This window comes from Gordonia spumicola (assembly GCF_009932475.1).
Classification (GTDB): domain Bacteria; phylum Actinomycetota; class Actinomycetes; order Mycobacteriales; family Mycobacteriaceae; genus Gordonia; species Gordonia spumicola.
Window position 1 is genome coordinate 227,799 of record NZ_BJOV01000005.1, and the last position, 922,746, is coordinate 1,150,544.

Consider the following 922,746-nt stretch of genomic DNA (forward strand, 5'->3'; position numbering starts at 1 on the left):
GCGTCGAACTCGGCGGCCATCTCGGCGATCTTCTCCGCGCGGACCGACGTGCGGAGCTCGTCGAGCTCTGCGGCCAGCGTGGCACGGTCGGCTCCGATCGCCTCGGCGACCCGCTCGGCGAGCGCCTCGACGCGCGGATCCTTCGCGGTGCGGACCCCGACCTCGCCGGAGAAGACGACGGCCGCGGCGGGTGCGCCGCCGAGGACCGAGGCGAACGAGCCGTCGATCGCGAGGACCGTCATGTTCGGGTTCAGCGCCTTCGAGAAGACGACGAACGCGCCGCCGTGGTAGCGGGAGATGACACAGAACACGATCGGACCGTCGAAGTTGATGATGGCGCGGCCGATCTCGGCGCCGTACTCCAACTGAAGCTTCCGCAGCGACTCCGGCGAGCCGTCGAAGCCCGACAGGTTCGCCAGGACAACGACCGGGCGGTTCCCGCTCGCCGCGTTGATCGCGCGGGCCGCCTTCTTCGACGACTGCGGGAACAAGGTGCCCGCGCTGAACGTGTCGGGACCGTCCGTCGGCAGGAAGCCGCGGCGGCTGACCGGCGTCGACTCGATGCCGATCAGGGTCACCGCGTGGCCGCCGAGGTGCGTGTCCGCGGCGACGACGGTCTCCGCGTCGGCCATGCCTGCCCAGCGTTCGACGATGGGCGCGTCCTGGTCGGTGACGGCCCGCATCACCGAGCGGATGTCGAACGGCTTCTTGCGGTCCGGGTTCGCGGTGGCCGAGAAGATCTCGCCGACCGTCGTGAAGTCGCTGCCCTCCAAGACGTGCGGGAAGTCGGAGATGTCACGGTCGATCGGGTCGGACGTCGAGGCGCCGCGCGGCCCGTCCTCGCCGGGCGCCACATACGTGTGGTCGTAGTGGCTCATCATGGTGTCGACCGCGCCCTGCATGTCGGGGGCCCAGTACTGGGCCTCACCGTTCGGGCCCATGATGCGGTCGTAGCCGCCGAGCCCGAAGTTGTCCTCGGCCGACACGCCGCCCGAGAAGTCGAGCGCCTGCTTGCCCGTCAGCACCATCGACGAGTCGGGGGTCATCACCAGGATGCCCTTGGTGTGCATGAGCATCGTCGCCTCGGCGTTCCAGTACGCCTGGCCGCCGACGTTGATGCCGCTGACGACGATGTTGATCTCGCCGCCGTCCTGCGTGAACTCGACGATCCGCTTCAGCGCGGCCGCCACCCAGTCGAGGTTCTCCGTGCCGGAGTCCATCTGGACCGCCGCGCCGGACGAGATCGCGTACCACTCGACGGGCAGACGCTCGGCCTCGGCGAGGTCGAGGGCCGCGATGTACCGGCGGCACTCCGGCTCGGTGAGCGCGCCGAGAGCCTTCGTCGGGTCGCCGAGCATCACGACGCGGCGCACACCCTCCGGATGCTTGGCGGTCGGCGTGCTGACGGTGCCGACGACGACGGCCGCCGTGTTGCGTCCCTTCGCACGGTCGACGGGGGCGAGGGCGCCCGCGTCGTCGAGGTCGTACTCGGTGAAGTCGCCGAGCGTCTCGACGAGCTCGTACGGGTACGAGGTCCCGCGGCTCGACGCCTTCAAGACCTTCTGGCGGTAGGCGTCGATCGGCGTCACGGCCTCGTCGGTGGGGTCGTCGACCCTCACCTCGGGGACGCCCGCGGCGTCGAACGTGATGTGGATGGCGACCTTGGAGAGCTCGCGGGTGTCGCGGTCGCGCTGGCGGGCGATCAACATGATCTCCTCCAGCCCGGCGCCGTCGACGGACTGCGTGCGGACGGTGTGCGCGACGATCTTGCGCACCTGTTCGCGCGAGACGTCGAGCGTCGGCCAGATGTACATGACGATCCGGTTGGTGTTGAAGCGCTTGCCGCGGGGGCGCTGCGCCTGCGCGGACCGGATGGTGTCGACGCAGGTCGCGAACGTGGTCTCCGCGGTCGGCAGGGTCAACAGCCCGTCGTCGTCGGTGACCGCCGTCAGGTCGCGGATCTGGGCGAACGCGATCAGCCTGTCGTCTGCCGGGTTTGCCTTGGCGACACAGCGGAACAGGTACACCTCTTCGTCGTCGGACGACGAGAGCCGGGTCAGATCGAACTTGCGGAGACGCTCCATCTGCATGCGGCGCGCGATGTGCGGGTGCAGGCCGCGGATCAGGCGGTCCTCGGCGAGGCCGGTGGCCGCCGGGCGGAACGTGAAGTGATGGTGCATCGTGTCGTCACCGCGGCCGGCCACCGTCACGGTGATGCGTCGGACGCGGTCGGGCAGCACCTGGGCGCTGATCACCTCGTACAGGGCGGTCGCGAGGCCGTCGAAGTCGTCGGGCTGGTTCTCCCAGCGGACGTACACGTCGGCGTCGATCGCGGGCGTCTGGGCCGACAGATCGGCGAGGCCCGCGAGCGCGGTCGGCAGATTCTCGAAGCTCGTCGCGATCGACGCGAGCGACGTGCCGTTGCGTTCGGCGACGACGAACGTGCAGCCGCCGTCGCGGTGCGAACGGACGTCGGAGAGTCCCTTGTTGCCGTAGTAGCGGCGGGTGAGGACCTCGAGCATGACGGTGTCGTCGAGGTCGTCGTGCTCCAGGCGCTCGGACAGGATGCTGACCAGCGGGACCGTGCTGCGGACCATCTCGGACACGCGGTCGGCGCGGTCGGCCGCCGCCGGGTTCGCGTCGAGGTGAGCGAGGTCGGCGCGGACCTTCGTGTACACGCGTTCACGGTCGCCGAGCAGTCGCGGCTGGCCGTACCAGGTGAACAGCACACCGCGTGCGAGGTCGGCGACGGCGGGGAAACGCGTCTGGGCGGCGTCGACGAGCCGCTCGAGCGCGCGGCCCGCGGTCTCGACGTTGTCGTCACCCGCGGCGGGCGCCGGTTCGGCGAGCCAGCGACGCAGGACGGTGGTGATCACCGGGACGGTGTCGGTGCGACCCAGGGCGAGGAAGATGCGGAACACCGCCTCCTCCAGGTCGGGGGTGCGGTCGAGGTCGTCGACACCGTAGTGCGCGAGAGCCGACGACAGCTTGACCTGGAACCGCTCGGGGACGCCCGCGACGTCGACGTCGAGGCTCTGGAGGTAGGTGTGGAAGTTCTCGCGGGCACTGTGGACGCGGTCGTCGGTGTCGACGGCGTCCGACGGACGACGCTCGCTGAGTGCGGCGATGTCGGCGAACACGGTCAGCAACTCCGACTCGCCGTCCTGCGGCACGAAACCGGCGGCGACGGCGGCGTCGCGTGCGGTGAGGTAGTCGGACAGGACGCGGCTGTTGTCGTCGGGATCGACGTCGAAGCCGAGCAGGAGGCTGCGGAGGTCTTCGAGGCCGCGGCCGACGAGTTCGTCGGTGGACTCGATCGCCGGAGCCGCGGGGAGGTCGATGACGGCGACGTCGCCGGTGTCGGCGGCCTCGGCGTCGTCCTGCAGCGGTTCCAGCCGCAGCAGCGGCGCGCCCGTCTCCACCTGGGCGCCGACGCTGACCGCACATTCCTTGAGGCGGGCCTTGAACGGCGCGCGGAGGACGGTCTCCATCTTCATCGACTCGAGGACCAGGACGGGGTCGCCCGCCTCGACCTCGGCTCCGACCTCGAGCGGGGTCGCGATGACGAGCGCGGGTGCGGGGGAGCGGACGACGCCGCCCTCGTCGCGGCTCACGCGGTGCGTCACGCCGTCGACGTCGACGAGGTGGATCGGGCCGTGGGTGTCGGTCAGCAGGCGGTAGCGGACGCCGTCGATGGTGGCCTGACCGGCGTGCTCGTCGAATCGTTCGAGCGCGACGTCGGCGGTCCGGACCAGGTCGCCTGCCTCGACGACCACCCGGAACCGGTGCGCGCCGATGCGGGCCACCCGGACGCGGTACGCCGCGCCGCGCAGTTTGAAGTCGAGGGGACGACCGCTCTCGTGCAGCACCTGCGGGCGGCCGCCCGCCGCGGTGACGAGCAGGCGGGTCCGCTCGGCGGTCTCCTCCTCCTCGTACGCGTCGATGGCGGCGGCCGCGAGCGCGACCGTCGAGTCCTTGTGCGAGACGAGGCGTCCCTCCTCGCGGACACGATCGATCCAGCCGGTGTCGGCGGAGGCGTCGATCACCTCGGGCTGGATCAGCAGGTCGAGGACGAAGCTCTTGTTGGTGGCTCCGCCTTCGATGATGACGCCGGTGCGGCTCATCGCGCGCCGCAGGCGGCCGAGCGCCTCGTCGCGGTTGCGGCCGTACGCGATCACCTTGGCGATCATCGAGTCGAAGTCGGCCGGGATGGTGTCGCCTTCGCTGACGCCGGTGTCGACGCGGATGCCGGGGCCGGTCGGCAGGTCGAGGCGGGCGATGCGACCGGGGGCGGGCGCGAAGTCGCGGTCGGGGTCCTCGGCGTTGAGCCGGGCCTCGATGGCGTGGCCGCGTTCGACGGGCTTCTCGCCGTCGAGCGTGCCGCCGGAGGCGACGTGCAGCTGCGCGCGGACCAGGTCGAAGCTGTTGGTCAGCTCGGTGATCGGGTGCTCCACCTGCAGGCGGGTGTTCACCTCGAGGAACGCGAACAGCTTCTCGCCGGGGTGGTACAGGAACTCGACCGTCGCCGCGCCGCGGTAGCCGACGGCGTTCGCCAGTCGCTCGGCCGACGCCTTGACCTCGTCGGCCTGCTCGGTCGAGAGCACCGGCGACGACGACTCCTCGATGACCTTCTGGTTGCGGCGCTGCACCGAGCAGTCCCGCACGCCGAGGGCCCAGGCGGTGCCCTGACCGTCGGCGATCACCTGGACCTCCACGTGGCGGGCACCCGTCACCAGGCGTTCGAGGAAGACGACGCCGCTGCCGAAGGCGCGCTCGGCCTCCTCGCGGGTGCGCTGGTAGGCGTCTTCGAGTTCGGAGTCGTCGGACACCTTGCGGATGCCGCGGCCGCCGCCGCCCGCGGTCGCCTTCAGCATCAGCGGGTAGCCGATGTGCGCAGCCGCGGCCTTCGCATCCTCCAGATTGTCGACCGGGCCGTTGCTCCACGGCGCGACCGGGACGCCGACCTCCTCGGCGATGATCTTGGCGCCGATCTTGTCGCCGAGCTTGCGCATGGCGTCGGCCGACGGGCCGATGAATGTGATGCCGATGTCGTCGCACAGTTCCGCGAACGCCGGGTCTTCGGCGACGAAGCCCCAGCCGACCCATGCGGCGTCGACCTCGGTCTCGACGAGTGCACGACGCAGGACGGCGAGATCGATGTACGGGCGGTCCGCCGCGGCTCCGATCTCGTAGGCGATGTCGGCCTCGCGGACGTACGTCGCGGTCCGGTCGACGTCGGTGTGGAGTGCGACCACTTCGATGTTCTGGCCGGTCTCCGCGTTCAGGTCTCGTACGGCGTTGATGAGGCGCATGCCTGCCTCGCCTCGGTTCACGATCGCGATGCGGTTGAACACGCAGGGACTCCTTGAATGTGTGGGGGAAGGGGTGCGGGGATGACGCACAGTGTTGGCGTCCAGTATCTCGCGTCGCGTGTGGCGGCGACCACCGTTCGGGGTGTGACAAGAATCCCGTACTCGCTGGTAGGGTCGGTCTATTCGCCCAAAGGGGGCACCGATAGCCGGTCGCCGAAAGCTACTCGCGAGTCAGGGGACGGCGGTGGTGAGCGGCCCGACCGACTGGTCGAGCGCACCCGCCGCGAAGCGGGTGATGGGCCCCACCGCGGCGTCGAGGGCCTCGTCGAAACCGTCGCGACACACACCGGACAGCACGGTGCCCGCGACGCCGATCAATGCGATCGCCTCACCGGTGGTCGGCACGCAGATCGCCCACACGAAACGCGACTCGGAGGCCCAGTCGGCGTCCGATGCCGCGATGTAGTCGGCCGGCTCGTCCACGGACAGCAGGGACAGGGCCGGAACGTCAGAGAGCCGGTCGTCGTCCCGCAGGGCGCGCAGATACCACGCGCCCGCATTGACCTCGACCGGCTCCATGACTGGGTGTTGTTACTTGATCTCCAGCAGGACGGTGCCCTGCGTGACGGCCGCGCCCGCCTCGATGGCGAGGCCGGTGACGGTGCCGTCCTTGTGGGCGGTGACCGGGTTCTCCATCTTCATGGCCTCCAGGACCACGACGAGATCCCCTGTGGCGACGGTGTCGCCTTCGGCGACGGCCACCTTGACGACCGTGCCCTGCATCGGAGCCGCCACGGCGTCGCCCGATGCGGCCTTGGCTCCGCCCTTGGTGCGGGTACGGGCCTTCGGCTTACGACGCACGGCGCCGTTGGTCGAGCCGCCACCGCCGCCGAGGTTCAGGTCGCCCGGGAGCGACACCTCGACACGACGACCGCCGACCTCGACGACGACCTTCTGACGCGGAGCCGCGTCGTCCTCGTCGATCGGCTGGCCGCCGGTGTAGGGCTCGATGGTGTTGTCCCAGTCGGTCTCGATCCACTTGGTGTAGACGTCGAACGACTCGCCGTCACCGATGAACGCGGGGTTCGACACGATGTGGCGGTGGAACGGGATGACGGTGGCGAGGCCGTCGACCTCGAACTCGGCGAGCGCACGCCGCGAACGCTCGAGGGCCTGCTGGCGGTTCTCGCCGGTGACGATGAGCTTGGCGAGCATCGAGTCGAACTGCCCGCCGATGACGTCGCCCTCGCGGACGCCGGAGTCGACGCGGACGCCGGGGCCGGTGGGCTCGCGGTACACAGCCACGGGGCCGGGGGCGGGGAGGAAGCCGCGACCGGCGTCCTCGCCGTTGATACGGAACTCGAACGAGTGGCCGCGCGGAGTGGGATCCTCGGTGATCGTCAGTTCCTTGCCCTCGGCGATGCGGAACTGCTGACGGACGAGGTCGATGCCCGCGGTCTCCTCGGTGACCGGGTGCTCCACCTGCAGGCGCGTGTTGACCTCGAGGAACGAGACGGTGTCGCCCTGAACCAGGTACTCGACGGTGCCCGCGCCGTAGTAGCCGGCCTCGCGGCAGATGGCCTTGGCGGAGCTGTGGATGCGGCCGCGCTGGTCGTCGGTCAGGAACGGCGCGGGGGCCTCCTCGACGAGCTTCTGGAAGCGGCGCTGAAGCGAGCAGTCGCGGGTGCCCGCGACCACGACGTTGCCGTGCTGGTCGGCGATGACCTGGGCCTCCACGTGGCGGGCCTTGTCCAGGTACTGCTCGACGAAGCACTCGCCGCGACCGAACGCCGCGACGGCCTCACGGGTGGCCGACTCGAACAGCTCGGGGATCTCTTCGATGGTCTGGGCGACCTTCATGCCGCGACCACCGCCGCCGAATGCGGCCTTGATCGCGACCGGGACGCCGTACTGCTCGGCGAACGCGACCACCTCGGCCGCGTCGGCGACCGGATCCTTGGTGCCCGCGGCCATCGGGGCCTTGGCGCGCTCGGCGATGTGACGCGCGGTCACCTTGTCGCCGAGGTCGCGGATGGACTGCGGCGACGGGCCGATCCAGGTGAGGCCCGCGTCGAGGACGGCCTGCGCGAAGTCGGCGTTCTCGGAGAGGAAGCCGTAGCCGGGGTGGACGGCGTCCGCGCCCGACTGGGCGGCGGCGGCGAGGATCTTGTCGAACACCAGGTACGACTCCGCGGACGTCTGACCGCCGAGGGCGAAGGCCTCATCGGCGAGCTGCACGAACAGCGCGTTGGCGTCCGGCTCCGCGTACACCGCGACGCTGGCGATGCCCGCGTCCTTGGCCGCGCGGATCACGCGGACCGCGATCTCGCCGCGGTTGGCGATCAGAACCTTCTTGATGGTCGTCTGTGCGATTGACACTGGCTCTCCTGTGGCGGGCCCGCGTGGCGGGCCGTCGTCGTGGCTTGTGCGTCGCGCGGGATGGTGGTCCACGTGTGGCGCTGTGCAGGGTGTCCGTCGTGACGGACGCCATGATTTCCGGGAGTCAGCCTAACCCACCGAACAAACGCTCGGTGGACGGCCACCCCAAAAACTTAGGACTGGTTCTACCCGGCGTCCGCCGTACTCGCTAGTAGGTCGGCGAACTCGTCGAGAAACGGCAGGACACGCTCGGGTTGCTCGGCGGGGAAACGTGAATGCAGCCGCAGTCCCGACGGCGTCCGCGTGACCCACACGTAGACCTCGTCACCGGAGTACGAATGGCTGCGGACGACGTGCGAGCCACCCGCGTCGGCCTGCGCGGCGGTCGGCGTCCCCCGCGAATCCATGAAGGACACCACGAACTTCGGCGCGGGCGACTCGCCGAGCAGCTGAGCCACCCGCAGGAACGGGACGGTGGATCCGTGGCGCCCGGCCCGCAACGCGAGGGACGCGCGGTGGACGGCTTCGGCGGTGTCGGTCTCGTCGTCGACGCGGAAGGCGATCGGTGCGAGGCCGACGAACCAGCCGAGGGAATGCTGCCACTCGGGTGCGCTGCGCGTGTGCCTCGGCATCACACAGGAGAACTCGGCGTCCGGGGCCACCCGGTGGTAGGCGAGGGCGAGCTCGGCGAGGATCCCGGCCACCAGGTTGCCGCCCGCGGCCGCGCACGCCGACTCGAATCGACGGGCGGCGGCGTCGTCGATCAGGAGCGCCGTCCGGGACGCCTGCGCCGGGTGCTCGACGGTGAACGGGTCGGGGGAGTCGCCGACCGTCGGACGCAGCGGCGCGAAGTACGGCTCCGGATGGGTGTCGAGGAACGCCCGCCACGCGAGGACCGCGGGCGCCGACGCGTCGACGAGGTCGGCGGCGCGTCGCTCGGCGTCGCTGAAGTCGACGTAACTGCCCGTCGGCGGCAGTTCGACCGTGCGTCGGTCGCGCGCCGCCCGGTACAGCGCGGTCAGCTCGTACTGCGCGGTGACCAACGAGTACCCGTCGACGAGCGAGTGGTCCGCGGCGAACAGAAGGGTGAAGGAGTCGGCGCGCGCGACCGTCGCGAACCGGTAGGCGGGCCAGTGCAGGGGAGCCGTCGCGCGGTCGAACGATCCGGCCACCTGTTCCAGCAGCATCTCCGACTCGGCGTACCAGCCGATGCGGGTCATCTTGAGTCGGACGGTCTCCGGCGGCGTCGAATAGCGCTCGGTGCGGTCGCTCTTGAGCACGACGTGCGTCCGCAGCACCTCGTGCCGCGAGATCCACGCCATCAACGTGGCGCGGATCGCGGGCACCGACATCGGCTCCTCGAAGTCGATCGAGAGGCCGAGCCACGACTCGCGGCCGCCTTCGCGCTGGGTGCGCGCCCGGTGCTCGAACGCGTCCCGCAGGTGCTGTTCGTGATTGTGCGACGTCTCGCGCTCGTCGCGACGCCAATGGCCGAGGCCGCCCTCGACAGTGGGGATCCACTCGACGAGTCCGCCCGGGCGGACCGGTGCGTCGAGTATCTGCAGGAAGTCCATGCCGGCTAGCCGCCGGTCTGCTCGGCCACCTGCCGCTTGATGCGCGCCAGCATGCCGGCCATGCCCCGCAGTCGAAGCGGGCTGATCACCGACGCCAAGCCCAGATCGTGGAAGAAGTCGGACGGCACGTCCGCTATCGCCTGCGACGACGAACCGTCGAGCCCCTGATGGAGGATCGAGGCGAAACCCCTGGTCGTCGGCGCCTCCGGCGGAGCACTGAAATACAGCTTCACCGACGAGGCGTCCGACGCGTCGACCGACAGGAAGATCGGCGACTGGCACTCGGGCACCGGTTCCATCGCCTCGGTCTTCATCGACTCGGGCACATCGGGGAGCTCGGTCGCGAACTCAAGCAGGAGCGTCACCTTGTCGGGGTCGGCGAGCGCCCCGAAGTCGTCGACGATCTCGGCGAGGGCTGCGGGCAGTGTCATCGGGACGCCGGCGCGGCGCCGGGCTCCTCGCCCCGCGCGATCGGGACGCGGACGCGGTTGCCCCACTCGGTCCACGATCCGTCGTAGTTGCGGACGTCGTCGAAGCCGAGGAGGTGCGTCAGGACGAACCAGGTGTGGCTGGACCGCTCGCCGATGCGGCAGTAGGCGATGGTCGGCGTCGCCGCGTCGAAGCCGGCGTAGATCTCGTCGAGCTCGCGGCGCGTGCGGAAACGGCCGTCGGGTGCGGCGGCCTTGGCCCACGGGATCGACACCGCGGTCGGGATGTGGCCGCCGCGCAGCGCGCCCTCTTCCGGGTAGTCGGGCATGTGGGTGCGTTCGCCCGTGTACTCCTGCGGCGAGCGGACGTCGATCAGGGGCGACGTGCCGAGCGCGCCGAGGACGTCGTCGGCGAATGCGCGGATAGCCGTGTCGTCGCGTTCGACGACCGGGTAGTCGGTCGCCGGGTAGGAGGGGACGTCGAACGACGTCTCGCGCTGCTCGTCCATCCAGGCGTCACGGCCGCCGTCGAGGAGTCGGACGTCCTCGTGGCCGAAGAGTGTGAAGACCCAGAGGGCGTAGGCGGCCCACCAGTTGTTCTTGTCGCCGTAGATGACGACGGTGTCGTCGCGGCTGATGCCCTTGTCGCTCATCAGCTTCGCGAACGCTTCGCCGTCGATGTAGTCGCGCGTCACCGGGTCGTTGAGGTGCAGGTGCCAGTCGACCTTCTGCGCGGTCGGGATGTGGCCGATGTCGTAGAGGAGGACGTCTTCGTCGGATTCGACGATCTTCAGTCCGGGAGCCCCGAGGTGCGCCGACAGCCACTCGGTGCTGACGAGGCGTTCCGGGTGTGCGAACGAGGCGAAAGCCGGATTCGTTTCGAATTCCACAGGCATGCGAGGGTCTCCCGAGTTCTGGTGCGCAGCAGTCGGAGCCGACTGTCGTTTTCCAGCATACGGTCGCGCGAATGACGGTGTTGTCACGGTGCGCCGAGTGTCGGTGTTAGCGTCTGCGCATGCACGCTCATTCGAGGTCACGACGCCTGTCCGGTCGAGTCGTCGCTGCGGCCGCCGCGGTCGTGGCCGGGGCGCTCGTGCTCGCGGGCTGCGGCACGGGTGTGGACGGCACCCCGACCCGCGCCGCGGCCCAACCCCCGAAGCGGTGCACCGTGTCGGAGTGCCCCGAACTCCCGGTGTACTCGTCCAAGCGGATCCAGGCGAGCGGCGTGACCGTCGCCAACTCGGCCGAGACGGTGCCCGCGTACATGAAGGCCGTCCTCGACGACCTCGACACGACGTGGCAGGAGTGGTTCGCCGAGTTGAACATCGAGGGGATCACGCCCGGTCGTGAACTCATCGAGCCGGGGTCGTCGTTCGCCACCGCGTGCGCGGACGACGGTGAGGACCCGATCACCAGCGACTTCCCGAATGCGTTCTTCTGCACGTTGGACAAGCTGCCCGACGGGCAGGGCGCCGAGCGCGAGGGCTCGGTGATCCTGCCGGTGCAGACGTTCGCCGACATCTGGCAGGGCAAGCTGCTCGGGTCCAAGGGCGTGGTGCTCGGCGACTTCACCGCCGCGACGATCATCGCCCACGAGTACGGGCACAACGTGATGCACCGCCTGCAGGAGGCGTACGGAATGAGCGACGAACAGTTGCCGTCCGGCAACGATCCCGAACTGCTCGCCGACTGCTTCGCGGGCAACTGGGCGGGCACCGTCTTCGCCCGCAAGGACCTGTCGCTGAAAGAGATCGCGCAGGCCGCGGTGCTGGTGATCAGCGTCGGCGACCCGGCTCCGAATCAGGGTCACGGCACCTCGTTCGAACGGATCCAGGCCCTGACCCGCGGTTTCACCCAGAACTTCTCGAAACAGGGCCAGCCCGTCACCTGCCTCAAGGACTACTGGCCCGCCGCGCTTGGCGGCTGACGGTGAGTCGATTGAATCGTCGCGCTTTACAGCCGACGCACTCGTAAGGGCCGTTTCACATTGCCATCATGGTGGTTGAGCTGGGTCGGAGCGTTAGCGGAGGCCCTTGTCGAAACCACCGTCACCCGGGTTGTGAATCTGATGAAACATATTGGTGGGCAATGAGTTCCAGCCCGGGTGGCGGTGGTTTCGACTGGCTGCTCCGCTAACGCTCCGCAACCGCTCAACCAGCATGGCGGCGATGTCACTCTCAGGTCAGGCGCGCCAGAGGTCGGCGACGTCGACGTCGACGCGGCGCAGGAGTCGGCGGGTGAGCGGCAGGCTGATGCCGATGACGCTCGACGGGTCGCCGTCGATGCCGTCGAGAAGCCAGCCGCCGAGGCCGTCCAACGTGAACGCGCCCGCGACCTTCAGCGGTTCGCCGGTCGCGACGTACCGTTCGATCAGCTCATCGGAGACGTCGGAGAACCGGACCGCCGTCGACTGGTGATCGGCCGCGGCCGCGACGACGGCCCCGTCGCGCAGCCGCGTGACGCAATGACCGGTCATGAGATGTCCGACAGTGCCGCGCATGCGTCGCCACTGGGCGATCGCGACGTCCGGCGTGTGCGGCTTACCGGACAGTTCGCCGTCCAACAGCAGCATGGAATCGCACGTCAGGATCACGCAGTCGGCGCCGGCCGGGACGTCGTCCGACAGGATCGCCGCGACGACCGCGTCGGCCTTCGCCTGCGCGAGACGGGTGACGACGACGTGGGGCGCGGCGTCGCCGAGTTCGGCGATCAGCGCGTCCTCGTCGACGTCGGACACCAGGACCGACGGGTCGAGGCCGGCGTCGCGCAGCACGCGGAGGCGAGCGGGCGACGCCGACCCGAGAACGACCGAGGTCATCCCCGGTTGCTGAACGAGCTCGGCATGCCCCACGACTGCCGGTGCATGTCGCTGGGACGGCCCCAGTCGTCGCGGGTGACGGGCCCGGAATCGTCCGATCCGCCGCCCGCGGCCGACAGGACGCTCACCAGCACGGCGACGTCCTCGTCGGACGGGTTGCCCGACACGACCGTGAGGAACGGCTTCTCTGCGGGAGTCTGCTCGGCGGTCACAGCGGGATGTTCCCGTGCTTGCGCGGCGGCAGCTGGACGAGCTTGCGCTCGAGCAGGCGCAGTGCGTTCGCGATCTGGCCGCGGGTGTGGCTCGGCGGGATCACGGCGTCGACGTAACCGCGCTCGGCGGCGACGTACGGGTTGACGAGGGTGTCCTCGTACTCCTGCTGCAGTTCCAGGCGCAGTGCGTCGACGTCCTCGCCGTTCGCCTCCGCGTCCTTCAACTGGCCGCGGTACACGAAGCCCACCGCGCCCGATGCGCCCATGACCGCGATCTGCGCGGTCGGCCATGCCAGGTTGACGTCGGCGCCCATGTGCTTGGAGCCCATGACGTCGTACGCGCCGCCGTACGCCTTGCGGGTGATGACGGTGATCTTGCCGACCGTCGCCTCGCCGTACGCGTACAGCAGCTTGGCACCGCGGCGGATGATGCCGTTGTACTCCTGCTCGGTGCCGGGCAGGAAGCCGGGGACGTCGACGAGGGTGATGATCGGGACGTTGAACGCGTCGCAGGTGCGGACGAAGCGTGCGGCCTTCTCCGATGCGTCGATGTCGAGGCAGCCCGCGAACTGGGTCGGCTGGTTCGCGACGATGCCGACGCTGCGGCCGTCGACGCGACCGAAGCCGATGATCACGTTCATCGCGCGTTCGGCCTGCACCTCGAGGAACTCGTCGTCGTCGAGGATCCGGCGGATCACCTCGTGCATGTCGTAGGGCTGATTCGGGGAGTCCGGGATCAGCGTGTCGAGTTCGAGGTCTTCCTCGGTGAGGTTGTCCTCGATGCCGCCGGTGGTCGCCGGTGCGGGCAGGCGCGGGGCGTCGGCGCGGTTGTTGCTCGGGAGGTAGCCGAGGAGCTCCTTGACGTACTCGAGCGCGTCCTCTTCGTCCTGGGCGACGTAGTGCGCGACACCCGACTTCGCCATGTGGGTGTGGGCGCCGCCCAGATCCTCCATGGTCACGTCCTCGCCGGTGACGGTCTTGATGACGTCGGGGCCGGTCACGAACATCTGGCTCGTCTGGTCGACCATGACGACGAAGTCGGTGAGAGCGGGCGAGTACACGTGGCCGCCCGCGGCCGGGCCCATGATCAGCGAGATCTGCGGGATGACGCCGGATGCCTTCACATTGCGGTGGAAGATCTCGCCGTACAGGCCGAGCGAGACGACGCCCTCCTGGATGCGGGCGCCGGCGCCCTCGTTGATGCCGACGAGCGGACGGCCGGTCTTGAGCGCCAGGTCCATCACCTTGACGATCTTCTCGCCGTAGACCTCGCCGAGGCTGCCGCCGAAGACTGTCACGTCCTGGCTGAAGACGCAGATCTCACGGCCGTCGACGGTTCCGTATCCGACGACGACGCCGTCGCCGAGCGGACGCTTGTCGGCGAGGCCGAAGTTGGTGCTGCGGTGACGTGCCAGCGCGTCGAGTTCGACGAACGATCCCTCGTCGAGGAGGTGGGTGATGCGCTCGCGGGCGGTCAGCTTGCCCTTGGCGTGAATCTTCTCGGCGGCGGCTTCGCCGACCGGGTACTCGGCGTCGGCCAGCCGATTCCGCAGGTCGGCAAGCTTGCCTGCCGTGGTGTGGATGTCGGGAGCTGCGCTGTCGTCGCGCGAAGCAGTGGTCATGAACATCGACTTTAAACAGGGAGGTGTGAGCCGCGTCAACCGCCTCGAATGTGAGAAAATCCTCACATTCGACTTCGGCCGTCCCGATAGTCTTGGTGATCGTGACCGACCTGCCTGACGTGAACGCCCTCCGCGACCGCCTCTCCGACACCCGCTGGCGGCGGATCGACGTGGTCCCGGAGACCGGATCGACCAACGCCGACCTCATCTCGCGGGCCGACGCGGACGCCGACCTGGACGGTTCGGTGCGGATCTCGGGCTTCCAGTCGCAGGGACGCGGACGTCATGCGCGGGTGTGGAAGACGCCCCACGGACAATTGGCGATGTCGGCGGCCGTCGCCGTCACCGCGTCCGACACCGATCGCATCGGCTGGCTGTCGTTGTTGACCGGGCTCGCCGTCCGCGACGCGCTGCGCGAGGTCACGGGCGTCGATGTGGAACTGAAATGGCCCAACGACGTTCTCGCCCCGACCGTCGACGGTGAACCCGGAGGCAAGCTGTCGGGCATCCTGTGCGAGTTCCGCCCGAACAGTGACGGCGGTGGTGTCGCGGTGATCGGCACCGGTGTCAACCTCGACGTCGACCGGCGGGTGACGGACGGCGCCGACGCGGCGTCGGTCCGCGGCATCGGGGGAGCCGGGGCGTCGGCGACCGATGTGGCCGTCGCCTACCTCCGCGCCTTGTCCGCACGTCTCGCCGACTGGCCCGCGCACGTCGATCGGCTGGTCGGCGACTACCGCGCGGCCAGCGCGACCCTCGGCAGGCGGGTCCGCCTCATCCTGCCGGGCGACGTCGAGGTGATCGGGGAGGCCGTCGACATCGACGATCAGGGTCGCGTGATCGTCGACGGGCCGACCGGCCGCACCGTCGCGTCTGCGGGCGACGTCACGCACCTCCGCCCGATCTGAGGGTCTCAGCGCTGAGCTTTGCGGCGGGACGCCGTGCCCATCGTCGGGATGAGCAGGAGCACCGGAAGTCCGATGATCAGGTGCATCACCGCGGTGCCGATGCCGGTCGAGATCTCCGCGGACAGGGTGATCGGGATCACGACGCTGGCCGCGATGAGGAGCCCGACGATCCAGCGGTAGAACTGGTCGGGGGCAGGCGTCCCGACCTGCAGGAGGTACCAGAGGGCGCCGCCGAGGAGCGCGACGACGAATCCGACGAGGGCGAACCACAGTTCGTCCTGCGAGAGGGGATTCCAGACGCCGAACTGGCCGGAGTCGTTCACCTTCTGCGTGATCGAGCGGATGATCCAGCCGACGAGCCATGCGGCGAGACCGGTGACGACTCCGGTCATCAGGACGCCGCCGCAGAACATCAACGGATCGACGTCCGGTCCGCGGCGCTGCGACGGCCTGCGCCGCGGCTGCTCCGGTGCACGCGCGGCCGCGTACTGCGGTTCGGTGTAGTACGGCTCGGGGCTCTGCGGTTCGGCGTAGCGGCGGTCGGTGTACGACGACTGCGTGTACGGCTGCTGCTGGTTGTACGACTGCTGGGGGTAGTCGTCGAAGTCGTTCGCCTGGCTGTATGCGCGGGTCTGCGGATTCTGCTCGTTGCCGCGGTGCCGGGGATCGCGGGGGTCGTAGTTCGTCATGGTGAGAGGCCTTCGCGGTCGCGTACAGATCGGCTGGGTGAGTCCCAGTCGTTCAAGTGTACTGACGCACACTCGCGGTCCGGGTGCACCCAGTAGGCTCGGACAGCATGGGATATCCGCGCGAGAACCTCGCCCCCGGCGAACAGGTCGTCATCCACCGCCACCCGCATTGGAAATGTCTGATCGTCCCGGTGCTGATCTTCTGGATCGTCACCGCGGTCGCCGGTGTCGCGCTCGGCTTCATCCAGACCAGCGACTCGCTCTCGTCCGGACCGAGACTGTGGCTGACCGTGGCGGTCATCGTGGTGTGGGTCGCGGCCACCGGGTACTGGCTGGTCCGGCCGGTGATGTCCTGGCGGACGACGCACTTCATCGTCACCGACCGCAGGGTGATCTACCGCAACGGCATCATCACCCGGTCGGGCATCGACATCCCGATCCGCCGCATCAACACCGTCGAGTTCCGGCACGGACTGATCGACCGGATGCTCAGAACCGGCACCCTGGTGATCGAATCGGCGTCCGACGACCCGCTCTCGTTCGACGACATCCCCGACGTCGAAGCCGTCCACGCGCTTCTCTACCAGGAGCTCCTCGACGACGAGGACGACGAGGACGTCGTCGACGGCGGTCGGGGACGTCGCCGATGACGGGGGCCAGGAGCATCCTGCTCGCCGAGGACGATGCGGCGATCGCCGAGCCGTTGGCTCGCGCCCTCGCCCGTGAGGGACACGAGTGCGTCATCGCGTCGACCGGCACCGACGCGCTGGAGAAGGCGCTGTCGGACGAGTTCGCCCTCCTGATCCTCGACCTCGGACTGCCGGGCATCGACGGGCTGGAGGTGTGCCGCCGGGTGCGGGTGGAGCGTCCCGCGCTCGCGGTGCTGATGTTGACGGCGCGGACCGATGAGGTCGACTTCGTCGTCGGCCTGGACGCGGGCGCCGACGACTACGTCGGCAAACCGTTCCGACTCGCCGAACTCCTCGCCCGTGTCCGCGCGTTGATGCGCCGCAGCGGCGGCGAACCGGAAGACGTCGTGCTGGACTACGGCGACATCCAACTCGACTCCCGCGCCCGCCGAGTGGTCGTCGACGGGGCCGACCTGACCCTCGCCAACCGGGAGTTCGACCTGCTGCAGTTCTTGATGGCGCGGCCGGGACAGGCGTTGTCGCGCGACGAGATCATGACCGAGGTGTGGGGGTCGACGGACCTGCGGTCGTCGAAGACCCTCGACATGCACATCTCGTGGATCCGCCGGAAGATCGGCGACGATCAGACGGGCCGCCGCAAGCACATCGTGACCGTCCGCGGAGTCGGCTTCCGCTTCGACCCGTAGGTCCGCTGTGCGTCGTCGGATCCTCAAGATGATGATCGTCACCCTCGCGGCGATGGGACTGCTGCTCGGCTTGCCGATGACGGTCCTCACCTGGCAGTGGATGTCGCAGGAGGTGCGCGACAACCTGTCGCAGAGCCTCAAACGGATGTCCGAGCACGTCCTCGCCGAGGAGGCCGCGGGACGTGGTGTGCCGCCGGAGCAGCTCGACCTCGACCAGTTCCGCCTGCTGATCCCGGCCGGAGGACGACTCACCCTGCGGTCGTCGTACATCGACGCGCGCGGCGACACCCGGTACCGGAGCCGGGAGCTCGGTGATGCGCAGGAGGGCGGGTCGATCGCCGAATCGGTCAGCCTCGGCCCGCATTCGGAACTGACGCTGGAGATACCCGACGAGGCCGTCCGCCCGCAGCAGTTCGTGGCGATCGGCATCCTCCTCGTGGTGATCACCGGCGCGGTCAGCGGCGGCGCGATCGTCGCCGTCCTGACCGCGCGTCGACTGTCCGACCCGTTGACCGACGTCGCGGCGCGCGCGGCCGCGATGGCCCGCGGCGACTTCTCGTCCGACTGGCCGCGGTACGGCATCGACGAACTCGACAGGGTGGCCGAGGCGCTGTCGGACGCGAATCGCGAGATCGCGTTGCGCCTCGAGCGGGAGGGCGAGATCGTCGGCGACGTGTCTCATCAGCTGCGGAGTCGCCTGACCGCCGTCCACCTGCGGTTGGACGAACTGACGCTGCACGACGACGCCGCCGTGGTCGCCGAGGCGGAGGCGGGCCTGGAGCAGGTGGAACGTCTGTCCCGGGAGCTGGACGAGATGGTCGCGGCCTCCCGCGAGGACTCCGGGAGCAAGGGTGCCATCGACGCCGACGTCGTCGTGTCGACCCTGGTCGGTGACTTCGAGCCCGCGTTCCGGGCTCGCAGGAGGGAACTGGTGTCGGAGGTGGAGGGGCGGATCCCGCTGATCGCGGGCAAGCCGGGACGGCTGCGGGAAGCGCTGAGCGTTCTCATCGACAACTCGCTGCAGCACGGGGGAGGGACGACGACGGTTCGCGTGTCGAATCTGCCCGCCGCCGAGATGGTCCGCGTGACCGTGGCCGACGAGGGACCGGGCATCCCCGACGACATCGCGCTCGCCGTGTTCCGGCGGGGCTTCTCCGGCGGCAGTCGGAGCGGTGTCGGACTGTCGTTGTCGCGCGCGCTGGTGGAGGCGGACGGCGGCCGCCTCGATCTCGCGTCCAGGCGGCCCGCGGTCTTCTCGATCGTCGTCCCCACGCTGGCGAGGACGTCACCGGCGATTACGCGTGACCGAGTTCCTCATCGGTGAGCTCCTCTACGCTCGGATGGATGTCGGTGGAACCACCGTCACCGCCCTTGGGCTCGGCGTCCGGGAACGCGAATCGGCGCAGCGCCCAGAAGCGGAATCCCATGCCGAGGATGTTGCCGAGGATGAACGCGAGGAAGAAGTCGAGCACCACCAGTTCGAGGCCGTTGATGTTCGAGCGCATGTCGAAGACGTTGTTCGCCAGATACAGCGGGGCCGCGGTGATCAACACGGCGAGGCCGCTGATCCCGAAGAACAGCATCGCCTCATGATGCTTCTCGCGTCCGCCGCGGTTCTTGAACGCCCACTCGCGGTTGAGGACATAGCTGAGGATCGTCGCGACGACGCCGGAGATCACACGCGCGACGACCGGCTTCGGTTCGAGGATCGTGAAGATCAGCGCGTAGTAGACGACGGTGTCGACGACGAACGTGGTGCCGCCGACGATCGCGAACTTGATGAGCTCGTTGTGCTTCATCACCAGTCGATGCAGCGGGCCCGGCAGTTTCGAGACCACCTCGTCGATTGTCAGCACAACATTTGAGTGTACGTAATCGAGCGTTCGCAACCACATTCCCGCGGTCGATGCGGCGTTTCGAGGCAGACGTGACACCATTGACGCCGTGAGTTCCGCAGCGCGTCGAGGAGAGTCCGGAATGCCGACCGTCACCATGATCGGCGGTGGTCAGCTGGCCCGCATGACCCATCAGGCGGCGATCGCCCTCGGGCAGTGCCTGCGTGTCCTGGCCGCTTCGCCCGGCGATCCGGCCGCGCAGGTCAGCGCGGACGTCGTCCTCGGTTCGCATGACGAGCTCGACGATCTGCGCACGGCGGCCGCGGGCGCGGTCGCGTTGACGTTCGACCACGAGGGAGTGCCGCTCGAGCACCTCAGGGCGCTCGAAGCCGACGGCGTGGCGGTCCGTCCGCCGTCGAAGGCCCTGCGGTTCGCGCAGGACAAGCTCGACATGCGAAACCGGCTGTCGGACCTCGGTCTTCCCGTCCCCGAGTACGCCGACCTGTCGGGCGATGTGGCGTCGGCGCGCGAGAGGCTGATCGCGTTCGGCGAGGCCAACCGCTGGGACGTGGTCATCAAGGCCGTCCGCGGTGGATACGACGGCCGCGGTGTGTGGCTGGTCGGCGGCCGCGACGAGGCGCTCGACGTGTTCGACGCGCAGTCGGGCGGCGATACCGTCCTGATGGCCGAGCAGAAGGTGACGATGCGTCGCGAGCTGTCGGCGATGGTCGCTCGGTCTCCGTACGGTCAGGGGGCGGCGTGGCCCGTCGTCGAGACCGTTCAGCGGAACGGGCAGTGCGCGGTCGTGCTCGCACCCGCACCGGATCTCGACCCGGAGGTGGCCGAGCGCGCCCAGCAGATGGCGCTGCGCCTGGCCGACGAACTCGGCGTGGTCGGCGCGATGGCGATGGAACTGTTCGAGACCGCCGACGGGGAGCTCGTCGTCAACGAGCTCGCCATGCGGCCGCACAACAGCGGCCACTGGACGATGGACGGCGCGGTCACGTCGCAGTTCGAGCAGCACCTGCGCGCGGTGCTCGACTACCCGCTCGGCGACACGTCCGCGCGGGCGGAGGTCACCGTGATGGCGAACGTCCTCGGCGCCGAGCGGGCACCGGCGATGTCGGTCGACGAGCGGATGCACCACCTGTTCGCGCGGATGCCCGACGCGAAGGTCCACATGTACGGCAAGGGCGAACGCGCCGACCGCAAGGTGGGGCACGTGAACATCGTCGGCCGTCCGGGCGAGGACGTCGCCGTGGTCCGCGAGCGTGCTGAACGCGCCGCGCACTGGATGAGTCACGCCGTCTGGACCGACGGCTGGAACCCGCACGACTGACGCCGTTCGTACAACCGACCCGTCGTACGCGACACCCGAAGTGAACGGAGAATCGACATGACCGCACCCGCAGGACCCCGCGTCGGACTGATCATGGGCAGCGACTCGGACTGGCCGACGATGGAGGCCGCGGCGCAGGCGCTCGCCGAATTCGGCGTGCCGTTCGAGGTCGGCGTGGTGTCCGCCCACCGCACCCCGCAGCGCATGCTCGACTACGCGAAGAACGCGGCCGGGCGCGGCATCTCGGTGATCATCGCGGGCGCGGGCGGCGCCGCGCATCTGCCGGGCATGGTGGCGTCGGCGACGCCGCTTCCCGTCATCGGCGTCCCGGTCCCGCTCAAGTACCTCGACGGCATGGACTCGCTGCTGTCGATCGTCCAGATGCCCGCGGGCGTCCCGGTGGCGACGGTTTCGATCGGTGGAGCCCGCAACGCCGGACTGCTGGCTGTCCGTATCCTCGGTGCGAGCGATCCGGCGCTGCAGAAGTCGATGGAGTCGTTCCAGGCCGGCCTGGAGAGCATGGTCCTGGAGAAGGACGAGAACCTGCGCCGGACGCTACTCGACGGCTGATCGGCGACGTCGGACGAACAGCCAGCCGCCGACGGCGATCACGAGGAGACCGAGTGCGGTGGCCGCGCCGGTGACGACGCCGCGTCCGATGCGGTCTGCGTGGTCGTACACATAGGCGGGCTGGGCGTCGTCTGAGGTCAGCGAGTCGTCCGCCGACGACAGGTTGTTCGAGACAGTCGTCAGCGCGCCCTTGAGCTGACCGATGCCCGACGACAACGAGTCGGCGGCTTTGACGGTGTCGGCCTTCGCCGACGCGAGGGTGGTCAGCCCGTCCCGCAACTGGTTCGCCGCGGTCCGTGCCTGCGCGATGGCCCGGTCCACCTGCCTGGCCGCCGGGCCCGCGGCCGCGGTGGTCCGATCGAGTTCGGCACGCAGGGGACCGAGGTCGCCGAGCGTCGCCGCGATCTGCCTGCTCGCCGACTGGAGCGACTTGAGCTGTGCGATCGTCTTGTCGGCGCCAGGCACGTCGCTCCGCGAGAGGCCCGTGATGATCGGGGTGACGAGCTGGTCGACGTCCCGGGCCGACGACGCCAACGACTGCGCCTGTTCCAGACCTTTCGACACGCTCGTACCCAACCGCTGGATCTGCGCGGCGGCCGCCTGCAGGTCGGGTGCGGACGCGAGTCCGGCGGCCATCTGCTCGGCGGCGCCCGCCGCGGTGTCGATCGAGGCGAACGTCGGTTCGACGCTCGAGACCACTTTGTCGATGCCGGAGGTTCCGCTGTCGACGGCGGCCGACATCATGTCGATCATCATCTTCGCCGAGCCGACCGACTCCTGGGCCGATGCGACATCGTCCGGGCTGAGGTCCACCGCGGGCGGACGGATGGTGGGCGCGGTGGTCAGGAACACCGCGCCGCCTGCGACGAGTCCGGCGAAGACGACGGTCAGGAAGGCCACGGCCGGTACCACCAGCCGGGAGGCCGACGCCGGGCGAGGAGCGTCGTCGTGGCTCTCCGCAACATCGGGCTCGTCGTCGTGCAAGGCGTGACGAGGTGCGTCCATGAGCGTCATCGGGGTCTCCTGTTCGGTGTCGGTCCGTCGACGGGCAGACGTGGCCCGACCCTACGGACGCAAGCTGTCAGGACCCTGAGCGTGTGGCCGGACGCACACGCGACAAGACTTGAGGGGCGAATCGGTGTCACCACGCGACACCGATCCACTCCTCAACCGACCAGTCCGGCGATGACGTCGGCGGCCGTGGCGACACGCGCGGACCGAAAACCCGATCCGGCCCAGAGGTTGATGACGTCGGGGTCGGTGGACGCCGCCTTGCGGATGCCTCCGGTCAGCGTGTTGACCTGCGGGTACGCCGAGGGCGCGCGGCCGTCGTTGGCGCGGATGAACTCGTTCTCGAGGCCGCGGGCGAGGCGACCGGAGTAGGCGCGGGTCGTGACGGTCCGGGTGAAGCGCGGGTCGGCGAGAGCGTCCTTGTGCGCCTGCCGCGTTCCGGCTTCACGGGTGCGGAGGAGCAGCGTGCCGATCTGAGCGGCGACGGCTCCGGCGTCGAGGATGGCTCGGACGTCGTCCGCCGAGCCGACACCGCCCGCCCCGACCGTCGGCAGTCCGAGGTCGGCGACCGCAGCGACGAGGTCGAGGGTGTCGATCCGAGGATCGGCGTCGGCGATCGCGAACATCGCGCGGTGCCCGCCGGCCGAGAAGCCCTGTGCGCACAGCGAGTCGACGCCGGCCTCTACGGCCAGCCGCGCCTCGTCGACGCTCGTCACGGTCGACGACACGGCGATCCCGGCGTCGTGGAGACGATCGATGACGGCGCGGTCGGGGAGCCCGAAGGTGAACGAGACGACCGGGACCCGCTCGTCGACGAGGACGTCGATCTTGGCCGGGAACGCGTCGTCGGTGAACGCGACCTGCTCGGGGAGCTCCACTCCGACCCTGTCGGCGAGCGGCGTCAACCGTTCTCGGTAGGCGGCGAAGGCCGTGGCGTCGACGTCCACCCGCTCGGGGACGAAGAGGTTGACGCCGAACGGGCGGTCGGTGAGTGCCCGTGTCGCGCGGACGTCGTCGCGCAGCGTGTCGGGCGACACGTAGGCCCCGCCGTGGAAGCCGAAGCCGCCCGCCCGCGACACGGCCGCGGTCAGCGCCGGGGTGCTGGGGCCGCCTGCCATCGGCGCGCCGACGACGGGGACTGTCAGATCGGTGTCGAAACGGTACATGCTCACTCTCCGGTGACTCGTAGGACCTCCAGATCGACGCGGCTGCGCAGGACGAAGCCCATCGACTCGTACAGTGCGCGCGCCGGATTGTCGGCGGTGGTGTGCAGGAACGGTCGGGCGCCCTCGTCGTCTGTCACCGCGGCGACGGCGGCGACGAGCCGTCGAGCGAGCCCGCGTCCGCGCGCGTCGGGATGCGTGCAGACGGCGCTGATCTCGGTCCATCCCGGCAGTCGGAGGCGCTGCCCCGCCATCGCCATGAGTCGGCCGTCGGCGTCGCGCCAGCCGAGGTACGTGCCCATCTCGACGGTCCTCGGCAGGAACGGTCCGGGCCTGGTGAGCTCCACGAGCGCCGTCATCTCGGCCACGTCGGGCGGTCCGAGGACCACCAGCTCGGGATCGGCGACCCCGGCGACCGCCGAGCCCTCGTACTGGACGAGGTCGAATCGTTCGATGAACTCGAATCCCGTATCGGGCAGCGGGGTGCGACGATCGCGCAGCGACACCGTGTGTCCGACGCCGCCGAGCCGGGCGAGGTCCGCGTAGTCCTGTGCGGTCATCTCTCGCGGATGCCCGTAGAACACGGAGACGTCGCGTTCGAACGCCCTGATCCGGCCGGCGCTCCGTGCGAACCGACGTTGCGGCCCGGAGAGAGCCTGGGTGAACGGGTCGTCCAGGACGGCGCTCACGCGGCGAGTTTGCGCTGGAAGAACGCGATGATCGCGTCGAGCGTGTCGCGTGTCGGTTCGCCGGGCTCGTCGATGAGGTGCTCGGTGACCACCGAATGCGGCGGGATCAGAGCCGTCGGGTTGGCCGCGGAGTCGGGCAGTTCGACGCCGATGAAGTTGTCGCCCAACTGGTCGCGCAGGAAGGCGAAGCGGTCGCCGGGGACGAGCATGTCGCCGTCGAACCTGGCGCCGAACACCTCCAGCCCCTGCTTCGCGCAACGGTCCCGCACGCAGGCGAGGTCGGCGGGCGAGATGTCGATGTTCCTGCGACGTCCGGGAGTCACGCCGAGCGGCAGCGACGGCTGCGACAGGACCGGTGCGAGCATGACGTCGTCTACGGCCATGCCGAGCGCGAAACCGCCGCTCACGCACATGCCGATCGCTCCGACTCCGGGCCCGCGGCACTCGGCGTGCGCGTGGCGGGCCAACGCCCGCAGCCAGGTCACGACGCGGGAACTGCGGCCGGTCGCGAGGATCGTGAACTCGCGGCTCACGCAGACCTTGGTCAGGGTGCCGACCGATGTCGCGATCGACGCGCCGACGCCGCGGATCCCGTCGGGGCGGATGCCGACGCCGTCGATCCCGAACAGGGACGGCATGAAGACGGTGAATCCGGCGTCGACGACGCGCTCGGCGAACTCGATCACCTTCGGGGTGACGCCGGGGACCTCGGGGATCACGATCACCGCGGGTCCGGCGCCGCGTCGGTAGTAGTGGTGGGTGACGCCGCCGTCGGTGAAGTCGAGCCGATCGAACGCGTCGAGGCCCGCCATCAGGCGAGGCGTCCGTACAGGACCGACTCGGCGAGCATCGCGGGGATCCGCGCCGGCTTCACCACGTCGGGCGAGTCGGCGGGAAGCACGCGGGCACCCGCGACGTCGAGGCGTTCGCCGCCGCGGACGAGCGTGAAGCGTCCCGCGTGCAGGACGTTGCGGACCCAGTCGGAGTCGTCGCCGTACAGCAGGACGATGGACACGCGATCGTGGTCGACGAATGCGATGACCGGCGTCTCGTAGGTGGTGTTCGACTTGCGGCCGACGTGTTCGACGACGGCCCACGGTGCGATCCGCCCTGCCCACAGGCCCTGGATCGGGTTGGTGATGAACTTGTTCGCGTGCGCGACGGCGCGGGGGATCCTCACCCCACCAGCTTGCCTCATCGCCCGTCGGTTGGATACTTGGAGAGTGAGCACAGAGGCGGGTGTGTCTGATTCGGCCGATTTCCGCATGCAGGTGGTGGCCGAGTCGATCCGCCTGTTCGCCGAGCACGGCTACGAGGCGACGTCGGTCGACGTGGTCGCCGCGGCCGCGGGCGTGTCGCGTCGGACGCTGTTCCGTCAGTTCCGATCGAAGGAAGACCTGATCTTCGCCGATCACGAGGAGCTGCTGGCCGGGGTGGCCGAGCGTCTCCGGGAGCGCGACGACGACCCGTGGTGGGCGGTGTGCGCGGCGGCCGAGGGCGTCTTCGCGCATTTCGCCGATCATCGTGAGCTCGCGGTCGGTCGCTATCGCGTGGTGGCGCAGGTGCCTGCCCTGCGCGACCGAGAGCTCGTCACCACCTATCGCTATCAGCGGCTGTTCGAGGAGTCGTTGCGGCGCAGGCTCCCGGACGTCCCGCGCGTGCGGATCGTCGCCTATGCGGCCGCCGTCACGGGCGCCCACAATCTCCTGCTGCGGCAGATGGTCCGCGGCGACGAGACCGCGACCGCGCAGTTCCTGCACGACGAACTGCGTCGAATCCACGCGACCACTCAACGTCACGAGCGAGCAGGGGCCACTGCGGTCACGGTGGTCACTCATTCGGCCGATCTCACACCGGATGAGGTGGCCGACATTGTCCGGAACCGATTGACGCGGCACTGAGTGCCGTGATGAACTCATGAAGAACTAAATCGACGGCACTCAGTGACAGCGCGGGTGTCAGTAAGGAGTCACCACGATGGGCAAGTTCGGCAACCCCGATTTCGACCTCTTCCAGTTGCCGGAAGAGCACGAGGCTCTCCGCGAGGCGATCCGCGCACTGAGCGAGAAGGAGATCGCCCCCTACGCCAAGGAGGTCGACGAGAAGGCCCGCTTCCCCGAGGAGGCCCGCGCCGCACTCGTCGCCAACGGCTTCAACGCCGTCCACGTCCCCGAGCAGTTCGAGGGCCAGGGCGCCGACTCCCTCGCCGCCTGCATCGTCATCGAAGAGGTCGCGCGCGTCGACGTGTCGGCGTCGCTGATCCCCGCCGTCAACAAGCTCGGCACGATGGGCCTGATCCTGTCCGGCTCCGACGAGCTCAAGGCCAAGGTCCTCCCGTCGATCGCATCGGGCGAGGCCATGGCGTCGTATGCGCTGTCCGAGCGCGAGGCGGGGTCGGACGCCGCGTCGATGAAGACCCGCGCCCGCAAGGACGGCGACAGCTGGGTCCTCAACGGCTCCAAGTGCTGGATCACCAACGGCGGACAGTCCGCCTGGTACACCGTGATGGCCGTCACCGACCCGGAGAAGGGCGCCAACGGCATCTCGGCGTTCATGGTCCACAAGGACGACGAGGGTTTCACGGTCGGACCGCTCGAGCACAAGCTCGGCATCAAGGGCAGCCCCACCGCCGAGCTGTACTTCGAGAACTGCACCATTCCCGAGGATCGGATCATCGGCGACGAGGGCACCGGTTTCAAGACGGCCCTCGCGACCCTCGACCACACCCGCCCGACCATCGGCGCGCAGGCCGTCGGCGTCGCGCAGGGCGCCCTCGACGCCGCGATCGCGTACGTCAAGGAGCGCAAGCAGTTCGGCAAGACCATCAGCCAGTTCCAGGGCGTCGAGTTCATGATCGCCGACATGGCGATGAAGGTCGAAGCCGCTCGCCTCATGGTGTACTCGGCCGCATCGCGCGCCGAGCGCGGCCAGGGCCAGCTCGGTTTCATCTCGTCGGCGTCCAAGTGCCTGGCCTCCGACGTCGCGATGGAGGTCACCACCGACGCCGTGCAGCTGTTCGGCGGCGCGGGCTACACCACCGACTTCCCGGTGGAGCGCATGATGCGCGACGCCAAGATCACCCAGATCTACGAGGGCACCAACCAGGTCCAGCGCATGGTCATGGCCCGCGCACTCCTGCGCGGCTGACCGTCTGGCGCCGCCTCTCGACTGCGCTCGAGGATCGGACGCTGCGCTCGAGGAGCGCTCACCGATCCCCGAGCGCAGTCGTCCGGTTCCCCGAGCGCAGTCGAGGGGCTACACGAGCGGAGCCAGCGCGTCGCCGAGCATGCTCACGCGTCCCGGGATGTGACCGTTCGCCATCAGGTTCACCGAGAAGCCGTCGACGCCGGAGCCCTTCAGCGTCTCGAACGCGGCCGTGACCTCGTCGGGGTCGCCGGCGATGATGCTCCCGCGCCGCGCCGCTGCGGCGGGGACGCGTTCGATGTACGCATCCAGGTCGGCGACCGCCTCGTCGTGCGTCGGGGCGATGCACGCGTAGGTCTGCAGGCTGACGGTGATCTCCGAACGGTCGCGCCCGAGCCGCTCGCAGTGCTCGTCGAGGGCGGCCAGCTTGCGGCCGATGTCCTCGGGAGCGCAGATCAGGTTCGACTCGTCGGCGTACTGGGCCACCATGCGCAGCGTCTTGCGTTCGCCGCCGCCGCCGATCATCACCGGGATCCGGGACAGGGGAGCGGGCGAGTTGATCGCGTCGCGGACCGAGTACCACTTGCCGGCGAGCGTGGGGCGTTCGCCGCGGAGCATGCCGAGGACGATCTGGAGGGACTCCTCGAGCCGTTCGAACCGGTCGGTGAACGTGCCGAACGTGAAACCGAGGGAGTCGTGCTCCAACTCGAACCAACCCGCGCCGATGCCGAGTTGCGCGCGCCCGCCGGAGACGACGTCGAGCGCGGTCACGGTCTTGGCGAGCAACGCGGGCTCGCGGTACGTGTTGCCGGTGACCAGCGCGGACAGTCGCACCTTCGAGGTGTGCTGGGCCAGTGCCGAGAGCAGCGTGTAGCACTCGATCATCTCTTGATCGGGAGTCCCGATCATCGGGAGCTGATAGAAGTGGTCCATCACGAAGACGGTGTCGAAACCCGAGTTCTCGGCTTCGACCGCTTGCGCGACGATTGTCGGGAACAACTGGTCCGCGGGGACGTCGGGGTACGTGAAGTTGGGGATCTGATAGCCGAGCAGCGTCATGAGAACACGCTACTCACGCTTCACAGTCAGCGCAGGACGACGTCGACCTTCTCCGTCGCGGCGAGCGCGTCGATGCGGGCGTCGTCGGCGCCGCGGACCCAGACCAGAGATGCGCCCGCGAGCAGCGGAGCGGCGAAGTTGGCGACGAGGCCGTCGGCGCTCGCCCACTCCCGCGTCGAGAGCACCCGCTGACCGGCGGAGACGTCGGACGCGGCGGACGACACCGCCGAGGTGGGGAGATCGTTCACCGCCAGCGGGCCTGCGCCGCCCGGACGGTACTGATCGCCGTGGGTGCGGACGGCGTCGCCGAAGTCGCTGACGCCGAGCGGAAGGTCGCGCGATCCCATGGCGAAGGGATCCAAGGGCACGACGACCACCTCGTCGACGTCGTGCGCGTCGATTCCGTCGCGGGTCACGAACGCGACGAGCGGGTCCTGGCCCGCGTCGCCGACGAGCACCCGCGCACCCGCCCACCACGCACCGAGGACGACCGCAGCGGTCTGCCAGTGTTCGGGGAGGTCGACCCGCACGGCGTCGCCCGGAGCGACGCCGATCTCGTCGCGCAGGTAGTTCGCGATCTTCGCCGCCCAGTTGCCGAGCGTGGCGCCCGACAGTTCGGTGCGTTCGCCTGTGCCCTCGTCGTAGAAGGTGAACAGCGGCTGCGCGTAGTCGGTCAGGCGAGCCAGGACGAGTCCGGTGACGGTGTCGGTCATGCGTCCATCTTGGTGGACGGGCGTCAGTTGACGCAGACCGGGCCGTCCGAGTCGGCCTTGATGACCGAGGTCGACGACGACGTCGTTGGCGTCGAGGTCGGCGTCGTCTGCTGGTCCTGGCCCTGATCGCCGGTCTGCACGATCGAGCCGGTACCGGTGTACGTGTTCGTCAGGGCGACCCGCAGTCGGTCGTCCGGCAGCGACGAGTCCTCACGGATCTCGATGTTGCCGCCGAGGTCCTTGACGAGCTGCTTCGCCTTGTCGCTGTCTGTCGAATTCGCGAAGACGATCGAGTCGAACTCGTTCATCGGCTTGTTCGACGTGGTGCCCTTGGTGAAGCCGAGCCGGGTGAGCACGCCCATGACGTTCGCGGCGAGACCGTCGACGGTGGACGCGTTGACGACGTCGACCGTCACACCCGACCGCGGGTTGGACGGGGTCGACGGCGACGTCCGCCCGAGCAGTTTGGTGATGAACGTGTGGACCTGGTCGGGGTCCACGCCGAGCACGCTCTGTGTGCCGTCGTCGCTCCACGTGGGCTCGTCCGACACGGGAATCGTGGTGAACTTGATGTTTCCGCCGGTCAGGTCCTTGAGCTGTTCGGCGAAGCTGATGATGTTCCAGCCGTCGTCGATGACGACCGACCGCGACACGGCGTTCTCGAGTTCACTGAGCTTGCCCGGATCGGTGAGGGTCTGCGTCGAGAGGATCTTCTGTGCGAGTGAGGCCATGTACACCTGTTGGCGGGTGATGCGGTCGAGATCGCCGCGGGGCAGGTCGTGGCGTTGACGGACGAAACTCAACGCCTCGGGGCCGTCCAACGTCTGGCGTCCCTTGCGGAACCTCGCACCCGACAGCGGTTCGTTGACACTGTGCTTGAGGCACACGTCGACGCCGCCCACCGCGTCGGTGAGCAGTGCGAAACCGAGGAGTCCGACCTCGGCGTAGTGGTCGACGGTGACGCCGGTCAGATTGGCGACGGTGTCGATCAGGGCCTGACGGCCGGCTTTGGTGCCCGCGGCCTCGGCGGCCTCCTCGGACGCACCGGCCTCCACTTCGCGGATCCGGACCTCCTCGCGGGTGGCGCCGTACGCGGCGTTGATCTTGCTCTTGCCGATGCCGGGGATGTCGACGTAGGAGTCGCGGGGGATCGACACCGCGGTCGCCGCGGAACCGTCGTTCGGGATGCGGATCAGCAGGATCGTGTCGGTGCTGGTGGTGATGTCGCCCGCGACGCGGAGCCACTTGAGCTCCTCATCGGACATCGGGTTGCCTTTGGCGTCGGTCCGTGAGTCGGTGCCGACGAGCAGGATGTCGACGGCCCCGTCGTCACCGCCGCCGCCGAGCCCCAGGTCGTCGAGCTGGGTGACGGCCGAGTTCAACGAGTTGACGCGGCTCCATCCGAAGCCGGTGACGATCAGCACGGCGACGGTGAGCAGGGCGACGAACGACCGGCCGATGTACTTGGGCTTCACGCCGGCGACGGGACGCGTCGACCACGTGGTGACGGCGTCGCGGAACGATCCCGGAGGGGTCTTCTTCGGGGGCTTCCGCCTGGGTGCGCCCGCCCGGTCCGGTCGTCGCCGCCGGCTCGTGTGGATCTCCTCGGACGTCCGGCGGCGAGTCGCGCCGGTGTCGACCGGCGAGGGCCGACGCCGTCGGGGGCGCGCGTCGTCACGGGCGCGTTCGGCCCGAGCGTCTTCGCGGCGTTGATCCACGTGCGGAGGTGTCCCTTCGAGTCATGCGGGCCGCGGCGTCCCCGACGGCCGCTTAGTGCGTGTGTCCCTAGCAGAGGATACGTGCGCGCGGTGACCGCGCGGCGGAGGCGGTCCGGCGTGGGCGTCGCCGCACGGTTGTGGGATGCGGCACGATGGACCGCGTGAACTCTCCCGTCGTGTACGTCGTCGGCGCTGCCGGACAGTTGGGGTCCGCACTCCTCTCATCGCGGGCGACGCCCGACGATGTCGAGGTCAGGGCCCTGCGGTCGTCCGATGTGGACCTGACCTCGGACGAGTCGGTGCGGTCCGCGTTGAGTGGACTCCGGCGCGGCGATCGAGTGATCAACGCGGCGGCCTTCACCGACGTCGACGGCGCCGAGACGGAGCGCGAGGCCGCGTTCGCGGTGAACGCGGACGGCCCGCGCAGGCTCGCCGAGCAGACCGCTCGGGCGGGGGCGCGGCTGATCCAGGTGTCGACCGACTACGTGTTCGGCCCGGACGTACCGTATCGCCCGCTGCGCGCCGACGACCTCGGTGCGGCGCCGACGACGGTCTACGGCGCGTCCAAGCTCGCGGGGGAGCGCGCGGCGACCGCAGTCGATCCGTCGACGATCATTGTCCGCACCGCGTGGGTGTTCACCGGACGGCCGCCGGTCCGCGACTTCGTCACGACGATGATCGCGCTCGAGGCGCAACGCGACGAGCTGACCGTCGTCGACGACCAGACCGGGTCGCCGACGTACGCCCCGGACCTCGCCGGCGGACTGTGGGAGGTCGCGCGCCGCGCCGATTCGATCGCCGGGGACGTGCTGAATGCGACGAACTCCGGCGAGGGCACGTGGTGTGATCTCGCGCGCGCCGTGTTCTCCGAGATGGGAGCCGATCCGGAGCGCGTCCGCCCCTGCACGACGGACGAATTCCCACGTCCGGCACCGCGTCCGCCCTATTCGGTGCTGTCAGGTCGGGCGTGGGCGGATGCCGGTCTCCGTCCCCTCCGACCGTGGCGCGCCGCGCTCGCCGAGGCGCTCGGAGGCCGTCGGTCGGGTTAGTCTGACGCGGTGACTGCTCCTTTCGGAGTGGTGACCGTGACGTACTCGTCCGGTGACTACCTCCACAACTTCCTGCGCACCCTCGGCGACGCGTCGACTCACACGGCGCCCGTCGTCATCGCCGACAACGGCTCCGACGACGGCGCGCCCGAGAAGGCCGCCGCCGAGTACGACAACGTCACGCTGGTGCACAGCGGCGGCAACATCGGGTACGGCGCGGCGATGAACCGCGGCGTGGCCGAACTGGATCCGGACATCGAGTTCATCGTCATCGCCAACCCGGACGTCGAATGGGCTCCGGGATCGCTCGACGAACTGCTCGCGGCCGCGGCTCGCTGGCCGCGAGCCGGAAGCCTCGGACCGCTCGTCACCGAGGTCGACGGATCGGTGTATCCGTCGGCACGAGCGGTCCCCGACCTGGTCTCGGGCACCGGACACGCCCTGCTCGGCGCGGTCTGGAAGTCCAATCCGTGGACGAGGGCATACCGCGACGGCGGCGTCGAGCCCGGCGACGAGACCGAACGTCCCGTCGGCTGGCTGTCGGGGTCGTGCCTGCTGGTGCGACGCAGCGCCTTCGACAGTGTCGACGGCTTCGACTCGCGCTACTTCATGTTCATGGAGGACGTGGACCTCGGCGACCGGCTCGGGCGCGCCGGGTGGCTCAACGTCTACGTTCCATCGGCCCGCGTGCTGCACGCGAAGAGTCATTCGGTGAGCAGACATCCCGAGAAGATGATCCCCGCGCATCACGCGAGCGCGTACCGTTTCAACGCCGACCGGAACCCGGGCGCGCTGCGTGCTCCGCTGCGCGTCGTCCTGCGCGCGGGCCTCGCCGTCCGCTCCAAGATCGCCGTCTCCGCGGCCCTGCGTGAGCAGCGTCGCGCGGGTCTGCGCTGATCGTCGCACCAGATTCTCTGATGGAAGGAACACCAACTGTGACACCGTCTGTGCAGGCACTCGTTCTCGTCGGCGGCAAGGGCACCCGACTGCGGCCGCTCACCTTGTCGGCCCCCAAGCCGATGCTCCCGACCGCGGGCGCACCGTTCCTCACGCACCTGCTGTCCCGCATCCGGGACGCCGGGATCACCGACGTCGTGCTCGGCACGTCGTACCAGGCGCACGTCTTCGCCGACCACTACGGCGACGGTTCGTCGCTCGGCCTGAACCTGACGTACATCACCGAGGAGCAGCCGCTGGGCACCGGCGGCGGCATCCGCAACGTGTACGACGCGCTCACCGCCGACACCGTGCTGGTCTTCAACGGCGACGTGCTCGGCGGCACGGACATCCGCGACGTGGTCGCCACACACCGCGAGTCGGGCGCGGAGGTCACTCTGCACCTGGTGCGTGTGAAAGACCCGAGGGCGTTCGGCTGCGTGCCGACCGACGCGTCCGGTCGGGTGACCGCGTTCCTCGAGAAGACGCAGGACCCGCCGACGAACCAGATCAACGCGGGCACCTACGTGTTCAACCGCGACGTCATCGGGGAGATCCCGGCCGGACGTCCGGTGTCGGTGGAGCGCGAGGTGTTCCCGTCGCTCCTCGCACAGGGTCGTCACATCCACGCGCACGTCGACGACGCCTACTGGCGCGACATGGGCACGCCCGAAGACTTCGTCCGCGGTTCGGCCGACCTGGTGCGCGGGATCGCGCCGTCGCCCGCATTGCAGGACGCCTGCGGCGAGTCGCTGGTCCTGGACGGAACCAACGTCGGCGCGGGTGCGGTCCTCATCGGCGGCACGGTGGTGGGACGCGGTGCGACGGTCGGCGCGGGCGCCAGGCTCGACGGCGCCGTCATCTTCGACGGTGCGACCGTCGAGGCCGGAGCCGTCGTCGAACGGAGCATCGTCGGCTTCGGCGCCCGAATCGGCGAGGGTGCACTGGTCCGGGACACCGTCATCGGTGACCGCGCGTCCATCGGCGCCCGCTGCGAACTGCTCCGCGGTGCGCGGGTGTGGCCGGAGATCCAGATCCCCGACAACGGCATCCGCTTCTCCACCGACGTCTGACGTCGGCCGGGGCCGGCGGGCTCAGTGGGCCTTGGCCGCGGCCAGCAGGCCCGTCCCGACGGGGATGATCGCGGGCAGGAACCGGTCGTCGTCGGCGACGATGGTCGCCGCCTCGCGGGCGGCGAGGGTGCGCGGGTCCGTGGCCGTCGGGTCGTCGAGGGTGCCGCCCGCCGACGCGTTGTTCACCACGAGCAGCCCGCCGGGGCGCAGGATGCGCACGGCCTCGGTGACGAACGCCGGGTACGACAGCAGGTTGCCGTCGACGAAGACGAGGTCGTACGTGGTGTCGGCGAGCCTGGTCAGCACGTCGGACGGCGCGCCGTTGATCAGGCGAGTGCGCCCCGGCGCGATGTCCGCGTCGGTGAACGACTCCCGTGCCGCCCGGTGATGTTCGGGTTCGGGGTCGATGGTGGTGAGGACGCCCGTCGCGGGCATCCCCGCGAGCAGCCACAGCCCGCTGACACCGGTCCCGGTGCCGATCTCGACCACGTGCTGTGCGCCCGCGGTGCGGGCGAGCAGCGAGAGGAGCGCGCCCGTCGCCGGGCTGATCGCGGGTGCGCCGAGTTCTTCGCCGCGCAGGCGTGCGCCCACGAGGGCGTCGTCTTCGATGATGGCGGCCTCGGCGTAGGCGTGCAGGCGCGTGATGCGGTCCGGCGACGTCGTGTCAGTCATGTGAATGAGAGTGCCACACCGGCTTCGTGTCGTAGTCCCACCACGCCGGACCAGGGACTTTCGCAAACTCAGGAAACACTCAGCCAGCTCTGGGTCCGCCCACATTCCACTACGACAGGCTCATAGTCGATGGTCCGGAATATCGATCGCGACACCGACGTTGCAGCGTCATACAGCACGACGACTGCCGGTGCTTCCGTGAAGAAAGGAACTGGCACCTTCCCGATGAGCCTTCACCCGAGCACTCCCGCCGACTCCACGCGCGATTCATTCCGCGGGACGGCTGGATTCGATGCGACCGGCGATCAGAACATGATGCCGTCCTGGGACGAACTCGTCGCCGAGCACGCGGACCGCGTCTACCGCCTCGCCTACCGGTTGTCGGGCAATCAGCATGACGCGGAGGACCTGACGCAGGAGACGTTCATCCGCGTGTTCCGGTCGTTGACCAGCTACAAGCCCGGCACGTTCGAGGGCTGGCTGCACCGCATCACGACCAACCTGTTCCTGGACATGGTGCGTCGTCGCAGCAAGATCCGCATGGAGGCGCTGGAGTCGACGTACGACAAGATCCCGACCGACACCCCCGATCCGCAGCAGGCCTACGCCGACGCGAATCTCGGTCCCGATCTGCAGGCCGCTCTCGACTCGTTGGCGCCGGAGTTCCGTGCCGCGGTCGTCCTGTGCGACATCGAAGGCCTGTCGTACGAGGAGGTCGGCACGACGCTCGGCGTCAAGATGGGCACCGTCCGCAGCCGCATCCACCGCGGACGTCAGGGGATTCGCGAGTTCCTCGCGGCTCGCGGGCAGACCGACAGCCGGTCGGTCGCCGTCGCCAGTGAGGTCTGATCGCGTAGGCTGGGCCCGAGCAGATCATGTCGGGCCGCACGAGCAGCCCGTGTTGGGAAGGGCGGCACCCGTGGGCCTTGGTCACACACGACGTTCTTCTGGTGATCGCTGGGCGCCGATCGGCTCGTCGATCGCCCCGAATCCCAATCATCGACCGTCGCCCGACTTCGCGCCGACCGAACATCTCGCGGTCGAGGCCGTCGTCGCCTATGTCGACAACGAATTGTCGAAGACTGCGGCCGGACGCGCCGACGCCCATCTCGCGATGTGCCCGCGTTGTTCGGACGAGGTCGCCAATCAGGCTCGCGCGCGTTCGTTGTTGCGCGAGGGCAATGACCTCACCGCGCCCCAGTCGTTGCTGGGCCAGCTGTGCCAGATCCCGACTCAGGAGTTCGACATGCGTCGTGCAGGCCGTTTCAACCGTCGGGGCCGCTGAGAAGTGAGCGATCGTATTCCCACCTCGCACGACGAGGCTGTGTTCGGGCGTCCGACGGGCGTCTCCGGTTCGTTCGACAAGACGCCGGACGTCGATCGTCCGCAGCCGACGATCGCGCCGCCGGATCCGGTTCTCGGCGAGGCGTTCGGGCGTCCGGACGGGGAGTCCGAGACGCTGCAGCGTGATCCGAACGCCGGCGACGTCGTCGACGACACCCCGGACGAGCCCGCGGACCCGTGGCGCGATCCGATGTCGGGTGTGGCGATGGACTCGCCCGCCGTGGCGGTCGCCGACGCCGTCGCGCCGTCGACGCCGGGCCCGAAGCTCGGCATCCGCGACGTGCTCATGGGAGGTCGCGTCCACGGATGGGCGCTCGCCACGTTGGGCATGGTCGCCCTGTTGATCGGTCTCGCCGGTGGCCTCGTCGGGCGGTGGACGGCGGAGGTCGTGACGCCGTTGAACTCGGATTCGGTGACGTTGAACGTCGACGACTCGGGCAACGACGACAGCGACAGCGCGACGCGGGTGTCCCGCGTGGCGCGGGCCATGGCCAACGCGGTGGTGACGATCGAGGTCCGTACGGCGTCGAGCGGCGAGACCGGTTCGGGTTTCGTGCTCGACAAGTCCGGTTACATCGCCACCAACAATCACGTGGTGACGACGGCCGCCACGGACAAGAACGCGAAGCTCGAGGCCGTCTTCGCCGACCGCACGCGGGTGCCCGCCCGGCTGGTGGGGCGCGACCCGAAGACCGACTTGGCGGTCATCAAGGTCGACAATGTGAAGAACTTGACGGTGTCGACGCTCGGCGAGTCGTCGAAGGTGGAGATCGGCGAGGACGTCATCGCGTTCGGTGCTCCGCTCGGCCTCGACAAGACAGTCACGTCGGGCATCGTGAGCGCGGTCGACCGCCCGGTGCCGCTGCGGCCCGACGCCACGTCCGACACGGATGCGGTGATCAACGCGATTCAGACCGATGCGTCGATCAACCCGGGCAACTCGGGTGGCCCGCTCGTCGATTCGAAGGCCCGGGTGATCGGTGTGAACACGGCGGCGTTGACGCCGAGCGGCACATCGATCGGTCTGGGTTTCGCGATTCCGATCGACGAGGCGAAGCCGGTGATCGAGTCGCTGATCAAGACGGGCAAGATGGCGCATCCGACGATCGGCGTCTCCGCAGCCACGGTTCGCAACGACCGCGTGTTCGGTGCACAGGTGCGCGATGTCGCGCAGGGGAGTGCGGCGGCGCGTGCCGGGCTCCGCGAGGGTGATGTGATCACCAACTTCAACGGCCGGGCGATCGAGGGCGCGGACGAGTTGACCGTCGCCGTCCGGACGTCGAAGATCGACGGGGCGGTGAAATTCACCTACTGGCGTGAGGGTCGGACGTTCGAGGGTTCGATCACGCCGGTCAGCGACCAGTAGACGATCGGGCGTTAGCGATGTTCAGCAGTATCGGTTGGGGCGAGATCGTCGTCCTGTTGGCTGCGGGCCTCATCATTCTGGGACCGGAGCGCCTGCCCGGTGCCGTGTCGTGGACCATGCAGTCCATCCGGAAGGTCCGCGACTACGCGACAGGGGCGTCGGGCCAGCTTCGTGACGAGATGGGCACGGACTTCGATCAGTTCCGCGAGCCCATCAAGCAGATCAACGAGCTGCGCCAGATGACACCGAAGGGCATCGTCACGAAGCATCTGCTCGGCGGTGACTCGTCGTCTATCGATGATCTCGGCCGCTCCGTCCGCGAGACGTTGGACTTCGACGGCACTGCCGCGTCGACTCCCCGCGCGGTGGCCGAACCCGAAGGCCCGGACTTGTCGAAGCTCGGCTCCGCCGATGCCCCGGCCCCGCCGTCTAAAGTCAAGCGCACCCACGACTTCACCGACTGGGACGCCACCTGACGTCCCCTGGGACGTTGCTTCCTCGGTCGTTGAGCCAGGCCTGGAGCGTTGCTTTCCCACTCGTTGAGCAGGCGCCGGAGCGTTGCTTCCCGGTCGTTAAGCAGGCCCCGGAGCATTGCTTTCCCGGTCGTTGAGCCAGGCCCGGAGCGATAGCGGAGGGTCTGTGTCGAAACGCCGCAACAATCGCTGGGTCGGTCCTACTCGGGCATGCGGCCGATCGTCGCCTTAGTGAACGCGATTGCTCGTTCGCAGAGTTCTGGGACTGACGCGGTTGTCGCTCCGTTGTGGCTCACTGCCGTAATGACTATCGCTTTCCGCGACTCGACATACGCACTGCAGAATTCTCCACTTGAGTAGGTATGAAGCGCGACTCTGCGGTCGCCTATGGTTACTTTGTCCAGCCAAACGTCGTCGACGCCCGAACGTCTTCGTACTTCTTCCTGAATACCAGCAGAGTTGCTCACAGTCTGATTCCACAACCAGTGACCTTCAGTCGAGTTGTGGATGGATGTCCATCTGCACCCACGTGCTGTCTGTCCGTCAGTTCCGGCCGCGTCTCGGACCGATGTTCGATCGATTCCTAGAGTCGACAACTGACTTGCTGAGATTCCGTTGCACGGCTCATATGGTGTCCCGTCGTTGGCGCTGCTCCAACGGTGTTCGAACGATGTACTGAACGGCAGGCGCGCGCCGTTGTCGTCGAGCTGTCGGATGCCGCTTGACTTCTCAGGGTGTCCGGCCTCGGTGCAAGATGTTGTCGTCAGAATCCCGACGAGGGTGACGACGATCAGCGAGATTCTGTTCATCTATCGTGGGGCGGCTCTAGTTGAACTGCGCTGTTCCGATCGACTTCATACAATTGACTTCGAGCCATAGAAGCATTCGCTGCGAGCAGGTGCGCAGCTTCGGACAGGCTAGTCAACTCGGTACGTGCGCTCCGAAGTGAAGCCTGAAGCTTTGCGAAGAGGGCCGCTCCCTCCTCGCACCCGCGACCGAAGTAGTTCTGAGCGACTGTCGTCTCGAGCGACTGCCCAAGCTCGCCCAGCTCCACCCCAGCCTCCCGGGCGATCGTGGCTCGGTTGTGCCAGGCCGAGGATTCGTAGACGAACTCGCTCATGGGTGGCCTCCTCGGGTGGGTGAATTGTCCCTCTATTGGTTAGACGCACGGGATCCCTGTTCGGTTCCATCGACGCGCCGTGTCAGGTCGAGTTGATCGCCTGAATCGTCGAGATGGCGAACAGCCCGGCCAGCGTGCAGGGCAGGTCGTCGAAGGGGATGGTGCCCGGGCCGTGGTGCTGGGAGGTGGTCGCGACGGTCGATCCGTTGATGCGGAACTCATAGGTGCAGCGCTGGTGGCCGGTCGTCATCGACGTCATCTCAGGGACCCCGTTGGTGGATGCGATGTTGGTGGCACGTCGCGGGACGGGAGTCGGGTCGATCCAGTCGTCGGCCGGGGTGTCGGTCACGACTTGCGTGACGGTCCAGTCGGCGAGATAGCCGGTCGAGGCGTAGTCCCACGTGCAGCCCCGGCCGTTCGGGTAGCGCCGCTCGGCGGACGCATCGACGACGGTGCGCGGGTCGACGCGCATCTCGACCAGTTGGGTGTACGTGAACGCTGTGCACGGCTCGAACGACACTCCGTCGTTCTGAGCATTCCAGCGGTCGGGATTCGTGACGGTGAACGGCATCGTGCGGCCGACCGCGTCGACCTGCCTGATCGCGTGCGTCCCCGCGAGATGGTCGATACCCCACGCGGCTGCGCACACCACGACTGCTGCGGCCGCGATCGATGTCAGGATTCTCCTCATGCGTCTGACCCCCTTACAAGGTCAGACGCACGAAACCGGTGTCAGGTTCCATCCGAGGTGTTCAACGACAGACGAGGCACGCATGCATGCCTCGTCTGTCGTTGAAACCCTCGTTTGCGGGCTAGTGCCGCGTGGTGTCGATGCCCAGGCTCATGCCCGCGAGGCCGCGGCGTCGGACGGCGAGCTTGTCTGCGATCGCGCGCAGCGCCGATCCGGACGCCGATTCGGGCTTGGCGAGGACAACGGGGACGCCGGCGTCTCCGCCTTCGCGTAGGTCCTGTTCGAGCGGGACCTGGCCGAGGAGTTCGACGGGCGCGCCGACCGCGCGGGTCAGACGCTCGGACACCTGGGCTCCGCCACCCGAACCGAACGGCTCCATCCGGGACCCGTCGGGCAGCTCCATCCACGACATGTTCTCGACGACGCCGAGCACCTTCTGGCGGGTCTGCAGGGCGATGGCGCCCGCGCGTTCGGCGACCTCGGCGGCGGCTTGCTGCGGCGTGGTGACGACGAGGATCTCCGCGCCGGGGATCAGCTGCGCGATGGAGATCGCGACGTCGCCGGTGCCCGGCGGAAGGTCGAGGAGCAGGACATCGAGGTCGCCCCAGTAGACGTCGGCCAAGAACTGCTGCAGCGCGCGGTGAAGCATCGGGCCGCGCCAGGTGACCGGCGTGTTCCCGTCCGTGAACTGGCCGATCGAGATGAACTTCACGCCGTGGCTCTGCGGCGGCATGATCATCGACTCGACCTGGGTGGGCTTCGCGTCGCTGCCGAGCATGCGGGGCACGCTGTGACCGTAGATGTCGGCGTCGAGCACGCCGACGGACAGGCCGCGGTCGGCGAGCGCCGTCGCCAGATTCACGGTGACGCTCGACTTGCCGACGCCGCCCTTGCCCGACGCGATCGCGTACACGCGAGTGAGGTTGCCGGGTTTGGCGAACGGGATCTCCGGCTCGGCCTTGTCGCCTCGGAGCTTCTTGCGCAGTTCGGTGCGCTGCTCGTCGTCCATCACGTCGAGTTCCACGCGGACGGCTCCGACCCCGGGAACGTCGGCGACGGCGGTCGACACGCGGTCGGCGATCTCGGTGCGCATCGGACAACCGGAGGTGGTCAGGTACACGCCGATGTCGACGCTGCCGTCGTCCGCGATCGCGACGGATTTCACCATGCCGAGATCGGTGATCGGCTTGCCGATCTCGGGATCGGCGACCTTGCTCAACGCGGATCGGACCGCGGCTTCGGTAGGTGTGCTCACCAGGCCAGTCTAGGGCGTGCCCCGGTGGCCGCCCCACAGTGACGTGTCACGCCGACGCGAACTGCGTACGGTACAGCTCCGCGTACCTGCCGCCCGCGGCGAGAAGTGCCGCGTGATCGCCGCGCTCGACGATCCGTCCGTGCTCGACGACGGCGATCACGTCCGCCGCGCGGATCGTCGACAGGCGGTGAGCGATGACCAGGGACGTCCTGCCCGTCAGCGCTTCGCTGAGCGCCTCGCCGACGGCGGCCTCGGACGTCGAGTCGAGATGAGCGGTCGCCTCGTCGAGAATCACGACGGCGGGCCTCGCCAACAGCAGTCGGGCGATCGTCAGCCGTTGACGTTCACCGCCCGACAGGCGGTATCCGCGTTCGCCGACCACGGTGTCGAGGCCGTTCGGCAGCTCCCGGACCAGATCGTCGAGCCGCGCGCGGCGCAGGACGTCCCACAGGTCGTCGTCGGACGCATCGGGCCGCGCCAGTGCGAGGTTGGCGCGCACCGTGTCGTGGAACAGGTGGCCGTCCTGGGTGACGAGCCCGACCGTCCGATGCACCGACGCGGCCGACAGGTCTCGGACATCGACGCCGTTGAGCCGCACGGCGCCGGCGTCGACGTCGTAGAGGCGGGTCGCGAGCGACGCGATCGTCGACTTGCCCGCACCGGAACTGCCGACGAGCGCGACCATGGATCCCGCGGGGACGTCGAGATCGACGCCGTGCAGCACCTCGGAACCGTCGCGGGGATCGAGCTGGGCGACTTCCTCCAACGACGCGAGCGACACCTTGTCGGCGGCCGGATACGTGAACGACACCGCGTCGAATCGGACGGACACCCCCGAATCCACGTCGGGCACGGCCACGGCGTCGGGGCGGTCGGCGATCAGCGGCGTCAGGTCGAGGACCTCGAAGACGCGCTCGAAGCTGACGAGGGCGCTCATCACCTCGACTCGGGCATTGGCGAGCGCCGTGAGCGGTGCGTACATCCTGGTCAGCAGCAACGCCAGGGACACGACGGCTCCGGCTGACAACTGGTCGCGGACGGCGAGCCAGCCGCCGAGACCGTAGACGAGCGCCAGCGCGAGAGACGACACGAGCATCAGCGCGGTGAAGAAGTACGACTGCAGCATCGCCTGCCGGACGCCGATGTCGCGGACGGCGTCGGCCCGACTCGCGAACTCGGACGACTCCCGGTCCGGTCGCCCGAACAACTTCACCAAGGTCGCGCCCGGTGCGGAGAAACGTTCCGTCATCTGCGTCGACATGCGTGCGTTGTGGTCGGCGCTCTCGCGGGCCAGGCCTGCCATGCGCCTGCCCATCCGGCGTGCCGGGAGCACGAACACAGGTAGGAGCGCCAGGGCGAGCAACGTGATCTGCCAGCTGATCGCGACCATCACGCCCAGGGTCAACAGCAGGGTGACGAAGTTCGAGACCACACCGGACAGCGTGTCGCTGAACGCGCGCTGCGCACCGATCACGTCGTTGTTGAGGCGACTCACCAGTGCACCGGTCCGCGTGCGGGTGAAGAACGCGACGGGCATCTTCTGGACGTGGTCGAACACGGCTCGCCTCAGGTCGAAGATCAGCCCTTCGCCGATGGTGGACGACAGCCACCGGATCGCGATTCCGGTCGCGGCCTCGACCACGGCGATCACCGCGATGAGGACGGCCAGGCCGACGATGCCGCCCGCCTGCGACGAGTCGCCGTCGGTGATCAAATCGATGACCCGTCCCGCCAGCAGCGGCGTCGCGACCGTCAACGCCGCGGTCACCGTGGACAGCAGAAGAAAGACGACGATCCGACTGCGGTGCGGCCTCGCGAAGCCCGCGATCCGGCGCAGCGTGGCACGTCGATCCGCCTTGGACCGCGCGTCGGGGGTGTGCATGGACTTGTACATGACGTCCCACGCCACGGATTCCATGCTCATCGTGATGCCTGCATTCGTGTCATGCGAGTCAGTTCACAACATCAAGCGCACTTGATGTCAAACGGTGGAGTCAGCGCCCGGCGGTCGGCTTCGTGCTCGACGGCTTCGGCGCGGCCTTCTTGGGCGACGTTCGGGGCGCGGGCGCGGGCGGAAGACAGATGACGCCGAGGCACTGCTGGGTCTGCTTCGGCTTGGGTGCGCTCGACGGCGGTGCGGGCTTCGACGTGGACGGCGTCGACGACGGCTTGTCGTCCTTCTTGTCCTTCTTCTTCTTGGTGTCCTTCGGCGGGGTCACCATGTCGGGGATGGGAGTCGTCGGCATGACGCCCGCCGCGTACGCCGCGGCCCAGCCGAGGACGTTCTCGGCGTACGAGACGGAATGGTTGTACCGCATCACATTCGCGACCTTGTTGGGCGCGGCCATGAAGTCGGTGACACCCGCGCACAGGTAGCGGCCAGCACTGAGTGTCGCGTCGAAGATGTTGTCGGGGTCGGCCTTGCCGTCTCCGTTGGCGTCGGTGCCCCAGGCCTTCCACGTGCTGGGGATGAACTGCATCGGGCCCATCGCGCGGTCGTGGCCGCGGTCGCCGTCGAGTGATCCGCCGTCGGAGTCGGTGACAACCTCGTTGCCCGCGAGGGTCCCGTCGAGGACGGGGCCGCGGACCTTGCTGAGGGAGTCGCCGTAGATGTTGACGTTGCCGTTGCCCGCGTGACCGGATTCGATGCGGCCGATCCCCGCGAGCAGGAACCAGGGCAGCTTGCACTGCGGGGTCTCGGCGGCCACTCGGGTCGCGGCCAGCTTGTACGCCTTCAAGACGATGCCGGGGATGCCGAGCGGTCCGGACGGGAGGCCCGCGGCGATGCGGAACTGGGCGGCCGCGTCGTCTTCCTTGTCGGCCGGGTCGGCGGGCGGGGCGAACCCGATCAGGCCGCGGTCGGCCGCGGGCACTGCCTGGCCGGCGTCGTCCGCCGCGATCGCGGTGGTGTCCGACGACAGGATGGACGGGCCGATGTCGACGGGGCCGGACGCCGACACACCGCCGGGCGAACCGGCGCTGACGCCGCTCAGGAGTACCGCGCCTACGGCGACCGCGCCGACGCCGACGGACAGCCCGCGACGCGGAACGTGTGCGCCGTCAGGCTTGCTCCGAAGCAAACTCATCCCCAAGTCCCCACCGTCGAGTGTCGTTGCCGTCGAATCGACCGATCATGTGGCATGATCGTCGCCCACGACTGTGAGTCAGCATACAGGGATGTCAGTCGTGTGCGGCATCCGATGCGTGCAAACGGTCGGCATCCTTGGCGTCCCGCATCTTCACCGCGATCCGATCGGCGATCTCGTCGACGAGGTCGTCCAGTTCGCGCCGCAGGTAGTCGCGGGTGACGGTGTCGCCGACGGCCAGGCGCACCGCGGCCAGCTCGCGTGCCAGGAACTCGGTGTCGTCCTTGGTCTGCGCGGCTCGACGACGGTCCTCGTCGAGCGAGATCCGGTCCCGATTCTCCTGCCGGTTCTGAGCGAGCAGGATCAACGGCGCGGCGTAGGCGGCTTGGGTCGAGAACGCGAGATTGAGCAGGATGAAGGGATACGGGTCCCATTCGAAGGCGAAGACGCCGATGTTCAGGAGAATCCAGACGACCACGATCACCGTCTGAATCAGCAGGTAGCGACCGGTGCCGAGGAACCGTGCCACCCGCTCGGCGTAGACGCCGACGACGTCCGAGTCGAGGTTGAACCGGAAGGTCGTCCGCGTTTCGGCGGGAGTGTCGAGGTGGCGTGGGCTCATCGGACCTGCCCTTCGGGATCGTTCTCACGCCAGTCGGCGGGCAGCAGCGCGTCGAGGATGTCGTCGACGGCGACCGCGCCCAACAGGTGGGACGCGTCGTCGACGACGGGCGCGCACACCAGGTCGTACGACGCGAAGAACCGGGTCATGGTCTCCAGCGAGTCGTCCGGGTGCAGGCGGGGCATCTCGGTGTCGAGGATGCCGCCGACCAGGTTCGCCGGAGGTTCGCGTAGCAGGCGTTGTGTGTGGACACAGCCGAGGAACTTCCCGGTCGGCGTGTTGGTCGGCGGTCGGACGACGAACACCATGCTCGCCGCCGCCGAGTTGATGTCGGGGTCGCGCACGCGGGCCAACGCCTCCGAGACGGTCGCGTTCGCGGTCAGGATGAGCGGCTCCGGCGTCATCATGCCGCCCGCGGTGTCGGGGGAGTGCTGCAGCAGGCGGCGGACCGGCGCCGACTCCTCCGGGTCCATCTGCGAGAGCAGCGCCTCCGCTTCGGACGCGGGCAGATCGGCGACGAGGTCGGCGACGTCGTCGGGGTCCATCGCTTCGAGGACGTCGCCGGCGCGTTCGGGTTTGAGGCTGGCGAGCACCTCGCTCTGGTCTTCGGACGACATCTCCTGGAGGACGTCGGCGAGTCGTTCGTTGTCCAGTGCCGCCGCGATCTCGTTGCGTCGCTTGTCGGGCAGCTCGCGCAGGGCGTTGGCGACGTCGGCGGGCCTCATCTTCTCGAACTGGATGAGGGCACGCTCGACGCCCTGACCCGGGCGCGTCAACTCGAGCCGCGTCATGCCGACGATGTGCCGCCAGTCGATCACCGCGGTGTCGCCGCGTCTGCGGAAGCCCTTGCGCATCGACCGGACCGCGACCCGCGACACCATCCAGTCGCGGTTGCGGTTGCGTTCGATGCCGATGTCGATGACGGTCAGATCGACCCCGTGCAGGTCGGGGTGGTCGGGGTCGTCGGTGCGGACCCGGCTGTCGAGGACCTGGCCGATGGCGAGTGCCTCGTTGGGGCGCATGCTGAGCTTGCGGAGGTTGACGTGCCCGGTGGTCAGTGTCACCGCATCGGGTTCGATGCTGGTGACGCGGAGCATGGGCACGAAGATCCGTCTGCGTGTCGTGAGTTCCACCGCCAGGCCCAATGCGCGCGGCTGCTGGCCGGGCAGGTGCATCGAGATGACGACGTCGCGCACGCGGCCGATCGATTCACCGTCCGGACCGAGGACTGCGAGGCCGACTAGTCTGGCAACGAAGACCTTCTGGGGGTGCGTCATGCTCCTAAGCCTAGAAGGATCTGCGTACCCGCACATTCGAGGAGGACCCACATGAGCGGCCCGATGCGTCAGACGCCCGGATTGCCGACTCCCCCGAAGGGGTGGCCGGTCGGTTCGTACGACACCTACGAGCAGGCGCAGCGCGCCGTCGACTACCTCTCCGACAACGAGTTCCAGGTGGAGAACCTGACGATCGTCGGGGTGGACCTCATGCAGGTCGAACGCGTCCTCGGCCGCCTGACCTGGGGCAAGGTCGTCACCGGCGGACTCGTGTCCGGCGCCTGGCTCGGCTTGTTCTTCGGGGCGCTCGTCGGATTCTTCTCGCAGGGAGACGGCTGGACGCCGATCCTGTTCGGCGTGATCGCAGGCATGGTGTTCGGCCTGATCTCGGCGTCGATCCCGTACGCCGCGAGCCGTGGTCAACGCGATTTCACGTCGACCATGCAACTCGTCGCCGGACGATACGACGTCCTGTGCGACCCGAAGAAGGCCGAGCAGGCGCGCGACATGCTCGCCCGACTCGCCCTGTAGGACACATCGGGCAACGGCGCGCCGCCCGATGTGCGATGTGTCACTACCCCGTGCGATACCCTAAGGCGCACATCGGCTTTCAAAGCTGATTCTCAGGTGCGCGCACCTCGTGGTGTCACGAGGAGGTAGGAGGGTTTGCGGGACATGCGACCAGAGGAATCCTCCGGCGTCCGATTCGGTGGTTCGCCGCCGCGTCGTCGGCGTCGGATGCGAACCACGATGGGGGTCGCCGTCGTCGCGGCCGCCGCAGCGGTCATACCGCTGCTCGCCTCGTGCGGGTCGAGCTACGAGGCGGGTGTCATCAACATCTACGCGCCCAAGGACGGCTTCGACCAGATCACCACTGTCGCCGCGACGTGCACGGCGGCCTCGGGCGGCGAGTACCGCATCGCGACGCATCAGCTTCCGAAGGAAGCCGACATGCAGCGCCTGCAGCTCGCCCGGCGTCTCACCGGCAACGACGCGGCCCTCGACCTGATGGCGATGGACGTCGTGTGGACCGCGGAGTTCGCCGATGCGGGCTGGGCGGTCCCGGTGCCGGACTCCATGACGCAGGAGATCCGCGACCGCAACCTCGCGGGCCCGCTCGCCACCGCGGAGTGGAAGGGCAAGTCGGACAGTGCGAAGAGGCTGTACGCGCTTCCCATCTGGGCCAACACTCAGCTCCTCTGGTACCGGCCGGACGTCATGAAGGACACGTTCGGGGCCAAGCGCAAGCCGCCGACCACCTGGCAGGGCATGCTCGACGACGCCGCGAAGATCGGCGACGACGGCGGGCCGACGCAGATCGTCCTGCAGGCCAAGCAGTACGAAGGTCTGATGGTCTGGTTCAACTCGCTCGTCCAGTCGGCTGGCGGACAGATCCTCGACCCGAACGATCCGATGAAGGTCACTCTCACCGACACCCCCGAGCATCGGGCCGCGACGGTCAAGGCGCTGACCACGATGCGCGACGTCGCGACGGCCAAGGGACACGACCCGTCCATCTCGAACTCCGACGAGGGCTCGGCGCGCACCGCGATGGAGGCAGGCGACGCCGCGTTCGAGATCAACTGGCCGTTCGTCTTCGCGGGCATCCGCGAGAACGGCTCCAAGGGCGAGGCGAAGATCATGGGCGACACGCTCACCCAGTTCGCCGACGTCGTCGCCGGTGTTGCGGACAATCCGACCGATCCCGCGATCGCCGAGGTCAACGACGTGGTCCGCAAGCGCTTCGACTTCGCCGCGTTCCCCGGCATCGAGCGGGGCCTGCAGGCCAAGGCGACGCCGGGAGGCTTGAACATCGCCGTCGCGTCGACGTCCAAGCAGCAGGCGCTGGCGTTCAAGGCGGCCGACTGCCTCACCTCGCTGGACGCTCAGAAGGTCTATGCGATCCAGGGCGGCACGCCGCCGACGGTCTCCGCGCTGTACGACGATCCGGATTTCAAGATCGCCTACCCGATGGGCGACCTGATCCGCGAGCAGCTCGGCGACGGTGCGGCACCGCGCCCGGCCACCCCGCGGTATCAGGACATGTCGACGGCGATCACCACGACGCTGAGCCCGGTGGACGGCGGGTGGGATCCCGAGCGCAAGGCCGATGAGCTGGCCCAGGTCGCGCAGGCGGCCATCGATGGAAAGGGGATTGTCCCGTGACCGGCGACGACGATGCTCACGACCCGAACGCGGGCGGTTTGACGCCGCACGGTGACGGGCCGGACATGACCCCGGGTCGCCATGCGCGCCCCGCCGACCGTGCGCCCGAACGCGCCGTCGAGCAGACCGGACCCATCCCGACGATCCACTCCGATGCGTGGGTCGCTCCGGGGGAGCAGGCTCCCGAGACGGAGAGCACGCACACGGTGACACCGCCGCCGCGCGATCACGCCGCCGACGCCCGAGCCAGGGAGCTCCCGCCGCTCGAGGTCAGGGACTCCGGCGGCTCATACGGCTACACGACTCCGGTCGCCCGACAACCCGAGCCGGAGCCGGAGCCCGCAGTCCGGGCACCCGACGTCGTCGAGCCGCCTGTGGTCGACGACGCCGCGCAGAGCAGGCCGGTAGACGTGCAGAAGGGTGTGTGGGCTCCCGCGCCGGAGCGTCATCCCGCCCCGGCGGCCGCGGGATCGTCGATGTCGATGTCCGACATCCTCGACGAGAACCCCGCTCCCGCGGCGGCCGTCGCGACGGCCGCCCCCCAAGCGAAGCCGTCGAGGAAGTCGACCGCCCGTCGTTCGTCCGAACGTCGGCTCGCACTGCTGCTCGCCGGTCCCGCGGCCCTGGTGATGATCGCGGTCACCGGCTACCCGATCGTGTACTCGATGTGGCTGTCGTTGACGTCGTCCAACCTGCGCGAACCGGGCAACGACCGATTCGTCGGCCTGGACAACTATCGGACGGTCCTGAGCAGCGACTACTGGTGGACGTCCCTGTGGGTGACTCTGTACATCACTGTCGTCTCGGTGATCATCGAACTGGTCCTCGGCATGGCGATCGCTCTGGTGATGCACCGGGCGCTCTTCGGCCGCGGACTGGTCCGCACCGTCGTCCTGATCCCGTACGGCATCGTGACGGTGGCGGCCGCGATCTCGTGGAAGTACGCGTGGACGCCGCAGACCGGCTACCTGGTCGACCTGCTGCCGGACGGATCAACACCGCTCACGCAGCAGTGGTCGGCGCTGTCGGTGATCATCCTCGCCGAGGTGTGGAAGACGACGCCGTTCATGGCGCTGCTGCTCCTCGCGGGCCTCGCGCTCGTCCCCGACGATCTGCTCAAGGCCGCCCAGATGGACGGCGCGGGGGCGTGGACCAGGCTGCGGAAGATCATCCTGCCGATGATGAAGCCCGCGATCCTCGTCGCATTGCTGTTCCGCACGCTCGACGCGTTCCGCGTGTTCGACAACATCTACGTGCTGACCTCGGGCAATCACGACACCGGCTCGGTGTCGATGCTCGGCTACAACAATCTGTTCAAAGCGTTCAACCTCGGCATCGGGTCGGCGATCAGCGTGCTGATCTTCCTGTGTGTCGCGTTGATCGCCGTGGTGTTCATCAAGGGATTCGGCGCCGCCGCGCCGGGCTCCGACGACGAGGGGAGGTAGTGCGAGAATGAATGCTCTCAATCGTCGCCGCGCCGGATGGCTGATCGCCAACACGCTGGTGGTGCTGTACGCGGTGATTCCGCTGTGGTGGATCATCAGTCTGTCGTTCAAGAGCCCCGGCACCGTCACCGACGGCAAGTTCATCCCGAGCAGTTTCACGCTGGAGAACTACCGGAACCTGTTCGCCGACGGCGTCTTCACCGACATCCTGTGGGCGTCCGTCGGCATCGCGGTCCTCCTGGTCGTGATCGGGGTGTTCCGTTGGCTCGCCACACACGCCGAGAAGACGGCGAACCCCTCGCTCGCGCTGACCGCGCGGATCGCGACCATCGTCGTGACCGTCGTCATCGTGATCGTGCTCGTCGCCTTCATCCTCGTCCCGCTGGCGGACGGCGGTGAGTTCGGCAGACCGCTGCTCAACTCGATCGGCATCGGCCTCATCGCCACGCTGGTCGCCGTCGTCCTCGGCACGATGGCCGCCTACGCCATCGCCCGCCTCGAGTTCCCCGGCAAGAAACTGCTGGTGGGCGCGGCGCTGCTGATCGCGATGTTCCCGCAGATCTCGCTGGTCACACCGCTGTTCAACATCGAACGCAGCATCGGCCTGTTCGACACCTGGCTCGGCCTGATCCTGCCGTACGTGGCGTTCGCGCTGCCGTTGGCGATCTACATCCTGTCGGCGTTCTTCCGCGAGATCCCGTGGGAACTCGAGAAGGCGGCGCAGATGGACGGTGCGAGCCCGGGACAGGCGTTCCGACGGGTGATTCTGCCGCTCGCCAGCCCCGGCGTCGTCACCGCCGCGATCCTCGTGTTCGTCTTCGCATGGAACGACCTTCTCCTCGCACTGTCGTTGACGACCACCGACCGCGCGCAGACCGCGCCGGTCGCGATCGCCAACTTCACCGGCGTGAGCCAGTTCGAGGAGCCGACGGGCGCCATCTCGGCGGCCGCGGTCGTCATCACCATTCCGATCATCATCTTCGTGCTCTTCTTCCAACGTCGTATCGTGGCCGGTCTCACCTCCGGCGCCGTGAAGGGATAACCCATGGCCGACATCGTTCTCTCGAATGTTTCCAAGCAGTACCCGGACGGTTCGATGGCCGTGCACGGCATCGACCTGCAGATCGCCGACGGCGAGTTCATCATCCTGGTGGGCCCGTCCGGCTGTGGCAAGTCGACGACGCTCAACATGATCGCCGGACTCGAGGACATCACCGGCGGTGATCTCTTCATCGGCGGGCAGCGCGTCAACGAGACGGCGCCCAAGGACCGCGATATCGCGATGGTGTTCCAGAGCTACGCCCTGTACCCGCACATGACGGTGCGCCAGAACATCGCGTTCCCGCTCACCCTGTCGAAGGCACCGAAGGACGAGATCGAGGCGAAGGTCGCCGAGGCCGCCCGCATCCTCGATCTCACCGAGTACCTGGACCGCAAGCCGGCGAACCTCTCGGGCGGCCAACGGCAGCGTGTCGCGATGGGCCGTGCGATCGTCCGCTCGCCGAAGGCGTTCCTGATGGACGAGCCGCTGTCGAACCTCGACGCCAAGCTGCGCGTGCAGATGCGTACGGAGATCGCGGCGCTGCAGGCGCGTCTGGGCACGACGACCGTGTATGTGACGCACGATCAGACGGAGGCGATGACCCTCGGCGACCGCGTCGTGGTGATGAGCAACGGTCACGTCCAGCAGGTCGGAGCCCCGCAGGAGCTGTACGACCACCCGAGGAACCTGTTCGTCGCGGGTTTCATCGGGTCGCCCGCGATGAACTTCATCCCCGGTCGACTCAGCGGCACCGGTGCGGACACCGCGATCGGGCGGATCGAGCTTCCGGATCACGCCGAGGTCACCGCGCGCGCCCGCCAGGCGGGGAGCAACGGGGAAGTGCTGCTCGGCATCCGCCCGGAGCATCTCGTCGACGCGCAGCTCACGCATCCGGCGGAGCTGGCGAACTTCCTCCCGTTCGACATCACCGTCGACCTGGTGGAGTCGATGGGCTCGGACAAGTACGTGTACTTCAGCCTCAACTCGCCCGATTCGGCGAACGCAGTGCTGTCCCGTCTGGCCGAGGACCTGGGGTCGACGACGGCAGGCGGGCAGAAGGTCGCCCGTCTCGCGCCGTACACGCAGGCGGTCAGGGGAGGCCCGCTGCGCCTCGCCCTCAACATCGAGCGCGTGCACATCTTCGATACGGCCAGCGGCGTCGCCCTGCGCTGACCGGCCTCACCCCACCCGTGGAACACTGGTGGGGTGAGTTCGTCTTCGGGGTCGGTCGCCGACCGGGTGGTCGCGCATGTGTCGGACAGTGTCGGATCCGAGCCGCAGAAGGCGTCGGTGACGTTCCTCGGCGTGGAGCCGGTCGACGTGCTGAGGTTCGTCGTCGACGATGAGCTGGTGTTCGCGACGGTCGGGTGCTCGCGGCATCCGATGCACGATCCGAACGACTTCGCGCCCGACCCGGTCCGTGGTCCGCGTGCCGAGGTCACGGTCCGGATGAAGGCGGTGTCGGCGTTGCCTGGGCTGCACAAGTCGCTCGCGATGCTGGCGGCGGCCCCGGCCGTCGAAGGTCTGATCCTGGCAGAGGACTCCCTCGTCGACCTGCAGGAACCGTTGTGGGCCGGTGCGATCTGCTCGGCTTTCCTGCTGGCCGCCGACACCGACGTCGCCGACCTTCCGCTCGACGAGCCAGCCGAACCGGTCCGTTTCCTCCGCGCGGTGCCGATCACCGCGAACGAGGCCGCATGGGTCCGGCTGAAGGGCGCCGCCGCTCTCCGCGAGGCGTGGACCGAGGCGGGCGTCGACATCGCCGACCCCACCCGCTCCGCCGTCACTCCCTCCTGAACTCCCGACCCTGCTCATGGGGCCGCCCTCATGGTGATTGAGCCGGGCGTAGCGGAGCGGAGTCCGTGTCGAAATCCGGTGAGGTCCGCTGGGTCGGTGGACGTGCCTGTGGACAACGTGCTGGTCAGATCCGAGATGTCGGTGGATGCTGTCGGAATGGCCGGGTATCTGTACATGCTGGAATGCGCTGACGGATCGTTCTATGTCGGGAGCACTCGCAATATGTTTGAACGTCTCCGACAGCACCGCGCGGGCAAGGGGGCCGCGTACACGAGTCGACGTCTCCCCGTCCGCCTCGTGTACGTGGCGGAGTTCCCGACGGTCGACGAGGCGTTCGCGCGTGAGAAGCAGGTCCAGGGGTGGGGACGAGCGAAGCGAATCGCTCTCGCTCGCGGCGACTTCGACCTGCTGCACGCCCTGTCCACCCGCGGTCGTCGAGTGTCCGACGACGATCCCGACGACGCCACGTTTCCGTCGATCACACTGTTCGACGACTGAGCGCTGGTCGAGACCCGGCCCGGGTGCGGCTGATTTCGACTCGTCTCCTCGGCTGCGCCTCGTCGACGGCTCAATCACCATGAGGTCGGCTGCGCCTCGTCGGCCGCTCAATCACCATGTGGGGCGGCTTTATGGTGATTGAGCCGTTCCGGAGCGATAGCGGAGGGGCGTGTCGAAATCCGGTGAGATGCGCTGGGTCAGAGCCAGTGGTTCTTGCGGAGGACGCGCCAGAGGAGGATGCAGACGCTGATGATGAAGATGAGGACGATCGGGTACGAGTACTCGTAGTGCAGTTCGGGCATGAAGTCGAAGTTCATGCCGTAGATGCCGGCGACGGCGGTCGGCACGGCGGCGATGGCGGCCCACGACGAGATCTTGCGCATGTCGCTGTTCTGTTGGATGCCGACCTTCGTCGCGGCGGCGTTCAGCAGTGCGGTGAGACGTTCGTCGTACTCCGCGATGAGGTCGGTCGCCGTCGTGAGGTGGTCGGCGACGTCCCGGAAGTGGCGACGGATCTCCTTCTCGTTGGACGACAGGTTCGTGTCCTCGAAACGGATCGGCGACACGTCGAGCGTGTTCTTGTTCCCCGACAGCCGTGCCAGCGGCATGCCGAGCGGATAGACGGCGCGCCGCAGCTCGAGGATCTCCCGCTTGAACAGGTAGACGACATTGATGTCGAGGGCGTTCGACGACGAGAACACACCCTCCTCGATCTCGTCGACGTCCGACTCCATCTCCGACACCACGTCCAGGTAGCTGTCGACGACGCGGTCGGCGACGGCGTGCACGACGGCCGCGGGGCCCAGCGCGAGGTGGTCGGGGCGTTCCTGGAGGCGGTGTCGGACGCCGGTGAGGTGCGTGTGTTCGCCGTGTCGGACCGTGATGACGAAGTCGCGGCCCGCGAGCACCATGATCTCGCCGGACTCCACGATGTCGTTGGCGACGGCCACCGACTCGTGCTCCACATAGCTGATCGTCCGGAGCACGAGGAACACGGTGTCGTCGTACAGTTCCAGCTTGGGCCGCTGGTGCGCGTGGACGGCGTCCTCGACCATCAGCGGGTGGAGGCCGAACGCGTCGGCGACGTCGTTCATCTGCCGCTCGTCGGGTTCGTGGAGGCCGAGCCAGACGAAACCCTCCCCGGCGGACCGGACCTCGGCGAGGGCGCGCCGGAAGTCGAGGGGACAGTTCTGCCTGATCCCGTCGATGTACACTGCGCAGTCGACGACGGCCCGTGCTGCGGGCACGGGCGGGGTGGTGGGGGCGGTTCGTCCGGGTCCACGGCTTCCGGGCTGCAGCATGCGGGGCATCGACGGCACCGAGCCATGTTACCGCCGGTGAGAGCGCCGCGCGGTCTACACTCAGACAGTGTTCGATGTCGCTGTCTACACCACCACCGCGATCACTCTGATCGTCATCATGGACCCGCCCGGCCAGGTGCCGGTGTTCCTGTCTCTCGTGGGTCGCCGTTCGCCGGAGGTCCGTCGGCGCGCCGCCTGGCAGGCGCCCTTGGTCTCCCTGTTCGTCATCTCGCTGTTCGCGATCGGCGGCCGGGCCGTCCTGTCGTACCTGCACATCGGGATCCCCGCGCTGCAGGGCGCGGGCGGACTCCTGCTGCTGATGGTGGCGCTGCAGTTGCTGACCGGAACGGGGGAGCCGCCGACGGGCAAGGCCGCGGACGATGTGAACGTCGCGCTCGTGCCGCTGGGGACTCCGCTCCTCGCCGGTCCGGGGGCGATCGCGGCCGTCATCGTCGCGGTCAGCCAGGCAGACGGGGAAGCGGGAGCCTACCTCGCGATCGCCGCGGCCATCGTCACGGCGCACGCCGTCGTCTGCCTCGCGCTCCTGTACTCGACCACCCTGATCCGGATCCTCAAGGTCAGTGGCATCACGCTGCTGGCGAAGATCGCCGGTCTGCTGCTGGCCGCGATCGCCGTCCAGCTGATCGCCACATCGGTGATCGGATTCGCCGCCACGGCGTGAACGTCGGCTAACGTCGACACCGATGCGCACTCAACGACGACTCCTCGCCGCACTGCTCGCCGCCGCCCTGGCAGGTGTCCTGCTGACGGCCTGCTCAGACGACGCGTCGCCGCTGCTTGTCGGGCACGACGGGACACCGGAGATGCGGACGGCGGCCGCGATCTACGCGGGAGCCCTGTCGCGAACCGGCATCGACGTCGAGACGGCCGACGAACCGACCGCGAACCCGATCGACGCCGTCGCCTCCGGCGACCTCGGGCTGTTCCCGGCGTTCACCGGTGATCTCCTGCGTCGACTGACGCCGAATCCGACGGCGCTGACGTCCGACGACGTGCTCGCCGACGTGAACCGCTCACTTCCGCAACAGGTGTCGATCGGCGACCCGGCGGCGGTCAGCAACCGGTGGCAGGTGGTGGTTCGGGCCGAGGAGATCACCGACGGTGGGCCGGCCGACCTCGTGGACTGCGACAACAGACGTGCCGACCGGACGGACATCGTGTCGACAAGGCCGCTGACGAAGCAGGTCACGGACGCGTTCGCCCGCTGCGGAATAGTCGCGGCGACGGTGGTGCCACCGGCAGAGTTCATCGATCGGGTCCGGGCCGGGGCCCTGGGCCTGGCACCGGCGCTCGACACTGCGTCCGTCGTCGATCTCAACGGTGTCCGGACGGTCACGTCGGAGGGCGGTCCGATCGCCCAAGATCTGGTACCGGTGTTCGCGTCGGCTGCGCTCGGGAAGTCCCAGCTCAAGGCGCTCAGCCGGGTGGCGGGTGAACTGACGACAACGGACCTCGCGCAACTCGTGCGCGAGGTCCGTGGCGGTGCGTCACCGAGCGTCGTCGCCGGACAGTGGCTCTCGACGCACGGCGTTTAGGGCGTGTTGCCTTACGCTAGTGTCCCGAACCGCCAATCCGGTGCATAGGTATTCGGATCCCTTTGGTGGTTGAGCCGGGCCGGAGCGATAGCGGAGGGCCGTGTCGAAACCCGGCGACATTCGCTGGTAGTGCGGTCCAGCTACTCGGTCGTTACCACTAGACGTTCTTGACCAGCGATTTTCATCAAACACTGCCACCGACTTCCAGCCGACCTCACCAGGCTTCGACACGGCCCTCCGCTATCGCTCCGGCCCGGCTCAACCAGCATGCTGATGCAATCATTTATGCAACGGACTAGCGGTTCAGGATGCTAGATCCCGGCCTTCGCCATTCCCCAGCCGACGACGCGGGCGCCGATGGACTGGTACTTCGATGCGACGAGGCGGACGCTGAGATCGAGGACCTTGGCGTCGGCTCCGACGAGGACGCGAGCCTGATTCTTCTCGACGCCCTTGATGATCACACGCGCCGCCTTCTCCGAGGTCATGGTCGCCAGGTGTTTGTCGAAGAACTCGCCGACTGCCTTGGCGTCGTGATCACCGGAGGTGGTCGCGTTGCGTGCGATCGCCGTCTTGATGCCGCCCGGATGCACACACGTCACCTTGACGGGGTGCTTGGCGATGATCATCTCCTGGTTCAGGGCCTCGGTGAAGCCGCGGACCGCGAACTTCGCCGAGTTGTACGCGGCTTGACCGGGCTGCGACAGCAGGCCGAACAGCGACGACGTGTTGACGATGTGCCCGTCGCCCGACGCGATGATGTACGGCAGGAACGCCTTGGTTCCGTTGACGACGCCCCAGTAGTCGACGTCCATCACCCGCTCGATGTCTTTGAACTCGGTGTGCTCCACCTCGCCGTGGTGAGCGATGCCCGCGTTGTTGAAGATGACGTTGACGGTGCCGAAATGGCCTGCGACGGCGTCGGCGTATTCGAGCACGGCCTCGCGTTCGGCCACATTGAGCAACTGCGAGTGCACCTCGGCGCCGGCCTCCTTGACGAGGCGCTCGGTCTCGGCGAGACCGTTCGGGTCGACGTCGGAGATGGCGATCTTGGCGCCGCGGCGGGCGAGCTGGACGGCCAGGTCGCGGCCCATGCCGGATCCGGCTCCGGTGACGACGATGACCTTGTTGCGGAAGTCTTTCACTTGAATCTCGTTTCGAATCGGGGGGAGTGGAGGTCAGGCGCCCGCGGCCGCGGCGGCCGCGGTCTCGACGCGAGGCGCCGCGGTGACGTCGTAGGCCGCGATGTCGAACTCGCGTGTCCGGTTGCGGAAGGTGAACGTGAATCCCGGCCACAGCGACGTGACGTTCCCGTTGGCGTCCTTGTACCAGGAGGCGCAGCCGCCGTTGACCCAGACGCTCGTCTTCATCGTCTTCTGCAGGTCGGCGTTGTACCGGTCCTGAGCTTCCTTCTTGACGTCGGTGCGGATGATGCCCGCGGCCTTCGTCTTGCGGTAGTAGTCGACGAGGTAGTTGAGCTGGGACTCGATCATGTAGACCATCGACGTGTGACCGAGGCCGGTGGACGGTCCGACCAGCAGCATCAGGTTCGGGAAGCCGTGGACGAACGACCCCTTGTATCCCTGCATGCCCTCGGCGTCCCACACCTGGGTGAGGCTCTTGCCGCCGACGCCGCGGATCGTCTCGAATGCGGGGGAGTCGGTGACGTGGAACCCGGTGGCGACGACGATGACGTCGACATCGCGGACGGTGCCGTCCTTGGTGACGATGCCGGTCTTGGTGACCTTGTCGATGCCGTCGGTCACGAGGTCGACGTTCGGACGGTCGAGCGTCGGGTACCACTCGTTCGACTTCAGGATGCGCTTGCAGCCGACGGCGAAGCGGGGAGTGACGGCGTCGCGGAGCTTCGGGTCCCGGATGCCCTTGAAGATGTTGCCGCGGCACAGGAACTCGACGGGCTTGAGCGCCTTGGGCGCCCACGTCATGCCGGCGGCGACGCTCTCGTTCGCGGTGTAGATGGTGCCGCGGATGATGTTCTGCAGACCGGGGACGTTCTTGAACGCCCAGTTCTCGACGGGGAGGTAGGGACGCTCGTTCCGGGGGATGATCCACGGTGCGGTGCGCTGGTAGACGTCCATGTGGCCGACGACCTTGCCGAGCTGCGGGACCACCTGGATGGCCGACGCGCCGGTGCCGATGACGGCGACGCGCTTGCCGTCGAAGTCGTAGTCCTCGTCCCAGCGCGCGGTGTGAACGATCTTGCCGCCGAAGCTCTTGAGTCCGTCGATGTCGGGGAGGTTCGGCTCGCACAGCGGACCGATTCCGCCGACCAGGTTCCGGGCGCGGACGGTGAACTTCTTGCCGTTGCGCTTGCCCTGGATGACCCAGCGCGACTCGTCCTCGTTCCAGTCGGCTCCGGTCACGTCGCTGCCGAACCAGGTCTTGTCGGCGATGCCGTGCTGGTCGGCGACGTCGTTGATGTACCGGTGGATCTCCGGCTGGTGCGAGTACGACCGCGTCCAGCCCGGGTTCTGCGCGAACGAGTACGAGTACAGGTGCGACGGGACGTCGCACGCGGCGCCCGGGTACACGTTGTCGCGCCAGGTGCCGCCGAAGTCGTCGCCGCGGTCGAGGACCACGTAGTCGTCGGCGCCCGCCTGGGCGAGCTTGATGGCCGCGCCGAGGCCGGAGAAGCCCGCACCGACGATTGCGATCTCTACATCATGCGTTGTCATGGTCACCACCATAGGGTGGTGTTGAACGCGAGTCAATAGGCAATTGAATCTTGGTCAACAAGGGCCTAGGGTCGATGACATGACCGCATCGAGAACGCGCATGAGCCCGCAGGCCCGTCGTCGACAGTTCATCGATCTCGGCATCGACATGGCCCGCGAGCAACCGTTGGAGAGCGTGACGATCGAGGCCGTCGCCGAGGCCGCCGGTGTGTCGAAAGGCCTGCTCTTCCACTATTTCGAGTCGAAGGCCGACTTTCACCTCGCGGTCGTCCGCGAGCAGGCTGCCGAGATGCTCGACAAGACCGCCCCGCGCGACGACCTGACCGATCCGATCGAGATGCTGCAGGCGTCGGTGACCGCGTACGTCGACTACGTCGCAGGCATCGGGCAGGGATTCATCGGCGTGATCCGCGGCTCCGGCAACTCGATCGCGGGCATCCGGGAGGTCGCGGAGGACACCCGCGATCAGATGGCTGAACGCGTTCTCACCCACGCCCCGGCATTGGGAATCGAGCGCACACCGGCTATCGAACTCGCCGTCGCCGGATGGATCGCCTACGTCGAGGAGATGATCGTCCGCTGGCTCGCCGACCCCGTCGTCGACAGGGACACCCTCATCGCCATGTTCGTCACCGCACTCCCCGCGCTGGCCGGTCTGACCGTGGCCGTGGTCGCCGACTGATGTCCGGATCGGGCGGCGAGCCCGGTGAGTGCGCGGTCCTGGCCTGACCGGACGGCACAACGTTCATCGAGTGCCTCGTTGTGCGAATAGTGCCTGAACTTGACCAAGTCACCTGCGCTCAGGGAACTTGGTCAAGTTCAGGCACTATTCGTGAGTTGAGGTCACTCGGTCAAAGTCGAGGCAGGCAGGTGCCGCACGAAACAGTGAAACGAGGCACCCTGGGTCGTCCCCAGCATCTTTGACGCGAAGTCGGTCCGTCCGAGAGGTGCGTTGACCTGGGAAGACCTTTCGACTCGCTCCGCTCGCTCAAGGATCGGGGCGGGAGACATGCGCGCGAGGGTCGGAGCATGCGCTGCGCCCCTCGACTGCGCTCGGGGATCCGGGGGAGCGTCCGGGGAACGAGTAGAGCACCGGAGACGACAACGCCCGGACCGTCGTAGGACGGTCCGGGCATTCTCAGTGACGGCGACTAGGCGAAGGCGCCGTCGACGATCTCGGCCTGCTCCACGGCGTGGACCTTGCTCGAGCCCGAGGAGGGCGCGGACATGGGGCGACGCGAGATGCGGCGCAGGCCCGACAGGACCTCGGGGAGGAGTTCCGGCAGCCAGAGGCCGAGGAACGGCCACGGGCCCTGGTTGGCGGGCTCCTCCTGGACCCACACGAAGTCGTTCGCGTTCGGGTACTGCTCCAGCGTGCGTGCGAGGCGACGATGCGGGACCGGGTACAGCTGTTCCACGCGGACGATCGCGACATCGTCGCGGCCGTCCTTCTCGGCGCGGGCGGCGAGCTCGTAGTAGAGCTTGCCGCTGACCAGGAGCACGCGCTTCACCTTCGACCGGTCAGCGCTCTGCTTCGCGAAACGCGGGTCGTCGATCACCGACTGGAACTTGCCTTCGGTGAAGTCCTCGATCGGCGACACGGCGGCCTTGTTGCGCAGCATCGACTTCGGGGTGAAGACGACGAGCGGGCGGCTGATGCCGTCGTGCACGTGACGACGCAGCAGGTGGAAGTAGCTCGCGGGCGTCGACGGCAGGGCGACCGTCATCGAACCCTCGGCACACAGCTGGAGGAAGCGCTCGATACGGCCCGACGTGTGGTCGGGTCCCTGGCCCTCGTGGCCGTGCGGCAGCAGCAGGACGACGTCCGACCGCTGGCCCCACTTGGCCTCACCGGAGCTGATGAACTCGTCGATGATCGACTGGGCGCCGTTGACGAAGTCGCCGAACTGCGCTTCCCAGAGGACGAGCGCGTCCGGGTTGGCAACGGCGTAGCCGTACTCGAAGCCCAGGACCGCGTACTCCGACAGCGGGGAGTCGTACACCAGGAAACGGCCGGGACCGTCGACGCCGAGATGGTTCAGCGGAGTGTATTCCGAGCCGTTCTCCCGGTCGATGAGGACCGAGTGGCGCTGGGTGAACGTGCCGCGGCGCGAGTCCTGGCCCGACAGTCGGACGGTGGTGCCCTCCTGGACGAGCGTGCCGAACGCCATCAGCTCGGCGAACGACCAGTCGACGTCGCCCTGCGTGGTCATCTCGTGACGACGCTTGATGACCGGCTTCACGCGCTGGTGCGGGGTGAAGCCCTCGGGCAGGTTGACGAACGCGTCGCCGATGCGGGTGAGCATCTCCTGCGGGACGGCCGTGACCAGCTTCTCGGGGAGCTGCTGGTCGCCCTCGACGGACGGCGACGCCTCCGGGGTGAAGCGTTCGAGCTCCTTGACCTCGACGAAGACGCGCTCGAGCTGACCCTGGTAGTCGCGGAGAGCGTCCTCGGCTTCCTTGGTCGAGATGTCGCCGCGGCCGATGAGGGCTTCGGTGTAGCTCTTGCGGACGCCGCGGATGTTGTCGATCACGTCGTACATGGCAGGCTGCGTCATCGAGGGGTCGTCGCCCTCGTTGTGGCCGCGGCGGCGGTAGCAGACGAGGTCGATGACGACGTCGCGGTTGAACGCCTCGCGGTAGTCGACGGCGAGCTTGGCCGCCCACACGCAGGCTTCGGGATCGTCGCCGTTGACGTGGAAGACCGGCGCGCCGATCATCTTCGCGACGTCGGTGCAGTACTCGGTCGACCGCGAGTACTCGGGTGCGGTGGTGAACCCGACCTGGTTGTTGACGACGATGTGAATGGTTCCGCCGGTGCGGTAGCCGTTCAGCATCGACAGGTTCAGCGTCTCCGCGACGACGCCCTGACCTGCGAAGGCGGCGTCACCGTGCAGCATCAGCGGCAGGATGCCGAAGCGGTTGTCCTCTTCGAGGAGGTCCTGCTTGGCGCGGACGATGCCCTCGAGGACCGGGTCGACGGCTTCGAGATGGCTGGGGTTCGCGGTCAGCGAGACGTTGATCTCGTTGTCGCCGAACATCTGGTAGTACTTGCCCTCGGCTCCGAGGTGGTACTTCACGTCGCCCGAGCCGTGCGCCTGCGCCTCGCCGAGGTTGCCCTCGAACTCGGTGAAGATCTTCGAGTACGGCTTGCCGACGATGTTGGCGAGGACGTTGAGGCGGCCGCGGTGCGGCATGCCGATGACGACTTCTTCCAACCCGTGCTCGGCCGACTGGTCGATGACGGCGTCCATCATCGGGATGACGGTCTCGGCGCCCTCCAGCGAGAAGCGCTTCTGGCCGACGTACTTCGTCGCGAGGAACGTCTCGAAGGCCTCGGCGGCGTTCAGCTTGGACAGGATGTACTTCTGCTCGGCGACGGGCGGCTTGACGTGCTTGATCTCGACGCGATCCTGCAGCCAACGCTGCTGCTCCGGGTCGAGGATGTGGGTGTACTCGACGCCGACGTGGCGGCAGTAGGCGTCGCGCAGGATCGACAGGACGTCGCGGAGCTTCATCTTGTCTTTGCCGTGGAAGCCGCCGACGGTGAAGGTGCGGTCCAGATCCCACAACGTGAGGTTGTAGGTGAGGACGTCGAGGTCGGGGTGCGACGCACGGGCGTCGCTGTCCATGGCGAGCGGATCGGTGTCGGCCATCAGATGACCGCGGCTGCGGTAGGCGGCGATCATCTCGAGGACGCGGGTGTTCTTGTCGACGAGGCCCGCGGGCAGGTCACGACGCCACCGGATCGGCTCGTACGGGATGTGCAGCGAGGTGAAGATCTCGTCGTAGAACGCGTCGTCGATAAGCAGATTGTGGATGGTGCGCAGGAAGTCGCCCGACTCGGCGCCCTGGATGATCCGGTGATCGTAGGTCGACGTCAACGTCATCAGCTTGCCGACGCCCATGGTGGCGAGCTGCTCGTCGCTCGCGCCTTGGAACTCGGCGGGGTAGTCCATCGCGCCCGCGCCGATGATGGCGCCCTGACCGGGCATGAGGCGCGGAACCGAGTGGACGGTGCCGATGGTTCCGGGGTTGGTCAGCGAGATGGTGACACCGGAGAAGTCGGAGGCTCCGAGCTTGCCGTCGCGGGCGCGGCGGACGATGTCCTCGTACGCGGCGACGAAGCCCGCGAAGTCGAGCGTCTCGCACTCCTTGATCGCGGCGACGACGAGGGTGCGCTGGCCGTTCTTGCCCTTGAGGTCGATGGCGAGACCGAGGTTGGTGTGCGCGGGAGTGACGACGTTCGGCTTGCCGTCGATCTCCTTGAAGTGGTTGTTCATGTTCGGGAACGCCTTGATCGCCTGCACGATCGCGTAACCGAGGATGTGGGTGAAGCTGACCTTGCCGCCGCGGGTGCGGGCGAGGTGATTGTTGACGACGATCCGGTTGTCGATCATCGCCTTCGCCGGGACGGCGCGGACGCTCGTCGCGGTCGGGAGGGCCATCGACGCCGTCATGTTCTTGACGATCGCAGCGGCCGGGCCGCGCAGGATCTTCGCCTCGTCGCTGGCGTCGGTGCTCGCGGGCTTCGCCGCCGCCGCCGCACGGCTGGTGCCCGACGCGGCCTTGGTCGCCGCGGCCTCGCGGGCGGGCGCCGGGTTGCGCGGAGCCTGCGGCTCGCGGGTCGGCTCGGCGTCGAGCGTCAGCGGCTGCTTGGCCTGTGCGGCGGGCGCGGGTGCGGGCGGAGTCGGAGGCTTCGGCGGAGCGGCGGCCGCCGAGGCGCCGTTCGATCGGTAGTTCGTCAGCAACTCATGCCAACTGGCGTCCACCGATCCCGGATCTTTCTGGAATCGCTGGTACATCTCTTCGACCAGCCATTCGTTCTGCCCGAAGTCGGATTCAGAAATCGAACTGCTCACAGCGTTGTCTCGCCTCAATTCACCCAGATGCTTTGTAGTCTGACGCCGGACGGACGTCGCGGTCTTGTGAACCGTTTCCCGCCAGCCAATCAACCAGCGTACGCGGACTGCGACGTGCCCGTCCTCTTCATCGTGACGTTGGTGCCGTATACAACGAAGTTGTGGTGGAAATCATAGAATCCCCGGCATTCCAGAGGTTCCGGTAGCGGCCGTTCGCCCGCAGCAGCGTGTCGTGGTCGCCGTACTCGACGATCCGACCGTCCTCGACGACGGCGATCGCGTCGGCGCGCGCCGCGGTGGCGAGCCGATGCGCGACGATGACCGTCGTCCGTCGGTCGGCGAGCGCCGCGCCCGCGGCGAGCACCCGCGCCTCGGTCGCCTGATCGAGCGTCGCGGTCGCCTCGTCGAGCAGGATCACATCGGGTTCGACGAGTTCCGCACGGGCCAACGCGATCAACTGCCGTTGGCCCGACGACAGACTGCGGCCGCGTTCGGTGACGGCGAACTCCATGCCGCCCGGCAGTCCGGCGATCATCGACGCCGCCCCGACCCGCCGGGCGGCGTCGGCGATCTCGGCGCGCGTCGCGTCCGGGCGACCGTAGGCGACGTTCTCGGCGACGGTTCCGGCGAACAGGTGCGGCTCCTGCGGGACGACGCCCAGTCGCGAGCGGTACCTGCGCAGATTCAGCTCGCGCACGTCGGCGTCGTCGACCCGCACACTGCCCGACGTCGGGTCGTAGAAGCGGGCGAGCAGTTTCACCACCGTCGACTTGCCCGCTCCCGTCGCGCCGACGAGGGCGAGCGAGGCTCCGGCCGGGATGTGCAGGTTCACGTCGGTCAGCGCATTGCGCGTCGCGCCTCGGTAGGCGAAGTCCACCGCGTCGAAGCGGACGTCGCCGTTGAACTCGACAGGTCCGGTGTCGTCGACGTCGGAGATCGACGACGGCGTGGTCACGAGGTCCCGGATGCGGCGCAGTCCCACCGAGGCCTGCTGGTAGCCGTCGAACACCTGGGTGAGCTGCTGGACGGGGCCGAACAGCATCGCCAGGTACAGGACGAACGCGACGAGGGTTCCGGGATGCAGGGCCCCGGACGCGATCTGGTGCGCGCCGACGCCGACCGCGACGGCCGTGGCGATGTCCGCGCAGAAGGTGATGAACGGGAAGTACGACGCGACGGCGCGCTGGGACGTCATGCGCGCGGCGTACCAGGTGTCCGAGCGGGCCCCGAACCGGGCGACGGCCTCCTGCGTGCGTCGGTATCCGCGCGTGGTGGACAGTCCGGCGATGTTCTCCTGGAAGTCGGCGTTGACCGTGGAGATCAATTCCCGGGCCCGGGTGTACGACGCCGACGATATGCGCCGGAAGACGACCGTCGCGGCGATCAGCACCGGGAAGATCGGCAGCACCGCCACCCCGACGCGCCAGTCGGTGATCAGCAGGGCGGCGAGCACTCCGCCGAGCGTCATGACCGACACGATGGCCGACGACAGTCCGGTCTGCAGGAATCCGGACAGCGCGTCGACGTCCGTCGTCATGCGGGTCATGATCCGCCCGGACAACTCCCGCTCGTAGTAGTCGAGCCCGAGGCGTTGCAGGTGCGCGTAGCTGCGGACGCGCAGCGTGAACAGGACGCGTTCGCCCGCGCGGGCGGCCAGGATCGTGTTGACACGCGACGCCGCCCACGAGACGGCGACCAGCCCGAGGCCGATGAGGGTGACGGTGACGATCACGTCGGTCCCGTCCGCGGCCAGCACGCGTTTGGCGAGGGTCGGGAACACCAGCCCGACGAGAGTGTCGACGCTGATCGCGGCGATCACCACCGCGATCAGTGCGCGCACCGGCCGGACGATCTGCCGCAGACCGAAGCCGGGCGTCTCGGCGCGCGCACGCTCGACGTCGACGCGCGGCTCCTCCGTGGCGGGCGGCAACGCGGCGAGCGATTGAGCGAGTCGGTCGGACACGGCCATCGCTCCGAGCGCACTGCCGCGATCGGTCGTGTCGGTCCCGGGCCACAGGTCGTCGACCGTGGGTTCGGGTGCGGGGCCGTCGGCGTCGGCCGCGGCCATCAGCCTGGTGAACTCGGGACTGCGGGCGGTCAATTCGGCGACGGTCCCGACGTCGACGATCTGCCCCTCGGACAGCACCGCGACGCGGTCGGCGATCGCGAGCGTCGACGAGCGGTGCGCCAGGACGAGCATCGTCGACCGCTGACCACGGAGACGACGGAGGATGCGGGCCTCGGTCGCGGCGTCCACGGCGGACGTCGCGTCGTCGAGCACCAGTATCGGGGTGCCGGAATGCAGGGCCCTGGCGAGGGCCACACGCTGGCGCTGGCCGCCCGACAGGGTGAGTCCGCGTTCGCCGACGCGGGTGGCGTAACCGTCGTCGAAGGCTTCGGCGAAATCGGCCGCCGCGGCCCGCGCGGCCGCCGGGACGCCGTCGTGGTCGCCGTCGAGCGCGATGTTGGCGGCGATCGAGTCGGAGTAGAGGAACGGTTCGTCGTCGACGGTGGCGACGGCCGAGTGGAGCACGTCGGGTGCGAGGTCGGCGACGTCCACGGCCGATCCGGCCCCGACGAGCCGCACCGTCCCCGACTGCGGCCGGTACGTCCCGGTCAGCAGGTCGGCGAGCGTCGACTTCCCCGACCCCGGCCCGCCGACGACGGCGACGCATTCGCCCGGCGCGATCGTCAGGGACAGGCCGTCCAAGACGGTGCGGTGCTCGTGCGCGAACGTGACGTCGTCGAAGGCCACCGACAGGTCTCCGTCGGGCAGTGCCGCGCCCGCGCCGTACGCCGGGTCGCGCGGATGATCGATGACGTCGAAGACGCGCGTGGCCGACGACGCCGCGATCTGCGCGTTGACCACCAGATTCGTGAGGACGCGGGCCAAACCCGTCATGGTCGCGAGATAGGTGGAGAAGGCGAGGAACGTTCCGGGGGTGATGTCGCCGCGGGCGGTGAGCCATCCGCCGATGCCGATCACCAGGACCATCCCGATCTGGGGGATCGACGTCATCGTCGGTGTGAACCAGGCCGACAGGCGCGCGGCCCGCAGCTTCTCCCGATACAGGCGCGTGCAGAGTTCGGCGAGCCGGTCGGTGGTCCTGTCCTCCTGACCGAACCCCTTCACCACGCGGACCCCGGTCACGGTCTCCTCCACATGGGCCGCGACGTCGGCCGCGGCCTGTTGCGCAGACCAGGTGGCGGCGAACATCCGCTTGCGGCTGACGTAGACGAGCAGCACCAGCAGGGGGATGGTCCCGACGGCGACGACGGTCAGCAGCGGAGACAGGAACGCCATGACGCCGAAGGCGAGGACCACCTGGACCGCGCCGCCCAAGGCGAGCGGCGTCATCGCGAGCAGGCCCTGGACGACCTGGAGGTCGCTGATCGACCGGGACACGATCTGTCCGGTGCGGATGTCGTCGCGTGACCGGCCGTCCAGGTGGAGCAGGGTGTCGAGGATGCGTCGACGCAGACGGTCCTGCACACCGGCGGCGACGGCGCCTGCCGTCATGCGCCTGCCGAACTGGCACAGGTAGCGAACGAAGGCCGCGGCGACGAGCATCCCTACCACGGCCCCGAGGGTGATCCGCGGCGCGTCCGCGGCGTGTGTCGCGATGTCCATCGCCGCCTTGACGAGGAGCGGAGCCGTCAGGTCGACCGCGACCGCGCCGAGCGTGACGCCGATCGTCGCGGCGGCGAGGCCGCGCCGCCGGAGGCACTCGGCCGCCAGCGACGCGATCCAGCCTTTCAGTTCGCGCCTCCGGGGCGGGGCAGCGCGGGAGCGACGAGGCTGCCGTCGACGACGCCGCCGTCGTGCCAGCGGACCGGCGGCGGCCCGAATGCCGCGCGCGCGTTGCGCACGACCGCCGAACCGAGCGCGCGGTTGCCCAGCCCGCCGATCACGGCGCCGATGCCGCCGGGCAGCACCTTGCCGAACATCACCGGGGCCTTGCCGAGGGTGAACTTCTTGACGAAGCGGTTGGTGAGCGCCTTGTTGATGGTCGCGAGGTTCACCCCGGGGATGCCGGGGATGTTCAGACTCGTGATCGCGGTGGTGCCGCGGGCGCCGAGCGCCTTCCCGATCACCGCGGTGCCCTCTTCGCCGAGCGCCACGCCGAGGACGAGGATCCGCCTGCGGTCGGTGTCCGCGGGACTGATGCCGTAGACCTCCGCGATCGCCAACGCCAGGAGGGCGGACGCCTCGATGAAGAACACCGTCTCAGCCGACATCGCGCCGATGGCGGTGACGGTGCCGACGCCGGGTATGGCGGCGGTCGCGCCGACCGCGCCGCCCGACGCGGTGACGGTGGTGAGGTAGTGCTTCTCCAGGCGGGCGACGATCTGCGCCGGAGTCTCGTCGGGATGCCTGCGGCGGATGCTCGCCACGTACTTCGTGACGGCGGGCCGCTGGAGTCGCTGGGCCTTGTCGACGAGGGTGCTCAGGACCACGCCGGACGACTTGTGGGAGCCGTCGACGACGGCGGGGTCGGCAGCGGCGGGGAGCGCGGGCGGGGGAGTGGACTTCTTCTTACCGATCACGTCGTGTCTCCTTGACTCTGCGGCTCGGCTCTCATCGACGCCGAACTGTCGTTGCGCGGCGCGTGGCGCGCCGGCGGCTCGGTGGCAGAACCACCTTCGTTCAACCATGTCCATCCGCCATTATTCCCGGCCGATGAGTGTCGGTGAACGGTGATAACCTTCACTGCTGTTCAGCTCAACCGACGCGGGGAGTCAGCTATGTCAGTTCCGGGAGCATCGGGGTTCAAGCCGGTCACCGATCGGCCGTGGGCGGCGCTCATAGCGCTGTGCATCGGCTTCTTCATGATCCTCGTCGACATGTCGATCGTGGCCGTCGCGCAGCCCCAGATCAAGGAGGCGCTGGACGCCAGCGTCAGCGGAATCGTGTGGGTGACCAGCGCATACCTGCTGACCTATGCGGTCCCGCTGCTGATCGCGGGCCGTCTCGGCGACAAGATCGGGCCGAAGAAGGTGTACCAGGCGGGTCTGCTCGTCTTCACCCTCGCGAGCCTGTGGTGTGGCCTGTCCGGTTCGATCGGTGAACTGATCGTCGCGCGTGGCGTCCAGGGACTCGGCGCCGCGCTCATCACGCCGCAGACGATGGCGTTGATCACGCGGATCTTCCCGCCGGAGCGACGCGGTGCGGCGATGGGCGTCTGGGGCACGGTCGCCGGTGTCGCGACCCTCGTCGGCCCTTTGTTGGGCGGCGTGCTCACCGACTCGTTCGGCTGGGAGTGGATCTTCTTCGTCAACCTGCCGGTCGGCCTGATCGGCCTCGTCCTCGCGCAGATGCTCGTGCCCGACGTCGAGACGCACGACCACAAGTTCGACTGGATCGGAGTGGTCCTGTCGGCGATCGGTCTGACGGCCGTCGTGTTCGGCATCCAGGAGGGAGAGAGCTACGACTGGGACGCATGGATCTGGGGTCTCATCGGGGGCGGCGTCGTGTTCCTCGTCCTGTTCGTCGTGTGGCAGGCGAAGGCGCGCACCGAGCCGCTCGTCCCGCTGAGCCTCTTCCGGAACCGCAACTTCACGCTGTCGAACATCGGCATCATGTCGATGGGCTTCGCGGTGTCCGGGTCGATGATCCCGATCATGTTCTATCTGCAGCTCGTCGGCGGCATGTCGCCGACCAGGTCGGCGCTGGTCATGGTGCCGATGGCGGTCATGACGGGTGTCCTGGCCCCGATCGTCGGACGCATCCTCGACCGCGTCCACCCGAGCGTCGTCATCGCGACCGGACTGCTCGGCTACGCGGTCGCGACCGCGTGGGCCGGGTTCGTGTTCCATCCGGACACCCCCGTGTGGCTGCTGATCCTGCCGACGCTGCTCATGGGCGTGTCGAGCGCGGGCATCTGGGCTCCGCTCGCCGCCACCGCGACGCGCGACCTCCCGTGGCATCAGGCCGGAGCGGGAGCGGGCGTCTACAACACCACTCGCGTGGTCGGTTCGGTGATCGGTTCGTCGGCGATCGGTGCGCTGATGATCTCGCGACTGGCCGCCAAGTTCCCCGGCCAGGACGTCGACCATGCGGGTACGGGAGTCCTCCCCGAGATGGTCAAGCCGGGGTTCGCCGACGCGATGGGCGAGTCCATCTACCTGGCCGCGGGCATGCTGCTCATCGGCTTCGTGGCGACCCTGTTCCTCAAGCGGCCCGCCCATCAGGGTGCGCCCGCCGCGGCTCCGGCCGAGGACGCGCTGACTTAGCCTCGACCCCGGCTCACACGTACCTCGATGGCGTCGACGAGCAGACCGAACGCGACGTCGAACTGGTCCTGTCGGTCGACAGCGGGCAGATGTTCCGCCACGGACGCGAGGTGAGGGAAGCGGTCGGCGTCGACCGACTGGTACTCGTGCGTCCACGCGCGTCGGTCGCCTTCGGCGTCGGCCGCGGGCAGTGTCGACACCGACGCCTCGAGGGCCGCGTACGCCAGGGCCACGTCGACGAGCGCACGGTAGTAGGAGGCCGCCTCGGCGCCGTCGAGACCGGCCGCGAGGAGCGCCCCGATGACGATGTCGGCCCCCGCGAACTCGGCGTCGCTGCGCGCCGTCCGCCCCGCGACGACGGTCGCGACCCGCGGATGCCGCCGGAAGGTGTTCCGAACGCTGAAGCTCAACGCCCGCAGGGACATGCGCCAGTCGTCGGACGGTTCGACGGCGTCGACGGCCTGTTGAAGCAGGCGGTCGGCCAGCGCGAGGATCAGGTCGTCCTTGTTGCGGAAGTGGCGCAGGAACGCGGTGTGGTCGACGCCGAGCGCGCGGCCGAGGCTGCGGAAGGTGAGAGCGTCCGACCCGTCGGCGTCCATGATCTCGAGGGCGGCGTCGATGACGCGTTCGCGGGTCAGGCGCTGTCGCGGGGCGTCGGAGGTGGAGGGCACAAGCTGAAATCCTACGGTGTCGCCGATTCGCGGGCCCGATGTCACCAGTGTTGACAACGCTGGTGTCGCACTGGTCTGATCATCACTGATCCAGCCGGAACTCGTCTCAGGAGTCACTGTGAACACACGCTTGCGCCTCGCCGTCGGAGCGGTCGGCCTCGTCGCCGCATTGGGCCTCACCAGCGCGCCCGCGGGGGCGTCGCCGGAGCCGGAGTCGTTGCCCGTCCTGCCGCACGTGATCTTCTACAAGACCACCACGATGGCGCCGTCGGCGAACCCCGTCGAGCTGCCCCGCGTGCCGGGCAGGGTGTCGGCGTCGTACCGCTTCGCGGGCGAGCAGCGGAACTTCGACGACTACCTGCGTCGTGCGTCGGCCCGCGGTCTGGTCGTCCTGCACCACGGCAAGATCCTCGACGAGCGCTACTTCTCCGGCTACACGATGAACAGCCATTTCAACTCCTGGTCGGTCGGCAAGTCGATCACCTCCACCGCCGTCGGCATCGCCGTCGGACGAGGCCTCATCAGGTCGGTCGACGACCCGATCACCAGGTACCTGCCCGAGCTCAAGGGGTCCGGCTACAACGGCGTCCCGATCAAGCACATCCTGCAGATGTCGTCGGGCCAGCGGTACGACGAGTCGACGTACACCGATCCGACCCAGGGCGCCACCGGCACGACCATCCGGATGGTCCTCGGTCAGCCGCTCATCGATCAGGCTCGCGAATCGGTCCGCGTGAGGCCGTCGGGTGAGAAGTTCAACTACGCGTCCATCGACACTTTTGTGCTCGGTCGCCTGGTCAGCAAGGTGACCGGCCAGCAGCTCACCCGCTTCGTTCAGGACAACATCTGGAAGCCCGCGGGCATGAAGAACCCGACACCCGTCGGTGAGGACTACTACGGTTCGACGATCGCCTACGCCTCCTACCACGCGACCACGCGCGACTTCGCCCGGTTCGGGCAGTTGTTCATGAACGACGGCGTGGTGCGCGGCCGTCAGGTGGTGCCCTCGGCTTGGGTCCGCGAGGCGACGACCCCGCAGTCGTCGCAGGTCAGGCCCGGTGCGCTGTACCCGCATTCGGTGTACGGATACGGCTACCAGTGGTGGATCGGCGACGGCGACCGCGGCGACTTCATGGCTGTCGGCATCCTCGGCCAGTACGTCTACGTGTCCCCGCGCGACCACGTCGTGATCGCGCAGAACAGCGAGGACATGACCGACGACGCGCACCAGGAAGAGGCCCTGCACGCGTTCCGCGCCGTCACCGATCGGATCACCGGCCGCGCCTGACAGCGTGCCGGAATCCGGAATTGTCGTAGGCCGCTCGTAGTATCTCAGTCGAACCGTTTCGCCACGGGTGGTTCGCCGAGGTCATGAGAGGAGGTCGCGATGAGTCAGCCGATGTACGAGATGGAGCCGCTCTTCGAGCTCGATCTCCCCGAGCCGAAGCCGAAGCCCGTCCGCAAGCGTCGCGCCAAGGCCGCGACGCCCGCCCCGGCCGCCGATCGGGAGGTCACCTTCCTGCACACCGCCGACTGGCAGCTCGGGATGACCCGGCGCTTCCTCACCGGTGAGGCCCAGCACACCTACGCGGCTGCCCGCGACGCCGCGGTGGTCCGGATCGGCGAGATCGCGGCCGAGACCGGCGCGGAGTTCGTCGTCGTGTGCGGCGACGTGTTCGACGACCCGCGCGTGTCGACCCGCGTGATCCGCCGCACCCTCGACGCGCTCGGCGACTACCCGGTCCCCGTCTACCTGCTGCCGGGCAATCACGACCCGCTCGACGCGACCAGCGTGTACACGTCGGCGGAGTTCGTCGCGGCCAAACCGGACGATGTGCATGTCCTCGACAAGCCCGGAGTGCTGCGTGTGCGTGACGGCGTCAGCATCGTGGCGGCGCCGTGGCACACCAAGCATCCGTCGACCGACCTGGTCGGCGACCAGCTGGCCGCGCTCGGGCCGTCCGACGACATCCGGATCGTCGTGGGTCACGGCGGCATGGACTCGCTCAGCCCCAACCCCGACCCGTCGATCGTGGTGTCGGCCGGTGTCGACGCGGCGGTCGACGCGCTCGTCGACTATGTGGCCCTGGGCGACAGGCATTCGACGACGAGCGTCGGCGACACCGGGCGCGTCTGGTACTCCGGCGCCCCCGAGGTGACCGCGTTCGACAACGTCGAGACCGCACCGGGCAATGTCCTGCAGGTCTCCCTCCGGCGGGGCGGGCAGCGGTCGATCGACGTGCAGTCCCATCGCGTCGGACAGTGGGCGTTCCGCACCCTCACCCAGGACGTGAACTCGGCGGCCGACGTCGAACGGCTCCGGGCGACGCTGTCGGCGATCGTCGACAAACCCCACACCGTGGTGCAGCTGGCACTCGTCGGCACGCTGACGGTCGCCGAGAACGTCCTGCTCGAGGAACTCCTCGACGAGTTCGGCGACCGTCTCGCGGCCCTGACGCGGTGGGAGCGCGAACATGATCTGACGATCGTCTCGGGCGACATCGACCTCGCCGATCTCGACCTCCAGGGATACGCCGCGGACGCCGCGGCCGAGATCGTCGAACGGTCGGCGGACGATCCGGATGCGCGCGCCGCGCTGTCGTTGTTGCTGCGCCTGGCGGGGACAGTGTCGTGAGGATTCACCGGTTGAAGGTCGCCGACTTCCGCGGCATCGCCGAACGGGAAGTCGTCTTCGCCGATTCCGGAGTCACCGTCATCGAGGGCGACAACGAGGCGGGCAAGTCGTCGATGGTCGAAGCGCTCGATCTACTCCTGACCACCAGGGACAAGAGCGGCAAGGCCTCGGTGCGGGCCGTCCAGCCATCCGGGCGGGACGTCGGGAGCGAGGTGACCGCGGAGATCTCATGCGGCGTCTACCGGTTCGAATACTTCAAACGGTTCAACAAGTCGCCGGAGACGTCGCTGACGATCATCGAGCCGACGCCCGAACAGGTCACCGGGCGAGCCGCGCACGAGCGGGTGGAGCAGATACTCGACGAGTCGCTCGACCGGACGTTGTACCGGGCGCTGAGCCTGCTGCAGTCGGCCGACCCGGAACTCGGTGCGTTGACCGACAGCACCGCGCTCTCGCGCGCACTGGATCGGGCGGCGGGCGACGTCGACGACACCCGGGCGGGGGAGAGCGCGGCGACGCAAGACCTGCTCGCCGCCGTCACCGCCGAGTACCAGAGGTACTTCACCGCGGCGCAAGGCCGTCCGACGGGCGAGCTGCTGCAGGCTCGCACCGCGGCGGACGAGGCCGCGACGGCGGTCGCCGAACGCGAACGGATTCTCGCGTCCGTGAAGGAGGCCACCGACAGGCTGCCCGGTGTCGCGCAGGCGATCGCCGATGCCGCCGCCGTGGAGTCGGAGCAGCGCGTGGAGCTGGCGAGACTCACCGCGGAGGCCGCGCAGGCCGACGCGGTTCTCGAGAAGGTGGAGAAGGCGAAGGCCGTCGTCGCGCAGCGTCAGGCCGAGGTGAACGCCGCGGCCGCGGTGGTCAAGGCCCGCGCCGACCTCCGCAAGCGGGTCGGGCAGGCCGAGTCGGATGTCGCGTCGGGCCGGGTCGCGGCCGACGGCGCTCGTGCCGACGCCCACGCGGCGCGCGAGCGCGCCGCCGACCGGGACGTGGAACTCCACGAGGCCACCGCGAAGGTGACGTCGTTGCGCGAGCGGATCGTCGCCGCCGAAGCCGCGGCTGTGGTGGCGGCGGATCGGCGTCGACGAGCCGAGACGGCGCAGAAGCTCGCGGAGATCGAGCGGCTGACGGGGGAACTGCGTGCGGCGAACGACACCGTCGCCGGCCTGATCGCCACCGATGACGACGCCCGCGCGGCGTCCGACATCGACCGCGAGATGACTCGTGTGCAGGCGCGGCTCGACGCGGGCGTGGCGACGGTTGTCGTCACCCCCGTCGGAGGCGCGGTGACCGTCGACGGCGAGTCGCTGACGGCGCAGACGCGGCTGACCGCGGCGCATCCGCTGTCGATCGAGTCGGAGTCCCTGCGGGTCGAGGTGCTGCCTGGTGCGGACGCCACGGAGCTGGCGACAGCGCTCGCCGACCTGCACCGCCGCGAAGCCGACCTCGTCGAACGGTGCGGCGTCGAATCGTTGGCCGACATCGCGATCGCGGCGGCGCGTCGTGCGGAGGCGGTCGGTCGTGTCCGGGAGATGGACCGTGCGATCCGCCGTGAACTGGGTGAACGCACCGTCGACGAGCTGACAGCTGAGCGTGCCGCCCTCGATGCGCGCATCCCCGCAGGCGAACCCGAGCGTTTCGAGGACGTCGGTGCACTCAGGGTGCGCGAACGCGACGCCTCCGAGGCGGCCGCGCGATTCGAGCGCGTGCGCGACGTGGAGCGTGCCGCCGAACGTGAGCATGCGGCCAAGGCTCAGGTGTGGGAGGAGTCCGGCGCGAAGGCCGCGGTGTCGGCCGGGGCACTGCGCGAGGAGCTGATGCGTGCGATAGGCGAGGCGTCCGATGCGGACCTGGTGGCCGCGTCGTCCGCTGCGGTCCGTGAACTGGACTCGGCACAGACCGCGGCGGCGAAGATCACGGCAGAGGCGGTCAGGCTCGACGTCGACGGAGTACGTGGGCGCGCCGATGAGGCCGATGCGGCGCTCGAGCGAACGCGAGGCAAGATCGCCGACCTGCGCACGCTGCAGACAGAACTGGTCACCCGGCTCGAAGTGTGTCGTAGTGACGGCAGGTTCGACGAATTGTCGGACGCGGTCGCCGACAACGACGCCGCACAGGCCGCGCTCGAGCGGGTGACGGCCCGTGCGCGCGGTGCCCGCGTGTTGTACGAGACGTTGCAGCGCAAGCGGACCGAGACTCGTGCCAGGTATGTCGACCCGTTCACGGCACGTCTGGAGGAGTTAGCGGCACCGGTGTTCGGGGACGGCGTTCGATTCCACGTTGCGGACGACTTCCAGATCCAGACGCGGACAGTCGACGGCGTGACCGTCGACGTGCGTGCACTGTCGGGTGGCGCCCAGGAACAGTTGGGATTGCTCGCGCGGCTCGCGTGCGCGTCGCTCATCGACGACGCCGACGGCGTTCCGGTGATCCTCGACGACGCACTCGGCTACACCGACCCCACTCGACTCACCTCGATGGCACACGTCCTCAGCGACGCCGCGGGCGACGCCCAGATCATCGTCCTCACCTGTACACCGGACCGATACCGCGACGTCCGCGACGCCAAACTCATCGCGGTCTGAGCTGCGGTCCCCGGTCGTCGGCGTCGCTCACGCCACCCCGGTGTTGGGCGCGCGGACAGCGGTGCGCTACTGTTGCTTTCGCTTGACCGGCCCCCCTAGCTCAGGGGATAGAGCGTCTGCCTCCGGAGCAGAAGGTCGCAGGTTCGAATCCTGCGGGGGGCACCAGTGCAGCGAATGCCGTCGATCCAGACCGATTCGGTCTCGGGTCGGCGGCATTCGTCATTCCGATGCACTGCCCGACGGTCCAGGGTCGGCCGCTTCACCGATCAACGGATCGAATCGCGTCTGAATGACGTGGAATGTGTCTATACGGCGATTGCTGGCTATCGTGAGCCCGTGAAATCCAAAGCGGTGGTCGACAGGTTGCGGGATCCGGCGCTGCTGTCGTCCGCGGCGATCGGAGTCGGGGCCGGATTGCTCGCGGTGGCGGCGTGGCTTGCGGTGTCGGCCCTGGTGTGGGGGACCCCCAACGAGTCGCAGAACGCTTACGGGACCAGGGGCGAGACGCGGTTCAGCGACATCCGCGTCCCCGTCGCCGGAGGTGTGGCCGTCGTGGCGGCGTGCATCCTCGCGGTGATCGCTGTGTTGCTCGTCGTGCATCGCCGACCGGCGCGCCTCGGAACGCGGCGGGCGATCCTCATCCTGGCGTTCTGCGGCGTGGTGGTCGTGACGGTGGCCGCGAAGTTCGCTCGCCTCACCGGCGCCCGCACCGACGACTGGGGGACGCAGGGATCGGGCTTTCAGGCGACGGTCGACGCCTGGTGGATCTGCCTCGCCGGGCTGATTGTTGTGCTCGTCGGAACTGCGGCGACCTGGTTCTCTGCCGATCCAGGGCCACGACTCGTCACCGTCGGAGTCTGGCTCCTCACCGTCGTCGTCGGCGTCGGCGCCATCGGACTTCCGCCCGTCGAAGACGGCGAACTGACCGTGGTCCATGCGGAGATGCAGCCGAAGGCGAGCACGGTGCCCGCGGACGTGGCGGTGCCTGGGCGCGTCATCGCGGGGCTCCGGTCCGACTGGCCCGCCGTCGGACCCGGGTACGTGACCGGCATCGACACGGACACCGATAGCGGCGTCGTCACAGCCGACATCGTGATGCACAATGCGTCCGACTCGTCGGAACGGTGGCGGCTGCGGATTCCGGACGGCGTCTACACGTCCGCGGCGGTCCACACGATGGCCGGACGCCGCCAGCTCGTGGTGGCTGTCCATGAAGCCGACGGGGACCGGACCTGGTACGGCATCGATGTATACGACGGCGACATCCTCTGGAAGCGGGTGGCCGCACCACCGTATCTGTCGAACTCGAGTCGAAACGGGGCGCAGACCAGCTATCACCTGCTGACGCGGTCTCGCGGTGAGGCGACGGTCACCGCTGTCGATGTGGTCACCGGCCGCGACGCCTGGACATGGCGTGCACCGGCGACGTGCGGGATCTCCTCGCTGGCCGATCGTCCGATGGACGTGATGGTGCTGCTCCAGTGTCCCGACCGCACGCGAATCGTCAGGATCGACGCGGCCACGGGCCGTGGACACGACCGTGTGGCGGGCACTCCGGACGGCCTCCGGAACATTGTGGAGTTGGAACAGGCTCGCGGGCTCGACGGCAGGCGTTTCGGGGGATCTGTCGGTGGATACGGCCCGAGTGGGGAAGACTTGCCCGACCGCATCGTCGATCTGACGACCGGACGGAAGCTGGCTGCCACCGGAGAGTTCACCTGCGACGAGGCGACGAACTGTCTCATCGCGGACGGGAAGAAGAACGTCACGCTCCGCTCATTGACAGGTGAATATCCGGACGTCGCGTTCGCGAGTTCGGACGTTCCGAAGTCGGTCATGGTTCTCGAGGCGTCCGTGGTGTGGACGACGAGCACCCATGTCGTCGTCGCCGACCGGGCCACGGGCCGCATCCGCACGGTCGACGGTTCGTACACCGATCCGACAGTCGTCGGCGGCGGAGTCTTCCTGCAGTCGTACGTAGATCGCGACGACACCGAGAGTAGCGGGCTGTTCCTCCCAGGAGTTCACGCATGACCGACATCCCCGCCGCCGACCCGGCCCCGCGGACGCTGAGCGCGTACGCGATCGGCGCGTGCGTCGGGCTGGCGATTCTTGCACTGGCCGGAGGCGTCTTCGCATTGACCTCCGAGTCGCCGGTGCTCGACGCCGATTCGACCGTCGCTTCACTCAGCGCTGTCGCGATCGCCGCGGCGGCGTGCACGTTCCTCGCTGTCGCGGTCGTCGTGTGCCTGCGTGGACGGCATCGCGGCGAGATCGCGTGGTTCGTCGGGTGGCTCGCCGGCCCGTCGACCATCGCGACGATCGTGTTCGCGAGTCATCTCGGCAAGGATCCGGACCTCTACCGCTTCCTCGATTCGCGCGGCGCGGTCGTCGCGTCGTTGGCTGGCGCGGTGGCGGGCAGCGTGGCGCTGGTGGCGACTCTCGCCATTGCGGTGAGCGGCGGGCGTCGAGGCGTACTCGTCGCGATGCTCACGGCGATTGCCGTGGTCGCTGCGGGTGTCGGAGGCTCGGCACCGTTGATGCGTGCCTACGCGGACACGCCGTGGATGCCCGTGGTCGTCGAACCGGCCACACCCCTCGGCGGCATGCCCGACGCCGTCGGAGCGCCGGTGTACCGGATCGACATCGCCGAGCGGGGCGACGTCACCGTCCACGGCGGGATGGTCATGGTCGCGGAGGGCTCCAAGTTGACAGCGCGTGACGCGCGCACCGGTCGAACGGTCTGGAAGGTGCGCTTCGGGGACCTCAGCCCGGCAGGCCGGTCCGGGCCTGCGCTCCTTCAGCAAGAGGTCGTCCGTGGCGGTACCGCGATCCGTATCGGCCGTGAGGGCGGGGTCACCCTCGATGTCGACATCCGCACTGGTCGTGTCGTGTCGCGCGGACGACTCGTGAAAGAGGAGTCCGGGACGGGGAAGAACTCGACGAGCCTCCCGGACGGGAGGACCGTCACGATGTCGAGCAACGATCGCGCGACGGTCACCGATGCGGACGGCCGCGTCATCGACGAGTTCGTCGTTCCCGAGAACTTCAGCGTCGATCAGCTCGCCGACGGTCCGCGCGGCATGATCGTGCTGTCGTGGTCGTCCGATCCAGGCGACGGCACTCTCCGGATTCGCGACGTGGCGCGGCACCGTACCGTGACGGTGGACCTCGCCGGCCTGCACCTCACACCCGGCGAGACCCTCAGTATCCGCGAGGTCGCCGCTGTCGGTGACAATCTGCTCATCGCTTCGAATGACACGCTGGTCACCGTCGACGTCGATCGCAACAGGGTGGTGTCGCGAACTCCGTCGCCGTGCGGCTTGCAAGGGTGGATGTTCGCTGCCTGGTCCACCCCGGGCGCGACCATCGTCCGGTGCAGCAGCGCGGTGGGTGACAGCCGATTCTTGATAGGCATGGCCTGACTCTGTCGAGCCCGGTCTCAAGTGTTGCCAAACTCAGTACCGAGACGGGCACTCGCGGGCAGTATTCCCTCGAGTGCCGATCTCAGTACTGAATTTGGGAGGCTCGGATCAGATAGGCCTGTGCCCGACCCTGGGATTGTGATCGGCGGCATACCGTCGACGTGTCACAGGGAGGCGGCGGGCGGTGTCCCATGTATGTCCACCACCGACGCTAGAGGGAGTCACACCATGAAGATCGTGATCGCAGGGGCCGGATACGCGGGAACAGTCGCGGCGAACCTGTTGGCGCGCAAGGGCAGCGGATTGACGGTCACGGTCGTCAGTCCGCACGCGCAGTTCGTCGAGCGAGTCCGACTGCACCAGGAGATCGCTGGAACCGGACAGGCGACGCGGCCATTGTCAGAGATGCTCGACGGACGCGTCGCGCACCGGAAGGCCGCAGTCGAGAAGGTTGACGACGGAGTCGTCGAACTGTCCGACGGCACGTCGCTCGATTTCGACCGCATGATCTATGCGGTCGGAAGCTCGGCCGCCGCACCCGAGGGGACCCTGGCGGTCGGAGACGTCGACCAGGCTTGCGAAGCCGCCCGACGCCTGCGGGCCCTCGAAGAAGGGGCGGCGGTGACCGTCGTCGGGGCCGGACTGACCGGAATCGAAGCGGCGTCGGAGGTTGCCGAGCAGCGCCCCGACCTGGTGGTTCGGCTCGTCGGCGACGAGCTCGGCGCGTCGCTCGGAGATGGCGCGCGGCGCAGAGTCGCCGAGGTGCTGTCGACTCTCGGCGTCGAGGTCGTCCGCGGCACGTGGACGACTGCCGACAACTCGGACCTCACACTGTGGGCGGTGGCCGCGCAGGTCAGCGACCTGGCCGCGCTAAGCGGTCTCGACACCGATGAGACGGGCAGAGTGCGAGTCGATCCACAGCTCCGCAGCACCAGCCACCCCACCGTGTACGCGGTCGGCGACGCAGCCGCGGTGGCGGGAACACGCGCCAGCTGTCAGGCCGCACTCCCGCAGGGCGCCCATGCCGCGAAGAACATCATTCGGGAGACGGCGGGACGCCGGCCGACGCCGTTCTCGATGTCGTTCGTCGGGCAGAACGTGTCGCTGGGCAGGCACGACGCGGTGATCCAGCACGCACATCGCAATGACGACCCCAGTCGGATCTGGTTCGGCGGACGCGCCGGGGCGATGTTCAAGGAGCAGGTGTGCCGCTTCGCGGCTCGGTCCGCCAGAACGGGTTCCGCGGTGACGTTCCCGGGGCCGAGATGACGGCCGACGACTTCGTCGAGCATCGCCCGCTGCTGTTCTCCATCGCCTACGAGATCCTCGGCTCGGTCGCCGACGCCGAAGACGTGGTCTCCGACAGTTGGCTGCGGTGGCGCGACGTCGACCGAGCCGGTGTGGAGAATCCCCGCGCGTATCTGGCGCGGATCGTCACGCGACAAGCCCTCAACGCGGCACGCAGGGCGGGACGACGGCGGGAGGACTACGTCGGCCCGTGGTTGCCGGAACCGCTCGAGACGTCCACCGACGATGCGCTCGACCACATCCTGACCGGGGAGGCGGTGACCACCGCGATGCTGCTCGTCCTCGAGACGCTGAGCCCGCCGGAACGAGCGGTGTTCGTCCTGCGCGAGGTGTTCGCGTTCGAGTATTCGGAGATCGCCGCCGCCGTCGACAAGAGCGAGTCGGCGGTCAGGCAGATCGCGAGCCGCGCCCGAAACCACGTGCGGGCCAGACGCAATGCGGCCGTCGCCGAACCGTCACAGGCGCAGGCGGTAGCCGAACGCTTCCTCGCGAGCGCCGTCACCGGCGACGTCCAGGGCCTCATGGACACGTTGGCGCCCGGCGTCGTCTTCCTCGGCGACGGCGGGGGAGTCGTCTCGGCGGCCCGCAGGCCGGTCCACGGGGTCGATCACGTCGCGCGCCTGCTCGTCGGGCTGCTCGCCAAGGGGACGGACATGGGCGAGATGGGTTTCCGGATGACGGTCGTCAACGGCATGCCCGCGGTCATCACGTCCATCGACGGCGTGGTCGACAACGTGACGTGCGTCGAGGTGATCGACGGTCGGGTGACCGCCGTCTACGTCGTGCGGAACCCCGAGAAGCTGGGCCGCCTACGCTCGGTGTCATGACCACACCGCACGCGCGGGTCCTCGACCGCGACACCGTCCTCTGCGTCTCGCTCGCGGCGAGGCCGTCGAACATCGGCACCCGATTCCACAACCGGCTGTACAACGACCTCGGCCTGAACTACGTCTACAAGGCGTTCGCGCCGGCCGACATCGCGTCGGCGGTCGCCGGGATCCGGGGGCTGCCGATCCGTGGCGCCGCGGTCTCGATGCCGTACAAGGAGGCGGTGATCCCGCTGGTCGACGTGCTCGAGCCGTCGGCGGCCGCGATCGACTCGGTCAACACGATCGTCAACGACGACGGTGTGCTGCGGGGGTACAACACGGACTATCAGGCGGTCGCCGACCTGCTCGCGGCGTCGACCTTCGAGCGCGGTGCGCGTGTCGCGGTCGCCGGGAGCGGCGGAATGGCGAAAGCGGTCGTCGCGGCACTGAGGGACACCGGTTTCACCGATGTCACGGTGGTCTCGCGCAACCGGGAGACCGGGCGTGCGCTCGCCGAGAAGTACGGATTCACTCATGTCGTCGACCTGGCCGACGCCCACCCCGCGATCCTCGCCAACGCCACCCCGATCGGCATGGCGGGCGGACCGGGCGAACACGAGCTGCCGTTCTCCCGAGGCGCGGTCGACGCGGCGACCGGCGTGCTCGACGTGGTCGCGATGCCGCCGGACACCCCGCTCGTACGGGCCTCACGCGCCCGCGGTGTGGAGGTGATCAGCGGCGACGCCGTAATCGCGGGCCAGGCCGCGGCGCAGTTCGCCCTGTACACGGGCGTCACCCCGACGCCGGAGCAGATTCGGGCCGCCTCGGAGTACTCGCGGCAATAGCATGGTCACCATGCTCATCGCAGGCCTCGTGTTCGCCGCAGTCGCGGCGCTCATCCACGTGTTCATCTTCTACCTCGAGTCCGTCGCGTGGACCACGCCGCGCGCGCGGGCCGTCTTCGGCACGTCGCAGCAGGAGGCCGAGGCGACCAAGGCCCTCGCCCTCAACCAGGGGTTCTACAACCTGTTCCTCGCGGTGTCGATCGCGCTCGGGATCGTGCTCGTGGCCGCCGGTCAGAAGGCGGTCGGGTCGACTCTGGTGTTCGCGGGCGCAGGCAGCATGGTCGCCGCGGGGCTCGTGTTGATCGTGTCCGATCGCTCGAAGGCGTCCGCGGCGCTCAAACAACTGGTCCCGCCCGCGATCGGAGTCGTCCTCCTGGCGGTCGGCCTGCTCGGGTGACCGCAGGCCGTCATCCGACGTCGCGGCCGGAGAACCGGAGCAGCAGGTCGACGGCGGTGCCTTCGACGGTCTCTCCGTCACCGGCGGTGTAGTCGCAGTCGGTGGCGACCAGCCTCAGGCCCTCCGCCCGTTCCGCGCCGCCGCCCCAGCTGACGGCCGTCCGGAGCTGATAGTCGAGGGCGTCGAGGACTGCGGGAGTCGGATACGAGCCGGTGATGCCGAGCGGGCGACGGATGTCCTCGCCGTGCACGATCGCCTCCACCAGTCGTGTCGCGATCGGCGCCGGTGGCGTCCTGGTGAGGTCGGCCGCGGCGCGCAGGTCGGCGACGGTGTCGGCGGGACGGTCCCGCAGCCTACGCCGTACGCCCGACTCGTTCGCGCGGTCGAAGTCGAAGCGAGCGATCACCATGTCGCGGGCGAAGGAGAGGCGGCCCGTGCGGGCGGTGTCGACGATGTGCGCCAGCACGTCGTGGACGGTCCACCCCGGACACAGCGACGGAGTGCTCCAGTCGTCGTCGGTGAGGCCGTCGAGGTCGGCGGCGAGGGTGAGGCGATCGGTCCGGATCACGGTCCACACGTCGGCGCGGCTCAGGCGAGAGGATGTCTTCACCCGTCGATTGTCATACGAACACCCGACAGTTGTGGGTGATTGGCGGGGTCGGGTCCGCGTGTGACCCGACCGATTGTCCAGAACTGCGGCCAGGCCAATAGGATAGGGACCCGTGACTCCCACCGAACTCGCTGCTCTGCTTCGCGCTGCGACGCGCAAGGTGTTCGCGGCCCATGACCTGGACGTCGACCTCATTCCGGAGACCGTGGTGGTGGAGCGTCCGCGCAGCCCCGAGCACGGCGACTACGCGACCAACATCGCCCTTCAGCTCGGTAAGAAGGCCGGCGTCAATCCGCGCGAACTCGCCGCATGGCTCGCCGAGGCGTTCGCGGCGGAGGACGGCGTCGACTCCGCCGAGATCGCGGGTCCGGGCTTCGTGAACCTCCGCCTGGCGGCGGCCGCGCAGAACCAGACCGTCGCGACGGTCCTCACGGAGCGCGAGAAGTACGGCCGCGGCGACGAACTCGCCGCTCTCGACGTGAACCTGGAGTTCGTGTCGGCCAACCCGACCGGCCCCATCCACCTGGGCGGAACCCGCTGGGCGGCGGTGGGCGACGCCCTCGGCCGCGTCCTCGCGGCGCGCGGCGCGAAGGTCACCCGCGAGTACTACTTCAACGACCACGGCGAGCAGATCAACCGCTTCGCCCGGTCACTGCTCGCGGCGGCGCTCGGTCAGCCCGCCCCCGAGGACGGCTACGCGGGCGAGTACATCTCGGAGATCGCCGCGACAGTCGTCGATGGCAACCCCGGCGTCCTCGACCAGCCGGAGGAGGAGCGTCTGGAGACGTTCCGCGCGGTCGGCGTCGACCTGATGTTCGCGCACATCAAGCGCACCCTGCACGAGTTCGGCACCGACTTCGACGTCTACACGCACGAGAACTCGATGTTCGATCGCGGCCTCGTCGACGAGGCGATCGCCGAGCTGAAGGCCAACGGCAACCTGTACGAGGCGGACGGCGCGTGGTGGCTGCGGTCGACTAACTACGGTGACGACAAGGACCGCGTCGTCATCAAGAGCGACGGCAACCACGCCTACATCGCCGGCGACGTCGCCTACCTCAAGGACAAGCACGACCGCGGCGCCAATCACCTCATCTACATGCTCGGCGCCGATCACCACGGGTACGTCGTCCGCCTCAAGGCGGCGGCGGCCGCGCTCGGCTACGACCCGGAGACGGTCGAGGTGCTGATCGGCCAGATGGTGAACCTCGTCAAGGACGGCACCCCCGTCCGCATGAGCAAGCGCGCGGGCACCGTGATCACGCTCGACGACCTCGTCGAGGCGGTCGGCGTCGACGCCGCCCGCTACGCGCTGATCCGTTCGTCGATCGACGTCAACATCGACATCGACCTCGACCTGCTGCGCAAGCAGTCGTCCGACAACCCGGTGTACTACGTGCAGTACGCGCACGCCCGCCTGTCGGCCCTCTCGCGCACCGCGGCCGAGCTCGGCCTCGAACCGTCGACGGAGCACCTCGAACTCCTCGACGACGAGGCCGAAGGCGACCTGATCCGCACGATCGGCGATTTCTCCGAGGTTGTCGCGACGGCCGCGACGCTGCGCGAGCCGCACCGAGTGAGTCGGTATCTGGAGTCCCTGGCCGGCGCGTATCACCGCTTCTACGCGCGGTGCCGCGTTCTGCCGCAGGGCGACGAGGACGTGACCGACGTCCACCGCGCACGACTCGCGCTGGGCGAGGCGACCCGTCAGGTGCTCGCCAACGGACTCGACCTGGTCGGCGTGAGCGCACCGGAGCGGATGTGATGGCGCACCCCGCAGGTCCGCGTCACGCGGACATCCTCGCGGCTCCGCATTTCGCCGAGCGCCCCAACAGCCCGGCCGAACTGTCCGAGATCCCGGCCAACGTGTACCCGCGAGGCGCCGGGCGCGACGACGACGGAGTGGTCCGGATCGGCGGCGTCGCCGTCGACCGGCTCGCCGAGACGTTCGGCACCCCGCTGTTCGTGTACGACGAGGCAGACTTCCGGTCGCGCTGTGCCGACATGCAGGCCGCGTTCGGTCCGCACGGACGAGTCCACTACGCGTCGAAGGCGTTCCTGTCGTCCGAGGTGGCGCGCTGGGTCCAGTCGGAGGGCCTCTCGCTCGACGTCTGCACCGGAGGCGAGCTCGCGATCGCGTTGCGCGCGGGCTTCCCGGCCGAGCGGATCGCCATGCACGGCAACAACAAGAGCGAAGCCGAACTCGACTACGCCCTGGAGTCCGGCATCGGCCACGTCGTCCTCGACTCGATGTACGAGATCGAACGGCTCGACCGTATCGCCGGCGCACGAGGCGTCGTCGCCGACGTGCTGATCCGCGTGACGCCAGGCGTCGAGGCGCACACGCACGAGTTCATCTCGACGGCTCACGAGGATCAGAAGTTCGGCTTCGCGCTGGCCGGCGGCAAGGCGATGGACGCCATCCGAGCCGTGTTCGCGGCCGACAACCTGCGTCTGGTCGGCCTGCACAGTCACATCGGCTCGCAGATCTTCGAGATCGACGGTTTTGAGCTCGCCGCACACCGCGTCCTCGGCCTGCTGGCCGACGTCGTCGCCGAGTTCGGCGTGGAGAAGACGACACAGATCGAGGTCCTCGACCTCGGCGGAGGTCTCGGCATCTCGTACATCCCGTCGGAGAACCCGCCGCTCGTGGCAGATCTCGCGGCGTCGCTCGTCGACATCGTCCGCCGTGAGTCGGACCGGCTGGGACTGCCGATGCCGACTATCGCCGTCGAACCGGGGCGCGCCATCGCCGGACCGGCGGGCGTCACCGTCTACCGGGTGGGCACCATCAAGGATGTCGACCTCGACGGCGCCGCGACCAGGCGATACGTGTCGGTCGACGGCGGAATGAGCGACAACATCCGGACCGTCCTCTACGACGCCGAGTACGACGTCCGGCTCGCGAACCGGGTCTCGGACGTGCCCGCAGTGGTGTGCCGCGTGGTCGGCAAGCACTGCGAGAGCGGCGACATCGTGGTCCGCGACTGCTGGCTTCCGTCCGACCTGACGCCGGGCGACCTACTGGTGGTCGGGGCGACGGGCGCATACTGCTATTCGATGTCGAGCCGCTACAACATGGCGCCGCGCGCCGCGGTCACCGCCGTGCGCGACGGACAAGCACGACTCATCCTGCGGCGGGAGACCGTCGAAGACTTCTTGAGCCTGGAGGTGGATCCCACATGACCGCAGAGTCAACCCGTCCGATCGGCGTCGCCGTGCTCGGCATGGGCAATGTCGGCACCGAGGTCGTCCGGATTCTCACGGACAACGCGCACGATCTGCGTGCCAGAGTCGGCGCACCCGTCGAACTCCGCGGCGTGTCCGTGCGCGATCTCAGTCGTCCCAGGGGCGGCATCGCGTCGTCGCTGCTGACCGACGATCCGCTGTCGTTGGTCACCCGCGACGACGTCGATATCGTCGTGGAGCTGATCGGCGGCATCGAACCGCCGCGCACCCTGATCCGCACCGCGTTGCAGGCGGGCAAGTCGGTCGTCACCGCCAACAAGGCGCTGATGGCCGTGCATTCGGGTGAACTGTCCGAGGCGGCAGCGACGAGCAACGTCGACCTGTACTTCGAGGCCGCGGTCGCCGGCGCCATCCCGGTGATCCGGCCGCTGACACAATCGCTCGCGGGCGATCACGTGAACCGGGTGGCGGGCATCGTCAACGGCACCACCAACTTCATCCTGTCGGCGATGGACGAGACCGGGGCCGACTACGCGGACGCGCTCGCCGAAGCCGGACGTCTCGGGTACGCCGAGGCCGACCCGACGGCCGACGTCGAAGGGCACGACGCGGCAGCGAAGGCGGCGATCCTCGCGTCGATCGCGTTCCACTCGCGGGTCGTCGCGGGCGACGTGTACTGCGAAGGCATCACCAAGATCACCTCGGAGGACCTCGCCGCGGCGAAGAAGTTCGACTGCACCGTCAAGCTGCTCGCCATCTGCGAGCGCATCGACGCGGACGGCGTCGAGAAGGTGTCGGCGCGCGTGTACCCGGCGCTGGTGCCGCTCGACCATCCGCTCGCCACCGTCAACGGAGCGTTCAACGCGGTCGTCGTCGAGGCCGAGAACGCGGGACGTCTCATGTTCTACGGTCAGGGTGCGGGCGGCGACCCGACCGCGTCGGCGGTCCTCGGCGACCTCGTGATGGCCGCGCGCAACCGCGTGTACAGCGGACGCGGCCCGCTGGAGTCGACGTACGCGTCGCTGCCGATCGCCTCGATCGACGACGTGCAGACCCGCTACTACGTGTCGATGCAGGTCGCCGACCGGCCGGGGGTCCTCGAGCAGGTCGCCGCCGAGTTCGCCAAGCGCGATGTCAGCATCGCCGCCGTCCGTCAGGAGGGCGCGGGCGAGAGCGCCCGCCTGATCGTCGTCACTCACCGCGCCTCCGACCGCGACCAGTCGGAGACCGTCGCCGCAATCGAGAAGATGGACTCCGTCATCAAGGTGTCCAGCGTGCTCCGTCTGGAGGGAACCAATGACTAACGCCGACTACCAGCCCGTTCACCGGGGTTGGCCCGGACTGATCGAGGCGTACCGGGACCGCATGCCGGTGGGCGACGACTGGAAGATCGTGACCCTGCACGAGGGCGCGACCCCGCTGATCGCGGCTCCGGTCTTGTCGGAGATCACCGGCTGCGAGGTCTACCTGAAGGTGGAGGGCCTCAACCCGACCGGTTCGTTCAAGGACCGCGGCATGACGATGGCAGTCACCAACGCCGTCAACAACGGCAAGAAGGCCGTCCTGTGCGCGTCGACGGGCAACACGTCGGCCTCGGCCGCCGCCTACGCGACCCGTGCGGGCATGACCTGCGCCGTCCTCATCCCCGAGGGCAAGATCGCGATGGGCAAGCTCGCGCAGGCCGTCATGCACGGCGCGCAGGTGATCCAGGTGCAGGGCAACTTCGACGACTGTCTCGAACTGGCACGCAAGGTGACCGCCGAGTTCACCGAGATCGAGCTGGTCAACTCGGTGAACCCGGCCCGCATCGAGGGTCAGAAGACGGCCTCGTTCGAGATCGTCGACGTCCTCGGCAAGGCCCCCGACATCCACGCCCTGCCGGTCGGCAACGCGGGCAACATCACCGCGTACTGGAAGGGTTACCGCGAGTATCACGCCGACGGCATCATCGACACGTTGCCGCGCATGCTCGGCGTGCAGGCCGCGGGTGCGGCCCCGCTTGTCAACGGCGCGCCGGTCAGCGACCCGGAGACCATCGCGACCGCCATCCGCATCGGCTCGCCTGCCAGCTGGAATCAGGCCGTCGCGGCCAAGGACGAGTCGAACGGTCAGTTCCGCGCCGCCACCGACGAGAAGATCCTCGAGGCGTACCGCCTGGTCGCGGGCCGCGAAGGCGTCTTCGTCGAGCCCGCGTCGGCGGCCAGCGTCGCCGGACTGCTCGCCGCCCACGACGAGGGCTGGGTTGAGCCCGGCTCCACCGTCGTGTGCACCGTGACCGGCAACGGCCTGAAGGACCCGGACACCGCGCTGCTCGGCATGCCGGGGACGTCCGGGAGCGGAGCGAGCGGGTCCAATGGGCTGGTGGACGCCATCCCGGTCGATCCGGTGGCCGTTGCCCGCGCACTCGGCGTCAGCTGATCTAGATGGAGAACGCTGTGACAGCTGTGACGATCGGTGCCCCGGATGCCGACCTGGTGCTGACGCCCGGCGCCGCGGCCCGTGTGCGGGTGCCCGCGTCGAGCGCCAACCTCGGCCCCGGGTTCGACTGCCTCGGGCTGGCCCTCGGACTGTATGACGAGGTCAGCGTCACCGTCACCGAGGCGGGCTCGGGGGTGGTGGTGACCGCGGAGGGGGAGTCGGCCGACGACGTCCCCCTCGACGAGCGCCACCTGGTGGCGCGCGCGGTGATCCGCGGCCTCGACGCCGCGGGCGTCGCCGCGCCCGGCCTGCAGCTGCACTGCGTGAACCGCATCCCGCATTCACGCGGACTCGGATCGTCGGCCGCCGCCGTCGTCGGCGGACTGGCCGCGGCGTCGGGTCTGCTGGTCGCCGATTCGCGTCGTCCGGCGCTCACCCAGACGCAGCTCGTCCAGCTGTCCAGCGAGTTCGAGGGCCATCCCGACAATGCGGCCGCGTCGGTCCTCGGGTCGGCCGTGGTGACGTGGATGCACGACACCACCGAGTTCTTCGCGCGCAAGCTGCCGCTCCACCCGTCCATCAGGGCGACGTCGTTCATCCCGCAGACGCAGTCGTCGACGGCCGAGACTCGAGGTCTCCTGCCCGACGACGTGCCGCGCGCCGACGCGGTCTTCAACGTCAGCCGCGTGGCGCTCGGCGTGGTCGCCTTGACCGCGGATCCGACGTGCCTGATGGATGCGACGAGCGACCGCCTGCACCAGGCGTACCGTGCGTCGGCGATGCCCGCGACGAGCGGACTGATGACCGCGCTCCGGGAGCGCGGTCATGCCGCCACGGTGTCGGGCGCCGGCCCGTCGGTGCTGGTGTTGGGGACGTCGGACCTCGGTGATGACGAAGCCTCTCTCGCCGCGGAGTTCGGCTTCGAGATGATTCCGCTCCCGATCGCGGGAGGTGTCGAGATCCTGCCGTGACGGGCCGGGTTCCACACCGCTTGCCTTACCCAGTGGTACGCTGTAGTCGCTCAACCGTGACAGCCGATTTTCTGACGGCTTGCCCTTCTTCGGTTGAATGACATACTCCCGCTCGAGTCCGAGTGGACGCCCCGGCCTCTGGTGTCGGGGAACTGAAAGGATTTCCGTGACTGAAACGGACCTGCAGGCACCGAAGCGCGCCCGTACCGGGCTGTCCGCGATGCTGCTCCCCGAACTGAAGTCGCTGGCAGGCGAACTCGGCATCAAAGGCACCTCGGGCATGCGCAAGGGCGACCTGATCGACGTCATCCGCGCACATCAGCAGGGTGGACGCCCCGCGGCCGCGAAGAATGCGGCCCCCAAGGCCGACGCTCCGAAGGCAGAGAAGGCCAAGACCGACGCGCCCAAGGCGACCCGTACGGCCGAGGCGCCCAAGCAGGACGCGCCGAAGGCCGAGGCACCCAAGAACGAGGCGCCCAAGAACGAGTCGACCAAGAACGACGCTCCGGCGGCCCAGAAGCCCGCTGTTGAGAAGTCCGCAGGTGAGAAGCCTGCCGGTGAGAAGTCGGATGACCAGCCGTCGGGTGACAACACCGCGGCCGATCGTCCCGCACGCAATCGTGATCGCGACCGGAACCGGAATCGGAACCGCGATCGCAATCAGGGCGATCAAGCCCAGTCCGCCGAGAAGCCCGCGGGTGACAAGCAGTCCGGTGACAACACTCAGGGCGAGAAGTCGGAGAACCAGGGCGAGAAGAATCGCGGCGGCCAGAACCAGGGCAATCGCCAGAACAACAACAACGATGACGACGACGGTGACGGAAACGGGCGTCGTCGTGGGCGTCGTTTCCGCGAGCGTCGCCGTGGACGCGACCGCGGTGGCGACGGCAACAACGCCGAACCGCAGGTCAATGAGGGCGACACCGTCGTCCCGGTGGCCGGAATCCTCGACGTTCTCGACAACTACGCGTTCGTCCGCACGTCCGGTTACCTCGCGGGCTCGAACGACGTGTACGTGTCGATGAACCTGGTGCGCCGCAACGGACTGCGCCGCGGCGACGCGATCACCGGTGCGGTGAAGGTCGCCAAGGACGGCGAGGGCCAGCAGGGCGGCGGCAACAATCGCGCCAAGTTCAACCCGCTGGTCCGCCTGGACACGGTGAACGGCGCGCCCGTCGAGGCGGCGCGCAACCGTCCCGAGTTCTCCAAGCTCACGCCGCTGTACCCGAACCAACGTCTGCGCCTGGAGACCACGCCCGAGCGGTTGTCGACGCGCGTCATCGACCTGATCATGCCGATCGGCAAGGGGCAGCGCGCGCTGATCGTGTCGCCGCCGAAGGCGGGCAAGACGACGATCCTGCAGGACATCGCGAACGCGATCTCCATCAACAACCCGGAATGCCATCTGATGGTCGTGCTCGTCGACGAGCGTCCCGAAGAGGTCACCGACATGACCCGTTCGGTGAACGGCGAGGTCATCGCGTCGACGTTCGACCGTCCGCCGTCGGATCACACCAGCGTCGCCGAACTCGCGATCGAGCGGGCGAAGCGTCTCGTCGAAGGCGGCATGGACGTCGTCGTCCTGCTCGACTCGATCACCCGCCTCGGCCGCGCGTACAACAACGCCTCGCCTGCGTCGGGCCGCATCCTGTCCGGCGGTGTCGACTCGACGGCCCTGTACCCGCCGAAGCGCTTCCTCGGAGCGGCCCGCAACATCGAGAACGGCGGTTCGTTGACGATCATCGCGTCGGCGCTGGTCGAGACCGGTTCGACCGGTGACACGGTGATCTTCGAGGAGTTCAAGGGCACCGGCAACGCCGAGCTGAAGCTCGATCGCAAGATCTCCGAGCGTCGCGTCTTCCCGGCGGTCGACGTGAACCTGTCGAGCACCCGCAAGGACGAATTGCTGCTCTCGCCCGACGAGTTCGCGATCGTCCACAAGCTGCGTCGTCTCCTGTCCGGCCTCGACTCGCAGGCCGCGATCGATCTCCTCGTCAGCCAGCTGAAGAAGACTCGCAGCAACGTCGAGTTCCTCATGCAGGTCAGCAAGAACGCGCCCGTCGCCTCCGACGACTAGTCGCAAGCCGCAAAAGTCACGCCCTGTCCGCATTCATTCGCGGGCAGGGCGTGACTTTTTGGGCTTTCTGCAAGCCTGTGGAATCCGGAGTGAACCGAAGCGAGGTTCCGTGCGTCCAATGGGTATGAACCTCGAACAGTTTCCGGCGGACGATCACGGTCTCATTCTGCGTCGACGCGCACTCGCTCTGGGGTGTTCACCTGCGCAGTTGTCGCGGGCGGTGGACGCGGGCCTTCTGGAACGGATCGACCCCGGTGTCCTTGTCCCGGCGGCCGCACGTACTCCGCGTGAACTGCACGTCCTACGGGCGCGCGCGGTTGCAGGGAAGCATCCCGGTGTGGTGTTCGTGGACGAGACCGCTGCCGCGATCCACGGCCTGCCGCTGCTGAAAGCGGTGTGGGACAAAGTGCATGTCGCATTCGAGACTCGTCTCCGGGGAATCAACCTCGCTGCCCGCTGCGGGGGAGTGTCCGAGGAACACCTCACCGTCATCGGTGGTCTGCTCGTCACATCAATCGAGCAGACGGCTGTCGACACGGCGTGCTCGACGCTCCAGGGTTTCGCCGGAGCGCTCACCGTCTTCGACTCGGCGCTACGAGCGGGCGCGTCGAGGCGGCGAATGGAGGCACTGTTGTCTACGCCTCGGCCGGGAGTCGGTGTGGCGCGGGCGGCCTTGCCATTCGCCAGTTCCGCGTCGGCCAATCCGGGGGAGTCGTGGAGTCGCGCGCAGATGATCGAGGCGGGTCTTACGGCTCCGCGTCTGCAGCATCGCTTCTTCGACGATCAGGGCCGGATCATCGGGCGATCAGACTTCGATTGGGACGGGCGGCTGGCGGGAGAGTTCGACGGATACGGCAAGTACGTCGACTATCTCGACGGTGCGGATACAGCTTTGGACGCCGTACGACGAGAGAAGACGCGGCAGGCCAGGCTGGAGGACCTCGGTGTGAGCGTCGTTCGCTGGGACTGGTCCGACCTGGAAGCCAAACGCATGGTCGCGCGCGTAACCGCGCGCCTCCGTGCACTGGGCATCGTCTGACCTTGCGAGATGGAGGATTCGTCACATACGGGCAGCGGATGAACCAAGCCGTGGAGTGACGTTTGCGGCATGCAGTGACGTATCAGTAGACGTCGCGGAGGTAGCGGCCCTCGGAGCGGAGGCGTTCGAGTTCGGCGCGGGCGTCGGCGTCGTCCACCTCGCCGTGTTCGGCGATGATCGAGGCCAGGGCGTTCTCGACGTCGGCCGCCATGCGGTCGGCGTCGCCGCAGACGTAGAGCACGGCGCCGTCTCGAAGCCACGTGTAGATGTCCTCGCCGTGGCCGTCCATCAGGTGCTGGACGTACACCTTGTCCTCCTGTTCGCGGGAGAACGCGACGTCGAGCCGGTCGAGACTGCCGTCGTGGTGCATCTGGACGATCTCGTCGCGGTAGAGGAAGTCCTGGTCGCGGTCGCGGGCGCCGTGGAACAGCCAGTTGCGACCCGATCCGTCGTCGTTCGCGCGCTCGTGGACGAACGCTCGGAACGGGGCGATGCCAGTGCCCGGCCCGATCATGATGATGTCCGTGTCGGGTTCGGGGAGGCGGAACGACTTGTTGGGCGTCAGGTAGATGCCGACGGTGTCGCCGGGCTGTACGCGGTCGGCGAGGTACGTCGACGCCGCTCCGCCGCGGTCGCGGCCGTCGCCCCACTCGTCGGTGGCGAAGTGGCGGACCGTCGCGGGCGTCAGGTGGATGGCGCCCTCGTGCACCGTCGGCGACGACGAGATGGAGTAGGTCCGTGCGGTGAGCGGCTTCAGCTCGGCGAGCAGCGCCTCCGGGGTGGGGAACCACTCGGCGTCGAGATTCAGCAGGTCGAGGACGTCGCGTCCGCGGGCCCACGCGTCGAGCCGAGCCCGGTCGCCCGCGAGGAGCGCGGCCACTTCGGCGTGGCCGCGGGCGTTCGCGAGGTGATCGAGCAGGTACGGCGACACCGACGTGATCTCGAATCCGTGGGTCAACGCCTGTGCGAGCGTCCGATCGCCCTTCCGGTCGGTGATCACGGTGTCGGCGGGCACGCCGAGGCGTTCGACGATCGCCGCGACCAGCGCGGGTTCGTTGGCCGGCGTCACGTTGACGGCGTCGCCCGGCAGGTAGTCCAGACCGGATCCGGCGATGTCGAGCACCAGGTGCCGGACCTCCTTGGAGCTCTCCGGCGCCGTCAGCAGCGTGTTCTCGACGACCGTCGCGGGGAACGGATTCCGTCGTGACCAGCGGGGACGCTTCGCGGCTCGCGGAGTTGTGCCATCTGTCATGTCTCCAGATTAGGCCACCCAAACAGGTCGGCGGGCGATGGGATTCGTCGGGAGCGTGGACCCTGTGGAATAATCGTTCGGTCAGTCCGGTTCCGGTTCACACCGCGGCATCAGCCCGGTGACCCGGCGACCACCTTCGAAAGGGACGAAATGAAGCAGGGAATCCACCCCGGCTACGAGGTGACCACCGTCAACTGCGGTTGCGGTGCCGAGTTCACCACGCGCAGCACCGCCAAGGGCGGCCACATCACCGTGGAAGTCTGCTCGCAGTGCCACCCGTTCTACACGGGCAAGCAGAAGATCCTCGACACGGGCGGCCGCGTCGCACGCTTCGAGAAGCGTTACGGCAAGCGCGTCAAGTAGCACGCTCACGACGCCCGACTACGAGATCGACACGGTCTCGGAGTCGGGCGTCGTTGTCGTTTCCGATACACATTCGTTCGACGAGGGAGTGATCCACAGGTGAGCACGCAGGGACCGTCCGCTATCGACGACATCCTCGCCGAGCACGCTGGCCTCGAACAGCAGCTGTCCGATCCGGCGTTGCACGACGATCCGGCCAACGCGCGACGCGTCGGAAAGCGGTTCGCCGAACTCGCCCCCGTCATGGCGACCTACACGAAGCTGACATCGGTGCGCGACGACCTCGCCGCCGCCCGCGAGCTCGCCGAGATGGATGCGGCCTTCGCCGAGGAGATCCCGGCGCTCGAGGAGAGCGAGGCCGAACTCGACGCGCAGCTCACCGATCTGCTCGCCCCCCGCGACCCGCACGACGGTGACGACGTGGTCCTCGAAGTGAAGTCGGGCGCGGGCGGTGAGGAGTCGGCGCTGTTCGCGTCCGACCTGGTCCGCATGTACCTGAAGTACTGCGAGCGGCAGGGCTGGAAGGCACTGGTGCTCGGCGTCACCGAATCCGACCTCGGCGGTTACAAAGACGCGACGCTGTCGATCAAGGCCCGCGAGTCCGTGCGCGACGGCGTGTGGTCGAAGCTGAAGTTCGAGGGCGGCGTCCACCGGGTACAACGTGTGCCCGTCACCGAGTCGCAGGGCCGCATCCACACGTCCGCCGCGGGCGTGCTGATCTACCCGGAACCCGACGAGGTCGCGGAGGTCCAGATCGACGAGTCGGACCTGCGCGTGGACGTGTACCGCAGCTCGGGCAAGGGCGGTCAGGGCGTCAACACCACCGACTCGGCGGTCCGCCTGACACATCTGCCGACCGGTGTGGTCGTGACCTGCCAGAACGAGCGTTCGCAGCTGCAGAACAAGGCGCGCGCCATGCAGGTCCTCGCCGCCCGCCTGCAGGCGCTGGCCGAAGAGGAGGCCGCGGCGGAGGCGTCCGCCGGTCGTGCGGCGCAGATCCGCACCGTCGACCGCTCCGAGCGGATCCGGACCTACAACTGGCCGGAGAATCGGATCACCGATCACCGCATCGGATACAAGGCCAACAACCTCGACGCCGTGCTGAACGGTGAGATGGACGGGCTGATCGGGGCGCTCGTCGACGCCGACAAGCAGGCCCGACTGCAGCAGTGACCTCGGCAGACGCCCTCCGACGCGCGGGAGCGGCGGTACTCGCCGCGGCGGGCGTGGAGTCGGCCGCACACGACGCCGCGGAACTCCTCGCACACGTGCTCGACGTCGAGCCCGGACGGCTGCTGCTGGTCGACGACGTCGACGGAGCGGCCCGCGAGCGGTACGACGCCGCGCTGGACCGTCGTGCGGCGCGGGAACCGCTGCAGCACATCACCGGCCACGCCTACTTCGCCGGGCTCGACCTCGCGGTGGGCCCCGGGGTGTTCGTGCCGCGCCCGGAGACGGAGCTGATCGTCGCGTGGGCCGTGGGCGTCGCGGCCGGGCGTGCGGTCCGCGTGGCCGATCTCTGCTCGGGCAGCGGTGCACTCGCGCTCGGCGTGGCTCGCCATGCTCCGACGGCGCACGTCACCGCCGTCGAACGGTCGCCGGAGGCGTTCGAGTATCTGACGCGCAACATCGCCGCGACCGGGCGGGGAGTCCACGCCGTGCTCGCCGACGTCACCGACGCGGCCGCGATGGCCCGCGAACTCGGCGCGTGCGACGTGATCGTGTCCAATCCGCCCTACGTTCCCGCCGCATCGCCGGTGTCGCCCGAGGTCGCACACGACCCGTACGACGCCGTGTTCTCGGGCGAGGACGGCATGGACGTGATCGGCGCGATGATCCCGATCGTCGCCGACGCGCTCGTCGGCGGGGGAGCCTTCGCGGTGGAGCACGACGACGAGACGTCCGACGCCGTCGTGACCGCCTTGCGGGCCGACGGGCGATTCGATCGTGTCGAACCCCACACGGATCTCGCGGGCCGCCCCCGTTTCGTGACCGCCTTCCGCCGGGGCGAGCCCGGCGTCGTCGCCGACCGTGCAAGGATGGAACGGTGAGTGTCGTCTTCGATTGCAGTGACCCGTCCGAGCGTTCCGCAGGCCTGACGGCCGCGGTCGGGGCAGCGCGCGGCGGCCGCCTCGTGGTCCTGCCGACCGACACCCTGTACGGCATCGGCTGCGACGCGTTCGACAGCGAGGCCGTCTCGTCTCTGCTGGCGGCCAAGAACCGCGGACGCGACATGCCGGTCCCGGTCCTCGTCGGATCGTGGCAGACCGTCGACGGCCTGGTGCGTTCCGTCTCGCCGCAGGCGCGGGAACTCGTCCAGTCGTTCTGGCCCGGCGGCCTCAGCCTCGTCGTCGAACAGGCCCCATCACTCGCGTGGGACCTCGGCGACACCGATGCGACCGTCATGATCCGCATGCCGCTGCACCCGGTGGCGATCGAACTCCTCCGCGAGGTCGGCCCGATGGCCGTGTCGAGTGCGAACGTGTCGGGTCAACCGCCCGCGACGACCGTCGGAGCCGCGCAGGACATGCTCGGCGACCTCGTCTCGGTGTACCTCGACGGCGGCCCCGCGGAGAAGGCCGTGGCGTCGACGATCGTCGACCTGAGCGGTGTGGTCCCGCGGATCCTCCGCGAGGGCGCGATCTCGGCGGAGGAGATCGGCGAGGTGCTCGACATGGACGCGGACGAACTGCGGGCTCGTCCATGACCGGGCCGCTGGACGCCGTGGACCCGCAGATCAGGGACCTCATCGACCGCGAGGCCGCGCGCCGCGCCGGTTCGCTTCAGCTGTTGGCGGCCGAGACGATCGCGACGCCCGCGGTCCGCGCCGCGATGGGCTCGGTACTGGCGGACAAGTACGCGGAGGGCTACCCGGGGCACCGCTATCACGGCGGGTCGGAGGTGGTCGACGAGGTGGAGAACCTCGCCGTCGACCGCGCGCAGTCGTTGTTCGGCGCCGACTACGTCAACGTGCAGCCGTTGTCGTGGGCGCTCGCCAACTTCGCGGTGTACGCGGCGTTCGCGCAGCCCGGAGACCAGGTGATGTCGTTGAGCCTGCGCCACGGCGGTCACCAGTCGCACGGGTCGCGGGCCAACCTGTCCGGCCGCTGGTTCAGCGTCGTCAACTACGAGGTCCGCCAGGACACCGAGCAGGTCGACTACGACCGGATCCGCGACATGGCGTTGATCCACCGTCCCCGCATCCTCCTGGCCGGCGGTACCGCGTACTCGCGGACCTGGGACTACGCCGCTATGCGCATGATCGCCGACGAGGCGGGCTGCGTGCTGTGGGTGGACGGAGCCCACGTGATGGGGCTCGCGGTCGGCGGCGTCGTCGACTCGCCCGTGCCGTACGCGGACGTCGTGTCCGTCGCGACCAACAAGGTGATGCGCGGTCCGCGCGGCGGACTGCTGCTCGCCCGCGGCGAACACGCCGAGGCGCTGTCCCGCGCCGTGTACCCGTTCCTGCAGGGTGCGCCCGCGATGCACTCGATCGCCGCCAAGGCCGTCGCATTCGCCGAGTCGGGAACCGAGGCCTACCGTTCCTACGCCCGCGACGTCGCCGACCTGGCGTCCGACCTGGCGCGGAACTTCGCCGACCGCGGCCTGCCCGTGGTCAGCGGCGGCACGGACACTCACATCGGCATCGTCGACGTGACACCGCTCGGCGTCACCGGGCGGGAGGCCGCCCGCAGGCTGGCCGCGTCCGGGATCGTCGTCGACAAGGCGATCACCCCGTTCGACCGCGCCGCGGTCGCCGAGGGGTCGGCCATCCGGTACGGGACCGCGGCAGTCGTCGCCGGGGGAGTGGTTCCGGCCGACGCGGCCTCCATCGCCGACCTGATGATCACCGCGATGTCGAGCGACGACGCCGCGGTGCACGCGGGCGTCGCGTCCGCCGTCACCGGTCTCGGAGACCCCGAGTGAATCTGCTCGCACTCGAGTCGAGCACCGGGGGAGCGGGCGTCCCGCTCCGCGAGCTCGCTCTCGTCGGACTCACCGCGGCGGGTGTCACCTACCTGTTGACGTCGTTGGTTCGCGTGTTCGCGGTGAAGGCAGGCGCGGTCGCCGTGCCCCGTGAGCGCGACGTGCACGTGATCCCCACGCCGCGTCTCGGCGGCGTCGGCATGTACTTCGGCGTGGTCTGCGCCATCGGTCTCGCGGCCCAGCTACCCGCCTTGAACAGGGGTTTCGCCTACACGCACGACATGCTCGCGGTGATAACCGCCGGTCTGGTGATCGTGCTCGTCGGCGTCATCGACGACCGCTGGGGGCTCGACGCCCTCACCAAGTTCGTCGGCCAGCTCACCGCGGCGGGCGTCCTGGTGATCATGGGCGTCAGCTGGTATCTGCTGTACGTGCCGTTCGGCGACATCGGCACCGTGGTCCTCGATCCGCTGCAGGCCGGACTGCTGACGGTCGCGATCACGGTGACCACGATCAACGCGATGAACTTCATCGACGGGCTCGACGGTCTGGCCGCCGGGCTCGGCTTGATCGCCGCCGCCGCCATCTGCCTGTTCTCCCTCGGTCTGCTCCACGATCAGGGCGGCGACGTGAGCTACTACCCGCCCGCCCTCATCACGACGGCGTTGGCGGGCGCGTGCCTCGGCTTCCTGCCCCACAACTTCTCGCCCGCGCGCATCTTCATGGGCGACTCGGGCGCCATGCTCATCGGGCTCATGCTCGGCGCGGCGTCGACGAGCGCATCGGGTCGCGTGGCCCGCAGCGCTTACGGTCCGGCCGACATGTTCACGCTGCTGTCGCCGTTGATCCTGGTCGCGGCGGTGATGTTCATCCCTCTCCTGGACATGGTCATGGCCGTGATCCGACGCACCCGCTCGGGCGTCGGCTTCTACACGCCGGACAAGATGCACCTGCATCACCGTCTCCTCGAGATCGGCCACACGCAGCGTCGAGTCGCGCTGGTCATCTACCTGTGGGTCGGGCTGCTGGCGTTCGCCGTCGCGGCGTCGACGCTGGTCCCACCCGCAGTGGTGATGCCCGTCTTCGGCGTCGGCGTGCTCGTGGCGTTGATCGCCACGTTCGCCCCGCGTCTGCATCGCCGGTTCGCGAGATAAGCCCCGACCTCGCTAGCCTGGTCGGCGTGTCTGTGAATGATGAGAACCCGCCCGCCGACGAATCCCCCGCGGACGAGCCCGCCGTCAAGCATGAGTGGGACGATCCGGCCGCACCGCTGTGGAACGGGCTCAAGTACGGAGTCCGGGGACTCGGTGTCCTGCTGGTGGCGGGCCTCCTGATCTTCTGGCCCTGGAAGGGGACGCCGGGACTGTGGGGAGTCCTCATCGGAGCCGGAATCGGCGGAGCCTTCATCCTGATCACCGTGATCACGATCCTGTTGACCCGCACCGCGCCGCCGTCGGTCGTCATGGGCGCCCTGATGGGGTCGTACCTGGTCAAGGTCGTCGCCGCTATCGCCGTGACCGCGCTCATCAAAGACATGGACTTCTATCACAAGGGCGCCCTCGCCACGACCCTGATCGGCGCGATCATCGCGGTCCTCGGCGCCGAGCTGTACGGCGTGATGTCGACCCGGCAGACGTACACCGACGCGGACGGCACTACCGGCGGGTAGGGTGTGATCACCCTCACTGTGCCTACCCTGACCAGCTACTACAATCGATAGTAGGACGGTGAGCTGCCCCGCAGCTCGTCCAGGATTCGCCGCCGATGGTCAAGACTTGCTAATCTGCTGCACGCAGGCAGATTCAGGTGACGTGCGCCATTGAGTGATGTCCGAATCGCCACATGACAGTAGGACCCCCGCAGACCGTGAGGTCGGTGGGCCCGAGAACGGGAGAGAACGCTGAGCGCCATCCTCGCAGCTGGAGACGAATTCCACGCGCCGACACTGTGGGATTTCTATCCCGTGATGTTGTTCGGCGGGTCCCAGCCCAACCCCGAGTGGTGGGGCATGGACCGCCTCATGCTCATCCGCCTCATCGTGGCGTCCGTGGTCGCGATCGGTTTCCTGATCGCGATGCGCAGCCCCAAGCTGGTCCCGACCGGCGCACAGAACGTCGCCGAGAGCATGCTCGACTTCGTTCGCGTGCAGATCGCTGAGGAGATCCTCGGCAAGGAGCTCGGTCGCAAGTTCCTCGCGATCATCGCGTCGATCTTCTTCGCGACGATCTTCCTGAACCTGACGTCGATCGTCCCGTTCCTGAACATCTCCACGAACGCGCGCATCGGCATGCCGCTGGTGATGGCCCTGGTCGCCTACATCACGTACTGCTGGGTCGGCATCTCCAAGTACGGGTTCTTCGGCTTCATCAAGTCGTCGATCGTCCTTCCCGGCGTCCCGCTGCCGGTGCACTTCCTGCTCGTGCCGATCGAGTTCGTCTCGACGTTCATCCTCCGGCCGTTCACGCTCACCGTGCGACTCCTCGCCAACATGCTCGCAGGGCACATCATGTTGGTGCTGTTCTTCTCGGCAACGCAGTTCTTCGTCGTGACCAAGGGCGGACTGTGGAGCCTCGCGGGCGTCGGCGGAATCGTCGCGGGTATCGGCTTCACCTTCTTCGAGCTGCTGGTCATCGGCCTGCAGGCGTACATCTTCGCCCTGCTCACGGCCGTCTACATCGACCAGTCGTACCACGCCGACTCGCACTGACCCGCGAGCCGCACAGACCAACCGAAAGACCCGAGACCGGTCGACGTGACCGGCTCGCACGAACTGACTCACTCGCCCGCCCGGGCGAGGAGCCACCACGAAAGGGAACCGCAAGATGAGCATCATCGCCCAGACTCTCGCTGAGGACGGAACCATCACGGGCAAGGGCTTCGGCGCGATCGGCTACGGCCTCGCAGCCATCGGCCCCGGTATCGGTGTCGGCATCGTCGCTGGCAAGGCCATCGAGGGCATCGCCCGTCAGCCCGAGCTGGCCGGCCAGATCCGCACCACGATGTTCCTCGGTATCGCACTCTCTGAGGCACTGGCGCTGATCGGTATCGTCGCCGGCTTCATCTTCTGATCTAGGACGACACCACATGATCAACGAACTGATGATTCTGGCGGAAGCAACGCCAGAGGAGGGCGGCGAACATCAGCCGCCGAATCCGCTGCTGCCGCAGTGGTACGACATCACCTGGTCGCTGGTCGCCTTCGCCGTCGTTCTGTTCGTCTTCTGGAAGTTCGTGATCCCGAAGTACAAGCAGGTCCTCGAACAGCGCCGTGAGGCCATCGAAGGCGGCATCGAGCGCGCCGAAGCCGCACAGGCCGAAGCCGCCGCGTCGCTGAAGGCGTACCGCGAGCAGCTCGCAGGCGCTCGTGAAGAGGCAGCCGGAATCCGCGAGGAAGCCCGCAACCAGGGCACCCAGATCATCGCGGATCTGAAGGCTCAGGCGACCGCCGAAAGCGAGCGGATCATCGCCAACGGACACACCCAGCTCGACGCGCAGCGTCAGCAGGTCGTCTCCGAACTGCGCGGCGACCTCGGAAAGATGTCGGTCGACCTGGCCGAGAAGCTCGTCGGGGCTTCGTTGCAGGACGACGTCAAGCAGGCCGGAACCGTTGACCGGTTCCTCGCCGAGCTCGACGACGCGGCAAGCGCCAAGTAATCCAGGCAGCGACGGTGAGGAATGTGGGACGGCGAGCGGGCATCGACATGCCCCTCGCACCCACTGACTCCTCGCCCAGCGGAGAAGAAGGAATGCAGATAGATGTACGCAGCGTCTAGCCGTGAAGCCCTCGAAGGGGCTCGCGTCGAGCTGGAGACCGCATTGCGCGGTTCGTCCGCGCCGGGCACCGATGCGGTGACCGTCGGCGACGAACTGCTGTCGGTCGCCGAGACCGTCAATGACAATCGCTCGCTGCGCACCGCGCTGGCCGATTCGGCCACCGCTGCAGACGAGCGCGCGAAGATCGCCGACACCGTGCTGACCGGCAAGGTGTCCGACACCACGCGCGCAGTCGTCTCGTCGGCGGCGGCCCGAAACTGGTCGAGCGACGCCGACCTGCACCGCGCACTCCAGTCCCTCGGTATCGAGGCTCTGCTGTTCGCCGCCAAGGAGACCGGTCGCATCGACACCGTCGAGGAGGAGCTCTTCCGCCTCGCACGGATCGTCAAGGGCGACAACACCCTCGAACAGGCTCTGTCCGATCGCACTCGCAGCGCCGCCGATCGCTTCGGCCTGCTTCGCAAGCTGATCGACGGCAAGGTCGACACGGTCACCGAGAAGCTGGCGGGTTACGGCGTCGGCCGTACCGATGTCCAGCCGGGTGACGCGATCGACGAGCTCTCGCAGCTCGCCGCCGCGAGCAACGGCCGCAAGGTCGCCTACGTGACCAGTGCAGGGGAGCTCTCTGCAGATCAGCGCACCGCGCTGTCGGCGAAGCTCGCCGCCATCTACGACGCGCCGGTCACCCTGCACGTCGACATCGATCCGGAACTCCTCGGTGGGGTCGTCGTCCGCGTGGGCGACGAGCGCATCGACGGCAGCATCTCCGGCAAGATCGCAACGCTGCGCAGCGGCTTGCGGTAACCACACGATTCCCAGACCACTTTTAACAACAGCCAGGAGAAGCAGGAAAATGGCGGAGTTGACCATCTCCTCCGATGAAATTCGGAGCGCGATCGCAAGTTACACCCAGGAAGTGGGCGGCCAGGCCACTCGCGAAGAGGTGGGCACTGTCACCGACACCGGTGACGGCATCGCTCACGTCGCGGGCCTGCCCGGTGCCATGGCCAACGAGCTCCTCGAGTTCGAGGGCGGCATCCGCGGTGTGGCTCTGAACCTCGATCTCGACGAGGTCGGCGCCGTCATCCTCGGTGACTCGCAGAACATCGAAGAAGGCCAGGAAGTCAAGCGCACCGGCAACGTGCTCTCGGTCCCGGTCGGCGACAAGTTCCTCGGCCGTGTCATCGACCCGCTGGGCGCACCGATCGACGGCCTCGGCGCCATCGAGGCCGAGGGCGACCGCGTCCTCGAACTCCAGGCCGCCTCGGTCCTCGAGCGTCAGCCCGTCGAGGAGTCCCTCGCCACCGGCATCAAGGCCATCGACGCCATGACCGCCATCGGCCGCGGACAGCGTCAGCTGATCATCGGCGACCGCAAGACCGGCAAGACCGCCGTCTGCATCGACGCCATCCTGAACCAGAAGGACAACTGGGCGACCGGCGACCCGGAGAAGCAGGTCCGCTGCATCTACGTCGCGATCGGCCAGAAGGGTTCGACCATCGCGGGCGTCAAGGCCGCCCTCGAAGAGGCCGGCGCGATGGAGTACACCACCATCGTCGCGGCTCCCGCTTCCGACTCCGCAGGCTTCAAGTGGCTGGCGCCGTACACCGGTTCGGCACTCGGCCAGCACTGGATGTACCAGGGCAAGCACGTCCTCATCGTGTTCGACGATCTGTCGAAGCAGGCCGAGGCCTACCGCGCCATCTCGCTGCTGCTGCGTCGCCCGCCGGGCCGCGAGGCGTACCCGGGTGACGTCTTCTACCTGCACTCGCGTCTCCTGGAGCGCTCGGCCAAGCTGTCCGACGCACTCGGCGGCGGCTCGATGACCGCACTGCCGATCATCGAGACCAAGGCCAACGACGTCTCGGCGTTCATCCCGACCAACGTCATCTCGATCACCGACGGCCAGGTGTTCCTCGAGTCGGACCTCTTCAACAAGGGCGTCCGACCGGCCATCAACGTCGGCATCTCGGTGTCGCGTGTCGGTGGCGCCGCTCAGACCAAGGGCCTCAAGGACGTCTCGGGCTCGCTGCGTCTGGAACTGGCTCAGTTCCGTGAGCTGGAGGCCTTCTCGGCCTTCGCCTCGGACCTCGACGCCGCGTCGAAGGCTCAGCTCGAGCGCGGCGCCCGCTGGGTGGAGCTGCTCAAGCAGGACCAGTACAGCCCGGTCGCCGTCGAAGACCAGATCGTGTCGCTCTACCTCTGCGGCGAGGGCTTCATGGACTCGGTCCCGGTCGCCGACATCCGCCGCTTCGAGTCGGAGCTCCTGGCCGACCTGCACCACACCGCGTCGAGCGTCTACGCCAACATCGACGGCGGCAAGAAGCTGTCGGGTGACGACAAGGCCGCTCTCGCGACCGCGACGAACAACTTCAAGGCAGGCTTCATCGCCACCGACGGCTCGCGCGTCGTCGAGGCCGAGGCAGACGCTCTGGCCGCTGAGGACGTCGAGTCCGAGACGATCCGAGTGACGAAGAAGACGAAGTAGTCATGGCAACCATTCGGGAGCTGCGCTCGCGGATCAGGTCGATCCAGTCGACCAAGAAGATCACGAAGGCGCAGGAGCTGATCGCGACCTCGCGGATCACCAAGGCACAGGCTCGCGTGGCTGCCGCGCGTCCCTACTCCGAGGAGATCACCCGGGTCGTCACGACGCTGGCGAGCGCCAGCTCGTCGCTCGACAGCCCGCTGCTGACCGCTCGCGAGGAGGCCAAGCGGGCCGCCGTCCTGGTCGTGACCAGCGACAGCGGCCAGTGTGGCGGCTACAACTCGAACGTGCTCAAGGAGACCGAAGAACTGCTGTCGCTGCTCCGCAGCGAGGGCAAGACCCCGGTCGTGTACGTGATGGGCCGCAAGGGCATCGGGTACTACACCTTCCGCGATCGTCCGATCGCGTCGAGCTGGTCGGGCTTCTCGCAGCAGCCCGCTTTCGCCGACAGCGCGGACGCCGTCCACCACCTGGTGAACGCGTTCCTCGCGGGTTCGGACGAGACCGTTCCGCTGCCGCAGGGCGGCGAGATCGAGGGCTTCGACGAGCTGCACGTGGTCTACACGCGCTTCGTGTCGATGCTGACGCAGAAGCCGGTCGTCCGCCGCATGGCGCCGATCGACATCGAGTTCGAGACCGAGCAGTTGCAGATGGGCGACGACATCCTCGTCGACAACGGCAACGCTCACGTCTCGGCCGAGGTCGAGTTCGAGCCGGAGGCGAAGGACCTGCTGGACGCGCTGCTGCCCAAGTACGTCGCATCGCGCATCTTCGCGGCCCTCCTCGACGCCGCGGCGTCGGAGAACGCGGCACGTCGTACCGCCATGAAGGCGGCCACCGACAACGCGAACGAGCTCGAGAAGAGCCTGTCCCGTCAGGCCAACGCGGCTCGCCAGGCACAGATCACCCAGGAAATCAGCGAAATCGTCGGCGGCGTCGAGGCGCTGGCGAACTGATCGCGACAAGACAACCGAGGAAAGTGAAACAACAATGACTGCAGCAGTCACCGACTCGACCGCGGGCGCCGCTACGGCAACCGCGGGTCGCGTCGCCCGGGTGATCGGCCCCGTCGTCGACGTCGAGTTCCCGCGCGGCGCCATCCCCAACCTGTTCAACGCACTGCACGTGGAGGTCACCCTCCCGGCCGTCGCCAAGACGCTGACGCTCGAGGTCGCACAGCACCTCGGCGACAACGTCGTGCGCACCGTCTCGATGCAGCCCACCGACGGCCTGGTCCGCGGCGCGGCAGTCGTCGACACCGGCAAGCCGATCTCGGTTCCCGTCGGCGACGTCGTCAAGGGCCACGTCTTCAACGCTCTGGGCGACTGCCTGGACGCACCGGGCACCGGTCGCGACGGCGAGCAGTGGGGCATCCACCGCAAGCCCCCGGCCTTCGACCAGCTCGAGGGCAAGACGGAGATCCTCGAGACCGGCATCAAGGTCATCGACCTCCTGACCCCGTACGTCAAGGGCGGCAAGATCGGCCTGTTCGGCGGCGCAGGCGTCGGCAAGACGGTCCTCATCCAGGAGATGATCACCCGTATCGCTCGCGAGTTCTCCGGCACCTCGGTGTTCGCCGGCGTCGGTGAGCGTACCCGTGAGGGCACCGACCTCCACCTCGAGATGGAGGAGATGGGCGTTCTCCAGGACACGGCCCTCGTGTTCGGCCAGATGGACGAGCCGCCGGGGACGCGTATGCGCGTCGCCCTCTCGGCCCTCACGATGGCCGAGTACTTCCGCGACGTGCAGCAGCAGGACGTGCTGCTGTTCATCGACAACATCTTCCGCTTCACGCAGGCCGGTTCCGAGGTCTCGACCCTGCTGGGTCGTATGCCGTCGGCCGTGGGCTACCAGCCGACGCTGGCCGACGAGATGGGTGAGCTCCAGGAGCGCATCACGTCGACCAAGGGCCGCTCGATCACCTCGCTGCAGGCGATCTACGTCCCCGCCGACGACTACACCGACCCGGCGCCGGCGACCACGTTCGCTCACCTCGATGCGACCACCGAGCTCTCGCGTCCGATCTCGCAGCTGGGCATCTACCCGGCCGTCGATCCGCTGACGTCGACCTCGCGCATCCTGGAGGCCTCGATCGTCGGTGACGAGCACTTCCGCGTCGCCAACGAGGTCAAGCGCATCCTGCAGAAGTACAAGGAACTGCAGGACATCATCGCCATCCTCGGTATGGACGAGCTGTCGGAAGAGGACAAGGTCACCGTCGCCCGCGCGCGTCGTATCCAGAAGTTCCTCGGCCAGAACTTCCTCGTCGCCGAGAAGTTCACCGGCCAGGTCGGTTCCGTGGTCCCGCTCGCCGAGACCATCGACGCCTTCGACCGCCTGTGCAAGGGCGAGTTCGATCACCTGCCGGAGCAGGCGTTCAACAGCTGCGGCGGACTCGACGACGTCCTCGCCGCCGCTGAGAAGATCGCCGGAAAGTAGTCGGTCGCGATGTCTGACAAGACTTTCCGTCTCGACGTGGTCGCGCCGGACGCCGCTCTCTACTCCGGAGAGGCGACGTTCGTGTCGGCACAGACCACCGTCGGACAGATCGGCATCCTCGCCAACCACGAGCCGATGCTCGGCGAGCTGGCCGCAGGCGGCGCCGTGGTGCTGACCGAGGCGAGCGGCGCCCGCAAGGCGCTGGCCGTCCAGGGCGGATTCCTCTCGGTCTCGGCGACCACCGTCACGGTGCTCGCGGAGTCCGCGCAGTTCGCGGGTGACATCGACGTGGCCGCCGAGCGCGCCGTGCTCGAGTCGGCCGCCGAGGGCAGCGAGGAATACCTCACCGCGAAGTCGCGCGTCCGCGCGGTGGAAGCCGTGAGCTGATCGGTCCCGACCGATGATGTGATCAACGACGAAGAGCCGTCCTGCACCGCAGGGCGGCTCTTCGCGTATTTTCGATGGTGACGCGAGACGAGAAGGAGGCGCCGATGCCGGTGTGGTCGTGGATTCTGTGCCTGGTCGTGCTCGCGGGCGCCGCGGTGCTGGCGCTCGTCGCCTACCGGCTGCGTCTCGTCCGGGCCGCGGGCACACCGATGCTGCTGCGTCAGCTCCCCGCGGAAGCGGACGAGGGCTGGCGGCACGGCGCGGCGCACTACACCGACGACGCGCTCGTCTATTACCGACTGTCGTCGTTGCGCCCCGGACCGACGGTGAGCCTGTCCCGGCGGCGGATCGAGGTGACCGGACGCCGCGGGCCGTCCGGCACCGAGGTGGAGATCATGGACGACGACGTCGTGGTCGTGGAACTGACCGTCGGACGCCGCGGGCAGGGCGGGATGTACGAGATCGCGCTGACTCCTGATCTCGCCATGGCCTTCCAGTCGTGGATCGAGGCCCGCGCGCCGCGCCGCGCCCGCAGGCGCCCCGCGGCCTGAGACGTCAGCGCTCGCGGTCGCCGCCGGGCACCCACTTGACGTCGCCGACGCCTGCTCGGACGTTCGCGACTCGGCCCAGGATGAACAGCAGGTCGGACAGCCGGTTGAGGTACTTGGCCGGGAGCACCGACGTGTCGTCGGGATGTCCGTCGATGGCGGCCCACGCCGAGCGCTCGGCCCTGCGCACCGTGACCCGCGCCTGATGCAGGAACGCCGAGAGGGGCGTGCCGCCGGGCAGGATGAACGAGTCGAGGGGAGCGAGCTCCTCGCCGAACTCGTCGCACCACTTCTCCAGCGCGTCCACATACGACGCCTCGATGCGCAGCGGGGGATACGCGGGATCGTCGACGATCGGCGTCGACAGGTCGGCCCCGGCGTCGAAGAGATCGTTCTGCACGGTCCGCAGGACCGTCGCGATGTCGTCGGGCACGTCGCCCGCGACGGTGAGAGCGAGTCCGATGGCCGCGTTCGCCTCGTCGCAGTCGGCGTAGGCGACGACCCGCAGGTCGGTCTTGGCGACCCGAGAGAAGTCGGAGAGGCCCGTGGTCCCGTCGTCGCCGGTTCGGGTGTAGATGCGTGTGAGATGAACTGCCATGACAGGGAACATACGCCCCTGCCGATAGACTGTGCCGGTGAGCGATCGCTATCTCGTGACCGGTGGGGCACGTCTTGTGGGTGAAGTCGTCGTCGGAGGCGCGAAGAACAGTGTCCTGAAGCTGATGGCGGCGGCGTTGCTCGCCGAGGGCCGGACGGTGCTGACCAACGCCCCGGAGATCGCCGACGTCCCGTTGATGGCCGATGTGCTGCGCGGACTCGGCGCGACCGTAGAGATCGACGGCGACACCGTCGTCATCGATTCGCCCGCGGTGCCCGAGTATCACGCGGACTTCGACGCGGTGAAGCAGTTCCGTGCGTCCGTGTGCGTGCTCGGCCCGCTGATGGCGCGATGCAAGCGCGCCGTCGTCGCCCTGCCGGGAGGCGATGCGATCGGTTCGCGTCCGCTCGACATGCATCAGGCCGGACTCCGCGCGCTCGGCGCGCACAGCGCCATCGAGCACGGTTGTGTGGTCGCGGAAGCGGAGAGCCTGCACGGGGCTGAGGTGGCACTCGGCTTCCCCTCGGTGGGAGCCACCGAGAACATCCTGATGGCCGCGGTGCTCGCCGACGGTGTGACGACGATCGAGAACGCGGCCCGTGAGCCGGAGATCGTCGACCTCTGCGAGATGCTCGTGCAGATGGGGGCCGTCATCGACGGAGCCGGAACCCCGACGCTGACCGTCACCGGCGTCGACGAACTGCATCCCACCACCCACCACGTGGTGGGTGACCGGATCGTCGCGGGAACGTGGGGGACGGCGGCGGCCATGACGCGCGGCGACATCACCGTCCGCGGCGTCGATCCCGAACACCTCCGTCTCGTGCTCAAGAAGTTCGAGGACGCGGGCGCCCGTGTCGAGAAGTTCGACGACGGATTCCGCGTGGTGCAGGAGGAGCGCCCGGTCGCGGTCAACACGGCGACGCTCCCGTTCCCGGGATACCCGACCGATCTGCAGCCGATGGCGATCGGCCTCGCGACCGTGTCCGACGGGCTGTCGGTGGTCACCGAGAACGTCTTCGAGGCGAGGTTCCGGTTCGTCGAAGAACTCGTGCGACTCGGCGCCGACGCGCGGACCGACGGTCATCACGCGGTGATCCGGGGTGTCGACGCGCTGTCGAGCGCTCCGGTGTGGTCGTCCGACATCAGGGCGGGCGTCGGGCTCGTCCTCGCGGGCCTGGTCGCCGACGGCGTCACCGAGGTCCACGACATCGAGCACATCGACCGCGGATACCCCGACTTCGAGAATCAGCTGCGTGGACTCGGCGGCGTCATCGAACGGGTGAAGGGCTGAACGTCCCCGTCGCCTCCTGACCGTTCGGACAGGCCCGCACCTGACCGCGCGGATCGACTCCTCGCGCACCAGGTCAGGGACCCTTGTCGCGGTCGTGACCCGCGGCCCACGCTGTGAAGGAACCTGCTCGTCCACCTTCACAGGAGTTGATCGCACATGGCAATCGAGCTCAACCAGATCTGGGACTTCCCGATCAAGGAGTTCCACCCCTTCCCCAAGGCCAAGTTGGGAGTCGGCGCGCACGACATGATCGGCGTCGAGGCGAAGGAACTCGGCATGACGCGGGTCCTGCTGATGACGACGGGTCTCCGCGGCTCCGGCATCATCGAGGAGCTGACCGGCAAGATCGAGTACCAGGGCGTCGACGTGGTGCTCTTCGACGAGGTGCAGTCCAATCCCAAGGACACCAACGCGATGGACGCCGCCGCGCGCTATCAGTCGGAGAAGTGCGACGGGATCATCTCCGTCGGCGGCGGATCGAGTCACGATGCGGCGAAGGGCGCCCGCATGGTGATCGCCCACGACGGCCGCAACATCAACGAGTTCGAGGGCTTCGCGAAGGCCACGAACAAGGAGAATCCGAAGCACATCGCGGTCTCGACGACCGCAGGCACCGGTTCGGAGACGTCGTGGGCGTACGTCATCACCGACACGTCCGACATGGACAACCCGCACAAGTGGGTGGCCTTCGACGACACCTGCCTCGTCGACCTGGCGATGGACGATCCGCTGCTCTACTACTCGTGCCCGCAGGAGTTCACCGCGTACTGCGGATTCGACGTCTTGGCGCATGCGAGCGAGCCGTGGGTGTCCAGGCTCGACTTCGCGCCGTCGCTCGGCAACGCCAAGTACTCGATCGAACTGATCGCCAAGCATCTGCCGACGGCCGTCTACGATCCGCACAACCTCGAGGCGCGCACCGGCATGATGCACGCCCAGTACATCGCGGCCCAGGCGTTCAACTCCGGCGGTCTCGGCCAGATCCACTCCATGTCGCACGCCGTCAGCGCGTACTTCGACCTGCATCACGGGCTCAACAACGCGATCGCGCTTCCGCGCGTGTGGGAGTACAACCTGCCCGCGCGGTACGAGCGTTTCGCTGAGATGGCTCCGCTGCTCGGTGTCGACACCCGCAACATGACGACGGTGCAGGCGGCCGACTCGGCCGTCGATGCGGCGATCCGCCTGTCGAAGGACCTGGGCATCCCCGACAACTTCGGCGCCGTCCGGCCCGAGAGCTACCAGAAGAACCGCATGAACACCGGGCTGTACGAGGGACGCGGCGATCGTGTCGACACGTCGGAGGAGATGGTCCGGACGATCTCCGAGCACATGATGGGCGACTGGTGCACACCGGCCAATCCGCGCGAGTGCACGGTGGAATCGCAGTTGCCGATGATCCGGCACGCGATGACCGGAAGCTACTGAGCCGATGGAGGACGACGCCGCCCGCGGCTTCGACACCGTCGACGACCTGACCGACGCGCTCGCCGGTCAGGGCTACCTCGTCCAGCCCGATCTCGCCGTGGTGCTGCACTTGGCGACGCTGCTCGGCCGGCCCCTCCTGCTGGAGGGGCCCGCCGGGGTCGGCAAGACCGAACTCGCGAAGGCCCTCGCCGCGGCCTCCGGCCGGGACCTGATCCGACTCCAGTGCTACGAGGGGCTCGACGACTCGCGCGCACTGTACGAGTGGGACTACGCGCGCCAGTTGTTGCACGTCCAGATGCTCCGCGACCGGATTAGCGACGAACTGGCCTCGCACGAGACGCTGTCCGCGGCGTCGGCGGCGCTCGCGCGGACGGACGTCGGCGTCTACACCGAGGAGTTCCTGGTTCCTCGGCCGCTGCTGTCGGCCATCCTGTCGCCGTCGCCGACGGTTCTGCTGGTCGACGAGATCGATCGGACCGACGAGGCCATCGAGGCGATGATGCTCGAGGTGCTCGCCGAGCGGCAGGTGACGGTACCTGAGCTGGGCACCTTCACCGCGCGGTCGGAGCCGTGGGTGATCCTGACGTCCAACGACACCAGGGAGCTGTCGCCCGCCCTCAAACGACGCTGCCTGCACTTCCAGGTGGAGTACCCGAGCGCCGAGCGCGAACAGCAGATCGTCGCCGTGCGCGCCCCCGACGTGCCTGCCGATCTCGTCGCCGACGTCGTCGACCTCGCTCGACGGCTGCGGGAGTTGCCGCTGCGCAAGAGCCCGTCGATCGCCGAGGTGATCGACGCGGCACGGGCGTCGGCGCTGCTGCGGCCGTCCGGCGTGGACGTCGGAGCCGACGGCGCCCTGATGTCGCTGCTCGTGAAGTTCGGAACCGACCTCGACGTGGCTCGACGCGGTCTCGATCGGCAGGCGAGCACACCGGCCCGCGCAGACGGGTCGTCGACGGCGTCGGCGTTCGGCGCGGCGCGGTCGCGCGTGGGGGTCGGGGCCCGACGATGAGCACGGCGCTCCACGGGTTCGCGCTCGACGGGCTGGCGGTGGCCTTCGGACGCGCTCTGCGGCGATTCGGGATTCCCGCATCGCCCGCGGAGGTGATCGAGATCAGACAGGTGATGGCGCTGATCGGCGCGTCCGACCTCGATCGCCTCCGCTCCGCCCTGCGCGGTGCGAGCGTCAAGTACGCGCATGAACGGCCCCTCTTCGAGGAGGCGTTCGACGTGTACTTCGGTCTGCTGGAGGAGCCCGACCGCGGCCGGGGCCGGGCCGTGATGCGCAGCGTCGCGAACGACCTGCCCGACGACGTGGACTGGGACGACGATTTCGTCGGGGCGGGCCGGATGATCGGGGCCGACGAGCACACGTCGGAGATCGGCGAGCTGATGATCGACGATCCGGACGCCAGGGAGCGGACCGGCGAGAGCTCCCACCGGGAGGACGACGACTTCTCCGTCGCCTCCGGCGCGCAGGAACTGCAGGTCGCGACGGAGTCGTCGGCGGTGGGCAGCGGTGCGACGTACACGATCGACGTCGATCACGCGGCCGTCGCCGACGCGGGCGAACTCGTCGCGACCCGGGCGCGCGTGTCGAGCGGATCCCTGTCGGAGTACGACGCGGCCGGTCTGCTGCGGGCGCTCGGGGCGGGCGACGGCAGGAACGCGTACGACGCGGACGGTGTCGATGAGGCCGTACTCGATCAGCGGCAGCGGGACTCCCTTCGGGCCGCCCTGGAGCGGTTCGTCGAGGCGCTCGCCGATCGCCTGGAGTCGGCGCCCGAATCGGGATCGGCGGACGCCCGCGACCCGAGGACCGGGATCGACAGGGAGCAGGCCGACATCGATCGGGCCTGTCACCGCCTCGTGCAGCGGATGCGGGGCGCGCCGCGCCGCGTTCCGCGGCTCACCGACCGGGGGCGGCTCGACCTGCGGGCAACCATGAGGTCGGCAGTGGCGACCGACGGGGTGCCCGCGGAACTCTGGCGACGTCGGCCGGTGCCCGGACCGGTGCGGATGCTGGTGATGGTCGACGTGTCGCTGTCGGTGCGGCCCGTCGCGGGGTTCATCCTCCGGCTGGCGCAGACCCTTCACCGCCTCGGCGACCGATGCGAGGTGATCGCGTTCGTGGATCGCCCGGTGCTCGTGACGCCCGCACTCCGGTCGGCGTCGCCGGACGCCGCGCTCGCCGCGGTCCTGGCGACCGATGGACTCGACCTCGCCGCATCCAGCGACTACGGGGCCGTCTGGTCTCAGACGCTTGCGGCCTTCGGAGAGCTCGTCTCCGGCCGGACCGGCGTTCTCGTGGTCGGCGACGCGCGCAGCAACGCGTTCGACCCTCGCGTCGACCTGTTCGCCGAGATCGCCCGCCGCGCGCATCGCGTCGCATGGCTCACGCCGGAACCGTCGCGCTACTGGGGGCAGACGGGATGCGCGCTCGACGAGTACCGGCGCCACTGCGCGGGTGTCGTCAGCGCCCGCGACGGCGCGGAGATCGTGACGCGGTGCGACGAACTCGCCGACGCGCTCGGCCGGGGCCGGTAGCGTCGTGACCGGGCGAGCACAGGGAGGTGGACGGCCGGTGAGCGATGTCGGCGGAGCCGGGTGGCGGCGCCCCTCGGCGGTGGCGAAGTTCCACACGCCGGAGATCGTCCTCGGGCGTGGGGCCTTCGTGGAGGCCGCGGTGGCGGTCGCCGGGCTCGGGGTGCGCCGACCGCTCATCGTCTCCGACCGCACGATCGAGCGGACTCGCTGGTACGGCGATCTGGTCGCCGACCTGCGACGTCAGGGGCTGACGCCCGGCGCGCACCTCGACGTCTCGCCGAACCCGCGGGCGCAGGAGATCGCCGACGGCTTCGCCGCCTACCAGGCGCACGGTGCGGACGGGCTCGTCGCGCTCGGCGGTGGATCGGTGATCGATGCGGCGAAGGGCGTCGCGGTCCTGGCGTCCAACGGCGGGCTGATCCTCGAGTACGAGGGCATCGACAAGGCACGACGACCGTTGCCGCCGGTCGTCGTCGTGCCGACGACCGCGGGCAGCGGAGCCGACGTGTCGCAGTTCTGCATCGTCAACGACCCCGAACGCCGCACCAAGATCACGATCATCGGGCGGTCCCTGGTGCCGAATGTGACCGTGATCGACCCGACGATGCTGACGACGGCCCCGCCGGAGGTGACCGCGCAGGCGGGCATGGACACGCTGACCCACTGCATCGAGGCGTACGTGTCGCTCGCGCGCGGGCGACTCACCGATTCACTCGCCGTCGAGGCGTTGACCGGGGTCTGGACCAACATCGAGCGCCTCGTCGACGATCCGAGCGATCCGGACGCGGGCGAGGAGATGTCGCTCGCGTCGCTGCGGGCGGGCATGGCGTTCACCAACGCGATCCTCGGCGCCGCACACGCGATGAGCCATCCGGTAGGCGGTCACTGCGACGCCCCGCACGGAACGATCAACGCGGTCCTGCTCCCGCACGTCATCCGCTACAACGCGGTGGTCTGCGCGGACGACTTCGTCCGCCTCGCCGACGCCGTCGGGCTGTCGACCGGCGGCGACGCGCGGACCGTCGCCGATCGGCTGGCCGACGCCGTGGCGCGTCTTCGCACCCGCGTCGGGCTGCCCGACGGACTCGCCGGGCTCGGCGTGGCCGAAGGCGATCTGGACCTGCTCACCGCGAACGCCCTCGCCGACTCGTGCATGATCACGAACCCGCGCCGACCCGACGGCCACGACGTCGCCGACATGTACCGGCAGGCGTTGTGACGTCGCCCGTCGATCCCGACCTCGCATCTCTCGTCGGGCTGCGGACGGTGAAGGGCGGGCACTACGCCCAGTACCGGGGCAGCGAAGCGCGGCTGAGCCGAGTGATGCTCGCCCTCGAGGGGATCTCCAAGGCACTGGTGCAGACCGCCGCGGGCCCGGAGAACCTGGTCGTCGCCGTCGTCGAGACGGTGCGCACGCATCTCGACGCCGAGTGGGTGCTGTTCGCGCTGGCCGACGGGCAGTTGTCGGGGACCGGGCCGCGGCACCTCATCGCGGGCCCCCGGGGCGAGGTGTTCGCGTTCGAAGGCGTGACGATCGCCGAGCCTCCCACGGCCCTGCCCGATCCGGTGTTGAACAGGCTCAACGACGTGCTGCGTGGGGAGGTGACGGTCCTGCACGCGCCGGTCGTCGACGATCACCACGTCCACGTTCCGGTCGAGCTCGACGGGGCCGTCGTCGGCGGGCTGTCCGCGTGGACCCGCCCGGATCGGACGGTCGACCCCGCGGATGTGACCGTGCTGAAGATCTTGGCGGGACAGGCGACGGTGGCGTTGGTCAACTCCTCGCTGTTCCTGCAGGCTCAGCGACGTGCGGCCGAACTGGCCGAACGCAACGACGAGCTCGTGCAGACCCAACGCGAACTGTCGGCCGTTCAACGGTCGGCCCTGCTCAGCGGGGAACGGGCGCGCATCGCGCGGGAACTGCACGACTCCGTCGGCCAGACCGTCCTCTCGGCGGGCCTGCAGATGGAGTTGTGCCGCGGAGAGGTCACTCCCGCCGCGGCCGACCACCTCGAGAAGGCTGTCCGGCTCAGTCGCGACGCCATGGAACACCTGCGCGGAGCGATCTTCACACTCACCCAGTCGCCGGAGCCGTCGTCGAGCATCGCGGACACCCTCGCCGAGCTCTGCGCGCTGCACATGCCGCCGGACGTCGATGCGAAGGTCGCCGTGCGCGGCCGGGTCCGCGATCTGTCCGGCGACGCCCAGCACGCGCTCCTTCGGATCGCCGGTGAGTCGCTGTTCAACGCCGCCGTCCACGCCGAGCCCACGCGCGTGGCCGTGACCCTCGTGTACGACGACGATCGAGTGCGACTCACCGTCGACGACGACGGTTCCGGTGATCCGGCCGCGCTGCGGGCGGTGCTGACATCGGCCCGGCGCGGTGACATCGCGGCGGGCCGCAGTCGCGGCCTGCTCAACATGGCCTCGCGGGCTCGGGAATGCGGCGGGTCGTTCGCGATCAGACGATCGCGGCTGCACGGGATCCGCATCGCCGTCGTCCTGCCGGCACCGGTCGAGGAGCAGCCGTGACCACACCACATCCCATCCGGACGGTCCTCGTCGACGACCACGCGCTGCTGCGCGAGGGACTCCGCGCGCTGTTGGACAGATCGGACGACGTCACCGTGGTCGGGGAGGCCGGTTCGTTCGACGCGGCGATGGCCGAGGTGGCGCTCGTCGGGCCGGACGTGGTCGTCGTCGATCTGAAGCTGACCACCGGAGCCGACTACGACGGTCTCCGGCTGATCGGGGAATTGACCGCACGACATCCGGAGGTCGCCACCCTTGTCCTCACCACGTTCCTCGACGACGACCTCGTGGTTCGAGCCGTGCGGGCAGGCGCCCGTGGCTACGTGGTCAAGGACGTCGACACGACGGAGCTGGTGCGAGCCGTCCGAGCGGTCGCCACCGGCGGAAGTGCGTTCGACCCCCGCAGTGCGACCAGCGTGCTGCGGACCATGGCGGCGGGGCACGATCCGGCGTCCGAGCTCACCGACCGCGAGCGCGAGGTGCTCCGCCATCTGTCGCGCGGGGAGTCGAACAGTCAGATCGGCGCCGCGTTGTTCATCTCGGAGTCGACCGTGAAGTTCCACATCCGCAATGTGATCCGCAAACTCGGGGTGAGCCGTCGTACCGACGCCGTCTATGTGGCGAGCAAGCGCGGGCTGATCTGACAATCCGGCCCGTGAATGTGCGCCCTCCTCATCCGCCGACCCGGTCGAGGACCAGCCAGCCTCCGTGGTCGACGAACACGGACGCGCGCACGCCGCGACGAATCCACGGAAGGGCCCAGCCGATCAGGTCGTCCTCGGTGAGGGCCTGGACATGCCCGAAGTGCTCCGACGGGGCCTCCTCGAAGGGCACTGCGATCACCACGCGTCGTGCAGCCACCCGCACGGCCTCGTCGACGGCCGTCGCCGCGGCTGCGGGCTCGAGGTGTTCGAGCAGGTGGATCAGGGTCACGGTGTCCATCGAACCGTCGGGGTAGGGGAGAGCACAGGCGTCCGCCACTCGCGACGACACGGGCAGCGTGAGTCGACGGGCGGCCTCGTCGAGTCGTTCGACGGCGCCGGGACAGACATCGCACGCGTGCACGTCCAGACCGGTGCGCGCGCAGTGCAGTGCGAACAGGCCGAAGCAGGATCCGACCTCGAGCACGCGATGTCCGCGCAGCAGACTCAACGCACGACGATGGATGGGAGTGAACGGGGCGACGCCGGAGTCGAGCTCGGCGAGAGAGTTCACGTAGAACGCGTGCCACCCGTCGGCCGGTTCGTCGGCGCAGCCCTCGATGGCCCGGACCATGGCGTCCTCGAAGCCCGCGCGTCCATCGAGCTCGCCCGCGGTCACCATCGCGCTGAGTATCGGAACCAGCAGACCGTCGCTGACGGTCTCGGTCGTGAACTGGCGTGGGAGCGCTGCGGTCGTCATGCCTCGACGTTAGGAACGCCTCGGGCACCCGCGTAACTGTCTGAGTGGGCCGAACTTCCCGTCCGAACGGACAGGTTCACGCGGACATCACCTGTTCGTCACCTCTCTGACCAGCCGATTTGGCATTCGGTCTGGACCTGCGTAACTTATGTCGAGTCCGAAGCGGCCACGCCGCAGACGACGAACTTCCAACCGAAACCGCGATTTGCAGAGCAGATCGCAGTGGTGCTAGGCTGGAAGAGTTGGCCGCGAGCCGGTCGGCGTACAATACAAAGTTCACTGGAGTTCAGTCCCTGTTTGTGGGGATCGGTGCTGGTGGGTGTGTGTTCTTTGAGAACTCGATAGTGTGTAAAATAGATGTTCTTGTGCCACATATTTTTGGTTTGTGGCATGAAGGATTGATGGACAGATCATGGTTCCTTGGTGGACGATGATGTTTTTTGATTGAATTCTTGTCAGTTTTTTGGATTTGGTCAGGTTGTGCTTTCTGGCTTGTGCTGAAATTGCGGTCTTCGGGTCGTGTTTCTGTATTTTTTGTTGGAGAGTTTGATCCTGGCTCAGGACGAACGCTGGCGGCGTGCTTAACACATGCAAGTCGAACGGAAAGGCCCTTTCGGGGGTACTCGAGTGGCGAACGGGTGAGTAACACGTGGGTGATCTGCCCCAAACTCTGGGATAAGCCTGGGAAACTGGGTCTAATACTGGATATGACCTTCTACTTCATGGTGGATGGTGGAAAGCTTTTGCGGTTTGGGATGGGCCCGCGGCCTATCAGTTTGTTGGTGGGGTAATGGCCTACCAAGGCGACGACGGGTAGCCGACCTGAGAGGGTGATCGGCCACACTGGGACTGAGACACGGCCCAGACTCCTACGGGAGGCAGCAGTGGGGAATATTGCACAATGGGCGCAAGCCTGATGCAGCGACGCCGCGTGAGGGATGACGGCCTTCGGGTTGTAAACCTCTTTCGCCAGGGACGAAGCGCGAGTGACGGTACCTGGAGAAGAAGCACCGGCCAACTACGTGCCAGCAGCCGCGGTAATACGTAGGGTGCGAGCGTTGTCCGGAATTACTGGGCGTAAAGAGCTCGTAGGCGGTTTGTCGCGTCGTCTGTGAAATTCTGCAACTCAATTGCAGGCGTGCAGGCGATACGGGCAGACTTGAGTACTACAGGGGAGACTGGAATTCCTGGTGTAGCGGTGAAATGCGCAGATATCAGGAGGAACACCGGTGGCGAAGGCGGGTCTCTGGGTAGTAACTGACGCTGAGGAGCGAAAGCGTGGGGAGCGAACAGGATTAGATACCCTGGTAGTCCACGCCGTAAACGGTGGGTACTAGGTGTGGGGTCCATTTCACGGATTCCGTGCCGTAGCTAACGCATTAAGTACCCCGCCTGGGGAGTACGGCCGCAAGGCTAAAACTCAAAGGAATTGACGGGGGCCCGCACAAGCGGCGGAGCATGTGGATTAATTCGATGCAACGCGAAGAACCTTACCTGGGTTTGACATACACTAGAAAGCTATAGAGATATAGCCCCCCTTGTGGTTGGTGTACAGGTGGTGCATGGCTGTCGTCAGCTCGTGTCGTGAGATGTTGGGTTAAGTCCCGCAACGAGCGCAACCCTTGTCCTGTATTGCCAGCGGGTTATGCCGGGGACTTGCAGGAGACTGCCGGGGTCAACTCGGAGGAAGGTGGGGATGACGTCAAGTCATCATGCCCCTTATGTCCAGGGCTTCACACATGCTACAATGGCGCGTACAGAGGGCTGCGAGACCGTGAGGTGGAGCGAATCCCTTAAAGCGCGTCTCAGTTCGGATTGGGGTCTGCAACTCGACCCCATGAAGTCGGAGTCGCTAGTAATCGCAGATCAGCAACGCTGCGGTGAATACGTTCCCGGGCCTTGTACACACCGCCCGTCACGTCATGAAAGTCGGTAACACCCGAAGCCGGTGGCCTAACCCCTTGTGGGAGGGAGCCGTCGAAGGTGGGATCGGCGATTGGGACGAAGTCGTAACAAGGTAGCCGTACCGGAAGGTGCGGCTGGATCACCTCCTTTCTAAGGAGCAGACAACACCCAACGCCCACTCGAACGCAGCTGGGGTTGGTGTTTGTTCATAGGGTGAAACACAAGAACCCACCGTGATGGTTGGGCGCCGCGAGAGTCGGTGTTCTGCTGGTGGTTGCAGTCGGGTGACTGGCTGTTGTCTTTTTGCACACTATCGGGGTTCTGAGAGAACACGCGCTGTCCTGCCCTTGTGGGGGTGGGTGGTGGTTGTTGTCTCTGCTCGCTGACATTCCGCCACGTCGTGTGGTGTTGGGTGTGGGTGGGTGTGTGTTGTTTGAGAAGTGGATAGTGGATGCGAGCATCTTGAAATATAGGTGTCGTATTGCAATTTCAAAATGTATGTTGATTTTTGTGATGTCCACATTCGTGCCGCACGAAGCTGTGATGGCCTTTCGGGGTTGTTGTGGTGGGGTGGTGGTGTGTTTGTGGGTGTTGTTGTAAGTGTTTTAGGGCGTTCGGTGGATGCCTTGGTACCAGGAGCCGATGAAGGACGTGGTAGGCCGCGATAGTCCTCGGGGAGTTGTCAAACGAGCTGTGATCCGAGGGTGTCCGAATGGGGAAACCCAGCACGAGTTATGTCGTGTTACCCACCCTTGAATATATAGGGGGTGTGGAGGGAACGTGGGGAAGTGAAACATCTCAGTACCCACAGGAAGAGAAAACAATAGTGATTCCGTGAGTAGTGGCGAGCGAAAGCGGATGAGGCTAAACCATGCGTATGTGATACTCGGCAGGGGTTGTGCGTGTGGGGTTGTGGGAGCATTATTGGTGCGTCTGCCGGCGTGTCGGCCAGTAAGAAAATCGTGTGTTAGGTGAAGTGGCCTGGAATGGTCTGCCGTAGTGGGTGAGAGTCCCGTAACTGAAAACGCGCGGTCTGGTTGTAGTGTTTCCCAAGTAGCAGCGGGCTCGTGGAATCTGCTGTGAATCTGCCGGGACCACCCGGTAAGCCTAAATACTTTCTGGTGACCGATAGCGGACTAGTACCGTGAGGGAAAGGTGAAAAGTACCCCGGGAGGGGAGTGAAATAGTACCTGAAACCGGACGCTTACAATCCGTCAGAGCCTTCCATCTTTGGGTGGTGGGGTGATGGCGTGCCTTTTGAAGAATGAGCCTGCGAGTTAGTGCTCAGTGGCAAGGTTAACCCGTGTGGGGTAGCCGTAGCGAAAGCGAGTCTGAATAGGGCGCCCCAAGTCGCTGGGTCTAGACCCGAAGCGGAGTGATCTACCCATGGCCAGGGTGAAGCAGAGGTAAGACTTTGTGGAGGCCCGAACCCACTTCAGTTGAAAATGGAGGGGATGAGTTGTGGGTAGGGGTGAAAGGCCAATCAAACTCCGTGATAGCTGGTTCTCCCCGAAATGCATTTAGGTGCAGCGTTGCGTGTTTCTTACTGGAGGTAGAGCTACTGGATGGCCGATGGGCCCTACAAGGTTACTGACGTCAGCCAAACTCCGAATGCCGGTAAGTGAGAGCGTGGCAGTGAGACTGCGGGGGATAAGCTTCGTAGTCGAGAGGGAAACAGCCCAGATCGCCGGCTAAGGCCCCTAAGCGTGTACTAAGTGGAAAAGGATGTGGGGTCGCGAAGACAACCAGGAGGTTGGCTTAGAAGCAGCCACCCTTGAAAGAGTGCGTAATAGCTCACTGGTCAAGTGATCCTGCGCCGACAATGTAGCGGGGCTCAAGTACACCGCCGAAGCCGCGGCACTCACACATGTACATCGGCCACTTTTGTGGTCTAGTGGTGTGGGTGGGTAGGGGAGCGTCCTGCATCCGTGGAAGCGCCGGAGTGATCTAGGTGTGGAGGGTGTGGGAGTGAGAATGCAGGCATGAGTAGCGAAAGACAAGTGAGAAACTTGTCCGCCGAATGACCAAGGGTTCCTGGGCCAGGTTAATCCGCCCAGGGTGAGTCGGGACCTAAGGCGAGGCCGACAGGCGTAGTCGATGGACAACGGGTTGATATTCCCGTACCCGTGTATCCGCGTCCAGTGGCGAATCATCTGTACTAACCATCCAAAAGCTGTCTTTGCTTTCTTCGGATTGCTCTGGTGGTGGCTGCGTGGGACCTTGGGTGTAGTAGTCAAGTGATGGGGTGACGCAGGAAGGTAGCTGGGCCAGTCAGTGGTTGTACTGGTGTAAGCCTGTAGGGAGTGACATAGGCAAATCCGTGTCGCACATAATCCTGAGAGGTGATGCGTAGCCCGTTGGGGTGAATTCAGTGATCCTATGCTGCCGAGAAAAGCCTCTAGCGAGTTGGTACATGGCCCGTACCCCAAACCGACACAGGTGGTCAGGTAGAGAATACTAAGGCGATCGAGATAACTGTGGTTAAGGAACTCGGCAAATTGCCCCCGTAACTTCGGGAGAAGGGGGACCACGGCTGGTGAACGCCTTTGCGGTGGGAGCTGGTGGTGGTCGCAGAGACCAGAGAGAAGCGACTGTTTACTAAAAACACAGGTCCGTGCGAAGTCGTAAGACGATGTATACGGACTGACGCCTGCCCGGTGCTGGAAGGTTAAGAGGACCGGTTAGTCACTTTTGGGTGGCGAAGCTGAGAATTTAAGCCCCAGTAAACGGCGGTGGTAACTATAACCATCCTAAGGTAGCGAAATTCCTTGTCGGGTAAGTTCCGACCTGCACGAATGGCGTAACGACTTCTCTGCTGTCTCAACCACAGACTCGGCGAAATTGCAGTACGAGTAAAGATGCTCGTTTCGCGCGGCAGGACGAAAAGACCCCGGGACCTTCACTATAGCTTGGTATTGGTGTTCGGTACGGTTTGTGTAGGATAGGTGGGAGACTGTGAGGCTGGCACGCTAGTGTTGGTGGAGTCGTCGTTGAAATACCACTCTGATCGTATTGGGCTTCTAACCTCGGACCCTGATCGGGTTCAGGGACAGTGCCTGGTGGGTAGTTTAACTGGGGCGGTTGCCTCCTAAAGTGTAACGGAGGCGCCCAAAGGTTCCCTCAGCCTGGATGGCAATCAGGTGTTGAGTGTAAGTGCACAAGGGAGCTTGACTGTGAGACGTACATGTCGAGCAGGGACGAAAGTCGGGACTAGTGATCCGGCACCGGCAAGTGGAAGCGGTGTCGCTCAACGGATAAAAGGTACCCCGGGGATAACAGGCTGATCTTCCCCAAGAGTCCATATCGACGGGATGGTTTGGCACCTCGATGTCGGCTCGTCGCATCCTGGGGCTGGAGTAGGTCCCAAGGGTTGGGCTGTTCGCCCATTAAAGCGGCACGCGAGCTGGGTTTAGAACGTCGTGAGACAGTTCGGTCTCTATCCGCCGCGCGCGATTAGAAACTTGAGGAAACCTGTCCCTAGTACGAGAGGACCGGGACGGACGAACCTCTGGTGTGCCAGTTGTCCTACCAAGGGCACTGCTGGTTAGCTACGTTCGGAAGGGATAACCGCTGAAAGCATCTAAGCGGGAAGCCTGTTCCAAGATGAGGTTTCTCACCACCTTCGGGTGGGTAAGGCCCCCTACAGACTATGGGGTTGATAGGCCAGAACTGTAAGCATAGTAATGTGTTCAGGTGACTGGTACTAATAGGCCGAGGACTTACTAACAACACTCACACACTTTGTTTTTGAGTGTGTTCGCATCCACTATCTACTTCTGAAACAACACACGACCACTACCATGGTTGGTGGTGGTTGTTGATAGTTTCATATTGTTTCGGTGGCTATAGCGGAGGGGAAACGCCCGGCCCCATTCCGAACCCGGAAGCTAAGCCCTCCAGCGCCGATGGTACTGCACTTTAGTCAGTGTGGGAGAGTAGGACACCGCCGAACTCAACTTATTCGAGCCCCTCAACCCTTGTGGTTGAGGGGCTCGAATGCTTTCCGCATCTCCTCCCCGTATACCGGGACGCCGGAGTAGCATTCCGGTCCATGAGTGACGCCGATAGCGAGGGGCGTGGAGCGTCTACCCTCGAGTTGTTCTTCGACCTGGTCTTCGTCTTCACGATCACCCAGTTCACGCACGCGTTCGTGCACGACCCGAGCTGGACGTCGGTCGGGACGATCGCCCTCCTGTTCTCGATCGTGTGGTGGATGTACTCCGGTTACGTGTGGCTGACCAACGAGGTCGCACCCACCACGCCGGCGCGGAGGACGGTGCTGGTCGCGGGAATGTTCGGGTTCTTCACCCTGGCGATGGCGGCGCCCGACGCCGTGCACGGACACGGCACCGTGTTCGGCTGGGCGTTCCTCGGCGTCACCGTGATCCACGCCGTCCTGTTCCGGGTGAGCGGGGGAGAATCGGCGTCCGCGGCGATCGCGCGGGTCGCACCGACGAACATGGCGGCGGCAGTGTGCGTCGTCATCGGCGGCTACACCCACGGAACCTCGAGTTACCTGTGGTGGGGCGCGGGTCTGGTGATCATCGGTGTCTCACCGTTCCTGTCGACACCGCGGGGGTTCGTCCTACGGACCGGGCATTTCTGCGAGCGGCACGGACTCGTTCTCATCATCGCCATCGGCGAGTCGATCATCGGCGTCGGAACCGGTCTCGCCGAGGAGACGATGAACGCCCAGTTCTTCGCGCAGGTACTGCTCGGACTGACCGTCGTCTACGTGATGTGGTGGTCGTTCTTCGGGACGGACGCCGAGCACGGGGAACAGGCACTCGACGGGCTGCCGGTGGAGGACCGCCCGAGGCCCGCGCTGCTCGCGTACGGCTACTGCTTCGTCCCCATGCTCCTCGGCATCGTCTTCGCGGCCGCGGGCCTGGGCATGTCCATCGGGCACGGCGAACGCGAGGCCAGTTGGGCGTCGGCCGGGGCACTCGCAGGCGGTGTCGCACTGTACCTCGCCGGCCAGGCCGCGTTCCGGACGATCCTCGGACTTCCACGACCCTACATGCGCCTGCTGGCCGCGGCCCTCGCCGTCGGCACGATGGTCCTCGGCGTCCACGTCGCGGAATGGCTGCAGCTCGCGGCGATCGCCGTGGTCGTCTACGCGGCGATCATCGCCGACGACGTGATCGGCATGAAGCGAGGAGAGAAGAGCTCCTACCTTGCGCATTGACGAGGGCGCATCGACGAGGGCGACAGTACGACGACGCGGGCCCGCCGACACAGTGTGCCGGCGGGCCCGCGTCGCGCGCAGTGCCGCGAGTACTACCTCGCCGGCTGATTCTGCGTGATGCAGTGGATGCCGCCGCCGCGTTCGAAGATCGGACGGGCGTCGACGGTCAGCACCGTACGTCCCGGGTACACCGAGCCGAGGATCTCGGCGGCCTCGGCGTCGGCGGCGTCGTCGAAGGAGCAGGCGATCACGACGCCGTTGCCGACGTAGTGATTGATGTAGCTGTAGTCGACGAAGCCCTCGGCGTCGGTCAACGTAGCCGGTGCGGGCACGTCGACGACCCGCAACGTGTCGCCCGCCGAGTTCACGGCTGATGCGAGGACTTCCCGGATCTGCTTGGACACCTCGAAGTCGGGATGCTCCGGGTTGCGCTGGTCGTGGACGATCACCGTTCCGGGCGACGGCATGGCGGCGACGATGTCGACGTGGCCACGCGTGCCGTACAGCTCGGAGTCGCGGGTCAGCCCGCGAGGCAGCCAGATGACGGTGTCGACGCCGAGAGTGCGGGCGAGCTCGCGTTCGACGTCGGCCTTCGACATGCCTGGGTTGCGTCCGGGATCGAGCTGGACGGTCTCGGTCACCAGGACGGTCCCGATGCCGTCGACCTGGATGCCGCCGCCCTCGTTGACGAGGTCGGAGTCGATCCGCGTGACGCCGGCGTGTTCGATGACCGTGCGTCCGATGTTCTCGTCGCGGTCCCAGCGCGCCCAGTCCTGGGCGCCCCAGCCGTTGAACACCCAGTCCACGCCGCCGACGGTCCCATCGGGCGCGACGACGAACGTCGGCCCGATGTCGCGCATCCACGCGTCGTTGAGGGGAGCTTCGACGATGTCGACCGACGACGACAGGTACTTGCGTGCGTACTGCGTCTGGTCCGGGTCGACGACGACGCTCACCGGTTCATGATCGACGATCGCGTTCGCCACCGACGCCCATGCGGTCCGCGCCTCGTGGTGTTCGGTCTCGGTGTCGCCGAGCGAGTATCCCGCCGACGGGTACGCCATCCACGTCCGCTCGTGGGGCTCGTGCTCGGCGGGCATCCGCCATGCGGGGGCCGTCACGAGTGACCGATCGGGTTCGAACGGTCGACGGGGGCCGTCATGCGACCGTAGGTGTCGGGGCGGCGCGTCGACAGGAACGGGAACAGCGTGAGCCAGTCGCGGCGCTGGTCCAGATCGAGATCGGCAACGAGCACGGCCGACTCGTCGCGCGGAGCCTGAACGAGGACGCGGCCGTACGGGTCGGAGATGAACGACGATCCGTAGAACGTGATCTCGCCCTCGTCTCCGTGGCGGTTGGGGACCACCATGAAGGTGCCGTTGGCGATGCCGTTGCCGACGATCACCTGCTGCCACAGCGGCTGCGTGTCGAACTCGGGATGCCTGGGCTCGGAGCCGATGGCGGTCGGGTACACGATGATCTCCGCGCCGCCGAGCGAGTACATGCGCGCCACCTCGGGGAACCATTCGTCCCAGCAGGTCGGCATGCCGATCCGCGCGCCGTCCAGCGCCTCCGGAGTGTGGACGGTGTAGGCCCCGTTGGATGCGGGGCCGCCACGGAAGTACGTGTCCTCGTAGTAGCCCTCGGTGACGGGGATGTGCAGCTTGCGGGTGCGTGCGACGAGTCCGTTCGCGTCGACGAGGATCGCCGTGTTGAAGCCGAGACCGTCGGTGTACTCGCCGTCGCGCTCGCCGGACTGCTTCTCGTAGATCGACGCGTGCACCAGGATGCCGTGGCGGGCGGCCGCAGCCTGTGCGAAGGCGAGTGTCGGCCCGGTGAGCAGATCCTCGGCTCCGTCGACCGGAGTGTCGCCGCCGCGGACGAACGCCGGGTAGCGGCTCAGCGTCAACTCGGGCAGGAAGACCACGCGGGCGCCCTCGGCCGCGGCGAGATCGACGCCCTCGTTCAATTCGGCGAGAAGATCGTCGTGGGATTCGTGCCAGCGGTGCTGGACGACGCCCACGCGCAGCGGAGGCCGGGTCGGTTCGTCCACTCGTGCGTGTGAGACCGGCGCGCTGAGGGCGGTCACGATTTTCATGCTTCGATCTCCTTGCTGAGGGCGTCGGCTGCGGTGGGCAACGGCTCACCCGGGCGACTCCGTCGGATTGTCTCGCCCTTGAAGAACGCGGGATTCACCGCGCGCCAGACGAGCATGAGGACGACACCGAGCAGGAGCAGGCCGAAGCCGATGTAGAAGACCAGGCCGATGCCGAAGATCGACGCGCCGCTGCCGTTGTCGGGATTGAGGCTCTCGCGGACCGAGATCACGAACACCGTGATGAGGGAGATTCCGCCGAGGAGTGGGAAGAGGAACTTGTAGACGATGTTGTGCGCGTTGGCGAAGAGTTCGCCGCGGAAGTACCAGACGCAGGCGAATGCGGTGATGCCGTAGTACCAGCAGATCATGATGCCGAGCGCGGCGATCGTGTCGCCGAGTGTCTTCTCCGACAGGAGCGTGACGGCGGTGTAGAACACCGCGGTCACGGCGCCGGCGACGATCGACGCGAACGCAGGCGACAGGTAGCGCGGGCTGATCTCGGCGAACTTGGCGGGGAACGCCTTGTAGGCGCCCATGGCGAGCATGGTGCGTGCCACCGGCAGGAAGGTGGTCTGCAGGCTCGCGATGGCCGACGCGAGGATGGCGAGGAACAGGAACATGCCGCCCCACCGGCCCATCACCGGCTCGGCGAGCGCACCGAACACGTTGTCGCTGATCTCGGTGTTGCCGAGACCGTTGCCGGTCTCGCCGACACCGGCGTACATCATGGTGGCGAGGGCGACCATCAGGTACGTGCCGAGGATCGTCAGCACGCACAGCAGGCCTGCCCGTCCCGGGGTGCGCTTGGCGTCCTTCGACTCCTCGCCGAGAGTGAGGCAGGTGTCCCAGCCCCAGAAGGCGAAGATCGAACCGGTGAGGCCGAGCGCGAACGCGGCGATCGACAAGCTTCCGACCCCGCCGAACGGGTTGAACCACGACCAACTGAACTCGAGGTGCCCGATGCTGCTGCCGGACTTGACGAATGCGTAGACCGAGAAGATCACGAGCACGACCATCTGGAAGCCGACCAGCCAGTACTGGAGGCGCTCACTCGTCTCGATGCCGCGCATCGACACATAGGTGGCGGCCGCCAGGAGCACCAGCGTCGTCAAGATGTTGACGGGTTTGTTCGACGTCCCGAGTTCCTCCCACCCGGGATGGTTGAACAGTCTGGCGAGCAGCAGATAGAAGAACTGGACGCCGACGGCCGCCAGGTTCGACAGGACGATGATCGTCGCCAGGACCATGCCCCAGCCGCACATCCAGCCGACGTACGGGCCGAACGCCTTCGTCGACCAGGTGAACGAGGCTCCCGCGTCGGTGGTGTCGGAGTTCAGCTCGCGGTAGGCGTACGCGGTGAGGAACATCGGGATGAAGCCCGCGATGAAGATGGCGGGCATCTTGAGGCCGACCGCGGCCACGATGAGACCGATGCTCGCAGTCAGGGTGTAACCGGGGGCGACTGTGGAGACGCCGAGCACGGCGCCCGAGAAGACGCCGATCTTATTGGCGGCCAAGCCTTTGTTGGAGATCTCGGGCTGTACCGGCTCCGGGGTTCGTGTGGCCATGGGTGCTCCAGTGGATGGGAGGGGAGAAGGGCTTACAGAGCTGCTATCACGTCGGTTCAGGGGGTGAGTGCGATGTACTTGGTGTTGAGGTATTCCTCGATGCCCTCGCTGCCGCCCTCGCTGCCGAGACCGGACTGCTTGACACCGCCGAACGGCGCGGCCGGATCGGAGATGACGCCGCGATTGACGCCGACCATGCCCGACTCGAGCGCCGACGAGACGCGCAACGCGCGGTCGAGGCTGGTGGTGTAGAAATACGCGGCGAGACCGTACTCGGTGTCGTTGGCGCGTTCGATCGCCTCGTCCTCGGTGTCGAATCCGGTGATGACGGCGACGGGACCGAAGATCTCCTCGGTGAGGATCCGTGCGCCCGCGGGGACGTCGTCGATGACGGTCGGGGCGTAGAAGTAGCCAGGTCCGTCGACAGGGGCGCCTCCGGTGTGCACGCGTGCGCCCGCGTCGACGGCCTCGCCGACGAGCGATGCGACCGAGTCGCGCTGGCGCGCGTTGATCAGTGGTCCGAGCGTGGTGCCGTCGGCGTATCCGGGACCGACGACGCCCGCCGCGATCCGAGCCGACAGTGCGGCCGTGAACCGCTCGCGGACCGGGTTGTGGACGAGGATCCGGTTGGCCGCGGTGCACGCTTCGCCGCCGTTGCGCATCTTGGCGGCCATCGCGCCGTCGACCGCGGCGTCGATGTCGGCGTCGTCGAAGACGATGAACGGCGCATTGCCGCCGAGCTCCATCGACGTGCGCAGCACCTGGTCCGCGGACTGCTCGATGAGCTTCTTGCCGACGCCGGTGGAGCCGGTGAACGACACCTTGCGCAGGCGGGAGTCGGTCATCAGCGATGCGACGACAGTCGGCGCGGACATCGTCGGCAGCACCGACAGGACGCCTGCGGGCAGGCCCGCGTCGGCGAACACCTGCGCCAGCAGCAGCATGGTGAGCGGGGTGTCCTCGGCCGGTTTGACGATCATGGTGCAGCCCGCGGCGAGGGCTGGACCGATCTTGCGGGTGCCCATCGCGAGCGGGAAGTTCCACGGAGTGATCGCCAGGCACGGGCCGACGGGCTCCTTGGTGACCAGGATGCGGCCGTTGCCCGACGGCGCGGTCGCGGTACGACCGCCGATGCGCACGGCCTCCTCGGAGAACCAGCGCAGGAACTCGGCGCCGTAGGCGACCTCGCCACGACTCTCGGCGAGCGTCTTGCCCATCTCGATCGTCATGAGGAGGGCGAAGTCCTCGGTGCGTTCGACGACGAGCTCCCACGCGCGGCGCAGGATCAGCGAGCGTTCGCGCGGTGCGGTGGTCGCCCAGGCCTTGCCGACGGCGGATGCCGAGTCGAGGGCGGCCGTCGCGTCGGCGACGGTCGCGTCGGCGACGGTCGTGAGGACCTCGCCGGTCGCGGGGTCGCGGACGTCGAACTGTGCGCCCGCCTCGGACGGACGGGATGCGCCGTCGATCCAGAGTCCGGTCGGGACACCCGCGAGGAGCGCGGACACGCGGTCGGCGTGGACGGTGTCAGTCATCTCCGTGCCCTCAGTTCGCTGCCGCGGTGCGGATCGCGTTCTCGAGGACGGTCAGACCGTCGTCGAGGAGCTCGGCGGGCATGGTCAGCGGCGGCAGCAGGCGGAACACGTTGCCGTAGGTTCCGCAGGTCAGCGTCACGACGCCCTCGGCGAGCGCGGCCGCGGCGACAGCCTTCGTCAGCTCCGGATCGGGGGTGTCGGTGCCCTTCTTGACCAGTTCGACGGCGAGCATCGCGCCGCGTCCACGGACGTCGCCGATCACGCCGGTCTCCTCGGCGAGGGCCTCCAGGCGGGGGATCACGGTGTCGGCGATGGCCCGTGCCCGGCCCGCGAGGTCCTGGCGCTCCATGACGTCGATCGCGGCGAGCGCCGCGGCGCATGCGACGGGGTTGCCGCCGTACGTGCCGCCGAGGCCGCCGGGGTGGACCTTGTCGAGGAGATCGGCGCGACCGGTGACGGCCGACAGCGGCATGCCGCCCGCGATGCCCTTCGCCATCGTGATCATGTCGGGGACGACGCCCTCGTGGTCGCACGCGAACCAGGAACCGGTGCGCGCGAAACCGGTCTGGACCTCGTCGGCGATGAAGACGATGCCCTGCTCGCGGGCCCATGCGGCGAGCGTGGGCAGGAAGCCGGGAGCGGGGACGATGAAGCCGCCCTCACCCTGGATGGGTTCGATGATGATCGCGGCCACCGAGTCGCCGCCGATCTGCTTGTCGATCTGCGAGATCGCACGCTGTGCGGCCTGTTCGCCGGTGAAGCCCTGCGGGTCGCGGTACGGGTACGACATCGGCATGCGGTACACCTCGGGCGCGAACGGTCCGAAGTTCGTCTTGTACGGCATCGTCTTCGCGGTCAACGCCATCGTGAGGTTGGTGCGGCCGTGGTAGGCGTGGTCGAACGCGACGACGGCCTGGCGGCCGGTCGCCAGGCGGGCCGCTTTCACGGCGTTCTCGACGGCCTCGGCGCCCGAGTTGAACAGCACCGACTTCTTCTCGTGGTCGCCGGGAGTCAGCTCGGCGAGCTTCTCGGCGACGGCGACGTAGCCTTCGTAGGGCGTCACCATGAAGCAGGTGTGCGTGAAGTGCGCGGCCTGCTCGGCGACGGCCGCGGCGACCGAGGCGTCGGATGCGCCGACGCTGGTCACTGCGATGCCCGAACCGAAGTCGATGAGCGAGTTGCCGTCGACGTCGACGATCACGCCGCCGTCGGCGTCGGCCGCGTACACGGGGACGGACGAGCCGACGCCCGCCGCGACGGCGCGCAGACGACGCTCGGTGAGTTCGGCGGATCGGGGGCCGGGAAGGGCGGTGACCAGGTTACGGACCTGGGGGAGACGGTAGGACGGTGACGACATGTCGGGTGACTCCAAAGGGTAGAGCGATGAATGTGGGGCGAGCGGAGGGTCAGTCGTCCGACTTGGGGACGACGACCATGGGGACCTGCAGGACGCGGAGCATCTTGGCTGCGGTCGACCCGAGGAACAGGCGACGCGGGGCCGCCAGACGACTCGAACCGACCATGATGACGTCGCCGTCGTTCCATTCGAGCTTGTCGACGGCGTCCTCGACGGTCGGGCCGTCGACGACGTCCCAGGTCACGGTGACACCCTCCGGGAGGTGCGTGCGGGCCGCGTCGAGATGCGACCGCGCGTGGCCGGTGGCGGCGGCCAGCACTGCCTCCGGGGTGCCGCGCTGCGGTCCCACGCGGTCGAGCGCGACCAGCGACACGACCCGGAGCGGGATGTGCGCGCGCCTGCTCGCCTCGACCGCGGTGTCGAACAACGCGTCCGCGCCCGCGCGGGTGCCGAGCGCGCAGGTGATCTCGCGGACCGTCTTGACCTTCGACCGGCGCAGGCCTCGGGGAGCGAGGGCCACCGGCAGCGGGGCCGAGTGCACGAGCTCGGTGACGACCGAGCCGAGCGAGTGACCGCCGACGAGTCCGCCTCCGCTGCCGCCGACCATGATCGCCGCGGCCCCGACGCGCTGAGCCTCGGCGATGATGCCCTCGGCCGACGACTCGTGGAACGCGATGTGCGTCGCGACCTCGACGTCGTCGGGGACGAGTGCGGCCGCCGCCGACAGCCATTCGGTGGCCTGCGCGGTCAGCATGTCCTCGTAGTCGCCCGAGTGCAGGACGGCCGAGCGGTCCGGCGGGAGGACCATGCCGATGTCGAGCTGAGCCGACAGCGTGCGGGCCAGCCGCACGCCGAGGGCGACGGCGTCCGCGCCGCCGTCGGTGGCGAGATATGCGACGTACAGTCTCATGTCAGTTCCTCCGGTTCTCAGTGACCGCACTGGCAGTCGTCGCCGCAGCACGAGCCCTTGGCGGGCGACGGCTCGACGTCGAGCGAGGGGTTGCGGTCGAAGAAGCCGAACGGCTTGAGGAAGAAGCTCACGACGTCCGCGGGCATGATCGGCCAGTCCTCGGGACGGGTGATGTGGTGAATGCCGAACGTGTACCAGAGCACGACGTCGGTGTTCTCGATGTTGCGGTTGGCGGCCGTCCACTCGGGCAGGCCCTGACCGCCGCCGCCCTGGTTGACCCATTCGCCTGCGGGCCAGCGCTCGTCGGCCGCGTTCGGCGTCACCCACAGGGTGTGCTTGATGGCGGCGCAGCGATCGAGGATCGGGGAGTCGGCCGGGAACATCGCCGGGAACGCTCCGCTCGGCGACAGCTTGTACGCGGGCGACAGGCCGATGCCGGTCTTCTTGTTGTCGTTGGCGATCTTCCACGAGCGCTGGGTCGCGAAGTTCGGGTTCTGCTTGCCCTCGGACTCGGTGCGCAGCGGCGTGTTCACCTGGCGCAGCGACAGGCCGTACGGGTTGTTCGGGCCGACCGGCTCCATCTCGGTGTCGCTCGCGTAGACGGTGTTCTCGGTGCCGTCGATGTCAAGGTCCATGCGCGCGGTGAGGAAGTGCTGGTGGTACGGCGCGAACGTACGGTTGTCGACGATGGTGCCGTGATCGTTGGTCTGACCGGGCCCGAGATGACTGACGACCATGATGCCGGTGGCGCGGACCTCGCACTCGATGTTGCCGTCCTGGTAGAAGCGCCAGTACGTCAGGTACTCGTAGTTGGCGACGGTCACGTGGAACGACACGGTGAGACGACGCATGCGGCGTACCTGGGTGTCGCCGTTGTGGTCGGCGTGCTTCCACAGGACGGCGTTGTCCTCCTCGTGGATGCAGATCGCGTTCTTGATGTCGTACGGCTCGCCCTTGCTGTCGTGCAGGGTGGCGTCGAGGTAGCGGATCTCGCCGAGGCAGTCGCAGCCGAGTTCGAGCGAGGTGGTCATGAAGCCGAGGCCCCACTCGCCGATGTCGAACGCGGTGCGGCGGTAGTGGTCGTCGCTGTGGTCGCGGTAGGGGACCATCATCTCGGCGAACGACAGGCGGTGAGCGATCTTCCGCTCGGTGCCGTTGTCGTTGTACGAGATGGCGTGCAGGGTCATGCCCTCGCGGTAGTTGAAGCCCACGCGCAGCGACCAGTTCTGCCAGGTGAGCTTGTTGCCCTCGAGGGTGAACGAGGGGCCCTGCGCCTGCGTGATGTCGAGCGGCTTGAGCGGCTCGCGGGTGCTCTTCTCGCGGATGCGCTCGGGCACGTGCTTGGGCACGTACTCGCCCATGATCTCCGGACGCTCGACGCTGAAGGTGTCCTCGATGCGCAGCAGTTCCATCGAGTTGAGGTCGATGACGCAGTGGAAGCCGTTGACCGGGCCCGCGTAGGGGTTGGCGCCGTCGGTCGCGCGGACCCAGGTGTCGGACCAGCCGATGCGGCGGCCCTTGAACTCGTCGGGGATCAGGACGTCGCCGTAGGTCCACGTGTCCATGAACACCAGGTCGAGGTCGGTGATGCCGCGGGCGGCGAGGGCGGCGATCACATCCGGGTGCGCGCGGAGCGCCTCGTCGGCCTCCTCCCACTCGTCGACGGTCACGTTCGGCTGGACGCCGGGAACGTGCTCCCACTGCAGGACGGAGCCGTCGGTCAGCGACATGAGGGCGATGTACGTGCTGTTCGTCGCGCGCTCGAGGACGACGGCGCGGGCCACCCGATCGCAGGAGGTGCCGTCGGCGTCGAATGCCGCGAGGGCGGCCTTGGACGGCTCGATCATCTCGATCGAGGTGTATCGCCAGCCCTCGCCGACCGAGTGCTTCTCGGCGAGCAGCGCGGTGACCTGGCGGAATTCGTCGGCCGAGAGGGGATCGAGCGGGTGGAATCGGGGAGCGTTCTCGAGCTGGATGTCAGTCATGGGAGACGGTGGCCTTTCCGTAGCCGGAGCGGAGTCGAGGGGGAGGAGGGAGTCGAGATCAGTCGTGGGCGCTCATCACGTGCTTGACGCGCGTGTAGTCCTCGAGACCGTAGATCGACAGGTCCTTGCCATAGCCGGAATGCTTGAATCCGCCGTGCGGCATCTCGGCGACCAGCGGGATGTGGCAGTTGATCCACACGCAGCCCGCGTCGACCCGGCCCGACATGCGGGTCGCGGTGCCGTGGTCTGTGGTCCACACGCTTGCGGCTAGTCCGTAGTTCACGCCGTTGGCGAGGGCGATCGCCTCCTCCTCCGTGGCGAACGACTGGACGGTCAGGATGGGGCCGAAGGTCTCCTCCTGAACGATCGGGTCGTCCTGCGCCACGCCGGTGACGACGGTGGGCTCCACGTAGAAGCCGGTGTCGCCCAGGCGCTTTCCGCCCGTGGCGACGACGGCGTGCGAGGGGAGCGCCTCGAGCTTGGCGATCACGGAGTTGAAGTGGTTGACGTTGTTGAGGGCGCCGAAGAAGGCGTCCTCGTCGTCGGGGGCTCCGGGGCGGAGCTTGGCCGCCTGCTCGACGAGCGCCTCGACGACGGCGTCGTGGATCGACTCGTGGACGATGGCGCGGGTGGCCGCGGTGCAGTCCTGACCGCCGTTGAAGAACGCGGCCTGCGCGATGCCCTCGGCGGCCTTGGCGACGTCGGCGTCACCGAAGACGACTGCCGGAGCCTTGCCGCCGAGCTCCAGGTGCGCGCGACGGACGTCGGCCGCCGCGGCCTGAGCCACGGCGATGCCTGCGCGGACCGACCCGGTGATGGCGACGAGGCCGAGCGCGGGGTTCGAGACGAGGTTCGCGCCGGTGCCGCCGTTGCCGAGGACCACGTTGAACACGCCGTCGGGCAGGATGTCCTTGGTGAGACGAGCCAGGACGAGGGTGCTCTCGGGGGTGGTGTCGCTCGGCTTGAGGACGATGGTGTTGCCCGCGGCCAGCGCCGGGGCGATCTTCCAGATCGCCATCATGAACGGGTAGTTCCACGGGGTCACCTGACCGACGACGCCGATCGGCTCGCGGCGGATGTACGAGGTGAAGCCCTCCATGTACTCGCCGCCCGCACGGCCTTCGAGCAGTCGTGCCGCGCCCGCGAAGAAGCGGACCTGGTCGGCGCCGACCATGATCTCTTCGCTCTTGACCATCGCCGACAGCTGACCGGTGTTGCGGACCTGGGCCGCGACGAGCTCGTCGGCGTGCTCCTCGATGGCATCGGCCAGCTTGAGGAGCGCGGCCTGGCGGGCGCCGGGGGTGGTGCGGCCCCAGGTGATCGCGGCGCGTCCGGCCACGCGAACGGCCTCGGCGACCTCGTCTGGCGTCGAGACCGGCGACACGGCGACGATGCTCTCGTCTGCGGGGTTGACGACGTTCAGGGACTCGGTGGACGCCGAGTCGACGAAGACTCCGTCGATGTAGTTCTGCAACCTGCTAGTCATGTCGGCTCGTCTCTCTTCCGCGTGGCTGTGACGGTGGCTGGTATGCGCACCGTTTCGGTGGTCAGAATCACAGTGCTCCTTCCCGAGGCCCGCGCGCACCTGCCGAAACGGCTATCGTGGGTGCCTATGACTGGACGAACTGGAGTGTTGCCGGGATGGGGTGCGGCGTGCCGGTGACGGTCCGATGGCTGCTTCGTCACACCGACTTGAATCTCACGCAGGCCGCGGACACCGGTGACCCCGCGCGCGAGATCGACTTCGTCGTGACCACCGAGCTCTCGGATCCCACCCCGTGGCTCTCGGGCGGCGAACTGGTCCTGACGACCGGCATCGGACTGCTCGGCCGCACCGGAGTGATCGTCGATCGCGCGGGATGCGAGGCGTACGTCCGACGCCTCGTCGACAAGGGGATCTCGGCGCTGGGGTTCGGCGTCGGACTCACCGTCGACGACGTGCCCGCCGACCTGGCGACGGCTGCCGCGGCCGCCGGGCTGCCGCTCCTGCTGGTCCCGCGTCCCACCCCGTTCGTCGCCATCGCCAGGGCCGTCGCGGACCGCTCGGCCGAACTCCAGTACCGATCGCAGGAGTTGGCGGCGCGCGCGCAGCCCAGGATGACGCGTGCCGCGGTGTCCGGCGGGGCGGTCGCGTTGCTGAGGGAGCTCTCGGCAGCGTGCGACGGCGCCGCGATCCTGCTCGACGAGGACGGGCGGGTGACGCAGAGCGCCCCCGCCAGCGTGTCTCCCGCCATCATGCGCGCGGTCGGCGAGCAGGTCCGGGGGCATCCGACGGCGTCGTCGGTCGCGATCGAGCACGACACGGTGATCGTGTCGCAGCCGATCCGGGTCGCGGGGCGCACCCACGGGCACCTCGCCGTGGCGGCGGCGCACGACATGAAGCCGACCGACCATGTGCTCATCGGCCACGCGAACTCGCTCCTTGCACTCGACTTCGAGAAGCCGCATCGGCTCGACGCGGTGGAGAGCCGGGTCAACGTCGCGGTGTTCGCCCTGCTCCTCGGCGACGAACCGGACGGATCCCAGGTGCAGCAGTTGGCGGCGGAGGCCGCGGACGGGCACGGCCGGGTCCGGGTCCTCGTCGTGCGCGGGCTCGGCGCGCGCGCGGAGGACGCCGCGGAGGCGCTGACCGCGCGTCTGGTCGCCCGCCGTCGGCCGGCCTTCGTCTCCGTGCGGGACGGCGGCGAGGTCGCGGTGTTGTTGCGCGGCAACGACGACGACGCGGTGATCACCGACTTGATGGCGGCGCTGCCTCGGGCGGCCCGTCGTCGGTCGCGTGCCGGAGTCGGTGGCCCGGTCCCGGTCACCGCGGTGCGGGACGGGCATCGAGACGCGGTGACGATCGCGGCCGCGGCCGAACGCGGCGGAGCGGTCGCCGACCGTCGTGCGGTCGCCGGGATGTCGCTCGTCGCGTCGCCTTCCGGCCGCGCGTCGCTCGCGGACCTGTCGCGTCTGCTCATCGACCCGCTGGTCGAGTACGACGCCGCACACGGTTCCGCGTTGGTGCCGTCGCTGCGCGCCTACCTGGAGAATCACGGGCAATGGGAGACGGCGGCGTCCGACCTCGGCGTCCATCGCCACACCCTGCGCGCGCGGATCGCCAAGGTCGAGGACCGATTGGGCCTCGACCTCGACTCCGCCCGAGTCCGCGCCGAACTCCTGCTCGCGTTGCTCGTCAAGGACTGACGCCGCCCGCGTAGTCGGAGGTGTCGGTCGTCAGCCGTCCCTGCGGCGGAGCGCGGGTTTGTCGATCTTCCCGACGGGGTTCTTGGGCAGGTCGTCGAGCACGATCGTCTCCACCGGGATCTTGATCGAGGCGAGCCTGCCGCGCAAGTCCTCGACGAGCGATTCGACCGTGGTGGCGGCCCCCTCGCGCAGGGACAGATACAGCACGGGTACCTCGCCGAGGACGTCGTGGGGACGTCCGATCACGGCGGCTTCGAACACCCCCGGATCGTGGTACACCTGACTCTCGATCTCCTTGGGATAGATGTTCTCGCCGCCGCGGATGATCATGTCCTTCACGCGGTCCACGAGCTGCAGGTAGCCGTCGTCGTCGAACCGGCCGACGTCACCGGTGCGCAGCCAGCCGTCGACGATCGTCTCGGCCGTCGCCTCGGGCCTGCCGAGATAGCCGGCCATCACGACGTCGCCCGCGATCAGCACCTCGCCCGACGATCCCGGCGGCACATCGTTCAGGTCGGCGTCCACGATCCGGATGCGCTGTCCGGGGAGTGGACGGCCCACCGTGCCGGGCTTGCGGATCCCGTCGAGCGGGTTGATGGCCGACGCGGTGGTCGTCTCCGACAGCCCGTAGCCCTCGATGATCGGCACGCCGAACCGGTCCTCGAAGCGGCCGATCAGATCGGCGGGCATGGGCGCCGCGCCGCAGATCCCGAACCGCAACGACGACGTGTCGGGCCGGACGTCGTCGGGCAGCGCCGTGAGCATCGCGTAGATCGCAGGCACCGCGGAGAAGTAGGTCGGTCGGCTCCGTTCGACAGCGGGGAAGAAGTCGTCGGGCCGGAACCGGCCGACAACAGTGGCGCGTCCGCCCGCGCGCAGCGGCGTCAAGGTGCCGAGGATGACGCCGTTGGCGTGGAACAGCGGCAGGACGAGCAGGCTGTGGTCAGCCGAGGTGAACCGGAAGTGCTCGATGAACGAGGCCGTCATCGCATCGATGTTGCGGTGCGTGATCATCACGCCCTTGGGTCGGCCGGTCGTGCCCGCCGTGTAGATGAGCAGGGCGAGGTCGTCGCCTGCGACGTCGACGGGCTCAGGGGGCGGTTCGTCGCCTGCGATGAGTGTGTCGCAGGCGACGACGGTCACGGTGTCGGGGACGGCCACGCCAGGTTCGGCGACGAGCACCCCGACCCCGGCGTCTGCTGTCTGGAACTGGACTTCGGGTGCCGCGAGGGCAGGATTGACCGGGGTCACCGTTGCGCCGAGTCGCCACGCAGCGAACAGTGCCACCACCAGTTCCACGCGGTTGGGCAGGAGCAGTCCCACGACGTCGCCGCGTGCCACACCGGCTGTGGCGAGGGTCGCGGCGGCCCGTCCGACGGCGTCGGCGAAGGCGGCGTTTGTCAAGGCAAGGCTGCTGTCGGCGATCGCGGCTGCGTCGGGCTCGGACGCCGCCCGCGTCTGCGGAAGACGCGGGACGGCGAGCGGCGTCATTGATGCACCGTGACGATCGGCGGCGCGATGAACCCGAATGCGCGGAGGACGCCTTCGAGTTCGCGGTGGCCGAACGCCTGGCACCCGGACGCGAGGCCTACACGCCGCGGCGGCTGCTGCAGCAGGCTGTATGCGGCGTACGCCTGAAGGAGGCCGGTCTGCTGGTAATTGCTGTTGCCGTGGATCACGACATGCGCGCGGCCGAGTGGGCCGGAAGCGTGCACCGAGTCGAGCGACTTGTTCAGACGGGGGTTCTCACGGGGCGGCATCGAGTTCATCACCTGGGCGGCGACCGCGTCGAGCGCCGCGTCACGCTCGTCTGCCGTCATGTCCTTGGTGGCCTCGAGGGCGTCGGCCACGATCACCGGGACGCCGTGCATGAGCGCCGCGTTGAACACGCCGCCCTGCGCTTTGCACGTCGATACGCGTGGGTCGCGCTTGAACCACACCGGATGGGACGTGCCGCCCCAAGGCAGGGACTGCGCCAGCTCGTGCTGACCGGGGACCACCAGCGGAACGAGGCTCGGTACGGGATCGAACGGGACGTACTGGTTCTCCGCGAGGTGATACGCCGCGCCGCCCGCCGCGTTCACCAGGATCGTCCGCGTGGAGGCGATGGTCGGACTTCCGCCCCAGAACACCGCGATGTCGAGGGTGTCCAGGCCGGGGGTCTCGAGGGCGATCTGGGCGGCGATCTCGCCGGTCGTGTACATCTGTGCGATGCCAGGGGCCAGGAGTAGGCCCGCCTTCGCGTAGCGGTCGCCGAACTCCTCGTCGAGGTGGATGATCCAGTCCTGCTCGCCGGTGGTGTCCGAATAGTGCGCGCCGACGGCGAGGGCGGCTTCGACGACAGGATCGCCGAGTTTCATGAACGGCCCGACAGTGTTCAAGACCACGGAGCTGCCGCGGAACAGGTCGGTGAGAGCCTCGACGGTGTGCTCGACGGCGGTCACCTCGTAGTCGGCCGTCTCGATGCCGGGGACGTGCGCGGTCATCGACTCGGTGAGCGTGTCCGCGCTGCGGCCGGCTGCGGTGAAGGGGACGTTGTACTGGCGAAGGAACTCGCAGATGAGGCGTCCGGTGTATCCGGAGGCGCCGTAGACGACGACGGGCTTGTTTGACATGGCTGCTCCTGGTGGCTGGTGGTGGGTGGGTCGGGTCGTCACATGCCCATGCCGCCATCGACGGGCAGACCGATCCCGTTGACGAAGCGTGAGGCGTCGGAGGCGAGGAAGACCACGGCGTCGGCCATGTCGCGGACCTCGCCGAGTCTGCCGCTCGGGGTGAGGCTAACGACGGCCTCGACCGCTTCCTCGGCCGAGCCGAACAGGCCCAGACGGGCCATGTCGTCGGCCAGGCCCGCGCCCATCGCGGTCGGCACGAGACCTGGGTAGATGCAGTTCACCCGGACGCCGTAGCCGAGCTTGCCGGACTCCATCGCGGCCACGCGGGTCAGCCTGTCGATCGCCGATTTGGTCGCCGAGTAGATCGAGATGCCGGGAAAAGCGATGGTGGCGGCGACCGATGCGACGTTGATGATCGTGCCGCCGTTGCCCGCCGAACCGCCGGGGCGCATCGCGAGGAGTGCGTGTTTGACGCCGAGCGCAGTTCCGAGGACGTTCACGTCGAGCTGGCGACGGATCTCGTCCGCGGTCACCTCGGTGATCAGGTTGCTGATCTCGATGCCCGCGTTGTTCACGACGACGTCGAGTCCGCCGAGTGCCGACGTCGCTGCGTCGACCGCCGCGGACCAGCTCTCCTCGTCGGTCACGTCGAGGTGCACCGAGGTGTGGCCGACGCCGAGCGATGCCGCGACCGCCGCTGCGGCGTCGTCCTGCAGGTCGCCGACGACGACGGACGCGCCGGCGGCGGCCAGCGCCTGCGCCATTCCTTCGCCGAGACCCTGGGCTCCGCCGGTGACGAGGGCCCGGCGGCCGGTGAGATCGAATGCAGTCATTGCGTGCTCCTTCGGTGGGGATCGAGCCCAGTGAATCAACGTGGTGCGAGTCACACTATCGAAATCTGGACGATCGTCAAGTAAATTCTTTGACGAATGTCAAGTAGTCGTGTCGTCGCAGGTCGAACGGGATTGCCCGGCCGGGTACTCTGAGTGGACCCTGCAACAGGCGACAGTGGAGAGGAGGGGAGGCGATGACAACGGAGATGGCCGACCTGCTCGACGCCTCGGCTCCCGCCGAGCGTGGCGTTGCCCGCCGAACCAGCAAGGTCGCCGCCAAACGGGACGAACTCGCGCGAGCCGCGTTCAGGACGCTGTCCGAATTGGGATATGCGGGGACCAGTCTGCGGGAGATCGCGGCGAACTCCGAGTACAGCCACGGCGTCCTGCACTACTACTTCGCCGACAAGCTCGAACTGATCGCCCACTGCGTCGCCCTCTACAAGCGCGAATGCGTCGCGTCGTATGACGACATTCTCGACGGCGTGTCCGACGCGGACATGCTGCGGCGGCGCTTCGTCGATCGTCTCGTGGTCACCATGACCGACGACCTCCCGACTCACAAACTCTGGTATGACCTGCGAGTGCAGGCCATGTTCGAGCCGTCGCTGCGCGCGGGCGTGTATGAGATCGACTCGGAACTCGAAGCGATGATCTGGCGCGTGGTGTCGCGGTACGCGGAGCTCGCCGACTCGGAGCCGGTCCTCGACTCCGCCGGTGTCTACGCGGCCCTCGACGGTCCCTTCGAACGCGCGGTGCGTCGCTTCGCGGTAGGTGACGAGGCCGCGCCCGCGGACCTCTCCGCGCACCTGGACGCACTGCTCCGCGCGGCGGTTCCTCGACCGTCGTAGGGCGTCACTAGACTGGGCGACGTGCGCTTAGTGATTGCCGAATGCAAGGTCGAGTACGTCGGACGCCTCACCGCGTTTCTGCCGGTGGCGAAGCGGTTGCTGCTCTTCAAATCCGACGGTTCGGTGAGCATTCACGCCGATGACCGCGCCTACAAGCCGCTGAACTGGATGACTCCGCCGTGCTGGACCACGGAGGAGCCCGCGCCTGCGGACTCGGACGCGATCGCCGTCTGGGTGGTCACCAACAAGGCGGGGGAGCAGCTGCGGATCACCGTGCTGTCGATCGACCACGACTCGTCCCACGAACTCGGCCTGGATCCGGGTCTGGTGAAGGACGGCGTCGAAGCGCATCTGCAGGAACTCCTGGCCGAGCACGTCACCACACTCGGTCCCGGCTACACGCTGATCCGCCGCGAGTACATGACGCCCATCGGCCCGGTCGATCTCCTCTGTCGCGACGCCGACGGCCAGACGGTCGCCGTGGAGATCAAACGACGCGGCGAGATCGACGGCGTCGAACAGCTCACCCGATACCTGGAACTCCTCAACCGCGACACCACCATCGCTCCGGTCGCGGGGATCTTCGCCGCGCAGGTCATCAAACCGCAGGCGAAGACCCTCGCCACCGATCGTGGGATCCGCTGCGTCACCCTCGACTACGACCGCCTCCGCGGCACCGAGAGCACCGAGTTTCGACTCTTCTGATTCATATCGGCACCGATTGAGCGATATTGTGCCGATTGTGGGGAGTCGACGAGTTTGTCTGATCTTCTTCCGTGCGGATCGGTGCGCCGACCGCACTCTCGCCGGTTCATCGGCCGCAATACCGGCGCGCGACGGGCCGACGGGCGGCGGCGGCCCGTAGCGGGCCGATTCACCCGTTCGGACTACACATCGAACATACGTTTTTGTCATAGGTGATTCGTATCATGAACGTAGTTCCTCGGTAGCGCGAGGAGCGGCACGTTACTTGACAATTCGATAGCGCCCAGTCCGGGCGAACCGAACCACCGGACCCCACAGGGGGTACCAGGCAGGCGGTGGACTGCGGCGCAGCACCCGTTGTGACCGTACCTTTGCTCACCGACACCCGGACCGGTGCCGATGAACGCTGTCCACACCGCAGCTCATGGAGGGGGAGACCATGTTCGCACTCACTGTCCGCGACTTCGCCGACCACCTGGTCGACGAAGTCGCGGCAGCCACCACCGCCGAGGTCGAGTCCGGAGACTCACCTCGCCTGGCGTGCCTGCTCGACCGGGCCTCGCGCGTCGGATGCGACGACGCCGAGATCCTGTCGGCGATAGTCGAGGTCGCCCGGGCCCAGAACGTCCTCGCGGGGGCGCAGGCTCTACTTGTTCGAGTCGCCGACCGGGTAGGCATCCCGGTCCGCAAACGATTGTCGATGCCGTCGTTGTTGATGGAGATCGGCGTCGCACCAGCCGTCGCGCACCGTACGGTACGCAACGGCCGCCACGCCGAGAGGCTCGACTCGGTGGCCCGAGGGATGCGGGACGGCTACCTGTCGCCGGAGATGGCCGACGAGGTCGGGCGGGGTGTCGCCGCTGTCGACAAGCGTGCCCCGCTCGACAACCCGGAGAAGCAGACTCTGGCTCGCAAGCTGCTGCTCAACTCCACGCCGGGTGAGGTGAAGGCGGCCGCGAAGGCCGAGGGGATTCGTCTTGCGGCCGAGTCCGACGATCCGGAAGCGATTCCGGCGTCGGAGAACTCAGAGTTGAACGAGATGACCCTGACCTCGGACGACGAGGGCCGAACAGTCTCCTCGATCAGCCTCGATGCGCTGACCGGGGAAGAGCTGTCCGCGGCGCTCGACCCGTTGATGCGGCCGGTGCCGCAACCCGATGGGTCCAGGGATCCGCGGTCCACCGCCCAGCGGAGGGCCGATGCGCTAGGACAGATCGTCCGGACCTACCTGGCGGGATCGGAACGTCCGACGAGCGGCGGCGTCCTGCCGCACGTATCGCTCATAGTGCCCACCACCGGAACTCCAGGTGACGGGGTCGCCCGGCTCGGGTTCACCGGGCCTGTTGGGTCGGCGACGGTCGGGCTCGCGTTGTGCTCGTCAGCGGTCTCGGCGGTCGTGGTGGACGGTGAGGGTGTCCCGCTGGATGTGGGTCGGGAGCACCGGTTGATGACCCCGGGAATCCGGAAGGCGCTGGCTGCCAGGGACTGCGGGTGTGCCTTCCCGGGGTGTGGTCGGCCGGTGTCGTGGACCGACGCGCACCACATCGTGCCCTGGTCGGAGGGCGGTGACACGTCGGTCGGGAACGGAGTGCTGCTGTGCCGGATGCACCACACGCTTGTTCACAACAGCGAGTGGCAGGTGGTCCCCGGGGACGACGGACACCCGTGGTTCATCGAACCGGGAAGTTCGCAGCCGATCCGGTCGCACGCCCGGAGGACGTTGACGTCCCATACCGACGCGGCGGCCTGAGCTGTCACGGCTCGTCCTACATTCCGAGGGCTTCGAGGAACGCGACCAACTCTTCGAACGCCGGAAGCGGCTGCGCCCGACGAACCGGGCTGCGTCAGGCGGAGGCCGCGTCGGGTTTGGCGTCGTTCTTGCGGGCGGGGCCGTAGTGCTTGGCGCTGTACTCCTCGACGCGGTACTCGTCGTCGACGGCGTCGAGGACGTCGGTCGCCTCGGCGGCGCGGGTGTCGGTGCGCGACGGGTCGGCCGAGACGAAACGGTCGCGGCCGGACAGCGTGCGGTTGAGCAGATCGAGGTCGCTCGCGTTGTCGGCGTCGACGAGGTCCTGTTCGTCGCCGGACAGCGCGAGCGCGTTCGGCAGGTCGCCCAGGTGCTGGCGGAGTGCGTCGAGGTGATCGAGGATCTGGCGGTGCGCGTCGTGCGCGGCTCCCGCGATCTCACGGGAGCGTCCGAGGCGGTTCATCGCGATGTTGTGGGCCGCGCCCCGCAGGCGGGCCGCCTCGTCCTCGGCCTCGGCGATGATGGCGGCCGCGCGGTCCCTGGCGTCCGCCTCGGCCTGCTCGGCGGCGATGCGCACCTTCTCGGCCTCGGCGTCGACGGCCGCGGCGCGTTCCTCGGCATCGGTGATCAGCGTGTCGGCGTGCTCCTGCGCGAGTTCGCGGGTGTGCGCCGCATCGGTCGCGGCCTTGTCGCGCTCGGACTTGGCGTCCTGGCGGGCGACGCTGACGGTCTCGGCCGCTTCGTCGCGCGCGTTGGCGCGGAGTTCGGCGGCCTCGTCGGTCGCCAACTGCAGCATGCGCGACACTCGTTCGCTCATGCCCGCGACGGTCGTCGGCGGCACGGACAGGGCATCGACGTCACGCTGCAAGCTGTGCACCTGCGAGCGCGCCTGCTCGAGCCGGTCATGGAGCTGATCGGCGCTGGCGTGCGCCGAGTCGCGGTCGGCGGCCATCATCTGGAGCTCGGCGTCGAGCCGTCGGATGTGGTCGGTGACCTGATCGCGGTCGTAGCCGCGCATGACGATGGGGAACGGGCTTTGACGTTGGCCGGGTGCAGACATGGCACCCAGTCTAGGTGGGGCCGAGGACTATTCCCGGGACCCCACCCGACGTGTCGTCGACCGGGTCTGCTAGGAGTGCGCGGGCTCGACGAGCTCGAGAAGCACGCCACCCGCGTCCTTGGGGTGGACGAAGTTGATCCGTGAGTCGGCGGTGCCGCGCTTGGGCTGCGGGTACAGCAGGCGGACGCCCGCCGCGGTGAGACGCGCGGCGACGGCGTCGAGGTCGGTGACGCGGACCGCCATCTGTTGCAGCCCGGGGCCGTTGCGGTCGATGAACTTGGCGATCGTCGACTGCTCGTTCAGCGGAGCGAGGAGCTGGATGAGCGCGCCGGTGCCGCCGCGCGGGCCGACCATGGCCTCGCGGACGCCCTGCTCCTCGTTGATCTCCTCATGCAGGTTCTCGAAACCGAAGTTGTCGAGGTACCACTTCGCGGACGCGTCGAGATCGGCGACGGCGATGCCGACGTGATCGATGCCGACGACGAGGTCGGAGACGGACGCGAGTGCGCCCTGCGAGGTGGCGTTGTTCACAGAATCGGATGCGGAGTTGCTCATGTCCTAACGGTAGCGTGGAGTCCGACTACCGCTGCTGCGCGCGGTGCGTGAAGAGCGCCAGCGCAGCTTTCCCCACAAGGAGTTGGCTGAATGTCCGACAACACTACCGTCATCGTCTCCGGCGCCCGCACGGCGCTCGGTCGCCTGCAAGGTTCGCTCAAGGACTTCTCGGGCGTCGACCTGGGCGCAGCCGCCGTCAAGGGCGCGCTCGAGCGTGGCGCCGTCGACCCGGCCGTCGTCGACTACGTGATCATGGGACAGGTGCTGACGGCGGGCGCCGGACAGATGCCCGCCCGCCAGACCGCGATCAAGGCAGGCATCGGGTGGGATGTCCCCGCGCTGTCGATCAACAAGATGTGCCTGTCGGGCATCGACGCCATCGCGCTCGCCGACCAGCTGATCCGTGCGGGCGAGTTCGACGTCGTCGTCGCCGGCGGCCAGGAGTCGATGACCCAGGCACCCCACGTCCTCCCAGGCAGCCGCGGCGGCTTCAAGTACGGCAACACCGAACTCGTCGACCACATGGCGTTCGACGGCCTGCACGACGCCTTCACCGACCAGCCGATGGGTCTGCTCACCGAGCAGGGCAACGACACCGACGGCTTCACCCGCGAGGAGCAGGACGAGTTCGCCGCACGCAGTCACCGTCTGGCCGCCGCCGCGATCGAGAAGGGCGTCTTCGACGACGAGATCGTCCCCGTCGAGATCCCGCAGCGCAAGGGCGACCCGATCCTTTTCGCCACCGACGAGGGCGTCCGCGCCGAGACGACCGTCGAGTCGCTGGCGCGCCTGCGTCCCGCCTTCCGCAAGGACGGCACCATCACCGCCGGTTCGGCGTCGCAGATCTCCGACGGCGCGTGCGCAGTCGTCGTCATGAGCAAGGCGAAGGCACAGGAGCTCGGACTGTCGTGGCTCGCCGAGATCGGCGCGCACGGCGTGGTCGCAGGCCCCGACTCGTCGCTGCAGCTGCAGCCGGCGAACGCGATCAAGAAGGCGTGTGAGAAGGAGGGGATCACCCCGGCCGACCTCGACCTCGTCGAGATCAACGAGGCGTTCGCGGCCGTCGGGCTGGCGTCGACCAAGGACCTCGGCATCGACCCGGAGATCGTGAACGTCAACGGCGGCGCGATCGCCCTCGGACATCCGATCGGCACGTCCGGAGCCCGCATCACCCTGCACCTGGTGCTCGAGCTGATCCGTCGCGGCGGCGGCGTCGGCGCGGCGGCGCTGTGCGGTGCCGGCGGCCAGGGCGACGCCCTGATCGTGCGCGTCCCGAAGGCGTGAACGCGGCCATGAAAGACTTCTTCAGCCTCTCCACACCGGCCAAACGATTCCGCTTCGTCGCCGTCGTCGAGGCGATCACGTGGGCGGCGCTGATCGTCGCGATGATCGTCAAGCGGGTCGCCGACATGGACTCGGCCATCCGAATCCCGGGTATGACGCACGGCATCGTGTTCATGATCTACCTCGTCGTCGCCGTCCTCGCGGCGCGGTCGCTGAACTGGTGGACCGAGCGCGCCACCCTACGCCTCGGCGGCCGCGAAGTGAAGGTCCCGGTGATCGTGCTGGCGCTGATCGCGTCGATCCCGCCGTTCTTCACGGTGTGGTTCGAAGTGTGGGCGCGTCGCAACGGTCACCTCGGCGAGCTGTCGGCGGCCGAACCCGCGGGCGACGCCGACCTCGCGAAGGCTCCGGCGTGAGCGGCCCCGTTCGCCGCGGGATCGGCGGCGCCGTCGACCTGTCGGCGCTGGCCGCACCGGCGCCGCAGCCGACGGCCACGCCCGAGGGCCGACCGTCGATCCTCGAGGTCACCGAGCCGACGTTCGAAGCGGACGTCATCGTCCGGTCCGAACGAGAGCTCGTGCTCCTGCTCCTGTGGGCGCGCTGGAGCGAGCCGAGCGTCCGCCTCGGGCAGACGCTCGAACAGCTCGCCGTCGCCGCCGGCGGAGCGTGGACGCTGGCGCTCGCCGACGTCGACGCGGCGCCGCGGATCCCGCAGGCCTTCGGCGCGCAGAACGTCCCGATGGTCATCGCCATGTGGAACCAGCAGCCGGTGTCGGCGTTCGACGGGGCCAAGGAGCCCGCGGAGATCGCCGCCTGGATCGAGAATGTCGCGGCCCAGGTCGGCATCGCGCTCGGCGACGGTGCGGCGGTCGAACCCGAACAGCCCGAGGATCCCCGCATGCTCGCGGCCGAGGAACTCCTCAACGCGGGCGACGCCGCCGCGGCTCTCGCCGCGTACGAGGCGATCGCGACCGCGGACGGCCCGCAGTCGGAGGCCGCGTCCGCGGTACGGAACATCACGTTCATGCTGCGCGCGCAGGCCCACGAGCCGACCGTCCTCGAGACAGCGGCCGCCGACGATGTGGACGGTCAACTGGCCGCCGCCGACGTCCTGCTCCTCGGGCAGCGCCCCGAGCAGGCGTTCGACCGGATCATCGATCTGATCCGCATCACCGACGGCGACGAGCGCACCCGCGCCCGCACGCGTCTTCTGGAATTGTTCGACCTGTTCGACCCGGCCGAACCGTTCGTCGTGTCGGCCCGCCGCAAGCTCGCGACCGCGCTCTACTGAGACCGCGGGATCTCCGCCGCGGCAGGGCCCGCCCGCCCGGTGGTTGAGCCGACGCCGAGGCGCCAGCCGAGGTGTCGTGTCGAAACCGGTGTCACTCGGGCTGGGTCGTCGGTGGGTTGCTTTGGCGTGGATCAGGTTTCGGTCCGGGTGCTGGGGTTTCGACACGTGGCTTCGCTATCGCTCCGCCACGGCTCAACCACCGGGCGGAGGGCGTTACTGCGACGGGGCGAGCCAGATCGACGACCGCGCGGGGAGGGTGACGGTCGCGCTGACGGGCCGTCCGTGGGCTCCGCGGTCGACGGTGTCCACCGCGCCGAGGTTGCCGAGCCCGCGGCCCTGATAGTCGAGGGCCGCGGTGTTCAGCACCTCGCGCCACACGCCGCCCGTGGGCAGACCGATGCGGTAGTCGTGCAGGTCGGTGTCGGAGAGATTGAACAGGCAGGCGACGACGCCCGGCCCGGCGGGGTCGCGGCGGAGGAATCCGACGACGATGTTCTCGGTGTCGTTGGCGCTGAGGAGTTCGACGCCGCGGGCGTCGCAGTCTCCCGCATACAGGGCAGGTGTCGACGACATCAACCGTCCGAGGTCTCGGACGAGTGACACGACACCGCGGTGGGCGGGACCGTCGTCGCCGTGCAGGAGATCCCAGTCGAGGCCACGATGGTCCGACCATTCGTCGACCTGGCCGAACTCTTGCCCCATGAACAGCAGCTTCTTGCCCGGATGCGCCCACTGGTACGCCAGGAGCAGACGGACGCGATCGGCGCGTGAACGCAGATCGTCGCCCGGCATCCGGCCGATCAGCGTGCCCTTGCCGTGGACCATCTCGTCATGGCTGAGCGGCAGCACGTGCCGTTCGCGGCTCGCGTCGGTCAGCGACGCCGCCAACGCCGCGGGCGTGTGGCGCCCGGGGGCGGCGAAGTGGCCGAGCGTGGTGTGCATCCACCCGAGATCCCATTTGAAGTCGAAGCCGAGGCCGCCGTCTCGGGTGGGCGTGGTGACGCCGGGCCACGCGGTCGACTCCTCCGCGATCACCACGACGCCGGGATGGCGGTCGTGGACGAGGTCCGTGAGCTCGATGAGGAAGTCGACGGCGTCCTCATCGCGGTGCGTTCCGTCCGGCCCCGGCCGCCACTGGCCGGGCCCGCGCGAGTAGTCGCGGTAGAGCATCGCGGCGACGGCGTCCACTCGGAGCCCGTCGATGTGGAACTCGCGGCACCAGTAGTCGGCGCTCGCCAGCAGGAAGGCGCGCACTTCGTCGCGCCCGAGGTTGAAGGCGTACGTGCCCCAGTCGGGCTGGTCGCGGCGCAGGGGATCGGCATGCTCGTACAGCGGGGTGCCGTCGAACTCACCGAGCGCGAACGGGTCTTTCGGGAAGTGGGCAGGCACCCAGTCGAGGATCACCCCGATTCCCCGTGCGTGCAGGTGATCGACGAGGAACCGCAGGTCGTCGGGTTCGCCGAAGCGGGCGGTCGGTGCGAAGAACGAGCCGACCTGGTATCCCCACGACGGGCCGTACGGGTGCTCGGTGACGGGCAGCAACTGCACGTGGGTCATCGCGAGGTCGATGACGTGGTCGGCGAGCAGCCGCGCGGCGAGACGGTAGTCGAGGCCGGGTCGCCACGATCCGAGGTGCACTTCGTAGACGCTGAGCGGACGGTCGGCCGCGACACGTCGTCCGCCGAGCCACGCCCCGTCTGTCCACGCGAAGGTGCTCGCACCCGTGACGATCGACGCGGTCTCCGCCGGCCGCTGCGTCCGATGGGCGAGCGGGTCGGCCTTGTCGCGGGTGAGGCCGTCGGCTCCGACGACGCGGTACTTGTAGCGGTCGCCGATGCGGGCTTCGGGAACGCACACCTCCCAGACGCCGTCGCGCAGGACCATCGGGAAGCTCTCGGCGCCCCACGAGTCGAAGTCGCCGAACACCGTCACGCCGCGGGCGTTGGGCGCCCACACCGCGAAGTGCACGCCGTCGTCGGTGGGGAACGATCCCAGCAGATCGACGATCGCGTCGCTGCCGAGCCGGATGTCGCGGCGGTCGGCGTCGGTCAGTCGAGGCTCCACCCCGTACGGGTCGCGGACGTCGCGGACGTCACCGGCGTACCGGGCGCGGACCGTCGTTCCGGCGCCCGCGAACAACGGCCCGCGTACGCGAGGCATCGGGGCGCCGTCGATCCACGCCTCGTCCGCCCCGGGCAGCAGCATCGACAGCAGCCCGTCGTGCGTCCCGAGAACGGTGTCCGGGCGCGGGTGCACACCGGCGAGCAGTCGATCGATCGGGTCGCGCATCGTCAGCTCGACGCCAGTCGCCGCAGGGCCGCGACCACCGGCTTCGGGTCGCGCGTGCGCCAGAACGGGGGCAGTCCGGCCATCAGATAGCCGCCGTAGCGGGCCGTCGCCAGGCGTGAGTCGAGTACGGCGACGACGCCCTTGTCCGACGTCGCTCGCAGCAGTCGACCCGCGCCCTGAGCGAGCAGCAGCGCCGCATGGTTCGCCGAGACGGTGAGGAAGCCGTTGCCGCCGCGGGCGTCCACGTCGCGTTGACGGGCCGAGAGCAACGGGTCGTCCGGCCTCGGGAACGGGATGCGGTCGATCATCACCAGTCGCAACGACGACCCCGGCACGTCGACGCCCTGCCACAGCGACAGGGTCCCGAACAGGCAGGTCCGCTCGTCGTCGGCGAACTTCTTGATGAGCGTCGACGTCGCGTCGTCGCCCTGGCAGAGGATCGGATAGTCGACGCGGTCGCGGAGCTTCTCGGCGGCCTCCTTGGCCGCGCGCATCGACGAGAACAGTCCGAGAGTCCGCCCGCCCGCGGCCTCCATCAGTCCGACCATCTCGTCGAGAGTCTTCGGCGACAGCCCGTCGCGCCCGGGAGGCGGGAGATGACCTGCGACGTACAGGATCGCGGCCTTCGGGTAGTCGAACGGCGAACCCGCATCGAGCCCGCGCCACCCCGACGACTCGGTGGAGTCGCCGTGCGGGGGGAGCCCCCACGTCCGGGCGAGGGCGTCGAAGTTTCCACCGATCGTCAGTGTCGCCGAGGTGAGGATGACCGTCGAATCGGTGAACAGCGAGGTCCGCAGCAGACCGGCCACCGAGAGCGGTGCGATGCGCAGCACATGTTTGGTGTTGTTCCGGAAGTCGTCGACCGACTTCCACACCACGTCGTGTCGCTTGGTGATGTCGTTCTCGCCGAACATCGTCAGGACGCGGACCACGGCGTCGTGCATCGATTCGGCCGACGACATCGCCATCTGCCGCGCCGCGGCCGCCTCGGGGTCGACGGCTCCGGTCGATCCCTGGCGTGCCGGTCCGATGCTGCTCCGCGCGTTCCACAGACGGTCGCGCAGCGACGCGAGGATCTCACCCGCGCCGCCCGGCAGACGCACCCATTCGCCCTGCGGAGCGTCCTCGAGGAGGACGCCGAGCTGCTCGCCCGCGCCGACCAGCGCGTCGGCGGTCTCGTCGTCGATGAGCTTGCCGCAGCGACGCGCCACCTGCGACACCCCGGCCGCCGAGATCTCCTCGGTGGTGACCGACGTGATGCGATCGACGAGTTCGTGCGCCTCGTCGATCACGACGACCTTGTGTTCGGGGAGGATCGTGGCCGGGCTCATCGCATCGATCGCGAGCATGGCGTGATTGGTCACGATGACGTCGGACGCCCCGGCCTTGCGGCGCGCGATCTCGGCGAAGCAGTCCTCGCTGTACGGGCAGTTGTTCGCGCCGAGGCACTCCCGGGAGCTGACGCTCACCTGCCGCCACGACGTGTCGGACACGCCCTGGGGGAGGTCGTCGCGGTCGCCGGTCTCGGTGTCGGACACCCACTCGCGCAGGCGGGTCACCTCACGACCGGTCCGCGACAGTTCAAAAGCGTCGAACAGCTCGGTGTCCGGTTCCTCGGCGACGCCGGAGTGGATCTTGTTCAGACACAGGTAGTTGGCGCGGCCCTTGAGGATCGCGAACTGCGGCTCCCTGCCGAGCGGCTTCGTCAACGCCTTCGACACGCGCGGCAGATCGCGTTCGGTGAGCTGACGCTGCAGGGCGATCGTCGCCGTCGACACGACGACGGTCTCGTTGCTCTCGACGGCGTGCCGGATGGACGGGACGAGGTAGGCGAGCGACTTGCCGGTGCCCGTGCCCGCCTGGACGGCGAGGTGGACGTCGTCGTCGATGGCGGACGCCACGGCGGTCGCCATCGACACCTGTCCGTCTCGTCGGCTGCCGCCGAGGGCGGTGACCGCGTGGTCGAGCAGGTCGGTGACGTCGGGGATGTCGCTCACTGCGTGTCGGGGGTGGGGGCGGGAGTGCCGGTGTACAGCAGTTCGCCGGACAGGTCGACGCCCGCCTCGCGCATCTGCGTGAACGCCGCCGCAGTCGTCGACTCGGCGACAGCGGCGGTGAACGGCAGCAGCACCCGGGTGTGCAGACCGGCCTTGACCGCGTCGAGCGCCGTCGCGCGGACACAGTGATCGGTCGCGATGCCGACCACGTCGACCTTGGAGATGTCATGCGCGGCCAGCCATTCGGCGAGGGGAGTGCCGTCGGCGTCGGCGCCCTCGAAACCCGAGTACGCCGCGCTGTAGGCGCCCTTGTCGAAGACGGCGTCGAACGGCTCGATGTTCAACGTCGGGTGGAAACCGACGCCGTCGGTGTGCGCGCGGCAGTGCGGCGGCCAGGAGTCGACGAAGTCGGGTTCGTCGGAGAAGTGATCACCCGGATCGATGTGATAGTCGCGGGTGGCGACCACCACCGAGTAGTCGTCGACGATCGTGTTGACGGAGGCGGCGACGGCGGCGCCGCCGTGCACCGCGAGAGCGCCGCCTTCGCAGAAGTCGTTCTGCACGTCGACGACGATCAGGGCGCGGTGGTCGGTCATCAGTTCTCCGGTCGAGTCACGTAGCGGGTCGGGACGGCGGGATCGCCGTGGCTCAGGCCGAGGCCCTCCCACGGGAGCGACACCAGGCCGCGGGCGAGCAGGTCGCGAGCGTCGGCGAGCGTCGGCAGGTCGTCGACGACACGCCCGCCCCGCACCAACGGGATCTGCAGGTCCCGGACGTCAAGATTACCGACATCCACCAGATCGGCCACGTCGACGCCCGCGCCACCGGTCACGACGATCTCGTCGACGATGGTGCCGGTGTCGCGCGCGGCGCGGACGGCGCGCTTGGCTCCGCCGTGGCTCTCCTTGTGGCTGGCGCGCTTGGCGACGGGAACGCCGTCCACCTCGACCAGCTTGTAGACCATTCCGGCGGTGGGTGCCCCGCTCCCGGAGACCAGCGACGTACCGACGCCGTAGATGTCGACGGGTTCGGCGCGCAGCGAGGCGATCGCGTATTCGTCGAGGTCGCCGGAGACGACGATCTTCGTGTTCGGGGCCCCGAGGCCGTCCAACTGGGCGCGTACCTGTCGGGCGAGCATGCCGAGGTCGCCGGAGTCGATGCGGACCCCGCCGAGGTCGGGACCAGCCACCTCGATGGCGTTCGCGACACCCGCGGTGATGTCGTACGTGTCGACGAGCAGCGTGGTGCCGACGCCGAGCGCGTCGATCTGCGCCGCGAACGCGGCCTTCTCGTCGGTGCCCGCATGGGTCGAGAACAGCAGGGTGAAGGCGTGCGCAGCGGTGCCCGCGCTGGGCACCCCGTACGTCCGGGCGGCCTCGAGGTTCGACGTCGCCGTCACACCGGCGATGTACGCCGCGCGCGACGACGCGACCGCGGCCTGCTCGTGCGTCCGCCTGCCGCCCATCTCGATGATCGGCCTGCCCGCGGCCGCGCTGACCATGCGGGCCGCGGCCGACGCGATCGCGCTGTCGTGATTGAGAATCGACAGGATCACCGTTTCCAGAATCACGGCGTCGGCGAAGCCGCCGCGGACCGTGAGGATCGGGGAGCCGGGGAAGTACAGCTCGCCCTCGCGGTACCCGTCGATCTCGCCGGTGAAACGGTAGTCGGCGAGCCATCGCAGGGTCGGCTCGTCTACGATCCCGCGCAGCGCGGCGATCTCCTCGCCACCGAACCGGAAGTCGGCCAGCGCGTCGAGGACGCGGCCGGTGCCTGCGACGACACCGTACCGACGCCCGTCGGGCAGGCGTCGGGCGAAGACCTCGAACACGCAGGGACGGTCCGCGACCCCGGCCTTGAGGGCGGCCGAGATCATGGTCAGTTCGTACTGGTCGGTGAGAAGCGCTGTAGCGGTCACGTTCGCTACCCTATTACTCATGGTGCGCGATGACGTGACGCCGGGCACGAGCACCGGCACCGCGGTGGCCGAACCCGAGGTCGTCACCGACCGGCCGTGGGTGACGGTCGTCTGGGACGACCCCGTCAACCTCATGAACTATGTCGCGTACATCTTCCAGAAGCTGTTCGGGTACTCCGAGACCCGCGCCCGCGAACTGATGATGCAGGTGCACAACGAGGGGAAGGCGGTGGTCTCGTCGGGCGACCGGACCAAAGTCGAGACCGACGTGCGGAAACTGCAGGCCGCGGGCCTGTGGGCGACGATGCAGCACGATTCGTGAAGATGTGCGGCATGAGGACTGCGGTATGAGGACATGGCGACGTACCGGATCGGGCGCCGACGTCCGGATCTGCTCCAATCTGGAGAGCTACGAATGTCAGCTCTTGGCGTCGATGATCGAGTCGATCACCGAGATCCTCACCGAGCGCATCGACTCCGCACCGCGTGACGAACTGTCCGCGATGACGGGCATCGCCACCGGCCACACGACGGCGCCCGCCGACGTGACGCTCGGCAGACTCCTGCCCGACTTCCATCGACCCGATCAGGAACCCGAGCTGACCGCGGCATCCCTGTCGTCCGATCTCAACGGCGGGCTCCGGAGCGTCAACGAGCCCAAGATCATCGACGCGAAGCTCGAGGCCGCGGCCACCGTCCTGGACACCCTGCCGCCCGGCGGCGGCGACATCCGGCTCACCGAGGCGGAGGCCGACCGCTGGCTCGCGGCGTTGACCGACGTCCGACTCGCGCTCGGTGCGATGCTCGGGATCGACGACCAGCCGATGCGCCTGGCGCCCGACCATCCGCAGGCGGCGCACCGCGACGTCTACGACTGGCTGTCGGTGGTCCAGGGGTTGCTGGTGGAGGCGTTGATGGCCGACGAGTGGACACAGTCCGAGTGGGACTCGGTGGAATGACCGCGGCGCCGGGGGACCGGATCAGCGACGTCGCGGGCGTCGCCGTCGGGCATGCTCACCGACGCGACGACGACGTCGTCGTCGCCACCCTCACCGAACCGGGCTCCGGGTGGGCGACCGGCACCACGGTCGTCGTCGTGCCCGCCGGTTCGACGACGGCCGTCGACGTGCGCGGCGGGGGACCGGGGACCAGGGAGACGGATCTCCTCGAACCCGGCAACAGCGTGCGCGGTGCGAACGCGATCGTCCTCACCGGCGGCAGCGCCTACGGTCTCGCTGCGGCCGACGGAGTGATGCTCGGACTCGAGGCCGACGGCGTCGGCCTGCCGATGGATCTGCAGGGGCATGTGGTGCCGATCGTCTCCGGCGCGGTCATCTTCGACCTGCCCGTCGGACGCTGGGAGAACCGGCCCGACGCCGGCTTCGGCGCCCGCGCACTCGCGTCGGCCGATGCGGATTTCGCCGTCGGATCGGTCGGGGCGGGCACGGGCGCTCGCGCCGGCGCACTCAAGGGCGGTGTCGGGACGGCGTCGGTGACGCTGACCGACGGGCCCGCCCGCGGACTCACCGTCGGGGCTGTTGTCGTCGCCAACCCGGTGGGGCAGGTGATCGATCCGTCGACGGGACTGCCGTGGGGCGGTGACGACGCGGCCCACCACGGACTGACCGAGCCCGCCGCGTCGGAGGTCGCCTCGCTGGCCGAACTGTCGGCGAAGGGGACCGTCTTGAACACCACCATCGGCGTCGTCGCCACCGACGCCGCGCTGTCGGTGTCGGCGCTGCGGCGTCTCGCGATGTCGGGGCACGACGGTCTTGCCCGCGCGATCCGGCCGGCCCATTCGCCGCTCGACGGCGACACGCTCTTCGCCGTCGCGACCGGCGGCCGTGACGTCGACCCCGAGAACGCCGTCCCGATCCCGCCCGGCATGGAGCCGGAGACCGCCGTGGTCGCCGCCCTGTGCGAGGCGTCGGCGACCGCGGTCCAGCGCGCGATCGTGAACGCCGTGGTCAACGCGACCTCTGTCGCGTCGATCCCGGCGTACCGGGACGTCGTGCCCTCGGCGTTCCGCACAATGTCGAGCGGAAGTCCTTCCGGTTCGTCGAGCGGAGTCGAGACGTGACAGACCACACTCCGAAACCGGAGGCTCCCTGGGGACGGTGGGTGCAGGCGGCGATCGCCGTCGCGGTGATGGCCGCCGTGCTGATCGTCGTGGAACTGATCGACACCGTCATGAACGGCAGGTTGGACGCGCACGGCATCTCACCGCGCAGCTGGTCCGGCCTGGTGGGGATCCTGTGGGCTCCGTTCCTGCACGCCGACTTCGCGCACCTGATCGGCAATCTGCTGCCCGGTGTCGTGCTCGCGTACTTCGTGGTCCTGTCCGGTCACGCGATCGCCGTGACCGCGATCGTCTGGGTCACGTCTGGGCTCGGCGTGTGGTTGATAGCGCCGTCCGATTCGATCACTATCGGAGCGTCGGGAATCGTCTTCGGCTGGTTGGCGTTCTTGATCGTGCGTGGCGTGTTCAACCGCGACGTGTGGCAGGTTCTCGGCGGGATCGTCGTGCTCGTCGTCTACGGCGGCATCCTGTGGGGCGCACTGCCGGGAACGGCGGGCGTGTCGTGGCAGGGGCATCTGTTCGGTGCGATCGGCGGCGTGCTCGCCGCGTCGGTCACCGCACGCGACCGGCCGGGCGCACCGGCCATCGACCAGGGAGGGTTCCGCTGAATCACGGACCGATCGGCATCTTCGATTCCGGCGTCGGCGGTCTGACGGTCGCGCGTGCCGTCATCGACCTGCTGCCCGACGAGGACATCGTCTACATCGGCGACACGGCGAACGGGCCCTACGGTCCGTTGACGATCCCCCAGATCCGCGGCCATGCGCTCGCGATCGGCGACGAGTTGATGGGCCGCGGGGTCAAGGCGATCGTCATCGCGTGCAACACGGCGTCGGCCGCGATGCTGCGCGACGCGCGGGAGCGGTACGCGCCGATCCCGGTGATCGAGGTGATCCTGCCCGCCGTCCGGCGCGCGGTCGCGACCACCCGCAACGGCAAGATCGGCGTCCTCGGAACGGAGGCCACGATAGCCTCCCGCGCCTATCAGGACTCGTTCGCGGCGGCGCGCGACATGGAGATCACCGCCGTCGCGTGTCCGAGGTTCGTCGACTTCGTGGAGCGCGGCGTGACGAGCGGCAGGCAGATACTTCAGCTCGCACAGGGCTATCTCGAACCGCTGCAGGAGGCGGGGGTCGACACGGTCGTCTTGGGCTGCACGCACTACCCGCTGCTGTCCGGTGTCATTCAATTGGTGATGGGAGACGAGGTGACCCTCGTGTCGAGCGCCGAGGAGACCGCGAAGGACACCTTCCGCGTCCTCACCGAGACCGATCAACTGCACCCGCACGACGGTCGGGAGGCGCACCGATTGTTTTCTGCGACAGGCGATCCCGAGAGTTTCGCCAAGTTGTCCAAGCGTTTTCTCGGTCCTCAGATCGGACATGTCACCAGTGTGTGATGCCGAATCCGTGACATGCCGCATATGTGAACGGCCCAGAATTGGTCGATCACGCGGCGGCCGTTCGATGCTTGATTCGCTTTTGCACGTGGCAGAGTGGTCGGCATGCGATTGACGGTGCTCGGGTGTTCGGGGAGTGTGAACGGCCCCGGCGCTGCATGCTCGGGTTATCTCGTGCAGGCCGACGGACATCAGCCCGTCCTCATCGATTGCGGTCACGGTGTATTCGGCGAATTGTTGCAGCATGCCGACCCCAACAAGGTCGCCGTCCTGCTGAGTCATCTGCACGCCGACCACTGCATGGACCTGCCCGCGATGCTGGTCTGGCGCCGGTGGGCGCCCGAGTCCGCGACGGAGCGATCGCTCCTGTTCGGGCCGGTCGGCACGGCCGTGCGCATCGGGGCGGGCTCGTCGGAGTACCCGGGAGAGGTCGACGACATCTCCGACACCTACGACGTCCGCGAATGGCAGGACCGGGTGGCCGTCGACGTGCACGGACTGCACATCGAGCCGTTCAAGGTGAATCATCCGCCGAGCACGTTCGGCCTGCGCATCACCGGCCCCGACGGCGAAGTCCTCGCATACAGCGGCGACACCGGCGTGTGCGACGAGGTCGTCGAACTCTCGCGCGATGCCGATCTGTTCCTGTGCGAGGCGTCGTGGACGCACGAACCCGGCGTCCGCCCCGAGGGTCTGCACCTGTCCGGCGCCGAGGCCGGTCAGGTCGCCGCCGCGGCTGCGGTCCGCTCACTCGCGCTCACCCACGTCGTCCCGTGGACCGACTCCGACGCGATCTTGGACGAAGCGTCCCGCGAATACGCCGGCCCGCTCCAACTCGTCCACCAAGGCCAAGTGATCGAGGTCCGAAAGCCTCTCTGAGCCCCGGCCCGGCGATCCGTCCGGTCGTTGAGCCCGTCGAAACGTGCCGAACCCGGGCTGTCAGGCATGGGCCATCTCCGAGGGGAGCGCCGACCACCTCGTGAGTGGCCGCGACCCGCGCGAACACAACCTCACCGCGCAGGTTCGAGCTCTCGACGCAGCAAAGACCGGGGCAGGGCTCGGTCTTCCGATTCTTCTGGTCATGGCGTCGTCGATGCTTCAACGCTCGATCCGCGGTGGGCTGATCGCAATGGGCAACCTGTCGCTCAGCGGTGGGTCGAGACGGTTCTGAACGCCGCGGCGCTGGCCGAGCACGCTATGGAGAAGGGCGCTTCTGCGTTGTTGCTGCCGGTATCGGCGCGGGCGCCAGCTCTTGGACGGTCAGCGATGAGGTCGCAACGAAGGTGTCGTTCATCCTCTACGGCGACGCGCAGGACGCATTGGTGAAGGCCCTCGACGAATGAACGCGTCGCGGTGAAGGTGGTCAATGACTACGGCGACGAAGTCACGAAGGTGTTCGACGGGTGACACGTTTCGACTCGCGCTCTCGCCCTTGCGGGCTCGAACGCGGCTCAACGACCGGCGGCGGGCCGCGGCCTCGGCGTCGACCGCTGCGAGGAGGTCGTCGTCGACGATGTTCGCCGTCTCCAGCACCGCCCGGCCGAACGCGTGCGGCGACATCAGGCCGTCGCCGAGCAGCCGGCCGATCGCCGGGATCCTGTCGAAGCAGGCCAGCGTGTGGTCGAGGAAGCGTTCGGACGCGTTGCGTCCGACATTCGCCACCACGGCGTACGCCGCGGCGATCTGGGTGAAGACATCGCAGATGCGATGGAACTCGGACGCGTCGAGGTGCGCTCGGTCGGCGACCCTGTCGTGGTACTCGGCGTGGAGTTCGCGGAAGCTGTGCCACGTGGTGATCGCGGCGGCCGACGCGGCCTTGCCCGCGAACGCGACGCGGTCCGTACGCGCGGCGGGCAGGGGCATGGCGATGGTGAGGGCGTCGTCGAGGTCGTAGGCGCCTGCCGCGAATGAGGTACTAATCATGGCCTACATCACTAGTATTTCGTCTATGTGTTCTATTCTAGTGAGGGGGTCTGACAATTTCGGACTGTCGCGATGCGGTCGAAGTCGTGGTCGCTCGTCCGCTCGTTCAGCCCGTCGGCGTGTTGGCGCGTTGGCGGAGGCGGTGTCGAACGTGCTGAACGCTGGTTGACGTGCTACTCGTTTCGACGCGACGCCTCGCCTTTTCGGGCTCGGTGTCGGCTCAACGACCGGGCGGGACTGTCAGAGCGGGGGTCTCCCAGGCTCGGCGGGTGCTTCTCCGCTCGTTGAGCCCGTCGGAACGACAGTGAAAGTGTTCGGCGATCCCGTCGGCTGTCGGCACCGGACGATAGACTCGCCTTCGTGAGCACACGAGAAGACGGCAGGGCCGACAACGAGCTTCGACCCATCAAGTTCACCCGCGGATTCACCACGCACCCGGCGGGTTCGGTCTTGGTGGAGTTCGGCAACACGCGCGTGATGTGCACCGCGTCGGTCACCGAAGGCGTGCCGTCGTGGCGGCGCGGATCGGGCCTCGGTTGGCTCACGGCGGAGTACTCGATGCTCCCGGCGGCCACGCATGAGCGAAACAAGCGCGAGTCGGTCCGCGGCAAGATCGGCGGCCGCACGCACGAGATCAGCCGCCTCGTCGGCCGGTCGCTCCGGGCGTGCATCGACCTCGCCGCGCTCGGTGAGAACACGATCGCCATCGACTGCGACGTCCTGCAGGCCGACGGCGGCACCCGCACCGCCGCCATCACCGGCGCCTATGTCGCGCTGGCCGATGCTGTGACCTGGCTCGGCGCCGCAGGCAAGCTGAACGATCCGCAGCCGCTGTCGTGCATCATCGCCGCCATCAGCGTCGGCGTGGTCGACGGCCGCGTCCGCCTTGATCTTCCGTACGAGGAGGACTCGCGCGCCGAGGTCGACATGAACGTCGTCGCGACCGACGCGGGCACCCTCGTCGAGGTTCAGGGCACGGGTGAGGGCGCGACCTTCCCGCGCCGCACCCTCAACGCCATGCTCGACGTCGCCGAAGAGGGCATCGCACAGATCGTGGAGGCCCAGCGCGCGGTCCTCGCCGAGCCGTACCCGGGTGTCCTGCCCGCGGCGAAGTGACGGGCCGCGTCCTCCTCGCCTCCGGCAACGCGAAGAAGCTGAACGAGCTTCGACGCGTCGTCGAGGCGGCGGGGATCACGGGCCTCGAGGTACTCGGTCTCGGCGACGTCGAGAGCTATCCCGAACCCGTCGAGGACGGAGCGTCATTCGAGGAGAACGCCCTCATCAAGGCGCGAGAAGCGTTCGCGCGCACCGGACTTCCGTCGCTCGCCGACGACTCCGGGATCTGTGTGGACGCGCTCAACGGAATGCCGGGGATCCTCTCGGCGCGCTGGTCCGGCCGACTGATCTCCGGGATGTCCGTCGACGAGGCCAACAACGAGCTGCTGCTCGCGCAGTTGGGAGACGTACCCGCCGAACGCCGCGGCGCGGCGTTCGTGTCGGTGTGTGCCTTGGTGCATCCCGACGGGGCCGAGACGGTGGTCCGCGGCGAATGGCGCGGGCGCATCGTCATGCAACGACGCGGTGCCGAGGGCTTCGGCTACGACCCGCTGTTCGTGCCCGACGACGCCGAGGCGAACGGTCGGACGTCGGCCGAACTGAGCCCCGCGGAGAAGGACGCGCTGAGTCACCGCGGGAAGGCGCTCGCGCAGCTCGTGCCGATGCTGCGGGCGATCTGAGCGGCGGACTGCGCGTGCGGGTGGATTTCGACACGGGCCTTCCGCTATCGCTCCGGGTCCGGCTCTATCAGCGGGGACGTCGCTCAATCAGCGGCGATGTCGCCCAATCACCAGGGGCGTTCAGAGGTTGAACTCTTCCTTCACCTCGCGCGTGCGGATGTGCTCGAAGTAGAACGACAGGAACGGGATGGTGCCGGCGATCGCGGTGAGCGCCAGCTTCCCCAGCGGCCAGCGGGCCTTGATGCTGAGGTCGACCGTGAAGATCAGGTACGCGAAGTAGATCCAGCCGTGTGCGATGCCGACCCAGCCGAATCCGTCGACGCCGAAGCCGTACTTCGCGATCACCTCGGCGACCAGCGCGAGCAGCCAGATGCCGGTGATCCACGCGAGCGCGCGGTACCGGAGGAGGGCGCCGTGGACGCGCTTCTGGGTGGCGACGGCGTCGGGCGTGGCGGTGTCGGACTTCGACAGATCGGTCACAGGTGTTCCTTCGGTGGGATGTCGGTGCAGGTCAGCGCTTGTCGTCGCGCGAGTCGTTGAGCTCGGACAGGTACCGGTTGTAGTCGGCGAGTCCGTCGTCCGGCTCGTCGAACATCGCGACGTGCGGGTCGGCCGCCGTCGGCCGCTGCGGCAGCACGCCCTCGGGGATCTCGGTCGGCCCGCGTCGGGCGGCGGCCTGATGGACGGCGTCGGGGTCGGCCTCCATGACGACGAATCGTCGATACGCGTAGACGACGGCGATCGCGAACGCCGGCCACTGCAGGGCGTACCCGAGGTTCTGGAAGGTGCCCGAGTCCGATTCGAATCGGCCCCACTGCCACCACGCGAGGGCCAGGCAGGCTCCGGCCGCGACGATCACGAGTGCGATCAGCGCAGGTCGGTGTCGCTTGGCGGGAGGTGATGCAGTGTCGGCCACACCGTTCACGGTACCTGGCGACCCCGAGCGACCGGGGTCACAGCGAGCTCGCATCGGGCAGGAGGTCCGGGCAGTCGCCGCCGGGGACCAGCTCGTAGTGCCATAGTTCGTTCGCGAACACCTGGCACAGGTCGTATCGGGATCCGTTGCGCGACATCCAATCCGCGGCATCGGTCGGACCCACGTCGACGGCTTCGCCGGTCACGTGCTTCGAGACCCCCGGTGCGGCGACATACCGGGCGGCCTCCCGCTCCGAGCCGTATGTGCGCACGGCGTCGTCGAACAGGGTCTGCTGAAACGATCGCGACCGCCAGCCCGACGTGATGCGGATGTCGAGGTCGTCGGCGAGCGCGTCCACTGCCGCGGCGCGGACCGCCCGCAACAGTTCGGGGCGCAGGCGAGTGACGGCGGGCGACGTCGAGTCGACCGAGACACCGCCGTCGGGCAGTTCGCCGCTCTCGGACGCGTCGGAGAACGGCCGTGGGATCAGGCCGTCGGCCCGGCAGGCGACGCCGCCGATCAGGACCGCGGAGACGGCGAGGACGGAGGCGAATGAACGGAGCACATGGATTCTCATGCGGCTCACGGTCGTCGGTGAACGTCCCGATCAGATCCCGTCCACGACGCGGCCGCGCCCCGATCGTGTCGCGGGAGCGTCGAACTCGGCGACGAACACCGTCGTGTCGGCAGGGGTCCGCAGATAGCGGACGTCGCCGCCCATGAGCTGGGCGTTCTCGCGCGCGATCGCCAGGCCGAGGCCTGCGCCGCCCGTCCTGGTCCTGGCGTCGGACGCCTTGTAGAGACGTTCGAAGATCCGCGTCCGGTGCTCGGGCGGGACGCCGTCGCCGTGGTCGATCACGGCGATGGTGAGGACCGTCGCCCGGTGCCCGATCTCGACCGTCACCGGTGCGCGACCGTGCCGGACGGCGTTTCCGACGAGGTTGGTGACGACCGCGACGAGCCTGCGGGGATCGGTCGACACGGTCGGGGCCGACCCGATGATCGGGACGTCCGACCATCCGCGACGATCCAGTGCGTCCCGCAGCACCGGCCCGACGTCGACGGATTCGACCCGCACGTCGGCCAGTCCCGCATCGCGCCGCGTCATCTCGAGGAGGTCTTCGACGAGCGCGGCCATGCCGGTCACCTCGTGGGAGACCAGTCGAGCGGCGCGGCCCGCGAAACCGTCGTCGTCGGCGAGCTCCTCCTGCAGCACCTCGGCGGCGGGGATCATCGCAGCCAGCGGCGACCGCAGTTCGTGTGACACGTCGGCGACGAAACGCTGCGCGCGTTGCTCCTCCTCGCGGAGCACGGCGAGCGTCGCATCCTTCTCGTCGAGCATGTCGTTGAGCGAGCCGGTCACGTCCTGAAGCTCGCGGACATCGGTGGCCGGCATGCGGACGCCGTCGTCGCCTGCCGCGATGCGCTTGGCGGCGCCCTCGACCTCGCGCAGCGGGCGGACCACCGACCGCACGACGAACACCCCGAGGGCGGCACCGAGGACCACACTGCCGCCGACCGCGGCGGCGAGGATCGTCATCAGATGCCTCAGACGTGTGGACACGTCGATCAGCGGCCGGACCACGAAATAGCTGCGCGCCTCGGTGTCGCCGGTCGGCTGGTACCCGATGGCGATCCGTTCGCCGGAGAGCCGCTCGAAGCGGTACAGAGCAGGCGTGCGGTCGACTGTCGCTCGCAGATCGAGCGGGATGAGATCGGTCCGTCCGAGGGGATCGGACACCACCTCGCCGCCGACGGTCACGACGGCATCGGGCGGGACGATGTGCAGATCGTCCTGCATCGTCGTCATCTCGTCGGTGAAGGTCGAGAGGGCCGCGTCCTGCGCATCCTGATACGCCCACGACCGGGCCGCGAGCGCTGTCGCACCGCCCGCGCCGAGCGCCGTGACGAGCACGACGAGCACCGTGCCCAGCATCACGCGGGAGCGGAGGCTCGGCAGCAGGCGACCGATCACCGCGTCGTCGCCGTCACGGCGCGAACCTGTACCCGAAGCCGCGGACCGTCTCGACGCAGGCGTCGCCGACCTTGGAACGCAGACGCTGAATCGCGTTGTCGACGAGCCTGGAATCGCCGAGATACGACTGGTCCCACACCAGCGCGAGGAGCTGATCGCGACTCAGGACCTGGCCGGGATGGTCGGCGAAGGTCAGCATCAGCCGCGTCTCGATAGGGCTCAGCTGCAGGTCGACGCCGTCGCGTCGGACGGCCGCGGCCGCCCTGTCGACGACGAGTCCCGCGACTGGGCCGTCGGCGGCGGTGTCGGTGGTTGAGGGCGAGTCGTGCGTCGCGCGGCGCACGTTCGCTTTGATCCGCGCGTCGAGGACTCGAGGGCTCACCGGCTTCACGACGTAGTCGTCGGCTCCGGCCTCCAGACCCGCGACCATGTCGATGTCGTCCGACCGGGCCGTCAACATGATGATCGGAATGGTGCTGATCGCACGGATCGACCGGCAGACGCTGAACCCGTCGGCTCCGGGCAGGCCGATGTCGAGCAAGACCAGATCCGATTCGGCGAGCAGTGCGGCGAGCCCGTCGCCCGGATCGGCGGCGACGGCCACCACGGTGTGATCGAGGCGTTCGAGACTCATCTCGAGCGCCTCGACGATCTGTGGGTCGTCTTCGATCAGGAGCAGTCGCATCCCACTCAGCTTCGCACAGTGTGCAGTCGCGTCCCCGGGTTGTAGTCGACGCGTGCGCGGACCGGGACCAGGCATTCCGCGGCCGACGCGGCGGCGATCGCGATGAGCCATCCGCCGATCACGTCCGACGGCCGGTGCCACTGGAGGGCGACCACGGCGGCCGACACGACGATCGTCCCGACCGACGCGCCGATGCCGACCACTGTCCGGAGCCGTCGGGGGACCACGACGACCAGGGCGAGGCCCGCGGCGACGAACGCCGCGACGGTGTTGGACGGGAACGAGTTGTTGCCGGTCCCGACGCCGAACGCGGGACGGTGGAGTCCGTATTTGAGGAAGACGGCCGCCGCGACGGCGCTCAGGATCACGATCGCCGCATGGACCGCGAGCCGCGCCGACCGTCGCCACGCGCAGGCGGCCGCGATCACCGCGCCGATCGCGGCGAGCACCGTCAGCTGGTGCGTTCCCAGCCACCCGGCGGTGGGGACGTCGTTGCCCCACCTCGCCGCCCAGTCGGTCATCGCCGTGTTGTCGGCCACCTGGCCCGGGTAGGAGGCGACGAACATCGCATAGGTGACGGCTGCGAGCGCGAACGCGGCAGCGGCGGCGGCCAGGGCTCCGATTCGGTGAGTGACGGTGGTCTTCATGTGTTCCACCGTGCCGGGCCGATGTCTCGGACTCGCCGTGGTGTGACGCGACGACGTCCCAACTGTGTCGCAACTTCCCGCCGTGTGATTAAGATTAGCCAAACCTAATTAGCGAGGAGGGTGCATGGGTACCGGACTGCAGGGAGCAGTGCTGCGCGCGCTCGGTGCGAAGAATCATTCCGCGACGGTGACGGCCGTCGAGTGGATCACCGATCACGTCGTCCGCATCGACTTCTCGTGCGACGCCATCATGTATCCCGCGGGCGAGAAGCCTGCGGCGTGGATACGTGCGTGGTTCCCGGACCCGGACAGTCCGTCGAAGTTCCATCAGCGCGGCTACACCTTCTTCGACGCCGACCCCGCCGCGGGCACCTTCGCGATCTGCTTCCTCGTCCACGAACCGGCCGGACCCGCGTCCACCTGGGCCGGGTCGGCCGCCGTCGGCGACGAACTGCTGATGACAAGGCTCGGCGGCGACGGCTACGACATGTCCGACGAGCCGCTGGGATACCTGCTCCTCGGCGACGTCGCGTCCTGGCCCGCGTTCGTCTCGATCGTGCAGAACGTCCCCGCGGGCGTGCCGGTCCGAGCGGTCATCGAATACGGACACGACGACGACCGCGGACTGCCGTTGCCTGCACACGACGCCCTGACCGTCGACTGGGTGCCGATGCGCGACGACCGTCGAGCCCTCGTCGACGCGATCGGCGACGCCGACTATCGCGGATGGGCGGCATGGGTGACGGCCGAGACCACGGCGACCAGACTCGCCAAGGCCGCCCTCGTGCGCGACCACGGGCACAACAAGGCGACCATGCACGCGCAGGCGTACTGGGTCGCGGGCCGGGCGATGGGCAAACAGGCGGAGGTCGAACTCGAGACGTCGGCGCCCGAGGCCGCACCGGCGGCGTCGGTGCCCCCGCCCGACGAGAAGGTGCCGTCCGTCCTGCGGCCCGCGCTCCCGGCCATGATCATCGCCGGGCTGTTCGCACTGCTCCTCGCGGTGCTCGAGGTGGTGCCGCTGGTCCTGTTCGCCGAACTCGCGCGCCGCCTCGTCATCGGAGCGGAGCGCGCCGACCTCGTCGAACTCGGGTGGACGGCGCTGATCGTGCTCGTCGTGGGCGGTGCGGGCAGCGCAACGCTGATCGCGGTGATGCACTTCTACGACCAGCTCTACGCGGCGTCGCTGCGACGCAGGGTCCTCGACAAGCTCTCGCGACTGCCGCTCGGCTGGTTCGCGGGTCGACGCCACTCCGATGTCCGCAAGACAGTCCAGGACGACGTCTCCGCCCTGCACTACCTGATCACGCACGCCGTGCCCGACATCGTGGCGGCACTCGTCACGCCACTGGTGATCCTCGGCTACCTGTTCTCCGTCGAGTGGCGCATCGCGCTGATCCTGCTGGTCCCGGTGGTCGTCTACATCGTCTTCATGGGGCGCCTCGCCACGGCCGACAAACCCCGCCTCACCCGGCGCATGCAGTGGTACGCGACGCTGCCCGGCGACGCCGAGCGGTTCATCGGCGGCCAGCAGACCTCGCGGGTGTTCGGCGACGCCTCGACGGTCGATCTGCCGGGTGAACTCCGACGTCTCACCGACTTCATCAAGGACTGGCAGCACGCGACGATCGGCACCAAGGCGGTGATGCTCCAGCTGAATCGCCCGATGACGTCGATGGTGCTCATCGCGGTCGTCGGCACGGCGTTCGTCACCGCGGGATGGACGGAGGCCACCGCGCTGCTGCCGTTCCTGATCCTCGGAACGTCGTTCGGAGACCGCCTGCTCGGCGCCTCGTTCGCCGCGAACGGACTGCGCGAGGGCCTCGGGGCCAAATCGGGCCTCGACCTGCTGCTCACCACCTCGGAGCTGCCTCTCGCCGACGACGCCGTGGCGCTCGGTGACGGGCCCGCGGACGTCGAGCTCCGCGGTGTCGCATTCGGCTACACCTCGGGTCGGCCCGTCGTATCCGACTTCGACCTGCGGCTGCGTCCGGGGACCACGACGGCGCTGATCGGCCCCTCCGGATCGGGCAAGTCGACGGTGGCCGCGCTGGTCGCGCGACTGTGGGACCCGGATGCGGGGACCGTGCTGATCGACGGCGTCGACTACCGGGACGTCCCCGAGGTTCAGCTGCGCGGACGGGTGGCGACCGTGCTCCAGGACGTGCAACTCGTCCGCGGCACCGTCGCCGAGAACATCGCGCTCGGACTGCCCGACGTCGATCACGAGGCGATCGAAGACGCTGCACGAGCCGCGTTCGTCCACGACGTGATTGTCGCGCTGCCCGACGGATACGACACCGCCATCGACCGCGAGAGCCTGTCCGGAGGACAGCGTCAACGCATCGCCATCGCCCGCGCACTGCTCGGCGACCCAGCTCTCGTCGTTCTCGACGAGGCGACGGCAGCGGCCGATCCCGACTCGGAATGGGAAGTGCGACAAGGACTCTCGAGGCTCCTCGCGGGTCGTACAGTCCTGGTCGTCGCCCATCGGCTCCACACGGTCGCCGATGCCGACCACATCGTGGTGCTCGACGGCGGCGTGATCGTCGAGCAGGGGACGCCCGCCGAACTCCTCGACGCGGGCGGCCGGTACGCGGCCATGACAGCTCAGGCACAGGAGGCCCTCCGATGATCTTCGCCGACCTCGCCGCGGTGACCGGCGACGCGCACCGCGTCGACCGCACCGCGTTCTACGGCCTCACCGCGGCCTCGACCGTGCTGCAGGCCGCCGCGACCGTCATGCTCGTCCCGCTGTTCTCCGCACTCTTCGGCGACGCCCCGTCCGACGCCTGGCCGTGGGTCGGCGCGATGGTCGTGTGCCTCGTCGTCGCCTGGCTGGCCGACATGTCGGCGACCCGTGCCGGACTGCGCGTCGGATTCGGCGTCATCGACGCCGCCGAGCGTTCCGGCGTCGCCGCCATCCGGCGGCTGGACACCGCGGACCTGCACGGCGATCGCGCGTCCACCCTGCGCGATCTGGTGACGACCTCGGGGCCCGACGCGGTGTCGGCGGTGGTCCTGATGTTCTCGCCGCTCATTCACGCCGCGCTGCTCGTGCCCGTGCTGTCCATCGGGCTGCTCTTCGTGTCCTGGCAGTTGGCCGTCGCCGGATTCGTCGCGGGCGCGGCCTTGTTCGGGGCGTTCTTCGCCAGCCGTCGGGCCGTGTCCCTCGCGGAGGACGACTTCGCGGCCGCGGGGCGCGACCTGGACGACAGGATGCTCGAGTTCGCCTGGGCGCAGCCGACCCTGCGCGCATCGGGCGTGGGTCCCCGCCTGGTCGCCGATGTGGTGGCGCGTTCCCGCAGTCGCGGACTCCGCCTCCTCGCCTGGCAGATCCCCGGCGACATCCTGTTCAGCATCGTGGGTCAGCTGGTGCTCATCGCGCTCGGAGCCACCGCGGGCGCGTTGTATCTGTCCGGTGACCTCGAGGGTTCTGCGGCCGCGGCACTGATCGTCGTCGCGCTCCGCATGGTCGAGAGCACCGGGTCGTTGTCGCTGCTCGCGACGCCCTTCGCCGCCACCGAACGCACCCTGGCCGACCTGCGCGAGTTGGTCGCGGCGGACGACGGCGCCCGTCCCGCCCGCGGCCGCGAGCCCGGACCCGCGGCCGTGAGCCTGGCGTCCGTCGGCTACGTGTATCCCGACGGCACCCAGGCGCTTCGGGACGTCGATCTGGACATCGCGGCGGGCGAGATCACCGTCATCGTCGGACGGTCGGGGTCGGGCAAGTCGACCCTGCTCGACGTCGTGGCCGGGTTGCGCGAACCGTCGACCGGCGCGGTCGACGTCGCGGGCGAACCGACCGACGCGGCCGATCGACTGGCCGGATCGTCGGTGGTCTTTCAGACGACCCTGCTCCGACCGGGCAGCGTGCGCGACAACGTCGTCACCGACGGCCACGACGTCGACCTCGCCGACGTCGCCGACCTCGCTCGTCTCGACACCGTCCTCGCCGGGCTTCCCGACGGGTGGGAGTCGCGAATCGGCGAGGGCGGCAACGCGTTGTCGGGCGGCGAACGTCAGCGGGTCGGACTCGCACGGGCGTTGGCGAAGCCCGCGGGTGTGCTTCTCGTGGACGAGGCGACCTCGGCTCTCGACGTGATCACCGAACGAGCCGTCGTCGACTCGCTGCGGCGGATCCGCGGGTCGCGCACGATCGTCGTCGTCACGCATCGTCCGGCGTTGATAGCGATCGCCGATTCGGTCCTGGTCCTCGACGACGGGCGGGTCGCCGAGTCCGGCCCCGTCGACGACCTTCTGAATCGCGGGGGAGTGTTCGCCGATCTGTGGGAGCGGTGGCGGGCGTCCGAGGGGTGGCAGGTGTGACGGCGTCCCGGGACTTTGACATAACCGAAAAGTAAGTTAGCCTCACCTAAATCATTTGAGCGGGTATCCGCGCACTGAAGGAGTATCCGTGTCGATCGACGACCAGAACCACGAGTTGTACGACGGTGACGCGTACCCGGACTCGCCCGCGCCGGAGAAGACGAGTGGCGGGTCGCGCGTCAGCCTCCCGACCGTCATGGTGTCCGCGGGCATCGCGGCGGTCGTGTCCGCGCTCATCGTCACCATCGGCGTGGTCGGCCTCGCGACGTCCGACCGCTTCACCAACGCCGGGTCCGCGCCGCAGACCCCGACCGTGGTGAACCTCGGAGCCGCACAGACGCCGGGCGTCACCAACAACAACGGCTCCGCCGTCGTCGGAGCCCCGCAGACCACGCCCGGGGTCGTCGCGCCCGTCGGCGAGCAGGTCCCCGAGAGCAACGGCGGTGATACAAACGGCGGCGGTACGACGACGCTGACCACGCAGGCCCCGGGCCAGCAGCAACAGCAGCCGGGGCAGCCGCAGCCGCAGGTGCAGGCGACCGCGCTGACGCCGGGTCAGCTCACCACCAAGATCAAACTCATCATGAACACCCGTGCATCGCGCGCCGCGCGCGCCGACGAACTCGAGGGCGGTACCCAGGCGCTCGTCACCGTCGACCAGGTCGCGCAGCTGTTGAGTCTCAACAGTGCGGGCTTCAGCTACAAGATGATCGGGCCGGTCCAGGTGAATGGCTCCACAATGTCTGCGACACTGCAGATGTCGCTGGTCGGCAGCGGATCGCGCACCAAGACGCTGTCGTGGGTGTGGTCGGGCACCAAGTGGAAACTGACCAACGGCAGCGTGTGCGACATCGCCTCGTACGCTCAGCTCAAATGCTCGGTCGCATGATGCGCACGCGAGCCGCCCTCGTAGCCATACTCGCCGTTGTGGCCGCACTGGTCGTCGGGGCCTGCTCGGCACCGGACGAGTCGACATCGGCCCCCGTCCAGATCAACCTTCCCGACGGCAGGCAGGTGACCGTTCCCGGCACCCCCGAGCGGATCGTCACCCTCGGCGGTCAGTGGACCGACGTCGCGCTGTCGTTCGGGGTCACGCCCGTCGGCTACTTCGACTCCGCCGAGGTGCAGTCGGGCAGTCGGTCGCCGTGGTTCGGCGACAAGCTCGCCGACTCGACGCTGGTGAACCCGAGCGGAGACATCGTCGGTCAGGTCGCGAAGCTCAACCCGGATCTGATCCTCGCTCCCGGATTCGCGTCGATGGAGGACGGCTACGACAAGCTGACGAAGCTGGCGCCGACGATCGACAAGATCAGCGGCGCGGAGGTCGATCCGTGGAACGACATGGTCACCCTGATGGGCACCATCCTGCACCAGCCGGAGAAGGCGACGGAGATCATCGACGGGGTGAACTCGAAGATCAGCGCACTGGCTACCGAGTTCCCGAAGCTCAAGGGCAATGTCGAGATGCAGCGGAGATTAGCAGCGCTACCCCCGGAAGTCTGACAGAACATGCGTGCCTCGATGAGTCGTGTCAATTTTGATTCTCCATGTGGTCGGCCATCCAAGTCACTTTCGGCGAACATTTGGCGTAGATCGATCTCTTGCGGCGCCCATGCAGCGGCAACCCCTCTGCTCTGACGACCGAGCATCGCCTCACACAAGTCAGCATGTCGCACATATGCCAAGTACCATAACGCCAATCGGAGAAAGACTCATAGACAACTGCACAAGCCGGTGCTTTGTCCACGCTATCTTGCTCATCTCCACGAGCTGTTTCGACAGTACCGGAAGAAGAGTCGGGCCCTCGAGCCGATCCTGAACGGCTTCGGGCGTCAGGTGCCGCAGGTGTCCGAAATAGACAAAGTTGTCCGGCGCCTCAACCTCGAGGTTGGAGGCCCGTAGCCGGGGACGCACAACCCAGGCCGCACATAGGACGCTAGCTACTAAGAGGAGGATGCCAACGACGTACCAGACTACGGCCCAGCCCCCAAGGTCATGGAGCACCCGCCCCTCGCCCGACAGCGTGATAACTCCCACGAGGAGCGCGGTCTCAATTGTCAGTGCAAATGGCGCCTTCGTATCGGAGATATTGTCAAGACCTGTGGATGAGGTTGTTTCAGGCGGCCTCCTCTTGCGATGTTGATGGGGTGTCGGATTCGACGAGTTTGCCTTTCTCGAAGGTCTTGCCGGCTCGGACGAGGGCGACGACGTGGGGTGCGTTGAAGCGCCCTGGGTTCCGTTCCGAGTCTCAGCAAGGAGAATCGGAGTATGCCCAAGAAGTTCAGTCCAGAGCTGCGTGAGCGTGCCGTGCGCATGGTCTACGACCGCCAAGCCCGCGAGGGCGGCCCTCGCGCAGCATCGATCCGTGCCGTCGCGCCGCAGCTCGGTGTCGGCACAGAGACGCTGCGGATCTGGTGCAATCGCTACGGCGCCACCGAGCCGGTCGGACCGGGAGAGCCGCTCGAGGAGGAGAATCGCCGTCTCCGGCGGGAGCTCGCCGAGGCGCGACGTGCGAACGAGATCCTGAAGGCCGCCTCAGCGTTTTTCGCAGCGGAACTCGACCGCCCCACGACGAAATGATCGCGTTCGTCGACATGCATCGCGAGAAGTTCGGGGTCGAGGCCATCTGCCGCATCCTCAGTGCGACAGAATGTGGGTTCATCACCTCCCGCGGATACCGCGCTGCCAAGAACAGGCCGGCCTCCGCTCGCAGCGTTCGGGACGAGATGCTGGCGGAGGAGGTGCAGCGGATTCATCAGGCGAACTACAGCGTCTATGGGGTCCGGAAGATGTGGCACGCAATGCGCCACGCAGGATGGAACGTCGGTCGCGACCAGGTCGCGAGGCTGATGAAGATCGCCGGCCTGCAGGGCGTTCGCCGAGGTCGAAAGCCCGTCACCACCTGCTCCGCAGACGGAGATGACCAGCGCCCGGACCTCGTTGAACGGCGGTTCGTCGCGGATCGACCGCAGCAGCTTTGGGTCGCCGACATCACCTACGTCCGGATGCTCTCCGGGTTCTGCTACGTCGCATTCGTTACCGATGTCTTCAGTCGCAGAATTGTCGGCTGGGCGGTCGCGCCCACGCTCCACACGGAGTCTCTGCCATTGCTCGCACTGGAGCATGCACTGCAGTCCACCGGGGTGAGCAGGAACGAAAGCGGATTGATCCACCATTCCGACAGGGGTAGTCAATACGTTTCGCTCGCCTATTCGGACGCTCTGCTCGCCGCGGGAGTTACGGCTTCAGTAGGTACCGTCGGCGATAGCTACGATAACGCGCTGGCCGAGACAGTGAACGGCCTATACAAGGCGGAGTTGATCTACTCCAAGCGGATCTGGGAGTCAGTCAGCGAGGTTGAGCTCGCCACGATGGGCTGGGTCGACTGGTGGAACACCTCCCGGCTCCACGAAGCTCTCGGCTACCGCACCCCGGCGAACGTCGGAGCGACCTACACTCACACCACGACGACCGCGCCCGCGACCGTGTAACCACGGAACGAAACCCAGGGCGCTTCAGGTCGTGGTGGGGGTGGGCCGGGGTGTGCGTCCGGGGGCGAGGATGGCCAGCGCGAGTGCTCCGGCCGCGGTGATGGCCGCCAGCGCGAGCGCGGCCTGGGTGCTGCCGTGTACGAACGCGGTCTTGGCGAATTCGGCCAGTGGCTGGGCGGCGGGTCCGGCGCGGTCGGCGACCTGCAGGGCGGCGGCGAGGGAGTCGGCGACCGGGCCGCGAGCGGGTTCGGGCAGCTGGGGCAGGGCGGGTTGGATGTGGTGGGTGTATCCGGCGGCGAGCACGCTGCCGGATACGGCGATTCCGATGGCCGCGCCGATCTCGCGGGCGGCGTCGTTGACGGCGGCGGCGACACCGTGTTTGGCCACGGGGGTGTCGGCGACGATGGCGTAGGTGGCCGGGGCGGTGCACAATCCCAGCCCGGCGCTCAGGATCAGCAACGGCCACAACAGGTCTGGGTAGTCGGCGGCCAGGGTCAACCGGCTCACCAGGAAGAGTCCGGTCGCGATGGCGAGCAGCCCGGTGACGGTCATCGCCCGCAGCCCGACCCGGCTCGACAGCCACGGCGCGATCACCGAGATCGCCACCAGCGGCACCGCCATCGGCACCAGGCCCAGCGCCGAACCGAGCGGCCCGTACCCGAGGATCAATTGCAGGTATTGCACCAGCAGCAGGAACACCCCGAAGGTGACCAGGAACTGGATGGTCACCGACAGTGACCCGGCCCCGAACCCCCGCCGGGCGAACAACCGCACATCCAGCAGCGGCGCGGCGACCCGCAACTCCATGATCACGAACACCACCGCCGCGGCGACACCGAGCGCGAGGGTGGGGGTCACGAGCGGGTCGAGCCAGCCGCGCGCGGGGATCTCGACGCAGGCGAACACGATCGCCGCGATCGCGATCGCCACCGCCACCGCGCCCACCCAGTCCACCGGCGGGTGTTCCCGCTCGCGGGATTCGGCGATGGTGCACGCCAGCGCGGCCAGCACCACCCCGGCCACGGTCAGTCCCACGAACACCGATTCCCACGACCACCGCGCCAGCAGCAGTCCCGAGCCGAGGATCCCGAGCACCGCACCGGACCCGGCGACCCCAGCCCACACCCCGACCGCGCGCCCGCGATGCGCTTCGGGCAGCCCCGCGGTCAGGATCGACAGGGTCGAGGGCATCACCAGTGCCGCGCCCGCGCCCGCCGCCGCGCGGGCCGCGATCAGCCACACCGGCCCCGACATGAGCAGCGGCAGCGCCGAGGCCACGGAGAACACCGCCAGGCCCGCGATCAGCACGACGCGGCGCCCGTAGCGGTCACCCACCGCGCCGGCGGGCAGGACCAGGCACGCCAGGATCAGGGTGTAGCCGTCGACGATCCAGGTCAGCTGCGATTGGGTCGCCCCGGTCGCGACCGCGATCAGCGGCAACGCCGAATACAGTGCAGCCATCGCCGCGACGACCAGCGCCACCGCCAGGCACGACACCGTCAGCATCCACCATTCGGCCCGCGCCAGCACACTGTGACCGTCAGTCGTTTCCGGTGCGTTCACCGGCACCTCCCACCCGACGAAACCATCGGTATCGCTTCGCTACCATGAGTATCACAGGCGAGAGTGGTTGCGATAGAGTCGAAATCGGACACATTCACCGCCGCCCGTTTCCTTGGAGGTCTTCCCGACCATGACCACCCGCGACCAGGCCGACACCCGCACCGGACCCGCCGCGCCCCACTCCGCCACCGGCGAGCAGGACGCGGATCTCGATCAGGCCGATCCGCGGTTGGCGCGCTCGCGGGCACGGTTGCTCGACGCGGCCACCCATCTGCTGGCCACCGGCGGTATCGACGCGGTCACCATCGACGCGGTCACCCGCACCTCGAAAGTCGCGCGCACCACCCTCTACCGGCACTTCGGCAGCAGCACCCACCTGCTCGCGGCCACCTTCGAACGCCTACTCCCACGCGTGGACACCCCACCCGACGACGGGCCCGTGCGCGAGCAGTTGATCGCGTTGCTCACCGCCCAAGCCGACCTGATCGAGAACGCTCCCCTCCAGCTGACCACCCTGTCCTGGCTGGCCATGGGATCCATTACCCCCGACCCCGGCGCACCCCCTGACTCGGGCGCGGTCACCTCCCTGCGCGCCCAGGTCATCCGCCGCTACCGCGAACCGTTCGACCACATCCTCACCAGCCCTGAGGCCCGCGCCCACCTCGGCGACCTCGACACCACCTTCGTCATCATCCAGCTGCTGGGCCCGATCGTCTTCGCTCGCCTCACCGGGCTGCACAGCATCGACCACCACGACTGCGCACGCCTGGTCGACGATTTCCTCACCGCCCACCACAACCACAACACCCGCAAGTAAAACCGACAAAAGCCCGCACGTACGGAGGTCGGGTCAACGGCTCTGGCTCAATTCGGGTGTGAGGGATACCAGAGCCGTTGATCGAACACTCCTGGACGAGGCCGCTGCTGCGTCGTCGTGTCCCGTGTCAAGTAGTTGGCAGGTTTTCGGTCTCGGGGAAAGTTGGGGATCCGAGGGCCGACCAGGCCAGGGTGGATCTGGATCGGCCGGTTCCAAGCGATGGCTTCGTGCGGCCGGACGGTGTTGTGCTCGACCCGGTAGGCGTCAGCGTGCTTCACCACGGCCAAGACGTCATCGATCTCCTCGAGGAACAGTCGCTCGTACTTCAGCGACCCGAAACCGCGTTCGCGCGAGCCGTTCTGGCCCGGCGACCTGACTCGGGTACCGACGTGGCGCAGTTCGGGGTGTGCGGTGACGAACGCCTCGAAGCGGAACGACCGGAACGGGCCGCCGTTGTAGGTCACGATCGTCGCCGCGGGCTCGAGACCACGGCCGGGCTCGCGTGGGCACGTTTCGGCCAGCGGGTGGTCGTACGACTGCTCGTAGTCGGCCAAAGCGCGCTCGATCGCGGTGATCGCGTTCGTGCTGGTTCGCCGTCGGCGACACATGCCAGGGATGCTCGTATTTGCTCCAGTAGTCCCGGCAATCCGCGATACGCCACGTCCCGCCAGCGGTGGTCTCGAACTCACTGAAGTCCAAACGCTACACCTGATTCGGGCCGGTGGGCTCGGCGGCGAACGCAGCCTTGCGGCTGGCGGCAGCAGACCCTCGTCTCGCAGGCACCGCAGCACGGTCGCCTGCGACACCGGGTGCCCGTCGCAACGGCACATCGCCCACACCTTGCGATGGTCGAACCGGACCGCCGCCAGCACTGCAGGTGGGAATTTTCGCAGGTACCAGCAGGAAGTATCCAGGGCCGCCAAGTGGCCGCGATCGCGCGGCAGTCGAGGTTTGGCCTGCGAGGTTCTCGGCTGACTCAGCGTGGGGTATGTCGCACCACCCGGTCTGCGTTCGCGGCGTGACTGAAGAGAGGCGTGACCACTAAGGCCGGGCAAGGTACTCGAAGTCGGACTGTCCGCCGCGGATCCTAACCCCACGATGTGAGCAGGGACCCGTGCTCGATGATCTAGAGAGGATTCCTAGATTTCGACGACGGCAAGCTCTCCTTCGGCATGCAGGGAGCGCAGGCGCTTCTTGTCGAACTTGCCGACCGAGGTCTTGGGCACCTCGGAGACGAAGCACCAACGCTCGGGCAGCCACCATTTGGCGACCTTGCCAACGAGGAAGTCACGCAGATGGGCAGGTGTGGGCTCGCGCCCGTCACGTACGACGATCACCGCGAGGGGACGTTCCTGCCACTTCTCGTCCGGCACCCCGATCACAGATGCCTCGAGCACATCGGGGTGTCCGGCGAGCAGCAGTTCGAGCTCGACCGAGGAGATCCACTCCCCGCCAGACTTGATCACGTCCTTTGTGCGGTCGGTCAGCGTGACGAAACTGCGTTCATCGATCCGACCGACGTCGCCGGTGCGCAACCAACCGTCCTGAAACTTCTCCCCGTCATCCTCTTCGCCGATGTACGAGCCGGTGATCCAAGGTCCGCGCACCTGCAGCTCGCCGACGGCTTCGCCGTCGTGCGGGAGCTCATTGCCCGCGTCGCCGACGATCCTCAATTCCACACCTGGAACCGGACGGCCTTGAGTGGCTCGCAGGCGCCACCGCTCCTGCGTGTCGAGCGATGCCGGCGGACGCGCGACGGTGGCCAGCGGCGAGGTCTCGGTCATTCCCCACGCCTGGACAACCTGTACGCCGTACTTCTCCTCGAAGATCTCCATCAGGTGAACGGGCACGGCGGAGCCACCGCAGGCAACCAGGCCGAGAGAGGAGATGTCGTAGCTGGGGTTGGCCTCCACGAAGTTCAGCACGTCGTTCCAGATCGTCGGGACCGCGCCTGCGACGGTTGGCTTCTGGGCATCGATGAGCCGTACCAGCGGCTCGGCCTGCAGGAACCGGTCAGGCATGAGAAGGTCGGCACCTGCCATGAGGGCGGCATAGACCAGTCCCCAGGTGAATCGTCCCGGGTTTGATGGAGACAGGTTTGACCGGAAGGGACACTTGTTTCATGCCTCGCCCATCGAAGTACTCACCCGAGTTGCGGGACCGTGCCACACGCATGGCCATCGATGCTCGGAAGGATCCCGAGACCGCGCCCGGAGCTCTGGCCCGGATCGCTAAGCAACTCGACATCAACCCCGAAACCCTGCGGAACTGGGTCCGTCGCGTCGAAGACGGCCAAGCCGAATCGCCTGGGATTGAAACGATTTCCGATATTGAGCGGATCCGCTTGTTGGAGAACGAAGTTCGAGAGCTGCGTCGGGCGAACGAGATCTTGAAGACGGCGTCGGCTTTCTTCGCGGCCGAGCTCGACCGGCCACACCGCTGATCGTCGCCTTCATCGATCAGCACCGACATCGATGGCCCGTCGAGGCGATCTGCACCGCTCTGACCGAGGCTGGCTGCGCGATCGCGCCATCGACTTATTACGCCGCCCGCACCCGGCCACCGTCGGCCAGAGCAGTGCGAGACGAGTACCTCAAGACCCAGATCATGCGGGTCTATGAGGCCACCGGCGGAATCTACGGACAACGCAAGATCCGCGCCGCACTGCGCATGGAGGGGATCACCGTAGCCAAGTGCACTATCGAACGACTATGCGCTGACCTGGGGATCCGGGGCGTCGTGCGGGGCAAGTTCCCACGGACCACCCGCCCGGCACCGGAAACGGCGCGTCCGGCCGATCTGGTCGACCGCACATTTCACGCTGACGCGCCGAATCAGCTGTGGGTTGCCGACATCACGTACGTGCGGACCGAGGTCGGATGGGTGTACGTAGCGTTCGTGTTGGACGTGTTCTCCCGGATGATCGTCGGGTGGCAGACCTCGACCCGCATGTTCGCTGACCTCGCGATCGACGCCCTGGCGATGGGATTGTGGCTGCGCCGGCGGTCCGGTCAAGACCTAACCGCGCTGATCCATCACTCCGACCGCGGGGTGCAATACCGAGCCATCCGCTACACCCAGGCCCTCGATGAAGCCGGCGCCATCGCCTCAGTCGGCTCGCGCGGGGACTCCTACGACAACGCGATGGCCGAAGCCCTGAACTCGTTGTACAAGCACGAGCTGATCTACAAGAAAGGACCGTGGACAAGCACCAACGCCGTCGAGATCGCCACCGCCGAATGGGTCCACTGGTACAACACCACCCGCCTGCACTCGGCCTTGGACTACCAACCACCCGCCGCGGCCGAAGCCGACTACTGGACCCAGAATCGGGCCCGCGAACTCACCTCACAGAACAACTGATCGGTCTCCAACAAACTCGGGTCTTGACAAGGCGTTGGCATGGAACATCGGCACAATAGCGAGGATCCGGTCATCGCAGCCGACTCGCAGTCCGTCGGCGGCGCAGGCCGCCATCGAATGCAGGTAGGTCGACCGGTGGCTGTAGGCGACGCCTTTGGGGGTCCCGGTGGTACCGGAGGTGTAACACATGGCGGCTGCTGACTGCTCATCGAGGTCAGGCCAGTCGAACGTCTCGGGCTGAGCGGAGATGAACTCCTCGTAACCCACGACTGTGAGCCCGTCACGGTGCAGCGGGGTGAGGTCCACCCCCCCGGTCACGACGACGGTGTGCACACTGGTGATGTGCGGCAGCACGGGGGCCAGCAGCGGGACCAGGCTTCCGTCGAGAATCACGACCCGGTCCTCGGCGTGGTTGCCTATGTAGACGAGTTGATCTGAGGCGAGGCGTAGATTGAGAGTGTGCAGTACCGCGCCCATCGAGGGCACCGCACAGTAGGCTTCCACATGTTCCTGGTTGTTCCACATAAAGGTTGCGACGCGCTCATCGCCTGTGATCCCGCAACCGCGCAACGCGTTGGCCAACTGGGCGGACCGCCGTCCGATCTCGGCGAACGAGGCGACCTTCACGCTCCCGTCGGGCTGCAAGGTCCGCACGGTTGCCGAGCCATGCACACTCGAGCCGTGGCGCAGAATCGCCGCAGTTGTCAACGGGACGTTCATCATCGTGCTCTGCATAGCATTCCTTGTTGAGAGAGTTGCCTTCGAACACAGCGATCCGGAGACCGAGCGTCCGGGGAAAAGTGGGGCTGTCAGCGATCTGCAGCCATAAGCGAGCTTGAAGCAGACTCCAGGGACTCGACCAGGTCCAACTCCAGCTCTGGCAGCCGGCTAGCCGCCAAAGACATCCCGGCCGCGCGCGCTCGCACATCAACGTCGCGCCGGATACCGGCACGTGCAGTCTCGGTCCATGCCTGCGCACAACGGCTGGCGGAGACGGCGAGTTGAGCGGTGGCGAAGTCGCCGGTCAGGCGTGCGACATCCGCGCAGCCATCGGCGAGCAATCGGCGGAACAGCCCGCCGCCGGTACCTGCCTTCTCGATAAAAGCGCTCAGGCTGAACAGGAGGATCTCGAGGTCGTCTATCGGAAGATCGGCCCAGGTCCGAACGTCGGCCGCCAGCTGTACGACCGCAGCTAGGCCCTCGGCCCCGGCCGCCGCTGTCGTGAGATCGACGATCCCGGGCTGCGACGGGCGGCGCATACTGGCCGCGGACTGGCGAAATGCCTCTGCCGCTACTTCCGCCACGTCTGGCAGCGCGTCCGGCCAGATGATGCGGTAGGTGCAGTGGCGCGTCGGTTCCGGGAAAGACTTCGAGGACCGCGCCCGAGCCAGCGCATCGAGCGGGACCTCCTGCACCTCGGCGCGGTCATTGTCCACGACAAAAGCGATCCCCTCGGCCTCGTCGTGACCGATCACGACGATATCGTGGCGACTCATCCGCAACTGGACCCGCAGGTACGGCAACTCACCGATGTCGCCCCACACCAGACTGGGTCTGCCTGCTTCGATCTCGTCGAGAACCCATGACCATCCCTCGCGAGGATCGTCGGTCGTGAGAACGTGGACCTGTCCGCCGAGTCGGCGGGGTAGATCGACTTCGAAGTCGGCACCTCGTCCCACCAGGTACAGCGGTGGGACGAGGTCGCTCGACCGGAGGTAGGATAGCCCCACCGCGCCACCGAGCGCGAACACCAGACCTTCGTCGGGCGGTCCATCCCACCCCAGACCATGCCAGTGCAGAAGATCGCGCATCGCGCCAGAGCCGCAATGCCCCGCCATCCGATGCGGGTAGTCCTTGATCAGGGTTCTGCGGGGCATAGGAGTTCCTCTTCGGTGGATCGGCGCACGACGGGGTTCGAAGACTGGATCAGTTGCTCCGGATTCTGTCCAGGTAGGCCTGGCGTATCCTCATGTCGACGTCGTCGAGGAACACCGAGTCCGTGCCCAGGGCCGATCCGAGCCAGGTAGCCAACCGACCGGGGACGAACTTCATCGCGGCGACCATGCCGCCGGCGAGGCGGGTGACACGCACGAAAGAACGCGGATTCTCGATCAGATCGGCTGTCGCTCGAGCGATCTCCTCGGGCTCGGCGTTGCGCAGTCCCTTGGCCCCAGCCGTCCCAGCGACGAGCTCGGTGTTGGTGAACGTAGGCCGGACCGTGGACAGCTGGACCCCGGACTTGCGGTATTCCTGTCGTGCTGCCTCAGTGAACCCGATGACCGCGAACTTGGTGCCGCAATAGGTCGCCAGACCGGGTACGGCGAGCTCACCGGCCAGTGATGCGGTGTTGATGATGTGCCCGGCACGCCGCGGCAGCATCCGTTGGAGGGCGAGTTTGGTCCCGAAGATGACTCCCAGGACGTTGATCTCGACCTGCCGCCGGGTCACCGCGTCGGCTTCCTCGTGGGCGTGCCCGGTGGGCATGATGCCCGCGTTGTTGATCAGCACGTCGAGGGGGCCGAGGCCCCCCTCGACCAGGTCGAGAAATTCGCGGAACGAGTCGGGATCGGTGACATCGAGGCGGGTGACGACCTTCACCCCGAGCTCGACGGCGGCCTCTTTGGCACGTGCCTCGTCGACGTCGCCGATGGCGACGCGGTGGCCTCGTCGGATCAGCTCCTTCGCGGTCTGGTAGCCGATGCCGCGGGCTCCGCCGGTGATCGCCACAGTCTTGGCGGCAGTGTGGGGGATGTGCGTCGTCACTTGCTGTTCTCCTTGTTCAGGCCGAGGCGTTGCCACAGGCCGCGGCCGGCTGCCGCGCGCAATACTCTTTCGGCGATGGCCGCACGCCGGGAGGTGTACGGGTACCACGTGAGTTCTCGTGCCGGGACAGGAATCCGCGGCTCGGTCACCGCCTGGACCCGGCAGTACTTGTGCAGCCCGTAGGCACCGCCGAGCCGCGCACCGATACCCGATGCCTTCCATCCACTGTGCGGCAGTGTGGTGGCGAAGAGGTTGCTGAAGACGTCGTTGATGTTGACCGCACCCGCGTCCAGGCGTTTCGCAATGCGCTGTGCCCGAGCGTGGTCGCGGGTCCACACCGTCGCAGACAGGCCGTACGCCGAGTCGTTGGCCAGACGGATGGCCTCGTCTTCATCCGCGACCAGCATCACCGGGATCGTGGGGCCGAAGGTCTCCTCGGTCATGCAAGCCATCGTGTGGTCGACACCGACCAGGACGGTCGGAGCGTAGTAGTTCCCGACCGCACTCCGGGTTCCGCCGGCCAGGACCCGCGCACCCGCCGCCACCGCCTGGCTGACGTGGCGATCGGCGATCTCGACCTGCCTCGCAGTGACCATCGCACCCACGTCGTCACCTGTCGCCGCACCCTGGGCCAGGGAGCGCACCCTCTGCGTCAGCCGGGCCACGAACTCGTCGTAGATCTCAGCTACCACGTATACCCGCTCGACGGAGATGCAGACCTGCCCTGCGTTGAACAGACCGCCCCACGCGATCCCCTCCACCGCACGAGCAAGGTCGGCGTCCTCCAGCACTATCGCCGGATCCTTACCGCCCAGCTCCAGGCTCACCGGCTTCAGGTGCTCGGCGCAGCGGATCGCGACCGCACGCCCGGTGGCTGTCGAGCCGGTGAACTGCACGAAGTCAGCGGCGTCCACCACCGACGCACCCGCTTCGCCGGCACCCACAACATGGGCCAAGACCGGAGGGGCGCCGATCTCGTGCCAGCCCTCGACGACCCGCGCACACGTCAGTGGCGTCTCCTCCGAGGACTTCGCCAGGACCGCGCATCCGGCAGCCAACGCGGGCGCTGCATCCATGAGGAAGAGGGTGATCGGGAAGTTCCAGGGCGTGATGAGCCCGACAACCGGATATGGGTGGTAGGTCTTGGACAGCCGCTTCGGCAGACTCAACAGACTCGAGGACCTGACCTGCTCGCCAGCGAGAAACCTCTCGGCGTTGTCAGCGTAGTAGGTGATGAATTCGCACGACGCGGTCGTCTCCACGAGGGCATCTGGGCGCACCTTGCCCGTTTCGGCTTGCAGCAGATCGGTGAGCTCGTCGGTGTGAGCCAGGATCCAGTCCCGCCAGCGATGCAACCATCTGGCGCGTTGCCGCGGGCCAGCCTCGACCCACCCGACCTGGGCGCAGCGGAGGTCAGCCGCGACACCGTTCACGGTCTCGCGATCATCCACAGGGACGGTTGCGATCAGCCGGCCATCGGCTGGGTTGCACACGTCCAAGGCGTCCGCTGCGGTCGCCGTGCTCATCGGTCCTCCAGGGGTGAGTGGAACCCACCGGAGATCCCGTCGGGCTGGGTGCGGCTGGTGGGTGTGTCGGTGAAAGCGTCAGCGATCACGTCAGCGCGCTTGAACATCAACGGTCCATAGGTATGCCGAAGCTCGGTCAGGATCGCGTTCAAAGGCAGATCGTCGAAGATGCCGCGCTCGCGGACGTACTCCATATGCTGGGCTCCGTCGGCGGTGAAGGCGTGCAGGAGTGCGTCGCGATCACCGTCGAAATCCACCGGCGGCACACCGAAACGCGCACACAACTCGGTGTTGAACGCAGGCGTCGCCTTCAACCACCGGCCGTCGATGTAGAGACGGCTGTAGCCGTGATAGACGAACAGGTCTGTGCCGCCCATGAGCGCTCGCAGCGCTTCGGTCTGCAGGTGATTGCGGACGTCAGCGAAACCCAGCAGCGCCGGAATCCCTGCCGCTCGGCACACCGCGGTCAAGAGCACCGCCTTCGGGACGCAATAGGCGCGCCCGGACTCGAGGACGAAGCTGGCTCGATAGTGGGCGGGATTGTCCGACACCGTGTAGGGGTCGTACCAGATCTGGTCACGGACGGCGGTGAAGAGGCGATTGGCCTTGTCCCGGTCGGTGCTCGCATCCCCAACCGCGGCGGCGGTGAATGCCCGGACGGACTCGTGCTCGATGTCGAGGAAGTCGGTCGCCCCCAAGAACGCCACCGGTGCCGGATTCATCTGCGCTCCAGGGTGATCGGCAACCCGTCGACAGGAATGGGGAGCGAGGTGTTGTCCCATCTCACTTCATACTGGTCGGGGACCGACCAGGTGTAAGTGCGCAGCATGTGGTGCAGGATCGCCTTGACCTCGAGGGTGCCGAAGTGCAGACCAATGCACTTGTGCACTCCTCCGCCGAAGGGGATCCACCCGAAACGGTGATTCTGGTCCTCATGGCGCGGCTCGCTGAAACGGTCGGGGTCGAAGGTGTCGGGCTCGGTCCAGCACGACTCGTCGAAGTGGTTCACCGCAGGAGCCACGGCCACCAGGGTGTCCGCCGGGATGTGGCGTCCGGCAATCTCCACGTTCTCGATCGTCTTGCGCATCACGATCGGCACGGGCGCCACGAGGCGCAGCGTCTCCTTGATCACCAGGTCGAGAGTCGCCATCGAGTCCAGGTCGTCGATGTCGGGGCGGCGTTCACCGAGTCGGTCGGACTCGGCCCGAGCCCGTTCCTGCCAGGCTGGGTGCTTGGCGAGGAAGTAGGCGGCAGCGGTGGTGGTGATGGTCGAGGTATCGTGGGCCGCCATCATCAAGAAGATCATGTGGTTGACGACGTCCTCATCAGTGAACGCCTCACCGTCGGCCGTGCGCGCATGGCACAGCCCCGCAAAGAGGTCGTCTCCCTGGGCACTTCGAGCCGTCGGCAGATGCCGGGTGAAGTAGTCCTCCAGGAGCGTGCGCCCATGGACTCCGGCGCGCCACCGAGTCCCCGGCAGCGGGAAACGGATGATCGAGCTGGCTGCGCGCACGGTGGCCACGAAGGCGTCGTTGATGGCGTCAGTGTCCTCGCTCCCTCCCCGACCTGCCATGAAGACCTCCGTTGCGACGTCGAGAGTCAGGGCCTTCAACAGTGGGTAGATGCGCGTGGACCGGCCCGCTGTCCACCTGCGGATGCTGGTCTCCAGCGTCGGGCCGAGCTGGTCGACGTAGCCGGCGAGCCGGTCGCGGGTGAACGCCTCCTGCATGATCCGCCGATGCATCCTGTGCTCGTCGAAGCTCATCAGCATCAGGCCCCGGTGAAAGAAAGCATCGATGAGATAGGTCCACCCGTCCTGGGAGAACGACTTCGCCTTGGTCGTCAGCGCCTCCTGTGTGGCATCCGCGCCCGCCACCATCACGATTCTCGTGCCGAAGGCGCCCATCCACCAGACCGGTCCGAAGCGTTGGTACCTGGCCCGGGTGAAGTTGGAGCCGAACCTGATGTAGTCCAGGGTGTGACCGAGCAGAGGCATGCCCGCGGTCCCTCGGACGGGCTCGAGCCCCGACCCCGCCGGGGGCGGGGCGAGCTCACGAACAGGCCACTGGTCGCTGACCCCTAGCAGGGTCGCGTCGGCCCGACTCGGCAATGGTGCCAGGAATACCGACGAGAGCCGCTCACGACCCTTCGCCAGCGGGAGCTGGATGATGTTCGTCACTGACGTTCCTTTCCGAAATGTGGGCCCGTACTCGCTGTTGTCGTACCATCGCCGCCAAGGGACCGATCACCTCAGACAGAGCCTGCGAGCACCAGTTCGGTCCGGCCAATGGGGAGTCGCTGCGTGATGACCCGCTTGCTGAACATGAAGTGACGGGGCCGGTTGATGCAGTCGGCGGCGATGAGCTCGCCCGCACGCAGGTAGAAGCAGGTGAAGTCGCGGTCCCGGGTCGGGTCGCCGCTGAGGACGACTTCGTCGTACCCGGTGTTGAGACCGGCGATCTGGAGCTTGAGATCGTATTGATCCGACCAGAACCATGGAAGCGCCGCGATCATCTTGGACTTGCCGCAGACGGTCGCGGCCGCCACCTTGGCCTGCTCACCCGCACTCGGCACGGACTCCAGGCGTATGCGACGGCCGTAACGGGCCATGTCATGGCTGGCGCAGTCCCCAGCCGCCACGATGTCGGGGTCGCTGGTCCGGGTCTGGTCGTCGATCACGACGCCGTTGTCGACGACCAGACCCGCGGCGGCGGCGAGCTCGGTGTTCGGCTCAACGCCGATACCGACAATGACGAGGTCGGTGGGAATTGATTCGCCACTGGACAGGAACACCTCGCGGACCCTGCCGTCACCTGATAGAGCTTCGACCAGCGCGCCCGTCCGGATGTTCACGCCCTCCTCCCGGTGGATCCGGTCGAAGAACGCCGATACAGCGGGGGCGGTGACCCGTTCGAGGACGCGCTCGGTCGCCTCGAGTACAGTGACCTCCAGACCGAGCGCACGCAATGAGGCGGCCGTCTCCAGTCCGATGTAGCCGCCGCCGATGATCACAGCCCGACACCCGGGGCTGGTGGCCTCTCGGATCATCTCGACGTCCGCAGCGGTGCGTAGGTAGTAGACGCCGACCAGGTCGGCCCCCGGGATGGAAAGCCGTCGAGGGCGGGCCCCAGTGCACAGCGCGAGCTTGTCGTAGGGCAGCGCGTCGCCGGTGCTCAACACGAGATGACCAGCCGAGCGGTCGATCGCCTCCACCTTCGCATTCAGGAGTTGGATCCCCTGCTCGGTGTAGAATTTGGCGCTGCGGATCGCGAGTTCGTCGAGCGTGCTCTTCCCCGCCAGGTAACCCTTCGACAGCGGCGGGCGTTGATAGGGCAGCGCCGACTCCTCGCCGATGAGGACGATCTCACCGGTCCACCCTTCCTGGCGCAGACTGGCCGCGAGTTGGGCCCCGGCATGGCCGGCCCCGACGATGAGGGCCCGCTGCGAGGTCATGCGCTGGATTTCGGGGTGAGGCGGACCATCATCTTGCTGATGCCCCTCACGAAATTGGACTGCACGTACTCTGGCTCGCCGACGACCTCGATATTGTCGAAACGGGGAAGCAACTCCTCCCACAGGATCCGCAGCTGGAGCTCGGCCAGCCGGTTGCCCATACAACGATGGACGCCGAAGCCGAAGGAGATGTGGTTGCGGGCGTTGGCCCGGTCGATGATGAACTCATCGGGCCGTTCGAACACGCGCTCGTCGCGGTTGCCCGAGGCGTACCACATCACTACTTTGTCGCCCTTGCGGATGAACTGCCCGTTCAGAATGGTGTCGGCCTTGGCGACCCGGCGCATATAAGCCAGCGGGGTTTGCCACCGGATGATCTCCGAGCCCATGTTGGGGATCAGGTCGGGGTTTGCCTTCAGCTTCTCGAACTGATCGGGGAAGCGGTTCAGCGCAAGAACACCGCCGCTCATCGAGTTGCGGGTCGTGTCGTTGCCTCCGACGATCAGCAGCACGAGGTTGCCCAAGAATTCCATCGGGCGGTCGATCAGGTCCTTGGTGTTCTCGTTGCTCTGCAACATGGTGATCAGATCGAAGCCGGGTTCCTCCCCGGCAGCCATCCGCGCTGCCTTGTCGTGCCAGAGAGCGCTGAGACCTCGCGCCATGTCGCGCATGCCGGGGAACACCTCGTCGTTGTCCGAGGGCCCGCCGTTGGCTTGCTCCAGCGACGTCGCGAGATCTGACCAGTAGACGAGCTTGCGACGCTGCTCGTACGGGAAGTCCAGAAGGGTGGCAAGCATCCGAGCGGTCAACTCGATCGAGACGTTCTGCACCCAGTCGAACGGCTGATCCACGGGCAGGTCGTCCAGCACCTCCTGCACACGCGATCGAATCAGCCCCTCCATCTCACGCAGGTTCTTCGGCGCAACAACGCCTTGGACAGCGGCCCGCTGCGCGTCGTGGCGTGGCGGATCCATCGCGATGAACATCGCGATATCAAGGAAACGAGGCGGGGCCCCGATGACAATGAACGGCTCGGCGGAGAAGAGCTCGTGGTTCTTGTCCACGGCCACGATGTCGGCATGCCGCGTGACAGACCAGAACGGACCGAACGCACTGTTGGGCTGGTAGTGGACCGGCGCCTCGTTGCGCAAGCGCTCGAAGTAGGACTGCCAGCGCCCCTGGCGATAGAGAAAAGGGTTGCTGAGGTCGATGTCGGCGAGCTCGACGTCCTCGACCGGCGGGATAGGACTCTCGACGAAGAGCTTCTCTCCGTTCGTCCCGGTCACCCATCGCCGGGTCTTGTCATACAGATGCGCGCCCTGGATCTGCAGATCCATCGGGATGGTCGACTGAACCTTGGCGGTGATTGCTTCAGGAATCTTCATCAGGTCTTAACCGTTTCTCGCCGTCACATCTGGAATTCGGGTAGTTCGACGATCAAGCCGTCCCACGCCGCCGACGCCGCCATCTGGCAGGACAGCCGGGAGGTCGGCTGGCGCTCGGGGTTCATCGCGAGCATCTCCTCCTCCTCGGGACCCGAGAGGCCGACCTGCTCGGACCATTGCGGATCGACGATCACATGACAGGTACCGCACGCGGCTTCGCCTCCGCAGTCGCCGTCGATGCCGGGCACCGCGTTGTTGGTCGCGACCTGCATCAGCGACTGCCCTTCCTCGATGGGCGCCTCGTGCTTCTGGCCATCGTGGGAGACAAAGGTGACAACTGCCATAGCCAACTCCTGGATACGTCGTCTTCAATGTGAACTTGGTCAAAGTGTTGTCGAAGACGAGCGCGGCGGCTATGTTCGGCAGAGTCAGAAACTTGTGAATTCGGCTCAAAGGGGACCAGGGTGAACCTCAACGAGGAGGGTGTGCCTCCACTCATGTTCGCGCAATTGCTCGAGAGCCAAGCACTCGACTCAGACGCTGTCGCGCGGCTTCGCAACATCATGGCTCGCGAAGGAATCGACGAGACGACGTTGATCCAGCGGAACATCCAGGCCCCGATACGGTGGTTTCGCGAGGTGTACCCCGCACTCGATGTCGACCAGGCAACTACGCTCGGCTTCGCGTTCGCCGAGCAGGCTCAGTTGACGTCCTTTGGCCCGTTGAGCTTTCCTCTGGTCAGTGCAGGTTCGGTAGCCGAGATCGTCGAGCTGCTCACCTATCTGCCTTTGATCTCGACGGCCCTCAGCCCACAGTTCCACCCAAGAGACGAGGGGCTTACTGTGGGGCTCAGCGCACATACAGGCGATCCGGCCCTGAACTGCCTGGTCGTCGCGTACAGCGGGTCGGCGCTCCTGCGCCTGCTTGACATGCTCGCTGGCGATGTGCCGACCGTCACCCTCCATCTGAGCTGGTCGGCGCCGAACTTTCTGGCCAATCATGAGGACGCCCTAGCTGGGCGCCTGTACTTCGACGCTCCGACGTCATTCCTTCGTGTCCCCGCGGATACCCTCAACGAGGTATGTAGGTTCTCCGATCCCGTCGCCTATCGCCTCGCCATCGTTGATCTGCAGCAAACCCTCGAACAGCGAAGCAGAACCACGTCTTTCTCGGAGAAGGTGCGACGGCTCCTGGAGGAGGATCCCGGCAAACGAAGTAACGACTGGGTCGCACACGAGCTCTCGATATCCCGTAGCACACTCAAGCGGCGCCTGTCCGAGGAGGGGACCACCTTTCGCGAGTTGCGCGAATCATTCCTGCGTGATCGTGCGATGCTGCGGCTGCTCGACCGATCGATGTCGGTGAGTGAGATCGCTGCGGATCTCGGATACAGCGACCTCGCCAACTTCTCTCACGCCTTCAAGCGGTGGACTGGTCGCTCTCCACGCGAATTTCGGCACGAATAACCTACCCGTCCCGCCGCTGGTATAAAAAAGGCTGCGCGAAGTGGTGGACTTCGGATCAGCCTCGAACATGCACAGTGATCAGCGAGTCATATTGAGAATACTAGCTTGCCCGACCGCGGCGCCCAACTATCGGCTGTCCGCCAGATGTCGGCGCATGTTCGGCCCGTCCAGGGCGATGATCTCGGCGCCGGCGACGATCCGGTTGAGGATCGATTCGGCGATGACCGCGTCCTGGAGCGACTTGTACCAGTCCGGCGGATCGAACTGCGAGGTCACCAGAGTCGAACCTCGACCTTCACGAGCGGCCAGGATGTTGAGCAACTCGGCCGCGGTGTGCGCAGCCACCGGCGTCGTCAGGAAGTCATCCAGGACCAGCAGGTCACAGTTGTGCAGATCCGTCAGGAAATCCAACCGCCGCTGCGAGGTCGGTTCCAACACGGCGAGCCGGTTGGCCAGATCGTCGAGCCGGAAGAACCTCGCGCTGTAGTACTTTCGGCACGCGGCATTGAGCAGTGCCAGAGCCACATAGGTCTTGCCCACGCTGGACTGACCGAGCACGACAAGATTGCGGGTCGACTCGATCCATTGACAGCTGGAAAGCCGTGCGATTAGCTCCCGATTGAGGTTGCGGTCAGCCAGATAACGGATCTCTTCTACGCAGGCATCAGGGTTTGGCGTTCTGGAGGCCTTGAGTAGTTTCTGGGTCCGACGTTCCTGTCTGGCCGTGATCTCCTTATCCAGCGCGTGGAAGATCTTCTGGGAGAAGGTCCACTCGTCGCAGGCGGGATCGTTGGCCAGCTCGATGACGGTCTGCCCGAACGCGGTCATACGCAGCTGCGTGAACAACGGCATGTCCGCGTCGGTGAGGTGACGATCGATCACTTGGCCCCTCCCTCATCCGTCAAGTCGGCTCCGGTGGCTCCGGTCAAGGCAGAAAGGCTGAACTGCTCGGGCCCGGCCAGATGCGCCCCGGTGGTGTCGCGCTGTCCCGCCGGTGGCGCTACCGACGCAGCAGTCGCTGGTTCCGCCGCGGTGGTCGGTCGTGCGGCGGCCTGGGCCCGCAGCGCCGCCAGGCGTTGCTTGACCGCGGTGTAGGAGATCGCCCGTCGGGTCTGTTCGGAGACAAGTTGCCCGCAAGCCCGCTCGAGGAGTTGTTTGTCGCTCTTCCCCAGGGCGAGGATGTTCTGGCACGAGCGGTAGCCCTGGGCCTCTGTCAACGGCCAGTTTGATGTCCCCGCTGGTGGCCAGGTAAAAGTCCCCACCCTGTGCGGGATGTTCTAGGTGGGTGGTACCTCCGTTCGGTGTGTCATGCGGTAGGAATCGCCGTCGGTGATGACGATGGTGGCGTGGTGTAGGAGCCGGTCGAGGATGCTGGCGGCGGTGGTGTGTTCGGGCAGGAATCGTCCCCATTGTTCGAAGGGCCAGTGACTGGCGATCGCGAGGGAGCGGCGTTCGTAGGCGCCGGCGACGAGCCGGAACAGCAGTTGGGTGCCGGTGTCGTCGAGCGGGGCGAATCCGATCTCGTCGAGGATGAGCAGGTCTTGGCGTAGCAGGGTGTCGATGGTTTTGCCGACGGTGTTGTCAGCCAGTCCGCGATACAGGGTCTCCACGAGGTCGGCGGCGGTGAAGTACCGCACTTTGTGCCCGGTGTCAAGACCCGAGTTTGTTGGAGACCGATCAGTTGTTCTGTGAGGTGAGTTCGCGGGCCCGATTCTGGGTCCAGTAGTCGGCTTCGGCCGCGGCGGGTGGTTGGTAGTCCAAGGCCGAGTGCAGGCGGGTGGTGTTGTACCAGTGGACCCATTCGGCGGTGGCGATCTCGACGGCGTTGGTGCTTGTCCACGGTCCTTTCTTGTAGATCAGCTCGTGCTTGTACAACGAGTTCAGGGCTTCGGCCATCGCGTTGTCGTAGGAGTCCCCGCGCGAGCCGACTGAGGCGATGGCGCCGGCTTCATCGAGGGCCTGGGTGTAGCGGATGGCTCGGTATTGCACCCCGCGGTCGGAGTGATGGATCAGCGCGGTTAGGTCTTGACCGGACCGCCGGCGCAGCCACAATCCCATCGCCAGGGCGTCGATCGCGAGGTCAGCGAACATGCGGGTCGAGGTCTGCCACCCGACGATCATCCGGGAGAACACGTCCAACACGAACGCTACGTACACCCATCCGACCTCGGTCCGCACGTACGTGATGTCGGCAACCCACAGCTGATTCGGCGCGTCAGCGTGAAATGTGCGGTCGACCAGATCGGCCGGACGCGCCGTTTCCGGTGCCGGGCGGGTGGTCCGTGGGAACTTGCCCCGCACGACGCCCCGGATCCCCAGGTCAGCGCATAGTCGTTCGATAGTGCACTTGGCTACGGTGATCCCCTCCATGCGCAGTGCGGCGCGGATCTTGCGTTGTCCGTAGATTCCGCCGGTGGCCTCATAGACCCGCATGATCTGGGTCTTGAGGTACTCGTCTCGCACTGCTCTGGCCGACGGTGGCCGGGTGCGGGCGGCGTAATAAGTCGATGGCGCGATCGCGCAGCCAGCCTCGGTCAGAGCGGTGCAGATCGCCTCGACGGGCCATCGATGTCGGTGCTGATCGATGAAGGCGACGATCAGCGGTGTGGCCGGTCGAGCTCGGCCGCGAAGAAAGCCGACGCCGTCTTCAAGATCTCGTTCGCCCGACGCAGCTCTCGAACTTCGTTCTCCAACAAGCGGATCCGCTCAATATCGGAAATCGTTTCAATCCCAGGCGATTCGGCTTGGCCGTCTTCGACGCGACGGACCCAGTTCCGCAGGGTTTCGGGGTTGATGTCGAGTTGCTTAGCGATCCGGGCCAGAGCTCCGGGCGCGGTCTCGGGATCCTTCCGAGCATCGATGGCCATGCGTGTGGCACGGTCCCGCAACTCGGGTGAGTACTTCGATGGGCGAGGCATGAAACAAGTGTCCCTTCCGGTCAAACCTGTCTCCATCAAACCCGGGACGATTCACGTTGACGGCTCGCCATTTCACTTGTGCGGCTTCGATGAGCTTGTAGGCCATCGCCAGTCCCGCGGCTCGGGAGCCGGGTCCCTTGGTCACCTTGGTCCGTAACCGCACGGTGGCGAAGGTCAACTCGATCGGGTTGGTCGTGCGCAGGTGGGTCCAGTGCTCGGCCGGGTAGTGGTAGAACTCCAGCAGCACATCAGCGTCGTCGACGATCTTGGCGACCGCTTTGGGATACTTCGCCCCGTAGGTCTTCTCGAAGGCGGCGATGGCCTTACGGGCGTAGCCGATGTCCTCGGCGTTGTAGATCTCCTGCATCGCTTTGATCGCATTCGGATGGGCCGACTTGGGCAGTGCGGCAAGCACATTGCCCTGTTTATGAAACCAGCACCGCTGCTCTCGGGTGTCCGGGAACACCTCGCGCAGCGCAGCCCAGAACCCCAGCGCCCCGTCCCCGACGGCCAGGTTCGGGGCCGCCATGCCGCGGCGTCGGCACGACCGCAATAGATCGGCCCATGATTCGGTGGATTCGCGGTACCCATCGGCCAGGGCGACGAGCTCTTTACGGCCGTCGGCACGCACGCCGATCATCACCAGCAGACACAGCTTCTCCTGCTCGAGCCGGACTTTGAGGTGGATGCCGTCGACCCAGAGGTAGACATAATCGCTGGTGATGTCGCGGTCGTCGAAGGCGGCCGCTTCCTTCTGCCACTGGCTGGCCAGTCGAGTGATCGTGGCCGCCGATAACCCCGCACCCGAGCCAAGAAACTGCTCCAGCGCCGGCCCAAAATCTCCCGACGACAACCCGTGCAGGTACAGCAGCGGCAACACCGCGCTGACCTCGGGGCTTTTACGTGCCCAGGCCGGGATGATCCCCGACGAGAACCGTTGGCGTTCACCAGTTTCAGGGTCGACCCGTTTGTCGTTGACCCTTGGTGCCCGCACCGGAACCGCACCGGCGGCGGTCATCACCTCCCGCGGGTTGTGGTAGCCGTTACGCACCACCAGCCGGCGCCCATCCTCATCGTGAATCGCCCCGGCGTGTCCGGAGACTCTGTTCGTTGGGAAGGATGGAGTCATGTCAGGAAGTGGGACGAAGAGGTACCCGGCCGAGATGCGTGAGCGGGCGATCCGGATGGTCGCTGAGATTCGGGCTGAGGATGACTCGGAGTGGGCAGCGATGGGCAAGGTCGCTGAGCTACTCGGGATAGGTACGCCAGAAACGGTCCGCAAGTGGTGTCGTCGGGCCGAGGTCGATGCTGGCCAGCGGCCGGGAACAACGACTGAGGAATCGGCCGAACTCAAGCGACTCAGACGCGAGAACACTGAATTGAAGCGGGCTAACGGGACTGCTGCACGTATAGGTGACATCTGATCTGGCTTGCCCGAGGGTGGGCCTGGAAGGATGACTATCGTGCCTAAGCCTTATCCGCAGGAGTTCCGCGACGATGTGGTCCGGGTAGCCCGAGACCGTGAACCTGGCGTGACACTCGCGCAGGTCGCGAAAGACTTCGGGATCCATGAGATGACCCTGGCCAAGTGGATGCGCCGCGTCGCCATCGACGACGGACACAAGCCTGGAACAACGTCGACCGAATCTGCCGAACTGAGAGAGCTTCGGAAGCGGAATCGGTTGTTGGAGCAGGAGAACGAGGTCCTGCGACGGGCTGCGGCATATCTGTCGCAGGCGAACCTTCCGGGAAAAGGCTCTACCCGCTCGTGAAAGAGCTCGCCGCCGACGGAATCCCCGTCACGGTGACGTGCCGGGTACTCAAGCTCTCCAGACAGCCCTACTACCGGTGGCTCAGGGACGCGGTCACCGCGGCAGACTGGGTCGAAGCGGAGCGGGCGAACGCCCTGTTCGACGCGCATCGTGATGACCCGGAATTCGGGTACCGCTTCCTCGCCGATGAAGCCGAAGCTGCTGGTCAGCCGATGAGCGGGCGGACGGCATGGCGGATCTGCTCGGCCAACCAGTGGTGGTCGAGCTTCGGCAAGAAACGTGGGAAGAACGGTAAGAAGCCGGGCCCGCCTGTGCACGACGACCTGGTCGAACGCGACTTCACCGCCGACACACCGGACCAAGTGTGGCTCACTGATATCACCGAGCATTGGACCGACGAGGGCAAGCTCTACCTCTGCGCGATCAAAGACGCCTGCTCGGGGCGGATCGTCGGCTACAGCATCGACTCCAGGATGAAGTCCCGTCTCGCCGTGACCGCTCTGGACAACGCTGTTGCCCGCCGAGAGGACGATGTTTCGGGTTGTATTGTCCATTCGGACAGGGGCTCTCAATTCCGGTCGCGGAAGTTCGTGTCCGCGCTCAACCGACACGGCCTGGTTGGGTCCATGGGCAGAGTCGGTGCCGCCGGCGACAACGCAGCGATGGAATCGTTCTTCGCGCTCCTCCAGAAGGACGTCCTGGACCGGCACCGCTGGAGCACCCGCGAGCAGTTGCGGATCGCGATCGTCACCTGGATCGAACGGACCTACCACCGACGCCGTCGTCAGGCCCGCCTCGGCCGGTTGACCCCGATCGAATACGAGACGATCATCAACACAGCCGCCTCAGCGGCATGACACCGAAACTGTCACCTGGTCGTGCAGCAGTCCCCCGGCTTTATGTTTGCTTTGCGGGGTGGGGTCGGTGGCGGCGTTGGGTGGGAGGGGTCGTTGGCTTTTGGGGCCACCAGCTTGCGTTGCCGAGGAGTGTGGCGATGGCTGGTACCACGATGGTGCGGACGATGAAGGTGTCGATGAGAAGGCCTACGCCGATGATGAGTCCGACTTGGGTCATGATGCCGATGGAACCGGCGATGAGGCCGAACATGCTGGCGGCGAAGATGAGGCCTGCTGAGGTGATAACTGAGCCGGTGTTGGTGACGGTGCGGAGCACTCCGACTCGGACGTTGTGATGTGATTCTTCGCGCAATCGTGAGACCAGCAGCATGTTGTAGTCGGCGCCGACGGCTACCAGGACGATGAACGCTAATAGGGGCACAGGCCAAGCGATGTCGGTGTGGAGTATGTGCTGAAAGATCAGGACGCCTATGCCCAATGCTGCGGTGTAGTTGAGTACGACGGTGCCGAGTAGGTAGATGGGTGCGACCAGTGAGCGCAGCAGGATGATCAGGATGATGCCGACGATGGCCAGGGTGGCCAGGGCCAGGAGGCGGAAGTCGTTGGTGAGCAGTCGTTGCAGGTCGGCGTTGATAGCGGGGAAGCCGGCGACGGAGACGGTGGAGTCGGTCAGGGTGGTGTTGGGTTTTGCGTCGTTGGCGACGGTGGCGATGGTGCTGGCCAGGCGCATGGCGTCCGCGCTGTAGGGGTCGAAGCTTGTCTGGACGGCGTAGCGCACGGTGTGTCCGTCCGGGGAGATGAATTGGCGCGCAACGTCGGCGAATTGCTGGTCAGCGAAAGCATCTTTGGGTAAGTAGAAGCCGGTGGCCGAGTCCGAGCCGCGGGTTTCGCGCGCGGTGGTCTGTAGTTGGGCGGCGAGCGTGGCCATGCCGGCGAGTTGTTGAAGGTTGCTGTCGACGAGTGCAGATACGCCTTCGGCGAGTGTTCGCGAGCCGGCGGCGAGTTGGGAGACCCCGGTCTGCAGTTGGGCGAGTTTGGTTGGCAGGTCTTGGGCCCCGATGGTTCCCAGCGTGGTCTCGAGGGTGGCGACGGTGGCGTTGAGTTGGTTGGTGACCGCGGTGAGGGGGGTGTCCATCTGCGCGAGCTGGGTGGACAGTGTCGTGATCTGGGTGAAGAACCCGCTGTCGCGGAGTGCGGCGAGATCGCGGGCTTGTTGGCGCAGGGTGCTGCATTGGGGTAGTTGAGTGCACAGCGCTGAGTTATCCAGTAACGGGAGCACTGAGGTGATTGTGGCTATGGCGGCTGATGACTGTTCGGCCAGGGCTGCTAGCTGAGGGGCGTTCTGCGCGGCTTGGTCGAGTTGGGGTGCGGCGGCGGTCAGTGTTTGTAGAAGTGGTTGGTATTGACCTATTTCGGCCCCGATGGTGGTGACTTGGTTAAGAATGCCAGCCAGTGGGGTGAGATTGGTGCGGATCTGTATGTCGAGTTGTTCGAGGCCGTCGGCGAGTTGGTCTGCACCAGAACGCAATTGTTCGAGGTCACCTTTGCGGGCTTGGCCCTCACCCACTGAGCCGGCCACCCGATCGCCGATCTGCCCGTTCTGCCAGGAGAGTTGGGCTTGTTCGAGTTTGGCTCCGGTCGGGCGAGTGACACCGACCACACGGGTGACGCCGGGGATCTGCGCAATCCGAGCTGCCATCTGATCAAGGTCGGCAAGTCCGTTGGTTGTTCTCAGATCGGTGGGCGAATCCACGACGACAAATTCCGCGATGGTGATGTCTTGCGGGAAGTGCCGGTTGAGCAGTGCGTAACCTTCGTTGCTGTCGGTGGTTGTGGGTTGACCGTCTCGGTCGTCGTAGGTGATCTGAATGCCCAGCGCGGTGACGCTCAGGATCGTCAATCCGACGAGGCTGACGGCCAGCAACGGCGCCGGGCGGCGTACGACGAGGACCGCGATGCGGTTCCAGTAGCGCCGCGTGAGGTCTTTGCGCGGGGCACCCCACCCCCATCGCGCAGCCCACAGCAGCACTGGCGGCAACAACGTGACGGTGGCGAGGAATCCGATGAGGATCGCCACTGCGCAGGCGGGGCCGAGGGTGGCGAAGACGCTGAGCTGCCCGAAGACCATGGCTAAGAACGCGAGAGCAACAGTGCTTGCCGACGCAAGGATCACCCGTCCGATGGTGGCGGTGGCATCGATGAGAGCGTCGGACGCGGCGGCGCCTTGGCGCAGCCTTTCGTGGTATCTGCTGATCACAAAGACCGAATAGTCCACACCGGCGCCGAGCAAGATGACGGTCATGAACGCAACGGTGAATTGCGAGACTGGCATGCCCAGTTCGCCTAACGCAGACATGACTCCGCGGGCTACGGCGAGACTGATACCGATGACCAGAAGCGGTAGCAACGCAGTGAACACCGACCGATAGACGATCAGCAAGATTATGGCGATCAGCACGACGGTGGCGATGGTGATGACCACCAGATCCTTTTCAGCGGTGACGATTTGGTCGCTGAAGGTCGCTGTTGGTCCGGTCACGTGGACTGTCGTGCTGGTGCCGGTAAAGACCTCTGCTGCGGTCTCGCGGATCGATTCCACAGCGTGGGCCGCCGTCGGCCCGCCGAGGCTGCCGCTGACCCCGACGGGCAAGTACCAGGCTTTGCCGTCTTCGCTGAGCGCTTGTCGGGCAGTGATCGGGTCGGCGAGCAGGTCGCGTACGGCCTGCACATCATCGCGGTCGGCGCGGAGCCGGACCACGAGGTCGTCATAGCGTTGGCGGGCGGGCTCGGTGAGTCCGGCCGGATCTTCCATTGCCACGAACACCGTGGTCTTCGCGCCCTTTTCGTCGAACGCCTCGCCCATGCGATCGAGCGCCTGAAACGACGGCACGCCCTTAGGAATTGGGTCCACCGATTGCTGGCGCACAACTGTTTCCAACTGGGGAAACAGCACAGCCAACACCACGGCAACAGCCACCCAGACGCCCGCTACCAGCGCTTTGTGCGACAAGACGAAGCGTCCCACCTGCCCCAGCGACCGGCTGTACTCACCGCGACCGGTCGATCGCCGAAGCTTCACCACTGCTCACGCATCCATCGCTGCGTTGGCATCGCACACCCTTCGACAAATGAATCAATCGGTATCACTACGCTACAGCATGTAGCGAAAGGAATGGATTGTTCGGCGACGCGGGACTATCGGATCAGCGGCGGTGGGCGGCGAGAAAGTCGTCGACAAGCTGTTCGCAGTCCGCGCCACTCATCGAGCGAAGGCCGGACAGCCGCGCGAAGACCAGCGGGCCCACGAGCTGGGTGATGGCCACGCCGGGATCGAACTCGTCGAGTTCCTTCTGGGCGGCGGCGCTCTGCAACACCTGATCGAACGGTTCCCGGTACTGCGCGATGACACGAGCGCGCAGCGGCGCGAGGGTGTTCTGCTGCTCCCCGGGCTCCTCCGGCACCATCGCCAGCCACGCCAAGGCGGTCAATTGCAGTGGCGCCTGCTCGATCAACGCAGCCTGAGCACGGACCAACCGCACCAAACTGTCGCGGATTGGTCCGTGCGCGTCAGGGACGTCGGCGTGGGGCAACAATCGTTCGAACGCCGCAGCCAACAAATCGGTGGTGCCGTCGAAATGCCGGTAAAACGTCGTTCGAGCCACCCGCGACATCCGGGAGACCGCCCCGACCGTGACTGCATCAACCCCGCCGGTCTTCAACAGGGCAGATGCCGCATCAACCAACCGGTTGCGTGAACGAACCAAACGCGGGTCTTTGTCATCCATCACGTCCTTGGACCGAGGACCCGCGTCGCGCCTGGCCGCCATCACCGCACCCACACTCCCATCCCCGAGACTGCTCTCGGGCGCCTGGCGATCTTGGTTCGCACGAAGTGCTACTGATAATAGCGAAAGTCGAGGAGTGTCCGCCGGGCTAGTCGTGCAATTCACCTGTTCGACACCCCGACCCGGCAGGAAGGTCGGCGCCACGGTGCCCGCCTCCGGGGTACCTTCGGCGAAGGGTTGGTAGATCAATTCGGGGCTTGGCGGCAGGGCTGGGGTGGGTACTGCTGAAGGGTGAATCGCCCCGGGTCTGGTGGAGGCTCTGAATCCACGGGAGGATGAGGAGCATGGCAGCACCGAGGAAGTACCCCGACGAGCTTCGGGAGAGAGTCACGAGGATGGCTGTTCAGTCACGGCGCGATCCATCGACGAGGTCGGGCACGTTCCGCCGTGTGGGCGAGCAACTGGGGATCAATCCCGAGACTTTGAGGAACTGGGTTGTGCAGGCCGAGGTCGACGAGGGGCACCGTCCCGGGACCACGACCAGCGAGTCCCAGCGCCTGGTCGAGCTGGAGAAGGAAGTGCGTGAGCTGCGCAGGGCGAACTCGATCCTGAGGTCGGCCTCGGCTTTTTTCGCGGCGGAGCTCGACCGCCCACAGCGTTGATCGTGGAATACATCGACCAGTACAAGCATGAGTTCGGCGTCGAGCCGATCTGTCGGACGCTGACCGCAGCGGGCACGCAGATCGCGCCGAGCACGTACTACGCGTTCAAGACCCGACCACCCTCGAAGCGAGCACTGCGCGACGAGGAACTGCTGATCGAGATCCACCGCGTCCACTCGGCGAACTTTGGCGTCTACGGGGCGAAGAAGGTCCACGCCCAACTGCGTCGCGAGGGCGTCGTCGTCGCGCGCTGCACGGTCGAGCGGCTCATGCGCGTTGCGGGGTTACGAGGGATTAGCCGAGCCAAGGGCCCGCGCACCACGATCTCCGGTCGCGGCCCGGATAGTCGGCCTGACCTGGTCGATCGCGACTTCACTGCAACCGCTCCGAACCAGTTGTGGGTCGCGGACATCACCTACTGCCGCACCTTCGTCGGCTGGGTGTATGCCGCGTTCGTCATCGACGTGTTCTCTCGCCGCGTGGTCGGCTGGCAGCTCTCGAAGTCGCTACGGACCGACCTTGCGCTGGACGCGTTGGAGATGGGCATCTGGACCCGCGATCGCGCAGGCCAGTCGGTCACCGGGCTCACGCACCACAGCGACAAGGGCGTTCAATACGTCGCCATCCGCTACACCGAGCGTCTTGCCGAGGCTGGCGCGGCCGCCTCGGTCGGTTCCACCGGCGACTCATACGACAATGCCCTGGCCGAGGCCTTCAACTCGCTGTTCAAGGCCGAGCTGGTCCGCAACCGCGGGCCCTGGAAGAATATCGACGACCTCGAGATCGCGACCGCGGAATACATCGACTGGTTCAATCACCGGCGATTGCACGGCGAGATCGGCATGATCCCGCCCATCGAGCTCGAGGACACCTATCATCACAACCACCCCGCACCGGTACCCGCCGACGCGGCACTTGCGAGCCTCTGACAAACCCGGGGCGATTCAGTCTTGATCGACCCGCTTGGGTTCGACACCGGAATCCATCTCTGACTCCGCACACCGGAGCACAACGGCCAAGACCTCTGCGACAGCGGGGCCGCTCTGCGCGCTGGCGGGCGGCGAGACGCCCGCCGGGGCGAACGGCAACGTCATCATGCGAATGGCCTCAAGCGTTCCCAGAGGGTCGTAGCCAGCGAACCCCTCGACGAACTGCGTCGCCGCATCATCGATGCGCCGCTCAACCTCCGCTGCAGGGTCGGTCGCTTTCGAGACGTCTGAAAGCAACCCAGCAGTATCGAAGGCGCGCTCCAGCACTACCTGAACGTGTTGGTCGGCGTGCCCGGCTTTAGTAGCGTCCTGGCGGCGCTTCTTGTTCCGCCGTTTTCGGGAGGACTTGGATGCCATCAAAACGGCGCCTTCCCTTTTGCCCACTGCTTGGACCAATCGCCTCGGATGCCGGTGGCGTTGAAGTCACCGAGGTCGGTGGTGGCGAATGGGTTGTCGAGGTAGCGGACCTCGTCGTGCTGGGCGCCACGCGGGTCGACGCGGACGAGAGCGAGGCGGTAACGCGGGGCGGCGTTCTTACCAACCATCACCTCGTTGTGGGTGACGAAGAAGTCGGTCGCTCCTTCGATACGCGCTTTGACCTCGATGCGGTAGGTGTCGCCTTTGGCGTCTGTGGAGAGGATGTCGAAACCGGGATTGTTGAAGGCCTGCTCGACGGGCTTGCGTCCGAGTTCACGTTCACGGGCCATCACCAAGTCGACACCGCGGCGTTCGACCTCTTTGGTCTCCTTCGCGTGGATGGGCGCGGTCGCGGGTAGGTCGGTCTCCAGTATCCCGACGGGGAGCACCAGTGCTGCGGTGACGATGCGTGGTGGCTTGGTCGACATAAGCTGCTGGTGGTCAAGCAGTGCGAGCCTCTTGCGTAGACGGGCGTCGAGTTCGACGGCTTTACGATTCAGGCTCTCCGATGATTCTTTCGGTTTCTCACCGGCGCGTTCCTTTTCCGCCGCGACGGCGGCATCGAGGATGAGGCGGTCGCGTTCACCTTCGAGCCGCTTGATGACCAGGTCACGTGCCTTACTCAACTCCGCGAGGCGCCTCGGCTGAACGTCGTCGAGGTAGTCGGGGAGTTGGTTGGCGATAATCCAGCTCGTGGTTTTGTCTTCAGCACCTGCCAGCCACGGGAGGGTGCGGGCTGTATCGGTGACAGCGTTCTCGGGTGCCGCCACGCAGTCCAGGTAGGGCGCGGGGCCGGCAGGCGTCACGGTGCCGAAGCTGTCGACGTATGCGTAGCCGAAGCGGCGTGCGACGGACTCTCCGGTCGCGTCGGCGACCTCTTCGATCACGCCGACGAGCAGGTGTGTCTCCTCCAGCGTCGAGGAAACCAAGATCGTGCCTCGGTTGAGGGAACCACCGAACTGTCGCACGGACTCGTCCATGACCGCGTCGTGCAGCGGATGATCCGGGGCGAGAAGGTCGGCGCGGCTGAGTTCGTCGGCGTGGACCTTGCCAAGATCGAACGTGACTCGGTCGTACTTGGTTGCGATCGGCCCTGTGCCTGCGGCGCGTATTTGCTGGGGCACGTTCGCGATCTCGTAGCGACCCTGTTCGCGCCTCACGATGCGGCCGCCGAGGCGGGCGAAGGCGGCCTTGAATGCCATCTCGATGTAGTGCGGTTGAAGGCGGCGGGCGCGTGCTTCGTCCATTGCCGCGCGCAGTGCATGCAGGTCGGCCTCGGCCAGGTTCTCCGACGCCAATGCCCGTTCGTCGAGGAGATCCTTGAGTCCATCCCCGACCGACGCGTCGATGACCTCATGCATTTTAGCCTTGACGTCGGGGCGCTCGCCGTGCTGGATGGCATCGAGCAGGAGGTTGCGCAGCGGGGTCTCGGTGAACGCCTCGCCGAGGACGTCGAAGACTTTGCCACCGTATGTCTGACGCATCTGGTCGAGCTTCTCCAGCAGGCGGGTGAAGACTTCACCCTCGCGGGTGTTGGAGGCTACGAGGTTCCAGAGTCGGCAGACCTCTTCTTGGCCGATGCGGTGGATGCGGCCGAAGCGTTGCTCGATGCGGTTGGGGTTCCACGGCAGGTCGTAGTTGACCATCAGGTGCGCGGCCTGAAGGTTAAGCCCCTCTCCAGCGGCGTCGGTTGCGATGAGGATTTGGACGTCGCGGTTCTTGGTGAACTCCTCGGTGATCACGCGCCGCTCACCTCTGCGGACGCCACCGTGGATCGCCTTGACCGAGTCGGGCTTGCCGAGCAAAGAGCCGATCTTGGACTGGAGATAGTCAAGGGTGTCGCGGTGCTCGGTGAAGATGATGAACTTCCGTGGCCAACCGTTCGAATCGGTGACCAGCGCATTGTCCTGGAGGATCGTGGAGAGTTCGGTCCACTTGCGGTCGGTGCCAGCCTCGCGGACCTTCTTGGCGGTCGCAATCAGATCGGCGAGTTCGACAAGTTCTGCGTTGAGCTCCTCGACGGTCTGGGCGGCGGTGGCCGCGTCCATCACGTCTTCCTCAAGCTGCTCCAGTTCTTCGGCGTTGTATTCATCTTCGTCGAAGTCGCCCGAGCCGATGACGTCGTCGGGTTCCTTGTAGGTGCCGTTGAGGATCTCGGTCTTCTTGCGCTCCAGCCGTTCGGTGCGGCGGACGAGGCTCTTGTAGATCGCCTCAGGGCTGGAGGCGAGTCTGCGCTGAAGGACAGTCAGGGCGAATCCGACAGTGTTCTTACGCTTGCCGCCAAGCCTGTCGGCACGGTTCATGCCCTCGCGGACGTAGCGAGTGACGTCCTCGTAGAGGCCCTTCTCCCGCTCGGTCAACTCGTAGGGCACAGTTTCGGCGATGCGTTCAGGGAAGAGCTTCTTACCTTCGAACGTCAGCAGGTCTTCCTTGACCATGCGCCGCATGATTCCGGTGACGTCGACAGACTTCTTCTGCTTGCCCTCGAACCGATCGCGGTCGAGCAAAGTGAGGAAGAGCTGAAAGTCCTCTTCCTTGCCCGAGTGTGGAGTCGCGGTCATCAGCAGGAGGTGGCGGGTAATTTGGCCGAGCAGCTCCCCCAGCAGGAAGCGTTTGGTCTTCTCCAGCTTCCCGCCGAAGTAGTGCGCTCCCATTCTGTGTGCCTCGTCGACGATGATCAGATCCCACTCCGTCTCCTTCAGTTGGGCCTGGAGTGCCTCGTTGCGGGAGAGCTGATCCATGCGTGCGATCACGAGTGGGTTCGTTTCGAAGACGTTGAGGTTGATGTTGGCATCGATGAGCTGGTTGGTCAGCAGGTCGAACCGCAGCCCAAACTTGAAGAACAGTTCGTCCTGCCACTGCTCGACCAGTCCACCGGGAGCGATGATCAGGCACTGCTTGACGTCGTCGCGGAGCAGCAGCTCCTTGATGTAGAGGCCGGCCATGATCGTCTTGCCGGCACCGGGGTCGTCGGCGAGAAGGAACCGAAGCGGGGTCCGCGGTAGGAGTTCGCCGTACACCGCGCGAATCTGGTGCGGCAGCGGCTGCACGTCGCTCGTGGCGACGGCCAGCATTGGATCGAAAAGGCCGGCCAGCGAGATACGTTGGGCCTCGGCGACGAGCTTGAAGTCGCTGGCGGTGGCGTCAAACGCGCGGCTACCGCTGGTGGCGACGCTGAGGTTGTCCTGGTCCTTGCGGAACACAACCTGTTGGCCAAGTCCACCTGAGCCGTTCTGGTAAGTGAGTGCGAGTGCGTCCGTGCCATGCCATTGAGCAGCGATGACAGTGATCACCTCTGCGGGAATGAGACCCTCGACTCGCAGACCGGGCTTCAACTCTTCAAGCTGCACGCGTGGACCTCCTCATTGCCAGCCCTCGAACGCTACCCGCCGATACTGACAGGTTCGCCATCGCCAGGAATTCAACGAGACCAAGCCGAGTGGCATTGCCAGGCCTTCGAACGCTTGCTGAGAAGCTGTCGAAGACTTCGCTGAGGTGCCGCCCGACGCCCGTCACCTCGAGTTCCCATCGGCGAGTTCGCGCAATGCTCGCCCCAACTCCTCCGGAAGCGTGTCACGAAACACCCGATAAGCCGCCTTCGATTGTCGGGTCACCGGCGGCGGCCACGCCGGGCTGGTGTCCAACCCCCCCTGAGCAACCTCGCACCACATCCATGTCACCGCGTACGGGAGTGCGGCCGCGCGCCTCCTCGGACTCGCCGACCGCGCCCAATCGGTGAACCACGTGTCGGGCGTACTCGCGAGCTCGATGACTCGTCGCTCGAGCGCCCGAAAATCCCGTCGACGCGATAGTTCCCTCGCTGCCGCGCTGGCGGCTGCCGCGATCTCTGAAGGACTCGCGGCCAGTCGCGTGCTCGCCGCTCGCGATGTCCGTCTGCCAATGTCCGGGTCGAGTTCGATACTCGCTGCAGCAGTGGACCACGTCGACCCTGGCCGTTGTGCGCGCGCAATACACAGGGAGGCGTACAGCCGCCCCGTGCTTTCCTGCGTTGTCAGCATCCCAGCGAAATGACGACGGTAGGTGTGCTCATCGAGGAGTTGAGGGATCGCAGACAGCGGCAGATCGATCAACGCGTCGTGATGATCGATCTGCAGGCCGACATGGCGGCGGGCTGAAAGCACCTGGACCACCAGCCAGCTCAACACCGGACTCTTTGCCGCGCGATTGACGATCCATCCTCTCGGGCCGCCCGGGACGTCCGGGATCAGATCGAACCACTCGGCCAACCGTGCGACGGCGTCCGCACTCTCCGGACTGGACAGAATCCCATCCGCCTCCGCCAGTGCTTCACCGCGGGTGACTGCACTTGTCGGCGGCTGAATACCCCACCGAGGCCCTCGAAGCTCAGTTGTGCGACCAGCGGCTTCGGCTTGGAGATCTCCGGCCCATTCGACGAAACCCCTTGCGCGAGACCGGGATGCGAGGTGAAGTAGAAGAGTGGTTAAGTTTCGGACTTCTGCGAGGTACGCGGGGGGCGCGAGAGCGCCATCGAGAACGCTCGTTTCTTCGCCTTGGATAGCGGCCGTAACCCGTGTTGCGGTCCGAATTGCACCTTCGGATGCAGCCGTCGGTTTCTCTCTCAGGATGGAGTGTCGGCAGGGAGCCGAGAATCCGAGCGGATTCCCGCACGGCTGGTGTTCATCGAGCCGAGGACGCAGCGGACTGTGGTGTCGCGTTCGAAAGCGCCGGCTACATCTTGAACACTCAGCGACCAGGTAGACGCCGTGGTCGGGACACACTGTCGACACCGGTAGCTTCCACGACAGCTGCCAGATTCCGTCGTGCGATAGGCAGAGTGGGCATAGTTGCGTCCCATGCTGCGGGAACCACCCCTGGCAAACGATGGCGCGGTAGCTCGCCCGATCGAGCGGGTCGAAGCCGTCGAGGTTGAGTGGCGCGCCTCCGTCGTAACGCAACAAGGTCGAATTCTCGACGGCCGATGCCCCCAGCCCAGTGAGATCCACTATTCGGCCGACGAGCTCATCGCTAGGCCGGACCAGCATGAAAGCCGTCGAGACCGACGATCCGTCCCGGTTCTCCTTGAGCATGCGGACAAGACTCTTGGTCGTCAGATCGTTCACAAGTGCAATCCGCTCGAGGTACGAATCAAGCGACTCGCGTGGATCGATTGCAACTCGAGCGGGGAGCATTAGCTCAGAGGCTCCATCGCCGTCGCGGTTTGGTAGCGCCCGCAGTGGGCGAGCGACTGGAAGTCACGCGCCCACACGAGTCCGGTCCTCTTCTGAGACTCGGTCCGAATCCACCACACCGAAGTCTCCACTCCCAACCTGACGCACAAGATCTTCGTCGGCGACGCAGATCGCTTCGGCGGCACTGCGGAGGATGAGACGGCCTTCGGGGTTGAGCGCAGCGTCAAATGCTTTCAGGTGTTCGGCGTCTGGCCATGTACGCGGGCTATCACAGGTTGCATCGAACCACATCCAAGATGCGGCGAGCCGGGCGCAGCCATCGAAGTTCCGGGCGGCTGCGGGCAGGGTGCCGACCAGGTCCGGCGGGGCGGCTTCAATCCGTCTTAACGCGTCGCGGCGCTCACGGTAGTTGACGAGCTCGTCGAGGCATAGAGCTCGCGCCAGATTCATCGCATGGGCAATGTCGCTCTCGCGGTGGAAGATCGGAGTCCATTTCGGCCACGCCCCTATGCAAATCGAGTAGCTACCAGCTTTCGTCAGACGGTAGGTCGGCTCGTCGGCAAGGCTCCAATGATCGCGCAACCGAACACATTGACTGAGAAGTAGCGCGACTCTGGAACGCCACAACCACTGGGCGGGGTCGAGCACGAACGGTTCGCCTTCTTGCCGGTAGATCCCTGGGATGTGGTCAAGCGTCAATTGCGTATGGCCAAGCGCCAGCCGCATCAGATCTTCGCCGCGTGGATGGCGGACTGAGCTCTTCGGTAACCGCATGGTCTTGACAGTCTTCGCGCCTGTGCGGAGTACCCGTCGAGTGAAGACCTGCGAATCGGGTATTTCAGAATTCTCTGGTCGGACAGGAGTGGGACGTGGATGTGGAGATACTCGTGGTGTCAGCCACGTTCGCTGTTCTTCCCAGGCCATTGCGATGGCCAGTGCACGAACGGCAGGAGATCGCGGTAGCTCTTCCTCGGACTCGTGACTCGTCGCAAGATCTGCCGTCGCAGTGGTCACCAACTGAGCATCAGCTGGGATCCAGTGTGCAGATCCTCGACTGAGCCGACGAGCCACCGAGGGTAGTTCCGCACGGAGACACTCAAGTCGGTCGAGTGCATCGAAGTCAGTCGTAGATCTGTGTGCAGCGGACGAGACCTCCTTGCAGACCGACAGAATCCGATTGGGAACTCTGGTCAACTGCGCAGTGCCACTACCGGGCATCCCGATGAGGTGCCCGCAGTAGAAGCAGACCGGAGACAGAGCCAAAGCCCACTCTCGCCGTGCCACTCCGTTTGGGGCGCAACGGCAATGCTGACCCCACTCACTTGCCAGCCAGCCTTCCTTCGCGAGCACTCGACTATGGCAGTCATCAAGGGTCATCGCCGAAATGCGCGAGAATGGCTGGCGCGTCAGCGTGGCCAGGTGCCGCAGAATCGGCTCGTAGTCAGACGCTGATCGCGATAACTGACTTCGACCAAGGATCTTGGTGACGGTGGTGCAATTCGCCGTCGCCGCGCGCAATACGAAGGACTCCAGCGATTCATCGTCGGCTGGAATCGGTCGAGCAGGCAGATAGCCGATACGAGGCTCTCGCATGGATAGCCCCCTTCCGTTGTCTGCCGGTGACATCACACCCTGCTCTGCTTGCTGCGGCGCCGAAGATCGATTTCCGCCTCTGCTGCGTGCGCTCGTTTACTGAGGCGGACTTCCTTCAGGTGTTCTGGGTTGATCGTGTGCGTGCCGTCGGCGATCGCTGCAAGTGTCGCAATGCGGAGGAGGCGTGTCGCGTCACCGACGTAGCCCTGAGATCGCTTCCAGATGGGCCCCGCGAGCTGTGAAGTGAGAAGCCCTTCGCTTGCCCGAGGGAGATGCGGAAGGAGATAACCTTCCAGCCCGTAGAGCAGTTGCTGCCACGCGTGTTGCTCCTCCGAAGTCTCGATTCCGTAAGGACTGAAGCTCATTGGCTGGAGGCGGCCGATAAGCTGGGCATCGCTCATGGCTTCACTGGATTCGAGGTCTGTCCCAACCAGAATTAAGCTGGCGTTGAATTCGCCGAGCTCGGTGTTCATGTACTTCACGTGATCGAGGACCTCCCGGCCGCCCTTCCAGTTGGTACGCAGTAGATGGAAGTCGTCGATGAGAAGGGTGCGCACGCCGTGGCGTGCCAATGCCCTGACCGCGGCGGTTGACGTCTGGTGGGCGGCGCCGCTGGCGGATAAGCGGAAGAAGTCAAGGACTTGGGAGTTGAATCCTTTGACCATCGAGCCAGATTGCAGGTTGACCCAAACGACGGGGCATAGGTCTGCGTCGATCGTTGGCTGAGGGTTCCACGTGGGCAGTTCTGCAGGGCCTTTCGGTGCGCCTACGATCCATTCCACGTATTTCCTTGTGGCCCAGCGGCGGACCGCCGTGCTCTTCCCGAGCGTGCTTGCGCCTGTGACCGACGCTATTGCCTTCGCACCGGGGCCCGTTTCAGAATTCTCCTGCACGATCTCAGTGAGTCGGTCTGCGACTGCGCGGGTCTCGGCCGTTTCGACGTAGAGTCCATTCATCCATTGACGCAGCGCATCGACCGCCCGCGAGCGGTCCTCGGATGTCATCCTGTCCCAACCAGCCGACGTGTACAGAGGTGGTTCTGGCAACTCCGTTTTGGTGCAAGCCAAATGCCAAGCGAGAGAGTCCATCAGGAGTCGGCCCGCATCGTCGGCCACGGGACGTCGAGGATGTCCAAGGGAACGTCGTCCTGGGGTGAATCGGTATGGGGCGTCTTGGTGCGTGCTTCGTTGCCGCCCGACTGAGTGGCTTCGTCGCGGGTTGCACCTTGGGCTGCCTGAGCTTCTTCGTGGTCTTTGCGCGATTGTTCAACTCTGCGGTGCGCGGCTGACAGTTTGGCAGTCCAGTCAGTTGGAACGGGCCCAGAGGTGAGTTCCGTGAGCTCGTCGAGGATCTGCCGCTGCGCTGAGCCCCGACTCAGAATGTGGTTGCCGCCGCGTTCGCGGACGCGCCGCCTAACAGCCTGAACGATCGTATCGGTCATCGGCGCGTCAGTGAAGAAAGATCCTCGCCACGCAACGGGGCGTACACGGCCGGTCTCGGGGTGCGGGAACCAGATGCTCGACAAGTCGTGCGGGTCGACAAGAAAGGGAACCTTGTTGTCGTCGTCCCTGAACTGGCCCCGTGCGACATTCCGAAAATCATCGAGCAGCTTGCCGTCGTAGACCATCTCAGCAAACTCGACACCTGCGACTCCGACTGTGCCCCACTTGACCGGAAGCATCTGATAGATCATGTCTGCACGCTGCGGTACGTCGATACGGCCGGTGACGTCGAGCATGATGTCCCAGAGCTCCAAAGGACTGGTGCGAGCGGTGGGCTCACCACCGATAACCAAGCCTGTGTGCCACGACCGGTGGTAGTCCAAGGCGACGAATCGCCGAAGGTGTTCTTCCAGTTCGGCGGCCGTGACCAATGCCTCCTCGGCGACCAATCGACCGCGCTCCGAGGTATTGCGACCTTTGTAGCCGGGGAGCTGTTGAACGGCCCGTTGTAGCGTCTCGTGCCAGCGTTCAACGTGGGGGTTGTCCGTTGGCTTCTTCCCGCGACTGAGCAACAAGTCAATCCCGAAGTCGCGCAGAATCGCGCGGAAGTGATCGGACACGAAGATCGAACCGTGGTCGGCGCGGATCGCGTCCGGCATGACGCCAGGGATGTGGTGCTCTCCTTGAAGCGTAGTGAAATCGGGTGCAACACTTCTGCGCCCAACGTTGACCGCGACATCAGAAGCGTCGACGACTTGGGGCAAACCGGCCCAGCGCCAGTGACTGATGGTGGTGCCCTCCACCATCATCGAGAACGGGCGGCAGATGTCGTAGAGAAGTAGCCCGGCATCGATTCCATCGGCGCTCTTCGGCACCACGCGCAGTGCGAGGACCACTCTGGTGGCGACGTCGATTGCAGTGAGGATTTCGACGCTGAAGGGTCGCCCGAGAAGCGGGTCGTATACGAGGTTGTCCGCCCTCGTGGCGTCGATGGCGACTATTTGCCCAGGCCTGATTGCGGGGAAGTGCTCTTTGCCCGACACGCGCTGTAGCGACCGGCTTCTCTGGGTGCGGGTTGTTGCGCCCGCGCCCCGTTTGAGGTGCGCGAGATACTCTGCCGTCAGACGCTGCGGCGTGGAGACATCCACGTGCCCTGCACGCTTGAGCTCAACCTTGATCCGCCGATCAAGCTCGCTGATGTTGGCGTCCGCCCGATCTCCGTCCAGGGTGGCGAAGACCAACTCAGCAACAGTCCGATAGCGCTCATCGATTCGCTCCCACGTCTGTTCGCGACGCAGGGATCTGGCATCGAGGAGCCCGAGTAGTCCGTCGCGTTTCCATGCACGCACCCAGTTGCGGATGGTGCTGTCGACCGGAGCCGATCGCTTGATCTCACCGTTCGCGATGCGGCGTTGTAGGGCACGATCTCCCACAGCTTCTTGCTGCAACGCGACCGCCATCGCGCGACAGCGCGCCGCCTCGGAGACGCCGAAGCCTTCGCCGAAGGGTGGGCGCGGTTCGCCATCGCGCGCGAGTTCGGCGTGACCGTCCCGGTAGCCGGTCAGTATCTCATGCACGATTTCAAGTTTGTCGAGGGCGGCTCGGCGCGTTTCCTCAGACAGGCCATCCCAGTACGGGCGGAGCGCCGGTCTGATTGGCGCTACATCGCCATCGACCACGACTCGCACCTCTGCGAGTTCGGGCCAATCGACGTGCAAGGAATCGCCGACGCTGGTGCGGAGGTCTACGCCGGCCGCTGATACCGCTGTCACCAGACCGGTTCCCCACTCAGTCAGAAGTCGGCCACCGACCTCAACCACTGTGCGACTTGTGTCCACTACGCCACCAGTCCCGCGCGCACTGGCGTTTCCATCGTCAATCGCTTCGAGAGGTTGGTATCCAGCTCACCGGACCAGACCATGTGCCAGACCACGGCGATGGCCTCCCCGTTTCCGGTATCCAGACGAAATAGGGAGCCCAGAGTCGCGGCGTCGTTACTTGCTTCCTTCCCGATCTCGCCAGCCACCTGGTCATACCAGGAAGGCCTTCGGCGGTAGCCGTGCAGCCACAGAAGGTTTAGGCGTTCTACGCGGTCGAGTCCGTTGAATACCTCGTGACGCCATCCCACATTCGCGCAGGCGGCCTCGACCATTGCGACCTGAAGCTTGAATTTGTCGTCCATCTTGTGCGGCAGGCGTGCATTCCAGAGCGTTACCGCCCCGGTGTCGTCAAGGCTGAGTAAGTCGGGCGTGTTTTTCGCCGAGGACGATCCGCCCCGCTTCAGCTGACACGGTTGCGGTATCAGCGCGACGATATCGTTGAGCCGGTCCAGGCGTCGCAAGAGGTCATGCTCGAGGCCCGACTCGAGTTCTAGGTGGTCGCGCATGGTCAGTGAATACGCAGTGACAGGTATGTGCCGGTGACGTTCCGAGGATCGAGGCTTGCGAATCGGAACTACACGTGCGAGATCCGGCGGACCGTCGGACCGCCAGTTCAACACGCGGGACACCTTGTCGCCAGCGAATCGGAACCGCCACGTCACCGCCGCGCGGGAACTCTCGGTCAAGTGACACCTCCGCTTCCGCAGGAATTAGCACCAAATCTAGCAAGAAATCGAGGTCGAAGGGCTACTAAGGGAGCAAGTCGACAATCGGTCAGCGAGGCATTTCGGGTGATAGGCCGACGTCTCCTTCGCCCCATCAGCGGTCCGTGTCGGAAGGCTGCGATAGGTTGCTCCCATGGCCAAAGGCAATCAGGTCGCTCCGTCGACGAAGTTCGAGCAGACGCTGCAGGCATCGGCTCAGCTGCCGGGTGTGCAGATCAACCGGGAGGCCTTCCTCCGCAGAGAGCTGAAGCGATACTGCACCGACGAGCAGATCAAACTCGCTATCGCCACAACACCGGCCGAAGCAGGCGTAACACCTCAAGTGATCGACAAGATCGCCAACAGCGTGATCAAGTTCGAGACCGGCAAGGTGACGACACTTTCCACGGCAGCCGGCATCCCTGGAGGCCTCGCAGCGATCGGCACGGTCCCGGCTGATATCGCGCAGTACTATGGGCACCTTCTTCGCGTCGTCCAGAAGCTCGCCTACATCTACAGCTGGCCGGAGCTCTTCGACGACAGCGCCGACGGAATGGACTCCGCGACCGAAAGCATGCTCACGCTGTTCATCGGCGTGATGTTTGGCGTGAACGCGGCCCAGGCCGGCGTGGCGCAAGTCTCGAAGTTGATCGCAAGTGAAGTGGCCAGGAAGCTGCCGCAGAAGGCTCTCACCAAGGGTGCGATATATCCGGTGGTCAAGAAGGTTGCAGGGCTCCTGGGCATTCAGATGACCAAGCAGGTCTTCGCCAAGAGCGCAGCCAAGGTCGTGCCGCTGGTAGGCGCGGTTGTCTCGGGAAGCCTGACCTTCGTCACGTTCATGCCGATGTCGAAGCGGCTCCAGAAGCACCTCGCAACCCTTCCGCTGACCAAGCCCGGTCACGGAGTCACCGAGCAAGCGTCGAATCCGCCGAGCACATCCCCAAAACCAGCACCAACGTCATCTGCGAATTAGACGAGCTCATCCCACAAGCCAATCGCCGATAGCCTGCCGCCAGCCGCCGGTCACTTCAGCCCCTTCGTCGCCCGGTTTCACCCGCGCACTCGGCGATTTCCAGGAATAGATTCCCCGGCAAAATTAGCAGGAAATCATACCGAAACGCGGGCTACGGGCAACGCTCGCCTGACCATGTTTGCCCTAGTCAGGGCGATTCTTACGCCGTGATCAGGCTTGTTAAACAAGCGGGACCACCTTGCTAATCTTCGCTGCATCTCGACAGGCAAGACGTATGCGTTCGCCTACGTGTACGGCTCCGACCAGATCTCGGTGCTCGGGGATGAGAAGGACGGCGCGGCGAAGCTGTTCTCCGGGCTGGGCATGAAGATCGCGCCCGCTCTGATCCGCGAATCGGTGAAGTCCGGGCAGCCGCGAGTCCAACTCAGCACCGAGAACATCAACCTGCTCGACGCCGACGTCCTCGTGATCGCCAGCCAGACGCCGAAGCTGCAGGACCGGCTGGTCGCGCTGCCCGGCTACCGCAATCTGCGCGCGGTGAAGGACGACGCGGTCGCCATGATGTCGATCGTGCAGATCACCGGCCTCAACGAGCCGTCCCCGAGCTCGATTCCGTACGCGTTCGCTCAGATGCGACCGGCGTTGGCCGCCGCGGCCGACGAGTAGGTGGGCTCGGGCAACAGGACGAGCGTCCGGATCGTCGGTCTCCTCGCGTTCGCGGTGCTGCTGGCCGCGGCCGTTGTCGCGTCGATCGCGATCGGCGCGCGGGACCTTCCCCTCGGTGTCGTGTGGGAGGCCCTGCGCGAGCGCGGGGGGACCGATGAAGCGGCAGGCATCGTCCACGGTCTCCGAATCCCGCGCACCGTGCTCGGACTGATGGTCGGCGCGGCGATCGGAGCGGCGGGTGCGCTCAGCCAGGGCCACACCCGGAACCCGCTCGCCGATCCGGGAATCCTCGGCGTCTACCTGCTGAACATCACGAGCCCGATGCAGTACACGTGGTTCGGGCTGCTCGGGGCGGTCGTCGCGGCGGGTCTCGTGTTCTACTTCGCGTCGCTCGGGCGCGGGGCGAACCCGCTGACATTGATCCTGGCGGGCACGGGCCTCACCGCCGTGCTCGTGGCGATCACGTCCGCCATCGTGCTCATCGACACCGCGTCGCTCGACGCGTGGCGCTTCTGGCAGGTCGGCGCGGTGTCGGGTCGCGGCTGGGACGTCATCTACGCGGCCGCACCGTTCATCGCGGCGGGTGCGGTGCTCGCGATCGCGAGCGGGCGACACCTCAACGTGCTGGCGCTCGGCGACGACGTCGCGTCGGCCCTCGGCTCGCGCATCGGCGTCTCCCGGACCGTCGGCGTCGTGGCGATCACGCTGCTCGTCGGCGCCGCGACGGCGGCCTGCGGGCCGATCGTGTTCCTCGGTCTCATCGCCCCGCACATCGCCCGGTTCGTCACCGGGCCGGACTACCGGTGGATCGTCCCGTACTCGGCTCTCATCGGATCGGTGGTGCTGCTGTGGTGCGACGTGCTCGGCCGTGTCGTCGCTCGGCCCGGCGAACTGCAGGTCGGCATCGTGGTCGCAGCAGTGGGCTCACCGTTCTTCATCGTCCTGATCCGCGCACGGAACCCGGTGTCGGTGTGAGCACGACCTGCCGGGCCGTCGTCTCCGGGCTCACACTCGCCGGGCTCGCGGTGATCCTCTTCGCCGTGCGTCTGGGCGTCAGCGACTACCCGATGAGCCCGGTGGACGTCGCCCGCATCCTGCTCGGCGGAGGCACGCGGATCGAGAACGTCGTCGTCTTCGAGAACCAGCTTCCGATCGGCCTCGTCGGACTGATCGTCGGATTCGCCTTCGGCATGGCCGGATCGTTGACGCAGCTCGTCGCGCGCAACCCGCTCGCGACCCCCGACCTGCTCGGCATCACCTCCGGGGCCAGTGCGGCCGCCGTCGCATGGATCACCGTCGGGCCGGTGTGGGCCGCCGGGATCAGTCTGCCGGTAGCCGCAGTGCTCGGCGGCCTCGCCAGCGCCGTGGCGATGTACCTGCTGTCGTGGCGTGGCGGCATCGACCCGGTTCGCCTGGTCCTCGTCGGCGTGGCGCTGACCGCCGGAATGCAGGCGATCATCGCGTATCTCCTCACCCGCGCCGAGATCGGTCAGGCCCACCGGGCACAGTTGTGGATCGTCGGTTCGGTGTCGGGAGCGGACTGGCCTGCCGTGTGGGCTCCGCTCGCCGTCCTCGTCCCCGCGGCGGTCGTCGTGGCGGCGCAGTCCCGCAACCTCCGGGTGCTCGGATTCAGCGAGGACACGGCCCGCGGACTCGGGGTGAATGTGGCCCGGTCGACGGGATCGCTCCTGCTCGTGGCCGTCGTCGTCTCCGCCGTCGCCGTGTCGTCGGCCGGTCCGATCGCATTCGTGGCACTGTTGGCGCCGCTCGTCGCGACTCGGCTCGTCCGTGGGGGAGCACCCGCCCCGTTCGTCTCCGGGTTGACGGGGGCGTGTCTCGTGGTCGCGGCCGACATCGTCTGCAACACGGTGCTGCCGGCGGGAGTCCCGGTCGGTGTGGTGACCGCGGGCATCGGCGGTCCCGCACTGATCTACCTGATGGTTCGACTCAACCGCCGGGCCAGTGCCTGATCGGCGCCGGTCGTATACTGCCCAGATGACCGACGTCACCGCGATTCTCGCTGACCTCGACACGCTCCGAGACGAGCGGACGGCCGTCGTGAACGCTCGGCACGGCGACGACCACGCGGTGAAGCTGTCGGCACTCCGCGCGATGGCGAAGCGACTCAAGACCGACCATCGTCGTGCCGTCGACTTGTGGGACACCGGCGACACGGCGGCCAAGCTGCTCGCCCTGCTGACCTGTCGACCGAAAGAGTTCACCGCGGCCGACGTGGACGCGATGGTCCGCGACGCCCGAACCCCGAAAGTGCACGACTGGCTGATCGCGACCGTCGTCGTCAAGAGCCCCCACCGGGACGAACTGCGTCGTGCCTGGATATCCGACGCCGACCCGGACGTGGCCGGTGCGGGTTTGGGCACTCACCGCAGACCGAGTGGTGAAGGATCCGGACGGCCTCGACCTGTCGGGTCTTCTCGACGTGATCGAGCGAGAGATGGCCGCGGCGCCCGGTCGGCTCCAATGGCAGATGAACACCACGCTCGCGCACATCGGCATCGAGAACCCCGAACTCCGTGCGCGGGCGGTCGCGATCGGCGAACGTCTGCGGGTGCTCGAGGACTATCCGACGTCCCCCGGCTGCACGTCGCCCTACGCTCCCACCTGGATCGCGGAGATGGTCGCGCGCGCCGAGACGTGACCGCTCACGGCCCGGACTGCCACGCGCCGTTCGAGCACAGGATCGCCAACCCCGACGGGTCTTGCGCGACGCTGTCGACGGAGTCGTCACAGGAGTCGCCGACGTTGTGGACCGATCCGTCGTCGTCCGCGTGCTGCACCCATCGGGGCGGTGCGGCCGACCCCATCGATGCGCACACAAGGCTCCGGCCCGCACCGTCCGTCCCGAAGCTGCGGACCTCGGACGGGTAGCACTCACCGCCCTCGGTGACGAATGAGCCGGTCGGCGTCTCGATCACCGGCGTCTGGATCACTGGCGTCTCGATCGTCGGCACCTGGGCGGGCGCGGTCGACGTCACGGTGGTCGGGGTGTGCGTGACGACGGTCGTCGCCGTGGCGGGTGACGCGACCGGGGCGTCGTCGCGGTCGAGCACGACGACCGTGACCGCTACCGCGACGACGACGGCCAGGATCCCGGTCGCGGTGGCGAGTGCTGTGGTGAGTGATTTCGAGCGCACGCGATGAACGTACTCGTGACGAGCGTGTTTCGGCGACATGGCCGACATCTCGCGACGTCGCCCCAGGCCACTGTGCGTTCCTCGGCTCCCGCACGATGGTGCGACCGACGGCTGACGGAAGGTCACAGATGACGAGGAACGATCGAGAGATGACGCTGCGATTCATGGCCGCGCCCACGGATGTCGCCACGATCGGCGGTGGTGTCCGCGGGGGCCGGATCCTGGAGTGGGTGGACAAGGCGGCGTACGCCTGCGCGGCGGCGTGGTCGGGCGGCTACAGCGTGACCGCGTACGTCGGCAACATCAGCTTCGGCCGGGACATCGAGTCGGGCGATGTCGTCGAGGTCACCGCCACCCTCATCCACACCGGACGCACCAGCATGCACATCGAGTGCGTGGTGTCGTCGGCCGATCCGCGCATCGGCACGTTCACCGAGGCAAGCCGCTGTCTGCTGGTGTTCGTGGCGATGGACGACGACGGCGCGCCGACCCCGGTGCGTCAGTGGGTTCCGATGCGCGCCGAGGACGTCGCGCGGGCCGACTACGCATGCGCGCGGACGCAGGTCCGGTCCAAGATCACCGCCGCGATGGCCGACGCCGACTACACGGGCACGTCGGCGGCCTTGGAGGTGTCGACCCGGTTCCTGGCGGCGCCGACCGACGTCAACTGGGGCGGCAAGGCCCACGGCGGCCGAGTGATGGGATGGATCGACGACGCCGCGTACCTGTGCGCCGTGCGGTGGTGGTCGGGTGAGGCGGTGACGGTCTACATGGGCGGTGTGCGCTTCTACCGGCCGATCCACATCGGTCAGGTCGTCGAGGCCCAGGCCCGGTTGATCCACACCGGTCGACAGACGATGCACGTCGCCGTGCACGTGTACGCGCATTGGCCGCGGGAAGGCCGCGAGACCCGCCGTCTCGCCGCCCACAGCCTCACGGTGCTTGCGGCGTTGGACCGCGACGGCGACGCGACCGATGTCAAACCGTGGGCGCCCCAGCTGCCGAAGGACATCGCGCTCGACCTGCACGCCCGTGATCTGATCGCCATCCGAGGTCGCAGGCGCCCGGCCCGCGAGCACCGGATGGTCGAGATCTGACCTACTCGGTCGCGAGTCGCACACCGAACCCGATGAGCGCGACGCCCGCGACGCCGTCGATGCGGCGGCGGATCCGCGGAGTCTGCATCCAGTTCGCGATCCGGCCCGCGGCGAGGACCAACGCCGCGAAGTAGGCACAGGTCAGGGCGACGTACACCATGCCGAGGCCGAAAGTCGTCCAGGCGGCGGAGTACCCGTCCGGGACGAATCCGGGCAGCAGGGTGATGAACAGGATGCCGATCTTCGGGTTCAGGATGTCGGTCAGGAAACCGGCCACGAAGCCGCCAGGCCTACCGGTGGTCTCGATCGGAACGGTCGGCATCGCGCGCATCGAACGCAGCGTCTGAACGCCCATCCACACCAGGTAGACGCCGCCGACGATCTTGAGGACCTCGAAACCCACCTCGCTGGCCTGCAGAAGTGCCGAGAGCCCGAGGACGGCGGCGACCACCCACACCATCAGCCCGCAGACCACGCCGAGCGCGGTCCGGACACCACCGGCCCGGCCGCCCCTGGTCAGGCCTCGGATCACGACCAGCGAGTCGGGCCCGGGCAACAGGACGAGCAGGGTCGCCGCCAGAGTGAACGACGCGAGGGAGGCGAGCATGCCCTCATCGTAGGCAGTCGACGATGCGCGAGTCCCGCACCTGTCGAATACCCGGCGTCAGCGACGAAGAGCGGCATTGACCGCCGCGGCGTCGTCTCGCGCGACACTCAGTGCTTCGATGATCTGGTCGAGTACCGCGATCGGCACGCTGAACTCGCGTGGGTGTCGGCCGTCGGTGAGCGATATCGTCGCGTCCTGCGCGGTCACCTGCCCGTCACCGCCTTGCATCGTCTTGATGCGAGTCTCTATTCGCACTCCTCGATGAAATGTGACGCGATTGCGCCACCACGTCTCGCGACCTGCCCGATGGCGGTAGGAACGTTCGGGGTCCTCGGAGCGTCCTTGGTCCACGGAGGCGGTGCGCGACACCACGTCGGTCGACACATCCGAGAGTGTTCCTCGACGCTGAGCTTGCCGTATCGCCAACGTCCATCGGTCGGCACTCGCGTCGAACGCCACGTCCTCCGCGAGGAGGATCAGCAATGATCGCATGAGGGTGTGCGTCTCGATCTGCATCTCGACTCGGTAGGCGACCATGTCGCCGACGCCGGGGTGGCCGTCGCGTTCATGAAAGACGACGTTCCAGTCCTCTGCGTCACCGGTGCTCACACCGTGCAGAACGAAGCTGGGTATCACCGCGTGGCCGGGTCGGTTCTGGTGGTACTGCAGGGCGGTCGCGAAGGTTGGAAAGAGGTGACGGCCGATGCCGATCGCTGGAGCAGAACTCATAGGTCTAGCCGCCTTGCCCGAGGTACTCGCCTCGGCTGATCCGTCACGACGACAGCGGTCCGCTGCTTGTTGGTGACGACTACATCGTCCAGCCTACGCGCGTTCGGTGGACAATGTTCTCGTCGTGAGCAGCGTACGGTTGGGGGTAGGCCGCACGAACAGTTCGCGGGATTCCGCCGGCGTCGTCGCGACTGCGGAACCGGCTGCCTGTCGTGGCCGAGTTTGGTCGAACCGTGGACAATACCGACTTCCTCGAGATGGTCGAGGCGCGAGGCCGCCTGTATCCGGATGTGCGCGACTATCTGCGTGCTCGGCCGGGGCATGGTGGACGTCGCAGATCCGTGGTTGCGGGTATTCAGGAACAGGACTCAGTCGAGACGGCCGGTGACCTACTCGCTCAATGGGATGTCGTCTTCTACCCCAGCCTGATCGTGCACGGGCAGGGCGACGTCGTCGCTCATAGGGTCCTGCGCCGCTCACGGTATTCGCGCACAGCGATAGTGCAGCGAGACGAGCACCCCGTCATCATGGTCGCGCAAGACGTCACTCGTGCCGAGGCGGATGCGGCCTGGCGTTCGGTCACCGAAGGTGCACGCGCCGCGACTCTCGAATCGTTGCTCGCGGAGTATGGAGGACGGTGACTCGTCATGGCCCAGCGCAATGATCTGCCGCCGATCACTCGTCGACTCAATGCCGACCTGGACGCCGCATTCCGTTCCGAATCGATCGACTCGGAACTGAAGGCGGCGCTGACCGAACTTCGCCTCGGGATCGTCTCGGCCGTCGGAGCGCTCGAGGTGGATCTGATCACGAGCCGTCCCCATCAGGTCGTTCGCAGCTGAGGGCCCGTATCAGGGGCTGCGGGCGGTCCGTCGGCAACCGATCACCCGGCTGATCGTGAGTCTGGTGCGCAAGAAGGGACTTGAACCCTCACGTCCGAAGACACTGGAACCTAAATCCAGCGCGTCTGCCAATTCCGCCACTCGCGCGTGCCCTACAACTGTACCGGTACGCTCGGACGGTGACGGCATACCCACTCTCCGACCCCGATCTCGTCGATGCGCTCGGTGCGGCCCTGCGTGGAGCGGACTTCACATCGGAGGGAATCGACGCTCTGCTCGGCGAGCGGGCGAGTGCGGCGCTCGTCAACGGATCGTGGTGGCCGGCCTTGCGCGCGACCCGACGAGACGATGCCGACCCCGCACTTGCGACGCTGGTCAGGCTCTTCCTCCTCGGCTCGACAGAGCCCGCGGGCGACGTCGACGCAGCTCTCGGGTCGCTGACCGTCGACGATCTGGTCCGCGGTGGGGTGGTCGCGGCCGACGCCGACGGCGTCCGCGCTCTGCTCGACATCCGACCGCATGGGAGCGATTCGGCGGACTACCTCGTCGTCGCCGACCAAGACGCGTCCATGCGGCCGGGCGCGGTCGCGCACGATCACGTCCTCGGCATCGGCGGAGCGTCGATGTCGTTGGCGCAGACGGTGATTCGGACTCCGGTGCGGCGTGCGCTCGATCTCGGGACCGGGTGCGGTGTTCAAGCCCTGCACATGGACGGGCACTGCGACGAGATCGTCGCGACCGACACCAACCCGCGTGCGCTGGCGCTCGCGGCGGCGACGGCCCGCCTCAACGGGATGGACTGGGATCTTCGTGACGGCAGCCTGTACCAGCCGGTGACCGGCGAGACGTTCGATCTGATCGTGTCCAATCCACCGTTCGTGGTCGGCAGCGGCGCACAGGACTACATCTACCGTGACTCCGGCATCGTCGGCGACGGGGTGAGCCGTCAACTCATCGAACGGGCCGGAGATCATCTCAATCCCGGCGGTATCGCGCAGATGCTCGCGAACTGGATGGTCTACGACGTCGAGGACTGGGATTCGCGCATCCGTGCGTGGGTCGAGACCAGCGGCCTCGACGCCTGGGTGGTGCAGCGCGAACTCGCCGACCCGATCAGCTACGTCTCGCTGTGGGTGTCCGACGCGGGCGAGTCGACCGAGGACGCGGCCCGCCGCGGAGCCGAGTGGCTCGACTGGTTCGAGCGAGAGGGGATCGTGGGCATCGGCATGGGGTCGGTGACGCTGCGCAAGCCGGTCGACGACCGTCCCGCGGACGTGACGATCGAGGAGATCACCGCCGCGGGCCAAGAGGTGACAGGATTCGAGGCGCAGGCCTGGTGGCGACGCCGCGACTTCCTGCGCACCACGTCCGACGCCGAACTCCTCGCGGCCCGGCTGACCACGCCCCCGGTGTTCCTGGAGACGCAGTCGCTGCCGGGTGACGAAGGCTGGCAGCAGGTCGGTGCGTCGGTCACCCGTCCGGGCGGTCCGGGGGCGGTCCTCGGCGTCGACGAGGTGATGACCGCGCTGCTCGCCGGATGCCGAGGTCAGGTGCCGTTGGCCGCGCTGATCACCCTGCTCGCCGACTTCCACGGCGTTGACGCCGACGCGCTCGCCGAGGCCGCGCTGCCGTCCGTCCGCGAGGCGATCGGCCGGGGTGTCCTGCACGTCGCCGAGTGACGTCGGGTGCGCGTTTAACATTCTCCGATTCGGGCCAATCGGAGCTCCGGCAGGCGGCTTCGGCCGACTTCGGGGAACCTTACGCGGGAGGGTCGCCCGCACGCGATGTCCAACGCCGCGGCGAGATCGGCGCGGAGGTCGGAGACGTCCTCCAACCCGACGGAGAACCGCAGGTGGCCGCGCTCGCGGAAGCCGTCGGGGTAGGGCGGCGACCCGGGGGCCGGTGGTGCCGACGTGCACGATCAGCGACTCGTCGTGCCCCTGGAGACGCAGTCGCTGCCGGGTGACGAAGGCTGGCAGCAGGTCGGTGCGTCGGTCACCCGTCCGGGCGGTCCGGGCCCGGTCCTCGGCGTCGACGAGGTGATGACCGCGCTGCTCGCCGACTTCCACGGCGTGGACGCCGACCGGCCGCTCAGACGGCGGGGCAGCCCGCCTTTCCGTTCCATCCCTTGGGACCGAACGCGGGTCGGGAGACCGTCGACCCGTCGGACTCCCCGTCGGCGTTCTCGTAGACGAGGGCGGCGTCGCCGGTCGCGGGACTGACGCTGACGGCGGCGGGGTTCGGCCCGAAAGGACCGTGATATTCGACTGTCGATCCCGGAAACATGGTCCGGAGTTCGCCGATCGTGCTCGTCGCAGGGATCCCGGGACCGCCCGACGGCATCGAGATGATCGACAGCGTCTTCGCGCTCGCGCTGAAGCCATAGCTGACGCCGTCCGACCCGTTCGGCGTGTAGGTGATGCAGCCGTCGGCCTTCGACGCGGTGCCGAGCGATCCGACCGCGCTCTCTACTTCACTCTCGCTCATGCCGAGCGTGGCCCCGCCGACGGTCCCGAACGCGGGTGGGGCAGGGGTTGCCGACACCGACGTCGCCATCGCGGTCGTCGAGTCTGTGGTGGCGGCGGTGGTGGAGTCGTCGCTCGCGCACCCGGCGAGCGCGAGGACCACCGCAGCGCCGACGGCCGCTGCTGACATTCGTCTGGTGTTCACGGGTGCCATGGTGCGCTCATGTGGGCTGAGGGGTTCGCGGTGCGATGTCGATTCACCCGAACAGTTGAAGTCGACGGTTGGTCGCCGCATCACCTGTCTCCGCCACCGCGTCGGCGGACGTACTCGTCGACGTACTCAAGCCCGCCGAGATCGCGGATGATCGCCATCAGCGCATCGGTGCCCGCGCGCACATCGGCGGCGGGGCCGAGGAGATCGTCGGCCGCGACCGCCTCGCCGATGCGGACCGACACCTGTCCGCGGCCGACGCGCCGGGAGCCGGACGGATTGACCGCCGCGGTTCCGTCGACGACCACTGGAACGATCATCGTGCCGGGCACGCGAGCGGCGACGCGCAGCGCGCCCGTGTGCCCGCGGTGCAGCCTGCCGTCGGGTGACCGCGTGCCCTCCGGATAGATGGCCCACGCGCCGCCGCCGCGGAGCACCCGTTCGGCCGCGTCGAGCGCGGCGCCGTCGCCGCCCGAACGGTCGACGGGGATCTGGCCGGTGCCGGCGAAGAAGGCGCGCGCCGCGCGGCCACGGATCCCCGATCCGGTGAAGTACTCGGCCTTAGCCAAGAACGAGAGCCGCCTCCGGATCGCGAGCGGAACCACGAGTGAGTCGATCTCGGCGAGGTGGTTGGCGGCGACTATCAGCGGTCCGCGCGTGGGCACCAGATCGGTGCCGTCGACGGTGAGGGTGATCCTGCGGGTCAGCATCGGGCCGATCAAGACGTGTTTGCACAACGGGTACAGCAAGGACGGCACGATCGCCATGAGGCCCCCAAAGAGTCGAGTAGACGGTGTCTACTCGACATGGTGGCCGACCAGGTAGACACTGTCAACGTGGACACCACGAGGGATCGACTGGTCGCGGCGGGAGTCGACATCGTCGACGAGTCGGGACACCTCGAGGTCGGGATCCGTGCGGTCGCCGCGCGCGCGGGCGTCTCGCACGGCGCACCGCGGCGATACTTCCCGACGCTGGAGAGCCTTCTCGCGGCGATCGCGGCGACCGGTGTCGCCGATCTCGACGCGGTGCTGCGCCCGGCGACCCGGCGGGGGATCGGCGACGCAGCCGTCGAGTACTGGCGTTTCGCTCAACGTCGACCGGGCATGTTCGCGCTGATCTTCCGCCACGATCTGCTCGACGGTGCGGGCGCGGACCTGCGGGCCACCACTGGTCCGTGGTTCCACGCGATCACGGCCGCCGCCGGGGACGCCGACCGTGCGCTCACCTGTTGGGCCGCGGTGCACGGATTGTGTGTGCTCGCCGCGACACGAGTTCCGGACGCGGTCGGCGTGGTCGTCGACGAGGCTGCGGTTCGTCGTGTCGCCGAACGGCTCAGTCGCTGACCGCGTCCAGGGCCGCGGCGAGATCGGCGCGGAGGTCGGCGACGTCCTCCAACCCGACGGAGAACCGCAGGTGGCCGTACTCGCGGAAGCCGTCGGGGTAGGCGGCGACCCGGGGGCCGGTGGTGCCGACGTGCACGATCAGCGACTCGTCGTGCCCGACGGAGACTGCGGACGTGATGACCCGAAGGGCGGCGACGAATCGGTTCTGCAGGTCGGGGCCGCCCCTGAGCGCGAACGACATGATCCCGCCGAAGCCGGCGTCGACAGCGCCGGTCCCGCCGAACTGCCGGACTGCTGCGTCGTGCTGCGGATGAGACTCCAACCCCGGGTAGGCCACGTACGCGATCCGCTCGTCCGCCTCCAGGAAGCGGGCCAACTCCAGCGCCGACGCCTGATGCTGGCGCAGTCGCAGGGGAAGCGTCACCGATCCACGCATGATGAGCCACGCGTTGAACGGGGAGATGACCCCGCCGACGTCGACCATCGCCTCCGACCGGACCGGCTCGACGGCCGACGCGGTGCCGATCACGGCGCCGCCCATCGCGTCGCCGTGTCCGTTGATGTACTTCGTCAGCGAGTGGACGACGAGGTCGGCCCCGTGATCGAGCGGCCGGAACAGCGGCGGGGGTGTGAACGTCGAGTCGACCATCAGCAGCGCCCCGCCCGCGTGGGCGATGTCGGCGAGCGCCGCGATGTCGGCGACCTTGGTGGTCGGATTCGCGATCACCTCGGTGACGATCAGCTTCGTGGTGGGGCGGACGGCGGCGCGCACGGCGTCCAGGTCGGTGATGTCGACGAAGGTCGCCTCGATCCCGTACTTCCGCGGCAACAACGAGGTCCACAACTTGTACGTCGCCTCGTAGGTGGCGTCGGCGACGACGACGTGGTCGCCGACCCCGACATGGGAGAAGAACACCGCGTGCAATGCGGCGACACCGGTCGCCAGCACCACACAATCCTCGCCGTGTTCGAGCGCGGTCAGCTTGTCCTGCAACGCGATCTGATTGACACCGGTGTTGCGCGTGTACGTCAGATGCTCGGGATTGGACCAGTCCATCGTCGACGGATCGGCGGGCAGGTGGTAGGAGTTCGCCATCGTGATCGGTTCGCGGACGGCCGCGCCCTCACCGGCCGAACCCGCGTGATTCCCGCCGTGGACGCTCCACGTCTGCTCGCCGACCGATGCCGCGTCGCGTTTGTCCGGTCGTGTCGTCACTGATGGCGTCCCTTCGGTAGCACGGCCCGCACCAGTCGCCCGGGCTGGCGGTGGAGCTTGTCGATCCGGAACCGGGTGCGGGCCTCGGCCCACAGCCAGCACGTCGCGAACACCGCGACGGCCGCGACCATCGCGGTCGTCGGCGACCACGGCCGGGCGACGATCACCGCGGGGACGGCGAGCAGTGCCAGCGCCTGGATCACGTACGAGTCGAGACTGCGCGAACCGGTGGACACCAGCGGACGCAGGACGTCCCGACGAGTCCAGCGTAGGACGGCCCGGAACACGCCGTACAAGGTGGTCGCCACCAGGAAGGCGACGATCACCCGGACCACGCCGAGATCGACCTTGTCGATCAGCAGCGTCGACTGCTTGACGACCTTCGGCGACCGGATCACGTCGCGGACGGTGAACCCGACGGCGAGGGTGACGGCGACGAGCACGGGCAGGGCGGCGTCGACCCGCTCCGGCACGCGCAGGCGGTCCCAATGCCAACCGACGACGAGGGCCAGCATGAACAGCACCTGCCACGCCGCCCAGTTCTGGATCTCCACCCCGCCGGGAAAGGAGGTGATGACCATCCAGTCGGCCGTCCAGGCCTGACTCGCGACGTACAGCGCGACCGAACACCCGACGATCACCGGCCACCAGCCGCGCGCCATCACGGGGATCACGACCAGCGCCAGCGCCATGAGGATGAGGTACAGCAGCAAGATGTTGCCGCCGCTCGGCAGGTAGCGAAGGCCGAGCGCCCACCGGATCTTCTCACCGACGTCCGTCGGATAGGGGAGCAGCGCGACGGTCCGGAACTGACGGCGCGTGAAGGCGTGCGCCGCCCACACCGCGGCCAGCCCGATCATCGCCTGGCACAGGTACAGGACGACGACCCGACGGACCAGCCGGTCCATGCTGTACCGCAGTGAGAAGCGGGCCGTCCACCGCCGATGCACGATGCCGAGCACGAGCCCAGACAGGAGGACGAACGCGCTCATCCCGTCCATGTACGGGAACAGATGCGTCGGTTCGGCGGCCCACGTTCCCTCCGCGAAGTGCAGGCTGACCATGCTCCAGATGGACAGCCCGCGCAACGCGTCGATGGCGAGATCGCGGCCCCCCGGGCCCCGGCTCACGAGGGGAGCACGGGGAGGAACCCGTCGATCACGAGTACAGGTCGGCGATCGCCTGCTGGTACGTCTCGTGGATCACGTTGCGCTTCAGCTTCATCGTCGGAGTCAGTTCGCCCGTGTCGATCGTGAAGTCGGTGTCGAGCACCTCGTACTTCTTGATCGCCTCGGCGGCCGACACTTTCTTGTTGGCCTCGGCGACGGCCTCGTCGAGGTCGGCGCGGATCGCCGCGTTCGTCGTGAGCTCGGTCAGCGACGTGTCGGCGGGCAGGCCGTGACGCTCGAGCCAGCCGGGAACCGACTCCGGGTCGAGCGTGATCAGCGCCGCGATGAACGGCTTCTTGTCGCCGACCACGAGGCACTGGCTCACCAGCGGATGGGCACGGATCGAGTCTTCGAGCTGCGCGGGTGACACGTTCTTGCCGCCGGCGGTGACGATCAGTTCCTTCTTGCGGCCGGTGATGAACAGGAATCCGTCTTCCAGGCGACCGATGTCGCCCGTGTGGAACCAACCGTCGATGATCGAGTCGGCCGTCGCAGCCTCGTTCTGCCAGTAGCCGCCGAACACCATGCCGCCCTTGAGCAGGATCTCGCCGTCGTCGGCGATCTTCACGCTGACGCCGGGGACCGGTCGTCCGACCGAACCGATGCGGCTGTGCTGCTGGCTGTTCGCGGTGGCGGCGGCCGTCGTCTCCGACAGTCCGTAGCCCTCGTAGATCGGGACGCCCGCACCGCGGAAGAAGTGGCCGAGGCGTTCGCCGAGCGGTGCGCCACCGGAGATGGCGCCCTCGCAGTTGCCGCCGAGGGCCTCGCGGAGCTTGCCGTAGACGAGCTTGTCGAACACGAAGTGCTTGGCGGTCAACAGGATTCCCGCCCCGCCGCCCTCGACGGCGCGGCTGTACTCGATCGCGGTGTCGACGGCCTTGCCGAAGATCGCGCCCTTGCCGCCGTCGATCGCCTTCTGTTCGGCGGTGTTGTAGACCTTCTCGAACACACGCGGCACAGACAGCACGTAGTTCGGCTTGAAGACCGCCAGGTCGGCGATCAGGTTCGGGATGTCGGACGTGTGGCCCAGGACCACCCCGTTCTCGACGGCGGCGACGGCGACGACGCGAGCGAAGACGTGTGCCAGCGGAAGGAACAGCAGCGTCGACTTGCCCTCCTCCATGCCGGTGCCGACGGCCGCGGCGGTCGCAGCGGTCTCCTCGAGGAAGTTCTTGTGCGTCAGGACCACGCCCTTGGGACGACCCGTGGTGCCCGAGGTGTAGATCAGGGTGGCGGCGTCGGCACTGGTGGCGGCGGCCTCGCGTGCGTCGAGTTCGGAGTCGGGGACGTCCGCACCGCGCTTGCGCAGGGCGTTGACGGCGTCGTCGTCGATCACGAGCGTCTCGCGGAGGGCGGTGGCGCTCGAGATCACCTCCTGGTGCTTGCTGCGGTGCGCGGCGTTCTCCACGACGAGGAGCGAGGCGGCCGAATCGGTGAGGATCCAGTCCACCTGGTCGGGCGACGACGTCTCGTAGATCGCGACGGTCGTCGCGCCTGCACGCCAGATCGCGTAGTCGAACAGGCTCCACTCGAAGCGTGTCGCCGACAGCAGCGCGACGCGGTCGCCCGCGTTCACGCCCGCCGCGATGAGGCCCTTCGCGACGGCGTCCACCTCGTCGGCGAACTGAGCCGCCGTCACCGTCACCCACTGGCCGCTCGCGCCGCGACGCTTGAACAGCGGAAGCGTGGGCCGCTCCTTGCGGTACCGCTGAAGGGTGGTGATCGTCGTCGAACTCGGATCGATGATCAAACTGGACGGAGTGGTGTACTCCTGCATGGTCAAATCCCCTTAGGGTGGAAGCGCGCAAACCGGCCGGTCGGCCATTTGTTGCCACGCACAGTACCAGTAGCCCGGTGAGGCATGTCACATGGCCTTTTCGGGGTAGCATCTACAGACGATGAGTACTGATTCCGCCGACGATTCGGCACCGGTGTCCACCTTCGACGACTTCGACATCGACGATCGGGTGCGTGCCGCGATCGACGAAGTCGGGTACGAGACGCCGTCGCCGATTCAGGCGGCGACGATCCCCCCGCTCCTGCAGGGACGCGACGTCGTGGGCCTGGCGCAGACCGGTACCGGTAAGACCGCGGCGTTCGCGATCCCCGTCCTGTCGCGCATCGACACCTCGGCGCGCAAGCCGCAGGCGCTCGTCCTCGCGCCGACGCGCGAGCTGGCGCTGCAGGTGTCCGAGGCGTTCGGCCGGTACGCCAACAAGATGCCCGAGGTGAAGGTCCTGCCGATCTACGGCGGCCAGAGCTACGGCGTCCAGCTGTCGGGACTGCGCCGCGGCGCTCAGGTGATCGTCGGCACGCCGGGCCGCGTCATCGATCACCTCGACAAGGGCACGCTCGATCTCTCCGAGCTGGAGTTCCTCGTGCTCGACGAGGCCGACGAGATGCTGACCATGGGCTTCGCCGAAGACGTCGAGCGGATCCTCGCCGACACTCCGGACGAGAAGCAGGTCGCCCTGTTCTCGGCGACGATGCCCGCGTCGATCGGCCGGTTGGCCCGCAAGTACCTGAACAATCCGCAGGAAGTCACGGTCAAGGCCAAGACCGCGACCGCGTCGAACATCACGCAGAAGTACCTGCAGGTGTCGCATCAGCGGAAGCTCGACGCCCTGACCCGCGTCCTCGAGGTCGAGGCGTTCGACGGGATGATCATCTTCGTCCGCACCAAGTCGGCCACCGAGGAACTCGCTGAGAAGCTGCGGTCGCGTGGGCTGTCGGCGATGGCGATCAACGGCGACATGGTGCAGGCGCAGCGCGAACGCACCATCAACCAGCTCAAGGACGGCTCGCTCGACATCCTCGTCGCGACCGACGTCGCCGCGCGCGGACTGGACGTCGACCGCATCTCGCACGTCGTCAACTACGACATCCCGCACGACGTCGAGTCGTATGTCCACCGCATCGGCCGCACCGGCCGCGCCGGACGCTCGGGCACCGCGCTGCTGTTCGTCTCGCCGCGCGAACGTCACCTGCTCCGCTCGATCGAGCGGCACACCCGTCAGGAGATCGAGGAGATCGATCTGCCGAGCGTCGACGACGTCAACGCGCAGCGTGTCGCCAAGTTCGCCGATTCGATCACCTCGAACCTCGGTTCGAGCCACCTCGACATATTCCGCGGCCTCGTGGAGAACTACGCCCGCGAGAACGACGTCGCCATGGCGGACATCGCGGCCGCGCTCGCCCTCGAATCGCGTGACGGCGGATTCCTCATGGCCCCCGATCCGCCCGCGGGCCAGCGTCGCGAGCGTCCGGACCGCGACCGTGCGCCCCGAGGCGGAGGTCACTTCCAGACGTACCGCATCGCCGTCGGGCGCAAGCACAAGGTGTCGCCCGGGGCCATCGTCGGCGCCATCGCCAACGAGGGCGGCCTCACGCGCGGCGACTTCGGCAACATCAGCATCCGCGACGACTTCTCGCTCGTGGAGCTGCCCAACGACCTCGACTCCGAGACGTTGAACCTGCTCAAGCACACGCGCATCGGCAAGAACCCGATCGACCTGCGTCCGGACATGGGTGCACCGCGCGGCCGCGGCGGCTACAACAAGCGCGACGGGTACAACAAGCGCGGCGGCGACTGGGGCAACAAGCGCTCGCCGCGCGTCGCCGGTCGCGGTCGAGGCTAGCGACAGACCCTCGCCAGGTTTCGACTCGGCCCTCCGCTTTCGCTCCGGGTCGGCTCAACCACCGGGTAGGACACCCGACATGGTGGTTGAGCAGACTCCGAGGCGGTAGCCGAGGTGTCGTGTCGAAACCGCGTGAGGTTGGCTGGAACTGGGGAGACGCGACGGTGCTAGTCCGCGTCGACGATGAGTTGGAGGCGGGGGCCGTAGAGGGCGATCACCTCGTCGCGTGTCATGTCGGCGAAGGCCGGAGCCGCGACGAGGTAGCGGACCGTCGCCATGCCGAACAGGCTGCTGAGCAGGATCCGTGCGGTGTCGAGGCTCACCTCGGCCTGCTCGGACAGCAGCGGCACCATGCGATGTGTCGCGAAGTCGCCGAAGGCCGTCGATCGTTCGGGGTCGATGATGATCGACCGCATCAGTCCCGCCATCGCCGGGCCGGTCACCTCGCCCTCCCAGACCTGGGTGAACCCGGAGATCAGTCGGCTCCCCAACTCGGTTCGAGGCCCGTTCGCGGCCTTCCGCAGCTGTTCTGCCGGGTCGACGGGCACTTCGAGCGCCTCGACGAACAGTCCGTGCTTGCTCCCGAAGTAGTACGAGATCAGTGCTACGTCGACGCCCGCGGCAGTCGCCACCGCCCGCAGTGACGTCCCCTTGTAGCCCTTGTCGCCGAACAGGGTCCGCGCGGCGGTCAGGATGTCGTCTCGCGTGGTGACCTCGCCCGTCCGCCTACCGGCGCGGCCCGTCGATTCTGCGCTCATGGGTTGAGCCTAGCCGAAATTCAACAACTGTTGACACGACGATCGGTCGGTCGTACCGTGCGATCAACAGTTGTTGAATTATGTCCCGTGCTCTGGAGGTCGGTCGTGTCCACGACAATCCGCAAACTCGTCGCCGTCATCGTCGGCATGTCCGTCGTCATTCCGCTCGTGCTGTTGATGTTCATCGGGCCCGCGTCTCGCGGTGAACCTCACGACGTCCCGATCGGAGTGGCCGGACCGGCGGCCGCGGTCGAGCAGGTGAGCGCCGCACTCGACCAGCGTCAGCCCGGAGCCTTCGACGTCCGCGCGTTCGAGACCGCGGACGACCTGAAGGAGGCCGCCCGCGACCGCGACGTGTACGGCGGATTCGTCGTCGGTCCGCAGCCGCAGACGATCGTCGCGACCGGCGGCAGCCCGGCGGTCGCCAGTATGCTGACCCAGATCGGCACCGGACTCGCCGCGCAGTCGGGCGGCGCGGCCCTGCCGGTCGTCGACGTCGCACCGCCGGGCCGACGACGACCCGCGCGGCGCGGGCTTCGGATCGATGGTGATGCCGGTCTTCATGGCGGGCGTGGCGCTCGGAGCCTCCGCGGCGCTCGTCGGACGCCGCAGGCGCGTGATCGCGTGGGCGCTGCCCGTGGGCGCCGCCGCGGTCGCGGCCGCGTCCATCGGTGTGGCGATGGCGTTCGGCGTCCTCGGCGGCGGCTTCTGGCTCCAGTGGCTGGCGCTCGGCGCTGGCATCCTCGCGATCGCCGCGCCCGTCGCGGGTCTCGTCCGAGTGGTCGGCCCCGCGGGCATCGGTGTGGTCGCGCTCCTGTTCATGCTCGTCGGCATGCCGCTTGCGGGCATCTCGTCCCCGTCGGAGTATCTGCCGTCCATCTGGGGCGACGTCGGGCAACTCCTTCCGCTCGGCGCCACGGGCACCGCTCTGCGCAGTGCGGCGTTCTTCGACGGTGCGGGAGCCGCCGCGGCGTTCGCGGTGCTCGCGGGCTGGATCGTCGTCGGCTACGGGCTGCTCACGGTCCCCAAGAGATCACCGGAACCGGCCGAGGCCGCCGACGTCGTGCCCGTCGCCGCCTGATCAGACCAGGCGGGGGAGGACCTCGGCGGCCGTGCCCTCGAGGTGGACGGTGGCGAGGGGTGTGAGCGCGGACGGCTCCGGATTCACCTCGATGATCGGCGTGCCGTTCGAGCGGGCCCGCTCGGGAAGGCTCGCCGCCGGCTGAACGACGCCGCTCGTCCCGACGACGATCAGGAGGTCGCACTCCTCGACGAGTCGCGACGCCTCCGACCAGTCGTCGCGGGGCAGGAGCTCGCCGAACCAGACGACCCCCGGCCGCATCGACGCTCCGCAGAGCGGGCACGCCGGTCGCGGGTCCGCCACCGCGACGTCGGCGTGTTCGGGCCTGCGGCACGACTCGCAGCGCGGCGCGAACAGGCTGCCGTGTAGATGGCTCGCGACCGCGCTTCCCGCGCGTTCGTGCAGATCGTCGACGTTCTGCGTCACGACGCTCACGGCGCGGCCGTCGATGCGGGCCGCAACGGCGAGTCGCGCGAGGGCGAGGTGCCCGTCGTTCGGCTCCACGAGGCGGACCTGCCGTGCCCGGTCGGCATACCAGGACCACACCAGGTCGCGGTCGCTGCGCCAGCCCTCGGGCGAGGCCAGGGTCATCGGATCGTGCTCGGCCCACATGCCGGTCAGTGCGTCGCGGAAGGTCGGGATCCCGCTCTCGGCGGACATCCCGGCACCGGTGAACACGACGGTGCGGGACGCGTCGGAGACGAGGCGGGCGGCGTCGTCGATCGCGCTCACCGTGCCGCGCCGATCAGCTCGCGCAGGTCGGCCGCCACGGCCGACAGGTCGCCGGCCCGGCGGGTGAGGAGGCCCTTCGCGAACGTCAGCTTGTCGCCGCTGCGACGGGGGACGACGTGCATGTGCGTATGGAACACGGTCTGCATCGCCGCGCGCCCGTCGTTCACGGCGAGGTTGACGCCGTCCGCGCCGAATCCGGGCGTCTTCATGGCGTCGGCGATGCGCTGCGCCGCCGAGAACAGGGGCGTGCCGAGGCTCGGATCGAGGTCGGACAGTCCTGACGAGTGTCGTCGTGGGATCACCAGTGTGTGCCCGCGGGCGATCGGCGCGCGGTCGAGGAATGCGATGACGCGCTCGTCCGAGTAGACGATGTGGGCGGGACTGCGGTCGGCGGCGATCTCACAGAAGACGCAGGCGTCGATGCTCATGGGAACGACCCTATCGGCCGCTCACCTGCGTCTTGTGATGACCGTCACCAAACTTTCCGCAGGCGCTGGTCGTCGTCGTTACTCGCCGGTCTACCAGCGGGTATACCTCACGGTCACCCGCAAACGTGAGGGATTCCTCATGTTTGTGTGGCACGATGTCGACGTTCCCCCACACAGGCCGACAGGAGTATCCGTGACCCTCGACCAGTTCCGCACCGGTGATCGAGCAACCTCAACCGACGACGGTTCGACGAGTCTGATCGACCGTTTCGCGGCAGGCGAGAGCTACGCCATCAGCTTCGGCGGACAGGGCGGCCCGTGGCTGCCCACCCTCGCAGAACTGGTCGCCGACGCCGACCTGGGACGACGTGTCTCCGCGATCGTCGACTCGGCCGCCCGCACCCTCGAACCCGTCTCCGACCGGCTCGCGGCCGCGGGCGCCGACCGCTTCGCACCCGCGCAGTGGATCGCCGACATCGACGAGGACCGGTCGGTTCCGACCGACGCCGAACTGGCCGCTGCCGAACTGTCGGTGCCCGGCATCCTGCTCGCGCAGATCGCCGCGATCGCCAACCTCGCCAAGCAGGGACTCGACACCGGAGCCCTCCCGCCGAGCGCCGTCATCGGGCATTCGCAGGGCCTCCTCGCGGCCGAGGCGATCACCACCGCGGAGCACCAGCGCGACGCCGACGACGCGGAACTCCTCGCCATCGCGCAGCTGATGGGAGCCGCCGCCACCGTCACCGCGCGTCGACTCGGTCTGCGCGGATCCGCCGACCAGAGCACCGAGGGCACCTCGCCGATGGTCGCCGTCAACGGCGTCGCGCCGCGCGAGATCGATCAGCTCCTCGCCGAGTACCGTGCGAGCCTGCCCGCCGGAACCCCCGGCCTGCCGACCGTCGCGATCGTCAACAACCGCCGCTCCATCGTCCTGTCGGGGTCGCCGCGTCACCTCGTCCGCTTCCAGGAGCTGTGCGCGCGTCGCGCCACCGCCGAGGCGGCCGACCGCAAGGCCAAGCTGACCGGCGGCAAGCCGTTCGCGCCCACGTTCGAGGAGCTGGCCGTCACCGTGCCGTTCCATCACCCCGATCTGGCCCCAGCCGTCGAGCTCGTCGCCGAATGGGCGCGGCTCACCGGGCTGGACGTCGACTTCGCGCGCAGGCTCGCGGGCAGCATCCTCGTCGACGCCGTCGACTGGGTCGATCAGATCGGCGACGTCGTCGCCTCCGGTGCCTCGTGGATCATCGACTTCGGCCCCGCCGACCTCGGCGCCCGCCTGGCCGCACCGCTCGTCCGCGGACAGGGCGTCGGCGTGATCGCCGCGGCCACCCGACGCGGCCAGCGCAGCCTCTTCGTTCCGGGCAGCACCCCCACGGTTGCCCGGCCGTGGTCGGCCTTCGCACCGCGACTCGTGTCGCTGCCGACCGGCCGCACCGCCGTCGACACGGCGTTCACCCGCCTCACCGGCCGCTCGCCGATGCTCCTGGCAGGCATGACGCCCACCACCGTCGACCCGGCGATCGTGGCCGCGGCCGCCAATGCGGGTCACTGGGCCGAGCTGGCGGGCGGCGGACAGGTGACCGAGGAGATCTTCGCCGCCAACGTCGACAAGCTCACCGACCTGCTCGACGAGAACCGTCAGGTGCAGTTCAACTCGCTGTTCCTCGACCCGTACCTGTGGAAGCTGCAGCTCGGCAGCAAGCGCATCGTCCAGAAGGCGCGTTCGCAGGGTGCGCCGTTCGACGGCGTCATCATCACCGCGGGCATCCCCGAGCTGGAGGAGGCCGTCGACCTGGTCCACGAGTTCACCGAGGCCGGCCTGCACTACGTCGCGTTCAAGCCCGGAACCGTCGACCAGATCCGTGCCGTCATCCGCATCGCGATCGCGGTGCCGGAGTTCCCGGTCATCGTCCAGATCGAAGGCGGACGGGCCGGCGGGCACCACTCGTGGGAGGATCTCGACGACCTGCTGCTCGCCACCTACGGCGAACTGCGTGATCGGCCGAACGTGGTCGTCGCCGTCGGCGGCGGCATCGGCACCCCCGAACGCGCGTCGGAGTACCTGACCGGCGCGTGGTCGGCCCGCTACGACTACCCGTCGATGCCGCTCGACGGCGTCCTCATCGGCACGGCGGCGATGGCGACCCTCGAAGCGACGACCGCGCCGGAGGTGAAGCAGCTCCTCGTCGACACCGAAGGCTGCGACACCTGGATCGGTGCGGGTCACAGCGAAGCGGGCATGGCCTCCGGACGCAGCCAGCTCGGCGCCGACATCCACGAGATCGACAATTCGGCGTCGCGGTGCGGCCGTCTCCTCGACGAGGTCGCCGGTGACGCGGAGGCCGTCGCCGAGCGCCGCGACGAGATCGTGGCCGCGATGGCCCGCACCGCGAAGCCGTACTTCGGCGACGTCGCCGAGATGACCTACCTCGACTGGCTCACCCGCTACGCCGAGCTCGCTGTCGGGCCCGACAGCGAGTACCCGTGGGCCGACATCACGTGGGAGACGCGGTTCGCCGACATGCTGCGCCGTACCGAGGCCCGCATGCATCACCTCGACACGGGCGAGTTCGAATCGCTGTTCGGCGAGCGGATCGACGACGCGCACGCCGCGATCGCCCGCCTGGCCGAGACCTTCCCCGCCGTCGAGTCCGACATCCTGCACCCGGCAGACGTCGCCTTCTTCCTCGAACTGTGCCGCACCCCCGGCAAGCCGGTGAACTTCGTCCCCGTCATCGACAAGGACGTCCGCCGCTGGTGGCGCAGCGACTCGCTGTGGCAGGCGCACGACGCGCGCTACCGCGCCGACGAGGTCTGCGTCATCCCCGGCACGGTCGCCGTCGCGGGAATCACGCGCGTCGACGAGCCCGTCGGCGACCTGCTCAACCGATTCGAGGACCAGGTGGTCTCCGACCTCCGGACGTCCGGCGAACAGGCCCAGGTCGTGGCCGCGCGCCGTCGTCGCGGCATCGTCCCGGAGTCGGGCCCGTTGAGCATCCTCATCGAGGCGGACGACGTGCTGTGGGCGGGCCGCCAGGTCCGCAACCCGATCGCCCTCCTCGGCGACCGCGACGAGTGGAAGGTGTACGACGGCGAGTACGCCGAGCACCCCAGCGGCGCGATGATCGCGTACGTCCCCGACGCGGAGACCGCCGACGACGAGATCCGTCTCGACCTGGTGGTCCCGGTGTCCGGTTCGATCCTGCGGATCCCCTTCACCGGCGACCTCAAGGTGGTCGACGGCGGCAGTCCCCGCGTCACGACGGCCGGTGCGGCCGACGCCATGCGCGATCTGCTCGCCGTCGCCGCAGGCGGCGAACTGCTCACGATCACCGACGGGGCCACCACCGGCACCGTCGCCTGGCGCGCCGACTCGGTCGCCGACCACTCCGGCGCCACCGCGTCGGGCCTGCCGACCCGCTACAACGCCACCACGCCGTCGTCGCCGAACGGCTTCGCCGTGCCCGACGCGGTGGTCGTCGCCTGCTGGCCCACCGTGTTCAGCGTGATCGGCGCCGTCACCACCGACGACGGTCTGCCCGTCGTCGAAGGACTGCTCGACCTGGTCCACCTGGATCATGCGATCGCCCTGGCGGGCGCACTGCCGACCGCCGACACCGACCTGACCGTCTCCGCCCGCTGCATCGGCGTCAGCGACGCCTCCGTGGGCCGTGTCATCGAGGTCGAGGTGACCGTCACCGACGGCGACGCCCTCGTCGCCGAACTCGTCGAGCGCTTCGCGATCCGCGGCCGTCTCGGCGCGGCCGACCTCACCGATCCGGTGCGTGCGGGCGGGGCGATCGCCGACGAACGGACCGGGACCCGCAAGCATCTGCGCTCGGTGACGGTGAACGCGCCGTCGCGCATGCACGGCTTCGCCGTCGTGTCCGGCGACCGCAACCCGATCCACACCGATCCGCTCGCCGCGCGCCTGGCCGGCCTGGGCGACCCGATCGTCCACGGCATGTGGCTGTCGGCGCTCGCGCAGCAGGTCGTCACGGCGTCCGACTCCGCGCAGCCCACCCCGGCGCCCCGCGCGCTCGTCGGCTGGACCGCCCGCTACCTGGGCATGGTCCGCCTCGGCGACGCCGTCGACGTCCGCGTCGACCGGGTCGGCATCGACGCGGGTCGCGAGGTCATCGAGGTGACGGCCAAGGTCGACGGCGAACTCGTCATGGCAGCCACCGGTCTGCTCGCCGCGCCGCGCACCGTGTACGCGTTCCCGGGCCAGGGCATCCAGAGCAAGGGCATGGGCCTGGACGCCCGATCGCGCAGCGCCGCGGCCCGCGAGATCTGGGACCGCGCCGACAAACACACCCGCGAGACCCTCGGCTTCTCGATCCTGGCGGTGGTCCGCGACAACCCGACGGTTCTCGTCGCCAACGGGGAGCGCTACCACCACCCCGACGGCGTGTTGTTCCTGACGCAGTTCACTCAGGTCGCGATGGCGACGCTCGGCGTCGCGCAGATCGCCGAACTCCGTGAGGCCGGAGCATACGTCGAGGATTCGATCACCTGCGGCCACTCGGTCGGCGAGTACAACGCGCTCGCCGCCTGCGCGGGCGTCCTCCCGCTCGAGGCCGTCCTCGAGGTGGTGTTCCAGCGCGGCAGCGCCATGCATCACCTCGTCCCGCGCGATGAGAAGGGCCGCAGCGACTATCGTCTCGCCGCGATCCGCCCCAGCCAGTTCGGACTCGACGACGTCGACGTGGAGGCGTTCGTCGCGGGCATCGGCGACGAGGCGGGCGAGTTCCTGCAGGTCGTGAACCTGAACCTGCTCGGCTCGCAGTACGCGATCGCGGGCACCGTCCGCGGCCTCGAACTGCTGGAGGCGGAGATCGACCGTCGCCGCGCCGAGTTCGGCGGCAAGCGGGCGTTCATCCTGGTCCCGGGCATCGACGTGCCGTTCCACTCGACGGTCCTGCGTGCGGGCGTGCCCGAGTTCCGCGGCAAGCTCGACGAGCTGCTGCCCGCGGTGATCGACCCGGAGATCCTGGTCGGCAACTACATCCCGAACCTCGTCCCGCGCCTGTTCAATCTGGGCCGCGACTTCGTCCAGGAGATCGCCGACCTCGTCCCGTCGGAGCCGCTCGACGCAGTGCTCGCCGACTGGGACTCGTGGGCCGCTCGTCCGGCCGATCTGACCCGCGTGATCCTCATCGAGCTCCTGGCCTGGCAGTTCGCGAGCCCCGTTCGCTGGATTGAGACTCAGGACCTGCTCTTCTCGACCGTCGAACAGGGCGGGCTCGGCATGGACCGGTTCGTCGAGGTCGGCGTGAAGTCGGCCCCCACGCTCACCGGCCTGGCCCGCAACACCCTCAAACTGCCGCGCTACGGCGCAGCCGTGACCGAGGTCGTCAACGCCCAGACCGACGAGCAGCTCCTGCGTGCCGAGGACAGCGCCCCCGAACCCGTCGAGGACGAGGCGCCGGCCGCCGAGGCGACCGAAGCGCCCGTCGAAGCCGCACCCGTGGTCGCCGCCGCGCCCGTCGCCGCGGCCGCCGGTCCGCGTCCGGACGACATCTCGTTCGGTCCGGCCGACGCCGTCCGCGCCGTCATCGCCCTGTGGACCAAGATGACGCCGTCCCAGATCGGCGCCGCCGACACCATCGAGTCGCTGTGCGACGGCGTCTCGTCGCGCCGCAATCAGCTGCTGCTCGACATCGGCGGCGAGTTGGGCCTCGGAGCCATCGACGGCGCCGCGGAAGCCGAGATGCACGCCCTCGCGGGCACCGTCGAGACGCTCGCTCGCGGCTACAAGCCGCTCGGCGACGTCCTCACCGACGCCGTCGGCGACCAGATCCGCAAGGTCGCGGGCCCGGTCAACAAGCGTCAGAACTACATCGTCGACCGCGTCACCGACACGTGGCAGCTCGGCGGAGGCTGGGCGCAGCACACGCTGGTCGCTCTCGCTCTCGGCTCGCGGGACGGAGCCAGCGTCCGTGGCGGCGACCTCGGCGACCTGCTCGAGAGCGCCGTGACAACGGTAAACGACCTCGACAACCTCATCGACCGGGCCGTCCGCTCGGTCGGCGCTGCCCGCGGTGTGGCCGTCGAACTGCCCGCAACCGGCGGAGCGGGCGGGGGAGCCGTCGATTCGGCCGCCCTCGACGCCCTCGCCGAGCACATGGGCGGCAAGGACGGCGTCCTCGCGGCCACCGCGAACACCATCCTCGCCAAGCTGGGACTGACGTCCACGGCCACCGCCGACGAGGTGCTCGACGACCCGAACGCGGTCGCCGCACAGCGCATCAGCGACGAACTGGGCGCCGACTGGGTCCGCACCGTCACGCCGTCGTTCGACGAACAGCGCGCCGTCCTCCTGGACGACCGCTGGGCCAGCGCCCGTGAAGACCTGGCCCGCCTGTGGCTGCTCGACGAGGACACGGTCGACGCCGATCACGATCGCATCGTCGGCCGCCTGACCGGCGCGGGCGAGACCGTCGCCCAGCACGCGACCTGGTGGCAGGGCAAGGCACTGCATCGCGGGTACCGGGTGCACGCACGCCTGTTCGCGGCGATCGCCGAAGCGGCGCAGTCGACCGCGGTCGGCGCGTTCGCCGACGACGTCGCCGTCGTGACCGGCGCGTCGCCCGACTCGATCGCCGCATCCGTCGTCGGCGAACTCCTTCGCGGGGGAGCGACAGTCGTCGCGACCACCTCGCGGCTGAGCGGCGAGCGTCTCGGCTTCTACAAGGAGCTGTATCGCGAGCACGCGGCGCACGGCGCCGCCCTGTGGGTGGTCCCGGCCAATCTCGCGTCGTACGTCGACGTCGACGCGGTGGTCGAGTGGATCGGCACCGAGCAGACCGAGAACCTCGGAGCCACCACCGGTGTGATCAAGGAAGCCCTCACGCCGACGCTGCTGTTCCCGTTCGCGGCGCCGCGCGTCGCCGGTGACCTCACCGACGCGGGAGGCCGCGCCGAGATGGAGATGAAGGTCCTCCTCTGGTCGGTGGAACGGATGATCGCCGGACTCGGTGCCATCGGCGCCGATCACGACCTCGACTCGCGCCTGCATGTCGTGCTGCCGGGGTCGCCGAACCGAGGCATGTTCGGCGGCGACGGCGCGTACGGCGAGTCGAAGGCGGCACTCGACGCCCTCGTCACCCGCTGGGGCGCCGAGGAGTCGTGGGGCTCGCGCACCACGATCGCCCACGCCCTCATCGGCTGGGTCCGCGGGACCGGCCTGATGGGCGGCAACGACGGAATGGTCGCCGCCGTGGAGGCCGCGGGCGTCCGGACCTGGTCCACCGAGGAGATGGCCGCCGAACTCGTCGCCCTGTGCGCCGCGGGCAAGCGGGACGCCGCTCGGGTGGAGCCGATCATCGCCGACCTGACCGCGGGCCTCGACCCGAACATCGACTTGAAGGCGCTCGCCAAGGCCGCCGCGGCCGACGCCGCCGAGGAGCCGGCCGATGAGGCGGACGAGCCGGTGAACCCGCTGGTCGCCGCGCTGCCCGCCCCGGCGCGCGCCGACCTGCCGACCGCGCACGCGTGGTCGGACGTTACCGCGCGACCCGAGGACATGGTCGTCATCGTCGGCGCGGGCGAGGTCGGCCCGTACGGTTCGTCGCGCACCCGCTTCGAGATGGAGGTCGACGAGAAGCTGTCGGCCGCTGGCGTCCTCGAACTCGCGTGGAACACCGGCCTGGTGACCTGGGAGGAGACCCCGAAGCCGGGATGGTACGACGTCGAGTCGGGCGACCCGGTCGCCGAGTCGGAGATCGCCGACCGGTACCACGACGAGGTCGTCGCACGCTGCGGCATCCGCCGCTACGCCGACGAGGGCGCGATGGTGGAGAACACGTCGCCGCTGCTCGAATCGGTGTACCTCGACGACGATCTGACGTTCACCGTCCCGAACGAGGCCGCCGCACGCGCATTCGCCTCGGCCGACCCCGAGCGGACCCGCATCGTGGCGACCGAGTCGGGCGACTGGTCCGTCACCCGTCTCGCGGGCACCGAGATCCGCGTCCCGCGCCGCTTCGAACTGTCGCGCACCGTCGGCGGGCAGATCCCGACCGGTTTCGACCCGGTCCGCTGGGGCGTCTCGCCCGACATGGTCGAGTCCGTCGACCGCGTCGCACTGTGGAACCTCGTCGCGACCGTCGACGCGTTCATCACCGCGGGTCTGAGCCCGTCGGAGTTGATGCGTTGGGTGCACCCGGGTCTGGTCGCCAACACGCAGGGCACCGGCATGGGCGGCATGACGTCGATGCGCTCGCTGTACGTCGACACCCTGCTCGGCGAGTCGAAGGCGAACGACATCCTGCAGGAGGCGCTGCCGAACGTCGTCGCAGCACACGTCGTGCAGTCGTACATCGGCAGCTACGGCGCGATGATCCACCCGGTCGCCGCGTGCGCCACCGCCGCCGTCTCGGTGGAGGAGGGCGCCGACAAGATCCGGCTCGGCAAGGCGCTGTTCGCCGTCGCAGGCGGGTTCGACGACCTCGGCATCGAGGGCATCGTCGGCTTCGGCGACATGTCGGCCACCGCCGACTCGGCCGTCATGGCGGGCAAGGGCATCGACGACCGACGCTTCTCCCGCGCCAACGACCGTCGACGCGGCGGGTTCGTCGAGTCGGCGGGAGGCGGCACCGTCCTGCTGGCGCGCGGCGACATCGCAGCCCAGCTCGGACTGCCGGTGCTCGGTGTCGTGGCCTGGGCGCAGAGCTTCGGCGACGGCGTGCACACGTCGATCCCGGCGCCCGGTCTCGGCGCGCTCGGCGCGGCCCGCGGCGAGCAGGCGTCACCGCTCGCCACCTCGCTCGCCTCGCTCGGCGTGAGCCCCGACGACGTCGCGGTCGTGTCCAAGCACGACACGTCGACCCGTGCCAACGACCCGAACGAGTCGGAGCTGCACGAACGTCTCGCGGCGGCCATCGGTCGCGGCGACGGGGCCCCGCTGTTCGTCGTCTCGCAGAAGTCGCTGACCGGCCACGCCAAGGGCGGAGCTGCGGCCTTCCAGCTGATCGGCCTGTGCCAGGTGCTCCGCGACGGGGTGATCCCGCCGAACCGCAGCCTGGACTGCGTCGACGAGAAGATGACCGAGTACCCGCACCTGGTGTGGCCGCGCGAGACGCTGCGGATGGGTGAGCGGTTCCCGCTCAAGGCGGGCCTGCTGACCAGCCTCGGCTTCGGTCACGTGTCCGGCTTGATCGCCGTCGTCCACCCGGAGGCGTTCGTCTCCGCGCTCGACGAGTCGAGTCGCGCCGACTACCGGCGGGCGGCAGCGGCGCGACTGCGTGACGGACAGCAGCGTCTGCTGTCGGCGATGTGCGGTGGCGAACCCGCCTATGTGCGTCCCGCCGACCGTCGTCTCGGCGACGGCGACGAGCACACCGCGGAGGCAGCGCTCCTGCTGAACCCGGAGGTCCGTCTCGACTCCGACGGCGCGTACGTGTGATCGGCAGTCGAGCATGATCGTGGGCGTCGGCATCGACATGGTGTCGGTGTCGGAGTTCGGCGACCAGCTCCGGACGCCCGGTTCGACGTTCGCCGGCCGCTTCTCGGTCGGCGAACGTCGGGACGCCGCCGATCGGACCGGTGACGACGACCGTCACCTCGCGGCGCGCTGGGCGGCGCGTGAAGCCGTGATCAAGGCGTGGTCGTCGAGCCGGTTCGGTCTGGCGCCCGTCCTCCCGGAGACGGCGGTCAACGAGGTCGAGGTGCAGTCCGACCAGTTCGGTCGGCCTCGGGTCCGGCTGCACGGCGATCTCGCCGAGCAGATCGGGCATCTGCGGATCCACGTGTCGTTGACGCACGACGGCGACATGGCCGCCGCCGTCGCGATCCTGGAGGAGCCGGGCCCGGTCAGCGGCTGACGGCGTCCTCGAGGAGGAGATACCCGGCGAGCATCCGTTTGAGTTCACCGACGACCTTGTCGTGGTCGTGGGGTTCCTGGACGGAGAAGCTGAGGAGCGAATAGGCGGCGTGGACGAGGACCTCGGCCATCATCTGACGTCGTTCGCGTTCGGACGTCGGCGTGAGGGGCGCGAGAATGCGCGCGACCTGCTCGGCGAGCACCTTCTCGGTGATGGACGCGGTGGCGCGGGTGGCAGGCGTCGACTGCACGGAGAGCCACACGGCGCGTCGCGAGGGGTCGGTGCGCCACAGTTCGGCCAAGTGGTCGAGGAACTTCTCGAGCAGTTGCGGCCACTTGAGCGACGGGATCTCGGCGGCGAACGCCGAGAGCTCGTTGCTGACGGCCGTCGTGTCCTGCCGGTCCAACTCGCAGACCACGACGTACTTGTTGGCGAAGTACTGATAGATGGTGCCGATGGGCAGGTCGGCGCGCTGGGCGATCTGTTCGCATGTGAGCGATTCGAAGCCGACGTCGATGAGCACGTCGCGTGCGGCCGACAGGATGGCGTCGAACGTGCGCCGACTCCGCTCCTGTGTCGGCCGTTTGCGGGGGACGAGTTCCCCCGTCACGTGCTCCACTAAACGGAGAGGTCGCGGCGCAGTTTGGCGACGTGTCCGGTGGCGCGCACGTTGTACTGGGCGGCCTCGATGACGCCGTTCTCGTCGACGAGGAACGTCGAGCGGATGACGCCCTGGACGATCTTGCCGTACAGCTTCTTCTCCCCGAACGCGCCCCACGCGGTGAGGACCTCCTTCTCGGGGTCGCTCAGGAGCGGGAACGTCAGCTCGTCGCGTTCGACGAACTTGGCGAGCTTCGCGGGCTTGTCGGGGGAGATGCCGACGACGTCGATGCCCTGCCCGTTGAGTTCGGCGAGGCTGTCGCGGAAGTCGCACGCCTGCTTGGTGCATCCGGGTGTCATCGCGGCGGGGTAGAAGTACACGATCACCTTGCGACCCGCGTAGTCGGCGAGCGACACGGGCTTCTCGGTGGAGTCGAGCAGGGTGAAATCCGGGGCCTTGTCGCCGACGGCGAGGCGTGCGTTCTCCGACATACCGCCAGGCTATCCGATCGTGCTGCGCGCAACCCCTCATAGGCTGGTCGGCACAAGTAGGCTTGCCTGCACAGACACCCGAGAAGAAGTGGAGACGCCGTGGCCGGGGACACCGAACGGATCGAGAACGAAATCGCACAGGCACGTGAGGAGCTCGCCAAGACGCTCGACCAGTTGGCGGTGCGCGCCAACCCGGAACGTCTGGCCGACGATCTGAAGACGAAGGCTCTGGCCCTCCTCTCGACGCCCGCGGTCAAGTTCTCGTTGATCGGCGCCGGTGCGGCCACCGTCGCCGTCGTGATCATCAAGATCGTCCGCTGACGCGCCCCGAGAAGGGCGAAAACAGTCCCTGACCAGCCGATTTTTGTTCTGCAGGCATCTACTGTTAATGTTTCTTCTCGCAAGGCCAAGCGCCATTAGCTCAATTGGCAGAGCAGCTGACTCTTAATCAGCGGGTTCGGGGTTCGAGTCCCTGATGGCGCACAGTGAAAGCCCCTCACCAGCGGAAACGCGGTGAGGGGCTTTCTCGTTCGAGGGCGGATACTCCCGAATCTACTCTCCAATGGGTCTGGCGGGACGCTGCGGGACGCCGTTCGGGACTTCCCTCGCAGGGGCGGCCCATCGGCCGGCCACTCCTTCGTCGCGGCAGGCCGATGGATCTACTTCTTGCGGTTGCGCTTGTCGTAGGCGTCGATCGCCACTTGCACGCGGGGAGCGAGCCAGGACCACGAGTGATAGCACGCGATGACGATCCCAGCCGTCGCTGCGATCAATCCCACGAACGTCAGCCCGCGCGCCCATCCCTCAGCGTTCATCGCCCATCGCCACCCCCAGACGGCGAACGCGAGGGTCATCCAGAAACCTGCGAGGGTCACGCCCACGGTCGCCACAGCGGCCAGGCCGTGACCCAGGCCGACCCACATCGTGCGGTCGTCCAGTCGGGCGGCGGCGGCGAGCTGCTTGTCGATCCGGGCGGCCCGCGCGTCCTCAGCGGCCGAGGCGCGCTCGTCGGCGCGCTTCTCCGTGGCGGTGATCGCCTGGCTCAGCGCACGCTTACCGGCGGTGGCGACCTCGGCCGCGCCCGCCTTCGTCGCCTCGGCGGCCTCGGTGGCCTTCGCGGCGGCGTCGGTGGCGCGCTTAGCGGCTGTAGCCAAGGTCTTCTGTTCGCTGCGCAGGGCCTCGGTTGCCGTCTTCAGCGACGCGCCGTCCAAGGTCTCGGCCAGCACTTCGAGTGTCTTCTCGATCTCGTCGAGCCTTCTCTGCACGGGTTCGAACCCTGAGGTGGCGCTGGGCTGATGCTGCGGCGTCCGCTCCATCGTCATGAGTTGCTGACGTGTCAGCCCCTGTTGGTCGATCAACTTGTTCACCGCTGCCGTCAGCTCCGCGATCTGCGACTCGACCGCGCCCTGGCGTGAGGTCAACGACGCCAACGCGGCCGAGGTCTCGGCCACTCGATCCTGCTGCTGGTCCTGCTGCTTCATCTCGTCCAAGAGACTCACGATTGCTCTCCTTCGTCTGTGCCCGCTGGGCGTGGTAGTCGAACACCGCGTGGGCGTTCTCGGCGGTGAAGTCGGGGGCGAGCCCCGACGCCTTCTTGCGGCCGAGCTTGCCGTTATCAGCCCGGCGCATCTTGTAGCTCCAGCCGTCGCGACCGGTGATCGCGAGCTTCACATCGTGTTCGGCGAGCACGACCTCGAAGTGCTCACGGTCGACCGAGCGCGGGTCACGCAACGCAGCGGCCACCTTGTCGCCCAACGTCTGCTCGAAGCCGCCCGCCTTAAAGGTCTCCCGGCGCTGGCTCCACGTCTGCTTCGCCTCCATCGGAGAGGCCTGCACCCGACACCCTTCGCGCAACATCACGGCGTCGTTCGTCTGCCACACACCGTGACGCCACGAGGTGTTCCGCTGGAGCGAGCCGCCGGTCAGCAGGTCGTCGTTCACCACATAGATGTGGTTGTGAAGATGACCGCCTTTCGAGTCCGTATGGGTCACCACGAGATAGTCGGCCGAGTGCATGTCCTCGGCCAGCATCCGGCCCAACTCGTTGACTCTCTTGACGTGATCCGGGTTGTTCACGTCGAACTCGTCGGGGTGGAAGTTCTGGGTGTAGCTGTACGCCTGAATCTTCCGACCGTGCGCCTCGGCGCGAGCCACGAACTCGGCGGGGGAGCCGAGCGACGACGACATCGCCGCCGCTCGACTCGGTGCCCCTGCTTCGGCCTGCTCGGTACCGCCGTAGAGGGCGTAGTCGACGCTGCTCTGTGCACTCCGCGACGACCTGACGTTCACACCGCTCACAGTCGGGTCCGATCGCCGAACTCGGCGCGTACGCCGTTGAGCGCCGGGCGCACCGCCTCGACCGCGTCGAGCAAGTCCTCGACGTGGTCGGTCAGCTCGCCGTCAGCATTGATCGCCCGCACCAGCTGGTTGAGATTCACCCCGACCCGGCGCAGTTGCTCGACAGCCGTCGCCCGCTGCGGGTCCGGCCGCGTCGCGGCCGAACCGTGCAGCGCCGCCACCTCCGCCCTGCGGGCGTCGAGGGCGTCGCGCACCACCGCCCGCACCCACGCCCCCGGCTTCACGCCGAGGGCGCGGGCACGCGCCTCCACGGCGCTCGCCTCCGCCGCGCTGTAGCGCTGCGTCAGGCGAACGTCGCGGCGTCCGTCGAGGGCGTCGGGAGCGGTGTCTGTGGCGGACGTAGTTTCAAGGCCAGCAGGGTAATTGTCCGACAACGCTTCGCGTCGCCGTCCAATTACCGCCGGTCCCGTCCTCGCTGCGCTGCGGGCGGGAGTCGCGACCTGCGGTCGCTCAGTGGTCGTCATGACGGCCCCCGAACGGGTTCGAGGAGGTCGCCGTCGAGACCTCGGCGGCGTCCTTGGCGGCCTTGGCCTCGGCGCGCTTGGCGGCGGCCTTCGCACGTCGAGCCGTGGTCACATGGTGCTCAGCGTGGAAGTCAGCGGCGGCGTCCAGAAACGCGTCGAGCGGGCCGTCGAGATGGTCGATCAGTGCCAAGCCGACCGGCTTGGCCTTGCGCTCCCGCGCCTTCTCCTGCTTCGCCTTCAACGCGGCCACGCGAGCCTCGGCGTCGGCGATCAGTCGGTCGAGATTGGTGTTCGTCATGATGGTTCTCCTTCGTTGTTGATGTGTTGATGTGTTGATGAATCGGGGTTACGCGGGCATGGGAACGCGCCACGGATCGAACCCGGCGCGGGCCGGGTCCCACGTACACGCGTGGTCGCCGTGATCGAACGTGCACGCGCTCGCGGGGGCGGCCGGGTCGGCCTCGTGATAAGTCCGGTGCGCGGCGTGTCGAGCGGTGCGGGCGGCCTCGGCGGCGGCCCGCTGTCGCTCGTTCTCAGCGTCCTCGGCGGCGATGTCGTCGGCCGTCTGCACGACCGTCGTCGCCTCCAGCTCGGCGAGCGCGCCGTCGACCGTCAGAGCTTCGGGAGCAGACCTGAGTTCGAGGTGTGCCTGGACCATTCCGCCCAACATCTTCTGTCCGGCCGCTAGGCGAAATTGCTCCTTGGCTTCCTCGGTCGGCAGGGCGTCGAGGGCGTCGATGACACGCGCCATGTTCGCCTTGATCCGGGCGACCGGATCGAAATCCTGGTACGAGCCGGAGCGGCCAGCGAAGCCACGATTCAGGTAGAAACTGATCGTCTCCGGGGTCACTTCGCTGACGAACGGGAACCGGCCGTAGGCCTGATTCTTGTCCTCGACCTCGACCCGCGCGCCCGTCTTCTTGTCGGTGTACTCGCCCGCGAGGCCATCGAGAAATTCCCCGTACGACTGAATGCCGGTGATGATGTTGACCGCGTTCAACAATGTCACCGCACCGAACTTCTTGTTCACCTCGACCCGCTTCGGCGAGATGTCCAAGACCGGCCAAATGGAGTCGCGTTGACGCACGTCGCCGCCGACCGCCTCGATGATCGAGAGCGGCCGGTAGTCATCCCAAATGACGATCGGCTGACCGTCATACGACTGGAATGCCACGCCCGGACGCCCAACCATGTAGATCGCCTCATCCTCAGTGAGGTCCGGGTAGAGGGTCCGGGCGAGGGCGCGGGCGAACAACTGGGCCACCGTGGATTTGCCCGTCCGAGCCGCCCCACCGATGTAGTAATTCGTGCGGAACGGCGGCAGCGGCGCGTTCAACAAATAGTCGTCGCGGCACTTCTGAAGGTGCGCGATCGTGCCCTTGGCGAAGTAGATCGCGGGTTCGGCCTCCCGTACCTGCCGCAGGTTCATCGATCCGTTGCCGACCGCCTGGTACAACTTGCTCAACTGGGCCGCCGTGCCGCCGTCCGTAGCCGCGTTGTGGCGGGTCGCCATGTGCGTGTCGAGCGCGCGACCGAAGTGGAAATTGGCGACCACCCGGCCCCGGCCGTACTGGTACTTGCCCGGCTTCCCCGGCTGCGTCTTGTCCACCAGGTAGTGGCGGTCGAGCTGGTGGATACCGGGGATGGCGCCTGAACCTCGCGACTCGTGCGGCAGGTATTCGCAGAGGTCGAAGAACACTTTCTCAGCCGCGCCGCGACCCGCGCGCTTCTCGATCTCGTCGACCTCGTTGGGCACCCGCACTTTGGCCGAGGGGATTTCGAACGCGTCGGACACGGTGCGGATCGTCGGGCGCGCGCCGTCGCCGTCGGCGACCCACAGCACCAGGTGCGCGTGTAGGCCCTTGATCCCGCAACACACCGCGTCGCCCGTGCCCGCGTCTACCTCGACCAATCGGTCGCGGTCGTGCCAGATGTACGCCCACCGGAACAGCCGATCGGCGAGCGCGGCGAGACCGGCGTCCAACTGCTCCTGCGTGAACATCACCTCGCCCGTCGCCGGGTTCCGGTGATATTGCATCGCCGAAAAGACCCGCGAGACCTTGCGGGTGCGCTGCTTCTGCGCGGCCGACTCGTCGGCCTTGGCACGGGCGAAGAACGCGCGGGCCTCGGCCACCTGCTCGGGAGTGGAGACCACGACGACCGGCGACACGTCGTCGCTCGGGTCCGCGCCGGGTACATCCAAATCGGCGAAGTCGACTGCATCCGTTTCCAGCGGTGTCGCATTTGCCGTGGTTTCGAGCGCGGCTACCGTATCCGTTTCAGAAACGGATGCGCGCCAACCCAAGAAGTGGCGCGCACGCATAGGTGGGTGAAAGTGCAGGCCATCGATGGTTTCCGGGGAGACTTCGGAGTCGTCAAAAGTGACGCCTGCATCCGAATCAGTTTTGATTTCGAAATCGGTTGCGGTGATCGGGATGCGGACACAGGTCCAGTCGACGCCGATGGAAGCGGGGGTGTCGGTGGTCATGCGGCACCGCCGGTGGTGAGCGGGGCGGCCTTGATCGATCCGCTGCGTTTGACGGCGGCGATCCACTCGGCGACGTCGGCAGGGTCGTACCGAACGTCGTTCGGGGACAGGCGGACGAACGCGGGGCCGAGTCCCTGGGTACGCCAGTTGCGGACCGTCTTCGGGGCGACGCCGATGGATTCGGCCAGTTCGGCCGTGGTGAGCAAGAACTTCTTCGGGGTGGTCGTGGACACGACGGATCTCCTCAGTGAGGAGCGATCACGTCCCAGGGGACGTTCGTCGTGTCTACGCACCGGCCACGGGGCCGCCGCGTGCCCCGGGCCTAGTACACCGGTCGACCACCCTGTGGCCGCCCGATGTCGCCAGTTCATCGGTGCCGCATGAGCACCTTCACCGCGCCGGAGCGTGCGATCATGCAAAGCAGGATCACGCTCGTTGCAAGAGCCACCTTACAGCGCCTCTTAGCGACCCGCAACGACTCGAACCTCATTTGTCAGAGGTGAGATGTACTCTCTAATTCGTGGCGAACACAGCGAAGCACGCACCCGGGGATGACTCGATCGACGAGGTGACCCCGAAGCGACAGGCTGACGGGGTGTGGATGATCCGTTGGATGTGGTGGCCGTACGACGGCGGACCGCCCAGAAAGCAGCGACACCAGGGGAATACCGCTGGTGAGGCACGCGCCAAGGCTCGCGCCAAGCTCGCCGAGCTGAAGGCCGGAACCACCGGCGGCCGATGGACCAAGGCGTCGAAGCTCAGCGACTACATCGAACAGGTGGTGCGGCCCGCCGTCGCCGGATCGTCGAAGCTCAGCGACAGCAGTAAAGCCCTGTATGGCAGGTCGCTCAACCAGCTCGACGCCGAACTCGGCAAGCTCGCGATCGCCAAGGCTATCGAGTTCCGCGTCGCAGAGGGGGCGCTGCTGGCGATCGCCGAGCGGAGCGGGTCGTCGTCAGCGAAGACGGCGCGAAATGTGCTGAACCGCTGGGTGTTTGGGCAGATGAAGCGCGATCGGTTGATCGTGCAAAGTCCGCTTGCCGACATGGACATCGACCTCGGCACCAACAAGACGACGACGAAGACGGCGAACGATGTGGCCCTCGCCGAAGCCGACTACGACCGCCTGCTCGACCATCTGCTCGCGTTCGACGCCGACGCCGTCGAGCTACCGCCGCGCAGCAGGGCAGCCGCCCGCGAGAAGATCCGGGGTGCCGTGGACATCACGCTGCTGTTGATGACAACGGGGATGCGACTCGGATCGGCCCGCCAGATCGAGCCGCATGAGGTGATCGACAACGCCAGCGGGGGCGTGAACGTGGTCGTCCCCGCCGCCAAGTTGAAGGGGGAGCGGAAGCGGCCGATCACGTTCACCGTCCTCGACGATCGCGTCGCCGAACGGGTGAAGGCGCTGAGGAAGGACACCCCGGCCGGTTCCTACATACTCGGTGCGCCCGCTGACAAGGCAAAACTGTGGGACCGACGGAATTGCACCCGCGAGATCGAGCGGCTGTACGTGTCCCTGGCGGACGAGTTGGGGATCAAGGAGTTGCGAAGTGACATTCGTTCGCACGGATGGCGAACCACGCTCAACACGCTGTACTACCACCTACCCGCCCACGTGCGCGCCGAGTGGTTCGGTCACACCGAGGCGGTCAACGCTGCCCACTACGTCGCCGCCGAGGTCGACCTGTCGCCGATGGTCGCCGCCGCCAAGGAACGGCGGCTGCGCGTCGTCGGAGAGTAGCTACTCCCGTATCTACTCCCTAATGCCGGGACACTGCGGGAAACTACCAGGTCGCTGCGGGGCGCTAAAGAGCACACCCGGGACGCTATGAACAGGCACTACCCGTTCTTGACCAGGGGATTCGTCGCTAGTATTGGGCACACTCAGCGGGTTCGGGGTTCGAGTCCCTGATGGCGCACCACAACACCAGGTCAGGCCCCTGCCGGAGAAATCCGGCAGGGGCCTGACCTCTTTGGTTGACCCGCACGAGTCGAGAAGTCCATCGGTGTCGAGCGCGCTCTGTCGGGCCCGCAGGCTACCGTTGACGCTATGACTGCTGCGGCCGGCATCGGCACACTGTTCGACGCCGACGAGGTGATCGAACCTCCCAAGCGACGTTCGGCCGCTCTCCGGTACCCGGGCAGCAAGTGGTCGCTGGCCGGCGAGATCGTCAGCCACTTCGGCGAGCACTATCACTACATAGAGCCCTACTTCGGTTCCGGCGCAGTGTTCTTCACCAAGGGGCCGAGCGGGCACGAGTTGATCAACGACAGTCACAGTCTCGTCGTCAACTTCTTCCGAGTCTTGCGCGACCGGACCGACGAACTGCTGTTCGCACTGGAGACGACCCCGTGGAGCCGTGAGGAGTACGACCAGAGTCACCTGGTCACCGGCGACGAGTTGGAGGATGCCCGTCGCTTCGTGACGAGGATCTGGCAAGCCCACGCCTCGGACTTGGCGAAGAAGACCGGATGGAAGAACCGCGGTTCACGCCAGCGCGCCGGCGGCATGTCGCTGCGCTGGCAGAAGGTTCCGAAGGAGCTCTCCGAGCTGGCGATGCGCCTCAAGGACGCCGAGATCGAGAACCGGCCGGCAATCGAGGTCATCCGTCGATTCGCCACTGCCGACACCTTGATCTACGCTGATCCGCCCTATCTGATGGAGACTCGCACGCAGAAGATGTACGCCAGCGAGATGTCCGTCGAGGACCACGTGGAGATGCTCGACGCCCTGGTCGCCCATCCTGGGCCGGTCGTCATCTCCGGCTACGCCAACCGCCTCTACGACGAGAAGCTCGTCGGCTGGAAGAAGGTTCTGGTGAAGCCGCCCAAAGTGGAGAAGGCGGCCCAGCGCATGGAAGTGCTCTGGATCAACGAATAGCCCCCCGGTTCATTCGGGTCGGGCGCGATCGAGTTCGCCCCAGAGGTTCGGCCAGTACTCCTCGGCCTTGGCTTGCAGGTCGTGGACCGGGGCGACCTCCAGCTCGAACCGAACGCTGCTCCACTCCTCCCAGCCCTTCGGCGGGTAGAACTTCAGCTGTCCGCCCGACCGCGCGTACCACTGCCACAAGCGGAGCGGTCCGCTGTCGGTGTCGATGTACCCGGCGACCGACGAGGGGTCACCCTCCTCCGCGTTCTTGCCCTCCACACGCCAATCGATGGCAGCCGGGTCCACCGCGTGCACGATGTCCATGCCGAAGCTGATGATCTGGAACTCTCGCCACGCCTTGTCGTGGGTGAGCAGCAGGTACTTGCTGGCGTCGACGTCGAACTCGCGCCGGACTGCCTCGTGCCACGACTTGACGGTTCCGACCAGGATCGGGCCGGCCTTCTCCGGCGACGTCCGCCAGTCGACGCCCCGGTTCTCAATGGCAGCGGTCAAGTACTTGGCCGAGTTCGACAGCTCCATGAACCAGCAGTTGCTCTTGGCCGATGCCTCGGACGCCATCTTGCAGGACACGCCCCACGGCAGACGGTCGGGACCACCGGGCGCCACGACGTCGAAGATGTGCTTGCTCTCATTGGTCGTGCCGCCGAGCACGATCGCGGTGACGCGCTCGAAGCCGAGATAGTCGGGCATCGACCCGTCGACATTCTTGACTCGCTGACCGGATCCGTCGCGAAAGGTGCTGAGCAGAAGGCGCATCCGTTCGATCTCGGTCGGATTGAGTTCGCGGTCCCGGACCGCCCGCGTGTTGTTCACGCCTAGCAAGGTAGCCCTGATGTCCGGAAAGGGGTTCGCATTCTCGGGTCGTGCCTCGAATGGTTGTCGACCGATCGGGCGACCCCGGGGTGAGTGTGGTCGGCGCCACCGGGTATCAGTTACAGGCGTGAACGCGCCACAGCAGCCGACCGGTCCCCAGTACCCGCAGGCCCAGCATCCGCAAGCCCAGTACCCCCAGGCCCAGTACTCCCAGCCGCAGTATCCGCAGGGATACATCGACCTCACCATCCAGGGGAGCGTGATGACGTCGAACATGATCACGCCCGACGTGGTGATCAACGGGTACCGGATCCCGACGTCGTACGGATACCAGCAGGTGCCGATGCAGCCGGGGCCGGTGCACATCGAGGCGTACGCCCAGTGGATGCGGCGGTACGGTCAGGCGTCGATGGACTTCACCATCGCGCCGGGACAGCGGGTGCCGGTGTTCTACGCGGCGCCGATGCACCAGTTCACCACGGGTTCGATGGGGCACGAGAAGCAGAAGCGGAAGGGGCTCGCGGCCTTCCTCGGCATCATGGCGCTCATCATCGTGCCTGTCGTGCTGATGCTCGTCGTGGCCGTGTCCCTCTGACCCGACCGGTGGCTAGTGTGTAGAGGTGTCGGATCGTGTGAAGGACGAGGTGACCCGGACCGACGCGGTTCGGGCGACTGCGAGACTCGCGTTCGCGGCGGCCGTCGTCATCGCGGTGGCGGTCCAGGTGCCGGGCCTGGCCGGTGCGCAGTGGTCCTTGTTCGACACCCGGATCTACCTGGACGGCGGGCACGCTGTGCTCACCGATCCGTCGTCGTTGTACGTCACCCGCTGGCAGGGCGGTTTCTGGTTCACCTACCCGCCGTTCGCGGCCGTGGTCTTCGGCGTCCTCGACCTGCTGCCCGCGACGGTGGCGACCGGCCTGCTCACGTTCGGGACGGTCCTGGCGTCGGCGCGGACCGGACTGCTCGTGTCGCGCGGGCTCGTCGACCGGGTCGGCGCGCCGTGGGCGTCGGCCCATCGGGACGCGGTGGCGTTCGTCGCCGCGGCGGCCCTGCTGATGCTGTCGATCGTGTCCGAGCCGGTACGCGGCACGATCGGGTTCGGGCAGGTCAACGTGATCCTGGCGTGGCTCGTCGTCGAAGACTTCCTGGGTTGGGGCTCCAAGCGTCCGTGGCGGGCCGGCGTCCTCACGGGGGTGGCCGCGGGGATCAAGATCACGCCCGCGCTGCTGCTGATTCCCCGGCTGTTCGTGGGCGACTGGCGCGGCGCCCGCAACGGGGTGCTGGCCGGTGTCGCGACCGTCGTACTGAGCGCATCCGTCACGTGGACGCAGACGTGGGACTACTACACGCGCTGGCTGTGGGACACCACGCGGCCGGGCGACCCGTGGTACGCGTGGAACCAGTCGCTCGTCGGCACGGCCTATCGCGTGGCGGGAATGGACGGTGCGTCCGTCCTCCGGTGGTTGCTGGTCGGTGTCGCCGTCGTCGCGGGCATGTACGTCACGACGGCGGCCCTGCGCGGCGGCGACCGAGTGGGGGCCGTGGTGCTCGGCTCGTTGACGATCTATCTCGTCAGTCCGATCACCTGGTATCACCATCTCGTCCTGATCCCCGCGCTGCTCGCATGGTTGGTCGCGATCGACGCGACCTGGCCGCGGCCCTGGCGCATCCTGATCCGGATCCCGGCCGCGGTGCTCGTCGTCAGCGCGATCACGGGTCTGTGCAAGACGGTGCCGAGCGGCGGGGGAGCGGAGCTGTCGTACTCTCCCTGGGAGTTTGCACTCGTCGACGCGGTGCCCCTGGCCGGGTTGTGCCTGCTCGTGGTGATGGCCGGGGCCCGAATCTCAACCCGTGGTTGATACCGTTCCGTCGTTCGGATGAATGTTCCGTGTCGTGATTCTCGCCGGTGTCCGGGGTGCGGATCGGACGGCGCCGAGCCCCTCTCGAGGGCATTCATGCGCAAGAAACCATGAATGACCTGCGGCGACGTCAGGTGTCGTCCAAAGCGCGGTGCGGGGACCAGCCCGGAGTGCGGTGAGTCACGCGGCGTCGGATATGCGAAACGTGGTGAGCGTCTCGTACAATCTAGAAAACGGAATCACGGTCCGTTTACGGATTTACACAGTTTTGGGAGCAAGATGGGCATCACTCGGAGCGGCGTGCGCCGACCCGGCGTCAAAGCGGCCTCCGTCGTCGCGCTGATGGTCGCGGCGATCGCATTCCTGTCGGCATGCAGCAGCGTCACCGGATACAGCGGCGACGTGCGCGGCAACGGCGAGTTCGGCGACATGATCAAGCCGGCTATCTCGGTCACCGACGAGTCGGGCAAGCTGCTCTCCAGCTCGTCCACCGACAATCCCGACACCGACATGTCGAAGAGCAACGTCGGCGTCCAGCCGGGCCGACCCGTCGTGGTCAAGGCCAGCGAGGGAGCCATCTCCGACGTTCGCATCAAGAAGAACAGCGGTGGCTACATCAAGGGCAACCTGAGCGACGACGGGACCACCTGGACCAGCGCGGAGCCGTTCGGCTACGGCTCGACGTACACGGTGGAGGCCAAGGCCGTCGGTGTCGGCGGAACCACCACCAACACGACCAAGTTCACGACGCGCGCTCCCGAGAGCAAGACCGCCGCGTACATCAGCCCGCCGGACGGTGAGACCGTCGGCGTCGCGCAGACCGTCGGCGTCCGTTTCGACGAGTCGATCTCGGACCGCAAGGCCGCGCAGGACGCCATCAAGATCACCGCGAACCCGTCGGTGGAGGGCGCCTTCTACTGGATCAGCGACCAGGAAGTCCGCTGGCGTCCGGAGAACTACTGGAAGCCCGGCACCAAGGTCAGCGTGAAGGTCGACATCTTCGGCATCGATCTCGGCAAGGGCATGTTCGGCGAGTCGAACGAGTCGTCGAGCTTCAAGGTCGGCCGCGACCTGGAACTGTTCGCCGACGACAACACGAAGATGGTGACGGTCAAGAAGAACGGCAAGGTCATCCGCACCATGCCGACGTCGATGGGCAAGGACTCGACGCCCACCAACAACGGCATCTACATGATCGGCGACCGCCTCGACAACATCATCATGGACTCGTCCACGTACGGCGTCCCGTCGACCTCGGCCGAGGGCTACCGCACGCCGGTCGACTACGCCACGCAGATGTCCTACAGCGGCATCTACCTGCACTCGGCACCGTGGTCGGTGTGGGCGCAGGGCAACACGAACACGAGCCACGGCTGCCTCAACCTGAGTCCGGACGACGCGCTCTGGGTGGTGCGCAACACGCTCCGAGGCGACCCGGTCACGGTCAAGAACACGGTCGGCGACCCGCTGCCGGGCACGGACGGCCTCGGTGACTGGAACATTCCGTGGTCGACGTGGAAGAAGGGCAACGCCAACGACTAGCCCGTCGTTGTGACGAGTCTCCGAACTCCGATGAGGTCCGGTGGGGTATCCCCACCGGACCTTGTCATTGGTCGGTGTTACGATCGCGGCGATCAAAAAAATCACCGAAGATTGGTATGAACACCATGGCTCGTCCGTCCTGGGAAACCGAGGATCTGTCCGCCCTTCGCGAGATGGCGCGTGCGTTCTGCGAGAAGGAAGTGGCGCCCAACACCGAGCGCTACATCGAGCAGCACCACGTCGACCGCGACCTGTGGAACAAGGCCGGTGAACTCGGCCTCCTGTGCATGTCGATCCCCGAGGAGTACGGCGGTGGCGGCGGCACGTTCGCTCACGAGGCCGTCCTCATCGAAGAGCAGGCACGCGTCGTCGACTCCGCCTGGGGGCAGAGCCTGCACAACGGCATCGTCGCCCATTACATCCTCGCCTACGGATCCGAGGAGCAGAAGAAGACCTGGCTGCCCAAGATGGCGTCCGGCGAGGTCGTCGGCGCGATCGCGATGACCGAGCCCGGCACCGGCTCGGACCTGCAGAACATCAAGACCAAGGCGGTCAAGGACGGCGACGACTACGTCATCGACGGTTCGAAGACCTTCATCACCAACGGCGGCCAGGCCGACCTGGTGATCGTCGTCGTCAAGACCGACACCTCCGAGGGCGCCAAGGGCATCTCCCTGGTGCTTGTCGAGACCGAGCGTGACGGCTTCAGCCGCGGCCGCATCCTCGACAAGGTCGGCATGCGCGGCCAGGACACGGCCGAACTCAACTTCTCCGGCGTCCGGATCCCGCAGTCGAACCTGCTCGGCGACTCCGAGGGCCTCGGCTTCATCCAGCTGATGACGCAGCTCCCGCAGGAACGCCTCATCATCGCCGTCGCATCGGTGGCCGGCATGGAGGTCGCGCTCGAGAAGACCCTCGCCTACACCAAGGAGCGCACCGCGTTCGGCAAGCCCGTCTTCGCCTTCCAGAACACGAAGTTCAAGCTCGCCGAGGTCGCGACCGAAGCGCACGTGGCGCGCGTCTTCCTCGACGACTGCATGGAGAAGCACCTGCGCGGGCAGCTGGACATCCCCACCGTGGCGATGGCGAAGTGGTGGACCACCGAGCGCGCCATGCAGGTGGCCGACACCTGCCTGCAGTTGTTCGGCGGCTACGGCTACATGAACGAGTACCCGATCGCGCGCATGTGGGCCGACAACCGCGTCCAGATGATCTACGGCGGCACGAACGAGATCATGAAGGAGATCATCTCCCGCGCGCTGTGAGCTAAGGGTTGGTGAAGGCCGCGAGGAACTCGGTGAGCATCTTCGCGGTGACCGGCCTCGGCAAGAGGTCGATCGCCGCGATCACGGCGCTCAAGTCCAACGCGTCAGACGCGGCGGCGGGGTCGGTGTGCGGGTCGATGCCCGCGCCGACCAGGACTGCTTCGGTCGTCGCGGAGTCGAGGCCGAGCGCATCGTCCACGGTCACGGCTCCGGAGGCGAACGCTGAGCTCAGCTCGACGAGCGCCGCCGGAGCCGTCGCCCGTTCGCGGCCACGAGCGGTGGCTGCGGCGTCGGTGAGGGCGGCGGCGAGATCATCGACGATCCGCGCGGTCACCGGCGTGATCGTGAGATGCGTGCTCGGTGGCAGGACGGACCCGTCTGCCTGCGTGAATCCCGGCTGAGCCTGCAGTGTGAAGCCGCGGGCGGAGACCTCGTCGGCCCACCGGTGGGGATCGATCGGATCGGCCGCCTCGGTGTCGGCCGACACCGCGAACACCGGGCCGCTCGGCTCTCCGACGACGCGCAGCCCGTCGATCCGTCGGACGGTGTCGACGAGCACGCGAACCGCCGATGCGATGTCGGCGACCAAGTCGGCGAAGCCGTCCGACCCGAGATGTCGGGTGATCGCCCACGCCGACGCGAGTCCCGCCGCCGACCGGGAACCCAGCAGGGTCGCGTTGACGATCGGGTATCCGGGCCAGTCGGTGGTCGCGAAGTACGCGCTGCGATGCCGGTCGCGGTCGGCGTGCAGCAGGATCGACGCGCCCTTCGGCGCATACCCGTACTTGTGGAAATCGGCCGACAGGCTCGTCACCCCGGGAACGCGCAGGTCCCACGCCGGAAGCTCGTCCGGCCACCAGGCGAGCGCGAAACCACCGAGACAGGCGTCGACGTGCAGGGGGAGTCCGCGTTCGAGGGCCAGCGCGCCGATCGCCTCGATCGGGTCGAGGGCGCCCGTCGGATAGTTCGGAGCGGATGCCACGAGGAGGAACGTGTCGTCGGTGATCGCGCCGGCCATCGCGGCGGGGTCGACGCGGGTGGTGACCGGGTCGACGGGGACCCGGCGCGCGGTGACGCCGAGCAGTTTGGCGGCCTTGTCGAATGCGGCGTGCGCGGTCGACGGCATCACGATGCTGCCCGATCCGGCGCGGGTGCCGGAGTGCTCGCGGGCCGCGAGAACGGCGAGCACACAGCTCTCGGTTCCGCCGGAGGTGACCGATCCGACGGCGTCGGTCGAGCCGAACGCGGTGCGCGAGAACGCGATCAGATCGCGTTCGAACGACGCGACCGAGCCGAACACCGTCGGGTCGAGTCCGTTGACGGGCTGGACGAGCGCCGAGGCGTCGGCGGCGAGGCGATCGATCTCGGCGAGTCCGGAATCGTAGACGTACGACAGAATCCGGCCGCCGTGTGTCGGGGCGTCGCTCGCGCGGCGCGCACGCAGGTCGGCGAGGACGTCGTCGACGGCACGGGCGGGTGAGGTCACGGTGTCGCCTTTCGTTCGTAGCGAAGAAGGACTGCGATGCTGCCCGCCACGAGCAGCGCAGGCAGTACGGAGAATCCGAGCGCGATGCCCGTACGGGCGAGGTCGGACTGTTCCGCGGTCTCGTCTCCGCTGGACGAGACGAAGCCGGTGGCCGCCAACACGAGCAAGTAGACGCCCGGACCCAACGCGAGACCGAGCGTTTCGCCCGCCGTCCACAATCCGGAGAGCGCCCCGCCCTGGTCGCGTCCCCGATCCTGCGACACCTCGTCGATCACGTCGGGCAGCATGGCGAGCGGAAAGGTCTGCATGCCCGCGTAGCCGACACCGGCGACCGCGACGAGACCGAAGATCCACGGCCCCGGCGCGGCGGCGGCCCCGGACAGGCAGAGTGCTGCGACGCCGAACAAGATCGATGCGGCCAGCAACCCCGCCCGCTTGCCGTATCGGACGCCGACCCGCACCCACAGCGGCATCACGAGGAGGGCGGGCGCGACGAGTGCGACGAAGACGATCGTCAACGCACCCTTGTCCTCGAGCACGTACGTCGCCACATACTGAGCACCCGCGAGCATGACCGCGGATGCGAGGGCTTGCAGGACGTAGACGGTCAGGAGGATCCGGTAGTGGCTGTTGCCGGTGAACGCCGTGAACGCGTCCCGGTGATGCAGGTCGGCCGAACCGGCGCCGACCACCGGGCGGGCCCTGGTCGCGGCGAACGACGTCGCGATCGTCATACCCGCGGCGATCAGTGCGACCGCGGCCGCCGCCATCACCAGGTAGCCGACAGCGCCGCCGCCGAGCGCGTCCCGCACGGCCGGTGCACCGGCCCCGATGACAAGGATCGTCAACGCGAGAACGGCGATTCGAACCGAGATGAGCCGGGTCCGCTCGTCGTAGTCGGGTGTCAACTCGGTCGGCAGCGCCACATACGGAACCTGGAAACAGGCGTAGGCGACCGCGCTCAACGTGAAGAACAGCAGCACCCACGCGGCGGCGGCCGCGGGTCCGAATGACGGCGGCGTGCTGAAGGTGAGGATGAACGCGGGGACCTGTGCGAATGCGCCGAGCCGCATCAGCCGCGTACGACTGCCCGTCGTGGCGGCGGCTCGGTCGCTGACCGCGCCGATGACCGGGTTGATCACCACATCGATCGCCTTGGGGATCACCACGACGATCGACGCGATGAGGGCGGCCACCCCGAGAGTGTCGGTCAGGTAGTACGCGAGGACGAGGCCGGGCAGGACGCCGAAGCCTCCCGTGCCGACACTTCCGGCGGCGTACCCGCCGACGACTCTCCGGGGGAGGGTCGTCATGGTCGGTAGGCCTGGACGCGCTCCCAGAGGCGGGCGTACATCTCGGCGGCCCGGTACAGATCGCCGACCAGTGCGTCACCATCCCGTCCGGCACTCACGCGAAGGCTCTCGATCCAATCGGGCACGAGTCCATAGTGGGACGTCCCGTCCTTGTTCACATCGAAAACGCGGACACCGGTCTGCTGCCGGTACACCTTGCTTCCGTCCGGCATGGTGATCGGGTAGGTCACGGGCTTCTTGTCGGCGCCAGGTCGGGGCGCGGCCTGCTTGCCGAGTCCGTTCATGTCGGTGCCGAACGCGAGGCCGAAGTAGCGGTCGCGCGGGGCGACCGCTCGGACCGCGCGCCACTGATCGACGAACGACTCGCTGTGCTTGTCCTCGGGTGTCTGCTCCGCACCGCTCGCGTACAGGCCGACGGCACCGCCCGCGGCCAGGATTCGCCGGTAGTTCTTGGGGTCGGTCCAGGTGTGCGACGACACGACGCCGGGGTAGTGCGCGGCCTCGGTGATGTCCAGGACGCGAGCAGCCGCCTTCGCCGACAGATGATCGACGTCGATCACGATGCGTCGCTTCATGGCCGCACGGACCGCGTGCTCGCCGAGCGAGGTGAGACCTCGGACGTTGCACATGTTCTTCGGCTGCAGCGGAGCCTGGTTGTCGTTGCCCGCCTTGCCACAGGGTTCGGTCTGCCAGACGCCGCCTCCGAGGTATGCCTGCCCGATCTCGACACCGACGCCGGTGAGGTCGCCGTCCATGCGGGCGCCGCCGAGAGCGTTGTCGAACTTGTGCGTCAGGATCACCTGCCGGACGCCGATGTCCCACAGTTCGTCGAGCCCCCGGTCGATGTCGCCAGCCGAGCAGGAGGGCTTGCCGTTCACCTGGCCGCAGCCGAAGGGCTCGGAGATCTCGATGCCGAGGGTGACGGCGAGCTTTCCGGATGCGACGATACGGCGCAGTTCCTGCGAATTGGTCGCGATCTGGAAGAAGCCCTTACCCGGTCCGCCTGCCTGCGCGTCGATGTAGTCGCGCAGTGAGAGCAGGCGTCGATGCTGGATGCGGACCGATTCCATCTCATTGCACGGCTCGTCCTTGAGCGGGTAGATCTCGCACAGGGCGCGGTTCTGGACGTAGTAGTTGTTGAGGACGCGCTGGCCCGCCCGCCACGCGCGTTCGAGCCACCGGTAGTACGTCTGCTCGTGAGTGAGCGAGTACCACTGCGGGTAGCCCTTGAACGTCGGCCAGCCGCGGGTGTCGTGGGGGCCGGGCTGGCTCAGGACGTGCTCGGACACGGCGGGTATGCCGTCCGGTGAGTGGTCGGGGCAGTCCTTGAGCGCAACCGTGATGCCCAGCGGGCTGTAGGGCTTGCCGCAGTGAAGGGCGCCGCCGAGGAACTGCTCGGCCATGATGTGGACGTGGGAGTCGACGAACCCGCGAATCTCGCCGTTCGCGTCGGTTCCGGTGTGCGGTGCGCCGGTCACGTTGATCTGCGCCTCGGGGAAGGCCCGACATCCGGTGGCCGGGGTGAGGCGGACTGAACGGGTCAGGCCCGTGGACGACGTGAACCGGTAGGTGGAACCGGTCCGGTCGACCTTCCAGATCGCGTCGTTCGTCGGCGCCGCCTTCCGGATGGTCCGAGCACCGTCGGCGGTCAGCAGTGTGCCCGCGGTGTCGTAGAACAGGAACTTGCCGAGTGCGGCCGCTTTCGCCGTGGACGGGCCCGTGCTCGGCAGCGAGGCTCCGCCGATCGCCGACATCGTGAAGCAGCCGTTCGCGAGGTCGTACGCGGGTTCGGCAGGTGTCGCGGTGGCGGACGTCGGGGTCAGCAGCGGCACGACGGCGACGACGGGCGTCAACAATGCGACGGCGAAGCTCCGCCATTTCATCCGTGAGACGTACATGGTCGACAAACGTAGTCGATCGATCGATCAAATTGTGAGCTTTCGCTCATCGTGGGCATTACGGTGACCTGATGGACACCACTTCGGCACAGATCGCGACACTGACGGCGATCTCCGACATCACGGCGCTCAAGCACGACTACTGGCGAGCGTGCGACGAGAAGGACGTCGACGGCTTCCGCGACTCGTTCATCGCGTCCGGGGCCGTCATCGACTACGGGCCGCTCGGCAGCTTCGACGACGCCGCGCCGATGGTGGCGATCTTCGAGCGGGTGGCGCTCGCGAAGGTCGACGGCCGCTACGCCGTCCTCGACATGCACACCGGGGGACATCCGCACATCACGGTGACCGGCCCGGACACCGCGCGCGGACGCTGGTCGCTCCGCTTCCGGCAGATCGACACGGTCGGGCGCACCGAGACGGTCTCGACCGGCGTCTACGACGACGAATACCTGCGCGAGGACGGGGTGTGGCGGATGTCGGTGTGCCGGTTCACCCAGCACTGGTCCGTCCGACGCCCCCTCGGCGACGACGCGGTCGTCACCGAAGGGGCGTTCCCGGCCGCCGGATCGGACCGGTGACGGCGATTCGCGTCCCTGGACGACTCTGATCGGCGACAATCGACAGTCGGTCGAGAAGAAGGGTGGACACCTGTGGGTGAGATCGTGCTGGCCGACGTACGGACCGCGACGGAACACGACATAGTCGTCGAGTGGGCGGCGTCGGCGTACCCGGGAGTGGACGTCCGACGCCTCGCCGACGTCGACTTCGGCGCGCTCGATCAGCAGACGACGCTGATCCCCGCGAGGGTGGTGTGGCTGCCTCCGGTACGCAAGGGGGAACGCCGTGTCGCGCTCGCCGACGCGATCGTGCTGTCGAATCCGCGCAGACCCCCGGCCTTCCGGCAACAGGCGATCCGGAAACTGGGGCCCGATCGGATGCGGGTCGTCGAAGGCGCCCCGGCGACCGTCGCCGAACTCGGAGCCAGGCACGGGCTGAAGCAGGCCGAGGGGACGTCGTTCGCGTCGTTCGTCGGCATGCAGGCGTCGTTGGCCGCCGAGCGCGCCGAACTCGAGCTCGTCGGCACCAGGTACAAGGTGCCGAGGCTGGTGGCCGAACAGATCAGCTCGTCGGCGCGCTTCCAATCGGCCGCTTCCGTGCTCGCCGCGGACCTCGGCCGCAGTGCGGCGTCGGTGGCGCAAGAGGCCACCGAGAAGATGGGCACGTTCGTCGCGACGCAGAGCCGCCTGGTGCAGGACGTGTTCACGTCGACGTTCAGCGGCCTCTACGAACGCGCGTGGACGGTGTCGGCCGATCTGGACACCCTCGGCAGGCTGCGGATACTCAACAAGTCGAATTCGCTGGTGTTCCTTCCGTCGCACCGGTCGTACGTCGACACCCTGATCCTCGCCAGCGTCCTGCACGATCACGACTTCCCGCAGAACCTCGTGCTGGGCGGCGACAATCTGGCGTTCTGGCCGATGGGCGCCATCGCCCGTCGTGCGGGCACCATCTTCATCCGCCGCAAGTTCGGGTCCGACCCGGTCTACAAGTTCGCGATGCGGTCGTACCTGTCGTTCATCGTCGAGAAGCACTTCAACCTGGAGTGGTACATCGAGGGCGGACGGTCGCGGACCGGCAAGCTGCGGCCGCCGATGCTCGGACTGCTCGCCTACGTCGCCGACGCCGTCGAGGCGCTCGACGAGGCCGACGTGATGCTGGTGCCGACGTCGATCGTGTACGACCAGCTGCCCGAGATCGCCGCGATGGCGAGGGAGTCGGCGGGCGGGACCAAGACGCCCGAAGACCTGAAGTGGCTGTTCAAGTACGCACGAGCGCAGCGCGAGTACCGCGGTGAGGCCCGCGTGCGCTTCGGTGAACCGATCTCCCTGCGCGGAGCGCTCGACGAGGCTGGCTCCGGACGCGCGCGGCTGGAGAAGGTCGCGTTCCGGGTGATGGACGAGATCAACGCCGCCACTCCGATCTCGGCGACGTCGCTCGCCGGCTTCGCGTTGCTCGGCGCGGAGGACCGGGCGTACACCGCTCGCGAGATCGAGGACATCCTCGCGCCGCTGCTCACCTACATCGACGCGCGGAAGCTCCCGGGCCCCGACCCGTCGCTGTGTCGCGGACTCGGACTGTTGACCACCCTGAGCGAGTTGACCGACGCGGGCGTCCTCGACACGTTCGACGGTGGACCGGAACAGGTCTGGTCCATCGCACCGGACAATCACGCCGTCGCCGCGTACTACCGCAACGGCGCACTCCATCACTTCGTCGACCGCGCGATCGTCGAACTCGGCCTGCTCGCGATCTCCGACGGCACCGCGCCTCCCGCACCGGAAGGCCTGCTCGCCGCCGGGCAGGCGGAGGCGCTGCGCACCCGCGACCTGCTGAAGTTCGAGTTCTTCTTCCCGCCGAAGGAGGAGTTCCTGCACCGTCTCGGTCAGGAGATGGATTTGATCTCCGACGAATGGCGCACCAGATTCCCCACCGTGGAGTGGGTGTACGACACGCTGTTCGCCAACGCGGGCATGCTGCTCGCCCGTCGATCGTTGCAGACGTTCTTCGACGCGCAGTTCGTCGTCGCGAGTCATCTGAGCAAGCTCGGGACGGTCGACGTCGACAAGGAGTCGGTCCTGGCCGACTGTCTTGGACTCGGTCGTCAGCTGGCGATGCAGGGTGTCGTGCAGAAGGATTCGGTGTCGCGGGAACTGTACGACGGCGCCTACCGTCTCGCCGACAACCGGGGAGCGATCGCCGGGGAGTCGGACGACGCCGTCGCCGCGGCTCGACGGCAGTGGCTGGCCGAGATCGGCATCCTTCGATCCCGCCTGGTCCGGCTCGCCGCGATCGAGGCGGAACAGGCCGCACAGAAACGAGAGGACGACAGGTGAGCGCACTCGCCGACCGACTGCTGGAGATCAAGGCCGCACCGTCCGGCAAGCAGGTGTGCGCGTTCTTCGACTACGACGGAACCCTCCTCGACGGATTCTCGGCGGTCGCGATCCTGCGTGCGCGACTGCGGAGCCTGGAGTTCACCGGGGCCGAACTGCTCGACGGGCTGATGATCGGCCTGCGAGGATGCTCATCGGAGCAGGACTACGCCGAAGTCCTCGAGGCGACGAAGCCCGCCTTCGCGGGCAAGACGTACAGCGAGCTGTTGGCGATGGGCGAGAAGCTGTTCAAGGAGGACACCGCGTCCAAGCTGCGCCCGCAGATGTGGCAGGTGATCCGGGCGCACCGGGCGAAGGGGCATCGCATCGTCATCGCGTCGTCGGCGACCCGGTTCCAGATCGAGCCGATCGCCCGTCAGATCGACGCCGATCACGCCCTCGCCACCGACGTCGAAGTGGTCGACGGGATCGTCACCGGACGAATCCTGGGCCGACCGCTGTGGGGGCCGGGCAAAGCGGCAGCCGTCCGACGGCTGGCCGCCGAACACGACCTCGACCTCGCGTCGTCGTTCGCCTACAGCGACGGCAACGAGGACGTCCCGTACCTGGAGTCGGTCGGGCATCCGGCGGCCATCTCGCCGCAGAGCGGGTTGCGCGCGGTCGCCGAGGCGCGCGGCTGGCCGATCATCGAGCTGAAGAATCCGTCGCACAGCACGGTCGGGATGATCGCCCGGACGAGTGCGTTCTACGGCTCCTTCCTCAGCGGAGCCGCGGTCGGCTTCGCCAAGGGGCTCATGAGCGGCGAGGACAGCACCAAGGCGATGCAGGGGTCGATCGCCGCGGGCATCGACACCGGGTTCGCGCTCGCCGGGGTGAGCGTCGACGTCCTCGACGGTCGCGGCTACCTGACCACGGCGCGCCCGTGTGTGTTCGTCTTCAACCACCAGTCGAAGCTCGACCTTCCGGTGATGATCCACCTGGTCCGCGACCAGGCGACGGGCGTGGCGAAGAAGGAGATCAAGAGCGTCCCGCTGTTCGGGCAGATCCTGCAGGTCGGCGGCGTCGCCTTCATCGACCGGGCCGACGCGGGGAAGGCCATCGAGCAACTCGAGCCCGTCGTGCAGAAGATCAAGGACGAGGGGATGTCGCTCGTCGTGGCGCCCGAGGGCACGCGGTCGGCGACGCCGCGGATCGGTTCGTTCAAGAAGGGCCCGTTCCACATCGCGATGCAGGCCGGTGTCCCGATCGTGCCCGTCGTGATGCGGAACGCGGGCGAACTGATGTGGCGCGGTGCGCAGCTGATCAAGCCGGGAACCGTCGAAGTTCGGGTGCTGCCCCCGGTCGACACGTCGTCGTGGGTTCCGGAGAATGTCGGTGAGTACGCCGTGCAGGTGCGCGAGATGTTCCTCGACGCCCTCGCCGACTGGCCGGTGACCGCGTTCGACGACGGACGCATGACCAAGACCATGGGAGTCTTCGAGTGGAAGGAATCGACCGGTGAGTGACGACAAGCCCCTCGACTGGGGCAGCGACGCGGAGATGAGCGCCGTGGACGCCGTCATGTGGCGCGGGGACGCCGACCGCCGCCTCCGGTCGACGATCTCGGTGGTCGAGGTGTTCGACAGCGAACCCGACTGGGACCGTCTCGTCGCGGCTCACGACTGGGGGACCAGGATGGTTCCGCGATTCCGCCAGCGCGTGGTGGAGTCGCCGCTGCGGACGGGCACCCCGAGTTGGCAGGTGGACCCCGACTTCGACCTGCACTATCACCTGCGTCGGGTGCGGCTCGCGGGCGACGGCTCGATGCGTGAATTGTTCAGTCTGTGCGAGCAGATCGCCATGACGCCGCTCGACCCGGCCCGTCCCCCGTGGGAGGGCTACCTGATCGACGGGCTCGCGGACGGCAAGACCGCGTACTTCATGAAGGCGCACCACGCGCTGACCGACGGCATGGGCGCGATGCTCGTCATCGCACAACTGCATTCGACGACGCGTGAGCCGAAGCCGGGCAAGCCGCAGCCCCCCGCTCCGGCGGTCGAGGATCTGTCGGCGCTCGACGTCCTGTCCCGGCAGGTCGCGGAGGAGCTGAACCGTCTTCCGAAGCTCGCCGGGATGGCGTTCGACGGCGTCCGGTCGCTGGCCGACCCGAAGAAGGCGCTGAGCCGAGTGCTGCGCTACGGGCGTTCGGTGCCGCGGGTCGCGGGCATGATCAGCCCGGAGGGGTCTCCGCTGCTCGCGAACCGGAGCGTGGCGTGGCGGTTCCAGGCGTTCGAGATCGACTTCGCCCCGCTGAAGGCGGCGTCGACGGCGACCGGTGCATCGATCAACGACGTGTACCTCGCCGGACTGATCGGCGGCTTCCGGAAGTACCACGACGCGAACGCGGTGTCGGTGGAGTCGATCCCCGTCGCCATCCCGATCTCGGTCCGCACGGACGGCGACTCGGCCGGAGGCAACCGCATCGCGGTCGGACGTCTGGCGGGCCCGATCGGCATCGACGATCCGTTCGAACGGGTGCTGACCATCCGTGAACAGGTCCGCGCCGCCCGCGGCGAACCCGCGGTCGACATCTTCAACACCATCGGACCGGTGCTCGCGTGGCTGCCCGGCCAGGTGCTGACGCAGTTCAGCGGCGCGACGGCGATGAACGACCTCCAGGCGAGCAACGTCCCCGGCCTGCCGTGGGACACGTACTTCGCGGGCGCGAAGGTGGAGCGGATGTACCCGTTCGGCCCGCTTCCGGGCTGTGCGGTGATGGCGACGATGATCACCCACAACAGCATCGCATGCCTCGGCCTGAACATCGACGCCGCGGCCGTCACCGACCTCGACCTGTTCGCCGACTGCCTCGTCGAAGGCTTCGACGAGGTCTGTGCCCTCGCCGCGGAACCGCCGACCTCGCGCATGGTCCGCGTCGTCTGACACCGGCGCGACACTACGCTGTACGCATGGTTGATTTCTCGTATGTGATCGCAGGGTCCGAGGCCACCGGCGGCGCCGGGATCCAGACGGACCTGAAGACCTTCCAGGAGCTCGGCACGTTCGGTCTCGGGACCATCACGTGCATCGTGTCGTTCGACCCGAAGAACGACTGGGGCCACCGCTTCGTGCCTGTCGACCCGCAGGTCATCGCCGATCAGATCGAGGCCGCGACCAGCGCGTACGACCTCGACGTCGTGAAGATCGGCATGCTCGGCACCCCCGCGACCATCGACGTCGTCGCCGATGCGTTGGCCCGGCAGTCGTGGCGGCACGTCGTCCTCGATCCGGTCCTGATCTGCAAGGGGCAGGAGCCGGGGGCCGCCCTCGACACCGATCAGGCGCTCCGCGCGAAGGTCCTGCCGCGGGCGACCGTCGTGACGCCCAATCTGTTCGAGGCGCAGATCCTGTCGGGTCTGGACGCCATCGAATCGGTGGACGACCTCGCCGAGGCCGCGCGCCGGATCGGCGCGCAGGGCCCGCGCTACGTTCTCGCCAAGGGCGGAGTGGAACTGCCGGGCGACGATGCTGTCGACGTCCTCTTCGACGGCGACGAGATCACCGTCCTGCGGGCGCCGAAGATCGGCAGCGAACGCGTGTCCGGGGCGGGCTGCACTCTCGCCGCCGCGCTCACCGCCGAACTCGCGAAGGGCGCGAGCGTCGTCGACGCCGCCCGCCGCGCGAAGGAGTTCACCGGGGCCGCCATCGCCGCCCGCGTCAGCGGACATCTCCCGTTCGACGCCGTGCGCCAGGGCTGACCCACCGGACCTCGTTCACATGGTGGTCGAGCCGGACACGGAGCGTTGGCGGCGGGGCTCGACGCTAGTCGGGCCGATGGAATACATCCTGTGCGGTGAGCGCTGAACCCGACCGTGAAGAACATCGGATTCCTGTCGTTCGGACATTGGTCGGACGCGCCCGGGTCGCAGACGCAGTCGGCCGCCGACACGTTGATCCAGTCGATCGAGCTCGCCGAGGCGGCCGAAGAACTCGGCGCGGACGGCGCCTACTTCCGCGTCCACCACTTCGCCCGTCAACTCGGATCCCCGTTTCCTCTGCTCTCCGCCATCGGAGCGCGCACGAGCCGGATCGAGATCGGGACCGGCGTCATCGACATGCGTTAGCTTATATCGCGGTTGCAACACTCGTTCACGTAAGCTTGGTTGCATGGTTGAACTGGTATCGCTGAGGAAGACGAACGAGGTCGCCGCGTACGTCCGCGCCTCGATGGATCGCAAGGGCGACCGGTGGACGGTCGAGACCCAGTTGCGGAAGATCAGGGCTCTCGCCGAGGCCAAGGACTGGGAGGTCGTCGAGGTCTACGACGACAACGCTGTGTCGGCGACGAAGAAGCGCCGCGCTGGCACCCGGTGGGCCGAGATGCTGGACGACGCCCGCGCGGGCAGGTTCTCGATGGTCGTCGCCGTGGACATGGACCGCCTCCTGCGCAGCACGAAGGACCTGAACACGCTGATCGACCTCGGCCTGCGCGTCGTCACCGTGGACGGCGAGATCGACCTCTCGACGGCGGACGGCGAGTTCCGGGCGACGATGCTCGCCGCTCTCGCGCGGTTCGAGGCGCGCCGCAAGGCGGAGCGTCAGATCAGGTCGAACGAGCGCCGCCGCGCCGAGGGCATCCCGGCGTCCTCCTGGAAGGCGTTCGGCTGGACGAGGGAGGGTGAGCTGATCGAGGCGGAGGCCGACGCCGTACGGCGGGCCTTCGATGCGTTCCTCGGCGAGCCGTCGCTGTCGATCCGTCGCATCCGCGAGGACCTGAACAGCGCCGGTCATCTGACCGCGCGCGGGTCGGCGTTCTCCGTCGATGCCGTGCGGTACCTGCTGGCGAACCCGCTCTACGCTGGCTACATCAAGCACTACGCCTCGGGCGAGCTGTACCCGGTGCAGGGCGACGCGTTCCCGCCCATCGTTGGCGAGCAGACGTGGCGGGCCGCGGTGGCAAAGCTGGAGGACAACGTGCGGAGGTCGGCGAGGCAGGGCAACCAGCCGAAGTACCTCCTGTCCACGATTGGCCTGTGCGGGAAGTGCGGCGCGACGCTCGTCTCGGGGACCAACAGCCGCAAGCAGCCGACGTACCGCTGCGGCGAGCAGTTCCACCTCACCCGCCAGCGCGAGCCCGTCGATGCGATGGTCACCGAGGCGGTGCTCACCCGCCTGTCGTCGGTGGACGTGCACGACCTCGTGATGCCGCAGGAGGACGACGGGCCGGACCGCGAGGCGCTGCTGACCGAGCGGAACGCTCTGGTCGAGCGCGTCAAGGAGCTGAGCCCGCTGCTGCTGGACGTGCGCCAGCCCGTCCTGGAGATCACGGAGGCGATCAGGGGCGGAAAGGCCCGCATCGACCAGATCGACGCGGAGATACTCGACCGCTCGGTGTCGGTGGCGGCGAAGCTGCTGGGGGACGTGGACGAGTCGCTCGGCACCATGGAGCGCCGGGAGGTCGTCGAGTCGAAGTGGAAGGCCTTGGACATGGACCGCCGCCGGATGCTCGTGGACGAGCTGGTAACGGTGACCATCGAACCCATCGCGCCGGGTCACGTGAAGTTCGACCCCGACCTCATTCGAATAGAGCCGCGTCGCGACTGACACGCGAGTCGACTCGTCAGTGGACTGGTGAGTCGAGTCATGGGAGAATGGTTGCAGACAAGAAGATCCCACCGGGGCCGCGACTTAGAAGCGCGGGTTCTACTCCCGGATGAGTAGCCGGTCAAACAGCCCAACTACCGTGGCGGGGAACCGGAAGCACACTCATGTTTGAGGACTTCCGATGTCTGTCGTTATCGACGCTCCCCGCGCCTCCGCGCTGGACCGTCCTGGGCTCGACCAGGACCTGATCCCCGTTTCGCAAGCTGATGGGCTCGATCCCGTCATCGCCGTTGCCCTCGCCGCCGGTCGTCGTGCCGGTGAGCGCCTGACCAGCACGCCGCTGACCCCGCGCCAGCGCGCCGCCGTCGCCGCCGTGATGGGTGGTGGTCGCTGATGAGCGCCAACTCCGCTGCCTTCGACCACGTGAACGGCTTCCGCTGGCGTCTGGGCGATCCCACTCTCGCCGACGCGGAAGCGCATCTCTACGACCTCGGCGTGCTCCGCTCCGTGCTGGAAGAAGCCGTCGAGATCGCCGTCGCCGACGCCCGCGCCGATGGGGTGACCTGGGCGAGGATCGGCGATGCCCTCGGCGTCACGCATCAGGCCGTCATCAAGCGCTACCGCAAGGGCGGTGCCCGATGAGCACCACCGACTGCACCAGCGCCCTCGTGTCCGCCGACCTGACCCCGCCCGGAGGGCCTGCCCTGGCACCCGCCGGAGGCGGGCTGCCCGTCGTCGTGATGACCGCCGGAAGCCGTGTTCCGCACTCCAAGAGTTTCGGGAGCTTCATTCGTTCCTACGGGCGCGGCAAGGGCTTGTCGATTGCCGCGCCATGCACCAACATGCCTGGTCAGGAGCCGGTTCCGCCCTCGCACCGCCGCGTGACCTCGCGGGATCATTTGGGGTCTCATTTGGGGGTCAATAGGGGGTCATTTAAGGCGCCGCACGCTCCTTACGATGTCGCGGGCGGTGGTCGCCGTGGCTAAGCAGGAGAACAACCCCACGAGCATCGGACTCACGCAGTACCTCGATCCGTCGTACTGGACCTGGGCTGCCGAGGATGCGAACGGGGCCGCGCTGCTCCAGCAGGGGGCCGGGCCGATCCTCACCTACATCGTGCAGCGGCTCGAGGCGGTCGGCTGCGAAGTCGTCGAGGCCTACGGCATCGTGCACGACAAGGACGAGCGCGAGGTCTGGAGCGACACGGAGAAGGCACTCGTGGTCGAGCCGAAGCCGGATCACCTGCACGCGGTGATCAAGTTCGCCAGTCGTTCGAAGAGCGCGCCGCTGGATCGGCTCGCGTTCGGCATCGGCGTCGAGCCGCAGTACGTCGAGAAGCCCGGTCGCGGACGCTACGCCTTCGACAACATGCTGTCGTACCTGACGCACGTGAAGTACGCGGACAAGCACCAGTACGCCCCTTCGGAGGTCGCCACGGTGCGCGGGCCGGACTACCTCGGCATCGACGCCCTGCGCCGGGAGACGTGGCTCAAGGGCCGCGCCCACGTGAAGAAGAAGGTCGTCGCCGAGAACTTCGAGGACATGCGCGAGCGGGTGCTCCAGGGCGAGATCACGCGCGATCAGATCATGCTCACCGATGGCCTGTTCGACATCTACTCGCGGCATCAGCGGGAGATCGACGACGCACTGTCGGCCTATGGTCAGCGCCGCGCGTATCGGGCGGCAGCGAAGCTCCGCGCCGGTGATTTCTCAACGCATGTGGTGTTCGTCCACGGGGATGCCGGGATCGGCAAGACGCGGTTCGCAACGGACTTCATCATGGCGGCGATTGACGCGGCGAACGCGAACGGCGAGCGGTGGCAGGTCTACCGGGCCGCGACGGGCAACCCGCTCGATGACTGGCGCGGGGAGGAGGTTCTGCTGCTCGACGATCTGCGGGCTTCGGCGATGGATGCGAACGACTGGCTGTTGCTGCTCGATCCGTACAACGCCTCCCCGGCGAAGGCGCGTTACAAGAACAAGGGCGAGGTGGCTCCGCGACTGATCGTCATCACGGCCACCATCGAGCCGGTCGAGTTCTTCTTCTACGCCCGCCAGAAGGGCAACGTGGACGAGGCGCTGGACCAGTTCATCCGTCGCCTGGCATCGGTCGTGAAGGTGTTCCGCGCCGACGATATCAACCGCTACCTCGTGCAGCACATCTGGAAGATCGAGCCCTACGAGTGGCATCAGTGCAGCCTTCCGGCGGCCGCGCACACGCCGGGCGTCAACGGCAACTCGTACCACCAGCAGGTGGCTCCGTCGCGCGAGCTCACCTACGGTCCGGAGACCTCCGCGGAGCACGACGCCGAGAGCGCGGTTGTCGAACTGCTGAGCGGGCTCGCGGTGCGCAGCCCGGACGTGCCGCTGGCGCTGATCGGAGGTGCGGCATGAGCGCCGATCAGCACCCGCTCTTCCAGGGGATCGAAGGGGGCGGAGCCCCCTCGCAAGCAGGGCTGGAGGACACGAGCGTCAGCGATGTGTCCGACAGGCCTACTGCTTGCCACTCTGGCGTACAGGTGGAGCAGCAGGCCGACTCCCAGGTGAAAACCGGTCGGGCTGATGCGGAGGCTGTGCGCCAGAGTCACGGCGGCGCGAAGCGTCGTCGTGGGGGCGGCGGGCGGCTTGATACGCGCTTCGATGAGGCCACGCTCGGGGCGCTGCGCACTCGTGCGGAGCGGCTCGGGCTGGCTCCGAGCACCTGGGTGCGGAGCGTCGTGCGCGATGCTCTGCACGCCTCCCGGAGCGAGGAGCTGGACGCCGCCGTGGCCGCGCACCTGCTCGGCGTCGAGGCGCGCGTGCAGGCCTCGGCGGACGCCCGGGAGCTTGCCGCGCAGGTGCGCCCGCTGGCGATCAACGTCAACGACCTGGACCGCCGCGCGCGGGCCGGCGAGGCGGTCGCGCTGTCGGCGGAGGTGCCCGAGCTGATCGAGCTGCTGCGCGAGGTCCGGACCCTGCTCGGGGATCGGACGGCCTCATGAGCACCACGCACTACAGCCCGAGCACCAGCGCCGGAGACACGGAGCGCTACATCCGTGGCAAGGAGGACGAGCGCGGGGTCGCGATCACGTGCGACGTGCCGGGAGGCCCCGGCGCATTCTCGGCCCGCGCCCGCGCGCTCACGCAGAACACGAAGCGCGACGTCGAGGCACTGCACTACCGGCAGTCGTTCAGCGACGAGGAGTTCGACTCGAGCAGCCCGGAGGACGTGCAGCGGGTGAACGATCTGGGCTACCAGCTCGCGAAGAAGATGCACCCGGACTCGGACTGCCTCGTGGTCAGCCACGTGGATGGTCGGGGCAAGAAGCCGCACAACCACATCCTCGTGATCAATCACAGCAACCGGACCGGAAAGGCCCTCTCGGATTACCGCACGTTCCACGACCGCAAAGCCGGGAACCAGCGGGGCGTGCAGTCGGCGAACGACGAGTTGATGCGCGATCACGGCCTCTCGGTCGTGAAGCGGCTGGAGCACGCCCCGAAGGACTGGGAGCTGCGCCGCGAGGACTTCGCCGAGGGCGGTCTCGACCGCGAGATGGGCGACCGGATGAGCGCCGCCCTGGCCGATCCCCGGTCGGTGGACAAGGCCGGTCTTGAGGCGGTGATCGCGGAGCAGAACCAGCAGCTCGGCGGCGACGGGGAGCGGGTGCCGCGGATGCGCCTGCACAGCCCAGTCAGCAAGAAGGGCAAGCGCGCCGGTCAGGAGACCTGGACGCTCTACATCGAGGACCGCCGCGGCGAGTCCGGGCGCGCTGAGCGCCGCAAGCGCACGAGTGCGCTCTCGGCGGATTTCACACCGGAGGGCGCAGCCGCGTTCTTCGACTACCACCAGCAGCAGAAGGAGCAGGAACATGAGCGCAGCGCTCGACAGGCTGAAGCAGCAGAACGCGCACGAGCAGCCGCCGCAGCAGCTCGGCAGTCCGGCGACGATGGAGGTGTTGACCTCGATCCTCACCGCCGTCGAGGCGCAGAACGCGAGGCTCGACCGGCTGGCCGAGCAGCAGAAGAAGCTCGCGGGGTTCGTGAAGGTCATGGACGAGGAGACGACGAGGCGGCTGGAGAGGATCGCGGCCCCGGCGTCGACCTCCTCGCCCTCCAGCGACGTGTCCGCGAGGATCGCGAGTATCGAGAGCAGGCAGAACGAGATCGCGAGCACGCTCGGCGAGTTCGCGCGGAGTCTCAACGGCGAGAGCTTGAACGCCGCGTCGCGGAGCTTGGTCGCGGAGGCGCAGAAGAATCACGCGGCTACGGCCTCGGCGATTGAGGGGCTCAAGGCGCAGGCCGCAGCGAACCAGAAGCTCGTGAGCCAGGTCGGCGGAGCCGTGCAGCGGATCGAGAAGCGCACCGAGGAGCGGGTCGAGAAGGCCGTCGAGCAGGTCACCGGGGAGGCCTCGGCGACGATGACGGCAAACCTCGACGCGTCGAACGAGCGGGCCGAGCGGATCATCGCCGCCACGGCGAAGCTGGAGACCCGTCAGCTCTGGTCGGCTGCCGCCGCGATGTGCCTCGCACTCCTGCCGGTGGTCGTGGTCATCGCTGGGCTCTGGATGGGTATCGCCGGTCTCATCACGGGCGCTCAGTGGGCGCTGGAAGTGGACGGGAGCGTATGGCTCGGAATCGGGCGGTGGCTCGTGGTCGGTGTGGGCCTCGCCGGGGCCAGCTACGGGCTCTTCGCGTCCGTCCGCTGGGTCGCTGGCCTCGTGGAGACCTGGAAGGACCGCGGGCTGCCGAAGTGGCCGCGCTGGCGAAAGTAGGCGACCAGGGTTCCCGAGGGCAAGCGCGCGGAGCGCGTGCGGCAGCCCTGGCGAGTCGACAATAAGTCAGCCAACACTGTATAGTTCAGTGCATGCTGACTGTTGCTTCTCGTCTCGACGTCATGAACCGGCTCGGCCGGGCCATGGCGGACCCGACGCGCTCCCGGATTCTGATGACCCTGCTCGACGGCCCGAGCTACCCGGCCGTGCTCTCGCGCGAGCTGGAGCTGACTCGCTCGAACGTCTCCAACCACCTGACCTGTCTGCGCGACTGCGGCATCGTCGTCGCCGAGCCGGAGGGGCGGCAGACGCGCTACGAGATCGCCGACCCGCATCTGGCGGCGGCGCTCACCGCACTGGTGGACGTGACGCTCGCTGTCGACGAGCACGCGCCCTGCGTGGACTCTTCGTGCACAGTGCCGGGTTGCTGCGGGACGGGGGCGGGCGAGTGAGCGCGGCGTGCGGCTGCGAGCACGACGAGCCTGAGACCACTTCGGGAGAGGAAGCCGAGGAGGCGGCGCGTCCCTGGTGGCGGGACCGCGGGATCATGGTCCCGGTCTTCTCCGGCGTCGCGTTCCTGACCGGCCTGGTGCTGGAGTGGGCGGGGCTGGAGGTCCCGGCGCTGGTGCTGTTCTGGATCGGTCTGCTGTTGGGCGCGTCGACCTTCACCCCGGGCGCGATCCGGAAGCTGTTCAAGGGCAAGCTCGGCATCGGCCTGCTGATGACGATCAGCGCGGTCGGCGCGGTGATCCTCGGGTATGTCGAGGAGGCCGCCGCCCTGGCGTTCCTGTACTCGATCGCTGAGGCGCTGGAGGACAAGGCCATGGACCGTGCCCGCGGCGGGCTGCGGGCGCTGCTCAAGCTCGTCCCGGAGACCGCGACCATCCGCCGCGACGGAGCATCGGTCGAGGTCCCGGCGAAGGACCTGGCTGTCGGTCAGCTGATGCTGGTGCGGCCGGGTGAGCGGATCGCGACCGACGGCATCGTCCGCACGGGACGCTCCAGCCTGGATACGTCCGCGATCACTGGCGAGTCGATCCCGGTCGAAGTCGAACCCGGCGACACTGTCTCCGCGGGCGCGATCAACACCGCTGGGGCGCTCGAGGTCGAGACGACCGCGGCGGGCACCGACAACTCGCTGACCACGATCGTCGACCTGGTGGAGAAGGCGCAGGCAGAGAAGGGCGACCGCGCCCGCCTCGCCGACCGCATCGCCCGGCCCCTCGTCCCGGGCGTGCTGATCCTCGCCGCCCTCGTCGCGATCATCGGGTCGCTGCTCGGCGACCCGGAGCTGTGGATCACCCGCGCCCTCGTCGTGCTCGTGGCGGCATCTCCCTGCGCGCTGGCGATCTCGGTTCCGCTGACCGTGGTGGCCGCGATCGGGTCGGCGAGCAAGTTCGGCGTGATCATCAAGTCCGGGGCCGTGTTCGAACGGTTCGGCGTGATCCGCCACGTCGCCGTCGACAAGACCGGCACCCTGACCCGCAACGAGCCCGCCGTCACCGCCGTCCTCACCGCCGAGGGCGTGACCGAGAAGCAGGCGCTGGCCTGGGCCGCCGCGCTCGAGCAGCACAGCACCCACCCCCTTGCGGCCGCGATCACCGCCGCGGCCCCCGGGGCCCCCGCGGCTGACGGTGTGACCGAGCAGGCCGGGCACGGCATCGAGGGAACCCTCGACGGTGCGCGGATCACGGTCGGCAGCCCGCGCTGGCTCGACGCCGGGACGCTCGGCGAGCAGGTTGCTGGGCTGGAGGAGCAGGGCATGACGGTCGTGATCGTGCACCGCGACGGCACGCCGGTCGCCGCGATTGGCGTCCGCGACGAGCTGCGTCCCGAGGTCCCCGAGGTCGTCCGCACCCTCGCCGCACAGGGCATCGGGGTCACCATGCTCACCGGCGACAATGCTCGCACCGCCCGCGCCCTCGCCGCCCAAGCCGGGATCGGCGACGTGCGTGCCGAGCTGCGCCCGGAGGACAAGGCCGCCGCGATCGCAGAACTCGGCGAGAAGGGGGCTGTGGCGATGATCGGCGACGGCATCAACGACGCTCCCGCCCTCGCCGCTGCCGACATCGGCATCGCGATGGGCGCGACCGGCTCGGATGCCGCGATTGAGTCCGCCGACGTCGCGTTCACCGGCCACGACCTGCGCCTGCTGCCGCGTGCGTTCGACCACGCCCGCCGCGGACGGCACATCATCAACCAGAACATCATCCTTTCGCTGCTGATCATCACCGCCCTGCTCCCGCTCGCCCTCTTCGGCGTCCTGGGGCTCGCGGCCGTGGTGCTCGTGCACGAGATCGCCGAGGTCGTCGTGATCCTCAACGGCCTGCGGGCTGCCCGGACCCGGAAGAGCGCCGCGTGACTGCGCAGGACGCCGTTGTCGTCGAGTCGACGGGCGGGGCATCCACGAGGAGCAGGCAGGCGCTCGTCGTCGCCCTCGTCGTCGCGGCGCTCGCTCTGGCGATCGATCAAGGCTCGAAGGTCCTCGCCGCGGCGCAGCTGACCCAGGGCGAGCGGATCCCGCTGGTCGGCGACCTGTTCGGGCTGTCGCTGGTCTACAACCCCGGAGCCGCGTTCTCGATCGGTTCCGGGGCCACCTGGATCTTCACGATCAGCGGCCTCCTCGCCGCCGTGGCGGTGGTCGTGTTTGCCGCACGGATGCGCGGGGCGCGGTGGGGCGTCGCGCTGGGGCTGGTCCTCGGCGGCGCGGTCGGCAACCTCGTCGACCGGCTCGTGAACTCGCCCGCGTTCGGGCAGGGGCACGTCACGGACTTCCTCGCCTACGGCGACCTGTTCGTCGGGAACGTCGCCGACGTCTTCGTCGTCGCCGGTGTCGGCCTGGTATGTCTGAACCTCCTCACGCAGACCCCTCGCACGACAGCTGAGGGTGAACGAACGGAAGAAGCTTCATGAAGGTGGAACTGCTGCACATCGCCGACTGCCCGAACACGGGAATCGCCGAAGCCAACGCACGGGCAGCGCTGGACGCTCTCGGACTCGGGGCCGTGCCTGTCGAGCTGGTGACGATCGGGACCGAGGCCGAAGCGGCGAACACTGGGTTCGGAGGCTCGCCTACGATTCTCGTCGACGGCATCGACCTGTTCCCGACAACACTCGTTCACTCACTGGCGTGCCGTGTCTATGTGGCTGAGAACGGTTTCGCCGGCGCACCGGCGGCAACACAGATCGATGAGGCGTTGCGCGACCGCATGCAAGGCGGCGAGAGCGACCGATAAGGCGAGTGTTGCAACCGCGACATGCGCTACGAGAACCCCATGTACATGGCGGAGGACGCCGGGGCGGCCGACCTCATCGCGGGCGGCCGACTGCAGCTCGGCGTCTCGCGAGGTTCGCCGGAGCAGGTGATCGACGGCTACCGCTACTTCGGTTACCAGCCGGGGGAGGGTGAGACCGACGCCGACATGGCTCGCACGCACACGAGCGTGTTCCTGCAGGCCATCGACGGTGCCCGTTTCGCGCAGCCCAACCCGCGTCCGATGTTCCCGAACCCGCCGGGTCTGCTCGGCATCGAGCCGCAGTCGCCCGGGCTGCGCGAGCGCGTCTGGTGGGGTGCGGGCACGCGCGCGACTGCCGAATGGACGGCGCAGCAGGGACTCAACCTGATGAGCTCCACGCTCCTCACCGAGGACACCGGCGTCCCGTTCCACGAGTTGCAGGCCGAGCAGATCCGACGGTTCCGCGACGAGTGGAAGGTGCAGGGGCACGAGCGCGAGCCGCGGGTGTCTGTCAGCCGCAGCATCTTCGCGATCGTCGACGACCGCGACCGCGCGTACTTCGGCAGGCGTGACGACAACCAGGACCAGGTGGGCGTCATCGACGGCTCGACAGCCAGATTCGGTCGGTCGTACGCCGACGAACCGGACAAGCTGATCGAGCAGCTGCGGGAGGACGAGGCGATCGCCGCGGCCGACACTCTCCTGCTCACCGTCCCGAACCAGCTCGGCGTCGAGTACAACGCACACGTCATCTCCTCGATCCTCGAGCACGTCGCACCGGCTCTCGGCTGGCGCTGACACCGGATGGGCGGTTGCGGTCCTGACATCGGTCGAATCATTGACGTCCGGCGACACCATGCCGTCGGACGTCGATGAGGCGACCGATCTCTGGGAGCGCGTCGGAGCCGAGACGCGTGGGTAGGGTGGCAGGCATGGCCGTCACCCTGCGCGCACAAGAGGTCACCGACGTCGAGTTCCTGCATTCGCTGTTCAGCGACCCGGAGGTGGTCCGGTACTGGTTCGTCGAACCGTACGTGACCCGGACCGACTTCGAGACGAAGTTCGAGGCCAGGCGCGGGGACCGGACTGCGCGGCGGTTCATCATCGACGACGACGGGGAGGCAGTCGGCATCGTCGAACTCGTCGACATCCGCGAGACTCACCGCAACTGCGAGTTCCAGATCATCGTCGCGCCCGGGCGTCAGGGACACGGCTACGCGCAGACCGCGACGACGCTCATCCTCGACTACGCCTTCAAGACGTTGAACCTGCACAAGGTGTACCTGCAGGTGGACGACGAGAACGAGGGCGCGATCCACGTGTACCGCAAGTGCGGTTTCCAGGTGGAGGGACATCAGCGCGAGGAGTTCTGGGTCGACGGCGGCTACCACGACGCGACGCGGATGGTCGTCTTCGCGAGCGACCCGCGTCCCGAAGCCTGATCGGGATGGCCGACGTCAGGGTCGACCGCGACGGCGACGTCATGATCGTCGTCATGGACCGCGGCGACCGGCACAACGCCGTCGACGGCCCGATGGCCGCTGACCTCGTGGCCGCGTTCCGCGAGTTCGAGGAGTCGGACGCGAAAGTAGCCGTGCTCGCGGGCGAAGGGCCGTCGTTCTGCGCGGGAGCGGACCTCAAGGGGGTGGGGACCGAACGTTCGAACGTGCTCAGCCGCGACGGCGACGGCCCGATGGGGCCCACCCGCCTCGACCTCGACAAGCCGGTGATCGCCGCGATCCACGGCCACGCGGTCGCGGGTGGGCTGGAGTTGGCGATCTGGTGCGATCTGCGCGTCGCCGAGGAGAGTGCGACGCTGGGCGTGTTCTGTCGCAGGTGGGGAGTCCCGCTGATCGACGGTGGAACCGTTCGGCTGCCGCGGCTCATCGGCCACGGTCGGGCGATGGACCTGATCCTCACCGGACGTCCCGTCGACGCGGCGGAAGCCCTGTCGTTCGGGCTGGTCAACAGGGTGGTGCCGGACGGCGACGCCCGCGCAGTCGCGGTGGAACTCGCCCACGACATCGCGCGCATGCCGACCACCTGCATGCGCGGCGATCGACGCTCGGCGAGAGATCAGTGGAGTCTCGACGAACGGGCCGCGCTGGCCGCCGAGTTCGAGATCGGTCTCACCTCGCTCACCGCGGACGGCATCGGCGGAGCCGGACGCTTCGCCTCCGGCAAGGGTCGTGGCGGGTCGTTCGACGACATCTGAGTCTGGGCGTCACCCGCTCGGAACGACGTGAACGTTCGATCCGTGCACTTCGACGGCTTGATCGTCGTCGAGTGGGAGCAGCGGGTATCGATCGCCGAACGATCGCATTGTCTCGGCGATGAGCGACGGCGGATACGCGGGCAGCATGCCTCCGGCGTGGGGGACGATCACCTCGTCTATGAGGCCGAGGCCCGCGGTGTCGGGCAGGTCGGGCGCCTGCGTCGGGTCGTCCAGCACGCTCGCGGGCGAGATGTCGGGCCCGGCGATCACCGAACCGGCGCTCAACCCGATGTAGGGGAGTCCGGCGCGCACACGGTCGGCGAGCTCGATGTCGCGACCCGAGGCGCGCAGGTCGGCGAGGATCGCGAACGTGTTGCCCCCGCCGAGGTACACGGCGTCGACGTCGTCGAACTCGAAACGATCGACAGTCGCGAACCCACGATCTTCCAACAACTCCCGGCCGACGCCGCCGAGTAGACCGATGCGCACCTGCGAGGCGGGCCGCGGAACGCACTCGGCGACGAAGCGCGGGAGCGCTCCGTCGCCGAGTGACAGAAGGAGGAGATGCACCTACACGTCGCCGCGGCGCAGCATGCGGCCCTGTGCGGTCTGGAAGTCGATCTTGCGGCCGCGGAGCCACGTACTCGTGACGACGCCCGCCAGGGCGCGGCCGTCGTACGGGCTGATCGGATTCTTGTGGTGCAGCTTGTGCACGTCCACCACCTGAGCCGACTCCGGTTCGAAGATCGCGAAGTCGGCGTCGTAGCCGAGGGCGATCCGGCCCTTGTTGTTCAGCCCGGCGAGTGCGGCCGGTTTGGCGGACATCCACTCGAGGACCTGCGTCAGCGGGATGCCGCGCTTGCGGGCCTCGGTCCAGATCAGCGACAGGCCGAGCTGAAGCGAGGCGACGCCACCCCACGCGACGCCGAAGTCGCCGTTCACGACGTCCTTCAGGTCGACAGTCGACGGCGAGTGATCGGAGACGATGCAGTCGATCGTGCCGTCCATGAGACCCTGCCACAGGAGTTCGCGGTTCGACGCCTCGCGGATCGGCGGGCAGCACTTGAACGCGGTCGCCCCGTTCGGGACCTCCTCGGCGAGGAGCGTCAGGTAGTGCGGGCACGTCTCGACGGTGATCTTGACGCCGTCCCGACGGGCCGACGCGATCATCGGCAACGCGTCCGACGACGACAGGTGCAGCACGTGAGCGCGGGCGCCGGTCCAACGGGCGCGCTCGATGACCTCGGCGATGGCTACGTTCTCGGCGCCGCGCGGGCGTGACGCGAGGAACTGCGAGTACTGGTTGCCTTCGGCCGTCGGCGCGTGATCGATCGCGCGGGAGTCCTCCGCGTGGACGATCATCAGGGAGTCGAACCCGGCCAGCTCGGCCATGTCCTCCTCCATCTCGTCCGCGGTGAGGTGAGGGAACTCGTCGACGCCCGAGTGGAGCAGGAAGCACTTGAAGCCGAAGACGCCCTCGTCGTGCAGTGCGCGCAGGTCGCCCTTGTTGCCGGGCACCGCTCCGCCCCAGAACCCGACGTCGATGTGCGTCTTGCCCGCCGCGGCCGCCCGCTTGGCGTTGAGCGCGTCGACGTTGACTGTCGGCGGGATGGAGTTGAGGGGCATGTCGATGAGCGTCGTGACACCGCCGGCAGCGGCGGCGCGGGTCGCCGAGTCGAAGCCCTCCCATTCGGTGCGGCCCGGCTCGTTGACGTGCACGTGCGTGTCGACGAGGCCGGGGATCATCACTTGATCGGCGTTGAGTTCGACGACCTCGGCGCCGTCGAGGCCACTGCCGAGCGGTTCGATGGCTACGACGCGTCCGTCTTTGATGCCGATCTCTCGGGCGACGATGCCCGCGGTGGTGAGCGTCTGCTCGCCGCGGACGACAAGATCGAAGCGGGACGTGGTGTCGTCGGTCATGGGCGGCGTCTCCTTAACGAACTGAAGAAGTTCCTCATCGTGGAACTTCCAATCTACACAATGGAAAATGGTAGATGTGACGCCGAACACGGGTCAAGGTGCCCCGGGGCTTGACAGGGCACGCGTTCATACGCGTTACTTATCGAATCTGTGGAATACTAGTTCCGCAGAGTGGAATCAGGTGGACGTCGTGAGTACGCCCGCCCCGAACGTGAAAGTTCTTCCCATGAGCACAGAGATGACCGAGTCGGTGGCCGCGGTGTCGACCACCCAGGACTCCGGAATCGTCACCAGTCCGGAGCTGTACAACGCCGACCTGGCGCCCACGAAACGCGAAGGGCGACGCTGGAGCGCGTACAGCATCTTCACGCTGTGGGCCAACGACGTTCACAGCCTCGGCAACTACGGTTTCGCCCTCGGCCTGTTCGCCCTCGGACTGGGCGGCTGGCAGATCTTGCTGGCCCTCGGACTCGGCGGAGTCTTCCTGTTCCTGCTGCTCAACCTGTCGGGCTTCATGGGGGAGAAGACCGGCGTTCCGTTCCCCGTGATGAGCCGTATCTCGTTCGGCGTGCGCGGCGCACAGGTTCCGGCCTTGATCCGCGGTGTCGTCGCCATCGCCTGGTTCGGCATCCAGACCTACCTCGCGTCGGTCGTGCTGCGCGTCATGATCGTGGCACTGGCGCCGTCGGCGTCGACGCTCGACGCCAACGACGTCCTCGGCCTGTCGACGCTCGGCTGGATCTCGTTCGTCGGCCTCTGGATCGTCCAGGTGATCATCGTCAGCTACGGCATGGAGATGATCCGCAAGTACGAGGCGTTCGCCGGTCCGACGATCCTCATCACCATGGTCGCGCTGGCCGTCTGGATGCTCAGCAAGGCCGACTGGTCGATCGCGTGGACCACGCCCGACAGCCTGACCGGTGGCGCCATGTGGTCGAAGATCATCGGCGGCGCCAGCCTCTGGGTCGCCATTTACGGAACCTTCGTGCTCAACTTCTGCGACTTCACGCGCAACGCGAAGTCGAAGGGCTCGATCGTGCGCGGCAACTTCGTCGGCATCCCGCTCAACATGCTCCTCTTCGGCGGCATCGTCGTCGTCCTCGCGGGTGGACAGTTCAAGATCAACGGCAAGGTCATCGAGTCGGTCTCCGACATCGTCCAGACCGTCCCGAACACGTTCCTGCTGGTCATGGCGTGCCTGGCACTGCTCATCCTGACCGTCGCGGTGAACCTGATGGCGAACTTCGTCGCGCCGATCTACGCGCTGAGCAACCTGTTCCCCAAGGTCCTCAACTTCCGGCGCGCCGCACTCGTGTCGGCCGTCATCGGCCTGATCATCCTGCCGTGGAACCTGTACAACTCGCCCGACGTCATCAACTACTTCCTCGGAGGCCTCGGTGCGCTCCTCGGTCCGTTGTTCGGCATCGTGATGGCCGACTACTGGCTGGTGCGTCGCGGCAAGATCAATGTTCCCGACCTGTTCACGATGGACGAGAACGGCGACTACCACTACGCCAAAGGCGTGAACCCGCGCGCGGTCGCCGCTTTTGTCCTGACCGCCATCGTCGCCCTCCTGTTGGCGTTCGTCCCGGCCTTCGAATCGGTCTCCGAGTTCTCGTGGTTCATCGGCGCCGGTCTCGGCGCGCTCGTCTACCTGGCCGTGGCCGACCGCAAGGGCCCGTTCCGCGACGTCTCGGGCGAGCCGATCGCCATCGCCAGCACCCACTAGAAGCGGAAGGCAGTCATGAGAATCCTCGTCGCCAATGTCAACACGACTCAGTCGATGACCGATGCCATCGCCGAGTCCGCGCGCGCGGTCGCGTCGGAGGGCACCGAGATCGTCGGCATCACGCCGCGGTTCGGCGCCGACTCGTGCGAGGGCAACTTCGAGAGCTACCTCGCGGCCATCGCCGTGATGGATGCGATCACCTCGTACCCCGAGGCGTTCGACGCCGTCATCCAGGCCGGGTACGGCGAACACGGTCGAGAGGGCCTGCAGGAACTGCTGGACGTGCCCGTCGTCGACATCACCGAGGCCGCGGCGTCCACCGCCATGTACCTCGGGCACAAGTACTCGGTGGTGACCACGCTCGACCGCACCGTTCCGCTCATCGAGGACCGCCTCAAACTCGCCGGGCTCGACGCGCGCTGCGCATCGGTCCGCGCGTCCGGGCTCGGTGTCCTGGAACTCGAGTCCGATCCGGACCGGGCCGTCGAGGCGATCGTCGCGCAGTCTCGCGAGGCCGTCGAACGCGATCACGCCGAGGTGATCGTCCTCGGCTGCGGCGGCATGGCCGAGCTCGAGGAACGGGTCCGCGCGGCGACGGGTGTGCCGATCGTCGACGGTGTCCGCTCCGCGGTGACCGTGGCCGAAGGCCTCGTCCGCATGGGGCTGTCGACGTCCAAGGTGCGCACCTACGCCCAGCCGCGCGAGAAGAAGGTCATCGGTTGGCCGTTCCAGATCTGACCTGACGCACCCCCACACGGCGAAGCCGGGCATCACCTCCCAGGTGCCCGGCTTCGTCGCGTCTGGACCCGAAGAATCGAGAAATGGAAACCGCCCCGGCACGGATCGCGTGCCGGGGCGGGGTCGAGGTGCTCTGTTGCAGGTCAGAGCGTGATCTGGCGGTTGACGTCCTTGTACAGCAGGTAGCGGAAGTTCGACGGGCCGCCCGCGTAGCAGGCCTGCGGGCAGAAGGCGCGCAGGGACAGGAAGTCGCCCTCCTGAACCTCGACCCAGTCGCCGTTGAGGTGATAGACGGCCTTGCCTTCGAGCATGAGGAGGCCGTGCTCCATGACGTGGGTCTCGGCGAACGGGATCGACGCTCCCGGCTCGAACGTGACGATGTTGCAGTGCATGTCGTAGGCGAGGTCCTGCGGATCGAGCATGCGGGTGGTGCGCCACTTGCCGTCGGTGCCGGGCATCGCGGTGGGCTCGATGTCGCGCTCGTTGCCGAATGTGACCGACGGCGTGTGGCCTTCGGCCGGTTCGTAGCGCTTGCGGATCCACACGAACGTCGCCGGTGCGTCGCCGTCGTTGCGGGCCGACCACACGGTGCCCGCCGGCAGGTAGCCGAAGCCCCCCTCGGAGAGCGTCTCGGTGCGTCCTTCGGCTGCGACGGTGAGTGCGCCGGACGTGACGAACACGAAGCCCGCGACCTCGGCCTGCGGTTCGGGACGCTCGGCTCCGCCGCCGGGCGCGACCTCGACGATGGCCTGGAAGTAGGTGGTCGCGCCGCCAGCGACGGGACGGTTGATGATCCACGCGCGCGTGTCGGACCACTCCGGGAAGACGGAGGTGACGATGTCGGAGAGGACGCCGCGGGGGATCACCGTGTACGCCTCGGTGACGATGGCGCGATCGGTCAGCAGGTCGGTCTGCGGGGGCAGGCCGCCTCGGGGTGTGTAGTACGACGCTGTGGTCACTGTTCTCTCCTGGTGGGGGTTGCGGCCGTGCGGCCCAGGGCGGTGTCGCGGATGGTTGGCATCGGAAGATCGGTCGCGGTCTCGACCTCGTCGACCGTGACGGCGCCGCAGGTGACGCCGCGGTTGATCACGTTGGCGAGGGCGCGTGCGGTGGCGGGCTCGTCGAGGATCGTCGAGTCGACTCTGTGCATGTAGTTGCGCAGTCGAGCCGCGGCGGGGCCGAAGCCGTCGCGGTAGAAGGCGTACGTCGCGAGGAATCGTGTGACGAGCTGGGCCGGGTGCAGGTCCCAGCCCTGGTAGACGCCGCGTTCGAGGTGCCTGCGGACAAGTCGCGCATGCAGTCGCCAGGCGTCGGCGACGGTGTCCGCGTCGCCGATGGGGAGGATGTTCGTCGATCCGTCCGACATGTGGACGCCCGTTCCGGCGACGGCGAGCTGCATGACGTTCTTCGCGTGGTCGGCGACGGGATGCTCCATCGACTGGTAGGCCGCCGCGATCCCGAGGGACGCCGAGTAGTCGTAGGTGCCGTAGTGCAGGGAGGTGACGCGGCCGCGGCCGGCATGGATCATGCGGGCGACGGGCGCGACGCCGTCGGAGCCGAGGATGGCCTGCGGCGTCTCGACCTGCACTTCGAAGCCGATGCGATGGTCGGGCAGGTTGTGCTCGGATTCGAGGATCTCGGCGACGTAGACCATCGCCTCGACCTGGTCCACGGACGTCACCTTCGGCAGCGTCAGGACGAGGCCGTCGGGGAGTCCGCCGGATTCGACGAGTCCGCCGACGAACAGGTCGAGGGTGCGGAGGCCGCGTCGACGGGTCGGAGCTTCGAAGCATTTGAACCTGGTGCCGACGAACGGTGTGGACGTGCCCGCGTCCAGGGCGGCCCGCAGTCGGGCGACGGCCTCGATGACGTCGGCGTCCTCGGTCGCGTCTCCGCGGTCGCCGTAGCCGTCCTCGAAGTCGATGCGCAGGTCTTCGATCGGCTCGGTGGTCAGCTTGTGCTCGACGAGCTCGGCGAGACGGTCGGTGTCGGTGGCGCCGACGAGCGCGGCGACGGCGTCGAGGCCGCCCGCGGAGCGTGCCGCGTCGAGGGCCGCGGCGCCCCATTCCTGCGGCATCGTGGACGTGTAGCGATCGCCGGGGAGGTAGACGGTGTGGACGGGCTGGCGTCGACCGTCGTCGCCCGGGTAGCGGCGCTTCAGCGCGTCGTCGGCGTCGGCGAGACGACGGTCGACGTCGGCGAGCACTGCGTTGTCGAGCACCGCGCTGTCGAGCGCTGGGTCGTCGAGGTGTCGTGGCACGGGCGTCCTCTCGATCGGGTGTGGCCTTCGGAATCAAAATTCCACAATGTGGAGTTTATTGGAGGAGTGCGGAATGCACAACAAGTCGACCGACACTCGACGCATGACCGATTCCGTATTGCGGAAGATATTGTGGAGGTGTTGAATTGACCGTATGCCGGAGAACAAGTCGGGTGGCGTCCAGTCCGTCGAGCGCGCCTTCGAACTCATGGAACTGATCGGTCGTGCCGGGGGAGAGTGCTCGCTGACCGAGCTGTCGGCCGAGTCGCCGCTGCCTCCACCCACGATCCATCGCCTGCTGCGGACGCTCGTCGGCATCGGTTACGTGCGGCAACTGCCGAATCGCCGATACTCCCTCGGTCCGCGGCTCATCCGTCTCGGCGAGGTCGCCAACCGACAACTCGGCGCGGTCGCCGGTCCCGTCCTCCAATCGCTCGTCGACGAACTGTCCGAGACCGCGAGCCTCGCCGTCCTCGACGGCGACATGGTGATCTACACCGGTCAGGTCCCGTCGCTGCACAGCATGCGGACCAACAATGAGATCGGGCGCCGCGTCAACCTCCACAACTCGGGAGTAGGCAAGGCGGTCCTCTCCGTCCTCGACGACGCCCGCATCCTCAAACTCGTGACCCAAGCCGGCCTCCCGGCCGCCACGGAACACAGCGCGACGACCCTCTCCGCAGTCTTTGCGGGCGTCGAGAAGGTCCGGGCCGACGGCTACGCCGTCGACGAGCAGGAACAAGAACTCGGCGTCCGCTGCATCGCGATGGCGGTTCCCGGTGCGCCCACACCGATGGCGATCGGCATCTCCGGCCCCGCGTCCCGCATGGACGCGGATCTGCTGAAGCGTGCGGTTCCGGCACTCCGCCGCGCCACCGATGTGATCTCCGAAGCTCTCATCGGGGCTCGGGAGGAGTAGGTCAGGTCTCCTCTGCGCCTGGCGATATGGTTTGTACTCTGGGACATTCCGTGCCGACCGGGCGTTTCGGTTCAGGCGATCGTGAACGGCTGTCGTAGGGTTCGGCGAATAGATTCCGCCCGATTCGGAGGTGCCTCATGTCACGTCGTTCCGTTCTCAGTGTGATTGCGGCGGTAGCGATCACGTGCGGCGTCGTCCCCGGCGCGGCAGAGGCCGCTCCGCGGGCGACGAGGATCGCCACCGTCGTCTCGCACGACTGCACGAATCTCGGGGTGACGATCAGCCTGACGCCCGCTCAGGCGGCGCGTGCGCAGGCGGTGGTGCCGAAGGGCTTCCGGGTGTCCGCGAGTCCGACGTTGCTCGTCGAGACGTCGCAATGCGCGGGCGCCACCGTCGACGGCACGCGGATCGGAGCGTTCCGACTGTCGGAGGCCGCGGTATCGGTGACACCGCCGCGCAGGATCGAGTCCCGGCAGCTGCCGGATCTTGTCACCGAGAACATCGTGATGCTGTCCCAGCTCGACACGAACCGGCTCCTGTCGTCGGTGAAGGCCGATGCGGGCTATCCGACGGAACTGACGGAGATCTCTCTCGATCGCGGTTCGTCGGGGCCGGTGCCGCGGGTGATGACCGCGTCGGCCGGCGGTCGACTCGCCCCGACGAAAGCCCGCGCACAGGTCAGCCCGTACCTGTTGCCGGACGGGGTGACGGTGCCGAACCCCGGCGTCGTCTACCAGTTGTGGGCGAAGAATCGGGACGGGAGATTTGTCGTCACGACCAACTCGAACCTGCGGATCGGGACTCCAGCCGCGGGCGTCGGCTCGGTCACGGTGCCGACGGGCACGTTGCTGCATCGTCTGCTCGGACGGTCGACCGCATCGGGCGTGGCGTTCTCCGGCTCCGCGAGCGGCTTCGTCAACGACACCTACGTCTTCTCGCGCTGACGGTCTCGCCCGGCGTTGTCCGACCCCGGCGCTACAGTCGAGGCGAGACGAGGAAGTGGGCCATGCAGACAGAACTCAAGCATCAGAACGTCGTCGAACTGACCGCGGCGTTGCTCACCGCGATGCCCGCCTGCTCCGATGCGCTCCGACTCGCCGCCTACGCCCACGACGGCCAGCTGCGCACCACCATCCGCGCCCGCGCCGTGCACCAGGACCCGTACATCATCCACCCGATCCGGATCGCTCTCCGGCTCCTCCGGTGGGGCGTGTTCGCGTCCGACGACGCGGGTCAGCGAACCGTCGTCGAAGTGGCGCTCCTGCACGACGTCGCCGAAGACTCACCCGGGCGACTCGTCGACTGGCTCGAACTGCCCGCGTCGACGCGCCCGCACGACGCCATCGCCCTGCGTTTCGGTCCGCGAGTCGCCGACGCCGTACGACGTCTCACGAATCCGCCTGCCGATCCCGATGCGACCACGCGGGTCCGCCGCGCCCGATACCGTGCGCACCTGGCCGACGAGGTCGCCCCGGATCTGCTGTCGGCGGTGGTGAAGTCGTCCGACCTCGTCGACAACGCCGGGTCGTTGAAGCACCTGTCGGACGAGCGGAAGGCCGCGACGTACGCGGCCAAGTATGTCGACCCCGTCGGCGACATGGCCGACGCGTTGGCCCGGCACCTCGAGGACGCGGCGTCCGATCTCGACTACGCGACCGCCCGCGGGGTGCACCGCGCACGGGAACGACTTCTGGTGGTCCACGGCGAACTGCTCACGATGGTCGAGAAGGACTGATGGTGACGAGCGGCGAACCATCACCCCGACATCGACTGTCCGGTCGATCGGGCCGCGTCGAGTAGTCGACTACTCGACCGACTCCAGTCCGCGGATCGGACAATCGATGTTGACGCCTAGCCAGGAGGATTCCACTATGTCGCTCGCCCGCACCGCATTGGTCCGATCGATCGGGGCTGTCGCATGCGCTGCGGCCCTGCCGCTCACCGCCGCCTGTTCCGGTTCGACGGACTCCGCGACGTCCGCGTCGGGTGGCAGCACGTACTGCTCGGCCGTCAAAGACGCGAAGGCCGCCACCACGACCGCATTGGCGAACGTCGACGACAAGCAGACCGAACAAGCCATGTACGACGCGTGGGCGCATGTCGCCGATGTCGCACCGGCCGAGATCTCGTCGCAGATGCAGTGGTACAAGGACGCGATCAAGGATCCGTCGCAGGCCGTCGCGATGATCAAGGACCCGCGGCAGATCGCGATTCAGAAGTACTCCGCGACGCACTGCGACTTTTCGGAGTGAGTCACTCGCTGAGGTGGTCGGCCCGGCGCACAATGGAGCCATGGCGATGTTCGAGCATGTCTCCCTCTCCGAACTTCCCGCCGACCTGAGCTCCCGGCGCTTCTGGATGGCGAACGCCATCGGTGTGCAGGTGCTGCGGCATCTGCCCGACGCGGCCGCGTACCCCCTGTTCATGCTCGCTGACGGTGTCGTCGAACCGCTTGCCGGACATGGGTATTCGCTCGTGGTCGACGTGGTCGGACGGCTCGAACGCAGCACCGACGGTGAGATCGTCGCCGAGTCATCGCTCGGCGATAGCGATGGCGCGTGCATGGCGTTCCACGGGTGGGTGGTCGGCGATCTCGACAACGGGGACCGGTGCCCGATCGACGGGTGGACGACTCCCGACCTCGGTGAATCGCCCGGTGCTCCCTGGCGTGTCACCAGGGCGGGCCTGGTCGCGGAGTTCCGACCGGGGAGCATGGTGCGCGGCCTCGCCTTCGTCGAGCGAATCGTCGCCGCGGCGGAGGCCGCAAACCATCACCCCGATATCGACCTGCGGTACTCGACGGTCCGATTGACGCTGATTACCCACGACTCCGGGAACACCATCACCGATGCCGACCGCTCGCTCGCCGTCGACATCGCGGCGATCGCGGCGGAACTCGGCGTTTCCGCCGGGTGACAGGCGGGACGCCAATCCACGGATCGCTGCGACCCTTCCGACCGTCGGACGAACGGATGACCAGGACCGGGTGTTGATTACGCTGATCGACGAGATCGTCTGATGTATCCGATTCGAATGGGGAGGCCTCGATGGAGGACCGCACGTCGATCGGCGGGTTCGCGCTCCTCCTGGCGATCGTCGGCCTCGTGTTCGGAGCGATCCCCGGACACCTGATCGAGGTCCTCGGCTGGCTCTTCCTTCCGATCGCCCTCGTCCTCGGCATCGTCGGCATGTGCCGCAAGAGCGCGTCGAAGCGCGCATCGGTCGCGGCCGTCGTGGTGTCGGTCGTCGGGCTGATCGTCGCATCGGTGGTCCTGAACGGCGTCCTGCGCGACATCGAAGACGCCATGTTCGGCCATCATCCGCCCGAACCGACGGTGACCCAGGACGGCGTCGTCGTGGCCGGGGCGGGTACGAAGGACGATCCGGCCGCCATCGGTGCGACGATCTCGCTGCGAGGGTGGAACGTGGTGATCAACAGCTTCACACCGGTGGTCGCGGGCTCGATCAACTCGCTGCCTCGGGACACGGTGTGGTCGTCGGCGAATGTGACGATCACCAACACCTATCGCGACCCGAACCGACCGGACCTCATCGACATCGACTACATCGGCGGCGGTTCGGACGCGGTGCGTGCGGCCGGCGGCTACCTGAGCCGTGTGTTCGAGCCACGGCTCGACACGTCGCGGATGTTGGCGTACGGGGAATCGACAACGGGCAACGTCGCGTTCGATCGGCCGAGGGGACCGGGCGGCATGCTCCGTGTGGCGGTCTACGCGGGCGGGCCCGAGGCCTACGTGGCGATCGACTGACGCGACCGCCGGGTCTATCCCAGGAAGACGGCGACGTCGTGGGCGACCTCGAGGAGCCACCCGGGGACCACGCCGAGCGCCACCGTGAGTCCGACGCTGATCGCGATGGGGACCGTCGTCAGCAGACTCGGCTCGACGACGGCCGGGGTGTCCGCGGGCGGGTCGGCGAAGAACATCGCGACGATCACCCTGACGTAGAAGTACGCGGCGATCGCACTGCACACGACGCCGACGATCACGAGCGGCCACGCGCCCGCCTCGCCCGCGGCGGAGAAGACGGCGAACTTGCCGATGAAGCCGCCGGTCAGCGGGATGCCCGCGAACGACAGCAGCAGTACCGACATCATCGTGCCGACCAACGGGTGCTGCCGACCCAGTCCGGCCCAGGCACGCAGGTCGGTCTCCTCGCGGCCGGTGGCATCGCGCACCACGCTGAGCAGTGCGAACGCGCCGAACGCCGACACCGCGTACACGGCGATGTAGAAGAGCGTCCCGGACAGGGCGTCCCGCGACAGGGTGACGGCTCCGACGAGCGCGAAACCGACGTGACTGACCGATGAATACGCCAGCATGCGCTTGAGGTCGCCCTGGGTGACGGCCATGACAGTGGCGATCACCATCGTCGCGATCGCGATGGTCCACAACGCGGGACGGGCGGTGTCGGCGAGCTGCGGGAACCCGACGTGCAGCGCGCGGAGCAGCGCGCCGAATGCGGCGGCCTTCGTCGCCGACGCCATCAATGAGGTGACCGGGGTCGGGGCCCCCTGGTAGACGTCGGGCACCCACGACCCGAACGGGACCGCACCCACCTTGAACAGCAGTCCGACGGTGATGAGTGTCAGTGCGATCACCGCGAACGTGCGGTCGTCGGCCGTCTCGAGCGATTCCCCGAGGTCGCGCAACGACAGCGAGGCGCTCGCCCCGTACGCGAACGCCGTCCCGAACAGGAAGATGGCCGACGCGAAAGCGCCGAGCAGGAAGTACTTGAGCGAAGCCTCCTGCGACAGCAGGCGACGACGCCGCGCCAGTCCGCACAGCACGTACAGCGGCAGCGACAGCACCTCGAGTGCGATGAACATCGTCAGCAGGTCGCCGCACGAGCCGAACAGCATCATGCCGCCGACCGCGAACAGCGTCAACGGATACACCTCGGTGGTCAGGAAACCCGCGCGGCCCGCGGCGAGCTCGTCGGCGGTGCCGGGAACCGTCGCGCCCGACGGAGTGAACGCGTCGGCGACCAGGTCGTCGTCGGCCGTACCGGATTCGCCGGGGCCGCCGACCGCGACCGGCTTGCCCGCCGCGGTCCTGACCTCGGTCGACGCCCATACTCGATCGAGGCGTCGTTCGCCCATGAACGCCACCGCGCCCAACGAGACCACGAGCACCACGGCCTGCACGAACAGGCCGGGACCGTCGATCAGCACCGCGCCGGACATCAACGTCCTCGTCTCGGGGGAGTCGCCCGACGCCGCGTTCGCGACGAAGCCGAGCGCGACCATCGCGGCGACGATGCCGGCACACGAGAGCGACAGTTGCACGCGGTATCGCGCGCCGGGCCGGACGAACGCCTCGACGAGCACACTCACCACGGCGACGCCGAAGACGATGAGCATCGGTGACAGCCGGAAGTAGTCGATCGACGGGGTCGTCATCGGTCGCCTCCCTGGACGGCGGTGGTGGACGTGTCGGGTGCGGTCGCCGGGTCGACGAAGTCGAGGATGATCCGCGGGAAGAAGCCGAGGACGAACAGCGCGACGATCAGCGGTGCCAGCACGAGCTTCTCGCGGACCCCGAGGTCGGTGACGCGACCGTCCGGGTCGTCCGGTGGGGGGCCGCCCATCATCCGCTGGTACGTCCACAGGATGTACACGGCCGACAAGACCAGGGCGATCGACGCGACGACGGCCGCGGCGGGATACCGGACGAACGTTCCGATCAGCACCAGGAACTCACTGATGAACGGGCCGAGGCCGGGCAACGACAGGGTCGCGAGGCCCGCGATCAGAAATGTTCCGGCCAACACCGGCGCCAGGCGTTGGACGCCGCCGAAGTCGCTGATCAGTGAACTGCCGCGACGCGAGACCAGGAACCCGGCCACCAGGAACAGCGCGGCCGTCGAGACGCCGTGGTTCACCATGTACAGCGTGGATCCGGTCTGTCCCTGATCGGTGAGCGCGAAGACGCCGAGCACGATGAACCCGAAGTGCGAGATCGACGTGTACGCGATCAGCCGCATCACGTCGCGCTGGCCGATCGCCATCACCGCGCCGTACACGATGCTGATCACCGCGAACGTGCACAGGACCGGTGCGAACGTCTCCGACGCGTCGGGGAACAGACCGAGGCAGAACCGGAGCATCGCGAACGTGCCGACCTTGTCCATCACCGCCATCATCATCACCGCGGCGGCCGGCGTGGTGGAGACGGCGGCGTCGGGCAGCCACGTGTGCAGCGGCCAGACGGGAGCCTTGACGGCGAACGCGAACACGAAACCGCCGAACAGCAGATTCTGCGTGGTCGGGGACATGTCGAGCGTCCCGTCGGCCATCGACCGCGAGATCGACTCCAGACTGAACTGGCCCGCCACCGCGTACAACCCGATCACCGCGGCCAGCATGATCAGGCCGCCGAACAGGTTGTACAGCAGGAACCGCACGGCGGCGCGCGAACGTTCCGGCGCCGCCCCCGGCCCTTCCGGCCCGAAACCGCCGATCAGGAAGTACATCGGGATCAGCATCGCCTCGAAGAAGATGTAGAACAGCAGCACATCGGTCGCGACGAAGCTCATCAACACCATCGCCTCGACGGCCAACAGCAACGCGACGTAGATGTGGACACTCTTGCCGCGCCGATCGCCGCCGTCCGCGTCCCGCCACCCGGCGAGCAGGAGCAGGGGAGTGAGCACGGTGGTCAGGAGGATGAGGGCCAGGCCGACGCCGTCCAACCCGAGCGAGTAGCGGGCGCCGAACTGCGGGATCCAACTGAGGTCCTCGGTCATCTGGAAGCGTCCGCCGCCGGTGTCGAAGCGGACGGCGAGGACCACCGACCAGGCCAGGACCAGCAACGACGCGCCGATGCCGATCACCTTGGCGTTGTGCGCGCGTTCGGCGGGCAGGAACATGACCACGGCGGACGCGACCGCGGGGAGCAGCCAGAGCACGGTGAGCCACGGCATCGTCATAGGACGTTCACCACCATCGTCAGCGCGGCGATCACCACGGTTCCGGCCAGGATCGACAGGGCGTACGAACGGACGTAGCCGTTCTGGGCGCGTCGGGCCAGCGTCGACGTCCCGGTGACCGCGGCTCCGATGCGCGTCGGAACCGCTGCGAGCCCGTGGTCCTCGACGGCGACGAGCCCCGCCGTCGCCAGCGCCCCCGGTCCGGCGATCATCCGCTCGTTGAACGCGTCGCCGTACAGGTCCGCGCGGGCCGCGACGGTCAGCGCGGACACGTCGTCGGGCGCCGTCTCCGGCACCGACTGCCGTCCGTACTTCGCCCACGCCACCGCGACGCCCGCGGCGACGCACACCAGGACCACGGTGGTCACCGCCCATCCGGGCAGCGGGCCGTCGTGCTCGGGCGCCTCGCCGACGACGGGAGTCAGCCAGTCGGTCAACGTCCCGCCGATCGCGAGGAGGGCGCCCGCGCCGACCGATCCGATCGCGAGGACGATCATCGGAGCCGTCATCGACGTCGGGGCCTCGTGCGGGTGGGCGTCGTCCGCCCACCGTCGCGGCCCGAAGAACGTCATCACCATCACGCGCGTCATGTAGAACGCGGTGATCGCGGCGCCGAGCACCGCCGCCCCGCCGAGGAGCCAGCCGCGCACCCCGCCCTCGCCGAGGGCGGCCTCGATGATGCCGTCCTTGGAGAAGAAGCCGGAGAACGGCGGGACACCGATGATCGCCAGGTAGCCGAGTCCGAACGTCACGAACGTGATCGGCATCGCCGTGCGGAGTCCGCCGAAACGCCGCATGTCGGTCTCGTCGTTCATCGCGTGCATCACCGAACCGGCGCCGAGGAACAGTCCGGCCTTGAAGAAGCCGTGCGTGAGCAGATGGAGGATGGCTACCGCGTATCCGGCAGGCCCCAGGCCCACGGCGAGGATCATGTAGCCGATCTGGCTCATCGTCGACGCGGCGAGCGCCTTCTTGATGTCGTCCTTCGCGCAGCCGATGATCGCGCCGAACAGCAGCGTTACCGCGCCGACGACCGTGACCGCTGTCTGCGCGTTCGGCGCGAGGTCGAAGACCGGACCCGATCTCGTGATCAGGTAGACGCCCGCCGTGACCATCGTCGCCGCGTGGATGAGCGCCGACACCGGTGTCGGGCCCTCCATCGCATCGCCCAGCCACGCCTGCAGCGGGACCTGCGCCGATTTGCCGCATGCGGCGAGCAGCAGCATGAAGCCGATGCCCGTCACGGCTGCCTCGCTCGCGCCGGGCGCCCCCACGAAGACGGCGTCGAAGTCGACCGAGCCGAAGCCTGCGAACATGATCATCATCGCGATCGCCAGGCCCATGTCGCCGACCCGGTTCATCACGAACGCCTTCTTCGCGGCGGTCGCCGCCGACGGCTTGTGCTGCCAGAACCCGATCAGCAGGTACGATGCGACGCCCACGCCCTCCCAGCCCAGGTAGAGGCCCAGATAGTTGTTCGCCAGGACGAGCACGAGCATCGCCGCGACGAACAGGTTCAGGTAGGCGAAGAAGCGTCGACGGTTCGGATCGTGCGCCATGTAGCCGATCGAGTACACGTGGATCAGTGCGCCGACCACGGTGATCAACAGCACGAAGCACATCGACAGTTGATCGAGTCGGAGCCCGAAGTCGACGTGCAACTCACCGACGGGAACCCACGAGTACAACGCCTGCGTGATCGTCCGATCGCCGGTGTCGCGGCCGATCATCGAGATCCACGCGATCACCGCCACCAAGGCCGACGCCGCAGCCAGCGCGGTTGCGAGGAGATGTCCCCACGCGTCCGAGCGTCGACCGAGCAGCAGGAGGAGCGCGGCGCCGAACGCCGGGAGTGCGGGAATCAACCACAACTGCGTCACGCCCGTCACCTCCTCAACAGGTTCGCGTCGTCGACGTTCGCCGAACGCCGGGTACGGAAGATCGTCATGATGATCGCCAAACCGATCACCACTTCGGCAGCCGCGACGACCATCGTGAAGAACGCGATCACCTGGCCGTCGAGGCTGCCCTGCATGCGGGCGAACGTCACGAACGCCAGGTTGGCGGCGTTCAGCATCAACTCCACGCACATGAACACGACGATCGCGTTGCGCCGCAACAGCACTCCCGACGCGCCGATCGCGAAGAGGATCGCCGACAGATAGAGATAGTTCGCCGGGTTCACGGTGCGTCCACCCCTCGACCGCGCTCGGGGAGCCGAGAGGTCGGACTGCGCTCGGGGAGAGAGGCGGACGCGAGGCCGCTCTCTGGGAGTCGGGGAGTCAAGTTGCGGTTCACGGAGAGGAGAGCCGGGGAGCCGTCGGGTGTGCGGCCGGGCATGTCGACGGCGTTGTGGCGGGCGTAGACGCCCGGTGCGGGGAGCGGCGTCACGTGGCCGCCGTTCTTGAAGCGTTCGATCGACCGCTCGCGCTGCCCCTTGACGGGTTCCGTCGGACGACGATGCGCCAGCACCATCGCGCCGAGGGTCGCGGTGATGAGCAGGGCGCCCGTCAGTTCGAACGCCCACAGGTACCGCACGAAGATCAGTTCGGCGAGGGCGCGGACCGCGTCGTTGCCCGTTTCGTCGGGCGCGCCGACGAACGGTGAGATCGACGCCGTGCCGATCGCCGCGACGAGGAGAACGCCGAAGCCGGTCGCCAACCCGACCGCGATCACCCGCTGTCCCCGCACCGCCTCCACCAGGGAGTCGGCCGAATCGACGCCGATCAACATCAGTACGAAAAGGAACAGCATCATCACCGCGCCGGTGTACACCACGACCTGCACCACGCCGAGGAACAGCGCGCCCTGCATCACGTAGAAGACCGCGAGGATGATCATCGTCATCGCCAGGAACACCGCGGAGTAGACGGCCTTCGGCGACAGGACGACGCCGAGCGCGCCGATCACGACGATCACCGCGAGCACCCAGAACGTGACGGCTTCGGCGCCTGACGTCTCCAGAAGCGGCCCCGCGGCGGTCATCGCAGACCGTCCGGTCCGATGTCGCCGCGGTAGTAGTTCTCCGGCCGCGAGCCCTCGGCCATCGCGTGCGGCGGGGCGGTCATCTCCTCGTCCAGCGGCGCGAGCAGCTTGTCCTTCTCGTAGATCATCGATTCGCGGCTGGTCCCGACGATCTCGTAGTCGCCGGTCATCGTCAACGCGCGCGTCGGACAGGCCTCCACACATAGGCCGCAGCCGATGCAGCGCAGGTAGTTGATCTGGTAGACGCGGCCGTAGCGTTCGCCGGGTGAGAACCGCTCGTCGTCCGTGTTGTCGGCGCCCTCGACGAAAATCGCGTCCGCCGGACACGCCCACGCACACAGTTCGCAGCCGATGCACTTCTCCAGGCCGTCCTCGTACCGATTCAACTGGTGACGTCCGTGCGTCCGCGGCAACGACGGCCTGCGTTCCTCCGGATACTGTTCGGTGATCGGCGTGCGGAACATCGACGCGAATGTCCCGCCGAAACCGGCGATCGGCTTCAAGCTGTCAGGCATCGTCAGACCCCTTTCTTCTCGAGCGCTGGTGCACTGTCGGGCATCGTCTGCCCCGGAAGCGGCGGGACCGGGAAGCCGCCCGCCATCGGATCGAATACGGGCTTCTCGACTGAAGGCTTCTCGACTGCGCTCGAAGAACCGGAGGAGGTGCCGGCGAGGCGGGCGATCGCGTAGAGGAGGAGTGCGGTCACGGTGACGCCCGCGGCGGCAAGGACCACCGACGACGTCCGCTCCGACGCGTCGCGCGTGGCCTGCGTGATGACGCCGACCACCATCACCCAGGCGAGGGCGATCGGGATCAGCACCTTCCAGCCGAGATTCATGAACTGGTCGTAGCGCAGGCGCGGGAGCGCGGTCCGCAGCCAGATGAATCCGAACAGGAAGATCCACATCTTGATCGTGAACCACACCAGCGGCAGCCAACCCGAGTTGGCTCCGTCCCAGATCGAGATCGGCCACGGCGCCTGCCAGCCGCCGAGGAACAGCGTCGTCGCCAGCGCCGACACCGTCGCCATGTTGACGTACTCGGCGAGCATGAACATCGCGAACTTCAGTGAGCTGTACTCGGTGTGGAAGCCGCCGACGAGTTCGCCCTCGGCCTCGGGGAGGTCGAACGGCGCCCGGTTGGTCTCGCCGACCATCGAGATCAGGTAGATGACGAACGACGGCAACAGCAGCAGCACGTACCAGTGGTGCCGTTGCCCGCCGACGATCTCCGACGTCGACATCGTCGACGACAGCAGGAACACGGCGGCGAACGAGAGTCCCATCGCGATCTCGTACGAGATCACCTGGGCCGTCGACCGGAGGCCACCGAGCAGCGGATACGTCGATCCCGACGCCCATCCCGCGAGGATGATCCCGTACACGCCGATCGAGGTGACGGCCAGGACGAACAGGACACCGACCGGCAGATCGGTCAGCTGAAGCGGCGTGCTGTGTCCGAACACCGACACCTGCGGCCCCATCGGGATGACGGCGAACGCGGTGATCGCGGGAACCACCGAGATGATCGGGGCGAGCAGATAGATCACCTTGTCGACGCCCGCCGGGGTCAGACCCTCCTTGAGCGCGAGTTTCACACCGTCGGCCAGGCTCTGCAGCAGGCCGCCGGGGCCGACGCGGTTCGGGCCGAGGCGCGTCTGCATGCGGGCCATGATCTTGCGTTCGGCGAGGATCCCGACGAGCACCGTCAGAACGAGGAACACGAAGATGCCGAGCGACTTCGCGAGAATCAGCCACCAGACGTCGGTGCCGAAGTCGTCCAGCGTCGGAAAGGTCGTCATCGCCCGGCTCCGATCTCGACGACGTCGCCGGGCGCCGCGCCGAGCATCGGGTACAGGCGCGAGTCGGGCGAGTTCATCGGCAACCACACCACGTCGTCTGGCATGTCCGTGACGGTCAGGGGCAGGGTGACGGCTCCGCCACCGGCCGACACGGTCAGCGGTTCACCGTCGGCGACGCCAATGGACGCGGCGGCCGCGGCCGACACCCTCGCGACCGGAGTACGAGCGGTGCCGGCGAGGTGGGGTTCACCGTCTTGCATGCGTCCGAGGTCGAGCAGCATGCGCCACGATGCGAGGACGGCCCGGCCCGGACCGATCTCCGCTGGGGTGCTCGACGGCGTCGGGGCGAACGTGTGCCGCTCGCCGCGCCACGGGCCGATACGACCGAACTCGCGATGGATCTGCTCGGGGCTGTCGCATCGCAGGTCGACGCCGATCTGGGCCGCCAACGCGTGCAGCACCCGGTGATCCGACAGCGGGACGCTGCCGACACCGACCGGAAGCACCGTCGTGAACGGGCGCGGGCGCCCTTCCCAGTCGAGGAAGGTCCCGGACTTCTCCGGCGCCGCCGCGACCGGCAGGACGACGTCGGCGTGACGTGTCGCGTCGCTTGCGCGCTGTTCGAGACTGACCACGAATCGCGCGGCCCGCAGCGCGTCGACTGCCCGTGCGGGCTCCGGCAGATCGTCGAGTTCGACACCGCCGATCACCAGGCCGTCGAGATCGCCGGACGTCAGCGCATCGAGGATCTGGGAGGTGGACCGCCCGGTCTCGGCGGGCACCTCCACACCCCACACATCGGCGATCTCGGCGCGGGCGCGGTCCGAGTGGACGGGCCGACCGGCGGGCAGCAGCCCGGGTGCGGCTCCGACGTCGAGCGCGCCGCGTTCGCCCGCACGGCGGGGGATCCAGGCGAGCCGGGCGCCCGATGCAGCCGCGGCGCTGAGCGCACCCGGGCTGGCCGCGAGACGTTCCCCGACGATCACCACCGTGCCGGGCTCCGCCAGCAGGTCGCCGAGCCCGGAGAGGGCCTGCGCCTCCCGGCCCGGGACGCACGCGTGCAGCGTCGCCGACAGTTTGGCGGTGCCCGGGCTGAGCCACGACGACACCGTGTGGACGCGCAGCCCGGCGCGCACCGCCTTGCGGAGGCGGAGGAAGACGATAGGCGACTCCTCCTCCGGTTCGAACCCGACGAGGACGACCGCGGCGGCCGCTTCGAGGTCGTCGTAGGTGACGCCGATCCCGCTGCCCGCGACGTGGGCGGCGAGGAACTGCGCTTCCTCGGCGGAGTGCGCTCGGGCGCGGAAGTCGACGTCGGGGGTCCCCAACACCGCGCGGGCGAACTTGCCGTACGCGTAGGCGTCTTCGACGGTGCAACGTCCGCCGAGCAGCACGCCGGTACGCGGTCCGCACGCCGCGAGCCCTTCCGCGGCCGCGTACAGCGCATGCGTCCAGGACGCCGGGTGCAGGAGGCCGTCGTCGCCCCTGACCAGCGGGGACGTGATCCGGTCTGGTTGGCGGGCGTACGTGAACGCCCACCGACCCTTGTCGCAGTTCCATTCCTCGTTGACTTCGGGATCGTCGCCCGCGAGGCGCCGCAGCACCTTGCCGCGGCGATGATCGGTGCGTTGTTCGCATCCCGAGGCGCAGTGCTCGCAGACGCTCGGCGACGACGCCAGGTCGAACGGACGAGCCCGGAACCGGTAGGCCGCGCCGGTGAGCGCGCCGACCGGGCAGATCTGCACGGTGTTCCCGGAGAAGTACGAATCGAACGGGTCCTGGGAATAGGCGCTGACCTGTTGCAGCGCGCCCCGATCGGACAGCGCGATGAGCGGATCGCCCGCCACCTGATCGGCGAACCGCGTGCAGCGGGCGCAGAGGACGCAGCGTTCGCGGTCGAGCAGGACCTCCGACGACAGCGGCACCGGTTTGGTGTAGGTGCGCTTGACGCCCGCGAACCGCGACTCGGTGCGGCCGGCCGACATCGCCTGATTCTGCAGCGGGCACTCGCCGCCCTTGTCGCACGTCGGGCAGTCGAGCGGGTGATTGATGAGCAACAGCTCCATCACACCCGACTGCGCCGTCGCGGCGTCGTCCGACGAGTGCTGGGTGTGCACCACCATGCCGTCGCTGACCGTCGTGGTGCACGACGCCATCGGCTTGCGCATGCCCTCGATCTCGACGACGCACTGGCGGCACGCGCCGACCGGGTCGAGCAGCGGGTGATCGCAGAATCGGGGGATGTCGACGCCGATCGTCTCCGCGGCCCGGATCACGAGCGTGCCTGTGGGGACGGTCACCTCGACGTCGTCGATGGTGAGAGTGACCTGATCGTCCGACATCAGTGGGCCTCCTGTCCGAACACCGTTGAGCGGGCCGGGTCGAACGGGCATCCCCGGCCGTTCAGATGCGCGAGGTACTCGTCGCGGAAATGCTGCAACGACGACGCGATCGGACTGCCCGCGCCGTCGCCGAGCGCGCAGAAGCTCTTGCCGACGACCGTGTTCGTGGTGGACGTCAGCAGATCGAGGTCGGCCTCGGTGGCGTCGCCCTCCTCGATGCGTTGCAGGATCTGGACCAGCCAGTACGTTCCCTCACGGCACGGTGTGCACTTGCCGCACGACTCGTGCTTGTAGAACTCCGTCCACCGCAGCACGGCGCGGACCACGCACGTCGTCTCGTCGAAGAGCTGGACGGCCTTGGTGCCGAGCATCGACCCGGCCGCGCCGACACCCTCGTAGTCGAGGGGCACGTCGAGGTGTGCGGGCGTGAACATCGGCGTCGACGATCCGCCCGGTGTCCAGAACTTGAGTTCGTGACCGGCGCGGATGCCGCCCGCACGGTCGAGGAGTTCGCGCAGGGTGACGCCGAGCCCGGCTTCGTACTGGCCGGGGTTGGTGACGTGCCCGGACAGGGAGTATAGGGTGAAGCCCGGCGAGCGTTCGGTGCCCATCGACCGGAACCAGTCGACGCCGTTGCGCAGGATCGACGGCACGCTCGCTATCGACTCCACATTGTTGACCACGGTCGGACTCGCGTACAGACCCTCGGTCGCCGGGAACGGCGGCCGCAGCCGTGGCTGGCCGCGGCGCCCTTCGAGGGAGTCGAGCAGCGCGGTCTCCTCGCCGCAGATGTAGGCGCCCGCACCCGCGTGGACCACGAGGTCGACGCTCACGCCCGAGCCGAGGACGTCGGGCCCGAGCAGTCCGGCGTCGTACGCCTCGGCGACGGCTGCGCGCAGCCTGCGGATCACCGAGGCGACCTCGCCGCGGACATAGATGAACGCGGTGCCTGCGCGGATCGCGTACGCGGCGATGATGACGCCCTCGACGAGCATGTGCGGGGACGCCAGCATCAGCGGCATGTCCTTGCAGGTCCCGGGCTCGGACTCGTCGGCGTTGACCACCAGGTAGTGCGGCTTCGGCGTGTTCTGCGGGATGAAGGACCATTTGGTGCCGACCGGGAAGCCCGCGCCGCCGCGCCCACGCAGACCGGACGCCTTGACGAGGTCGATCACCTCGTCCGGCGTCATCGCGAGCGCCGCCTTCAGGCCTTGATAGCCGTTGCGAGCGAGGTAGTTCTCCAGCAGCCACGACTCGTCGTCGTCCCAATGGCGGGACAGGACCGGGGCCTGCGCGGGCTCGGACCCGGGAGTGGGCATGTCGACGACGATCACGGCCGGGCTCCGGGCTGCTCGGCGAGGCCGGCGAGGAGTCGGGCCGTCTGCCGGAACGTGCACAGCGACGGTGTCCCGCGACTCGGGGCGGGCGGCCGCCCGGACCGCAGGTCGGCGACGATTCGCGCCGCAGACTCCGGTGTCTGGGAGTCGAAGAACTCCCAATTGACCATCACGACGGGCGCGTGGTCGCAGGCGGCGTTGCACTCGACGTGTTCGAGCGTGATCGAGCCGTCGGGCGTCGTCTCGCCCGGTGCCACGCCGAGCAGCTCGGACAGGTCGGCGAGTATCCGGTCGCCGCCCATCACCGCGCACAGCGTGTTGGTGCAGACGCCGACGAGGTACTCGCCGGTCGGCTCGCGGCGGTACATCGAGTAGAACGTCGCCACCGCCGCGACCTGGGCCGTCGTCAGCCGGAGACGGTCCGCGCAGAAGCCGATGCCCGCGCGCGTGAGGTAGCCGTCCTCGCTCTGGACGAGGTGCAGGAGCGGCAGCAGTGCCGACCGCGACTCCGGGTAGCGGGCGACGATCTCGTCCGATTCGGCGGTCAACGACGCCAGGACCTCGGCCGGATACTCGGCCGGACCGTCGAATGCGATCGGCGGTGTCGGCTCGGTGGTGCTGAAGAACACGGGTTGGGCAGTCATCGGTCGACGCCTCCCATCACGGGGTCGATGCTGGCGACGGCGGTGATGACGTCGGCGATCAGGCCGCCTTCGCACATCGCGGCGACAGCCTGGAGGTTGGTGAACGACGGGTCGCGGAAGTGGACTCGGTAGGGGCGCGTCCCGCCGTCGGACACCACGTGGACGCCGAGTTCGCCGCGCGGCGACTCGATCGAGACATAGCACTGGCCCGCGGGCACGCGCATGCCTTCGGTGACGAGTTTGAAGTGGTGGATCAACGACTCCATCGACATGCCCATTATTTCGGCGATGTGCTCGGGGGAGTTGCCCAGGCCGTCCGGGCCGACGGCGAGGTCTGCGGGCCATGCGAGTTTGCGGTCGGTCACCATCACCGGCCCGGGTTCGAGCTTGTCCAGGGCCTGCCGCACGATCGAGATGGACTGCCGCATCTCCTCGATACGGATCAGGTAGCGGCCGTACGAGTCGCAGCCGTCGTCGGTCACGACGTCGAAGTCGTAGTCGTCGTAGCCGCAGTACGGGGCCGACTTCCGCAGGTCGTGGGGGAGCCCCGTCGACCGCAGGACCGGGCCGGTGATGCCGAGCGCCATGCACCCCGTCAGGTCGAGGTACCCGACTCCTTTCGTGCGGGCCTTCCAGATGTAGTTCTCGGTGAGGAGCGCCTCGACCTCGGCGATCTCGCCCGGCAGGGCGTCGAGCACCGCGGAGATCTTGTCGATCACGCCGTCCGGCAGATCGGCCGCGACGCCGCCCGGCCGGATGTACGCGTGATTCATGCGCAGCCCGGTGATCTCCTCGAACAGGTCGAGGATCTTCTCGCGCGAACCGAACCCGAGGAACATCGGCGTCACCGCTCCCAGCTCCATGCCGCCGGTCGCCAACGCCACCAGGTGCGATGTGATGCGGTTGAGTTCCATCAGCAGCACGCGGATCACGCTTGCCCGGGCCGGGATGTCGTCGGTGATCCCGAGCAGCTTCTCCACCGCGAGGCAGTACGCGGTCTCGTTGAAGAACGGTGACAGATAGTCCATGCGCGTCACGAACGCGACGCCCTGCGTCCATGTGCGGAACTCGAGATTCTTCTCGATGCCGGTGTGCAGGAAGCCGATCCCGCAGCGGGCCTCGGTGACGGTCTCGCCTTCGATCTCCAGGACCAGGCGCAGCACGCCGTGCGTCGATGGATGCTGCGGGCCCATGTTGACGACGATCCGTTCGTCGACGTTGGCGGCCGCCGCGCGTTCGGCGACGGCGTGCACGACGTCTTCCCAGTCGTTGCCGCCGACTGTGACCGTGCTTGTCTCGGGACGTGCTGTGTCGGTCATCAGTTGTACGACCTCCGCTGGTCGGGCGGCGCGACGGTGGCGCCCTTGTACTCGACGGGAATGCCGCCGAGCGGGTAGTCCTTGCGTTGGGGGTGGCCCTCCCAGTCGTCGGGCATCTCGATCCGCGTCAACGACGGGTGGCCCTCGAAGACCAGACCGAAGAAGTCGTACGTCTCGCGTTCGTGCCAGTCGGTGGTCGGGTAGATCCGGAACAGACTCGGCAGGCGTGGGTCGTCGTCGGGCGCGGTCGTCTCCAGGCGGACCTCGCGGTTGTGGGTGATCGAACGCAGCGGGTACACGGCGTGCAGTTCGCGGCCGGTCTCGTCGGGGTAGTGGACGCCGCTGACGCCGAGGCAGAGTTCGAAGCGGAGCGACGGCTCGTCGCGCAGCGTCGACGCGACCGCCCGCAGGTGCGTCCGCCGGACGTGGATCGTCATCTCGCCGCGGTAGATCACGACGTTCTCGACGGCGTCGTCGAATGCGACGCCGTGCGCGTTCAGTCCGGCGGCGAGCAGGTCGGCCACCTCGTCGAAGTAATCGCCGAACGGCCGTTGAGTGCTGCCGGGCAGGTTGATCTGCGCGATCATCCGCCCGTAGCCGGACGTGTCGCCGCTGCCGGTGGCGCCGAACAGTCCGTGTCGGGCGCCGATGGTCTCGCCGCTCACCGCAGCAGTCCCGTGAACTCGATCGTGGGCTTGGACGCGAGGGCGGCCTGCTCGGCGGCGCGTACGGCCTCGTCCCGGTGGACGCCGAGCGGCATCTGCGCGATCTGCTCGTGCAGGGCGAGGATCGCGTTCAGCAGCATTTCGGGCCGTGGCGGGCATCCCGGCAGATAGATGTCGACGGGCACGACGTGATCGACGCCCTGCACGATCGCGTAGTTGTTGAACATGCCGCCCGACGACGCGCACACGCCCATCGCGAGCACCCATTTCGGTTCGGCCATCTGGTCGTAGATCTGTCGCAGCACCGGGGCCATCTTCTGGCTGACGCGCCCGGCGACGATCATCAGGTCGGCTTGGCGGGGAGACGCGCGGAACGCCTCCATGCCGAACCTGGCGAGGTCGTAGCGGCCGGAGGTGGTCGCCATCATCTCGATCGCGCAGCACGCCAGCCCGAACGTCGCGGGCCACAGCGAGCCTTTTCGCATGTAGCCGGCCAGCTTCTCGACCGTTGTGAGCAGTACTCCGCCGGGGAGTTTCTCTTCGATTCCCACAGTTCTAGTCCCACCTGAGTCCGCCGCGACGCCACTCGTAGGCGTACGCGACCGACACGTTGACGATGAAGAGTGCGACGGCCAGCAGGCCGAACCAGCCGAGGGAGTCCGATGCGACGGCCCACGGGTAGAGGAAGACGATCTCGATGTCGAAGATGATGAAGAGCATCGCCGTCAGGTAGTACTTCACGGGGAAGCGTTGGACCATGTCGGCGGCGGGCGGAAGCGGCTCGATTCCGCACTCGTAGGCGGCGAGTTTCGCCGCGTTGCGACGCTTGGGGCCGACGATCGACGCGATCACGACGGACACGATCGCGAACGCGGCCGCGATCGCGGCCAGGACCAGGATCGGTGCGTAAGCGTTCATGTCCGGAAGCCTCCCACTGTGTGACTCAAGACACACACTACGCACGGAATGGTGTGTGCCGTGGGCTGTTTCGGCTTAAACCGAGGTGAACGGCGAGTTCGGTCAGGGCGTGCCGAGGACGGCTCAGACGGACGCGAAGAAGGCGTCGAGCGCGGTCGTCGGATCGACCGCGGTCGAGACGTTCGCCGCGAAGACGACGAGGGCGGCCAGCGTGGCGAGCGCCATCGCGGACAGGTACGCCCGGGACACGATCACCGCGCGCCGCGGCTCCCGTGGACGGCGTCGCCAGCCGATCGCGAGTGCCGTCGCGGTCACCGCGGCGGCCAGGCCTGCAACGATCGCCATCACGAGGTGATAGCGGCCGAAGTCGTCGACCATCGATGACGTGTCCGTCGGATGTGCGGCGCCGGGCGGGACCGCCGACAGCAGCGACGACCTCGGGACGAACGCTCCCTGGATGTTCGCCATCACGACGAGGGCGGCCAGTGCCGTGAGCGACGAGGACACGATCAGTCCCGTCCCGAGGGCGACGTCGGCTCCGGCGACCCTGCCGGTGCGCGCGCCGAGGCGCTGAGCCAGCGCCCTGGTCAGCACGATCGCGGCGATCAGCAGGATGGTGGCGAGGACTGCCTTGGCCGCGTGGAAACGAGTCCAGTACGACGCCAACTCGTCCAGCGCCGTCGTCGACCCCGACCAGAAGGCCGCGAACGCGTCGCCTGCCGCGCCGGGGAGATCGTCGCGTTGGGTCGACGTGGCGCCCGCGAGGTAGGCGGGTGCGGCGAATACGGCGACGGTGGCGACCGCGGCGACTGCCGCGAGTGCGTCGATCCGATCGCTGGGACGAGGTGCGGCGTGCGTCATCCGCCCATCATCGCAGCAGTTCGACGAGTGTGCGCGACAGTTCCATCGGGTCGACCGGGACGTGCGCGACGGCGTCCGCGCGGGACCAGTCGGCCAGCCAACGGTCGGCCTGACGAGCCACGAGCACCACCAGCGGGGGACAGGGGTCGTACTCGTCGCGGATCTGCTTCGCCATGCCCATGCCGCCGGCCGGGGACGCCTCGCCGTCGAGGATCGCCACGTCGACGGTGTTCCGGTCGAGGTGGTCGAGCAGGATCGGAGCGGTCGCGACCTCGACGTACTCGAGGTCGGGCAGTTCCGGGTGCAGGCGTTCCCCGAGCGCCTCGATCACCTGCCGTCTCGTACCCGAATCATCCGAGTACACCACCACTCTCAGCGTCACGCGTTCCGATTGCGGGCTCACGGTCCGACCCTAACCGCGCCCGAGGTTCCGCAGCTCCGGTTTGCCGATACCGGGTGTCAGGCCTCGTTCAGCACCTGAACGCCGGCGCGGGCCAGGCCCTTGTGGTCGTAGTACCAGTTGACGCCGAGGCCGAGGGCCACGCCGAAGGCGAGGCCGACGAAGGTCATCCACACGCCGTGCGTCAGACCCGCGGTGCCGCGGGCGTCGAAGTACAGGATGGCGCGGACCGACATGTACACCTGGTGCAGCGGCTCGAACGACGACAGCCACGCGAAGAAGCCGGGTACCGCCTCGATCGGCGTGGTCGCGCCGGCCGAGGGGAGGCCGAGGAAGATGAACACGAACATGTTGATCAGCAGGCCGATGGTGCCGAAGACGGACACGACGGCCAGCGCTGTGACGCCGACGGCGGTGGCCGCGAGCGAACTGTAGAGCCACAGCTGCCACCCGTGGTCGATAGGCATGTCCAGGGCCGTCGCGATGCCGATGTACAGGCCGGTGACGACGAAGCTGGTGACCACCATGATCGCCCACTTGATCAGGAGGACCGTCGTCCTGGTGAGGCCGATGGCCTTGCGGATCACGACGCGCGGACCGATCTCCGACGGCATGTAGCCGAGTGTCGAGTCGACGAGGGAGTTCACGAGCATGGCTCCGGTGAATCCCGCGAGCAGGACGAGGAGCGCGAAGTAGAACGCGGACAGTCCCATGCCGGTTCCGGTCGGCAGCGGATCGAACGGCGTGTTGACGACGTCGATCGGCGCCGCCAGCACGATCGACGCGGTGCCGGTGATCGTCATCGGAGGCACCGCCGTAGCGGCCTGCTTGGTCACGGTGTCGGTCAGCTGCTTGCCGAGCTGAGTGTTCATCTCGGTGAGTGCGCCCTTGCTGAGCGCCGTCACGAGCGAACTGCCGAGCGTGCCCGAACGGGGATTCGTGTAGACGATGATCTGCGGGCGCTCGACGGGATCGGTCGTCACGGATCCCTGGGCGAGGGCGATGGTCTTCGCGGTGAAGTCGGCAGGCACCCGGATGGCGCCGTAGACCTTGCCGTCGCGCAGCTTCGCCTCGGCGTCCGCCCAGCTGAGGTTCTCCAACGTCACCTTGGCCGGGTCCACCTCCTTCTCGACCGTCGCCTGCATCTGCGCGCCGAAGTTCTGGTGTGCACCCGTCGGGTCGGTTGCGCCCTGGTCGTCGTTGACGACCGCGATGGGGAACGAGGCGAGGCTGCCGACAGGATCGAGGATGCTGCCGAGGTAGAGGCCTGCCATCGCGCCCATCGCGATGACGACCGCGACCACCGGGGCCACCCACAACCGCCATGAGCGGAGGATGTCGTGGCGGTCGTCGCTCTCGATTCGGGTGTCGTCGGTCTCGGTCACGTCGGGTTCGGCATCGGTCACGCGTCCACAGTAGTGCGCCGCGGTCTACAGTTGGCGGGTGACCGAGACCGATTCCGGCAGGCCCGACGATCCGGCAGGCGCCGCGCCTCGCCGCATGGTCGACGCGATTCGATCGGTCGGCGTCGTCAGCTGGTCGATCGTCGGTGTGATCATCGTCGTGATCGTCGCCGCGCTGGCGGTGAGCGCCGTCAGCGGCATTCTGATCCCGCTCGTGATCGCGACGATCCTCGGCATCGTCCTGGAACCGGTGGCGGCTGCCCTCCGACGACGCCGAGTGCCGCCCGTGCTCGCGACGCTGATCGTCATGCTGGGGACCGTTGTTGCGGTCGGGGCGATGTCCGCGCTCGTGATCGTCGGAATCGTCGACCAGTGGTCGCAGATCTACGACCAACTGATGGTCGGATGGTCGGCGCTGCTGGAATGGCTCCGCGATCACGACCTGGACACACAACTCGCCGAACACGCGCGGACGGCGGTGACCGACTACGCACCGCAGCTCGGGCAGGGACTTCTCGGTGTGGTGACCAGCACGTTCTACGGTCTGCTGTCGTTGATCCTCGGGACGTTCTTCGCGCTGTTCTTCCTGTTCTTCGTCCTGCGTGACGGCTACCGGTTCCCCGCTTGGGTCGCCAAGGCCGGACTCGATCCGATCGAGGTGTCGACGGTCGCCGACCTGTCGCGGAAGTCGGTGCGCGGCTACTTCTCGGGGACGGCGAAGACCGCCGTCATCACGGCCCCGATCTTCATGATCCCGATGCTCATCCTGGGTGTTCCGCTGCCGATTCCGATCTTCATCCTGTACTTCTTCCTGTCCTTCCTGCCGTACATCGGTGCATGGGTGACGGGGGCGGTGGTTGTGCTGATCGCGTTCGGCTCGGGTGGGACGACGGCGGCGTTGATCATGGCCGTCACGTTCGTGGTGTCGAACGGGTCGATCCAGAGCGCGGTCAGTTCGTGGGCGCTCGGGTCGTCGTTGAAGATCCACCCGGTGCTCGTCCTGCTGTCGACGATCATCGGCGGCACCGTCGCCGGGATGATCGGAATGGTGTTGGGTCCTCCGGTCGTCGCCGCCGTCGTGAAGTCGGTCGCCGCGGTCCGTGACCTGCGAGGGGCGCCTCAGATGCAGTCGGGCTGAGGACGGTCCGGTGCGGTGGCGCGCTCACGCCGCCGCGTCGGCGTGAGACGTCAACGTCCTCCGGGCGTGCGACCGGATCGGTTGCGAGCTTCCCGGTTCGATGAACCACGGGTGTCCGTCGTCGCCGAGGACCACCTGCCACCCGCTGTTGTGAACAAGCGTGTGATGCATCCGGCACAACAGCACCCCATTCCTGACCGACGTGTCGCCGCCCTCCGACCAGGGGACGATGTGGTGCGCGTCGGTCCAGGAGACCGGCCGGCCGCACCCTGGGAACGCGCATCCGCAGTCTCTGGCTGCCAGCGCTTTCCGAATGCCGGGTGTCATCAGGCGATGTTCCCGTCCGACGTCCAGCGGGACACCTTCCCCGTCTACGACGACCGCAGAGATGGCCGATGAGCAGAGCGCCAAGCCGACGGTCGCTGAGCCGACCGGCCCGGTGAACCCGAGCCTGGCGACCCCGTCCCCTGGGGTTCCCGTGGTGGGCACTATGAGCGATACGTGCGGCAGGACGCCGCCGCTCGTGGGGCGTTCCGATCCCGCGAGGTACGTGCGGATGATCTGCCCGAGTGCATCGGCTCGCCGCTGGGCGGTGGACCGCGGGTCCCGTGACCCGTCGGGTTGCGGTACCGGCCGCATCAGCGGGTCGAGCGCCGCGGACAGTTCTTCCCCGGTCAGCGCATCGAGGCTGATCGAGGAGACTGTTCGGCCCTCGTCGTCGGAGGTCAGGGTCATCTCGTTCAACTCCGAGTTCTCTGACGCCGGGATTGCTGCCGGATCGTCGGACTCGGCTGCTCGACGGATTCCCTCGGCCGTGGCTGCTGCTTTCACCTCTCCCGGTGTGGAGTTGAGCAGCAGCTTGCGGGCAAGGACCTGCTTCTCCGGGTTGTCGAGTGGAACCCGTTTGTCGACAGTTGCGACACCCCGCCCGACCTCGTCGGCCATCTCCGGCGACAGGTAGCCGTCGCGCATCCCTCGGGCCACCGAGTCGAGCCTCTCGGCGTGGCGGCCGTTGCGAACCGTACGGTGCGCGACGGCTGGTGCGACGCCGATCTCCATCAACAACGACGGCATCGACAATCGTTTGCGGACCGGGATCCCGACCCGGTCGGCGGCCCTGACCAACAACGCTTGAGCGCCGGCCAGGATGTTCTGGGCTCGGGCGACCTCGACTATCGCCGATAGGATGTCGGCGTCGTCGAATCCGACGCGCGAGGCCCGGTCGAGCAGGCAGGCCAGGCGAGGTGAGTCTCCGGACTCGGCCTCGGCGGTGGTGGCTGGTGCGAGTTCGTCGACCACGTGGTCGGTGAACTCGCGGATAGTGGTCGCGAACATGGTTTCCCCCTCCATGAGCTGCAGTGTGGACAGCGTTCATCGGCACCGGTCCGGGTGTCGGTGAGCAAAGGTACGGTCACAACGGGTGCTGCGCTGCAGTCCACCGCCTGCCTGGTACCCCCTGCGGGGTCCGGTGGTTCGGTTCGCCCGGACTGGGCGCTATCGAGTTGTCAAGTAACGTGCTGCTCCTCGCGCTACCGAGGAACTACGTTCATGATATGGATCACTTCTGACAAACACGTATGTTCGACGTGTAGTCCGAACGGACGAATCTCGAATCGGTGCTGCGCGTCCGAACCCTTAGGTTCCGAGAAGTGCGCCGACCGCGATGGCCGTCGCCAACCCGGCGAGAAGGACGGGAATGCCGAAGCGCACGAAGTCCTTCGTGGAGTAGCCGATCGGCCCGAGCATCATCAGGTTCGTCTGATGGCTGTACGGGTTGAGGAAGGTGAACGAGATGCAGGTTCCGACGAGGGCGAGCAGGACTACCGGATTCATTCCGACGTCGGCGGCGATCGCGACCGCGACCGGAGTCAGGATCGAGGCGGCTGCCGCATTGGAGATGACGTTGGTGAGGATCGCGGTGACGACGGCGAAGACGACGACCACCAGCAGCGGACTGCCGTCGACCAGGTAGCGGATCCCGTCCGCGAGGGTGTCGGCGAGCCCGCTGGAGAGCACGATGGCGCCGAGACCGACCGAACCGGCGAGCGTGAACAGCACCGGCCAGTCCAGGGCACGCCCGGCGGATCGGGGAGTGAGGACTCCGGTCACCACCATCAGCAGTGCGCCCGCCACCGAGGTGTACTCGATGGGTGCGAGCCCGGCGGACGCGGTGCCGACGACGGCGGCCAGGATGAGCAGGGCTTTCCACGTGTTCCGTGGCTGCGGCGCGCGACTCGCGGCGGCCTGCCACACTGCCACGTAGTCGCTGTCGGCGACCGTGTCTGCGGTCGGCGCGGACAGATAGCAGGTCGCGCCGGGGACCAGCGGGGTGCGCCGCAGGGACACGTCCGAGCGGGCGGCGATCACGGTGATGTTCTCGTCGGACAGATCGTTGATGGTGCCGGTCTCGCCGGTCTTCACCGACACCGTGTACAGGCGCTCGGGCTGCAGGCCGAAGTGCGGGCTCGACCAGAGCGCCGGGATGCCCGCCTCGGTGGCCCGGTAGACGAGGGTGTCGGCGGAGTGCAGTTCGGTGTCGGCGGGCAGGTACTGGCCGTCGCGCAGGATCGAGTCGAGCTGGTAGTCGCGGGCGACGGCCATGCCGACAGCCTCGGCGGACCGCCCACGGGCGACGGCGGTCTCGCCGATGGGGATCTCGACGCGCCAGTCGAGCGACGTCGGTTCGGGTGCGCGTTTCCCGGCGAGCAGGCGGGGCGCGGCGACGGCGATGACGAGGACGCCGACGACGGCCACCGGCAGGGCGACGACGCCGAACGAGATCATGCCCATGTCGACGCCGGCGTCGCCCGCGATGCCGGCGATCAGCAGGTTCGAGCTGGTGCCGATCAGGGTGATCGACCCGGTGAGCGTTGTCAGGTGGGCGATCGGCAGCATGAGTTCGCGCGCCGGGACGTCGCGGGTCTGTTCGAGCTGGCGGCTCGCCGGTATGAGCATCGCGACGATCGGCGTCGTGTTCATCAGGCCGGACGCGACACCGACAGGGACTGCCAGGCGGGCGAAGGCCTGCCCCGCCGAGTCGACGGTGGACAACAGTTTGCCGGTCACGCGGGACACGATGCCGGTTTTGACGACGCCTTTGGCGATCACGAGCATCGCGCCGACGGTGATCACGCCGCCGTTGCTGAGGCCGGCGAACAGTTCGTCGCGGGTGGCGATGCCCGTCAATCCGGCGATGACGATGGCCCCGCCCAGGGCGATGACAGGTTTGACCCAGCCCGCCGTCATCACGACGAGGGTGGCGATCACCAGGACCGCGGCCGCCCATTGCATTGCACAAACATACGCCCGGACCGCGGTGCGCGCGGTCCGGGCGTACCGGGCACGAAGGTCGTCGATCAGATCAGCTTGTATACGGTCTGGCCGTCGATCGTCGACGCGGTGAAGTTCGCGGCCACCCACTCGGCGATCTCGGAGTTCCCGCCGCGGTCGCCGCCCTGGCCGCCGATGTAGTAACCGATCTTCCCCTCCTGCACGTACGTCTTGAACTGGTCGAGGGTGGGGGCGGGGTCACCGCTCCATCCGCCGATCGCCATGACTGCCTTGCCGGAGGCGATCTCGATGCCCGCCGCCGACTGCGAGCCGTTGGTGGCGGCCGCCCAGGTGGTTGTCGTCGAGCGCAGCAGCGCGGCGAGTTCGGAGTCGGCCGAGACGCTGCTGCCCGGACTGCCGGACCTGCTGCGGTCCTGGCCGTCGCCCTGGTCGGCCGGCGCGGTGGGACGACCGCGGCCCGGTGCTCCGTTCGGGCCGCCTCGCATGCCGCCGGGGCCACCCATGCCGCCGGTCTCCATGGAGGTCGAGACCGCGGTCGGGATGGAACCGCTGTGCGGTGTGGTGGCGGTGGCGATCGCGAACGACGCGGTGCCCGCGAAGCCTGCGATCGAGCCGGCGATGACGGCGGCTCCGGCCGCCTGGCGCCAGCCGAGCGCGCCGCCGACAAGCACCGTGAGGGCCGCGATCAGCGCGACCGCGCCGAGCGCCCAGCGGCACCACGTCGGCCCGAAGTCGTTGCGGTTCAACAGGACGATCGACCACGCCGCGGCGAGAGCGATCATCGCCGCGATGGTGAGGCGGCCGTCCCATCGGTCGCGGCGGCGCCACGCGACGATCGCAGCGATCGCGATGACCGCGCCGATCGCGGGTGCGAGGGCGACTGTGTAGTACGGGTGGATGGTGCCGCTCATGTAGCTGAAGACTGCCGCGGTGACGAGCAGCCAGCCGCCCCACGCAATCGCGGCGGCACCCTCCATCCGGGTCAAGCCCGGCCCGTCGAACCGGCTGCGCACAGCGACATACGCGAGGAAGACCAGCGCGAGAACGGCGACCGGCAGCAGCCAGGAGATCTCATTGCCCATCTCGGAGCCGAAGAGCCGGCTCAGGCCGGTCTCGCCGCCGAACGATCCACCGGCTGTGCCTGCTCCACCCGGTCCACCGCCGTTCCCGGCGTCGCCGCTGATGCGGCCGATGCCGTTGTAGCCGAGGACCAGGTCCATGAACGTGTTGTCGGTCGATCCGCCGATGTACGGCCGCGCCGATGCGGGGACGATCATCGTCACCACGACAAACCACCCGGCCGACACGATCAGCGCGAGGGTCGCGACGGCGAGCTGACCGATCCGCTTGCGCCAGGACGTGTTCGCCAGCAGCAGGTAGGCGAGCCCGAACGCGGGCAGGACGATCAGGCCCTGCAGCATCTTCGTCAGGAACGCGAAGCCGAGGGCGACGCCGACCCCGGGCGTCGTCGGCTTCTCGACATGCTTCACGAACGGTCGGGACTGACCCTCGGGGAGTTGTGCGACGGACTCGACATGCGACGGCAATCGGTGAGTCAGCACCTCGCGCTGCTCGACGACGCGGGTCTTGTCACGTCGATCCGCGACGGTCGCCGCAAGTTGCACTACCTCAACGCGGTGCCCATCCACGAGATCCAGCAGCGCTGGATCTGGAAGTTCGAAGAACCGACGCTGGCGGTACTCGCCTCCGTCAAACGACACGCAGAGGAGAGCTTCATGACCACGCAGCAGACGGGCGTCGTACCCGACTACGTGTACACGACGTACATCCGCGCGACGCCGGATCAGGTGTGGGAGGCCCTGACCGACCCGGAGATCACGGCTCGGTACTGGGGTCACGCGCAGACGTCGGACTGGCGGGTGGGGAGTCGCGTCGACCATGTCCGGACCGACGGGTCGGGCGTCGTCGATGTGTCCGGCCGGGTGATCGAGACCGATCGTCCCCGTCGGCTCGTCTTCGGTTTCGGTGATCCCATCGCCGCGGCGGATCCGGACGCCGAGATCAGCGTCGTCGCGTTCGACATCGAGCAGGGCAGCGACATCGTCAAACTGACGGTCACGCACACAAACCTGCAGAGCCCGGACGATCTACGGGACATCAGTCAGGGCTGGCCTGCCGTTCTCGCGAACCTCAAGACACTGCTCGAGACGGGTGACGTGTTGCCGCAGGAGCCCTGGACCCTCGGGTGACGACGTTCACGGAACGGTGACCGCCGCGATGAGCGGGAGTTCGGCTCGGGCAGGTTCGTACTCGCCGAGCAGACCGAACACCCAGGGGACCGTCGACACCGCGATGAGAAGGCCGCCGGTACGTCCGATTTCACCGGACCGCGGCCGGAAACGAAAGACGCCCGACCGGAATCCGGTCGGGCGTCTGTTCGGGGTGGCTGACGGGACTCGAACCCGCGACAGCCAGGATCACAACCTGGTGCTCTACCAACTGAACTACAGCCACCATCGGCACGGACTTCCAGTGTTCGCACACTGTTTCCCGAGCCAGGGTCATACTCTAGCGGGTTTTAGCCGATCTTCGCCAATCGGTTTCTGACCTGCGGGTTCAGGCGGGTCCGAGGTCGTCGACGATCTTGGCGAGTGCCTTGGCATCGGGGCCGGGCGCGGGGACGAAGGCCGCCGCGCGGTAGTACTTGAGCTCGAGGATCGACTCACGGATGTCGGCGAGGGCGCGGTGGGCGAGACCTTTCGGCGGCTGACCGAAGTAGATCGCCGGGAACCAGCGTCGGGTCAGTTCCTTGATGGAGCTGACGTCGACCATGCGGTAATGCAGGAATGCGTCCAGCGACGGCATGTCCCGCGTGATGAAGCCGCGGTCGGTGGCGATCGAGTTGCCCGCGAGCGGCACGGTGCCGGTGGCGCTGACATGCTGGCGCAGATAGGCCAGGACCATCTCCTCGGCCTCGGCGAGAGTCACCGTCGACGCCCGGACCTCGTCGGTCAGGCCCGACTTCGCGTGCATCTCGGTGACGACGTCCGGCATGTTGGCGAGTGCGTCGTCGTCGGCGTGGATCACCACGTCGACACCCTCGCCGAGGATGTTCAAGTCGCTGTCGGTGACCAGGGCCGCGATCTCGATCAGTTTGTCGGAGCCCAGGTCGAGGCCGGTCATCTCACAGTCGATCCATACGAGTTTGTCCTGCACGGAGTCGACTGTAGTCGTTTGACGCTACTCGCCCTCGCCGAGCTTGCCGTAGAACCCGCCGACGATAGGTGCGACGATCGCGCGCGGGGAGTAGCCGCCCGCGACCGACATCGCCTTCGACAGCGTGCCGGGAACCACGCGCATCTTGTTGCGCGCCAACGCGTCCAGGCTCATCTCGGCCACCTTCTCCGACGAGTGCCACAGGAAGTCGGGGACCATCTTGTCGACGATCGACTGATCCTCGGGGGCGGGGGTCTCGGTGCGGACCGGGCCGGGGGCCAGCAGTGTCACGTGGACGCCCGTGCCCTTCAACTCGCCGCGCAGCGACTCGCTGAACGTGTTGACGAACGCCTTCGTCGCCGCGTATGTCGCGTTGTTCGGGATCGGCATGTTGCCTGCCGCCGAGCCGACCATCAGGATGCCGCCCGAGTCGCGCGCGATCATCTGGGGGAGCACGGCCAACGTCAGATCGTGGACGGCGACCGCGTTCAAGCGGACCTGCGCGCGTTCGTATGCGGTGTCCAGCTCGGCGATCGGACCGAAGGTCGCGATGCCGGCGTTGTTGCACAGGACTGAGATCTCCCGGCCCGACAGTTCGTCGCACAGGGCCGCGACGGCGTCGAAGTCGGACAGGTCGACGGCCCTGACTTCGGCCTCCACGTCGAATCGGCTGCGGAGCTCGACGGCCAGCTCCTCCAGGATCTCGCCGCGTCGAGCCACGAGGATCAGCGAATGGCCGCGTTTTGCCAGCGCGCGCGCCAACTCCATCCCGATGCCGGACGACGCTCCGGTGACGACGGCGCGGGCTGCTGCTCTGGGCGGTACTGGCATGGAGCGATCCTATCCGTCGACCCGCGCCGCCACGTCGTCGCGCGCTCGCGCAGTGCGAGGTGTCACTCGATCGGCCGGAACCGGCGGAACACCCGCGTGCCACCGGCGTCATGGGCGGATGATTCGCATATGCAGGGCGAGCACGAGTTTCGTGCCGAACAGGCCGTACGTCGCGCAGGGTTCGATCGCGACGTGTCATCGGGCTGCGCGGTCACGGGTCCGCCCGGTTCGGGGACGACGACGGTCCTCACATCGCTGGCGGGCCGCGTGGAGGGCCCGACCGTGTGGGTGAGCGGAGTCCGTCGAAGCGCCGAACTCGTGTTCGCGCATCTGCCTGCAGTGCTCGCGGCGGGCGAGACGAGCCTCGCCGGAACGCGGTGGGCGGTGGCCCGGCAACTCAGCGAGGACCGCGCGGGGGCGCTGGTCGTCGACGACGCTCATCTCCTCGACGACGATGCGGGCGCGATCGTCCATTCCCTCGCCGTCCACGACGGCGTCCCGACATTCGTGGCGTGCAGCGTGGAGCCGGGCGCACGGGTGCCCGACGCGATCCGGGCGTTGTGGAAGGACGGCCACCTGCCGCGCTACGAACTGGCATTGCTCGGCGTGGACGAGGTCCGAGCGTATGTCGAGCACGTCGTCGGTGCGCCGGTCACGTCGCGAGACGTCGATTCGCTCATGCGCTGGTCGCAGGGACGCCCCAGCCTTCTCGTGGAGTTGGTCGCGTCGTCGGTGGCCGACGACCTGTGGGCGGTGATCAACGCGACCGCGGTACTCACGGCGCGACCGGCGCCTCCGACGACGCTCGTCGAAGAACTGAAGTCCACTGCGGACGTCTTGCCCGAGGACGTCTACGCGATCGTGGAGGTCTTCGCCGTCGCCGCTCCGGTCCTGGGTGGACGTCTCCTCGACTGGCTGCCGCTCGCACCGCTGATCGACGTCGCGGGCATGGACACGCTCGTCGAGGCGGAGCGGGCCGGGGTGATCGTCGTCGACGGCGCGCGTGTGCGCCTCGCGTCGCCCTTCCTCGCCGACGCCATAGCGGGCCACACCCCGACGCTGCGTCGGGCGGCGATAGCGAATCGGCTCAGCACCGCGGTCACGACGTCGGCGCTGCACGGCTCCGAGATCGGGTCGAACGATCTCGTCCAGACCATTGCGGGCCTGCTGACCACGGACGCGTCTCACGGTCGGACCCTGTCGCGGACGCAGACCACGGCGCGCAGTGCGCTCCGACTCGGTGATCCGACGATGGTCCGCTCGCTCATCAGCTCGTTCTACGGGTCGGACGCCACCGCCGACATCGTCGATCCCGAACTCGCGGTGCTGTACGGGTGGGCGTCCACCGACCTCAACGACACGTCGTCGATCCTGACGCTGTTGGCACGGTGGAACAACGATCAGTCGCCCCGTTGGCGGGGATTCATCGAGTTCTTCACCGCGTACTTCACTCGCCGGGAGACGGGCTCCGCGACGTTTCTCCGACAGCACGACCAACACCCGGACGGGCTCCGGGGAGCGGTCGCCGACTGGATCGACCGGGATCGGCTGAGCGGGGTCTGGTTCGGTTACCTCGTCGCCGAGACGGCGATTCTCGTCGGACGCTATTCCGATGCGCGCTCGATCCTCGACGCCGTGATGCCGCACAGCGGGGACAACGGGCTTCTCGTCTTCAGCCTGACGATGATCGAACTCCGTCTGGAGACGATGACCGCGGGAGCCGACGCGGCCGCAGCGAAGGCGGAGACCGCGCGGTCGGACAGCGCCTGGCGAAGTGACCACGTGTGGGCGGCCGCCGACTACACCTGCGCCGTCGCACACGTCTGCGCCGGACGGCTCGACGTCGCGCGGACGGAGATCCGCGACTGTGCGCCGTTCGTCGCGGGCCCTGCGCTCGACGGCGCTCCGACGAGGCTGATGGACAGGATCGACCGGATGACCGGAGTCGACGGTCCGGCGAGGAATGCAGGTGTGGCGCCCTCGGTGACCGCCGATCCGTATTCGGCCCAGCTCGGCGGCGACACCGTCGTCGATCAGGCGTGGGAGACGGCCGTCGGCGGACGTGCGACGGCCGCGGTCGACGCGCTCCTCGAATTCGGCGACCTGGCCGTCGATGCGGCGCCGACGGTCGTCGTCGATCTGATCGAACTCGCCGCCCGGTTCGTGTCGATCACCGATCGGCGTCGACTCGCGCTGCTGGTCGCGCTCGCTGAGCGAGTCGAGGGACGCGTCGAGACCGCGAGGCGCATGCGGGCCGTCGTGGACTACTGTCGGGCGCTTCTCGCGGGTGAGGGCGGCGGCGTAGAGGCCGCGGCGCAGACCTATCGACGACTCGGGTTGCGGCCGGTCGCGGCGGATGCGTTCGCGCAGGCCGCAGCCTTGTTCCGGGCCGACGGAGACTCACTCGCCGCGGCTGCGGCCACGACCGCGGCGCACAGGTTGACCCGCGACATGGGGGGTCTCGCCTCACCCGCCCAGACGTCGATCGCGCCGCCCGACCTGACCCGAAGGGAACGGGAGATCGTGCGGCTGGCCTCGCAGGCGCTGTCGAATCAGCAGATCGCCGACCGACTCCACTTGTCGGTGCGGACCGTCGAGGGCCACATTCTGCGGGCGTCGGCGAAGTTCGGCGTTCAGGACCGGCGTGCACTGGTGGCGGCCTGGGAGGAGAGCGACCGGTGAAGTGGCCGTATCAGCGGACATCCGACTTCGACGCCGTGGCACGCGGATGGGCGGAGGGACGACCGGTGCTGATCACCGGGCCGTCGGGCATCGGCAAGACACGACTGTCACGGGAGTTCGTGGACTCCGTCGGGCGGCGACCGTTCTGGATCATCGGATCGGCCGCCATGCGCGACACCCCGCTCGCGGCAGTCGCGGCAGCGGTGCCGGTCGACGCGTCCGGCGGCGTGGCGGCCACCGTGGACAGCCTCCGCGCGGCGCTGTCCGACGACGTGGTCGTCATCGTCGAAGCCGCGGAACACCTCGACAGCGCATCGTCGGCTGTGGTCGCGCGACTCGTCTCCTCGATCGCGAGGCCGGGCTTGATCACCGCGGCCGGTGCGGTCGATCCGGTTCTCGCTCGCGCGTTGCGGGATGCGAGCGCGGTGGAGGTCCGGGTGGCGGCGCTGGGACTGGAGGCGACGACGGACTTGATCGAATCCAGCCTCGACGGACGACTCGCCGTCGACGATGCGGTGCGCATTCACCGGCTCACCGGAGGAAACCCGCTGATGGTGACCGAAGCGTTCGACAGTGCGATCGCGTCGGGGGCCGTGGTGCGATGCGACGACGCGGTGTGGCGACTGGACGCCGATCCGGCCATCAGCGCGGGACTGCGGCAGGTGTGTGCCGACAGGCTCATGCGGGCGACGCCCGCGGAACGGCGGCTGGTCGACCTGCTCGCCCTGTGCCAGCCGCTCCCGTACGAGGTGGTCGACCGACTCGGGTTGGCCGGCGGCGTCGGTCGAGCGGAGGGCGGGCTCGCATTGCCGATGGGCGACGTGGTGGTGCCGGGCCATGCCGTCTATCCGGAGGTGCGGCGAGCCCAGATCGGGCAATTGGAGCGTCGGCAGCTCGCCGAGCAGTTGGTCGAGGCCCTCGACGCGATGGACGGCGGTTCGATCGTGCGACTGCACGCCGTCCGCCTGCGGCAGGAGTACGGTCTCGAGACCGATGTGGACGCGTTGACCGCGTGCTCGGCGACGGCGTTTCAGATGGGCGATCTGGTGTTGGCCGAGAGACTGTCGTCGGTCGCGGTGGAGTCCGGCGGAGGTCTCGGCGCGCGGCTCCAACTGTCGAGGGCCAGGTCGGCGAGCGGGCGGTCGTCGGAAGCGAGGGAGGTCCTGCGCGACGTCGACCAGGACTCGCTCGGCGAGGCGGATGTGGCGGGCTATGCGGTCACGGTCGCGATCAATCGCAGTGTGGGGGACGGAGATCATTCGGGAGCGATCGGCGTGCTCGACAAGTTCGAGCCGCGTATCGAGGCCGCGGCCTTCCGGGCGTCGTTCGCGGCGGTGCGTGCCCTGGTGCATGTGAATGCCGGCGACCAGTTCCGGGCATTGCGGTGCGCGCGCACCGCGCGAGGCATCCCGGAGGGTGCGCCGCTGTGGACCACGGTGGGGGCGTACGTCGAAGCCGAGGCGCTGCGACGATCCGGGGAGTCGCGTCGAGCGATCGTCATCGCCGACGCCGCGCTGTCCGAAGGCGGCGCCGCGGCGTCATTCGTCGTGAGCGGAGCACGTCGCACCCTCGTTCAGGCCTTGATCTGCGATGCCGACCTCCCCAGGGCGGTCCTGGTCGCCGATCGACTCCTCGATGAGACGCTCCTGCAGTCCACGCCGCGCGCTCTCGCGTGTGCGTCGGCGGCGATGGTCGACATGGCTCGGGGTCGGTTCGGTGCCGCGCGGCACCAGTGCCATGACGCGTTGCGCGTCTTGGGGACGGCCGACCGGACGGGCCTCGGACGCGGAACCGCGGCTCAACTCGCCGAGATCTGTGCCGTCACCGGCGATGCCGAGGGCGGGAGGCGAGCGGTGGCGCTCAGCGCGACAGCTACCGTCGAGCCGCACGGGTGGCCCGGGATCAATCCGCGGCTCGCCGCGGCGTTTGTACTCGTCGCGGAAGGCGAGGTTGCGCGTCCGGCGCGGATGTTCCGGGAGATCGCCGCGACCTGCCTGGCGGCCGACCAACGCGTGTCCGCGATCGCAGCGCTCTATTGGGGAGTCCGTCTGGGAGACGCCGAATCTGCGCATGCGCTGGTCGACGCGGCAGAACTGTGCGACGGCGCGCTGATCGGCATGCAGCGAGATCACGCGACCGCGACGATCGACCGCGCCCCCGACGACCTCGAACGCGTCGCCGAACGCTTCGGGGATGCGGGCTTTCTGCCGTTCGCTGTGGATGCGGTGAGCCAGGCGATCGTCGTGCACCGTGCGCGGGGAGAGGTTCGATCGGTTCGGCGGCTGGTCGACCGGCGAGAGACATGGCGTTCCGGCTGCGACCCGATGACGACTCCGGCAGTGCGCGACTCCCAGTCCGTCGCAGTCTTGACCCGCCGTGAGTTCGAGGCGCACGCGATGGCCTCGGTCGGCTTGACCGTCGCCGATATCGCAGTGCGACTCGGAGTCCGGGAACGGACAGTCCGTTCAGTCCTGCACACCGCGTACGAGAAGTCGGGCGTGCCCCGCAGCAGATGACCTGCCCGCGGGAATCGGAGTCGTCCCACTGAGTACCCGAGCGTGCGAAGTCGAGTAGCCGGTGACATCCCGCGTCGCGCCCGGCCGACGCAGCATGGGACAGGTACATCCGAACCGAAGCGGTCACGACGGCGGCGCGGTCAGAGGAAGGAGACGAAGATGAGGACGATCGGGGTCAAACGGCTGGCAGTGGTGGGAGTCGGAGTCGTCGCACTGGGCGCGGGATCGCTCGTCGGCACCGGTGACGCATCCGCCTGGGTGACGAGATCCGGGCACCCCGCGTCGGTGGAGACGTCGGGCGACCACCTCAAGGTCTCGGCGACCAACCCGTTCGAGGTGGAGATGCTGTGCGCGGTGTCGGCGTTCCCTCGAGCGGACAAGGACAAGCTGGACGAACTCGCCGGGCGGCTGCGTTCGGCCCTGGTGAACGCCCGCGCCCGCGATGTCGACGCCTACAACGCCGACAACCAGGCCATCGGTGAACTCAACGCATACCTCGGTGGTCGAGTGCTGGGCACCGGTGGTCTGAGGGTCCCCGCGTCCGGGTCGGAGAGCGCCGAGCTTCCGACGCTGACGAGTCCCGTCGACAAGTACTCGGTGCTGACCATCTGCAAAGTCGACCTGAACGGAGACGAGGACGACACGCCCGAGACGCTCGATCTCGACGCGCAGGTGTTCAATCCGTCCGCCGCGTCGTCGGGAGACACATGGGGAAGTCTCGGTGATCTCCTGCCCATCTGACCGCGTGGCGGTCCGCATCGGGCATGCCCGGGCGGCCTGGCTCGCGTTCGCGGTGATGGGGGGAATCGTCGCGTCGGCGGCAGGGTCGGCCGCGGCTGAGCCGAGTTCGGCGACGCCTCCCGCCGCGACGAACACGGTGTGCGAGACGGCCGACAGACTGATCGGAGCCGGCGACCCGGTGGGGGCCGGGCAACTCCTCGAGCGACCAGATCCGGGCGCTGCGGGCAAGACGTACGGCGACGCCTGCAGTACCCAGGCTGCCGCGGCACAGCAGGCGGTCGTCGCGGCCGACGGACTGATCGACCGCGCCGTGGTGCTGAGGAGGGGCACCCCGGACTCGGCCGTCAGGGAGGAGATCGGACGGCTGATCGTCGATGCTCGAAAACTGAACCGGCACGTCGACGTCAGGCCGGAGGTAGTCGAATTCGACGCACCGAAACAGGCCGGATCGGCACCCGTCGACGCGCGATCCCGGTGGTCGGCGTTCGAGACGGACGTCGTCGGACCGGCGTGGGATCTTCTCACGAAGGGACTGCTCGCCCTCCTTCTCGCAGTGGTCGCAGCCCGGCTCCTGGTTCCGGTTCCAGGCATCGACTGGCGACGGTCCGCTTCGAGTGCGAAGCGGTGGGGTGTTCTCGGCGTCATACTCGGGTGTGCGCTTGCGTTCGCTCCGATGATCGTGTCGTGGATCGGCGCTCCGACCGTCGCGCAGTTGGTCCTGATGGTGCTTCTCGGGGTGGCGGTCGCGGGGTCGCTCGGCCGGGCGGTCTCGACTCGTCAACGGATCACCATCGACCGCGGATCGTCCTCGACGTCGTCAGACGACGGGACGACTCCACTGCCGAGCGTCATCACCAGTCACCTCGAACAGCTGGGGTCTGGGCCGCACCGTGGCGTCGAACTGACCAAGGGCACGGACACCACTGTTCTCGACAAGTCGACGATCACCGCCTTGGTGAACGGCGGGGTCGTCGACTTGCTCAAGAACTCTGTCGTCGAACTGTTAGGGGTGAGCCCGTGGCGGATATCGGTCACGAGCAACAAAGCACAGACCGGCGACGGCGGGGAGTCTGGTGCGCCCGTGGTCCACACGATCACCGTCTCGCACAACCGTAGAACCCGGCACTCGTACACGGTGACGTCGGCGGACCTGACAGTCGGAAGCGAGACGATCCCGGTCGAGAAGATGGTCGCCGCGGCCGCGTTGACCAGCCTCGGTGAGTACTTCGTCCGCGACTTCTCCGCCGAAGCCGGGACTACGAAATGGCGAAGTCTCGGCTGGTCGTATGCGGCCCAGGACAAGGACCTTCCCGAGCCCGTCCGTCTGGAACTGTGCCAGCGTGCGGTCGCCGAAGACCCGTTCAACATGCAGGCCCAGCACGCATTGTGGCACCTGACATACCGCGACTCGAGAGATCCCACGACGCTGCTCGCCTATGCGGAGTGGCTGGACTGGGCGGAGAAGGTGGTGGTCAAGAGAGGCCACGACCCGCGATCGCCGTTGCGCTTGCGGATGATGTACACGGCCGCCGCGGTCACGCTGAACGCGCAGGTGTTGATGACACGATCGGCGGCACCGAGCGCTCCGTGGCCGGATACCTACTCGCCGCCCCCGCCGGTTTCGATCCCTTCAGCGGATGACGCAGCGAAGAGGGTCGAGAAGCTTGTTCGCGCCCTTCCAGGTCTGTACGCCGACCCTGCTGATCCTTTCGTTCGGCACATGTGGCTGCTCGCATTCGCGTTGATGCGGTGCTCCCATTCGCCGGACGTCGCACCGATTGGACCTGCGGCACGTCTGGCGTCCGAGGCGTTGAATTGGAGCAGCGTGGCTCGATACAACGAAGCGTGCAGGCTCGTGATGGCCGACGGCGATTCGAGTGACGAAGAGATCATGCGTCTGCTCGACTTCCGCCTCCTGCGCACGGAGTCCCCGATCGAGGCATTCGGACGTGACCCGTACTTGACGGAGTGGATGGACGACAGGCGTACAGCGGCCCTCGTCGAGAGGCGTACGGCAAGGGGACTGTCCGGCTGATCACGGCGGGACTCGGCGCCTGCGAGTCCCGCCGTGCCGCTACGTCACGGCATGCCCGCGGCGACCTCGGTGCCTTGGCGGATGGCGCGCTTGGCGTCGAGTTCGGAGGCGAGGTCGGCTCCGCCGATGACGTGGGTGATCACACCCGCCTCGGTGAGCGGGTCGACGAGGTCGCGGACCGATTCCTGACCCGCGCAGACGACGACGTTGTCCACCTCGAGCACGCGCTGGCCGGTCACGTTGCCCTCCTTGTCACGGATGGTGATGTGCAGGCCCGCGTCGTCGATCTTGTCGTAGCTCGCGCCCGAGATCTGCTCGACGCCTTTCATCTTGACGGTCGCGCGGTGCACCCAGCCGGACGTCTTGCCGAGCCCCTTGCCCTGGCCGCCCGGCTTGCGCTGCACCATGTACACCTGGCGCGTCGCGGGCAGTGGGCGTGGCTTGGTGACGAAGCCGGGGGTGTCGAGGTCTTCGGTGACACCCCACTCCTGCTCCCACTCCTTCAGGTTCAGCGTGGGTGACTCGTCGACGGTCAGGAATTCGGTGACGTCGAAGCCGATACCGCCCGCACCGATCACCGCGACGCGCTTGCCGATCTCCCGGTGCCCGAGGACGGCGTCGGCGTACGACACGACCATCGGGTGGTCGATGCCGTCGATGTCCGGCACGCGCGGCACCACACCGGTGGCGACGACGACCTGGTCGAAGCCGCCGTCGATGATCTCCTGCGCCGACACGCGGGTGCCGAGGTGGACGTTCACGTTGTTGATCTCGAGCTGGCGGGTGAAGTAACGGATCGTCTCGTTGAACTCCTCCTTGCCGGGGATGCGGGCGGCGATGGAGAACTGGCCGCCGATGCTGTCGCCGCCCTCGTAGAGGTCGACGCGGTGACCGCGCTGAGCGGCCGAGACCGCGGCCGACAGGCCGGCGGGTCCGGCGCCGACTACGGCGACGCGCTTGGCGGTGCGGGTGGCGCCGAGCGTGAGGACGGTCTCTCGACCCGCACGCGGATTCAGCAGACACGACACCTTCTGGCCCACGAACGCGTGGTCCAGACACGCCTGGTTGCAGCCGATGCAGGTGTTGATCTCGTCGGACCGGCCGTCTTCGGCCTTGTTCGCGAACTCGGGATCGGCGAGCAGCGGGCGCGCCATCGAGACGGCGTCCACCTTGCCGCCGGAGAGGATCTCCTCGGCGAACTCGGGTGTGTTGATGCGGTTGGACGCGATCAGCGGGATCGAGACGACGTCGCGCAGGCGCTCGGTGAACTTCACGAACGCGCCGCGCGGCACCGACGTGACGATGGTCGGGACCTGCGCCTCGTGCCAGCCGATGTCGGTGTTGATGGCGTCGACGCCCAGTTCCTCGGCCTTGCGGGCGAGCTGCGCGATCTCGTCGAACGTCTGACCGTTCTTCACGAAGTCGGCGACGCTCTGCCGCAGGATGACGGGGAAGTCACGCGGGGTCTGCTTGCGGATCTCTTTGATGATCTCCAGCAGGAAGCGCTGGCGGTTCTCCGTCGAACCGCCCCACTTGTCGGTGCGGTCGTTGGTGTGCGGGCACAGGAACTGGTTGATCAGGTAGCCCTCGCCGCCCATGATCTCGATGGCGTCGTAGCCCGCCCTGCGGGCCAGCTTCGCGGCCTGACCGAACGACCGGATCACGTGCCAGATGATCTGTTCGGTCATCTTGATGTGCTTGAACGGGTGGATCGGTGACGGTTCGCTGCCCGCGGCCACCTTGAACGGCGTGTAGCCGTAGCGCCCGGCGTGAATGATCTGCAGCGCGATCTTGCCGCCCTCGGCGTGTACGGCCTTGGTGAACTCGCGGTGCCGGATCACATCGGCCTGGTTCGTCATCTTGCCGGCGAACGGCAGCAGCAGGCCGGTGCGCGACGGCGCGAAACCGCCCGTGATGATCAGGCCGACGCCGCCGCGTGCGCGCTCGGCGTAGTAGGCGGCCAGCTTCGGGGTGTCCCAGACGCGGTCCTCGAGGCCGGTGTGCATCGATCCCATGACGATGCGATTGCGCAGCGTGGTGCCGCCGATCGTCAGGGGCTCGAAGAGGAGCGGGTAGTGGGCGTTGGGTTCGGCCGTGTGGGCTGACATGGCAGGACCTTTCTCTCGTGGCTGTGGTCGGTGAGGAAGTTCAGGAGTTCTGGAGTTCGCGGCGGAAACCGGTGAGGGCCTCGTCGCACCAATCGACGGTCGCCTCGGTGGCGCGGATGCCGCCGCGGAGGACGATGTACTGGTTGAGTCGACGCCCGCGCAGGGTGTCGGGGTCGGGATAGTAGTCGCGTTCGAAGCCGCGATAGACCTCGAGCATCGCCGCGGCCTCGTCGCGATGGCAGGCGAGCTGGTCGATCACCTCGGAGAGGTCGCCCATGTCGGCGGCCCGCAGCTTGACGCCGAGGTCGCTGCGCATCGGGGGGAACGGCGTCGGCGTGGCGACCCAGTCGGCGAGCATGTCCCGGCCCGCGTCGGAGATCGTGTAGACCTTCTTGTCCGGTCGGCCGTCCTGCGGGACGGCCTCGAAGCTCACCAGACCGTCGGCGTGCAGCTTCTTGAGCGTCCGATAGATCTGCTGGTGAGTGGCCGACCAGAAGTATCCGATGGACCGCACGAACTGCTGCCCGATCTCGTAGCCGGTCCCCGGGCGCTCGGTCAGCGAGACGAGGATGGCGTGCTCCAGTGCCATGCGACGACGCTAGCAGTGCACCAACGCACTATGCAACAGGGCGGTATGAAACAAGGTGCATATAGGTGGGCGCTGTGCTGCGAAGACTGATATGAAGGTGCCGTGACCACTCTGCGACGTATCGACCTTCCCGGATCCGCACCCGAAGACGTCGCCGTCCTGCCCGACGGCCGCATCGCGACGGGCCTGGCAGACGGACGTCTGCTCGCCGTCGACCCGACCACCGGAGCCGTCGAGGTCCTCGCCGACACCGCGGGGCACCTCCTCGGACTCGACGCCCGCGCCGACGGCTCGATCGTCATCTGCGACCACGACCGCGGGCTCCTGCTCCTCGAAGCGGGCAAGCAGCGTGCGGAGGTCCTCGCCGACACCGTCGACGGCAGACCGCTGCACTTCGCGAGCAACGCGGTCACCGCCTCCGACGGGACCGTGTACTTCACCTCGTCCAGCCAGCGCTTCACCATCGACCGGTGGCGCGCCGACCTCATCGAGCACTCCGGAACCGGGCGGCTCATGCGACGCACCGTCGACGGAAGCGTCGAGGTGTTGCGCGGGGGACTCCAGTTCGCGAACGGAGTCGTCCTGGCGCCGGACGAGTCGTACGTGCTGGTCGCCGAGACCGGAGCCGCCCGGATCTCACGGCTCCGGCTCACCGGCGACCGCGCGGGCGAATGGGACGTCTTCGCCGACGACTTGCCCGGCTATCCCGACAACATGTCGGTCGGCAGTGACGGCTTGGTGTGGGTGGCGCTCGCGTCACCCCGCAACAGCGTCCTGGAAGCCTTGTTCAAGCTGCCCCTGCGGGCCCGCAAGGTCCTCGCCCGAGCGCCCGAGCGCGTGGGGCCTGCGCCGGAAGAGATCGTGTGGGCCCTCGGCATCGCCTTCGACGGCACGGTGGCGCGGAACGTACGGCTCGACGACGTCGACTTCTCGTTCGCGACCGGAGTCGTCGAAGTGGACGGCACGTTGTACTTCGGGACGATCCACCACGACGCGATCGCCGTCGTCGTGCCCGACTGACTGCGTCACCCGCCCGTCGCGCAGTGTCGCGACGCGATCGGCGAGCGGAAGGATCCGCGAGTCGTGGGTGATCAGGAGGGTGGTCCGACCGTCGGTCAGCCTGCGCAGGGGACCGATCAGGTCGGCGACCGACGCGTCGTCCAACGCCGACGTCGGCTCGTCGAGGATCAGGATCGCGGTGTCGCGCAGCAGCGCGCGGGCGATGCAGAGCCGTTGCCGCTGGCCGCCGGACAGTTCCAGCCCGCCGTCGGCGAGGACGGTGTCGTAGCCGTCCGGGAGTCCGCGGACGAAGCCGTCGGCCCCGACCGCGCGCGCCGCGTCGATCACCGCGGCGCGTGACGCGGCGGGTCGACCGTAGGCGATGTTGTCGGCGACGGTGCCGGCCTTGATGATCGGAGCCTGCGGAAGCAGTGTCACCCGGTCGCGCACGGACGCGGCGGTCGCGCCCGCGATGTCGACGCCTCCGATGCGCACCGAACCCGAGGTCGGCGTCTCCAGCCTGCCGAGCATGGCCGCCAGCGTCGACTTGCCCGCACCGCTCGGTCCGACGAGCGCCGTCACCACGCCTTCGGGCAGTGACAGATCGGCGTCGCGCAGGATCACCCGGTCGCCGCGCGTCATCCCGATCCGATGGAAGTGGACCTCGCCGCCGCGATCGGCGAGCGGCCGCGCATCCGGGTGGTCGGGTGCGTGCGGTGATTCGTCGAGCAGTTCGGCGATGCGCGCGGCGCTGACCCCGGTCGAGGCGAGCGAGAGCCGGACCTCGGCCAGCTCTTGGAACTTGGGATAGAGCATGGACACGTAGCCGGTCAACGCCATCAACTGGCCGATCGACAGGGCGCCGTGACGAACCTGCCACACGCCGACGACGGCGACCGCCAGCGCCACCAGGACCTGCGCGAACCCGAGCACCGCACCGAAACCGGCCTCGATGCGGGTCAGCGCGATCCTGGCCGACATCCATTCGCGGCCGCGACGATGCAGTGCGGCCCGTTCGACGGTCTCCTGGTTGTACGCGACGGTCACCTCGTGGCCGGTGAACGTCGACTGCAGGACATCGGTGAGATCGCTGTCGGCGGATCGTTCGCGCCATGTCCGGTTCGTCTGGCAGCGGCCGTACCACGACGACAGGAGAGCGATCGGAGGCACCGAACACAGTGCGACGATCGTGACCACGGCGTTCATCCAGAACGCGGCGATCAGAAGGGCGAGCATGTTCACGGCGGCGACCACGCCGCCGAGCAGACCCGACGCGACGAGATGCTCCACGGCCTCCAGGTCGCTCGAGTGCCGGACCACCAGATCTCCGATCCCACGTCTGCGGTACGACGCCGGTGACAGGCGTTGGACGTGCGCGAACACGGTGTCACGCAGCGTGAGGACGATCTTCTCCGACTCCTTGACCGCGATCATCTGGCCGAGATAGTCGCCGAGCGACGACGTCGCGGTCACCGCGATCCACGCGAGCGCCAGCGGCATCAGGGCGGACACGTGCCGGACGTGGAGCGCACGATCGACGACGTCGGACAGCACGAACACGCCGATCGCATCGCATGCGGCGGCCACGATGAACAGGACCGCGGCGACGCCGAGCAGCCCTCGATGGCCGCGGAGGAGGGGAGCGAATCGGATCAGGGCACTTCGGGGAGTCACAGCTGGGCACTCTCATTTCGGTCGGGCTCGCCGAGCGTCGGGACGGATCGACCACAAGCGACCCGGTCGGTGCTCAACGCGCTGCGTGCGCCGGACCCGTGGGGGAGGTCCGGCGCACGCTGGCGAGTCGAGGCAGGGGCTGGTCAGCGCCAGACCCAGATCCACCGGTGACCGCGGCGGTCCCACTCGCGGACGCGGCGACGGCGGCGCGGCGGCTCGTGGTGCTGCTGACCGCGGTTGTTCGAGCGGGGTGCGTCGTGATTCGGCATGAGTTCTCCTTGGAATCGATGTGGTGTGGTGCTCTGGTGTGCGCCACGTGATTCAAGGTAGGAATCGTTCCTGGCAGGATTCGGGTGCGCGGCCTGCCAGTTTCCTGGCCGCGATCTCACACATGCGGCGTTCCTCCTGCGAGGTGTTCATTACGTACCGGTGATCGGCACCGCCGTCGAACGCAACATCGCGTCCCTAGTTTCGAAGTCGACAGTCGACGACCACACCGTCGACTCCGGCACGAGGAGGCACACGTGAGACGCAGTCACACGATCGAGAACTGGGACGCGGAGGACATCGTCGCGTGGGAGTCCGGCGGGAAGGAGATCGCGCGCCGCAACCTCGTCTGGTCGGTGGTCGCCGAACATGTCGGCTTCTCCGTGTGGTCGCTCTGGTCGGTGATGGTGCTGTTCATGCCCTCCGACGTCTACGGCATCTCGGCCGGTGACAAGTTCCTGATCGGAGCCGTCGCCACCCTGACCGGCGCGGTGCTGCGTTTCCCGTACACGATGGCGACCACCCGATTCGGCGGGCGCAACTGGACGGTCTTCTCCGCGGTGGTGCTGCTGGTGCCGGTCTCGGCGACGATCGTCCTGCTCGCCAATCCCGGCCAACCGCTCTGGATGTACCTGGTGTGCGCCGCGTCGACAGGCCTCGGCGGCGGCAACTTCGCGTCGTCGATGACCAACATCAACGCCTTCTATCCCCAGCGGCTCAAAGGCTGGGCGCTCGGTCTCAATGCGGGCGGCGGCAATCTGGGTGTGCCCGCCGTTCAGCTTCTCGGACTGCTCGTCCTGGCGCTCGTCGGCAATACCGAGCCCTACTGGGTGTGTGCGTTCTACCTGGTCGCGCTGGTGATCGCAGGCATCGGCGCCGCACTGTTCATGGACAACCTCGACGGCCCGGGAGTGGACATGACGGCGATGAGAGCCGCGGTCGCCAACAAGAACACCTGGGTGATCGCCCTGCTGTACATCGGGACGTTCGGCTCCTTCATCGGCTTCTCGTTCGCGTTCGCGCAGTTGCTGGTCATCAACTTCAAGGCCGACGGACAGTCCGCGGGCGACGCCGCGCTGCACGCCGCGTCGATCGCGTTCATCGGGCCGTTGCTCGGTTCGATCAGCCGCGTGTACGGCGGGAAGCTCGCCGATCGCATCGGTGGAAGCGTGGTCACCCTCGGGGTGTTCGTCGGCATGATCGGGGCCGCCGCACTGCTGATCGTCGGAAACGGCTCACTCACCGTCTCGGTGATCGCCTTCATCGCCCTGTTCGTGCTGTCGGGCATGGGCAACGGCTCGGTGTACAAGATCATCCCGTCGGTGTTCGACGCGGCATCACGGTCGCTGCCACTCGACGAGGCAGGGCGCTCGGACTACTCGCGGTCCATGTCGGGCGCGGTCATCGGAATCGCGGGCGCCGTCGGCGGCCTCGGAGGCGTCGGCATCAACCTGGTGCTTCGGCAGTCGTACCAGTCCGGCGACGCCGGATCCGGAGTGTGGGCGTTCACCGTCTTCGCGGTGTTCTACCTGATCGCCGCGCTGGTCACCTGGCGCGCCTATGTCGCCGCTCCGGCCGCGGCGGGAGGCGGCGAGCAGGCCGTCGCATCGGAACCGGCCACGTCTGGAACGATTGCTTCATGAGTCTCGGTACCGATCGGGGAACCCCGCCCACGCTGGCGGGGTTCTCCGTTGCCATCACTGCGGCTCGTCGCGCGGAGGAGTTCGAGGCCCTCCTGACCCGTCGCGGCGCCCGTGTCGTCTCCGCCGCAGCCATCTCGATGGTCCCGCTGGCCGACGACCGAGGTCTTTCGGAAGCGACCGCGAACCTCATCGCGAACCCGCCGGACGTCGTGATCGCGACCACCGGCATCGGTTTCCGCGGCTGGATCGAGGCCGCCGACGAGTGGGGTGTGGCCGACGACCTGCTCGCCGCGCTCGCCGGAGCCCGCGTGATCTCCCGCGGCCCGAAGGCCACCGGAGCACTGCGCGCAGCGGGGCTGCGGGAGGAGTGGTCACCGGAATCGGAGTCGTCGGCCGAGGTGCTCGCGCACCTGACCAGTGACGACCTCGGTGGAAAGCGAGTAGCGGTCCAACTCCACGGGGCGATCGACGCGTGGGATCCCAATCCCGGCTTCCTCTCCGGCCTCGTCGGGCGGGGTGCGAGCGTCGTCGGCGTGCCCGTCTACCGATGGGAGGGACCGAGCGACGTCGACGCGTTCGACGCCCTCGTCGACGACGTCGCCCGAGCACGCGTGGACGCGGTCGCCTTCACCTCGGCGCCCGCGGCGGCGTCGATGCTGCTGCGCGCGGACGAGCTCGGCGTCCGCGACACGCTGGTCGCGGCGCTGTCGGGTCCGGTCACCGCGTACAGCGTCGGACCGGTGACGTCGGCGCCCCTGGACGCGGCGGGCATACCGTCGGTGGCGCCCGACCGGATGCGGCTCGGCGCACTCGCTCGTCTGATCGCCGAGGACCTGCCCGCGGGCAGCCCAGATCTCGCTGTCGCCGGTCACCGTCTCGGCGTCCATGCGGCGGCGGCGGTGGTCGACGGAGAGGTCCGGGACATGTCGGCGAGCGGGCTCACCGTGCTCAAGGCCCTCGCCGAGCATCCAGGAGACGTCGTGTCCCGACACGACCTCCTGACCTTGCTTCCCGCGGCGGGCGACGACCTGCACGCCGTCGAGGTCGCCATCGGGCGGCTCCGGGACGCGCTCGGCGCCAGGGAGATCGTCGGGACCGTGGTCAAACGCGGCTACCGCCTCGCGGTGGACTGAGCGCAGACGAGACTGGTGACCAACGGCTGACGAACAGCCGTTGGTCACCAGTTCCGTGTGTGCCGACGTGATCAGACAGTGACGGGTCGCGCCGCGAGAGCGCACGCGCGGTCCACGATGAGGGGATGGAGCCCGAGTGGGCGCGCGACGACGTCGGCTCCCGACTCGACGAGCCTGCTCTGGAACAGTCCGGGAGCGAGCAGGTGAGATGCGACGGCGACGCGGCCCCGAGTCCTCGACACCGCCTCGGCGACGCTCGGGATGTGCGCGACGCGCGGCGACGGTGCGGCGAACGCGACGGTCACCGGAGCGTCGACCAGCGACGACAGGCGGTCGGCGACCTCCTCGACGTCGGCGACGGCCATCGGGTCCGACGATCCCGCGGCCGCGAGGACCACGGTGTCGCCGCGGCGACGGCCCGCCTCGTCGAGCCGGTCGACGAGAGCGGCGAGCACCTCGTCCGACGGTCCGAGGGAGTCGGTGACCGTCGTCGGCGGGAGACCGGGCCGTGACAGGTGATCGGGGATGTCGCGGCGCACGTGGTAGCCGCGGCCGAGGAACGCGGGAACCACAGTGACGCCCCTCGACTGCGCCCCTCGACCGCGCTCGGGAACCGCTCGGGGAGCCGAACGACGTGCGAGGGCCTCGCTCGGGCTGGGGCCGAGGACGTCGACGAACGCCACCGACACGTCGACGTCCAAGCGTTCGCGCATCGCGCGGGCGAGGTCGCCGATGAGGGCGACCCCGTGCGGGTTGCGGGTTCCGTGCGCCACCAGGAGGACTGTCATTTCACGGCCGGTTCGGGGCGCCGGCCGAACCGGACGTCGGGCGTGTTGGCGACGAACACCGTGCCGTCGATCCCGATGCGGGTGGCGAACACGGGAACCCGGATGCCGTCGACGTCCAGGCAGCGGCCGTCGATCAGACTGAACGCCTGCTTCTTCAACGGCGACGCGACGACCGGGAAACCGTTCCGATCACCGACGATGCCGCGGGAGAGCACCGCGGCCCGGCCGATGGGGTCGATGTTCCCGACCGCCCGCAGTGAATCGTCGGCCAGTCGGAACAACGCCACTTGCACCTGGTCGGGGAGCAGGACGGCGACACCGCGCAACGGCTGGAGCCGGTCGAATGCGCAGGCGGGAGTCCAGTCGCGGGTCCAGCGGTGCAGATCGAAGGCGAGGGTCATCGGGGACTCCTGACGGTCGGCTGTCCGAGGAGGACCGGGACCTTGCGGCCGTGGCTCTCGCCGAACGAGATGGTGGGGTCGGGAACGCCTGGGGCGTTGACGAACGACGTGAAGCGGGCGAGCTTGTCGGGGTCGTCGAGGACGCCCTTCCACTCGCACTGGTAGCCGGACACGTGGCGGGCCATGTCGGCCTCGAAGTCGGCCGCGAGGCCGAGACTGTCGTCGACGACGACGGCCTTGACGTGGTCGAGGCCGCCGTCGACGGACTCCATCCAGGCCGCGGTGCGCTGCAGTCGGTCCGCTGTTCGGATGTAGTACATGAGGTACCGGTCGATGTAGCGGACCAACGTCTCGGTGTCGAGGTCGCCCGCGAGGAGCTGCGCGTGGCGAGGTGTCATGCCGCCGTTGCCGCCGACGTACAGATTCCAGCCGCTCTCGGTGGCGATGACGCCGATGTCCTTGCCCCTGGCCTCCGCGCATTCGCGTGCACATCCGGAGACGCCCATCTTGATCTTGTGCGGCGACCGGAGTCCTCGGTATCGGAGTTCGAGGTCGATGGCGAGCTGCACCGAGTCCTGCTGTCCGTACCGGCACCAGTCCGATCCGGCGCAGCTCTTCACCGTGCGCAACGACTTTCCGTACGCCTGCCCCGACTCCATGCCGCCGTCGACGAGACGCTTCCAGATCTCGGGCAGCTGATCGACGGTGGCGCCGAACATGTCGATGCGCTGGCCTCCGGTGATCTTCGTGTACAGCCCGAAATCGCGTGCGATCTCGCCGATCAGGATGAGCTGTTCGGCGCTGATGTCGCCGCCGGGAACGCGGGGCACCACGGAGTACGTGCCGTTGCGTTGGATGTTGGCGAGGAAGTGGTCGTTCGAGTCCTGCAGGGACGCCTGCTCGCCGTCGAGGATGTGATCGCTGCTCGTGGATGCGAGGATCGACGCGACCGTCGGCTTGCAGATGTCGCAGCCGGTCCCGGTTCCGAAGCGTTCGACGAGCCCGGTGAACGTGCGGATCCCGCTCGCGCGGACGAGTTCGAAGAGCTCCGCGCGGGAGGCGCCGAAGTGCTCGCACAGCGCGGTCGACTGTTCGACGCCGGAGTCGGCCAGGATCTGCGACAGCAGCGGGACACACGAGCCGCACGACGTTCCCGCGCCCGTGCACTTCTTGAGTGCGGCGACGTCGCACGCGCCGTTCTCGATCGCCGCGCACAGGGTCCCCTTGGAGACGTCGTTGCAGGAGCAGATCTGGGCGTCGTCGCCGAGCGCGCCGACACCGAGTGCGGGAGCGTCGCCGGACGCCGGGCTGATGAGCGCCACCGGGTCGCCGGGCAGACTCGACCCGACGAGTGGGCGGAGCAGACCGTACGAGCCTGCGTCGCCGACCAGCACACCGCCGAGGAGAGTCGAGGCGTCGTCGGAGAGGACGAGCTTGGCGTATGTCCCGTTGATCGGGTCGCTCACCACGACGTTCAGCGCTCCCGGCGTCTCGCCGTGGGCGTCGCCGAAACTGGCGACGTCCACGCCGAGGAGCTTCAACTTCGTCGACGTGTCGGCGCCGGGGAACTCCGCGGTGCCGTCGAGGAGACGGTCGGCGACGACCTCGGCGGTCGCATAGCCGGGGCCGACGAGTCCGTAGCACCGTCCTTCGACGGCCGCGACCTCGCCGATCGCGTAGATCGCCGGATCACTCGTCACGCCGGACAGATCGGTGAGCACACCACCGCGTTCGGCCGTCGCCAGTCCGGCGGCTCGGCCGAGCTCGTCGCGCGGGCGGACACCGGCCGCGAAGACGAGCAGCGCCGCGTCGACGACGGTGTCGTCGGCCAGGGTCACCGCCACGCCCGAATCGCTGCGGGTGATCGTCTTCGTCCCGGACGACAGGGAGATGTCGATGCCGAGCTCGCCGATCATCCGCGCGAGGTGCTCGCCGCCCGCCGGGTCGATCTGCTGGGGCATCAGCCGCGGATTCACCTCGACCACGTGCGGTCGAAGGCCCATCTGGCGCAGTGCGTTCGCGGCCTCCAGGCCGAGCAGCCCGCCGCCGACCACGAGTCCTACCGGCGGCGTGCCGGGGTTCGCCGCGAGTGCGGCGTCCGCGTCGACGCGGATGGCGTCGAGATCGTCGAGCGTGCGGTAGACGTGGCAGCCCACGGTGTCGTGACCGGGCACCGGCGGCACGAACGCGTACGACCCGGTTGCGAGGACCAGGGCGTCGTACGAGACGGTGTGGCCGTCGTCGAGGCGGATGACGCGGGCCTCGCGGTCGATGCCGGTGACCTGCCGCCCGAGCACCACCCGAACGTTGTCGTCTCCGGCGTAGTCGTTGCCCGGCAACGCGAGTGCGCTCCGATCCCAGCCCCCGACATACGACGAGAGGCCGACCCGGTCGTAGGCGGCGTCCGCCTCCTCACCGATCACGACCACCCGCCACCGCGAGTCGATGTCGCGCGTGCGGAGTGCTTCGACGAAACGGTGACCGACCATTCCGTGCCCGATGACTGCGACTGTTCTGTTCATGCTCACGACGCTATGGATCGGGTGTTGCAGCTGATCGGGCCCGGCGTTGCCCGAGTGTCACCGCTTCCGCACAGTGTTACGAATCCGTGTGTGAGGGAGGGAAGCGATCAGTAGACGTCCCGGACGTAGCGGTTGTCGGCGGCGAGAGCGGTCACGTACTGGTCGGCGCTGTGCGGCGCGAGACGACCCTGTTGGGCGACGATCTCCCGCAGCGCATCGTCCACGTCGCGGGCCATGCGCGACGCGTCGCCGCACACGTACACGTGCGCGCCGCGGCGGATCCACGACCACAGTTCGGCGGCGTTGTCGCGCATGAGGTCTTGGACGTACACCTTCTCGGCCTGGTCGCGTGAGAAGGCGACGTCGAGTCGGTCGAGGACGCCCGCGTCGCTGAACTCGGCGAGTTCGTCGCGATACAGGTAGTCGGACGCGCGGTGCTGCTCACCGAAGAACAACCAGTTGTCACCCGAGGACCCCGATGCGGCCCGATCGTGGAGGAAGCCACGGAACGGCGCCACTCCGGTACCCGGACCGATCATGATCGCCGGAGCATCGGCGTCGGCAGGCGGACCGAACTTGGCGTTGGGCTGGACGAAGACCCGCACCGGGGTGTCGGTGTCGGAGTCGGCGAGGAACGTCGAGCACACCCCGCCACGCGCCGATCCGGAACCGGCTGCCGCGAACCTGACGGTCGACACGGTGATCTCCACTCGGTCGGCGCGACTCCGGGGACTCGATGAGATCGAGTACAGCCGGGGCTGGAGCGGTCGGAGCACAGCCAGCCACTCGGCGACGTCGGCGACCACCGGATACGACGTCAACAGGTCGACCGACTGCCGCCCCCACGACCAGTCGGTGAACGCCGCCCGGTCGTCCACGAGAGTCTTCACGAACGAGTCGCCGTTGCGTTCGGAGACGAACACCAGGAGGTCGCGGGTGAGCCGCGCGATCTCGAAGTGATCGGTCAGCGCCGTCCGCAGCGTCGTCTCGCCCGAGGCGACGTCGACGAGGAGGTCGCCGTCCAGTCCCGTCGCCGTCAGCCACTCGTCGACCAGGGACGGCGCGTTGGACGGCCACACGCCGAGAGCGTCGCCCGCCGTGTACGTGAGAGTGCCCGGAGGCAGGTCGAACGCCAGGCGACGCACCTCCTTCGCGGAACTCTCGCCGGTCAAGAGCTCGTTGGTCACCAGCGACGTCGCCAGCGGATTCTTGCGGGAGTACGTCTCGACTGCGCTCGACGAGCCGGGAAGGACTGCGCCCGATGTGCCGGGTGGCGTCTCGCCTGCGCTCGACGGGTCGGCCGGGCGGGGAGAGGCCAGGGTGGGAAGGAGCGCGGTGATCCAGGCGTCGGCGGTGGCGTCGTCACCGGGCTCGCAGGACACGCGCGCGGTGATGCGTGTCGCCCCGAGGTGAGCGAGCCGTCCGTCCAGTTTGCGGGCGAAACCGCAGAAGTCGGCGTACGACGAGTCGCCGAAGCCGAGGACGGCGTAGTCCAGGTCGGCGACGTCGGACTCGGTGGCCGCCGACAGTCGGGTCCACAGTGCCGCTCCGTTGTCCGGCGGGTCTCCGTCGCCGGTGGTCGACACGACGAACAGCGCCGTGCCGTGAAGTTCGTCGAGATCGACGGCGTCGGCACAGCGCACCCTGACGGCGATCCCGGCCGCGTCCAACGTCGGCCCGAGTCCGGTCGCGTACTCCTCCGCGGTCCCGGTCTGCGACGCCCAGACGACAGTCACCGACGGCCGCGTCGGAGCGCTGTGCGTGACGGCGGCGGGAGTGCGCGAGTAGAAGCCCGCGAGCACGCCGTCGGCCCACGCCCGGACCTCCTCGGACAGCGGCGACTGCGCGGGGATCGTCGGGATCTCCTCGACGGGCGGATTCGCGGTGAGGCCCTGCACGAGGCCGGACAGATACGCCTGCTCGGCGGGCAAGGCCGCCGGACGGTGTCCGACGGCGCCGAACACTCCGGCGAGAGGATGGTCGGCGAGCGGTTCAGCGGTCACAGGTGACGTCTCCAACGGTTGGTCGATGCGGGTCAACACGACGGCGCAGGCCTTGAACTCGGGCTGCAAGGAGTCCGGGTCGACGGCGTCGCTGGTCACGGCGTTGACGGCGAGATCGGGGCCGGCGGCGTCGTTGAAGTGCATCGGCACGAAGCAGCAGCCGGGGGAGATGTCGGCCGAGAGCTGTGCCGGGACGCGGACGGCACCGCGGCGAGAGCGGACCTCGACGAGGTCGCCGTCCGTGACGCCGAGGTCGGACGCGGTGTCCGGATGCAGCTGGACGAAGCTCGACGGATTCAGCCGGTTGAGTTTGGCGACCCTGCCGGTCTTGCTCATCGTGTGCCACTGGTGGGCGAGACGCCCGGTGGTCAGGAGCAGCGGGAAGTCGTCGTCGGGCAGTTCGGCGGGCGGCAGGTACGGCCGGGCGAGGAACTGTGCGCGCCCGTTGGCGGTCGCGAACCGAAGACCGTCGCCGTCGAGGTATCGGATCGGGTTTCGATCGGGCCCGCCCGGGGCGGCGGGCCACTGCACCGGGCCGCCGCGGAGCCGGGTGTAGTCGACGCCCCGGACGTCCCAACCGGTGCGGGGATTGTGGAAGGTCGTCAGCTCGTCGAACACGGCCGCCGCGTCGGGGAAGTCGAAATGGTCTCCGAACCCCATGGCGGTCGCGACGTCGCAGATCAGCCGCCAGTCGGGGCGCGCGTCGCCGGGCGGAGAGACGGCGGGGACACACAGCGTGAGGCTGCGCTCGGAGTTCACCATGACACCCTCCGCCTCGGTCCAGAGCGCGGCCGGGAGGATCACGTCGGCGTACTCGGCGGTCTCGGTGCCGGTGAAGACCTCTTGGACGATCACGAGATCCGCACGTTCCAGAGCGTCGATCACGGTCTGCCTGTTGGCGACCGACGCGACCGGATTGGTGCAGATGATCCACGCGGCGCGGATCTCGCCCGCGGCCATGCGTTCGAACATGTCGATGGTGCCGCCGCCCGGATCCGACCGCAGGGTTCCCGGATCGAGTCCCCAGACCGATTCGACTTCGGTGCGGTCACGCTCGAGCAAGGCGGTCCGCTGACCCGGGAGCCCCGGGCCCATGTAGCCCATCTCGCGGCCGCCCATCGCATTCGGCTGCCCGGTCAACGAGAACGGCCCCGATCCGGTGCGGCAGATCGCGCCGGTCGCCAGATGAAGGTTGCAGATCGCGTTCGTGTGCCAGGTGCCGTGCGTGGACTGGTTGAGTCCCATCGTCCACAGGCTCACCCACTCGTCGGCGTCGACGATCATCTGCGCGACCTCGCGGAGGTCGTCCACGGCCAGTCCGGTGACCTCGGCCACCCGTTCCGGCGGGTACTCCTCCAGCAGCGGACCCATCGTGTTCCAGCCGTCGGTGTTGGCGTCGATGAAGTCCTGATCCACGCCACCGGCGTCGACGACGAGCCGAAGCAGCCCGTTGAGCAGCGCGAGGTCGGTGCCCGGCCGCACCGGGAGGTACATGTCGGCCTTGGCCGCGGTCGCGGTGCGGCGCGGGTCGACGACGACAAGCTTCGCGCCCGCCTTCACCCGGTCCATCATGCGCAAGTAGAGGATCGGATGGCACTCGGCCATGTTCGCGCCGATCACGAAGAACAGGTCGGCGTGGTCGAGGTCGTCGTAGCTGCCCGGCGGCCCGTCGGCGCCGAGAGACTGCTTGTACCCGGTGCCCGCGGACGCCATGCACAGTCGTGAGTTCGACTCGATCTGGTTGGTCCCGAGGAAGCCTTTGGTCAGCTTGTTCGAGAGGTACTGGGCCTCCAGCGACATCTGGCCCGACACGTAGACGGCGATCGAGTCCGGACCGTGCTCGTCGCGGATCGCGGACAGCCTCCGCGCGGCCTCGGCGACGGCGGCGTCGGTGGAGACCTCGACTCGTTCGGACAGTCGATCCGGACGCACGGACGACGAGGTCAGGCGACCGGGAGCAGCGAGCATGTCGACGGTGGTCGAGCCCTTGGTGCAGAGCCGTCCCCGATTGGCCGGATGCCCCGGGGTGCCCTTCGACGCCGTCACCGCACCGTCGACCACGGTGAGCGTGAGACCGCAGCCGACGCCGCAGTAGCCGCACACGGTGTCGACGGTGCGAGTGGCATCGTTCATGGGTCGATCGTCGTCACCGCGTGTTTCCGGATGTGCCCCTTCGTGTTACGCCCCGATCAACCGTGAGTGATGATGGTCATATGCGCGATGCAGTGATCGTCGATGCGGTTCGCACCCCCATCGGCAAGCGAAACGGTTCCCTGTCCACGATCCACCCGGGCGACCTCACCGGGCACGTCCTCGGCGCGCTCGCCGACCGTGTGGCGTTCGACCCGGCCGACATCGACGACGTCGTCTGGGGTTGCGTCAGCCAGGTGGGCGACCAGGCGGGCAGCATCGGGCGGGTCGGCGTGCTCGCCGCGGGTTGGCCCGAGTCGGTGCCCGCGACCGTCGTCGATCGTCGATGCGGATCGGGTCAGCAGGCCGTGGTGTTCGCCGCCGCGGGCGTGATCGCCGGCCACTACGACATCGCGATCGCGGGCGGCGTCGAGTCGATGTCGCGGGTGCCGATGGGATCGGCGCGGGGTGACGGGCAGCCGTATCCGGCGTCGGTCCTCGACCGCTACGGCGTGGATGGGTTCAACCAGGGTCTGGGCGCGGAGATGATGGCGAAACGCTGGGACCTGTCCCGACAGGTGCTCGACGAGTACTCGGCCCGCTCGCACGAACGGACCGCTGCCGCCATCGACGCGGGAGCGTTCGACGCGCAGCTCGCGCCGATCGGCGGCCTCACCCAGGACGAGGGTCTGCGTCGCGGAACCACCGCGGACAAGCTCGGCGGCCTGAAGACACCGTTCGACCCGGACGGCGTGATCACCGCGGGCAATGCGTCCCAGATCTCCGACGGAGCCGGAGCCCTGCTCATCACCTCGTCGGAGACCGCGTCGCAGCGCGGGTGGACGCCGATCGCGCGGATTCACACCACAGTCCTTGCGGGCGACGATCCGGTGATCATGCTCAGCGCTCCGATCGCCGCAACCGCGAAAGCGTTGACGCGGTCGGGCCTGTCGATCGACGACATCGGAGCCTTCGAGGTGAACGAGGCGTTCGCCCCCGTCCCGCTCGCATGGCAGAAGGAGACGGGTGCGTCCGACGCCGTCCTCAACCCGCTCGGCGGCGCGATCTCGGTGGGCCACCCGTTAGGCGGCTCCGGCGCGATACTGATGACCCGGTTGGCGCATCACATGCGCGACAACGGGATTCGATACGGTCTGCAGACCATGTGCGAAGCCGGGGGCATGGCGAACGCGACGATTCTGGAGCTGCTGTGAGCGACGACCTGCTGATCGAACGGGACGGCGACGTCGTCACCTGGACCCTCAACCTGCCCGACCTGCGGAACGCGATCTCCGACGACGAGATCATCGACGCGATCGTCGACGCCGTCGCCGACACCAACCGCGACCAGTCGATCCGCGCCGTCATCCTGACCGGGGCGGGCTCGGCATTCTCGGCGGGCGGCAACGTGAAGGCGATGGCCGCCGGTGAGGGGCTCTTCGGCGGGGCCGGGCACACCCAGCGAATCGGCTACCGCGAAGGCATTCAGCGGATTCCGCGTGCCATGTACGCACTCGAAGTGCCGGTGATCGCCGCCGTGAACGGTCCCGCCGTGGGAGCGGGCTGCGATCTGGCGATGATGTGCGACCTCCGCATCGCATCGACGACCGCGTTCTTCGCCGAGAGTTTCGTGAAGCTCGGCATCATCCCCGGCGACGGCGGGGCGTGGTTCCTGCCCCGGGTGGTCGGCCCGGCTCGGGCCGCGGAGATGGCGTTGACCGGCGACCGCGTGGACGCGTTCACCGCCCTGGAGTGGGGAATGGTGTCGCAGGTCGTCGAACCGGATCAGTTGCTCGCTGCGGCGAACGCGCTCGCCGCCAGAGTCGCCGTCAATCCGCCGGTGGCGGTGCGGATGACGAAGAAGCTGCTGCGCGAATCGAGCATGCAGACGCTCGACCAGCTGCTCGAACTGTCGGCGGCGATGCAGGGCCTGGCCCACCAGACGGACGATCACCGCGAGGCCGTCGCGGCGATGATCGAGAAGCGTCCGGGCGTCTACACCGGGAGGTAGTCATGAAGGTCGTCGTGGTCGGCGCGGGCATCGCCGGGCTCACCGCAGCCGTCGCCATGCACCGCGACGGTCACGAGGTGCGAGTCCTCGAAGCCGACCGTCGCGGGTCGGGCGCCGGGATCTCGCTGTGGCCGAACGCCTTGGCCGCGCTCGACCGGATCGATGCGGGCGACGCCGTCCGCGCGGCGGGCGGATCGGTGCCTGCCGGGGCCGTCCGCTGGCGTGACGGCGGGTGGATCCGGAGGCCGGACACCGACCGGCTGGTCCGCGCGCTCGGCGAACCTCTTGTCGTCATCGAGCGCGGCGTCCTGAGCGACGTGCTCGCGGGTCTGCTGCCGGACGGGACGATCGAGTACGGCGCCACCGGGACCGGCGACGTCGACGCGGACCTCGTGGTCGGAGCCGACGGCATCGGATCGACCCTGGCGACCGGGCTGAACGGGCCGCTGCCCCGCACGTACTGCGGGTACACGGCGTGGCGCGGAGTGGCGGACGCGACGTTCGACCCGGTCCTGGCCGGCGAGGTGCTCGGCCCCGGCGGGCAGTTCGGGCTCGTCCCGCTAGGCGCCGACCGGACCTACTGGTTCGCCACCCAGAAGCTCCCCGAAGGCACGTTCTTCGACGACGAACTCGCTCACGTCCGACGGCTCGCCGACGGTTGGGCGTCACCGCTGCCCGAACTCGTGGCGTCGACCGACCCGGTGAACGTGCTGCGCAACGACCTGCACGACCGTGCGATCGCACCCCGCTGGACCGACGGACGCATCGTACTGATCGGCGACGCCGCCCATCCCATGCGACCGCACCTCGGACAGGGCGGTTGTCAGGCCATCGAGGACGCCGTCGTCCTCGCCGCGAGCGTCGCGGCCGAGCGCGACGTCGCATCGGCGTGCCGTACCTACGAGACCGTCCGACGCCCTCGGGCGGCGGGCGTCGTGCGGGAGTCGAAGCTGATCGGGCGGGTGATCAACGACTCCCCGGCGGCGGTGTGGGGGACCGCGCTCAGGGCGAGCGTGATCGGTCCGGACGTCCTCGTCCGGCGCCACCTCGCCCGGATCGCGGGCCGATCCGCCTTCGAACAGAACCTGGCCCGCGTCTAGGCCTATACGGTGGCGAGTATGACCTTCACCCTCACCGCCCGCGCGCTCCTGCTCGACATGGACGGGACGCTCGTCGACTCGACACCCGTCGTCAACCGGATCTGGGCCGACTGGGCTCGGGCGCACGGGCTGGACGTCGACGCGGTGCTCGACGCCGCGCACGGACGGCAGGGGCACAGCGTGATGGCCGAGTTCCTGCCCGACCGGCCGCGATCGGAGAACGTCAGGCAGGATGCCGAGATGCTCGCCCGCGAGGTCGCCGAGACCGACGGCATCGTCGAGATCCCCGGCGCGGCTGTCTTTCTCGCATCGCTCACGGATGTTCCGCACGCGCTCGTCACCTCGGCGAACGTGCCGTTGGCGTCGGGTCGGATGGCGGCGGCCGGACTGACGGTGCCCGCCGTCGCGGTGACCTCCGAGGACGTCACCGAGAGCAAGCCCGCACCGGAAGGCTTCCTCTCGGCCGCTTCGATCCTCGATGTCGACCCTGCCGACTGCATCGTCTTCGAAGACTCTCGGGCAGGCGTGACGGCGGCGCGGGCAGCGGGCATGCGCGTGATCGGGGTGGGCTCCGCGTCGTCGGCCTTCGGTCCGAACCACGTCGTGGCCGACCTCACCGGTGTCATCGTGACCCGCGACGACGACGGGACGGTCACGGTTCGGCTGTGAAGCGGTGCGTCTATCGGGTAACGAACCGCGAGCAGACGGTTCCACCCGCCGGTCCGTGCATAGTCTGAATAGACCACAACTCGCATCGGAGGTCAGCTCATGGACGTTGTCGCAGCTTCAGAGATTCTCGCCCGATCGACCACGCTCACCAGCGTCGGATGGATCGGCTACATCGTGATCGGAGCCATCGCGGGGTTCATCGGAGGCAAGATCGTGAACGGCGGCGGCTCGGGTCTGCTGGCGAACATCGTGATCGGCATCATCGGAGCCCTGGTCGGCGGATTCCTGCTGAGCTTCTGGTTCGACACCGAATCCGGCGGCTGGTGGTTCACCCTGTTCACGGCCGTGCTCGGCTCGGTGATCTTCCTGTGGGTGATGGGCAAGCTGCAGGGGCAACGCCGCTGACCGTCCCCCGCTGAGCGCCACTGAGGTCCGAGTCGACACCCGTGACCGCGCCACACCGAGCGATCAGTCCAGAGTCACACCGAGGTGCGCGGCGAACTGATTGACCAGGCCGACGGCTTGGTCTGTGTCCATCGTCGAACCGCGCAGGCCGTCGAGGTGATGCACGTTGCCGATGGTCAAACCGCGCAGGTCGACGTCGGACAGTTCAGCTCGATGTACGTCGAGTGTCTCGACGCGGCAGTCGGTGAACGACACACGAGTCGCTGTCGCACCGCCGAAGTCGAGTTCGCCGATGATGCAGCCGCGGAACTCGACGTCGCGTACGTCGCAGCCACGCAGGTTGACCAGTTCGATCTTGCAGTTCTCGACGACCATCGAGCGCACTTTGCCGTCGAAGAGGCCGAGCGCGCCGATCCGGCTGTCGACAAGGTGAACGTTGCGAAGAAACGCTCGGGCGAGGGTGAATCGGGGAGCGGTGATCCGAGTGAAGCGTGAGTCGGCGAACCGTGCTCCGGTGAAGTCGGTGTCGTCGAGGTTCGACGCCGCGATCTCGCATTCGACGAGGGCTATGCCCACGGCGGATTCGCCTGCGAGGTCGACGTTCTCGAACATCGCCAACTCGACGTCGGAGTGCGGCGCGATGTCGGTCGCGTCACCCGCCTCGAGTTCTGGGAGCACCAGACGTTCCAGACGAGGAGCACGCGGCACGTTCCGACCTTTCGTAGATTTCGTACTGGTGATCGATCCTACCGACGTCGGCGGGGTCCGATCGCGCTGAAGCCTGCCGGCAGAGTTGTCGCCGGACGCCTTGGGTCGTCGAGGATTGACCAATCCTGGAGGCGGTCGAGGGCTTGTCCCGCCAATAGGCAGTTGTGGGACTGCGCGTGCCGGGCCGTCTATGGCGGTTCGATGACCGTCAGTGGTACCGCTCGCGCGATACGACTGCATGGGTGCCCCCGGTAGGATTCGAACCTACGACCGGCGGATTAGAAGGCCGCTGCTCTATCCCCTGAGCTACGGAGGCGGTCACCGTCACACGAGGTGGCGGCCGAGGTCTGAGTATATCGGTCTTACGATGGACTCATGACAACGACGTCGCCTGCGAGCGGTACAGACAAGAGCGACGACCCCGCGATCGACCACGACCGGCTGAAAGATCCGTCCGGGCCCCGGCGGATTCTGATCGCGGTGATGATGGCGGTCGGCTCGGTCGCCGGTGTCCTCGTGACCGCGGCGTCGGCGGCCACGGCCCTCAAGCTGACCGGCCTGCCCGATGCGGGCGCACTGACGACGTACGGCATCCCCGTGGTGACGGTCGTCGGCCAGATCAGCGCGGCGATCGGATTCGGCTGTGCGATGTTCGCGGCGTTCTTCGTGCCTCCGCAGCCGTCGGGCACGCTCGACGCGGGCGGGTTCCGCGCCATTCGGTGGGCGTACGCGGCGATGCTGACGTGGGCGGTCTGCGGCCTGCTCCTGATCCCGCTGACCATCTCGAACCAGAGCGGCCACTCGCTCGGCGAGGTGTTGGAGCCGTCGAACCTGCTCAACGCGTACCCGCAGGTCGCCGAGGCCCGCTATTGGCTCTGGACCGCGATCTTCGCGATCGTCGCGGCGGTGGTCGCCCGCCTCGCCCTCGCGTGGGGATGGACGTTCGTCGTCCTGGTGCTGTCGTTCCTGTCGCTGATGCCGTCGGCGCTCGCCGGGCACTCGTCGTCGGGCGGATCGCACGACATCGCCACCAACAGCCTGATCCTGCACATCGTGGCGGCCGCAGCCTGGCTCGGCGGGCTGCTCGTGGTGCTCGCGTACGCGTTCGGCGACGGCCGATGGCGCACCCTGGCACTGCGACGCTATTCGCGGGTCGCGTTCTGGTGCCTCATCGTCGTCGGTGTCAGCGGCGTGGTCAACGCGCTGGTCCGCATGCCGATCGGCGACCTGTTCAGCACCACCTACGGGCTCATCGTGCTCGGCAAGCTCACGGCGTTCGGTCTCGCGGGCGCGATCGGCGGACTGCACCGTTCGGTGACCCTGCGCGAACTCGAAGAGACCGACGAGCCGAAGCGGTCGTTGTTCGTGCGGTTCGCGGCCGTCGAGACGATCGTGTTCGCCGTCGCCTTCGGGTTCGGGGCCGGACTGTCGCGGACGCCGCCGCCCGCGCTCGAATCGGCCGACGTGACGCCGATGGAGCTCAAGATCGGCTACAACCTCGACGGCGAACCGACGCTGGCCCGGCTCGCGTTCGACTGGCGCTTCGACCTGATCTTCGGCACCGCCGCCATCGTCGCGGCCGTCGTCTACCTGCGCGGCGTCCACCGTCTCCGCAAGCGCGGCGACGCCTGGCCGATCGGCCGGACCATCGCGTGGATCGCGGGCTGCGCCGGTCTGTTGATCGCGACGTCGTCGGGCATGGGCCGCTACTCGCCGGCCCTGTTCAGCAGTCACATGATGAGCCACATGATGATGTCGATGCTGGTGCCGGTGCTGCTGGTGCTCGGAGGTCCGGTGACACTGGCGCTGCGCGCGATCCCGCCCGCGGGACGGGGCAACCCCGACGGCCCGCGCGAGTGGATCCTCGCCGGACTGCACAGCAAGTACTCGCGGATCATCACTCATCCGGCGATCGCGGTCACGATCTTCGTCGGCAGTTTCTACGTCCTCTATCTGGGCGGACTGTTCGACGTGGTGGTCGAGCACCACTCGGCGCACCTGCTGATGAACCTGCACTTCCTCGTCAGCGGCTATCTGTTCTACTGGATCGTCATCGGCATCGACCCGGCGCCGCGCAAGCTCAGTCACGTGGGCAAGCTGGGCATCGTGCTCGGTGCACTGCCGTTCCACGCGTTCTTCGGCGTCGCGCTGATGATGACGTCCGGCGTGATCGCCGAGCAGTACTACAAGGGACTGCAGCACCCGTGGGCCCTCGATCTCGCGGCCGATCAGAAGGTCGGCGGCGGCATCGCGTGGGCGACCGGCGAGTTCCCGCTGGTGCTGGTGATGCTCGCGCTGCTCATCCAGTGGCGACGTCAGGACGACAAGCAGGCCCGCCGGTTCGACCGCAAAGAGGAGCGTGACTCCGACGCCGAACTCGAGGCGTACAACACGATGCTGCGCGAGATGAACTGACGCGCCGGGACGTCAGGCGAACGCGTACGAACCGTGCAGTTGGCGCTGGTGCTCGAGCCAGGTGTGGACCAGGCGAGCGCCGGTGAGACGTTCCACGCGGCGGTGGACGGCGGCGTCGACCGTGTGCCACGCCGTGCGGGCCACGGCACCGCAGCGTCGCAGGAACGCCACGATGAAGGATGTGACGCGGTGCGCCCAGGCGAACTCCGTCGAGAGGACGCCGAGCCCTAGGAAGAACGAACCCCATCCCGGGCCGGGGATGGGCAGCGGGATCATGACCAGTCCGGCGAGGATGAGGACGGTGCCGACGACGGCGACGCCGACGCGGTACATGCGATCGAGAACGGGATGGCGCCGGATCGCATAGCGCTGCTTCCGGTGCCAGATCTTGATCCGCAGACGCGTGCTCAAATCGTGTCGCCTCTCGTCGCCAGTCAGGTCGTTGTCGGTACCCGTGAGAAACGGTTCGCCGGTACCGGACGGTTCCCAGTGTGACACAGGTCATGGGAATAAACGGGGGATGGCACGCAGATGTCGTTCAGGGTGTCCCCGGATGCGCGCTCGAGTTGTAGCGGTGCAGGAGTTCGGCGAAGGCGGCGATGTCGGACGGCGGCCAGTCGTGCAGGAGTGCGCCGATGGCGGCCTCGCTCGCCGAGGCGATGTCGGCCAGCGTCGTCCGTGCGGCGTCGGTGAGTTCGAGTCGTCTGCCGCGTGCGGTGCGGCCGTCCGCGACGCGGTCGAGCAGGCCGCGGTCCCGCAGCGCGCCCAGCTGTCGACTCGCCGTCGACTTGTCGATCATGGCGGCCGTCGCGAGTTCGGCCGCATTCACGCCGGGGTTGTCGTCGACCATGCGGAGCAGCGAGTACTCGGTGAAGGTGAGGCCGTGCGCCTCGTAGATCCCGCGTGCGCCGTTGCGCAGGCGCCGCGACAGCGCGGTCAATTCGCGCTCGACTGTGACGAGGTCGTCGTGGTCCGCCGGAGTCATGAGTTGTATATTACAACTCATGGTGAGTTGCATAATGCAACTTCGAACGAAGGAAAGGTCGCGCATGTCCGCCAGCCCGACACCGGCACTGCCGCTCAAGACGATCGCCTCGCACGTCGTCGTCCCCGCCCTGATGGGCGTCGTGATGGCACTCTGTTACCTCGGCGGGTTCCACAAGCCCGACCCGCACGAGCTGCGGATCGACGTCGTCGGACCGCCCGCGGTGACGGCGCGGGTCAGCGACGCGCTGTCGACCGAACTCGGCGACAAGGTCGATCTCGGACAGGCGACCAGTGTCGACGACGCGCGCACCGCGATCGAGAACCGCGAGATCGTCGCAGCCTTCGTACCCGGAGCCGACGTCGACCGGCTACTCGTGTCGACAGCGGCGGGGGACCCCACCGCGATGGTCGCCGAGCGCATCTTCTCCTCGGTCAGCGAGCGCACCGAGACCCGCCTCGTCATCACCGACGTGGTCCCGGCCGACCCGGTGACCGACCCGTCGGGGCAGAGCCTGTTCTTCCTGCTCGTGGCCCTGACCGTCGGCTCGTACGGCACCGGCATCGCGATCGCCGTCGCCGCGGGCGGGCGCTCGATGGGCGTGCGGTTGGCGTTCGCCGCGGCAGCGGCGGTCCTCGTGCCCGCGGCCGTCGTCGCCGTCGCGGCCATGTTCGACGCCCTCCCCGGCGCTGGGTCTGCGGTGTTCGGTCTCGGCGTCCCGTACGCGCTCGCGACGATGCTCTTCGCGATCGGCCTGCACCCGCTGATCGGGCGGTTCACCACCATCGTGATGGTCACGATCTTCGTCGGCCTCAACTTCACCACCAGCGGCGGCGTGTTCGCACCCGCGCTGCAGCCCGCGTTCTTCGGCGCCCTGCACGACTTCTGGATCGGAGCCGGATTCAACGAGGCCGCACGAGACCTCGCGTACTTCCCGCACCTGAGCGTCACGGGCGAGCTGGGCAAGCTGGTCGGCTGGCTCGTCGCGGGCTGCGCGCTCGTCGCCGTCGCGGCCGTCGTTGAGCGTCGACGTCGCACGAAGACCGTTGCCGCGGTCGAACCGTCGTTCGCCCAACTCGAGGAACTCGAAGAAGAGGTCGTCGCCTGAGAGGCCTGTCGGTCGGCCCGATAGGATGGCTGGCGAACCATGCCGACCCGAGCGTCTCGTCGACGACGCGGGGGAGCGGGCATGTCCGCAACCGCAGTATCTGAGCAGGTAGGAGTCGAAACCGGTGGCCGGTGAATTCATTTACACGATGAAGCAGGTGCGCAAGGCGCACGGCGACAAGGTGATCCTCGACAACGTCACGATGAGCTTCTACCCCGGCGCCAAGATCGGCGTCGTGGGCCCCAACGGCGCGGGCAAGTCGTCGATCCTGAAGATCATGGCCGGGCTCGACCAGCCGTCCAACGGCGAGGCCTTCCTCGATCCGGAGGCGACCGTCGGCATCCTCATGCAGGAGCCCGCGCTCAACGAGGAGAAGACCGTCAAGGAGAACGTCGAGGAGGGCCTCGGCGAGATCAAGGTGAAGCTCGACCGCTTCAACGAGATCGCCGAACTGATGGCGACCGACTACTCCGACGAGCTCATGGACGAGATGGGCAAGCTGCAGGAGGACCTCGACCACGCGGATGCGTGGGACGTCGACTCGCAGCTCGAACAGGCGATGGACGCCCTGCGCTGCCCGCCCGGCGATCAGCCCGTCACGCACCTCTCCGGTGGCGAGCGACGCCGCGTCGCACTCTGCAAACTGCTGCTGAGCAAGCCCGACCTGCTGCTCCTCGACGAGCCGACCAACCACCTGGACGCCGAATCGGTCCTGTGGCTGGAGCAGTTCCTCGCGAGCTACCCCGGCGCCGTCCTGGCCGTCACCCACGACCGCTACTTCCTCGATCACGTCGCGCAGTGGATCTGTGAGGTCGACCGAGGCAAGCTGCATCCGTACGAGGGCAACTACTCGACGTACCTGGAGAAGAAGGCCGAGCGCCTCGAGGTCCAGGGCAAGAAGGACCAGAAGCTGCAGAAGCGCCTCAAGGAGGAGCTCGAGTGGGTCCGGTCGGGCGCCAAGGCCCGCCAGACCAAGAACAAGGCGCGTCTGGCCCGCTACGAGGAGATGGCTGCCGAGGCCGAGAAGCATCGCAAACTCGACTTCGAGGAGATCCAGATCCCGACGCCGCCGCGTCTGGGCAACGTGGTCGTCGAGGTCGGCAACCTCGACAAGGGCTTCGACGGTCGGGTCCTCATCAAGGACCTCTCGTTCACGCTGCCGCGCAACGGCATCGTCGGCGTCATCGGCCCCAACGGCGTCGGCAAGACGACGCTGTTCAAGACCATCGTCGGCCTCGAGGAGCCCGACTCGGGAACGGTGAAGGTCGGCGAGACGGTCAAGCTCAGCTACGTCGACCAGAACCGCGCCAACATCGACCCGAAGAAGTCGGTGTGGGAGGTCGTCTCCGACGGACTCGACTTCATCGAGGTCGGCCAGAACGAGATGCCGTCGCGCGCCTACGTCAGCGCGTTCGGCTTCAAGGGCCCGGATCAGCAGAAGCCGTCCGAGGTGCTCTCGGGCGGTGAGCGCAATCGCCTCAACCTCGCGCTCACGCTGAAAGAGGGCGGAAACCTGATTCTGCTCGACGAGCCGACCAACGACCTGGACGTCGAGACCCTCAGCTCGCTGGAGAACGCTCTCCAGCAGTTCCCCGGCTGCGCCGTCGTGATCTCGCACGACCGCTGGTTCCTCGACCGGACCTGTACCCACATCCTGGCGTGGGAGGGCAACGTCAACGAGGGCCAGTGGTTCTGGTTCGAGGGCAACTTCGAGGCATACGAGGCCAACAAGGTCGACCGCCTCGGCGCCGACGCGGCGCGCCCGCACCGTGTGACGCACCGCAAGCTCACGCGCGACTGACACCGCCGCCGAGGGCCGGTCCGGGACCCGGACCGGCCCTCGGCGTCTCCGCACACCCTGAACTGCGCCGATACCTGCGAGTAACCCTTCGCTGCCCGTAGGCTCGTCGGAGCACGATGAAAGGGTGTGGCAAGTGGCCGACTTGGCGGAGCGCTACGGCGCGGACGTCCATGACCTGACGAACGATCAGGTCGCCGATCGATTCGAACGACATCGGGCGGTGGGGGCGATCAGATCGCCCGGGGAGTTCCGCATCGACGCGAATCGCATCGACGGCGGAGCCATCGAGATCAACATCGTCGTCGACGATGTGCCGCTGCTCGTCGAATCGGTCCTGACGGTCGTCGGCGACGCCGGATACACCGTCGTCCGCACCGATCACCCGCAGTTCACCGTCGCGCGCGACGCGGGCGGACGCCTCACCGGACTCGCCATCGGCGGCGCGGGACTGCACGAGGCGTGGATCACCGTCACCGCGGCGGCGTCCCCGGACGCCGACTTCGACGCGCTCGTCGCCACCGTGCGCGGTGCGCTGCAGCGAGTCGTCTCGGTACGCGACGACACCGTCGCCATGCGTGAGCGGATGGCCGAAGTGATCGCCTCGCTCGCCGACGCGGGCGGCGACCTCGAAGACATCCGACTCCTCGAATGGCTCGCCGCACGCGCCAACTTCGTCGGCGTCGGCTATCGGGCGGCTACCGTCGACCCTGCGGCGGGGGACGCGCTCGGAGTGTGGCGCGACCCGGAGACGCCGCGACCCGCGCCCGCCGCGACGGGGGTCGCAGTCGATCGTGCGTGGCTCCCGACGGGCATGCTCCGCGGACGGTTCCCGATCCTGGTCCGCGCCGTCGTCGACGACGTGGAACACCAGTTCCTCGGCCTGATCACGTCGACGGGCCTGTACCAGTCGGTCCGCGACATCCCCGGGGTCCGGCACAAGGTGCGGCAGGTGCTCGACGGTCTCGGACTGGTCGACGACTCGTACAACGGCCTCGCCGCCGTCGAACTGCTGCAGACCTTCCCGCTCGTCGAGTTGATGGCGTCGGAGGCCGACGATCTGACCGGCCGCATCCGCGAACTGCTCGACTCGCAGGCCGGTCGCACGCCGCGGTTCCAGGTGCGTGTGGGACTCGACGGACAAACGGTGTCCGCGCTGGTCTTCATGCCCCGCGAGGCCTACTCGACGGCCGTCCGCACGCGGGTCATCGACATCATCAAACGGGCGCACGGCGGCGACGAGACCGATTTCACCACCCGCATCTCGAACTCGCCCCTCGCCCAGCTGCAGGTGCTCATGCACGTCGGCGAGGCCACCACGCTCGCCGACTCGGCGGGTGCATCGTGCCGTGCGCAGTTGGCCGACGCCGTCCGGACCTGGGACGACCACATCCGTGATCGGGTGTCCGACGACGCGTCGCTCCGACTCCTCGGCACCGTCGCCGAGCGGTATCGCGACGAACGCGACCCCGCCGACGCGGCCGCCGACCTGCCGATCGCGGCGGGCCTGCAGTCGGGTGACCTCCACGTCGCCGTCGACACCCCGGACTCGAGCGCCTGGACCTTCACGCTGTACCTCTGCGACCGCCAGGCGGCGCTCACCGATGTGCTGCCGATGCTGCAGAGCCTCGGACTCACCGTGGACGACGAGCATCCCCACGTCATCGACCGACCCGACGGATCCCGAGTGTGGATCTACGAGTTCACCGTCCAGCCCGCGCCCGGGGTCGATGTCGAGCACACCGACGACCTGCCCGACCGCGTCGCGGACGCCTTCCGTCGGATGTGGCGTGGCGAGGCCGACATCGACGGCCTCGGCGAGCTGGTCCTCCGAGCGGGTCTGTCCGCGCGTTGGGTCGAGATGCTCCGCACCTACGCCCGGTACCTCGGCCAATGCGGCTTCGGCTACAGCCTGTCGCACATCGCGTCGGTGCTCGGCGAGCAGCGGGGGGCGACGGCGGCTCTCGTCGACCTGTTCGCGGCCTCCTTCGACCCGGACTCCGCCGACGACGCCCGCCGGGACGAGGCGTCCGACCGTCTCGACGGTCACATCGCGGGCATCCTCAGCCTCGACGCCGACCGAGTCGTGTCTGCGTTGGCCGCCGTGGTCCGCGCGACGCTGCGCACCACCTTCTACATCGACGCCGACGGCTGGACCCGCCCGACGATCGCCGTGAAGCTCCGCACCGGCGACCTCGCGTTCGCGCCCGCGCCGCGCCCGAAATACGAGATCTTCGTCCACTCGCCGCTCGTCGAGGGCGTGCATCTCCGGTTCGGCGACGTCGCCCGCGGCGGTCTGCGCTGGTCGGACCGCCAGGAGGACTTCCGCACCGAGATCCTCGGGCTCGTCAAGGCGCAGGCGGTCAAGAACGCGGTGATCGTGCCCGTCGGCGCCAAGGGCGGCTTCGTCGTCCGTCGCGGACCGGCGACGCGCGAGGAGGGCGTCGAGTGCTACCGCGCGTTCATCGCGTCACTGCTGCAGTTGACCGACGACCTCGACACCGCGACCGGATCGGTGCTGCACCCGGCGCGCGTCGTCCGTCGTGACGGCGACGACCCGTATCTGGTCGTGGCCGCGGACAAGGGCACGGCGTCGTTCTCCGACATCGCCAACTCGGTCTCGAACCACTACGACTTCTGGCTCGGCGACGCCTTCGCGTCCGGCGGGTCGGTCGGCTACGACCACAAGGCGATGGGCATCACCGCCCGCGGCGCGTGGGAAGCGGTCAAGCGGCACTTCCGGGAGATGGGCGTCGACGTCCAGTCGGAGGACTTCACCGCGGTCGGCGTCGGCGACATGAGCGGAGACGTCTTCGGCAACGGGATGCTGCTGTCTCGCCACACGCGCCTGATCGCGGCCTTCGACCACCGGCACGTCTTCGTCGACCCGAACCCCGATGCGGCGACGTCGTACGTCGAACGCGAACGACTGTTCCGACTGCCGCGCTCGTCGTGGGCCGACTACGACACGTCCCTGATCTCCGAGGGCGGCGGCGTGTGGCCGCGCGACGTGAAGTCGATCCCGATCAGCGCGCAGATGTCGGCGGCGCTCGGTCTGGCCGACGACGTGACCGAGCTGTCGCCGCCCGAACTGCTCCGCGCGGTGCTGCTCGCACCGGCCGACCTGCTGTTCAACGGCGGCATCGGCACCTATGTCAAGGCGTCCGACGAAGCCGACGCCGATGTCGGCGACAAGGCCAACGACCCGATCCGCGTGACCGGCGCGCAGCTGCGCGTCAAGGTGGTCGGTGAGGGCGGCAACCTCGGTGTCACCGAGCACGGTCGCATCGAGGCCGACCTGTACGGCGTCCGGATCAACAGCGACGCGCTCGACAACTCGGCGGGCGTCGACTGCTCCGACCACGAGGTGAACATCAAGGTCCTGCTCGACTCGCAGATCGCGTCCGGTGCACTCGACGCGGCCGACCGTGAGAGCTTCCTCGAGTCGATGACCGACGACGTCGCCGACCTGGTGCTCGCCGACAACATCGCGCAGAACGCCGAGCTCGGCGTTGCTCGCGGAACCTCGCGCGACGATGTGGAACTGCATTCGCGCATCCTCGCCGAGCTGGCCGACTCCGGCGTCGACCTGGCATTGGAGGCGCTCCCGACGCCGGACGCCCTCGCCGCGCGGCGCGCGGGTGATCTCGGCAGGGGACTCACCAGTCCGGAACTCGCGACGGTGATGGCGCATGTCAAACTGCTGACCAAGTCGCGCCTGCTCGCGTCCAACCTGCCCGACAACGACCTGTTCGCCCCGATGGCGCAGGCGTACTTCCCCGCGGCGGTGCGGGAACGGTTCTCCGACGGCATCGCGGGTCACCGTCTGCGCCGCGAGATCGTCACGACCTGCCTGGTGAACCAGATCGTCGACGACGGCGGCATCGGCCATCTCCTCACGATCGGGGAGTCGACCGGGGCCGACACGGGTGAGGGCGCGCGCGGCTTCGTCGTCGCGAACGACGTGTTCGGCTTGAGCGCCCTCATCGGCGCGGTCCGCGCGGAGCGGATCCCGACCGCCGTGGGCGACGCCATGACCTCTCGCGTGCGGCAGCTGCTCGCGACGTCGTCGCGCTGGCTGCTGTCGCATCGACCGCAGCCTTTGGCGATCGCGGCCGAAGCCACCCGCTACGGCGACGTCTCGGTCCTCGCTCCGCGGCTGGGCGAGTGGCTGCGGCGCCCCGAGGCCGTCGACGCGATCGTCGCCGAGTACACCGAGGTCGGCGTCGACGCGGCGCTCGCCCGGACCGTCGCGGAGGCCCCGTACCGGGTGCACCTGCTCGACGTGCACGATCTCGCCGAGATCGAGGACCGGGACCCCGACGAGGTCGGCGACCTGCTGTTCGCGGTCCTCGATCATTTCCGGATCGACAGTCTCATCGCCGCCGTCGACACCCTGCCGCACGGCGACAGGTGGAACCTGCTCGCCCGCGTCGCGCTGCACGACGACCTGCTCGCCGTGCTGCGGGGACTCACCGGATCGATCCTGGCGCTCAGCGAGCCGGACGAGTCGCCCGAGCAGAAGATCGCCGAGTGGTCGTCGGCCCGGTCCGCCCTGCTGCAGCGTGCGGGCGCGACCCTCGACGAACTCGTCGCCGCCGACGAGTGGGACATCGCCACGCTGTCGGTCGCCGTTCGTGCGTTGCGTAGTGTGATCGGGTAGGAGTGGTCGCTCGGGCCGCCCGAGGTGGAGAGAGGCGGCCGGAGTGACCGACCAGACTGCAGGGACACCGGCCGACCGTAGGCTGTTCGACGACGGCGGCCACCGCACCGACGCCGGGTTCGTGGTGCGGGTCCCCGTCCGATGGTCCGACATGGACGTCTACCAGCACATCAACCATGCGCGAATGGTGACGCTGCTGGAGGAGGCGCGCATCCCGTGGCTCTTCTACGACGACAAGCCGACGGCGCCGCTGCGCAAGGGATGCCTCGTCGCCGATCTGCACGTCAAGTACCAGGGGCAGATCCGGCATGACGAGTCGCCCATCTCGGTGACGATGCACGTCGAGAAGCTCCGCGCGGTCGACTTCACCGTCGGCTACGAGGTGCGTCCCTTCGGTGCGCCCGCGGACTCGAAGCCCGCCGTCGTGGCGTCGACGCAGCTGGTGTCGTTCGACATCGACACGCAGCGCCCTCGGCGGATGACGCCGGAGGAGAAGGCGTACCTGACCTCCTTCATCCGGTCATGACCGGCCCACAGCGCGGCATCGCGCCACACCGGGAGTCCGACCGCGGCGATCTCGCGGCCTTCGTCGCGCGCGCGGGACGGGTCGACGAGTCGGGCGTCGTCCGGCTGCACCAGCGCCCCGACGACCGCGTCGGTCTGTGGGTGCGGACCGGATTCGACGTCCTCGCCACCCGGTCGATCTTCGGGACCGTCGAACCGTCCGACGTGATCGGCGACCTCACGGTCCTGGCGTCGTCCTTGGCCGCGGCCGATGCGATCGTGCAGGTGGGAAACCCGCCGACCATCGCATGGCAGGGTGCGCTGCCCGGCGCGAACGGCTACATCCACGTGGACGACGTCCCGGCCCGGGCCATCGTCGACCTGGCCCGACGAGGCCTCGGTGTGGCCCGCGACGAATCGGGCGCTCTCGGCCCCGCGTCGTCACTGCTCGACCAGAAGGTCCTGTCGGTGACCGGCGGCGACGACACGGTCGACGTCACCATGCGCGCCGTCTTCGCCCTGACGTCGATGGGATTCGTCCGCGACGCCGCGGGTCACGAGATCACCGCAGACTCGTCTCTCGACGCCATCGCCGCCGACGAACCGGTCCGCGTCCGTGCCTCGGCGGCCTGGGTCCGTCTCGACGCCCGCTTCGGCTCGGTCTACCAGCGCCGCACCGCACTGTCCCTCAACGTCGGAGCCCCCTGACTCGGCTCAGACGAGCCACGCCGCGGCGTCGGCAGGCAGCAGGCCGCCTTCGAGGGGCGTGCTGACCAGCAGGACCTGACCGGGCGGCAGGGGGACGGCCACGTCGGACGCGTTGAGGGCGCAGATCAGGCCGCCGGGCCTGCGGAACGCGATGCAGCCCGCGGGGGCGCCGTACCACTCGACGGTGTCGCCGGAGAACTCCGAACGGTTGTAGCGCAGGTCGACGGCCTGCCGGTACAACGACAGGGTCGAGAAGATGTCCTCCAACTGCGCCTCGACGGTCAGTGGTGCCCAGTCGGCCGGGATCGGCAGCCACGTGTCGGGATTCCGGCTGAACCCGAACGGCGGACGCGGACCCTCCCACGGGAGCGGGACGCGGCAGCCGTCACGGCCGCGATCGGTGTGCCCGGAGGCCTCCCACACCGGGTCGACGAGCGCCTCGTCGGGAAGGTCGGCGTCGGGCAGTCCGAGTTCGGCTCCGTTGTAGACGAACACAGTCCCCGGAAGCGCGAGTTCGACGAGCGCCATCGCGCGGGCGCGTCGGGTGCCGATCACGAGGTCGCCGTCGGGCGCGTAGCGCGTCACCTCGCGCGGCACATCGTGGTTCGACAGCGTCCACGTCGGGGTGGCCCCGACGAGGTCGGTCGCCGCCAGCGACGACACGATCGCGTCCCGGATCCGATCGGCGTCGAAGTCGACGGTCGCCAGCGCGAAGTTGAAACCGAGATGCAGTTCATCGGGCCGCACGTACTTGGCGAACGCCTCGTTCGAGGTCACCCACACCTCGCCGACGTTGAACGTGCCGGGGTACTCGTCCATCACGGCACGGATCTCGCGGTGGATGGCGTGGACGCCGTCGCGGTTGAACCGCGGGTCGTCGTCGGTGTGCTTGAGGATCTCCGAGGGATGCTCCATGTCGGGGAGTCCCGCCGGTTTGGACATGCCGTGCGACACGTCGATCCGGAAACCGTCGACGCCGCGGTCGAGCCAGAAGCGCATCGTCGTACGGAGATCGTCGAGGACCTCGGGGTTGTCCCAGTTCAGGTCGGGTTGCGCGGCCGCGAACAGGTGCAGATACCACTGGCCCGGGGTCCCGTCGGCTTCGACGACGCGTCGCCACGCGGGCCCGCCGAAGACGCTCGTCCAGTTGTTCGGCGGGAGCGAACCGTCGTCGCCGCGTCCGTCGCGGAAGATGTAGCGCGCCCGTTCGGCGCTGCCGGGTGCGGCGGCGAGCGCCTGTCGGAACCATTCGTGCTGGTCGCTCGTGTGGTTCGGGACGAGGTCCATCGTCACCCTGATGTCGCGGTCGTGCGCTTCGCGGACGAGGCGGTCGAAGACGGCGAGGTCGCCGAACAGGGGATCGACGTCGCGGGGATCGGAGACGTCGTAGCCGTGGTCGGCCATCGGGGAGCGCATGATGGGCGACAACCAGATCGCGTCGACCCCGAGCAGCTCCAGATAGCCGAGCTTGTCGATGACGCCCGCGAGGTCCCCGACGCCGTCGCCGTTCATGTCCGAGAACGAACGGGGATACACCTGATAGACGACGGCTGATCGCCACCAGTCACCGGCGGGTTCCGCATTGCTCACGTACTGTTCGCTCACGTACGCGATTGTTTCACAATCAGAACGGGCTGTTGATCAACGAATCGGCCGCCATCTCCATGTATTCGAGGATGCGGGCGCGGTGCTCCTCGTCGAGGACGTCCGATTCGATCGAACCGATGGCGATTCGCATGCAGCGCAGCCACGCGTCGCGTTCCATGGGGCCGATCTTGTACGGGACGTGTCGCATGCGGAGCCGCGGGTGGCCGCGTTCGTCGGAGTAGGTGTGCGGCCCGCCCCAGTACTGCTCGAGGAACATCCGCAGGCGTCGCTCCGCGGGGCCGAGATCCTCCTCCGGGTACATGGGCCGAAGGATCTCGTCGGAGGCGACCTCCGCGTAGAACGCCGCGGTTATCCGTTCGAACGTCGCGTGGCCGCCGACCTCGTCGTAAAAGGTGGTCATGACGCCCATTGTCCACGACGACGGTCGTCTACGACGTTCTGTAGGCCCTATCGGGACGGCCGTCGGGTCCGTGAGCTAAATTGGTTCACGATGACCTGCACCTGGCAGGTCGTGTGCGCTCAACTCCAGGCGCGAGTCGAAAGGGTGGGGTGTGGACCAGCTCATAGTTCCCGTCGGTGTGACTGTCACCGCGCTGTGCGTGCTCTCCGTGGTCATTTGTGTCGTGTCGATGGCGTTCTCGTGGGGCGTCAAGCGTCCGCAGGTCACCGAGTACACGCTCGACCAGCGGTGGGACCGCGGTCCGGCGCTGTTCACCGCGACCGACATCGATCCGATGACCCTCGCCCGGCATGCAGAGCCCGGCGACACCGAGGGAGGTTCCGCAAGTGGCAAGTGGTGACATCGCGCACGTCGATCCGGCGTCGCTCCCGATCGGTTCGGCCGTCACGTCCAGTGGCCGCGTCTCCGCGGCCCTGTACCCCGGGCAGGGCTTCGACACCCCGCCGCTGAGCCAGAACGACCTCATCCTCCTCGACGACACGCTCAAGGAGACCAGCGAGGTCGCCCGCGTGCGGTTCTCGGTCTTCATCGGCGATCTCGGCTCCGACGTGGTCGCCGGTGCGCGTGCCGCGCTCGCGAAGTCGCCCGAGCCGTACAACGGCGCGCTGATCGCCGTGTCGCCGAACTCGCGCGACGTCGTCGTCGTGTCCGGCGCGGACGTCGCGGGCCGCGTCAACGATCGTGTCGCCGAACTCGGTGTGGCCGCCGCGCTCTCGGCGTTCAAGCAGGGTGAACTCGTCGACGGCCTCGTCTCCGCGCTCCGCGTGATGGCGACCGCGGTCGCGCGTCCCTGACGTCTCTCGCGGCGAACGCCCTCGACCTTCCCGGTCGAGGGCGTTCGTCGTTCGTGGGGCCTGTCGAGCCGTCCCCGGCTCGTCGAGCGCAGTCGAGACGCTCCCGCGTCAGGAGTACGTCCGCGAGCGGGCCCCGCGCGTCCACAGGACGTCGTCGCCCACGTCGCGGCCGTCGGCGACGAGGGACCGTTTGAGGATCTTGTTGGTCGCGGTCGACGGCAGGTCGGACGCGACCCGGACGAATCGCGGCCAGGCCTTGGGCGACAGGTCGTCCTGCGCGGCGAGGAAGTCGCCGAACTCCTCCGGGGTGAGGGCGGCGTCGTCGCGCAGCACGAGCGCGGCCATCACCTCGTCGCCGACGCTCTCCGGGACGTGGGTGGCGTACACGGCGACGCGGCTCACCGCGTCCAACCGCATCAGGATCCGCTCGATCGGCGCCGCCGTCAGGTTCTCGCCGTCCACGCGCAGCCAGTCCGAGGTCCGACCCGCGAGGTACAGGTAGCCGTCGGTGTCGGCGTACGCGAGGTCGCCTGACCAGTACATGCCGCCGCGCATGCGTTCGGCGTTGGCATCCGGATTGTTGTAGTAGCCGGAGAAGAAGCCCGCGCCCGACGTGTTGACGAGTTCGCCGATCGCGTCGTCCGGGTTGACGAGAACACGATGCTCGTCGAACACCGCGGGCGCGCACGGCTGCGACGTGTCGGGGTGATACACCTCGACGCCGGGCAGACCACGGCCGATCGACCCCGGCGGGGTGGTCTCGTCGCGGGTGATGATGACGGCGTTCTCCGTCGACCCGAACGCGTCGGTCACATGCACGTCGAAGCGGCGGGCGAACTCGCCGATGTCGCGTTCGGACGCCTCGTTGCCGAACGCGATGCGCAGCGGATTGTCGGCGTCGTCCGGGCGCGGCGGCGTGGCGAGCACATAGGAGAGCGGCTTGCCGACGTAGTTCATGTAGGTCACCCCGAACCGGCGGAGATCGTCGACGAAGCGCGACGCCGAGAACCTGGTCGGCACCAGGGTGCCACCCGCGTTGACCGCGGGGGAGAAGCCGCCCGCGATGGCGTTCGAGTGGAACAGCGGCATGGACAGGTAGAACACGTCATCGGCGGTCAGCCCGAACCGTTCGACGAGGTTGGTGCCCGCGAACAGCACCATCAGGTGCGAGACGAGCACGGCTTTCGGGTCGCCGCTGGTGCCGGAGGTGAAGATCATCATGAACGGGTCGGTCATCTCGACCGTCCGCACCGGGGTGAGGTCGCCCGCGGCCTCCGCCTCCCGTGCCCACGATCGGGAGTCGACGTCGACCACCACGACGCCGGGCAGGTCGAGGCCGGTCAACAGATCGCGGTGCTCGGCGTCGACGAGCAGCAGCTGGGAGTCGGAGCGGGCGATGTCGCCCGCGAGCGCGCTGCCGCGCCGGGTGTCGTTCACCCCGCACAGCACGTATCCGCCCTCTGCCGCCCCCGCGAGGGCGACGAGCATGTCCGGCGTGTTGCCGAGCAGCGCCGCCACGTGCGGCGGGCGGGCGTCGTCGAGGCGGGCGATCACGGCGGCCGCGTGGCGACGCGCACGGCCGATGTACTCCGGCCAGGACCACTCGACGGTGTCCCCGGTGTCGCGGTGCGCGAAACGCACCGCGACACCGGGAGTCTCGGCCCGTTCAGCGATCAGTTCCTGCAGTGTCTGTGCCATAGGCGGATTCTGACACAGGTTTCAGTTCGCGGACTCCGCATCGAACTTTCGGGCGCGGATCGCCCGGGCCGCCGAGTCGCGGCCCTCCAGGATCAGCCGGTGCAGCGCCGCGGGGAGGTCCGTCGTGAGCAGTTCGTCGGCGGCCGCCAACGCCGCATCGCTGAGGTCCCAGCTCGGATACAGCCCGATGACGACCGTCTGCGCGACCTCGCTGGTCCGGCGGCCCCACAGCTGCACGACCTCGCCGAAGTAGCGGCCCGTGTAGGGCGCGAGGAGATCGGACCGGCCCGGTCGGGCGAGACCTTCGACGATCGATCGGACGGTCACGTTGGCGACGGAGTCGTCGTCGAACGCGGTGGTCCAGGCGGTTTCCTTGGCCTCGGGTGTCGGCAGGGCGGCACGCGCCGCGGCCGCGTGGCGCGCACCGGCGGCGGTGTTGTCGCGGGCGGCCTCGGCGGCGATCTCGGCCTCGCCGATCGAACCGTGAGAGGCGAGCGCCTTCACCAGGCGCCACCGGAGTTCGTCGTCGACGACGAGGCCCGTCAGGCCGTGCGACGTCGGGACGTCGCCCTTGAGCAGTCCGAGCAGCGTGGCCTGCTGGTCGTCCGTCGTGACGCCGCCGAGCAGGGTGTTCACGAACGCCAGCTGGTGGTCCGAGCCCGCCTCGGCCGCTCGTGCCAGCTCCAGCAGTCGTGCGGAGAACGTCGGCCACCCCGTCGACGCGGCCCAGCCCGGCTCGGCGTACGACTCGAGGGCCGTCGTCGCCTGCAGCAGGACCCGCTGCACCACGCCGACCTCCGACTCCGCCGAGATGCCGCGGCCGACGAGTTCGACGAAGTCGCGGGCCGACATCTCGGCCTGACGCGTCATCTCCCACGCCGCCGACCACACCAGGGTGCGGGGCATCGGGTCGTCGATGTCGCCGACGCGGGCCGTGGCCGTCGCCAACGACGTCGGATCGAGACGCACCGACGCGTAGGTGAGGTCGTCGTCGTTGAGCAGGATCAGGTCGCCGCGATGGCGGCCGATCAGATCGGGGACCTCCGTCCGCGGGCCCGCCACGTCGAGTTCGACGGACTCCGTGCGGACGAGCGCGCCCGTGTCCGCATCGGGTGTCGCGTAGACGCCGACCCGCATGCGGTGGACGCGCGTCTCGCCCGCGCCGGGCGCCGCGCCGTCCTGCAGCACCGCGAACGACGTGATGACGCCGGCGTCGTCGGTCTCGATGTCGGGTCGCATCACGTTGATGCCGGTGGTCTTGAGCCACTGGTCGCCCCAGTCCGACAGGTCGCGTCCCGACGCCTTCTCCAAGGCTCCGAGCAGGTCGGCGAAGGTCGCATTGGCGAAACGGTGCGCGGCGAAGTAGTCGCGCAGTCCGGCGAGGAACGGCTCGAGGCCGACGTAGGCGACCAGCTGCTTGAGGACCGACGCGCCCTTCGCATAGGTGATGCCGTCGAAGTTGACCTCGACGGCGGCGATGTCGGGGATGTCGGCGGCGATCGGGTGAGTCGACGGGAGCTGGTCCTGGCGGTACGCCCACGACTTCTCGACGTTCGCGAACGTGGTCCACGCATTCGTGTACTCGGTGGCCTCCACCTGCGACAACACCGATGCGAAGGTGGCGAACGACTCGTTGAGCCACAGGTCGTCCCACCACGTCATGGTGACGAGGTCGCCGAACCACATGTGCGCCATCTCGTGCAGGACAGTCTCGGCGCGACGTTCGTACAGGTACCGCGTCACGCGCGACCGGAAGACGTAGTCCTCCAGGAACGTGACGGCTCCCGCGTTCTCCATCGCGCCCGCATTGAACTCGGGGACGAACAGCTGGTCGTACTTGCCGAACGCGTACGGCACGCCGAACACGCGGTGGTAGAAGCCGAACCCCTGCTTGGTCTCGGCGAACAGCCGGTCGGCGTCCATGTGCTCGGCGAGCGACGCGCGGCAGTACAACCCGAGCGGGATGACGCCGTGCTCGTCGCTGTACTCGTCGGTCCACGCCGCGTACGGGCCCGCGATCAGCGCCACGAGATAGGTGCTCATCAGCTCGGTCGTCTCGAACTGATGGACGAGAGCGCCGGACTCCGCGGCCGTGGGCTCGCCCGCGGGCGCGCCGTTGGAGATCACCTTCCAGTCGGCCGGGGCGGTCACCGTCGTCGTGTAGCGCGCCTTGAGATCGGGCTGATCGAAACACGCGAACATGCGCTTGGCGTCGGCCGTCTCGAACTGCGAGTACAGGTAGACGGCGTCGTCGGCGGGGTCGACGAACCGGTGCAGGCCCTCGCCGGTGTTCGAGTACGCGCAGTCGGCGACCACCGTCAACGTGTTCACCGACGCCAACTCGGGCAGGGCCAGGCCGACGGACTCGTCGAAGTCGGAGACGTCGAGGTCGGCGCCGTTGAGGGTGGCCGACACCAGGCGCGGGGCCACCAGGTCGATGAACGTGGAAGCTCCGGACGTGGCCCGGAAGGTCACGGTGGTAGCCGACCGGAACGTCGTCTCGCCGGGCGCCCCGGAACCGTCGGTCAGGTCGAGGTCGACGACGTACTCGTCGACGTCGAGGAGGGCCGCGCGTTGCCGCGCCTGGTCACGTGTCAGATTCGGTGCGCTCACCCGGCCCATCGTACTGGCGGTCCGGCGCACGACCGGGGCAACGGTGGTTGAATGCATGGCATGGCTGACACCGATCGCGTTGACTTCTGGTTCGATCCCTTCTGCCCCTGGTGCTGGATCACCTCGCGGTGGATTCTCGAGGCGGCACAGGTGCGCAGCCTCGACGTGAACTTTCACATCATGAGCCTCGCCGTCCTCAATGAGGGGAAGGACATCCCCGACGGCTACCGCGAGATGCTCAAGGACGCGTGGCAGCCGGTGCGCGTGCTCGCCGCGGCCGCGGCGCGCCACGGCGACGACGTCCTGTCACCGCTGTACACGGCGATGGGCACTCAACTCCACAACAACGGGAACCGCGACATCCCGGCGATGATCGCGACCGCTCTCGCCGATGCGGGACTCGAGCCCGATCTGGCCGCGGCCGCGCACAGCGACGAGTTCGACGCCGTGATCCGCGCCAGCCACCACGAGGGCATGGACAAGGTCGGCGACGACGTCGGCACCCCGACGATCCACGTGAACGGAATCGCCTTCTTCGGCCCGGTGCTCTCACGCATTCCGCGCGGGGAGGACGCCGGTCGAGTGTGGGACGGCGTCGTCGCCCTCGCGTCGTACCCGCACTTCTTCGAACTCAAGCGGTCCCGCCACGAGGACCCGCAGTTCGACTGACCCCGTCGTCGCAGGTCCCGGCTCTGAGCAGGGACCTCCCACCGGTGGTTGAGCCGTGGCGGAGCGCCAGCGGAGCCGCGTGTCGAAGCCCCAGCACTCGAGCCCGGTCGAGTCAGTAGATCGAGGTCTCCGACAGCTTGTTGGGCAGGGAGCCCGGCGCGAGCCGGGACGGCGGCAGGGGAGCGGGGATGTGGACCACATTGCCGCTCCCCGTCCCGCGGACGAAGGTGCGCGGGCGGAGCAGGATCGACCCGCTGCGGGTGCGGTCACGCAGGGCCGCGGCCCGCCAGGTGAGGATCGGATGCGAGCTCAACGCGTTGGCGACGACGATGAAGAACCCGCGCTGGTGCACCGCACGGTCGGCGAACTGGTCGAAGTCGACGGCGCTGAGCATGTACTTGCCGGACGCGAGGAGCCCGATCGTCGACGCCGCGCCGTCCGGCCGGGTGTAGTAGCCGTAGTTGTCGGCCGTGTACTCCTGTGCGCGGGACAGCAGCGAGCCGAGGATCGGGATGTTCATGATGAACGAGCTGAACAGCTGCCGCCAGTAGGAGACGTGTCCCGCGGCGATGTGCCCGACCTCGTGGCCGATGACGAACTCGAGCGCTTCGGGGCTGCGGGCGCGTCCGCCGACCTCGAACAGGTCGGAGTAGACGACGACGAACCGCCGGAAGCCGTGACCGGACGCGAAGGCGTTGATCTGGCCGTTGCCCGCCATCACATAGGCGTCGGGGACGTACTCCATGCCGTACCGCGCGGCGGCCTCGACGACCATCGTGAACGCCTCGGGGAACTGGGTCGGCGTTATCTGGACGGCGTTCGCCTGGACGCTCGCGTACCCGATGCCGCGTCCGAGGAACACCATGAACGGGAGCAGCAGCGGGACCAGAAAGTACTCCGACAGGTATCCGAGCGCCACCAGCAGCAGGACCACCGCATACACGCCGATCGTCAGCAGCACCGCGATCACCAGGACCGGGATCTCCCAGGGATGACGCCGCGGGGTCCCGGCGTAGACCGCCGGATGCTGCCACACGCTCCCCGCACCCGGCGGGAGCGGCGGCGGCGTGACCGGGCGGGTGTCGTCCACGCCCGGCACCGAAGGGATCGGCGATTCGGCGAGGCGTGTGCGGGGGATGGTCGCGTCGGAGTCCACGCCCTCAAACTATAGTGTCGTCATGCGCATCTACCTCGGGGCAGACCATGCAGGATTCGAACTCAAGAACCAGATCTCCGATCATCTGAAAGCCGGCGGCCACGACGTCGTCGATTGCGGAGCCCACGAGTACGACGCCGTCGACGACTACCCGGCGTTCTGCATCGCGGCCGCCGAGCGCGTCGTCGCCGATCCGGGCAGCCTCGGCATCGTCCTCGGCGGCAGCGGCAACGGCGAGCAGATCGCGGCCAACAAGGTCAAGGGCGCCCGCTGTGCCCTCGCGTGGAGCGTGGAGACCGCCCAACTGGCACGCCAGCACAACAATGCGCAGCTCATCGGCATCGGCGGACGCATGCACAGCAAGGACGAGGCGCTCGCCATCGTCGACGCGTTCGTCGCCGAGGCCTGGTCGGACGAGGCGCGCCACCAGCGCCGCATCGACATCCTCGCCGAGTACGAGACCACCGGCGTCGCGCCGGAGCTCCCCGAACCGCCGCGCTGATCGGCGTCGGGCACCATGCCCGAAGGCCACGCTCTTCACCGGCTTGCTCGTCGACAGCAACGACATTTCGGCGGACAACGCGTCCGCGTCACCAGCCCGCAAGGCCGGTTCGCCCACGAGACGGCCCAGCTCGACGGGCTGGTGTTCCGTCGTGCCGAGGCATGGGGCAAACACCTGGTGCATCGGTACTCGGCCGACACCGGCGGACGGGTGGACGTCGGACCGATCGTGCACGTCCACCTCGGCATCTACGGGGCGTTCAGCGAAGAGCCGTCACCGATGGGAGCGCCGACCGGGCAGGTGCGGATGCGCATCGAAGGCGCCGACATCGGCACCGACCTGCGCGGACCGAACGCGTGTGAGTTGTACACGCCGGCCGACCTCGACGCTCTCGTGGCCCGGCTGGGGCCGGATCCGTTGCGTTCCGACGCCGATCCCGACAGGGCGTGGCGGGCGATCAGCAGGTCCCGGCGTGCGATCGGTTCGTTGCTGATGGACCAGAAGGTGATCGCGGGTGTCGGGAACATCTACCGCGCCGAGGTGCTCTTCCGGGTGGGCGTCGACCCGCACCGTCCCGGAACATCGATCAGCCGTGACGAGTTCGACGAGATGTGGGCCGACCTGCTGCACCTGATGCCGATCGGCGCCAGACACGGAACGATCCACGTCGTCCGACCGGCCGACGATCACGGAGCCCCCGCGTACGCCGTCGACCGGCCGCGGACCTACGTCTACCGCCGGACCGGCGAGGAGTGCCGACTCTGTCGAACTCCCATCGCCTGGCAGGACATGGAGGGCCGCAACCTCTTCTGGTGTCCGTCCTGTCAGTCATAGCTTCTCAGAGAGCCCACAGTGTCCGTGACCGTCGATTGTCAGAGTCGACGTGCAGAGTGGTGGTCATGAACAGAACCACCGAACCGATCACGGTCCTCGCCGTCGGCGGCACTGGTGAATCGTTCCCCGCGGACCCCCGTACGCACGTCTCCGGCATGCTCGCCGCGGTGACCGACCAGCTCGACTCCCGGTTCGTCAGTCGATGGGTGCCCTACCCCGCAAGTTACGGCCCGACGGCCGGACGCCACGGTATCGCCTATGTCGACAGCGTCGCGTGCGGTGTGGCCTCACTCGCCGCGTCGATCCGCGACACCGATGGGCCGATCATGTTGATCGGCTACTCGCAGGGCGCGGCCGTGATCCGCACGTTCCTCGCTCATCCCGCGTCGGCGAACCTCGTCGCGAAAGTCACCGCCGTCGGGTTCGTCGCCGATCCGCACCAGCCGCGGGGCGCCGTCGAGGGCTGCACTGGGTGGGGTGTCGCCGGTCCCGGAGCGCCGCTGCCGGGCGACGTGCCGGCGTGCTGGGTCGGCGTGGCCGACGACGTCATCTGCAATGCGACGGACGACTCGCTGATCCGCGACATCGCCGACCTCACGGACTCGTTGTCGATGCTGCATGTGCGCCGCTGGATGGCGGCGATGGGTTCCGCGGTGATCGGCAGGCGGATGCAGAACGCCGCACGCACGTCGGTGTCGCCGAGGCAGTGGAGACGCGATGTTCATCGCATCGCGTCGGCCGCCCGGGAAGTCAGGGGATACCTGCCGTCGGTGCTGCCGGTGGGACGGTGGTCGATCACGAACCGGTCCGGCGGTCGCCACGTGTCGTACGCGGCCGAACCGTACCGGCACGCGCCGCTCACCGATCCCGACGTGACGGGCTGTCAGACGCTCGCGAACTGGATGCAGGTGGAGGCCACGATGTCGTACCGGCACTGCTCGCCCCTCGAAACCGCTGTCGCATAGAACACGTCACCAACGAGACAGGGCCCCTACCGACTGCGAGTCGGAAGGGGCCCTGTCGACGTCTACGGGACTAGTCGCCCGTGTACTGTCCGCCGATTGTGCCGCGCACGACGATCGGAGTGCCGCGTCCGACGTTGTCGAACACCCACTTGCCGTTCTCGGTGCTCACGTTGATGCAGCCGTGGCTTGCGTTCGAGACGCCCTGCTGGGCGAGCGACCACGGTGCGGCGTGGATGAAGATGCCGTCCCACGACATGCGGGTCGCGTACTCGACGTACGTGCGGTAGCCCTCGGGCGAGTCGACCGGGACACCGTACGTGGACGAGTCCATGTACATGTCGCGGTACTTCTCCTTGGTGTGGTACACGCCGTTGGGGGTCGGATGCGCGTCGGATCCCATCGAGATCGGCATCTTCTTGATGAACTCGCCGTTCTTCCACCAGTAGATCTGGTGGTCGCCGTCGACCGCGAGGGCGACGTAGCCGGTCGGGGTCTTCACGTTCGGCATCGCGGGCACGCCCGGAGTGGTCGGCGTCGTGGTGCTCGGCTTCGGCTTCGACTTGGAGGTCGGGGGCAGGCCAGGGATGGTCGGAACCTTGGGGAGTTCCGGAACCTGGACCGGCGGGAGGCCGGGGATCACGGTGACCGGCGCCGCGTCGGCGACGGCGGGGAGGCCGGCGGTCAGAGCCGCCACGCTGACTGCGATGGCGGTCAGGCGAGCCGCGCGGCTCGCACTCTTCTTCTTGAACACGTCGTATCTACCTTCGTTTGTCGTCACAAAACGCCACCCCCGTGGACGCTCACGAGCCATCGTTACACAACTGTTGCAGCAGCGCCAAGCGAAAACGCGCGGACCGTCCGATGAAATGCCTGATTAGGGCCTAATTTCGTGGTGAAGCCTGTCACAGTAACATCACGGGCCGTCCGTGCGAAGCGCGGTGGGGCTGGTGATGACGACGACGGCCTCGGCCGGGCCGTCGACGGCCTCGTACACGTGGTCGCCATCGCTGGTCCAGGCGTGTGTCGAGCCCGCGCGGACGTCGAACGGCTCGTCGACGGCGCCCGCGCGGACAGTGCCTGCGACGACGCTCAGCTGCTCGCGCACACCGGGTCCGTGGGCGGGCGCCACGTGGTGGGCTCCTGCCGGGAACTCGAGGCGGAACACCTCGACGACCGCGCCGCGGGGATGGTCGGACGACGGTGGGAGTCGGCGCATCGACAGGAGGACGGTCAGCATGCCGCCCGCGGCGGCCCCGTGCGCGCCGGGGGATTCGCCGAGCAGCGCCGTCAGTGGGACGTCGAGCGGAGCGCAGAGCGCGTACAGCGTCTCGATCGTGGGGTTGCGGCGGCCGCCCTCGATCTCGGACAGGGTGCCTTTGCCGACGCCCGCGCGGCGCGCGAGTTCGGAGAGCGTGAGGGAGCGTGCGGCCCGGAGCTCGCGGAGTCGGCGTCCGACGTCGTCGTTCACGGTGTCGACTCTACCGCCTGTTCCGTTTACAGAACGTTCTGTCTATGGAACGATCGGTGACATGACCGCTCCCGAGCAACGCGTGTCCGTGGCAGTGCCGATCGGTGCGGGCATCGTGTGTGCGCTTGTCGGATTCACGTCGTCGTTCGCCGTCGTGCTCGCCGGACTGCGCGCTGTCGGCGCGGACGCGGGGCAGGCCGCGTCCGGGCTGCTCGCGGTGAGCGTCGCGATGGGCGCCGCGACCGTCGTGCTGTCGTGGCGCTTCCGGATACCGATCACATCGGCGTGGTCGACGCCCGGCGCCGCGCTCCTCGTCAGCACGGGCGCGGTCGGCGGGGGATGGCCCGCGGCGGTCGGCGCCTTCCTGGTGTGCGGCGTGCTGCTGGTCGTCACCGGACTGTGGCCGCGGCTCGCCGATCTTGTGACCCGCATACCGACGCCGATCGCGCAGGCCATGCTCGCCGGCGTCCTGCTGCCGCTGTGCATCGCGCCGCTGCACGGGGTGGTCGACGATCCGGCGGCCGTCGGACCGGTCCTTCTCGTGTGGCTGGTGGTCCTCTGGCTCCGGCCGCGCTGGGCGGTCCCCGCGGCGTTCGTCGCCGCCCTCGTCGTGATCGGCGTGGCGATCGGTCGCGACGGCACCGCGCCCGCCTTCGCCGATCTGCTGCCGACCCTGACGTTCACCACGCCGTCGTTCACGATCGGAGCGCTCACCGGCGTCGCCGTACCTCTGTATCTGGTGACGATGGCCGCGCAGAACATCCCGGGCGTCGCCGTGATGGCCGGGTACGACTACGACGTGCCGTGGCGGCCCGCGATGACCGTCACGGGAGTCGGATCGATCGTCGGCGCGGTCTTCGGCGGACACGCGGTGAACCTGGCCGCCATCAGCGCCGCGCTCGCGGCGGCTCCGGACGCCGATCCCGACCGCGAGCGGCGGTGGGTCGCCGGATTCACCACCGGGGTGTCGTACCTCGTCATGGGCCTCGGTTCGGCGGGTCTCGTCGCGGTGGTGCTCGCCGCACCCGACGGTGTGGTGCAGGCCGTCGCGGGCGTCGCCCTGCTTGGCGCGTTCGCCGGCGCGTGCTCGTCCGCGCTGGCCGACGCCGACTCCCGCCTGCCCGCGACCATCACGTTCGTCATCGCGGCGTCCGGAATCGGCATCGCGGGTGTGGGGTCCGCGTTCTGGGCGCTGGTCGTCGGCGTCGTCGTATGGTCGAGCGGAATCGGTCGAGCCGGGCCTTTCCGCCGTTTGTGACCGATATCCGGTCACAAACGGCGGAAAGGCCGCGGCTGATGGACTACTTCACTTCGAACATGTCCAGCAGGCTGTTCGCTGTCGTCTCCGCGGCAGCGGCCTTCGTGCTCGAATCGGTCTGCGACGTGAACGACGCCCCTGGATGACAAAGGTCCGACATCGGGTGTCGGCATCGGCCGGTGTCGGGTCGGCGTTCTGGGCGCTCGTTGTCGCCTGGTCGACTGGACTCGGTCGAGTTCGCACGTAACCGCACGCCGCGCCCGGAGGGGCGAGGATGCTTGTTCACACGAGTCTCACAGGAACTCCGGACTCACCCCACGGAAGGAAGACGCATGAAGCGCACACTCGGAGCAGTCTTGGCAGTCGTCGCCGCAGGCGCCGTGCTGGCGGGCTGCGGCAGCAGCGACTCGTCGAGCAACGACGGTGTCAGCACGGACGCCAAGGCGACGGTCAAGGTGGAGGGCAAGGACCTGTCCGGGCTCGACCTGTCGTCGGTCAACTGCGTCAAGGCAGGGGACAAGATCACCGTCGGCAGTGCCGCCATCGACGGCCAGCAGGGCATCGGCATCATCATGACCGACGGCAACCCGCCGAAGGTCGACTCCTCGGCGTGGTCGTCGACGGCTCGACACTCGCGGTCGCTCCCGGCGCCGGATCGGCCGAGGTGTCCGTCGACGGCGACACCTACACGATCAAGGGCACCGCCAAGGGTGCGGATCTGAAGAACATCACGGCGGGCATGATCTCGAAGGACTTCGAGGTCGTCGTCACCTGTAAGTGATCCTCTGCGACATGACGAGAGCCCCGGCACCATTGATGTGCCGGGGCTCTCGTTCCGAGCGGGTGACGGGAATCGAACCCGCGTAGCTAGTTTGGAAGACTAGGGCTCTACCATTGAGCTACACCCGCGTGCCGCAGTGCGACGGGCAAAACAGTACCCCAGTGCGTCCCCGATGAACAAAACCGGTCCCGGGTTCGCCAGCCGGACAGGGCGGGCCGTACTATGTGCGTTTGGCTGTGCCCTCGAGGTGCGGCCGCCGGGATGTGGCGCAGCTTGGTAGCGCATCCGCTTTGGGAGCGGAGGGTCGCAGGTTCAAATCCTGTCATCCCGACGAATCACGTGAGCAGAGAACAACAAGGAGCACTGAAAGCCGTGAAGAGCACCGTCGAGCAGCTGAGCCCGACCCGAGTCAAGCTGAATGTCGAGGTTCCGTTCGAGGAACTCTCCGGTGACTTCGACCGGGCATACAAGTCGCTCGCCCAGCAGATCCGCATCCCCGGCTTCCGCCCGGGCAAGGCTCCGGCCAAGTTGATCGAGGCGCGCGTCGGCCGCCAGTCGATCCTGGAGCAGGTCGTCAACGACGCGCTGCCCGCCAAGTACTCGCAGGCCATCGCCGAAGCGGACGTCAAGGCGATCAGCCAGCCCGAGATCGATGTCGCCGAGCTCGAAGACGGCCAGCCTGTGCGTTTCACCGCTGAGGTCGACATCCGTCCGGAGATCACCCTGCCCGACTACTCGACCATCGCGGTCCAGGTCGACGCCATCGAGGTGGCCGACGCCGACGTCGAGACCGAGGTCGACAACCTCCGTGCGCGCTTCGGCACGCTCGTCGGTGTCGAGCGCGGCGCGGCCGACGGCGACTTCGTGTCGATCGACCTGGTCGCGACGGTCGACGGCGAGACCGTCGACGAGGCGACCACCGAGGGGCTGTCCCACGAGGTCGGCGGCGGAGACCTGGTCGACGGACTCGACGAGGCGCTGCAGGGCCTGAAGGCGGGCGAGAACGCCACCTTCACCACGACTCTCGTCGCGGGCGAGCACGCGGGCCGCGAGGCCGACGTGACCGTCACGGTCAACTCGGTGAAGGAGCGCGAGCTCCCCGCCGTCGACGACGACTTCGCCCAGCTCGCCAGCGAGTTCGACACCGCCGACGAACTGCGCGAGAGCCTCCGCGAGCGTGCCGCCGAGAGCAAGAAGTACGAGCAGGCCGGAGCCATCCGCGACGCCGTCCTCGAGCAGCTCCTCGAGACCGTCGAGTTCCCGCTGCCGGAGAAGATCGTCGACGACGAGGTCGAGGGCGTCCAGCACCAGCTGGTCCACGCTCTGGGTCACGACGACGCTCAGGTGGACAAGTTCCTCGAGGCGCAGGGCAAGACCCGCGAGGAGTGGGACGCCGAGAGCCGCGCGGACGCCGAGAAGTCGGTCCGCACGCAGCTCCTGCTCGACTCGATCGCCGACGCCCTCGAGGTCGAGGTCGGCCAGGACGAGCTCACCCAGCAGATCATCATGCAGTCGCAGCGCTACGGCGTCGCACCGCAGGAGTTCATCCAGCAGCTGCAGAACGCGAACCAGATCGGCGCCCTGTACGCCGACGTGCGTCGCAACAAGGCTCTCGCCGAGGTCATCGGCGAGGCCGCGGTCACCGACAACAACGGTGAGGTCATCGACACCAAGGCGTTCTTCGGCGATGCCGACGACGACGCCGAGGGCGACGACGCCTGATTCCCCCGCCCCTGATCGGGGCGCATCCACGACAGCCGGGACGGACACTCGTCCCGGCTGTCGTGTTCTCCCAGAGATGAACCCGCAGGACGTCGCTCGGGGGTGTTCTGCTGTGAGCGAATACGGGGTGTCTGTGGAACAACGGGACCCCCTTCAGTGATTAATCTCGGTGACAACGCCGACACGGGCAGTATTTCGACAGATAGGTACAACCAGTGAGCACTCTCCACACGCCCTCGATGAGCTCGGGCGTCGCCGGCCTGAACCTGACTGATTCGGTCTTCGAACGCCTCCTTCGCGAGCGCATCATTTTCCTCGGCACCCAGGTGGACGACGACATCGCCAACCGCCTGTGCGCGCAGATCCTGCTGCTCGCCGCGGAAGACCCCGAGAAGGACATCAACCTGTACATCAACTCGCCCGGCGGCAGCGTCACGGCGGGTATGGCGATCTTCGACACGATGCAGCTCGCACCGTGCGACGTCGCGACCTACGCGATGGGCATGGCCGCGTCGATGGGCCAGTTCCTGCTCGCGGCGGGAGCCAAGGGCAAGCGTCACGCGCTGCCGCACGCCCGGATCATGATGCACCAGCCGTCGGCGGGCATCGGCGGCACCGCGGCCGACATCGCGATCCAGGCCGAGCAGTTCGCCGCCACCAAGCGTGAGATGAACCGTCTCAACGCCGAGTTCACCGGTCAGCCGCTCGAGAAGATCGAGGCCGACGCGGATCGCGACAACTGGTTCACCGCGACCGAGGCCAAGGAGTACGGCTTCGTCGATCACGTGGTCACGACCGTCATCCGCCCGGGCTCCTGAGCCTGTCCGACACACGTCACCTTCCCTTCACCGGCTACGGAGAAACCCATGTACAACCACCTTCCCGCCGACGTCCGCGCGGGCATCTCGGATTCGGCCATCGCCCTCAAGCAGATGCAGGCGCGGTACATCCTGCCGTCGTTCATCGAGAACACCCCGAACGGTCAGCGCCAGTACGACCCGTACGCGAAGCTCTTCGAGGAGCGCATCGTGTTCGTCGGCACGCCGATCGACCAGACCGTCGCCAACGACGTGATGGCGCAGCTGCTGGTCCTGGAGAGCCAGGATCCCGACCGTGACATCACCATGTACATCAATTCGCCCGGCGGCAGCGTCCCCGACATGCTCGCCATCTACGACACGATGCAGTACGTGCACTGCGACGTCGTCACCGTCTGCCTCGGCGAGGCGGCGTCCGCCGCGGCGATCCTGCTGGCGGGCGGAACCCCCGGCAAGCGCGCGGCGCTGCCGAACGCCACCGTCCTGATCCACCAGCCGCGCACCGGTGGCGCCTACCAGGGCCAGGTGTCCGACCTGGAGATCCAGGCGGCCGAGATCGAGCGCATCCGCAAGCGCCTCGACGAGATCCTCGCCTCGCACACCGGTCAGGACGCGGAGAAGATCCGCAAGGACACCGATCGGGACAACATTCTGACGGCCGACCAGGCCAAGGAGTACGGCATCATCGACGAGGTCTTCGACTACCGCAAGAAGTCGGCCCGCTAGCAATCTGTGTTTCGCAGGTCCGAACACAGGCAAGCGCGAGTACCGTTCACGGTGACGCGCGTCAGTAAGAAAGTAGGTGCGGCCACATGGCGCGAATGGGAGACGGCGGAGACCTGCTGAAGTGCTCGTTCTGCGGTAAGAGCCAGAAGCAGGTCAAGAAGTTGATCGCTGGTCCGGGTGTCTACATCTGCGACGAGTGCATCGACCTGTGCAACGAGATCATCGAGGAGGAGCTGGCCGAGACCAGCGACGTCAAGCTCGACGAGCTTCCGAAGCCCGCGGAGATCCGCGACTTCCTCGACAACTATGTGGTGGGTCAGGACACGGCCAAGCGCACGCTCGCCGTCGCCGTGTACAACCACTACAAGCGCATCCAGGCGGGGGAGAAGAAGTCGGACAAGCGCAGCTCGGTGGAGACCGTCGAGCTCGCGAAGTCGAACATCTTGATGCTCGGCCCGACGGGTTGCGGCAAGACCTATCTCGCGCAGACTCTCGCGAAGATGCTGAACGTCCCGTTCGCGATCGCCGACGCGACCGCGCTCACCGAGGCAGGTTATGTCGGAGAGGACGTCGAGAACATCCTCTTGAAGCTGATCCAGGCGGCCGACTACGACGTGAAGCGTGCCGAGACGGGCATCATCTACATCGACGAGGTCGACAAGATCGCCCGCAAGAGCGAGAACCCGTCGATCACGCGTGACGTGTCGGGTGAAGGCGTGCAGCAGGCGCTGCTGAAGATCCTCGAGGGCACGCAGGCGTCGGTCCCGCCGCAGGGCGGACGCAAGCACCCGCACCAGGAGTTCATCCAGCTGGACACGACGAACGTCCTGTTCATCGTGGCGGGAGCCTTCGCCGGCCTGGAGAAGGTCGTGGCCGAGCGCGTCGGCAAGCGCGGCATCGGTTTCGGCAACGAGGTGTCGAGCCGCAAGGACGTCGACACGACCGACCACTTCGCCGACGTCATGCCCGAGGATCTGATCAAGTTCGGTCTGATCCCCGAGTTCATCGGCCGTCTCCCGATGATCGCGTCGGTGCGTAACCTCGACAAGGAAGCGCTCGTCTCGATCCTCGCCGAACCGAAGAACGCACTGGTCAAGCAGTACGGTCGTCTCTTCGACATGGACAACGTGGAGCTAGAGTTCACGCAGGACGCCCTCGAGGCGATCGCCGACCAGGCGATCCACCGCGGCACCGGAGCCCGCGGTCTCCGCGCGATCATGGAGGAAGTCCTGCTTCCCGTCATGTACGACATCCCCAGCCGCGACGACGTCGCCAAGGTCGTCGTCACCGGTGAGACGGTCCGCGACAATGTCCTTCCCACCATCGTCCCGCGCAAGGACGACGGCCCGAAGGAGAAGTCGGCGTAGTCTGGCGGTCCTTGACCTTTACGCCCTGAGCGTTCTTTCCCGCTCACGAACTATTCGTGAGCGGGAAAGGACGCTCAGGGCGTAAGTCGTTCAGCGGCGTCGGCTATGCGATCGGGAGTGGTCGTATGTGCGGGTCACCGGGCTGCTGCCCACATTGAACTGCCCCGTGGATGATCATGCATGGACCGCTGATAGCGGATGCGCTCTCGCTGACGGCGACACGAGACGGCGTCGACGGGCCGTCGCCACCCCAGCAGAATGGGGTTCCGTCCGACAGTGCACACACGACTGTGTAGTGAGTGCTGAGCGCGGTGACGCCGGTCAAAGCCGTCACATCGGCGGCATATGTTCGGTCGGACAGGCTGCCGTCGCCGATGGATCCGCTCGAACCGTGGCCCCAACAGCGAACCCGTCCCGAAGCGATGGCACACGCGGTGTACCCGTTGGTCCGCACCAGTTCCGAGCCCTGAGTACCCGGGACTCGCTCGGCATTCTTGGAGCCGAAGGTCTGACCCCAGCAATACGCTTCGCCGCCGGCGACAGCACATCCCATGTGGGCATCGACCGACATGTCGGTGACGCCCGAAACACCCTCGATCAATACGGGATGGGTCTTGTCGGAAATACCCAGTGCATAGGCGCCGAGTCCACCCCAGCAGTAGACTGCTCCGTTCGACACGGCGCAGGTGGATGACGGACCTTCGTCGGTTCGGTCGACACCGGTTGCGATCGCGGTCACTCGAGTCAACCCGGGGATCTGTGTGGGTCGGTCACGTCGGATTGTCGTGCCGTCGGCCAGTTGGCCGTCCTTGTTGTTGCCCCAGCAGTACGCACTGCCATTGGCGACGGCGCATGCGGACTGGTAGTTGGATGACACTGCGGTGACGCCGCTCAGTTCCTCGACACGTTTCAGCGGACGAAAGTCGTCGTACTCTGTTGACGAAGGGAAGTCCTGACAGTACAGATCGGCGTCGGCTGTGATGGCACACGTGTTTCCTTGGGTTGGATTCAAGGAGACGAATTCGAGCGGGCCGTCATTGCCGGGGGTACCTCGAGTGAGGAGCGCAATGGATCCGAACACCAGCACGTTCGCTACGACCAGCACCGCCACCACAATGAACAGTGTGTGTCGCGATCGCCGAATCGACGTGCGTGATGTGTCGTTCACCCGCAAGAGTAGATCACGGGGTGACTCGAGCAATCGGCTCAGGTCGAGCTTTGAAATCGAACGAATGACAGTTCGCGATTGTGTCGTAGTCAGCGAACATTTCGTGCTCGGCTCGGCGATTCCCGCTCGGACTTCGTCTGTGAGCGAGAGACGAAACCGTGGGCGGGAAGTGGGCCTGTGGATAACGTGGTCGACGGATCGAGCTCGCCGGTGTTCACTCCTGGCATGTGGCCTCGAGATGAGTTCGGGATCGTCCGCCGATCTGCGGCGTTGGACGTCGGTCTCACCGACACCGACCTGAAGCGTGCGGTGCGGGACGGCGAACTGATCGTCCTCGATCGTGGCGCATTGCTCCCGACGTCTGCTCTTCCGCAATACGACGTCGACGATGCCGTCTACCGGTGGAAGGTGGTCGCGGCCGCCGCCGGCCAAACCTGCTCGCTGAGTCACGAGTCGGCCGCCGCGTTCCACGGACTGGAACTGTTGAAACCGGAACGAACCGTCGTCCACTTCGCGAAACGGCGCAATGGCGGTGGACGCCGCACCGCGACCCGACATTTCCACTCTGGACTACCCGACGATGCGGTCGTCCACGTGGACGGAATCGCGGTGTCGACGATGGCACGGACCGCGATCGACGTCGCGGCGACATCCAACTTTCCACGCGCACTCACGGTCATCGACAGTGCGCTGCGCCACGGGGCGACCATGGAGGAACTGCGAGCGGAGGCGGGCCGCCACCGAGTCCGAGGCGCGGGGATGGTCCGGTCGGCGCTCAAGTACGGCGACGGGCGGTCCGCGAATCCCGGCGAATCCTGGGGGCGAGCCCAGATGATCACGTCCAGGCTTCCACTGCCGGATCTTCAGGTCGAGTTCGTGCTCGAGGACGGTTCGATCGCGATCGTCGACTATTGCTGGGACGGGATCGTCGTCGGCGAGTTCGACGGCCTTCGCAAATTCTGCCGCGACCTGCGCCCGGGTGAGCGCGTCGAAGACGCCGTGGTGCGAGAGAAGATCCGAGAGGATCGGCTCCGCGATCTGGTCCGTCACGTCGGACGGTGGATCTGGCGCGACCTCGAGAATCGGACGATGGTCGACCGTATGCGCGCAAAGCTGGAAGACGCTGGCCTCGCCTGACTTGACGCCCTGAGCGTCGCTTCCCGCTCACGAACAATTCGTGAGCGGGACGGGGCGCTCGGGGCGTAAACGGCAAGCGGCGACGCGAGACACGGTCGCGCGGCTACGGTGGTCGGTATGAGCTACGACACAGTCGCCGGAATCGTTCTTGCAGGCGGGCGTTCGCGCCGGATGGGGCAGGACAAAGCAGCACTCGAGTTCGAGGGGGTGACGATGCTGACCCGAATCGCGGAGGCGATCGGAGAGCGGTGCACGCCGGTGCTGGTGGCGGCCCCGGAGTCGTCGCAGGCGTATCGGGAGTTGTCGAAGGAGTCGGACCTGCAGTGGGTCACCGACGAGCAGGACGGGTCGGGGCCGCTCGGCGGCTTGGTCGCCGGACTGCGGGCGGCAGCGGCGGCGGGCGCCGAGGTCGCGTTCGTCTGCGCGACGGACATGCCGCTCGTGCACGCCGACATCGTCGACGAGCTGCTGGCCGGACTCACCCCGTCGACGGACGCGGTGATCGCCCACGACTCCCAGCGCGACCATCCGATGGCGGGCGTCTATCGGACCGGCACCGCAGACGCTCTGCAAGCACTCGTGGACGCGGGCGAACTGCGGATGCTCGCCGCCGTCGACGCGATCAGCACGCGTCGTGTCGGCGTGAGCAACGCCGACTGGCTCACCAACGTCGACGCCCCCGAAGACCTGCACCGGATCCGCGTCGCGGGATGAGGTCACTCGAACGGGTGAATGATCGGCCGACCGTGTTGCGTCGCCGGGATGCGTGACGATCTACGAGGTAGCGGCGCTTTGCCGTCTCTGATCGAGAGGACAGTCATGACCAAGGCAACACGAGTGGGCGCGGTCGCGGGAGCAGTGGTGGCCCTGGCGGTCGGAGCGGGAGCCGTCGCGGGCCCCGCGCACGCGGCTCCGGTCGCGGTGCAGCAGTTCCCCGCGAACGGGATCATCTCGAACGGGATCACGGCGTTCGGGACGTACTCGGCGTCGATACGCATCGAAACCGCAGGTGCCGGAGCGGTGTGGCTGAGCGCTCCGGGCGGACGCCAGTGCGGGAACCCCGCCGTCGACGACTCGTTCGTGCGGTTCACCTACACCAACATCTCGAACGGTCGGAGCGGCGCGGGCACGGTCCGTCCGTGTCCCGGACCGTGGTCGGGATCGCAGAAGGTGAAGCTGACTCCTGGCGCCGGCACGGTCGTGGGAACCATCGCCATCGTCAGCAAGGGCGGTCCCTGGTCGATCCCCGGCGGCGCCACGTTCGGAGTCCGATAGGGGAGGTCACGCCGGTCACGAGGCCGTTACCTAGAATCGAAGGGTGACGAACTCCGATCAGAGCACCAGCCTTCCCAAGTCGTGGGACCCGTCCGAGCATGAAGCGGGCCTGTACGAGCGCTGGGTAGACGCCGGATACTTCGTAGCCGACGCGTCGAGCGACAAGCCTGGCTACTCGATCGTCCTCCCGCCGCCGAACGTGACCGGTTCCCTCCACATGGGTCACGCGCTCGACCACACCCTCATGGACACCCTCACGCGCCGCAAGCGCATGCAGGGCTACGAGGTCCTGTGGCTGCCCGGCATGGACCACGCGGGCATCGCCACGCAGACCATCGTCGAGAAGCAGCTCGCCGCCGAGGGACTCACCCGCCACGAGCTGGGGCGTGAGGCGTTCATCGAACGCGTCTGGAAGTGGAAGGCCGAGTCGGGTGGCCTGATCCAGGGTCAGATGCGCCGCCTCGGTGAAGGCGTCGACTGGAGTCGCGACCGCTTCACCATGGACGAGGGCCTCTCGCGCGCCGTCCAGACGATCTTCAAGAAGCTGTACGACGATGGTCTGATCTACCGCGCGGAGCGCCTGGTCAACTGGTCGCCCGCGCAGCAGACCGCCATCTCCGACATCGAGGTCAAGTACAAGGACGTCGACGGCGAGCTCGTCTCGTTCCGCTACGGATCGCTCGACGACACGCAGCCGCACATCGTCGTCGCGACCACCCGGATGGAGACGATGCTCGGCGACACCGCGATCGCCGTCCACCCCGACGACGAGCGGTACACCCACCTGCACGGCGTGCACCTCGCGCATCCGTTCCTCGACCGCACGGTTCCGGTGATCGTCGACGACTACGTCGATCCCGAATTCGGGTCCGGCGCAGTCAAGATCACGCCGGCACACGACCCGAACGACTTCGCGATCGGCCAGCGACACAACCTGCCGATGATCACGATCATGGACAAGACGGCCGTCATCGAGGGCACCGGCACGCAGTTCGACGGCCTCGACCGCTTCGCCGCGCGCGTCGCCGTGCGCGAAGCGCTGGCCGAGCAGGGCCGCATCGTCAAGGAGGTGCGCCCGTACCTGCACAGCGTCGGACATTCCGAGCGCGCGGGCGAACCCATCGAGCCGCGACTGTCGATGCAGTGGTGGGTCGATGTGTCGTCTCTCGCGAAGGCCGCGGGCGACGCCGTCCGCGACGGCGACACCGTCATCCACCCGAAGAGCCAGGAACCCCGTTGGTTCGACTGGGTCGACGACATGCACGACTGGACCATCTCGCGTCAGCTGTGGTGGGGCCACCGGATCCCGATCTGGTACGGCCCGAACGGCGAAGTGGAGTGCTTCGGCCCCGACGAGACCGCACCGGAGGGCTGGGAACAGGACCCGGACGTCCTCGACACCTGGTTCAGCTCCGGTCTGTGGCCGTTCTCGACGATGGGCTGGCCCGAGCACACCGCCGACGTCGCCAAGTTCTATCCGACGTCCGTGCTCGTCACGGGCTACGACATCCTGTTCTTCTGGGTCGCCCGCATGATGATGTTCGGCACTTACGTTGGCGCGAACGACGACGACTTCTCGGCCCGCGACGCCAAGGTCCCGTTCCGCGACGTCTTCCTGCACGGCCTCGTCCGCGACGAGCGCGGCCAGAAGATGAGCAAGTCGAAGGGCAACGGGATCGACCCGCTCGACTGGGTCGACCGCTTCGGCGCCGACGCCCTGCGCTTCACTCTCGCGCGCGGCGCCAACCCGGGCAGCGACATCTCGGTCGGCGAATCGCATGCGCAGAGCTCGCGCAACTTCGCGACCAAGCTGTTCAACGCCACCAAGTTCGCCATGATGAACGGCGCCAAGACGGGAGACCTGCCCGCAGCCGACGAGCTGACTGTCGCCGACCGCTGGATCCTCGGCCGACTCGACGAGGTCCTCTCCGACGTCGACGCGGGCTTCGAGACCTACGAGTTCTCCAAGGCGTGCGAGGCGCTGTACCACTTCGCGTGGGACGAGGTCTGCGACTGGTACCTCGAACTGTCCAAGGTCCAGGTCGCCGAGGGCGGCGATCGCGCCGACACGACGGCCCTGGTCCTGGGCACGATCCTCGACAAGCTCCTGCGCGCGCTGCACCCGGTGATGCCGTTCGTCACCGAAGTCCTGTGGACGGCGCTCACCGGGCGCGAGTCGGTCGTCGTCGCCGACTGGCCGACGGCCTCCGGCGACGCCGCCGACCGGGTCGCGGCACAGCAGATCGAGGACCTGCAGAAGCTCATCACCGAGGTGCGGCGTTTCCGCAGCGACCAAGGCCTCAAGCCCGGTCAGCGAGTCGCGGCCACCGTCGACGGTCTCGACGCGCTCGGCCTGGCCGACCTCCGCGGGCAGCTCGACTCCCTCGCCCGCCTGGAGGCTCCGGGCGACGACTTCACCGCGACCGCGACCGTCGAGGTCCGCCTGTCGTCGGGCACGGCGACCGTCGCGATCGACACGTCCGGCACCGTCGACGTCGAGGCCGAACGCAAGCGTGCGGCGAAGGATCTGGCCGCCGCCGAGAAGGAACTCGCCGGGACGACGGCGAAGCTCGGCAACGAGCAGTTCCTGTCGAAGGCGCCCGACGCGGTCGTCGACAAGATCAAGGCCCGCCAGGCGCTCGCCAAGGAAGACATCGCTCGACTCACGGCCAAGCTCGCGGAGCTGGGCGCCTGATGAGTCCCACGCCGGAGGACCTCGCCGAGCTCGCGGCCGTCGAGGCCGAACTCGACACCCGATGGCCGGAGACGAAGATCGAGCCGTCGCTCACCAGGATCAACCTGCTGCTCGAGCTGCTCGGCAATCCGCAGCACGCCTACCCGGCGATCCACATCGCCGGGACCAACGGCAAGACGTCGGTCACCCGCATGATCGACACGCTGCTCCAGGCGTTCCACCGCCGGACCGGGCGGATCACCAGCCCGCACCTGCAGCTGGTGACCGAGCGGATCGCCATCGACGGCGCACCGATCTCACCGCGCCTGTACGTCGACACGTACCGGGAGATCGAACCGTTCATCACGATGGTCGACGACTCGTCGACCGCGCAGGGCGGCCCGCGGATGAGCAAGTTCGAGGTGCTCACCGCGATCGCCTACGCGGCGTTCGCCGAGGCCCCGATCGAGGTGGCCGTCGTCGAGACCGGCATGGGCGGCCGCTGGGACGCCACCAACGTCATCGACTCGAAGGTCGCCGTCATCACGCCGATCGCGATGGACCACGCCGAATACCTCGGCGACACGTTGACGGCGATCGCGGGGGAGAAGGCTGGCATCATCAAGCCGGGACCCGCCGACGCGATCGTGCCGAACGATCCCGTCACCGTCATCGCGCCGCAAGAGCCCGAGGTCGCCGACGTGTTGCTGCGCGCGAGCGTCGACGCCGGCACCATCGTCGCCCGGCAGGACTCCGAGTTCACAGTCCTCGACTCGGTGACCGCGGTCGGCGGGCAGATGCTCAGCATCCGTGGGCTCGGCGGCGTGTACGACGAGATCTTCCTGCCGCTGCACGGCGCCCATCAGGCCCAGAACGCGGCACTGGCACTGGCGGCCGTCGAAGCGTTCTTCGGTGCGGGCGCCGAGCGGCAGCTCGACGTCGACACCGTTCGCGAGGCATTCGCCGAGGTCACCACACCGGGCAGGCTCGAACGTCTCCGCAACGCTCCGAGCGTGTTCGTCGATGCCGCCCACAACCCGCATGGGGCCCGAGCGCTCGCCCAGGCACTCGTCTCCGAGTTCGACTTCCGACGACTCGTCGGGGTGATCGGCGTCCTCGGCGACAAGGACGCGCGGGGTCTGCTCACCGAGCTCGAGCCAGTGCTCGACGCCGTGGTCCTGACCAACAACGGATCGCCGAGGGCCCTCGACACCGAGACCCTGGCCGACATCGCCGTGCCGATCTTCGGGGAGGAACGCGTCACCGCCGAACCCTTCCTGCCCGACGCCGTCGAGGCGGCCATCGCCCTCGCCGAGGACGGCGAGGCCGGAACCGTGTCCGGCGCGGGCGTCATCATCACCGGATCGGTCGTCACCGCAGGCGCCGGTCGCACCCTGTTCGCGAAGGACCCCTCATGACCGACGACGCCGCACCGGCCGTCAATCCGCCCGCGACCGATCCGTGGAAGGGCTTCCGCGGGGTGATGGCGGGAACGCTGATCCTCGAGGTGATCGTCGTCCTGCTCGCGTTCCCGATCATCGCGAAGATCGGTGGCGGGCTCACCTGGGGCTCGGGCCTGTACCTCGGCGTCATGACACTGGCGCACATCCTGCTGTCCGGCATGTGTGGACGGTCGTGGGCGCTGCCCGCGATCCTGACCGCACAGGTCTTGCTGCTGCTCGGCGGATTCTTCCACTGGTCGATCGCCGCGATCGGCGTGATCTTCCTGTGTGTGTGGCTGTACATCGCGTACATCCGGCGCGACGTCGCCAAACGCATCGAACGCGGAGAACTGCCCAGTCAGCGCCTGGCGTAGGGTCGACCGGCCGCGGACGGCATCCGAGGGTGTCGTCCGTTCGTATGAAACTGTCGGTTACACTAGTGGTCGAGTAACATAGATCACTCGCCAACCGTCTGGAAGGGCTGCATGCGCGCCTCTCACCTCCTGTCCGCCGCCATCGTCGCGGGGGCCGCCACACTCGTGGTCGCGCCGATCGCTCACGCGAACCCGTCGACGACACAGTCGACCTCGCCGTCGACCGCCCCGTCCGACGCCGACAAGGTGGAGCCGAGCATTCCGCTCCAGGTGCCCGAGGGCGCCTTCGGCTACATCGCGACCCGCGGTGCCACCAAGTGGCTCGCCGACCGCGATCTGCCGAGCCTCATCAAGAGCCTTCCGGTGCCGCCGTCGTTCCGCGAGTCGAACAACGGCATGGCGTCGATCATCAAAGCCGAGCTGACCGCGGCCGAGGAGACTCCCGGCGCATGCGTGCAGATCATCATCACGCCCGCGCCCAAGCAGGGCGGCCTGTTCACGTACGGTTTCTTCGCCGTCGAGAAGCAGTACTGCCCGAGCTGACGCGGCGGATCCACGGCCCGATCGTTACAGTGTCCACGTGACTGAACAGACTCTCGTCCTCATCAAGCCCGACGGTGTACAGCGCGGCGTCATCGGTGAAGTGATCTCCCGCATCGAGCGCAAGGGCCTGACCCTCGCCGCACTCGAACTGCGCACCGTTCCGACCGAGATCGCTGCCGAGCACTACGCCGAACACGCGGAACGCCCGTTCTTCGGTTCGCTGCTCGAATTCATCACCTCCGGCCCGGTCGTCGCGGCCGTCGTCGAGGGTCCCCGCGCCATCGCCGCATTCCGTCAGCTCGCGGGCGGAACCGACCCGGTCGAGAAGGCGACGCCTGGCACCATCCGCGGCGATTTCGGCCTCGAGACGCAGTTCAACCTGGTGCACGGCTCCGACTCGCCGGAGTCGGCCGCCCGCGAAATCGGCCTCTGGTTCCCGGCTCTGCGCTCCTGATTCGACGGCGCGCGCGAGGGAACTTTCCAGGGTGTGCGGGTTGATCGCTGTTCGTGTGGGATACTTGTTCTAGTTCACGGCGTCACACTTTGACTCCGGGACTCGGCGTACACAGTCGCCACAGCAAGGCGTCGAGAACGACGCGAAGACCACACAACACCCGGTCGCTTCGACCGGCACACATTGGGAAGGCCCTCGCGTGGCCGCGTCGTGACAGTCCTCGGACGCCCGACGCGCCCGGGGGTCTCAAGGAGACCACGTGACCGACAACGGGTCGCCGGTGAACGCCGACAAGGCGCAATTCACGGCGGAACATTTTCCCCTCCGACTCCGCGTGCACGCACTCGCGCGAATGCTGGAGTCCACCAGCAAGGATGTGCTCGCACATCTGGGTGAGATGGGCGTGACGGCGCGCACCGCGCAATCGTCCATCTCTCGCGACGACGCTTACGCCGTCGCGCAACGCCTCGGCGCCGCGGCGTCGAGCGAGCCCGCGGAACAGGCGCCCGCGACGGCGTCGCTGTTCTCGGCCGTCGAGGTGGTCGAACCTTCCGCCCCGGCCTCCGCGGGCGACGCGACCGCGCCGCTGTTCCTCGCCGCGGACGCCCCGGCCGACGAGAAGCCGGGCAAACCCGCGAAGAAGACCGCGCGCAAGGCCGCCGCGAAGAAGAGCAAGAAGGCCGACGAGGCCGCGGACAGCGCCGAGCCGACCGCCGAGGCCGTCGCCGAGCCCAAGGCCGCCGCGAAGAAGGCCAAGTCGACGAAGAAGGCATCGGTCAAGAAGGCCGAGCCGACCGAGGACGAGCAGGTTCAGGCTGAGCCGGCCCACACGCACGACGAGACCGCCGAAGCCGACGCGGCCCCGGTCAAGAAGAAGAGCGCGAAGAAGTCGAGCAAGAAGGCGAAGGCCGACGAGGCTCCCGCCGACGACGCCGTGGACGAACTGCCCGCCGTCGAAACGGTCGACGACGCGCAACCCGCCGCGGAGCCCGAAGAGGAGTCCGCCGACGCGGACGCCGACGGTGAGTCGCGCTCGCGCCGCCGTCGTCGCGGACGCCGTGGCCGCGGACGAGGACGCGGTGACCAGCCCGCCGACGAGCAGAACGAGTCGTCCGACGACGCCGAGGGCGCCGACGGCACGGCCGTCGTCGAGCACGCGTCCGACGCGGATCAGGCAGACGCCGACAAGGCCGACCCCGACAAGGCGGACGCGGACAAGGCCGGAGACGACGAGAGCGCAGACGAGCAGGCAGGCGACGACCAGGACGACGACGCGACGCCCACCAGCAAGCGTCGCCGTCGTCGCCGTCGTCGTCGCGGCACCGGAGAAGGCGACGAGGCCGCCTCGTCCGACGATCCGCCGAACACCGTCGTCCACGAGCGTGAGCCGCGCACCAAGCGGGTCCGCGACGAAGTGCAGGGCATCACCGGGTCGACGCGTTTGGAGGCCAAGCGTCAGCGTCGACGCGACGGACGCGATGCGGGCCGTCGTCGTCCGCCGATCCTGACCGAGTCGGAGTTCCTCGCGCGCCGCGAGGCGGTCGAGCGCGTCATGGTGATCCGGGAGCGCGGCGCCAACGCCACCACCGAGGACTACACCCAGGTCGCGGTCCTCGAAGACGGCGTCCTCGTCGAGCACTTCGTCACCACCGAGACGTCCCAGTCGATGGTCGGCAACATCTACCTCGGCCGTGTCCAGAACGTGCTTCCCGGCATGGAGGCGGCCTTCGTCGACATCGGCCGCGGTCGCAACGGCGTCCTCTACGCGGGCGAGGTGAACTGGGAGGCCGCGGGCCTCGACGGCCGCTCGCGCAAGATCGAACAGGCGCTCAAACCGGGCGACTACGTGCTCGTCCAGGTCAGCAAGGACCCGATCGGACACAAGGGCGCCCGCCTGACCACGCAGATCTCGCTCGCGGGCCGCTACCTCGTGTACGTGCCCGGCGGGACGTCCACCGGCATCAGCCGCAAGCTGCCCGACACCGAGCGCAAGCGTCTCAAGCAGATCCTGTCCAAGCTCGTTCCCGACGAGGCCGGCGTGATCATCCGCACCGCGTCCGAAGGCGTCAGCGCGGAGGAGCTCGCGGCCGACGTCGCGCGCCTGGAGTCGCAGTGGAAGGGCATCGAGGCCGCGGCCGCCGAGCACGCCGACAAGGCGAACGGCACACCCCGTGCGCTCTACGAGGAGCCCGACCTGCTGGTCCGCGTGGTCCGCGACCTCTTCAACGAGGACTTCTCCAAGCTCGTCGTCGAAGGCGACAAGGCATGGAACCTCGTGTCTACCTACGTCGACGACGTCGCCGCCGACCTGTCCGAGCGCGTCGAGCAGTTCACCAAGGCGCACGCCGACGCGCCGGACTCGTTCGCGGTGCACCGCATCGACGAGCAGCTCGCGAAGGCGCTCGACCGCAAGGTGTGGCTGCCGTCCGGCGGCACGCTGATCATCGAGCACACCGAGGCGATGACCGTCGTCGACGTCAACACCGGCAAGTTCACCGGTTCGGGCGGCAACCTCGAGGAGACGGTCACCAGGAACAACCTGGAGGCCGCGGAGGAGATCGTCCGCCAGATGCGCCTGCGCGACATCGGCGGAATGATCATCGTCGACTTCATCGACATGGTCCTCGAGTCGAACCGCGATCTCGTGCTGCGTCGCCTCACCGAGGCGCTGGCCCGTGACCGCACCCGCCACCAGGTGTCCGAGGTGACCTCGCTCGGCCTGGTGCAGATGACGCGCAAGCGTCTCGGAACCGGCCTGCTCGAAGCCTTCTCGACCACGTGCACGGCGTGCTCCGGTCGTGGGGTGATCGTCCACGCCAATCCCGTCGAGGTGCGCCCCGCGCAGTCCGACGACCCGGCGCGCGGCGATGCGGGCAGTCGGCGGTCGCGCCGCAAGAAGGGACGCGGCGACGCGCCCGCGGTCGAGGCCAAGCCCGCGGTCGAGCAGCCGAAGGCCCCGCACAAGCCCGCGGCCGAGCACCCGCTGTTCCGCACGATGGCACACCACGACGAGGATCACGTCCACGAGCACGACGGTAACGTCGTCGGACCGGTCGACGAGCCCGTCGCCGCAGCCGAGCCCGAGGCGCCCGTCGTCGTCGAACCGGCGGTCGTCGAGGCGGTGGTCGTCGAACCGGTCGAGCCGGTGGTCGCCGAGCCGGTGGCTGCCGAGCCGGAGGCGGGCGTCGTCCGACGTCGTCGACGCACGGTCCGCCGGGCGGCGGCGCCGACCGCGGTCGCTCCCGAGGCGATCGTCGTCAGCGATGAGCCGCCGGTCACGACCGTCGCGCCGCAGTCGGCCGAGCCCGTCGTGACGGTGACGCGGACGCCTCGTCGGCGCAGCGGCAGGCGTGCGGCCGGGTCGCCCCCGGCGCAGGGCTGACACGCGGCCTCGTGAGTTTGACCTGATGGGGAGCGCTACCGTAACCTTGACTGGTCGCATCCATCGACGTGCGCTGACGTGCGCGCTCGATAGGAAGAGTCTCCGGGGACGGATTCCCGGAGCATGCAGCACCACAGATTCGCTGGAGCGCAGGAATGGCCTGCGGCTTCGGCCCGAAGAGACAAGTTAGAGGACAGCGGGAATGGCTACGTACGCGATCGTCAAGACCGGCGGTAAGCAGTACAAGGTCGCCGAGGGCGACATTGTGAAGGTTGAGAAGATCGACGCAGCGGAAGGCGCGAGCGTCTCGCTGCCCGTCGCACTGCTCGTCGACGGCGCGAACCTCACCACCGATGCAGACAAGCTGGCCAAGGCTTCGGTCGACGCCGAGATCCTCGAGCACGTCAAGGGCCCGAAGATCCGCATCCACAAGTTCAAGAACAAGACCGGCTACCACAAGCGCCAGGGTCACCGTCAGAACCTGACGGTCCTCAAGGTCACCGGCATCAAGTAACCAACGCACTTTTCTTTCAGGAGGAATGAACCATGGCACATAAGAAGGGTGCATCCAGCTCGCGCAACGGTCGCGATTCGAATGCCCAGCGACTCGGCGTCAAGCGCTTCGGCGGCCAGCAGGTCCTCGCAGGCGAGATCCTGATCCGCCAGCGCGGCACCAAGTTCCACCCGGGCGTCAACGTCGGCCGCGGCGGCGACGACACCCTGTTCGCTCTCGAGGCCGGCGCCGTGCAGTTCGGCACCAAGCGCGGCCGCAAGACCGTGAACATCGTCCCGGAGTCGGCCTCGGTCTGACACCAGGGATCTGGTAACAAAGCTCTGCAGCAGGGCGGGTCGGGGTCTTCCAAGCCCCTGACCCGCCTTGTTTCATTCGGTGAGGAAGGAGACGGTCGTGTCGCGATTCGTCGACCGCGTCAAGATCGACGTGGTGGCAGGCAACGGTGGGCACGGATGCTCGTCGGTCCACCGTGAGAAGTTCAAGCCGCTCGGCGGTCCGGACGGCGGCAACGGAGGCAACGGCGGCGACGTCCGCCTCGTCGTCGACCCACAGGTGCACACGCTCCTCGACTTCCACTTCCGGCCGCACGCGCGTGGCACCAACGGCAGGCCGGGTCACGGCGACAACCGGAACGGCGCCAACGGCGACGAACTGGTCCTGCCCGTGCCCGACGGCACCGTCGTCCTCGACGACAAGGGGGCCATCCTGGCCGACATGGTCGGGGAGGGCACCGAGTTCATCGCGGCACAGGGCGGACGCGGCGGCCTCGGCAATGCGGCGCTCGCGTCCAAGGCCCGAAAGGCGCCCGGTTTCGCGCTGCTGGGCGAGCCGGGCGAGGAGCGCGAGCTCGTCCTCGAACTGAAGTCGGTCGCCGACGTCGGCCTCGTCGGTTTCCCGTCGGCGGGCAAGTCGTCGCTGGTCTCGGTGCTGTCGGCGGCCAAGCCGAAGATCGCCGACTATCCGTTCACCACCCTCACCCCGAACCTCGGCGTCGTGACGGCCGGCGCGGACGTGTTTACCGTCGCCGACGTGCCCGGCCTCATCCCCGGAGCCTCGGAAGGTCGTGGCCTCGGCCTGGAGTTTCTGCGACACCTGGAGCGGTGCGCGGTGCTCGCGCACGTCGTCGACTGCGCCACCCTCGATCCCGGACGGGATCCGCTGTCGGACATCGACGCCCTCGAGGCCGAACTGGCCGCGTACCGGCCCGCGCTCGACGCCGACCACTCGCTCGGCGACCTCGCGAGCCGTCCGCGCATCGTCGTCCTGAACAAGATCGACATCCCCGAAGCCGCCGAACTCGCCGATCTCGTCGAAGCGGACGTCGCCGAACGCGGCTGGCCGGTCTACCGGATCTCGGCCGTCGCGCATCAGGGGCTGCAGGAGTTGACGTACGCTCTGGCCGACATGGTGCGTGAGTACCGAGCCACGCAGGCCAAACCGGTCGCGCGCCGCACGATCATCCGGCCGAAGGCCGTCGATCAGGGCGAGTTCACCATCGAGGCCGACCCGTCGATCGACGGCGGCTTCATCGTCCGCGGCGAACGCCCCGAGCGGTGGATCCTGCAGACGCAGTTCGAGAACGACGAGGCCGTCGGGTACCTCGCCGACCGCCTGAACCGGCTCGGCGTCGAGGACGCGCTGGTCAAGCGCGGCGCCAAGCCCGGCGCCGCGGTGACGATCGCCGGTATGACGTTCGACTGGGAGCCGACGACGCCGACCGGCGACGCCGTGCCGATCACCGGGCGCGGCACCGACATCCGCCTCGAGCGAAACGACCGCGTCGGTGCGGCCGAACGCAAGATCGCGCGCAAGATGCGACGTGAGCACACCGACGTCGACAGCGAGCAGAGTCTCGGCTGGGACGACGATCTCGACGATGAGTGATGTCCGCGCCGCGATAGCGTCCGCCCGCAGCATCGTCGTCAAGATCGGATCGTCGGCGCTGACCGACCTGGAGAGCGGTCTCGACAGGTCTCGGTTGGACGCGCTCGTCGACGCGCTCGAAGCTCGCATGGCGGCCGGGTCGGACGTGATCGTCGTGTCCTCGGGAGCCATCGGAGCGGGTATCGCTCCGCTCGGACTACGAAAGCGGCCGACCGATCTCGCCACCAAGCAGGCGGCAGCCAGCGTCGGGCAGCTCGCGCTCGCCCACGCGTGGGGGACGTCGTTCGCGCGGTACCGCCGTGTGGTCGGGCAGGTGCTGTTGACCGCGGACGACATCTCCAATCGTGCTCATCACGCGAACGCGCAGCGGACGCTCGACCGTCTCCGGTCCCTGCACGCGGTGGCCGTGGTGAACGAGAACGACACGGTCGCCACCAATGAGATCCGGTTCGGCGACAACGACCGTCTCGCCGCGCTCGTCGCGCACCTGGTCAGCGCGGACGCGCTGGTGCTGCTGTCCGACGTGGACGGCCTGTACACCGGCGATCCGCGCAAACCCGGGCCGGACGGGCGGCCCGCTACGCTGATCGCCGAGGTGTCCGGGCCCGACGACCTCGACGGGGTGATCGCCGGATCCGGGGGAGCCCTCGGAACGGGCGGCATGGCGTCGAAGTTGGCCGCGGCACGGCTGGCGTCCGATTCGGGCGTTCCGGTGCTGCTGGCGTCGGCGGCCGACGCCGCCGGTGCGCTGCGCGACGCCTCCGTCGGAACTGTTTTCGCGGCCCGGCCCGAGCGACTGTCGGCCCGCAGGTTCTGGGTGCGTCACGCCGCCGAGTCCCTCGGCAGTCTGGTGCTCGACGACGGCGCCGTCCAGGCCGTCTGCCTGCGGCGACGTTCCCTCCTGGCGGCGGGCGTCACCGCGGTGCACGGCAATTTCTCCAGCGGCGACGTCGTCGACCTCGTCGACACCGCCGGAACCGTCCGCGGTCGGGGAGTCGTCGCGTACGACGCCGACGACGTGGCGCGCATGATCGGCCGGTCGACCGATGAGCTGCCGAGCGATCTGCGGCGTCCGATCATCCACGCGGACGACCTGGTTCCCGCCTGACCTCGAAGCGTCAGGCGCGGTGACGTCCCGCGCCGACCCTCTCGCCGGGGGCCGCGGGTGCGGGCGCCTCGATGAGCGGGTAGACGCCGTCCGCGTCGTGCACCTCGGTGCCGACCACCGGCGGGTTGAACACGCAGAGCATGCGCATCTGCTCGTCGACGGTCACCGTGTGACGCTCGTTTCCGTCGAGCAGGTACATGCTGCCCGGCCCCAGCGGGTAGGTGATCCCGGTCTCGCGATCGAGGAGAGTCCCCGAACCCTCGACGAGCCACACCGCCTCGACGTGGTTGGCGTAGTGGAACTCGTTGACCGAGCCCGCTCTGATGGTTGTCTCGTGGAACGAGAATCCGACGCCGTCGCCGCCGAGGACGATGCGTTTGGACACCCAGTCGCCCTTGGGGTCGGCGACGTCGCGGTCGGTTCCGGTGATCTCGTCGGTGGTGCGGACGATCATCCGAGGACCTCCTCTACCGCGGCGGAGAGGATCGACAGACCCTCGTTGAGTTCGACGTCGGTGATCGTCAACGCGGGGAGCAGCTTCACCACTTCGCCCGACGGTCCGGACGTCTCGGCGAGCAGCCCGCGTTCGAACGCCTTGGCGCAGACCTCGTTCGCCTTCGGCGCGTCGTCGAAGACGAGGCCCTGCACCATGCCGCGGCCGCGGTGGCTGATGCCGTCGAAGCGTTCGCACAGCTCGTCGAAATGCTCGCTGATCGCGATGCCCTTCGCCTTGGTGGCGACCGAGAACTTGTCATCCGACCAGTACAGGTCGATCGCGGCCTTCGCGGTCACGAACGCGGGGTTGTTGCCGCGGAACGTGCCGTTGTGCTCGCCCGGCTCCCAGACGTCGAGTTCGGGGCGGATCAGGGTGAGGGCCATCGGCATGCCGTAGCCGCCGATCGACTTCGACAGCGTCACGATGTCCGGCACGATGCCGGCCTCCTCGAAAGAGAAGAAGTCGCCGGTGCGTCCGCAGCCCATCTGGACGTCGTCGACGATGAGCAGCATGTCCTGGCGCTTGCACAGGTCTGCGAGGCCGCGCAGCCATTCGGCGCGTGCGACGTTGACGCCGCCCTCGCCCTGCACGGTCTCGACGATCACGGCCGCGGGCTTGTTGAGGCCGCTGCCCTCGTCGTTGAGCACGCGCTCGAACCACGCGAAGTCTTCGGTGGCTCCGCCCATGTAGTTGTCGAACGGCATCGGCGTCGAGTGGACGAGGGGGATCCCCGCGCCCGCACGCTTCATCGCGTTGCCGGTCACCGAGAGGGAGCCGAGCGTCATGCCGTGGAAGGCGTTGGTGAAGTTCACGATCGCTTCACGACCGGTCACCTTGCGCGCCAGCTTCAGCGCCGACTCGACGGCGTTGGTGCCGGTCGGGCCGGGGAACTGGACCACGTAGTCGAGGCCGCGGGGCTGCAGGATCTTCTCGGCGAACGTCGACAGGAAGGCGCCCTTGGCGCGCGTGTTCATGTCGAGGCCGTGCGTGATGCCGTCGCGCTCGATGTAGTCCAGCAGAGCGGACTTGAGGAACGGGTTGTTGTGGCCGTAGTTGAGTGCGCCCGCACCGGCGAAGAAGTCGAGGTATTCGCGGCCGTCGACGTCGGTGAGTCGACTTCCGACGGCGGTGTCGAAGAGGGCGGGCCAATCACGGCAGTAGGAGCGGACCTGAGATTCGTGCTTGGTGAAAGTGTCGTCGCCGCGTGTGTGCATCGTCGTCATTGTGTTGTGTTCCTTACGGAGTCGGCGTCATGCCGGAGTGAGCCGGTAGAGATCTTCCGGCTCGTGCGAGTCGCCGAAGAGGTCGGCATCGAGAAAGTGCTCGCGGGTCAGCTGCAGGCCGAGCGATCGGGCGACCCCGGCGAACAGACGCTGCGATGCGTCGTTGTCGGGGCTGATCGTCGTGTGGATCGCAGACGCGCCGGAGCGGGCGAACAGTTCGCGGAGCATGCTGCCCGCGATCTTCTTCCCGCGCTGGTCGGCGTCCACGGCCACCTGCCACACCATCAGGGCGTCTGGCGCCCCGGGCCTGCGGTATCCGGTCACGAAGCCGACGGGCCGTCCGTCGACTTCGGCGATGATCGAGGTGTCTGCGAAGTCGGTCGCCCACAGGACATAGGCGTAACTCGAATTCACGTCGAGGACCTGGGAATCGCGAGCGATCTCCCACATCCGCAGACCGTCGGTGGCCCGAGGCCGCCGGTAGGCGACGCCGTGCTCATCGTTCATCGTGACCGTGCTGTGTTCCGGGTTCATGACCTTTTCGACGCTAACGAGACCGTGCGGCGATGTCACCCGTTCGTCGGACGGACAGCGTGAATGTCCGTTGTCGCCACTGGTCAGCCGTGACGAGTGGGATAGATCACAGTAACGCCGGGGCGGCCGTCAACGACGGCAGGATCACCTCGCAGCGATGGTCGATCTTGAGCTTCGCGAAACGGTCACCGCGGGTGTCTCCCCGGTTGACGATGACGATCGGAATCCCGGCCGTCCAGGCGCGTCGGACGAACCGCAGTCCGGACATCACGGTGAGCGAGGAACCCGCCACGAGCATCGCCTCGGCGTCGTCGACCATGCCGAACGCGCGGTCGGTGACCTCGCGCGGCACAGTCTCCCCGAAGTAGACGATGTCGGGCTTCAGGATCCCTCCGCATTCGGCGCACGCGACCATGACGAAGTCGGCGGTGTCGTCGAGGACCGCGTCTGCATCGGGCGCGACCTCGATGGCTCCCCGGCTCGCGACCCGGTCCGCGAAGCCCGGGTTCGCGGCTTCGAGCCGCTCGGCGAGCGTGTACCGCGAGATCGCCGAGCGGCAGGTCAGGCAGATCACGCGCCCGTACGAGCCGTGAAGGTCCAGGACCGGCGTGGTGCCCGCCTTGAGATGCAGCATGTCGACGTTCTGTGTGATCACGCCGGACACGCGGCCCTCGCGCTGCATCGAGGTGATCGCGTGATGGGCGGCGGTGGGGAGTGCCGCGTCCATGTGCCGCCAGCCGAGATGGTTGCGGGCCCAGTAGTGCCTGCGGAAGTCGGGGGAGGAGAGGAACTGCTCGATAGTCATCGGGTTGCGCTGCGGCGAACCGGGACTCCGGTAGTCGGGGATGCCGGACGGCGTCGACACTCCGGCCCCGGTCAGGACGACGGTCCGTCGTCCCGCGAGGATCTCGGCCGCGCGGGCCGAGCTGTGTGCCGGGTCGGGATCGGCGACCGTCGGCGGGGCCGGAGTCCAGGCGTTGGAGCGCGTGCGCATGCCACGACGATACGATGGTTCACCGATATGACCAGGATCATCGCCGGAGAGTTCCGGGGCCGCCGACTCGGCGTGCCAGCCGACACCACCAGGCCCACGTCCGACAGGGTGCGCGAGGCCGTGTTCTCCATGCTCGGCGCACGTCTGGACCTCGACGGCCTGCGCGTCGCCGACCTGTACGCGGGCACCGGGGCGCTCGGGTTGGAGGCGGTGTCGCGTGGTGCGGCGTCCGCCGTGCTCGTCGAGGCCGATCGTCGCGCCGCCAAGGTGATCCGCGACAACATCGCAACGTGTCGCGCGGGCGGACGTGCGCGCGTCGTCGACCGCAGCGTCGAATCGTTCCTGTCCGCGTCGGCGGGTCCGTTCGACCTCGTGTTCATCGACCCGCCGTACGACCTCGCGACCGACGACGTCGACACGGTGCTCAGGCTTCTCGTGCCGTCCCTGTCGGACGACGCGTGGGTGCTGGTGGAACGCGGCGCGCGCAGCGTGCCGATCAGCTGGCCCGACGGCCTCGACGAGGTGTCGTCCAAGAAGTACGGCGACTCCGTCGTGTTCCTCGCCGCAACGTAGATCCACCGGCCCGGTAGATTCTGACGGTATGAGTGCTGCGGTCTGCCCCGGTTCGTACGATCCCTTCACGCTCGGTCACCGGTTCGTCGTCGAGCGGACGGCGGCCCGCTTCGACCGCGTCGTCGTCGCGGTGGTCGTGAACCCGAACAAGCAGGGCATGTTCTCGATCGACGAACGCATCGACCTCATCCGCGAGGACTGCTCGGACCTGCCCAACGTGGAGGTCCGCAGCTGGACGGGTCTGCTCGTCGACCTCGTCCGCGACGATCATCTCCCGACCATCGTCAAGGGTCTGCGGTCGGAGACCGACTTCGCCTACGAGACGCCGATGGCGCAGATGAACCGAGAACTAGCCGACGCCGAGACGCTGTTCATGTTGACCGACCCGCGTTTCGCCCACGTCTCGAGTTCACTCGTGAAAGAGGTCGCCAAGCTCGGAGGTGACGTGACCCCGTACCTCGCCCCGCACATCCATCGGGCGCTCGCCGACAAGATCGCGGGTGTCCGCGCGGTCTGATCACGCATATCACACGACACGCCGGGTCGACCTCCTGAGTCACAGTCGCACCATTCGGCACAATGGCCTCAAGAACATCGAGGCCTTGTGCCGGATCGGAGTAACCGTGTACCGCGTATTCGAAGCGCTGGACGAACTCGTCGCACTCGTCGAAGAGGCGCGCACCGTCCCGATGACCGCCGGCTGCCTCGTGCCCCGCGGCGACGTCCTGGAACTGCTCGACGACCTGCGCGACGCGCTCCCCGCTGAGCTCGACGACGCCCAGGACGTGCTCGACGAGCGCGACACCATCGTCGGGAACGCTCGCGACACGTCGGACAAGCTGATCACGAGCGCCGAGACCGACTCGGAGTCGATGCTCGCCCACGCGCGCGCCGAGGCCGAGCGGATCGTCGCCGAGGCGCAGGCTCGGGCCGATCGCATGGTGTCCGAGGCGGGCGTCCATGCTCAGCAGACCATCGACGCCGCGGACGACGAGGCGCAGCGCCTCGAGGCCAGCGCAAACCGCGAGTTCGAGGCCGTCACCGGACGGGCGCGCGCCGAGGCCGCCCGCGTCGTCGAGGCGGGCGATGCCAGCTACCACAAGTCGGTCGCGGACGGCATCGCCGAGCAGCAGCGTCTGGTCTCCGACTCGGAGGTCGTCGCGGCGGCGAAGAGCGAAGCCGAGCGCATCGTCGACGCCGCCCACGCCGAGTCCGACCGTCTGCGCGGCGACTGCGACATCTACGTCGACGACAAGCTCGCCGGGTTCGAGGACGTCCTCACCAACACCCTGCGTTCGGTGAATCGTGGACGTCAGCAGCTCCGCACCGGTGCCGGCATGCACGACTACGTCGAGTACCCGCACAGCGTCGACGAGGAGCGCGGGCCCGCGCAGATGGCGGGCTGACGGGATTGTCGCGGGGTCGCGCTACCATCGAATGGTGAGTGTGAACCCCTTTGTGATCGATGTTCGGAGCGTGCCCCGTCGTGCGGGGTCGATGGTCGAGGTCGACCGGACCGTCGTTACGCCCAACCGGATCGGTGCCGAGATGATCGGCATCCCCGCCGAGTCGGATGTACGCCTGGACCTGCGCCTGGAGTCGGTGACCGAGGGCGTCCTGGTGTCGGGAACCGTCGAGGGAACGCTCGACGGACAGTGCGGTCGGTGCCTCGATCCGATGAGCGACTCGGTGTCGGTGTACCTCACCGAGCTGTTCGCGTACCCGGACAGCGAGACCGACAAGACCTCCGACGAGGAGGAGATCGAGCGGATCGTCGACGAACAGATCGACTTGGAGCAGGTGATCATCGACGCGATCGGCACCGAGCTCCCGCTGACTCCGGTGTGCAGTCCCGACTGCCCCGGCCTGTGCCAGATCTGCGGCGTCAAGCTCGCCGACGCGGGCCCCGACCACGGACACGACGTCATCGACCCGCGGTGGGCCAAGCTCGCGGAGTTCAAGGAGTGAGCCGCAGCAAAGACCAGGCTCCGCTGCTGGCGGCGCTCGGCGTCACCATCAGAGACGATCTGCTCACCCTCGCGCTGACGCACCGCTCGTACGCGTACGAGAACGGCGGTCTCCCGACCAACGAGCGGCTGGAGTTCCTCGGCGACTCGGTGCTCGGCGTCGTCGTCACCGAACGGTTGTACGTCGGCTTCCCGGATCGTCCGGAGGGCGAGCTGGCGAAGATCCGCGCCAGTGTCGTGAACATGAACGCGCTCGCCGACATCGCCCGCGGGTTGGGCGAGGGCGGACTCGGCGCTCACATCCATCTGGGCCGGGGCGAAGAACTGACCGGTGGACGCGACAAGGCCAGCATCCTGGCCGACGGTCTGGAATCGTTGTTCGGCGCGATCTTCCTCGATCACGGCATCGAGGTCGCCAAGAGCGCCGTCCTCGGGCTCTTCGAGCCGATCATCGCGCGAGCGGGTGAACTCGGAGCCGGTCTGGATTGGAAGACGTCGCTGCAGGAGTTGTCGGCCGAGCGCGGCACCGGCCAGCCGCAGTACCAGATCACCTCGACCGGGCCCGATCACGACAAGGAGTTCACGGCGACCGCCGTCATCTCCGGCCGTGGGCTCGGCGAGGGCACGGGACGGACGAAGAAGGAAGCGGAGCAGAACGCCGCTGCCGTCGCGTGGCGGACGCTCGACGCCGATCCGACCGTCGGTCAGTCCTCGTCGCAGGACTGACGTGCCCGAACTCCCCGAGGTCGAGACCATTCGGTCGGGACTCGCGCCGTACCTGGCCGGGCGGACCGTCGAATCGGTCGAGGTGCTGCACCCACGTGCCGTGCGTCGACATGTCGGCGGCGGGTCGGACCTGGAGAACAGGTTGCGCGGCAAGCGCTTCGAGTCCGTCGACCGACGCGGCAAGTATCTGTGGCTCACCGGTGGCGATGCGACCGATGAGGTGGCGATCGTGGTCCACCTCGGTATGAGCGGTCAGCTCCTGATCAGCGATGACGATGCTCCCGATCCCGGTCATCTGCGTATCCGTGTGCGGCTCGACGACGGCAGACAGCTGCGGTTCGTCGATCAGCGAACGTTCGGCGGCTGGCACGTCGACGAACTGGTGACGGTCGGGGACCGGGCGCTGCCGGAATCGGTCGCGCACATCGCGCCAGACCCGTTCGAGGACGCCTACGACCCCGATCGGGTGGTCGCGGTGCTCCGGAAGAAGGACACCGAGATCAAGCGGGCGATCCTCGACCAGACGATCGTCTCCGGTGTCGGCAACATCTACGCCGACGAGTCCCTCTGGCGCGCACAGCTGCACGGGCGCCGCCGGACGCGCGGCATCACCAAGGCCGCGCTCGGCGACCTGCTCCGGTTCGCCTCCGACGTGATGGGCGAGGCGATCAAAGTCGGCGGCACGTCGTTCGACGATCTGTACGTGAACGTCAACGGGCAGTCGGGGTACTTCGATAGGAATCTACATTCATATGGCAGACATGGCCGACCATGTCCGAGGTGCGGAACGCTCATCGTGAGGGAGCAGTTCATGAATCGGGGCTCCCACTTCTGCCCGAAGTGTCAGCCACCGCCACGAAGTAGGCGCTGACCGGGGCCGGTGAACACCCCGGCCGGTTCATTACTTGCACATGCAAGTAAAACCGAGCCGTATATAAGAAGGGGGAACCTGTGACCATCACCTACGCCATTCCCGACACCCACGGTTGCGTCGACGAGCTGCGAGACGCCTTGACCAAGGTCGACATCTCCGACCCGACCACCAGCCTCGTCTTCCTCGGCGACTACGTCGACCGCGGTCCCGACAGTGCAGGCGTCCTCACTGCTGTGAAGGACCAGTGCGACGCACGCCCTGACCAGGTCATCGCGCTCGCTGGCAACCATGAGCGCTGGTTTCTCGCCTGGATCGACGCCGACGACAGCGACCCCACCTGGCTGCTCGCCGACACGGGCCTGACTACGACCCGCTCATTCCTGCCGACCGAGGTCGTCGAGCAGGCCGTATCCGCGCTGGCGGACGGGACTGTCGACACCGTCAACGGCGCCCTCAAGCGCGAAATCGTCTCCCGTCATGGCGATCTGATCGCCTGGATGCGCGAGCGGCCTCTGCATCACGAGACCGCTACGCACATCTACGTCCACGCTGGCGTCGACGAAGAAGCCGGACCGATGTGGGCGTCAATGACGACCGCCGAGACGTTCACCGAGAAGTACCCACCGTCGCTCGGCAAGCACGCCGTCGGCAAGGTCATCGTCGCCGGCCACACCGGCGTCGGTCCGCTGCACGCCCGCGAGGGCCGGATGCGCTGCTGGGAGCCGTATGTCGATGCTGGTCACGTGTACCTCGACGGGCGAGTCGAGACCACCGGCCAGCTCAACGTCATGCGCTACGACAGCGTGAGTCGGACGACGTCCTTCCTTTGACACGCGGCACAAACACCCGCCGGCCGGTGGCTGGCGGGTGCTTGTTCTCTCGATTCGCTGTGCGCCGCCATCTGCACGCGATCTACTGGTGGGCGTGGACGTATGCCCGAGCCAGTCCAATCCCACTCCATTCGAGCAACATACGTCACCACCCATTCGGCGCGTCTCACACGGGTACTCCCAGTGGAACAGTGCGCCAGCACCGCAAATTGCGTCTCAATAGGGTAGGGTAGCGGCATTTATGGACATCTGTCACATAATCCCTTAGACTTGTAGCGACAGATACGGAGTGCCGCGACGGACGCGGACGACGACAGGAGACACCCCATGCCGAACGCAACCACCGCATTCGATCGCGACATCGACGTCGTCCAGCATGTTCCCTCGGTCCCGCTGCACATCGTCGAGCACGACGGCCAACGCAGCAGGACGATCCGGCCCCGCGGCCCGCACCGCCATATCGTCGTCACCGAGATGAAGTGACCGGCCAGCGCGTCGGCTATGTCCGGGTGTCCACCGCCGATCAGAACGAGGTCCGCCAGCTCGACGGTGTCGAGTTGGACGAGGTCTTCGTCGACAAGGCCAGCGGCCGGACCCGCGACCGGCCGCAGCTCGACGCGCTGATCAAGTACGTCCGCAAGGGCGACACGGTGTTCGTCCACTCCCTCGACCGCCTGGCCCGCAACGTCACCGACCTACAAGGCATCATCGCCGACCTGAACGTCAAGGGCGTGCGCGTCGAGGTCACCACGCAAGGTCTGGTGTTCACCGGCGACGAGAACCCGATGACGAAAATGCTGCTGCAAATGCTCGGTGCCGTCGCGGAGTTCGAGCTGGCGACCATCCGGGAGCGCCAGGCCGAGGGCATCGCCAAGGCCAAAGCCGCGGGCAAGTACAAGGGCCGCAAGGCCGCGCTCACCCCGGAGCAGGCTCAGGAGATCGCTCGCCGCCACGCCGGCGGTGCGGGCGAGGGGATCACCGCGCTAGCCAAGGAGTTCGGCGTCTCTCGGCAGACTGTATACCGCTACCTGGCCGAGGTCCGGTAGCCGCGGCGGCGTAGCCGACGCCGAGAGCCTCCTCGACACCACACACGTCGAGGAGGCTCTCACATGTCCACACCCCACGCGTCCCCAGCAACAACCACCGCAACGCGCTCCGGTTCCCGCGTCGTCGTCACGCGCACCGACGACGTGATCGCCGGTGCCGAGCCGATCGTCAGCGTCATGGTCGATAGCGGCGACATCATGGCCTTCACCCCGACGACGGCGCTAGACCTTTCCGCGATGCTCGCCCGTGCTGCGACGGACACGATCGCCGTGCAGATCAAGGTCGCGAATTCCTATCCAGGCGAATCGTTCGAGCACGTCTACGACGTCACCGCTCCCGCGCCGCGGGATCACGAAGACGTCTACGACTGGATGTACGACCACCTCTGGGAGCACACCGGCGAGGGGCCAGAGTACGCCGCCGTTCCCGCTGCATACGAGGTCGAGATCCTCAGTGCGCCAATCGACTTCGCGCACCTCATCGGCCTGAAAGTCGACTCTTACGGGTAGCACGCCGGCGAAGCCGTCGACGGCCTCCACCTCGAACGATCACACCGAGGGAGGGGATCACCCATGACCACCGTTCTCTGCGACCCGTGGGTCGAGCAACACATCAGTGCAGGGCGCCTGTCACCAGGAGCCCGCGGGCTCACCCGCGAGGCCGCCGCCGAGCAGTACAACAGCGCAAACGGCCTTGTTTCGTCGGACGAGGACTACCTCTACACGCCTGGTCAAGCCGCTGACGTCGCCCGCGAGCTGCTCGCCGACATCGGCATCGAGATCGCCGAGGGCTCGCGCATCCTGCTCACCGACATGACCGGTGGGGCGAGGTGCTGGACCTTCCTCGTCGAGCCCTCGCAACTCGCCTTCGCCTGCGAGCAACACCGACTCGTCACCGGCGAATCGATCAACTCCGATGCACTCGAAAGGGCTCTCCCATGGGCATGACACCATCCGTCGCGATCACCGAGCCCGACCGCCCGCGTGTCTGGATCGGTTCCCTTGCCGCGTACCACGGCTCGCACGACGGCGTCCCGCGCCTCATCGGCGAGTGGTTCGACGCGACCGACGCGGGCGAGTTCACCGTCGCCGACCTGCACAGAGGCACCGGCGTGCCGTTCGACCCCGACGACGAGCTGTGGGTGATGGACCTCGACGGGGACTGGCCGGTGCGCCGCGAGATGGACCCGACCGAAGCTGCCCGCTGGGGCGAGATCCACGAGGAGGTTGGGCCTGAGCGCTGGCCGGCCCTGTGTGCGTGGGTGCGCAGCGGCAGCTACATCGCTGAGGGCGACAGCGACTTCCCGGTCCTGTCCGATTTCGAGGAGGCGTACTGCGGTTCTGGCTGGGATAGCTTCCAGGACTTCGCCGAGGACCTTGCCGAGGACATCGGCCTACTGTCCGATGTGCCCGAGAGCCTCCAGGCGTACTTCGACATGCGCGCCTGGGCCCGAGACCTCGCGTACGACTACATGACTGAGCGGGACGCCGACGGCAACCTGCACATCTTCAGGAGTCTCTGATGACCGAACCGACGCTCAGCGACGCGCTCGACCTGCTGCCCGAGGCCTGGCACGACGACGTCGCCGACGACGCGGCGGCCCAGGGCTGCGCAGTCGGCTACACCTCCGCGGCAGGCGGCCTGCGCACCAAGACGATCGAGCGGATGCAGCGACTCTTTACCGAGCGGGAGGCCGACGGGGACTGGCAGGCGATGAGTCCCGGTCACCGACTCGACGAGTGCTTTCCGAGCTACTGCGGCATCGGATCGTTCGAGCTGCTCGCCGAGCTGGGCGTGACGCCGGTCTACGTCCTGCCTGCCGACTGATTCCACGGGGGCTGGCCGCTGCGCGAGCCGGCCTCCGTGGTCATTCACCTATATGACACCCGACTTTGCAGGGGGATGTGAGCTGAGTCTCACTCTTGACACGATCTGCTACCCTTTTAAGACTTTTAGACAGGCCACCGCGGGAGCGGTCTGCCCAGCTCATCGCCTATTTTCTGTCACAAACCCCTGCTACCAATGAACGCGTCGCCCATCTGGGCGGCGCGTTTTCTTTTGCACTATGCGACGATGCCCATGGCGCAGTAGTGCAACATAAATCGGACGCTACTGATCGGCCGTGATCCGCACAGCAGGAAGGACGCTATGAACGTGACAAGATGGGCCCGTGCCCGCACCAGACGCCCATATCCCGCAGCGAGAGCTACTCGCGCGGCCCGTGCGTCGTGAGGCCGTGGGGCGAGCGCTGAAAGCGGCCCGAGTCGCCGCGGGTCTCAACAAGCAGCAGGCAGTCGAGCTGTCCGGCGTTTCCAGGCACTCGCTGATGCGCCTGGAAGCGGGTAGCGGCTCGATGAATCTGGACCGCCTGTGGTCTCTTGCTCGCGCGTACGGCACCACGCCCAGCGCGATTCTCGCTGCCGCCGAGGCTGACCCGGACGCGGCCGAGACACTGCGGCCCTAATCAGGCTCTCCGCACACACCTTCACCTCACGACGTCGACACACTCGACGTTCGCACCCGTGCGCGGGTGCCCACACGCCACCACCTGACACCGCCACCCTGGGAACCACCACCATGAAGAGCAAGATCATCACCGCCGTCATCGCACTATTCGTCGCCGTCGCCGCTCTGGCCGGCACCACCGCGACCGCTCCCGAGGCCTCTGCCCGGGTCGCCAGCGGCACCTACACGTACACGACCGTCAACTTCGGCGTTCCGTCGAAGAGCAAGGCCGTTATCCGCGGGAACGCGCTGACCGTCTACGCGCCGGCAGGTGTCCAGCGCTACCACCTTCATCAGACCAAGTCCGGGGGCTACTTCGATTTCGCCGGTCAGCGGTACGTCCTGAACAAGCGACCCGGCGGCAGATTCTCGGGAAAGACGTACTACGGCCCGTTCGTCATCGGCCACTCGACACTCGTTCCGCGCCGCTGACCACACCCGCTGATCTCGAAGGAGAGCCATGTCTGACCTCGACTTGTACGCGATTCACAACCTCGACCGGCGCGCACCGTCGCCCGATCTCGCCGCGCAGCTGACTGCCCAGCGCAACGGTGCCGCCGACCCGATCGCTCGCCAGCGGCTCGATGTTGCTCGTGCCATCCTCGGTGATCCGCAGCGTCGGCAAGCCTACGACGCGCAGCTCGCCGACCCGCAGGCACCGCCGATCACCGAGGCGGTCCTGGCCGGCTTGGCCGGTCGTCCCGCGCCTGCACCGGACAAGCCTGCGCCCTTCGCGCAGCCACGGGTGCTCGCGGCGGTCGCCGCCGCGCTCGGCGTCCTGCTGGTCATCGTGGTCTCGGCCGTGGCGTGCAGCGGGGGCGACGATGACGGCGACAGCAGTCGCGACGCCGCTACGCCCGGCACGACGTCCACCCTGACGACGGAGCAGACGAAGACGCCGACCGTCTACTCAGCCGAGTACCGCGTCGACGACGCCAGCTTCGTCCCGAGCGCTGCTATGCGGATCGACGCCACGCTCGATCTGGAGGCGACCGTTCGCAAGCTTGGGTACGACGGCACCGATTTCGGGTTGCGCGACAGCAGTCACATCAGCCTCAACCGCGTCACTGAGAGCGGCAACATCGAGCTGGCCTGGTGTGATCCGAGTTTCGCTGGCGCGAAGAACATACGATGCTTCGTCGTCACCATCACCCCGGAACTCAAGGTGCTGAACGACGTCTCGTTCCCCGAGGCCGAATTGGGCGCGCACAAGTCCAAGGGAGCGACTGTCAGCGATAAGTATGCGTACGTACGAGTTACCAGCGGAGACCGGCTGCCTACCAAGGCCATCACGGTCAAGGGCGGCTACACGAAGGCCGAAGCCCTGTCGCTCGTGGCCGGTGCGAGCGACGACGTCGCATACTTCGTAGTGCCAGGCGCATTGAAGGTGTACAAGGCGACAGTGGTCTGGGCCGACTGACCCGCCCCCACGCAGCACAGAACCCCCTCACCCGAGTCGGGTGAGGGGGTTCTGTGCTGCGTGGTCGGCTACTTCGACGAGCGCTTCCTCTCTAGGTCGTCGTCGACCTCGCGAGCGGGGTTGCCCTTGAACTTCGACCGACGCTCCCGGGCGGCCTCCGCGGCCTCGCCGCACGTCGTGGCCGGCACGCCCTTGGGGTGCTGGGCCTTGGCCTCAGCCAGGCCCCTCGACCTCAGCGTCGTGCCGTCGCGGAGCCGGGCATCCAACGTCGCCTTCATCGCCGCGGCCGAGTCCAGCGTCTTGTCGGCCTTCCAGCGCGCCTGCGCGCGCTCGTGGACCACGTCCCACCCTGTCATCGGACGGATCTTCCCGGACTTGGCGTCCTTGATCTCGCGGCCCGCGGGGAGGCGGCGCAAGCCCTCCATCACCGCCGCGTTCTCGTGCTCCAGCGCCCGTGGGACCGAGTACGAGTCGTCGCGCGTGCTCTCCGGCTCCGGCTCGGACTTCTCCGGTTCCTGGGCGGCCGCGGCCACGAGTCGGCGCACGGCCTCCTGCGCCCCCTCTCCACGCGCGTCGACGGTCACCGGCTCGATCACCGGCTCTTGCTCCGCCGTCACCTCTGCGGGGCGCTCAGAGGCCTTCTTCACCGCCTTGGCACGGGTGCGCGGCGGTGCGAACGCCGAGGCGGGGATCGCCTCCTCGGCCACCGCTTCGCGGGCCAGCTCGACCGCCTCGCGCTCGGCGAGTTCGACGCCGACCTGCTCGGCCCACCCCTTCGCCGTGAGGTCGTCGGAGAACGTCGAGGCCTTCCGGCGGCGCACGCGCGGCTTCACCGTCTCGTCGGTGTCGTCGAGAGCCTTGTAGGTCCACCCGACCGAGTCGTGGCCCTGCGGCTCGGGCTCGCCCGCCCTGCGCGCGCGCTCGACCTCGGCGGTCTTCGGCTTGATCCGCGAGACCTTGGCCTCCAGCGTGACGCCCTCGGTCTTGAGCGCCGCCGTGAGCTTCTCGGTGGCGTTCTCGCGGGTCAGCTCCGGATCGGCCAGCACCTCGCGCATGCACTCGTCCACGCGGTCGCCGAGCTGCTGGTCGAACGCGCCCTTGGTCGCGCGCTTGTCCTCCCAGTACGACGCTCGGGTGCGCTCGACCTCGACGGTCTCGCCGTCGAGCGCCTGCTGCTGGGTCTGCATCTTCCAGGTCGGCTCGACCACGCGGAGGTTCAAATCCCGCATCAGTTCGTCGTTGACTCGCTGCACCTGGTGGTGCAGGTGCCCGTGCCGCAGCGCCCGCCCGGTTCTCTCGTTGTGGTTGACGATCTTGATGTGGTTGTGCGGGTGCCCGCCGGCGCCGTCGACGTGCGTGATGACGAGGGCGAGCGAGTCCGGGTGCAGCTTCTTCGCCAACGCGTAACCGGCGTCATTGACCCGCTGGACCGCGTCGGGGTCGTTCGGGTCGAACTCGGTCTTCTCGAAGCTCTGGATCAGGCTGTGCGTCTCGCACTTGCGACCCTTCGTCTCGGCGATCCACTCCGCGTACGCCACGAGTTCCCACGGGTCACCGAGGTCGCATTTCATCGCCGCGACGCGGTCGGTGCAGGTCGCAAGATTCTCCTTGTGCCGCTTGCTCCACCGCGCGCCGTAGATCTCGTAGTAGACCGCGCCGTGGGTCTTTCCTTTCGACAGACGGCGCGTGTTCGTCGTGCTCATGCGCGCGCCCTCACCGTGCCGCCCAGGAGGCGCTCGGACACCGCGAGCGCCTCGTCGAGCCGGCGCAATTCGTCGTGCACCTCGTCGGGCGTCTCCAGGCCGGACCAGATGCACAGGCCCTTCTCACGGTTGCACGTTCTCGTCCAGGCGTTGAGCACCGCGCCGGCCGAATCCAGCGCCGCCACGGCCTCGTCGAGGCCCTTGCCGTCGGCCAGGGCCGCCGTCATCGCCTCCAGGGAATCGACCACGTCCTCGACGACTCCGGTGGCCGGGACGCGGCCTCCCTCGTCGTAGCGCCAGTCGTCGAAAGTCAGCAGCGCCTGCGACACCGTCCCTCGCTTCCCTGCCTGCTGCACCTGGCGCATGTTGACCCCGATCCGCGTCACCGCCACGCGAGCACGGGCCAGCGCTCGCGTCTGCTCCATCGTGCGACCGGACTGCTGCGCGATCTGCGTCGGCATGGACGCACGGTCGATCACATCCATGACCGCACCGCGCACCAGCTTCGTCGGATCGAGGTCGTGCTCGGCGGCGTAGGCCACCACGCGCAGCGCCTCGCTCTCGGTGAACCCGTCACCGAGATCCGAGCGCCTCGCCTCCCGTGCGGCGTCGAGCGCCGCACCGCGAACCAGCGCCGAGACCGAGAGGCCTTTGGCCTCTGCTCGCCGCTTCACGGCTGCAAATTCGCTAGGCGCGAATTTGCAGCCGACGAAGCGACTTCGCGACTCCGCCCTAGCCGTCTGCTTCGCAGCCGTCCCAGTCGTCGGCCGCGCCTCCTGCTTCGCAGTCGTCACGTCCTCCTCCTCCCACCATCGTCGAAACTTCGTTTCTCCATTCATCATAGCGCGCAGGTGGGGCAAGCAACACATCTGTTTAACGTCGGCTCCGCCGCCGTCAAACAGATGCACGCCGCCTTTGGCGGACGTCATGAGGTGGGCTGCGCCCCCCTCGCGCTGCGCGCTCACCCCTGCTCTCCCCAGAATCTCCGGACCTGGCGGTCCGGCCGCGCCCGGAAAACCGGGCGGTGGTGCCCGGGTCCGGGCACGAGAAAGCCCCCACCCGGAACGGGTGGGGGCTGTGCGGAATCTCGCCGCGGCTACTGCTCGCCGTAGACCTCGTCGCCGCAGGGGACCAGCCGGACGACCGGGCTCGGCCCGGCGACCCGGTAGCCGCCCTCGCCGTCGTCGGTGAGGGCGATCCGCTGCCCGAGCACCGACGCGGTGTAGCCGGTCGGGGTCTCGGTCAGCGTGTGCGAACCCAGGATCGAGATCCGATTCTCGTCGTCGTAGATCGTCGCCGGGAAGGCGACGTACCCGGTCACCGAATCGTGGTTCGCGATCGCGGTGTTGCCCCAGAAGCAGCGCGGCCCGCTGTCGGTGTCGGCGCTCGCGGTTCCGGCCCCCAGGCCGATCGCGGCGACGGCGATCGAGCCCATGACGGCGGCGGCTGCGGCGGTGCGGTTGATGTTCTTCATGGTGTGACTCCTCAGTCGATTTCGTGATGTGTGATGTACGTGGCTAGTGCTGGAACTGTCGACGCTCTGCTGGGACGCTGCCTTGCCAATCACCGCCCCTTCTCAGTCGTGGCTGCGGTGGTCTCGGTGGCCGTGGTCGTCTTGGTCGAGTCCTCGGACTCGTCGTCCTCCGGCGCGTATTCGAGAGTCGTCTTGGCGAGCGTGTCGCCCATGACGACCCACACGGTTTCGGCCTCGGCGCCGTCCGGCTTGGCCGCGGAAACCACGACCTGGCCCTCGCGCATGCCCTTGGCCTCTGTGGGCACGCCCTCGCCGACGACTGCGTAGATTCCGCCCTTGCCGCTCTTGCACGCGGTGGCCGCGTCGGCGTCCTCGCCGGTACCCTCGCCGTCCTCGATCACGCGGACGCCGTCGGCCGTGGCGACCCGGACTTTCCACCACGACGTCGTGGACTTGCCGCGCGCGTCCTTGGGCCCGGGAGCCGAGGCGTAGACGCCCAGATCGCGGTTGCTCTGCTGCAGCAGGACCACACGCTCGGCCGCGGCGTCGCCGAGGTCCTCGACGCGATCGGCGAAGCCCTTGGGCAGCGGCACGGTCTTGACGATGCGCAGCTGCGTCTTGGGCTTGTCGCCGCGGGAATCGCCCCACATCGCGTCCTTGAGCTGCTTGCCGTCGCACGCGTCGATCGGCGGGTGGGTCTTGTCCTCGACCTTGTCCTTGACGGCCTCGGTCTTCTCGGTCGCCTTCGCCTTGACGTCGGCGATCGAGTTCTCCTGGCCCAGCTTGTTCATGCCGAACGCCAGCCCGCCGAGGATCAGCGCCGCGACCACTGCGGCCACGAGGAGGAACTTCACGGGGATCCCGTGGTCGCCGTCGACGGCGACGGCGGTCGGAACCGGGGCCGGGGCCTCGGTCGCCGGAGCGGACGCCAGGGCCATCGTGACCGTCGGCACCGGTTCCGGTTCGGGCTCGTCCTCGGGTGCCTCGTCGAGCGCCCCCGAGGCCTCCGCGAACGGCTCGTCGACGATCTCGTAGTCATCGCCCAACTCCGACAGATCGATGGGGTTGCCGTCCTCGTCGACGAAGAACTCTTCGTGCGCGGCCATGTCAGGCCTCCTTCTTCTCGGTGGTGTTGTCGGCCTCGGTCCGGCGTACGACGCGACGGACGACCTTGGGTGCGGGCTGAGCCGCAGGCGCCGGAGCCTGGACCGGAGCCGGCTGCGGGGCCACTGGGGCCTGCTGCACTGCCTCCGCGGGCGCTGGCGTGGTCACCACGCCCTTGCGGCGCAGACCCGCGAGCATGGAGGGCACCAGGCTCGGGAAGACCACGACCGCTCCGACCATCGCGGCGCAACCGCCGGCCACGTAGACGTTCTGGAAAATTCCGAACGCCGCCGAGGTCGCCGCGCGCAGGACCAGGAAGGCGATCGCGTAGGCGATCGAGATGGCTGCGAGCGCCGGCATGCTCGTACCCGCGAGCCAGGTCCGGTACTCCGCGGCGATCTCGTTGAGCGTGCTCTTCGTGGTCGCGAAGCCCTCGCCGCCGCTCCCGGCTGGCAACGCGACCATCCCGCGGGCGTACATGAGCTTCACCATCATGACGATCATCAGCGTCATGAAAGTCGTCGCGACCTCCTTGTGCTGGCCCTGCGCGAACGCCCAGGCGGTCGCACCGGCGCCGCCGAACAGCAAGACGGTCGAGACGATGCGCAGGATCTCGCCTGCACTGGAATTGACGTTGACGTTGATCTGCTGTGCCTCGCTCATCGCGCTTCTCCTTCGTGGTGGTCGGCCGTCACGCGCTGCGCGGCCACGAGTTCGCGCTCGGCTGCGCGCTCGGTCTTGATCTCGTCCAGGGCCCGCGTGATCGGGCCCGCGTGCTTGTCCAGGGCCCGCACGCCGACCGTCAGGGCCAGCAATCCGGCCCCGGTGGCGACCACAAGCGCGGCCCACAGGATCGCCTCGCCGCGCCCGTCAGGGGTCCAGGCCAGGACGGCCAGAACCGCTGCCGTGCCGAGCGCCGCGGTGCCGGCGGTGCGGACCGCGCCGGCCAGGCGGGCGGCCCCCGTCACTGACCCCACCGCTGCGCGTCAGGGTCGGGCTCGACGGCCTCGACCGGCTGGGACTGCGGCTCCTCGGCCTGCTCGGCCGGTGCCGCCTTCTGCCCGGCCGCCGCCGCGGCCATCGCCTCGGCGAAGACCGCCTGGTGCGCGGTCTCGATGTACGACAACGCCTTCTCGCGCTGGGCCTTAGCCTCGCGCGCCGCCCGCTGGCGCAGGCCCTTCAGTTTCGCGTCCGCGTCCTCGCGGACGATCGCGATCTCGGCGTCCACCGCGGACAGACCCGCCGCCATGTGGGCCGCGATCCGCTCTGCCTTCGTCTGCTTCGCCATGTCAGTTCTCCTTCGTTTCCGTGTTCTTCACGCGCACCACGCGGATCACCCGCCTGGGCGCCTCCTTGGGCACCTGCACCACCGTCGGCGCCCGCCGGGTCCTGGTCTGCGTCCGCTTCCAGGCCGCCTCGGCCGCGGGCCACCCGTACGCCCGGGTCAGCCAGGCGAGGCGTGCCATCCCGCCGACGACGTTCGCCATCAGCCACCACCCGAGCAGGCCCGGGGAGGCGACCCAGCCGACGATCGCGGCCAGCACCGCGGCCACCGCAGCGGCGATCGCCGCCGGGAGGGGTCGCAGGGGCCCCCAGGACTCCCGCTGGCGGTACCAGAGGCCGTACAGGCCCCAGGACAAGGCGGTCGCCGGTCCGGCGACCGCCAGGACCGCCGCCTCGCGCAGGGCCGTCGTGAGGGTCCAGCCAAGGCGGTTCCCGGTGCCCTCCTCGCGGTAGATCCCGCGGTGCCACCGATTTGGTGTCACCACCTCTGCCCCTGGCGCGTCGCCAGCCCCCGCCTCGTCCCGGAAGTCCCGCCGGGCACGCGCCGCCAGGCGCTCCCCACGGCGGCGAGCCGCCGGGTTGCGCCCGGCCCGGGCCAGGACCCAGGCCGCGCGCTCCTTGGTGTAGGCGCTGTCAGCCACGGCCGACCGCCCATGCGGTCGCCAGGGCCTCGCAGGCCGGGTCCGGGGCCATGTTGTAGCCGAGGACGAAGACGAACAGCAGCAGAGCTGCGATGCCGATGAGGATTCCGATGCTCTTACCCATGGGGGTTCCACCTCCTGGTGTGGTTGACTGGTGTTGCGGTAACTGCGACACTACCATGGTACTATCGCAGTAGCAACAATACAATCTGACCAGGAGAGACGACATGGCACGCATCACGATCACCCTTCCCGACGACGTCGACGCGCAGCTGCGCCGCAGCGCCGCCGACCCCCGCATGCGCGGGGGGAGCGCCGGCCTGCTGGCCCGGGCGCTGATCGCCTACGGACTGGACCACATCGACGAACCCGCGGTACAAGAGGCGATCCTCGACGTCGTCGGCGACGACCGGGCCCGCCGCCAGCGCGTCGGCAAGACCGTCATGGAGGAGCGCTGGGCCGAGCACCGCGAGGGCGTCGAGGCCGCCAAGGCCAAGGACCAGGCCAAGCGAGCCCGTCGCCGCACCCCAAAAGACGGCGAATGAACGACGTATCCCCAGGTAGTATTGTAGTGCTGTAAGTACGGCAAAGTAACCGAGCCACATCACACGCACTGAGGAGCCCCCATGGCCTACGTCCCCCCGCCGACCCCGTTCGGCGGCTTCATCGACGCCGAGCCCGCGCAGACCGGGCCGCACCTGCTGGTCTCCGGTCCGTCCGGCGTCGGCAAGAGCCGCCGGGTCCTCGTCCCGGCGATCTTCCAGTGGCAGGGGCCCGCCGTGGCAGTCAGCTCGAAGCCGGATTTGATCGAGTTGGCCCTGGAGAACCGTCTGAACTGGGGCGGGAAGGGCCGGACGTACGTCCTGGACCTCTCCGGCCAGGTGCCGGACTCGATGCTCCCGGACGGCGCGGCTCGCGTGGTCATGGACCCCACGGTGCTGATCTCCGACGACGACGCCGCGATCGACCTGGCCGGGGCGATCATCAAGGCAGGCACCGCCGGCGCCGGGACCAGCAAGGGCGACCCGTTCTGGGAGACCCTCGCCACCGCGCCGTTGGCGGCGCTGCTGCGCGCCGCCGGCAGCGACGGCATCGCCTGGGCGCGCGACGCGGTCGGCAACACCGGAGCCGACGACGACGACACCGAGGACGACGAGTTCCTGGTCCCCACCTGGGCAAACGCGATCGCTCGGCTGACCACCATGGGCTCGGCCATGCTTGCCGCCGAGCTGGCCTCCGCAGGCGCGCTCGACGCGAAGATGAGGGACAGTGTCGTCATCACCATGAAGTCGGCGTTGGCCCCGTGGTGGCGGTCGACGGTCGTGGGAGGCGAGGGGGACCGCGCGTTCGTTCCTGCAATGTTGGAGCACCCGCGCAGCACGCTTTTCATCGTCGCCCCCGCCGACGGCGTGGCCGCCGGTGCCGCCGTGGGCTGCGTGGACGCGATCACCGAGCACTGGCGACGCGGGCAGACCCGCCCCGCGGGCAAGAGGTTGCCCCACCTGCTGCTCGCCGTCGACGAGCTGTGCAACACCATGCCCTGGCCCAAGCTCCCCGTCGTCGTCACTGAGGCGCGCGCCATGGGCATCGCCGTGCTGGCCGCGGTGCAGACCACCAAACAGTTCGCCCGTCGCTACGGCGGCCGCGAGGGCATGGAGGAGTTGCAGTCGGTCTTCCCGGCCATGCTGCTGCTGGTCGGCGCCGACGAGCGGGAGATGCTCGAACGCGCCGCCTGGGCGGCCGGGCGCACCGAGCGCCACAAAGTCAGCACCGACCACCTCGGGAAGGCCTCGCAGAGCAGCGAGATCAGCGACGTCCTGCACGGCGCCGACCTGCTGCCGAAGACCTGGGACCAGGGTCGATTGCTGCGCGGCACGCGCCCGGGGGAGAACCCAGGCCAGCGCACCGAGGCCGGCCTGCTCGTCGACCTCGTCGACGTCTCCGAGCTGCGCTACGAGGTCGCGTCCTGACCCGCCGCCTCGTAACGCAAAAGAACCCCGGCAACCAGATGGTTGCCGGGGTTCTTCCTTGTGCCGTCACCGTCCGCGGGAGACCGCCGAGGTGGCCCTCGCCTCTCGCTCCCGGGCGACGAACTTCTCCTTGGCCCGCTGCGCCTTCTGCGCCTGGTCAGCCCGCACCGGGCTGCCCTTGGCGCTGCCGGCCCGCTCGGCGCTGGCCTCGCGCAGGCGCGACTCGTGCTTGCGCACGTTCGACCGCTGAGCCTTGGCCTTCTGCGCCTCGGCCGAGCCGAGGGCGCCCTTCCCGTGGCGCCGCTCCACGGCCTTGTCGCCGCCGGCGGCGAGGTCGGCGCGGATCTCACGCACCTTGTTGGTGTCCAGCTGCTTGCCCTGGCCCGTCTGTCCGGCACGGGCGTCGTCGAGCTGGCTGCGTCGACGGCTCACGCCGTTGGCCGCCTCCAGCCGCTCGCGGCGCTCGCGCTGCTCCGGGCTCTCCTGCTCTGCCATGGCTCCTCCTATCTGTTGCGTGGCTCAGTCGAGCCACTTGACGTATTCGAGGCCCTGCACCTCGTCGATCAGCTCGTTGAAATGGTCGTTGCACGCGCTCGTCCGGCCCCACACGGGGAACCGGCTCGACGCGTCGCAGAACTCGAACGTCGCGATCGCGGGCTCGGTGCACGCCGCGCACACCGGGCGGTTCCGCGACGCGTCGAGCCGGTCAGACAACGACGGCGCCGCGCTCATCCCTGGGATCTCCACCTACCTCTCCTTCCTCCTCCGACGGCCCCGGGCGGGGCCCGGCGGGCGCTGTGCGCCCGCCCTACTGCGTCGCGAGGTCCGCGGCGCAGGAGACCCATCGACCGACCGTGTTGTGGCTGACGCCGACCTCAGCGCCGATCGCCCGCAAGCTAGCCCCGCCGGCCTTCAACTCCAACGCCCGGGCAATCTGCTCGACATCGACGGCGGTGCCCAGCTCCTCGCGGACCAGCTCGGCGAGCCGGTCCATGGACTGGTCCGTGGACCGGTCAGCGTGGTCCGCGGGGTGGTCCGTCTGGTCCGCGGGCCCCTCGTCGCTGTCACACGGCCGGTCGTCCAGCTCGGCGACGAGGTGCTCGAAGACCTCGTCGAGGTCCTCGGTCGACGGACCGTGGTCAACGGGCGTGACCTGCGCGTATGACACCGACGGACCAGGCTGGTCCGTGGTCAGTGACACCACTGGTCCGTGGTCAGCGGGGTGGTCCGCGGGGTGGTCCGTCTGGTCAGTGGGGTGGTCAACGTGGTCCGCGGGGTGGTCAGCCGAGACCGTCGACGCGGCGAGCGCGTCTGCCTTGATCGCGTGCATCGCCATCAGAACGCCGATGGTGGCGACCCCGGCGGGGACGTCCAGTAGCACCGGCAGGGTCCACGCGTACGTACCCCAACCCATCCGTGCGGCCAGGCCCTCCAGGCCGGTGAAGCTGACCACCAGCGCGATGCCGGCGACCACCGCGACGGAGAGCACCAGGACGCCGACGAGCGCCAGCGACGCCCGGTCGACGTGGCTACGCTCGCGCGGTGCCCGCGGCCCCGGCCGCCGGACCGACCCGGCGAAGGACGTCGAGAGGGTCAGGCCGAGGTGAACCATGAGAGCGAAGACGACCGGGGGAGCGCCGTGGCCCGCCGCCACGACGATCGGCGGGATCTTCTCGACCATGAAGAAGGCGACGTTGCCGGCCACCGAGAGCGCCACGAAGGCGACCAGGACGCCGAAGTAGTAGCGGTAGCCGTAGGCCTCGGTGCCCTCGTCGAGGTTGAACGGGTTGATGATCATCGGTTCGCCTCCTCGGCGGTGTCGGACAGGGAGCCCAGAATGAGGGCAATGGCGAACAGGTAGGCGACGACCCCGGCGGCCACAGTCACCGAGAGCCAACCTCGGTAGCCCGCCAGGGAAGCGCCGGAGACGAAGCCGGGAACCAGCGTCACCAGGCCCGCCGTCGCAGCGACGATGAACGCCCCGGCGATGCACCACGGCAACGGGCGACGCTCGTGGAGAGCCCGGTCGAGGGCGTGGACGGAGACGATCGCAGTCGCCAGGACCGCGGCCGACCAGAGGAGCCAGAAGCCCCAGAGGAACGACGCAGGGACCCTCGGCCCGCCGTCGGCGCCCAGCGCGGACAGGACGTTCAGCGCACCGGCCATGCCGACGCCGACGAGCACGGACGACGTCAGCACGAGCCGGTCGCGGAGAGTGAGTCGGCTCATCGGGTCACCTCCGGGAGGAAGCCAGCGGCCGCGCGGGCGGCGACGGATCCGGGTGCGGAGTTCACTCGCTCCAGACCGGCGTATCGCGTTTTGAACTGGCTCGCATCGAGAGTCGCCCGGGTGCTGATCGAGGCGTTCTTGGGCGCTTTGCAGTTGAGCCAGTTGGTCAGGTCGTACTCCACGATCAGCGGCTCGGGCAGGGACATGCACATACCCGGCTTCGGCCGCCGCTGCTTGCCGTCCGCACCCACGTCCGGGTAGGACCACAGACCGGGTTCCTCGTCCACGAGCGACAGCAGCTCCCGTTTGAAGTTGGTGACGCCCATCGGCTTGCTGGCGGAGTTGAACCGTTCCATCCAGGCCTTGAAGTGGTCGTAGAGGAAGTTGTAGGGCAGCAGGTCCCAGACGAACTCCTCGCGGAACTCCAGCCACCACTGGCGGACCGGGTCGTTGTTGACCTTGTATTCGTTCTGGTCAGCGACCATCGTTGCTGTCTGCTCGATGTCGTAGTACGTCGGGGTCAGTTCGGCGGTGAGCACGCGCTTGAGGACGTACTCCAGCACGTCGTCGCGCTTGAGGTACTCGTCCTTGATGTACTTGCGCTCCATGCCGGTGAAGGACTTGCGGAAGCGCATGAACAGCTGTCGCCGGTAGAACGAGCCCGACTTGTCCTTGGTCCTGGGCTCCTCGTTGACGCACTGGACCATGAACCCGAAGAACTGGAACTCGATCGGGTCGCGGTACTTGACATTGATCGAGAGGACATCGTTGGTGGCGATCGTCTTGAAGTTCGCCAACTTCTCGATGAACAAGCCCACGTCGTTCTCATCAACGAGGATCGCGCTGGCAGTCAGCAAGCTCGTCAGCATGAAGTCCCGACCGAGATCCGCCAGCGCGATCGACGCGTAGTTGCCCAAGCCAACGAGGTTGCGCATGAGCTCCAGGAGCGTGCCCTTGCCGTTGTTGCCCTTCTCCGAGACGAACCAGGCGCACTTGTTCCAGCTCACGTACGGCCGGACGACGGCGCCGATGACCTGCCAGAGGACCTCGGAGAAGCCGGGGTCGGTCTCGTCGTTGAGGTCGCGCATCCAGGACTCGATGTCCCAGGTCTGGGCCTCCAGGCACGTGTCGTCGCACTCGGGGACGTCGGGGCACTCGTCGTCGTGGTCGCGGGTGCACACGGCCTTGCTCGGGTGGTTGTGTCCGCATACCCAGAGCGGGTGGCCCTGGGTGCAGGCCTTGGGCATGGTGATGACCGGATTCTCGGCGGCTGGGTTCCACTTAATCGGGAGCTTCGACAGGAAGATGTAGTCGGGGCTGAACTCGATGCGCTTGGGATGCCCGCCGTTGTAGTCGACGATGCAGTCGTTCGCCGCGATCAGGTCCCTGTTCGTCGCCCTGAGCGCCGGCTGCGCGATCAGGCGCAGATGGGACATAACTTCCTCCTGCTCCTTTCGCAGCACGCCCTCCTGGTAGCGGTTGATCAACGCCGCCCACTCCACCGGCTCACTGCGGTACGTGCCGTACGTCTCAGACCGAGGATCGCTGTCGTAGAAGGCCAGGAGCGCCGTGGACAGGCTCCCGCCCGTCTTCGTCCTGACCAGCACCACTCGGTTCTGGGCGGCGACCAGCTTGGCGATCTGGACGAAGCCGAGGCGATCGAGGCCTCGATAGACACCGCGGTGCACCGTGCGCTTCTCGGTGATGTGGCCGTTCTCGGCGGTGATGGCCTCGTTGATGCGCCCCAGGAGGCTGTCGCGCAGGTCCTGCGGCGTCATATTGTCGATCATGGAGCGCCCGGCGTCGGTGGTCGGCTTCAGGAACCGCTTGGTCACGACATCGACGATCGTGTCGAACGACGCGGCGTACGGCTTGGACTTGCGGTTGTCCGGGTCCAGGCGGGAGCGGGGGATGCCGTCCTCGGCGAGCCGGTCGAGTTCGTCGGAGGTGAGCTCGCGACGGTTCTCGCGCTTGATCTGTGCAGGGGTCATCCGCGTCCGCCCGTTGTCACCCGAGTCGGCGGGTTCCTCTGTCGCTGGCTTCTCTGCCTTCGACGCGTTAGAGGAGTCAGCCTGTGACTGGGCCTGCTGTTCGGCCTGAATGGCTTCGAACGCGAGGTCGAGCGCGTCGAAGATGTCGGTGCTGGACGAGTCCGTATCGGCGCCGGTATCATCAGTACCAGATCCGGTACCCGCCAAGGCCTTGATCTCAGGAGCCCCGCCTTTTGCTGCGGGGCTTTCTGCTGTGGTCGTCATCCCTGTGCACCCCCGACCGGGCGTCGGCGCGCTGCGCGCCAGCGGACGTACGAGAACACCGGGATCGCGAAGCGCTGGCCGTCTCGGACCGCCTCCAGGCGACCCAAACGGACCTCACGCCGGATCGTCGCCATCGACAGACCGGCGAGATCCGCGACCTCGCGGGCCGTGAAGTCAGCACGACGATCCGGAGCCGGACGCTCAGCGGGAGGAATCGCCTGGAGCGCGCCACGCAGCTCAGCGATGAGGGATTCAGAGGGTTCGACCTGGGGGTTACCCAGAGTTGCCTTGGACATATCAATGCACACCAATCTGCGCCGCATCCGGGTTACCAAGCCGGAATAGGCGCTGTTGATGTGGGTCACCAGGCTGCCGCAATTATAACCCAACGCAAGAACTTCATGCAAACCGAGGCAACCCGCGTAACCAGTGCAACCCGCGCGTCAATCGGTGTGCAACCCTGTACAACCCGAGCGTCAATCGGTGTGCAACCCTGTACAACCCGAGCGTCAATCGGTGTGCAACCCTGTACAACCCGAGCGTCAATCGGTGTGCAACCCTGTACAACCCGAGCGTCAATCGGTGTGCAACCCTGTACAACCCGAGCGTCAATCGGTGTGCAACCCTGTACAACCCGAGCGTCAATCGGTGTGCAACCGGTGAACTCCGCACTGCCGAAACGCCGTCGGAAGGTGGCAGTTCGCAGAGGATTAACGCCTCGGGAACGCTCTACGGCCAAAAAGTGTTCCCGGTGTTCCCTTCTATGTTCCGCGCTTTGGGTGCGTTTCCGCAGGTCACGGCGTTAAGGAACACCGGGAACACCGGGAACACTTTTCCAGAAACCTTTGTATAGCTGCTTACAACGATCCGCACCGGCGCTCTCCTTCCCATCTCTTATTCTCTCGCGTATAGAACTTCTTCAAAATAGTGTTCCCGGTGTTCCCTACACAGATTTAGCGTTCCTGACCTGCAAAAATGAGGGAACACCGAAGGGAACACCAGGGGAACACCGGGAACACTTTCGATGCTCGCACCCAGGTGCCCCATCTCAACGGCGTCGACAGCTCTCGACTTGCTCCCACGGTCACGCTCCACCGTTCCGAGTACCTGGCTTTCGACAGTCGTGGAGCAGGGGTGGTGTAAACAGGCCGTTCTCAACGCCCACCCATGCCACCCGCCCCAACGGCGTCGACAGCACCACACTCGCTCCCACGGTCACGGAACAGCAGAACGCCCCACCGGATGCTCCGGTGGGGCGTTCTCGGCTTCGCAGTCGGGCACGCCTCACGTGCGCGTCGCGGCTTGTCGCTCCGCACCCCTCAGTGCCGCCTCGATGGCGGCCCGGCGAGCGGGGCTGAATGCCGGCGCGGCGGCCACGATCGCGGCGACCAGCTGTTCGTGCTCGGCTTCGGCATCGGCGATGCGAGGCCGGGTGAGCGCGTCGACGTCCGCAGGACGGAAACGCAGCGCGCCTTTGAGCTTGGCCGCCGGCAGCCGGCCGGCGTCCTTGAGTCGCCTCAGATGGCGCTCGTTGTAACCGCTACGGGTCGCCGCCTCGGCGAGCGACAGGGTGAACTGGGTGGGATCTGCAACGGCGAGCATCGGCCCGCCTCCTTTCGGAGGTCGAGCGCCCGCACCCTTCGCCGGGCCCCTGCCGGGGGAGTTCCCGCTGCTAGACCGAACCGCGTCGGTCGCGCTCCACCACTTCTTGCCGCTCGGTCATCGTGGCGGTGGTCCCACTACCGAGGCGGCCTGGCAACATCTCTACTGTTCGTGGGATGCCACCCCGTCGAACAGCGGCGCACCCGGCATCTGCCGGGATGGTCCGAGTGTAGCCGTTCGTAGCCGGATCTAGTCGGACCGAAACCGCACGTCGATGAGCTTCTTGTCGAATCCCTTCGCACCCCTCTTGCTGGGCAGGATCGTCACGGTCAGCACTTCGTTGAGGATGATCCGCTGTCGCGCCGTGTCCAGCGCATGCCATGCAGCCTCGACGTCGTCGGCCTGAACCACGGTCAGGCCGGGGTTCGTCGACCGTGGTGTCAGCAAGGCGTCGATCTCGTTGAGCCGACCGCGGAGCTTGACCGACTCGTGCTTGACGCCGTCGCCGTTCAACACGCCCTCGGCGTAGAGCGCAGCCAGCCCGTCGATCTTCTCGCTCACCACGGCACGCTCAATGCGCAGCTTCCCGACGTCGACGCCGGCCTCCTCCGGTGGAGCGAACAGGTCGCGGGCGTCGGCGCGGCTCAGCCGGGGGAGTAGCCACTCTCCGACGACGTAGTCTTCGACGTTCTGGGCATTGCGCGACAGGTGCTTGTGCGCGAGGCACGCGTACAGCCGCACCGGTTCGTACGTTCGCTCCTCGCCGGACTTCAACGTGCGGGGGCGCTGCTGGTAGTACGACGTGTAGACCTTCGTCTTGTCGTCGGCGCACTTCCCGCAGTAGGCCAGGCCCGACAGCAAATGCCGCGGCTCTGTGCCCCACGCCCGACGGCGCTCCGGCGCCCTCAGCTTGCTCTGTGCGGCGTCGAAGACGTCGACGCTCACAATCGCCTCGAAGGCACCGGCATAGGTCAAGTCCTGGACGGCCGATCCGGTGGCCTTGCGCTTGTCGGCATCGGGTTCCCACTTGGTCAGCACGCCCTTGTACCGCGCGTTCCCCAGCAGTGATCGGATGTTCGCATTCGACCACTCCCGTCCCTTCGAGCTGGTGTAGCCCAGCGCGTTCAGGTCACGGGCGATGTGCGTGATCTTCTTACCGGTGACGAAGTCCTCGAACGCCTTCTTGACCGCGGCGGCTTCGTCGGGAACCTGCGTCATGCCGTCGGCGGCGAACCCCAGAATCTTCGCCCGCAGCACCGGCTCGCCCTTGAGTCTTCTCGTCTCGTTCGCGTGGATGGCCCGCTCGGACTTGCGACGGATCTCGAACCTGGCCACCGCAGCGAGCATGGTCGCCCGGAACTCCCCGTCTGCTGTCGTGAGGTCGATCTCGCCGTCGACGGTGACGATGCGCGCCTTTCGCTCCATCAGTTTCACGAGGTCTTCCAATGTCCGGAGCAGGCGGTCGAGATCGCGCGCGATGATGACGTCGAACGCCCCGGAACCGACCTGGTCGAGCATGGTCGACCACGCGGTGTTGTCACCGCGAGCCTTCGTCGCCGAGACGCCGTCGTCGATGTACTCGGGGCCGTACTCCCACTCTCTGGCAGTGCAAAGCGCCTGGATACGGCGCCGCTGCGTCTCCAGGGACAGTGACTCGTCATCATCCTCATCGGATTTCGAGACGCGGAGGTATGCAGCGGCGACGGTCATAGTAGGACACTGTAGGCTATGAATGTCTAATACTGTTGAAGTCAGGGTATTTCGACAGATCGCTGAGTTCGTATGGCAGAACTGGCCTGCCTTGTCCGAGGTGCAGAACGCTCATCGTGCGTGAGCAGTTCATGAACCGGGGCTCTCACTTCTGCCCGAAGTGTCAGCCGCCGCCGCGGGGTAGGCGCTGATCATCTCGACGCGATCGCCGACGTCTTTCACGAGTCCAGGATGAGCGTTGCCAGCTCCTCCAAAGAGCGCGATCGTGCCCTCGGCGACCGACATCCGCTCGTCACGAGGTCGCTTCACGAGGACGTCTCCGTTCCCGCCAGCCTTGTCGGATGAGTGGGCACGAGATGTGACAGTGGACGATCTTTTCTCCTCGTAGTCCATCGGAACAGACGCCCGGTCACCTCGGGTGTCCGATGCGTGGAGCGATTGGTGCGCCGTGCCGACGGCGTCAGCGGGCGCTCGTCGCGTTGTCATCTGTTGTTCTGTGCTGTCAAGACAAAGCTGGTCGGATTTTGCTGGTTGATGACCCAGCTGCTCCAGCCTCAGTGCGGTTGAGCCGGAGGCCCCTAGGAGCATGTGATGCACAACACGCTGGGGCAAGTTTACAGCTAGTTGCTAACATCGTAGATGTCCTATTCTAGTAGGATACGAGATATATCAGCTGCGGAAATGTTGGCAGACAGGGGTCTTGTCCCTGCTTGTCTGATTTTCTTCAGCGGCGTATAGGCGTCGTGGAGGGGGAGTTCATGCGCGTATCGCGGCCGTCGTTCTCGCTAGTAGCGCTGTGATTGCCGATACTGGTGAAGTCGGGCCCGCCGCCGCGTCTACGTACAAGGACAAGACGATCACCCGAACATCCGACGGCGGGTGGAAGGTGTCGCTGACCAAGTCCAGCGAACAAATTCAGAGCGTTCCGGCGCTCAGCCGCGGCCTCGGTTCGTACGAGGCGTTCCTGGACCTGCGTGGGTCGGCGACGATCACCGACGCCGGGAGTGCGCCGGTGGATGCCGCGGTGTTGTCGACCGGGTTCCAGGTGTCGTGCCAGTGGCAGATGGACGGGGTGAATGTGGGTATCGCTGGCGGTCCGACGGCGCAGATGTCGATCAGCTATCCGCCGGCGATCGCTCCGGTTCCGGACTACTTCAACGAGCGAGCCGCCGAGTTTGTGTGGGGAGAGTTCCTAGGAAATGGTGTCACAGCTCTCGCGTACTAGTACGGCAGGCACCCTGCGCCGATGGTGGGCTGCGGTTCCGCCTGCATTGGTGGCAGGTCTCGCGTACTACACCAGCTACTCTGGGGCGGCAGTCACCGCAATGATCTTCCCTCTGATGCTGGCGTGGTGGCCGGGGCTGCCCGCCGTTGCATTCCTGGCCTTCTGGTCGGGAACGGAGCGTCTACTGCCGGCTAGCTGGATGTCTGCAACGCCGATCTTGCGGACAGTCCTTACGGGGTTGGTGGCGAGCGGACTCACGGTGCTTGTCGGCGGGCTGATTCTGGTGGCAGTGGACAATTCCTCGAGTGCAGCGATCCTGCGCCTACTTCCAGGCTGGTCTGCACCATTCATCATCGTCTCAGCTCTGTCATGCTGGCTGTGGGCCATCGTGTCTGAGCGGCGTCGAGTTCTTCGCGATGGAACGGGAGCTGAACTAGATGTACCCGGTCACTAGGTTGTTGCAGGCGGCTGATCGGTGGTGTGCAGGTCCTCGACCTCGGTCGGCGGCCGGGTGATGCGGGGGCCTGATGCTCGGCGAACACTTCATGAACCGGAGCTCGTTCTACTGTCCGTCGTGCCAGAAGGCCCCGCGGGTCCGCCGGTAGGCTCGGCGGTGGTCAACCGGTGGTCGATGGCTTCTTCGCAGGCAGCAAGAACGCGATACCGCACGCGGCGGCGACCAGGCCCGCGCTGACGAACAGGGCGGCGCGGTAGCCGGGCAGGACGTCGGCGCCGCTGTTCACGGCCGCGGATACGGTGACCAGGATCGCGAGGCCGAGGGCTCCGCCGACCTGACGGAACGTGTTGAGCAGGCCGGAGACCATGCCCGCGGCCGCAGGCGCAACCGCGGCGGTGGCGACGTTCGGCAACGGCAGGAACACCATCCCGATCCCGACCGAGGTGACGAGTGACGGGATCAGGATCGCGGTGAGGAAGCCGCCGTCCGTCGGCAGCGGTGCGAACAGCAGGAATCCGACCGTCGCTATCGCGGTTCCGGCGGCGACCACGCGTCGTGCACCGACCTTGGGCACGAGCCATGCTGCGAGCCGAACCGCGGCCACGGTGCCGAAGCAGAACGGCAGGAACACCACGCCCGTCTTGGTGGCGGAGTAGCCCAACCCCATCTGCAGGTAGAGCGAGACGAAGTAGAAGGCTCCGAACTGCCCCGCCACGACGACGGCCAGGACGAGACACGGAATCAGGACTTCTCGGCTGCCGAGTACGCGGAAGTCGACGAGCGGCACCGCGGTCCGCCGCTCGACCGCGACGAAGGCGATGAGAAGCGACGCCGCGACCGCGAACCACCCGATGGTGCGGGCGCTGCCCCACCCGTTGTCGGTGGCGGTGACGATCCCGTACGTGAGCACGGTCAGGCCGCCGGTGGCGAGCACGCCTCCCGCCCAGTCGGTGCGGCGGTCGGCCCCGTCGAGCGGGCCGGGCGCCGCGTACGAGATTGCGAGTCCGACCGCGGACACGACCGCCCCGCAGGCGATGACCGTGCGCCATCCGAGAGCATCGGTGATCACTCCGGACAGGACGACGCCCACGGCGCCGCCGACCGACGCTCCGATGGCGATGGCCGCGAATCCCCGTGCGCGCTGAGCGGGCTCGCGGAAGGTCAGGGCCACCGAGGTGATCGCAGCGGGCGCGACAGCGGCCGCGCCCACACCCTGCAGCACCCGGACGACGATCACCTGCCACGGCTCATGGCACAGGTATGCGGCCAGCGACGCGACCGTGAACAGCGCGAATCCGAACCTGAGCAAAGACCGCGGGCCGAACCGGTCGGACAGTCGCCCCGAGAGGAGGAGCAGTCCGCCGAAGGCGATCGCGTACGCGTTGACGACCCATGACAGGCCCTGAGGGCTGAAGTGCACGTCGTCTCGGATCGCGCGGAGCGCGACATTGGTGACCGACGCGTCGAAGGCGACGAGGAACTGGGAGAGTCCGGCGAGCAGCAGGGGAACCCGGGTCGACCTGTTTTGTGTAGCAAGTAACATAAATAATTAGGCTAGACTTAGTTAAGGATCGCCGCAAGGGTCGTCTGACAGAATGCGGGGATGCGTCAGAGCACGCCGCGCCGCGGTCGTCCGCCCAGCATCACCCGGGATCAGATCGTCGAGAGGGCTCTCGTCCGACTCGACGACGCGGGCGTGGACGGCCTCACGATGAAGGATCTCGCGAGCGACCTCGGGGTGACGACGATGTCGCTGTATCGCCACGTCGACGACAAGGAGACCCTGCTCGCACTCGCACTCGACGCGATCGCCGAACCCTTCGCGTCGATCGTGTTCCCCGAGGAGCCCCGCGCATGCATCCGACTGGCGATGACCACGCTCTACGTGACGCTGACCGCGCATCCGTGGGTTCCGGAGGCGCTGATCCGGCCGCAGCGGATCGGTCGCGGTGCGCTGCTGTTGACCGACGCGGTGATGGGCGCGACGTACCGTCTCACCGGGGACCGGGCGGCCGCGCTCACCGCCTACCGGGCGCTCTGGAGCCTCACGCTCGGCAGCGTGCTCTCCCACCTGCGGCAGCGGGCCGAAGGGACGCCGCTGTCGCACGGCCGGATGGACGATCTCCTTGGGGCGATGCCGCGCGACGCCCTGCCCGACCTTCGCGCGAGCGCGACGCTCGACGAACGGCCGTCCACCGAGGAGGACTTCGCCGCGAGCCTGTCGGCGCTGATGCACGGGCTGTTCGGCCCCGTAACCGAGAAGTGACCGGCCGCGACGCGAGAGCGGCTCACGCGCGGACGGCTGACGACGTCATTCCTCGGCGTAGTAGCCGAGGAACGCGAAATCGCCGTCGATCTGCGCACGCAGGTACGCCTCGAACGAGTCGGCGATGACGAGGTAACTGTCCGGGTCGTGCAGGTACCGCACGACTTGCCCGACCGTGCCGCCGGGCAGGGGATCGAAGTCGATGTACAGCTGGGACGTCCCGCCGTTGTTCATGCAGTCGGCGAAGTGCAGGCGGCGGCCCATCGGCAGGTCGGGGTCGATCCGGTCGTCGCGGTACCCGTGGCGCGGGTCGGCGCCGCGTCCTTCGGGGAGCCATTCGTCGAGCTGATCGCCGTACACATCGCGGATGCTGTACCCGTTGTCGGCGGCGTCGACGATCTGCGCCGTCGACTGCAGGTAGTAGGGGTAGTCGCCGACATCCGAGCCGAGGATGAGCACGGACACCTCGTGGTCGCCGTACCGTCGCCAATAGGTGCCGTCGATCCGGCTCAGCAACTCCACGAGGGCGTCGGGGCGCGCCGGGTACACAGCGCGCAGGCGCTCGAGGTCGGTGGCCGTCGCGCCGGTCGCGTGGCGGAGCGAGTCGCGCGCGTCGACGGCTTCGTCGAGGTCGATCTCGGCGAGACGGGCCGTCACGCCCGCGAGGTAGGCGTCGACCGTCATCGGGTCCCCGCCCGCAGCCGGTCATGGGCGGGCGCTCCGCAGAGCCGGGTCACGTCACACATGCGGCGAGTCTAAGCCCGATCACGCGAAACCCGCCGCGGCCCCGACGAATCAGGGAATCGACCGCCCGGCGGATGTGTTGGTCGGAGTCGATAGGCTGGACGATCGAACGCGACGACGAAGGAGCCGGAACCGCCATGACCGAATTGTGGGTGCAACGCACCGGAACCCGCCGCTACACGGGCCACAGCTCCCGCGGCGCCGAGGTGCTGATCGGGTCCGCCGACGTCGAGGGCGTGTTCACGCCGGGCGAACTGCTGAAGATCGCGCTTGCGGGCTGCACCGGCATGTCGTCCGACAAGCCGTTGTCGCGGCGCCTCGGCGACGACTACGACGCCACCGTCCGAGTCTCCGGCGACGCCGACCGGGAGAACGAGGTGTACCCGGTGCTGTCCGAGACTCTCGAGGTGGACCTGTCCGATCTCGACCCCGAGGCCGCACAACGACTGCTCGTGGTCGTCGAACGGGCCGTGGAGAAGGTGTGCACCGTCGGACGGACCATCAAGGCCGGCGCGCAGGTCGACCTGTCCATCGAGACCGACTGACCGTGCAGCGAATGTCCGCGTGGGTCCACGGAAACGTCCAAGGAGTGGGTTTCCGCTGGTGGACGAGGTCGAAGGCCCTCGAGTTGGGGCTCGTGGGCTACGCGTCCAACCACGTCGACGGCCGGGTCCACGTCGTCGCCGAAGGCCCCGCGCCGCAGTTGGAGTCGCTGCTGGCCGCGTTGCGGTCGGGACAGACGCCCGGGCGGGTGGACGTGGTCGTCGAGGATTTCGGCCCGGCGCGCGGAGACCACACGTCCTTCGTCGAACGCTGAGGTAGCCGCGGGTAAACTCAGGCGTCGTGCACCTGAAGAGCCTGACCCTCAAAGGGTTCAAATCGTTCGCGTCGTCGACGACGCTTCGATTCGAACCCGGCATCACCTGTGTGGTGGGGCCGAACGGGTCGGGCAAGTCGAATGTCGTCGACGCGCTCACGTGGGTGATGGGGGAGCAGGGCGCGAAAGCCCTGCGCGGCGGCAAGATGGCCGATGTCATCTTCGCCGGAACGTCCGGTCGTGCGCCGTTGGGTCGTGCCGAAGTGACTCTCACCATCGACAATTCCGACGGTGCGCTGCCTATCGACTACTCGGAGGTGTCGGTCACCCGCCGCATGTTCCGCGACGGTGCGGGTGAATACGAGATCAACGGCAACTCCTGCCGACTCATGGACGTGCAGGAACTCCTCTCCGACTCCGGCATCGGACGGGAGATGCACGTCATCGTCGGACAGGGCCGCCTCTCGGCGATCCTCGAGTCCAAGCCCGAAGACCGGCGGGCGTTCATCGAAGAGGCCGCGGGTGTCCTCAAACACCGCCGCCGCAAAGAGAAGGCCGTCCGTAAGCTCGACGCGATGGCCGCGAACCTCGCGCGACTGAACGACCTCACAGCGGAGCTGCGCCGCCAGCTCAAACCGCTCGGACGTCAGGCCGAAGTCGCCCGGCGGGCGGCCACGGTGCAGGCCGATCTGCGCGACGCGAGACTGCGTCTGGCTGCCGACGACCTGGTGATGCGTCGCGAGGAGATGGTCCAGCACAACACTCTCGAATCGGTGATCCGCGAACGGCAGGACGAGGTCGCGGCACAACTCGACGAGGCGACCGCCGCGCTCGCCGCGGCCCAGGAGCATCTGGCCCAGATCACGCCCGCCGCATCCGAGGCGGCCCGCGTCTACCACCAGCTGTCGACGTTGGCCGAGCGCGTCGACGGAACACGGCGGGTGGCGTCCGAACGCGCCGCGCATCTGTCGCAGCCGTCGGCGACGCCATCCGGCCCCGACCCGGAGACGCTCGAACTGCAGGCCGAAGAGGCGGCGATGACCGAGGCCGAGCACACGCTCGCCGTCGAAGAGGGCGCAGAACGTCTCGAATACGCGACCGCCGCGCTGCAGGCCGCGGAGCAGGCGGCGTCGGCCGCGGAGAAGGCGCACATGGCCGCGGTCCAAGCGGTCGCCGACCGCCGCGAAGGGCTCGCCCGGCTCGAGGGCCAGGCCGCCAACCTGCGCACCAAGGTCGAATCCGTCGACGCCGAGACGTCGCGTCTGACCGAGGGCATCGAAGCGGCGCACCAGCGCGCGGACGCCGCGCAGGCCCTCATCGACGAGCAGGCCGCGGCGACCGCCGAACTCGAATCGCGCGAGGCGAGCCTCGATGAACATCACGAACGCTGCGTGGCCGCACTCGAGTCGGCGACGGCGACCGTCGCCGAGCTCCGGGCGACCGAACGCGACGCCGAACACTCCATCGCCTCGCTCACCGCCCGCATCGACGCGCTCGCGGTCGGGCTCGACCGCGGCGACGGCGGGGCCTGGCTGCAGGAGCACGCGGCCGACGGACTCCTCGCCCCGTTGTCGGACCTGCTGGTCGTCGAGCCCGGCTACGAGACGGCGGTGTCGCTCGCCCTCGGCCCTGCCGCCGACGCCATCGCCACCGTCGACGGACTCACCGCGGTCCGCGCGCTCGACGCCCTGCGCGGCGGCGACGGCGGACGGGCGTCCCTCATCGTCGGAGGCCTCGCCGAGCGTGCCGGACGGTCGCGGCCCGCACTGCCCGACGGAGTCGTCTGGGCTCGGGACGTGGTGACCGCACCCGCGACCATCGCGGGGGCCGTCGACGTGCTGCTTGCCGACGTCGTCGTCGTCGAGGACGCGGCGTCGGGCCTGCGACTGGCCGCCGACCACGGGCTGGTCGCCGTCACCGCGCACGGAGACCGTGTGTCGTCGGCCTCGGTCGAAGGCGGGTCGTCCAAGCGGCCGTCGACCCTCGAGGTGCAGTCGGCCGTCGACACCGCGACCGACGACCTCGCGAAGGCCCGCGCCACCGTCGAGCGCGTCCTGGGGGAGCTGGCCGCGGCGCAGTCGGTCGAATCCGAGGCGCGCGACGCGGCGGAGGGCGCCCTCGCCGCGCTCAACGAGTCGGACGCGGCCGTCGGCGCGGCGTATGAGCAGCTCGGACGGCTCGGGTCGGACGTCCGCGCCGCCCGCGACGAGGCCGACCGGCTCACCAGGCAGCGGCGCTTCGTCGAAGAGGGACGGGCCGACAACCTCACCGCGCTCACCGAGGTCGAGGAGCGGCTCGCCCGAGCCCTCGACGAGCACGACGACCCGACGATCGGCGACCTCGACAGCGGCATGCGGGAGGCGGCCGCGGCGGAAGTCGCGTCGGCCAGGTCGATGGAGGTCGAGACGCGCCTGACACTCCGTACGGCGGAGGAGCGACTCGGATCGATCCGCGGCAAGGCCGACAGCCTGCGCCGCGCCGCCGTCAACGAACGGGCCAACCGCGAACGCCTCAAACAGCAGGACGCGAACCGGAGGTACGCGGCCGGTGTCGCGAGCGTCGTCGTCGAGGTGGGCCACGACCTCGCCGTCGCCGTCGCCTCGGCCGCGACGGACGCCGCACGCGGACGGGACGAGCTCGACGCGATCCGCACGGCGCGGACCGCCGAGACCGACGAACTCCGCCGCCTCGTCGACGAACTGACTGCGACGATGAACGAGCTGAAGGACGCCGTGCACCGCGACGAGGTGGCGCGCGCACAGGTGGAACTGCGCATCGAGCAGCTCGAAGAGCACGTCCTCGACCAGTTCGCCATGTCGCCGGACGATCTCATCGCCGAATACGGGCCCGATGTGCCGATGCCGCCGTCCGAGCTGGAGATGCGCGAATACGAGCAGGCGAAGGAACGCGGCGAGCAGGTCGTCGCGCCCGCGCCGATGCGGTACGACCGCAAGACGCAGGAGATCCGCGCCAAACGCGCGCAGAAGGACCTCACGACGCTCGGCAAGGTGAACCCGCTCGCGCTCGAGGAGTTCGCGGCGCTCGAAGAGCGGTACACGTTCCTGTCGACGCAGCTCGAAGACGTCAAGCAGGCGCGCGACGACCTCCTGGACGTCGTCGCCGACGTCGACGCCCGCATCCTGCAGGTGTTCACCGAGGCGTACGCCGACGTCGAGAAGGAATTCGTGCAGGTGTTCGCGACGCTGTTCCCGGGCGGCGAGGGGCGACTCGTCCTCACCGATCCGTCCGACATGCTGACCACCGGCGTCGAGGTGGAGGCTCGTCCGCCCGGCAAGAAGGTCAAACGTCTGTCGCTGCTGTCGGGCGGGGAGAAGTCGCTGACCGCGGTCGCCATGCTCGTCGCGATCTTCCGCGCGCGGCCGTCACCGTTCTATGTGATGGACGAGGTGGAAGCGGCCCTCGACGACGCCAACCTCCGCAGGCTCATCAGCCTGTTCGAACAACTCCGCGAGAAGTCGCAGCTCATCGTCATCACCCACCAGAAGCCGACGATGGAGATCGCCGACGCCCTCTACGGTGTGAGCATGCGCGGCGACGGAATCACGCAAGTCATCTCCCAACGCCTCCGCGGCGTCGATCTCCCCACGGCCAATGGAAAGGCACAGTCCTCGTGACAACTGAAGTCCTCATCGGAATCATCGTCGGAGTGATCGCGCTGGTCGCCCTGATCGGGCTCACCGGCTATGTGATCAGCCGCAGGCGACGGATCTCGATCACCGACAAGCCCGGCGACATGGCGCCGACCGACGGCGTCACGCGGCAGGTCGACAAGTCCGGCGACTACAAGGCGCAGTCGGGGTTCAATTTCAGCCAAGGCGGCACGGCCACCCTCGAGGCCCCGAAGCCCGAACCCACGCCCGAGGTGCCGAAACCCGAACCCTCCGCGTCCGAACCCGAGGCATCCGAACCCGAGATCGCCGAACCGGAGATCGCTGAACCGGAAGCGACCGAGCCCGAGGTCGTCGAGCCCGAACCGGAACCCGAGATCACGGCGACCGAGCCCGTCCTCGACGAGATCGAGCCGACGGCGGGACGCCTGTCGCGGCTGCGTGGACGGCTGTCCCGCTCGCAGGGCGCGATCGGCGCGAGCGTGCTCGGTCTGCTGGGTGCGGGCGACCTCGACGAGGACTCGTGGGAGGAGATCGAGGACACGCTCGTCATGTCCGACCTCGGGACCGGTGCGACGGCCACCGTTGTCGAGCGGCTGCGCGAGGAACTCGCCGCCGGCAAGGTCCGCACCGCGGACGACGCGCGTTCGGCCCTGCGCAAGATCCTCGTCGAGCAGCTGCATCCCGAACTCGACCGTTCGGTGAGGGCCCTGCCGCACGCCGACGGGCCCGCCGTCGTCCTCGTCGTCGGTGTGAACGGCGTCGGCAAGACGACGACGACGGGCAAACTCGCGCGCGTGCTCGTCGCCGACGGGCGGCGGGTCACCCTCGGTGCCGCGGACACCTTCCGCGCCGCGGCCGCCGACCAGCTGCAGACGTGGGGTGAACGCGTCGGCGCGGGCATCGTTCGGGGCAAGGAGGGGGCCGATCCGGCAGCGGTCGCCTTCGACGCGGTCAGCAGGGGCATCGCCGACGGCGTCGACGTGGTCCTCATCGACACCGCGGGCCGCCTGCACACCAAGACCGGCCTGATGGACGAGCTCGGCAAGGTCAAGCGCGTCGTCGAGAAGAAGGTGCCCGTCGACGAAGTGCTGCTGGTGCTCGATGCGACCGTCGGCCAGAACGGGTTGACCCAGGCGAAGGTGTTCGCCGAGGTCGTCTCCCTGACGGGTGTGGTGCTGACGAAGCTCGACGGCACGGCCAAGGGCGGCATCGTCTTCCGCATCCAGGACGAGCTCGGTGTCCCGGTGAAGCTCGTCGGCCTCGGTGAGGGCGCCGACGACCTCGCGCCGTTCGAGCCGGAAGCGTTCGTCGACGCCCTGCTCTGAGCCGAGTCTCCTCTTCGCGCGGCAGTTCCAGTCGACGCTCATCGTCCCGACGATGAGCGTCGACCAGAACTGCCGCGTTTCTCTTGTCCATTCAATTGAATCATAATTCAATTCTTCGTGTGGCCTACCGACGGACCGAATCGACGCGTCGAACCGCGCAGGCGAAGCGGGACGCGGTGCTGGGAGCCGCGCGTGCGCTCATCGCCGAGTCGGGCTTCGCCGCGGCGTCCGTCGCCGCGATAGCCGAAGATGCGCAGGTCAGCGTCGGGTCGGTCTACTCGTACTTCGACAATCGAGAAGCGCTGCTGGCGCAGGTGTTCCGGACGGCTGCTGAATACGAGTTCGCGCAGGTCGACGCCGCGGTCAGGGCCGCGGGACCCGATCCGCTGGCCCGACTCGACGCACTCATCGGCACGTTCGCCGATCGTGCGTTGCGCGGACGCCGGATGGCCTGGTCGCTGCTGTTCGAGCCGGTGATCCCCGCCGTCGACGCCGAACGCCTCCGACTCCGCCAGTGGTACCGCGAGATGGGGGAGTCGATCATCGCCGACGGCGTGGAGAGATCGGTGTTCGTCTCGACCGATGCCCCGGTCGCCGCATCGGCCGTCATGGGAGCGATCTCCGAAGCGCTGGTCGGCGCCCTCAATCCCGACACCGCGCCGCCGAGCGGGCCGCCCGTTGTCCTGCTCGACACGATCCGAGACTTCTGTCGCCGAGCGCTCGGCGCACCACCCGTCCCCTCAAAGGAGAACAGATGACCACGACCCACGACGTGTTCAATCAGGCGGCGCCGCGCGTCGACGTCAACGAGTACACGACGGACCTTCCGCTCGTCGAAGCCGTCGAGGCGTACGGCGCGTCGTGGGCGCACGACGACCTGACCGAGGCAGGCGCACTCGTCGGACGCGCCGACTTCCAGCGCGACGCCGAGCTGGCGAACACGATCACGCCGAAGCTGCACACCCACGATCGGTGGGGGCATCGCGTCGACGAGATCGAGTTCCATCCCGCCTATCACCGGATCATCGGCGACGCGATCGCCCACGGCTCGCACACGAGCTGCTGGGACGACCCCCGCGAGGGCGCGCATGTCGCACGCGCCGCGATGTTCATGCAGTTCGGGCAGATCGAGCCGGGGCACGCCTGCCCGGTCAGCATGACGCACGCCGTCGTCCCGTCGCTGCGTGTGGACCCGGCACTGGCGGACGTGTGGGTGCCCCGGACGCTGTCGCGCGACTACGACCCGTCGCTGTCCGACCCGGCCAAGGGCTCGGCGATCTTCGGTATGGCGATGACCGAGAAGCAGGGCGGTTCGGACATCCGCGCGAACACCACCCGCGCCGTCGACAACGGCGACGGCGACGGCACGTACCGCATCACCGGCCACAAATGGTTCTGCTCGGCCCCGCAGTCGGACGCGTTCCTCGTCCTCGCCAAGACCGATCCGGGCGTCACCTGTTTTGTCGTCCCCCGCACACTGCCGGACGGCACCCGTAACACGTTCGCCATCCAGCGGCTCAAGGACAAGCTCGGCAACAAGTCGAACGCGTCGAGCGAGATCGAGTTGTCCGACACCATCGGGTGGCGCCTGGGCGACGAGGGGGCAGGCGTCCGCACGATCATCGAAATGGTCAACCAGACTCGCCTGGACTGCGCGCTCGGCAGCGCGGCGGGAATGCGGCAGGCGGTCGCCGAGGCCGCCTGGCACGTCCGGCACCGGTCGGCGTTCGGTGCGAGGCTGATCGACCAGCCCGCGATGACCGCGGTGATCGCCGACCTGCAGGTGGAGGCCGAGGCGGCCATGTGGACGGCCATGCGGCTCGCGTCGGCATACGACGACGACTCCGAACAGTCGCAGGCGTTCCGACGCCTCGCGACCGCGGTGGGCAAGTACTGGGTCTGCAAACGCGGTCCGAACCACGCCTACGAGGCGCTCGAATGTCTCGGCGGCAACGGCTACACGGAGGCGTTTCCACTGTCCAGGCGGTTCCGCGAGCAGCCGGTGATGGCGGTGTGGGAGGGGTCGGGCAATGTGATCGCGCTCGACGTCCTGCGCGCGATGGTCCGTGATCCGCTGTCGGTGGAGGCTCTCGACGCCGAGTTCGACCTGGCGCTCGGACAGCACCACGCCTACGACCTGCATGTCGAGAAGACCCGCAAACTCGTCGCGCAGGCCGCGGCCGATCCGCTGAACGCACCCGCGATCGCGCGGCGGCTGACCGAATCGCTGGCGATCGCGCTGCAGGGGTCGATCCTGATCCGGCAGGCGCCGTCGTTCGTCGTCGACGCGTTCGTCTCCGGTCGCATCGCCGATCCCGGCCAGATGTACGGCACGCTCGACAACCGACTCGACCTCGCCGCCATCGCCGCGCGGGCCTGACCCGGCTCCGGCTCGTCGAGCGCGGTCGAGACGCGTAACCCGGACGAAACCTTCCCGCACTGCCCGTGACAGCGCCGAAACACGGGAGCACCGGCCCGGCAATCTGCGGGCGACACAGTGGTCTCACACGTCGACACACGACGAGTTAGGAGGCCTGCAACAGTGACTGTGGCATTGCCGGACACCGTGTTCGGTTCCATCGACAGCGGCAACACCGCCTGGGTGATCATGAGTGCGGCCCTCGTGCTCCTGATGACCCCCGCGCTCGCGTTCTTCTACGGAGGACTCACCCGCGCCAAATCAGTGCTCAACATGATGATGATGTCGTTCGGCGCACTCGGCGTCGTCACCATCGTCTACATCCTGTGGGGCTTCTCGATGTCCTTCGGGAACACCCTCACCGGGACGGGCGACATCGGCGGGATCTTCTCCAACCCGTTCGCGCTCTTCGGGTCGGACCAGTTGATGCAGACCAAGGAGGTCGGCGGCGTCACCCACGTGGTGGTGTGGGGCACGACCGGCATCCCGGCGATCGTCTTCCTCGCCTTCCAGCTGACGTTCGCGGTGATCACCGTCGCACTGATCAGCGGAGCGATCGCCGAACGCGTCAAGTTCTCCACCTGGCTCCTGTTCAGCGGACTCTTCGCGACGATCGTCTACTTCCCGCTGGCGCACATGGTGTGGGGCGGCGGCATCCTGTCCGGTTCGGAAGACGGCATCGCGGCCATGATGTTCGGCTCGACCGACGGGGCCGCGAACGTCGCGCCCATCGACTTCGCCGGCGGCACGGTGGTCCACATCAACGCGGGCATGGCGGGCCTCGTCCTCGCCCTGATCGTCGGCAAGCGCAAGGGATTCGGCAAGACGGCGTTCCGTCCGCACAACATCCCGTTCGTCATGCTCGGCGCCGCCCTGCTGTGGTTCGGCTGGTTCGGGTTCAACGCCGGTTCGGAGCTCGGCGCGGATGCGACCGCGGGCCTCGTGTGGGTCAACACCTCCGTCGCGACCGCCGCCGCGATGATCGGCTGGCTGGCCGTCGAATGGTTCCGGGACGGACGCCCGACAAGCGTCGGAGCCGCGTCCGGCGTCGTCGCCGGTCTGGTCGCGATCACCCCGGCGTGTGCGGCGCTCACGCCCATCGGATCGATCGCCCTCGGTCTCGTCGCGGGTGCGCTCGCCGCCGTCGCGATCAGCCTGAAGTACAAGTTCGGCTTCGACGACTCCCTCGACGTCGTCGGCGTCCACCTGGTCGCGGGCCTGTGGGGAACCGTCGGCATCGGCCTGCTCGCCAAGGATTCGGGCGTGCTCTACGGACACGACTTCCGGCAGTTGGCGGTCCAGACGGTCGTCGCGCTCACCGCTCTCGCGTTCACCGCGGTCCTCACCGCGATCATCGCGTTCGCCCTGAAGCCGCTCGGCTGGCGGGTGGACGACGAGGCCGAGTTCGTCGGGATCGACGCCTCCGAGCATGCGGAGAGCGCATATGAGACAGCGTAGTTCGGCCGAACGTGTTGCAGCGGACGGATTGTCGCGCCGTACGCTCGAACCCGAGGGAAATCGAAAGGTCATTTCATGAAGCTGGTCACCGCAATCGTCAAGCCGTTCACGTTGGAAGACGTCAAGGCAGCACTGGAACAGATCGGCATCGTCGGCATGACGGTCAGTGAAGTCCAGGGCTACGGCCGCCAGAAGGGACACACCGAGGTGTACCGGGGCGCCGAGTACGCCGTCGACTTCGTGCCCAAGGTCCGTGTCGAGGTCGTCGTCGACGACGACGTCCTCGATCAGGTCACCGAGACCATCGTCGAAGCGGCCCGCACGGGCAAGATCGGCGACGGAAAGGTGTGGGTGACGCCCGTCGACGCGGTTATCCGGGTGCGTACCGGTGAACGCGGACCAGACGCGATCTAGCGCGGAGGCGTTCGCGTCGGCACGACGAGTGCTGCTGCGCGCCGGAGATCTGCACGGCCAGGCGCTGCGAGACGCTCTCGCGGACCGGGCCGAGGAGTGGATCGTCGGACGTGCGGCAGAACTCGGCGTCGTCGACGGGAGCGGCTTCGCCGTGGTCGCGGTCGGCAGCCTGGGACGTCGGGAGATGGTCGGCTACTCCGACCTCGACCTGATCCTGGTGCACGACGACCGGCACCGCGACCGACTCGCCGAGGTGGCGGACGGACTCTGGTACCCGATCTGGGACGCGGGCGTGAAACTCGACCACAGCGTCCGCTCGGTGCCGGAGGCGATGAAGGTGGCGCGTGAGGACGTGACGGCGGCCCTGGGCCTGCTCGACGCGCGCTACATCGCGGGCGACGCGGATCTGGCGTCGTTGCTCATCTCGTCGGTGCGGAATCTGTGGCGCGCCGAGGCGCGGATGCGGCTCCCCGAGGTGATCGATGCCGCGAAGGCTCGCTGGGACCGCACCGGCGACATCGCGCACCGCGCCGAACCGGACCTGAAGAACGGTCGGGGAGGACTGCGCGACGTCCAACTCCTCGACGCGCTCGCCCTCGCCCATCTCACCGACGGTCTCGGCCGTCTCGATCCGTCGCGCGCGGAGTCGCCGCTGCGGACCGCGTACACCGATCTGCTCGCGGTCCGCACCGAGTTGCACCGGATCGCGGGGCGCGCCCGCGACCAGGTGCGCGCCCAGGACGCCGACGACATCGCCGCGGCGCTGCGGGTCGGGGACCGGTTCGACCTCGCCCGTCTGATCAGCGGCTCCGCGCGGACCACGTCGTACGCGGTGGACACCGGATTCCGCACCGCGCGCAACGCGGTGGGACGTCGGGGGCTGTCGCGGTTCCGCCGCAGCCCGATCCGCAGGCCGCTCGACGAGGGCGTCGTCGAACACGACGGCGAGGTCGTCCTCGCGAAGACTGCGATGCCCAGCTCCGATCCCGGCCTGGTGCTCAGGGTGGCGAGTGCGTCGGCCCGCAACCTGTTGCCGATCAACGGTTCGGTGCTCGATCGGCTGGCCGACTTCGCGCCGCCGATCCCGGCGCCGTGGTCGTCGGAGAACCTGTCCGACCTGCTGGTGCTGTTGGCGTCCGGGCACGACGTGATCGCGCCGGTCGAGGCGCTGGACGCGACCGGACTGTGGGAGCGGATGTTCCCCGAGTGGGCTGGCGTCCGCGACCTGCCGCCGCGCGACGCGATCCACACGTGGACCGTCGACCGCCACCTGTTGGAGACGGTCGCCTACGCCGGCGCGCTGACGACCAGCGTGCAGCGCCCCGATCTGTTGCTCCTCGGTGCGCTCGTCCACGACATTGGGAAGGGGCGAGGCGGCGACCACTCGCTGGTCGGAGCCGAGCTCGCCGGTCCGATCGCCGCCCGACTCGGGCTGTGGCCCGACGACCGTCGGCTGCTCGTCGAGATGGTCCGGCTGCACCTGCTGCTTCCGACAGTCGTCACCCGACGGGACGTGTCCGACCCGGCGACCGTCGCGTGGGTCGCCGAGCAGGTCGAGGGCGACCGGGTGCTCGTGGAACTGCTGGGGGCGCTCGCCGAGGCCGACTCGAAGGCCACCGGACCGGGAGTGTGGAACGAGTGGAAGGCGGCACTGATCGGCGGTCTTGTGGAACGAGTGGTCGATCACCTCGGCGGCCGCCCGATCGCGGTCCCCGAACCGCTCGACGACGAACTCCGCGACCTGGCGGAACAGGGCGGTGTGCGCGTGCACGCGGCTCCCGGCGACGGCCCCAACATGACGGTCGTGACGATGGTCGCTCCCGACCGCCACGGTCTGATGTCGACAATGGCGGGCGTGCTCGCGCTCGCCGGACTACAGGTCCACTCGGCGACGGTCCGCACCCACGCCGGATCCGCGGTCGACTCGTTCGTCGTCATGCCGACGTTCGGCGGCCCGCCCGACGCCCAGATCCTGCGTCAACGACTGGGCGCGGCGTTGTCGGGCACGGTCGACGTCCACGCCGAACTCGCCCGGCGGGCGGCGGCCGGAGGGCCCGTCCGGGTCGGTGAGCACGCGGTGCCCGCGTCGCGGGTGACTCCGCCGCCGCGCGTGTCCTGGTTGGCGGGCGCGGAGAAGGGACGCGACCTGCTCGAACTCCGCGCGCGCGACGACGAGGGGCTCCTCGCCCGGGTCGCCGCGGAACTCGACCGCTCGGGCGTCGACGTCGCGTGGGCGACCGTCGCCACCATGGGCGCGACCGCCGTCGACACCTTCGCCGTGGTCCTCCCCGACGATTCGGACGCCGCCCGCGGGCAGATCGCCGCCGCGGTCCTGTCGGTGTGCGGTCGATGACAATCGTTCGATCGAATTACATCCTTCCGTGCAGCCACACGGCTGCCGCCCTCATGAGATAGGTTGACGCCGTGACTGATCCGAATCCACAGAACTTCCCCGGCCAGCAGCCCCAGTGGAACGCGGGCGGGCAGCCGCCCGCGGCGCCTCCGCAGCACACCTACTTCGTGCGCCAGTACGACCAGGAGCAGGGACCGTACGACATCCAGACCCTGGGCCAGATGGCGACCAATCGTCAGCTGAAGGCCGAGGACGCCGTCCGGCCGTCCAACAGTCAGCAGTACCAGCCCGCATCGTCGTTGCCCGGCGTGTTCTCCGACAAGGAGTGGATGACCGCACTGCTGCTGTCGGTGTTCCTCGGGTCGCTCGGCATCGACCGCTTCTACCTCGGCTACACCGGCCTCGGCGTCGCGAAGCTGCTGACCTTCGGCGGCTGTGGCATCTGGGCGTTGATCGACCTCGTCCTGATCGCGATGCGCAACGTCCCCGACTCGGACGGACGCGCGCTGCGCTGATCTCACCGACAACGCCCCGGTCACGGAAGAGTCCGTAACCGGGGCGTCGTCGTCTCCAGACACTTCGGCATGGAAAGATGGAGGAATGTTCGAATCCCTCTCCGACCGGTTGACAGGCGCCCTCAAGGACCTGCGCGGCAAGGGTCGTCTCACCGACTCCGACATCGATGCGACCGCGCGCGAGATCCGGCTGGCGCTGCTCGACGCCGACGTGTCCCTGCCCGTGGTCCGGACGTTCATCGCGAACGTCAAGGAGCGCGCCAAGGGCTCCGAGGTGTCCGCGGCGCTCAACCCGGCGCAGCAGATCGTCAAGATCGTCAACGAGGAGCTCGTCGGCATCCTCGGCGGCGAGACGCGGCGCATCCAGCTCGCGAAGACGCCGCCGACCGTCATCATGCTTGCGGGCCTCCAGGGCGCCGGTAAGACGACGCTCGCGGGCAAGTTGTCCAAGTGGTTGGCGGGTCAGGGACACACCCCGATGCTCGTGGCCTGTGACTTGCAGCGACCCGGCGCGGTCCAGCAGCTGCAGATCGTCGGCGAACGAGCGGGAGTGCCGGTGTTCGCGCCGCACCCCGGCACCTCGGTCGGCGGCGAGGGCACGCTCGGCGTCAGCTCGGGTGATCCGGTCGCCGTCGCCCAGGCCGGTGTCGCCGAGGCGAAGACCCGTCAGCACGACGTCGTCATCATCGACACCGCGGGTCGTCTCGGCATCGATGCGGAGCTGATGCGTCAGGCCTCCGACATCCGCGACGCCACGAGCCCCGACGAGGTCCTGTTCGTCCTCGACGCGATGATCGGTCAGGACGCGGTCAGCACCGCCCAGGCTTTCGCCGAGGGCGTCGACTTCACCGGTGTGGTCCTCACCAAGCTCGACGGCGACGCCCGAGGCGGCGCGGCGCTGTCGGTCCGCGAGATCACCGGCCGCCCGATCATGTTCGCGTCGACCGGTGAGAAGCTCGAGGACTTCGACGTCTTCCACCCCGACCGCATGGCGAGTCGCATCCTCGGCATGGGCGACGTGCTGTCGCTCATCGAGCAGGCCGAGCAGCACTTCGACGCCGAAGAGGCCGAGCGCACCGCGGCCAAGATCAGCCAGGGTGAGCTGACCCTCGACGACTTCCTCCAGCAGATGCTGATGATCCGCAAGATGGGACCCATCGGCAATCTCCTCGGCATGCTGCCCGGCGCGGGCGACATGAAGGACGCCCTGTCGCAGGTCGATGACCGCCAGCTCGACAAGATCCAGGCGATCATCCGCGGCATGACGCCCGCCGAGCGTGACAACCCGAAGATCATCAACGCCTCGCGCCGCATCCGTATCGCCAAGGGCTCGGGCGTCACCGTCACCGATGTGAACCAGTTGGTCGACCGCTTCTTCGCGGCGCGCAAGATGATGTCGCAGATGTCCGGCCGCATGATGGGCATGGGCGGCGGCAACCGCAAGAACGCGCGCAAGGGCAAGAAGGGCGCGAAGGGGCGTAAGGGCAAGGGCCGCGGCCCCACCCCGCCCAAGGGGATGCGCGGCGGCTTCCCCGGCATGCCGGGCATGCCTCCCGGAATGGGACTGCCGCCGGGCATGGACCTGTCGAACATGCCGCCCGGTCTCGACCAGTTGCCGCCCGGCCTCGAAGGTCTCGACCTCAACAACCTGAAGTTCCCGAAGAAGTAGGGGAGTCGAGGGTGAGCGCACAGCGGTTCCGGGGCGTCGACCCGTTCACCGGCGACGCCCTCGAATTCTGGGTGTCGGACGGGACGATCACCTTCGAGCCGATCACCGACGCCGAGACAGCGGTCGACGGCGGATGGATCGTGCCGGGCCTCGTCGACGCGCACAATCACGTCGGAATCGCGCCGGGTCTCGGCGTCACCATCGACCAGGCGCGCGGGCTGGCCTACCAGGACGTGAAGGCCGGGACACTGCTGATCCGCGAGGTGGGGTCACCGGTCGACACCCACCCTCTCGACGACGATCCGCGCTGCCCGCAGTTCCTCCGGTCGGGCAAGCACATCGCCCGTCCCAAGCGGTACCTGCGCGACTACGGAGTGGAGCTCGACGACCCGGACTCGCTCGCCGCGGAGGTCGCGGTCCAGGCGAAGGCCGGTGACGGCTGGGTGAAGCTCGTCGGCGACTGGATCGACCGGTCGGTCGGCGACCTGCGCCCGCTGTGGACCCGTGACCAGTTGGCGGCGGCCGTCGTCGCCGCGCATGACAATGGGGCGCGCATCACCGCGCACGTCTTCGGCGCCGACGCGCTGCCCGACATCATCGGTGCCGGATTCGACTCCGTCGAGCACGGCACCGGGCTGTCCGACGACCTCATCGACGAGATGATCCGCCGCGACATCGCGCTGGTCCCGACGCTGATCCAGCTCGACACGTTCCCCGAGATCGCGGCGGGCGCCGACAAGTATCCGACCTATCAGGCCAACATGCGGGCACTGCACGCACGCGGTCGAGACACGATCGCCAAGGCCCGCGAGGCGGGCGTACGGATCTACGCGGGCACCGACGCGGGCGGAACCATCAGGCACGGGCGCATCGTCGACGAGATCGAATCGCTGACGGGTGTCGGCTTCTCCGCGGTCGACGCACTGGCGGCGTCGACGTCGGCACGCGACTGGCTTGGCGTCGCGGGTATCGCGGAAGGGGCTCGCGCCGACTTCCTCGTGCTCGACGCGGATCCCGCCGCCGACCTGTCGACCCTGCGTCGGCCCGTGCACATCGTGTGCTCGGGCGAGAAGGTCGTGTAGGACGACTGACGGGACGCTACGACACGATCTGCAGGACGCCGATCACGATGAGGAGCAGCGTGACCAGCCAGCCCGCCGATCTGGTGACCCTCGCCTGATTGCGGCGCGCGCGTGCGAAGAGGCGTCCGATCCACGAGTGGGGGCGGGCGCGGACACCGGCGAGAGCGAGTCCGGCGAGGAGCGGCAGACTCAACGCGACGGTCGCGTACAGGAACAGTCCCAGGTAGCGCTGGGTGGCGGCGACATCGCTCGCGGAGAGCACGGCGAGCCCGGCGTAGAAGGGGACCGACGTGGCCGACTGGACCACACCGAGGGCGAAACCGACGCCGACGGTCATCGGTGACGGGCTGCGCAGCGGCGCGAGGATTCGATCGACGAGGTCGGACGAGTCGCCTCCCCGCCAGGTCAGGAACGCGGTGAGCAGGCCCGTGAGAATCAGCAGAATGCCGAACAGCGGGGAGTCGAGAACGGTGTGGACCAGGGACTCCAGACCGTCGAACACCAGAAGCACCACGACGGACAGCACGAACACGCCGAGCCAGTCGCCGATCAACAACAGGGGGGCGATGCGCCGGTAGCGGCCGGGGCCGAGCATCAGCGCCAACGCCACGAGCACGCCGATGAGGAGCACGTTCACCGAGTCGACGAAGGCGAACGACAAGGCGTGAAGCATGCGGGCGCTCTCCGATCATCGGGACCCGCCCGGTCGGGCGGTCGGGCGGTCGGAGGCGAGTCTATCGGTCGTCGTCCAGAACGCCGGAATCCGCAGGCCGGGTCAGGTGATGGTCTGCACCCGGACGGTCGGATACCGGCCGGCGATCCTCTGGTCGAGGGTGGCGAGGTCAAAGTCGACGGCGAGCGCAAAGGCGGCGAGATAGTCGTCGGTCCATAGCTTGTGGCTCGAATCGCGTCCCTCCGAGAAGCCTCGGAACGCGGTGTCGAGGCCGACGGGTTCACGCGCCCAGACGATGCGGTCGTCCGCCAGGAGTTGGTCGACGACGTTCCACGCGGCCTCCCGGGTGATGACGTCGTCACGCATGACCGCGGGATTGGTCAGCAGGCGCAGCACGCCCATTTGGGTGACGCGACACATCGAGAGTCTGTCGGTATGAGCGTCGAACCATGACACGGCCGACCGGTGATCGGCGTGCCGTTCCCACACGAGGGCGAGCCACAGCCCGACGTCGACGAGAGTCGTCACTGCGCCGCGATGTCGGCGTCGGTGTCGGCGAGCGCCTGCTCGATGTCGTCGTTGGAGACGGCGATCAAGTCGTCGGGATGTCGAGTCGGCACGAGGGGCATACGGACGCGCTTTAACGAGATATCGGTGCGGCCCGTCTCCAGTTCGCGGTGCAACGCGCTGATGAACAGCGACTTGAGGCTGATGCCGCGTTCGGCTGCCGCGACCTTCACGGACGTGAGCAGGTCGTCGGGCAAGTCGACGGTGGTACGCATAAACACATATTAGCGTCGATACGTGAGACGGTCGAGTGTGGTGCCCACCCGTGATCGAGTCGCTGGGTTTGGGAGAGGGCTTCGGCGTCTGGCAGAATCAAACGCTGGTTCGTCGGAACCGGCTACGGCCGACCGGCGGTCACCCCAGAAGAGATCGCAAAACCGGGCCCACTGATCTGGTGGGTCGCTGAATTGCGCTGTGACGAAGGAGCCTTTCATGGCTGTCAAGATCAAGCTCACGCGGCTCGGCAAGATCCGCAACCCCCAGTACCGCATCGTCGTCGCCGACGCGCGCACCCGCCGCAACGGCCGCGTCATCGAGACCATCGGCAAGTACCACCCGAAGGAAGAGCCGTCGCTGATCGAGGTCGACTCGGAGCGCGCTCAGTACTGGCTCAGCGTCGGTGCACAGCCGACCGAGCCCGTCGCCGCCCTCCTCAAGGTGACCGGTGACTGGCAGAAGTACAAGGGCCTGCCGGGCGCCGAGGGCACCCTGAAGGTCGCCGAGCCGAAGCCGAGCAAGCAGGACCTGTTCAACGCCGCGCTCGCCGCCGCCGAGAACGAGCCCGTCGCCGCTGCGACCACCGCCAAGAAGAAGGCCAAGAAGGCCGAAGAAGAGGCCCCGGCCGCAGACGCCGGCGAGGCTGAGGCTCAGGCGTGAGCACTGTCGTCGCTGACGCAGTCGAGCACCTGGTACGCGGGATCGTCTCCAACCCGGACGACGTTCGCGTCGACCTGATCACCGGCCGTCGCGGCCGGATGGTCGAGGTTCACGTGAGCCCCGAAGACCTCGGCAAGGTGATCGGCCGCAACGGCCGCACCGCCACCGCTCTGCGCACCCTGGTCACCGGCATCGGTGGCCGCGGCATGCGTGTCGACATCGTCGACACCGACCGCTGACGAGTCCTGCATTCATGGATCTCGTGATCGGTCGCGTCGTCAAGACGCACGGTGTCCGCGGTGAAGTCGTCGTCGATGTCCGCACCGACGACCCGCAGACCCGCTTCGCCGTCGGCGCCCGCCTGACAGGGCGGGCGCCGAAGGGCGCTGGCGAAACCGAATACGACGTGACAGCCGCCCGGAACCATTCCGGGCGGTTGTTGCTGTCCCTGAAGGGCGTCACCGATCGGACCGCGGCCGATGCGCTGCGGGGCACGCTGTTCGTCATCGACGCCGCAGACGTCGATTCGGGAGACGACCCGGACGAGTTCTACGACCACGAGCTCGAAGGCGTCTCCGTGCGCACAGTCGCGGGTGAACCGGTCGGCACGTTGACGTCGATCCTGCATCTGCCGGGCGGCGACGTCCTGGCGATCGCCGGTCCGGACGGCCGCGAGGTGCTCGTGCCGTTCGTCCGTCAGATGGTTCCGACAGTCACTCGCGAGATCATCGAGATCGATCCGCCGGACGGCCTCGTCGACCTCGACGCCGCGGTCTCGGAACGGGACTGAGCGAGCTGTGCGGATCGACGTCGTCACGATCTTCCCCGAATACCTCGAGCCGCTGAAGGCCGCGCTGCTCGGCAAGGCCGTCGACGCGGGCCTCCTCGAGTTCGGCGTCCACGACCTGCGGCGATGGACGTACGACGTCCACCACGCCGTCGACGACGCGCCGTACGGCGGCGGTCCCGGCATGGTGATGAAGCCGCAGGTGTGGGGCGAGGCGCTCGACGCCGTCTGCCCCGACGACGCACTCCTCGTGGTCCCCACACCCGCCGGGGTCCCGTTCACTCAGGCGACGGCCCAGCGCTGGAGCACCGAGAGGCACCTCGTCTTCGCCTGCGGCCGCTATGAGGGCATCGACCAGCGGGTGTTCGACGACGCCGCGCGCCGCGTGCGCGTGGAAGAGGTGTCGCTGGGCGACTTCGTCCTCATCGGCGGGGAGGTCGCTGTCCTCGCGATGGTGGAGGCCACCACCCGGCTGATGCCCGGCGTGCTCGGCAACCCGAAATCGCATCAGGAGGACTCGTTCTCCGACGGGCTCCTCGAAGGCCCCAGCTACACGCGCCCGAAGGTCTGGCGCGACCTGGAGGTCCCGCCGGTCCTGCTGTCCGGCGACCACGGCAAGGTCGCGGCCTGGCGACACGAGCAGTCCCTCGACCGCACACGGCGTCGACGTCCGGACCTACTACCCCCGGAATAGGCGTGCCCGGGCGTGTCATGGAACCGTTTTCCGGCTCGCTGCGTCTGACCTTATGTGGGAACCGTGTGGACCGACATCATGGAGACGCTCGCCCGTATCGACTCGATGGATCCGGGTGCGGCGTCGGCCGACGCGGCAGAGATAGCGCGTATCGCCGCGCGTGCGCAGGCTGTCGCCGACCGACTGCGCACGGCGTTCGCGCCCGGCGGCCAACTCGCCGGGTGGGCAGCGGAGGGCTCCTCGGACGCGGGGCAGGCGTTGGCGAGTCGGATCGGGATAGCCGCCGGGGGACTCGCACCGGCCGCGGGTGCGCTCGGCAGAGCCGCCGCCGTCCTGACGGCCAGCCACGCCGTGCGACCGCGGATCGCGTCGCTCGCGCCGATGGCCCATACCGGCGATCCGGCGCTGGTCTCGACTCTCGTTGCGACGATCAACCTCGCGATGGTCGGCACCTACAACCATCCGATGGCGATCGACGTCCAGGCGTCGTCCGCGGGAGACGGGGGGACGAATGCCGGTGGGCCGGTCTCCGCGGCGACGGGAAGCAACGGTGCGGGCGACCTGACCAGGACGACGGCCGATCCGTCCACGGCGAACCGTGCCGGTGACACCCCGGTGGGGCTCGCACCGCAGAACACTCGCACACCGGAAACACCGAAGCCGTCCGCGACGACGACGCCGGCCGCGGCGTCGACCACGACACCCGCGGCCGTCGCGCGTACTCCGTCGACAGGCACGTCACCGACGGTCACCCCGGCCGGGAGGACCGGGTCGGGTCCGTCCGGCCCGGCGGCGCCCGCCTCGCGGGGCACCCCGTCGACGCTCCGGCCCGCGGGTATCGCTCCGGTCGGCACGTCCACCGGACGCGGGACGCTCGGCTCGACGACGGCGTCGACCCTCGGCTCGCCGCGGGCCGGATCGCCGAGCCCATCGACGGTCCGGCCGTTCACCACACCTCTCGGTGCGTCGCCGACGGTGGGGACGACGGCTTCCACCGCGCAGCGTGGGGCGACGGGCGGAACGCCGGTCGGCGCGGGTGCGACGAAGTCGAGGGATGAGAAGTCGCGTGGGCCGTCCCCGTACCTCCGATCCAGGTCCGAAGGCGAACTGCTCCTCGGCGAACAGCCCCTGGTCACGCCCGCGGTCCTCGCGCTCCCCGTCGACCCGATCGTCGACGACGACGCGGGTGAACCCGAGCGCGAGGAGTGACCGGCGTCGATTTCGCTGCGGGCCCGTCGTCTGGCAGAATGTTTCAGGTTGCCTGTCTCGGTCGGGGTTCCCGGCTGCGCAGCGCACGAAGACCAATGATTCGGGCACGAACCGGTCGAACCCTCCGCGGCAGCGCGGATCGGGCCGCCAGGTTCCTCTGTCCTGCCGAACGAACGGACTGACCATGAACACCCTCGACTTCCTCGACAAGCAGTCGCTGCGCGACGACATCCCCGAATTCGCTCCCGGCGACACCCTCGACGTTCACGTCAAGGTGATCGAGGGCTCGAAGGAGCGCATCCAGGTGTTCAAGGGCGCCGTGATCCGTCGCCAGGGCGGCGGCATCGGTGAGACCTTCACCGTCCGCAAGGTCTCGTTCGGCGTCGGTGTGGAGCGTACCTTCCCGGTCCACAGCCCGAACATCGCGAAGATCGACGTCCTCACCCGCGGTGACGTCCGTCGCGCCAAGCTGTACTACCTGCGCGACCTCCGCGGCAAGGCGGCCAAGATCAAGGAGAAGCGCTGAGGTAACGCCTCCGGGCGACCTTTCGCGTACCGGCCCCGGCCTGGTTCCCGCACATGCGGTGGATCGGACCGGGGCCGTTCTGCATTAGTCTGTCGGGGTGGACCACGACAAGACGACCGGTGACGAGAACACTCCCGCCTCCGGTGATGCAGCAGACGAGCCGACGTTCGTCATCAGGGACGAGAACGAGGACGGTGAGCCGAAGAAGAAGGGCCGTTTCCTGCGCGAGCTGGCGATCATCGTCATCATCGTGCTCGGCCTGATGTTCATCTTCGCCCAGTTCTTCTTCCGGCAGTACGTGGTGCCGTCGGAGTCGATGGAGCCGACGCTGACGGGTTGCACCGGCTGCAGCAACGACCGCATCGTCGTCGACAAGCTGGTCTACCGGTTCAGTGACCCCGAGCCGGGCGACGTGGTGGTGTTCAAGTCTCCGACGAGTTCGTGGGACGACAACTGGGTGTCGCCGCGGTCGTCCAATCCGGTGGTCCACAAGCTGCAGGACGTTCTGTCGTGGTTCGCGCTGTCGCCTCCCGACGAGAACAACCTCGTCAAGCGGGTGATCGCGACCGGCGGTCAGACGGTCGCGTGCCACAACGCCGACGGGAAGGGCGTCACGGTCGACGGGAAGGCCCTGAACGAGCCGTACATCGACAAGACCATGCAGGTGGACACGAACGCCGAGACGGGTGGCGCGCTCGGCGGAGGCAGCTGCTACGGCCCCGATTTCGGCCCGATCAAGGTCCCGGACGGCAACGTCTGGGTGATGGGCGACAACCGGTCCAACTCCGCGGACTCGCGCGCGCACATCGATGACGAACTCCACGGCACCGTCCCGATCTCCGACATCCGCGGCAAGGTCCGCTTCGTGATCTACCCGTTCTCGCGGATCGGCGGTGTCGGCGCGGTGAACCCGCAGGGCTGATGACACGAACCGATCGGTGGCCGCCTCGATCGCCGGTCCGCAAGGCGGCGTCGTTGCGGACCCTCGAGTTCACGTTGGCGCGGCACCGCCTGGGGCCGGTGGCGGGCGTCGACGAGGCCGGTCGCGGCGCGTGCGCCGGACCGCTGGTGGTGGCCGCGTGCGTTCTCGGGACGTCGCAGCTGAAGTCGCTCGCCGATCTGGACGACTCGAAACGGTTGAGCGAGTCGACGCGGGAGCGTCTCTTCGGCGCCGTGCAGCGGCATGCGGTCGCGAGCTGCGTGGTGGTGATCGACGCACCCGAGGTGGACAGGCTCGGCGTGCACGTCGCCAACATCGAGGGCATGCGCCGTGCCGTCGCCGGACTGTCGGTGGCCCCTGGCTACGTGCTGTCCGACGGGTTCCACGTGCCGGGGCTCGCCGCACCTTCGCTTCCGGTGATCGGCGGCGACGCCAACGCGGCGTGCATCGCGGCCGCGTCGATCCTTGCCAAGGTGACGCGCGACCGGATCATGGTCGGCCTCGACCAGACCGTCCCCGGCTATGACTTCGCAGTTCACAAGGGCTACAGCACCGCGCATCACATGTCGCGACTCGATGCGCTCGGCCCGTCGGAGGAGCACCGACTCTCGTACCGGAACGTCCGCGATAGGCTTGCATGATGAGCGCTGAGGATCTCGAGAAGTACGAAGCCGAGATGGAGCTGTCTCTGTACAAGGAGTACAAGGACATCGTCGGACAGTTCACCTACGTGGTGGAGACCGAGCGCCGTTTCTACCTCGCGAACGGCGTCGATCTCATCCCGCGGAGCAACGACGGCGAAGTGTACTTCGAGATCCACATGACCGACGCGTGGGTGTGGGACATGTACCGGCCCGCCCGTTTCGTCAAGCAGGTCCGCGTCGTCACGTTCAAGGACGTCAACATCGAAGAGCTCGAACGGTCCGAGCTGCGTCTGCCCGACGAGCCCTGATCGGCACCGGCGGCGCGCATTCGCCCAGGTGGATCTGTGGATGAATCGCCCGTCATCCACAGATCCGGCTCTCCGGGTGAATCGGTCTGGATTTCGTCGGCGGTGCGGAGCACGCTCGGCGCATGGGGGACAACGCAGGGCGCCGGGACCGGCGCGGACAAATAGGTCGACTCGGTGAGGACGTCGCCGCCGACTACGTCGGCCGACTCGGGTGGCGGATTCTCGCTCGCAACTGGCGGACGCGGTACGGCGAACTCGACCTGATCGCCGCGGACGGGACGACGCTGGTCGTCGTCGAAGTGAAGACGCGTGCCAGTCGCACATTCGCCGATCCGGCGGCGGCCGTCACTCCGCAGAAGTTGCGGACGATGCGTCTGGTCACCAGGCAGTGGCTCGCCGAGCAGGGCGAGTTCTGGCCGGTCATCCGGTTCGACATCGTCGCGATCCAACTCGACATCGCCGATCCAGAAGACCTGGAACGGGCGACGCTGTCGCATCACACGGGGATCGTCGAATGAGTGTCGTCACCGATCTGGGGCGAGTCCACTCGGTCGGGCTGAACGCGTTCGCCGCGGACGTCGTCGAGATCCAGGCCAACATCAGCAGCGGACTGCCTGGCTTCCGGATCAGCGGAAGCGCGGACACATCGCTGAAGGAGGCCAAAGAGCGGGTGCGCGCGGCCGTCAACAACAGCGGCTTGAAGTTCCCGGAGAAGCAGGTCACCGTCGCGTTGGCTCCGGCGAATCTCCCGAAGTCGGGAGCGGGGTTCGACCTCGCGATGGCCGTCGCGGTGCTCGTCGCGACCGGCCAGGCGCTCACCACGCTGCTGTCGGGCACCGTGATGATCGGTGAACTGGCGCTCGACGGCCGACTCCGGTCCACCCGAGGGGTGCTTCCTCTGCTCCTCGGCGCCCGGGACGCGGGTTTCACGCGGGCGGTGGTGCCGACCGAGAACGTCGCCGAAGCCGTTCTCGTCGACGGCATCGAGGTCGGCGGAGCGGACTCGCTGTCCGACGTCGTCGCCTGGCTCGCCGGGAACCTCGTCCTCGACACCGTGCACGACGGTGGACGCACTCCGGAGCCGTCGTCGGTTCCGGACATGACCGACGTCGTGGGTCAGCCCGCCGCACGGCACGCGCTCGAGGTCGCGGCGGCGGGCGCCCACCACATTCTGATGACCGGCCCGCCCGGGATCGGCAAGACGATGCTCGCGTGTCGACTGCCCGGGATACTGCCGCGGCTGTCGCACTCGGAGTCGCTCGAGGTGACCGCGATCCACTCGGTCGCCGGGATCCTGCCTGCCCATCGGCCGCTCGTCGTCACGCCGCCGTTCGTCGCACCGCATCACAGTGCGAGCATCACGGCGTTGCTCGGCGGAGGGACGGGGATGGCACGACCGGGCGCGGTGTCGCGGGCCCACCGCGGTGTGCTGTTCCTCGACGAGTGCGCGGAGATGGGTTCGAAGGTGCTCGACTCGCTACGTCAGCCGCTCGAGGACGGGACGGTACGCGTGGCGCGACGTGACGGGACCGCGGTGTACCCGGCTCGGTTCCAGTTGATCTTGTCCGCGAATCCGTGCCCCTGTGCGCCGGTCAACGACGTCGACTGCGTGTGCACGTCCATCGTCAGGCGTCGGTACCTCGGCAAGCTGTCGGGGCCGCTGATGGATCGCATCGACATCCGCGTGCAGATGGAGCCGCCCGGCGACACCGCGCTGATGACCGAGCAAGGGGAGTCGAGTGCGGTCGTCGGGGCCCGAGTGGCTCAGGCGCGCGAGGCGGCGCGCGACCGCTGGCGTGACCACGGATGGATGACCAACACCGAGGTTCCGGGCAGTGCCCTGCGGCGGCGGTTCCGGCTCGCGCCGGAGGCGATGAAACCGATCGAATCGTTCCTGCGCGAGGGACGGATCACCGCGCGCGGCGCCGACCGTGCATTGCGTCTGGCGTGGACGTTGACCGACCTGCGCGGCGGGACGTCGCCCGACGTGGACGACGTCGTGCAGGCGCTCATGTACCGAGATCGGGGGAGCGGCAGATGAGCGACGCGGACGAGCGCGAACGCCGGGCGTGGACGTACCTCGCGGGTGTCGCGGAACCGCCGTCGGCGGCCGTGATCGCTCTCGTCGACGCGATCGGCCCGGTCGACGCGGCGGATGCGATCGCGTCGCGGTCGGTCCCGCGGGGCCATTCGGCCGTACTCGGTGCCACCGAACCCCGGTATGCGACGGACACCGTCGACGCCGACCTGGCGACCTGCGATCGACTCGGCGTACGTCTGCTCACTCCGGCCGACGACGATTGGCCCGCGTGGCCGCTGTCGGCGTTGGACCGGGCGACCACGGCGGCGCGCGGCGGGAGACCGCTGGCCCTGTGGGTCCGCGGTCCGGCGCCTCTCGGGGCGCTCGGCGACGCGGCCGTCGCACTCGTCGGCTCGCGGGCGGCGACGTCGTACGGCGAGTACGTGGCCGGGCGGTTCGCCTCCGGTCTCGCGGCCCAGGGACGGGCCGTCGTGTCGGGCGGAGCCTACGGGATCGACGGCGCGGCCCACCGGGGTTCGTTGGCCGCGGGCGGACTCACCGTCGCGGTCCTCGCATGCGGCATCGACCGCGCCTACCCGAGCGGCCACGCCAGACTCCTGGAGGAGATCGGCGTGCGCGGGCTCGTGATCTCGGAGTACCCGCCCGGCACGACAGCGGCCAAGCATCGATTCCTCACCCGGAACAGGCTGGTGGCGGCCCTCTCGGGTGCGACGATCGTCGTGGAGGCGGGACGTCGCTCGGGTGCGACGAACACCGCGGCCTGGGCGACTCGACTCGGGCGTCCGCTCGGAGCGGTGCCCGGGTCGATCACGAGCGCGACGTCGGTCGGGACGCACGCGATGATCGCCGACGGGCAGGCGACGCTCGTCGCCGACGTCGACGCGGTGGCGTCCCTCGTCGCACCCGACGGCGAGGACCCCCGCGGGCCCGCTCCGATGCGGTCCACCGACGGCCTGCCGCGGGATCAGTTCCGGGTGATCGAGGCGATTCCGGCCCACGACGGCGTCTCGATCGACGAGATCGCCTTCAGCGCCGGGCTGCGGTCCGATGCGGTGCGACGTGCACTCGCCGGGCTGGACGTCGCGGGCCTGGTCGACGAGGACCGCGGCCTGTGGCGGCTGCGGAGGTGACCGCCCGCTCAGCTCGCGGTCGGCATCATCGCCACGTAGTCGACGTTGTCGAGTCGGATCCGCACCGCGAGGTCGCCTGACCACTCCACCGCGATGTCGTGGCGTTCGAGCACGGTACGTACCTCGGACATGAGGTCCCGCACGATCCGTTCGTACTGGGTGTCCTTCTCCGCGTCGGAGAACGCGACCCACTGCTCCTCGGTGAAGTAGGCGGGGAGGAACGCGCCGTAGCCGACGTACGTCTGCCTGTTGTCGAAGATGCCGTCGGTGTCCTGCGAGTGGTAAAAGACGTAGCCCCGCCACTCGCGGGAGTCGTCGCGTTCATCGAAGATCTCGGCACTGCCACAGGTCCCGCAGCACGTGAAGTCCTCACGAGCTACGACGCCGATGGTCGCGAGTTCGTCGAAGGCCTCGGTGAGGCGGGACTTCGGGGCGCCTCCCCACGACGCCTGCTGCTTGCGACGCTGGTCGATCACCGATTCGAAGAAGTCGGTCGCCGTCTCCTCCGAGACGCCCGCGGTGTCCAACTCCTCCTCGAAGAGTTCGAGGTACTCCTCGACGTCGTCGGTGGCGCGGAGGACGAGCTGCCACGTCTGATCGGTCAGGTACTCGCGGTCGTCGTCGGACAGCTTCCAGTCGGCTGGCACGGAGTACGTTGGCGGGGCACTGTAGAAGTCGACGCTCATAGTCCTCGTTGTACACCAGGCGGCCGACGATCGTCGGCCGGCCGTCAGATCTGTTTGTTAGGCTGTCCTAAATTAGTTCTCATTGATCTTTGGAGGTGCTTCATGGCGAAGCGACAGAACACGATGACGGTCCTGCGGTCGGAGGATCTGACCCCGCACATGCGGCGGGTGTGGCTCGGCGGCGACGGCTACGACGACTTCCTGGCGACCGGCGACACCGACATGTACGTCAAGATCATGTTCGCCGTCGACGGCCAGGACGATCCCGTGCTGCGCACGTACACCGTCCGTCACAACGACGAGCGGGCGCGAGAGATCGCCATCGACTTCGTGGTTCACGGAGACGAGGGCATCGCCGGTCCGTGGGCCGCATCCGTGCGGCCGGGGGAGACTGTCACCTTTCTCGGTCCCGGAAGCGGGTACGCGCCGGACGTCGATGCGCCGTGGCACCTGCTGGTGTCCGACGAGGCGGGCCTGCCTGCCCTCGCCGCGGCGCTCGAGGCACTCCCGGCAGACGCGGTCGCGAAGGTGTTCATCGAGGTGGCCGGGCCGGGAGACGAGATGGAACTCGCCGCGCCCGCGGGTGCCGACATCACCTGGGTGCACCGCGGCTCCGGATCGAACGAGGCTCCGGAGGAGCTCGCGGGCGACAACGCCCCCATCATCGCCGCGGTCAAGGCCGCCGAGTGGCTCGACGGCGAGCCGCAGGTGTTCATCCACGGCGAAGCGCAGGCCGTGATGAAGAACCTGCGCCCGTACGTCCGCAAGGAGCGGGGGGTCGGCGCGAAGCGGGCGGCGTCGATCTCCGGGTACTGGCGACGCGGGCGCACGGAGGAGGGCTTCCGTCAGTGGAAGGCCGAGCAGCGTCAGGCCGAAGCGTCGAGCTGATCACATTTCGGTACATGATGTCTTGAAATCGTGCTAGCCTCAATATCGAGTCACATTGTCTCGATATTGGAGTTGGCATGATTTCCTCGAATTCCCGCGGAGCCGTCGTCGCGACGGCGTCCGCACTGCTCGTCACGATGGCGGGCACCACCGTCCCCACCCCGCTCTACTCGATCTACGCCGGTCGACTGGGCTTCACCGGCCTCACGGTGACGCTCTTGTTCGCGGTCTACGCAATCGGCGTCGTCGCCGCACTCACCGCGTTCGGGAGGCTGTCCGACGAGATCGGTCGCAAACCTGTGCTGTTGGCCGCGCTCGCGTGCGCAGGCGCCAGCGCGGTCCTGTTTCTGCTCCCGCAGTCGTTGCCGATGCTGTTCGCGGCGCGCATCGTCTCCGGGCTCGGCGCCGGACTGATGAGCGGCGCCGCCACCGCGGCGATCGTCGACCTCTTCCCGGCGGAACGCCGAGCCGTCGGAGGCGCACTCGCCGTCGGCGTGAACACGGGAGGACTCGCGGCCGGCACCCTGTTCGCCGGGATCGTCGCCGACCTCTCGTCGGCGCCACTGGTCGTTCCGTTCGCCGTTCACCTCGGCGTCTGCGTCCTCGCGTTCTGCGCCGTCTGGCGGTTCGCGCCTGCACCCGCGGTCGCGGGCCCGCTGCGCATCCGGCCCCGAAAGCTGCGCGTCCCGTCATCGATCCGCGGCGCGTTCGTCCGCGCGGTGCTCGCGGGCGGATCGGCCTTCGCCGTCGCGGGCGTCCTGACCGCGGTCTCCGCGCTCTTCCTCGTCCAGCACATCGGCATGTCGAGCCATGCGCTCGCCGGGTTCGTCGTCTGCCTGGTCTTCGCCGGAATGGCCGTGGGGCAGATCGCCGCACGCCGCTTCGCCCCGCGACGTGCGATGGCCGTCGGATGCGGCGGCCTGGCCGTCGGTGCGGTGATCCTCGGTGTCGCTCTGGGCGCCGTCTCGCTCACCGCGTTGATCCTGGCTGCCGTCGTGTCCGGCGTGTCCGGAGGGCTCTGCGTCAACGCGGGACTCGCCACGACCGTCGAAGTGGTTGAACCCGCTCGCCGTGGGGAGGTCTCGTCCTCGTACTTCGCGGGCCTGTACCTGATGCTCGCCGTCCCCGCGATCGGTGTCGGTGCGCTGTCGACCGGCGTCGGCCTCCGGACGTCCGGGCTCGTCTTCGCCTGCGTGGTCGCACTGGTCTCCGCCGCGATCGGACTCGTCGAAGCGGTGGGCGTCAAGCGCTCGTCGTCGGTGTTCGAGGCGGTCGGCTGACCTGGCGGCTGCTGCTACGGTGGCGATCATGACCAGAACCGCCGGGCGCCCTCGAAGTGAAGAGGCGCGCCTGGCGGTTCTGCACGCGGCCGACGACCTCCTCGTCGAAGGCGGCTACGCGAAGATGACCATGAAGGGCATAGCGGAGCGTGCGGGCGTCGGCCGCCAGACCATCTACCGGTGGTGGCAGTCGAAGGCGGAGATCCTTCTCGAGGCGAGCCGCTCCGATGCCGAGAGCGAACTCCGGACCGAGCCGCAGGCGACGCCGCACGACGACGTGGTGACGTTCCTGACCGCGCTCGTCGCGTTTCTCACCACCTCGGACGCCGGTCTCGCGTATCGGGCCCTCTTGGGCGAGGCGCAGCACGACGGGGCGGTCGCCGAACTGCTCGGCTCCGTCGACGTCCTGGGCGACGCGGCGGCCGCGGTGCTGAACAGGCTGCGCGATCGGGGAGAGTTTCACCGGAAGGTCGACGACCAGGTGACCGCCGAACTCGTCGGCCCCGTGGTGTATCGAGTGCTCGCGCACGACTGGCGCGGCGATCCGGACACGATCGCCGCGTCCGCGTCGGCCTTCCTGCGATACTGAACTCATGTCCGACGTCCTCGAGAGGTTCGCAGAGCACCTGCGATACGAGATGGGTCGGAGCGAACACACGATCCGCGCCTATCTCGGCGACGTGCGGGGACTGATCTCCTTCGCCGGGGCCAGGGGCGTGGAGCTGACGGCGATCGACCTGCCGCTCCTGCGGGCCTGGCTCGCCGAGCAGACCAGGCGGGGAGCGGCCCGCACGAGCATCGCGCGGCAGGTGTCGTCGGTGAAGACGTTCAGCACGTGGGCGGTGCGTGAGGGGATCCTCGCGTCGAATCCGGCACAGCGCCTGCAGGCGCCGAAGTCGCATCGAACCCTTCCGCACGTCCTCGCCCCGGAGGAGGCGGCAGCCGCGATCGTCGAACCCGCCGACCCGACGGATCCCGTCGCCCTCCGCGACCGGCTGATCGTCGAACTGCTGTACTCGTGCGGCATCCGGGTCGGCGAACTGTGCGGGCTCGACCTCGGCGACGTCGAGCCCGGCCGCCGGGTGATCCGAGTGATCGGCAAGGGCGACAAACAGCGGACCGTCCCGTACGGAGTCCCCGCGGACAAGGCGCTGACCGACTGGTTGCGTCACGGCAGACCCGCGTTGGCGACCGCCGCGTCGAACGACGCGCTGCTCCTCGGCGTCAAGGGCGGGCGGCTCGATCAGCGGATGGCGCGGACCGTCGTGCATCGGGCCACCGACGACGGCGACGGCGGATCGATCGGACCGCACGGACTGCGGCACAGTGCGGCGACCCATCTCCTGGAAGGGGGAGCCGACCTCCGCGTGGTCCAGGAGCTTCTCGGACACTCGTCGCTCGCGACCACCCAGCTGTACACACACGTCAGCGTGGAGCGGCTGCGGGCGGTGCACGACCAGGCGCATCCGCGGGCGTGAGAGGTTTCAGCCGCACGCGCAGGACTCCCAGCAGCCCGAGGGGATTCAGGTAGTCCGCGTCATGGCCGCCACCGCGTCGAGCACCCCAGTGCAGGCACGTAGCGGTCGGGCAGCCGGGATGGCCCGCGACGAGGACGCCGATCACTTCGCCGCGGCCAACCGAATCGCCCCGGCGCACCCGCGGTGTGACGGGCTCGTAGGTTGTGGTGACTCCGTCGGCGTGCCGGATCGAGACCACCGGCCGACCCCCGACGGGGCCCGCGAACTGGACTGTTCCCGATCGGGCCGCCAGTACCGCCGCATCCGCGGGCGATGCCAGGTCGACGCCGCGATGGCCGGACTCCCAGTGGTGCTCGGGCGGATCGAACCCGCGGGCGACCGATGGGCGGGGCGCCAACGGCCAGTCGTACCGCGTCTGGCCGCGCGACGCGGCCTGCGGGGCGGCGGCCACGCCGAGCAGGGTGGCGGCGGCCACGCTGCCGACGATCCGACGTCCTCTCATACAAGGTCAGACGCACCGCGTCTGACGGCGGTTCCACGACCCGCCGTCGCGGGCGTCGGCAGGCCGGGATTTGCCTGGTCGAAAAGGATCGGAGTAGTCTGACCGACGCACTCGGGCATGTCCCGGGTGACTTCGCGCGCCCGCGTGGAGCCCCGCGAGGGGAGACGAAGTGCCGTAGAGCGCGGTCCCGGATCACAGAGCAGTCCGGGTGCTCTATCCAGGCGGCGGGCGCCAGGGTCGGTCCCCAAAGGCGGGGTCGACGTCGAACTGCGAGAGAGGACACATTCATGGCTGTCGTGACCATGAAGCAGCTGCTGGACAGCGGCGCACACTTCGGACACCAGACCCGTCGCTGGAACCCGAAGATGAAGCGATTCATCTTCACCGACCGCAACGGCATCTACATCATCGACCTGCAGCAGACGCTGTCGTTCATCGACCGCGCCTACGAGTTCGTCAAGGAGACCGTCGCCCACGGCGGCACCATCCTCTTCGTCGGCACCAAGAAGCAGGCGCAGGAGTCGATCGCCGCAGAGGCGACCCGCGTCGGCATGCCGTACGTGAACCAGCGCTGGCTCGGTGGCATGCTCACCAACTTCCAGACCGTCCACAAGCGCCTTCAGCGTATGAAGGAACTCGAGGCCATGGAGCAGACCGGTGGCTTCGAGGGTCGCACCAAGAAGGAAATCCTCATGCTCACGCGTGAGAAGAACAAGCTGGAGCGCACGCTCGGCGGCATCCGCGACATGGCGAAGGTCCCCTCGGCCGTGTGGGTCGTCGACACCAACAAGGAGCACATCGCCGTCGGTGAGGCTCGCAAGCTGAACATCCCGGTCATCGCGATCCTGGACACCAACTGCGATCCCGACGTCGTCGACTACCCGATCCCGGCCAACGACGACGCCATCCGCAGCGCCGCTCTGCTCACCCGCGTCATCGCCTCGGCGGTCGCCGAAGGCGTGCAGGCACGTGCGGGCCAGGGCTCGGCGGACGCCAAGCCCGAAGCAGGCGCCGAGCCGCTCGCCGAGTGGGAGCAGGATCTGCTCGCCGAGGCGACCGCGCCGGTCGAGGCCGCGCCCGCCGAGGCTTCGGCCGACGCTGCCGCAGCTCCTGCCGCAGAATAAGGCTGCGGCGGGGTGACCCCCCGCCGCACACCGACCGACGAAAATCCTACGAAGGAGGCTCGCCTCGATGGCGAACTACACCGCTGCGGACGTGAAGCGTCTGCGCGAACTGACCGGTTCGGGCATGCTCGCATGCAAGAACGCGCTGGCCAACAACGACGGTGACTTCGACAAGGCTGTCGAAGAGCTCCGTATCAAGGGCGCCAAGGACGTCGGCAAGCGCGCCGAGCGTTCCACCGCCGAGGGCCTGGTCGCCGCTCGTGACGGCGTCATGATCGAGATCAACAGCGAGACGGACTTCGTCGCCAAGAACGACGAGTTCCAGAAGCTCGCCGACGACGTGCTCGGTGCGGCCATCGCGCTGCGTTCGAACGACGTCGACGCGCTGCTCGCGGCACCGCTCGGCGACGGCACCGTCGCCGACGCCGTCGAGGGCCTGTCGGCCAAGATCGGCGAGAAGCTGGTCCTGCGTCGCGTCGCCGCATACGACGGCAACGTCGCCGTGTACCTGCACAAGCGTGCGTCGGACCTGCCGCCGAGTGTCGGCGTCCTCGTCCAGTTCACCGGTGACGGCGAGGCTGCCGCGGAGGCCGCTCGCGGCGCCGCGATGCAGGTCGCCGCGCTCAAGGCCAAGTACGCCAGCCGCGACGAGGTCCCCGCCGAGCTCGTCGAGTCGGAGCGCCACGTCGCCGAGGAGACCGCGAAGGCCGAAGGCAAGCCGGAGCAGGCTCTGCCGAAGATCGTCGAAGGCCGCGTCAACGGCTTCTACAAGGACGTCGTCCTCGTGGACCAGGCGTCGGTCACCGACTCCAAGAAGACCGTGAAGGCGATCCTCGACGAGGCGGGCGCCGCCGTCGTCGCGTTCTCGCGCTTCGAGGTCGGCCAGTCCTAGAGGACTGACCCCCACGACCTCCGGCCCCGGACTCCGCTGAATCTCAGCGGAGTCCGGGGCCGGATTCGTCGTGCCCTAAGATGGAGAAGATTGTGTCCACTCTTGTCAGCGAAGGAAAAGATGAGCGACGCCGGTGTGATCGAGAACGGACGCGAGGGCTTCGGCAGGGTGCTGCTCAAGCTGGGCGGTGAGATGTTCGGCGGCGGCGGAGTCGGCTTGGATCCCGACGTGGTGGCGATGGTCGCCGATCAGATCGCGGAGGTCGTCGAATCGGGCGTCCAGGTCGGCATCGTGATCGGCGGCGGCAACTTCTTCCGTGGAGCCGAACTGCAGCAGCGCGGACTCGACCGCTCACGCTCGGACTACATGGGCATGCTCGGGACCGTCATGAACTGCCTGGCCCTGCAGGACTTCCTGGAGAAGCGGGGCGTCACCACCCGCGTCCAGACGGCCATCACCATGGGACAGGTCGCCGAGCCGTACCTGCCGCTGCGCGCGGTCCGTCACCTGGAGAAGGGCCGCGTCGTCATCTTCGGCGCGGGCATGGGCATGCCGTACTTCTCGACCGACACCACGGCCGCGCAGCGGGCGCTGGAGATCAAGGCCGAGGCCGTGCTCATGGCGAAGGCCGTCGACGGCGTCTACTCGGACGACCCGAGGGTCAACCCGGACGCGACCATGTACGAGCACATCACGCACCGCGAGGCCATCGAGAAGGAGCTGAAGGTCGCCGACGCGACCGCGTTCAGCCTGTGCATGGACAACAACATGCCGATTCTCGTGTTCAACCTGCTCGAACGAGGCAATATCGCACGTGCGGTCGCGGGCGAGAAGATCGGCACCCTCGTCAGCAGCTAGCCGACGAGATCAGACCACACCCCAACTTTCGACGAAGGAACGATTCGACCATGATCGACGAAGCTCTGCTCGACGCCGAAGAGAAGATGGAGAAGGCCGTCGCTCACGTCCGCGACGACATGGCGTCCATCCGCACCGGTCGTGCCAACCCGGCGATGTTCAACAAGGTCGCCATCGAGTACTACGGCGCGCGGACCCCGATCACGCAGGTAGCGAGCATCAACACGCCCGAACCGCGTCTGGTCGTCATCAAGCCGTACGAGGCGTCGACGATGAACGAGATCGAGACGGCGATCCGCAACTCCGACCTCGGTGTCAACCCGACGAACGACGGCAACGTCATCCGTGTGGCGATCCCGCAGCTCACCGAGGAACGCCGCAAGGAACTCGTCAAGCAGGCCCGCAACAAGGGCGAGGACGCCAAGGTCGCGATCCGCAACGTGCGACGCAAGGCCGCCGACGAGCTCAAGCGCATCCAGAAGGACGGCGAGGCCGGTGAGGACGAGGTGGTCCGTGCCGAGAAGGAACTCGACAAGACGACGCACACCTACACCGACGCCGTCGACGTCGCGGTGAAGAACAAGGAAGCCGAGCTGCTCGAAGTATGACGACTCCGTCGACGTCCAAGGCCGGACGTAATCTGCCCGCCGCGATCGGAGTGGGCGTCGGGCTCGGCGCGATGCTCATCGCGGTGTTGGCACTGGTGCCGACGGCCTTCTACGGCGTCGTCGGCGTCGCACTCGCCATCGCCACCTGGGAGGTGTGCAAACGGCTCCGTGACGGCGGCTACGACGTGGCGACGGTCCCGCTGCTCGTCGGCGGGCAGGGCGTGATCTGGGCGTCGTGGCCGTGGGGCATCGCCGGATCGCTTGTCGCATTCGTGATCACCGTGCTGGTGATGATGGTGTGGAAGCTCTTCGCGCAGGGGCTCAAGGCCGCGCCGGAGAACTATCTGCGCGACCTGTCCCTGTCGGTGCTCGTCCTCGCGTGGCTGCCGACGTTGGCGATGTTCGCGACCGAGATGGTCCGTCACGACGACGGCCGCTACCGGGTGTTCACGCTGATCATCGTCGTCGTGTGCTCGGACGTCGGCGGCTACGCCGCGGGCGTGCTGTTCGGCAAGCATCCGATGGCTCCGGCGATCAGCCCGAAGAAGTCGTGGGAAGGCCTCGGCGGTTCGCTCGTGTTCGCGACCGCGGGCGCCGTGTGTTGCGCGATCTGGCTCCTGGACACCCACTGGTGGGTCGGCCTGGCCCTCGGGCCGCTCCTGGTCATCGTGGCGACCACGGGCGACCTGGTGGAGTCGCAGTTCAAGAGGGACCTCGGCATCAAGGACATGGGCACGCTCCTGCCCGGTCACGGCGGTATCATGGACCGCTTGGACTCGCTTCTGCCGTCTGCGTTCGTTACCTGGGCGGTGCTCACGCTGCTGATGTAGTAGCGTTGCGACGTCACATCGGACACACAGATCGGGGATCGGCAAGTGGCACAACATGAATCGGCCCCCGTCGCGGAGACCGGTGCGGCGAAGGTCAGCCTACCGACGCTGACCGCGATGGTCGTCGGATCGATGATCGGGTCGGGCGTCTTCCTGCTCCCGCGACGATTCGCCACCGAGACCGGTGTCCTCGGCGCGATCATCGCCTGGACGATCGCGGGCGGCGGCATGCTGATGCTCGCCCTCGTCTTCCAGCGGCTCGCAACCCGCAAACCGGAACTCGACGCAGGCGTGTACGCGTATGCGAAGGACGGATTCGGCGACTACGTCGGCTTCAACTCGGCGTTCGGATTCTGGGCGTCGGCGTGCGCGGGCAACACGTCGTACTGGGTTCTCATCATGGCGACCACGAGCGCACTGTTCCCCGAACTCGGCGACGGTGCCACGCTCCTGTCGGTCGGACTGTCGTCGATCGGCGTGTGGCTGTTCTTCCTCCTGATCAGCCGGGGCGTGCAGCAGGCCGCGATCATCAACCGCATCGCGACCATCGCGAAAGTGGTGCCGCTCGTCGTCTTCATCGTCCTCGCGATCGTCATGTTCGACACCGGGTACTTCGCCGACAACTTCGCGGGCGGCAACGGCATCGACGTCGGCAGCCTGTGGGATCAGATCACCGGCACGATGCTGATCACCGTGTTCGTGTTCATGGGCATCGAAGGTGCGAGCATGTACTCCCGGTACGCCCGCAAGCGCGAGGACGTCGGTCGCGCGACCGTCCTCGGATTCATCGGAGTCCTCGGTGTGTTCGCCCTGGTCACGCTGGTGTCGTACGGATCGATGACACAGGGCGACCTGGCCGCGGTCGACCAGCCGTCCGTCGCGTCGGTGCTGGCGCACCTCGTCGGCGACTGGGGATCGGTGTTCATCCGCATCGGTGTGATCGTCTCCGTCCTCGGCGCCTACCTCGCGTGGACGCTGATGGCGGCGGAGATCCTCTACATCCCCGCACAGGCCAGCGACATGCCCGCGTTCCTCAAGAAGACGAACGCGAAGGGCGCGCCCATCACGGCGCTCGTCATGGCCTCGGGTTTTGTGCAGCTGCTGCTGATCTGGCTGCTGTTCGTCGACGACGCGCTCGACTTCATGCTCGACCTGACCGCGGCCCTCGCGCTCGTCCCGTATCTCCTCGTCGCCGCCTACGGGCTGCGCCTGGTGATCACCCGCGACACGTACGAGGACGGGCGGGACCGCACCAAGGACATGATCATCGCCTCGCTCGCGGTCCTGTACACGGCGTTCCTCGTGGTCGCGGCGGGTCTGGACAAACTGCTGCTCGCGTGCAGCCTGTACGCGCTCGGAACCGTCCTGTTCGTCATCGCGCGGCGCGAGAAGGGACTCAAGGTGTTCCGCCCGTTCGAGGCCGTGCTGTTCGCGGTGATCGTCGCGGGCGGTGTCGCAGGAGTCGTGCTGCTCGCGACGGGCGTCGACGAGATCGATCATCATCCCGAACCCGACCGCTATTCGGTCGTCCACGAATCAGATTGAACGAGAGGCCTCCCGCATGACCGACAACCCGTCGACCGCCTACGGTGTGCACTCCGAAGTCGGCACACTCCGCAAGGTCCTCGTCTGCGCGCCGGGACTCGCACACGAGCGGCTCACCCCGACGAACTCCGACGACCTGCTGTTCGACGACGTCCTGTGGGTCCAGAACGCCAAACGCGACCACTTCGACTTCATGAACAAGATGCGCGACCGCGGCGTCGACGTCGTCGAACTGCACAACGTGCTCGCCGACACCGTCGCCGATCCGGCCGCCCGCTCGTGGCTGCTCGACCGCAAGATCGTGCCGAACGAGGTCGGCGTCGGCCTGGTCGCCGAGACGCGTTCGTACCTGGACGGGCTCGGCTCGCGCGAACTGGCCGACCTGCTGATCGGCGGCATGTCGACCCGCGACCTGCCCGCCGACCTGCGGCCCGGATACGTGTCGCTGGCACGGGAGTCGGCGGGCGTCAACGAATACCTGATGCCGCCGCTGCCGAACACGCTGTACACCCGGGACACCACGTGCTGGATCTACGGCGGCGTCACGTTGAACCCGCTGTACTGGCCCGCCCGCCACGACGAGACGCTGCTGATGAAGGCCGTCTACGAGTTCCACCCCGACTTCGTCGGCTCGCCGGTCCGCTGGGGTGATCCGGAGAAGCACTGGGGCGCGGCGACGATCGAGGGCGGCGACGTCCTGGTGCCCGGCGACGGCGTGGTGCTGATCGGGATGAGCGAGCGGACCTCGCGCCAGGCGATCACCCAGGTCGCACTGGAACTGTTCGCCGCGGGCGACGTGACGAAGGTGATCGTCGCGGGGATGCCGAAACTGCGGTCGGCGATGCACCTGGACACGGTGTTCACGTTCGCCGACCGCGACCTGGTCACCGTGTACCCGAAGATCGTCGACTCGATCGTGCCGTTCACGATCGTGCCGTCCGACAACGCCGTCGGTCTCGACGTGATCGAAGAGTCCGAGCACTTCGTCGAGGTGGTCCGCAAGGCGCTCGGTCTCGACGTGCTGCGCGTCGTCGAGGCAGGCGGCAGCGAGTACGCGTCCGAGCGGCAGCAGTGGGACAGCGGGAACAATCTGGTGGCCGTCGAACCGGGTGTCGTCTTCGCATACGACCGGAACACGTACACGAACGCGCTCCTGCGGAAGGAGGGCGTGGAGGTGATCACGATCGTCGGAGCCGAACTGGGCCGTGGCCGGGGCGGCGGACACTGCATGACGTGCCCGATCATCAGGGACCCGCTTCCCGCGTGATCCGGGCGCCCGGAACGACGTGAGAGAATGGACGGCATGACGTCTCTGCCTCTCGTTTTCGACGCGCCCAAACGCGGGCTTCCGCCCAGGCACTTCGCGGACCTCGACGAGGCCGGTCGGATCGAGGCCGTCACCGGTCTCGGACTCCCGAAGTTCCGTGCGAACCAGCTCGCGAAGCAGTACTACGGCCGCCTGACCGGCGACGTCACCGAGATGACCGACCTGCCCGCGGACAAGCGCGAGGCCGTCGGCGAGGCGTTGTTCCCGACGCTGATGACACCGGTCCGTCACGTGGCGTGCGACGACGACTCCACCCGCAAGACGCTGTGGCGACTGCACGACGGGACGCTGTTGGAGTCGGTCCTGATGCGGTACTCGGACCGGACCACGCTGTGCATCTCATCGCAGGCGGGCTGCGGCATGGCGTGCCCGTTCTGCGCCACCGGCCAGGGCGGCCTCGACCGCAACCTGTCGACGGCGGAGATCGTCGACCAGGTCAGGGCCGCCGCGCGCGCCACCCGCGACGGCGACCTCGGTGAACCCGGCCGACTGTCGAACATCGTCTTCATGGGGATGGGGGAGCCGCTCGCCAACTACAAGCGAGTCGTCGACGCCGTGCGCAAGATCACCTCGCCCGCCCCCGAGGGTTTCGGCATCTCACAGCGGCACGTCACGGTGTCGACGGTGGGTCTGGCGCCCGCGATCCGCAAGCTGGCGGACGAGGGCTTCTCGGTGACGCTCGCCGTCTCGCTGCACACGCCCGACGACGAGCTGCGCGACACCCTCGTCCCGGTGAACAACCGCTGGTCGGTGGCCGAGGTGCTGTCCGCGGCCCGCTACTACGCGGACAAGACGGGCCGCCGCGTGTCGATCGAGTACGCCCTCATCCGCGACGTGAACGACCAGCCGTGGCGCGCCGACATGCTGGGGGAGAAGCTGCGCCGCTCGCTCGGTTCGCTCGCCCACGTGAATCTCATCCCGCTGAATCCGACGCCGGGGTCGGAATGGGACGCGAGCCCCCGCGACGTACAGGACGAATTCGTCCGCCGGGTCCGCGAACAGGGCATCTCCTGCACGGTCCGCGACACCCGCGGCCAGGAGATCGCCGCCGCCTGCGGCCAGCTCGCAGCCGACGAACGCTGATCCACGAGAAACGGCCGCCCACCTGCGAGAGGTGGGCGGCCGTTCGTCGTTCAGGGGGCGTCTAGCGTCGCCACGCACCCTTCTTGGGGATCATCTTGTAGCCCGCGAAGCCGATCAGGCCGACCGCGATCACGATGAGGTAGATGTCCTCGACATGGCCGTGGTGATTGCCCTTCAGCATCGCGAGGCAGATCAGACCCGAGATGAATGCCGCGATCGCGTACGTGCGCGGTGCGGTGCCGTGCCAGCCGAAGCGGGCCGACGGTGCGTCGGCCGGTTCGCGGACCCAGCCGGTATCGATCGCCTGGACCTCAGTACTTGCCACGTCCACTCCTTATGACAGCCGGTAGTAGTTGGGCTACAGCATAACCCGAGCCGGTGACGCGGTCGGCACTCGGTGCGCGACAATGGCGGGGTGACCACACGTGTGCTGATCCTCGGTTCGACCGGATCCATCGGAACCCAGGCCCTGGAAGTGATCGCCGAGCATCCCGAGCGGTTCGAGGTCGTCGGCCTCGGCGCGGGTGGCGGCAACCTCGACCTGCTCGAACGGCAGGTCGCCGCGACCGGGCTCCCCGCGTCGCGGACCGCGGTGGCCGATGCCGCCGCCGCAGGGGCGCTCGCGGACCGGCTCGGCTCGGGTGTGCTGGCGGGCGACGACGCGATGGTCTGGCTCATCGAGACAGCCGAGGCCGACGTGGTGCTCAACGGCGTCGTCGGAGCCATCGGACTCCGCCCGAGCCTGGCCGCCCTCGAATCGGGGGCCCGTCTGGCCCTGGCGAACAAGGAGTCGCTGGTGGCCGGTGGGTCGTTGGTGCTGGACGCCGCCGCGCCGGGCCAGATCGTCCCCGTCGACTCCGAGCACTCGGCCATCGCGCAGTGCCTGCGCGGCGGATCGGCGAGCGAAGTGGACCGCCTGGTGCTGACCGCGTCGGGCGGACCGTTCCGCGGCTGGACCGCCGATCAGGTCGCGCACGTCACGCCGGAGCAGGCGGGCAAGCATCCCACCTGGTCGATGGGTCCGATGATCACGCTGAACTCGGCGACACTCGTGAACAAGGCGCTCGAAGTGATCGAGGCGCATCTGCTGTTCGACGTCCCGTACGACCGGATCGACGTGACCGTGCACCCGCAGTCGATCGTGCACTCGATGGTCACGTTCGTGGACGGGGCGACCATCGCGAAGGCGTCGCCGCCCAGCATGAAGCTCCCGATCGCGCTCGCGCTCGGCTGGCCGGACCGGGTTCCGGGGAGTTCCACGCCGCTGAGCTGGTCGGAGGCCGCCGCGTGGACGTTCGAACCCGTCGACGACGCCGTCTTCCCGGCGATCTCGCTCGCGCGGGAGGCGGGGACGCGGGGTGGAAGCCTGACCGCCGTGTACAACGCGGCCAACGAGGTCGCCGCCGACGGGTTCTTCGCCGGGCGCATCTCGTTCCCTCGGATCGTCGGTGTCATCGGAGACGTCCTCGCGGGCGCGGATCAGTGGTCGGCGCGGCCGGGTACCCTGGACGACGTCCTGGCGGCGGACCGGTGGGCACGCGAACGCGCTGCCGAACTGGTTGCTGCTGCCTCGTAGTCCTTCACACGACTGGAGTGGAACCGAGTGAGTTACGTGCTCGGCGTGGTGGCGTTCGCCCTCGCGCTGCTGATCTCCATCGCATGGCACGAGTTGGGCCATCATGTGGCCGCGAAGGCGACGGGCATGAAGGTCCGTCGCTTCTTCGTCGGCTTCGGCCCCACCGTGTGGTCCACCCGCGTCGGTGAGACCGAATACGGACTCAAGGCGATCCCGCTCGGCGGGTTCTGCGACATCGCGGGCATGACGCCGCACGACGAGATGTCGGTGATCGACCAGCCGCGCGCCATGTACAAGCAGGCCACATGGAAACGGCTCGTCGTCCTCATCGCCGGGCCTGTCCAGAACTTCATCCTCGGCTTCGTCCTGATCGTCATCCTCGCGCTCGGTTGGGGCCTGCCCGTCCTCGGTGACAAACCGGTCCACGCCGCGCAGATCTCGTGTGTCGCGCCGACGACCGACGCCGCGGGCAAACCGGTGCCGTGCACGGGCGCGGCGCCTGCCGCACAGGCCGGCCTTCGGGTCGGGGACCAGATCGTCGCCGTCGACGGTGCGTCGATCTCCGACTCGTCCGACATGATCGAGAAGGTCCGCGACGTGCAGGGTTCCACCGTCCTGACTGTCGAGCGCGACGGGGAGCGCACCGACGTGACGATCCCGGTGTCCCAAGTCCAGCGCATGGCGAAGAACACGGACGGCACGCTGACGCCCGTCACGGTCGGCGCGATCGGGGTGACACTAGACAACACGCTCGACAATCACTACGACATCGGGTCCGTCTGGGGAGGTGCGATCTCTTTCACCGGAGACATGATCGTAGAGACCGTGAAGTCGCTTGCCTCCCTACCGACAAAGATTGGGTCGCTGTGGACTGCGGTCACCGGTGGGGAGCGCGCCGTGGACAGTCCGATGAGCGTGGTCGGCGCGTCCCGCATCGGTGGTGAGGTTGTCGAGATGGGTCTGTGGAACGTCTTCTTCCTGCTGCTGCTGAGCATCAACTTCTTCCTCGGCGCGTTCAATCTGGTGCCGCTGCTTCCGCTCGACGGCGGGCACATGGCGATCGCGCTGTACGAGAAGGTCCGCAACCTGCTGCGTCGCGCAGTCGGCAAGCGCGACGCGCCGCCCGTCGACTATGTGAAGCTGCTCCCGCTGACCTATGCGGTCGTCGCCGTGATGGGCGCCTTCATGATCCTGACCGTGACGGCCGACATCATCAACCCGATCCGGCTCGGCTGACGACTGCATTTCACGGTGAGCCGAGTCGGTAGACTCGAGGCCATGACTGATGTGATCGGGCTGGGAATGCCTGCCGGACCTCCGCCTGTTCTCGCGCCGCGCCGCACGACCCGTCAGATCCAGGTCGGATCGGTCGGAGTGGGCAGCGACCATCCGATCTCGGTGCAGTCGATGTGCACCACCAAGACGCACGACGTGAACTCGACGCTGCAGCAGATCGCCGAGCTCACCGCGTCCGGCTGTGACATCGTCCGCGTGGCCTGCCCGCGCCAGGAGGACGCCGACGCGCTCGCCGTCATCGCGAAGAAGTCGAAGATCCCGGTCATCGCCGACATCCACTTTCAGCCCAAGTACATCTTCGCCGCCATCGACGCGGGCTGTGCCGCCGTCCGCGTCAACCCCGGCAACATCAAGGAGTTCGACGGCCGCGTCAAGGAGGTCGCGAAGGCCGCGGGCGACGCCGGGATCCCGATCCGCATCGGTGTCAACGCGGGCTCGCTCGATCCCCGTCTCCTCAAGAAGTACGGCAAGGCGACGCCGGAGGCTCTCGTCGAGTCGGCCCTCTGGGAGGCGAGCCTGTTCGAGGAGCACGGGTTCGGCGACATCAAGATCTCGGTGAAGCACAACGATCCGGTGATCATGGTCGAGGCGTACCGGCAGCTGGCCGCGCAGAGCGACTACCCGCTGCACCTCGGCGTCACCGAGGCCGGGCCGTCGTTCCAGGGCACGATCAAGTCGGCTGTGGCTTTCGGGTCGCTGCTGTCGGAGGGCATCGGCGACACCATCCGCGTGTCCCTGTCGGCGCCGCCCGCCGAGGAGATCAAGGTCGGCGACGCGATCCTGCAGTCGCTCAACCTGCGTCCCCGAAAGCTGGAGATCGTATCGTGCCCGTCGTGCGGCCGTGCGCAGGTGGACGTCTACAAGCTCGCCAACGAAGTGTCGGCGGGCCTGGAAGGACTCGAGGTCCCGCTGCGCGTGGCCGTCATGGGATGCGTCGTGAACGGTCCGGGTGAAGCGCGCGAAGCCGACCTCGGCGTCGCGTCCGGCAACGGCAAGGGGCAGATCTTCATCAAGGGCGAAGTCGTCAAGACCGTCCCCGAGGCGCAGATCGTCGAGACCTTGATCGCCGAAGCGCTGCGTATCGCCGAGGAGTCGGGGGACACTGGGACGGGATCACCCGTCGTCTCTGTCAGCTGAGGCGCGCGAGAAGACATTCGAAAGGGCCGGACGTGCTGCGACTGCTTGGCGGGCGCCCGTTGGGGGCGCGTGACACCGAAGCGGTCACGCGCGCGCTCGACCGCGATCCCGTCGCGTCGTGCATGGTCGCGGCCCGCGTCGAGGCGTACGGGATGTCGCCGAGGTTCCTCGGCGGCGAGATGTGGAGCGCGTCGACACCGGAGCAGTCCCTGTGCTTCTCCGGAGCCAACCTGATGCCGCTCGCGGGCGACGACGCCGACCTCGACGACTTCGCGGGCCGCGCGCTCGCCGCCCGACGCACGTGCACATCGGTGGTCGGTCACGTCGATCTGGCGCTCGGACTGTGGCAACGGCTCCAGCCGACCTGGGGCGAACCGCGCGAGATCCGTCCGGACCAGCCGCTCCTGGCGTTGAGCGGCATGCCCGCGATCGATCCCGACCCGTTGGTGCGGCTCGTCGTCCCCACCGACCTCGACAACTACTTCCCGGCCGCGGTGGAGATGTTCCGCGGGGAGGTCGGCGTCGACCCGTGCGAGGTGGACGGCGGGGCGTCGTACCGTCGCAGGCTGGCCGCGTTGATCTCCGCGCGCCGAGTGTTCGCGCGGTTCGACGGCGACCGGGTGGTCTACAAGGCCGAGATCGGGTCCATGTCGCGTCGGGTGGGCCAGATCCAGGGCGTGTGGGTCGATCCGGACTGGCGCGGTCGTGGGATCGGCTCGACGGGCACCGCGGCGGTCGCTGCGGCGATCGCTCGGCAGGGTCGCATAGCGAGCCTGTACGTCAACAGTTTCAACTCGTCCGCCAGGGCCACCTACCAGCGGGTCGGCTTCTCACAGGTCGGGACCTTCGCGACCGTGCTCGTGGACTGACTCGATAGTCTCGGAGTCGATGATTCTGCGACGGGTGATCGCGCTGTGCTGCGCGCTGGCGATGGTGGTCGGAGTCGTGTCGTGCTCGTCGGAAGCCGACGGTCCGCGCGACGCGGCGAACGTCTTCGTCGACGCGTTCGCCACCCGCGACTTCGCGGCCGCGTCGGACGCCACGACGAATCCGGACGCCGCGACTCGCGCGATGTCGCAGACGTGGGACGGTCTCGAGGCGCAGTCGTTGACGGCGCGGACGGGGCGCGTGCGCGTCGATCACGACGTCGCCGACGTCGACGTCACCTACACGTGGACGCTCTCGGGCGGCCGGACGTGGGAGTACCCGGCGACGCTGTCGATGGGTCGCAGCGACGACGGCTGGTCGGTCCGGTGGACGTCCACCGCGATCCACCCGAGACTCGGCGCCGACCAGCACCTCGCGGTCGGGGATCTGAGCCCGCCACGCGCGTCGGTCAACGAGTCGGACGGCACCGAGGTGATGGTGAACGGCACCGTCACGGCCGTCAGCTTCGACGGCCACGCGGCGGCGGCCGCGGGCGACGTGATCGGCCCGGCGACCCGGCTGGTCGAGGTGATGGGCCCGTTCGTTCCAGGATTGTCGGCTCAGCGGCTCGCCGAGCAGGGCACGGCGAGCGCGGACCCGATGCCGGTAGGCACGCTGTCCGCGGCGGACGCCTCCGCCCTGCGCGATCGGCTCGCGCTGCCCGGCATCGTGCTGCGCGACGAGTCGGTCCTGCTGCCCCGCGACCCGGGTTTCGCGTCGGCCGTCCTCGCTCGGGTCAAGAACGCCGTCGGCTCCGAGATCATCGGCACGGCGGGCTGGCGGGTGTCGGTAGTGAACGCGAACGGTCTGGTCGCCGACATCGTCTTCGACCATGCCAGCGTGCCCGCGCCCGCCGTGGCGTTGACGCTGTCGCGGACCGTGCAGGACGCCGCCCAGAACGCGGTGAACGCCGTCCAGGGCAAGCAGGCGATGACGGTCGCGATCAGCGCGTCCACCGGAAAGATCCTCGCGATCGCGCAGAACGGCGACGCCGATCGGGCCGGTTTCCCCGCGGCCGCGGGCCAGTTCCCGCCGGGCTCGACATTCAAGATGGTGACGTCCGCGGCCGCGATGAACGGCAGGTTGAGCGACCCCGAGGCCCAGGTGCAGTGCCCCGGCGAGATCACGATCGGGGAGCGCACGATCCCCAACTACGACGGTTTCTCGTTGGGCCAGGTGACGCTGCGGCAGGCGTTCGCGGCGTCGTGCAACACGACCTTCGCCGATCTCGCGAGCCGGATGGGGCCGTCCGACCTCGCACACGCGGCCACCGCGATGGGACTCGGCTCGCAGTACACGATCGCCGGCATCGACTCGAAGTCCGGGTCGGTCCCGATCGAGCCGGATCTCGTGCGTCGCAGCGAGGACGGCTTCGGGCAGGGCACGGTGCTCGCCAGTCCGCTCGGCATGGCGATCGTCGCGGGGACCGCGGCCACCGGGCACCGGCCGGTCCCGCAGCTGATCAACGACCGCGACACGACCGTCGTGGGGCCGTCCATCGACCTGGACGCGAGCGTCTACGCGCGATTGCGGACGATGATGCGTGCGGTCGTCACCTCGGGCACCGCATCCGCGATCGCCGATCAAGGCGAGGTGTACGGCAAGACCGGTGAGGCCGAGGTGAACGGCGGGTCGCACGCCTGGTTCGCCGGGTACCGCGGCGACATCGCGTTCGCCACCCTCATCGTCCTCGGCGGCGGATCGGAATCGGCCGTCGCTGTGACCCGCGACTTCCTGTCCCGCGTCCCCGCCGACTATCGGCCCTGACGGTCGGGGCCCGTCGCGATTCGAAGGTGATCGGGCGTAATCGTCGTCTGAACGGTTGCGCCGGAACTACGCTGTGGGAGTCTCATCCGAGACGCGACGACAGGGAACGAGGCGACGATGACCGGCCCGAATCCGGGGTATCCCGGGCAGAACCCCGACTACCGAGACAATCCTCAGCCGCCCCAGTACGGGGCGACCCAACAACCTCCGTACGGGCAACCCCAGTACGGCGCACCGCAGCAACCCCAATACGGACAACCCCGGCAACCCCACACCGGCCAGCCCCCGTACGGTCAGGCTCAGCCTCCGCAGTACGGCGTTCCGCAGAACCCGCCACAGTTCGGTCAGTAGAATCCTCCTTTCGGCGGGGCTGTGGGCGCGGCCGTGAACCCGAAGCTGGTCCCCATCCTCTGGGGAGTCGTCGGTGCGTCCGTCGTGTTGCTGATCGCGGCGTTCCTTCCGTGGGCGTCGGTCGAAGCGGGACCGTTCAGCCAGACGGTGAGCGGCACGACCGACGGTCGGGACGGCGTCTTCACACTGGTGCTCGCGCTCATCGCCGGCGGTATCGCCGGCTCGGCGGTGTTCCTGACGGCCAAGCAGCCGGCGCTGCCGTTGGCGGCCGGAATCGGTGCGGTGGTGGCCGGGGTGATCTCCGCGCTCATCGCGATCATCGACATCGTCGACATCCAGGGCAACGCACCGAGCGGTCTCGCCGACGTCAGTGTCAGCGTCGGGTTCGGTCTGTGGCTGACATTGCTGGCCGCTGTCGTGCTCGCGGCCGCGGGTGGTGCGCTCCTGGTCGTGCGTCGCCAGCACAGCTGACGCTGAGGCGTCAGCGGCGCGGGACGATGAGCAGTTCGCCCGTGTCGGGGTGATCGACGACGAGGACCGGATGGTCGTACGTCTCGGTGAGGAGTTCGGCCGTCATGACGTCGCGGACCCGGCCGCAGGCAAGGATCTCGCCGGCCTTCATGACGGCGACACGGTCGGCGTACGCCGCGGCCGACGACAGATCGTGGACCACGAGCAGAACGGCGACGCCCGCCGCTGCACGGTCGGCGAGGATCGTGAGAACGTGCTCGCTGTGGCCGATGTCGAGCGCGGCGGTCGGTTCGTCGAGCAGGAGGACCGGGGTGTCCTGGGCGAGGGCACGGGCCAGGCTGACGCGGGCCTGCTGTCCACCGGACAGCTGCGAGAACTGTCGGTCGAGGAGGTCGCCGAGTTCGCAGGCCTCGACGGCCTCGTCGATGACCTCGGCCGATCGTGCGGCGTCGGGCGTACGCGTCCACGGGTAGCGGCCCATCTCGACCACTTCGCGGACGGTGAACGGCGTGTCGACGCGATTGGTCTGCGTCACGAGCGCCCGCCTGCGGGCGAGGAGTCGGGGATCGAGATCGCGGACGTCGTCGCCGCCGATCATGACCTGCCCGGCCGCGGGCGCACGGACGCCCGAGACCACCGACAGCAGCGTCGACTTGCCGCAGCCGTTGGGGCCGACGAGCGCGACGATCTCGCCCGATGACACGTCGAGGTCGACGTCGGACACCACCCGCCTGCGGCCGAGCTCGACGCTGACGTCGCGCACCCGGATCCCGGTCACATCGCCACCCCCGAACTCTTGCGGCGCAGCAGGAGGAAGAACACCGGCCCACCGATGAGCGAGGTCAGCATGCCGAGCGGCAGTTCACCCGCGGTGAGGGTGCGCGCCGCCAGATCGGCGGCCGCGACGACGAACGCGCCGCCCAACGCGCTCGCGGGCAGGAGCACGGCGTGCCGCGGGCCGACGAGCAGTCGCATCACGTGGGGGACGATGAGGCCGACGAACATCAGAATGCCGGTGAACGCCACGGCGGCCGCGGTCAGGATCGCGACCAGCACGATCACCTGACGTCGGACGACCTCGACGTTCACGCCGAGCGAGGCGGCCTGCACTTCGCCGAGCGCGAGCAGATCGAGCTTGCGCACCAGCGCCATGCCGCCCGCCACACCGGCGATCACCAGGGGGGCGACGATCTTGATCTGGCTCCACGAGGCGTTGCCCGCGAGCGACCCCAACTGCCAGAACACGATCTGTTCGCGGGCGGCGGTGCTCGCGACGTACGTGAGGTAGGCGATGACGCCGAGAGCGAAGGCGTTCACCGCGATGCCCGTCAGCACCAGCATGATCGTCGATGACGCGCCGTCGCGCATCGACAACGTGTACACGGCGAACGTGGTGAGCAGGCCGAACACCGCAGCCGCCCCGGCGACCGCCCACCCGTTGGTTCCGGTCCCGCCGATGACGATCATCAGGCACGCCCCGATGGCCGCGCCGGACGAGATGCCGATGATGCCGGGTTCGGCGAGCGGATTCGCCAGCATGCCCTGCAGGAGGCAGCCCGCGGCTCCGAGCGCGACGCCGACGAACAGTCCGAGGACGATGCGCGGGAAGCGCGTCACCCAGAGCGCGGTTTCGCCGTTCGGGTGGCTCGGCAGCGGACCGATGTTCACATGCCAGTGGTGGGCCACCGAGCCGAGCACCTCGGCGGGGGAGACGTGCACGGCTCCCGTGCCCGCCGACACGACGACGATCACGATCAACGCGACGAGGAGACCGGCCAAGACCCACAGGGTCCGGCCGCGGACGAGTTCACGCATAGATCGCCTTCGCCAACGCGCCCATCACCAGACCGGTGTCGGGACCGAACATGAGGATCTGGGTCTCGTCCATCTCGACGATCCGCTTGGACCGTCCGGCGTTCGTCTGCGCGATCGCCGGGAGTGCGAGCACCTTGTCCATGCCGCCGACCGACTCCGCGCCCTGCGTCATCACCAGGATCACGTCCGGGTCGGCCGCCATCAGGTTCTCGGCGCTCACCGTCGTGAACGCCGCAGTCAGTCCCGACGCCGTCCCGGCGTCCACGCCGCCGAGATGATCGATGAGGTCGTCGGCTCCCGATCCGGGACCGGCCAGGAGCAGCAGGTATTCGCCCCGGATGTACAGGAACGCGATCTTCGGCTTGCTTGGAAGATCGGGGATCGTGCGTTGCGCCTCCGCGATCTGCGCCTGCGTCCGAGCGACGAGCCTCTCGCCCGCATCGGGCACGCCGAGGGCGGCGGCGACCGAACGGATCAGGCCAGGTGTGCTCGCGACCGACCGCTCCGACGAGAACTGCACCACGTCGAGTCCCGCCCGACGCAACGCGTCGACCGCGCCGGCCGGATTGCTGTCGGTGCCCGTCAACACGATCGTCGGCGCGGTGTCGAGAACCCGCTCGGTGTTGATCGCATGACCGGCGTCGGTGACCACCGGCACCGCGCGAGCGGCGGGGAACGTGGTCGACTTGTCGCGCCCGACCACATGTGAACCGAGCCCGAGCGAGAAGACGATCGCGCCGAGGGTCCCGTTGCGATCGATCGCGACGATCCGGTCGGCCTTGGCGGATGCGGCCGGATCGGTCACCACCGGGACGATGTCGTTGGTAGGGAGGGTCGCCGTCGACGGTCCGGTGCGCAGGGACGCCGTGAGCTTCGCGGCCTTGGCCGCGTCGGTCTCGATCGGGGCGGTACTGCATCCGGCCACGGCGACCAGTAGCGCGGCCATGAAGGCAGCGCCCACCCGCGAACGACCGATCACTGGAACCGCCTTGTCTGACATGGACGAATACGACTGTTAGGAATACCTTACCTCTCGTGTGTCGGGCGAATCCGGGGGGACTTCGGTCGGCATGGAACAATCGACGCCATGACTGTTCGTGCCCCTCTCGTCCCCGGCGTCGTCGCGCCCGTCCTGTCCGTGCCCGATGCGATCGAGCGGCCCGAGTACGTGTGGAAGGACACCGTTGCGGAGGGGAGCGAACCCTGGGTTCAGACGCCGGAGACCATCGAGAAGATGCGGGTGGCGTCGACGATCGCCGCCAACGCGCTCGCCGAGGCCGGGCGCGCGGTGGCTCCCGGCGTCACGACGGCCGAACTCGACCGGATCGCCCACGAGTACATGCTCGATCACGGCGCGTACCCGTCGACGCTCGGGTACAAGGGCTTCCCGAAGTCGTGCTGCACCTCGCTCAACGAGGTGATCTGCCACGGCATCCCGGACTCGACGGTCGTCCAGGACGGAGACATCGTCAACATCGACGTCACCGCGTTCAAGGACGGCGTGCACGGCGACACGAACGCCACCTTCCTCGCGGGCGACGTCTCCCAGGAGGTCCGCGATCTCGTCGACCGCACCCGCATCGCGACCGAACGAGCGATCAAGGCGGTCAAGCCCGGTCGTGCGCTCAACGTGGTCGGTCGTGTCATCGAGTCGTATGCCAGCCGCTTCGGGTACTCGGTGGTGCGCGACTTCACCGGTCACGGCATCGGCGAGACGTTCCACAACGGCCTCGTCGTCCTGCATTACGACGAGCCGAATGTCAGCACCGTCCTCGAGCCGGGCATGGTCTTCACCATCGAGCCGATGATCAACCTCGGCGGCCACGACTGGGAGATGTGGGACGACGATTGGACCGTTGTCACCGCCGACCGCAAGTGGACCGCGCAGTTCGAGCACACGCTGGTCGTCACCGAGACCGGCTCCGAGATCCTCACGCTGCCCGACGCCTGACCCCGCTCAACGTTGGTGACGTTTCCGTCGTACGGAGGGGAGAAACGTCACCAAAGTTGCGACACCGATCGGCACTCATGCCTGACCTCAATGGAGCCCTGCTGGTGGGCGGCACGTCCAGCGACGCGGGCAAGAGCCTGATCGTCGCCGGGCTGTGCCGTGCACTTGCCAGAGAGGGCGTGCGCGTCGCGCCGTTCAAGGCCCAGAACATGTCGAACAACTCCGCGGTCACGCTGGACGGCGGGGAGATCGGGCGGGCGCAGGCGCTGCAGGCCGCCGCGTGCGGCCTCGAGCCCGACACCCGGTTCAATCCGGTGCTCCTCAAACCGGGAAGCGACCGGCGATCGCATGTGATCGTGCGGGGCCGCCCGTACGGCGACGTCGGCGCCGCGGACTATCACGCGCGTCGAGCCGAGCTGGCGCACGTCGTCGCCGACGAACTCGCCTCGCTGCGGCGCGACGTCGACGTCGTGATCTGCGAAGGCGCCGGGTCGATCGCCGAAGTGAACCTGCGCGCCACCGACATCGCGAACATGGGACTGGCCCGCGCCGCCGACCTCCCGGTCCTGCTCGTCACCGACATCGACCGCGGTGGATCCCTCGCCCACCTGTTCGGCACCCTGGCCCTGCTCGAACCGGCCGACCAGGCGCTCGTCGCCGGATTCGTGATCAACAAGTTCCGCGGCGATCCCGGACTCCTCGCTCCCGGCCTGGACACCCTCCGCGCGCGCACCGGCCGTCCGACCCTGGGGGTGCTGCCGTTCGCCGACGACCTCTGGATCGACGCCGAGGACTCACTCGCCTCACCCGTGGGCCGACGGGTCGGCGGGCCCGTCGCGCACACCGGCCGGCCGCGACTGCGGGTAGCCGCGATCCGCCTGCCGCGCACGTCCAACACCACCGACGTCGAAGCCCTCGCCTGCGAACCCGACGTCGACGTGACCTGGGTGGACGACCCGTCCGCGGTCCGCGTCGCCGACCTCGTCGTCGTGCCCGGAACGCGTGCCACCGTCGCCGACCTCGGGTGGATGCGATCGCGGGGACTGGCCGACGCGGTCGTCGAACGCGCGCACCGAGGACTGCCGGTGCTCGGGATATGCGGCGGATTCCAGATGCTGTGCAGGCGGATCGTCGATCCTGTCGAATCGGGGCTCGGCGAGGTCGCGGGCCTCGGTCTGCTCGACGTCGACATCGAGTTCCGGCAGGCGAAGACGCTGCGCCGGTTCGGCGGGCACGACGGACGCGGGTCGAGGGTCACCGGCTACGAGATCCACCACGGCGTGGTCGTCCGCAGCACCGAGGACACGTGGCTCGTCGACGACGAGACCGGACCCGAAGGCGCTCGACGCGGCGCGGTCGTCGGGACCCACTGTCACGGTCTGCTCGACGGCGACGACGCGCGCCGGACGTTCCTGTCGCGCATCGCGGCCGAGGTGGGTCGCGCAGGTTTTGTGCCCGCGTCGGACGTGTCGGCTGCGCGGGTGCGGGAACGGCAACTCGACGCGATTGCCGACCTCGTCACAGAACACCTCGACATGAGAGCTGTGCACAGATTGCTCGAGGCGGGCACCGATCCGATGCCGTCCGTCCTATCCTGGCTGAGTGAACACCGAGCACCGACAAGTCGACCATGACGGCCTGACCTTCGATGTGAAGCTGAGCGGCCCCGCGCGCGGCCCGTGGGTCGTGCTGCTGCACGGCTTCCCCGTCGACTCGCGCTGCTGGGACGGGGTCGTCCCGCGCCTGCACGAGGCCGGACTGCGGACCGTCACCATCGACCAGCGCGGATACAGCCCGGGGGCGCGACCGCCGAACGTCGAGGACTACCGGCTCGAGAAGCTCGTCGGCGACGTGCTCGGTGTGCTCGGGCACCTCAACATCGCGTACTCGATGATCGTCGGCCACGACTGGGGCGGAATCGTCGCGTGGCACCTGGCGGCCAAGCATCCGGAACGGTTCACCGGGCTCGTCGCGGTCAGCACCGGTCACCCGTCCGCGATGCGGGAGGCCCTCGAAGCCGGGTCGGACCAGCGCGAACGGTCGTCGTACATCAAGACGTTCGTGACGTCGAAGGCCGAGGACCTCCTCACCGAGGACGCGGGCCGTCGTCTCCGTGAACACGGCGTCACGGCCGATGAGGTGGCGCCGTTGCTCGAGCCGGGCGCACTGACCGGGCCGCTTAACTGGTACCGCGCCAACTTCACCGGCGACGTCGCGGCGGCCTTGGCGTGTCCGCCCGTCGAGATCCCCACGACCATGGTGTGGAGCGACGGCGACACCGCCCTCGGACGCGAGCAGGCCGAGTTCAGCGGCCGTCACGTGTACGGCGACTACCGTTTCTCGCTGGTCTCCGGCGTCGACCATTGGGTACCGCAGAAGGCCGCACAGGCGGTCGCCAGCGAGATCTCGCTCCGCTCCGCGCTCTACTGAGCGCGGAGGCGGGCCACCAGTTCGTCGATCTGGGCCTTGCCGCGCTCGTCGACGGTCAGCGCCATGAACGACGACATCGCGAGCAGGACCTCGAACTCGCGCGGGCTCTTGGGCTTGCCGAAGAGCGAGGTCTTCTCCTTGACCGTCACGTCGCGGAAGGTGGAGATCGGGTTGCGCGCCGTCTCCTCCTTGCCGTGGTGCTTGAACTTCGCAACGGTCACACCGTCGAACACGATCGACTCGCCGTTCGCGCCGAGGACTTCCACACCTGCGGAGGGGTTGGTCATCGTCGCATTGTAGTCGTGGCCGCCGGTCAGCGCAGGCAGGTGAATCCGTCGGGGAGCGCGCCTCGGCCGAGGATCCCGCGCACGAGCGTGTACACGTCGTCGTCGCGGGTCAGCGACGCGGCGAAGGCCGCCGCTCGCCGGGCGCACCCCGGGAGAAGGGCCGGCGCCTCGAGCTCCGCGGCGTCGACGACGTCGAGGGTGTGGACGCTCAGCTCGAACGCGCGCGTCGCGAGGTAGTCCGGCGCGGCGATCGCGCCGACGGGCGTCAACAGGACGGCGTCGTCGGGCAGCGCGTCGACCAGCGCGACCCCGCGAGCGGCGAGATCGTGCGCGTGATCGAGCGGGTCGTCGCCGAGATCGATCCCGGCCCGCACACCGGCGGCGGTCACGGCAGCCGGATCGGTCACCGAGTCGAGCGCGGCGTGGAAGTACGACGCGGGACTCTCGTGCGTCACGCCGAGTTCCCCGCCGGAGTCGATGCGCGCACGCGCGGCCGCCGCGTACATCTCGATGGTCGTGAACGCCGACCGGCACGTGTGGCCGACCAGCGACCTCATGCTCCACTCGCCGAGGGCGGGGCGATCCAGCGTCGACGCGGGCACCCGGTCGACGGCGTCGACGAACGCGGCCGCGGCGTCGGCGTACCACTCCCGCACGGACGCCGGATCGTGCAGGCTCACAATTCGAGTCCGAGCAGGGCGTTCTCCAGGACCTCGGGGAGCGCGGGATGGATCCAATACTGTCCGCGGGCCATGTCGCGGGCCGACAGGCCGAAGCTCATCGCCTGGATCACCGGTTGGATGATCGACGACGCCTGCGCACCCATCAGATGGGCGCCGAGGAGGCGTCCGGTGCCACGTTCGGCGATCAGTTTGCAGAAGCCGACAGTGTCCTCCATCGCCCAGCCGTAGGCCACGTCGCCGTACGCCTGGACCTTGACCGTGATGTCCAGTCCGCGCTCGCGAGCGTGGGCTTCGGTGAGACCGACGCTCGCGATCTGGGGGTGCGTGAACACCGCGGCGGGGACGAAGCGGTGATCGAACGACTCCAGTTCGGTCGACTCCCACCCACGCAGGACGTTCCCCTGGACCACTCGCTGCTCGTGGTTCGCCACGTGCTTGAGCTGGTACGGCGAGCTGACGTCGCCGAGCGACCAGACGCCGCGCGCCGGGGTGCGGCCGTGCTCGTCGACGGGCACCCGACCGTCGTCGGTGAGGTCGACGCCGATCGACTCCAGCGACAGCAGGTCGCCGTTGGGGATGCGGCCGGTCGCCACCAGCAGGGCGTCGGCGTCGAGTGTCGTCCCGTCGCCGAAGGCGAGCCGGACGGTCCCGTCCTCGAGGGTCGCAGCGCCGGTCACCTGCGTGTTCAGTCGGACGTCCCACTGCTCGGACGCGACCTCGGTGAACCGCGAGCTGATGTCGTCGTCCATCGGGCGAAGCAGGCGCGGGCCGCGGGCGATCACCGACACCTCGACGCCGAGCGCGGAGAACACGTGCGCGAACTCGGACGCGATGTATCCGCTGCCGACGATCGCCATGCGCTTCGGCAAGGTGGGCAGCCGCATCACGTCGTTGTTCGTGTAGTACCGGACGCCGGACTCGGCGATCACATCGGGCACGGCCGAGCGCGCGCCCGCCGCGATGATCACCTGCGACGCCAGAACGACGTCGCCCGCATCGGTGACCAGGCGGTATCGCTCGTCGTCGACGCCGTCGAATCGCACGTGGCTCTCGTAGACCGTGATGGTGGGGCACCGGTCGACGCGGTACTCGCGGCCGCCCGTGGTGATCGGGTCGATACGGCCGAAGACGCGGGCGACGATCGCCTGCCAGTCGACGCCGTTCACGCTCGCGTCCACTCCGTATCGGCCCGCGGTGCGGGCGGCCTCGGCGACGTCGGCGGCGTAGACGAACATCTTCGTCGGTATGCAGCCGACGTTCAGGCAGGTGCCGCCGAACAGGTTCTCCTCGAAGATCGCGATCGACATGTCGTCGTACCGTTCGTCGGGGATCGAATTGCCGCTGCCGGTTCCGATGATCGCCAGGTCGACCTTCTGCGGTGTGCTCACTTCTCGAACTCGCTCTCCATCCAGGCGTCGACCTCGGCGTACGCGCGGGCGCGCGCCTCCGGGATCGACAAGAACACGTCATGTTTGGCGTCGGTCACCGCGACCGACAGGACCCTGCGCCCCAGACATCCGGCCCACTGTGCGATCTGTCGCACGTCGAGCACGCAGTCGGAGACGACGACCGACTCGTCGAATCGCCCGCGGAACGACGTCTTGTCCGACCGCAGCACCAGCGTCGGGACGCCGACGTCCAGGCCCGCGTGCACCTTGTACTGGCCGGCTCGGACGGCGGCCAGCCAACCGAAGGTCGTCGGGAAGCCGCCGAGCGGTTTGCGGACCAGGTCGTACGTCCACTCGCCGTGGACGTCGGAGTGCAGGCTGTCGCCGTACGACGACGACATAGTGCGCGGGAACGCGGCCATGCCGCGGAACGAGCCGATCGCCGAGACCAGCGCGTAGGTCGGCGTGGACCGCAGGATGGCCTCGCCCTGCAGGTCGAGCCACGGACTGTTGAGGGCCAGACCGATCACGTGTCCGTGACGTTCGGGGTCGGCGGTGCGCAGCCTGTCGAGCCACAGCGGTGCGATGAGTCCGCCGGTGGAGTGGGCGACGACGATCACCTGCGGTGTTCCGCCCGCCGCGCTGACCTCGTCGGTCGCGATGTCGAGCGCGAGGTTCAGCTCCTCGTCGTAGTGGGCGAGGTCGCTTGTGTAGTGCGGATGATGGTGTTCGTTCAGCGACCGTCCGCATTTGCGGAGGTCGAGGGCGTAGAACGCGTATCCGCGATCGTGGAAGAAGTCGGCGAGCTCGGTCTGGAAGAAGTAGTCGGTGAAGCCGTGGATGTAGAGGACCGCCCCGCGGGCCGCGTTCACCGCTCCGGGTTTGCGGACGAGGCTCGCGACGATCGGGTCCTCGCCGTCGGGATCGTTCGCGAGGGGCAGGGTTCGGACTTCGTAGCCCTCGAGGAAGTCGTCGGGGCGCCAGTCGGTGGTCACCCTGTCACTGTAGGGCCTGGTCGTCGAAGACGCCGTCGGGCCGTGTCGGACTCGACACACTTGGCAGCACCGGTGCCACGTGTCAACGATCGATGGTGAACAATGACTCTCATACGAGTCGGCGCCACCGGTGGGGTCGACGTGGAATCGACCCCGACGGCGGAGGAGAGCAGCAGCGTGGCGCAGAAGGTCATCAAGACGGACGTGGCGTTGATCGGCGCAGGCATCATGAGCGCGACGCTTGGCGCGCTCATCCGCCAGCTGGAACCCACCTGGTCGATCAGCCTGTTCGAGCGTCTCGACGCCGCCGCCGCCGAGAGCTCGGACCCGTGGAACAACGCGGGCACCGGCCACTCGGCGCTGTGCGAGCTCAACTACACCCCGGCGGGCGCCGACGGCGAGATCGACATCACCAAGGCGCTCACGATCAACGAGCAGTTCCAGATGTCGCGTCAGTTCTGGGCGCACGGAGTCGACAACGGCGTGCTCGGAGCGCCGGACGAGTTCATCAACCCGATCCCGCACGTGAGCTTCTGCCACGGAGCCGACGGCGTCGAGTTCCTCCGCAAGCGTCACGCGGCGCTGTCGAGCCAGACCCTCTTCGAGGGCATGGAGTTCATCGACGACGACGCGACGTTCGCCGAGCGCCTGCCGCTGATGGGCGCGGGACGCGACTACTCCGACCCGGTCGGCCTCAACTGGTTCACCGAGGGCACCGACGTCGACTTCGGCGCGCTGACGCAGCAGCTCCTGAACTACGTCGGCCGCGACGCCGACCTGTACTTCGGTCACGAGGTCCGCAACCTCTCCAAGCAGTCCGACGGCAGCTGGGTCATCAAGATCCGCAACACCCGCAGCGGCGAGAAGCTCCGCGTCGAGGCGCGTTTCGTCTTCGTCGGCGCGGGTGGCGGGGCCCTCGGCCTCCTGCAGAAGTCGGGTATCAAGGAGGCCAAGGGCTTCGGCGGCTTCCCGGTCAGCGGTGAGTTCTTCCGCTGCACCAACCCCGAGATCATCGCTCAGCATTCGGCGAAGGTGTACGGCCAGGCGGCCGTCGGAGCACCGCCGATGTCGGTTCCGCACCTGGACACCCGCGTCATCAATCACGAGAAGGGCCTGCTGTTCGGCCCGTACGCGGGTTGGTCGCCGAAGTTCCTGAAGACCGGCGGCGTCCTCGACCTCCCGAAGTCGGTGAAGCCGAGCAACCTGCTTCCGATGATGTCGATCGCACCGCAGGAGTTCGGTCTCCTGAAGTACCTGATCTCCGAGCTCGCCGCGAGCCGTGCGGACCGCGTCAACACCTTGGCCGACTTCGCGCCTCTCGCGGTCGGCGACGACTGGGAGCTGATCACCGCGGGCCAGCGCGTCCAGGTGATCCGCAAGACCGGCGTCGGCGGCAGCCTCGAGTTCGGCACCGCGGTCGTCACCTCGGCCGACGGCTCGATGGCCGGTCTGCTCGGCGCGTCGCCCGGCGCGTCGACGGCCGTCCCCGCGATGATCTCGGTGCTCGAGAAGTGCTTCACCGCGCACTTCGACGGCTGGAAGAGCAAGCTCACCGAGATGATCCCGTCGTACGGTCAGAAGCTGAACGACAACGCGGACCTCTACCACCAGGTGTGGGACTGGACCAACCGCAGCCTGCAGCTGACTGCCTCCGCCAACGACTGACCCGGGGCGTGTCCCAGTGACCGAATCCACGCGGTACCCGTTCAGCGCCGTCGTCGGACAGGATCGGCTCAAGCTCGCGCTGATCCTGTCCGCGGTCTCGCCGGGGATCGGCGGCGTGCTGATCCGCGGGGAGAAGGGCACCGCGAAGTCGACCATCGTCCGCGGCCTCGGACCGTTGATCGGGTCGACGTCGCGCGTCGTCGAACTGCCGATCGGCGCCACCGAGGACCGCGTCGTCGGCTCCCTCGATCTCACGCGGGTGCTCCGCGACGGGCAGGCGCACTTCACGCCGGGACTGCTCGCGCAGGCCGACGGCGGCGTGCTGTACATCGACGAGGTGAACCTGCTGTCCGATCATCTCGTCGACGTCCTGCTGGACGCGGCGGCGAGCGGCCGGGTGACCGTCGAACGGGACGGCGTGTCCCACACACAATCCGCCGCGTTCGTGCTCGTCGGAACGATGAATCCGGAGGAAGGGGAGTTGCGTCCGCAGCTCCTCGACCGGTTCGGGCTGGTCGTCGACGTCGCGGGGCCGCGCGATGTGGACGAGCGTGTCGCGATCGTCACCGCGCGGATGGCGTTCGACGCCGACCCCGCCGAATTCGCGGACTCGTTCGGCGCCGCGGAGGCGGACCTCGCGGCCCGGATCTCCGCGGCGCGCCGGACGTTGGCCGACGTCGACGTGCCGGTGACCGAACTGCGTCGCATCGCGGGCATCTGCGCGCATCTCGACGTCGACGGGCTCCGCGGGGACATCGTGATGGCCCGGACCGCGGCCGCCCACGCCGCGTGGCGCGGATCGTCGAGGGTCACCGAGGACGACGTCCGAGTCGCGGCCGAACTCGCCCTCCCACACCGCCGACGCCGCAACCCGTTCGACGAGTCGTCGATGACGCAGCAGCAGCTCGACGACGCCCTCGACGCGGGCGACGAAGCCGCAGGCTCGTCCAATGACCCGTCCGAACCGTCGAGCGATCCTTCCGAACCGTCGGGCGACCCTTCCGGACCGTCGGGCGACCCTTCCGGTTCGTCGAGCGCAGTCGAGACGTCGGAGACCCCCGACCCCGACGACGATCCGCCGCCGTCGGGCGGCGGATCGCGGGGACCGCAGTTCGGTGCGCGACCCCCGGGTGGTCAGTCCCGGGTGCAGACCTTCCGCGCCGAGGGGATCGGCGACGGCGACGCCGGGCGTCGGTCGCGCGCGCGTAGCTCCAGGGGAGCGACGGTCCGCGACGTGGAATTCGGCGACGGCGCCGGGGTGCATCTGTTCGCCACGGTCCTGTCCGCCGCGCGCCGCGCATCCGGGGCCGGAATGCCGACGCTGCTGCCCGCAGACCTGCGCGGATCGCAGCGGATCGGCACCGAGTCGAACCTCGTGGTCTTCCTCGTCGACCTGTCGGGCTCGATGACGGCGCGCGCCAGGCTGACCGCGGTCCGCGACGCGTGCGTCGAGATGCTTCGCGATTCGTACACCCGCCGCGACCGAGTGGCCGTCGTCGTCGCCGCGGGCACGGACGCGTACGTCGCGGTCCCGCCGACCAGGTCCGTCGATCTGGCGGTGACACGCCTCGCGCAGGTCCGCACCGGCGGTCGGACTCCGCTCGCCGAGGGGTTCGCCCGCAGCGTCGACGTGATCGACCGCTCGCGTCGCACGGACCCGCAGCGTCGACCCCTGCTGGTGGTCCTGACCGACGGTCGGGCGACCGGCGGGCGCGACGCCGCACATCGAGCCGACGCGGCCGCCGACGAGGTGGCGCGCAGGCGAGTGACCAGCGTGGTGATCGACTGCGAGCAGGGCTTCGTCCGGCTCGGCACGGCCGTCGCCCTCGCACAGAGACTGGGCGCCGAGCACGTCCGGCTCGACGAACTCACCGACACCGGGCTCGCCGCCCGAGTGCGCGGCGCGGCCTGACGGAGATCTCCGCCGATCGTTACCGGCATCTGGTCACTATCAGCGGAAGCCCCGCCGATAGCATGACCGCATGCCTCAGGGAGTCCCCGAATCCGTTCCGAACGACGGTCTGACGACGCGTCAACGCCGCAATCAACCGGTCCTCGCGGTCCACACCGGGCCGGGCAAAGGCAAGTCGACTGCGGCGTTCGGCATGGCGATGCGCGCGTGGAACGCCGGGCTCGACGTCGCGGTCTTCCAGTTCGTGAAGAGCGCCAAGTGGAAGGTCGGCGAGGAGACGACGATGACGGCGCTCGGCCGACTGCACGAGCAGACCGGCGAGGGCGGTCCCGTGCAGTGGCACAAGATGGGGCAGGGCTGGTCGTGGATCCGCCGCACCGACGACGCCGAGCAGGACCATGCGGCCGCCGCGCGCGCGGGATGGGCCGAGATCGCCCGCCGGATCGCCGCCCAGGAGCACGAGTTCTACGTCCTCGACGAGTTCACCTACCCGATGCACTGGGGTTGGATCGACGTCGACGAGGTCGTGACCGCGCTGCGTGAACGGCCGGGCCGCCAGCACGTCGTCATCACCGGCAGGTACGCGCCCGAGGCGCTGATCGACGCCGCGGACCTGGTCACCGAGATGACCAAGGTCAAGCATCCGATGGACGCGGGCCGCAAGGGGCAGAAGGGCATCGAGTGGTGACTCCGACCGTCGTCATCGCCGCGCCGTCGTCGGGCAGCGGCAAGACGACGATCACCACCGGGCTGATCGGGGCGCTCGTCGCCGCAGGGCGTCGGGTGGCGCCGTTCAAAGTGGGCCCGGACTACATCGACCCCGGCTATCACGCCGTCGCGGCCGGACGTGCGGGCCGGAATCTCGATCCCAACCTGGTGGGGGAGCACCGCGTCGGACCACTGTTCGCCGCGGGTTGCGCGGGCGCGGACATCGCCGTCGTCGAAGGCGTGATGGGGTTGTTCGACGGCCGGATCACCGACGGCGACGGCACCCTCGGTGTCGGTTCGACGGCGCACGTCGCGACGCTCATCGGCGCCCCGGTGATCCTCGTCGTCGACGCGGCCGGGCATTCGCAGTCGCTCGCCGCCCTGCTGCACGGGTTCGTGTCGTACGATCCGGGTGTTCACGTCGCCGGGGTGATCCTGAACCGTGTCGGGTCCGACCGCCACGAACACGTCCTGCGGCAGGCGGCGGACCGGGCCGGGCTTCCCGTGTTCGGAGTGGTCCGACGCGACGCGGCGCTCGCCGTCCCGTCCCGACACCTCGGGCTGGTGCCCGCGGCCGAACGCAGTGCCGAGGCGGTGTCGTCCGTCGACGCGATCACCTCGCTGGTCGGCGCGGGACTCGACGTGGCCGCGATCACCCGCCTGGCCGCGACCGCCGTCGGCACGGCCGCCGCACCGTGGTCGGCCGCCGACGAGGTCGGTGCGTACCGACGCCGATCCCGACCGGTGATCGCCGTGGCTCAGGGGGCGGCCTTCACGTTCGGCTATGCCGAACACCCCGAACTGCTGGCCGCAGCGGGCGCCGACGTCGTCCCCTTCGATCCCCTGCACGACCGACTTCCCGACGGGGCCGCGGGCGTCGTGATCGGCGGCGGATTCCCCGAGGAGCACGCCGTCGACCTCGCGGCCAACGTCGAGTTGCGCGCCGACCTGGCGGCGCACACCGCCGCCGGCGGACCGGTCCACGCCGAATGCGCGGGCCTGTTGTACCTGTCGGCGATGCTCGACGGGCATCCGATGGTCGGGGCGGTCGACGCCGACGGAGCGTTCGGGCCGCGCCTGACCCTCGGCTACCGGGACGCGGTGGCGGTCGCCGACAGCGTTCTCTACCGCGCGGGAGAACGGGTCACCGGACACGAGTTCCACCGCAGCACCGTCGCCTACCGGTCCGAGCGGACGCCGGCCTGGGCATGGCGTGGCGCGGACGGCAACGCGGTGGACGGCGTCGTCGACCGCGGTGTCCACGCCTCCTACCTGCACGTCCACCCGGCCGGGTCGCCGGACGCCGTGGGCCGCTTCGTGGCGGCAGCGGGAGACTTCCGATGAGTCTGCGCGAGGTGAAGGCCGCCGTCGACGCGCTCGCCGCCAAAGACGGCGACGATCCGACCGCCCTGCGCGACGTCCTCGAAGCCGTGCTGCTGGTCGGCCAGGGCCTCGAACTCGACCAGGCGTTGCAGCGGATCGTCGACGTGGCCGCGGGCGTCTTGGACGCCCGCTACTGTGCACTGGGCGTCCGCGGGCCCGAACTCAGTCTCCAGGCGTTCGTGTACACCGGCATCGGCCCCGAGGTCAGGGCGACGATGGGCCGACTCCCCGTCGGACGCGGAGTCCTCGGCGAACTGCTCCACCACCCCGAAGTGCTCCGCATCGAACGGCTGTCGGACCACCCGTCGTCGGTCGGCTTCCCGCCGAACCATCCGCCGATGGACACCTTCCTCGGGGCGCCGATCATCGTGCGCGGCGAACTGTTCGGCAGCATCTACCTCACCGAGAAGCAGGGCGCGCCGCAGTTCACCGAGCTGGACGAGAAGATCGTCGGGGTGCTGGCCGTGGCGGCGGGCATCGCCGTCGACAACGCGCGTTCGTTCGAGAGCGCGCAGACCCGGCTGCGTTGGATGCAGGCGGTCGCCGACCGCGGCAGCGAGTCGATGCGAGGCATCTCGCTCGCGGACACGCTCGCGGCCGTCTGCGACGACGTCGCATCCCTGACGCGGGCGTCCGACGTGTACGTCGTCACGGGCACCGAGTTGAACGCCCACACCGGGGATCGGGTGGACGTCGCCGATCTCGCCGAGACCCTCGGCTCACGCCACAACCAGTTGGCGGTGGCGCGCGTCGACGGCGAGCACGCGTGGCTGCGGAACGGCGCCCGGTGGGTGACGATCAGGCCCATCCAGGGCCCGCCGGGGCAGTTCCGGGCCATCGTCGTCACTCATCCGGACCGACGGCCGTGGACCGCGGAGGAGGAGGCGGGCCTTGCGGGCGTGGCGCGAGTCGCGTCGCTCTCGATCGCCTACGCCGATCAGCAGGAGTTGGCGCGCGACCTCGAAGTCCTCGAGGACCGTCACCGCATCGCCCGCGACCTGCACGATCTGGTGATCCAGCGGCTCTTCGCGATCGGCATGTCCATGCAGACCATGAAGGCGCGGCCGGACGAGGTCGACCGCCGGATGGAGCAGGCGATCACCGATCTCGACGCGACGATCGCGCAGATCCGGACGTCGATCTTCGACCTCCACAGTGTCCCGGGCCACGCGGGCGAGCGGACCCTGCGCCGCCGGGTTCTCGATGTCGTCGCCGAACTCGCGGCCCACGCGCCGGTCACGCCGAGCGTCGCCTTCTCCGGTCCCGTCGACACGATCGTCCCGGACCGCCTGTCGCCGCACATCGAAGCGGTCCTGCGCGAGGGGCTGTCGAACGCGTTGCGGCATGCGGACGCGGACCGCATCGGAGTGCGGATCGTGGCGTCCGATGACCTCCTCGTCGAGGTGTCCGACGACGGCGTCGGGATCCCCGCAGACATCAGGCGGTCGGGGCTGAGGAATCTGGCCCGTCGAGCGGCCGAATGCGGAGGGACGTTCACCGAACGGTCGGCCGAGGGCAGCGGCACCGTCCTGACCTGGTCAGTTCCGCTGGACGTGCCCTAGTCGACGAGTTCGCGGGAGTGCACGTCGGCGTCCGGGATGATGACGACCTCGCGATCGTGGGTCAGGACGTGCAGGAAGCCCGGCTGCGCGTCGAGGACGTATCCCTCGACGACACCGGTGTCGGTGTGGATGCGTTCCTCGCCCATCCACGGGACGTCGTTGACTGCTGCGAGGATGAGCAGGCCGGTGGCGGTGAGCACGCCGACACGTCGACTCAGCCGGAGCAGAGTGTCGTGTACCACGCCGGTCCGCCACCACAGGCGCATGCCGATCACGGCGGCTCCCACCGCGGCCGCTCCGACGACCGTCCACGGGTTGCCGAACGTCACGGTCATCGAGATCGCCATCGTGATGAGCGTCACCGATCCGAGCACGCTCGACACCGTGATGGTCCCGCGGTGCTTGTCCATCGGCCACAGGACGCGCATCAGGACGAGGGGGAGCAGCACCGCGATGAGGATCCCGGTCAGCAGCGGCTGACCGACCACGGTGCCGAAGGCGATGGGGAAGGCGTCGGAGAAGTCGAACGTGTCGGCGATCGCGGCCACCACGTGCCAGTCCCAGTGCGCGACGGCGAGCAGCCGGAGCACCAGGAACAGGACGACGACGGCCGCCGTCGTCCCGAGACGGACGCTGACGTCCGGCCTGTCCTGCGCGTCCCGCTCGTCCCGTGGAGTGTCGGCGTCAGCGTCCACGGCCGCGCAGCTCCGTCGCGAGGACCGCGACCTGCGTCCGCCGCTGCATGTCGAGTTTGGACAGGATCCGCGACACGTAGTTCTTGATCGTCTTCTCGGCGAGGAACATGCGGTCGGCGATCTGTCGGTTGGTCAGCCCCTCGCCGATGAGGGTGAAGACCTCTCGCTCCTGCGAGGTCAGCTCGGCGAGCGGGTCGGACGGACTGCCGTTGCGGAGCCGGGCGAGAAGTGCCCCGGTGCTCTTCGGGTCGAGCAGCGAGCCGCCGCGCCCGACAGTGCGGACCGCCTCGATGAGGTTGTGGCCCAGGATCTGTTTGAGGACAAAACCGGAGGCTCCGGCGAGGACCGCGGCCAGCAGGGCGTCGTCGTCGGCGTAGCTGGTGAGCATCAGGCACCGGACGGTCGGGTTCTCGGCGCGGACGTCGCGGCACAGTTCCACCCCGTTCCCGTCGGGCAGGCGGACGTCGAGGACCACCACGTCGGGTTCGGTGGACGCGATGCCCACTCGAGCCTCGCCGACGGTGGCGGCCTCGCCGATCACGTCGAGGTCGTCGGCGGTGCCGAGCAGGTCGCGCAGTCCTCGACGAACCAGTTCATGGTCGTCGACGAGGAACACTCGGACGTGACGGCGTGCGGGATCAGCGGTCATGAGATCACGTTACCGCAGGTGGGAAGTGGACTCGGGGCCCTGGGCAGACGGGACTTTCGACTCCGGACATCGTGGTGGCCGGTCGTCAGGGTTGATGGCATGACTGCACTGATCGGCTCGCCGATGACCGGTTCGGATCTGCTCCGCGAACTCCTGCCCGACTGCGAGCGGGAGGTGGAACGGCACATGAAGCTGACCCGCGACTGGCATCCGCACGACTACGTCCCGTGGGACGACGGACGGAACTTCGCGGCGCTCGGCGGTGTCGACTGGGACCCCGAGCAGTCGTCGTTGTCGGAGACGGCGAAGGCGGCGATGATCACCAATCTGCTCACCGAGGACAACCTGCCGTCGTATCACCGTGTGATCGCCGACAACTTCACCCTCGACGACGCGTGGGGCTTCTGGGTGGGTCGCTGGACGGCGGAGGAGGCGCGGCACTCGATCGTGATGCGCGACTACCTCGTCGTGACCCGCGGCGTCGACCCCGTGGAGCTCGAGACGCTGCGCATGGAGCACATGACCGGCGGCTACAACCCGCTGCCCGACGACGACGGTCAGCGCGACCACAGTTTCGACATGCTGTACGCGGTCGCCTACGTGTCGTTCCAGGAGCTCGCGACCCGGGTGAGCCACAAGAACACCGGCAAGGCGTGCGGCGATCCGATCGCGGACCGCATGCTCCAGCGAGTGGCCGCCGACGAGAACCTGCACATGATCTTCTACCGGAACATCGTGTCGGCGGCGCTCGACGTGGTGCCCGACGAGGCGATGGAGGCGATCTACACGATCGTGTCCAATTTCGCGATGCCCGGATCGACGATGCCGAACTTCCGCCGCAACGCCGTCCTCATCGCGAAGGGCGGAATCTACGACCTGCCCCAGCACATGAACGAGGTGGTGATGCCGGTGCTGCGCAAGTGGCGGATCTTCGACCGCGACGACTTCGGTCCCACGGGGCAGATGTACCGCGAGCGCCTCGCCGACTTCCTCGCCCAGATGGACGTGAAGGTGACGAAGTTCGAGGAGTCCCGCGCTCGCGCCCTCGCCCGAGCCGCACGCTGACCGTCGGCCCGTCGAGCCGGGTCCTTCCCGCCCGTCGAGCGCAGTCGTTCCCGCCCGTCGAGCGCAGTCGAGACGCGGATAGGATCGTCACCCATGGGGCACGCTCATTACCTTGCCGGACTGGACCTTCGAGGTCGGCGCGTCGTCGTCGTCGGAGGCGGAAGCGTAGCGCAGCGCCGGCTGCCGAATCTGCTGGCCGCGGGCGCGGACGTGCACGTGATCGCCGTCGACCCGAGGCCGACCGTCGAATCCGAACCGGCCGTCACGGTGCACCGTCGCGCGTACGCGCCCGGCGACCTCGATGGAGCCTGGTACGTGCTCGCATGCACCGACGACCCGGAGGTGAACGCCGCGATCGTGGAGGAGGCGAGCGCGTCGCGCGTGTTCTGCGTGCGGGCCGACGACGGCGCCGCGGGCACCGCGGTGACGCCCGCGTCGGGTCATCACCGAGATCTGCAGTTCGGAGTCCTCGCGGGCGGTGACCATCGTCGGTCGGCGGCCGCGCGTGCCGCGATCACGGCGGCGTTCGCCGACGGGACGTCGTTGACCGTGGACGATGGAGCCCGCCATGCACCGGGTGTCGCGCTCGTCGGCGGCGGGCCCGGAGCCGCGGACATGATCACCGTGCGTGGCCGCAGGCTCTTGGCGGAGGCCGACGTCGTGGTCGCCGATCGTCTCGCGCCGGTCGCGCTCCTGGACGAGTTGGGTCCGCAGGTCGAGATCGTCGACGCGGCGAAAGTCCCCTACGGACGGGCGATGCGGCAGGAGCAGATCAACGAGATACTCGTCGACCGGGCGAAGGCGGGCAAGTTCGTCGTACGCCTCAAGGGCGGCGACCCGTACGTGTACGGCCGCGGCTTCGAGGAACTGCAGGCCTGCGTCGAGGCCGGTGTCCCGGTCACGGTGGTGCCCGGCGTGGCGAGCCCGATCTCGGCACCGGGGCTGGCCGGGATCCCGGTGACCCATCGCGGGGTGACACACGAGTTCGTCGTCGTCTCCGGTCATGTCGCGCCCGACCATCCGGACTCGCTGACCAACTGGGAGGCGCTGGCGCAGCTGCGCGGGACGATCGTGCTGATGATGGCGGTCAAACGGATCGACGCCTTCGCCACGGCGCTGTTGAGCGGGGGACGGCCGTCCGACACTCCCGTGGCGTTCATCGAGAACGCCTCGCGCCCGGACCAACGGCTCATCCGCACCGATCTGGAGCATGCCGCCGAGGCCGCCCGCGACCATGAGCTGATCGCGCCCGCGATCGCGGTGATCGGGCCGGTGGCCGGCTTCACGGACGCCGACCGCGCGGTGACGCCGTGAACGCTCGCATCGCCGCCTGCGTGTCCGGGGCCCTCCTGCTGGTGGCGGCGATCGCGGCGTGGTTCGTGCACCCGGCGATCACCGCGGTGCTCGTCGGACTGGCGGTGATCGTGATGTCGCTGTGGCAGGCGTACCGGCGACGCGCAGGCATCGAACCGCTTCCGGAATCCGGTTTCACCACGATCGTCGTCCCGCTTGTGTTCGGTGCGCTCGCGGTCACGGCTCTCAACGGCTGGATCTACCGGATCTCCGCAGACGCGGGCTCCGGGTCCGGCGATCTGCGCATGCTGATCGGGCTGATCACGGGCGTCATCGGCATGGCCGCCGCCTACGGCTACGGGCGAATCCGGGCGCAGAAGGCGCAGCTTGCCGCCGTCGACGACGACTGACCACCCGTCGCTTAAGGTGCGGATCGGTGTCGTCGGGTGACATCGATTCGCCCCTGAACCGTGTCAGCCCTCGGTGACGACGGTGATCTCGACGGGCGAGGTCACCTCCACCCGTTGACCGGCGTCGGACAGCACGGCGGCCAGACCGTTGATGTCGCGGACGTTCCGGCGCGTGCGGACGAGTTCGTGTGCGACGAGGCCCTTGTAGTGCTTGTTGAAGTGGCTGACCACTTTGCGCGTGCCGTTCGGGTACTCGGTGACGACTGTGGCGGTGACCGCGCCCGCCACGGGCCCGAGCTTCTGATAGACGCCGGACCGGAGATCGACCACGAAGTCGTCGACCGCGTCGAGAGCGGGGGACAGGACCGGCTTCCAGAGGGAGCCGAGGGTCCCGAATCCGGGGAGCTTGGACCCGCCGGACAGCCGGTACGCGGGAATCATGTCCGCGGCCGACACCACACCGAACAGGGCCGAACCGATCATCAGCCGGTCCGCGGCCTTGGTCTTCGACGCTCGCGTCATGCCGCGATAGTCGAGTGCGTCGTACAGGACGCCGGTGTACCGGGTGATCGCGGTCCGCGTCGGCGATGTGAACAGCTCGGCGTTGCGCGACACTTCGGCGAGGGCGGCGTCGCTCGCGCCGAGACCGAGAGCGGCCCGCGAACCGTCCAGATCGGCCGACAGGTCGACGAGCGCGTCGGCGAGCACACGGCGGACGTCGGTGAGGGCGGGCAGCGACAGCGAGTCGAGGTCGAGTGGGGCCGCCGTCCCGCCGTCCGACTTGGTCTCCGAGGGAGGCAGGATCACGAGCACCCGACAACTCTACTGGCGTGCTTCCCGACTAGGCTGTTCACCGTGATCACGCGCATGTCGACCCTGTTCCTCCGCACCCTCCGCGACGACCCCGCCGACGCCGAGGTTCCGAGCCACAAGCTGCTCGTCCGCGCGGGCTACGTCCGCCGCACCGCGCCGGGCGTCTACTCGTGGTTGCCGCTCGGCCTGCGGGTGTTCCGGCACGTCGAGCAGATCGTCCGCGAGGAGATGGACGCCATGGGGGCACAGGAGATCCTGCTGCCCGCACTCCTGCCGCGCGATCCGTACGAGGCGACCAATCGGTGGACCGAGTACGGCCCCAATCTCTTCCGCCTCAAGGACCGCAAGGGCGCCGAGATGCTCCTCGGACCCACGCACGAGGAGATCTTCACCCAGCTGGTGAAGGGCGAGTACAGCTCGTACAAGGACCTCCCCGTGATCCTGTACCAGGTGCAGACCAAGTACCGCGACGAGGAGCGTCCCCGTGCGGGCATCCTCCGCGGGCGCGAGTTCGTGATGAAGGACTCGTACTCCTTCGACCTCGACGACGCGGGCCTGCAGGCGTCCTACGACAAGCATCGCGCCGCCTACCAGCGCATCTTCGATCGCCTCGGCGTCGACTACGTGATCGTCAAGGCCACGGCCGGGGCGATGGGCGGCAGCCGGTCCGAAGAGTTCCTCGCCGTCTGCGAGGTCGGCGAGGACACGTTCGTCCGCAGTACCGAGTCGGACTACGCCGCCAACGTCGAAGCCGTCACGACGACCGTCCCCGACGCGCTCCCGTTCGACGGGCTGCCCGCCGCCGTCGTCCACGAGACCGGTGACACCCCGACCATCGACACCCTCGTGGACTGGGCGAACGCCTCCCTTCCCCCTCGAGGTGGGAACACGGCGTACACCGCGGCCGACACCCTCAAGAACGTGATGGTGAAGATCCGCAAGCCCGGCGGCGACTGGGAGATCACCGCGGTCGGCGTCCCCGGTGACAGGGAAGTGGACTTCAAGCGTCTCGAGGCGTCCGTGGAGCCCGCCGAGGTGGAACTGCTCGACGACGCCGACTTCGCCGCGAACCCCGCCCTGGTCAAGGGCTACATCGGCCCGAAGGGCGTGCAGGGCGCCGAATTCACCTACCTCGTCGACCCGCGCGTCGTCGACGGCACGTCGTGGATCACCGGTGCAGACGTCAAGGGCAAGCACTACGTGGACCTCGTCGTCGGACGCGATTTCACCCCGGACGGCGTCATCGAGGCCGCATCGGTCCGCGACGGCGATCCGTCGCCCGACGGCAACGGCGTCTTGACCTCGGCCAAGGGCATCGAGATCGGTCACATCTTCCAGCTGGGCCGCAAGTACGCCGACGCCTTCGGTCTCGACGTGCTCGGCGAGAACGGCAAGCCGGTGCGCGTCACGATGGGCTCCTACGGCCTCGGCGTCTCGCGCATGGTCGCAGTGCTCGCCGAGCAGATGCACGACGACAAGGGCCTGCGCTGGCCGCGCGAGGTGGCGCCCTTCGACGTCCACCTCGTCATCGCGAACAAGGACGAGGCTGCGGTGGCCGGCGCGTCCGAACTCGCCGACGCGCTCGACGCGGCCGGACTGTCGGTGCTGCTCGACGACCGCAAGGCGTCGCCCGGAGTCAAGTTCAAGGACTCGGAGCTGCTCGGCATGCCGGTCGTGGTCGTCGTCGGCCGCGGTTGGGCCAACGGCACCGTCGAGATCCGCGACCGCTTCACCGGCGAATCCGTCGAAGCGCCGGTCGACGGCGCCACCGACGCGGTGATCGCCGCGGTGCGCGGCTAGTCCCGCCTAAGGTTCCCCGATTCCATCGATTTCCTCGGCGCGCAGCCGGCGATCGTGCGGATCGGGGAACGTTACGCGCCGGGGAAGGGGACCGTCGTCGGGGTGAGTCCCGTCGACGCCCGCCAGTGCGCGATGCGCAGCGCGCAGTCGGTGAGACCGTCCACGCCGAGCCGTCGGACCGTCGGGTCGTCGGCCTGCTCGACGAGGGCCCGGTACGCGGAGGCGCACGTGTTCTCCGCCAGCAGGAGCGCCTTGGCGGCCGACGGGCCGTCAGTGACGTCGGCGGGCAGCGTGTAGCCCGCGGCCGGGGTGCGTTCGGATCCGCCCGCGGCGACGATCGCGGCGTTGACCGCGTCGCGACGCACCCGGTGCGCCGCGATGTACTCGCCGATGGCGATGCGGTCGTCACCGCCGACGAAGGCGGTGGCGAGGCCGTAGACGAAGATCGCCGTGTTCTCGGTGTCGGCGGCGGTGGTCAGGGCGTCCATCTGGGTCATGCGAGCTGAACCTCCGTGAGAGTGCGGCACGAGGCGGACACGGACGCGAGCAGGCCCGCGCTGAATCCGCTGCCGTCGACGGCGTCCGTCGCGGCGGCCTTCGTCGATGTGGTGACCGCGGTCCGCAGCGCGTCGAGCGTCGTGATGGCCGGGCCCGGATCGTCGATCTGGGCGGCGGACGACGAGTGCAGTCTGTTCACTTCGTCACGCAGCGCCTGCGCATGCTTGCCGCGTTGTTCGGCGAGGACGCCGAGCGCCGCGGTGTATTCGGTGACGCGTGGGGCGAGGGACTGCGCGGCCTTCTGTTGCCGGACCGCGGCCTGCGCGTGCCGGACCAGCAGTTCGGCGAGGGTGCGCTGCTCGTCGACGGTCGGACCGCACGCGGTGACCGCGGCCCCGACGGCGATCACGACCGGTACCGCGGCTGCGCCGCGCAGCACGGCTCGGCGGGATGGAGCGGAAATCGGAGAGTGGGCAGTCACGTTCTCAAATTCTGCCAGTCGCGCGGATGGACTACACTCAGCAGGCCCGGTTTCGGCCCGGCGCCGCACGTACAGTGGGTGCCGACCGTGCCGAAAGGCCCAGGACACGCGAGGTGAGGACACGATGAGCGGCGACAAGACCGAGAAGATCGGAGCCGTCGTCGAACCGGTTCTCACCGCGGCCGGATACGACCTCGAAGAGGTCGCACTCCTCACGCCGCCCGGACGGCGCGACGTGCGGATCGTCGTCGATCGTGACGGCGGAGCAAGCCTCGACGCGCTCGCCGACCTCAGCCGGTCGCTCGACGAGGCGCTCGACGCGGCGAACGTCCTCGGGGAGCAGCCGTACGACCTCGAAGTCACGACTCCGGGCGTCGGGCGACCGCTGACTCTGGAAAGGCACTGGCGACGGTCCGCCGGCCGCAGCGTCAAGATCCAGTACACGGCGGACGGCTCCGATCACGACACCGTGGCCCGCATCGGGCGGATCGCCGACGGAGTGCTCACCCTGGTCAAGGCCGACAAGGGACGCCTGTCCACCGTTCAGGTGCCGCTCGACACGGTGACCCGAGCGGTGGTCGACGTCGACTTCCGGCGTCCAGGCGAGGCCGAGCTGCGCGCGTGCGGACTCGACGACGTGGAGATCGCCCGCCGCCGCGAGCGCGCCGACGACTGACCACGTACGACAACTGAACAGACAACTCAACCCGACAAGCGAATAGGAGTCGCCAATGCATATCGACATCAGTGCGCTGCGCCTGATCGAAGCAGACAAGGGCGTGTCGATCGACACCGTCATCACCGCCATCGAATCGGCGCTGTTGACCGCGTATCGGCACACCGACGGATTCGCGCCGCACGCGCGCATCGACGTCGACCGCAAGAGCGGAGCCGTCCGAGTGATGGCGCAGGAGGTCGACGAGACCGGAGCCGTCGTCCACGAGTGGGACGACACGCCCGAGGGCTTCGGGCGCATCGCCGCGACCACGGCCCGCCAGGTGATCCTGCAGCGTCTGCGCGACGCCGAGAACGAGAAGAACTACGGCGAGCTCGCCGCCCACGAAGGCGAGGTCGTCGGCGGTGTGGTCCAGGCCGACGCCCGCCTCAACGCCAAGGGCATCGTGGTGGTTCAGATCGGATCTGATGCGAACGCCACCGAGGGCATCATCCCGCCTGTCGAGCAGGTCCCGGGTGAGCAGTACAAGCACGGCGACCGGATCAAGTGCTACGTCGTCGGCGTCTCGCGCGGTATGCGCGGCCCGCAGATCACCCTGTCGCGCACCCACCCGAACCTCGTCCGGAAGCTGTTCTCCCTCGAGGTCCCCGAGATCGAGGACGGCTCGGTCGAGATCGTCGCCGTCGCCCGGGAGGCCGGACACCGGTCGAAGATCGCCGTCCACACCGGCGTCAACGGACTGAACGCCAAGGGCGCCTGCATCGGACCGATGGGTCAGCGCGTCCGCAACGTGATGAGCGAGCTGTCGGGTGAGAAGATCGACATCATCGACTTCGCGACCGATCCGGCCGTCTTCGTCGGCAACGCGCTGTCGCCCGCGAAGGTGCTGTCGGTGACCGTCGTCGACGCCGAGACGAACGCCGCGCGCGTGATCGTGCCCGACTACCAGCTGTCTCTCGCGATCGGCAAGGAAGGCCAGAACGCGCGTCTCGCCGCGCGTCTGACCGGCTGGCGCATCGACATCCGCTCCGACACCGGCGACGGCGGACCCCGCCAGACTGAGGGCGACGTCACACCCGGCGCGGCGGACGACAATGCGGTGACGCCGAACGCCTCCGATGAGCTAGACTGACCTGTGGCTCCTCGAACGTCGACCGTGCCGGTTCGGACGTGCATCGGATGCCGTCGTCGCGACAACGCTCCAGACCTGGTGCGGGTGGTCGCGCGGCGCGCGGACGATCAGCCGAGCAGCGTGGTGGTCGACACCGCGGGGAGCATGCCGGGACGTGGCGCCTGGCTGCATCGCGACCCCGACTGTGTGTCGGCCGCGCTGCGGCGACGCGCCTTCGGGCCGGCGCTACGGGACCGCGGTCTCACCGTGACCCAGCAGGACCTCGCCGATCTGATCGGCGAGATCACGCCAGAAGATCCCGCAGGGGATCAGGACAGGTAGCAGAGAACCATGAGCACACCGTGAAGTCTCCACGATGAGCACGTTGCACGATTAAACCGAGGTCGTAGCGGGAAGCCCGCTCGACCTCCAAGTGAGGAGAGCAGTGGCAGGCAAGGCCCGCGTTCACGAACTGGCCAAAGAGATCGGCGTCACCAGCAAGGCAGTGCTGGAGCGTCTGAAGGAGCAGGGCGAGTTCGTCAAGTCCGCGTCGTCGACCGTTGAGGCCCCCGTGGCCCGTCGACTCCGCGAATCATTCTCCGGCGGTTCCGCCGGAGGCGACGCCCCCAAGGCGTCCCCCAAGCCCTCGGCGGCCAAGCCGGGAGCAGCGAAGCCCGGCGCACCGAAGCCGGGCGTCCCCGGTCCGAAGCCCGGAGCACCCAAGCCGACCCCGGCAGCAGCGGCGACCCCCGCCCCCGCTCCGGCCCCGGCGGCTCCCGCGCCGCGTCCGGCAGCGCCCGGACCTCGTCCGGGCCCCGCCCCGACCCCCGCGCCCAAGCCCGCGACTCCGCAGGCCCCCGCGGCCGCGGCGCAGGCGCCCGCGGCTCCGGGACCGAAGCCCGCCGGACCCCGCCCGGGTCCCCGGCCCGGTCCGCGCGCCCCGCGCGTCGGCAACAATCCGTTCTCGTCGGCCCCGTCGCCCGCACCCCGTCCCCAGGGCGGACCCCGCCCGGGTCCGGGCCAGGCCGGACCTCGTCCGGGTGGCGGACGTCCCGGCGCCGCGGGTGGACGTCCTGCGGCAGGTCAGGGCGGTCCCCGTCCGCCGGCAGGCGCAGGCGGCCCTCGTCCCAACCCCGGCAACATGCCTCCTCGTCCGTCGCCCGGCGCAATGCCGCAGCGTGCGGCACGTCCTGACGCTCGGCCCGGCGGCCGTGGCGGTCCGGGCGGACGCGCGGGCGGCGGTGGCGGCGGCTACCGCGGCGGAGCAGGCGGCGGCGGAGGCGCTCCGGGCGCCGGTGGCGCACCCGCGGGCGGCTTCCGCGGTCGTCCCGGCGGCGGTGGCGGCGGCGGTCGTGGACGCGGCGGCGCAGCAGGCGCCTTCGGTCGTCCCGGCGGCGCACCTCGTCGTGGACGCAAGTCGAAGCGTCAGAAGCGGCAAGAGTACGACTCGATGCGCGCACCCGAGGTCGGCGGCGTCCGGTTGCCGCACGGCAACGGCGACGTCATCCGCCTCGCTCGCGGCGCGTCGCTGTCCGACTTCGCCGAGAAGATCAACGCCAATCCGGCGTCGCTGGTCCAGGCCCTGTTCAACCTCGGCGAGATGGTCACGGCCACCGAGTCGGTGAACGACGAGACGCTGGAGCTGCTCGGCGGCGAGATGAACTACGTCGTCCAGGTCGTCAGCCCGGAGGACGAGGACCGCGAACTCCTCGAGAAGTTCGACCTCACCTACGGCGAGGACGAAGGCGGCGAGGACGATCTGCAGCACCGTCCGCCGGTGGTCACCGTCATGGGTCACGTCGACCACGGCAAGACGCGACTGCTCGACTCGATCCGCAAGGCGAACGTCGGTGCGGCCGAGGCCGGCGGCATCACGCAGCACATCGGCGCGTACCAGGTGAACACTCACCTGAACGACGAGGATCGTCTGATCACGTTCATCGACACCCCCGGTCACGAGGCGTTCACCGCCATGCGTGCCCGTGGTGCGAAGGCCACCGACATCGCGATCCTCGTGGTCGCGGCCGACGACGGCGTCATGCCGCAGACGGTGGAGGCCGTGAACCACGCGCAGGCGGCCGACGTGCCGATCGTGGTCGCTGTCAACAAGATCGACAAGGAAGGCGCCGACCCGCAGAAGATCCGCGGTCAGCTCACCGAGTACGGCCTCGTGCCCGAGGAGTACGGCGGCGAGACCATGTTCGTCGACATCTCGGCCAAGCAGGGCGAGAACATCGACGCGCTGCTCGAAGCCGTCCTGCTGACGGCGGACGCCTCGCTCGATCTGCGTGCCAACCCGGACATGGACGCACAGGGTGTCGCCATCGAAGCGCACCTGGACCGCGGTCGCGGCCCGGTCGCCACGGTGCTCATCCAGCGCGGCACGCTCCGCGTCGGCGACTCGGTCGTCGCGGGCGACGCCTACGGACGTGTCCGTCGCATGGTCGACGAGCACGGCGACGACGTCGACGAGGCGTACCCGTCGCGTCCGGTCCAGGTCATCGGCTTCACGTCGGTGCCGGGAGCGGGCGACAACGTCCTCGTCGTCGAAGAGGACCGCATCGCACGCCAGATCGCCGACCGCCGTGCGGCCCGCAAGCGCAACGCGCTCGCGGCCCGCAGCCGCAAGCGCATCAGCCTGGAAGACCTGGACTCGGCTCTCAAGGAGACCAGCCAGCTCAACCTGATCCTGAAGGGCGACAACTCGGGTACCGTCGAGGCCCTCGAAGAGGCGCTCCTCGGCATCGAGATCGACGACGAGGTGTCGCTGCGCGTCATCGACCGCGGCGTCGGCGGTGTCACCGAGACCAACGTCAACCTGGCGGCGGCCTCGGACGCGATCATCATCGGCTTCAACGTCCGTGCCGAAGGCAAGGCGACGGAGCTGGCGAACCGCGAGGGCGTCGAGATCCGCTACTACTCGATCATCTACAAGGCGATCGACGAGATCGAAGCGGCGCTCAAGGGCATGCTCAAGCCGATCTACGAAGAGGTCGAACTCGGCCGCACCGAGATCCGCGCGATCTTCAAGTCGTCCAAGGTCGGCAACATCGCAGGCTGCATGGTTCAGTCGGGCATCGTCCGTCGCAACGCGAAGGCACGCCTTCTCCGCGACAACAATGTCGTGGCCGAGAACCTAACGGTGAGCTCGCTCAAGCGTGAGAAGGACGATGTGACCGAGGTCCGCGAAGGCTTCGAATGCGGTCTGACGCTGACCTACAGCGACATCAAGGTCGGCGACATCATCGAGACGTACGAGATGGTGGAGAAGGCGCGCGACTGATGGTCGATCATGCACGAGCCGCACGGCTCGCCAAGCGGATCACCACCATCGTGGCGTCCGCCATCGGCACGGAGATCAAGGATCCCCGGCTGGCACACGTGACGATCACGGACTGCCGGGTCACCGGCGATCTGCACGACGCCACGGTGTTCTACACGGTGATGGGAGCCGCGGTCGACGCCGAGCCCGACATCGCCGAGGCACAGGCCGGTCTGGCCGCGGCCACCGGCTCCCTGCGCTCCATGGTGGGCGCGGGGACCGGTGTCCGGTTCACGCCGACGCTGCGGTTCGAGCTCGACACGGTGCCGGACGCGACCCGGGCGATGGACGAACTGCTCGCCAGGGCCCGCGCCCAGGACGAGTCGGTCGCCCGTGTCGCGCGCGACGCGAGCCCGGCGGGTGACAGCGATCCGTACCGGCACGACGAAGACTCGTCGTCTGGGGAGTCGTGAACCGGGCGTCGCCCGGCGCGGTGGCGTCCGCACTGCGGGATGCGGAGTCGGTCGTGATCATCAGTCACGTCCGGCCCGATCCCGACACCATCGGCAGTGCTCTCGGCCTCGGTTTGGGACTCGCATCGCTCGGCATCGCCGTGCGCTGCGGGTTCTCCGGACCGGAGGACTTGCCGGGGACTCTTCGTGAGCTCCCTGGCGTCGGCCTGCTCGCACCGTTGACCGCGCCGCGCCCCGGCGAGGTCGCGGTCGCGGTCGACGCGGCGACGGCCAGTCGTCTCGGCGACTACGAGCAGGTCTTCACGGCGGCCGACACCACCGTGTGCATCGACCATCACGTGTCGAACCCCGGTTTCGGCGACCTCGACTTCATCGACGCCGAGTCGGACTGCACCGCGGTGCTGGTCCTGCAGGTCCTCGACGAACTGGGCGTCGAACTCACCGCCGACATCGCGACCTGCCTGTACGCGGGTCTGGTGACGGACACCGGCTCGTTCAAATGGGCCCGACCGGCGTCGTTCCAGGTCGCGGCCCGCTTGCTCGAGGCCGGCGTCGACGGCGGCAAGTGGAGTCGAGTGCTGCTCGACTCGCACCCGTACGCGTGGCTGCAGATGGTCTCGCAGGTGCTCGGATCGTCGGAGCTCGACGAGTCGGCCTGCGGAGGCCGCGGGTTGGTGTTCGCGTGCGTCGGTGCCGACCAGATGGCCGACATGAACTGGGACGAGTCGGAGAGCGTCATCGACATCGTGCGGACAGCGCGCGAGGCCGAGGTCGCCGCCGTGTTCAAGGAGGCGGCACCCGGTTCGTGGACGGTGTCCCTGCGCAGCAAGGGCGAGGTCGACCTGGTTCCGATCGCCCGCGCCCTCGGCGGCGGGGGTCACACCCGCGCGTCGGGCTACTCCGACACCGGTACGGCCGACGAGGTCGTCGCCCGGCTGCGCGCTCAGCTGTAGTCGCCGATGCTGCGTCTGGCCGCGTCGGCGCTCGTCGTGCTGGTGGCGCCGCCGCTCTACCTCATGCTCGACCTCGCCGTCGTCGGACGGCTCGGCGCCCATGAGCTGGCGGCGCTCGCCGTGGCGACGCTCGTCCTCGCGGTGGTCTCCACCCAGTTGACGTTCCTCTCGTACGGGACCACGGCCCGGTCGGCGCGCGCATTCGGTGCGGGCGATCGTGACCGTGCCGTCGACGAGGGGGTCCAGGCGACGTGGATAGCCCTCGGCGTCGGGGCGGTGATCGTCGCCGCGACGTGGTTCGCGGCGCCCTGGGTGACCGGTGCGCTTGTGCCCGATGACGTCGTCGCGGCGGATGCGGCCCGGTGGCTGCGGATCGCGGTGTTCGGCGTTCCGTTGATCCTCGTGTCGATGGCGGGCAACGGCTGGATGCGCGGTGTCCAGGAGACGCGCAGGCCGGTGATCTACGTCGTCGTAGGCCTGTCGGTCGGGGCCGTCCTGTGCGTCGGGCTCGTCCACGGCGTCGCGGGCATGCCGCGTCTCGGCCTGGAGGGCAGCGCGGTCGCGAACGTCGTCGGCGAGTCCATCACCGGCGCGCTGTTCGGTCTGCGGCTGGTCCGTGAGGCCGCGGGCAGACTCGCGCCCGTCGGTCCGGTGATCGGGGCCCAACTGCGGATGGGCCGGGACCTCATAGTCCGGAGCCTGTCGTTCCAGATCTGTTTCGTGTCCGCCGCCGCCGTCGCCGCCCGGTTCGGCGTCGCCCAGGTCGCCGCGCACCAGGTGGTGCTGCAGTTGTGGGAGTTCACATCGCTCCTGCTCGACTCGCTCGCCATCGCGGCCCAGCAGCTCGTCGGGGCCGCCCTCGGTGCGAAGCTGTTCGACGATGCGCGGCGTACGTCCGCCCACGTCACGAAGGTGTCGGCGGCCGTGTCCGTCGTCGTCGCGATCGTGCTGGCAGCCGGGGCAGGCGTGCTGCCGCGGATCTTCACCTCGGATCGGGGCGTGCTCGACGCGATCGTCGTCCCGTGGTGGTTCTTCGTCGTCATGCTGCCGATCGCCGGTGTCGTGTTCGCACTCGACGGCGTCCTTCTCGGCAGCGGTGACGCGGCCTTCCTCCGCACGGCGACGCTCGCGGGCGCGCTCGGCGCGTTCCTGCCGATGATCTGGCTGTCGTACGCCTTCGACTGGGGACTCGCGGGCATCTGGACGGGCCTGCTGCTGTTCATGGTCGCCCGGCTCGGCGCCGTCGTCTGGCGTGTCCGCTCGGGCGCCTGGTTGCGCTGATCCCGTGATACGGGGCCTCGGTTCTCGACGCGACGCGTTCAACCGTCACCGCTCAGAGCGAGCAGACAGTAGGTCGGTGAACGCGGTTATTGAACGAACGTATCGCTGGACCGGAGTCGCGGCGCGCGATACTCTCATGAACATGTTCAGTGAACGTGTTCATTCCACGAGGGCGGAGCGGAAGTCCGCGACTCGGGAAAGAGTCATCGCCTCGGCTCAGAGGCTGTTCGTCGAGCAGGGATTCGGTGTCACGACGATTCGCCAGATCGCGGCAGACGCGGGCGTCAGCGTCGGGACGGTGATGGGCGTGGGGGACAAGAACTCTCTGCTGCTCGCCGCATTCGACGGGTGGATCGGCGCCGTGCACCGGGGTCGGGGAGAAGTGTCGCCCGGTCGTGATCCGGTCACCCGGATCGGCGACGTCGTCCAACCGTTCCTCGACATCTTCGACGCCGATCTCGACCTGGCGCGCGAGTACGGTGCGGTCCTCGCACGGGGATCGGCGTCGACCGAGGTGTTCGGCGCCCTCGCCGCCGCGCTGCAGAACGACTTCGCGACGGTGTTCGCCGACGCAGGCCTCGGACCGGATGCCGAGCCTGCCGCGCGTGCGGTCTACCTGGCCTATCTCGGTCTGGTGATGACATCGGCGGTCGTCGAGAGCGACGCCGCAGCGATCCGCGCGGACCTCGAGGCAGTCGCCGCGGTGCTGCTCCGCTCGCCCGCCGTCCATTCCCTACCCGAGGAGTCCTGATGTTCTCGACACCCGATCCCGTCTGGCCGGTGCTCGTGCTCGCCGTCGTCGTCGGCGGCGACGCACTCATGTCGATCCGGCCGCCGCGGTTCGTCCGAGACTGCTATGCGGGCGTCGGCTTTCCGCTCGAATGGGGATGGGCGTTGGTCTACATCAAACTGCTCGCGACCGCGGGCCTGATCGTCGGCGTCTGGCACGACGGAGTCGGTGTCGCCGCGACCGCAGGCGTGGTCGCCTACTTCATCGCGGCCGCGATCGCCCACCTGCGCGCGGGGTTCGTCGGCGTGACGTTCTGGGTGAACTGCCTAGGCATGCTCGCCGCGTCCGTCGGTGTGCTCGGATGGTCGTTCCTCTGGTGACTCGATCGCAGTCGCGGAAGGCGAGGGCCGTCACGCCAGCCAGGTGATCCGAACGCTCACGTCGAGGTCGGACGCCGCCGTGCCGGTGTAGATGCCGTTGAACGGCGGTACGTCGGCGTAGTCGCGACCCACGCCGACGCTGATGTGGCGGTCGGTGATGAGGATGTCGTTGGTCGGGTCCACCCCCCACCAGCCGCCGGTCCAGACGTCGACCCAGGCGTGACTCTCGCCGTCGACGGCGTCGCCGATGCCCGCATCGGGCCGCGGATGCAGATAGCCGGACACGTAGCGCGCCGGGATCCCGAGACTGCGGACCATCGCGAGCGTGATGTGGGCGAAGTCCTGACACACGCCGCTGCGGCGGCGCCAGGCGTCCGGCGCCGCGGTGGTCACCTCGGTGGTGCCGGGTTCGTAGGTCATCTCCCGATGGACGCGGGAGGCGATGGCGGTCACGGCGTCCGCGGGGCGGAGATCGCCCGCGACATCGGCGGCGAACGCCGCCAGCGACCGCCGATGCGGCACGTAGGCGGTCGGCGTCAACATCTCGTCGAACTCGTCGAGGACGTCGTCGCCGGCGAGTCGCTCCCAGGTGGCCGACAGCGCCTCGTCCGACCGGTTCTCGGCGTCGGTCTCGACGACGGCGGAACTGACGACCTCCAGCCGGTCGTGCGGTGAGTGCAGGTCGAACGCCGACACCGTGGTGCCCCAGTAGTCGGTGTACCGGAACAGCCTGGCGGGCGGCGACACGTCGACGTGTTCGGCGACGACGTTCTGCCTGGCGTCGCTGTGCGGTGTCAGCCGGGCCTCGTTGAACGACGACGTCGCGGGGCCCGCATAGGTGTAGCCGGTGGTGTGGACCACGCGGAGTCGGCGCGCCATCACTGCTCCTCGGTGTCGGCGCCCGCAGGCGGCGTCGTGTCGGTCCACGTGACATACGGCGAGACGTGGAAGTGGCTCTCGGCGATGGCGTCGTTCACGGCGAGGCAAGTGGCCTGCACGTCGGCGAGGTGCTCGGCGAGGTTGTCGCCGAGGGTCTCCGGGTCGACGAACTCCAATGCGCTGCGCGTGCGGCCGAGCAGGGTCATCGCGTCCGAGCGTCCACCCGCGCGGTCGGGGCTGCGGTCCAGGGCCGCCAGGTGCTGCTCGGCGACGGTGAGCGAATGGAACACCGAACGAGGGAACAGCCTGTCGAGAAGCATGAACCGCACCACGTGCTCGGCGTCGACGGTCCCTCGGTTGGCTCGCACGTAGGTGTCCTGTGCGCCCGCGGAGATCAGCACGCTCATCCACGACGGGGAACTCGTCCTGTCTCCGGACCTGGAGTGGAGCATCCGGACGATCATGTCGATCCGTTCGAGGGATCGGCCGAGAAGCAGATAGTGGTATCCGGTGTCGTGACTGAGCGTGGAGTCGGTGAGGCCGGCGAACATCGCGGCCCTGGCCTTCACGTAGGAGAAGTAGTCGTGCGGGCCGAGGCGGCGGGCGCGACGTTCGGCGTTGGGCAGTTCGTTGTGGGTGGCGTTGAGGCATTCCCACATCTCGCTGGAGATCACCTCTCGCGCGCCGCGGGCGTTCTCGCGGGCCGACTCGATGAGGCCGACGATCGACGCCGTCGACGACGTGTCGTACGCCGCGGCGTCGGCCAGCGTCCACACGGTGTGGCTCACGTCGTCGGCGGTGGGGAAGCCGAGCACGCCGAGGACCTGTCTGGCGGTGCGGTCGGGATCGACGGTCGGGTCCTCGAGGAGTTGGTGGACGGCGACGTCGAGGATGCGGGCCATGTCGTCGGCGCGTTCGGTGTAGCGGCCGATCCAGTACAGCGAGTCGGCGTTGCGGGCGAGCATCGTCACGGCTCCTCTCCGCGGTCGGCAGCGGACTGTTGCTGCTGCTGTTGTTGCTGGTCGACGGGCTCTTTCCGGATCTCCTGCGCGGGTGACGCGAGGTCGGGGATGTCGGCGACGATCCGGTCGGGCGACAGCTCGCGCTCCTCGCTCGACGTCCGCGTCGCGAGCACCCATGTGTCCTTCGATCCGCCGCCCTGCGACGAGTTGACCACCAGGGAGCCCTCGGTCAGGGCCACGCGGGTGAGGCCGCCGGGGAGCACCCATACCTTCTCTCCGTCGTTGACGGCGAACGGTCGCAGGTCCACATGGCGGGGCCGCACCTCGTCGCCGATGAGCGTCGGATTCGTCGACAGGGCGATCACCGGCTGCGCGATCCACCCGCGCGGGTTGGCGCGGATCTTGGTGACGAGGGCGTCGAGTTCGGCGCGCGTCGATTCCGGCCCGAACACGATGCCGTATCCGCCGCTGCCCTCGACGGGTTTGACGACGAGCTCGTCGATCCGCGAGATCGCCTCCTCCCGCTCGTCGGGCAGCCAGCAGCGCAGCGTCTCCACATTCTCGATGCCCGGCTCCTCGCCGAGGTAGTAGCGGATGATCTCGGGGACGTACGTGTAGACGAGTTTGTCGTCGGCCACACCGTTGCCGATGGCGCTGGAGATCACCACGTTCCCGGCGCGCGCGGCGTTGACCAGTCCCGCGACCCCGAGCATGGAGTCGGGTCGGAACTGCATCGGATCGAGGTATTCGTCGTCGATGCGTCGGTACACGACGTCCACCCGCTGCTTGCCGTCGGTCGTCCGCATGTAGACGACGTTGTCCTGACAGAACAGGTCGCGGCCCTCGACGAGTTCCACACCCATCTGTCGGGCCAGGAGGGAGTGCTCGAAGTAGGCGGAGTTGGCGACGCCGGGGGTCAGGACGACCACCGTCGGGTCGCCGATGCCGCCCGCGACCGACGCCTGCAGCGCGGCGAGGAGGTGGCGAGGGTAGTCGCGCACCGCGCGCACCCGGTGGGCGAGGAACAGGTCGGGGAAGATGCGGGCCATCGTCCGGCGGTTCTCCATCACGTACGAGACGCCGGACGGGGAGCGCACGTTGTCTTCGAGGACGCGGAACTCGCCGTCGCCGTCGCGGATCAGATCGATGCCCGCGACGTGGATGCGGACCCCGTTGGGCGGCCGGATGCCCGCGGCCTGGCGGTGGAAGTGCTCGCACGAGTTGATCAGACGTCGCGGAATCACACCGTCGGCGAGGATCGCCTGTTCGCCGTACACGTCGTCGAGGAACATCTCGAGGGCCCGCACCCGCTGCGAGATGCCCGCTTCGAGCCTGGTCCACTCCGATGCGCCGATGACGCGCGGCACCGGGTCGAGCGGGAACGGCCGTTCCTTGCCGGAGAGGGAGAACGTGACGCCCTGGTCGATGAAGGCTCGTCCGAGGGCGTCGAGGCGGGCGTTCAGGTCGTCGGGGCTGATGAGGTCGATCGCCGCCGCGATGCCTCGATACGGCGGCCGGACCGTGCCGTCCGGCCGGAACATCTCGTCGACCGCCGACTGCTCGAACCCGGCGCTGTAGAAGTCGAAGGTCGGGGACGCCGCGCCCTGCTGGTCTCCGGAGGTCGGTGTGACGGGGCTCATAGTCCGATGGTGCACGTGCACCCGTGCGCCCGGCGGGGGAATCGAGGAATGCGCTCGCGATCGGCTCAGGCGGAGAGGACCATCCGCTCGTATTGTGGAAACCGCTCGATGAATTTCTGCAGGTAGGTGCACACCGGGACCACCTGGCGGCCCTCGGCGTCGAGCGCGTCGAGCAGGCGGACGGTGAGCAGACGTGCGAAGCCGGCCTTGCCGAACCGCTCGGTGACCACGGTGTGGAGCACCACGACGTCGCCGCCGGTGGTCCGCTCGTAGCCCGCGAGTCCGATCAACTCGTCGCCGGACCACAGCTCGTAGCGGTCGCGGTCCGGGTTGTGCCGCAGCTCGGGCTCCGGATCGAGGTCCATGGTCGGCGGCGGGACCGGTGTGTCGTGCGTCATGTCGTCCACGGTAGTCCGACGAGCGTGTCGCGAGCGGTCGGACGGCCTCGTGCGACGATGGGATTCATGGCGACACTCTGGGCGATCAGCGATCTGCACGTCTCGCATCGGGGGAACGAGCAGATCCTCGACCAGATCCGACCGAGCGATCCGGGGGACTGGTTGATCGTCGCGGGCGACGTGGCCGAGCGGACCGACGACATCGTCGACACGCTCCGCAGGCTCGCGGCCCGCTTCGCGACGGTGATCTGGGTGCCGGGCAATCACGAGCTGTACACGACGGCGAAAGATCCGCTGCAGATCTTCGGCGTCGCCCGCTACGACTACCTCGTCCAGGCGTGCCGGGACCTCGGCGTCGTCACGCCGGAGGACATCTACCCGCTGTTCGATGCGGGCGACGGCAGCGCGCCGGTCCGGGTGGTCCCGATGTTCCTGCTGTACGACTACACGTTCCGACCCGAGGGGACCACGACCACGCTGCAGGCGCTCGCGGTCGCCCGTGAGCGGAACGTGGTCGCCACCGACGAGTTCCTGCTCTCGCCCGAACCGTTCGGCACGCGAGACGCGTGGGGTCGCGCGCGCGTCGAGGCCACGCGGAAGCGGCTCGAGGCGATCGACCCCGCCGAGAAGACCGTCCTCATCAACCATTGGCCGTTGCGCCGCGAGCCGTGCGACGCGCTCATGTATCCGGAGTTCGCCCTCTGGTGCGGCAGCGAGTCGACCGCGGACTGGCACACCCGGTTCAACGCGGTGTGCAGCGTCTACGGTCACCTGCACATCCCGCGGACCACGTGGTACGACGGCGTCCGCTTCGAGGAGGTGTCCGTCGGTTACCCGCGCGAATGGAAACGGCGCGGGCTCCCGCACCCGCTGCTGCGTCCGATCGTCCCCGACGGCGGCATCACACCCGATGCGTTGCCCGAGCACGGAGCCCGTTTCGACCTGCCGCCCGACTACGAGGAAAAGGCTGCCGAGTTCCGCAGGCGCATCGAGCAGCGGCGCGCCGAGCGTGAGAAGTGAGCATGGCACCATTGGTCGCATGATCTCGCGACTCGTGCCGTCCGGCGTGGGCTCTGCCGAAACCTTCGGCGACCCGCCGGGACTGACTCCCATGCCAGCCGAAGAGAGCCTCATCTCACAGGCGGTGGAGAAGCGTCGTCGCGAGTTCACCACGGCTCGCCACTGCGCCCGCCAGGCCCTCGGCCAGCTCGGATTCGAACCCGTGCCGATCCTGCGCGGCGAGCGCGGAATGCCGCTGTGGCCCGCCCAGATCGTCGGCAGCATGACGCACTGCGACGGCTACCGTGCCGCCGTCGCCGCGTACACCATGCAGGTGCGTTCGCTCGGCATCGACGCCGAACCGCACCTCGCCCTGCCCGACGGCGTGCTGAGTCACACGTCGATCGAGGCCGAGCGCGAGGTCCTCGCCGACCGCGACGACGCCCTGCACTGGGATCGACTCCTGTTCTGCGCCAAGGAGGCCACCTACAAGGCGTGGTTCCCGATCACCCACCGCTGGCTCGGCTTCGAGGACGCACACATCACGTTCACCCGCGACGGCGACGCCTTGTCGGGGACCTTCACGTCGACGATCCTCATCGACGGGACCACGATCGACGGCGGAGCGCCGCTGCTCACCCTGCCCGGACGATGGGCCGTCGTCGACGGCCTCATCCTCACGACGATCGCGCTCACCTGATGGCAGACTCCAGCATCGACAACGCGGGTCTGCTCATCGTCGACAAAGCCGCAGGCATGACGAGCCACGACGTCGTCGCCAAGACGCGCAAAGCGTTCCAGACCCGCAAGGTGGGGCACGCCGGAACCCTCGACCCGATGGCGACCGGCGTCCTCGTCATCGGCGTCGAACGGGCGACGAAACTGCTCGGACTGCTGTCATTGACGACGAAGTCGTACTCGGCGACCATCCGCCTCGGACAGAGCACGACCACCGACGACGCCGAAGGCGAAGTACTCGAGACAGCAGACGCTAGCGGGGTCGCCGAGGAGCGGATCCTCTCGGGAGTGGCGGATCTGACCGGCGACATCCTGCAGGTCCCGGCCAAGGTGAGTGCCATCAAGGTCGACGGTCGTCGGGCCCACGTGCTGATGCGGACCGGCGAGGACTTCGAACTGGAGGCGCGGCCGGTCACGGTGTCGAGGTTCGACGTGCTGGAGATCAGGCGCGGCGGAGAGTTCATCGACGTCGACGTGGACGTCGACTGCTCGTCCGGCACCTACATCCGGTCGCTGGCCCGCGACCTCGGCGCCGCACTCGGGGTCGGCGGACATCTGACCGCTCTGCGGCGCACCGCGGTCGGACCGTTCACCCTCGATCACGCGCGCACGATGGACGCGGTGACCGCGGAACCCGGACTGAGTCTCGGCATCGACGACGCCGCCAAGCTCTGCTTCCCGCTGCGGGAGATCTCCGACGACGACGCCGAGTCGATCAGCCAGGGGCGATGGCTGGAGCCGGTCGGCATGACCGGCGTGTACACGGTGGTCGACCCGTCCGGTCAGGCGATCGCGCTGGTGCAGGAGAAGGGCCGCCGAGCGAGTTCGGTGATGGTGGTCCGCCCCGCGACCCTGCGCTGAGCCGTTCCCCGAGCGCAGTCGAGTTCGCAGCTCCCCGAGCGCAGTCGAGGGGTCAGGAGAACAGGTGGGGCTGTGCCCCCGGCGTGTGCGCTTCCCACCCCGGGTCGCCGGTCATGATGAACGACGTCCAGGCGGCGTGCATGCGGGTCGCGAGCGACTGGTCGGGGGAGTCGCCGACGATGCTGTGGGCATCGTCGAGATGGTCGAACACATATGCGATCTCGACGGCGTGACCCGCCCGGATGCCCGCGACGGGACTGTGGCGGCCGAACTCGTACAGGAATGTGGCGGTGCCGGGTCTGGCGTCGGCGATGGCGGTCGTCGGGTCGGAGAAGCCGTAGCGGGTCAGTTCGGCGCACAGTGCGTCGCCGGGGACGACGCCCTGTGCGATGAGGTCGTCGAAGTGCGACGTGTCGATGCCCGCGCGGGCGAGGACGCCCGCCGCGGTCGGCGCGTCGACGGCCGCGACGAGCCCGGTCGGAGCGAGGAAGAAGTGGAACTCGTCGGCGTTCCACCCCGCGAGCAGCGGCACCCCGGCGCCCGCGCCCGATGCGATCGAGTCGACCGGCAGGCCGGGCAGCACGTCGTCGTCGATCACCGGGAACACGCTCATCACGCCGAGACCCGCGCGGACGACGGACTCGCCCCAGATCGCGGAATCCGGGTTCATCGACAGTTCGAGCGCGGTCTGGGTCTGCGCCGCGAGCAGGCCGTCCGCGCTCACCTGCGACCACGCGTCGGCGGTCGCGTCGACGCCCAGGATCTCGCTGATGCGGGCGCTCACTCGGCGGGCGTCGTCGACGGTGCACGCCGCGACTCCGTTGCCGCTCTCCATGATCGCCCGATGGAACAGGCCGTCCGCGCGTGGTGACGCCAGGAGCGATGCCACGCTCATCGCGCCCGCGGACTCGCCCATGATCGTGACCTGCGACGGGTCGCCGCCGAACGCCGCGATGTTGTCCGCGACCCATTCGAGCGCGGCGATCTGGTCGAGCAGTCCACGGTTCTCGGGCGCGCCGTCCACCGATGCGAAGCCGGACGCGCCGAGGCGGTAGTTGACGCCGACGAACACGACGCCGTCGCGGGCGAAGGAGTCGCCGCGGTAGATGCTGATGCGGTTGGCGCCGCGCGTGAACGCGCCGCCGTGTATCCAGACCACGACCGGGAGGCCGGACGCGTCCACATCCGGTGTCCACACGTCCGCGTTCAGATACTCGGCGCCGGGTGCCGAGACGTTCTCCAGGATCGACCCGATCGGCTCGGGGTAGGCGACCTGTGGGGCCGCGGGGCCGTGGTCGCGGGCGTCGCGCGGCTCGGTCCACGCGGTCGGAGGTTGCGGCGCAGCGACCGCGAGGCCGCCGATAGGCGCTGCGGCGTAAGGGATCCCGAGGAAGGCGGCGACGGTCGAACCGTTGCTCGCGGGGGTGAATCGACCGCGGACGGGGCCGTACGCGGTCTCGACGACAGGATGCTCGATTGAGGCGGAGGTCACATCATGCACCCTATCCGCTTCGGGCTCGGTCAGGCGGCTTCGTCAAACTCAGTACTCAGAAGGCCGACCGAGGGCAATCTTCCCTCGGCGGTCGCTGTCGGTACTGAGTTTGCCGAATGCGTCAGACGCGATCGAGGAAGATCGCTCGGGCCGCGATGTCGCCCAGATGGATCGGCGCGCCGTCGTCGACGCAGACCGTCACGGTCCCCGCGAACGGCCGTTTCTCGGTCATCCGGACGCGGCAGTCGAGGGCGATGCCGATCTCCTCGAAGTATCGCAGCATCTCCGGGTCGGAGTCGGAGATGCGGGTGATCATCCCCAGGTCGTCGACATCCAGATCCGCCAGCTGCAGCGACGCCGACGATGGGACCGTTCCGTTCGCGTCCGGGATCGGATCGCCGTGCGGGTCGCGTTTGGGGTGCCCGAGTTTCGCGTCGATCCGCGAGAGGAGGAGTTCGGACACGGCGTGCTCGAGGACCTCGGCGTCGGTGTGCACCTCGTCCCAGCCGTAGCCGAGTTCCCGGACGAGGAACGTCTCGAGGAGTCGATGGCGTCGGACCATGCCGACCGCCGCCGTCCGGCCCGACTCGGTGAGGGTCACCGCACCGTACGGGGCGTGGTCGACCAACTCCTGATCGGCGAGCTTCCGGATGCCCTCGGACGCCGTCGACGGTGACACGCCCAGCTTCTCTGCCAGCAGTTTCGTGGTCACCTTCACATCCGACCACTCCTGGGTCGTCCAGATCACTTTCAGGTAGTCCTGCGTGACGGACGAGAGTTCGTCGACCGGTCGGGAGTCGGGCATGAGTAGAACCTTACCCACCGGCCACTGCCTGGTCCGCGTTCGAGTCGTACTGTAGAGCCGTGTTGCGTTGGCGAGGTTTGGACGAGGTCCCTGCCGGATGGGGTCGCTGTGTGGTGACCATCGGCGTATTCGACGGCATTCACCGGGGGCATGCCCAACTGGTGAACGCGGCGACCCGGGCGGCCGCTGAGCGCGGCGTTCCCGCGGTGCTGATGACGTTCGATCCCCACCCGTCCGAGGTGGTCAGGCCGGGCAGCCATCCACCCCAGCTGTCGACGCTGCGTCGGCGAGCCGACCTCGCCGAGGAGATGGGCGTCGACGTGTTCTGCGTCATCCCGTTCACGCCGACGGTGGCGGCGCAGTCTCCGGAGGAGTTCGTCCACGAGGTGCTCGTGGAGCAACTCCACGCCGCCGAGGTGATCGTCGGCGACAACTTCACGTTCGGTCACAAGGCGCTCGGCGACGTGCCGAAGCTCCGCGAGCTCGGACAGCGGTTCGGCTTCGAGGTGACGGCGATGTCGCTGTTCGGCGAGCACGCCGTCACGTACTCGTCCACGTACATCCGTTCGTGCGTCGCGTCCGGTGACGTCGAACTCGCCGCCGAGGCGCTCGGCCGCCCGCACCGCGTCGAGGGCGTCGTCGTCCACGGGGAGAAGCGTGGACGAGACCTCGGCTATCCGACGGCCAACGTCTCGCCGCCCGAACACGCCGCGATCCCCGCTGACGGCGTGTACGCCGCCTGGTTCACCGTCCTCGGCGACAAGGAGGCCGACGACATCCGGATCGGCGAACGGTACGCGGCGTCGGTGTCGGTCGGAACCAACCCGACCTTCTCCGGGCGCAATCGCACCATCGAGGCGTACGTCCTCGACGTCGATGCCGACCTCTACGGTCAGCACGTCGCGGTGGACTTCGTCAGTCGGCTGCGCGGGATGGAGTCGTACGACGGCGTCGACGCGTTGATCGCGGCGATCGCCGCCGACGTCGACAACACCCGGACCATCCTGTCGGGCGAGTGAGCGGACCTGCCGTCGACGGTTGAGGCGATTCCTCGGTTCGTCGGACGTCCTGGTAACATTCATCGCTGGTGTCGGCTGCGGTCCGTGGCGGCGCACCGTCCGCCCGGTGGCGGAACCTGGAACACGGAACTGGAACAAGGAGACCTCTCATGGCATTGACCGCCGCAGAGAAGAAGACCATCCTCGCCGAGTACGGCGTGCACGAGACCGACACCGGTTCGCCGGAGGCTCAGGTCGCACTGCTGACCAAGCGCATCAAGGACCTCACCGAGCACCTCAAGCAGCACAAGCACGATCACCACAGCCGTCGTGGTCTGCTCCTGCTCGTCGGTCGCCGTCGTCGTCTGCTGAAGTACTTGGCAAGCGTCGACATCGCGCGCTACCGCTCGCTGATCGAGCGTCTCGGTCTGCGTCGCTGACGCAGGACATTCCGGCTTCGAGGCCGCGACCCGCACGGGTCGCGGCCTCGAAGCGTTTTGTGCAGGGCGAATGCTAGAATGACCGTGCGATGAGGTGCCTGTACAACGGCATGCCGGTCGTGTCACGTCAGATCGGTCCTCGGTAGTGGCTGTCGGAGCTCGGATGTTCCGGCCGCTTCGATCGATGGCCGTCTACTCACAGCGCGAGTGCGCTGTCCGCGACCGTACGGCCGTTCCCAGTCTCTTCATCACGGTGGATCCGCCGCGGCACGATGCTGCGCCGGGTCCGCAACCGCATATCCGCCGCACGTGGATCGTGACGGCACAAACAAAGGGAAATCCACTTCATGACTGATGTCATCAACGACGACTTCGACGATTCGATCACCGAAGTCTCCGCCGTCATCGACAACGGCTCGTTCGGCACCCGGACCATCCGTTTCGAGACCGGCCGCCTCGCGCTGCAGGCCGCGGGCTCGGTCGTCGCGTACCTCGACGAGGGCACGATGATCCTCTCGACGACCACCGCCTCGAAGTCGCCGAAGGATCACTTCGACTTCTTCCCGCTGACCGTCGACGTCGAAGAGCGCATGTACGCCGCCGGCCGCATCCCCGGATCGTTCTTCCGCCGCGAGGGACGCCCGTCGACCGACGCCATCCTCACCTGCCGCCTGATCGACCGTCCGCTGCGTCCGTCGTTCGTCGACGGTCTCCGCAACGAGATCCAGGTGGTCGAGACCATCCTGTCGCTCGACCCCAACGACCTCTACGACGTCGTCGCGATCAACGCCGCGTCCGCGTCCACCCAGATCGCCGGACTCCCGTTCTCGGGCCCCGTCGGCGGTGTCCGCGTCGCCCTCATTCCGACCGATGAGAACAAGGCAGGCCAGTGGGTCGCGTTCCCGACCGTCGAGCAACTCGAGGGCGCCGTGTTCGACATGGTCGTCGCGGGCCGCATCGTCGGCGGCGAAGGTGCGAACGCCGACGTCGCGATCATGATGGTCGAGGCAGAGGCCACCGACAACGTCCTCGAGCTCATCGCCGGTGGCGCCCAGGCGCCGAACGAAGCCGTCGTCGCCGAGGGTCTCGAGGCCGCCAAGCCGTTCATCGCAGCCCTGTGCGAGGCGCAGAAGCAGCTCGCCGCGGCCGCCGCCAAGGAGACCCGCGACTTCCCGCTGTTCCCCGCATACCAGGACGACGTCTTCGACGCCGTCTCGGAGTTCGCCTCGGCCCGCCTCGGCGACGCCCTCGCGATCGCGGGCAAGCAGGAGCGCGACAACGCGACCGACGCCCTCAAGGCCGACGTCCTCGCCGAGCTCGGCGACCGCTTCGAGGGCCGCGAAGGCCAGATCGGCGCGGCGTACCGCTCGCTGACCAAGAAGCTCGTCCGTCAGCGCATCCTCACCGACCACTTCCGCATCGACGGCCGCGGCATCACCGACATCCGCGCACTCTCGGCGGAGATCGGCATCATCCCGCGTGCACACGGCAGCGCCCTGTTCGAGCGCGGCGAGACCCAGATCATGGGCGTCACCACCCTCGACATGGTCAAGATGGCTCAGCAGGTCGACTCGCTCGGCCCCGAGACCAGCAAGCGCTACATGCACCACTACAACTTCCCGCCGTACTCGACCGGTGAGACCGGCCGTGTCGGTTCGCCGAAGCGTCGCGAGATCGGTCACGGCGCACTCGCCGAGCGCGCGCTCGTGCCGGTGCTGCCGAGCGTCGAGGAGTTCCCGTACGCGATCCGCCAGGTGTCCGAGGCCCTCGGCTCCAACGGTTCGACGTCGATGGGCTCGGTCTGTGCGTCGACGATCTCGCTGCTCAACGCGGGCGTCCCGCTGAAGGCTCCGGTCGCGGGCATTGCGATGGGTCTCGTCTCCGACGAGGTCACCATCGACGGCAAGACCGAGACCCGCTACGTCGCCCTCACCGACATCCTCGGTGCGGAGGACGCGTTCGGCGACATGGACTTCAAGGTCGCAGGCACCAAGGACTTCGTGACCGCCCTGCAGCTCGACACCAAGCTCGACGGCATCCCCTCGAAGGTTCTCGCCGGTGCGCTGAGCCAGGCCAAGCAGGCGCGCCTCACCATCCTCGACGTCCTCGCCGAGGCCATCGACGAGCCCGACGAGATGAGCCCGTACGCGCCGCGGATCACCACGATCAAGATCCCGATGGACAAGATCGGCGAGCTGATCGGCCCCAAGGGCAAGACGATCAACGGCATCACGGAGGAGACCGGAGCCAACATCTCGATCGAGGACGACGGCACCGTGTTCATCGGCGCCGCCGACGGCCCGTCCGCTCAGGCCGCGATCGACAAGGTCAACGCCATCGCCAACCCGCAGCTGCCGAAGGTCGGCGAGCGCTTCCTGGGCACCGTCGTCAAGACGGCCGCGTTCGGCGCCTTCGTCTCGCTGCTCCCGGGCCGCGACGGCCTCGTCCACATCTCGAAGCTGGGCAACGGCAAGCGCATCGGCAAGGTGGAGGACGTGGTCAAGGTGGGCGACAAGCTCCAGGTCGAGATCGCCGACATCGACGAGCGCGGCAAGATCAGCCTCGTCCCCGTGCGTGACGACGCCGACAAGGCGGAGGAGAAGGCTGACGCCTGATCCCCACTGATCGACGAGAATCGGCCCCCGACACGTGAGTGTCGGGGGCCGATTCCGTCTCTTGGGCGGGGAGCGGTTCAGCCGACCTTGATGCGGCCGGTGGTGCCGGTGATCTCGCGCAGGGCGCCCGATCCGGACTTCACGTCGCCGTAGTAGCGGATACGGTAGTCGCCCGCGGGCGTATTGCGAGGGATGTGCCACGAGACCGTCACCTTGGACGCCGACGCACTGCCGCCGGGGCGGACCCACGTCAACTCGGTCGACTCGTGATCGTCGTTGTAGGCGACGGTCCAGCCGGTGCCGGTGAACTTCTCGACCGCGAAGTATCCCTTGGTGCCCTTGCCTCGACGGATCTTGTTGGTCGGGAAGGCTCCGCAGAAGCTGGCGGCGACGGTGGTGCCGACCTTGGCTGTCGACGGGACCTTCGAGACCACTTGACCGAACTTGTAGCCGGGCATCGGGGTGTCGGCGGGCTGGCCGCCGAGCAGGTCGGGCTGCAGATCGTCGCGGTTGGCGGGGCGGACGCCCGCGGGTTTACGCGACCCGGCGGCCATCGTGCGCGCCATCGAGTGGAACTCCTGCATGTAGGCGCACAGCGTCCAGCGTCCGAACAGGCTCTCGCCGCCCTCGTACTGCTGAGCCACGTACTCCTCGGGGGTGACCGTGTACTGGCTGTAGCCGTTGGAGTAGCCCTGCAGCAGGACGTTCTCCAACGGCATGTTCATGGCGTCGGCGACGAGCCTGCGGATGCGCAGACCCGCGATGATCGTCGTCTCCGACGGCATCGCGGCGAGCACGAGATCGCCGATGCGGATCATCTGGATCGGCAGCCGCTGTTCGATCCACGGGCGCGGCGGCAGCAGCCCGAGGGGGAACAGGTCGGCCTTGGGGGCCTGGACGTCGACCATCCACGGTTCCGGAGTGGGGACCTTGCCCGCGCCGAGCGCCATCGCGAACTCGTTGCGCATGCCCTCGTGCAGGATGGACAACTGGCTGCGGTTGTTGTCCTCCATGCTGGTGGCCGCGGCGGCCATGCCCATGATGGCGGGGGAGGTGCGGGTCGACTTCCCGTTGGGGGTGTAGTGCCCGGAGATGTGCATGTCGTGCAGATTCAGGTAGCGCGAGGCCGTGTAGACGCCGCCCTTGCTCATCGCGCGGGCACCGGCGAGGGCGCGCTGCCCCGCCTCGTCCTGGCGGCGTCCGATCAGGATCCGGTTGGTGCGGTGGTCCTCGGTCGGGCCGCCGGGATTCATCTTGCGCAGCCACAGGTTCGGCGTCATGTCGCCCGCATTGGTCTGGGCGTGGGCGGCGACGAGACCGTCGGTGCGCTGCTCGGCGAGGTACGCCGCGTAGCCCTTGTTGTCCGGCCCGATCTGGAAGTTGTTGTCGGTCAGGGACGTGCCGTGCGTGGCGAACCAGGTGATCTCGCCGATGGTGGTGCCGCCCTGGCGGAGCCGGATCGCGGTGACCTGCGGGTCGATGTGCTGTGGGAAGTGGCGGCGGTCGTCGGCCGGGTTGAGGCTGAACGCAGGCATCGACCGGTTGGCGCTGGCGTCGTGGAGTTCGTCGTGGCCGAGCTCCACGGTGCCGGGTGCGAGACTGCGGTGAGCCTCGTCGACGGCGTCGAGCAGGCCCGCGATCTCGGCCTGCAGCGAGTTGTGCCGATGGCCCATCGCGGCGAGGACGTACGCGTAGTCCCACGAGGTGCCGCCGCACGAATTGTGGTTGTGCGTGGCGTTGATGTTCACGTTGTGGACGTTGTACGTGTCGCCGTACTTCTTCGACAGCGCGGACAGCAGCAGGTTGTGGTGCGAGGTGAACACGCACGCGATGTCGGCGGTGATGAACAGGACACGCTGTCCGGAAACGGCGTCGGCGATGATGAACGCGCGCGCCCAGGTGCGCTGCAGCATCCCCTTGGCGACCTGTTCGGCGTCGGAGTAGCCCATCATGCCCTGACCCGCGATCGCGCCGGTCATGTCGCCCTTGCCCGCGCCGACCAGATAGCCGTTCGACGACGTCCCGTCCGCGCGTGCGGCGCCCGCCTGATCGAAGGAGGCTCCGCCGAGAGCGGCGGTCGCGGCCGTCGCGGTGGCGCCGATGGCGGCGGCCTGCAGGACGGAGCGGCGAGAGATGTCGGACATGAGTCTCCTCAAGGTGAAACGCGTTGTAGTCATGCGATTCTGTGACCCTAGCCTCATTCGATCAATCGATCAACAATCCTCGTCGAATGTCGTCGCGGGTCTGCTTCTAGACTGGAGCGGTAACCGCGACGAGGAGGGCTCCGCACATGGGCAACGGCATCCGCACGGGTGTGCTTGGTAGCAACGGCAAGGTCGGCAAGGCGATCATCGAGGGTGTCGAGGCGGCGTCGGACGCCGAATTCACCGTCGGTGTCGACAAGGGCGATTCGCTGCAGGACTTCGTCGACTCGCAGACGTCCGTCGTCGTCGACTTCACCCATCCGGACGCCGTGATGGACAATCTGAAGTTCCTCATCGACAACGGGATCCACGCGGTGGTCGGCACCACCGGCTTCACACAGGAACGTCTCGACACCGTCGTCGAATGGCTCGGCGACGACCCGCGCAGCGGCGTCCTGATCGCCCCCAACTTCGCCATCGGCGCCGTGCTGTCGATGCGTTTCGCCCAGCAGGCCGCGCGGTTCTTCGACTCAGTCGAGGTCGTCGAACTGCACCACCCGTTCAAGGCCGACGCGCCGTCGGGCACCGCGGGACGCACCGCACAGCTGATCGCCGCCGCCCGCGCGGAGGCGGGTCTCGGCGCGTCGCCGGACGCCACGTCGACCGGTCTGGAGGGTGCTCGGGGAGCCGACGTCGACGGTGTGCGCGTGCACTCGATCCGACTGGCCGGGCTCGTCGCCCATCAGGAGGTGCTGTTCGGAACGCAGGGCGAGACGCTGACGATCCGGCACGACTCGATCGACCGCAACTCGTTCGTCCCCGGTGTGCTGCTCGGCGTCCGCGAGATCGGTTCGCGGCCGGGCCTGACCGTGGGCCTCGAACATCTGATGGACCTGTAGGACGTGGCCGCCCGCAAGCCGGACCCCCGGCCGATCGTGCTGATGATCGGTTTCCTCGTGGTCGCCATGTGCGTCTACTTCGTGATCCTCGGACGCATGGCCGTGAACTTGATCGGCGAGGGGACCGCCGTCTCGATCGGTCTGGGCGTCGGCGTGTTCATCCTGCCGCTGTTGGGCGTGTGGATGATCGTGTCGACCCTGCGCTCGGGCATCGAGCATCAGCGCATGGCCGCCGCCGTCGGAGACCTCGGGCGAGAACTCGACGTCGACGATCTGCCGCGTCGTCCGTCTGGACGCATCGAACGCGACGCGGCCGACGAACTGTTCGCCTCGGTGAAGGACGAGTGGGAGGCTGACCCGTCCGACTGGGTGAGCACCTACCGCATCGCGCGAGCGTACGACTACGCGGGCGACCGCTCCCGCGCCCGCGAGATGATGAAGCGCGCATCGAGTCAGTATCGGGCGGCTCGATCCGCTCCTTGAGCGAGCTTGCGAGTCGAAAGGCCGTCCGGCATCCTGACCCGATGGCCCGTCTGCTGATCGTCCACCACACGCCGTCGCCGCACTGCCAGGCGATGTTCGAGTCGGTGATCGCCGGTGCGACCGACCCCGAGATCGACGGGGTCGACGTGGTTCGCCGTGCGGCGTTGTCGGTGTCGGCGAGCGACTTCCTCGACGCCGACGGGTACATCCTCGGGACTCCGGTGAACCTCGGCTACATCTCGGGCGCTCTCAAACACGCCTTCGATGTGGCGTACTACCAGATCCTCGACTCGACCCGAGGTCGGCCGTTCGGGTTGTACCTGCACGGCAACGAGGGCGCCGAGGGCGCGGTCACCGCGGTCGACCGGATCACCACGGGACTCGGCTGGGACAAGGCGCACGAGTACGTGATCGCGTCGAACAAGCCTGACAAGGTCGATCTGGACGCATGCTGGGAGCTGGGTGCGACCGTTGCGGCCCGCTTGATGGGCTAGGGGACCCTAGTTCTCTGAATCGCCTGCCCGGCGATGTCCGTTGGGCTACAGTCTCACCAAGCAAAATATTTAATGCAGACTATATGGAGGCTGACATGCTGACGTTCGACGGAAAAGTTGCGATCGTGACCGGTGCGGGGCGCGGACTGGGCGCCGCACACGCGGAGTTCCTCGCCGCTCGCGGCGCGAAGGTCGTCGTCAACGACCTCGGCGGTTCATCGCAGGGGACAGGCGCGAGCACGGCGCCCGCGGAGGAGGTCGTGGCCCGGATCGTCGCAGCGGGAGGGACCGCGGTCGCCGACTTCCATTCGGTCAGTGACGACCCCGAGGCCGTCGTCGCCACCGCGATCGAGGCGTTCGGCCGCCTCGACATCCTTGTCAACAACGCGGGCATCAATCAGGTCCACGCGTTCGACGACGCGCCGATGGACTCCATCCGCAAGCACATGGAGGTCCACTTCTTCGGGACCGCCGGAATGTGCGCGGCCGCGTGGCCGCACCTCGTGCGCAGCGGTGCCGGACGGATCGTGAACACGTCGTCCCCGACCCTGATCGGCTTCCCGAAGCAGACGCCGTACGTCGCAGCCAAGGGAGCGATCTTCGCGTTCACGCGGACGCTCGCGTTCGAGGCCGTCGACGTCGGGATCACGGTGAACGCGATCGCACCCACTGCGGCCACCCGCATGTCGGACGAGGCCGACCTGCCCGACGAGTTCAAGCAGTTCATGCGCGACAACCTGCCGACGTCGGCGATCAGCCCGGTCGTCGCCTACCTCGTCCACGAGTCGTGTGCGCTGAACGGCGAGGTCTTGCAGGCCCAAGGCGGAGAGGTGCAGCGACTCGTCCTCGGCTTCAACAAGGGGTTCGCGTCGGCCGACCTGACCCCCGAGGCGATCGCCGAGCACCTCGACGAGATCGTCGACCCCGCGACCCACGTGCCGTTCGCGCAGATTCACGAGCAGGATCTGAGCGCGGTGGGCAAGTAGACCGCTGCCGGGCGCTCGAGTCGAGATCTCCGGACTCGGGCGCCGCGGCAGTGGAGCGCGTCCGACATCAACCGCCCGGCGTGAACGTCACCGTGATGCTGCGCTGCCAGTTGCGCGAAGCGGGCTTCGTCGGGCCGAGGAACCGGTCGATGACCGGTGCGAAGACCTCGGAGCTCAACAGTGTGTCGATGTGACCGCCGTCGTGGACGTGGAGCGTCGCACGAGGCATGAGCGCGTTCATGATCCGGGCGTTGACCATCGGGATGATCGGGTCGTCCGTGCCCGCGATGATGAGTGTGCGCTGGCGGATCGTCGGCAGCGCGAACAACGACGTCCACACCGACCCGGCCATCAGCTGGTGGAGGTATCCCTTCTTCGATCCCGCATGGAGCTGGCGGATCAGGATCTGCGCGACGTCGTGACCGTCTGTGCGGACACGGCCGCCATACAGGTCGGCCGCGATCTCAGCACCGTATGAGGGGTCGCGAAACCGCTTGGGCGTCAGCATCTTCGACAACACTCGCGGACTGCCCGGCACCATGATCGCGCCGGTTCCGGTCGCGATGAGAATCAGCCTGCGGCACCGACGAGGGTTCTGGAACGCGAACTGCTGCGCCAAAGCGCCGCCCCAGCTGAGTCCGAGGATGTCGACCACGCCGATGTCGAGACGGTCGAGGACCCGCCCGAGAACCCAGGCGAGGTAGGGGAAGCCGTACGGCGCCGCGGACGCCGGGGACTCACCCGTCCCCGGGACGTCGAACCGGACGATCGGCCGGTCCGACTCGATGTGGTCGACGAGCGGGTCGAGGACTTCCAGGCTCGCCCCGATCCCGTTGCACATGACGAGCGGGATCCCGGTGCCGGGCCGGTATCGGACGCGGATGCGTTGTCCGCCCGCGGCGATGTACACATCGGCGACGGTGTCGTTCACATCGACGGTGTCGGTCATCGGTACAGCACCACGCATTCGGCGACGCATGCCGGCCGACTCCCACCGTCGAGTTCGACAGCGATCGTGTAGACGGCTTCGACGCCCGCACGCTTGGTCTCGGCGGAGGTCACGACCACAGTGCCGCGCAGACGTGACCCGACAGGCACGGGGGACGGGAACCGGACCTTGTTGAGTCCGTAGTTGAGCGCGGCCTCGACGTTCTGCACGTCGACGGCGCCCGCGATCATCTCGGGGAGCATCGACAACGTGAGGTAGCCGTGGGCGATCGTGCCGCCGAACGGGCCGTTCTTCGCACGCTCGACGTCGACATGGATCCACTGGTGATCGCCGGTCGCATCGGCGAACTGATTCACCCGATCCTGGTCGACGGTGATCCAGTCGGTGACGCCGAGCGTCTGGCCGACATGGTCTGCGATGGCGGCTGGGGATGAGATGACAGTGGGCATGATTCAGGACTCCAAGACGTAGGTGCCGGGTGCGGGGGCGAGCGGTTCGAAGCCTGCGGCTCCCAGCGCGCTCGGGGCGTTGACGCGGTCGCCGCTGCGTTCGGCGAGCCACTCGATGTGGTCGTTCCACCACGAGTCCGAGCGTTTCTCGGCGGTGGCGAGCCAGGTGTCGGGGTCGGCGTCGTGATCGACCTGTGCGATCCGGAACGACGCCTTCGGGTTGCCGGGCGGGTTGACGAGGGACGCGATGTGCCCGCTGCTGGAGAGGACAAAACGATTGTCCTTGCCGCCGAGGAGCGCGGCGCTGCGGTACGTCGCCTGCCACGGGCAGATGTGGTCGGCGATTCCACCGATGACGTACGAGTCGCATTCGACGGCGCCGAGGTCGACCGGGGTGCCGAGCATCGTCGCCTGACCGGCGGTCACCAGGTCGTTGCCGAGACCCATCATCACCATGTCCTTGTGCAGCGCGGCCGCCATCCGAGTGGTGTCGGCGTTCCAGAACAGGACGTCGAAGGCGGGCGGAGTCCGGCCCTGGATGTAGTTGTTCACCCAGTACCGCCAGACGAGGTCGGTGGGCCGCAGCCAGGCGAACATCTCGGCCATCGCGCGGCCGTCGAGGTAACCGACCCGTGACGACTGCGCGATGGCCGCCGCGGCCGCACGCTCGCTCGTCAACGACGCGGCGAAACCGGCCTGGCTCTGATCGAGGACGGTGACCCCGAGGGTGAGCGAACCGACCTTGTCGCCGTGTCCCGTCGCGGCGAGATGCGCCAGCACCATCGCGGCGAGGATTCCGCCGGAGCACGTGCCCGACAGGTTGGTCGTCTCGGCGCCGGTGATCACCTGCGTCGCGTCGATAGCGTCGATGATCGCCTGGCCGTACTCGTCGAAACCCCAGTCGCGGTGGCGGGCCTTCGGGTTGCGCCACGAGATCGCGAACACCTGCTGGCCGTTCGCGACGAAGTTCTCGATCATGCTGCGCTTGGGCGCGATGTCCATGATGTAGAACTTGTTGATCACCGGGGGGACCAGCAGCAGCGGCACCTCGTGCACGGTGGTGGTCGCGGGCGCGTAGTGGATGAGTTCGAACATCCGCGTGCGCAGGACCACGGAGCCCCTCGTCGTCGCGACTGTCTCGCCGACTGTGAACGCGTCGGAGTCGACCATCGACGGAACTCGGGGCTTCGACGCCATGTCGCGGACGAAGGCGTTGACGCCGCGATACGCCGACATTCCGCCGGTGTCGATCAGGGCCTTCCACCCCAGCGGGTTGATCAGGATGTTGTTGGTCGGGGCCAGCCCTTCGATCAGATTGTCGAGAGCGAACCTGACCTTCTCGGCGTCCTTCCAGTCGAGTTCGGCGGCGTCGTACAACTGCTCGGCGGTGTCCGACGCGGCGAGGTAGGCCTGCTCGATGCGGCGAAGCAGCGGATTCTGAGTCCAGGCCGGATCGCTGAAACGCTTGTCACCGCGGGCCGGTGCGCGGTTCGACCGGCCGAGCGCGATGTCGCCGAGTTCCTTGGCGAGGCCCGCACCCTTCTCCGCGACGACGACAGGCTGTTTGGCGAGCGATGCGCCGAATCGCGCGAGCGGACCACTCGGGGTCATCCGGCGGGCGAAGGACTTGGTCGAGTTGACGAGGAGCAGGTCGAGCGGTGCGGCGATCTCCCCCGCGGCAGCCTGGTTCTGAGCGATTGTCATGGCTCATGCCTCCTGGGTGGCGAGGGGCGCGACGATGTCGCGCTTCTGGATCTTGCCGGTCGCACCGGTGGGCAGGGCGTCGACGAACCACACGCGGCGGGGATACTTGTAGGCGGCGACTCGGTCTTTCACGAATGCCCGGACATCGTCTTCGGCGATCGTCGCACCGGGCTTGAGCTGGACCGCGGCGCCCACCTCTTCGCCGAGGGACGGGTGAGCGACGCCGATCACCGCAGCCGCGGCGACCGCGGGATGCTCGTACAGCACCTCTTCGATCTCGCGGGGGTAGATGTTGAGACCGCCGCGGATGATCATGTCCTTGGTGCGATCGACGATCCGGTAGTACCCGTCCGCGTCCTTGACGCCGACGTCGCCGGTCGAGAACCAGCCGTCGGCGTCGATCGCCTCGGCGGTCGCCTCGGGCAGATTCCAGTAGCCCTTCATCACGTTGTGGCCGCGGATCTGGATCTCGCCGGGGGTGTCGATGCCTGCGTCCGCGCCGTCTGCGTCGATCACCCGCATCTGGACGCCCTCGATCGGAGTGCCGATCGTGCCGGCCCGGCGCTCGCGGTCGGGATGGTTGAACGACGCTACGGGCGACGTCTCGGACAGGCCGTACCCCTCGAGGATCGCGGCGTCGAACGCGTTCTCGAAGTCGGTGATCACCTGACCGGGGAGGGCCGCTCCACCGGACACGCAGACGCGGAGCGAGTCCGTCGCGTCGTCGTCGGTGCGCGCGGCGACCAGTGCCGAGTACATCGTCGGGACGCCTTCGAAGACCGTCACTCGGTCGGTCGCGATGGTGTCGATCACCAGTCGAGGATCGAATCGAGGGACGAGTGTCAGTGTCGCGGCGGAGATGACCGACGCGTTGAGCCCGCAGGTCAGCCCGAAGACGTGGAACAGCGGCAGGCATCCCATGATGACGTCGTCGCTGGTCGCTCCGAGGAGCGTGCGAACAGTCACCTCGGCGTTCCGATGCAGGCCCGCATGGGTCAGCTCGGCGCCCTTGGGCTTCCCCGTCGTCCCCGACGTGTGGAGGATGACGGCGGTGTCGTCGCCCGTGCACTCGGCGGCCGTTGAACGGGGTTCGGCGGCGCCGATCGCGGCGCGCAGGTCGTCGTCGGCGACGATGCAGGAGGCGCCCGCGAGGTCGGCCCCGGTCCGGGCCTCGCCGCTGAAGGCAGGTGCGGTGAACAGCAGGCTCGCAGTGGTGTTCGACAGCAGATAGGCGATCTCGCGGGACTTGAGGAGCGGATTCATCGGCACGACGACAGCACCGGCGCGCAGGGCTCCGTAGAAGAGGATCGCGAACTCCGGCACGTTCGGGAGCATCAGGCCGACACGGTCGCCTGCCACCAGGCCGCGGTCGCCCAGGAGGGTCGCGACCCGAGCCGATGCGTCGTCGAACTCGGCGTAGGTGTACGTGACGTCACCGCACTTGAGGGCGATGCGTGACGGGTGCGCGGCGGCCGCGTCGAGGAGATTCTGGCTCAGGTTGACCATGTCGGAGTCGCTTTCGGGTCGGTCGTCTTCGGTCCCTCAAGCGTGGTCTGTCGCACCCTGTCTGGGCGATGGTGAGCAAGCCAACGTACCGATCCGTACGGTGTGCACACGCACAGTCAGGTGCGCTGTCGGTGCCGCACCGGAAGCCGTGCGTCGACCTCGAACGCCAGGCATAGTTCGGCGACCTCGCGCGGGGACGACGTCGACCGCCCGGTCAGTTCCTCGATCCGGCGCAGCCGATGTCGGACGGTGTTCCGGTGCACAAAGAGCGCTTCGGCCGTCGCGGTGACGTTCCCGTCGGCGCTCGCCCACGCACGGAACGTCTCGAAGAGTGGATCGCGGTCGTCGGGCGCCAGGTCGTAGAGCCGGCGCAGGACCTTCGCGGCGAGGTCTGCACTCACATCGGGCGTGCTCACGGCCGCGATGCCGAGGACGGACGCGTCGAAGACGGTGATGCCGGTGCCCGGACCGTCGACGGCCACCTGGGCGAAGCGAAGTGCGCGCGGCGTGTCGACAAGTTCGTCGTACGTCGAACTGACACCCACTCGTTCGTCGGTGTTGCGACCGATCACCTCCAGCAGGGTCTTCATCGAATCGCCGGTCGGAACGTGGATCACGCCGATCTGGCGTTCCGGTAGCAGCCGCCACGTCGAGTAGACCCCGCGTGCCCGGAGCTTGTTCTCGATGCCGGCGAGCGGATGTCGGCCGACCGTGGACGTCGCCGCGGCGGCGACGACGTAGGGGCCCCGGGCGGGTAGCCGGACCTGAGCGGCGACCTGCTGCAGCGTTGTTCCCGGGGTCGCACGCCCGTCGAGGAGCTGCTCGGTGAGCAGAGCGCGTTCGGCGGCGTCGTCGATGATCCGCTCGGTCGTCGCGTCGTGATGCGCTTCGCTCATGGCGGTGGTGAACCTGTCGTGTCCGGTCCAGATACGTTCGGTCGCTTCCAGGATGGCGCGGTGCGAGTAGTCGCCGCGGCTCTCGACGACTGTCCGGAACTCCCGCCACACCTGCTGGAATCCGATGCGGTAGGCGTGCATGAGCGGAACGAGTGGCACACCGAGTTCGGCTCGGCCGCGACCCGTCCGCCGTGCGGTCTCCGTGTCGAAATCGGAGCCGTCGGTGATCGCCGATACGACCTGCTCAAAGTTGGCATGGACGACGTCGCGCGTCCATTCCTTGGACACCACCGACGCGGTGTTGTAGTAGGGGATGTCGCGGTGGATCGCATCGGTGACCCGTTCGGTCAACGGGTCGAGTTGCTGTGCCAAGGCTTCGCCGATCCGGGTCAGTTCGGCGGCGAAACGGGCAGGGTCGGCTGGTGTCACGGTTCGAGTCTGTCGTGTTCGGAGCTCACCGTGGCCGATTTCGCCCCGAGCGATGACGGGCCGCCCGACATCGCCCGACCGACCCGTCGATCATCGACCTCGTCGACTCGCACACCGTTCGTTCGAGTAGGTGATCGCCGCCTGGGTACACTCGGCCGAGTGAGCACGCCGATCCCCACCCCGTACGAGGACCTGCTGAAACTGGTCCTGGAGACGGGGACGCCGAAGTCCGATCGCACCGGCACCGGGACGCGGAGTGTGTTCGGGCATCAGATGCGGTGGGACCTGTCGGAGGGCTTCCCCCTGATCACCACGAAGAAGGTCCACCTCAAGTCGATCGTTTACGAACTCCTGTGGTTCCTTCGCGGCGATTCGAACGTCACCTGGCTGCGGGACCGCGGCGTCACGATCTGGGACGAGTGGGCCGACGCGGACGGCGAACTCGGCCCGATCTACGGCGTCCAGTGGCGCAACTGGCCGACGCCGTCCGGCGAGCATGTCGATCAGATCCAGGTCGCACTCGACACGCTGGCGTCCAATCCCGACTCGCGACGCAACATCGTCTCGGCGTGGAACGTCGGGGAGATCCCGCAGATGGCGTTGCCGCCGTGCCACGCGTTCTTCCAGTTCTACGTCGCCGACGGTCGACTGTCGTGCCAGCTGTATCAGCGCAGTGCCGACCTGTTCCTCGGCGTCCCGTTCAACATCGCGTCGTACGCCCTGCTCACTCACATGATGGCGCAGCAGGCGGGCCTGGAGGTCGGCGACTTCGTGTGGACCGGCGGCGACTGCCACATCTACGACAATCACGTCGAGCAGGTGACCGAACAGCTCTCGCGGGAGCCGTTCGCGTATCCGACGCTCGACCTGCGCAAGGCGGCGTCGATCTTCGAGTACGAGTTCGACGACATCGCTATCGTCGACTACACGTCGCATCCGGCGATCAAGGCCCCGGTGGCAGTCTGACGTGGTCGGCATCCGCAAGCGGGAACGCCCCGCACCGAACTATCGCACCGGCCCGATCACCGGCGCGTTCCGCTGGGTCGGTCCGGGCGTCACGGCGATCGTGTCGATCGTCCTGCTGGTCACCTATCCGTCGTTGCCCGAACGGGTCCCGACACACTTCAGCGGCGCGATGAACGCCGACTCGTACGGCCCGCGCTGGTCGGTGCTCGTGTTCGTGGCGATCTTCTCGGTTCTCGGCGGGGCGCTCGCGTTGCTCGCGCGTAGGCCGCAACTGTTCAACTTCCCCGTCAGCGTGACCGAGGACAACGCGCAGACGCTGTATCGCGAGGGCGAGACGATGCTCGTCTTCGTCGGAGTCGGGGTGTCTCTGCTGTACGCGGGCATCGGTCTCGCCCAGCACGAGATCGGCGGTGGCGTCGTCCTCGCGTCGGGCTTCACGATCATGATGGGTGCGGTGCTCATCGGATTGATCCGCATGATCCGTGTGCCGTCGGGAAGGCCGTGATCTGAGATGGCGATCGCACTCGTCTGGGCGCAGGATCGCGTCGGAGCCATCGGCCGGGCGAACACCATTCCGTGGCGCGTGCCCGAGGACATGGCGCGCTTCAAGGAACTCACCGGCGACGGCGCCGTCGTCATGGGCCGCAAGACGTGGGAGTCGCTGCCGGAGAAGTTCCGCCCGCTGCCCGGCAGGCGGAATGTCGTGATCACGCGTAGCGCGTCGTACGACGCTCCGGGGGCCGAGGTGGTCGCCGGACTCGACGCCGCACTCGACCTCGTCGGCGGTGTCGCGACGGTGATGGGCGGCGGCGAGATCTACGCGGCCGCGATGACACATGCGACGGAACTGCGGATCACCGAGATCGACCTTCTCGTCGAGGGGGCCGACGCGTTCGCGCCGGAGATCGATCCGGCCGTGTGGGAGGCGTCGTCGACGGGCGACTGGCTGTACTCGCGCACCGGCACCCTGTACCGCTTCGTGGACTACCGGCGTCGATCCTTCCCGTGACGAGCCATTTCATCCTGGGCGCCGCACGGTCCGGAAAGAGCCGACACGCCGCCGAACTCGCTGCCGCGTCGGGCGCCGATGTCGTGGTGATCGCGACCGCCGTCGCGGGCGACGACGAGACGGCGGCGCGCATCGCACGGCACCGGGCCGATCGTCCCGCCCACTGGACGACGGTCGACGAACCGTATTCGGTGGCGGCAGCCGTCGCCGCCCATGCGGCGGACGGCACGACGGTGATCGTCGACTGTCTCACCATGTGGCTGGCGAACCTCCACTACGGCGCCGGTCGGCCGGAGCAGCCGCACTCGGCGATCGACGAACTGATCGCAGTCCTCGACGGCGTAGCGGGCCGGGTCCTGGTGATCTCGAACGAGATCGGTGCGGGCGTGGTGCCGGCCGACCCGGCGTCGCGCGCCTTCGTCGACGATCTGGGACGCCTCAATCAACGGGTCGCTGGCGTCTGCGACAAGGTCACCGTGGTCGCGGCTGGCCTGCCACTCGTGCTGAAGGACGTGCGGTGACCGCCGACCTGTCGGCGTCTCAGGCGAGGCGGATCGCTCTCGCCGCCCAGGGGTTCGCCGGTCCAATGCCGGCCGGAACGCCGACGAGGAGCCACCTCAAACGGGTCGTCGGACGCACCCGGTTCCTCCAGATGGATTCGGTGAACATCCTCGCGCGTGCCCACTACATGCCGATGTTCAGTCGAGTCGGGCCGTACGACGAGGGGCTCCTCGACAAGGCCGCATGGAGTGACACGTCGCGGGCGCCGCGCCTGTTCGCCGAGTACTGGGCGCACGAGGCGGCGCTGATCCCGCTCGACGACTGGCCGCTGATGCGATGGCGGATGGACGACTTCCGCGACGGGCGATACCGATACACGCGCGATGTGCTCGCCCGCAGCAGGGATCTCGTCGGGGATGTGCGGGACGTGATCGTCGGACGCGGCGCGTCGACGCCGCGGCAGATCGAGGACGCGCTCGGCATCGAACGCGCCACCGCCGGAGCGGGCAGCTGGTGGGACCGCGGCGATGTGAAGCACGTGTGCGAGGCGCTGTTCGCCTCGGGCGAGTTGTCGGCGACACGCAACGGGAACTTCGTCCGGCATTACGATCTCGCCGAACGGATCGTCGGAGCGGAGCGTCGCGACCGCGTGGTCGCGAGGCACGACGCGCACCGCGAACTGGTCGCGAACGCCGCGGCCGCGCACGGAGTCGCGACCGTCGCGGACCTCGCCGACTACTACCGCATGACGACGGCGCAGGTCAGGGCGGTTCTTCCCGACTTGATCGACGACGGCGTCGTCACATCGGTGACTGTCGACGGGTGGCGTGACGGAGCGTACCTGCATCGTGAGGCGAGAACGCCGAGGTCGATCCGACGCAGCACACTGCTGTCGCCGTTCGACCCCGTCATCTTCTTCCGCCCGCGGACCGAGCGGTTGTTCGACTTCCACTACCGCATCGAGATCTACGTCCCCGAACACAAGCGCGTCCACGGCTACTACGTGCTTCCGTACCTGGTAGGCGACCGCGTCGTCGGCCGCGTCGACCTGAAGGCGGACCGCTCCGCAGGCGTCCTGCAGGTGCTGTCGGCACATGTCGAACCGGGCGTCGACAAGGATGAGATCGCGCAGTCCCTCGCCGTCGACCTGCGGACGATGGCGTGCTGGCGCGGGCTCGACGACGTGAACGTCCACCCGCGCGGCGAGTTGGCACCCGCCCTAAGCTGTTCTCTATGAACACGTTCCAGCGCGTCGCCAAGGGCGTCAACACCGTCATGCGGCCACTGATGAAGGCCCCGGTCGTCGGCCCGATGCTCGGCAAGTCGATGACCACCGTCACCTACACGGGCCGTCGGAGCGGCCGGACGATCTCGCTGCCCGTCGCGTTCAAACGGCAGGGCGACGACACGGTGATCATCGGTGTCGCCGCACCGTCACAGAAGACGTGGTGGCGGAACTTCCAGCCCGGCCCCGAGCCGATCACCGTCGAACTCGACGGCGTCGCCCGCACCGGCGCCGGTGTCGCGAAGGTCGGCGAGAAGGGCACCGCCGTCATCGTCACGCTCGACGCGCCGTCATCCTGATGGCTCGCAGCCTGCCGCTCGACGGTGTCCGGGTCCTCGAACTCGGCAACTACATCGCCGCTCCCACCGCCGGACGGATGCTCGCCGACTTCGGAGCCGAAGTGATCAAGGTGGAGCGGGAGACCGGCGACGAACTCCGCAACTGGCGGCTGTACGACGGCGACACGTCGATGCTGTTCCGGACCATCAATCGGAACAAGAAGTCGATCGTCCTGGACTTGCGCACCGAGTCCGGACGCGACGACGTCCGGGCCCTCGCCGCACACTGCGATGTGGTGCTCGAGAACTTCCGGCCCGGGACCATCGAGAAGTGGGGCATCGGGCCCGAGGTGCTCAGTGCGGCGAATCCCGATCTGATCTTCGTGCGGATCTCCGCGTTCGGCCAGACCGGTCCGTACGCGGAGCGACCGGGTTTCGCGGCCGTCGCCGAGGCGTACGGCGGTTTCCGCGAACTCGTCGGCGACCCCGATCGCCCGCCGGTGCGAGTCGGTGTGTCGATCGGCGATTCGATCGCCGGTCTCTACGGCGCGTTCGGCGCGGTGATGGCGCTGTACGAGCGCCTGCGTCGCCGCGACGAGTCCGACGAGCCGCTGCCACTGGCGGAGCGGATCGTCGACGTCGCGCTCAACGAGGCGATCTTCTCGATGATGGAGTCGCTGGTCCCCGATCTCGGTGCGTACGGCGTCACCCGGGAGCGGACCGGTGGTCGGATGGAGGGCATCGCGCCGTCGAACGGCTACACCTGCGGCGACGGACTGTCGGTAGTGATCTCCGGCAACGCCGACGCGATCTTCGGCCGCTACATGCGGGCGATCGGCAGACCCGACCTCGCCGACGATCCCGACCTGTCGACCAACGACGGTCGGTGGCGTCGACGCGACGAGGTCGACGACGCGATCGGTGCCTGGACTGCGACCCTGGCCCGTGCCGAGGTGCTGGCCGTGCTCGACGAGGCCGGTGTGCCGGCGGGCCCGATCTACACCGCGGCCGACATCGTCGCCGATGAGCAGTACCGTGCCCGAAACATGGTGCAGCACTTCGACGTCGACGCCGGTGGCGACTCTCCGCGGTCGGTCGGCTTCCCCGGCATCGTGCCGGTCCTCGGCGAGAAGTCGTTGCCGATCCGCAGCGTCGGACCGGACCTCGGAGAGCACACCGAGGAGATCCGGCGACGGTTCCTCCGATGATCGGTCGATCCACGGCCCTCCGCCGACGCATTGCCGTCGGAGGTGGATGAGTAGCCCGATCTTCGGGTCAGTCGGCCGGTTGAATGGGTGACCGCGGGGAATCCGGCCGTCCGGCGGTAAGGTTCGCCACATGCCCATCACTCCCGTTCCGGACAGTCGTGTCCGGTGAGTGACGCCGACAGTCCCGAGATCGCGTCCAACGGCGACCGAACGCGCGACGGCCTGAAGTCGCTCGTGCCGTTCGCGGCGATCGTCGGTCTGCTCGCCGCGTCCGCAGTGTTCGCGGCCTACAGTCTGATGTCGGCGGACACCGGAGCCGACTCGTCCTTCGCACCGCTCCGGATTCCGCTCGCCGTCGCCGTGATGACGGCCGCATCGGTCGGCTGCTTCGGGGCATGGGTCGCCTGGCGGGGTGCGACCCCGGAGTCTGGACGATTCGTGCGGACGGCCGCGCTCTCGGCGTTGGCGGCGTTGGTCCTGGGCGCAGCGTCGTATGGGATGTTCGCCACCGACACGTTCACCGGGTTCAGTCACACGCGTGCCGTGAATGCCGTCGCCGCGGCGATCATCGCCCTCGGTGCGCTCGCAATGGCAGGCGAACAGCTCACGGATCGTCCGACGCGCGCACCGACGTGGGTGACGGCCGTCGCCGGACTTGTTGTCCTCGCCGTCGTCGGAGCAGCAGTCGCGGTCGGGCGGCCACCGGCGTCACCGGACGGACAGACGGAGATCAGCGTCGACATCGGCGACCTCACGCCCTGGCCGAGCGTCGACCCGCCGAAGCGGATCTCGACGTCGTACACACGGGTCGCGACCTCGGAGAAGCACCGTCGGGGAGACGACGACTACGTCACTCGCTACCAACTCGGACACGGGTATCTCACCGATCGATTCGAGATGGTCAACGCCGCGACCGGCACGGTTCGGTGGCGGATCGACACGCCCACCGACCGACCGGTGCGGGTGGTCGTCGTCGACGGTGCCGGGCTGGCCGTCGTCATCGACGCCGATCGCCCAGGAGGCCGACGAGCCACCGCGATCGACGCCGAGACGGGTGCCGTCCGATGGACGTCGGACCAGCAACTGACGACTTGGCAGACGGGAGGCGTCGCGGAGGTGCGACTCCTCGACGAGGGAGTGCTCACCGGCGTCAGCGACGACGCACATACCCTCACCGCGTTCTCACCGAAGAACGGGCAGCCGACATGGTCGCACCGAGTCGAAGGCGACTGCGTGATCAGACATGTCGACACCCGTCCGCGACTGGCAGCAGTGGTCTCATGCCCTGGATTGCCGAACCGCATGCGTTTCCTCGACGCCGACGCCGGTCGGATGACGTCGCAACGAGACTACGACCGCGGCGACTTCTCGTCGATGAGACTGCTGGAGATCGCCGATCGATTCGACCGCACCGAACCGTCGGCGCGGACGGCCGGGGTGACCGACCTGGCGTCCGGCAGACGCACGCTCACATTCGCCCCCGACGAGAGACTCGATTCCTGCACCGCAGCGGCCGACTGCCTGATGGTGGCGCGCCGGTACCCCGACGTCGACCGTGCGTCGCGCATCGTGTCCCTGACGGGTGCGCGACCCGATGTGCGCGTCGCACAGGAGGCTCCGACGGGTCTGCCGATGTGGCTGGACGACCAGGTGGTGTGGGTCATCGAACCGGAGCAGTCGACCGCGCATCGGTGCGGCCTGACGATCGTCGACCGCCGGACGGGTCACGGGTCGTGGGTTCCCGACGTGTGCGGTGACCTGTTTGTCGTCGACGGTGCGGTGATCGTCGCCACGGACGCGGAGCTGTACCGATTCGAAGGAGCAGACCGATGATGCGGGGCAGTCGACGGCTGGCCGATGCGGCACCCGGAGTGTGGGCCGCGGGCTGCGCGGCAGCAGTGTGCGGGGTGATCCTCGCACTCGCGGCGATCATCGGCGCCGGACCGACATCCGCCGTCGACGGCACGGACACCACATTGCGCGTCGTGGCGATCGTGTCGCTGGCGGTGATCGCCGTATGCACGGGAGTCACCTGGTGGATCGACCACGGTGCGCGCGGCGGGCATGACAATGATCGGATCGCCCTGCGACGATGCGACACCGTCGCCGTGGCTGCGCTGGCCGCAGCATGGCTCGGTGCGGGTGTGCTGACGATAGTGGCCTTCCGGATCGGTTCGCGGCGAGATCTGCTCGTCCTCGTGGACGAGAATGCGGCGACCGTGTGCGCCCTCGCCGGTGCCGGATGCGCGCTCGCGCTGCTCGGGTGCCTGAGCCGCGCGGCTCGGCGGGCGGGCGACGGCGATTCGTGTGTCGACACCCGACGACGTCGACGGGCATTGGCGATGGGGGTGGCGGGAACGACAGCTGCGATCGTCGTGTTCGTGATGATCCCCGCGCTGTCCGACGCGTCGCGTGTCGTCCGAGGGCCGGACACCGTCGACGCCGTCGATGTGCCCGCGATGCCTACGAGCATGGGTGCCGCCGTATTCCGGTCGTCGTTGACCAGCCGTCTCGACAGCGCGGTTCTGCCTGCGGGGGCGGGCTACGTGGTCCGCGACGGACATACCCTCACCGCGTTCGACGGCCGTGACGGCTCGGTCCGGTGGCGGTTCGACGCATCGGCATTGGGAGAGGACGTCGGAGTGCGTACTGTCGACGGCCCCGACGGGGAGGTCCTCGTGGTCGCGGGCGACCGGTTACTGGTCGGCCTCGACGCGATGACCGGGCGGCTGCTGTGGAGGTCATCGGACACGACCAAGACCACGACCGACGAGTCGACCACGTTCCGAGACCTCCGCACCGGACGCGTCGAACGGACCGTCGAGCACCAATCGTGCCTGTCGCGCGACTGGAGCGTGAGATTCATCGTGTGGACGTCGTGTGATGTGGGCACCACGGTGACCGTCGCCGACTGGGCGACCGGATCGGAACGGCGGGTCGACCTGCCCGCGATCGGCGCCGATGAACAGAGCGGCAGCGTTATTTTGATCGGCCACGACATGTTCGCGATCCCGTTCGCGCGGATGTCGGACGACGAGCATCGACCGACGGGGCAGCGCCGGTACGTCCTCGTCGACGCGGTCCGCGCCGTGGTTGTCGACGACTTCACGACGTCGTCCGATCCAACGGAGATCAATGCGGCCGGCGTGCTGGTCATGCACGGATCCGACGACACGGTGGAGTTCCGCGACACGCTGTCCAAGCGCACCATCCGTGTGGCCGACGTGCCCGGCGGTGACCGTTGGGCGGGGACCTGGATCGGAACGACGTATGCGGTCGGCTCGAGCGACGGTGAGATCCGGATCATCGACCCGGCGACTCGAACCGTCACAGCGCGGAACGACGTCTGCACCCCCGGACAATTTCGCACGGGTGCCGTCACCGCCATCACCGTGGCGCCGGGTGCGGTCGTCGTCGAGTGCAAGGTGGAGTACATGCCGTTCGACATCGAGTTGGTCGGTCTGACCACGGAGGTGGCCTGAGATGTCGACCGCGGAACTCGAGCGGGTGGCCGTCGACGAACCGGAGTCTTTCGACCTCTGGTCGATGCCGTTCCTCGGCATCGGAGCGATCGTCGGGTCGATCTACCTCGCGGCCAGGTCGCTGACGGTGTCGCCGATCACTCGCGACGGCGGATTCTCCGCGGTGCAGGGCCAGGTGGCCTGGACGATCATCGTGGCGGGGGTGATCGCGGTCGCCGCCACGGGGTCGGTCGTGGTGAGACGCGACGTCCGGGGCGTGACGCTGGCAGTGCGTGCGATGGTCGGAGTCTGCTGGATCGCGGTCTTCGCGGTCGCATGCGGGTCCGGGATGTTCCTCGGCGACCGCTACCACGGACCGAACCATTCGGCTGCGATGAGTGCGACCTGGTTCTCGCTGGTGGGCATGCTGGTCGCCATGATGCTCCGGCGTGCGCCGAGGGATCGTTCGCGTCTCGCACCGGTGCGTGAGTCGGCGAAGTCCGCGGTTGTCGCGGTGCTGATTCCGCTGATCGTCGCCGTCGCGATCACCCAACCCTGGAAATCCGATCCGATCGACGACGCCGACACCCGTGGTGATCTTGTCGTCGAACTCGCCGATACGCATCCGTGGACGGACAGCCCGCCGCCGCGCAGGGTGACGCTCGCTCCGACGCGGATCACGAGCGACGTCAAGCCGTCGAGCTGGTCCCGACACGACGAGCCGGTCGGCGGTGGGTTCGTCACCTCGAACCTCGAAATGGTCAACGCCGACACCGGAACCGTGCGGTGGCGGATCGACGGAGACTCGCTCGACTACCGCTCGTCGACGTTCGTCGACAGCGTCCATTCGCTGGTCGTCATCAGCCAGCCGCATCGAACCGGCGGACCGACGACAACGGCGATCGACGCGGAGACCGGCACCGTCCGGTGGACGCAGCCAGTCGCGCTCACCACCTGGGAACACGGCTACCAACAGGGGAAGACACTGATCGGGACGGGCGTTCTCGCGACGATCACTCCGGACGCCCGAATCATGCGGGCGTTGTCTCCCACGGACGGCACCCCGACGTGGGACTACCGGGTCGGCTCGGAGTGCGCGATCGTGCACGTCGAGTCCAGACCCATGCTGTCGGTCATGGTCGGCTGTGCCGGGCGGGGCGTCGTCGAGCACATCCTCGACCCGGACACCGGACGACTCGTCGCCGGTCCGCTGAGCGTCGACACGCAGGATTCGGCGTCACGCGCCCTCGCGCCGGTCGGCGACAGGTTCCGTGCGACCGCCGCCACGACCGGCCGAGCCTTCAACTATGCAAGCGGCGTGATCGACACCCGGACGGGTCGGACGGTGGCCCGCCGGTCGGGGGCGGACGGTTCGGGCATGCCACTGACCTGTGATGCGACCGCCGACTGCCTCATGCGGACGACAGGGGGCCGCGGCGAACTCGTCTCACTGACCGGTGCACACCCGCCGATCGCGGTGAATGCGTCGACGGTGAACGCCGAGCGCGCGATCTGGCTCGCCGATCAGATCCTATGGGTCGACGACGTCAAGACGGGCCGGCTTGTTGTCGTCGACCGGACGTCGGGAGCGGTGACGACGACGCCGGTGCCCGCCGGCTCACTGGCGGTCGTGCCGGGAGCTGTCCTCCTCCGGGAAGGGACGACGCTGCTTCGATTCGAGGGGAAGGCATGATCGACGATGTGTCGGCGGCGAGCGCCGCGCGGGGAGTAGGTGTCGTCACCGGTGTCGCGACCATAGTCACCGGTGTGTGGGCGATCGTCGGGAGAGCGGCCGTCGAGACCGCGTCGGGCGCCGACGTCCTGGTCCTCACGATATCGGTCGCATCGATCATCGTCGCGGGTGTCGCCGCGACCGTGCTCTTGGTTCCGGGCCGCGCGGTGCGCGACTGGATGCGCGCAGGGCTCGGCGCGCTGCTCGTCGTCGGCGTGCTCGCCTACGGGTTCGCGACGACCTCGCTGGTCGCGCGCCGACCGGGATCGACATATGTCGACGAGACGTCGTCGACGGTGTTCGCCGCCGCGACGGGTGCGTGCGCGCTCGTGACCGTGGGAGCGGCGTACGTCGCGCTCGGCAGGGACTCCCGCGGTCGCCGTGCCACACTCCGGTGGGCGATCCCCGCAGCGCTCCTTACCGCGATCATCGTGACGACGTCGCTGACGATGGCGGTCGGGGCGTCGCGCGACCGGATCATCGACGGTCCGGTCGTCGGCGACAGCGTTGCGAGCCCGGACGACCCGACATCGATCGACCGAGTCGCCTTCCGGATCCGCTCGGTCAAACCGCAGGTCTGGTGGTCGACGGCGGGGCTCGTGCTCGTCGACGCCGATGTCGTAACCGCCTACCACGGGGCCACCGGACGAGTCCTCTGGACGTACGAGAAGCCGGATGTCCTCGACGGCGAGGTCCGGGTGATCAACGACAGCGCCACGTCGACGGTGGTCCTCGCGGGCAGCGTGGTGTCGATGGGCTTGGACGCCGTGACCGGGCGAGTCCTGTGGCGGTCGGCACGCTCGCTGTTCGGAGGATCGGACTGGGACTCCGGAAAGCGGGTGGTCGTCGACGACGAACCGGGTGGCGCGGCGCGCGTGCGATTCGGCGATCCGCGGACCGGTCGAACGGCCTTCGATGAGACGATGTCGTGCATGCCCGCGTACGCATCGCAGGCGCACGACCTCGTCCTGTCGTCGTGTGACGATCGTCGGGCTGTTCGTGTCATCGACATGGAGACGGGACGGCAACGGGACGTCCGACTGAGCGGGACGCTCGACGACTCGTCGTGGGCGAGCGCGCTCGGCAACGGGTTCGTCGCGGTCGGGACGGGCAGGGACGCGCCCTACTCGGTGTCCGTCGTCGACACTCGGACGGCGACCGAGGTCGACCACTTCACCTCTGACCTCGTGCCGATCTCGGCGTCACCTTCGGGCATCCTGGTCATGGACCAGCCGCAGGAACGCATGCGCGGCGACGGCCGGGACGTGAGGATCAGGGATGTCCGCGCTCACCGCTCCTCGCTGATCGGACTCGGCTCACTGAGGGCACGCAGCCACGAGTGGTTCGGCGACACGCTCCTCGTGGCGAGCGGCTCCGACGGGTTCGCGGTCGTCGATCCTCACACCCGTGCCGTCACCCGGCACGCCGATGTCTGCACCCCCGACCAGTACTCGAGCGCTCGGACGTCGGACCTCTACGCGGTTCCGGGGGCGATGCTGGTGTTCTGCTCGAACGAGGGCTACCTCCCATACACGATGGAGATCGTCGGCCTGAACTGATCGGTGGTCGGTCGGTTGGATGAGCGCAATGCGGGATGTGCGCGGTTCGTCGATATCGTCGTCCACTATGCACGTCACCTCCGAATCGGATGAGCGGACGCGAAACCCGCTGATGAATGCCGCGCCGAAGACGTATGCGGCCGGACTCGCTGCTGCGGTCGCGGGGACCGCGCTGAGTATCGCCGCGATCGTCGGACGCGGCCCGACGTCTGCCATATCCGGTGTCGATCACACCCTCCTGGTGATCGCGGCCGTGTCGCTCGTCGCGATGGCGGGATCCGCCGCCGGTGTGTGGTGGACGGTGCGCGGCACCGCGGTCGACGGCGGCCGGGCCGCCGATCGACGGGCCGACACCGTCGGTGTCGCGGCGCAGTTCGCGGCATGGCTCGGAGTCGCCGCGCTCGGAATCGTCGCCGTTCAGATCGGATCGAAACGCGATGTGATCGTCCTCGTCGACGAGAACGCCGCGACCGTGTGCACCTTCCTGGGGGCCGCCTGTGCACTGACGGTGCTCGCCTGCCTCAGTGCTGCCTCTCGGCGAACCAGGCGCGGGCGCGTGGAGACGACGGTCGGCCGAGGGCGGGTCGTCGGGACCGTCATCGCGGCGACCACGGTGATCGCGACAGCCGCAGCGACCCTCGTGGCGTCCGAGCTGTCGCACGTGGTTCACGGTCCCGACCGGATCGAGGCCGTCGACGTCCCGCCGGTGCCGTCCGACCTGGGCGTCCCCGGTGAGCGATCACTGATCATCGAAGAGGGTCGGACGACACCGACCTCGGTCGGGCCCGGATTCATGATGGCGACCGATCGGACGGTCACCGCCTACGACGGTCTCACCGGGCGTATCAGGTGGTTCTTCGACGGCTCTGCGATCTCGACCGGTGACATTTCGACGTCTGTCCTCGCCGAGGCGGACGGCGATGTTGTCGTCGTGTCGGGCGATCTCCTGACTGTCGGACTCGACGGGAACACCGGGCGGTTGCTGTGGCGGTCGGCCGACACCGGAGGCAGCGGTTGGTCCCCGATGGTGGAAGTGCGGAATCCGCGCACCCGTCAGCTCACCGCGACCGTTGATCTCTCGTGTTCGCCCCCGAACTCCGTGACCGTGTCGTATGTCGTGTGGATGTCGTGCCTTCGCGCGGGCGACCTCATGCTCGTCGAACGGTCGTCGGGTGTCGAACGGTCGGTGAGTCTCCCCGACGCGTCACACGCGCGTGTGGCCGAGATCGAGGTGGTCGGCCGCGACGTACTCGCTGTCGAGTACTGGAGCGAGCCCGATCCGAACCTGTCGTCGCCGCCGCGGCGCTTTGTCATCGTCGACGCGGTGCGAGGAGAGGTGATCGACGACTTCGAGACCACGGCCACGATCGCGTCGATCAGTGAGCACGGCGTCATGGTCCTCCACGACGCCGATCTACGGGGACTCAGCTTCCGGGACACCGCGACGAAGCGGACCGTGGTTCCGACGCAGGCCGGACTCGCTCTCGGAACCGCAGGCGCGTGGGTGGGGGAGCGCTACGCGGTCGGCGGGTCGGACGGCGAGATCCGACTTGTCGATCCTTCGACGGGGACAGTCGGGGTGCGCCATGACATCTGCTCGCGATCGGGCTACGGCGAGGGCTACGTCTCGGGCATCACCCCTGTACCGGGGGCCGTACTCGTTCAATGCCGTGTCACGAGTCCGCAGTCCGCGACGGAGACGGTGGCCGTGCGATGACCGCTCCGGCGCAGGTTCGCCAGTTGGGTCCGCGGGCGATCGCGGCGTCGTCGGCCGCGGGGATCGGAGTCGCGTGCTCGGTGTCCGCGGCGGCCGCGTCGATCGCGGCGATTCGGGGCAGCGACCCGGTCGCGTCGGCCGATGCCGCGGACGTGCTCCTCGTGGGCATCTGCGTGGTCGTGCTCTGTTGTGTGGCGGTGGCCGCGGCGACGGGCGGGTGGATCAGTTGGTCGACGGTTCGTGCCCGACGCATCGATCGAGCCATGTTGGGTGCGACGTTCGGCTTCCTGTACTTCTTCGCGGCAGCGGCGGCCGTCGCCGCGCTCGCCGAGGTGTCCTCACGCCAGCCGACGCTCGGTGCGCTCGATGTGCACGCATCGGCGGGATTGACGACGATCGCGGTCGTGAGCGCCATGGTCGCTCTGACATGCCTCATGGTGGTCGTCTGCACCGTCGACCACCATGTGACCCGGGCAGGTCGACGCCGCATGTCGGCGATGACGTCGGGTGCGGCGTTGGTCACGACCGTCTGTGCGGCGGTGGCGGCGATCGCGGTGGGCGGTTCCGACGGGCGGGTGGCGGCGGGCCCGGTAGAAGCGGCGGCCGTCGCAGTCCCACCCGATCCCGTGGCGATCGACACCGTCGCCTTCCGATTCGAGACCGCCGACGATAGCGCGCAGGTGGCGGCGTCGGGTGCGGGATTTGTGGTCCTCGGTGATGAGATCACCAGCTATGACGGCATCACCGGCAGACCGAGGTGGACGTTCGACCCGCAGTTCCGCGTGCACGACGTGATCCCCGCGGGGTCCGGCGACACCTCGACGGTGGTCATCGTCGGCTCGCCCGTGTCGATGGGGCTCGACGGGATCACCGGGCGCGTGCTCTGGCGGTCGGCATCGATCCCGTACGGGGGTATGGGCTACGGGGCCAGCACCCTGGTCGGGGTCGATTACTTCGATCCGCGCATCAGAGTTCTCGATCACCGCACCGGCGGCACCGCGATCGATGCGAACCTCACGTGCCCGGTGGTCCTCGGTTCGGACGCGACACACCTGGTCCGCGCCGCCTGCGACGACCCGTCGCGCCTCGTCATCGCACCGCTCGACGGTGGCGATGCCCGGACCCTTCGCCTCACCGCCCGGCCACATGGCGACGTCGGAACGATTCGGGCGCTCGGCAACAGCCTGTTCGCGGTCGTCGCGTCGGGCGAGGCGCGGACGTCCGAGATCGTGATCATCGACGCGGACGCCGGGGTCGAGATCGACAGGTTCACATCGCGGCTGCTCCCGACTGCGGCGTCGGCGTCGGGACTGATCGCCCTGGATGAAAGCGCGCTGGGGATCGTGTCGTTCCGTGACACGCGATCTCGTCGAACCATCGGCGTGCGGGCCGACGAGGACACGCAGGTCTCTGTGCAGAAGGGTGCGTGGGTGGGGGATCGGTTCGCGGTGGGTATGCGCGGGGCGATGCGGGTGATAGACCCGAGGCGTCGGACCGTGTCGCCGCCGCGACCCGTGTGCACTCGGACTCCGGACGACGAACCGACCCTGCGCATCAGACGCGGGACCGGCTCGTTCCTCGTGGAGTGCTTCACAGATGGCGACGGATACGGAGACCGAGAGCTCGTCGGCCTCCGCTGACCGGCGCCGAGTGCACGGGCGAGCCGGGTTCGTCGGGCGTCGATAGACTCGCGACATGACAGCCCTCCACGATGCGATCCTGCGCGATGTGACCCTGCGTGACGGCCTGCAGTTGACGGGCAAGGCCCTCGACGTGGGTACGCGCGTCGAGCTGGCTCGCACCCTGCTCGCCGCGGGTGTGCCCGAGATCGAGATCGGGTCGATGGCGCGGCCCGATCTGGTGCCGCCGATGGCGGGATCGTTGGACGTCGTCGCCGCGCTCACCCCGGAGGAACTCGACCGCTGCTGGATCTGGGTGGCGACGCCACGACACGTCGAGAAGGCGATCGCCGCGGGAGCGCGGAACGTGCAGTACTGCTTCTCGGCGTCGGACGCCCACAACAAGGCGAACATCGGCCGCGTCACCGAGGACAGCGTTGCCGCGATGCCCGCGGCGGTCGACATGGTCCGCGAGGCGGGCGGACGGATCCAGCTGTGCATCGCGACCGCGTTCACGTGCCCGTTCGACGGCCGGGTCGACCCCGACCGGGTCCGCGGGATCGTCGCCGATGCACGGACCTGCGACGCCGATGACGTCGTCCTCGCGGACACCCTCGGGCAGGCGCATCCGGCCCAGGTGTCGGACTTGTTCGCGACTGTCGACGCGGGCGATCGTCGCCTCGTGTTCCACGGGCACAACACCTGGGGGATGGGCGTGGCGAACTCGCTGGCCGCGATCAGCGCGGGCGCGACGATGGTCGACGGGGCGCTCGGCGGCCTCGGCGGGTGTCCGTTCGCGCCCGGTGCCAGCGGCAACACCGCATCCGAGGATCTCCTGTTCGCCACCCGCCCCGACTATCTGACTCCGGATGTGCTGGCCGACCTCGTCCGTGCGGGGGAGCGGCTGCTCAGCGAACTCGGCGAGACCTCGCGCTCCAAGACCGCGCAGGGGGCGCGATCAAAAGCATTGTCGTTCGAGTGGGTGATCGACCGTACCGGCCAGTAAACTCCCAGCCATGGTCAATGGAGTCACGCGCGACGGTAAGACGTACAAGCTCGTCATGTTCGATCTCGACGACACGCTCGCCCCGTCGAAGACGGCGATGAGCGACGAGATGGTCGCACTGTTCCGCGAACTGCTCTCGACGAGCCTGGGTTGCATCATCTCGGGCGGCCAGTACGGCCAGTTCCAGTCGCAGGTCCTCGACCGGCTCGGCGACTTCCCGGACAGGGCGAACCTGCACCTCATGCCGACCAACGGAACGCGCTACATCCGCTGGTCGGGCGACGAGTGGGACACCGTCTACGCCGAGGACCTGTCCAGCGAACAGAAGTCGCTCGCCATGAAGGTCGTCGAACAGGGCGCCCGCGACCTCGGCCTCTGGGAGGAGAAGACGTGGGGCCCGATCCTCGAGGACCGGGGCAGTCAGGTCACGTTCTCGGCCCTCGGCCAATCGGCGCCCGTCGACGCGAAGGCCGCGTGGGACCCGGACGGCCGCAAGAAGGAGTCCCTGCGCGCGTACGCCGCCGAACGTCTCCCCGAACTCGAGGTCCGAAGCGGGGGGTCGACCTCCGTCGACATCACCGCCAAGGGCATCGACAAGGCGTTCGGCGCCCGCCGTCTCATGGAGATCCTCGGCCTCACTGTCGACGACATCCTGTTCTTCGGGGACCGCCTCGACGACGGCGGCAACGACCGACCCGTCGCGGACCTCGGGATCGACTCGGTCCACGTCCACGGCTGGGAAGACACGTACACCAAGCTCGGCGCGGTCGTCCGCGGCTGAGTTCGGGGAACCGCCGCGCCCGGTCAGCGCAGCAGGCTCGCGCGGAGCGAGTTGATGTCCGCGGTCGTGAGACGGAGGCCCTTGCGGATGTATCCGTCCATCGAGCCGTACCGACGCTTCGCGGCGGCGAACGACGTGTTCAGCAGGCCGAGATTGACACCGTTCAGGAAGTCGTTCGGCGACGCGTGACGGAACCGGTTCGACGCCAGGTAGTCGGCGTTGATGGTCGCGCGGTCCACGCCGAGGATCGTCAGCAGGGTCGCGGTGACCCAGCCGGTGCGGTCCTTGCCGGCCGAGCAGTGGTAGAGGGTCGTCTCACCGCGGGCCGCGGTCGACTTGATCGCGAGCAGGGTACGACGGACCTCGGTGCGGGCCTGCTCGTTGGTGACGAACTGCGCGTAGGCCTGGTTCAGGTCGACGAGCGAGACGGGCGAGACGCCGCCGAGCACGTCGGCGTTCACGGTGCGCGCACCGGGGACGGGGCGGTTGGGCTGGAACCGCTTCTCCAGGTCGGTCCGCAGATCGACGACCGTCGTCACTCGGCGCTTGACGAGCTTGCGGGTGTCGGCCGGGGTGATCTTCGACAGATTGTCGCTGCGCAGCACGAGGTCGTCGACGTGTTTGCCGCCGAGACCGCGGTAGCCGTCGAGTGTACGGGTGTTCTGCGTGCCCGCGAGGCCGATCTCGCGGCCTGGTGTGAGCACCGTCGACGACAGTGCGGGGCTGGCTCCGGGTGCCGCCGACGCGGACGGGGCGAGCATCGTCCCGGCGACGGGCGCGGCCAGTATCGAGGTGGACAGGGCGATCGTCACGGTGCGGCGACGGAGAGCGGAAGTGTTCACGTCGATCATGATGCACCCGTTCGGGCCCGATCGCACGACATCGACGGCCGCTGACAATTCAAGTGAACACATGTACACTCGAATTTCATGACCGCAGTTCATGCCGTGCACGACGATGCGAGGACCCGTGAGGTCCGTGCGCTCACCGACCTCGCCCTGACGGAGGTCGGCGTCGCTGTCGGCGGCGTGCACAGCACGCACCGCAGCATCTCCGACCGCGTCTTCCGAGGTGTCCGGGCGGTCACCGGTCGCGCGGTCGAGCCGATCAAGACCGTCCACGACGCGATCACCGACGGTGTGTACACGGTCATCCGGACCGGAGCCGACACCGCCGCCGCCGTCGGCGGCTCCGTCGCCGACCTGCCCCTCGCATCGCCGCCGTCGCACACCAAGGCCGGGGCGACGGTCATCGCCGCGGTCACCGGACTCATCGGCGACGATCTCGCCGAACGTCGGTCGGTGCTCGCCGAGGGCGGTGTGACCTTCCGGGTCGACGGCGCGCCCGTCGCCTTCGGTCGCGACGAGGTGGCCGCCGCGTATCCGGAGGCCACCGGCAAGCTCATCGTCTTCGTGCACGGACTGATGGAGACCGAGCACGCGTTCGCGCTCGGGGAGGGACCGCACTACGGTCCGCTGTTCGCCGAACTCGGCCACACGCCCGTGTACGTCCGCTACAACTCGGGGCGGCACATCTCCGTCAACGGCCGCGCCCTCGACCTCGCCCTCGACCGGCTGGTCCGCGACTGGCCGGTGCCGGTCGACCAGGTGGTCCTCGTCGGGCACTCGATGGGCGGCCTCGTCGCGCGCAGCGCCGTCCACCACGCCGACCTGGCGGGCCGGTCGTGGGTCCGCGCGGTCACCGCGACCGCGAGCCTCGGCACGCCGCACCTCGGCGCCCCGCTCGAATCGCTCGCGCACTACGCGAGCGCGGCCCTGGCGACCTTCCGTGAGACGTCCGCGTTCGGGACGTTGCTCCGCAGGCGCAGCGCGGGCATCCGCGACCTCCGCGGCGGGAGCATCGTCGACGCCGACTGGGAGGGTCGTGATCGCGACGAACTCGGCGCGGCCATCGCCGAGGAGGTCCCGCTCCTCCCGGGAGCCGACCACTACTTCGTGTCGGCGTGCGTCGCGCGCTCGGGCCGCAATCCGATCGGTTGGATCGTCGGCGACGGGCTGGTGCTCAGGCCGAGCGCGAGCGGTGTCAATCGTGCGCGCCGCATCGGGTTCGACCGCGCCAACGGCGTTCACCTGCCCCGCGCACACCATTTCAGCCTGCTCGCCCACGAAGACGTCGCGATCGCGCTCATCGACTGGGTCGGCTGACTCGGCCCGGCACGACTGCGAGACAATGGCCCGACGGGGCCGGTGCAGGCCCGACGATCCACGTGAGGAGTGACGGGTGTCCGAACTCGTGCCGCTGAAGGTGCAACTGGTGGCCGCGACGCAGTTCACCCCGCCCGTCGACATCGACTGGGACACCGACACCGACGGCGGGGAGGCGCTCATCGAGTTCGCGGGCCGCGCCTGCTACGAGAGCTGGGACAAGCCGAACCCGCGGACCGCGACAAACGCCGGATACCTGCGGCACGTCCTCGAGGTGGGTCACACGTCGCTGTTCGAGCACTCGGTCGTCACCTTCTACATCACCGGCATCTCTCGTTCGTGCACGCATGAGCTGATCCGCCACCGGCATTTCTCGTACTCGCAGCTCTCGCAGCGTTTTGTCCCCGAACACGACTCGAACGTCGTCGCGCCGCCCGCGATCCGCGGTGACGAACGCCTCGAGGAGTTGTTCGTCAAGGCGACCGACGCGTCCCGCGCCGCGTACACGGAACTGCTGAGCGAGCTGGAGTCGAAGTTCGACGACGTGCCCAACGCGATCCTGCGCCGCAAGCAGGCTCGTCAGGCCGCGCGCGCGGTGCTGCCCAACGCGACGGAGACGCGCATCGTCGTCACCGGCAACTACCGGGCGTGGCGGCACTTCATCGGGATGCGCGCCACCGAGCACGCCGACGTCGAGATCCGGCAGCTCGCGGTCGAATGTCTGCGACAGCTCGCGAGTGTCGCGCCGACCGCGTTCGGGGACTTCGAAATAGGCGAACTCGCGGACGGAACCCACGTTGCGACATCGCCATTCGTTTTCGAGGGCTGACGCAGATCACACCGGCCCAGGCGGTAGCCTGAGCGGCATGGAAACCGAAGACGCTGGGCGCGCACAACACCCGTTCGGAACCGTCTCGGTGGCGATGGTGACTCCCTTCACCCGGTCGGGTGACGTCGACTACGACAAGGCCGCAGAACTCGCCGATCAGCTCGTGTCCCGTGGATGCGACGGCCTCGTCGTCTCCGGGACCACGGGGGAGTCGCCGACCACCACCGTCACCGAGAAGACCGAACTCCTGAAGGTGGTCCTCGACACCGTCGGCGACCGCGCACGCGTAGTCCAGGGCGCGGGGAGCTACGACACCGCGGAGACGATCCGCCGCTGCCGCGACGCCGCCGAGATCGGCGCGCACGGACTGCTCATCGTGACCCCCTACTACAGCAAGCCGCCGCAGGCCGGTCTGTATGCGCACTTCACCGCGGTCGCGGATGCGACGGACCTGCCGGTCCTGCTCTACGACATCCCGCCGCGTTCGGTGGTGCCGATCGAGACCGAGACCATCCTGCGGCTGGCCGAGCACCCCAACATCAAGGGTGTGAAGGACGCGAAGGGCGACCTGCACGCGGGCGCGACGATCCTGGCGCAGACCGACCTGGAGTACCTGTCCGGTGACGACGGCATCAACCTGCCGTGGCTGTCGGTCGGCGCGTCCGGTTTCGTCAGCGTCATCGGCCACCTCGTCCCGGACCGCCTGCGCGACCTGCGCGACGCGGCCGCGGCGGGCGACCTCGCCCGTGCCCGTGCCCTGACCCGCTCGATGGCGCCGCTCGTCGACGCGATGGGCCGACTCGGAGGAGTGACCATGACCAAGGCCGCACTGCGCATCACCGGACTCGATGTCGGCGATCCCCGCCTTCCGCAGGTCCCCGCGGACGGTCCGCAGATCGAGGCGCTCATCGCCGATCTGCGTGCAGCGGAGGTGATCTGACATGTCGGGTTCGCAGCGTCGTCGTCGTGCGGGTCGTCCGGCGGGTCCGCCGAGCGAGAACACCCAGGCCAAGCCCAAGAAGAACACCCCGGCCGTACCCGAGGCCACCGGCATCGGCGTGACGGGCGACATCATCGACAGGTTGACCGCCCCGAAGCCGCTCGCACGGGGCGGCCTGCGCGTGGTCGCACTCGGCGGCATCGGTGAGATCGGCCGCAACATGACCGTCTTCGAGTACGACGGCAAGCTCCTCATCGTCGACTGCGGCGTCCTCTTCCCGGAAGACCAGCAGCCCGGCGTCGACCTGATCCTCCCCGACTTCAGCTACCTGGAGGGACGCACCGACGACATCGAGGCCGTCGTGCTCACCCACGGCCACGAAGACCACATCGGCGCCGTCCCGTTCCTGCTGAAGCTGCGCGGCGACATCCCCGTCGTCGGTTCGCGCTTCACACTCGCGCTGGTCGCCGCCAAATGCCGCGAGCATCGCCTGCGGCCGACGCTCGTCCAGGTGGCCGAGGGCGACCGCCAGGACTTCGGCGCGTTCGACTGCGAGTTCTTCGCCGTCAACCACTCCATCCCGGACGCGGTGGCGGTCGCGATCCGGACGCCCGCGGGCCTGGTCCTGCACACCGGCGACATCAAGCTCGATCAGCTTCCCCTCGACGGCAGACTCACCGACCTCGCGGGCTTCTCGCGGCTCGGCGACGAGGGCGTGGACCTGTTCCTCGTCGACTCGACGAACGCCGAGGTCCCGGGTTTCGTGACTCCCGAACGCGACATCGGCGGCGTGCTCGACAACGTGATCGGCAAGGCGAAGCAACGGGTGATCGTCGCGTCGTTCGCCAGCCACGTGCACCGCATCCAGCAGATCGTCGACGTCGCGCACAAGCACGGCCGTCGCGTGACGTTCGTCGGACGGTCGATGGTCCGCAACATGCAGATCGCGCAGGACCTCGGCTACCTGTCGGTGCCCGAAGGCGTCGTCGTGGACATGGACACGGCCGCGACCCTGCCCGATCACCGCCTGGTGCTCATCTCGACAGGCTCGCAGGGCGAGCCGCTGTCGGCGCTGTCGCGAATGGCGCGCGGCGAGCACCGCCAGATCAACATCCGTGCCGACGATCTCGTGGTCCTCGCGTCGTCGCTGATCCCCGGCAATGAGAATTCGGTGTTCGCCGTGGTCAACGGGCTCGCCAAGCGCGGTGCGACGGTCATCACGCAGGCGAGCGCCAAGGTCCACGTGTCGGGCCACGCGTCGGCGGGCGAACTGCTGTACCTGTACAACGCGGTGCGTCCGTCCAATGCGATGCCGGTCCACGGCGAGTGGCGTCACCTGCGTGCGAACGCCGCGCTCGCCGAGGCGACCGGTGTGCCGTCCGATCGCATCGTGCTCGCCGAGGACGGCGTGATCGTCGACCTGGTCGACGGTCGCGCGCAGATCACCGGACGCGTGCCGGTCGGTCACGTGTACGTCGACGGCCTGTCGGTCGGCGACGTCGGCGACTCGACGCTCTCGGACCGTCTGGTCCTCGGCGAGGGCGGATTCATCTCGATCACGGTGGCCGTCGACGCGGGCACCGGTGTCGCGGTCAGCGCGCCCAAGGTGGACGGCCGCGGCTTCTCCGACGATCCGACGGCGCTGTCCGACGCGGTGGTCCTCGTGGAGAAGATGCTCACCGAACTCGCCAACGAGGGCGTCACCGACACGCATCGGATCGCGCAGGGCGTCCGTCGGGCCGTCGGACGGTGGGTCGCGAGCAAGTACCGCCGTCGCCCGATGATCGTGCCGACCGTCATCGCGGTCGGGGACGACTAGACATGTCGCTCGCCAGGGACGAACGCGCGGCTCTCGTCGCGACGCTGCGCAGCGTCGGACCGGACGCGCCGACGATGTGCGAGGGCTGGACCGCCCGTGATCTGGCGGTCCACCTCGCGATTCGGGAACGACGACTCGACGCGGCGGCCGCGATGGTGCTTCCGCCGCTCGCCGGTCACGCCCGATCGGTCGAGGCGTCGTATGCGGCGAAACCGTGGCCGGTGCTGATGCGGACGGTGCTCGACGGTCCGCCCTGGTATTCGCCGTTCCGCCCCCTCGACGCGGTGGTGAACCTGGCGGAGATGTTCGTTCATCACGAGGATCTGTTGCGCGGGGGAGCGGACCGCAACGGTCCGTTCCTGCCGCGGAAGCTGTCGCCCGAGATGAATCGGGCACTCGAGACGCCGCTGTCGGTCATGGGTCGACTCACGCTCGCGAAGTCGCCGGCCCGGGTGACTCTCGGCTCCCCGGACGGACGAGAGCTTCTCACCGTCGGACGCGGGGAGGCCGTCACGGTCACCGGGACCGTCGGCGAACTGCTGCTGTTCGCGTTCGGACGGGCGCCCGTCGATGTGACGGTGACCGGCTCGGACTCCGCGGTCGGCGCACTGCTGAAGTCCGAGCGCTCCATCTGAGGCGCCGAACGTCACGAATAGAACACGACAAGCACCGTCTCGGTGTTGCGGGTGTGACTGTTGTGATTGTTGGGTACTAGGCTGATCGTATGGCTTCTCAAGCAACCACGCGTGGACGTGCGGCTGCCGGTTCCTCCGCGTCCAAGTCGGGAGCGAACCGGAAGCCGGCAGGCGCGCGGCAGGCCCCGAAGGGGCGCGGCGGATCGCAGCCCGCGGCCCGCCGCAAGGCTCCCGCCGGTCGAGCCGCGCCTCGGGCCGCGTCGAAATCGGAGGATCTGCACCGCCCGTCCGTGATGACGACGGTCGGTCACGGAGCCGCGTCCGCGTGGACGATGCTCGCCAAGGGCATAGGCAATCTCGCACGCGTCGGCACGCACCGCGACGACCAGCCGTCGCCTCGACGCGACGGCGTCGCACTCGCCATCGCGCTGCTCGGCGGCGTCGCCGCGCTCGGCGTGTGGTTCCACGCGTTCGGTCCGGTCGGAGCGTTCATCGACACGCTGATCCGTGCGTGTGTCGGGTCGATCGCCTACTTGGTCCCGGTCCTGCACCTCGCCGCCGCGGTGATGCTGATGCGCTTCGCGCCCAATCCGGACAGGCGGATCCGCACGGTGGGCGGCACCCTGTTGCTGGCCGTCGCGGTCCTCGGGATGACCCATCTCGTCCAGGGCGCGCCCCGCGAGTACGACGGACGCGGCGACGCCGCCGGCTTCCTCGGCTACACCGTCGGAGGTCCGCTCACCGACGCCGTCACCGTGTGGCTGTCGGTGCCCGTCTTCCTCCTGCTCGCGGCGTTCGGCGTGCTCGCGCTCAGCGGGTACACGGTGCGCGAGGTCGTCAGTGGAGCGTCGGCGTACCTGGGCCTCGGTCGTGACTACAGCTACGACGACTACGACGACTATGACGAGTACGCAGACGACGACTACGACTACGACGACGGGGACGAGGACTACGCGGACGATCCCGCGCCGCCGCGCACTCACAACGAACCGGATGCGACCGACGACGGCTACGGCGATCCGTACGACAACTACCCGCCCGACGAGCGCAGGCGTCCCCAGGAGCGTCGTGCGCGTGGCGATCGGCCGACGCGCGAGCGCCCTGCCCGGTCGAGTCTGCGGTCCGACCACGACCGCGCCACCCGCACCTCGCCGTCCGTCTCCTCGCGCCGCACCGCGGGCGAGGACCGCGACGACCACATGCCCGACCTGATCACCGAGCCGATCCTGCCGGACACCCATGTCACCGAGCCGATCGGTCCGATCGCCGACCTCGACCCCGAGCCCGTTCGCGAACCGGAGCGCAGGCGTCGACCCGTGCGTCGTGAACCCGCGCCGACGCCGCCTCCCGTGCCGCGGGCGCCCGCCGCTGCGCGGACCACCGACAGCGGCTACGAGCTGCCGCCCGCCGATCTGCTCATCGCGGGCGACCCGCCGAAGTCGGGGAGCTCGGCCAACGAGGACATGATCGATCGGATCAACTCGGTGCTCGAACAGTTCAAGGTCGACGCCGCCGTGACCGGGTACACCCGCGGTCCGACGGTGACCCGCTACGAGGTCGAACTCGGGCCGGCCGTCAAGGTCGAGAAGATCACCCAGTTGCAGCGGAACATCGCCTACGCCGTCGCCACCGACAATGTGCGCCTGCTCGCGCCGATCCCGGGGAAGTCGGCGGTCGGCATCGAGGTGCCCAACTCCGACCGCGAGATGGTCCGACTGGCGGACGTCCTCGACGCACCGAGCACCCGGCGCGACGACCACCCGCTGATCATCGGTCTGGGCAAGGACATCGAAGGCGACTTCGTCAGCGCGAACCTCGCGAAGATGCCGCACCTGCTGGTCGCGGGTTCCACCGGATCGGGCAAGTCGAGCTTCGTGAACTCGATGCTGGTGTCGTTGCTGACCAGGGCGACCCCCGACGAGGTGCGGATGATCCTCATCGACCCCAAGATGGTCGAGCTCACCCCGTACGAGGGGGTCCCGCACCTGATCACCCCGATCATCACCGAACCGAAGAAGGCCGCGGCGGCGCTCGCCTGGCTCGTGGAGGAGATGGAGCAGCGGTACATGGACATGAAGATGTCCCGCGTGCGGCACATCAACGACTTCAACGACAAGGTCCGCTCGGGCGAGATCAGCACGCCACTCGGGTCCGAACGCGTCTACAAGCCGTATCCGTACATCGTGGCGATCGTCGACGAGCTCGCCGACCTCATGATGACCGCGCCGCGGGACGTCGAGGACGCGATCGTGCGCATCACGCAGAAGGCCCGCGCCGCGGGCATCCACCTGGTGCTCGCGACGCAGCGTCCCTCGGTGGACGTCGTCACCGGTCTCATCAAGACCAACGTGCCGTCGCGTCTCGCCTTCGCGACGAGCTCGCTGACCGACTCCCGAGTCATCCTCGATCAGCCGGGCGCGGAGAAGCTGATCGGCATGGGCGACGGGCTGTTCCTGCCGATGGGCGCCAACAAGCCGGTCCGCATGCAGGGCGCGTTCATCACCGACGAGGAGATCACGGCGGTCGTCGAGTTCACCAAGGAGCAGTCGGAGCCGGTCTACACCGAGGGCGTGACCTCGGCGAAGGCGTCGGACAAGAAGGACATCGACTCCGACATCGGCAACGATCTCGACGATCTCCTGCAGGCCATCGAGCTCGTCGTGTCCAGCCAGTTCGGGTCGACGTCGATGCTTCAGCGCAAGCTGCGCGTCGGCTTCGCGAAGGCCGGTCGTCTGATGGATCTGATGGAGACGCGTGGCGTCGTCGGTCCCAGCGAGGGATCGAAGGCGCGCGACGTCCTGGTCAAGCCGGAGGACCTCGCGGGCGTCATCGCGTCCATCACGGGTGGCGGCGCGGACGACGGTTCGTTAGACTGACGTCAGATCAGGAGGGGAGTATCCCCTTACCTATGGCGTCTCCGTCAATACGGACGTGCCGCGGGCATCCGCCGATCGGATGCCGGGCCCGCTCCCGGAGCGCCGCCGTCGCCCGCGCGACGGTGGGAGAGACCTCCAGCATCGCTCAATCGAGCTGAACGCTGGAGGTTTTTTTCATGCACGTTTCTCTGACCGCCTGGATCGTCACCGGGCTGGTGATCCTCGGTTTGTTCGTCTTCGACTTCTTCGCCCACGTCCGCACCCCGCACGAGCCGACGCTGCGCGAGTCGGGCTTCTGGTCGGCCGTCTACATCGGCATAGCGATCCTCTTCGGCGGCTTCGTCTGGTGGCAGTGGGGAGGCGTGTACGGCGGCGAGTACTTCGCGGGCTACGTCACCGAGAAGGCGCTGTCGGTCGACAACCTCTTCGTGTTCGTCGTCATCATGGCGAAGTTCGCGGTGCCGAAGATCTATCAGCAGAAGGTGCTGCTGCTCGGCATCGTGATGGCGCTCGTGATGCGCGGCGCCTTCATCGCCGTCGGAGCCGCCGCGATCGACGCGTACAGCTGGGTGTTCTACCTGTTCGGCCTGTTCCTGATGCTCACCGCGGTCAAGCTGCTCACCGAGAGCGACGAGCCCGTCGAACACGAGAAGGAGCGTGAAGGTCGTCTCGAACGGATCGTGAAGAAGTTCTTCCGCACCGCCGACGAGTACGACGGCGACAAGTTGATCACCCGCGTCGACGGGAAGCGGATGATCACGCCGCTGCTGCTCGTGCTCGTGGTCATCGGGTTCACCGACGTGCTGTTCGCCCTCGACTCGATCCCGGCGATCTACGGCCTCACGCAGGAGCCGTACCTGGTGTTCACCGCCAACGCCTTCGCGTTGATGGGTCTGCGCCAGCTGTACTTCCTGCTCGGCGGCCTGCTCGACAAGCTGATCTATCTGTCGTACGGACTGTCGTTCATCCTCGGCTTCATCGGCGTCAAGCTGGTGCTGCACGCCCTGCACGAGAACACGCTGAGCTTCATCAACGGCGGACAGTCGGTCCATGTGCCGGAGATCTCGACGCCCCTGTCGCTCGCGGTCATCGGCGGCACTCTCGTGCTGACCACCGTCGCCAGCCTCGTGGTGTCGAAGAGCCGCGCGAGGTGACGGCGCCTACGTGTCGCCGAACGGTCCGAGGACCTGCCGCCACTCGGTGACGCGGATCGCCGACACCGCGTCCCGCTCGACGAAGGGATCGTTCGCGAGAAGCTCGCGGACGGCCTCTTCGTCGGCGGCGACCAGCATCAACGCGGCGCCGCTCCCGTCGACGAACGGGCCGATGAACAGCAGTCGGCCGTCGTCGAAGAGCGTCCGGAAGTAGGCGCGGTGAGCGGGACGGTGTTCGTCGCGGACCGAGGCCGAGTCGGGGTCGTAGGTGTAGTCGACGTGAAAGACGGGCATTGTTGCCTCTCTAGAGGTGCGCGAGCATCCGGGTGTTGCCGAGGGTGTTCGGCTTCACGTAGCTGAGGTCGAGGAACTCGGCGACGCCCGTGTCGTAGGAGCGGGTCATCTCGTCGTACACCTCCTTGGTGACGGGAGTGCCGTCGATCTCGACGAACCCGTGGCGGGAGAAGAACGTCGTCTCGAAGGTCAGCACGAAGACGCGTTCGAGTTCGAGTTTGCGGGCCTCGTCCATGAGCCGGGCCACCACGCGATGACCGACGCCGCGCCCGGCGCTCTCCTTGGCGACGGCGACGGTGCGGACCTCGCCGAGATCGGACCACAGCACGTGGAGCGCCCCGCACCCGACGACCGCGCCGTCGACCTCGGCGACCCAGAACTCCTGGACAGCCTCGTACAGGGTCACCAGATTCTTCTCCAGAAGGATCTTCCCCGCGTACACGTCGATGAGTTCTTTGATCCGCGGCACGTCGGAGGTCCTGGCTCGTCGCACGAAGACCTCCGACGACCCGGCGGGACGCGGCGGTGACTCGTGATTCGACATGGGACACAAGAATAGTCGCTGTCATCGCAACGCCCGACAGCAGTGGCCGGACGCCGTGCCGATAGGCTTACGTCCGTGACTGAACCAGTGCGCCGTGTCGACGGTGATCATGCGTCGGCGGTGCCGCCGGTGATCAACGTCGCGAATGCGTTGACGATGTTCCGCATCGTCCTGGTTCCGGTGTTCGTGGTGGCGTTGTTCGTCGACTCCGGGGAGTCGACGACGTGGCGGATCGCCGCCTTCGTGGTGTTCGCGGTCGCCGCCATCACCGATCAGGTGGACGGGCGGATCGCTCGCGGCTGGAATCTCGTCACCGACTTCGGGAAGATGGCCGACCCGATCGCCGACAAGGCGTTGATCGGCGCGGCACTGCTGGGACTGTCGATCCTCGACGTTCTGCCGTGGTGGGTGACGATCGTGATCCTCGCCAGGGAGATCGGTGTGACGCTGCTGCGGTTCTGGGTGATCCGCCACGGAGTCATCGCGGCCAGCAGGGGCGGCAAGCTCAAGACGTTGTTGCAGGCCGTCGCGATCGGGCTGTTCATCCTGCCCGACGTGTCGGTGCTGCACACGGTGGCGTGGGTGGTGATGATCGCCGCGGTGATCGCGACCGTCGTCACCGGTCTGGACTACGTGTGGCAGGCGATCCGCCTGCGGTCGAGCGGCTCGTCGGTCGAGTAGCCGGTAGGAACATCGCGACGGCGACGATCGTTAGTAAATTCGGATAGGGTCGTCGTCACGGGATCGTGATGGATTCGCGACCTGGAGAAGTGCGGGAGGAGAACACGTGACTGTGCTGCTGCGTGAGGCGATCGGCGACCAGCTGCGTCGTGTGCGGACCGGCCAGGGCCGGACGCTGCGCGAGGTGTCCACCGGGGCACGCGTCAGTCTCGGCTACCTGTCCGAGGTCGAGCGCGGGCAGAAGGAGGCGTCGAGCGAACTGCTCGCCTCGATCTGCGATGCGCTCGAGGTCGAGATCAGCGACGTCCTGCGTGATGTCGCGGGCGCGATGGCTCCCGACTCCACCGATGCGGTCGTCGAGGTCATCGCGCCGCAGGCCGACTCCGCCGCGGCACTGGCCGCGGCCTGAGCCGTACTCTCCAAGCAACTGTTGGCATCGACACTTCAGAGGAATTAGGCAATGGCAAACCCCTTCGTCAAGGCATGGCGTTACCTGATGGCGCTCGGCAACTCCAAGATCGACGAGCACGCCGACCCGAAAGTCCAGATTCAGCAGGCCATCGAAGACGCGCAGCGTCAGCACCAGGCGCTCTCGCAGCAGGCCGCGGCCGTCATCGGCAACCAGCGCCAGCTGGAGATGCGACTGAACCGCCAGCTCGAGGAGATCGAGAAGCTCCAGGGCAACGCCCGCCAGGCGTTGACGCTCGCCGATCAGGCGGCCACCGCCGGGGATGCGGCCAAGGCCGCCGAGTACACGAACGCCGCTGAGGCCTTCGCCGCTCAACTGGTGACCGCGGAACAGAACGTGGAAGACCTCAAGGTGCTCCACGACCAGTCGCTGACCGCCGCCGCCCAGGCCAAGCAGGCCGTGGAACGCAATGCGATGGCGCTGCAGCAGAAGCTCGCCGAGCGGTCGAAGCTCCTCAGCCAGCTCGAGCAGGCGAAGATGCAGGAGCAGGTCAGCGCGTCGCTGAACAGCATGAGCGAGCTCGCGGCTCCCGGGAACACGCCCAGCCTGGATCAGGTCCGCGACAAGATCGAACGTCGCTACGCGAATGCGCTCGGGTCGGCCGAACTCGCCAAGGGCTCGGTCGCCGGTCGCATGGCCGAGGTGGAGGCCGCAGGCGTCCAGCTGGCCGGTCACGCGCGCCTCGAACAGATCCGCGCGAGCATGAACGGCGGGTCGCTGACCGCCGGGACCCAGGCCGCGGCGCCGCAGGTCGCTCCGGGACAGGCCGCTCCCGCCGTCGACACGGAGAAGCACTGACGCGGATCGCCGTGGTGGCGGGCTCGGACGCGGGCCACGCCTTTCCGGCGCTCGGCCTCGCCACGCGGTTCGTCGACGCAGGCGACGACGTGATCGTCTACACCGGCGAGCGCTGGGTGTCGGAGGAGGCACGGACCGGCGCGACGGTGCGGGAACTGCCCGGACTGGCCGCCCTGCCGGGGGAGGACGACGAGGACGCGGGAGCCAAGCTGAGCACTCGCGCGGCGCGAATGGCTCTGGCACTGGCCCCGGAACTGGCGGCCGCGGGTGTTGAACTCGTCGTCAGCGACGTGATCACTCGTGCGGGGGGATGGGCGGCCGAGTTGATCGGCGTGCCGTGGATCGAGCTGTCCCCGCATCCGCTGTACGAGCAGTCGCGCGGTCTTCCGCCGATCGGTGCGGGCATGGCGGCGGGCGTCACCTGGCAGACGCGTCTGCGCGACCGCGTCCTGCGCGGTATGAGCGCCCGCGCGGTGGCCTCCGGCGCGCGCGCCACGGCCGTCGCCAGGCGGTCGATCATGCTGTCGCCGGAGCCGCGTCCCGCGGCGCGGTTCGTCGCGACGCTCCCCGGGCTCGAGGTGCATCGGCCGGACTGGCCCGAACGGACCCATCTGATCGGCCCGTTGCTGCACGAGCCGACCGTCGACGTCTTCGAACGGCCCGCTGGCGACGGACCGCTCGTCGTCGTGGCGCCGTCGACGGCGAAATCCGGCGAGGCCGACCTCGGTGCGGCGGCGTTGCACGGGCTCGCCGATCTGGCCGCCGATCGACCGCTTCGCGTCGTCTACTCGGCGCTGACCGCGCCGCCCGCCGCCTGCCGCGTGCCGACCGGTCTCGTCGCCGGAACCGCCCGGCAGGACGAGGTGCTCGCCGACGCCGCCGTCGCCGTGTGCGGCGCCGGACACGGCATGCTCGCGAAGTCGTTGCTCGCGGGCGTGCCGGTCGTGACGGTGCCGGGAGGAGGAGACCAGTGGGAGCTCGCCAACCGCGTGTCGCGCGCCGGCTCCGGTGTGATCGTCCGCCCCGCGACACCGTCGGCCATCGCCGACGCGGTGGCCCGAGTCCTCGACGACCCGACGTACGCCCGGAGCGCGCGAACCGTGGCCCGCGGTGTCACCGGGGTAGTCGATCCGGTGGTCGTCGCGCATCGTGTGCTGTCCGAGAAAGGTGCCCTGACATGCGCTTGACAGAGTTCACCGAGCTCGTCGGCATCGAGTTCGGGCGGCTGCGCGCCGACGCGATGCTCGTCGACCACGTGCTCCTGGAACTGGGCGGTCGAACCGGCGCGCAGGCCATCGCCGACGGCGTGGATCCCCGTGACGTGTGGCGCGCGCTGTGCCGCGATTTCGAGGTCCCGGCCAACCGCTGGTGAGGTTCCATCACACGATGTTCGGGCGTGTCGCTTGCCCTCGAACATCTGTTCGCTAGACTGGAGTGGAACCGAATCGCCGGTCCGTGCGTCCGACCTTATATGAAGAGCAACAGCATCGAGGCCCAGGACAGCACCAGCACGACGTCGACTCGGAACGGCACGACGAAATTGTCGGAGGTCGGCTCTACGGTGGTCATCGAACCGCCGGATGAGCCGGAGAATGACCAGAACGAGGAGACCACCATGGCACCCGTCACCGATCGACAGAAGGCGCTCGACCTCGCGCTCGCGCAGATCGACAAGAACTTCGGCAAGGGCTCGGTCATGCGACTGGGCGAAGACACCCGTCCGCCGATGGAGGTGATCCCGACCGGTTCGGTCGCGCTCGACATCGCGCTCGGCATCGGCGGACTGCCCCGCGGCCGCATCGTCGAGGTGTACGGCCCGGAGTCGTCGGGTAAGACGACCGTCGCGCTCCACGCGGTCGCCAACGCTCAGGCGGCGGGCGGCATCGCCGCTTTCATCGACGCCGAGCACGCGCTCGACCCGGAGTATGCGGCGAAGCTGGGCGTCGACATCGACGCGCTCCTCGTCTCGCAGCCCGACACCGGTGAACAGGCGCTCGAGATCGCCGACATGCTGATCCGCTCCGGAGCCCTCGACATCCTCGTCATCGACTCCGTCGCGGCGCTCGTGCCGAAGGCCGAGATCGAGGGCGAGATGGGCGACAGCCACGTCGGCCTGCAGGCTCGTCTCATGAGCCAGGCGCTGCGCAAGATGACCTCGGGCCTCAACAACTCGAACACCACGGCCATCTTCATCAACCAGCTGCGCGAGAAGATCGGCGTCATGTTCGGCTCGCCGGAGACCACGACCGGCGGCAAGGCCCTCAAGTTCTACGCGTCGGTCCGCCTGGACGTCCGTCGCATCGAGACGCTGAAGGACGGCACCGACGCGGTCGGCAACCGCACCCGCGTCAAGGTCGTGAAGAACAAGGTCGCGCCGCCGTTCAAGCAGGCCGAGTTCGACATCCTGTACGGCCACGGCATCAGCCGCGAGGGCTCGCTGATCGACCTGGGCGTGGCGGAGGGCTTCATCCGCAAGTCGGGCTCGTGGTTCACCTACGAGGGCGATCAGCTCGGACAGGGCAAGGAGAAGGCGCGCAACTTCTTGATCGAGAACCCGGACATCGCCAACGAGATCGAGACCAAGATCAAGACGAAGCTCGGCATCGGCGTCCGCACCGACGACGACGCCGACGCGGTGGCGCCCGAACCCGTCGACTTCTGATCGAACCGATGGTGGAACGCGAATCCACTCGCTCGGGCCCGTCCGCCTGGGACGCCGCACTGCGGCTCCTCGGCGCACGGGCCCGCAGTCGTCAGGAGATGCACGACCGGCTCGTCGCACGAGAGTTCCCGGCCGACGAGATCGAACGGACGATGGCCCGGCTCGACGAGTGGAAGCTGCTCGACGACACCGACTTCGCCCACGAGTGGGTGCGGTCGCGCAGCACGACGTCGCAGCGGGGGAGGCTCGCGCTCAAACGCGAACTGCGGACGAAGGGCATCGCCGACGATGTCGCCGCCCAGGCGCTCGACACGATCGACCCCGACGCCGAGCGGGACACGGCTCACGCGCTCGCCGAGAAGAAACTGACCTTCGACGCGCAGGAACTCGCCGATCCGGCGATCAGGGCGAAGGCGTACCGGCGTCTGACCGGTGCGCTCGGGCGCCGCGGCTACCCGCCGGACGTGATCACCTCCGTGGTGAAGGACGTGATCGCCGCCCGGCGGGACGGGGTCGACTGAGACCCAGTCGACTACGGCTCAGTCGAGTGCCGCCGCCGGCACCTCGGCGGTCGTCTTGCCCGACGATCGCTTGCCCTCGCGGAGTCGACGCTCCAACCTGCGGGCGAGGGCGGTGAGGGCGAAGTTCAACGCGATCATGATGAGCGCGACCACGATCAGTGACGGCAGGTAGTTGCCGAAGTACGACGCCGCCTTCTGCCCCGACTTCACCACCTCGATGTAGCCGATGGCGTAGCCGAGCGCGCTGTCCTTGAGCGCGATGACCATCTGCGACACGAGTGCGGGCAGCATCGCCGTGACAGCCTGGGGCAGGAGGATCATCCGCATCATCTGGGACTTGCGCATGCCGATCGACTTGGCTGCCTCGCTCTGTCCGTTCGGCAGTGACGCGATGCCCGCCCGCAGGATCTCGGCGATCACCGATCCGTTGTAGAACGTCAGACCGAACACGACGGCGGCGAACGCCAACTGGGACGACGGGACCACCGCGTACGCGGCGAAGAAGTAGTACGCGAAGTAGATCAGGATCAGGACGGGGATCGCGCGGAACACCTCCACCAGCACGCCGGAGAGCTTGCGCACCCACGCGTGATCGGACAGTCGTCCCACGCCGAGGACGGCTCCGAGGATCAGGGCGAACACGATGGACAGCACCGCGGCCTTCAGCGTCCCGAGCACACCGGGCAGGATCCAGGTGGTCCAGGTGCCCGCTTGGGTGAACGGCTCCCACTTCTCGGCGGTGAGCTGTCCGTTGTCGTTGAGCGCGATCACCACGTACGCGATCACGGCGACGACGATCGCCAAGAAGATCACGGTGGTGATCATGTTCCGCGTCCGGGCGCGGGGTCCCGGAGCGTCGTAGAGGACTGTCGCCTGCTGCGTCATCGCTTGACCGCCCATCGTTTCGCGGCCCATCCGAAGACGGCGCCCTCCGTGAGGGTGATGATCATGAAGCCGACGGCGATGATCGCGAAGATGGCCATGATCTGGTCTCCGTGGGATTCGAGTTCGGTCTTCATGAGCAGCGACGCCTCGGCGACTCCGATCACCGACGCGATGGTCGTGTTCTTGGTGAGTGCGATGAGCACCGAGCCCATCGGGCCGATCACCGTCCGCATCGCCTGCGGAAGGACGACGAGGCCGAGCACCTGCGGGAACGACATCCCGAGCGATCGCGCGGCCTCGGCCTGCCCGAGCGGGACCGTGTTGATTCCGGACCGGAGCGTCTCGCACACGAAGGTCGCCGTGTACAGGATGAACGCGAGGATCGCGAGACGGAAGTTGTTGTTGACGATGAAGTCGCCGTCCTCCCGCGCCAGTGCCAGACCGAGATTCTGGTAGAGGCCGACCGAGCAGAACAGAACGATGAGGGTGAGCGGGGTGTTGCGGACGATGTTGACGTACGTGGTGGCGAATCCGCGCATCACCGGGACCGGTGACACGGCCATCGCGGCGAGCAGGGTTCCCCAGATGAGGGCTCCGACGGCCGACAGCACCGTCAGTTTGATCGTCACCCAGAATGCGGGCCACAGTTCGGGGCCCATGCTGTCCCAGAGCGCAGACATCAGGCGGCTCCTTCACAAGGTGTGGATGTGCTGTTCAGGAAGTCGAGGTCACCGACGGACGGCAGGAGGTCGTAGTCGACCGACGGGTCGTTCGCTCGCTGGGTGAACGCGTCGACGTCCTTGTCGCCGAGGTACTCGCGCAGCGCGGCCTCCCACGGCGACTTCCCGCCGGGCGGTGCGACGAGCATCGCCCGGAGCGCGTCGTTGACGGCGTCGACGGCGTCCGGGTACTCCTTCGGCATGCCGATGCCGTAGCGCTCCTTGGAGAACGGCGCACCGGCCTTCTTCAGGGCGTCCTTGACGCAGGCGTCTTTCGGGTACGTCATCGAGACGAGTTTGAACTCGCCCGGATACCGATTGGAGTAGCCCGCGAGGATCGTCTCGTCGGTGGTGAGCGCGTCGACCTTGCCGCGCCGCAGCGCCTCGACGCACGACGAGTAGGTGTCGTACTCCTGCAGCTGGACACCTGTCAGCTGGGCCTTCACGTTCTGCGCGGGCGTCGAACCGGACACCGAGCAGAGCTTCTTGCCGTTGTTCAGGTCGGTGAGGGAGTTGAGGGAGTCGTCGTCCTTGCGGACCAGCAGGCCCTGGTAGGTGACGAGGTAGGGACCTGCGAACGCGACCTTGCTCGCGCGGGCCGTGTTGATCGAATAGGTCGCCGCGATCATGTCGACCTCACCGTTGTTGATGAGCGTCTCGCGCTGCGCAGACGGCGTCTCTCGCCAGCTGATCTTCGGATGGGCGACGCCGAGCTGATCGGCGATGTGGTCGACGACGAACTCCGACACCGTCGGGTCGAACCCGACGACGGAACCGTCCGGCTTCTGCAGGCCCATGCCGGGTTGATCGAACTTGGTGCCGAGGATCACCTTGCCGTTGCGGATCGATTCGAGCAGGTTGCGAGGCTGCGAACTGCCGCACGCGGTCAGGAACGTGGCGACGACGGCGAGCACCGCCGCGAGTGCGGCGAGCCGTCGCAGGGGAGATGGTCTGATCATGTCAGTGCCCCAGGATCTTCGACAGGAAGTCGCGGGCGCGGTCCGACTTCGGCGCCGTGAAGAAGCTCTCCGGGTCGGTGTCCTCGACGATGGCGCCGTCGGCCATGAAGATGATGCGGTCGGCGGCCTTGCGCGCGAAGCCCATCTCGTGGGTGACGACGACCATCGTCATGCCCTCGCGGGCCAATGAGACCATCACGTCGAGCACCTCGGACACCATCTCGGGGTCGAGCGCGGACGTCGGCTCGTCGAAGAGGAGCACCTTCGGGCCCATGGCGAGCGATCGGGCGATCGCCACGCGCTGCTGTTGGCCGCCGGACAGCTGTGCCGGGTACTTGTCCTTCTGTGTGGTGACGCCGACGCGCTCGAGGAGTTCGAGGGCGCGTCTCTCGGCGTCGGCGGGTTTGGCCTTGCGCACCTTGATCGGCCCGATCGTGACGTTCTGCAGGATCGTCTTGTGGGCGAACAGGTTGAACGACTGGAACACCATGCCGACGTCCGATCGCAGGCGGGCGAGGTCGCGGCCCTCGGCGGGCAGCAGTTCGCCTTCGATGCGGATCTCGCCGCTGTCTATGGGTTCGAGTCGGTTGATGGTGCGGCAGAGGGTCGACTTGCCGGAGCCCGACGGCCCCAGCACGACGACGACTTGGCCTCGTGGGATCTGCAAGTCGATGTCTTTGAGCACGTGGAGGTCCCCGTAGTGCTTCTGAACATTCGTCATCGAGATCATCGGTGTGACGTTCGTGTCGGTCATACGTATCAACGTAGTTGTGGGTGCGGACACATTTGGGCGGGACGCGCGAAGAAGTGTGTATCCAGTCGGTGACGATCGTGTGCCGAGTCGATTTGCCCCTCCGCGTAACCTGGGAGGAGTGAGTGGTGCAGTGACGAGGTCGTATTCGGTACGGACCTACGGGTGTCAGATGAACGTCCACGACTCCGAGCGCATCGCCGGACTGTTGGAGGACGCGGGGTACGTCGCGGCGACCGACGACGATGCGGCCGACCTGGTCGTGTTCAACACGTGTGCGATCCGCGAGAACGCCGACAACAAGCTGTACGGGAACCTGTCGCACCTGGCGCCGGTGAAGTCCGGGCGGCCCGGAATGCAGATCGCGGTCGGCGGATGCCTGGCCCAGAAGGACAAGGACGTCGTCCTGACGAAGGCTCCGTGGGTGGACGTCGTCTTCGGCACGCACAACATCGGGTCGTTGCCCGCCCTTCTCGACCGGGCCCGTCACAACGAGCGGGCGCAGGTGGAGATCCTCGACTCGTTGGAGACCTTCCCGTCGACGCTGCCCGCACGCCGTGACTCCGCGTACTCGGGCTGGGTGTCGGTGTCGGTCGGCTGCAACAACACGTGCACCTTCTGCATCGTCCCGTCGCTGCGCGGCAAGGAGGTCGACCGGCGTCCGGGCGACGTGCTCGCCGAGGTGCAGGCGCTGGTCGACCAGGGCGTCCTCGAAGTGACTCTCCTCGGCCAGAACGTCAACGCGTACGGCATGTCGTTCGCCGATCCGGACACCCCGCGCAATCGAGGCGCGTTCGCCGAACTGCTCCGCGCGTGCGGCGCCATCGAAGGACTCGAACGTGTGCGGTTCACGTCGCCGCACCCGGCGGAGTTCACCGACGACGTCATTGAGGCGATGGCGCAGACCCCCAACGTGTGTCCCCAACTGCACATGCCGCTGCAGTCCGGATCGGACCGCGTCCTCAAGGCGATGCGGCGCAGCTACCGCAAGTCGAAGTTCCTCGGCATCCTGGAGCGCGTCCGCGAGGCGATGCCGCACGCGGCGATCACCACGGACATCATCGTCGGATTCCCCGGCGAGACCGAGGAGGACTTCGCGGAGACCCTCGACGTCGTCGAGAAGGCCAGGTTCACCAGCGCTTTCACCTTTCAGTACTCGGCGCGCCCGGGCACACCTGCCGCGACGATGCCCGATCAGGTCCCGCCGGAGGTGGTCTCCGAGCGCTACCAGCGGCTCATCAAGCTGCAGGAACGGATCTGCCTGGAAGCCAACCAGGAGCTCGTCGGCACCGAGGTGGAACTCCTCGTCGTCGCCGACGAGGGCCGTAAGAGCGCCGCGACCGGCCGCATGACCGGCCGCGCACGTGACGGCAGGCTCGTGCACTTCGCCGTCGACCCCGCGGCGGGGATCCGCCCCGGCGACATCGTGACGAGCACTGTCACCGAGGCCGCGCCGCACCACCTGATCGCCGACGCCGGTGTCGCGTCGATCCGCCGGACCAAGGCGGGCGACGCACATCAGGCCGGGACGACCCCGACGACGTCGCCGGTCGGATCGAATGTCGGGCTCGGCATGCCGACGATCGGTGCGTCGCCCATCGTGGAAACGGCTTCGGCCTGTGGAACTGGAGGATGCGCATGAGCGCGAACAACTCGGACGGCCCCGACGACAAGGCCACGTTCGGCGAGTACGAGGACGATCTCCGCAAGGCGGAGCAGAAGGTCGCGGGCGAGATCGACCCCGGCGCACGGGCCGTCGTCGTCGCGGTATGCGTGCTCGTCGCTCTGCTGTCGGTGATCCTGCCGCACGCGGGCGAGGCGAACGGACTCGACGTGCTCACCATGTCGGCGACGGCGCACGCCGAGTCGATCGCGCTGCCGTCGAGGGTCTTCGTCTACCTGCTGGTGATCTTCGGCATCGGCTTCTCGGTGATCGCGCTGCTCACCCGGCGGTGGGTGATCGCGTGGATCGCCCTGTGCGGTTGCGCGGTCGCGTCGGTCGCCGGGATGCTGGCGATCTGGACGCGCAACACGGTCGGCGTCGCGTCGTGGTCGGAGCCGTCCGGCGCGAGCATCGGTCTGATCCTCGGCTGGTTCGCGGCCATCGTCCTGACCTTCCACTGGTCGAGGACGGTGTGGGCGCGCAGCAACTATCACCTCGCGCTCGAAGCCGAACGCCGCGCCAAGGCCGCCGAAGCCGAGGCCGCGGGCCTCGCACTGCAGCGCAAGTCGGGCACCGCGCCGCTCGACGACTGAGAGTCAGCGGTCGGACAGCGCCGACTGCGCGGTGCCGGCCCAGTCCCGCCACTGGGCGGCCTGCTCACGGAGCTTGGCGGCCTCGCGGTCCTTGCCGGCCTCGGCGGCCTTCGCGGCCTGTTCGTCGAGCTTGTCGGCGCGTTCGACGAACTGCGCCGCGCGGGCCTGCGCCTCGGGGTCGGTGCGCGTCCAATCGGCGTCTTCCGCGTCGCGTACGGCCTTCTCGAGTGCACGCACCCGGTTCTCCAGCGCGTGCATCTGTTCGCGCGGAACCTTGCCGATCTCCTCCCAGCGGTCGCGGAAGGTGCGGAACGCGGTGCGGGCGCCGTCGAGGTCCTTCGCCGGATCGATGGTCGCCTCGGCCTCGGCGAGCAGTTCGAGCTTCGCCTTGGCGTTGTCGGCGAACTCGGCGTCCCGCTCGGAGTTGACGGCGTTCCGGGCGGCGAAGAACACGTCCTGTGCCGCCTTGAATCGCGTCCACAGCGCCTCGTCGGCGTCGCGCGGCGCCCGGCCCGCGGCCTTCCACTCCTGCAGCAGGTCACGGAAACGGCCCGCGGTCGGGCCCCAGTCGGTCGACGCCGACAGGGCCTCGGCCTGCGCGATCAGCTCCTCCTTGCGGGCCTTGGCTCCGGCGCGTTCGCGGTCGAGTTCGGCGAAGTAGGCGCCGCGACGGCGGTTGAACGCGTCGCGGGCCTTGGAGAAGCGTTTCCACAGGGCGTCGTCGGTCTTGCGGTCGACGCCCTTGATGGTCTTCCACTCGTCGAGGATCGCGCGGAGACGGTCGCCTCCGGTCTTCCACGACGTGCCCTCGGCGCCGATCTGCTCGGCCTCCGCCGCCAGTTCCTCCTTGCGGGTGATGGCCGCGGCGCGCTGCTCGCCTCGCTCGGCCTTGACCTCCTCGGCGACGCCGTCGGCGCTGGCGACGATCCGGTCGAGTCGGGCGGTCAGTTCGTCGACGTCGCCGATCACCTGGGCGGTCGGCAGCGTCTCCAGCAGGTGCGCCGCGGCGGTCTGCGTCTTGCGCGGATCACCCGAGCGGGCGGCGAGACGCTCCTCGAGGATCTCGACCTCGGTGGCGAGGTCGGCGAACTTGCGGGCGAAATGCGCGAGGCCCTCGTCGACGGTGCCCGCCTGCCATGACCCGATGCCGCGTTCACCGGACGCGGTGATGAGCCAGACCGTGCCGTCGGGGTCGATCCGACCGTGCTTGGACGGATCGGAGACGTCGACGTGGTGCACCGGGACCGCCGGGGTCGGCGCGCCCTGCGGCCGTGGGCCCGGCTTGGGGCCCGCGGTCGAGGGGCCGGGCTTGGGTCCTGGGGTCGGGTTGGTCATTTCGGATGTCCCTACTGTCCTATCGCCGCGCGTCACGGCTGCCGTTCACTACAGACTTCATTCAAGCAGGTCAGGAGTGGGCGCGGGGCGGCCCGGCAGACATTTGGCAAAACGGGCGGTGCTGCCGGTACGGTCGATCGCGTGCTTGCCGAGGTAGCGATCGTCCCCAGTGCACCCCTGTTGGTGCCGGAATTGGCTGGTCCCGACGCCGTCGAGACGGACGTCGTGCGTGCGGCGGTCGATGCTGCGGGTCGTTCGCTCGGCGCATCGGCCGACAGGTGGATCGCGATCGGCGCCGACGGTCGTGCACGACGGTTCGCCGCATACGGCGTCGACGTCCCCGTGTCGGTGAGCCGGACCGGTGACGACGTGCCGCTGCCGCTGTCGATGCTGATCGCCGCCTGGCTGCGCGGCCGCACGGCGCCGGACGCGACCGTCGACGCTCACCTTGTCGCCGACGACGCCTCGCCCGCGGAGGCCGCCGAGCGGGGACGCCGCCTGGCCGAGATCATCGACGCGGATCCCGAACCGGTCGGACTGCTCGTCGTCGGCGACGGCGCTACCGCGCTGTCGGCATCGGCGCCCGGCGGCGGCGACCGTCCGTCGGCACACGAGGTGCAGGCCGTGATCGACACCGCATTCGCCGCAGCCGACGCGGAAGCGCTGAACGCGCTCGACCCGCGGGTGTGCGATGCGGAGGGCGTCGGCGGTCGAGCCCCGTGGCAGGTCCTCGCGGGCCTCGCGGCGGGCCGGACCTTCACACCGACCGTGCGTTTCGTCGGAGCCCCGTTCGGCGTCGGCTACACGGTCGCGACCTGGACTCCCCGGTGACCGCTCCGATCGCCGTCGTCGGCCCGACCGCCAGCGGCAAGTCGGCGCTCGCCCTCGACCTCGCCGAACGTCTCGGCGGGCAGATCGTCAACGTCGACGCGATGGCCCAGTACCGCGGCATGGACATCGGCACGGCGAAGCCGCCGGTGCACGAGCGGCGCGGCATCGTCCATCACCTCATCGACGTGCTCGACGTGACGGAGACCGCGACCGTCGCCGGCTACAAGGCCGCCGCCACCCGAGTGATCGAGGATCTCGTGGCCGACGGCGTCGTCCCGATCATCGTCGGCGGCTCGATGATGTACGTCCAGGGTCTGCTCGACGACTGGGAGTTCCCGGCGACCGACCCGACGGTGCGCGCGCGGTACGAGGCCGAACTCGAGACGATCGGCTCGCTGGCGTTGCACGCGCGGCTTGCCGTCGTCGATCCGGTCGCGGCGTCGACGATCCTCGACACGGACGGCAGGAGGATCGTCCGGGCGCTCGAGGTCGTCGAGATCACCGGGGAGCCGTTCGCGGCCTCGGCCCCGGTCATCGGCGAGCCCCGGTGGGGGACACGGATCCTCGCGATCGACCGTGATCGGGACCTGCTCGACGAGCGCATCGAGGCACGGACGGCTCAGATGTTCGCCTCCGGTTTCCGCGACGAGGTGCTCGCCCTGTGCGAGGTCGGTCTGCGCGAGGGCAAGACGGCGTCGCAGGCGATCGGGTACGCGCAGCTCCTCGCCCACCTGGACGGGGAGTACGACCTCGCGACCGCGCAGGAGCTGACGTTCATCGGCACCCGTCGATACGTCCGCAGGCAGCGGTCGTGGTTCCGTCGCGATCACCGGGCGGTGTGGCTCGACGCGGCGTCGCCGACCCTGCTCGACGACGCGTTGCGCGTGGTCGACCGGTGACGCCGGGCGATGCGTAAAATCACCGACATGACTGCCGCGACCGCACTCTCGTTCGTCAAGGGCCACGGGACCGAGAACGACTTCGTCGTCATTCCCGACCCGAACGTGCAGGTGGACCTGACCGTCGACCTGGTCAGAGCCCTCTGCGATCGGCAGCGAGGAATCGGAGCCGACGGCGTGCTCCGCGTGGCGACGGCAGGCGCACTCGTCGACGCCGGCGTGCTCGACGCTCTGCCCGAGGGAGTGGCGCCGACCGACTGGTTCATGGACTACCGCAACGGCGACGGTTCGATCGCCGAGATGTGCGGCAACGGCGTGCGCGTGTTCGCGCACTACTGCCGCGCCGCGGGTCTGGTCGACACGGACACCTTCTCGGTCGGTTCGCGGGCCGGTTCGCGGTCCGTCGCGATCCACTCCTTCGACCAGGTGACCGCGGACGTCAGTGTCGCGATGGGCCGGGTCCGCCTCGACGGTCCGAGCGCGGTCGGCATCGCGCGCGGCCGCTACATCGGTGAGCGCGTCGACGTCGGGAACCCCCACCTCGCGTGCGTGGTCGACGGTCTGACCCCGGAAGCGCTGGCCGCACTCGACCTGACGACGGGCGCGCATCTCGACGCCGACGTCTTCCCGAACGGGGCCAACGTCGAGATCCTGACACCGCTCCGACCCGCCGATTCGGACGTCGACTTCACCGCTCACATGCGTGTCTTCGAGCGGGGTGTGGGGGAGACCCGGTCGTGCGGCACCGGACTGGTGGCCGCGGCGAGTGCGGCGCTCCACGGCATCGGTCGAGACAACGGCGTGGTCGGCATCACGATCCCCGGCGGCTCCGTCGTGGTGACCGTCGGCGACGACGCCGCGGTGCTGCGCGGACCGTCGCGTCTGGTGGCTCACGGCGCCCTCAACGCGGGCTGGGACCTGCGCTGACGGCGGGCGGTGCGGACGCCGCGGCACAAAACTGGGATGCGTCGGCCCGGCCCGACCGTGCACAATGGTCGACGGAATGACTGAAACGCACATCGACACCCCCGAACATCCCACGACCGGCGAGCTCGCGCTCGACGACCGCGCATCCCTGCAGCGAGTCGCCGGACTGTCCACCGAGCTCGACGACGTCACCGAGGTCGAATACCGCCAGCTCCGACTCGAGCGGGTCGTACTCGTCGGTGTCTGGACGTCGGGAACGCTCGCCCAGGCCGAGGCCAGTCTCGCCGAACTCGCGGCTCTCGCCGAGACGGCGGGCTCGGAAGTCCTCGAAGCCCTCCACCAGCGGAGGTCCAAACCGGATCCCGCGACCTACCTCGGCTCCGGCAAGGCACAGGAGCTGCGGGAGGTGGTCCTCGCGACCGGAGCGGACACCGTGGTCTGCGACGGCGAACTGACCCCCGCCCAGCTGACCGCCCTGGAGAAGGTCGTCAAGGTCAAGGTGATCGACCGGACCGCCTTGATCCTGGACATCTTCGCGCAGCACGCCACGTCCCGCGAAGGCAAGGCTCAAGTGTCGCTCGCTCAGATGGAGTACATGTTGCCGCGCCTGCGCGGCTGGGGCGAGTCGATGTCCAGGCAGGCCGGCGGCCGGGCGGGAAGCAACGGCGGCGTCGGCCTCCGCGGCCCGGGCGAGACGAAGATCGAGACCGACCGCCGTCGCATCCGCGAACGGATGGCGAAGCTCCGCAAGGAGATCCGCGGCATGAAGACGGCGCGGACGGTGAAGCGCGCCGCGCGTCGCAAGGGGACGGTCCCGGCGCTCACCGTGGTCGGCTACACGAACGCGGGCAAGTCGAGCCTCGTCAACGCGATGACCGGGGCCGGAGTCCTGGTGCAGGACGCCCTGTTCGCGACCCTCGATCCGACGACCCGGCGCGCCGAACTCGCCGACGGCCACGAAGTGGTCTTCACCGACACCGTCGGTTTCGTCCGGCATCTGCCGACGCAACTGGTCGAGGCGTTCCGGTCCACGCTGGAAGAGGCGGTCGACGCCGACCTCCTGATCCACGTCGTCGACGGAGCCGACCCGTTCCCGGACCAGCAGATCTCGACCGTCCGCCAGGTGCTGCGCGACGTGCTCGACGAGGAGAAGCTCCCGTCGCCGCCGGAACTGCTCGTCATCAACAAGATCGACGCGATCGACGACCTGCGGATGACGACGCTGCGCGCGGAGTTCCCCGACGCCGTGTTCGTGTCGGCGAGGACCGGCGAGGGACTCCCGACGCTGTTCGAGCGGATCACCGCATTCGTGCAGCGCGACGACGTCGAAGCCGATCTGCAGGTGCCGTTCGCACGCGGTGAGGTGATCTCGCGCCTGCACCAGTACGCACACGTCCTGTCGACCGAGCACAACGACGAAGGCACCCGCCTGCACGTGCGGATGCCTTCGTCGTTGGCCGGCGAGTTCGCCGACCTCATCGTCTGAACTCGACTAGTCGGCGTCGAGGTCCTTCGCGACGAGGGCCGCGATCGCGTCGACGGCGGCCTGATCGTCGCTCTCGACGGTGATCGACGCGCCCTTCTCGGCGCCGAGGGTCATGATCATCAGTGCGCTGCCAGCGTCGACCGGCGCGCCGCCGTCGGCTGCGAGGGTGACCGACGAGCCGAGGGCCGCGGCGGCTTCGGCGATCAGGGTCGCCGGGCGGGCGTGGAGACCGACTGCGGAGCCGACGGTCACGGTGGTGCTGGGCATTGTTGCGCCTTTCGAGTTGGATCTGATGGGGTTCAAGCCGATTCGAGCGTCAGGCCGCGACGGCCTTCGGCGAGAACTGCTTGGCGGCGATCACCGCGAAAGCGGAGACGACCATGCCAACGAGGATAGCGATCAGGAACTTCCACCACGTTCCGTTCATCGCGAACAGCACGAAGACGCCGCCGTGTGGGGCCCGGAGCTGCGCGCCGAGTGCCATCGACAGGCCGCCGGTGACCGCGCCGCCGAGCATCATCGACGGGATCACCCGCAGCGGGTCGGCAGCGGCGAACGGGATCGCGCCCTCGGAGATGAACGACGCTCCGAGCAGCCACGCCGCCTTCCCGTTCTCGCGTTCGGGTTCGGTGAACAGCGCCGGACGCAGCGTGGTCGCGAGGGCGAGGGCCAGCGGCGGAACCATTCCCGCGGCCATGACGGCAGCCATGAACTCCCACTGGCCCGCCCCCGCGTCGACGGCTCCGATTCCGGCGACGCCGACCGCGTACGCGGCCTTGTTGACCGGTCCGCCGAGATCGAAGCACATCATCAGGCCGATGACGATGCCGAGGACGATCTTCGAGCTGCCGGACATCGAGTTGAGCGCGTCCTCGAGGGAGCGGTTCACCCACGACAGCGGACCCGCGAGCAGCATGTACATCACGGCGCCCGTGATGAGCGTGCCGAGCAGCGGGATGATGACGACGGGCTGCAGGCCACGCGCCCACTGCGGAAGAGGCAGCTTCGACAGCCACAGTGCGACGACGCCCGCGATGAGACCGCCGACCACGCCGCCGATGAAGCCCGATCCGACGGTGACGGCGATGACGCCCGCGGTGAAACCGGGAGCCAGGCCGGGCCGGTCGGCGATGGCGTACGAGATGTAGCCGGCCAGTACGGCCACCATCAGGCCCATCGCGGCTCCGCCGACGGCGAAGCTGACACCGCCGATGTATTCGGCCAGGCCGCCGGGCGGGAGATTCCACAGGCTGTTGTTCAGGGCGACGTACGCGCCGTTCGACAGGCCGGAGTCGCCGTGGGAGTTGCCGATCTCGTAGCCCGCGATCAGGAAGCCGAGGGCGATGAGCAGACCGCCCGCGGCGACGAACGGGATCATGTAGCTGACGCCGGTGAGCAGTGCCTGCTTGAGGCGACCGCCGATGCCCATGCCGCCCGCTGCGGTCTGATCGGTCGGCGCGGGGCCGTCACCGGCGGCGACACGTCGTGCGTGCGGATCGGTCGCCGCCGCGACGGCTTCGCCGATCATGGCGTCGGGCTCGTTGATCGCTCGTTTGACGCCGGATTCGACGACCGGCTTCCCCGCGAACCGCTCACGGCCCTTGACTCCGACGTCGGTCGCGAAGATCACCGCGTCCGCGGCATCGAGCTGGGCCGCGGTGAACGGAGTCGTGCCGGACGAGCCCTGGGTCTCGACCGCGAACTCGACGTCCGCCCGTTCGGCGGCGAGCTTGAGCGCGTCGGCGGCCATGTACGTGTGCGCGATGCCCGTCGGGCAGGCGGTGATCGCGAGGATCAGGCTCTTGTCGGTCGGAGCGGGCTCCGCCGGGGCGGCCTCCGCTGGCTTCGGCGAGACCGCCTCCGTGACGAGGTCGACGATCGCGGCGTCGTCGGCCGCGTCACGCAGACTTGTGACGAACTCCGGTCGGACGAGCGCGCGAGCGAGCGCGCTGAGGACCTTCATGTGCTCACTGCCCGCGCCGGCCGGCGCGGCGATCAGGAACACGATGTCGGCGGGGCCGTCCTTCGCGCCGAAGTCGACGGCCGTGGAGAGCCGCGCCATGGCGAGAGTCGCCGACGTCACCGACTCCGCACGCGCATGGGGGATGGCGATGCCGCCGGGCAGGCCGGTCGGTGAACTCGCCTCGCGTGCCAGGGCTCCGGCGATGAGGTCCTCGGGGTCGGCGGACCGTCCGGCGTCGCCGACGAGGCCGGCGAGCGTGCGTATCACCGCCTCGGCATCGGCGCCCGCATCGGCGTCGAGCAGCACCAGTGACGGTGTGATGATGGAGTCGGACATGGCGTTCTACCTTGCTGTGGAGGGGTGGGACTACTCGGGAGGAACTGCGTGGGAGGAACTGCGGGACGGACTACAACGGGGTGACGCTGACGGAGTCGTCGAGCATGTCGGGCGTCGGCGGTGTGGTGCCGGGCAGGGCGGCGGCGGCGGAACCGTAGGCGACCGCGTTGGCGAGCCGGCGGGCCGGATCGTCCCCCCTCACTTCGGCGATCAGATATCCGGCGAGCGAGGAGTCCCCGGCTCCGACCGTGCTGCGGACCCGTATTCGGGGTGCGGTGGCGAACCACGCCTTCCCGTCGACGGCCAACACCGCCCCGGAGCCGCCGAGCGTGGTGAGAACCGCTCCGCCCGTCGACGCGGCGAGTTCGAGGGACGCGGCCGCGGCGGCGGACGGGTCGCCCGCTCCGGCGGCGGCCTCCAACGCCGAGGGATCCGCGCCCGTCAGTTCGGCGAGCTCCTCGGAGTTGGGCTTCATGAGGTGCGGCCCGGCGGAGGTGACGTGCGTCAGCGGGGCTCCGGAGGTGTCGACCGCCACGCGGACGCCCGCCTGCCGGACGCGTGCCACGAGGTCGGCGTACCAGGTGTCGGGCAGACCGGGCGGGAGGGACCCGCAGAGCGCGAGCCAGGTAGCGGCCCCCGCGCGCTCGACGACGGCGGCTGTCAGCGTCTCCGCGTCGACATCGGCGCCGGGCGTGTTGATCTTCGTCGTCACTCCGTCAGGGTCGACGATCGTCAGATTCGTCCGGACGGTCCCGGCGGTCGCGACCGCGACGTGCGGCAGGTGTGCGTGGTCGAGGTGGGCCAGGAAGGTGTCGCCTGCCGCGGCCGGAACGAGCGCCAACGTGTCGAATCCGGCCGCCTGGACCACGCGTGCGACGTTGACGCCCTTCCCGCCCGGCTGATCGAGCACGCCGGTCGGCCGATGCACGGCGCCGGCGACCAGCGGTCCGTCCAGCGTGATCGTCCGGTCGATGCTCGGATTGGCGGTGACTGTGAGAATCATGCGATGACCACCTCGATGTCGTGAGCGGTGAGGGCTGAGGCGAATGCGGGGTCTATGCCCGTGTCGGTGATGAGGACGTCGACGTCCTCGACCGCGGCGAACCCGACGAGCTCCTGGCGGTTCATCTTCGACGAGTCGGCGAGGACCACCACTTGGTCGCACGCCGCGATCATCGCTCGTTTGGTGGCCGCCTCGTCCGAATCGGGGGTCGAGAGTCCGTAGTCGGAGGTGAGTCCGTTGGTGCCGATGAACCCGACGCTGACGTGCAGGCGACCGAGCGCCTGCACCGCGTCGGCCCCGACGACGGCCTGGGTCTTCGGCCGAAGGCGACCGCCGACGAGCAGGACCGTCGATCGAGACAGGCCGGTCAGCGACGATGCGATCGGCACGCTGTTGGTCACCAACTGCAGGCGAGCGTCGCCGCTGACGGCGATGGCCGCCTGAAATGTGGTGCTCCCCGCGTCGAACAGGACGGATCCACCGGTCGGCGGCAGGAACCGTTGCGCGGCCGCACCGATGGCCGCCTTCTCGGCCTGCCGCGCCGCCTCGCGGGCGGGCAGGTCGGGCTCGTCGACGACGGCGGCGACGTCGAGGCGGACGGCTCCGCCGTGCACCCGCATGAGGCTGCCCGCGCGCTGGAGGATCGCGAGATCGCGCCGGACGGTCTCGCCGGTCACGTCGAACCTGTCCGCGAGGTCGGCGACCGACACGCGGCCGCGTTGACGGACCTCGTTCGCGATCGCTTGTTGACGTTCCTCGGCGTACATGTGAGTTCCTTCTGCAGGATCTGTAGATCTGTATGGATATGCGTGTACTTAATTGGATTTCATCTGTGTTTACCCCCGCAGTGTGATCGGAGTCAAGCGATTCTTGTAATCTGACTCACATGACGAACGTCGACTCCGCGCCCACGCAGTCCGCAGACAATCCTTTCGCCGCATCCGCGATCGTCACCGGAACACCGGTGGTCGGCGGCCTCGCCTACGGTCCGATTATCCGCATCGGCGAACGTCCGGCATTCGACGCGACGGCCGCCGTGGTCGTGCCCGAGTCCGACCGCGACTCCCAGGTGCAGCGCTTCGTCGCCGCGGCGGGCGCCGTCGCCGACCGACTGGCCGAACGGGCCTCACACAGCACCGGGGTGTCCGCCGAAGTCCTCACCGCCACAGCGGGACTCGCGCGTGACCGCGGCTGGATCGGTGCGGCGTCCACCCTGATCGCGGCCGGTGCGCCCGCGGCGGCGGCCGCGGCGGCCGCGACCGAGCAGTTCGTCGAGTTGTTCACCAAGCTCGGGGGATTGATGGCCGAACGTGTCACCGACCTCCGTGACGTCCGCGACCGGGTCATCGCCGAACTGCTCGGCCTGCCCGAACCGGGGATCCCGACGCCCGACGTCCCGTCGATCCTGTGCGCGGACGACCTCGCTCCCGCCGACACCGCGGGCCTCGATCCGGCGCTCGTCGTCGGACTGGCGATGCGGCTCGGTGGACCGAGTAGTCACACCGCGATCATCGCGCGCCAGCTCGGCATCCCGTGCATCGTCGCGGCGGCCGGACTCGATGAGATCCCGACGGGCGCGCTCGGATACGTCGACGGCGGTGCGGGAACGATCGGCGTGAACCCCGACGAGACGCTCATCTCGTCGGCGATCGAAACCTCGCGCGCGGAGGCCGAGAAGATCGCCGCCTGGCGCGGTCCGGGCGCGACCGCGGACGGTGAGCCGGTGCTGATCCTCGCCAACGTGGCCGACGGAGTCTCCGCGCGCGCGGCCGCCGACGCGCCGGTGCAGGGCGTCGGCCTGTTCCGGACCGAGTTGGCGTTCCTCGACCGCGCGACCGAGCCGACGCTGGAGGAGCAGACGGCGCTGTACCGCGAGGTGATCGACGCGTTCGACGGTCAGAAGGTGGTGATCCGGACGCTCGACGCGGGCTCGGACAAGCCGCTCAAGTTCGTCGCCAACGCCGAGGAGCCGAATCCGGCGATGGGTGTCCGCGGCAACCGCATCGTCGCGACGTACCCCGGCATCCGCAACGGTCAGCTCGACGCGATCGCGGCCGCGGCGCAGGGGGCGTCCCAGGTCCCGTGGGTGATGGCGCCGATGATCGCGACCGTGGAGGAGGCTCGGGAGTTCGCGGGTCAGGTGCGTGACCGGGGTCTGGTCCCCGGAGTGATGATCGAGGTGCCGTCCGCGGCCATCCTGGCCGACAAGATCCTCGCCGAAGTCGACTTCGTCTCGGTCGGCACCAACGATCTGACGCAGTACACGATGGCCGCGGACCGCATGTCGCCGGAACTGGCGTCGTTGACCGACCCGTGGCAGCCGGCCGTCCTGGCGCTGATCGACGTGATCGGGAAGGCGGGCGAGAAGCACGGCAAATCGGTGGGTGTCTGCGGTGAGGCCGCGGCGGATCCGCTCCTGGCATGCGTCTTGGTGGGCCTCGGTGTGCGATCGTTGTCGTCCGCGCCCGCGGCATCGTCGGCGGTCGGAGCCAGGCTCGGAGGTGCGTCGCTGCAGCGCTGCCGTGAGGCTGCGGCCGCGGCCCTCGATGCGACCAGCGCTTCCGCCGCGCGCGACGCCGCACGTGCGGTGATCGACGCCTGACGGGCGTCGATCACCGTCGACGGTGCGTCAGATGCGACGCATCACGGTGACGACCTTGCCGAGCACGGCGGCGTCGTCACCCGGGATGGGCTCGAAGTGTTCGTTGTGGGGGAGCAGCCACACGTGGCCGTCCTTGCGCTTGAACGTCTTCACGGTGGCCTCGCCGTCGATCATCGCGGCGACGATGTCACCGTTCTCGGCGACGTTCTGCTGACGGACGACGACCCAGTCGCCGTCGCAGATCGCGGCGTCGATCATCGATTCGCCGACGACGCGGAGCATGAACAAGGAGCCGTCTCCGACGAGTTCGCGCGGCATCGGGAAGACCTCTTCGACGGCCTGCTCGGCGAGGATCGGTCCGCCCGCGGCGATCCGGCCGAGCACCGGGACGAACGTGGGGGTCGGCAGCGACTCGGATGCCGATCCGGCCGGGGGAGTCCGGCTGTCGTCGCGGACGTTGACCGCGCGCGGGCGATGCGGATCACGCTTGAGGAGCCCGCGCCGTTCGAGCGTGCGCAGCTGGTGGGCCACCGACGACGTCGACGTGAGGCCGACGGCTTCGCCGATCTCGCGAATGCTCGGCGGATACCCGCGCTCGCGCACCGACTTCCGGATCACCTCGAGCACCTCGCGCTGGCGCTCGGTGAGAGACGCCTCCAGCGTGGAGGTGGAGAGCAGGGGGTCGGGATTGTCCGCCATCGTGGGTCCTTTCCATTCGAACATCGCCATCGTGAACTGATTCCAGGCTAGTCGACCAGATCACAGATTTCAAACAATTGTTCGACGCGTTGCTGACATTGTCGGACCCATGGTGTTAACTGTCGAACAAAGGTTCTTCGAACATTCGATCGAACAGGAGGCTCCGATGAGTCAGGCACTGATCAACCGGCCCGTCATCCGGACCACCCGTGATGCGGAGCGCGTCCGAAACATGGCGATGACCTGCGATATCTCGGTCATCGATGAGTCCGTCCGCACGGACGTGACGCGCGAGGCGGACACCGAGCTGTGCCGCCCCACGGGCCGCGACCGGCGCCGGACGGCACTGATGGAGGCCGCGTCGCGGCGGCCGGAGCCGCACTGGGAGGTGCGCGAACGCCGCCTCGTCGGCGCCGCCGGACCGCTCGGATCGAACGCGTCCTCCGCGGTGTCGCGGCGTTCGAACACCGCTGCCGTCATCCGCAGGCGGCGGATCGCGGGTGCGGTGCTCGTCGGCGCCGTCATGGCCGGCACGGTGTGGATCCTCTCGATCATCGCGGGCTCGTACGGGGACGCGGTGACGCCCGACGTCCCCGCCGCCACACAGGTGATCCACGTCCGCTCGGGCGAATCGCTGACCGACATCGCGCGGCGGATCGCACCCGACCTGCCGACCGAAGGCGTCGTGGCGCAGATCCGTGCCATGAACGGACTCGATGTGTCGGGCCTGCGCGTGAGTCAGTCGTTGGTCGCTCCCGCGTACCGATAGCCCTGTGGCGCACGGGTATTGTCGTGGCATGCGCTGCCCGTTCTGCAAGAACGACGACACCCGAGTCGTCGACTCCCGAGTCGCCGACGACGGCCTGGCGATCCGTCGCCGCAGATCCTGCGCGGAGTGCGGTCGACGGTTCAGCACCGTGGAGGCCGCGGTGCTGTCCGTGGTGAAACGCAACGGCGTCACCGAGCCGTTCAGTCGCGAGAAGGTGATGAAGGGCGTCCGTCGCGCGTGCCAGGGCCGCAGCGTCACCGAAGACGCACTCGCCAAACTCGCGTCGCAAGTGGAGGACACGGTCCGCGGCGGTGGATCGGCCGAGATCGCGAGCAACGAGGTCGGCCTCGCGATCCTGCGGCCGCTCCGCGACCTGGACGAGGTCGCCTACCTGCGATTCGCGTCCGTCTACAAGTCGTTCGAATCGGCCGACGACTTCCAGAAGGAGATCGACCAGCTTCGCGAGCGGGTCTGACCTCTCAGAAGTCGGCGATCGCCTTCAGCACGCGCTTCTCCGACACCGGTCCCTGCGTCCCGAGCTGTTGGGCGAACAGGCTGATGCGGAGTTCCTCGAGCTGCCACTGGACCAGGTCGTTGAGCGCGTCCTGCCGGGCCTCGGGCACCTGGGCCAGCCGCTGATTCCACGCGGCGACGATCCGATCGACGACGCTCATCCCCTGATTGTCGCGAGCCGCAGATCCGGGCAACGCCTCGAGGCGGTTGCGTGCACCGGTCAGATACCGGGGGAGCGACCGGAGTCGTGCGCCGGGCGTCAGGGCGATGAAGCCGTCGAACACCAGATTCGCGGTCTGGTCCGCCACGTCGTCCGCCGCGAGGGTACCCACACGGGTGTCGATGGCCCGTCGGACCTCCGAGTATTCGGCGAGCGCGGCGACGGCGGCGTCGAACAGCTCGGGTGCGAGCGAGCGCACGACCGGGGAGACGCGGGCCGACAGTGCGGCGTAGTCGGCCGCCGATCGCAGATCGCCGAGTCCCTTCTCGCCGGCGAGGACGTCGGCGACCGCGCGACGAGTGCAGTCGGCGAGCATCGCGTCGACGTGCTTGTACGGGTTCTGGCTCAGCGCCAGGCGGCGGGCGGGCGGGAGCGACGACGCGAGACGCCGGCTCGGCGGGGCGATCGTCCGGGTGAGCAGTTCGCGCACACCGGCGGCGATGCCCGCGTCGCGGGCGCCTGCACCGGCGACGGTGGTCACGCGGACCCCTCGACCGGGCACGACGATGAGCGTCGGATATCGGGTGACGACCTGTCCTGCGAGCGTCTGGACCTCTTCGTCGTCGAGCGTGCCGATGCCGTCGGCCGTCCACGATTCGTGGACGGTCGCGTTCTCGGCGCGCGTCGCCGTCGCGCCGCCGAACTGGGCGCGCAAGTCTGCCAGCCTGTCCCCGCGGGCGATGACAGCACCGTTCTCGTCGACGACGGCGAAGTGCATGCGCAGGTGGGCGGGCATCGTCTCCGGTCTGAAGTCGCGGACGCCGAGAGAGACGCGGGTGATCGCGGACAGTTCGCGTGCGAGGGCGGGGATCAGCGACTCGGAGCGCGGCGCGAGCTGCTCCAACGCGAGATCGGCGTACCGCTGGGCGGGCGACATCGACTTGCGCAGTCCCTTCGGGAGCGACTTGATGAGTGCGGTCGCGAGTTCGGTCCGCATCCCGGGCACCAGCCAGTCGAAGCCGCCGTCGTGCACATGCGACAGGAGCGCCTTCGGGATCACCGCGGTGACGCCGTCGTCCGGCGCGCCCGGCGAGAAGTTGTAGCGAAGTTCGAGCGTCGTCTCGCCCTGCTGCCACGCGCCGGGGAAGTCGGCGGCCTGGGGGCCGTCGTCGACGCCGAGCAAGTCGACCGAGAGGTTCAGCAGTGTCGGATCGGTCTTGCCCGCCTTCTTCCACCAGGAGTCGAAGTGGCGCGCAGACACGACGTTCGCCGGGACGCGCGCGTCGTAGAAGTCGAACAGCTCGGTGTCCGAGACGCCGAGGTCCCGGCGGCGAGCACGGTGTTCGAGGTCCTCGGCACTCGACACGACATCGGCGTTGTGCCGGACGAACGCATGGCGGCTTCGCCACCGCCCGCCGACCAGCGCCTCCATGATGAAGATCTCGCGGGACGTCTTGGGGTCGATCGGGCCGTAGTGCACTCGGCGGGCGGCGACGAGCGGCACTCCGTAGAGGCTGACGCGTTCGTACGCCATGACCGCCGCACGGCGCGTCGACCAGTGAGGCTCGCTGTACGTCCTCGTGACGAGGTCGCCCGCGGCGGCTTCGACCCACTCGGGATCGACGGCCGCGACGGTGTGCGCGAACAGTCGTGAGGTCTCCATGAGTTCGGCGGCCATGACGAAAGCGGGCGGTTTCGAGGACAGGAAGGAGCCTGGGAAGATCGAGAACTTGGTGCCGCGCGTGCCGAGGAACTCGCGGGTGTCGCCCTGACGGGCGCCGATGTTGGTGAGCAGCCCGGTGAGAACCGACTTGCCGATCGCGGCGGCGTCGACCTCGGTGGTCGGCGTCTGCCAGCCGATGTCGCGGACGGTCCTGGTGAGCTGGCGGTGCAGATCGATCCATTCGCGCACGCGCAGATAGTGGATGAATTCGCGCTCGCACTGGCGGCGGAACTGGTTCCCCGACAGCTCGGAGCGCTGTTCCCGCAGGTACGACCACAGCTGCACCTGGCCGAGGAACTCGGATCCGGCCACGGCGTGCCGTTTGTGCGCGGTCGTCGCGGCCTCGCGCTTGTCGGAGGGGAACTCACGAACGTCCGGCAACGCGAGCGCGGCGGCGATGACGAGGATGTGGTCGAGGCAACCGTTGTCGTGACCGGCGATCAGCATGCGGCCGAGGCGGGGATCCACCGGCAGCCTGGACAGGGTGCGCCCGACCGTGGTCAGGCGGGCGGACGCGGAGTCAGTGTCGGTGACCGCCCCGAGCTCGGACAACAGCTGCATGCCGTCGCGGACGGCTCTGGACTCCGGGGGCTGGACGAAGGGGAAGTCGGCGATGTCGCCGAGCTTCAGCGACAGCATCGACAGGATGACGGCCGCGAGATTGCTTCGGAGGATCTCCGGGTCGGTGTACTCCGATCTGCCGTCGAAGTCGTCTTCCGAGTACAGCCGGATGCACACGCCCGGAGCCACTCGTCCGCACCGGCCGGCGCGCTGGCGGGCGCTCGCCTGGGACACCTTCTCCACGGGTAGGCGGGTGACCTTGGTGCGGGTCGAGTACCGCGAGATCCGCGCGGTTCCCGCGTCGATCACATAGCGGATGCCTGGCACGGTCAGGGAGGTCTCGGCGACGTTGGTCGCCAGCACGATCCGTCGGCCGTCGGACGGCGCGAACACCTTGTGCTGTTCGGCGACGGACAGTCGTGCGTACAGCGGGACCACCTCGACGTCCGAGTGCTTGTTCAGCGAGTCGGCGGTGTCGCGGATGTCCCGTTCGGTGGGGAGGAAGACGAGGATGTCGCCGTGCCCGCCCGACCACAGTTCGCGCACCGCGGCGTCGATCGCCGCGATCTGATCCAGGTCGGCGTGGTCCTCGTCGTCCGATGTGAGAGGTCGGTACCGGATCTCGACCGGGTACGTCCGGCCGGACACCTCGATGATCGGGACGACGTCGTCCGGCCCGGCGAAGTGCTTGGCGAACCGGTCCGGCTCGATGGTCGCCGACGTGATGACGATCTTGAGGTCGGGCCGACGGGGGAGGAGCTGCTTGAGGTAGCCGAGCAGGAAGTCGATGTTCAGGCTGCGCTCGTGCGCCTCGTCGATGATCAGGGTGTCGTATCGGCGGAGCAGCGGATCGGTGGTGATCTCGCGCAGCAGGATGCCGTCGGTCATCACTTTGATCTGGGTGTTCGCCGAACTCTTGTCGGAGAACCTGACTTGATAGCCGACGGCGTCGCCGATCTCGGTCTGCAGTTCGTCGGCGATGCGGCGGGCTACCGAGGTGGCCGCGATGCGGCGGGGCTGCGTGTGCCCGATGGACGTGCGGCCCATCTCGAGGCAGATCTTGGGCAGCTGCGTGGTCTTGCCCGATCCGGTCTCGCCCGCGATCACGACGACCTGATGGTCGCGGACGGCTTCGGCGATCTCGTCGCGGCAGGCGCTGACGGGCAGTTCGGGCGGGTACGTGATGGTCAGCGTGGACGACGACATGATCCGTCAATTCTACGTGCGCGGTGAACACAACGGTTGTCGTGTCCGCCGCACGGTGATGAGGTGGAGGTATGACGACAACTGATGCCCGCCGCGTGGTGTTCGCCCGACGTCCCGTCGCCGCGCCGCCCGAGGTGATCTTCGACCTGATCGCCGATCCCGCTCGGCAGCCGGAGTGGGACGGCAACGACAACCTGAGCAGCTCGGCCGCGGGCCAGCGAGTCCACGCGGTGGGCGACGCGTTCGACACCGTGCTGACCAACGGCCAAGTCAGACGCAATCACGTGGTGGAGTTCGAGGAGGGGCGCCTCATCGCGTGGCAGCCGTCACCGGTCGACGAGCCGCGCCCCGGCCACCTGTGGCGCTGGGAGGTGACCCCGACGCGTGACGGTTCGACCGTCACTCACACGTACGACTGGACCGACCTGCACGACGAGGCGCGCCAGGTCCGAGCCAGGGCGACGACCGTCGACAAACTCGCCGCCTCCCTCGACCGTCTCGCCGAGCTCGCCGAAAGGTCGTCCTGACCGGCTAGGGCTCCTACAGCCGGATATGGCGGACGGCGACCTCCACGCGGCGTAGGGCCGCAGCGGGCCTCGAGAGTCGACCCTTGGGCAGGTCGAGGTGCAGGTGCGCCGCGATGGTCTCGACGACATCGTCGAGCGTGCGGTCGTCGGTGTCGATGTGCAGCCCGAACGCCTCAGCGGCGAGCGCTGAGCGGCACCTGTCGATCTGTGCGTGCGCCCAGGTCTCGTCACGCCGCAACAGCCGGGCGCCCATCGACGACACGCGGGACGACAGCCGATGCTCGAGCGTCCTCCGGCTCGCGGCGAGCGTGAAGTGACGCACATCTGTTCCGCGCCGCCGGAGTTCGCCGACAGTCTCGTCGAAGTACTGCGCCCGGACAACGGTCATCGGCACGAACACCGGGCCGTCGTTCGCTGCGGCCGCCTGCTCGAGAGTGTCGGCGACGCCCGAGCGCCACTGCGGCAGGTCCTGGAAGTCCCCGCGTGCGGACCGCGGCAGCATCTTGTGCATCGCGTATCCGAGGATCTCGGGATCGGCGACCCGCCCGCGGCCGTGCCTGCGGTGAAGTTCGTGTGCGGTGTGCGTCTTCCCCGAGCCGAAGGCCCCGTTGATCCAGACCAGCATGGAGTTCACGGTACCGGCGAGTACAACGGTGCCCGGACATGGGATATTGGATGGCATGGGTTCTCTTTGGCACGGTTTTGCAGACATGGGCGCGGTCACGGCGAGCGGGCCGTTCGTCGTCACCCGAGGTGACGGCACGCGCATCTACGACGACAAGGGCAACGAGTACATCGATGCGACGGCGGGCCTCTGGTTCACCAACATCGGTCACGGCCGCACCGAGGTGGCCGAGGCCGTCGCGAAGCAGCTGTCGACCATCGCGCACTACTCGAACTTCGGCGACCTCGCGTCGGACGTCACGATCGAGCTCGCCGAGCGCGTGGCGGCGATCGCTCCCGTCGCGGGCTCGAAGGTCCTGTTCACCCTCGGCGGTTCCGACTCGGTCGACAGCGCGTTCAAGCTCGCCCGTCGCTACTGGGTGGAGCAGGGCAAGCCGGAGAAGAAGATCGCCGTCGGCCGCACGAAGGCGTACCACGGCATGCACGCCGCGGGCACGTCGCTCGCGGGCATCCCGGCCAACGCCGAGGGCTACGGCGAACTGCTTCCGGACACCGAGACCGTCGATTGGGACGACGCGAAGAGCCTTCTCGGACTGATCGAGCGCGTCGGAGCAGACAAGATCGCGGCGTTCTTCGCCGAGCCGATCATCGGCGCGGGCGGCGTCTACCTCCCGCCGGAGGGCTACCTCTCCGAGGTCCGCGACATCTGCCGTGAGCACGACATCCTGTTCATCGCGGACGAGGTCGTGACCGGCTTCGGCCGCATCGGCGCGGGCGAGTGGTTCGCGTCGGCCCGCTTCGATCTGCAGCCCGACATGATCACCACCGCCAAGGGTCTCACCAGCGGTTACGTCCCGATGGGCGCGGTCATCGCGGCGCCTCGCGTCGCTGAGCCGTTCTTCGCCGGCGGCACGTGGTTCCGCCACGGCTACACCTACGGCGGACACAACGCGTCGGCCGCCGCGGCGCTGGCGAACCTCGACATCATCGAGCGCGAGAACCTCCTCGACGACGCGAACCGGCTCGAGGGCGATCTCGCGGCGGCCTTCTCACCGCTCGCCGAGCTCGACGCGGTCTCCGAGGTCCGCACCGGACTCGGCGCCGTGACCGCCGTTCAGCTGGCCGACCCGGCGAAGGCGATGCCCGCTATCGCCAAGCTCCGGGAGCACGGCGTCAGCTCGCGTGCCGCGGGCCAGGGCGCGCTGCAGATCTCGCCCGCGTTCATCATGACGACCGACGAGGTCGGCGAGCTCGCGGACCGCTTCGCCGCGGCGTTGAAGGAGCTGTAGAAAATCCGTTGCGACCCCTCCGATCCCGGGCGTAGCGTCGACTGCGTCAAGGGAAAGGAGGTGGTCCACGAAATGATTTCATTCAGGACCGAGGAGGTGGCCGCCGCCTGACGGCGGTCGCCCACCTGAAAGACGACGAACCCCCTTCACTCGCGACGTCCGCGAGGGAAGGGGGTTCGTTGCGTTCTTCGCCGAGACGGCCCCGAGACGCACGAGTGCCCCGCCGGAGGACCGGCAGGGCACAGGTGGGGCTGCAGAGAGAGGATCAGGCGAGGGTCTCGGCGATGCCGATGGCCTGGCCGACGCCTGCGACGATCGAGGCGACCTTGAGGGCCTCGAGGACGGCCTCGCGATCGACGCCCGCTTCGCGGACGATGTTCTCGTGAGCGCCGACGCAGTGCTCACAGCCGTTGATCGCCGACACTGCGAGCGACCACAGCTCGAAGGTCGACTTGTCGACGCCGGGATTGCCGATGATGTTCATCCGCAGTCCGGGGCGCAGGTCGTCGTACTTGCCGCCGAGGAAGCCGCGACCGCGGTAGAACACGTTGTTCATCCCCATGATCGACGCGGCGCCGAGAGCGGCGTTGTACGCCTCGGCCGACAGGTTGTCGGCCGCCTCGTCGGAGATCTCCCGCAGGACGGTCGCGTTGCGGGTGGCTGCGGCGGTGGCCAGCAGGGTTCCCCACAGCTGCTCTTCGGTCAGCACGGTGGTGCGGCTGATCGAACCGAGGTTGAGCTTCAGGTCTTTGGCGAACTCGGGGAGTGCGCTCTTCAGATTGTCGATGCTCATATCAGGCGGACATCAGTTCGCCGGCGTTGATGGTGGGATCACCCTTCTTCCAGTTGCACGCGCAGAGCTCGTCCGACTGGAGGGCGTCGAGGACACGCAGGACCTCGTCGACGTTGCGGCCGACCGAACCGGCGGTCACCGACACGAACTGGACCTCGTTGTTCGGGTCGACGATGAAGGTCGCACGATCGGCGACACCGTCGGCGTTCAGGACGCCCGCGGCCTCGGCCAGCTCACGCTTGAGGTCCGACAGCATCGGGAAGGGGAGGGTCTTGAGGTCCTCGTGCTGTGCGCGCCACTGGAAGTGGACGAACTCGTTGTCGACCGATGCGCCAAGCACCTGGGTGTCGCGGTCGGCGAACTCGTCGTTCAGCTTGCCGAAGGCGGCGATCTCGGTGGGGCAGACGAAGGTGAAGTCCTTCGGCCAGAAGAACACGACGCGCCACTTGCCCGCGTAGTCGTCCGAGGTGACGGTGGTGAAGTAGTCGTCGGGCTGCTGGGCGTCGACCTTGGAGAGGTCGCCGCCGATGACTGCGGTGAGGTTGTAGGCCGGGAACTGGTCGCCGATGGTCAGCAATGCCATGACACGTACTCCTGAATTCGTTGAAAGGGGTGCGATGAGAATCGAGCTAGCGGCGTGCGCGGGGATTGCCCGTTCGCCGTCGAGATCCAGTCTGCCGCACCGTGGTTAGAAAGTAAACGTGATCGCACGCACTATACTGATAGGCATGGGCAATCAAAGCTATCAACCGTCGATCGGCGGTCTGCGGGCCTTCGTCGCCGTCGCCAAGAAACTCCACTTCGGAACGGCCGCAACGGATCTCGGTGTGAGCCAGCCCTCACTGTCGCAGGCTCTCGCCGCTCTGGAAGCCGGTCTCGGACTTCAGCTGGTGGAGCGGACAACGCGCAAAGTGATGTTGACCCCGGAGGGTGCCAGACTGCTCCCCTCGGCCATCGCGGCGTGCGACGCGGTCGACGACTTCCTGCTCGACGCCGCGGGCGATCTCGACCCGCTCGTGGGTCGTCTCCGACTGGGATTCATCCCTACGATCGCTCCCTACATCCTCCCGAGAGTGCTCCGCGGACTGGCCGTCCGGCGTCCGCAGCTCGAATTGATGGTGATCGAGGATCAGACCGATAGGCTCCTCGGACAACTGCGCGACGGAACGCTCGACGCCGCCGTCCTGGCGTTGCCGTCCGGGGTGCCGAGCCTCGGCGAGGTCGCCATGTACGACGAGGACTTCCTCCTCGCCCTCCCCGCCGATCATCCGCTCGCCGGACGCAGACGGCTGTCACCCGCGCTGCTCGCCGATCTGCCGCTCCTGCTGCTCGACGAGGGCCACTGCATGCGCGATCAGGCGCTCGACGTCTGCCAGAAGGCCGGCGTGGACCCGGACCTGCAGCAGACGCGAGCGGCCTCGCTCAAGACCGCCGTGCAGTGCGTCGAGGGCGGGCTCGGCGTCACCCTGATCCCGAAGACGTCGGTGTCGGTGGAGACGGCTACCGGTGGACTGGCCGTCGCCGAGTTCGCTCGGCCGCGTCCGGGCAGGCGGATCGGGCTCGTGTACCGTCCCTCCTCCGGTCGGGCCGAGGCCTATCGGGCGTTGGCGGCCGACATCACCGAACTGGTCGCCGAGAGCGGGGACGTGACCGTGCCGATCACGCCTGCGAACCGGTGAGTTCGGCCCATTCGTCGATCAGGCTGGAATCGACGCCGCGGATGAGCTCGCCGAGCTCGTCGGTGAGGTCTTCGATCTCGTCGGTCACCGCGGACATCGGCAGCCCGTTCGACAACGCGCGGTAGCAGTCGGTCAGGTAGCGGAGGACGACGCCTTCGCTGCGGGCGAGTCCGAACTGCGAGATCAACTCGGCGAACGTCATCGACCGCTCCCGCATGTGCCGCAGCACGGACTTGGGCGACGGCGTCGAACCGGCCAGCCACGGATGTCCGCGGCGGTACACCTCGTAGGCGAAGCCGATCTCCTCGGCGAGCGGCTGCGGCCACGTGACCTCCTCCAGCCGCGCCATCCGCTCCTCGTACTCGATCCCGTCGGCCTTCATCTCGGCGACGGCCTCGTCGCGGGCGGCCTTGCGCTGCGCGACGAGCACCGGACGGGGATCGTCCAGGATGCTCTCGACCACCGAGACCACGTCCAGGGTGTAGGTCGACGACTCCTTGTCGAGCAGTTCGAACGCGGCGACGGCGAACGCCGAGAGCGGATTGGTCAGTGCGAAGTTCTCGGGCAGGTCGACCGACAGCTCCACCTTCTTGCCGTCGGCCGCCGGGGTGTCCAGCCGGGTGACGATGCCGGTCTCGCACAGGTCGCGGTACAGGGCGATGGTGTGCTTGATGTGGCGAAGCTGCCTGACGCGCGGCTCGTGGTTCTCCTCCAACAGGTGACGCAGGGCGGCGAAGCAGTCGCCGGGCCGCTCCATCACCTCCATGAGCATCGCCGTGGTCATCCGGAAATGCGAGCGCATCTCCTCGTCCGGCGCGTCGATCAGCGTCGTGAACGTCTGCTCGCCCCAGCTGACGAACCCCTCGGGCGCTTTGCGTCGGACCAGCTTCTTGAGCTTCTTGGGATCGTCTCCCGCTTTGGCGATCGCCTTCGCGTTCTCGACATCGTGCTCGGGCGCCTGGGCGACGACGTATCCGACGGTGTCGTAGCCCGCGCGTCCCGCCCGGCCCGCGATCTGGTGGAACTCGCGTGCGCGCAGCCTGCGGACCCGATTGCCGTCGTACTTGGTGAGGCCCGCGAACAGGACCGTTCGAATCGGCACGTTGATCCCCACACCGAGGGTGTCGGTGCCCGCGACGACCTTGAGCAGCCCGGCCTGAGCCAGGCGCTCGACGAGCCTGCGGTAGCGGGGGAGCATGCCCGCGTGATGGACGCCGATGCCGGACCGCAGGAGTTTGCTCAGCGTCCCGCCGAAGCCGGTGCTGAAACCGAAGTCGCCGATCGCCTCGACGATCGCCGCCTTCTCCTCCTTGGTGCAGAGTTTCGCCGACAGCAGGGCCTGTCCGCGTTCGACGGCCGCCTGCTGAGTGAAGTGCACGACGTACACCGGGGAGCGGCCGGTCGAGACGAGTTCTTCGATCGTCTCGTGGATCGGGGTCATCGCATACCGATGCTCGAGCGGAACCGGGCGTTGGACGCCGGTCACCGGCACGGTCGGGCGGCCGGTGCGCCTGGTGAGGTCGTCGACGAAGAACGACGTGTCGCCCAGTGTCGCCGACATCAGCAGGAACTGCGTGTTCGGGAGTTCGATCAGCGGGACCTGCCAGGCCCATCCGCGATCGGATTCGCCGTAGTAGTGGAACTCGTCGGCGACGAGGACTCCGATGTCGCTGTCGGGTCCTTCGCGCAGCGCGATGTTCGCGACGATCTCGGCGGTCGCGCACACGATCGGCGCGTCGGCGTTGACGGACGCGTCGCCGGTCAGCAGGCCGACGTTCTCGGCCCCGAACTGGGTGCACAGGTCGAAGAACTTCTCGCTGACCAGTGCCTTGATCGGCGCGGTGTAGTACGCGCGCCGCCCGCGGCACTGGGCGAAGTAGATCGCGCCGGACGCCACGAGCGACTTGCCCGAGCCTGTCGGGGTGGCGAGGATGACGTTGCTGCCCGACACCAGCTCCAGGAGCGAGTCCTCCTGGTGCGGGTACATGTCGATGCCGCGAGCAGCCCACCAGTCGGTGAACCTCTCGAATGCGAGGTCGTCGTCTCCGGTGGGCTGCAGCGGTTCGATTGTGGCGGGGGCCGGGTCGGTCAGACCTGATCACGTCCTTCGTCGGTGTCGCCGAACTCGGCGGCGTGTTCGGCGAGGAACTTCTCGAACTCCGCGCCGAGTTCGTCGCCGGTCGGCATCGACTCGTCGGGAGCGAGCAGGGACGCCTGCTCCTGCTTGGCGCGCATGTACGCGTCGTACTGGTTCTCCAGCGCGGTGACGACGGACGAGATCTCCTCGTTGCCCTCGACCTCGTTGTCGATCTGCTTGCGGACGTCGGCCGCCGCGTTCTCGAGCGCCGTCGTCGGCAGGTCGAGGCCGGTCACCATGCCGATCGTCTTGACGATCTCCGCGGCCGCGGCCGGGTAGTCGGTCTGAGACAGGTAGTGCGGCACGTGCGCCGACAGTCCCGCCGTGCGGTAGCCGGCTTCGCCGAGTCGGAGTTCGAGCAACATCGACGCGCTGGCGGGCAGCTTGAGCGGATTGCCCCACCGGTTGAGGTCGGCGATGGCCTCCTTGTCGGTGCCGTGGGCCGTGATCGACGCCGGACGAGTGTGGGGGACGGCCATCGGGATGGAGTTGAGCCCGACCACCTGGGACACGCCGAAGTGGTCGGCGAGCGCGGTGAGCGCCTCGGTGAACCGCTCCCACCGAAGGTCGGGTTCGGGGCCTTCGAGCAGCAGGAACGGCACCCCGCCGTTGTCCTTCACCGCGTGCAGCGCGAGTCGCGGCATGGTGATGCCGTCGAACTCGACGCCGGAGAACGAGATCATCGGGCGTCGGGACCGGTAGTCGATCAGCTCGTCGGTGTTGAACGTGGCGACGAGTTCGGTGTCGAGGGCGTCCCGCAGATGAGATGCGGCGAGCGCGACCGCGTGGCCCGCGTCCGCGTAGCCTTCGAGCGCGTGGATCAGGACCGGTCCGTCGCCCTCGGCTCCGGTGACTGCGGGAGCGGGGAATTCGAGCTCGTACAGCGAACGCGGCTCCATCGAGTTGTCGTCCACGTGTGCCCCTTTCTGACGTCTGCCGCGGCGGTCGTGCGCCGCGCGAGTTTCCATTGTCCCGTACGGGACTCATGGGCTTCAACACGGTTTGCCGTGCCGTCATTCCCCGCCCCCGGGCGACGTGGCACAGTGTGGGTGTGCGTGTTGTGGCTGGAGTGAAATGTGTGGCTGTCGCGGTCGCGGTGCTGTCCGTGGTGACCGCGTGCTCCGTCGACGGCGACGCCGTCCGCGAACCGGACCTGTCGGGCCGACTGATCGCCGGTTCGTCGTTCCCGTACGGTCCGGGGACCGCGGTGCCCGCGGTCGCCCTGCCCGGCGCGATCTCCGACGTCACATTCCGGCCCCTGCGCTCGGCGAACACCCCGAGCGACTGCACTCCCGCGGCGATCGACACCGACGGAGCCGAGGCGATCGTCGGGCCGGGCGGACCGGCGGGCGGCACCCTCACGGTGCTCCTGGCGCGCACGACGGACAGCTTCGACGACTTCCGCGCGCGCCAATGCGCGTCGTTCGTCGTCGGCGGTACCGTCGGCACGACGATCACGACCAGGACCACGGACGACGACGGGCGGATCGTCAACGAACGCGACCTCTCGGCGAACGGCACGACCTACGCGCACGTGTACGAACTTGTCCGTCAGGAGGGCTCGGTCCGGTTGTACGTGCAGAACCGGTACGGTGCGGCGACGCTGTCCGACGCGGAGCGGGCGGCCACGAGGACCCTGTTCGCCGACGCGGCGGCGCGCGCTTTCGGCGGCTGACCGCCCGGGGCGGCGTGCATCGTCGCAGGTGAATCTGTGGACAACCGATGTCGGCGTCCACAGATCGGGGTCGAACCCGTTCTCCGGGCTTTCTCGGCGCACAGTGTGCGCCATGAAGATCACCATCACCTCCCGCATCGAGGGATCGCGCACCGTAGCCGACCCCGACCCGCTCCTCGCCGCGATACCGGCCGTCCTGGGCTTCGTCCCGGAGCGGTCGATCATCCTGATGTGCTTCGACGCCCGGTCGCACGTGACCGCGACGATGCGGCACGACCTGATGTGGACCCGGGCCGACCGGCCGCCCGCCGAGCTCAAGAAGCTCTTCGGCAGGCTCGGCGGACTCGGCACGTCGTACGGTGCGACGCATGTCGTCGCGGTGGCCGTCGACGACAGGTACCGGCCGGACGATGCGGCCTTCGATCACCTGTTCCGGGACCTGAACCGAGGGCTGCGTCCCGCGGGCGGACTGACGGCGGGATTCGCCGTCAGCGACATGTCGGTCGGTGCCGTGTGGCGGACCGTGTGGCGGTCGTCGTCACCGTTCGCGATGTTCCCGATCGCGCTGGCGCGCTCGGGCGTGCTCAGCGATCCGCACTGCTCCCCGGTGGCCCTGGAGAAGGCGGTCGAACACGGCCGAGGCATTCTGCGGCGCCGGGACGAGATGCGCGAGCTCCTCGCGCCCGCGGCCCACTGCGACGGGGCCGACGAGTGCGTCCCGGTCGTCCCGGACGCCGCCCACGGCGCGCCGTCGAAGGACGATCCGGCGCGGCTCGCGGCGGTGTACGAGGCCGTGCTCGCCAGGACCCGCGGCGAGCGGACGCTGTCGTGTGCGACGGTGAACGCGCTCGCCGACGCCCTGACCTCGGTGCACGTGCGGGACGCGCTGCTCGGGCTGTGCCTGACAGTGCACCGGGAGGCGGCGGAGGAACTGTGGCTCGACCTCACCCGGCGGTTGACCGGGACCGCGCGGGCGGCCGCGGCCACCCTCCTCGGATATCTCCACTACATGGAGGGATCGGGCGCGATGGCGTCGGTGGCGTTCGAGGCCGCCCACGTCGCGGACGAGTCGTACGGTCTGGCGAATCTCCTCGACACGGCGCTGCTCAACGGCATGCGCCCGCGCGATCTCGACGGTCTGGCCGAGTTGTCGTTCGACCTCGCGCGCAGGCTCGGCGTGACCATCCCACCCGCGACGTACAGCGCCGCCGGATGACGGCAGGTCGCCGGTGCTTCGCTCAGGCCGGGACGACGAAGATCGCGTGCGCCATCTCCGACGACAGCGTGAGGCCGTCGTGTCCGGGCGTGCTGATGATGACGGCCCGCGGTCCGACGTTGACCGTGACGCGGGCGTTGGGGACCACACCGGCCTCGCGCAGGTCGGTGATCAGTTCGGCGTCGGCCTGCGCGTGCTCGGACATTCGACGGACGATCACCGCGGCCTCGCCGTCGGGCAGGTCGACCAGCCGGACGACCTTGTCGTCGGACGGTGCGGACGGCGCGACGCCGAGCTCTTCGAGGCCGGGGATCGGGTTGCCGTACGGCGACGTCGTCGGGTTGTCGAGCACGGTCAGGAGGCGGCGCTCGACGTTCTCGCTCATCACGTGCTCCCAGCGGCAGGCCTCGTCGTGGACCTCCTCCCACGGCATGCCGATCACGTCGACGAGCAGGCGTTCGGCCAGTCGATGCTTGCGCATCACCGACACGGCGAGCGCCCTGCCGGACGGAGTCAATTCGAGGTGACGGTCGCCCGCGACGCGCACGAGTCCGTCGCGTTCCATGCGGGCCACGGTCTGCGACACCGTGGGGCCACTCTGCTCCAGGCGTTCGGCGATGCGAGCGCGGAGAGGGACAATTCCCTCCTCTTCGAGGTCGTAGATCGTCCGCAGGTACATCTCAGTGGTGTCGACAAGATCGTTCACGGCAGCCATGGTCCTTTCGCTGGACTCACAGATTACCGAAAGTCCTTGGGCGACGCTGAATCCTGCGTGGCACGTGTTGCGCCCGCGGCGAATCGGTCGAACCTATAGCGTGGACAGGGTGACTGCGGCGATCATCTGGAGCGACCACTTCCTGGACTACAAGTGGGCGTTCACCCATCCGATGAGTCCGGTCCGACTCGCGCTGACGATGTCGCTGTCGCGGAGTCTCGGCGTCCTGGACGACGTGGAGCCGCTTGCGCCGCTTCCGGTGGACGACGGCGTCCTGACGACCGTCCACACGCAGTCGTACATCGATGCCGTGCGGGCCGTCGGATCGGGCGGCAGCGCGTCGAACAACGCTCTCGTGCAGCGGTTGTTCGGGCTGGGCAGCGACGACAACCCGATCTTCGACTCCATGCACGAGGCGGGCCAGATGCTCGTCGGCGGGACGTTGGCCGCGGCGCAGGCGATCACCTCGGGGGCCGTCACCCGCGCGGTCAACATCGGCGGCGGGATGCACCACGCGATGCCGGGACACGCCGCGGGATTCTGCATCTACAACGACTGCTCGATCGCGATCGAATGGCTGCTGGAGCAGGGGTATGACCGAATCGCGTACGTCGACATCGACGCCCATCACGGCGACGGCGTGCAGCACCAGTTCTACGGCGACCCGAGGGTGTTGACCGTCTCGGTCCATCAACATCCGGCCACCCTGTGGCCGGGCACCGGGTGGCACACCGAGATCGGCGACGGGCACGCCGAGGGCACCGCGGTGAACCTCGGTCTCATGCCGGGCGTGTCGGACCGGTTGTGGCTGCGGGCCTTCCATGCCGTGGTGCCGTCGATGATCGCCGCGTACAAGCCGCAGATCATCGTCACCCAGGCCGGAGTCGACTCGCACGCCGCCGACCCGCTGACCGATCTCGCGTTGACCGTCGACGGCCAGTCCACGGCCATGCGCGTGCTGCGCGATCTCGCCGACCGATACTGCGACGGCCGCTGGCTCGCGGTCGGCGGCGGCGGATACGGCGTGATCAACGTCGTCCCGAGGGCGTGGACGCACTTGATCGGCATGGCGCTCGACCGCGACGTCGACCCGACGACGCCGATCGGCTCGGACTGGTTGGCCGAGGCCGCGGCGGCACAGGAGAACGTCCACCCGGACTACGCCCGCCCGCCGGAGACGACGATGGGCGACGGCGGCGACGTCGACTACGTGCCGTGGGACGGCGACACCGGCGCGCCCCCGCCGGACGGAGTCTCCGAGAACGTTCAGCGGCAGACCGACAAGGCGATTCTCGCCACGCGCCGCGCCGTGTTCCCGCTGCACGGCCTCGATCCGGAGGATCCCCGTGACTGACACCGAATACCCCCGACACTGGGTGGCCGACGTCCTCGCGTCCGACGGCGGCGTCGTCCACCTGCGGCCGATCGTCCCCGCGGACGCCGACGCACTGGTCGCATTCCACAACGGACTCAGCGAACGGACCCGCTACCTGCGCTACTTCGGTCCGACGCCGACGCTGCCGCCGCGCGAGGTCGTCCGCATGACCACCGTCGACTACCGCACCAGGGCGGCGTTCCTCGCCCTCCTCGGCGACGAGATCATCGCGATGGGCGTCTACGAGGGACTCGCGGCCGACGGGAAGCCGGAGTCGGCCGAGGTCGCGTTCGTCGTCGCCGACCACCATCAGGGGCGCGGACTCGGTCCGATCCTGCTCGAGCACCTGGCGGGTGCGGCCGCCGAGCACGGCTTCACCCGCTTCGAAGCCGAGGTGCTGTCGGAGAACCCGAACATGGTCGCCGTGTTCCGCGACGCCGGCTACCAGGTGAGCCGAGCGTTCGACGGCAGCACCGTCCACGTGGAGTTCCTGATCGACGCGACGGAGGCGTTGACGTCGGTCCGCAACGCCCGTGAACGGGCCTCCGAGGCGCGCAGCATCGCGAATCTGCTGCATCCGCAGTCGATCGCCGTGATCGGTGCGTCGACCGACGCCAAGAAGGTCGGCAATGTGCTGCTGGCGAACATAGTCGCCGCCGGGTTCACCGGGCCGGTGTTCCCCGTCAACGGTCCGGGGGCGACCGTCGAGGACGTGGAGCCGGACGAGCATGTGTCGAAGTTCGAACCCGCCGCCCGCAGGCCGGTCCGGGAGCGCAGGCCCGCGCCGCCGTCGGTGCGCGGCATCCGCGCCTATCCGAGCGTCCGGGCGATTCCCGATCCGGTCGACCTCGCCGTCGTCGCGGTCCCGGCATCGGGGATGGACGACGTTCTGAGCGATTGTCTGGCGAAGGGCGTCCGAACGCTGGTGGTCGTGTCCGCGGGCTTCGGCGAGAGCGGTGAGGCCGGGTGGGAGAGCGAACGCAGGCTCGCCGAGCGGGTCCGCGCGCACGGCATGCGCCTGGTCGGCCCGAACGCTCTCGGAGTCGTGAACACCAGCCTGGACATCGCGCTGAACGCGACGCTCGCGCCGCGCGTGCCCGGCCCCGGTCGGGTCGGGTTCTTCTGCCAGTCGGGTGCGCTCGGCATCGCGATCCTGGACACCGCGGCGCACCGGCAGCTCGGCCTGTCCACGTTCGTATCGGCAGGCAACCGCGCCGACGTGTCGGGCAACGACGTCCTGCAGTACTGGGACACCGATGAGAGCACCGACGTCGTCCTGCTCTATCTGGAGAGCTTCGGCAACCCGCGCAAGTTCAGCCGGATCGCGCGTCGCGTCGCCGAGTCGAAGCCGATCGTCGCCATCAAATCGGGGCGGGGGGCGATGACGCAGGCCAGGGCGGCCCGCACTCGAGAGGCCGGGCGCGACGACGCGATCGCCCACATGGTGCTCGGGCAGGCGGGCGTGATCCAGGTCGAGTCGATCGCCGAACTCTTCGACTGCGGCACGGTCCTCGCGTACCAGCCGCTGCCTGCGGGCCCGCGGACCGCCATCATCGGCAACTCGTCGGTCATCGCGTCGCTGGCGGCCAACACGGCGCGCGCGTCGGGTCTGGACGTGGTCGCGATGGTCGATCTCGGGCCCGCCGTGTCGCAGCCGGACCTGTCGGAGGCGGTCGCGGCGGCGATGACCGACGACGCCGTCGACGCCGTGATCGTGGTGTTCGTGCCGCCGGTCGCCGTGGACGCCGCGGACTACGCGCACGGTCTGATGGAGGCGGTCCGGCCCGCCGACGGGGGAGACGTGCCCTGCAAGCCGGTCGTCACGACGTTCCTCGCCGTCGAGGGCGTTCCGCCGGGACTGCAGCGGTCGGGGCCGGACGGCATGCCCGTCCGGGGATCGATCCCGTCGTACGCGTCGCCCGAACGGGCCGCGAACGCATTGGCGCAGGCGTGGAAGTACGCGGCGTGGCGCGGTCGCCCGCCGTCGGACGTGCGGACGTTCGAAGGCGCCGCGGCCGAGGACGCCCGATCGTTCGTCCGCGAGGCGATGGCCGACGGCCCGCGCGAGCTGACACGCGTCGAATCGGCGAAGGTGCTCGGTTACTTCGGGATAGACGTGGTGCCGTTCCGCGAGGTCAGGACCATGCAGGAGGCCTCGGCCGCGGCCCGCGACTTCGGGTTCCCGGTCGCGGTCAAGGCCACGTCGGCGGCCTGGGTCGGGCGCGTCGACCGGGAGGGCGCGCGACTGGATCTGCCCGACGCGACGAGTGTCCTGACCGCGTTCACCGAACTGCAGGCGCTCACCGGTGACGACGTGCTGCACGTGCAGAAGATGGCGCCGAAGGGCCTCGGAACGGCGATCTCGGTGACCGACAACGCGTCGTTCGGGCCGCTCCTGAGCTTCGGACTGTCCGGTCGGCTCTTCGAGATCCTCGGCGATCAGGGGTACCGGGCGGTGCCGCTGACCGAGGCCGACGCCAGGGAGCTGATCGTCGAACCGCAGGCCGCGATGCTCCTCGACGGGGGACCGGTGGACGACGCGGTCGACACGGAGCATCTCGTCGATCTCGTGCTGCGGGTGTCCGCGCTGGTCGACGCGGTCCCGGAGATCCGCAGCGTCCGGTGCGACCCGATCCTCGCGTCGTCCGACGGCGTGTCGGTGCTCGGGGCCTGGATACGCGTCGGCCCGGTGCCCACGCTCGCGGACACCGGGCCGAGACGTCTCAGCTGAGGCTGGATTCAGCTGGCGTAGGCGCGCAGCTTCTCCGCACGGTCGCCCTGGCGGAGCTTGCCCATGACGTCGCGCTCGATCTGGCGGACCCGTTCACGTGACAGGCCGAAGGCGCGACCGATCTGGTCGAGGGTGCGCGGCTGGCCGTCGTCGAGGCCGAAGCGCATGGTGATCACGGCCTGCTCGCGCTCGTCGAGGGTGCCGAGCACCGACCGGATGTCCGAGTGCAGCAGGTTGGCGATGACGACGGTCTCGGCCGACGTCGCCTCGGAGTCTTCGATGAAGTCGCCGAGGGGAGCCTCCTCGTCGGTGCCGACCGGCATGTCCAGGCTCACCGGATCCCGGCTGTGGTCCATCAGGTCGGCGATCTTCTCGGCGGGAATGCCCGACTCGGCGGCCAGCTCGTCGTCGGTGGCCTCGCGTCCGAGCTGCTGATGCAGTTCACGCCGGATGCGGGCCAGCTTGTTGACCTGTTCCACGAGGTGGACGGGGAGTCGGATGGTGCGGCTCTGATCGGCCATGCCGCGGCTGATCGCCTGACGGATCCACCAGGTGGCGTAGGTCGAGAACTTGAAGCCCTTGGCGTAGTCGAACTTCTCGGCGGCCCGGATCAGACCGAGATTGCCCTCCTGAATGAGGTCGAGGAGCGGCATGCCGCGGCCGGTGTAGCGCTTGGCGAGCGACACGACGAGGCGCAGGTTCGCCTCGAGGAGGTGTGCACGCGCGGCTTCGCCCTCGCGAGCGATGATCGACAGGTCGCGCTTCTTCGCCGCGGTGAGCCGCTTCTTGGTGGCGAGCAGGTGCTTGGCGTAGAGGCCTGCCTCGATCGCCTTGGCGAGCTCGACTTCCTGTTCGGCGTTGAGCAGTGCGGTGCGTCCGATGCCGTTGAGATAGACGCGGACCAGGTCGGCGGACGGCGACTGCGCGTCGAGGTCCTGTTCGGTCAGAGCCGGACGAGTCCGGGCGGCGGGAACTGCGGTCGGGCGTGCAATCGTCGTGCGAGACATACGACCTCCAAATGTGCGCTGTTCGTGTGCGTTCATCGAGTTCAACGCCCCGCGTTCCGGAAAGGTTCCCCGCCTCCCTGAGAAGTCTCTGAGACCTGGATCGTCGGCTCACAGGCCGAATCGGCGGCGGACGGAGTCGATCAGATCGTCGTGCTCGGGCGCCGCGCCGAAGAGGTGGGCCGCCGCCACGCCTTCGCAGAAGACGAGGAGGTCGGCGGCGTCGTCGTGCGGCGACGACGAGCCGAGGCCCGCGAAGAGCGCCGCGGCGCCGTCGGCCGAGAACAGGCACCGGGAGAGAGCGGCGGCGAGTTCGGGGTCGTGCGCGGCGTCGGACGCGAGGGCGAACCTGGCGCGGACATCCGTGCTCCGGTCGGTGACGAGGTGATGCAGGTATCGCCCGATCGCATCGGCGGGATCGGAGCCCGCGACGTCGTCGAACGCGAGACGGGACTGCTCGGTGAGTCGGCGGACGGCGGCGTCGAGCAGCGCCCGGCGGGTGCGGAAGTAGTACGACGTGGAGCCCGAGGGCAGGTCGAGAGCCCGGTCGATTCCGCCGTGGGTCACCGCGCGGAGGCGACCACGGCGGGTATGCATCTGACTGTGGACCAGGAAGCGGCGGCCCTGGCACTCGCAGGCGAGGCGAACCTGTACCTGTGCGGTCCGCCTGGTCGAGGGAAGACGCAGGTCGTTGACTGGTTCGTGGCGGTCGTGGAACGGGCGGGGCCGATCGTGCTCCGTCGTCACCTGCATGTGTTCTTCGCCGATCTGCACGCCGCGATCGACCGCCGCGCGGGCTGGTCGGGTGGCGTCGACGAGGTGCTTGGCGGCGTTGACGTGCTGTGCCTGGACGAGTTCGCTGTCCACGACCCTGCCGACGGCGTGTTCCTGGACCGAGTGCTGCGCGCGGTCGCCGACGCGGGTGTCCGCGTGGTGGTGACGTCCAACAGGACACCGTCGGAGCAGATGCCGAACCCGCTGTTCCACACGAGTTTCACGCCGACGATCGGGCTGATCCAGGAGATGTTCACCGTGCTCTACCTCGGTGTCGGCCGGGACCTGCGGGCCGACGGTGGCACGTCCGGTTTCCGGGCGGGCAGCTGGACGGTCGGCGACGAGACGGTTCCCGGTGTCGGCCTGGTCCAGTCGCCGGGCGGGCGTCCAATCCGGTTGGCCGCGGACGGCCCGTCGATGCGGATCCGGTTCGCCGACTTGTGCGACGTCCCGGCCAACGCCGCCGACTACCGGTGGCTCGCGAACCGATTCGATCACTGGGTGATCGTGGGCGTCGAAGCGACCGATCGTGTCGATCCGCTCGCGCGATGGGCCATCGTCCTCGACATCGCGCACGACGCCGACATCCGTATCGACGTGTGGGCGGGATGCGTGCGGAAAGTGATGGCCGATGCGTTGACGGCAGTCCTGCCCGACGCCGATCGGGCCGTCAGTCGGATGGGGGCGTGGACGGTCAGTCCACCGTCGTCAGGATCCGCGGTCCGTCGTCCGTGACCGCGACGGTGTGTTCGGAGTGGGCGGTCATCGAGCCGTCGGCTGACCGCAGTGTCCAGCCGTCCGGGTCGCTCACGAGGCGTTCGGTGCCGGTCGCCCACCACGGTTCCAATGCGAGTGTGGTGCCGGGCTTCAGACGCATGCCTTTGCCGCGTCGTCCCAGGTTGGGGACGTGTGGGTCCTCGTGCATGGTCCGACCCAGTCCGTGCCCGCCGAATTGAGTGTTGACCCGGTAGCCGTCGGCGACGGCTACCTCTCCGATAGCCGCCGACACATCGCCGAGCCGATTGTCCGGGAGCATCGCGGCGACGGCAGCCGCGAGTGCCCGTTCGGTCGACGCGATGAGGCGGGTATCGGGGTGGGCGGGATCGTCGTCGACGCCCACTCGCACGGTCCGCGCGGCGTCGGCCACCCAGCCGTCGATCGAGACCGCGAAGTCGAGGGTCAGGACGTCGCCGGGTGCCAGCACGTGGTCGCGGGGGAGCCCATGCAGCACGGCGTCGTTGACGGACAGGCAGATGACATTGCGGAACGGGCCGCTGCCGAACGACGGTGCGTAGTCCCAGTAGCAACTGACCGCGCCACGGTCGCGGACCATCGTCCGGGCGCGCTGCTCCAGGTCCAGCAGGTTGACGCCGGGTTCGGCGCGGGTGGCGAGGTCGTGCAGGACCTGCGCGACGAAGCGGCCAGTGACCGCCATCTTCTCGATCTCGGCGTGGGTCTTGAGTTCCATCATCGGCTCTCCGTCGGTCGTCGGTATTCAAATACCAGGTATAACAATACCAAGTCGCGGGCTAGAATGACCGGCATGGTCCGCATCCCGTTGAGTCCCGCACAGATCCGTTCCGGGCGGCGCCTTGGCGCCCTCCTCCGCAGAGCGCGCGGGGATCAGGACTCCGCCGATGTGGCGGCACGGGCGGGCATCTCCCCGGAGACCCTCCGCAAGATTGAGGCTGGCCGCATTCCGAGCCCAGGCTTCGGCACCGTCGTCGGCCTGTGCGACGCCCTCGGCGTCCCGATCGGCGCCGCCGTCGACGCGTGGCGTGGCACTGTCGACGACGCCCGCATCGCCTAAGCTCCCCGCCTCGCCCGCCGCCAGGCTAGCGCGGGCGGCTACTTGTCCGCTTCCGGTCCCTCGATCTCGGCGTCGATCACCGGATGGTCGGCGTCGTCGAAACGGTCGCGCGCGGGCTCGGCGGACAGCTCGGCCTGTCCGATCGTGTGGCCGCCGCCGTAGTGATACGTCGGAACCTCGCCGCGCTTGCGCGGTTCGCGGTCGTTGGCGCGGAGCACCGCGATCCACGGCAGCGGGATCGAGGCGACGATCACGGCGAGCGCCAGCCAGCCGTTCTGCGTCGTCGAGTACACGATCGCGGCGATGATCAGCGCGGGCACCCGGATGCACATCATGATCAGATAGCGTCGTTTGCGGGCCCGGTACACGGCGTCGAGGTCGTCGTCGGCGCGAGTGATCAGGAAGGTCTCGGGGTCGGAATCGTCGTGCGCCATGCCCCGATCCTTCCACAGTGCGTCACAATGGCTGTATGGCAACGCAGACGATCGAACGGCCCGACATCGATGAGCGGACCGAACAGGACGACGACACTCCGAAGGTCTTCCACTACGTCAAGAAGGACAAGATCGCCGAGAGCGCGGTCATGGGCAACCATGTCGTGGCGCTGTGCGGCGAGGTGTTCCCGGTGACGAAGTCGGCCAAGCCCGGCTCGCCGGTGTGCGAGAAGTGCAAGAAGGTCTACGAGAAGATGAAGAAGTAGCGCACCCTGGGTGTGCCCTACCGATCGGCGGAATCGCGTCGCCCCACGGCGCGATTCCGCAGCGTGTCCGTGAGTTCTGTCGTCTGGGTCGTCACCCAGTGCCGGACGACGGCTCCGCTCTCGCGGGCAGGCCAGAATTCCTGGATCGCCGCGTTGAACTCGGCGCCCGCCACGATCGCGAAGCCCAAGAAGTACGTGAAGAGCAGGAAAGCGATCGGCGTGGCGAGGGCACCGTAGCTGTAGCCGGTCTCGGTGACGGCCGTGAGATAGGCCCGCAGGACGTACGTCGTCAACCAGAATCCGACCCCCGCGAGCACCGCTCCCGGCACCAGCCGCAGTCGGGGGAGCGGGTTGGGCAGGGCGAACCGGTACAGCGCCGACAGGGCGCCGATCAGCAGGATCCCGACGAACGGGAAGTACAGCCAGTCGATCAGGTCGCTGACCGCGTGTCCCCACGAGTCGGGCACCACGTTCCGCAGATACGTCGGGCCGAGCGCCACCAAAGGCAACACCACGATCGCCATCACCAGGAAGAACAGATAGATGATCAGCGCGAAGATGCGCTGCCAGACGGGATTGCGGACGTCGTGCTGACCGTGCGCGTGGACGATCGACGAGACGAAGCACGACATCGCCGACGAACCCGCCCACAGTGACAGCAGGAAGCCGACCGACATGATCGTCACCCGGCCACGGCTGAGGACGTTCTCGACGGTCGGCTGGATCAGATCGTTGACGACCTGCGGGGTGAACGTGCGGTCGGCGAACGACAGGATGCGTTCGGTGACGATCTGCACGGTGTCGGGCCCGAACCAGCCCGCGATGTAGCCGATACTCCCGAGGACTCCCAGCAACAGCGGAGGCAATGACAGGGCCTGCCAGAACGCCGCCTGCGCGGCCCATCCGATGATCGAGTCGTCCCACGACTTCACGATCGTCCGCCACAGGAGCTTGGGGATGTTCCGGAACACCGGCAGCCGCGCCTGCTCGGGCCCGGTCGGTACGAGCTCGGCGGCGTCGTCGCTGGGGTGCGGGCCGTGTGTGTCGATGCGTCTAGCATGGCCGATGCCCGTCGACGGGTCGATCACCGGCCCGTCCGTGGCGTGGCGTGGCGGCGCCGCGAGAGTGGGTAGAATCCTCTGGGGCGGCTGCGGGGGAGTACTGCACGTCGGGCCACACCTCGAGTGACAGGAGCACGGTGACCAGCACGGATGTCGACACTGACCGCAGGATCGTCTCGGGGGCGCCGCTTCGCGCATGGCAGCGGCGGGCGCTGACCCGCTACCTGACGTCCAACCCGACGGACTATCTCGCGGTCGCGACGCCCGGCGCAGGCAAGACGACCTTCGGTCTGCGTGTCGCAGCAGAATTGCTGGCCGACCGCACGGTGGAGCGGATCACCGTCGTCGCCCCCACCGAGCACCTCAAGCATCAGTGGGCCGCGTCCGCCGCCCGCAACGGCATCGCGCTCGACTCCAACTTCTCCAACTCGACGGGCTCGACGAGCGCCGACTTCGACGGCGTCGTCCTCACCTACGCACAGGTCGCGGCCCATCCGTACCGGCATCGCGTCCGCACCGAGCAGTACCGCACGCTGGTGATCCTCGACGAGATCCATCACGGCGGTGACGCGAAGTCGTGGGGCGACGGCATCCGCGAGGCGTTCGGCGACGCGACGCGACGCCTCGCGCTCACCGGTACGCCCTTCCGATCCGACGACTCGCCGATCCCGTTCGTCACGTACGAGCCCGAGCCGGGCGGCGGCCAGCGGTCCAAGGCCGACAGCACCTACGGCTACTCGGAGGCGCTCCGCGACGGAGTCGTCCGACCCGTCGTGTTCCTAGCCTACTCGGGTGAGGCGAGCTGGCGGACCAGTGCGGGCGAGGAGTTCACCGCCCGCCTCGGCGAACCGTTGTCGCAGGAGCAGACGGCGCGCGCGTGGCGAACGGCGCTCGACCCGCACGGCGACTGGATCTTCGCGGTCTTCACGGCGGCGCATCGGCGCCTGATGCGGTTGCGCGAGTCGGGCGTGCCCGATGCGGGCGGCCTCGTGATCGCGACCGATCAGCAGAACGCCCGCGACTACGCCGATCTGCTGCTGTCCATCACCGGCAAGAAGCCGACCGTCGTGTTGTCCGACGACCCGAAGTCGTCGTCGCGGATCGAGGAGTTCTCACAGTCGACCGACGAGTGGATGGTCGCCGTTCGCATGGTGTCCGAGGGCGTGGACGTTCCGCGCCTGTCGGTCGGCGTGTACGCGACCAACGCGTCGACCCCGCTGTACTTCGCGCAGGCCATCGGGCGATTCGTGCGTTCGCGTCGACCCGGCGAGACGGCGAGCGTCTTCCTGCCGTCGGTTCCGGTGCTCCTGCAGCTCGCCAGCGAGTTGGAGGCCGAGCGCGACCACGTCCTCGGCAAGCCGCACCGCGAGTCGGACGGGCTCGAGGACGCGATGCTGACCGATGCGAACAAGCGCAAGGACGAGCCCGGTGAGGAGGAGAAGGCGTTCCAGTCGCTGCACGCCGACGCCGAACTCGACCAGGTGATCTATGACGGCTCGTCGTTCGGCACGTCGACCTTCGTCGGATCCGAGGAGGAGTCGGACTATCTCGGGCTGCCCGGACTGCTCGATGCCGAGCAGGTCCGCACACTGTTGCAGCAGCGGCAGGCGCAGCAGGTGACCAATCGGTCGCGTCCGCGCGACGACGAGGCGGCCAAGGCCGCGCCGAACGCGTCCGAGCGGACCGGCGAGAATCTGATGGCGTTGCGCAAGGAGCTGAACACGCTGGTCGCCCTGCACAATCAGCGGACCGGGAAGCCGCACGGCCAGATCCACAACGAATTGCGTGAACGTGTCGGCGGCCCGCCGACCGCGATGGCGACGGGTGACCAGCTCCGCGAGCGCATCGCGGCCCTGCGCACCTGGAAGTGACCCGACAAAAGAAGGGAGGCGAGCCGATGATCGGCTCGCCTCCCTTGTCGTAGGAGTCTGTCTCAGTTCTCGACGACCACCACGGCGCCGAGCTCGACGAGGCGAGCCTCGTGGTCGTTGTAGTGGTGGCGGCAGAACAGGAGCTCTCCCCCGGAGGGGAGCTCGGCGCGCACCCGGGCGGCTGCGCTGCAGCGATCGCAGCGGTCGGCCGCGGTGAGCGGCGCGGAGACGACAGTGTCGGGCGTTGCGATGTCTGGCATGGCTTCCTCCGTCTCATCAAGTGACGTAGCGGGATGTCGCGTCACAGGTCTGTGCAATACAGGTACACCTTGTCAGACGATCGGGGCCATCCATTTGTTCCCGAGGATCTCGGGTGTGTCGCAGATCATTTGCCCGCCGGTGTCGCGCCGACCACGCGGAGCGCGGTCGAGGCGTAGAAGTCGCCGAGCGCTTCGGGCGTCAGATGACCGTCGTCGCGGTACCAGCGGGCGATGTCGATTCCCATCGACAGCAGGGTGTTCGTGGTGGTGTGCGGGTCGTCGACGTCGAACTCGCCCGAGGCGATTCCGGCGTCGACGATCGCGCGCACGCGGCGGGTGATCTCGCGGCGCAGGGCCCGTATCTCGTCGAGGTGGTCGGGTTCGAGCGCGGACAACTCGTAGTTCACGATGCGTGCGCTGGTGTGGCCTCGGGCGTGCCAGACGGCGAAGTCGCGCATCACCCGGGTCAGCCGGGCGCTCGGGGTCGCGGTCGGATCGTCGGCGGAGTCGATGGACTCGATGGTCGCGAGGTGGCCGCTGCGTGAGAGCTCGAACAGCAGCTCCTGCTTGGAGCGGTAGTGGACGTAGACCGCGGCCGAGCTCATCCCTGCGGCCGACGCGATGTCGCGCGTGGTGGTCGCGTGGAATCCCCGTTCGGCGAAGGCGGCGAGCGCGGCCGCGAGGAGCTTCGCACGCGTCTGCTCGGCGCGGGTCGTCGACGACTCGTCGGTCATGGGCGGCCTCCCTGGCGTCGCGGGCTGCGATTCGGTGGTTGACGTACGGCCCGCAGTCGGGCACTGTGAATCCTAACACTAAGCAAGCGCTTAGTTATTCCGTTCATTTCAGGAGGAGCAGACCCGTGGCGCAGATCGACCCGAAGCGATTCGCCGGACAGACCGCGATCATCACCGGAGCGAGTCGAGGCATCGGCTTCGCCATCGCTGAACGACTCGTCGCCGAGGGCGCGCGGGTGGCGATCACGGCCCGCAAGAAGGAGGCGCTCGACGAGGCCGTCGCCGCGCTCGGGGGACCGGACGTCGCGATCGCCGTCGCCGGACGAGCCGACGACCCCGAGCACCAGGCGGACACGGTCGCCAGGACGATCGACGCCTTCGGCAGCGCGGACCTGCTCGTCAACAACACCGGCATCAACCCGGTGTACGGGCCGCTGATGCAGATGGACCCCGAAGCGGCCCGCAAGATCATGGACGTCAACGTCGTATCGGCGCTGCGGTGGGCGCAGGCGGTCAACACCGCGTGGCAGGGCGAGCACGGCGGCGCGATCGTCAACGTCGCGTCCATCGCCGGGCTGCGGCCCGCGCCGGGGATCGCGTTCTACGGCGTCTCGAAGGCCGCGGTGATCCACCTGACCGAAGAACTCGCGTGGGAGCTCGGCCCGAACATCCGCGTCAACGCCGTCGCGCCCGCCGTCGTCAAGACACGGTTCGCGACCGCCCTGTACGAGGGCCGGGAGGAGCAGGTGTCGCAGGCGTACCCGCTCAAGCGGCTCGGCGAGCCAGACGACATCGGTTCGGTCGTCGCGTTCCTGCTGTCCGCGGACGCGGGCTGGATGACGGGGCAGACGCTCGTCGTCGACGGCGGGGTGCTGCTCGGCGGCGGCGCGTAGCCGCCTCTCCGGCCGCGGAACGAGAAGCGCCCCGAAACTCCTCAGGAGTTTCGGGGCGCTTTCCGACGTGGGGTCAGTCGAGGTAGTCGCGCAGCACCTGCGAGCGGCTCGGGTGGCGCAGCTTGCTCATCGTCTTCGACTCGATCTGGCGGATGCGCTCACGCGTCACTCCGTAGACCTGACCGATCTCGTCGAGCGTGCGCGGCTGTCCGTCGGTGAGGCCGAAGCGCAGGCGCACGACGCCTGCCTCGCGCTCGGACAGCGTGTCCAGGACGTCCTGGAGCTGATCCTGAAGCAGCGTGAAGCTGACGGCGTCGACGGCGACGACGGCTTCGGAGTCCTCGATGAAGTCGCCGAGCTGGCTGTCGCCCTCGTCGCCGATCGTCTGGTCGAGCGAAATCGGTTCACGCGCGTACTGCTGGATCTCCAGCACCTTCTCCGGCGTGATGTCCATCTCCTTGGCGAGTTCCTCCGGAGTGGGCTCGCGGCCCAGATCCTGAAGCAGTTCGCGCTGGATGCGGCCAAGCTTGTTGATGACCTCCACCATGTGGACCGGGATGCGGATGGTGCGGGCCTGGTCGGCCATGGCGCGGGTGATGGCCTGACGGATCCACCAGGTGGCGTACGTCGAGAACTTGTAGCCCTTGGTGTAGTCGAACTTCTCGACCGCGCGGATCAGGCCGAGGTTGCCTTCCTGAATGAGGTCGAGGAACGCCATGCCTCGGCCCGTGTAGCGCTTGGCAAGCGAGACGACGAGTCGGAGGTTGGCCTCCAACAGGTGATTCTTCGCGCGGTTGCCGTCACGGGAGATCCATGACAGGTCGCGGCGCTGCGCCACGGTCAACTTCTCGCCAGACTCCATGATCCGGCGCATCCGCTCGGTGGAGTAGAGACCCGCTTCGATGCGCTTGGCGAGTTCCACCTCCTCCTCGGCGTTCAGCAGGGCGACCTTGCCGATCTGCTTGAGGTAGGCGCGGACGGAGTCGGCGGACGCGGTGAGCTCGGCGTCCTTGCGTGCCTGGCGGAGCGCCTCGGACTCCTCTTCGTCCCAGACGAAGTCGCCCGACTTGGCCTCGGTCTCCTCCTTGGCCTTGGCGCCCTTGCGGCCCTTGGCCGCGGGCTTGTCGCCCGCGTCGGAGTCGTCCTCGACCACCAGCTCCTCGTCGGCGAGGTCGATGTCGGTGTCGTCGATGTCCTCGAGGTTCTCGGGACCGTCGACATTCGCCTCGTCGACCGGAGCGGCGGCCTTCTTGGCCGCCGTCTTCTTGGCGGCGGTCTTCTTCGCGGTGGTCTTCTTCGCCGCAGTCGTCGTCTTCGCCGCGGTCTTCTTGGCGGCGGCCTTCTTGGCGGGGGCCTTCTTCGCGGCCGCCTTCTTGGCGGGGGCCTTTTTCGCCGGAGCCTTCTTGGCCGGGGCCTTCTTGGCGGCGGGGGCCGACTCTGCTGCGGTCTCGACTGCGTCGTCGTTGGAACCTGTGGTTGCCACGTACAACCTTTCGACTGAACTCACGGCACGGCGGGCCTGCGTCTCGATGAGGCGAGACGTGACGCCGTGGGAAGGGGCTAGAGGGCTCGGTGCGGGACCGACGTGTTCCATTGTAACGCGCTGGCCGCGAAGCTCACATGCGCAGACCCTCGTCAACGGTCATCGCTGCGCCTACTATGCCCGCGCTGTTGCGCAGTTCGGCGGGCACGACGGGCGTCTCGACGGACAACATCGGAATCCAGGTGTCGGCCTTCCGGCTGATCCCGCCGCCGACGACGAACAGGTCCGGAGAGAACACGAACTCGTAGTGCCTGAGCACGCGGGAGAGCTTCCGCGACCACTTCTGCAGTGACCATCCGTGGTCGTCGCGAGCCTTCGCCGAGGCGCGGTGCTCGGCCTCCCGTCCGCCGATCTCCAGGTGCCCCAGCTCGGTGTTCGGGACGAGGACTCCGTCGCGGAACAGGGCCGAACCGATTCCGGTACCGATCGTCAGCAGGATCACCGTTCCCGACTCCGCCGCCCGAGTGCGCGACGCGTGCCCGACCCCGTAGCGCAGTTCGGCCAGCCCCGCGGCGTCGGCGTCGTTCAGGCCGACGACGGTCCGCCCGTGCAGGTGCGCGCCGAAGAGCTCCTGCAGGTCCACGCCGATCCACGACTCGTCGATGTTCGCGGCCGACGCGACGACGCCGTCGCGCACGACGGCCGGGACCGTCACCCCGACGGGGCCGGTCCAACCGAAGTGGTCGGTGATCTGTGCGCACGTGCGGGCGACCGCGTCCGGGGTGGCGGGCGACGGCGTCGGGATCCGGTGCCGGTCGCCGACGAACTCGCCGGTGTGCAGGTCGACGATGGCGCCCTTGACGCCGGACCCGCCGATGTCGATGCCGAAGGCCAGATGTGGAGACGGAGAATGGCTGCCGTCCGCGCCGAGGTAGGTGACGCTTGCTGCGGTGGACGAGGTGTCGGTCATCGACGTCGGACTCGCTTCCTGCCCGGTGCATCGGGCACTGCTTCTGCTGAGCGTTGGCGTGCACCGCCCACAGTAGACTCGTCCCCGTGACCAGGACTCCACGTTGGACGCCCGGCGAGGCCGCCGAGCTCGCAGTCGTCGCCCGCAGTGTCGCCGAGACCGCCGCAGCCCAGGTGCGCACGAGACGGGCGGAACTGTTCGCGATCACCGGGACGACGCGCGACGACGACGCGGTGGCCGCCAAGTCGACCCCGACCGACCCGGTCACCGTCGCCGACACCGAGACCGAGGCGCTCATCCGTGCGCTGCTGCGCGACCTGCGTCCCGACGACTCGATCCTCGGTGAGGAGGCGGGCGGCAGCGTCGACGTGCCCGACGGCGTGCGCTGGGTGGTCGACCCCATAGACGGGACCGTCAACTTCCTCTACGGCATACCGGCCTATGCGGTGTCGGTGGCGGCGCAGGTCGGCGGGGTGTCGATCGCCGGGGCCGTGGTCGACGTCGCGCGCGGCGTCACCTACTGGGCGTGGGCGGGCGGCGGCGCGTACTCGTGCCCCGGCACCGCGGAGGACCCGCGGGGCGAGCCGGTCCGTCTGCGCGCCAACCCGATCGACGATCCGGGCTTCGCTCTCGTCGCGACGGGCTTCGCGTACGCGGCGAGCCGTCGCGAGCAGCAGGGCGCGATCGTCGCCCGGCTGCTGCCTGCCGTCCGCGACCTCCGGCGGATGGGGGCCGCGGCCCTCGACCTGTGCATGGTGGCCTCCGGAGCCGTCGACGCCCACTTCGAGCACGGCCTGAGTCCCTGGGACTGGGCGGCGGGCGGGCTGATCGCCGCGGAGGCGGGCGCTCGTGTGGTCCTCCCGCCGGCCGACTCGCGGTCGAGCGACGGCGACGTCACGATCGCCGTGGCTCCGGGCGTAGCAGACCGGTTCCTGGCCCTGCTCGACGACGCGGGGGCGCTGCGGGCCCTGCCCGTCGGTCAGCAGGACTGATCGTGCACGGCGTCGAGCAACGACTGGTCGACCGGGGACTGCTTCGGGTTCGGTGACGAGACGCGCAGTGCGTCGATCGCCGACTGCGCGTCCTGGCTCGGCATCGTCGACGTGTAGAACTCGCCGAGCGCGAGGTCGACGTCGGTGCCCGCCCTTCCGTCGTTGACGAGCTGGGCGCACGGCGCGACGAGCCACACGGCGGCGGCCGCGGCCTGACCGTTGGATCCGAACCGGATCTGGGCCACGCAGTTCAGGTCCCGATTCGGGTAGACGGTGTCGTCCGCGTACGCCGGATCGGCGGCTCGGTAGCCCAGCGAGGTCAGATCGTCGCTCACCGATCGGGCCGACCCGCGGGCCGCGGCCGAATTGAGCACGCGGACTCCGAACGTGGACAACGCGGCGGGTGCGACGGACGCCATCTCGGACCGGTCGACGACTGTCAGTGTGGCGCCCGCGGCCATCGAGCAGTCGGTCTTCACGGTGTCGTCGCCTCGACCGGAGAATGCGAACGCCCAGGCCCCGGCGGCCGCGACCGCGAGCACTGCCAGGACGACGATGCCCGGCGTCATGTTCCGGCGCAGGAACGGCTTGCCCTTGGAGTCGGTCGTGTAACCGGTGGCGATTTTCGAGACCACGTCGCTTCGCACCTTCTTCAGGGGTCGGTCGAGATCGGTTCAGTCGGGATCACTCTAGTGGTCCCGCGGACCGGGGAGCGCGGCGGCACGCCGGAGCCGCGCCGCCGAGGAATTTGTCGTCCGAATGGGTGAATAGTGTGGCGCTGTTGACAGGCCTTGAAGTCTCACCTAGAGTACGGGCGCCCAAGGTCATACACGGCCGATCGGGGCGCGAGGTCGAACCACGAGTTCGGCGCCCGCACAGGGATTCGCCCGCGCCGGGAATAATCCCGACGGACCGAGCGATGAATGACCGGACACGACAAATACTCCAGACAATCCAGGCAGGCAGGCAATGGCAACTGACTACGACGCGCCCCGGCGGACCAACGACGACGATCTCGCCGAGGACTCGCTCGAGGAACTGAAGGCGCGCCGAAACGAAGCGCAGTCCGGCGACGTCGACGTCGACGAGGGTGACACCGCGGAGTCGTTCGAACTGCCTGGCGCCGACCTCTCCGGCGAGGAGCTGTCGGTTCGTGTGGTCCCGAAGCAGGACGACGAGTTCACGTGCACGAGCTGCTTCCTCGTCTACCACCGCAATCGGCTGGCCGAGCAGAACGGCTCCGAGCTGATCTGCGTCGACTGCGCCTGAGTCATCGTTCGAACGCCAGTCGTCGATCGAACTCCGACAGACGCCGTACGGGAACTACTCCCGTGCGGCGTCTGTCATGTCGAGGGCCTCGAGGACCTTCTCGGGGTGACGAGTGGACACCAGCCAGTACGGGGTGGGGTCGTCGGGGTCGTCGAGGACGAGCAGCACCATCGACTTGATCCACGACCGGTGCATGAGGAACGCTGCGGGGTCGAGCTGACGGCCGAGCGCGGCGCTGCGCTGGGACGGTCCGATCGTCGCGCCGCGGGCGATGACCTCGGACGGAAGCACCGCTTTGTGGGCGTGGACGGCGCCGTCGGCGTCCACGCGGATCAGGGTGCGGCCCATGGACCAGATGCCCCACGCGATGAGGACCCCGAGCAGCGGGTAGGCGATCACGCTCCACGACTGGCGGTACGCGGCCAACTGGATCTCGTAGCCGAGAACGGCGGTCAGCACCGCGCCGGCGATCCACCACCACCAGGGCGCCGTGAGTCGTTCGGTGTACCGATCGGCGCGTTCGGTCGCCGTCTGGGGAGATTCCGTCACGCCGTCCAGATTAGTCGGGGCGCCGACTAGTAGTCTGCGGGGGTGACCACGCAGAGTCGTACGCAGACGTACCCGCCGTTGCGCATCCGCCGCCTGGACGCCGGACTCCCGCTGCCGGTGAGAGCCCATCCCGACGACGCGGGAGTCGATCTGTTCGCGGCGACCGACCTGGAACTCGAACCCGGTCACCGGCGACTCGTCGGCACCGGTGTCGCCATCGCCCTGCCGGTCGGGACGGTCGGGCTCATCCATCCGCGTTCGGGTCTCGCCGCCCGAGCGGGCCTGTCGATCGTGAACACACCGGGCACCATCGACGCGGGCTACCGCGGCGAGATCAAGGTGTGCCTGATCAATCACGACCCGGAGACGACGATCTCGATCGCCCGGGGCGATCGGATCGCGCAATTGGTCGTCCAGAAGGTGGAGCTCCCGGACGTCGTCGAGGTCGACGAACTCGACGATACGGCGCGCGGCGACGGCGGTCACGGATCCAGCGGCGGGCACGCCATCCTCACAGACGACATCTCCAGCGACGAGAAGGCACAGGCATGAGCGGCACCAAGACGATCGGCGAAGCGGGCGGACCGTACGACATCGACGACCTCGCGGGCTCGCCCGACGACCTGACCAACTCGCATCTCGACCTCGGCTCGGTGCTGATGCCGGTCGTCGAGGGCGGCCAGGTGACCGTCGAGATGTCGGCGGAGAATCAGCCGGAGGCCGTGTACCTGGTGACCCCGGTCGGCCGCATCGGCATCCACGCGTTCGCGGCGCCCCGGAGCGGCGGCCTGTGGCGCGAGGTGGTCAGGGAGCTGGCCGAGTCGCTGCGCGCCGAGGGCGCCCAGACGTCGATCGAGGACGGGCACTGGGGTCGCGAGGTGCTGGCGCGGGTCGAGGGCGGACATCACCGCTTCATCGGCGTCGACGGGTCCCGCTGGATGGTCCGCCTCGTCGCGAGCGGTCCGGACGAGGCGGGGGAGCAGCTCGCGCAATTGGCCCGCGCGGTGCTCGCGGAGACCGTCGTCCGGCGCGGTACCCAGCCGTACCCGCCCCGTGAGGTGCTTCCGCTCGTCCTGCCGCCGGTGCTGGCGGAGCAGGTGGCGGCGGCCCAGCAGCAGATGGCGCAGGAGCAGGGGCTCGGGCCGACGTCCGAGCCGATCTCCGGCGCCCCGGCTCCGGAGGCGTCGGCCGATGCCGGCGCCGACGAGGTGCTCCCCGGCGGGGCCGTCGCGCAGAGCGCCGCGGCGACCGTGTTCACCGAGGCGCAGCCGTCCGGATCGTCGGTCGACGAGGAGTCCGACGACGCGCAGGCGGTCGAGCCGTCCCCGGATGCCCTGTCGTCAGACGCCCCGTCCCCGTCTCGGGGCTCGGCGTTGTCCCGGCTCCGTGGGCGACGTCGGCGCTGACGACTCAGGTGCGGGCTGCTCCGGAGGCTGCGTCCGCGAGCGCGGCGAAGCAGGCGTCACCGAGGAGGCGCTCGTCCGGACCGAATTCGGTGAGCGGCGTCTCGACGACGGCTCCGCGGGGCGCGGCCGCCGCCCAGGCGCGTCCGACGTCGGCGGGATGCAGCGGATCGTCCGGCGCGACCGCGACACCGAGCGGGACCGTCAACGATGCGATGTCGGTGAGCGACGGCCCGACGAACGTCGACGCCGCACGCAGTTGAGCGACCAGGCCTCGCGGGTGGAGTGAGCGCCACGATCGGGCCAGTTCGGCGCCGAGCCAGTCGGGGCTGCCCGCCACCATCGCGGAGACTGTCGGTTCGAGACCGTCGTTCTCGATGCTCTCGGCGGTGAGCCGAGCGGAGACGGACGCGACGGAGTCGCCGGGGGCCCCCGACCACGCGGGGAGTGCGGCGAGGACGCCGTCGCATCGTGCCGCGCGTCCCGGATCGAGCGCCCACGAGACGGCGATCGCGGCGCCGATGGACACGCCGCCGACGATCACCGACTCCGACCGCTCGGCGATCGCATCGATCCTGGTCAGATAGCTCGCGACCAGGTCCGCGTCGGGTTCGAGGCAGTGCAGTTCGGCACCGGTGACCGCGGCCCGACGATGGAAGACGCGGCGGACGAAGTCGGCGTCCGACCCTGTGCCCGGCATCACGATGACTGTGCGCATACAACGATCTTGCACGGGGAGTATGGTGAGGCTGCAAGCGACTTCGACGGGACGTGCCCGGAGGGTGGGGATGACGAACACCGGTCTGCTCAAGCGGCTGAGCAAGATGCTCACCGAAGACCTCGAGGACATCGAGGAAGAGCGAGTACAACGCGAGTGTCGGGAGGCCAGTGCACAGCACGCCACCGACGCTCAGCCCGCCCGCGAGTGCACTCGCGGAAAGCAGGCCGTGATGGTCGGCGAACTCCGCTCGGTGGAGACCTGCTCCCGCAACACCCATTCCGGTGTGCGGGCGGAGTTCTTCGACGGCACCGACACGGTGATCCTCAAGTGGATGGGCCGCAATCGGATCCCGGGCATCGAGCCCGGCCGCCGTCTGACAGTCCGCGGCCGCGTCGCCAACGCCGACGGAATGAAGGTCGTCTACAACCCCGAGTACGAACTCCACTCCGCCGACGACTGACACGTCCTGGCGGTGTCAGGCGGTCAGGAGCACCGCGCCGAGGGTGACGAGGGCCGCCGTCTTCACGAGCTCGAGACCGACGTACCAGAGGTGCGCGTGGCTGCGCTCGGCCGGAATGTCGTCGGGCGATGCGAGCACCGCGTCGGAGCGACGTGCGAGCGCCGGGCGAACCGCGATCACCTGGACGGCGAGCGCCGCGACGGCCGCGCCGAGGGCCGGGCCCGCGAGACGCGGCCAGCCGTCCCCGGCGACCATCGCCACGATCAGGGCGAGTGCCCACACCGCTTCGACGCTGTTCAGCGCGCGGAACACGAGCCTGCCGATGCCGAGGCCGAGCGGAATCGTGATCCCCGGAGCGCGGAACTTCAGCGGCGCCTCGATGAACGAGATGGCGGCCACCATTCCCAGCCACAGGAACGTGGCCGCGACCGCAGTGGCGTGTGCGGCGTTCATCGCCGGACGCCGCCGAACGTCTCGAACCGGATCCGCTCGGCGGGCAGGTCGCGGTCGGCGAGCGCGTCGCGCACCGAGTCCATGAATCCGGCCGGGCCGCAGACGAGGGCGGTGGTCGCGGGGTCGACGGGGACGTCGGACAGGTCGATCAGACCGATGCGCGTGGTCGGGCCGGCGCTGACTCCGTGCTCGTACCACTGGTAGAGGCTGCCGCCGGGCAACTGTGCGACGAGTTCGCCGATCTCGCCGCGATGGGGCTGGCGGGCCCGGGAACGGTCGGCGTGCAGCACCTGGACCTTGCGGGTGTCGCCGGTGCGGACGAGGTGATGCAGGATGCCGATCATCGGCGTGCAGCCGATGCCCGCGGAGGCGAGCAGCAGCGGACCGTCGTCGTCGGGCAGCGTCAGATCACCGAACGGCGTGCTCACGGTCAGCTCGTCGCCGCCGAACGCGTTCTCGTGCAGCCAGGACGACACCTCGCCGTCGAGCTTCACACTGAATCGCCACGTCGGATCGTCCACGGCTCCGGTGAGGCTGTACTGCCGGATCTGGCGCGCGCCGTCGGCGAGCGGAACCTGCACCGAGATGTACTGACCCGGCGTGAAGTCCGGGAGCCGAGAGCCGTCGGTCGACGCCACGGTGAACGACACGGCGTCGGGTGACACCTGGTCGCGGTCGGCGACGCGCACGGTCCGCCACACCTGGCCCGGTGCGACGCCCGCTGAGGCGTACAACTCGTTCTCGCGCCCGATCAGGACGTGCGCCATCTCCCAGTACAGTTCGTCCCACGCCGCCGCGACCTCCGGGGTGACGGCCTCGCCGAGGACCTCCACGATCGCGGCGAACAGGTGCTCGTGCACGATCGGATACTGGTCTGCGACCACGCCGAGCGACGCGTGCTTGTGGGCGATGCGTTCGGTGATCGACCGCTGCAGGTCGAGGTCGGGCATCAGTTGCAGCCGGGCGAAGGCGGCGATGGATCCGGCGAGGACGACGGGCTGCGACCCGTTCTGCTGGTTGGTCCGGTTGAACAGGTCCGACAGCAGGCCGGGGTGCGCCGCGAAGAGCCGTCCGTAGAAGTTCTCGGTGATGGCGTCGAGGGCGCCCTCGACGGCGGGCAGGGTCGCCTCGATCATGGTGCGGCTGTCGTGAGAGATCATGTCGTCGTACTCCTCGCGTGGTGATCCGGGCGTCGCGGGCAGCGTGCCCGAATCGATCTGACCACGGGGGTCGCTAGGGGAGGACGAATCGTGTCGCAGGTCTCGTGACCTGCGACGATGTAGGGACAATGGCTCCTACGTCCGATGGGCACAAAGTACCTACTACGTCACGTCGTAGGTACTTTCATGGCGTGGTGGAGGTCGGCTTCGGCCTCCTCCGGCGCCACGAAGACGAGCTCGTCGCCGCCTTCGAGGGAATCGTCTGACTGCGGCACGATCACGCGCTTGCCCCGGATGATCGCCACCAATGCCACGTCGCGGGGCAGCTGCAGGCGGCGGACCGCCTTGCCTGCCAGGGGAGTGTCGTCGGGCAGCGTCAACTCCACCAGATTGGCCTGACCCTGACGGAACGTCATCAGGCGGACGAGGTCGCCGACCGAGACGGCCTCCTCCACGAGCGATGCGAGCATGCGGGGCGTGGAGACCGCCACGTCGACGCCCCAGTCGTCGTTGAAGAGCCACTCGTTGCGCGGATCGTTCACGCGCGCGACGACGCGGTTGACGGCGAACTCGGTGGTCGCGAGGAGGCTGACCACGAGATTGGCCTTGTCGTCGCCGGTGGCCGCGACCATCACGTCGAACGTCTGCAGTTCGGTGCGTTCGAGATCGTCGAGCTCGCACGCGTCGGCGTGCACCCACACGGCGCCCGACACGGACTCGCGGTCGATGTGCGACGGGTCCTTCTCGAACAACGTCACGTCGTGCTCGTTGAGCAGCAGTTCGCGGGCGATGGCACGTCCGACGGCTCCGGCTCCGGCGATGGCGACCTTCACAGTTTCCTACTCCCCGAATTCGGCGGCCGCGACGGCGCGCGCATTGTCGACGTTCGCGGCGAGGGCGGCCACGTACAGTTCGTCGTCCTGCTGAATGACGGTCCGCGGCTCCGGCAGGATCGGCCGCCCGAGCCGGTGCAGGAACGCGATGCGGGCGCCGGTCTCCTCCTGGAACCGCTGGCAGTCGACGCCGACCCACGATTCGTGGAACGCGACCACCGCCATCACCAGGGAGCCGGACGGATCGTGCCAGACCGGGGTGCTCGACGTGTCGCCGAGCGCGGAGACGAACCGTTCGGTGGTCCACGGGACGGTTGCGACGGTCGGGATGCCGAGACGCTCGAACACCGCGGCGCGCTTCGCGTCGTAGATGCGGGCGACGACCCGGTTGACGCCGAACGTCTCCCGCGCGACACGCGCCGAGATGATGTTGGAGTTGTCGCCGGACGAGACCGCGGCGAACGCGTCTGCGCTCTCGATTCCGGCCTCGGCGAGGACATCGCGGTCGAAACCGACGCCCTGCACCGTCCGACCGGTGAAGTCGTCGCCGAGTCGGCGGAACGCCGACGGATTCCGGTCGATGACGACCACTTCGTGTCCACGTCCGGACATGGCGACTGCCAGGGCCGATCCGACTCGGCCGCAGCCCATGATGATCACACGCACGGTGGGAGACGTTACTTCTCTCGCCGCGAAATCGCACCCCGGTGGTACGCGCCGATGTGACGGCCTAATGTTGCTGCGTGTCCACGATGTCGAAGGTCTCGGTCGGCGCCAAGCGCCTGCTCCTCGGTCGCCCGTTCCGGAGCGACCGCCTGGGCCACACGCTTCTGCCCAAGAGGATCGCCCTGCCGGTGTTCGCATCGGACGCGATGTCGTCCGTGGCGTACGCGCCCCAGGAGATCTTCCTCGTGCTGTCGGTCGCGGGCATCAGCGCCATCTCGTTCGCGCCGTGGGTGGCGGTCGCGGTGGCGTTGGTCATGGTCGTCGTGGTCGCCAGCTATCGGCAGAACGTGCACGCCTACCCGTCGGGCGGCGGCGACTACGAGGTCGCGACCGTCAATCTCGGCGCCAACGCCGGGCTGACGGTCGCCGCGGCGCTGCTCGTCGACTACGTCCTCACCGTCGCGGTGTCGATCACGTCCGCGGCGGAGAACATCGGCTCGGCGATCCCGTTCGTCCACGAGCACAAGGTGCTGTTCTGCGTCGCGGCGATCGCGCTGATCGCCGCGGTCAATCTGCGCGGCATCAAGGAGTCTGGCTCGGTGCTCGCGATCCCGACGTATGCCTTCATCGTCGGCGTCGCCGCCATGCTGATCTGGGGTTTCGTCAAGATCTTCGTCTTCGGCGACAACGTCCAAGCGGAGACGAGCGGCTACGACATCCGGCCCGAGAACGACCATCTGATGGGCATCGCGATGGTCTTCCTCGTCGCGCGCGCCTTCTCGTCTGGCTGTGCCGCGCTGACCGGAGTCGAGGCGATCAGCAACGGTGTGCCCGCCTTCAAGAAGCCGAAGTCGCGCAATGCGGCGACGACGCTGCTCATGCTCGGCGGGTTCTCGATCGCCCTGCTCCTCGGCATCGTCATGCTCGCGCAGGAGATCGGAGCCAAGTATGTGCTCGACCCGGCGAAGGACCTGATCGGCGTGCCGAACGGCTACCAGCAGAAGTCGATCATCGCGCAGATCGCGGAGGCCGTGTTCGCCGGTTTCCCGGTCGGTCTCTACGCGATCGCCATCGTCACGGCGCTGATCCTGATGCTGGCCGCGAACACCGCCTTCAACGGTTTCCCCGTTCTCGGATCGGTGCTGGCCCAGGACCGCTTCCTGCCGCGGCAGTTGCACACCCGTGGCGATCGTCTCGCGTTCTCCAACGGCATCGTCTTCCTCGCCATCGCCGCTGTCGGGTTCGTCGTCGCATTCGGCGCCGAGGTGACCTCGCTGATCCAGCTCTACATCGTCGGCGTGTTCGTCTCGTTCACCCTGAGCCAGACCGGCATGGTCCGGCACTGGACGCGTCACCTCAAGCTGGAGACCGACCCGGAAGCACGCCGACGCATGATCCGGTCGCGGATCATCAACGCGATCGGCATGCTGATGACGGGCACCGTCCTCGTGGTGGTGTTGATCACCAAGTTCACCGCGGGCGCGTGGATGGCGATCCTGGCGATGGTCCTGCTGTTCGTCCTGATGAAGCTGATCCACCGTCACTACTCGTCGGTGCAGCGGGAACTCGACGAGGCCGTCGAGGGGGAGGACGAGGTGCTGCCGAGCCGCACGCACTCGATCGTCCTCGTGTCGACGCTGCACCTGCCGACGCGGCGGGCCCTGCGGTACGCGCGCGCCACCCGTCCCGACGTCCTGGAGGCGCTGACGGTCAACGTCGACGACCGCGACACGCGCAAGCTGGTGTCCGAATGGGAGGACAGCGACCTGTCGGTCCCGTTGAAGGTGGTCGCATCGCCGTACCGGGAGGTCACGCGGCCGATCATCAGCTACGTGCGACGGATCCGTCGGGAGTCGCCGCGCGATGTGATCACCGTGTTCATCCCCGAATACGTCGTCGGTCACTGGTGGGAGCAGATCCTGCACAACCAGTCGGCGCTGCGGATCAAGACGCGACTGCTGTTCGAGCCGGGCGTCATGGTGACGTCGGTGCCGTGGCAGCTCTCGTCGTCGGAGGAACGCGGCAAGCGACTGCAGCACCAGTACATCGCGCCGGGCGACATCCGCCGCGGCTTCACCTCCGAGGAGAAGAGCCGGTGACCGAGCTCGAACTGGAGGTCACCGGCTACGCGAACGGCGGGTCGGGCATCGCGCGCAGCAACGGCCGGGTCGTGTTCGTCGAGGGCGGTCTGCCCGGTGAACGGGTCCGAGCCGCGGTGACCGACGATTCCCGGGCGTCCTACGCGAAGGCGACCGTCGTCGACGTCCTGGACGCGAGCCCCCATCGGATCGACCCGCTGTGCCCGGCCGCGGCGGCCGGAGCGGGCTGCTGCGACCTGTCGTTCGTCGACCCGGCCCACGCCAGGGAGCTGGGGGCCGAGGCCCTCGCCGACGTCCTGCGTCGCATCGGCGGCTTCGGGGCCGACGCGCCGACCCCGCCCGTCGTCGACCCGCTCGGCGACGAACCGTCGGGGTGGCGTGTCCGCACCCGCCTGGCCGTCGGACCCGGCGGCGTCGTCGGCCTGCGCGGACGTCGTTCGTCCGACCTGGTGACGGTGCCGTGCGCCGGTCCCGTCGCCGGACTGCTCGACGGCCTCGACGGGATCGGCGGTGCGCCCGGAACCGAACTGGTCCTCGCCGCCGACAGCGAGGGGACACGGCACATCGCCGAACTATCCGCACCGGCCGATCGTCGCGGTCGTCGCGGCAAGGACCGCCGCGGTCGGGCGCAGAGCAGCAGGTCGGCGCACACCGCCCCACGGTCGGTGCGCACCGTCCAGGGGCACACGCACGCCGTGCAGACCATCGGGCCGCGCACCTGGACGGTGCCGGTCACCGGGTTCTGGCAGGCGCACCGTCAGGCTCCGGCCGCATACACGTCGACGGTCGTCGACCTCGTGGCTGGAGTCGGACTGACGGGCGACGTCCACATGTGGGACCTCTACGGCGGCGTCGGCGTGTTCAGCGCCTGCATGCTCGATGCGACCGACGGTCCGACCGTCACCGGTGTCGACCTCGTCGACACCGACCCGGGGGCGCTCGCCGCGGCCGAACGCACGCTCGCCGACGACCAGGTGGAGATCCACCGAGGCGCTGTCGCCGACATCGTCTCGTCGCTGCGGGCGCCCGACCTGGTGATCTCCGACCCGCCGAGGTCCGGAGCGGGGGCGGCTGTCGTCGACGCGATCGTCGCCGCGCGTCCGGCCGTCGTCGTGCACGTCGGATGTGATGCCGCGGCCTTCGCCCGGGACCTCGGACGGTTCGCCGCCCAGGGGTACACGGTGCGTGATTGGCGCGGATTCGACGCATTCCCCATGACAAATCACGTCGAGGGCATCGCGGTCCTCACGCGCTGAGACGGTTACGTAGACTGGTCCGCACGTGCCGAACGCACCGGCGTTCGGACGGGTTGACGTGAGGAGACGCTCGATGGGTGTGCTGGATCGAGTCGATTCGCCTGCGGACGTTCGGGCTCTCGCGCCCGCCGACCTCGACGGGCTGGCGGCGGAGATCCGGGAGTTCCTCATCGAGAAGGTCGCCGCCACGGGCGGCCACCTCGGGCCGAACCTCGGCGTCGTCGAGCTGACCTTGGCGATCCACCGGGTGTTCGAGTCCCCGACCGATCCGATCCTGTTCGACACCGGCCACCAGTGCTACGTCCACAAGATCGTCACCGGGCGCAAGAACCGATTCGACACGCTCCGTCAGCGCGACGGCCTCACCGGCTATCAGGACCGCGCCGAGAGTCCCCACGACTGGATCGAGTCGTCCCACGCGTCGGCCGCGCTGTCGAACGCGGACGGGCTGTCGAAGGCGTTCGAGCTCACCGATCAGGACCGGACGGTCGTCGCGGTGGTCGGCGACGGCGCGCTCACCGGCGGCATGTGTTGGGAGGCGCTCAACAACATCGCCGACGGGCGTCGGCAGGTGGTGATCGTCGTCAACGACAACGGGCGGTCGTACGCCCCGACCATCGGCGGCCTCGCCAAGAACCTCTCGGCGCTGCGGCTGCAGCCCGGGTACGAGCGTTTCCTCGTCGGCGGGCGGCAGGCGCTGCGCAGCATCCCGGTCGTCGGCGACGCCACCTACGCCGTGCTGCACGGCATGAAGAGCGGTGTGAAAGACCTCGTGTCGCCGCAGGCCATGTTCGCCGACCTCGGACTCAAGTACGTCGGCCCGGTCGACGGGCACGACGTCCACGCGATGGAGGACGCGCTTCGCCGCGCGAAGGCGTTCGGCGGACCGGTCATCGTCCACGCCGTCACCCGTAAGGGCAACGGCTACGCGCCCGCGGAGAACGACGAGGCGGAGCAGATGCACGCCACCGGCAAGATGGACCCGGCCACCGGCAAGGCGACGTCCGCGCCGACCCAGGACTGGACGTCGGTGTTCTCGTCGGCGCTCGTCGCCGAGGGCGCCGCGCGTCCCGAGGTCGTCGCGATCACCGCGGCGATGCCCGGTCCGACAGGCCTCGCCGCGTTCGGCGAGCAGTATCCGGACCGCATGTTCGACGTCGGCATCGCCGAGCAGCACGGGATGACGTCGGCGGCCGGTCTGGCGCTCGGCGGCCTGCACCCGGTGCTCGCCATCTACGCGACCTTCCTCAACCGCGCCTTCGATCAGCTCTTGATGGACGTCGCGCTCCTGAAGCTTCCGATGACCCTCGTCCTCGACCGTGCAGGCATCACGGGTCCGGACGGCCCGAGCCATCACGGCATGTGGGACCTGTCGCTGATGTCGCTGGTCCCCGGGCTGAAGGTGGCCGCGCCCCGTGACGTGATCCGCGTGCGGGAGGAACTGTCCGAGGCGCTCGACACCGCGGACGGTCCGACCGCGGTCCGCTATTCGAAGGGCGCGGTGCCCGCCGACATCCCGGCGCTCGCGCGGCTGGACGACGGCGTCGACGTCCTCGCGGGCGATCGCGACGGGGGAGCCGACGTGCTGATCGTCGGAGTCGGATCGTTCGCCCAGCTGGCGCTCGACACCGCGGCCGGACTGTCCGGCCACGCGGTCAGCGCGACCGTCGTCGACCCTCGGTGGGTACTGCCGGTCGCCGACTCGATCGTCGAGCTCGCCCGGAGTCACCGCCTCGTCGTGACGTTGGAGGACGGTGGAGTGCAGGGCGGTGTCGGAGCGGCCGTGAGCCGGGCGCTGTCGGACGCCGGAGTCCTCGTCCCGGTCCTGCAGCGGGGCGTCCCGCAGCAGTTCGTGACGCACTCGACGCGGGAGGAGCTCCTCGCCGACTTCGGTCTCGTCGCCGACGACCTCGCCGAGTCGATCGCGAAGTCGTTCGCGGGCCTGGCCTGATCGACGTCCGCTACGCGAGAGCGTCGGTGATGGTCTGTGCGGTGAGCTCGATCTGCCAGGGGCGCGCGCCGAGTTCGGCGAGGCGGTCGGCGACCGTGGAGCCGCGGCGGACTCCGTCCCAGCACAGGTCGCGGACAACGTTCGGGGACATCAGGTTCTCGGTGGGGATCCCGATCGTCTCGGACAGTTCCTTCAACGCCGGTCGGACTGCTTTCGCGCGAGCCGCGGGCACCGGATGTTTGGGTTCCCAGCGGTTGATCGGCGGAATCCCGACCTGCGGCGCGCGCTTGGCGGGCAGGTCGGCGTCCGGCAGCGACTGGGCACGGCGGATGGCGCGCATCCACGTGTCGGCCTGACGCCGCTGACGGGGGCCGGAGAACGTCGGGAGCTTCGTCAGGTCGGCGGTGGTGCGCGGGGCCGCTGCGGCCGCCGTCACGATCGCCGAATCGGGGAGCACGCGGCCCGGTGCGATGTCGCGGCGTCGCGCGACCTCTTCCCGTTCGTTCCACAGCTCGCGGACCACGGCGAACTGACGGACCGTCTTCAGGCTCTGCATGTTCGACGTCCGACGCCACCGTTCGGGTTTCGGTTCGGGCGCCGGGCGCGCCAGGACAGCCGTGAACTCCTGTGCCGCCCACGTGTCGCGGCCCGCTTCGCGCAGGGCGGCGGAGACGGCGTCGCGCAGTTCGACGAGGACCTCGACGTCGAGCGCCGCATAGTTGAGCCAGTCGTCCGGCAGCGGGCGGCGCGACCAGTCGGCCGCCCCGTGCCCTTTCGCGAGCCCGAGATGCAGGAACTCGGCGACCATCGCCGCGAGGTTCACCTTGGGGACGTTGAGGAGTCGGCCTGCGAGTTCGGTGTCGAACACGTTGTCGCAGACGAACCCGAGTTCACGCAGGCACGGCAGGTCCTGGTCGGCGGCGTGGAGGATCCACTGCGGGCCGGTGAGGACGTCGACGACCGGTCCGAGCGCCTCCGGATGCTCGATCGGGTCGAGCAGGAAGCTGCCCGACCCGGTGCGGCGCAACTGGATGAGATAGGCGCGCTGCGAGTAGCGGAATCCGCTGGCGCGCTCGGTGTCGACGGCGATCGGCCCCGTGCCCGCGGCGAGCCGCGCGGCGACGGCCGCGAACTCGTCCGGCGTCGTCATCACGTCGGGAACACCGTCGCGGGGACAGGGGAGCGGGGTGACCGACTCGTTCGGCTCGACGCTCACGCCTCAGACCGAGCCGAGTGCGGACACGCCCGACGGCGGCAGACCCGCCACGTACGCGAGGACCTCGCAGAACGCTTCGAGGTGGACGGCGAGGTCGCCGCTGGTGGCGGTCCAGGACGCGCGGAGTTCCAGCTGATGCGACTCCGGGGGGCCGGCGATGTCGCCGTAGCGGACGGACGTCGTCGCGGTGACGGTCCCGCCGAGGGCGCGGACGGCCGGGACGTCGCTGCCGAACGGCGGTGTCGACTCGGTCGCGCCGTCGTCGATGCCGAGCGACTCCGACAGCCAGCTCCACGCGACGTGCGGAAGCATGGGGTCGGCGGCCAACGCCTCCTCGACCTCGGCCTGGATGAAGGCGACGAGTCGGAACGTCCCGTTCCACGCCTCCTGGCCCTCCGGGTCGTAGAGGAGGACGAGGCGTCCGAACGAACTGCCTGCCGAATCGGTCGGGACGAGCGCCGCGTCGATGTCGTCGGGCTGGCGGACTTCGACGCCGAGGGCGTAGCTGTACGGTGCGAGACGCTGCGGCGGTCGGATGGCGCCGACCTCGATCTCCGAGCGGACGGTCGCCGCATGCAACGACTGCACGGCGTCGCGGAACTCGGCAGGCTCCGTCGGGGCTCCAGAAGTGGTCACGGCCGCCACAGTAGGCCGCGACACGCCGCAGATCACGGAGGCGCGCCGAGTGGTGAAGGCTGAGACGCGCCCCATCTATGGCGGGGTGTGACCCGGTCGAATGGGCCGGTGATGGCACAGTGAAGGCATGACTATCGTGCGCGCCCGCAGATCCGCATCCGACATGCCGTTGATCGCGGCGGCGACCGGACGGGTGCCCGCACGTCGTCCCGTGTGGTTCATGCGGCAGGCGGGCCGGTCGTTGCCCGAGTACCGAGCCATCCGCGCGGACCGCGGAATGCTCGAATCGTGCTTCGACCCCGAACTGGTCTGCGAGATCACGATGCAGCCGGTGCGTCGCCACGACACCGATGCCGCGATCCTGTTCTCCGACATCGTCGTGCCGCTCAAAGCCGCGGGCGTCGACCTGGACATCGTGCCCGGCACCGGTCCGGTGATCGCGTCGCCGATCCGTACCGCGGCCGACGTCGCCGCGTTGCCCCGGCTGGAGCCGGAGGCCGTCGGCGCCGTCACCGCGGCCATCGGACTGCTTCTCGAGGAACTGCCTCCGACGGTGTCGCTGATCGGTTTCGCGGGCGCACCGTTCACGCTGGCGTCGTACCTCATCGAGGGCGGGCCGAGCCGCACCTATGAGCACACCAAGGCGATGATGCTCGCCGAACCCGACCTGTGGCACGCGTTGATGGGACGGCTCGCCGATCTGACGATCGCGTTCCTGCGCGCCCAGATCGCCGCGGGCGTCGACGCCGTCCAACTGTTCGACTCGTGGGCCGGCACCCTCTCCGAGAGCGCGTACGAGGCGTTCGTCGCGCCGCATTCGACGCGGGTGATGGCCGAGATCGAGCAGTTCGGCGTCCCGCGCATCCACTTCGGCGTCGGCACAGGTGAACTCCTCGGCGCCATGACGCGTGTCGGCACCGACGTCATCGGCGTCGACTGGCGGACCCCGCTGGACGTGGCCGCGGAACGTGTCGGACGCTCGGTCGCGATCCAGGGCAACCTCGATCCGACGGTGCTGCTCGCCGGACCGGAAGCGGTGCGTCGCGAACTGACCCGCATCATCGCCGAAGGTGACCGCGCCGTCGCCGCGGGCACCCCCGGTCACATCGTCAACCTCGGTCACGGCGTGCTGCCGAACACCGACGCCGATGCGATCACGCACGCCGTCGAACTGATCCACACCCTCTGATCCGATGGGCGGGGACGTGCGCGTAGCGGTCGTCGGGGCGGGCGTCTCGGGGCTCACCGCGGCCTACGAGTTGCGGCGGATCCTCGGCGGCGACGCCCGGATCGACGTGCTCGCCGACGACGTCGAACCGGGCGGGCTCCTGGCGACTCGTGCCGTCGGTCCGACGACGCTCGACGTCGGCGCGGAGGCGTTCATCGTCCGCCGCCCGGAGGCATTGGCGCTGGTCACGGAACTGGGGCTCGCCGATCAGGTCGTGTCGCCGGGGCCGTCGCGTCCCGCGATCTGGTCGGCGGGACGTCTCACCGACCTGCCGAGCCCAGCGCTGATGGGGATCCCCTCGACCCCCGAGGCGGTACGCGACCTGCTCGACGCCGACGAGCGAAGGTTCGTCGAGTCCGAACCGGACCGCCCGATGGCCTGGACTCCCGGCTCGGACGTGAGTGTCGGCGACCTGGTCGGGGACAGGTTCGGTCCCGCCGTCGTCGCCCGCAGCCTGGACCCGATGCTGGGCGGGGTGTACTCGGCACGCGCGCGCGATCTCGGGCTCCGCGAGACCATTCCGGCACTCGCCGCGGCACTCGACGCCGGAGCGTCGTCGTTGACCGAAGCGGTGCGCCGCGTCGGGGCGCGCGCGACCGGTTCGGGCCCCGTGTTCGGGGCCCTCCGCGGCGGCTACCGGACCCTCGTCGACGCCCTCGTCGCGGCCGCTCGCGCGGACATCCGCGCGCCGGTCGCGGTCCGATCGGTGACAAGGGCCGGAGACGGGTTCGGGCTCGACGGCATCGGCGACTACGACGCCGTCGTGATCGCCACCCCCGTCTGGACCGCGGGTCGGCTGCTCGCCGACGTCGCTCCGGAATCGGCCGCGGTCTTCGCGGGAGTGCGGGCGGCGGGGTCGGCGGTCGTGGCGTTCGCCGTCGACGGACGTTCGCCCCTGCCGCCGCATTCGGGCGTGCTCGTGGCATCGGACGCCGACCTGTCGATCAAGGCGATCACTCTCAGCAGCCGCAAATGGCCACACCTGCGACCCGAACCGGGCGGGGTGTCGCTCCTGCGGACGTCGTTCGGCCGTCTCGGCGAACCCGTCGTGGGCGCCGACGCCGACCTCATCGCCCGTGCGCGGGCCGACCTCGACACCGTCTTCGCGGCGGTCGGACTGCCTGCCCCGGAGATCGTCGACGCGCTCGTCCAGCGGTGGCCGACCGGGCTGCCGCACTACGCGCCCGGTCATCTCGCGGCGATGGCGGACGCCGTCTCACGCCTGCCCACGGGCGTCGCAGTCGCGGGCTCCGGATACCGCGGAGTGGGTGTGCCCGCCTGCATCGGCACCGCCCGCGACGCGGCCGCCGGGGTGGCCCGCGACCTGCGCGCCGCCGGCTGACCGCGCGGTGGCACGATGGACGCATGAGCCGCTTGGATTACGCAGAGATCAACTCCACCATCCGCTATCTGATGTTCTCGGTGTTCACCGTCCGAGCCGGGGAACTCCCCACCGATCGCACCGAAGCGGCCGCTGACTTCGAACGGTTCCTCTCCGAGGTCGCCGAGACCGGAGTGGTCGTGCGCGGCGTCTACGACGTCGCGGGCATGCGCGGCGACTCCGATTTCATGTTCTGGTGGCACGCCGAGACCATCGAACAGCTGCAGGCCGCGTACTCGACCTTCCGTCGCACGACGATCCTCGGCCGCGCGAGCGACCCGTTCTGGAGTGGAGCCGCGCTGCACCGGCCCGCGGAGTTCAACAAGAGCCACATCCCCGCGTTCATGGCGGGCGAGGACGCCGGAAACTACGTGTGCGTGTACCCGTTCGTCCGCTCGTTCGAGTGGTATCTGCTCCCTGACCAGGAGCGACGGACGATGCTCGCCGACCACGGCAAGGCCGCCCGCGACTACAAGGACGTCCGAGCCAACACCGTGCCCGCCTTCGCTCTCGGCGACTACGAGTGGATTCTCGCATTCGAGGCGCCCGAACTCGACCGCATCGTCGACCTCATGCGCGATCTGCGTGCCACCGAAGCCCGCATGCACGTCCGCGTCGAGATCCCGTTCTTCACCGGCCCCCGCGTGGAGCCCGCGAAGCTCGTCAACGCCCTGCCGTGACACTCGCCCGACTCACAACAGAACTGTTGTGAGTCGAGTGCCATAATTGTGTTTCACAACACATGTGCCCAGGTACGAGACTTGTCTCATGTGGAGCAACTGGACAGGCGACGAATCCTGTAACCCTTCGACATTCTCACGACCGACATCCGTTGACGAGGTGTCGCGGCTCGTCACCGATGCGGCGAGTCGCGGCGAAGGGGTGCGGGTCGTCGGGGCCGGGCATTCCTTCGGCGACAACGTTCTGACCGACGGCACGCTCCTGTCGCTCGACAATCTCTCCGGACTTCACCATGTGGATCCCACGACGGGGCTGGTTCGGATCGGCGCGGGTACCCGGCTTCACGAGCTCAGCCGCCTGCTCGACGAGCACGGCCTGGCGATGCCCAACCTCGGCGACATCAACGTCCAGAGCGCCGCGGGCGCGATCTCGACGGCGACGCACGGTACCGGCCGCAACCTCGGCAACCTGGCGACGACGGTCGAGTCGATCGAACTCGTGAAAGCCGACGGCTCGATCGTCGAACTGGACTCCGGCGACGACCTGCGAGCGGCCCGCGTCAGTGTCGGCGCGCTCGGTGTCATCACCGCCTACACGCTGCGGACCGTGCCGTCGTTCCGGTTGCATCTGCAGCGCGAGAAGATCCCCCTCACCCAAGTGCTCGCCGAGCTCGATGAGCGTGTGGACAGCAACGATCACTTCGAGTTCTTCGCCTTCCCGCACGCACGCGACGCGTTGACGAAGACGACGAACCGAACGGAGGAGCCCGCGAACCCGTCGGGTCGCATCGTGGAGTACTTCAATGAAGTCATCGTCGAGAATCACGTCCTGGGCGCACTGAGCACTATGGGTCGGCGATGGCCGTCGCAGATTCCGCGCTTGAATCGCGCGGTCACCGCTCTCGCGTCATCGGGCAGCCTCATCGACGCGAGCCATCGGGTGTTCTCCAGCCCGCGGTTGGTCCGGATCACCGAGACCGAATGGGCCGTGCCCCGAGAGGCGTGTGCCGATCTCGTCCGCGAGATCCAGGCCGAGACGGACAGGCAGGGATTCGCTGTCAACATTCCCTTCGAAGTCCGGTTCGTGGCCGCCGACGACGCATCGCTGTTGAGTCCGTCCTTCGGACGGGAGACGGCGTACGTCGCGGTGCACATGTACGAAGGCATGCCGTGGAAGCCGTATTTCGAGACCGTTCAGCGCATCGCGGGTGAGTACGGCGGCCGTCCGCACTGGGGCAAACGGCATTCACTGAGCGCCGCGGACTTGGCCGGTCGCTACCCGGAGTGGGACACGTTCCAGGAGGTCAGGCGCGCCTACGACCCGGACGGCGTGTTCGCCAACGATCACATCCGTCGAATCTTCGGTGCCTGATGAGGAGCCGATGGGGAGCGGTCGCCGCGTATGCGCTCGTCGCCGCGTCGACCCAATTGCTGTGGCTGACCTTCGCGCCCATCACCACCGACGCCGCCGATCACTACGGTGTCTCGACGGGTGCGATCGGATGGCTGGCGAACGTGTTTCCGCTGCTCTACGTCGTGTTGGCGATCCCGGCGGGCATGGCACTCGACAGGTCGTTCCGGGCGGCACTGATCGTCGGCGCGGTGCTGACGGCCGCCGGTGGACTCGTTCGTCTCATCGGTGACCAGTACACGACCGTCCTTGTCGGACAGCTGCTGATCGCCGTTGCGCAGCCGTTCGTCCTCAACGCGATCACCAGGGTCGCAGGCGGCTACCTCGCCGAGGAGGACAGGCCCAAGGGCATCGCACTCGGCTCGGCGGGCACGTTCGCCGGCATGCTCGCCGCATTCGTGACGGGCAGCATGATGGACCTCCACACATTGCTGGTTGTTCAAGCCGTCGTCGCGGTCGTGTCGGCCGCGGCCCTCGCCGTCACGTTGCGGAAGCCGGGCCCGTTCGCTCATGCGTCCGAGACCTCCGGACTCACCGCGTTCCGCTCCACCTGGCGCGACCCCTTCGTCCGCCGCCTGTGCGCACTCGTCTTCGTCCCGTTCGGCGCCTTCATCTCCCTTACGACCTGGACCGAGGCGCTGCTCGACCCCGCCGGTGTGTCGGCGGACCAGGCAGGCCTCATCTTGACGGCCAACGTCCTCGCGGGCGTCGTCGGTTCGGTGGTGATTCCCGTGTGGGCGACGAAGCGCCGCCGTGAACTCTGGGCGATTCTCGTGGCAGTGGCCGTCACCGCGGCCTCGTGCCTCGCACTGGCGGTCGCTCCCGGATTCGCTCTCGCAGTCCTGGTGTTCACCGTCTTCGGCTTCCTGCTTCTGCCCGCACTGCCTATCGTTCTCGAACTGTCCGAACGCCGAGTCGGCGCCAGCGAGGGCGCGGCCGCGAGCCTCATCTGGCTCGCGGGCAACCTCGGCGGACTCGTCGTCTCGGGCGTCGTCGGCGCCCTCGTCGACCACCCGGCGCCCGCATTCGTGCTGATGGCCGTCGTCGTGCTCGCCGCGATTCCGATGCTGCGCATGCTGCGGTCGGACGTCGACGCACTCCCGGCCGTGACCTCAGGAGGAGAACATGTCTGAGCTCGATCTGGAGACCGTCACCGCGTCGTCGGGAGTCGGGTACAGCCGATTGGCCCGCGCCACCGCCGACCTGGAACCGCCGTTCGCAGTCGTCGACCTCGGCGCGTTGAAGGCCAATGCGGATTCGCTGGTCGCCCGCGCGGGCGGCAAGCCGGTCCGGTTGGCGTCCAAGTCGGTGCGGTGCCGCGCGATCTCGAGTGCGGTGCTGGCCCGCCCCGGATTCCGCGGCGTCCTCGCCCTCACCCTCGCCGAGGCGCTGTGGTTGGCGTCCGAGGTCGAGGACGTGGTCGTCGGTTATCCGACGGCCGATCTCGCGTCGCTGCGCACGCTCGCCGCGGACCCGGACCTGCTCGCGAGGGTGACCCTCATGGTCGACGACGTCGCCCAACTCGACCTGATCGAGCACGCGACCGGAGACGGACCGCCGATCAGGGTCTGCATCGACCTCGACGCGTCGTTGCGCCTGCTGGAGGGGCGTGTGCACCTCGGAGTGCGTCGATCGCCCGTGCACTCGGCCGACGACGCTGCCGCGCTGGCCCGCCGGATCGTCGCGCGGCCCCGATTCGCACTCGTCGGACTGATGGCGTACGAGGGACAGATCGCCGGGGTCGGCGACAACGCCGGGTCGATGGTGAACCGACTCCAGATCCGCGGCATGCAGATGGCGTCGGCGATGGAACTGCGTAGGCGTCGCGCGGCAGTGGTGGCCGCGGTCCGCGAGATCGCCGACCTCGAGTTCGTCAACGGCGGGGGAACGGGGAGCATCGAACGCACGGTCTCCGAACCCGCAGTCACCGAGGTGGCGGCGGGATCGGGTCTCTACTGTCCGACGTTGTTCGACAAGTACCGCGGGTTCCGCCCGCAGCCGGCCGCGTTCTACGTGCAGTCGGTGGTCCGCACACCGAGCCCCGAGTACGTCACCGTCCTCGGCGGCGGCTGGGTCGCCAGCGGCGCGGTCGGAGCCGAGAAGCTGCCGACGCCGTCGTGGCCGATAGATGTGTCGCTGATCTCGATCGAGGGGGCGGGTGAAGCGCAGACGCCCCTGCACGGGCCCGGGGTCGCCGCGCTCGATGTCGGCGACCGGGTGTGGTTCCGCCACGCCAAGGCGGGCGAACTGTGCGAGCGCGTCAACGAACTGCACCTGGTCGACGGTGATCGGGTGATCGCCACCGTGCCGACGTACCGGGGCGAAGGCCGGGCGTTCCTGTGAGCGGCGCGGAGCTTGCCTTACGATCCATCCATCATGGATCTGCACACCCGCAAGCTTCGCGCGTTCGTCGTCCTCGCCGAGGAACTGAACTTCAGCAGGGCCGCGGGCAGGCTGTTCCTCGCCCAACAGGCCCTGTCCCGGGTGATTCGGGAGATCGAGGACGAGGTCGGCGCGACTCTGTTCACCCGAACGACGCGCAAGGTGGAACTGACTCCGGCGGGGGAGGTGTTTCGAGACGGTGCACTCGCCGCCCTCGCGGCGCTCGACCGCGCGTCGGCGGAGGCTCGTCGCCGGGAACACACGGTCTCGGGCGTCCTGCATCTCGGCCACACCGTTGGTGCCGCTCTCGAACTCACCGCACCGATACTGAGTGAGTTCGCGTCCCGGTATCCCGACGTCGAGGTGCGCTCGCACGAGTATCCCCTCGACGAGCCCGACTCCGGACTGATCAGCGGAGCCGCCGACGTCTCGATCATCCGCCTGCCCGATTCGACGCCAGACGTGGACACGGTGCCGCTGTTCACCGAGCCGCTCGTCGCTCTCGTCGCGACGAGCCACCGGCTCTCCGGCCGCGTGTCGGTCCGGGCCGCCGAACTCCTCGACGATCCCGTCACGCTGAGCGAACTCGAAGATCCGGCCCGCCGCGACTTCTGGTCCCTGGGCGGCTTCCGCGGACCCGAGTCACCGGCGACCGTCGTGACTGTCGGATCGGTGACCGAGGAGTTGCAGATCGTCGCGTCGGGCCGGGCGATCTCGATCACGGCCGCCGCGGCCACGCGGTTCATGCCGTTTCCCGGGGTCGAGTACCTGCCGATCACCGACGCACCGCGGTCCGTCGTCGCGCTGGCCTGGGTCGGCGGTGCGACGCCGCTCGTCGCCCACTTCGTCGAGACGGCACTGGCCGTCCGCGATCGGGAGACCGACCTCGTCAGCGCGATCGAACACCCGCACGTGCGGTCGTGAGTCGGTCGATCAGTCGGTGGACAGTGTCAGACTGATCGAGTTGATGCAGTAGCGGAGATCGGTGGGAGTGTCGTAGCCCTCACCGGCGAAGACGTGGCCCAGGTGGCTGTGGCAGTTGGCGCACAAGACCTCGGTACGACGCATGCCGAGCGAGTCGTCGTGGCGTTCGATGATCGCCTCGCCCGCGAGCGGGGAGAAGAACGACGGCCAGCCGCAGTGCGAGTCGAACTTGGTCTCGCTGCGGAACAGTTCGGCCCCGCACGCCCGGCACGAGTAGACGCCGACGTCCTTGGTGTCGGTGTACTCGCCGACGAACGGCGCCTCGGTCCCCGCTTGGCGGAGCACGCGGAACTCCGCGGGGTTGAGGCGTTCGCGCCAGTCGGCGTCGGTGAGCTTGCTGAAGTCGGTCATGGACCCCAGGGTAGCCGTCAGGCCGTGACCGGGGGCGCCGCCTGAGCGACGTTGTCGAGGCTGTCGACGTCGGCTCGCCGCATGTCGAGGTACCGGAACAGCAGCGAGCAGAACACGGCGATCATCAGCAGCGACCATCCCCAGGTCACCTTGCCGTATTCGAGGTAGCGACCGAACGGCTCCCACTCCTTGGACACCCAGACGTCGAATGTCATGCAGCCGTACACGCCGAGCCACGCAGGCCAGTTCCGCACGGCCGAGCCGGGCCGGAAGACCGTCATGAGAAGCGGGAACAGGAGCATCGAGTAGTAGCCCTGGCCGAGCGACCCGACGAGGAAGAACGTGCCGAGCAGGATGCCCGACGACGTCGCGAGCCACAGCAGTTCGTCGCTGCGCCGGTAATAGCGGTACAGGAACCACAGTCCGAAGATCGCCATCGCGACGAACGCGATGCGCAGCAGCAGGATCAACCAGCTGCCGATGCCCAGGTACTCGCCCATGCCGGTGATGGAACTGTTGTAGTAGTCACGCGATTCGCCCAGGTAGGGGACGGTCCGCTTGACGAAGTCCATCGGGTCGTTCGACAGCGGCCATGCGGCGATGTTCAGCAGCAGCGGGATGCCGACGGCGGTGATCAGGATCTTCCACTGGCGGTTCATGAGCACCAGAAGCAGGAGGACGCCGAGGATCGGCTTCACCGACAGCGTCAGACCGATGAACACACCCGCCCACAGGTCGTGACGTTTGAGCATCAGCATCATGAACGCGACCATGCCGAGCAGCACGAACCCGTTGAAGTTGGTGAAGATCAGGGTGTGGGCGACGGTCTCGGTGCTGTAGAAGAAGAACACGAGAGCCGGGAACACCCACGAGCGGTGGTCGAAGCCGAACAGCCGCACCAGCAGATACGCGCACACGATGAGGACGACGGCGCTGATCCCGATGAACCACCAGCGGGCCGTCTGCGGATCGAGGATCGCCAGCGGCGACATCAGCAGGGTGCCCGACGGCGGGTACAGGTAGTGCGGGTCGACCGTCGCGTAGTTCTCGTTGTAGACCGGTCGCTGGTTCAGGAACGACAGCGCCGCGTTGTAGACCGGCGTGAAGTCGTCGGTCCGGTGCCCGTTGACGCCGAGGATCAGCGAACGGTGAATCACCATCAGCACGCTGATCGGCCACAGGATCAGATTCCCGATGCGCGACGGATCGACGCGCAGGTACAGGTAACGGTCTACAACAGTCACCCGCGAAGCGTACTAGATGGCCTGCGTCACGCCGGGCAGGAGCGTTGCGTCGGCGCTGCGAGCGGGGCGTCGCCCATGTAGTCGCGCACGATGTCGGCGGCGCAACCGCTGTGCGCGAGGACCGAGAAGCCGAGTCCGTCCCAGGTGACGGACGTCGGGTTGGTCTTGGTGCCCGCGAGGGTGGCGGTGAGGGTGTCGACGATGTCGGCGCCGTTGAACGGGTCGTTGTCGCCGACGAGGACCAGAGGATCGACGGGCAGTCCGTCCGGTGCTCCGGGAGCGTCCGTTCCGCCCCACCCGTCGCAGGCGGCGATCTGCAGGACCGCGGTGGTCGCCGTCGCCCGGGCGTCGTCCGACCAGTCCTCGGCGAGACCGGACAACTCCTGCAGGCCGGGACGCCCGCGGAGATCGTTGCAGCGTCCGACGAGACGGCCGTCGGAGCCGCGCACTGCCGCGGCGGCGGTGACATATGTCTTGAGGGCCGAGGTGTCGCCGTGGTCGGCGTTCGCGATCGCGGTGCCGAGCTTGCGCATGCCGTCGGGCGACATGTCGCCGACGGCGATGGCGGTCGTGACCGCGTCGAGCACCTCGACGTCGGAGATTCCGCCGAGGTCGCCGGACGCTCCGGCTCCGATGACGCGCGTGAGCATCGCCGCCCCGTCGGAGCCGAGCGCGCATCCGGCGCCCGCGCACCGCTGCGCGAAGGTTGTGAGGGTCTTCTGGACGCCGCGTGCGCGGGCGGCGGTCTGCTCGCGGGCCGCGACGTTGTAGCCGGTCGGGGAGTCGAGGATGAGGCGTCCGACGTGATCGTCGTGGGCCGCGGCGTACCGCAGTGCCACCGACGATCCGTCGCCGATTCCCAGCAGTGCGATCCGGTCGACGTTCCAGCGACTCCGCAGGCCCTCGATGTCCGCGGCCGCGGCGTCGATGGAGTAGTTCAGTTGATTGGGGCTCAACGCGTCCGAACAGAGGTCGGCGCCCGCTCGGGCGGCGGTGCCGACCGCGGTGATGCGGGCGTCCAGGTCCCGACCGTCGCCCGCTGCCCCCGATCCGATCACTGTGCGTTGCGCCGAGGACAGGCAGTCGACGGTCGCGCCCAGGCCTGTCCCGCGGAAATCGACGGCGACGACGGGCTGGCGGTCGAGGAGCACCTTGCCGTCTCCGCTCGCGAGGGCGAGGAGGGTGCGTGAACTGGGCAGATCCGTGCCGCTGGTCAGGACGAGCGGAGGTGCGTCGGCCGGGGTGGTCTTCGTCGTGGCCTTCATGACGCCGATGGAGATGGAGTCGTCGGACGACCCGCCGGGGTCGGCCGGGACGTCGTACCGCGCGCAGACGACCGTCACCCCGGACGGGGCCGCCATGTCGTACGCCTTGCTGATCGCGGAGTCGCACGAACGCCAGTTGAGGTCGCCCGTCGGGACGGACAGCTCGGGTTGGCGCGGAGCCGTGTCCTGGTCGCCGCCGGGATTGTCGCCGCGGACGATGTTCGGTCCGGTGTCCGGGCCGACCGAGCAGCCCGCCGTCAGCGCACCGACCGTCGTGAGCGCGGTGACCGTCAGAACGGAGGCGGCGAGTCGGGCGCGGAGGGTCGACGGCATAGTCGCGAGCCTAGTCGGCTCGTTGGATGCGCGACCACAAGGAGTAGAGGTAGCCGTCGTCGTCGCCGAGCTGACGCAGCAGTCGCATCGGATACGGCAGGCGGTGGGGCAGCGGCAGGTCCTGATCGGGGAGCGGGATCGACGAACCATGCGCGATGCGGGGGGCGTCGCCGAGACCGAGGGTGGGGCTGGTGGTCACGATCATCTCGTCGAGGGCGCCCGCGGCCGCGAACGACGCGTGCAGGCGCGGGCCGCCCTCGAGGTCGATGCGTCGCACGCCGCGGGCGGCGAGCGCGTCTACGAGCGCACGCGGATCGAGGTCGGTGTCGCCGCAGTCGAACAGGGTGGCGCCCGCGCCTTCGAGGCGTCGCCGAGCGGCCGCAGGCGCCGACGCGCAGGTCGCGATCAGGACGCGGGGATGCGTGGCGGGCAGGTAGTCGACAGAGATGTCGAGGGACCGTGACGCGAGGATGAGGATCGGACCGTCGTCGTCGGCGGGAGCCTTGTAGTCCTCGGTGATCGCGGTCCGCGCACCGACGACGACGGCGTCCGACAGCGTCCGCATCAGCAGGAACACGCGGCGGTCGCCGTCCCCGCCGAGGAGTCCGGACTTCCCGTCGACGGTCGCGGCGCCGTCGATCGTGGAGATGAAGGTCGATCGGACGACAGGCGACGGCGATTCGGGGTAGGCGAGCAGCTCCGGCAGATCGGAAGCTGTGACATCAGTCGCTTTCTGCATGAGGAACATGAGTCCATCATGTACCCCCTGGATACCCTTATCGGATGTTGGCACGACTGAGCGACCGGAATCCCGTCCTGGCGCCCGACCAGTTGATCGGTGAGATGGTTCCGCCGAGGATGTTCGACGACGTCAGTTTCGACTCGTACATCCCCGATCCGAACGAACCCAGTCAGGCGGCCGCGGTCGCCGCGGCCCGCGACTTCGTGGCGCGCGCCTCGAAGGTCCGCGCGGGGGCCAAGAAGAAGGGGCTGTTCCGCAAGGCGTCGACGCCCGCGGGCATCGGTCTGTACCTGGACGGCGGCTTCGGCGTCGGCAAGACACACCTCCTCGCGTCGGTCTACCACTCGATGCCCGGCCCCAAGGCGTTCGCGACGTTCGGCGAGGTCACCAACGTGGTCGGCGCCCTCGGCTACATCGACGCGCTCGACCGCCTGGCCGATCACAGCGTCCTGTGCATCGACGAGTTCGAGCTCGACGATCCGGGCGACACGATGGTCGTCTCCCGGCTGCTCACCGAACTCGTCGCGCGCGGCGTGTCGATCGTCGCCACGTCGAACACTCTCCCCGGCCAGCTCGGTGAGGGTCGCTTCGCCGCGCAGGACTTCCTCCGCGAGATCCAGAAGCTGTCGTCGATCTTCGAGACCATCCGCGTCGACGGCCCCGACTACCGCCACCGCGATCTGCCGCCCGCCCCCGAACCCGCGACCGACGAGCAGCTCGTCGCGCACGCCGAGTCCGTCGACGGGGCCACGCTCGACTCGTTCGACGATCTGGTCGCACATCTCGCGAAGCTGCATCCGTCGAAGTACAAGTCGCTCGTCGACGGTGTGACGTTGGTCTGCATCGAGGGCGTCCGTCCGGCGTCCGACCAGGCGGTCGCCCTGCGGCTCGTCGCGTTCGCGGACCGCCTGTACGACGCCGAGATCCCGGTGAGCGTGTCGGGTGTGAAGCTCGACGAGATCTTCACCCCCGAGATGGTCGCTGGCGGCTACCGCAAGAAGTACCTGCGTGCCACGTCGCGTCTCCTCGCACTGTCGCGTTTCGCCGAGGCCGACGCCTGAGTCAGACCGTCCGTCCCATGACGTGGTCGTGTTCGACGACCCCGTTCATGTCGAAGGTCTTGGTCCCGATCTGGGCGAAGCCCATCTTGCGGTAGTACTTCTGGGCGCGTCGGTTCTCGTCGTTGACGCCGAGCCACGCGTAGGCGGCGCCGCGCGCGTTCGCCGCCTCGATTGCGGCGTCCATCAGTGCGTGTGCTGGTTTGGCCTCGCCGCGTGATGCGTGGTGGTCGGGCAGGACGTACATCTTGGACACCTCGGCCGCCGTCTCCGGGTCGACGCCCGCCGATGTCAGAGCGCCGTTCACGTCCTGGTCGGTCGGCGCACGGTGAACGAGCAGCGCGTAGCCGATCACGGTGCCCGCGTCGTCGCGCGCCACGATCACGTCACGATCGTCGTCGTCGATGTACTCGACGAAACGCTGCGTCGACAGATTCGCGGCGATGTGTGCCGCGATGTTCTCGGGCGTCGAGTGCGACGGGCAGGCGAGAGGGAACGTTTCCGCGGCGACGGCCGCCACCGCGGCCGCTTCCTCAGGGTCGACGACGGTCTCGATGATCACCGTGCCCATTCTGCCAGTCGTGCATGACCTCAGTCCGTCTCGAACTCGGCGGGCGCGAAGCCGAGGGTGTTGGCGTTCTCGGAGACTGTGCGACGCGTGAAGTCGCTGAACCCGTCCGCGCTGGTGGCGCTGACGTCGAGGCGGATCTCCAGTCGGCTGTCCTTCTGCAGGTGAGTGAGGACTTCGGCGAGGATCTCGTTGAAGTGCTTCGCGGGGAAGGTCGGGTCGAGTTCGATCGAACCGTAGAAGCGGCGCTTGACGTCTGTCGGCACGGCGACGACGCCGCGGTCGGCCCCGTCCCTACCTCCCGTGCTCGTGTTCGTGGTCCCGGTATCGCTGCGCTCTGCGCCGCCGCCGTTCTCCTCGATCTCTCGCGTCCGCTGATCGGCCGCGAGGTGGGGCTTGACGACCAGCGTGCTGTCGGAGATGTGGAGGGTCGCCTCGTCGGTCGGGAGATGGAGTCCGACGTACTGGCCGGTCGTGACGTCGTAGCCGTCGGCGAAGGCGAATCCGTACTGCTGCCAGGTGATGGTGTCGGCGGTGACCGAGTACAGCCCGTTGATCAGAACGTCTCGGTTCTTCAGTCGTGGCAGGTACGGGTACGTGCCGTACAGGCGGAGGAGCTGATCCACGCTGATGTGACCCGACTCCCACGCGGCGGCGAGTTTGTCGGTGAGGTCCATCGCGATGGGCCCGGATGCACGTGTGAGGGTGACGATGTCGGTGCCGAGCTTGTCGCCGGTGCGGCCGTAGAGGTCGAGCGAACTCCCCGTCACGGACGTGGTCTCCATGCGGAACGTCGACTCCACGCCGTACGACTGCTCGGGGTACAGCGCCCAGACGAAGGTCTCCAGGATGCGGGCGTCGACGATCTCGTCGGACGTTCCTCGGCGTTCGACCGCCTGTCTGGTCTGTTGACCTCCGAGGCCGAGGTCGTCCGCGCTGTCGGCGACGTGCTTCCAGGCGAGGTAGTTGCGGGCGGCGTCGTCGAGCTCGCGGGCACGCTTCTCGTCGGCGGCCAGGAAGACGATCGAGTTCTTGAAGGTGCGGATGGCGTTGCCCCGCGACCCGATGAGATTCTGGGCCCACGGAACGGCGGTCTTCTCACCGCTGCGGGCGGTGTGCGTGTAGGCGAGCGGGACGACGACCAGACGCGCGTCGGTCTCGTCGGGGACGTCGGCGCTGTCCGGGAACACATGAATGCCTGCGAACACCTTGTCGGCGGTCGTGCGTCGTTTCGCGGTCAGTCGGCGTTCCACCTCGGCCCACACGTCGGCGTCGTTCAGGCCGGCGGCGTAGTCGCGCGCGGCGCGAGTGATGTTGGCCTGGGTGTCGTACCAGTAGCGGTTCGACTCCGTGTACAGGTAGGTCGACGCCCCGGTGAGCGCATCGAGGGACGAGTGGAAGTTGCCGGGAACGTCGCCGGGCAATGCCGTTCCGAGGAAGATGCGAGCCTTCTCCGCACCCTTGTGCGCGGAGTGGAGTCCGGGCGTCGCGTCCATGAAGACCGCTCGCGCGAGGCGCTGAGAGACGCCGCGTTTGCCGAACAGTTCGTTGTCCTTGTCAACGCGGTAGGGAACCGATTCGGTGCCCGCGACGTCGGTTGTGACGATCGCCTTGAACTCGTCGCCGAGGTACTTGGTGATCTCGGAGACCACGTCGGCCTCGCCGAGCGGGACCGTGCCCGGAAGGATCAACGCATTCGGATCCTGTGTGCGCCACAGTGTTCCGACCACCCGGTTCATCAGTTGGAGGACGCCGCGGGTGCGCTGGAAGCGTTCGAGCGTCGACCAGTCCTGATACAGACGGTCGAAGAGTTCGGGGTGGATAGGGTAGCACTGTTTGATGCGGTCGATGTATGCGCTGTCGCGGACCTCGGCCGGGAAGTCGTTGTGATAGGTGCGGTAGAACTCGACCGTCGTCTTCGCGATGTTGTTGATCTGCGCGGTGGCCGCGGCGTCGGGTGCGCTGAAGATCCGGCGGCGGACGATCTCGAAGCTCTCGTGCGCGTTCGCCGGCTGCCACTGGTCGGCGGTGCGTGCGACGACGTGCTTCAGTCGGCCGAGGGCCTCTCGGCCGTACTCGCCGCCGACTTCCTCGTCGTTCACGTCGTCGGCGTCGCCGGACTGACCGGCCGACGCCGGGATCGAGATGACCACCTGGATGCCGGGTGTCGCGCGCGCCGCTTCGGTGAGGGTCTGCGCGAAAGTGAACTGGGTGTCGAAGTCGCCTGCGGGCAGGTCCGTCGCGTTGACGAGCTGGCGTGCGTAGGCGACCCATTCGTCGATGAGGATCACCGCGGGGGAATAGGCCTCGAACAGCTCGCGCAGTGACGATCCGGGATTGGTCGACGACCGGTCGGCGGCCTCGACGATCTCGTAGGCATCCCGTCCGCCGAGCTGCCAGGCGAGTTCGCCCCACATGGTGCGGATGTTCGGGCGGCCGTCCTCGTCGTTCTCGCGGCCGGGGACCATCTGGTTGCCGACGAGCGCGACGCGTCGGACACCGTGGGGAAGCTCGTCGAGGGGCTTGGCGAGTGCCGCGACGTCGTCGCCGAAGGTCGAGCTCTTCTCGCCCGACGCCAGATGCCACAGGGCGAGCATCGAGTGGGTCTTGCCTCCGCCGAAGTTGGTCTGGAGATTCACCACCGGCGACGCGTTCTGGTCGCCGGTGAGTCGTGCGACGTTGCGGCCGATCAGGTCGCGCAGTCCTTCGGTGAGGTAAGTGCGGCCGAAGAACTCGGCGGGGTCGGTGTACTCGGTCTTGTGGGTGCCGCTCTTGTTGGCGACCGTGTAGAGGTCGGCGGCGAACTCGGCGGCGTTGAACTGGTCGCTCTGGATGTCCTTGTGAGGTGAGATCACCTCTCGCCACGACGGGAGGTTGTCCGAGCCTGCCTGCAGGCTCGGCTGTTTGCGCGCGGCCCGATCATCGGCCTGACGTGCGCCGAGGGCTCGAACGTCGTCGCGGAGTTTGGCGACGGTGTTGGCCTCGTCCGTCGCATCGATGGCGCGCAGGAAGCGGTGGATGGTGTCGAGGTCGTAGGTGGCGTCGTCGTTGTTGAACGGCTCGTGGTGATAGAGCTTGTTGCGGACTTCGAGAAGCTGGGTAGCTCGGCCGACGTCGGTGCGGGACAGTCGTTTGCTGATAGGGTCCCAGCCCCGCTTGAACTTGTAGGGGATGCCGTCGGTGACCATGCGCAGGCTGTCGTACGGGTCGTGTGCGCTGTACGTCTTCGCGGCGTGTCCGTTCTGCGACTTCACCGCGCGCAGGATCTCGATCCACCCGCCGTCGAAACCGGTGGCCGCGAGCTCGACGCCGACGGTCGCGTCGAGGAACCGATTCATCGCGGGGCCGAGCAGCTCGAACGCTGAGTTGATCCGGTCACGATTGCTGGTACCCACAGGCTCTCCTCACATATTGCACAACACGTTGTGCGAGCTATGTGAACACTAGCCTCCCCCTCTGACACGTCGCACTGACCCCGGCTCGTCGAGCGCAGTCGAGACGCCCGACGGCGCGACGTGACCTCAGAGCCGCAGACGCTTCAGTCCAGGCTCGCCATGAGCGTTCCAAGACGACGGACGAGTTCGTCGTCAGAAACCGTCATGCGGAGGATTTCTCTACAGTGTCGTCGATAGTCGCTGTTGCCTGTCAGGAGGTCAACGGCGGAGTGCAGCGCGCGGCGGATTGTTGATCCATACGCAACTTCGGCCTTTGCGATACCTCGGGCCAACATCGTTCCGTCAGGTGAGATCATCGCGAGGTCGATCACATCGCGACTGGCGACCGATCGATCGGCCCATCGATCGTCGTTGGCGAGAACTTTGGTGGCGACGGCGTCGAGCGGCGTCAAAGTCGCTGTGTCGATCACCGAGTCGTTCGGACCGGGTTCGTCGAGAGCGATTCGTCCTTCGTGGATGATTTCGAACTTGACCGGGGTGCCGTCGACTGCCACGGCGCCGCGAATGCCGTAGCGGTCGGTCCTGGCCGTGCGCACGATTCTCACTTGCCTGTCGAACAAAGTGGAGAGTCCGTCGGTCGCGACTAGAGCACGGATGGTCCTATAGTCATTCAGCGATGACACGAGGAAGTCGATGTCGTTCGACTCCCGGTATTCGCCGTTAGCCTCGATCTTTCATCCGGTGCCTATCCCTGCCTGAGCGGTTCGGATTGATTGCGGCAGGGCTGATTTTGCGGTTCGGGTACGACAGGCTGGCCGGTTGCCGCCGGATCACGGCCGGGTTTCACGGGCCCGGAGGGTGTCTTTCAGGTCGTTCGGATACGTCAGGACACGCTGGTCACGTGCTGTTCGGGTAGCCGTCGAGACGATCGAGCCCGGCGATCAGCAGACCGGTGTACTTGGCACGGGCATCGAACCGCAGCCGTCGCTGACGGGCGTGCCGAGCGATCCGAGCCGCGATCGCGAACAACCGAAGACGCAATGTCTTCAACTCCCACGTGCGGGCATCAGTGCTGGTCAACGCCAGCATCTGCATCCACGCGTTCAGATCGATCGCCAACGCTACGATCGAGGTCCACACCTGGTTCTGCGCGAACGAGAACAACGGAAGGTTCAACAGCCCGCAGTCTTTGCCCTGCCGGATCCGATCCTCGCACCGGGCGCGTCGGCGGTGCCGTAGTTCCAGATCAGCCAGCTGCCCGCGCGTGGTATTCGTGGCGAACGCGGTCAATCGCCACCCGTTGCGGTCAGTGATCCGCAGCTGTGCACCGGGATGGGGTTTCTCCCGCCGCACGATCACCCGCATCCCCGGCGGCCACCCCGACAGGTCGATCACTCCGGTCAACTCGGCGACGTCGGCGCCGTCTCGCTGCTCGCGGTCGCTGTTGTAGGCCGGAGTCCATGCCTTCTTCGGGAGTCGGTCGATGATCTCACCCAACCGGGCATCGAGACCGAATCCGACCGAGTACGAGACTCGCTGTTTGTGCAGGTAGTCGAGGAAGTCGTGAGTGGCGCCGGCCGAGTCGGTACGGATCAGGATCTTGCGGCCGGGACGCGGTGGTAGGTCGGGGATCTGCGCCAACGACTGCTGGGTGGTGGTGATGTGGTCGGTGGCGGTGTTCGATCCGGCATTGCCTGGTCGTAGCAGGATCGTTCCGGCTTCTCCGGTCGCGCCGGGCCCGTGGTCGATGAACGCGGTCATCGGATGAAAACCGTAGCCGCCCTTGTAGTTTCCCGCCGCTGACTGCTTGTCCGAGTGTGCGGTGACCAGGGTTGCGTCGAGGTCGATGACCAGTGGGTTCTTCGCCGAAATCCCGTGGTTCGGAGCAGCAGGACCGGCCAACGCCCACACCCGTGCCCGGGTCGCTGCTCGAGCCGCAGCGATCGCCGACAACGCCTGGACCGGCGAGGCGGCCAGCGTTGAGATCAGGCGGGAGACGGTCGGGTCGGAGGCGACGTGGCCGAACGTGTCGGGTTGTTCGCGGATGGTGGCGATGTCGGCGAGGCAGTCGCCGCCGGCGACCAGTGCGACGGCGAGGTCGGCGATGATCTTGCCCGGATCATGGACTGCGGAGGGCGTGCGCCACGGCGCGAGTGCGGTCGACAACTCGGCCGCGAGGCCGCTGACCTCGACTGTTCGGGTCAACAGGATGGTTCCGGCGTGGGACACGAGGTTCTCGCCGTCGCCGGTGGCGCGGATGTGTGGGTAGAACACGGTAGAGTTACTCACCAGAAAGGTGCTCCCTCGCTCTGACGTAATCGGACTGTCGCAAGAACGATTATCGCAGGTGAGAGCACCTTTCTTCATGCATCAGGGTCGGCGAGTCGAATTCACCGATGAAAGAACCAGGTTAGCGAGAACCAGTGCGGTGCCGCCACCGAAGTAGCAGTGATGTGCGCGCGGTAGTCGCTGTCGAGGGCGGCGAGGATGTCCGCGATCCGGCGATGGTGCTCGCGCTCAAACAAGGAACACGCCATTCCCGCAGGTGTCGACGAGTTCTTGAATGAACGCTGCCTCGTCGGCGGTCAGTTTCTCCTGCTCGACGTACCGCCAATTGCGTTCGTAGACGGAGAGTGCCTCGTCCCACGTGAGGCGAGCATCCGGGGCGAATTGCCAACACAGTGTCGTGAGCTGGGGGAACTCGCTCACGAGCACAGTGTTCATCGTCTTCGCCTTCATCGACTCAGTTGAGCTGGGATCCCTTCGAGTCTACGACGTGACGGCCAACGGGGTCAGAAGTCAAGTTCCGCCTGTTGCCCGCCGACGGTCCGCGCTTGGCGCGCGATCTCGTGCCATGCGGCGCCGAGGCCGTTGAAGCTGTTGGCGAGCGACGTCGACTTGCGGTCCTCGGCGAGCTTGAACAGCAGCGACGCGAGTTCACGGCAGAGGTCGGTGTCGATGGACGACGGCACGCGCGCCAGGAGTTGTGCGGCACTCGGGATTCCCTCGCTGTCGAGGACGCGGACGAGGTGCATCACCACCTCCCATTCGCTGATTGAGGTGTCGGTGGACGGGTCGTAGTCGGCCGGCATCGCGGTCGGCGCGATGAGTGTGAGCTTGCCGCCGCCCTTCGTGAGAATCCCCGAGCGTTCGAGGGCGTCGAGTGAGATGCCGCGCGCATTGGCGATGTTCTCCGCATCGCCGAACACTCCGGTCTCGAAGCCGTTCTGGCGGAACCAGGTGAGCGCAAAACGGGTGGGGCCATCGAAGTCGTTTTCGAGCTCCCCGAGCACCTCGTCGAGAATCACGTTGATCCGTTCGAGCGCGGTGCGGACTGTCATCTTGGAGCCGGAGTCTTCGAGCACGGCGCTGTACTCGGAGAAGATCGCCATACCCGGACCGATAGCCGCCTGAGGGAGATCGACCGGCGCGATCGAACCCTGCTGCAGCTCGCGGAGTTTGTTCGGCAGTTCGCTTCGAAGGCGAGCCAGGAACCCTCGTCGGTCGATGCGGGGTGCGGTGTCGGGGCGCGGTCGGAGGGCCAGGACGATCGATGATGCGAGGGCGTTTGTGCCTTGGCTGAGCATGCGATTGCCGAGCTCAGATCGCATCGGCCAGGTCGCGGTGATCTGCCAGCCTGATCTGATCATGCCTTCGAGCAGCGTTTCCCAGCCGGTTGACGCCTGGCCGGACTTCTCGGCGTCCTGTTGTTTGAACGCGTAGTAGACGGTGATCGGGAAGTTGTCATAGGCGTTCTCTCTGGCCCTCCTGAACACCTCGCGGAAGCCGTCCTCGAAGAACTCGTGCGCACCGTCCTTTCCGCCGTGGCGGTACGGGTTCGCGACGAGTTCTTCCTCCTTGGGGACCAGCATCGTCGACAGAATCGACGGATGGACGTCCTTCAATGAACGCCGAAGCCAGACGTAGAAGAAGTCCGACAGGTCGGAGTAGCCGATGTTGTCGTAGTAGGGAGGGTCGGTAGAGATCAATGCTGAGCCCGCGATGGTGTGTTCGGCATTTCCTTGCCTCACCACGCCGCGGCCTTCGGCCGGGGTTCGGAGTAGAGAGTCGGAAACCCACTTCACATCGGCCACGAAGTCTCCGCCCGAACCTCCCCAAGGGTTAGATTCGGCATAGTCCCACGACATGGGCAGTGCTTGTCGTGCGAAGACGCTTCGGACCGCTTCCATCTTCGGAGACGAGTCCCAGGAGCAGATTGTTGAGGCCTTGTTGGTGACTCGACTGATCGCCATGCCGAGGAAGGTGGCGACAGCATCGGCGTAGGCCTCGGCACCGAGGCCGCCGTCGTCGAGGCGGGTGGTGTCGCTCGGGAGTCCGGCCGCGAGGGCGTCGCGTGCGATGATTTCGCGTGCTTCGCCGACGAGGTCGCTGAACGTCGTCAGTGCCGTGAGCTGGCGTGCAGTGAAGAGGTCGGAGTACTCGAGCATTCCGTAGGCTTGAACGCGGAAGCCTAGAGCCTGGTCCGGCAGTGTGCCCCGAGGTGCCGGGGGTCTTGGGCAGGCTGCTGCCGATGAGTGTTCGCTAGTCGGCGCAAGGTACGTACGACTCCGATGTCCTTCTGCCGCAGTCGCGATCAGTGTGGAATCCATTCGCCCTGCTTTCGCCTCGGCTCGGATGTACTTGAGCTCCACTGCGGTTCCGCATCGAATGCACGTGGCTCCATTCCGATCGACTGTGCCGTCAGACTCCTTGGTCGGTGCCGATGCCAGGTCGTGCCCGATTTCGTAGCGAACCGTCTTGCCTTCCACGACGGGAACGACGTACGCCTCCTTGCCCTGCTTCTTCCCAAGCCACCACGAGCGGACAAGAGGCATGGTGATCTGGCATTCGGGGTTCGGGCACGTCACGGTACGGGCCCAGATCCACGCGATGACCGTTGCCTCGGAACCGTCGGGCAGCGTTGCCTTGGGATAGAGGTGGCCGATTCGCTTCTCGGCTTCGTCACGCATCCACTGGCCGTAGCGGCGGACGTCCTCCGCGAGACCGGTGGCGCGAGGCCAATCCTGGATGGTCTCCTCGGCGGCACCGGGAAACACCGGCTTCTGGCCGGCGAACTTCGGCGGGATCTCGATGAGCGCCTTGTTGATGAGGACCGCGACCGGGTTGAGATCGGATGCGTGGGCCTCAAGACCGAGTCGTTGAGCTTCGAGGGGAATCGTGCCGCCGCCGGCGAACGGGTCGAGGATCGGGGGTGGGTTGCCGTCGGTCGATTCAAGGATCTTCTGATGGGCCTTAGCAAGTAGTCTCTCGTCGTTGGAGTTCTCCCACACCACGAGCTGTTCCATCAAATCGAACAGACTCTTGCGCTCGGCGTTCTGTTCGGCCTCGGTTGGGTAGAGGTCAGGCCGCGACTCCGGATCATCGACCAGCTGGGCGAACAGGACCGCTCGAGCGGCAGCGAGCGGGCGGCGTGCCCACCAGAGGTGCAGCGTCGACGGGTGTCCGTGGCGGATCGACTTCTCGCGTGCCGATTCCTCATTGATCTTCTGCAGCGGGATGCTGACCTCGATCAACTTTCGACGAACAACTTGTTGTGCAGTCATGGACGCGCGTACCCCTTGGGTCTGATTGCGGAGAGGTGAACACATCAGCGTCGCACATCGTGGTGTGCAAAGTGCGCGAGGGGTGATTCTGTGCGAAATTCGGGTATTGACCAACTCGGTGGGTGGGCGTAGTATCGAACATAAGTTCGACATTGGGGGATGAAATGAACACCATGCTTGAGGCTCAGTCCGGCGCGGCCGTCACCGTCGAGGACGGCATGCTCCACATTCGCCTCGCTCTGCCCGATTGCGGCGACTCGTCCACCGACGATGCGGCGCTGCTGGTGTTCGCAGCCGTGGGCGACAAGCTCAACGGTCCGCTGATGTGGCATCGCTACCAGGCCGCGTACACGCTGTGGCAGCGGAAGGTCGATGCCGCCTCGACTGCGCTCGACGGGCGGGAAGTGGTCGGCCCCGGACGGTTCGACTGCTTCACTCGGGTCTACGACCCGATGTGCCAGACGGCGGCGTCGTTCGCCGCGGTTGCAGGCGTTCGTCAGACGACCGCCGAGAACTTCGTCGACCGTGCCATCTCGTGCATGGAACGCATCCCGGCCATCGGGCGTCTCATGCGCGACGGCGTCCTCATCCCGCTGTGGTTCCACGCTGCGCTGGCCCAGACCGAGGGAGTGGTCGACGACGACGTGCTCGCCGCGATCGATGTCGAAGCCGCCGACCGGCTCCGCTCGGCCGGTGCGCTCAGCAAGGCCCGCGTGATCGAGATCGTCGCCGCGGTCGTGGCCGAACACGACTCCGAGGCCGCACGCGTTGCGCGTGAGGCCGCTAAGCCGCGCAAGCGAGTCGCAGTCGAGCCCGTCAACCCGGAGCTGTCCGACCTCAAGATCACCGCGTCTGTCGAAGACGTGACTCTCGCCCGTAAGTCGGTCGACGCCGTCGCCAACGGTGTATGCGGCAAAGACCCGCGTACCAAGCAGGAACGTCGCTCCGACGCGGCCATCGCACTGCTCACCGGCGCGCTCTTCGCCTGCGAGTGCGACGATCCGGAATGCTCGGCACGCGAAGGCGTCGACACCGCGGCGCAGTGCGCCACGGTGGTCCTCCACGCCATTGCTCGGCGCGAAACTCTCACCGGCGAGTCCGACCTTCCCGCCTACCTCGACGGGTACGGTCCCATCTCCGCAGACCACGTCCGCGACATCGCGGCCCGCAGCGACACCGTCGTGCGCGACCTCGACCTCGGCGAACTACTCGACCACACGTCCCAACCGTCCGACGGCTACCGGCCCACCGCCACCTGTGCGACGGCTGTCCGCGCCGTCCACGGCCGGTGCACGCACCCGGGGTGCGACATGCCCGCGTGGAACTGCGACCTCGATCATGTCGTCGAATACGACCACGACAATCCTGCGGCGGGCGGGGCCACGTGCCCGTGCAATCTGAACCCCAAATGCCGGTTCCATCACGGTTTGAAGACCTTCGTCAACGGATGGGTAGACGACCAGATCGTCGACGCCAACGGCGTGATCTGGACCGAGGTCACCACCCCCGAAGGGGTCACCGTCCGGTCCCGCGCTCTCAACGGCTGGTTGCTGCCCGAACTCGGGCTCATCCCGTGTCGGCACGACGACGCCCCGTCGACGTCGCGGCCGGTCGAGGAAGCGGCACCGCGTCGTGGAATGACCCGCACCTCGGCCAAACACCGTTACCGCATGAGCATTCGGGCATACAACCGCCGACGCGGTGTCGGCGACACCGTCGTCGGCCGTCAATGGGGTGAGCCGCCGTTCTGAGCGGTAGGCCGTGCGGCGTCTCGACTGCGCTCGACGAACCGGGTCGGGCTCGACGAACCGGGTAGGGCTCGGGCGGAGAGTCAGTGGGGAGGGGTGGCTTTACGCCAGGCCTTGGACCAGTTCAGTTCCACCCCGGACACGTCAGCATCGCCGAGAGTGACGCCGACGAAGTAGTTCGACAGGTAGCGGACCTCGTCGAATGCCGGACCGTCCGGACTCACCGACACCAACGCGAGACGATGTTCGGCTCCGGTGTTCAGTGCGTGCATCACCTGGTTGTACGAGACGTGGCAGGTCTCGGCACCCGCGATTCGCCCCTTCACCTCGATGAACACCGACTTCGGACGCGAACCGTCCGCACCGACTGGTGGGACCGACAGGATGTCGAATCCGGGATTGTTGTGCGCCATCTCCGTCGGTGCCCGACCCAGGCCGTGCTCGGCCGCCAACACCGCGGTCACCGCCCGCTCATCGGTCGCCGTCGAATCGGCCGCATGCCGTCCGACGGCACCGCCGACCATGCCTGCCGGAATCACCACGAACGCGGACTCGATCCGAGGCGGGCGGGCCGACAGCGCGCGGTCGTCCGCCAACTCCGCCAGTCGATACGACAAACGGGCTTCCAGATCGTGGGCCTGACGCTCCAAACGGTCGGGACTGACCCGGTTGCGTCGCGTCCGCACACCCGACGCCGCCTCCTCGCGGCGCCGCGCGGCCTCCGCGTGCAGAAAGTTCACCTGGTCGATCAGCCTCGTCCGGACCGCGGTCTCCACCCTGTCGACCTCGGGAACGATCCGATCACGCACCCGCGCCAGATGCTCCGGAACGGACGTCGTCGTCAACCATGCCGACGCCGCCTCCACCAGCCGCGCCGAATCCAACCCGAGAGCCCCGACGTCCACGCCATCGGGGAGAGGAACCAGGTCCAACTGGGGCGCGGGGCCGGCGTCGGATGCGTTGCCGTCCACGTCGACCGACACGAACGAGAACCGCCTACTCACCACGGAGCCCGAACCGTCGACCACCTCAGACGTGGCGGCGACAATCACCCGAGCTGTCGTCTCCGGGTTCGTCGGGTCGAAGAGCATAGATCCCGAACGCAGCACGGCACCGTCGCGCTCCAGCAGGGAGTCGAGAACCGAGTCGACCAGCGGATGTCCGGGTGCCAGAAGGTCCGCGCGCAGCACAGACGAGGCGCCAGAAGCGGGAGAGACCGCGGTCGGCTCGAACGTGACCCGCTCGTACGCACGCGTCACCGGTCGCCATCCGTGTTCCCGTCGGGCCACGCGATTGCGAAGCGACACCGGGACGTTCGGGATCTGGAAGCGCGAGCGCTCCCGCTTGGACAATCGCCCGCCGAACGTGGCGAACGCGTGGGTGAAGAACTGCTCGACGTAGTGCGGCTGCAGACGTCGGGCCGTCGCCTCGTCCATCTCGCGGCGCAGTCGATCGAGTTCGATCGGGTCGAGTGTTTCCCGCGCCAACGCGCGCTCGGACACCAGTGCCTCGCAACCCGACGCGACCTCGGCGTCGACGACGCGCTCGATCTCTTCGATGCGCGCAGGGTCGTCGCCGTACAGAATCGCGTCCCACAGCAGATCCCGCAGCGGTCGACCGGAGAACGCCTCGTCGCCGAGGACGTCGAAGAGCTTGCCGCCGTACGCCGCGCGCTGCTGTTCCATCTTGGCGAGCAGACGCGTGTACACCTGGCCCTCACGCGTGTCGGCGGCGACGATGTTCCACAGGCGGCACACGTTCCGCTGTCCGATCCGGTGGATGCGTCCGAAGCGCTGCTCCAGCCGATTCGGGTTCCACGGCAGGTCGTAGTTCACCATCAGATGCGCCGCCTGCAGGTTGAGTCCCTCGCCCGCGGCGTCGGTGGCGACGAGGACGAGTCGGTCCGGCTCGTTCGTGAACTGTTCGCGGACGGCGACGCGGTCGGTGCGTCGGGTGCCGCCGTGGATCGTCACCACCGCGTCGTCGGAGCCGAGCACGTTGCGGATCTGGCCGACGAGGTACTCCAGCGTGTCCTTGTGCTCGGTGAACACGATCAGTTTCCGCGGCGCACCCGCTGCGTCGCGCAGCAGGTCCCGGTCGGTCAGCAGGCTGCGCAGTTCCGCCCACTTCCGGTCGTCACCACGATCGCGGACACGCGTCGCCAGCCGCACGAGATCCTCCAGTATGACGATCTCCGCATCGAGTTCGGCGACGGTGCGAGCGGCGGTCGCGGCGTCGACCACCTGTTCCTCCAGCTGCTCGAACTCCTCGGCGCTGAACTCGTCGGGATCGTCGAACGCGTCCGCGGGCGGCAGAGTCACCTGGTCGTCGGCGGGTACGCGGCCTGCGATCAGGTCGGCGCGACGGGCGACCAGTCGATCGCGACGCCGCTGCAGGCTGCGGAGGACGGCGTGCGTGCTCGACGCCAAGCGCCGCTGCAGGACGGTGAGCGCGAAACCGACTGTCCGTCGCTTCGGGGAGTCGGGCGACCTCTCGGCCCGATTCATCTCGGTGCGAACGTAGCCGGTGACCGCCTCGTACAGTTCGGCTTCGGCGTCGGACAGTTCGTAGGGCACGGTCTCGGCGATGCGTTCGGGGAACAGCGGCCGACCCTCGAACGTCAGCAGCTCCTCTTTGATCATCCGGCGCATCACGCCACTCGTGTCCACGGGCCCGCCGCGGCCGCGTCCGGCGAAGCGGTCCTCGTCGATCAGTGACATGAACAGTTCGAAGTTGTCGTCGTTGCCCGAGTGAGGCGTCGCCGACATCAGCAGGAAGTTGCGTGTGACGCCGCCGAGCACCCGTCCGAGTTTGAAGCGTTCGGTCTCTCGGATCTCGATGTCCGAGCCCTGCCATGACGCCGACATGCGATGGGCCTCGTCGACGACGATGAGATCCCACTCGCTCTGCTCGAGGTGTGCGACGAGTTCGGCGTCGCGCGCCAATTGGTCCATCCGCGCGATCATCAGGGGATGCTCGTCGGTGAACGGATCTCCGCCCGGGCTCACGTTGATGAGTTCCCTGGTCAGCAGGGTGGCGACGATGCCGAACTTGGTGAGCAGCTCGTCTTTCCACTGCTCGACGAGGCCTCCGGGCGCGACGATCAGCATCCGTTTGAGGTCGCCGCGCAATTGCAGTTCTTTCGCGTACAGCCCCGCCATCACCGTTTTGCCCGCACCGGGATCGTCGGCCAGGAGGAACCGCAGCGGCGTGCGCGGCAGCAGCTCGCCGTAGACGGCCCTGATCTGGTGCGGCAGGGGAGAGATGTCGCTGGTTCCCACTGCCGCCATCGGGTCGTGAGTGGCGGTCATCCGGATGCGCAATGCTTCGACCGCCAGCCGAAATGCGGCGGGATCGGCGTCGAACGTCCACGGCGCCCTCGACGACTGCTCGACGACTATCGACGGCAGATCGGCGGCGAAGACCATCTCCTCACGGACGCCGAGACGTTCGTCGCGGACGACGAGGGTCGCCGCGGAATCGCCTGCCAGGGTGACCGCGATCAGCTCGACCGGCTGCCGCCATCGACCCGAGAGGCGCTGGCCCGCACGGAGATCTGAGAAGCGTTCGACTGCCATGCTGCACACCATAGTGTGCGGGTACGACGGATCGGACGGACCCTACTTCCGCCGGAACCAGCCGCGTTTCTTGGCCGGCTCCGGTTCGGCGAGGACCGGAGAGGTCGGGGCGTCGTCGCCGAAGGTCAGTTGGATGACGTCCTTCCCCTCGATCACGACGGACGGGACGTGGTGGGCGATCACCTCGGCGTGCTCGGTGGCGCCGAGGCTGTCGCCGTCGTCGATCACCGGGCCGTTCTGCAGGAGATAGATCGAGATGTTCGCCAGGCGTGCGAACGTCTCCTCCGCGGTCTCGGGCGACTGCGGGATCTCGATGTCCTTCAGCGCCAGCATGTCCAGGCCCATCGTGTGGCCGGTCATCACGCCGTCGGTGCGTGGTGCGACGTTGAGCGCCACCCAGGCGGGCAGGATGGGTTCGGGAAGGGTTTCGAGAGCCAGGTCGCGGAACAAGGCGGGCAGGATGACGTGGTCGGCGCTGCCGAAGTACACGGCGACGACGGTGTCGGTCAGCGCGATCCACGACGCGATTACCTTCGACAGCAGGACGGCGTCCGCGATCGCGTGACGGTAGTCGGTGTTCTCGCCGGGTCGGAGGACGCTGACGATCGTGTGGGCGTCGTATGTTCCCGGCACCGGGGCCGTGTCGGGCCACAGGCGGCTGTACCGGGCCATCTCGGCCAGATTCTCGGCCGCGCGCGCCGGAATGCCCATGACGGCGATCATGGTGTCGCCGTACGACAGCGTGATCGGCGCGTCGTCGCCCTCGGGCGGATCGGCGACGAGGCGGGCCGGGTCCATGTCGGGGAAGTCGGCGAGCAACTGCGTGCGCAGGCGTGCGCCGTCGACGGTCGGGTCGAGTCGGTCCTGGAACAACATGGCGAGGCTGACCACGGCTTCGGGCGTCCTATCGTCTGACGAACGGGGGAGTGGCACCACGCTACCCGGCGAGGGGCGAACACGACGAAGGCCCGTCGTGTTCGACGGGCCTTCGTGGCTGGTGCGCGATACAAGGATTGAACTTGTGACCTCTTCCGTGTCAGGGAAGCGCTCTCCCACTGAGCTAATCGCGCGGGATTGTGAAGTTTTCGGTGGTGCAGTGGAGGTGGCGACGGGAATCGAACCCGTGTGCACGGCTTTGCAGGCCGTTGCCTCACCACTCGGCCACGCCACCACTGACGCGAGAAATAGTGATACTCGCTCCGAGCGGATGACGAGATTCGAACTCGCGACCCTCACCTTGGCAAGGTGATGCGCTACCAGCTGCGCCACATCCGCAATCACTGCCGGACGTCGTCCACCAGCGAGATGAAACTCTATAGGGTAGTCCCGTCGGATTCCAAACCGAGGTCGAGAAAGGGCCGTGACCAGCCGGTTCTCCGACGCGGGCCGGGGGAGGTGGGTCGGCTGGGCTCGTCGGACGGCTGATGAATGCACGAAACCCCGGCCTGGAGAGGCCGGGGTTTCGATGGAGCGGATGACGAGATTCGAACTCGCGACCCTCACCTTGGCAAGGTGATGCGCTACCAGCTGCGCCACATCCGCGTGGTGCGCGATACAAGGATTGAACTTGTGACCTCTTCCGTGTCAGGGAAGCGCTCTCCCACTGAGCTAATCGCGCGGGATCTGTGTGAAATTGTAGGGGTTGTGGAGGTGGCGACGGGAATCGAACCCGTGTGCACGGCTTTGCAGGCCGTTGCCTCACCACTCGGCCACGCCACCAACGCGAGAAAGCTGACTCGCTTTGAGCGGATGACGAGATTCGAACTCGCGACCCTCACCTTGGCAAGGTGATGCGCTACCAGCTGCGCCACATCCGCACACCGGTAAGCCGCCTTGTGGGCGCTGCTCACCAGCGATATGAACACTATAGGTCGGGTGCAGTGATGACAAATCGGCAGGTCAACGAGTTACATTGATGTGTTTTCGCAGGTCAGTGCAGGTCGTCGTCGATATCTGGGGTGAACGGTCGGTGTCCGCCACGTCGACGGCGGCCCGATCGGAGGTGATTTGGCGCGACCGCGGGTGAGTGTGTAACCTCATTCCTCGTGCGAAGCGCTACAGCGCGCAACGCACCACAACCGCATATCTGGTCCCGTGGCTCAGTGGAAGAGCGTCCCGTTCACACCGGGAAGGTCGCTGGTTCGATCCCAGCCGGGACCACAACGAAAACCCCCTGGTAACAGGGGGTTTCTTGCTATCTTCGGGGTGGGTACCCAGCGCGAATGGGTACATGGTGGGTACGCGTACCCAACCGGCGGCGGTGGGCACCCCGATGGTTGACGGCCCCTGTCGGTTTCCGTACCGTTGGCGTCACGTGACGACCACCCCGAGGTCGCGGGGAACATGGGGGCTACGGCCCCCGTGGTGCCACATCGGTCATATGCCGGGCACTCACCACCACTAGTCGAGGTCACACCCTTTGAAAGGGGTGGCTTCCTGTGGCTACCGCATCATCGCCCGCCGTCGACGACGACCTCCGGGCGTACTCCAAGCGAGAAATCCAAGAACGCCTCGGCGTTTCCGAACGCACGGTCGACCGGCTGATCGATCGGGGCGAACTCAAGACGGTCTTCCCCCGGCGCTCCGGCGTCCCGACCCGTGTCACCGCGCGCTCGCTCCGCGAGCTGATGTACGGCGGTGCGCAGGGATGACGACAACAGAAAGCCCCGCCGGTGTGACCGACGGGGCAAGTGTGGATGGGGCGTCCACCAGCAACGATATCACCGCCGAGGCCGCTTTGGCAGCACTCATCGGGGCGCTCCGGGACGCTGGGGAGATCGACGCGGGGGGCAACCCGTTGTCGGTCACCGACGACAGTCGGCTCGGCCCCCGGCTGCTCGCCCTCGGCCCCGATGTGATCGGTCGTTTCACCGATGCGGTGCGGCGGCGCGACCTCGGGTTCGACGGGCTTCGCACCCTCGTGGCCGATCACGCACGCCGCCAGGCTGCCGGGCTGCTGGCCGGTACCGAGGCCGTCGTGGAGCCGATCGATATCGGCGTCGACGCCCTCGGGGAGGTCGATCTGACGACGCTGACTGTGAGCACCGAACCGGCACGCGGCCCCTATCTCGATGGCCTGTTCCCGATGACTGGTCTGACGTTGCTCGCCGGACGCGGGGGTGTGGGCAAGACGTGGGTGTGCCTGGCTGCGTGCCGGGACGCCACCTCGGCGGTGTACCTCGACCTCGACGGGAACGGCGTCAGCGCCCTCTACGGTCGCCTTCAGTTGCTCGGTGCGAGCGACACAGCGATCCGCACCCGTGCGGTCAACATCGTCAGTCCGGTTGACCTCGCGGCGGCGCACCGGATGAGTACCTACGACGCCCTCGCGGGCATCCTCCGGGGTCTCGAAGCGGCCCCGCCGAAGCTGATCGTCATCGACTCGTTCGCTAAGGCCCTCGGTGCGATGGGGGGCGAAGAGAACTCGGCGACCGATGTGAACCGTCTGTTCGCTCTCGTGGAGCGGCTGAGGACCATCACGTCGGTCATCATCATCGATCACGTCGGGCACGAAGCGGCGACCCGCCCGCGTGGTGCGTCGGCGAAGATCGACACCCCCGATGCGGTCGTGCTCCTGACCAAGCCGACGACGCAGCCGGGAAAGGACGGCGAGGCCGCACCGTCTGCCGTCCCCGGACGGGTCGCCTGGGGCGACGTGATGGCCGTCAAAGACCGGACGGGTGCCCTCACCCACCACCTCGGCGGGGGTGCCGTGGAAGGCCACCTCGGCCGTCTGACGGTGACCGAGGGCAACCCGTGGTCGGTGTCCCTGGCGACGGCCAAGAAGGCGAAGGCGGACGCCGACAGCGCCGCCGCCGTGGCGCGCATGTCCGGGACCGATGCCGAGTCCCAGCGCCGTCGGCTGATCGCCGCTGTGATCGCCGAATCCGACCCGGACGGGGTTTCCCCGACGGCGCTCGCCGAGGCGGTCACCGACGCCGACGACGAAGACCTCCGTATGCCGCGTGCGAAGGCGCGGGCGTGGGTGAACGACGTGATCGCCGAATGGACGGCCGCCGGTCGCGTCACCGAGCGCAGGGAACGCGGCGGAACACGGGTCGTCGGGATCGATCCCGACGACAGCAACGACAACAACGAGGAGAACTGAAATGGCATCGCTGGCACAGGAAATCGAGAAGGCTGAAGCCGCCGAGAAGGCGGCCAAGGAGAGGCTGCGGAAGGCGAAGGCCGCGCAGCGGGAGGCGGCGAAGAAGCGGGCCGACCGCGATGCAGTGAAGTTCGGTCGGGCGCTCCTGGCCGCCGTCGGCGGCGACACCGAGGCCGCTCGGAAAGTGATCGCCGACGCCGCCGAGTTGCGCGAGTTGATCGCCGAAGCGGAGGGGGCCGAGGAACCGGACCCAGCCGGTGAAGCTGAGGCCGATTCGTTGATCGATCTCGGCGACGGTCGGAACGTTCCGGCGTGGTCGCCGGATGACCCGCGTACCGCCCCCGGCGGTGCGTTGTGAATCCCGACGGAGGCGAGCGGAGCGAGACCGGAGTCGGGGCGCCGCATTTGGACGGGAAGGGCGAAGCCCTGTACGTACAAATGCTTTGGTGCCCTTGCAACCACCCACTGTTTCGACACCGCGTAGCGGGGTGGTTGCAGTGAGCACGAAAGCGCGGCGTTTCGAGCTCAGGCTCGGGGACGCCGAGGCCGACCAGCTCGCCGCCCTCGGGCGGCGGCTGGGTCTCGGCCGGTCAGCGACCGTCCGGGCGTCGATAGACGCCCTGGACGCGGTTACCGACGGCCGTCGGCCGTCGGTGCCGCTGCCGCCGTCGGCGGCCGAGCAGGCGGCCCTGGCCGAGCGGGTGGCGTTGCGTAAGGAACTGAACCAGCTCCGGGGCATCGTGAACCCGATTGCGCGTCGGATTCACTCGGGCGATCCCGACGCTGCCGCGCTCGTTGACGAGTTCATGGAGCAGATCGCCGGGGTGGTCGATCGGGTGAGCGAGGGGGCGAGGGCCGATGAGTGAGTCGAGCATCGACGGCGCGGTCGTCGTCACGCAGAAGATCGAGCCGGGTCGGATGGTTCCGTACGTGCGGTACATGGTCACGCCGAAGGGCGGCGACGGTACCGCTCGCGTGCTGTCGATCATCAACGACATGGGACCGGAAACGCCGGATGGATTGATCGCTGCCGCCGTGGAGATGGACGCGATCATGCGCCAGACAACGCGCAAGAACCACGGCGATGACGTAGTGATCTCGTTCAGCCCGAAGCGGTTCAATCCGAGCAACCCGGCGCACGTGGCCGAGGCCCGCGAGATCGTCGCCGAGACGTTGCGCCGGGTGGTGCCCGACACGCCCCACTTGGCCGTGCTCCAGGGCGACAACGGGGTGTTGCACGCTCACCTCGCGGTACCGAATCACATCGTCCAAACCGGCAAGGCTCGTCGTACCGGTTGGCACCACCAGGAATGGCGCGATGTGAACGACCAAGTGCTCCGTGAACACGGCATCGAACCGATTGTGCCGGGTCGATCCGCTCGGTCGGAAGTCGAGCGGGTCGCGGCAGCGCGAGGCCTGCTCGTACCGGATCACGACGCGTTGATCGCGATGGAGCCGAGCACGATTACGCCGAGGGAACTCGACTCGTTCCTCGCCGCACACATCGGCGAGGCGATCATCGACGGCCGCCTGTCGGCGGTGCCGGGACCCGGTGAGGCGGTCTCGGTGCCGATCAACGACGACACCGCGTTGTCGGTGCGGTGCGGCACCCGAGGCGGTCTGTCGTACGCCGTCACCGACAGCGACGGCGTACCGGTGCGGACCGCACCAGGTAAGCGCGGCGGCAAGCCGACGCCTATCGCGCGCAGCGCCGGGAAGCTCGACCGGGCGCACCACACCGAGGCCGACGGCCGCGACGCGCTGTACGGCTCGCTGTGGCTGGCCGATCAGATCGCCGCGATGTCGGCAGAACAGGAACAGGAGAAGGAAGATGACCGAGAAGCCGTTGAGCGCCGCCGAGAAGCTGAGGCGCTTGAAGCAGCAGCGCGCGCAGAAGCCGACCGAGCAGCAGCCGCCGCCGAGCGTGACGGCGTGCCCCTCGGCGACGACGCCGAGCGAATCGGCGAGCGAACCAGCGGCCGAAGTGGACTCGGAGTGGATCATCGACCTGTTGGGGCCTCGGCCGAACAAGGTGACCGATCCCAGCCGCTGGAGGTCGTGGGGGAATCTGCGGGAACAGCGGTTCTGGGATCAGGAGGAGCCGACGGAGACGGACCGGGCGGTGGTCGAGAAGCTGGGTCCGTGTCCTGGCATCGAGGCGGACCCGGCGGCGTGGAGCCGGTGGCAGTCCGCCGAGTGGCGAATGCGAAAAGAGCTGTCGCGCTGATGCACGCGGCAGCGATCGAAGGTGCCGCCGACGGGGCGGAACCGACGACCAACGTCGTCGCGGCCACGGGGCCGACGGTGGTGGGCAACCACGGGCGCACCCGTGAGGAACGGCAACACGGCGACAAGTAGTTGAATCCATCGGCCTGCCGCTTGCGGCCGGCCGATGGGCCGCCCCGCGAGGGCAACAGACAGAACACCCCTGGAACCATCGCTGGTTCCAGGGGTGTTCGCCGTTCGATGGGTCCGTAGGGGCACCCCGTTGACCTGCGGTTTCTATTCGACCGTAAGGGTGCCCTAAAAAACGCTCTGACCTGCGGTTTCTATTGCGCCGTTGTATCGCGCCGCGGACCAAAAACGGCGCGATTGAAAACTGGCTCTGACCTGCGCATACGATGTTGCGCGGAGGTATTGGACCATCGCGCCAGGGTGTGTACGAAGTACCACCCTGGCGGGAGGTCCAACACCGGAGCGCCACCAAGCCCGCGACGGCGGAAGAATGGAAGAGAAGTACTCAACGGGATCAGGGTAGATGAAGTGGGCTGCTGGGCGCTATCGCGCCGCGCTCCCGGGCCTTCGGCCCTCCCGCGCTTCGCGATGCGCCACGCGGGTGCAGAGGTTGGGGCTTTCGACGTGCTGGGATGGGTGGCTATGGTGCCCGCTGTCAACGGACCATCCCAACCCATCGTCTCCACGACGTCGACAGCTGCACACTCGCAACCGTGGTCACCCTCCCGACCTCCCTGGGCGCTGGTGAAGCGCGGGAGGGCCGAAGGCCCGGGAGCGCGGCACCACCGCCCAGGGAGCGCAACCAGCATCGTCTACGGACGCGCAGCGCGACGCGCAAGCTCGTCGTCGCGGGAGCCGCTGTGCTGATACCTCATAGCGGCCTTCGCCGAGCTGTGACCGAGGCGCGCCATCGTCTCGGCCACGGTCGCGCCCGACTGTGCGTACCGGGTGCCCGCATAGTGGCGTAGCGAGTGGAACGTGACATCGGGGCATCCGGCGGCCTTCCTGGCCTTCCGCCACGCGTTGTTCACCGACGATTGCGACACGTAGTTGCCCTGCGTATCGGTCCACAACAACGCCCCTGGCTTCATCCCCTCGACATGCGCGGCGACGATCGCCGCATCGCCGCCGAATATCGCGATCACACGTTGACCAGCGGCGGTTTTCGTGGGTCCGGCCACGCGGGCGAGCCCGGAACCCTCCACGACGGACCTCTCGACGACGACGCGGACGGCATCGACGTCGCCGTCGTCGTCGCGTTCCACGGCTACGTCATCGCTGGTCAAGCCGAGGGCTTCGCCGTACCGAAGGCCGCCCGCAGCGGCGATGACTACCAGGGCTTTGTAGCGGTCCTCGATGTGCGTGATGAGGGAATCGAGTTCGGCGTCGGTGGGCGGACGCACCTTCCGGCCGGTGGAAGTAATCGATCCGCCTTTCACGCGGCAGGGGTTTGCGCTCAGTAGCTCGTCCTCGACGGCCGTCTTCATGATCGATTTCATGAGGTCGTAGGCGCGTGCAGTTTGGGTCAGCTTCCCGCCGTTCAGCAGGTCAGAGCGCCAATCGCGCACCATCTCGGGCGTAATCGCGTTCAACGGGTGTTCGGACCAGAAGGCAAGGGGACCGGTATCGAGCATTCGTTCGTACTCTTTGCGTGTCCGGGGTCGCAGCGGCTCACCTCGGCTGTTCGTCCGCGTCTCGATCCAGCGGGCGGCATAGGTGCCGAACGGCGTGGCCTGGGCTGCGGCAGCGGCGGCGTCCTCGGCGGCCTGCCGCGCTGCGACATCGGGGTGTACCCACGTTCCGGCCGCCAAAGCGGCTTGCTGGGTGGCGAGCCAGGTTCGAGCTTCACTCTTCGTCGCGAACGTCGCCGGTGCGGTGATCCGTCTTTCCGCCGCCGTCTTCCCGCTGGTGCCGTGCGGATCGGGCTCGGTGAAACGGGCGCGGTAGCGGCCATTCGGGCGGCGGTCGATCATTCCGAAGCTCTCGGCCATAGTTGGTCCCCTCTAGTTTGGGTACGTGGTGGGTACCCAGGATGGCAGATTATGACGATTCGTGACGAGTCCAGACGACTCTACAAGGTTATTACCTGCGTAAATGTGATTCTACCTCGGTAGTGGTCGCTGGTTCGATCCCAGCCGGGACCACAACTGAGAACCCCCTGGTAGCAGGGGGTTCTCTGCTATCTGTGGCCGTGTCAAGGATGCGGTACGCGGTCTGGCGGTCGTTGTCCGGCCCCAGGGGGACGCCACCGCAGGGGTTGATGGATGCCGGGGCCATACGTTCGACCGACAGCGTCGGGCCGCAGCGTCAATGGATATATTCGCCTAAACGAGACATAGGGGAATGAGATCATGAGTCGACGCGAGCGCAAGGCGCTGAAGAACCTGCAGGCGCAGCAGGCCGCGCAGGCGAAGTTCGATGCCGAGCAGGCCAAGAAGGCCGAGAAGCAGGCGAAACAACAAGCCGCTCAGGCTGCTTGGGAGGCTAAGAGCCCGGAGGAGAAGAAGCAGACATACAAGGTCATGGCCGCTGTTGCCGTGGTCGTGGTTGTCCTGTTCGGGATCATGGCCGCGTGCAACAGTGGTGACGACGACAAGGCGGCACCTGCTACGGACACAACTGCGGAGCTAGGCGAACCGCCGGTGGAGACCAGCGCGTCAGATCTCGGAGCCGAGGTCGAGGCCGCGCTGCTGAACGCCAACGGCGTCACCTCGTTCACTGAATTGCGTCCGACGAGCCCCGGATGGGGAATCACCTCTATCGACACGATGGGCGACGACACGGTTCGCGTGCATGTTCAGGAGTTGATGAGCGAATCCGCGAAGAAGAAGACGGGGTCGTGGACCATGAAGATGACGTGTTCGGAGGTTCCAGCGCTCGACACGGTGGTCGTTCGCGATATATCCGGCATCGATACCAACGTGTTCAAGTTCAACATCGGTCCAATGCCCAACGGCTGCTGACGCTCGCTCCGACGCTTGCTTGCTTTGGTCGGCCGATGGAGCTGCCGGAACGTCCCATCTGCTGGTACCCCGCAGACTCGAACGCCGGACCCCGCGAGGGATCCGGCGTTCGGGTGTCACAGGCGGCTCAGGCGCCGATCTTGCGAGCCATCTGGGGCCACGACTTGTGGAGCTGGTCCTGCCAGTAGCGCCACGAGTGGGTGCCGGTGGCCGGACGGTCGACGGTCGCCGGGATGCGCAGCGAGGCGAGCTTGTTCGCGAGGTCCTCGGTGCAGATGCGGGTGGCCGCCTCGATGCCGCCGCCGAGGATGATCTGATCGGCGAGGACCGCGGGCTTGGGGACGTACCGGGTGCTGTCGTACTGGCCGGGCAGACCGGTCGCCGCGCTCAAGTACACCGCCAGCCCGCGGAGGCCCGCGGCGTGCGCGACGGGATCGTTCTTGATCCAGCCCGGTCCGTTCGTCGGACCCCACATGTTCGAGACCTTGGCGCCTCCGCGGGTCTCGACGACGAGCTTGATGTACGCCTTGCCCATCTCCGACGACGTGCTCGCGCAGCCGCTGTACGCGGACACCGCCTTATAGAGGCCCTTGTGCTGGATCGCCAGGTTCAGCACGGACGTCGCCGACGACGAGATGCCCGCGATCGCGTTCTTGCCGTTGGTCTTGTACGCCTTGTTGATGACGCCCGGCAGTTCCTTGCCGAGGAATGTCGACCACTTGTTGACGCCGAGCACCGGATCGCGGCGCACCCAGTCCGTGTAGTACGAGAACGCGCCCTTCATCGGGATGACGACGTAGACGTTCTTCTTCGCGAAGAACTTCACGACGTCCGACTTGTTCAGCCAGTTGGCCGCGTCCTCACCGCCGCCCGCCCCGTTGAGGAGGTAGAGGACGCCCGCGGGCTTCGTCTTGTTCTTCGGCGAGAGGACGGTCACCGGGATGTCGCGGTTCATCGACGGTGAGTGGACGACGACGTCGGACACCTGGGCGGTGTAGTCGTACTTCGCCACGATGGCCGCTTTCGGGGCCGCCGTGGCGGGGGAGGGAGTCGACAGTCCGGCCGCGACCAGAGCGGTCGTGACGGCAGCCGTGACGGCTGTGCGGAGGGAGGGCTTCACGGGGCGGCTTCCTAATACTGAGTCGCCGGCCGAGTTCGGGGTCGACGGGCGTCTGTCGGTGGTCGGTGTTGCAGGAAGCGTAGCGCCGGAGAGGTGCAGGTCACTAATGAATCCTCGGCAAATCGATCATTCGGGTGCTGGACGCGGACACGGACGCGTCGTACATGGGCGGTCGACGGCGACGGACGTACTATTTCGGAGTGAACAGACCTGTGCCGACACGGTCGGTGACTACCTCCATGCTTGTGATCGCCGGAGTTGGCGCGATTCTGGTCGTGTGTTGGCACATTTGGGTGGTTCCGATCACGGATCCCGTCTACGGGCTCTTCAACATGGGCATCGACACACACGTCTACCGGGGCGGGGCGGTGGCGGTCTGGGACGACCTCCCGCTCTACGACAAGCCGGTCTTCAAGGTGTGGCAGTTCACCTACACGCCGTTCGCCGCGCTCGTCATGGTTCCGCTCGCATGGATCAGTCCGTCTCACGCACTGCTGATGTGGAACGTGGTCAGCGTCGTTAGTCTCCTGCTGCTGGTCGCGATGTCGTTGCGTGTCCTCCGCTTCCGCTTCGACCGCCGGTTCGTCGCGATGACGCTGTTGGTAGCAGTCTTCGCCACCTGCCTCGAACCGGTGCACACCACGCTGTGGAACGGCCAGATCAATCTGGTGCTCGCGGTGCTGGTGGTGGCGGACATCGCGCTGCGCAATCATCGGTTCCAGGGCGTCGGCGTCGGACTCGCCGCAGGCATCAAACTGACGCCGATCTTCTTCGTCGCCCATCTGATCACGCTGAAGAAGTACCGCGCCGCGGCGGTCGCCGTCGGCACGTTCGTGGCGACCATCGTGATCGGCATCGCGGTCCTCGGCCGCGAGGCCGTGAACTTCTGGACCCACACCATGCGCGACACCTCGCGCATCGGGGCGCTCGACGCCGTCGCCAACCAGTCGTTCAACGGCTTCTTCGTCCGACTCGGGACCATGCAGCTCGTGCACCCGCCGTCCTGGCTGTGGCTGCCGGTCGGCGCCGTCGTCGGACTCCTCGGACTGTGGGCCGCCTACCGCGCGTACCGCCGGGGTGCGGTCCTGCTCGCCGTGTCGATCACCGGCATGACGTCGTGCGGCGTCTCGCCGTTCTCGTGGGGCCACCACTGGGTGTGGGTGCTGCCGCTGCTGATCACCGCACTGGTGCACGCGACCATGGCGACGCGGCGCGACGACTGGCGGACGTGGCTCTGGTGGCTCGCGCCCGCGGCGATCGTCACGCTGACCTTCACGTACTGGCAGGCGATGGACCTCCCCGTGCTCGGTCACCCCACCGAGCGGTTCCGCGGCATGGCGTTCGGAGCCTTCCGCGGATTCGGCTCGGTCCACGGCCCCGCATGGCAGGTGCCGTTCCAACTGATCGGAAGCGGCGCCTACCTGATCGTGTTGTTGGGCACCATCGCGGTCACGCTGTGGTGGACGCGCCGCGGCGAACCGATACGATCAGCGCAGCGCCTCGTCGGGTCCGACGAGGCCTGACACTGCTGAGAATCGAGGAGTCACCCCGTGTCCGACAACGTCGCGTCCGCTGAACGAGTTCGTCTGCCCGAGATCGTGCGGGTTCCGGCGGGCACTACCGCGGGCGCAGCGATGCGAGACGCGGACCTCCCCGACGGCGTCGAACTGCCCAACAAGGGCCCGCAGGCGGTCGTCGTCGTCCGCGAGGCCGACGGAACGCTCCGCGACCTGTCGTGGGCGCCGTCCGCCGACACGCTCGTCGAGCCGGTCACCGCCGATTCGGAGGACGGACGCGCCGTCATCCGCCACTCGTGCGCGCACGTCCTCGCGCAGGCGGTGCAGGACCTGAACCCGAAGGCCAACCTCGGGATCGGCCCGCCCGTCACCGACGGCTTCTACTACGACTTCCAGGTGGACGACCCGTTCACCCCCGAGGACCTCAAGGCCCTCGAGAAGCAGATGAAGAAGATCATCAAGTCGGGTCAGAGGTTCTCGCGTCGCGTCTACGAGTCGAAGGATCAGGCGCGCGCCGAGCTCGCCGACGAGCCGTTCAAGCTGGAGCTGATCGACGACAAGGGCGCGGCCGACGACGCCGAGGTGATGGAGGTCGGCGGCGGCGAACTGACCGCCTACGACAACCTGAACCCGCGTACCGGTGAGAAGGTGTGGGGCGACCTGTGCCGCGGCCCGCACGTGCCGACCACCAAGTACATCGCCGCGTTCACGCTCACCCGCAGCTCCGCGGCCTACTGGCGCGGCGATCAGAGCCTGGCCGACCTGCAGCGCGTGTACGGCACGGCGTGGGAGTCGACCGAGGCGATGGACGCCTATCTCGACCGGCTCGCCGAGGCCGAGAAGCGCGACCACCGCCGGCTCGGCAGCGAACTGGACCTGTTCAGCTTCCCCGACGAGCTCGGCTCGGGCCTGCCCGTCTTCCACCCGAAGGGCGGCATCATCCGCCGCGAGATGGAGGACTACTCGCGCGAGCAGCACGCCGCCGCGGGCTACGAGTTCGTCAACACGCCGCACGTCACCAAGAGCAACCTGTTCGAGGTGTCCGGTCACCTCGACTGGTACGCAGACGGCATGTTCCCCCCGATGCAGCTCGACGCCGAGCACAACGAGGACGGGACCGTCCGCAAGCCGGGCCAGGACTACTACGTCAAGCCGATGAACTGCCCGATGCACAACCTGATCTACCGCTCGCGCGGACGCAGCTACCGGGAACTCCCTCTGCGCCTGTTCGAGTTCGGATCGGTGTACCGCTACGAGAAGTCCGGCGTCATCCACGGCCTGACGCGCGCCCGCGGCTTCACGCAGGACGACGCCCACATCTTCTGCACGCAGGAGCAGATCGTCGAGGAACTGACCACGACGCTCAACTTCGTGCTGCAGCTGCTCAAGGACTACGGTCTCGACGACTTCTACCTCGAGCTGTCGACGAAGGACCCGAAGAAGTTCGTCGGAACCGACGAGGTGTGGGACGAGGCCACCGAGACGCTGCGCCAGGTCGGCGAGGCGTCCGGGCTCGAACTCGTCCCCGATCCGGAGGGTGCGGCGTTCTACGGTCCGAAGATCTCCGTGCAGGCGCGCGACGCGCTCGGTCGCACCTGGCAGATGTCGACGATCCAGCTCGACTTCAACCTGCCGGAGCGTTTTGAGCTGGAGTACACCGCCAACGACGGAACGAAGAAGCGGCCGGTCATGATCCACCGGGCGCTGTTCGGCTCCATCGAACGGTTCTTCGGCGTCCTCACCGAGCACTACGCGGGCGCGTTCCCGGTCTGGCTGTCGCCCGTCCAGGTGATGGGCATCCCGGTCGCCGAGGCGTTCGCTCCGCACCTGCAGGGCGTCGTCAAGCGACTGAAGGCCCGCCGCGTGCGCGCCGAGGTCGACCTGTCCGACGACCGCATGCAGAAGAAGATCCGCAACCACACCACCGCCAAGGTCCCGTTCATGCTGCTCGCAGGCGAACGCGATGTCGAAGCGGGAGCGATCAGCTTCCGCTTCCGCGACGGCACCCAGGTGAACGGTGTGCCGGTCGACGACGCGGTCGTCGCCATCGACGAGTGGGAGGAGTCGCGCCGCAACGACTCGCCGACCGCCGAGACGATGACCGAACTCCTCGAGTTCGTCCGGAAGCGTCGATGACCTCGCCGGACAGCGCGATGGGCGGCGGGCTGGAACGGTTGTGGACGCCGCACCGGATGAGCTACATCACCGCCGAGGCGCCCAAGCGCGCCTCGGACGGCGGTGAACTGACCGGTCACCCGTTCCTCGACATCCCGCGGATGACCGACGAGGACGGCCTGATCGTCGCTCGCGGCGAGACCGTGTACGCGGTGCTCAACCTGTACCCGTACAACCCCGGACACTCGATGGTCGTGCCGTACCGGCAGGTCGCGGCGCTCGAAGACCTCACGGTCGACGAGTCGCGCGAGCTGATGGCGTTCACGCAGCACATGATCGTGACGATCAAGTCGGTGTCGAACCCGGACGCGTTCAACGTCGGTCTCAACCTGGGGTCGGCGGCAGGCGGGTCGCTCTCGGAGCATCTGCACCAGCACGTCGTCCCGCGCTGGGCGGGCGACGCCAACTTCATCACCGTCGTCGGCGACACCAAGGTGATGCCGCAACTGCTCGCGGACACGCGCGACCTGCTCGCGGCGAAATGGACCGAACTCGGGGGACCGGCCAGTGCTTAGCATCCTGGGTCGAGCGTCGGTGTCGAAGGTGACGCTGCCGATCGGCCGCGCGCTCATCAAGACCGGTCTCACGCCGGACATCATGACGATCGCAGGCACCGTCGTCACCGTCGGAGCCTCGATCGCCCTGTTCTCGCAGGGCCACCTCTTCGCGGGCGCCCTCGTGACGTGGGCGTTCGTCATGTTCGACATGCTCGACGGCGCGATGGCCCGCGCGCGTGGGGGAGGGACCCGGTTCGGGTCGGTCCTCGACGCGACATGCGACCGCATCGCCGACGGCGCGATCTTCAGCGGCCTCGCCTGGTGGGCGGCCGTCCATCAGCCGCACCGCCTGCTGCTGATCGCGACGCTGATCTGCCTGGTGACCTCGCAGGTCATCTCGTACGCGAAGGCGCGCGCCGAGGCCGCCGGGCTCAACGGCGACGGCGGCCTCATCGAGCGTCCGGACCGCCTGATCATAGTGCTCGTCGGCGCCGGATTCACCGACATGCCGGGTCTGCACTGGACGTGGGCGATTCACGTCGCGATGTGGGTTCTCGCGGTCGCCAGCGTCATCACCGTCGGCCAGCGCATGTGGTCGATCTACTGCTCGCCCGGCGCGCGGGACCTGATCCCGTCGGCCCCGGTGTCGGACGAAGCCGCGTCCGACGAACCCGCAGACGAGGGGTGAGTCGATGCTGAACTCGTTGAGCGCGATGGCAGCCGACCTCGGCTACCGAGCGGGGTGGGCCGCGGTGAAGTACGCGCCGGAGTCGGTGGCCCGCACGCTGTTCGACGCGGGCGGCACCCTCGCGGGTCGCCGGAACGGTGGACCGGAGCAACTCCGCAAGAACCTCGCCCGCGTCATCGGCACCACGCCCGCCGAGGTGCCCGATTCGCTGATCGAGGAGTCGATGCGTTCGTACGCGCGGTACTGGCGGGAGGCGTTCCGGCTGCCCACCACGGACCCGGCCGACATCGTCGCGAGCGTCGAGATGTCCGATCATGACCGCGAGGTGCTCGACGAAGTGCTGGGCACCGGCCGGGGCGTCGTCATGGCCCTGCCGCATTCGGGGAACTGGGACGTCTGCGGTGTGTGGCTCGTCGACCACTACGGCCAGTTCTCGACTGTCGCCGAGCGCCTGGAGCCGGAGTCGTTGTTCGATCAGTTCGTCGCGTACCGGGAGACGCTCGGCTTCGAGGTGTTCCCGTTGACCGGCGGGCAGCAGCCGCCGTTCCCGATCCTCGCCGACCGTCTCCGCGCGGGTGGCGTGGTGTGCCTGATGGCCGACCGCGACCTCACCGCGCACGGAGTCCCGGTGACCCTGTTCGGTGAGCGCACCCGCATCCCCGCAGGCTCGGCGAAGCTCGCCATCGAGACCGGGGCCACCCTGCTGGCCGTGCACCACAGCTACACGGGGCCGACCACGTCGCGCATCCGCTGCGGCACCGTCATCGACACCGAGGGCGGCGTGCAGGCGACGGCGCAGCGCCTGGCCGACGCGTTCACGCGCGACATCGCGACCGCACCGGCCGACTGGCACATGCTGCAGCCGCTGTGGGAGGCCGACTGGTCGCGGGCACGGCGCGAACGGCTCGGTCTGGACCCGCAGCCGTGAAGATCGGCATGATCTGCCCGTACTCGTTCGACGTCCCGGGCGGCGTGCAGGCGCACGTCGTCGAACTGGCCGAGGTGTTCATCGGTCGCGGTCACGACGTGCGGGTGCTCGCGCCCGCGGGCCCCGACGTCGAACTGCCGTCGTACGTCGACTCGGCCGGACCGGCCCTCGGCATCCCCTACAACGGCTCCGTGTCGCGGGTGTCGTTCTCGCCCAAGGCGATGCAGATCCTCCGACGCTGGATCGCGGTGAACGAGTTCGACGTCCTGCACGTCCACGAGCCGAACGCGCCGAGCCTGTCGATGCTGTCGCTGATGGTCGCGACCGGGCCGATCGTCACGACCTTCCACACCGCGACGACGAAGTCGGTGTGGCTGACGGTCTTCGACTCCATGCTCCGTCAGTTCCGGGAGCGGATCCGCGGCAAGATCGCCGTCTCCGAGCTGGCTCGCCGATGGCAGATGGAGTCGCTCGGCAACGACGCGATCGAGATCCCCAACGGGGTCGACGTCGCGTCGTTCGCTCGGGTCGAGCCGCTCGACGGGTATCCCCGTGCGGGCAGGACCGTGATGTTCCTCGGCCGCTACGACGAGCCGCGCAAGGGCATCGACATCCTGATGCGCGCGCTGCCGACGATCGTCGCGGAGTTCCCCGACGTCACCGTCCTCGTCGTCGGAGGAGGCAACGAGAAGGCGCTGGTGAAACGGGCGGGGGAACTCGCGAAGCACCTCACGTTCCTCGGCATGGTCGACGACGAGACCAAGGCGAGGGCTCTGCGCAGCGCCGACGTGTATGTGGCGCCGAACCTGGGCGGCGAGAGCTTCGGCATCGTCCTCGTCGAGGCGATGGCGGCGGGCGCGGCCGTCGTCGCCAGTGATCTCGTCGCCTTCTATCGCGTTCTCGACGGAGGCTCGGCCGGCTGCCTGGTGTCGACGGGGTCGCCGACGGCGCTCGCCGACCAGGTGAACGCGCTCCTGCGCGACGACGAGTTGCGCGCGGGCTACGTCGACCGGGCCAGAGCACGCGCCGACATGTACGACTGGTCGCGCGTCGCCGATCAGATCCAACGCGTGTACGACACGGTGACCCACGGTGCGGGCCCCGTCGTCGTGTCGGATTGAGGAGATGATGGATCACACCACCGTCGTCGGCGACCTCACGGTCGCGACGCTGCTGACCGGCGTCGGTGTCGCGGCCGGAGTTCTGCTCATCGTGGGTCTTATCTGGTTCGCGATCCTGTCGTCGACGCGCGCGTCCCGTCTCCGGCGTCTCGACGTCCGGGTGGAGCTGGCCCGCGGAGCCCTCGTCCACGCGCTCGACCGGCGGGCCGCGATCGCCTCCGATCTCGCCGACATCGTCGCCGACGAGCAGCGTGCGCACGCCGTTCGGATCACCGCGACCGTCGTCCGGTCCGCGGGACTCGCGGACCGAGAACGCGACGAGAACGTGCTGTCCGCGGCGATCGCGCAGGTCGACGCCGGTCCGTGCCGTGACGACCTCGTCGACGCGCAGACCAGGGTGACGATCGCTCGCCGCTTCTACAACGACGCGGTCCGCGACGCCAGGGCGTTGCGCGGCAGGCGCATGGTCCGCTGGCTGCGGCTCGGCCCGTCGACGCCGCGTCCGGACTACTTCGAGATCGCCGAACGCGTCACACCTGCCTGACCCGCCGTTGGGCGAGGCCGGGGGCATCGGGTTTACTTGTGGGGTCTTTTGCACCCCACACTTCAGGAGCACCGCACGTGACCACCGATCCTCAGAACGCCACGGCAACCGGTACGGCTCGCGTCAAGCGCGGCATGGCGGAGATGCTGAAGGGCGGCGTGATCATGGACGTGGTCACGCCCGAGCAGGCGAAGATCGCCGAGGACGCGGGCGCCGTCGCCGTCATGGCGCTCGAACGCGTTCCCGCCGACATCCGCGCCCAGGGCGGCGTGTCGCGGATGAGCGACCCCGACATGATCGACGGCATCATCGAGGCCGTCTCCATCCCCGTCATGGCGAAGGCCCGCATCGGCCACTTCGTCGAGGCGCAGATCCTGCAGAGCCTCGGCGTCGACTACATCGACGAGTCAGAGGTCCTGACTCCCGCCGACTACGACAACCACATCGACAAGTTCGCGTTCACCGTGCCCTTCGTCTGCGGCGCGACCAACCTCGGCGAGGCGCTGCGTCGCATCAACGAGGGCGCGGCGATGATCCGGTCGAAGGGTGAGGCTGGCACCGGCGACGTCTCGAACGCCACCACGCACATGCGCAAGATCCGCCAGGAGATCCGCCGCCTCACCTCGCTGCCCGAGGACGAGCTGTACGTGGCGGCCAAGGAGCTGCAGGCGCCGTACGACCTGGTCGTCGAGGTCGCCAAGGCGGGCAAGCTGCCCGTCACCCTGTTCACCGCGGGCGGCATCGCGACCCCGGCCGACGCGGCGATGATGATGCAGCTCGGCGCCGAGGGCGTGTTCGTCGGCTCCGGCATCTTCAAGTCGGGCAACCCCGCCGAGCGCGCGGCGGCCATCGTGAAGGCCACCACCTTCCACGACGACCCCGACGTCCTCGCCAACGTCTCGCGCGGTCTCGGCGAGGCGATGGTCGGCATCAACGTCGACGACATCCCGCAGCCTCACCGACTCGCCGAGCGCGGTTGGTGATCGCAGGCGTCCACACCGTGCCGAGCGGCCCCGCGTGATGCGGGGCCGCTCGTCTCGTTTCGGGGCGCGGCCCGGCGCAACACGTACAACCACTGACCGACGTCGCGCGGCACTCCTCGACTAGTCTCTTAAGGGTGCGCACAGGTTCGCCGGTGTGCATCGCACACGTCCCGTGACATCGGGGCCCGGAGAGAGGTGAGCATGGACGACTCCGTCATCCTGCGTGACGAGGCGCAGACCGGTCGGGACACGGTCGGCGACCTGACGATCGACTGGTCGGTGGTGTGCCACGTCGGCCGTGTCCGCGAGGCCAATGAGGACGCCGCGCTCGCCCAGCCCGGCCGCTATCTGGTGGCGGACGGCATGGGCGGTCACGACAGCGGCGAGCTCGCCAGTGAGGCCGCCCTCGTCACCCTCAACGAGGCGCCCGTCGGCGAACCGTTCGACGAGACCCGCAAGGCGATCGCGTCACTGCTCGCCGACGCGCAGGAGAAGATCGGGGAGTTCGGCTCCGACACCGGACGTCGAGCGGGAACGACGACGACCGGCGTCATCCTCGCCGAGGGCGACGACGGCCCGGCGTGGGTCGCGTTCAACATCGGCGACTCCCGCACCTACCTGTACTCGCAGTCGGAGCTGACGCAGGTCAGCGTCGACCATTCGCAGGTCCAGGAGCTCGTCACCGCCGGTTACCTGACCCCCGAGCAGGCTCGGGTCGACTCGCGGCGCAATGTGATCACGCGCGCGCTCGGCGCTGGCATGACCGAACCCCTCGCCGACTACTTCGCGTTCGCGGCCGTGCCGGGCGACATCGTGCTGATGTGCTCGGACGGCCTGGACGGCGAGTTGGAGGACGCCGAGATCGCGTCGATCGTGACCGGGGCCGACGGCGACGTCGAGCTCGCGGCCGCTGCCCTGGTCGAAGCCGCCCTGGAGAAGGGCGCGCACGACAACGTCACCGTGGTCGCGGTGACCGTGTCCCGGTGACCTTCGCCGGACCGACGAACGCAGGCCACGGGGGCAACAACGCGACGTTCGTCGAATTCTGCGGTGAACGGTTCCCGGTGGTGCCCGGACAGCCGTTCTACATCGGACGCGAAGCGACGCTGACCGTCGACGACAACCCGTACCTGCACCGGCGCTTCCTGCTGCTGCACGACGAGAACGGCATGTGGTGGCTCACCAATCTGGGCACCCACCTGACGGCGACGGTCACCGCGGCCGACCTCGGTTTCACCGCCATGCTCGGCCCCGGTGCACGCATGCCGCTCGTCTTCGGCCGCACCAGTGTGGTGTTCAGCGCCGGACCCACCACCTATGAGGTGCAGGTCCAGGCCGGCACACCCGCGCCGTCCCTGCCGCCGACCACGTCGCCGGGCAACGGCGACACCACGCGCGGGGTCCCCAACTTCACCGAGAGCCAGAAACTGGCCGTCCTGGTCCTCGCGGAGGCGATCCTGCGCCGTGACGGCACCGGCGTCAGCGCGTTGCCCAGTTCCGCGCAGGCGGCCGCACGCCTGGGCTGGTCGCTGACCAAGTTCAACCGGAAGCTCGACAACGTCTGCGACAAGCTCGACCTGATCGGCGTCGCCGGGATGCGTGCGGGCGGCGGCAAGCTAGCGTCCAACCGCAGGCTCAAGCTCGTCGAGTTCGCGCTGTCGACGGGACTGGTGTCCCGCGACGATCTGCCGATGCTCGACGCCGAGCACGCCCGCAACGTCGCAGGCGGTTAGCCTTCCCGCGACCGCGCCCGGTGTCGACACGGCCCTGCGCTATCGCTCCTGGTCGGCTCAACCACCGGGGCAAGGAAGTGGTCGCGCACGCTCGGGGGTCGGGAGGGGACGCGAATGCCGTGGGTGGTGGGTAGTCGATGGGGGAGTCGGCGAAAAACATCATCTGACCTGCTGTGATGGCATGGGTAGTTCTCCCCATCGCGTTCTGTGGATCACACCCATAACGTTCTTCTCAACAGCCCGGGCGAACTCCTCGCCGCCGGCGCCGAGGAAGGGACAACACCATGACCGTCACCACGATCCGCACCGCGAACACCTTCGCATCCGTCTCGGCGCCCGCCCGCTCGGCGACGGCGGAGCAGCGTCGCCGGGACGCCCTCGCCCGACTCTCGGCCCGCGTGATGCCGCTTCCCGGCCGCCCGGTCTACGTTGAAGGCTCGGCCGCACGCCGGGGATACGTCGAGGCCGCGGCCGCTCGTCGCATGCCGACGCTCGCGCCCGTCGAGCCGGTCGCACCCGAACTGCCCCGCCCGGCGCTGACCGACCGTGAGGTCGAGGTCCTGCGCACCTGGTTGATGGTCGACTCCAAGCCCGCCTGCGGCCAGGAGCTCCACATCTCGCTCGGCACCGTCAACACGCACCTCACCCGCATCCGCGCCAAGTACGCCGAGATCGGCCGCCCCGCGTCCACCAAGGCAGCCCTCGTCGCCCGCGCGATCCAGGACGACATCATCGACATCGAAGAGCTCTGACCCTCTCGACTGCGCTCGAGGATCCGGAACGGCTCGAGGATCCGGGAACGGCTCGAGGAGCCGGGTCAGGCGTGCCGGATCATCGGGACGCCGAGGGCGACGGCTGGGACACCGAACGCGTCGACGAGTTCGGCGGCGTGGGGCCGGAGAGTCCCGCAGAGTTCGTTCACGCCGCGCCGGATGGCCTTGGCGCGTTCCACGCTCACGTGCCGGTGCATCAGGAACCAGCCGAGATCGTCCTCCAGAAGTGAATAGACGAAGAGATCGCGGACCCGCTTCAGCAGGGTCCGCGTCTTCGTATCCGAGACCTTGCCGATGACGTCGACCATGATCTCCAGCACGATCCGCTCGATGTGCGCGTCGCCGACCTTGATCAGGTGATCCTGTGTGGCGGTGAAGACCTCCTTGGCGTCCTCGTCCGGGTCCTGCGCGCGGCGCATCCTGTTGGCGGCCGTCCGCAGCAGGTGATCCTCCCGGTTCCTGACCAGGCGCAACTGGGTCCCGGGGTGCGTCAGGTCGCTGTTCTCGGGGTCCTCGTCCGAGTCGTCGAGCAGCGTCTGGACCACCTGGCGCGCGGCGGTCTTCTCCAAGGCCACGTCGCGGACCGTCGACGCGACGAAACGGATCCAGCCGACGGCGTCGAGGTCGCTCACATCGTCGGCGTACGCGGTGAGCAGCTGCTTCGCGACGAGCTGGCGGAGGATCAGGTTGTCGCCCTCGAAGGTGGTGAACACGTCGATGTCGCCGCGCAGGCGTGACAGCCGGTTCTCGTCGAGGTAACCCGCGCCGCCGCACGCCTCGCGAGCCTCGCTGATCGCGCGCGACGCGAGCGCGGTGTGACCGGCCTTGATCGCGGCGGCCTTCACCTCCAGCTTGCGGATCGCGTCCGGGTCGACGTCCGCCGGATCGGCGGTCTGCAGTTCGTGCAGTTCGGCGATCACCTCGTTCTGGGCGAGGGCGAACGCGTAGGCCCGCGCGACCAGCGGGAGCAGACGACGCTGGTGGGTCCGGTAGTCGAGGAGGACCAGCTCGTCGTCCGCGCCCGGGGCGGAGAACTGGCGTCGGACGAGCGCGTACTTCACGGCGAGCGCAAGGCCGAGGCGGCCCGTCGCGCCCGCCGCCGCGCCGACCGTCACGCGACCGCGGATCAACGTTCCGAGCATCGTGAAGAACCGACGGTTGTCGGACTCGATGGGACTCGAGTAGGTGCCGTCGGCGGCGACGTCCGCGTACCTGTTCAACAGGTCCCCGCGCGGGATGCGGACCTCGTCGAACACGATCCGGCCGTTGTCGACGCCCGGAAGCCCGCCCTTGTATCCGCAGTCGGACGTGGTCACACCGGGCAGATCGGCGCCGTCGGCGTCGCGGATCGGCACCACGAAGCAGTGCACGCCGCGGCTCGTCGGCTCCTCGCCCGGGCCAGCGGTGACGAGCTGGGCGAACACCGCGGCATAGTGCGCATGCGCCGCGGCTCCGCCGATGTAGTCCTTGCGGGCGCCCGGCGTGGGGGAGTCGATGACGAACTCGCCGGTCGCCGCGTCGTAGGTCGCGGTGGTCTCCAACGCCTGCACATTGGAGCCGTGTCCGGTCTCGGTCATCGCGAAGCAGCCGACGACGTCGAGGTCGATGAGCCCCCGCACGTACTTGTCGTGATGACGCTCGGTGCCGAGGTTCTCCACCGCCCCGCCGAACAGTCCCCACTGGACGCCGGCCTTGACCATCAACGACAGGTCGCCGTATCCGAGCGTCTCGATCGCGGTGACCGCGGCGCCGACGTCGCCGGTTCCGCCGTGCTCGGGTCGGAAACCGTCCGCGGGGAACCCGAGCGGCACCATCGCCCGCATCTGCTCCAGCATGTCGGCGCGGTAGTCGTCCAGGGCGACACCCGATCGGGGGACCAGCGACTCGTCCTCGATGTGGCCGCGGACGACGTCGCGGGTGGCCGACCAGCGACCGTCGAGAACCTCCTTCAGCGCCGTCGTCAGATCGTCGGTGGAGACGGGGGCGGCGTCGGTGTTGGTCATGCGCCCGACCCTACCGACCCTCGGATGGTTCCGCCGCCGCGTCGTGAGGGATAATTCTCCCTGTGCCTGACATCGAGGAGATCCTGTCCGTAGAACGGATCGACGACGACATCTACCGCGGCGGCGCGTTCGCCAGCGCCCTGCGCCGCACGTTCGGCGGCCAGGTCGCGGGCCAGGCGCTCGTCGCCGCGACGAGGACGGTGTCGTCCGAGTTCGCGGTGCACTCGCTGCACGGCTACTTCCTCCGGCCGGGCAAGCCCGATCAGCCCGCGGTCTTCCTCGTCGAACGCATCCGAGACGGGCGGTCGTTCGTCACCCGCCGCGTGACCGGCGTGCAGAACGGCGAGACGATCTTCTCCATGTCGGCGTCGTTCCACATCGTCGACGATCACGGCATCGAGCACCAGGACTCGATGCCGCCCGCGCCCGATCCGGAGACTCTGGCCGATCAGCAGGACAAGCGGGACCAGTTGCGCGGCAACGCGAAGGTGTTCTTCTCCGAGTGGGAGAACTTCGACATCCGCATCGTGCCCCGGGACCGGCTCGTCACCAACGACGCCTTCGCGGCGCAGCAACGGGTGTGGTTCCGCTACCGCAAGCCGCTGCCCGACGACCAGCTGCTCCACGTGTGCACGCTCGCGTACATGAGCGACATGACGCTGCTCGGCTCGTCCGCGACCGCCCACCGCGGCGTCGAGACCCAGAACGCGTCCTTGGACCACGCCATGTGGTTCCTGCGTCCGTTCCGGGCGGACGACTGGCTGCTCTACGACCAGACGTCGCCGTCGGCGGGCGGTGCGCGGGCGCTTACCCAGGGTCGGATCTTCGACCGCGCGGGCCGGATGGTCGCCGCGGTCACCCAGGAGGGGCTGACGCGCACCGGTGTACCGCATTCGATCGCGAGCGTGACCAGGCCCGCCACGTGAGCCCGACGATCGGCGTTCTCGCCCTGCAGGGGGACGTGCGCGAACACACCGCGGCCCTCGTCGAGGCGGGGGCGCACGCACTGCCGGTCCGGCGGGTGTCCGAACTCGACCGCGTGGACGGCATCGTCATCCCCGGCGGGGAGTCGACGACGATGAGCAAACTGCTCGGCGTGTTCGACCTCTACGATCCGCTCGTGGACCGCCTGCGCGACGGACTGCCCGCCTACGGGTCGTGCGCGGGCATGATCATGTTGGCGTCCACGATCCTGGACACCCGAGCCGACGCGCGCCACCTCGACGCGCTCGACGTCACGGTCCGACGCAACGCGTTCGGTCGGCAGGTCGAGTCGTTCGAGACCGACCTGCAGTTCGCAGGCATCACCGACCTGCCGGGGGCCGATCCGATGCGGGCTGTGTTCATCCGCGCGCCGTGGGTCGAATCGGTCGGCGCCGGAGTCGACGTGCTCGCGACGGTCCCCGACGGCCCGGCGGCCGGGCGTGTCGTCGCCGTACGGCAGCGGAACGTGCTGGCGACGTCGTTCCACCCCGAGGTCACCGGGGACCACCGAGTGCACCGCTTCTTCGTCGACATGGTCGCGGGAGCGTAGGATTTCACAGTCGTAAACGGAAGGAAGCACCACTATGAGCGGCCACTCCAAATGGGCCACCACCAAGCACAAGAAGGCGGTCATCGACGCCAAGCGCGGCAAGATGTTCGCCAAGCTGATCAAGAACATCGAGGTGGCGGCTCGTACCGGTGGCGGTGACCCGGCGGGCAACCCGACGCTCTTCGACGCGATCCAGAAGGCCAAGAAGTCGTCGGTCCCCAACGACAACATCGAACGCGCGCGCAAGCGCGGCGGCGGTGAAGAGGGCGGCGGAGCCGACTGGCAGACCATCATGTACGAGGGCTACGGCCCCAACGGTGTCGCGATCCTCATCGAGTGCCTCACCGACAACCGCAACCGTGCGGCGGGCGAGGTCCGCACCGCGATGACCCGCAACGGCGGCAACATGGCCGATCCGGGTTCGGTGTCGTACCTGTTCGCGCGCAAGGGCGTCGTCACCCTGGACAAGGGCGACCAGACCGAGGACGACGTGCTCATGGCGGTGCTCGACGCGGGCGCCGAAGAAGTCACCGACCTCGGCGAGCAGTTCGAGATCGTCAGCGAGCCGACCGACCTCATCGCCGTGCGCACCGCACTGCAGGAGGCGGGCATCGACTACGAGTCGGCCGAGCCCGACTTCCGTGCGTCGGTCGAGGTCGCCGTCGACGCCGACGGCGCACGCAAGATGTTCAAGCTCATCGACGCGCTCGAAGACTCCGACGATGTGCAGAACGTCTACAGCAATGTCGACATCAGCGACGAGGTCCTCGCAGAGCTCGACAACGACTGATAGTCTCGAACAAACGTTCGTTGCGATCGGCGCGGCGCGGTTGTTCGGAGAGTGGGTCGTCTCATGCGGGTGATGGGCGTCGATCCGGGTCTCACCCGATGTGGTGTGGCGCTGGTCGAGTCGACGGGCGGACGCGGCGTCACGGCGCTCGACGTCGACGTGGTCCGCACCCCGGCCGACATGGAGTTGGCCGAGCGGCTGCTCGCCGTGCACCGCGGCGTCGAGCACTGGCTCGACACGCATGAGCCGGACGTCGTCGCGGTCGAGCGGGTCTTCGCGCAGCGGCAGGTCAGCACGGCGATGGGCACGGCGCAGGCCGCGGGCGTCGTCGCGCTGGCCGCGGCGCAGCGCGGGATCCCGGTGCGGTTCCACACGCCGTCCGAGGTGAAGGCGGCCGTGACCGGCTCCGGCCGCGCCGACAAGGCGCAGGTCACGGCCATGATCACCCGGATCCTCGGGCTGCAGACGCCGCCGAAGCCCGCCGACGCGGCGGACGCGCTTGCGCTCGCGGTGTGCCACTGCTGGCGAGGGCCGGTCAACGAACGGATGGAGGCGGCCGCGCGCGCGGCGAAGGCCGCACAGGAACGTCATCGTGCCCGCCTGCGGGCGGCACGGGAGGAGGCAGCCCGATGATCGCGTCCGTGTCCGGTGAAGTCATCGACATCGCCCTCGATCACGCCGTCGTCGAATGCGGGGGAGTCGGCTACCGCGTGCTCGCGACGCCGCCGACGCTCGGTCGTCTCACCCGCGGCGAACACGCGAGGCTCTTGACGTCGATGATCGTCCGTGAGGACTCGATGACGCTGTACGGCTTCACCGACCCGGAGGCGCGCGACCTGTTCGGGCTGCTGCAGACCGTCACCGGGGTGGGACCGCGGTTGGCGATGGCGACCCTCGCCGTCCTCGAACCCGACAGCCTGCGCCGGGCACTCGCCGAGTCGGACGCCAAGGCGCTCACCGCGGTCCCCGGCATCGGCAAGCGCGTCGCCGAGCGCCTCGTCGTCGAACTTCGCGACAAGGTCGACGCGGGTTCGGCGGCCGCCGGAATCCCCGGGGCCGCGCCCGCGGGGGTCGGCGGACAGGTGACCGAGGCGCTCGTCGGGCTCGGGTTCACCGAGAACGCCGCGCAACAGGCCGTCGCCGCGGTGCTGGCCGCCCAGCCGGACGCCGACTCGTCGACGCTGCTGCGCACGGCGCTCGCAGGCCTCGGTCCGCGTCGATGACCGACGACTTCGACGACGATCGTCTCACCGGGGCGGAGGCGGTCCCCGCCGACCGCGACCTCGACGCGAGCCTGCGGCCGTCGAGCCTGCACGACTTCATCGGCCAGCCGAAGGTCCGTGAGCAGCTCGAACTCGTGCTCCATGCGGCGCGTGCGCGCGGACGCACCCCCGACCACATCCTGCTGTCCGGTCCTCCCGGGCTCGGCAAGACGTCGCTCGCCATGATCATCGCAGGCGAGATGGGCGCCGCCATCCGGATCACCTCGGGGCCGGCGCTCGAACGGGCGGGCGACCTCGCCGCGATGCTGTCGAATCTCGTCGAAGGCGACGTGCTGTTCATCGACGAGATCCACCGCATCGCACGTCCGGCCGAAGAGATGCTGTACCTGGCGATGGAGGACTTCCGGGTCGACGTCGTCGTCGGCAAGGGGCCCGGCGCCACCTCGATTCCCCTCGACATCGCGCCGTTCACGCTGGTGGGGGCGACGACCCGGTCCGGTGCGCTCACCGGCCCGTTGCGCGACCGGTTCGGGTTCACCGCTCACATGGAGTTCTACGAGCCCGCCGAACTGGTCCGCGTGCTCACTCGCTCCGCGCACATCCTCGGCATCGACATCGACGACGAGGCCGCCGTGGAGGTGGCGGGCCGCTCCCGCGGCACGCCACGCATCGCGAACCGCCTGCTGCGCCGTGTCCGCGACTACGCGGAGGTCCGCGGCGACGGCCGCGTGGACCTCGTCGCGGCCCGTGCGGCGCTCGCCGTCTACGACGTGGACGAACTAGGACTCGACCGACTCGACCGGGCGGTCCTCGGCGCGCTCGTCCGCGGGTTCGGCGGCGGACCCGTCGGCGTGTCGACGCTCGCCGTCGCCGTCGGGGAGGAGTCGGCCACCGTCGAAGAGGTCTGCGAACCGTTCCTCGTCCGGGCTGGCATGATCGCCCGCACCCCGCGCGGCCGCGTCGCCACCGCGGCCGCCTGGCATCACCTGAACCTGACTCCGCCGCCCGACGCCATCGATCGCGTCCACGGCGTCCGCGCCCGCGAAGAGACCCTCTTCGACTGATCCTGGGCCCGGCGGCCTACGGACACGGCGGCGAGTAGGGGAGACCGGGCACATACGTGTCCCACTCGGTCTCGGTGATCTCGTCGCCGAGGCGGGCGCACTCGGCGTCGATCAGCGCGTCGGGGTCGAGCGTCCACGACTCGACGCGACCACCGGCGCCGGACGCCAGGAAGGCCCCGTCGCCGATGAACCGGACGTCGTAGACGTTGCCGGGGAACGAGTGGATCACCATGGCCTCGCTCGGAGTGTCGCCGTCGAGGCTCCACACCCAGATCTCCGAGTTGCTGCCGCCCGCGATCAGGTGCCGACCGTCGGGGGAGAACGCGGCCGAGTACGGCTGTCCCGCCGGCCCGGTCAGGCGAGCCGTCTCGCGCGGCGACGTCGGGTCGCCGATGTCGGCGACGGCCACCACTCGATCCTCCGACGTGGCGACGAGCCTGCGCCCGGTGCTGTCGAATCGAGTGGACAGCACGGCCGCCTTGAACGTCAGCGGATCGGGGTGCGCGAGTGGTCGGTCGGGTCGACTGACGTCGACGAGCCGCACCTGGCCGGTCGTCGTCGCGACCGCCATCGACGTCCCGTCGGGGCTGAGCGAGGTCCACCAGACGCCGCCGCCCGCGTCGAACGTCCCGACGGTCCGCGGTCGTGTCGGATCGTGGGCGTCGATGATCGTCACGATCCGCGACTCGACGCCGCCGGTCACCGCGAGGTGCGACACCGGGCTGTAGTCGACGGTCTCGTTGAGACCCGTCTCGGCCCTGGTGGAGCCGACGACGTGCGGCCTCGCCGGATCGGACACATCGGCGAATGCGACGGTGCCGTCCGCTGAGCCGATCGCGAGCCAGCGCCCGTCGGGCGTCGTGACGACGGCGCCCGAGTACACCGTGCCGTCCGGGGGGACGAGGTCGGGTCCGGCGCTGACGTAGGCGCCGTCGACGAGCCGCCACTGCGTGATCTTCCCTCGGTCGGACGGGTCGGCGGCGAACATCCTGCTGCCCGAGGGCGTCGCCGGGACCTGGAAGACGTTCTTGGTGCCGACCTGCAGCACGTTGCGGGCCGGCGGCCAGTCCATGACGCGGCCGTCGTCGCTGGCGACGATCACGTGATCACCGACGAACAGCGCGGCGGACGAGTTGGCCGCGGTCGGCAGACGACGCGGCGGGTCCGCGGGCGCAGCCACGTCGTAGACGCTCACCGAGTTGTCCGACCCGGTCGTCAGCAGGTGCGATCCGGTGGCGTCCGAGCGCACCGATCGTGCCCAACTCGTGAAGCCGGTGAACTGGGTGGTGAGTTTCGGCGCCGCCGGATCGGACACGTCGTAGACGTCCACCGTCCTGCTCCGCAGCGCCGCGGCCAGTCGCCCGTCGGGCAGGTAGCTGAGTCCTTGGGCGAGCTGATTGGGGGTGCCGCTGAGCGCGATCTGCCCGGCGTCGGTGATCCGCCCGCCGTCGACGCGCCAGAGGTCGATCCGGTGGGTGGCCGTCGATGACGCCATCGACCGCGAGTCGGCGGAGAACGTGACCGCCCCGTCGACGCCCATCACCTTGTCGGGCAGGGCGACGCGCGTCCAACCGCCCGCCGCATCCGCCGTCCACACGTGCAGACCCGTTCCGGTGACGGTGGCCGCGAGTGTCCGGCCGTCGGGGCTGAGAGCGAGCGCGTTCGCGTCGCCTGTCACGTCGGTCAACGAGTACTTCTTGACCGGACGCTTCGCGTCGGTGATGTCCCAGACGTTCACCGCGCCGCGCCCGCCGAGATAGACGGTTGCACCGTCCGACGACAGGGCGATGCCGCCGATCAGCTTGTCCGCGGTGGTGTCGCCCGCACGGAAATCGCCGATCTGAGCGGTGATCCCGTGCTCGTCGGCGGTGAACACGCGGACCTGCCCGCTGCCGCCCGCGGCGACGATCCGTCCCGGAGCCTGCGCGAGCAGCGTGGAGCCGCCGTCGCCCGCGAACCGGATCGGGACCGAACCGGACAGGGTGTCGCTGAGGGTCGACCTGGCTTCGACGGTCGGCGACTGCCGGTACGCGACCATCGCGAGTTGCGCGGCGAGCAGCGGGTCGCGGTCCCGCAGTTGATCGGCCTGGACCGCGATCTGTCGGCTCGCGGTCTCCATCCGCGCGCGGTCCGCACGCTCGGTCTGGTCGTTGGCCTTGATGACGAACACGACGGCGGTCACCGCGGCGATCAACGCGACGACGCCGAAGACGGTCGCGAACAGCGCGGCCCGCCGGAGCTGCGCGGTCCGGCGGCGTTCGATGTCGACCTTGGCGGCGTCCGCGGCGCGCGCCGACGCCAGGAACTCGCGGTTGGCCTGCGACAACTCGCTGTCGGGGAGAGTCTCGAACACTTCGAGCCTGCCCCGCTCGGGCAGGAGGCCGTCGGGCCGACCGTTGCTCTCCCACGTCTCCTGCAGTGTGCGCAGGCGACGGTGGAGCAGCAGCCGTTCGCGGTCGCCGTCGAGCCATTCACCGAGCCTCGGCCACGCGGTGAGGAGCGCCTCGTGAGCGAACTGGGCGTGCGTCGCGGTGACCGTGATGAGTCGTGCGTCGGCGAACGCGTCGAGCACCCGGGCCACCGGGTCGGACGTGTCGGCCGCGTCGAGGTCGGCCAGGCGCACGGGTCGACGAGAGACGGTGTCCTCGTCGACGTTCACCATCGACAGGAGGGTGCGCCGGGCGACGACCCGGTCGGCGGGGGCGAAGTCGGCGTACACGCGTTCGGCGGCTAGCTCGACGGCGCCCGAGATGCGCCCGGTGGCGACGTAGTCGGCCAACGTCAGGTGGCGTCCGTCGGAACGCTCCCACACCGCGCGCAGCGCGTACGACAGCAACGGCAGGACGCCGGCGCCCGCCTGGCGGGACCCGTCGGTGGGAGCGACGTCGTCGAGCAGCAGCTCGACGAGCTCGTCGTCGACCACGAGGTCGGCGACGGCCGCGGGTCCGGTGATGATGCGCCGCATCTGCTCGCGGTCCATCGGCGGCACCACCAGCTGCGCGTCGGCGAGCACACCGGCCAGTCCGGGCATCTCCGCCGCACGTCCGTAGAAGTCGGCGCGCAGCACGCCGACGGGGATCACGACCCGCCCGTCGATCACCTCCGCGAACGCCGCGTCGTACGCGACGAGCGCGTCCGCGCCGGCCTGGGTCCACAGCTCTTCCATCTGGTCGACGATCACGATCAGTGGGGACGCGGCGTCGGACGGGACGGCGGCGACGGCGGTCCGCAGTGCCGCCGCCGGATCGTCTCCCGGAGTGAAGACGACCGCGTGCCAGCCGTCGAGGGCCCGGCCCTCGGCGGTCTCGGCCATCAGACCGGCGCGGACGAGAGACGACTTGCCGACGCCCGACGATCCGACGACGAGCGCCGCGCGGAAGGCCGCGGCGTCGCCGGAGCCCGCGAGGTCGTCGCGACGGGCGCGCGCCTGGGCCGTGACGATCTCGACGAGTCGCGCCACCTGATCGTCGCGCCCGAAGAAGAGTCTGCCGTCGTCGGGCCCGAGCGGGTCGAGTCCGGGATAGGGCGACGCGGTCCGGGCCTTCCGCCGCCCGCCGCGCCTGCCGGTCCGCTGCACCGCGGCCCACCACATGTCGTGGCCCGCGGCGTCGGGCACACCGCACACGGACAGCACCCTCTCGAACATGTCGCGACTCGCGCGGGTGGGCGCGTGCTGGCCCGCGAACCAGCCGGCGACCGTGCCTTGCAGCGCGTCGGCCGCAGACGCGACGTCGCGGACGCTCAGGTCTGCGGCGACGCGCAGGTCAGTGAGTGCGCGACCGAGTTCTTCGCGGGAGGAGACGGCCTCCGGATGCATCGAGCTGGCCTTCCGTCAGGTCCATACGCCCAGGTCGGCGTATCGGAATGTGTATCGACTTGTGGTCAGACGATAGTTCCACGCGATCGCGGCCCTGGCCGCGCGCCACGATGAGATTCATTCGAAACATCGATCATGTCCGCATAGTCGAGGAGGCACATCGTGTTCGACGGAACTCACCACGAGCCGGTCCGCAGGGCGCAGCGACCGACGCTGTCGGCACGCGAGGTCGAGGTGTTGACCACCTGGCTGCGCCTCGGCTCGAAGGAGGCCGCCGCGGAGAAGCTGTTCATCAGCCCCGCGACGGTCAGCACGCACATCGTCCGGATCCGGGCGAAGTACGCCGCCGCGGGGCGCGAGGCGACCACCAAGTCGGCGTTGTTCGCGCGCGCCGTCCAGGACGGGTACACCACGCTCGAGGAATGGTGACGACGTCGCGTTCGTGACGTCCGTGCCACCTGTGCACCGGCCGCGGCCACCGGGCCTGGCACACTGGAGGCCATGACCAACTCCCTGATCATCCCGCTGATGCTGGCGGCGATGGCCGTGTTCATGTTCATGAGCATCCGGAACCAGAAGAAGCGTGCCGCCGCCGCGGCCGACATGCAGGCCTCGCTCTCCGTCGGCACGCGCGTCCAACTGCACTCCGGCATGTTCGGCACTCTCGTCGACACCAGCGACGACGACACCGTGCTCATCGAGATCGCACCCGGCGTCGTCACCGAATGGAATCGTCTCGCCATCCGCGAGGCGGTCAGCCCCGACACCGACGACACGAACGACGACGCGTCGGACATCGACGACATCGAGGTGCCCGACAGCCCGGCCGCACTCGACGATGTGACGAAGAAGACCGATCTGAACAAGAACGCCGACGACGAGTCCGGCGACAAGCCCGAAGAGAAGTAGACTCCTCCGACGTGACCAGCAACAATCCACTCACTGCGCGGCGCTCCGCGCAGCGGGAGACGCCCCCGTGGGTGCCTCTCCTCGCGTTTCTCGCCGTGCTCGGCGCGGTTTACGCGCTGATCTTCGCGACCGGTGACCACAAGGCCGAGCCCAAACTGGGCATCGACCTGCAGGGCGGCACGCGCGTGGTGCTCAGCGCGCGTACCGAGGACGGCAAGCCGCCGACCCGCGCGCAGCTCGACGACGCGCGCCAGATCATCGAGCAGCGTGTCAACGGTCTCGGCGTCGGCGGATCCGAAGTCGTCGTCAACGGCGACACCCTCGTGATCACGGTGCCGGGTGACGACGGCAAACAGGCGCGCAGCCTCGGTCAGACGGCACAGCTGTTCATCCGCCCGGTCGTCACCTCGCAGGCCGCGGTGCCGCAGAAGGCCGACCCGAACGCGAAGAAGCCTGCCGAGATGACGGCCGAACAGCAGAAACAGGCCGTCGCCGACGCGCGCGCCGCACGGCAGGCCCCGGCGAACGCCGACCAGAAGGCCCTCGCCCGTCTCCAGGCGGAGATGAGCAAGGTCAACTGCGCAGCCGACGCCAACGATCCGCTCGTCGGTTACGACAAGCCCGACCAGTACCTCGTCGCCTGCGGCCAGAACGACGGCCAGGTGTACCTGCTGGCTCCGATGATCATCCGCGGCACCGACGTCGCCAGCGCGAAGTCGCAGCAGAACCAGGCGGGCCAGTGGGTCGTCGCCGTCGACTACCGCGGTGAGGGCAAGCAGACCTGGATCGACTACACGGCCAAGAACGTCGGCAAGACCACCGCTACCGTGCTCGACACGCGTGTGGTGTCCGCGGCGACGATCAACAGCGCCATCATCGGCACCACGGAGATCAGCGGCAAGTTCACCCAGTCGGAGACCGTCGACCTCGCCAACGCCCTCAAGTACGGCTCGCTGCCGCTGTCGTTCTCGCAGTCGGACGCGCAGACCGTGTCGGCCACTCTCGGCCTCACCTCGCTGCGCGCGGGCCTCATCGCGGGTGCGATCGGTCTGATCGCGGTGCTGATCTACGCGCTCGCCTACTACCGGATGCTCGGCTTCCTCACCTTCCTGTCGCTGGTGCTGGCCGCGGCCATCGTCTACGGCCTGATCGTGCTGCTCGGACGCTGGATCGGATTCACCCTCGACCTGTCGGGCATCGCCGGTCTGATCATCGGCATCGGCATGACCGCCGACTCGTTCGTCGTCTACTTCGAACGAATAAAGGACGAGATGAGAGAGGGCAGATCGTTCCGGTCGGCCGTCACCCGAGGCTGGCAGAGTGCGCGGCGCACCGTCTGGACGGGCAACGCCGTCAGCTTCCTCGCCGCCGTGATCATCTACGTGCTCGCGGTCGGCCAAGTCAAGGGCTTCGCATTCACGCTCGGCCTCACCACCGTCATCGACGTCGTCATCGTCTTCCTCGTCACGCATCCGCTCGTCGTGATGGCGAGCCGCACGGAGTTCCTGTCGCGGCCCGGCATCAACGGCCTCGGTGCGGTCTCCGACGTTGCGCGTAAGCGTCGCGCGGCCGCCGCACGTGCAACGAACGACGCTACGACCGTTGTGAAGGGGTCGAAATGAGTGACGAGAAGGCAACAACAACCTGGTCCGACGAGGACTACGTCGCGGCCGAGAACACGTCGTTCTTCTCGCGTCTGTACTCGGGTACCGGCGCGTTCGACGTCGTCGGACCCCGATCGCGGAAGCGGCTGTACATCATCTCCGGCGTGATCATGCTGGTCTGTGTCCTGTCGATGATCTTCCGCGGATTCACCCCCGGCATCGACTTCGAGGGAGGCACGCAGGTGTCGATCCCGGCCTCGGACACGGTCACCACGTCGTCGGTCACCGACGCGTTCGACAAGATCCTCGGCCACTCGCCGGAGTCGGTCCAGAAGGCAGGCGCAGGCGCGGCCGCGACCATCCAGGTCCGGACGGAGACGCTGTCGCACGAGGACGCAGCCAAGCTGTCCGAGGGACTGGCGTCGACCTTCACGATCGACCAGGCCGACGTCAGCAGCTCCGACGTCAGTTCGACGTGGGGCGCGGAGATCACCCGCAAGATGGTGATCGCGCTGATCGTGTTCCTGGTGGTCGTCTTCGTGTACATCGCGATCCGCTTCGACCGCGAGATGTCGGCCGCCGCCCTCGTCTCGCTGCTGTTCGACATCGTGGCGACGGCGGGCGTCTACTCGCTCGTCGGCTGGGAAGTGACCCCGGCGACCGTCATCGGCCTGTTGACGATCCTCGGCTTCTCCGTCTACGACACGGTCGTCGTGTTCGACAAGGTCGAGGAGAACACCCGCTCGGTGTTCGCGTCGTCGCGACGGACGTACGCCGAGCAGACGAACCTCGCCGTCAACCAGACGTTCATGCGCTCGATCAACACCACCGTGATCTCGGTGCTGCCGATCATCGCGCTGATCGTCGTCGCCGTGTGGATGCTCGGCGTCGGCACGCTGAAGGACCTGGCGCTGATCCAGCTCGTCGGCGTCGTCGTCGGCACGTACTCGTCGATCTTCCTCGCCTCGCCGCTGCTGGTGACGCTGAAGGAGATGCGCACGGACGTGAAGAGGCACACCGCGAAGGTCGTCGCTCGACGGGAACGGGCAGCGGCGTGATCGGCCCGCGGCTGCGCAGGGTCGCAGCATTGACTGCGGCGCTCGCGGCCGCGGGAACACTCCTCGTCGCATGCGGCGACGACGAGAAGTCGAGCGTCGACTACCTCGTCGACGCGCGCGTGCGGAGCCTGAACGTGAACACACGCGACGGATACGCCGACGGCGCGCTGATGGCGTTGACCAGGGTGCTGCCCGGCTTCTCCTACATCGGCCCGCAGGGACAGACCGTCGCCGACCGTGACATCGGCACGGCGACGCTGCAGGAGTCGTCGCCGATGACCGTTCGGTACGAGTTCTCGGCCGACGCCGTCTACTCCGACGGGCACGCGATGACCTGCGACGACCTGCTCCTCGCCGCCACCGCCATGGGCGGCAGGGTCGCCGGGTTCGACGCCGCGACCCACGCCGGCTACCAGGACATCGACAAGGTCGACTGCGCGCCCGGCGCGCGGTCGGCGACAGTCACATTCCGACAGGGTGCGTCGTACGGCGACTGGGCCGGACTGTTCGGCGCGGGCACGCTGCTGCCCGCACACGTCGTCGGTCGCATCGCCGGGGTCGCCGACGTGCACGGCGCGATCACCGGCAAGGACGCGAAGGCGCTCGGCAAGATCGCCGACGCCTGGAACACCGGCTTCGCTCTGGCTCCCGGACGGGAGGTGGACAAGGACACGATCCTGTCGTCCGGCCCGTACCGCGTGGAGTCGTACTCCACCGATGAAGGGCTGCGGCTCGTCGCCAACGACAAATGGTGGGGCGGGCGGCCCGCGCTGGGCGACGTGACCGTCTGGACCGCGGGCACGAACGGCGCCGGGGCGCTCGCCGACGGACGCGTCGACGTCGTCGACTCCGCAGACCTCTCGGCCGCGGACACGCTGGCCGGACGCGCCGCCGTCACCGACCGCGGCTCCGCACGCGACGCGGCTCCGCTGTCGGTGACGAGCCTCGTCTTCGCCGGGAGGGGAGTCGTGGCCGACGCCCTCGTCCGTCGCGCACTGGCGTCGTGCATGCCGCGCAATCAGCTCGCGCGAGCGCACGGAGCCAACGGCATCGTCTGGAATCTGCGCAGCGCGGCGCCCGCCGACACGCTCGGGCCGTCGCTGAACGTCCAGTTCGGCAGGCGGTACCCGCGGTCGGATGCGGCTCGCGCTCGCGCGCTCCTCGACCAGCGGCCGATCGACACGAACGGTCGTCGACCCAAACCGGTGATCCGGATCGGCTACCCGGCGGGCTCGACGGTCGACAAGGCGGTCGTGGACGCCGTCGCCGCATCGTGCGTCGGCGCGGGGATCACCGTCCGCGATGTGTCGTCTCCCGACTTCTCCGTCGCCGCGCTCGGCAAGGACGCCGATGCGGTCCTGATGTCCGGCGACACGTTCGCGGCGTCGGGATCGGCCAGCGGCGTTCCCGCCCTCTACGCGCTCTACCCGGGCGACCCGCTGAACCTGTCCGGCTTCCGCGATGTGACCGTGCGCAACGCCGTCAACGACATCGTCGCCACGACCAGCGACAGCGCCCGGCTGCCGCTGCTGCGCACCATCGACACCCAGGCGTGGGACCAACTGCCGTCGATCCCGCTGTTCGGGACGGTCCGCGGGCGGGAGTACACCGGTGTCAGCCGCGTGGTGCCTGGCCTGGGCCGGTCGGGCACCGGCTGGAACATGGACCGGTGGGGAGCCGCCTCGTGACGACCGCACTGCACCTGGACCGCGCCCGACAGGCCATCGAGACGCATGCGCGTCTCGTGCCCGACTTCCCCGAGCCGGGGGTGGCGTTCAAGGATCTGACGCCCGTCCTCGCGGCGGCGGACGGTCTCGAGGCCATCACCGCGGCGCTCGCCGACGCCTGCGCGGGCGCCGACCTGATCGCGGGCATCGACGCGCGCGGCTTCCTCCTCGGCGGTGCGATCGCGCATCGCCTGGGGATCGGCGTCGTCGCCGTGCGCAAGGGCGGCAAACTGCCGCCGCCGGTGATCGGCGTCGACTACGCCCTCGAATACGGGTCGGCGCGCCTGGAGATACCGGCGTCCGGGATCGACTTCCACGGGCGACGCGTCGCCGTGGTCGACGACGTCCTCGCCACCGGCGGAACTCTGGCCGCGACCCTCGACCTGCTCGAACAGGTCGGGGCCGAGGTGACCGACGTCGCCGTCGTCATGGAACTCGAGGGCTTCCCCGGACGCGAGGTGGTCGGCGCCGCCGGTCGCGGTCGGGTCCGGGTGCACAACCTCTGCACGGGCTGACCCGGCCGGGCACGCGATGCCATAAACTCGCACCATGAGCGAACCGGATGCCGCGCGACGCAGCGATGAGGCCGCTGCACCGTTGAGTTCCCGACGAGTGCGGGCCCGTCTCGCACGTCGGATGACGGCCCCTCCGCGGGGCGGAGTGGCAGCCGTCCTCGAACCGCTCGTCGCTCTTCACCGGGACGTCTATCCGAAAGCCGACGTCAACGTGCTGCAGCAGGCGTACGACGTCGCCGAGCAGCGGCACACCGGCCAGTTCCGGAAGTCGGGCGATCCGTACATCACGCATCCGCTCGCCGTCGCGACGATCCTCGCCGACCTCGGGATGGACACGACGACGCTGGTAGCTGCGCTGTTGCACGACACCGTCGAGGACACCGGCTACTCCCTGGAGGAGTTGGAGAAGGACTTCGGTTCGGAGGTCGCCCACCTCGTCGACGGCGTGACCAAGCTCGACAAGGTGGCCCTGGGCAGTGCCGCCGAAGGCGAGACCATCCGCAAGATGATCATCGCGATGGCCCGCGACCCGCGCGTGCTCGTCATCAAGGTGGCCGACCGCCTGCACAACATGCGGACCATGCGGTTCCTGCCGCCGGAGAAGCAGGCGCGCAAGGCCCGCGAGACCCTGGAGGTGATCGCGCCGCTCGCGCACCGGCTCGGCATGGCGACCGTCAAATGGGAGCTCGAAGACCTGTCGTTCGCGATCCTGCACCCCAAGAAGTACGAGGAGATCGTGCGTCTGGTCGCCGACCGCGCGCCCAGCCGCGACACGTACCTCGCGCGGGTGCGCAGCGACCTGAACAACGCGCTCGGCGGCGCGCACATCCAGGCGAGCGTCGAAGGCCGCCCCAAGCACTACTGGTCGATCTATCAGAAGATGATCGTCCGAGGGAAGGACTTCGACGACATCCACGACCTCGTCGGCATGCGCGTCCTCTGTGACGAGGTGCGCGACTGCTATGCGGCGATCGGCGTCGTCCACTCGCTGTGGCAGCCGATGGCCGGACGCTTCAAGGACTACATCGCGCAGCCCAGTTTCGGCGTCTACCAATCGCTGCACACCACGGTGATCGGGCCAGAGGGCAAGCCGCTGGAGATCCAGATCCGGACCTTCGAGATGCACCGGACCGCGGAGTTCGGCATCGCCGCCCACTGGCGGTACAAGGAGGGCCGGAAAGGCAAGGGCCGCAAGGCCACCGACGTCGCCGAAGTGGACGACATGGCGTGGATGCGGCAGCTGCTCGACTGGCAGCGGGAAGCGGCCGACCCGGGGGAGTTCCTGGAGTCGTTGCGGTACGACCTCGCGGTCAAGGAGATCTTCGTCTTCACGCCGAAGGGAGACGTCATCACGCTGCCCGCCGGGTCGACGCCGGTCGACTTCGCGTACGCCGTGCACACCGAGGTGGGGCACCGCTGCATCGGGGCACGGGTCAACGGCCGCCTCGTCGCTCTGGAACGTCCCCTCGAGAACGGCGAGGTGATCGAGGTCTTCACGTCGAAGGCCGAGAACGCGGGCCCGAGCAAGGACTGGCAGAACTTCGTCGTCTCGCCTCGGGCGAAGGCGAAGATCCGGCAGTGGTTCGCGAAGGAGCGTCGCGAGGAGGCGCTCGAGGCGGGCAAGGAGGCCATCGTCAAGGAGGTGCGGCGCGGGGGACTGCCGCTGCACCGTCTCCTGTCAGCCGAGTCGGTCACCGCGGTCGCGAAGGAGTTCGGTTTCGCCGACGTCGACGCCCTCTACTCGGCGGTCGGCGAAGGGCACGTGCCGGCCGGGCGGATGGTCCACCGCCTGGTCGCGCTGCTCGGCGGCGTCGAAGCCGCCGAGGAGGAGATCGCGAACCGCGCGACGCCGTCCACGCAAAGCGGACGGTCGAGGCAGGGAGGCGACAGCGGCGTCGTCGTCGAAGGAATCGACAACGTGCTGGTCAAGCTGGCGAAATGCTGCACTCCGGTGCCGGGCGACGAGATCATCGGCTTCATCACGCGCGGCGGCGGCGTCAGCGTGCACCGGACGGACTGCACGAACGCCGACGAACTGCGCTCCCAGCCCGAACGCCTCCACGCGGTCGCGTGGGCCGCGAACAGCACGGCGGTGTTCCTCGTGGCGATCCAGGTGGAGGCGCTCGATCGTCACCGACTGCTGTCGGATGTGACCAGGGTGCTGGCCGACGAACGAGTGAACCTGCTGTCCGCGTCGCTCACGACAAGCAGGGACCGGGTGGCGATCAGCCGGTTCACCTTCGAGATGGGCGACCCGAAACACCTGGGTCACGTCCTGAACGTGGTGCGCAACGTGGAGGGCGTCTACGACGTGTACCGCGTCACGTCCGCGGCCTGAGCGCGACGACGAGAACGGCCCGGCCCCGATCGATTCGGGTGCCGGGCCGTCGTCGGTCCGGGTCAGGCCACGGATGCGTTCTTGATCTCCAGCGGCGTCTTCGGCATGCCGTCGGTCGGGGTGTCGGTGGGCGACGTCGCGATGCCGGCCTTCACGGACTTGTCGATGACCTTCATGCCCTCCTCGTCGACGTGGCCGACGATCGCCAGGGTCGGGGTGAGCTGAGAGTCCTTGGTGACGATGAAGAACTGGGCGCTGCCGGTGTTCTCACGCTGCTGTTCGGCGTTGTTGCTGTTGGCTATCGCCACGGTTCCCCTGGGATAGATCACGGTGCCGCCCTGGGCGAGGCCGAGCGCGGCCATCTGCGGGTCGACGGGCACCTCTTTGAGGCCCTGCGGGTTCTCATCGGGGCTGTGCCAGCCGGGACCCGTCATGCCGGTGAGGGTCGGGTCGCCGCACTGGAGGACCGACAGGGTGTCCGACGTCGTCATGCGATGGCACTTGGTGCCGTCGTAGTAGCCGTTGGAGGCCAGCGAGACGACCGCGTTGACGTTGCAGGCGGCAAGCGAGCGGTCGAGAGTGATCGGCACGGCCCCGAAGTTGGTCGTCAAGGTCAGGTCGACGGTGCCCGAGTTGAGGGTGCGGCCGTCCGGCATCGGTGACGTGCGGGCGAGCTTCTCGCCGTCCTTCATCTGCTGGATGTAGGCCTGGACCTGTGCTTTCTTGTCGGCCGGGACCTGGCTCAGCTGACCCTCGTACGCCTTGATGGCGTCGGCGAGGTTCGACGGCGCGGCCGTGTAGTCACAGGTGGTGTGACGGTCGTTGTCCCACTTCTTGTACCAGAGGAACCCTCCGACGGCCGCGATGGCGACGACGACGACTCCGGCGGTTGCCAGCAGTGCGAGCCTCCGCTTCTGGGCGGCCTGCTGCTCGCGCTGGAGTCGTTCCTCCAGTTTGCGGCGGGCGGCTTCGCGACGCTCCTCGTTGGTCGACACGCTCGTGGAACCTCCTGTGGGCGGATGGCTGCGCGGGTCGGTCCGGGCAGCGGGCCCCATGCTATCGCAGTGCCCTGACGGGTCGATGAGACAATGGGTGTTCGACACGCGGGACGAAGTCACACATCGAGGGAGAGGTCTGCCAGTGCTGATCGCCGGATTCGCAGCCGGAATGTTCCAGACGAACTGTTATCTGGTCGCCGAGGGACCCGGATCGGACGCGGTCGTCATCGATCCGGGACAGGACGCGGCGCCGATCGTTCGCGACGCGCTCGCCGAACACTCGCTGAACCCGGTCGCGATCTTCCTGACCCACGGTCACCTCGACCACACGTGGAACGCGCAGGAACTCGCCGACGAGTACTCGATTCCCGTGTACATCCACGCCGCCGACCGTCCGATGCTCGCCGACCCGGGTGTCGGCGTCGGCCGCGCGATGGCGCAGATGCTCGGCGACACCGTGTTCCGCGAGCCGGAGAAGGTGATCGAGTTCGTCGACGGCGAGGACGTCGAGATCGCCGGGTTGAGGTGGGACGTCGCGCATGCGCCCGGACATTCGCCCGGCAGCGTCCTGCTGACCCCCGATCTGCCCGCGGACCCGGAGACCGGAGATCGAGTCTCGGTCTGCTTCTCCGGCGACGTACTGTTCAACGGGTCGATCGGACGCACCGACCTGCCGGGCGGCAGCCACCAGCAGTTGCTCGACTCGATCGCCGACAAGCTGATGGGCCGCGACGACGATCAGGTCGTCCTGCCCGGTCACGGACCTCAGACCACCATCGGTGCGGAGCGCGTGGGCAACCCGTTCCTCGTCGACCTCCCCGATGCACCCACGAAAGGACGCCACGGACTGTGAGCGAATTCTCCGCGCCGAAAGGCATTCCGGACTACTTCCCGCCCGCGTCTGCGGACTTCCTCGCCGTCCGCACCGCGCTGACCGACGCCGCGTACCGGGCGGGCTACGGGCACATCGAACTCCCGGTCTTCGAGGACACCGCGCTGTTCGCGCGCGGCGTCGGCGAGTCGACGGACGTCGTCTCGAAGGAGATGTACACGTTCGCCGATCGCGGGGGCCGCACGGTCACGCTGCGTCCGGAGGGCACCGCGGGCGTGATGCGCGCGGTGATCCAGCACGGTCTGGACCGCGGTCAGCTGCCCGTCAAGCTCTGCTACTCGGGCCCGTTCTTCCGCTACGAGCGCCCGCAGGCCGGCCGCTACCGCCAGTTGCAGCAGGTGGGCGTCGAGGCGATCGGCGTCGACGATCCGGCGTTGGACGCCGAGGTCATCGCGATCGCCGACGAGGGCTACAAGCGTCTCGGGCTCACCGGCTACCGCCTCGATCTGACGTCGTTGGGCGACGACACGTGCCGCCCGCAGTACCGCGAACTGCTGCAGCAGTTCCTGCTCGGTCTCGACCTCGACGAGACGACGCGCGAGCGCGCGCTGATCAACCCGCTGCGCGTGCTCGACGACAAGCGCCCCGAGGTCCGCGAGATGACGGCCGACGCGCCGCTCATGCTCGATCACCTCAGCGACTCGGCGCGCGACCACTTCGAGCAGGTCAAGGGACATCTGGACCGTCTCGGGGTGGAGTACGTGGTCAACCCGCGCCTGGTCCGCGGCCTCGACTACTACACGAAGACGACGTTCGAGTTCGTCCACGACGGCCTCGGCGCGCAGTCGGGGATCGGTGGCGGCGGTCGCTACGACGGTCTGATGAAGCAGATCGGCGGCAAGCAGGAGCTGTCCGGCATCGGCTTCGGCATCGGTGTCGACCGCACGGTCCTCGCCCTGGAGGCTGAGGGCGTCTCCGTCGCTGGTGTCGGTCGGGTCGACGTGTTCGGCGTCCCGATGGGCTCCGCGGCCAAGGCAGAGCTCGTCGCCCTCGCGGGTCGCCTGCGCGACGCGGGCGTGAAGGTCGATCTCGCCTACGGCGACCGCGCCCTCAAGGGCGCCATGAAGGCCGCCGACCGCTCCGGCGCCCGCCTCGCCCTCGTCCTCGGCGACCGTGAACTCGACGACCGCACCATCGAACTCAAAGACCTCACCACCGGCGACCAACGCAAGGTCGCCCTCGACGACGCCCTCGCCGAAGTCCTCTCGGTGCTCGACATCTGAGTTCGCTCATCTCGTCGACGTTCGCTCACCTCCCGAGGGGAGCGAACGTCGACGAAATGAGCGTTCTTCAGCCTGTGGACAACGCAGGTGACGAATCAGGCGAAACGCGCTTGACTCAGCCCATGTGGCCGACAGACAAGTACGGAATCGTCAACAGAGACGCTGCGCTCGCTCACGGCTTCTCTGAGCGTCAGATCGCTGCCGCTGTGCATGCGGGAGTCTTGGTGATCGTCGGCCGAGGACGGTACGTCCCGCAATCGACGATCGATCTCGCGGACGATGAGCGGGACGAACTGTATAGATTTGTCTGCGTTGCGGCCGCGACGGCTCCGGGTTCGCCTGTGCTGAGTCATGAGTCGGCTGCCGCGGTCCACGGGCTGCGGCTCCTCTATCCGGATCATCGACACGTTCATGTGACGACGGGCCGCGAATCCGGCGGATCACGCCGGCCCACGCGAGTGATTCATGGCAGTGCGTTCGGTCCGGGCGACGTCGTCGAGGTGGACGGACTCCTCGTGACCAGCCTGGCCCGGACGGCCGCCGACATCGCGCTCGCCGGGAGGTTCCCGCAGGCACTCACCGTATTCGACGCGGCGCTTCGGGCCGCGTGCGAACTCGACGCACTGAGCGCACTGCTGGTCAAGAACCGAAAGGGCGTCGGGGTGGCCCGTCGTGCGTTGGGTTTCGCCGACGGACGCGCGGAATCGCCGGGGGAGTCGTGGAGTAGAGCGCAGATGATCGACGCCGACCTGCCGATTCCCGATCTGCAGGTCGAATACACGCTGCGCGACGGTTCGCTCGCCCGGTGCGACTTTGGCATCGACGGACGGTTCGTCGGGGAGTTCGACGGTCTCGTCAAGTATCGCCGCGGAATGCGGCGCGGCGAGGAGCCGGAGAACGTCGTCATCCGGGAGAAGATCCGCGAGGATCGCCTGCGTGACCTGGGTCTGGACGTCCGACGTTGGGTGTGGGCCGACTTGCGTGGCAATCACATGGTGCCGATGCTGCGAGAGCGCTACGAGGTGCTGGGTATCCGCGTCTGACGACAAACGCTCACGTCAACGACGTTCGCTCCCCTCCCGAGGTGAGCGGATGTCGATGACGTGAGCGTTTGTTGACGAAGTGAGCGTCTACAGGTCGTTGGTGGCGAAGGTGTCGCAGCGGGAGGGTTTGCCGCCGTCGTAGCCGATCTTGAACCAGCGCTGACGCTGGGCGGCGGAGCCGTGAGTCCAGCCCTCGGGGTTGCTGCGCGAGCCCTGGATGGTGTCGTCGCCGATGGCTTTCGCCGATTGGATGACCGTCGCGATCTGCTCGTCCGTCAGCGGCTTCAACATGGCGTCCGGACCCTTGTCGGCGTGGTAGGCCCAGACGCCCGCGAGGCAGTCGGCCTGCAGTTCGATGCGGCGCGATCCGTCGTTGCCCATCCGCTGGCCCTTGGCGAGGACACCTGTCAGGTTCTCGACGTGATGCCCGTACTCGTGGGCGACGACGTACTCCTGAGCGAGGGGACCGTCCGACCCGCCCATGCGCTTGAGATCGGCGAAGAACGACGGATCGAAGTACGCGGTCCGGTCGGCGGGGCAGTAGAACGGACCCATCGCCGACGACGCGGCCCCGCAACCCGTCGTGATGTCGCCGCTGAAGATCTTCGTCTTCGGCTTCGTGTAGCCCTGCATCTGCGACGCCCACACCTTGTTGAGGCTGACGGTGGTCGCGACGATCCGGCAGGTGTCGTCGGTGTTGGCCTTCTCGACGGTGCACGAACGGATGTGGGCGTCCAGCTCCGCGGTGTCGCCTCCGACCGAGCCGTTCTGCCCGGGAGCGGCCTGCTGGTTCTGGTTCTGATCCGAGCCGCCGCCCATGATGTCGCCCGGGTTGATTCCGAAGAGCAGGGCGAGGATCGCGACGATCACACCGGCTCCGCCGCCCAGCGCCAACTTGCCGCCGCCGAAACCGCCGCCCCCGCCGGACCCGCCTGCCGACACGTCACTGGTGTCGAGCGGTCCGCTGCCCTGAAAAGTCATGCGACAACAGTAGCCGCGCCCGCATGCCGGGTGTCGCCATGTCGATGGCGAAACGTAGAATTGGCCGAACAGTAGTCAATCCTGGCAGCACGTGGTGCTGCGCATATGGAAGGAACCCAGTGCTCCGCACGCATTTCGCCGGATCGTTGCGCCGCGAGGACGCCTCGCAGACCGTCACCGTCACCGGTTGGGTCGCGCGTCGTCGCGATCACGGCGGCGTCGTCTTCATCGACCTCCGCGACTCGTCCGGCCTCGTGCAGGTCGTGTTCCGCGACGACGAGGTCGCCGAAGCCGCGCACCGACTCCGCGCCGAATACTGCGTCAAGGTCACCGGCATCGTCGAAGAGCGTCCCGAGGGCAGTGAGAACCCGGCCCTGCAGTCCGGAGCGATCGAACTTAACGCGACCGAACTCGTCGTCCTCAACGAGTCGGCCCCGCTGCCGTTCCAGCTCGACGAGCAGCCGGGAGAAGAAGCACGCCTGCGCCACCGCTATCTCGACCTGCGCCGCGAAGGCCCCGCGAAGGCGATCCGCCTGCGCTCCAAGGTCAGCGCCGCGGCCCGCGAGGTCCTCGGCTCGCACGACTTCGTCGAGATCGAGACCCCGACCCTCACCCGGTCGACGCCCGAAGGCGCCCGCGACTTCCTGGTCCCCGCACGCCTGCAGCCGGGCACGTTCTACGCCCTCCCGCAGAGCCCCCAGCTGTTCAAGCAGCTCCTGATGGTCGCGGGCATGGAGCGCTACTACCAGATCGCGCGCTGCTACCGCGACGAAGACTTCCGCGCCGACCGTCAGCCGGAGTTCACCCAGCTCGACATCGAGATGAGCTTCGTCGACGAAGACGACGTGATCGCGCTCGCCGAGGAGATCCTGACCTCGCTGTGGAAGCTGATCGGCTACGAGATCACCGCCCCGATCCCGCGCATCACCTACGCCGACGCCATGCGGCGCTACGGCAGCGACAAGCCCGACCTGCGGTTCGACATCGAACTCGTCGAATGCACCGAGTTCTTCGCCCAGTCGCCGTTCCGCGTGTTCCAGGCCCCGTACGTCGGCGCGGTCGTCATGGCGGGCGGGGCGTCGCAGCCGCGCCGCCAGCTCGACGCCTGGCAGGAATGGGCCAAGCAGCGCGGAGCCAAGGGCCTCGCCTACGTCCTCGTCCAGGAGGACGGCACCCTGACCGGCCCGGTCGCCAAGAACATCTCCGACGCCGAGCGCGAGGGCATCGCCGCCCACGTCGGCGCGAAGCCCGGCGACTGCATCTTCTTCGCGGCCGGCCCGACCAAGCAGATGCGTGCACTCCTCGGAGCGGCGCGCGGCGAGATCGCCCGCAAGCTCGACCTCATCAAGGACGGCGACTGGGCCTTCACCTGGGTCGTCGACGCCCCGATGTTCGAGCCGACCGGCGACGCCGTCGAGGCGGGCGACGTCGCGGTCGGCTCCGGAGCCTGGACCGCCGTGCACCACGCGTTCACCTCGCCCAAGCCGGAATGCCTCGACAACCTCGAGGCCGACCCCGGCGCGGCCGTCGCCTACGCGTACGACATCGTCTGCAACGGCAACGAGATCGGCGGCGGCTCGATCCGCATCCATCGCCGCGACGTGCAGGAACGCGTCTTCAAGATCATGGGCATCGGCGAAGAGGAGGCGCAGGAGAAGTTCGGCTTCCTGCTCGACGCCTTCGCCTACGGCGCACCGCCGCACGGCGGCATCGCGTTCGGCTGGGACCGCATCACCTCGCTGCTCGCGGGTGAGTCGTCCATCCGCGAGGTCATCGCGTTCCCGAAGTCGGGCGGCGGCATCGACCCGCTCACCGATGCGCCCGCCGCCATCACGCCGGAGCAGCGCAAGGAGTCGGGCATCGACGCCAAACCCGCAGCCAAGGCCGCCGATGCGGCCGGAGAGGGACAGGCGTCCGCCTGAGTGTCCATGACCGTAGTGGCACATGACCGAATCGATTCGGTGCTCGACACCGCTCAGGACGTCCTGACGCGGCGGGCAGGCAGCCGAGTCCGCGTCGACGACCCCGAGGACCTCGGCGGCTCGGGCCGCAGCACCGTGCTGCGCGTCCGGGTCGCCGACAACCCGCTGTCGATCGACCGCACCGTCGTCGTCAAGGCGTTCGACGACCATTCGTCGGCCGACCAGGTGCTCCGCGAGATCGCGTCGTACCGGTACGCGACAGCGCTGCCGTCGTCGTCCCGGCCCGGACCGCAACTCCTCGCGTCCGACTTGGACAGTCGGATCCTCGTCCTCACCGACCTCGGCGACGGACGGCGGATGCCCGACCTGCTGGCCTCGACCGACGTCGACGAGGTCCGCCGCGGCGTGAGCGCCTGGGGGCAGGCGCTCGGTCGGATGCACGCGGCCACCTTCGGCGGCGAAGACGACTTCGACACCCTGCTCCGAGTCAGCGGACGCCGCGGCGACCGCAAGCGGACGGCCCCGATCTGCTCGTCCGGCATCGACGCGCAGGCGGGCGAAGCCGTCCGGCGCACCGACGACGTCGCCGACGAGATCGGGGTCACGGTCCCCGACGAGTTCCGCGCCGTCCTCGACGCTGGACTGGCACTGTTCGACGACGGCCGGTTCCGGGCGTTCAGCACGTCGGACGTCGGACCCGAGAACATCCTCATCAACTACGACGGAGTCCAGTTCATGGACTACGAGTGGGGCGCGTTCCGGGACGCGACGCTCGACGTCGCGTACGCGTTGACGACGTTCCCGTCAGCGTTGTCCGGTCCGGCGTCGGACCGAGTCGCCGAACTGGAGACCGCACTCGCCGACGCGTGGCGATCGGAGGTCGCCGCGCTGTGGCCCGCGCTCGCCGACGACCGGACGCTCCGTTCGCTGCTGTCGACGGCGCGCACCCTGTGGGTGTGGCTCGGCACGTACTGGATCCTCGAATCGGACACGTCCGGTCACGACTGGGCGCTGCACACCGCCGATCCGCGCGTGGTGACCGCCCGATGGGCCGATCTCGCGCGCATGTCGCACGACGCCGTCGTGCGCGACGTGGCGGGCGACGTCGGACGGGCGCTGCAGCGACTCTGGTTCGAGTGACCCCGCCCATGTCGGATTCGGGAGATCTCTTCGACGACATCGGGACGGCTCAGCGGTCGAGCCCGGTGATGCCGTCCCCGTCGGCCCCGCTCGCCGTCCGCATGCGGCCCGCATCGCTCGACGAGGTCGTCGGGCAGGACCACCTGCTCGGTGAACGGTCGCCGCTGCGGAGACTGATCGCGGGTTCCGGCGGATCGTCGGTGCTGCTGTACGGGCCGCCAGGCACGGGCAAGACGACGATGGCGTCGCTGATCAGTCAGGCGACCGGCGGGAGTTTCGAGGCGTTGTCGGCGCTGTCCGCAGGCGTCAAAGAGGTCCGCGCGGTGATCGACGTCGCACGTCGACGCCTCATCCAGGGACAGCAGACCGTCCTGTTCATCGACGAGGTCCATCGATTCTCCAAGACCCAGCAGGACGCGTTGCTCGACGCCGTCGAGAACCGGATCGTCCTGCTGGTGGCGGCGACGACGGAGAACCCGTCGTTCTCGGTGGTGGCGCCGCTGCTGTCGCGGTCGCTGGTGCTGCAGTTGCGCTCACTGACCGACGACGACGTCAAGACGGTCCTGACCAGGGCCGTCGCCGATCCTCGTGGGCTCGACGGGGCGGTCGAACTGTCCGACGAGGCCCTCGACCACCTCGTCGCCGTCGCCGGAGGGGACGCCCGTCGCGCGCTGACCGCGCTGGAGGCGAGCGCCGACGGCTCGGACGGTGCGACGATCGCGGTCGCCGACGTCGAGGCGGCCATCGACCGGGCCGCGGTCCGCTACGACCGCGCGGGCGACCAGCACTACGACGTGACCAGCGCGTTCATCAAGTCGATGCGCGGCTCGGACGTCGACGCCGCACTGCACTACCTCGCCCGGATGATCAGCGCGGGGGAGGACCCGCGGTTCATCGCCCGCAGGCTGATGATCCACGCAAGTGAAGACGTCGGCATGGCCGACCCGACGGCGCTGGCGACCGCGGTCGCGGCGGCGCAGGTGGTGCAGCTCGTCGGGATGCCCGAAGCCAAGCTCGCGCTGGCGCAGGCGACGATCCACATCGCGACCGCCCCGAAGTCGGGATCGGTGACGTCCGCGCTCGGCGCGGCGATGAGCGACATCTCAGCGGGCCGCGCCGGGGCGGTTCCGTCACACCTGCGCGACGGCCACTACGCGGGAGCGAAGAAGCTCGGCAACGCGGTCGGCTACAAGTTCCCACACGAGCACCCCGACGGCGTCCTCGCGCAGCAGTACGCCCCGGACACGCTGGTAGGCGTCGACTACTACGTTCCGACGGACCACGGTTTCGAGCGTGAACTCGGCCCGCGTGTCGGCAGGCTCCGCTCGATCGTGCGCGGACTCGCCGGGCGTTCGCGTCGTCGATGACGTGTGCGGTGGTCGGCCCGCTTGTCACAGACCGGTAAACTCTCCACCGGATCACCAGACTTCAACGAAGGACATCACCGCAGTGCAGACGCATGACATCCGGAAGCGTTTCCTGGATCACTTCATCCGGGCCGGACACACCGAGGTTCCCAGCGCCTCGCTGATCCTCGACGATCCGAATCTGCTGTTCGTGAACGCGGGAATGGTGCCGTTCAAGCCGTACTTCCTCGGTGATCAGACCCCGCCCTACGATCGGGCGACGAGCGTGCAGAAGTGCGTCCGCACCCTGGACATCGAAGAGGTCGGCATCACGACCCGCCACAACACGTTCTTCCAGATGGCGGGCAACTTCTCGTTCGGCGACTACTTCAAGCGCGAGGCCATCCAGTTCGCGTGGACGCTGCTGACCGACCCCGTCGACGACGGCGGCTACGGCATCGACCCGACGCGCCTGTGGCCCACCGTCTACCTCGACGACGACGAGGCCGAGGCCATCTGGCGCGACGAGATCGGCGTGCCTGCCGAGCGCATTCAGCGGCGCGGCCTCAAGGACAACTACTGGTCGATGGGCGTCCCGGGCCCGTGCGGGCCGTGCTCGGAGATCTTCTACGACCGCGGTCCGGCCTACGGCGTCGAGGGCGGCCCGGAGGCCGACGAGGACCGGTACATCGAGATCTGGAATCTCGTCTTCATGCAGAACGTCCGCGGCGAGGGCGGCGGCAAGGACGGCTACGAGATCCTCGGGCCGCTGCCGAAGAAGAACATCGACACCGGCATGGGCGTCGAGCGTGTCGCATGCATTCTGCAGGGCGTCGACAACGTCTACGAGACCGACCTGTGCCGTCCGATCATCGACCTCGCCGCGCAGCTCACCGGCCGGGGCTACGGCGCGGGTGATCACGACGACGACGTCCGCTTCCGCGTGATCGCCGACCACGCCCGCACCGCGGTCATGCTGATCGGCGACGGCGTCGTCCCGTCCAACGACGGCCGCGGCTACGTGCTGCGCCGCCTGCTGCGTCGGGTGGTGCGGTCCGTTCGTCTGCTGGGCGCATCGGATCCGACGATGGGGCGCATCGTGGAGGCCGTCGTCGATCTGATGAGCCCCTCGTACCCCGAGCTCGCCGAGAAGCGCGCCCACATCGTGACGGTGGCCGTCGCCGAGGAGACCGCGTTCGCGAAGACGCTGTCCGCGGGCTCCAAGCTGTTCTCGGAGGCCGCCGACGCCACCAAGGCGTCCGGCAAGTCGCGGATCAGCGGCGACGACGCGTTCGCGCTGCACGACACCTACGGCTTCCCGATCGACCTCACCCTGGAGATGGCCGCCGAGGCCGGCCTCGAGGTGGACCGCGACGGGTTCACCGAACTGATGGCCGAGCAGCGTCGCCGCGCGAAGGCGGACGCCACCTCGCGCAAGTCGTCGCACGCGGACCAGACCGTGTACCGCGAGTTCCTCGACCGCGGCCCGACGGTGTTCACCGGTTTCGACGAGCTCGTCTCGGAGGCGCGCGTGCTCGGGTTGGTGTCCGGCGGCGAACGGGTCCGGTCCGCGACGCCAGGCACCGAGCTCGAAGTGATCCTCGACCGCAGCCCGCTGTACGCCGAATCCGGCGGCCAGATGGCCGATCAGGGCGTGATCACCACCTCCGACGGCGTCCGACTGTCCGTGAAGGACGTGCAGAAGGTCGGCAAGCAGGTGTGGCTGCACCGCGTCGTCGTCGACGAGGGCGAGATCGTCGAGGGCTCCGACGTCCTCGCGAGCGTTGACGCCGCATGGCGACACGGAGCCACCCAGGGGCACTCCGGCACCCACATGGTCGGCGCGGCGCTCCGCCAGGTGCTCGGCCCGACGGCGACCCAGGCCGGGTCGCTGAACCGCCCGGGATACCTGCGCTTCGACTTCCATTCGGCGAGCGGACTCACCGACTCCCAGCGCGCCGAGATCGAACAGATAAGCAACGAGGCCGTCGAGGCCAACTTCGGAGTCAACACGTTCGAGACGGACCTCGACAAGGCCAAGGCGATGGGCGCGATGGCGCTCTTCGGCGAGAACTACGGCGACCGCGTGCGCGTGGTCGAGATCGGCGGACCCTTCTCGATGGAACTGTGCGGCGGAACGCATGTCGGCAGCTCGGCGCAGATCGGCCCGATCACGGTGATCGGCGAGTCGTCGGTCGGCTCGGGCGTCCGACGCGTCGAGGCCTACGTCGGGATGGACTCGTTCCGGTACCTGTCGCGGGAGCGGGCGCTGATGGCCGGGCTCGCCTCGACGCTCAAGGTGCCGTCCGAGCAGGTTCCGGGACGCGTCGATCAGCTCGTCAGCAAGCTGCGTGACGCGGAGAAGGCGCTCGAGGCGCTCAAGGCAGAGCAGGCGCGGGCCGCCGTGTCCGGCCTGATCGACACGGCGCAGACCGTCGGCGACACCCTCGTCGTGGCCGGACGCGTCGCCGACGGCGTGGACGCCAACGGGCTCCGCACGCTGGTCACCGACCTGCGCGGGCGCGTCGCCGACCGCAACGCCGTCGTCGCGCTGTTCTCCGCCGACGGCGACAAGGTGCCGTTCGCCGTCGGGACCACCGACTCCGCACGCGCCGCGGGCATCAAGGCAGGCGACGTGGTCAAGGAGATCGCACCGCTCGTCGCCGGTCGCGGGGGCGGCAAGCCCGACCTCGCGCAGGGGTCGGGCACCGACGCGGCGGGAGTCGACGCCGCCCTGACGCGACTGCGCGACGTCGTCGGGGGCCGATGATCACGCCGCGAGGGCGGCGAGTGGCGATCGACGTGGGAAGCGTCCGCGTCGGGGTCGCCGTGTGCGATCCCGACGGGATCCTCGCCACCCCGGTCGAGACGGTGCAGCGCACGAAGCACGACGGGGACGTCGAACGTGTGGTCGCGATCATCGACGAGTACGAGGCGATCGGGGTGATCGTCGGGCTGCCGCGGACGTTGCGGAACACCGACGGTCCGGCCGTCGACGCCGCGCGGGCGTTCGGGGACCGGCTCGCCGCGGCCCTGACCGGCCGTTCCGGAATGCCCGACGTTCCGATCGAGTACCACGACGAACGATTGACGACCGTCACCGCGACGACCGCGCTGCGCGCCAGTGGAGTGAAGGCGAAGAATGCGCGCGCCGTCGTCGACCAAGCCGCCGCGGTGGCTATTCTGCAGGGATGGCTGGACGCGCGTCGCTGACGCGTGCCGCCGATGAGGAGGATCGACCGACGTGACTGACCAGGACCGTACGCCCCGCGAGGGGGACGACGCACGGCCCCGCCACTCGAGCGCGGCGCCACCGGGCGACGCCGATCCGCGTCGTTTCTTCCCCGACTCGTCCGGCGTTCAAGAGGGCAACCGGCGTCGTCGTCGGCGCGGTCCGGGCGATCCGACGACCACCGGCAACATCCCGATCATCCGAGTGCAGAGCGAACTGCCCGATCCCACGATCGAGTACCGGACGCCGGAACCGCAGCACGGCGCGCCGCCCTCGTACTTCGAGGTCCGCTACCGCGATGAGCCCGCATCGGCCGAGCCGATGATGCGGTTCACGGAACCGGTGACGAGGCACGTCGAAACGCCCGGCAGGCACGCCGAGCCCGCCAGGGTTGACGACGCGTTGTACTCGTCGCCCGCCGGAGCTGACACCGAGCCGTTCTACCGCGACGAGCCCGCCCGGCAGGCGGTCCCGCAGCCTCCGGTACCGCAGGCCCCGGTTCCGCAGCCCGAGCCGCAGGCCCCCGTCGCCGAGCCCGCCGCGCCCCAGCACCAGTCCACAGCGCCGGTGTACCCGCGGCAGCCGCAAGCCGAGCCCGTCGTCGACGAGACGACTGTCGCCGCGGCCCCGGTCGAGCCGTTCACCGAACCGACGGTCCAGGCCACGCCCGTCTCCGCTCCCGACATCCTCGACGCCGTCGACGATGACGACTCCGACACCGGCGAGATCCCGGTGCACGGCGGGGCGATGCCCGCGCGGAAGAAGAGCCGCAGACTGCTCTTCGCCATCGCGGGCGTGATCCTGGTCGCCGTGCTGGTGCTCGGCGGACTCGGACTCAAGTGGTTGGGCGTGTTCGAATCGCAGACCGACTACAGCAGTACGACCGGCTCCGGTTCGGTGCTGGTCGAGGTGCCGGCCGACGCGGCGATCCGCGACGTCGGCCAGACGCTGACCGACGCGGGCGTGGTCGGGAGCCAGCGGGCCTTCGTCGACGCAGCCGAGGGCGGAGCCGGAGTGTCTGCGGGCTTCTACGAACTGCCGAAGGGCATCTCCGCCAAGGCCGCGCTGGAGATGATGTCCGGCGACGACCGCCGCGTCGGACGGTTCGTCGTCCCCGAGGGCCTCACACTCGACTCGAAGAAGAGCTCCGACGGGACCACCCGCCCCGGCATCTTCCAGATGATCTCGAAGGCCACCACGTTCAGCACCGACGACAAGCAGTACGGCGTGACCGTCGACCAGCTCAAGGATGCCGCCGCGAACTCGACGCCCGAACAGTTGGGCGTGCCCGACTGGGCGACGGCCAAGGTCAAAGAGCTGACCGGCGATCATCGGCGCATCGAGGGGCTCATCGCCTCCGGAGCGTGGGAGGACATCGACCCGAGACTCGACGCGCGCGCCATCCTCAAAGACCTGATCACCCGCAGCGTCAGCCGATTCACCGCGTGGGGACTGCTCAGCGGCAACGATGCGGGTAAGTCGCCGTACGACGAGTTGACCATCGCGTCGATCGTCGAGGCCGAAGCACAGCACGAGGACGACTTCCCGAAGGTCGCCCGCGTGATCGTCAACCGGCTGGCCCAGAACATCCGCCTGCAGATGGATTCGACAGTCAACTACACCGCGGACGTCGCCGACATCGATGTGCACGGCGAGTCGTACCTCGCCGACAACAAGTGGAACACCTATCAGCACGACGGCCTGCCGCTCACGCCGATCGGCGCCGTCGGCGAGCGTGCGCTCGCCGCCACCGAGAATCCCACTCCCGGCGACTGGGTGTACTTCGTGACCGTCGACAAGGAGGGCACGACGCTGTTCGCCAAGACGTTCGCGCAGCACAAGAAGAACCGTCAGGTGGCGTGCCGCAACAAGTTCCTCACGGTCGGTTGTGAGTAGGGCCGCGGTCCTCGGTTCGCCGGTCGGGCACTCCCGCTCACCCGACCTGCACCGGGCGGCCTACGCCGCCCTCGGGCTCGACGGATGGACGTACGAGGCCGTCGAGACGACGGCCGACCAGCTCCCGGCTCGGGTGGGGGACGCCGGACCCGACTGGATCGGCTTCTCGGTGACGATGCCGTGCAAGTTGGCCGCGCTCGCCTTCGCGGACGTCCGGACGACGCGCGCCGACCTGATCGGCTCGGCGAACACACTGGTCCGGACCGCGGACGGGTGGCGGGCAGACTGCACCGACGTCGACGGCGTCGCCGGAGCCTTGACCGAGGTCGGCCTGCCGGACTCGGCGACGCGTGCGGTGATCGTCGGCGCGGGCGGGACGGCGCTGCCCGCCCTCGCGGCACTCGCCGACGCGGGCGTCACCGACGTCGCCGTCGTCGCCCGTGACGCGGGCCGTGCGGAGGGCGTCCTCGACCTCGCCGACCGACTCTCGGTGAGCGCGCGGGTCGTCGACTTCGGCTCCGTCGCCGCGGTTCGCACCGTGTGCGGTGAGGCCGATGTGACGATCTCGACCGTCCCGGCGGCGGGTGCCGCCGGGATCGCCGACGCCGTCGCCGTGTCCCGTCGTGTCGTCGACGTCATCTACGACCCGTGGCCGACGCCGCTCGCCGCCGCAGTCGACGCCGCGGGTGGTGTCGTCGTCGGCGGCATCGTGATGCTCCTGAACCAGGCGTACAGCCAGGTGGAGCAGTTCACCGGGCTCCCGGCGCCGAAGGCGGCGATGGCGGCGGCGGTCGGCGTCACCCTCTGACTCGCCGCGCTCGTCGCGCGGTTTCGACTCGACTCCTCGGCCGGCGCCTCGGTGTCGGCTCAACCACCGTGGGAGCGGTCCCTCGCATCGATGGTTGAGCCCTTCGACAAGCTCAGGAACCACCGGGCCGAGTCGAAATGGAACCTGCCTGTGGAATTCGTGCTGGTCGGATTCGACGTTTCGGGCGATGCTTGGGCGCATGGTCGTCGGGGGATTGATCGTGGTGCTCGTGTGGTGCGCGGTCAGCGACGCCCGGACCGGGCGGATCCCGAACACTGTGACGCTCCCCGCGATCGGCGTCGTCGCGGTGCTCGCGACGCTGGAGCCCGCGGTGGCGTGGGGCGCGGCGGTGTGCGCCGCACCGTATCTGATCGCGTTCGCTCGACGCCTGTGCGGCGGCGCGGACGTGAAGCTGGCCGTCGTGTGCGGGGGAGTGCTGGCCGATCCGGCGTCGGCCGCGGCCGTCGTCGTCGGCTCCGCGGTCATCACCGGATGCGTGCTGGCGGTCCGTCGGAGGACGGTGGTCGTGCACGGTCCGGCGCTCGTGTCGACGACGTTGGCATGGCTGGTCATCGACTCCGTGGCGGCTTCTGGAACAATTGACGCGTGTTGCGTTGGATAACTGCCGGAGAATCGCACGGACCTGCCCTGGTGGCAATGGTCGAAGGCATGGTGGCGGGGGTGGAGATCACCACCGCCGACATCGCCGAACAACTCGCTCGTCGTCGCCTCGGCTACGGCCGCGGCGCGCGTATGAAGTTCGAGGCCGACGAGGTCACCGTGATCGGCGGCGTCCGTCACGGCAAGACGCTCGGCGGCCCGATCGCCGTCGAGATCGGCAACACCGAGTGGCCCAAGTGGGAGAAGGTCATGTCGGCCGACCCCGTCGATGAGGACGAGTTGGCGGGAAGCGCGCGCAATGCGGCACTGACGCGTCCCCGCCCCGGTCACGCCGACTACTCGGGCATGCTCAAGTACGGCTTCGACGACGCGCGTCCGATCCTCGAGCGCGCGAGTGCCCGCGAGACAGCGGCGCGCGTGACCGCGGGCACCGTCGCCCGTAACTTCCTCAAGCAGGTCCTCGGCGTCGAGATCGTGTCGCACATCGTCTCGATCGGCGACAGCGAGCCCTACTCGGGCCCGTCGCCTGCACCGTCCGATCTCGAAGCGATCGACGCCAGTCCCGTCCGCGCGTTCGGCAAGGACGCGGAGGAGTCGATGATCGCCGAGATCGAAGCGGCCAAGCGAGACGGCGACACGCTCGGCGGCGTCGTCGAGGTGATCGCGACCGGTGTGCCCGTCGGGCTCGGCTCGCATGTGAGCGGTGAGGTGCGCCTCGACTCGCGTCTCGCGGCCGCCCTGATGGGCATTCAGGCGATCAAGGGCGTCGAGGTCGGCGACGGCTTCGAGACCGCTCGTCGTCGCGGCAGCCAGGCGCACGACGAGATGGTGCCGGGAGCCGACGGCGTGCTCCGGTCGACCAACCGCGCCGGCGGACTCGAAGGCGGCATGACCAACGGCGAGGACGTCCGCGTCCGCATCGCGATGAAGCCGATCTCGACCGTGCCCCGCGCACTCGCCACGATCGACATGTCGACGGGCGAGCCCGCGAGCGCCATCCATCAGCGCAGCGACGTGTGCGCCGTTCCGGCCGCGGGTGTCGTCGCCGAGGCGATGGTCGCGCTCGTCCTCGCACAGGTCGCCCTCGAGAAGTTCGGCGGCGACTCGGTGGCGGAGACCGGAGCCAACCTGCGCGGGTACCTGGACGTGATCGACGCGCGTCCGCCGCGCCCGTGACCGTTCGACCCGCCGTCGTGCTCGCCGGATTCATGGGATCTGGCAAGTCGACGGTCGGTCGCGCGCTCGCCGCGCGACTCGGCGTCGAGTTCGTCGACACCGACGCCGAGATCGAACGCCGCAGCGGCCGTACGATCCCGGAGATCTTCGCCGCCGACGGCGAGGTCGGCTTCCGCGCGATCGAGGCCGACGTGGTGCGGGACGTGCTCGACGAGTCGACGGGCGTCGTCGCCCTGGGCGGAGGCTCCCCGACGGTGCCGGCCATACGTGACGCCCTCGCCGCACACCATGTGATCTATCTGGAGATCGACGCGGCCGCGGGTTTCGCCCGAGTCGCGCACTCCGACCGTCCGCTGCTCGCCGACCCGGACCCGGCCGGACGGTATGGCGAGATCCTCGCATCGCGCGTGGACCATTACCGGTCCGTCGCCGTCGCCTCGGTCGACGCGACCCGCCCCGTCGACACGGTCGTCGCGACGATCGTCGACACCTTGACCCCACTGAAGGAGATCCCCGATGACTGAGCCGGTGAAGGTCGCCGTCCGCGCCGCCGACCCGTACGACGTGACGATCGGCCGTGGGCTGCTCACCGACCTCGCGGCGGCGGCGGAGGGCGCCGACCGCGTGACGATCATCTACCAGCCGACGCTGCAGCAGACCGCCGAGCAGATCCGTGAGTTCCTCGCCGAGCGCGGCTTCGATGCGCACCGCTTGGAGATCCCGGACGCCGAACAGGGCAAAGACCTGCAGGTCGCCGCGTACTGCTGGGAGGTGTTCGGTCGCATCGGCATGATGCGCAACGACAAGGTGATCAGCCTCGGCGGCGGAGCGGCGACCGACCTCGCGGGCTTCGCCGCCGCCACGTGGATGCGCGGGATCGGCGTCATCCACGTTCCGACGACGCTCCTCGCGATGGTCGACGCCGCGGTGGGCGGAAAGACGGGCATCAACACCGATGCGGGCAAGAATCTCGTCGGGTCGTTCCATGAGCCGGACGCCGTGCTGATCGACCTCGGGACGCTCGAGACCGTCCCGCACAACGAGGTCGTCGCGGGTCTCGCCGAGGTCATCAAGACGGGTTTCATCGCCGACCCGGTGATCCTCGACCTCATCGAGGCGGACCCGACGGCCGCCCTCGACCCCGCGGGCGACGTCCTGCCCGAGCTCATCCGCCGCTCGGTGCAGGTCAAGGCCGACGTGGTGTCGGCCGATCTGAAGGAGTCCTCGCTCCGCGAGATCCTCAACTACGGTCACACCCTCGGGCACGCGATCGAACGCCGTGAGCAGTACAAGTGGCGACACGGCGCCGCGATCTCCGTCGGCATGGTGTTCGCCGCCGAACTCGCTCGCCTGGCGGGCCGCCTCGACGACGAGACCGCGGATCGTCACCGCGGAATCCTCGAACTCGTCGGACTGCCGACCGCGTACGACGAGGACGCCCTCGGCGACCTGCTGAAGACGATGGCGGGGGACAAGAAGAACCGGTCGGGAATGATCCGCTTCGTGGTGCTCGACGGCCTCGCGAAGCCCGGCCGCCTCGAAGCCCCCGACCCGTCGCTCATCGCCGCCGCGTACTCCGCCGTTGCCAAGGGCAAGCCCGCGGGCGGTCCGATCCTGCTGTGACGCCAGCCGCATACGAAGAACGGCGCCCGACCGGGAGGTCGGGCGCCGTTCGGCGTTCGTGGAAGGGGATCAGGCGACGGGGACCGCGGGCTGAGTCTGAGCTTCGGCCGCGGCTTCCGCGGCGAGCTCGGCCTTGCGCTGTTCGCGACGGATCAGGAAACGGCCGACGGACGCTCCGAAGAACGCGGGGACGAACACCAGCAGTGCGATGAACGACGTGCCCGCGATCAGCTCGATCGGCAGGCTGGCCTGACCGATGCCGTTGAGCCACACGGTGCCGAGGATCCAACTGACCAGGCACGACAGGAAGCCGGCCATCAGGCCCGCCTTCAGCCAGCGGACGGTGAGGTCCTCATAGTCGTCGGGATCGGCGTGCGCGCGCGCGTCCTTGAGGCCGTCGACACCGCCCCAGATGATGGCGATGACGATGCACGCGGCGATCGTCAGCCACCGGGCGAGCGGGGACGACAGCGGATGCGAGATGACGAAGGCGCCGAGGATGACGCGGGCGGCGATGTGCACGATGGTCATCACGACGCCACGAAGTAGCCACGAACTCATGGGAACACAGTAGCGGGGTGGAACATGTTCAACAATGTAGACATGCATTCTTCGGCAATTCATGACACGCGACGAGCGAGCTTGGCACGGCGCATCGGCGATGCGGGACTGGACGCGATCATCGTCAGCGACCTGGTGAACGTCCGCTATCTGACGGGTTTCACCGGAAGCAACGGTGCGGTCCTCGTCCACGCCGGACCCGATCGTGACGGCGACCGCATCGCGACGGACGGCCGCTACACGACACAGGTGGCCGAGCAGGCTCCAGGGCTGACGGCGCTCATCGAACGTGACTGTCCGCCCGCGTTGATCCGGGCGACGGGCTCCGGAACGGTGGCGGTCGAGGGCCACGTCATCACCGTCGACGCCTATCGGCGGCTCGCCGACCTCGCGGAGACGACGGGTGTCACGCTGACGACCGCGACCGACGAGGTGGAGGCGCTGCGCATCGCCAAGGACGACGGGGAAGTGGAGTTCATCACGTCCGCGTGCCGCATCGGCGACGCGGCGCTCGCCGCGCTGGTGGGCCGAGGGGCCATCGCTGCGGGCCGCACCGAACGTCAGGTGGCACGCGATCTGGAATGGGAGATGTTCGCCCTCGGGGCCGAATCGATCGCGTTCGAGACGATCGTGGCCGCGGGCGCCAGCTCGGCCGTACCGCACCACCGTCCGACGGACGCCGTCCTCGCCGTCGGAGACCTGGTCAAGATCGATTTCGGCGCCGTGTCAGGCGGGTATCACTCGGACATGACGCGAACCTTCGTGCTGGGGGAACCGGCGGCCTGGCAGAGCGAGATCCATGCGATCGTCCTGACCGCCCAGCGAGCCGGTCGTGAGGCGCTCGAGGTCGGAGCCGACCTCGCCGGAATCGACTCCGCGGCCCGCGATGTGATCGCCGAGGCGGGGTACGGTGACTACTACGTCCACGGTCTCGGGCACGGCGTGGGCCTGCGGATACACGAAGCGCCGGGAATCGGGGCCGCCGCGAGCGGTACACTGCCTGACGGCGCAACGGTCACCGTGGAACCTGGGATCTACCTCCCCGGACGCGGCGGCGTGCGGATCGAGGACACCCTGGTCGTCACCGACGCCGGACCGACGTCACTGACGACCACATCACGGGCGCTCCGCGTCCTGTAGAGAACACCCGCGAGGAGAACATTCATGGCGACGACCGCCGATTTCAAGAACGGACTCGTCCTCAAGATGGACGACCAGCTCTGGCAGATCCTGGAGTTCCAGCACGTGAAGCCCGGTAAGGGACCGGCCTTCGTCCGCACCAAGATCAAGAACATCCTGTCGGGCAAGAACGTCGACAAGACGTTCAACGCGGGCGTCAAGGTCGAGACCGCGACCGTCGACCGTCGCGACATGACCTTCCTGTACAACGACGGCGCCGACTTCGTCTTCATGGACGGCGAGACGTTCGAGCAGATCAACATCACCCCGGAGACCGTCGGCGACGGCGCGCGCTTCCTGCTCGAGAACATGACCGTTCAGGTCGCCACCCACGAGGGCGAGCCGCTGTACGTCGAACTCCCGGTCACCGTGGAGCTCGTCGTCGCACAGACCGATCCGGGCCTGCAGGGTGACCGTTCGACCGGTGGAACCAAGCCCGCGACCCTCGAGACCGGCGCCGAGATCGCCGTCCCGCTGTTCATCAACACCGGCGACAAGCTGAAGATCGATTCGCGCGACGGCAACTACCTCGGCCGCGTCAACAGCTGAACGATCGAGTACTGATCCGTGAGTGAGATGAAAGGTCGCCATCGCATGCGCGCGCGTGCGGTGGACATCCTCTTCGAGGCCGAGGCCAAGGAGATCCCGGCGACCCAGATCGTGTCCGAGCGACGCGAATGGTTCGCCGAGCACGACGCCGTCGGCGAGATGAGCGGGTACACCGTGACTCTCGTCGAGGGAGTCGCGTCCGACGCAGCCCAGATCGATGCGGTGATCTCGTCGCATCTGGAGAACTGGAAGCTGCACCGGCTCCCGGCCGTCGACCGCGCGATCCTGCGCCTGGCCGTGTGGGAGCTGCTGTACTCGAACGACGTCGACATCCACGTGGTGCTCGACGAGGCGGTGAAGCTCGCCAAAGAACTGTCGACCGACGAGTCGCCGTCGTTCGTCAACGGAGTGCTCGGCCGTGTCGCCGAGCTCGCCCCTCAGGTCCGCGCCGCCGCCTCGGCGGAGTAGACTGCCCACGCAAGCGAAATTCCTTTAACGATCCGTCCAGTGAGGCGGAGAAGGAGGTCGGCTTGGATTCGCCGGTCGATGATGCCCACAGCCCGGAATCAGGGCCCGCGCGCGTGCTGCTCGACGCTTCAGACGTCGGTCGCACCGTGGCGCGGATGGCTCATCAAGTCATCGAGAAGACCGCTCTCGACGCACCAGGTTCGCGCCGGGTGCTCCTGATCGGCATCCCCACCAGAGGCACCAGTCTGGCGCAGCGACTCGCGGCGAAGATCGTCGAGTTCTCCGGCGTCACCGTCGAGACCGGTTACCTGGACATCACCCTGTATCGGGACGATCTCCGCGACAAGCCTCATCGTCCGCTCGAACGGACCCTCGTGCCCGAGGGCGGCGTGGACGGCGCGCTCGTGATCCTCGTGGACGACGTCCTGTTCTCCGGCCGCACAGTGCGGGCGGCCCTCGACGCGCTGCGCGACCTCGGTCGCCCGGCGGCAGTTCAACTCGCCGTGCTCGTCGACCGAGGGCATCGTGAACTCCCGTTGCGTGCGGACTACGTCGGGAAGAACATCCCGACCGCCCGCGACGAGGACGTCCAGGTGCATCTCGCCGAACACGACGGGCTCGACGAGGTGGTGCTTCGATGAAGCACCTGCTGTCCACGGCGGACCTGACCCGCGACGAGGCGATCGACATCCTCGACGAGGCCCAGCGCTTCGAGCAGGCGCTCGCCGGACGCGAAGTCCGCAAGCTCCCCACCCTGCGCGGCCGCACCGTGATGACGGTGTTCTACGAGAACTCCACCCGCACCCGCGTGTCCTTCGAGGTCGCGGGCAAGTGGATGAGCGCCGACGTCATCAACGTGAGCGCATCGAGTTCGTCGGTCAACAAGGGGGAGTCGCTCCGCGACACGGCGAAGACGCTGCGCGCGCTCGGCGCCGACGCGCTCATCGTCCGACATCCGGCATCGGGTTCGGCAGCGCAGATCGCCCGCTGGACCAACGACGGCAGCGACATCCTCGGCGTGCCCAGCACGGGACCGAGCGTGATCAACGCTGGCGACGGCATGCACGAGCATCCGACGCAGGCGTTGCTCGACGCCTACACGATCCGTCAGCGGCTCGGCGGACTCGACGGGCGACGCGTCCTGATCGTCGGGGACATCCTGCACTCCCGGGTGGCCCGGTCCAACGCGCTGCTGCTCTCGACCCTGGGCGCGGAAGTGGTCCTCGTCGCCCCGCCGACACTGCTGCCGACCGGTGTGAACACATGGCCGGTACGCGTCGCAACCGACCTCGACGCCGAACTGCCCGCCGCCGACGCGGTGATGATGCTGCGCGTCCAGGCCGAGCGCATGAACGGCGGCTTCTTCCCGAGCTCCCGCGAATACTCGGTCCGCTACGGACTGTCGGACGCCCGCCGCTCCATGCTCCGCGACGACGCGGTGCTGTTGCACCCGGGCCCGATGCTGCGCGGCATGGAGATCGGCTTCGACGTCGCCGACACCCCGCAGGCCACCGTCCTCGAACAGGTCCGCAACGGTGTGCACGTGCGCATGGCCGTCCTGTTCCGCCTGCTCGCGGGCGCGGACGAACAGGCGTCGCACCACACTTCGATCACCACGTCAGGAGAGCAGTCGTGACCGCGAACGGTTCGGTCTTGATCACCAACGTCCGGCCCTACGGTGACGGTGACCCCGTCGACGTCGCGGTCACCGACGGCGAGATCACCGAGATCGGGGCGGGACTGACCGCTCCCGACGGTGCGGATACGGTCGACGGCCGCGGAGGCGTCCTGCTGCCCGGTTTCGTCGATCTGCACACGCATCTGCGCGAGCCCGGCCGGGAAGACACCGAGACGGTCGAGTCGGGTTCGCGGGCCGCGGCTCGCGGCGGCTACACCGCCGTGTTCGCGATGGCGAACACGGCCCCGGTCGCCGACAACGCCGCCATCACCGATCTGGTGTGGCGACTCGGTCAGGACGTCGGTCTCGTCGACGTCCATCCCGTCGGAGCCGTCACCGTCGGCCTGGAAGGCCGTCAGCTCGCCGAGATGGGCATGATGGCGGCGGGCGCGGCGAAGGTCCGCCTGTTCAGCGACGACGGCAAATGCGTCCACGACCCCGTGATCATGAAGCGCGCACTCGAATACTCGACGGGTCTGGGAGTGCTCATCTCGCAGCATTCGGAGGACCCGCGCCTCACCGAGGGAGCCGTCGCGCACGACGGCCCGACGGCGGCACGACTCGGCCTCGCCGGGTGGCCGCGGGCCGCCGAGGAGTCGATCGTCGTCCGCGACGCCCTCCTGGCGCGCGACGCGGGAGCCCGCGTGCACATCGCGCACGCGTCCACCGAGGGCACCGTCGAACTGCTCCGCTGGGCCCGAGGCCAGGGCATCGACATCACCGCCGAGGTGACGCCGCATCACCTGCTGCTCGACGATTCCCGGCTGGAGACGTACGACGGCGTCAACCGGGTGAACCCGCCGTTGCGCGAGGAGCGCGACAAGCTGGCGTTGCGCCGGGCGCTCGCCGACGGCGTCGTCGACTGCGTCGCCACCGACCACGCGCCGCACGCCTCGCAGGAGAAGTGCTGCGAGTTCTCGCAGGCCCGCCCGGGCATGCTCGGACTGGAGACCGCGCTGTCGGTGATCGTCGAGACGATGGTCGACACCGGGCTCCTCGACTGGCGCGGCGTCGCCAGGGTGATGAGCGAACGTCCCGCACAGATCGTCGGCCTCGACGATCAGGGCCGTCCGATCGCGGTCGGCGAACCCGCCAACCTGACGATCGTCGACCCAGACACGCGGTGGACCGTCGCGGGCGAGGGCCTCGCCAGCAAGTCGCGGAACACACCGTACGAGGAGATGACCCTGCCCGGCGTGGTCCGGGCGACATTCCTCCGCGGTCGGGTCACCGCCCGGCGCGCAACGAGCGATGCCGCCGGTTCCCCGAGCGCAGTCACCGCCGGTTCCCCGAGCGGAGTCGAGGGGGCGTGGCTGTGAGCAACTGGCTGTACTACCTGCTGATCGCGGTCGGAGCCCTCGCGGTCTGGCTGACGATGGTGACCCTCGCCCTGCGAGGATGGCGTAAGCGCGGGGACCGGCAGGCCGATGAACTCGGAGCCTTCCCGGAGACGCCGGACGAGTTGGGCGAACCGGTCCGCGGACCGCACACCGGCCTGTACGTCGGCAGCACCGTCGCCCCCAGCTGGCAGAACCGGATCGCCGTCGGCGACAAGGGCGACCGCGCGTCGGCCGAACTCACCGAATACGACGCGGGTCTGCTCCTGACCCGACAGGGCGCATCGGAGATCTGGATCCCGCGCGAGAGCCTCGTCGCCGTCCGCACCGAGAACGGGCTCGCCGGAAAGGTCATGAGCCGCGACGGCGTGCTCGTCGTCCGGTGGACACTGCCCTCGGGGATCGAGATCGACTCCGGTCTGCGCGGCGACGACAAGACCGTCTACCCGGACTGGACGGCGGCCTACACAGAACTCAACGAGAAGGCGTTCGCCGCCTTCGACGCCTCGGCACCCGAGAAGAAGGAATCGTAGAAGAGATGAGCAAAGCAGTACTGGTGCTGGAGAACGGCCAGGTCTTCGCCGGCCTGTCGTACGGAGCGGTCGGCTCCACCCTCGGCGAGGCGGTGTTCTGCACCGCGATGACCGGGTACCAGGAGACCCTGACCGACCCGAGCTACCACCGTCAGATCGTGGTGGCGACGGCCCCGCAGATCGGCAACACCGGGTGGAACACCGCCGACAACGAGAGCGGCCGGATCTGGGTGGCGGGCTACGCGGTGCGCAACCCGACGCGACGAGTCTCCAACTGGCGGTCGGAGACGACGCTCGACAGCGAACTCGCCGAGCAGGGCGTCGTCGGAATCGCCGGAATCGACACCCGTGCCCTGGTCCGCGTCCTGCGGGAGGTCGGTTCGATGCGCGCGGGCGTCTTCTCGGGCGACGCTCTCAGCTCCACCGACGAGATGCTCGACCTGGTGCGGGCGCAGCCGTCGATGGCGGGCGCCGACCTCGCAGGAGAGGTCAGCACCACCGAGTCGTACGTCGTGCCCGCTGTCGGGGGAGAGGCCAAGCTCCGGGTCGCGGCACTGGACATGGGCATCAAGGCCAACACCCCGCGGATGCTCGCCTCGCGGGGCGTCGAGGTGCACGTCCTGCCGTCGTCCGCGACGCTCGACGACATCCGCGCGGTGAACGCCGACGGATTCTTCCTCTCCAACGGACCCGGCGACCCGGCGACCGCCGACGCCGCCGTCGCGCTGACCAGCGAGGTCATCGACGCCGGACTCCCGACGTTCGGCATCTGCTTCGGCAACCAGATCATCGGCCGCGCCTTCGGCCGCGGCACCTACAAGCTCAAGTTCGGTCACCGCGGAATCAACATCCCGGTCCTGGACACCGCTTCCGGGCGCATCGCGATCACCTCGCAGAACCACGGGTTCGCCATTGAAGGCGAAGCGGGCGAAGAGTTCGACACCGACTTCGGTCGGGCGCGCGTGTCGCACGTGTGCGCCAACGACGGCGTCGTCGAAGGCGTCTCGCTGCTGTCCGGCCAGGTGTTCTCCGTCCAGTACCACCCCGAGGCCGCGGCCGGTCCCCACGACGCCGCCAACCTCTTCGACCAGTTCGTCCAGACCATGGAAGGGAGGTAGCGATGACATCTCCGACGAGCATTGTCGAGTCCTTACACGTCAAGAACTACCGACTTCTTCGTGATGTCCGTTTTACTAAACTGAGCCCTTTCACGGTGTTGCTCGGAGCGAATGGTAGTGGCAAGTCCACTGTATTCGATGTATTCGCTTTCCTACATGAAGCGTTTACTGACGGCATTGGTCCCGCGTGGGATCGGCGAAATAGAATGGCCGGGATTCGTTCGGTCGATTCAGATGGACCCGTGTCGATTGAGCTGAAGTACCGAGCTGAGCTTGACGGGAAAAGTAGGCTCGCGACATATCTTCTGGTGGTAGGCGAAGATGAGGTCGGTGCGCCAGTTATTGAACAGGAGAAACTGAGCTGGACTGTTGCGCCGGGTTCGGGCCGACCTAAGGAGATATTGTCTTTCAGTCGGGGGATTGGCAGGACCTGGGATGAGGCGACCCAGCGGGAGGATCACGAGGAGCTAGCGTCGCCTACGCTCTTGGCGGTAACAGCTCTCGGGCAATTTAGAAGCCATCCCAGAATTCAGTATCTTCGCGAATTTATCTCGGGTTGGTATCTCTCATACGTGTCGGCCGATAGTACACGAACTACGCCAGTCTCGGGCCCCCAGCGTCGACTGAGTAGGAACGGTGACAATCTGCCGAATGTAATCCAGTATCTTCAAGAGAGGCATCCGCAACGTCTCGATGAGATTTTTGAGGTACTGAGTAAGCAGGTTCCCCAACTAGAGAAGGTCACTTCCACTGTTCTCGCAGACGGGCGGTTGCTTCTTCAGTTGAAGGACCGTGCATTCGCGAGTTCTGTGATTTCGAGGTTTGTCAGCGACGGAACGCTGAAACTGTTGGCATACCTGACTGTTTTGTATGATCCAGAGCCGCCTCGGGTCATCGGGATCGAAGAGCCTGAGAATCAACTTCATCCTGCGTTGCTAAGACCGTTGGCTGAATCGATGCGTGCGGTCACCGTCAACTCCCAAGTCATGGTGACGACTCACTCGCGCGATTTCGTTGATGCGCTCCACCCCGAGGAGCTGTGGATAGTCAGTCGTGGTGAAGACGGATTTACTAGGGTTGAACGTGCAAAGGATGATCCTAGAGTTACGGCCATGGTTGACTCGGGCGGACTTTTAGGTGACCTATGGTCTGAGCGTTTCTTGCAGCGCGCCGACCCTCGAGGCTTGATCGAACGATGACCGTGATTACCCACGTGGAGTTCTTGGTTGAAGAATATTCGATGGAGTTGACCCTGCAAAAGATCGCTCCTGGTTTGATTGGTGACCGAACTTTCGGTATCCATCCGTTCGGTGGAAAGCCTGATCTACTTAGGAAGCTCCCCGCCCGACTCAAAGGGTATTCGTCTTTCGCGGTGCAACAAGGTTATGGAGTTGTGATCCTGGTTGACGAAGATAGGGAGGATTGTTGCGAGCTAAAGGATCGGATCGAATCGATTGTCAAGAATTCTGGCCTGGCGTCCGTGTCTAGTGGTGCGTCGAATCCGGTTGTGTTGAGCCGTATCGTGGTCGAAGAGCTCGAGGCGTGGTTGTTGGGCGATCCCCAGGCTGTGGTTGCCGCGTATCCCAAGATCCCGGTGTCTTATATTAAGACGAAGAAATACCGTGACCCTGATGCTATCCGTGGTGGCACCGCAGAGGCTTTGGAGCCTCTTCTGAAGCGCTACGGATACATCGCGGACTCGATGCGAAAGACGGACGTTGCGGTTTCAATCGCAACCCATATGGATGTTTCGTCCAATATCTCCCGTAGTTTCAATACGTTCAAGGCCGGATTGGCCGTTCTTCTTTCAGATGATCTAGAACCATTGAGGAGTTCCTGATGCCCCGTCGTACCGACATCTCCCACGTCCTGGTGATCGGCTCCGGCCCGATCGTCATCGGCCAGGCATGCGAGTTCGACTACTCGGGCACTCAGGCGTGCCGCGTGCTCAAGGCCGAGGGCCTGCGCGTGTCCCTCGTGAACTCGAACCCGGCCACGATCATGACCGACCCCGAGTTCGCCGACGCGACCTACGTCGAGCCGATCAGCCCCGAGTACATCGAGAAGGTCATCCAGACCGAGGCGGCGGCGGGGCACCCGATCGACGCGGTGCTGGCGACCCTCGGCGGCCAGACGGCCCTCAACGCGGCGGTCGGGCTCCACGAACACGGCATCCTCAGCAAGTACGACATCGAACTGATCGGCGCCGACTTCGACGCCATCCAGCGCGGCGAGGACCGTCAGATGTTCAAGGACATCGTCACCAAGGTCGGCGGCGAGAGCGCTCGCTCGGCCGTCTGCTTCACGATGGACGAGGTCCGCGCGACCGTCGACGACCTCGGGTTCCCCGTCGTCGTGCGTCCGTCGTTCACGATGGGCGGCCTCGGCTCGGGCATGGCCTACAACGACGCCGACCTCGAACGCATCGCGGGTGGCGGCCTCGCGGCCTCGCCGACCGCGAACGTGCTCATCGAGGAGTCGATCCTCGGGTGGAAGGAGTACGAGTTGGAGTTGATGCGCGACAACAAGGACAACGTCGTCGTCATCTGCTCCATCGAGAACGTCGATCCGGTCGGCGTGCACACCGGCGACTCGGTGACCGTGGCTCCGGCCATGACGCTCACCGACGTCGAGTACCAGATCATGCGCGACCTCTCGATCGCCATCCTCCGCGAAGTCGGTGTCGACACCGGCGGCTGCAATATCCAGTTCGCGCAGAACCCGGTGGACGGCCGCCTCGTGGTCATCGAGATGAACCCGCGCGTGTCGCGGTCGTCCGCGCTCGCGTCGAAGGCCACCGGCTACCCGATCGCGAAGATGGCGGCCAAGCTGGCGATCGGCTACTCGCTCGACGAGATCACCAACGACATCACCAAGGTGACGCCCGCCGCGTTCGAGCCCAGCCTCGACTACGTGGTCGTCAAGGCTCCCCGCTTCGCGTTCGAGAAGTTCCCCGGGGCCGACGACACCCTCACCACCACTATGAAGTCGGTCGGCGAGGCGATGAGCCTCGGCCGTAGCTTCGCCGAGGCGTTCGGCAAGGTGATGCGGTCGTTGGAGACGAAGGCCGCGGGCTTCTGGACCGAGGCCGACCGTCCCGATCCGGCGACGCTCGACGTGGACGCGCTGCTCGCGGACATCGCCGTCGCCCGGGACGGCCGCATGTACAAGCTGATGCTGGCACTCGAGGCCGGCGTCAGCGTCGACAGACTGTACGAGGTCACCGCCATCGACCCGTGGTTCCTCGCCGAGATCGACGGCGTCCGCGCCATCGGCCACGAGGTCCGCGACGCCGCCGAGCTCGACGAGCACCTGCTTCGGGTGGCGAAGTCGAACGGCATCTCCGACCGTCAGATCGCCGCGCTGCGCGTCGCGGGCGGCGACACCGCGCTCGTCGACGAGGACGCGGTGCGCGCGCACCGCGTCGGCCTCGGCGTCCGCCCCGTGTACAAGACCGTCGACACCTGCGCAGCCGAGTTCGAGGCGAAGACGCCGTACCACTACAGCTCGTACGAGCTCGATCCGGCCGCCACCAGCGAGGTGGCTCCGCAGACCGAGCGTCCGAAGGTCCTGATCCTCGGATCGGGCCCCAACCGCATCGGTCAGGGCATCGAGTTCGACTACTCGTGCGTGCACGCGGCGCTCACACTGAGTGAGGCCGGCTACGAGACGGTCATGGTCAACTGCAACCCGGAGACGGTCTCCACCGACTACGACACCGCCGACCGTCTCTACTTCGAGCCGCTGACCTTCGAAGACGTTCTCGAGGTGTTCCACGCGGAGTCGGAGTCGGGCACCGTCGCGGGAGTCATCGTCCAGCTCGGCGGGCAGACGCCACTCGGTCTCGCCGCACGACTGCAGGCCGCTGGGGTCCCGATCGTCGGCACGAGCCCCGAAGCAATCGACCTCGCCGAAGATCGAGGAGAGTTCGGCCGAGTCCTCGTCGAGGCCGGCCTGCCCGCGCCCAAGTTCGGCACGGCCACCACGTTCGACGGCGCCCGCGACATCGCGGCGGGCATCGGCTACCCGGTCCTGGTCCGTCCCTCGTACGTGCTGGGCGGTCGCGGGATGGAGATCGTCTACGACGAGCAGGCGCTCGCGGACTACATCTCGCGCGCCACCGAGATCTCCGACGACCGTCCGGTCCTCGTCGACCGCTTCCTCGAGGGCGCCGTCGAGATCGACGTCGACGCGCTGTTCGACGGAACCGAGATGTACATCGGCGGCATCATGGAGCACATCGAGGAGGCAGGCATCCACTCCGGTGACTCGGCGTGCGCCCTGCCGCCGATCACGCTCGGCGCCGCACAGATCGAGGACGTCCGACGTTCGACGCTCGCGTTGGCGAAGGGCATCGGCGTCCGCGGCCTCCTGAACGTGCAGTACGCGCTGGCCGACGGCACGCTGTACGTGCTCGAGGCCAACCCGCGCGCCAGCCGGACGGTGCCGTTCGTGTCGAAGGCGACCGCGGTGCCGCTCGCCAAGGCCTGCGCCCGCGTGATGCTCGGTCGCTCGATCGCCGAGCTGCGCGCCGAAGGGATCCTGCCTGCGGAGGGCGACGGTTCGACGCTTCCGTCGAACGCACCGGTGGCCGTCAAGGAGGCCGTGCTGCCGTTCAACCGGTTCCGCCGTGCCGACGGCACGGGCGTCGACTCGCTGCTCAGCCCGGAGATGAAGTCGACGGGCGAGGTGATGGGCTTCGACAGCGACTTCGGTCGGGCGTTCGCGAAGTCACAGGAGGCCGCGGGCGGCGCGCTGCCGACGTCCGGCACCGTGTTCGTGTCCGTCGCCGACCGGGACAAGGCGTCGATCCTGTTCCCGATCAAGCGCCTCGCCGATCTCGGGTTCACGATCATGGCGACGAGCGGCACCGCAGACGTCTTGAGTCGCAACGGCATCCAGGTCGTCACCGTCGCCAAGGGCGCGGAGGCCGCCGAGGGCAAGCGCACCGTGATCGACGAGATCAAGGATCACAACGTCGCGATGATCATCAACACCCCGTACGGCACGTCGGGTCCCCGGGTGGACGGCTACGAGATCCGCGCGGCGGCCATCGGCGCGACGGTCCCGTGCATCACGACCGTGTCGGGTGCGAGCGCCGCGGTGCAGGGCATCGAGGCCGCGCTCGGTGAGACGATGGGCGTGCAGTCGCTGCAGCGGCGTCACGCGGAGATGCGGGCGGGCGCGTGACCTTCGGCGCCAGATACTCCGCCGCGGTCGCCGATCGCGGCAGGCTCTGCGTCGGCATCGACCCGCACGCGGAACTCCTCGAACAGTGGGGTCTGCCGGTGACGGTCGACGGGTTGAGGACGTTCGCGCAGACCTGCGTCGACGCCCTCGGTCCGGTCGCCGCGGTGATCAAGCCCCAGGTGGCGTTCTTCGAGGTGTTCGGGTCGGCGGGCTTCGCGGTCCTCGAGGAGACGATCGCGGGCTGCCGCGAGGCCGGCGCACTGGTGCTCGCCGACGCCAAGCGGGGCGACATCGGGTCCACGATGGCGGCGTACTCGTCGGCGTGGCTCGACGACGCGTCGCCGCTGTGCAGTGACGCCGTCACCGCGTCGCCGTATCTCGGCGTCGGAGCGCTCGACCCGACGATCCGTCTCGCCGCGGCGACGGGCCGGGGCGTGTTCGTACTCGCCCGCACATCGAACCCCGACGGGCAGGGAGTGCAGACGGCGGTGACCTCCTTCGGCACGAGTGTCGCGCAGTCGGTCGTCGACGCGGCGGCCGCGGTGAACGCGGACGGATCGGGGACGGTCGGACTCGTCGTCGGAGCGACCCGCGAGCACGGTTTGGACCTGTCCCGACTCGCGGGCCCGATCCTGGCGCCGGGCGTCGGTGCACAGGGCGCCACCCCTGCCGACCTGCCGGGGATCTTCGGCGACAGTGCCGACCCGGCATGGGTGCTGCCCGCCGCGTCGCGGAGCATCCTGCGGGCCGGTCCGGACGGGTCGGCGTTGGCCGTCGCGGCCCGCTCCACTCGTGACGAGGTGGAGTCGGCTCTGACCGTCTGACGTCGTCCCCACACACGCGCCGAGCCCGGCGTCCGCGGTCGCGGGCGCCGGGCTCTGGCGTGGTCTGAGGCGGCGGTCACCACAGGTCGAATCCGGCGTTGACGGTGGGATATCCGGTGTCGACGGTGGAGGTGATCCGGTACTGGTCTCCGGTGGTTCCGGTGGCGTTGGTGTTCGCTCCGGACGGGGCGTCGACGATCTGGTAGACGGCCTTGGGTCCGGTCGCTCCGATCCGGTAGTTCACGGTGACGGTCTCGGCGTGGCCGGTGGGAGCGGCTGCGGTGACGGTCTCGGTGGCGTACGGGGCCAGGGTGTGCCGGGGTGCGTTGATCCACTGGCCGCCGCCTGCCGAGGAGCCGAGGAGGTGTTCGGTCTTGTCGGTGTGGTTGGTGATCGTCATGGCGACGGTCGGTTCGCCGGGGTGGGTGATGGGCATGGTGCCGGCGTGGGCCGCGCCGGCTCCGACGGCCGCGGCTGCGGTGATGCCCGCGGCGATGGCGACGGCTGCGCCCGCGGCGGCGAGGCGGTTGCGGGAGAGGCGGCGCCCGGTGGTTGCGGTGGTGGTGTTCATGGTGGTTCCTCGTCTCTGGCGTGTGGCCGGTGGTGTGTCGTTGTCTGACACCCATGACTCTGCCCGCCGGAGAGGCCGGTGAACGTCCCCGCGACGGGGGATGCACCGGTGGAAACGCGTATCCACCGATCGGGGGAGGACCGCGGCGAATATCATCGCGAGATGACTGAGCAGGTGACGGTCGTCGTGGTCGACGATCACCCTTTCTTCCGCGACGGCGTACGCCGCGCGCTCCAGGACAGCGGCCGGATCCGCGTCGTCGGCGAGGCCGCAGACGGCCGCGCGGGCCTCGACATGATCCGTCAGATGCGGCCCGACGTGGCCGTCGTCGACCACCAGATGCCCGAGCTGACCGGGACGGACCTCGCGCACGCGCTGGCCCGCGACGGCGGCGAGACGAGGGTGCTCATGCTCTCCGCGGTCGTCGACGCACCCGTCGTCTATCGGGCCCTGCAGGAGGGCGCCCGAGGCTACCTGTCGAAGGAGAGCGGACGCGACGACATCGTCGCCGCAGTCCTCGCCGTCGCGAAGGGATCGACTGTGATGCCGCCGGACCTCGCGGCCGCGCTGGTGGGAGAGATCCACGCCAACGCCGCCAAGGACTCGATCACGCTGAGCGAACGCGAGTCGCAAGTCCTGCACGGCTTCGCTCGCGGACAGTCGATTCCGCAGATCGCCGCCGAGCACTTCATCGCCGCGTCCACCGTCAAGACGCATACGCAGCGCCTCTACGAGAAGCTGGGCGTCTCCGACCGGGCCGCGGCGGTCGCCGAGGGGATGCGGCGAAAGCTCATCGACTGATGACGGCGCAGACCGAGCCCGCGATCGACGAGATCGCCGTCGATCACATCCGGAAGGGCACCCGGATCCGGACGGTGCTCCGGGGCCTGTTCGTGGTGTTCCTGATCCTGACGGTGCTGTTCGCCCCGCCCGACGCCGATCTGACGGCCACCGTCGCGATCGTCGCCTGCTACACGGTGTGGGCGGCCGTGACCGGTCGACTCGGGTGGATCGACCGCACGGCCCGAGCTGTTCGATGGATCTGGCCGACGCTGCTCGTCGACGCCGCCGTGCTGACCGCGCTGACGGTGATCGCGGGCCGGTCCGACGCGACGGCGTGGACCACGTTCATCCTGCTCAACGGTTTCGCACTGCTTCCGTTGATGGCGGCGACCCAACTCGATCCGACGGTCTGCGCACGGGTCGGTGTCGTGTCCGTCGTCGTGTACTTCGCGGCCGCGATGGTCGCGCAGAGCACGTCGACCGAGCCGACGTCCACGATCGCGCTGCACACCTTCGTCATCGCCGTATTGGCGCTGGGCAGCGTGCTGCTGTCGGCCGTGCAGCGGTCGCGGGTGGAGACCATCGAGGAACTCGCCCGCGACCGTGCGCGTCTGCTCGACGAACTGGTCGGCGTCGAGGACCGGGAACGGGCACAGCTGGCCGAAGCGCTGCACGACGGGGCCCTCCAGTACGTGCTGGCCGCACGTCAGGAGCTCGACTCCATCGAGTGCCGTCGCGATGAGGAGTCCCTGGCGCGAGTGCACACCGCGCTGAGCGAGGCGACCGGCCTGCTCCGGACGACCCTGGCGTCCCTGCACCCCGCCGTGCTCGACGAGCACGGGCTGGGCCCGGCATTGTCGGATCTGGGGACGGCCGCGCGGTCGGCCGCGGGCGGGACGGGACCGTCGATAGTCGTCGACGTGGTCGCATGGCCCGACGGGGTGACACCGGTCGACCGAGTCCTGTATGCGGCGGCCCGCGAACTGCTGTCGAACGCCCTCCGTCACAGTAGCGCCACGACGATCGAGGTGACGGCCGAGGCGACGGACGGCGAGGCCCGCGTCGTGGTCGTCGACGACGGTGTCGGCATCGGCGACGCGGCGAGCGGCGCGGCCCGGTCCGCACGGTTGGCGCAGGGGCACCTCGGTCTCGCGTCCCGGGCGATCCGCCTCGAAGTGGCGGGCGGGTCGTTGCGTCTGCGGTCGCGTCCGGGCGGGGGGACGGCGGCGATCGCGTCCGTCCCGCTCGGGGCGACGGAGGTCAGTGGGAGTTGAGGCCGTCGCGGAACGCCGCGATGGCGGGCCACGTGTGCGCGGCCGCGTCGGGACCCGTGAGGAGACCGAGATGGCTTGACTCGACCGTGTGGAACTCCACATGTGTCGACGACGCCAGGAGCTCGCGGCCGTGGGCCGCCGCTGCGTGGCTGACGATCGCGTCCCGATGGGAACCGACGGTGAACACCGGAGCCGTCAGCGTCCGCACGTCCACCGTGTGATCGCCCAGGTGCAGCACGCCCTCAGCGATCTCGTTGCCGATCACCAGGTTCACCAGCATCTGCTCGGTGACCCGGCCGGGGTATCCCGGCATGGCGTCCTGGAAACGGTCGATGACCTGCATCCGGATCAGTGCGTCGTGGTCGTCGATGTTGTCGAGGATGTACTTCGGCTTGCGCAGTTCGCGCTGCCAACTCGTCGCCCGGTACGAGAGCTGCACGAGCGCCGCGGGCACGCCGACCGACCGTGCGATGGCGCGGAGCGGGCGACCGCCGGTGGGCTTCAACACCTTCCGCGCCGCCGCGTACATCGGCATCGCCGCGTAGTCCAGGGGAGTCCCGACGGTGATGACCGACCGGATCGGCAGGTCCCTGCGGTGGGCGGCGGTGAGGATGCTGATGGTTCCGCCCAGGCTCCAGCCCATCAGGTCGACGGCGTCGGCGCCCGCACGGAAGTCGTCGACGGCGTCGGCGACGGCGCGGGGCACGAAAGTGTCGAAGTAGTCCTCGAACCCGAGACGGCGATCTGCGTAACCGACGTCGCCGAAGTCGACGACATACGGGATGGTCCCGGTCGACAGCAGGAATTCGACCACGGAGTTGGCTGGGGCGGCCCCGGGCGCCAGGTCGTAGCAGCTCGCGGGCACCGCGAGCGGCGGCACGAGCAGCACCGGAACGGCCCCGGCCTCACGGGCCGCGTCGAGCTGCCGCGGTGTGCCGTACCTGCGAAGACGCCCGTGCGCACGGTCGGCGACGACGACCGACTCGGACTCGGTGTGCGGCGCGAGATCGTTGCGGAGGACGCGGGCGATGGTGCGAAGGTCGCTGAACATGGCAGGCACGGTACTGACCCGCCGTTTCCGCGGCGCGCCCGGGGTGGTTGATGGCATGTCCGGGGCCGCCGGGGTACCGTTTGGGCTGGTCTCAGCGACGAGCGTTACGATCGTCGTGATCGCCGGGGGTCGGCACAGGCCCTGCGACGAACCATCACGAGACGCTGATAGCGTCTCGTGGACAATCCGAACTGTCGAAAACGAAAGACGGAGGAACCGTGGCTCTTCCCCAGTTGACTGATGAGCAGCGCGCAGCCGCGCTTGAGAAGGCGGCCCAGGCCCGCCGTGTGCGTGCCGAGCTCAAGGAGCGCCTGAAGCGCGGCGGCACCGACCTCAAGCAGGTCCTCGCCGATGCCGAGAACGACGAGATCCTGGGCAAGATGAAGGTGTCCGCTCTCCTCGAGGCTCTGCCGAAGGTCGGCAAGGTCAAGGCACAGGAGATCATGACCGAGCTGGAGATCGCTCCGACGCGTCGTCTGCGCGGCCTGGGCGACCGTCAGCGCAAGGCTCTGCTCGAGAAGTTCAGCTCCTGAGCGTGCCCGAATCTAGAACCCGACCGAGGGGCCGACTGGTTGTACTGGTCGGCCCCTCGGCCGTTGGCAAGTCGACCGTCGTCCGACGGCTCCGCGAGCTGCTGCCCGAGCTGTACTTCAGCGTGTCGGCGACGACGCGCGAGCCCCGCCCCGGCGAGGAACACGGTCGCGACTACTACTTCGTGAGCCGAGAGGCCTTCGACGCGATGATCGAGGCCGACGAGATGCTCGAGTGGGCCGACATCCACGGAGGCATCCAGCGGTCGGGCACGCCCGCTGGTCCTGTCGAGGAGGCGCTCGACGCCGGACGACCGGTCCTCGTCGAGGTGGATCTCGTCGGAGCCCGCAACGTCGTCGAGCATCTTCCCGACGCGATCACCGTGTTCCTGTCGCCGCCGAGTTGGGACGAGCTGGTGGCTCGTCTGACCGGGCGGGGAACCGAGACCGACAAGGTCATCGCCCGCCGATTGGCGACGGCGCGTGTCGAGATGGACGCACGCGACGAGTTCCGACACGTCGTCGTGAACGACGATGTCGACGAATCGGCAGAACAATTGCTAAACTTGCTGGTCGGGCCGCACACGGAATCGCGGTCGGCCGAACATACTGCGCAGGAGAAGTTTTGAGCACTCAGACAGATCTCGATCCGACCATCGTCGACGAGCCCGTGTACGACACGCCGCTTGGCATCACGAACCCGCCGATCGACGAACTGCTCGAGCGCACCTCGTCGAAGTACGCCCTGGTCATCTACGCGGCCAAGCGCGCACGTCAGATCAACGACTACTACAACCAGCTCGCCGAGGGCATCCTCGAATACGTCGGCCCGCTGGTGGAGCCGGGCGTCCAGGAGAAGCCGCTCTCGATCGCGATGCGTGAGATCCACTCCGACCTCCTCGAGCACACCGAAGGCGAATAGGCCGCACACGTGTCGCACATCCTGATCGGGGTGGGCGGGGGGATCGCCGCCTACAAGGTGTGTTCGGTCATCCGGCACTTCACCGAGGCCGGCCACGACGTGCGGGTGATCCCGACGCGCGCGGCGCTCAACTTCGTCGGCAAGGCCACCTTCGAGGCGCTGTCCGGCAACCCGGTGAGCACCGAGGTGTTCGACGATGTCGACGAGGTGGCGCATGTCGCGCTCGGCAGGCGCGCCGATCTCGTGATCGTCGCCCCGGCGACCGCCGATCTGATGTCGCGGGCCGTCGCCGGTCGCGCGGACGATCTGCTGACCGCCTCGCTGCTGACCGCCACCTGCCCGGTGATGTTCGTCCCGGCGATGCACACCGAGATGTGGGAGCATCCGGCGACCGTCGCCAACGTGACCACGCTGCGCGAGCGCGGCGTCACCGTCATGACTCCGGCGAGCGGACGTCTCACCGGAGCCGACACTGGAGCCGGTCGTCTGCCGGAACCCGCGGAGATCGGTCTGCTCGGCGACTTGCTGCTGGCGCGGCCGGACGCGTTGCCGTACGACCTCGCCGGGCTCCGTGTCCTGGTGAGCGCGGGCGGCACCCGTGAACCGCTCGACCCGGTCCGCTACCTGGGCAATCACAGCTCGGGAAAGCAGGGATACGCCCTGGCCCGGGCGGCCGCACAGCGAGGTGCGCGGGTGACGCTCGTGGCCGGTGCGACGACCGACCCGGGCGATCCGGCCGCGGTGGACGTCGTGCACATCGACTCCGCCGTCGAACTCGAACGCGAGATGCAGGCTCGCGCCGTCGCCGCCGACGTCGTCATCATGGCGGCCGCCGTCGCCGATTTCCGCCCGATCAGCGTCGCCGGGTCGAAGATCAAGAAGGGCGCGGACGGTCCGGAGCCGATCGCGCTCGACACCAACCCCGACATCCTCGCCGGACTCGTCCGGTCGCGGAACGACGGTGTGATCCGTGCCGACACGGTGATCGTCGGATTCGCGGCCGAGACCGGCGACGAGAACGGCGGTGTGCTCGATCACGGCCGAGCCAAGCTCCGCCGAAAAGGCTGTGACCTGCTCATCGTCAACGCGGTCGGCGACGGCAAGGCGTTCGGCACCGAAGACAACACCGGCTGGGTGCTGACCGCGGACGGCCGTGAGACCGCCCTGCCGTTCGGGTCGAAGACATTGATGGCGAGCAGAATCCTTGACGAAGTGGCCGCCGTCGTGCCGAATGGTGGGCGAACGGCCGAATCAGACCTCTGACCGAGCGTCTGGCACAGTCGATGAAGAGTGCGGGGCACAGCCCTGCGAAACCGCATCCCGAGAGGAACCGATGACCGCCTCAGCGTCCCGCCTGTTCACCAGCGAGTCCGTGACGGAAGGGCACCCCGACAAGATCTGTGACGCGATCAGCGACTCGATCCTGGACGCGCTGCTCGCCGTGGACCCGAAGGCCAAGGTGGCGGTCGAGACGCTCGTCACGACCGGCCAGGTCCACGTCGCGGGCGAGGTCAACACGGTCGGCTACGTCGACATCCCGACGATCGTCCGCGAGAAGATCATCGAGATCGGCTACGACTCGTCGACGAAGGGCTTCGACGGAGCATCGTGCGGCGTCAACGTCGCGATCGGCGCCCAGTCGCCCGAGATCGCTCAGGGCCTGACCGATTCGCACGAGGCGCGCACCGGTGCCAGCGCCGACGAGATCGATCTGCAGGGCGCGGGCGACCAGGGTCTGATGTTCGGGTACGCCACCGACGAGACCCCGGAACTGATGCCGCTGCCGATCGCGCTGGCCCACCGCCTGTCGCGCCGTCTCACCGAGGTGCGCAAGAACGGCACGCTGCCGTACCTGCGTCCCGACGGCAAGACCCAGGTCACCATCGAGTACGCGGGCGACGTCCCGGTCCGCCTGGACACCGTCGTCGTGTCGACGCAGCACGCCGCGGACATCGACATCGACGGCATGCTGGCGCCCGACATCCGTGCCAACGTCCTGCAGCCGGTGTTCGACGAGCTCGACCTCCCCGTCGCATTGGACACGAGCAACCCGCGCCTGCTGGTGAACCCGACGGGCAGCTTCGTCCTCGGCGGACCGATGGGTGACGCGGGCCTGACCGGCCGCAAGATCATCGTCGACACCTACGGCGGCATGGCCCGCCACGGTGGCGGTGCGTTCTCGGGCAAGGACCCGTCGAAGGTCGACCGCAGCGCCGCGTACGCGATGCGGTGGGTCGCCAAGAACGCCGTCGCGGCCGGACTGGCGAAGCGCATCGAGGTCCAGGTCGCGTACGCGATCGGCAAGGCCGCACCCGTCGGTCTGTTCGTCGAGACGTTCGGCACCGAGAAGGTCGACCCCGGCACCATCCAGAAGGCGATCGCCGAGGTCTTCGACCTGCGTCCGGGCGCGATCGTCCGCGACTTGGAGCTGCTGCAGCCGATCTACGGCCCGACCGCCGCGTACGGCCACTTCGGCCGCACGGACATCGACCTGCCGTGGGAGCGCACGGACCGCGTCGACGAACTCCGCAAGGCCGCCGGCCTGTAGGTGTCCTCACCGACTGACACTCGCAATCAACGGGTCGCTGCATCGCAGCGGCCCGTTGCTCGCGTTCTGCCGATGCTGTCGCTCGCGCATCTGGACCGGCCGTTCGACTATCTGGTCGACGAGAAGTCCGACGCCACGGCCCAGCCGGGCGTCCGGGTGCGCGTGCGATTCGCGGGGCGACTCGTCGACGGGTACCTGCTCGAGCGGCTCGACCGCAGCGAGCACACCGGGAAGCTCGCATGGCTCGAGCGGGTGGTCTCGCCCGAACGGGTGCTGACCGACGAACTCGCGCACCTCTGCCGGGCCGTCGCCGACCGGTACGCCGGGACGATGCCGGACGTCGTGCGGCTCGCGGTGCCGCCGCGGCACGCCAGGGTGGAGAAGGATGCGCCCGTGCAGGGCTGCGCCGCGCCGGTCGCGGCGCCGGACATGAGCGGCTGGGACGTGTACCCGACCGCGGGGTCGTTCGTGCGGGCCGCCGTCGACGGCAGACATCCGCGCGCGGTGTGGCAGGTGCTCCCCGGCGACGACTGGGCGACGCGTCTGGCCGAACTCGTCGCGTCCGTCGCCGCCGCCGGACGGGGAGCGATCGTCGTCGTCCCCGATCAACGCGACCTCGACCGTCTCGAGGCCGCGTGCGCGCCGCTGTTGGGGGGCGGATGCGTGACGCTCGCGGCCGGGCTCGGCCCCTCGGCACGGTACCGCCGGTGGCTCGCCGTGCTGCGCGGGCAGGCGTCGGTGGTGATCGGCACCCGGAGCGCGGTGTTCGCGCCGGTCGTCGACCTGGCGCTGACGATCGTCTTCGACGACGGCGACTCCAGTTTCGACGAGCCACGAGCGCCGTACCCGCATCCGCGCGAGGTCGCCGTCATGCGATCACACGCCACGAACACCGCCCTGCTCATCGGCGGTCACTCGCGGACCACCGAGGCGCAGGCCCTCGTGTCGTCGGGCTGGGCGCACGACCTGACCGCCTCGCGCGCCGACATCAGGGCGGCCGCCCCGTTGATCGAGGGTGTCGCCGAGGACGACCGCAGGCTCGGCGGCGATCCGCTCGCCCGGTCCGCACGCATCCCGGCGACCGCGTTCATCGCGGCCCGTAAGGCGCTGCAGGCCGGACTGCCGGTGCTCTTCAGCGTCCCGCGCCGCGGCTACCTGCCGTCGGTCGCCTGCGCGAAATGCCGAGAACACGCACGGTGCCGCACCTGCAACGGTCCGGTGTCGATGAACGAGCGCGGCGACCTCACGTGCCGATGGTGCGGTCGCCCCGAACTGCGGTTCGTCTGCCCGTCGTGCGGCGGCAAGGCGGTCCGCGCCCTCATGGTCGGCGACAAGCGGACCGCGGAGGAGCTCGGCAAGGCGTTCCCGGGAGTACCGATCGTGACCTCCGGCGGCACGAAGATCATCGACGAGATCGACGACGGTCCGCGCGTGGTGGTGGCGACGCCCGGAGCCCAGCCGCGAGCGCGCGGCGGGTACGGCGCGGCCGTCATCCTCGACACGTGGGCGCAGCTCGATCGAGAGGATCTGCGTGCGGGTGAAGAGGCCGTCCGCCTGTGGATGGCGATCGCGACGCTCGTCAGGTCCCGGGACGACGGCGGCCGCGTGGTGATCGTCGCCGACTCCGCCGGAGCCCAGGTGCAGGCGCTGATCTCGTGGAACCCGATCGGCTACGCGGCGGTCGAGCTCGACCAGCGGGCCGATCTCAAGTTCCCGCCCGCGGTCACGATGGCGTCGGTCGACGGTCCCGCCGCCGCGGTGAACGCATTCTGCGATCTGATCGAACTGCCGCCGGGCGCCGAGAAGCTGGGGCCCGTGCCGTTGCCCGCCGGTGTGCGTCGCCCGGCCGGGCTCGACGGCGACGACGACGTGGAACGGATGCTCCTGCGGACGCCGCGAGCCGTCGGCCGGACCCTGGCGCAGGCTCTCCGCACCGCGCAGGTGGTCCGGAACGCTCGACACGACGACACTGCGGGCATTCGTGTGCAGATCGACCCGCCTACGATTGGATGATCATGAGACTCGTCTTCGCAGGCACGCCAGACGTCGCCGTTCCCACCCTGAACGACCTGATCGCATCCGACGACCACGAGGTGGTCGGGGTGATCACCCGACCGGACGCCACCGCGGGACGCGGACGCAAGGTGGTGCGCTCGGATGTCGGGGCCGTGGCCGACGCCCACGGCATCGAGGTGATCACACCGCGTCGGATGTCCGACCCCGACGTCGCCGAGACCCTGCGGCGGTGGGCGCCCGACCTCGGCGTCGTCGTCGCCTACGGCGGCCTGATCCCGCAGGACGTCCTCGACATGCCCGTCCACGGGTGGGTGAACCTGCACTTCTCGCTGCTTCCGGCATGGCGTGGAGCCGCACCCGTGCAGGCGTCGATCGCCGCGGGCGACGAGATCACCGGAGCCAGCGTCTTCCAGTTGGAGGCAGGTCTGGACACCGGACCGGTGTTCGGGACCCTCACCGAACGCATCCGCACCACCGACACATCGGGCGACCTGCTGACGCGACTGGCCGCCGCGGGCTCGGGGCTGACGAAGGCCGTCGTCGACGGCATCGCCGCGGGCGAGCTGTCGCCGGTCGTGCAAGACCCCGAGGGCGTCTCCCACGCCGCGAAGATCACCGTCGACGACGCTCGGGTGCGATGGGACCTGCCGTCGCACGTCGTTGACCGCACGATCCGGGCGCACACGCCCGCACCCGGCGCGTGGACCGCGCTCGGCGACACACGGCTCAAACTGGGGCCCGTCACGCAGGCCGACGACGATCCGGCCGTCCCCGGTCCGCTCGACTCCGGGCAGCTCGGAGTGACGAAGAAGGCAGTCTACGTCGGCACCGCATCGGGCGCGGTGAAGCTCGGCACCGTGCAGGCTCCCGGCAAGAAGGCGATGAACGCAGCAGACTGGGCGCGTGGCACGCGCCCCGACGAGAACGGACGACTGGCATGACCCGTGGTGGACGGGGTTCGGCGCCCAGGCGTGGCGACCATGACCGAAACGACAGGAACCGCGATGAACGGCCGCGCGACAAGAAGTTGCGCGACAAGCCGGTCGACGGCGCACGCGGCCTGGCACTGCGGGTGCTGCGGTCGGTGCGGAAGGACGACGCGTACGCCAACCTCCTTCTGCCCAGGCTGCTGCGCGAGAGTCGTCTCGACGAGCGCGACCGCGGGCTCGCCACCGAACTGACGTACGGCACGTGTCGCAGCCTCGGCGTGCTCGACGCGGTGATCGCGTCGGCCGCGGGACGGCCCGTCGCCGAGATCGATGGCGACCTGCTCGACGTGCTCCGTCTGGGCACGTATCAACTGCTGCGGACTCGCATCGGTTCCCATGCGGCGGTGTCGACGTCGGTCGACCTCGTCCGCGCCGAGCACGGCATGGGGCAGGCCGGGTTCGTCAACGCGGTGCTGCGCAAGGTGAGCCAGCGCGACGAGCAACTGTGGATCGACGAGTTGGCTCCGTCGATGGCCGACGACATGGTCGGTCACCTCGCGTTCTCGTACGCGCACCCGAAGTGGATCGCGCAGGTGTTCGTCGACGCCCTCGGATCGGTAGGCGAACTCCAGGCCGCGCTCGCCGCCGACGACGAACGTCCGATCGTGCACCTCGTCGCACGCCCAGGTCAGATCACCGGCGAAGAACTCGCGCTCATCAGCGGGGGAGACGAGGGCCGATACTCCCCGTACTGCGTCTACCTGCCCGAAGGCGACCCCGGCAAGCTCGACGCCGTCCGCGACGGGTTCGCGGGCGTGCAGGACGAGGGCAGCCAGTTGGTGGCCCTCGCCCTCGGGCGCGCCGACGTCGGCCAGGACGCGGGCCGCTGGCTCGACCTGTGCGCGGGCCCCGGCGGCAAGGCCGCTCTGCTCGGTTCGCTCGCCGACCTCGACGGGGCACGCGTGGACGCCGTGGAAGTGTCCGAGCATCGTGCGAAGCTCATCGAGAAGGTCGTCGACGGGCTGCCCGTCACCGTCCACGTCGCCGACGGCCGGTCGTCGGGCCTTGAGCCCGGATACGACCGCGTGCTCGTCGACGCGCCGTGTTCGGGCCTCGGCTCACTGCGTCGCCGTCCGGAGGCCCGCTGGCGTCGGACGCCGGGCGAGGTCCCGGCGCTGGTCGCGCTGCAGACCGAACTGCTCACCGAGGCGCTGCGACTGGTCCGTCCCGGCGGCGTGGTCGTGTACTCGACGTGCTCGCCGCATCCGGCGGAGACGACCGGTGTCGTGGACGCAGTGCTCGCCGCGGACTCGTCGATCGAGCAGGTCGACGCCCGACCGCTCGTCGCCGGCGACCTCAACGAGCCGTCGGCCTTCGGCGGGGGTCCCCACGTCCAACTCTGGCCCCACCGCCACGACACCGACGCCATGTTCCTGGCCGTCCTACGCCGCTCCTGACCCGTCGCCCGTCGAGCGGAGTCGAGGCGTCGCACGGCGTCATGAGGGGTCTCGTAGGATTGTCGCCATGTGCAATCCTGGCCGTCCGGCACCGATGATCGCCCCGTCCATCCTGTCCGCCGACTTCGCGAACCTGCAGTCGGAGATCGCGGCCGTCGGGCCGTCCGACATCGATCCCGGTGTCGACTGGGTGCACGTCGACGTGATGGACAACCACTTCGTCCCCAACCTGACGCTGGGAATGCCGGTGGTGGAGAGCCTGCTCAAGGCGACCGACATCCCCCTCGACTGCCACCTGATGATCGCCGACCCCGGCCGTTGGGCTCCGCCGTACGCGGAGGCGGGTGCGTACAACGTCACGTTCCACGCCGAAGCGACCGACGACCCGACCTCGGTGGCCCGCGACATCCGTGCGGCGGGCGGCAAGGCCGGTCTCGCGCTCAAGCCGGGCACCGCGCTCGAGCCGTACGTGGAGATCCTCCGCGACTTCGACACCCTGCTGATCATGAGCGTCGAACCGGGCTTCGGCGGCCAGAAGTTCATGCCGGAAGTCCTCGACAAGGTGCGGGCGATCCGGAAGATCATCGACCGCGGCGATCTGCGACTGCTCGTCGAGATCGACGGCGGCATCGCCGACTCCACGATCGAGCAGGCCGCCGAGGCGGGCGTCGACTGCTTCGTCGCCGGGTCGGCCGTCTACGGCGGCGACGACCCCGCCGCGCGGGTCGCCGAACTGCGACGCAAGGCCACCGCGGTCCGCGAGAACGCCTGACGGCCATGATCGACGCGGCGACGATTGAGAGCGGCATGCGTCGAGCGATCGTCGAGTCGCAGTCCGCGGTCGGCACGAGTTCGCCGAACCCGCCGGTCGGCGCGGTGATCCTCGACGGCGACGGCCTGGTCGTCGGCGTCGGTCACACACAGCCGCCGGGCGGGCCGCACGCCGAGGTAGGCGCGCTGCGCGCGGCGGGCGAGGCCGCCATCGGCGGAATCGCGGTCGTCACGCTCGAACCGTGCAACCACACGGGCCGCACCGGGCCGTGCGCGCAGGCACTCATCGACGCCGGGATCTCGCAGGTTCACTACGCGGTCTCCGACCCCAATCCGACGGCGGCGGGCGGAGCGGCGACCCTGCGCGCGGCAGGCGTCGACGTGACCGGCGGGGTACTCGCCGAGACGGCCGCGCGGGGGCCGCTCCGGCAGTGGCTGCATCGTCAGCGCACCGGCAGGCCGCTCGTGACGCTGAAACTGGCGTCCACGCTGGACGGCCGGATCGCCGCGCCCGACGGCACGAGTCAGTGGATCACCGGGGCACAGGCCCGCGAGCACGCGCATCGACAGCGGTCGGTCGCCGACGCGATCGTCGTCGGGACGGGGACCGCCCTCACCGACGACCCGTCGCTCACCGCGCGCCGCACCGACGGAAGCCTGTATCCGCATCAACCGACACGCGTGGTCATGGGATCGCGGGAGGTCCCCGACTCCGCGAAGCTGCGCGACGGGACCTCTCCGTTCGTCCAGGTGCGATCGCACGATCCGCGCGACGTGCTCGACGCCCTGCCCGACGCGCTGGGCGTCATCGTCGAAGGCGGGCCCGCGATCGCCGGCGCGTTCCTCGCCGCGGGCCTCGTCGACGAGGTCCACCTCTACCTGGCGCCGACGATCCTCGGGGCCGGAGCGTCGTCGGTGGACGATGCGACCGTCGGCAGCCTGACCGACGCACACCGCTTCACTAGAGCAGCCGTGGAAACCGTCGGCGACGACCTGCTCGTCGTGCTGACGCGGGAGTCCGACTCACGCTGATTTCAAGTCAGCGACCGCCGCGGCGGCCGACGAACCATCCACCGACGAATCCGACGAGGGTCACCACCGTCAGCAACAGCCAGAGCGGGCCGTCGATGTTCCACCAGAACACCGTGAACTGCGCGTTCTCGGTGTTGCGGGCGATGAACACGACGGCGACAACGCCGATCAGGATCGGCAGCCAGTACTGCTTCAGAAACGTCGACGCGTCGTGATTGGTGTTCGTGGACATGCCGTTGACCTCTCGCTCGGGGGACGGCTGACGCCGGTGAACCTACGTGTATCACGGCACCGTCGTGACGCGTGCTACCTTCGGAAGGTAGTTCTCGGGGCGGGGTGAAAGTCCCCACCGGCGGTAGTGCCCTCCAGCAGGGACGAGCCCGCGAGCGCCCGCATCGGCGACGATGCGGGGTCAGCAGATTCTGGTGCGATTCCAGAGCCGACGGTCATAGTCCGGATACGAGAGAACGACAGTGCGGCACGGTGCCGTCACTGTCTGTCCCGAGCGCACCTGTGCAAAGGAGAGACGGTGTTCACCGGAATCGTTGAGGAGCGGGGCGAGATCGTCGCCCGCGACGACCTCGCAGAAGCCGCTCGTTTCCGCATTCGCGGCCCCCTCGTGACAAGCGACGCGTCGTTCGGCGACTCGATCGCCGTAAACGGCGTATGCCTCACGGTCGTCGAGTTGGAGGACGGCGCGTTCACCGTCGACGTCATGGCCGAGACGCTGCGCCGCAGCTCGCTCGACAAGCTCAGGCCGGGCGCGAACGTCAACCTGGAACGCGCGATGGCCGCAGGTGGACGCTTCGGCGGCCACATCGTGCAGGGCCACGTCGACGGCGTCGGGACGGTCGTCTCGATCTCGCCGTCCGAGAACTGGACCGTCGTCCGTGTGGCCGTGCCCGCAGACCTCGCCAAGTACGTCGTCGAGAAGGGGTCGATCACGATCGACGGGATCTCGTTGACGGTGTCCGCCATCGGACACGATCGGGAATACGGCGACTGGCTCGAAGTGTCTCTCATTCCGACGACTCTGTCGGAGACCACGTTGGGCGTCACCGCGACCGGTGCCCGCGTGAATCTTGAAGTCGATGTGATCGCGAAGTACGTCGAGCGTCTCACCGGCGCCGACCGGGCAGAAGGGCAGCAGTGATGAGCGAGCAGACCACCGAAGTGGTGCTGGACCCCATCGAACGGGCGATCGCCGACATCGCGGCGGGCAAAGCCGTCGTCGTGGTCGACGACGAGGACCGCGAGAACGAGGGCGACCTGATCTTCGCCGCGGAGAAGGCGACCCCGGAACTCGTCGCGTTCATGGTCCGCTACACGTCGGGTTACCTGTGCGTGCCGCTCGAAGGGGCCGACTGCGACCGCCTCGGCCTGCCGCCGATGATCGCGCAGAACCAGGACCGTCACGGCACCGCGTACACGGTCACCGTCGACGCACGTGAGGGAGTCGGCACCGGCATCAGTGCCGCCGACCGCGCTACCACGATGGTCAAGCTCGCCGATCAGACTGCGCAGCCGCACGACTTCACGCGTCCCGGCCACGTGGTGCCGCTCCGCGCCCGGGAGGGTGGTGTGCTGCGTCGCCCCGGCCACACCGAGGCCGCCGTCGACCTGGCGAAGCTCGCCGGTCTGTCGCCCGCGGGCGCGATCTGCGAGATTGTCAGCCAGAAGGACGAAGGCCACATGGCCCACGCCGAGGAACTGCGCGTGTTCGCCGACGAGCACGACCTCGCGATGATCTCCATCGCCGACCTGATCGCGTGGCGTCGCCGCAACGAGAAGCACGTCGAACGGGTCGCCGACGCACGGATCCCCACCGTCCACGGCGTGTTCCGCGCGGTCGGCTACTCGAGCCCGTACGACGACGCCGAGCATGTGGCACTGGTCATGGGCGACGTCTCGGGTGAGGACGGCAAGGGCGAGGACGTCCTGGTCCGCGTGCACTCCGAATGCCTCACGGGCGACGTCTTCGGTTCGCTGCGCTGCGACTGCGGTCCGCAGCTCGAGGCCGCGATGGCGATGGTCGCCGCCGAGGGCCGCGGCGTGGTCCTGTACATGCGCGGCCACGAGGGCCGCGGCATCGGCCTGATGCACAAACTGCAGGCGTACCAGCTGCAGGACGCGGGCCACGACACCGTCGACGCGAACCTCGAACTCGGTCTGCCTGCCGACGCCCGCGACTACGGCCTCGGCGCGCAGATCCTCGTCGACCTCGGCGTCCGGTCGATGCGCCTGTTGACGAACAATCCGGCCAAGCGCGTCGGACTCGACGGCTACGGGCTCCAGATCGTCGATCGTGTGCCGATGCCGTTGCGCGCCAACGCGGAGAACCTCCACTACCTGAAGACCAAGCGGGACCGGATGGGCCATATGCTCGACGGACTGGACGACTTCGACGGAGAGGGCACGCAGGCATGAGCGGCCACGGAGAACCCACACTCGACCTCGAGGACGCGAGCGGTCTGAAGGTCGCCATCGCCGCGTCGCAGTGGCACGAGACGATCTGCACCGCACTGCTCGACGGCGCCGAGCGCGCCGCGAGCGCGGCCGGTGTCGAGGATGTGACAGTGGTCCGCGTCGCGGGCGCCATCGAACTGCCGGTGATCGCGCAGGCACTGGCCCGCTCACACGACGTGGTCGTGGCTCTGGGTGTCGTCATCAAGGGTGAGACGCCGCATTTCGAGTACGTCTGCGACGCCGTCACCGCCGGACTCACCCGGGTGTCGCTCGACGAGTCGACGCCCGTCGGCAACGGCGTGCTGACGACGCTCAACGAGAAGCAGGCGCTCGACAGGTCCGGGCTTCCCGGTTCGTCGGAGGACAAGGGCGCTCAGGCGATGACCGCCGCGATCGCGTCGGCGTTGATCTTGGCGAAACTGGCGTGAGCTCGATAGGCGAGCAGGCCACCGGCACGGAGACCTGGGAGTACACGTACGAGCCGCGGTGGCTGCGGCGGGCCGGACTGTGGGCGGCCGGCGTGGTGATCGCGATCCATCTGGTGTTCGGTCTGCTGCTCAACATCTCGTACACGGGCGTCGGTGTCGGCTGGTCGGACAAGCTCGGTCTCATCGCTGTCGGGTTCGTGATCGCGGCCGCCGTCCTGCTCGTCTTCCGAACCCGCCTGCGCGTCGGGCCCGACGGTGTGGGCGTCCGCAATCTCGTCGGTGAACGCGTGTTCACGTGGGATGTGGTCCGCGGTCTCGAGTACCCCGACAAGGGCTTCTCCGCACGCCTGCTCCTCCCGTCCGACGAGCACGTCCCCGTCCTCGCCGTCGGTTCCCGCGACGGCGACCGCGCCGTCGACGCCATGGAGACCTTCCGCGAGCTGTACACGAAGTACGCGACGCAGGCGTGAGCACGACGTGTTTAAGGTTCCCCGATTTCCGTAGTACTGGCGCGTAGGTCCAGCTTTCGTCGCGATTCGGGGAACCTCAGCCATCGACCCGGCGGCGAACGAGTTGTCGGAGACGCCGACTAGCCTGGATGACGTGGCAGACCCGTCGACCTACCGTCCGGCTCCGGGGGCGATCCCCACGGACCCCGGCGTCTACAAGTTCCGTGACACGCACCAGCGGGTGATCTACGTCGGCAAGGCGAAGAACCTGCGGTCGCGGTTGACGTCGTACTTCGCCGACATCACCGGACTCCATCCGCGCACACGGCAGATGGTGACGACGGCGGCGTCGGTGGAGTGGACCGTCGTCGGCACCGAGGTCGAGGCGCTGCAGCTCGAGTACAACTGGATCAAGGAGTTCGATCCGCGGTTCAACGTCCGGTACCGGGACGACAAGACGTACCCGATGCTCGCCGTCACGTTGAACGAGAAGTACCCGCGGGTCTTCGTGTACCGCGGCGCTCGCAAGCCCGGCGTCCGCTACTTCGGCCCCTACTCGCACGCATGGGCGATCCGCGAGACCGTCGACCTGCTGACCAGAGTGTTTCCGATCCGGACATGCTCGACGGGCGTCTTCCGCCGCAATGAGCAGATGGGCAGACCGTGCCTGCTCGGCTACATCGACAAGTGCTCGGCGCCGTGCGTCGGACGCGTCGACGCCGACGAGCACCGCGCCATCGTCGACGACTTCTGCGACTTCCTCGCGGGCAAGACGGACGTTCTCATCAAACGGCTCGAACGCGAGATGACCGCGGCCGCGGACGACCTCGACTTCGAACGGGCCGCACGTCTGCGCGACGACACGTCGGCGCTGCGGCGGGCGATGGAGAAGCAGGCAGTCGTCCTCGGCAGCGGAACCGACGCCGATGTGATCGCGATGGTCGGCGACGAACTCGAATCGTCGGTGACGATCTTCCACGTCCGCGACGGGCGCGTGCGAGGCGAACGCGGCTGGGTGGTCGAGGTGCAGGAGAACGCGACGCCGGGGGAGCAGGTCGAGTCGTTCCTCACCCAGTTCTACGGCGCCGAGTCGGACATGAGCTCGGGTATTCCAAGGGAAGTGCTGGTCCCGGCCCTGCCCGACGACGTCGATCAGATGCAGGACTGGCTCACGCAGCGGCGCGGCGCCCGGGTCGACGTCCGCGTGCCCCAGCGCGGCGACAAGCGGAACCTGATGACGACCGTCGAACGCAACGCGTCCGACGCCCTGGCCCGTCACAAACTGCAGCGCGCGGGCGACCTGACAACGCGTTCGGCCGCTCTGACCGAACTGCAGGAGCACCTGGGACTCGATGTCGCCCCGCTGCGCATCGAGTGCATCGACATCTCCCACGTGCAGGGCACCGACGTGGTCGCGTCACTCGTCGTCTTCGAGGACGGCCTGCCCCGCAAATCCGACTACCGCCACTACGGCATCAAGGAGGCCGCGGGCGACGGGCGGTCCGACGACGTCGCCTCCATCGCGGAGGTGACCCGCAGACGCTTCCTGCGCCACCGCGGCGGCGAGGCGACCCCGCCGCCGGAGGATCTGCCCGCGACGCAGGCGCCGGCCGACGAGACCAAGAAACGGAAGTTCGCGTATCCGCCGAACCTGTTCGTCGTCGACGGCGGCGCACCGCAGGTGCACGCGGCCGCTACGGTCCTCGAAGAACTGGGTGTCACGGACGTCGCGATCATCGGACTCGCGAAACGCCTCGAAGAAGTGTGGATTCCGGGTGATGATGAGCCGGTGATCCTGCCGCGCAACAGCGAAGCGCTCTTCCTGCTGCAACGTGTGCGCGACGAGGCGCACCGGTTCGCGATCACGTTCCACCGCAGCAAACGCAGCAAACGCATGACGGCGTCCGCGCTGGACGGAATCCCCGGGCTGGGGGCCACGAGGAGGACCGCACTGGTGACGCACTTCGGGTCCGTAGCAAACTTGAAGAACGCGACGGTCGATGAGATCGCGCAAGTGCCGGGCATCGGGATCACGACGGCGCAGTCGGTGCGCGACGCGCTCACCGCGGACGATTCGACGAAGGAGGATGTGCCCAGTGGCTGACAGTCCAGGATCCACGTACGAGGGGCCGACGACGGTGCTGTTCGTGACCGGCATGTCCGGCGCCGGACGGACGTCGGTGGCGAACGTCCTCGAGGACGACGGCTGGTACGTCTCCGACAACGTTCCGGTGTCGTTGATCTCGCAGCTCATCGACATGGTCCGGTCCGACGAGGACGGCCCGAACAAGATCGCACTCGTCGTGCGTGCTGGCGAGGCCGGGTTCGCCGACGAGATCGCCCGGCTGCGCGATCAGCTCGAAGCGGGTGGGGCACGCACGTCCATCGTCTTCGTCGACGCGTCCGACGACGTCCTCGTCCGACGTTTCGAACAGGTCAGGCGCCGACACCCGCTGCAGGGCAACGGCACCCTGAGTGAGGGCATAGCCGCCGAACGCCTCCGCCTTGCGGGTGTTCAGGCGGGCGCGGGCACGGTCATCGACACGTCCAACCTCAGTGCCACCCGGCTGCGGTCGATCGTCGCGAGCACGTTCGGCAGCGTCGGCAGCACCGCGCTGTCGGTGGCAGTGCAGTCGTTCGGGTTCAAATACGGTCTCCCCATCGACTGCAATCTCGTCGCCGACGTCCGATTCCTCCCGAACCCGTACTGGATTCCCGAACTCCGCGAGCACAACGGTCGGGACCCCGAAGTGCGCGACTACGTGCTCGGCCAGACCGACGCGCCGGAGTTCCTCGACCGGTACACCGATCTCGTCGGGATCGTCGCCCGCGGGTACAAGCGGGAAGGCAAGGGCTACATGACGATCGGCGTCGGCTGCACCGGCGGCAAGCACCGCAGCGTCGCGATGTCGACCGAGCTCGCCCGCAGGCTCAGCGAGATCGTCGACGAGGACGGCTCGCCGCTGTACAGCGTGCAGGTGACACACCGCGACCTGGGACGCGAATGACGGCCGACGACCAGCGGCCGATCAAGGCCGCGGCCCTCGGCGGCGGCCACGGACTGTTCAACACGATCACGGCCCTGCGGTACCTGACACCCGATGTGACGGCCATCGTCACGGTCGGCGACGACGGCGGATCGTCGGGGCGTCTCCGCAACGAGCTCGGCGGCATCCCGCCGGGCGATCTGCGGATGGCGTTGGCCGCCCTCATGGGTGCGCCCGCGGCGATCGAGCACTGGTCCGCCGCCGATCCGGCCAAGGCCCGTCGGCACAAGCGGTGGGCGCGCATCCTGCAGCACCGACTCGGCGGCTACGGGGCCCTCGCGGGCCACCCGGTCGGCAACCTGATGCTGGCGGGGGTCGAGGAGTTGACGGGCGACCCGGTGGAGGCGCTCGACGCGATGGTCGACCTGTTCGACATCGACGGACGCGTCCTCCCGATGTCGACGACGCCGCTGATCATCGAAGCCGATGTGACCGGACTGGAGTCCGATCCGAGGGTCAGTCGGGTGATTCGCGGGCAGGTGGCCGTCGCGACGACTCCCGGCACCGTACGGAGGGTCCGCGTGATCCCGAACGAGCCAGACGGCTGCGACGAGGCGACGGACGCCATCGCGGCCGCCGACGTCGTCACGCTCGGGCCCGGGTCGTGGTTCTCCAGCGTGATACCGCATGTGCTCGTCCCGTCACAGGTGGAGGCCCTGCGCACGACGACGGCGCGCAAGGTGCTGTTCGTGAACCTGGCGAACGAGCCGGGGGAGACCACGGGCTTCTCCGTCGAGAGACACCTGCACGTACTGCACGCCCACGCCGACACGGTCGGGGTGGACGACGTGATCGTCGACGCCGCGTCGGTGCCCGCGGGCGCCGAACGCGACCATCTCGAGCGTGCCGCCGCGTCGTTCGGCGCCCGACTGGTGGTGGCCGACCTGGCGGTCCCCGGAACACACGAACACGATCCGCGCAAAGCGGCGAACACTCTCGGTCGGCTGCTGAGCGGGGAACCGGGCCGGTAAGGTGAACCTTGATCAGGCCGCCCACCCCGTGTTCATCCGGGGGATTCGAGGGAGGCCGGCGGGGAAGATCACGTCAGCTAGAGGAGGCTACGACAAGTGGCGATGACCGGTGCGGTCAAAGACGAACTGAGCAGGCTGGCGGTCACGCAGATCAGCTGCCGGAAGGCCGAGGTGTCGGCGCTTCTGCGGTTCGCGGGGGGACTCCACATCCAGCAGGGGCGCGTCGTCGTCGAGGCCGAGGTCGACCTCGGCAACGTGGCGCGTCGACTCCGTCAGGAGATCCACGATCTGTTCGGGTACGCGTCCGACGTGCACGTCCTGCGATCCGGCGGGGCACGCAAGAGTGCGCGGTACATCGTCCGCGTCACGAAGGACGGGGAGGGACTGGCGCGGCAGACGGGTCTCCTCGACCTGCGTGGACGGCCGGTCCGCGGGTTGCCCGCTCAGGTCGTCGGCGGCAGCGTCGGCGACGCCGAGGCCGCGTGGCGCGGGGCCTTCCTCGCACACGGTTCGCTCACGGAGCCGGGTCGGTCGTCGGCGCTGGAGGTGAGTTGCCCCGGCCCGGAGGCCGCTCTCGCCCTCGTCGGTGCGGCACGACGCCTCGGGGTGACCGCCAAGGCGCGCGAGGTGCGCGGCGCCGACCGCGTCGTCATCCGCGACGGTGAGGCCATCGGCGCACTCCTGACCCGCATGGGCGCCCACGACACCCGGCTGGTCTGGGAGGAACGTCGCATGCGCCGCGAGGTTCGGGCCACCGCGAACCGGCTCGCCAACTTCGACGACGCCAACCTCCGTCGCTCGGCACGTGCGGCGGTCGCCGCCGCGGCCCGCGTGGAGCGGGCGCTCGAGATCCTCGGCGACGACATCCCCGATCATCTGCTCGCCGCGGGGACACTCCGCGTCCAGCACCGTCAAGCGTCGCTCGAAGAACTCGGTCAGCTCGCCGACCCGCAGATGACGAAGGACGCCGTCGCGGGCCGCATCCGCCGTCTGCTGTCGATGGCCGACAAGAAGGCGCGCACCGAGGGGCTTCCCGACACCGAGTCGGCGGTCACCGCCGAATTGATGGACGACGCGTAGTCGGCTGCGCCGTCTCGACTCCGCTCGACGGGCGGGAAGGATCGCTCGACGGGCGGCGAGGATCTTGAGACCTTCCGGTGATCGTCGGGGACCAGACCATTAGGCTAGTAACCAGCGGGTCGCGACAATACTCTCGGCCCTTCACTCACCGCTAAGGAGCACACCAGTGACTGTTCGCGTAGGCGTCAACGGCTTCGGCCGCATCGGCCGCAACTTCTTCCGCGCGGTGGACGCGCAGAAGGCGCTCGGCACCACCGACATCGAGATCGTCGCCGTCAACGACCTGACCGACAACGCGACTCTCGCGCACCTGCTCAAGTACGACTCGATCCTGGGCCGTCTGCCGCACGACGTCTCGCTCGAGGGCGACGACACCATCGTCGTCGGCGACCAGAAGATCAAGGCGCTGTCGCACCGCGGCCCGCTGGCCGAGCTGCCCTGGGGCGAGCTGGGCGTCGACGTCGTCGTCGAGTCGACCGGCATCTTCACCGACGCCGAGAAGGCCAAGGGACACCTCGAGGCCGGCGCGAAGAAGGTCATCATCTCGGCTCCGGCCAAGGGCGAGGACATCACCATCGTGATGGGCGTCAACGACGACCAGTACGACGGCAGCCAGACCATCATCTCGAACGCGTCGTGCACGACCAACTGCCTCGGCCCGATCGCCAAGGTCCTCGACGACGAGTTCGGCATCGTCAAGGGTCTGATGACCACGGTCCACGCCTACACCCAGGACCAGAACCTGCAGGACGGCCCGCACAGCGATCTGCGTCGCGCCCGCGCCGCGGCCACCAACGTGGTCCCCACCGGCACCGGAGCCGCGAAGGCCATCGGTCTGGTGCTCCCGCAGCTGCTCGGCAAGCTCGACGGCTACGCACTGCGCGTCCCGATCCCCACCGGCTCGGTCACCGACCTCACCGCCAACCTGGCGAAGCCCGCCACCGCGGCCGAGATCAACGCCGCCATGAAGAAGGCGGCCGAGGGTCCGCTCAAGGGCATCCTGAAGTACACCGAGGACCCGATCGTGTCGTCGGACATCGTCACCGACCCGCACTCGTCGATCTTCGACGCGGGCCTGACCAAGGTGATCGACGACCAGGTCAAGATCGTCTCCTGGTACGACAACGAGTGGGGCTACTCGAACCGCCTCGCCGACCTCATCGGCCTCGTCGCGAAGTCGCTCTGAGTCCATGGCAGTCCGTACCCTGAAGGACCTCCTCGCCGACGGCGTCGAGGGTCGCGGCGTACTCGTCCGCTCGGATCTGAACGTGCCGCTCGACGGCGGTCAGATCACCGACGCCGGTCGTATCATCGCGTCGGCGCCGACCATCCGCCAGCTGGTGGAGGCCGGAGCCAAGGTCATCGTGACCGCGCATCTCGGACGCCCGAAGGGCGAACCGGACGCCGCGCTGTCGCTGGCTCCCGTCGCCGCACGACTCGCCGAGGAGCTGGGCCGCAACGTCCAGCTCGCCGGTGACGTCGTCGGCAGCGACGCGCTCGCCCGCGCCGAGGGACTCACCGACGGTGACGTCCTGCTGCTGGAGAACATCCGCTTCGATCCTCGCGAGACGAGCAAGGACGACGCCGAGCGGGCTCAGCTCGCCGCGGCGCTCGTCGAACTCGTCGGCGACGACGGCGCGTTCGTCTCCGACGGTTTCGGCGTCGTCCACCGCAAGCAGGCGTCGGTCTACGACGTGGCGAAGGTGCTCCCCGCATATGCGGGCGATCTCGTCGCCACCGAGGTCGACGTCCTCGCCAAGATCACCGGCGACGTGGAGCATCCCTACGCGGTGGTCCTCGGCGGCTCGAAGGTGTCCGACAAGCTGGCCGTCATCGAAGCACTGGCGCCCAAGGTCGACACCCTCGTCATCGGCGGCGGCATGGCATTCACGTTCATCAAGGCACAGGGCAGCCCGGTGGGCGACTCGCTCCTGCAGGCCGACATGATCGACACCTGCAAGGGGCTGCTCGAACGCTTCGGCGACGTGATCCACCTGCCGCACGACATCGTCGTCGCGGACAAGTTCGCGCCGGACGCGTCGACGTCCATCGCGTCGACGGCCGACGGCTTCGACGAGGGCATGGGTCTGGACATCGGTCCGGGCACGGTCGAGCGTTTCGCCGCGGTCCTCACCGGCGCGAAGACGATCTTCTGGAACGGCCCGTCGGGCGTGTTCGAGTTCGAGAAGTTCGCCGCGGGCACCCGTGGTGTGGCCGAGGCCATCGCCCAGGCGACGGCGAACGGCGCGTTCAGCGTCGTCGGCGGCGGCGACTCGGCGGCGGCCGTGCGCGCACTCGGTCTCCCGGACGAGGCGTTCTCGCACATCTCGACCGGCGGCGGCGCGTCGCTGGAGTACCTGGAGGGCAAGGAACTTCCCGGCCTCTCCGTTCTGGAGGTCTGAGTCATGGCTCGCAAACCCCTGATCGCAGGCAACTGGAAGTGCAATCTGAACCACCTCGAGGGCATCGCCCTGGTGCAGAAGATCGCCTTCGCCCTGCCGGAGAAGTACTTCGAGAAGGTCGACGTGACGGTGATCCCGCCGTTCACCGACATCCGCAGCGTCCAGACCGTGGTCGACGGCGACAAGCTCCTGCTCACCTACGGCGCGCAGGACGTCTCCGAGCACGATTCGGGCGCGTACACCGGTGAGATCAGCGGAGCCTTCCTGGCGAAGCTGGGCTGCACCTACGCGGTCGTCGGGCATTCCGAGCGTCGGACGCTGCACGGCGAGTCGAACGAGACGGTGCTGGCGAAGACCAAGGCGGCTCTCCGTCACGGTCTGACCCCGATCGTCTGCATCGGCGAAGGTCTGGACGTCCGTGAGGCGGGCGACCACGTCGCGTACAACGTCGAGCAGATCAAGGCGTCGCTGGCCGGACTGTCGGCCGCGGACATCGCCAAGGTCGTCGTCGCGTACGAGCCCGTGTGGGCCATCGGGACCGGCAAGGTCGCCAGCGCCGACGACGCTCAGGAGGTGTGCGCCGCAGTCCGCGGTGCGCTCGTCGAGCTCGCCGACAAGGCCACCGCGGACGGTGTCCGCGTCCTGTACGGCGGCAGCGTCAACGCCAAGAACGTCGGCGAGATCGTCGGCAAGCCCGACGTCGACGGTGCTCTCGTCGGCGGAGCCTCGCTCAAGGCCGACGAGTTCGCTCAGCTGTCGGCGATCGCCGCCGGTGGGCCGCTTCTCTGATCGCAGTACCCATCACGTAGACTGTGGCAGGTCGTCCCCGCGCAGGCGGGGATGGTCTGCCACACTACTTTTTCCTCCACTGACAGGACAGACGACTCGTGACTCTCGCGCTCAACATCGGCCTGGTCATCACCAGCCTCCTGCTGATCGTGCTCGTTCTCCTGCACCGCGCCAAGGGCGGCGGCCTCTCGTCGCTGTTCGGCGGCGGAGTGCAGTCGAGCCTGTCGGGTTCGTCGGTCGTCGAGAAGAACCTCGACCGCCTGACCGTGTTCATCGGCCTCGTGTGGGTGATCATGATCGTCGGCGTCGGTCTGAACATCAAGTTCGGCGGCTGACCGCCTCAGCAACGCACAGAGCCCGGCACATCCGATCGGATGTGCCGGGCTCTGTCGTATCCGTCAGGGGGCGACGAGGGCGGTGAAACGCACGCGGGAGCGGACGGTGAAGCCGAGATGCTCGTACAGTGCGATCGCGCCCACATTGTCCGCGGCGGCGTGCAGGAACGGGACGGAGCCGGCGTCGACGATGTTCGCCGCCACATGCCGCACGAGGGCCGACGCCAAGCCCTGACCGCGCACCGACGGGTCGGTGCAGACCGCGCTGATCTCCGTCCATCCGGGCAGACGCAGGCGTTCGCCCGCCACCGCGACGAGCTCTCCGTGGCGCCGCACGCCCAGATATGTGCCGAGTTCGATAGTCCTCGGAAGGAACGGTCCGGGCTCGGTGCGCGCCACCAGATCGAGGATCTCGGGGACGTCATCGGGGCCTAGTCGGACCGCCCGATCGTCGCGCGCCGGGACGACGCCGTCGCCGACCATCTGGACGCCCGCACCCTCGAACGCGACAGACCAGCCGTCGGGCACGTCGATGCCGTCGGGCGACCCGAACGCCACCAGCCCGCCGGAGCCGACGAGGGCCGCCAGATCGGCCCAGTCCGAGGCCGTCGGATCCGACGGGATCGCCGTGAACGGAGACACGTCCGACGGGTAGCGCAGCGCCCGACCGACCCGCTCCGCGAAACCCGCGTGCGGTCCGGTGAGCGCGGCGTAGGCGGGATTGTCGAGGACCGCCGTCACCGCCGAGCCCATTCCCGCGCCAGGAGCTCGTACGACCGGACCCGCTCCGCGTGACCGTGTGTGATGGTCGTGACGACGAGTTCGTCTGCTCCGGTCGCATCGCGCAACCGCTCCAGGTGATCGGCGACCTCGGACGGCGTGCCGACGAACCGCGTGTCGACTCGATCCGCGACCAGGGCGGCGTCGTCGGCCGTCCACGGAAGGTCGCGCGCCTGGGCCGGGGTGGGATACTCGATCGCTCCCTGAAGGGTGCGGATGCTCCGGACCCACGGGCCGTAGCCCTCGGCCAACTCGACGGCCTCGTCGTGCGTCGGCGCGACGACGACGTCGGCCGACACGCTCACGTACGGTGCGTCCAGTTCGGCCGACGCGGTGAACGCCGTGCGATACGCGTCGACGGCCTCCAGAACGGTGCCGGGGCTCACGTGATAGTTCGCGCCGAACCGCAGTCCGTTCTCGCCGGCGACGACGGCGCTCTCGCCCGCACTCGACCCGAGGATCCAGATCTGCAGGTCGGCGCCCTCCCCGGGAACGACGTGGGCCTCCTGCCCGAGCTCGTCCCGGTACGTCCCGGCGATCAATGCCAGGATGTCGCCGACCTGCTCGGTGTAGTCCTGTGCGGAGGCGCCCGGCAGCTGGAGAAGGCGCTGAATGAGGCCTATCCGCGGGCTGCCGAGAAGACTCGCGAACGAGAACGGCTCGGGGACGCGCAGGCCGTTCTCGGTGTGCCCGTCGACGACGGTTCGGGTGGTGGGCGCCGTCGACGCCAACACCTTCGGCGGCTTGCCGCCGGACCGCCCGAGCCCGAGGTCGATGCGCCCGGGGTGCAGTGCGTCGAGCAGACCGAACTCCTCCACGGTCGACAGCGCGGTCCGGTGACCGAGCTGGACGGCGGCGGTCCCGATCCGGATCGTCGACGTCGCGGCCGCCGTCAACGCCAGCACGACGGCGGGTGACGTGCCCGCGACACCCGGGTTGAGGTGATGCTCGGCGAACCAGTAACGCCGGTATCCGGCCTGCTCGGCGCGCTGCGCGAGGTCGACGGAGTTGCGCAGGGCCTGCGCTGCCGTCGAGCCGGTGGAGATCGGGACGAGGTCGAGCACGGAGAGATTCGTGGTGGTCATGATGCGGCCTCCTGCGTCGCGACGCGGTCGGGGTGAGCGAGACCGAGGTGCTCGCGGAGCGTGGAGCCCTCGTAGTCGGTGCGGTAGACGCCGCGCTCCTGGAGGATCGGGACGACGCGATCGACGAACGGAGTGAGACCTCCCGGCGTGATGTGCGGAGCCAGGATCACGCCGTCGGCCGCATCGTTCTGGACGAGTTCGTCGAGCTGGTCGGCGACGGTCTCGGGCGATCCGACGAGGCCGCCACGCGCGATCGCGGTGGCGACGGTCTCGCGTGCGGACAGTCCCTGCGCCGCGGCGATGCCACGCCACTGGTCGGCGATGCCCTTCGCGTCACGACCGAGCATCCGGACGCTCGCGCGGCCCTTGGAGACCGTCGACTCGCCCTCGACCGGATCGAACGTCGGGAACGGTCCGTCGGCGTCGAAGTCGGGGAGCGGCACGTTCCACAACTGTTCGATGAGCCTGGTCGCCGTCGCGGCGGAGAACTGTGCGAGTCGGACCTCGTGCGCGACGTCGGCGGCCTCCGCGTCGGTGTCGCCGATGATGAAGGTGACCGCGGGAAGGATCAGCAGTTCGTCGTGGCGTCGACCGTATTTGGCGAGACGACGTTTGACGTCGGCGTAGAACTTCGTGCCGTTCTCGAGGTCGCCGTGCCTGGAGAAGATGGCGTCGGCCTCGGCGGCCGCGAACTCGCGCCCCGCGTCGGAGTCGCCCGCCTGGAAGATCACCGGACGGCCCTGCGGAGACCGGGGGACGTTGAAGCGGCCCTCGATGTCGAAGAAGCGGTCCCGGTACGAGTACGCTCCGGCGTCGCCCCTGGTGAGGAACTCGTCGGACGCGTCGTCGGTCAGGTCGTCGTCGTTCCACGAGTCCCACAGGGTGGTGGCGGCGGAGAGGAACGATTCGGCACGCGCGTACCTGTCCGATTCGGCGAGGAACCCGCCGCGGCGGAAGTTCTCGCCGGTGAACTCGTCCCAGCTGGTGACGACGTTCCAGGCGGCTCGTCCCGCCGACAGATGGTCGAGGGATGCGAACTGACGGGCGACCTCGTACGGTTCGTTGAACGTCGAGTTGATGGTGCCGGCCAGTCCGAGACGGTCGGTGACCGCGGCGAGGGCGGCGAGGATGGTGAAGGTGTCGGGCCGTCCGACCACGTCGAGGTCGTAGATCTCGCCGTTCTGCTCGCGCAGTCGTAGGCCTTCGGCGAGGAACAGGAAGTCGAACTTGCCCCGCTCGGCCTCCTGCGCGAAGGTTCGGAAGCTGTCGAACTCGATGTGGCTGCCCGCCGCCGGATCGCTCCAGACGGTGGTGTTGTTGACGCCGGGGAAATGGGCGGCGATGTGGATCTGTTTGCGTGACATGGGGATTCCTCCTGTCAGGATGATGCGAGCGCGTAGCGGTTCGCCGGCCGGGCCAGGCCGAGCAGTGCGCGCAGCGTTGTGCGTTCGGGGTACTCGGTGCGGAACACGCCGCGACGCTGGAGTTCGGGGACGAGGTCGTTGGCGATGCGCTCGAGGTCGACGGGTGCGACCGCGGGTCGGAGCCGGAACCCGGTGAGCCCGGCCTCGCGTCGCTCGACGAGGAGATCCGCGAGCCCCGCCGCGGTGCCGACGTAGATCTGTGCGTCGCTGCGCAGCGGACTCCCGGCCAGTTCGTCGAGTCGCGCGAGACGATCACGGGCGTCCTGGTCGGTGTCGCCGAGGACGATGACGAGATCGGCGAACACGTGGACCGTCTCGCCGGATCGACCGGCGGCGGACGCCGCGTCGACGATCGCTGTGACGATGCGGGCGGCCTCCTCCGTCGAGTGCGGCGTCACGAGGCCGACGTCGGCGGACGTCCCGATCAGCTCGTAGCCGCGCCGTCGGTGGGCGAGTGCGAGCACCGGCGGCTGGCCCTGCGGGGGACGCGGCGTGATCGACGGGCCCTTCACCGAGAACCGGGAGCCCTCGAAGTCGACGTAGTGCACCTTGTGCCGGTCGATGAATCGCCCGGTCGGGACGTCGCGGATCTCGGCGTCGTCCTCCCAGCTGTCCCACAGGCGACGGACCGCCTCGACGTAGTCGGCCGCCTCGTCGAACAGGTCGGCCTCCAGCGGCGACGTCTCGTCGGAGTCGACCGCGTTGGGGTCGATCCCCAGGGGAGCGAGTTCGCGGCGTCCCACGTTGGTGTTGACGTGCGGCTGCGCCGCGACCTGCACCCGCAGACCCGCCCGGCCCGTGCTCACGTAGTCGACGGTGGCGACGGCCTTCGACAGGTGGAACGGTTCGGTATGCGTGGTGACGGCGGTCGGGATGACGCCCAGACCCACGGTGGCCGGGGCGACACGTGCGGCGATCTCGACGGCGTCGAGTCGTCCGCGCACCCGGTCGGTCCGCGAGTCAGGGACGAACGGATCGTCCGACTGGACGGTCAACGAGTCCTCGATGGTGACGAAGTCGAGAAGTCCGCGTTCGGCCGTGCGGACCAGGTCGAGCCAGTAGTCGGCGCCGAACAGGTCGGCTGGTCGGAGGTTCGCCGCACGCCACGCGGCCGGGTGCCAGCCGGCTCCGTCGAGGGCGACCGCGAGGTGAAGTGTCGATGACATGGTGTCGTCTCCTGTCAGAAGGTGCTGGCCGGGTTGAGCTCGGACTTCGCCACGGCGTTGCCGGGGACGTTCCACTTGGCGAAGATCTTGGCGTAGTCGCCGGTGGAGATGAGCTTGTTGACGGCGTCGACGAGCGCGGGAGCTATCGGCGATCCCTTCGCGGTGACGAATCCGACGGGCGACTTGTAGATCTCGCCCAGGTAGCGGGTGCCGGGGATCCGCGACTCCGCGTACTGCAGCGAGAGCGACGGGCCGAAGTACAGGTCGAGCTTGCCGTTCTGCAGGCCGAGCGTGATGGGTCCCGAATCGGTGAAGTACTGGACTTGCCAGTCGGGCTTGCCGAGCGCGGCGCACACGCCCGCGTTCTGCTCGAGCAGGGTCTGGAACGACGAGCCGGGCGCGGTGCCGATCCGGTAGCCGCACGCGTCGCCGATCTGCGTGAACTTGTCCTGCGTGACCTTCTTCGTGCCGAGGAAGCCCTGTCCGTCCGTGACGAAGGTGGCGAAGTCGACGACCTTCTCGCGGTCGCGCGTCACGCTGAAGTTGGCCTGTCCCACCTGGTAGCGGCCGTTCTGCACGCCGGGGAGGATGCTCGGGAAGGTGCCGTACTGGTAGTCGGCCTTCACGCCGAGGACGCGGGCGACGGCGTCGGTCAGGTCGCGGTGCAGGCCGACCGGTTCACCGTCGACCTCACCACCGAGCGGCAGATTCGCGAGGCCGGGGGTCTTGATGGTGCCGATAGTGAGCGTGCCGGACGAGGTCACGTCCGCGGGGAGCTTGGCTGCGATCGCATCGTCCTTCGCGATGTGCGAGACGACGTCCTGCGTCGGCACGGCGGGCGCGGTGCCGCCGTTGTCGGTGCTCGGGTCGGCCGATGATCCGCAGGCTGTGAGGGTGAGCGCGGCGGCGGTGAGCAGTGCCGCTGTGACGGCAGTGAAACGGACCGTGCGACCGCGAGTACGCGATGTGGGCATGGTGGAGCCTTTCGGGAGAGTCGAGACGGGGAGTGGATCTACAGGACGGCGGACACGAACGATCGCGTCCGCTCGTTGGCGGGGGAGTCCAAGACCTGGTCGGGCGGCCCGGATTCGACGACTCGACCGTCTTCGAGGAAGACGACGGTGTCGGCGACCTCACGGGCGAATCCGAGCTCGTGGGTGACGATCAGCATCGTCATGCCGTCGGCCGCGAGGTCGCGGATGACGGCCAGCACATCGCCGACGAGTTCGGGGTCGAGTGCGCTCGTCGGTTCGTCGAAGAGGATCAGGGTCGGGCGTTGGGCCAGCGCCCTGGCGATCGCGACCCGCTGCTGCTGGCCGCCGGACAACTGGCGGGGATACGAGTTCTCACGCCTGGCGAGGCCGACGCGTTCGAGGAGTTCGGACGCGTGTCGCAGCGCTTGCTTGCGGGGCACGCCCGCCGCGACCGGGCCCTCGATGATGTTCTGTGCGACGGTGCGGTGACCGAACAGGTTGAACTGCTGGAACACCATGCCGATGTGCTCGCGCTGGGCGGCGATCTCGCGGGACGACCGTTCGCGGAGTCGGCCGCCGACGAGGCGGTAGCCGATGATCTCGCCGTTCACCTCGACGAACCCGGCGTCGGGCTTCTCGATGTGGTTGACGGTCCGCAGCAGTGTCGACTTGCCTGATCCGGACGGACCGAGGAGGACGGTGACCTCGCCCTCGTTCACGTCGAGGTCGACCCCGCGGAGCGCCGGATGGGCGCCGAAGCTCTTGGTGAGTCCACGGACTCGGACCAGCGGGGCGCTCATGCCCGACTCGAATCGGCGTGACGGCCGATGCGGCCGAACAGCGGGAGATTGTCGCGGAAGACCTGTGCGAACGACGACGGTGGTCGCCTGCGGCGGCCCTTCGTGTAGTGCCGTTCGACGAAGTACTGGCCGATCGACAGGATCGTGGTCAGGATGATGTACCAGACCGTCGCGACGAGCAGAAGCGGGATCACGAGGTAGTTCTGCTGGTAGATGAGCTGCGTCGAGTAGAGGAGGTCCTCGACGGCGATCACGCTGACGATCGACGTCGCCTTCAGCAGTCCGATCAGCAGGTTGCCCGTCGACGGGATGATCGCGGGCATCGCCTGCGGCAGCACGATGCGCCAGAAGATCCGCGCCCGGGTCAGGCCCACCGACGCCGCGGCCTCGGTCTGCCCCTCGTCGACGGACAGGAGTCCGCCGCGGACGATCTCCGCGGAGAATGCGGCGACGTCCAAGGTGAGTGCGATGAACGCCGCGACCACACCGGTGATCAGAGTCGCGGTGTCGAACGTGACGAAGCTCGGACCGAACGGGACGCCGAGCGACAGCTGCGGGAACAACGACGCGAGCTGGAACCAGAACAACAGCTGCACCAGCGGCGGAACGGAACGGATGAGCCACACGTAGCCGAAGCTGATCGATGACAGGATCGGACTCGACGAGAGCCGCATCGCGGCGAGCACAACGCCGAAGGCGAATCCGACGACCATCGTCGCACCGGTGAGCCACAGCGTGAGCCAGAGGCCCCGGAGCACCGACGAACTGGTGAAGTAGTCGCCGACGACGTCCCATTGGAATCGTTCGTTGGTGACGAGCGTGTGGACGAGCATCGCCGTGAGCACGAGGACGACGCCGGTGCCGACCCATTGCCACGGGTGGCGCGCCGGGAGGACCTTCGCGGCGAGGAGTTCGTCGTCGCCGGGCCGGTGCACGGTCCCGGCGGGGACGGGTGGAGACGGGGATAAGACAGCAGTCACTGCAGGAGTCCTTCATCAGAGTTCGCGCTTACCGTGGCGCGGGAGACGCACGGTCGGGTTCTCACCTGGAGCACCCCGCCGACGAGTGGAGGGTTGCCGGCCAGCAAGCCAGGGCTTGTCGCTGACGCTCGTAACCGGCACTGACGTTATTCGTCGACGGGTGCGATCGCCGAGAGTCTGGCTCACGCTGAGCCGAAAGCGCCTGAGCGGTCTAGTGATTCGACGGCCTGTGCGGATGGCACGACGCGCGTAGCGTGGGGACATGACGCCCAGCCGAACCCCGGAGTCCGACACCGTCAGGCGAGCGATCGCCACGCCGATGGTCGAGCGGATAACGCTCGACGACACCGGCCGGGCGGCCACCGAACCGTTGCGCGACGACATCCGGTTCCTCGGCGGTCTGCTCGGCGACGTCATTTCGGCTCAAGCGGGCGACGAGGTGTTCGAGCTGGTCGAGGGCTCACGGACGGACGCATTCGGCATCCGCTATCGAGATGTGACCCGCGACGATCTGGCGGCGCGCTACACCGGGCGCGACGTCGCGCAGTTGATGCCGGTGATCCGCGCGTTCACCAATTTCGCGCTGCTCGCCAACCTCGCGGAGGACCTCCACCGCGAGCGGCGCCGCCGGGTGCACATGCTCGCGGGCGACGAGCCGCAGGCGTCGTCGTTCGCGGCGACCGTGGCGCGTCTCGTCGCCGCGGGTCTCGACGACTCGCAGGTCCACGACGCGCTCGCGGACGCCTCGGTGATCCCGGTCATCACCGCGCATCCGACGGAGACGCGTCGCCGGAGCGTCTTCGACGCGCAGAACCGGATCAACGAACTGATGCGGGTCAGGGGCCGTACGGAACTGACCGCGACCGAGGACGCGGCGATCACGCGGGAGATCGCCAGGCACGTGCTCATGCTGTGGCAGACGGCGTTGATCCGGATGAGGAAGCTGACCATCAGCGACGAGATCACGACCGGACTCCGGTACTACGGTGCGTCCTTCTTCGATGTGATCCCTTCGCTGAACAACGATGTGCGGACCGCGTTGCGGGACGCGTTCCCCGGCGCCGATCTCGACCCGTCGATCATCACGATGGGGTCATGGATCGGCGGCGACCGCGACGGCAACCCGTTCGTGACCGGCGACGTCGTCACCGAGGCCACGTCGGCGGCCGCGGCCACGGTGATGCGGCGGTACCTCGACGAGCTGACCGCCCTGCATCAGGAGTTGAGCATGTCGGTGCGCCTGATCAGCGGCGTGACCGACGAGCTGGCGGCTCTCGGGACCGGATTCGCCCCGGAGACTCCGGACGAGGTGGACGACGAGCCGTTCCGGTCGGCGGTCGGCGCGGTCCGCGCGAGGGTCGTGGCTCGCGCGACGGTCACCCTGGGCGATGACGCGATCGCCCCTGCGGATCGGGAGGTCGCCGCCGCGGTGGAACCGTATGCGGACGCCGACGAGTTCCTCGCGGACCTCGACGTGATCGACGCCGCGCTGCGCGGAGTGTCGGACGCCGCTGTCGCCGACGACCGGCTGGCCGCGTTGCGGGAGTCGGTCCGTGCGTTCGGGTTCCACCTGTCCGGACTGGACATGCGTCAGAACTCCGACACCCACGAGGAGGTCGTCGGCGAACTCTTGCGGTGGGCGGGCGTCTGCGACGACTACTCGGCTCTCGACGAGGCCGGGCGCGTGGAGGTGCTGTCCGCCGAGCTGACCTCGAGGCGACCGCTGACCAGCCCCGACGCGCAGTTGAGCGAGTTGGCGTCGAAGGAGCTCGGGGTGGTGCACGCCGCGGCGGCCGCCGTGGAGCGCTTCGGTCCCAAGGCGGTGCCCGTCTACATCATCAGCATGTGTCAGTCGGTGTCGGACATGTTCGAGGCGCTGATCCTCTTGAAGGAGGCCGGACTCTACGATGCCGGCGACGCCGCGCCGTCGTGCAGCGTGCGGGTGGTTCCGCTCTTCGAGACCATCGAGGACCTGCAGGCGGGCGCGGGGATCCTGACCGAGGCCCTCGGTGTCCGGTTCTATCGGGACCTCGTCACCGCCCAGGGCGGCCTGCACGAGGTGATGCTCGGATACTCGGACTCCAACAAGGACGGCGGATACTTCGCCGCCAACTGGGCGCTCTACCGCGGCGAACTCGATCTGGTCGACGCGGCCCGGGCGGCCGGTGTCCGACTGCGCCTGTTCCACGGTCGTGGCGGCACCGTCGGTCGAGGCGGCGGCCCGAGCTACGACGCGATCCTGGCTCAGCCGCCCGGCGCCGTCCAGGGATCCCTGCGACTGACCGAGCAGGGCGAGATCATCGCCGCAAAGTACGCCGAGCCGGTGCGTGCCCGCCGCAACCTGGAGTCGCTGGTCGCGGCGACGGTCGAGTCGTCGCTGCTGGACGTCGAAGGACTCGGAGCGGACTCCGCCGCCGCATACGAGGTGTTCGACGAGATCGCGGCGTCGGCGCGGTCCGCCTACTCCCGCCTCGTCCACGACACCCCGGGGTTCGTCGAGTACTTCACCGCGTCGACGCCCCTGTCGGAGATCGGGGCGTTGAACATCGGCAGTCGTCCCACGTCGCGGAAGCAGACGACCGCGATCTCCGACCTGCGCGCCATCCCGTGGGTGCTGTCATGGACGCAGTGCCGTGTGATGCTGCCGGGCTGGTACGGGACCGGCACCGCGTTCGCCGAATGGATCGGCGACCGTCCCGAGCGTCTGGCGCTGCTGAACGACTACTACCGGCGGTGGCCGTTCTTCCGGTCCGTCATGTCGAACATGGCACAGGTCCTCGCCAAGAGCGACATGGGCCTCGCGCACCGATACGCCCAGCTCGTGCCCGATGTCGAACTCCGCGACCGCGTGTTCGCGATGATCGTCGACGAGCATGAACGAACGATCGCGATGTGCACGGCCATCACCGGCACCGACGATCTCCTGGCCGACAACGACGCCCTCAAACGGTCCGTCGTCAACCGGTTCCCGTACCTCGAACCGCTGAATCTCCTACAGATCGAACTGCTCGCCCGTTTCCGGGCCGGCGACGATTCCCCGCAGATCCGCCGCGCCATCCAACTCACCATGAACGGTCTCGCCACCGCTCTCCGCAACAGCGGCTAGGTGCGGGGTTTCGGCTCGACGCCTCGGCTAGTGTCGGCTCGACCATCGTGGGTCGAGTCAGAGGGCGGAGGCCGCCGCCCGGTCGAGGAACCAGACGGTCGCGGTCGTGCCGCGGGCGCCCGCGCACGGCCAGTCGGCACGGTCGGCCCCGTTGTGGGCCGCGGCGACGGCCTCGGCCTTCTCTTCGCCGGACACCAGGAACCACACCTCGCGTGAGGCGTTGATCACCGGGAACGTCAGTGTGATGCGGGCGGGCGGCGGTTTGGGGGAGTCGGTCACCGCAACCACGGGTGCGGTGGACTCCGCCGTCGCCGCGGTGTGCGGGAACAACGAGTTGACGTGTCCCTCGCCGCCCATGCCGAGCAGGTGAACGTCGAACACGGTGTCGGAGCCGATCAGCCTGCCGTACGCGGCGGCCGCGGCGTCGATGTCGTGGCCGAACTCTCCGTCGGACGGCGCCATCACGTGAATTCGCGCCGGATCGACGGGGACGTGATTCAGCAGCGCGTCGAACGCCTGACCCGAGTTCCGTTCGGGGTGAGCCGACGGGACGAATCGATCGTCGCCCCAATAGATCTCGACGTTCGACCAGTCGACGTCCCCGGAGTCCTCGGCGAGCGCCCTCAGCAGGGCGATGCCGTTGCTGCCTCCGGTCAGGGCCACCGATGCGACCCCGCGGGCGGCCTGGGCTGCGGTGACGACGTCGACGAACCGGGCGCGCGCGGTCGCGACCAGCTCGGCGGATGAGTCGAACACCAGGGTCTCGGGGGTCACAGCGTCTCCTCTTCGTCTACTGCGGGCAGCCCGTGCAGGGCCGCTTCGTACACTTCGTCGGCGTCGAGGCTGCGGAGCTCCTCGGCGAGGCATTCGGCCGTGGTGCGCCGGGAGAACGCGGCGCGCCCGTCAGGATGGCCGGTGCTGCGGAGCACGCCTCCACCGTCCTCGTCGACCGACACTTCGAGCGCGCCGTCCTCCCGGACGAGGCGCACGCCGAGACGGCCCGGCCTCCGGGTGACCCGCGTCTTGAGCGCGTGCGCCAGCCACCCCGCGAAGATGTCGAGGCCCGGCATGTCCTGCGGGCCGTACACCTCGGCCGAGACGACTGCCGTGTGCGGCGGACGGTCGAGCGCGGACACGAGCATCGCACGCCACGGGGTGATCGCCGACCACGACAGATCGGTGTCGCCCGGGTGATACCCGGCCCTGCGCTTGGCGAGGAACGCCCGCGGGTCCGGAGACTGCCTGGCGTCGGTGATGCGCCTCGACGCGAGTCTTCCCAGCCGGTCCTTCGACGGCTGGTCGGGCGCACGGCCCGGCCACCACGTGACGACCGGGGTGTCCGGCAGCAGGAAGGGCATGACGACGGCGTGCGGGTGCTCGGCGAGCGGCCCGGACAGCGTCAGGAGCACGACCTCGGACGCGCCGGCATCGCCGCCGACGCGGATCTGCGCGTCCAGCCTGGCGTCGGCGTCGCGATCGCCCCGGCACACGACGATCACTCGGCACGGGTGCTCGCGGCTGGCGGCGTTCGACGCGGAGACCGCCTCCTCGGTGCCCGCGCTCGCATCGACGTCGATGATCAACGTCAGGACTCGCCCGAGCGTGACGGCTCCGCCGCTGCTGCGCATGCGGACCAGCTTCTTGCTGATCTCGGTGGTGTCGGTGTCCGGCAGGTCGACGATCATCGGTCACCCCTCGTCTGCTCGGCGGTCATGGTCGCCGCCACGCCCGGCCGGTGCGGCTCATCATCTCGTCGGCGGCGACGGGTCCCCACGTACCGGACTCGTACTCGTCCGGCGAGCCGGATTCGGCCCACTCGGAGAGCACCGGGTCGAGGATCTCCCAACTCAGCTCCACCTCTTCGTTCACCGGGAACAGGGACGGTTCGCCGAGCAGCACGTCGAGCAGGAGACGTTCGTACGCTTCGGGCGACGAGACGGTGAACGCCCCGCCGTAGCTGAAGTCCATGTTGACGTCGCGGACCTCCATGCTGCTGCCCGGCACCTTGGAGCCGAACCGGAGGGTGACGCCCTCATCGGGCTGCACGCGGATGACCAGGGCGTTCTGGCCGAGCTCGGCGGTCATCGTGTCGTCGAACGGCAGGTGGGGCGCCCGCTTGAAGACGAGGGCGATCTCGGTGACGCGGCGGCCGAGCCGCTTGCCGGTGCGCAGGTAGAAGGGGACGCCCGCCCACCGTCGGGTGTCGACCTCGACGGCGATCGCCGCGAACGTCTCGGTGGTGGAGTCGGCGGCGAAACCGTCCTCATCCTTGAGTCCGACGACGGGTTCGGACCCCTGCCATCCCGCGCCGTACTGGCCGCGCGCCGAGTTCTCGGAGATCGGCATGATGTTGCGGGTCGACTGCAGTACCTTGATCTTCTCGGTCTGCAGGTGGCGGGGCGAGAACGAGACCGGCTCCTCCATCGCGACCAGCGCGAGCAACTGGAGGAGGTGATTCTGAATCACGTCGCGCGCCGCACCGATGCCGTCGTAGTAGCCGGCCCGACCGCCGAGGCCGATGTCCTCGGCCATCGTGATCTGGACGTGGTCGACGTAGTGCGAGCTCCACAGCGGATCGAACAGTTGATTCGCGAAGCGCAGGGCCAGGATGTTCTGGACCGTCTCCTTGCCCAGGTAGTGGTCGATGCGGAACACCGACTCCTCGGGGAACACGCTGTTGACGAGTTCGTTCAGCTCCACCGCGGAGTCGTGATCGTGCCCGAACGGCTTCTCGATGACCACGCGGCGCCAACTGTCCCCGGACGCCTGCGCCATGCCCGTACGGCGGAGCTGACTCAGGACGACGGGGAACGCCTTCGGCGGGATCGACAGGTAGTAGGCGTGGTTCCCGTCGGTGCCGCGGGTCTCGTCGAGTTCGGCGAGAGTCCGCTGCAGTTCGGCGAACGCGTCGTCGTCCTCGAACGACCCGGCGACGAACCGGATGCCCTCGGCCAGGCGATCCCACACCTCGTCACGGAAGCCGGTGCGGCAATTGGCCTGCACCGCGTCCTTCACCAAGGTCGTGAAGTCGGTGTCGGCCCAGTCACGGCGCGCGAAACCGACGAGCGCGAAGCTCGGCGGGAGCAGTCCGCGGTTCGCGAGGTCGTAGATCGCGGGCATCAGCTTGCGGCGGGCGAGGTCGCCCGTCACTCCGAAGATGACCAGCGCCGACGGCCCCGCGATCCGCGGCAGGCGACGGTCGTGCGGATCCCTCAGGGGATTTGTCCACTCGGGTTCGGCCGCACGCGCCATACTCGCCCTTTCGCCTGCCGTTGTCGCTCTGCTAGCGGGCCGCGGCGAGCTGCGCCGCGGTGGCGGTCAGCAGTTCGTCCCAGGCCTGCTCGAACTTCTCGACGCCCTCGGTCTCCAGGACGTCGAACACGTCGTCGAGGTCGACGCCCGCGGCGCGCAGCGCGTCGAACACCGCGCGTGAGGCGCCCTCCTGCCCGACGATCGACTCGGTGTTCACCCAGCCGTGATCGGCGTACGCGTCGAGCGTCTTGCCGGGCACCGTGTTGACAGTGTTCGGAGCGACGAGTTCGCTCACGTACAGGGTGTCGGGGTAGTCGGCGTTCTTGGTGCCGGTCGACGCCCACAGCGCGCGCTGGGGGAGAGCCCCGTGCGCCTGGAGGTCGGGGAACCGGGTCTCCTTCTCGAAGACCTCCTGGTAGGCGGCGTACGCCAGCCGCGCGTTGGCGAGTCCGGCCTTGCCCCGCAGGTCGAGTGCTTCCGGGGTGCCGATAGCGTTCAGGCGGTTGTCGATCTCCGAATCGACACGCGAGACGAAGAACGACGCGACCGACGCGATCTTCGCCGCGTCGTGACCGCCTCGCAGCGCGCGGTCCAGGCCGTCGAGGTAGGCGTCCATCACCTCGCGGTAACGCTCGACGGAGAAGATGAGCGTCACGTTCACGCTGATGCCCTGGGCGATCACGTCGGCGATCGCCGGAACGCCCGCCTTGGTGGCGGGGATCTTGATCAACAGGTTGGGTCGGTCGACGAGATTCCACAGTTCGACGGCCTGCTCGACGGTCTCGGCGGTCTTGTGCGCGAGGCGCGGATCGACCTCGATGGACACGCGGCCGTCGAGACCGTCGGTCGCTTCGAAGACGGGCGCGAACACGTCGCACGCGTTGCGGACGTCGTCGGTGGTGATCGCGGTGATCGTCGCGTCGACGTCCGAGCCGGCCTTGGCGAGTTCGGCGATCTGGTCGGCGTACGCGCCGCCGCCCGACGAGATGGCGTTCTGGAAGATAGCCGGGTTGGTCGTCACACCGACGATCGAGCGGGTGTCGATCTGCTCCTGCAGTCCGCCCGATGCGATGAGTGTGCGCGACAGGTCGTCCAGCCACACCGAGACACCTGCCTCGGAGAGCGCGGCGAGGTTGGGGTTCTGCGTCATCGGATCGGTCCTCACTTTCCCAGCAGGCCGCGAGCGGCGTCGGCGACGGCGTCGGCGGTGACGCCGAACTCTTCGTACAGCTTCTGGTACGGCGCCGATGCGCCGTAGTGCTCGATCGACACGATCGCGCCGCCCGCGACGACCGCGTGCCACGGCATCGCGATGCCGGCCTCGACGGCGACGCGCGGGACGCCGGTCGGCAGTACCGACTCGCGGTAGTCGGCGTCCTGCTCGTCGAACCACTCGATCGACGGCATCGACACGACGCGGGCCTTGACGCCGTCGGCGGCGAGGGCCTGCGCGGCCTGGACCGCGAGGGTCACCTCGGAGCCGGTGCCGATGAGCACGACGTCGGGCGCGCCGTCGGTGTCGACGGGGACGTAGCCGCCCTTGGCGACACCCTCGTACGACGTGCCGGCCAGAACGGGGACGTTCTGGCGGGTCAGCGCCAGACCGACCGGACGGTTCCGACGGGTCAACAGGTGACGCCACGCGTGGGCGGTCTCGTTGGCGTCGGCGGGGCGGACGACGTCGAGGTTCGGGATCGCGCGCAGCGCGGCGAGGTGTTCGATCGGCTGATGCGTCGGACCGTCCTCGCCGAGGCCGATCGAGTCGTGCGTCCACACGTAGATCGGGTCGATCTCCATGAGCGCCGCGAGACGGACCGCGGGCCGCATGTAGTCGGCGAACTGCAGGAACGTTCCGCCGTAGGCGCGGGTCGGGCCGTGCAGGACGATGCCGGACAGGATCGAGCCCATCGCGTGCTCGCGGATGCCGAAGTGCAGGGTGCGGCCGTACGGCTGCGCCGACCAGGTCGACGTCGAGATCGACTCGGGGCCGAACGACGGCTCACCCGGCATGGTGGTGTTGTTCGAGCCCGCGAGGTCGGCCGAGCCGCCCCACAGTTCCGGCAGGACCGGTGCCAGCGCGGCGAGCACCTTGCCCGACGCCGATCGGGTCGCGACGTCCTTGTCGCCCGCCTCCCAGGTGGGAAGGACGTCGGTCCAGCCCTCGGGGAGTTCGTGGGCGTACAGGCGGTCGAACAGAGCCTTGCGCTCCGGGTTGGCCGCGGCCCAGGCGTCGAAGCCCTTCTGCCACTGTGCGCGGGAGGCCGCGGCGCGTCCGACGAGACCGCGCGTGTGCTTGATGACGTCGTCAGCCACGTCGAAGCTCTTCGACGGGTCGAAGCCGACGGCCTCCTTGGTCGCGGCGACCTCGTCGGCGCCGAGAGCGCTGCCGTGCGACGCACCGGTGTTCATCTTGGTCGGCGCCGGGAACGCGATGATGGTCCGGACGCGGATGATCGACGGCTTGTCGGTCACGGCCTTCGCGGCCTCGACCGCCGCTTCGAGAGCCGCGACGTCCTCGCCGCCCTCGACGGTCTGCACATGCCAGCCGTACGCCTCGTACCGCATGGCGACGTCTTCGGTGAGGGCGATCTGCGTGTCGTCCTCGATGGAGATGCGGTTGTCGTCGTAGAAGACGATCAGGTTGCCGAGCTGCTGGGTGCCCGCGAGGGACGACGCCTCCGAGGTGACGCCCTCTTCGATGTCGCCGTCGGAGGCGATGACGTAGACGTAGTGGTCGAACGGGCTCTCGCCCGCGGGGGTCTCGGGATCGAACAGCCCGCGCTCGCGGCGGGCGGCCATCGCCATGCCGACCGACGATGCGAGGCCCTGGCCGAGCGGGCCGGTGGTGATCTCGACGCCCGCGGTGTGGCGGAACTCGGGGTGACCCGGCGTCAGCGAACCCCACGTGCGGAGTGCGATCAGGTCGTCGAGTTCGAGGCCGAAGCCGCCGAGGTACAGCTGGATGTACTGGGTGAGGCTCGAATGACCGCACGACAGGACGAAACGGTCACGGCCGACCCACGCCGGGTCGGCCGGGTCGTGACGCATGACCCGCTGGTACAGGGTGTAGGCGAGGGGCGCGAGGCTCATCGCGGTGCCGGGGTGGCCGCTGCCGCAGTTCTGCACGGCGTCGGCCGCGAGGATGCGAGCCGTGTCGACGGCCTTGGTGTCCACGTCGGTCCAGTCGGCGGGGTGAACCGGTCGGGTCAGTGCGCGAATCTCGTCGGTGATGGCCACGATCGTGGAGTCTCCTGTGCGTCGATGCTTCACGTCCCAGCGGGACGATTCTCGTCGTCCAGCCTAGCGGGGAGCCGGACGTGTGCGCGCAACACCACTGCTGACGGACATGTGGCGATGATCGCACCCCCGCGCGCCCGATTCTGTCCGTGATGATCGTCCGGTCTACCATCGCTTGTAGTAGAGGTCGGCGGCAGACGCGACCGGTGTGGTCGCGACGTGAGGAGCAATTGGTGAGGACGCGGGAGAAGTCCGGTGTCGACGTGACTCCGACCACGGGGCCCGGACGCATCAGAGCGACGATCCTCGCGTACATCGCGTTGACCAAGCCGCGAGTGATCGAGTTGCTCCTGGTCTCGACGATCCCGGTGATGCTGCAGGCGCAGCGCGGACACGTCGACATCCGGCTGATCCTCGTGACGGTCGTCGGCGGGTGGCTCGGCGCGGCCAGCGCCAACAGCCTGAACATGGTGGTCGACGCCGACATCGACCAGAAGATGAAGCGGACGCAGAAGCGGCCCCTCGCCCGGAAGGCCGTCCCGATCCGGAACGTGCTGATCTTCGGCATCGTCCTGGCGCTCGCATCGTTCGCGGTGCTGTACTTCGGCACGGCGGACTCCGACGGGAACCGGTCGTTCCTGCCGTCGATCCTGGTCTGGATCACGATCGCGTTCTACGTGTTCGTCTACACCATGATCCTCAAGCGTCGGACCTGGCAGAACGTGATCTGGGGCGGGGCCGCGGGCTGCATGCCCGCGCTCGTCGGCTGGGCCGCGGTGACCCACTCGCTGAGCTGGCAGCCGTTCGTGCTGTTCCTGGTGGTGTTCTTCTGGACGCCGCCGCACACGTGGGCGCTCGCCATGCGGTATCGCGAGGACTACCGCGCCGCGGGAGTCCCGATGCTCCCGGTGATCGCCTCCGACGAGAAGGTCACCTTCCAGATGCTGGTGTACACGGTCCTGACCGTGATCACATCGCTGTTCCTCATCCCGCCGTCGAGTTGGATCTATCTCGCCGTCGCCGTCGCATCCGGAGCCTGGTTCACCTGGTGGGTGGCGAAGCTGTACGTCCAGACGCGCGCGGGCGTCGAGCTGAAGCCGTTGAAGATCTTCCTCGTCTCCAACGAGTACCTCGCGCTGCTCTTCTGCGGCCTGGCGGTCGACGCGGTGATCGACCTGCCGACCATCTCCAGCTACGTCTCGTAGGCCCGGCCACTACACTTGGTTGGTGAGCATGCCCACCCCGAAGCCACCGGTCGCGATCGGTGCGGCCGCGGTCGTGTCCCTGGTGGCGTTCTCGGTCGCCGCGTTGGCCGACAGCGTCCTGATCAGCACGCTCGCCGTGGTCGTCGGCGCAGGTCTGGTGGTGTGGCTCGTGCGGTCCGCGAGCGCGCAGTCGGCCGGAGCCGGATCGCTCGCGGTCTTCGGAGTCCCCGTCCTGATGCTCGGCATCGGGACGACCGTCGTCGCCGCGGTGAGCGACGGCGTGGACACGACGACGTCGTGGAACGCGGGCTCCGACGAGACGACAGCGGCAGTGCAGGTGATCGACGACCCGGACGGACTGCTGGCGAAGGTGCTCGACCGTGCGGACACGATCGCGCCCCACGGCTCTGAGTCGATACTGTCGATCACCTTCCGCGACCAGTACACCGACCTCGACGTCCTCGATCAGCGCAGCGGCATGAGCGTCGGATCGTCGTACCGGGACGGCGAGTGGGATGACCGGCAGCCCCAGGCCGAGCACACCCCGGTCACCTTCAGTCGTGCCGAGCTCACCGGATTCGACCTGGCCGCGGTGCAGACGAAGGCGGAGGCCGCCGTCCACACGCTGGGACTGGACGCGATGGACAGCCACCCCGCGGACGGCCTGCGGATCTCCCGCCAGTTCCGGCAGGACCGGATGCTCGTCGCCGATTTCACGGTCGCCATGTCGAATCACGTCGAGGTCGACATGAGCGGACGAGTCGCCGACACTCTCGACGCGGGATCGTTCGACACGATGCTCGCGTCGGCGAAGCGCGCGATGGCCGCGAACGGGATCGACCCGGCCCGACGCAATGTCGGAGAACTGCAGTTCAAGTCGCTCGACGAGACGTCGAGCAGCATCAGTGCGACGACGGTGCAGAGCAGCGGCGGAGTCGCGATCGACTTCGACGCCGGACCCAAGCGGTCCGTGGTGTTGGTGCCCGGGCAGTTCGCCGAAGTGGAGGCGGCGAAGACGTGGATGGCCGTCGATGAGGACACGTTCGCACTCCAGTCCGTGACGCAGAGTGTGCTCGACGGGATTCGTGTCGATGCGATGAGGCGGTTCAACGTCGCGGCCTACAACAAGCCGAGGGTCGGTGTGCGGATCGGGCACGCGCCCGGCGCCGACGACGGTGAAGGCGCGACGATCACGATCCGGATCGGACCGTCGTCGCTCGACGCCGCGGCCGTCTACTCGATGACGGGCGAGTACTTGCGCGACGGGACGTGGTGACGCTCAGGCCTCGATGGCGAGCTGGACTCGGGTCGCGAGTTCTTCGCTGATCTTCGGCGCAGGCGCCACGACGCCGCGGTCGGTGAGGCGGTCGACCGTCGTGATGACCTGGCCGAGATAGGACGCGCGTTCGCGCCCGGCGGTGCCGTCGGCGTGACGCAGCAGTTTCAGGGCACGGCGGCAGTCGCGGGCGTCGTCGGCTCCGAGCTGGTCGGTGCCGGTGCTACGGGCGAACCTGTCGGCTTTGGTCCAGGCGCTGCGCAGGATGTCTATCGAGTCGATGTAGTCCGTGGCGTCCGACTCGTCGGCGGGGAACTCGTCGGTCCGGAGGCCGCCCGCCATGTCGAGGGCGTCGTGGAAGTCCATCACGGGCTGCGCGCTCAGATCCCACAGCGCCGGGTACTGCAGCAGCATGGCCGGGTCGAGTTCGTACGCGCCGTAGGCGCTCAGCACGTTGTCGTGATGCTTGCACGCCGTCTGCCAGCGATTGCGCAGCGAAGCCTCGGGTCGTGGCGTGGGCGCGGGGCGAGGCGCGGTGAACGTGTCGCGCCGTCGTTCGTGGTCGTTCTTCATCTGCGCCGCGGCGACCGCCGAGTCGTCGAGTCTCGGCAGCGCCACCGCGATCAGCAGCAGTCCGAGCAGCAGCGCGTAACAGACGATCTGGCCCGCGGGTGGAAACGGTCGGACGAACGTGACCAGGGCAAGTCCGGCGACGGCCGCGACGGCCAGGGCGGCCTTCTTCGGGGGGATGCCGCTCACGGGATCAGGGCCGTCGCGCCGGTCGTCGTGCGGGACTCGAGGGCGCGGTGGGCTGCGGCGGCGTCGGCCAGCGCGAACCGCTGACCGACGTCGACGTGGAGCGTCCCGTCGGCGATCGCGGCGAAGAACTCACCCGCACGCCACGCGAACTCGGTCGGGTCGGAGATGAAGTGCTGGAGCGACGGCCGGGTCACCGACAGGGAGCCGCCCCGGTTGAGACGCTGGAGGTCGAAGGCTGGTACGGGACCGCTTGCCGCACCGAAGAGCACGACGGTTCCGCGGACGGCCGTCGCATCGAGCGATGCGTCGAATGTGGATGCGCCCACGCCGTCGTACACCACGGACGCGCCACGACCGTCGGTAAGTTCCCGCACGCGGTCGGCGATCGGATCGTCGTACCGCAGGACGTGGGCCGCACCGGCGTTGCGGGACAGTTTGGCCTTCTCGTCGGACGAGACGGTGGTGATCACGGTGATTCCGCGGGCCGCCGCCCATTCGGTGAGGATCAGGCCCACACCACCAGCACCCGCGTGAACGAGGACGGTGTCGCTGGGGGTCGGATCGGCGCTGCCGTCGAGAAGGTAGTGCGCGGTGAGACCGCGCAGGAGCGCGGATCCCGCGACGTCGAACGGCACCGCGTCCAGGACGTGCAGAGCGTCGGCGGCGGGCACGGCCACCTGCTCCGCGTACGACGACACGACGTCACACCAGGCGACACGGTCGCCGACCGTGAATCCGCTGACGTTCGATCCGACGGCGCAGACGACCCCGGACCCCTCGAAACCCGGGATGTACGGCGGTTCGGAGGGATACAGACCCTCTCTCAGATACGTGTCGATGAAGTTGACGCCGACCGCCGCGACGTCGACGAGGAGATCGTCGGGTCCGGCAGACGGGGAAGGGACGTCGACACTCGTCAGGACGTCGGGACCGCCGTGACGGGTCACACGGATCGCGCGCATGGATCCATTTTGGCACGCCGGTACAATCTCTCGTATGAGTGATGATTCCGCAGTGGCGACGACCGTGACCGCACCGGCCGACGTGGTCGGTTCCATCCGAAAGTTCGTCGCCGCCGAGGGCGGCTCGGCCAAGGCTGTCCTTCAAGCCGCGGGCGACGCGGGCGTTCGGATCACGCTGGTCGGCGGTTCGAACGGCGTGCTCGGCGACCGCGTGGTGGCCGATATGGCGACCGCCGAAGCCGTGCTCGACGCCGTCGACGGCCTGGAGAAGGCTGAGTGGGATCGCGAGCTCACGTCGACCGCCGCGGTCCGCCCCGCGCACTGGCGCAAGATGGCAGGCTGGGTTGCCGGCCAGAAGCGCTTCCCGAAGCCGCGCAACCGCAAGATCCTCGACTGACGCCGCAGCCGTAGACAAACGCTCCGTTCAACGACAGACGCTCCCCTCGCGAGGGGAGCGTCTGTCGTTGAACGGAGCGAATGACGTTGGTGTCAGAACGTCTTCGCCGTCGGCTCCGTGGTGCGGGTCGCGGACACCAGCAGGTACGTCGCGCCGACCATGAGGAGGGCGCTGCCGAACATGTGCAGCACGACCATCCACTCGGGCAGCCCCGCGGCGTACTGGATGTAGCCGATAAGCCCCTGCAGGACGATGACGCCGCCGAAGGTGATCGCGGCGCGCCGCGACGGGAGCCGCGCGATGACGGTCAGCAGGATCAGTCCGATCGAGATGCCGACGAGTGTCCACACCGCGTCGACGTGCAACTGCGTGGACTGCGTGGGCTCGAGACCGTTGCGATGCGAGTTCTCGTCACCGGAATGGGGGCCCGAACCGGTCACGACCGTCCCCAGGTAGACGGTCACCCAGGTCAGCGCGTACACGACCCAGGACGCCGCGACCGCGAGCCGCGTGACGACCGGAGGAGCATCCGACGCCGTGTCGTGTTCGCGGGCCGGGTTCGTGTGGAACACGAGCCAGGTGGCGAGCGAGATGATCAGCATCGTCGCCAGGAAGTGGAACGACACGACCCACGGATTGAGGTCGGTGAGCACGGTGACGCCGCCGACCACCGCTTGAAGCGGGACGCCCAACGCCACGCCCGTCGCCAATCGGCGGGCGAGCCGATCCATCGGCCGGTAGCGCATCGCGGCGACCCACGCGCCCACCGCCACCACGACCAGCACCCACGTGAGCATCCGGTTGCCGAACTCGATGACGCCGTGGATGCCCATCGCGGCGTGCGGGGTGATGGAGCCGGCTGTGCACTGCGGCCACGTCGGACATCCGAGGCCCGAGTCGGTGACGCGGACCGCGCCGCCGGTCACCACGAGCAGGATGTTGGCGGCCAGGTTGGCGAGCGCCCATCGGTACAGGAACCGCCGGGAGGGGGCGCGGAATCCCGCCCACGAATCCGTGATCGACTGCATGCTCATTGGAACCGGAACCACCTCACCGCGAGGGCGCCGCCGACGACGGACCACGCCGCCAGCACGCCGATGCCGAACAGATCGACCGATGACCCGAGGGCCTGTGTCAGCGCGTCGGTCAGCGCGCCGGACGGGGTGCAGCGCGCGGCCCAGCGGACGGCCGACGGCACATGTTCGTCGAAGACCACCAGGCTCGACACACCGAGCAGGACGAACCAGATCAGATTGCCGAGGGCGAGCACGATCTCGGCCTTCAACGTTCCGCCGAGGAGCAGCCCGAGGACTGCGAACGCCACCGTGCCGAGCGCGATGACGACGGCGCCGAGGGCCAGACCCGCGACGCTCGGGCGCCACCCGAACGCCATGCCGATGCCGCCGATGATCACCGACTGCAGGATCACGACGATCGCCACGGCCGCGGACTTGCCCGCGATGATCCCCCATCTCGGGATGGGTGTGGCACCGAGGCGTTTCAGCGCGCCGTACCGACGGTCGAAGCCGACGGCGATGGCCTGTCCGGTGAACGCTGTCGACATGATCGCGACGGCGAGGATCGCGGGGACGAAGGTCGTCGCTCGGGCCGCGGGAGTGCCGCCCGAGCCGGTGTCGATCGGCAGGATCGACAGGCCGATCAGCATCGTGATCGGGATGAACATCGTCAGCAGGAGTTGTTCGCCGTTGCGCAGCAGAAGAGTCAGCTCCATGCGCGTCTGGGCCGCGAGCATGCGTACCAGGGGAGCGGGCTTGGGCGCCGGGGCGAACGTGCCCTCGGGGAACCGGTTGGGCACGGCTGTCGATTCGGTCATGCGCGCACCTCGCGGCCGGTCAGTTCCAGGAACACGTCCTGCAGGGAGTTGGTGTCGACGGCCAACCCGGTGATCAGCACATCGTGGACCGCACACCACGCGGCGACAGCCGCGACCGTCTGCGGGGTGATGTCACCGGACACCAGCGTCTCGCCCGTGGGTGTCCGACTGCAGGTGTACCCGTCGGGGAGCCCGGCTTCGAGGGCCTCCGGGTCGACGTCGTCGGCGGTGAGCCGGAGCTGTCCTTCGGCGTCGCGTCGGACGAGGTCGGCCGGTGTTCCGGATGCGACGACGCGACCCCGGTCGACGATGACGATGTGATCGGCGAGTTCTTCGGCCTCGTCGAGGTGATGTGTGGTCAACAGCACCGACACGCCGTCGGACTTCAGCCGAGAGATCAACTCCCACACCATGATCCGTGCGTGTGCGTCCATTCCCGCCGTCGGCTCGTCCAGGAAGACCAGTTCGGGTCGTCCGACGAGCGCACACGCGAGGGATAACCGTTGCTGTTGGCCTCCGGACAGTCGACGGAACGGGGTGGACGCCACATCCGTGATGCCGAGCACGTCCATCAACCAGGTCGGATCGAGGGGATCGGAGCTGTACGACGCGCACAGTCGCAGCATCTCGCCTGCCTTGGCTCCGGGGTACGCGCCGCCACCCTGCAGCATGACGCCGATCCGGGCTCGCAGGGCGTCGTTGTCGATCACCGGATCGAGCCCGAGAACGCGGACGCTGCCGGCGTCGGGTGATGTGAAGCCCTCGCAGATCTCGACGGTCGTCGTCTTGCCCGCGCCGTTGGGCCCGAGGAGTGCGAGCACTTCACCGGTCCGCAGTTCGAGGTCCAAGCCGTCGACGGCGACCAGGTCGTCGAAGCGCTTCACCAGTCCGCTGATGCTCAATGCGATGGGGGCGACTGACGATTCGGGCACGCATTCACCCTAGGCGAGTACCGGTCGGAACCGGGTGTCGGGTGCGGCCGACGCGGCGTGTGTCACATCCGCGTCTGCCCCGGGATCTCAGGACGCCCGCGCGCGTCTGCGGCGGGTGATCCACACCCGGATCGGACTGTCGATGAAGAACGCGGTGGCGGTGACCGCCATCATCAGGATGCCCGTCCCCAAGCCCTGGGCGACGGTCAACGGCGGAGTGTCCGAACTCGTCGGCATCACGACGACCGACATGATCGCCGAGATCACCACGGTGCCGACGCGGAACCAGCGGGTGGTGGCCCACGCGGCGAGCGGGATGATCGCCCACAGCAGGTACCAGGCCTGCACGAACGGGAAGAACACCACGAACGTCGCCATGGCGATGCCGAGACCGCCGAGGGCGTGGACCCGTCCCGCGAGGCAGGCCAGGAGCCAGCGGACGACGAACGCTCCCGCGATCACCTGGCCGACGGGGCGTGCGATGTCGAGCATCGCCTGCGTCTGCTCGCCGAGGCCGAGCCACAGTCCGATGCGGCCGGACACCACGCCGAGGAGCGTCGGCATCGACATCCACGACCGGACGATGCCGCCGGTCGACAGGGTCCCCGTCCACCCGAATCCGAGACCCGTCGCGGTGCCGATCCCGCCGATGACGACCGCCGACACCGCCAACAGCAGGGCCGCGGACTTGGTGAGGGCGACGAGCGACGTCTTCGATCTCGACCACCACCGCGACATCGGCGCGTGCCGCAACGCGGGGAGGGTCGCGCCCCACCGTCTGGCGAGCGCGATGCCGATGAATCCGAGTGCCAGCATGGACGCGACCTTGATCATCGCCGAGGCAGCGATCAGCGCGGCCCCGGCGATCAGGATCCAACCGGCGCGCGAGGGCAGGGGCCCGCCGTCGCGCCTGAGGGCGGCCGATCCCTCGATGGCACGGAAGCACCACTCCATGCCGACGAGCATCATGCCGAGCATCAGGGACTCGTTGTGAATGCCTCCGACCAGGTGCAGCACGAGGAGCGGGTTCAGGGCGCCGATCCACAGTGCGGCCACCGTCGAGACCCCGCAGCGTCGCGCCAGGCGGGGCAGGGCCCACACGATCATGGCGACGCCGCCGAGCGCGATCAGGCGGTGCAGCAGGACGGCGGCCATGATGTTGTCGCCGGTCAGCGCGGTGACGTGTTCGCCGATCCACAGGAACAGCGGACCGTACGGTGCGGGGGTGTCCTTCCACAGGTTCGGCACCGACAGCGTGAGCGGATGGTCGACGCCGAGCCCGCGCATGGGGCTGTACGTGTACGGGTCCATGCCCTTGTAGGCGATCGCGCTCTGAGCCAGGTACGAGTACACGTCCTTGCTGAGCAGGGGAGGCGCGACGAGAAGTGGCGTGATCCACATCAGGAGCGTCGTGTCGGCCTGCCGTCGCGACATCCGGCGGGCCGGGCTCCGGCCCTCGGTGACCTCGACGGAGAACCGTCCTATCGCGTAGCGGCCGAGCAGCAGCCAGGCGACCACGAGGATCATCATGCCGCCGATCGACATGGTGAGCGCCGTCGAGTACATGCGTGAGGGCAGCGACAGGATGCGGGTTCCGACGATCGGATTCTGCAGCACCGGCAGCATTCCGGTCCCGAGTGATCCGATGAGGATCAGCACGGCTCCCGTGGTCCCGAACAGTTGGATGCGGCGCAGTCGGCGATTCTCGAAGGCGTTGAGCGGGCCGACCTCGGTCTCGTCGTCGTGCATGCGCGCGACCCGGGAGCCGTAGTCGCCGGTGTCGTCGACGGACCGCTCGACGGGCGGCTTCGCGAGGCCGACGTAGTCCAGGCCGCGGCGCAACAGGGAGACTTCCGGCACAGAACGACTCTAGATGATCCTCTCCCGATGACGGTCGACGCCGGTGAGCGTCCGGGGTCCGTCTAGGGAATTAGGTCACCCTTGCTGGTACCGGGGAATCAATTACGACACACTTGTGTTGTGAAAAGCATGACCGACTCGAAGCGGCTGCACGCGCAGCAGCATGCGGAGGGGACTGGCGCCGACGGCCAGACCCGTGCCGCGGTCGTGTCGTTGCTGGTCGACGAGGGACCGATGACGGCGAGCGACATCGCCGACAGGTTGGGCATCAGCCCGGCGGGCGTTCGACGCCACCTCGACAACCTCACCGAATCGGGCGACGTCGATCTCGCGCCCGCCGGATTCAACAAGGGCGGCCGCGGCCGCCCGGCCAAGTGGTTCCAGATCACGCCGACCGGTCGAGGAAAGCTGCGCCACGCGTACGACGACCTCGCGGGCGCGGCCATCCGCTCGCTCCGCGACATCGCCGGACAGGAGGCCGTCGACGCCTTCGCCCGCGAACGCGTCACGGGCATCGTGGCCGACGTCGCACCGGTCACCGAGACGGGTTCGGTGATCGCCACGGTCGAGCAGATCGCCGACGCGCTCACCGGGGCGGGCTACTCCGCCGACATCCGGCAGGTCGGCAACGGTGTCCAGATGTGCCAGCACCACTGCCCGGTCGCGCACGTCGCGGCCGAGTTCCCCGAACTGTGCGAAGCCGAGACGGCGGTGTTCACCGAGTTGCTCGGCACACACGTCCAACGTCTGGCGACGATCGCCAACGGCGACTGCGTGTGCAGCACACACGTGCCGGTCTCCGGCCTCACCGACATGCACGACAAGAAGGCGGAGCCGCAGCCCGGCGTCGCCGACAACCCCCATGGAAAGGTCCCCCGATGACGGTCACCGATCCCGCCGCCCCGCAGCAGTTGACGCAGGAAGAGACGATCGCTTCCTTCGACCGCTACGGGTACGGCTGGTCCGACAGCGACGACGCAGGCGCCGCCGCTCAGCGCGGTCTGTCCGAGGCTGTCGTCCGCGACATCTCCTCGAAGAAGAACGAGCCCGAATGGATGCTCGAACAGCGTCTCAAGGCGCTGCGCATCTTCGACAGGAAGCCGATGCCCAGCTGGGGCGGCGACCTGTCGGGAATCGACTTCGACAACATCAAGTACTTCGTGCGGTCGACGGAGAAGCAGGCCGAGAGCTGGGAAGACCTCCCCGAGGACATCAAGAACACGTACGACAAGCTCGGCATCCCCGAGGCGGAGAAGCAGCGCCTCGTGGCCGGCGTCGCCGCACAGTACGAGTCGGAGGTCGTCTACCACCAGATCCGCGAGGACCTGGAGGAGAAGGGCGTCATCTTCCTCGACACCGACAGCGGCCTGCGCGAGCACCCGGAGATCTTCCAGGAGTACTTCGGCAGCGTCATCCCCGCAGGCGACAACAAGTTCTCCGCGCTGAACACCTCCGTCTGGTCGGGCGGATCGTTCATCTACGTGCCGCCGGGCGTGCACGTGGACATCCCGTTGCAGGCGTACTTCCGCATCAATACCGAGAACATGGGCCAGTTCGAGCGGACGCTGATCATCGTCGACGAGGAGGCCTACGTCCACTACGTCGAGGGCTGCACCGCGCCGATCTACAAGTCCGACTCCCTGCATTCGGCGGTCGTCGAGATCGTCGTCAAGAAGGGCGGTCGTTGCCGCTACACGACCATCCAGAACTGGTCGAACAACGTCTACAACCTGGTCACCAAGCGTGCCAAGGCCGAGGCGGGCGCGACGATGGAATGGGTTGACGGCAACATCGGCTCCAAGGTCACGATGAAGTACCCGGCCGTCTGGCTGACCGGCGAGCACGCCAAGGGCGAGGTGCTCTCGGTCGCGTTCGCGGGTGAGGGCCAGCACCAGGACACCGGCTCCAAGATGGTGCACCTCGCGCCGTACACCTCGAGCAACATCGTCTCGAAGTCGGTGGCGCGCGGGGGCGGCCGCTCGTCGTACCGCGGTCTGATCAAGGTCAACCCCGGAGCGCACGGCAGCCGGTCGACGGTCCAGTGCGACGCGCTGCTCGTCGATCAGATCAGCCGCAGCGACACGTACCCCTACGTCGACATCCGCGAGGACGACGTCACGATGGGACACGAGGCGACGGTCTCCAAGGTCAGCGACGATCAGCTCTTCTACCTGATGAGTCGTGGACTCACCGAGGAGGAGGCGATGGCGATGGTCGTGCGCGGCTTCGTGGAGCCGATCGCCAAGGAACTGCCGATGGAATACGCACTCGAGCTCAACCGGCTCATCGAACTGCAGATGGAAGGATCGGTCGGCTGATGGCAGACCTCGAGACCACAGCCCCCGGAGCGGGCGCCGGAAGCGTCGTCGTCAACAAGGGCGAGATGTTCTCGTCGTTCGACGTCGACGCGTTCGAGGTGCCCGCGCAGCGCGAAGAGGCCTGGCGGTTCACGCCGTTCCGTCGCCTGCGCGGACTGCACGACGGCAGCGCCCCGGCCACGGCGACGGTCGACTACGCGGTGACCGAACTGTTCGACGGTGTGACCGTCGAGACCGTCGGCCGCGACGACGCCCGCCTGGGGACGGGCGGCACGCCGTTCGACCGCATCGCGGCCCAGGCCTACTCCTCCTTCACCTCGGCCACCGTGCTGACCGTGAAGAAGGAAGCCCAGGTCGCCGAGCCCGTCTTCGTCACCCTCGACGGACCGGGTGAGGGTCAGGTCGCGTACACGCACCTCCAGATCCACGCCGAGTCGTTCTCGAAGGCGGTCATCGTCCTCGACCAGCGGGGCAGCGGCACCATCGGCGAGAACGTCGAGTTCGTCGTCGACGACAGCGCACACCTGACGGTCGTCAACGTGCACGACTGGGCGGACGACGCCGTCCACGTGAGCGCACACCATATCTCGGTGGGACGCGACGCCGCGATCCGCCACTTCGCGGTCAGTCTCGGCGGCGACCTCGTCCGGCTGTCGCCGCACGTCCAGTACCGCGCGCCCGGCGGCGACGCCGAACTGTGGGGCCTGTACTTCGCCGACGCGGGACAGCACCTCGAGCAGCGTCTCCTCGTCGACCACTCGGCGCCGAACTGCCGCTCGCACGTCACCTACAAGGGCGCCCTCCAGGGCGACACCTCCGGCGACAAGCGCGGCGAGGCGCACACGGTCTGGATCGGCGATGTGCTGATCCGCCCGACGGCGGAGGGCACCGACACCTACGAGCTGAACCGCAACCTCGTCCTCACCGACAACGCGCGCGCCGACTCGGTCCCGAACCTGGAGATCGAGACCGGCGAGATCGTGGGCGCCGGCCATGCGAGCGCCACCGGCCGGTTCGACGACGAACAGCTCTTCTACCTGCAGGCACGCGGCATTCCGGAGGACCAGGCCCGTCGCCTGGTGATCCGCGGCTTCTTCGGCGAGGTGCTCGCCAAGATCGCGGTCCCCGACCTCCGTGAGCGACTCGAGGCGGCCATCGAGGCCGAACTCGAGACCGCAGGCGCCTGACATTCACACTTCACACACGAAGGAACTCCACTTCACATGACGACTCTCGAGATCCGCGACCTGCACGTCGACGTGACGCCCACCGACCCCGACGCCGAGCCGATCCACATCCTCAAGGGTGTCGACCTGACCGTCCGTTCCGGTGAGACACACGCGATCATGGGCCCGAACGGCTCCGGCAAGTCGACGCTGTCGTACGCGATCGCAGGCCACCCCAAGTACACCGTCACCTCGGGCACCATCACGCTCGACGGGGAGGACGTGCTGGAGATGAGCGTCGACGAGCGCGCCCGCGCGGGCCTGTTCCTGGCGATGCAGTACCCGGTCGAGGTGCCCGGCGTCTCGATGTCGAACTTCCTCCGCTCGGCGGCGACCGCGGTCCGCGGCGAGGCTCCGAAGCTGCGTCACTGGGTCAAGGAGGCCCGCGAGGCGATGACCGAGCTCGACATCGACCCGTCGTTCGGTGAACGCAGTGTCAACGAGGGATTCTCGGGCGGCGAGAAGAAGCGCCACGAGGTGCTGCAGCTGAGCCTGCTGAAGCCGAAGATCGCGATCCTCGACGAGACTGACTCCGGTCTGGACGTCGACGCGCTCCGCATCGTCAGCGAGGGCGTCAACAAGTACTCCGAGCGCGAGAACGGCGGAATCCTGCTGATCACGCACTACACGCGCATCCTCCGCTACATCAAGCCCGACTTCGTCCACGTGTTCGTCAACGGCCGCGTCGTCGAGTCGGCGGGTCCGGAACTCGCCGACGAGCTGGAGGAGAACGGCTACGAGCGGTTCACCTCCGCGGTCGCCAAGTGATCCGATGACGATCGCAACGGGTTTCGACGTCGCGGCCGTCCGGGCCGACTTCCCGATCCTCGGGCGGACTGTCCGCGACGACAAGCCGCTCGTCTATCTCGACTCCGGTGCGACGTCGCAACGTCCGCTGCAGGTGCTCGACGCCGAGCGGGATTTCCTGATCAACCGCAACGCGGCCGTCCACCGCGGGGCCCACCAGCTCGCGGAGGAGGCGACCGACGCGTACGAGTACGCGCGGGGCGCGATCGCCGGGTTCGTCGGCGCGGCAGTCGACGAGATCGTGTTCACCAAGAACGCGACCGAGTCGATCAACCTCGTCGCGTACACGCTCGGCGACGAACGCGCGGCGAGCGTGCTCGGCGGCCGGGCGCTCGGCGCGGGCGACACGATCGTCGTGACCGAGCTGGAGCATCACGCGAATCTCGTTCCCTGGCAGGAACTGGCCCGCCGGACGGGCGCGACGCTGCGCTGGTACGGCGTCACCGACGACGGCCAGATCGATCTGGACTCGCTCGACCTGGACGAGACAGTGAAGATCGTCGCGTTCACTCACCAGTCGAACGTGACCGGAGCCGTCGCCGACGTCGACGAAGTCGTCCGCCGCGCGCGCGCCGTCGACGCACTCGTCGTGTTGGACGCGTGCCAGTCGGTTCCGCACATGGCCGTCGACTTCGCCGCCCTCGGCGTCGACTTCGCGGCGTTCTCCGGGCACAAGATGCTCGGCCCGTCGGGTGTCGGCGTCCTGTACGGTCGTGCGTCCCTGCTGGCGCAGCTGCCGCCGTTCATCACCGGCGGATCGATGATCGAGACCGTCACGATGGAGGGCTCGACGTACGCGTTGCCGCCGCAGCGGTTCGAGGCGGGCGTTCCGATGACCTCTCAGGTCGTCGGGCTCGGCGCGGCCGTCGACTATCTCGAGAAGATCGGGATGGACGCGGTAGCCGCGCACGAACACGAGCTGACCGTCCGTGCGCTCGAACGTCTCACGGCGATCGAGGGACTGCGGATAGTCGGTCCGACGGAGGCGGATCGTCGAGGGGGAGCGGTGTCGTTCGTCGTCGACGGAATCCACGCGCACGACCTCGGGCAGGTGCTCGACGACGAGGGTGTCGCGATCCGCGTCGGCCACCACTGCGCGTGGCCGCTGCATCGGAAGTTCGGCGTGGCCGCCAGTGCACGAGCATCGTTCGCGCTGTACAACACAGTCGACGAGGTCGACAAGCTCGCCGACGCCATCGGTGTGGCTCAGGGCTTCTTCGGGGGCCGATAGCCGTGCGGATGGAGCAGATGTACCAGGACGTGATCCTGGACCACTACAAGCACCCGCACGGTCGCGGCCTGCGGGACCCGTTCGACGCCGAAGTCCATCACGTCAACCCGACCTGCGGTGACGAGATCACGCTGCGCGTGTCCGTCGTCGACGGCGAGATCGCCGACGTCTCCTACGACGGGCAGGGCTGCTCGATCTCGCAGGCGTCGACGTCGGTGCTGTTCGACCAGATCGTGGGACTGCGCGTCGCCGACGCGATGACGGCGCTCGACTCGTTCAACGCGATGATGGCCTCGCGCGGACAGGACGACGGCGACGAAGACCTGATCGGCGACGGCATCGCCTTCGCCGGCGTGAGCAAGTACCCGGCGCGCGTCAAATGCGCGCTGCTCGGGTGGATGGCATTCAAGGACGCGGTCGCACAGACCGTGGACGCACAGACTGGAGGGTGACCATGACCGATACCGTGGCGACCTCGCTGCCGAGCGAGGACGACGTCGAAGAGGCGATGCGCGACGTCGTCGACCCCGAACTGGGCATCAACGTCGTCGATCTGGGGCTGGTCTACGGCTTCGAGATCAACGACGACGCCGCAGTGAAGCTCGACATGACGCTCACGTCGCCCGCCTGCCCGTTGACCGACGTCATCGAGGACCAGACGCGCAACGCGCTCGTGACGAGCGGTCTGTGCACCGATGTCGAGATCAACTGGGTCTGGATCCCCGCGTGGGGCCCGGACAAGATCACCGACGACGGACGCGAACAGCTCCGCGCATTGGGCTTCACCGTCTAGTCTTCGACACGCGAACCCGGCGCATCACGACGCACCCGAGGCGGGCCTGTAACCAGCGGTTACGGGCCCGCCTCCGGTCGTCTGTGGCATGGATCATACGCACGACGCGTCAAATCTGTGCCGCATGAACGAGTTTCACCGGGCATGAACTTTCGCTCGGCGGATCCGGTGTCAGCATGTGACGAGCGCCATAACGGGCGCCGAACACTGGAGGAAATTCAGATGCACCACGTTCACACTCTCCGTACCCGATTGGCCGCGGCGGTCCTCGTCGCGGCGGCGTCGTTCGGGTTCGCGGCACCCGTCCACGCCGAACCCGCGGCGCCTGCCGAGATCACTCTGACGTTGGTCCGCCACGCCGAGTCCGCGGGCAACGCGTCCGGCCTCGTCGACACGAAGACGCCGGGTCCGGACCTGACCGAACTCGGCCGAACCCAGGCGCGACAGGTCGCGGCACTGCTCGCCGACCGCGGATTCGACGGCGTGTACGCGTCGCGGATGGTGCGCACCCAGCAGACGGCCACGCCGCTCGCCCGGACGCTGCACAAGCGGATCGTCGTCCTGCCCGGCGTCCACGAGATCCTGGCAGGCGACTACGAGGGCTCCAAGGAGGCCGACGCGCAGACCGGGTACATGGTGGCTCCGATGAAGTGGCTGCGCGGCGACCTGACCGCGCGCATCCCCGGCGCGGAGAGCGGCACCGAGTTCAAGCAGCGCGTCGACTCGTCGATCGACACCGTCGTCAAGCAGGGCAAGAAGAATCCGGTGATCTTCTCGCACGGCGGCACGATCATGATCTGGGCGATGCTGACCGCGACCAACGGTCGTGACTACGCGGCGAAGATCCAGACCGACTACCTGCGCAACGTCGGACGAGTCGTGCTCAAGGGCAACCCGACGACCGGCTGGAAGATCGTCGAATGGGACGGCAAGCCGACACTGCCGACGGTGCCCGACTGCGTCTCGACGGGCTCGGGAACCTTCGACCCCACGACGTTCGCACCCTGCTGACGCCTCCGGCGACGCGCGCACCCGACTGCCGGGATCCGGCGAGGTGCGCGCGTCGTTCGCGTCGCGGGCGGAATAGTCGGCGGCGATCTGAGGTTAGATACCCGTATGGCAACAATTGATCTGACCGGCTCCGACTTCGAGCAGACCATCATCGACAACAAGATCGTCCTCGTCGACTTCTGGGCCGAATGGTGCGGTCCGTGCAAGCAGTTCGCTCCGACGTTCGCGGCCGCGTCGGAGAAGTTCGACGACGTCGTCTTCGCCAAGGTCGACACCGAGGCGCAGCAGCAGCTCGCGGCCGCCGCGAGCATTCGTTCGATCCCGACGATCATGGCTTTCAAGGACGGTCATCTCGTGTTCAACGAGGCCGGAGCCCTTCCGCCGCAGGCGTTGGAGTCGCTGATCGATCAGCTCAAGGAACTCGACGTCGAGAAGGCGCTGCGCGAGAGCGGGCAGGCGCAGTAAGAGGTCGCAGTTCTGGTCGTCGGACACCCCTCGTGCAACGTCCGACGACCATCTGCGAACGTAGGTTATCGGAAATCCGGAGCGCCTGTACAACCCGGTAATTCGTTCGGATGAGCGATGCGGCCTACCATCGTCGTCATGCGGAAGCCTACTCGCGTCGCCACGGCGGCGGTCGTACTCGTCTCGGCGGTCAGTGTGCTCGTCGGTTGCACGGTGGACGGGAAGCCGACTCGCGGCCCGGTCGACCTCGATCTCGGAAAGTACGGTTCGATGCAGGGGCAGACCCTGCCGGACGCGACGACCGAGTCGGCGTGGGCCAAGCTCCGCGCGGTCCGACTGGCGGATCACATGGTGTTCCCCGTCGACGTCGACCCTGGGCTCGTGTCGCTGAAGATGCCGACGATGCCGATGCCGGTTCCGAAGAACCTGACGCTGTCCATGCCGGACGCCGACACGTTGCCGTCGATGAAGGACTACCAGTACGGGTTCTCGGTGTCGGCAGGCGACAAACCGAACGACTTCGGCATCAATCACATGGTGATGAGATTCACCGATGATCGGGCCGCGGGCGCAGCGCTCACCGAGTGGGGCGGCCTGACGTCGAAGCCCAAAGACTGGTACAAGCCCGGCGGTGGAAAGGTGTCCGTCGACGGGATGCCCGCCGACGCGATCGTCGTCCACCGCGTCGGCTCGACGGACGGCAGCCACAAGTACATGGCGGTCGCCCGAAGCGGTTCGTACCTCATCTACACCTGGGCCGACTCGAAGGACGAGTCGTGGGCGAAGCGCGCGGTCGTGACGGCATACCAGAAGCAGAAGGCGCTGCTGGACGCGATCGGCCCCGACGACCCGAGCCGCAACCCCGATCCGACGGGCCTGATCCGAGGCACGGTGAAGGTGGGGGCGGACGATCGGGATCCGACATCGGAGACGGTGTGGGGCCAGCGCGGCGCGGCCCTGCTGTACTCGAACGGCCCCGAAGCGTTCGGCGAGCTGCAGAAGGCGGGGATCACCGTCGCCGCGATCAACCAGACCCAGGCGTACCGGGCGGGCAGCGCCGCGCAGGCCGAGGGCTGGCGCAAGTACCTGATCAAGGACTTCGGCGACGACACGTCACGCAATGCGGCGAGCCCGCGAGACCTGTCGACGGCCACGTGCGTCCAGAAGGACGACAGAGCCGGGTGCTTCGTCGTCGTCGGTTCGTACGTCGGCGAGGCCTACAGCACCACTCTGGTCGACGCCCAGCAGCAGATCTCCGCCGCCTACACGTTCCTCAAGACGCTCTGACCTCACGACCTCCCGACGATCGAGCCGACCGACCGCGCGGCGACCGCAAGCTTGCACCGCGGGGGGAGTCGGACGAACACCGACCACATCGCCGCGGCCACACCGACGGCGTCGTCTCGGGTCGACAGGTATCGACGCGCGGTCGCGACGTCGAGGCCGAAGAACGCGTCGAAGAAGGTCGGCAGGTGGTCGCCGGTGAGACCGAGCAGTGCGTCGAGTCCGATCAACCGCAGTCGGTACGCGACCTTCGCCCGCCGCGTCCACAATGCGGTGGTCGGGTCCAGGCCCGAGGCGATCGCGTCGACGACCACGTCGACGGCGTTCAACGACTGCGCGACGCTGTAGCCTGTCGCCGGGTTCATCAGGCCGCCGGCGGCGCCGAACCGGAGCGGCTCGTCGCCGCGCCGCCGCCACGGCCGTGATCCGGTGCGCAACGGGAAGTCGACGCGTTCGTCGACGCGATCCGGTGCGCCACGCGACACGTTGCGGGCGGCGAGTTCGTCGACCGGAATCGGAGGACGCCCCGCCAGGCACGTCTCCTCGATCAGTCGCCGACCCCCGCCGAGCGGGATCCGGTAGCCGAACGACGGCTCTCCATCGCCGACCCGCCGCCAGTCCATCAGCACCACCGACGTGTCGGCCGAGTCGACGACGGCGCCCGCGGCGGTCTGTCGAGGTCGGTCGGCGTGGTCGCCGGTGACCGCTCCGCGAGCGTCGACGACGTGCCGCGCGCGGATGACCGTTCCGTCGGCGCAGGTCACGAGGTCGGTGGTGACGGAGGTCGCCCGAGCCGCGACGATCGTCGACGCGGTCAGCGTCAACGCGGCCTGCAGCCGGGTCGTGTCCAGGACGGCGTATCCGCGTTCGACGACGTGTTCGTCCGGAGTGAAGACCGTGATCGTCGACGACGTCGACGCGGCGACGCCGGGATCGAGCCATTCGGGGAAGTCGTCGGCATACATCCCGTACGTCGCGGTCCACCGACGATCCGGGGCGGGATCGATCACGGCGACACGGAGGCCTGCCGCGCAGGCGCGGTGGGCCAGCGCTCGGCCCGCCGGACCTGCTCCGACCACCGCGAGGTCGAAACCGTCGGCGGTCACATGCCGCCGGTGGCGAGCAGTCCGCCGTCGACGCGGAGGGTCTCGCCGGTGATCCACGCCGCGCCGTCGCCGACCAGGAAGGCGACTGCCTGCGCGATGTCCTCGGGAGTGCCGAGTCGTTTCATGGGGTAGGGCGCGGCCGCCGCATCCTCGCCGCCCGCGACGAGGGCGGCCGCGAACCTCGTCTTCACGATGCCGGGCGCGATCGCATTGACGCGGATCGACGGTCCGAGCTGCCACGCGAGTTCTTCGGTGAGGCGGATCAACGCGGCCTTCGACGCGCCGTACGCGGCGATCACGCCCGTCGACCGGAGGCCGGCCACCGACGCGATGTTGACGACGGCTCCGCCGCTCGCCGCCATCCCCGCCTTGTGCGCCTCCTGGATGTAGCCGAGGGCCGCGACGACGTTGGTGTCCAGGAGCTTGCGGAACCCGTCCAGATCGGCCTGCATGAGATCGCCGAAGACGGGATTGATGCCCGTGTTGTTGACGAGGATGTCGATTCCGCCGTGTGCGACGGCCGCGGCGACGGCGTCGGCCCGATGCGCGGGATCGCCGGTGTTGCCCGCGACCACCGCGACGGCTGCTCCGGGGACGGCCGCGCGGATCGCGTCGGCGGATTCGGCGAGAGCGTCGGCCTTGCGTCCGGTGATGACGACGGCCGAACCTCGGGCGGCGAGTTCGGTTGCGACGGCCAGGCCGATGCCGCGGCTGCCGCCCGTGACGAGTGCACTGCGTCCGGTGAGGTCGGTGGAGGAGGTCACGCTCGAAGAAGTCATGACGTCACGCTATGTCACCGAGCCGGTCGTCCGTTCGAATGGCTGAGCGCGAGTCGGGGGTGGGCGACGTTTAGGATCGGGCGCATGCGACATTCACGCCGCCGCTCCGCCGCATTCGTCCTCTGTGCCGTTGCGCTCGTCGCCGGCTGCTCCGTCGACGGATCTCCGGTTCGCGGCCCCGTCGACCTGGACACCGGCCCGTACCTGTCTCGACAGTCCTCCGCACTGACGCAGGCGACGACCGAGGTCGACTGGGCGCAGGTGCGTGGTGTGCGCCTCGCCGATCACCTGGTGTTCGCGCGCGACATCGATCCGGTGCTCGCCGAACTGAAACTCCCGACCCAGCCGCTCGCGCGGGCGGAGAACCTGGCGACGGTCGCCGTCGGTGCGGCCGACACGCCGGCCGCGAAGTCGTTCGAGTACGGCTTCACGGTCTCGGCGGGCACGGAGGACGGCGACACCTCGGTGAACTACTCGCTCGTGAAGTTCACCGACGACGCCGCGGCCCGCGACGCCGTCACCCAGTTCGTCGTGCCGCTGTTGCGCAAGGACGAATACACACGGGTGGCCGAACTCACGCGCATCGCCGGGCTTCCCGCGGACAGCCGCGCGGTGCACCAGACGAGCACGTACGGAGCGGAGACCACCATCGGGCTCAGCGCGGTCGGGCCGTACCTGATCCACACCTGGGCCCAGTCCGACAAGGCGAAGGACCGCGCATGGACCGAGCGGGCCGTGCTGGCCGGGTACGAGAAGCAGAAGCCGCTCGTCGACGCGATACCGCCGGAGAGCACCGATCGGAACCCGGACCCCACGGGGCTCATGCGCGGCAACGTCGCACCGGAGGAGGACGGTGACCCGCTCCAACACAGCGTCCTCGGGCAGCGGGGCGCCGCGGTGCTCTTCGACGACGGGCCGGGAGCGTTCGCCATGCTGCGGAAGGCGGGCGTGACGGCGGTCGCGATCGGCGACACGTGGGCGTACCTCACGGCCGGAGAATCGCAGGCGCGCGGCCTGCGGGACTCGCTGATCGCCGAGTTCACCAGCGGGATCGGCCGAAAGGAGCCGAGTCCTCGAGATCTGCCGTCCGCGGCCTGCGCCGAGAACTCGGACAGGTTCTCGTGCTCCGTGGCGGTCGGCAAGCACGTAGGGACGGCGATGGGCGCCACGCTTGTCGAGGCGCAGCAGAAAGTGTCGGCTCAGTACACCTTCCTCTCGAAGATGTGAGCGACCCGACCGCCGCGGATTGGCTCTCCGGCGACCGCGATCCGTACGATGGATCCTCGTGATCACCGCGACTGACCTGGAAGTTCGAGCGGGCGCGAGGACCCTCCTGTCGGCGCCCGGAGACCACCTGCGCATTCAGCCGGGTGACCGCATCGGACTCGTCGGCCGCAACGGCGCCGGAAAGACCACGTCCCTGCGCATCCTCGCGGGCGAGACCCAGCCGTACGCCGGATCCATCCGAACGTCCGGCCCCATCGGTTACCTTCCACAGGACCCCAAGGAGGGCGACCTCGACGTCCTCGCGAAGGATCGTGTCCTGTCCGCTCGCGGACTCGACGAGATCCTCGCGTCCATGTCCAAGCAGCAGACCCTCATGGAGGAGGCCGCGGACGACAAGATCCGCGACCGGGCCATCGACAAGTACGCGCGGCTTGAGGAGCGGTTCTCCGCGCTCGGCGGCTACGAGGCCGAGAGCGACGCCGCGCGGATCTGCAGCAGTCTCGGTCTGCCCGACCGGGTGCTCGCCCAGCCCCTGCGCACCCTGTCCGGCGGTCAACGCCGACGCATCGAACTGGCCCGCATCCTGTTCGCCGCGTCCGACGGCTCGGGCAAGTCGGATACGACGCTGCTGCTCGACGAGCCGACCAACCACCTCGACGCCGACTCCATCGCCTGGCTGCGGACGTTCCTGCAGAACCACGAGGGCGGTCTCGTCGTGATCAGCCACGACGTCGACCTACTCGCCGACGTCGTGAACCGCGTGTGGTTCCTCGACGCCGTCCGCGGTGAGGCCGACGTGTACAACATGGGCTGGAAGCGGTATCTCGACGCCCGCGCCACCGATGAGCAGCGGCGCAAGCGCGAACGCGCCAACGCCGAGAAGAAGGCGTCGACCCTGCGCGTGCAGGCGGCCAAGCTCGGAGCCAAGGCCACCAAGGCCACCGCCGCGCAGCAGATGCTCAAGCGCGCCGAACGCATGATGGACGAACTCGACGAGGTGCGTGTCGCCGACAAGACCGCGCACATCCGGTTCCCCGAACCGGCGCCGTGCGGCAAGACTCCGCTCATGGCGTCGAGCCTCACCAAGATGTACGGCTCGCTCGAGATCTTCACCGGCGTCGACCTCGCGATCGACAAGGGCAGCCGCGTCGTGATCCTCGGCCTCAACGGCGCCGGAAAGACGACGCTGCTCAAACTCCTCGCGGGGGTCGAGAAGCCCGACCTCGGACAACTCGAACCCGGACGCGGACTCAAGATCGGCTACTTCGCCCAGGAGCACGACACCCTCGACGACGCCGCGACCGTTTGGGAGAACATCCGACACGCCGCACCCGACGCGGGGGAGCAGGACCTCCGCGGGCTGCTCGGCGCGTTCATGTTCACCGGTCCGCAGCTGGAACAGCCCGCGGGCACCCTGTCCGGCGGCGAGAAGACCCGTCTCGCGTTGGCCGGGCTGGTGTCGTCGGCCGCCAATGTGCTGCTGCTCGACGAGCCGACCAACAACCTGGACCCGATCTCGCGCGAACAGGTGCTCGAAGCGCTCCGCAGTTACACCGGGGCCGTCGTCCTGGTGACGCACGACCCCGGTGCGGCCGAAGCCCTCGAGCCGCAGCGCGTGATCCTGCTGCCCGACGGAACCGAGGACCACTGGTCCGACGAGTATCAGGAACTCATCGAGCTGGCCTGATCACGCCGTCCGGCCGGTCGGGATCGACCGGATCGGAATGCGCCCCTGCGGGTCGCGGTGCTTGGTGTAATGAATCGGGTCGTTGTAGATGGTGACGACGACGGTGTCTCCCGGAGTCAGATCGACCTGGTAGACGGTGCCGGTGAGCTCATAGCCCGCGGGTGGTCCCACCTCCATCACGCAGAACGTCGTCGGTGCGTCGAACAGTCGCGTGAACGATCCGTCGGGACCCGTGATCTGGGCTTCGATCGGGACCCGTCCGTCGCAGCGGATGATCTGGACGGTCGTGCCCGGCAGCGGCGCCCCGGTCGCTCGGTCACGGACGACGACCTTCACCGCGCCCTGGGCGGCCGGCGGCGTGAGATCCTTCGCGACGGCGAAAGCGAACGCGGTCACCGAGCCTGCGTTGACGACGCCGGTGGCGTACGTGTGACCCACGAAATGGTAGCCGCGGGGCGCGGCGACCGCGGTGACCGAGACCTGTCCGGCGGGCAGCTCGGTGGTGAGGGGTGTCGTGAACTCGTGCTGGCCGCCCTTCGCGTCCATCACCGACACGCCCGCGCCGGGGACCTCGTCGGTCGTACCGGTGAGGCGGGTTGTGACCTCGATCGTTCCGGTCGTGCTGAGGGGCGGCGACTCGGACGTCGATTCAGTCGAGGTGATGGTCGTCGTCTTGGCGGGCGGGGCCTCGATCGTCGACGATGCGGGTGCGGTCGATGTGGATGCCGGGTCGCTCGCCGGGGGCGAGGAGGTGTCGGCGGTGGACGGCCCGACGGCGACCGCCGCCGCGAGGACGACACAGCCCAACAGGGCTCCGATCGCCGCGAGTATCCGGCCGAAGATTCTGGTCATGGTGCGCTCCTATCGTCATCCCCGACGTCTCAGATCGGCGTTGCGAACACGATGATGTTGTCGCGGTAGCCGAGAGGTGGGCCGATGAAGGGACCACCACAGGTGACCAGGGCCAACGTCTCCGGCCCGGTCTGTCGGTTCAGTTCGTCGAACGGGACTGCGTCGGCGCCCGTTCCGTCCTTCTGCGCGTCGACGACGCGCGTGACGCGGTACTCCACCCGCCGACCGTTCGCCGTCCGCACGTCGACGGTGTCGCCGGCTGGGAGGTGAGCGAACCTCGCGGCGTACCCGACGCCCTGGTCGGCGTCGTCGACGTGCCCGACCACGACGACAGTCCCGGCCCCGGAACCAGGCAGTGACGAGTCGACCCACCAGCCGAGTCGCGAGACGTCGGTGGGCGGGAGGAGGGTGCCCTCGGCGTCGGTGGCGACGGCGTCGGTCGGCGCGCTCTGACCGTCGATCATGACGGCGACCGGTGCCGAGGGTTCGTTCGACGCGGCGCGGATCGGCGCGTGCAGGCTCTGCTGCGCCTGGGTCGGCTCGGTCGTCGCGGATTGTTCGGCGCAGCCCGCCACCAGCAGCGACGCCGCGGCGACGGCGGCCAGTGCGGCGGTTCGGAACGCGATCATCGCCCCTCCTCTGTCACGGGGTATGTCGCGCTCGGGAGACGGCTGGTTACGGTCCCGTGGACCGCCGGTCATTCATCCGAATGATGGACCCTCAGTGGAGGGTGGCGGCGAGGAAGTCGAGTTGGTGGGTCACCGCCGGTTCGAACCAGTCGCGCCCGGCGAAGACGTCGAAGTGATCGCACGGATAGTGACGGACCTGCGCGCGCCCGGCGAACGCGGCCTTCGCGGCGGCGTGCGGGGGAGCGGCCTGGTCGAAGTCGGCGATCTGCACCAACAACGGGGCCGTGACCTCGCGCGCAGCCTTGTGCGCCCGGTATCGACCGAGCTCCGACCCGATCGACGCGTCGACCTCGTTCCGCCAGCTCGGCCCCGCGATCTGCTCGTACGCGCCCTGGTACCCGTCGACGGTGAGGGTGGCGAGGGAGCCGGGAGGCCCGACCAGCGGGATCGTCGCCGGTCGACCGCCGAACCGCTGTCGGACGCTGCTGACCACACCGGTCGCCGTCGAACGCGCCAGCGTGGACGCCGAGTGCGCGGGCAGGGCGTGTCTGGCCGCGGCCATGCCGCTGACCATCGGGACGAGCGAGACGACCGCGGCGATGTCGTCCCGTCCGACGGCGGCCTGCAGCACGTGTCCGCCCGCGAGCGAGACACCCCACAACACGATGCGGGACGCGTCCACGCCGGGCAACTCGGCCACCGCCCGGCAGGCGGCGCGGTAGTCGTCGACCTGACCGGTCAGCGACACCTTCTGTCGCGGCCTTCCCTCCGACTCGCCGAACCCCCGGTAGTCGAATGCGAACACGGGATAGCCGTTCTCGGCGAACCGCGTTGCGAAGGGCTCAAGACCCGAGTCGACGGTGCCGCCGAGCCCGTGAGCCATCACGATCACCGGTTCGGCGGTGTCGCCGTCGACGGGGAAGAACCGGCCCGAGCACCGGGTCCCGGACGAGTCGAACCAGACCTGCACGGGCTCGCTCACGACGCGACTCCTTCCGAGACGCCCGCCCAGGTGACGGGACCCTCGGCCGCGACGCGCCGGGCGCCCGCGGGCAACTCCTTGACGCGCATGTCGTGCTCGTACAGGAAGTAGTCCAGTTGTTGGGTGTGGCGCGGCCGGTCGAGCATGTGGCCGGTGTACTTGCGGGTGTCCTCCTCGATGACGCGCCGCATCTCGCCGGGCGACGGCGGGCGATACCGTCCGACGGCGTACGCCCCGACGAGCCGCGCCTGTGCCTCGACGAACGGGAACAGCGTCGGCGTCGCCTGCGCGAATCCGGCGAACAGGAGATCGTCGATGCCGGGGTGCAGCATCCGCTTGTACAGGTCGATCCGGTTGTCCGGCGCGCTGATGAAGTCGGGGTCGAAGAACGGGAAGGTGATGTTGTAGCCGGTCGCGTAGACGAGGACGTCGACGTCGTCGACGCTGGTCCCGTCGGTGAAGCGCACCGTGCGGCCGTCGAGGCTGTCGATGTTCGGTTTCGGGATCACGTCACCGGACCCGAGGCGCAGCGGCAGCTCGACGGACTGTGTGGGATGCGCCTCGAAGAACTTGTGGTTCGGCGTGGGCAGGCCGAGGTTCTCCGGTCGGCCCGACATCAACGGTTGGCCCATCTGGGCGATCTTCCGCTGCCAGGACGTGGGGATGTACGGGTTGGTCTTGTAGAACTTGTCGGCGGGCTGCCCGGCCACGTACTTCGGCACGATCCACGCGCCCGACCTCGTCGACAGGTACAGCTCGGTGTCGAGGGCCTTCGACGAGAGCTCGACGGCGATGTCTGCCGCGCTGTTGCCGAGACCGACGACGACGATCCGCTTTCCGGCGAAGTCGTGCGGGGTCTGCGGATCGATGTAGTGGTGCGCATGCATCTCGATGCCGTCGAACGTCCCGGGGAAGTCGGGCCAGCGGGGATCCCAATGATGTCCGTTGGCGACGACGAGCAGATCGTATCGCCGCCGCTCACCGCGTTGGGTGGTCAGCTCCCATCCGCCGCCGGGGAGGCGTCTCGCGTGTTCGACTCCGTTCTCGAACTCGATGCCGTCGAGCAGGCCGAACGCCGTCGCGTAGTCGTCGAGGTACTTCTTGATCTGCGTGTGGTGCGGGAAGTCGGGGTACGAGTCGGGCATCGGGAAGTCCCGGAACGACAGCTGGTGCTTGGACGTGTCGATGTGCAGCGAGCGGTATGCGCTGGAGTGCCCGTTCGGGTTCCCGAAGGCCCAGTTGCCGCCGATGCGGTCGGACGTCTCGAACACGGTGTGCGGCACGCCGTAGTCGGTCAGCATCTTGGACGACGTCAGTCCGCTGATTCCGGCGCCGATCACCGCCGTCGTGGGGTTCGTCATAGTCGACGACGGTACACACAATTCCAAAAGTGTCTACTGATTCCGGGTAATGTGACCCCGCATGGTCATCGAGACGACACCCGACGACGACTCCGGCACGGCGGCCAGGATCCTGGACGCCGCGACCGCGCTCGTCACCGAATCGGGTATCCGCGCCACGACGATGCGGGCGGTCGCCGACCGGGCAGGAGTGTCCCGCGCCTGGCTGTACCGACATCACCCGGACAAGTCTGCGCTGGTCGGAGCCGTGATCATGAGGTTGATCGAGTCGTCGTGGGCTCTCGCGCACGCGGAGATCTCGCAGGTCCGGGGACTCACCCGTCGACTCGCCCTCGGCGTCCAGATCGGCAGGCGCGCGTACGACGACCCCGGCACCATCCTGATGCGTCTGCGCACCACGGAGGCCGCCGACTTCGCGGCCTGCGTCGGCGTCGGAGTGCAGGGTATCGTCCCCGATCTGGCCGCGTTCTGGCGCGGCTACCTCGACGAGGCCGCGGCGACCGGAGAGATCTCCGCCGACGTCGACCTCGACGAGGCGAGCGAGTGGGTCGCCCGCGTCCTGATCAGCCTCGGCATGTACCCCGGCCGCGTCGTCGACCCCGACGACCGGGCCGCGGTGGAGGCCCACTTCGAACGATTCCTGATGCCGGGTCTTCAGACCGGTGTGGCGAAGACGACGACGTTGTCGCGGTAGCCGAGCGGCGGGCCGACGAACGGGCCGCCGCACGTGACGAGTGCGAGGGTCTCCGGACCGTCCTGCCTGTTCAGTTCGGACGTAGGAAGACCGGAGCTGCCGGAACCCTCCTTGTTCTTGTGGTCGGTCGACGTGACCCGGTAGGTGTGCTTGCCGCCGTCGGTCGTCGTCACCTCGACGGTGTCGCCGACCTTCAAGTCGGCGAACTTGGCCGCGAAGCCCGCTCCCTGGTTCACGTCGTCGACGTGACCGGTCACGACGACGGTGCCCGCACCCGAGCCGGGCAGCGACGAGTCGACCCACCATCCGAGCTTGCTGACGTCCTGCGGCGGCAGCAGGGCGCCGGACACGTCGGTCGCGACGGATGTCGTCGGAGCCGTTGCTCCAGCAAGCGTCAGCGACACTGGAGTCGAGGGTTCCGACGAGTGCGCGGACAAGGGCGGCTTCAGATTCTGCTGGGCGTCGGACGACCCGCTGTCGGACGATCCGCACGCCGTCGTCACGATCAGGGCGGCCGCGGTCACGGTGGCGGCGACAGCGCGCCGCACGATCGGCGTCATCAGAAGATCCTTCCGGACGGAATGGACCTGATCGGGATCCGGTTGCCCGGGTCGCGTTCGATGACGATGACGTGGATCGGAGTGTCGTACATGGCGAGGGTCGCGACTCCGTCCTTGACGACGGAGGCCTGGCCGATCGTCGCATCGGTGAAGTAGCCGGCAGGCGCCGCCGTCTCGAACACTCGGTAGCAGCCGACGGGCACCGTCAGCGACGCGGTGCCACCGGCACCCGTAGTGACGGAGGAGATCGGCTTGTCGGAGCAGTCGGTGACGCCGAACGTCGCGCCCGCGAGGACCGCGCCGCTCACACGGTCCTGCTTCACGATCGTCAACGTGCCCGTGTCCGTCGGTCCGGGTGCCGGTGACGAGGACGACGACGAGGAGGCCGCCGTCGACGCCAGCTGGAAGGCTACCGAGGCGGTCTGATCGGCGACGATGGTCGCGGTCTGGCTGGCACTGCCGACGACGCTCATTCCGGTCGGAGCGGTGATCGTCACCGTCACCGAGCCCGCCGCGAGACCCGACACGGTGCCCGGGGTGACCCCCGACTCGCCGGTGGACAGGGAGAACGACGCCCCGGTGACCGGAGATCCGGTCGTCGAGTCGGTTGCGCTGACCGATAGGGAGCCGGTGGTGGACTGCGGGCCGGGCTCCTCGGGCGACGCGGGATCTCCCGGCCCGGGGACCACAGGAGATACGACGTTCGGCTCGACGTTCGGCAGCTCGACGCCGGGCGGCACCGATTGCTCGAGATCGGGTACGGCGAGCGCGGGCGATGAGACGAGCGCGAACGCCGTCGCCGTCACAGCGACGACGGCGAGCAGTGCGCGAATGAAGCGGATCATGACGGCTCCCGGGACGAGGATGGACGGTTCCTCGCCATCGTCGCCCCGGGAGCCGCGACCGGGTCGAGTAGTCGACTACTCGACTTCCTCGATCAGAGGCCGAGCACCTGCTTGCGAAGGTCACCCTTGACGAGCTTGCCGGTGGGGGTGCGGGGGAGCTCGTCGATGAACGAGATGCTCCGCGGCGCCTTGAACGCGGCGAGTTCGGCGCGCGTGAAGGCCGCGAGCTCCTCGGCGAGGGCATCGGACGGTTCGACGCCGTCCACGAGCTGGACGAACCCGGCGGCGACCTCGCCGAGGTCGTCGTCCGGCAGCCCGATCACCGCGACGTCGTACACCGCGGGATGGTTGATCAGGACGTTCTCGGCCTCCTGCGGATATATGTTCACTCCGCCGGAGATGATCATGAATGCCTTGCGGTCGGTGAGATACAGATATCCGTCGTCGTCGAGGTAGCCGAGGTCGCCGGTGGTGGCCCAATTGTCGTGGTGCGGATGCTGTGCGGCGGCGGTCTTCGCGGGGTCGTTGTGGTACTGGAACGGCATCGCTTCACGTTCGAAGTAGACGGTTCCGACCTCACCCGCCGGCAGGTCGAGCCCGTCGTCCCCGCATACGTGGATCACGCCGAGCGCGCCGCGTCCCACCGATCCGGGCCGTTCGAGGGCCTCGGCGGCGCTGATCAGGGTGACGCCGGCGGCCTCGGTCGCGGCGTAGTACTCGTTGACGATCGGGCCCCACCACTCGATCATCGCCTTCTTGACCTCGGCAGGGCACGGTGCGGCCGCGTGGATCGCGACCCGAAGGCTCGACACGTCGTAGGACGCACGGACCTCGGCGGGCAGCTTCAACATGCGCACGAACATCGTCGGCACCCACTGGCTGTGGGTGACGCGATAGCGCTGAATCAGGTCGAGGGCGGCCTCGGGTTCGAATCGGTCCATCAGGACCACCGTGCCGCCGAGGGTGTTGACCATCGCGCAGTAGCGGAGCGGCGCGGCGTGATAGACGGGCGCGGGCGACAGGTACACGGTGTCGGCGCCGAAGCCGTACACGGGGCCGAAGACCTGCGATATCAGGTCGAGCGACTCGGTGATCTCGGTGCCGGGCAGCGTCGGTTTGATGCCCTTCGGCCGTCCGGTGGTGCCCGACGAGTAGAGCATGTCGGTGCCTCGCGGCTGGTCGGCCAACGGGGCGTCGGACGCCTGTGCCAGCACGTCGGCGTAGTCGAGGAAGCCGTCGATCGGTCCGCCCCACGCGATGCGCCGGTCGGGTGACGACAACGCGTCGATCTCGTGGGACAGCGCGACGGCAGGCGCCACGTTCGCGGCCGCGAACAGGACCTTCGCGTCGCAGTCGTCGAGGATGTAGTTCACCTCGGGCGCCGTCAGGTGGTTGTTCACGACGGTCACGTACATACCGCTGCGGATGGCGGCCCAGTACACGTCGAAGACGCGGAGATCGTTGTCGGTGACGATCGCGACCGTGTCGCCGACCGCGAGGCCGAGCCCGCGCAGATGATTCGCCATCCGCGTCGAATTGTCGGTCAACTGCCGGTAGGTGACGATCTCGCCCGTCGTCGGCCGGATGACGGCGGGCTTGTCGGGGGACGTCTCGGCGTGGGTGCCTGGATACACGTGTCGCTCCTCACAGTCGTGGTCACTCCGACGGTAACCGAGCGCTCGTTCGCTCGCCGTGGGTTCGGGCCTCAGGACTCATCGGCCCGTCGGTCGGTCGATCGGGTGAACGTCGATGGGGCGATCTGGGCCGAACTATTCTGGAGCGCATGCGAATCGACGTCGACGTGCTCGGCCCGCTACAGGTCAGGGTCGACGGCGTCGAGACCTCCATCGGCGGCCCGCTGCCGCGGGCGCTGTTCGCCCGGTTGATCGACGCGGCGGGCGAGACCGTGCCCGAGGCTGTCCTGATCGACGAATTGTGGCGCGGCTCCCCGCCGAAGTCGGCGGTGTCGACCCTGCACGGCTATGTGTCGACGCTGCGGCGCGTCCTCGAACCCGCGCACGCGAAGGCGCAGCCCACCGTCCTCGTACGGAACGCCGTCGGCTACGCGACGCCGTCACGGTGGACGCGGCGACCTTCGACGACCTGGTCACCGCGGGTCGTGCGGCCGCCGAGAGGCACGAGCCCGAGCGGGCCGTCCGATTCTTCGACGACGCGCTCGCCCTGTGGCGGGGTCCCGCGTTCGCCGATGTCGTCGAATGGGATTTCGCGGCGCTCGCCGCCGCCGGTCTGCACGGACGACGCGACGCGGTGATCCTCGACAGGCTGGGGACCGTCTCGGACCTCGGGGACCACGACGCGGCCGCGGCGCAGCTGCGGTCGATCGTCGAGCGTGAACCGCTGCTCGAACGTGCGTGGGAGCTGTTGGCTCTCGCCGAGTACCGGGCGGGCAGGCAGGCTGCGGCGATGGCGACGTTTCGCCGTGCTCGTGCTGTGCTGGCCGACGAGCTCGGGGCCGAGCCGGGCCCGGGCCTCACGGCGTTGTACGAGAAGATGCTCCGCCACGACCCGGTGCTCATCCCGCGGCGCACCCCGGAGAAGCCGACCCGCAGGACGCGATACGTCCCCGCGGAGCTGACCACGCTCATCGGACGGGACGCCGCTGTGGCCGCCGTCGCGCGTCAGGTCGACGAGCATCGCCTCGTCGCGCTCACCGGTCCCGGAGGCGTCGGAAAGACCAGGGTCGCGCAGCGTGTCGCGAACGACTCGGACGACGCCGACGGACCGTGGTTCGTCGAACTGGCGGGCGTGCACGACACCCCCGGAATCTCCGATGCGCTGGTCAACGTGCTCGGGCTGACCGCACAGGGCGGCGTCGACATGGTCGGCGCGATGCTGCGCGACCGCCGATGCCTTGTGGTCCTCGACAACTGCGAACACCTCGTCGAATCCGTGGCCGTGGTCGCCGAGAAGCTGCTGCGCGAGTGCCCCGGGCTCCGGATCCTCGCGACGAGCCGCGTGGCACTCGGAGCGGAGGGGGAGCGGGTGCACCCGTTGAGCCCGCTCGTCGACGGAACGGACCTGTTCTACGAGCGCAGCGCCGAACCCGTCGGGGAATCCGAACGCGAGAACGTCCGACGACTGTGTGAGGCCCTCGACAACCTGCCGCTCGCGTTGGAACTCGCGGCGGCGCACACCAGTGTCCTGTCCGTCACGCAACTCCTCGACCGTCTCGACGACAGATTCGCCCTGCTCAAGGCTCGATCGTCGCGCACCCGGGGGCGGCACCTGAGCATGCGGATGGTCATCGACGCGTCGTACACCGCCCTCGCACCGTCGCAGCAGACGCTGATGCAGCAGCTGGCGATCTTCGAGGGCGGCTTCGACTTCGACGCCGCGGCCGCCGTCTCGGGGCGCGGCCTCGATGTCCTCGTCGACCTCGCCGCGCTCGTCGATGCATCGCTGGTGACCGTGGTCGGTGGCGACCCGCGTCGCTATCAGATGCTCGAGGTGCTCCGCGAGTACGCGGCGGGCGAGATCCCCGGCGACGTGCGCTCGGCCGCCGTCAGCGCGCACGTCGAGTGGATCCGGGCGCTGGCGGGCGACGCCTATCCCGGCCTCCGCGGACCGGACTGCATCACGTGGATGCGGCGGATCGAGGCGGAACTGCCCAACGTCCGGGCCGCGCTGGCCCACTGCCGCGACGCCGACATCGACGTCTACCTCAGGATCGTCGGAGACCTGCACTGGTTCTGGTTCCGCCGCGGTCTCATCGACGAGGGCGTCCGTCTCCTCGCGCCCGTGGTGTCGGACGCCGCGGACTCGTCGTCGGCGGCGCTCCGGATCCGCGTGCTCTCGGGCCGCAACCTCATCGCCTATCTGGCGGGCGACGGCCCGACGATCTTCGACTCGCTGCAGCGACTGCAGTCCGCGCTCGACGAGCTCGGTCCGGATCCGGACGACGCCGTCGACCGCGGCGCGGTCGCCGAAGCCGCGACGATGCTGGCGTTCTTCTACGCCGGGGCAGGCGCCGTCGACATCGCCGCCACGTTCGCGACCGTCTCGCGGGGCGTCGTCGACACGGGCCGCGACAGCGACGCCCTCGGCGAGCTGGAGCTCGCCGTCGGGACCGCGGGCCTGCGGTCGGGCGACGCGGCGGCGGCCGAGCTGCACCTGTCGGAGGCGATCCGTATCGCGAGCGACTCGGGCTACGACTGGCTCCTCGCGTCCGGGTGCTGGATTCTCGCGAAGAGTCGGATATCGGTCGGCGATCTCGCGGGCGCCAGGCCGCTGCTCGGTCGGATGATCGAGGCGTGTGAGCGGTCGTACGACCTCACGTCGTGGATGGTCGGCGTCTCGACGATCGCCTATGTGGCGTTCGCATCGGGGGAGGCGACGGGTGCGGGCCTGCTCACCGGCGTCGTCCGACACCGGACCGAACTCACCGGGTACGACCCGGAGAACATGGATCCGATCGACATGGCACGGTACGGCGCCGAGATCCGCGCCGGGATCGACGCCGACCGACTCGAGCGCGACGCGGCCGCCGGAGCCGTCCTGTCGAGGGGAGACGTGTCGACGCTCGTCGCGCGGTTCGTCACCGGTTGAGGCTCGGCTTCAAGCCGATTTCAACCGAGTCGTCGCATCCTGTCGTCACTCGATCACCGGCGTCGTCCGACGTCCGACAGGAAGGCCCTCCGATGACTGTTCTCGACACCGCACACCACGACTCCGACGCTCCGACGGGCGCCCGGTCGGCCCCTGTCGACGCCGCTCGGGTCCGTGCCCTCGGCATCACGCTCGCCGTCGCCTCCCCACTCTGGGCCGCGGCCACCGCGGTGTTCGGCGAGGTCGTCGACTTCGGCTGGAAGACGGTTCTCGCCGGCGTCGCAGCTCTCGTGTTCCAGGGGGCCCTGATGATGCTCCTGCGAGTCCAGGAGCGTGCCGGTGCCATGTCGAAGCCGGGATCGGCGCGTCGGCTCGCGACCATCGGGTACCGCGTCGAGTACGCGCTGCTGGCGGGAGCCGTCGTCTCGACGGTGCTCGACACGTTCGTCCTCCTCCACGGGTCGGTGATCTGGGCGGTCTTCGACGCGTGCTGGCCGCTGTCGATGCTCGGCATGATGATCATCGGCGTCCGCGTCGCCATCGCCGGACGGTGGCAGGGTGCGCTGCGGTGGCAGACGCTGTTCGCACAGAGCTGGCTGATCTGGGGGATCCCGCTGATGGGACTCGGCACGGTCGGTGAGATCGGCATGGTCGCTCAGGTGGTGCTGGGTTACGCCGCCCTCGGCGTCATGCTGGCACTGCATCCCGAGCGCACCCGATAGACCAGACGTACCGACGCACTGTGCCGTCGATCGTGACCACATACTGGTCACGATCGACGGCACAGTCGTTCGTGCTTCTACTGCGCGGGCTTGCGCACCGACGCCTCCACGAGATCGAGGACGGCGTGCAGATCGTCCGTCGACTGCCCGGAGGCGAGTCGGGTGACGATGCCGTCGAGGATCACGTCGAGGTAGGTGACCAAGACCTCGGGCTCCACGTCGTTGCGCAGGCTGCCCGCCTCGCGCTTGCGTTCCAGACGGGCGAGGGTGGCCGCCTCCCGATCGGCGGCTTGCGACTCCCACGCCTTGCGGAACCCTGGATCGCTGCGCACCTTGCGGACTATCTCCAGACGGGTGCTCAACCAGTCGAAGTCCTTGGGGCGCGCGAGGATGTCGCGCATCACTTGGACCAGGCCCTGTCGTGCCGCGACGTCGGCCATCCGGTCGGCGTCCTCCCTCGCGAGCGCGAGGAACAACGCCTCCTTGTCCTTGAAGTGGTGGAAGATCGCACCCCGGGACAACCCGGTGGTCTCCTCCATCCGCTTCACGGTGGCGCCTTCGTAGCCGTACTGCGCGAAACAGTGCCGCGCGCCGTCGAGAATCTCCCGACGACGCGCGGCGAGCCGGTCATCGCTGACCCGTGGCATTGATCAGCTCTTGATCATGTTCCGCAGGACGTACTGCAGGATGCCACCGTTGCGGTAGTAGTCGGCCTCACCGGGCGTGTCGATGCGGACGACCGCGTCGAACTCGACCTTCTCGCCGTTCTCCTTGGTCGCGGTGACCTGAACGGTCTTCGGCGTGACGCCCTCGTTCAGCTTCTCGATGCCGACGAAGTCGAACGTCTCCGTGCCGTCGAGGCCGAGGGTCTTGGCCGACTCGCCCGCCGGGAACTGCAGCGGGACGACGCCCATGCCGATGAGGTTCGAGCGGTGGATGCGCTCGAACGACTCGGTGATGACGACCTTCACACCCAGCAGGACGGTGCCCTTGGCTGCCCAGTCGCGCGAGCTGCCCGAGCCGTACTCCTTGCCGCCGAGGACGACCAGCGGGATGCCGGCTTCCTTGTAGTTGACCGACGCGTCGTAGATGAACGACTGCGGGCCGCCCTCCTGCGTGAAGTCGCGGGTGTAGCCGCCCGAGACGCCGTCGAGCAGCTGGTTCTGCAGGCGGATGTTCGCGAACGTTCCGCGGATCATGACCTCGTGGTTGCCGCGACGGCTGCCGAGCGAGTTGTAGTCCTTGCGGGCCACACCGTTGGCGTCGAGGTACTGCGCGGCGGGGGTGCCGGGCTTGATCGGGCCGGCCGGGCTGATGTGGTCGGTGGTGACCGAGTCGCCGAGCAGGGCGAGGACGCGTGCGCCCTTGATGTCGCTGACCGGGGTGGTCTCGAGCGTCATGCCGTCGAAGTACGGAGCCTTGCGGACGTAGGTCGACTTCTCGTCCCATGCGAAGGTGTCGCCCTCGGGGGTGCTCAGACCTTGCCAACGCTCGTCACCGGCGAACACGTCCTGGTACGACTTGCGGAACATGTCCTGGTTGATCGCCGACTTGATGGTGTCGTCGATCTCCTGGGCGGACGGCCAGATGTCCTTCAGGAAGACGTCGTTGCCGTCGGTGTCCTGGCCGAGGGCCTGCGACTCGAAGTCGAAGTCCATGGTGCCGGCGAGGGCGTAGGCGATGACCAGCGGCGGCGAGGCCAGGTAGTTCATCTTGACGTCGGGGGAGATGCGACCCTCGAAGTTGCGGTTGCCCGAGAGCACGGCGGTGACGGTCAGGTCGTTGTCGTTGACAGCGGCGCTGATCTCCTCCGGCAGCGGGCCGGTGTTGCCGATGCACGTGGTGCAGCCGTAACCACCGAGGTGGAAGCCGAGCTTCTCCAGGTACGGCCAGAGGCCGGCCTTCTCGTAGTAGTCGGTGACGACCTGCGAGCCGGGAGCCATGTTGGTCTTGACCCACGGCTTGGACACGAGGCCCTTCTCGACAGCGTTGCGGGCCAGGAGGCCTGCGCCGATCATGACCGACGGGTTCGAGGTGTTGGTGCACGAGGTGATGCCGGCGACCGCGACGGCGCCGTGGTCGAGCACGAACTCGCCGCGGTCGGCGGTGGTGACCTTGATCGGCTTGCTCGGACGGCCCTCAGCGCCGTTGGCGGCGGACTGGACGTTCACCGCGCCGTCGTCGGCGAAGGAGAGCGCGGCCGGGTCGGACGCCGGGAACGACTCTTCGACGGCCTCGTCGAGCTGCGTGTGGGCGGGGGTGTTGCCCTCTTCCACGTAGTTGTGGATGTCCTTGCGGAACGCGACCTTCGACTCCGACAGGAGGATGCGGTCCTGCGGGCGCTTCGGGCCCGCGATCGACGGGACGACGGTGCCGAGGTCCAGTTCGAGGTACTCGGAGTACTGAGCCTCGTTGTCGACGTCGTGCCACATGCCCTGTTCCTTGGCGTAGGCCTCGACGAGAGCGAGCTGCTCGTCGTCGCGACCGGTGAGGCGCAGGTAGTTGATGGTCTCGCCGTCGATCGGGAAGATCGCACAGGTCGAACCGAACTCGGGGCTCATGTTGCCCAGGGTGGCGCGGTTGGCGAGCGGCACCTCGGCGACGCCCTTGCCGTAGAACTCGACGAACTTGCCGACCACACCGTGCTGACGGAGCATGTCCGTCACGGTGAGGACGACGTCGGTCGCGGTCACGCCCGGCTTGATCTCGCCGGTCAGCTTGAAGCCGACGACGCGCGGGATGAGCATGGAGACCGGCTGGCCGAGCATCGCTGCCTCGGCCTCGATGCCGCCGACGCCCCAGCCGAGGACGCCGAGACCGTTCTCCATGGTGGTGTGCGAGTCGGTGCCGACGCAGGTGTCGGGGTAGGCCTGGCCGTTGCGGACCATGATCGAGCGCGCGAGGTACTCGATGTTGACCTGGTGGACGATGCCGGTGCCCGGGGGGACGACCTTGAAGTCGTCGAACGCGCCCTGGCCCCAGCGGAGGAACTGGTAGCGCTCGCCGTTGCGCTGGTATTCGAGCTCCACGTTGCGCTCGAAGGCGTCCGCGGTGCCGAACACGTCGAGGATCACCGAGTGGTCGATGACCATTTCGGCGGGCGACAGCGGGTTCACCTTGTTCGGGTCGCCACCGAGGGCGGCGACGGCCTCACGCATGGTGGCGAGGTCGACCACACAGGGCACACCGGTGAAGTCCTGCATGAGGACACGCGCGGGGGTGAACTGGATCTCGATGCTCGGGTCGGCCGACGGGTCCCAGTTCGCGAGGGCGTTCACGTGCTCGCTGGTGATGTTGGCGCCGTCTTCGGTGCGCAGGAGGTTCTCGGCGAGGACCTTCAGTGCATAGGGCAGCTTCTCGGTGCCGGGCACGGCGTTGAGGCGGAAGATCTCGTACGAGTTCTCACCGACCTCGAGGGTGCCGCGGGCGCCGAACGAATTGATACTCACGTGTGCTCCACTCTGATCTCTGCTGGCCGCCGACGGGCTGCGTCGACGGAAGTTTGTGAAGTGTCGCGACCTGCGGACGGGCCGGCCCGCGTCGCCACGTCTCCATGTTAGCAGTACGTGCGTACTGGTTCGTGCGTTCCCCGCTATCTCGACGCGCCGAATTCACCTGAGCGCGGTCGGGGAGGACATCTGCCGTATCCTTCGACCCGACAGTGCTCTCCTGCCGACGAGGGCCCGCTTTGACGACGAGGACGAAGAAGAGACCATGAGCCCGGACCCGGTCGTGTTCACCGTAGCCTCCCCCGATCCGGTCGGCGGTCGTCCCGCCGACAAGTGGGCGAGCCTCGACATGCCGGCGATCGTCAAGCAGTTGAAGGCCACGGGCGTGTACGCACCCGAGGATCAGGCCCCCGAGCTCAAGAAGCTCGTCGCCCAGGCGAAGGCCGACGGTCACGATCTGTTCGTGGTCGTCACCGATCAGCAGTTCGCCCCGTTCACCGTGTACCGCGACGTTGCTCACGTGTTGCAGGAGTCGACGGGCGGAACCGTCCTCGTCTTCGGTCCCGGCGGCAATCTCGGCACATCGTCCACCGACTTCTCCCGCGTGCAGCTCGAAGACGCGACGTCGGAGGCCCATTCGGGCGCGGCGCCTGCGCAGCAGGCGCGCGAGATCTACGAGAAGGCGATCGATCCGAACGTCGACTGGACGCTCGCCACGATCGCGCTGATCGTCGTGGTCGTCATCGGCGCGGTGATCGCCCGCGTCCGAGGTCTGCGCAAGTCGGACGTCGACGAGGCCGAGTCTAACGCTGTGCAGGCCGTCGACGACGAGGCCGCGACCAAGGCCTGACTTCCCCTCCCTCGACGCATCCGTTCGGCTGACACCCGTCGTAGGGGTTCGTTATCCAACTGTGACGACACCGACTGTCGTCCCTTTAGTGCTGCTCACTCGGTGTTTCCGCAGGTAATCACGCCTTTGTAATTCTGTGACCACAGTTTCCCGAGCGTCTGCTGTGACGTACGGTGCAGGGGACACTTATGGTGTGCGGGGGACGGATGTTGAGGGAGATCACAGTACATGCGAGCTGATACGAGCACGCGATGGACGACACGCGGATTCACTGCGAGCGCTTTCATGCTCGCCGGACTGATGGTGGCGGGACCAGCGCTCGCCGAACCGAACCAGTCCAATCCGATCGCGGCATTGATCAACAACATCGCCGACGTCGACCAGACGTTGTCGGACCTGTCGAGCGCGGTCGCCGTGAAACAGGAGAACGTCAACCGGTCGCTCGTCGACTTCCAGAACGCCGTGGCCGCGCAGCAGGTCGCGGTGTCGGCCAACCGCGGGGCGAAGGCGTCGCTCGATCGGGTGGGAGCACTCGTCGAAGAAGCCCAGCGCGAATTCGACAAGTTCATCCGCTCCGTGTACCGGCAGGGCGACAACCAAGGCGCCATGACGCGTTACGTGGCGTCGGACGACCCGCAGAAGGTCCTGGACCAGATGACGGCTGTCGATCAGGTGACCCGCCAGCAGCAGGGCGTCATCCGTCGACTCCAGGTGGCACGCAATCAGCAGGCGAACCGTGTCGCGGCGACGGAGGCGACCAAGCTGCAGGCCAAGGCCGCGGCGGAGGACGCCTCCGAACGTCGAGACAGCGCCGTCAGCGCGTACAAGCAGGCGCAGAACGCGGTCCGCGACCAGCAGGCCAAGCGTGCCGACCTACTCCGCCAGCGGGATGTCCTCGCGACGCGGCTCGCCAAGCTCAAAGGCGTGCCGAAGAGTCAGGTGGACGCACCGTCGTCGAAGGGCTCCACACTGCCCGGTGTGATCGCCGACGGCGTCGACAAGGCCGTGAAGTCGATCCCCGGAAGGCCCGTCGCGGGCGACGACGCGCTGGCCCAGGCGGCGCAGGCCGCCGCCCAGCTCGCATCCGACACCGGCCAGGCATTGCTGGCGAGCCTGATCGGTCAGCAGCAGATCCCGCACTCCAAACTGCTCGACGAACTCGGCATCGGTGGAACCAACCCGTTCTCGCAGGGTGAGGACAACACGTTCAGCCGCCTGGGAACGGGATCGCTGGGCAGCCTGTTCAGCGGCAACAACGGGGTGCCCGGCACGCAGGGCATCACCAATCCGGGGCTGCGCGGACCGCAGGCGATCGAACTCGTCATCAACCGCATGAAGTCGCAGTTGGGCGTGACGTACGCGTGGGGCGGCGGCGACGCCAACGGCCCGACGCTCGGCATCCGCGACGGCGGTGTGGCCGACAGCTACGGCGACTACCAGAAGGTCGGCTTCGACTGCTCGGGTCTGATGATCTACGGCTTCGCGGGCGTCGGCATCGACCTGCCGCACTACACCGGGTACCAGTACACCTCCGGGCCCCAGGTGCCGCTCTCTCAGATGCGCCGCGGCGACATGATCTTCTTCGGTCCCAATGCGAGCGAACACGTCGCGCTGATCCTCGGCGACGGGACGATGATCGAGGCGCCGCAGTCGGGCGACGTCGTGAAGATCTCCCCGGTCCGCACCGACGGTGCGATGCCGATGGTCGTGCGCCTGCTCTGACCCCGTGGTCGCTCATCGAGCCCCCTTGGTCGCTCATCGAGCGCAGTCGAGAGGCTACTGTGGTGAGCGACGAGAACGCGACGATCTTCAGGAGTAAAGGCTTGACTTCAACGGACAGTCCGGATCTGGCTCTCACGGCGGAGGACACCAAGCTCCTCGAACGTGCGATGTACGAGGTCAAGCGGGTGATCGTCGGCCAGGACAAACTCGTGGAACGCATCCTCGTCGGACTCCTCGCCAAGGGACACATTCTGCTCGAGGGCGTGCCGGGCGTCGCCAAGACGCTGGCGGTCGAGACGTTCGCCACGGTGATCGGCGGCAGCTTCTCGCGCGTCCAGTTCACGCCCGACCTGGTGCCGACCGACCTCATCGGCACGCGCATCTACCGTCAGGGCCGTGAAGAGTTCGACACCGAACTCGGCCCGGTGGTGGCGAACTTCCTGCTCGCCGACGAGATCAACCGCGCACCCGCGAAGGTGCAGTCGGCGCTCCTCGAGGTGATGGCCGAGCGGCACGTGTCGATCGGCGGAACCACGTACCCGATGCCGGAGCCCTTCCTGGTGATGGCGACGCAGAACCCCATCGAGAACGAGGGCGTCTACCCGCTGCCCGAGGCGCAGCGCGACCGCTTCCTGTTCAAGGTGATCGTCGACTACCCGTCGGTCGAGGAGGAGCGCGAGATCGTCTACCGGATGGGCAACACGCCGCCGTCGGCGACTCCGGTGCTCAACCCGGAGACCACCCTGCTGCTGCAGCGCAAGGCCGCGAACGTGTTCGTGCATCATGCGCTCGTCGACTACGTGGTCCGCGTGATCAACGCGACCCGTCGTCCCGCCGAGGTCGGCCTGAGCGACGTGGAGCAGTGGCTGGCCTACGGAGCGTCGCCGCGCGCCACCCTCGGCATCGTCGCCGCGGCCCGCGCACTCGCCCTGATCAACGGCCGCGACTACGTGATCCCGCAGGACGTCGTCGAGGTGATCCCGGACGTGCTCCGGCACCGTCTCGTGTTGAGCTACGACGCTCTCGCCGACGAGGTGACCGCCGAGCAGATCATCACGCGCATCCTTCAGACCGTCGGTCTCCCACAGGTCAGCGCCGCCCCGGTGCCGCAACCGGGCCAGCCCGCTCCCGTGCAGCCCGCACCGGTGCAGCAGCCTGCTCCGGTGTCGATGACGCAGGCCACGCAGCAGGTCCAGATGCCGCAGCCGCAGGCGCCGGAACAGCAGGGTCATGTCGGCCGATAGCGGCCTCCCGTCGTTCCACGACGGCACCCTCAACGATCCACAGCTCACGGCGGCGCTGAAGTCGCTCGAACTGACCGTCCGACGCAAGCTGGACGGCGTCCTCCAGGGCGAACACCTCGGCCTCATCCCCGGCCCGGGATCGGAGCCGGGGGAGGCCCGTCCCTATCAGCCGGGCGACGACATCCGTCGGATGGAGTGGTCGGTGACGGCTCGCACGTCGACGCCGCACGTTCGGCAGATGATCGCCGACCGCGAACTGGAGACGTGGTTCGTCGTCGACGCGTCGGCGAGTCTCGACTTCGGGTCGGGGTCGCGGACCAAACGCGACCTCGCAGTCGCCGCGTGTGCGGCCGTCGTCCACCTGACGGCGGGCGGCGGCAACCGCCACGGTGCGATCATCGTGACGGGCGACGACATCGTCCGGCTGCCCGCCCGGTCGGGTCGAGCACACGATCGCGCACTCCTCAAGGCCGTCGCGACCACCACGCGCAGCAGTCCGGGTGTCCGGGGCGACCTCGACGCCGGGCTGGAGGCGTTGCGCAGGCCCATGCGCCGCCGTGGGCTCGCCGTCGTCGTCAGCGACTTCCTCGGCCCCATCGACTGGTCGCGCTCGCTCCGGGCGATAGGCGCCCATCACGAACTCCTCGGCATCGAGGTCCTCGACCCCCGCGACGTCGAACTGCCGGACGTCGGGCAACTCACGTTGCGGGACGCCGAGTCGGGGGAACTGCTCGACGTCGACGCGACGCCTCGCCTGCGCGCCGACTACGCGGCCGCGGCCGAGGCGCACCGGATGCAGGTGCAGAAGGCGTTCAGAAGCAGCGGTGGACCGGTCCTGTCGTTGCGGACCGACCGCGACTGGCTCGTGGACACCGTCCGTTTCGTCGGCGAGCGCCGCCGCGGCATGGCGGCGGGGGTGGCTCGATGAGCGACTGGTTCGCCCATCCGTGGTGGCTCGCGTCGATCCTGCTGGTCCTGGCGCTCGTCGCGGCGTACGTGTTCGTGCTGCGGCGTCGTACCGCGCGGTCGTTGAGGTTCGCGAACCTCGACGTCCTCAAGTCGGTGTCGACCGGGCAGCGGGACCGTTTCCGTCACGTGCCGTTCGCGATCCTGGCCGTCGGTCTGCTGCTGTTGACGATCGCGATGTCCGGCCCGATCGCCGAACGCGACGTGGCCCGCAACCGGGCGACGGTGGTGCTCGTCGTCGACGTGTCGCAGTCCATGAAGTCGACCGACGTCGCGCCCACTCGACTGCAGGCGGCCCAGGCCGCGGGCAAGAGGTTCGCCGACGATCTGACCGACGGCATCAACCTCGGTCTCGTGTCGTTCGCCGGCACCGCGTCCACGCTGGTGTCGCCGACGCCCGACCACGACGCGACGAAGAAGGCGCTCGACAATCTGAAGCTGGCGGAGAAGACGGCTACGGGCGAGGGCATCTTCGCGGCGTTGCAACTGATCCAGACGTTGAACGCCGCCCTCGGCGGTGACAACGCCGCCCCGCCGGCCCGGATCGTGCTGCTGTCCGACGGCAAACAGACCGTCCCGTCCGACCCGGACGATCCGCGCGGCGGGTTCACGGCCGCGCGCAAGGCGAAGGAGAAGGGGATCCCGATCTCCACCATCTCGTTCGGCACCATGACGGGCACGGTCGACATCGAGGGCCCCAACGGCAACACCGAGACCGTCGACGTCCCCGTCGACGACAAGTCGTTGCACACCATCGCGAACCTGTCGGGCGGCGACTTCTTCACCGCGTCCAGTCTCGACGAGCTGAACAAGGTGTACGCGACCCTGCAGAAGCAGATCGGATACGAGCGGCAGCGCGGGGACAACTCGCGGCCGTGGCTCATCGCGGGGACGCTGCTCGCGATCATCGGTTCCGTCGCGGCGCTGTTCCTGAATCGTCGACTTCCCTGACCCCCGACCGCCCGACGTCGGCCGTCTTTGGCGGTCGGACACTTCGCTGAGATAGGTTGATCAACCATGGCAGAGCAGAACACTCCCGAGCAGACTTCGCGTTCGGTCCTCGTGACCGGTGGAAACCGCGGCATCGGACTGGCGGTCGCCCAGCGGCTGGCGGCCGACGGGCACAAGGTGGCCGTCACCCACCGCGGTTCGGGAGCCCCCGAGGGCCTGTTCGGCGTCCAGTGCGACGTCACCGACAGTGCTTCGGTCGAGCGTGCGTTCGCCGAGGTCGCCGAGCATCAGGGACCCGTCGAGGTGCTCGTCGCGAACGCGGGCATCACCGACAACATGCTGCTGATGCGTCTCTCGGAGGAGAGCTTCTCCAATGTCATCGACGCCAACCTCACCGGCGCGTACCGCTGTGCGAAGGTCGCGACCAAGGGCATGCAGCGCGCCAAGTTCGGCCGCATGATCTTCCTCGGCTCGGTCGTCGCGATGTCGGGCATCCCCGGCCAGGCGAACTACGCCGCGTCGAAGGCGGGCCTGATCGGCCTGGCCCGCTCGATCGCCCGTGAGCTGGGCTCGCGCAACATCACCGCGAACGTCGTCGCGCCCGGCTTCATCGAGACCGACATGACCGCCGCGATGGAGGACCGCTACATCGACATGGCGAAGCAGGCGATTCCGCTCGGCCGGACAGGCAAGCCGGAGGACGTCGCCGCCGCGATCAGCTTCCTCGCCTCCGATCAGGGCGGATACATCACCGGTGCGGTGCTGCCCGTCGACGGCGGCATGGGCATGGGCCACTGAGCTCCTCGCGTCACCGACCATCCACATTCTCGTTTAGGAGCATCTGAAGTGACCGGCATCCTCGCAGGCAAGACGGTTCTCGTCACCGGCATCATCACCGACGCGTCGATCGCGTTCCACACCGCCAAGGTGGCGCAGGAACAGGGTGCGACGGTGATCATCACCGGCATCCCGGAGCGTCTGCGCCTCATCGACCGTATCGCCAAGCGTCTCCCGCAGGAGGTCCCGCCGGCGATCCCGCTCGACGTCACCGATGAGGAGAGCCTCGGCGCCCTCGCGGACAAGGTCCGGGAACTCGCACCGCAGGGCATCGACGGCCTCGTCCACTCGATCGCGTTCGCGCCGAAGACCCTGATGGGTCCCGACGCGGTGCCGTTCCTCGAGGGTCCGGGCCCGGACGTCTCGCGCGCGTTCGAGATCTCGGCGTGGAGCTACGCGTCGCTCGCGCGCGCGGCACTGCCCGCCATGAACGAGGGCGGCTCGATCGTCGGCATGGATTTCGACCCGCGCACGGCGATGCCGGACTACAACTGGATGGGCGTCGCCAAGGCCGCCCTCGAGTCGGTCAACCGTTACGTCGCACGTGAGGTCGGCGAGGCCAAGCGCATCCGCTCGAACCTCGTGGCGGCGGGCCCGATCAAGACGCTCGCCGCGAAGGCGATCTCGGGAACCGCGACCGACGACGCCAAGAAGCTGAACATGCTCAACGAGTACTGGGACGGCGCGTCGCCGATCGGCTGGAACGTCGACGACCCGGGTGTCGTCGGCACCAGCGTGTGCGCCCTGCTCTCGGATTTCCTTCCCGCGACCACCGGGTCGATCGTGTACGTCGACGGCGGCGCCAGCCACAACACCTGGTTCCCGGACAGCTTCCTCGGCTGACGTGGCGCCCGAACTCGCGGACAGCACCTCGTCGGACTCGTTCGACGCGGTGCTGTTCCTCTCTTTCGGCGGCCCGGACAAGCCGGACGACGTCCGTCCCTTCCTGGAGAACGTGACCCGCGGTCGCGGCGTGCCCGCGGAACGGTTGGACGAGGTGGTCCAGCACTACCTGCATTTCGGCGGCGTGTCACCGATCAACCGACTCAACCTCGACATGATCGACGCGCTCCGCGCCGAGCTCGATCGACGCGGTCGGACCGGGTTGCCGATCTATTTCGGGAACCGCAACTGGCATCCGCTCGCCGCCGACACGGTGTCGGCGATGGTCGACGACGGCCACCGCCGCATCCTCGTCTTCCCGACGTCGGCGTGGGGCGGCTACTCCGGCTGTCGTCAGTACCACGAAGACATTCAGATGGCCCTCGCCCCGGAGCGTGATCGAGGGGTGCTCCTCCGCAAGCTCCCGCAGTTCGCCGAGGAGCCCGCGTTCCGCGACGCCGTCGCCGACGCGGTGAGCGAGGCGCTCGACGGGTTCGGTGACGGTCCCGCGCCGCGTCTGGTGTTCACCGCTCATTCGATCCCCGAGTCGGCCGACCGTGCCGCGGGCCCCGCGTCCGACGGAGGACGCCTGTACTCGCGTCAGGTCGCCGACGCGTCCGCCGCCGTCGCCGCACTGTGCGGCGTCGATGAGTTCGACGTCGTCTGGCAGTCACGGTCGGGTCCTCCGCAGGTGCCGTGGCTCGAGCCCGATGTCTGCGATCATCTGCGGGCCTTGTCCGCCGACGGCGTGGACCGGGTGGTCGTGTGCCCGATCGGCTTCATCTCCGACCATCTCGAAGTGGTGTGGGACCTCGACTCCGAAGCCGCGGACCTCGCCGCCGAACTCGGCATGGAGTACGTGCGAGTCGCGACCGCGGGAACGTCGCGGCGATTCATCGCGATGGTCGCCGACCTCGTCGAGCGGTACGTCGACGGCGGGGGAGACCTCACCGCCCTCGGCTGCGGCGACAACGGCACGGTCTGCCGTCCCGACTGCTGCGTGCCGGTCCGTCGTCCCGCCGCCGCCCGCTGAGTTCAGCCGGTCCATCCCCAATGCCTGCGGTGGGCGTCGACCGACCACGCGTTCACCGCGTCGAGGTCGACGCGCGCGGGCAGCGGGGACCGCTCGGTGTCGAGGAGGTCCCGGACTTCTCGTTCCAGCCTTCCGACCTCGGCCGACACCTCTTCGCGCGGTATCTCGCCGCGTTTGACGGCGAGCACCCGTGCCCGCTGTTCGTCCGGCATCGGCAGGCTGAGGTGACCGGTCGCGGTCATCTCGTGGCCCTGATAGGCCAGCCTGAGTGCATGACTGCCGTACTTGACGTCCCAGCCGTGTTTCGCAACGAGCTCGGGGCGGTTCGGAGCCTTCCGGTTCGACGTGCCCAGCATCCGCTCGTGCTGCGCGTGCATATACCCGAGGAAGCGCTCGACAGCTGCGAGTGAGAGGAACTGCGAGCGCATAGACCGCAGTTCGTCGCCGAGGGTCGTCCGCACGACGACCGCGGTGTCGGGCGCGAACAACGGCAGCATGACCGTCGGGTTGCCCTTGATAGCCAGCGCGAGGTACTTGCGCAGGGAATAGACCACGAGGTCGGTGTCGCCGGGCCCGCTTCGGGCGCCCTCCGGCTGGGTACGCCAGATGTAGTCGTCGCGGTGGTTGCCGAGTCCGAGGACATGGGCGGGCGGTTCCACGTACACGCCCATCTCGTCGTGATCGTCGGTGCCTGCGACAGCGATTCCGTGCACACCGCTTCCGACCACGGTGCGCAGTACCTCGTTCGGCAGGACGACGGCGGGGTCGCCGTACTCGACATTCGACATGGGCCTTCCTCTTCTCGATTCGTGATGGAATCGACGAGGCTACGGATCTTGTCGTCTCGTGACGAGCGAATTATCGGCGGTAGTCGGTGATGAGGGTGTTGATCGCGGCCGTCCGCGCCGTGCGCGTCAGGGCGGTCAGCCTGCGGAGACGATGATCGGCGACGTCGGTCTGGGCGCCGCTGACGCCGAGCGCGCCGACGCCTGCGAGATCGATGATCGCGTCGATCTGGGCGGCGCTGGTGATAACCCTGTCCACACGCGGGTGCTCGTGCGGCGGCAGGTCGATCCGTCGCGCTTCCGTCAGTGCCGCGAGCGCATCGCGTAGGTCGGCCGGGGAGGACGCTCGTGCACCGGACAGGCCCGCGATGAGTTGTGCGGCTTCGCCGACGGCCTCGCGCAGCTCGTATTCGAGCTCGCCGAGCGGAAGGTCGGACGAGAGGCGGTCCACCGCCAGCGGTGTGGGCACTCGGGAGAGCTCCCACCGGCAGCGTTCGGCGGTGCCGCGAGCGGTCAGCGCGAGGGCGGCCGTCGGGCCTTCCGAGCCGAGCGGGCGGTCGTCGATGAGCAGGACTTCCGCGCCGTCGGGGGTGCCCGGCGGCAGGCCCTGAGCGTCGCCCGGCGACGGCATGCGCACCGCGAGGTGTGCGTTGCCGGAGACGACGTCGAGAAGATCGAGGACGTCTCCGGACATGAGACCGTCCAGTTCGTGCGCCTGTGAATAGTCGTGCAGGGTGTGCAGGACGTCGTCGGGCGCGCATCGCCCGGCGGCGCGGGCCGCGGCCCACACCGCGAGGGCCGACACGGGCCACGCACGCAGGGTGGACACAGGTGAAGAAGTCATGACCAGCCCACGGTACGCGCACATCGGCTCCCGCGGCATTTCTGGTTGAGGCTCATCGACGCGCCGATGAGCGTCGACGAGAGGTGCCGCGGGAGCACACGACTAGGCTGGACGACCGTGATGGACGATCGATACGGCCGCGACGTGCTGGCGTCGCCGCGCAGAGCGAAGCCGAAGGCTCCCGAAGTGGCGGCCGAACGGGATCTTGTCGTCGAAGACGCGGGGACCGGCTTCTGCGGTGCCGTCGTGGGCATGGAGAAGAGCTATGCGGGCGACATGGTGCGGCTGGAGGACCGGCACGGCAGGACGCGTGTGTTCCACATGTATCCGGCGGCGTTCCTCATCGACGGCAAGCCGGTCACGTTGGTCCGGCCGAAGGGACGCGGCCCGAATGAACCGTCGACTATTCGGACCGCATCGGGTTCTCGCGCACTGCCCAAGCAGCGCGCTCGCACCGCGCGCGCGAGCCGGATCTTCGTCGAAGGCGTGCACGATGCGACACTGCTCGAACGGGTCTGGGGCGACGACCTGCGCGCCGAGGGCGTGGTGGTGGTGAGTCTGGACGGCCTCGACAACCTCGACGACGCTCTCGCCGAGTTCCAGCCCGCACCGCATCGTCGTGCCGGTGTGCTCGTCGATCATCTCGTCGCGGGTTCGAAGGAGGCGCGGCTGACCGAAGAGGTCGGTGCGAACGTGCTGGTCTGCGGTCACCCGTACATCGACGTGTGGGAAGCGGTGAAGCCCGCGTCGGTCGGCATCCGGTCGTGGCCGACGATTCCGCGCGGCACCGACTGGAAGACCGGCATCTGCCGTGAACTCGGCTGGGGCCACCCGCGCGACGGCTGGCGGCGGGTGTTGGCCGGAGTCGAGAGTTACCGCGACATCGAGGTGCCGCTGCTGCGCAGCGTCGAGGAGTTGATCGACTTCGTGACCGTCGGACCCGACGTCACGAGCTAGTCGGGTGATTCCCGCAGACCTCGGGTGTTGAAAAGCATGGCGCGGCTGAGGTTCCCCGATTCCGGCGGCTCGTCGACGTTTTGGCCTCGATCGGCTGAAATCGGGGAACGTTGAGAGGCGCGGCTACTTCTCGCCGTAGGCCCGGTCGCCGAGCATCGCGTCGAGGAAGGCGATGAACGCGTCGGCCGCGCTCGTCGACACGAACTCGGCGATGTCGCGCGGCTCCTCGTCCGGATTGAGCAGGCCTAGGACCTCGCCGTCGGTGCTCGGCAACGCCCACAGGCGCCGGGTGCCGGGTCCGGTCAGGCGGACGGCCGGGTCGGGGTCGTCGACGACCTCGGTCGGAGCGATCCACTCGACGCCAGGGTGGTCGGTGTCGGCGCCTGCGAGGATGGAGTCGCCGCCGATTCGCAGATGCTCGGGCATGGCCGCGAGATGCGCGATCAGCGTGGCGGCGCGAAGAGCAGACTTCTCGTCGTAGGCGAATGCGAGTGCGTCCCAGGTGTCTGAATCGGAGTACAGGACGGCGTACTCGCCACCCTGCGCTGCTACCGCCAGCCGTGCGGCGACGTCGCCGGGGAGAGTCGTGGTCCAACGTCCGAGGATCTCGATCTGGGTGCTCACCACACCACCCTAAACGCCGAGCAGATACCCGATCCCGGCGACGGCGCACGACCACAGGACGGAGGCGAACGTTCCGAGGATGAACTGTTCGCTGGCGTGCGGTGCGCGCAGTTCGGAGAAGCGGGCGAGGCTCTTGACGGCGAGGATCACCGGGATGCCCGCCGGCCAGCCGATGAGCAGACAGGCCGCGACGCCCGTCCGCTCCAGGACGCCGATGATGCGACCGCCTCGTAGCGGCGGGACTCCGGTGGTCGAGGCGTCGTCGTCACGATTGTCGGCGCGGGTGGGGATGCCTCCGGCCGCCAGCACGAGGCGGACCACGCTGCTGCCGGTGATCGCCGCCGCAAGGACCGTCGCCACGTAGCCGACGACGAGCCCCGGACCGTCCATCGGCCCGGCGACGGCGGCTTCGATCGCACCCGCGATCAGCATGACGACGACGGCCGCGGACGTTGCGAAGTCGATGACAAGGACCGACGTGTCGGACACGGTCGGATCGGCGGCGCGACGGGCACGGTACGCCGATCCGACGCTCGCCACGACGGCTGAGACGGCCAGCAGGACGACGGTGATCACCGGTCGGCCATGCCCGTGTCGAGCGTCGCCGCGTCGAGAGCCGCGGCGACGAGTGCCTCGCCCGGCAGTTGGACGTCCCAGCCCGCGGCCTGCAGTCGCGCGGACATGGCCTGCGGCGTGATCGAGAGCGACGACGCCGCGACGGTCTGCGGTACACCCGTCCGCATGAGCGCCACCGCCTCTCGGCCTGCGTCCGACCGGGACGACATGGTGTCGAGGAGCAGCGCCGCCGCGGTCTGAGCGTGAGCGGTCCACGGCGACGCGCCGACGACGCGGAATCGTCGTCGGTCGCGTTTGGCCGCCTCGACGGCCTCCCTGGCGTTCTCGAAAGCCTGCCCGCGGCCCGCGCGCGTCGTCTCCGGCAGCGGGAGGTCGACGCCGCCGACGCCTATTCCGACCGACCAGTGGCCGGACGACGCGAGATCGAGGGCGACGGGAACGACTGCGGCTGCGTCGTCGAAGACGGCCTGGAGCTCGTCGCCCGCCGTGCGATCGAACGGCCGGACGGTCGGGACGTCGGCGTACGCCGCGAGCACATCGGGGACTCGGTCGCGGTCGGTGCGGCTGCTGCGTTGATCGACGGTGACGACGAACATGAAATCAAGGGTAGGGGCTTGATCGGTATCAAATCAAGTCATATGGCTTGATTTGATCCTAATCAAGCTGTGAGGCTTGATTGTGGTGGTCTGTCACGGGAATGCGTGCGTCGACGATCAGGCCGATCACGCCGATCGTGAACAGGCAGCCCGACATGGCGATCATCACCGGATTCGCCTTGCCGGTGAGTGCGTCGCCGAGGAACACGACCGCCGCGGTGCCCGGCGCGGACCCGAGGACGGTCGCGATCAGGTACGGGACGACGCGGATCGAGGAGAGTCCCGACAGGTAGTTCACGAGGGAGAACGGCACCGCGGGAATCAGGCGCAGCGACCCGACGGCGAGCCATCCGCGCCGTTCTAGGCGCGCCTCGACGGTCGCGACGACCGGTTTGGACAGCCACGGCTGGACGCGATCGCGACCCAGTCGACGCGCGAGCCAGAATGCGACGACCGCCGAGACCGTGGCCGCGGCCAATGATCCCGTGAAGCCGATCACCGGGCCGAACAGGACGCCGGACATGACGGTGAACGTCGATCGTGGGATCGGCCCGATCGTCACGACCGTGTACACGACGAAGAAGAGCCACGGGAACCACGGCCCGAGCGACTCGGACCAGTCCCTGGCCTGGCCGATCGACGGCAAGGGCACGAAGTAGGCTCCGGCGAGCACGGCTATCACGGCGACGAGCCCGAGGACGGCACGCCCGGTCACGCGTCGTCGTTGCGTGCGAACGCCCGACGCCGGTCCGTTCTGAGCATGAGGCGAAGCCTGTGCATCGGGGCGCATCGAGTGTCATTCTACGTCGTGGATCACAGGCCGATTGACCGCCCGAGCGATCGATCGGTTACGGTGCTCTGTGACACGTTCCCATTCCCGTCGAACGGAAGGCCCTGACCATGACGGCAGGTGAGAACCCGGTGGCACCGGACCTCGACGATCAGTTGAGCCAGGCGTACGACCGCTGGACCGCTGCGGCGGCCGGCGTGCTCGCCAAGTCGGCCCGCGTGAGCGCCGACGAGTTGCCCGACACGCCGGAGGCGATGCTCTCGACCGCGACGCGTGACGGCGTCGCCGTGCGGCCGCTGTACACGCGCCGAGACGAGGCCGACGAGGTCGGCGCGCCCGGCACGTTCCCGTTCGTTCGCGGAGCCGATCCGGCCCGCGACGTCACGCAGGGATGGCGCGTCACCGAGCGCTTCGGCGACGACGGGGCGGACGCCGCCACCGTCAACGAGTCGATCCTCGACGCTGCGGCCAACGGGACGAGCGGCCTCTGGCTGTCGGTTCCGGCCGCCGACATCGCTGCGGCCGTGCAGGGCGTCTACCTCGACCTGATGCCGGTGACGCTCGACGCGGGCGCCGACGGCATCGACGCGGCCCGCGCGTTCCTGGCCGCGCTCGAGCAGGCTCCGGCCGCGCCCGAACAGGCCCCCGTCACCGCCGCGACCACACACAGCCTCGGCCTGTCGCCGTACACCGCCGCGTACTCGGGACGACCGACGGTGTCGGCCGCCGACGCCGCGGCACTGGCCGCCGAAGCTCCCGAGGGCGTGCGCACGTTCCGCGTCGACGGGTCCGACTTCGCGCAGGCCGGTGCGTCCAACGTGCAGGAACTCGGGCTGATCGTCGCCGCCGCCGTCGCGCACGTCCGTGACGCCGTCGCCGCCGGGTGCTCGCCCGCGGCCGCCCTCGAACAGGTGACGTTCGCCGTGTCCGTCGACGACGACCAGTTCGCGGGCATCGCCAAGCTCCGGGCGCTGCGGACGCTCTGGGCACGCGTCGCCGACGTCCTCGGCGCCGGAGAGTCGGGCGCCGCGATCACCCACGCCGTCACCGACCTGTCGATGTTCACCCAGCGCGACCCGTGGGTGAACATGCTGCGCAGCACCATCGCCGCGTTCGGCGCCGGTGTCGGCGGAGCCGATCAGGTGACGGTCCACACCTTCGACGCCGCGATCCCCGTCGACGCCCGCACGTCGCGGTCGTCGTTCACCCGTCGCATCGCACGGAACACCCAGCTGCTGCTGCTCGAGGAGTCGAACCTCGGTCGAGTCCTCGACCCGGCGGGCGGTTCCTGGTACGTCGAGTCGCTGACGTCCGACCTCGCGGCCGCCGCATGGGGCGTCTTCACCGACGTCGAGAAGCAGGGCGGCTATCTCGCCGCCCTCGAATCGGGCTCGATCGCCGAGCAGATCGACGCGTCCCTCGCGGCACGCGAAACGGCCGTCGCACGACGCAAGGCCCCGATCACCGGTGTCAGCGAGTTCCCGAACCTCGGCGAGCCGACACTGGCCGCGGGTTCGGCGGACGCGGGCGACGTCCCGACGGCGTCGCCGCGACTGGCTCGAGTGGCGCGCAGCTTCGAAGCGCTGCGTGACCGCGCCGACGCGCAGGCCGCCCGTCCGCGAATCCTCCTGCTGCCGCTCGGCCCGGTCGCCGAGCACAACGGCCGGACCACCTTCATCGCCAATCTGCTCGCTGCGGGAGGCATCGACGCCGTGAATCCGGGTCCGCTGAGCCCCGACACCGTCGCCGACGCGGTGGCCGCGAACCCGGCGTCGATCGCCGTGCTCTGCGGCACCAAAGCGCGGTACGCCGAGGAGGGCCCGGCCGCGGCCGACGCGGCCCGAGCCGCGGGCGTGGGACGCGTCTTGCTCGCCGGTCCGGAGAAGGAATGGCCCGCCTCGGACGGGGTCGACGGATCGCTGCGCGTCGGGATCGACGCCGTCGCGGTTCTCACCGAACTGCTCGACTCCCTTACGACAGGAGCGTGAATCCATGAGCGACAACATGATTCCCAGTTTCGCCGACGTCGAACTGACTACGGCGGCAGCCGAGGTCGGCTCGGGTGAGACGCTCACCGAGCCGCTGGCGTCCGCGCACGGCTACACCGCCGATCAGGTCACCTGGAGCACCCCGGAGCAGATCGACGTCCAGCCGGTCTACACCCGCGCCGACCGTGACGCGGTCGCGGGCGACGGCGGCTACCCGCTCGACTCGATCCCCGGTGAGGCCCCGTTCATCCGCGGGCCGTACCCGACGATGTACGTCAACCAGCCGTGGACCGTCCGCCAGTACGCGGGCTTCTCGACGGCGGCCGAGTCGAACGCCTTCTACCGCCGCAACCTCGCGGCGGGTCAGAAGGGCCTGTCCGTCGCGTTCGACCTCGCGACCCACCGCGGCTACGACTCCGATCACCCGCGCGTCGCGGGCGACGTCGGCATGGCGGGCGTCGCGATCGACTCGATCCTCGACATGCGTCAGCTGTTCGACGGCATCGACCTGGGCAACGTCTCCGTGTCGATGACGATGAACGGCGCCGTGCTGCCGATCCTCGCGCTGTACGTCGTCGCCGCCGAAGAGCAGGGCGTCCCGCCGGAGAAGCTGGCCGGAACCATTCAGAACGACATTCTGAAAGAGTTCATGGTCCGCAACACCTACATCTATCCGCCCGAGCCGTCGATGCGGATCATCTCCGACATCTTCGCGTTCACCAGCGCGAAGATGCCGAAGTTCAACTCGATCTCGATCTCCGGCTATCACATCCAGGAGGCCGGAGCGACGGCCGACCTGGAGTTGGCGTACACGCTGGCCGACGGCGTCGACTACATCCGCGCCGGTCTGGCCGCGGGTCTGGACATCGACAAGTTCGCTCCGCGACTGTCGTTCTTTTGGGGCATCGGCATGAACTTCTTCATGGAGGTCGCCAAGCTCCGCGCCGCGCGTCTGCTGTGGAGCGAGCTCGTCGCACAGTTTGATCCGAAGAGCGCGAAGTCGTTGTCGCTGCGCACCCATTCGCAGACGTCGGGTTGGTCGTTGACCGCGCAGGACGTCTACAACAACGTCGCGCGCACCTGCGTCGAGGCTATGGCCGCCACGCAGGGGCACACGCAGTCGCTGCACACCAACGCGCTCGACGAGGCCATCGCCCTGCCGACCGACTTCTCCGCCCGTATCGCCCGCAACACCCAGCTGCTGCTGCAGCAGGAGTCGGGCACCACGCGCCCCATCGACCCGTGGGCGGGCTCGAACTACGTCGAATGGCTCACCCACCAGCTCGCCGAGAAGGCACGCGCGCACATCGCCGAGGTCGAGGCCGCGGGCGGCATGACCAAGGCGATCGAAGAAGGACTGCCGAAGCTCCGCATCGAAGAGGCCGCGGCGCGTACGCAGGCCCGCATCGACTCGGGCCGCCAGCCGCTCATCGGCGTCAACAAGTACCGGGTGGCCGACGACGAGCCGATCGAGGTCCTCAAGGTCGAGAACTCGAAGGTCCGTGCCGAACAGCTCGCGAAGCTCGAGAAGCTGCGGGCCGACCGTGATCAGTCTGCGGTCGACGCGGCGCTCGCCGAGCTGACTCGGGCGGCGGGCGAGTCGGGCGGCGGCATGGAGAACAACCTGATGGCGCTCGCGATCGACGCGGCCCGCCACGGCGCGACCGGCGGCGAGATCTCCGACGCGATGGAGAAGGTCTACGGTCGTCATCAGGCCGAGATCAAGACGATCAGCGGCGTCTACAAGAACGAGGCGGGTGACGCTGTGACCAACATCGACGACGCGCTGGCCGTGGTCGACGAGTTCGCCGAGGCCGAGGGGCGTCGTCCCCGCGTCCTGGTCGCCAAGATGGGACAGGACGGCCACGACCGAGGCCAGAAGGTGATCGCCACCGCGTTCGCCGACCTCGGATTCGACGTCGATGTGGGCCCGCTGTTCGCGACGCCCGAAGAGGTGGCGGCACAGGCTGCGGACAACGACGTCCACGTGGTGGGCGTCTCGTCTCTCGCAGCGGGCCACCTCACGCTGGTGCCCGCGCTCCGCGAGGCACTGGCCGCCGTCGGTCGCGACGACATCATGATCGTCGTCGGCGGCGTGATCCCGCCCGGCGACTTCGACGAACTGTACGAGGCGGGTGCCGCGGCGATCTTCCCGCCCGGCACGGTGATCGCCGACTCCGCGGTCGACCTCATCGGCAAGCTGGCCGACAAGCTGGGCCTGGAACTGGCATCCAGGTCCGCATGACGGGCCACCGCCCGGTCGACGTCGACGCGCTCGCCGAGGGCGTCCTCGCCGGTCGTCGCGCCGACCTCGCGCGAGCGATCACGCTCGTGGAGTCGACGCGCGACGACCACCGCGAGGCGGCTCAACGACTGCTGTTGCAGTTGACGCCGCACGCGGGGCGGTCGTTCCGCGTCGGCATCACCGGTGTCCCCGGCGTCGGGAAGTCGACCACGATCGAAGCGCTCGGCATGCACCTGATCTCGCTGGGGCATCGGGTGGCGGTGCTCGCCGTCGACCCGTCGTCGACCCGGACCCGCGGCTCGATCCTCGGCGACAAGACGCGCATGGGTCAGTTGTCGGCGGCGCCCGAGGCGTACGTCAGGCCGTCGCCGACGTCCGGCACGCTCGGCGGTGTCACCAAGGCCACGCGCGAGACGATCGTGCTGGTCGAGGCCGCGGGCTACGACGTGGTGCTCGTCGAGACGGTCGGCGTCGGGCAGTCGGAGGTGAGCGTCGCGAACATGGTCGACACGTTCTCGTTCCTGACTCTCGCCCGAACCGGCGACTCGCTCCAAGGAATCAAGAAGGGCGTCCTGGAACTCGCGGAGATCGTCGTCGTCAACAAGGCAGACGGCAAACACGTGAACGAGGCGCGCGCCGCGGCCCGCGAACTGCGGAACGCGCTCGGGTTCATCTACCCGCACGACGCGCTGTGGACACCTCCGGTGCTGACCATGAGCGCGGCGGAGAAGACCGGCGTCGACGAGTACTGGAACGCCATCCTCAAGCACCGCGACGTGCTGACGCAGGCCGGCGAGTTCGCGCGTCGCCGCGCGCAGCAGCAGGTGGACTGGATGTGGACGATGGTGCGGGAGACCGTCCTGCACCGCATCGAATCCGCTCCCGACGTCCGGGCCGCCCGCGCCGAGGTCGAGGCGGGCGTCCTCGACGGTTCGCTCACTCCGACCCTGGCCGCGGAACAGATCGTCCGGACCGCGGGGTTCTGACGAATCCCCCGCTCAAGGAGCGGGACGGATCAGCGGAGCTGGGCGCGGGAGCGGACCCGGCCGAGGATCCCCAAGATGACGACGGTCACCAGGACCAGCAGCAGGGTGTTGGCGGCGGCCGTGAACAGCTCGCCGCGGTCGGACTGGGTGAAGATCGTGACCGGCAGGGTCCGCCACGACCCCGGGTACACCATGATCGTCGCGCCGAGTTCGCCCATGCAGAGCGCCAGAGACAGGCCTGCGGCCGCGGCGATCGCCGGGGCGAGCAGCGGAAGCGTGACCTTCGCCAGGATGCGGGCGCCCGACGCTCCGAGCGAGCCCGCGACCTGGTCGAGTGCCGGGTCGAGCGACTTCGCGGCCGCCGACACCATCGAGAACGCGAACGACAGCACGAGCAACGACTGCACGACGATCACGATCGACGGTGTCCCGTTCAGAAGGACCGGTGGACGGGAGAACGCGATCAGCACAGCGAGACCGACGACCACGGACGGCACCGCCACGGGCACGTGGTAGGCGGCGTCGAGCAGGCCGCGCAGTCGTGGCGGAGCCTTGCGGACGGCGAGGGCCGCCCACGTGCCGACCGCGACGGCGATCGCCGACGCGATGATCGCCGTCTGGACCGACACGGTCACGCTCTCCAGGTTGTCGGCGGCGAGAACCTCCGACACGTGGTCGGTGGTCAGCGCGGACGGGAGCACCGACGTCCACGAGTCGGCGAACGCGGTGATCGCCGTGACGAGGATCGGTGCCACGATCAGCACCCCGACGACGAGGGCGAACACCAGCCAGATCAGGGCGCGCGATGCGCGACTTCGGACGAGCATGATCAGGCTCCCGTCGTGTCGAACCGGCGCACGACGGCCCGGTACAGCAGGTAGGCGCTCAGCGACAGCATGAGCTGGATGGTCGCGAGGACGGCGGCCGTCGCGAAGTCGGAACTGATGATCGACGTCGTGTAGATCAGCATCGGCAGCGTCACCACGTCCTTCGCGCCGGTGAAGAGCACGATGCCGAACTCGTTGAGCGTCAGCAGGAACGTCAGCGACGCCGCGGCGGCGAGGGCGGGCCACACGGCGGGCAGGATCACGCGGGACGCGATCCGCAGCGGCCGCGCGCCCAACGACGACGCGACGTCGATCTGCGCCGTCGGGAACTGGCTGAACGCGGCGAGCAGCGGTCGGACCACGAACGGTGTGTAGAAGGCGACGGTCGCCAGGACGACGCCGAACACCGAACTCATGAACGTGAACCGGTGGCCGGTGCTCGACGAGACCACTCCGACGGGCCCGAAGAGCACGCCGAGCGCCAGCGGGATGAGGAACGACGGCAGCGAGACGACGGCTTCGATGATGCGGACGACGACCGACGATCCGGAGAACGGGATGAACGCGAGCACGAACGCGACGAAGGTGCCGACGACCACGCATCCGACGGTGGAGAGCGCCGACACCTCGAGGGTCCTGACGAACGCCTTCTGGACGGAGGCCTCGGAGACGGCGTTCGCCCAGGTCCGGGTGCCGACGTAGTTGTCGTCGCGGTCAGTGAACGACCTCGACACGGCGAGCGCGAGCGGATAGCCGAGGCTCAGCGCGAGGACCACGAGCGGTCCGATGAGGAGGGCTCCGTCGCGCAGGCGCGACAGGGTCGGGCGCGCGACCGACGTCGTGGTGGCTGCGGGCGTCGCCGATGCGACTGCGGTGCTCATCATGCGCTCTTGTCCGCGGGGACCATGTGGACGTCGTGCGGTGCGACGTCCACGTACAGGCGATCGCCCGGAGCCGGCGCGTGCTCGAGGACGGGGACGTCGACGCCGAGTCGCTGGTCGGTCGCGATGATCCTGACCCGGACGTGCCGGGTGGACCCGCGCCACTGGACGTCGTCGACCTCCACTTCGAAACCGTTGGACGGCGAGGTCCGAGTGAACCGCCACGCCCACGGGCGGATCGCCAGGGCCACGTGACGGTCGGCGGCGACACCGTCGACGCTGCGCGCCCGGACGGGGAGTCCACCGTGGTCCAGGACGCCGATCTCACCCGCCGCGATGTCGGCGACGGCGCGGACCGGGAGGATGTCCGCCCCGCCGAGGAAGGTGGCCGCGAACTCGGTCGGCGGCGTGTGGAACAGTTTCTCGGACGTGTCGATCGACTCGAGGCGGGCGTTGCGCATGAGCGCGATCCGGTCGGCGAGCGCGAGCGCCTCGGCCTGGTCGTGTGTCACATGGACGATCGCGACGTCGGGGAGGTCGCGCCGGAGCTGCTGCAGCTCGACGAGCATGTCTTGACGCAGCCGCGTGTCGAGCGCCGACAGCGGCTCGTCGAGCAGCAGGAGGTCGGGTCGACCCGCGAGTGCACGGGCGATCGCCACGCGCTGCTGCTGGCCGCCGGACAGTTCCCGCGGGAGACGGTCGGCGTAGGAGAACATGCCGACCATGCGGAGGACCTCGTCCACCCGCGGCTTGATCTCGGCGCGAGGAGTGCGCCGAGCCTGGAGACCGAACGCGACGTTCTTCCGGACCGTCATGTGCGGGAAGAGCGCGTACTGCTGGACCACGAAACCGACGCCGCGGGCCGACGGCGGCAGCGCAGTCACGTCCCGACCGTCGATCTCGACGCGGCCCGCGACGACGTTCTCGAAACCCGCGATGGCCTTGAGCGCCGTCGACTTGCCCGAGCCCGACGGGCCGAGCAGGGCGAGCGTCTCGCCGCGCGCCACCTCGAACGAGCAGTCCTGCAGTGCGACGGTTCCGCCGTAGGCCACCGACACCGAGCTCAGACGGACGGCGGGCACGGCTCCCGTCGACGTCGTGGCTCCGGTGACCTCGACGGTCCGGCGTGCGCGTCCGGTCTCCGTGCTCACTGGCCGGTCGCCTTGTTGTACGCGGCGACGATCTCGTCGAAGCGGTTGTTGACGTCGGTCCAGTCGGGCTGCCAGATGTCGACGCCGGCCAGCGCCTTGGTGAAGGCGTCGGCGTTCGGACCGGTCGCGGTGATGTCGGTGCGGGCCGAGACGCCGAACGCTGCGCCTGCGAGTTCCTTCTGAGCGTCTGCCGACATGAGGAAGTCGATCAGTTTCTGTGCGTTGTCCGCATGCGGGGCGTTGGCGGCCTTGCCCATGAAGTAGGGGAGTGCGAGCGTGGTGCGCTTGCCGTCGGGACCGGCCGGAGCGAAGGTCTCGTACGCCATCTTGTCGTTGGCGATCGCGGCGAGCGCCATCTGGACGTCGCTGTTGGCGACCGAGAGCTCGCCGGTGCTCACCTTGGGGCCGAGCTTGCCGGTGGACGCCGACGGGCCGACGTTGTTGGTCTGGAGCTTGGACAGGTAGTCCAGGCCCGCGTGCTCACCGAACACATGCTGGACTAGCAGGAGCAGGGCGGTTCCGTCTCCGGCCTGGCCGGGCGTCGAGTACTGGATACGCTGCTTGAAACGAGGGTCGAGGAGGTCGTTCCACGACTGCGGCTTCGGGTTCACCGACGTGCCGCGGATCATCGTGAAGTAGTTGTTCGCGAGAGAGACGTAGTGCGGGGCCTTCGCGGTGTCGGGCAGCTTGTCGGCGTCGGCGGGCACGGTGTCGCCGAGGATGCCCTTCTTGTCCGCCTGCTGAATGAACGGCGGCAGCGTGACGATGACGTCCATCTGCGGGTTCGACTTCTCCTTGTCGGCGCGCGAGACGACTTCGCCCGAGCCGCCCTCGACGTAGTTCACCTTGACGCCGGTCTTGGCTTCGAAGGCCTTGAACTGCGGGGTGTACCAGTCGGCGAGGCCGTCGGCGCTGTACAGGGTGACGGTGTTCGGGTCGTCCGAGCTGCCGCCGGTGCCGCCGCACGCGGCGACCGAGGCGAGGGAGACGGCGGCGACGGCGATGGTCGCCGCCTTCACGAAACGCTTCATGGGAGTCCTTCTGGTGGGGTTGTCAGGGGATACGGGGCTTATCGGGGATGGGTCATGCGAGGTCGCCGGCGACGTGCCGGGCGGCCAGTTCGAGTCCGACAGTCATGCCGACGCCGGTGGTCACCGAGCAGGCCCGGACGCCGGGTGCGAGCTCGGCGGTCAGATAGGGGCCGCCCGGGCGGGACGCGTACACGCCCTGCCAGCGGCCGATCACGGTGAGCGGACGACCCAGGATCGTCTCGATCTCCCGTCGGATCAGGTCGGCGACCGACTGGTCGAGGAACGGGTCGAGGGTGCGGTCGAGGTGATGCGAGTCGCCGATCAGCAGGGTGCCGTCGGGTCGCTGGGTGAACATGATGTTCGTGTCGGCGGCCCGCAGGTCGGGGCGCTGCTCGTCGATCCGGGCGGCGAGGGCGGCGACGGCCGTCGTGTCGGCGAACGCTCCGTACCGAAGGAACGACGTCGCAGTCAGGACGGCCGGGTCGATGCGGACGCCGGGATCGGCGGTCTGCATCATCGACAGGCCGCAGCGGTGTACGTCGTTGTCGTCGGCGAGGTCGGGCGCGGTGTAGTCCAGGTCGTGTCCGACGCACACGAAGACGCGGCCCGCGCGGATCGTCCCGCGCGACGTGCGGACTCGGACGTCGCCGCCCGACGCGTCGTTGACGCCCTGGTATGCGGTGGCCCACCGGAACGACACACCGTCGCGCTCGGCGAGCCACGCGGCGATCGTCGGCGCGGTGACGCGCGGATCCACGCGCAGGTCGTCGAGCAGTCGTGCACCGCCGACGATGTCGCTCGCGCCAGCACCGCCCAGCGCGGCGCGGGTCTGTGCGGCGTCGATCCGGACCACGGATTCGCGGGTCGAGGCGAGCTCGTCGATCACGGCGATTTCGTCCGCGGCGCGGGCCACAGCGAGTCCGGCTCCGGTCCGAACCGACAGCCCGGTGCGGGACGCGACGTCGAGCCAGCGCTCGCGACTGCCCACGGCCAGATCGCGGAGGACGCCCGACTGCCCGGTGGCGCACACGTGCCCGAAGTTGCGGATCGATGCGCCGACGGGCCGACGGTCGCGGTCGATGACGATGACCTGCTGGCCGGCGTCGGCCGCGGCGAGCGCATGGCCGAGGCCGACGATGCCCGCGCCCACGACGAGGACGTCACATTCGGTGTTCACACCGGAGAGTCCACCGCTCGACAGCGGCGGCCGCAACTCGTAGAAGACGTTGTATGTACAAGTTGTCGTCGAGTTCACCTACTGTTTCCGGTAGTTCGGACCGTTCACCGCACGTTCATTCCGCGTCCTCGGCGAAGTCGAGTCAACTTGTATACTCAACGACATGTCGGCACCGATTCATCAACGTCTCGCTGACGAGTTCCGCTCGCGCATCTCCACCGGTCGATGGCCGGAAGGGGTGCGGGCGCCGAGCGAATCCGTCCTCTGCGACGAGTTCGGCGTGTCCCGAGGTCCGGTGCGTCAGGCGCTCGCCACGCTGCGAGCCGAAGGGCTGCTCGTCGGCGGCCAGGGCCGCCCGCCGCTGGTCCGCACGAGCGTCCCTCTCCACTCGGCCACCGCGCTCGGCTCGCTCACCGCATGGGCGCTCGATGTGGGACGAACCCCCGGCCAGCGCACCATCCTGCAGTCGCGGCACGGCGCGGACGCCGACCTCGCGCGACGTCTCGAGGTGTCCGAAGGCGATCCCGTCCTGACGATCGTGCGCGCACGATTCCTGGACGACGAGCCTGCCGTCCTCGAACGGATGTCGTTCGTGTGGGACGTGGGACGCCTGCTCATGGAATTCGACCCCGACTCCGGTTCGATCAACGGATTCATGCTCGACCGCGGGATCGACCTGTACAGCTCCCGCCACGAGGTCGACGCGGTCGCCGCGGGCGACGACGACGCCGAACATCTCGACATGACGGTGGGCACGCCGATGCTCCGCGTCCGTCGAACCACCGAGGACTCCACCGGACGCGTCATCGAGTTCGCGGAGGACCGCTATGTGCCCGGCCAATGCGCCATCAGCATCACCAATCGCCTGACCGCCGCCGGCGGCAGGAGCCACATCCGCCTGGCGTGACGCCGGGTCGCCTCCCGAGGAGAGCACCTTTCATGATCAAGCTCGCTGCATTCGACATCGCAGGGACAACCGTCGACGACGGCGGAGCCGTGTACGAGGCTCTCCGGGGCTGTGTGGAGGAACTCGGCGCGACCGTCGCCGACGCCGACCTGTCGCACTGGATGGGCACCGACAAGGTCGCCGCGATCGAGAACCTGGCCCGCTTGGGTGGAGTCACACTCGGCCGCGACGAGGTCCTCGGCGCGTTCGCGCGATTCCAGGAGATCCTCGCCGAGCGGTACCGGATCGACCCGCCGCGCGCCATCCCCGGCGTCGAGGAACTCATCGCCCGCCTGCGCACCGCTGGCGTCAAGGTCGCGCTGACCACGGGCTTCGATCGTGCCGTCGCCGTGCCGCTGCTCGCCTCGCTCGGCTGGTCGACGGGGGGAGGCGACGGGGTGGTGCTCGACGCCGTCATCACCACCGACGACGTGCCCGCGGGCCGTCCTGCGCCGTACATGATCTTCCGCGCGATGGAGGCGACCGGAGTCGTCGATACCGCCGCGGTCCTCGCCGCGGGCGACACCGCCGTCGACGTCCAGGCCGCCGACAACGCCGGCGCGATCTCCGTCGGCGTCCTCACCGGTCAGACCCCGGCGGAGACCCTCGAAGCCGTCGGGGCCGATCACGTCCTCGACAGCGTCGTCGACATCGTGAAACTCCCCGGCATCCTCTGACCGCGCACTTCACGACGGAGTGTTGACACTGCTCACATGGGGCTCTACGCTCTCGTGTGAGCAGTGTAAACATCTATCGTCTCGCGAGGAGCGAAGCATGCCGTCAGCATCCAGGACCACCGTCGACGTCCAACTCGGGGAGCGGACGATCGCCGTCCCGGCGGGCGGTCTGTTCGACCGCTTCCGCATGCAGACCGATCTCGACGAGGTGGCCCGCGACCCGCGCGTCGCGTCCGTCGACTTCTTCCGCAACCTCCGCAAGACGCGCGTCGACTCGCCGATCGGCCCGACACACACGCCGAACTTCTACTACGCGATGTCGTCGGCGCGCTTGACGATGCTCGCGCCGACATCGGCCATCCGGAGTCGTATACCGGGCGAGCTCGACCCCGTCGAAGTGGTTCCCGGCGTCGGTATCGCATCGGTGATGTTCTTCAGGTACGACGTCTGCGACATCGACTTCTACACCGAGGCCGCGGTTGGCGTCGCGGTGCGGCCCGCTCGCCACGGTGGTCCGGGACTTCTCGACCTGACGACCGCCCTCCTCGACGATCATCTGCACTCGTACGTCCTGTCGCTGCCCGTCAACACCGACATCGCTCAGGTCCGCGGCCATGACGGCTACGGATTCCCCAAGTGGGTCACCGATCTCGACGTCGACATCGACGACACCGCGGCATCTGCGCGGGTCGCCGCAGACGACGGGCGAGTCGACGTGGCATTCCGTGCACGCACGCCGCGCCAGAGGTCGGCCGCGACGGGCACGCGCGTGGGGAGCCTGACCTCGTACACCCGCCTCGACGGCGTCTGGCAGTCGACGCTCAACCAGACCAATGTCCTCGCGACCGGGTCGTCGATCTTCCCGCGCGGCGTCGAACTCACTCTCGGCGAGGGCCGCATGGCCGACGACATCCGCTCGTTGAAGCCGATCCGCACCATTCGGCTCGACGTGACCACGCGCGCCCAGGCCGCGCTGCACATGCCCGTCCCGATCTCCGTCGCCACGGCGGGAGACGCCCGATGAGGTCCTCGCGGATCGTCGTCCTCGGCGCCACCGGCTACTCCGGCGGCCTCGTCGTCGACGCCCTCGTCCGGCGAGGGGCTCGTCCCGTGCTCGCCGGACGGTCCGCGGACAAGCTGCAGGCTCTCGCCGACCGCCACGGTGGACTCGACATCGCCGTGGCCGACGTGACCGATCCCGCGAGCGTCCACGCCCTCGTGTCGGCCGGTGACGTCCTGGTGACCGGTGTGGGGCCTTTCGAGCGCGTCGGCTGGGTGGCCGCCGAGGCTGCGGTCGCCGCGGGCGCTCACTACATCGACTCGACGGGCGAGATCGGCTTCGTCCGCGAACTCGTCCGCAGGCACGATGCGACCACTCGGGAGAAGGGCGCCGTGATGCTCTCGGCATTCGGCTACGACTTCGTCCCCGGCATGCTCGCAGGCCATCTCGCAGCCGTTGAGGCGGGGGAGACGGCGACGTCGATCGACGTCGGCTACTTCGCCACCGGATCGCTTCGCAAGGGGCTCAGCCAGGGCACCCGAACCACCGTCACCGACGGCCTCACGCTGCCGATGACGGTCCTGGACGACGGTGTGCTCGCCGACCGCCGGATGGCGCAGGACATCGTGTCGTTCCCCGTCCGCGGCAGGGCGACGAACGCGGTGCTGGCGTCGGGCACCGAGATTCTCCAGCTGCCCGCGACTCATCCGCACCTGCGCAACGTCCGCGTGTTCAACGGCTGGTTCCCGTCGCTGGCGCGGCTGACGCAGTTCGGTGCGCTCGCGGCCACGACGATCGCCCGGTCGTCGGCGGGCAAGCGGGCCTTGGACGCGGTGCTGTCCACGGCTGTCGGCCCGGCAGGCGGCCCCGACGCGGCCGAACGTGCACGCACTCGCAGCGTCGCCGTCGCCGTCGCGCGCTCGGCGTCGGGTGCGGTGCTCGCCGAGGTTGAGGTCGAGGGTCCGTCGCCGTACTCGGTGACGGCGGAGCTGATGGCTGTCGCCGCCCAGCGGTTGGCGAGGGGCGAAGGCGCACGGCCCGGCGTCGTCGGGCCGATCGACGGGCTCGGACCGGACGGATTCGAATCACTCTGCGTCGAAACCGGCCTCCGCCGAACCCGCTGAACACAGCAATGAACCCCACCATCGAAGGATGGTGGGGTTCATTGCTGTGAAGAGTGTCCGAGGGGGGACTTGAACCCCCACGTCCGTTAATAGGACACTAGCACCTCAAGCTAGCGCGTCTGCCATTCCGCCACTCGGACTCGTTCAAATATTCAGTTTGTCGCGCTCGCTCTCGCTTGCGCCGCATAACCATAACCAAGGTTGCCGCGAGAACCCAAATCGCCTAGTAATGGGTGGTGTGACGACCCCTCAAGCAACCGAAGAAGTAGTCGATCTCGTCAGCCGCCTCATCCAGTTCGACACGTCGAACACGGGAGTGTCCGAGACCACCGTCGGCGAGGCCGACTGCGCCCGCTGGGTGGCCGACCGACTGCAGGAGGTCGGGTACGCCACCGAGTACGTCGAGTCGGGGATGCCGGGCCGCGGCAACGTGTTCGCCCGCCTCGCCGGATCCGATCCGACTCGCGGCGCGCTGTTGGTGCACGTCCACCTCGACGTGGTGCCCGCGCAGGCGGAGGACTGGAGCGTCCATCCGTTCTCCGGTGCGGTCCGCGACGGATTCGTGTGGGGTCGCGGCGCCGTCGACATGAAGGACATGGCCGGGATGGTGCTGGCGCTCGCCCGGCAGTTCAAACGTGACGGGACCGTCCCCCCGCGCGACATCGTGTTCGCGTTCCTCGCCGACGAAGAGGCCGGCGGCACGTGGGGCTCGCATTGGCTCGTCGAGCATCGCCCGGACCTGTTCGAGGGCGTCACCGAGGCCGTCGGCGAGGTCGGCGGCTTCTCGTTGACGGTCGACCGGCCCGACGGCACGGTCCGCCGTCTGTACCTCGTCGAGACGGCCGAGAAGGGCCTGTCGTGGATGCGCCTGACATGCGACGCCACCGCGGGCCACGGGTCGTTCCTGCACACCGACAACGCCGTCACCGAGATCGCGGCGGCCGTCGCGCGCATCGGCGCCCACAAGTTCCCGCTCGTCATGACCGAGTCGGTGGCGCAGTTCCTCACCGCCCTGTCGGAGGAGACGGGACTCGACTTCAGTCCGGAGACGCCCGACCTGGAGACGGCGCTGTTCAAGATCGGCAACCTCGCCCGGATCATCGGGGCCACGCTCCGGGACACGGCCAACCCGACCATGCTGTCCGCGGGCTACAAGGCCAACGTGATCCCGCAGCAGGCGGAGGCCGTCATCGACTGCCGCGTCCTGCCCGGCAGGCAGAAGGAGTTCGAGGCCACGATCGACGAACTGATCGGCCCGAACGTCACACGCGAGTGGATCACGCATCTCGACGCGTACGAGACCACGTTCGACGGGGACCTCGTCGATGCGATGAACGACGCCGTCGTGGCCCACGACGCCGACGGTCGCACCGTCCCGTACATGCTGTCCGGCGGAACCGACGCGAAAGCGTTCGCCAAGCTCGGCATCCGCTGCTTCGGCTTCGCGCCGCTGCAATTGCCGCCCGACCTCGACTTCGCGGCCCTGTTCCACGGAGTCGACGAACGGGTCCCAGTAGAGTCGATCGTGTTCGGCACCAGAGTTCTTGACCACTTCCTGCGACACTGCTGACGCAGGGGAGAAGGAGACGCACGTGACCGCTTTCGACCCGTACTCGGTACTCCCGGCGCTGCCCGAGATCACCCTGACGTCCACCGACTTCGCCGACGGCGACACCCTGCCGACACCGCAGGTGTCGGCGATCTTCGGTGCGGGCGGCGACGACGTCTCACCTCAGTTGAGCTGGTCGGGATTCCCCGCGGAGACGAAGAGCTTCGTCGTCACGTGTTATGACCCGGATGCGCCGACCGGGTCCGGATTCTGGCACTGGGCCGTCGCCGACATCCCCGCGTCGATCACCTCGCTCTCGACGGGTGCAGGTGCGCCCGACTCGAACGCGCTGCCGAGTCAGGCGGTGACCCTGCGCAACGACGCCGGGCTGGCCCAGTTCGTCGGTGCCGGTCCGCCGCCCGGCCACGGTCCGCACCGCTACTTCTTCGTCGTCCACGCGGTCGACGTGGCGAGCCTCGACCTACCGGACGGTGCGTCGCCCGCGTTCCTCGGATTCAATCTGTTCTCGCACGCGATCGCCCGCGGCACGCTGACCGCGGTGTTCGAACTCCCCGGCGAGCAGTAGGTCTCAGCGGTTCTCGGAACCGACCGCGTCGGAGAGCGATGCGAACCCGCCCGCGTGGAGGCGCTGCGCGATGCCGTCGTGCAGTTCCTTCAGGCGGACGGGTCCGCCGTAGATGAACCCGGTGTACATCTGCAGAAGGTCGGCGCCCGCGACGATCCGCTCCCATGCCTGGTCGACGGTCTCGATGCCGCCGACGCTGATCAGGGCGGTCCGACCACCCACGCGGGCGTACAGGCGACGCAGCACCTCGAGTGAACGGTCGGCGACGGGCGGACCCGACAGGCCGCCCGCACCGATCGCCTCGACGTCCGCGGCGGGCGTGGTGAGGCCGCCGCGGCCGATGGTCGTGTTGGTGGCGACGATGCCCGCGAGGCCGAGTTCGAGCGCGAGGTCGGCCACCGCGTCGACGTCGTCGTCGGACAGGTCGGGCGCGATCTTCACGAGCACCGGAACCGTCGCGACCTCGAGCACGGCGGCGAGGACGGGCCGCAGCGACTCGACGGCCTGCAGGTCGCGCAGACCGGGGGTGTTCGGCGAGCTGACGTTGACGACCACGAAGTCGGCGAGCGGGCCAAGCAGACTCGCCGACAGCCGGTAGTCGTCGACGGCGCCGTCGAGCGGCACCACCTTCGTCTTGCCGATGTTGGCCCCGATCGGTGCGCGCACCGGGCCGGGTCGAGGCTCGCGCAGCTTGGCGGCGGCGGCCTCAGCGCCCGGATTGTTGAAGCCCATCCGGTTGATCAGTGCACGGTCGGCGGGCAGGCGGAACAGTCGCGGCGTCAGGTTGCCGGGCTGCGCCCGACCGGTGATCGTGCCGACCTCGGCGTACCCGAATCCGAGCTGACCCCACGCGTTGACGCACGACGCGGTCTTGTCGAAACCCGCCGCGAGACCGATCGGGGCGGGAAAGTCGACGTCGAACACCCGGCTGCGCAGCACCGGATCGGTCGGCGCGAACATCGTCGCGAGGACCGAGCGGATGACCGGCGTCCGGCCCGCGACGCCGATCGCGGAGTGGATCAGGGTGTGGATCCGTTCCGGCGACACCAGGAACATGATCTTGAGGACGAGCGGGTACACGAGTCGATTGACGGTGCTCAGCATGATGCGGTTCTCCTGGCGGGTCTACGGGGTGAGTTCGGCGGGGACGGACTGCAGACCGTCGCCTCGCGCGGAGACCAGCAGCAGCCTGCCGGTCACGGGGTCGACCGCCATCGCCGACACCTGTCCGACCGTCGCGATGCGGGCGCGTTCCTTCGCGTCGCCGCGGGACAGGTCGTAGGCGACCGCCTCATTGGAACTCGTCGACGACACCCACAGCAGGTCGCGTCTGTCGTCGTAGGCGAGCGCGTACGGGCTGGCGGCGACCGGTCGGCGCAGTCGCTGCACGATCGGCGCACCGTAGTACGCGTAGATCTCGTTGTCGCGGGTGCCGGTGACGAGGATGCGACCGAAGTGATCGACGACACCGTTGGTGCCGCCGTTCCCGGCGCGCAGCGCCGCCTTGTGCTCGCCGGAGTCGATGTCGACGGGCAGGATCGCCGATTGCGCGCGGTCCAGGACCGACACCTGACCGGCCACATCCGGTGACGTGTCCGGTGCCACCAGGATCTGATCGACCCGGACGAACCCGCCGATGGTCTTCGACGGCGCCTTCCGGTCGGCTGGGAACACGAGGATCTTGCCGGTCGAGGTGCCGACGAGCGTCTTGTCGCCGGTCACCGCGAGCGACAGCGGCGAATCGATCAACTGGCGCCACTGGGTGACCGCGCCGTCCGCGGCGATGGCGATGAGTCCGTCCGGGCCGACGCCGAGGAATCCGTCGCCGTCGGCGATCAACGCCACCACGTCGGACATCGGGAGTTGGACGACCTTCGGCCCGGGAGCGTCGGCGGCGCCGACACCGCTGTGGAGGGTCACCGAATGCCCGTCGACGCCGAGCACCGCAGTCGTCGCTCCCGAGACGGCGAGTGCGGAAGCGGGGCCCTGCGGCTCGACTGCCCCGACGGGCTGCGCCGTGCCGCGCGGCGACACCGCGGCCGTCGCCGGGGGCACCGTCTGCGCGTTGGACGCGTTCTCCTCGCTGTTGTCGCCACATGCGGCGAGCGTGACGGTCATCGTCGTCGCCAGCAGGGCAGCCATCACTCTTGTTCGCACACGCATGTCCTCCATTTTGCGCGACCGGCACCGGGAGCGGGTTCATGGGTAGCATCAACGCCCGTGACCGAAACGATGAGCTGGCTTCAGGCAGTGGTCCTTGGCGCGCTGCAGGGTTTGACCGAATTCCTTCCGATCTCGTCCTCCGGGCACCTGCGCATCGTGTCGCAGATCTGGTTCGGCCAGGACGCCGGAGCCGCATTCACCGCGGTCACCCAGCTGGGAACCGAGCTCGCGGTGCTGATCTTCTTCGCCAAGGACATCTGGCGGATCGTCCTCGCGTGGTTCGGCGGCCTCCGGGACCCGGCACGCCGCGGCGTCGACTACCGCATCGGCTGGTACGTGATCCTCGCCACCATTCCGATCGGCGTCCTCGGATTCGTCTTCCGCCACCAGATCAGCACGGCCGCCCGCAACCTGTGGCTAGTCGCCATCATGCTCATCCTCTTCTCCTTCGTGTTCATCGCGGCCGAACGTGTCGGCAGCCGGTCCAAGTCGCTGGAGACGATGACCCGCCGCGACGCGATCGCGATGGGTCTGGCGCAGTGCCTCGCGCTCATCCCCGGCGTGTCCCGGTCGGGATCCACCGCGTCGGCCGGACTGTTCGTCGGCATGGAACGCGCCGCGGCGTTCCGCTTCTCGTTCCTCATCGCCATACCCGCGGTCCTCGCGTCCGGGCTGTTCAGCCTCAAGGACGCGTTCGAACCGAGCGACGGCGTCACTGCGTCCGGCGCCCAGATCTTCGTGGCGACCGCGATCGCGTTCGTCCTCGGTTACGTGTCGATCGCGTGGCTGCTCAAGTTCGTGTCCCACCACTCGCTCGCCTGGTTCGCCGGCTACCGGATCGCGTTGGGCCTGTTCGTCATCGCGCTGCTCGCCACCAACACCATCTCGGCGACCTGAGAAGATGACAGTCATCCTGGTCCGGCACGGACGATCGACCGCGAACACGTCCGGCGTGCTCGCCGGCAGAACTCCGGGCGTCGCCCTCGACGACGTCGGGCGCGCTCAGGCGCAGTCGCTCGTCGATCGCCTCGGCGAGACGGCGGGGCGGCTCACCGCGGTCGTCCGTTCGCCGCTGCAGCGGTGCGGGGAGACCGTGGCACCGCTCCTGGAACGCCTCGACGGCATGGATGCGAGCACCGACGACAGGCTCGCCGAGGTCGACTACGGCGACTGGTCGGGTCGTGCGCTGTCCGAACTGGTCTCCGAGCCGTTGTGGACGACGGTCCAACGGCAACCGTCGGCGGCGGTCTTCCCCGGCGGGGAAGGCCTGGCGGACGTGTCGCGGCGAGCGTCGTCGGCCGTCCGTGAACTCGACCGCGTCCATTCCGGCGACGACGGGAACGGCGTGTGGCTCGCGTGCTCGCACGGCGATGTGATCAAGAGCATCGTCGCCGACGCGTACGGGATGCACCTGGACGCGTTTCAGCGGATCGTCGTCGATCCGGCCTCGATCACGGTGATCAGATACACCCGCGACCGGCCGTACGTGCTCACCGTCAACAATCCGGGCGACCTCGTGCTGCCCGCGCCGCGCAGGCGCACCGACGCGGACGTCGGCGGCGGTTCGGGCGCGTAGCGTGGAACACATCGACAGGAAGGCGGACGGCAGTGTCGCGCAGCATCCATGAATTCCGCACCCCGGGGCGGTTCGTCACGGGGACCGTCGGCGTGCCCGGCGACCGGACGTTCTTCCTCCAGGTGTCGCAGGACCAGCGCCTGATGACCGTGGAACTGGAGAAGCAGCAGGTCTTGATCCTGGCGGACCGCCTCGGTTACCTGCTCGACGAGGTCGCCCGCCGATTCGGGACGCCGGTGCCGCCCGAGAGCGACCGGGTGGTCGACTCCGACCCGTTGCAGACGCCGATCGACGCCGAGTTCCGGGTGGGATCGATGGGTCTCGGCTGGGACGCCGACGCGTCGTCCGTCGTGGTCGAACTCCTCGCGATCACCGAACAGCCGCTCGACGAGAGCGTCATCCTCGACGACACCGAGGAGGGGCCGGACACCATCAGGGTCTTCCTCACCCCGGACGCCGCGCGGCAGTTCAGCGCGCGATCGATGCGGGTCGTCGCGGCGGGCCGTCCGTCGTGCCCGCTGTGCGGGATGCCGCTCGACGCGAGCGGCCACATCTGTGCGCGCAGCAACGGGTACAAGCGCGACGTCGCGTTCTCCACGTCCACCGAGTTCGTCGACCCGGACGTCCTCGCCGCCCTCGGCCGGGTGTCGCCCGCGTTCGACGCGTCGTTCCAGGTGGACGATCCTGACGACGAGGACGATCGCGACGAGTGACCTTCTCACATGATCGAACTCCTCACCTCGGGTGAGCTGACCCTGCTGGGACGCGTCCCCACCGCGAGCAATCTGACCCTCGCCTGTGCGCTCGACGGCGACACGATGTGCGTGTACAAACCGGTCCGCGGCGAGGCTCCGCTGTGGGACTTCCCGGACGGGACGCTCGCGGGCCGCGAGGTCGCGTGCTTCCTGATCAGCGAAGCGTTGGGGTGGGGGATCGTCCCCGAGACCGTGCTGCGCGACGACGGGCCGCCCGAGGCCGACCTCGGGCCGGGGATGCTGCAGCGCTGGATCCACTCGCCCGACGAGCCGGCCGGACCGGACCCCGTCGACCTGGTGCCGGTCGACGCCGTCACCGACGACGTGTTCGCGATCCTCCGCGCCTACGACGAGGACGGGTCCGTCGTCGCGCTGGTGCATTCCGACACGGCCGAACTGCGTCGACTGGCGGTGTTCGACGTCGTCGTGAACAACGCCGACCGCAAGGGCGGCCACATCCTGGTCGACGACGACGGGCGGCTGTACGGCATCGATCACGGCGTGTGCCTGCACGCCGACGACAAGTTGCGCACCGTCCTGTGGGGCTGGTCGGGGACCGACGTGCCCGACGATCTCGTCCCCGATCTGGCCCGACTCGCCGAGCGGCTCGCCGACGTGGACGATCCGCTGACGGCCGGACTGCGGACGTTGATCACCGACGCCGAGGTCGCCGCGCTCGCGGCGCGGACGCGACGGCTCGCCGACGGCGGTCCGATGCCGTCCCCGCCCGGCGAGCGCGCCATCCCGTGGCCGCCGTTCTAAGGCCCTCCGACGACCGTTCCGGTGGGGGACATAGAGTTGTGGGCATGCAGTCGTGGCCGTCGCCCCAGATCCCGCGCGTACCAGGCGCCTCACCGGCTCTCCGCCTCTTCGACACCTCGTCGAAGCAGGTGACGCCGCTCGCACCGGGGCCGGTCGCGACGATGTACGTGTGCGGCATCACCCCGTACGACGCGACGCATCTCGGCCACGCCGCGACCTACGTGACGTTCGACCTGATCAACCGGGTCCTGCGCGATCAGGGCCACGACGTGCACTACGTCCAGAACATCACCGACGTCGACGATCCGCTGTTCGAACGCGCCGAACGGGACGGCGTCGACTGGCGCGACCTCGGCTCCCGCGAGATCGACCTGTTCCGCGACGACATGACCGCGCTGCGCGTGATCCCCCCGCGCGACTACATCGGCGCGATGGAGTCGGTCGACGAGGTGATCGCCGCCGTCGGACGACTCCTCGACAACGGGTCGGCCTATGTGGTCGACGATCCGGAGTTCCCCGACGTGTACTTCAGCGTGGACGCGACCACGCAGTTCGGTTACGAGTCCGGGTACGACGCCGACACGATGGCCCGCTTCTTCGCCGAGCGCGGCGGCGACCCGGACAGGGTCGGCAAGCGGAATCCGCTCGACGCGCTGCTGTGGCGCATCCAGCGGCCCGGCGAGCCGTCATGGGAGTCGCCGTTCGGTTCCGGTCGCCCCGGCTGGCACATCGAGTGCTCGGCGATCGCCCTCAACCGACTCGGCATGGCGTTCGACGTTCAGGGCGGCGGAAGCGACTTGATCTTCCCGCACCACGAGTTCTCCGCCGCGCACGCCGAGGCCGAGACGGGGGAGCGCCGTTTCGCGCGGCACTACGTGCACACCGGAATGATCGGGCTCGACGGCGAGAAGATGTCGAAGAGCCTCGGCAACCTCGTCAAGGTGTCCGTGCTCCGCCGGGAGGGCGTCGACGTCGGAGCGGTGCGCCTCGGCCTGATCAGCGGCCACTACCGCGCGGACCGGATGTGGACCGACGCGGTGCTGGCCGACGGGGAACGTCGTCTGGCGACGTGGCGTCGTGCGGCCGCGCTGTCGACCGGCCCCTCCGCCGACGACACCGTCGCTCGTCTGCGACAGCATCTCGCGGACGACCTTGACACTCCCAAGGCGCTCGCGGCCGTCGACGCGTGGGCCGCAGACGCTATCGTCGGGATCGGATCGTCCACCGAGGCGCCCGGACTGATCGCCGCCGCCGTCGACGCCCTGTTGGGCGTCGACATCGCACCGACCACGTAGGACAGCCGATGACCCGCGTCACCCATATCCCACCCGCGACGTCCGACGGTGTGTGGACCGTCGTCACGCACACGTCCACGTACGTCCTCGACTTCGAGGAGATGACCCTCCTGCGGGCGCCCGGCGTCGGCCGCAACGACGATCAGCGTTGGGAGGTCAGCGAACTGCGACGCGACTCCCAGGACATCCCCCTCCTCGGCGTCAAACAGTGCACGATCGGCGAGCCGGCCCAATTCTGGGTGTCCGCCGCCGACGATCCCGACGTCCGCACGTGGCGCATCACCACCCCGGTCGTCGAGATCGAACGCATCGGCTGAGCGTCAGTCGGAGTCCTCCGAGCGCCTGCGAAGGTACTTCTCGAACTCGGCGGCGAGTGCGTCCCCGTCCACTTCGACCATCTTGTCGCCGGTCGCGTCGTCCGAGTCCACGCGTTCCTCGAGGTCGCGAACGTACGCGGACATGTCGTCGTCGTCGGACATCATCTCGTCGACGTCCTCCTGCCAGTCGGCGGCCTGCTGCTCGAGCCTGCCGTAGTCGACCGGCAGCCCGACGATCGGTTCGAGTCGGCGCAGCAACGCCAGCGTCGCCTTGGGGTTCGGCGGGTGCGCGATGTAGTGCGGCACGGCGGCCCACAACGAGATGGACGGCACGCCGTGGCGGACGAACGCGTCCTGCAAGACCCCGGTGATGCCCGTCGGCCCGTCGTACGTGCTCGGCGACAGCCCGAAACGCGCGGCGGCCTCGCTGGTCTCCGCCGACGCCGACACCGGGACCGGCCGGGTGTGGGGCGAGTCGTCGAGGAGCGCGCCGAGCGTCACGACCAACTCCACGCCGAGCGCGTCGGCGAGGTCGACGATCGTCGAACAGAACGTCCGCCACCGCAGATTCGGCTCGGGACCGAGGACGAACACCACGTCGCGGTCAGAATCGGACAGTTTTGCGTACGAGACAGATGTCACAGGCCACGATATGCGGCGCGTCACACCGGAGACGTGAGCGATCGTCGGACGGTTCGACTGGTAGTCGTAGAAGTCGTCGGCGTCGATCTCGCGCAGATCGGTCGCGTCCCAGGTCAAAGCGAGATGTTCGACGGCTGACGTGGCCGCGTCGCCCGCGTCGTTCCAGCCGCCGAACGCGGCGATCAGGACGGGACGACGCAGCGCGGGCAGTCCGGACGGGCGTGGCGAGTTCATCGAGAAGAGCCTACGGCGGACGGCGTTCGACGGCGAACTACGCTGGACACATGCCTTTCTCCCGCACACGCCAGAATTCGTACGACTCGACGCTGCTTCAGGCGATGTCGCGTCGTGTTCTGATCGGTGACGGAGCGATGGGCACGATGCTTCAGGCGGCCGACCTCACGGTCGACGGCGACTTCCTCGGCCTCGAAGGCTGCAACGAGATCCTCAACGACACCCGACCGGACGTCCTCGCCGACATCCACCGCGCCTACTTCGAGGCGGGCGCGGACGCGGTCGAGACCAACACCTTCGGCTGCAACCTGTCGAACCTCGGCGACTACGACATCGCCGACCGCATCCGCGAACTCGCCTACAAGGGCACGTCGATCGCCCGCGGCGTCGCCGACGAGATGGGGCCGTCCGACGACGGCACACAGCGCTACGTCCTCGGGTCGATCGGTCCCGGCACCAAACTGCCGAGCCTGGGTCACACGACGTTCGCAGTCATCCGCGACGCCTACCAGGAGTGTGTCCTCGGCATGCTCGACGGCGGAGCCGACGGCATTCTCATCGAGACCTGCCAGGACCTGCTTCAGCTCAAGGCGGCCGTGATCGGCGCCCGTCGAGCGATGGACGAGTTCGGTCGTCATCTGCCGATCATCGCCCACATCACCGTCGAGACGACCGGAACCATGCTCGTCGGCTCGGAGATCGGCGCCGCGCTCGCCGCGATCGAACCGCTCGGCGTCGACGTCGTCGGACTGAACTGCGCGACCGGCCCGGCAGAGATGAGCGAGCACCTCCGATACCTGTCGAAGCACTCCCGCCTGCCCGTCTCGGTGATGCCGAACGCCGGACTGCCGGTCCTCGGTCCCAACGGGGCCGAGTACCCGCTGACCGCGCCGGAGATGGCGGATGCGCTGGCCGGCTTCGTCCGTGACTACGGACTGCAGTTCGTCGGCGGCTGCTGCGGCAGCACCCCCGAGCACATCCGTCAGGTCGCCGAGGCAGTCAAGCAGGTCACGCCGGCCACCCGCACTCCCGATCACGTGTCGGAGACGTCGTCGCTGTACACGGCGGTCCCGTTCGATCAGGACGCCAGCTTCCTGGTGATCGCCGAACGCACCAACTCGAACGGCTCCAAGGCGTTCCGCGAGGCGATGCTGGCGGGCGACTACCAGAAGTGTCTCGACATCGCGAAGGAGCAGACGCGCGACGGCGCGCACATGCTCGACCTGAACATCGACTACGTGGGGCGGGACGGCGCCGACGACATGACGGAGGTGGCGTCGCGGTTCGCGACCGCGTCGACGCTCCCGATCATGATCGACTCCACCGAGCCGGACGTCATCCGGGCGGGTCTCGAACACCTCGGCGGACGCAGCGCCGTGAACTCGGTGAACTACGAGGACGGCGACGGGCCCGACTCCCGCTTCGCGCGGATCATGCGGCACGCTGTCGAACACGGTGCGGCCGTCGTCGCGTTGACGATCGACGAGGAGGGGCAGGCGCGGACCGCCGACCACAAGGTCGCGATCGCCGAACGCCTCATCGCCGACATCACCCAGAACTGGGGCCTCGCCGAAGAGGACATCATCATCGACGCCCTCACGTTCCCGATCTCGACCGGGCAGGAGGAGGTGCGCCGCGACGGCATCGAGACGATCGAGGCCATCCGCCGCCTGCACGAGGCGCATCCGGACATCCATTTCACGCTCGGCATATCGAACATCTCGTTCGGCCTCAACCCGGCCGCGCGCCAGGTGTTGAACTCGGTGTTCCTGCACGAATGCGTCCAGGTCGGCCTGGACACGGCGATCGTCCACGCCTCGAAGATCCTGCCGATGGCCCGCATCCCCGACGAGCACCGCGAGACCGCACTCGACCTCGTCTACAACCGTCGCCGCGAGCCGGGCACGGACGGTCCCGACGACAAGGGCTACGACCCGCTCCAGAAGCTCATGGAGCTGTTCGAGGGAGTATCCGCGGCGTCCGCCCGCGAATCGCGTGCGGCCGAACTGGCGAAGATGCCCTTGTTCGAGCGGCTGGAACGACGCATCGTCGACGGCGAGCGCAACGGCCTGATCGACGACCTCGACGCCGCACGCGAGACGGTCCCGCCGCTCGCGATCATCAACGACACCCTGCTCGCGGGCATGAAGACAGTCGGCGAGCTCTTCGGATCGGGCCAGATGCAGCTGCCGTTCGTGCTGCAGTCGGCCGAGGTGATGAAGGCGGCCGTCGCCCATCTCGAGCAGTTCATGGAGGCGACCGACGAGGACGGCAAGGGCCGCATCGTCCTCGCCACCGTGAAGGGAGACGTCCACGACATCGGCAAGAACCTCGTCGACATCATCCTGTCGAACAACGGCTACGACGTCGTCAACATCGGCATCAAGCAGCCGATCGCGACGATCCTGTCGGTCGCCGAGGAGCACAAGGCCGACGTGATCGGCATGTCGGGGCTGCTCGTGAAGTCGACTGTGGTGATGAAGGAGAACCTCGAGGAGATGAACTCGCGAGGCAAGAGCGAGTACCCAGTCCTCCTCGGCGGCGCCGCCCTGACCCGCACGTACGTCGAGGGCGACCTCGCCGACGTCTACGACGGCGATGTCCGCTACGCGCGCGACGCGTTCGAAGGCCTGACCCTGATGGACGAGATCATGGCGATCAAACGCGGTGAGGGGCCGGATCCGGACAGCCCCGAGGCCAAGGCCGCCGCCGCGAAGGTCGCCGAACGCCGCGAGCGTCGCGAACGGTCCAAGCGGATCGCCGCCAAGCGCAAGGCCGCCGAGGCTCCCGTCGAGGTGCCTGCGCGGTCGGACGTCGCGACCGACAACGAGATCCCGACCCCGCCGTTCTGGGGGACCCGCATCGTCAAGGGCATCGCAGTGTCCGAGTACTCGACGATGCTCGACGAGCGTGCGCTGTTCCTCGGGCAGTGGGGCCTGCGCGGCACCCGCGGCGACTCCGGACCGGACTACGACGAACTCGTCGAGACCGAGGGAAGGCCGCGTCTGCGCGAGTGGATCGACAGGCTCTCCACCGAGGGCATCCTCGCGCACGCCGCCGTCGTCTACGGCTACTTCCCGGCCGTCAGTGAGGGCGACGTCGTCCACGTCCTCGAATCGACCGATCCGACGTCGGCGGTGCGACACAGCTTCGAGTTCCCGCGTCAGCAGCGGACGCGCTTCTTGTGCATCGCCGACTTCATCGCGTCCCGCGAGCAGGCGATCGCGGCGGGCAAGGTCGACGTGCTGCCGTTCCAGCTGGTCACGATGGGACAGCCGATCGCCGACTTCGCGAACACACTGTTCGCGGCCGACGAGTACCGCGACTACCTCGAGGTGCACGGCATCGGCGTGCAGCTGACCGAGGCGCTCGCCGAATACTGGCATCAGCGCGTCCGCAGCGAGCTGACATTCGCGGGCGGGTCGATGGCCGACGACGACCCCGACCTGCCGCAGGGCTTCTTCGACCTCGAGTACCGTGGCGCCCGCTATTCGTTCGGGTACGGGGCGTGCCCGAATCTGGACGATCGGGCGAAGATGATCGATCTGCTCGAGCCCGGCCGCATCGGCGTCGAACTGTCCGAGGAACTGCAGCTGCATCCGGAGCAGTCGACGGACGCGTTCGTTCTGCACCATCCGGAGGCCAAGTACTTCAACACGTAGCACTAAAAACGCTTTGACCTGCTGATATGTCCACGAAGACTAGCCAAATTGGAGGCTAAGCGGGTCGGCAATGGCTAAAGATTGGCTAGTCCTCGGCCACCTTGCGAGCACGAAACAGCCCCCGGCTGTGAACCGGGGGCTGTTTCGCTGTCTGTGCAGGTCAGGGGCTACTTGTCTGCGGGAATCTTGTTCTCCGTCACATAGTCCCGGACCTTCTTCGCGGTGTCGTTCTTGAGGCGGGGCGTCGTAGCGATCTTGGCGACCTCCACCGACGTGATGCCTGCGCTCCTTGCAGCCTCTTGCAGTGTCTCACGCTTGTAGCGATTCAGTAGCCAACTCGAATCGTTCTCACTCGGGGTGGCCTCGGCGGGAAGAACGGCATTGAGCAGTGCTTTCACGGTATCGACGGGGGTACCTTCGGTCGGACTGAACTTCCCCTCTTCCAGGGCCTTCTTGGCGGCGTCCTTGTCAGCGAAGAAAAAGACATACTCCTTGCCGAACAGAGTGAAGACCTCTACAGAGGCTTCTACGTCTTCAAGCGGAATAGCCTTCTTGGTCAGGTCGTCGGTGATACTGATAGCCACTGGTTCCTCCTGTGGTTGGTTCGATTGCCTGTAGGTGCTGCCTACCATAGGTCATACGCCTTTAGGCTGCACGTCCCCGGCCCTGCTGTCGTCGCTGACGCTGCTCCTGACGCTGCTTCGCCGCCTCCCGAAGCGCCTCCTGAGCCTCGTCGGTAGACCGTAGCGCCTCGGCTCGGCTAGCCGCATGGCCCTGGGCCACCGACTGCTTTCGAGCCATCGCAGCGGCTCTAACCTCCTCATCGGAACTACCGAACGGCATCGTTCTACGCTCCTTCGCCACGTCGCCGGGGCTGACTCGCAACAGGGCCTTGTCGAGCGCTGGCGCGTCCTTGCCAGACTTCAAAGCCTGCTCCCGTAGGGCCTCCTTGGCCTCGCTACGGCTCAGACCAACATCGGGGATATAGGCAAGGTTGTTCTCTGCCTTGCCTCGTGTGAGGCCGGGATAGAGTGCCTCACGCTCCATCCGACTATCGGCTAGCAACCAGGCTTTCTCGACCGTTCGGCCCTGTGCTGCATGGGCAGTGGACGCTCCGTAGGTGAGCACTCCGTCATCGATTGCGGCCTTCGGAACAGTCGTCTCCTTCATGCTTCCGCCAGGTCCAGAGGGGAGGAGAACCACAGCATCTCCGTCCGCGGTGAACGATTGAATTTGACCGATCCAGCCATTCTGAAACCTGTCAGTTTCGCCCTTGCCGGGCTGAGAGTTGCGCGTAATCCGAATTTGCTCGCCGGTGTGGAGAACACCCATCGTCTTCGTCGGCTTGTCGATGACGACCTCCGTTGCGGTCTCCGCGTCCAGGTGACCACTGTCCACTAGACGTTGCTGAATCGCTTCACCGAGACGCCGTGAATCGGCCCTCGTTGCAGCCATCGCGAGCAAGTCCTTCGGGTCATCTCCGGCCTCTACGGCTGCCACATAAGCGTCGGCAATGCCGTCGATAGCGAGGCTCTTCGCCAAGTCCTTCGGCATAGATGCGTCAGGATTCTCTTCGATCCACCGCTCCATCTGAGCGTCGTCAATGATGTTCAGTCGCCCGTTGGAGTCCTGAAGGTCGAGGTACTTGTCTACCGTCTCTCGACCTTCAGGAGTAGCGGTAGATGACCACCAACCCTCTTGCAATCGACGCTCTTCCTCGTCGCGCGCCCTGTAGGTAGTCGTGAGTTCGACAGCGCCAGACTGCCTGCTGACAACCTCAAAGCCGGTTGACTTTCCAATGCCCTGCAACTGGCGCTCATCACCCACCAAAATGACCTTCCAGCCGCGCCCGGCCGCCGTGCTCAATACGTTCTCCAAGTCGTCGTTGTTCGTCATGGCTGCCTCATCCACCACCAGAACCACCTTCTCCGTGTCGGGCACACTGCGAGCCCCTAGGCGCGCCTCTAGCGCCTCGCTGGCCTCGACGGCCTCCTGCATGGCCTGCTGCCGTTCTGGTCCCTGGGGGAGCCGTTTGGCCGTGTTCCATTGCCGCTCTACACGTCGAAAGTCGGCCTCCAGCGGAGGATGCGCCGCTTCGATTTCTTCCAAGATGTGCTGCATAGATTCATCGGCTCCCGGCGTCTTCGCGGCTATTGCTTGCTGTGCAGCGCGGATGCGGTCGACCTCCTCGTTCGATAGGCCTTCCTCCCATTTTCCGCCCTCCATAGCCATGCCGAAACGCGTCAGGCTCATCGTTCTGTTGACGTGGGCCTCGCGCAGACTATCGGCTGTTCGTGCTGCTGTAGCGAGTCCCACGACCTCATATCCAGCGTCCTGATGCACCGCCACAACGGGAGCAAGGCTGTACGTCTTGCCGGAACCGGCAGGCGCTCTCACGACAGTGAGAGAGGATCGAGTCAGCGTTGCAGCGGCCAGCATCTCCTCCTGCTCTGGCGTCAGATTGGCACTCTCCGAAGCGGTCAGCACCTCCTCGATGTTCATGGGCTGATGCGCCTTGCCCGTAGCCAGGTCCTCGGCCAATTGCCTCAGGTTCTCCTCCTGGGCGAGAACATCAGTCGTAGTCAGAGTCTGGCTCTTCGCAGCCAGCACCCAATCGCCGATTTGCTGATCTGGGGCGTCGGTGAGCGCGAGAACTCGTTCATCCTGCAACGCCGCGTAGAAGGCCTCATCGATCTCTGCTGCCGTCATATCGGCGTGAGCAGCGGCGGTGGTGGCCTTCCGCAAATCCTTGGCCGTGAACGACGATTGGTTGGCCGTAACGTTCGTCAGCGCCGTGTCCACGATGGTTGACCGGACCTCGGCAACGTCCACTGAACGGCTATCGTGTGCGGCCTGCGCGCGTACCTCATCGAGGATCGCGGGCCCGTTTGCAGGCCGTTCCTGCGCCCATCGTTCGAACAATTCGGCCTCCGATTCTTCTTTGCCTACACGCGAGGCGAGGTTGGCGGCTTGCCGTGCAGTGCGCAAACCACTGGGGCTCTGTCCGTGGATCATTGCCGCGTATTTGCGATAGTCAGCCACCTTCGCTTGCTCGGCCTTCGTCAGAGTTTGACCGCTCGAATCTAGAGCGAAAAGCCTCTCGTACTCGTGGGGATCGCCCTCGATCTTGCGGCGCAAGATGTTGTCCGCCGCTTTCATTTCTCCAAGAGTTTCCGCGATCTGCTGGGACCGTTGGGAGTACCGTTCTAGAACCTCGTCAGAGAAGCCCGCGACCTCCCGCAAACGGTTGTCCTTCGTGTAGAAGGCCAGCCCGAATCGTTCGCTCAACTTGTGCGCGAGACGTTGCTCATAGACCGTTCCAATGGTCGCTGCCCCATGAAACAGATGGCCGCCCGAGAGCGTAGAAGAGCGCCCATCGGACCCCATCGCAGCCGCCGAGATGAGAGTGTGAGAGTGAAGGTGAGGGTCACCGGCTCGGCTAGAAAACTCCGTCTTTGCGGCGATCTGCTGGGGTGTGGCGACGATAGATTCAGCGCCATCCCGGCCTCTTCGGGCAACCATAATGCCCTTCTCTTCGGCCCAATCAAGAGCCTCCTTGATCGCCTCATTGTGGGCCTTCACGAGAGCCTCGCGAGTGTCAGAGTCCGAGTAAGCAGCGATGACCGATACCCCTTTAGGTGCCGAAAAAGTCAAGTCGTAGGAGGTCACTTCGGCAGTCGTTGCAGCCTTTGCGGCCCACTCTTGATTGAACGACTCACTGAGCAAACTGCCATCGTTCGGATGTAGTCCAGAGCGCAGAAAGCCTAGCGCCTGCTCGTCTAGCGGACCGTTGTAATCGATCGAACGGGCCAATTTCTCGATCGATTGGAGACCAGGATCGAGCAGTGTCCGACCGTCGAACTGTCGCCCCGCGAGGTGATTTTCAAGGTCGCTTTGATCGAGGCTGTCGCCGGTTCGGATATCGACTAGCCGGTCTGGTGCCTCCTCCGATGAGTAATAGGCCTGAGCACCCATAGAGGTATCGAGGTCCAAGCCCTGCGCTTCGAACCCCGCTTCCGAGAGTTCCAGGGCCTCCTCACGGCTGATTTTGCCCTCGCTAAGTTGCTTGGCGTAGTACTCGGACAAGGCGCTGGCTTGGCTGGCTTTGATTGGTGAGATTGAAAGCATCGTGGCTACCTCCGATGGTCGGTGTGCAGGGCTGGTCCCTTGCATCCCTAGCGACCGTGGGCGCGCTGGGTCGATCCGCATTGCATTAGGTGCGCAGCAACCTAATGCAATTGCGTGTGTTTATTTATGTGAGTTGTTGAGGTGTGTTGTAGTGAGGTGATGTAGGTGAGGTAGGTAGAGGTAGATGGAGGTATGAAGAGGTAGGTAGAAGGAGTTGAGAGAGGTGATTGAGGTGATTGAGGTGAGGTATGAAGAGTAGGGGATAAGTAGTTACTGATATCGAGGTGCGGACGTATACGGTCCGCATAGAACTATGTGAGGCAACTCACACGCCATATATTTGGTTCGCCATATATGGCGCCGATGGTTGTAAGTAGAGCAGGTGGAGGGTCCACCAACGCTCGGGAGGTATACATCATGGCTTACGAAACAACCATCAGCCTGCGTCTAACCCCGGCGCTAGCCGATGAGGTACGACGCATTGCGAAACGACGCAACGAATCCGCCGCGTCCGTCTATCGCACAGTGATCGACCGGCTGCCGCTGGGGGGCCTATGTGAAGACGGAGAGCCACTGAGCACGTCGGCCAATCCAGGCCGAGTGGTCGTGCCGATCTTCGCGACACAGGAACAGTACCGCCGTCTGCGCGTAGCCAAGGCAATGTCGATGGCAACGACGCTACAACTGTTTGAGTCGATCGACATTGAGAGTCTGCTAAACGACGGAGGAGGTGAGTTCAATGACTGACCTAATCGTCCAAGTCGTGAACACCATCGCGTGGCTGCTAATCGGTGCCTACGTCATTGCGTGTGCGGTTGGCGCATGGAAGACGCGCCATCAGTTTGCTCGGGCAGTCGGAGCGGTGACCATCGCAATCAGTAAGACTCTCAGCCTTCTGCTGCTGTCGTTGATCGGACGACGCGGTGGAGCAACGCGGCGGGCCCTATCGCGGTCGTGGTCACAACTCGGGGCTGCAATCGGGCAGATGCTCAAGTGGATGTTCCAGACCGTCACCGGAGGCATGGCGGTATCGATCCGTGGCGTGCTGTGGGTGTATCGAAAGGCGCGACCGGCTGCCGTCATCAAGTAACAACAATCAAGGAACGGAGGAGAAGAACATGAAAACAATCATCATCCTGCTAATCGTGCTGGCGGTCATCGCCGTAGCAGCGTGGAAACTGTGGAAGTCGATCCATCGCCGACCGTCCACCGTATCGGCCACCACGTCAATGGCGGGCAAGAAGGACTTGGCGACTGTCAAGAGGGGCGACCGGCACACCGCCGAAGCAGACTTCGTGCTAGGTCGTCTCGTGGACGATGGGAAAGTCACCCGTGACTTCGTGACGGCGGACGGTACCGGCGGCATCGTCGTCGGACCCACCGGCTCGGGAAAGACTCAGGGGATTGTCATCCCGACGATCGTGCGGCACAAGGGGCCGTTGCTCGCCACGTCAACCAAGTCGGAATTGGCCGACCTCACTATGTCGGCCCGCAGTCGGATCGGCTCGGTGGCTGTGATCGACCCGGCAGGCGTTGTAGATGGTCCTGCGGCGGCCTACGTGCGCCTGTGGACCCCTCTGCAAGCATGCAAGACGTTTAACGAGGCTGCCTTGACCACAGCCCTGCTAGTCGAGGCAGGCGGTAGTGACAGCGGCAGGACTGGCTCGTCGGTCTGGACCACCGCAGCAAAATCGCTTCTGACAACAGTTCTTTGGATGATGCGGCAGTACGACGGAACGGCCCTGTCGGATGTGCAGGTGATGCTGACGGCGCTCATGTCAGAGGGAAGCGAAGAACTCGATGCTGAGGTACCGCCTGTGCCTACCGATTTCGGCCACCTGGTCACCTGGATTGCCACTCATCCGCTAGGCGGCTGGGATGCTGGCATCGCCGTATGCGAGGCGCTGGCTGAGAACGGCAAGGCGGCGATCCTCGACGCGCAGCGAGCGGCTGGCGGCCTGCGGGCAGTGCAGCAGATCAGTGGGGCATCCGAGACGGTTGCGGGTGTGGTTTTCGGTGTCCAGGGGGCGCTGCTCTCTCTGGTCGGCTCTGAAATCGTGTGGTACGCCCGATGGGACGATCCGGGGTTGATCGATCTAGCGGCGTGGGCGTCCGAACCTGCGGGCACAATCTACGTTGTCGCGCCCGACCAAAGCGATCCGTTCCGTGGACTCTTCTGTGCATTCGTGACTGCGGCGATGAGTGCGCTCGACCAGGAGGCATGGAGCCATCAGGACAAGCGTCTGCCGAATCCTGCACTGTTCATGCTCGACGAACTGGCGAACGTCTGCCCGCTGCCACAACTTCCGCGCTGGCTTGCCACCAAGCGCTCGCAAGGCGTGAAGTTTGTGTTGGGCCTTCAAGGCCTCGGGCAACTTTGGGGACTCTGGTCGGACTCCGATGCGGAGGCCATCATCAACAACGCGGATGCTTTTATCGTCGTACTATCTGGTACGCAGGACGATAAGACAACTGACCGCGTAGAGAAGTATTCCGGGGAGTACTTGGATCGCATTGAAACCGTCTCTCGGTCGAAGTCCAGGGGGACCTCGCGGTCAATGGGCATGAGCAAGGGCGACTCCCGGAGCGAGACCGATAGCACGAACTGGAACACAAGCGCTTCGTACCGGTCCTTGGTCAAACCGGCTGGGCTCTTCCAGATGGCCTACGGTCGCGCAGCGGTGCTAATGCCACGCAAGAAGTTTGCCCTCGTGGAGATGGTCCCTGCACATGCAGACAAGGAGTTGCAAGTGCTGATGCTCCCGGCTCCGCCGCCGCCTGCACCGCCGGTCTATCGGCCAACTGCACCACGGTCACGCAAACTCGGAGAGGACGCGACGGCTGATTTCTTTACCGCCTCCTAGCGGATGAGGGCCCCATCGATTGAGGTGGGGCCCTTGTCGTAGCGCCGAGGTACGTATGGGTATAGGTGGCGATCGACACACTTGTGTTCTACATATGCGCCCCAACAGTAAGTAGCAAGACATTCAGCACGATAGACACAAGGAGGTATTGGCATGAACCGCACAGCGATGGTCGACAGGATCATCAAGAATCTTGATAGGGGTGGTCGTCCACTGACGACTGCACAACTCGCTACAAGAGAAGCCGCCAAAGCGGCCGCCCAGCGAGCAGACGAGAAGGAGGCGCGACAGATCGCGGCGGACAAGGAGCATTTCGACCGCCAGGATCGCAGGAGAGCCGAGCGCAAGGCACAGAGAAGCAGCGGGAGGGGGTTCTGATGTTGACAATCGGAGGCAATAACCACATCAACTTGGTAGGACTATTCATGCTCCTGCTGCTCCTGGCGTTGGCTGGATTTGTGATCTGCGCGCTACTGGGGAGCGTGCTCGGGATGTTCCGCGCGATCCCACGGCGGCTGATCGAACGTGAGAAGCGCCGTCAACGGCTCGAACGGCTCCTAGAAGAGCCCACAGAGGCTCCTACGCCTACAAACGACCCTGGACTACCGGAAACAGCCACAGAGCGCTCAGAGAGCCAGTCAGAGGCCAATACGGCGGTGCAAGAGGTCGTTGAGGAGCCGGAAGACATCTTCGAGCGGCTGACTCGGGGGATGTCTGCGACGGCCAAGACTGACGCTCAGATTTTCGACACGCTGGCTCGCACCGGCGGTCTGACCGGGGACGGATTCGAGAAGCGGCCAGAGACGCGGCGGCGGGCTCAGGAGACCATTCAGGAGATTCAACGACTAGCAGAGGAGGGGGCGAGGAAGCATGGCTACAACGGGTGACGGGTTTGTAATTCTGTCAGAGGCTGAGCAGCAACGGCGGGCCCGGTGGGCTGCGGCAAAGGCCCATCGAGAGGCCAAGGTCGCGCTCCAAGATGCGAGAGAAGGTTTCCCAGAGGAACTGAGCAAGCAGTTGAGCGGCATTGCTGACTTGTTGGGAGGCGATTTTGAGGACTTGGCAGCAAGCCTTGCTGCATTCGATTAGCCAACCAAGACCAAGCCCCTACCTCGTAACGTGAGGTAGGGGCTTGGTCATTGTTACAGAACCGTTATCAAATCACTTGCGTTCGTCATATGTGCGCCCACAGTAGTAGGTAAGACAACCGGCACTATAGAGAGGAGGTGAGGCCAAGGACAACCAGTAACAGAAGCAACCGACTGCGGGGATCGCACTCGGGCAACGAGGGCTGCCCAAAAACAGATAGTCAATCTACCGACTAGAATGTGGCGTAACTCACATGGAGTATATGTTGTTTGTCATATAGCGCGCCCAAGGTATCTAGTACAAGGCCAATACAAGAGGTTGAGGCCACCTTAGTTGGAGGATGGGTTAAATGAGTACAAACTTTGAAGAGATCTGCATGAGCACAAAGTTGGAAGAGTTTCAGAAGCACTGGCAGATGGCTATCGAGCAGGTAGGAGACGAATACTTCGGAACTGAGCAGCCGGGCTACGTTCTCCCCCGGCCAAATTTCCAGATGTTGGAACAGCGTGCCTGGTCGTCTTACCCGTCTGAGCAGAACGCGCTGTTGCGCCTAATGATCGGCCTCGTGACATCCGGCGCGCACCCTCAGTCGGGGACGATTGCTGACTACGCCGATTTGGTTTACACAGATTTTGAGCCGATCGTACGCGTACTGATGGCCTACTACTGTCCTCACTTTTTTTACCGGGAACGGTAAGCAACCAAGCCAGAGCCCCCTACCGCACGCTATGAGGTAGGGGGCTTTGTCATTGTTACAGAACCGTTATCAAATCACTTGCGTTCGTCATATGTGCGCCCACAGTAGTAAGTAAGAGACAGGCACTATAGAGAGGAGGTGAGGCCATAGACAGAGACCACAGACATGAACCGACTGCGGGGATCGCACTCGGGCAACGAGGGCTGCCCAAAAGCAGGCAGGCTGTTTTCATAGTTGCACTACTAATACGCTATGGTTATCAATAGCAGACCCCCCGTAAGCGCAGTGTTTACGGGGGGTCTGCTATCTGAGCCGGAGGAGGCTAGGGCTCATCTGCCCTGCTTTTTACCGTCGGCGCGCCAAATTTTTCTGGCTCATCTATGGCTATATGGCGGTCTACATATGGTGGTCTACATATGTAGGGGTATGTCGGTATATCTGTCCATACTAGGTTATCTATTGATTGGTAACACTTATCGGTTACCTGTACGTTACGTCGTTCTTACGTTCTTTGGTCGCTACGCTCCTAGAGCCCTCATTCTTCGGTCTCTTTATCTGCTTACTATTGTAAGCATCTATTCTTACGTTTCGTACGATTGAATTGGTTAATGTTATCTAAACAACTGATTCATCTAACTACTGATGATAGGTAGAAGTACTGAAGTACTTATCATCTGAGCGCTTCGCGCACTGTGTTTACTATCTGACCGTCACCTCACCGACTCAAAAGAATCATTGAAACTCGATTGAGGGGCTGCATCTTCACCGCAGGGCCACACGCCGTTGTGTGGTTGCCGAATGTTTAACTTCGTAGGCACGACTTTCTGCCACCCTCTGACGGCGGTAGTTCCCATTGCGTAGATCTTGGGGCCCGGAAAATTGAAGGCTTTCCAGTGACCTGTTGTTCACAGTGTCGGCCCACAGCAACTCGACAAGCGGGAGAGCGCCCCTGGCGGCAGATTGGGCCCTGTGGCGCCCCTCGCGTCCGTCCTGCGTAGTTGTGTCGGAAATGGGAGAAAGTCGCTCAGCGTTCGATTTAGAGGCCTTTACGGGCGTCCTGGGGGCCCCGGCGCGGCGTCGATCCGGCCAATTGGTCCTGAATTAGCCTCGAATGTGAGTTGTGTCACACACCTGGTGTTCGCCGTATATGCGCCCACGGTATCGAGTACGGCGCGGGAAAGGCCCATGCCAACTAGTTGGAGGAGATTTACATGAACGAGAAGACCAAGAAGCGGCTGCGACTAGCAGCGAACGTTGTCGTTATCCCAACGGTGTTCGCTGGCATCATCGCAGGTCCGTGGGCCGTCGCCCATGCCGACGCTGCCGAACTCACCCGCAACAAGCGCACCGGCCTACCGGAGACGAGCAAGGTCGTCCTGGCCGAGGTCACCCCTGGTGTGAAAACGGCAGGCCCCTACATGCCGTCTGTCAATGCTCCTGCGCCCCTTGCGATTTCGGAGACACAGATCAAGGAGAAGATCGTCGAGACGATCCGCTACCGCGAGAATCACCACGACACCGTGTCCATCTCCGCCGACTGCTCAGGCCAGTGGGGGCAGACCGTCACCGTCGAGCAGGTGGAGGACGGCGAGACCATCCAGGTGGACAAGTGGAAGGTCGAGGGCCGAGGCGGCGATATCGGTCTGCACTATCAGCCGCTCGCTGACAAGATCGCCGGTGTCCTCGGTGCTGCCGTCCGGAAGGATGGAGGATTCGGCTACCCCGAACTCACGGTCTCTCTGCCGATCGAGGCCGTGGCTGCGAAGGCAGACGCCCTGCACGCTGTGCTGCCGAAATGTGGGCCAGACGGTGAGGCACGCTGGAAGGACGACCTGGACGATTACGTCCACCCAGAGACGGGTAAGGCGTACCGCGACATGACTGATGCTGAGAAGGCTGACCTGCCCATTTGGGGCCCTGGCCTGCACTGATAGTCAGTCTCCTAGCGAACGATCCCCCTGTATCGCATCAGATACAAGGGGATCGTTCTTTGTCCGGCAGGGGCGTCCACATGGCAAGGAAGGATGAGCGGAGCGATTCCTTTCGCGGCAGCCGTCAGAGCATGATCGGCGTTGCAGAGCCTGGTCGCATAACCTTCGTGTAGCGCTGCAATGTCGTTGCGGAGTTGGAGTGCCCCAACTGTGCGCTGATGATGCTGACCGGTGTACCGGTGCGGAGAGCCTGCGTTGCGAACGTATGGCGGAGGTTCCGCATGGTTCGCGCTTGTCCGTTGAGACCCTTCGGGTTTGAGATACCGCTTTGGTCAACAATCTGCTGCCAGAGGCTCCGGCTGGCGGAGTAGGCGATGTGGCATCCGTTTGGGTTGAGGTACGGCAGGCTGATCGGTAGTCGTGTGTTCGAGCGAGGAGGCCGTACAGATGCCCACATGAGGGCTGTCTCTGCTGGGCCCACTTGGTGGTTGTCGGTGTGCGGGGGCTTCCAGAACTCGGGTGTGGAGGCTAGCAGCGCCTTGATGTGAGTGTCGATCATCTCTCTCACTGGTTGAATCGCGCCGTCGTCCCACAGGTCGATGAACTCCTTGGTGTGGAGGCGACGCGGCAAAGTGCGGACCCGTTGTAGAGGCTCGCCGCCAATCACTGCGAGATTGCCATCATCATCGACTCGCATGAGACGCCTGCTGACGTCCCGTAGCGCCTCGTATGGGTCGCTCATGTCGGCTGGTAGGAGATTGTCAGGCACCTTCCAGAAGTAGGTCGAGGGGCCGGGTGTTCGGTGCCTGATCGTTCTGAGGTCGGCCAGGAAGCCGCGCCGTATCGCGAGCAGATTGACGGCACGGGCCTTCGCGTGCCGTAGACCGTCCTCGGTCGCCAAATCGCTTGGTGCGCCATACTTTTCGAGGATGTCCCGTGAACTGCGTGGCCTGTGATCGGGGCCGTCGATTGGGGCTGTCCACGTCGGGACATAGATTGTTCGGGACTTCCCACCTTTCGGACGGCGAATCTCTTTGAAGCCACCGGCGTGCTCCCTGTAGGAGCGCGATATGTGTGCGTTGGCGAGTTCGCGGTATGGCTCTCCGTGGCCCGTCGTTGAGGTGTTATCCGCTCGGAAGTCGCCTACCTCTAGCGCCCGCATCTCTCCCTGTCGCAGGCCAGTGGAGGCGGTGAGGAGGATGGCTAGATGGGTGGAGCGGCCAAACGTCGCGTAGTCCCAGTTCCTGGCGTTGCCGCCCTCTCGCCGTCGCCGCTCGCATACCGTGAGGGCAGCCTCAGAGATTCTGTAAACCTCTTCCATCGTGAACACATGGTCGGGCTGAACGGTGCTCCCGCGTGTGTCGTCCTGCCGCGCATACTGTTGTGTGACAGAGAACGTCAGTCGCTCCGTGTACTCGATGGGCGCGCGTGGCAGAAGTTTCTCCACATAAGACCATTTCAGGAACGGATTCAGTTGGGAGACAACGCGTTTCTGTGTCTTCGCGGTCCCACCGGCAGCGGTTATATCGTCCAAGACTCTCTGGATGTGCTGGTACCGAAGTTCTCTGAGTTGTGTGGAGCGCAGAGGAGCGAGTTTGGTCTTCATTGCCCGCTCCAACTGGGCTGTGTACTCCAAGGAGATGTTGGGGGCCTTGGCCTGCACATACTGCGCCCAAGCGGTGCCGAAGGTGACGGTCGAGGAGCGCACGGCTGTTCCTGCCGTGAGCGCTGCATCGATGGCATGAGCCCTATCGAGCGCCTTCCCGTAGTCCTTGGTGGCGCTACTGCGCTTCACGGCTCCGTACTCGTCGGTGTAGGTGATCCGGTAGTACAGGTAGTTCTCGGTGGGTGCCGTGAGCCACACCTGGCCGATCTGCCTGCCCTCGCCGGGGGCCATTTGGGACACTCGTTTCGCTGCCATGCGACCGACTGTAGGCTAAAATGGTGGCTAAATCGAGTGTGGAGACTAGCCAGAACTGCCGTGACCTGGGAAAAGATGGGGTCGGGTGCCGAGGCGAAGTACTTCAACACGTAGCCTGGACGATATGACGACGCAGAGCGACAGGCTGCCCGGAGCGGTCTTCTGGGACATGGACGGAACGCTGCTCGACACGGAGCCGCTCTGGGAGCGGGTGCTCGTGGAGTTCGCGCGGGGGCTCGGCATCGAGATGTCGGAGTCGTTGCGTCACGCGACGATGGGGAACAGTTCCGTCGACGCGATGACCAAGGTGTACGACGCCGCGCTCGTCCCGGAGTCGGGCCGCGACTTCGACGCGGACGAGGCGTGGATGGTCCAGCGGGTGATCGATCTGTTCTCCGAGGGCACCCCGTGGCGCCCCGGCGCGCTCGACGCGCTCGGGTTGATCGCGGCAGCCGACATCCCGATGGTGCTGGTCACCAACACGATGCGCGAGGTGACCGACGTCCTGCTGGAGACGATCGGCCGCGACCGTTTCGTCGCGACGGTGTGCGGTGACGAGGTCGCGGCGGGAAAGCCCGAACCGCACATCTATCGGCGGGCAGCCGAACTCGTCGGACTTCCCGTGAGTCGATGTCTGGCGGTCGAGGATTCGCCGACCGGAGCGGCGGCGACCTTCGCTGCGGGGGTCAAGTCGATCGTCGTCCCGTCCGCGATCGACGTCCCGCCGCGTCCCACGTACACGTACCGGGACTCCCTGGTCGGGCTCACGCTCGACGACCTCGCCGCAGCTCTGGCCTGACATGCGTCCCGCGGTGCGCGACGCGAAGGGCTCGACGCGGTACCTGACAGGTCTCGGCGTCGGCCTGCTGATCGGCGCGGCGATCGGTTTCGCGACGCAGCGGTGGGCGCTCGCCGCCCTGTCCGTGATGGTGACGGCCGCCGTCGTGTACCTGGTGTGGTCCATCGGGCTGCGGTGGCCCGCGGATGCGGAGGAGACCAGAGCCCATGCGACCGCGGTGTCGGAGGACGACGAGATCGGCGATCTCGCCGTTCTCGCCATGCTCGGGGCGACACTCGCGACGATCATCGTCCTGCTGCTCGCCGCGGACGGAGCCGACGCGAACGTGTACGCGGGCGTCGCCGTCGTCGCTGTGGTGTCGGCGTGGGCGATGCTCCACACGTTGTACGCGGAGAAGTACGCCCGGATGTACTACCAGGGCGGGGTCGGCGGAATCGACTTCAACTGCGACGCGCCGCCGCGCTACGTCGACTTCTTCTACTTCTCGTTCAATCTCGGCATGACCTACCAGGTGTCCGACACTTCGGTCACCGACACCGCCTTCCGCGCCGTGACGCTCAAGCACTGCCTGGCGAGCTACGCGTACGGCACCGTCATCATCGCCTGCACCATCAACCTGGTCATGAACCTGTTGAGTTGAGAAATGCGATTGTCACCGGGGCACGATGTCTCAGCGTTGCTTGGCGACCTTCACCGCACCGACCGCCAATCCGAGGAACCGCTGATAGCTCGGTTCCGCCTCCCTCCACAGCATGTCCGCATTGGTGATCGCCTGACGTGCATCATCCACATAGGCGAGAGCCGACGCCCTGTCGATCACGTAGTCGTCGTCGTAGTCTGCGCCGTGCCGTTGATCCTGCAGGCCCACGAATGCGTCCCCGATGGCGGCAAGTTTGGGGTCGACAGTGCCGAGTGCGACCTTCAGCGCTTGTTTGCCGCCGTTGCCCCCGCTCGCGGCCTTCGACAGTTCGGCCAGATCCGTATGGGTCATCTCGACCAGGCCCACTCCGTCGTCCAGCCAATTGATCGGCGAGTTCGAGCAGTTCGTAACTCTGTATGGGGCGGCTCGCCACTACGAGCCCTCGCCGGGTGCCGTCTGGTCTTGATACGGCGCGAGGACGACACGCACGGTTTCGTCCGAACCGAACACGTCGGTGGCAATGTTTCGGGAGCGGAACCGAATCTCCCGAAACTCATCTGCGTCCCATACCTCTGTGTCAGCGAGCGACTCGACGATGACCGAGACCATGACGGCGTCGCCACGAGGGTCGGAGTCGTAAGTCCGTCTGACGTGGGAACAACCCGACCGGGCCGCGGTCGGGCAGGCGTGGAACAATACGTCCCGTGAAGACCTTCGACGAACTGTTCGCTGAGCTGGCCGAGAAGGCGCAGACGCGCCCCGAGGGGAGCGGCACCGTCGTCGCACTCGACTCCGGCATCCATACGCTCGGCAAGAAGATCATCGAGGAAGCAGGCGAAGTGTGGCTGGCCGCCGAGCACGAGTCCGACGACTCCCTCTCCGAGGAGATCTCGCAGCTCGTCTACTGGCTCCAGGTGATGATGATCAAGCGCGGTCTCACGCCTGCCGACGTCTACAAGTACCTCTGAGCCGACCCAAGTACCTCTGAGCCGACCCAAGTACCTCTGAGCCGACCCAAGTACCGCTGAGTCGACCCCGCTACCTCTAGGAATTCCCCACATGTTGCGTGTCGCAGTCCCCAACAAGGGCGCGCTGTCCGAAGCCGCCGCCGCCATCCTCTCCGAGGCCGGCTACCGCAAGCGGTCGGACCCGAAGGACCTCTCCGTCATCGACGTCAACAACGACGTCGAGTTCTATTTCCTGCGCCCGAAGGACGTCGCGATCTATGTCGGCGCGGGCACCCTCGACCTGGGCATCACCGGTCGCGACCTGGCGGCCGACTCGGGCGCCGAGGTGATCGAGGAGGTCGCGCTCGGCTTCGGATCGTCGACGTTCCGCTACGCGGCCCCCAACGACCAGACGTGGACCGTCGACGATCTCGCGGGCAAGCGGATCGCGACGTCGTACCCGAACCTGGTCCGTCGTGACCTCGCGTCCCGCGGCATCGACGCGGAGATCATCCGCCTCGACGGCGCCGTCGAGATCTCCATCCAGCTCGGTGTGGCCGACGCGATCGCCGATGTGGTCGGCTCCGGACGCACCCTCCGCCTGCACGATCTGGCTGCGTTCGGCGAGTCGCTGTGCGACTCCGAGGCCGTGCTGATCCGGAATCCGGAATCGGTGGAGGCGTCGAAGGCGGCCAAGCAGTTCATCGCCCGTGTCCAGGGCGTCGTATTCGGTCAGCAGTACGTGATGATCGACTACGACTGCCCGAAGCCGCTGCTGGAGCAGGCCGTCGCGATGACCCCGGGCCTCGAATCGCCGACAGTGTCGCCGATGCTCGACCCGGAGTGGCTCGCGGTTCGGGCGATGGTCCCGCGCAAGTCGCACCAGTCGCTCATGGACGACCTGTCCGAGCTCGGCGCCCGCGCGATCCTCGCGTCGGACATCCGTTCCTGCCGGTTCTAGTCGGTCGGGCCGGACCCTTCGAGTCGAAAGGCGAGGCCTGCTCAGCGGGCGTCGACGATCATGTCGGTCTGCGCGGACCGGCCGAGGAAGCCGGACACGTCGTAGAGGTCGGCGAAGCTGGCACCGTAGCCCGTCCGCCCGACGGCGAGGTCCGAGTCGATGCCGAGCCACGGGCTCGTCGGCTGGCCCACCAGATGGACGGTGGTGTCCATGTTCATCCACGACCAGCGGGTCGGGTCGAGGCGGGTGCCGACGCCGTTCGCGACGTCGAGCACCGTGAAGATCGACACCAGATCCGACGACACCTCGCCCTCGACGAGGGGGAGGGCCGCCTTGATCCAGACGGCCGGAGTGGAGCCGGTGCGTCCGTCCTGCCTGGCGATCACCGCGGTGCCGATGAAGCCGATGCGGCCCCATGCGACGCCCTCGTCGCCGTCCTCGGGGAACCCGACGATCTGGGGGAGCTCATCGGGCGTCGACGGGAGCCGATCGCGGGGGCTGCTCTGGGCGTCCGCGGTGTCGGAGGCCAGGATCCGCCAGGCGACGGTGCGTCCGGCGACGCGGAACTCCCCGTCGGGCATCTGACATTCGAGTTCGGCCGTCACCTGTGAGATCCGTCGTCCGGGGCGGGACACCCACGCGCGGACGCGGTTCACGCCCAATCCCATCGCGCCGAGGATCTCCGTCGTGACGCGGGTGATGTGCTGGCCGTCGTCGGCGACCACTCGAGTCATCGCGCGCATCATCAGACCCGCCGGCGGGCCGCCGTGCTGCAGGTCGGACGACCACACGCTGATCGTCGCCTCGGTCGGCTGGAAGTAGTCGAAATCGGGGTCGGCGCCGTCGGGCGTCTCGAGCGGGACGTAGTAGCTGGTCGCTGCCGATTCGATGTCTGCCATGAGCGTCACTCTATGCTTGAAGGCGTTCGTGCCCCGCTCTCGACCCGTTAGGAACCAGTCACCGATGCCGACAACCGGCCCGTTCGCCGAGGGCGACCGCGTACAGCTCACCGACTCCAAGGGACGCAAGTTCACGGTCGTGCTGGAACCGGACAAGCAGTTCCACACTCATCGCGGTGGAATCGAGCACAACGACCTGATCGGCGCCGACGAGGGATCGATGGTGAAGTCGGCGAACGGCACCGAATACCTCGCTCTCCGCCCGCTGCTCACCGATTACATCCTGTCGATGCCGCGCGGCGCCCAGGTGATCTATCCGAAGGACACCGCGCAGATCGTCGCCGAGGGCGACATCTTCCCCGGAGCCAAGGTCCTCGAGGCCGGCGCGGGGTCGGGCTCGCTCACCCTGTCGCTGCTGCGGGCGGTCGGCGTCAACGGTTCAGTCCGGTCGTACGAGGTGCGCGAGGACCACGCCGAGCACGCGGTCCGCAATGTCGAGACGTTCTGGGGTGGGGCCCCCGACAATTGGAGCCTCGTCGTCGACGATCTCGCGAATCACGATCCGGCCGACCAGTACGACCGCATCATCCTCGACATGCTCGCGCCGTGGGAACACCTCGAGCTCGTGTCGAAGACCCTCAAGCCCGGTGGCGTCCTCACGGTCTACGTCGCGACGGTCACGCAGTTGTCGAAGGTCATGGAAGGCCTGCGCGACCTGCAGTGCTGGACGGAACCGCGCGCATGGGAGTCGCTGGTCCGCGAATGGAGCGCCGTCGGCCTCGCCGTGCGGCCCGAACACCGCATGCAGGGACACACCGCATTCCTGATCACCGCCCGACGACTCGCCGACGGCACCGAAACCCTACGCGTGCAGCGTCGTCCGACACGCGGGTAGCGTAGGAACACGGAGCGAAGAAGCACGTAGCGACGAAGGAGGCCCCGATGACCCCGCCAGTGCAGTCCGGTGCGAATGGGGAGTCCGGTGCGAGCGGCGACTCTCCGCAGGAGCGGATCGACAAGCTCACCACCCGGAACACCAAGCTGACCGAACTCCTCAAGGAGGCGCGGCAGCAGCTCATCGCACTGCGCGAAGAGGTGGAGAACCTCGGTCAGCCGCCGAGCGGGTACGGCGTGCTCCTCGGAGTCACCGACGGCGACACCGTCGACGTGTTCACGTCGGGCCGCAAGATGCGACTGACGGTCTCGCCGAACATCGACACCGAGACGCTCCGGCGCGGGCAGTCGTTGCGGTTGAACGAGGCGCTGACCGTCGTCGAAGCCCTCGGGTACGACGAAGTCGGCGAGATCTCGACGCTCCGCGAGGTGCTCGCCGGCGGACGTCGAGCGCTCGTCGTCGGGCACACCGACGAGGAGCGGGTCGTCCACCTGGCCGACGCCCTCGTCCACACCGAGGACGGCGGCGACCGCGACCGCAAACTCCGCCCCGGCGACTCGCTGCTCGTCGACGGCAAGGCCGGCTATGCACTCGAGCGGATCCCGAAGGCCGAGGTGGAGGATCTGGTCCTCGAAGAGGTCCCGGACGTCGACTACGAGGACATCGGCGGTCTGCGCCGTCAGATCGAACAGATCCGAGACGCCGTCGAGCTGCCGTTCCTGCACAACGACCTGTTCGCGGAGTACTCGTTGCGCCCGCCGAAGGGCGTCCTCTTGTACGGGCCGCCCGGCAACGGCAAGACGTTGATCGCGAAGGCTGTCGCCAACTCGTTGGCCCGTCAGATCGCCCAGGTCCGCGGTGACGACTCGAGTGAGGCGAAGAGCTACTTCCTGAACATCAAGGGTCCGGAACTGCTCAACAAGTTCGTCGGTGAGACCGAACGGCACATCCGCCTGATCTTCCAGCGGGCGCGCGAGAAGGCGTCCGAGGGCACGCCGGTGATCGTCTTCTTCGACGAGATGGACTCGATCTTCCGGACCCGTGGCTCGGGTGTCTCGTCGGACGTCGAGACGACGGTCGTCCCGCAGTTGCTCAGCGAGATCGACGGTGTCGAGGGCCTCGAGAACGTCATCGTGATCGGTGCGTCGAACCGCGAGGACATGATCGACCCGGCCATCCTGCGGCCGGGGCGTCTCGACGTGAAGATCAAGATCGAACGGCCAGACGCGGAGTCGGCCGTCGACATCTTCACCAAGTACTTGACGACGGATGTGCCGCTGCACGCCGACGAGGTCGCCGAGTTCGGCGGCGACCCGCAGGCGTGTGTCGACGCGATGATCCAGCGCGTCGTGGAGCGGATGTACGCCGAGACCGACGACAACCGGTTCCTCGAGGTCACCTACGCCAACGGCGACAAGGAGATCATGTACTTCAAGGACTTCAACTCGGGCGCGATGATTCAGAACATCGTCGACCGTGCCAAGAAGTACGCGATCAAGGCACATCTGGAGAGCGGTCAGCGCGGCCTGCGGATCGGGCATCTGCTCGATTCGATCCTCGACGAGTTCGCCGAGAACGAGGACCTGCCCAACACCACCAACCCGGACGACTGGGCCAGGATCTCCGGCAAGAAGGGCGAGCGGATCGTGTACATCCGCACACTCGTCACCGGCAAGGGCAGCGGGGCCAGCCGCGCGATCGACACCGAGTCGAACACGGGTCAGTATCTCTAGGAGCGAGTCGTTCCAGCGACCGAATGAGGCGGGTCTGACCGGCTAGTGTGATTCCCGATGAGTACTCCAGGAATCACCCCGCCGCTCAAGGTCCGTGTCGGCCAGGGCACGACACAGATCGTGCGGGTGTCGCCCGCGTCCGTCGGGCGGACGCCGGACAACGAGATAGTGGTGAACCATCCGCTCGTGTCGCGGCGGCACCTCTCCGTCGAATGGTCGCCGGGCGCGGGATGGCAGGTGATCGACGCGGGCAGCACAAACGGGATGTACGTGGACGGGGTCAGGCAGAACGTCGTCACCGTCGGCGCCGGGGCGCGGGTGCTGCTGGGCGACGGTCAGACCGGCCCCGCACTGGAACTGACGCCCCAGGCTCCCGCGGCGGCGACGTTGATTCCGCCGCCGTCGGACGGTGTCGCCCGGGCCCGGTCGGTCACCCCGCCGCCGCACCCGCCGAGCGGCCCGATGCCGGAGCAGCCGCGGCCCACGATCCGCACGCCCATCGCGCAGCAGCCGCAGTCCCAACCGTTCCCGTCCGCGCCGATGCCCTCGCAGCCGATGCCGCCGCAACCGATGCGACAGCAGGCTCCCCGGTTCGGCGAGCTGCAGGACGCTCCGCATCTGGCGGCGTTGCATCAGAACGCCTCGGCGATCTTCCAGGTGCCCGGCGAACTCCGTGACGGCGGCCGCGAGACCATCTCGCTGTCGGGTGTGCAGACGATCGGCCGTACGCCGGACAACGACATCGTCGTCAACGACGTGCTGGCGTCCCGCCACCATGCGCGGATGTCGTCGTCGCCCCAAGGGCTCCTCCTCGAAGACCTCGGCAGCGTCAACGGGACGTTCGTCAACGGTCAGCGGGTGTCGGCGCATCGGCTGAGCGAGAACGACGTCGTCACGATCGGCAACTCCGACTTCGTGATGTCGGGCGGAGCCCTCGTCCGTGGACGACCGCAGGTCGACGTGGCAGGCGGTGTCCAGGTCGATGGCGTGAGCCTCACGATCGACGGGAAGACGCTCCTCAACGACATCTCGTTTGCCGCGGCGCCCGGTTCGTTGACGGCGATCATCGGCCCGTCGGGTGCCGGCAAGTCGACGGTGTCGAAGATCGTCGCGGGTTTGAACAGCCCGACTGTCGGTGTGGTGACGTTCGAGGGCCGGGGTGTGCACACCGAGTACGAGGCGTTGCGCACCCGTATCGGGATGGTCCCGCAGGACGACGTCCTCCACCGCAGGCTGACCTTGCGTCAGGCGTTGCGGTATGCGGCGGAGCTTCGGCTTCCGTCGGATCTGAGCACTGCCGACCGCGATCAGGTGATCGACGGTGTGCTGTCGGAGTTGCAGTTGACCGAGCACGTCGACACGCGGGTGGACAAGCTGTCGGGTGGTCAGCGTAAACGCGCATCGGTGGCGATGGAGTTGTTGACCGGTCCGTCGCTGCTGATCTTGGACGAACCGACCTCGGGCCTCGACCCGGCACTCGACCGCCAGGTGATGCAGACACTGCGGCGGTTGGCCGACGCGGGCCGTGTGGTCCTCGTGGTCACGCACTCGCTGACCTACCTCAACCTGTGCGATCAGGTGCTGCTCCTCGCACCCGGAGGCAAGACCGCATACTGCGGCGCCCCGAGGGACGTCGGAGCCGAACTCGGGACCACCGACTGGGCCGAGATCTTCGCGTTCACCGCCGACCGGCCGGACGAAGCGTGGGCGCGCTATCGGCAACGTCATCCGCACACGTCGAAACCGCAGGCGGCGCCACCGTCCGGACCGCCGATCACCGTGCCGAAGGCATCGGGTGGACGTCAGGCGAGCACCGTCTTCCGGCGTCAACTCAGGCTCATCCTCGCCGATCGCGGCTATCTCGTCTTCTTGTGCGTGCTTCCCGTCGTCCTCGGACTCCTCACCCTCGTGATTCCCGGTGAGCTGGGATTCGGCATCGCCGAACAGGGGGTCGGCGCGTCGCCGGGCAGCGCCAAGGTACATGTCGAAGCAGTCCAGCTCCTCGTCGTCCTGGTGATCGGCGCGGCGTTCATGGGCGCCGCGTTGACGGTCCGCGACCTCGTCGGCGAACGCGCGATCTTCGAACGCGAACGTGCTGTTGGCCTGCGACCGGGCGCCTATCTGTTCGCGAAGGTCGTCGTGTACTTCCTGCTCACGGCGGTGCAGTGCGCAATCATGCTCGGCCTCACGTACGGCTTGCGGGACGTCCCCGAGGAGGGCGGCGTCTTCCTGCCTCCGGCGATAGCCCTCTATCTGGCGATCACCGCCCTCGCGTGTGTCAGCACACTCGTCGGCCTGGCGATCTCGTCGATGGTCAAGTCGAACGAGCAGACGATGCCGCCGCTCGTGATCGCGATCATGGTGCAGCTCGTCTTCTGCGGCGGCTTGTTCCCGATCACCTCGGCCGGGGCGGCCCAACTCGGCTGGCTGTTCCCGGCGTATTGGGGATACACGGCCGCAGCCCAGGCCGTCGACGTCCCCACGATCAACCCCGACGCGGCCCAGGTGAAACTGAACGACGCGGGGGAGATGAAGTACCCGCTGTGGGAGCCGACGGCGTCGCACATGCTGCTCGCCTACGGTGTCCTCGCACTCATGGCCGTACTCCTCGCGGCTCTCGTGTTCTCTCGCCTGCGCCTGCGCCGCCGGTAGGGCCGCGGGCGGGGCGCATATGTTCACATCTGTAGACCCGATTCCGATTCGGCCACGGCGCATACTTGTTGCGGGAGTGTCCGGAGTCGGAAAGACCACGCTCGGGCGACGCATCGCTCAGGTCGTGGACGCGCCGCACACTGAGATCGACGGGCTCTTTCACGGGCCGAACTGGACGCCGCGGACGACGTTCCTTGAGGATGTGGCAGACCTTGCGTCCACAGAGGCGTGGGTCACCGAGTGGCAATACGCGGGTGCGCGCCCGGTACTGGCGGCTCGCGCGGATCTTCTGGTCTGGCTAGATCTGCCGTTCTGGACGACGACTTTCCCGAGGGTGGTGCGTCGTACTGTGCTGCGGCGTGTTCGACGCGAGGCGCTTTGGAATGGCAATGTAGAACCGCCGTTCCACCAAATTCTGACCGACCCCGACTACATCGTCCGATGGGCGGTGTCGACGCGGCACAAGTATCGCGATCAGATTCCACAGCTGGACCATGATTCGTTCGGTCTCTCGGTGGTGCGCTTGACATCGACCCGTGAGGTCGATCGATGGCTGAAGGGACCGCTCGCTCGCGCGGTCTCGTGAGCCCGGCGGGATTCCACAACGTCGCCGACCTTCCGCAGGGCCCGGATCTGCCCAGGAGCACACGAACACGAAGGCCCGCCGCAGGAGGGGCGGGCCTTCGCGTCAGAGCGGTGGGGTCACGGCTTCGTGATCGTCACCGGCTCCTCCCACTTGGACGTGGTGAGCGTGATGTCGCCGTCCTTGGTGTTCAGGCTGATCTCGACGAGGTTGTTCGGCGAGTCGTAGGCGATCCACGCGGTAGCCGGATGCTCGCCCTTCAGAGCGCCGGGGCCCTGGGTCGGGAAGATCGAGTCGAAGTCGGCGGAATCGAGGGTTCCGGTCACCTTGACGGCCTTCACACCGTTGTGCGTGGCGGTCTCGCCGACCTTCGGGTTGTGGAACTTCGTCAGGAGGTTCGCCAGACCCTTGTCCTCGGAGAGGACGACCGACGGGTCGTAGGTCCGCTGACCCGACGGAGCCTCGGTGAACGACGCGGCGCCCTTCTCCTTCGTGTACAGGCGGCCGCCGATGATCACGAACTCGTACTCCTTGAACGAGTCCGTCAGGCGGAACTCGCCGGTGCCCTTCGCGGCGGGGGCGGGCTTGGTCACGACGTCGCCGTCGAGGCTGTTGACCGGAAGGCCCTTGAAGTTCTTGTCGACGGTCATGTTCAGGTGGACCGCGGTGGTGAGGCGAGTGGTCTTCGCAGCCTGCTCGAGCAGGGCGTTGGCATCGGTCACATCCACGGACGGCGCGGTGCCCGACCGGGGCGAATCGCTCATCGGGGGAGCGGACTGCGCGGCCGTCGTGTCGTCGCTCTTCTTCTCCGTGGAGCAACCGGTCAGCACCACAGCGCCTACGGTCAAGAGAGCGACTGCGGGCGCGGCCCACTTCCTGGTGACGGATGAGCCCGCCTGCTTGGGTGTCTTCATAAAAGGAGACCGTAGCGTAAAACCTGCGGCGGATGGTCTCGGCGAACCGGTTCTCTATCAACTGAATGATCGGGTGACACGGGCGTAGGAGAGCGGTGGTTAAGATCCATTGGAATCTCATCCACGTTCTTTTTCACGGAGGCCGACAATGTCAGCGGACAACGCAGCCACGACAGGGGTCGACGGCGAGTCCGACATCGGGCCGGACCTCGGCAGGAGGGCGGCGCCGGACGGCGGGCCACAGTTGTCGAACGTGTGGGTCTACAACGGTCGCGCGTACGATCTCACCGACTGGATCTCGAAGCATCCCGGCGGCGAGTTCTTCATCGGTCGCACCAAGAACCGCGACATCACGTCGATCATCGGCGCTTACCATCGCGATCCCGAGCGCATCGGGCGGATGATCGAGCGATTCGCGCTCGATCGAGACGCCGTCATCGAAGACGTCCACCCGAAGGCGAACGCCCCGGCGTTCCTGTTCGACAAGGACTTCGACAGCTGGCGCGACACCCCGCACTACGACTTCTCGCAGTCGACGGATCTGCTGCACGCGGTGAAGGGACGACTGTCCGAACCGACGATGGCCGCGAAGATCAAGCGGATGGACCGGATCTTCGACGCCGTCGCGATCACCTTGTTCATCGCGTACTTCGCGGTGATGGGTCTGCGCCTGTACGACACGTCATGGATGCCGCTGCCCGCGTTCGTGCTCGCCATGGTGCTCCTGCGCAGTTCGCTCGCGGGCGTCGGGCACTACGCGATCCATCGTGCGCAGAAGGGGTTCACCAAGATCGCGGTCAACGCGTTCGACATGAATTACGTCGCGTTGTCGTTCGTCACCGCCGACGGTCATGCGCTGCTGCACCATCCGCACACGCAGAGCGACGTCGACATCAAGAAGAACGTGTTCACGTTCATGATGGATCTTCCGCGTCTGTATCGGGTGCCGATCCACACGCTCCACAAATTCGGTCACACGGTGACCGGGATGACGATTCGTCTCCTCGAGATCTGCAAATTGACTCGACAGGTCGGCATCGCCGACATGTACGGATCGTGGAAGGGCGGACTGCCGCACTTCATCGGTTCGTTCGGCATGCGTTTCCTGCTGCTCGGCGAGATGATCGTGTTCATCGTCGCGGGCGACTTCTGGGCGTGGCTGCTGCAGTTCGTCGTCACGATGTGGGTGTCGACGTTCCTCGTCGTCGCCAGTCACGACTTCGAGATCGACACCGATGAGATCGAGGCGAACACCGACGACTGGGCCGTCAACCAGGTGGAACAGGCCTACGACCTGAAGGTCGTCGGCAACCGGTACGTCGACTGCTTCCTCTCGGCCGGCCTCAGCTCGCATCGCGTGCATCACGTGCTGCCGTTCCAGCGGAGCGGATTCTCGAACATCGCGACCGAAGACCTCCTCCGTGAGGAGGCCGCGAAGTTCGGTGTCGAATGGGAGAAGTCCAAGTGGTTCCTCACCGACCGGTTCCCGAAGCAGCTGTCGACGTATCTGGGCGCGAAATCGCGTACCGCGGTCGAGAACGACTGGGGATTCTTCCGTGAGCATTTCTCGCCGACTGCATTGAAGACGTGCGGTGAGTACACGGTCAAGGGATTCACCGGCATAGGCACCGTCTGACCATTCCGCGAACGTCTTCATTCGATCGACAGACGACGTATTCCCATTCGGAGCCGCAACCGTAGATCATCGATTGTGAGCACACCGACTCCCGGCACAGAAAGGGGCGACGACATGTCGCACACCACCGGAGCACACTCCACCAACCCCTTGGCGCGCGTAGCGGTCGCCGCACCGGGGTTCGGGGCCGATGCCCTGCCGTCGCCGCCCACCACCGTCGCCGTGATCGAATCGCTCGCGACCGGTGCACCGGCGAGGATCGTCGACCAGACGACCGCAGCGGGTCAGGTCGCCGCCCTGTTCGACGATCCGGCGGTCGCCGAGCGCATCGTCCGGGTGTACGACAAGACCCGGATCGCGACTCGACACTTGGCGATCGACCCGATGGCTCCGGAGTTCCTGGAGTACAGTCGCCGTCCCGGCACCGTCCGTGAGCGGATGAACATGTACTTCGAGCACGCCACACCGCTGGCGGTGGACGTGGCGGGCCGCGCGATCGCAGGCATCGCCGATCCCGCCGCCGAGATCGGAATGCTGATCTTCGTCACCAGCACGGGATTCATCGCACCCGGCGTCGACGTCGCCGTCATCAAGCAGCTGGGCCTGTCGCAGACGATCAGTCGTGTCGTCGTCAACTTCATGGGATGCGCCGCCGCCGTCAACGGCCTGCGGACCGCCACCGACTACGTCCGAGCGCACCCGGACAGCAAGGCCCTGGTGGTCTGCCTGGAACTGAGCTCGGTGAACGCGGTGTTCGGTGAGGATCCCGTCGAGGTCGTCACCCACAGCCTCTTCGGCGACGGGTGCGGCGCGATGGTGGTCGGAGCCAGCGAGGTCGGTCGCCAACTGCCCGCAGGCCGGATCGTCGTCCGCGACACGTTCAGCCACCTCTTCGACGACGCCGAGGACGGCATCGTGCTCGGCGTGAACGACGACGGCATCACCTGCGATCTGTCACAGCAGCTGCCCGACTACATCTACCGCGGTGTCGGGCCCGCGCTCGACGCCGCGATCGCCCGGTCGGGCCTGGGGCGCGACGACATCGACCTGTGGGCCATCCATCCGGGCGGGCCCGCGATCCTGCACCAGTCGGCTCGCTCGCTCGGCCTGTCCGAGGAGCGGTCCCAGCCGAGCTGGGACGTCCTGCGCGACTACGGGAACATGCTCAGCGTCTCGCTGGTGTTCGTGCTCGAGCGCATGCTGGCCGACGAGGCCGCACGCGACCACGCCGAGCCGGTGCCGCCGTCGACCGGTGTCGCGTTCTCCTTCGCACCCGGTGTGACCCTCGAAGGCATCCTGTTCGACGTGGTCCGCGGATAGGGGACCCGCCATGAAGCTGATCCGATTCCTGTTCTCGGTGTCGTGGCGGGGGATCGCCGCGGCCGTACTGATGGGTCTGATCGGTGGTGCGGCCAACGCCTTCCTCGTCACCCAGATCAACGCGGCCGTCGCCCCGCCGGACGCCGGACGCCACGCCTCGTGGCAGATGTTCGCGCTCACCGTCGCGGTCGTGATCGTCAGCGGTCTCGCGTCGCAGCTGCTGCTGATCCGGCTCGCGCAGCACGCGATCTACCGACTCCGCGCGCGCCTGAGCGCCGGCGTGGTCTCGGCGCCGTTGGAGCATCTGGAGAGGCTGGGCTCGCATCGGCTGCTGGCCACGCTCACCGAGGACGTCCGCTCGTTGTCGATGGCGGTGTCGGCGATCCCGTCGATGTGCGTCGACATCGCGACCATCGTCGGGACGCTGACGTTCCTCTTCGTCCTGTCTGGACCGCTGTTCGCGATCCAGGTCGCGGCGACGCTCGCCGCCATCGGAATCGTCGAATCGTTCCTCAAGCACGTCCGCGGCATCTTCCGGGCCGCGCGTGAACGCGAGGACGACCTGCTGAACTCCTTCACCGCGGTCAGCGTCGGCATCAAGGAACTCAAGGGGCACCGCGGCCGCCGCCGCCAGTTCATGGACGAGAAGCTGCTCGGAACCGCCGCCGACCTGCGGGACATGAACGTCTCCGCGGGCTCGAAGTTCGCGATCGGCCAGAACCTCGGCCAGATTCTGCAGCTGTCGACGATGGCCGTGATCCTCTTCGGTGTCGCGGCGTGGATGACGATGCCGCAGGAGACGATGGTCGGCTACGTCATCATCACGACGTTCCTCGCGATGCCGATGCAGAACTTCATGAGCCGGATCCCCGACCTCGTGCGCGGTGGCGTGGCACTCGACAAGATCAAGGCCATCCAGCTGTCGATGGAGGCCCTGCACGACGAAGAGCTGCTGCCGTACGAGGAGCGTCCGGTCACGGCGGACCCGCGACTGGTCCTGGCCGGCATCGAATACACCTACCTCGGCGAGCCCGCCCCGGCCGGGCCGCCGCCGCACGGCGAACGTCCCGAAGCCGGGCCGCCGCATCGTCCGCCGCCGCCCACCACGCGCCCCGACGTCGACTGGTCCGATCGCGGACGCGACGAGGACGTTCCCGACGGCAGGCTCCCGCAGCGTCCCGGCGACGTCGGAGCCCGCGGCCATCGCGGACCGCCGCCCGGCGGCCCCCCGCCCGGACCACGGGGCCCCCGACCCGGTCGCCCCGGCGATCAGGCTCCGCCCCCGCCGCCGTCCGGTTTCCACCTCGGACCGATCGACGCGACGTTCGCGCCCGGCACCGTGTCGTTCATCGTCGGCGGCAACGGCAGCGGCAAGTCGACCCTGGCGAAGCTGCTCACCGGCCTCTACGTGCCGCAGCGCGGCACGATCTCTCTCGGCGGTGAGCGGATCGACCACGACAACATCGAATGGTTCCGGCAGAACACGGCCGCGGTCTTCACCGACTTCCACCTGTTCGAGGAGTACCTCGGATTCGACCGGCCCGACCTTGACGACGAGGTCCGCAGGTATCTGCGCATGCTCCGCATCGACGACAAGGTGTCGGTGTCGGGCGGACGCCTCTCGACCGTCGCCCTCTCACAGGGGCAGCGCAAACGCCTCACGCTCGTCACCGCGCTCCTGGACGACCGGCCCATCTACTTGTTCGACGAGTGGGCGGCCGATCAGGAACCGCAGTTCCGTGACACGTTCTATCGTGAGATCCTGGCCGACCTCGCCGCACGCGGCAAGACGGTCATCGTCATCACACACGACGACCGCTACTTCGACATCGCCGACCAGCTGATCAAACTCGACTTCGGCCGGATGGACGTCGAGCAGAGCCGCACGCTCGTCGCCGACCCGCAGGCCCGACGTCTCGAAGGAGAACCGACCAGGTGACCGTTCCGCCCCGCTCCGGTGTCCCCCCGCTGCAGGTCCGAGTGGCGCAGGGGCGGCCGCAGATCGTCACGGCGACGCCCGCGACACTCGGCCGCACGCCAGACAACGCGATCGTCGTCAACCATCCGCTCGTATCGCGGCGCCACCTGTCGATCGAGTGGACGCCGCAGACGGGCTGGCAGGTGATCGACGCGGGCAGCACCAACGGGATGTACGTGAACGGGGTGCGGCAGAACGTCGTGTCCGCCGCGGGCCCGATCGCGGTCATGATCGGCGACGGCCAGACCGGTCCGCTGCTGGAACTGGCGCCCGCGGTCGCCGCACCACCCGCGTCCGCGCCGTTCCCGGGTCGACCGGGGCCGCCGCCGTCGGCGCCGTTCCAGGCACAGGCTCCCCGATTCGGCGAACTGCCCGATGCTCCGCATCTGGCGGCGTTGCATCAGAACGCCTCGGCGATCTTCCAGGTGCCCGGTGAACTGCGGAACAGCGGTCGCGAGCAGATCGTCCTGTCGGGTGTGCAGACGATCGGCCGTACGCCGGACAACGACATCGTCGTCAGCGACGTGTTGGCGTCCCGTCATCATGCGCGGTTGTCGTCGTCTCCGCAGGGTCTGCTGCTGGAGGACCTCGGCAGTGTGAACGGGACGTTCGTCAACGGTCAGCGGGTGTCGGCGCATCGGCTGAGCGAGAACGACGTCGTCACGATCGGCAACTCCGACTTCGTGATGTCGGGCGGAGCCCTCGTCCGCGGACGCCCCCGCGCGCAGGCCGCCGGGGGACTCGAAGTGTCCGGCGTCGGTCTGACGATCGACCGGAAGGAACTGCTGACCCAGGTCTCGTTCCGCGCGGCGCCCGGTTCGTTGACGGCGATCATCGGCCCGTCGGGTGCGGGCAAGTCGACGGTGTCGAAGATCGTCGCGGGCCTGAGCAGCCCGACGGTCGGACTCGTCACCTTCGAGGGTCGCGGCGTGCACACCGAGTACGAGGCGTTGCGCACTCGTATCGGCATGGTCCCGCAGGACGACGTCCTGCATCAGCGGCTCACCCTGCGTCAAGCACTTCGTTACGCGGCCGAGCTGCGTCTGCCGTCCGATCTGAGCACTGCCGACCGCGACCAGGTGATCGACGGTGTGCTGTCCGAGCTCCAGCTGACCGAGCACGTCGACACCCGCGTGGACAAGTTGTCGGGCGGCCAGCGCAAACGCGCATCGGTGGCGATGGAGTTGTTGACCGGTCCGTCGCTGCTGATCTTGGACGAACCGACCTCCGGACTCGACCCGGCACTCGATCAGCAGGTGATGCGCACCCTGCGCAGGCTCGCCGACGCGGGCCGCGTGGTCATCGTCGTCACCCATTCGCTCACACACCTGACCCTCTGCGATCAGGTGCTGCTGCTCGCGCCGGGCGGCAAGACCGCGTTCTGCGGGTCGCCGCACAAGGTGTCCGACGAACTCGGCACAACCGACTGGGCCGACATCTTCGCGTTCGTGGCCGACCGGCCGGACGAGGCCTGGAACCGGTACCGGCATCGCCACCCCGACTCGGGGGCCCCGCCTGCGGCCCCGGCTCTCGGTCCGATCCCGGCCATCCCGCGCAAGAGCATGGTCCGGCAGATGAGCACCGTCGCCAGGCGGCAGTTCCGCCTGATCCTCGCCGATCGCGGGTACCTCGTCGTGCTGTTGGCGATGCCCGTCATCCTCGGCGTCCTGACGATGGTCCTGCCCGGCGAGAAGGGTTTCGCCGTCAGCACCGACCCGCCGGGGGCGCAGCCGAGCGATCCGAGCGAAGCTCTCCAGATCTTGACCGTCCTGGTGATCGGCGCCGCGTTCATGGGTGTCGCGCTCACCGTCCGCGATCTCGTCGGCGAACGCGCGATCTTCGAACGCGAACGGGCCGTCGGACTGCGTCCCGGTGCGTACCTGTGGGCGAAGGTCGTCGTGTTCTGCCTGGTGGCGACCGTGCAGGTGGCGGTGATGCTCGGATTGGCGTTCGCGCTGCGCGCATTCCCGACCCCGGACGGCGTCACCGAGCCGGGCACCGACTATCCGCTAGTGCCGCCCGCGGTGTCGTTGTTCCTCGCGGTCGCCGCGACCGCGTGGGTCAGCGTCTTCGTCGGGTTGACGATCTCGGCGTTGGTCCGTTCGAGCGAGCAGACGATGCCGCCGCTGGTGATCGTCATCATGGTGCAGCTCGTGCTCTCCGGCGGACTCATCGCGATCGGCTCGGCATTCGTCAAACCGATCACGTGGCTGCTGCCGACCTACTGGGGATACGCGAGCGCCGCGCAGGCGGTGAATCTGCCGTACGTCGCCCCGCAGGCGTACGTCGAGCAGGTCAGGCCGATCGACTCCAATGACCCGTCGAGCCCGATCATGTACACGTTCTGGGATCCCACACCCGCCCACACCGCCATGACGTACGGAGCACTCGCCGTACTCGCGTCGATCCTGGCGGCCGTCGTCTACTCGCGCCTGCGCCTGCCCAAACGGTGAGCCCGCACCGCGTCTCCTAAGCTGAGGACATGGAGCGCATCATCGGAACGGAAGTCGAGTACGGCATCTCGGCTCCCGGAGACCCCTCGGCGAACCCGATCATGACCTCGACCCAGGCGGTGCTCGCCTACGCCGCGGCTGCGTCGGTCCCGCGGCGCGACCGTCGCACGCGGTGGGACTACGAGGAGGAGTCGCCGATGCGCGACGCCCGCGGGTTCGACCTCGGACGCCATTCGGGTCCGGCGCCGATCATCGACGCCGACGAGATCGGCGCCGCCAACATGATCCTGACCAACGGCGCTCGCCTGTACGTCGATCACGCCCACCCCGAATACTCGGCGCCCGAGGTCACCGACCCGCTGGACGCCGTCATCTGGGACAAGGCGGGGGAGCGGGTGATGGAGGAGGCCGCGCGCTACGTGGCGAGCGTCCCCGGAGCTCCGCGCTTGCAGTTGTACAAGAACAACATCGACGGCAAGGGCGCGTCGTACGGCACGCACGAGAACTATCTGATGCGGCGTGACACGCCGTTCGACGCCGTCATCACCGGACTGATCCCGTTCTTCGCGTCCCGTCAGGTGATCACCGGATCGGGGCGTGTCGGCATCGGGCCGCGCGGCGAGGAGCCGGGCTACCAGCTGTCGCAGCGCGCCGACTACATCGAGGTCGAGGTCGGTCTGGAGACCACCCTCAAGCGCGGGATCATCAACACGCGCGACGAGCCGCACGCCGACCCCGACAAGTACCGTCGCCTCCACGTGATCATCGGCGACGCGAACCTCGCCGAGACGGCCACCTACCTGAAGGTCGGCACCACATCCCTGGTCCTCGATCTGATCGAGGCCGGCGTCGATCTGTCCGACCTGGCACTCGCCTGGCCGGTCGACGCGGTCCACGCGATCAGCCACGATCCGACCCTGCGAGCCACCGTCGCGCTCACCGACGGCCGCGAACTGACCGGGCTGGCCCTGCAACGGGAGTACCTCGCCCGCGTGTCGGCCTTCCACGAGGCGAATCACGCCGACGACGAGCGCGCGGCGCACGTGATCGCCACGTGGGCCGACGTGCTGGACAAGCTCGAGCGCGATCCGATGGAGTGCGCGGACATCCTCGACTGGCCCGCCAAACTCCGCCTCCTGGAGGGCTTCCGGCAACGCGAGGGGCTCGGATGGGCCGCGTCGCGTCTGCAGCTCATCGACCTGCAGTACTCGGACGTCCGCCTGGACAAGGGCCTGTACAACAGGCTCGTCGCCCGCGGGTCGATGAAGCGTCTGGTCACCGAGGAACAGGTGCGTGCGGCGGTGTCGACGCCGCCGGAGTCCACGCGCGCGTACTTCCGAGGCGAGTCGGTCCGCCGGTTCGGCGGGGAGATCACCGCGGCCAGCTGGGATTCGGTGATCTTCGACGTCGGCTCGGACAACCTGGTCCGCATCCCGATGCCGGAACCGTTGCGCGGCACCAGAAGCCATGTCGGCGACCTGCTCGATTCGGCGAGTTCCGCCGAAGACCTCGTCGAACGTCTCACGGCGCGGTGAACCGGCGATTCGCGTCCGCGCCTCACCTGCCGCCCCGGTAGGGTTGATCGCACAACGATCCTTCAAGGAGGCGATGATGGCGCAGGAGCAGGCACACCGCGGTGGCGGCGCAGGCGACGACGATGCGATCGGTGGCGGAGCCGCCGGTCAGGAGCGTCGCGAGAAGCTGACCGAGGAGACCGACGATCTGCTCGACGAGATCGACGACGTGCTGGAAGAGAACGCCGAAGACTTCGTCCGCGCCTACGTTCAGAAGGGCGGGCAGTGATCGCCGGTCGCGGCGGTCTCCCCGAGCACGACATCTCGTCGTTCACCGAATTCCTGCGTGTCGCGGCACCCGACCGGTTGCCCGGCGCGACGGTTCCCACGGCGACCGCGTTCGACGCCGAGCAGATCCCGCACGGCACGACAATCGTCGCGATCGCGTACCGGGGCGGTGTGATCCTCGCGGGCGACCGTCGCGCGACGATGGGCAACCTGATCGCCAACCGGGACGTCGAGAAGGTGTATCAGACCGACGACTATTCGGCGGCCGGCATCGCCGGGACCGCGGGCATCGCGATCGAGATGGTGCGGTTGTTCGCCGTCGAACTCGAACACTACGAGAAGATCGAGGGGATCCCGCTCACCCTCGACGGCAAGGCCTCGCGCCTGGCGTCGATGGTGCGCGGCAACCTCGGAGCCGCCATGCAGGGTCTGGCCGCCATCCCGCTGCTCGTCGGATACGAACCCGCTCCCGGCGGCGACCGGCCGCGCGGACGGATCTTCTCGTTCGACGTCGCGGGCTCGCGCCATGAGGAACGCGGTGGATACGAGGCGATCGGTTCCGGTTCGGTGTTCGCCAGGTCGTCGTTGAAGAAGCTGTACACCGCCGAACTCACGGCGGACGAGGCGCTGTCGGCGGCCGTCGAGGCCCTGTACGACGCCGCCGACGACGACACCGCGACCGGCGGGCCCGACCTGGTGCGGCGGATCTTCCCGACCGCGGTGCGGATCGGCGACGACGGGGCGTCCCATGTGCCCGACGACGAGATCGCGGCGGCCGCGCAGGCGGTCGTCGACCGAAGGAGCGCGACCCGATGACGTTCCCGTACTACGCGAGCGCAGAGCAGATCATGCGCGACCGGTCGGAGCTCGCGCGCAAGGGCATCGCCCGTGGACGCAGCGTGGTCGCGATGACCTACGCCGACGGCGTCCTGTTCGTGGCGCACAACCCGTCGAACACGCTGCGCAAGATCAGCGAGATCTACGATCGCATCGGATTCGCGGCGGTCGGCAAGTACAACGAGTTCGAGGGGCTCCGGAAGGCGGGCATCCAGCTCGCCGACCTGCGCGGCTTCTCGTACGATCGCGCGGACGTGACGGGTCTGTCGCTGGCGAGCGCCTATGCGAACACTCTCGGCACCGTGTTCACCGAGCAGGCCAAGCCGTTCGAGGTCGAGTTGTGCGTGGCCGAGGTCGGCGCGCCGGGCGCCGCGACGCCGTCGCAGCTGTACCGCATCGGCTACGACGGGTCGATCGTCGACGAACGGTCGTTCCTCGTGATGGGCGGGTCCACCGAGCCCGTCGTCGCCTCGATGAAGGACGCCTACCGCCCGGACATGACGCTCGCGCAGGCGCTGCAGGCCGCCGCACGCGCCTTGGCGTCGCCCGCCGACACGAAGGACGGCGACGCGGCGGTCGCCGCCGCGCTCACCGCAGACGACATCGAGGCGGCCGTCCTCGATCGCACGCGGCCGAGGCGGGCGTTCAAACGCCTCGCCGTCGACCGGGTCACCGCACTCCTGGGAGAGGACTGACGTGGAACGCCGCATCATGGGCATCGAGACCGAGTTCGGTGTCACGTGCACCTTCAAGGGGCAGCGCCGCCTGAGCCCGGACGAGGTGGCTCGCTACCTGTTCCGCCGCGTGGTCGCGTGGGGGCGCTCGTCGAACGTCTTTCTCGAGAACGGTGCGCGCCTGTACCTCGACGTCGGCTCGCACCCCGAGTACGCGACGGCCGAATGCGACTCGGTCGCCCAACTCGTCGCCCACGACCGTTCGGGTGAACGCATCCTCGAGGAGCTCATCGTCGACGCGGAGCAGCGCCTCGCGGACGAGGGCATCGGCGGTGACATCTACCTGTTCAAGAACAACACCGACTCGGCGGGCAACTCCTACGGGTGCCACGAGAACTATCTGGTCAGCCGCATGGGCGAGTTCGGCAGGGTCTCCGATGTGCTGCTGCCGTTCCTGGTCACCCGCCAGTTGATCTGCGGCGCAGGCAAGGTGATGCCTGTCGGTCAGGAGACCAGGCTCTGCCTGTCGCAGCGCGCCGACCACATCTGGGAGGGCGTGTCGTCGGCGACGACCCGTTCACGACCGATCATCAACACGCGCGACGAGCCGCACGCCGACGCCGAGAAGTACCGACGCATGCACGTCATCGTCGGCGACTCCAACATGTCCGAGACGACGACCATGCTCAAGGTCGGGTCGGCGCTGCTCGTCCTGGAGATGATCGAGTCGGGCATCTCGTTCCACGACTTCGCCCTGGACAACCCGATCAGGGCGATCCGCGACATCAGCCACGACATCACCGGCCGACGTGAGGTCCGTCTGGCGGGCGGCAAGACGGCGACCGCGCTGTCGATCCAGCGGGAGTACCACGCCCGCGCCGTGACCCACCTCGCCGGTCGTGCGCCGGACCCGACGATGGACCGCGTCGTCGACCTGTGGGGACGGACGCTGGACGCCGTCGAATCGGGCGATTTCAGCGGTGTCGACACCGAGATCGACTGGGTGATCAAGCAGAAGTTGTTCCGGCGCTATCAGGACCGTTACTCGATGGATCTCGGCGACCCGAAGATCGCCCAGCTCGATCTCGCCTACCACGACATCCGTCGGGGACGCGGCGTCTTCGACCTGCTGCAGCGCAAGGGGCTCGCGGCGCGCGTCGTGACCGACGAGGAGATCGACGCGGCCGTCACGACTCCGCCGCAGACGACACGCGCGAAACTGCGCGGCGACTTCATCGCGGCCGCGACCAAGGCGCAACGCGACTTCACCGTCGACTGGGTCCATTTGAAGGTCAACGACCAGGCGCAGCGGACAGTCCTGTGCAAGGATCCGTTCCGAAATGTGGACGAGCGCGTCGATCGGCTCATCTCGTCGCTGTAGCCTCTACGATGGCGGCGTGACAACCGGAAAGAACGAGCGGCTGCTCAATCTCGTCATCTGCTTGATGTCGGCGCGTCAGTACGTGACGGCCGACTACCTGCGCAAGCACGTGATCGGGTACATGGACCTGGCGGGGCAGAGCGACGACACGTTCAAGCGCATGCTCGAACGCGACAAGAACGAGCTGCGCGAGATGGGCATCCCCGTCGAGACCGGCCGCAATCGGCTGTCCGCCGATGAGGGCTACCGGATCAAGCCCGCCGACTACGCACTGCCCGCGATCGCGCTCGAGGCCGACGAGGCCGCGGCCGTCGCCGCCGCCGCGGCGGTGTGGCGCGATCCCGACGTCAGCGTCGTCTCGCAGACCGCGGTGTTGAAGCTCCGGGCCGCGGGTGTCGAGGTGGCGTCGTCGGACGAGCTCGCCGTCATGTCGGGCGGCGCGACCCGGTCGATGGGATCGGAGTCGACGATCCGCGGCCTGCTCGGCGCGATCGAGGCGCGGCAGTCGGTCACGTTCACGCACCGGACTCCCACCGGTCGGAACGCGCGCAGGCTTGAACCGTGGGGCGTGATCGGCAACCGCGGACGCTGGTACGTGATCGGTCACGATCTGGACCGGGACGCGACGCGCACGTTCCGCCTGTCCCGGGTGGACGATGTGGCCGTGGCCTCCGACCGCGGTCAGGTGCACGTCCCGACGGACGTCGATCTGAACGCTCTGGTGGACGCCGCCGTGTCGGGCGCGAACGGCGGGTCGGGTGCGGTGGCGACGGTGTGGCTGGCCGCCGACCGCGGACACCTCCTGCGGCGGATGGCGACCCGGACGGTCGCGAGCGACCTCGACGGCGATCGGGGCGATGTCGTCGACATCGAGATCCGCTCCCGGTCGGCGCTGGTCCGAGCGGTGCTGGAGGCCGGAGCCGACGCCGTCGTGCTGACCCCGGACGATCTGCGCGCCGAGGTGATCGCCGAGCTCGACCGGCTGATCGACGCGGAGGCGGTCCGATGAGCACAGCGGCGCCGACTCGACTCTCGCGACTGCTCGCGATGGTCCCGTACTTCCTCGCCAGGCCCGGTATCAGACTGTCCGTCGCGGCGGCCGACCTCGGCGTCAACGAGCGGCAGCTCACCAAGGACCTCGAGCAGCTGTTCGTCTGCGGTCTGCCCGGCTACATGCCCGACGACCTGATCGACATCGAGTTCTCGAGCGGTTGTGTCCACGTCGGCTTCACCGCGGGCATGGACCGCCCGCTGCGGTTGACCGGCGCGGAGGCGAACGTGCTGATCATCGCCCTGCGGATGCTGCTCGACGCCGGCGCGGTCGACTCCGACGCGGTCCGTCGCGCGATGGCGAAGATCGAGGCCGCCGTCGGGCTGACGCTGACACCGGTCGCCGCGACCACTCCGGCGTCGGACGATCCGGTGCGCAAGTCGATCCGCGACGCCGTCGCGGCGGGCCGAGCACTCGCGATCCGCTACTACACGCCGAGCCGTGACGAGGTGACCGACCGCGTCGTCGATCCGATCCGGATCCAGGCGATCGACTCGCAGAGCTATCTCGAAGCGTGGTGTCGTACGTCCGGCGGAGTGCGGCTGTTCCGCTTCGACCGCGTCTACTCGGCGAATGCCCTCGACGAGCCGTCGAGCCCGCCGCCGGAGGCAGCGGCGGCGTCGGAGCCGCTCGCGGGCTCGTCGACGCTGACCGGTGATCTGCCGACCGTGCGGGTGGAGATCGATCCGGATTCGCTGTGGCTGCTGGAGTACTACGCCGCAGAGGCCGAGGTGGAACTCGACGGCGAGCCGGACGGGCCGATCGTCGCGGTGCTCCGGTACGGGTCGTCGCAGTGGCTGGAACGGTTCCTGCGCAGCTTCGGCGGCAGCGTCCGCCTCGTTCCGGGGGAGGCGGACGACGTGGCGTCGGCCGTCGCTTCGACCGCGGCGGCCGCCCGCGCCCGATACCGCTGACCGCGACGCGTCGGGCTCGATCGGACGAAAGCGGCCGCGGCGAGTAGAGTCGTGGTCGACATCTGTTACACGTGTGGAGGTTCTGTCATGGGCGCCCTTTCCTGGTGGCACTGGGCAATCGTTCTGGTGGTCGTCGTGGTCCTGTTCGGTTCGAAGAAGCTGCCGGAGGCCGCGCGCGGACTCGGCCGCTCGATGCGCATCTTCAAATCGGAGATGGCCGAGATGGCGAACGACGGCAACGACAAGAAGCCGGCGGACGGCCCGAAGGAGCTCCCGGCCGTGGAGCCGACGGTTCAGGTGGACGTGACGTCCGACGAGAAGAAGTCGGCGTAGCCGCCCTCCTGACAGACGCGTGGGAATCAACTTCCGTCGACTCGATCCGCGCAGGCGGCGCAGTAAGACCAACCCGAACGGCTCGATGCCGCTGGCCGAGCACCTGTACGAGCTCCGATACCGACTGCTGTTGTCGCTCGGCGCCATCGTCGTGACGACGATCGTCGGCTTCGTCTGGTACACGCACGGGCCGGGCCCGATCGAGTCCCTCGGCGAACTGCTGCGTCGCCCGTACTGCGAGCTCGATCCGTCGACTCGGGCGACCCTCACCCCGGACGGCGCCTGCCGACTGCTCGCGACCGGTCCGTTCGACCAGTTCATGCTCCGCCTGCAGGTGGCGCTCACCGCGGGCATCGTCCTCGCCTGCCCGGTGTGGTTCTACCAACTGTGGCGATTCATCACACCCGGTCTGCACGACAACGAGCGCAAGTACGCGGTCAGTTTCGTCTCCGCCGCCGCGGTCCTCTTCGTCACCGGCGCCGTGCTCGCGTACGTCGTGGTCACGAAGGCCTTCGAATTCCTGCTGACCGTCGGCAATGACGTCCAGGTGACCGCGTTGTCGGGCGATCAGTACTTCAGTTTCATGCTGCACCTGCTGATCATCTTCGGCATCAGCTTCGAACTGCCTCTGCTGATCGTGGCGCTCAACATGACCGGCATCGTCAGCTACCGGCGGCTCAAGGCCTGGCGGCGCGGCCTGATCTTCACGATGTTCGTGTTCGCGGCCATCGTCACTCCCGGTCAGGACCCGTTCACGATGCTCGCGCTGTCGGGAGCGTTGACAGTCCTGCTCGAACTCGCAATCCAGGTGGCGCGCGTCCACGACAAGCGCAAGGCCAAGCGGGCCCCGGAGTGGGCGAATCTCTCCGACGACGAGGCATCGCCGCTCGACCTCCCGACCGAACGGTCGCGCGCGTCGGCGGTGCCCGCGCCGACTGCCGTCGCGTCGTCCGGTCCGCTCGGCGCCTCGCGCGACCGGAATTCGGTTCGCGACGGGTCGGCTTTCGATGAGATCCTGTAGGGGATGAGCACAGATTCACCGCACTCCGACCCGCAACTGACGGCTTTCACCTCCCGGCTCTCGTTCGGGATCGACGATTTCCAGCGGCGCGCATGCGAGGCCCTCGAAGACGGTCGCGGCGTGCTGGTCTGCGCGCCGACCGGCGCAGGCAAGACGATCGTCGGCGAGTTCGCCGTGCACCTGGCACTCGCGGAGGGCGGGAAGTGCTTCTACACGACACCCATCAAGGCGCTGAGCAATCAGAAGTACCACGACCTGCTGCAGGTCCACGGCCAGGAGAACGTCGGCCTGCTGACCGGTGACAACTCGATCAACTCGTCCGCACCCGTGGTCGTCATGACCACCGAGGTGCTGCGGAACATGATCTACGCCGATTCCGCGGCGCTCGACGGTCTGTCGCACGTCGTGATGGACGAGGTCCACTTCCTCGCGGACCGCTTCCGCGGCGCCGTTTGGGAGGAGGTGATCCTCGGGCTCGATCCGAGCGTCCGGGTCGCGAGCCTGTCCGCGACGGTCAGCAACGCCGAGGAGTTCGGCGACTGGATCACGACGGTTCGCGGCGACACCGCGGTCATCGTCGACGAGCACCGCCCGGTGCCCTTGCATCAGCACATGCTGGTCGGCAACCGGATGTTCGAGTTGTTCGAACGTCCGCGGCGCGGCGGCGACGCGAAGGCGAAGCGTCAGGTGAACGCCGACCTGTCGCGGTACATCAAACACCGCATGCTCGGAGCCGACGCGGTCGGCGGCTACGAGGACCGCCTGTCCCGCGAACGTCGACGGCGAGGCAACCGGTCGGGAGGCGTCAATCGTCCGCGTATGATCGCGAACCTCGAAGCCGAGGGCCTGTTGCCCGCGATCGACTTCATCTTCTCCCGGGCGGGCTGCGAGGCCGCGCTGAACCAGTGCCTGCGTTCGGATCTGCACCTCCTCGAACCGGATGAGGTGGCGCGGGTCGACGCGGTCGTCGACGCACACCTGTCCGAACTGGCGCCCGGCGACGCCGACGTGCTCGGCGTGGACGACTGGCGGTGGGCCCTGCGACGAGGATTCGCCGCGCATCACGCGGGCATGCTCCCGACCTTCCGTCAAGCCGTGGAGGAACTGTTCTCCCGGGGCCTGGTGAAGGTCGTCTTCGCGACCGAGACCCTCGCGCTCGGCATCAACATGCCCGCTCGCAGCGTCGTCCTGGAGCGACTCGTGAAGTACAACGGCGAATCGCACGTCGATCTGACACCGGGGGAGTACACGCAGCTCACCGGCCGCGCCGGACGCCGGGGCATCGACGTCGAAGGACACGCGGTGGTGATCTGGACACCCGAGGTGGTGCCGGATCGCGTCGCGGGCCTCGCGGGTGCGCGGACGTTCCCGCTGCGCAGTTCGTTCGCCCCCGAGTACAACATGGCGATGAATCTGATCGACCGGCTCGGCGTCGACGGGTCCCGCGCGCTGCTGCGTCGTTCGTTCGCCCAGTTCCAGACCGACCGATCGATCGTCGGGCAGGCCCGGCGGCTGGACGACGCGACCCGTACGCTGCGCAAACTCGACGCGGAACTCGATGCGGCGGCGGCGCGGCGCGGCGTCGACGTCGAACGGTTCACCGAGTACGTCGGGCTCCGCGAGGAGATCCGACGCTCCGAGCGCGCGCAGAGGTTCGTCCGCCGCGTCGACGGTGAACACGCCGTCACCGAGGAGCTGAGCGCCCTGTCCCGCGGCCAGGTGATCTCGGTCGAGGCAGGCAGGCACCGGGGCCTGGCCGTGGTGCTCGAGGCCGCGTGGAAGGGCGCCGACCCCAAACCGCTCGTCCTGCTCGACGACGGGTGGGTCGGGAGGATCGGCGTGTCGGACTTCGTGAATCCGCCCGCGGTGCTCGGCGAGATCCGCATCCCGAAGAAGGCCGACACGCGCTCGCGGCACGCACGCCGCGAGATCGCGTCCGCCCTGGCGAAGTCGGGCATCGAACGCCCCCGGGGACGGGTCAAGAAGCGGGCCGCCGAGCCGAACGTCGAACTGGACGGTCTGCGTCGCCGTCTCCGCACGCACCCGATGCACAAGGCGTCGGGCCTCGATGAGCTGTATCGGATGTCCGAGCGGCGCGCGCGGGTGGAACGGGACGTGGTGTCGTTGGAGAAGGCCGTCCGCGAGCGCACATCGCAGCTGGAGACCGATTTCGACGCCGTCGTGGCGGTCCTCGTCGAACTGAACTATCTCGAGGCCGACGGAGAGGGCTCGCTTCGGGTGACCCCGACCGGGACGGTGCTGCGCCGGATCTACAGCGAGAGCGATCTCCTGGTCGCCGAGTGCATCCGAGCCGGCGTGTGGAACGGGTTGTCGCCGTCCGACCTGGCCGCGGTGGTCTCATCGGTGCTGTTCGTGTCGCGACGCGAGTCGTACGGGGCCGGTGTCGATTCGATGCCTGGGAACCCCGCGATGCGGGACGCGCTGACCGGAACCCTGCGGGTCTGGGAGGCGACCAATCGTGTTCAGGAACGTCACGGCGTCGTTCAAACGCGTGAACCGGACACCGGGTTCTGTGCCGCGGTGTCGGCGTGGGCGTCCGGGCGGACGCTGCGCGAGGCGCTCGGTGCGGCGACCGCTCAGGGCAATCAACTCTCGCCCGGCGACTTCGTGCGCTGGAACCGTCAGGTCATCGACCTGCTCGAACAGATCCGTCTCGGCGTCGATCCGGCCGACCCGCTGGCGGGGGCGGCCAAACGGGCGGTCTCCGGGGTGCGGCGCGGAGTGGTGGCGTCCGAACTCGGCTGAGGAGTCCGACACCGGCCGTCGTCCCCAGACACGGCGGTCCGCTGCGGTAGCCTGGCATCCGACGTTGAAACGGGCAATCCCCATCGATGAGGAGAGGTCTGCGATGACCACTGGTAACGAGCCGACCGACACGGGCGCATCCGCGTCCCAGCCGGATGCGGGCGGCGACGAGACATCGATCGTGCAGCGCCCGGACATCCCGTCGTCGTCCGACGACACGTCGGACGCGACGACGATCTCGCAGCTTCCGGTGACCCCCGCACCGCCGCAGGCCACCGAGATCATCGCCAAGCCCGAACAGCCGATCGCGCCCGCCGCCCCCGGGTACGGACAGCCGCAGCCCCCTCAGCCGCAGCCCCAGCAGCCGGGGTACGCGCCGACGCAGTTCGCGCAGCCCCCGCAGGCGGCCCAGTTCGGTCAGCCGCAGGCTCCGCAGTACGGGGCGCCCCAGCCGCAGGCGCCCCAACCCCAGCAGCCCGCACCCCAGTTCGGTGCTCCGGGTCAAGCCCCGGTTCCGCCGCAGCCCGGCCAGCCGTTCGGTCAGCCGCAGGGCGCCGCGCCCCAGTACGGAGCCCAGTCGTTCGGCACGGCGCCGATGACCGCGCCCGAGCCGCAGGGCGCCGCCCCGCAGTACGGCGCACCGGCCTACGGTCCCGCGGGCCAGCCCCAGTACGGTGCGCCCGCCTACCAGGCGCCCGGCGGCGACTCGACGTTGCACCCGAGCACGCCCAACCCGTACGCGCCGAACCCGGCCGCGGCCGGACCCGACGCGTCCGGCAAGCGGGGGAAGGGTCTGCTCATCGGGATCATCGCGGGTGTGGTCGTGTTGATCGCGGCGATCGCCCTCGTGACGGCCTTCATCTGGCCGAAGTGGACCGAGAAGTCGTTGTCGCAGTCGGCCGTCGAGTCGGGCGTGCAGAAGATCCTGACGCAGGCGCAGCCGGACGGCTACGGGATCACCGACGTCAAGGACGTCAGCTGCCCGGACGGCCAGAAGGTCGACGCGGGTGTCACGTTCACGTGCTCGGTGAAGGTGAACGGCGAGAACAAGCACGTCACCGTCACCGTCAAGGACAGCGACGGCACATACGAGGTCTCCCGACCGGTCAACTGACTCCGGTTCACCCGACCGGCAGTCGCACGAGCGAGTGCGGTCGGGTGTTCACCGGTTCGCAGCCGTCGGCCGTGACGATGACGATGTCCTCGATGCGGGCGCCCCAGTCGCCGTCGAAGTAGACGCCGGGCTCCACGCTGAACGCCATGCCCTCGCGGAGGACGTCGTCGTTGCCGTCGACGATGTACGGCTCCTCGTGGACCGACAGGCCGATGCCGTGCCCGGTGCGGTGAATGAACCGGTCGCCGTATCCGGCCGCGGTCAGGATGTCCCGGGCGACGGCGTCGATCTGCGCCGCGCGCACGCCGGGCCGGACGGCGGCGACCGCTGCGGCCTGCGCTTCCTCGAGAGCGGCGTATGCGGCCGCGACATCCGGCCGCGGTGACGCGAAGCAGTAGGTGCGGGTGGAGTCCGAATTGTATCCGGGCGCGACCGGTCCGCCGATGTCGATGACGACGACGTCGTCCACCGAGATCACGCGATCGGAGTGTTCGTGGTGCGGGTCGGCCCCGTTCGGGCCCGAGCCGACGATGATGAACTCGGCCACCGTGTGTCCCTCGGCGAGCATCGCGGCATCGATGTCGGCCGCGACCTGCGCCTCCGTCCGACCAGGACGAAGGAACTCGGCCATCCGTGCGTGCACCCGATCGATCGCCGCGCCCGCTCGGCGCAGTGCGTCGAGCTCGGCGTCGTCCTTGATCATGCGCAGCTCGCGGAGCACGGCGGTCGCCAGCACGGGCGCCGTGCCGGTACGGGCCGCGAGCGGGATCAAGTGCAGAGCCGGCAGGGAGTCGGAGACGGCGATCCGGGCGTCGCGCGGGAGGCCGTCGGTGGCGCGCGCGTACGGATCCTCGCCGTCGACCCAGTCGGTCACGTCGAGCCCGAGATCGGGTACGGCGGATTCACGGAGCGCGGCGAGTTCGATCCGTGCGGTGATCACTTTCGCAGGCCCCCGTGCGGGGACGACGAGCGCGGTGAGCCGTTCGAACGTGTCCGCCCGCGACCCGGTGAGGTACCGGAAGTCGGGTCCGGTGCCCACGATCAGAGCGTCCAGGCCCGCGTCGCGGGTCAGCTCGGCGGCGCGCCGCAGACGTCGTTCGTACACGTCGGACGGGAATCGATCTGCCATGTCGGCAACGTTACGCGGACACCTCGTGCCGCGAGATGTCGGAGGGATGTGGAACAGTGGGCACCATGACCGGATCGGTGATGCTGCTCGATGGTGCGAGCCTGTGGTTTCGTTCGTTCTATGCCCTGCCCGAGAAGATGACCTCACCCGACGGGCGCCCGGTCAACGCTGTCCGCGGATTCGTCGACACGATCGCCGCGCTGGTGACCGACCATCGGCCGACTCGGCTCGTGGTGTGCCTCGACCTCGACTGGCGTCCGTCGTTCCGGACCGATCTGATCCCGTCGTACAAGGAGCACCGTGTGGCGGTGACCGGCTCCGGCGACGCACCCGATGTGGAAGAGGTGCCCGACACCTTGACCCCGCAGGTCGACATGATCATGGACGTCCTGCGGTGCGCGGGCATCACGACGTCCGGAGCCGCGGGCTGTGAGGCCGACGACGTCATCGGCACGCTCGCCTTCGCCGAGGCCGACGACTCGGTCCTCGTCGTCAGCGGTGATCGTGATCTCCTGCAGGTGGTCGCCGACGATCCGGTTCGCGTCCGCGTGCTGTACGTGGGACGCGGCCTCCGCAACGCCGAGTTGATGGGCCCGATCGAAGTGGCGGCCAAATACTCGGTCCCCGTCGAGAGGGCGGGCACCGCGTACGCCGAGATGTCGATCCTTCGCGGCGACCCGTCCGACGGACTGCCCGGAGTGCCCGGCATCGGCGAGAAGACCGCGGCCAAACTGATCACCGCCTACGGCGACCTTGACACTCTCGAGGCTGCCGCCTACCAGCCGGATTCGACGATGGCCGCGCGCGCTCGGAACTCGATCCAGGCGTCGAAGGACTATCTCGCCGCCGCCCGCACCGTGGTGGCCGTCCGCACGGACGCCGACACCGTCCCGAGTCGTTCCGACGATCGGCTGCCGTCGGAACCGGACGACGCCGACGGCCTGCGCGCGCTCGTCGCCGAACTCGGGATCGACGCCAGCGTCGGCCGTCTCTCCACGGCGTTGGAATGGAATCTGACGCTGTAGCGTCCCCTCGTCACACGAACATCGACGCCGAGCCCATCGCCCGGGTCACCGTCACCTCGATGACGACGCGTGCGGGGTTGGCGCGGGGCTTCCGGTACCGCGCTTCATACCGGTCCTCCGCGTCGCGGACCGATGCCGCATCGCGCAACACGCGCGCGGTGCCCTCCAAGGTCAGCCACCGCGCCCCGTCGACGTGGGTGAGCGCCGCGCGGCCTCCGCGTTCGGCGTTGCGCGCCTTCTGATTTCCGCCCGATGTGATGACCCGGGCGACGCCGGCCTCCCGGTCGATCGTGAATCCGACCGGGCAGACGTGCGGGGTGCCGTCGGCCCGGAGGGTGGCGAGTGTGGCGAGCTGATATTCGGCGAGGAAGTCGTCGGCCGCCTGGCTGAGGTCGGCGAGGGTTCGGGTCATGCGTCGACAGTAGTCCGACACACCGGAGCCGAGTCGCGGCTGGAATACTGGGGGACGTGGGAACCATCGTGCTCTTCGGCGGACGCAGTGAGATCGGCGTCGCCACCGCTGCCCGACTCGTCTCCGGCAACCGCGTCGTCCTGGCAGCGCGCAGGCCCGACGACCTGACCGTCGAGAGTCGCGTCCTGCTGGCAGCCGGAGCGACCGCCGTCCACACGGTCGCCTTCGACGCCGACGACACCGCGTCGCATCCGGCCGTCGTCGACCAGATCTTCGCCGATCACGGCACGGTCGAAGCGGTGATCGTGGCGTTCGGCATCCTCGGCGACGCCGAACGCGCGGCGACCGACGTCGAGCACGCCCTCCAGATCGCGCACACCGACTACTACGCGCAGATCAGTGTCATCACCCTCGTGGCGAACGCGCTGCGCGAGCAGAAGTCCGGAACGATCGTCGTCTACTCGTCGATCGCGGGCGTGCGGGTGCGCAAGGCGAACTACGTGTACGGCTCGACGAAGGCCGGCCTCGACGGCTTCGCGAGCGGTCTCTCGGATTCGCTGCACGGCACCGGAGTCCGGATTCTGCTCGCGCGACCCGGCTTCGTGATCGGCGCGATGACCAAGGACCTGATGGAATCGGGTGTTTCGCCCGCGCCGATGTCGTTGACACCGGATCAGGTGGCAGACGCCGTTGCGGCCGCCTACCGCCGAGGCCGACGCGAGGTGTGGATCCCCGGCAGACTGCGCGCGGTCGCGTTCGCGAGCAGGTTCGTGCCGAGAGCGATCTGGCGGCGGATGCCGCGGTGACCGGCCGATTCGTCGTCGTCGGCGTCGGAGCAGACGGGTGGGCGTCGCTGTCGCGCAGCGCTCGAGACGAGCTCGCGCGGGCCCGGGTGATCTACGGTTCCGCCCGACAACTCGATCTGGTGCCGTCCGATGTCGCAGCCGACCGTCGAGCGTGGCGCAGCCCGATGTCCGAGCATCTCGCCGACCTCGTCGCGACCTCGGTCGACGACGTCCATGTCCTCGCCAGCGGTGACCCGATGTTCCACGGCATCGGGTCGAGTCTGGTGCGCATGGCCGGCTCCGAGCGCGTCACGGTGTTCCCGTCGCCGTCGAGCGTGTCGCTCGCGGCGGCACGCCTGCGCTGGGACCTCGCGGCATCGACCGTCGTCAGTCTGGTGACCGCGCCCGTCGAGACGGTACGACTCCACCTCGCCGATGGGGCCCGGCTGCTGATCCTGTCGAAGGATGGGACCACCCCTGCACTGGTCGCAGACCTGCTGTGCGGCCTCGGCTTCGGCGCGTCGACGATCACCGTCCTCGCGAACCTCGGCGCGCACGACGAACGGCGCGTCACCGGTCGCGCCGACGAATGGAACGACGGTTCGCCCGCGCTGAACGTGATCGCCCTCGAGTGTGTCGGTCCCGCCGTGCCGCGCGCCCCCGGACTGCCCGACGCCGAGTTCGCCAACGACGGCCAGATCACCAAGCAGCCGATCCGCGCCCTGACCGTGAGCGCCCTTGCACCCGCCGAGGGACGTCTCCTGTGGGATGTCGGTGCGGGCTCGGGCAGCATCGGGATCGAATGGCTCCGGCAGCTGCGGACCGGGCGGGTGATCGCCTTCGAGTCGGATCCCGGCCGGGCCGCGACCGTCGCCCGGAACGCCCGTCGTCACGGCGTCGGCGACCGCCTGGAAGTCCGTTCGGGGGCACCCGACGCCTTCGCCTGCGCGCCGACACCAGACACCGTGTTCATCGGTGGAGGCATGACCGCCGAGGTGCTCGCCGCCGTGTGGAGCGCCCTCGCCGACGGTGGACGACTCGTCGCGAACGCCGTCACGCTCGAGACCGAACGACTCCTCGTCGACGCCGCGGCCGCACACGGCGGCGACCTCATCCGGGTGAGCATCGACCGGGCCGCACCACTCGGGAGGTCGACGGCATGGCGGCCCGCCCTGCCGATCGTCCAGTGGAACGTCGTCAAGGGAGAGGCCACCGCATGACCGTCTACTTCATCGGTGCGGGTCCGGGCGACGCCGATCTGATCACCGTGCGCGGAGCCGACCTGTTGGGGAAGTGCCGTACCTGCCTGTACGCCGGGTCGTTGGTGCCCGCCGGACTGCTGGAACGACTCCCGGACGACGCCGTCGCCATCGACACGGCGCGCATGCCGTTGACGCAGATCGTCGCCGAGATCGCCAAGGCCCACGCCGCGGGCCACGACGTCGCCAGGCTGGCGTCGGGCGACCTCTCGCTGTATTCGGCGCTCACCGAACAACTCGCGCGCCTGCGGTCCCTCGACATACCGTACGAGCTCGTGCCAGGGGTCCCCGCGTTCGCGGCCGCGGCGGCGGCGCTGGACTCCGAACTGACTGTCCCCGGCGTCGGCCAGAGCCTTCTCATCACGCGGGTGTCGACGCTGTCGACCGACATGCCGCCGGGGGAGGACCTCGCCTCGCTCGCCAGCACGGGTGTCACACTCGCACTGCACCTCGCGGCGCACCGGACCGAGCAGATCGTCGCCGACCTCGTCGACCACTACGGCTGGGACTGTCCCACGGCGACGGTCGCCTTCGCCTCGCGCGCGGACCAGCGGATAGTGCGCGCGCGGCTCGCCGATCTCCCCGCAGCGCTCGCGGGAGCGGGGATCACGAAGACCGCGGTGATCTTCATCGGTCGGGCCCTCGACGGTGCCGCGCACCCGGATCTGGTCGACAGCTACCTGTATTCGCAGGCCCGCATGACCAAGCTGCGCACCGATGGCTGACGTCTTGATCCTCGGCGGGACGGGGGAGGCGCGGGCTCTCGCGAAGGCCCTCGTCGACGACGGCGTCGACGTCCTGAGTTCGCTCGCAGGCCGCGTCGCGTCGCCGCGCCTACCCGTCGGGGACGTGCGCATCGGCGGCTTCGGCGGCCGGAACGGACTGGCGGAGTTCATGCGGGACAACGACGTTCGCGCCGTGGTCGATGCGACGCACCCGTTCGCCGCGCGGATCACCCCGAACGCGTACACCGCCGCGGCCGACGCCGGCGTACCTCATCTGCGGCTCACCCGACCCGAATGGATCGAGCAGCCCGGCGACGCCTGGACGCGGGTTCCGACCATCGAGGCGGCCGCAGGCGTCGTGGGCGGGCGGCGCGTCTTCCTCACCACCGGTCGTCAGGACGTGTCGGCGTTCGCCGACGTCGCGGACTCGTGGTTCCTGATCCGGGTGGTCGATCCGCCCGAGCGGGTCCTGCCGCCACACCACGAGGTGCTGCGCTCACGCGGCCCGTACACGCTCGACGGCGAACTCGACCTGATGCGGCGGCACCGGATCGACGTCGTGGTCACGAAGAACAGCGGCGGGTCGTTGACATCGGCGAAGCTGGCCGCCGCCCGCGAACTCGGGCTGCCGGTGATCGTCGTCGATCGCCCGGGAGAGTCCGACGGAATCCGGCGCGTCTCCACCGTCGACGAGGCCGTGTCATGGCTGCGGAGTCGACGCGACTCGCGCGCGGTATTGAATCAGCCGTAGTGCCTCGGTGTGAACACGAGGTCGCCGCCCGTGCGCGACACAGCGGTCGTCGTCGACGATCCGATGACGAGGAGCGTGCGCATGTCGACGGTCGACGGATCGAAGTCCGCGGCGGTCGTGACCGTGATCCGTTCGCCGGGGCCGCCGACGTCGCGGCCCGCGATCACGACACGATCCGCAGGCACGAGTTCGGTGAGCAGTTCCTTGAGCCGCAGCACCTGTTCGGTCCGCTTGGACGACGCCGGGTTGTAGATCGCGATGGCGAGGTCCGCCGCGATCGCGTGTCGTAGGCGGCCCTCGATCACCGCACCGGGTTTGAGGATGTTCGACAGCGAGATGACCGCGAAGTCGTGGCCCAGCGGTGCGCCCGCGGCGGCCGCGACCGCGTGTGCAGCGCTCACTCCCGGCGTCACCCGAACCGGCACGCCGTGCCAGCGGGGTTCGGCGGCGACCTCGATGACCGCGGACGCCATCGCGAACACGCCGGGATCGCCCGACGACACGACGACGACACGTGCGCCCCGGGACGCGAGGTCGAGGGCGAACTCCGCCCGCTGCGCCTCGACGCGGTTGTCGCTGGCGTGGACCCGTTGCCCGGGCCGAGGAGTCACCCGACGCAGGTAGGTCGTGTACCCGACCAGGTCGGTCGCGGCCGCGATCTCCGCCGCGACCTGCGGTGTCGTCTGGTCGACGGGACCCGGTCCGAGGCCGACGACGACGACCTCGCCGACCGGGGCGTCCTGTCGTCCCGCATACGGATTGTTGCGCCTGCCCGGGACCACGATGAGGGAGAAGTACGGCACCGTCTCCGGGTCGACGTCCACGACGCGTTCGACCCTCTGACGATCGGTCGACGCGCGTTCGACGTACCACGCCTCGTCCAGCCTGCCCGAGGCGGCCAGGGCGTCGCGGACCTTGGTGAACGTGCGACCGAGCTTCATCACGGCGAGCGCCTCACCCGACCGCATGTGCGCGACGAGCTCACCCGGCTCCGCGGTGCCGGGCAACACGGTCAGGGTCTCTTCACCTTCGACGAGAGGGATGCCGACAGCGGCCGACGCGGCGCTGACCGAGGTGACACCGGGGACGATCTCCGCGTCGAACCGGTCGACGAGCCGCTTGTGCATGTGCATGTACGAGCTGAAGAACAGCGGGTCGCCCTCGGCGAGCACGACGACGGTCCGCCCCGCATCGAGATGCTCGGCCAGCCGCGCGGCGCTCTCGGTGTAGAAGTCGGCCATCGCGCCCGCGTAGCCGCCGGGATGATCGGTGGTCTCCACGGTCAGCGGATACATGAGACGCTCGTGGATCTGGCCTTCGCGGAGATACGGCTGCGCCACCGACAAGGCGATCGAGTTGCCGTGCCGCGCGCAGTGGAAGGCGATGACATCGGCGTCGCCGATCACGCGCGCCGCCTTGACGGTCACCAGTTCGGAGTCGCCGGGTCCCAGCCCGACACCCCACAGTTTGCCGCTCATTCGACCGTCTCTCATTCGACTGGGCTCGCGAGTGCGTTGATCGCCGCCGCCGTGATCGCCGACCCTCCGCGGCGGCCGGTGACGGTGATGAACTCGATGTCCGTGCGGGCGGCGAGCGCCGCGCACGACTCCGCCGCACCGATGAATCCGACGGGTGCGCCGATGATCGCCGCGGGCCGCGGCCATCCGTCGTCGATCAGGTCGAGCAGGGCGAACAGCGCGGTGGGCGCGTTGCCGATCGCCACGACCGACCGTGCGAGATCGTCGCGCCAGAATTCGAGGGCCGCCGCCGTGCGGGTGTTGCCGATCCGCTCGGCGATCTCGGAGATCCCGGGTTCACGCAGGTGACAGCGCACATCGTTGTCGGCTGGCAGTCGTAGACGGGTGACGCCCGACGCGACCATGTTGGTGTCGCACAGGATCGGTCCACCCGCCCGGAGTGCGTCGCGGGCGGCGGCGGCGACACCGGGGGAGAAGGCCACGTCGTCCACCAGGTCCGTCTGCCCGGATGCGTGGATCATGCGCACGACCACCGGTTCGACGTCGGCGGGGAAGCGGGCCAGATCCGACTCCGCGCGGATCGTTGCGAATGACTGGCGATAGATCTCCGCGCCGTCTCGGATGTAGTCGGTCATAGTGCGTTCGACACTACTGAGTGGCCGCGCCGGGGCGCCCTCGTGGGTGCGCCGTCCGATCCCGCCGGATCACGACGGGCCCGGGGCCGACGGTCGGGGCGCCGTGTCGCGGGCGTCGACGGCGACGCCGACCTCGTCGATCGCCCGCCGAATCATCGTCCCGTATCCGTCCGATCCGAGTTCGGGAGACGCGGCGCGGGCCGCAGACAGATGTTCGCGGGCCGCGTCGAACGACGCCAGGCGCCGTAGGTCGTCGGCGAGATTGAGGTGGAGCGAGGGGTAGAAGCCGGCGACCGTGACGCCGGTGGTGTGTTCGGCCACCCGCTGGTCGGTCAGCGCGTCCGCCGCGTCGAGCGCGCGGACGTTCCATACGAGCGACAGCGCGGGATCGGGGTACAGGTCGGCGAGGTAGTGGGCCAGGGTGCATCGATGGAACGCGTCGCCGGTGGGACCGATGCCAGCCCATATGGACAGAAGGTCGGCGCGTGCACCGTCGACGTCGCCGGTCCGTCCCCGCATCACCGCGTCGGTCATCGCGGTCATCGTGCGGTCTGTCTCTGGAGTGGTCATCGGATGTCCTGTCGGAGGGGGTGGATCGAGTCGTCGGCCGGTGGTCGCGTCGGCATGACGAGGGTGGTCAGGTCGCCGCCGTCCGCTGAACGGATCGTGGCGGGCATGTCCGGACCGCGGAGGTCGATCAGCAGGTCGGCTCCGATCGCGGAGCTCACGGCCGGGTACAGCGTTCTCAGTTCGAACCAGACGTCGGCCGGTTCGCCGTCGACGGTCGCATCGATCGTCTCGGTGTACTCAGGTGCCCACCCGCAGAACTCGACGTGGGCCCGGCCGACGCGCAAGCCGACGAGGTCCGCCGTCGTCGCTTCCAGCGATCGCCGGATCGCCGACACGGCGACGGCCACTCGGGTCGTCACCGCGGGGAGCGCGTCCACCATGCCGCGATGGTCCGGAAACGGTTCGTCGATCAGGCGGCATCGGCTGTGGCCGCGGGTGTCCGAGCCGATCCGCATGTCGTGCGACGTCACCTCGATGTGCGCCCGAGGCGACCGCCGCAGGTCGTTGAGACAGAGTCGGAGGTCGTCGCCGTCGACGGTGACGGACCATCCGGCGTTCGTCGGCTCCAGTGTGGGCAGCGTTCTGGTGGCGAGTCGATATCGATCGGTCGCGGTGATCGTGACTCCGGTCGACTCGGCGTCGAATCGCACGCCGCCGAGGACCGGCACAAGGCCGTCGCTCGCGGTGGCCGTCAGCACCTGATCGATCGCCGCTGCGGTCACCGGCCCGTTGACGGTCAACGAATTCGGTGAGGTCGTCGGCATCGGGTGTCCGAGATCGGCCGTGATCTCCCTGCCGCGGTCGGCCGCCGCGCGTGCCGCGGCCACGACGCGACCGATGTGGTCGTCGACGAGTCGGGCCGCGTCCTCCGGCCCGGCGTCGAGCACCTCGGCGACGGCAGGCAGTGGCATGTCGACGTCCCGCAGGCGGCGGACCAACTGCGCGCGACCGACTTGCTCGATCGCATAGAAGCGGTACCCGGACGAGGGATCCGTCCACGCCGGCACGAGCAGACCTGCGTCGGCGTAGAAGCGCAGTGCGCTCGCGGTCAAGCCGGTCCGTCGAGCGAAAGCGCCGATCGCCATGAGTTCGGAATCGTCCACGCGCCCATCATCAAGCCTCGACCCACGTGAAGGTCAATAGCGATGCTGTCCGAACCGCGATCTCCTGCCGAGGACCCCGGGATCAAGGCCGTCGTTCCCACCCCCCGTCGAGTGCAGTCGAGACGCTTCCCTCGGTTCGTCGAGCGCAGTCGAGACGTTGGGCAAAAGCCCTATTGACCCCACCGGAATGCCGGACTAGAATCGAAAGTACGTTCGATCAAGGGGGTTGATATGAACACCACGCTCGCCGATCAGTCCGGGGCCACGCTCACCGTCGAAGATGGCATGCTGCACATCCGGATGGTCATTCCCGATCTCGCCGAAGGCTCGGATGCCGCCGATGCGGCGTTGATGATGTTCGCCGCCCGCGGGGACCTGTTTCAGGGCATGGTCTTGTGGGATCAGTACGAGGCGATCTACCGCGTGTACCAACGCCGTCTCGACCAGGTCTGCGGCAACGGCGCGTTCACGAACCTGTACGACCCGCTGTGCCAGGTCGCCGCGTCGTATGCGACCGTCCGCGGTGTCCGTCAGTACACGGGTGAGAAGTTCGTCGACGAGGCCGTCTCCTGCATGGAACGTGTGCCGGCGATCGGACTGCTGCTGCGTGGGGGTCTGCTCACGCCCACGCAGTTTCGTCTGGCGCTCGATCAGGTCGCCGCGGTCATCGACGCCGATGTCCTCGCGGTGATCGACGTCGATGACCGCCGACCGACTCCGCACCGCAGGCAATCTGACCGGGCCGCGGGTGACCGAGATCGTCGCTGCTGTTGTCGCTGAACATGATGTCGATGCTGCGCAGGCGGCGCGGGAGGCCGCCGCCAAGCCGCGCAAGAAGGTCGTGGTGGAGCCCGCCGACGGGACTCTGGCCGACCTGCGGGTGACCGCCACGGTCGAGGACGTGCGGTTGGCGAAGGACTCCATCGACGCCGTGATCGCCGGTGTGTGCGCGGACGATCCGCGCGGTAAGGCCGTCCGCCGGTCGGATGCGGTGATCGCACTGCTGACCGGGAAGGTCTTCGCGTGCGAGTGCGAGAACGACGACTGCCCGTCGCGTGAAGGGGTTGAGGTCGCTGCTCGTCTGGCGACTGTGGTGCTGCATGTGGTGGCTCGGCGTGAGTCGCTGACCGGGGAGTCTGATGTCCCGGCCTATCTGGACGGGTTCGGTCCGATCACCGCTGACCACGTCCGGGACATCGCTGCCGACGCCGACACGGTGATCCGGGACCTCGACGTCACCGATCTGCTCGGCGGGGCGTCGCAGCCGAGCAACGGGTACCGGCCGACCGCGGCGTGCGACACCCTCGTGCGCGCCGTGCACGGCAGGTGCACCCACCCCGGCTGTGACATGCCGGCCTACCGCTGCGACCTCGACCACGTGACCGAGTACAACCACGGTGATCCGTCCGCGGGTGGTCCGACGTGTCCGTGCAATCTCAATCCGAAGTGTCGGTTCCATCATGGGTTGAAGACCTTCGTCGACGGCTGGCTCGACGATCAGATCGTGGATGCGAACGGGGTGATCTGGACCGAGGTCACGACTCCTGAAGGGATCACCGTCCGGTCGCGGGCGCTGAATCACTGGCTGCTGCCCGAACTCGGTCTGGTGCCCTGTGCGCACGACGACGCGCCGACCGCGTCGCGACCGCGAGTCGAATCGGACCCGGGGCGTCCGCGGTCCCGGACCGAGGCGAAGCACCGGTACCGGATGCGGATGCGGGCCTACAACCGCCGCAAGCGGGAAGGAGCACCCCGCACTCCGGGCTGCCCGTCGGCAGACGAGATGCCCCCGTTCTGACCAGGTGTTGCGCCTTCCGCCGGACTGCCGGTCACTGACGGCGCTCGGAGCGCGACGCGAGCGGACGGAGGGCTTCTCGCCCAAGGAGCGGAAGGGAGGCCTGCGTCGCCACGTTCACGGGCGAGGCCGTTCGACGTTTCGACGGGTGCCGTCGGCGGACGCCAGGACGCGGACATGGGTCCGGGACGGTGATCCACAGCCTCGTTCGCATCCGACCCAATGCTCGTGCGGCGGCGCGTCCGCATCCGGGTCGAGGCTTGTGACGTGTTCGCGCAAGGCGGTCCGGACGTCGGCGGCCGACTTCGCGCAGCCGGGTGATCCGGTGCATGCGGTGAGCGTGGTCCACGGCGAGCGCGAGTCGAACACGAAGCCGAGCGGAGCGAGCACTCGAACGACGGTCTCGGCCACCGCCTCATCGAGGTCGCTGATCAGGATCTCTCGTTCGGTCGTGACCGACACCGGAACTCCGATCGCCGCCGCGTACCTGGCCTGCTCGGCGGTGAGATTGCCGAACGGCACGACCGCGCCGAGCATCACGCGCCCATCGGTCTGGTCGAACCATCCGACGCGGGGCTCGGGATGGCGGGACGCCGGGAGGTGATGGTGGGCCTTCGTCTCGAGGGTGGAGAGGAACGCCGTGCGGCGGTCCTCGTCGAGGTCGGCGACTCTCCATGCGCCGTCGGCGACCCGGAGGAACGCCCGGGCCACGGCGACCATCCGATCGGGCAGGTCGTGCAGCGGCACGACGCCCACGACGTGGGAGCCGCCGACCACGACGACGGCGTGATCCGCACTCACCGCGACCCCCGCGACGTCCGTCGTCCTGGCGAGGACGTCGCCGCGGCCGTCGTCGAATCCGAACCAGAACCGTCCCGACAACGACGACGACCAGTCGGCGGCGACCAAGGCGTCGACGAGCGCATCCGCGAGTGGCCGCAGATCAGCGAGCCCACCGACCCGGCCGCTGAACGGCGAGACGATCACGTTGCGCACGCGGTCGTGGTCGGAATCCGACGCGAGGCCCGCCGCGATCATGGCCTCGGCGAACGCCGCGACGTCGTTCTCGGCGATACCCCTGACCTGCAGATTGCCCCGGACCGTCAGTTCGATCGTGCCGTCGCCGAACTCGGCGGCCGCCAGTGCGAGCGCATCGAGGGCATCGGGCTCGATCACTCCACCGGGCACCCGTATGCGGGCCAGCGCACCGTCCGCGGCCTGATGGGTCCGGAAGACGCCGGGGCAGCGGTCTGCGGGAATGCTCACCCGTTCAGCCTAGTGGTCTGCCGGGGTGGCTACGATTGGCGGCGAACTCGATGTGGAAGCCGGTGTGAATCCGGCGCGGTCGCGCCACTGTGAGGAATCGGTGTCCATGACGCCGGTCCGAGCCAGACCCACGTCGTCAGGCCGAGAAGCCTCGGCCGTCCCCACGATGCCGGGCGCGTATTCCCGGCGAGGAGTACGCCGTGATCACGCTGCTGTCCACGTCCGACACCGACCTGCGCACCGCAGCCACCTGCGGCGCCGACTATCGGGTGGCGAACCCGAGCCGCATCCTGCTCGACGAGATCCCCGGGCTCCTCGACGGCGCCGACCTCGTCGTCGTCCGAATCCTCGGCGGTCGCCGCGCGTGGGAGGACGGTCTCGACGCCGTTCTCGCCCACCGCATTCCGGTGGTGGTGCTGTCCGGCGAGCTCAACCCCGACCCGGACCTGATGGCGCTGTCGACGGTGCCGACCGGTGTCGCCGCCCAGGCGCACAGCTACTTCGTCGCGGGCGGACACGCCAACCTCGCGGCCGTCCACGACTTCCTGTCGGACACCGTGTTGCTCACCGGCCTCGGCTTCGCGGCACCGGTCGAGACCCCTTCTTGGGGAGTCCTGGAACGCACCCCGTCCTGCCCCTCGAGCGGAGTCGAGATGCGCATCGGGGTCCTCTTTTACCGGGCCCAGCATCTCGCCGGAAACACCGAGTACGTCGATGCGCTCTGCACCGCGATCGAAGGACACGGCGCACGGGCCGAGGCCGTGTTCTGCGCGTCGTTGCGCGCCGCGGACGACGACCTCATCGCGCACCTCGGCACGTTCGACGCGCTGATCGTGACCGTGCTCGCGGCGGGCGGCACCACTCCCGCGACCGCGGCTGCGGGCGGCGACGACGAGGCCTGGAACGTCGAGCGGCTAGCGGCGCTCGACATCCCGATCCTGCAGGGCCTGTGCCTGACGTCGTCGCGGGACGACTGGGCGTCGACCGATGACGGCGTGTCCCCGCTCGACGTGGCGAGTCAGGTCGCCGTGCCCGAGTTCGACGGGCGGATCATCACGGTGCCGTTCTCGTTCAAGGAGTTCGACGACAACGGACTGCCGCACTACGCGCCGGACGTCGAACGCTGCGCACGTGTCGCAGGCATCGCGGTCCGGCACGCCCGTCTGCGTCATCTGCCGCCCGCGGACCGCCGGATCGCGCTGCTGCTGTCGGCGTATCCGACCAAGCACGCACGGATCGGCAACGCCGTCGGCCTGGACACGCCGCGCAGCCTCGTCCACCTGTTGCGCGCTTTGGGCGAGGCAGGCTACGAGGTGGCCGACGACGTGCCGGGCCTCGGCGCCACGCCCGCCGACGACGATCCCGACGCGCTGATGCACGCGCTCATCGACGCGGGAGGCCAGGACGCCGACTGGCTGACGGAGGACGCGTTGGCGGCGAATCCGATCCGGGTCAGCGCGGCCGACTACACGCGCTGGTTCCACACCCTGCCCACCGGTCTGCGCGAGTCGGTCACCGAGCACTGGGGGCCGCCGCCCGGCGAACTGTTCGTCGACAGGTCGACGAATCCGGACGGTGACATCGTGATCGCCGCGATGACCTTCGGCAATGTCGTCCTGCTCGTCCAGCCGCCGCGGGGTTTCGGCGAGAACCCGGTGGCGATCTACCACGATCCCGATCTGCCGCCCAGTCACCACTATCTGGCGAGCTACCGCTGGCTCGCATCGCGGGCCGACACCGACGGGTGGGGTTTCGGCGCCGACGCCGTCGTCCACGTCGGCAAGCACGGCAACCTCGAATGGCTGCCGGGCAAGACGCTCGGCATGTCGGCCGACTGCGGCACCGACGCGGCCCTCGGCGACCTCCCGTTGATCTACCCGTTCCTCGTCAACGATCCGGGTGAGGGCACACAGGCCAAGCGACGTGCCCACGCGGTACTCGTCGATCACCTGATCCCGCCGATGGCGCGTGCCGAGTCGTACGGCGACATCTCGCGCCTGGAACAGCTGTTGGACGAGCACGCGAACATCTCCGCACTCGACCCGGGCAAACTCCCGGCCATCCGGCAACAGATCTGGACGCTGCTGACCGCCGCGAAGATGGACGCCGACCTCGGACTGGCTCAGCGTCCCGACGAGGACGTGTTCGACGACATGCTGCTGCACGTCGACGGTTGGCTGTGCGAGATCAAGGACGCCGCGATCCGCGACGGCCTCCACGTGCTCGGGCAGGCTCCGGACGCGGCCACCGAGGTCGACCTGGTGCTCGCGATGCTTCGCGCCCGTCAACTGTGGGGCGGCGCGCAGTCGTCGCCTGGTCTCCGGGAAGCGCTCGGCCTCGTGGAGAACGACTCGACGCGCGGTGAGGTCGACCGTGTCGAGCGGATCGCCCGCGACCTGGTGTCCGCCTGCGCCGCCGACGACTGGTCCGACGCCGCCGTCGCCGCTGCCGCCACCGGACATCCGCAGCAGGTCGGTGAGATCCTGTCGTTCGCCGCCCGCGAAGTGGTGCCGCGACTGCGCCAGACGAGCCGGGAGATCGATCAGGTGCTTCACGCGCTCGACGGCGGCTTCATCGAGTCGGGGCCGAGCGGCTCGCCGCTGCGCGGCCTGATCAACGTGCTGCCGACCGGCCGGAACTTCTACTCCGTCGACCCGAAGGCCGTCCCGTCCCAGCTCGCGTTCGAGACGGGACGGGCGATGGCCGACTCGCTGGTGGACCGCTACGTCGCCGATCACGGCGAGTACCCCGCGTCCGTCGGGCTCTCGGTGTGGGGGACCAGCGCGATGCGCACGTCCGGTGACGACGTCGGCGAGATCCTCGCATTGCTCGGTGTCGCACCCGTGTGGGACGAGATGTCCCGGCGCATCACCGGCCTCGAACTCGTCCCGCTCGAGGAGCTCGGACGTCCGCGCATCGACGTGACGATCCGCATCTCGGGATTCTTCCGGGACGCGTTCGCGCACGTCGTGACGATGCTCGACGACGCGGTGCGCCTGGCGGCCGGCGCCGACGAGCCTGCCGACCGCAACTTCGTCGCCGCGCACGCCCGTGCGGCGGTCGCCGAGCACGGCGACGCCCGGCGCGCGACGACACGCGTGTTCGGCTCGCGGCCCGGCACGTACGGAGCCGGACTGCTGCAGCTCATCGACTCCAAGCAGTGGCGGACCGACGAGGACCTCGCGGCCGTCTACACCGAGTGGGGAGGTTACGCGTACGGGCGCGACCTCGACGGCGTCGCCGCCGTCGAGGACATGCGTTCGGCCTACAAGCGCATCGCCGTCGCCGCGAAGAACACCGACACGCGAGAGCACGACATCGCCGACTCGGACGACTACTTCCAGTTCCACGGCGGCATGGTCGCGACCGTCCGAGCGCTGACCGGGGAGAACCCGGAGGCCTACATCGGCGACTCGACGCGTCCGGACGCGGTTCGTACGCGGACACTGCACGAGGAGACCTCACGCGTGTTCCGCGCCCGTGTGGTCAACCCGAGATGGCTGTCGGCGATGCGCCGTCACGGATACAAGGGTGCGTTCGAGATGGCGGCGACCGTCGACTACCTGTTCGGCTACGACGCCACGACCGACGTCGTCGCCGACTGGATGTACGAGCAGCTCACGGAGCAGTACGTGCTCGACGAGACGAACCGCGATTTCCTGCAGCAGTCCAACCCGTGGGCTCTGCACGCGATCTCCGAACGTCTGCTGGAGGCCGTCGAACGCGATATGTGGCATGAACCGCCCGCGGAACTCCTCGATGAACTGCGCCGCGTGTACCTCGACGCCGAGGGCGACATCGAGGAGCGGTCCGACTCGAACGGGTGAGAAGGAACTTTGTCGGGGGAGTAGACGTTGAACATGACGAACACGTCAACCTCCGACGGAGAGAGAACACGGACATGATCAGGCTTCTACTTGCGGGCTACCTCGTCGTGGAGATCGCGGCGTTCGCCGCCCTGACGTACTTCCTCGGCTTCGGGTGGGCGTTGTTGATCACATTGGGCGCCGCGGCGATCGGATTCGCAGTCCTCGGGCGGCGTGCGCGGGGCCTCGTCTCCGACCTCCGACGCGCCTCGCGCCGTGAACCGACCGACGGTGAACCCGCGTCCGACACCGCATTGTTCGCGGGCGCCGCCGTGTTCACCATCCTGCCCGGCGTCGTGTCGACGATCGTCGGCCTCGCGCTCATGACCCGGCCGGTGCGCAGCGCCCTGCATCCGGTGATCGACCGCGGCATCGCGCGACGCACATCGCTCATCATGGCCGGAGTGCCCGGCGGAGTCGGCGGCCGGTACGTCGACGGGACCGTCGAAGGCGATGTGATCGATCAGACGTCCGACGTGGTCGACCTGACACCGCGTCGTCCCGACGGCACCGTCTACGTCGATCTGCCGAGCCTGCCGCAGCCGCCGCTCACCCGGCCGTGACGGCGCACACCGACGACCCTTTGACACAATCGACGGTGTGACCACACAGCTTCTGGTCGGAGGAGTCGTCTACTCCTCACCGGCCGTCCCCGATGCCACCGCATTCGCCGTCACGGACGGCACCGTCGTCTGGGTCGGCACCGACGACGTGGGGCGGGCGTTGCATCCCGACGCCGAGATCGTCGACCTCGACGGTCACTTCGTGGCGCCCGCGTTCGTCGATTCGCACGTCCACCTCACGGACATGGGCCTGCGCCTTGTCGGCCTCGATCTGACGACCGCCACCAGCCGAACCGACTGCCTTGACCGACTCGCCGAGTACGCGGCGTCGTCGGACGACGACGTCATCTGGGGACTCGGGTGGGATGCGTCGTCGTGGTCCGGCGACCGGCTCGACGACGACATGCCGCCGACGACGGCCGACCTCGACCGGGTCGCGGCGGGCAAACCCGTCTATCTGGCTCGCATCGACGAGCACTCGGCCGCGGCGTCGAGCGCGTTGCGTGAACTGGTCCACGGGATCGAGGCCGTGACCGGATACGACGCGCAGGCGCCGCTCGTCGCCGACGCCCACCATCGGGTGCGGGCCGCGGCGCGAGCCCTCATCACGCCCGAGGCACGGCACCGTGCCCAGATCCGGGCCCTCGACCACGCGGCGTCGCGCGGCGTGGTCGTCGTCCACGAGAACGGCGGACCCGACATCAGCGGGGTCGACGACTTCCGGTCGCTCGCCGAACTCGATCACGGGGTGAGCGTCCGACGCTATTGGGGCCAGCCCGTTAGCACCCTGGAGGAGGCTCGGGCGGTCGTGTCGGCGATGGGCGCCGACGCCATCGGCGGCGACCTGTTCGTCGACGGGGCACTGGGATCGCGCACGGCGTGGCTCCGCGAGGAGTACAGCGACGCGCCGGGCGAGTTCGGAGTCAGCTACCTCGACGAGGACACCATCGCCAATCACCTGCGCGCGACGACCCTCGCCGGCGTCCAGGCCGGGTTCCACGTCATCGGCGACGGTGCCACCGCGGCCGTGGCCGCGGCGCTGACCCTGGTCGCCGACGAACTCGGCACACCCGCCATCGCGCGCTGCGCGCATCGTCTGGAGCACGCCGAGATGGTGACTCCCGAACAGGCCGAGGTGTTCGCCCGATGCGGGGTGATCGCGAGCATGCAACCGCTGTTCGACGACGAGTGGGGCGGTGACGACGCACTGTACGAGAAGCGGCTCGGCGATCGCGCTCGCTCCCTGAACGACTTCGCGGGGCTGGCGAAAGCCGGTGTCGCACTGGCATTCTCGAGCGACGCTCCGGTCTGCGACATCGATCCGTGGGCGACGATCCGCGCCGCGGCCCACCACCACACCCCGACCAACGCGATCTCACCGCGCGCGGCCTTCGCCGCCTGCACGAGGGGCGGATGGCGGGCCGGGGGAGTCAACGACGGTCTCACCGGGACGCTCGTCCCCGGAGCCCCCGCGCACTACGCGGTCTGGGACGTCGACGATCTTGTGGTCGCGGCGTCGCACGCGGGTGTTCAGCGGTGGTCGACCGATCCGCGTTCGCGCGTGCCCGCGCTGCCCGACGTCGCGCCGGGCGCACGGCTGCCCGAATGTGTGCGAACCGTCGCGGGCGGGGTCACGATCTACGAGCGGCCCACCGCGTGACGCTGCCCGCGTGGGCGTGGCGACCGCTCGCATCGGCCGCCTCCGGCGGGGTGATGTACGCGGCGTTCCCCCCGCGTGACCTGTGGTTCCTCGCTCCACTGTCCCTCGGCCTCCTGTACACGGCGCTGCGCTTGGGACGTCCGCGGGTCCGCGTCGGCGCACTGTGCGGATTCGTGTTCGGTCTCGCCTTCTTCGTGCCGCTGCTCCCGTGGATCGGCGAGTACGTCGGACCGTTGCCGTGGCTGGCGTTGGCCGTCGTGATGGCGCTCTACCTGGCGCTGTTCGGCGCGATCGCGACCGTCACGATGCGCCTGCGCGCGGCTCCGCTCTGGTTCGCGATCGCCTGGGTCGGCGTCGAGACGATCCGATCGTCGTTCCCGTTCGGCGGCTTCCCGTGGGGGCGGGCCGCATTCAGCCAGACGTCCGGACTGCTGCTGCCGTCGGCCTCGCTCGTCGGAGTGCCGGGATTGTCGTTCGTCGTCGCCGCCGTGGGTGCGGGGCTGGCGTCGGGAGTCCTCGCGGCCGTCGACCTGCGCCGCGGCGACGGTGGGCGGTGGCGGCCCGCCGTCGGACCGGGCGTCGCCCTGATCCTGCTCGTCGTCGGCGCGATCGTCGCGGCGATCGGAGCCCCAGGCACCCATGCGACGTCGTCGGTGACGGTCGCGGCCGTCCAGGGGAACGTCCCGCGCCTCGGCCTCGACTTCAACGAGCAGCGACGAGCCGTGCTGGACAACCACGTCAACGAGACCGAGCGGCTGGCGCAGCAGGTTCGCGACGGCGAACGCTCGCAGCCCGACATCGTGCTGTGGCCGGAGAACGCCTCCGACATCCCGCCGTCGCTCAACCCGGACGCCGCCGCACTCATCCGGGAGGCCGTCACGTCCGTGGACGCGCCGATCGTCCTCGGCACGCTCGTCCCCAACGACGACGGCCGGCCCACCAACTCGGTCCTCGTCTGGGGACGCCGCGACGGCCGGGCCGACGACGAACCGTCAGCCCGCTACGACAAGCACATCATCCAACCGTTCGGCGAGTACCTCCCGTGGCGCGGCTTCTTCCGGCACTTCTCGTCGTACGCCGACCGCGCAGGCGACTTCAAGCCAGGTTCCGGACCGGCGATCGTCACGGTGCGAACGGCGAAGGGCACGGTGCGTCTGGGTGTGTCGACGTGCTGGGAGGTCGCCTTCGACAGGTCGCCGCGACAGGCGGTGGACGACGGAGCCCAGCTCCTGTACGTGCCGACCAACAATGCGACGTTCGGACTCACCGACATGAGCAGCCAGCAACTGGCGATGTCGCGGATCCGCGCCGTCGAGACCGGGCGCAGTGTGGCGGTGGTCTCCACCAGCGGACTGAGCGCACTGATCCGGCCGGACGGATCGGTCATCGCCGAGAGCGGCCTCTTCGAAGCGGCGGTGCTGCAGAGCGCCCTCGAATTGCGCGACGGCAGGACCCTGGCCGTTAGTCTCGGCCCGTGGCCCGAGCGGGTCGTGCTCCTCGTCATGGCGCTCGGGTTTTTGTACGCGCTGACGCGAGCGACTAACCTCGACATGTTCGCCGGTCGACGCCGACCGGCCGGAGGGATCGAGAAGGAGCACGATGAGCGGTAGCGATCAGAAGGTGATCGGACAGCGGGGCGCGGGGGCCCTCGTCGTCATTCCCACGTTCAACGAACGCGAGAACCTGCCCCTGATCGTCGGTCGTCTGCTCGATGCGATGCCCGACGTGCACGTGCTGGTGGTCGACGACTCGAGCCCGGACGGCACGGGAGACGTCGCCGACCAGATCGCGGCCGACGACGCCGCGGGGCGCGTGCACGTACTGCACCGCACCGCCAAGGACGGGCTCGGCAAGGCCTACCTCGCGGGCTTCGCGTGGGGCCTGAGCCGCGACTACTCGGTCATCGTCGAGATGGACGCCGACGGCAGTCACGCCCCCGAACAGCTACATCGGCTGTTCGACGCGGTCGACGACGGAGCCGATCTCGTCATCGGATCGCGGTACGTGCCCGGCGGAGCCCTCGTCAACTGGCCGAAGCGCCGCGAACTGCTGTCCAAGGGCGCCAACACGTACGCCCGGTTGGCGCTCGGCTCGAAGATCAAGGACATCACCGCAGGCTACCGAGCGTTCCGTCGCGAGGTGCTCGAGAAGATCGGCCTCGACCAGGTCGACTCCGCGGGCTACTGCTTCCAGATCGATCTGGCGTGGCGGTCGATCCAGGCCGGCTTCGACATCCGCGAGGTGCCGATCACATTCACCGAACGCGCCATCGGCGAGTCGAAGATGGACGGCGGCGTCATCGCCGAATCGTTCCTGAAGGTGGCCCGCTGGGGCATCGAGGGCCGCAAGGCGAAGTTCAAGCGCTGACGCCCGTTTCCCCAGATCACGAACAGGGCCCCGTTCCTCTCATCGAGAGAGGGACGGGGCCCTGAGTCGTCGCGGTCGGTGTTCTACGCGGTGCCGCCGCGACGGCGCTGCTTGAGCAGGTCGAGGCGTTCGGCGAGAAGCACTTCGAGCTCCTCTTCGGAGCGGCGTTCCAGCAGCATGTCCCAGTGGGTGCGCGGCGGCTTGCCCTTCTTCTCCTCGGGCTCGGCGCCCTCGAGGATCGTGCCTTCCATTCCGTTCTTGCACGGCCACTTGGACGGGATCTCGGCGTCGTCCGCGAACGGGATGTCGAAGATCTCACCATTGTCGGTGCGGTACTGGACGATCCGCCGCGGCGCGAGGTCGTGGTCGCGGTCGGTCTCGTAGCTCACCGCTCCGAGTCGGCTACCGCGCAGTACTCGATCAGCCATTCATGGTTCCTCTCAACAGACAGTGGTTCGACTATTCTACGCGTCCCCCGCGAGTGGTGCGCGGGACGCCTCTCACGAGGGGCGTAACGTGGGTAGGCATGTCGGAGACGTCGCCACGCAAGCGGCCGTACGCATGCGCGTGGTGCGGCCGGGAGATGGTCGACTCCGACACCGGCCGTCGGCGAAAGTACTGCAAACGGTCGTGCAGGCAACGGGCCTACGAACAGAGAACGCTCCTGGAGGGCACGGCTATTCCCGGCGACGCGCTCATCCTCAACGCCGCGGAGGCCGAAGCGCTCGGCGACCGGCTCTTCGAGCTGCGCTGCGCCGCGGAGGACATCCGAACCGCGCTCGACGAGGGCACCGATGTGCCCTCGCTGCGAGCCATGGCCGCGGACCTGGTGCGCCTGGCAGACCGGGCGGAGCGTCTGCGCTGACGCAGTACACTCGTCCACTGTGACACCACCTCGCGCTGAGCCGCCGCAGGACGACGCCGAGTCGTCGCCCCTGTCCAGGGCGAACAGCTTCCTCTCGCGAACCGACTCGAGTGAGGCCGCCCTCAAGGCAGCGAAGTTCGCGCGGAGCCTGGCTCCCGGCGAGACGATCTCGCCCAAGACGGACAGGACGTCGGACCGGCTCGCCCGCATGATCGGCGACAGCAGTCCCGACCGGCCGAGCGCCGTCCGGGAGCTGGGCCTCGCGACTGTCGCCGTGTGGCAGAACGTCATCGAACGCCGTCGACCGGCTCCGGACAGCGCGCCGGTGCCCGCGACGATCCTGTTCACCGACCTCGTCAGCTTCTCCACCTGGGCGCTGCGGGCCGGTGACGATCTTGTCCTCGATCTGATCAAACAGGTGAACGACGCGTGCGCCAGGGTGATCCGGCGTCGCGGCGGTCAGGTGGTCAAGACGCTCGGCGACGGGACGATGGCAGTCTTCGTCGACGCCGCGCAGGCGATCGAGGCCGCCTACGAATGCGGTGAGGCGGTCTCCGCGATCACGGTGGAGGGACACCGACCCTCCCTGCGGGCCGGACTCCACACCGGCGAGCCGCGCGCGGTCGGGGACGACTTCCTCGGCGTCGACGTCAACATCGCCGCCCGCGTCTGCGATGCCGCGGGTGCGGGCGAGGTGTACGTGAGCGATGCCACCCTCGCCGCCGTCGACGCCGAGCGGTACGTGGTCAAGCGTCGCCGGTTCCGCGCGAAGGGCGTGCCGAAGGACATGAGCGTGTACCGGGTGCTTCCTCGGTACGACCGAGGATGACCCGTCCGTGCCGCTCTTCGACGACGACGAACTCCAGGCGTACTACCGCCGGATAGAAGACCGCACCGAGGCCGCGCACGCGCGTCCCCGGCGTCGTCGTCGCGACGTCCCGGCGGTCGTGTTCACCTGTCCGACCCCGGAGAAGATCGCCTACGACGACTACCCGGCGGTGATGGGCGCGATCCTCGCGATCAGTCGCGCGTCACGCGCACGTCCGTCGTTGCGCTGTTACGAGTGCCGATGCGGCTACTGGCACCTGACGAGCGGCGTTCCCCGCCCGGAATGACACGACGAACGACGATGACACGACGAACGACGAAGGGCTCCGACCTCGGGTGAGGTCGGAGCCCTTCGTCAGTGGCGGGGCGCGTCAGCGGCGGCGCTGCTGGGGGCCGAGTACCGATACCGGCGAATTCGACAGCTGCAGCTGGGTGCGGTCGGCGTGGCTCATGTTCATGGCCTTGTTGATGCGTCGGCCGTAGCCGCGGATCGTCGAACCGATGGTGGGACTGGTGCGGTTGTTTCGCATGGTGGAGTCCTCCTCCGTTGTCTTCAGTCCACACCAACGTAACCAACCAGAAAGTCCCCGTCAACTTTCATTCCCGGCGTGTTAACTTTTCGTTCATCTTGTGTGCGAGCCGGGTCACTCGGTGACGAGTCGCGACAACCGCTCGACCTCCGCGGCCGAACCGGGGGAGACGAGCATGGTCGTGACCCCGGCGGCCTCCCACCGCGCGATCTGTTCGCGGACGTGCGCCTCGTCGCCGATGATCGCCGAATCGTCGACCGCCTCGTTCGGGATGATCGCGGCGGCCTCCGCCTTGCGGCCGGACCGGAACAGGGCCGTGACCTCGTCGACGACGTCGCCGTATCCCATCCGCCGATACACCTCGGCGTGGAAGTTGGTGTCCTCGCTGCCCATGCCGCCCATGTACAAGGCGAGGAACGGCTTGATGCCCTCGTAGGCGGCCGGGGCGTCGTCGGTGATGACGATCTGCGCCGTCGCGCAGATCTCGAACGTCTCCCGGGTCGTGCGGGCCCCTGGGCGGTTGAAACCCTCGTCGAGCCACTCGTTGTACTGGTCGGCCAGGCGGGGTGTGTAGAACAGCGGAAGCCACCCGTCCGCGATCTCCGCGGCCAACGCGATGTTCTTCGGTCCCTCCGCTCCGAGGTACACCGGGATGTCCCGGCGCAGCGGGTGGACGATCGACTTGAGCGGCTTGCCGAGCCCGGTGACCCCGTCACCCGACAACGGCAGTGGATAGTGCGGCCCCGCGCTCGTCACCGGCGCCTCACGGGCCCACACCTGCCGCATGATGTCGATGTACTCGCGGGTGCGCGCGAGCGGCTTGGGGAACTTCTGTCCGTACCAGCCCTCGACCACCTGTGGTCCCGAGACGCCGAGGCCGACGATGTGCCTGCCGCCCGACAGGTGATCGAGCGTCATGGCGGCCATCGCACACGCGGTCGGGGTGCGGGCCGACAACTGGATGACCGACGTCCCGAGCCGGACCCGTTCGGTCGTCGAACCCCACCACGACAACGGGGTGTACGCGTCCGAACCCCAGGCCTCGGCGGTGAAGACCGCGTCGAACCCGTGCCGTTCGGCGGCCGCGACGAGTTCGGCGTGATTGTGCGGGGGCTGCGCGCCCCAGTATCCGAGCTGAAGTCCGAGTTTCATTCCGTCAATGTAGCGCGCGACACATCGCGCGACGACGAGGGCCGGACCCTCGGATGAGGATCCGGCCCGTGTCGATGCGGATGTCAGACGTCGAAGCGGTCCGCGTTCACCACGTGGTTCCACGCGGCGACGAAGTCGTCGACGAACTTGCGGCCGGCGTCGTCGGCTCCGTACACCTCGGCGATGCCGCGGAGCTGCGAGTTGGCGCCGAACACCAGGTCGGCACGGGTGCCGGTCCACTTCTGCGCGCCCGACGCGTCGGCGCCCGCGAAGGTGCCGTCGCCCTGGTCCGTCCACGTGACGTCCATGTCGAGGAGATTGACGAAGAAGTCGTTCGACAGGACGCCGGGACGCTCGGTGAGAACGCCGTGCGACGAGTCGCCGTGGTTGGCCCCGAGCACGCGGAGACCGCCGACGAGCACGGCCATCTGCGGCGGCGTGAGCTGCAGCAGGTAGGCGCGGTCGACGAGGAGGAACTCGGCGGGCACGTCGACGTCGTCGCCGACGTAGTTGCGGAAGCCGTCCCAGCGGGGCTCCATCTCGGTGAACGAACCGACGTCGGTCTGATCCTGGGTGGCGTCACCGCGGCCCGGAGTGAACGGAACCGTCACCTCGTGACCGGCGTCGGCCGCGGCCTTCTCGATCGCGGCGGCTCCGGCGAGGACGATGACGTCGGCGACCGATGCGCCGGTCTCCTCGGCGATGGCCTCCAGCGTCGGGAGCACCTCGGCGAGAGCCTGCGGGTCGTTGACCGACCAGCTGCGCTGCGGTTCGAGGCGGACACGGGCGCCGTTGGCTCCGCCGCGGTAGTCGCTGCCGCGGAACGACGCCGCGGCGGCCCAGGCGGTGGACACGAGCTGCGAGACCGACAGGCCCGACGCGAGGACGCGCTTCTTGATGTCGGCGATCTCGGCGTCGCCGATCACGGTGGCCGGGGCGTCGACGACGTCCTGCCAGATCAGCTTCTCGGCGGGCACCTCGCTGCCGCGGTAACGGGCCAGCGGACCCATGTCGCGGTGCGTGAGCTTGTACCAGGCGCGGGCGAACGCGTCGGCGAACTCACGCGGGTTGTCCAGGAACCGCTGCGAGATCTTGCCGTAGATCGGATCGAACCGCAGCGCGAGGTCGGTCGTCAGCATGACCGGTGCGTGACGCTTCTCCGGGTCGTGTGCATCCGGCACGCTGCTGGAGCTCGCGCCACCGGCCGGGACCCACTGCTGTGCGCCCGCGGGGCTCTTGGTGAGCTCCCAGTCGTACGCGAACAGGGTCCAGAAGAAGTTGTTGTCCCATGTGGTGGGCGTGCTGTTCCACGCGCCTTCCAGGCCCGACGTGATGGCGTCGCCGCCGACACCGGAGCCGTACGTGCTCTTCCAACCCAGACCCATCTGCTCGAGGGGAGCGGCTTCGGGCTCGGCTCCGACGTTGTCGGCAGGTCCGGCGCCGTGCGTCTTGCCGAAGGTGTGGCCGCCGGCGATGAGGGCGACGGTCTCTTCGTCGTTCATCGCCATGCGAGCGAAGGTCTCGCGGATGTCCTTGGCGGCGAGAAGCGGATCCGGGTTCCCGTTCGGGCCTTCGGGGTTCACGTAGATCAGGCCCATCTGGACCGCCGCGAGCGGGTTCTCCAGATCGCGCTCACCGGTGTAGCGCTCATCGTCGAGCCAGCCGCGCTCGGGACCCCAGTAGACCTCCTCGGGCTCCCACTTGTCGGGGCGTCCGCCGCCGAAGCCGAAGGTGTGAAAGCCCATGTCCTCGAGGGCGACGTTGCCGGCGAGCACGATGAGGTCGGCCCACGACAGGGCGGCGCCGTGCTTCTTCTTGACCGGCCACAGCAGACGGCGGGCCTTGTCCAGGCTCGTGTTGTCGGGCCAGCTGTTCAGCGGTGCGAAGCGCTGCATGCCGTGGCCCGCGCCGCCGCGGCCGTCCGAGACGCGGTAGGTGCCCGCGGCGTGCCACGCCATGCGGATGTAGAACGGGCCGTAGTGGCCGTAGTCCGCGGGCCACCACGACTTCGAGTCGCGCAGGGTCGCCGCGATGTCGGCCTTCACCTCGGCGAGGTCGAGGGTGTCGAAGGCGGCCGCGTAGTCGAAGCCCGCGCCGTTCGGATCGCCCTCGGGGGAGTTCTCGGCGAGCACCTTGAGGTTGAGCCGGTTGGGCCACCAGTCGCGGTTGCCGCCGCCTGCGGTCGGCGGCTGCATCTTGCCTTCATGCATCGGGCAACCCGTGACGACGGGGACTTCCTGCTCGGGCGCTGCTTGATCGGACACTGCGATTCCTTTCGAAAAGAAACGGGGCTGTTTCGTGTGATTTCAGGGGGCTAGGCGTGTGG

The 922,746-nt window shown here is 68.2% G+C and carries 833 protein-coding genes, 16 tRNA genes, 3 rRNA genes, 20 pseudogenes, 3 riboswitches and 2 other annotated features (2 of these 877 running past the window's edge); of the genes and pseudogenes, 527 read left to right on the forward strand and 345 right to left on the reverse strand.

Annotated features, from left to right (window positions below):
- The 6 genes from GYB83_RS12320 to GYB83_RS12345 form a co-directional block, all read right to left on the reverse strand.
- Positions 1-5,354: the 5' portion of an ATP-binding protein gene (locus tag GYB83_RS12320; RefSeq protein ID WP_161895804.1), read on the reverse strand. 100 nt of this gene lie to the left of the window's left edge; 5,354 of the gene's 5,454 nt are visible here — the first part of the coding sequence; its start codon is at positions 5,352-5,354; its stop codon lies off the left edge, out of view.
- A gap of 189 nt (positions 5,355-5,543) precedes the next feature.
- Positions 5,544-5,891 carry a GNAT family N-acetyltransferase gene (locus GYB83_RS12325; protein ID WP_161895805.1) on the reverse strand — a complete coding sequence of 116 codons (348 nt, stop codon included), beginning with the start codon at positions 5,889-5,891 and terminating at the stop codon, positions 5,544-5,546.
- Between the two features lie 12 nt (positions 5,892-5,903).
- Complete coding sequence (locus GYB83_RS12330) at positions 5,904-7,691, reverse strand: acetyl/propionyl/methylcrotonyl-CoA carboxylase subunit alpha (protein WP_161895806.1); 1,788 nt, start codon at positions 7,689-7,691, stop codon at positions 5,904-5,906.
- A gap of 185 nt (positions 7,692-7,876) precedes the next feature.
- Positions 7,877-9,265 carry a condensation domain-containing protein gene (locus GYB83_RS12335; protein ID WP_161895807.1) on the reverse strand — a complete coding sequence of 463 codons (1,389 nt, stop codon included), beginning with the start codon at positions 9,263-9,265 and terminating at the stop codon, positions 7,877-7,879.
- Between the two features lie 5 nt (positions 9,266-9,270).
- Positions 9,271-9,696: a SufE family protein gene (locus GYB83_RS12340; RefSeq protein WP_161895808.1), complete on the reverse strand. Its 426-nt coding sequence runs from the start codon at positions 9,694-9,696 to the stop codon at positions 9,271-9,273.
- On the reverse strand, positions 9,693-10,589 hold the full coding sequence (locus tag GYB83_RS12345) for a sulfurtransferase (protein ID WP_161895809.1): 897 nt from the start codon (positions 10,587-10,589) through the stop codon (positions 9,693-9,695). The genes GYB83_RS12340 and GYB83_RS12345 overlap by 4 nt, the downstream gene beginning before the upstream one ends.
- Before the next feature lie 119 nt (positions 10,590-10,708).
- On the opposite strand from GYB83_RS12345, the gene GYB83_RS12350 reads away from it, so the two are divergent.
- Positions 10,709-11,620, forward strand: a complete 912-nt coding sequence (locus tag GYB83_RS12350; protein ID WP_161895810.1) for a neutral zinc metallopeptidase — start codon at positions 10,709-10,711, stop codon at positions 11,618-11,620.
- 255 nt (positions 11,621-11,875) lie between these two features.
- On the opposite strand, the gene GYB83_RS12355 is transcribed toward GYB83_RS12350, so the two are convergent.
- Genes GYB83_RS12355 through GYB83_RS12365 form a run of 3 tightly spaced genes read right to left on the reverse strand, consistent with a single transcriptional unit; the run spans position 11,876 to position 14,345 of the window.
- Complete coding sequence (locus GYB83_RS12355; RefSeq protein ID WP_161895811.1) at positions 11,876-12,511, reverse strand: Maf family protein; 636 nt, start codon at positions 12,509-12,511, stop codon at positions 11,876-11,878.
- Positions 12,508-12,723: an acyl-CoA carboxylase subunit epsilon gene (locus GYB83_RS12360; RefSeq protein WP_161895812.1), complete on the reverse strand. Its 216-nt coding sequence runs from the start codon at positions 12,721-12,723 to the stop codon at positions 12,508-12,510. The genes GYB83_RS12355 and GYB83_RS12360 overlap by 4 nt, the downstream gene beginning before the upstream one ends.
- The gene (locus GYB83_RS12365; RefSeq protein WP_161895813.1) at positions 12,720-14,345 is read right to left on the reverse strand and encodes an acyl-CoA carboxylase subunit beta; all 1,626 of its coding nucleotides are present in this window, start codon (positions 14,343-14,345) and stop codon (positions 12,720-12,722) included. Before GYB83_RS12365 ends, GYB83_RS12360 begins: the two co-directional genes overlap by 4 nt.
- A gap of 95 nt (positions 14,346-14,440) precedes the next feature.
- Between GYB83_RS12365 and GYB83_RS12370 the strand changes: the two genes are divergently transcribed.
- Positions 14,441-15,253 (forward strand): biotin--[acetyl-CoA-carboxylase] ligase, encoded by an 813-nt coding sequence (locus tag GYB83_RS12370; RefSeq protein WP_161895814.1) that lies wholly within the window; start codon positions 14,441-14,443, stop codon positions 15,251-15,253.
- Between the two features lie 5 nt (positions 15,254-15,258).
- Here GYB83_RS12370 and GYB83_RS12375 read toward each other — a convergent pair whose 3' ends face one another.
- Complete coding sequence (locus GYB83_RS12375) at positions 15,259-15,942, reverse strand: DUF6069 family protein (protein ID WP_161895815.1); 684 nt, start codon at positions 15,940-15,942, stop codon at positions 15,259-15,261.
- Positions 15,943-16,049: 107 nt separating this feature from the next.
- Between GYB83_RS12375 and GYB83_RS12380 the strand changes: the two genes are divergently transcribed.
- The 3 genes from GYB83_RS12380 to GYB83_RS12390 are packed head-to-tail and all read left to right on the forward strand — an operon-like array spanning position 16,050 to position 18,602.
- Positions 16,050-16,592, forward strand: coding sequence for a PH domain-containing protein (locus tag GYB83_RS12380; protein ID WP_161895816.1), 543 nt, complete (start codon positions 16,050-16,052; stop codon positions 16,590-16,592).
- A complete protein-coding gene (locus GYB83_RS12385) occupies positions 16,589-17,278 on the forward strand; it encodes a response regulator transcription factor (RefSeq protein WP_161895817.1) in 690 nt (229 codons plus the stop codon). Before GYB83_RS12380 ends, GYB83_RS12385 begins: the two co-directional genes overlap by 4 nt.
- 7 nt (positions 17,279-17,285) lie before the next feature.
- Positions 17,286-18,602: a sensor histidine kinase gene (locus GYB83_RS12390; protein WP_161895818.1), complete on the forward strand. Its 1,317-nt coding sequence runs from the start codon at positions 17,286-17,288 to the stop codon at positions 18,600-18,602.
- Here the strand turns inward: GYB83_RS12390 and GYB83_RS12395 are convergent.
- Positions 18,574-19,134, reverse strand: coding sequence for a GtrA family protein (locus GYB83_RS12395; protein ID WP_161895819.1), 561 nt, complete (start codon positions 19,132-19,134; stop codon positions 18,574-18,576). The two genes, GYB83_RS12390 and GYB83_RS12395, sit on opposite strands and share 29 nt — an antisense overlap.
- 79 nt (positions 19,135-19,213) lie before the next feature.
- Between GYB83_RS12395 and GYB83_RS12400 the strand changes: the two genes are divergently transcribed.
- Both GYB83_RS12400 and purE read left to right on the forward strand, forming a co-directional pair.
- Positions 19,214-20,452, forward strand: a complete 1,239-nt coding sequence (locus GYB83_RS12400) for a 5-(carboxyamino)imidazole ribonucleotide synthase (protein ID WP_371865335.1) — start codon at positions 19,214-19,216, stop codon at positions 20,450-20,452.
- A 57-nt stretch (positions 20,453-20,509) separates the two neighbouring features.
- Positions 20,510-21,022 carry a 5-(carboxyamino)imidazole ribonucleotide mutase gene (gene purE, locus GYB83_RS12405; protein WP_161895821.1) on the forward strand — a complete coding sequence of 171 codons (513 nt, stop codon included), beginning with the start codon at positions 20,510-20,512 and terminating at the stop codon, positions 21,020-21,022.
- On the opposite strand, the gene GYB83_RS12410 is transcribed toward purE, so the two are convergent.
- The 5 genes from GYB83_RS12410 to GYB83_RS12430 form a co-directional block, all read right to left on the reverse strand.
- The gene (locus GYB83_RS12410; RefSeq protein ID WP_161895822.1) at positions 21,008-22,036 is read right to left on the reverse strand and encodes a hypothetical protein; all 1,029 of its coding nucleotides are present in this window, start codon (positions 22,034-22,036) and stop codon (positions 21,008-21,010) included. The genes purE and GYB83_RS12410 overlap by 15 nt on opposite strands.
- A 152-nt stretch (positions 22,037-22,188) precedes the next feature.
- Entirely contained in the window at positions 22,189-23,199 is a 1,011-nt protein-coding gene (locus GYB83_RS12415) for a nitronate monooxygenase (protein ID WP_161895823.1), read from the reverse strand.
- Positions 23,200-23,201: 2 nt separating this feature from the next.
- Positions 23,202-23,885 carry a GNAT family N-acetyltransferase gene (locus tag GYB83_RS12420; RefSeq protein WP_161895824.1) on the reverse strand — a complete coding sequence of 228 codons (684 nt, stop codon included), beginning with the start codon at positions 23,883-23,885 and terminating at the stop codon, positions 23,202-23,204.
- Positions 23,882-24,697 carry a dienelactone hydrolase family protein gene (locus GYB83_RS12425; protein ID WP_161895825.1) on the reverse strand — a complete coding sequence of 272 codons (816 nt, stop codon included), beginning with the start codon at positions 24,695-24,697 and terminating at the stop codon, positions 23,882-23,884. The genes GYB83_RS12420 and GYB83_RS12425 overlap by 4 nt, the downstream gene beginning before the upstream one ends.
- On the reverse strand, positions 24,697-25,065 hold the full coding sequence (locus tag GYB83_RS12430) for a nitroreductase family deazaflavin-dependent oxidoreductase (protein WP_161895826.1): 369 nt from the start codon (positions 25,063-25,065) through the stop codon (positions 24,697-24,699). The genes GYB83_RS12425 and GYB83_RS12430 overlap by 1 nt, the downstream gene beginning before the upstream one ends.
- Positions 25,066-25,150: 85 nt before the next feature.
- On the opposite strand from GYB83_RS12430, the gene GYB83_RS12435 reads away from it, so the two are divergent.
- Both GYB83_RS12435 and GYB83_RS12440 read left to right on the forward strand, forming a co-directional pair.
- Complete coding sequence (locus GYB83_RS12435; RefSeq protein ID WP_161897488.1) at positions 25,151-25,786, forward strand: TetR/AcrR family transcriptional regulator; 636 nt, start codon at positions 25,151-25,153, stop codon at positions 25,784-25,786.
- A 76-nt stretch (positions 25,787-25,862) separates the two neighbouring features.
- Entirely contained in the window at positions 25,863-27,032 is a 1,170-nt protein-coding gene (locus GYB83_RS12440; protein WP_161895827.1) for an acyl-CoA dehydrogenase, read from the forward strand.
- A 108-nt stretch (positions 27,033-27,140) separates the two neighbouring features.
- On the opposite strand, the gene GYB83_RS12445 is transcribed toward GYB83_RS12440, so the two are convergent.
- The 3 genes from GYB83_RS12445 to GYB83_RS12455 are packed head-to-tail and all read right to left on the reverse strand — an operon-like array spanning position 27,141 to position 30,519.
- The gene (locus tag GYB83_RS12445) at positions 27,141-28,088 is read right to left on the reverse strand and encodes an LLM class F420-dependent oxidoreductase (protein ID WP_161895828.1); all 948 of its coding nucleotides are present in this window, start codon (positions 28,086-28,088) and stop codon (positions 27,141-27,143) included.
- Positions 28,089-28,114: 26 nt separating this feature from the next.
- Positions 28,115-28,801 carry a TIGR03089 family protein gene (locus tag GYB83_RS12450; RefSeq protein ID WP_161895829.1) on the reverse strand — a complete coding sequence of 229 codons (687 nt, stop codon included), beginning with the start codon at positions 28,799-28,801 and terminating at the stop codon, positions 28,115-28,117.
- Between the two features lie 23 nt (positions 28,802-28,824).
- Positions 28,825-30,519, reverse strand: coding sequence for an LCP family protein (locus GYB83_RS12455; protein ID WP_161895830.1), 1,695 nt, complete (start codon positions 30,517-30,519; stop codon positions 28,825-28,827).
- A 152-nt stretch (positions 30,520-30,671) separates the two neighbouring features.
- On the opposite strand from GYB83_RS12455, the gene rfbD reads away from it, so the two are divergent.
- From rfbD to manB, 3 genes are read left to right on the forward strand one after another with little or no spacing between them, the layout of a single operon-like run.
- Positions 30,672-31,568, forward strand: coding sequence for a dTDP-4-dehydrorhamnose reductase (gene rfbD, locus GYB83_RS12460; RefSeq protein WP_161895831.1), 897 nt, complete (start codon positions 30,672-30,674; stop codon positions 31,566-31,568).
- 9 nt (positions 31,569-31,577) lie between these two features.
- Positions 31,578-32,465, forward strand: coding sequence for a glycosyltransferase family 2 protein (locus GYB83_RS12465; protein ID WP_161895832.1), 888 nt, complete (start codon positions 31,578-31,580; stop codon positions 32,463-32,465).
- Between the two features lie 20 nt (positions 32,466-32,485).
- A complete protein-coding gene (manB, locus tag GYB83_RS12470) occupies positions 32,486-33,577 on the forward strand; it encodes a mannose-1-phosphate guanylyltransferase (RefSeq protein WP_161895833.1) in 1,092 nt (363 codons plus the stop codon).
- A 21-nt stretch (positions 33,578-33,598) separates the two neighbouring features.
- Here the strand turns inward: manB and GYB83_RS12475 are convergent, their stop codons facing one another.
- On the reverse strand, positions 33,599-34,249 hold the full coding sequence (locus tag GYB83_RS12475) for an O-methyltransferase (RefSeq protein WP_161895834.1): 651 nt from the start codon (positions 34,247-34,249) through the stop codon (positions 33,599-33,601).
- Positions 34,250-34,378: 129 nt separating this feature from the next.
- Between GYB83_RS12475 and sigE the strand changes: the two genes are divergently transcribed.
- The 4 genes from sigE (at position 34,379) to tatB (ending at position 37,435) form a co-directional block, all read left to right on the forward strand.
- Positions 34,379-35,098 (forward strand): RNA polymerase sigma factor SigE, encoded by a 720-nt coding sequence (sigE, locus tag GYB83_RS12480; protein ID WP_161895835.1) that lies wholly within the window; start codon positions 34,379-34,381, stop codon positions 35,096-35,098.
- A 70-nt stretch (positions 35,099-35,168) separates the two neighbouring features.
- Positions 35,169-35,534, forward strand: a complete 366-nt coding sequence (locus tag GYB83_RS12485; protein ID WP_161895836.1) for an anti-sigma factor family protein — start codon at positions 35,169-35,171, stop codon at positions 35,532-35,534.
- Between the two features lie 3 nt (positions 35,535-35,537).
- Entirely contained in the window at positions 35,538-36,959 is a 1,422-nt protein-coding gene (locus GYB83_RS12490; RefSeq protein WP_161895837.1) for a S1C family serine protease, read from the forward strand.
- 17 nt (positions 36,960-36,976) lie between these two features.
- Positions 36,977-37,435, forward strand: coding sequence for a Sec-independent protein translocase protein TatB (tatB, locus tag GYB83_RS12495; protein ID WP_161895838.1), 459 nt, complete (start codon positions 36,977-36,979; stop codon positions 37,433-37,435).
- Positions 37,436-37,632: 197 nt separating this feature from the next.
- On the opposite strand, the gene GYB83_RS24120 is transcribed toward tatB, so the two are convergent.
- The 7 genes from GYB83_RS24120 to GYB83_RS12530 form a co-directional block, all read right to left on the reverse strand.
- Positions 37,633-38,241 carry a DUF3558 family protein gene (locus tag GYB83_RS24120; protein WP_161895839.1) on the reverse strand — a complete coding sequence of 203 codons (609 nt, stop codon included), beginning with the start codon at positions 38,239-38,241 and terminating at the stop codon, positions 37,633-37,635.
- Between the two features lie 393 nt (positions 38,242-38,634).
- Entirely contained in the window at positions 38,635-39,243 is a 609-nt protein-coding gene (locus GYB83_RS12505; protein WP_161895840.1) for a DUF3558 family protein, read from the reverse strand.
- A 121-nt stretch (positions 39,244-39,364) separates the two neighbouring features.
- A complete protein-coding gene (locus GYB83_RS12510; protein ID WP_161895841.1) occupies positions 39,365-40,498 on the reverse strand; it encodes an Mrp/NBP35 family ATP-binding protein in 1,134 nt (377 codons plus the stop codon).
- Positions 40,499-40,544: 46 nt separating this feature from the next.
- Positions 40,545-42,422 carry an ABC transporter ATP-binding protein gene (locus tag GYB83_RS12515; protein ID WP_161895842.1) on the reverse strand — a complete coding sequence of 626 codons (1,878 nt, stop codon included), beginning with the start codon at positions 42,420-42,422 and terminating at the stop codon, positions 40,545-40,547.
- A 70-nt stretch (positions 42,423-42,492) separates the two neighbouring features.
- Positions 42,493-43,584 (reverse strand): lytic transglycosylase domain-containing protein, encoded by a 1,092-nt coding sequence (locus GYB83_RS12520; protein WP_161895843.1) that lies wholly within the window; start codon positions 43,582-43,584, stop codon positions 42,493-42,495.
- A gap of 94 nt (positions 43,585-43,678) precedes the next feature.
- A complete protein-coding gene (locus GYB83_RS12525) occupies positions 43,679-44,206 on the reverse strand; it encodes a DUF1003 domain-containing protein (protein ID WP_161895844.1) in 528 nt (175 codons plus the stop codon).
- Positions 44,203-45,483 (reverse strand): magnesium transporter MgtE N-terminal domain-containing protein, encoded by a 1,281-nt coding sequence (locus GYB83_RS12530; protein ID WP_161895845.1) that lies wholly within the window; start codon positions 45,481-45,483, stop codon positions 44,203-44,205. The genes GYB83_RS12525 and GYB83_RS12530 overlap by 4 nt, the downstream gene beginning before the upstream one ends.
- A gap of 51 nt (positions 45,484-45,534) precedes the next feature.
- On the opposite strand from GYB83_RS12530, the gene GYB83_RS12535 reads away from it, so the two are divergent.
- The 7 genes from GYB83_RS12535 (at position 45,535) to GYB83_RS12570 (ending at position 52,431) form a co-directional block, all read left to right on the forward strand.
- Positions 45,535-46,014 carry a YflT domain-containing protein gene (locus GYB83_RS12535; RefSeq protein WP_186349776.1) on the forward strand — a complete coding sequence of 160 codons (480 nt, stop codon included), beginning with the start codon at positions 45,535-45,537 and terminating at the stop codon, positions 46,012-46,014.
- Between the two features lie 219 nt (positions 46,015-46,233).
- Positions 46,234-47,649, forward strand: coding sequence for an extracellular solute-binding protein (locus GYB83_RS12540; protein WP_161897490.1), 1,416 nt, complete (start codon positions 46,234-46,236; stop codon positions 47,647-47,649).
- Positions 47,646-49,094 carry a carbohydrate ABC transporter permease gene (locus GYB83_RS12545; protein WP_161895846.1) on the forward strand — a complete coding sequence of 483 codons (1,449 nt, stop codon included), beginning with the start codon at positions 47,646-47,648 and terminating at the stop codon, positions 49,092-49,094. The genes GYB83_RS12540 and GYB83_RS12545 overlap by 4 nt, the downstream gene beginning before the upstream one ends.
- A gap of 7 nt (positions 49,095-49,101) precedes the next feature.
- Positions 49,102-50,136, forward strand: a complete 1,035-nt coding sequence (locus tag GYB83_RS12555; RefSeq protein WP_371865060.1) for a carbohydrate ABC transporter permease — start codon at positions 49,102-49,104, stop codon at positions 50,134-50,136.
- 3 nt (positions 50,137-50,139) lie between these two features.
- Complete coding sequence (locus GYB83_RS12560; protein WP_161895847.1) at positions 50,140-51,309, forward strand: ABC transporter ATP-binding protein; 1,170 nt, start codon at positions 50,140-50,142, stop codon at positions 51,307-51,309.
- Between the two features lie 33 nt (positions 51,310-51,342).
- A complete protein-coding gene (locus tag GYB83_RS12565; RefSeq protein ID WP_228461445.1) occupies positions 51,343-51,933 on the forward strand; it encodes a suppressor of fused domain protein in 591 nt (196 codons plus the stop codon).
- A 174-nt stretch (positions 51,934-52,107) separates the two neighbouring features.
- Positions 52,108-52,431 (forward strand): GIY-YIG nuclease family protein, encoded by a 324-nt coding sequence (locus GYB83_RS12570; RefSeq protein WP_308469730.1) that lies wholly within the window; start codon positions 52,108-52,110, stop codon positions 52,429-52,431.
- Between the two features lie 197 nt (positions 52,432-52,628).
- Here GYB83_RS12570 and GYB83_RS12575 read toward each other — a convergent pair whose 3' ends face one another.
- A complete protein-coding gene (locus tag GYB83_RS12575; protein WP_161897494.1) occupies positions 52,629-53,741 on the reverse strand; it encodes a magnesium and cobalt transport protein CorA in 1,113 nt (370 codons plus the stop codon).
- A gap of 58 nt (positions 53,742-53,799) precedes the next feature.
- On the opposite strand from GYB83_RS12575, the gene GYB83_RS12580 reads away from it, so the two are divergent.
- Entirely contained in the window at positions 53,800-54,414 is a 615-nt protein-coding gene (locus tag GYB83_RS12580) for a MarC family protein (protein WP_161895848.1), read from the forward strand.
- Between the two features lie 22 nt (positions 54,415-54,436).
- Complete coding sequence (locus GYB83_RS12585; RefSeq protein ID WP_161895849.1) at positions 54,437-55,288, forward strand: glycine betaine ABC transporter substrate-binding protein; 852 nt, start codon at positions 54,437-54,439, stop codon at positions 55,286-55,288.
- Positions 55,289-55,599: 311 nt separating this feature from the next.
- On the opposite strand, the gene GYB83_RS12590 is transcribed toward GYB83_RS12585, so the two are convergent.
- Positions 55,600-56,433 (reverse strand): SDR family NAD(P)-dependent oxidoreductase, encoded by an 834-nt coding sequence (locus tag GYB83_RS12590; protein ID WP_161895850.1) that lies wholly within the window; start codon positions 56,431-56,433, stop codon positions 55,600-55,602.
- 33 nt (positions 56,434-56,466) lie between these two features.
- On the reverse strand, positions 56,467-57,984 hold the full coding sequence (locus tag GYB83_RS12595; protein WP_161895851.1) for a flavin-containing monooxygenase: 1,518 nt from the start codon (positions 57,982-57,984) through the stop codon (positions 56,467-56,469).
- A gap of 79 nt (positions 57,985-58,063) precedes the next feature.
- Here GYB83_RS12595 and GYB83_RS12600 point away from each other — a divergent pair, with 79 nt between their 5' ends.
- A complete protein-coding gene (locus tag GYB83_RS12600; protein ID WP_186349777.1) occupies positions 58,064-58,666 on the forward strand; it encodes a TetR/AcrR family transcriptional regulator in 603 nt (200 codons plus the stop codon).
- Between the two features lie 469 nt (positions 58,667-59,135).
- Here the strand turns inward: GYB83_RS12600 and GYB83_RS12605 are convergent, their stop codons facing one another.
- The 3 genes from GYB83_RS12605 to GYB83_RS12615 all read right to left on the reverse strand — a co-directional run bounded on the left by GYB83_RS12605 (position 59,136) and on the right by GYB83_RS12615 (position 67,394).
- The gene (locus GYB83_RS12605) at positions 59,136-62,846 is read right to left on the reverse strand and encodes a multifunctional oxoglutarate decarboxylase/oxoglutarate dehydrogenase thiamine pyrophosphate-binding subunit/dihydrolipoyllysine-residue succinyltransferase subunit (protein WP_161895852.1); all 3,711 of its coding nucleotides are present in this window, start codon (positions 62,844-62,846) and stop codon (positions 59,136-59,138) included.
- 127 nt (positions 62,847-62,973) lie between these two features.
- Positions 62,974-66,606: an ABC transporter ATP-binding protein gene (locus tag GYB83_RS12610; RefSeq protein WP_186349846.1), complete on the reverse strand. Its 3,633-nt coding sequence runs from the start codon at positions 66,604-66,606 to the stop codon at positions 62,974-62,976.
- Entirely contained in the window at positions 66,603-67,394 is a 792-nt protein-coding gene (locus tag GYB83_RS12615; protein ID WP_371865061.1) for a hypothetical protein, read from the reverse strand. Before GYB83_RS12615 ends, GYB83_RS12610 begins: the two co-directional genes overlap by 4 nt.
- Before the next feature lie 198 nt (positions 67,395-67,592).
- Between GYB83_RS12615 and GYB83_RS12620 the strand changes: the two genes are divergently transcribed.
- Positions 67,593-69,080: an MFS transporter gene (locus GYB83_RS12620; RefSeq protein ID WP_161895853.1), complete on the forward strand. Its 1,488-nt coding sequence runs from the start codon at positions 67,593-67,595 to the stop codon at positions 69,078-69,080.
- Here the strand turns inward: GYB83_RS12620 and GYB83_RS12625 are convergent.
- A complete protein-coding gene (locus tag GYB83_RS12625) occupies positions 69,077-69,751 on the reverse strand; it encodes a TetR/AcrR family transcriptional regulator (protein ID WP_228461447.1) in 675 nt (224 codons plus the stop codon). The two genes, GYB83_RS12620 and GYB83_RS12625, sit on opposite strands and share 4 nt — an antisense overlap.
- Before the next feature lie 118 nt (positions 69,752-69,869).
- On the opposite strand from GYB83_RS12625, the gene GYB83_RS12630 reads away from it, so the two are divergent.
- The 10 genes from GYB83_RS12630 to GYB83_RS12675 all read left to right on the forward strand — a co-directional run bounded on the left by GYB83_RS12630 (position 69,870) and on the right by GYB83_RS12675 (position 81,758).
- Entirely contained in the window at positions 69,870-71,039 is a 1,170-nt protein-coding gene (locus tag GYB83_RS12630) for a serine hydrolase domain-containing protein (protein ID WP_228461449.1), read from the forward strand.
- 99 nt (positions 71,040-71,138) lie between these two features.
- Positions 71,139-72,386, forward strand: a complete 1,248-nt coding sequence (locus GYB83_RS12635) for a metallophosphoesterase family protein (protein ID WP_161895854.1) — start codon at positions 71,139-71,141, stop codon at positions 72,384-72,386.
- Positions 72,383-74,974 carry an AAA family ATPase gene (locus GYB83_RS12640; protein WP_161895855.1) on the forward strand — a complete coding sequence of 864 codons (2,592 nt, stop codon included), beginning with the start codon at positions 72,383-72,385 and terminating at the stop codon, positions 74,972-74,974. The genes GYB83_RS12635 and GYB83_RS12640 overlap by 4 nt, the downstream gene beginning before the upstream one ends.
- A gap of 89 nt (positions 74,975-75,063) precedes the next feature.
- Positions 75,064-75,139 (forward strand) — tRNA-Arg (locus GYB83_RS12645).
- A 171-nt stretch (positions 75,140-75,310) separates the two neighbouring features.
- Positions 75,311-77,008 carry an outer membrane protein assembly factor BamB family protein gene (locus tag GYB83_RS12650; protein ID WP_161895856.1) on the forward strand — a complete coding sequence of 566 codons (1,698 nt, stop codon included), beginning with the start codon at positions 75,311-75,313 and terminating at the stop codon, positions 77,006-77,008.
- Positions 77,005-78,399 carry a PQQ-binding-like beta-propeller repeat protein gene (locus tag GYB83_RS12655; RefSeq protein WP_161895857.1) on the forward strand — a complete coding sequence of 465 codons (1,395 nt, stop codon included), beginning with the start codon at positions 77,005-77,007 and terminating at the stop codon, positions 78,397-78,399. Before GYB83_RS12650 ends, GYB83_RS12655 begins: the two co-directional genes overlap by 4 nt.
- Before the next feature lie 228 nt (positions 78,400-78,627).
- Positions 78,628-79,668: an NAD(P)/FAD-dependent oxidoreductase gene (locus GYB83_RS12660; protein ID WP_161895858.1), complete on the forward strand. Its 1,041-nt coding sequence runs from the start codon at positions 78,628-78,630 to the stop codon at positions 79,666-79,668.
- Entirely contained in the window at positions 79,665-80,534 is an 870-nt protein-coding gene (locus GYB83_RS12665) for an RNA polymerase sigma-70 factor (RefSeq protein WP_161897500.1), read from the forward strand. The genes GYB83_RS12660 and GYB83_RS12665 overlap by 4 nt, the downstream gene beginning before the upstream one ends.
- Positions 80,531-81,361: a shikimate 5-dehydrogenase gene (locus tag GYB83_RS12670; RefSeq protein WP_161895859.1), complete on the forward strand. Its 831-nt coding sequence runs from the start codon at positions 80,531-80,533 to the stop codon at positions 81,359-81,361. Before GYB83_RS12665 ends, GYB83_RS12670 begins: the two co-directional genes overlap by 4 nt.
- 10 nt (positions 81,362-81,371) lie before the next feature.
- Positions 81,372-81,758, forward strand: coding sequence for a DUF1304 domain-containing protein (locus GYB83_RS12675; protein ID WP_161895860.1), 387 nt, complete (start codon positions 81,372-81,374; stop codon positions 81,756-81,758).
- 10 nt (positions 81,759-81,768) lie between these two features.
- Here GYB83_RS12675 and GYB83_RS12680 read toward each other — a convergent pair whose 3' ends face one another.
- A complete protein-coding gene (locus GYB83_RS12680) occupies positions 81,769-82,368 on the reverse strand; it encodes a maleylpyruvate isomerase family mycothiol-dependent enzyme (RefSeq protein WP_228461451.1) in 600 nt (199 codons plus the stop codon).
- A gap of 112 nt (positions 82,369-82,480) precedes the next feature.
- On the opposite strand from GYB83_RS12680, the gene argS reads away from it, so the two are divergent.
- The 7 genes from argS (at position 82,481) to GYB83_RS12715 (ending at position 92,062) form a co-directional block, all read left to right on the forward strand.
- Positions 82,481-84,133, forward strand: a complete 1,653-nt coding sequence (argS, locus tag GYB83_RS12685) for an arginine--tRNA ligase (RefSeq protein WP_161895862.1) — start codon at positions 82,481-82,483, stop codon at positions 84,131-84,133.
- Positions 84,130-85,554, forward strand: a complete 1,425-nt coding sequence (lysA, locus tag GYB83_RS12690; RefSeq protein WP_161895863.1) for a diaminopimelate decarboxylase — start codon at positions 84,130-84,132, stop codon at positions 85,552-85,554. The genes argS and lysA overlap by 4 nt, the downstream gene beginning before the upstream one ends.
- Complete coding sequence (locus GYB83_RS12695) at positions 85,551-86,861, forward strand: homoserine dehydrogenase (RefSeq protein WP_161895864.1); 1,311 nt, start codon at positions 85,551-85,553, stop codon at positions 86,859-86,861. The genes lysA and GYB83_RS12695 overlap by 4 nt, the downstream gene beginning before the upstream one ends.
- Positions 86,854-87,975, forward strand: a complete 1,122-nt coding sequence (thrC, locus tag GYB83_RS12700) for a threonine synthase (protein ID WP_161895865.1) — start codon at positions 86,854-86,856, stop codon at positions 87,973-87,975. Before GYB83_RS12695 ends, thrC begins: the two co-directional genes overlap by 8 nt.
- A gap of 5 nt (positions 87,976-87,980) precedes the next feature.
- Positions 87,981-88,946 carry a homoserine kinase gene (gene thrB, locus GYB83_RS12705; RefSeq protein ID WP_161895866.1) on the forward strand — a complete coding sequence of 322 codons (966 nt, stop codon included), beginning with the start codon at positions 87,981-87,983 and terminating at the stop codon, positions 88,944-88,946.
- A gap of 166 nt (positions 88,947-89,112) precedes the next feature.
- On the forward strand, positions 89,113-91,023 hold the full coding sequence (gene rho / locus GYB83_RS12710; RefSeq protein ID WP_161895867.1) for a transcription termination factor Rho: 1,911 nt from the start codon (positions 89,113-89,115) through the stop codon (positions 91,021-91,023).
- A 118-nt stretch (positions 91,024-91,141) separates the two neighbouring features.
- Complete coding sequence (locus GYB83_RS12715) at positions 91,142-92,062, forward strand: type IV toxin-antitoxin system AbiEi family antitoxin domain-containing protein (protein WP_161895868.1); 921 nt, start codon at positions 91,142-91,144, stop codon at positions 92,060-92,062.
- 82 nt (positions 92,063-92,144) lie between these two features.
- Here the strand turns inward: GYB83_RS12715 and GYB83_RS12720 are convergent, their stop codons facing one another.
- Positions 92,145-93,314, reverse strand: coding sequence for a diflavin oxidoreductase (locus GYB83_RS12720; RefSeq protein ID WP_161895869.1), 1,170 nt, complete (start codon positions 93,312-93,314; stop codon positions 92,145-92,147).
- Between the two features lie 150 nt (positions 93,315-93,464).
- On the opposite strand from GYB83_RS12720, the gene rpmE reads away from it, so the two are divergent.
- From rpmE to GYB83_RS12800, 16 genes are all read left to right on the forward strand, one after another.
- On the forward strand, positions 93,465-93,677 hold the full coding sequence (gene rpmE, locus GYB83_RS12725) for a 50S ribosomal protein L31 (RefSeq protein WP_161895870.1): 213 nt from the start codon (positions 93,465-93,467) through the stop codon (positions 93,675-93,677).
- A gap of 99 nt (positions 93,678-93,776) precedes the next feature.
- On the forward strand, positions 93,777-94,850 hold the full coding sequence (gene prfA / locus GYB83_RS12730; RefSeq protein WP_161895871.1) for a peptide chain release factor 1: 1,074 nt from the start codon (positions 93,777-93,779) through the stop codon (positions 94,848-94,850).
- Positions 94,847-95,728, forward strand: a complete 882-nt coding sequence (gene prmC, locus GYB83_RS12735) for a peptide chain release factor N(5)-glutamine methyltransferase (RefSeq protein WP_161895872.1) — start codon at positions 94,847-94,849, stop codon at positions 95,726-95,728. The genes prfA and prmC overlap by 4 nt, the downstream gene beginning before the upstream one ends.
- Positions 95,725-96,384, forward strand: a complete 660-nt coding sequence (locus GYB83_RS12740) for an L-threonylcarbamoyladenylate synthase (protein WP_161895873.1) — start codon at positions 95,725-95,727, stop codon at positions 96,382-96,384. Before prmC ends, GYB83_RS12740 begins: the two co-directional genes overlap by 4 nt.
- The gene (glyA, locus tag GYB83_RS12745) at positions 96,381-97,604 is read left to right on the forward strand and encodes a serine hydroxymethyltransferase (RefSeq protein WP_161895874.1); all 1,224 of its coding nucleotides are present in this window, start codon (positions 96,381-96,383) and stop codon (positions 97,602-97,604) included. The genes GYB83_RS12740 and glyA overlap by 4 nt, the downstream gene beginning before the upstream one ends.
- Complete coding sequence (locus GYB83_RS12750; protein ID WP_161895875.1) at positions 97,601-98,758, forward strand: glycosyltransferase family 4 protein; 1,158 nt, start codon at positions 97,601-97,603, stop codon at positions 98,756-98,758. Before glyA ends, GYB83_RS12750 begins: the two co-directional genes overlap by 4 nt.
- A gap of 26 nt (positions 98,759-98,784) precedes the next feature.
- A complete protein-coding gene (locus tag GYB83_RS12755) occupies positions 98,785-99,273 on the forward strand; it encodes a Cg1360 family ATP-synthase-associated protein (RefSeq protein ID WP_161895876.1) in 489 nt (162 codons plus the stop codon).
- A gap of 297 nt (positions 99,274-99,570) precedes the next feature.
- A complete protein-coding gene (atpB, locus tag GYB83_RS12760) occupies positions 99,571-100,311 on the forward strand; it encodes a F0F1 ATP synthase subunit A (protein WP_161895877.1) in 741 nt (246 codons plus the stop codon).
- Positions 100,312-100,426: 115 nt separating this feature from the next.
- Positions 100,427-100,672 (forward strand): ATP synthase F0 subunit C, encoded by a 246-nt coding sequence (locus tag GYB83_RS12765; RefSeq protein ID WP_161895878.1) that lies wholly within the window; start codon positions 100,427-100,429, stop codon positions 100,670-100,672.
- Positions 100,673-100,688: 16 nt separating this feature from the next.
- The gene (locus tag GYB83_RS12770) at positions 100,689-101,258 is read left to right on the forward strand and encodes a F0F1 ATP synthase subunit B (protein WP_371865062.1); all 570 of its coding nucleotides are present in this window, start codon (positions 100,689-100,691) and stop codon (positions 101,256-101,258) included.
- A 102-nt stretch (positions 101,259-101,360) separates the two neighbouring features.
- Positions 101,361-102,182, forward strand: a complete 822-nt coding sequence (locus GYB83_RS12775; protein WP_161895879.1) for a F0F1 ATP synthase subunit delta — start codon at positions 101,361-101,363, stop codon at positions 102,180-102,182.
- 49 nt (positions 102,183-102,231) lie between these two features.
- The gene (gene atpA / locus GYB83_RS12780) at positions 102,232-103,866 is read left to right on the forward strand and encodes a F0F1 ATP synthase subunit alpha (RefSeq protein WP_161895880.1); all 1,635 of its coding nucleotides are present in this window, start codon (positions 102,232-102,234) and stop codon (positions 103,864-103,866) included.
- Between the two features lie 2 nt (positions 103,867-103,868).
- On the forward strand, positions 103,869-104,822 hold the full coding sequence (locus tag GYB83_RS12785) for a F0F1 ATP synthase subunit gamma (protein ID WP_161895881.1): 954 nt from the start codon (positions 103,869-103,871) through the stop codon (positions 104,820-104,822).
- A 34-nt stretch (positions 104,823-104,856) separates the two neighbouring features.
- Complete coding sequence (atpD, locus tag GYB83_RS12790) at positions 104,857-106,305, forward strand: F0F1 ATP synthase subunit beta (RefSeq protein ID WP_161895882.1); 1,449 nt, start codon at positions 104,857-104,859, stop codon at positions 106,303-106,305.
- 9 nt (positions 106,306-106,314) lie between these two features.
- Positions 106,315-106,692 (forward strand): F0F1 ATP synthase subunit epsilon, encoded by a 378-nt coding sequence (locus GYB83_RS12795; protein WP_161895883.1) that lies wholly within the window; start codon positions 106,315-106,317, stop codon positions 106,690-106,692.
- 74 nt (positions 106,693-106,766) lie between these two features.
- The gene (locus GYB83_RS12800) at positions 106,767-107,243 is read left to right on the forward strand and encodes a DUF2550 domain-containing protein (protein ID WP_308469570.1); all 477 of its coding nucleotides are present in this window, start codon (positions 106,767-106,769) and stop codon (positions 107,241-107,243) included.
- A 4-nt stretch (positions 107,244-107,247) separates the two neighbouring features.
- Here GYB83_RS12800 and GYB83_RS12805 read toward each other — a convergent pair whose 3' ends face one another.
- Positions 107,248-107,838: a cob(I)yrinic acid a,c-diamide adenosyltransferase gene (locus GYB83_RS12805; protein ID WP_161895884.1), complete on the reverse strand. Its 591-nt coding sequence runs from the start codon at positions 107,836-107,838 to the stop codon at positions 107,248-107,250.
- Positions 107,839-107,875: 37 nt separating this feature from the next.
- On the opposite strand from GYB83_RS12805, the gene murA reads away from it, so the two are divergent.
- From murA to GYB83_RS12840, 7 genes are all read left to right on the forward strand, one after another.
- Positions 107,876-109,132 (forward strand): UDP-N-acetylglucosamine 1-carboxyvinyltransferase, encoded by a 1,257-nt coding sequence (gene murA / locus GYB83_RS12810; protein WP_161895885.1) that lies wholly within the window; start codon positions 107,876-107,878, stop codon positions 109,130-109,132.
- 156 nt (positions 109,133-109,288) lie between these two features.
- Positions 109,289-110,560: an NDMA-dependent methanol dehydrogenase gene (gene mdo / locus GYB83_RS12815; RefSeq protein ID WP_161895886.1), complete on the forward strand. Its 1,272-nt coding sequence runs from the start codon at positions 109,289-109,291 to the stop codon at positions 110,558-110,560.
- A gap of 4 nt (positions 110,561-110,564) precedes the next feature.
- Complete coding sequence (locus GYB83_RS12820; RefSeq protein WP_161895887.1) at positions 110,565-111,572, forward strand: MadB family AAA-type ATPase; 1,008 nt, start codon at positions 110,565-110,567, stop codon at positions 111,570-111,572.
- Complete coding sequence (gene madC / locus GYB83_RS12825; RefSeq protein WP_161895888.1) at positions 111,569-113,107, forward strand: MadC family VWA domain-containing protein; 1,539 nt, start codon at positions 111,569-111,571, stop codon at positions 113,105-113,107. Before GYB83_RS12820 ends, madC begins: the two co-directional genes overlap by 4 nt.
- 37 nt (positions 113,108-113,144) lie before the next feature.
- A complete protein-coding gene (locus tag GYB83_RS12830) occupies positions 113,145-114,326 on the forward strand; it encodes an iron-containing alcohol dehydrogenase (protein ID WP_228461453.1) in 1,182 nt (393 codons plus the stop codon).
- On the forward strand, positions 114,323-115,639 hold the full coding sequence (locus tag GYB83_RS12835) for a MadS family sensor histidine kinase (protein WP_161895889.1): 1,317 nt from the start codon (positions 114,323-114,325) through the stop codon (positions 115,637-115,639). Before GYB83_RS12830 ends, GYB83_RS12835 begins: the two co-directional genes overlap by 4 nt.
- Positions 115,636-116,283, forward strand: a complete 648-nt coding sequence (locus GYB83_RS12840; protein ID WP_228461455.1) for a MadR family response regulator transcription factor — start codon at positions 115,636-115,638, stop codon at positions 116,281-116,283. The genes GYB83_RS12835 and GYB83_RS12840 overlap by 4 nt, the downstream gene beginning before the upstream one ends.
- Positions 116,284-116,311: 28 nt before the next feature.
- On the opposite strand, the gene mftM is transcribed toward GYB83_RS12840, so the two are convergent.
- Complete coding sequence (gene mftM / locus GYB83_RS12845) at positions 116,312-117,040, reverse strand: mycofactocin oligosaccharide methyltransferase MftM (protein ID WP_161895891.1); 729 nt, start codon at positions 117,038-117,040, stop codon at positions 116,312-116,314.
- A 534-nt stretch (positions 117,041-117,574) separates the two neighbouring features.
- Here mftM and GYB83_RS12850 point away from each other — a divergent pair.
- From GYB83_RS12850 to GYB83_RS12865, 4 genes are all read left to right on the forward strand, one after another.
- Positions 117,575-119,095, forward strand: a 16S ribosomal RNA gene (locus GYB83_RS12850).
- A gap of 444 nt (positions 119,096-119,539) precedes the next feature.
- Positions 119,540-122,672, forward strand: a 23S ribosomal RNA gene (locus GYB83_RS12855).
- A 108-nt stretch (positions 122,673-122,780) separates the two neighbouring features.
- A 5S ribosomal RNA gene (rrf, locus tag GYB83_RS12860) occupies positions 122,781-122,897 on the forward strand.
- The 16S, 23S and 5S rRNA genes sit together here, the layout of an rRNA operon.
- A gap of 99 nt (positions 122,898-122,996) precedes the next feature.
- The gene (locus GYB83_RS12865; protein WP_161895892.1) at positions 122,997-124,133 is read left to right on the forward strand and encodes a low temperature requirement protein A; all 1,137 of its coding nucleotides are present in this window, start codon (positions 122,997-122,999) and stop codon (positions 124,131-124,133) included.
- A 92-nt stretch (positions 124,134-124,225) separates the two neighbouring features.
- Here the strand turns inward: GYB83_RS12865 and GYB83_RS12870 are convergent, their stop codons facing one another.
- Genes GYB83_RS12870 through GYB83_RS12905 form a run of 8 tightly spaced genes read right to left on the reverse strand, consistent with a single transcriptional unit; the run spans position 124,226 to position 135,069 of the window.
- Positions 124,226-125,233 carry an agmatine deiminase family protein gene (locus GYB83_RS12870; protein WP_161897504.1) on the reverse strand — a complete coding sequence of 336 codons (1,008 nt, stop codon included), beginning with the start codon at positions 125,231-125,233 and terminating at the stop codon, positions 124,226-124,228.
- A gap of 17 nt (positions 125,234-125,250) precedes the next feature.
- Positions 125,251-126,231, reverse strand: coding sequence for a nitrilase-related carbon-nitrogen hydrolase (locus tag GYB83_RS12875; RefSeq protein WP_161895893.1), 981 nt, complete (start codon positions 126,229-126,231; stop codon positions 125,251-125,253).
- Positions 126,228-127,799: an APC family permease gene (locus tag GYB83_RS12880; protein WP_161895894.1), complete on the reverse strand. Its 1,572-nt coding sequence runs from the start codon at positions 127,797-127,799 to the stop codon at positions 126,228-126,230. Before GYB83_RS12880 ends, GYB83_RS12875 begins: the two co-directional genes overlap by 4 nt.
- A gap of 56 nt (positions 127,800-127,855) precedes the next feature.
- Complete coding sequence (locus GYB83_RS12885; RefSeq protein WP_161895895.1) at positions 127,856-129,331, reverse strand: NAD-dependent succinate-semialdehyde dehydrogenase; 1,476 nt, start codon at positions 129,329-129,331, stop codon at positions 127,856-127,858.
- A 10-nt stretch (positions 129,332-129,341) separates the two neighbouring features.
- Positions 129,342-130,688 carry a 4-aminobutyrate--2-oxoglutarate transaminase gene (gene gabT / locus GYB83_RS12890; RefSeq protein WP_161895896.1) on the reverse strand — a complete coding sequence of 449 codons (1,347 nt, stop codon included), beginning with the start codon at positions 130,686-130,688 and terminating at the stop codon, positions 129,342-129,344.
- 49 nt (positions 130,689-130,737) lie between these two features.
- Positions 130,738-131,598, reverse strand: a complete 861-nt coding sequence (locus tag GYB83_RS12895) for a universal stress protein (RefSeq protein WP_161895897.1) — start codon at positions 131,596-131,598, stop codon at positions 130,738-130,740.
- A 17-nt stretch (positions 131,599-131,615) separates the two neighbouring features.
- The gene (locus GYB83_RS12900) at positions 131,616-133,583 is read right to left on the reverse strand and encodes a primary-amine oxidase (RefSeq protein WP_161895898.1); all 1,968 of its coding nucleotides are present in this window, start codon (positions 133,581-133,583) and stop codon (positions 131,616-131,618) included.
- Positions 133,584-133,641: 58 nt separating this feature from the next.
- On the reverse strand, positions 133,642-135,069 hold the full coding sequence (locus GYB83_RS12905; RefSeq protein WP_161895899.1) for an aminobutyraldehyde dehydrogenase: 1,428 nt from the start codon (positions 135,067-135,069) through the stop codon (positions 133,642-133,644).
- 173 nt (positions 135,070-135,242) lie between these two features.
- Here GYB83_RS12905 and GYB83_RS12910 point away from each other — a divergent pair, with 173 nt between their 5' ends.
- The gene (locus GYB83_RS12910; RefSeq protein WP_161895900.1) at positions 135,243-136,769 is read left to right on the forward strand and encodes a helix-turn-helix domain-containing protein; all 1,527 of its coding nucleotides are present in this window, start codon (positions 135,243-135,245) and stop codon (positions 136,767-136,769) included.
- Between the two features lie 30 nt (positions 136,770-136,799).
- Here the strand turns inward: GYB83_RS12910 and GYB83_RS12915 are convergent, their stop codons facing one another.
- The 3 genes from GYB83_RS12915 to GYB83_RS12925 are packed head-to-tail and all read right to left on the reverse strand — an operon-like array spanning position 136,800 to position 140,217.
- Entirely contained in the window at positions 136,800-138,260 is a 1,461-nt protein-coding gene (locus GYB83_RS12915) for a class I adenylate-forming enzyme family protein (RefSeq protein WP_161895901.1), read from the reverse strand.
- The gene (locus GYB83_RS12920) at positions 138,257-139,384 is read right to left on the reverse strand and encodes a DUF5938 domain-containing protein (protein WP_161895902.1); all 1,128 of its coding nucleotides are present in this window, start codon (positions 139,382-139,384) and stop codon (positions 138,257-138,259) included. Before GYB83_RS12920 ends, GYB83_RS12915 begins: the two co-directional genes overlap by 4 nt.
- Before the next feature lie 38 nt (positions 139,385-139,422).
- Positions 139,423-140,217, reverse strand: a complete 795-nt coding sequence (locus tag GYB83_RS12925) for an SDR family NAD(P)-dependent oxidoreductase (RefSeq protein WP_161895903.1) — start codon at positions 140,215-140,217, stop codon at positions 139,423-139,425.
- Positions 140,218-140,411: 194 nt separating this feature from the next.
- Here GYB83_RS12925 and GYB83_RS12930 point away from each other — a divergent pair, with 194 nt between their 5' ends.
- The 3 genes from GYB83_RS12930 to GYB83_RS12940 all read left to right on the forward strand — a co-directional run bounded on the left by GYB83_RS12930 (position 140,412) and on the right by GYB83_RS12940 (position 143,523).
- Entirely contained in the window at positions 140,412-141,068 is a 657-nt protein-coding gene (locus tag GYB83_RS12930) for a TetR/AcrR family transcriptional regulator (RefSeq protein ID WP_161895904.1), read from the forward strand.
- A gap of 21 nt (positions 141,069-141,089) precedes the next feature.
- Positions 141,090-141,773, forward strand: coding sequence for an endonuclease NucS (gene nucS, locus GYB83_RS12935; protein WP_161895905.1), 684 nt, complete (start codon positions 141,090-141,092; stop codon positions 141,771-141,773).
- Positions 141,774-142,212: 439 nt separating this feature from the next.
- Positions 142,213-143,523: an HNH endonuclease signature motif containing protein gene (locus GYB83_RS12940; protein WP_161895906.1), complete on the forward strand. Its 1,311-nt coding sequence runs from the start codon at positions 142,213-142,215 to the stop codon at positions 143,521-143,523.
- 94 nt (positions 143,524-143,617) lie between these two features.
- On the opposite strand, the gene GYB83_RS12945 is transcribed toward GYB83_RS12940, so the two are convergent.
- Both GYB83_RS12945 and mce read right to left on the reverse strand, forming a co-directional pair.
- Positions 143,618-144,580 (reverse strand): coiled-coil domain-containing protein, encoded by a 963-nt coding sequence (locus GYB83_RS12945; RefSeq protein WP_161895907.1) that lies wholly within the window; start codon positions 144,578-144,580, stop codon positions 143,618-143,620.
- A gap of 69 nt (positions 144,581-144,649) precedes the next feature.
- Positions 144,650-145,135 (reverse strand): methylmalonyl-CoA epimerase, encoded by a 486-nt coding sequence (mce, locus tag GYB83_RS12950; protein ID WP_161895908.1) that lies wholly within the window; start codon positions 145,133-145,135, stop codon positions 144,650-144,652.
- Positions 145,136-145,225: 90 nt separating this feature from the next.
- On the opposite strand from mce, the gene GYB83_RS12955 reads away from it, so the two are divergent.
- The 3 genes from GYB83_RS12955 to GYB83_RS12965 are packed head-to-tail and all read left to right on the forward strand — an operon-like array spanning position 145,226 to position 147,710.
- Complete coding sequence (locus GYB83_RS12955) at positions 145,226-146,419, forward strand: acetyl-CoA C-acetyltransferase (protein ID WP_161895909.1); 1,194 nt, start codon at positions 145,226-145,228, stop codon at positions 146,417-146,419.
- 8 nt (positions 146,420-146,427) lie between these two features.
- Complete coding sequence (locus GYB83_RS12960) at positions 146,428-146,835, forward strand: DUF3817 domain-containing protein (RefSeq protein ID WP_161895910.1); 408 nt, start codon at positions 146,428-146,430, stop codon at positions 146,833-146,835.
- Between the two features lie 20 nt (positions 146,836-146,855).
- Entirely contained in the window at positions 146,856-147,710 is an 855-nt protein-coding gene (locus GYB83_RS12965; protein ID WP_371865336.1) for a tetratricopeptide repeat protein, read from the forward strand.
- A gap of 213 nt (positions 147,711-147,923) precedes the next feature.
- Here GYB83_RS12965 and glgB read toward each other — a convergent pair whose 3' ends face one another.
- The 4 genes from glgB to GYB83_RS12985 are packed head-to-tail and all read right to left on the reverse strand — an operon-like array spanning position 147,924 to position 153,935.
- The gene (gene glgB, locus GYB83_RS12970) at positions 147,924-149,999 is read right to left on the reverse strand and encodes a 1,4-alpha-glucan branching protein GlgB (protein WP_161895912.1); all 2,076 of its coding nucleotides are present in this window, start codon (positions 149,997-149,999) and stop codon (positions 147,924-147,926) included.
- Between the two features lie 2 nt (positions 150,000-150,001).
- The gene (locus tag GYB83_RS12975; protein WP_161895913.1) at positions 150,002-151,996 is read right to left on the reverse strand and encodes an ATP-dependent DNA helicase; all 1,995 of its coding nucleotides are present in this window, start codon (positions 151,994-151,996) and stop codon (positions 150,002-150,004) included.
- Positions 151,993-152,592, reverse strand: a complete 600-nt coding sequence (locus GYB83_RS12980) for an isochorismatase family protein (RefSeq protein WP_161895914.1) — start codon at positions 152,590-152,592, stop codon at positions 151,993-151,995. The genes GYB83_RS12975 and GYB83_RS12980 overlap by 4 nt, the downstream gene beginning before the upstream one ends.
- Positions 152,592-153,935 carry a nicotinate phosphoribosyltransferase gene (locus GYB83_RS12985; RefSeq protein ID WP_186349778.1) on the reverse strand — a complete coding sequence of 448 codons (1,344 nt, stop codon included), beginning with the start codon at positions 153,933-153,935 and terminating at the stop codon, positions 152,592-152,594. Before GYB83_RS12985 ends, GYB83_RS12980 begins: the two co-directional genes overlap by 1 nt.
- Here GYB83_RS12985 and clpS point away from each other — a divergent pair.
- The 6 genes from clpS to GYB83_RS13015 all read left to right on the forward strand — a co-directional run bounded on the left by clpS (position 153,934) and on the right by GYB83_RS13015 (position 158,272).
- Positions 153,934-154,236, forward strand: a complete 303-nt coding sequence (gene clpS / locus GYB83_RS12990; RefSeq protein WP_186349779.1) for an ATP-dependent Clp protease adapter ClpS — start codon at positions 153,934-153,936, stop codon at positions 154,234-154,236. The two genes, GYB83_RS12985 and clpS, sit on opposite strands and share 2 nt — an antisense overlap.
- Before the next feature lie 25 nt (positions 154,237-154,261).
- Complete coding sequence (aosR, locus tag GYB83_RS12995; protein ID WP_161895916.1) at positions 154,262-154,873, forward strand: oxidative stress transcriptional regulator AosR; 612 nt, start codon at positions 154,262-154,264, stop codon at positions 154,871-154,873.
- Positions 154,870-155,994 carry a P1 family peptidase gene (locus GYB83_RS13000; RefSeq protein WP_161895917.1) on the forward strand — a complete coding sequence of 375 codons (1,125 nt, stop codon included), beginning with the start codon at positions 154,870-154,872 and terminating at the stop codon, positions 155,992-155,994. The genes aosR and GYB83_RS13000 overlap by 4 nt, the downstream gene beginning before the upstream one ends.
- 68 nt (positions 155,995-156,062) lie before the next feature.
- A complete protein-coding gene (locus GYB83_RS13005; protein WP_161897507.1) occupies positions 156,063-156,602 on the forward strand; it encodes a rhomboid family intramembrane serine protease in 540 nt (179 codons plus the stop codon).
- Positions 156,599-157,393, forward strand: coding sequence for a glutamate racemase (gene murI, locus GYB83_RS13010; protein ID WP_161897506.1), 795 nt, complete (start codon positions 156,599-156,601; stop codon positions 157,391-157,393). Before GYB83_RS13005 ends, murI begins: the two co-directional genes overlap by 4 nt.
- Before the next feature lie 105 nt (positions 157,394-157,498).
- A complete protein-coding gene (locus GYB83_RS13015; protein ID WP_161895918.1) occupies positions 157,499-158,272 on the forward strand; it encodes a cyclic nucleotide-degrading phosphodiesterase in 774 nt (257 codons plus the stop codon).
- Between the two features lie 411 nt (positions 158,273-158,683).
- Here the strand turns inward: GYB83_RS13015 and GYB83_RS13020 are convergent, their stop codons facing one another.
- Positions 158,684-159,316 carry a hypothetical protein gene (locus tag GYB83_RS13020; protein WP_161895919.1) on the reverse strand — a complete coding sequence of 211 codons (633 nt, stop codon included), beginning with the start codon at positions 159,314-159,316 and terminating at the stop codon, positions 158,684-158,686.
- Between the two features lie 360 nt (positions 159,317-159,676).
- On the opposite strand from GYB83_RS13020, the gene rph reads away from it, so the two are divergent.
- Both rph and rdgB read left to right on the forward strand, forming a co-directional pair.
- On the forward strand, positions 159,677-160,432 hold the full coding sequence (gene rph / locus GYB83_RS13025) for a ribonuclease PH (protein ID WP_161895920.1): 756 nt from the start codon (positions 159,677-159,679) through the stop codon (positions 160,430-160,432).
- Entirely contained in the window at positions 160,429-161,052 is a 624-nt protein-coding gene (gene rdgB / locus GYB83_RS13030) for an RdgB/HAM1 family non-canonical purine NTP pyrophosphatase (RefSeq protein WP_161895921.1), read from the forward strand. Before rph ends, rdgB begins: the two co-directional genes overlap by 4 nt.
- A 120-nt stretch (positions 161,053-161,172) precedes the next feature.
- Here the strand turns inward: rdgB and GYB83_RS13035 are convergent, their stop codons facing one another.
- The 6 genes from GYB83_RS13035 to GYB83_RS13060 are packed head-to-tail and all read right to left on the reverse strand — an operon-like array spanning position 161,173 to position 165,275.
- Complete coding sequence (locus GYB83_RS13035; RefSeq protein ID WP_161895922.1) at positions 161,173-161,532, reverse strand: DUF3817 domain-containing protein; 360 nt, start codon at positions 161,530-161,532, stop codon at positions 161,173-161,175.
- A 31-nt stretch (positions 161,533-161,563) separates the two neighbouring features.
- Positions 161,564-161,968, reverse strand: coding sequence for a transcriptional regulator (locus tag GYB83_RS13040; protein ID WP_186349780.1), 405 nt, complete (start codon positions 161,966-161,968; stop codon positions 161,564-161,566).
- A 37-nt stretch (positions 161,969-162,005) separates the two neighbouring features.
- A complete protein-coding gene (locus tag GYB83_RS13045) occupies positions 162,006-162,545 on the reverse strand; it encodes a M15 family metallopeptidase (protein ID WP_161895923.1) in 540 nt (179 codons plus the stop codon).
- Positions 162,546-162,575: 30 nt separating this feature from the next.
- Positions 162,576-163,943, reverse strand: a complete 1,368-nt coding sequence (locus GYB83_RS13050; RefSeq protein WP_161895924.1) for a sensor histidine kinase — start codon at positions 163,941-163,943, stop codon at positions 162,576-162,578.
- Between the two features lie 13 nt (positions 163,944-163,956).
- On the reverse strand, positions 163,957-164,628 hold the full coding sequence (locus tag GYB83_RS13055; protein ID WP_161895925.1) for a response regulator: 672 nt from the start codon (positions 164,626-164,628) through the stop codon (positions 163,957-163,959).
- Between the two features lie 5 nt (positions 164,629-164,633).
- Positions 164,634-165,275, reverse strand: a complete 642-nt coding sequence (locus GYB83_RS13060; RefSeq protein WP_161895926.1) for a phosphatase PAP2 family protein — start codon at positions 165,273-165,275, stop codon at positions 164,634-164,636.
- Between the two features lie 124 nt (positions 165,276-165,399).
- Here GYB83_RS13060 and GYB83_RS13065 point away from each other — a divergent pair, with 124 nt between their 5' ends.
- The 4 genes from GYB83_RS13065 (at position 165,400) to GYB83_RS13080 (ending at position 171,107) form a co-directional block, all read left to right on the forward strand.
- The gene (locus GYB83_RS13065) at positions 165,400-167,910 is read left to right on the forward strand and encodes an ABC transporter ATP-binding protein/permease (protein ID WP_161895927.1); all 2,511 of its coding nucleotides are present in this window, start codon (positions 165,400-165,402) and stop codon (positions 167,908-167,910) included.
- Positions 167,907-169,604 carry an ABC transporter ATP-binding protein gene (locus GYB83_RS13070; RefSeq protein WP_161895928.1) on the forward strand — a complete coding sequence of 566 codons (1,698 nt, stop codon included), beginning with the start codon at positions 167,907-167,909 and terminating at the stop codon, positions 169,602-169,604. Before GYB83_RS13065 ends, GYB83_RS13070 begins: the two co-directional genes overlap by 4 nt.
- An 88-nt stretch (positions 169,605-169,692) precedes the next feature.
- Positions 169,693-170,493 (forward strand): MTB12 C-terminal domain-containing protein, encoded by an 801-nt coding sequence (locus GYB83_RS13075; protein WP_161895929.1) that lies wholly within the window; start codon positions 169,693-169,695, stop codon positions 170,491-170,493.
- Complete coding sequence (locus tag GYB83_RS13080) at positions 170,490-171,107, forward strand: ABC transporter substrate-binding protein (RefSeq protein WP_161895930.1); 618 nt, start codon at positions 170,490-170,492, stop codon at positions 171,105-171,107. The genes GYB83_RS13075 and GYB83_RS13080 overlap by 4 nt, the downstream gene beginning before the upstream one ends.
- 159 nt (positions 171,108-171,266) lie before the next feature.
- On the opposite strand, the gene GYB83_RS23615 is transcribed toward GYB83_RS13080, so the two are convergent.
- A complete protein-coding gene (locus GYB83_RS23615) occupies positions 171,267-171,692 on the reverse strand; it encodes a Pycsar system effector family protein (protein ID WP_503826511.1) in 426 nt (141 codons plus the stop codon).
- A 180-nt stretch (positions 171,693-171,872) separates the two neighbouring features.
- Here GYB83_RS23615 and GYB83_RS13090 point away from each other — a divergent pair.
- Positions 171,873-173,095 (forward strand): IS3 family transposase gene (locus GYB83_RS13090; protein ID WP_228461457.1). Its coding sequence is split into 2 segments (ribosomal slippage): positions 171,873-172,152 and positions 172,152-173,095, totalling 1,224 coding nucleotides; the frame shifts between segments, so codons are not numbered across the junction.
- Positions 172,142-172,275: a sequence feature (AL1L pseudoknot), on the forward strand. Its footprint overlaps the gene before it by 134 nt.
- 24 nt (positions 173,096-173,119) lie before the next feature.
- Here the strand turns inward: GYB83_RS13090 and GYB83_RS13095 are convergent.
- Positions 173,120-174,601 (reverse strand): MFS transporter, encoded by a 1,482-nt coding sequence (locus GYB83_RS13095; protein WP_050792883.1) that lies wholly within the window; start codon positions 174,599-174,601, stop codon positions 173,120-173,122.
- A gap of 187 nt (positions 174,602-174,788) precedes the next feature.
- On the opposite strand from GYB83_RS13095, the gene GYB83_RS13100 reads away from it, so the two are divergent.
- Positions 174,789-175,475: a TetR/AcrR family transcriptional regulator gene (locus tag GYB83_RS13100; protein WP_008382024.1), complete on the forward strand. Its 687-nt coding sequence runs from the start codon at positions 174,789-174,791 to the stop codon at positions 175,473-175,475.
- Between the two features lie 47 nt (positions 175,476-175,522).
- On the opposite strand, the gene GYB83_RS13105 is transcribed toward GYB83_RS13100, so the two are convergent.
- Both GYB83_RS13105 and GYB83_RS13110 read right to left on the reverse strand, forming a co-directional pair.
- Entirely contained in the window at positions 175,523-176,083 is a 561-nt protein-coding gene (locus tag GYB83_RS13105; RefSeq protein WP_003937322.1) for an integrase core domain-containing protein, read from the reverse strand.
- Positions 176,084-176,614: 531 nt separating this feature from the next.
- A pseudogene (locus GYB83_RS13110) lies at positions 176,615-177,541 on the reverse strand (AMP-binding protein); the annotation flags it as partial.
- A gap of 56 nt (positions 177,542-177,597) precedes the next feature.
- Between GYB83_RS13110 and GYB83_RS13115 the strand changes: the two are divergent.
- Positions 177,598-178,838, forward strand: a pseudogene (locus GYB83_RS13115) (IS3 family transposase).
- 30 nt (positions 178,839-178,868) lie between these two features.
- On the opposite strand, the pseudogene GYB83_RS13120 reads toward GYB83_RS13115, so the two are convergent.
- The 9 genes and pseudogenes from GYB83_RS13120 to GYB83_RS13160 all read right to left on the reverse strand — a co-directional run.
- Positions 178,869-179,573, reverse strand: a pseudogene (locus GYB83_RS13120) (AMP-binding protein); the annotation flags it as partial.
- Positions 179,574-179,647: 74 nt separating this feature from the next.
- Positions 179,648-180,715, reverse strand: a complete 1,068-nt coding sequence (locus tag GYB83_RS13125; RefSeq protein WP_003937320.1) for a BtrH N-terminal domain-containing protein — start codon at positions 180,713-180,715, stop codon at positions 179,648-179,650.
- Positions 180,716-180,764: 49 nt separating this feature from the next.
- Positions 180,765-181,601, reverse strand: coding sequence for an SDR family oxidoreductase (locus tag GYB83_RS13130; RefSeq protein ID WP_003937319.1), 837 nt, complete (start codon positions 181,599-181,601; stop codon positions 180,765-180,767).
- Positions 181,598-183,127, reverse strand: a complete 1,530-nt coding sequence (locus GYB83_RS13135; protein ID WP_003937318.1) for an aldehyde dehydrogenase family protein — start codon at positions 183,125-183,127, stop codon at positions 181,598-181,600. Before GYB83_RS13135 ends, GYB83_RS13130 begins: the two co-directional genes overlap by 4 nt.
- The gene (locus tag GYB83_RS13140) at positions 183,124-183,849 is read right to left on the reverse strand and encodes a transglutaminase-like domain-containing protein (RefSeq protein WP_003937317.1); all 726 of its coding nucleotides are present in this window, start codon (positions 183,847-183,849) and stop codon (positions 183,124-183,126) included. The genes GYB83_RS13135 and GYB83_RS13140 overlap by 4 nt, the downstream gene beginning before the upstream one ends.
- The gene (locus tag GYB83_RS13145) at positions 183,846-185,306 is read right to left on the reverse strand and encodes a cytochrome P450 (protein ID WP_003937316.1); all 1,461 of its coding nucleotides are present in this window, start codon (positions 185,304-185,306) and stop codon (positions 183,846-183,848) included. The genes GYB83_RS13140 and GYB83_RS13145 overlap by 4 nt, the downstream gene beginning before the upstream one ends.
- A 71-nt stretch (positions 185,307-185,377) precedes the next feature.
- The gene (locus GYB83_RS13150) at positions 185,378-186,580 is read right to left on the reverse strand and encodes an NAD(P)/FAD-dependent oxidoreductase (RefSeq protein WP_003937315.1); all 1,203 of its coding nucleotides are present in this window, start codon (positions 186,578-186,580) and stop codon (positions 185,378-185,380) included.
- Positions 186,577-187,965, reverse strand: coding sequence for a cytochrome P450 (locus tag GYB83_RS13155; RefSeq protein WP_003937314.1), 1,389 nt, complete (start codon positions 187,963-187,965; stop codon positions 186,577-186,579). Before GYB83_RS13155 ends, GYB83_RS13150 begins: the two co-directional genes overlap by 4 nt.
- 23 nt (positions 187,966-187,988) lie before the next feature.
- Positions 187,989-188,309: a 2Fe-2S iron-sulfur cluster-binding protein gene (locus GYB83_RS13160; protein ID WP_003937313.1), complete on the reverse strand. Its 321-nt coding sequence runs from the start codon at positions 188,307-188,309 to the stop codon at positions 187,989-187,991.
- Positions 188,310-188,429: 120 nt separating this feature from the next.
- On the opposite strand from GYB83_RS13160, the gene GYB83_RS13165 reads away from it, so the two are divergent.
- Complete coding sequence (locus GYB83_RS13165; RefSeq protein ID WP_008382041.1) at positions 188,430-189,431, forward strand: helix-turn-helix domain-containing protein; 1,002 nt, start codon at positions 188,430-188,432, stop codon at positions 189,429-189,431.
- Positions 189,432-189,557: 126 nt separating this feature from the next.
- On the opposite strand, the gene GYB83_RS13170 is transcribed toward GYB83_RS13165, so the two are convergent.
- From GYB83_RS13170 to GYB83_RS13185, 4 genes and pseudogenes are all read right to left on the reverse strand, one after another.
- The gene (locus GYB83_RS13170; protein ID WP_003937311.1) at positions 189,558-190,313 is read right to left on the reverse strand and encodes an ATP-binding protein; all 756 of its coding nucleotides are present in this window, start codon (positions 190,311-190,313) and stop codon (positions 189,558-189,560) included.
- Positions 190,314-190,708: 395 nt separating this feature from the next.
- Positions 190,709-191,077: pseudogene (locus tag GYB83_RS13175) on the reverse strand (ATP-binding protein); the annotation flags it as partial.
- A gap of 31 nt (positions 191,078-191,108) precedes the next feature.
- Positions 191,109-192,349: pseudogene (locus tag GYB83_RS13180) on the reverse strand (IS3 family transposase).
- A gap of 55 nt (positions 192,350-192,404) precedes the next feature.
- A pseudogene (locus GYB83_RS13185) lies at positions 192,405-193,451 on the reverse strand (IS256 family transposase); the annotation flags it as partial.
- Between the two features lie 25 nt (positions 193,452-193,476).
- Between GYB83_RS13185 and GYB83_RS23620 the strand changes: the two are divergent.
- Together GYB83_RS23620 and GYB83_RS13195 are read left to right on the forward strand one after the other, a co-directional pair.
- A pseudogene (locus GYB83_RS23620) lies at positions 193,477-193,743 on the forward strand (transposase); the annotation flags it as partial.
- Positions 193,744-193,812: 69 nt separating this feature from the next.
- Positions 193,813-194,978, forward strand: a protein-coding gene (locus GYB83_RS13195; protein WP_371308121.1) for an IS3 family transposase whose coding sequence is annotated in 2 segments (ribosomal slippage) — positions 193,813-194,097 and positions 194,100-194,978 — 1,164 coding nt in all. Because the reading frame shifts where the segments join, the coding sequence is not laid out codon by codon here.
- Between the two features lie 40 nt (positions 194,979-195,018).
- On the opposite strand, the gene GYB83_RS13200 is transcribed toward GYB83_RS13195, so the two are convergent.
- Together GYB83_RS13200 and GYB83_RS13205 are read right to left on the reverse strand one after the other, a co-directional pair.
- Positions 195,019-198,060: an MMPL/RND family transporter gene (locus GYB83_RS13200; protein ID WP_006896682.1), complete on the reverse strand. Its 3,042-nt coding sequence runs from the start codon at positions 198,058-198,060 to the stop codon at positions 195,019-195,021.
- Between the two features lie 121 nt (positions 198,061-198,181).
- Positions 198,182-198,763 (reverse strand): TetR/AcrR family transcriptional regulator, encoded by a 582-nt coding sequence (locus GYB83_RS13205; protein ID WP_020173037.1) that lies wholly within the window; start codon positions 198,761-198,763, stop codon positions 198,182-198,184.
- 344 nt (positions 198,764-199,107) lie between these two features.
- Here GYB83_RS13205 and GYB83_RS13210 point away from each other — a divergent pair.
- Positions 199,108-200,354 (forward strand): IS3 family transposase gene (locus GYB83_RS13210; protein ID WP_223291304.1). Its coding sequence is split into 2 segments (ribosomal slippage): positions 199,108-199,393 and positions 199,393-200,354, totalling 1,248 coding nucleotides; the frame shifts between segments, so codons are not numbered across the junction.
- Positions 199,386-199,514: a sequence feature (AL1L pseudoknot), on the forward strand. It overlaps the preceding gene by 129 nt.
- A gap of 15 nt (positions 200,355-200,369) precedes the next feature.
- Here GYB83_RS13210 and GYB83_RS13215 read toward each other — a convergent pair.
- The 8 genes and pseudogenes from GYB83_RS13215 to GYB83_RS13250 form a co-directional block, all read right to left on the reverse strand.
- Positions 200,370-200,771, reverse strand: a complete 402-nt coding sequence (locus GYB83_RS13215) for a hypothetical protein (protein ID WP_006896686.1) — start codon at positions 200,769-200,771, stop codon at positions 200,370-200,372.
- Positions 200,771-204,181: a helicase-related protein gene (locus tag GYB83_RS13220; RefSeq protein ID WP_006896687.1), complete on the reverse strand. Its 3,411-nt coding sequence runs from the start codon at positions 204,179-204,181 to the stop codon at positions 200,771-200,773. The genes GYB83_RS13215 and GYB83_RS13220 overlap by 1 nt, the downstream gene beginning before the upstream one ends.
- Positions 204,182-205,624: 1,443 nt before the next feature.
- Positions 205,625-206,002 (reverse strand): annotated as a pseudogene (locus GYB83_RS23625) (TniQ family protein); the annotation flags it as partial.
- Positions 206,003-206,065: 63 nt separating this feature from the next.
- Positions 206,066-206,776, reverse strand: coding sequence for a hypothetical protein (locus GYB83_RS23630; RefSeq protein ID WP_223291355.1), 711 nt, complete (start codon positions 206,774-206,776; stop codon positions 206,066-206,068).
- Between the two features lie 480 nt (positions 206,777-207,256).
- Positions 207,257-207,628, reverse strand: a pseudogene (locus tag GYB83_RS23635) (TniQ family protein); the annotation flags it as partial.
- The gene (locus GYB83_RS13235) at positions 207,628-208,599 is read right to left on the reverse strand and encodes a TniB family NTP-binding protein (protein WP_223259049.1); all 972 of its coding nucleotides are present in this window, start codon (positions 208,597-208,599) and stop codon (positions 207,628-207,630) included. The gene GYB83_RS13235 and the pseudogene GYB83_RS23635, both read right to left, overlap by 1 nt.
- Before the next feature lie 83 nt (positions 208,600-208,682).
- Positions 208,683-210,716, reverse strand: a complete 2,034-nt coding sequence (locus GYB83_RS13240; protein WP_223291302.1) for a transposase — start codon at positions 210,714-210,716, stop codon at positions 208,683-208,685.
- Between the two features lie 158 nt (positions 210,717-210,874).
- Positions 210,875-211,537 carry a TnsA-like heteromeric transposase endonuclease subunit gene (locus GYB83_RS13250; protein WP_228461459.1) on the reverse strand — a complete coding sequence of 221 codons (663 nt, stop codon included), beginning with the start codon at positions 211,535-211,537 and terminating at the stop codon, positions 210,875-210,877.
- A gap of 238 nt (positions 211,538-211,775) precedes the next feature.
- Between GYB83_RS13250 and GYB83_RS13255 the strand changes: the two genes are divergently transcribed.
- From GYB83_RS13255 to GYB83_RS13275, 5 genes and pseudogenes are all read left to right on the forward strand, one after another.
- The gene (locus GYB83_RS13255) at positions 211,776-212,594 is read left to right on the forward strand and encodes a hypothetical protein (protein ID WP_006896694.1); all 819 of its coding nucleotides are present in this window, start codon (positions 211,776-211,778) and stop codon (positions 212,592-212,594) included.
- Between the two features lie 288 nt (positions 212,595-212,882).
- On the forward strand, positions 212,883-213,260 hold the full coding sequence (locus GYB83_RS13260; RefSeq protein WP_186349781.1) for a TroA family protein: 378 nt from the start codon (positions 212,883-212,885) through the stop codon (positions 213,258-213,260).
- Entirely contained in the window at positions 213,261-214,235 is a 975-nt protein-coding gene (locus GYB83_RS13265; protein ID WP_186349782.1) for a FecCD family ABC transporter permease, read from the forward strand. It begins immediately after the preceding gene.
- Positions 214,232-215,230, forward strand: a complete 999-nt coding sequence (locus GYB83_RS13270; protein ID WP_228461461.1) for a FecCD family ABC transporter permease — start codon at positions 214,232-214,234, stop codon at positions 215,228-215,230. Before GYB83_RS13265 ends, GYB83_RS13270 begins: the two co-directional genes overlap by 4 nt.
- A 25-nt stretch (positions 215,231-215,255) precedes the next feature.
- Positions 215,256-215,919 (forward strand): annotated as a pseudogene (locus GYB83_RS13275) (DNA alkylation repair protein).
- Between the two features lie 4 nt (positions 215,920-215,923).
- Here GYB83_RS13275 and GYB83_RS23640 read toward each other — a convergent pair.
- The gene (locus GYB83_RS23640; protein ID WP_228461462.1) at positions 215,924-216,415 is read right to left on the reverse strand and encodes a hypothetical protein; all 492 of its coding nucleotides are present in this window, start codon (positions 216,413-216,415) and stop codon (positions 215,924-215,926) included.
- A gap of 128 nt (positions 216,416-216,543) precedes the next feature.
- Between GYB83_RS23640 and GYB83_RS13285 the strand changes: the two genes are divergently transcribed.
- The gene (locus tag GYB83_RS13285; protein ID WP_161895931.1) at positions 216,544-217,512 is read left to right on the forward strand and encodes an acyl-CoA thioesterase; all 969 of its coding nucleotides are present in this window, start codon (positions 216,544-216,546) and stop codon (positions 217,510-217,512) included.
- 1 nt (position 217,513) lies between these two features.
- On the opposite strand, the gene GYB83_RS13290 is transcribed toward GYB83_RS13285, so the two are convergent.
- Together GYB83_RS13290 and GYB83_RS13295 are read right to left on the reverse strand one after the other, a co-directional pair.
- Entirely contained in the window at positions 217,514-218,119 is a 606-nt protein-coding gene (locus tag GYB83_RS13290; protein ID WP_161895932.1) for a LysE family translocator, read from the reverse strand.
- A gap of 57 nt (positions 218,120-218,176) precedes the next feature.
- Positions 218,177-218,848 (reverse strand): hypothetical protein, encoded by a 672-nt coding sequence (locus tag GYB83_RS13295; protein WP_161895933.1) that lies wholly within the window; start codon positions 218,846-218,848, stop codon positions 218,177-218,179.
- A gap of 233 nt (positions 218,849-219,081) precedes the next feature.
- Between GYB83_RS13295 and GYB83_RS13300 the strand changes: the two genes are divergently transcribed.
- The gene (locus GYB83_RS13300) at positions 219,082-219,489 is read left to right on the forward strand and encodes a hypothetical protein (protein WP_161895934.1); all 408 of its coding nucleotides are present in this window, start codon (positions 219,082-219,084) and stop codon (positions 219,487-219,489) included.
- A 6-nt stretch (positions 219,490-219,495) separates the two neighbouring features.
- Positions 219,496-219,690: a hypothetical protein gene (locus GYB83_RS13305; RefSeq protein ID WP_161895935.1), complete on the forward strand. Its 195-nt coding sequence runs from the start codon at positions 219,496-219,498 to the stop codon at positions 219,688-219,690.
- 62 nt (positions 219,691-219,752) lie between these two features.
- On the opposite strand, the gene GYB83_RS13310 is transcribed toward GYB83_RS13305, so the two are convergent.
- Positions 219,753-219,837, reverse strand: a tRNA-Leu gene (locus GYB83_RS13310).
- 32 nt (positions 219,838-219,869) lie between these two features.
- On the opposite strand from GYB83_RS13310, the gene GYB83_RS13315 reads away from it, so the two are divergent.
- Positions 219,870-221,369, forward strand: coding sequence for a DUF7782 domain-containing protein (locus GYB83_RS13315; RefSeq protein ID WP_161895936.1), 1,500 nt, complete (start codon positions 219,870-219,872; stop codon positions 221,367-221,369).
- Between the two features lie 14 nt (positions 221,370-221,383).
- Here the strand turns inward: GYB83_RS13315 and GYB83_RS23645 are convergent.
- Positions 221,384-221,630, reverse strand: a pseudogene (locus GYB83_RS23645) (hypothetical protein); the annotation flags it as partial.
- Here GYB83_RS23645 and GYB83_RS24230 point away from each other — a divergent pair.
- A pseudogene (locus tag GYB83_RS24230) lies at positions 221,625-221,774 on the forward strand (DUF7782 domain-containing protein); the annotation flags it as partial. The pseudogenes GYB83_RS23645 and GYB83_RS24230 overlap by 6 nt on opposite strands.
- Positions 221,775-221,781: 7 nt before the next feature.
- Here GYB83_RS24230 and GYB83_RS13325 read toward each other — a convergent pair.
- Together GYB83_RS13325 and GYB83_RS13330 are read right to left on the reverse strand one after the other, a co-directional pair.
- Positions 221,782-222,360, reverse strand: coding sequence for a hypothetical protein (locus GYB83_RS13325; RefSeq protein WP_161895937.1), 579 nt, complete (start codon positions 222,358-222,360; stop codon positions 221,782-221,784).
- Positions 222,361-222,449: 89 nt separating this feature from the next.
- A complete protein-coding gene (locus tag GYB83_RS13330) occupies positions 222,450-223,133 on the reverse strand; it encodes a lysophospholipid acyltransferase family protein (protein WP_228461464.1) in 684 nt (227 codons plus the stop codon).
- 69 nt (positions 223,134-223,202) lie between these two features.
- Here GYB83_RS13330 and GYB83_RS13335 point away from each other — a divergent pair, with 69 nt between their 5' ends.
- Positions 223,203-223,712 carry a TetR/AcrR family transcriptional regulator gene (locus GYB83_RS13335; RefSeq protein ID WP_161895938.1) on the forward strand — a complete coding sequence of 170 codons (510 nt, stop codon included), beginning with the start codon at positions 223,203-223,205 and terminating at the stop codon, positions 223,710-223,712.
- Here GYB83_RS13335 and GYB83_RS13340 read toward each other — a convergent pair.
- The 3 genes from GYB83_RS13340 to GYB83_RS13350 are packed head-to-tail and all read right to left on the reverse strand — an operon-like array spanning position 223,702 to position 227,874.
- Positions 223,702-224,928: a trans-sulfuration enzyme family protein gene (locus GYB83_RS13340; RefSeq protein ID WP_161895939.1), complete on the reverse strand. Its 1,227-nt coding sequence runs from the start codon at positions 224,926-224,928 to the stop codon at positions 223,702-223,704. The genes GYB83_RS13335 and GYB83_RS13340 overlap by 11 nt on opposite strands.
- On the reverse strand, positions 224,925-226,058 hold the full coding sequence (gene opgC / locus GYB83_RS13345; protein WP_161895940.1) for an OpgC domain-containing protein: 1,134 nt from the start codon (positions 226,056-226,058) through the stop codon (positions 224,925-224,927). Before opgC ends, GYB83_RS13340 begins: the two co-directional genes overlap by 4 nt.
- A gap of 28 nt (positions 226,059-226,086) precedes the next feature.
- A complete protein-coding gene (locus GYB83_RS13350; protein WP_161895941.1) occupies positions 226,087-227,874 on the reverse strand; it encodes an AMP-dependent synthetase/ligase in 1,788 nt (595 codons plus the stop codon).
- 121 nt (positions 227,875-227,995) lie between these two features.
- On the opposite strand from GYB83_RS13350, the gene GYB83_RS13355 reads away from it, so the two are divergent.
- A complete protein-coding gene (locus GYB83_RS13355; protein WP_161895942.1) occupies positions 227,996-229,735 on the forward strand; it encodes a DEAD/DEAH box helicase in 1,740 nt (579 codons plus the stop codon).
- Positions 229,736-229,902: 167 nt separating this feature from the next.
- On the opposite strand, the gene GYB83_RS13360 is transcribed toward GYB83_RS13355, so the two are convergent.
- Both GYB83_RS13360 and GYB83_RS23650 read right to left on the reverse strand, forming a co-directional pair.
- Entirely contained in the window at positions 229,903-230,493 is a 591-nt protein-coding gene (locus tag GYB83_RS13360) for a TetR/AcrR family transcriptional regulator (protein WP_161895943.1), read from the reverse strand.
- Positions 230,494-230,571: 78 nt separating this feature from the next.
- Entirely contained in the window at positions 230,572-231,057 is a 486-nt protein-coding gene (locus GYB83_RS23650) for a hypothetical protein (RefSeq protein ID WP_228461466.1), read from the reverse strand.
- Here GYB83_RS23650 and GYB83_RS23655 point away from each other — a divergent pair.
- Positions 231,044-231,574 (forward strand): hypothetical protein, encoded by a 531-nt coding sequence (locus GYB83_RS23655; RefSeq protein ID WP_228461468.1) that lies wholly within the window; start codon positions 231,044-231,046, stop codon positions 231,572-231,574. The genes GYB83_RS23650 and GYB83_RS23655 overlap by 14 nt on opposite strands.
- Here GYB83_RS23655 and GYB83_RS13370 read toward each other — a convergent pair whose 3' ends face one another.
- Positions 231,575-232,306 (reverse strand): SIR2 family NAD-dependent protein deacylase, encoded by a 732-nt coding sequence (locus GYB83_RS13370; RefSeq protein WP_161895944.1) that lies wholly within the window; start codon positions 232,304-232,306, stop codon positions 231,575-231,577. It abuts the gene before it with no gap.
- The gene (locus tag GYB83_RS13375) at positions 232,303-232,728 is read right to left on the reverse strand and encodes an HIT family protein (RefSeq protein ID WP_161897513.1); all 426 of its coding nucleotides are present in this window, start codon (positions 232,726-232,728) and stop codon (positions 232,303-232,305) included. The genes GYB83_RS13370 and GYB83_RS13375 overlap by 4 nt, the downstream gene beginning before the upstream one ends.
- Before the next feature lie 199 nt (positions 232,729-232,927).
- On the opposite strand from GYB83_RS13375, the gene GYB83_RS13380 reads away from it, so the two are divergent.
- Positions 232,928-242,143 carry a type I polyketide synthase gene (locus tag GYB83_RS13380; protein ID WP_161895945.1) on the forward strand — a complete coding sequence of 3,072 codons (9,216 nt, stop codon included), beginning with the start codon at positions 232,928-232,930 and terminating at the stop codon, positions 242,141-242,143.
- A gap of 13 nt (positions 242,144-242,156) precedes the next feature.
- The gene (gene acpS, locus GYB83_RS13385; RefSeq protein ID WP_161895946.1) at positions 242,157-242,561 is read left to right on the forward strand and encodes a holo-ACP synthase AcpS; all 405 of its coding nucleotides are present in this window, start codon (positions 242,157-242,159) and stop codon (positions 242,559-242,561) included.
- Here the strand turns inward: acpS and GYB83_RS13390 are convergent.
- Both GYB83_RS13390 and bcp read right to left on the reverse strand, forming a co-directional pair.
- The gene (locus tag GYB83_RS13390; protein WP_228461470.1) at positions 242,551-243,171 is read right to left on the reverse strand and encodes a TetR/AcrR family transcriptional regulator; all 621 of its coding nucleotides are present in this window, start codon (positions 243,169-243,171) and stop codon (positions 242,551-242,553) included. The genes acpS and GYB83_RS13390 overlap by 11 nt on opposite strands.
- 8 nt (positions 243,172-243,179) lie before the next feature.
- Entirely contained in the window at positions 243,180-243,653 is a 474-nt protein-coding gene (gene bcp / locus GYB83_RS13395) for a thioredoxin-dependent thiol peroxidase (protein WP_161895948.1), read from the reverse strand.
- Positions 243,654-243,752: 99 nt separating this feature from the next.
- Here bcp and GYB83_RS13400 point away from each other — a divergent pair, with 99 nt between their 5' ends.
- Together GYB83_RS13400 and GYB83_RS13405 are read left to right on the forward strand one after the other, a co-directional pair.
- Positions 243,753-243,974 carry a DUF3618 domain-containing protein gene (locus GYB83_RS13400; protein ID WP_161895949.1) on the forward strand — a complete coding sequence of 74 codons (222 nt, stop codon included), beginning with the start codon at positions 243,753-243,755 and terminating at the stop codon, positions 243,972-243,974.
- An 89-nt stretch (positions 243,975-244,063) separates the two neighbouring features.
- Positions 244,064-244,136 (forward strand) — tRNA-Lys (locus GYB83_RS13405).
- A 176-nt stretch (positions 244,137-244,312) separates the two neighbouring features.
- On the opposite strand, the gene GYB83_RS13410 is transcribed toward GYB83_RS13405, so the two are convergent.
- From GYB83_RS13410 to GYB83_RS23660, 6 genes are read right to left on the reverse strand one after another with little or no spacing between them, the layout of a single operon-like run.
- Positions 244,313-244,807 carry a hypothetical protein gene (locus GYB83_RS13410; protein WP_161895950.1) on the reverse strand — a complete coding sequence of 165 codons (495 nt, stop codon included), beginning with the start codon at positions 244,805-244,807 and terminating at the stop codon, positions 244,313-244,315.
- Complete coding sequence (locus GYB83_RS13415; protein WP_161895951.1) at positions 244,791-245,951, reverse strand: relaxase/mobilization nuclease domain-containing protein; 1,161 nt, start codon at positions 245,949-245,951, stop codon at positions 244,791-244,793. Before GYB83_RS13415 ends, GYB83_RS13410 begins: the two co-directional genes overlap by 17 nt.
- A complete protein-coding gene (locus GYB83_RS13420; protein ID WP_161895952.1) occupies positions 245,948-246,475 on the reverse strand; it encodes a MobC family plasmid mobilization relaxosome protein in 528 nt (175 codons plus the stop codon). Before GYB83_RS13420 ends, GYB83_RS13415 begins: the two co-directional genes overlap by 4 nt.
- Positions 246,462-246,773, reverse strand: a complete 312-nt coding sequence (locus tag GYB83_RS13425) for a hypothetical protein (protein WP_161895953.1) — start codon at positions 246,771-246,773, stop codon at positions 246,462-246,464. The genes GYB83_RS13420 and GYB83_RS13425 overlap by 14 nt, the downstream gene beginning before the upstream one ends.
- 48 nt (positions 246,774-246,821) lie before the next feature.
- A complete protein-coding gene (locus GYB83_RS13430) occupies positions 246,822-248,963 on the reverse strand; it encodes a P-loop NTPase family protein (RefSeq protein WP_228461472.1) in 2,142 nt (713 codons plus the stop codon).
- Positions 248,960-249,196, reverse strand: coding sequence for a helix-turn-helix transcriptional regulator (locus tag GYB83_RS23660; protein ID WP_228461474.1), 237 nt, complete (start codon positions 249,194-249,196; stop codon positions 248,960-248,962). The genes GYB83_RS13430 and GYB83_RS23660 overlap by 4 nt, the downstream gene beginning before the upstream one ends.
- 287 nt (positions 249,197-249,483) lie before the next feature.
- Between GYB83_RS23660 and GYB83_RS13440 the strand changes: the two genes are divergently transcribed.
- On the forward strand, positions 249,484-250,710 hold the full coding sequence (locus GYB83_RS13440) for a tyrosine-type recombinase/integrase (protein WP_161895955.1): 1,227 nt from the start codon (positions 249,484-249,486) through the stop codon (positions 250,708-250,710).
- Between the two features lie 309 nt (positions 250,711-251,019).
- Entirely contained in the window at positions 251,020-251,850 is an 831-nt protein-coding gene (locus GYB83_RS13445; RefSeq protein WP_161895956.1) for a DNA adenine methylase, read from the forward strand.
- Positions 251,851-251,859: 9 nt separating this feature from the next.
- Here the strand turns inward: GYB83_RS13445 and GYB83_RS13450 are convergent, their stop codons facing one another.
- Positions 251,860-252,672 (reverse strand): hypothetical protein, encoded by an 813-nt coding sequence (locus GYB83_RS13450; protein ID WP_161895957.1) that lies wholly within the window; start codon positions 252,670-252,672, stop codon positions 251,860-251,862.
- 127 nt (positions 252,673-252,799) lie between these two features.
- On the opposite strand from GYB83_RS13450, the gene GYB83_RS13455 reads away from it, so the two are divergent.
- The 4 genes from GYB83_RS13455 to GYB83_RS13470 all read left to right on the forward strand — a co-directional run bounded on the left by GYB83_RS13455 (position 252,800) and on the right by GYB83_RS13470 (position 257,338).
- On the forward strand, positions 252,800-253,267 hold the full coding sequence (locus tag GYB83_RS13455) for a hypothetical protein (RefSeq protein ID WP_161895958.1): 468 nt from the start codon (positions 252,800-252,802) through the stop codon (positions 253,265-253,267).
- Between the two features lie 25 nt (positions 253,268-253,292).
- Positions 253,293-254,531, forward strand: coding sequence for a glycosyltransferase 87 family protein (locus GYB83_RS13460; protein ID WP_161895959.1), 1,239 nt, complete (start codon positions 253,293-253,295; stop codon positions 254,529-254,531).
- A gap of 279 nt (positions 254,532-254,810) precedes the next feature.
- Positions 254,811-256,073 carry a L,D-transpeptidase gene (locus GYB83_RS13465; RefSeq protein WP_161895960.1) on the forward strand — a complete coding sequence of 421 codons (1,263 nt, stop codon included), beginning with the start codon at positions 254,811-254,813 and terminating at the stop codon, positions 256,071-256,073.
- A gap of 125 nt (positions 256,074-256,198) precedes the next feature.
- Positions 256,199-257,338, forward strand: coding sequence for an acyl-CoA dehydrogenase family protein (locus GYB83_RS13470; RefSeq protein WP_161895961.1), 1,140 nt, complete (start codon positions 256,199-256,201; stop codon positions 257,336-257,338).
- 1 nt (position 257,339) lies between these two features.
- Here GYB83_RS13470 and GYB83_RS13475 read toward each other — a convergent pair whose 3' ends face one another.
- Genes GYB83_RS13475 through GYB83_RS13485 form a run of 3 tightly spaced genes read right to left on the reverse strand, consistent with a single transcriptional unit; the run spans position 257,340 to position 262,035 of the window.
- Positions 257,340-258,824 (reverse strand): pyridoxal phosphate-dependent decarboxylase family protein, encoded by a 1,485-nt coding sequence (locus GYB83_RS13475; RefSeq protein WP_161895962.1) that lies wholly within the window; start codon positions 258,822-258,824, stop codon positions 257,340-257,342.
- Complete coding sequence (locus tag GYB83_RS13480; protein WP_161895963.1) at positions 258,821-260,137, reverse strand: MFS transporter; 1,317 nt, start codon at positions 260,135-260,137, stop codon at positions 258,821-258,823. The genes GYB83_RS13475 and GYB83_RS13480 overlap by 4 nt, the downstream gene beginning before the upstream one ends.
- Complete coding sequence (locus GYB83_RS13485; RefSeq protein WP_161895964.1) at positions 260,134-262,035, reverse strand: amidohydrolase family protein; 1,902 nt, start codon at positions 262,033-262,035, stop codon at positions 260,134-260,136. Before GYB83_RS13485 ends, GYB83_RS13480 begins: the two co-directional genes overlap by 4 nt.
- Before the next feature lie 71 nt (positions 262,036-262,106).
- On the opposite strand from GYB83_RS13485, the gene GYB83_RS13490 reads away from it, so the two are divergent.
- From GYB83_RS13490 to GYB83_RS13585, 20 genes and pseudogenes are all read left to right on the forward strand, one after another.
- Positions 262,107-262,616, forward strand: coding sequence for a nuclear transport factor 2 family protein (locus GYB83_RS13490; protein ID WP_161895965.1), 510 nt, complete (start codon positions 262,107-262,109; stop codon positions 262,614-262,616).
- 72 nt (positions 262,617-262,688) lie between these two features.
- Positions 262,689-264,932: a glycerol-3-phosphate 1-O-acyltransferase gene (locus GYB83_RS13495; protein WP_161895966.1), complete on the forward strand. Its 2,244-nt coding sequence runs from the start codon at positions 262,689-262,691 to the stop codon at positions 264,930-264,932.
- A complete protein-coding gene (locus GYB83_RS13500) occupies positions 264,929-266,437 on the forward strand; it encodes an HAD-IB family hydrolase (RefSeq protein WP_161895967.1) in 1,509 nt (502 codons plus the stop codon). The genes GYB83_RS13495 and GYB83_RS13500 overlap by 4 nt, the downstream gene beginning before the upstream one ends.
- Complete coding sequence (locus GYB83_RS13505) at positions 266,430-267,854, forward strand: wax ester/triacylglycerol synthase domain-containing protein (protein WP_161895968.1); 1,425 nt, start codon at positions 266,430-266,432, stop codon at positions 267,852-267,854. Before GYB83_RS13500 ends, GYB83_RS13505 begins: the two co-directional genes overlap by 8 nt.
- 26 nt (positions 267,855-267,880) lie before the next feature.
- Positions 267,881-268,669, forward strand: a complete 789-nt coding sequence (gene thiD, locus GYB83_RS13510; protein WP_161895969.1) for a bifunctional hydroxymethylpyrimidine kinase/phosphomethylpyrimidine kinase — start codon at positions 267,881-267,883, stop codon at positions 268,667-268,669.
- 114 nt (positions 268,670-268,783) lie between these two features.
- Positions 268,784-269,032, forward strand: a pseudogene (locus tag GYB83_RS13515) (LLM class flavin-dependent oxidoreductase); the annotation flags it as partial.
- A 46-nt stretch (positions 269,033-269,078) separates the two neighbouring features.
- Positions 269,079-270,515 (forward strand): recombinase family protein, encoded by a 1,437-nt coding sequence (locus GYB83_RS13520; protein ID WP_138572852.1) that lies wholly within the window; start codon positions 269,079-269,081, stop codon positions 270,513-270,515.
- Positions 270,516-270,696: 181 nt separating this feature from the next.
- Entirely contained in the window at positions 270,697-270,909 is a 213-nt protein-coding gene (locus GYB83_RS13525; RefSeq protein WP_077350345.1) for a hypothetical protein, read from the forward strand.
- Complete coding sequence (locus GYB83_RS13530) at positions 270,909-271,157, forward strand: hypothetical protein (RefSeq protein ID WP_077350343.1); 249 nt, start codon at positions 270,909-270,911, stop codon at positions 271,155-271,157. Before GYB83_RS13525 ends, GYB83_RS13530 begins: the two co-directional genes overlap by 1 nt.
- 315 nt (positions 271,158-271,472) lie before the next feature.
- The gene (locus GYB83_RS13535; RefSeq protein WP_228461476.1) at positions 271,473-272,909 is read left to right on the forward strand and encodes a Rep family protein; all 1,437 of its coding nucleotides are present in this window, start codon (positions 271,473-271,475) and stop codon (positions 272,907-272,909) included.
- Positions 272,906-273,496 carry a hypothetical protein gene (locus GYB83_RS13540; protein WP_119030964.1) on the forward strand — a complete coding sequence of 197 codons (591 nt, stop codon included), beginning with the start codon at positions 272,906-272,908 and terminating at the stop codon, positions 273,494-273,496. The genes GYB83_RS13535 and GYB83_RS13540 overlap by 4 nt, the downstream gene beginning before the upstream one ends.
- Entirely contained in the window at positions 273,493-274,779 is a 1,287-nt protein-coding gene (locus tag GYB83_RS13545; RefSeq protein WP_119030963.1) for a relaxase/mobilization nuclease domain-containing protein, read from the forward strand. The genes GYB83_RS13540 and GYB83_RS13545 overlap by 4 nt, the downstream gene beginning before the upstream one ends.
- A 37-nt stretch (positions 274,780-274,816) precedes the next feature.
- A complete protein-coding gene (locus tag GYB83_RS13550; RefSeq protein ID WP_161895970.1) occupies positions 274,817-275,269 on the forward strand; it encodes a hypothetical protein in 453 nt (150 codons plus the stop codon).
- 92 nt (positions 275,270-275,361) lie between these two features.
- Positions 275,362-275,721, forward strand: coding sequence for a Cd(II)/Pb(II)-sensing metalloregulatory transcriptional regulator CmtR (cmtR, locus tag GYB83_RS13555; RefSeq protein WP_077350333.1), 360 nt, complete (start codon positions 275,362-275,364; stop codon positions 275,719-275,721).
- The gene (locus GYB83_RS13560; protein WP_174718230.1) at positions 275,718-277,631 is read left to right on the forward strand and encodes a heavy metal translocating P-type ATPase; all 1,914 of its coding nucleotides are present in this window, start codon (positions 275,718-275,720) and stop codon (positions 277,629-277,631) included. The genes cmtR and GYB83_RS13560 overlap by 4 nt, the downstream gene beginning before the upstream one ends.
- The gene (gene lspA / locus GYB83_RS13565) at positions 277,628-278,182 is read left to right on the forward strand and encodes a signal peptidase II (RefSeq protein WP_077350329.1); all 555 of its coding nucleotides are present in this window, start codon (positions 277,628-277,630) and stop codon (positions 278,180-278,182) included. The genes GYB83_RS13560 and lspA overlap by 4 nt, the downstream gene beginning before the upstream one ends.
- Positions 278,179-278,505, forward strand: a complete 327-nt coding sequence (locus tag GYB83_RS13570) for a hypothetical protein (protein WP_077350327.1) — start codon at positions 278,179-278,181, stop codon at positions 278,503-278,505. The genes lspA and GYB83_RS13570 overlap by 4 nt, the downstream gene beginning before the upstream one ends.
- 18 nt (positions 278,506-278,523) lie before the next feature.
- Positions 278,524-279,303: pseudogene (locus tag GYB83_RS13575) on the forward strand (LLM class flavin-dependent oxidoreductase); the annotation flags it as partial.
- A gap of 134 nt (positions 279,304-279,437) precedes the next feature.
- Positions 279,438-279,947: a GNAT family N-acetyltransferase gene (locus tag GYB83_RS13580; RefSeq protein WP_161895972.1), complete on the forward strand. Its 510-nt coding sequence runs from the start codon at positions 279,438-279,440 to the stop codon at positions 279,945-279,947.
- 5 nt (positions 279,948-279,952) lie between these two features.
- Positions 279,953-280,720: a crotonase/enoyl-CoA hydratase family protein gene (locus GYB83_RS13585; RefSeq protein ID WP_161895973.1), complete on the forward strand. Its 768-nt coding sequence runs from the start codon at positions 279,953-279,955 to the stop codon at positions 280,718-280,720.
- A 9-nt stretch (positions 280,721-280,729) separates the two neighbouring features.
- Here GYB83_RS13585 and GYB83_RS13590 read toward each other — a convergent pair whose 3' ends face one another.
- Together GYB83_RS13590 and allB are read right to left on the reverse strand one after the other, a co-directional pair.
- Positions 280,730-281,290, reverse strand: coding sequence for a Type 1 glutamine amidotransferase-like domain-containing protein (locus GYB83_RS13590; RefSeq protein ID WP_161895974.1), 561 nt, complete (start codon positions 281,288-281,290; stop codon positions 280,730-280,732).
- Positions 281,291-282,643 (reverse strand): allantoinase AllB, encoded by a 1,353-nt coding sequence (allB, locus tag GYB83_RS13595; protein WP_161895975.1) that lies wholly within the window; start codon positions 282,641-282,643, stop codon positions 281,291-281,293. It lies immediately after the preceding gene.
- A gap of 226 nt (positions 282,644-282,869) precedes the next feature.
- Here allB and GYB83_RS13600 point away from each other — a divergent pair, with 226 nt between their 5' ends.
- The gene (locus GYB83_RS13600) at positions 282,870-284,372 is read left to right on the forward strand and encodes an NCS1 family nucleobase:cation symporter-1 (RefSeq protein WP_161895976.1); all 1,503 of its coding nucleotides are present in this window, start codon (positions 282,870-282,872) and stop codon (positions 284,370-284,372) included.
- A 15-nt stretch (positions 284,373-284,387) separates the two neighbouring features.
- Positions 284,388-285,110 carry an aspartate/glutamate racemase family protein gene (locus GYB83_RS13605; RefSeq protein WP_161895977.1) on the forward strand — a complete coding sequence of 241 codons (723 nt, stop codon included), beginning with the start codon at positions 284,388-284,390 and terminating at the stop codon, positions 285,108-285,110.
- Positions 285,111-285,253: 143 nt separating this feature from the next.
- Here GYB83_RS13605 and GYB83_RS13610 read toward each other — a convergent pair whose 3' ends face one another.
- Both GYB83_RS13610 and GYB83_RS13615 read right to left on the reverse strand, forming a co-directional pair.
- Positions 285,254-286,069 (reverse strand): bifunctional allantoicase/(S)-ureidoglycine aminohydrolase, encoded by an 816-nt coding sequence (locus tag GYB83_RS13610; protein ID WP_161895978.1) that lies wholly within the window; start codon positions 286,067-286,069, stop codon positions 285,254-285,256.
- A complete protein-coding gene (locus GYB83_RS13615) occupies positions 286,066-287,370 on the reverse strand; it encodes a DUF6986 family protein (RefSeq protein ID WP_228461478.1) in 1,305 nt (434 codons plus the stop codon). Before GYB83_RS13615 ends, GYB83_RS13610 begins: the two co-directional genes overlap by 4 nt.
- A gap of 154 nt (positions 287,371-287,524) precedes the next feature.
- Between GYB83_RS13615 and GYB83_RS13620 the strand changes: the two genes are divergently transcribed.
- The 6 genes from GYB83_RS13620 (at position 287,525) to GYB83_RS13645 (ending at position 292,059) form a co-directional block, all read left to right on the forward strand.
- Positions 287,525-288,289: an IclR family transcriptional regulator gene (locus tag GYB83_RS13620; protein WP_161895979.1), complete on the forward strand. Its 765-nt coding sequence runs from the start codon at positions 287,525-287,527 to the stop codon at positions 288,287-288,289.
- A 161-nt stretch (positions 288,290-288,450) separates the two neighbouring features.
- Positions 288,451-289,233 carry a hypothetical protein gene (locus GYB83_RS13625; RefSeq protein ID WP_161895980.1) on the forward strand — a complete coding sequence of 261 codons (783 nt, stop codon included), beginning with the start codon at positions 288,451-288,453 and terminating at the stop codon, positions 289,231-289,233.
- Positions 289,234-289,295: 62 nt separating this feature from the next.
- Entirely contained in the window at positions 289,296-290,024 is a 729-nt protein-coding gene (locus GYB83_RS13630; RefSeq protein WP_161895981.1) for a hypothetical protein, read from the forward strand.
- Between the two features lie 136 nt (positions 290,025-290,160).
- Positions 290,161-290,541, forward strand: coding sequence for a hypothetical protein (locus GYB83_RS13635; RefSeq protein WP_161895982.1), 381 nt, complete (start codon positions 290,161-290,163; stop codon positions 290,539-290,541).
- A 40-nt stretch (positions 290,542-290,581) separates the two neighbouring features.
- Complete coding sequence (locus GYB83_RS23665; RefSeq protein WP_228461480.1) at positions 290,582-291,205, forward strand: 4a-hydroxytetrahydrobiopterin dehydratase; 624 nt, start codon at positions 290,582-290,584, stop codon at positions 291,203-291,205.
- 131 nt (positions 291,206-291,336) lie between these two features.
- Positions 291,337-292,059, forward strand: a complete 723-nt coding sequence (locus GYB83_RS13645) for a DUF4352 domain-containing protein (RefSeq protein WP_161895983.1) — start codon at positions 291,337-291,339, stop codon at positions 292,057-292,059.
- A gap of 14 nt (positions 292,060-292,073) precedes the next feature.
- Here GYB83_RS13645 and nuoN read toward each other — a convergent pair whose 3' ends face one another.
- The 17 genes from nuoN to GYB83_RS13730 all read right to left on the reverse strand — a co-directional run bounded on the left by nuoN (position 292,074) and on the right by GYB83_RS13730 (position 309,918).
- Positions 292,074-293,711: an NADH-quinone oxidoreductase subunit NuoN gene (gene nuoN / locus GYB83_RS13650; RefSeq protein WP_161895984.1), complete on the reverse strand. Its 1,638-nt coding sequence runs from the start codon at positions 293,709-293,711 to the stop codon at positions 292,074-292,076.
- Complete coding sequence (locus tag GYB83_RS13655) at positions 293,708-295,240, reverse strand: NADH-quinone oxidoreductase subunit M (protein ID WP_161895985.1); 1,533 nt, start codon at positions 295,238-295,240, stop codon at positions 293,708-293,710. The genes nuoN and GYB83_RS13655 overlap by 4 nt, the downstream gene beginning before the upstream one ends.
- On the reverse strand, positions 295,237-297,120 hold the full coding sequence (nuoL, locus tag GYB83_RS13660; RefSeq protein WP_161895986.1) for an NADH-quinone oxidoreductase subunit L: 1,884 nt from the start codon (positions 297,118-297,120) through the stop codon (positions 295,237-295,239). Before nuoL ends, GYB83_RS13655 begins: the two co-directional genes overlap by 4 nt.
- Positions 297,121-297,125: 5 nt before the next feature.
- Positions 297,126-297,425 (reverse strand): NADH-quinone oxidoreductase subunit NuoK, encoded by a 300-nt coding sequence (gene nuoK / locus GYB83_RS13665; protein ID WP_161895987.1) that lies wholly within the window; start codon positions 297,423-297,425, stop codon positions 297,126-297,128.
- On the reverse strand, positions 297,422-298,225 hold the full coding sequence (locus GYB83_RS13670) for an NADH-quinone oxidoreductase subunit J (protein ID WP_161895988.1): 804 nt from the start codon (positions 298,223-298,225) through the stop codon (positions 297,422-297,424). The genes nuoK and GYB83_RS13670 overlap by 4 nt, the downstream gene beginning before the upstream one ends.
- Positions 298,222-298,740: an NADH-quinone oxidoreductase subunit NuoI gene (gene nuoI / locus GYB83_RS13675; protein WP_161895989.1), complete on the reverse strand. Its 519-nt coding sequence runs from the start codon at positions 298,738-298,740 to the stop codon at positions 298,222-298,224. The genes GYB83_RS13670 and nuoI overlap by 4 nt, the downstream gene beginning before the upstream one ends.
- 2 nt (positions 298,741-298,742) lie before the next feature.
- Entirely contained in the window at positions 298,743-300,026 is a 1,284-nt protein-coding gene (nuoH, locus tag GYB83_RS13680; protein ID WP_161895990.1) for an NADH-quinone oxidoreductase subunit NuoH, read from the reverse strand.
- Positions 300,023-302,368 carry an NADH-quinone oxidoreductase subunit G gene (locus GYB83_RS13685; protein ID WP_161895991.1) on the reverse strand — a complete coding sequence of 782 codons (2,346 nt, stop codon included), beginning with the start codon at positions 302,366-302,368 and terminating at the stop codon, positions 300,023-300,025. The genes nuoH and GYB83_RS13685 overlap by 4 nt, the downstream gene beginning before the upstream one ends.
- Positions 302,368-303,687, reverse strand: coding sequence for an NADH-quinone oxidoreductase subunit NuoF (nuoF, locus tag GYB83_RS13690; protein WP_228461482.1), 1,320 nt, complete (start codon positions 303,685-303,687; stop codon positions 302,368-302,370). The genes GYB83_RS13685 and nuoF overlap by 1 nt, the downstream gene beginning before the upstream one ends.
- A gap of 11 nt (positions 303,688-303,698) precedes the next feature.
- Positions 303,699-304,349 carry an NADH-quinone oxidoreductase subunit NuoE gene (nuoE, locus tag GYB83_RS13695; RefSeq protein WP_161895993.1) on the reverse strand — a complete coding sequence of 217 codons (651 nt, stop codon included), beginning with the start codon at positions 304,347-304,349 and terminating at the stop codon, positions 303,699-303,701.
- Positions 304,346-305,668 (reverse strand): NADH dehydrogenase (quinone) subunit D, encoded by a 1,323-nt coding sequence (nuoD, locus tag GYB83_RS13700; protein WP_161895994.1) that lies wholly within the window; start codon positions 305,666-305,668, stop codon positions 304,346-304,348. The genes nuoE and nuoD overlap by 4 nt, the downstream gene beginning before the upstream one ends.
- Entirely contained in the window at positions 305,668-306,333 is a 666-nt protein-coding gene (locus GYB83_RS13705; protein WP_161895995.1) for an NADH-quinone oxidoreductase subunit C, read from the reverse strand. Before GYB83_RS13705 ends, nuoD begins: the two co-directional genes overlap by 1 nt.
- Positions 306,330-306,884, reverse strand: a complete 555-nt coding sequence (locus GYB83_RS13710) for a NuoB/complex I 20 kDa subunit family protein (RefSeq protein ID WP_161895996.1) — start codon at positions 306,882-306,884, stop codon at positions 306,330-306,332. The genes GYB83_RS13705 and GYB83_RS13710 overlap by 4 nt, the downstream gene beginning before the upstream one ends.
- Positions 306,885-306,888: 4 nt before the next feature.
- On the reverse strand, positions 306,889-307,251 hold the full coding sequence (locus tag GYB83_RS13715) for an NADH-quinone oxidoreductase subunit A (protein ID WP_161895997.1): 363 nt from the start codon (positions 307,249-307,251) through the stop codon (positions 306,889-306,891).
- A 123-nt stretch (positions 307,252-307,374) separates the two neighbouring features.
- A complete protein-coding gene (locus GYB83_RS13720) occupies positions 307,375-308,112 on the reverse strand; it encodes a hypothetical protein (RefSeq protein WP_161895998.1) in 738 nt (245 codons plus the stop codon).
- Positions 308,113-308,119: 7 nt separating this feature from the next.
- Positions 308,120-308,515, reverse strand: a complete 396-nt coding sequence (locus GYB83_RS13725) for a hypothetical protein (RefSeq protein ID WP_161895999.1) — start codon at positions 308,513-308,515, stop codon at positions 308,120-308,122.
- A gap of 56 nt (positions 308,516-308,571) precedes the next feature.
- Positions 308,572-309,918, reverse strand: coding sequence for a YhgE/Pip domain-containing protein (locus GYB83_RS13730; RefSeq protein ID WP_161896000.1), 1,347 nt, complete (start codon positions 309,916-309,918; stop codon positions 308,572-308,574).
- Between the two features lie 37 nt (positions 309,919-309,955).
- Between GYB83_RS13730 and GYB83_RS13735 the strand changes: the two genes are divergently transcribed.
- Positions 309,956-311,053: an AI-2E family transporter gene (locus GYB83_RS13735; protein WP_161896001.1), complete on the forward strand. Its 1,098-nt coding sequence runs from the start codon at positions 309,956-309,958 to the stop codon at positions 311,051-311,053.
- Between the two features lie 24 nt (positions 311,054-311,077).
- Here the strand turns inward: GYB83_RS13735 and GYB83_RS13740 are convergent, their stop codons facing one another.
- The 3 genes and pseudogenes from GYB83_RS13740 to GYB83_RS13750 form a co-directional block, all read right to left on the reverse strand.
- Positions 311,078-312,403 (reverse strand): HNH endonuclease signature motif containing protein, encoded by a 1,326-nt coding sequence (locus GYB83_RS13740; protein WP_228461484.1) that lies wholly within the window; start codon positions 312,401-312,403, stop codon positions 311,078-311,080.
- Positions 312,404-312,688: 285 nt separating this feature from the next.
- A complete protein-coding gene (locus GYB83_RS13745) occupies positions 312,689-314,344 on the reverse strand; it encodes an SLC13 family permease (protein ID WP_161896002.1) in 1,656 nt (551 codons plus the stop codon).
- A 65-nt stretch (positions 314,345-314,409) separates the two neighbouring features.
- Positions 314,410-315,801: pseudogene (locus GYB83_RS13750) on the reverse strand (mannosyltransferase YkcB-related protein); the annotation flags it as partial.
- A 24-nt stretch (positions 315,802-315,825) separates the two neighbouring features.
- Between GYB83_RS13750 and GYB83_RS13755 the strand changes: the two are divergent.
- Entirely contained in the window at positions 315,826-316,554 is a 729-nt protein-coding gene (locus tag GYB83_RS13755) for an ArsR/SmtB family transcription factor (RefSeq protein ID WP_161896003.1), read from the forward strand.
- 192 nt (positions 316,555-316,746) lie between these two features.
- On the opposite strand, the gene GYB83_RS13760 is transcribed toward GYB83_RS13755, so the two are convergent.
- The 3 genes from GYB83_RS13760 to cmrA form a co-directional block, all read right to left on the reverse strand.
- Positions 316,747-316,819, reverse strand: a tRNA-His gene (locus tag GYB83_RS13760).
- Between the two features lie 102 nt (positions 316,820-316,921).
- The gene (gene orn, locus GYB83_RS13765; protein ID WP_161896004.1) at positions 316,922-317,521 is read right to left on the reverse strand and encodes an oligoribonuclease; all 600 of its coding nucleotides are present in this window, start codon (positions 317,519-317,521) and stop codon (positions 316,922-316,924) included.
- 24 nt (positions 317,522-317,545) lie between these two features.
- The gene (gene cmrA, locus GYB83_RS13770) at positions 317,546-318,352 is read right to left on the reverse strand and encodes a mycolate reductase (RefSeq protein WP_161896005.1); all 807 of its coding nucleotides are present in this window, start codon (positions 318,350-318,352) and stop codon (positions 317,546-317,548) included.
- Between the two features lie 192 nt (positions 318,353-318,544).
- Between cmrA and GYB83_RS13775 the strand changes: the two genes are divergently transcribed.
- The 4 genes from GYB83_RS13775 (at position 318,545) to GYB83_RS13790 (ending at position 326,326) form a co-directional block, all read left to right on the forward strand.
- Positions 318,545-321,034 carry a helix-turn-helix transcriptional regulator gene (locus GYB83_RS13775; protein ID WP_161896006.1) on the forward strand — a complete coding sequence of 830 codons (2,490 nt, stop codon included), beginning with the start codon at positions 318,545-318,547 and terminating at the stop codon, positions 321,032-321,034.
- Positions 321,031-323,550 carry a helix-turn-helix transcriptional regulator gene (locus GYB83_RS13780; RefSeq protein WP_161896007.1) on the forward strand — a complete coding sequence of 840 codons (2,520 nt, stop codon included), beginning with the start codon at positions 321,031-321,033 and terminating at the stop codon, positions 323,548-323,550. Before GYB83_RS13775 ends, GYB83_RS13780 begins: the two co-directional genes overlap by 4 nt.
- Before the next feature lie 159 nt (positions 323,551-323,709).
- Positions 323,710-324,291: a hypothetical protein gene (locus GYB83_RS13785; protein WP_161896008.1), complete on the forward strand. Its 582-nt coding sequence runs from the start codon at positions 323,710-323,712 to the stop codon at positions 324,289-324,291.
- A gap of 4 nt (positions 324,292-324,295) precedes the next feature.
- Positions 324,296-326,326, forward strand: coding sequence for a hypothetical protein (locus GYB83_RS13790; protein ID WP_161896009.1), 2,031 nt, complete (start codon positions 324,296-324,298; stop codon positions 326,324-326,326).
- Between the two features lie 44 nt (positions 326,327-326,370).
- Here GYB83_RS13790 and GYB83_RS13795 read toward each other — a convergent pair whose 3' ends face one another.
- Positions 326,371-328,434: an NADPH-dependent 2,4-dienoyl-CoA reductase gene (locus GYB83_RS13795; RefSeq protein ID WP_161896010.1), complete on the reverse strand. Its 2,064-nt coding sequence runs from the start codon at positions 328,432-328,434 to the stop codon at positions 326,371-326,373.
- A 40-nt stretch (positions 328,435-328,474) separates the two neighbouring features.
- Complete coding sequence (locus GYB83_RS13800) at positions 328,475-329,023, reverse strand: PadR family transcriptional regulator (RefSeq protein ID WP_161896011.1); 549 nt, start codon at positions 329,021-329,023, stop codon at positions 328,475-328,477.
- Positions 329,024-329,125: 102 nt separating this feature from the next.
- Here GYB83_RS13800 and GYB83_RS13805 point away from each other — a divergent pair.
- Positions 329,126-329,770, forward strand: a pseudogene (locus GYB83_RS13805) (SMP-30/gluconolactonase/LRE family protein); the annotation flags it as partial.
- A gap of 9 nt (positions 329,771-329,779) precedes the next feature.
- Here the strand turns inward: GYB83_RS13805 and GYB83_RS13810 are convergent.
- Both GYB83_RS13810 and GYB83_RS23900 read right to left on the reverse strand, forming a co-directional pair.
- Positions 329,780-331,696 (reverse strand): ABC transporter ATP-binding protein, encoded by a 1,917-nt coding sequence (locus GYB83_RS13810; RefSeq protein ID WP_371865070.1) that lies wholly within the window; start codon positions 331,694-331,696, stop codon positions 329,780-329,782.
- Between the two features lie 143 nt (positions 331,697-331,839).
- The gene (locus GYB83_RS23900; RefSeq protein ID WP_267130328.1) at positions 331,840-331,965 is read right to left on the reverse strand and encodes a hypothetical protein; all 126 of its coding nucleotides are present in this window, start codon (positions 331,963-331,965) and stop codon (positions 331,840-331,842) included.
- Positions 331,966-332,220: 255 nt separating this feature from the next.
- On the opposite strand from GYB83_RS23900, the gene GYB83_RS13815 reads away from it, so the two are divergent.
- Entirely contained in the window at positions 332,221-333,606 is a 1,386-nt protein-coding gene (locus tag GYB83_RS13815; RefSeq protein WP_161896013.1) for an MFS transporter, read from the forward strand.
- A complete protein-coding gene (locus GYB83_RS13820; protein ID WP_161896014.1) occupies positions 333,603-334,739 on the forward strand; it encodes a uroporphyrinogen-III synthase in 1,137 nt (378 codons plus the stop codon). The genes GYB83_RS13815 and GYB83_RS13820 overlap by 4 nt, the downstream gene beginning before the upstream one ends.
- A 71-nt stretch (positions 334,740-334,810) precedes the next feature.
- On the opposite strand, the gene GYB83_RS13825 is transcribed toward GYB83_RS13820, so the two are convergent.
- From GYB83_RS13825 to GYB83_RS13840, 4 genes are all read right to left on the reverse strand, one after another.
- Positions 334,811-335,527 (reverse strand): sirohydrochlorin chelatase, encoded by a 717-nt coding sequence (locus tag GYB83_RS13825; protein WP_161896015.1) that lies wholly within the window; start codon positions 335,525-335,527, stop codon positions 334,811-334,813.
- On the reverse strand, positions 335,524-335,928 hold the full coding sequence (gene nirD, locus GYB83_RS13830; protein ID WP_161896016.1) for a nitrite reductase small subunit NirD: 405 nt from the start codon (positions 335,926-335,928) through the stop codon (positions 335,524-335,526). The genes GYB83_RS13825 and nirD overlap by 4 nt, the downstream gene beginning before the upstream one ends.
- Complete coding sequence (nirB, locus tag GYB83_RS13835) at positions 335,925-338,450, reverse strand: nitrite reductase large subunit NirB (protein ID WP_186349784.1); 2,526 nt, start codon at positions 338,448-338,450, stop codon at positions 335,925-335,927. The genes nirD and nirB overlap by 4 nt, the downstream gene beginning before the upstream one ends.
- Before the next feature lie 107 nt (positions 338,451-338,557).
- Positions 338,558-342,586 (reverse strand): bifunctional nitrate reductase/sulfite reductase flavoprotein subunit alpha, encoded by a 4,029-nt coding sequence (locus GYB83_RS13840; RefSeq protein WP_161896018.1) that lies wholly within the window; start codon positions 342,584-342,586, stop codon positions 338,558-338,560.
- A gap of 80 nt (positions 342,587-342,666) precedes the next feature.
- Between GYB83_RS13840 and GYB83_RS13845 the strand changes: the two genes are divergently transcribed.
- The 5 genes from GYB83_RS13845 to GYB83_RS13865 all read left to right on the forward strand — a co-directional run bounded on the left by GYB83_RS13845 (position 342,667) and on the right by GYB83_RS13865 (position 346,768).
- Positions 342,667-343,797 carry a thiolase family protein gene (locus GYB83_RS13845; RefSeq protein ID WP_161896019.1) on the forward strand — a complete coding sequence of 377 codons (1,131 nt, stop codon included), beginning with the start codon at positions 342,667-342,669 and terminating at the stop codon, positions 343,795-343,797.
- On the forward strand, positions 343,794-344,594 hold the full coding sequence (locus tag GYB83_RS13850; RefSeq protein ID WP_161896020.1) for a crotonase/enoyl-CoA hydratase family protein: 801 nt from the start codon (positions 343,794-343,796) through the stop codon (positions 344,592-344,594). Before GYB83_RS13845 ends, GYB83_RS13850 begins: the two co-directional genes overlap by 4 nt.
- 2 nt (positions 344,595-344,596) lie before the next feature.
- A complete protein-coding gene (locus GYB83_RS13855; protein WP_161896021.1) occupies positions 344,597-345,694 on the forward strand; it encodes an FAD-dependent monooxygenase in 1,098 nt (365 codons plus the stop codon).
- Positions 345,695-345,712: 18 nt separating this feature from the next.
- Positions 345,713-346,363 (forward strand): HAD-IA family hydrolase, encoded by a 651-nt coding sequence (locus GYB83_RS13860; protein ID WP_161896022.1) that lies wholly within the window; start codon positions 345,713-345,715, stop codon positions 346,361-346,363.
- Positions 346,364-346,462: 99 nt separating this feature from the next.
- The gene (locus GYB83_RS13865) at positions 346,463-346,768 is read left to right on the forward strand and encodes a GlsB/YeaQ/YmgE family stress response membrane protein (protein WP_161896023.1); all 306 of its coding nucleotides are present in this window, start codon (positions 346,463-346,465) and stop codon (positions 346,766-346,768) included.
- Between the two features lie 63 nt (positions 346,769-346,831).
- Here GYB83_RS13865 and GYB83_RS13870 read toward each other — a convergent pair whose 3' ends face one another.
- Both GYB83_RS13870 and GYB83_RS13875 read right to left on the reverse strand, forming a co-directional pair.
- Positions 346,832-347,476, reverse strand: coding sequence for a pentapeptide repeat-containing protein (locus tag GYB83_RS13870; protein ID WP_161896024.1), 645 nt, complete (start codon positions 347,474-347,476; stop codon positions 346,832-346,834).
- Between the two features lie 243 nt (positions 347,477-347,719).
- A tRNA-Arg gene (locus GYB83_RS13875) sits at positions 347,720-347,792 on the reverse strand.
- Positions 347,793-347,851: 59 nt separating this feature from the next.
- Between GYB83_RS13875 and GYB83_RS13880 the strand changes: the two genes are divergently transcribed.
- Positions 347,852-349,891, forward strand: a complete 2,040-nt coding sequence (locus GYB83_RS13880) for a bifunctional copper resistance protein CopD/cytochrome c oxidase assembly protein (protein ID WP_161896025.1) — start codon at positions 347,852-347,854, stop codon at positions 349,889-349,891.
- Between the two features lie 12 nt (positions 349,892-349,903).
- Here the strand turns inward: GYB83_RS13880 and GYB83_RS13885 are convergent, their stop codons facing one another.
- A complete protein-coding gene (locus tag GYB83_RS13885; RefSeq protein ID WP_161896026.1) occupies positions 349,904-350,302 on the reverse strand; it encodes a PGPGW domain-containing protein in 399 nt (132 codons plus the stop codon).
- Positions 350,303-350,429: 127 nt separating this feature from the next.
- Complete coding sequence (locus tag GYB83_RS13890; protein WP_161896027.1) at positions 350,430-350,876, reverse strand: MarR family winged helix-turn-helix transcriptional regulator; 447 nt, start codon at positions 350,874-350,876, stop codon at positions 350,430-350,432.
- Between the two features lie 64 nt (positions 350,877-350,940).
- On the opposite strand from GYB83_RS13890, the gene GYB83_RS13895 reads away from it, so the two are divergent.
- From GYB83_RS13895 to GYB83_RS13915, 5 genes are all read left to right on the forward strand, one after another.
- Positions 350,941-351,984, forward strand: coding sequence for a hypothetical protein (locus GYB83_RS13895; RefSeq protein WP_161896028.1), 1,044 nt, complete (start codon positions 350,941-350,943; stop codon positions 351,982-351,984).
- A gap of 124 nt (positions 351,985-352,108) precedes the next feature.
- Entirely contained in the window at positions 352,109-353,785 is a 1,677-nt protein-coding gene (gene ettA, locus GYB83_RS13900; RefSeq protein WP_267130329.1) for an energy-dependent translational throttle protein EttA, read from the forward strand.
- Positions 353,786-353,918: 133 nt separating this feature from the next.
- The gene (locus GYB83_RS13905; RefSeq protein WP_228461486.1) at positions 353,919-358,445 is read left to right on the forward strand and encodes an NAD-glutamate dehydrogenase; all 4,527 of its coding nucleotides are present in this window, start codon (positions 353,919-353,921) and stop codon (positions 358,443-358,445) included.
- A 43-nt stretch (positions 358,446-358,488) separates the two neighbouring features.
- Positions 358,489-358,971: an acyl-CoA thioesterase gene (locus GYB83_RS13910; RefSeq protein ID WP_161896030.1), complete on the forward strand. Its 483-nt coding sequence runs from the start codon at positions 358,489-358,491 to the stop codon at positions 358,969-358,971.
- Complete coding sequence (locus tag GYB83_RS13915) at positions 358,968-359,657, forward strand: DUF8185 domain-containing protein (protein WP_161896031.1); 690 nt, start codon at positions 358,968-358,970, stop codon at positions 359,655-359,657. The genes GYB83_RS13910 and GYB83_RS13915 overlap by 4 nt, the downstream gene beginning before the upstream one ends.
- A gap of 6 nt (positions 359,658-359,663) precedes the next feature.
- On the opposite strand, the gene GYB83_RS13920 is transcribed toward GYB83_RS13915, so the two are convergent.
- Positions 359,664-361,262, reverse strand: a complete 1,599-nt coding sequence (locus GYB83_RS13920; protein WP_161896032.1) for a glycoside hydrolase family 13 protein — start codon at positions 361,260-361,262, stop codon at positions 359,664-359,666.
- A 19-nt stretch (positions 361,263-361,281) separates the two neighbouring features.
- Complete coding sequence (locus GYB83_RS13925; RefSeq protein WP_161896033.1) at positions 361,282-361,674, reverse strand: globin; 393 nt, start codon at positions 361,672-361,674, stop codon at positions 361,282-361,284.
- Positions 361,675-361,816: 142 nt separating this feature from the next.
- Here GYB83_RS13925 and ctaJ point away from each other — a divergent pair, with 142 nt between their 5' ends.
- A complete protein-coding gene (gene ctaJ / locus GYB83_RS13930; RefSeq protein ID WP_161896034.1) occupies positions 361,817-362,065 on the forward strand; it encodes an aa3-type cytochrome oxidase subunit CtaJ in 249 nt (82 codons plus the stop codon).
- Entirely contained in the window at positions 362,052-362,519 is a 468-nt protein-coding gene (locus tag GYB83_RS13935) for a DUF5130 family protein (protein ID WP_161896035.1), read from the forward strand. The genes ctaJ and GYB83_RS13935 overlap by 14 nt, the downstream gene beginning before the upstream one ends.
- Before the next feature lie 108 nt (positions 362,520-362,627).
- On the opposite strand, the gene fadD1 is transcribed toward GYB83_RS13935, so the two are convergent.
- Together fadD1 and pepN are read right to left on the reverse strand one after the other, a co-directional pair.
- Positions 362,628-364,217, reverse strand: coding sequence for a fatty-acid--CoA ligase FadD1 (gene fadD1, locus GYB83_RS13940; RefSeq protein ID WP_161896036.1), 1,590 nt, complete (start codon positions 364,215-364,217; stop codon positions 362,628-362,630).
- 21 nt (positions 364,218-364,238) lie between these two features.
- Positions 364,239-366,830, reverse strand: coding sequence for an aminopeptidase N (pepN, locus tag GYB83_RS13945; RefSeq protein WP_161896037.1), 2,592 nt, complete (start codon positions 366,828-366,830; stop codon positions 364,239-364,241).
- 60 nt (positions 366,831-366,890) lie between these two features.
- Here pepN and GYB83_RS13950 point away from each other — a divergent pair, with 60 nt between their 5' ends.
- Complete coding sequence (locus tag GYB83_RS13950) at positions 366,891-367,499, forward strand: DsbA family protein (protein ID WP_161896038.1); 609 nt, start codon at positions 366,891-366,893, stop codon at positions 367,497-367,499.
- A gap of 112 nt (positions 367,500-367,611) precedes the next feature.
- Here the strand turns inward: GYB83_RS13950 and GYB83_RS13955 are convergent, their stop codons facing one another.
- Positions 367,612-368,655 (reverse strand): M48 family metallopeptidase, encoded by a 1,044-nt coding sequence (locus GYB83_RS13955; RefSeq protein ID WP_161896039.1) that lies wholly within the window; start codon positions 368,653-368,655, stop codon positions 367,612-367,614.
- 22 nt (positions 368,656-368,677) lie between these two features.
- On the opposite strand from GYB83_RS13955, the gene GYB83_RS13960 reads away from it, so the two are divergent.
- The 3 genes from GYB83_RS13960 (at position 368,678) to GYB83_RS13970 (ending at position 370,956) form a co-directional block, all read left to right on the forward strand.
- Positions 368,678-369,157 carry a ribose-5-phosphate isomerase gene (locus GYB83_RS13960; RefSeq protein ID WP_161896040.1) on the forward strand — a complete coding sequence of 160 codons (480 nt, stop codon included), beginning with the start codon at positions 368,678-368,680 and terminating at the stop codon, positions 369,155-369,157.
- A 15-nt stretch (positions 369,158-369,172) separates the two neighbouring features.
- Positions 369,173-369,991, forward strand: a complete 819-nt coding sequence (locus tag GYB83_RS13965) for an Fpg/Nei family DNA glycosylase (RefSeq protein WP_161896041.1) — start codon at positions 369,173-369,175, stop codon at positions 369,989-369,991.
- 65 nt (positions 369,992-370,056) lie between these two features.
- Complete coding sequence (locus GYB83_RS13970; protein ID WP_161896042.1) at positions 370,057-370,956, forward strand: PE-PPE domain-containing protein; 900 nt, start codon at positions 370,057-370,059, stop codon at positions 370,954-370,956.
- A gap of 70 nt (positions 370,957-371,026) precedes the next feature.
- Here the strand turns inward: GYB83_RS13970 and GYB83_RS13975 are convergent, their stop codons facing one another.
- Both GYB83_RS13975 and GYB83_RS13980 read right to left on the reverse strand, forming a co-directional pair.
- A complete protein-coding gene (locus tag GYB83_RS13975; protein ID WP_161896043.1) occupies positions 371,027-371,707 on the reverse strand; it encodes a L,D-transpeptidase in 681 nt (226 codons plus the stop codon).
- A 162-nt stretch (positions 371,708-371,869) separates the two neighbouring features.
- Positions 371,870-372,424 carry a helix-turn-helix domain-containing protein gene (locus tag GYB83_RS13980; protein WP_161896044.1) on the reverse strand — a complete coding sequence of 185 codons (555 nt, stop codon included), beginning with the start codon at positions 372,422-372,424 and terminating at the stop codon, positions 371,870-371,872.
- Positions 372,425-372,485: 61 nt separating this feature from the next.
- Between GYB83_RS13980 and GYB83_RS13985 the strand changes: the two genes are divergently transcribed.
- Both GYB83_RS13985 and GYB83_RS13990 read left to right on the forward strand, forming a co-directional pair.
- Positions 372,486-373,682, forward strand: a complete 1,197-nt coding sequence (locus GYB83_RS13985; protein WP_161896045.1) for a benzoate/H(+) symporter BenE family transporter — start codon at positions 372,486-372,488, stop codon at positions 373,680-373,682.
- 332 nt (positions 373,683-374,014) lie between these two features.
- Positions 374,015-374,463, forward strand: a pseudogene (locus tag GYB83_RS13990) (lipoprotein LpqH).
- Positions 374,464-374,520: 57 nt separating this feature from the next.
- Here the strand turns inward: GYB83_RS13990 and GYB83_RS13995 are convergent.
- Positions 374,521-374,591 (reverse strand) — tRNA-Gly (locus GYB83_RS13995).
- 129 nt (positions 374,592-374,720) lie between these two features.
- On the opposite strand from GYB83_RS13995, the gene GYB83_RS14000 reads away from it, so the two are divergent.
- From GYB83_RS14000 to clpX, 5 genes are all read left to right on the forward strand, one after another.
- Positions 374,721-374,794, forward strand: a tRNA-Pro gene (locus GYB83_RS14000).
- A gap of 41 nt (positions 374,795-374,835) precedes the next feature.
- Positions 374,836-376,185 carry a trigger factor gene (tig, locus tag GYB83_RS14005; protein WP_161896046.1) on the forward strand — a complete coding sequence of 450 codons (1,350 nt, stop codon included), beginning with the start codon at positions 374,836-374,838 and terminating at the stop codon, positions 376,183-376,185.
- A gap of 239 nt (positions 376,186-376,424) precedes the next feature.
- A complete protein-coding gene (locus GYB83_RS14010; RefSeq protein ID WP_161897520.1) occupies positions 376,425-377,003 on the forward strand; it encodes an ATP-dependent Clp protease proteolytic subunit in 579 nt (192 codons plus the stop codon).
- A 48-nt stretch (positions 377,004-377,051) separates the two neighbouring features.
- Entirely contained in the window at positions 377,052-377,729 is a 678-nt protein-coding gene (locus tag GYB83_RS14015; protein ID WP_161896047.1) for an ATP-dependent Clp protease proteolytic subunit, read from the forward strand.
- A gap of 86 nt (positions 377,730-377,815) precedes the next feature.
- Positions 377,816-379,096, forward strand: a complete 1,281-nt coding sequence (gene clpX, locus GYB83_RS14020; protein ID WP_161896048.1) for an ATP-dependent Clp protease ATP-binding subunit ClpX — start codon at positions 377,816-377,818, stop codon at positions 379,094-379,096.
- A 103-nt stretch (positions 379,097-379,199) separates the two neighbouring features.
- Here the strand turns inward: clpX and GYB83_RS14025 are convergent, their stop codons facing one another.
- A complete protein-coding gene (locus GYB83_RS14025; RefSeq protein WP_161896049.1) occupies positions 379,200-380,264 on the reverse strand; it encodes an RCC1 domain-containing protein in 1,065 nt (354 codons plus the stop codon).
- Between the two features lie 225 nt (positions 380,265-380,489).
- Here GYB83_RS14025 and GYB83_RS14030 point away from each other — a divergent pair, with 225 nt between their 5' ends.
- From GYB83_RS14030 to proB, 13 genes are all read left to right on the forward strand, one after another.
- A complete protein-coding gene (locus GYB83_RS14030) occupies positions 380,490-381,401 on the forward strand; it encodes a type IV toxin-antitoxin system AbiEi family antitoxin (protein WP_161896050.1) in 912 nt (303 codons plus the stop codon).
- 117 nt (positions 381,402-381,518) lie between these two features.
- Positions 381,519-382,115 (forward strand): molybdenum cofactor guanylyltransferase, encoded by a 597-nt coding sequence (gene mobA, locus GYB83_RS14035; protein ID WP_161896051.1) that lies wholly within the window; start codon positions 381,519-381,521, stop codon positions 382,113-382,115.
- A 105-nt stretch (positions 382,116-382,220) separates the two neighbouring features.
- Positions 382,221-382,676, forward strand: coding sequence for a hypothetical protein (locus tag GYB83_RS14040; protein ID WP_161896052.1), 456 nt, complete (start codon positions 382,221-382,223; stop codon positions 382,674-382,676).
- A 43-nt stretch (positions 382,677-382,719) separates the two neighbouring features.
- Positions 382,720-385,371 carry a valine--tRNA ligase gene (locus GYB83_RS14045; RefSeq protein WP_161896053.1) on the forward strand — a complete coding sequence of 884 codons (2,652 nt, stop codon included), beginning with the start codon at positions 382,720-382,722 and terminating at the stop codon, positions 385,369-385,371.
- A complete protein-coding gene (gene folC, locus GYB83_RS14050) occupies positions 385,371-386,768 on the forward strand; it encodes a bifunctional tetrahydrofolate synthase/dihydrofolate synthase (protein WP_161896054.1) in 1,398 nt (465 codons plus the stop codon). The genes GYB83_RS14045 and folC overlap by 1 nt, the downstream gene beginning before the upstream one ends.
- The gene (locus GYB83_RS14055; RefSeq protein ID WP_161896055.1) at positions 386,765-387,166 is read left to right on the forward strand and encodes a DUF4233 domain-containing protein; all 402 of its coding nucleotides are present in this window, start codon (positions 386,765-386,767) and stop codon (positions 387,164-387,166) included. The genes folC and GYB83_RS14055 overlap by 4 nt, the downstream gene beginning before the upstream one ends.
- 111 nt (positions 387,167-387,277) lie before the next feature.
- The gene (locus GYB83_RS14060; protein ID WP_161896056.1) at positions 387,278-387,709 is read left to right on the forward strand and encodes a hypothetical protein; all 432 of its coding nucleotides are present in this window, start codon (positions 387,278-387,280) and stop codon (positions 387,707-387,709) included.
- A gap of 37 nt (positions 387,710-387,746) precedes the next feature.
- Positions 387,747-388,163, forward strand: a complete 417-nt coding sequence (gene ndk, locus GYB83_RS14065) for a nucleoside-diphosphate kinase (RefSeq protein WP_161896057.1) — start codon at positions 387,747-387,749, stop codon at positions 388,161-388,163.
- Positions 388,164-388,422: 259 nt separating this feature from the next.
- Positions 388,423-391,545: a translation initiation factor IF-2 N-terminal domain-containing protein gene (locus GYB83_RS14070; protein WP_161896058.1), complete on the forward strand. Its 3,123-nt coding sequence runs from the start codon at positions 388,423-388,425 to the stop codon at positions 391,543-391,545.
- Positions 391,546-391,747: 202 nt separating this feature from the next.
- The gene (gene rplU / locus GYB83_RS14075; RefSeq protein WP_161896059.1) at positions 391,748-392,059 is read left to right on the forward strand and encodes a 50S ribosomal protein L21; all 312 of its coding nucleotides are present in this window, start codon (positions 391,748-391,750) and stop codon (positions 392,057-392,059) included.
- Between the two features lie 32 nt (positions 392,060-392,091).
- On the forward strand, positions 392,092-392,355 hold the full coding sequence (rpmA, locus tag GYB83_RS14080) for a 50S ribosomal protein L27 (protein ID WP_161896060.1): 264 nt from the start codon (positions 392,092-392,094) through the stop codon (positions 392,353-392,355).
- A 97-nt stretch (positions 392,356-392,452) separates the two neighbouring features.
- Positions 392,453-393,943 (forward strand): GTPase ObgE, encoded by a 1,491-nt coding sequence (obgE, locus tag GYB83_RS14085; RefSeq protein ID WP_161896061.1) that lies wholly within the window; start codon positions 392,453-392,455, stop codon positions 393,941-393,943.
- Entirely contained in the window at positions 393,936-395,051 is a 1,116-nt protein-coding gene (gene proB, locus GYB83_RS14090) for a glutamate 5-kinase (RefSeq protein ID WP_161896062.1), read from the forward strand. Before obgE ends, proB begins: the two co-directional genes overlap by 8 nt.
- A gap of 10 nt (positions 395,052-395,061) precedes the next feature.
- Here the strand turns inward: proB and GYB83_RS14095 are convergent, their stop codons facing one another.
- From GYB83_RS14095 to GYB83_RS14110, 4 genes are all read right to left on the reverse strand, one after another.
- Positions 395,062-395,505, reverse strand: a complete 444-nt coding sequence (locus GYB83_RS14095; RefSeq protein ID WP_161896063.1) for an ectoine synthase — start codon at positions 395,503-395,505, stop codon at positions 395,062-395,064.
- A complete protein-coding gene (ectB, locus tag GYB83_RS14100) occupies positions 395,502-396,770 on the reverse strand; it encodes a diaminobutyrate--2-oxoglutarate transaminase (protein WP_161896064.1) in 1,269 nt (422 codons plus the stop codon). Before ectB ends, GYB83_RS14095 begins: the two co-directional genes overlap by 4 nt.
- Positions 396,771-396,797: 27 nt before the next feature.
- Positions 396,798-397,304 carry a diaminobutyrate acetyltransferase gene (ectA, locus tag GYB83_RS14105; RefSeq protein WP_161896065.1) on the reverse strand — a complete coding sequence of 169 codons (507 nt, stop codon included), beginning with the start codon at positions 397,302-397,304 and terminating at the stop codon, positions 396,798-396,800.
- Positions 397,305-397,410: 106 nt separating this feature from the next.
- Entirely contained in the window at positions 397,411-398,298 is an 888-nt protein-coding gene (locus tag GYB83_RS14110; RefSeq protein WP_161896066.1) for a Sir2 family NAD-dependent protein deacetylase, read from the reverse strand.
- Positions 398,299-398,325: 27 nt separating this feature from the next.
- Here GYB83_RS14110 and rsmD point away from each other — a divergent pair, with 27 nt between their 5' ends.
- The 16 genes from rsmD to GYB83_RS14190 all read left to right on the forward strand — a co-directional run bounded on the left by rsmD (position 398,326) and on the right by GYB83_RS14190 (position 408,240).
- Complete coding sequence (gene rsmD, locus GYB83_RS14115) at positions 398,326-398,871, forward strand: 16S rRNA (guanine(966)-N(2))-methyltransferase RsmD (protein WP_161896067.1); 546 nt, start codon at positions 398,326-398,328, stop codon at positions 398,869-398,871.
- 28 nt (positions 398,872-398,899) lie between these two features.
- On the forward strand, positions 398,900-399,388 hold the full coding sequence (gene coaD / locus GYB83_RS14120) for a pantetheine-phosphate adenylyltransferase (protein WP_161896068.1): 489 nt from the start codon (positions 398,900-398,902) through the stop codon (positions 399,386-399,388).
- Positions 399,389-399,494: 106 nt separating this feature from the next.
- Positions 399,495-400,277 carry a DivIVA domain-containing protein gene (locus tag GYB83_RS14125; RefSeq protein ID WP_186349785.1) on the forward strand — a complete coding sequence of 261 codons (783 nt, stop codon included), beginning with the start codon at positions 399,495-399,497 and terminating at the stop codon, positions 400,275-400,277.
- Between the two features lie 31 nt (positions 400,278-400,308).
- Positions 400,309-400,839: a YceD family protein gene (locus GYB83_RS14130; RefSeq protein ID WP_161896070.1), complete on the forward strand. Its 531-nt coding sequence runs from the start codon at positions 400,309-400,311 to the stop codon at positions 400,837-400,839.
- Entirely contained in the window at positions 400,836-401,564 is a 729-nt protein-coding gene (gene rnc / locus GYB83_RS14135; RefSeq protein WP_161896071.1) for a ribonuclease III, read from the forward strand. The genes GYB83_RS14130 and rnc overlap by 4 nt, the downstream gene beginning before the upstream one ends.
- A 1-nt stretch (position 401,565) precedes the next feature.
- Positions 401,566-402,435 carry a bifunctional DNA-formamidopyrimidine glycosylase/DNA-(apurinic or apyrimidinic site) lyase gene (mutM, locus tag GYB83_RS14140; protein WP_161896072.1) on the forward strand — a complete coding sequence of 290 codons (870 nt, stop codon included), beginning with the start codon at positions 401,566-401,568 and terminating at the stop codon, positions 402,433-402,435.
- 80 nt (positions 402,436-402,515) lie between these two features.
- Positions 402,516-403,268 (forward strand): metallophosphoesterase, encoded by a 753-nt coding sequence (locus tag GYB83_RS14145; protein ID WP_161896073.1) that lies wholly within the window; start codon positions 402,516-402,518, stop codon positions 403,266-403,268.
- Positions 403,269-403,595: 327 nt separating this feature from the next.
- Positions 403,596-403,751, forward strand: coding sequence for a hypothetical protein (locus GYB83_RS14150; protein ID WP_161896074.1), 156 nt, complete (start codon positions 403,596-403,598; stop codon positions 403,749-403,751).
- Positions 403,748-404,314 (forward strand): recombinase family protein, encoded by a 567-nt coding sequence (locus GYB83_RS14155; RefSeq protein WP_161896075.1) that lies wholly within the window; start codon positions 403,748-403,750, stop codon positions 404,312-404,314. The genes GYB83_RS14150 and GYB83_RS14155 overlap by 4 nt, the downstream gene beginning before the upstream one ends.
- 144 nt (positions 404,315-404,458) lie before the next feature.
- A complete protein-coding gene (locus tag GYB83_RS14160; RefSeq protein WP_161896076.1) occupies positions 404,459-404,824 on the forward strand; it encodes a PH domain-containing protein in 366 nt (121 codons plus the stop codon).
- A gap of 63 nt (positions 404,825-404,887) precedes the next feature.
- Positions 404,888-405,262 carry a hypothetical protein gene (locus tag GYB83_RS14165; RefSeq protein ID WP_161896077.1) on the forward strand — a complete coding sequence of 125 codons (375 nt, stop codon included), beginning with the start codon at positions 404,888-404,890 and terminating at the stop codon, positions 405,260-405,262.
- On the forward strand, positions 405,259-405,837 hold the full coding sequence (locus GYB83_RS14170) for an antirestriction protein ArdA (protein WP_161896078.1): 579 nt from the start codon (positions 405,259-405,261) through the stop codon (positions 405,835-405,837). The genes GYB83_RS14165 and GYB83_RS14170 overlap by 4 nt, the downstream gene beginning before the upstream one ends.
- Complete coding sequence (locus GYB83_RS14175; RefSeq protein WP_161896079.1) at positions 405,837-406,142, forward strand: hypothetical protein; 306 nt, start codon at positions 405,837-405,839, stop codon at positions 406,140-406,142. The genes GYB83_RS14170 and GYB83_RS14175 overlap by 1 nt, the downstream gene beginning before the upstream one ends.
- 343 nt (positions 406,143-406,485) lie before the next feature.
- Positions 406,486-406,779: a helix-turn-helix transcriptional regulator gene (locus tag GYB83_RS14180; protein WP_161896080.1), complete on the forward strand. Its 294-nt coding sequence runs from the start codon at positions 406,486-406,488 to the stop codon at positions 406,777-406,779.
- Between the two features lie 113 nt (positions 406,780-406,892).
- Positions 406,893-407,252 (forward strand): hypothetical protein, encoded by a 360-nt coding sequence (locus GYB83_RS14185; RefSeq protein WP_161896081.1) that lies wholly within the window; start codon positions 406,893-406,895, stop codon positions 407,250-407,252.
- 28 nt (positions 407,253-407,280) lie between these two features.
- Positions 407,281-408,240, forward strand: coding sequence for a hypothetical protein (locus GYB83_RS14190; protein ID WP_161896082.1), 960 nt, complete (start codon positions 407,281-407,283; stop codon positions 408,238-408,240).
- Positions 408,241-408,308: 68 nt separating this feature from the next.
- Here GYB83_RS14190 and GYB83_RS14195 read toward each other — a convergent pair whose 3' ends face one another.
- The 9 genes from GYB83_RS14195 to GYB83_RS23905 form a co-directional block, all read right to left on the reverse strand.
- Positions 408,309-409,943, reverse strand: a complete 1,635-nt coding sequence (locus GYB83_RS14195) for a relaxase/mobilization nuclease domain-containing protein (RefSeq protein ID WP_161896083.1) — start codon at positions 409,941-409,943, stop codon at positions 408,309-408,311.
- On the reverse strand, positions 409,940-410,908 hold the full coding sequence (locus GYB83_RS14200; protein WP_161896084.1) for a hypothetical protein: 969 nt from the start codon (positions 410,906-410,908) through the stop codon (positions 409,940-409,942). Before GYB83_RS14200 ends, GYB83_RS14195 begins: the two co-directional genes overlap by 4 nt.
- Positions 410,909-411,039: 131 nt before the next feature.
- Positions 411,040-411,417 (reverse strand): hypothetical protein, encoded by a 378-nt coding sequence (locus GYB83_RS14205; protein WP_161896085.1) that lies wholly within the window; start codon positions 411,415-411,417, stop codon positions 411,040-411,042.
- Between the two features lie 89 nt (positions 411,418-411,506).
- Complete coding sequence (locus GYB83_RS14210) at positions 411,507-412,523, reverse strand: hypothetical protein (protein ID WP_161896086.1); 1,017 nt, start codon at positions 412,521-412,523, stop codon at positions 411,507-411,509.
- 1 nt (position 412,524) lies between these two features.
- Positions 412,525-413,184: a hypothetical protein gene (locus GYB83_RS14215; RefSeq protein ID WP_161896087.1), complete on the reverse strand. Its 660-nt coding sequence runs from the start codon at positions 413,182-413,184 to the stop codon at positions 412,525-412,527.
- Complete coding sequence (locus GYB83_RS14220; protein ID WP_161896088.1) at positions 413,181-413,489, reverse strand: hypothetical protein; 309 nt, start codon at positions 413,487-413,489, stop codon at positions 413,181-413,183. Before GYB83_RS14220 ends, GYB83_RS14215 begins: the two co-directional genes overlap by 4 nt.
- Positions 413,486-413,809 (reverse strand): hypothetical protein, encoded by a 324-nt coding sequence (locus GYB83_RS14225; RefSeq protein ID WP_161896089.1) that lies wholly within the window; start codon positions 413,807-413,809, stop codon positions 413,486-413,488. Before GYB83_RS14225 ends, GYB83_RS14220 begins: the two co-directional genes overlap by 4 nt.
- Before the next feature lies 1 nt (position 413,810).
- Positions 413,811-414,290 (reverse strand): hypothetical protein, encoded by a 480-nt coding sequence (locus tag GYB83_RS14230; RefSeq protein ID WP_161896090.1) that lies wholly within the window; start codon positions 414,288-414,290, stop codon positions 413,811-413,813.
- 148 nt (positions 414,291-414,438) lie between these two features.
- On the reverse strand, positions 414,439-414,570 hold the full coding sequence (locus GYB83_RS23905) for a hypothetical protein (RefSeq protein ID WP_267130330.1): 132 nt from the start codon (positions 414,568-414,570) through the stop codon (positions 414,439-414,441).
- A 103-nt stretch (positions 414,571-414,673) separates the two neighbouring features.
- Between GYB83_RS23905 and GYB83_RS14235 the strand changes: the two genes are divergently transcribed.
- Together GYB83_RS14235 and GYB83_RS14240 are read left to right on the forward strand one after the other, a co-directional pair.
- Positions 414,674-414,991: a hypothetical protein gene (locus tag GYB83_RS14235; RefSeq protein WP_161896091.1), complete on the forward strand. Its 318-nt coding sequence runs from the start codon at positions 414,674-414,676 to the stop codon at positions 414,989-414,991.
- 81 nt (positions 414,992-415,072) lie between these two features.
- Positions 415,073-416,416 carry a TraM recognition domain-containing protein gene (locus tag GYB83_RS14240; RefSeq protein ID WP_161896092.1) on the forward strand — a complete coding sequence of 448 codons (1,344 nt, stop codon included), beginning with the start codon at positions 415,073-415,075 and terminating at the stop codon, positions 416,414-416,416.
- Between the two features lie 66 nt (positions 416,417-416,482).
- Here GYB83_RS14240 and GYB83_RS14245 read toward each other — a convergent pair whose 3' ends face one another.
- The 8 genes from GYB83_RS14245 to GYB83_RS14275 all read right to left on the reverse strand — a co-directional run bounded on the left by GYB83_RS14245 (position 416,483) and on the right by GYB83_RS14275 (position 424,212).
- The gene (locus GYB83_RS14245) at positions 416,483-416,848 is read right to left on the reverse strand and encodes a hypothetical protein (protein ID WP_161896093.1); all 366 of its coding nucleotides are present in this window, start codon (positions 416,846-416,848) and stop codon (positions 416,483-416,485) included.
- An 87-nt stretch (positions 416,849-416,935) separates the two neighbouring features.
- On the reverse strand, positions 416,936-417,163 hold the full coding sequence (locus GYB83_RS14250) for a hypothetical protein (RefSeq protein WP_161896094.1): 228 nt from the start codon (positions 417,161-417,163) through the stop codon (positions 416,936-416,938).
- 61 nt (positions 417,164-417,224) lie between these two features.
- On the reverse strand, positions 417,225-418,214 hold the full coding sequence (locus GYB83_RS23410; protein ID WP_186349786.1) for a helix-turn-helix domain-containing protein: 990 nt from the start codon (positions 418,212-418,214) through the stop codon (positions 417,225-417,227).
- Positions 418,211-418,645 (reverse strand): hypothetical protein, encoded by a 435-nt coding sequence (locus tag GYB83_RS14255; RefSeq protein WP_161896095.1) that lies wholly within the window; start codon positions 418,643-418,645, stop codon positions 418,211-418,213. Before GYB83_RS14255 ends, GYB83_RS23410 begins: the two co-directional genes overlap by 4 nt.
- On the reverse strand, positions 418,642-420,636 hold the full coding sequence (locus GYB83_RS14260; RefSeq protein ID WP_161896096.1) for a phage/plasmid primase, P4 family: 1,995 nt from the start codon (positions 420,634-420,636) through the stop codon (positions 418,642-418,644). The genes GYB83_RS14255 and GYB83_RS14260 overlap by 4 nt, the downstream gene beginning before the upstream one ends.
- A gap of 260 nt (positions 420,637-420,896) precedes the next feature.
- Positions 420,897-421,265, reverse strand: coding sequence for a helix-turn-helix domain-containing protein (locus GYB83_RS14265; protein ID WP_161896097.1), 369 nt, complete (start codon positions 421,263-421,265; stop codon positions 420,897-420,899).
- Between the two features lie 919 nt (positions 421,266-422,184).
- Positions 422,185-422,502, reverse strand: a complete 318-nt coding sequence (locus GYB83_RS14270) for a helix-turn-helix domain-containing protein (protein WP_161896098.1) — start codon at positions 422,500-422,502, stop codon at positions 422,185-422,187.
- Between the two features lie 249 nt (positions 422,503-422,751).
- A complete protein-coding gene (locus tag GYB83_RS14275; protein WP_161896099.1) occupies positions 422,752-424,212 on the reverse strand; it encodes a recombinase family protein in 1,461 nt (486 codons plus the stop codon).
- Between the two features lie 38 nt (positions 424,213-424,250).
- On the opposite strand from GYB83_RS14275, the pseudogene GYB83_RS14280 reads away from it, so the two are divergent.
- From GYB83_RS14280 to GYB83_RS24235, 3 genes and pseudogenes are all read left to right on the forward strand, one after another.
- A pseudogene (locus GYB83_RS14280) lies at positions 424,251-424,403 on the forward strand (zinc finger domain-containing protein); the annotation flags it as partial.
- A gap of 605 nt (positions 424,404-425,008) precedes the next feature.
- The gene (locus GYB83_RS14285; protein WP_161896100.1) at positions 425,009-425,437 is read left to right on the forward strand and encodes an MspA family porin; all 429 of its coding nucleotides are present in this window, start codon (positions 425,009-425,011) and stop codon (positions 425,435-425,437) included.
- Positions 425,438-425,952: 515 nt separating this feature from the next.
- Positions 425,953-426,042 (forward strand): annotated as a pseudogene (locus GYB83_RS24235) (DNA-formamidopyrimidine glycosylase); the annotation flags it as partial.
- A gap of 12 nt (positions 426,043-426,054) precedes the next feature.
- On the opposite strand, the gene GYB83_RS14290 reads toward GYB83_RS24235, so the two are convergent.
- The gene (locus tag GYB83_RS14290; RefSeq protein WP_161896101.1) at positions 426,055-427,437 is read right to left on the reverse strand and encodes an MFS transporter; all 1,383 of its coding nucleotides are present in this window, start codon (positions 427,435-427,437) and stop codon (positions 426,055-426,057) included.
- A 60-nt stretch (positions 427,438-427,497) separates the two neighbouring features.
- On the opposite strand from GYB83_RS14290, the gene GYB83_RS14295 reads away from it, so the two are divergent.
- Complete coding sequence (locus GYB83_RS14295) at positions 427,498-428,160, forward strand: TetR/AcrR family transcriptional regulator (RefSeq protein ID WP_161896102.1); 663 nt, start codon at positions 427,498-427,500, stop codon at positions 428,158-428,160.
- Between the two features lie 45 nt (positions 428,161-428,205).
- On the opposite strand, the gene GYB83_RS14300 is transcribed toward GYB83_RS14295, so the two are convergent.
- The gene (locus tag GYB83_RS14300) at positions 428,206-428,844 is read right to left on the reverse strand and encodes an SMI1/KNR4 family protein (RefSeq protein WP_161896103.1); all 639 of its coding nucleotides are present in this window, start codon (positions 428,842-428,844) and stop codon (positions 428,206-428,208) included.
- Between the two features lie 197 nt (positions 428,845-429,041).
- On the opposite strand from GYB83_RS14300, the gene GYB83_RS14305 reads away from it, so the two are divergent.
- The 12 genes from GYB83_RS14305 (at position 429,042) to GYB83_RS14360 (ending at position 444,588) form a co-directional block, all read left to right on the forward strand.
- Complete coding sequence (locus GYB83_RS14305; protein ID WP_161896104.1) at positions 429,042-429,449, forward strand: OsmC family protein; 408 nt, start codon at positions 429,042-429,044, stop codon at positions 429,447-429,449.
- A gap of 11 nt (positions 429,450-429,460) precedes the next feature.
- The gene (locus tag GYB83_RS14310) at positions 429,461-429,721 is read left to right on the forward strand and encodes an acylphosphatase (protein ID WP_161896105.1); all 261 of its coding nucleotides are present in this window, start codon (positions 429,461-429,463) and stop codon (positions 429,719-429,721) included.
- Positions 429,722-429,747: 26 nt separating this feature from the next.
- A complete protein-coding gene (smc, locus tag GYB83_RS14315) occupies positions 429,748-433,356 on the forward strand; it encodes a chromosome segregation protein SMC (RefSeq protein ID WP_161896106.1) in 3,609 nt (1,202 codons plus the stop codon).
- On the forward strand, positions 433,353-434,678 hold the full coding sequence (gene ftsY / locus GYB83_RS14320; protein ID WP_161896107.1) for a signal recognition particle-docking protein FtsY: 1,326 nt from the start codon (positions 433,353-433,355) through the stop codon (positions 434,676-434,678). Before smc ends, ftsY begins: the two co-directional genes overlap by 4 nt.
- 119 nt (positions 434,679-434,797) lie before the next feature.
- Complete coding sequence (locus GYB83_RS14325) at positions 434,798-435,436, forward strand: TetR/AcrR family transcriptional regulator (protein WP_161896108.1); 639 nt, start codon at positions 434,798-434,800, stop codon at positions 435,434-435,436.
- A complete protein-coding gene (locus GYB83_RS14330; RefSeq protein WP_161896109.1) occupies positions 435,433-437,058 on the forward strand; it encodes an acyl-CoA dehydrogenase family protein in 1,626 nt (541 codons plus the stop codon). The genes GYB83_RS14325 and GYB83_RS14330 overlap by 4 nt, the downstream gene beginning before the upstream one ends.
- Before the next feature lie 162 nt (positions 437,059-437,220).
- Positions 437,221-438,555, forward strand: a complete 1,335-nt coding sequence (locus tag GYB83_RS14335; RefSeq protein ID WP_161896110.1) for an ammonium transporter — start codon at positions 437,221-437,223, stop codon at positions 438,553-438,555.
- A gap of 75 nt (positions 438,556-438,630) precedes the next feature.
- Complete coding sequence (locus tag GYB83_RS14340) at positions 438,631-438,969, forward strand: P-II family nitrogen regulator (protein WP_161896111.1); 339 nt, start codon at positions 438,631-438,633, stop codon at positions 438,967-438,969.
- The gene (locus GYB83_RS14345; RefSeq protein WP_161896112.1) at positions 438,944-441,322 is read left to right on the forward strand and encodes a [protein-PII] uridylyltransferase; all 2,379 of its coding nucleotides are present in this window, start codon (positions 438,944-438,946) and stop codon (positions 441,320-441,322) included. Before GYB83_RS14340 ends, GYB83_RS14345 begins: the two co-directional genes overlap by 26 nt.
- Positions 441,323-441,393: 71 nt before the next feature.
- Positions 441,394-441,837, forward strand: coding sequence for an NINE protein (locus tag GYB83_RS14350; RefSeq protein ID WP_228461488.1), 444 nt, complete (start codon positions 441,394-441,396; stop codon positions 441,835-441,837).
- Between the two features lie 85 nt (positions 441,838-441,922).
- Positions 441,923-443,506 carry a signal recognition particle protein gene (gene ffh / locus GYB83_RS14355; protein WP_161896113.1) on the forward strand — a complete coding sequence of 528 codons (1,584 nt, stop codon included), beginning with the start codon at positions 441,923-441,925 and terminating at the stop codon, positions 443,504-443,506.
- 11 nt (positions 443,507-443,517) lie between these two features.
- Positions 443,518-444,588 (forward strand): amidohydrolase family protein, encoded by a 1,071-nt coding sequence (locus GYB83_RS14360; RefSeq protein ID WP_161896114.1) that lies wholly within the window; start codon positions 443,518-443,520, stop codon positions 444,586-444,588.
- 16 nt (positions 444,589-444,604) lie between these two features.
- On the opposite strand, the gene GYB83_RS14365 is transcribed toward GYB83_RS14360, so the two are convergent.
- The 3 genes from GYB83_RS14365 to GYB83_RS14375 all read right to left on the reverse strand — a co-directional run bounded on the left by GYB83_RS14365 (position 444,605) and on the right by GYB83_RS14375 (position 446,043).
- The gene (locus GYB83_RS14365; protein ID WP_161896115.1) at positions 444,605-445,261 is read right to left on the reverse strand and encodes a hypothetical protein; all 657 of its coding nucleotides are present in this window, start codon (positions 445,259-445,261) and stop codon (positions 444,605-444,607) included.
- A gap of 102 nt (positions 445,262-445,363) precedes the next feature.
- Complete coding sequence (locus tag GYB83_RS14370) at positions 445,364-445,789, reverse strand: TA system VapC family ribonuclease toxin (protein WP_161896116.1); 426 nt, start codon at positions 445,787-445,789, stop codon at positions 445,364-445,366.
- Positions 445,786-446,043 carry a hypothetical protein gene (locus tag GYB83_RS14375; RefSeq protein ID WP_161896117.1) on the reverse strand — a complete coding sequence of 86 codons (258 nt, stop codon included), beginning with the start codon at positions 446,041-446,043 and terminating at the stop codon, positions 445,786-445,788. The genes GYB83_RS14370 and GYB83_RS14375 overlap by 4 nt, the downstream gene beginning before the upstream one ends.
- Positions 446,044-446,260: 217 nt before the next feature.
- Here GYB83_RS14375 and rpsP point away from each other — a divergent pair, with 217 nt between their 5' ends.
- The 12 genes from rpsP to dprA all read left to right on the forward strand — a co-directional run bounded on the left by rpsP (position 446,261) and on the right by dprA (position 454,983).
- Positions 446,261-446,704, forward strand: a complete 444-nt coding sequence (gene rpsP, locus GYB83_RS14380) for a 30S ribosomal protein S16 (protein ID WP_161896118.1) — start codon at positions 446,261-446,263, stop codon at positions 446,702-446,704.
- Positions 446,701-446,943, forward strand: coding sequence for an RNA-binding protein (locus GYB83_RS14385; RefSeq protein WP_161896119.1), 243 nt, complete (start codon positions 446,701-446,703; stop codon positions 446,941-446,943). The genes rpsP and GYB83_RS14385 overlap by 4 nt, the downstream gene beginning before the upstream one ends.
- A 14-nt stretch (positions 446,944-446,957) precedes the next feature.
- A complete protein-coding gene (gene rimM / locus GYB83_RS14390) occupies positions 446,958-447,494 on the forward strand; it encodes a ribosome maturation factor RimM (RefSeq protein ID WP_161896120.1) in 537 nt (178 codons plus the stop codon).
- A gap of 7 nt (positions 447,495-447,501) precedes the next feature.
- A complete protein-coding gene (gene trmD, locus GYB83_RS14395) occupies positions 447,502-448,185 on the forward strand; it encodes a tRNA (guanosine(37)-N1)-methyltransferase TrmD (RefSeq protein WP_161896121.1) in 684 nt (227 codons plus the stop codon).
- A gap of 63 nt (positions 448,186-448,248) precedes the next feature.
- On the forward strand, positions 448,249-449,394 hold the full coding sequence (locus tag GYB83_RS14400) for a hypothetical protein (protein ID WP_161896122.1): 1,146 nt from the start codon (positions 448,249-448,251) through the stop codon (positions 449,392-449,394).
- 184 nt (positions 449,395-449,578) lie between these two features.
- Positions 449,579-449,920 (forward strand): 50S ribosomal protein L19, encoded by a 342-nt coding sequence (gene rplS, locus GYB83_RS14405; RefSeq protein WP_161896123.1) that lies wholly within the window; start codon positions 449,579-449,581, stop codon positions 449,918-449,920.
- Between the two features lie 97 nt (positions 449,921-450,017).
- Complete coding sequence (lepB, locus tag GYB83_RS14410) at positions 450,018-450,842, forward strand: signal peptidase I (protein ID WP_161896124.1); 825 nt, start codon at positions 450,018-450,020, stop codon at positions 450,840-450,842.
- On the forward strand, positions 450,842-451,501 hold the full coding sequence (locus GYB83_RS14415; protein WP_161896125.1) for a ribonuclease HII: 660 nt from the start codon (positions 450,842-450,844) through the stop codon (positions 451,499-451,501). Before lepB ends, GYB83_RS14415 begins: the two co-directional genes overlap by 1 nt.
- The gene (locus tag GYB83_RS14420) at positions 451,501-451,812 is read left to right on the forward strand and encodes a DUF2469 domain-containing protein (RefSeq protein WP_161896126.1); all 312 of its coding nucleotides are present in this window, start codon (positions 451,501-451,503) and stop codon (positions 451,810-451,812) included. Before GYB83_RS14415 ends, GYB83_RS14420 begins: the two co-directional genes overlap by 1 nt.
- 122 nt (positions 451,813-451,934) lie before the next feature.
- A complete protein-coding gene (locus tag GYB83_RS14425; protein ID WP_161896127.1) occupies positions 451,935-452,330 on the forward strand; it encodes a YraN family protein in 396 nt (131 codons plus the stop codon).
- Positions 452,327-453,853 (forward strand): YifB family Mg chelatase-like AAA ATPase, encoded by a 1,527-nt coding sequence (locus GYB83_RS14430; protein WP_161896128.1) that lies wholly within the window; start codon positions 452,327-452,329, stop codon positions 453,851-453,853. The genes GYB83_RS14425 and GYB83_RS14430 overlap by 4 nt, the downstream gene beginning before the upstream one ends.
- The gene (gene dprA / locus GYB83_RS14435; RefSeq protein WP_161896129.1) at positions 453,850-454,983 is read left to right on the forward strand and encodes a DNA-processing protein DprA; all 1,134 of its coding nucleotides are present in this window, start codon (positions 453,850-453,852) and stop codon (positions 454,981-454,983) included. Before GYB83_RS14430 ends, dprA begins: the two co-directional genes overlap by 4 nt.
- Before the next feature lie 8 nt (positions 454,984-454,991).
- On the opposite strand, the gene GYB83_RS14440 is transcribed toward dprA, so the two are convergent.
- Positions 454,992-455,669 (reverse strand): DUF6891 domain-containing protein, encoded by a 678-nt coding sequence (locus GYB83_RS14440; RefSeq protein ID WP_161896130.1) that lies wholly within the window; start codon positions 455,667-455,669, stop codon positions 454,992-454,994.
- Positions 455,670-455,771: 102 nt separating this feature from the next.
- On the opposite strand from GYB83_RS14440, the gene GYB83_RS14445 reads away from it, so the two are divergent.
- The 4 genes from GYB83_RS14445 (at position 455,772) to GYB83_RS14460 (ending at position 459,315) form a co-directional block, all read left to right on the forward strand.
- Positions 455,772-456,557 carry a siderophore-interacting protein gene (locus tag GYB83_RS14445; RefSeq protein WP_161896131.1) on the forward strand — a complete coding sequence of 262 codons (786 nt, stop codon included), beginning with the start codon at positions 455,772-455,774 and terminating at the stop codon, positions 456,555-456,557.
- Between the two features lie 77 nt (positions 456,558-456,634).
- The gene (locus GYB83_RS14450; RefSeq protein WP_161896132.1) at positions 456,635-457,837 is read left to right on the forward strand and encodes an MFS transporter; all 1,203 of its coding nucleotides are present in this window, start codon (positions 456,635-456,637) and stop codon (positions 457,835-457,837) included.
- 28 nt (positions 457,838-457,865) lie between these two features.
- Positions 457,866-458,426 (forward strand): TetR/AcrR family transcriptional regulator, encoded by a 561-nt coding sequence (locus tag GYB83_RS14455; RefSeq protein ID WP_161896133.1) that lies wholly within the window; start codon positions 457,866-457,868, stop codon positions 458,424-458,426.
- Between the two features lie 4 nt (positions 458,427-458,430).
- Entirely contained in the window at positions 458,431-459,315 is an 885-nt protein-coding gene (locus GYB83_RS14460; protein ID WP_161896134.1) for a tyrosine recombinase XerC, read from the forward strand.
- Here GYB83_RS14460 and GYB83_RS14465 read toward each other — a convergent pair.
- On the reverse strand, positions 459,263-459,817 hold the full coding sequence (locus GYB83_RS14465; RefSeq protein WP_161896135.1) for a M23 family metallopeptidase: 555 nt from the start codon (positions 459,815-459,817) through the stop codon (positions 459,263-459,265). The genes GYB83_RS14460 and GYB83_RS14465 overlap by 53 nt on opposite strands.
- Before the next feature lie 287 nt (positions 459,818-460,104).
- Here GYB83_RS14465 and rpsB point away from each other — a divergent pair, with 287 nt between their 5' ends.
- The 8 genes from rpsB to rlmN all read left to right on the forward strand — a co-directional run bounded on the left by rpsB (position 460,105) and on the right by rlmN (position 468,084).
- A complete protein-coding gene (gene rpsB, locus GYB83_RS14470) occupies positions 460,105-460,941 on the forward strand; it encodes a 30S ribosomal protein S2 (RefSeq protein ID WP_161896136.1) in 837 nt (278 codons plus the stop codon).
- Between the two features lie 67 nt (positions 460,942-461,008).
- Complete coding sequence (gene tsf / locus GYB83_RS14475; RefSeq protein ID WP_161896137.1) at positions 461,009-461,833, forward strand: translation elongation factor Ts; 825 nt, start codon at positions 461,009-461,011, stop codon at positions 461,831-461,833.
- A 120-nt stretch (positions 461,834-461,953) separates the two neighbouring features.
- Positions 461,954-462,691 carry a UMP kinase gene (gene pyrH / locus GYB83_RS14480; RefSeq protein ID WP_161896138.1) on the forward strand — a complete coding sequence of 246 codons (738 nt, stop codon included), beginning with the start codon at positions 461,954-461,956 and terminating at the stop codon, positions 462,689-462,691.
- 50 nt (positions 462,692-462,741) lie between these two features.
- Positions 462,742-463,299 (forward strand): ribosome recycling factor, encoded by a 558-nt coding sequence (frr, locus tag GYB83_RS14485; RefSeq protein ID WP_161896139.1) that lies wholly within the window; start codon positions 462,742-462,744, stop codon positions 463,297-463,299.
- Complete coding sequence (locus GYB83_RS14490; RefSeq protein WP_161896140.1) at positions 463,296-464,129, forward strand: phosphatidate cytidylyltransferase; 834 nt, start codon at positions 463,296-463,298, stop codon at positions 464,127-464,129. The genes frr and GYB83_RS14490 overlap by 4 nt, the downstream gene beginning before the upstream one ends.
- A 45-nt stretch (positions 464,130-464,174) precedes the next feature.
- Positions 464,175-465,674, forward strand: a complete 1,500-nt coding sequence (locus GYB83_RS14495; protein ID WP_161896141.1) for a basic amino acid/polyamine antiporter — start codon at positions 464,175-464,177, stop codon at positions 465,672-465,674.
- 16 nt (positions 465,675-465,690) lie between these two features.
- Positions 465,691-466,941, forward strand: a complete 1,251-nt coding sequence (locus GYB83_RS14500) for an arginine deiminase (protein WP_161896142.1) — start codon at positions 465,691-465,693, stop codon at positions 466,939-466,941.
- A 36-nt stretch (positions 466,942-466,977) separates the two neighbouring features.
- Positions 466,978-468,084 carry a dual-specificity RNA methyltransferase RlmN gene (gene rlmN / locus GYB83_RS14505; RefSeq protein WP_161896143.1) on the forward strand — a complete coding sequence of 369 codons (1,107 nt, stop codon included), beginning with the start codon at positions 466,978-466,980 and terminating at the stop codon, positions 468,082-468,084.
- A gap of 61 nt (positions 468,085-468,145) precedes the next feature.
- Here rlmN and GYB83_RS14510 read toward each other — a convergent pair whose 3' ends face one another.
- Positions 468,146-468,409, reverse strand: a complete 264-nt coding sequence (locus GYB83_RS14510; protein WP_161896144.1) for a DUF2631 domain-containing protein — start codon at positions 468,407-468,409, stop codon at positions 468,146-468,148.
- Positions 468,410-468,499: 90 nt separating this feature from the next.
- Between GYB83_RS14510 and dxr the strand changes: the two genes are divergently transcribed.
- From dxr to GYB83_RS14540, 6 genes are all read left to right on the forward strand, one after another.
- Positions 468,500-469,660 carry a 1-deoxy-D-xylulose-5-phosphate reductoisomerase gene (dxr, locus tag GYB83_RS14515; RefSeq protein ID WP_161896145.1) on the forward strand — a complete coding sequence of 387 codons (1,161 nt, stop codon included), beginning with the start codon at positions 468,500-468,502 and terminating at the stop codon, positions 469,658-469,660.
- Positions 469,661-469,687: 27 nt separating this feature from the next.
- Complete coding sequence (locus GYB83_RS14520; protein WP_161896146.1) at positions 469,688-470,896, forward strand: M50 family metallopeptidase; 1,209 nt, start codon at positions 469,688-469,690, stop codon at positions 470,894-470,896.
- Positions 470,897-470,938: 42 nt separating this feature from the next.
- Positions 470,939-472,093, forward strand: coding sequence for a flavodoxin-dependent (E)-4-hydroxy-3-methylbut-2-enyl-diphosphate synthase (gene ispG, locus GYB83_RS14525; RefSeq protein WP_161896147.1), 1,155 nt, complete (start codon positions 470,939-470,941; stop codon positions 472,091-472,093).
- A gap of 32 nt (positions 472,094-472,125) precedes the next feature.
- Entirely contained in the window at positions 472,126-472,962 is an 837-nt protein-coding gene (locus GYB83_RS14530) for a GNAT family N-acetyltransferase (RefSeq protein ID WP_161896148.1), read from the forward strand.
- Between the two features lie 19 nt (positions 472,963-472,981).
- Positions 472,982-474,787 (forward strand): penicillin-binding transpeptidase domain-containing protein, encoded by a 1,806-nt coding sequence (locus tag GYB83_RS14535; RefSeq protein WP_161896149.1) that lies wholly within the window; start codon positions 472,982-472,984, stop codon positions 474,785-474,787.
- 384 nt (positions 474,788-475,171) lie between these two features.
- Positions 475,172-475,609, forward strand: coding sequence for a hypothetical protein (locus GYB83_RS14540; RefSeq protein ID WP_161896150.1), 438 nt, complete (start codon positions 475,172-475,174; stop codon positions 475,607-475,609).
- 10 nt (positions 475,610-475,619) lie between these two features.
- Here GYB83_RS14540 and GYB83_RS14545 read toward each other — a convergent pair whose 3' ends face one another.
- Genes GYB83_RS14545 through GYB83_RS14555 form a run of 3 tightly spaced genes read right to left on the reverse strand, consistent with a single transcriptional unit; the run spans position 475,620 to position 478,424 of the window.
- A complete protein-coding gene (locus tag GYB83_RS14545) occupies positions 475,620-476,387 on the reverse strand; it encodes a heme ABC transporter ATP-binding protein (protein WP_161896151.1) in 768 nt (255 codons plus the stop codon).
- On the reverse strand, positions 476,384-477,424 hold the full coding sequence (locus tag GYB83_RS14550; protein ID WP_161896152.1) for a FecCD family ABC transporter permease: 1,041 nt from the start codon (positions 477,422-477,424) through the stop codon (positions 476,384-476,386). Before GYB83_RS14550 ends, GYB83_RS14545 begins: the two co-directional genes overlap by 4 nt.
- The gene (locus GYB83_RS14555; RefSeq protein ID WP_161896153.1) at positions 477,417-478,424 is read right to left on the reverse strand and encodes a heme/hemin ABC transporter substrate-binding protein; all 1,008 of its coding nucleotides are present in this window, start codon (positions 478,422-478,424) and stop codon (positions 477,417-477,419) included. The genes GYB83_RS14550 and GYB83_RS14555 overlap by 8 nt, the downstream gene beginning before the upstream one ends.
- A gap of 87 nt (positions 478,425-478,511) precedes the next feature.
- On the opposite strand from GYB83_RS14555, the gene map (GYB83_RS14560) reads away from it, so the two are divergent.
- The 3 genes from map (GYB83_RS14560) to GYB83_RS14570 all read left to right on the forward strand — a co-directional run bounded on the left by map (GYB83_RS14560) (position 478,512) and on the right by GYB83_RS14570 (position 481,805).
- The gene (map, locus tag GYB83_RS14560; RefSeq protein WP_161896154.1) at positions 478,512-479,375 is read left to right on the forward strand and encodes a type I methionyl aminopeptidase; all 864 of its coding nucleotides are present in this window, start codon (positions 478,512-478,514) and stop codon (positions 479,373-479,375) included.
- A 77-nt stretch (positions 479,376-479,452) separates the two neighbouring features.
- On the forward strand, positions 479,453-481,009 hold the full coding sequence (locus GYB83_RS14565; RefSeq protein ID WP_161896155.1) for a cobyric acid synthase: 1,557 nt from the start codon (positions 479,453-479,455) through the stop codon (positions 481,007-481,009).
- Positions 480,978-481,805 (forward strand): alpha/beta fold hydrolase, encoded by an 828-nt coding sequence (locus GYB83_RS14570; protein ID WP_161896156.1) that lies wholly within the window; start codon positions 480,978-480,980, stop codon positions 481,803-481,805. The genes GYB83_RS14565 and GYB83_RS14570 overlap by 32 nt, the downstream gene beginning before the upstream one ends.
- Here GYB83_RS14570 and GYB83_RS14575 read toward each other — a convergent pair.
- Genes GYB83_RS14575 through GYB83_RS14590 form a run of 4 tightly spaced genes read right to left on the reverse strand, consistent with a single transcriptional unit; the run spans position 481,799 to position 485,158 of the window.
- Positions 481,799-482,092 carry a hypothetical protein gene (locus GYB83_RS14575; protein ID WP_161896157.1) on the reverse strand — a complete coding sequence of 98 codons (294 nt, stop codon included), beginning with the start codon at positions 482,090-482,092 and terminating at the stop codon, positions 481,799-481,801. The genes GYB83_RS14570 and GYB83_RS14575 overlap by 7 nt on opposite strands.
- Before the next feature lie 26 nt (positions 482,093-482,118).
- On the reverse strand, positions 482,119-482,772 hold the full coding sequence (locus GYB83_RS14580; protein WP_161896158.1) for a maleylpyruvate isomerase N-terminal domain-containing protein: 654 nt from the start codon (positions 482,770-482,772) through the stop codon (positions 482,119-482,121).
- Entirely contained in the window at positions 482,769-484,163 is a 1,395-nt protein-coding gene (gene mtr, locus GYB83_RS14585; RefSeq protein ID WP_161896159.1) for a mycothione reductase, read from the reverse strand. The genes GYB83_RS14580 and mtr overlap by 4 nt, the downstream gene beginning before the upstream one ends.
- Positions 484,160-485,158 (reverse strand): alpha/beta hydrolase, encoded by a 999-nt coding sequence (locus tag GYB83_RS14590; protein ID WP_161896160.1) that lies wholly within the window; start codon positions 485,156-485,158, stop codon positions 484,160-484,162. Before GYB83_RS14590 ends, mtr begins: the two co-directional genes overlap by 4 nt.
- Positions 485,159-485,260: 102 nt before the next feature.
- Here GYB83_RS14590 and mqo point away from each other — a divergent pair, with 102 nt between their 5' ends.
- From mqo to GYB83_RS14615, 5 genes are all read left to right on the forward strand, one after another.
- Entirely contained in the window at positions 485,261-486,823 is a 1,563-nt protein-coding gene (gene mqo, locus GYB83_RS14595; RefSeq protein WP_228461490.1) for a malate dehydrogenase (quinone), read from the forward strand.
- A 16-nt stretch (positions 486,824-486,839) separates the two neighbouring features.
- Positions 486,840-488,735, forward strand: a complete 1,896-nt coding sequence (locus GYB83_RS14600; protein WP_161896161.1) for an AAA family ATPase — start codon at positions 486,840-486,842, stop codon at positions 488,733-488,735.
- 70 nt (positions 488,736-488,805) lie between these two features.
- On the forward strand, positions 488,806-489,423 hold the full coding sequence (cobO, locus tag GYB83_RS14605) for a cob(I)yrinic acid a,c-diamide adenosyltransferase (RefSeq protein ID WP_161896162.1): 618 nt from the start codon (positions 488,806-488,808) through the stop codon (positions 489,421-489,423).
- On the forward strand, positions 489,417-490,787 hold the full coding sequence (locus GYB83_RS14610; protein ID WP_161896163.1) for a cobyrinic acid a,c-diamide synthase CobB: 1,371 nt from the start codon (positions 489,417-489,419) through the stop codon (positions 490,785-490,787). Before cobO ends, GYB83_RS14610 begins: the two co-directional genes overlap by 7 nt.
- On the forward strand, positions 490,784-492,388 hold the full coding sequence (locus GYB83_RS14615) for a GAF domain-containing sensor histidine kinase (RefSeq protein WP_161896164.1): 1,605 nt from the start codon (positions 490,784-490,786) through the stop codon (positions 492,386-492,388). The genes GYB83_RS14610 and GYB83_RS14615 overlap by 4 nt, the downstream gene beginning before the upstream one ends.
- On the opposite strand, the gene GYB83_RS14620 is transcribed toward GYB83_RS14615, so the two are convergent.
- Complete coding sequence (locus GYB83_RS14620; protein WP_161896165.1) at positions 492,385-493,083, reverse strand: hypothetical protein; 699 nt, start codon at positions 493,081-493,083, stop codon at positions 492,385-492,387. The two genes, GYB83_RS14615 and GYB83_RS14620, sit on opposite strands and share 4 nt — an antisense overlap.
- The gene (locus GYB83_RS14625) at positions 493,073-493,732 is read right to left on the reverse strand and encodes a response regulator (protein ID WP_161896166.1); all 660 of its coding nucleotides are present in this window, start codon (positions 493,730-493,732) and stop codon (positions 493,073-493,075) included. The genes GYB83_RS14620 and GYB83_RS14625 overlap by 11 nt, the downstream gene beginning before the upstream one ends.
- Positions 493,733-493,831: 99 nt before the next feature.
- Here GYB83_RS14625 and GYB83_RS14630 point away from each other — a divergent pair, with 99 nt between their 5' ends.
- The 3 genes from GYB83_RS14630 (at position 493,832) to GYB83_RS14640 (ending at position 496,500) form a co-directional block, all read left to right on the forward strand.
- Positions 493,832-494,797, forward strand: a complete 966-nt coding sequence (locus GYB83_RS14630; RefSeq protein ID WP_161896167.1) for an acyl-ACP desaturase — start codon at positions 493,832-493,834, stop codon at positions 494,795-494,797.
- 93 nt (positions 494,798-494,890) lie between these two features.
- Positions 494,891-496,111: a uroporphyrinogen-III C-methyltransferase gene (gene cobA, locus GYB83_RS14635; protein ID WP_161896168.1), complete on the forward strand. Its 1,221-nt coding sequence runs from the start codon at positions 494,891-494,893 to the stop codon at positions 496,109-496,111.
- Positions 496,108-496,500, forward strand: a complete 393-nt coding sequence (locus tag GYB83_RS14640; protein WP_161896169.1) for a hypothetical protein — start codon at positions 496,108-496,110, stop codon at positions 496,498-496,500. The genes cobA and GYB83_RS14640 overlap by 4 nt, the downstream gene beginning before the upstream one ends.
- 63 nt (positions 496,501-496,563) lie before the next feature.
- Here the strand turns inward: GYB83_RS14640 and GYB83_RS14645 are convergent, their stop codons facing one another.
- Complete coding sequence (locus GYB83_RS14645) at positions 496,564-497,313, reverse strand: YaaA family protein (RefSeq protein ID WP_161896170.1); 750 nt, start codon at positions 497,311-497,313, stop codon at positions 496,564-496,566.
- Positions 497,314-497,367: 54 nt separating this feature from the next.
- Between GYB83_RS14645 and GYB83_RS14650 the strand changes: the two genes are divergently transcribed.
- Entirely contained in the window at positions 497,368-499,113 is a 1,746-nt protein-coding gene (locus GYB83_RS14650; protein ID WP_161897522.1) for a proline--tRNA ligase, read from the forward strand.
- A 71-nt stretch (positions 499,114-499,184) separates the two neighbouring features.
- Here GYB83_RS14650 and GYB83_RS14655 read toward each other — a convergent pair whose 3' ends face one another.
- Together GYB83_RS14655 and GYB83_RS14660 are read right to left on the reverse strand one after the other, a co-directional pair.
- Entirely contained in the window at positions 499,185-499,610 is a 426-nt protein-coding gene (locus GYB83_RS14655; RefSeq protein ID WP_161896171.1) for a ferritin-like domain-containing protein, read from the reverse strand.
- Positions 499,607-500,050: a hypothetical protein gene (locus GYB83_RS14660; RefSeq protein ID WP_161896172.1), complete on the reverse strand. Its 444-nt coding sequence runs from the start codon at positions 500,048-500,050 to the stop codon at positions 499,607-499,609. The genes GYB83_RS14655 and GYB83_RS14660 overlap by 4 nt, the downstream gene beginning before the upstream one ends.
- 166 nt (positions 500,051-500,216) lie before the next feature.
- Here GYB83_RS14660 and rimP point away from each other — a divergent pair, with 166 nt between their 5' ends.
- The 9 genes from rimP to GYB83_RS14705 all read left to right on the forward strand — a co-directional run bounded on the left by rimP (position 500,217) and on the right by GYB83_RS14705 (position 508,958).
- Positions 500,217-500,768: a ribosome maturation factor RimP gene (gene rimP, locus GYB83_RS14665; RefSeq protein WP_161896173.1), complete on the forward strand. Its 552-nt coding sequence runs from the start codon at positions 500,217-500,219 to the stop codon at positions 500,766-500,768.
- A 55-nt stretch (positions 500,769-500,823) separates the two neighbouring features.
- On the forward strand, positions 500,824-501,900 hold the full coding sequence (gene nusA, locus GYB83_RS14670; protein WP_161896174.1) for a transcription termination factor NusA: 1,077 nt from the start codon (positions 500,824-500,826) through the stop codon (positions 501,898-501,900).
- 3 nt (positions 501,901-501,903) lie between these two features.
- Entirely contained in the window at positions 501,904-502,221 is a 318-nt protein-coding gene (locus tag GYB83_RS14675) for a YlxR family protein (protein WP_161896175.1), read from the forward strand.
- Between the two features lie 103 nt (positions 502,222-502,324).
- A complete protein-coding gene (gene infB, locus GYB83_RS14680; RefSeq protein WP_161896176.1) occupies positions 502,325-505,162 on the forward strand; it encodes a translation initiation factor IF-2 in 2,838 nt (945 codons plus the stop codon).
- The gene (rbfA, locus tag GYB83_RS14685; RefSeq protein WP_161896177.1) at positions 505,162-505,614 is read left to right on the forward strand and encodes a 30S ribosome-binding factor RbfA; all 453 of its coding nucleotides are present in this window, start codon (positions 505,162-505,164) and stop codon (positions 505,612-505,614) included. Before infB ends, rbfA begins: the two co-directional genes overlap by 1 nt.
- Positions 505,611-506,567, forward strand: coding sequence for a DHH family phosphoesterase (locus GYB83_RS14690; RefSeq protein WP_161896178.1), 957 nt, complete (start codon positions 505,611-505,613; stop codon positions 506,565-506,567). The genes rbfA and GYB83_RS14690 overlap by 4 nt, the downstream gene beginning before the upstream one ends.
- A gap of 6 nt (positions 506,568-506,573) precedes the next feature.
- Positions 506,574-507,848 (forward strand): MATE family efflux transporter, encoded by a 1,275-nt coding sequence (locus tag GYB83_RS14695; RefSeq protein ID WP_161896179.1) that lies wholly within the window; start codon positions 506,574-506,576, stop codon positions 507,846-507,848.
- A 142-nt stretch (positions 507,849-507,990) separates the two neighbouring features.
- Positions 507,991-508,599, forward strand: a complete 609-nt coding sequence (locus tag GYB83_RS14700) for a TetR/AcrR family transcriptional regulator (RefSeq protein ID WP_161896180.1) — start codon at positions 507,991-507,993, stop codon at positions 508,597-508,599.
- Complete coding sequence (locus GYB83_RS14705; protein ID WP_161896181.1) at positions 508,599-508,958, forward strand: DoxX family protein; 360 nt, start codon at positions 508,599-508,601, stop codon at positions 508,956-508,958. Before GYB83_RS14700 ends, GYB83_RS14705 begins: the two co-directional genes overlap by 1 nt.
- Before the next feature lie 30 nt (positions 508,959-508,988).
- Here the strand turns inward: GYB83_RS14705 and GYB83_RS14710 are convergent, their stop codons facing one another.
- The 4 genes from GYB83_RS14710 to GYB83_RS14725 all read right to left on the reverse strand — a co-directional run bounded on the left by GYB83_RS14710 (position 508,989) and on the right by GYB83_RS14725 (position 512,837).
- Positions 508,989-509,837 (reverse strand): transglutaminase family protein, encoded by an 849-nt coding sequence (locus tag GYB83_RS14710; RefSeq protein WP_161896182.1) that lies wholly within the window; start codon positions 509,835-509,837, stop codon positions 508,989-508,991.
- Positions 509,837-510,802: an alpha-E domain-containing protein gene (locus tag GYB83_RS14715; protein ID WP_161897523.1), complete on the reverse strand. Its 966-nt coding sequence runs from the start codon at positions 510,800-510,802 to the stop codon at positions 509,837-509,839. Before GYB83_RS14715 ends, GYB83_RS14710 begins: the two co-directional genes overlap by 1 nt.
- A 2-nt stretch (positions 510,803-510,804) precedes the next feature.
- Complete coding sequence (locus GYB83_RS14720) at positions 510,805-512,439, reverse strand: circularly permuted type 2 ATP-grasp protein (protein WP_161896183.1); 1,635 nt, start codon at positions 512,437-512,439, stop codon at positions 510,805-510,807.
- A 65-nt stretch (positions 512,440-512,504) separates the two neighbouring features.
- Complete coding sequence (locus GYB83_RS14725) at positions 512,505-512,837, reverse strand: GNAT family N-acetyltransferase (RefSeq protein ID WP_161896184.1); 333 nt, start codon at positions 512,835-512,837, stop codon at positions 512,505-512,507.
- Positions 512,838-512,903: 66 nt separating this feature from the next.
- Between GYB83_RS14725 and GYB83_RS14730 the strand changes: the two genes are divergently transcribed.
- Genes GYB83_RS14730 through truB form a run of 3 tightly spaced genes read left to right on the forward strand, consistent with a single transcriptional unit; the run spans position 512,904 to position 515,435 of the window.
- Positions 512,904-513,857, forward strand: a complete 954-nt coding sequence (locus GYB83_RS14730) for a metallophosphoesterase family protein (RefSeq protein ID WP_161896185.1) — start codon at positions 512,904-512,906, stop codon at positions 513,855-513,857.
- Positions 513,858-513,876: 19 nt separating this feature from the next.
- Positions 513,877-514,536 (forward strand): 4'-phosphopantetheinyl transferase family protein, encoded by a 660-nt coding sequence (locus GYB83_RS14735; protein WP_161896186.1) that lies wholly within the window; start codon positions 513,877-513,879, stop codon positions 514,534-514,536.
- A complete protein-coding gene (truB, locus tag GYB83_RS14740) occupies positions 514,536-515,435 on the forward strand; it encodes a tRNA pseudouridine(55) synthase TruB (RefSeq protein ID WP_161896187.1) in 900 nt (299 codons plus the stop codon). The genes GYB83_RS14735 and truB overlap by 1 nt, the downstream gene beginning before the upstream one ends.
- Before the next feature lie 52 nt (positions 515,436-515,487).
- On the opposite strand, the gene GYB83_RS14745 is transcribed toward truB, so the two are convergent.
- Positions 515,488-516,927, reverse strand: coding sequence for a carboxylesterase/lipase family protein (locus GYB83_RS14745; RefSeq protein WP_161896188.1), 1,440 nt, complete (start codon positions 516,925-516,927; stop codon positions 515,488-515,490).
- A 121-nt stretch (positions 516,928-517,048) separates the two neighbouring features.
- Complete coding sequence (locus GYB83_RS14750; protein WP_161896189.1) at positions 517,049-517,732, reverse strand: metal-dependent transcriptional regulator; 684 nt, start codon at positions 517,730-517,732, stop codon at positions 517,049-517,051.
- Positions 517,733-517,791: 59 nt separating this feature from the next.
- Here GYB83_RS14750 and GYB83_RS14755 point away from each other — a divergent pair, with 59 nt between their 5' ends.
- The 3 genes from GYB83_RS14755 to GYB83_RS14765 all read left to right on the forward strand — a co-directional run bounded on the left by GYB83_RS14755 (position 517,792) and on the right by GYB83_RS14765 (position 521,785).
- Positions 517,792-518,751 (forward strand): bifunctional riboflavin kinase/FAD synthetase, encoded by a 960-nt coding sequence (locus GYB83_RS14755; protein ID WP_161896190.1) that lies wholly within the window; start codon positions 517,792-517,794, stop codon positions 518,749-518,751.
- 149 nt (positions 518,752-518,900) lie between these two features.
- Positions 518,901-519,170, forward strand: coding sequence for a 30S ribosomal protein S15 (rpsO, locus tag GYB83_RS14760; RefSeq protein ID WP_161896191.1), 270 nt, complete (start codon positions 518,901-518,903; stop codon positions 519,168-519,170).
- A 347-nt stretch (positions 519,171-519,517) separates the two neighbouring features.
- Positions 519,518-521,785: a polyribonucleotide nucleotidyltransferase gene (locus GYB83_RS14765; RefSeq protein WP_161896192.1), complete on the forward strand. Its 2,268-nt coding sequence runs from the start codon at positions 519,518-519,520 to the stop codon at positions 521,783-521,785.
- A 77-nt stretch (positions 521,786-521,862) separates the two neighbouring features.
- On the opposite strand, the gene GYB83_RS14770 is transcribed toward GYB83_RS14765, so the two are convergent.
- Entirely contained in the window at positions 521,863-523,929 is a 2,067-nt protein-coding gene (locus tag GYB83_RS14770; RefSeq protein WP_161896193.1) for a neutral/alkaline non-lysosomal ceramidase N-terminal domain-containing protein, read from the reverse strand.
- 146 nt (positions 523,930-524,075) lie between these two features.
- Between GYB83_RS14770 and dapB the strand changes: the two genes are divergently transcribed.
- From dapB to GYB83_RS14790, 4 genes are all read left to right on the forward strand, one after another.
- On the forward strand, positions 524,076-524,828 hold the full coding sequence (dapB, locus tag GYB83_RS14775) for a 4-hydroxy-tetrahydrodipicolinate reductase (RefSeq protein ID WP_161896194.1): 753 nt from the start codon (positions 524,076-524,078) through the stop codon (positions 524,826-524,828).
- Positions 524,829-524,831: 3 nt separating this feature from the next.
- Complete coding sequence (locus GYB83_RS14780; protein ID WP_161896195.1) at positions 524,832-525,311, forward strand: hypothetical protein; 480 nt, start codon at positions 524,832-524,834, stop codon at positions 525,309-525,311.
- Positions 525,312-525,352: 41 nt separating this feature from the next.
- The gene (locus tag GYB83_RS14785) at positions 525,353-525,805 is read left to right on the forward strand and encodes a flavodoxin family protein (RefSeq protein WP_161896196.1); all 453 of its coding nucleotides are present in this window, start codon (positions 525,353-525,355) and stop codon (positions 525,803-525,805) included.
- A gap of 95 nt (positions 525,806-525,900) precedes the next feature.
- Entirely contained in the window at positions 525,901-526,791 is an 891-nt protein-coding gene (locus GYB83_RS14790; protein ID WP_161896197.1) for an SDR family NAD(P)-dependent oxidoreductase, read from the forward strand.
- Positions 526,792-526,858: 67 nt separating this feature from the next.
- Here the strand turns inward: GYB83_RS14790 and phaZ are convergent, their stop codons facing one another.
- The 5 genes from phaZ to GYB83_RS14815 all read right to left on the reverse strand — a co-directional run bounded on the left by phaZ (position 526,859) and on the right by GYB83_RS14815 (position 532,724).
- Positions 526,859-527,740, reverse strand: coding sequence for a poly(3-hydroxyalkanoate) depolymerase (gene phaZ / locus GYB83_RS14795; protein ID WP_228461492.1), 882 nt, complete (start codon positions 527,738-527,740; stop codon positions 526,859-526,861).
- Positions 527,737-528,189, reverse strand: coding sequence for a MaoC family dehydratase (locus GYB83_RS14800; RefSeq protein WP_161896199.1), 453 nt, complete (start codon positions 528,187-528,189; stop codon positions 527,737-527,739). The genes phaZ and GYB83_RS14800 overlap by 4 nt, the downstream gene beginning before the upstream one ends.
- A gap of 3 nt (positions 528,190-528,192) precedes the next feature.
- Entirely contained in the window at positions 528,193-529,893 is a 1,701-nt protein-coding gene (locus GYB83_RS14805; RefSeq protein ID WP_161896200.1) for a PHA/PHB synthase family protein, read from the reverse strand.
- 3 nt (positions 529,894-529,896) lie between these two features.
- Entirely contained in the window at positions 529,897-531,399 is a 1,503-nt protein-coding gene (locus tag GYB83_RS14810; RefSeq protein WP_161896201.1) for a long-chain-fatty-acid--CoA ligase, read from the reverse strand.
- 116 nt (positions 531,400-531,515) lie between these two features.
- Positions 531,516-532,724, reverse strand: a complete 1,209-nt coding sequence (locus GYB83_RS14815) for a PucR family transcriptional regulator (RefSeq protein WP_161896202.1) — start codon at positions 532,722-532,724, stop codon at positions 531,516-531,518.
- A gap of 159 nt (positions 532,725-532,883) precedes the next feature.
- Here GYB83_RS14815 and GYB83_RS14820 point away from each other — a divergent pair, with 159 nt between their 5' ends.
- From GYB83_RS14820 to GYB83_RS14890, 15 genes are all read left to right on the forward strand, one after another.
- The gene (locus GYB83_RS14820; protein WP_161896203.1) at positions 532,884-533,690 is read left to right on the forward strand and encodes a thymidylate synthase; all 807 of its coding nucleotides are present in this window, start codon (positions 532,884-532,886) and stop codon (positions 533,688-533,690) included.
- 1 nt (position 533,691) lies between these two features.
- Positions 533,692-534,195, forward strand: a complete 504-nt coding sequence (locus GYB83_RS14825; RefSeq protein ID WP_161896204.1) for a DUF1648 domain-containing protein — start codon at positions 533,692-533,694, stop codon at positions 534,193-534,195.
- A 6-nt stretch (positions 534,196-534,201) separates the two neighbouring features.
- The gene (locus GYB83_RS14830; RefSeq protein WP_161896205.1) at positions 534,202-534,699 is read left to right on the forward strand and encodes a dihydrofolate reductase; all 498 of its coding nucleotides are present in this window, start codon (positions 534,202-534,204) and stop codon (positions 534,697-534,699) included.
- Entirely contained in the window at positions 534,696-535,220 is a 525-nt protein-coding gene (cobU, locus tag GYB83_RS14835) for a bifunctional adenosylcobinamide kinase/adenosylcobinamide-phosphate guanylyltransferase (RefSeq protein ID WP_161896206.1), read from the forward strand. The genes GYB83_RS14830 and cobU overlap by 4 nt, the downstream gene beginning before the upstream one ends.
- Positions 535,217-536,437: a winged helix-turn-helix domain-containing protein gene (locus GYB83_RS14840; protein ID WP_161896207.1), complete on the forward strand. Its 1,221-nt coding sequence runs from the start codon at positions 535,217-535,219 to the stop codon at positions 536,435-536,437. Before cobU ends, GYB83_RS14840 begins: the two co-directional genes overlap by 4 nt.
- Positions 536,434-536,784 (forward strand): nitroreductase/quinone reductase family protein, encoded by a 351-nt coding sequence (locus GYB83_RS14845; protein ID WP_161896208.1) that lies wholly within the window; start codon positions 536,434-536,436, stop codon positions 536,782-536,784. Before GYB83_RS14840 ends, GYB83_RS14845 begins: the two co-directional genes overlap by 4 nt.
- The gene (locus tag GYB83_RS14850; protein WP_161896209.1) at positions 536,784-537,971 is read left to right on the forward strand and encodes a CaiB/BaiF CoA transferase family protein; all 1,188 of its coding nucleotides are present in this window, start codon (positions 536,784-536,786) and stop codon (positions 537,969-537,971) included. Before GYB83_RS14845 ends, GYB83_RS14850 begins: the two co-directional genes overlap by 1 nt.
- A 165-nt stretch (positions 537,972-538,136) precedes the next feature.
- A complete protein-coding gene (locus GYB83_RS14855) occupies positions 538,137-539,804 on the forward strand; it encodes an outer membrane protein assembly factor BamB family protein (RefSeq protein WP_161896210.1) in 1,668 nt (555 codons plus the stop codon).
- The gene (locus GYB83_RS14860; protein WP_161896211.1) at positions 539,801-541,453 is read left to right on the forward strand and encodes an outer membrane protein assembly factor BamB family protein; all 1,653 of its coding nucleotides are present in this window, start codon (positions 539,801-539,803) and stop codon (positions 541,451-541,453) included. The genes GYB83_RS14855 and GYB83_RS14860 overlap by 4 nt, the downstream gene beginning before the upstream one ends.
- Position 541,454: 1 nt before the next feature.
- A complete protein-coding gene (locus GYB83_RS14865) occupies positions 541,455-543,125 on the forward strand; it encodes an outer membrane protein assembly factor BamB family protein (RefSeq protein ID WP_161896212.1) in 1,671 nt (556 codons plus the stop codon).
- Positions 543,122-544,723 carry a hypothetical protein gene (locus tag GYB83_RS14870; protein ID WP_161896213.1) on the forward strand — a complete coding sequence of 534 codons (1,602 nt, stop codon included), beginning with the start codon at positions 543,122-543,124 and terminating at the stop codon, positions 544,721-544,723. The genes GYB83_RS14865 and GYB83_RS14870 overlap by 4 nt, the downstream gene beginning before the upstream one ends.
- A gap of 67 nt (positions 544,724-544,790) precedes the next feature.
- Positions 544,791-546,440: an outer membrane protein assembly factor BamB family protein gene (locus GYB83_RS14875; protein ID WP_161896214.1), complete on the forward strand. Its 1,650-nt coding sequence runs from the start codon at positions 544,791-544,793 to the stop codon at positions 546,438-546,440.
- Positions 546,437-548,080, forward strand: coding sequence for a hypothetical protein (locus GYB83_RS14880; RefSeq protein ID WP_161896215.1), 1,644 nt, complete (start codon positions 546,437-546,439; stop codon positions 548,078-548,080). The genes GYB83_RS14875 and GYB83_RS14880 overlap by 4 nt, the downstream gene beginning before the upstream one ends.
- 55 nt (positions 548,081-548,135) lie before the next feature.
- Positions 548,136-549,065, forward strand: a complete 930-nt coding sequence (locus tag GYB83_RS14885) for a hydroxymethylglutaryl-CoA lyase-like TIM-barrel protein (RefSeq protein WP_161896216.1) — start codon at positions 548,136-548,138, stop codon at positions 549,063-549,065.
- A 10-nt stretch (positions 549,066-549,075) separates the two neighbouring features.
- Positions 549,076-549,846 carry an HAD-IIB family hydrolase gene (locus GYB83_RS14890; protein WP_161896217.1) on the forward strand — a complete coding sequence of 257 codons (771 nt, stop codon included), beginning with the start codon at positions 549,076-549,078 and terminating at the stop codon, positions 549,844-549,846.
- 23 nt (positions 549,847-549,869) lie between these two features.
- On the opposite strand, the gene GYB83_RS14895 is transcribed toward GYB83_RS14890, so the two are convergent.
- The gene (locus tag GYB83_RS14895; RefSeq protein WP_161896218.1) at positions 549,870-550,697 is read right to left on the reverse strand and encodes a tyrosine-protein phosphatase; all 828 of its coding nucleotides are present in this window, start codon (positions 550,695-550,697) and stop codon (positions 549,870-549,872) included.
- Between the two features lie 78 nt (positions 550,698-550,775).
- Here GYB83_RS14895 and GYB83_RS14900 point away from each other — a divergent pair, with 78 nt between their 5' ends.
- The 7 genes from GYB83_RS14900 (at position 550,776) to GYB83_RS14930 (ending at position 560,264) form a co-directional block, all read left to right on the forward strand.
- A complete protein-coding gene (locus tag GYB83_RS14900) occupies positions 550,776-552,011 on the forward strand; it encodes a lipase family alpha/beta hydrolase (RefSeq protein WP_161896219.1) in 1,236 nt (411 codons plus the stop codon).
- 76 nt (positions 552,012-552,087) lie between these two features.
- Complete coding sequence (gene thyX, locus GYB83_RS14905) at positions 552,088-552,840, forward strand: FAD-dependent thymidylate synthase (protein ID WP_161896220.1); 753 nt, start codon at positions 552,088-552,090, stop codon at positions 552,838-552,840.
- A 37-nt stretch (positions 552,841-552,877) separates the two neighbouring features.
- A complete protein-coding gene (dapA, locus tag GYB83_RS14910) occupies positions 552,878-553,780 on the forward strand; it encodes a 4-hydroxy-tetrahydrodipicolinate synthase (protein ID WP_161896221.1) in 903 nt (300 codons plus the stop codon).
- A 1-nt stretch (position 553,781) separates the two neighbouring features.
- On the forward strand, positions 553,782-555,599 hold the full coding sequence (locus GYB83_RS14915) for a ribonuclease J (protein ID WP_161896222.1): 1,818 nt from the start codon (positions 553,782-553,784) through the stop codon (positions 555,597-555,599).
- A 2-nt stretch (positions 555,600-555,601) separates the two neighbouring features.
- On the forward strand, positions 555,602-556,234 hold the full coding sequence (locus tag GYB83_RS14920) for a TIGR03085 family metal-binding protein (protein WP_161896223.1): 633 nt from the start codon (positions 555,602-555,604) through the stop codon (positions 556,232-556,234).
- An 89-nt stretch (positions 556,235-556,323) separates the two neighbouring features.
- The gene (locus tag GYB83_RS14925) at positions 556,324-559,110 is read left to right on the forward strand and encodes an FtsK/SpoIIIE family DNA translocase (protein ID WP_161896224.1); all 2,787 of its coding nucleotides are present in this window, start codon (positions 556,324-556,326) and stop codon (positions 559,108-559,110) included.
- A 176-nt stretch (positions 559,111-559,286) separates the two neighbouring features.
- Positions 559,287-560,264, forward strand: coding sequence for a TerC family protein (locus GYB83_RS14930; RefSeq protein WP_161896225.1), 978 nt, complete (start codon positions 559,287-559,289; stop codon positions 560,262-560,264).
- Positions 560,265-560,270: 6 nt separating this feature from the next.
- On the opposite strand, the gene GYB83_RS14935 is transcribed toward GYB83_RS14930, so the two are convergent.
- Both GYB83_RS14935 and GYB83_RS14940 read right to left on the reverse strand, forming a co-directional pair.
- The gene (locus tag GYB83_RS14935; protein WP_161896226.1) at positions 560,271-560,558 is read right to left on the reverse strand and encodes a YciI family protein; all 288 of its coding nucleotides are present in this window, start codon (positions 560,556-560,558) and stop codon (positions 560,271-560,273) included.
- Positions 560,559-560,568: 10 nt separating this feature from the next.
- Positions 560,569-561,102 carry an amino-acid N-acetyltransferase gene (locus GYB83_RS14940; protein WP_161896227.1) on the reverse strand — a complete coding sequence of 178 codons (534 nt, stop codon included), beginning with the start codon at positions 561,100-561,102 and terminating at the stop codon, positions 560,569-560,571.
- A 75-nt stretch (positions 561,103-561,177) separates the two neighbouring features.
- Here GYB83_RS14940 and pgsA (GYB83_RS14945) point away from each other — a divergent pair, with 75 nt between their 5' ends.
- From pgsA (GYB83_RS14945) to GYB83_RS14975, 7 genes are all read left to right on the forward strand, one after another.
- Entirely contained in the window at positions 561,178-561,783 is a 606-nt protein-coding gene (gene pgsA / locus GYB83_RS14945; RefSeq protein WP_228461494.1) for a CDP-diacylglycerol--glycerol-3-phosphate 3-phosphatidyltransferase, read from the forward strand.
- Between the two features lie 106 nt (positions 561,784-561,889).
- Positions 561,890-562,192: a helix-turn-helix domain-containing protein gene (locus GYB83_RS14950; RefSeq protein WP_161896228.1), complete on the forward strand. Its 303-nt coding sequence runs from the start codon at positions 561,890-561,892 to the stop codon at positions 562,190-562,192.
- A 51-nt stretch (positions 562,193-562,243) separates the two neighbouring features.
- Entirely contained in the window at positions 562,244-563,050 is an 807-nt protein-coding gene (pspA, locus tag GYB83_RS14955; protein ID WP_161896229.1) for a phage shock protein PspA, read from the forward strand.
- A gap of 14 nt (positions 563,051-563,064) precedes the next feature.
- Positions 563,065-564,237 carry a glycosyltransferase gene (locus tag GYB83_RS14960; RefSeq protein WP_228461496.1) on the forward strand — a complete coding sequence of 391 codons (1,173 nt, stop codon included), beginning with the start codon at positions 563,065-563,067 and terminating at the stop codon, positions 564,235-564,237.
- Positions 564,228-564,422 carry a DUF3046 domain-containing protein gene (locus tag GYB83_RS14965; RefSeq protein WP_161896231.1) on the forward strand — a complete coding sequence of 65 codons (195 nt, stop codon included), beginning with the start codon at positions 564,228-564,230 and terminating at the stop codon, positions 564,420-564,422. The genes GYB83_RS14960 and GYB83_RS14965 overlap by 10 nt, the downstream gene beginning before the upstream one ends.
- Positions 564,423-564,665: 243 nt before the next feature.
- Complete coding sequence (recA, locus tag GYB83_RS14970) at positions 564,666-565,712, forward strand: recombinase RecA (RefSeq protein ID WP_161896232.1); 1,047 nt, start codon at positions 564,666-564,668, stop codon at positions 565,710-565,712.
- An 8-nt stretch (positions 565,713-565,720) separates the two neighbouring features.
- On the forward strand, positions 565,721-566,233 hold the full coding sequence (locus GYB83_RS14975) for a regulatory protein RecX (RefSeq protein ID WP_161896233.1): 513 nt from the start codon (positions 565,721-565,723) through the stop codon (positions 566,231-566,233).
- An 18-nt stretch (positions 566,234-566,251) separates the two neighbouring features.
- Here the strand turns inward: GYB83_RS14975 and GYB83_RS14980 are convergent, their stop codons facing one another.
- The 4 genes from GYB83_RS14980 to GYB83_RS14995 are packed head-to-tail and all read right to left on the reverse strand — an operon-like array spanning position 566,252 to position 569,526.
- Positions 566,252-567,118 (reverse strand): amino acid ABC transporter permease, encoded by an 867-nt coding sequence (locus GYB83_RS14980; protein WP_161897525.1) that lies wholly within the window; start codon positions 567,116-567,118, stop codon positions 566,252-566,254.
- Positions 567,115-567,798 (reverse strand): amino acid ABC transporter permease, encoded by a 684-nt coding sequence (locus tag GYB83_RS14985; RefSeq protein WP_161896234.1) that lies wholly within the window; start codon positions 567,796-567,798, stop codon positions 567,115-567,117. Before GYB83_RS14985 ends, GYB83_RS14980 begins: the two co-directional genes overlap by 4 nt.
- Positions 567,798-568,796 carry a glutamate ABC transporter substrate-binding protein gene (locus tag GYB83_RS14990; RefSeq protein ID WP_161896235.1) on the reverse strand — a complete coding sequence of 333 codons (999 nt, stop codon included), beginning with the start codon at positions 568,794-568,796 and terminating at the stop codon, positions 567,798-567,800. The genes GYB83_RS14985 and GYB83_RS14990 overlap by 1 nt, the downstream gene beginning before the upstream one ends.
- 1 nt (position 568,797) lies before the next feature.
- Positions 568,798-569,526: an amino acid ABC transporter ATP-binding protein gene (locus tag GYB83_RS14995; RefSeq protein ID WP_186349855.1), complete on the reverse strand. Its 729-nt coding sequence runs from the start codon at positions 569,524-569,526 to the stop codon at positions 568,798-568,800.
- Between the two features lie 103 nt (positions 569,527-569,629).
- Here GYB83_RS14995 and miaB point away from each other — a divergent pair, with 103 nt between their 5' ends.
- Entirely contained in the window at positions 569,630-571,189 is a 1,560-nt protein-coding gene (miaB, locus tag GYB83_RS15000) for a tRNA (N6-isopentenyl adenosine(37)-C2)-methylthiotransferase MiaB (protein ID WP_371865175.1), read from the forward strand.
- A complete protein-coding gene (locus GYB83_RS15005; protein WP_161896237.1) occupies positions 571,180-571,803 on the forward strand; it encodes an Rv2732c family membrane protein in 624 nt (207 codons plus the stop codon). Before miaB ends, GYB83_RS15005 begins: the two co-directional genes overlap by 10 nt.
- A gap of 3 nt (positions 571,804-571,806) precedes the next feature.
- On the opposite strand, the gene GYB83_RS15010 is transcribed toward GYB83_RS15005, so the two are convergent.
- Entirely contained in the window at positions 571,807-573,138 is a 1,332-nt protein-coding gene (locus GYB83_RS15010) for a DUF349 domain-containing protein (RefSeq protein WP_161896238.1), read from the reverse strand.
- A 141-nt stretch (positions 573,139-573,279) separates the two neighbouring features.
- Here GYB83_RS15010 and GYB83_RS15015 point away from each other — a divergent pair, with 141 nt between their 5' ends.
- The 4 genes from GYB83_RS15015 (at position 573,280) to hflX (ending at position 577,281) form a co-directional block, all read left to right on the forward strand.
- Positions 573,280-573,969 (forward strand): class III extradiol ring-cleavage dioxygenase family protein, encoded by a 690-nt coding sequence (locus GYB83_RS15015; RefSeq protein WP_161896239.1) that lies wholly within the window; start codon positions 573,280-573,282, stop codon positions 573,967-573,969.
- Positions 573,966-574,868 carry a tRNA (adenosine(37)-N6)-dimethylallyltransferase MiaA gene (miaA, locus tag GYB83_RS15020; protein WP_228461500.1) on the forward strand — a complete coding sequence of 301 codons (903 nt, stop codon included), beginning with the start codon at positions 573,966-573,968 and terminating at the stop codon, positions 574,866-574,868. Before GYB83_RS15015 ends, miaA begins: the two co-directional genes overlap by 4 nt.
- 27 nt (positions 574,869-574,895) lie before the next feature.
- Positions 574,896-575,795 (forward strand): diaminopimelate epimerase, encoded by a 900-nt coding sequence (gene dapF / locus GYB83_RS15025; protein WP_161896240.1) that lies wholly within the window; start codon positions 574,896-574,898, stop codon positions 575,793-575,795.
- A 76-nt stretch (positions 575,796-575,871) separates the two neighbouring features.
- Positions 575,872-577,281, forward strand: coding sequence for a GTPase HflX (hflX, locus tag GYB83_RS15030; protein WP_161896241.1), 1,410 nt, complete (start codon positions 575,872-575,874; stop codon positions 577,279-577,281).
- A 6-nt stretch (positions 577,282-577,287) separates the two neighbouring features.
- Here hflX and GYB83_RS15035 read toward each other — a convergent pair whose 3' ends face one another.
- The 4 genes from GYB83_RS15035 to GYB83_RS15050 all read right to left on the reverse strand — a co-directional run bounded on the left by GYB83_RS15035 (position 577,288) and on the right by GYB83_RS15050 (position 581,350).
- Positions 577,288-577,548: an HPr family phosphocarrier protein gene (locus tag GYB83_RS15035; protein WP_161896242.1), complete on the reverse strand. Its 261-nt coding sequence runs from the start codon at positions 577,546-577,548 to the stop codon at positions 577,288-577,290.
- Positions 577,549-577,597: 49 nt separating this feature from the next.
- A complete protein-coding gene (locus GYB83_RS15040) occupies positions 577,598-579,580 on the reverse strand; it encodes a PTS fructose transporter subunit IIABC (protein WP_161896243.1) in 1,983 nt (660 codons plus the stop codon).
- Positions 579,581-579,650: 70 nt separating this feature from the next.
- The gene (locus GYB83_RS15045; protein ID WP_161896244.1) at positions 579,651-580,583 is read right to left on the reverse strand and encodes a 1-phosphofructokinase family hexose kinase; all 933 of its coding nucleotides are present in this window, start codon (positions 580,581-580,583) and stop codon (positions 579,651-579,653) included.
- Positions 580,580-581,350, reverse strand: coding sequence for a DeoR/GlpR family DNA-binding transcription regulator (locus GYB83_RS15050; protein WP_161896245.1), 771 nt, complete (start codon positions 581,348-581,350; stop codon positions 580,580-580,582). Before GYB83_RS15050 ends, GYB83_RS15045 begins: the two co-directional genes overlap by 4 nt.
- Positions 581,351-581,469: 119 nt before the next feature.
- Between GYB83_RS15050 and GYB83_RS15055 the strand changes: the two genes are divergently transcribed.
- Positions 581,470-583,185 (forward strand): putative PEP-binding protein, encoded by a 1,716-nt coding sequence (locus GYB83_RS15055; RefSeq protein ID WP_161896246.1) that lies wholly within the window; start codon positions 581,470-581,472, stop codon positions 583,183-583,185.
- A 27-nt stretch (positions 583,186-583,212) separates the two neighbouring features.
- Here GYB83_RS15055 and lexA read toward each other — a convergent pair whose 3' ends face one another.
- On the reverse strand, positions 583,213-583,884 hold the full coding sequence (gene lexA / locus GYB83_RS15060) for a transcriptional repressor LexA (protein ID WP_161896247.1): 672 nt from the start codon (positions 583,882-583,884) through the stop codon (positions 583,213-583,215).
- A gap of 166 nt (positions 583,885-584,050) precedes the next feature.
- On the opposite strand from lexA, the gene GYB83_RS15065 reads away from it, so the two are divergent.
- Together GYB83_RS15065 and nrdR are read left to right on the forward strand one after the other, a co-directional pair.
- On the forward strand, positions 584,051-584,653 hold the full coding sequence (locus GYB83_RS15065) for a LysM peptidoglycan-binding domain-containing protein (protein WP_228461502.1): 603 nt from the start codon (positions 584,051-584,053) through the stop codon (positions 584,651-584,653).
- Positions 584,654-584,681: 28 nt separating this feature from the next.
- Positions 584,682-585,128 (forward strand): transcriptional regulator NrdR, encoded by a 447-nt coding sequence (gene nrdR, locus GYB83_RS15070; protein ID WP_161896248.1) that lies wholly within the window; start codon positions 584,682-584,684, stop codon positions 585,126-585,128.
- A 4-nt stretch (positions 585,129-585,132) separates the two neighbouring features.
- Here the strand turns inward: nrdR and hrpA are convergent, their stop codons facing one another.
- Positions 585,133-588,816: an ATP-dependent RNA helicase HrpA gene (gene hrpA, locus GYB83_RS15075; protein WP_161896249.1), complete on the reverse strand. Its 3,684-nt coding sequence runs from the start codon at positions 588,814-588,816 to the stop codon at positions 585,133-585,135.
- A gap of 71 nt (positions 588,817-588,887) precedes the next feature.
- Between hrpA and GYB83_RS15080 the strand changes: the two genes are divergently transcribed.
- Positions 588,888-589,343 carry an SRPBCC family protein gene (locus tag GYB83_RS15080; protein WP_161896250.1) on the forward strand — a complete coding sequence of 152 codons (456 nt, stop codon included), beginning with the start codon at positions 588,888-588,890 and terminating at the stop codon, positions 589,341-589,343.
- Positions 589,344-589,356: 13 nt separating this feature from the next.
- Here GYB83_RS15080 and GYB83_RS15085 read toward each other — a convergent pair whose 3' ends face one another.
- Positions 589,357-589,968 (reverse strand): AAA family ATPase, encoded by a 612-nt coding sequence (locus GYB83_RS15085; protein ID WP_161896251.1) that lies wholly within the window; start codon positions 589,966-589,968, stop codon positions 589,357-589,359.
- Between the two features lie 55 nt (positions 589,969-590,023).
- On the opposite strand from GYB83_RS15085, the gene GYB83_RS15090 reads away from it, so the two are divergent.
- The gene (locus GYB83_RS15090; RefSeq protein WP_161896252.1) at positions 590,024-591,256 is read left to right on the forward strand and encodes an aminotransferase family protein; all 1,233 of its coding nucleotides are present in this window, start codon (positions 590,024-590,026) and stop codon (positions 591,254-591,256) included.
- A gap of 265 nt (positions 591,257-591,521) precedes the next feature.
- Here the strand turns inward: GYB83_RS15090 and ahpD are convergent, their stop codons facing one another.
- Positions 591,522-592,049, reverse strand: a complete 528-nt coding sequence (gene ahpD / locus GYB83_RS15095) for an alkylhydroperoxidase, AhpD family (RefSeq protein ID WP_161896253.1) — start codon at positions 592,047-592,049, stop codon at positions 591,522-591,524.
- 1 nt (position 592,050) lies between these two features.
- On the reverse strand, positions 592,051-592,632 hold the full coding sequence (locus GYB83_RS15100) for a peroxiredoxin (RefSeq protein ID WP_161896254.1): 582 nt from the start codon (positions 592,630-592,632) through the stop codon (positions 592,051-592,053).
- Positions 592,633-592,777: 145 nt separating this feature from the next.
- On the opposite strand from GYB83_RS15100, the gene GYB83_RS15105 reads away from it, so the two are divergent.
- The gene (locus GYB83_RS15105) at positions 592,778-593,728 is read left to right on the forward strand and encodes a hydrogen peroxide-inducible genes activator (protein ID WP_161896255.1); all 951 of its coding nucleotides are present in this window, start codon (positions 592,778-592,780) and stop codon (positions 593,726-593,728) included.
- Here the strand turns inward: GYB83_RS15105 and GYB83_RS15110 are convergent.
- Positions 593,709-595,715: a DEAD/DEAH box helicase gene (locus GYB83_RS15110; RefSeq protein WP_228461504.1), complete on the reverse strand. Its 2,007-nt coding sequence runs from the start codon at positions 595,713-595,715 to the stop codon at positions 593,709-593,711. The two genes, GYB83_RS15105 and GYB83_RS15110, sit on opposite strands and share 20 nt — an antisense overlap.
- Before the next feature lie 101 nt (positions 595,716-595,816).
- A complete protein-coding gene (locus tag GYB83_RS15115) occupies positions 595,817-596,779 on the reverse strand; it encodes a proteasome assembly chaperone family protein (RefSeq protein WP_186349788.1) in 963 nt (320 codons plus the stop codon).
- A 164-nt stretch (positions 596,780-596,943) separates the two neighbouring features.
- Between GYB83_RS15115 and GYB83_RS15120 the strand changes: the two genes are divergently transcribed.
- Entirely contained in the window at positions 596,944-597,540 is a 597-nt protein-coding gene (locus GYB83_RS15120) for a hypothetical protein (RefSeq protein ID WP_161896256.1), read from the forward strand.
- Between the two features lie 112 nt (positions 597,541-597,652).
- Complete coding sequence (locus GYB83_RS15125) at positions 597,653-598,756, forward strand: DUF4192 domain-containing protein (RefSeq protein ID WP_161896257.1); 1,104 nt, start codon at positions 597,653-597,655, stop codon at positions 598,754-598,756.
- 22 nt (positions 598,757-598,778) lie between these two features.
- Here GYB83_RS15125 and GYB83_RS15130 read toward each other — a convergent pair whose 3' ends face one another.
- Entirely contained in the window at positions 598,779-599,462 is a 684-nt protein-coding gene (locus GYB83_RS15130) for an iron-dependent transcriptional repressor DtxR (RefSeq protein ID WP_161896258.1), read from the reverse strand.
- A 118-nt stretch (positions 599,463-599,580) separates the two neighbouring features.
- Between GYB83_RS15130 and GYB83_RS15135 the strand changes: the two genes are divergently transcribed.
- Positions 599,581-600,825: an acetoin utilization protein AcuC gene (locus tag GYB83_RS15135; protein ID WP_161896259.1), complete on the forward strand. Its 1,245-nt coding sequence runs from the start codon at positions 599,581-599,583 to the stop codon at positions 600,823-600,825.
- Positions 600,818-603,577 carry a bifunctional acetate--CoA ligase family protein/GNAT family N-acetyltransferase gene (locus GYB83_RS15140; protein ID WP_161896260.1) on the forward strand — a complete coding sequence of 920 codons (2,760 nt, stop codon included), beginning with the start codon at positions 600,818-600,820 and terminating at the stop codon, positions 603,575-603,577. Before GYB83_RS15135 ends, GYB83_RS15140 begins: the two co-directional genes overlap by 8 nt.
- An 8-nt stretch (positions 603,578-603,585) precedes the next feature.
- On the opposite strand, the gene GYB83_RS15145 is transcribed toward GYB83_RS15140, so the two are convergent.
- Both GYB83_RS15145 and GYB83_RS15150 read right to left on the reverse strand, forming a co-directional pair.
- Positions 603,586-604,584 (reverse strand): sigma-70 family RNA polymerase sigma factor, encoded by a 999-nt coding sequence (locus tag GYB83_RS15145; RefSeq protein ID WP_161896261.1) that lies wholly within the window; start codon positions 604,582-604,584, stop codon positions 603,586-603,588.
- Between the two features lie 108 nt (positions 604,585-604,692).
- Positions 604,693-605,148: a TetR/AcrR family transcriptional regulator gene (locus GYB83_RS15150; protein WP_161896262.1), complete on the reverse strand. Its 456-nt coding sequence runs from the start codon at positions 605,146-605,148 to the stop codon at positions 604,693-604,695.
- 24 nt (positions 605,149-605,172) lie between these two features.
- On the opposite strand from GYB83_RS15150, the gene zapE (GYB83_RS15155) reads away from it, so the two are divergent.
- Positions 605,173-606,090 carry an AFG1/ZapE family ATPase gene (zapE, locus tag GYB83_RS15155; RefSeq protein WP_161896263.1) on the forward strand — a complete coding sequence of 306 codons (918 nt, stop codon included), beginning with the start codon at positions 605,173-605,175 and terminating at the stop codon, positions 606,088-606,090.
- Here zapE (GYB83_RS15155) and map (GYB83_RS15160) read toward each other — a convergent pair.
- Entirely contained in the window at positions 606,050-606,826 is a 777-nt protein-coding gene (gene map, locus GYB83_RS15160) for a type I methionyl aminopeptidase (RefSeq protein ID WP_161896264.1), read from the reverse strand. The genes zapE (GYB83_RS15155) and map (GYB83_RS15160) overlap by 41 nt on opposite strands.
- A 72-nt stretch (positions 606,827-606,898) precedes the next feature.
- Between map (GYB83_RS15160) and GYB83_RS15165 the strand changes: the two genes are divergently transcribed.
- Entirely contained in the window at positions 606,899-607,165 is a 267-nt protein-coding gene (locus GYB83_RS15165) for a helix-turn-helix domain-containing protein (protein WP_161896265.1), read from the forward strand.
- A 38-nt stretch (positions 607,166-607,203) separates the two neighbouring features.
- Here the strand turns inward: GYB83_RS15165 and GYB83_RS15170 are convergent, their stop codons facing one another.
- Positions 607,204-607,599 carry a DUF3099 domain-containing protein gene (locus GYB83_RS15170; RefSeq protein ID WP_161896266.1) on the reverse strand — a complete coding sequence of 132 codons (396 nt, stop codon included), beginning with the start codon at positions 607,597-607,599 and terminating at the stop codon, positions 607,204-607,206.
- Positions 607,600-607,634: 35 nt separating this feature from the next.
- Between GYB83_RS15170 and GYB83_RS15175 the strand changes: the two genes are divergently transcribed.
- On the forward strand, positions 607,635-607,865 hold the full coding sequence (locus GYB83_RS15175; protein WP_161896267.1) for a DUF3039 domain-containing protein: 231 nt from the start codon (positions 607,635-607,637) through the stop codon (positions 607,863-607,865).
- A gap of 17 nt (positions 607,866-607,882) precedes the next feature.
- Here GYB83_RS15175 and GYB83_RS15180 read toward each other — a convergent pair whose 3' ends face one another.
- The gene (locus tag GYB83_RS15180) at positions 607,883-608,953 is read right to left on the reverse strand and encodes a YihY/virulence factor BrkB family protein (RefSeq protein ID WP_228461506.1); all 1,071 of its coding nucleotides are present in this window, start codon (positions 608,951-608,953) and stop codon (positions 607,883-607,885) included.
- Positions 608,954-609,063: 110 nt separating this feature from the next.
- On the opposite strand from GYB83_RS15180, the gene GYB83_RS15185 reads away from it, so the two are divergent.
- Positions 609,064-610,797 carry a DEAD/DEAH box helicase gene (locus GYB83_RS15185; protein ID WP_161896268.1) on the forward strand — a complete coding sequence of 578 codons (1,734 nt, stop codon included), beginning with the start codon at positions 609,064-609,066 and terminating at the stop codon, positions 610,795-610,797.
- Between the two features lie 62 nt (positions 610,798-610,859).
- Here GYB83_RS15185 and GYB83_RS15190 read toward each other — a convergent pair whose 3' ends face one another.
- Positions 610,860-611,057 carry a DUF7455 domain-containing protein gene (locus GYB83_RS15190; protein WP_161896269.1) on the reverse strand — a complete coding sequence of 66 codons (198 nt, stop codon included), beginning with the start codon at positions 611,055-611,057 and terminating at the stop codon, positions 610,860-610,862.
- Between the two features lie 125 nt (positions 611,058-611,182).
- Positions 611,183-611,791, reverse strand: coding sequence for a TetR/AcrR family transcriptional regulator (locus GYB83_RS15195; protein WP_161896270.1), 609 nt, complete (start codon positions 611,789-611,791; stop codon positions 611,183-611,185).
- 125 nt (positions 611,792-611,916) lie between these two features.
- Here GYB83_RS15195 and GYB83_RS15200 point away from each other — a divergent pair, with 125 nt between their 5' ends.
- Positions 611,917-612,684, forward strand: coding sequence for an SDR family oxidoreductase (locus tag GYB83_RS15200; RefSeq protein ID WP_161896271.1), 768 nt, complete (start codon positions 611,917-611,919; stop codon positions 612,682-612,684).
- A 73-nt stretch (positions 612,685-612,757) separates the two neighbouring features.
- On the opposite strand, the gene GYB83_RS15205 is transcribed toward GYB83_RS15200, so the two are convergent.
- Positions 612,758-614,278 (reverse strand): RNA polymerase sigma factor, encoded by a 1,521-nt coding sequence (locus tag GYB83_RS15205; RefSeq protein WP_267130331.1) that lies wholly within the window; start codon positions 614,276-614,278, stop codon positions 612,758-612,760.
- Positions 614,279-614,300: 22 nt separating this feature from the next.
- On the reverse strand, positions 614,301-615,137 hold the full coding sequence (gene ppgK, locus GYB83_RS15210) for a polyphosphate--glucose phosphotransferase (protein ID WP_161896273.1): 837 nt from the start codon (positions 615,135-615,137) through the stop codon (positions 614,301-614,303).
- 86 nt (positions 615,138-615,223) lie between these two features.
- Between ppgK and GYB83_RS15215 the strand changes: the two genes are divergently transcribed.
- The gene (locus tag GYB83_RS15215; RefSeq protein WP_186349790.1) at positions 615,224-616,129 is read left to right on the forward strand and encodes an inositol monophosphatase family protein; all 906 of its coding nucleotides are present in this window, start codon (positions 615,224-615,226) and stop codon (positions 616,127-616,129) included.
- Here GYB83_RS15215 and cei read toward each other — a convergent pair.
- Positions 616,117-616,764: an envelope integrity protein Cei gene (gene cei, locus GYB83_RS15220; protein ID WP_161896275.1), complete on the reverse strand. Its 648-nt coding sequence runs from the start codon at positions 616,762-616,764 to the stop codon at positions 616,117-616,119. The two genes, GYB83_RS15215 and cei, sit on opposite strands and share 13 nt — an antisense overlap.
- A gap of 334 nt (positions 616,765-617,098) precedes the next feature.
- Between cei and GYB83_RS15225 the strand changes: the two genes are divergently transcribed.
- Complete coding sequence (locus tag GYB83_RS15225) at positions 617,099-617,398, forward strand: DUF4193 domain-containing protein (RefSeq protein ID WP_161896276.1); 300 nt, start codon at positions 617,099-617,101, stop codon at positions 617,396-617,398.
- A 54-nt stretch (positions 617,399-617,452) separates the two neighbouring features.
- On the opposite strand, the gene GYB83_RS15230 is transcribed toward GYB83_RS15225, so the two are convergent.
- Entirely contained in the window at positions 617,453-617,947 is a 495-nt protein-coding gene (locus GYB83_RS15230; RefSeq protein ID WP_228461508.1) for a DUF3093 domain-containing protein, read from the reverse strand.
- 42 nt (positions 617,948-617,989) lie between these two features.
- On the opposite strand from GYB83_RS15230, the gene dut reads away from it, so the two are divergent.
- Together dut and GYB83_RS15240 are read left to right on the forward strand one after the other, a co-directional pair.
- Positions 617,990-618,499, forward strand: coding sequence for a dUTP diphosphatase (gene dut, locus GYB83_RS15235; protein WP_161896278.1), 510 nt, complete (start codon positions 617,990-617,992; stop codon positions 618,497-618,499).
- On the forward strand, positions 618,496-619,353 hold the full coding sequence (locus GYB83_RS15240) for a DUF3710 domain-containing protein (RefSeq protein WP_161896279.1): 858 nt from the start codon (positions 618,496-618,498) through the stop codon (positions 619,351-619,353). The genes dut and GYB83_RS15240 overlap by 4 nt, the downstream gene beginning before the upstream one ends.
- Before the next feature lie 4 nt (positions 619,354-619,357).
- On the opposite strand, the gene GYB83_RS15245 is transcribed toward GYB83_RS15240, so the two are convergent.
- Positions 619,358-620,068: an alpha/beta hydrolase gene (locus tag GYB83_RS15245; RefSeq protein WP_161896280.1), complete on the reverse strand. Its 711-nt coding sequence runs from the start codon at positions 620,066-620,068 to the stop codon at positions 619,358-619,360.
- A gap of 70 nt (positions 620,069-620,138) precedes the next feature.
- On the opposite strand from GYB83_RS15245, the gene GYB83_RS15250 reads away from it, so the two are divergent.
- The gene (locus GYB83_RS15250; protein WP_161896281.1) at positions 620,139-620,531 is read left to right on the forward strand and encodes an OB-fold nucleic acid binding domain-containing protein; all 393 of its coding nucleotides are present in this window, start codon (positions 620,139-620,141) and stop codon (positions 620,529-620,531) included.
- 15 nt (positions 620,532-620,546) lie between these two features.
- Here GYB83_RS15250 and GYB83_RS15255 read toward each other — a convergent pair whose 3' ends face one another.
- The 4 genes from GYB83_RS15255 to GYB83_RS15270 form a co-directional block, all read right to left on the reverse strand.
- Entirely contained in the window at positions 620,547-620,984 is a 438-nt protein-coding gene (locus tag GYB83_RS15255) for a hypothetical protein (protein WP_161896282.1), read from the reverse strand.
- Entirely contained in the window at positions 620,981-622,144 is a 1,164-nt protein-coding gene (locus tag GYB83_RS15260) for a globin domain-containing protein (RefSeq protein ID WP_161896283.1), read from the reverse strand. Before GYB83_RS15260 ends, GYB83_RS15255 begins: the two co-directional genes overlap by 4 nt.
- A gap of 167 nt (positions 622,145-622,311) precedes the next feature.
- Positions 622,312-622,977, reverse strand: coding sequence for a potassium channel family protein (locus tag GYB83_RS15265; RefSeq protein ID WP_161896284.1), 666 nt, complete (start codon positions 622,975-622,977; stop codon positions 622,312-622,314).
- 6 nt (positions 622,978-622,983) lie between these two features.
- Positions 622,984-623,643: a potassium channel family protein gene (locus GYB83_RS15270; RefSeq protein ID WP_161896285.1), complete on the reverse strand. Its 660-nt coding sequence runs from the start codon at positions 623,641-623,643 to the stop codon at positions 622,984-622,986.
- An 86-nt stretch (positions 623,644-623,729) separates the two neighbouring features.
- Here GYB83_RS15270 and GYB83_RS15275 point away from each other — a divergent pair, with 86 nt between their 5' ends.
- The 3 genes from GYB83_RS15275 (at position 623,730) to dxs (ending at position 628,949) form a co-directional block, all read left to right on the forward strand.
- The gene (locus tag GYB83_RS15275) at positions 623,730-625,742 is read left to right on the forward strand and encodes an APC family permease (protein WP_161897532.1); all 2,013 of its coding nucleotides are present in this window, start codon (positions 623,730-623,732) and stop codon (positions 625,740-625,742) included.
- On the forward strand, positions 625,739-626,998 hold the full coding sequence (locus tag GYB83_RS15280; RefSeq protein WP_161896286.1) for a class I SAM-dependent RNA methyltransferase: 1,260 nt from the start codon (positions 625,739-625,741) through the stop codon (positions 626,996-626,998). The genes GYB83_RS15275 and GYB83_RS15280 overlap by 4 nt, the downstream gene beginning before the upstream one ends.
- Before the next feature lie 73 nt (positions 626,999-627,071).
- Positions 627,072-628,949: a 1-deoxy-D-xylulose-5-phosphate synthase gene (gene dxs / locus GYB83_RS15285; RefSeq protein ID WP_161896287.1), complete on the forward strand. Its 1,878-nt coding sequence runs from the start codon at positions 627,072-627,074 to the stop codon at positions 628,947-628,949.
- 10 nt (positions 628,950-628,959) lie between these two features.
- Here dxs and GYB83_RS15290 read toward each other — a convergent pair whose 3' ends face one another.
- Together GYB83_RS15290 and GYB83_RS15295 are read right to left on the reverse strand one after the other, a co-directional pair.
- Entirely contained in the window at positions 628,960-630,165 is a 1,206-nt protein-coding gene (locus GYB83_RS15290; protein WP_228461510.1) for an HRDC domain-containing protein, read from the reverse strand.
- Between the two features lie 3 nt (positions 630,166-630,168).
- Positions 630,169-630,801, reverse strand: a complete 633-nt coding sequence (locus tag GYB83_RS15295; protein ID WP_161896288.1) for a DUF3000 domain-containing protein — start codon at positions 630,799-630,801, stop codon at positions 630,169-630,171.
- Between the two features lie 163 nt (positions 630,802-630,964).
- Between GYB83_RS15295 and hemE the strand changes: the two genes are divergently transcribed.
- From hemE to GYB83_RS15330, 7 genes are all read left to right on the forward strand, one after another.
- Entirely contained in the window at positions 630,965-631,990 is a 1,026-nt protein-coding gene (gene hemE / locus GYB83_RS15300) for a uroporphyrinogen decarboxylase (protein ID WP_161897534.1), read from the forward strand.
- 4 nt (positions 631,991-631,994) lie between these two features.
- Entirely contained in the window at positions 631,995-633,371 is a 1,377-nt protein-coding gene (locus GYB83_RS15305) for an FAD-dependent oxidoreductase (RefSeq protein WP_161896289.1), read from the forward strand.
- Positions 633,372-633,394: 23 nt separating this feature from the next.
- Positions 633,395-634,090 (forward strand): hydrogen peroxide-dependent heme synthase, encoded by a 696-nt coding sequence (gene hemQ / locus GYB83_RS15310; RefSeq protein ID WP_161896290.1) that lies wholly within the window; start codon positions 633,395-633,397, stop codon positions 634,088-634,090.
- Between the two features lie 88 nt (positions 634,091-634,178).
- Positions 634,179-635,462 carry a D-arabinono-1,4-lactone oxidase gene (locus tag GYB83_RS15315; protein WP_161896291.1) on the forward strand — a complete coding sequence of 428 codons (1,284 nt, stop codon included), beginning with the start codon at positions 634,179-634,181 and terminating at the stop codon, positions 635,460-635,462.
- Complete coding sequence (locus GYB83_RS15320) at positions 635,462-636,634, forward strand: MFS transporter (protein ID WP_161896292.1); 1,173 nt, start codon at positions 635,462-635,464, stop codon at positions 636,632-636,634. The genes GYB83_RS15315 and GYB83_RS15320 overlap by 1 nt, the downstream gene beginning before the upstream one ends.
- Positions 636,627-637,844 carry an alanine racemase gene (locus GYB83_RS15325; RefSeq protein WP_161896293.1) on the forward strand — a complete coding sequence of 406 codons (1,218 nt, stop codon included), beginning with the start codon at positions 636,627-636,629 and terminating at the stop codon, positions 637,842-637,844. The genes GYB83_RS15320 and GYB83_RS15325 overlap by 8 nt, the downstream gene beginning before the upstream one ends.
- Positions 637,845-637,877: 33 nt before the next feature.
- Positions 637,878-638,807 (forward strand): LysR family transcriptional regulator, encoded by a 930-nt coding sequence (locus GYB83_RS15330; protein ID WP_161896294.1) that lies wholly within the window; start codon positions 637,878-637,880, stop codon positions 638,805-638,807.
- A gap of 9 nt (positions 638,808-638,816) precedes the next feature.
- Here GYB83_RS15330 and msrB read toward each other — a convergent pair whose 3' ends face one another.
- From msrB to GYB83_RS15350, 4 genes are read right to left on the reverse strand one after another with little or no spacing between them, the layout of a single operon-like run.
- Positions 638,817-639,218, reverse strand: coding sequence for a peptide-methionine (R)-S-oxide reductase MsrB (gene msrB, locus GYB83_RS15335; protein ID WP_161896295.1), 402 nt, complete (start codon positions 639,216-639,218; stop codon positions 638,817-638,819).
- Positions 639,219-639,235: 17 nt separating this feature from the next.
- On the reverse strand, positions 639,236-640,462 hold the full coding sequence (locus GYB83_RS15340; RefSeq protein WP_161896296.1) for a glycosyltransferase family 87 protein: 1,227 nt from the start codon (positions 640,460-640,462) through the stop codon (positions 639,236-639,238).
- A gap of 26 nt (positions 640,463-640,488) precedes the next feature.
- Complete coding sequence (locus tag GYB83_RS15345; RefSeq protein ID WP_161896297.1) at positions 640,489-642,060, reverse strand: alpha/beta fold hydrolase; 1,572 nt, start codon at positions 642,058-642,060, stop codon at positions 640,489-640,491.
- 10 nt (positions 642,061-642,070) lie between these two features.
- Positions 642,071-642,799 (reverse strand): dihydrofolate reductase family protein, encoded by a 729-nt coding sequence (locus tag GYB83_RS15350; protein ID WP_228461512.1) that lies wholly within the window; start codon positions 642,797-642,799, stop codon positions 642,071-642,073.
- Positions 642,800-642,843: 44 nt separating this feature from the next.
- Here GYB83_RS15350 and zapE (GYB83_RS15355) point away from each other — a divergent pair, with 44 nt between their 5' ends.
- The gene (gene zapE, locus GYB83_RS15355) at positions 642,844-643,863 is read left to right on the forward strand and encodes a cell division protein ZapE (protein WP_161896299.1); all 1,020 of its coding nucleotides are present in this window, start codon (positions 642,844-642,846) and stop codon (positions 643,861-643,863) included.
- A 1-nt stretch (position 643,864) separates the two neighbouring features.
- Here zapE (GYB83_RS15355) and GYB83_RS15360 read toward each other — a convergent pair whose 3' ends face one another.
- The 6 genes from GYB83_RS15360 to GYB83_RS15385 all read right to left on the reverse strand — a co-directional run bounded on the left by GYB83_RS15360 (position 643,865) and on the right by GYB83_RS15385 (position 653,387).
- A complete protein-coding gene (locus GYB83_RS15360) occupies positions 643,865-644,431 on the reverse strand; it encodes a GNAT family N-acetyltransferase (protein ID WP_161896300.1) in 567 nt (188 codons plus the stop codon).
- 20 nt (positions 644,432-644,451) lie between these two features.
- Positions 644,452-647,823: a DUF499 family protein gene (locus GYB83_RS15365; protein WP_161896301.1), complete on the reverse strand. Its 3,372-nt coding sequence runs from the start codon at positions 647,821-647,823 to the stop codon at positions 644,452-644,454.
- A gap of 143 nt (positions 647,824-647,966) precedes the next feature.
- Positions 647,967-648,554 carry a nucleotidyl transferase AbiEii/AbiGii toxin family protein gene (locus GYB83_RS15370; protein ID WP_228461751.1) on the reverse strand — a complete coding sequence of 196 codons (588 nt, stop codon included), beginning with the start codon at positions 648,552-648,554 and terminating at the stop codon, positions 647,967-647,969.
- Positions 648,555-648,720: 166 nt separating this feature from the next.
- Positions 648,721-650,112 (reverse strand): IS1380 family transposase, encoded by a 1,392-nt coding sequence (locus tag GYB83_RS15375; RefSeq protein ID WP_040520992.1) that lies wholly within the window; start codon positions 650,110-650,112, stop codon positions 648,721-648,723.
- 228 nt (positions 650,113-650,340) lie between these two features.
- Positions 650,341-650,562, reverse strand: coding sequence for a hypothetical protein (locus tag GYB83_RS15380; protein ID WP_161896303.1), 222 nt, complete (start codon positions 650,560-650,562; stop codon positions 650,341-650,343).
- Between the two features lie 53 nt (positions 650,563-650,615).
- Positions 650,616-653,387 carry a DUF1156 domain-containing protein gene (locus tag GYB83_RS15385; RefSeq protein WP_161896304.1) on the reverse strand — a complete coding sequence of 924 codons (2,772 nt, stop codon included), beginning with the start codon at positions 653,385-653,387 and terminating at the stop codon, positions 650,616-650,618.
- Between the two features lie 164 nt (positions 653,388-653,551).
- Between GYB83_RS15385 and GYB83_RS15390 the strand changes: the two genes are divergently transcribed.
- The gene (locus GYB83_RS15390) at positions 653,552-655,138 is read left to right on the forward strand and encodes an HNH endonuclease signature motif containing protein (protein WP_161896305.1); all 1,587 of its coding nucleotides are present in this window, start codon (positions 653,552-653,554) and stop codon (positions 655,136-655,138) included.
- Positions 655,139-655,218: 80 nt separating this feature from the next.
- On the opposite strand, the gene GYB83_RS15395 is transcribed toward GYB83_RS15390, so the two are convergent.
- From GYB83_RS15395 to GYB83_RS15435, 9 genes are all read right to left on the reverse strand, one after another.
- Positions 655,219-658,713, reverse strand: a complete 3,495-nt coding sequence (locus GYB83_RS15395) for a helicase-related protein (protein ID WP_161896306.1) — start codon at positions 658,711-658,713, stop codon at positions 655,219-655,221.
- Positions 658,714-658,755: 42 nt separating this feature from the next.
- A complete protein-coding gene (locus tag GYB83_RS15400; protein WP_161896307.1) occupies positions 658,756-659,604 on the reverse strand; it encodes a DUF4261 domain-containing protein in 849 nt (282 codons plus the stop codon).
- Positions 659,605-659,708: 104 nt separating this feature from the next.
- Positions 659,709-659,783: transfer RNA gene (locus GYB83_RS15405), tRNA-Val, on the reverse strand.
- 27 nt (positions 659,784-659,810) lie between these two features.
- Positions 659,811-659,884: transfer RNA gene (locus tag GYB83_RS15410), tRNA-Cys, on the reverse strand.
- Between the two features lie 31 nt (positions 659,885-659,915).
- Positions 659,916-659,988 (reverse strand) — tRNA-Gly (locus tag GYB83_RS15415).
- A gap of 191 nt (positions 659,989-660,179) precedes the next feature.
- Positions 660,180-660,255, reverse strand: a tRNA-Gly gene (locus tag GYB83_RS15420).
- A gap of 1 nt (position 660,256) precedes the next feature.
- A tRNA-Val gene (locus GYB83_RS15425) sits at positions 660,257-660,331 on the reverse strand.
- 27 nt (positions 660,332-660,358) lie between these two features.
- Positions 660,359-660,432, reverse strand: a tRNA-Cys gene (locus tag GYB83_RS15430).
- Between the two features lie 25 nt (positions 660,433-660,457).
- Positions 660,458-660,530: transfer RNA gene (locus GYB83_RS15435), tRNA-Gly, on the reverse strand.
- A gap of 271 nt (positions 660,531-660,801) precedes the next feature.
- Here GYB83_RS15435 and GYB83_RS15440 point away from each other — a divergent pair.
- The 6 genes from GYB83_RS15440 (at position 660,802) to GYB83_RS15465 (ending at position 665,179) form a co-directional block, all read left to right on the forward strand.
- Positions 660,802-660,873, forward strand: a tRNA-Val gene (locus GYB83_RS15440).
- A gap of 278 nt (positions 660,874-661,151) precedes the next feature.
- On the forward strand, positions 661,152-661,364 hold the full coding sequence (locus GYB83_RS15445) for a helix-turn-helix domain-containing protein (RefSeq protein ID WP_161896308.1): 213 nt from the start codon (positions 661,152-661,154) through the stop codon (positions 661,362-661,364).
- Positions 661,361-662,821: an AAA family ATPase gene (locus tag GYB83_RS15450; RefSeq protein WP_161896309.1), complete on the forward strand. Its 1,461-nt coding sequence runs from the start codon at positions 661,361-661,363 to the stop codon at positions 662,819-662,821. The genes GYB83_RS15445 and GYB83_RS15450 overlap by 4 nt, the downstream gene beginning before the upstream one ends.
- A gap of 1 nt (position 662,822) precedes the next feature.
- Positions 662,823-663,179 carry a hypothetical protein gene (locus GYB83_RS15455; protein WP_161896310.1) on the forward strand — a complete coding sequence of 119 codons (357 nt, stop codon included), beginning with the start codon at positions 662,823-662,825 and terminating at the stop codon, positions 663,177-663,179.
- Between the two features lie 139 nt (positions 663,180-663,318).
- Positions 663,319-663,687, forward strand: coding sequence for a hypothetical protein (locus GYB83_RS15460; protein WP_008378078.1), 369 nt, complete (start codon positions 663,319-663,321; stop codon positions 663,685-663,687).
- Positions 663,680-665,179 carry a relaxase/mobilization nuclease domain-containing protein gene (locus GYB83_RS15465; protein WP_008378076.1) on the forward strand — a complete coding sequence of 500 codons (1,500 nt, stop codon included), beginning with the start codon at positions 663,680-663,682 and terminating at the stop codon, positions 665,177-665,179. Before GYB83_RS15460 ends, GYB83_RS15465 begins: the two co-directional genes overlap by 8 nt.
- Before the next feature lie 689 nt (positions 665,180-665,868).
- On the opposite strand, the gene GYB83_RS15470 is transcribed toward GYB83_RS15465, so the two are convergent.
- Complete coding sequence (locus GYB83_RS15470) at positions 665,869-667,047, reverse strand: tyrosine-type recombinase/integrase (protein ID WP_161896311.1); 1,179 nt, start codon at positions 667,045-667,047, stop codon at positions 665,869-665,871.
- A gap of 360 nt (positions 667,048-667,407) precedes the next feature.
- Between GYB83_RS15470 and GYB83_RS15475 the strand changes: the two genes are divergently transcribed.
- Complete coding sequence (locus tag GYB83_RS15475; protein WP_161896312.1) at positions 667,408-668,019, forward strand: hypothetical protein; 612 nt, start codon at positions 667,408-667,410, stop codon at positions 668,017-668,019.
- Between the two features lie 127 nt (positions 668,020-668,146).
- Here GYB83_RS15475 and GYB83_RS15480 read toward each other — a convergent pair whose 3' ends face one another.
- Complete coding sequence (locus tag GYB83_RS15480; RefSeq protein WP_228461514.1) at positions 668,147-669,139, reverse strand: alpha/beta hydrolase; 993 nt, start codon at positions 669,137-669,139, stop codon at positions 668,147-668,149.
- Positions 669,140-669,432: 293 nt separating this feature from the next.
- On the opposite strand from GYB83_RS15480, the gene GYB83_RS15485 reads away from it, so the two are divergent.
- The 11 genes from GYB83_RS15485 to GYB83_RS15535 all read left to right on the forward strand — a co-directional run bounded on the left by GYB83_RS15485 (position 669,433) and on the right by GYB83_RS15535 (position 680,077).
- The gene (locus GYB83_RS15485) at positions 669,433-670,662 is read left to right on the forward strand and encodes a glycosyltransferase 87 family protein (RefSeq protein WP_228461516.1); all 1,230 of its coding nucleotides are present in this window, start codon (positions 669,433-669,435) and stop codon (positions 670,660-670,662) included.
- Positions 670,663-670,773: 111 nt separating this feature from the next.
- A complete protein-coding gene (gene thrS / locus GYB83_RS15490; protein ID WP_228461753.1) occupies positions 670,774-672,792 on the forward strand; it encodes a threonine--tRNA ligase in 2,019 nt (672 codons plus the stop codon).
- Positions 672,789-673,346 carry an ATP adenylyltransferase gene (locus GYB83_RS15495; RefSeq protein WP_228461518.1) on the forward strand — a complete coding sequence of 186 codons (558 nt, stop codon included), beginning with the start codon at positions 672,789-672,791 and terminating at the stop codon, positions 673,344-673,346. Before thrS ends, GYB83_RS15495 begins: the two co-directional genes overlap by 4 nt.
- The gene (gene pgsA, locus GYB83_RS15500) at positions 673,339-674,016 is read left to right on the forward strand and encodes a phosphatidylinositol phosphate synthase (RefSeq protein ID WP_161896314.1); all 678 of its coding nucleotides are present in this window, start codon (positions 673,339-673,341) and stop codon (positions 674,014-674,016) included. Before GYB83_RS15495 ends, pgsA (GYB83_RS15500) begins: the two co-directional genes overlap by 8 nt.
- A 4-nt stretch (positions 674,017-674,020) precedes the next feature.
- Complete coding sequence (locus GYB83_RS15505) at positions 674,021-674,944, forward strand: phosphatidylinositol mannoside acyltransferase (RefSeq protein ID WP_161896315.1); 924 nt, start codon at positions 674,021-674,023, stop codon at positions 674,942-674,944.
- Complete coding sequence (locus tag GYB83_RS15510) at positions 674,941-676,065, forward strand: glycosyltransferase family 4 protein (protein WP_161896316.1); 1,125 nt, start codon at positions 674,941-674,943, stop codon at positions 676,063-676,065. The genes GYB83_RS15505 and GYB83_RS15510 overlap by 4 nt, the downstream gene beginning before the upstream one ends.
- Positions 676,066-676,069: 4 nt before the next feature.
- The gene (locus GYB83_RS15515; protein WP_308469636.1) at positions 676,070-676,609 is read left to right on the forward strand and encodes a LemA family protein; all 540 of its coding nucleotides are present in this window, start codon (positions 676,070-676,072) and stop codon (positions 676,607-676,609) included.
- Between the two features lie 77 nt (positions 676,610-676,686).
- Positions 676,687-677,592: a pyridoxal 5'-phosphate synthase lyase subunit PdxS gene (gene pdxS, locus GYB83_RS15520; RefSeq protein ID WP_161896317.1), complete on the forward strand. Its 906-nt coding sequence runs from the start codon at positions 676,687-676,689 to the stop codon at positions 677,590-677,592.
- Positions 677,593-677,793: 201 nt separating this feature from the next.
- A complete protein-coding gene (locus tag GYB83_RS15525) occupies positions 677,794-678,579 on the forward strand; it encodes a PP2C family protein-serine/threonine phosphatase (RefSeq protein WP_161896318.1) in 786 nt (261 codons plus the stop codon).
- Complete coding sequence (locus GYB83_RS15530; RefSeq protein WP_161896319.1) at positions 678,576-679,325, forward strand: hypothetical protein; 750 nt, start codon at positions 678,576-678,578, stop codon at positions 679,323-679,325. Before GYB83_RS15525 ends, GYB83_RS15530 begins: the two co-directional genes overlap by 4 nt.
- Before the next feature lie 284 nt (positions 679,326-679,609).
- Positions 679,610-680,077, forward strand: coding sequence for a LuxR C-terminal-related transcriptional regulator (locus GYB83_RS15535; RefSeq protein ID WP_161896320.1), 468 nt, complete (start codon positions 679,610-679,612; stop codon positions 680,075-680,077).
- Positions 680,078-680,142: 65 nt separating this feature from the next.
- Here the strand turns inward: GYB83_RS15535 and GYB83_RS15540 are convergent, their stop codons facing one another.
- Positions 680,143-682,101, reverse strand: a complete 1,959-nt coding sequence (locus GYB83_RS15540; RefSeq protein ID WP_161896321.1) for an acyl-CoA dehydrogenase family protein — start codon at positions 682,099-682,101, stop codon at positions 680,143-680,145.
- Between the two features lie 62 nt (positions 682,102-682,163).
- Here GYB83_RS15540 and GYB83_RS15545 point away from each other — a divergent pair, with 62 nt between their 5' ends.
- From GYB83_RS15545 to ruvB, 6 genes are all read left to right on the forward strand, one after another.
- Positions 682,164-683,027, forward strand: coding sequence for an acyl-CoA thioesterase (locus GYB83_RS15545; protein WP_161896322.1), 864 nt, complete (start codon positions 682,164-682,166; stop codon positions 683,025-683,027).
- On the forward strand, positions 683,024-683,635 hold the full coding sequence (gene pdxT, locus GYB83_RS15550; RefSeq protein ID WP_161896323.1) for a pyridoxal 5'-phosphate synthase glutaminase subunit PdxT: 612 nt from the start codon (positions 683,024-683,026) through the stop codon (positions 683,633-683,635). Before GYB83_RS15545 ends, pdxT begins: the two co-directional genes overlap by 4 nt.
- 34 nt (positions 683,636-683,669) lie before the next feature.
- Positions 683,670-684,425 (forward strand): YebC/PmpR family DNA-binding transcriptional regulator, encoded by a 756-nt coding sequence (locus GYB83_RS15555; protein WP_161896324.1) that lies wholly within the window; start codon positions 683,670-683,672, stop codon positions 684,423-684,425.
- A gap of 63 nt (positions 684,426-684,488) precedes the next feature.
- A complete protein-coding gene (gene ruvC / locus GYB83_RS15560) occupies positions 684,489-685,058 on the forward strand; it encodes a crossover junction endodeoxyribonuclease RuvC (protein WP_186349857.1) in 570 nt (189 codons plus the stop codon).
- Positions 685,055-685,648 carry a Holliday junction branch migration protein RuvA gene (gene ruvA, locus GYB83_RS15565; protein WP_161896326.1) on the forward strand — a complete coding sequence of 198 codons (594 nt, stop codon included), beginning with the start codon at positions 685,055-685,057 and terminating at the stop codon, positions 685,646-685,648. Before ruvC ends, ruvA begins: the two co-directional genes overlap by 4 nt.
- Complete coding sequence (ruvB, locus tag GYB83_RS15570; RefSeq protein ID WP_161896327.1) at positions 685,645-686,712, forward strand: Holliday junction branch migration DNA helicase RuvB; 1,068 nt, start codon at positions 685,645-685,647, stop codon at positions 686,710-686,712. The genes ruvA and ruvB overlap by 4 nt, the downstream gene beginning before the upstream one ends.
- A gap of 16 nt (positions 686,713-686,728) precedes the next feature.
- Here the strand turns inward: ruvB and GYB83_RS15575 are convergent, their stop codons facing one another.
- Complete coding sequence (locus GYB83_RS15575; protein ID WP_161896328.1) at positions 686,729-690,529, reverse strand: nSTAND1 domain-containing NTPase; 3,801 nt, start codon at positions 690,527-690,529, stop codon at positions 686,729-686,731.
- 162 nt (positions 690,530-690,691) lie between these two features.
- Here GYB83_RS15575 and GYB83_RS15580 point away from each other — a divergent pair, with 162 nt between their 5' ends.
- The 7 genes from GYB83_RS15580 (at position 690,692) to GYB83_RS15610 (ending at position 698,680) form a co-directional block, all read left to right on the forward strand.
- Positions 690,692-690,958, forward strand: a complete 267-nt coding sequence (locus GYB83_RS15580) for a LuxR C-terminal-related transcriptional regulator (protein WP_161896329.1) — start codon at positions 690,692-690,694, stop codon at positions 690,956-690,958.
- A gap of 72 nt (positions 690,959-691,030) precedes the next feature.
- Positions 691,031-691,438, forward strand: a complete 408-nt coding sequence (gene yajC / locus GYB83_RS15585) for a preprotein translocase subunit YajC (protein WP_161896330.1) — start codon at positions 691,031-691,033, stop codon at positions 691,436-691,438.
- Positions 691,439-691,449: 11 nt separating this feature from the next.
- Positions 691,450-693,060: a protein translocase subunit SecD gene (secD, locus tag GYB83_RS15590; protein WP_161896331.1), complete on the forward strand. Its 1,611-nt coding sequence runs from the start codon at positions 691,450-691,452 to the stop codon at positions 693,058-693,060.
- Positions 693,057-694,100, forward strand: a complete 1,044-nt coding sequence (secF, locus tag GYB83_RS15595) for a protein translocase subunit SecF (protein WP_161896332.1) — start codon at positions 693,057-693,059, stop codon at positions 694,098-694,100. Before secD ends, secF begins: the two co-directional genes overlap by 4 nt.
- Positions 694,097-695,788 carry an ABC transporter substrate-binding protein gene (locus tag GYB83_RS15600; RefSeq protein WP_161896333.1) on the forward strand — a complete coding sequence of 564 codons (1,692 nt, stop codon included), beginning with the start codon at positions 694,097-694,099 and terminating at the stop codon, positions 695,786-695,788. The genes secF and GYB83_RS15600 overlap by 4 nt, the downstream gene beginning before the upstream one ends.
- Positions 695,785-696,342, forward strand: a complete 558-nt coding sequence (locus GYB83_RS15605; RefSeq protein WP_161896334.1) for an adenine phosphoribosyltransferase — start codon at positions 695,785-695,787, stop codon at positions 696,340-696,342. The genes GYB83_RS15600 and GYB83_RS15605 overlap by 4 nt, the downstream gene beginning before the upstream one ends.
- Positions 696,343-696,376: 34 nt before the next feature.
- Positions 696,377-698,680, forward strand: a complete 2,304-nt coding sequence (locus GYB83_RS15610) for a RelA/SpoT family protein (protein ID WP_186349792.1) — start codon at positions 696,377-696,379, stop codon at positions 698,678-698,680.
- Between the two features lie 62 nt (positions 698,681-698,742).
- Here GYB83_RS15610 and GYB83_RS15615 read toward each other — a convergent pair whose 3' ends face one another.
- Positions 698,743-699,675 carry a peptidylprolyl isomerase gene (locus GYB83_RS15615; RefSeq protein WP_161896335.1) on the reverse strand — a complete coding sequence of 311 codons (933 nt, stop codon included), beginning with the start codon at positions 699,673-699,675 and terminating at the stop codon, positions 698,743-698,745.
- Positions 699,676-699,820: 145 nt separating this feature from the next.
- Between GYB83_RS15615 and GYB83_RS15620 the strand changes: the two genes are divergently transcribed.
- From GYB83_RS15620 to GYB83_RS23675, 3 genes are all read left to right on the forward strand, one after another.
- Positions 699,821-700,531, forward strand: coding sequence for an MBL fold metallo-hydrolase (locus GYB83_RS15620; protein ID WP_161896336.1), 711 nt, complete (start codon positions 699,821-699,823; stop codon positions 700,529-700,531).
- Positions 700,528-701,793 carry a histidine--tRNA ligase gene (hisS, locus tag GYB83_RS15625; RefSeq protein ID WP_161896337.1) on the forward strand — a complete coding sequence of 422 codons (1,266 nt, stop codon included), beginning with the start codon at positions 700,528-700,530 and terminating at the stop codon, positions 701,791-701,793. The genes GYB83_RS15620 and hisS overlap by 4 nt, the downstream gene beginning before the upstream one ends.
- Positions 701,794-702,251: 458 nt before the next feature.
- On the forward strand, positions 702,252-702,836 hold the full coding sequence (locus GYB83_RS23675) for a hypothetical protein (RefSeq protein ID WP_228461519.1): 585 nt from the start codon (positions 702,252-702,254) through the stop codon (positions 702,834-702,836).
- A gap of 87 nt (positions 702,837-702,923) precedes the next feature.
- On the opposite strand, the gene ypfJ is transcribed toward GYB83_RS23675, so the two are convergent.
- Positions 702,924-703,817, reverse strand: a complete 894-nt coding sequence (ypfJ, locus tag GYB83_RS15635; protein ID WP_161896339.1) for a KPN_02809 family neutral zinc metallopeptidase — start codon at positions 703,815-703,817, stop codon at positions 702,924-702,926.
- 119 nt (positions 703,818-703,936) lie between these two features.
- On the opposite strand from ypfJ, the gene aspS reads away from it, so the two are divergent.
- From aspS to aroB, 11 genes are all read left to right on the forward strand, one after another.
- Positions 703,937-705,739, forward strand: coding sequence for an aspartate--tRNA ligase (gene aspS, locus GYB83_RS15640; protein WP_161896340.1), 1,803 nt, complete (start codon positions 703,937-703,939; stop codon positions 705,737-705,739).
- Between the two features lie 6 nt (positions 705,740-705,745).
- Complete coding sequence (locus GYB83_RS15645) at positions 705,746-706,879, forward strand: phosphotransferase (RefSeq protein ID WP_161896341.1); 1,134 nt, start codon at positions 705,746-705,748, stop codon at positions 706,877-706,879.
- A gap of 68 nt (positions 706,880-706,947) precedes the next feature.
- On the forward strand, positions 706,948-708,246 hold the full coding sequence (locus GYB83_RS15650) for a replication-associated recombination protein A (protein ID WP_228461754.1): 1,299 nt from the start codon (positions 706,948-706,950) through the stop codon (positions 708,244-708,246).
- A gap of 82 nt (positions 708,247-708,328) precedes the next feature.
- Positions 708,329-710,995, forward strand: a complete 2,667-nt coding sequence (gene alaS, locus GYB83_RS15655; RefSeq protein ID WP_161896342.1) for an alanine--tRNA ligase — start codon at positions 708,329-708,331, stop codon at positions 710,993-710,995.
- Positions 710,992-711,438: a Holliday junction resolvase RuvX gene (gene ruvX / locus GYB83_RS15660; protein ID WP_161896343.1), complete on the forward strand. Its 447-nt coding sequence runs from the start codon at positions 710,992-710,994 to the stop codon at positions 711,436-711,438. Before alaS ends, ruvX begins: the two co-directional genes overlap by 4 nt.
- A gap of 31 nt (positions 711,439-711,469) precedes the next feature.
- Positions 711,470-713,353 (forward strand): endolytic transglycosylase MltG, encoded by a 1,884-nt coding sequence (gene mltG / locus GYB83_RS15665; protein WP_161896344.1) that lies wholly within the window; start codon positions 711,470-711,472, stop codon positions 713,351-713,353.
- Positions 713,346-714,161, forward strand: a complete 816-nt coding sequence (locus GYB83_RS15670; protein ID WP_161896345.1) for a shikimate dehydrogenase — start codon at positions 713,346-713,348, stop codon at positions 714,159-714,161. The genes mltG and GYB83_RS15670 overlap by 8 nt, the downstream gene beginning before the upstream one ends.
- A 199-nt stretch (positions 714,162-714,360) precedes the next feature.
- A complete protein-coding gene (locus tag GYB83_RS15675) occupies positions 714,361-714,783 on the forward strand; it encodes a prepilin peptidase (RefSeq protein WP_228461521.1) in 423 nt (140 codons plus the stop codon).
- 35 nt (positions 714,784-714,818) lie between these two features.
- Positions 714,819-715,958: a chorismate synthase gene (gene aroC / locus GYB83_RS15680; protein ID WP_267130341.1), complete on the forward strand. Its 1,140-nt coding sequence runs from the start codon at positions 714,819-714,821 to the stop codon at positions 715,956-715,958.
- Positions 715,959-715,990: 32 nt separating this feature from the next.
- Positions 715,991-716,482, forward strand: coding sequence for a shikimate kinase (locus tag GYB83_RS15685; protein ID WP_161897541.1), 492 nt, complete (start codon positions 715,991-715,993; stop codon positions 716,480-716,482).
- Complete coding sequence (gene aroB, locus GYB83_RS15690; RefSeq protein WP_161896348.1) at positions 716,475-717,581, forward strand: 3-dehydroquinate synthase; 1,107 nt, start codon at positions 716,475-716,477, stop codon at positions 717,579-717,581. Before GYB83_RS15685 ends, aroB begins: the two co-directional genes overlap by 8 nt.
- A 69-nt stretch (positions 717,582-717,650) precedes the next feature.
- On the opposite strand, the gene GYB83_RS15695 is transcribed toward aroB, so the two are convergent.
- Complete coding sequence (locus tag GYB83_RS15695) at positions 717,651-718,142, reverse strand: B-4DMT family transporter (protein ID WP_186349793.1); 492 nt, start codon at positions 718,140-718,142, stop codon at positions 717,651-717,653.
- A 24-nt stretch (positions 718,143-718,166) separates the two neighbouring features.
- Here GYB83_RS15695 and GYB83_RS15700 point away from each other — a divergent pair, with 24 nt between their 5' ends.
- The 12 genes from GYB83_RS15700 (at position 718,167) to pyrF (ending at position 731,018) form a co-directional block, all read left to right on the forward strand.
- A complete protein-coding gene (locus GYB83_RS15700) occupies positions 718,167-719,282 on the forward strand; it encodes an aminopeptidase P family protein (protein WP_161896349.1) in 1,116 nt (371 codons plus the stop codon).
- Positions 719,283-719,306: 24 nt separating this feature from the next.
- Complete coding sequence (gene efp / locus GYB83_RS15705; RefSeq protein WP_161896350.1) at positions 719,307-719,870, forward strand: elongation factor P; 564 nt, start codon at positions 719,307-719,309, stop codon at positions 719,868-719,870.
- Positions 719,871-719,915: 45 nt separating this feature from the next.
- Entirely contained in the window at positions 719,916-720,338 is a 423-nt protein-coding gene (nusB, locus tag GYB83_RS15710) for a transcription antitermination factor NusB (protein WP_228461525.1), read from the forward strand.
- A 62-nt stretch (positions 720,339-720,400) separates the two neighbouring features.
- Positions 720,401-720,979, forward strand: a complete 579-nt coding sequence (gene pyrR / locus GYB83_RS15715) for a bifunctional pyr operon transcriptional regulator/uracil phosphoribosyltransferase PyrR (protein WP_161896351.1) — start codon at positions 720,401-720,403, stop codon at positions 720,977-720,979.
- Positions 720,976-721,974, forward strand: a complete 999-nt coding sequence (locus tag GYB83_RS15720) for an aspartate carbamoyltransferase catalytic subunit (protein WP_161896352.1) — start codon at positions 720,976-720,978, stop codon at positions 721,972-721,974. Before pyrR ends, GYB83_RS15720 begins: the two co-directional genes overlap by 4 nt.
- Entirely contained in the window at positions 721,971-723,335 is a 1,365-nt protein-coding gene (locus GYB83_RS15725) for a dihydroorotase (protein WP_161896353.1), read from the forward strand. The genes GYB83_RS15720 and GYB83_RS15725 overlap by 4 nt, the downstream gene beginning before the upstream one ends.
- A gap of 56 nt (positions 723,336-723,391) precedes the next feature.
- Positions 723,392-723,886 (forward strand): PH-like domain-containing protein, encoded by a 495-nt coding sequence (locus GYB83_RS15730; RefSeq protein ID WP_228461755.1) that lies wholly within the window; start codon positions 723,392-723,394, stop codon positions 723,884-723,886.
- Between the two features lie 5 nt (positions 723,887-723,891).
- On the forward strand, positions 723,892-725,004 hold the full coding sequence (gene carA, locus GYB83_RS15735) for a glutamine-hydrolyzing carbamoyl-phosphate synthase small subunit (RefSeq protein ID WP_161896354.1): 1,113 nt from the start codon (positions 723,892-723,894) through the stop codon (positions 725,002-725,004).
- Between the two features lie 2 nt (positions 725,005-725,006).
- The gene (locus GYB83_RS15740; protein WP_161896355.1) at positions 725,007-726,203 is read left to right on the forward strand and encodes an AAA family ATPase; all 1,197 of its coding nucleotides are present in this window, start codon (positions 725,007-725,009) and stop codon (positions 726,201-726,203) included.
- The gene (locus tag GYB83_RS15745; RefSeq protein WP_161896356.1) at positions 726,200-726,844 is read left to right on the forward strand and encodes a DUF4276 family protein; all 645 of its coding nucleotides are present in this window, start codon (positions 726,200-726,202) and stop codon (positions 726,842-726,844) included. Before GYB83_RS15740 ends, GYB83_RS15745 begins: the two co-directional genes overlap by 4 nt.
- Positions 726,844-730,194, forward strand: coding sequence for a carbamoyl-phosphate synthase large subunit (gene carB, locus GYB83_RS15750; protein ID WP_161896357.1), 3,351 nt, complete (start codon positions 726,844-726,846; stop codon positions 730,192-730,194). The genes GYB83_RS15745 and carB overlap by 1 nt, the downstream gene beginning before the upstream one ends.
- A complete protein-coding gene (gene pyrF / locus GYB83_RS15755; protein ID WP_161896358.1) occupies positions 730,191-731,018 on the forward strand; it encodes an orotidine-5'-phosphate decarboxylase in 828 nt (275 codons plus the stop codon). Before carB ends, pyrF begins: the two co-directional genes overlap by 4 nt.
- A gap of 76 nt (positions 731,019-731,094) precedes the next feature.
- Here the strand turns inward: pyrF and GYB83_RS15760 are convergent, their stop codons facing one another.
- Complete coding sequence (locus GYB83_RS15760; protein ID WP_161896359.1) at positions 731,095-731,589, reverse strand: hypothetical protein; 495 nt, start codon at positions 731,587-731,589, stop codon at positions 731,095-731,097.
- 162 nt (positions 731,590-731,751) lie between these two features.
- Here GYB83_RS15760 and GYB83_RS15765 point away from each other — a divergent pair, with 162 nt between their 5' ends.
- Both GYB83_RS15765 and GYB83_RS15770 read left to right on the forward strand, forming a co-directional pair.
- The gene (locus tag GYB83_RS15765; protein WP_161896360.1) at positions 731,752-732,390 is read left to right on the forward strand and encodes a response regulator; all 639 of its coding nucleotides are present in this window, start codon (positions 731,752-731,754) and stop codon (positions 732,388-732,390) included.
- Positions 732,390-733,646: a sensor histidine kinase gene (locus GYB83_RS15770; RefSeq protein WP_161896361.1), complete on the forward strand. Its 1,257-nt coding sequence runs from the start codon at positions 732,390-732,392 to the stop codon at positions 733,644-733,646. The genes GYB83_RS15765 and GYB83_RS15770 overlap by 1 nt, the downstream gene beginning before the upstream one ends.
- On the opposite strand, the gene GYB83_RS15775 is transcribed toward GYB83_RS15770, so the two are convergent.
- Entirely contained in the window at positions 733,633-734,697 is a 1,065-nt protein-coding gene (locus GYB83_RS15775; RefSeq protein ID WP_161896362.1) for a polyhydroxyalkanoate synthase family protein, read from the reverse strand. The genes GYB83_RS15770 and GYB83_RS15775 overlap by 14 nt on opposite strands.
- Before the next feature lie 218 nt (positions 734,698-734,915).
- Here GYB83_RS15775 and mihF point away from each other — a divergent pair, with 218 nt between their 5' ends.
- The 10 genes from mihF to ribD all read left to right on the forward strand — a co-directional run bounded on the left by mihF (position 734,916) and on the right by ribD (position 744,902).
- Positions 734,916-735,230, forward strand: coding sequence for an integration host factor, actinobacterial type (gene mihF, locus GYB83_RS15780; protein WP_008377956.1), 315 nt, complete (start codon positions 734,916-734,918; stop codon positions 735,228-735,230).
- 2 nt (positions 735,231-735,232) lie between these two features.
- Positions 735,233-735,856, forward strand: a complete 624-nt coding sequence (gene gmk / locus GYB83_RS15785) for a guanylate kinase (protein ID WP_161896363.1) — start codon at positions 735,233-735,235, stop codon at positions 735,854-735,856.
- Complete coding sequence (rpoZ, locus tag GYB83_RS15790; RefSeq protein WP_161896364.1) at positions 735,853-736,149, forward strand: DNA-directed RNA polymerase subunit omega; 297 nt, start codon at positions 735,853-735,855, stop codon at positions 736,147-736,149. Before gmk ends, rpoZ begins: the two co-directional genes overlap by 4 nt.
- A 9-nt stretch (positions 736,150-736,158) precedes the next feature.
- Positions 736,159-737,412 (forward strand): bifunctional phosphopantothenoylcysteine decarboxylase/phosphopantothenate--cysteine ligase CoaBC, encoded by a 1,254-nt coding sequence (coaBC, locus tag GYB83_RS15795; protein WP_161896365.1) that lies wholly within the window; start codon positions 736,159-736,161, stop codon positions 737,410-737,412.
- A 70-nt stretch (positions 737,413-737,482) separates the two neighbouring features.
- Complete coding sequence (gene metK / locus GYB83_RS15800) at positions 737,483-738,697, forward strand: methionine adenosyltransferase (RefSeq protein ID WP_161896366.1); 1,215 nt, start codon at positions 737,483-737,485, stop codon at positions 738,695-738,697.
- Positions 738,698-738,769: 72 nt separating this feature from the next.
- Positions 738,770-740,710, forward strand: coding sequence for a primosomal protein N' (locus tag GYB83_RS15805; RefSeq protein ID WP_161896367.1), 1,941 nt, complete (start codon positions 738,770-738,772; stop codon positions 740,708-740,710).
- A 2-nt stretch (positions 740,711-740,712) separates the two neighbouring features.
- The gene (fmt, locus tag GYB83_RS15810) at positions 740,713-741,654 is read left to right on the forward strand and encodes a methionyl-tRNA formyltransferase (protein ID WP_161896368.1); all 942 of its coding nucleotides are present in this window, start codon (positions 740,713-740,715) and stop codon (positions 741,652-741,654) included.
- The gene (locus GYB83_RS15815) at positions 741,651-743,099 is read left to right on the forward strand and encodes an RsmB/NOP family class I SAM-dependent RNA methyltransferase (RefSeq protein WP_161896369.1); all 1,449 of its coding nucleotides are present in this window, start codon (positions 741,651-741,653) and stop codon (positions 743,097-743,099) included. The genes fmt and GYB83_RS15815 overlap by 4 nt, the downstream gene beginning before the upstream one ends.
- Positions 743,100-743,166: 67 nt before the next feature.
- Positions 743,167-743,871, forward strand: a complete 705-nt coding sequence (gene rpe / locus GYB83_RS15820) for a ribulose-phosphate 3-epimerase (protein WP_161896370.1) — start codon at positions 743,167-743,169, stop codon at positions 743,869-743,871.
- Between the two features lie 5 nt (positions 743,872-743,876).
- Positions 743,877-744,902 (forward strand): bifunctional diaminohydroxyphosphoribosylaminopyrimidine deaminase/5-amino-6-(5-phosphoribosylamino)uracil reductase RibD, encoded by a 1,026-nt coding sequence (gene ribD, locus GYB83_RS15825; RefSeq protein WP_161896371.1) that lies wholly within the window; start codon positions 743,877-743,879, stop codon positions 744,900-744,902.
- 7 nt (positions 744,903-744,909) lie between these two features.
- On the opposite strand, the gene GYB83_RS15830 is transcribed toward ribD, so the two are convergent.
- Positions 744,910-745,134 carry a lipopolysaccharide assembly protein LapA domain-containing protein gene (locus GYB83_RS15830; protein ID WP_161896372.1) on the reverse strand — a complete coding sequence of 75 codons (225 nt, stop codon included), beginning with the start codon at positions 745,132-745,134 and terminating at the stop codon, positions 744,910-744,912.
- 86 nt (positions 745,135-745,220) lie between these two features.
- Positions 745,221-745,375: riboswitch (FMN riboswitch) on the forward strand.
- A 56-nt stretch (positions 745,376-745,431) separates the two neighbouring features.
- On the opposite strand from GYB83_RS15830, the gene GYB83_RS15835 reads away from it, so the two are divergent.
- The 12 genes from GYB83_RS15835 (at position 745,432) to secG (ending at position 756,869) form a co-directional block, all read left to right on the forward strand.
- Positions 745,432-746,055 carry a riboflavin synthase gene (locus tag GYB83_RS15835; protein ID WP_161896373.1) on the forward strand — a complete coding sequence of 208 codons (624 nt, stop codon included), beginning with the start codon at positions 745,432-745,434 and terminating at the stop codon, positions 746,053-746,055.
- The gene (locus tag GYB83_RS15840; RefSeq protein ID WP_161896374.1) at positions 746,055-747,329 is read left to right on the forward strand and encodes a bifunctional 3,4-dihydroxy-2-butanone-4-phosphate synthase/GTP cyclohydrolase II; all 1,275 of its coding nucleotides are present in this window, start codon (positions 746,055-746,057) and stop codon (positions 747,327-747,329) included. The genes GYB83_RS15835 and GYB83_RS15840 overlap by 1 nt, the downstream gene beginning before the upstream one ends.
- Entirely contained in the window at positions 747,326-747,796 is a 471-nt protein-coding gene (gene ribH / locus GYB83_RS15845; protein WP_161896375.1) for a 6,7-dimethyl-8-ribityllumazine synthase, read from the forward strand. Before GYB83_RS15840 ends, ribH begins: the two co-directional genes overlap by 4 nt.
- Positions 747,793-748,266 carry a PH domain-containing protein gene (locus tag GYB83_RS15850; RefSeq protein ID WP_161896376.1) on the forward strand — a complete coding sequence of 158 codons (474 nt, stop codon included), beginning with the start codon at positions 747,793-747,795 and terminating at the stop codon, positions 748,264-748,266. The genes ribH and GYB83_RS15850 overlap by 4 nt, the downstream gene beginning before the upstream one ends.
- A 133-nt stretch (positions 748,267-748,399) precedes the next feature.
- On the forward strand, positions 748,400-750,349 hold the full coding sequence (uvrC, locus tag GYB83_RS15855; protein ID WP_161896377.1) for an excinuclease ABC subunit UvrC: 1,950 nt from the start codon (positions 748,400-748,402) through the stop codon (positions 750,347-750,349).
- Positions 750,333-751,253 (forward strand): RNase adapter RapZ, encoded by a 921-nt coding sequence (rapZ, locus tag GYB83_RS15860; protein ID WP_161896378.1) that lies wholly within the window; start codon positions 750,333-750,335, stop codon positions 751,251-751,253. Before uvrC ends, rapZ begins: the two co-directional genes overlap by 17 nt.
- Entirely contained in the window at positions 751,250-752,263 is a 1,014-nt protein-coding gene (locus GYB83_RS15865) for a gluconeogenesis factor YvcK family protein (RefSeq protein WP_161896379.1), read from the forward strand. The genes rapZ and GYB83_RS15865 overlap by 4 nt, the downstream gene beginning before the upstream one ends.
- A 102-nt stretch (positions 752,264-752,365) precedes the next feature.
- Positions 752,366-753,343, forward strand: a complete 978-nt coding sequence (gene whiA, locus GYB83_RS15870) for a DNA-binding protein WhiA (protein ID WP_186349861.1) — start codon at positions 752,366-752,368, stop codon at positions 753,341-753,343.
- A 166-nt stretch (positions 753,344-753,509) separates the two neighbouring features.
- A complete protein-coding gene (gene gap, locus GYB83_RS15875; protein WP_161896381.1) occupies positions 753,510-754,529 on the forward strand; it encodes a type I glyceraldehyde-3-phosphate dehydrogenase in 1,020 nt (339 codons plus the stop codon).
- 4 nt (positions 754,530-754,533) lie between these two features.
- Entirely contained in the window at positions 754,534-755,745 is a 1,212-nt protein-coding gene (locus tag GYB83_RS15880) for a phosphoglycerate kinase (protein ID WP_161896382.1), read from the forward strand.
- Between the two features lie 3 nt (positions 755,746-755,748).
- Positions 755,749-756,534 carry a triose-phosphate isomerase gene (gene tpiA, locus GYB83_RS15885; protein WP_161896383.1) on the forward strand — a complete coding sequence of 262 codons (786 nt, stop codon included), beginning with the start codon at positions 755,749-755,751 and terminating at the stop codon, positions 756,532-756,534.
- Between the two features lie 98 nt (positions 756,535-756,632).
- The gene (secG, locus tag GYB83_RS15890) at positions 756,633-756,869 is read left to right on the forward strand and encodes a preprotein translocase subunit SecG (RefSeq protein WP_161896384.1); all 237 of its coding nucleotides are present in this window, start codon (positions 756,633-756,635) and stop codon (positions 756,867-756,869) included.
- Positions 756,870-756,932: 63 nt separating this feature from the next.
- On the opposite strand, the gene GYB83_RS15895 is transcribed toward secG, so the two are convergent.
- From GYB83_RS15895 to GYB83_RS15925, 7 genes are read right to left on the reverse strand one after another with little or no spacing between them, the layout of a single operon-like run.
- Positions 756,933-757,622 carry a GNAT family N-acetyltransferase gene (locus GYB83_RS15895; RefSeq protein WP_161896385.1) on the reverse strand — a complete coding sequence of 230 codons (690 nt, stop codon included), beginning with the start codon at positions 757,620-757,622 and terminating at the stop codon, positions 756,933-756,935.
- Positions 757,607-758,734: an LLM class flavin-dependent oxidoreductase gene (locus GYB83_RS15900; protein ID WP_161896386.1), complete on the reverse strand. Its 1,128-nt coding sequence runs from the start codon at positions 758,732-758,734 to the stop codon at positions 757,607-757,609. The genes GYB83_RS15895 and GYB83_RS15900 overlap by 16 nt, the downstream gene beginning before the upstream one ends.
- Positions 758,731-760,098 carry an NtaA/DmoA family FMN-dependent monooxygenase gene (locus tag GYB83_RS15905; RefSeq protein ID WP_161896387.1) on the reverse strand — a complete coding sequence of 456 codons (1,368 nt, stop codon included), beginning with the start codon at positions 760,096-760,098 and terminating at the stop codon, positions 758,731-758,733. The genes GYB83_RS15900 and GYB83_RS15905 overlap by 4 nt, the downstream gene beginning before the upstream one ends.
- Before the next feature lie 14 nt (positions 760,099-760,112).
- A complete protein-coding gene (locus GYB83_RS15910) occupies positions 760,113-761,324 on the reverse strand; it encodes an LLM class flavin-dependent oxidoreductase (RefSeq protein WP_161896388.1) in 1,212 nt (403 codons plus the stop codon).
- A 14-nt stretch (positions 761,325-761,338) separates the two neighbouring features.
- Positions 761,339-762,298, reverse strand: a complete 960-nt coding sequence (locus tag GYB83_RS15915) for a transporter substrate-binding domain-containing protein (RefSeq protein WP_161896389.1) — start codon at positions 762,296-762,298, stop codon at positions 761,339-761,341.
- Positions 762,299-762,336: 38 nt separating this feature from the next.
- Positions 762,337-763,098 (reverse strand): amino acid ABC transporter ATP-binding protein, encoded by a 762-nt coding sequence (locus GYB83_RS15920; RefSeq protein ID WP_161896390.1) that lies wholly within the window; start codon positions 763,096-763,098, stop codon positions 762,337-762,339.
- The gene (locus tag GYB83_RS15925) at positions 763,095-764,078 is read right to left on the reverse strand and encodes an amino acid ABC transporter permease (protein ID WP_228461527.1); all 984 of its coding nucleotides are present in this window, start codon (positions 764,076-764,078) and stop codon (positions 763,095-763,097) included. Before GYB83_RS15925 ends, GYB83_RS15920 begins: the two co-directional genes overlap by 4 nt.
- A gap of 19 nt (positions 764,079-764,097) precedes the next feature.
- Positions 764,098-764,214: riboswitch (SAM riboswitch) on the reverse strand.
- 126 nt (positions 764,215-764,340) lie between these two features.
- Between GYB83_RS15925 and ppc the strand changes: the two genes are divergently transcribed.
- Positions 764,341-767,184 (forward strand): phosphoenolpyruvate carboxylase, encoded by a 2,844-nt coding sequence (gene ppc, locus GYB83_RS15930; protein ID WP_161896391.1) that lies wholly within the window; start codon positions 764,341-764,343, stop codon positions 767,182-767,184.
- Between the two features lie 57 nt (positions 767,185-767,241).
- On the opposite strand, the gene pgl is transcribed toward ppc, so the two are convergent.
- From pgl to tkt, 5 genes are read right to left on the reverse strand one after another with little or no spacing between them, the layout of a single operon-like run.
- On the reverse strand, positions 767,242-767,958 hold the full coding sequence (gene pgl / locus GYB83_RS15935) for a 6-phosphogluconolactonase (RefSeq protein ID WP_161896392.1): 717 nt from the start codon (positions 767,956-767,958) through the stop codon (positions 767,242-767,244).
- Complete coding sequence (locus tag GYB83_RS15940) at positions 767,955-768,869, reverse strand: glucose-6-phosphate dehydrogenase assembly protein OpcA (RefSeq protein WP_161896393.1); 915 nt, start codon at positions 768,867-768,869, stop codon at positions 767,955-767,957. Before GYB83_RS15940 ends, pgl begins: the two co-directional genes overlap by 4 nt.
- Before the next feature lie 25 nt (positions 768,870-768,894).
- Entirely contained in the window at positions 768,895-770,436 is a 1,542-nt protein-coding gene (gene zwf, locus GYB83_RS15945; protein WP_161896394.1) for a glucose-6-phosphate dehydrogenase, read from the reverse strand.
- A gap of 31 nt (positions 770,437-770,467) precedes the next feature.
- Positions 770,468-771,586, reverse strand: a complete 1,119-nt coding sequence (gene tal, locus GYB83_RS15950) for a transaldolase (RefSeq protein ID WP_161896395.1) — start codon at positions 771,584-771,586, stop codon at positions 770,468-770,470.
- Between the two features lie 11 nt (positions 771,587-771,597).
- Positions 771,598-773,673: a transketolase gene (tkt, locus tag GYB83_RS15955; RefSeq protein WP_161896396.1), complete on the reverse strand. Its 2,076-nt coding sequence runs from the start codon at positions 773,671-773,673 to the stop codon at positions 771,598-771,600.
- Between the two features lie 233 nt (positions 773,674-773,906).
- Between tkt and GYB83_RS15960 the strand changes: the two genes are divergently transcribed.
- A complete protein-coding gene (locus GYB83_RS15960) occupies positions 773,907-774,878 on the forward strand; it encodes a heme o synthase (RefSeq protein WP_228461529.1) in 972 nt (323 codons plus the stop codon).
- A gap of 22 nt (positions 774,879-774,900) precedes the next feature.
- Positions 774,901-776,154 carry a hypothetical protein gene (locus tag GYB83_RS15965; protein WP_161896397.1) on the forward strand — a complete coding sequence of 418 codons (1,254 nt, stop codon included), beginning with the start codon at positions 774,901-774,903 and terminating at the stop codon, positions 776,152-776,154.
- Positions 776,155-776,157: 3 nt separating this feature from the next.
- Here the strand turns inward: GYB83_RS15965 and GYB83_RS15970 are convergent, their stop codons facing one another.
- Both GYB83_RS15970 and GYB83_RS15975 read right to left on the reverse strand, forming a co-directional pair.
- Entirely contained in the window at positions 776,158-776,913 is a 756-nt protein-coding gene (locus tag GYB83_RS15970; protein ID WP_161896398.1) for a hypothetical protein, read from the reverse strand.
- On the reverse strand, positions 776,910-777,875 hold the full coding sequence (locus tag GYB83_RS15975) for a quinone oxidoreductase family protein (protein WP_161896399.1): 966 nt from the start codon (positions 777,873-777,875) through the stop codon (positions 776,910-776,912). The genes GYB83_RS15970 and GYB83_RS15975 overlap by 4 nt, the downstream gene beginning before the upstream one ends.
- 34 nt (positions 777,876-777,909) lie before the next feature.
- Here GYB83_RS15975 and GYB83_RS15980 point away from each other — a divergent pair, with 34 nt between their 5' ends.
- Positions 777,910-778,272: a hypothetical protein gene (locus tag GYB83_RS15980; protein WP_161896400.1), complete on the forward strand. Its 363-nt coding sequence runs from the start codon at positions 777,910-777,912 to the stop codon at positions 778,270-778,272.
- Positions 778,273-778,364: 92 nt separating this feature from the next.
- Here the strand turns inward: GYB83_RS15980 and GYB83_RS15985 are convergent, their stop codons facing one another.
- The 4 genes from GYB83_RS15985 to mptB form a co-directional block, all read right to left on the reverse strand.
- Entirely contained in the window at positions 778,365-779,306 is a 942-nt protein-coding gene (locus GYB83_RS15985; protein ID WP_161896401.1) for a COX15/CtaA family protein, read from the reverse strand.
- Complete coding sequence (locus GYB83_RS15990) at positions 779,303-780,106, reverse strand: ABC transporter permease (protein ID WP_161896402.1); 804 nt, start codon at positions 780,104-780,106, stop codon at positions 779,303-779,305. The genes GYB83_RS15985 and GYB83_RS15990 overlap by 4 nt, the downstream gene beginning before the upstream one ends.
- A complete protein-coding gene (locus tag GYB83_RS15995) occupies positions 780,103-781,038 on the reverse strand; it encodes an ABC transporter ATP-binding protein (RefSeq protein ID WP_161896403.1) in 936 nt (311 codons plus the stop codon). The genes GYB83_RS15990 and GYB83_RS15995 overlap by 4 nt, the downstream gene beginning before the upstream one ends.
- An 87-nt stretch (positions 781,039-781,125) precedes the next feature.
- The gene (mptB, locus tag GYB83_RS16000) at positions 781,126-782,898 is read right to left on the reverse strand and encodes a polyprenol phosphomannose-dependent alpha 1,6 mannosyltransferase MptB (protein ID WP_161896404.1); all 1,773 of its coding nucleotides are present in this window, start codon (positions 782,896-782,898) and stop codon (positions 781,126-781,128) included.
- 129 nt (positions 782,899-783,027) lie between these two features.
- On the opposite strand from mptB, the gene GYB83_RS16005 reads away from it, so the two are divergent.
- The 10 genes from GYB83_RS16005 (at position 783,028) to GYB83_RS16050 (ending at position 792,036) form a co-directional block, all read left to right on the forward strand.
- Positions 783,028-783,780 (forward strand): helix-turn-helix transcriptional regulator, encoded by a 753-nt coding sequence (locus tag GYB83_RS16005; protein ID WP_161896405.1) that lies wholly within the window; start codon positions 783,028-783,030, stop codon positions 783,778-783,780.
- Positions 783,777-785,216, forward strand: coding sequence for a Fe-S cluster assembly protein SufB (gene sufB, locus GYB83_RS16010; protein ID WP_161896406.1), 1,440 nt, complete (start codon positions 783,777-783,779; stop codon positions 785,214-785,216). The genes GYB83_RS16005 and sufB overlap by 4 nt, the downstream gene beginning before the upstream one ends.
- Positions 785,216-786,403 (forward strand): Fe-S cluster assembly protein SufD, encoded by a 1,188-nt coding sequence (gene sufD, locus GYB83_RS16015; protein WP_161896407.1) that lies wholly within the window; start codon positions 785,216-785,218, stop codon positions 786,401-786,403. Before sufB ends, sufD begins: the two co-directional genes overlap by 1 nt.
- 36 nt (positions 786,404-786,439) lie before the next feature.
- Entirely contained in the window at positions 786,440-787,210 is a 771-nt protein-coding gene (sufC, locus tag GYB83_RS16020) for a Fe-S cluster assembly ATPase SufC (RefSeq protein ID WP_161896408.1), read from the forward strand.
- A gap of 4 nt (positions 787,211-787,214) precedes the next feature.
- On the forward strand, positions 787,215-788,480 hold the full coding sequence (locus tag GYB83_RS16025) for a cysteine desulfurase (protein ID WP_161896409.1): 1,266 nt from the start codon (positions 787,215-787,217) through the stop codon (positions 788,478-788,480).
- Between the two features lie 2 nt (positions 788,481-788,482).
- Complete coding sequence (gene sufU / locus GYB83_RS16030; RefSeq protein WP_161896410.1) at positions 788,483-788,932, forward strand: Fe-S cluster assembly sulfur transfer protein SufU; 450 nt, start codon at positions 788,483-788,485, stop codon at positions 788,930-788,932.
- A 2-nt stretch (positions 788,933-788,934) separates the two neighbouring features.
- Complete coding sequence (locus GYB83_RS16035; protein ID WP_161896411.1) at positions 788,935-789,273, forward strand: metal-sulfur cluster assembly factor; 339 nt, start codon at positions 788,935-788,937, stop codon at positions 789,271-789,273.
- A 222-nt stretch (positions 789,274-789,495) separates the two neighbouring features.
- Positions 789,496-790,284, forward strand: coding sequence for a histidine phosphatase family protein (locus GYB83_RS16040; RefSeq protein WP_161896412.1), 789 nt, complete (start codon positions 789,496-789,498; stop codon positions 790,282-790,284).
- A gap of 105 nt (positions 790,285-790,389) precedes the next feature.
- Positions 790,390-790,749: a thioredoxin gene (gene trxA, locus GYB83_RS16045; protein ID WP_161896413.1), complete on the forward strand. Its 360-nt coding sequence runs from the start codon at positions 790,390-790,392 to the stop codon at positions 790,747-790,749.
- Between the two features lie 138 nt (positions 790,750-790,887).
- Positions 790,888-792,036 carry a DUF7373 family lipoprotein gene (locus GYB83_RS16050; protein WP_161896414.1) on the forward strand — a complete coding sequence of 383 codons (1,149 nt, stop codon included), beginning with the start codon at positions 790,888-790,890 and terminating at the stop codon, positions 792,034-792,036.
- A 2-nt stretch (positions 792,037-792,038) separates the two neighbouring features.
- On the opposite strand, the gene GYB83_RS16055 is transcribed toward GYB83_RS16050, so the two are convergent.
- Positions 792,039-793,139 carry a lycopene cyclase family protein gene (locus tag GYB83_RS16055; protein ID WP_161896415.1) on the reverse strand — a complete coding sequence of 367 codons (1,101 nt, stop codon included), beginning with the start codon at positions 793,137-793,139 and terminating at the stop codon, positions 792,039-792,041.
- Positions 793,136-793,918 carry an SDR family oxidoreductase gene (locus GYB83_RS16060; protein ID WP_161896416.1) on the reverse strand — a complete coding sequence of 261 codons (783 nt, stop codon included), beginning with the start codon at positions 793,916-793,918 and terminating at the stop codon, positions 793,136-793,138. Before GYB83_RS16060 ends, GYB83_RS16055 begins: the two co-directional genes overlap by 4 nt.
- A gap of 84 nt (positions 793,919-794,002) precedes the next feature.
- Between GYB83_RS16060 and GYB83_RS16065 the strand changes: the two genes are divergently transcribed.
- Both GYB83_RS16065 and GYB83_RS16070 read left to right on the forward strand, forming a co-directional pair.
- A complete protein-coding gene (locus tag GYB83_RS16065; protein WP_161896417.1) occupies positions 794,003-795,145 on the forward strand; it encodes a DUF7373 family lipoprotein in 1,143 nt (380 codons plus the stop codon).
- A 58-nt stretch (positions 795,146-795,203) separates the two neighbouring features.
- Positions 795,204-796,832, forward strand: a complete 1,629-nt coding sequence (locus GYB83_RS16070) for an ABC-F family ATP-binding cassette domain-containing protein (protein WP_161896418.1) — start codon at positions 795,204-795,206, stop codon at positions 796,830-796,832.
- Here the strand turns inward: GYB83_RS16070 and GYB83_RS16075 are convergent, their stop codons facing one another.
- From GYB83_RS16075 to GYB83_RS16090, 4 genes are all read right to left on the reverse strand, one after another.
- Complete coding sequence (locus tag GYB83_RS16075) at positions 796,833-797,684, reverse strand: MSCRAMM family protein (protein ID WP_161896419.1); 852 nt, start codon at positions 797,682-797,684, stop codon at positions 796,833-796,835. It lies immediately after the preceding gene.
- 29 nt (positions 797,685-797,713) lie between these two features.
- Entirely contained in the window at positions 797,714-798,313 is a 600-nt protein-coding gene (locus tag GYB83_RS16080; protein ID WP_161896420.1) for a class F sortase, read from the reverse strand.
- Between the two features lie 91 nt (positions 798,314-798,404).
- A complete protein-coding gene (locus tag GYB83_RS16085) occupies positions 798,405-799,295 on the reverse strand; it encodes an alpha/beta hydrolase (protein WP_161896421.1) in 891 nt (296 codons plus the stop codon).
- Entirely contained in the window at positions 799,292-800,656 is a 1,365-nt protein-coding gene (locus tag GYB83_RS16090) for a flavin-containing monooxygenase (RefSeq protein WP_161896422.1), read from the reverse strand. The genes GYB83_RS16085 and GYB83_RS16090 overlap by 4 nt, the downstream gene beginning before the upstream one ends.
- Positions 800,657-800,717: 61 nt before the next feature.
- On the opposite strand from GYB83_RS16090, the gene GYB83_RS16095 reads away from it, so the two are divergent.
- Complete coding sequence (locus tag GYB83_RS16095) at positions 800,718-801,350, forward strand: TetR/AcrR family transcriptional regulator (protein ID WP_161896423.1); 633 nt, start codon at positions 800,718-800,720, stop codon at positions 801,348-801,350.
- Here GYB83_RS16095 and GYB83_RS16100 read toward each other — a convergent pair.
- The 3 genes from GYB83_RS16100 to GYB83_RS16110 form a co-directional block, all read right to left on the reverse strand.
- On the reverse strand, positions 801,311-801,910 hold the full coding sequence (locus GYB83_RS16100) for a class F sortase (RefSeq protein ID WP_161896424.1): 600 nt from the start codon (positions 801,908-801,910) through the stop codon (positions 801,311-801,313). The two genes, GYB83_RS16095 and GYB83_RS16100, sit on opposite strands and share 40 nt — an antisense overlap.
- Complete coding sequence (locus GYB83_RS16105; protein ID WP_161896425.1) at positions 801,910-802,755, reverse strand: MSCRAMM family protein; 846 nt, start codon at positions 802,753-802,755, stop codon at positions 801,910-801,912. Before GYB83_RS16105 ends, GYB83_RS16100 begins: the two co-directional genes overlap by 1 nt.
- A 92-nt stretch (positions 802,756-802,847) precedes the next feature.
- Complete coding sequence (locus tag GYB83_RS16110; RefSeq protein ID WP_161896426.1) at positions 802,848-804,389, reverse strand: acyl-CoA synthetase; 1,542 nt, start codon at positions 804,387-804,389, stop codon at positions 802,848-802,850.
- 149 nt (positions 804,390-804,538) lie between these two features.
- Here GYB83_RS16110 and GYB83_RS23680 point away from each other — a divergent pair.
- The 3 genes and pseudogenes from GYB83_RS23680 to GYB83_RS16125 form a co-directional block, all read left to right on the forward strand.
- Positions 804,539-804,808 (forward strand): annotated as a pseudogene (locus GYB83_RS23680) (AfsR/SARP family transcriptional regulator); the annotation flags it as partial.
- Positions 804,809-804,834: 26 nt separating this feature from the next.
- Positions 804,835-807,321: an ATP-binding protein gene (locus GYB83_RS16120; protein WP_161896428.1), complete on the forward strand. Its 2,487-nt coding sequence runs from the start codon at positions 804,835-804,837 to the stop codon at positions 807,319-807,321.
- 92 nt (positions 807,322-807,413) lie between these two features.
- Positions 807,414-808,043, forward strand: coding sequence for a hypothetical protein (locus tag GYB83_RS16125; protein WP_161896429.1), 630 nt, complete (start codon positions 807,414-807,416; stop codon positions 808,041-808,043).
- 77 nt (positions 808,044-808,120) lie between these two features.
- On the opposite strand, the gene GYB83_RS16130 is transcribed toward GYB83_RS16125, so the two are convergent.
- Both GYB83_RS16130 and acnA read right to left on the reverse strand, forming a co-directional pair.
- Positions 808,121-808,690 (reverse strand): TetR/AcrR family transcriptional regulator, encoded by a 570-nt coding sequence (locus GYB83_RS16130; RefSeq protein WP_161896430.1) that lies wholly within the window; start codon positions 808,688-808,690, stop codon positions 808,121-808,123.
- Between the two features lie 3 nt (positions 808,691-808,693).
- Entirely contained in the window at positions 808,694-811,492 is a 2,799-nt protein-coding gene (gene acnA / locus GYB83_RS16135) for an aconitate hydratase AcnA (RefSeq protein ID WP_161896431.1), read from the reverse strand.
- Positions 811,493-811,757: 265 nt separating this feature from the next.
- Here acnA and GYB83_RS16140 point away from each other — a divergent pair, with 265 nt between their 5' ends.
- The 8 genes from GYB83_RS16140 (at position 811,758) to GYB83_RS16175 (ending at position 819,977) form a co-directional block, all read left to right on the forward strand.
- On the forward strand, positions 811,758-812,342 hold the full coding sequence (locus GYB83_RS16140; RefSeq protein ID WP_186349795.1) for an Rv1476 family membrane protein: 585 nt from the start codon (positions 811,758-811,760) through the stop codon (positions 812,340-812,342).
- Positions 812,343-812,627: 285 nt separating this feature from the next.
- Positions 812,628-814,064, forward strand: a complete 1,437-nt coding sequence (locus GYB83_RS16145) for an NlpC/P60 family protein (protein ID WP_228461531.1) — start codon at positions 812,628-812,630, stop codon at positions 814,062-814,064.
- 101 nt (positions 814,065-814,165) lie between these two features.
- Complete coding sequence (locus GYB83_RS16150; protein WP_161896433.1) at positions 814,166-815,308, forward strand: AAA family ATPase; 1,143 nt, start codon at positions 814,166-814,168, stop codon at positions 815,306-815,308.
- The gene (locus tag GYB83_RS16155; RefSeq protein ID WP_161896434.1) at positions 815,295-816,236 is read left to right on the forward strand and encodes a DUF58 domain-containing protein; all 942 of its coding nucleotides are present in this window, start codon (positions 815,295-815,297) and stop codon (positions 816,234-816,236) included. Before GYB83_RS16150 ends, GYB83_RS16155 begins: the two co-directional genes overlap by 14 nt.
- Positions 816,233-817,225, forward strand: a complete 993-nt coding sequence (locus tag GYB83_RS16160; RefSeq protein WP_161896435.1) for a VWA domain-containing protein — start codon at positions 816,233-816,235, stop codon at positions 817,223-817,225. The genes GYB83_RS16155 and GYB83_RS16160 overlap by 4 nt, the downstream gene beginning before the upstream one ends.
- A gap of 66 nt (positions 817,226-817,291) precedes the next feature.
- Positions 817,292-818,023 carry a 3-oxoacyl-ACP reductase FabG1 gene (gene fabG1, locus GYB83_RS16165; RefSeq protein WP_161896436.1) on the forward strand — a complete coding sequence of 244 codons (732 nt, stop codon included), beginning with the start codon at positions 817,292-817,294 and terminating at the stop codon, positions 818,021-818,023.
- A 48-nt stretch (positions 818,024-818,071) separates the two neighbouring features.
- Positions 818,072-818,905, forward strand: coding sequence for an NADH-dependent enoyl-ACP reductase InhA (gene inhA / locus GYB83_RS16170; RefSeq protein ID WP_161896437.1), 834 nt, complete (start codon positions 818,072-818,074; stop codon positions 818,903-818,905).
- Between the two features lies 1 nt (position 818,906).
- Positions 818,907-819,977, forward strand: a complete 1,071-nt coding sequence (locus tag GYB83_RS16175; protein WP_161896438.1) for a ferrochelatase — start codon at positions 818,907-818,909, stop codon at positions 819,975-819,977.
- A 2-nt stretch (positions 819,978-819,979) separates the two neighbouring features.
- Here the strand turns inward: GYB83_RS16175 and GYB83_RS16180 are convergent, their stop codons facing one another.
- Together GYB83_RS16180 and GYB83_RS16185 are read right to left on the reverse strand one after the other, a co-directional pair.
- Positions 819,980-820,765, reverse strand: a complete 786-nt coding sequence (locus tag GYB83_RS16180; RefSeq protein ID WP_161896439.1) for a nucleotidyltransferase domain-containing protein — start codon at positions 820,763-820,765, stop codon at positions 819,980-819,982.
- 70 nt (positions 820,766-820,835) lie between these two features.
- Complete coding sequence (locus GYB83_RS16185; protein ID WP_161896440.1) at positions 820,836-821,606, reverse strand: Rv1486c family protein; 771 nt, start codon at positions 821,604-821,606, stop codon at positions 820,836-820,838.
- Positions 821,607-821,726: 120 nt separating this feature from the next.
- Here GYB83_RS16185 and GYB83_RS16190 point away from each other — a divergent pair, with 120 nt between their 5' ends.
- Positions 821,727-822,563 (forward strand): DUF3097 domain-containing protein, encoded by an 837-nt coding sequence (locus GYB83_RS16190; RefSeq protein ID WP_161897547.1) that lies wholly within the window; start codon positions 821,727-821,729, stop codon positions 822,561-822,563.
- A 123-nt stretch (positions 822,564-822,686) separates the two neighbouring features.
- On the opposite strand, the gene GYB83_RS16195 is transcribed toward GYB83_RS16190, so the two are convergent.
- Genes GYB83_RS16195 through GYB83_RS16210 form a run of 4 tightly spaced genes read right to left on the reverse strand, consistent with a single transcriptional unit; the run spans position 822,687 to position 825,074 of the window.
- Entirely contained in the window at positions 822,687-823,187 is a 501-nt protein-coding gene (locus tag GYB83_RS16195; RefSeq protein WP_228461533.1) for a hypothetical protein, read from the reverse strand.
- A gap of 9 nt (positions 823,188-823,196) precedes the next feature.
- The gene (locus tag GYB83_RS16200; protein WP_161896442.1) at positions 823,197-823,763 is read right to left on the reverse strand and encodes a hypothetical protein; all 567 of its coding nucleotides are present in this window, start codon (positions 823,761-823,763) and stop codon (positions 823,197-823,199) included.
- Positions 823,760-824,359 carry a hypothetical protein gene (locus tag GYB83_RS16205; RefSeq protein WP_161896443.1) on the reverse strand — a complete coding sequence of 200 codons (600 nt, stop codon included), beginning with the start codon at positions 824,357-824,359 and terminating at the stop codon, positions 823,760-823,762. The genes GYB83_RS16200 and GYB83_RS16205 overlap by 4 nt, the downstream gene beginning before the upstream one ends.
- A 58-nt stretch (positions 824,360-824,417) precedes the next feature.
- A complete protein-coding gene (locus GYB83_RS16210) occupies positions 824,418-825,074 on the reverse strand; it encodes a TVP38/TMEM64 family protein (protein WP_308469640.1) in 657 nt (218 codons plus the stop codon).
- A gap of 185 nt (positions 825,075-825,259) precedes the next feature.
- Here GYB83_RS16210 and GYB83_RS16215 point away from each other — a divergent pair, with 185 nt between their 5' ends.
- The 3 genes from GYB83_RS16215 to meaB are packed head-to-tail and all read left to right on the forward strand — an operon-like array spanning position 825,260 to position 830,368.
- On the forward strand, positions 825,260-827,137 hold the full coding sequence (locus tag GYB83_RS16215; RefSeq protein ID WP_161896445.1) for a methylmalonyl-CoA mutase family protein: 1,878 nt from the start codon (positions 825,260-825,262) through the stop codon (positions 827,135-827,137).
- Between the two features lie 4 nt (positions 827,138-827,141).
- Positions 827,142-829,382 carry a methylmalonyl-CoA mutase gene (gene scpA / locus GYB83_RS16220; protein ID WP_161896446.1) on the forward strand — a complete coding sequence of 747 codons (2,241 nt, stop codon included), beginning with the start codon at positions 827,142-827,144 and terminating at the stop codon, positions 829,380-829,382.
- The gene (meaB, locus tag GYB83_RS16225; protein ID WP_161896447.1) at positions 829,379-830,368 is read left to right on the forward strand and encodes a methylmalonyl Co-A mutase-associated GTPase MeaB; all 990 of its coding nucleotides are present in this window, start codon (positions 829,379-829,381) and stop codon (positions 830,366-830,368) included. Before scpA ends, meaB begins: the two co-directional genes overlap by 4 nt.
- A 29-nt stretch (positions 830,369-830,397) precedes the next feature.
- On the opposite strand, the gene GYB83_RS16230 is transcribed toward meaB, so the two are convergent.
- Genes GYB83_RS16230 through GYB83_RS16250 form a run of 5 tightly spaced genes read right to left on the reverse strand, consistent with a single transcriptional unit; the run spans position 830,398 to position 835,513 of the window.
- Positions 830,398-831,195, reverse strand: coding sequence for an ABC transporter permease (locus tag GYB83_RS16230; RefSeq protein WP_161896448.1), 798 nt, complete (start codon positions 831,193-831,195; stop codon positions 830,398-830,400).
- Positions 831,196-831,197: 2 nt separating this feature from the next.
- The gene (locus tag GYB83_RS16235; RefSeq protein WP_161897548.1) at positions 831,198-832,076 is read right to left on the reverse strand and encodes a 2-aminoethylphosphonate ABC transporter permease subunit; all 879 of its coding nucleotides are present in this window, start codon (positions 832,074-832,076) and stop codon (positions 831,198-831,200) included.
- Positions 832,076-833,227 (reverse strand): ABC transporter ATP-binding protein, encoded by a 1,152-nt coding sequence (locus tag GYB83_RS16240; protein ID WP_161896449.1) that lies wholly within the window; start codon positions 833,225-833,227, stop codon positions 832,076-832,078. The genes GYB83_RS16235 and GYB83_RS16240 overlap by 1 nt, the downstream gene beginning before the upstream one ends.
- On the reverse strand, positions 833,224-834,258 hold the full coding sequence (locus GYB83_RS16245; protein WP_161896450.1) for a 2-aminoethylphosphonate ABC transporter substrate-binding protein: 1,035 nt from the start codon (positions 834,256-834,258) through the stop codon (positions 833,224-833,226). The genes GYB83_RS16240 and GYB83_RS16245 overlap by 4 nt, the downstream gene beginning before the upstream one ends.
- A gap of 52 nt (positions 834,259-834,310) precedes the next feature.
- Positions 834,311-835,513 carry a TIGR03364 family FAD-dependent oxidoreductase gene (locus GYB83_RS16250; protein ID WP_228461534.1) on the reverse strand — a complete coding sequence of 401 codons (1,203 nt, stop codon included), beginning with the start codon at positions 835,511-835,513 and terminating at the stop codon, positions 834,311-834,313.
- Between the two features lie 85 nt (positions 835,514-835,598).
- Here GYB83_RS16250 and GYB83_RS16255 point away from each other — a divergent pair, with 85 nt between their 5' ends.
- The 4 genes from GYB83_RS16255 (at position 835,599) to GYB83_RS16270 (ending at position 839,182) form a co-directional block, all read left to right on the forward strand.
- Positions 835,599-836,342, forward strand: a complete 744-nt coding sequence (locus tag GYB83_RS16255; RefSeq protein ID WP_161896451.1) for a GntR family transcriptional regulator — start codon at positions 835,599-835,601, stop codon at positions 836,340-836,342.
- A gap of 32 nt (positions 836,343-836,374) precedes the next feature.
- Entirely contained in the window at positions 836,375-837,058 is a 684-nt protein-coding gene (locus GYB83_RS16260; RefSeq protein ID WP_161896452.1) for a phosphonatase-like hydrolase, read from the forward strand.
- A gap of 97 nt (positions 837,059-837,155) precedes the next feature.
- Positions 837,156-838,082 carry an acetoacetate decarboxylase family protein gene (locus GYB83_RS16265; RefSeq protein WP_161896453.1) on the forward strand — a complete coding sequence of 309 codons (927 nt, stop codon included), beginning with the start codon at positions 837,156-837,158 and terminating at the stop codon, positions 838,080-838,082.
- The gene (locus GYB83_RS16270; protein WP_161896454.1) at positions 838,079-839,182 is read left to right on the forward strand and encodes a saccharopine dehydrogenase family protein; all 1,104 of its coding nucleotides are present in this window, start codon (positions 838,079-838,081) and stop codon (positions 839,180-839,182) included. The genes GYB83_RS16265 and GYB83_RS16270 overlap by 4 nt, the downstream gene beginning before the upstream one ends.
- 54 nt (positions 839,183-839,236) lie before the next feature.
- Here the strand turns inward: GYB83_RS16270 and GYB83_RS16275 are convergent.
- Positions 839,237-839,322 (reverse strand) — tRNA-Leu (locus tag GYB83_RS16275).
- An 89-nt stretch (positions 839,323-839,411) separates the two neighbouring features.
- Here GYB83_RS16275 and GYB83_RS16280 point away from each other — a divergent pair.
- The gene (locus tag GYB83_RS16280) at positions 839,412-840,752 is read left to right on the forward strand and encodes a M20/M25/M40 family metallo-hydrolase (protein ID WP_371865203.1); all 1,341 of its coding nucleotides are present in this window, start codon (positions 839,412-839,414) and stop codon (positions 840,750-840,752) included.
- 22 nt (positions 840,753-840,774) lie between these two features.
- Positions 840,775-841,317 (forward strand): YbhB/YbcL family Raf kinase inhibitor-like protein, encoded by a 543-nt coding sequence (locus GYB83_RS16285; RefSeq protein WP_161896456.1) that lies wholly within the window; start codon positions 840,775-840,777, stop codon positions 841,315-841,317.
- A gap of 3 nt (positions 841,318-841,320) precedes the next feature.
- Here the strand turns inward: GYB83_RS16285 and GYB83_RS16290 are convergent, their stop codons facing one another.
- Positions 841,321-842,421 (reverse strand): quinone-dependent dihydroorotate dehydrogenase, encoded by a 1,101-nt coding sequence (locus tag GYB83_RS16290; RefSeq protein ID WP_161896457.1) that lies wholly within the window; start codon positions 842,419-842,421, stop codon positions 841,321-841,323.
- A gap of 21 nt (positions 842,422-842,442) precedes the next feature.
- Entirely contained in the window at positions 842,443-843,480 is a 1,038-nt protein-coding gene (locus GYB83_RS16295) for a YncE family protein (protein WP_161896458.1), read from the reverse strand.
- Between the two features lie 57 nt (positions 843,481-843,537).
- Here GYB83_RS16295 and GYB83_RS16300 point away from each other — a divergent pair, with 57 nt between their 5' ends.
- Genes GYB83_RS16300 through GYB83_RS16325 form a run of 6 tightly spaced genes read left to right on the forward strand, consistent with a single transcriptional unit; the run spans position 843,538 to position 848,185 of the window.
- Positions 843,538-844,377, forward strand: coding sequence for an undecaprenyl-diphosphate phosphatase (locus GYB83_RS16300; RefSeq protein WP_161896459.1), 840 nt, complete (start codon positions 843,538-843,540; stop codon positions 844,375-844,377).
- Positions 844,378-844,381: 4 nt separating this feature from the next.
- Entirely contained in the window at positions 844,382-845,056 is a 675-nt protein-coding gene (locus tag GYB83_RS16305; protein WP_161896460.1) for an MSMEG_4193 family putative phosphomutase, read from the forward strand.
- A 32-nt stretch (positions 845,057-845,088) separates the two neighbouring features.
- Entirely contained in the window at positions 845,089-845,769 is a 681-nt protein-coding gene (locus GYB83_RS16310; RefSeq protein ID WP_161896461.1) for a DUF3090 domain-containing protein, read from the forward strand.
- A gap of 9 nt (positions 845,770-845,778) precedes the next feature.
- The gene (locus tag GYB83_RS16315) at positions 845,779-846,573 is read left to right on the forward strand and encodes an SCO1664 family protein (protein WP_161896462.1); all 795 of its coding nucleotides are present in this window, start codon (positions 845,779-845,781) and stop codon (positions 846,571-846,573) included.
- Between the two features lie 44 nt (positions 846,574-846,617).
- The gene (mshC, locus tag GYB83_RS16320) at positions 846,618-847,868 is read left to right on the forward strand and encodes a cysteine--1-D-myo-inosityl 2-amino-2-deoxy-alpha-D-glucopyranoside ligase (RefSeq protein ID WP_161896463.1); all 1,251 of its coding nucleotides are present in this window, start codon (positions 846,618-846,620) and stop codon (positions 847,866-847,868) included.
- Positions 847,869-847,876: 8 nt separating this feature from the next.
- Complete coding sequence (locus tag GYB83_RS16325) at positions 847,877-848,185, forward strand: hypothetical protein (RefSeq protein WP_161896464.1); 309 nt, start codon at positions 847,877-847,879, stop codon at positions 848,183-848,185.
- A 3-nt stretch (positions 848,186-848,188) separates the two neighbouring features.
- Here the strand turns inward: GYB83_RS16325 and GYB83_RS16330 are convergent, their stop codons facing one another.
- Positions 848,189-849,061 (reverse strand): PAC2 family protein, encoded by an 873-nt coding sequence (locus GYB83_RS16330; RefSeq protein ID WP_161896465.1) that lies wholly within the window; start codon positions 849,059-849,061, stop codon positions 848,189-848,191.
- A gap of 50 nt (positions 849,062-849,111) precedes the next feature.
- On the opposite strand from GYB83_RS16330, the gene metH reads away from it, so the two are divergent.
- A complete protein-coding gene (metH, locus tag GYB83_RS16335) occupies positions 849,112-852,723 on the forward strand; it encodes a methionine synthase (RefSeq protein WP_161896466.1) in 3,612 nt (1,203 codons plus the stop codon).
- A gap of 167 nt (positions 852,724-852,890) precedes the next feature.
- Here the strand turns inward: metH and GYB83_RS16340 are convergent, their stop codons facing one another.
- Both GYB83_RS16340 and mobF read right to left on the reverse strand, forming a co-directional pair.
- On the reverse strand, positions 852,891-853,307 hold the full coding sequence (locus tag GYB83_RS16340; protein WP_161896467.1) for a hypothetical protein: 417 nt from the start codon (positions 853,305-853,307) through the stop codon (positions 852,891-852,893).
- Between the two features lie 61 nt (positions 853,308-853,368).
- Complete coding sequence (mobF, locus tag GYB83_RS16345) at positions 853,369-856,851, reverse strand: MobF family relaxase (RefSeq protein WP_161896468.1); 3,483 nt, start codon at positions 856,849-856,851, stop codon at positions 853,369-853,371.
- A gap of 417 nt (positions 856,852-857,268) precedes the next feature.
- Here mobF and GYB83_RS16350 point away from each other — a divergent pair, with 417 nt between their 5' ends.
- The 7 genes from GYB83_RS16350 to GYB83_RS16380 all read left to right on the forward strand — a co-directional run bounded on the left by GYB83_RS16350 (position 857,269) and on the right by GYB83_RS16380 (position 863,432).
- The gene (locus GYB83_RS16350; RefSeq protein ID WP_161896469.1) at positions 857,269-857,598 is read left to right on the forward strand and encodes a hypothetical protein; all 330 of its coding nucleotides are present in this window, start codon (positions 857,269-857,271) and stop codon (positions 857,596-857,598) included.
- Between the two features lie 16 nt (positions 857,599-857,614).
- Positions 857,615-857,941 carry a hypothetical protein gene (locus GYB83_RS16355; RefSeq protein WP_161896470.1) on the forward strand — a complete coding sequence of 109 codons (327 nt, stop codon included), beginning with the start codon at positions 857,615-857,617 and terminating at the stop codon, positions 857,939-857,941.
- A gap of 28 nt (positions 857,942-857,969) precedes the next feature.
- Positions 857,970-859,715 (forward strand): type IV secretory system conjugative DNA transfer family protein, encoded by a 1,746-nt coding sequence (locus GYB83_RS16360; RefSeq protein ID WP_161896471.1) that lies wholly within the window; start codon positions 857,970-857,972, stop codon positions 859,713-859,715.
- 153 nt (positions 859,716-859,868) lie between these two features.
- A complete protein-coding gene (locus tag GYB83_RS16365; protein WP_161896472.1) occupies positions 859,869-860,093 on the forward strand; it encodes a hypothetical protein in 225 nt (74 codons plus the stop codon).
- 47 nt (positions 860,094-860,140) lie between these two features.
- Positions 860,141-860,602, forward strand: a complete 462-nt coding sequence (locus GYB83_RS16370; protein WP_161896473.1) for a hypothetical protein — start codon at positions 860,141-860,143, stop codon at positions 860,600-860,602.
- Between the two features lie 551 nt (positions 860,603-861,153).
- Positions 861,154-861,501, forward strand: a complete 348-nt coding sequence (locus GYB83_RS16375) for a hypothetical protein (protein WP_161896474.1) — start codon at positions 861,154-861,156, stop codon at positions 861,499-861,501.
- A 1,211-nt stretch (positions 861,502-862,712) separates the two neighbouring features.
- Positions 862,713-863,432 carry a hypothetical protein gene (locus GYB83_RS16380; protein ID WP_161896475.1) on the forward strand — a complete coding sequence of 240 codons (720 nt, stop codon included), beginning with the start codon at positions 862,713-862,715 and terminating at the stop codon, positions 863,430-863,432.
- A 124-nt stretch (positions 863,433-863,556) separates the two neighbouring features.
- Here the strand turns inward: GYB83_RS16380 and GYB83_RS16385 are convergent, their stop codons facing one another.
- Entirely contained in the window at positions 863,557-865,353 is a 1,797-nt protein-coding gene (locus tag GYB83_RS16385) for a tyrosine-type recombinase/integrase (RefSeq protein ID WP_161896476.1), read from the reverse strand.
- A 124-nt stretch (positions 865,354-865,477) separates the two neighbouring features.
- Here GYB83_RS16385 and GYB83_RS16390 point away from each other — a divergent pair, with 124 nt between their 5' ends.
- Both GYB83_RS16390 and GYB83_RS16395 read left to right on the forward strand, forming a co-directional pair.
- Positions 865,478-866,152 carry an HAD family hydrolase gene (locus tag GYB83_RS16390; protein WP_161896477.1) on the forward strand — a complete coding sequence of 225 codons (675 nt, stop codon included), beginning with the start codon at positions 865,478-865,480 and terminating at the stop codon, positions 866,150-866,152.
- A 1-nt stretch (position 866,153) separates the two neighbouring features.
- Entirely contained in the window at positions 866,154-866,792 is a 639-nt protein-coding gene (locus GYB83_RS16395) for a DUF1345 domain-containing protein (RefSeq protein WP_161896478.1), read from the forward strand.
- 30 nt (positions 866,793-866,822) lie between these two features.
- Here GYB83_RS16395 and GYB83_RS16400 read toward each other — a convergent pair whose 3' ends face one another.
- Positions 866,823-867,158 (reverse strand): hypothetical protein, encoded by a 336-nt coding sequence (locus tag GYB83_RS16400; RefSeq protein ID WP_161896479.1) that lies wholly within the window; start codon positions 867,156-867,158, stop codon positions 866,823-866,825.
- Positions 867,159-867,496: 338 nt separating this feature from the next.
- On the opposite strand from GYB83_RS16400, the gene GYB83_RS16405 reads away from it, so the two are divergent.
- Both GYB83_RS16405 and hisG read left to right on the forward strand, forming a co-directional pair.
- On the forward strand, positions 867,497-867,760 hold the full coding sequence (locus GYB83_RS16405) for a phosphoribosyl-ATP diphosphatase (protein WP_161896480.1): 264 nt from the start codon (positions 867,497-867,499) through the stop codon (positions 867,758-867,760).
- A gap of 91 nt (positions 867,761-867,851) precedes the next feature.
- Positions 867,852-868,700, forward strand: coding sequence for an ATP phosphoribosyltransferase (gene hisG, locus GYB83_RS16410; RefSeq protein WP_161896481.1), 849 nt, complete (start codon positions 867,852-867,854; stop codon positions 868,698-868,700).
- Positions 868,701-868,741: 41 nt separating this feature from the next.
- Here the strand turns inward: hisG and GYB83_RS16415 are convergent, their stop codons facing one another.
- Entirely contained in the window at positions 868,742-869,599 is an 858-nt protein-coding gene (locus GYB83_RS16415; RefSeq protein ID WP_161896482.1) for a thioesterase family protein, read from the reverse strand.
- A 64-nt stretch (positions 869,600-869,663) separates the two neighbouring features.
- Here GYB83_RS16415 and GYB83_RS16420 point away from each other — a divergent pair, with 64 nt between their 5' ends.
- From GYB83_RS16420 to GYB83_RS16435, 4 genes are all read left to right on the forward strand, one after another.
- A complete protein-coding gene (locus GYB83_RS16420; protein ID WP_161896483.1) occupies positions 869,664-870,494 on the forward strand; it encodes a tRNA (adenine-N1)-methyltransferase in 831 nt (276 codons plus the stop codon).
- A gap of 47 nt (positions 870,495-870,541) precedes the next feature.
- Positions 870,542-872,227 carry a proteasome ATPase gene (gene arc, locus GYB83_RS16425; RefSeq protein ID WP_161896484.1) on the forward strand — a complete coding sequence of 562 codons (1,686 nt, stop codon included), beginning with the start codon at positions 870,542-870,544 and terminating at the stop codon, positions 872,225-872,227.
- A 57-nt stretch (positions 872,228-872,284) separates the two neighbouring features.
- Entirely contained in the window at positions 872,285-874,879 is a 2,595-nt protein-coding gene (locus tag GYB83_RS16430; protein WP_161896485.1) for an FHA domain-containing protein, read from the forward strand.
- Between the two features lie 124 nt (positions 874,880-875,003).
- Positions 875,004-875,465, forward strand: coding sequence for a P-loop NTPase family protein (locus GYB83_RS16435; RefSeq protein ID WP_308469648.1), 462 nt, complete (start codon positions 875,004-875,006; stop codon positions 875,463-875,465).
- Positions 875,466-875,581: 116 nt separating this feature from the next.
- On the opposite strand, the gene GYB83_RS16440 is transcribed toward GYB83_RS16435, so the two are convergent.
- Positions 875,582-876,376, reverse strand: coding sequence for an LppX_LprAFG lipoprotein (locus GYB83_RS16440; RefSeq protein WP_161896486.1), 795 nt, complete (start codon positions 876,374-876,376; stop codon positions 875,582-875,584).
- A 148-nt stretch (positions 876,377-876,524) separates the two neighbouring features.
- Between GYB83_RS16440 and GYB83_RS16445 the strand changes: the two genes are divergently transcribed.
- From GYB83_RS16445 to GYB83_RS23910, 15 genes are all read left to right on the forward strand, one after another.
- Positions 876,525-878,012, forward strand: coding sequence for a fatty acid desaturase (locus GYB83_RS16445; protein ID WP_161896487.1), 1,488 nt, complete (start codon positions 876,525-876,527; stop codon positions 878,010-878,012).
- A gap of 114 nt (positions 878,013-878,126) precedes the next feature.
- The gene (locus GYB83_RS16450) at positions 878,127-879,332 is read left to right on the forward strand and encodes a type III polyketide synthase (protein ID WP_161896488.1); all 1,206 of its coding nucleotides are present in this window, start codon (positions 878,127-878,129) and stop codon (positions 879,330-879,332) included.
- A gap of 10 nt (positions 879,333-879,342) precedes the next feature.
- A complete protein-coding gene (locus GYB83_RS16455; protein ID WP_161896489.1) occupies positions 879,343-881,271 on the forward strand; it encodes an ATP-binding cassette domain-containing protein in 1,929 nt (642 codons plus the stop codon).
- Positions 881,268-883,763 carry an FHA domain-containing protein gene (locus GYB83_RS16460; protein ID WP_161896490.1) on the forward strand — a complete coding sequence of 832 codons (2,496 nt, stop codon included), beginning with the start codon at positions 881,268-881,270 and terminating at the stop codon, positions 883,761-883,763. Before GYB83_RS16455 ends, GYB83_RS16460 begins: the two co-directional genes overlap by 4 nt.
- A 29-nt stretch (positions 883,764-883,792) precedes the next feature.
- On the forward strand, positions 883,793-885,298 hold the full coding sequence (gene dop / locus GYB83_RS16465) for a depupylase/deamidase Dop (protein WP_161896491.1): 1,506 nt from the start codon (positions 883,793-883,795) through the stop codon (positions 885,296-885,298).
- A gap of 76 nt (positions 885,299-885,374) precedes the next feature.
- Positions 885,375-885,566, forward strand: coding sequence for a ubiquitin-like protein Pup (locus tag GYB83_RS16470; protein ID WP_161896492.1), 192 nt, complete (start codon positions 885,375-885,377; stop codon positions 885,564-885,566).
- Positions 885,563-886,381, forward strand: coding sequence for a proteasome subunit beta (gene prcB, locus GYB83_RS16475; RefSeq protein WP_161896493.1), 819 nt, complete (start codon positions 885,563-885,565; stop codon positions 886,379-886,381). The genes GYB83_RS16470 and prcB overlap by 4 nt, the downstream gene beginning before the upstream one ends.
- A complete protein-coding gene (gene prcA / locus GYB83_RS16480; protein WP_161896494.1) occupies positions 886,378-887,097 on the forward strand; it encodes a proteasome subunit alpha in 720 nt (239 codons plus the stop codon). The genes prcB and prcA overlap by 4 nt, the downstream gene beginning before the upstream one ends.
- A 1-nt stretch (position 887,098) precedes the next feature.
- Positions 887,099-888,457: a Pup--protein ligase gene (pafA, locus tag GYB83_RS16485; protein ID WP_161896495.1), complete on the forward strand. Its 1,359-nt coding sequence runs from the start codon at positions 887,099-887,101 to the stop codon at positions 888,455-888,457.
- 16 nt (positions 888,458-888,473) lie between these two features.
- Positions 888,474-889,466, forward strand: a complete 993-nt coding sequence (locus GYB83_RS16490; RefSeq protein WP_161896496.1) for a helix-turn-helix transcriptional regulator — start codon at positions 888,474-888,476, stop codon at positions 889,464-889,466.
- Entirely contained in the window at positions 889,463-890,422 is a 960-nt protein-coding gene (locus tag GYB83_RS16495) for a helix-turn-helix transcriptional regulator (RefSeq protein ID WP_161896497.1), read from the forward strand. Before GYB83_RS16490 ends, GYB83_RS16495 begins: the two co-directional genes overlap by 4 nt.
- An 87-nt stretch (positions 890,423-890,509) precedes the next feature.
- Positions 890,510-890,755: a Sec-independent protein translocase subunit TatA gene (tatA, locus tag GYB83_RS16500; RefSeq protein ID WP_161896498.1), complete on the forward strand. Its 246-nt coding sequence runs from the start codon at positions 890,510-890,512 to the stop codon at positions 890,753-890,755.
- An 85-nt stretch (positions 890,756-890,840) separates the two neighbouring features.
- Positions 890,841-891,776 (forward strand): twin-arginine translocase subunit TatC, encoded by a 936-nt coding sequence (gene tatC / locus GYB83_RS16505; protein ID WP_161897551.1) that lies wholly within the window; start codon positions 890,841-890,843, stop codon positions 891,774-891,776.
- 3 nt (positions 891,777-891,779) lie between these two features.
- Positions 891,780-894,542 (forward strand): DEAD/DEAH box helicase, encoded by a 2,763-nt coding sequence (locus GYB83_RS16510; protein WP_161896499.1) that lies wholly within the window; start codon positions 891,780-891,782, stop codon positions 894,540-894,542.
- 103 nt (positions 894,543-894,645) lie between these two features.
- The gene (locus tag GYB83_RS23910; protein ID WP_161896500.1) at positions 894,646-895,656 is read left to right on the forward strand and encodes a DUF4333 domain-containing protein; all 1,011 of its coding nucleotides are present in this window, start codon (positions 894,646-894,648) and stop codon (positions 895,654-895,656) included.
- A gap of 7 nt (positions 895,657-895,663) precedes the next feature.
- On the opposite strand, the gene GYB83_RS16520 is transcribed toward GYB83_RS23910, so the two are convergent.
- Positions 895,664-896,785 (reverse strand): M24 family metallopeptidase, encoded by a 1,122-nt coding sequence (locus GYB83_RS16520; RefSeq protein ID WP_161896501.1) that lies wholly within the window; start codon positions 896,783-896,785, stop codon positions 895,664-895,666.
- Positions 896,786-896,865: 80 nt separating this feature from the next.
- Here GYB83_RS16520 and GYB83_RS16525 point away from each other — a divergent pair, with 80 nt between their 5' ends.
- Positions 896,866-897,810, forward strand: a complete 945-nt coding sequence (locus tag GYB83_RS16525) for a 5'-3' exonuclease (RefSeq protein WP_186349862.1) — start codon at positions 896,866-896,868, stop codon at positions 897,808-897,810.
- 10 nt (positions 897,811-897,820) lie between these two features.
- Here the strand turns inward: GYB83_RS16525 and GYB83_RS16530 are convergent, their stop codons facing one another.
- Positions 897,821-898,222 (reverse strand): pyridoxamine 5'-phosphate oxidase family protein, encoded by a 402-nt coding sequence (locus GYB83_RS16530; RefSeq protein ID WP_161896503.1) that lies wholly within the window; start codon positions 898,220-898,222, stop codon positions 897,821-897,823.
- 56 nt (positions 898,223-898,278) lie between these two features.
- On the opposite strand from GYB83_RS16530, the gene dprE2 reads away from it, so the two are divergent.
- Genes dprE2 through GYB83_RS16550 form a run of 4 tightly spaced genes read left to right on the forward strand, consistent with a single transcriptional unit; the run spans position 898,279 to position 901,742 of the window.
- Positions 898,279-899,028, forward strand: a complete 750-nt coding sequence (gene dprE2, locus GYB83_RS16535; RefSeq protein WP_228461536.1) for a decaprenylphospho-beta-D-erythro-pentofuranosid-2-ulose 2-reductase — start codon at positions 898,279-898,281, stop codon at positions 899,026-899,028.
- A complete protein-coding gene (gene cbiE / locus GYB83_RS16540) occupies positions 899,025-900,227 on the forward strand; it encodes a precorrin-6y C5,15-methyltransferase (decarboxylating) subunit CbiE (protein ID WP_161896504.1) in 1,203 nt (400 codons plus the stop codon). The genes dprE2 and cbiE overlap by 4 nt, the downstream gene beginning before the upstream one ends.
- Positions 900,224-900,991 (forward strand): cobalt-precorrin-4/precorrin-4 C(11)-methyltransferase, encoded by a 768-nt coding sequence (locus GYB83_RS16545; protein ID WP_161896505.1) that lies wholly within the window; start codon positions 900,224-900,226, stop codon positions 900,989-900,991. Before cbiE ends, GYB83_RS16545 begins: the two co-directional genes overlap by 4 nt.
- Positions 900,984-901,742, forward strand: a complete 759-nt coding sequence (locus GYB83_RS16550) for a cobalt-precorrin-6A reductase (protein WP_161896506.1) — start codon at positions 900,984-900,986, stop codon at positions 901,740-901,742. Before GYB83_RS16545 ends, GYB83_RS16550 begins: the two co-directional genes overlap by 8 nt.
- Here the strand turns inward: GYB83_RS16550 and GYB83_RS16555 are convergent.
- From GYB83_RS16555 to GYB83_RS16570, 4 genes are all read right to left on the reverse strand, one after another.
- Complete coding sequence (locus tag GYB83_RS16555) at positions 901,733-903,220, reverse strand: precorrin-2 C(20)-methyltransferase (protein WP_161896507.1); 1,488 nt, start codon at positions 903,218-903,220, stop codon at positions 901,733-901,735. The genes GYB83_RS16550 and GYB83_RS16555 overlap by 10 nt on opposite strands.
- An 11-nt stretch (positions 903,221-903,231) precedes the next feature.
- Complete coding sequence (locus tag GYB83_RS16560; protein ID WP_161896508.1) at positions 903,232-903,855, reverse strand: precorrin-8X methylmutase; 624 nt, start codon at positions 903,853-903,855, stop codon at positions 903,232-903,234.
- Between the two features lie 69 nt (positions 903,856-903,924).
- Positions 903,925-904,425 (reverse strand): hypothetical protein, encoded by a 501-nt coding sequence (locus GYB83_RS16565; RefSeq protein ID WP_161896509.1) that lies wholly within the window; start codon positions 904,423-904,425, stop codon positions 903,925-903,927.
- The gene (locus tag GYB83_RS16570; RefSeq protein WP_161896510.1) at positions 904,422-905,528 is read right to left on the reverse strand and encodes a DNA polymerase III subunit beta family protein; all 1,107 of its coding nucleotides are present in this window, start codon (positions 905,526-905,528) and stop codon (positions 904,422-904,424) included. The genes GYB83_RS16565 and GYB83_RS16570 overlap by 4 nt, the downstream gene beginning before the upstream one ends.
- Positions 905,529-905,759: 231 nt before the next feature.
- On the opposite strand from GYB83_RS16570, the gene GYB83_RS23690 reads away from it, so the two are divergent.
- Positions 905,760-906,308 carry a hypothetical protein gene (locus tag GYB83_RS23690; protein ID WP_228461538.1) on the forward strand — a complete coding sequence of 183 codons (549 nt, stop codon included), beginning with the start codon at positions 905,760-905,762 and terminating at the stop codon, positions 906,306-906,308.
- Entirely contained in the window at positions 906,229-907,326 is a 1,098-nt protein-coding gene (locus GYB83_RS16575; RefSeq protein WP_228461541.1) for an HNH endonuclease signature motif containing protein, read from the forward strand. Before GYB83_RS23690 ends, GYB83_RS16575 begins: the two co-directional genes overlap by 80 nt.
- Before the next feature lie 114 nt (positions 907,327-907,440).
- Here GYB83_RS16575 and cobG read toward each other — a convergent pair whose 3' ends face one another.
- A complete protein-coding gene (cobG, locus tag GYB83_RS16580) occupies positions 907,441-908,589 on the reverse strand; it encodes a precorrin-3B synthase (RefSeq protein ID WP_161896511.1) in 1,149 nt (382 codons plus the stop codon).
- A 6-nt stretch (positions 908,590-908,595) separates the two neighbouring features.
- Positions 908,596-908,757, forward strand: a riboswitch (cobalamin riboswitch).
- A gap of 32 nt (positions 908,758-908,789) precedes the next feature.
- Here cobG and cobN point away from each other — a divergent pair.
- The 5 genes from cobN to GYB83_RS16605 all read left to right on the forward strand — a co-directional run bounded on the left by cobN (position 908,790) and on the right by GYB83_RS16605 (position 917,045).
- Positions 908,790-912,416: a cobaltochelatase subunit CobN gene (gene cobN / locus GYB83_RS16585; RefSeq protein WP_161896512.1), complete on the forward strand. Its 3,627-nt coding sequence runs from the start codon at positions 908,790-908,792 to the stop codon at positions 912,414-912,416.
- A 74-nt stretch (positions 912,417-912,490) separates the two neighbouring features.
- Complete coding sequence (locus tag GYB83_RS16590; RefSeq protein WP_161896513.1) at positions 912,491-913,018, forward strand: FxsA family protein; 528 nt, start codon at positions 912,491-912,493, stop codon at positions 913,016-913,018.
- Positions 913,019-913,055: 37 nt separating this feature from the next.
- A complete protein-coding gene (locus GYB83_RS16595) occupies positions 913,056-914,678 on the forward strand; it encodes an amidohydrolase (RefSeq protein ID WP_161896514.1) in 1,623 nt (540 codons plus the stop codon).
- Between the two features lie 53 nt (positions 914,679-914,731).
- On the forward strand, positions 914,732-916,288 hold the full coding sequence (gene lnt / locus GYB83_RS16600) for an apolipoprotein N-acyltransferase (protein WP_161897554.1): 1,557 nt from the start codon (positions 914,732-914,734) through the stop codon (positions 916,286-916,288).
- Positions 916,278-917,045 (forward strand): polyprenol monophosphomannose synthase, encoded by a 768-nt coding sequence (locus GYB83_RS16605; protein WP_186349797.1) that lies wholly within the window; start codon positions 916,278-916,280, stop codon positions 917,043-917,045. The genes lnt and GYB83_RS16605 overlap by 11 nt, the downstream gene beginning before the upstream one ends.
- A gap of 83 nt (positions 917,046-917,128) precedes the next feature.
- On the opposite strand, the gene GYB83_RS16610 is transcribed toward GYB83_RS16605, so the two are convergent.
- Entirely contained in the window at positions 917,129-917,473 is a 345-nt protein-coding gene (locus GYB83_RS16610; protein ID WP_008376263.1) for an RNA polymerase-binding protein RbpA, read from the reverse strand.
- A gap of 98 nt (positions 917,474-917,571) precedes the next feature.
- Here GYB83_RS16610 and GYB83_RS16615 point away from each other — a divergent pair, with 98 nt between their 5' ends.
- Genes GYB83_RS16615 through GYB83_RS16625 form a run of 3 tightly spaced genes read left to right on the forward strand, consistent with a single transcriptional unit; the run spans position 917,572 to position 919,025 of the window.
- A complete protein-coding gene (locus GYB83_RS16615) occupies positions 917,572-917,910 on the forward strand; it encodes a hypothetical protein (protein ID WP_161896515.1) in 339 nt (112 codons plus the stop codon).
- A gap of 19 nt (positions 917,911-917,929) precedes the next feature.
- Positions 917,930-918,739 carry an adenylate/guanylate cyclase domain-containing protein gene (locus tag GYB83_RS16620; RefSeq protein ID WP_228461544.1) on the forward strand — a complete coding sequence of 270 codons (810 nt, stop codon included), beginning with the start codon at positions 917,930-917,932 and terminating at the stop codon, positions 918,737-918,739.
- Between the two features lie 7 nt (positions 918,740-918,746).
- Positions 918,747-919,025 carry a hypothetical protein gene (locus GYB83_RS16625; RefSeq protein ID WP_161896517.1) on the forward strand — a complete coding sequence of 93 codons (279 nt, stop codon included), beginning with the start codon at positions 918,747-918,749 and terminating at the stop codon, positions 919,023-919,025.
- Between the two features lie 84 nt (positions 919,026-919,109).
- On the opposite strand, the gene GYB83_RS16630 is transcribed toward GYB83_RS16625, so the two are convergent.
- The 4 genes from GYB83_RS16630 to GYB83_RS16645 form a co-directional block, all read right to left on the reverse strand.
- Positions 919,110-919,268 (reverse strand): hypothetical protein, encoded by a 159-nt coding sequence (locus tag GYB83_RS16630; RefSeq protein WP_161896518.1) that lies wholly within the window; start codon positions 919,266-919,268, stop codon positions 919,110-919,112.
- Between the two features lie 114 nt (positions 919,269-919,382).
- Entirely contained in the window at positions 919,383-920,420 is a 1,038-nt protein-coding gene (locus GYB83_RS16635; RefSeq protein ID WP_161896519.1) for an LLM class F420-dependent oxidoreductase, read from the reverse strand.
- 83 nt (positions 920,421-920,503) lie between these two features.
- Positions 920,504-922,684, reverse strand: coding sequence for a catalase/peroxidase HPI (gene katG, locus GYB83_RS16640; protein ID WP_161896520.1), 2,181 nt, complete (start codon positions 922,682-922,684; stop codon positions 920,504-920,506).
- Between the two features lie 50 nt (positions 922,685-922,734).
- Positions 922,735-922,746, reverse strand: the 3' portion of a protein-coding gene (locus tag GYB83_RS16645) for a Fur family transcriptional regulator (protein ID WP_161896521.1). The gene runs 447 nt beyond the window's last position; only the last 12 of its 459 coding nucleotides appear in the window; its start codon lies off the right edge, out of view — the gene reads right to left on this strand; its stop codon occupies positions 922,735-922,737.

Bases quoted from the DNA above. Each gene is read 5' to 3' on its own strand.
- ppgK (WP_161896273.1), bottom strand. From the start codon at position 615,137: ATGACCGACACCTCGTCCACCGCAGCAAGCGTCACCTACCTCGGCGCG.
- GYB83_RS13645 (WP_161895983.1), top strand. From the start codon at position 291,337: ATGGAGGACCGCACGTCGATCGGCGGGTTCGCGCTCCTCCTGGCGATC.
- GYB83_RS13015 (WP_161895918.1), top strand. From the start codon at position 157,499: ATGCGATTGACGGTGCTCGGGTGTTCGGGGAGTGTGAACGGCCCCGGC.
- GYB83_RS16385 (WP_161896476.1), bottom strand. From the start codon at position 865,353: ATGGCAGCGAAACGAGTGTCCCAAATGGCCCCCGGCGAGGGCAGGCAG.
- GYB83_RS16495 (WP_161896497.1), top strand. From the start codon at position 889,463: ATGAGCACAGCGGCGCCGACTCGACTCTCGCGACTGCTCGCGATGGTC.
- GYB83_RS14255 (WP_161896095.1), bottom strand. From the start codon at position 418,645: ATGAGCCGACTCACTCTCCGCGACCGGCTCGTGCTGACGTCGTCCGTG.
- GYB83_RS14845 (WP_161896208.1), top strand. From the start codon at position 536,434: ATGAACACGTTCCAGCGCGTCGCCAAGGGCGTCAACACCGTCATGCGG.
- GYB83_RS15330 (WP_161896294.1), top strand. From the start codon at position 637,878: ATGGATCTGCACACCCGCAAGCTTCGCGCGTTCGTCGTCCTCGCCGAG.
- GYB83_RS14185 (WP_161896081.1), top strand. From the start codon at position 406,893: ATGAAGAGCAAGATCATCACCGCCGTCATCGCACTATTCGTCGCCGTC.
- fmt (WP_161896368.1), top strand. From the start codon at position 740,713: ATGAGACTCGTCTTCGCAGGCACGCCAGACGTCGCCGTTCCCACCCTG.
- GYB83_RS16155 (WP_161896434.1), top strand. From the start codon at position 815,295: ATGTCGGCCGATAGCGGCCTCCCGTCGTTCCACGACGGCACCCTCAAC.
- GYB83_RS12425 (WP_161895825.1), bottom strand. From the start codon at position 24,697: ATGGCGGGCCTCGACGCGTTCGATCGGCTCGACTTCACCGACGGCGGC.
- GYB83_RS13420 (WP_161895952.1), bottom strand. From the start codon at position 246,475: ATGACGACCACTGAGCGACCGCAGGTCGCGACTCCCGCCCGCAGCGCA.
- GYB83_RS15920 (WP_161896390.1), bottom strand. From the start codon at position 763,098: ATGAGCGCCCCGCTGGTCCGAGTCCGTGGACTCACCAAGAGCTTCGGC.
- GYB83_RS12805 (WP_161895884.1), bottom strand. From the start codon at position 107,838: ATGGCAGTTCATCTCACACGCATCTACACCCGAACCGGCGACGACGGG.
- GYB83_RS15275 (WP_161897532.1), top strand. From the start codon at position 623,730: ATGTCGAAGGTCTCGGTCGGCGCCAAGCGCCTGCTCCTCGGTCGCCCG.
- GYB83_RS12785 (WP_161895881.1), top strand. From the start codon at position 103,869: ATGGCAACCATTCGGGAGCTGCGCTCGCGGATCAGGTCGATCCAGTCG.
- GYB83_RS14865 (WP_161896212.1), top strand. From the start codon at position 541,455: ATGTCGACCGCGGAACTCGAGCGGGTGGCCGTCGACGAACCGGAGTCT.
- GYB83_RS12770 (WP_371865062.1), top strand. From the start codon at position 100,689: ATGATCAACGAACTGATGATTCTGGCGGAAGCAACGCCAGAGGAGGGC.
- GYB83_RS23665 (WP_228461480.1), top strand. From the start codon at position 290,582: ATGGCGATGTTCGAGCATGTCTCCCTCTCCGAACTTCCCGCCGACCTG.
- GYB83_RS13425 (WP_161895953.1), bottom strand. From the start codon at position 246,773: ATGACGAACACCAATCTCGACCGACTGATCGCCGACGCCGAGGCTCGC.
- GYB83_RS14550 (WP_161896152.1), bottom strand. From the start codon at position 477,424: ATGCGTGAACTCGTCCGCGGCCGGACCCTGTGGGTCTTGGCCGGTCTC.
- hrpA (WP_161896249.1), bottom strand. From the start codon at position 588,816: ATGTCGTCGTCCACGCTGACCATCACGTACCCGCCCGAACTGCCCGTC.
- GYB83_RS14965 (WP_161896231.1), top strand. From the start codon at position 564,228: ATGCGCTTGACAGAGTTCACCGAGCTCGTCGGCATCGAGTTCGGGCGG.
- GYB83_RS15990 (WP_161896402.1), bottom strand. From the start codon at position 780,106: ATGACCGAATCGACAGCCGTGCCCAACCGGTTCCCCGAGGGCACGTTC.
- GYB83_RS13295 (WP_161895933.1), bottom strand. From the start codon at position 218,848: ATGAGTTCTGCTCCAGCGATCGGCATCGGCCGTCACCTCTTTCCAACC.
- GYB83_RS13535 (WP_228461476.1), top strand. From the start codon at position 271,473: ATGTCGCGGGCGGTGGTCGCCGTGGCTAAGCAGGAGAACAACCCCACG.
- GYB83_RS12720 (WP_161895869.1), bottom strand. From the start codon at position 93,314: ATGACAGATGGCACAACTCCGCGAGCCGCGAAGCGTCCCCGCTGGTCA.
- truB (WP_161896187.1), top strand. From the start codon at position 514,536: ATGGCAGACTCCAGCATCGACAACGCGGGTCTGCTCATCGTCGACAAA.
- dxs (WP_161896287.1), top strand. From the start codon at position 627,072: ATGGGTGTGCTGGATCGAGTCGATTCGCCTGCGGACGTTCGGGCTCTC.
- GYB83_RS14165 (WP_161896077.1), top strand. From the start codon at position 404,888: ATGACCACCGTTCTCTGCGACCCGTGGGTCGAGCAACACATCAGTGCA.
- GYB83_RS12555 (WP_371865060.1), top strand. From the start codon at position 49,102: ATGAATGCTCTCAATCGTCGCCGCGCCGGATGGCTGATCGCCAACACG.
- thrS (WP_228461753.1), top strand. From the start codon at position 670,774: ATGCGAGACGCGGACCTCCCCGACGGCGTCGAACTGCCCAACAAGGGC.
- GYB83_RS12375 (WP_161895815.1), bottom strand. From the start codon at position 15,942: ATGACGAACTACGACCCCCGCGATCCCCGGCACCGCGGCAACGAGCAG.
- GYB83_RS14330 (WP_161896109.1), top strand. From the start codon at position 435,433: ATGACCACGACCCACGACGTGTTCAATCAGGCGGCGCCGCGCGTCGAC.
- GYB83_RS16040 (WP_161896412.1), top strand. From the start codon at position 789,496: ATGCACCACGTTCACACTCTCCGTACCCGATTGGCCGCGGCGGTCCTC.
- GYB83_RS15145 (WP_161896261.1), bottom strand. From the start codon at position 604,584: ATGTCTCGCACGACGATTGCACGCCCGACCGCAGTTCCCGCCGCCCGG.
- GYB83_RS15385 (WP_161896304.1), bottom strand. From the start codon at position 653,387: ATGACTGCACAACAAGTTGTTCGTCGAAAGTTGATCGAGGTCAGCATC.
- GYB83_RS15685 (WP_161897541.1), top strand. From the start codon at position 715,991: ATGGGATCTGGCAAGTCGACGGTCGGTCGCGCGCTCGCCGCGCGACTC.
- GYB83_RS12410 (WP_161895822.1), bottom strand. From the start codon at position 22,036: ATGACGCTCATGGACGCACCTCGTCACGCCTTGCACGACGACGAGCCC.
- GYB83_RS13155 (WP_003937314.1), bottom strand. From the start codon at position 187,965: ATGAAGATTCCTGAAGCAATCACCGCCAAGGTTCAGTCGACCATCCCG.
- clpS (WP_186349779.1), top strand. From the start codon at position 153,934: ATGGTGCGCGATGACGTGACGCCGGGCACGAGCACCGGCACCGCGGTG.
- GYB83_RS14785 (WP_161896196.1), top strand. From the start codon at position 525,353: ATGGCCCGTCTGCTGATCGTCCACCACACGCCGTCGCCGCACTGCCAG.
- rpsO (WP_161896191.1), top strand. From the start codon at position 518,901: ATGGCATTGACCGCCGCAGAGAAGAAGACCATCCTCGCCGAGTACGGC.
- atpB (WP_161895877.1), top strand. From the start codon at position 99,571: ATGTTGTTCGGCGGGTCCCAGCCCAACCCCGAGTGGTGGGGCATGGAC.
- lexA (WP_161896247.1), bottom strand. From the start codon at position 583,884: ATGGCGGACAATCCCGACCCCCTGCTCTCCACCTCCACGCTGGAGGCG.
- GYB83_RS14700 (WP_161896180.1), top strand. From the start codon at position 507,991: ATGTTCAGTGAACGTGTTCATTCCACGAGGGCGGAGCGGAAGTCCGCG.
- GYB83_RS12895 (WP_161895897.1), bottom strand. From the start codon at position 131,598: ATGAGACTGTACGTCGCATATCTCGCCACCGACGGCGGCGCGGACGCC.
- msrB (WP_161896295.1), bottom strand. From the start codon at position 639,218: ATGACCGACTTCAGCAAGCTCACCGACGCCGACTGGCGCGAACGCCTC.
- GYB83_RS16565 (WP_161896509.1), bottom strand. From the start codon at position 904,425: ATGACCACTCCAGAGACAGACCGCACGATGACCGCGATGACCGACGCG.
- GYB83_RS13355 (WP_161895942.1), top strand. From the start codon at position 227,996: ATGAGTACTGATTCCGCCGACGATTCGGCACCGGTGTCCACCTTCGAC.
- prcA (WP_161896494.1), top strand. From the start codon at position 886,378: ATGACGTTCCCGTACTACGCGAGCGCAGAGCAGATCATGCGCGACCGG.
- GYB83_RS14720 (WP_161896183.1), bottom strand. From the start codon at position 512,439: ATGAGCCCCGTCACACCGACCTCCGGAGACCAGCAGGGCGCGGCGTCC.
- GYB83_RS13135 (WP_003937318.1), bottom strand. From the start codon at position 183,127: ATGAGCACGGCGACCGCAGCGGACGCCTTGGACGTGTGCAACCCAGCC.
- GYB83_RS14425 (WP_161896127.1), top strand. From the start codon at position 451,935: ATGGGGGACAACGCAGGGCGCCGGGACCGGCGCGGACAAATAGGTCGA.
- metK (WP_161896366.1), top strand. From the start codon at position 737,483: ATGACCGCCTCAGCGTCCCGCCTGTTCACCAGCGAGTCCGTGACGGAA.
- GYB83_RS15390 (WP_161896305.1), top strand. From the start codon at position 653,552: ATGAACACCATGCTTGAGGCTCAGTCCGGCGCGGCCGTCACCGTCGAG.
- GYB83_RS16080 (WP_161896420.1), bottom strand. From the start codon at position 798,313: ATGATCGCGTTCCGAACCGCCGCACTGGCCGCCGTCGCCGCGGCGTCG.
- nrdR (WP_161896248.1), top strand. From the start codon at position 584,682: ATGCGCTGCCCGTTCTGCAAGAACGACGACACCCGAGTCGTCGACTCC.
- GYB83_RS23900 (WP_267130328.1), bottom strand. From the start codon at position 331,965: ATGCCGAATCACGACGCACCCCGCTCGAACAACCGCGGTCAGCAGCAC.
- GYB83_RS14235 (WP_161896091.1), top strand. From the start codon at position 414,674: ATGGCACGCATCACGATCACCCTTCCCGACGACGTCGACGCGCAGCTG.
- GYB83_RS12350 (WP_161895810.1), top strand. From the start codon at position 10,709: ATGCACGCTCATTCGAGGTCACGACGCCTGTCCGGTCGAGTCGTCGCT.
- GYB83_RS16125 (WP_161896429.1), top strand. From the start codon at position 807,414: ATGACTGTTCTCGACACCGCACACCACGACTCCGACGCTCCGACGGGC.
- allB (WP_161895975.1), bottom strand. From the start codon at position 282,643: ATGACCGACGACACCACGTCCCGCTTCGATCTTGTCGTCCGCGGCGAG.
- GYB83_RS15535 (WP_161896320.1), top strand. From the start codon at position 679,610: ATGACCGTCACCACGATCCGCACCGCGAACACCTTCGCATCCGTCTCG.
- GYB83_RS15720 (WP_161896352.1), top strand. From the start codon at position 720,976: ATGAAGCACCTGCTGTCCACGGCGGACCTGACCCGCGACGAGGCGATC.
- GYB83_RS14295 (WP_161896102.1), top strand. From the start codon at position 427,498: ATGCGTCAGAGCACGCCGCGCCGCGGTCGTCCGCCCAGCATCACCCGG.
- GYB83_RS13960 (WP_161896040.1), top strand. From the start codon at position 368,678: ATGCGCATCTACCTCGGGGCAGACCATGCAGGATTCGAACTCAAGAAC.
- GYB83_RS15255 (WP_161896282.1), bottom strand. From the start codon at position 620,984: ATGAACGCCGCACACGCCACTGCGGTCGCGGCCACGTTCCTGTGGCTG.
- GYB83_RS16530 (WP_161896503.1), bottom strand. From the start codon at position 898,222: ATGACCCGAACCCTCGCCGACCTCAGCCAGGCGGCCGACGACTTCCTC.
- GYB83_RS16605 (WP_186349797.1), top strand. From the start codon at position 916,278: ATGAGCGGTAGCGATCAGAAGGTGATCGGACAGCGGGGCGCGGGGGCC.
- GYB83_RS15225 (WP_161896276.1), top strand. From the start codon at position 617,099: ATGGCAACTGACTACGACGCGCCCCGGCGGACCAACGACGACGATCTC.
- GYB83_RS16610 (WP_008376263.1), bottom strand. From the start codon at position 917,473: ATGGCTGATCGAGTACTGCGCGGTAGCCGACTCGGAGCGGTGAGCTAC.
- GYB83_RS14170 (WP_161896078.1), top strand. From the start codon at position 405,259: ATGACACCATCCGTCGCGATCACCGAGCCCGACCGCCCGCGTGTCTGG.
- GYB83_RS12925 (WP_161895903.1), bottom strand. From the start codon at position 140,217: ATGACTGCATTCGATCTCACCGGCCGCCGGGCCCTCGTCACCGGCGGA.
- GYB83_RS16260 (WP_161896452.1), top strand. From the start codon at position 836,375: ATGATCAAGCTCGCTGCATTCGACATCGCAGGGACAACCGTCGACGAC.
- GYB83_RS12445 (WP_161895828.1), bottom strand. From the start codon at position 28,088: ATGACGCTGCTCGGCTATCAGATCCCCAACTTCACGTACCCCGACGTC.
- GYB83_RS14695 (WP_161896179.1), top strand. From the start codon at position 506,574: ATGCTGCGTCTGGCCGCGTCGGCGCTCGTCGTGCTGGTGGCGCCGCCG.
- GYB83_RS13065 (WP_161895927.1), top strand. From the start codon at position 165,400: ATGGGTACCGGACTGCAGGGAGCAGTGCTGCGCGCGCTCGGTGCGAAG.
- GYB83_RS14995 (WP_186349855.1), bottom strand. From the start codon at position 569,526: ATGATCTCGATGACGAATGTTCAGAAGCACTACGGGGACCTCCACGTG.
- GYB83_RS13045 (WP_161895923.1), bottom strand. From the start codon at position 162,545: ATGAGAATCCATGTGCTCCGTTCATTCGCCTCCGTCCTCGCCGTCTCC.
- rfbD (WP_161895831.1), top strand. From the start codon at position 30,672: ATGGACCGCGTGAACTCTCCCGTCGTGTACGTCGTCGGCGCTGCCGGA.
- GYB83_RS16350 (WP_161896469.1), top strand. From the start codon at position 857,269: ATGGCTTACGAAACAACCATCAGCCTGCGTCTAACCCCGGCGCTAGCC.
- GYB83_RS14920 (WP_161896223.1), top strand. From the start codon at position 555,602: ATGTCGCTCGCCAGGGACGAACGCGCGGCTCTCGTCGCGACGCTGCGC.
- GYB83_RS15350 (WP_228461512.1), bottom strand. From the start codon at position 642,799: ATGCAGAAAGCGACTGATGTCACAGCTTCCGATCTGCCGGAGCTGCTC.
- GYB83_RS14210 (WP_161896086.1), bottom strand. From the start codon at position 412,523: ATGGCCGCGCACGAAGAGTTCTTCGTCGACGAGGACGGCAACCCCATC.
- GYB83_RS16130 (WP_161896430.1), bottom strand. From the start codon at position 808,690: ATGCCACGGGTCAGCGATGACCGGCTCGCCGCGCGTCGTCGGGAGATT.
- GYB83_RS16550 (WP_161896506.1), top strand. From the start codon at position 900,984: ATGGCTGACGTCTTGATCCTCGGCGGGACGGGGGAGGCGCGGGCTCTC.
- lnt (WP_161897554.1), top strand. From the start codon at position 914,732: ATGTACGCGGCGTTCCCCCCGCGTGACCTGTGGTTCCTCGCTCCACTG.
- nuoH (WP_161895990.1), bottom strand. From the start codon at position 300,026: ATGACGACCTTTCCGACGCTGGACGACTTCGGCACCGACGTCTGGTGG.
- GYB83_RS12620 (WP_161895853.1), top strand. From the start codon at position 67,593: ATGTCAGTTCCGGGAGCATCGGGGTTCAAGCCGGTCACCGATCGGCCG.
- thrC (WP_161895865.1), top strand. From the start codon at position 86,854: ATGACTAACGCCGACTACCAGCCCGTTCACCGGGGTTGGCCCGGACTG.
- GYB83_RS14175 (WP_161896079.1), top strand. From the start codon at position 405,837: ATGACCGAACCGACGCTCAGCGACGCGCTCGACCTGCTGCCCGAGGCC.
- fadD1 (WP_161896036.1), bottom strand. From the start codon at position 364,217: ATGGCACAGACACTGCAGGAACTGATCGCTGAACGGGCCGAGACTCCC.
- GYB83_RS12435 (WP_161897488.1), top strand. From the start codon at position 25,151: ATGCAGGTGGTGGCCGAGTCGATCCGCCTGTTCGCCGAGCACGGCTAC.
- GYB83_RS12345 (WP_161895809.1), bottom strand. From the start codon at position 10,589: ATGCCTGTGGAATTCGAAACGAATCCGGCTTTCGCCTCGTTCGCACAC.
- GYB83_RS13285 (WP_161895931.1), top strand. From the start codon at position 216,544: ATGACGAGGAACGATCGAGAGATGACGCTGCGATTCATGGCCGCGCCC.
- cobO (WP_161896162.1), top strand. From the start codon at position 488,806: ATGCCTCAGGGAGTCCCCGAATCCGTTCCGAACGACGGTCTGACGACG.
- GYB83_RS14830 (WP_161896205.1), top strand. From the start codon at position 534,202: ATGGCGATCGCACTCGTCTGGGCGCAGGATCGCGTCGGAGCCATCGGC.
- GYB83_RS13670 (WP_161895988.1), bottom strand. From the start codon at position 298,225: ATGACCGCCGCGGGGCCGCTTCTGGAGACGTCAGGCGCCGAAGCCGTC.
- aosR (WP_161895916.1), top strand. From the start codon at position 154,262: ATGAGGACATGGCGACGTACCGGATCGGGCGCCGACGTCCGGATCTGC.
- hemQ (WP_161896290.1), top strand. From the start codon at position 633,395: ATGAGCCGCTTGGATTACGCAGAGATCAACTCCACCATCCGCTATCTG.
- rpmA (WP_161896060.1), top strand. From the start codon at position 392,092: ATGGCACATAAGAAGGGTGCATCCAGCTCGCGCAACGGTCGCGATTCG.
- GYB83_RS14895 (WP_161896218.1), bottom strand. From the start codon at position 550,697: ATGATCGACGTGAACACTTCCGCTCTCCGTCGCCGCACCGTGACGATC.
- GYB83_RS16160 (WP_161896435.1), top strand. From the start codon at position 816,233: ATGAGCGACTGGTTCGCCCATCCGTGGTGGCTCGCGTCGATCCTGCTG.
- GYB83_RS13480 (WP_161895963.1), bottom strand. From the start codon at position 260,137: ATGACGACCCTCCCCCGGAGAGTCGTCGGCGGGTACGCCGCCGGAAGT.
- GYB83_RS15005 (WP_161896237.1), top strand. From the start codon at position 571,180: ATGCGCATGAGCGCGAACAACTCGGACGGCCCCGACGACAAGGCCACG.
- GYB83_RS24120 (WP_161895839.1), bottom strand. From the start codon at position 38,241: ATGAACAGAATCTCGCTGATCGTCGTCACCCTCGTCGGGATTCTGACG.
- rplS (WP_161896123.1), top strand. From the start codon at position 449,579: ATGAACACCCTCGACTTCCTCGACAAGCAGTCGCTGCGCGACGACATC.
- scpA (WP_161896446.1), top strand. From the start codon at position 827,142: ATGAGCGACAACATGATTCCCAGTTTCGCCGACGTCGAACTGACTACG.
- GYB83_RS13865 (WP_161896023.1), top strand. From the start codon at position 346,463: ATGGACGTTGTCGCAGCTTCAGAGATTCTCGCCCGATCGACCACGCTC.
- GYB83_RS15360 (WP_161896300.1), bottom strand. From the start codon at position 644,431: ATGGGCACGGTGATCATCGAGACCGTCGTCGACCCTGAGGAAGCGGCC.
- rapZ (WP_161896378.1), top strand. From the start codon at position 750,333: ATGTGCCCAGTGGCTGACAGTCCAGGATCCACGTACGAGGGGCCGACG.
- GYB83_RS23650 (WP_228461466.1), bottom strand. From the start codon at position 231,057: ATGAAGACCGGCATCACCATCGATCCGAAGCCCGCGCCGCGCGGGTCG.
- GYB83_RS14710 (WP_161896182.1), bottom strand. From the start codon at position 509,837: ATGGCGCGCCGACTCCGCGTGGTCCACACCACCGGCTACACCTATGCG.
- GYB83_RS14150 (WP_161896074.1), top strand. From the start codon at position 403,596: ATGCCGAACGCAACCACCGCATTCGATCGCGACATCGACGTCGTCCAG.
- GYB83_RS14340 (WP_161896111.1), top strand. From the start codon at position 438,631: ATGAAGCTGGTCACCGCAATCGTCAAGCCGTTCACGTTGGAAGACGTC.
- GYB83_RS12525 (WP_161895844.1), bottom strand. From the start codon at position 44,206: ATGAGCCCACGCCACCTCGACACTCCCGCCGAAACGCGGACGACCTTC.
- GYB83_RS13485 (WP_161895964.1), bottom strand. From the start codon at position 262,035: ATGTACGTCTCACGGATGAAATGGCGGAGCTTCGCCGTCGCATTGTTG.
- GYB83_RS15090 (WP_161896252.1), top strand. From the start codon at position 590,024: ATGGGTTCTCTTTGGCACGGTTTTGCAGACATGGGCGCGGTCACGGCG.
- nusB (WP_228461525.1), top strand. From the start codon at position 719,916: ATGCGCGCGCGTGCGGTGGACATCCTCTTCGAGGCCGAGGCCAAGGAG.
- fabG1 (WP_161896436.1), top strand. From the start codon at position 817,292: ATGGCAGAGCAGAACACTCCCGAGCAGACTTCGCGTTCGGTCCTCGTG.
- GYB83_RS16615 (WP_161896515.1), top strand. From the start codon at position 917,572: ATGTCGGAGACGTCGCCACGCAAGCGGCCGTACGCATGCGCGTGGTGC.
- GYB83_RS12335 (WP_161895807.1), bottom strand. From the start codon at position 9,265: ATGGACTTCCTGCAGATACTCGACGCACCGGTCCGCCCGGGCGGACTC.
- GYB83_RS14375 (WP_161896117.1), bottom strand. From the start codon at position 446,043: ATGCGTACCACCGTCGACTTGCCCGACGACCTGCTCACGTCCGTGAAG.
- GYB83_RS12880 (WP_161895894.1), bottom strand. From the start codon at position 127,799: ATGGCCACACGAACCCCGGAGCCGGTACAGCCCGAGATCTCCAACAAA.
- GYB83_RS15380 (WP_161896303.1), bottom strand. From the start codon at position 650,562: ATGAAGGCGAAGACGATGAACACTGTGCTCGTGAGCGAGTTCCCCCAG.
- mqo (WP_228461490.1), top strand. From the start codon at position 485,261: ATGACTCTCATACGAGTCGGCGCCACCGGTGGGGTCGACGTGGAATCG.
- GYB83_RS15880 (WP_161896382.1), top strand. From the start codon at position 754,534: ATGGCAGTCCGTACCCTGAAGGACCTCCTCGCCGACGGCGTCGAGGGT.
- GYB83_RS14850 (WP_161896209.1), top strand. From the start codon at position 536,784: ATGGCTCGCAGCCTGCCGCTCGACGGTGTCCGGGTCCTCGAACTCGGC.
- GYB83_RS14110 (WP_161896066.1), bottom strand. From the start codon at position 398,298: ATGCGCACGCGCTCCAACGCCTGGACTCCGGCCCCGCCGACGGTCGCC.
- GYB83_RS15325 (WP_161896293.1), top strand. From the start codon at position 636,627: ATGTCTGAGCTCGATCTGGAGACCGTCACCGCGTCGTCGGGAGTCGGG.
- map (WP_161896264.1), bottom strand. From the start codon at position 606,826: ATGATGGAACTCAAGACCCACGCCGAGATCGAGAAGATGGCGGTCACT.
- GYB83_RS13840 (WP_161896018.1), bottom strand. From the start codon at position 342,586: ATGAACGATGCCACTCGCACCGTCGACACCGTGTGCGGCTACTGCGGC.
- GYB83_RS16630 (WP_161896518.1), bottom strand. From the start codon at position 919,268: ATGCGAAACAACCGCACCAGTCCCACCATCGGTTCGACGATCCGCGGC.
- nuoF (WP_228461482.1), bottom strand. From the start codon at position 303,687: ATGCCCACTCCCGGGTCCGAGCCCGCGCAGGCCCCGGTCCTGTCCCGC.
- GYB83_RS13925 (WP_161896033.1), bottom strand. From the start codon at position 361,674: ATGGGCGTCATGACCACCTTTTACGACGAGGTCGGCGGCCACGCGACG.
- GYB83_RS14015 (WP_161896047.1), top strand. From the start codon at position 377,052: ATGTACAACCACCTTCCCGCCGACGTCCGCGCGGGCATCTCGGATTCG.
- GYB83_RS12865 (WP_161895892.1), top strand. From the start codon at position 122,997: ATGAGTGACGCCGATAGCGAGGGGCGTGGAGCGTCTACCCTCGAGTTG.
- GYB83_RS14935 (WP_161896226.1), bottom strand. From the start codon at position 560,558: ATGCCCGTCTTTCACGTCGACTACACCTACGACCCCGACTCGGCCTCG.
- GYB83_RS13215 (WP_006896686.1), bottom strand. From the start codon at position 200,771: ATGGCATCCAAGTCCTCCCGAAAACGGCGGAACAAGAAGCGCCGCCAG.
- GYB83_RS14260 (WP_161896096.1), bottom strand. From the start codon at position 420,636: ATGACCCCTGCACAGATCAAGCGCGAGAACCGTCGCGAGCTCACCTCC.
- GYB83_RS15190 (WP_161896269.1), bottom strand. From the start codon at position 611,057: ATGCCAGACATCGCAACGCCCGACACTGTCGTCTCCGCGCCGCTCACC.
- tpiA (WP_161896383.1), top strand. From the start codon at position 755,749: ATGGCTCGCAAACCCCTGATCGCAGGCAACTGGAAGTGCAATCTGAAC.
- GYB83_RS15815 (WP_161896369.1), top strand. From the start codon at position 741,651: ATGACCCGTGGTGGACGGGGTTCGGCGCCCAGGCGTGGCGACCATGAC.
- GYB83_RS14290 (WP_161896101.1), bottom strand. From the start codon at position 427,437: ATGTTACTTGCTACACAAAACAGGTCGACCCGGGTTCCCCTGCTGCTC.
- secF (WP_161896332.1), top strand. From the start codon at position 693,057: ATGAGTGACGAGAAGGCAACAACAACCTGGTCCGACGAGGACTACGTC.
- GYB83_RS13360 (WP_161895943.1), bottom strand. From the start codon at position 230,493: ATGAGCGCAGAATCGACGGGCCGCGCCGGTAGGCGGACGGGCGAGGTC.
- ispG (WP_161896147.1), top strand. From the start codon at position 470,939: ATGACTGATGTGATCGGGCTGGGAATGCCTGCCGGACCTCCGCCTGTT.
- GYB83_RS13685 (WP_161895991.1), bottom strand. From the start codon at position 302,368: ATGTCGGACGATCAGGTCACTCTCACCATCGACGACGTCGAGGTGACC.
- GYB83_RS13205 (WP_020173037.1), bottom strand. From the start codon at position 198,763: ATGGATGACAAAGACCCGCGTTTGGTTCGTTCACGCAACCGGTTGGTT.
- dprA (WP_161896129.1), top strand. From the start codon at position 453,850: ATGAGCGACGCGGACGAGCGCGAACGCCGGGCGTGGACGTACCTCGCG.
- GYB83_RS13100 (WP_008382024.1), top strand. From the start codon at position 174,789: ATGACCACCCGCGACCAGGCCGACACCCGCACCGGACCCGCCGCGCCC.
- GYB83_RS12365 (WP_161895813.1), bottom strand. From the start codon at position 14,345: ATGACCACTGCTTCGCGCGACGACAGCGCAGCTCCCGACATCCACACC.
- GYB83_RS14030 (WP_161896050.1), top strand. From the start codon at position 380,490: ATGTGGCCTCGAGATGAGTTCGGGATCGTCCGCCGATCTGCGGCGTTG.
- GYB83_RS15100 (WP_161896254.1), bottom strand. From the start codon at position 592,632: ATGGCATTGCTGACCATCGGCGACCAGTTCCCGGCCTACAACCTCACC.
- GYB83_RS15250 (WP_161896281.1), top strand. From the start codon at position 620,139: ATGACGAACACCGGTCTGCTCAAGCGGCTGAGCAAGATGCTCACCGAA.
- GYB83_RS15910 (WP_161896388.1), bottom strand. From the start codon at position 761,324: ATGTCATCGACACTTCACCTCGCGGTCGCCCTCGACGGAGCCGGCTGG.
- GYB83_RS23905 (WP_267130330.1), bottom strand. From the start codon at position 414,570: ATGGGTAAGAGCATCGGAATCCTCATCGGCATCGCAGCTCTGCTGCTG.
- GYB83_RS12960 (WP_161895910.1), top strand. From the start codon at position 146,428: ATGAAAGACTTCTTCAGCCTCTCCACACCGGCCAAACGATTCCGCTTC.
- zapE (WP_161896299.1), top strand. From the start codon at position 642,844: ATGTTGGCACGACTGAGCGACCGGAATCCCGTCCTGGCGCCCGACCAG.
- GYB83_RS14765 (WP_161896192.1), top strand. From the start codon at position 519,518: ATGACTGATGTCATCAACGACGACTTCGACGATTCGATCACCGAAGTC.
- GYB83_RS16545 (WP_161896505.1), top strand. From the start codon at position 900,224: ATGACCGTCTACTTCATCGGTGCGGGTCCGGGCGACGCCGATCTGATC.
- GYB83_RS16575 (WP_228461541.1), top strand. From the start codon at position 906,229: ATGACCGCCGACCGACTCCGCACCGCAGGCAATCTGACCGGGCCGCGG.
- ruvB (WP_161896327.1), top strand. From the start codon at position 685,645: ATGACCGACGACTTCGACGACGATCGTCTCACCGGGGCGGAGGCGGTC.
- GYB83_RS16360 (WP_161896471.1), top strand. From the start codon at position 857,970: ATGAAAACAATCATCATCCTGCTAATCGTGCTGGCGGTCATCGCCGTA.
- GYB83_RS14195 (WP_161896083.1), bottom strand. From the start codon at position 409,943: ATGAGCACGACGAACACGCGCCGTCTGTCGAAAGGAAAGACCCACGGC.
- GYB83_RS12930 (WP_161895904.1), top strand. From the start codon at position 140,412: ATGACAACGGAGATGGCCGACCTGCTCGACGCCTCGGCTCCCGCCGAG.
- GYB83_RS13950 (WP_161896038.1), top strand. From the start codon at position 366,891: ATGGCTGACACCGATCGCGTTGACTTCTGGTTCGATCCCTTCTGCCCC.
- GYB83_RS15125 (WP_161896257.1), top strand. From the start codon at position 597,653: ATGAAGATCACCATCACCTCCCGCATCGAGGGATCGCGCACCGTAGCC.
- ruvA (WP_161896326.1), top strand. From the start codon at position 685,055: ATGATCGCGTCCGTGTCCGGTGAAGTCATCGACATCGCCCTCGATCAC.
- frr (WP_161896139.1), top strand. From the start codon at position 462,742: ATGATCGACGAAGCTCTGCTCGACGCCGAAGAGAAGATGGAGAAGGCC.
- cobA (WP_161896168.1), top strand. From the start codon at position 494,891: ATGGGGCACGCTCATTACCTTGCCGGACTGGACCTTCGAGGTCGGCGC.
- GYB83_RS16145 (WP_228461531.1), top strand. From the start codon at position 812,628: ATGCTCGCCGGACTGATGGTGGCGGGACCAGCGCTCGCCGAACCGAAC.
- GYB83_RS15515 (WP_308469636.1), top strand. From the start codon at position 676,070: ATGATGGATCACACCACCGTCGTCGGCGACCTCACGGTCGCGACGCTG.
- GYB83_RS16555 (WP_161896507.1), bottom strand. From the start codon at position 903,220: ATGAGCGGCAAACTGTGGGGTGTCGGGCTGGGACCCGGCGACTCCGAA.
- tatA (WP_161896498.1), top strand. From the start codon at position 890,510: ATGGGCGCCCTTTCCTGGTGGCACTGGGCAATCGTTCTGGTGGTCGTC.
- mobF (WP_161896468.1), bottom strand. From the start codon at position 856,851: ATGCTTTCAATCTCACCAATCAAAGCCAGCCAAGCCAGCGCCTTGTCC.
- GYB83_RS15035 (WP_161896242.1), bottom strand. From the start codon at position 577,548: ATGCCCAGCACCACCGTGACCGTCGGCTCCGCAGTCGGTCTCCACGCC.
- GYB83_RS12600 (WP_186349777.1), top strand. From the start codon at position 58,064: ATGACCGCATCGAGAACGCGCATGAGCCCGCAGGCCCGTCGTCGACAG.
- nuoI (WP_161895989.1), bottom strand. From the start codon at position 298,740: ATGCCTGACAGCTTGAAGCCGATCGCCGGTTTCGGCGGGACATTCGCG.
- GYB83_RS14770 (WP_161896193.1), bottom strand. From the start codon at position 523,929: ATGTCCGACATCTCTCGCCGCTCCGTCCTGCAGGCCGCCGCCATCGGC.
- GYB83_RS14985 (WP_161896234.1), bottom strand. From the start codon at position 567,798: ATGTCTGCGCTCTGGGACAGCATGGGCCCCGAACTGTGGCCCGCATTC.
- GYB83_RS12505 (WP_161895840.1), bottom strand. From the start codon at position 39,243: ATGAGGAGAATCCTGACATCGATCGCGGCCGCAGCAGTCGTGGTGTGC.
- folC (WP_161896054.1), top strand. From the start codon at position 385,371: ATGAGTCCCACGCCGGAGGACCTCGCCGAGCTCGCGGCCGTCGAGGCC.
- GYB83_RS15040 (WP_161896243.1), bottom strand. From the start codon at position 579,580: ATGTCCGACTCCATCATCACACCGTCACTGGTGCTGCTCGACGCCGAT.
- GYB83_RS16365 (WP_161896472.1), top strand. From the start codon at position 859,869: ATGAACCGCACAGCGATGGTCGACAGGATCATCAAGAATCTTGATAGG.
- GYB83_RS13600 (WP_161895976.1), top strand. From the start codon at position 282,870: ATGAGCACAGAGATGACCGAGTCGGTGGCCGCGGTGTCGACCACCCAG.
- GYB83_RS16245 (WP_161896450.1), bottom strand. From the start codon at position 834,258: ATGAAGCGTTTCGTGAAGGCGGCGACCATCGCCGTCGCCGCCGTCTCC.
- GYB83_RS23655 (WP_228461468.1), top strand. From the start codon at position 231,044: ATGCCGGTCTTCATGGCGGGCGTGGCGCTCGGAGCCTCCGCGGCGCTC.
- GYB83_RS12795 (WP_161895883.1), top strand. From the start codon at position 106,315: ATGTCTGACAAGACTTTCCGTCTCGACGTGGTCGCGCCGGACGCCGCT.
- proB (WP_161896062.1), top strand. From the start codon at position 393,936: ATGAGTGATGTCCGCGCCGCGATAGCGTCCGCCCGCAGCATCGTCGTC.
- GYB83_RS13020 (WP_161895919.1), bottom strand. From the start codon at position 159,316: ATGATTAGTACCTCATTCGCGGCAGGCGCCTACGACCTCGACGACGCC.
- GYB83_RS12475 (WP_161895834.1), bottom strand. From the start codon at position 34,249: ATGACTGACACGACGTCGCCGGACCGCATCACGCGCCTGCACGCCTAC.
- GYB83_RS16095 (WP_161896423.1), top strand. From the start codon at position 800,718: ATGGTCATCGAGACGACACCCGACGACGACTCCGGCACGGCGGCCAGG.
- GYB83_RS13525 (WP_077350345.1), top strand. From the start codon at position 270,697: ATGTCTGTCGTTATCGACGCTCCCCGCGCCTCCGCGCTGGACCGTCCT.
- GYB83_RS15320 (WP_161896292.1), top strand. From the start codon at position 635,462: ATGAGGAGCCGATGGGGAGCGGTCGCCGCGTATGCGCTCGTCGCCGCG.
- GYB83_RS14655 (WP_161896171.1), bottom strand. From the start codon at position 499,610: ATGACCCAGATGGACGCCCTGACCACCGCCGCCGACACCGAGAACACG.
- carA (WP_161896354.1), top strand. From the start codon at position 723,892: ATGAGCAAAGCAGTACTGGTGCTGGAGAACGGCCAGGTCTTCGCCGGC.
- GYB83_RS14875 (WP_161896214.1), top strand. From the start codon at position 544,791: ATGCACGTCACCTCCGAATCGGATGAGCGGACGCGAAACCCGCTGATG.
- GYB83_RS15700 (WP_161896349.1), top strand. From the start codon at position 718,167: ATGTTCAACAATGTAGACATGCATTCTTCGGCAATTCATGACACGCGA.
- GYB83_RS14810 (WP_161896201.1), bottom strand. From the start codon at position 531,399: ATGGTCAACCTGAGCCAGAATCTCCTCGACGCGGCCGCCGCGCACCCG.
- GYB83_RS15045 (WP_161896244.1), bottom strand. From the start codon at position 580,583: ATGATTCTCACAGTCACCGCCAATCCGAGCATCGACCGGACGATCACG.
- dapF (WP_161896240.1), top strand. From the start codon at position 574,896: ATGACTGCCGCGACCGCACTCTCGTTCGTCAAGGGCCACGGGACCGAG.
- GYB83_RS12570 (WP_308469730.1), top strand. From the start codon at position 52,108: ATGCTGGAATGCGCTGACGGATCGTTCTATGTCGGGAGCACTCGCAAT.
- GYB83_RS15830 (WP_161896372.1), bottom strand. From the start codon at position 745,134: ATGTCCACGAACACCAATCACGACGCGTCGACGTTTCTGAAGCAGTAC.
- GYB83_RS16375 (WP_161896474.1), top strand. From the start codon at position 861,154: ATGAGTACAAACTTTGAAGAGATCTGCATGAGCACAAAGTTGGAAGAG.
- GYB83_RS16035 (WP_161896411.1), top strand. From the start codon at position 788,935: ATGACCGATACCGTGGCGACCTCGCTGCCGAGCGAGGACGACGTCGAA.
- GYB83_RS15575 (WP_161896328.1), bottom strand. From the start codon at position 690,529: ATGCATCCGGAGGCCGTCTCCTCCCGCGAAGAACTCGGTCGCGCACTC.
- GYB83_RS16390 (WP_161896477.1), top strand. From the start codon at position 865,478: ATGACGACGCAGAGCGACAGGCTGCCCGGAGCGGTCTTCTGGGACATG.
- GYB83_RS16450 (WP_161896488.1), top strand. From the start codon at position 878,127: ATGTCGCACACCACCGGAGCACACTCCACCAACCCCTTGGCGCGCGTA.
- dapA (WP_161896221.1), top strand. From the start codon at position 552,878: ATGGAAACCGAAGACGCTGGGCGCGCACAACACCCGTTCGGAACCGTC.
- GYB83_RS14205 (WP_161896085.1), bottom strand. From the start codon at position 411,417: ATGAAGAACATCAACCGCACCGCCGCAGCCGCCGCCGTCATGGGCTCG.
- GYB83_RS13755 (WP_161896003.1), top strand. From the start codon at position 315,826: ATGCTTCACGAACGGTCGGGACTGACCCTCGGGGAGTTGTGCGACGGA.
- GYB83_RS15305 (WP_161896289.1), top strand. From the start codon at position 631,995: ATGGGCGGGGACGTGCGCGTAGCGGTCGTCGGGGCGGGCGTCTCGGGG.
- GYB83_RS13795 (WP_161896010.1), bottom strand. From the start codon at position 328,434: ATGTCAGCCCACACGGCCGAACCCAACGCCCACTACCCGCTCCTCTTC.
- GYB83_RS15980 (WP_161896400.1), top strand. From the start codon at position 777,910: ATGAGTGATGATTCCGCAGTGGCGACGACCGTGACCGCACCGGCCGAC.
- GYB83_RS13860 (WP_161896022.1), top strand. From the start codon at position 345,713: ATGACCTTCACCCTCACCGCCCGCGCGCTCCTGCTCGACATGGACGGG.
- GYB83_RS13890 (WP_161896027.1), bottom strand. From the start codon at position 350,876: ATGACTCCGGCGGACCACGACGACCTCGTCACAGTCGAGCGCGAATTG.
- GYB83_RS15770 (WP_161896361.1), top strand. From the start codon at position 732,390: ATGACGGCGCAGACCGAGCCCGCGATCGACGAGATCGCCGTCGATCAC.
- ypfJ (WP_161896339.1), bottom strand. From the start codon at position 703,817: ATGACTTTTCAGGGCAGCGGACCGCTCGACACCAGTGACGTGTCGGCA.
- GYB83_RS14010 (WP_161897520.1), top strand. From the start codon at position 376,425: ATGAGCTCGGGCGTCGCCGGCCTGAACCTGACTGATTCGGTCTTCGAA.
- GYB83_RS13125 (WP_003937320.1), bottom strand. From the start codon at position 180,715: ATGCCCCGCAGAACCCTGATCAAGGACTACCCGCATCGGATGGCGGGG.
- GYB83_RS15505 (WP_161896315.1), top strand. From the start codon at position 674,021: ATGCTGAACTCGTTGAGCGCGATGGCAGCCGACCTCGGCTACCGAGCG.
- GYB83_RS15055 (WP_161896246.1), top strand. From the start codon at position 581,470: ATGACGAACGTCGACTCCGCGCCCACGCAGTCCGCAGACAATCCTTTC.
- GYB83_RS16255 (WP_161896451.1), top strand. From the start codon at position 835,599: ATGTCGGCACCGATTCATCAACGTCTCGCTGACGAGTTCCGCTCGCGC.
- arc (WP_161896484.1), top strand. From the start codon at position 870,542: ATGACCCCGCCAGTGCAGTCCGGTGCGAATGGGGAGTCCGGTGCGAGC.
- GYB83_RS16065 (WP_161896417.1), top strand. From the start codon at position 794,003: ATGCGACATTCACGCCGCCGCTCCGCCGCATTCGTCCTCTGTGCCGTT.
- GYB83_RS16325 (WP_161896464.1), top strand. From the start codon at position 847,877: ATGACCCGCGTCACCCATATCCCACCCGCGACGTCCGACGGTGTGTGG.
- GYB83_RS15775 (WP_161896362.1), bottom strand. From the start codon at position 734,697: ATGTTCAGCGACCTTCGCACCATCGCCCGCGTCCTCCGCAACGATCTC.
- yajC (WP_161896330.1), top strand. From the start codon at position 691,031: ATGACCAACTCCCTGATCATCCCGCTGATGCTGGCGGCGATGGCCGTG.
- GYB83_RS14900 (WP_161896219.1), top strand. From the start codon at position 550,776: ATGACCGCAGTTCATGCCGTGCACGACGATGCGAGGACCCGTGAGGTC.
- tsf (WP_161896137.1), top strand. From the start codon at position 461,009: ATGGCGAACTACACCGCTGCGGACGTGAAGCGTCTGCGCGAACTGACC.
- GYB83_RS12595 (WP_161895851.1), bottom strand. From the start codon at position 57,984: ATGACAACGCATGATGTAGAGATCGCAATCGTCGGTGCGGGCTTCTCC.
- dop (WP_161896491.1), top strand. From the start codon at position 883,793: ATGGAGCGCATCATCGGAACGGAAGTCGAGTACGGCATCTCGGCTCCC.
- gabT (WP_161895896.1), bottom strand. From the start codon at position 130,688: ATGTCGTCACCGTCCTACCGTCTCCCCCAGGTCCGTAACCTGGTCACC.
- GYB83_RS13580 (WP_161895972.1), top strand. From the start codon at position 279,438: ATGGCCGTCACCCTGCGCGCACAAGAGGTCACCGACGTCGAGTTCCTG.
- ribD (WP_161896371.1), top strand. From the start codon at position 743,877: ATGATCGACGCGGCGACGATTGAGAGCGGCATGCGTCGAGCGATCGTC.
- ahpD (WP_161896253.1), bottom strand. From the start codon at position 592,049: ATGAGCATCGACAATCTGAAGAGCGCACTCCCCGAGTTCGCCAAAGAC.
- GYB83_RS12765 (WP_161895878.1), top strand. From the start codon at position 100,427: ATGAGCATCATCGCCCAGACTCTCGCTGAGGACGGAACCATCACGGGC.
- GYB83_RS14715 (WP_161897523.1), bottom strand. From the start codon at position 510,802: ATGCTCGCCCGCAACGCCGACTCGCTGTACTGGATCGGCCGCTACACC.
- acpS (WP_161895946.1), top strand. From the start codon at position 242,157: ATGATCGTGGGCGTCGGCATCGACATGGTGTCGGTGTCGGAGTTCGGC.
- GYB83_RS15475 (WP_161896312.1), top strand. From the start codon at position 667,408: ATGAGTCGACGCGAGCGCAAGGCGCTGAAGAACCTGCAGGCGCAGCAG.
- GYB83_RS15940 (WP_161896393.1), bottom strand. From the start codon at position 768,869: ATGATCGTCGACCTGCCGGACACCGACACCACCGAGATCAGCAAGAAG.
- hisG (WP_161896481.1), top strand. From the start codon at position 867,852: ATGTTGCGTGTCGCAGTCCCCAACAAGGGCGCGCTGTCCGAAGCCGCC.
- GYB83_RS14650 (WP_161897522.1), top strand. From the start codon at position 497,368: ATGTCGACCCTGTTCCTCCGCACCCTCCGCGACGACCCCGCCGACGCC.
- mobA (WP_161896051.1), top strand. From the start codon at position 381,519: ATGAGCTACGACACAGTCGCCGGAATCGTTCTTGCAGGCGGGCGTTCG.
- GYB83_RS16525 (WP_186349862.1), top strand. From the start codon at position 896,866: ATGCTGCTCGATGGTGCGAGCCTGTGGTTTCGTTCGTTCTATGCCCTG.
- GYB83_RS14625 (WP_161896166.1), bottom strand. From the start codon at position 493,732: ATGACCGCTGATCCCGCACGCCGTCACGTCCGAGTGTTCCTCGTCGAC.
- GYB83_RS15050 (WP_161896245.1), bottom strand. From the start codon at position 581,350: ATGTACGCCGAGGAACGTCAACAAGCGATCGCGAACGAGGTCCGTCAA.
- GYB83_RS12660 (WP_161895858.1), top strand. From the start codon at position 78,628: ATGAAGATCGTGATCGCAGGGGCCGGATACGCGGGAACAGTCGCGGCG.
- rimM (WP_161896120.1), top strand. From the start codon at position 446,958: ATGGATCTCGTGATCGGTCGCGTCGTCAAGACGCACGGTGTCCGCGGT.
- GYB83_RS16025 (WP_161896409.1), top strand. From the start codon at position 787,215: ATGACGATCGCAACGGGTTTCGACGTCGCGGCCGTCCGGGCCGACTTC.
- rpsB (WP_161896136.1), top strand. From the start codon at position 460,105: ATGGCTGTCGTGACCATGAAGCAGCTGCTGGACAGCGGCGCACACTTC.
- GYB83_RS13235 (WP_223259049.1), bottom strand. From the start codon at position 208,599: ATGACATCCGAGGACCGCTCGCGGGCGGTCGATGCGCTGCGTCAATGG.
- GYB83_RS13000 (WP_161895917.1), top strand. From the start codon at position 154,870: ATGACCGCGGCGCCGGGGGACCGGATCAGCGACGTCGCGGGCGTCGCC.
- madC (WP_161895888.1), top strand. From the start codon at position 111,569: ATGAGCACGGCGCTCCACGGGTTCGCGCTCGACGGGCTGGCGGTGGCC.
- GYB83_RS23690 (WP_228461538.1), top strand. From the start codon at position 905,760: ATGAACACCACGCTCGCCGATCAGTCCGGGGCCACGCTCACCGTCGAA.
- rplU (WP_161896059.1), top strand. From the start codon at position 391,748: ATGGCTACGTACGCGATCGTCAAGACCGGCGGTAAGCAGTACAAGGTC.
- GYB83_RS14275 (WP_161896099.1), bottom strand. From the start codon at position 424,212: ATGACCGTCGCCGCTGCATACCTCCGCGTCTCGAAATCCGATGAGGAT.
- sufC (WP_161896408.1), top strand. From the start codon at position 786,440: ATGACGACTCTCGAGATCCGCGACCTGCACGTCGACGTGACGCCCACC.
- GYB83_RS15495 (WP_228461518.1), top strand. From the start codon at position 672,789: ATGACCTCGCCGGACAGCGCGATGGGCGGCGGGCTGGAACGGTTGTGG.
- GYB83_RS14575 (WP_161896157.1), bottom strand. From the start codon at position 482,092: ATGACCAACCCCTCCGCAGGTGTGGAAGTCCTCGGCGCGAACGGCGAG.
- GYB83_RS13150 (WP_003937315.1), bottom strand. From the start codon at position 186,580: ATGACCTCGCAGCGGGCCCTCATCGTCGGGGCCGGCCATGCCGGGGCC.
- GYB83_RS12715 (WP_161895868.1), top strand. From the start codon at position 91,142: ATGGGTATGAACCTCGAACAGTTTCCGGCGGACGATCACGGTCTCATT.
- GYB83_RS12985 (WP_186349778.1), bottom strand. From the start codon at position 153,935: ATGAGTAATAGGGTAGCGAACGTGACCGCTACAGCGCTTCTCACCGAC.
- GYB83_RS12905 (WP_161895899.1), bottom strand. From the start codon at position 135,069: ATGACTAGCAGGTTGCAGAACTACATCGACGGAGTCTTCGTCGACTCG.
- sufB (WP_161896406.1), top strand. From the start codon at position 783,777: ATGACGGTCACCGATCCCGCCGCCCCGCAGCAGTTGACGCAGGAAGAG.
- GYB83_RS13545 (WP_119030963.1), top strand. From the start codon at position 273,493: ATGAGCACCACGCACTACAGCCCGAGCACCAGCGCCGGAGACACGGAG.
- coaD (WP_161896068.1), top strand. From the start codon at position 398,900: ATGAGTGCTGCGGTCTGCCCCGGTTCGTACGATCCCTTCACGCTCGGT.
- GYB83_RS13465 (WP_161895960.1), top strand. From the start codon at position 254,811: ATGGGCATCACTCGGAGCGGCGTGCGCCGACCCGGCGTCAAAGCGGCC.
- GYB83_RS14615 (WP_161896164.1), top strand. From the start codon at position 490,784: ATGAGTCTGCGCGAGGTGAAGGCCGCCGTCGACGCGCTCGCCGCCAAA.
- GYB83_RS15975 (WP_161896399.1), bottom strand. From the start codon at position 777,875: ATGCGCGCGATCCGTGTGACCCGTCACGGCGGTCCCGACGTCCTGACG.
- GYB83_RS15645 (WP_161896341.1), top strand. From the start codon at position 705,746: ATGACCGTAGTGGCACATGACCGAATCGATTCGGTGCTCGACACCGCT.
- GYB83_RS13970 (WP_161896042.1), top strand. From the start codon at position 370,057: ATGAACAGAACCACCGAACCGATCACGGTCCTCGCCGTCGGCGGCACT.
- GYB83_RS12775 (WP_161895879.1), top strand. From the start codon at position 101,361: ATGTACGCAGCGTCTAGCCGTGAAGCCCTCGAAGGGGCTCGCGTCGAG.
- GYB83_RS12520 (WP_161895843.1), bottom strand. From the start codon at position 43,584: ATGAGTTTGCTTCGGAGCAAGCCTGACGGCGCACACGTTCCGCGTCGC.
- GYB83_RS15205 (WP_267130331.1), bottom strand. From the start codon at position 614,278: ATGGAACACGTCGGTCCCGCACCGAGCCCTCTAGCCCCTTCCCACGGC.
- GYB83_RS16185 (WP_161896440.1), bottom strand. From the start codon at position 821,606: ATGACTTCTTCACCTGTGTCCACCCTGCGTGCGTGGCCCGTGTCGGCC.
- GYB83_RS13740 (WP_228461484.1), bottom strand. From the start codon at position 312,403: ATGGAGGGGGAAACCATGTTCGCGACCACTATCCGCGAGTTCACCGAC.
- GYB83_RS16330 (WP_161896465.1), bottom strand. From the start codon at position 849,061: ATGAACTCGCCACGCCCGTCCGGACTGCCCGCGCTGCGTCGTCCCGTC.
- bcp (WP_161895948.1), bottom strand. From the start codon at position 243,653: ATGTCGGAGAACGCACGCCTCGCCGTCGGCGACAAGGCCCCGGATTTC.
- trxA (WP_161896413.1), top strand. From the start codon at position 790,390: ATGGCAACAATTGATCTGACCGGCTCCGACTTCGAGCAGACCATCATC.
- GYB83_RS13845 (WP_161896019.1), top strand. From the start codon at position 342,667: ATGCGCGATGCAGTGATCGTCGATGCGGTTCGCACCCCCATCGGCAAG.
- GYB83_RS13055 (WP_161895925.1), bottom strand. From the start codon at position 164,628: ATGCGACTGCTCCTGATCGAAGACGACCCACAGATCGTCGAGGCGCTC.
- ectB (WP_161896064.1), bottom strand. From the start codon at position 396,770: ATGACGACGATGCACACACGCGGCGACGACACTTTCACCAAGCACGAA.
- purE (WP_161895821.1), top strand. From the start codon at position 20,510: ATGACCGCACCCGCAGGACCCCGCGTCGGACTGATCATGGGCAGCGAC.
- GYB83_RS15465 (WP_008378076.1), top strand. From the start codon at position 663,680: ATGAGTGAGTCGAGCATCGACGGCGCGGTCGTCGTCACGCAGAAGATC.
- GYB83_RS14415 (WP_161896125.1), top strand. From the start codon at position 450,842: ATGACACGAACCGATCGGTGGCCGCCTCGATCGCCGGTCCGCAAGGCG.
- mdo (WP_161895886.1), top strand. From the start codon at position 109,289: ATGGCAATCGAGCTCAACCAGATCTGGGACTTCCCGATCAAGGAGTTC.
- ribH (WP_161896375.1), top strand. From the start codon at position 747,326: ATGAGCGGCCACGGAGAACCCACACTCGACCTCGAGGACGCGAGCGGT.
- GYB83_RS13855 (WP_161896021.1), top strand. From the start codon at position 344,597: ATGAAGGTCGTCGTGGTCGGCGCGGGCATCGCCGGGCTCACCGCAGCC.
- GYB83_RS12665 (WP_161897500.1), top strand. From the start codon at position 79,665: ATGACGGCCGACGACTTCGTCGAGCATCGCCCGCTGCTGTTCTCCATC.
- GYB83_RS12575 (WP_161897494.1), bottom strand. From the start codon at position 53,741: ATGCCCCGCATGCTGCAGCCCGGAAGCCGTGGACCCGGACGAACCGCC.
- GYB83_RS15470 (WP_161896311.1), bottom strand. From the start codon at position 667,047: ATGGCCGAGAGCTTCGGAATGATCGACCGCCGCCCGAATGGCCGCTAC.
- zapE (WP_161896263.1), top strand. From the start codon at position 605,173: ATGCATCTGACTGTGGACCAGGAAGCGGCGGCCCTGGCACTCGCAGGC.
- GYB83_RS12915 (WP_161895901.1), bottom strand. From the start codon at position 138,260: ATGACGCCGCTCGCCGTCCCGCGTCTTCCGCAGACGCGGGCGGCGTCC.
- GYB83_RS12540 (WP_161897490.1), top strand. From the start codon at position 46,234: ATGGGGGTCGCCGTCGTCGCGGCCGCCGCAGCGGTCATACCGCTGCTC.
- GYB83_RS16105 (WP_161896425.1), bottom strand. From the start codon at position 802,755: ATGATCCGCTTCATTCGCGCACTGCTCGCCGTCGTCGCTGTGACGGCG.
- GYB83_RS16415 (WP_161896482.1), bottom strand. From the start codon at position 869,599: ATGGCAGACATCGAATCGGCAGCGACCAGCTACTACGTCCCGCTCGAG.
- GYB83_RS14555 (WP_161896153.1), bottom strand. From the start codon at position 478,424: ATGTCAGACAAGGCGGTTCCAGTGATCGGTCGTTCGCGGGTGGGCGCT.
- GYB83_RS14975 (WP_161896233.1), top strand. From the start codon at position 565,721: ATGGTGGAACGCGAATCCACTCGCTCGGGCCCGTCCGCCTGGGACGCC.
- rlmN (WP_161896143.1), top strand. From the start codon at position 466,978: ATGACGTCTCTGCCTCTCGTTTTCGACGCGCCCAAACGCGGGCTTCCG.
- GYB83_RS14730 (WP_161896185.1), top strand. From the start codon at position 512,904: ATGGCGACACTCTGGGCGATCAGCGATCTGCACGTCTCGCATCGGGGG.
- GYB83_RS14940 (WP_161896227.1), bottom strand. From the start codon at position 561,102: ATGTCGAATCACGAGTCACCGCCGCGTCCCGCCGGGTCGTCGGAGGTC.
- GYB83_RS15805 (WP_161896367.1), top strand. From the start codon at position 738,770: ATGCTGTCGCTCGCGCATCTGGACCGGCCGTTCGACTATCTGGTCGAC.
- GYB83_RS13985 (WP_161896045.1), top strand. From the start codon at position 372,486: ATGACCGCTCCCGAGCAACGCGTGTCCGTGGCAGTGCCGATCGGTGCG.
- GYB83_RS12955 (WP_161895909.1), top strand. From the start codon at position 145,226: ATGTCCGACAACACTACCGTCATCGTCTCCGGCGCCCGCACGGCGCTC.
- GYB83_RS14440 (WP_161896130.1), bottom strand. From the start codon at position 455,669: ATGAGCGTCGACTTCTACAGTGCCCCGCCAACGTACTCCGTGCCAGCC.
- GYB83_RS14445 (WP_161896131.1), top strand. From the start codon at position 455,772: ATGGCGAAGCGACAGAACACGATGACGGTCCTGCGGTCGGAGGATCTG.
- thrB (WP_161895866.1), top strand. From the start codon at position 87,981: ATGGAGAACGCTGTGACAGCTGTGACGATCGGTGCCCCGGATGCCGAC.
- GYB83_RS14190 (WP_161896082.1), top strand. From the start codon at position 407,281: ATGTCTGACCTCGACTTGTACGCGATTCACAACCTCGACCGGCGCGCA.
- GYB83_RS15745 (WP_161896356.1), top strand. From the start codon at position 726,200: ATGACCGTGATTACCCACGTGGAGTTCTTGGTTGAAGAATATTCGATG.
- GYB83_RS12945 (WP_161895907.1), bottom strand. From the start codon at position 144,580: ATGTCTGCACCCGGCCAACGTCAAAGCCCGTTCCCCATCGTCATGCGC.
- sigE (WP_161895835.1), top strand. From the start codon at position 34,379: ATGGTCCGGAATATCGATCGCGACACCGACGTTGCAGCGTCATACAGC.
- GYB83_RS15730 (WP_228461755.1), top strand. From the start codon at position 723,392: ATGGTGACCCTCGCCCTGCGAGGATGGCGTAAGCGCGGGGACCGGCAG.
- GYB83_RS14270 (WP_161896098.1), bottom strand. From the start codon at position 422,502: ATGCTCGCCGTTGCAGATCCCACCCAGTTCACCCTGTCGCTCGCCGAG.
- tatB (WP_161895838.1), top strand. From the start codon at position 36,977: ATGTTCAGCAGTATCGGTTGGGGCGAGATCGTCGTCCTGTTGGCTGCG.
- GYB83_RS13820 (WP_161896014.1), top strand. From the start codon at position 333,603: ATGAGTCTCGGTACCGATCGGGGAACCCCGCCCACGCTGGCGGGGTTC.
- rsmD (WP_161896067.1), top strand. From the start codon at position 398,326: ATGACCAGGATCATCGCCGGAGAGTTCCGGGGCCGCCGACTCGGCGTG.
- GYB83_RS15675 (WP_228461521.1), top strand. From the start codon at position 714,361: ATGGTCGTCGGGGGATTGATCGTGGTGCTCGTGTGGTGCGCGGTCAGC.
- GYB83_RS13520 (WP_138572852.1), top strand. From the start codon at position 269,079: ATGGTTGAACTGGTATCGCTGAGGAAGACGAACGAGGTCGCCGCGTAC.
- GYB83_RS13490 (WP_161895965.1), top strand. From the start codon at position 262,107: ATGGACACCACTTCGGCACAGATCGCGACACTGACGGCGATCTCCGAC.
- GYB83_RS13965 (WP_161896041.1), top strand. From the start codon at position 369,173: ATGCCCGAAGGCCACGCTCTTCACCGGCTTGCTCGTCGACAGCAACGA.
- GYB83_RS15085 (WP_161896251.1), bottom strand. From the start codon at position 589,968: ATGCTGGTCTGGATCAACGGGGCCTTCGGCTCGGGGAAGACGCACACC.
- GYB83_RS14860 (WP_161896211.1), top strand. From the start codon at position 539,801: ATGATGCGGGGCAGTCGACGGCTGGCCGATGCGGCACCCGGAGTGTGG.
- pspA (WP_161896229.1), top strand. From the start codon at position 562,244: ATGGCAAACCCCTTCGTCAAGGCATGGCGTTACCTGATGGCGCTCGGC.
- GYB83_RS13715 (WP_161895997.1), bottom strand. From the start codon at position 307,251: ATGAACGCTTACGCACCGATCCTGGTCCTGGCCGCGATCGCGGCCGCG.
- GYB83_RS14500 (WP_161896142.1), top strand. From the start codon at position 465,691: ATGACCGACAACCCGTCGACCGCCTACGGTGTGCACTCCGAAGTCGGC.
- GYB83_RS13430 (WP_228461472.1), bottom strand. From the start codon at position 248,963: ATGACCACCGACACCCCCGCTTCCATCGGCGTCGACTGGACCTGTGTC.
- GYB83_RS14040 (WP_161896052.1), top strand. From the start codon at position 382,221: ATGACCAAGGCAACACGAGTGGGCGCGGTCGCGGGAGCAGTGGTGGCC.
- GYB83_RS15395 (WP_161896306.1), bottom strand. From the start codon at position 658,713: ATGGCAGTCGAACGCTTCTCAGATCTCCGTGCGGGCCAGCGCCTCTCG.
- GYB83_RS13095 (WP_050792883.1), bottom strand. From the start codon at position 174,601: ATGCTGACGGTGTCGTGCCTGGCGGTGGCGCTGGTCGTCGCGGCGATG.
- GYB83_RS14800 (WP_161896199.1), bottom strand. From the start codon at position 528,189: ATGCCCACTGTCATCTCATCCCCAGCCGCCATCGCAGACCATGTCGGC.
- cmrA (WP_161896005.1), bottom strand. From the start codon at position 318,352: ATGCCAGTACCGCCCAGAGCAGCAGCCCGCGCCGTCGTCACCGGAGCG.
- GYB83_RS13915 (WP_161896031.1), top strand. From the start codon at position 358,968: ATGACCGGCCCACAGCGCGGCATCGCGCCACACCGGGAGTCCGACCGC.
- GYB83_RS15895 (WP_161896385.1), bottom strand. From the start codon at position 757,622: ATGGGCTCGGCGGTGACGGCGGTCCTCGACAATCCCGCCTACGCCGCG.
- rpmE (WP_161895870.1), top strand. From the start codon at position 93,465: ATGAAGCAGGGAATCCACCCCGGCTACGAGGTGACCACCGTCAACTGC.
- whiA (WP_186349861.1), top strand. From the start codon at position 752,366: ATGACCGGTGCGGTCAAAGACGAACTGAGCAGGCTGGCGGTCACGCAG.
- GYB83_RS16520 (WP_161896501.1), bottom strand. From the start codon at position 896,785: ATGGCAGATCGATTCCCGTCCGACGTGTACGAACGACGTCTGCGGCGC.
- GYB83_RS16635 (WP_161896519.1), bottom strand. From the start codon at position 920,420: ATGAAACTCGGACTTCAGCTCGGATACTGGGGCGCGCAGCCCCCGCAC.
- GYB83_RS15065 (WP_228461502.1), top strand. From the start codon at position 584,051: ATGAGTCAGGCACTGATCAACCGGCCCGTCATCCGGACCACCCGTGAT.
- GYB83_RS15525 (WP_161896318.1), top strand. From the start codon at position 677,794: ATGGACGACTCCGTCATCCTGCGTGACGAGGCGCAGACCGGTCGGGAC.
- GYB83_RS13445 (WP_161895956.1), top strand. From the start codon at position 251,020: ATGACTGCTGCGGCCGGCATCGGCACACTGTTCGACGCCGACGAGGTG.
- GYB83_RS15175 (WP_161896267.1), top strand. From the start codon at position 607,635: ATGGCAACGCAGACGATCGAACGGCCCGACATCGATGAGCGGACCGAA.
- GYB83_RS12355 (WP_161895811.1), bottom strand. From the start codon at position 12,511: ATGACCTCGGTCGTTCTCGGGTCGGCGTCGCCCGCTCGCCTCCGCGTG.
- GYB83_RS15195 (WP_161896270.1), bottom strand. From the start codon at position 611,791: ATGACCGACGAGTCGTCGACGACCCGCGCCGAGCAGACGCGTGCGAAG.
- nuoE (WP_161895993.1), bottom strand. From the start codon at position 304,349: ATGACTGCCCAACCCGTGTTCTTCAGCACCACCGAGCCGACACCGCCG.
- GYB83_RS14870 (WP_161896213.1), top strand. From the start codon at position 543,122: ATGATCGACGATGTGTCGGCGGCGAGCGCCGCGCGGGGAGTAGGTGTC.
- GYB83_RS14240 (WP_161896092.1), top strand. From the start codon at position 415,073: ATGGCCTACGTCCCCCCGCCGACCCCGTTCGGCGGCTTCATCGACGCC.
- GYB83_RS12870 (WP_161897504.1), bottom strand. From the start codon at position 125,233: ATGCCCGCCGAGCACGAGCCCCACGAGCGGACGTGGATGGCGTACCCG.
- GYB83_RS14420 (WP_161896126.1), top strand. From the start codon at position 451,501: ATGAGCGCTGAGGATCTCGAGAAGTACGAAGCCGAGATGGAGCTGTCT.
- GYB83_RS14915 (WP_161896222.1), top strand. From the start codon at position 553,782: ATGTCGGGTTCGCAGCGTCGTCGTCGTGCGGGTCGTCCGGCGGGTCCG.
- atpA (WP_161895880.1), top strand. From the start codon at position 102,232: ATGGCGGAGTTGACCATCTCCTCCGATGAAATTCGGAGCGCGATCGCA.
- GYB83_RS13350 (WP_161895941.1), bottom strand. From the start codon at position 227,874: ATGCAGGAGTACACCACTCCGTCCAGTTTGATCATCGATCCGAGTTCG.
- GYB83_RS14310 (WP_161896105.1), top strand. From the start codon at position 429,461: ATGTCCGCGTGGGTCCACGGAAACGTCCAAGGAGTGGGTTTCCGCTGG.
- GYB83_RS14980 (WP_161897525.1), bottom strand. From the start codon at position 567,118: ATGACGCAGCAGGCGACAGTCCTCTACGACGCTCCGGGACCCCGCGCC.
- GYB83_RS16090 (WP_161896422.1), bottom strand. From the start codon at position 800,656: ATGACGAACCCCACGACGGCGGTGATCGGCGCCGGAATCAGCGGACTG.
- GYB83_RS15765 (WP_161896360.1), top strand. From the start codon at position 731,752: ATGACTGAGCAGGTGACGGTCGTCGTGGTCGACGATCACCCTTTCTTC.
- GYB83_RS13785 (WP_161896008.1), top strand. From the start codon at position 323,710: ATGAGGACGATCGGGGTCAAACGGCTGGCAGTGGTGGGAGTCGGAGTC.
- GYB83_RS13080 (WP_161895930.1), top strand. From the start codon at position 170,490: ATGATGCGCACGCGAGCCGCCCTCGTAGCCATACTCGCCGTTGTGGCC.
- aroC (WP_267130341.1), top strand. From the start codon at position 714,819: ATGGTCGAAGGCATGGTGGCGGGGGTGGAGATCACCACCGCCGACATC.
- GYB83_RS15555 (WP_161896324.1), top strand. From the start codon at position 683,670: ATGAGCGGCCACTCCAAATGGGCCACCACCAAGCACAAGAAGGCGGTC.
- GYB83_RS16420 (WP_161896483.1), top strand. From the start codon at position 869,664: ATGCCGACAACCGGCCCGTTCGCCGAGGGCGACCGCGTACAGCTCACC.
- GYB83_RS15315 (WP_161896291.1), top strand. From the start codon at position 634,179: ATGTGGAGCAACTGGACAGGCGACGAATCCTGTAACCCTTCGACATTC.
- GYB83_RS12820 (WP_161895887.1), top strand. From the start codon at position 110,565: ATGGAGGACGACGCCGCCCGCGGCTTCGACACCGTCGACGACCTGACC.
- GYB83_RS16265 (WP_161896453.1), top strand. From the start codon at position 837,156: ATGCCGTCAGCATCCAGGACCACCGTCGACGTCCAACTCGGGGAGCGG.
- GYB83_RS13585 (WP_161895973.1), top strand. From the start codon at position 279,953: ATGGCCGACGTCAGGGTCGACCGCGACGGCGACGTCATGATCGTCGTC.
- GYB83_RS16100 (WP_161896424.1), bottom strand. From the start codon at position 801,910: ATGACGCCGATCGTGCGGCGCGCTGTCGCCGCCACCGTGACCGCGGCC.
- GYB83_RS15240 (WP_161896279.1), top strand. From the start codon at position 618,496: ATGAGCGGCACCAAGACGATCGGCGAAGCGGGCGGACCGTACGACATC.
- nirD (WP_161896016.1), bottom strand. From the start codon at position 335,928: ATGACCCTCGCCTTCGATCTGCACCGCTGGACCCGCGACTGGACTCCC.
- GYB83_RS12515 (WP_161895842.1), bottom strand. From the start codon at position 42,422: ATGAGCATGGAATCCGTGGCGTGGGACGTCATGTACAAGTCCATGCAC.
- GYB83_RS14990 (WP_161896235.1), bottom strand. From the start codon at position 568,796: ATGATCAGACCATCTCCCCTGCGACGGCTCGCCGCACTCGCGGCGGTG.
- GYB83_RS12635 (WP_161895854.1), top strand. From the start codon at position 71,139: ATGAGTCAGCCGATGTACGAGATGGAGCCGCTCTTCGAGCTCGATCTC.
- zwf (WP_161896394.1), bottom strand. From the start codon at position 770,436: ATGGCGCGTGCGGCCGAACCCGAGTGGACAAATCCCCTGAGGGATCCG.
- hemE (WP_161897534.1), top strand. From the start codon at position 630,965: ATGCCGTTGATCGCGGCGGCGACCGGACGGGTGCCCGCACGTCGTCCC.
- GYB83_RS12385 (WP_161895817.1), top strand. From the start codon at position 16,589: ATGACGGGGGCCAGGAGCATCCTGCTCGCCGAGGACGATGCGGCGATC.
- GYB83_RS15010 (WP_161896238.1), bottom strand. From the start codon at position 573,138: ATGACCAACCCGACCCCAGGACCCAAGCCCGGCCCCTCGACCGCGGGC.
- GYB83_RS13105 (WP_003937322.1), bottom strand. From the start codon at position 176,083: ATGTGTCGCCGACGGCGAACCAGCACGAACGCGATCACCGCGATCGAG.
- GYB83_RS14725 (WP_161896184.1), bottom strand. From the start codon at position 512,837: ATGACGCACGACACACCGGTCCCGCCGCCGACCATGGACCTCGATCCG.
- GYB83_RS13635 (WP_161895982.1), top strand. From the start codon at position 290,161: ATGTCGCTCGCCCGCACCGCATTGGTCCGATCGATCGGGGCTGTCGCA.
- cmtR (WP_077350333.1), top strand. From the start codon at position 275,362: ATGCTGACTGTTGCTTCTCGTCTCGACGTCATGAACCGGCTCGGCCGG.
- tal (WP_161896395.1), bottom strand. From the start codon at position 771,586: ATGACGCAGAACCCCAACCTCGCCGCGCTCTCCGAGGCAGGTGTCTCG.
- GYB83_RS15840 (WP_161896374.1), top strand. From the start codon at position 746,055: ATGAGCGAGCAGACCACCGAAGTGGTGCTGGACCCCATCGAACGGGCG.
- tatC (WP_161897551.1), top strand. From the start codon at position 890,841: ATGCCGCTGGCCGAGCACCTGTACGAGCTCCGATACCGACTGCTGTTG.
- meaB (WP_161896447.1), top strand. From the start codon at position 829,379: ATGACGGGCCACCGCCCGGTCGACGTCGACGCGCTCGCCGAGGGCGTC.
- GYB83_RS12440 (WP_161895827.1), top strand. From the start codon at position 25,863: ATGGGCAAGTTCGGCAACCCCGATTTCGACCTCTTCCAGTTGCCGGAA.
- GYB83_RS15740 (WP_161896355.1), top strand. From the start codon at position 725,007: ATGACATCTCCGACGAGCATTGTCGAGTCCTTACACGTCAAGAACTAC.
- GYB83_RS12940 (WP_161895906.1), top strand. From the start codon at position 142,213: ATGTTCGCACTCACTGTCCGCGACTTCGCCGACCACCTGGTCGACGAA.
- rpe (WP_161896370.1), top strand. From the start codon at position 743,167: ATGTGCAATCCTGGCCGTCCGGCACCGATGATCGCCCCGTCCATCCTG.
- GYB83_RS14215 (WP_161896087.1), bottom strand. From the start codon at position 413,184: ATGAGCGAGGCACAGCAGATCAACGTCAACGTCAATTCCAGTGCAGGC.
- GYB83_RS16560 (WP_161896508.1), bottom strand. From the start codon at position 903,855: ATGACCGACTACATCCGAGACGGCGCGGAGATCTATCGCCAGTCATTC.
- phaZ (WP_228461492.1), bottom strand. From the start codon at position 527,740: ATGACCGACACCGTCGATGTGAACGACACCGTCGCCGATGTGTACATC.
- GYB83_RS12585 (WP_161895849.1), top strand. From the start codon at position 54,437: ATGCGCACTCAACGACGACTCCTCGCCGCACTGCTCGCCGCCGCCCTG.
- GYB83_RS12380 (WP_161895816.1), top strand. From the start codon at position 16,050: ATGGGATATCCGCGCGAGAACCTCGCCCCCGGCGAACAGGTCGTCATC.
- GYB83_RS12875 (WP_161895893.1), bottom strand. From the start codon at position 126,231: ATGAAAATCGTGACCGCCCTCAGCGCGCCGGTCTCACACGCACGAGTG.
- GYB83_RS15260 (WP_161896283.1), bottom strand. From the start codon at position 622,144: ATGATCTCTCACGACAGCCGCACCATGATCGAGGCGACCCTGCCCGCC.
- GYB83_RS13655 (WP_161895985.1), bottom strand. From the start codon at position 295,240: ATGACGATGCCGTGGCTCACCGTGCTCTGGCTGCTCCCCGCGGTCGCG.
- GYB83_RS14705 (WP_161896181.1), top strand. From the start codon at position 508,599: ATGTTCTCGACACCCGATCCCGTCTGGCCGGTGCTCGTGCTCGCCGTC.
- GYB83_RS16235 (WP_161897548.1), bottom strand. From the start codon at position 832,076: ATGAGCACCGCAGTCGCATCGGCGACGCCCGCAGCCACCACGACGTCG.
- GYB83_RS15105 (WP_161896255.1), top strand. From the start codon at position 592,778: ATGGGCAATCAAAGCTATCAACCGTCGATCGGCGGTCTGCGGGCCTTC.
- GYB83_RS14465 (WP_161896135.1), bottom strand. From the start codon at position 459,817: ATGAGAGGACGTCGGATCGTCGGCAGCGTGGCCGCCGCCACCCTGCTC.
- nusA (WP_161896174.1), top strand. From the start codon at position 500,824: ATGCATATCGACATCAGTGCGCTGCGCCTGATCGAAGCAGACAAGGGC.
- GYB83_RS15900 (WP_161896386.1), bottom strand. From the start codon at position 758,734: ATGACCACCACGAATCTCTCCGTGCTCGACCTCGTCCCGATCTCCACC.
- GYB83_RS23910 (WP_161896500.1), top strand. From the start codon at position 894,646: ATGACCACTGGTAACGAGCCGACCGACACGGGCGCATCCGCGTCCCAG.
- GYB83_RS14890 (WP_161896217.1), top strand. From the start codon at position 549,076: ATGGTCAATGGAGTCACGCGCGACGGTAAGACGTACAAGCTCGTCATG.
- thiD (WP_161895969.1), top strand. From the start codon at position 267,881: ATGGTTGATTTCTCGTATGTGATCGCAGGGTCCGAGGCCACCGGCGGC.
- GYB83_RS15985 (WP_161896401.1), bottom strand. From the start codon at position 779,306: ATGAGCATGCAGTCGATCACGGATTCGTGGGCGGGATTCCGCGCCCCC.
- GYB83_RS12670 (WP_161895859.1), top strand. From the start codon at position 80,531: ATGACCACACCGCACGCGCGGGTCCTCGACCGCGACACCGTCCTCTGC.
- GYB83_RS15650 (WP_228461754.1), top strand. From the start codon at position 706,948: ATGCCGTCCCCGTCGGCCCCGCTCGCCGTCCGCATGCGGCCCGCATCG.
- GYB83_RS13745 (WP_161896002.1), bottom strand. From the start codon at position 314,344: ATGCAATGGGCGGCCGCGGTCCTGGTGATCGCCACCCTCGTCGTGATG.
- GYB83_RS13255 (WP_006896694.1), top strand. From the start codon at position 211,776: ATGGCCAAAGGCAATCAGGTCGCTCCGTCGACGAAGTTCGAGCAGACG.
- GYB83_RS16590 (WP_161896513.1), top strand. From the start codon at position 912,491: ATGATCAGGCTTCTACTTGCGGGCTACCTCGTCGTGGAGATCGCGGCG.
- map (WP_161896154.1), top strand. From the start codon at position 478,512: ATGACTGTTCGTGCCCCTCTCGTCCCCGGCGTCGTCGCGCCCGTCCTG.
- GYB83_RS12900 (WP_161895898.1), bottom strand. From the start codon at position 133,583: ATGACTGACATCCAGCTCGAGAACGCTCCCCGATTCCACCCGCTCGAT.
- GYB83_RS15760 (WP_161896359.1), bottom strand. From the start codon at position 731,589: ATGAACACCACCACCGCAACCACCGGGCGCCGCCTCTCCCGCAACCGC.
- rimP (WP_161896173.1), top strand. From the start codon at position 500,217: ATGAGCGGCGACAAGACCGAGAAGATCGGAGCCGTCGTCGAACCGGTT.
- GYB83_RS14630 (WP_161896167.1), top strand. From the start codon at position 493,832: ATGACTGCACTGATCGGCTCGCCGATGACCGGTTCGGATCTGCTCCGC.
- GYB83_RS15170 (WP_161896266.1), bottom strand. From the start codon at position 607,599: ATGGCGCACGACGATTCCGACCCCGAGACCTTCCTGATCACTCGCGCC.
- GYB83_RS12695 (WP_161895864.1), top strand. From the start codon at position 85,551: ATGACCGCAGAGTCAACCCGTCCGATCGGCGTCGCCGTGCTCGGCATG.
- GYB83_RS15455 (WP_161896310.1), top strand. From the start codon at position 662,823: ATGGCATCGCTGGCACAGGAAATCGAGAAGGCTGAAGCCGCCGAGAAG.
- rbfA (WP_161896177.1), top strand. From the start codon at position 505,162: ATGGTCGATCATGCACGAGCCGCACGGCTCGCCAAGCGGATCACCACC.
- GYB83_RS14225 (WP_161896089.1), bottom strand. From the start codon at position 413,809: ATGGCGAAGCAGACGAAGGCAGAGCGGATCGCGGCCCACATGGCGGCG.
- GYB83_RS14885 (WP_161896216.1), top strand. From the start codon at position 548,136: ATGACAGCCCTCCACGATGCGATCCTGCGCGATGTGACCCTGCGTGAC.
- GYB83_RS13290 (WP_161895932.1), bottom strand. From the start codon at position 218,119: ATGCTCGCCTCCCTCGCGTCGTTCACTCTGGCGGCGACCCTGCTCGTC.
- GYB83_RS12415 (WP_161895823.1), bottom strand. From the start codon at position 23,199: ATGTACCGTTTCGACACCGATCTGACAGTCCCCGTCGTCGGCGCGCCG.
- ruvC (WP_186349857.1), top strand. From the start codon at position 684,489: ATGCGGGTGATGGGCGTCGATCCGGGTCTCACCCGATGTGGTGTGGCG.
- GYB83_RS13070 (WP_161895928.1), top strand. From the start codon at position 167,907: ATGATCTTCGCCGACCTCGCCGCGGTGACCGGCGACGCGCACCGCGTC.
- GYB83_RS16315 (WP_161896462.1), top strand. From the start codon at position 845,779: ATGATCGAACTCCTCACCTCGGGTGAGCTGACCCTGCTGGGACGCGTC.
- carB (WP_161896357.1), top strand. From the start codon at position 726,844: ATGCCCCGTCGTACCGACATCTCCCACGTCCTGGTGATCGGCTCCGGC.
- GYB83_RS15245 (WP_161896280.1), bottom strand. From the start codon at position 620,068: ATGCGCACAGTCATCGTGATGCCGGGCACAGGGTCGGACGCCGACTTC.
- rpsP (WP_161896118.1), top strand. From the start codon at position 446,261: ATGGCTGTCAAGATCAAGCTCACGCGGCTCGGCAAGATCCGCAACCCC.
- GYB83_RS12450 (WP_161895829.1), bottom strand. From the start codon at position 28,801: ATGACCGACACCGTCACCGGACTCGTCCTGGCTCGCCTGACCGACTAC.
- GYB83_RS14490 (WP_161896140.1), top strand. From the start codon at position 463,296: ATGACGACTCCGTCGACGTCCAAGGCCGGACGTAATCTGCCCGCCGCG.
- GYB83_RS14930 (WP_161896225.1), top strand. From the start codon at position 559,287: ATGCACGTTTCTCTGACCGCCTGGATCGTCACCGGGCTGGTGATCCTC.
- GYB83_RS14055 (WP_161896055.1), top strand. From the start codon at position 386,765: ATGACCGACGACGCCGCACCGGCCGTCAATCCGCCCGCGACCGATCCG.
- GYB83_RS16205 (WP_161896443.1), bottom strand. From the start codon at position 824,359: ATGTTCGTCGTCACCGTCGATCAACGCAGCAGCCGCACCGACCGCGAC.
- GYB83_RS13305 (WP_161895935.1), top strand. From the start codon at position 219,496: ATGGCCCAGCGCAATGATCTGCCGCCGATCACTCGTCGACTCAATGCC.
- mftM (WP_161895891.1), bottom strand. From the start codon at position 117,040: ATGACGACCGCAGCGCTCCCACGCCAGTTCACGACCGAGACCGTCAGC.
- GYB83_RS13330 (WP_228461464.1), bottom strand. From the start codon at position 223,133: ATGGCGATCGTGCCGTCCTTGCTGTACCCGTTGTGCAAACACGTCTTG.
- GYB83_RS16290 (WP_161896457.1), bottom strand. From the start codon at position 842,421: ATGCTGAGCACCGTCAATCGACTCGTGTACCCGCTCGTCCTCAAGATC.
- GYB83_RS13720 (WP_161895998.1), bottom strand. From the start codon at position 308,112: ATGACGCACGCCGCACCTCGTCCCAGCGATCGGATCGACGCACTCGCG.
- GYB83_RS16440 (WP_161896486.1), bottom strand. From the start codon at position 876,376: ATGAAGACACCCAAGCAGGCGGGCTCATCCGTCACCAGGAAGTGGGCC.
- GYB83_RS14565 (WP_161896155.1), top strand. From the start codon at position 479,453: ATGCCTGACCTCAATGGAGCCCTGCTGGTGGGCGGCACGTCCAGCGAC.
- GYB83_RS16510 (WP_161896499.1), top strand. From the start codon at position 891,780: ATGAGCACAGATTCACCGCACTCCGACCCGCAACTGACGGCTTTCACC.
- GYB83_RS12655 (WP_161895857.1), top strand. From the start codon at position 77,005: ATGACCGACATCCCCGCCGCCGACCCGGCCCCGCGGACGCTGAGCGCG.
- GYB83_RS14450 (WP_161896132.1), top strand. From the start codon at position 456,635: ATGATTTCCTCGAATTCCCGCGGAGCCGTCGTCGCGACGGCGTCCGCA.
- GYB83_RS16280 (WP_371865203.1), top strand. From the start codon at position 839,412: ATGGGTGGTGTGACGACCCCTCAAGCAACCGAAGAAGTAGTCGATCTC.
- GYB83_RS14925 (WP_161896224.1), top strand. From the start codon at position 556,324: ATGGCTTCTCAAGCAACCACGCGTGGACGTGCGGCTGCCGGTTCCTCC.
- GYB83_RS14305 (WP_161896104.1), top strand. From the start codon at position 429,042: ATGACCGAATTGTGGGTGCAACGCACCGGAACCCGCCGCTACACGGGC.
- hflX (WP_161896241.1), top strand. From the start codon at position 575,872: ATGACTGAAACGCACATCGACACCCCCGAACATCCCACGACCGGCGAG.
- GYB83_RS15345 (WP_161896297.1), bottom strand. From the start codon at position 642,060: ATGCCGTCGACCCTCCGCGCCCGACTCGCCGCCTCCGTTCTGACGGTC.
- GYB83_RS14455 (WP_161896133.1), top strand. From the start codon at position 457,866: ATGACCAGAACCGCCGGGCGCCCTCGAAGTGAAGAGGCGCGCCTGGCG.
- GYB83_RS14750 (WP_161896189.1), bottom strand. From the start codon at position 517,732: ATGCCCGACTCCCGACCGGTCGACGAACTCTCGTCCGTCACGCAGGAC.
- GYB83_RS16295 (WP_161896458.1), bottom strand. From the start codon at position 843,480: ATGCGTGTGCGAACAAGAGTGATGGCTGCCCTGCTGGCGACGACGATG.
- GYB83_RS14130 (WP_161896070.1), top strand. From the start codon at position 400,309: ATGGTGAGTGTGAACCCCTTTGTGATCGATGTTCGGAGCGTGCCCCGT.
- GYB83_RS15915 (WP_161896389.1), bottom strand. From the start codon at position 762,298: ATGCCCACATCGCGTACTCGCGGTCGCACGGTCCGTTTCACTGCCGTC.
- ffh (WP_161896113.1), top strand. From the start codon at position 441,923: ATGTTCGAATCCCTCTCCGACCGGTTGACAGGCGCCCTCAAGGACCTG.
- GYB83_RS14095 (WP_161896063.1), bottom strand. From the start codon at position 395,505: ATGATCGTCCGCACCACCGACGAGATCACCGGAACCGACCGCGACGTC.
- mshC (WP_161896463.1), top strand. From the start codon at position 846,618: ATGCAGTCGTGGCCGTCGCCCCAGATCCCGCGCGTACCAGGCGCCTCA.
- atpD (WP_161895882.1), top strand. From the start codon at position 104,857: ATGACTGCAGCAGTCACCGACTCGACCGCGGGCGCCGCTACGGCAACC.
- GYB83_RS14060 (WP_161896056.1), top strand. From the start codon at position 387,278: ATGCGCGCCTCTCACCTCCTGTCCGCCGCCATCGTCGCGGGGGCCGCC.
- GYB83_RS15450 (WP_161896309.1), top strand. From the start codon at position 661,361: ATGACGACAACAGAAAGCCCCGCCGGTGTGACCGACGGGGCAAGTGTG.
- GYB83_RS16230 (WP_161896448.1), bottom strand. From the start codon at position 831,195: ATGCTCGTCCGAAGTCGCGCATCGCGCGCCCTGATCTGGCTGGTGTTC.
- GYB83_RS14735 (WP_161896186.1), top strand. From the start codon at position 513,877: ATGATCTCGCGACTCGTGCCGTCCGGCGTGGGCTCTGCCGAAACCTTC.
- GYB83_RS16305 (WP_161896460.1), top strand. From the start codon at position 844,382: ATGACAGTCATCCTGGTCCGGCACGGACGATCGACCGCGAACACGTCC.
- GYB83_RS16370 (WP_161896473.1), top strand. From the start codon at position 860,141: ATGCTCCTGCTGCTCCTGGCGTTGGCTGGATTTGTGATCTGCGCGCTA.
- GYB83_RS16005 (WP_161896405.1), top strand. From the start codon at position 783,028: ATGACCGACTCGAAGCGGCTGCACGCGCAGCAGCATGCGGAGGGGACT.
- GYB83_RS14535 (WP_161896149.1), top strand. From the start codon at position 472,982: ATGATTCTGCGACGGGTGATCGCGCTGTGCTGCGCGCTGGCGATGGTG.
- GYB83_RS12340 (WP_161895808.1), bottom strand. From the start codon at position 9,696: ATGACACTGCCCGCAGCCCTCGCCGAGATCGTCGACGACTTCGGGGCG.
- GYB83_RS12325 (WP_161895805.1), bottom strand. From the start codon at position 5,891: ATGGAGCCGGTCGAGGTCAATGCGGGCGCGTGGTATCTGCGCGCCCTG.
- GYB83_RS15110 (WP_228461504.1), bottom strand. From the start codon at position 595,715: ATGTACCCGCACCAGGAGGACTCGCTCCTGGAGCTGGTGTCGGGCAGC.
- nirB (WP_186349784.1), bottom strand. From the start codon at position 338,450: ATGAACAGAACAGTCGCAGTCATCGGGCACGGAATGGTCGGTCACCGT.
- GYB83_RS16060 (WP_161896416.1), bottom strand. From the start codon at position 793,918: ATGACTTCTTCGAGCGTGACCTCCTCCACCGACCTCACCGGACGCAGT.
- GYB83_RS13540 (WP_119030964.1), top strand. From the start codon at position 272,906: ATGAGCGCCGATCAGCACCCGCTCTTCCAGGGGATCGAAGGGGGCGGA.
- GYB83_RS16050 (WP_161896414.1), top strand. From the start codon at position 790,888: ATGCGGAAGCCTACTCGCGTCGCCACGGCGGCGGTCGTACTCGTCTCG.
- GYB83_RS12885 (WP_161895895.1), bottom strand. From the start codon at position 129,331: ATGACTGACACCGTCCACGCCGACCGCGTGTCCGCGCTCCTCGCGGGT.
- sufD (WP_161896407.1), top strand. From the start codon at position 785,216: ATGGCAGACCTCGAGACCACAGCCCCCGGAGCGGGCGCCGGAAGCGTC.
- GYB83_RS12535 (WP_186349776.1), top strand. From the start codon at position 45,535: ATGAGCGGCCCGATGCGTCAGACGCCCGGATTGCCGACTCCCCCGAAG.
- GYB83_RS14790 (WP_161896197.1), top strand. From the start codon at position 525,901: ATGCTGACGTTCGACGGAAAAGTTGCGATCGTGACCGGTGCGGGGCGC.
- GYB83_RS13160 (WP_003937313.1), bottom strand. From the start codon at position 188,309: ATGGCAGTTGTCACCTTTGTCTCCCACGATGGCCAGAAGCACGAGGCG.
- mce (WP_161895908.1), bottom strand. From the start codon at position 145,135: ATGAGCAACTCCGCATCCGATTCTGTGAACAACGCCACCTCGCAGGGC.
- GYB83_RS23410 (WP_186349786.1), bottom strand. From the start codon at position 418,214: ATGATCATCAACCCGTTCAACCTCGACGAGGGCACCGAGGCCTACGGC.
- GYB83_RS13060 (WP_161895926.1), bottom strand. From the start codon at position 165,275: ATGAAGACCACCGTCACTCACCGAATCGGAGCCCTGGCCGCCGCCGCT.
- GYB83_RS16395 (WP_161896478.1), top strand. From the start codon at position 866,154: ATGCGTCCCGCGGTGCGCGACGCGAAGGGCTCGACGCGGTACCTGACA.
- GYB83_RS16380 (WP_161896475.1), top strand. From the start codon at position 862,713: ATGAACGAGAAGACCAAGAAGCGGCTGCGACTAGCAGCGAACGTTGTC.
- glyA (WP_161895874.1), top strand. From the start codon at position 96,381: ATGACCGGGCCGCTGGACGCCGTGGACCCGCAGATCAGGGACCTCATC.
- glgB (WP_161895912.1), bottom strand. From the start codon at position 149,999: ATGCGCGACCCGATCGATCGACTGCTCGCCGGTGTGCACCCGCGCCCG.
- GYB83_RS13005 (WP_161897507.1), top strand. From the start codon at position 156,063: ATGGCCGCCGTGCTGATCGTCGTGGAACTGATCGACACCGTCATGAAC.
- GYB83_RS14365 (WP_161896115.1), bottom strand. From the start codon at position 445,261: ATGCTTCACGCCTTGTCGTTCGCCTTCGTCGACTCGGTGAACGTGCTC.
- ectA (WP_161896065.1), bottom strand. From the start codon at position 397,304: ATGAACCCGGAACACAGCACGGTCACGATGAACGATGAGCACGGCGTC.
- GYB83_RS16075 (WP_161896419.1), bottom strand. From the start codon at position 797,684: ATGACCAGAATCTTCGGCCGGATACTCGCGGCGATCGGAGCCCTGTTG.
- GYB83_RS16140 (WP_186349795.1), top strand. From the start codon at position 811,758: ATGAGCCCGGACCCGGTCGTGTTCACCGTAGCCTCCCCCGATCCGGTC.
- GYB83_RS15865 (WP_161896379.1), top strand. From the start codon at position 751,250: ATGACGGCCGACGACCAGCGGCCGATCAAGGCCGCGGCCCTCGGCGGC.
- GYB83_RS13620 (WP_161895979.1), top strand. From the start codon at position 287,525: ATGCCGGAGAACAAGTCGGGTGGCGTCCAGTCCGTCGAGCGCGCCTTC.
- GYB83_RS15080 (WP_161896250.1), top strand. From the start codon at position 588,888: ATGACGACAACTGATGCCCGCCGCGTGGTGTTCGCCCGACGTCCCGTC.
- GYB83_RS14460 (WP_161896134.1), top strand. From the start codon at position 458,431: ATGTCCGACGTCCTCGAGAGGTTCGCAGAGCACCTGCGATACGAGATG.
- GYB83_RS16215 (WP_161896445.1), top strand. From the start codon at position 825,260: ATGACGGCAGGTGAGAACCCGGTGGCACCGGACCTCGACGATCAGTTG.
- GYB83_RS16190 (WP_161897547.1), top strand. From the start codon at position 821,727: ATGGACGATCGATACGGCCGCGACGTGCTGGCGTCGCCGCGCAGAGCG.
- GYB83_RS16430 (WP_161896485.1), top strand. From the start codon at position 872,285: ATGAGTACTCCAGGAATCACCCCGCCGCTCAAGGTCCGTGTCGGCCAG.
- GYB83_RS15610 (WP_186349792.1), top strand. From the start codon at position 696,377: ATGAGCGAACCGGATGCCGCGCGACGCAGCGATGAGGCCGCTGCACCG.
- GYB83_RS16470 (WP_161896492.1), top strand. From the start codon at position 885,375: ATGGCGCAGGAGCAGGCACACCGCGGTGGCGGCGCAGGCGACGACGAT.
- GYB83_RS13825 (WP_161896015.1), bottom strand. From the start codon at position 335,527: ATGACAGTCCTCCTGGTGGCGCACGGAACCCGCAACCCGCACGGGGTC.
- GYB83_RS16270 (WP_161896454.1), top strand. From the start codon at position 838,079: ATGAGGTCCTCGCGGATCGTCGTCCTCGGCGCCACCGGCTACTCCGGC.
- ruvX (WP_161896343.1), top strand. From the start codon at position 710,992: ATGATCACGCCGCGAGGGCGGCGAGTGGCGATCGACGTGGGAAGCGTC.
- GYB83_RS16180 (WP_161896439.1), bottom strand. From the start codon at position 820,765: ATGTCGAATGTCGAGTACGGCGACCCCGCCGTCGTCCTGCCGAACGAG.
- clpX (WP_161896048.1), top strand. From the start codon at position 377,816: ATGGCGCGAATGGGAGACGGCGGAGACCTGCTGAAGTGCTCGTTCTGC.
- GYB83_RS12530 (WP_161895845.1), bottom strand. From the start codon at position 45,483: ATGACGCACCCCCAGAAGGTCTTCGTTGCCAGACTAGTCGGCCTCGCA.
- GYB83_RS12800 (WP_308469570.1), top strand. From the start codon at position 106,767: ATGGTGACGCGAGACGAGAAGGAGGCGCCGATGCCGGTGTGGTCGTGG.
- metH (WP_161896466.1), top strand. From the start codon at position 849,112: ATGCCTTTCTCCCGCACACGCCAGAATTCGTACGACTCGACGCTGCTT.
- GYB83_RS12675 (WP_161895860.1), top strand. From the start codon at position 81,372: ATGCTCATCGCAGGCCTCGTGTTCGCCGCAGTCGCGGCGCTCATCCAC.
- GYB83_RS13630 (WP_161895981.1), top strand. From the start codon at position 289,296: ATGCAGACAGAACTCAAGCATCAGAACGTCGTCGAACTGACCGCGGCG.
- GYB83_RS16455 (WP_161896489.1), top strand. From the start codon at position 879,343: ATGAAGCTGATCCGATTCCTGTTCTCGGTGTCGTGGCGGGGGATCGCC.
- pyrH (WP_161896138.1), top strand. From the start codon at position 461,954: ATGAGCGACGCCGGTGTGATCGAGAACGGACGCGAGGGCTTCGGCAGG.
- GYB83_RS12980 (WP_161895914.1), bottom strand. From the start codon at position 152,592: ATGACCGACCACCGCGCCCTGATCGTCGTCGACGTGCAGAACGACTTC.
- GYB83_RS15905 (WP_161896387.1), bottom strand. From the start codon at position 760,098: ATGTCACGCAAACAGATCCACATCGCCGCCCATTTCCCCGGCGTCAAC.
- GYB83_RS13605 (WP_161895977.1), top strand. From the start codon at position 284,388: ATGAGAATCCTCGTCGCCAATGTCAACACGACTCAGTCGATGACCGAT.
- GYB83_RS15695 (WP_186349793.1), bottom strand. From the start codon at position 718,142: ATGAGTTCGTGGCTACTTCGTGGCGTCGTGATGACCATCGTGCACATC.
- GYB83_RS13530 (WP_077350343.1), top strand. From the start codon at position 270,909: ATGAGCGCCAACTCCGCTGCCTTCGACCACGTGAACGGCTTCCGCTGG.
- efp (WP_161896350.1), top strand. From the start codon at position 719,307: ATGGCGACGACCGCCGATTTCAAGAACGGACTCGTCCTCAAGATGGAC.
- GYB83_RS13470 (WP_161895961.1), top strand. From the start codon at position 256,199: ATGGCTCGTCCGTCCTGGGAAACCGAGGATCTGTCCGCCCTTCGCGAG.
- nuoD (WP_161895994.1), bottom strand. From the start codon at position 305,668: ATGACCGACACAGCACGTCCCGAGACAAGCACGGTCACAGTCGGCGGC.
- GYB83_RS14430 (WP_161896128.1), top strand. From the start codon at position 452,327: ATGAGTGTCGTCACCGATCTGGGGCGAGTCCACTCGGTCGGGCTGAAC.
- GYB83_RS14300 (WP_161896103.1), bottom strand. From the start codon at position 428,844: ATGACGGTCGACGCCTACCTCGCGGGCGTGACGGCCCGTCTCGCCGAG.
- GYB83_RS23630 (WP_223291355.1), bottom strand. From the start codon at position 206,776: ATGCGGTTACCGAAGAGCTCAGTCCGCCATCCACGCGGCGAAGATCTG.
- GYB83_RS14880 (WP_161896215.1), top strand. From the start codon at position 546,437: ATGACCGCTCCGGCGCAGGTTCGCCAGTTGGGTCCGCGGGCGATCGCG.
- GYB83_RS12920 (WP_161895902.1), bottom strand. From the start codon at position 139,384: ATGTCAAACAAGCCCGTCGTCGTCTACGGCGCCTCCGGATACACCGGA.
- aroB (WP_161896348.1), top strand. From the start codon at position 716,475: ATGACTGAGCCGGTGAAGGTCGCCGTCCGCGCCGCCGACCCGTACGAC.
- GYB83_RS13570 (WP_077350327.1), top strand. From the start codon at position 278,179: ATGAAGGTGGAACTGCTGCACATCGCCGACTGCCCGAACACGGGAATC.
- manB (WP_161895833.1), top strand. From the start codon at position 32,486: ATGGAAGGAACACCAACTGTGACACCGTCTGTGCAGGCACTCGTTCTC.
- GYB83_RS13140 (WP_003937317.1), bottom strand. From the start codon at position 183,849: ATGAATCCGGCACCGGTGGCGTTCTTGGGGGCGACCGACTTCCTCGAC.
- dapB (WP_161896194.1), top strand. From the start codon at position 524,076: ATGGGCAACGGCATCCGCACGGGTGTGCTTGGTAGCAACGGCAAGGTC.
- GYB83_RS13880 (WP_161896025.1), top strand. From the start codon at position 347,852: ATGACAACGACGTCGCCTGCGAGCGGTACAGACAAGAGCGACGACCCC.
- recA (WP_161896232.1), top strand. From the start codon at position 564,666: ATGGCACCCGTCACCGATCGACAGAAGGCGCTCGACCTCGCGCTCGCG.
- GYB83_RS15540 (WP_161896321.1), bottom strand. From the start codon at position 682,101: ATGACCAACACCGACGCCGCCCCCGTCTCCACCGACGATCTGACGACG.
- GYB83_RS16445 (WP_161896487.1), top strand. From the start codon at position 876,525: ATGTCAGCGGACAACGCAGCCACGACAGGGGTCGACGGCGAGTCCGAC.
- nuoN (WP_161895984.1), bottom strand. From the start codon at position 293,711: ATGACGACCCCGTCGATCGACTACTTCCGGCTGTCACCGATGCTCATC.
- ppc (WP_161896391.1), top strand. From the start codon at position 764,341: ATGACGCCCAGCCGAACCCCGGAGTCCGACACCGTCAGGCGAGCGATC.
- GYB83_RS13800 (WP_161896011.1), bottom strand. From the start codon at position 329,023: ATGGCACTGGAGCACGCCATCCTCGTCTCGCTGACCGAGCGCCCGGGG.
- GYB83_RS14805 (WP_161896200.1), bottom strand. From the start codon at position 529,893: ATGACAATCGCTCAGAACCAGGCTGCCGCGGGGGAGATCGCCGCACCG.
- GYB83_RS12560 (WP_161895847.1), top strand. From the start codon at position 50,140: ATGGCCGACATCGTTCTCTCGAATGTTTCCAAGCAGTACCCGGACGGT.
- GYB83_RS13895 (WP_161896028.1), top strand. From the start codon at position 350,941: ATGTCCGCCAGCCCGACACCGGCACTGCCGCTCAAGACGATCGCCTCG.
- GYB83_RS15165 (WP_161896265.1), top strand. From the start codon at position 606,899: ATGGTCCGCATCCCGTTGAGTCCCGCACAGATCCGTTCCGGGCGGCGC.